This window comes from Cohnella sp. GCM10027633, from assembly GCF_042675445.1.
Lineage (GTDB): Bacteria > Bacillota > Bacilli > Paenibacillales > Paenibacillaceae > Cohnella.
In genome coordinates this window covers 252,504-1,074,501 of the sequence record NZ_JBHTGV010000002.1, presented here as the reverse complement: position 1 = coordinate 1,074,501, position 821,998 = coordinate 252,504, and the positions used below count along the sequence as shown (strand labels likewise).

661 protein-coding genes, 6 tRNA genes, 1 pseudogene and 2 riboswitches (1 of these 670 running past the window's edge) are annotated in these 821,998 nt (G+C 58.5%); of the genes and pseudogenes, 138 read left to right on the top strand and 530 right to left on the bottom strand.

Annotated elements, in window-relative coordinates; translation table 11 throughout:
- Nucleotides 1-27: 27 nt before the first annotated feature.
- From ACFQZG_RS09080 to ACFQZG_RS09030, 11 genes are all read right to left on the bottom strand, one after another.
- Nucleotides 28-699: a cysteine peptidase family C39 domain-containing protein gene (locus ACFQZG_RS09080; RefSeq protein ID WP_378151564.1), complete on the bottom strand. Its 672-nt coding sequence runs from the start codon at nt 697-699 to the stop codon at nt 28-30.
- A gap of 267 nt (nt 700-966) precedes the next feature.
- Entirely contained in the window at nt 967-1,176 is a 210-nt protein-coding gene (locus ACFQZG_RS09075; protein ID WP_378151562.1) for a YezD family protein, read from the bottom strand.
- A 33-nt stretch (nt 1,177-1,209) separates the two neighbouring features.
- Entirely contained in the window at nt 1,210-2,085 is an 876-nt protein-coding gene (gene cysW / locus ACFQZG_RS09070) for a sulfate ABC transporter permease subunit CysW (RefSeq protein WP_378151560.1), read from the bottom strand.
- A 5-nt stretch (nt 2,086-2,090) separates the two neighbouring features.
- Nucleotides 2,091-2,939 (bottom strand): sulfate ABC transporter permease subunit CysT, encoded by an 849-nt coding sequence (gene cysT, locus ACFQZG_RS09065; RefSeq protein WP_378151558.1) that lies wholly within the window; start codon nt 2,937-2,939, stop codon nt 2,091-2,093.
- 36 nt (nt 2,940-2,975) lie between these two features.
- Nucleotides 2,976-4,085: a sulfate ABC transporter substrate-binding protein gene (locus tag ACFQZG_RS09060; protein ID WP_378151556.1), complete on the bottom strand. Its 1,110-nt coding sequence runs from the start codon at nt 4,083-4,085 to the stop codon at nt 2,976-2,978.
- A gap of 211 nt (nt 4,086-4,296) precedes the next feature.
- The gene (locus ACFQZG_RS09055; protein ID WP_378151554.1) at nt 4,297-4,494 is read right to left on the bottom strand and encodes a hypothetical protein; all 198 of its coding nucleotides are present in this window, start codon (nt 4,492-4,494) and stop codon (nt 4,297-4,299) included.
- Nucleotides 4,495-4,500: 6 nt separating this feature from the next.
- Complete coding sequence (locus ACFQZG_RS09050; protein ID WP_378151552.1) at nt 4,501-5,115, bottom strand: stalk domain-containing protein; 615 nt, start codon at nt 5,113-5,115, stop codon at nt 4,501-4,503.
- A complete protein-coding gene (locus tag ACFQZG_RS09045) occupies nt 5,112-5,924 on the bottom strand; it encodes a hypothetical protein (protein ID WP_378151550.1) in 813 nt (270 codons plus the stop codon). The genes ACFQZG_RS09050 and ACFQZG_RS09045 overlap by 4 nt, the downstream gene beginning before the upstream one ends.
- Nucleotides 5,924-6,775 carry a hypothetical protein gene (locus ACFQZG_RS09040; protein WP_378151548.1) on the bottom strand — a complete coding sequence of 284 codons (852 nt, stop codon included), beginning with the start codon at nt 6,773-6,775 and terminating at the stop codon, nt 5,924-5,926. The genes ACFQZG_RS09045 and ACFQZG_RS09040 overlap by 1 nt, the downstream gene beginning before the upstream one ends.
- Complete coding sequence (gene pilM, locus ACFQZG_RS09035; RefSeq protein ID WP_378151546.1) at nt 6,776-7,885, bottom strand: type IV pilus biogenesis protein PilM; 1,110 nt, start codon at nt 7,883-7,885, stop codon at nt 6,776-6,778.
- Nucleotides 7,886-7,939: 54 nt separating this feature from the next.
- The gene (locus tag ACFQZG_RS09030; RefSeq protein ID WP_378151544.1) at nt 7,940-9,739 is read right to left on the bottom strand and encodes a hypothetical protein; all 1,800 of its coding nucleotides are present in this window, start codon (nt 9,737-9,739) and stop codon (nt 7,940-7,942) included.
- Between the two features lie 69 nt (nt 9,740-9,808).
- Here ACFQZG_RS09030 and ACFQZG_RS09025 point away from each other — a divergent pair, with 69 nt between their 5' ends.
- Both ACFQZG_RS09025 and ACFQZG_RS09020 read left to right on the top strand, forming a co-directional pair.
- The gene (locus tag ACFQZG_RS09025) at nt 9,809-10,285 is read left to right on the top strand and encodes a hypothetical protein (protein ID WP_378151542.1); all 477 of its coding nucleotides are present in this window, start codon (nt 9,809-9,811) and stop codon (nt 10,283-10,285) included.
- A 23-nt stretch (nt 10,286-10,308) separates the two neighbouring features.
- Complete coding sequence (locus ACFQZG_RS09020) at nt 10,309-10,833, top strand: prepilin-type N-terminal cleavage/methylation domain-containing protein (RefSeq protein WP_378151540.1); 525 nt, start codon at nt 10,309-10,311, stop codon at nt 10,831-10,833.
- Here ACFQZG_RS09020 and ACFQZG_RS09015 read toward each other — a convergent pair.
- From ACFQZG_RS09015 to ACFQZG_RS08975, 9 genes are all read right to left on the bottom strand, one after another.
- Nucleotides 10,823-11,602, bottom strand: a complete 780-nt coding sequence (locus tag ACFQZG_RS09015) for a prepilin peptidase (RefSeq protein ID WP_378151538.1) — start codon at nt 11,600-11,602, stop codon at nt 10,823-10,825. The genes ACFQZG_RS09020 and ACFQZG_RS09015 overlap by 11 nt on opposite strands.
- A 41-nt stretch (nt 11,603-11,643) precedes the next feature.
- On the bottom strand, nt 11,644-12,060 hold the full coding sequence (locus ACFQZG_RS09010; protein ID WP_378151536.1) for a type II secretion system protein: 417 nt from the start codon (nt 12,058-12,060) through the stop codon (nt 11,644-11,646).
- 68 nt (nt 12,061-12,128) lie between these two features.
- On the bottom strand, nt 12,129-13,349 hold the full coding sequence (locus ACFQZG_RS09005) for a type II secretion system F family protein (protein WP_378151534.1): 1,221 nt from the start codon (nt 13,347-13,349) through the stop codon (nt 12,129-12,131).
- 47 nt (nt 13,350-13,396) lie between these two features.
- Nucleotides 13,397-14,434 (bottom strand): type IV pilus twitching motility protein PilT, encoded by a 1,038-nt coding sequence (locus ACFQZG_RS09000; protein WP_378151532.1) that lies wholly within the window; start codon nt 14,432-14,434, stop codon nt 13,397-13,399.
- A complete protein-coding gene (locus tag ACFQZG_RS08995) occupies nt 14,400-16,133 on the bottom strand; it encodes a GspE/PulE family protein (RefSeq protein WP_378151530.1) in 1,734 nt (577 codons plus the stop codon). Before ACFQZG_RS08995 ends, ACFQZG_RS09000 begins: the two co-directional genes overlap by 35 nt.
- Nucleotides 16,134-16,208: 75 nt before the next feature.
- Nucleotides 16,209-16,290: riboswitch (cyclic di-GMP riboswitch) on the bottom strand.
- 230 nt (nt 16,291-16,520) lie between these two features.
- Nucleotides 16,521-17,468 carry an ATP-binding protein gene (locus tag ACFQZG_RS08990; protein WP_378151528.1) on the bottom strand — a complete coding sequence of 316 codons (948 nt, stop codon included), beginning with the start codon at nt 17,466-17,468 and terminating at the stop codon, nt 16,521-16,523.
- Nucleotides 17,469-17,495: 27 nt separating this feature from the next.
- On the bottom strand, nt 17,496-18,989 hold the full coding sequence (locus ACFQZG_RS08985; RefSeq protein WP_378151526.1) for a DnaD domain protein: 1,494 nt from the start codon (nt 18,987-18,989) through the stop codon (nt 17,496-17,498).
- 134 nt (nt 18,990-19,123) lie between these two features.
- Nucleotides 19,124-19,534 (bottom strand): GtrA family protein, encoded by a 411-nt coding sequence (locus ACFQZG_RS08980; RefSeq protein WP_378151524.1) that lies wholly within the window; start codon nt 19,532-19,534, stop codon nt 19,124-19,126.
- 34 nt (nt 19,535-19,568) lie between these two features.
- On the bottom strand, nt 19,569-19,868 hold the full coding sequence (locus ACFQZG_RS08975) for a YuiB family protein (RefSeq protein WP_378151522.1): 300 nt from the start codon (nt 19,866-19,868) through the stop codon (nt 19,569-19,571).
- Between the two features lie 178 nt (nt 19,869-20,046).
- Here ACFQZG_RS08975 and hemQ point away from each other — a divergent pair, with 178 nt between their 5' ends.
- Nucleotides 20,047-20,790 (top strand): hydrogen peroxide-dependent heme synthase, encoded by a 744-nt coding sequence (hemQ, locus tag ACFQZG_RS08970; protein WP_378151520.1) that lies wholly within the window; start codon nt 20,047-20,049, stop codon nt 20,788-20,790.
- A 61-nt stretch (nt 20,791-20,851) separates the two neighbouring features.
- On the opposite strand, the gene ACFQZG_RS08965 is transcribed toward hemQ, so the two are convergent.
- The 3 genes from ACFQZG_RS08965 to ACFQZG_RS08955 all read right to left on the bottom strand — a co-directional run bounded on the left by ACFQZG_RS08965 (nt 20,852) and on the right by ACFQZG_RS08955 (nt 23,898).
- Nucleotides 20,852-22,270, bottom strand: a complete 1,419-nt coding sequence (locus ACFQZG_RS08965; protein ID WP_378151518.1) for an aspartate ammonia-lyase — start codon at nt 22,268-22,270, stop codon at nt 20,852-20,854.
- 153 nt (nt 22,271-22,423) lie between these two features.
- Nucleotides 22,424-22,705, bottom strand: coding sequence for a hypothetical protein (locus ACFQZG_RS08960; RefSeq protein ID WP_378151516.1), 282 nt, complete (start codon nt 22,703-22,705; stop codon nt 22,424-22,426).
- On the bottom strand, nt 22,705-23,898 hold the full coding sequence (locus ACFQZG_RS08955) for an NAD(P)/FAD-dependent oxidoreductase (protein ID WP_378151514.1): 1,194 nt from the start codon (nt 23,896-23,898) through the stop codon (nt 22,705-22,707). The genes ACFQZG_RS08960 and ACFQZG_RS08955 overlap by 1 nt, the downstream gene beginning before the upstream one ends.
- Nucleotides 23,899-24,145: 247 nt before the next feature.
- On the opposite strand from ACFQZG_RS08955, the gene ACFQZG_RS08950 reads away from it, so the two are divergent.
- Nucleotides 24,146-25,141, top strand: a complete 996-nt coding sequence (locus ACFQZG_RS08950) for an NAD(P)/FAD-dependent oxidoreductase (protein WP_378151512.1) — start codon at nt 24,146-24,148, stop codon at nt 25,139-25,141.
- Nucleotides 25,142-25,459: 318 nt separating this feature from the next.
- On the opposite strand, the gene sda is transcribed toward ACFQZG_RS08950, so the two are convergent.
- The gene (gene sda, locus ACFQZG_RS08945; protein ID WP_378151510.1) at nt 25,460-25,603 is read right to left on the bottom strand and encodes a sporulation histidine kinase inhibitor Sda; all 144 of its coding nucleotides are present in this window, start codon (nt 25,601-25,603) and stop codon (nt 25,460-25,462) included.
- 272 nt (nt 25,604-25,875) lie between these two features.
- Complete coding sequence (locus ACFQZG_RS08940) at nt 25,876-26,535, bottom strand: YheC/YheD family protein (protein WP_378151508.1); 660 nt, start codon at nt 26,533-26,535, stop codon at nt 25,876-25,878.
- Between the two features lie 421 nt (nt 26,536-26,956).
- Here ACFQZG_RS08940 and ACFQZG_RS08935 point away from each other — a divergent pair, with 421 nt between their 5' ends.
- Nucleotides 26,957-27,517 (top strand): hypothetical protein, encoded by a 561-nt coding sequence (locus ACFQZG_RS08935; RefSeq protein WP_378151506.1) that lies wholly within the window; start codon nt 26,957-26,959, stop codon nt 27,515-27,517.
- 55 nt (nt 27,518-27,572) lie between these two features.
- Here ACFQZG_RS08935 and erpA read toward each other — a convergent pair whose 3' ends face one another.
- Nucleotides 27,573-27,932, bottom strand: coding sequence for an iron-sulfur cluster insertion protein ErpA (erpA, locus tag ACFQZG_RS08930; protein ID WP_378151504.1), 360 nt, complete (start codon nt 27,930-27,932; stop codon nt 27,573-27,575).
- A gap of 49 nt (nt 27,933-27,981) precedes the next feature.
- The gene (locus ACFQZG_RS08925; RefSeq protein WP_378151502.1) at nt 27,982-28,392 is read right to left on the bottom strand and encodes a hypothetical protein; all 411 of its coding nucleotides are present in this window, start codon (nt 28,390-28,392) and stop codon (nt 27,982-27,984) included.
- A 326-nt stretch (nt 28,393-28,718) separates the two neighbouring features.
- On the opposite strand from ACFQZG_RS08925, the gene mqnE reads away from it, so the two are divergent.
- Together mqnE and ACFQZG_RS08915 are read left to right on the top strand one after the other, a co-directional pair.
- Nucleotides 28,719-29,789, top strand: coding sequence for an aminofutalosine synthase MqnE (gene mqnE / locus ACFQZG_RS08920; protein WP_378151622.1), 1,071 nt, complete (start codon nt 28,719-28,721; stop codon nt 29,787-29,789).
- A gap of 90 nt (nt 29,790-29,879) precedes the next feature.
- Entirely contained in the window at nt 29,880-30,938 is a 1,059-nt protein-coding gene (locus ACFQZG_RS08915; protein WP_378151500.1) for an NAD(P)/FAD-dependent oxidoreductase, read from the top strand.
- Between the two features lie 2 nt (nt 30,939-30,940).
- Here the strand turns inward: ACFQZG_RS08915 and ACFQZG_RS08910 are convergent, their stop codons facing one another.
- On the bottom strand, nt 30,941-31,207 hold the full coding sequence (locus ACFQZG_RS08910) for a YuzB family protein (protein ID WP_378151498.1): 267 nt from the start codon (nt 31,205-31,207) through the stop codon (nt 30,941-30,943).
- Between the two features lie 100 nt (nt 31,208-31,307).
- On the opposite strand from ACFQZG_RS08910, the gene ACFQZG_RS08905 reads away from it, so the two are divergent.
- Nucleotides 31,308-31,553 (top strand): NifU family protein, encoded by a 246-nt coding sequence (locus ACFQZG_RS08905; protein WP_378151496.1) that lies wholly within the window; start codon nt 31,308-31,310, stop codon nt 31,551-31,553.
- A 54-nt stretch (nt 31,554-31,607) separates the two neighbouring features.
- Here the strand turns inward: ACFQZG_RS08905 and ACFQZG_RS08900 are convergent, their stop codons facing one another.
- From ACFQZG_RS08900 to ACFQZG_RS08870, 7 genes are all read right to left on the bottom strand, one after another.
- Nucleotides 31,608-32,378, bottom strand: coding sequence for an SDR family oxidoreductase (locus ACFQZG_RS08900; protein WP_378151620.1), 771 nt, complete (start codon nt 32,376-32,378; stop codon nt 31,608-31,610).
- Between the two features lie 25 nt (nt 32,379-32,403).
- The gene (locus ACFQZG_RS08895) at nt 32,404-33,111 is read right to left on the bottom strand and encodes a Cthe_2314 family HEPN domain-containing protein (RefSeq protein WP_378151618.1); all 708 of its coding nucleotides are present in this window, start codon (nt 33,109-33,111) and stop codon (nt 32,404-32,406) included.
- Nucleotides 33,112-33,251: 140 nt separating this feature from the next.
- Nucleotides 33,252-35,033, bottom strand: coding sequence for a UbiD family decarboxylase (locus ACFQZG_RS08890; protein WP_378151494.1), 1,782 nt, complete (start codon nt 35,031-35,033; stop codon nt 33,252-33,254).
- Nucleotides 35,030-35,989 carry a COX15/CtaA family protein gene (locus ACFQZG_RS08885; protein WP_378151492.1) on the bottom strand — a complete coding sequence of 320 codons (960 nt, stop codon included), beginning with the start codon at nt 35,987-35,989 and terminating at the stop codon, nt 35,030-35,032. The genes ACFQZG_RS08890 and ACFQZG_RS08885 overlap by 4 nt, the downstream gene beginning before the upstream one ends.
- Nucleotides 35,990-36,111: 122 nt before the next feature.
- Complete coding sequence (locus ACFQZG_RS08880; RefSeq protein ID WP_378151491.1) at nt 36,112-37,545, bottom strand: glycosyltransferase family 4 protein; 1,434 nt, start codon at nt 37,543-37,545, stop codon at nt 36,112-36,114.
- A 2-nt stretch (nt 37,546-37,547) separates the two neighbouring features.
- Entirely contained in the window at nt 37,548-38,516 is a 969-nt protein-coding gene (locus ACFQZG_RS08875; protein ID WP_378151489.1) for a GDP-mannose 4,6-dehydratase, read from the bottom strand.
- 1 nt (nt 38,517) lies between these two features.
- Nucleotides 38,518-39,546, bottom strand: coding sequence for a mannose-1-phosphate guanylyltransferase (locus ACFQZG_RS08870; RefSeq protein ID WP_378151488.1), 1,029 nt, complete (start codon nt 39,544-39,546; stop codon nt 38,518-38,520).
- A 441-nt stretch (nt 39,547-39,987) separates the two neighbouring features.
- Here ACFQZG_RS08870 and ACFQZG_RS08865 point away from each other — a divergent pair, with 441 nt between their 5' ends.
- Nucleotides 39,988-44,595, top strand: coding sequence for a fibronectin type III domain-containing protein (locus ACFQZG_RS08865; RefSeq protein ID WP_378151616.1), 4,608 nt, complete (start codon nt 39,988-39,990; stop codon nt 44,593-44,595).
- 77 nt (nt 44,596-44,672) lie between these two features.
- Here the strand turns inward: ACFQZG_RS08865 and ACFQZG_RS08860 are convergent, their stop codons facing one another.
- Nucleotides 44,673-46,739: a hypothetical protein gene (locus ACFQZG_RS08860; RefSeq protein ID WP_378151486.1), complete on the bottom strand. Its 2,067-nt coding sequence runs from the start codon at nt 46,737-46,739 to the stop codon at nt 44,673-44,675.
- A gap of 126 nt (nt 46,740-46,865) precedes the next feature.
- The gene (locus ACFQZG_RS08855) at nt 46,866-47,216 is read right to left on the bottom strand and encodes a thioredoxin family protein (RefSeq protein ID WP_483862644.1); all 351 of its coding nucleotides are present in this window, start codon (nt 47,214-47,216) and stop codon (nt 46,866-46,868) included.
- Between the two features lie 96 nt (nt 47,217-47,312).
- Between ACFQZG_RS08855 and ACFQZG_RS08850 the strand changes: the two genes are divergently transcribed.
- Nucleotides 47,313-48,566: a DUF2515 family protein gene (locus ACFQZG_RS08850; RefSeq protein ID WP_378151484.1), complete on the top strand. Its 1,254-nt coding sequence runs from the start codon at nt 47,313-47,315 to the stop codon at nt 48,564-48,566.
- On the opposite strand, the gene ACFQZG_RS08845 is transcribed toward ACFQZG_RS08850, so the two are convergent.
- From ACFQZG_RS08845 to metA, 9 genes are all read right to left on the bottom strand, one after another.
- Entirely contained in the window at nt 48,485-50,122 is a 1,638-nt protein-coding gene (locus tag ACFQZG_RS08845; protein ID WP_378151482.1) for a putative polysaccharide biosynthesis protein, read from the bottom strand. The two genes, ACFQZG_RS08850 and ACFQZG_RS08845, sit on opposite strands and share 82 nt — an antisense overlap.
- 18 nt (nt 50,123-50,140) lie before the next feature.
- Nucleotides 50,141-50,863 (bottom strand): ThuA domain-containing protein, encoded by a 723-nt coding sequence (locus tag ACFQZG_RS08840; protein ID WP_378151480.1) that lies wholly within the window; start codon nt 50,861-50,863, stop codon nt 50,141-50,143.
- A 20-nt stretch (nt 50,864-50,883) separates the two neighbouring features.
- Nucleotides 50,884-51,369 carry a DUF456 domain-containing protein gene (locus ACFQZG_RS08835; RefSeq protein WP_378151612.1) on the bottom strand — a complete coding sequence of 162 codons (486 nt, stop codon included), beginning with the start codon at nt 51,367-51,369 and terminating at the stop codon, nt 50,884-50,886.
- A gap of 12 nt (nt 51,370-51,381) precedes the next feature.
- Entirely contained in the window at nt 51,382-52,146 is a 765-nt protein-coding gene (locus tag ACFQZG_RS08830) for a Cof-type HAD-IIB family hydrolase (protein ID WP_378151479.1), read from the bottom strand.
- A gap of 65 nt (nt 52,147-52,211) precedes the next feature.
- Nucleotides 52,212-53,351: a cyclic dehypoxanthinyl futalosine synthase gene (gene mqnC / locus ACFQZG_RS08825; RefSeq protein ID WP_378151477.1), complete on the bottom strand. Its 1,140-nt coding sequence runs from the start codon at nt 53,349-53,351 to the stop codon at nt 52,212-52,214.
- Between the two features lie 83 nt (nt 53,352-53,434).
- Entirely contained in the window at nt 53,435-54,814 is a 1,380-nt protein-coding gene (locus tag ACFQZG_RS08820; protein ID WP_378151475.1) for an EAL domain-containing protein, read from the bottom strand.
- A gap of 139 nt (nt 54,815-54,953) precedes the next feature.
- The gene (locus ACFQZG_RS08815; protein ID WP_378151473.1) at nt 54,954-56,126 is read right to left on the bottom strand and encodes a MalY/PatB family protein; all 1,173 of its coding nucleotides are present in this window, start codon (nt 56,124-56,126) and stop codon (nt 54,954-54,956) included.
- 31 nt (nt 56,127-56,157) lie between these two features.
- Nucleotides 56,158-57,315: a PLP-dependent transferase gene (locus ACFQZG_RS08810; protein WP_378151471.1), complete on the bottom strand. Its 1,158-nt coding sequence runs from the start codon at nt 57,313-57,315 to the stop codon at nt 56,158-56,160.
- A gap of 19 nt (nt 57,316-57,334) precedes the next feature.
- The gene (metA, locus tag ACFQZG_RS08805) at nt 57,335-58,276 is read right to left on the bottom strand and encodes a homoserine O-acetyltransferase MetA (RefSeq protein WP_378151469.1); all 942 of its coding nucleotides are present in this window, start codon (nt 58,274-58,276) and stop codon (nt 57,335-57,337) included.
- Between the two features lie 109 nt (nt 58,277-58,385).
- Nucleotides 58,386-58,499, bottom strand: a riboswitch (SAM riboswitch).
- 367 nt (nt 58,500-58,866) lie between these two features.
- Between metA and corA (ACFQZG_RS08800) the strand changes: the two genes are divergently transcribed.
- Nucleotides 58,867-59,802, top strand: coding sequence for a magnesium/cobalt transporter CorA (gene corA, locus ACFQZG_RS08800; RefSeq protein WP_378151467.1), 936 nt, complete (start codon nt 58,867-58,869; stop codon nt 59,800-59,802).
- Between the two features lie 81 nt (nt 59,803-59,883).
- Here corA (ACFQZG_RS08800) and ACFQZG_RS08795 read toward each other — a convergent pair whose 3' ends face one another.
- Nucleotides 59,884-61,266 (bottom strand): MATE family efflux transporter, encoded by a 1,383-nt coding sequence (locus ACFQZG_RS08795; RefSeq protein WP_378151465.1) that lies wholly within the window; start codon nt 61,264-61,266, stop codon nt 59,884-59,886.
- Nucleotides 61,267-61,387: 121 nt separating this feature from the next.
- The gene (locus ACFQZG_RS08790; protein ID WP_378151463.1) at nt 61,388-62,392 is read right to left on the bottom strand and encodes an HRDC domain-containing protein; all 1,005 of its coding nucleotides are present in this window, start codon (nt 62,390-62,392) and stop codon (nt 61,388-61,390) included.
- A 238-nt stretch (nt 62,393-62,630) separates the two neighbouring features.
- On the opposite strand from ACFQZG_RS08790, the gene ACFQZG_RS08785 reads away from it, so the two are divergent.
- Both ACFQZG_RS08785 and ACFQZG_RS08780 read left to right on the top strand, forming a co-directional pair.
- Nucleotides 62,631-62,921 carry a DUF3055 domain-containing protein gene (locus ACFQZG_RS08785; protein ID WP_378151461.1) on the top strand — a complete coding sequence of 97 codons (291 nt, stop codon included), beginning with the start codon at nt 62,631-62,633 and terminating at the stop codon, nt 62,919-62,921.
- Nucleotides 62,922-62,980: 59 nt separating this feature from the next.
- A complete protein-coding gene (locus ACFQZG_RS08780; protein WP_378151459.1) occupies nt 62,981-63,223 on the top strand; it encodes a hypothetical protein in 243 nt (80 codons plus the stop codon).
- Here the strand turns inward: ACFQZG_RS08780 and ACFQZG_RS08775 are convergent.
- The 16 genes from ACFQZG_RS08775 to ACFQZG_RS08700 form a co-directional block, all read right to left on the bottom strand.
- Complete coding sequence (locus ACFQZG_RS08775) at nt 63,220-64,722, bottom strand: phosphodiester glycosidase family protein (RefSeq protein ID WP_378151457.1); 1,503 nt, start codon at nt 64,720-64,722, stop codon at nt 63,220-63,222. The two genes, ACFQZG_RS08780 and ACFQZG_RS08775, sit on opposite strands and share 4 nt — an antisense overlap.
- A 149-nt stretch (nt 64,723-64,871) precedes the next feature.
- Complete coding sequence (locus ACFQZG_RS08770; protein ID WP_378151610.1) at nt 64,872-65,762, bottom strand: 5'-3' exonuclease; 891 nt, start codon at nt 65,760-65,762, stop codon at nt 64,872-64,874.
- 97 nt (nt 65,763-65,859) lie between these two features.
- Nucleotides 65,860-67,047, bottom strand: a complete 1,188-nt coding sequence (locus ACFQZG_RS08765; RefSeq protein ID WP_378151455.1) for an aminotransferase class I/II-fold pyridoxal phosphate-dependent enzyme — start codon at nt 67,045-67,047, stop codon at nt 65,860-65,862.
- Entirely contained in the window at nt 67,044-67,409 is a 366-nt protein-coding gene (locus ACFQZG_RS08760) for a Spx/MgsR family RNA polymerase-binding regulatory protein (RefSeq protein ID WP_378151453.1), read from the bottom strand. Before ACFQZG_RS08760 ends, ACFQZG_RS08765 begins: the two co-directional genes overlap by 4 nt.
- Nucleotides 67,406-68,392, bottom strand: coding sequence for an RluA family pseudouridine synthase (locus tag ACFQZG_RS08755; protein ID WP_378151451.1), 987 nt, complete (start codon nt 68,390-68,392; stop codon nt 67,406-67,408). Before ACFQZG_RS08755 ends, ACFQZG_RS08760 begins: the two co-directional genes overlap by 4 nt.
- Nucleotides 68,393-68,395: 3 nt before the next feature.
- On the bottom strand, nt 68,396-68,974 hold the full coding sequence (locus tag ACFQZG_RS08750) for a cob(I)yrinic acid a,c-diamide adenosyltransferase (protein WP_378151449.1): 579 nt from the start codon (nt 68,972-68,974) through the stop codon (nt 68,396-68,398).
- Nucleotides 68,946-69,566: a bifunctional adenosylcobinamide kinase/adenosylcobinamide-phosphate guanylyltransferase gene (locus tag ACFQZG_RS08745; protein WP_378151447.1), complete on the bottom strand. Its 621-nt coding sequence runs from the start codon at nt 69,564-69,566 to the stop codon at nt 68,946-68,948. The genes ACFQZG_RS08750 and ACFQZG_RS08745 overlap by 29 nt, the downstream gene beginning before the upstream one ends.
- Before the next feature lie 95 nt (nt 69,567-69,661).
- Nucleotides 69,662-69,904, bottom strand: coding sequence for a Spo0E family sporulation regulatory protein-aspartic acid phosphatase (locus ACFQZG_RS08740; protein WP_378151445.1), 243 nt, complete (start codon nt 69,902-69,904; stop codon nt 69,662-69,664).
- A 126-nt stretch (nt 69,905-70,030) separates the two neighbouring features.
- On the bottom strand, nt 70,031-71,260 hold the full coding sequence (locus tag ACFQZG_RS08735; RefSeq protein WP_378151443.1) for an aminotransferase class I/II-fold pyridoxal phosphate-dependent enzyme: 1,230 nt from the start codon (nt 71,258-71,260) through the stop codon (nt 70,031-70,033).
- Between the two features lie 33 nt (nt 71,261-71,293).
- Nucleotides 71,294-71,785, bottom strand: a complete 492-nt coding sequence (locus ACFQZG_RS08730; protein WP_378151441.1) for an Lrp/AsnC family transcriptional regulator — start codon at nt 71,783-71,785, stop codon at nt 71,294-71,296.
- A 195-nt stretch (nt 71,786-71,980) separates the two neighbouring features.
- On the bottom strand, nt 71,981-72,310 hold the full coding sequence (locus tag ACFQZG_RS08725; RefSeq protein ID WP_378151439.1) for a spore coat protein: 330 nt from the start codon (nt 72,308-72,310) through the stop codon (nt 71,981-71,983).
- Between the two features lie 21 nt (nt 72,311-72,331).
- A complete protein-coding gene (locus ACFQZG_RS08720; protein ID WP_378151437.1) occupies nt 72,332-72,553 on the bottom strand; it encodes a hypothetical protein in 222 nt (73 codons plus the stop codon).
- Between the two features lie 78 nt (nt 72,554-72,631).
- Complete coding sequence (cysK, locus tag ACFQZG_RS08715) at nt 72,632-73,549, bottom strand: cysteine synthase A (protein ID WP_378151435.1); 918 nt, start codon at nt 73,547-73,549, stop codon at nt 72,632-72,634.
- Nucleotides 73,550-73,553: 4 nt separating this feature from the next.
- Nucleotides 73,554-74,114, bottom strand: a complete 561-nt coding sequence (locus tag ACFQZG_RS08710; protein WP_378151433.1) for a hypothetical protein — start codon at nt 74,112-74,114, stop codon at nt 73,554-73,556.
- A 118-nt stretch (nt 74,115-74,232) separates the two neighbouring features.
- Entirely contained in the window at nt 74,233-74,652 is a 420-nt protein-coding gene (locus tag ACFQZG_RS08705) for a DUF350 domain-containing protein (RefSeq protein WP_378151431.1), read from the bottom strand.
- Nucleotides 74,653-74,669: 17 nt separating this feature from the next.
- The gene (locus ACFQZG_RS08700) at nt 74,670-77,039 is read right to left on the bottom strand and encodes an endonuclease MutS2 (RefSeq protein WP_378151429.1); all 2,370 of its coding nucleotides are present in this window, start codon (nt 77,037-77,039) and stop codon (nt 74,670-74,672) included.
- A gap of 124 nt (nt 77,040-77,163) precedes the next feature.
- Between ACFQZG_RS08700 and ACFQZG_RS08695 the strand changes: the two genes are divergently transcribed.
- Both ACFQZG_RS08695 and ACFQZG_RS08690 read left to right on the top strand, forming a co-directional pair.
- Nucleotides 77,164-77,520 (top strand): phage holin family protein, encoded by a 357-nt coding sequence (locus ACFQZG_RS08695; RefSeq protein WP_378151427.1) that lies wholly within the window; start codon nt 77,164-77,166, stop codon nt 77,518-77,520.
- A gap of 170 nt (nt 77,521-77,690) precedes the next feature.
- The gene (locus ACFQZG_RS08690) at nt 77,691-78,059 is read left to right on the top strand and encodes a cupredoxin domain-containing protein (RefSeq protein ID WP_378151425.1); all 369 of its coding nucleotides are present in this window, start codon (nt 77,691-77,693) and stop codon (nt 78,057-78,059) included.
- 129 nt (nt 78,060-78,188) lie between these two features.
- Here ACFQZG_RS08690 and zapA read toward each other — a convergent pair whose 3' ends face one another.
- The 3 genes from zapA to pheS all read right to left on the bottom strand — a co-directional run bounded on the left by zapA (nt 78,189) and on the right by pheS (nt 84,248).
- The gene (zapA, locus tag ACFQZG_RS08685; protein ID WP_378151423.1) at nt 78,189-80,501 is read right to left on the bottom strand and encodes a cell division protein ZapA; all 2,313 of its coding nucleotides are present in this window, start codon (nt 80,499-80,501) and stop codon (nt 78,189-78,191) included.
- Between the two features lie 203 nt (nt 80,502-80,704).
- Nucleotides 80,705-83,155, bottom strand: coding sequence for a phenylalanine--tRNA ligase subunit beta (pheT, locus tag ACFQZG_RS08680; protein ID WP_378151421.1), 2,451 nt, complete (start codon nt 83,153-83,155; stop codon nt 80,705-80,707).
- Between the two features lie 58 nt (nt 83,156-83,213).
- Complete coding sequence (gene pheS / locus ACFQZG_RS08675; protein ID WP_378151419.1) at nt 83,214-84,248, bottom strand: phenylalanine--tRNA ligase subunit alpha; 1,035 nt, start codon at nt 84,246-84,248, stop codon at nt 83,214-83,216.
- Nucleotides 84,249-84,811: 563 nt separating this feature from the next.
- Here pheS and ACFQZG_RS08670 point away from each other — a divergent pair.
- A complete protein-coding gene (locus ACFQZG_RS08670) occupies nt 84,812-86,281 on the top strand; it encodes an ABC transporter substrate-binding protein (RefSeq protein WP_378151608.1) in 1,470 nt (489 codons plus the stop codon).
- A gap of 64 nt (nt 86,282-86,345) precedes the next feature.
- Here ACFQZG_RS08670 and ACFQZG_RS08665 read toward each other — a convergent pair whose 3' ends face one another.
- From ACFQZG_RS08665 to pxpB, 8 genes are all read right to left on the bottom strand, one after another.
- Nucleotides 86,346-86,972 (bottom strand): YcnI family copper-binding membrane protein, encoded by a 627-nt coding sequence (locus ACFQZG_RS08665; protein WP_378151417.1) that lies wholly within the window; start codon nt 86,970-86,972, stop codon nt 86,346-86,348.
- Nucleotides 86,973-87,109: 137 nt separating this feature from the next.
- Nucleotides 87,110-87,790: a response regulator gene (locus tag ACFQZG_RS08660; RefSeq protein WP_378151415.1), complete on the bottom strand. Its 681-nt coding sequence runs from the start codon at nt 87,788-87,790 to the stop codon at nt 87,110-87,112.
- Nucleotides 87,790-88,629 (bottom strand): sensor histidine kinase, encoded by an 840-nt coding sequence (locus tag ACFQZG_RS08655; RefSeq protein WP_378151413.1) that lies wholly within the window; start codon nt 88,627-88,629, stop codon nt 87,790-87,792. The genes ACFQZG_RS08660 and ACFQZG_RS08655 overlap by 1 nt, the downstream gene beginning before the upstream one ends.
- 36 nt (nt 88,630-88,665) lie before the next feature.
- A complete protein-coding gene (locus ACFQZG_RS08650; RefSeq protein WP_378151411.1) occupies nt 88,666-90,342 on the bottom strand; it encodes a copper resistance CopC/CopD family protein in 1,677 nt (558 codons plus the stop codon).
- Between the two features lie 160 nt (nt 90,343-90,502).
- On the bottom strand, nt 90,503-90,934 hold the full coding sequence (locus tag ACFQZG_RS08645; RefSeq protein WP_378151409.1) for a gamma-glutamylcyclotransferase family protein: 432 nt from the start codon (nt 90,932-90,934) through the stop codon (nt 90,503-90,505).
- Nucleotides 90,931-93,057, bottom strand: coding sequence for a putative bifunctional diguanylate cyclase/phosphodiesterase (locus ACFQZG_RS08640; RefSeq protein ID WP_378151408.1), 2,127 nt, complete (start codon nt 93,055-93,057; stop codon nt 90,931-90,933). The genes ACFQZG_RS08645 and ACFQZG_RS08640 overlap by 4 nt, the downstream gene beginning before the upstream one ends.
- 127 nt (nt 93,058-93,184) lie before the next feature.
- Entirely contained in the window at nt 93,185-93,946 is a 762-nt protein-coding gene (locus ACFQZG_RS08635) for a LamB/YcsF family protein (RefSeq protein WP_378151406.1), read from the bottom strand.
- A complete protein-coding gene (gene pxpB / locus ACFQZG_RS08630; protein WP_378151404.1) occupies nt 93,943-95,727 on the bottom strand; it encodes a 5-oxoprolinase subunit PxpB in 1,785 nt (594 codons plus the stop codon). Before pxpB ends, ACFQZG_RS08635 begins: the two co-directional genes overlap by 4 nt.
- An 87-nt stretch (nt 95,728-95,814) precedes the next feature.
- Between pxpB and ACFQZG_RS08625 the strand changes: the two genes are divergently transcribed.
- Both ACFQZG_RS08625 and ACFQZG_RS08620 read left to right on the top strand, forming a co-directional pair.
- Nucleotides 95,815-96,135: a hypothetical protein gene (locus ACFQZG_RS08625; protein ID WP_378151402.1), complete on the top strand. Its 321-nt coding sequence runs from the start codon at nt 95,815-95,817 to the stop codon at nt 96,133-96,135.
- An 8-nt stretch (nt 96,136-96,143) separates the two neighbouring features.
- Entirely contained in the window at nt 96,144-98,609 is a 2,466-nt protein-coding gene (locus ACFQZG_RS08620; protein ID WP_378151400.1) for an MMPL family transporter, read from the top strand.
- A gap of 2 nt (nt 98,610-98,611) precedes the next feature.
- Here ACFQZG_RS08620 and ACFQZG_RS08615 read toward each other — a convergent pair whose 3' ends face one another.
- From ACFQZG_RS08615 to leuB, 11 genes are all read right to left on the bottom strand, one after another.
- Nucleotides 98,612-99,211, bottom strand: a complete 600-nt coding sequence (locus ACFQZG_RS08615) for a hypothetical protein (RefSeq protein ID WP_378151398.1) — start codon at nt 99,209-99,211, stop codon at nt 98,612-98,614.
- A gap of 161 nt (nt 99,212-99,372) precedes the next feature.
- A complete protein-coding gene (locus ACFQZG_RS08610) occupies nt 99,373-100,335 on the bottom strand; it encodes an aldolase catalytic domain-containing protein (RefSeq protein ID WP_378151396.1) in 963 nt (320 codons plus the stop codon).
- Between the two features lie 107 nt (nt 100,336-100,442).
- Nucleotides 100,443-100,718 (bottom strand): HesB/YadR/YfhF family protein, encoded by a 276-nt coding sequence (locus ACFQZG_RS08605; protein ID WP_378151394.1) that lies wholly within the window; start codon nt 100,716-100,718, stop codon nt 100,443-100,445.
- A 69-nt stretch (nt 100,719-100,787) separates the two neighbouring features.
- Nucleotides 100,788-102,068 (bottom strand): MFS transporter, encoded by a 1,281-nt coding sequence (locus ACFQZG_RS08600; protein ID WP_378151392.1) that lies wholly within the window; start codon nt 102,066-102,068, stop codon nt 100,788-100,790.
- Between the two features lie 55 nt (nt 102,069-102,123).
- Nucleotides 102,124-103,623: a leucyl aminopeptidase gene (locus ACFQZG_RS08595; RefSeq protein WP_378151390.1), complete on the bottom strand. Its 1,500-nt coding sequence runs from the start codon at nt 103,621-103,623 to the stop codon at nt 102,124-102,126.
- Nucleotides 103,624-103,668: 45 nt separating this feature from the next.
- Nucleotides 103,669-105,066 (bottom strand): ATP-binding protein, encoded by a 1,398-nt coding sequence (locus tag ACFQZG_RS08590; protein ID WP_378151388.1) that lies wholly within the window; start codon nt 105,064-105,066, stop codon nt 103,669-103,671.
- Nucleotides 105,067-105,191: 125 nt separating this feature from the next.
- Complete coding sequence (locus ACFQZG_RS08585) at nt 105,192-106,559, bottom strand: anti-sigma factor domain-containing protein (protein ID WP_378151386.1); 1,368 nt, start codon at nt 106,557-106,559, stop codon at nt 105,192-105,194.
- On the bottom strand, nt 106,556-107,353 hold the full coding sequence (sigI, locus tag ACFQZG_RS08580; RefSeq protein WP_378151384.1) for an RNA polymerase sigma-I factor: 798 nt from the start codon (nt 107,351-107,353) through the stop codon (nt 106,556-106,558). The genes ACFQZG_RS08585 and sigI overlap by 4 nt, the downstream gene beginning before the upstream one ends.
- A gap of 152 nt (nt 107,354-107,505) precedes the next feature.
- Nucleotides 107,506-107,931: a hypothetical protein gene (locus tag ACFQZG_RS08575; protein ID WP_378151382.1), complete on the bottom strand. Its 426-nt coding sequence runs from the start codon at nt 107,929-107,931 to the stop codon at nt 107,506-107,508.
- A 128-nt stretch (nt 107,932-108,059) separates the two neighbouring features.
- Complete coding sequence (locus ACFQZG_RS08570) at nt 108,060-108,608, bottom strand: peroxiredoxin (RefSeq protein WP_378151380.1); 549 nt, start codon at nt 108,606-108,608, stop codon at nt 108,060-108,062.
- A 143-nt stretch (nt 108,609-108,751) separates the two neighbouring features.
- Nucleotides 108,752-109,831, bottom strand: coding sequence for a 3-isopropylmalate dehydrogenase (leuB, locus tag ACFQZG_RS08565; protein ID WP_378151378.1), 1,080 nt, complete (start codon nt 109,829-109,831; stop codon nt 108,752-108,754).
- A gap of 306 nt (nt 109,832-110,137) precedes the next feature.
- On the opposite strand from leuB, the gene ACFQZG_RS08560 reads away from it, so the two are divergent.
- Both ACFQZG_RS08560 and ACFQZG_RS08555 read left to right on the top strand, forming a co-directional pair.
- Entirely contained in the window at nt 110,138-112,303 is a 2,166-nt protein-coding gene (locus ACFQZG_RS08560) for a right-handed parallel beta-helix repeat-containing protein (protein WP_378151376.1), read from the top strand.
- 169 nt (nt 112,304-112,472) lie between these two features.
- Nucleotides 112,473-113,330, top strand: coding sequence for an AraC family transcriptional regulator (locus ACFQZG_RS08555; RefSeq protein WP_378151374.1), 858 nt, complete (start codon nt 112,473-112,475; stop codon nt 113,328-113,330).
- Between the two features lie 60 nt (nt 113,331-113,390).
- Here ACFQZG_RS08555 and ACFQZG_RS08550 read toward each other — a convergent pair whose 3' ends face one another.
- The 5 genes from ACFQZG_RS08550 to ilvB all read right to left on the bottom strand — a co-directional run bounded on the left by ACFQZG_RS08550 (nt 113,391) and on the right by ilvB (nt 119,643).
- Entirely contained in the window at nt 113,391-114,587 is a 1,197-nt protein-coding gene (locus ACFQZG_RS08550) for an aminotransferase-like domain-containing protein (RefSeq protein ID WP_378151372.1), read from the bottom strand.
- Nucleotides 114,588-114,609: 22 nt separating this feature from the next.
- Nucleotides 114,610-116,160: a 2-isopropylmalate synthase gene (locus ACFQZG_RS08545; RefSeq protein ID WP_378151370.1), complete on the bottom strand. Its 1,551-nt coding sequence runs from the start codon at nt 116,158-116,160 to the stop codon at nt 114,610-114,612.
- A 113-nt stretch (nt 116,161-116,273) separates the two neighbouring features.
- Nucleotides 116,274-117,266: a ketol-acid reductoisomerase gene (gene ilvC / locus ACFQZG_RS08540; protein WP_378151368.1), complete on the bottom strand. Its 993-nt coding sequence runs from the start codon at nt 117,264-117,266 to the stop codon at nt 116,274-116,276.
- 149 nt (nt 117,267-117,415) lie between these two features.
- Nucleotides 117,416-117,901: an acetolactate synthase small subunit gene (ilvN, locus tag ACFQZG_RS08535; RefSeq protein WP_378151366.1), complete on the bottom strand. Its 486-nt coding sequence runs from the start codon at nt 117,899-117,901 to the stop codon at nt 117,416-117,418.
- On the bottom strand, nt 117,898-119,643 hold the full coding sequence (gene ilvB, locus ACFQZG_RS08530) for a biosynthetic-type acetolactate synthase large subunit (RefSeq protein ID WP_378151364.1): 1,746 nt from the start codon (nt 119,641-119,643) through the stop codon (nt 117,898-117,900). Before ilvB ends, ilvN begins: the two co-directional genes overlap by 4 nt.
- 523 nt (nt 119,644-120,166) lie before the next feature.
- Between ilvB and ACFQZG_RS08525 the strand changes: the two genes are divergently transcribed.
- A complete protein-coding gene (locus ACFQZG_RS08525) occupies nt 120,167-120,634 on the top strand; it encodes a GNAT family N-acetyltransferase (protein WP_378151362.1) in 468 nt (155 codons plus the stop codon).
- An 81-nt stretch (nt 120,635-120,715) separates the two neighbouring features.
- Here ACFQZG_RS08525 and ACFQZG_RS08520 read toward each other — a convergent pair whose 3' ends face one another.
- The 6 genes from ACFQZG_RS08520 to ACFQZG_RS08495 all read right to left on the bottom strand — a co-directional run bounded on the left by ACFQZG_RS08520 (nt 120,716) and on the right by ACFQZG_RS08495 (nt 125,380).
- Complete coding sequence (locus tag ACFQZG_RS08520; RefSeq protein ID WP_378151361.1) at nt 120,716-120,991, bottom strand: hypothetical protein; 276 nt, start codon at nt 120,989-120,991, stop codon at nt 120,716-120,718.
- 206 nt (nt 120,992-121,197) lie between these two features.
- Nucleotides 121,198-121,557, bottom strand: a complete 360-nt coding sequence (gene rplT / locus ACFQZG_RS08515; protein ID WP_378151359.1) for a 50S ribosomal protein L20 — start codon at nt 121,555-121,557, stop codon at nt 121,198-121,200.
- A 32-nt stretch (nt 121,558-121,589) separates the two neighbouring features.
- Entirely contained in the window at nt 121,590-121,790 is a 201-nt protein-coding gene (gene rpmI / locus ACFQZG_RS08510) for a 50S ribosomal protein L35 (protein ID WP_378151357.1), read from the bottom strand.
- Between the two features lie 16 nt (nt 121,791-121,806).
- Nucleotides 121,807-122,436, bottom strand: a complete 630-nt coding sequence (gene infC / locus ACFQZG_RS08505) for a translation initiation factor IF-3 (RefSeq protein WP_378151355.1) — start codon at nt 122,434-122,436, stop codon at nt 121,807-121,809.
- A gap of 238 nt (nt 122,437-122,674) precedes the next feature.
- Nucleotides 122,675-123,913, bottom strand: coding sequence for a glycosyltransferase family 2 protein (locus tag ACFQZG_RS08500; protein ID WP_378151353.1), 1,239 nt, complete (start codon nt 123,911-123,913; stop codon nt 122,675-122,677).
- Nucleotides 123,914-124,225: 312 nt separating this feature from the next.
- Nucleotides 124,226-125,380, bottom strand: a complete 1,155-nt coding sequence (locus ACFQZG_RS08495) for a glycosyltransferase family 4 protein (protein ID WP_378151351.1) — start codon at nt 125,378-125,380, stop codon at nt 124,226-124,228.
- A 159-nt stretch (nt 125,381-125,539) separates the two neighbouring features.
- On the opposite strand from ACFQZG_RS08495, the gene ACFQZG_RS08490 reads away from it, so the two are divergent.
- Complete coding sequence (locus tag ACFQZG_RS08490) at nt 125,540-126,064, top strand: phosphatase PAP2 family protein (RefSeq protein ID WP_378151349.1); 525 nt, start codon at nt 125,540-125,542, stop codon at nt 126,062-126,064.
- Between the two features lie 64 nt (nt 126,065-126,128).
- On the opposite strand, the gene trmB is transcribed toward ACFQZG_RS08490, so the two are convergent.
- The 6 genes from trmB to ACFQZG_RS08460 all read right to left on the bottom strand — a co-directional run bounded on the left by trmB (nt 126,129) and on the right by ACFQZG_RS08460 (nt 129,976).
- Entirely contained in the window at nt 126,129-126,914 is a 786-nt protein-coding gene (trmB, locus tag ACFQZG_RS08485; protein ID WP_378151606.1) for a tRNA (guanosine(46)-N7)-methyltransferase TrmB, read from the bottom strand.
- A gap of 29 nt (nt 126,915-126,943) precedes the next feature.
- Nucleotides 126,944-127,588, bottom strand: coding sequence for a phosphatase PAP2 family protein (locus ACFQZG_RS08480; protein ID WP_378151347.1), 645 nt, complete (start codon nt 127,586-127,588; stop codon nt 126,944-126,946).
- A 93-nt stretch (nt 127,589-127,681) separates the two neighbouring features.
- Nucleotides 127,682-128,371: a hypothetical protein gene (locus ACFQZG_RS08475; protein WP_378151345.1), complete on the bottom strand. Its 690-nt coding sequence runs from the start codon at nt 128,369-128,371 to the stop codon at nt 127,682-127,684.
- The gene (locus ACFQZG_RS08470) at nt 128,368-129,264 is read right to left on the bottom strand and encodes an ABC transporter ATP-binding protein (protein WP_378151343.1); all 897 of its coding nucleotides are present in this window, start codon (nt 129,262-129,264) and stop codon (nt 128,368-128,370) included. The genes ACFQZG_RS08475 and ACFQZG_RS08470 overlap by 4 nt, the downstream gene beginning before the upstream one ends.
- On the bottom strand, nt 129,261-129,632 hold the full coding sequence (locus ACFQZG_RS08465) for a GntR family transcriptional regulator (RefSeq protein WP_378151342.1): 372 nt from the start codon (nt 129,630-129,632) through the stop codon (nt 129,261-129,263). Before ACFQZG_RS08465 ends, ACFQZG_RS08470 begins: the two co-directional genes overlap by 4 nt.
- A gap of 155 nt (nt 129,633-129,787) precedes the next feature.
- The gene (locus tag ACFQZG_RS08460; protein ID WP_378151340.1) at nt 129,788-129,976 is read right to left on the bottom strand and encodes a hypothetical protein; all 189 of its coding nucleotides are present in this window, start codon (nt 129,974-129,976) and stop codon (nt 129,788-129,790) included.
- Nucleotides 129,977-130,351: 375 nt separating this feature from the next.
- Here ACFQZG_RS08460 and mnmL point away from each other — a divergent pair, with 375 nt between their 5' ends.
- The 6 genes from mnmL (at nt 130,352) to ACFQZG_RS08430 (ending at nt 134,447) form a co-directional block, all read left to right on the top strand.
- Entirely contained in the window at nt 130,352-131,344 is a 993-nt protein-coding gene (gene mnmL / locus ACFQZG_RS08455) for a tRNA modification radical SAM protein MnmL/YtqA (protein ID WP_378151338.1), read from the top strand.
- Nucleotides 131,341-131,928, top strand: coding sequence for a tRNA 5-(aminomethyl)-2-thiouridylate-methyltransferase MnmM (gene mnmM, locus ACFQZG_RS08450; protein WP_378151336.1), 588 nt, complete (start codon nt 131,341-131,343; stop codon nt 131,926-131,928). The genes mnmL and mnmM overlap by 4 nt, the downstream gene beginning before the upstream one ends.
- 27 nt (nt 131,929-131,955) lie before the next feature.
- Nucleotides 131,956-132,354, top strand: a complete 399-nt coding sequence (locus tag ACFQZG_RS08445) for a VOC family protein (RefSeq protein ID WP_378151334.1) — start codon at nt 131,956-131,958, stop codon at nt 132,352-132,354.
- Between the two features lie 4 nt (nt 132,355-132,358).
- On the top strand, nt 132,359-133,330 hold the full coding sequence (locus tag ACFQZG_RS08440; protein WP_378151332.1) for a type I phosphomannose isomerase catalytic subunit: 972 nt from the start codon (nt 132,359-132,361) through the stop codon (nt 133,328-133,330).
- 73 nt (nt 133,331-133,403) lie between these two features.
- On the top strand, nt 133,404-133,892 hold the full coding sequence (locus ACFQZG_RS08435; protein WP_378151330.1) for a hypothetical protein: 489 nt from the start codon (nt 133,404-133,406) through the stop codon (nt 133,890-133,892).
- A 9-nt stretch (nt 133,893-133,901) separates the two neighbouring features.
- Nucleotides 133,902-134,447, top strand: a complete 546-nt coding sequence (locus ACFQZG_RS08430; protein ID WP_378151328.1) for a MogA/MoaB family molybdenum cofactor biosynthesis protein — start codon at nt 133,902-133,904, stop codon at nt 134,445-134,447.
- Nucleotides 134,448-135,347: 900 nt separating this feature from the next.
- On the opposite strand, the gene ACFQZG_RS08425 is transcribed toward ACFQZG_RS08430, so the two are convergent.
- Nucleotides 135,348-136,313, bottom strand: coding sequence for an acetylxylan esterase (locus ACFQZG_RS08425; protein ID WP_378151326.1), 966 nt, complete (start codon nt 136,311-136,313; stop codon nt 135,348-135,350).
- Between the two features lie 202 nt (nt 136,314-136,515).
- Here ACFQZG_RS08425 and ACFQZG_RS08420 point away from each other — a divergent pair, with 202 nt between their 5' ends.
- Complete coding sequence (locus ACFQZG_RS08420) at nt 136,516-138,381, top strand: sensor histidine kinase (RefSeq protein ID WP_378151324.1); 1,866 nt, start codon at nt 136,516-136,518, stop codon at nt 138,379-138,381.
- On the top strand, nt 138,356-139,987 hold the full coding sequence (locus ACFQZG_RS08415) for a response regulator (RefSeq protein WP_378151322.1): 1,632 nt from the start codon (nt 138,356-138,358) through the stop codon (nt 139,985-139,987). The genes ACFQZG_RS08420 and ACFQZG_RS08415 overlap by 26 nt, the downstream gene beginning before the upstream one ends.
- A gap of 304 nt (nt 139,988-140,291) precedes the next feature.
- Here ACFQZG_RS08415 and mgrA read toward each other — a convergent pair whose 3' ends face one another.
- The 8 genes from mgrA to ACFQZG_RS08375 form a co-directional block, all read right to left on the bottom strand.
- The gene (mgrA, locus tag ACFQZG_RS08410; protein WP_378151320.1) at nt 140,292-141,299 is read right to left on the bottom strand and encodes an L-glyceraldehyde 3-phosphate reductase; all 1,008 of its coding nucleotides are present in this window, start codon (nt 141,297-141,299) and stop codon (nt 140,292-140,294) included.
- Nucleotides 141,300-141,323: 24 nt separating this feature from the next.
- The gene (locus ACFQZG_RS08405; protein ID WP_378151319.1) at nt 141,324-143,075 is read right to left on the bottom strand and encodes a B12-binding domain-containing radical SAM protein; all 1,752 of its coding nucleotides are present in this window, start codon (nt 143,073-143,075) and stop codon (nt 141,324-141,326) included.
- Between the two features lie 120 nt (nt 143,076-143,195).
- Complete coding sequence (locus ACFQZG_RS08400; protein WP_378151317.1) at nt 143,196-144,542, bottom strand: GH1 family beta-glucosidase; 1,347 nt, start codon at nt 144,540-144,542, stop codon at nt 143,196-143,198.
- A 191-nt stretch (nt 144,543-144,733) separates the two neighbouring features.
- Nucleotides 144,734-146,272, bottom strand: a complete 1,539-nt coding sequence (locus ACFQZG_RS08395) for an ABC transporter substrate-binding protein (protein WP_378151315.1) — start codon at nt 146,270-146,272, stop codon at nt 144,734-144,736.
- Nucleotides 146,273-146,408: 136 nt separating this feature from the next.
- Nucleotides 146,409-147,338 carry a carbohydrate ABC transporter permease gene (locus ACFQZG_RS08390; RefSeq protein WP_378151313.1) on the bottom strand — a complete coding sequence of 310 codons (930 nt, stop codon included), beginning with the start codon at nt 147,336-147,338 and terminating at the stop codon, nt 146,409-146,411.
- A gap of 28 nt (nt 147,339-147,366) precedes the next feature.
- Nucleotides 147,367-148,332 (bottom strand): ABC transporter permease subunit, encoded by a 966-nt coding sequence (locus ACFQZG_RS08385; RefSeq protein ID WP_378151311.1) that lies wholly within the window; start codon nt 148,330-148,332, stop codon nt 147,367-147,369.
- Between the two features lie 290 nt (nt 148,333-148,622).
- Nucleotides 148,623-150,974: a helix-turn-helix domain-containing protein gene (locus tag ACFQZG_RS08380; protein ID WP_378151309.1), complete on the bottom strand. Its 2,352-nt coding sequence runs from the start codon at nt 150,972-150,974 to the stop codon at nt 148,623-148,625.
- Between the two features lie 131 nt (nt 150,975-151,105).
- On the bottom strand, nt 151,106-153,220 hold the full coding sequence (locus tag ACFQZG_RS08375) for a right-handed parallel beta-helix repeat-containing protein (protein WP_378151307.1): 2,115 nt from the start codon (nt 153,218-153,220) through the stop codon (nt 151,106-151,108).
- A 212-nt stretch (nt 153,221-153,432) separates the two neighbouring features.
- On the opposite strand from ACFQZG_RS08375, the gene ACFQZG_RS08370 reads away from it, so the two are divergent.
- A complete protein-coding gene (locus tag ACFQZG_RS08370; protein ID WP_378151305.1) occupies nt 153,433-154,236 on the top strand; it encodes a Cof-type HAD-IIB family hydrolase in 804 nt (267 codons plus the stop codon).
- A 62-nt stretch (nt 154,237-154,298) separates the two neighbouring features.
- Here ACFQZG_RS08370 and ACFQZG_RS08365 read toward each other — a convergent pair whose 3' ends face one another.
- Nucleotides 154,299-156,311, bottom strand: coding sequence for a GTP-binding protein (locus tag ACFQZG_RS08365; RefSeq protein ID WP_378151303.1), 2,013 nt, complete (start codon nt 156,309-156,311; stop codon nt 154,299-154,301).
- The gene (locus ACFQZG_RS08360) at nt 156,295-156,708 is read right to left on the bottom strand and encodes a helix-turn-helix domain-containing protein (RefSeq protein ID WP_378151301.1); all 414 of its coding nucleotides are present in this window, start codon (nt 156,706-156,708) and stop codon (nt 156,295-156,297) included. Before ACFQZG_RS08360 ends, ACFQZG_RS08365 begins: the two co-directional genes overlap by 17 nt.
- 152 nt (nt 156,709-156,860) lie before the next feature.
- Here ACFQZG_RS08360 and ACFQZG_RS08355 point away from each other — a divergent pair, with 152 nt between their 5' ends.
- Together ACFQZG_RS08355 and ACFQZG_RS08350 are read left to right on the top strand one after the other, a co-directional pair.
- Nucleotides 156,861-157,040 carry a hypothetical protein gene (locus ACFQZG_RS08355; RefSeq protein WP_378151299.1) on the top strand — a complete coding sequence of 60 codons (180 nt, stop codon included), beginning with the start codon at nt 156,861-156,863 and terminating at the stop codon, nt 157,038-157,040.
- Nucleotides 157,037-157,234 carry a hypothetical protein gene (locus ACFQZG_RS08350; protein ID WP_378151297.1) on the top strand — a complete coding sequence of 66 codons (198 nt, stop codon included), beginning with the start codon at nt 157,037-157,039 and terminating at the stop codon, nt 157,232-157,234. The genes ACFQZG_RS08355 and ACFQZG_RS08350 overlap by 4 nt, the downstream gene beginning before the upstream one ends.
- Nucleotides 157,235-157,268: 34 nt before the next feature.
- On the opposite strand, the gene ACFQZG_RS08345 is transcribed toward ACFQZG_RS08350, so the two are convergent.
- From ACFQZG_RS08345 to ACFQZG_RS08320, 6 genes are all read right to left on the bottom strand, one after another.
- On the bottom strand, nt 157,269-158,246 hold the full coding sequence (locus ACFQZG_RS08345; RefSeq protein ID WP_378151295.1) for a GNAT family N-acetyltransferase: 978 nt from the start codon (nt 158,244-158,246) through the stop codon (nt 157,269-157,271).
- Between the two features lie 94 nt (nt 158,247-158,340).
- Nucleotides 158,341-159,414 carry a sulfate ABC transporter substrate-binding protein gene (locus ACFQZG_RS08340; RefSeq protein ID WP_378151293.1) on the bottom strand — a complete coding sequence of 358 codons (1,074 nt, stop codon included), beginning with the start codon at nt 159,412-159,414 and terminating at the stop codon, nt 158,341-158,343.
- 44 nt (nt 159,415-159,458) lie between these two features.
- Nucleotides 159,459-160,526 carry a sulfate/molybdate ABC transporter ATP-binding protein gene (locus ACFQZG_RS08335; RefSeq protein ID WP_378151291.1) on the bottom strand — a complete coding sequence of 356 codons (1,068 nt, stop codon included), beginning with the start codon at nt 160,524-160,526 and terminating at the stop codon, nt 159,459-159,461.
- Nucleotide 160,527: 1 nt separating this feature from the next.
- A complete protein-coding gene (locus ACFQZG_RS08330) occupies nt 160,528-161,325 on the bottom strand; it encodes a sulfate ABC transporter permease subunit (protein ID WP_378151289.1) in 798 nt (265 codons plus the stop codon).
- Entirely contained in the window at nt 161,322-162,137 is an 816-nt protein-coding gene (cysT, locus tag ACFQZG_RS08325; protein WP_378151288.1) for a sulfate ABC transporter permease subunit CysT, read from the bottom strand. The genes ACFQZG_RS08330 and cysT (ACFQZG_RS08325) overlap by 4 nt, the downstream gene beginning before the upstream one ends.
- Before the next feature lie 152 nt (nt 162,138-162,289).
- Nucleotides 162,290-162,928 carry a YigZ family protein gene (locus tag ACFQZG_RS08320; RefSeq protein WP_378151286.1) on the bottom strand — a complete coding sequence of 213 codons (639 nt, stop codon included), beginning with the start codon at nt 162,926-162,928 and terminating at the stop codon, nt 162,290-162,292.
- A 151-nt stretch (nt 162,929-163,079) separates the two neighbouring features.
- Between ACFQZG_RS08320 and ACFQZG_RS08315 the strand changes: the two genes are divergently transcribed.
- Nucleotides 163,080-163,448: a helix-turn-helix domain-containing protein gene (locus ACFQZG_RS08315; RefSeq protein WP_378151284.1), complete on the top strand. Its 369-nt coding sequence runs from the start codon at nt 163,080-163,082 to the stop codon at nt 163,446-163,448.
- Here ACFQZG_RS08315 and ACFQZG_RS08310 read toward each other — a convergent pair.
- From ACFQZG_RS08310 to ACFQZG_RS08215, 20 genes are all read right to left on the bottom strand, one after another.
- Nucleotides 163,434-164,321, bottom strand: a complete 888-nt coding sequence (locus tag ACFQZG_RS08310; RefSeq protein WP_378151282.1) for a hypothetical protein — start codon at nt 164,319-164,321, stop codon at nt 163,434-163,436. The genes ACFQZG_RS08315 and ACFQZG_RS08310 overlap by 15 nt on opposite strands.
- Before the next feature lie 73 nt (nt 164,322-164,394).
- Nucleotides 164,395-167,631, bottom strand: a complete 3,237-nt coding sequence (locus ACFQZG_RS08305) for a hypothetical protein (RefSeq protein WP_378151280.1) — start codon at nt 167,629-167,631, stop codon at nt 164,395-164,397.
- 270 nt (nt 167,632-167,901) lie between these two features.
- Entirely contained in the window at nt 167,902-169,239 is a 1,338-nt protein-coding gene (locus ACFQZG_RS08300) for a UDP-glucose dehydrogenase family protein (protein ID WP_378151278.1), read from the bottom strand.
- Nucleotides 169,240-169,261: 22 nt separating this feature from the next.
- Nucleotides 169,262-170,632 (bottom strand): sugar phosphate nucleotidyltransferase, encoded by a 1,371-nt coding sequence (locus ACFQZG_RS08295; protein ID WP_378151276.1) that lies wholly within the window; start codon nt 170,630-170,632, stop codon nt 169,262-169,264.
- On the bottom strand, nt 170,629-171,591 hold the full coding sequence (locus ACFQZG_RS08290; RefSeq protein ID WP_378151274.1) for a polysaccharide pyruvyl transferase family protein: 963 nt from the start codon (nt 171,589-171,591) through the stop codon (nt 170,629-170,631). Before ACFQZG_RS08290 ends, ACFQZG_RS08295 begins: the two co-directional genes overlap by 4 nt.
- Nucleotides 171,575-172,948 (bottom strand): lipopolysaccharide biosynthesis protein, encoded by a 1,374-nt coding sequence (locus ACFQZG_RS08285; protein WP_378151272.1) that lies wholly within the window; start codon nt 172,946-172,948, stop codon nt 171,575-171,577. The genes ACFQZG_RS08290 and ACFQZG_RS08285 overlap by 17 nt, the downstream gene beginning before the upstream one ends.
- A gap of 9 nt (nt 172,949-172,957) precedes the next feature.
- Nucleotides 172,958-173,857: a glycosyltransferase gene (locus ACFQZG_RS08280; RefSeq protein ID WP_378151270.1), complete on the bottom strand. Its 900-nt coding sequence runs from the start codon at nt 173,855-173,857 to the stop codon at nt 172,958-172,960.
- A 6-nt stretch (nt 173,858-173,863) separates the two neighbouring features.
- Nucleotides 173,864-174,892 carry a glycosyltransferase gene (locus ACFQZG_RS08275; protein WP_378151268.1) on the bottom strand — a complete coding sequence of 343 codons (1,029 nt, stop codon included), beginning with the start codon at nt 174,890-174,892 and terminating at the stop codon, nt 173,864-173,866.
- Nucleotides 174,893-174,924: 32 nt separating this feature from the next.
- Nucleotides 174,925-175,497 (bottom strand): DapH/DapD/GlmU-related protein, encoded by a 573-nt coding sequence (locus tag ACFQZG_RS08270; RefSeq protein ID WP_378151266.1) that lies wholly within the window; start codon nt 175,495-175,497, stop codon nt 174,925-174,927.
- Complete coding sequence (locus ACFQZG_RS08265) at nt 175,494-176,621, bottom strand: glycosyltransferase family 4 protein (RefSeq protein WP_378151264.1); 1,128 nt, start codon at nt 176,619-176,621, stop codon at nt 175,494-175,496. Before ACFQZG_RS08265 ends, ACFQZG_RS08270 begins: the two co-directional genes overlap by 4 nt.
- A complete protein-coding gene (locus ACFQZG_RS08260; RefSeq protein ID WP_378151262.1) occupies nt 176,622-177,791 on the bottom strand; it encodes a glycosyltransferase in 1,170 nt (389 codons plus the stop codon).
- Complete coding sequence (locus tag ACFQZG_RS08255; RefSeq protein WP_378151260.1) at nt 177,769-179,112, bottom strand: hypothetical protein; 1,344 nt, start codon at nt 179,110-179,112, stop codon at nt 177,769-177,771. The genes ACFQZG_RS08260 and ACFQZG_RS08255 overlap by 23 nt, the downstream gene beginning before the upstream one ends.
- Nucleotides 179,105-180,232 (bottom strand): glycosyltransferase family 4 protein, encoded by a 1,128-nt coding sequence (locus ACFQZG_RS08250; RefSeq protein ID WP_378151258.1) that lies wholly within the window; start codon nt 180,230-180,232, stop codon nt 179,105-179,107. Before ACFQZG_RS08250 ends, ACFQZG_RS08255 begins: the two co-directional genes overlap by 8 nt.
- Before the next feature lie 23 nt (nt 180,233-180,255).
- A complete protein-coding gene (locus ACFQZG_RS08245) occupies nt 180,256-180,954 on the bottom strand; it encodes a sugar transferase (protein ID WP_378151256.1) in 699 nt (232 codons plus the stop codon).
- Nucleotides 180,954-181,856 (bottom strand): UTP--glucose-1-phosphate uridylyltransferase GalU, encoded by a 903-nt coding sequence (gene galU, locus ACFQZG_RS08240; protein WP_378151254.1) that lies wholly within the window; start codon nt 181,854-181,856, stop codon nt 180,954-180,956. The genes ACFQZG_RS08245 and galU (ACFQZG_RS08240) overlap by 1 nt, the downstream gene beginning before the upstream one ends.
- A 227-nt stretch (nt 181,857-182,083) precedes the next feature.
- Nucleotides 182,084-182,776 (bottom strand): CpsD/CapB family tyrosine-protein kinase, encoded by a 693-nt coding sequence (locus tag ACFQZG_RS08235; protein ID WP_378151252.1) that lies wholly within the window; start codon nt 182,774-182,776, stop codon nt 182,084-182,086.
- The gene (locus tag ACFQZG_RS08230; RefSeq protein ID WP_378151250.1) at nt 182,757-183,509 is read right to left on the bottom strand and encodes a YveK family protein; all 753 of its coding nucleotides are present in this window, start codon (nt 183,507-183,509) and stop codon (nt 182,757-182,759) included. Before ACFQZG_RS08230 ends, ACFQZG_RS08235 begins: the two co-directional genes overlap by 20 nt.
- A 187-nt stretch (nt 183,510-183,696) precedes the next feature.
- A complete protein-coding gene (locus ACFQZG_RS08225) occupies nt 183,697-183,990 on the bottom strand; it encodes a hypothetical protein (protein WP_378151249.1) in 294 nt (97 codons plus the stop codon).
- Between the two features lie 720 nt (nt 183,991-184,710).
- Entirely contained in the window at nt 184,711-185,496 is a 786-nt protein-coding gene (locus ACFQZG_RS08220; protein ID WP_378151247.1) for a tyrosine-protein phosphatase, read from the bottom strand.
- A 95-nt stretch (nt 185,497-185,591) separates the two neighbouring features.
- Nucleotides 185,592-186,941, bottom strand: coding sequence for a glucose-6-phosphate isomerase (locus ACFQZG_RS08215; protein ID WP_378151245.1), 1,350 nt, complete (start codon nt 186,939-186,941; stop codon nt 185,592-185,594).
- A gap of 226 nt (nt 186,942-187,167) precedes the next feature.
- Here ACFQZG_RS08215 and ACFQZG_RS08210 point away from each other — a divergent pair, with 226 nt between their 5' ends.
- Nucleotides 187,168-188,457: an NAD(P)-binding domain-containing protein gene (locus tag ACFQZG_RS08210; RefSeq protein WP_378151243.1), complete on the top strand. Its 1,290-nt coding sequence runs from the start codon at nt 187,168-187,170 to the stop codon at nt 188,455-188,457.
- A 70-nt stretch (nt 188,458-188,527) separates the two neighbouring features.
- On the opposite strand, the gene ACFQZG_RS08205 is transcribed toward ACFQZG_RS08210, so the two are convergent.
- The 11 genes from ACFQZG_RS08205 to ACFQZG_RS08155 all read right to left on the bottom strand — a co-directional run bounded on the left by ACFQZG_RS08205 (nt 188,528) and on the right by ACFQZG_RS08155 (nt 204,445).
- Nucleotides 188,528-190,096 (bottom strand): ABC transporter substrate-binding protein, encoded by a 1,569-nt coding sequence (locus ACFQZG_RS08205; RefSeq protein WP_378151241.1) that lies wholly within the window; start codon nt 190,094-190,096, stop codon nt 188,528-188,530.
- A 58-nt stretch (nt 190,097-190,154) separates the two neighbouring features.
- The gene (locus ACFQZG_RS08200) at nt 190,155-191,117 is read right to left on the bottom strand and encodes a carbohydrate ABC transporter permease (RefSeq protein WP_378151240.1); all 963 of its coding nucleotides are present in this window, start codon (nt 191,115-191,117) and stop codon (nt 190,155-190,157) included.
- Between the two features lie 23 nt (nt 191,118-191,140).
- Entirely contained in the window at nt 191,141-192,088 is a 948-nt protein-coding gene (locus tag ACFQZG_RS08195) for an ABC transporter permease (RefSeq protein ID WP_378151238.1), read from the bottom strand.
- A gap of 155 nt (nt 192,089-192,243) precedes the next feature.
- Complete coding sequence (locus tag ACFQZG_RS08190) at nt 192,244-193,830, bottom strand: response regulator transcription factor (protein ID WP_378151236.1); 1,587 nt, start codon at nt 193,828-193,830, stop codon at nt 192,244-192,246.
- Nucleotides 193,808-195,583 (bottom strand): sensor histidine kinase, encoded by a 1,776-nt coding sequence (locus ACFQZG_RS08185; protein WP_378151234.1) that lies wholly within the window; start codon nt 195,581-195,583, stop codon nt 193,808-193,810. Before ACFQZG_RS08185 ends, ACFQZG_RS08190 begins: the two co-directional genes overlap by 23 nt.
- Nucleotides 195,584-195,667: 84 nt before the next feature.
- Nucleotides 195,668-196,768, bottom strand: coding sequence for a peptidyl-prolyl cis-trans isomerase (locus ACFQZG_RS08180; RefSeq protein ID WP_378151232.1), 1,101 nt, complete (start codon nt 196,766-196,768; stop codon nt 195,668-195,670).
- Nucleotides 196,769-196,843: 75 nt separating this feature from the next.
- On the bottom strand, nt 196,844-199,534 hold the full coding sequence (locus tag ACFQZG_RS08175; protein WP_378151231.1) for a sugar-binding protein: 2,691 nt from the start codon (nt 199,532-199,534) through the stop codon (nt 196,844-196,846).
- A gap of 316 nt (nt 199,535-199,850) precedes the next feature.
- Nucleotides 199,851-200,165, bottom strand: coding sequence for a pyrimidine/purine nucleoside phosphorylase (ppnP, locus tag ACFQZG_RS08170; protein ID WP_378151229.1), 315 nt, complete (start codon nt 200,163-200,165; stop codon nt 199,851-199,853).
- Between the two features lie 27 nt (nt 200,166-200,192).
- Nucleotides 200,193-202,205 (bottom strand): transketolase, encoded by a 2,013-nt coding sequence (gene tkt, locus ACFQZG_RS08165; RefSeq protein ID WP_378151227.1) that lies wholly within the window; start codon nt 202,203-202,205, stop codon nt 200,193-200,195.
- 146 nt (nt 202,206-202,351) lie between these two features.
- Nucleotides 202,352-203,257 (bottom strand): formyltetrahydrofolate deformylase, encoded by a 906-nt coding sequence (purU, locus tag ACFQZG_RS08160; RefSeq protein ID WP_378151225.1) that lies wholly within the window; start codon nt 203,255-203,257, stop codon nt 202,352-202,354.
- Nucleotides 203,258-203,308: 51 nt separating this feature from the next.
- Nucleotides 203,309-204,445 (bottom strand): deoxyribonuclease IV, encoded by a 1,137-nt coding sequence (locus ACFQZG_RS08155; RefSeq protein WP_378151223.1) that lies wholly within the window; start codon nt 204,443-204,445, stop codon nt 203,309-203,311.
- Nucleotides 204,446-204,585: 140 nt separating this feature from the next.
- Here ACFQZG_RS08155 and ACFQZG_RS08150 point away from each other — a divergent pair, with 140 nt between their 5' ends.
- The 3 genes from ACFQZG_RS08150 to ACFQZG_RS08140 all read left to right on the top strand — a co-directional run bounded on the left by ACFQZG_RS08150 (nt 204,586) and on the right by ACFQZG_RS08140 (nt 206,456).
- A complete protein-coding gene (locus ACFQZG_RS08150) occupies nt 204,586-205,020 on the top strand; it encodes a DUF2621 domain-containing protein (RefSeq protein ID WP_378151221.1) in 435 nt (144 codons plus the stop codon).
- A gap of 83 nt (nt 205,021-205,103) precedes the next feature.
- A complete protein-coding gene (locus ACFQZG_RS08145; RefSeq protein WP_378151219.1) occupies nt 205,104-205,532 on the top strand; it encodes a hypothetical protein in 429 nt (142 codons plus the stop codon).
- 18 nt (nt 205,533-205,550) lie between these two features.
- Entirely contained in the window at nt 205,551-206,456 is a 906-nt protein-coding gene (locus tag ACFQZG_RS08140) for a TIGR01777 family oxidoreductase (RefSeq protein WP_378151217.1), read from the top strand.
- 38 nt (nt 206,457-206,494) lie between these two features.
- Here the strand turns inward: ACFQZG_RS08140 and ACFQZG_RS08135 are convergent, their stop codons facing one another.
- The 12 genes from ACFQZG_RS08135 to ACFQZG_RS08080 all read right to left on the bottom strand — a co-directional run bounded on the left by ACFQZG_RS08135 (nt 206,495) and on the right by ACFQZG_RS08080 (nt 220,322).
- On the bottom strand, nt 206,495-208,102 hold the full coding sequence (locus tag ACFQZG_RS08135) for a DUF6382 and FHA domain-containing protein (protein ID WP_378151215.1): 1,608 nt from the start codon (nt 208,100-208,102) through the stop codon (nt 206,495-206,497).
- 54 nt (nt 208,103-208,156) lie between these two features.
- On the bottom strand, nt 208,157-208,642 hold the full coding sequence (locus ACFQZG_RS08130) for an A24 family peptidase (RefSeq protein ID WP_378151214.1): 486 nt from the start codon (nt 208,640-208,642) through the stop codon (nt 208,157-208,159).
- A gap of 11 nt (nt 208,643-208,653) precedes the next feature.
- On the bottom strand, nt 208,654-209,523 hold the full coding sequence (locus ACFQZG_RS08125; protein ID WP_378151212.1) for a hypothetical protein: 870 nt from the start codon (nt 209,521-209,523) through the stop codon (nt 208,654-208,656).
- A 40-nt stretch (nt 209,524-209,563) separates the two neighbouring features.
- Nucleotides 209,564-211,966: a hypothetical protein gene (locus ACFQZG_RS08120; protein ID WP_378151210.1), complete on the bottom strand. Its 2,403-nt coding sequence runs from the start codon at nt 211,964-211,966 to the stop codon at nt 209,564-209,566.
- Nucleotides 211,967-211,991: 25 nt separating this feature from the next.
- The gene (locus tag ACFQZG_RS08115) at nt 211,992-212,699 is read right to left on the bottom strand and encodes a TadE/TadG family type IV pilus assembly protein (protein WP_378151208.1); all 708 of its coding nucleotides are present in this window, start codon (nt 212,697-212,699) and stop codon (nt 211,992-211,994) included.
- Nucleotides 212,696-212,896: a Flp1 family type IVb pilin gene (locus ACFQZG_RS08110; RefSeq protein WP_378151206.1), complete on the bottom strand. Its 201-nt coding sequence runs from the start codon at nt 212,894-212,896 to the stop codon at nt 212,696-212,698. Before ACFQZG_RS08110 ends, ACFQZG_RS08115 begins: the two co-directional genes overlap by 4 nt.
- Before the next feature lie 24 nt (nt 212,897-212,920).
- Complete coding sequence (locus tag ACFQZG_RS08105) at nt 212,921-213,769, bottom strand: type II secretion system F family protein (protein ID WP_378151204.1); 849 nt, start codon at nt 213,767-213,769, stop codon at nt 212,921-212,923.
- A complete protein-coding gene (locus ACFQZG_RS08100) occupies nt 213,766-214,506 on the bottom strand; it encodes a type II secretion system F family protein (protein ID WP_378151202.1) in 741 nt (246 codons plus the stop codon). Before ACFQZG_RS08100 ends, ACFQZG_RS08105 begins: the two co-directional genes overlap by 4 nt.
- Nucleotides 214,507-215,748, bottom strand: a complete 1,242-nt coding sequence (locus tag ACFQZG_RS08095; RefSeq protein ID WP_378151200.1) for a TadA family conjugal transfer-associated ATPase — start codon at nt 215,746-215,748, stop codon at nt 214,507-214,509.
- On the bottom strand, nt 215,711-216,868 hold the full coding sequence (locus ACFQZG_RS08090) for a CpaE/TadZ family protein (protein WP_378151198.1): 1,158 nt from the start codon (nt 216,866-216,868) through the stop codon (nt 215,711-215,713). Before ACFQZG_RS08090 ends, ACFQZG_RS08095 begins: the two co-directional genes overlap by 38 nt.
- Nucleotides 216,869-217,056: 188 nt before the next feature.
- Nucleotides 217,057-219,603 carry a beta-mannosidase gene (locus ACFQZG_RS08085; protein ID WP_378151196.1) on the bottom strand — a complete coding sequence of 849 codons (2,547 nt, stop codon included), beginning with the start codon at nt 219,601-219,603 and terminating at the stop codon, nt 217,057-217,059.
- Nucleotides 219,604-219,734: 131 nt separating this feature from the next.
- Entirely contained in the window at nt 219,735-220,322 is a 588-nt protein-coding gene (locus ACFQZG_RS08080; RefSeq protein WP_378151194.1) for a guanylate kinase, read from the bottom strand.
- Nucleotides 220,323-220,591: 269 nt separating this feature from the next.
- Between ACFQZG_RS08080 and ACFQZG_RS08075 the strand changes: the two genes are divergently transcribed.
- Nucleotides 220,592-221,122: a C40 family peptidase gene (locus tag ACFQZG_RS08075; protein WP_378151192.1), complete on the top strand. Its 531-nt coding sequence runs from the start codon at nt 220,592-220,594 to the stop codon at nt 221,120-221,122.
- 54 nt (nt 221,123-221,176) lie between these two features.
- On the opposite strand, the gene ACFQZG_RS08070 is transcribed toward ACFQZG_RS08075, so the two are convergent.
- From ACFQZG_RS08070 to ACFQZG_RS08060, 3 genes are read right to left on the bottom strand one after another with little or no spacing between them, the layout of a single operon-like run.
- Nucleotides 221,177-222,106, bottom strand: coding sequence for an SPFH domain-containing protein (locus tag ACFQZG_RS08070; protein ID WP_378151190.1), 930 nt, complete (start codon nt 222,104-222,106; stop codon nt 221,177-221,179).
- A gap of 3 nt (nt 222,107-222,109) precedes the next feature.
- The gene (locus ACFQZG_RS08065) at nt 222,110-222,538 is read right to left on the bottom strand and encodes an NfeD family protein (protein ID WP_378151188.1); all 429 of its coding nucleotides are present in this window, start codon (nt 222,536-222,538) and stop codon (nt 222,110-222,112) included.
- A 35-nt stretch (nt 222,539-222,573) separates the two neighbouring features.
- Nucleotides 222,574-223,158, bottom strand: coding sequence for an RNA polymerase sigma factor (locus ACFQZG_RS08060; protein ID WP_378151186.1), 585 nt, complete (start codon nt 223,156-223,158; stop codon nt 222,574-222,576).
- 215 nt (nt 223,159-223,373) lie between these two features.
- Here ACFQZG_RS08060 and ACFQZG_RS08055 point away from each other — a divergent pair, with 215 nt between their 5' ends.
- On the top strand, nt 223,374-224,309 hold the full coding sequence (locus ACFQZG_RS08055) for a helix-turn-helix transcriptional regulator (RefSeq protein ID WP_378151184.1): 936 nt from the start codon (nt 223,374-223,376) through the stop codon (nt 224,307-224,309).
- 88 nt (nt 224,310-224,397) lie between these two features.
- A complete protein-coding gene (locus tag ACFQZG_RS08050) occupies nt 224,398-225,528 on the top strand; it encodes a glycosyltransferase WbsX family protein (RefSeq protein ID WP_378151182.1) in 1,131 nt (376 codons plus the stop codon).
- Nucleotides 225,529-225,770: 242 nt separating this feature from the next.
- Here the strand turns inward: ACFQZG_RS08050 and ACFQZG_RS08045 are convergent, their stop codons facing one another.
- Nucleotides 225,771-227,393 (bottom strand): response regulator, encoded by a 1,623-nt coding sequence (locus ACFQZG_RS08045; RefSeq protein ID WP_378151180.1) that lies wholly within the window; start codon nt 227,391-227,393, stop codon nt 225,771-225,773.
- A 4-nt stretch (nt 227,394-227,397) separates the two neighbouring features.
- Entirely contained in the window at nt 227,398-229,239 is a 1,842-nt protein-coding gene (locus tag ACFQZG_RS08040; RefSeq protein ID WP_378151178.1) for a cache domain-containing sensor histidine kinase, read from the bottom strand.
- A 204-nt stretch (nt 229,240-229,443) separates the two neighbouring features.
- Between ACFQZG_RS08040 and ACFQZG_RS08035 the strand changes: the two genes are divergently transcribed.
- From ACFQZG_RS08035 to ACFQZG_RS08025, 3 genes are all read left to right on the top strand, one after another.
- The gene (locus ACFQZG_RS08035; protein ID WP_378151176.1) at nt 229,444-230,802 is read left to right on the top strand and encodes an ABC transporter substrate-binding protein; all 1,359 of its coding nucleotides are present in this window, start codon (nt 229,444-229,446) and stop codon (nt 230,800-230,802) included.
- A gap of 81 nt (nt 230,803-230,883) precedes the next feature.
- Complete coding sequence (locus tag ACFQZG_RS08030) at nt 230,884-231,774, top strand: carbohydrate ABC transporter permease (protein WP_378151174.1); 891 nt, start codon at nt 230,884-230,886, stop codon at nt 231,772-231,774.
- Complete coding sequence (locus tag ACFQZG_RS08025) at nt 231,774-232,604, top strand: carbohydrate ABC transporter permease (RefSeq protein WP_378151172.1); 831 nt, start codon at nt 231,774-231,776, stop codon at nt 232,602-232,604. Before ACFQZG_RS08030 ends, ACFQZG_RS08025 begins: the two co-directional genes overlap by 1 nt.
- A 466-nt stretch (nt 232,605-233,070) precedes the next feature.
- On the opposite strand, the gene ACFQZG_RS08020 is transcribed toward ACFQZG_RS08025, so the two are convergent.
- The 6 genes from ACFQZG_RS08020 to ACFQZG_RS07995 form a co-directional block, all read right to left on the bottom strand.
- Nucleotides 233,071-233,754, bottom strand: a complete 684-nt coding sequence (locus ACFQZG_RS08020) for a TerC family protein (RefSeq protein WP_378151170.1) — start codon at nt 233,752-233,754, stop codon at nt 233,071-233,073.
- Between the two features lie 167 nt (nt 233,755-233,921).
- The gene (locus ACFQZG_RS08015; RefSeq protein WP_378151168.1) at nt 233,922-235,880 is read right to left on the bottom strand and encodes a glycoside hydrolase family 127 protein; all 1,959 of its coding nucleotides are present in this window, start codon (nt 235,878-235,880) and stop codon (nt 233,922-233,924) included.
- Nucleotides 235,881-235,933: 53 nt separating this feature from the next.
- Complete coding sequence (locus ACFQZG_RS08010) at nt 235,934-236,806, bottom strand: carbohydrate ABC transporter permease (RefSeq protein ID WP_378151166.1); 873 nt, start codon at nt 236,804-236,806, stop codon at nt 235,934-235,936.
- A complete protein-coding gene (locus ACFQZG_RS08005) occupies nt 236,803-237,726 on the bottom strand; it encodes a carbohydrate ABC transporter permease (protein ID WP_378151164.1) in 924 nt (307 codons plus the stop codon). The genes ACFQZG_RS08010 and ACFQZG_RS08005 overlap by 4 nt, the downstream gene beginning before the upstream one ends.
- A gap of 73 nt (nt 237,727-237,799) precedes the next feature.
- Nucleotides 237,800-239,221, bottom strand: a complete 1,422-nt coding sequence (locus ACFQZG_RS08000; RefSeq protein WP_378151162.1) for an ABC transporter substrate-binding protein — start codon at nt 239,219-239,221, stop codon at nt 237,800-237,802.
- Between the two features lie 509 nt (nt 239,222-239,730).
- Nucleotides 239,731-240,783 (bottom strand): LacI family DNA-binding transcriptional regulator, encoded by a 1,053-nt coding sequence (locus ACFQZG_RS07995; RefSeq protein WP_378151160.1) that lies wholly within the window; start codon nt 240,781-240,783, stop codon nt 239,731-239,733.
- A 214-nt stretch (nt 240,784-240,997) separates the two neighbouring features.
- Here ACFQZG_RS07995 and ACFQZG_RS07990 point away from each other — a divergent pair, with 214 nt between their 5' ends.
- The gene (locus tag ACFQZG_RS07990) at nt 240,998-241,888 is read left to right on the top strand and encodes a helix-turn-helix transcriptional regulator (RefSeq protein ID WP_378151158.1); all 891 of its coding nucleotides are present in this window, start codon (nt 240,998-241,000) and stop codon (nt 241,886-241,888) included.
- A gap of 487 nt (nt 241,889-242,375) precedes the next feature.
- On the opposite strand, the pseudogene ACFQZG_RS07985 reads toward ACFQZG_RS07990, so the two are convergent.
- From ACFQZG_RS07985 to ACFQZG_RS07970, 4 genes and pseudogenes are all read right to left on the bottom strand, one after another.
- Nucleotides 242,376-246,008, bottom strand: a pseudogene (locus ACFQZG_RS07985) (DUF5695 domain-containing protein); the annotation flags it as partial.
- A 504-nt stretch (nt 246,009-246,512) separates the two neighbouring features.
- Nucleotides 246,513-247,451, bottom strand: coding sequence for a proline racemase family protein (locus tag ACFQZG_RS07980; RefSeq protein WP_378151154.1), 939 nt, complete (start codon nt 247,449-247,451; stop codon nt 246,513-246,515).
- An 18-nt stretch (nt 247,452-247,469) separates the two neighbouring features.
- Nucleotides 247,470-248,498: a proline racemase family protein gene (locus ACFQZG_RS07975; protein WP_378151152.1), complete on the bottom strand. Its 1,029-nt coding sequence runs from the start codon at nt 248,496-248,498 to the stop codon at nt 247,470-247,472.
- Complete coding sequence (locus tag ACFQZG_RS07970; RefSeq protein ID WP_378151604.1) at nt 248,467-249,633, bottom strand: NAD(P)/FAD-dependent oxidoreductase; 1,167 nt, start codon at nt 249,631-249,633, stop codon at nt 248,467-248,469. The genes ACFQZG_RS07975 and ACFQZG_RS07970 overlap by 32 nt, the downstream gene beginning before the upstream one ends.
- Before the next feature lie 140 nt (nt 249,634-249,773).
- Between ACFQZG_RS07970 and ACFQZG_RS07965 the strand changes: the two genes are divergently transcribed.
- Entirely contained in the window at nt 249,774-250,781 is a 1,008-nt protein-coding gene (locus ACFQZG_RS07965) for a sigma-54 interaction domain-containing protein (RefSeq protein WP_378151150.1), read from the top strand.
- A 2-nt stretch (nt 250,782-250,783) separates the two neighbouring features.
- On the opposite strand, the gene ACFQZG_RS07960 is transcribed toward ACFQZG_RS07965, so the two are convergent.
- Nucleotides 250,784-251,884, bottom strand: coding sequence for a M24 family metallopeptidase (locus ACFQZG_RS07960; protein ID WP_378151148.1), 1,101 nt, complete (start codon nt 251,882-251,884; stop codon nt 250,784-250,786).
- 187 nt (nt 251,885-252,071) lie between these two features.
- On the opposite strand from ACFQZG_RS07960, the gene ACFQZG_RS07955 reads away from it, so the two are divergent.
- Genes ACFQZG_RS07955 through ACFQZG_RS07945 form a run of 3 tightly spaced genes read left to right on the top strand, consistent with a single transcriptional unit; the run spans nt 252,072 to nt 253,902 of the window.
- A complete protein-coding gene (locus ACFQZG_RS07955; RefSeq protein ID WP_378151146.1) occupies nt 252,072-252,326 on the top strand; it encodes a (2Fe-2S)-binding protein in 255 nt (84 codons plus the stop codon).
- The gene (locus ACFQZG_RS07950) at nt 252,323-252,682 is read left to right on the top strand and encodes a (2Fe-2S)-binding protein (protein WP_378151144.1); all 360 of its coding nucleotides are present in this window, start codon (nt 252,323-252,325) and stop codon (nt 252,680-252,682) included. The genes ACFQZG_RS07955 and ACFQZG_RS07950 overlap by 4 nt, the downstream gene beginning before the upstream one ends.
- Complete coding sequence (locus ACFQZG_RS07945; protein WP_378151142.1) at nt 252,679-253,902, top strand: NAD(P)/FAD-dependent oxidoreductase; 1,224 nt, start codon at nt 252,679-252,681, stop codon at nt 253,900-253,902. Before ACFQZG_RS07950 ends, ACFQZG_RS07945 begins: the two co-directional genes overlap by 4 nt.
- A 67-nt stretch (nt 253,903-253,969) precedes the next feature.
- Here the strand turns inward: ACFQZG_RS07945 and ACFQZG_RS07940 are convergent, their stop codons facing one another.
- The 18 genes from ACFQZG_RS07940 to ACFQZG_RS07855 all read right to left on the bottom strand — a co-directional run bounded on the left by ACFQZG_RS07940 (nt 253,970) and on the right by ACFQZG_RS07855 (nt 281,048).
- Nucleotides 253,970-256,540, bottom strand: a complete 2,571-nt coding sequence (locus ACFQZG_RS07940) for a LamG-like jellyroll fold domain-containing protein (protein ID WP_378151602.1) — start codon at nt 256,538-256,540, stop codon at nt 253,970-253,972.
- A gap of 213 nt (nt 256,541-256,753) precedes the next feature.
- Nucleotides 256,754-258,076 (bottom strand): RNA polymerase factor sigma-54, encoded by a 1,323-nt coding sequence (gene rpoN, locus ACFQZG_RS07935; RefSeq protein WP_378151140.1) that lies wholly within the window; start codon nt 258,074-258,076, stop codon nt 256,754-256,756.
- On the bottom strand, nt 258,073-259,503 hold the full coding sequence (locus tag ACFQZG_RS07930) for an NAD-dependent malic enzyme (RefSeq protein ID WP_378151138.1): 1,431 nt from the start codon (nt 259,501-259,503) through the stop codon (nt 258,073-258,075). Before ACFQZG_RS07930 ends, rpoN begins: the two co-directional genes overlap by 4 nt.
- Nucleotides 259,504-259,533: 30 nt before the next feature.
- Nucleotides 259,534-260,970, bottom strand: coding sequence for an aldehyde dehydrogenase family protein (locus ACFQZG_RS07925; protein ID WP_378151136.1), 1,437 nt, complete (start codon nt 260,968-260,970; stop codon nt 259,534-259,536).
- Nucleotides 260,971-261,062: 92 nt separating this feature from the next.
- A complete protein-coding gene (locus ACFQZG_RS07920) occupies nt 261,063-261,935 on the bottom strand; it encodes a dihydrodipicolinate synthase family protein (RefSeq protein ID WP_378151134.1) in 873 nt (290 codons plus the stop codon).
- 49 nt (nt 261,936-261,984) lie between these two features.
- Nucleotides 261,985-263,055: a M24 family metallopeptidase gene (locus tag ACFQZG_RS07915; protein ID WP_378151132.1), complete on the bottom strand. Its 1,071-nt coding sequence runs from the start codon at nt 263,053-263,055 to the stop codon at nt 261,985-261,987.
- A 16-nt stretch (nt 263,056-263,071) separates the two neighbouring features.
- Nucleotides 263,072-263,971, bottom strand: a complete 900-nt coding sequence (locus ACFQZG_RS07910) for a carbohydrate ABC transporter permease (RefSeq protein WP_378151131.1) — start codon at nt 263,969-263,971, stop codon at nt 263,072-263,074.
- Complete coding sequence (locus ACFQZG_RS07905; RefSeq protein WP_378151129.1) at nt 263,971-264,873, bottom strand: carbohydrate ABC transporter permease; 903 nt, start codon at nt 264,871-264,873, stop codon at nt 263,971-263,973. The genes ACFQZG_RS07910 and ACFQZG_RS07905 overlap by 1 nt, the downstream gene beginning before the upstream one ends.
- 98 nt (nt 264,874-264,971) lie before the next feature.
- Entirely contained in the window at nt 264,972-266,393 is a 1,422-nt protein-coding gene (locus tag ACFQZG_RS07900; protein ID WP_378151127.1) for an ABC transporter substrate-binding protein, read from the bottom strand.
- A 137-nt stretch (nt 266,394-266,530) separates the two neighbouring features.
- Nucleotides 266,531-268,111, bottom strand: coding sequence for a response regulator (locus ACFQZG_RS07895; RefSeq protein WP_378151125.1), 1,581 nt, complete (start codon nt 268,109-268,111; stop codon nt 266,531-266,533).
- Nucleotides 268,086-269,939, bottom strand: coding sequence for a cache domain-containing sensor histidine kinase (locus ACFQZG_RS07890; RefSeq protein ID WP_378151123.1), 1,854 nt, complete (start codon nt 269,937-269,939; stop codon nt 268,086-268,088). Before ACFQZG_RS07890 ends, ACFQZG_RS07895 begins: the two co-directional genes overlap by 26 nt.
- A 39-nt stretch (nt 269,940-269,978) precedes the next feature.
- Nucleotides 269,979-271,922 carry a glycoside hydrolase family 127 protein gene (locus ACFQZG_RS07885; protein WP_378151600.1) on the bottom strand — a complete coding sequence of 648 codons (1,944 nt, stop codon included), beginning with the start codon at nt 271,920-271,922 and terminating at the stop codon, nt 269,979-269,981.
- Between the two features lie 277 nt (nt 271,923-272,199).
- The gene (locus ACFQZG_RS07880) at nt 272,200-274,302 is read right to left on the bottom strand and encodes a hypothetical protein (RefSeq protein WP_378151121.1); all 2,103 of its coding nucleotides are present in this window, start codon (nt 274,300-274,302) and stop codon (nt 272,200-272,202) included.
- Nucleotides 274,303-274,307: 5 nt separating this feature from the next.
- Complete coding sequence (locus ACFQZG_RS07875) at nt 274,308-275,153, bottom strand: carbohydrate ABC transporter permease (protein ID WP_378151119.1); 846 nt, start codon at nt 275,151-275,153, stop codon at nt 274,308-274,310.
- Between the two features lie 35 nt (nt 275,154-275,188).
- The gene (locus ACFQZG_RS07870) at nt 275,189-276,082 is read right to left on the bottom strand and encodes a carbohydrate ABC transporter permease (RefSeq protein ID WP_378151117.1); all 894 of its coding nucleotides are present in this window, start codon (nt 276,080-276,082) and stop codon (nt 275,189-275,191) included.
- A gap of 104 nt (nt 276,083-276,186) precedes the next feature.
- A complete protein-coding gene (locus tag ACFQZG_RS07865) occupies nt 276,187-277,533 on the bottom strand; it encodes an ABC transporter substrate-binding protein (protein WP_378151115.1) in 1,347 nt (448 codons plus the stop codon).
- 101 nt (nt 277,534-277,634) lie between these two features.
- Nucleotides 277,635-279,260 carry a response regulator gene (locus ACFQZG_RS07860; protein WP_378151114.1) on the bottom strand — a complete coding sequence of 542 codons (1,626 nt, stop codon included), beginning with the start codon at nt 279,258-279,260 and terminating at the stop codon, nt 277,635-277,637.
- A 3-nt stretch (nt 279,261-279,263) separates the two neighbouring features.
- A complete protein-coding gene (locus ACFQZG_RS07855; protein ID WP_378151112.1) occupies nt 279,264-281,048 on the bottom strand; it encodes a sensor histidine kinase in 1,785 nt (594 codons plus the stop codon).
- Nucleotides 281,049-281,315: 267 nt separating this feature from the next.
- On the opposite strand from ACFQZG_RS07855, the gene ACFQZG_RS07850 reads away from it, so the two are divergent.
- On the top strand, nt 281,316-281,957 hold the full coding sequence (locus tag ACFQZG_RS07850) for a metal-dependent hydrolase (RefSeq protein ID WP_378151110.1): 642 nt from the start codon (nt 281,316-281,318) through the stop codon (nt 281,955-281,957).
- 165 nt (nt 281,958-282,122) lie between these two features.
- On the opposite strand, the gene ACFQZG_RS07845 is transcribed toward ACFQZG_RS07850, so the two are convergent.
- The 7 genes from ACFQZG_RS07845 to ACFQZG_RS07815 form a co-directional block, all read right to left on the bottom strand.
- Nucleotides 282,123-282,208, bottom strand: a tRNA-Leu gene (locus tag ACFQZG_RS07845).
- Nucleotides 282,209-282,311: 103 nt separating this feature from the next.
- Nucleotides 282,312-282,551, bottom strand: coding sequence for a hypothetical protein (locus ACFQZG_RS07840; RefSeq protein WP_378151108.1), 240 nt, complete (start codon nt 282,549-282,551; stop codon nt 282,312-282,314).
- Nucleotides 282,552-282,707: 156 nt separating this feature from the next.
- Nucleotides 282,708-282,793, bottom strand: a tRNA-Leu gene (locus ACFQZG_RS07835).
- Between the two features lie 51 nt (nt 282,794-282,844).
- Nucleotides 282,845-282,920: transfer RNA gene (locus tag ACFQZG_RS07830), tRNA-Lys, on the bottom strand.
- Between the two features lie 3 nt (nt 282,921-282,923).
- A tRNA-Glu gene (locus tag ACFQZG_RS07825) sits at nt 282,924-282,998 on the bottom strand.
- A gap of 286 nt (nt 282,999-283,284) precedes the next feature.
- Nucleotides 283,285-283,375, bottom strand: a tRNA-Ser gene (locus ACFQZG_RS07820).
- A gap of 1 nt (nt 283,376) precedes the next feature.
- A tRNA-Asn gene (locus ACFQZG_RS07815) sits at nt 283,377-283,452 on the bottom strand.
- A 234-nt stretch (nt 283,453-283,686) separates the two neighbouring features.
- Between ACFQZG_RS07815 and ACFQZG_RS07810 the strand changes: the two genes are divergently transcribed.
- A complete protein-coding gene (locus tag ACFQZG_RS07810) occupies nt 283,687-284,214 on the top strand; it encodes a TetR/AcrR family transcriptional regulator (RefSeq protein WP_378151106.1) in 528 nt (175 codons plus the stop codon).
- Nucleotides 284,215-284,359: 145 nt separating this feature from the next.
- A complete protein-coding gene (locus ACFQZG_RS07805; protein WP_378151104.1) occupies nt 284,360-285,790 on the top strand; it encodes an MFS transporter in 1,431 nt (476 codons plus the stop codon).
- On the opposite strand, the gene ACFQZG_RS07800 is transcribed toward ACFQZG_RS07805, so the two are convergent.
- On the bottom strand, nt 285,771-286,226 hold the full coding sequence (locus ACFQZG_RS07800; RefSeq protein ID WP_378151102.1) for a SprT family protein: 456 nt from the start codon (nt 286,224-286,226) through the stop codon (nt 285,771-285,773). The genes ACFQZG_RS07805 and ACFQZG_RS07800 overlap by 20 nt on opposite strands.
- A 105-nt stretch (nt 286,227-286,331) precedes the next feature.
- On the opposite strand from ACFQZG_RS07800, the gene ACFQZG_RS07795 reads away from it, so the two are divergent.
- The 6 genes from ACFQZG_RS07795 to ACFQZG_RS07770 all read left to right on the top strand — a co-directional run bounded on the left by ACFQZG_RS07795 (nt 286,332) and on the right by ACFQZG_RS07770 (nt 290,109).
- Nucleotides 286,332-286,688 carry a hydrolase/acyltransferase gene (locus tag ACFQZG_RS07795; RefSeq protein ID WP_378151100.1) on the top strand — a complete coding sequence of 119 codons (357 nt, stop codon included), beginning with the start codon at nt 286,332-286,334 and terminating at the stop codon, nt 286,686-286,688.
- Between the two features lie 98 nt (nt 286,689-286,786).
- Nucleotides 286,787-286,924, top strand: coding sequence for a cortex morphogenetic protein CmpA (gene cmpA, locus ACFQZG_RS07790; RefSeq protein WP_378151098.1), 138 nt, complete (start codon nt 286,787-286,789; stop codon nt 286,922-286,924).
- A 159-nt stretch (nt 286,925-287,083) separates the two neighbouring features.
- Nucleotides 287,084-287,437, top strand: a complete 354-nt coding sequence (locus ACFQZG_RS07785; RefSeq protein WP_378151096.1) for a hypothetical protein — start codon at nt 287,084-287,086, stop codon at nt 287,435-287,437.
- Between the two features lie 114 nt (nt 287,438-287,551).
- Nucleotides 287,552-288,046: a cation:proton antiporter regulatory subunit gene (locus ACFQZG_RS07780; protein ID WP_378151094.1), complete on the top strand. Its 495-nt coding sequence runs from the start codon at nt 287,552-287,554 to the stop codon at nt 288,044-288,046.
- Nucleotides 288,047-288,048: 2 nt separating this feature from the next.
- On the top strand, nt 288,049-289,263 hold the full coding sequence (locus tag ACFQZG_RS07775; protein ID WP_378151092.1) for a cation:proton antiporter: 1,215 nt from the start codon (nt 288,049-288,051) through the stop codon (nt 289,261-289,263).
- Nucleotides 289,264-289,305: 42 nt separating this feature from the next.
- Nucleotides 289,306-290,109 (top strand): YitT family protein, encoded by an 804-nt coding sequence (locus ACFQZG_RS07770; protein WP_378151090.1) that lies wholly within the window; start codon nt 289,306-289,308, stop codon nt 290,107-290,109.
- 95 nt (nt 290,110-290,204) lie between these two features.
- Here the strand turns inward: ACFQZG_RS07770 and ACFQZG_RS07765 are convergent, their stop codons facing one another.
- The 8 genes from ACFQZG_RS07765 to ACFQZG_RS07730 form a co-directional block, all read right to left on the bottom strand.
- The gene (locus ACFQZG_RS07765; protein WP_378151088.1) at nt 290,205-290,858 is read right to left on the bottom strand and encodes a nitroreductase family protein; all 654 of its coding nucleotides are present in this window, start codon (nt 290,856-290,858) and stop codon (nt 290,205-290,207) included.
- Nucleotides 290,859-291,056: 198 nt separating this feature from the next.
- Complete coding sequence (locus ACFQZG_RS07760) at nt 291,057-291,539, bottom strand: RrF2 family transcriptional regulator (RefSeq protein ID WP_378151086.1); 483 nt, start codon at nt 291,537-291,539, stop codon at nt 291,057-291,059.
- Nucleotides 291,540-291,678: 139 nt separating this feature from the next.
- Nucleotides 291,679-293,859 carry a Tex family protein gene (locus ACFQZG_RS07755; RefSeq protein WP_378151084.1) on the bottom strand — a complete coding sequence of 727 codons (2,181 nt, stop codon included), beginning with the start codon at nt 293,857-293,859 and terminating at the stop codon, nt 291,679-291,681.
- A gap of 52 nt (nt 293,860-293,911) precedes the next feature.
- A complete protein-coding gene (locus tag ACFQZG_RS07750; protein WP_378151082.1) occupies nt 293,912-295,150 on the bottom strand; it encodes an aminopeptidase in 1,239 nt (412 codons plus the stop codon).
- Nucleotides 295,151-295,222: 72 nt separating this feature from the next.
- Nucleotides 295,223-295,573: a type II toxin-antitoxin system PemK/MazF family toxin gene (locus ACFQZG_RS07745; protein ID WP_378151080.1), complete on the bottom strand. Its 351-nt coding sequence runs from the start codon at nt 295,571-295,573 to the stop codon at nt 295,223-295,225.
- 3 nt (nt 295,574-295,576) lie between these two features.
- Complete coding sequence (locus ACFQZG_RS07740; RefSeq protein WP_378113553.1) at nt 295,577-295,858, bottom strand: CopG family ribbon-helix-helix protein; 282 nt, start codon at nt 295,856-295,858, stop codon at nt 295,577-295,579.
- A gap of 137 nt (nt 295,859-295,995) precedes the next feature.
- Nucleotides 295,996-297,186 (bottom strand): alanine racemase, encoded by a 1,191-nt coding sequence (gene alr / locus ACFQZG_RS07735; RefSeq protein ID WP_378151078.1) that lies wholly within the window; start codon nt 297,184-297,186, stop codon nt 295,996-295,998.
- 183 nt (nt 297,187-297,369) lie between these two features.
- Nucleotides 297,370-298,506: a LolA family protein gene (locus ACFQZG_RS07730; RefSeq protein WP_378151076.1), complete on the bottom strand. Its 1,137-nt coding sequence runs from the start codon at nt 298,504-298,506 to the stop codon at nt 297,370-297,372.
- 146 nt (nt 298,507-298,652) lie between these two features.
- Here ACFQZG_RS07730 and map point away from each other — a divergent pair, with 146 nt between their 5' ends.
- Nucleotides 298,653-299,399, top strand: coding sequence for a type I methionyl aminopeptidase (gene map / locus ACFQZG_RS07725; RefSeq protein WP_378151075.1), 747 nt, complete (start codon nt 298,653-298,655; stop codon nt 299,397-299,399).
- Between the two features lie 78 nt (nt 299,400-299,477).
- Nucleotides 299,478-300,026, top strand: a complete 549-nt coding sequence (locus ACFQZG_RS07720; protein WP_378151073.1) for a guanylate kinase — start codon at nt 299,478-299,480, stop codon at nt 300,024-300,026.
- Between the two features lie 60 nt (nt 300,027-300,086).
- Here ACFQZG_RS07720 and ACFQZG_RS07715 read toward each other — a convergent pair whose 3' ends face one another.
- The 5 genes from ACFQZG_RS07715 to ACFQZG_RS07695 form a co-directional block, all read right to left on the bottom strand.
- On the bottom strand, nt 300,087-302,531 hold the full coding sequence (locus ACFQZG_RS07715) for an EAL domain-containing protein (protein WP_378151071.1): 2,445 nt from the start codon (nt 302,529-302,531) through the stop codon (nt 300,087-300,089).
- A gap of 128 nt (nt 302,532-302,659) precedes the next feature.
- Complete coding sequence (locus ACFQZG_RS07710; protein ID WP_378151069.1) at nt 302,660-303,763, bottom strand: threonine aldolase family protein; 1,104 nt, start codon at nt 303,761-303,763, stop codon at nt 302,660-302,662.
- Between the two features lie 189 nt (nt 303,764-303,952).
- Nucleotides 303,953-305,035, bottom strand: a complete 1,083-nt coding sequence (locus ACFQZG_RS07705; RefSeq protein WP_378151067.1) for a Gfo/Idh/MocA family protein — start codon at nt 305,033-305,035, stop codon at nt 303,953-303,955.
- A 55-nt stretch (nt 305,036-305,090) separates the two neighbouring features.
- Entirely contained in the window at nt 305,091-306,074 is a 984-nt protein-coding gene (locus ACFQZG_RS07700) for an AraC family transcriptional regulator (RefSeq protein ID WP_378151065.1), read from the bottom strand.
- A gap of 37 nt (nt 306,075-306,111) precedes the next feature.
- On the bottom strand, nt 306,112-307,098 hold the full coding sequence (locus ACFQZG_RS07695; protein ID WP_378151063.1) for a Gfo/Idh/MocA family protein: 987 nt from the start codon (nt 307,096-307,098) through the stop codon (nt 306,112-306,114).
- A gap of 168 nt (nt 307,099-307,266) precedes the next feature.
- Here ACFQZG_RS07695 and ACFQZG_RS07690 point away from each other — a divergent pair, with 168 nt between their 5' ends.
- Nucleotides 307,267-308,436, top strand: coding sequence for a M20 family metallopeptidase (locus ACFQZG_RS07690; RefSeq protein WP_378151061.1), 1,170 nt, complete (start codon nt 307,267-307,269; stop codon nt 308,434-308,436).
- 28 nt (nt 308,437-308,464) lie between these two features.
- Here the strand turns inward: ACFQZG_RS07690 and ACFQZG_RS07685 are convergent, their stop codons facing one another.
- The 10 genes from ACFQZG_RS07685 to ACFQZG_RS07640 all read right to left on the bottom strand — a co-directional run bounded on the left by ACFQZG_RS07685 (nt 308,465) and on the right by ACFQZG_RS07640 (nt 317,466).
- A complete protein-coding gene (locus tag ACFQZG_RS07685; protein WP_378151059.1) occupies nt 308,465-309,679 on the bottom strand; it encodes an MDR family MFS transporter in 1,215 nt (404 codons plus the stop codon).
- Between the two features lie 169 nt (nt 309,680-309,848).
- Nucleotides 309,849-311,483 carry a chaperonin GroEL gene (gene groL / locus ACFQZG_RS07680; protein ID WP_378151057.1) on the bottom strand — a complete coding sequence of 545 codons (1,635 nt, stop codon included), beginning with the start codon at nt 311,481-311,483 and terminating at the stop codon, nt 309,849-309,851.
- A 79-nt stretch (nt 311,484-311,562) separates the two neighbouring features.
- Entirely contained in the window at nt 311,563-311,847 is a 285-nt protein-coding gene (gene groES / locus ACFQZG_RS07675; RefSeq protein WP_378151055.1) for a co-chaperone GroES, read from the bottom strand.
- Between the two features lie 245 nt (nt 311,848-312,092).
- Nucleotides 312,093-313,367, bottom strand: coding sequence for a methyl-accepting chemotaxis protein (locus tag ACFQZG_RS07670; protein ID WP_378151053.1), 1,275 nt, complete (start codon nt 313,365-313,367; stop codon nt 312,093-312,095).
- 138 nt (nt 313,368-313,505) lie between these two features.
- Nucleotides 313,506-314,285, bottom strand: coding sequence for a twin-arginine translocase subunit TatC (tatC, locus tag ACFQZG_RS07665; protein WP_378151052.1), 780 nt, complete (start codon nt 314,283-314,285; stop codon nt 313,506-313,508).
- A gap of 92 nt (nt 314,286-314,377) precedes the next feature.
- The gene (gene tatA / locus ACFQZG_RS07660; protein WP_378151050.1) at nt 314,378-314,617 is read right to left on the bottom strand and encodes a twin-arginine translocase TatA/TatE family subunit; all 240 of its coding nucleotides are present in this window, start codon (nt 314,615-314,617) and stop codon (nt 314,378-314,380) included.
- 54 nt (nt 314,618-314,671) lie between these two features.
- Nucleotides 314,672-315,634, bottom strand: coding sequence for a molybdopterin-binding protein (locus ACFQZG_RS07655; RefSeq protein ID WP_378151598.1), 963 nt, complete (start codon nt 315,632-315,634; stop codon nt 314,672-314,674).
- A 104-nt stretch (nt 315,635-315,738) separates the two neighbouring features.
- Nucleotides 315,739-316,230 carry a MogA/MoaB family molybdenum cofactor biosynthesis protein gene (locus ACFQZG_RS07650; protein WP_378151049.1) on the bottom strand — a complete coding sequence of 164 codons (492 nt, stop codon included), beginning with the start codon at nt 316,228-316,230 and terminating at the stop codon, nt 315,739-315,741.
- A 35-nt stretch (nt 316,231-316,265) separates the two neighbouring features.
- Nucleotides 316,266-316,772, bottom strand: a complete 507-nt coding sequence (moaC, locus tag ACFQZG_RS07645; protein ID WP_378151047.1) for a cyclic pyranopterin monophosphate synthase MoaC — start codon at nt 316,770-316,772, stop codon at nt 316,266-316,268.
- A 49-nt stretch (nt 316,773-316,821) separates the two neighbouring features.
- Nucleotides 316,822-317,466, bottom strand: a complete 645-nt coding sequence (locus tag ACFQZG_RS07640) for a 5-formyltetrahydrofolate cyclo-ligase (protein WP_378151045.1) — start codon at nt 317,464-317,466, stop codon at nt 316,822-316,824.
- Between the two features lie 448 nt (nt 317,467-317,914).
- On the opposite strand from ACFQZG_RS07640, the gene ACFQZG_RS07635 reads away from it, so the two are divergent.
- A complete protein-coding gene (locus ACFQZG_RS07635; protein WP_378151043.1) occupies nt 317,915-319,885 on the top strand; it encodes an ABC-F family ATP-binding cassette domain-containing protein in 1,971 nt (656 codons plus the stop codon).
- A 308-nt stretch (nt 319,886-320,193) separates the two neighbouring features.
- On the opposite strand, the gene ACFQZG_RS07630 is transcribed toward ACFQZG_RS07635, so the two are convergent.
- From ACFQZG_RS07630 to thiL, 7 genes are all read right to left on the bottom strand, one after another.
- Nucleotides 320,194-320,967: a PP2C family serine/threonine-protein phosphatase gene (locus ACFQZG_RS07630; protein WP_378151041.1), complete on the bottom strand. Its 774-nt coding sequence runs from the start codon at nt 320,965-320,967 to the stop codon at nt 320,194-320,196.
- A gap of 12 nt (nt 320,968-320,979) precedes the next feature.
- Nucleotides 320,980-322,542 (bottom strand): 2-isopropylmalate synthase, encoded by a 1,563-nt coding sequence (locus ACFQZG_RS07625; protein WP_378151039.1) that lies wholly within the window; start codon nt 322,540-322,542, stop codon nt 320,980-320,982.
- Between the two features lie 770 nt (nt 322,543-323,312).
- Nucleotides 323,313-324,365, bottom strand: coding sequence for a tRNA (adenosine(37)-N6)-threonylcarbamoyltransferase complex transferase subunit TsaD (tsaD, locus tag ACFQZG_RS07620; RefSeq protein ID WP_378151037.1), 1,053 nt, complete (start codon nt 324,363-324,365; stop codon nt 323,313-323,315).
- A complete protein-coding gene (gene rimI, locus ACFQZG_RS07615) occupies nt 324,362-324,877 on the bottom strand; it encodes a ribosomal protein S18-alanine N-acetyltransferase (protein ID WP_378151035.1) in 516 nt (171 codons plus the stop codon). The genes tsaD and rimI overlap by 4 nt, the downstream gene beginning before the upstream one ends.
- A 4-nt stretch (nt 324,878-324,881) precedes the next feature.
- Nucleotides 324,882-325,673: a tRNA (adenosine(37)-N6)-threonylcarbamoyltransferase complex dimerization subunit type 1 TsaB gene (tsaB, locus tag ACFQZG_RS07610; RefSeq protein WP_378151033.1), complete on the bottom strand. Its 792-nt coding sequence runs from the start codon at nt 325,671-325,673 to the stop codon at nt 324,882-324,884.
- A complete protein-coding gene (gene tsaE / locus ACFQZG_RS07605; protein ID WP_378151031.1) occupies nt 325,670-326,182 on the bottom strand; it encodes a tRNA (adenosine(37)-N6)-threonylcarbamoyltransferase complex ATPase subunit type 1 TsaE in 513 nt (170 codons plus the stop codon). Before tsaE ends, tsaB begins: the two co-directional genes overlap by 4 nt.
- A 9-nt stretch (nt 326,183-326,191) precedes the next feature.
- Entirely contained in the window at nt 326,192-327,232 is a 1,041-nt protein-coding gene (gene thiL, locus ACFQZG_RS07600) for a thiamine-phosphate kinase (RefSeq protein ID WP_378151029.1), read from the bottom strand.
- 228 nt (nt 327,233-327,460) lie between these two features.
- Between thiL and ACFQZG_RS07595 the strand changes: the two genes are divergently transcribed.
- Nucleotides 327,461-328,153: a CAP domain-containing protein gene (locus ACFQZG_RS07595; protein ID WP_378151028.1), complete on the top strand. Its 693-nt coding sequence runs from the start codon at nt 327,461-327,463 to the stop codon at nt 328,151-328,153.
- A gap of 87 nt (nt 328,154-328,240) precedes the next feature.
- On the opposite strand, the gene ACFQZG_RS07590 is transcribed toward ACFQZG_RS07595, so the two are convergent.
- The 3 genes from ACFQZG_RS07590 to ACFQZG_RS07580 form a co-directional block, all read right to left on the bottom strand.
- Nucleotides 328,241-328,807, bottom strand: a complete 567-nt coding sequence (locus tag ACFQZG_RS07590) for an FAD-dependent oxidoreductase (protein ID WP_378151026.1) — start codon at nt 328,805-328,807, stop codon at nt 328,241-328,243.
- Between the two features lie 99 nt (nt 328,808-328,906).
- Nucleotides 328,907-329,092, bottom strand: coding sequence for an H-type small acid-soluble spore protein (locus tag ACFQZG_RS07585; RefSeq protein WP_378151024.1), 186 nt, complete (start codon nt 329,090-329,092; stop codon nt 328,907-328,909).
- Nucleotides 329,089-329,268, bottom strand: coding sequence for a hypothetical protein (locus ACFQZG_RS07580; protein ID WP_378151022.1), 180 nt, complete (start codon nt 329,266-329,268; stop codon nt 329,089-329,091). The genes ACFQZG_RS07585 and ACFQZG_RS07580 overlap by 4 nt, the downstream gene beginning before the upstream one ends.
- A gap of 129 nt (nt 329,269-329,397) precedes the next feature.
- On the opposite strand from ACFQZG_RS07580, the gene ku reads away from it, so the two are divergent.
- Nucleotides 329,398-330,369 carry a non-homologous end joining protein Ku gene (gene ku, locus ACFQZG_RS07575; RefSeq protein WP_378151020.1) on the top strand — a complete coding sequence of 324 codons (972 nt, stop codon included), beginning with the start codon at nt 329,398-329,400 and terminating at the stop codon, nt 330,367-330,369.
- 6 nt (nt 330,370-330,375) lie between these two features.
- On the opposite strand, the gene ACFQZG_RS07570 is transcribed toward ku, so the two are convergent.
- From ACFQZG_RS07570 to ACFQZG_RS07560, 3 genes are read right to left on the bottom strand one after another with little or no spacing between them, the layout of a single operon-like run.
- Complete coding sequence (locus ACFQZG_RS07570) at nt 330,376-331,509, bottom strand: Ger(x)C family spore germination protein (protein ID WP_378151018.1); 1,134 nt, start codon at nt 331,507-331,509, stop codon at nt 330,376-330,378.
- Nucleotides 331,506-332,600, bottom strand: a complete 1,095-nt coding sequence (locus ACFQZG_RS07565; protein WP_378151016.1) for a GerAB/ArcD/ProY family transporter — start codon at nt 332,598-332,600, stop codon at nt 331,506-331,508. Before ACFQZG_RS07565 ends, ACFQZG_RS07570 begins: the two co-directional genes overlap by 4 nt.
- Entirely contained in the window at nt 332,597-334,045 is a 1,449-nt protein-coding gene (locus tag ACFQZG_RS07560) for a spore germination protein (protein WP_378151014.1), read from the bottom strand. The genes ACFQZG_RS07565 and ACFQZG_RS07560 overlap by 4 nt, the downstream gene beginning before the upstream one ends.
- A gap of 158 nt (nt 334,046-334,203) precedes the next feature.
- Between ACFQZG_RS07560 and ACFQZG_RS07555 the strand changes: the two genes are divergently transcribed.
- Entirely contained in the window at nt 334,204-335,097 is an 894-nt protein-coding gene (locus ACFQZG_RS07555; RefSeq protein ID WP_378151012.1) for a DNA polymerase domain-containing protein, read from the top strand.
- Nucleotides 335,098-335,105: 8 nt separating this feature from the next.
- Here the strand turns inward: ACFQZG_RS07555 and cls are convergent, their stop codons facing one another.
- Nucleotides 335,106-336,539 carry a cardiolipin synthase gene (gene cls / locus ACFQZG_RS07550; protein ID WP_378151011.1) on the bottom strand — a complete coding sequence of 478 codons (1,434 nt, stop codon included), beginning with the start codon at nt 336,537-336,539 and terminating at the stop codon, nt 335,106-335,108.
- A 194-nt stretch (nt 336,540-336,733) separates the two neighbouring features.
- On the opposite strand from cls, the gene ACFQZG_RS07545 reads away from it, so the two are divergent.
- Nucleotides 336,734-337,822, top strand: a complete 1,089-nt coding sequence (locus ACFQZG_RS07545; RefSeq protein WP_378151009.1) for an acyltransferase — start codon at nt 336,734-336,736, stop codon at nt 337,820-337,822.
- A 50-nt stretch (nt 337,823-337,872) separates the two neighbouring features.
- Here the strand turns inward: ACFQZG_RS07545 and ACFQZG_RS07540 are convergent, their stop codons facing one another.
- From ACFQZG_RS07540 to ACFQZG_RS07320, 45 genes are all read right to left on the bottom strand, one after another.
- Nucleotides 337,873-339,390 carry a right-handed parallel beta-helix repeat-containing protein gene (locus ACFQZG_RS07540; protein WP_378151007.1) on the bottom strand — a complete coding sequence of 506 codons (1,518 nt, stop codon included), beginning with the start codon at nt 339,388-339,390 and terminating at the stop codon, nt 337,873-337,875.
- A gap of 111 nt (nt 339,391-339,501) precedes the next feature.
- Nucleotides 339,502-340,971 carry a right-handed parallel beta-helix repeat-containing protein gene (locus tag ACFQZG_RS07535; protein WP_378151005.1) on the bottom strand — a complete coding sequence of 490 codons (1,470 nt, stop codon included), beginning with the start codon at nt 340,969-340,971 and terminating at the stop codon, nt 339,502-339,504.
- A complete protein-coding gene (locus ACFQZG_RS07530) occupies nt 340,958-342,436 on the bottom strand; it encodes an MOP flippase family protein (protein ID WP_378151003.1) in 1,479 nt (492 codons plus the stop codon). The genes ACFQZG_RS07535 and ACFQZG_RS07530 overlap by 14 nt, the downstream gene beginning before the upstream one ends.
- A 33-nt stretch (nt 342,437-342,469) precedes the next feature.
- Nucleotides 342,470-343,741 (bottom strand): hypothetical protein, encoded by a 1,272-nt coding sequence (locus ACFQZG_RS07525; RefSeq protein ID WP_378151001.1) that lies wholly within the window; start codon nt 343,739-343,741, stop codon nt 342,470-342,472.
- Complete coding sequence (locus ACFQZG_RS07520; protein ID WP_378150999.1) at nt 343,710-344,930, bottom strand: hypothetical protein; 1,221 nt, start codon at nt 344,928-344,930, stop codon at nt 343,710-343,712. The genes ACFQZG_RS07525 and ACFQZG_RS07520 overlap by 32 nt, the downstream gene beginning before the upstream one ends.
- Before the next feature lie 68 nt (nt 344,931-344,998).
- Nucleotides 344,999-346,147 carry a glycosyltransferase family 4 protein gene (locus tag ACFQZG_RS07515; protein WP_378150998.1) on the bottom strand — a complete coding sequence of 383 codons (1,149 nt, stop codon included), beginning with the start codon at nt 346,145-346,147 and terminating at the stop codon, nt 344,999-345,001.
- Nucleotides 346,144-347,229 carry a glycosyltransferase family 4 protein gene (locus ACFQZG_RS07510; RefSeq protein ID WP_378150996.1) on the bottom strand — a complete coding sequence of 362 codons (1,086 nt, stop codon included), beginning with the start codon at nt 347,227-347,229 and terminating at the stop codon, nt 346,144-346,146. Before ACFQZG_RS07510 ends, ACFQZG_RS07515 begins: the two co-directional genes overlap by 4 nt.
- Nucleotides 347,226-348,056 carry a glycosyltransferase family 2 protein gene (locus ACFQZG_RS07505; RefSeq protein WP_378150994.1) on the bottom strand — a complete coding sequence of 277 codons (831 nt, stop codon included), beginning with the start codon at nt 348,054-348,056 and terminating at the stop codon, nt 347,226-347,228. Before ACFQZG_RS07505 ends, ACFQZG_RS07510 begins: the two co-directional genes overlap by 4 nt.
- The gene (locus ACFQZG_RS07500) at nt 348,025-348,972 is read right to left on the bottom strand and encodes a glycosyltransferase family 2 protein (RefSeq protein WP_378150992.1); all 948 of its coding nucleotides are present in this window, start codon (nt 348,970-348,972) and stop codon (nt 348,025-348,027) included. The genes ACFQZG_RS07505 and ACFQZG_RS07500 overlap by 32 nt, the downstream gene beginning before the upstream one ends.
- Nucleotides 348,920-349,906, bottom strand: coding sequence for a polysaccharide pyruvyl transferase family protein (locus tag ACFQZG_RS07495; protein ID WP_378150990.1), 987 nt, complete (start codon nt 349,904-349,906; stop codon nt 348,920-348,922). The genes ACFQZG_RS07500 and ACFQZG_RS07495 overlap by 53 nt, the downstream gene beginning before the upstream one ends.
- A gap of 28 nt (nt 349,907-349,934) precedes the next feature.
- Nucleotides 349,935-350,615: a CpsD/CapB family tyrosine-protein kinase gene (locus ACFQZG_RS07490; RefSeq protein WP_378150988.1), complete on the bottom strand. Its 681-nt coding sequence runs from the start codon at nt 350,613-350,615 to the stop codon at nt 349,935-349,937.
- The gene (locus ACFQZG_RS07485) at nt 350,596-351,348 is read right to left on the bottom strand and encodes a YveK family protein (protein ID WP_378151597.1); all 753 of its coding nucleotides are present in this window, start codon (nt 351,346-351,348) and stop codon (nt 350,596-350,598) included. The genes ACFQZG_RS07490 and ACFQZG_RS07485 overlap by 20 nt, the downstream gene beginning before the upstream one ends.
- Before the next feature lie 46 nt (nt 351,349-351,394).
- A complete protein-coding gene (locus ACFQZG_RS07480; RefSeq protein WP_378150986.1) occupies nt 351,395-352,075 on the bottom strand; it encodes an acyltransferase in 681 nt (226 codons plus the stop codon).
- A 32-nt stretch (nt 352,076-352,107) separates the two neighbouring features.
- Nucleotides 352,108-353,133, bottom strand: coding sequence for an NAD-dependent epimerase/dehydratase family protein (locus ACFQZG_RS07475; protein WP_378150984.1), 1,026 nt, complete (start codon nt 353,131-353,133; stop codon nt 352,108-352,110).
- A 29-nt stretch (nt 353,134-353,162) separates the two neighbouring features.
- Entirely contained in the window at nt 353,163-354,401 is a 1,239-nt protein-coding gene (lhgO, locus tag ACFQZG_RS07470) for an L-2-hydroxyglutarate oxidase (protein ID WP_378150982.1), read from the bottom strand.
- A complete protein-coding gene (gene rfbA, locus ACFQZG_RS07465; RefSeq protein WP_378150980.1) occupies nt 354,398-355,288 on the bottom strand; it encodes a glucose-1-phosphate thymidylyltransferase RfbA in 891 nt (296 codons plus the stop codon). The genes lhgO and rfbA overlap by 4 nt, the downstream gene beginning before the upstream one ends.
- 25 nt (nt 355,289-355,313) lie before the next feature.
- Nucleotides 355,314-356,486, bottom strand: coding sequence for a dTDP-4-amino-4,6-dideoxygalactose transaminase (gene rffA / locus ACFQZG_RS07460; RefSeq protein ID WP_378150978.1), 1,173 nt, complete (start codon nt 356,484-356,486; stop codon nt 355,314-355,316).
- A gap of 33 nt (nt 356,487-356,519) precedes the next feature.
- Nucleotides 356,520-357,704 (bottom strand): glycosyltransferase family 4 protein, encoded by a 1,185-nt coding sequence (locus ACFQZG_RS07455; protein WP_378150976.1) that lies wholly within the window; start codon nt 357,702-357,704, stop codon nt 356,520-356,522.
- A complete protein-coding gene (locus tag ACFQZG_RS07450) occupies nt 357,667-358,614 on the bottom strand; it encodes an NAD-dependent epimerase/dehydratase family protein (protein ID WP_378150974.1) in 948 nt (315 codons plus the stop codon). The genes ACFQZG_RS07455 and ACFQZG_RS07450 overlap by 38 nt, the downstream gene beginning before the upstream one ends.
- Before the next feature lie 32 nt (nt 358,615-358,646).
- On the bottom strand, nt 358,647-360,029 hold the full coding sequence (locus ACFQZG_RS07445; protein ID WP_378150972.1) for a sugar phosphate nucleotidyltransferase: 1,383 nt from the start codon (nt 360,027-360,029) through the stop codon (nt 358,647-358,649).
- 40 nt (nt 360,030-360,069) lie between these two features.
- Nucleotides 360,070-361,794, bottom strand: a complete 1,725-nt coding sequence (locus ACFQZG_RS07440) for a hypothetical protein (RefSeq protein WP_378150970.1) — start codon at nt 361,792-361,794, stop codon at nt 360,070-360,072.
- Complete coding sequence (locus tag ACFQZG_RS07435; RefSeq protein ID WP_378150968.1) at nt 361,754-362,374, bottom strand: putative colanic acid biosynthesis acetyltransferase; 621 nt, start codon at nt 362,372-362,374, stop codon at nt 361,754-361,756. Before ACFQZG_RS07435 ends, ACFQZG_RS07440 begins: the two co-directional genes overlap by 41 nt.
- A 4-nt stretch (nt 362,375-362,378) precedes the next feature.
- Nucleotides 362,379-363,245, bottom strand: coding sequence for a glycosyltransferase family 2 protein (locus ACFQZG_RS07430; RefSeq protein WP_378150966.1), 867 nt, complete (start codon nt 363,243-363,245; stop codon nt 362,379-362,381).
- The gene (locus ACFQZG_RS07425; RefSeq protein WP_378150964.1) at nt 363,223-364,521 is read right to left on the bottom strand and encodes a WcaI family glycosyltransferase; all 1,299 of its coding nucleotides are present in this window, start codon (nt 364,519-364,521) and stop codon (nt 363,223-363,225) included. Before ACFQZG_RS07425 ends, ACFQZG_RS07430 begins: the two co-directional genes overlap by 23 nt.
- Entirely contained in the window at nt 364,514-365,737 is a 1,224-nt protein-coding gene (locus tag ACFQZG_RS07420; RefSeq protein WP_378150962.1) for a glycosyltransferase, read from the bottom strand. The genes ACFQZG_RS07425 and ACFQZG_RS07420 overlap by 8 nt, the downstream gene beginning before the upstream one ends.
- Entirely contained in the window at nt 365,637-367,007 is a 1,371-nt protein-coding gene (locus ACFQZG_RS07415) for a hypothetical protein (protein ID WP_378150960.1), read from the bottom strand. Before ACFQZG_RS07415 ends, ACFQZG_RS07420 begins: the two co-directional genes overlap by 101 nt.
- 14 nt (nt 367,008-367,021) lie before the next feature.
- Nucleotides 367,022-368,194, bottom strand: a complete 1,173-nt coding sequence (locus ACFQZG_RS07410) for a glycosyltransferase (protein WP_378150958.1) — start codon at nt 368,192-368,194, stop codon at nt 367,022-367,024.
- Nucleotides 368,195-368,220: 26 nt separating this feature from the next.
- On the bottom strand, nt 368,221-369,585 hold the full coding sequence (locus ACFQZG_RS07405; protein WP_378150957.1) for a flippase: 1,365 nt from the start codon (nt 369,583-369,585) through the stop codon (nt 368,221-368,223).
- Between the two features lie 46 nt (nt 369,586-369,631).
- A complete protein-coding gene (gene gmd, locus ACFQZG_RS07400) occupies nt 369,632-370,621 on the bottom strand; it encodes a GDP-mannose 4,6-dehydratase (protein WP_378150955.1) in 990 nt (329 codons plus the stop codon).
- Between the two features lie 10 nt (nt 370,622-370,631).
- Nucleotides 370,632-371,585 (bottom strand): GDP-L-fucose synthase family protein, encoded by a 954-nt coding sequence (locus ACFQZG_RS07395; protein WP_378150953.1) that lies wholly within the window; start codon nt 371,583-371,585, stop codon nt 370,632-370,634.
- A 14-nt stretch (nt 371,586-371,599) separates the two neighbouring features.
- Nucleotides 371,600-372,277: a sugar transferase gene (locus ACFQZG_RS07390; RefSeq protein WP_378150951.1), complete on the bottom strand. Its 678-nt coding sequence runs from the start codon at nt 372,275-372,277 to the stop codon at nt 371,600-371,602.
- A gap of 17 nt (nt 372,278-372,294) precedes the next feature.
- Complete coding sequence (galU, locus tag ACFQZG_RS07385; RefSeq protein ID WP_378150949.1) at nt 372,295-373,188, bottom strand: UTP--glucose-1-phosphate uridylyltransferase GalU; 894 nt, start codon at nt 373,186-373,188, stop codon at nt 372,295-372,297.
- A gap of 173 nt (nt 373,189-373,361) precedes the next feature.
- Nucleotides 373,362-374,033 carry a CpsD/CapB family tyrosine-protein kinase gene (locus ACFQZG_RS07380; protein WP_378150947.1) on the bottom strand — a complete coding sequence of 224 codons (672 nt, stop codon included), beginning with the start codon at nt 374,031-374,033 and terminating at the stop codon, nt 373,362-373,364.
- Entirely contained in the window at nt 374,014-374,757 is a 744-nt protein-coding gene (locus ACFQZG_RS07375) for a YveK family protein (RefSeq protein WP_378150945.1), read from the bottom strand. The genes ACFQZG_RS07380 and ACFQZG_RS07375 overlap by 20 nt, the downstream gene beginning before the upstream one ends.
- Nucleotides 374,758-374,967: 210 nt before the next feature.
- Nucleotides 374,968-376,626, bottom strand: a complete 1,659-nt coding sequence (locus ACFQZG_RS07370; RefSeq protein WP_378150943.1) for a glycosyl hydrolase family 28-related protein — start codon at nt 376,624-376,626, stop codon at nt 374,968-374,970.
- An 84-nt stretch (nt 376,627-376,710) separates the two neighbouring features.
- Nucleotides 376,711-377,136 (bottom strand): divergent PAP2 family protein, encoded by a 426-nt coding sequence (locus ACFQZG_RS07365; RefSeq protein ID WP_378150941.1) that lies wholly within the window; start codon nt 377,134-377,136, stop codon nt 376,711-376,713.
- A gap of 21 nt (nt 377,137-377,157) precedes the next feature.
- On the bottom strand, nt 377,158-378,672 hold the full coding sequence (locus ACFQZG_RS07360) for a hypothetical protein (RefSeq protein WP_378150939.1): 1,515 nt from the start codon (nt 378,670-378,672) through the stop codon (nt 377,158-377,160).
- Nucleotides 378,673-378,815: 143 nt separating this feature from the next.
- On the bottom strand, nt 378,816-379,172 hold the full coding sequence (locus tag ACFQZG_RS07355; RefSeq protein WP_378150937.1) for a DMT family transporter: 357 nt from the start codon (nt 379,170-379,172) through the stop codon (nt 378,816-378,818).
- 26 nt (nt 379,173-379,198) lie between these two features.
- Complete coding sequence (locus ACFQZG_RS07350) at nt 379,199-380,098, bottom strand: decaprenyl-phosphate phosphoribosyltransferase (protein ID WP_378150935.1); 900 nt, start codon at nt 380,096-380,098, stop codon at nt 379,199-379,201.
- Nucleotides 380,099-380,239: 141 nt separating this feature from the next.
- Nucleotides 380,240-381,022 carry a tyrosine-protein phosphatase gene (locus tag ACFQZG_RS07345; RefSeq protein WP_378150933.1) on the bottom strand — a complete coding sequence of 261 codons (783 nt, stop codon included), beginning with the start codon at nt 381,020-381,022 and terminating at the stop codon, nt 380,240-380,242.
- Between the two features lie 141 nt (nt 381,023-381,163).
- On the bottom strand, nt 381,164-381,982 hold the full coding sequence (locus tag ACFQZG_RS07340; protein ID WP_378150931.1) for an ABC transporter permease: 819 nt from the start codon (nt 381,980-381,982) through the stop codon (nt 381,164-381,166).
- On the bottom strand, nt 381,966-382,892 hold the full coding sequence (locus tag ACFQZG_RS07335) for an ABC transporter ATP-binding protein (RefSeq protein ID WP_378150929.1): 927 nt from the start codon (nt 382,890-382,892) through the stop codon (nt 381,966-381,968). The genes ACFQZG_RS07340 and ACFQZG_RS07335 overlap by 17 nt, the downstream gene beginning before the upstream one ends.
- An 81-nt stretch (nt 382,893-382,973) precedes the next feature.
- Complete coding sequence (locus tag ACFQZG_RS07330; RefSeq protein WP_378150927.1) at nt 382,974-383,117, bottom strand: hypothetical protein; 144 nt, start codon at nt 383,115-383,117, stop codon at nt 382,974-382,976.
- Nucleotides 383,118-383,233: 116 nt separating this feature from the next.
- The gene (locus tag ACFQZG_RS07325; protein WP_378150925.1) at nt 383,234-384,385 is read right to left on the bottom strand and encodes an LCP family glycopolymer transferase; all 1,152 of its coding nucleotides are present in this window, start codon (nt 384,383-384,385) and stop codon (nt 383,234-383,236) included.
- Between the two features lie 19 nt (nt 384,386-384,404).
- On the bottom strand, nt 384,405-384,863 hold the full coding sequence (locus ACFQZG_RS07320) for a PilZ domain-containing protein (protein ID WP_378150923.1): 459 nt from the start codon (nt 384,861-384,863) through the stop codon (nt 384,405-384,407).
- A gap of 266 nt (nt 384,864-385,129) precedes the next feature.
- On the opposite strand from ACFQZG_RS07320, the gene ACFQZG_RS07315 reads away from it, so the two are divergent.
- The gene (locus ACFQZG_RS07315; RefSeq protein ID WP_378150921.1) at nt 385,130-385,501 is read left to right on the top strand and encodes a helix-turn-helix domain-containing protein; all 372 of its coding nucleotides are present in this window, start codon (nt 385,130-385,132) and stop codon (nt 385,499-385,501) included.
- A 480-nt stretch (nt 385,502-385,981) separates the two neighbouring features.
- Here ACFQZG_RS07315 and gltB (ACFQZG_RS07310) read toward each other — a convergent pair whose 3' ends face one another.
- Complete coding sequence (gene gltB / locus ACFQZG_RS07310; protein ID WP_378150919.1) at nt 385,982-390,589, bottom strand: glutamate synthase large subunit; 4,608 nt, start codon at nt 390,587-390,589, stop codon at nt 385,982-385,984.
- A gap of 289 nt (nt 390,590-390,878) precedes the next feature.
- Here gltB (ACFQZG_RS07310) and ACFQZG_RS07305 point away from each other — a divergent pair, with 289 nt between their 5' ends.
- Entirely contained in the window at nt 390,879-392,162 is a 1,284-nt protein-coding gene (locus tag ACFQZG_RS07305; RefSeq protein WP_378150917.1) for an SGNH/GDSL hydrolase family protein, read from the top strand.
- Between the two features lie 84 nt (nt 392,163-392,246).
- Here the strand turns inward: ACFQZG_RS07305 and ACFQZG_RS07300 are convergent, their stop codons facing one another.
- The 3 genes from ACFQZG_RS07300 to kapB all read right to left on the bottom strand — a co-directional run bounded on the left by ACFQZG_RS07300 (nt 392,247) and on the right by kapB (nt 395,230).
- Nucleotides 392,247-392,435: a YjfB family protein gene (locus tag ACFQZG_RS07300; RefSeq protein WP_378150915.1), complete on the bottom strand. Its 189-nt coding sequence runs from the start codon at nt 392,433-392,435 to the stop codon at nt 392,247-392,249.
- Nucleotides 392,436-392,451: 16 nt separating this feature from the next.
- On the bottom strand, nt 392,452-394,638 hold the full coding sequence (locus ACFQZG_RS07295; protein ID WP_378150913.1) for an Ig-like domain-containing protein: 2,187 nt from the start codon (nt 394,636-394,638) through the stop codon (nt 392,452-392,454).
- Nucleotides 394,639-394,849: 211 nt separating this feature from the next.
- Nucleotides 394,850-395,230 (bottom strand): sporulation phosphorelay system protein KapB, encoded by a 381-nt coding sequence (gene kapB, locus ACFQZG_RS07290; protein ID WP_378150911.1) that lies wholly within the window; start codon nt 395,228-395,230, stop codon nt 394,850-394,852.
- A 166-nt stretch (nt 395,231-395,396) separates the two neighbouring features.
- Here kapB and ACFQZG_RS07285 point away from each other — a divergent pair, with 166 nt between their 5' ends.
- Both ACFQZG_RS07285 and ACFQZG_RS07280 read left to right on the top strand, forming a co-directional pair.
- Nucleotides 395,397-396,512 (top strand): MGDG synthase family glycosyltransferase, encoded by a 1,116-nt coding sequence (locus ACFQZG_RS07285; protein WP_378150909.1) that lies wholly within the window; start codon nt 395,397-395,399, stop codon nt 396,510-396,512.
- Nucleotides 396,513-396,573: 61 nt separating this feature from the next.
- Entirely contained in the window at nt 396,574-397,221 is a 648-nt protein-coding gene (locus tag ACFQZG_RS07280; protein WP_378150907.1) for a GntR family transcriptional regulator, read from the top strand.
- Between the two features lie 78 nt (nt 397,222-397,299).
- Here the strand turns inward: ACFQZG_RS07280 and ACFQZG_RS07275 are convergent, their stop codons facing one another.
- From ACFQZG_RS07275 to ACFQZG_RS07220, 12 genes are all read right to left on the bottom strand, one after another.
- Entirely contained in the window at nt 397,300-398,145 is an 846-nt protein-coding gene (locus tag ACFQZG_RS07275; RefSeq protein ID WP_378151595.1) for a carbohydrate ABC transporter permease, read from the bottom strand.
- 59 nt (nt 398,146-398,204) lie between these two features.
- Entirely contained in the window at nt 398,205-399,086 is an 882-nt protein-coding gene (locus ACFQZG_RS07270; protein ID WP_378150905.1) for a carbohydrate ABC transporter permease, read from the bottom strand.
- A gap of 80 nt (nt 399,087-399,166) precedes the next feature.
- Nucleotides 399,167-400,468 carry an extracellular solute-binding protein gene (locus ACFQZG_RS07265; protein WP_378150903.1) on the bottom strand — a complete coding sequence of 434 codons (1,302 nt, stop codon included), beginning with the start codon at nt 400,466-400,468 and terminating at the stop codon, nt 399,167-399,169.
- 120 nt (nt 400,469-400,588) lie between these two features.
- Complete coding sequence (locus ACFQZG_RS07260; protein WP_378150901.1) at nt 400,589-401,389, bottom strand: response regulator transcription factor; 801 nt, start codon at nt 401,387-401,389, stop codon at nt 400,589-400,591.
- Entirely contained in the window at nt 401,355-403,157 is a 1,803-nt protein-coding gene (locus ACFQZG_RS07255) for a cache domain-containing sensor histidine kinase (RefSeq protein WP_378150899.1), read from the bottom strand. Before ACFQZG_RS07255 ends, ACFQZG_RS07260 begins: the two co-directional genes overlap by 35 nt.
- Nucleotides 403,158-403,262: 105 nt before the next feature.
- Entirely contained in the window at nt 403,263-405,284 is a 2,022-nt protein-coding gene (locus ACFQZG_RS07250; protein WP_378150897.1) for an alpha-glucuronidase family glycosyl hydrolase, read from the bottom strand.
- 15 nt (nt 405,285-405,299) lie between these two features.
- Nucleotides 405,300-406,289 (bottom strand): endo-1,4-beta-xylanase, encoded by a 990-nt coding sequence (locus ACFQZG_RS07245; protein WP_378150895.1) that lies wholly within the window; start codon nt 406,287-406,289, stop codon nt 405,300-405,302.
- A 63-nt stretch (nt 406,290-406,352) separates the two neighbouring features.
- Complete coding sequence (locus ACFQZG_RS07240; RefSeq protein ID WP_378150893.1) at nt 406,353-407,285, bottom strand: carbohydrate ABC transporter permease; 933 nt, start codon at nt 407,283-407,285, stop codon at nt 406,353-406,355.
- Nucleotides 407,286-407,299: 14 nt separating this feature from the next.
- Entirely contained in the window at nt 407,300-408,268 is a 969-nt protein-coding gene (locus tag ACFQZG_RS07235; protein WP_378150892.1) for an ABC transporter permease, read from the bottom strand.
- 107 nt (nt 408,269-408,375) lie between these two features.
- Nucleotides 408,376-410,082 carry a type 2 periplasmic-binding domain-containing protein gene (locus tag ACFQZG_RS07230; protein ID WP_378150891.1) on the bottom strand — a complete coding sequence of 569 codons (1,707 nt, stop codon included), beginning with the start codon at nt 410,080-410,082 and terminating at the stop codon, nt 408,376-408,378.
- A 131-nt stretch (nt 410,083-410,213) separates the two neighbouring features.
- Nucleotides 410,214-411,977 carry a sensor histidine kinase gene (locus tag ACFQZG_RS07225; RefSeq protein ID WP_378150890.1) on the bottom strand — a complete coding sequence of 588 codons (1,764 nt, stop codon included), beginning with the start codon at nt 411,975-411,977 and terminating at the stop codon, nt 410,214-410,216.
- Between the two features lie 14 nt (nt 411,978-411,991).
- Nucleotides 411,992-413,569, bottom strand: coding sequence for a response regulator (locus ACFQZG_RS07220; protein WP_378150889.1), 1,578 nt, complete (start codon nt 413,567-413,569; stop codon nt 411,992-411,994).
- 191 nt (nt 413,570-413,760) lie between these two features.
- Between ACFQZG_RS07220 and ACFQZG_RS07215 the strand changes: the two genes are divergently transcribed.
- Nucleotides 413,761-414,558, top strand: a complete 798-nt coding sequence (locus ACFQZG_RS07215; RefSeq protein WP_378150888.1) for a Nif3-like dinuclear metal center hexameric protein — start codon at nt 413,761-413,763, stop codon at nt 414,556-414,558.
- Nucleotides 414,559-414,644: 86 nt separating this feature from the next.
- Here ACFQZG_RS07215 and ACFQZG_RS07210 read toward each other — a convergent pair whose 3' ends face one another.
- Nucleotides 414,645-415,652, bottom strand: a complete 1,008-nt coding sequence (locus ACFQZG_RS07210; protein ID WP_378150887.1) for a C40 family peptidase — start codon at nt 415,650-415,652, stop codon at nt 414,645-414,647.
- A 355-nt stretch (nt 415,653-416,007) separates the two neighbouring features.
- Here ACFQZG_RS07210 and ACFQZG_RS07205 point away from each other — a divergent pair, with 355 nt between their 5' ends.
- Nucleotides 416,008-417,006 (top strand): ABC transporter substrate-binding protein, encoded by a 999-nt coding sequence (locus ACFQZG_RS07205; protein WP_378150886.1) that lies wholly within the window; start codon nt 416,008-416,010, stop codon nt 417,004-417,006.
- Between the two features lie 75 nt (nt 417,007-417,081).
- Here ACFQZG_RS07205 and ACFQZG_RS07200 read toward each other — a convergent pair whose 3' ends face one another.
- The 4 genes from ACFQZG_RS07200 to ACFQZG_RS07185 form a co-directional block, all read right to left on the bottom strand.
- Entirely contained in the window at nt 417,082-417,945 is an 864-nt protein-coding gene (locus tag ACFQZG_RS07200) for a cation diffusion facilitator family transporter (RefSeq protein WP_378150885.1), read from the bottom strand.
- Between the two features lie 235 nt (nt 417,946-418,180).
- The gene (locus tag ACFQZG_RS07195) at nt 418,181-419,803 is read right to left on the bottom strand and encodes an ABC-F family ATP-binding cassette domain-containing protein (protein WP_378150884.1); all 1,623 of its coding nucleotides are present in this window, start codon (nt 419,801-419,803) and stop codon (nt 418,181-418,183) included.
- Complete coding sequence (locus ACFQZG_RS07190; protein WP_378150883.1) at nt 419,800-420,768, bottom strand: MBL fold metallo-hydrolase; 969 nt, start codon at nt 420,766-420,768, stop codon at nt 419,800-419,802. The genes ACFQZG_RS07195 and ACFQZG_RS07190 overlap by 4 nt, the downstream gene beginning before the upstream one ends.
- Before the next feature lie 127 nt (nt 420,769-420,895).
- Nucleotides 420,896-422,101, bottom strand: coding sequence for a redoxin domain-containing protein (locus tag ACFQZG_RS07185; RefSeq protein ID WP_378150882.1), 1,206 nt, complete (start codon nt 422,099-422,101; stop codon nt 420,896-420,898).
- Nucleotides 422,102-422,270: 169 nt separating this feature from the next.
- Between ACFQZG_RS07185 and ACFQZG_RS07180 the strand changes: the two genes are divergently transcribed.
- Nucleotides 422,271-423,404 (top strand): conserved virulence factor C family protein, encoded by a 1,134-nt coding sequence (locus tag ACFQZG_RS07180; RefSeq protein ID WP_378150881.1) that lies wholly within the window; start codon nt 422,271-422,273, stop codon nt 423,402-423,404.
- Between the two features lie 194 nt (nt 423,405-423,598).
- On the opposite strand, the gene ACFQZG_RS07175 is transcribed toward ACFQZG_RS07180, so the two are convergent.
- On the bottom strand, nt 423,599-424,498 hold the full coding sequence (locus ACFQZG_RS07175; protein WP_378150880.1) for an alpha/beta hydrolase: 900 nt from the start codon (nt 424,496-424,498) through the stop codon (nt 423,599-423,601).
- Between the two features lie 101 nt (nt 424,499-424,599).
- On the bottom strand, nt 424,600-425,067 hold the full coding sequence (locus ACFQZG_RS07170; RefSeq protein ID WP_378150879.1) for a hypothetical protein: 468 nt from the start codon (nt 425,065-425,067) through the stop codon (nt 424,600-424,602).
- A gap of 848 nt (nt 425,068-425,915) precedes the next feature.
- Between ACFQZG_RS07170 and ACFQZG_RS07165 the strand changes: the two genes are divergently transcribed.
- Entirely contained in the window at nt 425,916-426,152 is a 237-nt protein-coding gene (locus ACFQZG_RS07165; protein WP_378150878.1) for a hypothetical protein, read from the top strand.
- Here the strand turns inward: ACFQZG_RS07165 and ACFQZG_RS07160 are convergent.
- On the bottom strand, nt 426,149-426,862 hold the full coding sequence (locus ACFQZG_RS07160) for a TVP38/TMEM64 family protein (protein ID WP_378150877.1): 714 nt from the start codon (nt 426,860-426,862) through the stop codon (nt 426,149-426,151). The two genes, ACFQZG_RS07165 and ACFQZG_RS07160, sit on opposite strands and share 4 nt — an antisense overlap.
- 161 nt (nt 426,863-427,023) lie before the next feature.
- Here ACFQZG_RS07160 and ACFQZG_RS07155 point away from each other — a divergent pair, with 161 nt between their 5' ends.
- Both ACFQZG_RS07155 and ACFQZG_RS07150 read left to right on the top strand, forming a co-directional pair.
- Nucleotides 427,024-427,602, top strand: a complete 579-nt coding sequence (locus tag ACFQZG_RS07155; protein WP_378150876.1) for an RNA polymerase sigma factor — start codon at nt 427,024-427,026, stop codon at nt 427,600-427,602.
- Nucleotides 427,595-428,389 carry a DUF4367 domain-containing protein gene (locus ACFQZG_RS07150; protein ID WP_378150875.1) on the top strand — a complete coding sequence of 265 codons (795 nt, stop codon included), beginning with the start codon at nt 427,595-427,597 and terminating at the stop codon, nt 428,387-428,389. Before ACFQZG_RS07155 ends, ACFQZG_RS07150 begins: the two co-directional genes overlap by 8 nt.
- 62 nt (nt 428,390-428,451) lie before the next feature.
- Here the strand turns inward: ACFQZG_RS07150 and ACFQZG_RS07145 are convergent, their stop codons facing one another.
- The 6 genes from ACFQZG_RS07145 to ACFQZG_RS07120 form a co-directional block, all read right to left on the bottom strand.
- Nucleotides 428,452-428,799, bottom strand: coding sequence for an Ig-like domain-containing protein (locus ACFQZG_RS07145; protein WP_378150874.1), 348 nt, complete (start codon nt 428,797-428,799; stop codon nt 428,452-428,454).
- On the bottom strand, nt 428,796-429,266 hold the full coding sequence (locus tag ACFQZG_RS07140; RefSeq protein ID WP_378150873.1) for a hypothetical protein: 471 nt from the start codon (nt 429,264-429,266) through the stop codon (nt 428,796-428,798). Before ACFQZG_RS07140 ends, ACFQZG_RS07145 begins: the two co-directional genes overlap by 4 nt.
- A 96-nt stretch (nt 429,267-429,362) precedes the next feature.
- Nucleotides 429,363-430,541 carry an oxalate decarboxylase family bicupin gene (locus ACFQZG_RS07135; protein ID WP_378150872.1) on the bottom strand — a complete coding sequence of 393 codons (1,179 nt, stop codon included), beginning with the start codon at nt 430,539-430,541 and terminating at the stop codon, nt 429,363-429,365.
- Between the two features lie 116 nt (nt 430,542-430,657).
- Complete coding sequence (locus tag ACFQZG_RS07130; RefSeq protein WP_378150871.1) at nt 430,658-432,256, bottom strand: xylulokinase; 1,599 nt, start codon at nt 432,254-432,256, stop codon at nt 430,658-430,660.
- Between the two features lie 24 nt (nt 432,257-432,280).
- Nucleotides 432,281-432,988 carry an L-ribulose-5-phosphate 4-epimerase gene (gene araD / locus ACFQZG_RS07125; RefSeq protein WP_378150870.1) on the bottom strand — a complete coding sequence of 236 codons (708 nt, stop codon included), beginning with the start codon at nt 432,986-432,988 and terminating at the stop codon, nt 432,281-432,283.
- 98 nt (nt 432,989-433,086) lie between these two features.
- The gene (locus ACFQZG_RS07120) at nt 433,087-434,190 is read right to left on the bottom strand and encodes a GntR family transcriptional regulator (protein ID WP_378150869.1); all 1,104 of its coding nucleotides are present in this window, start codon (nt 434,188-434,190) and stop codon (nt 433,087-433,089) included.
- 158 nt (nt 434,191-434,348) lie between these two features.
- On the opposite strand from ACFQZG_RS07120, the gene ACFQZG_RS07115 reads away from it, so the two are divergent.
- Nucleotides 434,349-434,546: a hypothetical protein gene (locus ACFQZG_RS07115; RefSeq protein WP_378150868.1), complete on the top strand. Its 198-nt coding sequence runs from the start codon at nt 434,349-434,351 to the stop codon at nt 434,544-434,546.
- On the opposite strand, the gene ACFQZG_RS07110 is transcribed toward ACFQZG_RS07115, so the two are convergent.
- From ACFQZG_RS07110 to corA (ACFQZG_RS07100), 3 genes are all read right to left on the bottom strand, one after another.
- Nucleotides 434,525-435,190 (bottom strand): HAD family hydrolase, encoded by a 666-nt coding sequence (locus tag ACFQZG_RS07110; RefSeq protein WP_378150867.1) that lies wholly within the window; start codon nt 435,188-435,190, stop codon nt 434,525-434,527. The genes ACFQZG_RS07115 and ACFQZG_RS07110 overlap by 22 nt on opposite strands.
- A gap of 552 nt (nt 435,191-435,742) precedes the next feature.
- Complete coding sequence (gene allB, locus ACFQZG_RS07105) at nt 435,743-437,155, bottom strand: allantoinase AllB (protein WP_378150866.1); 1,413 nt, start codon at nt 437,153-437,155, stop codon at nt 435,743-435,745.
- 152 nt (nt 437,156-437,307) lie between these two features.
- Complete coding sequence (gene corA / locus ACFQZG_RS07100; RefSeq protein ID WP_378150865.1) at nt 437,308-438,264, bottom strand: magnesium/cobalt transporter CorA; 957 nt, start codon at nt 438,262-438,264, stop codon at nt 437,308-437,310.
- Between the two features lie 183 nt (nt 438,265-438,447).
- Here corA (ACFQZG_RS07100) and ACFQZG_RS07095 point away from each other — a divergent pair, with 183 nt between their 5' ends.
- On the top strand, nt 438,448-439,218 hold the full coding sequence (locus ACFQZG_RS07095; protein ID WP_378150864.1) for a winged helix-turn-helix domain-containing protein: 771 nt from the start codon (nt 438,448-438,450) through the stop codon (nt 439,216-439,218).
- An 83-nt stretch (nt 439,219-439,301) separates the two neighbouring features.
- Nucleotides 439,302-439,469: a hypothetical protein gene (locus ACFQZG_RS07090; RefSeq protein WP_378150863.1), complete on the top strand. Its 168-nt coding sequence runs from the start codon at nt 439,302-439,304 to the stop codon at nt 439,467-439,469.
- Between the two features lie 75 nt (nt 439,470-439,544).
- Here ACFQZG_RS07090 and trxB read toward each other — a convergent pair whose 3' ends face one another.
- From trxB to ACFQZG_RS07015, 15 genes are all read right to left on the bottom strand, one after another.
- On the bottom strand, nt 439,545-440,468 hold the full coding sequence (gene trxB, locus ACFQZG_RS07085) for a thioredoxin-disulfide reductase (RefSeq protein WP_378150862.1): 924 nt from the start codon (nt 440,466-440,468) through the stop codon (nt 439,545-439,547).
- 263 nt (nt 440,469-440,731) lie between these two features.
- Nucleotides 440,732-441,955 (bottom strand): enolase C-terminal domain-like protein, encoded by a 1,224-nt coding sequence (locus tag ACFQZG_RS07080; protein WP_378150861.1) that lies wholly within the window; start codon nt 441,953-441,955, stop codon nt 440,732-440,734.
- Nucleotides 441,956-441,980: 25 nt separating this feature from the next.
- Nucleotides 441,981-445,190: a glycosyl hydrolase family 28-related protein gene (locus ACFQZG_RS07075; protein ID WP_378150860.1), complete on the bottom strand. Its 3,210-nt coding sequence runs from the start codon at nt 445,188-445,190 to the stop codon at nt 441,981-441,983.
- A gap of 68 nt (nt 445,191-445,258) precedes the next feature.
- On the bottom strand, nt 445,259-446,821 hold the full coding sequence (locus tag ACFQZG_RS07070; protein WP_378150859.1) for an extracellular solute-binding protein: 1,563 nt from the start codon (nt 446,819-446,821) through the stop codon (nt 445,259-445,261).
- Nucleotides 446,822-446,916: 95 nt separating this feature from the next.
- Nucleotides 446,917-449,286, bottom strand: coding sequence for a glycoside hydrolase family 95 protein (locus ACFQZG_RS07065; RefSeq protein WP_378150858.1), 2,370 nt, complete (start codon nt 449,284-449,286; stop codon nt 446,917-446,919).
- A 78-nt stretch (nt 449,287-449,364) separates the two neighbouring features.
- Nucleotides 449,365-450,741, bottom strand: coding sequence for an ABC transporter substrate-binding protein (locus ACFQZG_RS07060; RefSeq protein WP_378150857.1), 1,377 nt, complete (start codon nt 450,739-450,741; stop codon nt 449,365-449,367).
- A 143-nt stretch (nt 450,742-450,884) separates the two neighbouring features.
- The gene (locus ACFQZG_RS07055) at nt 450,885-451,874 is read right to left on the bottom strand and encodes a carbohydrate ABC transporter permease (protein WP_378150856.1); all 990 of its coding nucleotides are present in this window, start codon (nt 451,872-451,874) and stop codon (nt 450,885-450,887) included.
- Nucleotides 451,871-452,767 carry a carbohydrate ABC transporter permease gene (locus tag ACFQZG_RS07050; RefSeq protein ID WP_378150855.1) on the bottom strand — a complete coding sequence of 299 codons (897 nt, stop codon included), beginning with the start codon at nt 452,765-452,767 and terminating at the stop codon, nt 451,871-451,873. The genes ACFQZG_RS07055 and ACFQZG_RS07050 overlap by 4 nt, the downstream gene beginning before the upstream one ends.
- A complete protein-coding gene (locus ACFQZG_RS07045; protein ID WP_378150854.1) occupies nt 452,764-454,953 on the bottom strand; it encodes a DUF5696 domain-containing protein in 2,190 nt (729 codons plus the stop codon). The genes ACFQZG_RS07050 and ACFQZG_RS07045 overlap by 4 nt, the downstream gene beginning before the upstream one ends.
- Before the next feature lie 31 nt (nt 454,954-454,984).
- Nucleotides 454,985-457,000 carry a YIP1 family protein gene (locus ACFQZG_RS07040; protein ID WP_378150853.1) on the bottom strand — a complete coding sequence of 672 codons (2,016 nt, stop codon included), beginning with the start codon at nt 456,998-457,000 and terminating at the stop codon, nt 454,985-454,987.
- A gap of 28 nt (nt 457,001-457,028) precedes the next feature.
- Entirely contained in the window at nt 457,029-457,898 is an 870-nt protein-coding gene (locus ACFQZG_RS07035) for a carbohydrate ABC transporter permease (protein ID WP_378150852.1), read from the bottom strand.
- A gap of 4 nt (nt 457,899-457,902) precedes the next feature.
- Nucleotides 457,903-458,877, bottom strand: a complete 975-nt coding sequence (locus ACFQZG_RS07030) for a carbohydrate ABC transporter permease (protein ID WP_378150851.1) — start codon at nt 458,875-458,877, stop codon at nt 457,903-457,905.
- Complete coding sequence (locus ACFQZG_RS07025) at nt 458,874-461,822, bottom strand: extracellular solute-binding protein (protein ID WP_378150850.1); 2,949 nt, start codon at nt 461,820-461,822, stop codon at nt 458,874-458,876. The genes ACFQZG_RS07030 and ACFQZG_RS07025 overlap by 4 nt, the downstream gene beginning before the upstream one ends.
- Nucleotides 461,819-462,949: an ABC transporter ATP-binding protein gene (locus tag ACFQZG_RS07020; RefSeq protein ID WP_378150849.1), complete on the bottom strand. Its 1,131-nt coding sequence runs from the start codon at nt 462,947-462,949 to the stop codon at nt 461,819-461,821. Before ACFQZG_RS07020 ends, ACFQZG_RS07025 begins: the two co-directional genes overlap by 4 nt.
- A 193-nt stretch (nt 462,950-463,142) precedes the next feature.
- On the bottom strand, nt 463,143-464,681 hold the full coding sequence (locus ACFQZG_RS07015) for an extracellular solute-binding protein (protein ID WP_378150848.1): 1,539 nt from the start codon (nt 464,679-464,681) through the stop codon (nt 463,143-463,145).
- A gap of 119 nt (nt 464,682-464,800) precedes the next feature.
- Here ACFQZG_RS07015 and ACFQZG_RS07010 point away from each other — a divergent pair, with 119 nt between their 5' ends.
- Nucleotides 464,801-465,652 (top strand): helix-turn-helix domain-containing protein, encoded by an 852-nt coding sequence (locus ACFQZG_RS07010; protein ID WP_378150847.1) that lies wholly within the window; start codon nt 464,801-464,803, stop codon nt 465,650-465,652.
- A gap of 100 nt (nt 465,653-465,752) precedes the next feature.
- On the top strand, nt 465,753-468,398 hold the full coding sequence (locus ACFQZG_RS07005; RefSeq protein ID WP_378150846.1) for a glycoside hydrolase family 3 N-terminal domain-containing protein: 2,646 nt from the start codon (nt 465,753-465,755) through the stop codon (nt 468,396-468,398).
- A gap of 375 nt (nt 468,399-468,773) precedes the next feature.
- On the opposite strand, the gene ACFQZG_RS07000 is transcribed toward ACFQZG_RS07005, so the two are convergent.
- The 8 genes from ACFQZG_RS07000 to ACFQZG_RS06965 all read right to left on the bottom strand — a co-directional run bounded on the left by ACFQZG_RS07000 (nt 468,774) and on the right by ACFQZG_RS06965 (nt 483,125).
- Nucleotides 468,774-469,022, bottom strand: coding sequence for a hypothetical protein (locus ACFQZG_RS07000; RefSeq protein WP_378150845.1), 249 nt, complete (start codon nt 469,020-469,022; stop codon nt 468,774-468,776).
- Nucleotides 469,023-469,184: 162 nt separating this feature from the next.
- On the bottom strand, nt 469,185-471,245 hold the full coding sequence (locus tag ACFQZG_RS06995; RefSeq protein ID WP_378150844.1) for a methyl-accepting chemotaxis protein: 2,061 nt from the start codon (nt 471,243-471,245) through the stop codon (nt 469,185-469,187).
- Between the two features lie 119 nt (nt 471,246-471,364).
- Nucleotides 471,365-474,022, bottom strand: coding sequence for a glycosyl hydrolase family 95 catalytic domain-containing protein (locus ACFQZG_RS06990; protein ID WP_378150843.1), 2,658 nt, complete (start codon nt 474,020-474,022; stop codon nt 471,365-471,367).
- 216 nt (nt 474,023-474,238) lie between these two features.
- A complete protein-coding gene (locus ACFQZG_RS06985; protein ID WP_378150842.1) occupies nt 474,239-477,181 on the bottom strand; it encodes a beta/gamma crystallin-related protein in 2,943 nt (980 codons plus the stop codon).
- A gap of 267 nt (nt 477,182-477,448) precedes the next feature.
- A complete protein-coding gene (locus ACFQZG_RS06980; RefSeq protein WP_378150841.1) occupies nt 477,449-478,681 on the bottom strand; it encodes a glycoside hydrolase family 99 protein in 1,233 nt (410 codons plus the stop codon).
- A gap of 12 nt (nt 478,682-478,693) precedes the next feature.
- Nucleotides 478,694-479,944 carry a class B sortase gene (gene srtB / locus ACFQZG_RS06975; RefSeq protein ID WP_378150840.1) on the bottom strand — a complete coding sequence of 417 codons (1,251 nt, stop codon included), beginning with the start codon at nt 479,942-479,944 and terminating at the stop codon, nt 478,694-478,696.
- Between the two features lie 90 nt (nt 479,945-480,034).
- Nucleotides 480,035-480,655, bottom strand: coding sequence for a carbohydrate-binding protein (locus ACFQZG_RS06970; protein WP_378150839.1), 621 nt, complete (start codon nt 480,653-480,655; stop codon nt 480,035-480,037).
- 361 nt (nt 480,656-481,016) lie between these two features.
- Nucleotides 481,017-483,125, bottom strand: a complete 2,109-nt coding sequence (locus ACFQZG_RS06965; protein WP_378150838.1) for a carbohydrate-binding protein — start codon at nt 483,123-483,125, stop codon at nt 481,017-481,019.
- 419 nt (nt 483,126-483,544) lie between these two features.
- Between ACFQZG_RS06965 and ACFQZG_RS06960 the strand changes: the two genes are divergently transcribed.
- Nucleotides 483,545-486,262 (top strand): alpha-mannosidase, encoded by a 2,718-nt coding sequence (locus ACFQZG_RS06960; RefSeq protein WP_378150837.1) that lies wholly within the window; start codon nt 483,545-483,547, stop codon nt 486,260-486,262.
- Nucleotides 486,263-486,334: 72 nt separating this feature from the next.
- On the opposite strand, the gene ACFQZG_RS06955 is transcribed toward ACFQZG_RS06960, so the two are convergent.
- Nucleotides 486,335-487,369, bottom strand: coding sequence for a GNAT family N-acetyltransferase (locus ACFQZG_RS06955; RefSeq protein WP_378150836.1), 1,035 nt, complete (start codon nt 487,367-487,369; stop codon nt 486,335-486,337).
- 197 nt (nt 487,370-487,566) lie between these two features.
- Here ACFQZG_RS06955 and ACFQZG_RS06950 point away from each other — a divergent pair, with 197 nt between their 5' ends.
- The gene (locus ACFQZG_RS06950; protein WP_378150835.1) at nt 487,567-487,983 is read left to right on the top strand and encodes a VOC family protein; all 417 of its coding nucleotides are present in this window, start codon (nt 487,567-487,569) and stop codon (nt 487,981-487,983) included.
- A 76-nt stretch (nt 487,984-488,059) separates the two neighbouring features.
- Here the strand turns inward: ACFQZG_RS06950 and ACFQZG_RS06945 are convergent, their stop codons facing one another.
- The 7 genes from ACFQZG_RS06945 to ACFQZG_RS06915 form a co-directional block, all read right to left on the bottom strand.
- Nucleotides 488,060-488,500: a VOC family protein gene (locus tag ACFQZG_RS06945; RefSeq protein WP_378150834.1), complete on the bottom strand. Its 441-nt coding sequence runs from the start codon at nt 488,498-488,500 to the stop codon at nt 488,060-488,062.
- A 74-nt stretch (nt 488,501-488,574) separates the two neighbouring features.
- On the bottom strand, nt 488,575-490,386 hold the full coding sequence (locus tag ACFQZG_RS06940) for a cache domain-containing sensor histidine kinase (RefSeq protein ID WP_378150833.1): 1,812 nt from the start codon (nt 490,384-490,386) through the stop codon (nt 488,575-488,577).
- Entirely contained in the window at nt 490,379-492,016 is a 1,638-nt protein-coding gene (locus ACFQZG_RS06935; protein WP_378150832.1) for a response regulator, read from the bottom strand. The genes ACFQZG_RS06940 and ACFQZG_RS06935 overlap by 8 nt, the downstream gene beginning before the upstream one ends.
- Nucleotides 492,017-492,118: 102 nt before the next feature.
- A complete protein-coding gene (locus tag ACFQZG_RS06930) occupies nt 492,119-492,964 on the bottom strand; it encodes an NAD-dependent epimerase/dehydratase family protein (RefSeq protein WP_378150831.1) in 846 nt (281 codons plus the stop codon).
- A 123-nt stretch (nt 492,965-493,087) separates the two neighbouring features.
- Nucleotides 493,088-493,900: a polysaccharide deacetylase family protein gene (locus tag ACFQZG_RS06925; protein WP_378150830.1), complete on the bottom strand. Its 813-nt coding sequence runs from the start codon at nt 493,898-493,900 to the stop codon at nt 493,088-493,090.
- A 31-nt stretch (nt 493,901-493,931) separates the two neighbouring features.
- Complete coding sequence (locus tag ACFQZG_RS06920) at nt 493,932-495,404, bottom strand: sialate O-acetylesterase (RefSeq protein ID WP_378150829.1); 1,473 nt, start codon at nt 495,402-495,404, stop codon at nt 493,932-493,934.
- A 134-nt stretch (nt 495,405-495,538) separates the two neighbouring features.
- Nucleotides 495,539-498,193, bottom strand: coding sequence for a family 78 glycoside hydrolase catalytic domain (locus ACFQZG_RS06915; RefSeq protein ID WP_378150828.1), 2,655 nt, complete (start codon nt 498,191-498,193; stop codon nt 495,539-495,541).
- Between the two features lie 146 nt (nt 498,194-498,339).
- On the opposite strand from ACFQZG_RS06915, the gene ACFQZG_RS06910 reads away from it, so the two are divergent.
- Nucleotides 498,340-499,239: a helix-turn-helix domain-containing protein gene (locus tag ACFQZG_RS06910; RefSeq protein WP_378150827.1), complete on the top strand. Its 900-nt coding sequence runs from the start codon at nt 498,340-498,342 to the stop codon at nt 499,237-499,239.
- A gap of 39 nt (nt 499,240-499,278) precedes the next feature.
- Here ACFQZG_RS06910 and ACFQZG_RS06905 read toward each other — a convergent pair whose 3' ends face one another.
- The 10 genes from ACFQZG_RS06905 to ACFQZG_RS06860 all read right to left on the bottom strand — a co-directional run bounded on the left by ACFQZG_RS06905 (nt 499,279) and on the right by ACFQZG_RS06860 (nt 511,355).
- A complete protein-coding gene (locus ACFQZG_RS06905; RefSeq protein WP_378150826.1) occupies nt 499,279-499,641 on the bottom strand; it encodes a response regulator in 363 nt (120 codons plus the stop codon).
- Nucleotides 499,642-499,772: 131 nt separating this feature from the next.
- Entirely contained in the window at nt 499,773-500,897 is a 1,125-nt protein-coding gene (locus tag ACFQZG_RS06900; protein WP_378150825.1) for a response regulator, read from the bottom strand.
- Nucleotides 500,894-503,929, bottom strand: coding sequence for an ATP-binding protein (locus tag ACFQZG_RS06895; protein ID WP_378150824.1), 3,036 nt, complete (start codon nt 503,927-503,929; stop codon nt 500,894-500,896). The genes ACFQZG_RS06900 and ACFQZG_RS06895 overlap by 4 nt, the downstream gene beginning before the upstream one ends.
- A gap of 169 nt (nt 503,930-504,098) precedes the next feature.
- Nucleotides 504,099-504,896 (bottom strand): TPM domain-containing protein, encoded by a 798-nt coding sequence (locus ACFQZG_RS06890; RefSeq protein ID WP_378150823.1) that lies wholly within the window; start codon nt 504,894-504,896, stop codon nt 504,099-504,101.
- On the bottom strand, nt 504,896-505,459 hold the full coding sequence (locus ACFQZG_RS06885; protein ID WP_378150822.1) for a LemA family protein: 564 nt from the start codon (nt 505,457-505,459) through the stop codon (nt 504,896-504,898). Before ACFQZG_RS06885 ends, ACFQZG_RS06890 begins: the two co-directional genes overlap by 1 nt.
- 166 nt (nt 505,460-505,625) lie before the next feature.
- Nucleotides 505,626-507,170, bottom strand: a complete 1,545-nt coding sequence (locus tag ACFQZG_RS06880; protein WP_378150821.1) for an AbfB domain-containing protein — start codon at nt 507,168-507,170, stop codon at nt 505,626-505,628.
- A gap of 21 nt (nt 507,171-507,191) precedes the next feature.
- Nucleotides 507,192-508,175, bottom strand: a complete 984-nt coding sequence (locus tag ACFQZG_RS06875; RefSeq protein ID WP_378150820.1) for a glycoside hydrolase family 43 protein — start codon at nt 508,173-508,175, stop codon at nt 507,192-507,194.
- Nucleotides 508,176-508,212: 37 nt separating this feature from the next.
- Entirely contained in the window at nt 508,213-509,055 is an 843-nt protein-coding gene (locus ACFQZG_RS06870) for a carbohydrate ABC transporter permease (protein WP_378150819.1), read from the bottom strand.
- A gap of 2 nt (nt 509,056-509,057) precedes the next feature.
- The gene (locus tag ACFQZG_RS06865; RefSeq protein WP_378150818.1) at nt 509,058-509,942 is read right to left on the bottom strand and encodes a carbohydrate ABC transporter permease; all 885 of its coding nucleotides are present in this window, start codon (nt 509,940-509,942) and stop codon (nt 509,058-509,060) included.
- Nucleotides 509,943-510,032: 90 nt separating this feature from the next.
- The gene (locus tag ACFQZG_RS06860; protein ID WP_378150817.1) at nt 510,033-511,355 is read right to left on the bottom strand and encodes an ABC transporter substrate-binding protein; all 1,323 of its coding nucleotides are present in this window, start codon (nt 511,353-511,355) and stop codon (nt 510,033-510,035) included.
- 153 nt (nt 511,356-511,508) lie between these two features.
- On the opposite strand from ACFQZG_RS06860, the gene ACFQZG_RS06855 reads away from it, so the two are divergent.
- Nucleotides 511,509-512,579: a GntR family transcriptional regulator gene (locus ACFQZG_RS06855; protein WP_378150816.1), complete on the top strand. Its 1,071-nt coding sequence runs from the start codon at nt 511,509-511,511 to the stop codon at nt 512,577-512,579.
- Nucleotides 512,580-513,369: 790 nt separating this feature from the next.
- Here the strand turns inward: ACFQZG_RS06855 and ACFQZG_RS06850 are convergent.
- From ACFQZG_RS06850 to ACFQZG_RS06835, 4 genes are read right to left on the bottom strand one after another with little or no spacing between them, the layout of a single operon-like run.
- Nucleotides 513,370-514,443 (bottom strand): ABC transporter substrate-binding protein, encoded by a 1,074-nt coding sequence (locus ACFQZG_RS06850; RefSeq protein ID WP_378150815.1) that lies wholly within the window; start codon nt 514,441-514,443, stop codon nt 513,370-513,372.
- Nucleotides 514,440-515,249 (bottom strand): ABC transporter permease, encoded by an 810-nt coding sequence (locus ACFQZG_RS06845; protein ID WP_378150814.1) that lies wholly within the window; start codon nt 515,247-515,249, stop codon nt 514,440-514,442. Before ACFQZG_RS06845 ends, ACFQZG_RS06850 begins: the two co-directional genes overlap by 4 nt.
- Nucleotides 515,242-516,048 carry an ABC transporter permease gene (locus tag ACFQZG_RS06840; RefSeq protein WP_378150813.1) on the bottom strand — a complete coding sequence of 269 codons (807 nt, stop codon included), beginning with the start codon at nt 516,046-516,048 and terminating at the stop codon, nt 515,242-515,244. Before ACFQZG_RS06840 ends, ACFQZG_RS06845 begins: the two co-directional genes overlap by 8 nt.
- Entirely contained in the window at nt 516,045-517,193 is a 1,149-nt protein-coding gene (locus ACFQZG_RS06835; RefSeq protein ID WP_378150812.1) for an ABC transporter ATP-binding protein, read from the bottom strand. Before ACFQZG_RS06835 ends, ACFQZG_RS06840 begins: the two co-directional genes overlap by 4 nt.
- Nucleotides 517,194-517,352: 159 nt before the next feature.
- On the opposite strand from ACFQZG_RS06835, the gene ACFQZG_RS06830 reads away from it, so the two are divergent.
- Nucleotides 517,353-518,213 (top strand): VOC family protein, encoded by an 861-nt coding sequence (locus ACFQZG_RS06830; RefSeq protein ID WP_378150811.1) that lies wholly within the window; start codon nt 517,353-517,355, stop codon nt 518,211-518,213.
- 53 nt (nt 518,214-518,266) lie between these two features.
- Here the strand turns inward: ACFQZG_RS06830 and ACFQZG_RS06825 are convergent, their stop codons facing one another.
- The 3 genes from ACFQZG_RS06825 to ACFQZG_RS06815 all read right to left on the bottom strand — a co-directional run bounded on the left by ACFQZG_RS06825 (nt 518,267) and on the right by ACFQZG_RS06815 (nt 528,334).
- A complete protein-coding gene (locus ACFQZG_RS06825; RefSeq protein WP_378150810.1) occupies nt 518,267-523,354 on the bottom strand; it encodes a cadherin-like beta sandwich domain-containing protein in 5,088 nt (1,695 codons plus the stop codon).
- 229 nt (nt 523,355-523,583) lie between these two features.
- Nucleotides 523,584-527,423, bottom strand: a complete 3,840-nt coding sequence (locus ACFQZG_RS06820) for a cadherin-like beta sandwich domain-containing protein (RefSeq protein WP_378150809.1) — start codon at nt 527,421-527,423, stop codon at nt 523,584-523,586.
- A gap of 167 nt (nt 527,424-527,590) precedes the next feature.
- Nucleotides 527,591-528,334 (bottom strand): ThuA domain-containing protein, encoded by a 744-nt coding sequence (locus ACFQZG_RS06815; RefSeq protein WP_378150808.1) that lies wholly within the window; start codon nt 528,332-528,334, stop codon nt 527,591-527,593.
- Between the two features lie 180 nt (nt 528,335-528,514).
- Between ACFQZG_RS06815 and ACFQZG_RS06810 the strand changes: the two genes are divergently transcribed.
- Complete coding sequence (locus ACFQZG_RS06810) at nt 528,515-529,450, top strand: helix-turn-helix domain-containing protein (protein ID WP_378150807.1); 936 nt, start codon at nt 528,515-528,517, stop codon at nt 529,448-529,450.
- 242 nt (nt 529,451-529,692) lie between these two features.
- Here ACFQZG_RS06810 and ACFQZG_RS06805 read toward each other — a convergent pair whose 3' ends face one another.
- Both ACFQZG_RS06805 and ACFQZG_RS06800 read right to left on the bottom strand, forming a co-directional pair.
- Nucleotides 529,693-530,169, bottom strand: coding sequence for a C40 family peptidase (locus ACFQZG_RS06805; RefSeq protein ID WP_378150806.1), 477 nt, complete (start codon nt 530,167-530,169; stop codon nt 529,693-529,695).
- Nucleotides 530,170-530,369: 200 nt separating this feature from the next.
- On the bottom strand, nt 530,370-533,117 hold the full coding sequence (locus ACFQZG_RS06800) for a glycoside hydrolase family 2 protein (protein ID WP_378150805.1): 2,748 nt from the start codon (nt 533,115-533,117) through the stop codon (nt 530,370-530,372).
- 151 nt (nt 533,118-533,268) lie between these two features.
- Here ACFQZG_RS06800 and ACFQZG_RS06795 point away from each other — a divergent pair, with 151 nt between their 5' ends.
- Nucleotides 533,269-534,201, top strand: a complete 933-nt coding sequence (locus tag ACFQZG_RS06795; protein ID WP_378150804.1) for an ArsR/SmtB family transcription factor — start codon at nt 533,269-533,271, stop codon at nt 534,199-534,201.
- Between the two features lie 121 nt (nt 534,202-534,322).
- Nucleotides 534,323-535,177 (top strand): sugar phosphate isomerase/epimerase family protein, encoded by an 855-nt coding sequence (locus ACFQZG_RS06790; protein WP_378150803.1) that lies wholly within the window; start codon nt 534,323-534,325, stop codon nt 535,175-535,177.
- A 1-nt stretch (nt 535,178) separates the two neighbouring features.
- On the opposite strand, the gene ACFQZG_RS06785 is transcribed toward ACFQZG_RS06790, so the two are convergent.
- The 3 genes from ACFQZG_RS06785 to ACFQZG_RS06775 are packed head-to-tail and all read right to left on the bottom strand — an operon-like array spanning nt 535,179 to nt 537,765.
- Nucleotides 535,179-536,159 carry an ABC transporter ATP-binding protein gene (locus ACFQZG_RS06785; RefSeq protein WP_378150802.1) on the bottom strand — a complete coding sequence of 327 codons (981 nt, stop codon included), beginning with the start codon at nt 536,157-536,159 and terminating at the stop codon, nt 535,179-535,181.
- A 3-nt stretch (nt 536,160-536,162) separates the two neighbouring features.
- Nucleotides 536,163-536,957: an ABC transporter permease gene (locus tag ACFQZG_RS06780; protein WP_378150801.1), complete on the bottom strand. Its 795-nt coding sequence runs from the start codon at nt 536,955-536,957 to the stop codon at nt 536,163-536,165.
- 7 nt (nt 536,958-536,964) lie between these two features.
- Nucleotides 536,965-537,765, bottom strand: a complete 801-nt coding sequence (locus ACFQZG_RS06775) for an ABC transporter permease (protein ID WP_378150800.1) — start codon at nt 537,763-537,765, stop codon at nt 536,965-536,967.
- A 207-nt stretch (nt 537,766-537,972) separates the two neighbouring features.
- Here ACFQZG_RS06775 and ACFQZG_RS06770 point away from each other — a divergent pair, with 207 nt between their 5' ends.
- From ACFQZG_RS06770 to ACFQZG_RS06755, 4 genes are all read left to right on the top strand, one after another.
- Nucleotides 537,973-538,824, top strand: a complete 852-nt coding sequence (locus ACFQZG_RS06770; protein WP_378150799.1) for an ABC transporter ATP-binding protein — start codon at nt 537,973-537,975, stop codon at nt 538,822-538,824.
- Nucleotides 538,821-539,624, top strand: a complete 804-nt coding sequence (locus tag ACFQZG_RS06765) for an ABC transporter permease (RefSeq protein ID WP_378150798.1) — start codon at nt 538,821-538,823, stop codon at nt 539,622-539,624. The genes ACFQZG_RS06770 and ACFQZG_RS06765 overlap by 4 nt, the downstream gene beginning before the upstream one ends.
- 4 nt (nt 539,625-539,628) lie before the next feature.
- Nucleotides 539,629-540,408 carry an ABC transporter permease gene (locus ACFQZG_RS06760; protein WP_378150797.1) on the top strand — a complete coding sequence of 260 codons (780 nt, stop codon included), beginning with the start codon at nt 539,629-539,631 and terminating at the stop codon, nt 540,406-540,408.
- A gap of 230 nt (nt 540,409-540,638) precedes the next feature.
- The gene (locus ACFQZG_RS06755) at nt 540,639-542,786 is read left to right on the top strand and encodes a transglutaminase domain-containing protein (protein WP_378150796.1); all 2,148 of its coding nucleotides are present in this window, start codon (nt 540,639-540,641) and stop codon (nt 542,784-542,786) included.
- 74 nt (nt 542,787-542,860) lie between these two features.
- On the opposite strand, the gene ACFQZG_RS06750 is transcribed toward ACFQZG_RS06755, so the two are convergent.
- From ACFQZG_RS06750 to ACFQZG_RS06740, 3 genes are read right to left on the bottom strand one after another with little or no spacing between them, the layout of a single operon-like run.
- Nucleotides 542,861-544,477: an extracellular solute-binding protein gene (locus tag ACFQZG_RS06750; protein WP_378150795.1), complete on the bottom strand. Its 1,617-nt coding sequence runs from the start codon at nt 544,475-544,477 to the stop codon at nt 542,861-542,863.
- Nucleotides 544,474-545,952, bottom strand: coding sequence for a response regulator transcription factor (locus ACFQZG_RS06745; RefSeq protein ID WP_378150794.1), 1,479 nt, complete (start codon nt 545,950-545,952; stop codon nt 544,474-544,476). Before ACFQZG_RS06745 ends, ACFQZG_RS06750 begins: the two co-directional genes overlap by 4 nt.
- Entirely contained in the window at nt 545,945-547,768 is a 1,824-nt protein-coding gene (locus tag ACFQZG_RS06740) for a sensor histidine kinase (protein ID WP_378150793.1), read from the bottom strand. Before ACFQZG_RS06740 ends, ACFQZG_RS06745 begins: the two co-directional genes overlap by 8 nt.
- A 210-nt stretch (nt 547,769-547,978) precedes the next feature.
- On the opposite strand from ACFQZG_RS06740, the gene ACFQZG_RS06735 reads away from it, so the two are divergent.
- The 4 genes from ACFQZG_RS06735 (at nt 547,979) to ACFQZG_RS06720 (ending at nt 553,276) form a co-directional block, all read left to right on the top strand.
- Nucleotides 547,979-549,379, top strand: a complete 1,401-nt coding sequence (locus ACFQZG_RS06735) for an ABC transporter substrate-binding protein (protein WP_378150792.1) — start codon at nt 547,979-547,981, stop codon at nt 549,377-549,379.
- Between the two features lie 86 nt (nt 549,380-549,465).
- Entirely contained in the window at nt 549,466-550,374 is a 909-nt protein-coding gene (locus ACFQZG_RS06730; protein ID WP_378150791.1) for a carbohydrate ABC transporter permease, read from the top strand.
- A 14-nt stretch (nt 550,375-550,388) separates the two neighbouring features.
- Nucleotides 550,389-551,222, top strand: a complete 834-nt coding sequence (locus tag ACFQZG_RS06725) for a carbohydrate ABC transporter permease (protein ID WP_378150790.1) — start codon at nt 550,389-550,391, stop codon at nt 551,220-551,222.
- Nucleotides 551,223-551,245: 23 nt separating this feature from the next.
- Nucleotides 551,246-553,276, top strand: coding sequence for a DUF5107 domain-containing protein (locus ACFQZG_RS06720; RefSeq protein WP_378150789.1), 2,031 nt, complete (start codon nt 551,246-551,248; stop codon nt 553,274-553,276).
- 87 nt (nt 553,277-553,363) lie between these two features.
- On the opposite strand, the gene ACFQZG_RS06715 is transcribed toward ACFQZG_RS06720, so the two are convergent.
- The 12 genes from ACFQZG_RS06715 to ACFQZG_RS06660 all read right to left on the bottom strand — a co-directional run bounded on the left by ACFQZG_RS06715 (nt 553,364) and on the right by ACFQZG_RS06660 (nt 568,311).
- Nucleotides 553,364-554,128 (bottom strand): SDR family NAD(P)-dependent oxidoreductase, encoded by a 765-nt coding sequence (locus tag ACFQZG_RS06715; RefSeq protein ID WP_378150788.1) that lies wholly within the window; start codon nt 554,126-554,128, stop codon nt 553,364-553,366.
- A gap of 42 nt (nt 554,129-554,170) precedes the next feature.
- Entirely contained in the window at nt 554,171-554,941 is a 771-nt protein-coding gene (locus ACFQZG_RS06710) for an SDR family NAD(P)-dependent oxidoreductase (RefSeq protein WP_378150787.1), read from the bottom strand.
- Nucleotides 554,942-555,010: 69 nt separating this feature from the next.
- Nucleotides 555,011-556,096, bottom strand: coding sequence for an Atu2307/SP_0267 family LLM class monooxygenase (locus ACFQZG_RS06705; RefSeq protein WP_378150786.1), 1,086 nt, complete (start codon nt 556,094-556,096; stop codon nt 555,011-555,013).
- A gap of 29 nt (nt 556,097-556,125) precedes the next feature.
- Nucleotides 556,126-556,623 (bottom strand): MarR family winged helix-turn-helix transcriptional regulator, encoded by a 498-nt coding sequence (locus ACFQZG_RS06700; protein WP_378150785.1) that lies wholly within the window; start codon nt 556,621-556,623, stop codon nt 556,126-556,128.
- 368 nt (nt 556,624-556,991) lie between these two features.
- Nucleotides 556,992-557,408, bottom strand: a complete 417-nt coding sequence (gene lepB / locus ACFQZG_RS06695; protein WP_378150784.1) for a signal peptidase I — start codon at nt 557,406-557,408, stop codon at nt 556,992-556,994.
- A gap of 146 nt (nt 557,409-557,554) precedes the next feature.
- Nucleotides 557,555-558,427: an alpha/beta hydrolase fold domain-containing protein gene (locus ACFQZG_RS06690; protein ID WP_378150783.1), complete on the bottom strand. Its 873-nt coding sequence runs from the start codon at nt 558,425-558,427 to the stop codon at nt 557,555-557,557.
- Nucleotides 558,424-559,167, bottom strand: coding sequence for a hypothetical protein (locus ACFQZG_RS06685; RefSeq protein ID WP_378150782.1), 744 nt, complete (start codon nt 559,165-559,167; stop codon nt 558,424-558,426). Before ACFQZG_RS06685 ends, ACFQZG_RS06690 begins: the two co-directional genes overlap by 4 nt.
- Nucleotides 559,164-559,886, bottom strand: a complete 723-nt coding sequence (locus tag ACFQZG_RS06680) for a hypothetical protein (RefSeq protein WP_378150781.1) — start codon at nt 559,884-559,886, stop codon at nt 559,164-559,166. Before ACFQZG_RS06680 ends, ACFQZG_RS06685 begins: the two co-directional genes overlap by 4 nt.
- 711 nt (nt 559,887-560,597) lie before the next feature.
- Nucleotides 560,598-564,902 carry a fibronectin type III domain-containing protein gene (locus ACFQZG_RS06675; protein WP_378150780.1) on the bottom strand — a complete coding sequence of 1,435 codons (4,305 nt, stop codon included), beginning with the start codon at nt 564,900-564,902 and terminating at the stop codon, nt 560,598-560,600.
- 310 nt (nt 564,903-565,212) lie between these two features.
- The gene (locus ACFQZG_RS06670; RefSeq protein WP_378150779.1) at nt 565,213-566,088 is read right to left on the bottom strand and encodes an ROK family protein; all 876 of its coding nucleotides are present in this window, start codon (nt 566,086-566,088) and stop codon (nt 565,213-565,215) included.
- Nucleotides 566,089-566,178: 90 nt separating this feature from the next.
- Entirely contained in the window at nt 566,179-567,021 is an 843-nt protein-coding gene (locus tag ACFQZG_RS06665; RefSeq protein WP_378150778.1) for an alpha/beta hydrolase family protein, read from the bottom strand.
- Between the two features lie 18 nt (nt 567,022-567,039).
- A complete protein-coding gene (locus tag ACFQZG_RS06660; RefSeq protein WP_378150777.1) occupies nt 567,040-568,311 on the bottom strand; it encodes a M48 family metallopeptidase in 1,272 nt (423 codons plus the stop codon).
- Nucleotides 568,312-568,425: 114 nt separating this feature from the next.
- Between ACFQZG_RS06660 and ACFQZG_RS06655 the strand changes: the two genes are divergently transcribed.
- Both ACFQZG_RS06655 and ACFQZG_RS06650 read left to right on the top strand, forming a co-directional pair.
- Nucleotides 568,426-569,382, top strand: a complete 957-nt coding sequence (locus tag ACFQZG_RS06655; protein ID WP_378151593.1) for an ATP-binding protein — start codon at nt 568,426-568,428, stop codon at nt 569,380-569,382.
- 17 nt (nt 569,383-569,399) lie between these two features.
- A complete protein-coding gene (locus ACFQZG_RS06650) occupies nt 569,400-570,272 on the top strand; it encodes a tetratricopeptide repeat protein (RefSeq protein ID WP_378150776.1) in 873 nt (290 codons plus the stop codon).
- Between the two features lie 384 nt (nt 570,273-570,656).
- Here ACFQZG_RS06650 and ACFQZG_RS06645 read toward each other — a convergent pair whose 3' ends face one another.
- The gene (locus tag ACFQZG_RS06645) at nt 570,657-571,346 is read right to left on the bottom strand and encodes a hypothetical protein (protein ID WP_378150775.1); all 690 of its coding nucleotides are present in this window, start codon (nt 571,344-571,346) and stop codon (nt 570,657-570,659) included.
- Between the two features lie 169 nt (nt 571,347-571,515).
- On the opposite strand from ACFQZG_RS06645, the gene ACFQZG_RS06640 reads away from it, so the two are divergent.
- Together ACFQZG_RS06640 and ACFQZG_RS06635 are read left to right on the top strand one after the other, a co-directional pair.
- The gene (locus ACFQZG_RS06640) at nt 571,516-572,613 is read left to right on the top strand and encodes a ParB/RepB/Spo0J family partition protein (RefSeq protein WP_378150774.1); all 1,098 of its coding nucleotides are present in this window, start codon (nt 571,516-571,518) and stop codon (nt 572,611-572,613) included.
- A 154-nt stretch (nt 572,614-572,767) separates the two neighbouring features.
- Nucleotides 572,768-573,262: a pyridoxamine 5'-phosphate oxidase family protein gene (locus ACFQZG_RS06635; protein ID WP_378150773.1), complete on the top strand. Its 495-nt coding sequence runs from the start codon at nt 572,768-572,770 to the stop codon at nt 573,260-573,262.
- Nucleotides 573,263-573,314: 52 nt separating this feature from the next.
- Here the strand turns inward: ACFQZG_RS06635 and ACFQZG_RS06630 are convergent, their stop codons facing one another.
- The 5 genes from ACFQZG_RS06630 to ACFQZG_RS06610 form a co-directional block, all read right to left on the bottom strand.
- The gene (locus tag ACFQZG_RS06630) at nt 573,315-574,079 is read right to left on the bottom strand and encodes a class I SAM-dependent methyltransferase (protein WP_378150772.1); all 765 of its coding nucleotides are present in this window, start codon (nt 574,077-574,079) and stop codon (nt 573,315-573,317) included.
- Nucleotides 574,080-574,086: 7 nt separating this feature from the next.
- Entirely contained in the window at nt 574,087-575,370 is a 1,284-nt protein-coding gene (gene serS / locus ACFQZG_RS06625) for a serine--tRNA ligase (RefSeq protein ID WP_378150771.1), read from the bottom strand.
- Nucleotides 575,371-575,387: 17 nt separating this feature from the next.
- Nucleotides 575,388-576,482 (bottom strand): 3-phosphoserine/phosphohydroxythreonine transaminase, encoded by a 1,095-nt coding sequence (gene serC, locus ACFQZG_RS06620; protein ID WP_378150770.1) that lies wholly within the window; start codon nt 576,480-576,482, stop codon nt 575,388-575,390.
- A gap of 277 nt (nt 576,483-576,759) precedes the next feature.
- Nucleotides 576,760-577,725 carry an aldo/keto reductase gene (locus ACFQZG_RS06615; protein ID WP_378150769.1) on the bottom strand — a complete coding sequence of 322 codons (966 nt, stop codon included), beginning with the start codon at nt 577,723-577,725 and terminating at the stop codon, nt 576,760-576,762.
- Nucleotides 577,726-577,761: 36 nt separating this feature from the next.
- Complete coding sequence (locus tag ACFQZG_RS06610) at nt 577,762-578,754, bottom strand: Gfo/Idh/MocA family protein (RefSeq protein ID WP_378150768.1); 993 nt, start codon at nt 578,752-578,754, stop codon at nt 577,762-577,764.
- A 120-nt stretch (nt 578,755-578,874) separates the two neighbouring features.
- On the opposite strand from ACFQZG_RS06610, the gene ACFQZG_RS06605 reads away from it, so the two are divergent.
- Both ACFQZG_RS06605 and ACFQZG_RS06600 read left to right on the top strand, forming a co-directional pair.
- A complete protein-coding gene (locus ACFQZG_RS06605) occupies nt 578,875-579,714 on the top strand; it encodes a helix-turn-helix transcriptional regulator (RefSeq protein ID WP_378150767.1) in 840 nt (279 codons plus the stop codon).
- A gap of 185 nt (nt 579,715-579,899) precedes the next feature.
- Nucleotides 579,900-580,277: a VOC family protein gene (locus ACFQZG_RS06600; RefSeq protein ID WP_378150766.1), complete on the top strand. Its 378-nt coding sequence runs from the start codon at nt 579,900-579,902 to the stop codon at nt 580,275-580,277.
- A 35-nt stretch (nt 580,278-580,312) separates the two neighbouring features.
- Here ACFQZG_RS06600 and ACFQZG_RS06595 read toward each other — a convergent pair whose 3' ends face one another.
- From ACFQZG_RS06595 to ACFQZG_RS06515, 17 genes are all read right to left on the bottom strand, one after another.
- Nucleotides 580,313-580,615 carry a helix-turn-helix domain-containing protein gene (locus ACFQZG_RS06595; RefSeq protein WP_378150765.1) on the bottom strand — a complete coding sequence of 101 codons (303 nt, stop codon included), beginning with the start codon at nt 580,613-580,615 and terminating at the stop codon, nt 580,313-580,315.
- Nucleotides 580,605-580,859 carry a type II toxin-antitoxin system RelE/ParE family toxin gene (locus ACFQZG_RS06590; protein WP_378150764.1) on the bottom strand — a complete coding sequence of 85 codons (255 nt, stop codon included), beginning with the start codon at nt 580,857-580,859 and terminating at the stop codon, nt 580,605-580,607. The genes ACFQZG_RS06595 and ACFQZG_RS06590 overlap by 11 nt, the downstream gene beginning before the upstream one ends.
- 191 nt (nt 580,860-581,050) lie before the next feature.
- Nucleotides 581,051-581,341 (bottom strand): hypothetical protein, encoded by a 291-nt coding sequence (locus ACFQZG_RS06585; RefSeq protein ID WP_378150763.1) that lies wholly within the window; start codon nt 581,339-581,341, stop codon nt 581,051-581,053.
- 654 nt (nt 581,342-581,995) lie between these two features.
- Entirely contained in the window at nt 581,996-585,046 is a 3,051-nt protein-coding gene (locus ACFQZG_RS06580) for an alpha-mannosidase (RefSeq protein ID WP_378150762.1), read from the bottom strand.
- Between the two features lie 35 nt (nt 585,047-585,081).
- Entirely contained in the window at nt 585,082-585,906 is an 825-nt protein-coding gene (locus tag ACFQZG_RS06575; protein WP_378150761.1) for a carbohydrate ABC transporter permease, read from the bottom strand.
- A gap of 5 nt (nt 585,907-585,911) precedes the next feature.
- Nucleotides 585,912-586,796 carry a carbohydrate ABC transporter permease gene (locus ACFQZG_RS06570; RefSeq protein WP_378150760.1) on the bottom strand — a complete coding sequence of 295 codons (885 nt, stop codon included), beginning with the start codon at nt 586,794-586,796 and terminating at the stop codon, nt 585,912-585,914.
- An 83-nt stretch (nt 586,797-586,879) separates the two neighbouring features.
- Nucleotides 586,880-588,226: an extracellular solute-binding protein gene (locus ACFQZG_RS06565; RefSeq protein WP_378150759.1), complete on the bottom strand. Its 1,347-nt coding sequence runs from the start codon at nt 588,224-588,226 to the stop codon at nt 586,880-586,882.
- 872 nt (nt 588,227-589,098) lie between these two features.
- Nucleotides 589,099-590,706, bottom strand: coding sequence for an extracellular solute-binding protein (locus tag ACFQZG_RS06560; protein ID WP_378150758.1), 1,608 nt, complete (start codon nt 590,704-590,706; stop codon nt 589,099-589,101).
- An 81-nt stretch (nt 590,707-590,787) separates the two neighbouring features.
- Nucleotides 590,788-591,666 (bottom strand): carbohydrate ABC transporter permease, encoded by an 879-nt coding sequence (locus tag ACFQZG_RS06555; protein ID WP_378150757.1) that lies wholly within the window; start codon nt 591,664-591,666, stop codon nt 590,788-590,790.
- A 30-nt stretch (nt 591,667-591,696) separates the two neighbouring features.
- Nucleotides 591,697-592,635 carry an ABC transporter permease gene (locus ACFQZG_RS06550; RefSeq protein WP_378150756.1) on the bottom strand — a complete coding sequence of 313 codons (939 nt, stop codon included), beginning with the start codon at nt 592,633-592,635 and terminating at the stop codon, nt 591,697-591,699.
- A 260-nt stretch (nt 592,636-592,895) separates the two neighbouring features.
- Nucleotides 592,896-595,226, bottom strand: a complete 2,331-nt coding sequence (locus ACFQZG_RS06545; protein ID WP_378150755.1) for a helix-turn-helix domain-containing protein — start codon at nt 595,224-595,226, stop codon at nt 592,896-592,898.
- A gap of 43 nt (nt 595,227-595,269) precedes the next feature.
- Nucleotides 595,270-596,142, bottom strand: a complete 873-nt coding sequence (locus ACFQZG_RS06540) for a phytanoyl-CoA dioxygenase family protein (RefSeq protein ID WP_378150754.1) — start codon at nt 596,140-596,142, stop codon at nt 595,270-595,272.
- A gap of 55 nt (nt 596,143-596,197) precedes the next feature.
- On the bottom strand, nt 596,198-597,595 hold the full coding sequence (locus ACFQZG_RS06535; RefSeq protein ID WP_378150753.1) for an ABC transporter substrate-binding protein: 1,398 nt from the start codon (nt 597,593-597,595) through the stop codon (nt 596,198-596,200).
- A gap of 11 nt (nt 597,596-597,606) precedes the next feature.
- Nucleotides 597,607-599,574, bottom strand: a complete 1,968-nt coding sequence (locus ACFQZG_RS06530; RefSeq protein WP_378150752.1) for a DUF5010 domain-containing protein — start codon at nt 599,572-599,574, stop codon at nt 597,607-597,609.
- Between the two features lie 37 nt (nt 599,575-599,611).
- Complete coding sequence (locus ACFQZG_RS06525; protein ID WP_378150751.1) at nt 599,612-602,812, bottom strand: glycosyl hydrolase family 95 catalytic domain-containing protein; 3,201 nt, start codon at nt 602,810-602,812, stop codon at nt 599,612-599,614.
- Between the two features lie 215 nt (nt 602,813-603,027).
- Complete coding sequence (locus ACFQZG_RS06520) at nt 603,028-606,144, bottom strand: galactose-binding domain-containing protein (RefSeq protein ID WP_378150750.1); 3,117 nt, start codon at nt 606,142-606,144, stop codon at nt 603,028-603,030.
- Between the two features lie 874 nt (nt 606,145-607,018).
- Nucleotides 607,019-608,128, bottom strand: a complete 1,110-nt coding sequence (locus ACFQZG_RS06515; RefSeq protein WP_378150749.1) for a GntR family transcriptional regulator — start codon at nt 608,126-608,128, stop codon at nt 607,019-607,021.
- Between the two features lie 212 nt (nt 608,129-608,340).
- On the opposite strand from ACFQZG_RS06515, the gene desA reads away from it, so the two are divergent.
- The 3 genes from desA to ACFQZG_RS06500 all read left to right on the top strand — a co-directional run bounded on the left by desA (nt 608,341) and on the right by ACFQZG_RS06500 (nt 611,194).
- Entirely contained in the window at nt 608,341-609,381 is a 1,041-nt protein-coding gene (desA, locus tag ACFQZG_RS06510; protein ID WP_378150748.1) for a Delta(5) desaturase DesA, read from the top strand.
- Nucleotides 609,382-609,458: 77 nt separating this feature from the next.
- Nucleotides 609,459-610,598, top strand: a complete 1,140-nt coding sequence (locus ACFQZG_RS06505; RefSeq protein WP_378151591.1) for a sensor histidine kinase — start codon at nt 609,459-609,461, stop codon at nt 610,596-610,598.
- Nucleotides 610,595-611,194, top strand: coding sequence for a response regulator (locus ACFQZG_RS06500; RefSeq protein ID WP_378150747.1), 600 nt, complete (start codon nt 610,595-610,597; stop codon nt 611,192-611,194). The genes ACFQZG_RS06505 and ACFQZG_RS06500 overlap by 4 nt, the downstream gene beginning before the upstream one ends.
- Before the next feature lie 88 nt (nt 611,195-611,282).
- Here ACFQZG_RS06500 and ACFQZG_RS06495 read toward each other — a convergent pair whose 3' ends face one another.
- The 8 genes from ACFQZG_RS06495 to ACFQZG_RS06460 form a co-directional block, all read right to left on the bottom strand.
- On the bottom strand, nt 611,283-611,786 hold the full coding sequence (locus tag ACFQZG_RS06495; protein WP_378150746.1) for an SRPBCC family protein: 504 nt from the start codon (nt 611,784-611,786) through the stop codon (nt 611,283-611,285).
- A gap of 27 nt (nt 611,787-611,813) precedes the next feature.
- A complete protein-coding gene (locus tag ACFQZG_RS06490) occupies nt 611,814-612,209 on the bottom strand; it encodes an ester cyclase (RefSeq protein WP_378150745.1) in 396 nt (131 codons plus the stop codon).
- Nucleotides 612,210-612,223: 14 nt separating this feature from the next.
- Nucleotides 612,224-612,688 carry a DUF2269 family protein gene (locus ACFQZG_RS06485; protein WP_378150744.1) on the bottom strand — a complete coding sequence of 155 codons (465 nt, stop codon included), beginning with the start codon at nt 612,686-612,688 and terminating at the stop codon, nt 612,224-612,226.
- Between the two features lie 167 nt (nt 612,689-612,855).
- A complete protein-coding gene (locus ACFQZG_RS06480) occupies nt 612,856-614,889 on the bottom strand; it encodes a LuxR C-terminal-related transcriptional regulator (protein ID WP_378151589.1) in 2,034 nt (677 codons plus the stop codon).
- A 186-nt stretch (nt 614,890-615,075) separates the two neighbouring features.
- On the bottom strand, nt 615,076-615,813 hold the full coding sequence (locus ACFQZG_RS06475; protein WP_378150743.1) for an SDR family oxidoreductase: 738 nt from the start codon (nt 615,811-615,813) through the stop codon (nt 615,076-615,078).
- 184 nt (nt 615,814-615,997) lie between these two features.
- Nucleotides 615,998-617,482, bottom strand: a complete 1,485-nt coding sequence (locus ACFQZG_RS06470) for a glutamate synthase subunit beta (protein ID WP_378150742.1) — start codon at nt 617,480-617,482, stop codon at nt 615,998-616,000.
- 30 nt (nt 617,483-617,512) lie between these two features.
- Complete coding sequence (gltB, locus tag ACFQZG_RS06465; RefSeq protein ID WP_378150741.1) at nt 617,513-622,123, bottom strand: glutamate synthase large subunit; 4,611 nt, start codon at nt 622,121-622,123, stop codon at nt 617,513-617,515.
- Between the two features lie 205 nt (nt 622,124-622,328).
- Entirely contained in the window at nt 622,329-623,300 is a 972-nt protein-coding gene (locus ACFQZG_RS06460) for an NAD(P)-dependent alcohol dehydrogenase (RefSeq protein ID WP_378150740.1), read from the bottom strand.
- A gap of 140 nt (nt 623,301-623,440) precedes the next feature.
- On the opposite strand from ACFQZG_RS06460, the gene ACFQZG_RS06455 reads away from it, so the two are divergent.
- On the top strand, nt 623,441-624,457 hold the full coding sequence (locus ACFQZG_RS06455) for a S8 family peptidase (RefSeq protein WP_378150739.1): 1,017 nt from the start codon (nt 623,441-623,443) through the stop codon (nt 624,455-624,457).
- Nucleotides 624,458-624,522: 65 nt separating this feature from the next.
- Here ACFQZG_RS06455 and ACFQZG_RS06450 read toward each other — a convergent pair whose 3' ends face one another.
- The 5 genes from ACFQZG_RS06450 to ACFQZG_RS06430 form a co-directional block, all read right to left on the bottom strand.
- The gene (locus ACFQZG_RS06450) at nt 624,523-625,206 is read right to left on the bottom strand and encodes a CAP domain-containing protein (RefSeq protein ID WP_378150738.1); all 684 of its coding nucleotides are present in this window, start codon (nt 625,204-625,206) and stop codon (nt 624,523-624,525) included.
- A 107-nt stretch (nt 625,207-625,313) separates the two neighbouring features.
- Nucleotides 625,314-628,355: an efflux RND transporter permease subunit gene (locus ACFQZG_RS06445; RefSeq protein ID WP_378150737.1), complete on the bottom strand. Its 3,042-nt coding sequence runs from the start codon at nt 628,353-628,355 to the stop codon at nt 625,314-625,316.
- 74 nt (nt 628,356-628,429) lie between these two features.
- A complete protein-coding gene (locus ACFQZG_RS06440) occupies nt 628,430-629,788 on the bottom strand; it encodes a sensor histidine kinase (protein WP_378150736.1) in 1,359 nt (452 codons plus the stop codon).
- Nucleotides 629,781-630,467, bottom strand: coding sequence for a response regulator transcription factor (locus tag ACFQZG_RS06435; protein WP_378150735.1), 687 nt, complete (start codon nt 630,465-630,467; stop codon nt 629,781-629,783). Before ACFQZG_RS06435 ends, ACFQZG_RS06440 begins: the two co-directional genes overlap by 8 nt.
- A 150-nt stretch (nt 630,468-630,617) precedes the next feature.
- Nucleotides 630,618-631,973 (bottom strand): glycoside hydrolase family 30 protein, encoded by a 1,356-nt coding sequence (locus ACFQZG_RS06430; RefSeq protein ID WP_378150734.1) that lies wholly within the window; start codon nt 631,971-631,973, stop codon nt 630,618-630,620.
- A 123-nt stretch (nt 631,974-632,096) separates the two neighbouring features.
- On the opposite strand from ACFQZG_RS06430, the gene ACFQZG_RS06425 reads away from it, so the two are divergent.
- Nucleotides 632,097-632,918, top strand: a complete 822-nt coding sequence (locus ACFQZG_RS06425) for a helix-turn-helix domain-containing protein (RefSeq protein ID WP_378150733.1) — start codon at nt 632,097-632,099, stop codon at nt 632,916-632,918.
- A gap of 65 nt (nt 632,919-632,983) precedes the next feature.
- On the opposite strand, the gene ACFQZG_RS06420 is transcribed toward ACFQZG_RS06425, so the two are convergent.
- From ACFQZG_RS06420 to ACFQZG_RS06405, 4 genes are all read right to left on the bottom strand, one after another.
- Nucleotides 632,984-635,053 (bottom strand): glycosyl hydrolase 115 family protein, encoded by a 2,070-nt coding sequence (locus ACFQZG_RS06420; protein ID WP_378150732.1) that lies wholly within the window; start codon nt 635,051-635,053, stop codon nt 632,984-632,986.
- A gap of 118 nt (nt 635,054-635,171) precedes the next feature.
- The gene (locus ACFQZG_RS06415) at nt 635,172-636,710 is read right to left on the bottom strand and encodes a family 43 glycosylhydrolase (protein WP_378150731.1); all 1,539 of its coding nucleotides are present in this window, start codon (nt 636,708-636,710) and stop codon (nt 635,172-635,174) included.
- Nucleotides 636,711-637,049: 339 nt separating this feature from the next.
- Nucleotides 637,050-639,719 carry a family 78 glycoside hydrolase catalytic domain gene (locus tag ACFQZG_RS06410; protein WP_378150730.1) on the bottom strand — a complete coding sequence of 890 codons (2,670 nt, stop codon included), beginning with the start codon at nt 639,717-639,719 and terminating at the stop codon, nt 637,050-637,052.
- A gap of 185 nt (nt 639,720-639,904) precedes the next feature.
- The gene (locus tag ACFQZG_RS06405) at nt 639,905-642,061 is read right to left on the bottom strand and encodes an alpha-galactosidase (RefSeq protein ID WP_378150729.1); all 2,157 of its coding nucleotides are present in this window, start codon (nt 642,059-642,061) and stop codon (nt 639,905-639,907) included.
- Nucleotides 642,062-642,193: 132 nt separating this feature from the next.
- Here ACFQZG_RS06405 and ACFQZG_RS06400 point away from each other — a divergent pair, with 132 nt between their 5' ends.
- A complete protein-coding gene (locus ACFQZG_RS06400; RefSeq protein WP_378150728.1) occupies nt 642,194-643,015 on the top strand; it encodes an AraC family transcriptional regulator in 822 nt (273 codons plus the stop codon).
- Nucleotides 643,016-643,084: 69 nt separating this feature from the next.
- Here the strand turns inward: ACFQZG_RS06400 and ACFQZG_RS06395 are convergent, their stop codons facing one another.
- From ACFQZG_RS06395 to ACFQZG_RS06335, 13 genes are all read right to left on the bottom strand, one after another.
- Nucleotides 643,085-646,207: a glycosyl hydrolase gene (locus ACFQZG_RS06395; protein ID WP_378150727.1), complete on the bottom strand. Its 3,123-nt coding sequence runs from the start codon at nt 646,205-646,207 to the stop codon at nt 643,085-643,087.
- A gap of 29 nt (nt 646,208-646,236) precedes the next feature.
- Nucleotides 646,237-647,121 (bottom strand): carbohydrate ABC transporter permease, encoded by an 885-nt coding sequence (locus ACFQZG_RS06390; RefSeq protein WP_378150726.1) that lies wholly within the window; start codon nt 647,119-647,121, stop codon nt 646,237-646,239.
- Between the two features lie 19 nt (nt 647,122-647,140).
- On the bottom strand, nt 647,141-648,052 hold the full coding sequence (locus ACFQZG_RS06385) for an ABC transporter permease (protein WP_378150725.1): 912 nt from the start codon (nt 648,050-648,052) through the stop codon (nt 647,141-647,143).
- 67 nt (nt 648,053-648,119) lie between these two features.
- The gene (locus tag ACFQZG_RS06380; RefSeq protein WP_378150724.1) at nt 648,120-649,844 is read right to left on the bottom strand and encodes an extracellular solute-binding protein; all 1,725 of its coding nucleotides are present in this window, start codon (nt 649,842-649,844) and stop codon (nt 648,120-648,122) included.
- A gap of 104 nt (nt 649,845-649,948) precedes the next feature.
- Nucleotides 649,949-651,580, bottom strand: a complete 1,632-nt coding sequence (locus ACFQZG_RS06375) for a helix-turn-helix domain-containing protein (RefSeq protein ID WP_378150723.1) — start codon at nt 651,578-651,580, stop codon at nt 649,949-649,951.
- Entirely contained in the window at nt 651,558-653,315 is a 1,758-nt protein-coding gene (locus ACFQZG_RS06370; protein WP_378150722.1) for a sensor histidine kinase, read from the bottom strand. Before ACFQZG_RS06370 ends, ACFQZG_RS06375 begins: the two co-directional genes overlap by 23 nt.
- A 185-nt stretch (nt 653,316-653,500) precedes the next feature.
- Entirely contained in the window at nt 653,501-656,308 is a 2,808-nt protein-coding gene (locus tag ACFQZG_RS06365; RefSeq protein ID WP_378150721.1) for a glycoside hydrolase family 2 TIM barrel-domain containing protein, read from the bottom strand.
- Nucleotides 656,309-656,351: 43 nt separating this feature from the next.
- On the bottom strand, nt 656,352-657,944 hold the full coding sequence (locus ACFQZG_RS06360; RefSeq protein ID WP_378150720.1) for a response regulator transcription factor: 1,593 nt from the start codon (nt 657,942-657,944) through the stop codon (nt 656,352-656,354).
- Complete coding sequence (locus ACFQZG_RS06355) at nt 657,941-659,734, bottom strand: cache domain-containing sensor histidine kinase (protein WP_378150719.1); 1,794 nt, start codon at nt 659,732-659,734, stop codon at nt 657,941-657,943. Before ACFQZG_RS06355 ends, ACFQZG_RS06360 begins: the two co-directional genes overlap by 4 nt.
- A 79-nt stretch (nt 659,735-659,813) precedes the next feature.
- Entirely contained in the window at nt 659,814-661,523 is a 1,710-nt protein-coding gene (locus tag ACFQZG_RS06350) for a type 2 periplasmic-binding domain-containing protein (RefSeq protein WP_378150718.1), read from the bottom strand.
- A gap of 72 nt (nt 661,524-661,595) precedes the next feature.
- Complete coding sequence (locus ACFQZG_RS06345) at nt 661,596-662,492, bottom strand: carbohydrate ABC transporter permease (RefSeq protein ID WP_378150717.1); 897 nt, start codon at nt 662,490-662,492, stop codon at nt 661,596-661,598.
- Between the two features lie 3 nt (nt 662,493-662,495).
- On the bottom strand, nt 662,496-663,386 hold the full coding sequence (locus ACFQZG_RS06340; protein WP_378150716.1) for an ABC transporter permease: 891 nt from the start codon (nt 663,384-663,386) through the stop codon (nt 662,496-662,498).
- Between the two features lie 163 nt (nt 663,387-663,549).
- On the bottom strand, nt 663,550-665,535 hold the full coding sequence (locus ACFQZG_RS06335; RefSeq protein ID WP_378150715.1) for a beta-galactosidase: 1,986 nt from the start codon (nt 665,533-665,535) through the stop codon (nt 663,550-663,552).
- A gap of 116 nt (nt 665,536-665,651) precedes the next feature.
- Between ACFQZG_RS06335 and ACFQZG_RS06330 the strand changes: the two genes are divergently transcribed.
- From ACFQZG_RS06330 to ACFQZG_RS06320, 3 genes are all read left to right on the top strand, one after another.
- Nucleotides 665,652-666,494, top strand: coding sequence for an AraC family transcriptional regulator (locus ACFQZG_RS06330; protein WP_378150714.1), 843 nt, complete (start codon nt 665,652-665,654; stop codon nt 666,492-666,494).
- 32 nt (nt 666,495-666,526) lie between these two features.
- Nucleotides 666,527-666,772, top strand: coding sequence for a glycoside hydrolase family 2 protein (locus tag ACFQZG_RS06325; RefSeq protein WP_378151587.1), 246 nt, complete (start codon nt 666,527-666,529; stop codon nt 666,770-666,772).
- Between the two features lie 142 nt (nt 666,773-666,914).
- The gene (locus ACFQZG_RS06320) at nt 666,915-668,015 is read left to right on the top strand and encodes a GerAB/ArcD/ProY family transporter (protein ID WP_378150713.1); all 1,101 of its coding nucleotides are present in this window, start codon (nt 666,915-666,917) and stop codon (nt 668,013-668,015) included.
- A 13-nt stretch (nt 668,016-668,028) separates the two neighbouring features.
- Here ACFQZG_RS06320 and ACFQZG_RS06315 read toward each other — a convergent pair whose 3' ends face one another.
- The 11 genes from ACFQZG_RS06315 to ACFQZG_RS06265 all read right to left on the bottom strand — a co-directional run bounded on the left by ACFQZG_RS06315 (nt 668,029) and on the right by ACFQZG_RS06265 (nt 688,104).
- Nucleotides 668,029-669,210, bottom strand: coding sequence for a Ger(x)C family spore germination protein (locus tag ACFQZG_RS06315; protein WP_378150712.1), 1,182 nt, complete (start codon nt 669,208-669,210; stop codon nt 668,029-668,031).
- A gap of 83 nt (nt 669,211-669,293) precedes the next feature.
- Complete coding sequence (locus ACFQZG_RS06310) at nt 669,294-670,766, bottom strand: spore germination protein (protein ID WP_378150711.1); 1,473 nt, start codon at nt 670,764-670,766, stop codon at nt 669,294-669,296.
- 173 nt (nt 670,767-670,939) lie between these two features.
- On the bottom strand, nt 670,940-674,104 hold the full coding sequence (locus ACFQZG_RS06305; protein ID WP_378150710.1) for an alpha-mannosidase: 3,165 nt from the start codon (nt 674,102-674,104) through the stop codon (nt 670,940-670,942).
- A 108-nt stretch (nt 674,105-674,212) separates the two neighbouring features.
- Nucleotides 674,213-674,728: a DMP19 family protein gene (locus tag ACFQZG_RS06300; protein WP_378150709.1), complete on the bottom strand. Its 516-nt coding sequence runs from the start codon at nt 674,726-674,728 to the stop codon at nt 674,213-674,215.
- Between the two features lie 15 nt (nt 674,729-674,743).
- Nucleotides 674,744-675,496 (bottom strand): stalk domain-containing protein, encoded by a 753-nt coding sequence (locus tag ACFQZG_RS06295; protein WP_378150708.1) that lies wholly within the window; start codon nt 675,494-675,496, stop codon nt 674,744-674,746.
- Between the two features lie 148 nt (nt 675,497-675,644).
- Nucleotides 675,645-677,426, bottom strand: a complete 1,782-nt coding sequence (locus tag ACFQZG_RS06290) for an ABC transporter ATP-binding protein (RefSeq protein ID WP_378150707.1) — start codon at nt 677,424-677,426, stop codon at nt 675,645-675,647.
- Nucleotides 677,416-679,164, bottom strand: coding sequence for an ABC transporter ATP-binding protein (locus ACFQZG_RS06285; protein WP_378150706.1), 1,749 nt, complete (start codon nt 679,162-679,164; stop codon nt 677,416-677,418). The genes ACFQZG_RS06290 and ACFQZG_RS06285 overlap by 11 nt, the downstream gene beginning before the upstream one ends.
- Nucleotides 679,165-679,396: 232 nt before the next feature.
- Nucleotides 679,397-683,461, bottom strand: a complete 4,065-nt coding sequence (locus ACFQZG_RS06280; RefSeq protein WP_378150705.1) for a cadherin-like beta sandwich domain-containing protein — start codon at nt 683,459-683,461, stop codon at nt 679,397-679,399.
- Nucleotides 683,462-684,048: 587 nt separating this feature from the next.
- Nucleotides 684,049-686,307 (bottom strand): ATP-dependent helicase, encoded by a 2,259-nt coding sequence (locus ACFQZG_RS06275; RefSeq protein ID WP_378150704.1) that lies wholly within the window; start codon nt 686,305-686,307, stop codon nt 684,049-684,051.
- Between the two features lie 132 nt (nt 686,308-686,439).
- Nucleotides 686,440-686,988, bottom strand: a complete 549-nt coding sequence (locus tag ACFQZG_RS06270; protein ID WP_378150703.1) for a hypothetical protein — start codon at nt 686,986-686,988, stop codon at nt 686,440-686,442.
- Between the two features lie 252 nt (nt 686,989-687,240).
- Nucleotides 687,241-688,104, bottom strand: coding sequence for an AraC family transcriptional regulator (locus ACFQZG_RS06265; protein ID WP_378150702.1), 864 nt, complete (start codon nt 688,102-688,104; stop codon nt 687,241-687,243).
- Between the two features lie 135 nt (nt 688,105-688,239).
- On the opposite strand from ACFQZG_RS06265, the gene ACFQZG_RS06260 reads away from it, so the two are divergent.
- Together ACFQZG_RS06260 and ACFQZG_RS06255 are read left to right on the top strand one after the other, a co-directional pair.
- Nucleotides 688,240-689,022, top strand: a complete 783-nt coding sequence (locus tag ACFQZG_RS06260) for a phytanoyl-CoA dioxygenase family protein (protein WP_378150701.1) — start codon at nt 688,240-688,242, stop codon at nt 689,020-689,022.
- Nucleotides 689,023-689,177: 155 nt separating this feature from the next.
- Complete coding sequence (locus ACFQZG_RS06255; protein ID WP_378150700.1) at nt 689,178-689,435, top strand: hypothetical protein; 258 nt, start codon at nt 689,178-689,180, stop codon at nt 689,433-689,435.
- A gap of 66 nt (nt 689,436-689,501) precedes the next feature.
- On the opposite strand, the gene udk is transcribed toward ACFQZG_RS06255, so the two are convergent.
- Nucleotides 689,502-690,125: a uridine kinase gene (udk, locus tag ACFQZG_RS06250; RefSeq protein ID WP_378150699.1), complete on the bottom strand. Its 624-nt coding sequence runs from the start codon at nt 690,123-690,125 to the stop codon at nt 689,502-689,504.
- 83 nt (nt 690,126-690,208) lie between these two features.
- Nucleotides 690,209-691,141: a nucleoside hydrolase gene (locus ACFQZG_RS06245; protein ID WP_378150698.1), complete on the bottom strand. Its 933-nt coding sequence runs from the start codon at nt 691,139-691,141 to the stop codon at nt 690,209-690,211.
- A gap of 178 nt (nt 691,142-691,319) precedes the next feature.
- Here ACFQZG_RS06245 and ACFQZG_RS06240 point away from each other — a divergent pair, with 178 nt between their 5' ends.
- Entirely contained in the window at nt 691,320-692,069 is a 750-nt protein-coding gene (locus ACFQZG_RS06240) for an AraC family transcriptional regulator (protein ID WP_378150697.1), read from the top strand.
- 49 nt (nt 692,070-692,118) lie between these two features.
- Here ACFQZG_RS06240 and ACFQZG_RS06235 read toward each other — a convergent pair whose 3' ends face one another.
- Nucleotides 692,119-692,715 (bottom strand): Uma2 family endonuclease, encoded by a 597-nt coding sequence (locus tag ACFQZG_RS06235; protein ID WP_378150696.1) that lies wholly within the window; start codon nt 692,713-692,715, stop codon nt 692,119-692,121.
- 217 nt (nt 692,716-692,932) lie between these two features.
- Between ACFQZG_RS06235 and ACFQZG_RS06230 the strand changes: the two genes are divergently transcribed.
- From ACFQZG_RS06230 to ACFQZG_RS06220, 3 genes are read left to right on the top strand one after another with little or no spacing between them, the layout of a single operon-like run.
- Entirely contained in the window at nt 692,933-693,670 is a 738-nt protein-coding gene (locus ACFQZG_RS06230; RefSeq protein WP_378150695.1) for a hypothetical protein, read from the top strand.
- 16 nt (nt 693,671-693,686) lie between these two features.
- A complete protein-coding gene (locus tag ACFQZG_RS06225) occupies nt 693,687-695,372 on the top strand; it encodes a vWA domain-containing protein (RefSeq protein WP_378150694.1) in 1,686 nt (561 codons plus the stop codon).
- 30 nt (nt 695,373-695,402) lie between these two features.
- Nucleotides 695,403-696,542, top strand: a complete 1,140-nt coding sequence (locus ACFQZG_RS06220) for a toxic anion resistance protein (RefSeq protein ID WP_378150693.1) — start codon at nt 695,403-695,405, stop codon at nt 696,540-696,542.
- 350 nt (nt 696,543-696,892) lie between these two features.
- Here the strand turns inward: ACFQZG_RS06220 and ACFQZG_RS06215 are convergent, their stop codons facing one another.
- Together ACFQZG_RS06215 and ACFQZG_RS06210 are read right to left on the bottom strand one after the other, a co-directional pair.
- The gene (locus tag ACFQZG_RS06215; protein ID WP_378150692.1) at nt 696,893-697,117 is read right to left on the bottom strand and encodes a DUF3006 domain-containing protein; all 225 of its coding nucleotides are present in this window, start codon (nt 697,115-697,117) and stop codon (nt 696,893-696,895) included.
- Complete coding sequence (locus tag ACFQZG_RS06210) at nt 697,114-698,127, bottom strand: MBL fold metallo-hydrolase (protein WP_445297463.1); 1,014 nt, start codon at nt 698,125-698,127, stop codon at nt 697,114-697,116. The genes ACFQZG_RS06215 and ACFQZG_RS06210 overlap by 4 nt, the downstream gene beginning before the upstream one ends.
- Nucleotides 698,128-698,349: 222 nt before the next feature.
- On the opposite strand from ACFQZG_RS06210, the gene ACFQZG_RS06205 reads away from it, so the two are divergent.
- Both ACFQZG_RS06205 and ACFQZG_RS06200 read left to right on the top strand, forming a co-directional pair.
- Nucleotides 698,350-698,994, top strand: a complete 645-nt coding sequence (locus ACFQZG_RS06205; RefSeq protein ID WP_378150690.1) for an S-layer homology domain-containing protein — start codon at nt 698,350-698,352, stop codon at nt 698,992-698,994.
- Between the two features lie 120 nt (nt 698,995-699,114).
- A complete protein-coding gene (locus ACFQZG_RS06200) occupies nt 699,115-699,522 on the top strand; it encodes a hypothetical protein (RefSeq protein ID WP_378150689.1) in 408 nt (135 codons plus the stop codon).
- A 244-nt stretch (nt 699,523-699,766) separates the two neighbouring features.
- Here ACFQZG_RS06200 and ACFQZG_RS06195 read toward each other — a convergent pair whose 3' ends face one another.
- The gene (locus ACFQZG_RS06195; protein ID WP_378150688.1) at nt 699,767-701,722 is read right to left on the bottom strand and encodes a glycoside hydrolase family 127 protein; all 1,956 of its coding nucleotides are present in this window, start codon (nt 701,720-701,722) and stop codon (nt 699,767-699,769) included.
- A gap of 129 nt (nt 701,723-701,851) precedes the next feature.
- Between ACFQZG_RS06195 and ACFQZG_RS06190 the strand changes: the two genes are divergently transcribed.
- Complete coding sequence (locus tag ACFQZG_RS06190) at nt 701,852-702,721, top strand: helix-turn-helix transcriptional regulator (RefSeq protein ID WP_378150687.1); 870 nt, start codon at nt 701,852-701,854, stop codon at nt 702,719-702,721.
- Here ACFQZG_RS06190 and ACFQZG_RS06185 read toward each other — a convergent pair.
- Nucleotides 702,672-703,523, bottom strand: coding sequence for a helix-turn-helix domain-containing protein (locus ACFQZG_RS06185; protein WP_378150686.1), 852 nt, complete (start codon nt 703,521-703,523; stop codon nt 702,672-702,674). The genes ACFQZG_RS06190 and ACFQZG_RS06185 overlap by 50 nt on opposite strands.
- Nucleotides 703,524-703,712: 189 nt before the next feature.
- Between ACFQZG_RS06185 and ACFQZG_RS06180 the strand changes: the two genes are divergently transcribed.
- On the top strand, nt 703,713-704,597 hold the full coding sequence (locus ACFQZG_RS06180) for a sugar phosphate isomerase/epimerase family protein (protein ID WP_378150685.1): 885 nt from the start codon (nt 703,713-703,715) through the stop codon (nt 704,595-704,597).
- 32 nt (nt 704,598-704,629) lie between these two features.
- Nucleotides 704,630-705,649: a Gfo/Idh/MocA family protein gene (locus tag ACFQZG_RS06175; RefSeq protein WP_378150684.1), complete on the top strand. Its 1,020-nt coding sequence runs from the start codon at nt 704,630-704,632 to the stop codon at nt 705,647-705,649.
- Between the two features lie 638 nt (nt 705,650-706,287).
- On the opposite strand, the gene lacZ is transcribed toward ACFQZG_RS06175, so the two are convergent.
- The 3 genes from lacZ to ACFQZG_RS06160 all read right to left on the bottom strand — a co-directional run bounded on the left by lacZ (nt 706,288) and on the right by ACFQZG_RS06160 (nt 712,520).
- On the bottom strand, nt 706,288-709,350 hold the full coding sequence (lacZ, locus tag ACFQZG_RS06170) for a beta-galactosidase, LacZ type (protein ID WP_378150683.1): 3,063 nt from the start codon (nt 709,348-709,350) through the stop codon (nt 706,288-706,290).
- 147 nt (nt 709,351-709,497) lie between these two features.
- Nucleotides 709,498-711,369, bottom strand: a complete 1,872-nt coding sequence (locus ACFQZG_RS06165) for a DUF2264 domain-containing protein (RefSeq protein WP_378150682.1) — start codon at nt 711,367-711,369, stop codon at nt 709,498-709,500.
- A 20-nt stretch (nt 711,370-711,389) separates the two neighbouring features.
- Nucleotides 711,390-712,520 (bottom strand): glycoside hydrolase family 88 protein, encoded by a 1,131-nt coding sequence (locus ACFQZG_RS06160; RefSeq protein ID WP_378150681.1) that lies wholly within the window; start codon nt 712,518-712,520, stop codon nt 711,390-711,392.
- A gap of 340 nt (nt 712,521-712,860) precedes the next feature.
- On the opposite strand from ACFQZG_RS06160, the gene ACFQZG_RS06155 reads away from it, so the two are divergent.
- Complete coding sequence (locus ACFQZG_RS06155; RefSeq protein WP_378150680.1) at nt 712,861-715,083, top strand: AraC family transcriptional regulator; 2,223 nt, start codon at nt 712,861-712,863, stop codon at nt 715,081-715,083.
- Between the two features lie 60 nt (nt 715,084-715,143).
- Here ACFQZG_RS06155 and ACFQZG_RS06150 read toward each other — a convergent pair whose 3' ends face one another.
- From ACFQZG_RS06150 to ACFQZG_RS06130, 5 genes are read right to left on the bottom strand one after another with little or no spacing between them, the layout of a single operon-like run.
- On the bottom strand, nt 715,144-716,337 hold the full coding sequence (locus ACFQZG_RS06150) for a M20 metallopeptidase family protein (protein ID WP_378150679.1): 1,194 nt from the start codon (nt 716,335-716,337) through the stop codon (nt 715,144-715,146).
- Nucleotides 716,315-717,244: an L-serine ammonia-lyase, iron-sulfur-dependent, subunit alpha gene (gene sdaAA / locus ACFQZG_RS06145; protein WP_378150678.1), complete on the bottom strand. Its 930-nt coding sequence runs from the start codon at nt 717,242-717,244 to the stop codon at nt 716,315-716,317. Before sdaAA ends, ACFQZG_RS06150 begins: the two co-directional genes overlap by 23 nt.
- The gene (gene sdaAB / locus ACFQZG_RS06140; RefSeq protein WP_378150677.1) at nt 717,241-717,921 is read right to left on the bottom strand and encodes an L-serine ammonia-lyase, iron-sulfur-dependent subunit beta; all 681 of its coding nucleotides are present in this window, start codon (nt 717,919-717,921) and stop codon (nt 717,241-717,243) included. The genes sdaAA and sdaAB overlap by 4 nt, the downstream gene beginning before the upstream one ends.
- Nucleotides 717,911-718,987: a dihydrodipicolinate synthase family protein gene (locus tag ACFQZG_RS06135; RefSeq protein ID WP_378150676.1), complete on the bottom strand. Its 1,077-nt coding sequence runs from the start codon at nt 718,985-718,987 to the stop codon at nt 717,911-717,913. Before ACFQZG_RS06135 ends, sdaAB begins: the two co-directional genes overlap by 11 nt.
- Nucleotides 718,988-718,990: 3 nt before the next feature.
- Nucleotides 718,991-720,007 carry an NAD-dependent epimerase/dehydratase family protein gene (locus ACFQZG_RS06130; RefSeq protein ID WP_378150675.1) on the bottom strand — a complete coding sequence of 339 codons (1,017 nt, stop codon included), beginning with the start codon at nt 720,005-720,007 and terminating at the stop codon, nt 718,991-718,993.
- A 446-nt stretch (nt 720,008-720,453) separates the two neighbouring features.
- Between ACFQZG_RS06130 and ACFQZG_RS06125 the strand changes: the two genes are divergently transcribed.
- Both ACFQZG_RS06125 and ACFQZG_RS06120 read left to right on the top strand, forming a co-directional pair.
- Entirely contained in the window at nt 720,454-721,701 is a 1,248-nt protein-coding gene (locus ACFQZG_RS06125; protein ID WP_378150674.1) for a carbohydrate-binding protein, read from the top strand.
- Between the two features lie 115 nt (nt 721,702-721,816).
- Nucleotides 721,817-722,311 carry a hypothetical protein gene (locus ACFQZG_RS06120; RefSeq protein ID WP_378150673.1) on the top strand — a complete coding sequence of 165 codons (495 nt, stop codon included), beginning with the start codon at nt 721,817-721,819 and terminating at the stop codon, nt 722,309-722,311.
- A 450-nt stretch (nt 722,312-722,761) separates the two neighbouring features.
- Here ACFQZG_RS06120 and ACFQZG_RS06115 read toward each other — a convergent pair whose 3' ends face one another.
- From ACFQZG_RS06115 to ACFQZG_RS06090, 6 genes are all read right to left on the bottom strand, one after another.
- On the bottom strand, nt 722,762-728,068 hold the full coding sequence (locus tag ACFQZG_RS06115; RefSeq protein WP_378150672.1) for an S-layer homology domain-containing protein: 5,307 nt from the start codon (nt 728,066-728,068) through the stop codon (nt 722,762-722,764).
- Nucleotides 728,069-728,145: 77 nt separating this feature from the next.
- Nucleotides 728,146-729,720: an extracellular solute-binding protein gene (locus tag ACFQZG_RS06110; protein WP_378150671.1), complete on the bottom strand. Its 1,575-nt coding sequence runs from the start codon at nt 729,718-729,720 to the stop codon at nt 728,146-728,148.
- Between the two features lie 84 nt (nt 729,721-729,804).
- Nucleotides 729,805-730,671 carry a carbohydrate ABC transporter permease gene (locus tag ACFQZG_RS06105; protein WP_378151585.1) on the bottom strand — a complete coding sequence of 289 codons (867 nt, stop codon included), beginning with the start codon at nt 730,669-730,671 and terminating at the stop codon, nt 729,805-729,807.
- A 17-nt stretch (nt 730,672-730,688) separates the two neighbouring features.
- Nucleotides 730,689-731,582, bottom strand: coding sequence for an ABC transporter permease (locus ACFQZG_RS06100; RefSeq protein ID WP_378150670.1), 894 nt, complete (start codon nt 731,580-731,582; stop codon nt 730,689-730,691).
- Nucleotides 731,583-731,636: 54 nt separating this feature from the next.
- Nucleotides 731,637-732,554 (bottom strand): Gfo/Idh/MocA family oxidoreductase, encoded by a 918-nt coding sequence (locus ACFQZG_RS06095; RefSeq protein WP_378150669.1) that lies wholly within the window; start codon nt 732,552-732,554, stop codon nt 731,637-731,639.
- On the bottom strand, nt 732,544-733,554 hold the full coding sequence (locus tag ACFQZG_RS06090) for a Gfo/Idh/MocA family protein (protein ID WP_378150668.1): 1,011 nt from the start codon (nt 733,552-733,554) through the stop codon (nt 732,544-732,546). Before ACFQZG_RS06090 ends, ACFQZG_RS06095 begins: the two co-directional genes overlap by 11 nt.
- A 224-nt stretch (nt 733,555-733,778) precedes the next feature.
- Here ACFQZG_RS06090 and ACFQZG_RS06085 point away from each other — a divergent pair, with 224 nt between their 5' ends.
- Nucleotides 733,779-736,061, top strand: coding sequence for a helix-turn-helix domain-containing protein (locus ACFQZG_RS06085; RefSeq protein WP_378150667.1), 2,283 nt, complete (start codon nt 733,779-733,781; stop codon nt 736,059-736,061).
- A gap of 408 nt (nt 736,062-736,469) precedes the next feature.
- Here ACFQZG_RS06085 and ACFQZG_RS06080 read toward each other — a convergent pair whose 3' ends face one another.
- The 12 genes from ACFQZG_RS06080 to ACFQZG_RS06025 all read right to left on the bottom strand — a co-directional run bounded on the left by ACFQZG_RS06080 (nt 736,470) and on the right by ACFQZG_RS06025 (nt 751,462).
- A complete protein-coding gene (locus tag ACFQZG_RS06080; protein ID WP_378150666.1) occupies nt 736,470-737,432 on the bottom strand; it encodes a GNAT family N-acetyltransferase in 963 nt (320 codons plus the stop codon).
- Nucleotides 737,433-737,590: 158 nt separating this feature from the next.
- A complete protein-coding gene (locus tag ACFQZG_RS06075; protein WP_378150665.1) occupies nt 737,591-739,195 on the bottom strand; it encodes an extracellular solute-binding protein in 1,605 nt (534 codons plus the stop codon).
- 63 nt (nt 739,196-739,258) lie between these two features.
- On the bottom strand, nt 739,259-740,152 hold the full coding sequence (locus ACFQZG_RS06070; protein ID WP_378150664.1) for a carbohydrate ABC transporter permease: 894 nt from the start codon (nt 740,150-740,152) through the stop codon (nt 739,259-739,261).
- Between the two features lie 12 nt (nt 740,153-740,164).
- A complete protein-coding gene (locus ACFQZG_RS06065) occupies nt 740,165-741,088 on the bottom strand; it encodes an ABC transporter permease (protein WP_378150663.1) in 924 nt (307 codons plus the stop codon).
- 299 nt (nt 741,089-741,387) lie between these two features.
- Nucleotides 741,388-741,669, bottom strand: a complete 282-nt coding sequence (locus ACFQZG_RS06060; protein WP_378150662.1) for a hypothetical protein — start codon at nt 741,667-741,669, stop codon at nt 741,388-741,390.
- An 811-nt stretch (nt 741,670-742,480) separates the two neighbouring features.
- Nucleotides 742,481-744,112, bottom strand: coding sequence for a cellulase family glycosylhydrolase (locus ACFQZG_RS06055; protein WP_378150661.1), 1,632 nt, complete (start codon nt 744,110-744,112; stop codon nt 742,481-742,483).
- Entirely contained in the window at nt 744,109-744,930 is an 822-nt protein-coding gene (locus ACFQZG_RS06050; protein WP_378150660.1) for a carbohydrate ABC transporter permease, read from the bottom strand. Before ACFQZG_RS06050 ends, ACFQZG_RS06055 begins: the two co-directional genes overlap by 4 nt.
- Nucleotides 744,927-745,796: a carbohydrate ABC transporter permease gene (locus ACFQZG_RS06045; protein ID WP_378151583.1), complete on the bottom strand. Its 870-nt coding sequence runs from the start codon at nt 745,794-745,796 to the stop codon at nt 744,927-744,929. Before ACFQZG_RS06045 ends, ACFQZG_RS06050 begins: the two co-directional genes overlap by 4 nt.
- 45 nt (nt 745,797-745,841) lie before the next feature.
- Nucleotides 745,842-747,179, bottom strand: coding sequence for an ABC transporter substrate-binding protein (locus ACFQZG_RS06040; protein ID WP_378150659.1), 1,338 nt, complete (start codon nt 747,177-747,179; stop codon nt 745,842-745,844).
- A gap of 68 nt (nt 747,180-747,247) precedes the next feature.
- Complete coding sequence (locus ACFQZG_RS06035) at nt 747,248-748,318, bottom strand: response regulator transcription factor (protein WP_378150658.1); 1,071 nt, start codon at nt 748,316-748,318, stop codon at nt 747,248-747,250.
- The gene (locus ACFQZG_RS06030; RefSeq protein WP_378150657.1) at nt 748,296-750,089 is read right to left on the bottom strand and encodes a sensor histidine kinase; all 1,794 of its coding nucleotides are present in this window, start codon (nt 750,087-750,089) and stop codon (nt 748,296-748,298) included. Before ACFQZG_RS06030 ends, ACFQZG_RS06035 begins: the two co-directional genes overlap by 23 nt.
- A 77-nt stretch (nt 750,090-750,166) precedes the next feature.
- Nucleotides 750,167-751,462: a helix-turn-helix domain-containing protein gene (locus ACFQZG_RS06025; RefSeq protein WP_378150656.1), complete on the bottom strand. Its 1,296-nt coding sequence runs from the start codon at nt 751,460-751,462 to the stop codon at nt 750,167-750,169.
- A gap of 112 nt (nt 751,463-751,574) precedes the next feature.
- On the opposite strand from ACFQZG_RS06025, the gene ACFQZG_RS06020 reads away from it, so the two are divergent.
- Entirely contained in the window at nt 751,575-752,174 is a 600-nt protein-coding gene (locus ACFQZG_RS06020; RefSeq protein WP_378150655.1) for an SGNH/GDSL hydrolase family protein, read from the top strand.
- 47 nt (nt 752,175-752,221) lie between these two features.
- On the opposite strand, the gene ACFQZG_RS06015 is transcribed toward ACFQZG_RS06020, so the two are convergent.
- The 7 genes from ACFQZG_RS06015 to ACFQZG_RS05985 all read right to left on the bottom strand — a co-directional run bounded on the left by ACFQZG_RS06015 (nt 752,222) and on the right by ACFQZG_RS05985 (nt 758,121).
- Nucleotides 752,222-753,121, bottom strand: a complete 900-nt coding sequence (locus ACFQZG_RS06015; protein WP_378150654.1) for a fumarylacetoacetate hydrolase family protein — start codon at nt 753,119-753,121, stop codon at nt 752,222-752,224.
- A gap of 19 nt (nt 753,122-753,140) precedes the next feature.
- Nucleotides 753,141-753,914 carry an SDR family NAD(P)-dependent oxidoreductase gene (locus ACFQZG_RS06010; protein ID WP_378150653.1) on the bottom strand — a complete coding sequence of 258 codons (774 nt, stop codon included), beginning with the start codon at nt 753,912-753,914 and terminating at the stop codon, nt 753,141-753,143.
- A 33-nt stretch (nt 753,915-753,947) separates the two neighbouring features.
- Complete coding sequence (locus ACFQZG_RS06005; RefSeq protein ID WP_378150652.1) at nt 753,948-754,787, bottom strand: amidohydrolase family protein; 840 nt, start codon at nt 754,785-754,787, stop codon at nt 753,948-753,950.
- On the bottom strand, nt 754,787-755,884 hold the full coding sequence (locus ACFQZG_RS06000) for a mandelate racemase/muconate lactonizing enzyme family protein (RefSeq protein ID WP_378150651.1): 1,098 nt from the start codon (nt 755,882-755,884) through the stop codon (nt 754,787-754,789). Before ACFQZG_RS06000 ends, ACFQZG_RS06005 begins: the two co-directional genes overlap by 1 nt.
- A gap of 26 nt (nt 755,885-755,910) precedes the next feature.
- Nucleotides 755,911-756,672: an SDR family NAD(P)-dependent oxidoreductase gene (locus ACFQZG_RS05995; protein ID WP_378150650.1), complete on the bottom strand. Its 762-nt coding sequence runs from the start codon at nt 756,670-756,672 to the stop codon at nt 755,911-755,913.
- A 49-nt stretch (nt 756,673-756,721) separates the two neighbouring features.
- On the bottom strand, nt 756,722-757,387 hold the full coding sequence (locus ACFQZG_RS05990; protein WP_378150649.1) for a GntR family transcriptional regulator: 666 nt from the start codon (nt 757,385-757,387) through the stop codon (nt 756,722-756,724).
- A gap of 107 nt (nt 757,388-757,494) precedes the next feature.
- Entirely contained in the window at nt 757,495-758,121 is a 627-nt protein-coding gene (locus ACFQZG_RS05985; RefSeq protein ID WP_378150648.1) for a GyrI-like domain-containing protein, read from the bottom strand.
- A gap of 123 nt (nt 758,122-758,244) precedes the next feature.
- Here ACFQZG_RS05985 and ACFQZG_RS05980 point away from each other — a divergent pair, with 123 nt between their 5' ends.
- A complete protein-coding gene (locus ACFQZG_RS05980; RefSeq protein ID WP_378150647.1) occupies nt 758,245-759,288 on the top strand; it encodes a stalk domain-containing protein in 1,044 nt (347 codons plus the stop codon).
- 168 nt (nt 759,289-759,456) lie between these two features.
- Nucleotides 759,457-760,929: a family 43 glycosylhydrolase gene (locus ACFQZG_RS05975; protein WP_378150646.1), complete on the top strand. Its 1,473-nt coding sequence runs from the start codon at nt 759,457-759,459 to the stop codon at nt 760,927-760,929.
- A 58-nt stretch (nt 760,930-760,987) separates the two neighbouring features.
- Here ACFQZG_RS05975 and ACFQZG_RS05970 read toward each other — a convergent pair whose 3' ends face one another.
- The 9 genes from ACFQZG_RS05970 to ACFQZG_RS05930 all read right to left on the bottom strand — a co-directional run bounded on the left by ACFQZG_RS05970 (nt 760,988) and on the right by ACFQZG_RS05930 (nt 771,095).
- On the bottom strand, nt 760,988-761,770 hold the full coding sequence (locus ACFQZG_RS05970) for an alpha/beta fold hydrolase (protein WP_378150645.1): 783 nt from the start codon (nt 761,768-761,770) through the stop codon (nt 760,988-760,990).
- A 164-nt stretch (nt 761,771-761,934) separates the two neighbouring features.
- On the bottom strand, nt 761,935-762,993 hold the full coding sequence (locus ACFQZG_RS05965; RefSeq protein WP_378150644.1) for a glycoside hydrolase family 76 protein: 1,059 nt from the start codon (nt 762,991-762,993) through the stop codon (nt 761,935-761,937).
- Nucleotides 762,994-763,012: 19 nt separating this feature from the next.
- Nucleotides 763,013-764,197, bottom strand: a complete 1,185-nt coding sequence (locus tag ACFQZG_RS05960; protein ID WP_378150643.1) for a glycoside hydrolase family 76 protein — start codon at nt 764,195-764,197, stop codon at nt 763,013-763,015.
- A gap of 3 nt (nt 764,198-764,200) precedes the next feature.
- Nucleotides 764,201-765,094, bottom strand: coding sequence for a carbohydrate ABC transporter permease (locus tag ACFQZG_RS05955; protein ID WP_378150642.1), 894 nt, complete (start codon nt 765,092-765,094; stop codon nt 764,201-764,203).
- A 16-nt stretch (nt 765,095-765,110) separates the two neighbouring features.
- On the bottom strand, nt 765,111-765,998 hold the full coding sequence (locus ACFQZG_RS05950) for a carbohydrate ABC transporter permease (protein ID WP_378150641.1): 888 nt from the start codon (nt 765,996-765,998) through the stop codon (nt 765,111-765,113).
- 28 nt (nt 765,999-766,026) lie between these two features.
- Nucleotides 766,027-767,319: a glycoside hydrolase family 125 protein gene (locus ACFQZG_RS05945; RefSeq protein WP_378150640.1), complete on the bottom strand. Its 1,293-nt coding sequence runs from the start codon at nt 767,317-767,319 to the stop codon at nt 766,027-766,029.
- Between the two features lie 95 nt (nt 767,320-767,414).
- Nucleotides 767,415-768,719 (bottom strand): ABC transporter substrate-binding protein, encoded by a 1,305-nt coding sequence (locus tag ACFQZG_RS05940; protein ID WP_378150639.1) that lies wholly within the window; start codon nt 768,717-768,719, stop codon nt 767,415-767,417.
- A 162-nt stretch (nt 768,720-768,881) separates the two neighbouring features.
- Entirely contained in the window at nt 768,882-769,997 is a 1,116-nt protein-coding gene (locus ACFQZG_RS05935; RefSeq protein ID WP_378150638.1) for a GntR family transcriptional regulator, read from the bottom strand.
- 99 nt (nt 769,998-770,096) lie between these two features.
- The gene (locus ACFQZG_RS05930) at nt 770,097-771,095 is read right to left on the bottom strand and encodes a cation diffusion facilitator family transporter (RefSeq protein WP_378150637.1); all 999 of its coding nucleotides are present in this window, start codon (nt 771,093-771,095) and stop codon (nt 770,097-770,099) included.
- Between the two features lie 159 nt (nt 771,096-771,254).
- Between ACFQZG_RS05930 and ACFQZG_RS05925 the strand changes: the two genes are divergently transcribed.
- Complete coding sequence (locus ACFQZG_RS05925; protein WP_378150636.1) at nt 771,255-771,707, top strand: hypothetical protein; 453 nt, start codon at nt 771,255-771,257, stop codon at nt 771,705-771,707.
- Here the strand turns inward: ACFQZG_RS05925 and ACFQZG_RS05920 are convergent.
- The 3 genes from ACFQZG_RS05920 to ACFQZG_RS05910 form a co-directional block, all read right to left on the bottom strand.
- A complete protein-coding gene (locus ACFQZG_RS05920; protein WP_378150635.1) occupies nt 771,673-773,754 on the bottom strand; it encodes a glycoside hydrolase family 43 protein in 2,082 nt (693 codons plus the stop codon). The two genes, ACFQZG_RS05925 and ACFQZG_RS05920, sit on opposite strands and share 35 nt — an antisense overlap.
- Before the next feature lie 112 nt (nt 773,755-773,866).
- Entirely contained in the window at nt 773,867-775,102 is a 1,236-nt protein-coding gene (locus tag ACFQZG_RS05915; protein ID WP_378150634.1) for an MFS transporter, read from the bottom strand.
- 78 nt (nt 775,103-775,180) lie between these two features.
- On the bottom strand, nt 775,181-775,765 hold the full coding sequence (locus ACFQZG_RS05910) for a TetR/AcrR family transcriptional regulator (protein WP_378150633.1): 585 nt from the start codon (nt 775,763-775,765) through the stop codon (nt 775,181-775,183).
- A gap of 267 nt (nt 775,766-776,032) precedes the next feature.
- Here ACFQZG_RS05910 and ACFQZG_RS05905 point away from each other — a divergent pair, with 267 nt between their 5' ends.
- Together ACFQZG_RS05905 and ACFQZG_RS05900 are read left to right on the top strand one after the other, a co-directional pair.
- On the top strand, nt 776,033-777,460 hold the full coding sequence (locus tag ACFQZG_RS05905; RefSeq protein WP_378151581.1) for a DHA2 family efflux MFS transporter permease subunit: 1,428 nt from the start codon (nt 776,033-776,035) through the stop codon (nt 777,458-777,460).
- A 435-nt stretch (nt 777,461-777,895) separates the two neighbouring features.
- Nucleotides 777,896-779,272 (top strand): MATE family efflux transporter, encoded by a 1,377-nt coding sequence (locus ACFQZG_RS05900; protein WP_378150632.1) that lies wholly within the window; start codon nt 777,896-777,898, stop codon nt 779,270-779,272.
- Between the two features lie 78 nt (nt 779,273-779,350).
- Here the strand turns inward: ACFQZG_RS05900 and ACFQZG_RS05895 are convergent, their stop codons facing one another.
- Nucleotides 779,351-780,763, bottom strand: a complete 1,413-nt coding sequence (locus ACFQZG_RS05895; protein ID WP_378150631.1) for an MFS transporter — start codon at nt 780,761-780,763, stop codon at nt 779,351-779,353.
- A gap of 180 nt (nt 780,764-780,943) precedes the next feature.
- Between ACFQZG_RS05895 and ACFQZG_RS05890 the strand changes: the two genes are divergently transcribed.
- Nucleotides 780,944-781,846, top strand: coding sequence for an AraC family transcriptional regulator (locus tag ACFQZG_RS05890; RefSeq protein ID WP_378150630.1), 903 nt, complete (start codon nt 780,944-780,946; stop codon nt 781,844-781,846).
- Between the two features lie 61 nt (nt 781,847-781,907).
- On the opposite strand, the gene ACFQZG_RS05885 is transcribed toward ACFQZG_RS05890, so the two are convergent.
- From ACFQZG_RS05885 to ACFQZG_RS05850, 8 genes are all read right to left on the bottom strand, one after another.
- Nucleotides 781,908-782,513: a pentapeptide repeat-containing protein gene (locus ACFQZG_RS05885; RefSeq protein WP_378151579.1), complete on the bottom strand. Its 606-nt coding sequence runs from the start codon at nt 782,511-782,513 to the stop codon at nt 781,908-781,910.
- Nucleotides 782,514-782,530: 17 nt separating this feature from the next.
- The gene (locus tag ACFQZG_RS05880) at nt 782,531-783,169 is read right to left on the bottom strand and encodes a pentapeptide repeat-containing protein (protein ID WP_378150629.1); all 639 of its coding nucleotides are present in this window, start codon (nt 783,167-783,169) and stop codon (nt 782,531-782,533) included.
- A 123-nt stretch (nt 783,170-783,292) separates the two neighbouring features.
- Entirely contained in the window at nt 783,293-783,709 is a 417-nt protein-coding gene (locus ACFQZG_RS05875) for a transposase (RefSeq protein WP_378150628.1), read from the bottom strand.
- Between the two features lie 104 nt (nt 783,710-783,813).
- Complete coding sequence (locus tag ACFQZG_RS05870; protein ID WP_378150627.1) at nt 783,814-784,665, bottom strand: SDR family oxidoreductase; 852 nt, start codon at nt 784,663-784,665, stop codon at nt 783,814-783,816.
- Nucleotides 784,662-785,747 carry a mannonate dehydratase gene (gene uxuA / locus ACFQZG_RS05865; RefSeq protein ID WP_378150626.1) on the bottom strand — a complete coding sequence of 362 codons (1,086 nt, stop codon included), beginning with the start codon at nt 785,745-785,747 and terminating at the stop codon, nt 784,662-784,664. Before uxuA ends, ACFQZG_RS05870 begins: the two co-directional genes overlap by 4 nt.
- 472 nt (nt 785,748-786,219) lie before the next feature.
- On the bottom strand, nt 786,220-788,874 hold the full coding sequence (locus ACFQZG_RS05860; protein WP_378150625.1) for an NPCBM/NEW2 domain-containing protein: 2,655 nt from the start codon (nt 788,872-788,874) through the stop codon (nt 786,220-786,222).
- Between the two features lie 233 nt (nt 788,875-789,107).
- Nucleotides 789,108-791,864 carry a hypothetical protein gene (locus ACFQZG_RS05855; protein ID WP_378150624.1) on the bottom strand — a complete coding sequence of 919 codons (2,757 nt, stop codon included), beginning with the start codon at nt 791,862-791,864 and terminating at the stop codon, nt 789,108-789,110.
- Nucleotides 791,865-792,212: 348 nt separating this feature from the next.
- Complete coding sequence (locus ACFQZG_RS05850) at nt 792,213-793,133, bottom strand: hypothetical protein (RefSeq protein ID WP_378150623.1); 921 nt, start codon at nt 793,131-793,133, stop codon at nt 792,213-792,215.
- Nucleotides 793,134-793,315: 182 nt separating this feature from the next.
- On the opposite strand from ACFQZG_RS05850, the gene ACFQZG_RS05845 reads away from it, so the two are divergent.
- Nucleotides 793,316-793,927: a TetR/AcrR family transcriptional regulator gene (locus tag ACFQZG_RS05845; protein ID WP_378150622.1), complete on the top strand. Its 612-nt coding sequence runs from the start codon at nt 793,316-793,318 to the stop codon at nt 793,925-793,927.
- A 46-nt stretch (nt 793,928-793,973) separates the two neighbouring features.
- The gene (locus ACFQZG_RS05840) at nt 793,974-796,295 is read left to right on the top strand and encodes an MMPL family transporter (protein WP_378150621.1); all 2,322 of its coding nucleotides are present in this window, start codon (nt 793,974-793,976) and stop codon (nt 796,293-796,295) included.
- A 77-nt stretch (nt 796,296-796,372) separates the two neighbouring features.
- Here ACFQZG_RS05840 and ACFQZG_RS05835 read toward each other — a convergent pair whose 3' ends face one another.
- The 9 genes from ACFQZG_RS05835 to ACFQZG_RS05795 form a co-directional block, all read right to left on the bottom strand.
- On the bottom strand, nt 796,373-797,596 hold the full coding sequence (locus ACFQZG_RS05835) for an MFS transporter (RefSeq protein ID WP_378151578.1): 1,224 nt from the start codon (nt 797,594-797,596) through the stop codon (nt 796,373-796,375).
- A 634-nt stretch (nt 797,597-798,230) separates the two neighbouring features.
- Nucleotides 798,231-799,178, bottom strand: coding sequence for a hypothetical protein (locus ACFQZG_RS05830; RefSeq protein ID WP_378150620.1), 948 nt, complete (start codon nt 799,176-799,178; stop codon nt 798,231-798,233).
- Between the two features lie 111 nt (nt 799,179-799,289).
- On the bottom strand, nt 799,290-801,353 hold the full coding sequence (locus ACFQZG_RS05825; RefSeq protein WP_378150619.1) for a hypothetical protein: 2,064 nt from the start codon (nt 801,351-801,353) through the stop codon (nt 799,290-799,292).
- A 53-nt stretch (nt 801,354-801,406) separates the two neighbouring features.
- A complete protein-coding gene (locus ACFQZG_RS05820; protein WP_378150618.1) occupies nt 801,407-802,390 on the bottom strand; it encodes an SGNH/GDSL hydrolase family protein in 984 nt (327 codons plus the stop codon).
- Complete coding sequence (locus tag ACFQZG_RS05815; RefSeq protein WP_378150617.1) at nt 802,387-803,232, bottom strand: carbohydrate ABC transporter permease; 846 nt, start codon at nt 803,230-803,232, stop codon at nt 802,387-802,389. The genes ACFQZG_RS05820 and ACFQZG_RS05815 overlap by 4 nt, the downstream gene beginning before the upstream one ends.
- Nucleotides 803,233-803,245: 13 nt before the next feature.
- Nucleotides 803,246-804,139 (bottom strand): carbohydrate ABC transporter permease, encoded by an 894-nt coding sequence (locus ACFQZG_RS05810; RefSeq protein WP_378150616.1) that lies wholly within the window; start codon nt 804,137-804,139, stop codon nt 803,246-803,248.
- Nucleotides 804,140-804,214: 75 nt separating this feature from the next.
- Complete coding sequence (locus tag ACFQZG_RS05805; RefSeq protein WP_378150615.1) at nt 804,215-805,543, bottom strand: ABC transporter substrate-binding protein; 1,329 nt, start codon at nt 805,541-805,543, stop codon at nt 804,215-804,217.
- Nucleotides 805,544-805,651: 108 nt separating this feature from the next.
- Nucleotides 805,652-806,548 (bottom strand): NAD-dependent epimerase/dehydratase family protein, encoded by an 897-nt coding sequence (locus ACFQZG_RS05800; protein WP_378150614.1) that lies wholly within the window; start codon nt 806,546-806,548, stop codon nt 805,652-805,654.
- A complete protein-coding gene (locus ACFQZG_RS05795; RefSeq protein ID WP_378150613.1) occupies nt 806,545-807,492 on the bottom strand; it encodes a zinc-binding dehydrogenase in 948 nt (315 codons plus the stop codon). The genes ACFQZG_RS05800 and ACFQZG_RS05795 overlap by 4 nt, the downstream gene beginning before the upstream one ends.
- A gap of 239 nt (nt 807,493-807,731) precedes the next feature.
- On the opposite strand from ACFQZG_RS05795, the gene ACFQZG_RS05790 reads away from it, so the two are divergent.
- Nucleotides 807,732-808,580 carry an AraC family transcriptional regulator gene (locus tag ACFQZG_RS05790; protein WP_378150612.1) on the top strand — a complete coding sequence of 283 codons (849 nt, stop codon included), beginning with the start codon at nt 807,732-807,734 and terminating at the stop codon, nt 808,578-808,580.
- A gap of 53 nt (nt 808,581-808,633) precedes the next feature.
- Nucleotides 808,634-809,191: an SLOG family protein gene (locus ACFQZG_RS05785; protein WP_378150611.1), complete on the top strand. Its 558-nt coding sequence runs from the start codon at nt 808,634-808,636 to the stop codon at nt 809,189-809,191.
- Nucleotides 809,192-809,268: 77 nt separating this feature from the next.
- On the opposite strand, the gene ACFQZG_RS05780 is transcribed toward ACFQZG_RS05785, so the two are convergent.
- The 8 genes from ACFQZG_RS05780 to ACFQZG_RS05745 form a co-directional block, all read right to left on the bottom strand.
- On the bottom strand, nt 809,269-810,273 hold the full coding sequence (locus ACFQZG_RS05780) for a glycoside hydrolase family 43 protein (protein WP_378150610.1): 1,005 nt from the start codon (nt 810,271-810,273) through the stop codon (nt 809,269-809,271).
- Nucleotides 810,274-810,478: 205 nt separating this feature from the next.
- Nucleotides 810,479-812,098, bottom strand: coding sequence for a response regulator (locus ACFQZG_RS05775; RefSeq protein WP_378150609.1), 1,620 nt, complete (start codon nt 812,096-812,098; stop codon nt 810,479-810,481).
- 21 nt (nt 812,099-812,119) lie between these two features.
- Nucleotides 812,120-813,823 carry a sensor histidine kinase gene (locus ACFQZG_RS05770; protein WP_378150608.1) on the bottom strand — a complete coding sequence of 568 codons (1,704 nt, stop codon included), beginning with the start codon at nt 813,821-813,823 and terminating at the stop codon, nt 812,120-812,122.
- Nucleotides 813,824-813,860: 37 nt separating this feature from the next.
- On the bottom strand, nt 813,861-815,354 hold the full coding sequence (locus tag ACFQZG_RS05765; RefSeq protein WP_378150607.1) for an ABC transporter substrate-binding protein: 1,494 nt from the start codon (nt 815,352-815,354) through the stop codon (nt 813,861-813,863).
- Between the two features lie 234 nt (nt 815,355-815,588).
- Nucleotides 815,589-816,524, bottom strand: a complete 936-nt coding sequence (locus ACFQZG_RS05760; protein ID WP_378150606.1) for a glycoside hydrolase family 43 protein — start codon at nt 816,522-816,524, stop codon at nt 815,589-815,591.
- Nucleotides 816,525-816,542: 18 nt separating this feature from the next.
- Complete coding sequence (locus tag ACFQZG_RS05755) at nt 816,543-817,871, bottom strand: cellulase-like family protein (RefSeq protein ID WP_378150605.1); 1,329 nt, start codon at nt 817,869-817,871, stop codon at nt 816,543-816,545.
- Between the two features lie 14 nt (nt 817,872-817,885).
- On the bottom strand, nt 817,886-820,258 hold the full coding sequence (locus ACFQZG_RS05750; RefSeq protein WP_378150604.1) for a beta-galactosidase: 2,373 nt from the start codon (nt 820,256-820,258) through the stop codon (nt 817,886-817,888).
- A gap of 136 nt (nt 820,259-820,394) precedes the next feature.
- Nucleotides 820,395-821,998, bottom strand: partial view of an extracellular solute-binding protein gene (locus ACFQZG_RS05745; RefSeq protein ID WP_378150603.1) — the 3' portion only. Its footprint extends 13 nt past the window's final position; 1,604 of the gene's 1,617 nt are visible here — the last part of the coding sequence; its start codon lies off the right edge, out of view — the gene reads right to left on this strand; its stop codon occupies nt 820,395-820,397.

The window sequence follows — 821,998 nt, the reverse complement described above, 5'->3', positions numbered from 1 at the left end:
ACAAATTCTCCTCCAGTTATCCGTATTTTATCCAGAACGAATTGGCCAATATCTGCCGTAAGAGCTTCGTTCTCCCCCTCGGGGGAGGTTCCCATAAGAGAGTTTACACAAAATTATTGACAGACCCCCGTGATGCGCAAAAACCTTATCTATAATCACTTGTGTCGTTAACGGAGAGACTAGTCCGAGGATTTGAATAAAAAGAGAGGCGACCAATACTTCGGTCAGTATTCGTTTATATTTCCATATCACAGGGAAAAACCATTTTACGCCGAACTCTCTTTCTCGTGCATCCTTCGTCGTGGGAGTGAACAACATCACTTCTCCCGTCCATGACTCACTAAAAGCTTCTGTTGCGATTGTCGTTGGCTTGCCGATCTTTGGGTTGAAAACTAAAAATCCCGCCTCCACCTGTTTAGCAATTACGATAAATTCTCCAGTTGTCAACAGTACAATGGAGGGAAGTCTTAACTTCGGTAATTTGTGCATGTCCGTATGAATAGACTTACTTTTCAATCCGGTGCTTCGGGCTATCTTGACCAAATCAGCAACTTTAATGTTGTCTTCATCTACCGCGAACGCATGTTTAATCTGCTCTACATCAATTCTTATTCCATGATAGTTAGCTACGATTATTAAGCACTTCAGCCCGCCGCTATCCGTAATCGAAGCCGATTGAGGAAAATCCACTGCATTCATAAAGCACCCATCTTCGCTAATATTTAACACTTATAGAATAGTTCATTTGTACCAAGTTGGTAAATATACTTTTTTTGTAGAAGTAGGTCAAATTATGTCGAATAATGTAACTTGTGATTGAATTGAGACTATTTCAACTGCGGAATTGGTCTAAGGATGTCGAGTTAGCCTAATCACAACCCTTACGTACTGTTCGGCAGCAACAAAAAAACAGCCCGGTCGCCCGGACTGTTCGCGTATCGTCTCTGTATCTAACCTTAAGTATAACTACCCTTGCTTGCGGCCCTTCTTCTCTTCCGAATGCACGACGCGCTGTACCGAAGAGGATCCGTCGTCGTACCGGCGGCGCTCCTTGCGTTCGATTTGCACGATTCTGCCGTCATGCACGACGATGTTCACCTCGCCGTACTCCAGCCCGTTCACTTGCTCCGCGATCCGCGAGAGCCAACGATCATCCACTTCTACCGGTTTCGCCATACGAATCCCCTCCATGTTATTTAATAGTCCAAGCTATTCGCGCTCATGCTCCTTGCTCATGCGGGCTTCCACGATCGACTTGATGACCAGCGTCACGATCGCCAGCAACATCAAGAGCGAGGCGACGGCGAAAGAGGCACTGAACTGGTACTCGTTGTACAGAATCTCGATATGGAGCGGCAGCGTGTTCGTCTCTCCGCGAATGTGCCCGGATACGACCGACACGGCGCCGAATTCGCCCATAGCACGAGCGTTACATAGAATCAAACCGTACAACAGGCCCCATTTGATATTCGGCAGCGTAACTTTGAAGAACACCCGCCAGCCTTTGGCGCCAAGCGTAACCGCGGCCTCTTCGTCTTGCGTGCCTTGCGCTTCCATGATCGGGATCAGTTCCCTCGCCACGAACGGGAAGGTCACGAACATCGTAGCCAGAACGATGCCCGGCGTCGCGAAAATAATGTTGATGTCGTGCTTATCCAGAAACGGTCCGAGCAGCCCCTGCGCCCCGAACAGCAGGACGTAGATGAGACCGCTGACGACAGGCGATACCGCGAACGGCAAGTCGATCAACGTGACGAGCAGGTTTTTGCCCCGAAACTTGAACTTCGTGATCGCCCATGCCGCCGCGACTCCGAATATGGCGTTCAGCGGTACGGCGATAAGCGCCGTGACGAGCGTCAATCGGAGCGCCGCGATCGCATCGGGATCGTTCAGCGCGTCGAAGTAAGCATCCCATCCTTTGCGAAGCGACTCCGCGATGACGGTGATCATCGGCAGGACGACGATGAGACCGACGAACAACAGCGCGATCGTGATGAGCACCCACCGCACGACCGCCAATTCCGTCAGATGGGTTTTGGCGTTCGTTCGCTTGCTGCCGCGAGGATTCGTTACGATTCCGGCCATCTCCCTCACGCTCCCTTCGCTACGCTCTGCAGACGACGGTTAGACCATCGTTGCAGAATGTTGATGAACAGCAGCAGCACGAAGGAGATGAGGAGCAGCCCGACCGCAACGGCCGCAGCCTGGGCGTACTGGTATTGCTCCAGCTTCGTAATGATGAGCAGCGGCGCGATCTCCGTCTTCATCGGCATGTTGCCCGAGATGAAGACGACCGAGCCGTACTCTCCGACGCCGCGGGCGAACGCCAACGCGAAGCCGGTGAGCAGCGGCGGAATCAATTCGGGCAAGATGACCTTGCGGAACGTTCGCCACCGGTAAGCGCCTAGCAATACCGCCGCTTCTTCCATATCGGCTTCCATGTCTTGCAGCACCGGTTGAACGGTTCTGACCACGAACGGAAGGCCGATGAAGATGAGCGCGATCGTGATGCCGAGCGGCGTGTAGGCCACCTTGATGCCGAGCGGCTCGAGCAGCGACCCGATCCATCCCTTCGGCGCGTAGATCGTGGTGAGGGCGATGCCCGCCACCGCCGTCGGCAGCGCGAAGGGAAGATCGATCAGGCCGTCAACGATGCGCTTGCCCGGGAACTTATACCGGACGAGCACCCATGCCAGCAGCAAGCCGAAGAAGAGATTGGCTATGGCCGCGTACAAGGAAGTCAGCAAGCTCAGTTTATACGAGGCCAGCACCCGCGCGTCCGTCACCGTATCCCACCATTGCGAGAGGGAGAGATCGAGCGACTTAATGACGAGCGCCGCAAGCGGGATAAGGACCAGCAGGCTCAAGTATAAGACGGTAAATCCTAACGAGAGGTGGAACCCCGGGAGTACCCGATCTCCTTTGCGTTGTCGCATCATCTTAATCGTCTAATCCCTTCTACCGGCTCCGATCGATCAGGATCCCGGCGTGTAAATTTGGTCGAACGTGCCGCCATCGGCGAAGTGCTTCGCTTGCGCTTCTTTCCAACCGCCGAAGTCGCGATCGATCTCGAGCAGGTTCAATTGCTGGAATTGATCTTTGTACTTGTCGGCGACGGCTTGCAGGCGAGGACGATAGAAGTTCTGCGCCGCGATCTCCTGGCCTTGCTCGGAGTACAAGTACTGCAAGTAAGCTTCTGCCGCTGCGCGGGAGCCTTTCTTGTCTACGTTCTTGTCGACGATCGCGACCGGAGGCTCCGCGAGAATGCTGAGCGAAGGCGTTACGATCTCGTAGTCGTCGCCGTATTCCTTGAGCGCGAGGTAAGCTTCGTTCTCCCAAGCGAGCAATACGTCGCCGATGCCTTTCTCGACGAACGTCGTCGTCGATCCGCGGGCGCCCGTATCGAGCACCGGCACGTTCGCGAACAGCTGCTTCAGGAAGTCTTGCGTCTGCGCTTCGTCGTAGCCGAGCGTCTTCTGAGCGTAGCCCCATGCCGCGAGGTAGTTCCAACGCGCGCCGCCGGACGTCTTCGGATTCGGCGTAATGACTTCGATGCCGTCCTTGATCAGGTCGTTCCAATCTTTAATGCCTTTCGGGTTGCCCTTCCGTACGAGGAACACGATCGTCGACGTGTACGGCGTGCTGTTCTGCTCGAACTGTTGCTGCCAGTCGGCTTCGATCAGGCCGGCGTTGGCGACTTCGTCGATATCGTAACCGAGCGCCAGCGTCACGACGTCCGCTTCCAGACCGTCGATGACCGCGCGTCCTTGCTTGCCGGAACCTCCGTGCGATTGCTTGATCGTTACTTCGCCGCCGGTCGTTTGCTTCCAGTAGTCCGCGAAGCTCTTGTTGAACGCTTCGTACAGCTCGCGGGTCGGATCGTAAGAGACGTTCAGCAGTTCGACCGGATCGGGTACCTTGCTAGGTTCAGCCGACGCGCTCGGCGAAGCGCTCGTCGTCGCGCTTGGGCTTTCGCCCGATGGGGAAGCGCCGGAGTTGCTATTATTATTAGAGCCGCAAGCGGACAATAACGTGATCAATAGTGTCGCGATAATAACCAAGCGGAAGTTTTTCAATGTTTTCATTTGACATGCACCCCGTTATTTTTTTCTGATTGCCGTGCCGCTCCGGTTGGCCTGACCGGTCGCGCGCGGACTTGACTCGCCGACAATTCCAACAACCTTTATAATTCCTACCTGTTTACTAGGTATTGGGAAAATAATAACAGGGGCATTAGCCCCCTGTCAATAAGTGTTTATAAAAATAAATGATAATTTCTTTTGCGTACTCGTTCGCCTACCCGCCGTACGCCTTCGTCGCCAACTCCCCGACGCGCTTGACGACAAGGACCAGCGCCGAACCGACGATCGCGCCGACCAGAACGTAGAACTTATAGCTCGTCATCCATTGCATGTTCTCCTGAACCCACGGAACGAACGACAGCAGCACGCAGCATAGCGCCGCGCCGAGCGCGAGGCTGACGACGATGATCAAGGCGGGTCACTCCTTCTCGGCGCTGAGCTTGTCTCCCAAGTAATCCGTGAACGCCGACTCCGTCTCCAAGAAGACGTCGACGGCCGTGCCGTAATCCTCGCCCTTGCGCGACTGCAATCCGGTGCGGATCACTTCCGCGGAGAACGCCATCTGCGTCGCGTATTCCGCCAGCTTGGCGTCGCCGATGCCCGCGGCGAGCATATCGAGCGCCTGCAGTCGTTCGACCTGCTTCTTCATGCCGGCGTAATCCTTCTTCGGGATGAGCTTGACGAGCTGCTCCATGATCTGGTTCTTCTCGATAAGCATGTATTGGTACACCGAACGGTTGGCGACTTGTACGACGCGGCCGCTCTTCGACTTCGCGAAGTCGACCCGTACTTCCCGCGCTTCGGTATTCCACGATACGTCTCCGCCGATCGCCTCGCCGATCGCGCGTATCGGCATATAGATCGTCCCGTTATAGTTAAGCACGTCCGGCTGCGCGGACGATAGCTGTCCGTTGATCCGCAGCCCGACTTTGTCCGCGAACACTTTGATCGTCTTGTATTGGCCCGTAGCGGCAGCGTATCCTCCCGCGACGAACGTGGCCAGCAGCGTCAAGATGACGACTTTCCTCTTCATGGCGTTTCCCCCTTGGACGGTGCGATCGATTGGAAGGCTCGCGCTTCCGGGAATCTCTCCAGGAGCCGTCCCATGCTCTCTTCGGTCGCCGATTCGGCTTCTCTCGTCGTTCCGAACAACTTCTCGTACGATGGCGCGGAATAGACCGAGAAGCCGAACGTCAAGTCGTAGACGAGCCGACCGTCGAATTCCGCAACGTCCCCGATACCTTCGTCCTTATGCTCCGTCAGGCTCCAGTTCGTAATGTTCGTAACGGCTTCGTTCGAAGCGAGCAAGTCGAAAAAGTTAAAGACGAGCGGCAGCGGTCCGATAGCGGTAATCTCGTAACTGTCCGCGCGGATGAGTCCGTCGGTGCCGGCGCCCTCTGTAGGTGCCGGCGCCTGGCCCTCGGCGTCGGCGCCATCGGCTCCGCCGCCGAGCTGCTCGATCTGCTGCTCCAGCCCGCCCTCCGCGGCGGCCTTCTCCTCGGTATGCTTGAACAACGCCAGCCGCACGCCCGCGGAATCGGCGAACTCCCCGAGCCGGAGCATGACGTCGGCTTCGTAGTGCTTCGTCGGCACCTCGCGCAGCAAGGCGTCCGCTTGTTCCCGCGTCGGTTGCTTCGGCGCAGGCCGGCTCTCGAGCTGGACGAGCCGCTCCTGGGCAGCCGTCATGCTCGCCCGGGCGGCGCTGCGCTCCTCCAGACCGGGGAGAGTCCGCAAGCCGAGATAGGCCGCGTTCGCGACGACGAACAGCGTCGCGGACAGCGCGACGAGCGAAGCCGGCTTGCTCGCCCACGCGCGTATTCTGATCATGGCCGTCTGTTCCATTAAGGACTCACCGCCTTCCCGTTCGCGACGATCGGTATTTCGAGATTGAGCACGTAAGGCGTGCTCGGCCGCTCTTCGGCCTCGCGGCCTTCCTCCGGCTCGCTGGTCGGCGAGACCGACGGGACCGGCGTCTCGGGCGTAGTCGCGGGAGCGCTCGGCACAGGCGCTTCCGGCTTCAGCAATTGCTTCAGCCTGTCGCTCAGATCGTCCGGGTTCGACAAGAGCAGCTCCCTAACGGCGAGCTCTCCTTCCGTCAAGCTCTCTTCCGCCGGCGCTTCGATCGGAATCTCGTCGATATCCGGCAGCGCTTCTTCGCCGGCGCTCGCGATCGTCTCCGCTGAAGCCTCGGTTTCGGTCGCTCCGGCGTCCGTCTCTTCCTCTACCTTCTTGAATTCGATGACGCGCAGCCCTCGGAACCGCCGTTCCGATTGCATGTCGACCAAGTATTGAACGACGTCCGTCTCCGATGCGAACTTCATCTCCAGGTCGAGCCTGTCGTTGTTGCCGACGTTGATCCTGGTCATGACGGCACCGTCCGGCATGTAGCCGAGCACGTAAGTCATGTCCGACAGCCAATCGTTGCGCGACGCCTTCAGCGTCTCCGTCGCTGCCAATAATCGCTCGTACATGACGGTACGCTCGTCCGGCGCCAGGCGTGCCGTTAGCGCCGCGATCTCCTGTTCCGTCCGTTGCCGCTCTCGCTCCGCGCTCGCCGCATCGTCCCGGTAGTCCGTCGCGACCAAGTACTGGGCGATCAGGAGGAGCGATCCGACGGCTGCGATCGCGAGCAGCGCGACCGTACGGTATTGCTCGAAGAAAGGCTTGCGGGGAAATAAGTTGATGTCGCGCATTTACTTCCCCCTCCTCAAGCACAGTCCGAGCGGAACCGCGTACGTCGGCAAGTCCCATTCCGAACGGCTTCCGGCGACGTCGATCGACGGCGCCGCGGCCGTTGCGACGGTCAGCGACATCCGATTGCCCAAGTAGGCGATCAGCTCGTCCATCATCGTTATATCGCCGGTTACGACGAGGCGATCGAAGACGGCTTCGCGGTGATTAAGCGTATAACGATAGAAGTTGATCAGCCGTTCGATCTCTCCGGACAGATCGCCGAACGAGCCGTCGTAGCTGACCGTCTGCGGAATGAAGTCGGCGAATAGCCTATCCAATGCGTCTGCCGGCTGTTCCTTCTGCGCGGTGAAGGATAACGGCACGTTGCGCGTGATGCGGATTACGCCGTCCTGCACGATCGTCAAGTCGCAGTTCGCGGCGCCGACGTCCGCGAGCAGCAGCAGCTCCTGCTTCGGAGAAGACAGCTGCTGCAATCTGTTCAACGAGAACGCCTTGATCTCGATGCTGGACAGCTTCAGCCCGAGATCCTCGAACAACCGGGTATATTGCCGGAGCGATTCCATCGACGCCGCGACGAGCATGACGTCGCACGTGTTGACGGCGATATCCTCGGAATCGGCCGGCGGAGCGGCGAACGGATTCGATCCGGACGGCTCCTTCGCGGCCGCGGCTTCCCATTGGTGCTGGAACAGCTTGGCGTCGGATTTGATCGCCGGAGCCGGCGATTCCTTCGTCTCCAGCTTCACGAAATCGTAGAAAGGGTCGTCGAACGGCAGATGAATGTTGTGCTTGATTTCGAAATCGACGATTTTGCGGAGCGCCTTGGTTCCGACGTTAGGCATCTTCAGAAACCGTACCATGACGGTCTGGCTCGGAATGGCGAACCGAACGTCGCCCGTCGACCACGGGCGCAAGTTAAGCGCCTCCCTGCAAGCTTGCGCGAGCGCAAGCTCGTCCATGAGGCGGCCGTCGTTCATCGTCCCGTTCGGCAGCTCTACGGAGGCGTAATGCTTGACCTGCGTCTTGCCGCCCTTCTTGCGCGCTTCGCAGAGCTTGACGTGAGTGTCCGTTATCTCGATGCCGAGCGGATTTCCGCGCAGTAGCCTCATCACATCCAAGCTCCCCTTTCTTCTATGTACGGTGTTACGAGCGGTACGCATCCGTTACGACCTCCAGCTGCCGAATACGAGCTTCGGTCCGCTGGAGCCGCCCCCGCCCGCCGGAGGCGGGTTGTGGCCGACGATGATCGCGCAATCGCCGTTGTTCGAGCCGTTATATTTGTACCAGTTCGGGAACGTCGCGTTGCCTCCGGCGTAGAAGCCGCCGAATTCGTTGTAGCCCGGCGTAAGGTTGCCCGTGAACGTAATGTTCTGCGAAGCGCCCATCAAGCCGTCGATGTTGAAATTGTTATAGACCGCCCTGAAGCTGATCGAGCCGCCCGACAGGAACGAGCCTCCGATGCTCAAGTTGCCGCTGTCCACGTCGACGGTCAAGCTTCCCGCGGAGATGAGCGAGCCGGCGATGTCGATGTTCGTCAAGTCTTTCGAGTAGAACGTTCCCGTCGTGACGAAGTCTCCGCCGATCGTCATGAACTTCGTCGAGTTGCCGAAGTTCACGTTACCGCCCGCCAGCACCGAACCGCCGACTTTGAACTTCGGGTTCGAGCCGGTATTGCCGATCGTATTCTGGAACTGAATGCCGCCGTCCGCATAGAGAGATCCGCCGATCGTGATTGCATCGACCGAGTTCGAGAAGGAGAACAACCCGCCTGTCGCCACGCTGCCGCCGATCAGCCACTCGTTGACTCGGCCGAACGCCATGTTCGTCTTGCTTACGACGTCGCCGCCGGTTTTCAGATTCACCGTCACCGATGCCGAGCTTGCTTGCAACGCATTCGCGCTTATCGTCCCCGACACGCGGACGTACGCGGGTCCGGTTTCGAACGTTATCGCCTGGGTAGCCGCCAACGAGGCGCGGTCATTGCCGACGATCGTCCCGGTGCTCCAATCGTCGGTGCTCCATTGACCGACGCTGATCAGATCCGCTCCCGAGTTCTTGAAGTTGATCGCGTTCGCATGGAAGACGCCGGTGACGATCAGCTTGCTGTTGTTGCCGAAGACGACGTCGACGTTGCCTCCGGCGACGATATTGCCGTTCACGCGCACGGTCGTATTGTTCTTCACGTTGATCGTGATGTTGCCGGTTCGCGTTAGATTGCCGTTAACGGTCGGATAGCCGGCTACGCCGTCTTTGTATTCGTAGTCCCCGGAGGGCGCCCCCGTCGCGGGGATGACGGCAGTCGCAGCGGGTCGCTCCGTGGCGTGAAGCCGCGTCGTGAAGTTGGCGCCGGTGTAATATTGAATGAGCTTGTTGAATTCCGTCGTATATTTCGTTCCGTCGTACGTATGGCTGATTTCCGAATCCGCCAGCTTGACCGGCGGGCCGACCTCCTGCTTCGTGCAGAACGTCTTGTCGTAGACGACGTCGTTATGGGCGACGACCGAGTATAGTTGATAAAATTCCGTTCCGTCGCTTACCGATCCGGGGCCTGTTCCGCCGCCCGTATTCGATGACGGGTTATAGTTAAGCTGGAACTTGACCGGCGCCGTCTCGGCTACCGCCCCGCTTCCTTCCGTACAGCTTACCGTTACGTTCCGATTCGCTTCGTCGTAGACGACGCCGCTGCCTCCGCACAGGTTCATCGTCTGCAGCCGGGAAGCCCAGTCGCGAATTTGTTGCGCGTTCTTGAGATCGTTCTGGTCGGCCAGCAGCAGCGTCTGGAAGACGCGCGCCACGGACTCCGCCTTGGCGTGCGCTTTCTCGTACTGCGCGTTCATGACCGCTTGCCGGTGACCGGTACCCAGCATCGTCACCAGCGGCACGACGAGGATGGACAGGACGATCGCCAGCCCGAGCACGAGCACCAACGTATTGCCTCGATCGGAACGAACGGATTTTATCATTATCGTTTCCTCTTTCAACAATATCTATTATAGTATGCGTATACGAATTTTCGACAGAAGGTGATTCTATTGAACCAGGACAAAGGACTTACAATCATAGAGGTCGTCGCCTCGGTCGCCGTGCTGGCGATCATCGTTCTGGTCATCGTTGCCGTGCTGCAAAATACCGCCGCGACATCGGCTTCCTCGACCGGTACCGACCGCTCGTTGCAGCATGCCCGATCGGTCATGGAAGAGATCAAGAACCGGCTTGATACGAGCGAGACTGTATACGACTATGAGAACAAAGGCTTGATGATCGATCTTGCGTCGATCGGGAACGGCACTCTTGCCACTTATACGCAGACGATCTACTATCCTAGCAACTCGAATCGGCAATACAGCATTACGATTACGTCCAAGCGCCCGACCCAATCGGTCGATCCGATTACGGGGACGAGCCCTGCTTACAGCTTGAGCGCGATGTTCCGCGACATTACGGTCGCTTGCACGGACTTGCGCACGTCGCGCACGCCCGTAACGTTGCAAGCGATGGTTGCTTATTAGACAATGAGAAGAGGTGACGAGCAATGAACAGATGGTGGCGCAACGAGCGAGGTCTCACTTTGGCTGAGCTGCTCGGCGCTCTGGCGATTATGACGTTTCTCGTCGGCACGATCACCTACGTGACGATGTACGCGAGCAAAGGCGTGCAGAACGCGACGACCAAGGAAGACGTCATCATGGAATCGCGGACGATACTAAATCATATCGTGCAAGCGGTTCGCAGCGAGACGGCGACCGCATCGCAGGATACGGCGAATATACTGAAGCTGGATTACAAGACGAGAGACGACGTGACCGGCGCGCTCGTATCGAACGGGAACCGCACGTACTACACGTTTACATCCGGCGCCGACGGCAACGGCTCCTTCTCGTTCAACTCGCAGAAGGGGACGAATGCCTTATCGGCAGTATTGTCTAAGCATGTGAAGAGTGCAACGATCACGGTCGACAACCGGAAAATCGATATCAAGCTTGTCATGCAACTACCGAACGATCAAGACTATGAGGCGTCCACGGTCGTTTATTTTCCAAAGCTGATCATTTCGTAAGGAACAAGTCCAGGTACCAGTCGATCGCTTGATCGCCCCAATAGTAGACGATTAGCGCCCCGAGCGCGATGAACGGCCCGAACGGGATGACCGCGTACTTCTCCTTATTACCCGCGATCCGACTGCCCCAACTATAGACGAGCCCAAGTACGCTGGCGGCGAATACGCTTAGCAGCGTCAGCTTGATTCCGAGCATGAGACCAATGAACACGTACAGCTTGACGTCTCCCCCGCCCATCGCTTCCCGCTTCAGGATCGCCCCCGCTACGAAGCCGATCAGGAACAGAATGCCGCTCCCGACGAACAGCGCGACCGCGTAGTTCCACAGCGGAAGCGGATGCGTCCATAACCGCAGCGCTACGGCACCGATAAGGCCGACCGCAACGATGGCGTTCGGGATGCGCATGCTTTGAAGGTCTGTCTGCGTAATGACGATGAAGATGCTCGTGAGCCACAGGGCGACGAGCAATTCAGGCTGCCATCCGACGACCGCGTACGCGAGCGAGAACAGCGCGCCTGCCGCGAGCTCTCCCGCCGGATAGCGCGAAGAGATGCGCTCCTTGCAATAGCGGCATCTCCCACGCAGAAATACGTAACTTAGCACCGGTACAAGGTCGAGCGGCTTCAGCGCATGGTTGCACTTCGCGCAATGCGAAGGGGGAAACGCGATGGATTCCCCCTTGAGCACGCGGATCGCGACGACGTTCAGGAAGCTGCCGATGAGGAGACCGAGGAGGAGGAAAAATACAGTAGAAATGTATGCAATCATTGCGCTAATTCCTCCGAAAAACACGATCAACTTCGCAGATATTAAGATGCAATTGCCAGTGTACCGCTGCTTATACTAATTACCTTGTCGCTAGCTCCATAAACAATGACAGAAATTACGCTGCCGGATACGGTCACTTGTACTTCTTTGAATTGAATCGCAGTGTTCCCCTTGGCCTGTTCCGTAAATTTAGTCAAATAGCCCGGTGTTTTCAAAACCGTCTCAATTGTTCCCTTCGTGATTGCACCAGTTTCTCCATCCGCTTGTTTATCTAGCGAAGCCCGCGTAGCCGCATCGACGATCATTTCATAAGTTCCTACATCCGCTTTATCCTTCGACTTCTCGATCGTATTGCCAATCGCAGGCACCGCAATCGCCGCCACGATCCCCAAAATCACGATAACCGCCAACAACTCGACCAACGTCAAACCCTTCGAATTCTTCAACCACTTTTTCATAGTCAAGCTCCTCTCAAACCCTTTTAATTTATATGGTCATGCATTAGACCCGCTAGTTATGGACTACCTTATTGCACGCCTTCCATTAGCTTAAACGTCGGCATCAGAATCGCCAGCACGATGAAGCCGACGACGCCCGCGATCGCGAGAATCATGAGAGGCTCTAGCAGCGACTTCATCCGATCCGCCATCGCGTCGACGTCGGCTTCGTAGAAGTCGGCCACCTTCTCCAGCATCGTGTCCAGCGCGCCGGTCCGCTCGCCGATCGCCATCATCTGCACGACCATCGGCGGGAACAGCCACGACCGCGAGAACGGCTCGGCCATCGGGTTGCCGCCGCGAATGCCTTCCCTGGACTCGGAGATCAGCTTGGCGATCGCCGCGTTGCCGACGACGTTCGATACGATCGCCATCGCCTGCATCATCGGAATCGCCGCCGCGAACAGCGAGCTGAACGTCCTTGCGAACCGCGCGATCGCTTGCTTATGCCAGAGCTGGCCGAATACCGGCAGCTTGAGCTTCCACAGATCGAGGCGATATCGCCCGTTCTTCGTCTTGCCGATCGACTTGAGCAGCACCGCCGGAGCGATCAGCACGATCGGGATCAAATACCAATAGCCCTGAATGAGCTCGCTCGCCCGCATGACGATGCGCGTCGGAAGCGGCAGTTCCAGCCCCATCGCCTCGAAGTTCTCGACGTACTTCGGAATGACGAAGATCATCATGAACGAGACGACGGCGATCATGACGACGGACATGATGACCGGGTAGATCATCGCCGACTTGATCTTCTGGCTCGTGTAATACTCTTTCTCGTAGAAGATGGCCAGGCGGTTCAACATCTCGTCGAGGTTGCCGCTCGCTTCCCCCGCCTTGATCATGTTAACGAACACGTTGGAGAAGACGCTCGGGAACGCGCTCGCCGCGACGGAGAATTGCGTGCCCCGCTTCATCTCTTCCGAGACGGCGGCCAGCACCTTCCGGAACGGCTTGCTCTCGGTCTGCTCGCTTAGAATGCGAATCGCCTCGACCATGTTGACGCCGGCGACGTACATCGTGGACAGCTGCCGGCAGAACACCGTAAAATGCTGCGTCTTCACCTTCGGCCCGCCGAACAATAGCTCGTCGAGATCTCGTTGCAGGATGCTCTCCCCGCGTACGTTCAGCTCGGAGATCCACAGGCCTTGGCCGCGTAGCTCTTCGACGGCCTGCTGATAGGTGCCGGACTCCATCACGCCTCTCGACCATTGCCCGTTCCCGTTCACCGCGCGATAGCGATACTTCGGCATCCTAATCAGCTCCTGTCTTAAGCAAGTTGTCTAGTCTACTATCGCCCCTACAGCTCCGAATGGCCGAACATGGCGTTCTTCGCTTCCTCGACGGTAATCTGCCCGCGCTGCAGCAGCTCTCGAAGCGACATCTCCATCGTCTGCATCCCTTGCGACTTACCCGTCTGCATGACCGACCGGATCTGATGCACCTTCTCCGAGCGAATCAAGTTTGCGACGGCGGGCGTATTGACGAGCACCTCGATCGCGGCGACGCGACCGGCTCCGTCCGTCGTCGGCAGCAGCCGCTGCGCCATGACGCCGAGCAGCACCGCGGCCAACTGCACGCGGATCTGCTGCTGCGCGTCCGGCGGGAACACGTCGATAACGCGGTCGATCGTCTGCGGCGCGTCGGCCGTATGCAGCGTCCCGAACACGAGGTGCCCGGTCTCCGCAGCGGTAATCGCCGTGCTGATCGTCTCGAGGTCGCGCATCTCGCCGACGAGGATGACGTCCGGGTCTTGCCGGAGCGCCGCCCGCAGACCCGTCCCGAACGAAGCGGTATCGCTGCCGACCTCCCGCTGGTTCACGATGCACTGCTTATGGTCGTGCACGAACTCGATCGGGTCCTCGAGCGTAATGATGTGCTCGCTCCGCGTGCGGTTAATGTAGTCCACGATCGCCGCCAGCGTCGTCGACTTCCCGCTACCCGTCGGCCCGGTTACGAGCACAAGACCTTGCGGCTTGTTGGCGAATTCCTGCGAGATCGCCGGCAAGCCGAGCGCTTCCATCTCGGGAATGCGCTGCGGGATCAAGCGGATCGTCAGACTGACGTTGCCCTTCTGCTTATAGGCGTTGATCCGGTACCGCGACACGTCCGGTATGCCATAGGCGAAGTCCAGGTCGCCCTTCTCGATGAACGTCTCGTATTGCTCGGTCGTCATGAGCTCTTTCGCGAGCTCCATCGTTCGGTACGGGGACAGCACCTCGCCGTTGGCCGGCTTCATGCTGCCGTTGACCCGGAACATCGCAGGCGAATTGACGGTAATATGGATGTCCGACGCCTTGCCGTCATAGGCTTGTCTCAGCAGTTGCTCCGCGCTCATCGCGATCTCTCTCCTTGCTCTCCGATTGTTCGTATTCCTTCGCGGTCACGCGGTAAATTTCCGCGATCGTCGTCTCGCCCTCGGCCGCCTTCATCAAGCCGTCCCTCAGCATCGGAACGAGCCCGCGTCCGACCGCGTAATCCCTGTATTCGTTGTCCGGCCGCTTCTGCAGGATCATCGAGCGCAGCGCATCGTCGACGCGCAGCACCTCGTGAATGGCAAGCCGTCCCTTGTACCCGCTGCGTCCGCATTCCGCGCAGCCCCTGCCTTTGCGCAGCCGCTCCGTCGATAGCCCATGCTTCTCCAGCATTGACCGTTCCTCGTCGTTAGGATCGTGCTGCTCACCGCAATGCGGACAGACGCGCCGGACGAGCCGCTGCGCGACGACGCAAGTGAGCGCCGAAGAGATCAAGAACGGCTCGATGCCCATATCGATCAACCGGCTGATCGCGTTCACCGCGCTGTTCGTATGAAGCGTGCTGAGGACGAGGTGGCCTGTCATCGCCGCGCGGATCGCGATCTCCGCCGTCTCCGCGTCGCGGATCTCCCCGACCATGACGATGTTCGGGTCTTGGCGCAGAATCGAGCGCAATCCTCGCGCGAACGTCAGCCCGGTTACGGTGTTGACCTGGACTTGGTTTACGCCCTGCAGCTGGTACTCGACCGGATCCTCGACCGTGATGACGTTGACGTCCTCGCGGTTCAGCCGCGAGAGCGCCGAGTACAATGTCGTCGTCTTGCCGCTGCCCGTCGGTCCCGTTATGAGCACGACGCCGAAGGAGGATTCGATCCCTTGCAGGAACAGCTGGCGATTCGCCTGCGAGAAGCCGAGCTTGTCCACTTCGGTTAGCGCCGTGCCCAGGTCCAGTACCCGCATGACGACTTTCTCCCCGTGAATCGTCGGCAGCGTCGAGATCCGGATATCGACCTTGCGGAATTCGATATCCATCTCGACCCGTCCGTCTTGCGGGAGTCTTCGCTCGGCCACGTTCAGGCTCGCCATGATCTTGATCCGCGCCACGATGACCGCGTGCATGTTCGGCGGCAGCGTCCGCTCCGTGCGCATGACGCCGTCCACGCGGTACCGGATGCGCACGCTGTCTTCCTGCGGGTCGATATGGATATCGCTCGCGCCGAGCTGGACTGCTTGAATGATGAATTGGTTGACCGTCTTGACGACGGGCGACTCTTCTTCCTCCTGCGTCTGAACGGGCTCGTCCGCTTCCTTCGTCTGCAAGTTCTGGTTGATCTGCTCGATCGTCTCCTGCAGCCCGTAATACCTCTTGATGCCCCGCTCCAGCTCTTCCTTGGACGCGATGACCGCGTCGACGCGCATGCCCGTCGCCATCCGGATCTCGTCGATCGCGAAGTAGTCGAGCGGATCCGCCATCGCCAACACCAGCTTGTTGCCTTCGACGCGAACCGGAATGACCGTGTGCTGCTCCGCCAGCTTCTGCGGAATCAAGTTGATGACCTTCTGCTCGATCTTCTGCCGGTACAGCTGCACGTGCGGAATGCCCAGCTGGAACTCCAGCACTTCGATGAATTGCTGTTGCGTAATATATCCTTGCGTGATGAGCACGTCTCCGAGTCTCATCTTCAATTCCTTCTGTTGGCCGAGCGCCCTTTGCAGCTGCTCTTGGTCGATGACCCCGGCTTCAAGCAGCAAGTCCCCGATCCTCTTGCGCGGTCCCGCCATGAAGCTCCACCTCCCGCTTGATGCCGATAAACGAAAAACAAAAAACCGGCGCGTGTTCCTTATGGTTTCGCATAAAGAATCGGCCGGTTGCACTACTCGCTCCTGACAGTCCAAGTGCCCAAATAAGAACTGTCAATCATTGCGCTCCTGAGATTGTCGATATTACTAGAATTATGTCGAATGTGCAATGTATATGCAATAAAATCCATCGAACGTACTTAAATTAAAACAAAAATAAGGGACTTCGTCAATACGAAAGTCCCAACATTTTCTCTTTATTTAGTTCTGGCATCCTAATATATTCCAACCATATACCAGGACTATTTACCCAGTATTTTCTTCATGTTCGGTGAATGTTATTTCCGCTATTCTAAGTCGCAGGCACAATCATCCCCGGTGATTCCGTCCCCGCACGTGCACGACGTCGACGAACGGACGGACGCGATCCATGAGCCGCTGCCCTTTGTGCATCTCTTCGCCTTCCTTGTGCGTGAAGCTGAAATGCCTCTCCAGCGCTTCCAGATCGTGGTTGGACGTGTAGAACGTCGGCTTGCGGTTCATCCGGTAATTCAAGATGGCGCCGAGCACGTGATCGCGTACCCAAGGACTCAAGTTCTCCGCGCCGATATCATCGAAGACGAGCAGGTCCGCCTCCTTCATGAGCGAGACCGTCTCCTTCAACTGCTGCGGCTCCAGCATAAGCGCCTTGGCGTCTTCCACGAACTCCGGCATGTAGACGATGACGCCAGAGAACCCTTCCTTGGCCAGCCGCTGAAGCAGATAACCAGCCAAGTACGTCTTACCTGTTCCGAAGTCGCCCATCAGGTACAAGCCCTTTTTCTGCAATCCCTCGCTACGTGTCTTTTCAATGTAATTTAACATAGCATTTACAGCAGGTTTGCGGCTCAGATCATTCGTCGCCATTTCATATGGATCATATTCGGCTCCGATCATTGACTCGTCGACGAAGAAACTAGTAATGCGCTTTCGAATTTGCAGTTGATGTTCGTTCGCCGTCCATTTGGCGCACGCGATCTTCTCATCAAGCACTTGCCAACGTCCGTTCAACGGTGTGCACGTAATGCCCGTAGAATGCCCTTGCATATCATTCGGGCAATTCGCGAGTCCCGGACATTGCTGACAATTGCGAACCTCGACCGACATCTGGTAGAGCCGGTTCAAGTTCAACCGTAACGTCTTTTCGTCCACCTCAGGAAAACGAGAACGAAGCTTCAGCACGAGCGGATCGTTTAACACTTGCTCGGCCAATTGCTCGGAACGCTCCAGGCCGCCGAATGATGGCATCCGCTTAAGCGCATCTCCCAAAGATTCCATTGTCCCGTCCTCCTTCTCGATCTGTCGTTAACGTTCTTCCTTCAATCTGCGGGCAAGTTCCAACATTCGTTCATTCTCTTCCTCTGACATGCCCGGAACCGGACCTTCGTCCTTAACAACCGGCATTGCAGGCTTACGACTCACTCCCGCACGCCCTTGTCGCGATCCCCCGCCCGCGCCGCGCGCCGCCGGCGGTTCGCCGTTACGCTTGCGCTCGAGCGAAGCGTTCAGCTTCTCCTGCTCCCGCACGTACATGATCGCCTTGTCGAGCGTATCGATCCCCTTGGCGAGCATATTGGAAGCGATCGAGTCGATGAACGATTTCGTTAGCCGCTGGTTGCTGCTCATCCCGAGCACGTAATGAATCAGGACGTTGATGACCGGCTCGGGCAGCTTGTAATTCATATCGATCTTCTCGAACATTCGAATGAAGGCATCCGGAACCGCACCGGGAAAATAACGCTCCAGCATCCGCGTGTACGGCTCTCTCCGAAGCATCTCGTTGTAACGAACCGGCGTGACGTCGGCCAGGAAGCGCTCCGGCACCTCCAACTGAATCGTGGACGTCGCGGCCGCGGCGATCGATGCTTCTTCCGTCGTCCTGCCTTCTCCGCGAGACATGAACCGCTCGCGTTCTTCGTCGCGCTTGCGGCTCTGGCGATACATCAGGTTCGCGCGGCTCTGAAGCTCGTCCCACGCCAACGTTCCGTCGCCGTGGAACGTGCCGTCCTCGTCGAGCAACCGGCAAATTTCAGGCACTTCCAGGTCGAACTTGTACGCCAAGTAGTTCAGTTGCTCGAGCAACTCCGGCGACCGGCCCAACCGTTCTACGTGAGAGCGGTTCGCCGAGCCCTTGGGGAACCGCATCAGCATGTCGCTATGGCGGATCTTCTCCTGCCCGCGGAACGACGGCGTCCGCTCCGCGGCGGACGCGCTCTCCGTCCAGCCGGGCTCGAGCTCGGGGTCGACGGATCCAGCGGCGATCTGGAACAGCTCGTAGAACGGCACCGTCGCTTCCTCCCGGTTCATGAAGCGAGCCAGCTCCTGCGGGGGCTCGGGCGTGTACTGCCGACGAAGCTCCAGCAACGCGGGCTTGCCGAGCTTATCCCTGAGCAGCAGCGTCAAGTGCAAGTTCGAGAAAAATTCCCCCGGCTGCAAGGGACGCAGGAGGGCGTATTCGTATAAGGTTTCCTCGTTGAGCGGATTATGATGACGATACGCTTGCAGCAGACCGACGGCTTCCAGCTTCGATGAAGCTTCCACGACGGCTTTGCGGCCGGCCGCGTTCGGCTCGGCGCCGAGGCCGAGGAACAGCCCGCGCTGCGGCTCGATCGACGAGAAGCCCGTCCCGTCTTCCGCGATCCGATGGTAGAGCAGCTGATAGAGCCCGATCGCCATGGCGCCGACCATCGGCTGATAGAGCGAGAAGAGCACCTTGCGGTCGAGACCGCCGAGCGCGAAATCGCGGTTCGCGAAGTAGCGGTGATTCTCGGTAAATTCCATAAGATTCGATACGCGCATCGACGAATCGACATCCTTTTCGCTAGAGAGTATTTCTCTATTGTAGCACAAACGGCTATCGCCATTGATAGAAAAATAGAGCCAATCGCGGCTCTTCATGCGGCATTCTATTGGAAATCCGGAGGTCGTTCAGGTCAACCCGCCCGTTCGCCGCCCGGTTGCGCGCGGAATACCCACAAGCGGTAGCCCGCGTAATTCGCGACCATCGAGACGAAGACGGAGCAGCCTTTGGCAATCGCCGATTCCATTCCCGCGCTTTCCAAACCGAGCAACGCGGCCGTCGACAGCCCGAACGATACCGCGTTGACGGCGACGAACCGGACGACATCCCCGAGCTGACGCTCTCCGCGCGCCTGGAACGTCCACTTCCGGTTCAGGACGTAGCTGTTCGCGAGCGCGATACCGTACGAAGCGACCTGCGCCCAGACGGAGGCTACCCCCGCCCCGTACACGAGCGCGCAGAAGACGGCGAAGTCCACGCCCGTATTCATGACGCCTACGAGCGCGTATTTCGCCATCCGGACGAATTCTTGCTTCTTCCGCATCGATTGCGCCCCCTTACGGCACGACAGCCGCGGATCAGAACATTTTGTAGCCGCCCTTGCGGAGCGCGCGGATCGCCCAGCCGCTAATATAAGCGCCTGCCGCGCCCGCGACGACGAGAATGATATCGGACACGAGCATCGACTGGACGTTCTCCGACATCGTCAGGTCCGGTTGCCATAGCTTGTAGATTCCGAACGGCACGACGAAGATGAAGAACAGCCACATCGGCAGCCACGTCGTCTTGATAAGCATATTCAATATGAAGCCGATGCCGAAGAACAGCACCAGACAGAGCAGCGATCCGACGATCGCGAACATAATTCCCCCGAGCATGTGAGTCCCTCCAAGTTATGCGGTGCCTAACCGTTGTATCTTCCATCTTACAGTGTACAAGATCGATTTCCCGCGCGTCAACGTCGCGGACGCGTTGCCACAACGTTGTCACAACGTTGCTCGCCCCTGGCAGTTAGGCTACAATGAGGGAAGCTAGAAGGACAAGGAGAGATCATGGATGAGCGAAGCCGCCCAAACCCTGGACGGATGGTATGCGCTGCACGACTTGCGCAGCATCGATTGGGAAGCATGGAACGCCGCGAGCGCCGCGGAGAAGGACGCCGCGCTGAACGAATTGAACGGCCTGATCGCCGGTTGGCAAGCGGTCGAGGAGCGCAAGGAAGGCAGCTTGGCGATGTATTCGGTCATCGGGCAGAAAGCCGATCTGATCTTCATGCACCTGCGCGAGACGCTGCAGGAGCTTAACGATATCGAGAACGCGTTCAACCGTTCGGCGTTCGGCAAGTTCGCCAAGAAAGCCTACTCGTACGTCAGCGTCGTGGAGCTGAGCAACTATATGGCCGCGCCGGGCGTCGACCCGATGCAGGTACCGGAAATCGTCGCGCGGCTGAAGCCGATTCTGCCGAAGAGCAATCATATTTGCTTCTATCCGATGAACAAGAAGCGCGACCTTCAGGATAACTGGTACATGCTCCCGATGGAAGACCGCAAGACGATGATGCGCAGCCACGGCATGATCGGACGCGGTTACGCGGGCAAGGTGAAGCAAGTGATCTCCGGCTCCGTCGGCTTCGACGATTGGGAATGGGGCGTCACGCTGTTCGCGGACGACGCGCTGCAATTCAAGAAGCTCGTGTACGAGATGCGCTTCGACGAAGTGAGCGCGCGCTTCGGGGAATTCGGCGCTTTCTACGTCGGCAACCTGCTGACGACGGAATCGCTCGCGAAGCTGCTTAAGTAAGCCGAACGCAATAGGAAGACCGAGTGCCCCCGCAAGAGGCGCACCCGGTCTTTTTGGTCGTCTAACCTTGGTCTCTCAGCAGATGCTCTCCGGCGATGCCCGGCGTCGTCATCTGCACCGGATCGAGAATTTCGTCCATCTCCGCCGCGGTGAGCAACCCCTTCTCTAGAATGAGGGCTTTAATAGACGTCCCTGTCGCGAGCGCCTCCTTCACCAATTGCGCGGCGACGTCGTATCCGAGATGCGGGTTCAGCGCCGTGACGATGCCGAAGCTATGCTCGACGTATAGCTCGCACTTCTCGCGGTTCGCCGTCATCCCCTGCAGGGCGAAGCGGTCGAACACGTCCAGCGCGTGCGCGAGAATATCGAGCGATTGGAGCAGGTTGAAGGCGATGACCGGCCCCATGACGTTCAGCTCGAATTGCCCCGCTTCGCAAGCGAGACAGATCGTAAGGTCGTTGCCCATCACTTGGAAGGCGACCTGGTTCACGACCTCCGCCATGACCGGATTGACTTTGCCCGGCATGATCGAAGACCCGGGCTGTCTCGGGGGCAGCATCAGCTCGCCTAACCCGACGCGCGGACCGGACGCCATGAGGCGGATGTCGTTGCAAATCTTGGACAGATTGACCGCGAGCACTTTCAGCGCCGCCGACAGCTCCGTGTACGCGTCCGTGTTCTGCGTCGCGTCCACGAGGTCGTCCGCCGTTCGGATCGGCATCCCGGTCTCTTCCGCCAGCTTCGCCGCGACGATCCGGATATAGTCCGGCGTCGCGTTCAGCCCGGTACCTACCGCCGTCGCTCCCATATTGACCGCAAGCAAATCTTCCTTCGCCCGCTCGATCCGGGCGATATCCCTGCCAAGTACGCCCGCATAGGCGCCGAACTCTTGCCCCATCCGGATCGGCACCGCGTCCTGCAGATGCGTCCGTCCCATCTTCAGCACGCCGTCGAATTCGGCAGCTTTGCGAACGAACGATCGCTGCGTCTCGCGAAGCGCGGCGAGCAGCTTCTCCGCCGACCGGTACGCCGCGATGCGAAGCGCCGTCGGAATGGCGTCGTTCGTCGACTGGGACATGTTCACGTGATTGTTCGGACTGCAGTGGAAGTAATCGCCTTTGGCGTGCCCCATCAGCTCGAGCGCCCGGTTCGCGAGCACCTCGTTCATGTTCATGTTGATGGACGTGCCCGCGCCGCCTTGGATCGCGTCGACGATGAACTGGTCGGCCCATCGCCCTTGCGCGACTTCGGTTGCCGCATCGGCGATCGCGCCAGCGATGTTGGGCGGCAGCCGCCTCAGCTCGGCGTTCGCCTTGACCGCGGCCAGCTTCACCTGCGCCAACGCGACGATAAGCGTCCCATGGACCCGTACGCCCGTAATCGGGAAATTATCGACGGCGCGCATCGTCTGAATGCCGTAGTACGCGTCTTGCGGCACGTTTAAGCTGCCTAACGAGTCTTTCTCGATTCGCTCTGCCATTGTCCTCCACCTCCGAAAGTCATCGTCCGAAGTACGCCTAACCTTCATTATGCTTCTTATCTACCCGTCTAACTCCGGAATCAAGCTCGGTTCGAACGATAGCAAAAAACCGGCACGGCGTCGTTGGACGCCATGCCGGCTTGTTCGGTCCGATTAATCTTCGTCTGCTTCGGCCAGCGCGCGCATCTGGGCTTCCCATTCCGCGCGGCGCTTGTCTTCCAAGTACTCCTGCGTCTTCCGGTCCCGTTCGCGTCCCTTCTCCTTCAGCCTCTCGATAGCGGGTTGAATGAGCAGATCGACCTCGAACTGCACCGTTGCCGAGAGATCATAGCGGGATTGGCTCTCCAAGTAGGAGCCGACCTCCATCAGCGCGTTGTAACGGTCCAGTTCGTCGCGCGTTAACAGGCCCCGTACTTGCACGCTGCAATGTCTCATTACAGGAATTTACCTTTGCGAAGCACCAACGGAATACCGCCGATGATGAACAGGTAACGGATATCGACGAGCTTCTTCAGCCATGCGGCTACGCGGCCTTTGTACTTGCGGCCGAACGCGACGCCGATCGCTTCGCCTTTGCCGAGGGACGCAACGACGCCTTTGTTCGAGAACGCGAACTTCTTCAGCGGTTGGTTGCGGATCGATGCCACCAGATTGTGCGCGCAGTTAACGCCTTGTTGCATCGCCATTTGGGCAGTCGGCGGATAAGGACGGCCTTGTTCGTTGAAGAGCAAGGAGTTGTCGCCCAGGATGAAGATGTTGTCGTGGCCGGGAGCGCGAAGGAATTCGTCGACTTTGACGCGTCCGCGCATCGTCTCGAAGCCCGCTTCTTCGATCAAGCGGTTGCCGCGCACGCCGCCGGTCCAGATAACCGTCTGCGATTTGATCTCTTCGCCTTCGCCGACGATAACGCCGTCCGGGCTGCACTCTTTGATCGCCGTGCCGATGCGGAACGTGACGCCCTTCTTCTGAAGAACTTGCATCGCGTACTCGACGAGCTCCGGATCGAAGCCCGGCAATGCCGTAGGCGCCGCTTCGATGTTGATGATCTTGACGAGCTGCGGGTCGACGTCGAATTGCTTGCACAGCTCAGGCACGCGGTCGGCTAGCTCGCCGATGAACTCGATGCCCGTGAAGCCCGCGCCGCCGACGACGAACGTCAGGTAATCGGTACGGTGTGGCTCGCGCTTGAAGCGCGCGAATTGATATTCGATATGCTCGCGGATGAGGCGAACGGAGTTAATGGAACGAATGTTCATCGCGTGCTCGCCGAGGCCCGGGATGCCGAACGTCTCGGGCTCGCCGCCGAGACCCACGATCAGGTAGTCGTACGAGAGCGTGCCGTCTTCGAGAATGACTTTGCGGTCTTGCGGACGAATTTGCACGACGGTCGATTTGACGAAGTCGATTTTGAATTCGTCGATCAGCTTGGAGATGTTGACGCGCGCGTTCTCCGGATGATCCGTGCCTGCTGCCGGCATGTGAAGGTGAGTCGTGATGTAGTGATAGTCATGCTTATTGACCAGCGTTACATCCGCTTCATTATAGTTTAATTCCTTCTGCAGCCGAAGAGACGTCAGAACGCCGCCGTATCCCGCGCCAAGGATAACAATTTTCGGAATGCTGCTCATGTGGTGATCCCATCCAATCCTATGATGTATTTATTTTGTGAAAAATTACACAATGTCCGCCGTTAATTTGCGGGGGCGGAGCTATACATGCGTATCATATCGGCTTTTTCAACAATTTTCAAGGTTCTTTTTCACGAATAAATTTGTGCTTCTTTACAAAATCCTTTTCTTGTGCGAACCGCTTGCTTATAATTGTAAAATAGATACAGTTCCCTATCGACAGGCAAATGACGGAGGTGTTCCATACATGAGTCAAAGCATCGATTCTCCCGTGGACGTAGCCATTATCGGCGGCGGTCCCGCCGGCATGTTCGCCGCGTTCTACGGCGGCATGCGCCAGATGTCCGTGACGTTGATCGAAAGCATGCCCCAGCTCGGCGGCCAGCTTGCCGCGCTATATCCCGAGAAATATATTTATGATGTCGCGGGATTTCCGAAAGTAACCGCCCAAGAGCTCGTTAACAATTTAAGTTCCCAAATGAACCATTTTCAGGCCGATATCAGGCTCGAAGAGAAAGTCGTCAAGGTGAAGAAGCTCGAGGAGCGCTTGTTCGAAATCGAGACGGACGTGGGCGTCGTTTACTCCCGCGCGGTCATCGTGACGGCCGGGGTCGGCGCGTTCGAGCCCCGCAGGCTGGAGCTGCCGGAAGCGTCGCGCTTCGAGAAGGCCAATCTGCGCTACTTCGTCAGCGACCTGGAGCAGTACCGAGGCCAACGGGTGCTCATCAGCGGCGGCGGCGACTCGGCGGTCGATTGGGCGCTTATGCTCGAGCCGATCGCGGAGCAAGTCATGCTCGTCCATCGCCGCGATAAATTCAGGGCGCACGAGCATAGCGTCGAGCTGCTCGTGCAATCGAGAGTGAAGATTATAACGCCGACGGAGATCACGGCGCTGCACGGAGAGAAGTCGATCTCCCGCGTGACGCTGACCGACGTGAAGACCGGCCAGGCGACCGACCACGAGGTGGACGCGGTCATCGTGAACTTCGGCTTCGTCAGCTCCCTCGGCCCAATCGCCGAGTGGGGACTCGAGATCGAAGGCGGATCGATCGTCGTCGATTCCCGGATGGAGACGAGCATTCCCGGCGTCTTCGCCGCCGGCGACATTACGACCTATCCCGGCAAGCTGAAGCTGATCGCGGTCGGCTTCGGCGAAGCGCCTACGGCGATCAACAACGCGAAAGTCTATATCGATCCGAACGCCAAGCTGTCGCCCGGCCATAGCAGCAACATGAAGCTTTGACGGGTCTTTTAACGAACAGAGGGCACCCTATCCATGATAACCGGAACGTCTGATCCGGCAATCGAAGGAGGGTGCCTTTGTGATTTGTCCCGTATGCAACGCTTTGAGCCTCCTAGCCGTTTCTTGTCCGCAATGCGGGGCCGCAGCCGAAGACGAAGGTCGTTGGAGCGATTGGAGCGGACCTTACGCTCCCTACGAACCCCATTTGGTCGCCGAAACCCGAGAGTCCGGCGCCGATGCCGGCTTCGTCTGCCGTCATGCCGTCCGCTGCGCGCAATGCCAGCTTTCTTTTACCTCCGAGATTGCAGGCTGGAACGTCTAGCATATACGCTCTCCGGGCACGGATAGGTTGCGACGGCGGATTTCCGCGCGAAGCATGTATACGAACTCCCTCTCCAGCCGCAATCGCAACGCGCTGCGGTAAGCATCGATCAATAATTCGTCCGTTAATATGGGTAGCATCGCCCTACATCCTTTCCACTCTATAATGGAAGATTGTGAAGGCATCATAGCATGCTCCCAACAAGGGGTACAAGCATGGCGATATCCACATCCGACTGTGAATAACCTGTGAGAAAAATGTTGAAAAAGACCGTCAACCTTTGACTTATCGTGTGGAAATTGTGGATGAAGTTATTCACAGCCTGTGGATGGAATTACTTATAAATAAGTTTCATGGTTGCGTTTTCGGTTGATTAAAGGTTTTAATAGAAAATAATGTCAAACGCCGTAGATTACTGCGGTCGAGTATTGACCTCCAGAATCCAAACGTGTCCGTTCCGGTCGATTCCATAATCGTATCCGAGCTGCCCGATGCCCGGGAAATGGCGCTCCAACAGCTCTGTTGACGCTTTCGTCAAATGTCGCATCTCTTGCTTCTTGCGGCCGACAAGTCTCGCGGACAGCGAAAGCCGAATTCCTTGCGCCGCCGGCATCTGAACGCCCCCGCGGCACAGATTCGTGACGAACAATCCTCTGCGCGCGAGCCGCCCGAGCATCGACCGGTACCTCCAAACCCCGTTTTCCTTCACGTATTTCACGCGATAGTCGATCGGTCTGCCCGCGATCGTCGCCAGGCGGATTCCCCGTTGGATGAGATAGGACCTTCTTCCCTTGCGCCTGTTGATCTCGGATAGGATGCCGCCGAAGCTTGACCTCGTGACCGTCCGCGACATGTAAGTGCAGCTGTAACGGCCGCCTTGCCTGCTAATCTTCATGACGCCGATGCCGCCCCCGCCGCGTACCGGTTTAATGACGACCATGCCGTACCGGGAGAGCATCGTTCTCAGGTTGGACGAGTTGAACATACGAGAAGACGGTAAGTGCCTTGCGATATAAGGATTCTGGGACATGACGCTCGATTTGAGCCATTTGCTGGCTAGCTGCCGATTCATCCATCGTGACTCCTTTCCTGTGTATATGTATACAGTACTCGGGCGGGTGGACAGCTTCTTGGATGGATGACGCGGGTTTTTCGCCTGTTTAATCTGTCGATGGGCACGGATAAGGCGGACGCCGGGGTGCCGGGTATGTATCTCCTTCCGGTGCCGTTGCCGTCGTGAAATCTGAATGGTTAACCCCGTGACAAGGGGATTTCACGACGGCAAGAGGTCACCGCTTCGCTCCTTCAGGAGACACATACCCTCTACCCCTCTGTCCCTAGTGCGTGCATTATCGGAACCAACAGGCGAAAGACCGCGTCAGGGGTGGGGGTGGAAAAGCATGCCTCATTGCTCCGCATCATTTCGGTGATAGCCGCATATGCAATGCTATTGGCTGCATAGAAGGGAGCTGACGCATGGGAGAAGCTTACGGATGCTCGCGGGACTTGTCGTTGCGGCGACGGCGATATGGATCTCGGGGTGCGGGACGGATTCGGCCGAAACGGAGCCCGCTGCCGCCGTCGACGAAAGCGCGGAAGCGACGAAGGACGGAGACGAAATTACGGTGAAGACGGACGAGGGCAAAGCGAAGATCACGACCGACGGCGAGAACGGCGCCGTCCAATACGAGGCGACCGACGCCGACGGCGGGACGGTCAAGGTGGAGACGGGGGCGAAGTCCCTCCCGGCGGACTTTCCGAAGGAAATTCCGCTGCCGGACGACGCGACGATCGTCACGACGGTCAATATGACCTCGGATCAAGTTAAAGGCTATATGGTAGCGATCACGACGGGCCTCGACGCCCAGAAGGCGGCGGATTTCTACCGGAAAGCGCTGAACGACGAAGGTTATCAGCTAAGCGATACGTCGAATGCCGACGGCGTAACGTTGGTCGGAGAGAACGATACGTACAACATGCTGATCATCGTGATGCCCGATGCCGTGAACGCCGGCCTTACGTCCGTTACGATTACGTTCGGCTCGAAGGAATAGAATAGCGGACTAAAAAAACGCCTCCCGAGGGAGGCGTTCCATGTTGTTGTCGATATTAGCAAGGCTCCGCTGCCGGATTGCCCGCTTCCGTCGCCGTTCTGAAGCTCGAGCCGCAGCCGCACGTCGCGGTCGCGTTCGGATTGTGAATCGTGAAGCCGCCGCCCATGGCCGACTCTTTCCAGTCGATCTGAACGCCGTTCAAATACTTAAGGCTCTGCCCGTCAACGACCACCTTTAATCCCCGAATGTCCAGCTCCGTATCATCCGAGTGCTTCTCATCGTCGAAGCCCATGCCATATGAAAATCCGCTGCATCCGCCCTCATTTACGCCAATGCGCAGAAACAAATTCGGAATTTCTTCGGCGGCGAGCATCTCCTCAATCTTCGCCCCTGCGGATTCGCTAATGTTAACCATATCCGATTCCTCCCCTGCCTGATCTCTCTTTAGTATAACCTAGAGAACTTCAAGCCTCAAGAGAGGTATCTGCCTGCGCTTGCTGTCCCAAACCCTTGAGCTCGATGCGCGTGCGGAATTGCCCCTTCTCGTTCTGCAGGAAATCGGCCAACCGGCGGAACACTTGCGCCAGCTCGTAGCCCGAGGAGTCGGTATCGAGCGTATAACGGAATTGGTCGGCGGACAAGCCGCGCACTTTCGCCCGGTCCGGCTCGCGAATATCGGAATCCTGCAGCCTGCGCCATTCCTTGGACGGCTCGAACTTGTCCGCGCGCCTGACGATCTGCTCGTAGATCCGCTGCTTCTTCAGCCACATGTAGTATTGGATCGGATTCGACAACTGCCAAGCCGCGCTCAGATCCTTGATCGTGTAGGCGGCGCGATATTGTTGGAGCGTCTGGATCTTGTCCGCCTCTTCCATCTGTTCGAGTTCGCTGAGCGGTAAAATTTCTGGTTTCAGTTGAATACACCTCCTGATTTAAAACTATTTTAAATCCGATTTCAATTTAAACATAACCAATAAATGTTTATAATTCAAGTTGATTCCCGATTTTGAACGGGTTTATACATTTCATTTTTCCAGTTGCCGGTGCTTGGCCGTAGGTTTATAATTGTTACAGTTGTTTACCCGCGATTTTCATTGCTTTGTTAGAAAGTTATTTTTTTCACAATTCATTCTGCCAGGTGTCATTACGGCTATAGGAGGCGAATGCCTTGTCGCTCGTCACAACTCACCCAGACCGCCAGATGGCGGAAATCGCCGATAAAGTACGTAACGGCGAACGCTTGTCTTTGGAAGACGGCGTATTCCTCTACCGCTCCGACGATCTGCTTACGATCGGCCAGCTCGCGAACGAGGTCAATTTACGCAAGAACGGCAAGAAAGTGTATTTTATCGAAAACATGAGCCTGTACTTCACGAACGTATGCGAAGCGCACTGCGCCTTCTGCAACTTCCGCAAGGACGAGGGCGACGAGGGCGCCTACACGCTCTCGCCCGAGCAGATGATCGAATACGTCGAGCAGCACATCCACCCCGGCGTCCGGGAGTTCCACATCGTCGGCGGGCATAACGTGCACGTTCCGTTCGAATATTACGTCGAATCGATACGCGCGCTGAAGAACAAGTACCCGGACGTCACGATGAAAGCCTACACCGCCGCGGAGATCGACTTCTTCTCCCGCATCTCGGGCAAGAGCTACCGCGAAGTGCTCGAGACGCTCATCGAAGCCGGACTCGAGACGCTGACCGGCGGCGGAGCAGAGATTCTGTCCGACCATTACCGGAAGAAGATGCGCGTCGACAAGGCGAACATCTCCCAATACTTGGACGTGCACCGGACGGCGCATCAACTCGGCCTCCGAACGCATACAACGATGCTATATGGAGCCATCGAGACCGTCGAGGAACGCGTGCAGCATATGCTGCACATCCGCGACCTGCAGGACGAGACGAACGGCTTCCAAGTGTTCATCCCGCTCTCCATGCAGCCGATCAGCCCGAAAGCCGGCATTCGCCGCCGTAACTCGGCTTACGACGACCTGAAGGCGATCGCGATCAGCCGGTTGATGCTGGATAACGTCCAGCATATCAAGGCGTACTTCATCAACATCGGCACGCAGCTGACGCAAGTGGCGCTGACGATGGGAGCGTCGGACGCGCACGGCACGATCGTCCGCGAGAAGATCAGCCATGCGGCGGGCGCGTTGACGCCGGCGGGCATTACTCGCGAAGACTTGATTTGGCTCATCAAGGGCGCCGGACGCATTCCGGTCGAGCGCGATACGTTCTATAACGAGATCAAAATTTACGAATAGCAGCATCCGCCCCGTCGGAAGACGCGGGCTTTTCTGTGTCATACTAACCGAACGAACCAGACGCACCCGCACACAAAGGAGAACGTAAGCATGAGCAATGTCGTAATACTCGGCGGCGGCTACGGCGGCTTGACCGTCGCCCAGGAGCTGCTGGACAACATCCCGGCGGATTGCCGGATTTTCCTCGTGGATCGCATGCCTTATCAAGGCCTGAAGACGGAATACTATGCATTGGCGGCAGGCACCGTGTCCGATCTGGACCTCCGCGTCGCCTTCCCGATCCACCCGCAATGCCATCTCGTATACGGAGAGATCATCGACGTCGATATGGAGAACCAGCTCGTGCACATCGCTTCGCAGGAGTCTCTCCCCTACGATTCTCTCGTCGTCGCGCTCGGCTGCACGGACAACTTCCACGGCATCGACGGCGCATCCGAATTCGCGTGCAGCATCCAGACGCTGTCGGCTACGCGCCGCACGTACCAACAGTTGAACGATACGCGTCCTTACGGTCAGATCACGATCGTCGGCGGCGGCTTAAGCGGCGTCGAAGTGGCGGCCGAGCTGCGGGAAGCGCGTTCGGACATCAACATTCGGATACTGGACCGGGGCAACAGCGTCCTATCCGCGTTCCCGGGCAGACTTCAGAAGTATGTCGCATCGTGGTTCCGCGAACACGACGTGGAGATGCGGTCGCATATCGGCATTACGCGGCTGGAGCAAGGCGTCATCCATAACGGCGACGAGGAAATCGCGACGGACGTGACCGTATGGACGGCCGGCATTCAGCCGGTGGATCTGATCCAACGCATGGAGCTGTCGAAGGATCACGCGGGCCGCCTCGTCGTTAACGGCTATCACGAGCTGCCCGACCATCCGAACGTATACGTCATTGGAGATTGCTCCAGCCAGCCGTTCTCCCCGAGCGCTCAGCTTGCCGGGGCGCAGGGCAAGCAGGTCGCCGAAGTGATTCAAGCCCGTTGGGACGGCAAAGAACCGAGACTGGGCCGCATTCGGTTGAAGGGCGTTCTCGGTTCGTTAGGCAAGAAGGCCGGCTTCGGCCTGATGGGTTCGACGCCGCTGCTAGGACGCATTCCGCGCATGATCAAGAGCGGCGTGCTATGGAAGAGCAAGCGCCACTTCGGATAAGCTTACAGGTCGTCGAGCAGCTTATCGAGCGCGGACCGGCGGGACTCCTGATCCTCGATCGCGGCCAGAATGAGCTCGTATAGCTGATCGGCCGTTTCGGCGACGACGGATTCGCCGTTGACGAGCGCGTACGGCGACAGATAGCATTCGCCGCAGTTGCCCAAGCATCCGTATTCGATGACCTCGACGTGAGGAAGCTGCTCCAGCTTCTTCAGCACCTCGTCGGTGCCATGGTGCATATTGCTAACGCAGAACTCTACGATGTGCATGGCAGGCTTTTCCTTTCCGCCGGATCTCGAATGTCGGCAGTCGTCTGTTTGAAAAATACGTACGATGTACTATAATGGAATGAGAAAGGAGTGGATGAATATGAGTACAAATGCTCCAAGCTCGCAATACGACGAGGTATTGGACGTGCTCGATAAGCTGCGTCCGTTCCTGCAACGCGACGGCGGCGACGTCGAACTCGTGGAAGTCGAAGACGGCATCGTGAAGCTTCGCCTGATGGGCGCATGCGGCAGCTGCCCAAGCTCGACGATTACGCTGAAAGCCGGCATCGAGCGCGCGTTGTTGGAAGAAGTCGAAGGCATTCAAGAAGTCGTTCAAGTGTTCTGATTTTCCTTTATTCAGAGGAATGAAGAAGGTCCTGCCCTGCGGCGGGACCTTTCGTCATTTACCGACCGTCGTGCGGATCGGATCGAACCCTCCGGATACGTCTATCGTGTTGCCCGTAATGAAGTCGGATTCGGGAAGGCAGAGGAACGCGATCATGCGCGCGACGTCTTCGCCGGTGCCGGGACGCCCCCGCGGAGACTCCTCGTCGATCATTCCCTCGACGTCCGCGATGCTCTTCTCCTTGTTGCCGCCCCGAATGTCGCCGGGACAGATCATGTTGACGGTAATGCCGTTCGCGGCTTCTTCGACCGCCAGCGTCTTCGTGAACGAGACGAGCCCCACCTTCGCCGCCGCGTACGCGGCACGGTGCGGCCACGATCTCGCTTCTCCGGCGTGGCCGAAGCCGAAGTGAATAATTCTCCCCCACCCGCGGCTCCGCATCCCCGGCAGCGCGCGATGATCGAGCAGCATCGTACCAACGAGATTGCCGTTCATCATGTAATGGATTTCCTCGGGTTTATAGTCGGCGAACAACCGCCTATCCCGAATGAACGGTCCGGCGTTGTTGATCAGAATATCGATCGACCCGAGCTCGCTCTCGACTTCGCGAACGAGCCGTTCGGCCATCTCCGGCTGCGCGACGTCCGCTTGAATCGCGATCGCCTTGCGGCCGAGCGCGGCAATTTCTTCCGCCAGCCGCTCCGCTTCCGTCCTGCTCGTCACGTAGGTAACGGCGATGTCGCAACCGAGGCCGGCAAGCTCGAACGCCGTCCTGCGTCCCAATCCTTTGGCGCTGCCCGTGATGAGCGCCGTTCTGCCGATCAGCTTCACGCGGCTCTCCCCTTGATCCTTAATGTGTCCACTCCAACCGCTTGCAGGCGAAGCGGAAGCTAAGCCCCAGCGTCTGCTCGATCATGTCCCACGCACGGTCGAGATCCGCCATGTTCGCCCGGATGTCTTCCAGCTTGCCGCGTTCGCCGTTATGCGAGAGCGAGGTTCGAAGATCGTCCTGCAGCTCGGCGTTCATATGGTGAATTTCCGTATTCCTTCTGCTTCTTAGCCGGTTGAAGGGTTCGCGATGCCGCTCCTTCAGCCCGTTCAGCGGCTCCATCAGCTCGACGTGCATGCGGTTCAGGCGCATATTGCGAAGAACGGTGAAATACGAGAAACGGGCTTTCATCCGCTCCGTCTTGAGCGCGAGCAGCTCGTTGAGCAGCGTGCCTAGCTTATCGAGCAACGCGAACACTCGAATGTAGGCGTTCTTGTCGAAGTACACGTGCCTATCGTAATTCATGCTCTCTTCCGGCGTGAATTCGTCCACGCGGGGATGACGAATCAGCTCGGCGTATCGCTTGGCGGCATATCGGCTCTGCTCGAGTTCGTCCATCGCCCGGAGCAAGCCTTCCGCCCATATCCCGTATGTCCGGTACATGTCGCCGGCTTTGGCGTCCGCGCTTCGTTCCGATGCCTCATAGGCAAGCCCGATAAACTTCCCGATGGCCTGAACCGTGTCCAACGACGATCCCGTCCATTGTCGCGGCTGCTCTCCGAACATCATCCTTAGCAAGACGTTGCCTCCCCGTAATTCGCATCCCGATGAATCGTCTCGAGGCATGAGGCCCCGCTCGGCATTCTTCCCCATTGTAACGCAAAAGAGGCGGCGCGCTCAACCGAATGCGCGTAACCGCCTCTTCCCGATTACCCCCGCCAACCGGAGGTTTGCATATATTCCTTCCAACGCCGGTCCACGAGCTCCACGATATCCTCTCGCGGGAACAGCTCGTCCGGATAGCCCGGCTTCATGCGGGCGTCGATGACGATCGGCAGCCGATAACCGATATGATGCCGGCCCGCTTCGCTTGCCGCGTAGATGTCCGCAGCGGGGTTGAACCGGGTGAACGTCGCCCACAGGAACGCCGTCTGCCCGTCCGCGATGTCCGCGTCGTCGGCGATGACGACGAGCGGCCATGGGCAATCTTCCGCGGTTAACCGCTCGGCGAGCCTTGCGCCGAGCTGCGGGTCTTCCGCGTATGCCGCGCCCTCCACGACGAGACAGCCGCGGCAGTAAGGCTTGACCTTATGAATGCCCGGAATCGGGCCTCCCGTATATTCGCCCGGCAGTTGCCGGACCGGATCGCCGACGCCGAGCAGCACGGCCTTGCTGCCGTGATTGAGCCTGGAGCCGGTATAGTCGAGCGTATCGTGCGACGTCTGGTCGAAGACGAACAAGTCCTTGAACGGGTCGAACCGTTCCAACACCGTCTCCAGCAGCAGCGGGAAGTCGGCAAGATCGAGCTGACGGTCGGTTAAGATGAGGAATTTCGTCAGCGACAGCTGGCCTTCCCCGAGAATGCGGAACGCCGTGCCGAGCGCTTCCCGCGAATAGCTCTCGCGAACGACCGCCGCGGCGAGCGCGTGCACCCCCGTCTCCGCGTAAGCCCACAGGCTGCGCACGCCGGGCATGACCATCGGGAACGCGGGCGACAGCAGCCGCTGCAAGTATTCGCCGAGGAAGTAATCCTCCTGCTTCGGCTTGCCGACGATCGTCGCCGGGTAGATCGCATCCTTCCGGTGCCATACGTGGCCGACGTCGAATACCGGGAAATCGTGCTGCAACGAATAATAGCCGAAGTGATCGCCGAACGGACCTTCCGGACGCCGAACGTGAGGCCTCACGCTGCCCACGATGGCGAATTCCGCTTCTGCCGGAATGCGATGCCCGCCGTAAGGGTTGTCCGCCATCGGAAGCTTGCCGCCCATGACGAGCGAGGCGAGCATGAGCTCGGGCATATTTTCCGGCATCGGGGCGATGGCGGATACGATCAGCGCCGGCGGTCCTCCGAGGAACACGGAGACGGGCAGCGCTTCTCCGCGCTGCTCGGCCGCGTAGTAATGGAATCCGCCGCCCTTATGGATCTGCCAATGCATACCCGTCGTGTTGTCGTCGAAGATCTGCATCCGGTACATGCCGAGGTTATGGCGCTTGCGATGCTCCGGGTGCTCCGTGTAGACGAGCGGAAGCGTGACGAACGGGCCTCCGTCCTCCTGCCAGCTCGTGATGGCCGGAATGCCGGCCAACGGACGCTCCGTGCGGGAAGATTGCAGGACTGGCGCTTGCTCGCGGCCGACCTTCTTCGTTCCGACTTTGACCAGATCGAGGAACATGCCCCGCTGGCCCCATAGGGACGAGAACGACGGCGGCAATAGCGAGTCCACCGAACCGATCAACTGCTGCACCAATTGCTCCGGTCGCGGGCCGAACGCCATGTCTACCCTGCGCTCGGTGCCGAACAAGTTCGTCACGACGGGGAACGTGCTCCCCTTCACGTTCGTGAACAAGAGCGCGGGACCGCCGAGCTCGATGACTCTGCGATGAATTTCCGCCAGCTCGAGAACCGGATCGACCGGCGCGTCGATGACGATCAACTCGCCGTTCGCGCGGAGCGCTTCGAGGAATGGGCGCAGAGAAGTATAGATCATTGGTCGGCCTCCGTTCGGGTATTCGAATTCGTATCGGCGCGGCTAAGCTGTCTCGTTCGGATCGCCAGCAAACATAGCATGCTGAACAGCGCCGCGATAATAATCGTATGGATGAGCCCGGTGAAGATGTAGACGTTCTCGTCGTCCAACGTGAACGACAGCAAGCCGCCGCTCAGCACCTGCAGGACCACAAGGCCGACCGTTCCCGAGGCGATCGCGCCAAGCTCCGTCCCCTTCCCCGCCGATCGGCGGATGAAGCCGGCGAGCAGGAACACGAGCACGAGCATCCCGAGCGCCGCCAGACGGTGCGCGAAGGCGACGCCGACCGATCCCGTCAGTTCGGGCACGACGTCCCCGTTGCAGAGCGGCCAGCCCTCGCAGGCGCCGCCGGAGCTCGTATGGCGAATGTAAGCGCCAAGATAAATAACGAAGTAGCAATAGACGAGCGCAGCAACGACGGCGCGGAACAGCTTCGCCGGAACCGGAGGCGACGCCGGGCTTGTCCGATCGCCGGTCTTGCCGCCGCGCTTCACGTACGAATAGTGCAGCCAAGTACACGTGAAGGCAAGCAAGGAGATGCCGAAGTGAAGCGCGAGCACGAGCGAAGACTGCTCCCAGACGACGGCCATCGCGCCGAGCACCGCCTGCATAACGGTGAACAGCAGCGCGCCGTCCGCGTACAGCATCGGTTCGCGGGCGCGGGCGGGCTTCCAGAAGCGCGTCGCCAGGAACGTCGCGCCGACGAGCAGGCCGACGATGCCGCTGATCGCGCGGTGCGTATATTCAACCATGGATTCGACGGTATAAGCGGGAACGAATTTCCCGTTGCATAGCGGCCAGTCGGTACCGCAACCCCGTCCGGAGTCCGTATTCGTGACGAGCACGCCGGCGATCAGCACGAGGAACATGCCGATGCACGTCGCAAGCGATAATAGTTTGTATCTTCGTTCGGTCATGCCCATCCCCGATTTCTTGTGAAAGTAGGCGCAAGGAGGCCATTTCCCATTATACAGAACCCCATCCGGCAATGCCATGTCACATTTGTGAACGCTGGCGCCGCGGGATGGGGCTCTTGTCGTTAACGTTTCGGCCGGAAGTCGGCCCGTACCGCCGATAGCCGGTCCCGGATTCGCTTGCCGGCGACCCGCGGCGAGAAATGCGCGCGGATCGTCGCTTGCCCGTTGCGGGCGATCGTCTCCCGCCACTTGGCGTCGGTAACCATCATCCGCATCAGGTAGGCGGCATGGTCGACGTCCGGCTCCGCCCATGTCTGGTGCGCCCGGTAAGGACCGTAGTCTTGGCCGACCTGCACGAGCCGGTAATTGACGACGCCGGCGTTGTTCGCGTTCATGAAGTCGGTATTGCCCGACCAGTTCGTGCCGATGACGGGAATCCCCAGATACATCGCTTCCGCCAGCGGCAGGCCGAAGCCTTCGGAGCGGTGAAGGGAGACGACGCAATCGGCGCAACGGATGAGCGCCTTCGCCTCCGTTCTCCCGAACACGCGGTCGATGATCCGCACGTTAGGAATGCCGGCGAGCTGCTCGCGCAGCGCCGCCGTCTCCGCCTCGGTCGGATGATTGATCTTGACGACGAGCTCGGCCCGCAGCTGGCGGTGTTCGCTCATCAGCCTGCGGAACGCCTCGATGACGGCTTGCGGGTTTTTGCGTGCCTTGATGCTGTAAGAATCGTACATGCACAAGAACAGGAAACGGTCTTCCGGAAGCCCGAACCACTTCCGGTTCAAGTGCTCCGGCAGCTCCTCGACATAGACGCCGTGAGGAACGACGACGGTCGGCACGTTGGACTTCGCCGCGATGCTATCCCCCACGAACCGCGTCGGCACCCATACTTCGTCGAGCAGCTCGAGCCCGTGGAGGAATTCGTCGGGGAACTCCGGCAGCTCCCAGTGCCAGTAGCCGATGTTGAGACGGTTCCGGAACAGCGTCTCTCCGAACCGGCCTCCGACCAAGGGCATCTCGGTGGCATTGATGTGGAAAATGTTCGTGTTGTAATGAGGAACCGCGCTTTCCTTGTGCGCCCACGAGATATCGACGTTGACGAGATTGTCCAGGTCGACCGGCAATATCCCGAACGGCAGCCCCGCGCTCTCGATCGCCCGCGCGGCCAGCCGGCACGATTCTCCCATGCCGGTCTCGCTGCGCGCGTAACCGATCAAGTTGATGCCGAGATCTTCGGCTTGCGCGTCTGCGTTCAACGCGCGCAGCAATTCTTCGGACAGCTCCCGCACGGCCGTCTCCGCGGTAATCGCTTCGACCGGGACCGGCGGGTGCGCCAGTCTCTTCCATGCCGAGCGCGATCTGCCCCTGCGGTGAACGGCGTTCGCCGCCTTGCGCCTGACCGCGCGATGGCGCAAGGCGCGCCGGGGATGCCGATGCGCCGGCTTGCTTCGTAATCTCGCCTGCGATTTTGCGCTGCCGGACGCGACCCGCGTTTTGCTTCTGCCCCGCCTGTGCCGTCTCTGCTTCGCGTGTGCCGCAGCTCCCGCCATGGTCAGCCGCCGACTTCGCTATGCGTCTGCGTCCGCCAGTAGTTCAGCAAGTCTTCCATCGTCTTCTCGAACGGAATTTCCGGCCTCCAGCCCGTCGCCTCATGGAAGTTATCGTAGTTGCCGAGCAGCAGCTCCACGTCGGAAGGACGCATGCGCGCCGGATCCGGCTTCACTTCGATCTTCACGTTGCTGAACGATAGGAGCAGATCCAGCATCTCGGAAATTCGCCAGCACGTTCCGGAAGCGATATTGTACGCTTCTCCCGGCTCTCCCTTCTCGAGAGCGAGCCAATACGCGCGCACGACGTCGCGGGCATCGGTGAAGTCGCGTTTAGCGTCCAGGTTGCCGACGTGAATGACCGGCTCCTTCAAGCCTTTCTCGATATCCGCGATCTGCTTGGCGAAGTTGGAGGTCACGAACTGTTCGCCGCGGCGCGGGCCGGTGTGGTTGAACGTGCGGGTGCGGACGGCATGAATGCCGTAGCTCTTGTAGTATTGATACCCCATTAGATCCTGCGCCACCTTGCTGATGGCGTATGGGCTAAGCGGACGAAGGGGATTGGACTCCCGGATCGGCGCTTCGTGAGGATCGACGTGCCCGTATTCCTCGCTGGAGCAGGCGATCTGAATTTTCGCGGGCAGATCGAACCGGCGGACGGCCTCGAACAAGTTCAGTTGCCCCGCGATGTTGTTATTGATCGTATCCATGGGCGAGTTCCAAGACGTCGGGACGAAGCTCTGGGCGGCCAAGTGAAAGATCAGATCCGGCTTCTCCGCCTTCACGAGCGTCTCGACGGAGAACGGGTCCCGCAGCTCGCATTCGACCAGGTGCAACTCCTTCGCGATATGCTCGATGTGATTCATGCGGCTGCGATTGCGAATCGTGCCGACGACCTCTACGCCCTTTTGCAGCAAAAACTCGGCCATATGGCTGCCCACGAATCCGGAGATCCCCGTCACGAGTGCCTTCATGTTATTGCTTGCCTCCTTCGCTGTTCTCCAATAGCTGCACGTACTTCTTCAGAAGCGATTCGCTCGACTTATGGCAGACGAGCAGGCCTTCGTCGGTGGCGACGATGATCAGATTGTCCGCGCCGAGCACGATCGCCTGGCGCTTCTCGCTGAACACGATGTTGTTCGTCGCGTTCGCGAGCATGGCGTTGCCGATGACGACGTTGCCGTCGCCGTCGGACCGGCCGAACCGCTCGAGCGATCTCCACGTGCCGACGTCATCCCAATCGAACGTCACGGGAATGCAGTATAAGTGCTCCGATTGTTCCAGAATCGCGTAGTCGACCGAGATCTTCGGCAATCGGGCATAAGCCTCTTCCCAGTCGTCCCCCGCTTCGAGCAGCGGGTTCCATATATCGGGCCGGTGCCGCTTCATCGCGCTGGCGATCGTCGAAGGCTTCCATACGAAGATGCCGCTGTTCCAGTACACGCCTTGCATCGCCATCCAGACGCGCGCGCGCTCCTTGTTCGGCTTCTCGAGGAACGCCCTTACTTTGCGCACGCTCCCGCTCGCTTCTAGGTGCGTATGGATGTACCCGAAGTTCGTCTCGGGTCTTGTCGGCACGACGCCTAGCGTTACGATGGCATCCGGGGCTTCGGCTTGGGCCTCGGCTTCGGTCAGCCTGTCGACGAGCGACTTCGTATCGGGGATCAGGTGGTCCGCGGGCATCGTGACGATAACCTCGTCGTCGTCGTTCCGCAGGAACCGCAACGCGGTCAACGCGATGCCGGGGGCGGTGTCCCGCTGCACCGGCTCCACGATCAACCTGTCTTCTCCCAGCTCCGGCAGCTGCACCTTAACCAAATCTACATACTTGGCGGCCGTCGCCACGAACAACTGCCGCTCGGGCAATGCCTTCGCCAAGCTTCGGTAAGTCATTTGCAACATCGTCTCTTCGGAGGTCAAGGCAAGGAACTGCTTCGGTTTGCCGCTTGCGCTTTTGGGCCAAAGCCGATTGCCTTTGCCGCCGGCCATAATGACGATCTTCACAACTCGATCAGCTCCAATCGCGCCTTCCCGGCTTGATGCGGTGTCTAAAGTTGCCAATGCTTTGTTATTTTATGGACTGCCTAGCGGGAAGGAATGGACGATCATCTCTCTCTGAAAAAAATTGCGGAATTTGCGTTGTTCCAAGGGGCCGGCGGCCGGCACGAAAACAAGGAATCGAGCTCGCCGGCGGCCGCAGATTCCGAAATCCCCCCCTCTTTTTCCAGATTTTCGGCTTCTTCCGACCCCGAATCTCCGATTTATCCGGTCATTACGCGTGAAAAGTCAGGTTGTTTTCTTGTCCGTCCCGGTCCCAGAATGAATCATGAAAGGAGGGAATCATTAACGACTATTCGCGGGCATCGCCCGCCCTCGCAGCTGAGATGAATCTCATAAGGTAAACGCTTACAAAACCACATCCGCAAAGGAGCTGTAAACGTGTTAATGAGAATGTCCGGCAAGTGGCATACCTCCGCGATCGCGATTCTCCTCAGCCTGCTCGTGACGATCGGCAGCCTTCCGCTCGGCGCTTCGGAAGCGTCGGCGGCAACCGCCTTCTCCAATGTCGCCTTGAACACGACGACCCCGGCGCAGAACGCCAAACTCGAAATCTCGTTCAACTTAAGCGCGACGTACACGAATCCGTTCAATCCCGACGAAGTGAACGTATACGCGACGTTCACGACGCCGTCCGGCGCGACCGAGGTCGTTCCCGGCTTCTTCAAGTCCAACACGTCGCCGAAGTGGGCGGTGCGTTACTCCCCGCGCCAGGCCGGCAACCATAGCGTCGTGCTGACGGTCGTGGACGCGAGCGGCACGGGCACTTCGTCCAGCTACTCGTTCACCGCCGGCGGTCCGGGCAACAACCGCGGCTTCATGACGACGCAAGGCGACCGGTTCGCGGACAGCTTCGGCGACCAGCTTACGCTGATCGGCACGAACTTCGCTTGGAACAACCCGAACCCCAACGCGGTCACCAACGAGATTCCGAGCCTGAAGGCGGCGAAGATGAACCTGCTTCGCGTCTGGTACTCGTGCTGGTGGAGCAGCCTGGCGCCGGAATGGGGACCGATTACCGCCAACGAGGCGGGCCTGACCATTCCATACGAAGGCGTCGGCAGATATCAGCTCGACAACCAAGCCCGGATGGACCAAATGCTCGAGACGGCCGAAGCGAACGACGTCTACATCATGCTCACGATGCTGAGCTTCGGCGACTTCTACTACCAATGGAACGTCAACGCCTACAACACGGCGAACGGCGGGCCGACCTATTATTCGGACAACAACGCCGGCTTCTGGACGGACGCGACGGCCAAGGCTTATTACAAGAAGCTGCTTCGTTACGTATTCGCCCGCTACGGCTATAGCCGCGCGCTCGGCATGGTCGAATACTGGAACGAGTCCGACAATCACGTGGACACGACGCCCGCGATCCGCGGAGCGTGGCATACGGAGATGGACAACTACTGGAAGAGCCTCGACTTCTACAACCATCCGACGACGACGAGCTTCGCGTGGAAAGACCATGCCGGCTCCGGACAGCAGTCGTGGCAGAACCTGACGACGCTGGACGCGACGAACGTTCACCGCTACGACAGCAGCGCGACCGTCGTCGACGCGTGGGAAGAACAGATCGACAACTTGCACGCGATCCAGCCGGGCAAGCCCGCTTTCATCGGGGAAGTCGGACGTACCCACGAGGACCAGACGACCGATCCGACGATCGACGAGTACATGCATAACGCGCTATGGGGGCCGATCTTCCGGGCCGGCGCGGCGGGAGGCAGCCTATGGTGGATATTCGAAACCGGCTTCGCCTTGCCCGCGAACTTCAAGGCGATCCATACGTACTTGGCGAACTTCGTCCAACCGGTCGAAGATCACTTGATCGACATGCCGCACGTGGATTACGGCTCGCAATCGAACGGCACGAAGGCAGGCGGATTCAAGACCAATTCGCGCGCCTATCTATGGATCAACGATCCGCAAGGCAATCATACGGTGGCTTCGCCGAGAACCGTCAGCGGCATGACCTTGAACGTTCCGATGCCGAACGGCTATTACGACGTCACGTTCTACAACACGTACACGGGCGTATACGGCTCGACGGCGAGCGTGCAGGCGACCGGCGGCAACTTGGCGCTGAGCGTGCCTTCGTTCTCCAGAGACATCGCGGTCAAGATCGAGTGCGAAGGCTGCGACGTGCCGGACACGACGGCTCCGACCGCGCCTACGAGCTTGACGTCGCCGTCCAAGACGGACACGACCGTCAGCTTGAGCTGGTCGCCTTCGACGGACAACGTCCGCGTCGTCGACTATGACGTGTACCGCGGCGCGACGTTGATCGGATCGACGGGAGGCGCCACGACTTATACGGCCACGAGCTTGACGGCCAATACGGCGTACAGCTTCACCGTCAAGGCGAAGGACGGCTCGGGCAACGTCTCTGCTGCCAGCTCGGCCTTGAGCGTAACGACGAACCCGCCGGATACGACGGCACCTTCCGCTCCGGGCAGCCTGACTTCCCCGTCTAAGCTGGATATATCCGTGAACTTGTCTTGGGCCGCATCGACGGATAACGTCGGCGTAACCGCCTACGATATTTACCGGAACGGGACGTTGTCCGGCACCGTCAGCGGGACCGCCACTACGTTCACCGATACCGGTCTGACGCCGGAGACGACGTACAGCTATTACGTCAAAGCGCGCGACGCGCGCAACAACGCTTCCGCGTCCAGCAACACGGTGAGCGTCACGACGCTTCCGCTCATTCCGCTCAACAAGCTCGCCAATCCGGGCTTCGATACGAGCAACAGCGTAAGCAAGCCGGATCAATGGGTATGCGAGAACGATTATTTCTGCTACCGCGACACGTCGGTTAAGCGTAACGGCACCGCCTCGATGAGAATGTCCGGAGACACCGGACCATGGCTCGCGTTCTATCAAGACGCGACCGCGACGGCCGGAGAGACGTATACGTTCGACGGCTACTACAACGCGGCTTCCAACAGCGGCACGACGATCGAGTTCAAGCTCCGGTTCCTGGACGCTTCGAACAACGTCCTGCAAGACAATCTGTTGCACGCCCACACGGGAACGACGACGGGATTCGTGAACGTGAACGGCTCGCGCGTCGCGCCGGCGAACACGGCCAAAGCGCGCGTATACACGTACTTGAAGGACCTTCGCGGAGCGCTCTACTTCGATGATTATTCGCTCATCGGAACCGGCGGCGGAACGGCGGACACGCTTGCCCCAACCGTTCCGTCCGGGCTGACGTCGCCGTCGAAGACGACGACGACCGTCAACCTCTCTTGGAGCGCGTCGACCGACAACGTCGGCGTGACGGGCTACGACGTCTATAACGGCGCTACGCTCGCCGGATCCGTCGGCGGTTCGACGACGACGTACCAAGCGACCGGCCTATCGCCGAACACCGCTTACAGCTTCACCGTCAGAGCGAAGGACGCGGCGGGCAACGTCTCCGCCGCCAGCGGCGCCCTTAGCGTCACGACGAACGCCGCCGCGGATACGCAGGCGCCGACCGTGCCGTCGGGACTGACGTCGCCGTCGAAGACGACGACGACCGTCAACCTCTCTTGGAGCGCGTCGACCGACAACGTCGGCGTGACGGGCTACGACGTCTATAACGGCGCTACGCTCGCCGGATCCGTCGGCGGTTCGACGACGACGTACCAAGCGACCGGCTTGTCGCCGAACACCGCCTACAGCTTCACCGTCAGGGCGAAGGACGCAGCGGGCAACGTCTCCGCCGCCAGCAGCGCTCTTAGCGTCACGACGAACGCGGCGACCGGCGGCGGCACCGGAAGCATCTCCCGCGACTATTGGACCGGCATTAGCGGCACGACGATCTCTTCCATTCCGCTGACGACGGCTCCATCCGGCACGAGCACGCTGACGAGCTTGGAGACGCCGACGAACTGGGCGGACAATTACGGCACGAGAATTCGCGGTTACATTACGCCGTCGACGACCGGCTCCTATACGTTCTGGATCTCTGGCGACGATTACAGCGAGCTGTATCTGAGCACGGACGCGAATCCGGCCAACAAGACGCTGATCGCGAGCGTGAACGGTTGGACGGGATCGCGGGAGTGGAACAAGTACGGCTCCCAACAATCCGCGGCCAAGACGTTGACCGCAGGACAGTCCTACTACGTGGAGGTCTTGCATAAGGAAGGCGACGGCGGCGACAACCTGGCCGTCGGCTGGACGGGACCGGGCATCGCGACGACGACCGTCATCGACGGCAGCTATCTGTCGCCTTATTCCCCGCCTGCGGATACGCAAGCGCCGACCGCTCCGGCAGGATTGGCGTCCCCGTCCAAGACGGACACGACCGTTAACTTGTCGTGGACGGCGTCGACGGACAACGTCGGCGTAACGGGCTACGACGTCTATCGCGGCGCGACGCTCGCCGGTTCGACGACGGGCGCGACGACGTTCGCCGTCACCGGCCTTACGGCCAGCACGGCGTACAGCTTCACGGTTAAGGCGAAGGACGCGGCAGGCAACGTCTCCGCGGCAAGCAGCGCGCTTAACGTGACGACGAACGCGCCTTCTTCCGGCGGCGGTTCCAATCTGCTCGTTAATCCGGGCTTCGAGACCGACAACGGCGGCAGACCCGCATCCTGGACATACGAGCAAGACTATTACATCTCCCGCAACACATCCGTCTATCGTTCCGGCTCCGCTTCGTTGCGAGTGAACGGAGATTCCGGTCCGTGGATGGGCTGGTATCAAGACGTGAACGCGACGGCCGGCACGACGTACACGTTCGACGGCTACGTGAGCATTACCGCGAACACCGGCAGCACGCTGCGGTTCAGGATCCAGTTCCTCGATGCTTCGGGAACGATTCTCGCCGACAACACGGCCGCGACGTTCACCGGCACGACGAGCGGCTTCGTTAACGTGAACGCCGCGTATGCGGCGCCGGCTAATACGGCCAAAGTCCGCGTCTATCCGTATTTCAACGACATGCGCGGCACGTTCTTCTTCGACGACTTCTCGCTCACGAGCAACTAAGCGCATTAAGCATGGCAACGCCAAACAGTCCGGAGCGCGGGTACCCGCGTTCCGGACTGTTTCGTTATTCGGATGAATTACGGCAAGGCCCTGTAATAGATCCGCTCGACCTTCTTCTTGCTATCCAGCAAGAACATCGTCGCCGCGTTCGGCGACGCATAGACGAGCGCCTGCGACGACCCGACTTTCGTCGCCGTCTTGGCGCCGTACTTGGCGACGACGCGCGTACTTGCATCCTTAACCGGGGCAATCCCCCTTAGCGAGTGGGCCAGCTCCGTCTCGACCTTCAGGCTCGCGATCTTCCCGTCGAGGAAGGACACCGCGAGACCCCAATTCACGCTGTATTCCGCGTATCTGTTCGCCTCGGCGACCGTAACGGTCGTCCACTTCCCGTCCCGATATTCGTACTCGCGCTCGCTCGGCTTCGGCTCCAAGCTTCTCTTGTACTGCGCTTCTGTCAATCCTTCGGAGAACAAGTAAATCTGGCGCATGCGATCGCCCGCCACGACGCCCGCGAACAATCCGAGGTTGTCCGCCAAGTCCGCAAGCGGCGCGTAGACGCGACCGCGATGCGAGAGCGTCTTCTTCTTGTCGAGCCGATACGCATGCTCTCCGCGCTCGATGTTCCATCCCGTTCCGCCGGCCGTCAGCTTCGCCCCGAGCGCCCCGGTGAAGTCGTTCAGCGGCACGAACCATTCCTCGCTGCCGGTGCCGGTCGTCATGCGCTGGAACGGGCCTTGTCCCGTATACGTCATTCGCTTGTCGTCGATATTGATCTGATAAGGGCGGTCCGGCGACAATAGATCGTCCAACGATCCGCTATAGGCGTGCGTCGAGATCGAGAAGTAGCCGTCTGGATTGCTCGGCTCGTGCATGACGGTCGCGATGCCGGTTTCCAAATCGATATACCGGACGTTTGGCTTCGCGGAGAATGCGAATTCGACCTTGACGATCTTGTCGCTCACCCATTCGAACAGCGGCTCGACCTTATAGGACTCGAAGTCGGGCAGCGTATGCACGACTTTCGCCGTTCTCGTATCGACGACGAGAACCGAAGACGTCGTCTTGCCCGTAGCCGTATCCTTCGGCGTCGTGGTCATGACGAGCAAGTAACCGCCGTTCGGAGACACGCTCGTCTTCGTTTTGTATCCGGCAGGCGTGAGCGGTACATAGCTCTTTCCTTTGGCGTAACCGATTCTCCATAGTTTCGTCTTCGCGTCGTAATAGTTCGCGAACGTGAACGCGCCGGCTTTGACCGACCACCACACCTTGTCGATGTTCTTATTCTGGAACAACTCGGTTTTGCGGCCGTCGGAGGTCATTTCGAAGTTGCGCACGATGTAATCGACGCCCTTCGCGTCCTTCTCGTAGAACGTGCCGTACTCCGTCTTCGGCGGCAGTTTGACTTTCGACTTCTCCAAAGTCTGAACGATGAGCGAGCTAGAGAGCGGCATGCGATCGTAACGATAGTATTGATTCGGATCTGCGGAAATGAACGACGGTTCGCGATACGACGTACCGATCAGCTTGTTCGTCTCGAGGCTGTAGATTTGCCAGTTCGCTCTCTTGAAGTCCGAACGGGCCGCGTTCGGATCGTCCGGTTCGAGCACGTAGCCGTTAAAGTCCGGAGATAATTGGAATCGCGAGCGCGCTTGCCCGCTTTCGGCTTCGCGAAGCACCTTCGCTTTCTTCGTCGCGAGATCGAACGCCATGAGGCGGAATCTCGCCGGCTCTAGCTTCTTGCCGGTTGCCGCGTCGATGACGACGGTGCAATCTTCCCAGACGGCCGCCGCTCCGCCGGATAGCTTGAACATCATCGCTTGCGTCCAAGGACCGCATTCCGCGTCCAGCAATCGCGGCGTCCCGTCGTCATCGTCGAGCGACGTGCCTGCCGCGAGCGGAATGCCGAATTCGGGATATTCGTACGTTTGTTCCGTTTCGACTCCCGTTCGATAATCCGCGGTCGTTACTTTAATGTTCAGAATCGCTTTCGTTTTGTTGTCGTTCGGAACGTAATAGGGCGTCACCTTCGCGGACGTGCCCGGGCCGGCAGCGGGAGCCGCCGCGCGCGCGACGGCCGGCGCCGTCGGAGCCGCTCCGACGAGCAGCGCGGCGAGCAATGCGAATAAGATCATGTTCTTCATGCGGGTACCTCCGAATAGGCGAGAATCCGAGCTGTTTCTACAGCATATTACAAGATTTTCCTCCGAAACGCAAAAAAATTAGCCGTCCCCCTCTATTGGGAACGGCTTCTAAAGCCTGCATTGCGATTACTTCGCCGCCGGCATCGCGCCCGCCACGGCGACCGCGCGGTCGAGGAATTGCTCGATCTCCTCGCGCGTCTTGCGCAGCTTGCTGACGAACCGGACGACCTCTTGGCCGCCTTTGAACGCGATGAAGCTCGGGATGCCGAGAATGTTCAGCTCCGAACACAGATCGGCCATATCGTCGCGATCGACTTCCGCCATCGCTAGCCGATCGGCGTACGCCGCCTCGACGTCCGCGATGAACGGGTCGATGAAATGGCAATCCTTGCACCACGTCGTCTTGAAGACGACGACCGTCAACTTGTCTCCCGCGACGAAGTCGCGGAACGCGGATTCTTCCGTTAACTTAAGCATGGATGTCCCTCCTTCTCGTTGCCGTCTATTATAACCCTCCGTCCGGCCGCGTACAATAAGCCGGATGACCACGACGCACGCCGAGGAGCAACCGGAATGAACCGTCGCCGCAACAGCCGCCCGACTCTCGGACGGGGGCTCTATCTCCTGACCAAGAAGCTGGCGCTCGGCCTCGTCGCCAAGCTAAGCGGACTCCGAAGCTCGTATCGGTTAACGCGCCGGCGCAGCCTCTCTCCGTTGCGAGCCGCGCCGGGTCCCGATGTCCTGACCGCGCTCGAACGCGTATCCGAGCGCTCTGCCCGCGGGCAGCACCTCCGACTGACCGACGAAGAAGAGCGGCTCTGCGAAGCGATCCGCCGGGAGACGGACCAGCATAACCGCAACAACGTGACGAGGACGATGGCTTATTGGCGCCTGTACGAACGCCATCCCGAGCTGCACTGGGCGTTGCTCGCCCACCTCGTCTCGCGGAACGGCGGCTGGAACATGACCGACCTGCGGGGGCAATGGCTGCCGGGCTTGATCGAGCCGCGAATGATCGACGACGTCTTCCGCATGCTCGAAACGTGCAACGCCCTCATCTTCGGAGACGCCTACCCCCAGTTGCTCTTATACGCCGAAGGCAAGCGCCTCGGCGCCTCGCTCGTTCATCTGCTTCCCCGCTTCGGCGTCTCGGCGTTCATGACGCCTTTCTGGAACAAGTTCGCCGATGACGGGATACCGGCTCCGCTTACGTCCGCGCTCATCGTGAACGAGCAGCACGTCATCCAGCGCCCCGTCGTCGAGGACCGCTACTACGCCGACAACGTCCTAGGAAAGCTATCCTTCCGCGCCCAGCCTTGGCTGCAGAACAACCAGATCGTGTTCCCGTTGCGCGATGAATCCGGCCATGCGATCCGGTTGGCGGGAAGAGTGCTCGAACGCTTCGATAGCTTGCGGGAGCGCATCCGGTTCGGCCAGATGCTGTACGCCATGCTGTACGGCTATCCGGCGATCCTCGAGCGCGCCGTCGCCTTCGCCCGCGGCGTGCCTCATACCGGATCCCGGGCCGATTATTGGCCGCATCGTTATGCTTCCGTAAGACGCGAAGACGGCATGCCCGAAGGACATGCCGCCTCTTATAGTCCTACGCTCGCCGACGCTTGGCCGGATCAGCCATTGAAGCCTACGCTGCGCGAGGATTGGTTCGAATCCGAGGAGTCTTTCGTCTACTTGCGGAACCTGAAGCGACCGCTCGTCGTCGATATGACGCACGAACACCTCTTCGGTCAATCCAAGCTCGAAGCGGCCGCTCTCGCCCTGCGCAGCTTCAAGAACGGGGACAGCAGCTTCCGTACCGGCCGCGGATAACCCGCGATCTCTTCCGCCGTCACGACGCGAAGCAGCACGAGCAGCGCCGGATACAACACCGCCAGCGCGGCGCCCATGACCGCGCAAGAGATCAGGTACGCCAGCTTGTTCGGCGCGCCGTCCATGATCGCGAGAACGATCCACTCGAGCAGCGCCAGCACGCCCGCGACGATACCCGTCGTGAGCAGGAAGGCCGGCATGCGGTTGCCCATGATCTTGATCTGCGTCCGCTTCCGAAGGCTAAGAATGTTGAACGCCAGCGCCCAGACGAAGCACACCGTCGTCGCCGCGACGATCCCGTACACGCCGAACAGCGGCGCGAGCGCGAAGCTGAGAATTACCTTCAGGAGGATGCCGGTCATCGCGTGCATCGTCGCCTTCTTCGGCTGCCCGATGCCGAGCAGTATCGAGTTCGTCACCATCATGCCGATCTGGAAGATCGTGCCGAGCGTCAGAATCGCGACGATCGCGCTTCCTTCCGGCTTCTCGAACAAGAGACCGTTCACGCTATATGCCCCGACGCCGAGCAGCAGAATGATCGGCATGCCGCTGTACAGCGCGATCCGCACGGCGAGCGACGCTTGCTTGCCGACTCGCTCCCGGTCGTCCGTCGCGTGCGCCGAGGAGATAATCGGAATGATCGACTGGCAGAGCGCGATCGCCAAGACGACGGGAATGCCCGCGATCGATTGCGCGTTCATGCCGAGCACTGCCGACCAGTGCAGCACCTGATCGTATTCGAAATGTCCTTTGGTAAGCGGAATGACCATATACGTATCCATCGTGAACAAGAGCTGTACCGTTACCGAAGTCATGACGATCGGGATCGACAATCTGAATAGCTCGCGGTAGATCGCCTTCAGCCGCAGCTTCCGGGAAGGATCCATCGCTTGCCTCGGTTGAGCGCGGTCGGCGGCTTTCAGCTTGCGGGCGTAATACAGCATGACGGCGAACGCCGCGATGCTGCCGAACACGCTTCCGAGCACCGCGCCGGACGCGATGCCTTTGTCGTCTAGCGGATTCGCCGAATACAGCGCGTACGCGATCGCGACCGCGGCGATGACGCGGGCGAACTGCTCGACGATCTGCGAGATGCCGCCGGCCGTCATGAACTGCCGGCCTTGGAAGTAGCCGCGAATCATCGCGATCATCGGGAACAGCAGCAGCGACGGCGCGATCGCCCGCAGCGACGCGGCCGCGTCCGGCAAGCCGAGAATCGAGTTCGCGATGAACGGCGCAAGCGCGATCATGAGCAACGTAATGACGACCCCGGTTACGGCTCCGAACAACAGCGCTGCCCGGTATACCTGCTGGGCTTCGCCGATTTTGCCGAGCGCGTAACGCTCCGATACCATCTTGCTGATCGCGCTCGGAATGCCCGCCGTGGCGACCATGAGCAGCAGCAGGTATAAGTTGTTCGCGGAGTTGAAGTAGACGTTGCCTTCGTTATGGAGGAAGTAATCCAGCGGCACCCGCTGGAAAATACCTAGCGCGCGGGCGATCAGAGCCGCCGCGGCCAGGATGAGCGTGCTTTTGAGCAATGTATCTTTTTTCAACGTGATCGAATCCTCTGTTTAGCCGATCGGCTCTAATGGTTGATGATTGCCGCGGAACGGAACGGCCGCGCCGGAGGGCGCCGCCCACTTGACCCCGTTGGCGATGACGCGGCGAACAATCGGATGGTAATAAGTCGGGTACGTCTCGTGCCCCGGACGGAAATAGAAGATCTTCCCTTGGCCGCGACGGAACGTACAGCCGCTGCGGAACACTTCCCCGCCTTCGAACCAGCTGACGAAGATCAGCTCGTCCGGCGCCGGGATATCGAAGTGCTCGCCGTACATCTCCTCCGGCTTCAGTTCGAAATATTCCGGCACTCCTTGCGCGATCGGATGCGACGGATCGACGGTCCAGATCCGTTCCTTCTCGTTCGCTTCGCGCCACTTCAAGCCGCAGCCGGTGCCCATGAGCTTCTTGAATATTTTCGAATAATGGCCCGAATGCAGCACGACGAGACCCATGCCGTTCATGACGCGTTCGTGCACGCGGTTCACGACGTCGTCGCTCACCTCGTCGTGAGCCATATGGCCCCACCAGACGAGAACGTCGGTCTCGCGCAGCGTCTCTTCCGTCAAGCCGTGCTCCGGCTCGGGCTGCGTCGCGGTGCGAACGGCGAACCCTTGCCCGGCTTCGTTCAGTCCGGCCGCGATCGCTTGATGGATGCCGTCCGGATACACGCTCCGCACTTCCTCGTGGATTAACTCGTGCTTGTACTCGTTCCATACGGTAACGCGAAGCATAGGGAGTCCCCCTCGGTACGTTAGTTGGCGATGAGCCATACGACGAACAATACGATCATGGCTAGCTGCAGAACGACCTTGACGAAGACGCTCGTCAGCAAGCCGACTAAGGCGCCTACGCCCGCCTTAAGCGCGACGTTCATCCGCGAGCCGTGAATCAGTTCGCCGATGACGCCGCCGGCGAACGGGCCGATAATCAGGCCGAATGCCGGGATTACGAAAGGGCCGATCAAGATGCCGATCGTGCTGCCGATGACGGAAGCCCTCGATCCGCCGAACTTATCGACGCCCCAGGCGCTCACCGCGTAATCCGCGACGAACAGGACGACCACGATGAGCGTCTGAATCGTCCAGAACACCCAGCCGAACGGCTCGAACGCGAAAAACCAGCCGTAAACGAAGAAAGCCGCGTATATCGCCAACGCTCCCGGCAGGATCGGATAGATCGCCCCCATCATGCCTACCACGAATAATACCGTTATCAGACCCCAACCAAGCACGTCCATCCACATCATCGCTCACCCTTGCAGCAAGTATTGGCGAATCACTTGCGCGACGCCGTCGTCGTTATGGTGCGCGGTGACGACGTTCGCCGCTTGCTTCACAGCGTCTTGCGCGTTGCCCATGGCGACGCCGAGCCCCGCTTCGCGGATCGCCGCGATATCGTTAAGGCTATCTCCTACGTGCACCGCTTCGGATATATCGTAGCCGAGCAGGTCGCAGATATTGCGCAGCGCCTCGCCCTTCGAGATTCCCGCAGCGTTGATCTCGATGTTAAAGTCGGCGGAATTGCTGATCTCGAGACCGCCCATCCCCCGCAGTTCCTCCCGGATGCGACCCAGAAGGGCGTAATCCTCGGAATGGTACCCGAACTTCAGCCACTGGTGAGCCTGCGGCTCTTCTGGCCACGACTCGGTGTTGAACATCCGCTCCGTCGTATAGGCCCAATACCATACGTCGCGTCGCGTCGCGATATCCAACATCTTGACGATCTTGTCGGCGTCCATCGGCGCTCTCCTGTGAATCTCATGCGGCATGGCCGGCTTCTTCGTCCAGATCTCGCCGCCGTTGACGGTAATCATCGGCGTATCGAGCTTCAATTGTTCCGCGTAAGGCAAAGCGCTGACGAACCCTCGCCCCGTCGATACGCATACGGTGATGCCTGCCGCGACGGCGCGACCGATCCACTCGGCGTTCGTCTCGCTAATCTCGCTGCGATCGTTCAGCAGCGTTCCGTCCAGGTCAAGCGCGAGCAGCTTGTACTTCCCGACTTGTTCAGCCAACCGATTCGGACTCCCCTTCGAAATAAGCTCCGAGTTGGCCGCGGCCGCCTCGGAGCTCCGGTATGTTAGTTTTGCATGATGTAGTCTTTCGCGACCGTCTCGTTCACGTCGTCGTACACCTTGATCGTCTGGTAGCGCGTATTGCGTTGCGCCGGAATTTTGCCGGCTTCGCGAATGAGCTTAAGAATAAGTTCGATGTTGACCTTGTGCGTCGTGCCCGCGGCGGATACGACGTTCTCTTCGATCATCGTGCTGCCGAAGTCGTTGCAGCCGTAGGACAGCGACAGCTTGCCGATGTCCGGCCCCATCGTGACCCACGAGGACTGGAAGTTGTCGATATTATCGAGCGCGATGCGGCTGATCGCGAGCGTCTTGAGATATTCCTCCGGCGTCGCCTTCTCGCGCTTCATGTTCGTGTTCTCCGGCTGGAACGTCCACGGAATGAACGCGAGGAAGCCCGGAGACGGATAACCGTTGTTCAAGCACTCATCCTGCGCTTCGCGAACGCGAAGCAGATGCAGCGCGCGCTCTTCCATCGTCTCGCCGAAGCCGATAACCATCGTCGCCGTCGTGTTCATGCCCTGCTTGTGGGCCGTCGTCATGACGTCCATCCAATCGCGCCAAGTGCCCTTCAGGCGGCTGATCTTCTTGCGCGTCCTGTCGTCCAAGATTTCCGCGCCGCCGCCGGGAAGCGAATCGAGCCCCGCTTCGTGCAGCTGGCGAACGACGTCTTCGATCGGAATGTTGCCCGCGACGACTTGCATCTTGCGGATTTCCGCGGGGGAGAACGAGTGCATCGTAATGGTCGGGAACCGCCGCTTGATCTCGCGGAGCAGATCCAAATAATATCCGAACGGCAAATCCGGATTCGTCCCGCCTTGCATCAGAATCTCGGTGCCGCCCACGTCGATCGTCTCCTGGATTTTCTGGAAGATCGCTTCGTCCGGGAGAACGTAGCCCTCCTTGGAGCCCGGAGCGCGATAGAACGCGCAGAACCGGCAATACACATCGCAGACGTTCGTATAGTTCACGTTGCGTCCGACCACGAACGTCGTAATCGGCTCGGGGTGACGACGCAACATATGCTGATTCGCGGCGTGGCCCATCTTCTCGATCTCGTCGCTCTCGAACAAGGCGACGATATCTTCTAACTGCAGCCGTTCGCCTTGAAGCGAGCGGTGCAAAATCCGGTCGATCTGATTCATATCCGGATCCTCCTTCTTGCATATCTTTGTATCTCTTAACAACGCTTATCCCATCGTAACACAAAAACACCGCGGGAGTCACCTCAAGAGGCGACTTCACCGCGGCGATGTTGAATGCGCGCTTTCGTTTCCTGGAACATGTCGCGCTCGTGTTCGTGCAGCAGCACGTTCGGCTTCGCGAAGTAGAAGCCTTGTCCCATCTTGACGTCCAAGCGGAACAGCACGTCCATCTCTTCTTCCCGTTCGACTCCCTCGGCAACCAGCTCGCACTTGATCTCGCGGGCGGCCGCCACGAACGCCTTCAGCAGGCTTTCCTTGATCGCGATGCGGTCGACCTGCTGGATGACGGACCTGTCGATCTTGATCAGCTCCGGGACGAGCTCGCCGATCAATTGGAGGCTGGAGTAGCCCGAGCCCGCGTCGTCGACGGCGAAGCGGAAGCCATGCTTACGATAGGATTGCAGGATATCTACCATGGCGCGGAAGTTCGTCACTTCGTGGCGCTCCGTAATTTCGAAATAGATCTGCTGCGGGCTGAGCGGCGGATGCTTCTCGAGAAGCTGAAGCACGTGCGGCAGGAACAGCGGATGCGACAGCGTGACGGCCGTCACGTTCAAGAATACCGGCTCGCGGATTCGGCGGGAGGCGATCTCTTCGAGCGCCCGTTTCACGACGAGAAATTCGAGCTTCGTGAGCATTCTCGCCTGCGACGCGAATTGGAACAGCTCGTCCGGCAAATGGAGGATCGAATTCTCGGGACCGCGGGTCAGAATTTCCCAGCCGTACACGTCGCCGCTCGTTAAGTTCATGATCGGCTGCGCGAGGACGGTAATCGTCCCCTTCTCCAAGATTTGCTCCATCTGGCCGCGCAGCTGCTTCATCTGCGGCGTCATGACGCCCGTCGCCAAAGCTAACGCGGACTGGTAAGCTTCCGACAACGCCTCGTGAACTTTGCGATGGCCGTTCGGGCTTCCGACCGGTACGTAAGCTGAGGCGATGTGCAGGCAATTGCGCCATGCCGGCAACGTACCCGCCAGACCGATCTCGAGCGCGGAGCGGACGTCGTTCAACGCGGCGGTCAGCCGTGCGGGAACGAGCCCTTCCTCGGCGGAAGCCTCTTCCGGTTCCGCGCACGCGATCAGCGCGAAATCCGTCTTCGAATATTGATGCAGCGCGACGATGCTTCTCTCTCCGAGCAGGCTCAGAGCGGCGATCCGAAGATGTCTGCGGCAGCCGTCTTGCAGGCTCGCCCAGCCTTCATCGGTCACTTCGTCGTGCAACAAGGAGAAATCCAGGCGGAACAGCGCCATGTAGCAGGCCTTGCCCTGCTCCAATTGTTTGCCGAGCAACGAAAGAACGGGTTGTCTAAAAGTGAAATCGGGAGGAAAAAATTTCAACGAGCGATCCGGAAGCGTCATCTTGAGGGCAAGTGCGACGCGGTCTAGCAGCGCTTGGATATTCACGTTTAGATCCTCATCCTTGTCGTTTAAGTGACACTATTGTAGCACGATTAGCCAAGTTCTAATAGTCAATTATGGAAGAAAACCGCGAGAATCGGATGATCTCTCGCGGTTTTCTTCCATGGCTCGCTAACTCTCGATATTAACGGTTGCCGACGGCCCCGGCGAATTGCTCCAACGCTTGCAGCAACAGCGACCGCGGACAAGCGAAGTTCACCCGCAAATGTCCCGGCCCCTGCTTACCGAAGATCGAGCCTTCCGTGAAGGCGACGCCCGCTTGCTCGAACATGATTCGCTTCAGCTCCTGCGGACTGGTAGAGATGGCGCTGCAATCGAGCCACGCCATATAAGTACCTTCGGGCCTCATGACCTTGATCTGCGGCAATCTCGTCTCGACGAATTCGATCAGCGCGTTCAAGTTGCCTTCCAGGTAGACGAGCAACTGATCCAACCAATCGTCCCCGTGCTTGTAGCTGCTCTCCATCGCCGTCGAGCCGAAGAAGCTCTCCATATGAACGGACAGCGTCTTGACCGCGGCATTGTAACGGTTGCGAATGCCCGCGTTCGGAATGATCGTGCCCGCGACCTGCAACCCTGCCAAGTTGAACGTCTTGCTCGGCGCGAAGCAAGTAACCGTACGCTGCGCCGCGTCCTCCGAGAGCGTCGCGAACGGCACGTGCTTGCGCCCGGAGAAGACGAGATCGTGATGGATCTCGTCGGCCACGACGATGAGATCGTTCCGGCGGGCGATGTCGGCGACGCGCTCCAGCTCCTCGCGCGTCCATACCCGTCCCCCCGGATTGTGGGGCGTGCAGAGGAGCAGCAACTTCGCTTCCTTCGCTTGCCGCTCGATCAGCTCGTAGTCCATGACGTAACGACCGTCCTGCAGCAGGAGCGCGTTGTCTACGACCGTACGGCCGTTCATCTTAATAACGTCGTAGAACGGGTAATAGACGGGAGATTGCAGAATGACGCCGTCGCCGGGATCCGTGAACTCCTGAACCACGACGCTCAGCTGCGGCACGACGCCCGGAGTCGCGGACGCCAGCCACTCCTGCTCGACTTTCCAACCGTGCCGGCGCTCCATCCAGCCGATAATCGCGTCGTAATAGCCTTGCGTCCGGATCGTGTAACCGTAGATGCCTTCTTCCGCCCGCGCGACGAGGGCGTCCTTCACTTCCCGCGGCGGCTCGAAGTCCATGTCGGCGACCCATAGCGGCAAGATATCGGGTCTGCCGAACAGCTTCTCCGACTGATCCCATTTATAGGAAGCTTTGCCCGTACGGTCGATCCGTCTGTCGAAATCATAAGTCATCGCTAACGCTTCCTTTCGCTGCCCCGTATCGTTATCCGTTGATTTCCCGTTCCGCGGCTTCGATCGCCTGCTTCAGGTCGGCGATAATGTCGTCGACGTGCTCGATGCCGACGGAGAAACGAAGCAGCCGGTCGTCGACGCCGATCGCTTGGCGAATCTCGAGCGGAATGTCAGCGTGCGTCTGAACCGCCGGGTACGTCATGAGCGACTCTACGCCGCCCAAGCTTTCCGCGAAGGCGATGAGCCGAATATGGCGAAGGATCGGCTCGATCGTCCGCGCGTCCTTCATCTTGAAGGAGAAGATGCCGGTGTTGCCCGAAGATTGGGCTTGCTGAACCTCGAAGCCCGGATGCGTCGGCAAGCCCGGATAGTAGACTTGCAGCACGGACGGATGCGTCTGCAGCCACTCGGCGACGCGCGTCGCGTTGTGTTGATGCCGCTCCATCCGTAGCGCGAGCGTCTTCATCCCTCTCATGAGAATCCACGAGTCCTGTGCTCCGAGCACCGCGCCGATGGAATTGTGCAGGAACCCGATCTGCGCCGACAACTCCTGGCCCTTCGTCACGATCAAGCCCGCGAGCACGTCGTTATGGCCGCCCAAGTATTTCGTCGCGCTATGGACGACGATATCGGCGCCAAGCTCGAGCGGACGTTGCAAGTAAGGCGTCAGCAGCGTGTTGTCGACGATGGTGAGCAGACCGTGCTGCTTCGCCCATGCCGACACTTTCGCCAAGTCGGTGATCATCATCAGCGGATTCGTCGGCGTCTCGATCAATACCGCCTTCGTATTAGGCGTGCGATGGGACTCGAGCGCGTCGAGATCGTTCGTGTCCACGTAGGAAGCCGTTACGCCGAACCGGGACATCACCTTCTCGATGAGCCGGTACGTCCCCCCGTACAAGTCGAGCGACACGAGCAGATGGTCGCCTTGGCCGTACATCGAGAACACGGTTTGCAACGCGGCCATGCCCGTGCTGCACGCGAAGCCCGCGTCCCCGCTCTCCAGGTCGGCGATGGCGGATTCCAGAACGGCGCGCGTCGGATTTTTCGTGCGGGAATAGTCGAACCCCGTGCTCTGTCCGAGCTTCGGGTGGCGGAACGCCGTCGCGTTGTAGACGGGGAAGCTCACGGCTCCCGTGTCCGGATCGCTCTGCGACCCGATTTGGGCCAATCGGCTTTCGATGTTCATAAGTTACAATAACCTCCAGTTAGATTGAATAGTAACCGTTGTACGGATTCGCCTTGCCGAGCTCGTACGGCGTCTCTTGATAGACGAAGTAATTCAGCCAGTTCGAGTACAGCAGGTTCGCGTGCGCTCGCCAAGTCGACAACGGCAGCTTGGACGGATCGTCCTGCGGGAAGTAGTTGCGCGGAACGTCGATGCGAAGTCCCTTGGCTTTGTCCCGGTCGTACTCCCACTTGAGCGATGTCGAATCGTATTCCGAGTGTCCGGTGACGAAAATCTGCTTGCCGTCCGCCGAAGCCACGATATAAACGCCGGCTTCGTCGGATTCCGACAGAATGACGAGACCCGGGATCTTCTCGATGTCTTCCCGGCGCACTTCCGTATGCCTCGACTGCGGGACGAAGAACTGTTCGTCGAAGCCGCGGAGCAGCTTGTCGTTAGAACGCGTAACGCGGTGCGCGAACACGCCGAACATTTTGTCGTCGAGATCGTACTTCGGCACGTCGAAGTGATGGTATAGCCCCGCTTGCGCGCCCCAACAAATATGGAAGGTCGACGTGACGTTGTTCACGCTCCAGTCCATGATCTTCTTCAGTTCTTCCCAGTAGGTGACTTCCTCGAACGGCAGGTGCTCGACCGGCGCGCCGGTAATGATCATGCCGTCGTACTTCTGGCCCTCGATCTCGTCGAACGTCTTGTAGAACGATTCCAGATGCTCGGCCGACGTATTCTTCGAGACGTGCGTCTTCGGATGGAGCAGCACCGCTTCCACCTGCAGCGGCGTGTTGCCGATGAGCCGCAGCAATTGCGTCTCCGTCGTCTCCTTCGTCGGCATTAAATTCAAGATCGCAATGCGCAACGGCCGAATATCCTGATGATACGCGACGCTTTCGTCCATGACGAAGATGTTTTCTTCCGCCAGCACTTCCTTGGCCGGCAAGTTGTCCGGTACTTTGATCGGCATGTCGATTCCTCCTTGCAGACGTCGTACGTCAAGGTTCGACGTCCAATGGCATAATAAAAACACGACCCCAGCTGGAAGGGTCGTGTAACAGGTATCGTACGCGGCGCCCTTCTCATCCGTCAGAAACGCATAACGTTTCCGCAAGAATTAGCACCGTGCGTCATGGGTGACGCCGGTTGCCGGGCTTCATCGGGCTAGTCCCTCCGCCTGCTCTTGATAAGATGGCCAATCACTTTTCAGTTGTGGGTTAAACTACCCTTAATGTACCTGAAATCGAAGGACGCGTCAAGACGCGCCCGGCCCTGCGCGAATGTCGTATTTTCTCCTTGATAGGAGGAGGGGGTGGAGATTATACTTATCACGTCCACCGCGCCGTACGGGCGCGAATTCATCGAAGACAGGGGGGAGCCGCAATGGAAGGCGATACGCCCAGGCCTTATGGGAGCATCAGCTTGAACGACGCAGGAGGGTATTCCGTATACGTTCGGGGAGTCGCATCCGCGCCCGGCTTCTTCGCCGGGTAGGGCTCCCCCACTGTCGCCCGGATATCGCCTGCATGACGATTCAGATCATGCGAAGGAGCGATTCCTATGAAAATCAGGCTCGTGAACAATGGCGTGTTTACGCCGATCGAGGATATTAACGATACGTTGCTGCCGCCGTCCAGCGGATTCTACTGGATCGACGCGGACATCGACGACCTCGTCGTCCTGCAGCCGCTGTTCGGCCTGCACGACCTGGCCGTCGAGGACTGCTTGACCGAAGAGGAACAGCGGCCGAAGCTCGAGATTTACGAGAACCAATACTTCCTCGTGATCAACAGCATCCGGTTCGACGACGAAGAAATTTTCTTGCGCGCGCTGAACATTTTTCTAGGCCGCCATTACTTGATTACGGTTACCCGGCAGAAGATCAACGAGCTTCGCGCCGTTAAGCCGATCCTGTGGGAGCAAGAGGTTAACCATGCCGACCGCTTCCTGTACCACCTCGTCGACATCGTCGTCGACAACTACTTTTCCGTAGGCGACCGGATCGAGGCGCGCATCGAGAGCCTCGAAGAGGACATTCTGATGCACACGAAGAAGTCGCACCTGACCGAGATCATCGGTCTGCGAAGCGAGATCCTGTGGCTGAAGAAGGCGCTCGGACCGCAGCGCGAGCTTATCAGCACGCTTAACCGCAAAGAGCTGAGACTCATCGACGACCAACTGCAGAAGTACTTCGGGGACATTCACGAGAACGCCGTCAAAATTTACGAGACGTTCGAGACGTACCGCGACTTGATGGGAAACTTGCGAGAGGCGTACCAATCGAGCCTCGCGAACCGCGCGAACGAAATCATGCGCGTGTTCACGGCGCTAACGACGATCTTCATGCCGCTTACGTTCATTACCGGCGTCTACGGAATGAACTTCGACTTCATTCCCGGCATGCATTATCAATCCGGATCGATCATCCTGCTCGTCCTCATGGCCTTCATCGGAATCGGCATGTTCTATCTGTTCCGCAAGAAGGATTGGCTATGAACCGAACGGGCGACATACGAACATAAGGAGCGAGGACGTACCGCGGCGCGGACATCCATCGCTCCTTATTCGTTGCCGCGCTTACGTCGCGCTCGCCTGAATACCGCTTGCAAAGTCGTTCGCGCGATGGCCGGCGCCTTCTGAGAGCTTGCCGGTCTTCCGGTGCGCGCGCCACCTGAACCACATGACGACGCCCCGCAAATATTCGTCGAGTATCATGCCGACATACACGCCGTACAGCCCCCACTCGAGCGACAATCCCAGCGCATAGGACAATCCGAACGCGATCACCCACATGCTCGGCAGCGAGATCATCATCGCGAACCGTCCGTCGCCGATCGCGTTGACCGATTGCCCGAGCGCCATGTTCAGCATCTTGCCGGGCTGAAGGATCAAGTTGAGCCAGAGCAGGTTGATCGCCACGTCGACGATCCACGCGTCGTCCGTGAAGTAGTTCAGAATCGGCCCCCGGAACAGCAGCATGATGCCGGTGTTGACCGTTACGAGAACCATTCCGATCGCCATCGCCCGGTAGCAGCTGTTGTACGCTTCCTTCAGCCTGCCGGCGCCGTACAAGTATGCGATCTGAATCTGCGCCGCGACGGCGAGCGACCAGCCGACCGTGAACGCGAACGACTCCATCGTGTTCATGTACGTCCGGGCCGCCAGCTCCTGCGTTCCCATGATGCCGATAATGCTGAAGATCGCCAGTTGGGATACGGTCCACGACGCGCCGTTCAAGCTCATCGGCCAGCCGATGCGAACGACTTCCTTCAGCAGCTTCGGCTTGAAGACGAGGAACTGCGTCCAGGCGATTCTCGGACCGAACGCGTGGCGGAATAGCCGGAGAAGCACGAGTACCGCGAGGAACCGAACGATGACGGTCGAGAGCGCGACGCCGAACAGCCCCCACTTCGGAAACCCGAGCCACCCGAAGATGAACAGCGCGTTCAAGATCACGTGAAGCACGTTCATCCCGAAGGCGATATACATCGGAGAGCGAGTATCTCCCGTATTGCGGACGCACGTGCTGAGCGCGACGTTGAGCGCCGTCAATACCATGCCTGCGCCGACGACGGTCATGTATTCGTCCGCATCCGGCAATATCTCGTGCGGCACGTTAAGCCATTCGGCGAACGTGCCCGCCCAGAAGAAGAGGACGACGCTGATCACGATGCCGAGGACGGCCGTGATGGAGATCGCCATCGTCCCTAGCACCCGCGCGTCCCGCTCCTGTCCCGAGCCGAGCCGCTGGGCAATGAGGATGCCCGCCCCGCTCGCGACTAACATGAACACCATGATGACCGCGTTGAAGAACTGGTTGGCGAAGCCGACGACGGCGACCGCGTCGTTCGAGATGCGGCTTACCATCAGCGTATCGGCCGTTCCGATCGCGAACTGCAGGAACATCTCGATCATGATCGGCCATGCTAACGTCCCGAGGGACATTTTCTTGTCTTTCATTCGGTCTGACCAGCCTCCAGCGATTCCCGTATCGGCATTTCTTGCCTACTATACCACGCATGCCGAAGGCGGAGAAGATCGCCCGAATCGCGTGAGCGCCGGATGCAACCCGAATCCGCGCTTATATCGCCGTTCTGGTCGCGCGACGGAACCGAATGCGCGCCATTCTCAACCTCTCGTAATGTCTCTCGGTTTCTTGATCATTCGTCTTCGCGTCTCCGTAGACTTTGCGAAGCAGCGGCTTCAAGTAACGGTCGCCGAGCTCGCCGAGCGCCGATTCGATCTGTCCGATCTCCTCCGCGGATACCGTCGACAGTTCTTGGTCGACGATCGGAAGCACGTCGTAGCCTTCTTCGTCCAGCCGTTCGATTCGCTCGACGAGCGACCGCCTAGGACAGCTGAGCTCCCCCTCCAATTGCTCGAGCGTTCTTCCGTCGCGGATGCCGAGCAGCAGCGAACGCTTCTCCCTCACGGCCGTCAACGTCTTGCCGTACTTCCCCTCCTTGTTCGTGAACAGCCATACGGACAGCTGCTCCGCCGAGACCGCCTGGGGCACCCAGCCGTCGAGCGGGAACCGGTGCTCGCGCGGCGCATCCTTCAGCGCGGCGATGAGCCCGTCCCCGTACTTCTCCGTCTTCGCCTTGCCGAAGCCGGGAATCTCGAGCAGTTCGTCGATCGTACGCGGCACGAAGACGGCCAGCAACTGCAGCTCGCGGTTCGTCGCGATCAAGTAGGCGGACTTCTTCTCTTCCGAAGCCTTCGCCCTGCGCCATTGCCGCAGCTTCTCGACCGTCTCCTCCGCCTGCTGCATATCCGCGTAGCATTGCAACTGCTGCGGAAGCGCCGGACGCCGGTCCCAGAACGGCGTCTCCTCCAGCATGCCGTCCAGAAGCGGCCGGAACCCTTGCCGCATCTTGCCGGCAACCCCGTGCCGGAAGGAAGCGAGAAGCTCCTCCCAGCTCATGCCTTCGTACCATGGATCGTCCGCCGCGTCGCCCTCCGGTTCGTCCGTCCGCCAGCCGGCGCTCCATACGCCTTGCTGCTCGCCGATGAAGACGTGCGCGCGCTCCTCCCGTTGCCCTCCGGCAACCATTCGTTCGAATTGATTCAGAAATACGATGTTCATTCCCTGCTCCTCCTTGGCCGCATCGCGGCGAAATGTTCGTCCATGCCGCGGCGATCATCGGAGGAGGAGCGCTACTTGAACGCGAAGAAGCACCTCCCGCCGAATCGGCGACGAGGTGCTTCCTCTGGTCCGCTATACATGTACAGCTCAAGATTAACAAAATTTTTCAGGTTAGGCAATACCCCCGCCTTGCTTTATAATGGGGAAAGCCGAAAGCGCCCAAGGAGGACTTATCCGCATGCAAGATTACGATTTCCTATCCGATTCCACGGAGCAGACGTCAACCCGCTTCGTCACGTTCATTACGCCGGGCCTGAAGCGTTTCGACCTCGCCATTCTTACTACGAACCGGTTCTACGGGAAGAAGCTCGTTACCGATATGCAATTCGGCCGCAGCGCCGTTCTCGGCCCCGACGATCTCGAAGAGGAAGGCGTGCTCGAATCGGTGTTCCGCATTACCGAGGAAGAAGCCGCGGAGCTTGCCCAGTTCCTCGTGCTCGTGCTCGGCGCGGTCAACTTCACCGACTAAGCGCTCGGGGAACGGGGCATCCTGTTGGCAACTCATCCAACGAACCGGAGGTTGCCGACATGTTTCCGTTCCGATCCAAAAGAAATCGTCCCAACGCCGATCTCGAGACCGTCGAATCGAGACGCAACGACCTCGCGAGCGAAGAGTTCCCGGAAGGTCCGTACGGCTCGGCCATGACCGCTCCGACGCTTGGCAAGAGCGCGCCTTGGGGCGAGGAACAGCAATCCGCGAACCCTTACGACTTCGAGAACGAAGCGCTTCATGCCGGCTTGGAACGGGATTATCCCGGCGAAGACGACTAGCTTCGCAGAGCAGAGCCGAACAGCAACGAATTGCTGATCTGCCTTCCCGGCACGGTCAGCAAGCGGCCTTTCGCGAATAGGCCGGATGACGCTCCTCCATCCAAGTTCATCCCTTGGACGGCGCCGAGCGCCTTCAGAATCTCGCCCAACTCCTTGATCGTCGCCTTGCCCGCGGTCACGATGACGACGCTGCCGTCCTTGCGGATGCCGATGCCGCTGCGGGCCGCCGGCGTCGTCAATATTTTGTCCTGCTTGAACCCCTCTTTCGCCGCGTCGTTATAGACTTTGCCGTCTTTCAGCACGCGCGGCCCCGCGCCGACGGCGGTCACGACGTCTCCCCAATCGATCGCGTTCCCGTTCATGTCCTGATACGCAAGCCGATAATGGATTCGCTTGCCGACTTCGAACTTGTTCCCGAGAGTTCTCTCTTCCGCGCCGTTCAGCACGACGACGAAGCCGTCCGTCGGAATCGCCGCGTTCTCGTCGTGCGCGATCCGCTTCACGACGCCGCCTTGGACGACGATCGCCGTGCCGTAAGCGAAGCCGATCCGGCTTCCGCGGGCCGGCGTGAACAGAATCGACGAATTGCCGTCGGGATTCGGCGTCCGGTTCACGAACGTCGCGTACCAATTGTTCGGATACGCGTAGCTCCCGTTCCCTCCGCCCTGCACTTTCACGCGCAGCGTGTCCATCTTCGCCTTGCCGTCCGCCGTGAACCCGATCGTCGTGCCGTAATGGCCGAGATGGATCGCTTCCCCGTTCTTGATCAGGTTGCCGAGCGGCTCCTGCGGATTATCCACGTCGTAAGCTTCGAAGAACGTGCCGTTCACGGCGACGTCCGCTCGGGCGCGGGCCGCGATCGACTTGAGCTCTTCGACTCGCCCGACCGCATTGCCGGCGACGCCGATATCGACCGGCATGCCCTTGGGCAGGAATACGGCTTGCACGCGGAACGTCGTCTTCCCGACCTTCACGCTGCGCAGCTCCGGCTTGGGAGCGAGCGCCGGCTTCGACGCCACCGCGTCGACGACTTCAACGTTCGCTTCGCACGTATAACCGTACCAGACGCCGGCGTCGTTCCGAGTCCAGCCCGTGGCGACCAACTTCGCGCTCCCCTTCGCCTGCGGGACGATGAGCCCGTCCTTCGTCACGGTCGCGACCTTCGCGTTGCCGCTTGCATACGCGCTATCGACGGGCGCATAGACGAGCCCCGCGAAATCGAAACGCTTGTTCAGCGGCACGCGCACCGCTTCCTTCGGACAGAGGAACGGAGACCCCGGCGCGGCGTTCGCGGCCGGCCGAGAGCCGGATCCGGAAGGAGACGACGCCCCGCCTGGTTGCGTCACGACCGGCGCCGTCGGAGTCGTCGGCGCGCTCGGACCCGGCACCGACGGCGCGTTGACGGCTGCCGAAGCTCCGCCGGATGCGAGCAGCCCGACGAGCAGCGTCATCGCAAGCGCGCGTCCGGCGGTATGGATGAATGTCTTGCTTGATTTCATTAGCGAAAAACCCCATCTCTCTCGAATAGTTTACTATTCGGTAGATGGGGTTCGATAGTTTAGAGGCGAAATTTCGAACACGGGCCAATCTGCGATCGAGCTCCGAGATTATACACGCTTTTTCGCTAACTCGATTCTTCTTCTACCCGCTACGATACCGCGATCACTTTGCCGACTTCCTTCACGAGGCTATTGAACTCGAGCTGCTCGAACAGCGCCGCGATCTTCGTCTGCTCCGGCCGCCATACGCATTCGTCCGGCGTGCACGTTACCGGCGCGTCGAGCAGGATCGTCGCCAGCTCGCGGCACAGGTGCAGCATCTCGACGTCCGCTTCGATCTTCGCTTTGACGCCCTTCGGCAGCAACGCCAGATTGTCGAGAATGCCCTCGATCGACGCATAGTCGTTCAACAGCTTCGTCGCCGTCTTCTCGCCGATGCCGCGAACGCCCGGATAATTGTCCGAAGTGTCGCCGATGAGGCCCTTCAAGTCGATGAACTGCTTCGCCGTCAGCTGCTTCTCCGCGAGCAACGTCGTCGGGTCGTATACCGCGTAGTTGGAAGGCCCCTTCTTCATGATGACGACCTTCACGCGCTCGTCCACGAGCTGCAGCATGTCGTGGTCGCCGGTCAGCACGTAGACGTCCATATGCGTGCTGAGCTGACGGGAAAGCGTGCCGATGCAGTCGTCCGCCTCGTAACCGACGATGCCGACGTTCGGGATGTCGAACCCGCTGACGACTTCCTTCACGAGGTCGAACTGGGGAATCAGATCCAAAGGCGCCTCCGGACGGTTCGCCTTGTAGCCCGCGAACTTATCCGTACGCAGCGTCTTGCTGCCCATGTCCCAACAGCAGACGACGTGCGTCGGTTTGAATTCCCGGCATGCGTCGAGCAGGTACTTCACGAAGCCGTACACCGCGTTCGTCGGCAAGCCGGCTTTGGTCTTGCGGATATATCCGCCGTACGCGTTCGCGTAGTAGCCGCGGAACAGCAGCGCCATTCCGTCGACCAGCATGACTCTATTCTCGTTATTGATCAACAATCGCGTCCGCTCCAATGCGAGATAATATTAGCGCTAATCTACCTTCTATTCTATCATCCGGACGGCCCCGCCTCTAGCCGCGGGATAGGAGAAGTTATTGGGAGCGCGCGCCTTGAAGGAACTCGCCGATCCGCCGCGACGCTTCCAGCAGCCGCTCTTCCGGCTCGACGAGCGCGAGGCGCACGTAGCCTTCGCCGCGCTCGCCGAAGGCGTTGCCCGGTATCGTCGCGACGCCGGTCGACTCCAGCAGCTCCCGCGAGAATGGCCTGGACGTCCAACCGGCCGGAACCGGCGCCCACAGGAACATCGTCGCCGAAGGCAGCGGCACGTCCCACCCGTACGAGCGAAGCGCGGCGACGAATGCGTCTCTCCGGCGTTCGTACAGCGCCGCGACCGGTCGCGGTTCGCGCATGTCTTGCTCCAGCGCCGCGATGCCGGCCTCCTGCGTGCCGAGGAAGACGCCGAAGTCGATCTGGTTCTTCAGCGCGCGAAGCGATGCCAGCACGTCCCGGTTGCCGACGGCGAATCCGATTCTCGTACCTGCCAGATGGAACGACTTGGACAACGAGTGGAACTCGATGGCCACGTCCGATGCGCCCGGCACTTCGAGCACGCTCGGCGGCCGCATGCCGTCGAAAGCCATCTCGCTGTACGCGTTGTCATGGACGAGCAATACGCCGTGCTTCCGCGCGGCGCGAACGGCCCGCTCGAAGAACGCCAAATCCGCCGTCGCGGACAGCGGATTGCTCGGATAGTTCAAGATCATGAACTTCGCGCGCGACCAGTCTTCGTCCGGTATCGCCTCGAAGTCCGGCAAGTATCCGTTCGCCGCGTCGAGAGGCAGCGGTATCGCCTCCACGCCGGCGACGGCCAGCCCCGCGCCGTATACCGGATAACCCGGATCCGGCAGCAGCGCGGCGTCGCCGGGATCCGTGATCGCCAGCGCCAAGTGCGCCAGACCGTCCTGCGTGCCCATGAGCGACACGATCTCGCTCGCCGGATCCAGCTCGACGCCGAACCGGTGCAGGAACCATTCCGCCACCTTCGCGCGGAACGGCAGCGTTCCTTCCGTACCCGGGTAGCTGTAATTGTCGGGCCGCATCGCCGCGTCGGCCAACACGCGGCGGATGCTCTCCGCCGGCGGCTGGTCCGGGCTGCCGATATCGAGGCTGATGACGTCCAAGCCCCGCTCCTTCGCTTCGCGCTTCCAGCCCGCAACCTCGGCGAAGATCGCCGAGCCGAGCCTGTCCAGCCGAGCCGAACGCGGCGACAGACGGGTCATCGCCCACCCCACGCCGCGCCGAAATCCGGCTCGCGGTGGCCGACCGTCACGCGGCTGCCGTCGCTGACGACCGGACGCTTGATCAGCATGCCGTTGGAGGCGAGCAGCGCGATTTTGTCCGATTCGGACATCGTCTTCATCTTGTCCTTCAGCCCGAGCTCGCGGTAGGCGTCTCCCGACGTATTGAACCATTTGCCGATCGGCAGTCCGCTGAGCGAGACGAGCTTGCTTAGCTCCTCCGCCGTCGGCGGCATCGCCCGGAGATCCTGATCGTCCACTTCATAGCCGTTCTGCTTCAATTGCTTGATCGCCAGCTTGCAAGTGCTGCAAGTCGGCAGGTGATATACCTTCAATGTGCTCATGCCCGCGATGTCTCCTCTCGAATGTGGCGCAGCTCCGCTTCGAGCCGCCGTAAATCTTCCGGAAGCGCCGCCGTAAGCCTCATCTCCTCGCCCGTGACCGGATGCGCGAAGCCGAGGCTGATCGCGTGCAGCGCCTGGCGCCCGATTACCCCCGACAGTCTAGCCGCCAGCGCCGTCCCGTTCCAGCGCTCCTCTGAATAATAGCCGTCCCCGATGAGCGGACTGCCGATCGACGTCATATGAACCCGAATCTGATGCGTTCTGCCCGTTCCTAGCTTAATGTCGAGGGCGCAAGCATCGTCTCCGTACGTTTCCGCTACCTCGTAATAAGTAAGCGCATGCTGCCCGTCCTCCCGCACGACCCGGCGATGAGGATCCTCCGTCTGCCGTCCGATGGGCTTGTCGACTTCGCCCTTCCTCTCGGGAGGATGACCGTAGGCGTATGCGCGATATTGCTTGTCCACTTTGTCCGCTATCATCTGCGCGGCCAGCTGTTGGTGCGCGAACTTATGCTTGGCGACGATGACGAGACCCGACGTATGCTCGTCTAGGCGGTTCACGGGCCGGAAGCGGACCCGCTCTCCGCGCGACTGCCAATAATGCACGATGCCGTTCGCCAGCGTATTCAGGTATCGTCCCGTCGTCGGATGCACGATGATGCCCGCCGGCTTGTTCGCGACGAGAAGGTGATCGTCCTCGAAGGCGATGTCGAGCGCCATCTCCTGCGGCATGATATCGTCGGAAGCCTCCGTCTCCATGCGCAGCTCGATCACGTCGCCCGCGGACACCCGATCGTACGGCAGCGCCTTCCGCCCGTTGACGGTCAAACCTTCCTCCGACGTCTTCAGTCGAACCATGAGCCGCCGGGATATGCCGATCCGCTTGCGCAGCACGTCGCGCAAGCCGCAGCCTTCGTCCGACGCATCGGCCACGAAGACGAGCGGCTTGTAGTAATCCCCGTTGTTTGTTCTCGATTCCGCCACTCTCTACGACCTCCGTCTGAACACGTTGGCGCCGCGTTCGTACTCGACGTCCTGCCGGCCCGACATCGCGTTCGCCGCGCGCGCTGCCGCGAACAGATAGTCGGACAGCCGGTTTAAGTATTTGACGACCGGCCGCGGGCACGGCTGCGCCGCCGCCATCTCGACCACGCGCCGCTCCGCGCGCCGGCACACGGTGCGGCAGACGTGAAGCGCCGCCGACTGCTCGCTGCCGCCGGGCAATATGAACCGGGCGATCGGCGGCGTCCCGTCTTCGTACGCGTCGATCCAGCGTTCGAGCTGCGTCGCCATCTCGTCCGTTACCTTCATCTTCTCCGGTTCGGGATTCGCGTAACTAAGATCGGAGCCGCAATCGAACAGTTCGTGCTGAATCGTCGTCAGCTGCGTCAGCAGCTCGTCCCACATACCGTCGTTCTCTCTCCCGATCAACGCCGCGGCTTGCCCGACGAACGCGTTCAACTCGTCGATCGTGCCGTACGCCTCCACGCGCGCATCGTCCTTGGACACCCGCGCGCCGATGACGGACGTCTTGCCTTCATCGCCCGTTCTTGTATAGATTCTCATCTTCGTAATCCTCCCGGTTCACCCGATAGCCTTTGACCTCGGTCGCGATGCCCGCGGTCAACCTGTACACGGCCCGGCTCCTCTCGGACAGCGCGCGAATCGCGCCGGCGAGCCGGAACGCGTACCATTGCGTCCATGCATCCATATGTAAGCCCGCCGCCGGCTCTTCAGCCACGACGATCAGTCTGCCCTGATACGACAGGAGTTCGTCCATGACTTCGCCGAACGCTTCCGCAACCTGCGATTCCAAGGCCGCGGCGTCCGCCGTCCGCGCTTCCCCGATCGCCCCGCGCAGCCAGCCGGACAGGCTGTCGACGACGAGCACGCGCCGGTCTGCCAGGAACGGATTCGACTCCCGGTTCACCGAACGCAGCTTCGCCGCGAGGGACGCGTCGGCTTCCGCATGCAACCATTGGAACGCGGAGCCCGAACGATCGGATGCCCGCGAGTCTAGCGTCCCGGCATCATCGCCGACGGGAGCCGGAAACGCCGCGCACCCCATGCGGATGCCTTCCTTGCCGACGCTCGCGGCCAACCGCCGCGCGAATTGCGTTTTCCCGCTTGCGATTCCTCCGGTAATGAGCCAGAGCATCACCCGTCCCCCTCCGCTTCCCCATTATTGTAACTATAGCACATTCGGCGAACCGAAAAAGAGATCCGGCGATTTCCGCCGGATCCCTAAGCGCCCTACGCGCGGGCGACATGCTTCATATATTCGTTGATCTTGTCGTCGAGCTCGCGGCTGATCTCCATGACGGGATCTGCGGTGAGGGACAGCTCTCTCATGAACGTATCCGCCATTCGCTGTCGCAACCGATCGATCTCCTCGGACAGTCTTCCGTCGTACTTTCTGGATCGTGACGCCGTTCCCAGAACGCTGCCGCCGGGATAGACGATCAGATGGGCTTCGGTGTTCGCTTGCGATAACATCGTTGGGTCTCTTTCCGCCGCATCCATGTTTTTACTCCCCTCGTTCGCGCAGGCTTGGAAAACAAACATGGTAAGTATAGCAGATAGACTATCGATTGAACACCCGATTTTGGAATGAAAGCGCGATTATTCCAATTTTCTTAAGAATGAGTAAATTCGTTCCATCGCCTCGTTCAATTGAGCCACCGAAGTCGCGTAGCAGCAACGAAGGAAGCCTTCGCCGCCTTTGCCGAACACGTGGCCGGGTACCGCCGCCACCTTCGCTTCGAGCACGAGGCGTTCGGCGAACTGCTCCGACGTCAAGCCCGTGGACTTGATCGACGGGAACGCGTAGAACGCGCCCTGCGGCTCGTGGCATTCGAGACCCATGTCCCGGAACCCTTGCACGACGAGCCTGCGACGTTGGTTGTACGATTCCATCATGCGATCCTTCTCTTCCAAGCCGCCCTTCGTGAGCGACTCCAGCGCCGCGACCTGGCCCATGATCGGCGCGCACATGACGGTATATTGGTGGATTCTGAGCATCGCCCCGATCAGATCGGGATGACCGCACGCGTAACCCATCCGCCAGCCCGTCATCGCGAACGCCTTGGAGAAGCCGCTGACGAGAATCGTCCTGTCTTTCATCCCCGGCAGCGATGCGAAGCTGACGTGCTTCTCCCCGGTGAACGTAAGCTCGGCGTAGATCTCGTCGGAGATGACGATCAGATCGTGCTCTTCGACGAGCTTCGCGATCGGCAGCAGCTCTTCGTACGACATGATCGCGCCAGTCGGGTTGCTCGGGTAGCAGAGCACGAGCACTTTGGACTTCGGCGTGATGGCGGCGCGCAAGCTCTCGGCCGTCAGCTTGAACGAATTCTCGGCGAACGTCTCGATGCCGACGTGGACGCCTCCGCCAAGCGTCGTAATCGGCGAATAAGATACGTAACAAGGCTCCGGAATCAGAATTTCATCGCCCGGCTCGATAAGCGCCCGAAGCGCGAGATCGATGCCTTCGCTGCCGCCGACCGTCACGAGAATCTCTTTCGCCGGATCGTATTTGACGTTAAACCCGGTTTGCAAATAGCCGGCGATCGCTTCGCGCAGCTCCGGCATGCCCGCGTTGGAAGTGTATTGCGTTTTCCCCTTTTCGAGCGCGTATACCGCGGCGTCCCTGACGCGCCAAGGCGTAACGAAATCCGGCTCGCCGACGCCGAGCGTGATAATGTCCTTATCTTTGCTCGCGCTGACTAAATCAAAGAATCGCCGGATGCCCGACGGAGGAATGGCGCGCGCGCTGGCGGCCAGGTGATGCTGCATGCCGCTCGCCGTCGGCCGTTCAACCTGGGTTTGCGGCTTTTCTTCGTTTTTTATCATGGGGATGACTTCCTTTTCGTTTAGACTGCCCGGTTAGGGCGATACCATCATGCGGTGATCGTCTTCGAGCTCTTCGAATACGATGCCGTCCTGCTTATATTTCTTGAGAATGAAGAACGTCTTGGTCGAAATGACCGATTCGATTGTCGACAGCTTGTTGGATACGAACGAGGCGACTTCCTTCAAATTCCGGCCCTCGATCTCGACGAGCAGGTCGAACGCGCCGGACATCAGGTACACCGACTTCACTTCCGGATACAAGTAGATGCGCTCCGCGATATTCTCGAAGCCGCGGCCCCGTTCCGGCGTGCACTCGACTTCGATAAGCGCGGTAACCGTATCGTCGCTTACCTTGCTCCAGTTCACGACCGTTGCGTATTTAACGATCACGTGGTCTTGTTCCATCTCCGCGATCGCGGCGGTGACTTCCGCTTCCGTCGCGCCCAGCATCGTTGCGATGGTGGTTGCGGACAATCGGGCGTCTTCCTTAAGCAGATCCAGGATGCTGAGTTTCAATTGATTCATCGCGATTCCCTCCACAGTGCGATCAAGAAGCAGCTCCCCCGGAGTCTGCGGTTGGTCGTCTTGAGTTACTCTCCATATTACATCACAAACAGGCCGGGTGAAAAGCGAAATCAAGCCCGATCCTCGAAAATTAACCGAAAAATCCCCGCAGCCGCGTCAAGCGCCGGTACGGGGATCGTGGATTCGAGCGAACGCCTAAACGCCGCGCTGCTGCTGGACGAATTGGTTCGTCTTCTGTTGCGTCTGCTGGTATTGCTTGTATTGCTTGTCGATCTCTTGGCGCAAGGCGGGAGAAGAGACGTTGTACATCTGTGCTTGGTTCATCGCGTTGAACAGGTCTCCCTGCTGCTTCAGCGTCGCGTCCAGCAGCTGCGTGAACAATTGCCGGATGACCGGACACACGGACTCGGTCGCCGCCGTCGCGTACTCGCGGGTAACCCGCTTCAGATCCGACAATATCGTGTAGGCCATATCCTGGTCGGGCAACAGCGCTTGCGGCTTCGTTAACGTTGCGGTTGCGTTCATGTAGCGATCATCCTCCCGTTATCAAGCTTGCGGCGCCGTCGGCGCGAGCGGCTGGTGCTGCTGCAACGCGCTCATCAGCTGCGCGTAATGCTGCGTATGAACGGAGATCATGTTGGCGATCGTTTGCTGCAATGCCGGAGTCGTTATGGTCGCTGCCGCGACGGCGCACTGCTTGATCAACAGATCCTCGTTGGACATCGAATCGGCGATATACTCCAGTTCCTTGGCGGTCAATGCTTGCATCGCTGCCCGAACCCCCTTCGTCTTCGTCGAACATCGACTATTGTCCCACCCGGAGATAACGTTTATAGCCGGTAACGATTAGAAAATATCCATGCTCAGGTACCGCTCTCCCGTATCCGGGGCGATACAGAGCACGCGCTTGCCAGGACCGAGCTTGCGGGCGATTCGAATCGCCGCCCATACGGAAGCGCCGGAGGACGGTCCTACGAGCAAGCCTTCCAGCCTCGCGAGGGCTCGCATCGTCTCAAGCGCGTCCTGATCGGTTACTTGAACGATCTCGTCGTAGACGGACGTATTCAGAATCGCCGGCACGAAGCCCGGGCTCGTCCCGACGAGCTTATGCGGACCGGGCTCGCCGCCGGAGAGCACCGGGGATCCCGCGGGCTCCACGACCGCTAAGTACAGTCCGGGCAGCTTCTCCTTCAGGGCTTCGCCCGTGCCCGTGATCGTGCCTCCCGTGCCCGCCGTCGCCACGAACGCGTCGAGCCGGCCCCCGGTCTGCTCGATAATCTCGGGCGCCGTCGTTACGCGGTGAATATCCGGGTTCGCCGGATTGTCGAATTGATTCGGCATATAGCTGTTCGGAATGTCCGCCAGCAGCTCCCGAGCCTTCGCGATCGCGCCCGGCATCCGTTCGGCCGCCGGCGTCAGCACGACTTCGGCGCCGTACGCGCGCAGCAGCGAGATCCGTTCCGCCGTCATGTTGTCCGGCATGACCAGGACGAGGCGGTAGCCTCTCGCCGCCGCGTTCATCGCCAGCCCGATGCCCGTATTGCCGCTCGTCGGCTCGATGATGACGCTGCCCGGGGCGATCAATCCTCTCGCTTCCGCGTCGTTGACGAGACCGAGGGCGGCGCGATCCTTCACGCTGCCGCTCGGATTCATTTTCTCCAGCTTCACGAGCACTTCCGCTTCGTCCGGTCCGGTCAAACGCTTGAGCGCGACGGCCGGCGTATCACCGATGAGCTCCGTAATCGATCGTACCATTCTCGCCATGCCGTTACCCTTGCCCGCCGGACTCCGCGTCCGGCTCTCCGAAGCCCCGCATCATCTGCTCGCGGCCGTTCTCGGATAGCTGCGTCTGCGTCGCGAAGCATGCCGGGCATACGTACAGCGTCAAGGCGAACGGAGCTTCGAGTATCGGCTTGCCCAGCGATTGCGGAACGCGCGAGCGGAATTGATCCGCGGGGACGGTCTGTTCTCCCGCCTCGAGCATGTATTCCCGGCAATTCGGACATTCGGGCACGAACTCCTGCTCGTCGAGGAGGCGCTCGGTCTTCTCGTCCAGCAGCAAGCCTTCCGGTCCGCTCTCCCGGAACGATAAGGCTTCTCCCCATTCGTCGTCTTCCTCTTCGTCGTCTTCGTCATCATCGTCGCCCGGGTCCGCATGCCGTTGGGCGACTTGGCGTTCCTCTTCTTCCTCTTCGTCTTCGCCTATATCGACTCTCAGCGTACGATACCCGTCAAGCTCGTTATCGCAGACGGGACAATATTTTTCCGGTTCTTGGCCTTCCTCTACCGGTATTTCGCTCTGGCACCATGGACATAGCGTGACCGCCATAAGTCCTTCGCTCCCCTCAATCGATATTGACCCAATAGATGACTCCGATCGCGATGAACAACAGCGCGAACGCGAGCAGCGTTCCCCATAAGTACTTCATGACTTTGACTTCCCCCGATTACGTCACGGCAGCGCCGATAATATAAGATAACGATACCGACAGCACCATCGCCAGCAAGCCGACCGCCCGGTTGTCCTTCGCGATTTCCTCGTCGATCCGGAATACCGGCGTGAGGAATTCGAATAAGAAGTACGCGGCTAGCAGCAGCACGAATCCGACCGCCGCCCACACCATGCTCTCGTAGATCGAATCGTTCGCTTCGATGGAGAAGCGGAAGATGTTGCATATACCGAATATTTTACCTCCCGTCGCCATTGCCGCGGCAACGTTTCCTTTGCGAATCTCGTCCCAGCCGTCGTACTTGGTCACCCATTCGAAAATGGACAAGAACACGATCAGCGCCAATATTCCGACCGAGAAGTACGCGAGCACCGCCGAAAAAGGGTGCGACATCATCTCGTCGACGACTCCCTGCATGCAACGTCACTCTCCCGTCAATGGAGTTCTGCCACGGTGACTCCCGCTCCGCCCTCGCCGAAGTTGCCGAGCCGGTAGCTCTTGACATGCTTGTGCCGGCGCAAAAACTCTTGAATGCCGGTACGAAGCGCGCCGGTTCCTTTGCCATGAATCACGTATACTTGGCCGAGATTGGACAGGAACGCTTCGTCGAGGAACCGATCGACTTCCATGATCGCTTCGTCGAGCGTCGTTCCGCGCAAGTCGAGCTCGGTCCGGATGTTCTCGTCTCTCGTGCGCTTCACGACCGTCGCCTGCGCGACCTTGTTGGCCTTCGATGCATTCTGCTGGCGTACCGGTTCGAGATCCGCCAGCGCCACCTTCATCTTCATGATGCCGAGCTGGACGAACGCGTCCGCGTTGCCGGACAATTCGACGACATGGCCGCGCTGGCCGCCCAAGCTGAGCACCTTCACTTCGTCGCCAGCTCCGATCTTCGCCGGTTTGCCGCCCGCGGCAGCTCGCGCTTCCCTTGCCGCCGGCGCGGGAACGGCGTCCTCCAGCCGCTTGCGCGCCTCGATGAGCTTATGCTCCTTGACCGACGCTCCTTCGTCCAGCGCCAGCTTGCGCAGATCGGAAATAATGTCCTCGGCTTCCCGCTTCGCCTTGGCGACCGAGAGCCGCGCCTGCTCGCGGGCTTCTTCCAACAGCTTCGCCTTCTGCTCCTGGAATTTCTGCCGCTCCTCTTCGATTTGCGACTGCAGCTTCTCCACGTCCCGGCGCAACCTCTCCGCCAGTTGACGCTCCGATTCCGCCGTGCGGCGATCCCTCTCGAGGGAGGCGATCATCGTATCGACCTTCAGCTCGTCCTCGCTTACTTCGCCCCGCGCATGCTCGATGATCGTCATCGGCAAGCCGAGCCGCTCGGCGATCGCGAACGCGTTGCTTCGTCCCGGAACGCCGACGAGCAGCCTGTACGTCGGCCGCAGCGTCGCCACGTCGAATTCCATGCTCGCGTTGATGATGCCTTCCCGGTTATAGGCGTAAGCCTTCAGCTCGCTATAGTGCGTCGTCGCGATCATGCGGCATCCGATACGATGCAGATGCTCCAGAATGGCGATCGCTAGAGCCGAGCCTTCCGCGGGATCGGTGCCGGCGCCGAGCTCGTCGAGCAGCACCAGGCTGCGGGACGTCACTTGGTCGAGCATCGAGATCAGATTCGTCATATGGCTGGAGAAGGTGCTTAAGTTCTGTTCGATGCTCTGCTCGTCGCCGATATCGGCGTAGATGCCGTCGAATACGCATAGACGGCTGCCGTCGTCCGCCGGGACGAACAAACCCGACATCGCCATCAGGCTAAGCAGACCGACCGTCTTCAGCGACACCGTCTTGCCCCCGGTGTTCGGTCCGGTCACGATGATCGCGGAGAAGTCGTCGCCGAGCTCGAGCTCGATCGGCACCACTTGCTTCCCGTCGATGAGCGGATGGCGGGCTTTGCGGAGATACAGGCGGCCTTCGTCGTTCACCGACGGGCGCGTCGCGAGCATCGTATGGGCGAGCGAAGCTTTGGCGAATATAAAGTCGATCTGCCCGACCAGCTCCACGTCGCCCGTCAGCAGGTCGGCGCGTTCGCCCGTCGCTTCCGTCAACCGCCGCAGGATGCGCTCGACTTCCTGCTGCTCCTTGAGCGTCAGCTCCCGCAGCTTGTTATTCATCTGCACGACGGCTTCCGGTTCGATGAACAGCGTCGCTCCGCTTCCGGATTGGTCGTGCACGATGCCGCCGAAGTGGGCGCGGTATTCTTGCTTGACCGGAATGACGTAGCGGTCGTTGCGCTGCGTGATGAGCGCGTCCTGCAGCATCTTCTGTACCGAGCTCGAACGAATGAGGCTTTCCAGCTTCTCTCTCGCCCGCCCCGCGTTGATCCGAATATCCCGGCGAACCGAAGCAAGCTCCGGACTCGCCGAATCCATCACGTCGCCTTGCTCGTCGATGCAGCGGCGGATATCGTCCTCGAGCGGCTTGAAGTCGGTCAGCGGCTCGCGCAAGTCGGTCAGCAGCGGAAGGTTCAATTCCTCGTCCGCCGCCGCTATGAACTTGTTCAGTCTTCTCGAGCCCATGATGAACTGAGCGACTTCCATCAGCTCGGAAGGCTGCAGCATGCCGCTCAGCTTGGCGCGGCGAAGCGAAGCCCGAACGTCGGTTATGCCGCCGAACGGCGGAGAGCCCTTCAAGCTCATCGCCTTCGATGCTTCGTCCGTCGAGGCCAGCCGCCGCTCGACCACCCTTAGTTCCTGCGACGGATACAGCTTCTCCGCCTCGTCCCTGCCCAAGCTCGTCGCGGTAACCGCCATCAGCCGCTGAACGATTTTGTCGTATTCCAATGTATGTAATGCCTTGGCGTTCACGGCATCGTCATCTCCTTCTTATCCTCTACGTTCCCTATTATAGCCGAACGGACAACGCTTGCGAAACCCGCGCTCATACGCGAGGCCTCCGCCGGACACACTATGTCGCAAGGAGGTCGATAAGATGCATGTTCTCGGTACCATCGTAAGGTTCATCGTATCCGCCATCGTACTGATGGTCGTCGGCTATTTGGTTCCCCAATTCGCGGTAGGCGGCTTCTGGAGCGCGCTCATGCTCGCGCTCGTCATCGCCGTGCTCGGTTGGATCATCGAAGGGATATTCGGCAAGCGGGTTACGCCGTTCGGACGCGGAATCGTGGGATTCCTGTCCAGCGCGCTCGTCATCTGGCTGGCGCAGTTCGTCGTGGGCGACGTGGACGTCACCGTTCTCGGCGCCTTGTTGGCCGCGCTCGTCATCGGGATCATCGACCTGTTCATACCGGTCGCGAGTCCATACCAGACGACGCACGATCGTCGCTAGCGAATCGCGTCGCGCAGGGCCGATCCCGGGTTGCATCCAACCCGGGATCGGCTTCTTCGCGCGTCCGAAAGTTCACCGGGCGTTCAAGGTTCGAACGGAAACGCCCGGCGCCCTTATGGTACAATCTTCATATCACGAATAGCCTGATCATCTATAGGAGGTCAAGACATATGCAGAAGAAACTCGGTTACGCGCTCATGGCGCTCGCGTTCGTCCTCGTCCTTGTCGCTTGCGGCGGCAACGATTCCGATAACGCGGAGCCTTCCGAATCGCTCGTCGCTTCGCAAGAAATCGTCATCAAAGCATCGAGCTGGGACTTCGACCGGCCCGAATACATCATTCCGAAAGACACCCCGGTCAAGATCACCGTCGAGAACTTGAGCGGCGCGCACGGTATCGAAATTCCGGACGCGGATCTGAAAATTCGCGGCGGCAAGTCGAAAGTCGTCACGCTGGCGGCGGGCACGTACGAGTTCCACTGCAACATTCAATGCGGCACCGGCCACGGCCAAATGGTCGCGAAGCTGGTCGTGCAGTAACAGATAGGTTGGATTGAGCGAGGCCGGGAAGTCGTTCCCTGGCCTCGTTTTTTGTATCGCTCGACGTTACATGAACGAAAAAGCGGGCAGCGATATCGTATATCGCCGCCCGCCTTTCTATTGCCGGTATTATTCGTGCTCCAGCATGTCGATCCACTCGTTGTACTCTTCCTTCAGCTTCGCGTACTCGGACTGAAGGTCCTCGTGCGCCTTGCTCAGCGCGGCATGCGCCTCGCGCTGCGCGTCCAGTTGCGCTTGCGCGCCGCCGAGCTCCTCCGCGAGCGCGCGCAGCTCGTCGTGCGAGGCGGTCAACTCCGCCTCGCGGGAAGGAGCGGCGGCGGCTTCCGCCTGCGCCGCCTCCAGCTCGCGCGACGCCTGCGCGGCGGCTTCGCGCCATTCGGCCTCCGCCACGCCCAGCTCGGCGAGGCGAGCTTCGAGCGCCGCCGCCCGTTCGGTGGCGGCGCGCTCGCTTTGGCGCGCGGCAGCGAGGCTATCCTGCAGCCGCAGCGCCTCGTCGTGGGACGAGGCTTCCCGCTCGTCCCGTTCGCTCAACGCGGCCAGCGCGGCATCGAGCTCGCGCTCGGTTTGCTCTCTCGCCGCGATCTCCATGCGCAGCATGTCGAACGACTGGCCTTCGACGACGTGCAGCATTTCCTGCTGCTCGACGACGGTTCGGCGCTGATCTTCCGCTTCGTTCGCCCAACGCGCGACGTCCGCTTCGAGCTTGTCGCGAAGCGATTGCCATTCCGCCTCGCTCGCCGCCCAACGCTGCCGCTGCTCTTGCCATTCTTTCCGCTCGGCTTCCCGCGCGGATTGCGCCTGCGCGGCCGCTTCCGCAGCCGAATCGCGTTGCGCTTGCGCCGCTTTGAGGTCGCCGGTCAGCTTGCTCTCCAGCGAAGCCATCTCTTCGAACTGCTCCTCTTCGAGCGCGTTCCGTTCCCGTTCGCGTTGCCTTTGGAGCTCTTCGATCGCGGACGCGTTCGTTCTCTCGGCTTCCGCGAGCTTCTCCGCGTAAGCAGCCTCAAGCTCGGATTCCTTCGCCGCGAACAGCGCCTCCCGATCGGCAAGCGTCGCCTCGAGCTCCCCGATGCGCAGCACGAACCGTTCCTTCACTCCGGCCAGCTCGCTCTCCGCTTCCGCTCTCGCGGCCTGCAACGCGACTTCCGCTTCGGCTCCGATCGCTTCCGCCAGCGAGATTTCCTCCGCCGCGCGAGCGGCTTGCGCCATCGCCTGCTCGAGCAGCTTCGAAGCTTCCGCGCGTTCCCGCTCCAACTGGAGCGCGAACTCCGCCTTCGCCCGTTCCAAGCGCGCTTCGGCTTCGGCCTTCGCTTCGTCCCATGCTTCCTCGGCGCGCGCCCGCTCGGTCGCCAGCTCTTCCGCCGCTTGCGCCCGGGCATCGGCGACTCGGTTCTCCGCTTGCGCCTGGATCATTCGCAATTGTTCCGCGGCTTGCGCCTTCGCGATTCGCAGCTCTTCGTCCGCTTGCGCCTTGGCGGTCCGCAGCTCGTCCGCCGCTTGCGCTTCCAGGCTCGACATCAATTCCGCGGCCAAAGCCCTTTCGGTCGCCAGCTCTTCCGCCGCGCGCGCCTGAGCTTCGGCCATCTGCTTCTCCGCTTGCCGTTGGACGATCGTCAGCTCCTCGGACGACTGCGCCTTCACTCTCGCCAGTTCTTCCTTGGCATGCGCCTTCGCCATCGCCAGCTCTTCCGAGGCGAGCGCTTCCGCATCCGCCAGCAGCTCCTCCGCTTGCGCCTGCACCTTTGCCAGCTCTTCTTCCGCTTGCGCCCTCGCGAGCGCCAACCGTTCCTCGGCTTCCGCCTTCGCGGCCGCGATAGCCTCGGAAGCCCGCGCTTCCGCTCGCGCCGCTTCGTGCGCGGCTTGCGACTCTACGCTCGCGAGCAGCCCGGCCGCCTCTTCCCGTTCGCGCTCCAGCTCAAGCTGAAGCTCCGCGATTCGCTCTTCGGCTTCCGCTTGGACCCGCTCCAAAGCCTCCGCCGCCTGCGCTTCCGCTCTCGCTTGCTCCTCGGCAGCCGTCGCCTTCGCGTCGTCGAGCAACCGGGCGAGCCTCGCAAGCTCCTCCGACGCGCCGGCTTCCGCCCGCGCCAACGCCTCCGCGGAACGCGCGCGTTCAGCCTCCAAATCTTCGGCCGCTTGCAGCTTCACGTATTCGAGCTCTTCGGACAATCTCTTGCGTTCGATCTCTTCCTGCTGCAGACGTTCGCTTTCGCGCCGCAGCCGCATAAGCTCGTCGCCCATGTTGACCGCCGCCAGCACGGCCAAGCGCGGCAAATCGAGCCTCGGAGAACCGCTGTTGATTTTGCTCATCTGTTCGTTGACGAGCGCGGCGACCCTTCTCATATACTCCGTACTAGAGTGACCCGTCAGCGTATACTGCGTTCCATATATGTCAACGGTCACACGCGACTTATCGTTTCCGCTCACGGCGTGATCCTCCCATTGCGTCCCATATTTCTTCGATAATTGCTGCAAATCGTTCCGAATCGCCGTCCGCCGACAAGGTTCCCGTTCTCGCAAACGTCATCATTCGCGCCCGAGATCCCGCGCCACGTATAGGAAAATGCAGCGAAACACCAGCCGCCTATCAGCGTCTTGATGTATTCGCTGCATCCATTGCCGTTTCCTGCCTATTTACGAAGTTCCGCACCGAAAGATTGTTCCAGAAGTGTCAATACGTTACCATGCGCGGCCGTTACCTCTTCGTCGGTCAGCGTACGCTCGCCGTGCCGGTACACGAGCGCCAGCGCGACGCTCTTCTTGTCCGCGGCGACGCGGTCTCCCGTGTATACGTCGAACACGCGCACCGACTCGAGCAGCTCGCCCGCCGAAGCCGCGATCGCCGCGGTCAGCGCCCCGCCTTCGACGCCGCGGTCGACGACGACCGCGATGTCGCGCTCCATCGCCGGATAGCGAGGAAGCGCCTTGTATTCGATATGCTTATCCGCGTATTCGTAGATCGGCGCGAGCGACATTTCGGCCGCGTAAGCATCCGGCAGATCGAATTCGCGTTGCAGCTCCGGATGCAGCTGGCCGACGTAACCGATCGTCTCGTCGCCGCGCTCCGTATGCAGCTTGATCGCCGCCGTGCGTCCAGGATGGAAGCCGTCCGGCTGCGCCGCCGCGTAAGATACTCGTCCCGCTACGCCAAGACGCGCGAAGGCCGCCTCCAGTACCCCTTTGGCATCGTAGAAGTCGACCGCTTCCGCCGGACGGTTCCAGCTTGCCGCGCGGCGGTTGCCGGCGAGCAGCAGCGCCAATCTCGGCTTCTCCTGCGGCAGGCGCGTCAGCGTCGCTTCGTCCGTATGGTAGACGCTCGCGATCTCGAACAGCGCGATATCGTTGTTCTTCCGCGTCAGATTGTAAGCCGCCGCCTCCATCAGGCTCGGCAGCACCGTCGTGCGCAGCACGCTGCGTTCCTCGCTCATCGGCATCGCCAGCGCGATCGGCTTGACGTCGCCGCCGACCAGATCTTGGAACAACGCCGTACGCGATGCCGCGGTTACCGAATAGCTGATCGCTTCCTGCAAGCCCGCGTTCGTCAGCAACGTGCGCAGCTCGCGGCGAATCGCCTGCGGCTTCGTTAACGCTCCCGCGGTGGAAGCGCCGTCGATCAGCGTCGTCGGAATGTTGTCGTAGCCGTGAAGACGCGCCACTTCCTCGATCAGGTCGACGTCCCGCGTCATGTCGCCGCGGCGGGACGGAACGGTGACGTCCCAGACGTCGCGCTCGGCGGATGCCGCCGGGAATTGCAGGCGCGACAGAATCGTATCGACTTCAAGGGAGGAGAGCTCCGTTCCGAGCATGCCGTTAACGCGATCGAGCGTCAGTCGGACGACGGCCGGCTCGAACGTAGCCGTGCTCGCTTCCGCCACGCCTTCGGTCACGAGACCTTCCGCGTACCGGGCCATCAGCACGGCCGCGCGGTCGAGCGCTTCGCGAACGCGGGAAGGATCGACTTCCTTCTCGAACCGGGCCGACGCTTCCGAGCGGAGGCCGAGCTGGCGAGACGTGCGGCGAATCGTGCCGCCGTCGAACTTCGCGGACTCGAGCACGATATCCGTCGTGTCCGGCGTCACTTCGGAGTTCGCGCCGCCCATGACGCCCGCGAGTCCGAGCGCTTTCTCGGCGTCGGCGATGACGAGCATGTGCGGCTCGAGCTTGCGCTCTTGGTCGTCGAGCGTCACGAGCGTCTCGCCCGGTTGCGCGAGGCGCACGTTAATGCGGCCGCCGGCGATCTTCGCCGCGTCGAACGCGTGCAGCGGCTGGCCGTATTCGAGCATGACGTAGTTCGTGATGTCGACGATGTTGTTGATCGGGCGCACTCCAGCGGCCATCAAGCGGTTCTGCATCCATTGCGGCGCCGGACCGACCTTGACGCCTTTAATATACCGAGCCGTATAGAGCGAGCATAGCTCCTCGCCCGTAATCTTAACGCTGATATGATCGGACGTCTTGTCCGCGGACGCGTACAAGTCTTTGCCAGGCTCCGGCAGACGGAGCGGACGGCCGGTGAGCGCCGCGACCTCGTAAGCGACGCCTAGCATGCTGAGGCAGTCGGAACGGTTCGGCGTCAGATCGAGCTCGAGAATGTGGTCGTCCAGCGCGAGCACGTCGAGAATATCGCGGCCGATCTCGGCGTCGGCCGGCAGCACGAGAATGCCCTCCTGCTGCTCCTTCGGCAGCAGCTTGTCGTTCATGCCGAGCTCGCGGGCGGAGCAGATCATGCCCTGCGATTCGACGCCGCGCAGCTTCGCGCGCTTGATCTGGAAGTCGCCGGGAAGCTTCGCTCCGACGACTGCGACCGGCACCTTCTGTCCGGCGTCGATATTGGCCGCGCCGCAGACGATCTGCAGCGGCTCGCCGCTGCCGACGTCGACGTTCACGACGCTCAGCTTGTCCGCGTCGGGATGCTTCTCGCGCGTCTTCACATAACCGACGACGACGCCGGACACGCCCGCGTTGCGGGACGGCACGGAATCGATCTCGATGCCGCCGCGCGTCATCATTTCCGCCAGCTTCTGCGGCTCGAGGCCGCTCAGATCGATATATTCGGATAACCACCGATAAGATACGTTCATGGGATACTCCCCTCATTTTCTCAAGGTAATCTATCGTTTCCGGTCGTGCGCCCGTCCGCTACAGCTTGGCGAATTGGCTCAGGAACCGCGTGTCGTTCGCATAGAAATGGCGGATGTCGTCGATGTCGTACTTCAGCAGCGCGATCCGTTCGACGCCCATGCCGAACGCGAAGCCCGTCACCTCGTTCGGATCGTAGCCGCCGTGCTCGAGCACCTTCGGATGCACCATGCCGCAGCCGAGAATTTCGATCCAGCCCGTATGCTTGCACATCCGGCAGCCGCTGCCGCCGCATTGCGCGCACGTGACGTCGACTTCGGCGCTCGGCTCGGTGAACGGGAAGAAGCTCGGACGAAGGCGGATTTCCATCTGCGGTCCGTACATTTCGCGAACGAACTGCAGGAGCGTGCCCTTCAGATCGCTCATCCGGATGTTCGGTCCGATGACGAGCCCTTCGATCTGGTGGAACATGAACGAGTGGGTCGCGTCGTCGTCGTCGCGGCGGTACACCTTGCCCGGGCAGATGACTTTGACCGGCGTCTTGCCGTTCATCGCCTTCATCGTGCGGATTTGCACCGGGGACGTATGCGTGCGGAGCAGAATTTCGTCCGTGATATAGAACGAGTCCTGCATGTCGCGCGCCGGATGGTTCTTCGGAAGGTTAAGCGCCTCGAAGTTGAAGAAGTCCGTCTCGACTTCCGGTCCCTCCGCGATCGTATAGCCCATCCCGATGAAAATATCCTCGATCTCCTGCGCCACCTTGTTGAGCGGATGCACCGCCCCTACGCCGGGCGCCTTGCCGGGCAGCGTCACGTCGATCGTCTCGGCCGACAGGCGCTGCGCCGTCGCCGCGCGGTCGAACGCTTCCTGCTTCTCGGCGATGACCGCCTCGATGGCCGCCCGCACTTCGTTGCCCACTTGCCCGATAACCGGGCGCTCCTCGGCGCTGAGCTGTCCCATGCCGCGAAGAATTTCGGTCAGTTGACCTTTCTTGCCTAAATAATGAACGCGCAAGTCGTTCAATTGCGCCGCGTCCGATACGCTCCCGAGCAGCTCCAGCGCTTCGAGCCTGAGCGCTTCCAATCGTTCCTTCATACCGTATCTCTCCTTAATTATCAGTTGAACTGTGGGGGCCCCCCGAAAGTAATCGGTATACGCTTCGAAGCTTAACGTCACTTTTGGGGGAATAAAAAAAAAAGCCCTCTCTCCCGTAAGGGACGAAAAGACCGTGGTACCACCCTTTATCGGAATATCTGCCACCAGCGACGCCGGACGCGGATATACCCTCTAACGCGACGTATCGGGTCGCGGTCCGATGCTCCCTACTGGCGCGAGTCGCGCGTTCAAGGCATTGCTCCGGAGCGAAATTCGGCAGCCCGTTACTTAGGAACGCTTCCAGTCCACGGCGTTCCCTCCCTGCAAGAAGGCACTGCTTACTTATCTCCATCATCGCGTTACGCTTATGTTGATTATCCCACATTATAGGGGATAATCCGCGCGGAAGCAAGCCGCGGGCGCCTTATAGGCTCCGGCTTCCCGCGCTTGCCCGGTCGAACGGCGTCTGTTTTTAGTATAATTTTAACTAAATCTTCCTCCCCCTGTGTTATGCTGGAATAAATCTAGCAAAGATTAGAAGGGGAAGTGAAAGAGTGGAAAGAATGGTCAACTTCCGCGCGGCCGCTCTAGCGGGCGGCGTTACGCTCGCGACATTGCTGGCGGGTTGCAGTTTCGGCGGCGCCGAGGAGCAAGACGACGATACCCCGAAGACGCTGAAGGTCATGTACTACGACGAGCAACAGTTTTTCCAACAATACGGCATGCTGTACTATGCTCTTCACCCGAACGTCGAGATTGAGGTCGTCTCCAACCGATCCGTCTACACGGACAACGCCAATCCGCAAGAGAGCTTATCCGACAAACTGAACAAGTTCATCGAACAGGAGAAGCCGGACATTATCATGACGGACAACGAACTGTTTCGCAAACTCGCGGAACAAGGCAAGCTGCTCGACCTCGAGACGAAGGTCAAAGAGAAGTCTTATAACGCGGACACCGTCGTCCCCGGCTTGCTCGACTACTTGCGCGGACTCGGCGGCGGCAAGCTATACGGCTTGACTCCGAACTTATACAGTCAAGTCATCTACTATAACAAGGACTTGTTCAATAAACACGGCGTCGACCTGCCGACGGACAGCATGTCGTGGGAGCAGATGCTTACTCTCGCCAAGCGCTTCCCGACGGAAGGAGAACAGGACGACAGAGTTTACGGCCTCGCCCTCGGCTACCAGGCGGATCCGTTCCAGCTCGGCAGCATGATCGCCACCTCGCAGCGCCTGTCGATGGTCAACTCCGCCGATATGAAGGTCACGATCGATACCCCTTCCTGGAAGAAGGCGTTCCAAACCGCGTTCGACGCACTCAAGTCGAATACGCTCTATAAGCAGGACAACAACTTCTCGGGTGGTTCGTACGAAGAGTACCTGCTGTCTGATGCGTTCATCGCCGGCAAAGTCGCGATGAAGGTTGAAAGCAATTACTTGCTGTCGCAAATCAAGCAAGCGCAAGAGAACGTGCAAGTCAAAGACAAGATCATCAAGAACTGGGACATCGTCACGATGCCGGTCGACCCGCAGTACCCGGACCAGAGTCCTTATGGGGGCCTTTCGAACCTGTTCGCCGTAAGCGCTTCGTCGCCGAACGCGGACACGGCCGCGGATTTCTTGATGTACATCACGAGCGAACAATTCGCGCGCGCGACTTCCAAATCGCAGCAAGGCAACCAGTCGGTTCGCACGACAGCGTACGAGGACAAGGAAGGCCGCAACATGAAGGCGTTCTACGCGCTGAAGCCGGTCGACAACCCGATGAACGAGATGTACGCGAAGCTGCCTACGAACTTCTGGTCGCAGATGAACGGTACCCTGCAACCCGCCGTTCAGAGCGCGTACGACGGCAACAAGTCGCTAGACGAGGCTCTCGCCGAAGCTCAGACCCAGCTGCAAGCGGCGCTGCTGCAGGCGCAGCAGGAGCAGAAGAACGCGCCGGCCGCATCCGCGGAATCGTCGGCGGGAGCCGCATCCCCGGCCGCGGAACAGAGCTCGTCCGTATCGGAAGCCGTCGCGCAATAGCTTTTCCATGAACGAAACCCCCGGCCGCAATGGTCGGGGGCTTGCCTTGTTCGGGCGATAATCCTTACTTCCGCTTCCGCAGAGACAGCCCGAGCGCGATCACGCTGACGATCATCGCCGCTACAGCGAACGAGAACGTCAGAAGATCTCTGCCTTCGCCATCCTCTTGCGCAGCCGAGTCGGTATCCGTTCCGGCTTGGGCGCCGTGACCGTCGCCGTGGCCGTCGCCGGTCGCTGCCGTTACCGCCGTAACGGAAGCCGGCTTCTCGGCATCCGGCGCGCCCGTCCATTCGACCGTTTCGCCGTCCGTATACGTTTGGTACGCTTTCCAGCTCAGCTCGGTCGCGTCTTCGGCGACTTTGCCCTGCATCCGGAATTCGCCGAATTCCGTCGCGCCGATGCCGGCCCCCGACGCCGTCCACGTAATCGATATCACCTTGCCGTCGGCGTTCTTCTCGAACTCGTAGCTCCATTCCTGCTTCGGTTCGACGCGGCTGATGTTCACGCCGTCCGGGATCGCGACCTTCAATTGGTTCGTGGCCGCTTCCTTCTCCGACGGCACGCGTACGGTGAACACTTGGTAAGAGTTCGCCGGCACCTCCGCCGGCTGCACGGTCACGTGTGCGCTGGCGATACCGGCGAAGCCGATCGATAGTACGAGCATTAGCATAAGCGTAATCAGTTTCTTCATGGAGGGGTTGTCCTGCCTTTCATCTCGTTCGAATGGGAATCTGTACCCCAGTATAGACCGTTCTATCGGCATGCGCATGACTCGAAAGAGTCATATTCGGGTGACCGTTTGTGACGATCCGAAGGCGGCCGGCCGGGCTATTCGTCCGACGAATCTACCAATCCGCGCTCGTAGGCGTATCGGGTCAGTTGAACCCGGTTGTCGAGATGCAGCTTCTGCAGGATGTTCTTCAGGTGGTTCTTGACCGTATGCTCCGACAACCCGAGCGCGTTCGCGACTTCCCGGTTCGTCAGCCCTCGCGCCACTTCACGCAGCAACTCCGTCTCCCGCGGCGTCAGCCCCTCCGCCCGTGCGTCGCCGTCTCTCGTCCCCTGCGCCGGCAGCGTCTTCCGGTTCGCGAATTCCCGCAGAATCGACAGAGCGAGATCGGGATTCAGCGGCGCCTCGTCGTACGCGATCGCGCGCAAGTAATCCCGCCAAGCCGCCGGGTTCAAGTTTTTGAGCAAATAGCCTTGGGCGCCTTTCTTGATCGCCTCGAACAGGTGCGACGCGTCGTCGGACACGGTCACGATGACGATCTTCACGTGCGGCTGCCCGCCCTTGATCGCCTTGACGGCTTCGAGCCCGCCCATGCCCGGCATATGGATGTCCATGAGCACGAGGTCCGGCAGCAGCGCGTCCGCAAGCGCGATCGCTTCTTCCCCGCTCGCGGCTTCCCCGACGACGACGAAGTCGGGCTCCGCGGACACGATCATCCGCATGCCCTCCCGCGCGTGGGGATGGTCGTCCGCGAGCAATACCCGTATCGGCTGCGCCATTACGCCCGTCCTCCTTCTTTGATCCATTCGATGACCGTCCGGTCTCCCCTTCTCTCGGCCGCGAACGTCCAGCCCATTCGGTTCGCGCGGTCTTTCACCATCCGCAGGCCGAATCTCCCCGTCGCCCGCAGCGGATCGCCCGCGAAGCCGATGCCGTCGTCTTCGACCGCGCATCGGAAGCCTCCGGCGCCGTCGGACTCCCCGATCACGTAGACGTTCGAAGCTTGCGCGTGCTTGCGTACGTTAATGAGCGCTTCCCGGAAACAGGCGTGCAGCTCGACCTTCTCCTTGTCCGTCAAGCTCTTGTCGGCGATATGCCACGCGAACTCCGCCTTCGCTTCGGTAATGCCCGCGGTTTCGCCGAGCAGCTCCCGCAGCGGCATGACCCATGAGGCCGTATCGGGCGTAGGCGGCTGCCTCAAGCTCGCAATCGCCTGCCTTACGTCCTCGTGCATGATGCGCACCGTCTCGCGAAGTCCCTCCGCGAGCGGCTTGACGGGCCCTTCCCTCGCAGCCGCGTCCAGTTGATCGAGTTTAACGGCCAACAGGAAGAGCGACTGCGAGATGCCGTCGTGCAGCTCCCTCGCGAGACGCTCGCGTTCCTCGAGCGCGGCGCTCGTCGACTTCTCTCGCTGCAGCTCGGCTTGCGACTGCTCCAAGCGGGAGAACAAGCTTCTAACGAGCGTCAACGTGACGGCGAGCACGATGAACGGCGCCAGGAAGTTGCCGAGATCCATCGATACGTACGGCAGCAGGAACGCATGCCGGGCGTATTCCCATAGCCCGATCGTCAGCGTCGGAATGAGCAGAATGAGCCATTTGAGCCGTCCGTTGCGCATCGCCTTCACCCTTCCGCCGCAGCCGACCGCCCGCGGTTAATAGATTTTGAACGTCGTCTCCTTGACCCGCTCCGTATCCTCCGCGTCCGTCACCCGGATTTGCGCCGTCCATTCGCCGGCGAACGGCAAGTACGGCCCCTTCGCTTCGTACGTCGTCTTGACGAAGTCGGGGAACGCGTCCAGCTCTTCGTCCGTATACGGCTCGAGCGGAACGTCGATGTATCCGACTTCCGTCTTATCCTTCGGCGTCAGCCGTAGCTGCGCCTTTTTCGGCTTGCCTTCGCCTACCGACTCCGGCAGCCATATTTTCAACGTGAATCGATTGTCCCCGGGCGCGTTCGGCGTCACCCGAAGCGTGAAGTGCATATCCTTCCCCATCTGGTGGAAGCTGAGCGGCTCGTTCGCCGGCAGCGGCGTCTGATAAGTGAGCACGCCGACGGTGACGATGATCGCGCACAGCAGGCCGATGTCGACCTTCAGCAGGCCGCCTCGCGGCAGATCTCCCTTCTTAAGGCGCAGCCGGATGAAGAACGCCGCGATCGCGACGAGCACGGACAAACCGGCCTTCGCGAGCAGCCAGGTCCCCCAATCCGTATAGAGCAAATACGTCAGCGACGGGAGATAGTGCAGCGTCGACAACACGCCCGTCACCCATAACGCGGCAAAAGAAAGCAGCGCCCACTTGGAGAACAGCAGCGCGAACCGCCCCGCTTCCGGACGCTCCTTCGCCCAGATCGCGATGAGCAGCGCAAGTCCGCCGCTCCATAACGCCGCCGCGAGAAGGTGGGCGAAATCGAGGCCGACCGAATAGGCGATCGGCTCGTAGACGACGGCGTGACCCGACCATGCCTCGACGAACAAGGCGACGGCGACCCAGAACAGCCGCGCCGGCGGCGCGAAGCTCGTCAGAAGCGGCGCGGCCAGCGCGAGCAGCAGCTCCGCCATGTAGAGGCGGCCGATCGTCGTCTCCGTCAGGATGCGGCCCCATTCCGATACAGGCTCGTCCAAGGCGAGATCCTTCAAGCTGAAGAAGACGTAGGCGAGCGTCGCGATCAGCGCGAACTTGCCGGCGAGTCCGGTCGCTTGCTCCCGCACTTGCCGGGCGAGAGGCGATGCCGAGCGGTTCAAGCTCCAGAGGGCGAGTCCCGCCGTGCACAGCAAGCCCGCATAGTACATGATTCGCGAGGCGTACAGCAGGAACGAATCCGTCGTCAGTCCTTCGTTGGCGCCGCCATGCCCGGCATGTCCGACTTGGCTGTGCGGATCGAGCTCGCTCGCGTCCGTTAGCGGCGCCGGATTGCCGACCGTAAAGACGTAAGCGCCGGATACCGGATGCCCGTCGGCCGAGATGACCGAATAGGATACCGTATAGTGCCCTTCGCCGAGCTTCGGCAACGCGATCCGTATCCCTTTGCCCTCTTCGACGTATTCCGGCTTGCCTTCCGCGACGTCGCGCGAAGCCTCGTTCAGCACGAGCAGCTTCGCGCCGCCTTCATCCAGCCGTTCGTTGAAGACGAGCCGCGCTTCGCTCGGCCCTTCCTCGGACCGGCTGCCCGCGGCCGGCGACGCGGTCAGCAGCTCGGCATGGGCATCCGCGCGCCCGGCGAAGCCCGTCATCAGCGCGAACAGCATGCCGATGACGACGATCCACCGTAACCTTCTATCTTGTAACCGCAAGCGACCTTCCATCGCCCTTACGCTCCCCATGCTCATTGCGCTACCTCCTGCCGATCGATGGCCGTCTCCGATATGATCTTCTATTCTCCCATCGTACCGGAACGAGGCGGCGCGTTCAACAGAGGCCGATAGCGATCCTGTGACGAACAAGGGAAGAATGCCCCTCGCTGCGTCGCCCAACAAAAAAATCGAGCCACTAGGGCTCGATGCCTTTGCCGCGCGCCGCTTCCGGCCACCAATCCGAATCGACGGGCGGACAACCGCGCGATTCGGTCCAGACGTACAGCCAACCGCATTGCTCGGGCCGGTCGGCGTCGGTCGTCCATATCCGCTCGTAATCGTTCGTTTCCTCGATGCCCGAGAACCCCTCCAACTCGTCCAATGCCGGCAGCGCGTCTATCGATACGTCCAGCCATATTCCCCGCACCGTACGCGACGAATCCGGCAATAATGCCGGGTATCGTCCGGCATCGACGAGACGTCCGCGAACGCGTCCTTCCCGAGCGGCTACGACGTGCGATGATACGACGCCGTAATTATGCAAGCCCGGCAGCAACGACCCGTAGACGAACACGCTCTCGATGCCGGTCGCGGGCGCTCGTCCGCCGATTCGCCGCCTGGCATTCACGCTGTCGTCTCCCGGCGCCTGATCGCCCCTTCGCGCTCCGATTCGAACAGGGACACGAATTGTTCCGGCGGCACGGGACGCGAGAAGAAGTACCCTTGCGCTTCCTGGCACCGCTGCTCCCGAAGGAACTCGACCTGCCCTTCGCTCTCGACGCCTTCCGCCGTCACCGTCAGGTTCAGGTTGCGGGCCATCGCGGAGATGCCGGACACGATCGCCGCGTCGTTGCGGTCGGTCAGAATGTCGTTCACGAACGAACGGTCGATCTTCAGCTTGTCGATAGGGAAACGTTTCAAATAATAGAGAGAGCTATAGCCGGTACCGAAGTCGTCGATGCTGATCCGCACGCCGATCTTCTTAAGCCGCTCCAGCATCTCCGTCGCGTATGCCACGTCGGCCATGATGCTCTCCGTAATCTCGAGCTCTAGCCATTGCGGCGCCAGGCCGGTCTCCTCGAGCACTCTCTCGATGCGTTCGCACAGATCGTGCTGGCGGAACTGGCGAATCGAGAGATTGACGGACATGACGAGCGGGGGATAGCCGCTGTCCTGCCATTGCTTCGTCTGCGTGCAAGCGGCTCTGAGCACCCACTCCCCGAGCGGGAGAATGAACCCGCTCTCCTCGCACAGAGGAATGAATTCCGACGGCGGAATGGCCCCCTTCTTCGGATGGCTCCACCGGAGCAGCGCCTCCGCGCCGACCAGGTGGCCGCCCTCCAGATCGACGAGCGGCTGGTAGGCGAGATGGAATTGCCGGAGCTCCAGCGCGATGCGCAGATCGTTCTCCAGCAGCAGCTTCTCCTTCGCCCTCAGGTTCATCTCCGAAGCGTACCGCTTCCAGCCGTTTCTCGTATCCTTGGCGCTGTACATCGCCGTATCCGCGTTCTGCAGAAGCAGATCGAGCGAGTTGCCGTCCTGCGGATAGATCGCCATGCCGACGCTTACCGTCAGGTGGAAGTCCAGTTGCCCGACGCGGATCGGCGTTTCGAACGTCTCGACGAGCCGCTGCGCCGTCGCCTCCGCCGCGTTCAAGTCGCGAAGATCCGAGAGCAGGAACGTGAATTCGTCGCCGCCGAGGCGGAAAATTCTTTCGGGCTTGTTCGCGAACTTCGTCAGTCTCTCGGCGACCGCGACGAGCAGCTGATCCCCGAACGAATGGCCCATGGAATCGTTGATCGTCTTGAACCGGTCGAGATCGAGCCAGAATAGCGCGAATTGACCGCCGGAATGCGCGGCGCGGGCCATCTCCGCCTTGACGCGCTCGGCGAACATTCGGCGATTCGGCAGTCCCGTGAGCTCGTCGTGATACGCCAAGTAATTGATACGGGCTTCCGTCTTCTTCTGGCGCTTGATCGGCTCCTCGATCAAGACGTAATAAATGCCCTTGAGCAAATAATAGTATCCGATCAGCTTCAGGCATTCCGCGAACATATAGTGCACGTCCCCGATGCCGGGTCCGAGCGATTGCTCCAGCTTGGCCAGGAACAACCAGATGAGCGCCTGCACGACCGTGAGCATCGATTGCGGCCGTTCCAGCCGGTGGCGGTACAGGATCACCCAAGCCGCGGCCGCGTACAGAATCAAGACGGAAGCCGTCTGGTAAGGCTGTATCGCTTCGATCGCTTCCGCGTTCCAACCGTCCGCGCTGAATACGGCCCAAGCGATCGCGCTGACGGTAATCATGACCGGAACGATCATGTACAGCCTGGCTCTGGCTTTGACGGGAGCGTTGTTCATCGAGAAGACGACGAGCATTCCAGCCGCGCCGATCCATTGCGCGATCCAGCCCAGCACTTCGCTCGGCGCCTCGCCGAACCGATCGCTCGCGAGCGGCATGTAAGGTTCGCTAAGCGCGTGCAGCAGCTCGAGAATGCCGACGCCGGCGAACAGCGCGGCGGTCATGAGCCTTTGCCTGCATAACGTCGGAACGAATACCATCCAGCCCAACGTCAGTATCGTGAAACAAATCGAGAATCCGAGCGATTCGAGCAAAATATGAGTGGAAGCGCCGATATACGGCGCGAGCGCCTCTTCAAGCCAACGGTCCGCGAGCTGCAGAATGCCAAAAATTGAAAGGGCGGCGAGCACCGTCCACATCGTCTTCATTTCCGCGCGATTAATCGACATGCTGAACCCCCGGCAAAATTTACATCTGTACATCATTCCACGCGAATCGGTAATTTCCTGCAAGTTGGGAATCCGTCGACAAGATTTCGACCGTTTTTTCTTCGTTATTCGACAAATTCCGTAAACGCTACCGGTTCGGAGGCCGGATCGTTACGGAGGATGCGATCAGCGCTCGGCGAATCCGCGCCGCTCGTTCTGCCGCGTCCGGCGTATCCCCGTGAACGCAGATCGTCCGGACGCGCAGCCGGACAAGCGTTCCGTCGATCGTCGCCGCTTCCTTGTTCACGGCCAACGAAACCGCCTGCGCCTCCGCCTGCCCTTCGGCATGGAGCACCGCGCCCGGCAGCTTGCGGTCGGCCAATCTTCCGTCCGGCTTATACGCCCTGTCCGCGAATCCTTCCGGGACGAATGCGATTCCTTCTTCGCGCGCGGCGGACTCCATGAAGCTGCCCGGCAGCCCGAAGAGCAGCAACGAACGGTCTAGGCGGCATACGCCGCGTACGATCGACCGGGCCAACTCCTCGTCCGTCGACGCCATGTGGTACAGCGCTCCGTGTAGCTTCACGTGGCGCAAGCTGCCGCCGGCGACGCGAACGAACGCTTGAAGCGCCCCCGTCTGATACAGCACGTAGTCGCTCGCCTCCTCCGGGGTCACCTTCATCTCCCGGCGTCCGAAGCCGAGCCTGTCCGGCAACCCCGGATGGGCGCCGATCGCGATGCCCCGGTCGACGCAGCGCTCGACGGTCGATCGCATCTGGTAAGGATCGCCCGCATGGTAGCCGCAAGCAATATTAGCGGACGATATCGATTCCAATATCGCCTCGTCCGAACCGAACGTATAGGGGCCGAAGCCCTCGCCCAGATCGGCGTTCAGATCGATCTCGATCACGTCGTCCCTCCTGTCGTCAACGCGCATACTCTGGCGAACACGCCCGCCTTCAGCAGCGAGATGTCCCGTTCTCTCTCCCGTCGCGCCAGGAGCGCGTCCTTCTCTTCGACCATCTCGAACCGCACGCGGCGTCCCGGTGCGAGCTGGGCGAGCAGCGGCCAATCCGCCGCGATGACGTGCGCGGCCTTCGGGTAACCGCCGGTCGGCTGGCAGCCGGCGGCGAGCACGATCGGCTGCCCGTCCGGCGGAATTTGGACCGTTCCCGGAGATACCCCGTGCGAGGCCAGTTCGGACGCCGATCGTCTCTCTACCGGGGCGCCGCCAAGCCGAATGCCCATGCGGTCGGAGGACGCGTCTACCCGGTACGCCGAGCCGAACAGCCGATTGTTCGCTTCGACGTCGAATTGGTCCCACTCCGCCCCCGGCAGCACGCGCAACCGAACCGTAGCCGACCGATCGGCGCGCTGCTCCGAACCGTTGCCGCTTGTATGCCAGGTCACCGTCGCCCAACGTCGCCCTTCGAGCCGAAGCCTTCGGTGCAGACTGTCGCCGATCACGAGCGACAGCGCGCTCGGATGGCCGCAGGCAAGACGTTCGCCCGCGACGAGGGGCGAGCCGTCGCCGCTTCCTCCGCCGATTCGCGCCCGCGTATCCGCGCTCCTGCTTCCGAGCACGGTCGGCACGTCGATACCGCCGGCCACCGCCATGTAAGCCCTGCAACCCGAGGCCGCGCGGCCCAACGCGATCGTCGTTCCTCCGCGCACGGCGACGGGCTTGTTCATGGGTATCGCCTCGCCGTCCGCAGATGCTTCGAAGTCGGCGCCGCATAGCGCGACGAGCAAGTCTTGCTCGGCTATGAACGAACCGCCGATCAACGTGAATTCCAATCCTGCCGCATCTTCATCGTTGCCTACAAGAATGTTCGCCGTCCGAAGGGCATAACGATCCATCGCACCGCCAACCGATACGCCGTAAGCTTGCCAACCGGGCCTGCCCGCGTCTTGTACCGTCGTATGCATACCCGGCTTCAGGACGATCAGCGCGGCGGGCATCGTTCTGCCGCTACGTCGATTCGGCTTGCCGGCCGCCGCGTTAACGGCCTCTTCCGCCATTCGCGTCTCCCCGCCCGACGCCGGCACGAATTTCACCCGATCGCCGGGAGCGAGCAAGAAGGGCTGTTCCGCCTCCGGGCGGAACAGCCGCGCAGGTGTTCGTCCGATAATCTGCCACCCGCCGGGCGAGTCCACCGGATAGACGCCGGTCTGACCGCCCGCGATGCCGACGGCGCCCGCCGGCACGTTCAATCTCGGCGTCCGATGCCGCGGCTGCGCCAGCTCCTCCGGCAATCCGCTCAAATACGGGAAGCCCGGCGCGAAGCCGATCATCGCGACTTCGTAGACGGGTTCGCTATGCATCGCGGCGAATCGTTCCGCACTCATGCCGCATCGAGCCGCCGCCTCCTCCAGATCGGGGCCGTCGTCGCCTCCGTAGCTCACCGGAAGCTCGACGAGCTTCCGGTCGTTCCGGTCCGCGGACGGCGCGAAATCCCGCAACGCCCGAAGCAATTCTTCCGACGCCTGCTCGACCGTGACGTCGGACGACCGGATATAGACCGCGATCGTTCGATACGCGGGCACGAGCTCCTGCAGCCAGGGAAGCGACAACCGCGCGATATGCCGCGCGAATGCGGCGATCGTTCCCGTCGTGACGTCGCTTGCTTGCCATTCCAGCAAGAACGCTCTGTCTCCAAGCGGTCGTGGGCGTAAGTCCGCGTTCGTCATCTCGATCGCTCCTCGTCTTTGCGGATTGCAACCTTTTCCGTACTCACGTTACAATTAAGTTATCGGCAGAGGAGGATCAGATCAGAAGTGGAAACTTACGAATTAGCGAACTTGACCGTCTCTCAGCAAGCGTTCGCAACCGCGATCGCTTATACGCGCGCGAAACTGTACATTATTACCGAGCACGGCTCTAAGCATTGGTATATCGAGCTCGACGGCATTACCGACGATGCGCTGCTCCGTCGCTTCGCCGAATCGGAAGATATCGCCGTCACGCTGGAGGCGACGACGGCCGGCGGACGCAAGACGTCCGGCCGAGGCTACTTCCACCCGAATCCGGCGCATCGGGCGGCCGCGATTCGCGGCGAAGGCCCGCTCGAAGGATTCGGACGGCCTAACGGGGCGTGAACGATCCGATGACACCCCCCAAGCTTGATCGGGCATCGCGGCTATCGTGGGCGGTGCTCGCGGTTTGGATCGCGATCGCGGCCGTCGCCGCTTACGCGCTGCCCGGCTTGCCCGCGGTCGTGAGCCGAACCGAGCAAAGCTTCATCCCGAAGAACGCCGAATCGGCTCAAGCGTTGAAGCTGCTCCAGCAACTGGACGCGGCCGCGGAATCCCGCACGAGCGCCGTCATCGTGCTCTCTCGCGAAGTCGGGCTGACCTCGGCCGACCGGGCATGGATGAGCCTCATGCTCGCCGAGCTGGATTCGCGCAAGCGCGAGTTAGGCATCGCGGGCTTCCTGGACGCGCGCACCCAACCGGAATTGGCTTCGCGTTTCGTTAGCGAAGACGGCACGACGATGCTCGCGATCGTCTATTTGCCGCGGTCGGACTTCGACGACGCCACGAAGCATACGCTGGGCCTGCTGAAGCAGTCGTTGCGCGGCGCCCCGGAAGGCGCCGTCGCCGAGCTGACGGGGAGCGCCCCGATCTCGCAAGACTTCCAGCAGTCGTCCCGCGACGGCTTGCGCCGGACCGAGGTCGTCACGATCGGACTCGTGCTGATCATTCTGCTGCTCGTGTTCCGTTCACCGGTGGCTCCGATCGTCCCGCTGGCGACGATCGGAATCAGCCTCCTCGTATCTCGGGGCATTATCGCTTGGGCGGCGGGCTTGGGTCTGCCCGTGACGAATTTCACCGAATCGTTCCTCGTTGCCGTCCTGTTCGGGGCGGGAACGGATTATTGCATCCTTATGATTCAACGTTACCGCGAAGAACTGGCCGTCGAGGCTTCCCCCGACGCCGCGATGCGAAGAATGCTCCGCGGCGTCGGCCCGACCGTTCTATACGCGACGAGCACCGTATTCGCGGCGTTCTTCCTGATCGGCTTCGCGGATTTCGGCTTGTACCAATCCGGCGTCGGCGTGGCGATCGGCCTGGCGGTCATGCTGCTGGCGGGCATGACGCTGTCTCCCGCGCTCATGCTGCTGCTCGGCAAGTCGCTATTCTGGCCAAGATGGCCCCGGAAGGGCGAGGGCATCCTGCAAGGACAATCCCGGCTTTGGACCGCGGCCGCCGCGCTCGCGTCGAGACGCTCCGTCGCCGTGTTGCTTGCCGCAGTCCTGTTGCTCGCTCCGATGACTTTGCTGTTCCAAGGAAAACGTTCGTTCGACGACATCTCCGAGATCGATCCTTCGCTCGGCTCGGTCGCCGGCTTCCGGCAGACCGAACGGACTTTCGGCGCGGGAGAGCTGTTCCCGATCACGATGGTCGTTACTTCGTCTGCATCGTTGCGCACTCCTTCCGCGTTCGCGGCGCTCGAGCAGGCCAGCTCCGAGCTCTCCCGCGTTCCGGGCGTGCGGGAAGTGCGCAGCGCGACGCGGCCGCTCGGCGAGAAGCTTACGATCGGACGAACGACGCCGGAGGACGGCGATGCAACCGGTATCGAAGAGGCTGAACGAGACGCGCGGCAGTCGCTTCTGCGGGCGATCGGGACGGTGGCCGTTCGGGCGTCGTCGTTCAGCCAAGGGTTGATCGGCATCCTCCCTTCCATCCGGCCGATATACGAAGCGCTGGCTCCCGTCGTCTCCGAGCATCTGAGCGATCCCGCGGGGATCGAAGAGCTGAAGCGCCTTCTGTCTCAAGAAGGCGTCGGCAAGAACGGCGGCAAAAAAACCGCGGATCCGATCCAAGTCGGCATGCAGCAAATACTGCGCCATTATATGTCGCCGGACGGCTTCACGACGAAGATCGATATCGTCATGAAGACGAATCCGTTCGCGGGCGAGACGATGGACGCCGTAGATACGCTGTCGGCGACGCTGCGCGATAGCCTCGAGCTGTCCGTCATCGCCGATCCGGCGGTGTATGCTTCCGGCGCCTCGGCCAAGTATAACGAGCTGCGCGACATCTCGTACCGCGATTTCGTGCGAACGGGGACGCTCGTGCTCGTCGGCATCGCCTTCGTGCTCATGCTGCTGCTCCGTTCGATCGTCGGACCGCTGTATTTGCTCGCGGCGCTCGTCTTCAATTACGCGATCGCGATGGGCTTGCTCGAATTTCTGTACGTGCGGCTGCTCGGGTTCGAAGGGCTATCCTGGACGGCGTCGTTCTTCATCTTCATGGTCGTCGTCGCGCTCGGCGTCGACTATAGCATCTTCCTCATGGCGCGTTATCGCGAGGAATCGCGTAACGTCGACAGCCGCGAGGCGATGAAGAGAGCGATGGCGACGACCGGCGGAGTCATCGTCTCGGCGGCGGCGATCATGGCCGGCACGTTCGGCGCGCTCGGCTTCTCCGGCGTCGACACGCTCGTGCAGATCGGCGTCGGCACGATGATCGGCTTGACGCTCTACGCGACCGTGTTCATGTCGCTCGTCGTGCCGGCGATGACGTTCCTCGTCGGAGATCGCGTCGGGTGGCCGTTCCGCAAGCGATAGGCTTATTGGCCGCTAGCGACTCTGCCTCCGATGAACCGGAGCATCGCTTCCAGTTCCAGCTGCTGCAACCGTTCGAGCAGCTCGCGCAAGCCCGCGTCGTCGCCGTTCATCGTCGTCTCGTGGATTTCGATCGCGTTCGCGAACAACGACGGATTCCAACTCCCTTGCCCTTGCATGGACGCCAGCGCCGGGCTCAGCTTGCCTGCCGGCTGCTTGGCCTGCTCCAACAACGCGGTCGCCCTCGCTTGCAAGCCGTGGTATGCGGGATGATCGCCGGAGCGCACGAACCAGTAACGGGCGTTATCGTAGTCGCCTTCCCGCCGGTGCACGATTCCGTGAAGCACCGATCCCGTCGGCGATCGAAGCTCCTGCACGAGCTCGTGGGCCGCTTCCAGATCGTCGTTCCAGAGATGCAGCGCCGCCTTCCAAGCGGGCGCGGACAGCTTGCCGTCCGGGAAGCTCCCGGCCAGCGACTCCTCGGACAACGCGGCGATATCGCGCGCGAGCCCCGGGTGCCACGCGTGCTGCGGCGTTAACGGCGGCAAGCTCTGCCGGTTCCGAAGCTGCTTCGCGATCGCGGCGATTACCGTCGTTTCGTTCATGGCGAGCCCTCCTTGGACTTTCTCCAACTTTTGACATTACAATAGCCCATAGCGCGCGTTTTGTCGAGCGGCACGATGCGCCTTGCGCTCTCGCCCGCATGAGCGGGGAACGCAAAAAAAGCCAGACGGCGTTTGCCGTCTGGCTTTCGTCAACTCTTAAATTACTTGTTGTACACTTCAGGCGTCGTCATCTTGTCGTAGAAGTCGACGAAGTTGTCGCGCTTATCGGACGCGCGCCAGCCCATGGCGGAGCGCGGGTGCTCGTCCAGCATGCCGGTAATCATGTCCGGAATGAGGTAGCCCCACTCTTCCTTCTCGCGAAGCTTCAGCATATGCTTCTCGATCATGCCGAGCACGGGACGGAGGTCGTACTCCGGACGCGTAATCTTGGCAAGCAGCAGCTCGGTCGGCGTATTGCCCGCCGCGCGGCCCATGCCGTACACCGACGCGTCGAGAAGCTCGACGCCAAGCTTGGCCGCCGCCATCGTGTTCGCGAACGCCAGCTGCATGTTGTTGTGCGTATGAACGCCGAGACGCTTGTTCTTCAAGGCGCGGCGGAACTTCTCCACCAAGTAGCCGAAGTCGTCCGGGTCCAGACTGCCGAACGAATCCACGATGTAGACGACGTCGATCGGGCTGTCGTTGATCATCGCGAGCGACTCGTTCAATTCGTTGTCCATGACGTTCGAGAGCGCCATGATGTTGATCGTCGTCTCGTAGCCGCGTTCGTGGAACAGCGTGCCGAGCTCGATCGCCTTCGCCGTATCGCGCGCGTACGTCGCGACGCGGATGAGGTCGAGCATCGATTCGCTGCGAGGAAGCACGTCCGCTTCGTCCACGCGGCCGACGTCGACGAGCGCCGACAGCTTCGTGTCCTTCTTCTTGATGATATCGCGCAGGAACGAATCGTCCAAGAATCTCCAAGGACCTTCCTTGCCTTCGCTCTTCAGCAGCTTGGGCGAGTTCTTGTAACCGATCTCCATGTACTCGACGCCCGCGGCGTTCAAGGATTCGTACAGATCCTGAACGAACTCCACGCTGAAATCCCAGTTATTGACGAGTCCTCCGTCCCGGACGGTGCAATCCACGATTTTGCAATGGTTCGTCTTGCTTTGTACGCTCATTTCCGTTAAATCTCCTTTGTCTCCGATGGCCTGTGCGGTTTCTGGAATAATGATTACTAGTGTACAACAAACCGGTAACGTTTACTACCTCAATATGCCAACCGCGATTACTTCAGGATATAGATGATATTCTCCCCTAAGCGGTCGATCTTCAGGCTCTTGCCCTCCAAGAACCAGATGTCCTTGCTCTCCATGTAGAACGTCAGCGGCTCCGCCACCGTCGTCACCGCTGCGTCGATCGGCGTATCCCTCGTCATGCCGAACGCGAAAGGCGTCTCCGCGCCGCTTACGTACCGGACGAACACGCGAATTGTCTCGCCGTCCCCGAAACCCCATTCGTTCTTGATGCAGGACAGCGCGGAAGGCGTTATGACCAATTCCACTTCCATCACCCCATCGCCAATATGAATTCCCTTCCATTGTACAGCCTTTCAGGCAATAAAGATATTGCCTCACGTCGCTTCCCTGCTTCTGAACACGACCGGCGCGACGGCGATCGCGAGCGCGAGCATGCTCATCCCCGCGAACGTCGTTATGCCGTACCGCTGCAGCCAGCCGGGACCTTCCTGGGCGAGATCGTACAGCCAACCGCCGAGAATCGGTCCGATGAACCCGGCCATGCCGGTAAGCGCCGAGAACACGGCGACGTAGATCGGGCGCTCGGACGTCGGCGAATCTCCGATCAAGAAGTTGAACACGAGCAGATTGTAACCCGCGAGCCCGAAGCCGAGCACAGCGTGAACGAACACGAGCACGAGCAGCGTCGGGAGGATCGCCATGCCCGCCCATATCGCGCATGAAGCGGCGATGAGCGGGAACGTCCAGATGAGGAGCGTATTCGTGGCGAATCTGCTGTTGAGCACGCCCCAATAATAATAGCTGACCATCATGACGATGTTCTGCAGCATCGTAATGATCGTGACTTTGCTCGTGCTTAGCTCCACGATCTCCAGCATCACGTAGGAGAACAGCGGCACGACGATATTCTGCAGCAGAATGAACGCGGAGATGAACAACGTTGCCGATCGGAACCTACGGTCAGCGAACGGACGAGACAGCATGCGCAGCGACCTTCCGTTCTTCGACGGCTGGAACGGCGGATTCGGATAGCGCGATAATGCCCAGCCGTTCCAGACGACGCACGCGGCGCTGACGGCGAACAGAACCGTGAAGCCTCGCGGGCCGGGCAGCCATTCCATCAATTGCCCGCCGATCAAGAGCGTCGCGCAGACGACGAACCAGTGGATCGTATTGCGGATGCCGAAATACTTGCCCCGAACCGATGCCGGGACGACGTCCGCCATGAGCGACGTCCAGATGACCCCGCCGGCTTGACCCGAGATCATCGAAGTCAACCACAGGACGATATAGACCGGAATCCAGGCGTCGTTCGAGAAGGTTAGCGGTATCAATCCCGTCGCGATCCACAGCGTGCGATGCACGACGCCGAACAACGTAATATAGAATCTCCTGTTCGTCCACTTCTGCATGGCGAACGCGATGAATACTTGCACGAGCAACGCGAAATACGGAATCGCCATGACGATGCCGATATGGAACGCCGTGAACCCGAGATACGTCAAATAGACGGTCTGCAAGGGACCGCCTAACAAATTGGCGATTACGCTGGCCGGAATGCCCTCGATCAGGGACGTCCGAAGGCCGCGTCGGCTTTCCGATTCGCTGCGGCGTATTTCCATCGTGCGCCGCAGTCCGCCGAACCATTGTTTCATTGATAGCTCCCCCATGATGAACCGTGTGACCGATGCCGATCTCCCGCGAATAGCCTTAATCCGTCGTCGTTCGAATATATTCCGCCAGCGTCCGAACCATGACGCCGGTGCCGCCCTTGCTCTCGAAGCCGCGGTCCGACCACATCCACGCGGTGCCGCCGATGTCCAGGTGAACCCATGGCTTGCCCTCCGCGAAGTGACGCACGAACAGAGCACCGGCGATCGCGCCGGCCCAAGATCCGCCATGATTCTTCACGTCCGCGACGTCGCTCTTCAAGAGCGCATCGTACTCGGGATGAAGCGGCAGCTGCCAGACGTATTCCCCCGCCCGCTCGGAAGCTCCGATCAATTCGGCCAACAACGGCGCATCGTTCGTGAACGCGCCCGACGTCACGTCGCCCAGCGCGTGCATGACCGCGCCGGTCAGCGTCGCGACGTCGATCAGGCTCGTCGCGCCATGCCGGATGGCCGTCGTCAGCCCGTCGGCCAGCACGATCCGTCCTTCCGCGTCGGTATTCAGCACCTCGACCGTCTGACCGCCGTACATCGTCAGTACGTCACCGGGCTTGAAGGCGCTCCCCGACGGCATATTCTCCGCCGCGGGCACGACCATGACGACGTTGCGCTTCGGCTTAAGCTCACCGATCGCGCGCATGGCGCCGAGCACCGCCGCCGCGCCGCCCATGTCGGAGATCATCTCCTCCATGCCCGCGGGCTTCTTCAGGGAGATGCCGCCCGTATCGAACGTTACGCCTTTGCCGATCAACCCGAGCGTCCGCTCGCTTCCGGTATCGCCGTCATATCGAAGGACGATCATCCGCGGCGGATTCTCGCTGCCCTTACCGACGGCGAGCAAGCCGCCCATGCCTTCCCGCGCGGCTTCCTTCTCGTCGTATATGGTACACCCGAACCCGTACCGCTCCGCCAGCTCGCGCGCTTCGTGCGCCAGCAGCTCCGGCGTCAGCCGGTTGCCCGGCACGTTCGTCAGCTCCCGGGCATAGCAGACGGCATTCGCCGCATGATACCCTTGCCGCAAGCCCTCTTCCCAAGCTTGCGCGTCCGCGCCGTCCTCGAGCACGAAGGTCGCGCGGGCCAGCGCCGCTTGCTGTCGCCCTACGCTCGCCAAGCTGTCTCGCCGGTACATGCCCAGCAGCAGGCCTTCCATGAGCGCGGCCGCCGAAGAATCGGGCTGACCCGCGGGCACGGCGATGTCGGCGCTGCCCAGCCGAAGCTCCAACAGCTTGTTGCCGATCGCGCCGGCCGCGACGCGCAGTTCCTTGTCCGATATCGGGGCGCCGCCGCAGAAGGCGAATAGAACGTAAGGCTGCGGCAACTGACCTAACGTCGGCAGCTGGACCGTCTCCCCGGTCTTGCAAGCGATACTTCCGCGCCCGATTAAATCGCGAAAAGCACCGTCCAACGCCGCGGGGATCCGTTCATTCCCCAGCGGGTCGAGCGATGCGTCTACGAATACGATAAGCGCGTCGGCAACGCCTTCTTGCCGATTCGCGCTATTCGTCGTCAGCCATTTCAAATTCCAGTTCGTCCATAACATCCGTATGTTGACCACCTTGCGAGGAATCGACCGTATAACCCGATTCTACTCTTTCCCCTCGATGCAAGGCAAATAGATATAAAATTCCGTACCTTCGTTAACTTGGCTGTCGACGTGAATCATGCCGCCATGGTTCGTGACGATCCGGTAACTGACGGACAGTCCCAATCCGGTACCGGCTTCCTTCGTCGTGAAGAACGGATCGAACAGCCTTGCGAGCGTCGTTCTCTCCATGCCTTTGCCGTTGTCCCGAAACGAGATGACGGCGAATTTCCCTTCGCGCCGCGCGGAGACGTCGATGCGCCCTTTGCGTCCGTCGCCGACTTCCCCGATCGCATCCATCGCGTTCTTGATCAGATTCAGGAACACTTGCTTCACCTGCTTCACGTCGATGGCGATCATCAAGTACGGATCGAACACCTCGCATTGCAGCTCGCAGCCCTTCATATGCGCCTCGCTCTCCGAGAGGAGTATCGTCTCCTTCAGGAGAAGTCCGACGAGTACCGTCTGCTTCATCGGAGCCGAAGGCTTGGAGGAATTAAGAAATTCGTAGATGATGTCGTTCGCCCGGTCGATCTCGGAGATGATGATCCGACCGTATTCTTGCTTCCCGATATCCTTCAAGAACGGATGAAGCAGTTGGATGAATCCGCGAATCGAGGTCAGCGGGTTGCGGATCTCGTGGGCGATCGCCGCGGCGATCTTGCCCAGCATCGCGAGCTTGTCGTTCTGGAACGCCGCTTGCTCGATCTGCTTGTATTCGGATACGTCCTTCACGCTGACGAGGTAGTCGCCGTCGAGCTCGTCGATCTGCGAGATCGTTACGAGCAGGAACCGTCCGCTCGCGTCTTGGAACTCCCCTTGGAACCTCCGGTATAGAATCATCTCGCGATACATGCGGACGAAGTTTTTGCGGATCGGCTTCTGGATATGCGAATGGAAAAAAAGCTGGTACAACGTGCACCCGATCAACGTTCGGCGCGGAGCCTGCAGCATGCGCGACATCGGGACGTTCAAGAAGCGCAGGTTGCCCGCGTTGTCGAACAAGGCGACGCCGCTGTCCATGTGCTGCAATACCGTCTCGAACTTGTTCGGACGCTCATCTTCGATTGGAACCGCATTCAACGCCTTCGCCAGCAATAGCCTTTCCGCGTTGCCGTCAGGCAGCGGATCCTCGCTCGCGGCGGCGCTCTCGGGTAGACGAAGCGCGATAAGGAGCTCGGTGATAAACAAAAGAGACCGATGAACGAACGTCATTCGGTCTTCTGGATCGGCATAAGATAGCAGAAATTTAACGCTCTCTTCGTGGTGGTCCATAATGACATCCGAAGGGATATCCTTCAATGCCAGTCTAAGATTATCCAGGTCGGCGCGAACGACGTCCCCGCCATTGCGGACGAATTCGGCAAGAATCGGCAAATAGAGTGTTCTCCACCTATCCATGCGTACGATCCTCCCTCGGGGCAGCAGCTATGTCCATTGACAAAAATCACATTAATCATAGACATTGTTTAGCAAAACTGTCAACGGGAGATGTTGTCGAGTCGTGGTGGGTTCTGTCGACGCCGTTAATCGTCCCGGCCGCCTCTCGAGCCGCCGTTGCGGCCGTTACCGTCATCGCGCCCATTGCCGCCGCGATCTTCGCTGCGCTTGCCTCCGCGATCTTCGTTCCGGCGTTCGTCGTCCGGCCGGTCATCCCGGCCGCCCTTGCCGCCGTTATCGCGAATGACGACATTCGCGGACTTGTCGTCGTCGCCGCGTTTGTCGTCGTTATCGCGTTTATCGTCGTCGCCGCGCTTGTCGTCGTCGCGCTTGTCGTCATTGCCGCGCTTGTCGTCGTCGCCGCGTTTGTCGTCATTGCCTCGCTTGTCGCCGTCATCGCGTTTGTCGTCATTGCCGCGTTTGCCGTCGTTGCCGCGCTTGTCGTCGTCATCGCGTTTGCCGTCGTTGCCGCGCTTGTCGTCGTCATCGCGTTTGCCGTCATTGTTATTCTTGCCGCCGCCATTATCATTCTTGCCCGGCGTCTTAATGCCTGCGGTCGCCGACGGCGAAGGCGCGCTTGCAGGCTCCTTCGAAGGCTTCGAAGCCGCTTGCTGCAGCTTCTTCTTCGCCTTCGCTTCGTCGAGCAGCGCCTTCCATTGCGCCTTGGCGGCGTCGCGATCCTCGGCGGACTTGTCGTTGCCGAGCACCTTCTTCACGTCGCCTTCCCATTCCGAAGCGATCTTCTTGAGCGATTGCTTCTTCAGCGTATCGAGCGGCACCTCGTGGCCTTGGCTCTCGGCCGCCAGCCAGAATGCCATCTTGCCGGAGGAGACGCCCTGTTCGTTCGCGGCGTTCCGCACTTCCTTCGGCACCGATACCGTCGTCACGTCCAGAGATGCATCCGCTTGAGCGCCGTCGGTCTTCGCCGCCGCGTTGAGGATCGCCTTGATCTTCTCGGACACCGTTATTTCCCAATCCGTCTCGACGGCCTTCAGCGGCACGCTGGCGATGACGATCTCGCTCTCGGCCGGCACGAGCAGATGCGTCCGTATCAGGTTGTCGGCGAGCGCCTGCATGACCGGTTCCAGCTCGCGTCCCTTATACTTCACGCCGGCGATGATCGCGTCGGCGTCCGCGTTGACCGCGCGCAGCTCCCGTACCTTCATGTTCGCATCGAGGCCGATCTCGACGCTCGGATTCACGTCCATCGTCACGTAAGCGACGACTTCCGGAGGCCGGAGGAGCCAGAAGCCCGCAAGGATGAGGAGCAGCGCCGCAGCGCCCGCGCTCGCTTGCATCCATCGCCTCATCGCGAAGGCGGTTCGCTTCAGATGATAAGTAATTTCCGCGCCCAACTCGAATTCGGGCTTCCTCGGCACGCGAACGAATTCGCCGCCCGGCGTAAGCACGATCGCGGATTTATTTTCCAGCGCCATTATCGTTCCCTGGCTCATGGCGTCCCCTCTTTCCCCCGGCGATCCAAGCCGATGTAATGCTGCAAATACGGATAGGCGCCGCTCGCGATGAGCGATACCGCGATCACGTATTTGCGATGGCGTTCCGCCGTCTTGCGAGACACGGATTCCGCCAAACACAGTTCCTTCACGGGCAATTGCCGCTTCTCCTTCAAGAACCGAACGAGCTTCTCGTCCCTCGACAACGCCGTACCGAGCCGAAGCAACGTTTCCCTCGAATCCTGATGGCTCGGAGACAGGCGCACGAGATCCGCGAACGTGATGCCGAACGACGACAGCTCGTCCGTCAACGCTTCGATTTCCAGCTTGCGCTCGTCCGCGGATCGGGATCGCTCGTAAGCTTCCATCGCCTGGCTCACTTCGATCCGGTTCGTCGGCGTTTCGCCCGACTCGTCTTCGAAAGCGCTATAAGGAAGCACGCCGCTATGGCGGCTTTCTTGTCTGGCGTAGTCGATCAGGCGCCGTTTAATGACCGTTTCCGCGAAGCCCAAAAAGAGCCTGCCGTTTCTGGAGTCGAATCCGGTGATCGCCTCGTCGAAAGCGGATAGCGCGATGCTGAACGCGTCGTCCCGCTGCGGATCGATGTACCTGCGGTAAAAACGGCTCGTGATTTTAATGATGTATGGATGGTAGCGAACGATCAGTTCGTTGCGTAACGCCTCGTCTCCTTCGCGGATCCGTTGCACGATTTCCTCGGGCGTCGGTTCGTCCGATGGAACGCGGGCGGCGTTGCCCGATACGTTCAGCCATTTTTTCCAAAGTACGAGCAGCACTAGCTCACCCCACGTTAATAACAATTCGTACGCCGTCTTTCTTTTCGGGGGGTACCCCGTATCAATTAAACAAAAAAGAGCCGCCATGAAACAGATGAACTCTGCTCCATGCGCAGCCCTAATCCGATGTTGCGTCGTAATGCCGGCATGCCCTACAGCGCGCCGCCGGGCGTCCGCTTCAGCCGCAGCTTGTGCCGCCGCTGGCTCAGCACGATAAGCCGCTTCTTCAACTGCTGCGTCCATTCGCCGTCGCCGAGTTCCTTCGAGAACGACAGCAGGTCGAGCGACATGTCGATCTGATTCTGCACGACGACCATCGGATCCTCGTCCTCGTTGTTGACGCAGTTCTCGTTAAGCGCTTTGTCGGATTCGTCGACGTAATCGTGAAAGTCGACTTCGGAGGCGCCGTCCCCGTGCGCGTACTCTGCCAATATTTCGTATTCGTTCTCTACCAGATAGTGGACCTCGGTCCGAAAGCAGACCGGGCATAACAGGATCGGAACGTTATGGATTCTCGTCCGATAGTGGGTCATCGTCCCCTTCGTCCCGATCATACTCGCTCCGCAGCAGAAGCTCATCGCCCTCACCCCCGAATACCGAACCTGATTTCTTCACTATATTCTATACCGTATCGCGCGATTCCTGCCGCCAATAAAACAAACTCCCCGGAAGAAATTCTTCCAGGGAGCATGCGCGTCGTTTCGACTTATTTCGCGACGAGGTGCTTGTCGCCGGCTTTCCAGTTCATCGGGCACAAGCCTCCGGATTGCAGGGCTTGCAGCACGCGGAGCGTCTCTTCGACGCTGCGGCCGATGTCGTTGTGGTTAACGACTTGATATTTCAATTCGCCTTCCGGGCTGATGATGAACAGGCCGCGAAGCGCGATGCCTTCTTCTTCGATCAATACGCCGTAGTCGCGAGCGACTTGCTTCGTAAGGTCTGCCGCGAGCGGGAAGTTCAACTGGCCGAGACCGTTGTCGTTGCGAGCCGTGTTGATCCACGCGCGGTGGCTATGCTTGCTGTCTACGCTGACGCCGAGCACTTCCGTGTTCAGACCCGCGAATACGTCGGACGCGTCGGACAGGGCCGTGATTTCCGTCGGACATACGAACGTGAAGTCCAATGGATAGAAGAACAATACCAACCATTTACCGCGGTAATCGGACAAAGAAGCCGTTCCGAATTCTTGACCGTTGCCAAGTGCCGTCTCCATGCTGAAATCCGGCGCAGGGCGACCTACCAAACGTTCTGCCATGTGAATTTCCTCCTATCGGTCCGGCTTGTCCGCCGGTACTCTCTGTATCGTGTTGAACACGAATAGAATCGTACCATTAGCGGACAAGCCTAGTCAAGATGATAAACGTTCCTTTTTTATAATTACTCTAATTAAGTGACGAATTAGCGAACCATTGCGTTCACGATCAGATCGCCCATCGCGGTCGTGCCGATCGCGGCGCTCTTATCGACGGCGATATCGCCCGTGCGATGGCCTGCGTCCAGTACTTCCTTCACCGCGCGCTCGATCACGTCGGCCGCTTCCTCGAAGCCGAGCGTCAGACGGAACATGAGGGCTACGGACAGAATGGTGGCGATCGGGTTCGCGATGCCTTGGCCGGCGATGTCCGGTGCGGAGCCGTGAACCGGCTCGTACAGGCCGTAGCTGCCTTCGCCCATCGAAGCGGACGACAGCATGCCGATCGATCCCGTCAGCATCGCCGCTTCGTCGCTCAGGATGTCGCCGAACATGTTCTCGGTTACGATAACGTCGAAGCTGGACGGACGGCGCAGCAATTGCATCGCGCAGTTGTCGACGAGCACGTGCTCGACTTGAACGTCCGGATATTCCGGAGCGATGCGGTTGACCGTCTCGCGCCACAGGCGGGACGTCTCGAGCACGTTCGCTTTGTCTACGGAAGCCAGCTGCTTGCGGCGCTTCTGCGCGACTTCGAACGCTTGGCGGACGATGCGCTCGATCTCGCCGACGTTATAGACGCAAGTGTCGACCGCTTCTTCGCCGTTCGCGCCGTCGCGGCGGAACTTCTCGCCGAAGTAGATGCCGCCGGTCAGCTCGCGCACGACGATGAGGTCGGTGCCTTCCAGCACTTCCGGCTTCAACGTCGAAGCGTCCTTCAAGCAGTCGAATACGACGGCGGGACGCAGGTTCGAGAACAGGCCGAGCGCTTTGCGAATGCCGAGCAAGCCGGTTTCCGGACGCAGTTCTTTCGGATTGTTATCCCACTTCGGTCCGCCTACGGCTCCGAGCAACACGGCGTCGGCTCTGCGGCACATCTCGAGCGTGTCTTGCGGAAGCGGCGTGCCGCGTTCGTCGATCGCGATACCGCCGAACAGGCCGTGTTCGAATTCGAACTGGTAGCCGAACAGCTCTTCCGTGCGTTTCATGACTTTGATCGCTTCCCCGACGACTTCCGGACCGATGCCGTCACCGGCGATAACGGCGATTTTCTTCACTTGCGACATAGTTATCTTCACTCCAATATAGGGTATGGTCGTTCATTGAGACTATTTATCAATTGTAGTACATTCCGGGCAAGAGGCAAAATAGATAATAACTATGGTTTCTATAGGCTATGGCTATCGACGATCCAACGAATATCGCAAGATTTCAATAAGATACGACATAACTTCAATATACCGCTCATGCTAATCTAGCGTTGCACCTAATCCAAGAGGGTGAGTTAATTCGAGCCCGACGAAGAATTTATTTATCGAGGGTGAGTTAATTCGAGCCCGACGAAGAATTTATTTATCGAGGAGGAATGAATCGTGAGAACAAGGATCATCCGCTTGATCATCATGGCCCTGCTCATCAGCTTAGCCGTACCGGTCGCCTCTGTCAACGCGACAAACGTTAACTCTTGCGTTCTGCCGGTGCCCGCCGTATCTCCCCCGCTCCAAGCATGCGTACTATCGTTCCCATCCGGGTCGACCGACATCTACGTGGATATGAACAACTTGACGCTCCCGTCCGGCATCACCCAGAGCACTCTCGATCGGCTGTATATTCCCGAGGGGGTCTACACGAAGATTTCGCTCGTTAATCTGCCGCAGCGCACGAGCGCCAGACCGCTCGTCATCACGAACTACGGCGGCCAAGTCAAAGTCTCTTCTACGGCCGGAGATCAAGGCATCATCGCGTCCGGCGGCAAACACTGGGTGCTGACCGGCAAGTACGACACCGGCGCGAAGACGGGCCACTCCGGATATGTCGGTCACTCGAACGGAGCATACGCCGACTCCTCCGGCACTTATGGCATCGAAGTCAACAAAGTCGGCGACTCCGGCATCAAGGTCAGCAACGCCACTAACTTCGAATTGTCCCACATTGAGGTTGCGAACGTCGGATTCGCCGGCCTGCTCATCAAGACGGACGGCCAGCCGAACGCGACGATGGACGGCGTGAAGATTCACGATATGTACATCCACGACTCGGAATCGGAAGGCGTTTATATCGGCAATACGAGCAAAACCCCGAATAGCCAGCACAAGTTCACGAACCTTGAATTTTACAATAACCGAATCGTTCGTTCGGGCACGGAAGGGCTCCAGCTCTCCCATATGGGCAACGGCACGAAGGTGCATAACAACGTCGTCTTCCTGAGCGCGATCAGTTGGAAGAACCCTTTCCAGAACTGGCAGGACGGCAGCTTCCAGTTGTACGTCCGCGACGGGAACGTCGAAGTATACGACAATCTCTTCATCGGCGGCGGCCAGAAGCTGTTCGACGTCCAATTCATGGCCAGCACGGCGGAGCAACCGGCGGCGGGAGAGCTCTACATGCACGACAACTACTTCTCCCATAGCCGCGGCTTCTTCTCCTACGTATTCAACGACTCGACTAATTACGGCTCCGGCATCCGCTTCGAGAACAATACGATTCGCGAAATCAACTTCCATTATACCGAGGTCAATTCCGGGTACGCGAACCCGAACGCCCTCGTCCGGACTTCGCCGAACACGACGAATCCGGCTCAATACAATAACAACTCGTGGAGCGGTCCGCAAGGCTTCATCGACGTGCTGAACACGACGAACAAGGCGAACGGCACGTCCAGCAACGTTACAGCTAGCGGCAATCAGAAGCAGACTTCGATCGCTCCGGTCGCGTTCATGGACACGACGTTCCCCGTGAGCTTCGACTGGTCGCTCATCGAATACTGGCACCCGGCTTCGAAGTATCCGGGAATCACGATCACCTATAACGTCGGAGATTATGTGGTCTACAACGGCAAGATATTCCGCTGCGTCACCACGCATACCGGTTCGACGGGCAGCACGCCAGGCGCTTCCAGCAAGTGGGTCGAGGAGGATTGGCCGACCGACGATCTGCGCCTAACCGCGACGTCGCCATTCCAAGGACTCGGACTGAACGATGCCGGCGGTACGCCCGAGGAGCCGGAAGAGCCTGAAGAACCGAACAACCCCGGTACGCTGCAGCTGATTGTGCCGACGGCGGCCGGCCCCGCAGGCTCGAACTGGTTCCCGTTGCAGAACGCTTTCGAAGGCACCGTCGCCTATAACCCGACGACAGGCGCGCTGTCCGGCGGATCCGGCGGCGAATTCGCCCCTTACTATCAAGACCGATACGGCTATATCGACTTCGGTCCGAATTGGGCGGACGTGCGCATCTCTCAGACATGGACCAAATACCGCGCCAGCAGTACGGGCAACATGACGCCATACGATACCTTGTGGTGGGACGACGACAAGAACGACACGACGAGCGCGAGCGAGCTGCTCGAGACCCGGATCAATTTCAATACCAAACAAGGTCTGTCGTCGAACATGACGACCGAGCCTTGGTACGCCGATACGGCGGACATGACGGCCGTTCCGGTAACGCCGAAAGCCCGCTACCTGATCCTGCACTCTCCGTCCAACATGAACTCGCGAGCGCTCGAATATGCGATCGTCGGTTGGATCGACGACTAAGCGGCTCCTTTAACGATAAGCCCGAGCGGTCCTCTGCGGACCGCTCGGGCTTATTCTCTCGTTATCGACAACAATGGGCAATCCGCATCAGGACGGTCGCATCTTTCAACAGGTTCTGATTCGTCTTATGATTGTATACAATAGAAACTGTTGAGAGGAGCGGTCATTCATGAACAAGCTCATTCGCATCCAGTTTCACGAAAACCTCTACTTCTACGATTACCGGCACGACCTGAAAAGATATTCGACGTTCCACGCGCACGAGGGCATCGAAATTCTATACGTGCACAGCGGCGTCGGAGAGCTTATTCTCAATCATCGGACGTATCCGCTTGCGCCTGGCTGCCTGGTGCTGCTTCAGCCTTATCAACTGCACAATATCAGCATCGCCATCGACGCCGATCAACCTTATATCCGTACCGTATGCATGTTCAACCCGTTGCCGGTCGACGATCACCTGAAGTCGTTCCCCATGGCCCGCGCCTTCTTCCAACGGCTATGGAAAGGCTCGTTGTCGGAACCCGTTATCCGAATCCCCTCCTCCGATCCGCTCATCGCCAAATTCGCCGAATTCCACGATACTTTGCAGCTAAGCGAACGCGCACATCGCAAAGAGCATTTCATTCTGTTCATCATGGCCGTCATGCAGTCCTTGCGACTGTTCGTCGAATACAACGATAAAACTCATCAGAACGATCCGCGGAAGTTTACCCATACCGAACGAATCATGGAATGGATCGAGCGGCATTTCAAGCGCCAAGTCAGCCTCGACTTAATGGCCGAGCAACTCCATCTATCCCCCTTCTATCTCTCGCACCTATTCAAAGAGACGACCGGCAAGTCGATTACCGACTATATCATCGCCAGACGGATCGATGAAGCATTCAAGCTGCTTAGCTCGACTTCCTTATCGATGAAGGAGATCGCCGACCGGATCGGTGTTCGAAACGCGACTTACTTCTGCCAGTTCTTCAAGAAGCATACCGGATTGACGCCCGGCCAATACCGCAACTCTTATCCGGAATAACGAAGAGACCTGCCGGTATGCGGCAGGTCTCTTCGCTTATTCGCGCATGCTTATATACGATTATTTCACCAGCACGCTATTCATCGCTTGCGACAGCCGCTCCATCCCTCTCACGGTGCCTTCTGCATCGTTATGGGTGAAGTTGAGGCGCATGAAGTTGAACTTCGATTCCTCGGCCAAGAACGACACGCCCGGCACGAACGCTACTCCGAGGTCGACGGCCGTCTTCAGCAGCTCGGTCGTGTTGACCGATTCCGGCGTTGACAGCCAGAAGAACATGCCGCCCTTCGGCTCGTTCCACGTAACGCCCGGCCATGCTTGCTCCTGCAGCAAGTCTGCCATCTGGCGCATCCGCTTCTCGTACTCCTTGCGAACGAACTCGATATGGCCGGCGAGATCGTAATGCTCCATGAGCTGGTGCAGCGTCTGCTGGTCGAGCGAGCTCGAGTGCAGATCGGCCGCTTGCTTGGCACGAGCCATATGGCGGATAATCTCAGGATCGCCCATGACCCAGCCGGTACGCAGCGCCGGAGCGACCGTCTTCGAGAACGTGCTCGTGTAGACGACGCAAGAACCGTTCGGATGGTTATCGAGCGAGAACAGCGACGGATACGTCACGGACGCGTCGCCGAACTTCAGCTCGCCGTACGGATCGTCTTCGAGAATGAGCGTATCGCTCTCGCGACACAGCTTCAGCACGCCGAGACGGCGCTCGAGGCTCCACGCGTTGCCCGTCGGGTTGGAGAACGTCGGAATGACGTAGACCATCTTCGGCCGATGCTGCTTCAGCTTCGCCTCCAGATCGTCCGGCAGCATGCCGTCCTTGTCCGTGTCGACCGATACGAGCTTGGCGCCGTAGGACCGGAACACTTGCAGCGCGGATAAGTACGTCGGACGCTCGACGAGAATGACGTCGCCCGGATCGATGTAGATGCGCGTCAGCAGGTCGATCGCCTGCTGCGAGCCGGTCGTGATGAGCATGTCGTCCGGCGTCACCTTGACGCCCTTCTTCTCCACCCACTTGCAGATCGACTCGCGCAGCGGCAAGTAGCCTTCGGTCAAGCCGTATTGCAGCGCCTTATTGCCCGCCGCGAGCACCCGCTGGAACGCATCGCCGATGGCCGCTACGGGGAAATGCTCTTCCGCCGGCAATCCGCCCGCGAACGAGATAATCGATTTCTTCTGCGTCAGCTTCAGGATCTCGCGAACGGCCGATGAGGAGAACGTGCTCAATCTAGCGGAAAATTGATACTTCATCGATGCTTCCCCATTTCGAGTGTTAGATCAGCGTGACGTTGTCGCGACGGCTCCGGGTCGGCGCGTTGCGCTTATCGAGCAGGCGGTTCAAGGCGTCGACGTACGCGCGCGCGCTCGCTTCGAGAATGTCCGTGCTCACGCCGCGGCCGTGCGCGGAGGATTCGCCTTGCTTCAGCACGACGTGCACTTCGCCCAGGGCGTCGGTACCGTCGGTTACGGATTTGATCGTATAATCGTCGAGCTCGACGGCTTCGCCCGTGAGCGCGTCGATCGCTTGATAGATCGCGTCGACGGATCCGTTCCCTTCGGAACGCTTCTCGACGACCCCGCCGGCCGTCTTCAGCTTGACCGTCGCGGAAGGCGTCGCATGGCTGTCGAACGAGACGACGAGCTGCTGCAACGAGAACACTTCCGGCGTCTCGATGATCTTCTCCTCGAGCAGGGCGCGGATATCTTCGTCGCTCACGTTCTTCTTCCGGTCGGCGAGATCCTTGAACTTGCCGAACGCGGCGTTCAACTGCTCTTCCGACAAGTTGTCGTAGCCGAGGTCGACGAGCTTCTCGCGGAACGCGTGGCGTCCGGAGTGCTTGCCGAGCACGAGCTTGCTATCCTTGAGACCGATCGTGTCCGGAGAGATGATCTCGTACGTCGTCTTCTCTTTAAGCATGCCGTCTTGGTGAATGCCCGATTCATGCGCGAACGCGTTCGCGCCGACGATCGCCTTGTTGCCCGGAACGACCATGCCGGTCAGCTTGCTGACGAGGCGGCTCGTTCTGGCGATCTCCTTCAATTGAAGCGTCGTCTTCGCTTGGAAGAACTCCGCTCTCGTCTCGAGCGTCAGGGCGACTTCTTCGATCGCCGTGTTGCCAGCGCGTTCGCCGATGCCGTTGATCGTGCCTTCGATCTGGTCCGCGCCGTTCAGAATCGCGGCCAGTGCGTTCGCCGTCGCCATGCCGAGATCGTCGTGGCAGTGCGCGGACAGCTGGATCTTCTCGATGCCCGGCACTTGTTCCTTAAGCGTCTTGAAGATATTGCCGTATTCATACGGGGTCAAGTAACCGACCGTGTCCGGAATGTTCACGACGGTAGCGCCCGCCCGGATCGCCATCTCCGTCACTTCGACCAAGAAGTCCAGCTCCGTGCGTCCGGCGTCTTCGGGCGAAAACTCGATCTTGTCGAAATATTGCTTGGCGTAACGGATCATCTTGTCCGCCGTCTCTAGCACCTGCTCCTTCTCCATCCGCAGCTTGTGCTTGCGGTGGATCGGGGACGTCGCGAGGAATAGATGAATGCCGGGATCCTTAGCCGCCTTCACCGCTTCGCGCACGGCATCGATATCTTGCGTCCGCGAACGGGCAAGGCCGATGACGGTGGCGTTCTTCACCGCGCGCGCGACCGCGTCAACCGCGGCCAAGTCGCCGGGAGATGCGGCCGGGAAGCCGGCTTCGATCCGATCGACGCCGAGACGTTCGAGTTGAAGGGCGATTTCGACTTTCTCTTGCGTGTTCAGGTTAACGCCCGGGGATTGCTCTCCGTCGCGCAACGTCGTGTCAAAAATGTATATTTTCCGCATGGCAGGTGATCCTGCACCTCCTGAAGCGAATCTGACTTCGTTAATCCGATTATAACATTAAAGCCGCCGCCCTCAAGGACGGCGACGGCCATAATTTCAAGCATGAATTTGAATTACTTCTTGATCCAATGCATCATGCCGCGGAGCTGAGCGCCTACGACTTCGATCGGATGCTCGGCTTCGTTGCGGCGGGTAGCCGTCAGGAACGCGCGTCCGGATTGGTTCTCGAGGATGAAGTCGCGAGCGAATTTGCCTTGTTGGATGTCGGACAGGACCGCTTTCATCGCTTTCTTCGTCTCGTCGGTTACGACGCGAGGACCGGTAACGTAGTCGCCGTACTCCGCCGTGTTGGAGATCGAAGAACGCATGGAAGCCAGGCCGCCTTCGTACATCATGTCGACGATCAACTTCAGCTCGTGCAAGCACTCGAAGTAAGCCATTTCCGGAGCGTAGCCGGCTTCCACGAGCGTCTCGAAGCCTGCTTTAACGAGAGCGGTAGCGCCGCCGCAAAGCACGGCTTGTTCGCCGAACAAGTCGGTTTCTGTTTCTTCGCGGAACGAAGTCTCGATAACTCCCGCGCGGGTACAGCCGATGCCTTTCGCGTAAGCCATGCCGATCTCGAACGCGTTGCCCGTGCCGTTCTGGTGGATCGCGATCAGTCCCGGAACGCCGAAGCCTTCCGTGTACGTACGGCGAACCATGTGGCCAGGGGACTTCGGAGCGACGAGGAGCACGTCCGCGTCTGCCGGAGCGACGATTTGGCCGAAGTGGATGTTGAAGCCGTGGGAGAACATGAGCGCGGCGCCTTTTTTGAGGTTAGGCTCGATTTCGTTCTTATAGACGCTAGCTTGCGTCTCGTCGGGCATCAGAATTTGAACGACGTCCGCTTTGCGCGTCGCGTCGGCTACGGACAATACTTCGAAGCCGTCGTTGCGTGCCGCGTCGGCGGATTTGCCTTGGCGAAGGCCGATGATGACGTTGAGGCCGCTGTCGCGCAGGTTTTGCGCTTGCGCATGGCCCTGGGAGCCGTAACCGATAATCGCTACCGTCTTGCCTTTAAGAACGCCGAGGTCTGCATCTTTCTCATGAAACAACTTAACTGCCATTGGATTGTGTTCCTCCTTCGGATATGTGCGCGTGTATTTCTATACGACCCTCGAAGCGGGCGTTCCAAGGGAGAGAGTCGAGGCTATCCCCTCGAACCCCCGCTTCGGGCGGGCCTTTAACGAACGGTAAGATAAGGCGCTACGGCGGATTAACGTCCGCCGCGGGACATCGCGGTCACGCCGGTACGGGACAGCTCGCGAATGCCGTACGGCTTAAGCAGCTCGATCATCGCGTCGATCTTCTCCGTATCGCCGACGACTTGCACGATCAGGCTGTTCGGACCGATATCGACGACCGCCGCGCGGAACGTCTCGACGATGCCGAGAATTTCCGGACGGGCGGTCGGCTCCGCTCCGACCTTGATCAAGCCGAGCTCGCGGCCGACCATCGGATTCGAGCTGACGTCGATGACCTTGATGACGTCGATAAGCTTGTACAATTGTTTCTGGATTTGCTCCAGCGTATGATCGTCGCCGGTAGTGACGACGACCATACGGGACAATCCGGCTTCCTCGGAAGCGCCGACGGTGATGCTCTCAATGTTGAAGCCGCGGCGGCCGAACAGGCCGGAGACCCGTTGCAGCACGCCTGGCTGGTCGTTTACGAGAATGGCGATCGTGTGTTTGCGGTTCATTCGGAATCCCCCATCAGCATCTCTCCGATCGTCGAGCCTTGCGTAACCATCGGGAAGACGTTCTCATGCTTGCGGACGACGAACTCGACGACCGCAGGACCTGGATGTTTCAATGCTTCTACCCATGCGGCGCGCGCTTCTTCCTTGTTCGACGCGCGGAACGCCTTGACGCCGTATGCTTCCGAGAGCTTCACGAAATCCGGGCTGCCGGCCAGGTCGATATGGCTATAGCGGTTGTCGTAGATGATCTCCTGCCATTGGCGGACCATTCCCAACACTTGGTTGTTGATAATCGCGACTTTGACCGGTATATTGTTGATCGCGCAAATCGCCAGCTCTTGGGCGCACATCTGCATGCCGCCGTCGCCGTTGATCGAGACGACCGTCCGGTCCGGGTTGCCCATCTGGGCGCCGATCGCGGAAGGGAAGCCGAAGCCCATCGTGCCGAGTCCGCCGGACGTTACCCAAGAGCGCGGTTTATTGAACGGATAATATTGAGCCGCCCACATCTGATGCTGGCCGACGTCCGTCGTCACGATGGCGTCGCCCTTCGTCGTCTCGTGAATCATCGAGACGACCCATTGCGGCTTCAACTCGACTTCGGAATCTTTGTACTTGTTCGGCTTGGAAATCTTCCAGGCGCCGACTTGCGCGCGCCATGCGTCCGCTTTGTCGGCGCGTTTCGCGCCGGCGTTCGCCAGTTGGAGCGCCGCCTTCACGTCCGCGACGATCGGAATTTCCGTCGGCACGTTCTTGCCGATCTCGGCCGGGTCGATGTCGATGTGGACGACTTTCGCCTTCGGCGCGAAGCCTTGCAGCTTCATCGTCACGCGGTCGTCGAACCGGGCGCCGATGTTGATCAGCAGGTCCGCGTTCTGGATCGCGTTGTTCGCCGTATACGTGCCGTGCATGCCCGGCATGCCCATATGAAGTTCGTGTCCGCTCGGGAATCCTCCGAGTCCGAGCAACGTGGTCGTCGTCGGAATGCCCGTCTTCGTAACGAATTCGTACAACTCCTCGTGCGCCCCGGAGTAGATGACGCCGCCGCCCGCCAAGATGACCGGACGCTCCGCTTGCTCGATCGCCTTGAGCATCTTGTCGACCTGCTGCTTGTTCGGTTGAACCGTCGGATTGTAGCCGCGCAGGTTCGTTTGGCTCACCGTCTGGAACACCGTCTTCTGCGCCGATACGTCCTTAGGGATATCGATCAATACCGGACCTTTGCGGCCGGTGTTCGCGATATGGAACGCCTCGTGGATGATGCGGGGAAGGTCCGCCGCGTCTTGGACGAGATAACTGTGCTTGGTGATCGGCATCGTGATGCCGACGATATCCGCCTCTTGGAAAGCGTCCGAGCCGATGAAGCTCTTCGCGACGTTGCCCGTGATGACGACGAGAGGGACGGAGTCCATGTACGCCGTGGCGATGCCCGTGACGAGATTCGTCGCCCCCGGTCCGGAAGTCGCGATGCAGACGCCGACCTTGCCGGTCGAACGAGCGTATCCGTCCGCCGCGTGGATCGCGCCCTGCTCATGCCGGGTGAGCAAATGCTGGAAATCCGTGAAGCCGTGCATGGCGTCGTAGATGTACAGAACCGCTCCGCCCGGATAACCGAAGACGCATTCCGCGCCCTCCAACAACAAGCTGCGAAGCAGGATTTCGGAACCCGTAATGACTTCTTCCTTGCTCCATTTCGCGATCAATTCTTCCTTGGATTTCAGCGTAGCACTTTGTGCGCTCATCCATTATTCCTCCCTTCGAAGTGTGAACGGCTTAGGATGCCTAATCACGATAAAAAAGCCCTCCATCCCGACGCCAACAATGGCTGTCTTGGGACGAAAGACTTGTAGCTTCCGCGGTACCACCCGAGTTTGCCGCACGCCTCGCGGCGACGACCTTCGAAAGTACGATACATCCTCGCACGCGGCTCGGCTTATCATACTTGGCGCAATAACGAGCGCTACTCCGATTCACCCTACTGCGCCAAAGGCGGTTCAGGAGAACAGCTCCGAGGAGACTTCGCATTCAGGGATTAAGGTATCGGTCTCAGCAATTCCGATACTCTCTGAGCATAAGAGCCCTAACGCTTTTTCCTCTTCACGGCTGTTACATGTTCAATTTATTAAATCCAATTATATGCCGCCGAGAGGCATTCGTCAATAAGCAAGTTCGCATAGTCGCCGTTGCCATCCGCCGGACTTCCTCATACGCTATATAACCGGCATGATATGACGCGTTGCGCTAAGCGCGTAAGGAGGCGCTTCAATGATCCGATGGAGGCAACAAGGGGACGACCGCGGCATCGTGGAGCTCGTGCGGACGCAGCTCGTGCCGATCTCGCCATGGCAGCATCCCCGCGACGGACGGCTGCGCGGCGAGGTCCAGAGACGGCTGCGCAGAGGGCCGACGCTCGTGGCCGCCCGTACGCGGAGAAGCGCGCCGTTCGCCTTCGTCCATATGGAAATCCGCGGCGAGGTCTTGTTCGTCGACCTGCTCGCCGTCGATACCAGGCATCAGAATCGGCAGTGGGGTACCGAGCTGATGCGGCGAGCCGAACTGTACGGGCGCCGCAGAGGTTGTAGAATCTCCCATCTGTTCGTGGACGAGGGCAACGCGCGCGGAGTCAAGTTCTATGAGCGGATCGGCTACCGGATCGCATCGCATATCGAAGCGCTTAAGGCGTTCCACATGCGCAAGCCGCTCGTGCGCGAGCCGCTGGATTCGTTGCTCTGAATCGACGAAAAAACGTACTTGCGGGGCATCTCGGCCCATTCGCAAGTACGTTTTTGACATCAAAGCACGCCGAAAGCTATGTTACCACCAACCGCCGAATCCGCCACCGAATCCGCCTCCGAAGCCTCCGCCGAACCCGCCTCCGAACGGAACCGTGCCGATGGCCAGCAAGTCGAACAAGACGAGCGGAAGAATAAACGCCTTCGTACGTACCGACTTGCCCTTCGGCATTTCGAGCATCAACTTGTTGCCCGAGATCCGGACCAGCTTGCCCGACACGACCGAGCCGTCTTTGCGAACCGCGTAAACGTTGCGACCGACTAACTTTTGCGCTTGCGCGCGCGTCACACGCGACATCTCCGAACTCCTCCTCCCTTGTCGCATCCGGGGAAGCGACCGGAGCAGCAAGATCGGCCGCCCCCCCGTTATCCTATAGCGTATGGGAAGGGAACAAGCTTGGCTTGTACCTCTGTCCCCTTAGGACAAAATGAGGGCTGCCCGCGAATCAGGCGCGCGCAAAAAAACAAGCCCCGGTCGCCCGGAGCTTGTCTGACGCGCGAAAACTACGCGTTGATTTTGGATTTAGCGGCCCCTGCGAGCGAGTTGAACGCGCCGATGTCGTTGACCGCGAGGTCAGCGAGCATTTTGCGGTTCACTTCGATGCCGGCCAGCTTCAGACCGTGCATCAATTTGCTGTAGGACAAGCCGTTCTGACGAGCAGCCGCGTTAATACGCACGATCCACAGTTTGCGGAAGTTGCGTTTCGTCTGACGACGGTCGCGGTATGCGTACATCAGGGACTTCATTACCTGTTCTTTAGCTTTCTTGAACAGGCGGTGCTTGGCGCCCCAGTAACCTTTAGCCAGTTTCAACATTCTATTGCGACGGCGGCGCGTGACGAATCCGCCTTTGACTCTTGCCATGATTCATTACCTCCCGGAAGTCTTATTGACGATTATTTCAGGTTTGCGAGTTGTTGTTGCATACGGCGAACGTCGCCTTGAGCCATGATCGGCTGGTTCGAAAGAACGCGTTTCGCGCGTCCCGATTTGTGGGACAGCAAGTGGTTTTTGTACGCTTTATGACGCTTTACTTTACCGGTACCGGTAATTTTGAAGCGGTCTTTCAAGCTGCTGTGCGTTTTCATCTTAGGCATGGATTGTATCCTCCTGTCAGTGGCTTTTCGGAGCCAAAATCATAATCATGCTGCGGCCTTCCAGCTTCGGCAAGCGTTCTACGACGCAAATATCGGTAACTTCGTTCGCTACGCGTTCCAAAATCTTCTGACCGAGCTTGGCATGCGTGATTTCACGACCGCGGAACCGCACGGAACATTTCACCTTGTCGCCTTCGTTCAAAAATTTCACTACGTTGCGAAATTTCGTCTGATAGTCGTGCTCTTCGATGTTCGCACGAAACCAAACTTCTTTGAGGTCGACGATTTTCTGATTCTTCCGGGCTTCTTTTTCCTTCTTCTGCTGCTCGTAACGGAATTTGCCGTAGTCCATGATGCGGCATACAGGCGGTTTCGCCTGCGGCGCTACGTTTACCAGGTCAAGATTCGCGTCAATTGCCATCTGCATCGCTTCGCGGAATGGTTTAATTCCGATTTGCTCGCCTTCTGCGCCGACCAGCCGAACTTCTTTCGCCCGGATTTCCTCGTTGATTTGATGATCCTTGCTAATCGTGTTCCACCTCCATAGTGAAAGTGCATCCCTCAAGGTTAGACTTACTTCCCATAAGGTTGGCCTTGCTTCGCCTCGCTCGAATGCAAAAAAAATACGAGTCGCATTGACCCGCATCCTAGTCCTACGTATACGGGCCGCGGAAACGTGAAGCTTCCTGCGATCTCCGTCTTCGTGGCTACGCATACCCGTCAGCGATGCCGATCAGGTGAGAAGCGGGCGCTTCTGCTTGTGCGTGCTGAATATAACCTTGCCAATCAGACACTCGAATACTATATCACGCGGCTGAGCCGATGTCAACGCCCAACGATCGAAGCATCCCCCGGAGCAAATCCGGGGGAGCGATCGCCTCCGCTTACATTTGCTTGCCTTGCACTTCTTCCAGACGAATGACGCGCGTATGCTTCGTGTGGCTCCACGTCTTGTTGTTCTGCGTGAAGAACGCGTACAGCGCGATCGGCCACCAGGACAGGAAGAAGATCGGGAACGTCAGCAGCCGGACGTACATGCGCCAATTAACCTTCTCCATGAGCATGGCGATCGGACATTGCAGGTAGCCGTACAGCACAATCGTAAGCGACAGGCCGAGCGGCATCTCCGCGTAGATCGAGGTCAGGTGCGGATCGCCAGGCAGCATGACGTCGAACCAGAGCGTCATCGTCATCAGGAATCCGATCAAGTAGATGAACGCGTTGAAAATATAAAGCGCGGCGTCGATCTTCACGATGCTGCGTTCCTTGATGCCTTGCCAGAGCAGCGGCATCATGTAGCGGCGGGAGACGTCGAAGTGACCTTGCATCCAACGCAGCCGTTGGCGGGCGGACGCCCGGAACGTAATCGGCTTCTCGTCGTAGACGCGCGCGTCGTAGTTGAATTTCGGATAGATGTTCCGCTGGATGCAGCGGACGGTGAACTCGAGGTCTTCGACCAAGCTCGTCGCGCCCCAGCCCATTTCCTTCAGAAGCTTCGTGTCGAAGCACATGCCCGTGCCGCCGAGGAAGTTCGACAGCTTCAGGTTGTACCGCGGAAGCTGCCACAGCCGGTTGCAGAACCAGTACGTGATGCCGTTGGCCGCGCTGATCCAGGAATCGTGCGGGTTCTTCGTATCCAGATAGCCTTGCACGACCTTATAGCCGTTGTTGAGATCTTCGTTCATGTAGTGCAGGAAGTCGGTGGCGACGAGATTGTCCGCATCGAACATGACGATGCCGTCGTATTGCTTCGGATGCTTCCACAGCTCCTTGAGCATCCACTCGATGGCGAAGCCTTTGCCCCGCTGATTCGGATTCGTCCGCTCGCAAGCGTATACGCCCGGATAGCCGCGGACGACGTTCGCGGTTCCGTCCGTACAGTTGTCGCAGATCACGAAGACGTCGAACAGCTCGCGCGGATAATCCATCTTGAGCAGGTTCTCGATCAACGCCCCTACGACGGCCTCTTCGTTATGCGCCGCGACGAGCAACGCGAACGACTTCGTCGGCTTGTGCGTCATCCGTTCCTTCTTCCGGTACCATCCGAAGAACGACAGAATGATTTGATACACGCCGATAGCGGCGGCCAGTGCTTGCACGGCCATCAGAAAGCTGTTGAACATATTCAGTTGTACCCCCTAGACCCCTATTTTTCTTTGTCCCTTTTCTTGTCTGTTCTCTCTCTAACGCTTCTCTAAGTTGCGCGCCTTCGTCAGGGCGGCGAAGACATAGCCTTGATTTTCATCGTTTTTCAAGCTTTTGTCAAAAGGGGTTTCCTACCGTATTCGCCTCCATCGGACCGTCTGACGGACTCTCGTCGGCATGAACGCCCCGTCGGTTCCGATTGCTGGCCGCCAGGGCGGATTGCACCCGATTCCGACCGTTTTGTAGCCGAGGACCTACGGATTCGAGCGCGGTGTCGAATGAAGACTTTCTCACTTCGCGATCGGTCTCGGTTCCGATACGCCGGCGATGCTCCGGTACAAATGGCCGAACACGCCGTCCCACGACCGGGTCCGCGCGTCGTTCAGTCCGGCCCCGGCCAGCCTTGCCCGGAAAGCCGGCTCCGCGCGCAGTTGCGCCAGCTTCGCGGCGAACGCGCCGGCGTCTCCCGGCGGGCACAGCAAGCCGTTATAGCCGTCGCGAATCGTGTCCGGAACGGCTCCCCCGTTCGCGCCGATGACCGGCAAACCGCATGCCATCGCTTCGAGAGCGACGTTGCCGAACGTCTCCGTCGCCGAAGGGAACAGCATCGCGTCCGACGCGGCCATCCATAAATGCAGCTTGCTCTGCGGCAACGGACCGAGGAACCGGTACCGCAGATTCCGCTTCGCGGCCAACGCCTTCAAGTCGTTCATACCGGGACCGTCGCCCGCGATAACGAGCTCCGCGTCCGCGCCGGTATCCGCCGCGAACTTCGTAACCGCTTCCACCGCGACTTCCGGCTGCTTCTCCGGCGCGATGCGGCCGGCATAGAGAACGACGTACCGACCGTTCGGGATGCCTTCGGCTGCGAGGAAGGCTTCGCGGTCGACGTTCGGATGGAACAGCTGCGTGTCGATACCGCGGCTCCAGATCTCGAGCGGCCCCCATCCCGCCGCGCGGCAGTCCTCCAGCACCGACTTCGAAGGCACGTAGATTCTCCGGCAAGGCTTGTGAAACCAATGCAAATATCTCCATAGAAGCTTGCCCAACCATTGCAAATTGTAAAACGGCAAATACTGAACGAAGTGCGTGTGATGGGAAGCGACGAGCGGAATGCCGTGCTTCAGCGCGAGCGCTCTGCCCGCCAGCCCCGTGCCGAACGGCGTCGCCACGTGAACGACGGTCGGCTTGAACTCGAGCAGCTTGCGCTCCGCCTCGGGAGAACGCGGCAGCGCCATCCTGCATTCCGGATACAGGAAGAAGGGCAGGCTCATGAGCCGTTCGGCGACTTGCCCCGCCGTCTTGTCCTTCGGCCGCGAAGGCGCGAACACCATGCATTCGATTCCGTTCTTTCTTAGATAGGCGATCCACCGCTCCAGCGTCTTCGCCACGCCGTTGATCTCCGGCATGTAGGTATCCGTAAACAATGCGATTCGCATGCTCATGACGGACAACTCCTCTATCCGTTTTCTTCTTAGCGTACCGTACGGACGTTAACGGAATATCAATGGGCTCGTTAATACTCGGGTGACATACCGCGATTACAATGAAATCGAGCGAGTCGATCGCTTAATACGCGCACTGCTTGCCAAAGGAGAGGAACAATGAGCCGAATCTACCATTTGCTTCAGCAAGTCGAGCGACCTCTGTTCCTGCACGTCAACATGCGTTGGAATCGCGCGGCCTTGAATTGGTTGTTCCATGCGCTCACGATCATCGGCGGCGCGACATTCAGCCTGTCCATCTCCATCCTGCTCGGATGGTTAGCTCCGGAACCATGGCAAACCGTCGCGTGGCAAGCTTTCGCCGCGATCGTCGTCAGCCACGTCCCCGTCGCGATCGCCAAGCGCAGCATGCCCCGTCTTCGTCCGTACCAAGTGTTCCCGGGCATTAACACGAACAGCAAGCCGCTGAAGGACCCTTCGTTCCCGTCCGGCCATACGACGGCCGCGTTCTCCTTATTGACGCCATGGATGTTAGCCGAACCGCTGCTCATCCCGATCTTGCTTCCGATCGCCATCGGCGTCGCGTTGTCCCGCATCTACTTCGGCCTGCATTACCCGAGCGATACGGCCGCCGGCGCGTTGATCGGGGTCTGGACCGCCCTGCTGATGACGATGTGGATTTAACGAACGACAATGACCCCCTTATCCTCTTCGAGGAGTCGGGAGTCATTGTCATGTCGCGTTATCGTTATCGGTGATCCGATTCGTATTCTTCTTGGCTGATGGCGTCGAGCGTAACCGCGCCGTCCCGCTTCCGTTCACGCGCAAGCTCGCCCGCGACGTTCCGCCGGTGCTCGGCGACGATCTTCTCGCCGATGACCGCCTCCAGCCGATAGATCGGCATGCCTTGGCCGACGAACTTCGTCTCGTATTCCGTCAGGACGAGGTCTTCGCGAAGACCGTGGCGGTGCAGATCGAGCGAGACGTTGCGCATCTGCAACTCCGTATTCGAGAAGCTGTTAAGCGAATACTCGAACAGGCTGAGCGAGTCCGTCTTGAAGTGGATTTGGCCGATATCGCTGAGCGCCTTCTTGTATTTCTCCAGAAACCGCGGATGCGTCAATCGCCGGCGGGCATGCTTCGACTTCGGCCAAGGATCGCTGAAGTTCAAGTAAATCCGCTCGAGCTCGCCGGGTTCGAACATCGTCTCCAAGTTCTCCGCGTTGCCTCTGACAAGCCCCAGGTTCGGCACTTCGTCCATTTGCTTCTCGCTCTTCCACAGCGCTCTCGCCTTCTCGCAGCCGCGTCTAAGCAATTCGTCGTAAATATCCATGCCCAGGTAGTTCACGTTCGGGTTATTCAAGCTCATTCGGCTGATGAACTGGCCTTTGCCCATGCCGATCTCGATGTGGATCGGATTGTCGTTCTCGAAAAACTCGCTCCACTTGCCCTTAAGCTCCTGCGGCTCGAGTACGACCAAGTCGGGCTGTTGCTCCAGACTTTCCCGTATATTCTTCCTGCCGCGCAATCGCATTGCCATTGCCTTCCATCCTCCCGCGAATCTTATGCGCTCCGGCGACGCCGGACCGTCCGTTCGAACACCTCGGCGGACACGCCCAGCAGCGCCCCGCTGACCAAGTACCCTCCGATGACGTCGCTCGGATAATGAACGCCCAAGTAAATCCGGCTGATGCCGATGCCCAGCGTCATGATCAAACCGATCGCGATCATGAGGCCCCTGCCCCAACCGCTCGGAATATGCCGCCACAGCAGGTAAGCCAAGACGCCGTACAGCGCGAACGCCGCCGTGCTATGACCGCTGGGAAAGCTGTACCCCGCTTGTTCGACGAGCCGGTGGATGTCCGGACGATCGCGCTGGAAAGTGACTTTAAGCAGCTTGTTCAGGGCAGCCGAGCCCGCGACGACAATAACGAACAGAATCAGTTCCTTCCGATGGCCGAATACCGCGGCCAGCAAGACGATCGCGACCAGTGAGATCGCGACGACCGCGAGCGTCGAGCCCAGCCACGAGAACGTTTCCATCATGCTCGTCAGACCCGGCGATTCCCAGCCCTGCACGTATCGGATCGTGTCGTCGTCCATGAATCCGGCTTTGCCGGCCAGTACGATCGCGCTCACGTAGATGAATATGGCGGCCGCGATGACTGCCCACGTCGAACCGCGCCTCCAATGAGAACGATTGATCATTCCCGCCTTCGCTCCCCGTCTCTCTTTGTAATCAAACCAAAGTTTAGCATGAATGTCGGGGAAAGTGTAGCGAGCGGGCGAAGGCGGCTACGATTATACGGTCGCTTTGCGAAGAAGCATATAGGAAATCAGCGCATACGCGACGGTCAACGGCAGCAGATACGCGGACAGCTCGACGGCGGTGGACGGATGGTTCTCGATCCAGCGCCCGATATCGTCCCAGCGTTCATAGTAGTTGATCAGGAACCCCGCGATCGTCAGCACGACCGACAGCGCGGTGAAGACCGCGAAGATTCCGTTCCTGCCCAGCTTGCGATGAATGCTCCCGAACAAGAATCCGGTCATGAACAAGTGCATAATGAAGCCGAAATGGGACCACCATTGCCCAAGCGCGCCTCCGTCCGTCAAATAAGCGAGATTGAAGAACGTGAGGTCGACGCCCCAGCCCGCGATCCAATCCGCTTCGATCTTCGCCAGCAGCACGAGCAGCAGGGAGAAAGCCGCGCTTAAGGCGCCGATCGCTGACAGGGTGCCGAGCATATAGTCCCGGCGCCGGACGGAGAAGCCGATGGCGAACGGGAACGTCTGCGATACGCTTACGATGCCCACGACGAGCAAATAAATATAGATGGAGGCCAAACCGCCCGTCGTAATCGGAACGTTGGCGATCCCGGCAATGGCCAGGTTCACCGCGAAGCTGATTCCGAGAATGAACCATGGCGTGTAGAACCAGCCTAACCGGTCTCTAAGATACATTCTAACGACGCCCGCTATTCGATTCATCGCGCGTTCGCCTCCTTTGCGCCCTCGTTATGTTTCGTCATATGGACGATAAGCTGCTGCAGCGACACCGGCGCAAGCTCGAGACCGAGCTGCTCGGCCTGCCGCCGGTCGTCCGCGTCCAGCCGCCCGACGAACGTGACCGATGCCAGTCCGCCCATCGACTCGCGATGGATGACTTGACGGCCCATCGCGAACGCCTCGGCTTTGGAAGCCGCGCCGACGACCGTCGAAGCTTGGCCGCGAAGGTCGTCCGCGTCCTCGTTCAGAATGATCTCGCCTTGGTCGATGACGATGACGTGCTCGAGCAGGTTGCTCACTTCGTCGATGAGATGCGTCGACAGCACGACCGTGCGAGGATTCTCGGCGTAATCCTCCAGCAGCCGGTCGTAGAAGATGCTGCGAGCGACCGCGTCGAGGCCGATGTACGGCTCGTCGAAGATCGTCAGCGGCGCGCGGCTCGCCAAGCCGACGATGATGCCGACCGAGGACAGCATGCCGCGGGACAGCTTCTTCATTTTCCGCTTCAGCGGGAGCCTGAATTGCTCGGCCAACTCGAGCGCGAATGCCCGGTCCCAATTCGGGAAGAAGGAGGACGATATCTCGAGGACGTCGGCGATGCGGAACGTGTCCGGATACCGCTGGCTCTCCTTAATGAAGCAAGTCTTCGAGAGCACCCGGTCGTTCTCGTAAGGCGCCTCGCCGAACACGCGGATGTCCCCGCTCGTCGGAAACGCTTGCGCCGTGATCATATGCATGATCGTCGTCTTGCCCGCGCCGTTGCGCCCGAGCAGGCCGTAGATCTTGTTCTCCTGCAGCTCGAAGCTGACGCCCTTGACCGCTGCTTGGTCCTTGTAATGCTTCGTAAGCGACTTGACTTCGACGACATTGCTCATCGTGCATGCCCTCCCCTGCGGATCATATCCGTTAATTGCTCTACCGTAATGCCGAGCTTCTCCGCTTCCCGGATCATCGTCAAGACGTATTGCTCGAAGAACTGTTCCTTCCGCTGCTCCATCAACCGCGCTCTCGCGCCCGTTGCCACGAACATGCCGATCCCTCTCTTCTTGTACAGAATGCCTTGATCCACGAGCAGATTGACGCCTTTCGCCGCCGTTGCCGGGTTGATCTGGTAGAATGCCGCGAATTGATTCGTCGAGGGCACCTGCGATTCTTCAGGCAAGCCTTCGTCGATAATGTCGTTCTCGATGCGTTCCGCGATTTGCACGAAGATCGGGCGGTCGTCGTCCATTTGTAAGGTCATGCGTCCACCACCACCACGTTAGTTGGTTAGTTACTCATGTAATTAACCATACAAGCAACGAGGCGAGATGTCAATACCCGAATCGGAAAATAGGCGCAAAAAAGCCGGTTGCCCCGCGAGGGACACCCGGCTGACGGTATGGGATCGGCGAACGGTTAGTTCAACGGGCGATGATCTTCGATGTCGTAATGATCTTCCAGCGCGACTTGCAGCTTCTTCTTCGCCGATACTTCGACGTTATGGTTGTTATGGAACTTGATGCCCGACAGGGCCATTATTTCCTTCAACGTCAACTCGACCTTAACCGTATCGTCCCCTTGCGGAATGCGTACGACCATACTCATTCTAATCACTCTCCAATTCATGTTTGTTTCGCTCGACCAGCGTAAACCCGGATATGGAATTGGCAATGGAAATTGCGGCGACTAATCGGAATATGTCAGGTTTGTTTATTGATTTGGCGCACTTTTAATATAACACATCATGTTAGGTATTGCAAGAAGGAAAGCGCTGACAAACGCCCGAATTTCCATGTCTATTGGCGATGAATAACTGCTCTACCTATCGGATAACGGGAACGAATCGGACCTGGCGCATCATCGGTAAGCGGCCGCGGCTACGGTTCTCTCGCAATTTCCCCGTATTTTCGCTACAATGAATACCGACATAACGGCTGCCGCCGGCAAGCGGGACGCCGATGAATAAGGACGGATGCAACGATGGCACTAACGAATTCGCGATCGCCGCTGCTCTGGGCAGACAAGCGGTTTCATACATGGAACTACGAAATGAGAGAGGCATTCGGAGAGAAGACTTTCAAAGTCATGCTCGACGCGGGATTCACGTGCCCGAACCGGGACGGAACGATCGCCGCGGGCGGCTGCACGTTCTGTTCTACGCGCGGCTCCGGCGACTTCGCGGGTAGCAGGCGCGACGACCTGGTGACGCAATTCAATACGATCCGCGACCGCCAGCACCTGAAGTGGCCCGGCGCGAAGTACATCGGCTATTTCCAGGCGTACACGAACACGTACGCGCCGGTCGAGACGCTGCGCGAATACTACGAGGTCATTCTGGAGCAGCCCGGTGTCGTCGGCCTGTCGATCGCGACCCGTCCGGACTGCTTGCCGGACGACGTCGTCGATTATTTGGCGGAGTTGAACGAGCGGACGTACCTGTGGGTCGAGATGGGCTTGCAGACGATTCACGAATCGACGTCCGAGCTGATCAACCGCGCCCACGACACGGAATGCTTCCGGGACGCGGTGCGGCGGTTGCGCGAGCGCGGCATCCGGGTATGCGCGCACGTCATCCACGGCTTGCCGGGCGAGACGCGCGAGATGATGCTCGAGACGGTGCAAGCCGTCGCGGAGATGGACGTTCAGGGGATCAAGATCCACCTGCTCCACCTCATGCGCAAGACGCCGATGGTTCGCCAATGGAATGCGGGCCTGCTGCGGTTCCTGGAACAGGACGAGTACGTGAGCCTCGTCGTCGATTCGCTCGAGCTGCTCCCTCCGGATATGATCGTCCACCGGCTGACGGGAGACGCGCCGCGGGACTTGCTCATCGGCCCGATGTGGAGCCTGCGCAAGTGGGAAGTGCTGAACGCGATCGACGCGGAGCTCGTCCGTCGCGACAGTTGGCAAGGCAAGGCATGGAAAGGCCGGACGGGGAAAGAACAAGCCGCGACGGCGGAGGTGATGGAATGAGTTCGGGATTCTTGTCCGTGCTCAGCCAGGCGCAGCGCTTCGTGACGGAGCGCGCGCGCGCCGGCGAGCCGGTAATCGACGCGACGGCGGGCGGCGGCGTCGACACGCTCTTCCTGGCGAGGCACGTCGGGGAAGCGGGCCGCGTGTTCGCCTTCGACGTGCAGGAAGCGGCGCTTGCGCGCACGCAAGCGCGCCTCCATACGGCCGGCGCGGCCGGCGATAGGCTGGCGACGGCGGAGCTGCTGCTCGCCGGACACGAGCAGATGACCTCGCTCGTGCCGTCCGAATATCACGGTCGGATCGCCGCGGTCATGTTCAACCTCGGCTACTTGCCAGGCGCCGGAAGGGAACTCACGACGCAGACTGACACGACGCTGATCGCCTTGGTGGCGGCGCTGCTGCTCCTTCGAAGCGGCGGCGTGCTGACGATCGTCGTCTACCCCGGCCACGAAGGCGGAGACGCGGAAGCGGCCGCGGTAGAGGAATGGGCTTCCTCCGTTCCCTCTTCGATCGGCCAGTGCGTCATGTACCGGTTTCCGCAGAAGACGGCTTCGCCTTATCTGATCGCGGTCGTCAAGAAATAATCGATAGATTACGGGAGGAATGACGGGATGGCAGTCCGCAAAATCGAGCACGTCGGCATTATGGTCAGCTCATTGGAACGCTCGATCGCCTTTTACGAGAACGTCGTAGGATTAAAGTATTTGGAGACGCTGCTGCATACGAACGGCGTCATTCGGCTCGCCTTCCTCGCGTTCCCGGACTCGCTGGATACCGAAGTGGAGCTGATCGAAGGGTATACGGGTTCGCTTGCCCGCGAAGGCCGCGTCCACCATATCGCTTTCACCGTCGATAATCTCGACGAGGAATTCGCGCGCGTCGGCGCGTTGAACGTCGAAGGCTTGGACGAGAGCATCACGACGTTGCCGAACGGCAGCCGCTACTTCTTCTTCAGCGGACCGGACGGCGAATCGCTCGAATTTTTCCAATCTACCCGAGGGGGCAATTAATCCGATGTCGAACATTCAACCTTATCCGCTTCATTTTAAACCGGAATTCAAAGAGAGAGTATGGGGAGGCCGCGCGTTGGAGCGCTTCGGCTTCGAAGTTCCGCAAGGCGCGATCGGCGAAGGCTGGATGATCGCCGATCATCCGAACGGCATCTCGCACGTTACGAACGGCTCCTTGGCCGGCAAAGGACTGGACGAAATCCGCGAGCTCGTCGGTGCGGCATGGTTCGGCGCCAAAGGCTCGATCGAAGGTGCCCGCTTCCCGCTGCTCATCAAGCTGCTCGATTGCAACGACGACTTGTCCGTTCAAGTGCATCCGAACGATCACTACGACCGGCTGCCGAAGGGCGAGCTCGGCAAGACGGAGATGTGGTACGTGCTGAGCGCTGCCCCGGGCGCCAAAATCATTTACGGACTGAAGCCGGGAACGGATCGCGACGCGTTGGCGAAGGCGATCGAGGAAGGCCGCATCATGGACAGTTTGCAGGAAGTATCCGTGAAAGCGGGCGATACGTTCTACATTCCCGCCGGCACCGTACATGCGCTCTGCGCGGGCGTCGTCGTCGCGGAAATCCAGCAAAACTCGGATACGACGTACCGGCTGTACGACTATAACCGCCCGGGCCTCGACGGCAACATGCGCGAGCTTCACGTCGAAGACTCGCTGAACGTCATCGCGTACGAGGAGACGGGCGCCTCGCGCATGTCGACCGACGGCGCGAAGCCGAACGAATGGCTGACGCTCGCCTCCTCTCCTTACTTCGTTACGGATAAAGGCATCGTGACCGGCGAATGGCCGCAATCGACGAACGGCGACAGCTTCGTCATCGTCATCGTCGCGGAAGGCTCGGGCAGCATCGGATGGGACAGCGGCGTCGTGGACGCTCGCGCTGGCGACTGCTTCCTGCTTCCGGCGAATCTCGGACGCTATGCCCTGAACGGCGCAATGACCGTCCTTCGGAGCGTGCTTCCGTAAAGGAGTTCGACGGAAATTGTCGAATGAGTAAGCAGGAAGTCACTTCACATCGGCGTCGAAAGGACGGATTGGCATGCGTCAACGATTGATCATGGCCGGGTTGGGCGCGGGAGTATGGGCGGTATCGACGCTGTTCTTCTTGCTGCTGGGCGATTGGATTCTACCGAGCGAGGGCGAGCAGCTCGGCTCGGCCCTGTTCCTGCTGTTATTGCTTACGTTCTTGCTGCTCATCGGCGCGGCGGTCGTCGTCCGACTGCGCGTATTCCGCGAGAAAGGCTCCGCGACGCGATTCGGATTCGTGGCTACCGTCATCGGACTTGCGCTCAACTCGTTCGTGATCGCGAACCGGGATTCGGTGTTCACGAAGTTCGACTCGTTCCAGCACCAGTCGTTCACCGTATGGATGACGGCCGCTTACGCACTTACGCTCGTCATCCCCGCGATCGTCGACCGGTTGATCAAGGAGCCGGAGCGCGAGGAACGTTCGCCTCACGGACAGGAGCCGGGCTCGTCGGACTCGGAGCACTCGGCTAGCAATGCCCATGCCGGGTCGGCGGAATAGGCGGGAACGATGACGGATAAGCCGATCTCCCCTTCCTCTTCTCCCTCGACGGAGCAGCATCGCAGGGAAGCGCCGGGCTCCGTAGCCTGCGCGATCATTACGGTGTCCGACACGCGCACGCCGGAGACGGACGCGAGCGGGCAGCTCATTCGTCGCTTGTTGGAAGAGCGCGGCTACGAAGTAGCCGGTTATTCGATCGTGAAGGACGATTACGAGGGAATACGGACGTTGCTGCTGGAAGCTGCGGCGGATCCGTCCACGGAAGCGGTGCTGCTGAACGGCGGCACCGGCATCGCCGGGCGGGACACGACGTACGAGGCGGTACGTTCGGTGCTCGAGAAGGAGATGCCCGGTTTCGGGGAAATTTTCCGGATGCTCAGCTTCACGGAGGATATCGGCTCGGCGGCGATCCTGTCGCGGGCGATCGCCGGCACGATCGGCCGGACCGCCGTCTTCTCGATGCCAGGCTCGACGGGGGCGGTGCGGCTCGCGATGACGCGGCTCATCGTGCCTGAGCTCGGGCACGTGATGCGTGAGTTGTACAAGGACAAGTGATGCTGGCGTTAAATAGGGACAAGTGACGCGAGAAGGCGCAAGGGCCGCGAGGCTCTTGCGCCTTTATTGTTGTTATTGCAATGAACTACGTGCTTGTAACGGTGCGTGGCACCGTTGCAAGTACGAATACGCGGCTGGCGTCGCTCTAACGGTGCGCGGTACCGTTGCAGGCAAGTTCCCGCGGCCGGCGTCGCTCTAACGGTGCGTGGCACCGTTGCAGACAAGATCCCGCGGCCGGCGTCGCTCTAACGGTGCGTGGCACCGTTGCAGACAAGATCCCGCGGCCGGCGTCGCTCTAACGGTGCGTGGCACCGTTGCAGGCACGATTCCGCGGCCGGAGACGCTCTAACGGTGCGTGGCACCGTTGCAGACAAGATCCCGCGGCCGGCGTCGCTCTAACGGCACCGTGCGCGATCTAATGACAAATTAATGTTGTCGAGTCGCGTTGCTAGAGCAAATAGACCGACGGAAGCGGTATATGGCGACGGAACGTCGGAAGACGGCGATTTAGCGCTGTGTGGTAGCGTTACTTCGGCGGTTCCGCCGGCTTCGGCGATTTAGCGCTGTGTAGCAGCGTTATTTCGGCGGTTACGCCGGCTTCGGCGATTTAGCGCTGTGTGGCAGCGTTATTTTGGCGGTTCCGCCGGCATAGGCGATTTAGCGCTGTGTGGCAGCGTTATTTCGGCGGTTCTGCCGGCATAGGCGATTTAGCGCTGTGTGGCAGCGTTATTTTGGCGGTTCCACCGGCTTCGGCGATTTAACGCTGTGTGGCAGCGTTATTTCGGCGGTTCCGCCGGCTTCGGCGATTTAGCGCTGTGTGGCAGCGTTATTTCGGCGGTTCCACCGGCTTCGGCGATTTAGCGCTGTGTGGCAGCGTTATTGCGCTGATAACGTCGCAAATTACCCCAGCAGCCTCTCGGCGATGAACGCCATCGCCCTCCGGTTCTGGTCGCCGGTTACCGTATGGCCGGAGAACGGCGACGGCACGATCCGCTTGTCGCACTCGATCCGGTTGTACGCCGCGTAGATCGTCTCGGGCATCGTGACCGGATCCTTCAGCCCGACGCTGACGAACAACGGAATGCGGACGCGGTGCGCGAGGTTCAGATTGTCGTAATAGCTCAGCGTCTCCAACACCGCATCCAAGTGCTCGGGGAACCGCTCGCAGAACGAGGCGGCCTCGGTCAGCGCGCTGCTCGAGTTCAAGATGCCGAAGTCCATCTGGCACATGTTCGGAACGTGCGCGACCGCGATCGCCGGCTTGTCCGACAACGCCGCCGCGATGAGCGCGAGGCCGCCGCCCTGGCTGCCGCCCTGCGCGCAGATGCGCGACGGATCGACCTCCGGCTGCTCGCTCGCCCAATCGAGCGCCTTGATCGCGTCAAGCGTGATCGCCTTATAGTAACAGGTGTCGCGATGCAGGATGCCTTGCGTGATCCACCCTTTGGCCATGCCGTGGCGCTGCGGGTTCAAGTTGCCCGTCTCTCCGTTCTGCCCGCGCACGTCGATCGCGAATACCGCGACGCCCATCAGGATGAACGACGCGTAATCCTCGGGATAGCCTCTGCTCCCCGTATACCCGTGATAGAGCACGACGCAAGGCACCTTTTCCCCCGTCTCCGCCGCCTGCCTAGGCAAGATATACCAACCGTGAATCGGCGTATCGTCGAAGCCCTCGTAAGACACTTTGTATACCGTCATCGCGGAGTACGGCGTATCGATTCGGACGCGCGTCGAGCGAAGCGGCTTGTTCGCGAACGCGGACAGCGTCGCGTCCCAGTAACTGTCCAAATCCGGCCGTGCGGTCAGAGGAGGCGATAACCTCTCCAGGTCTTCGATTCTTCTGGCGATCGCATTGCTGTACATACGGCTTTGAGCCCCTTTCGTGCCCCTCTTCGGGCATCGGATACGAATACTTCCATCATATCCCTGGCTCGCGCGCTCGACAATATCCGTTTTTGCCCATGCGCATATACTTTTTGTCATTCGTTCCCTGCCCCGACGTCTCCGCGAACGTCATTGTCTGGTATACTAAGTTCTACTATTACTTAAGTCGTGGGTGAAGCGCATGAGAGCGTTGTTCTCTCCGTTCCGTAACTTCTCGCTGCAGCGCAAAATGTTGACGCTCATCATTCCGCTTCTCATCGTGACCGTCGGCATTACGGGGCTATACGCCTATAACATCGCCTCCAAGGAAGTCATCGCCAAAAACCGGCAAACCCAGCTAAGCATCGCCGTCAAGACGAAGGACCAACTCGACTATTTCGCCAATAGCACGCTGAGTTTCTCTAACTATATTTTCCTCAACCCGACCGTTCAGGAAATGGTCGCCGCAGGCGGCAATTCCAGCGCCCAGCGTGAGCTCGTCGTCAAGTCGCTCGTCCCGCTCATGGTATCCGGCGAGACGATCCAATCGATGCTGCTATACCCGACCGTGACGGACCGCGATTACGCCGCGCCGTTCGCCATCACGTATACGGGTATCGCCGAAGCGATCGGCTACGAGCAATTCAAGGACACTTCCTACTTCCAGAAGTACATCACCTCCCCGAGCAACCTCGTGTGGGACATGCTCCGGCCGGAGGACAACGTGCTGACCGGCGATTCGCACTACAAGATCGTCCTGCTGAAGCCGTACAGGGACTTGGTCACCTACAACCGCAACGGACTGCTCGTCATCGGCATGGATGCCGACCGCCTGAGCCGCAGCCTCTACAACGACTCGGTCGAGGCGGTGCAATGTATCCTCGACGTATACGGTACCGTCCTCGCTGCTACGGATATGAGCTGGATCGGCCAGCCGATCACGGAACTCCCCTTCTTCAAGGAGGCAAGCGGCGGCGCGACGGACGTCCCTCCGTTCGCGGCGCTCGACCTGCTGAAGCGCAGGGACAATCTGATCGTCTCCGATTCGGTATCCGGCGTGACGGGCTGGCACTCGGTCGTCATCCAAGACCGCAGTACCCTGTTGAGCGAGCTCGACCATATCGGCTCGGCGACGATGTCGATCATCGTGATCGTCAGCTGCGTCACGATTCTGCTGTTCTGGATTATCGCGCGGATCATCACGAACCCGCTCAAGAAGCTGACGCTGTCGATGAAGGCGCTGCAGAGCGGCGACTTCTCTCAGCGCGTGCATTTTACCGGCAACGACGAGGTCGGACGGCTCGGGCACTTGTACAACACGATGGTCGGGCGGATCAAGCTGCTCATCGACGACGTGTACGCTTCGTCTCTGAAGCAGCGCGAGGCCGAGCTCAAGGCGCTGCAATCGCAGATTAACCCGCATTTCCTGTACAACACGCTGAATATGATTCACTGGACCGCCCTGCAGAAGAACGATCAAGAAATCTCCGAGATGGTCGTCTCGTTATCGCACGTGTTCCGGCTAAGCCTCAATAGCGGGAACGACTACGTCGATCTGTCGCACGAGATCGAGCTCGTCCGTCACTACTTGTTCCTTCAGAAGAAGCGTTACCCGCAGCGGCTGCATTTCGAGATCGAGACGGATCCGGAGCTGAAGCACTTCCAGATGCCGAAGCTGCTGCTGCAGCCGCTCGTCGAGAACGCGATCATCCATGCGATCGAGCCGTCCGAAGGCACTTGCAATATCCACGTTACGGCCGCGCGCGAAGAAGACGATCAAGGCGGAAGCTGGGTCGTGCTCGAGGTGTCCGACAACGGGCCGGGCATTCCGGAGGCGAAGCTCGGCGAGCTCCTTAGGGAAGGCAAGCCTTCCTCGGCGAAGGACGTGCAGCTCGGCACCTCCCCTTCCAGGTCGGGCATGGCGCTGGCGAACATCAGGGAGCGGCTGACGCTGTTCTACGAGCACGCCGAACTCGACATTCAGAGCAAGGAAGGCATCGGCACGAGAGTGCGCATACGAATTCGGCAAGGAGAGGGAACGGATGGCGTTAAAAATGGTCGTGGCTGAAGACGAGCAATCGTTCCGAGAAGGACTGATCTCGATCGTCGATTGGCACATGTACGATATCGAAATATGCGGCGTCGCGGAGAACGGGCGCCAAGCGCTCGAGATGATCGAAAGGGAGCGGCCCGACCTGCTCCTCACCGATATCCGGATGCCGTATTTGAACGGATTGGAGCTCATCCAGCAAGCGAAGGCGGCCGGCGCCAAGTTCCATGCCGTGCTGATTACCGGTTACAACGAATTCGAATATGCCAGGGAAGCGATCAAGCTCGGCGTCACAGACTACTTGCTGAAGCCCTGCATGCCCGGCGACATCGTCAAGGTCATCATGGAAGTGAAGCGGAAAATCGATCAGTCCGAAGCGGACAAGCCTTACGCCGAAGAGATGAACCGGACGTGGAACCGGAATATCCATCTGCTCAAGAACCAGATCCTTACGCAATGGATTCTTCAGCCTCGCATGCCGCTCGAGAACCGGGCTATCGTCATGCGGGAAGTCGATATGGCGCTTCGGCCGGAACCGTTCGAGCTAGGCCTCGTCCGCATGGACATCGACGAGAACAAGCCCCCGTACGAGTCGAGGCGCGACCTGGAGCTGATCCGTTACGCGGTCCAGAACATCGCCGGCGAGTCGCTCGAACCGATCTACGGCGGCAAGCTGGAAGTGTTCCGCCACGGCGAAGACTTGCTCTGGATCGGCAATCTTCCGGAGAACGAGACGGACGGCGCCGAACGTTCGGAAGCTGCGCTCAGGCTGCTGAAGATCAACGTGGAATCGCACGTGAAGCTGTCGATCAGCGTCTCCGTCAGCTCGGCGCACGCGTCGGTGAACGACGCGCACGTCGCCTATCAGGAAGCGCTCGAGGCCATGGAGTCCCGCTTCTATCAAGGTCGCGGCGGGATCTACAGGCACGCGGACATCGATCGCGGCCAATCCGCCGCGACGTCGATACTCGACGATGCGTACTTGCAGCAGTGGGAGAAGGAATTGCTCGTTCAATTGCAGAATGAGCAGTACGGGGAAGCGGTGGACGGCATCGAAGCCGGCATGCGCTACTTAAGGGAGCAAGCCGTCTATTCGCGGGCGGAGATCATCGTGCGGGTCACGAGCCTCATTCTCGAGATTCAGAAGATCGCCAAGGAGCGCGCCGGCGCGATCGAATGGCAGGACGGCATCGTCGATTGGATGCAGCGGATGCCGGAGATGAAGTCGCTCGACGAATGCGCGTCGATCCTGACGAAGCTCGTGCAGAGCTTCGCCGCGGCGGCGCTCAGCCGCAGGACGCTTCACCGCACGGTGCAGGCGACGCTCGAGCTGATCAAGGCGAAGTACGGCACGAACTTGACGCTCGAGTACGCGGCCAAGGAGACGTTCGTCAGCAACACTTACTTAAGCTCGCTGTTCAAGCAGGAGATGGGCGTCGGTTTCCTCGACTACCTTCACCAATACCGGGTCGAACGAGCCAAGGAGCTGCTGCGCGAGAACTATAAGGTGTACGCGGTCGCCAAGCTCGTCGGTTACCAGGAGGAGCGCCACTTCAGCTCGACGTTCAAGAAGTGGACGGGATTGACGCCGAGCCAGTACCAGAAGGGTTATGTGGGGGAATAAGGTTCTGCGGCGGCGGTAGTTTAGCGGCCTTGGAGGCCCTTATTCCGGCGCACGGACCGGTTTGCTCCGATTTAGCGGCCTTGGAGGCCCTTATTCCGACGCACGGACGGGATTTCTCCGATTTAGCGGCCTTGGAGACCCTTATTCCGGCGCACGGTCGGGGTTGCTCCGATTTAGCGGCCTTGGAGGCCCTTATTCCGACGCGGCGACCGCTACCGTACGTCAACGGTAACAACGGTAAACGAAAAGCGCCCCCGCAAGGCTCGACGAGCCTTACAGGGGCGCTTCCGCGTTCACAAGAAGCTTAGGACTTCAGAATATCCTCGATCCGGGCCAACTCCGCGTCCGAGAACGCCAAGTTATTCAGCATGCCGACGTTGTCGTCCAGCTGGCTGACGCGGCTAGCGCCGATGAGCACGCTCGTCACGCGGTCGCCGCGAAGCGTCCAAGCAAGCGACATTTGCGCCAACGTCTGTCCGCGCTCCGTAGCGAGCTCGTTCAGGGCGCGAATCTTGGCGAGCCTATCCTCGGTAAGATTGCTGTCCCTGAGGAAGGTGTTCTTGTTCGCGACTCGGGACTGTCCCGCGCGGGAATCGTCCGGAATCCCGTTCAGATAGCGATCGGTCAGCATGCCCTGCGCGAGCGGGGAGAACACGATCGAGCCGACGCCGCCTTCCTCCAGCACGTCTTGCAGGCCGTCTTCGATCCAACGGTCGAACATGTTGTAGTTCGGCTGGTGGATGAGCATCGGCGTGCCGAGCCGATTGAGGATGGCGATCGCTTCCTTCGCCTGAGCCGGACGATAATTGGACACCCCTACGTACAGCGCCTTGCCTGAACGAACGATATGGTCGAGCGCGGCCATCGTCTCTTCGAGCGGCGTATCCGGATCCGGCCGGTGATGGTAGTAGATGTCGACGTAGTCGAGTCCCATCCGCTTCAAGCTTTGGTCGAGGCTGGACACCAGGCTTTTGCGGGAGCCCCATTCGCCGTAAGGACCCGGCCACATGTAATAGCCGGCTTTGGTCGAGATGATCAGCTCGTCGCGGTAAGGCTTCAAGTCCGTCGCCAGCATCCGCCCGAAGCTCTCTTCGGCCGAGCCCGCCGGCGGGCCGTAGTTGTTCGCGAGGTCGAAGTGCGTAATGCCGAGATCGAAGGCGCGGCGAACCATCGCGCGGCCGTTCTCGTACGCGTCGACGCCTCCGAAGTTATGCCACAGGCCGAGCGATACGGCCGGCAGCTTCAGGCCGGAGCGCCCGACGCGATTGTATTTCATCGTTGCGTAACGATCAGAGCTGGCTTCGTACACCATGAATGAACAATTCCCCTCTCGATATTAAGATTGCAAGGCTGCCGTCAGACCGTCCGTCTCCGGCAGCGCGATCATCCGCGGCGGCCCTTCTTCTCCCGCGTACAGCACCGCGAGCGAAGTCGGCTTCGCGCGATCGATCGTTCCTCGTTCCGTCCATGCTTCGTAATCGAACGGCAAGCTGTCGAACACCGCCTTCTTCTGCAGGTCGCGCTCGTCCGTCCCGAGATGCTCCGCGAACCGCCTCATGTTCGCCTGCCAGTCCTTCTTCTCCATCCGCTCTTCCCACCACGGCTTGCGCGGCTTGTACTTATGCTGGGCGTAATAGTCGACCTTCAGCAAGCCCATCGCCACGTCCGGTTCGAGTCCCGGCGCCGCGTCGTGCTCCAGGAACGCCCACAGCCGCGTGAACAGATCCTCCAGCTGGTGGCCGATCCGGCTCCACCCCTGCGCCTCCCAATAGTCGCCGAACGCTTGGAAAAAGTCGAAAGGCGAAGGGTACGCCCGTTCCACGAGGTATTCCATCGTCCGGTTCATCCGGTGCGCGTTCCAGTACTTCTCGAGGACGTCCTCGACGCGCTTGATCCGCACGATATCGCCGAACGGCATCAAGTCGTTGCCGAGCATCTCGTACGGGGCCCGGTCCATATAGATGTACCCGTGCTTGTCCGCGTCGTTGCGAAGTCCCGTCCCCCGGAGCATCTTCAGGAACCCAAGCTGCAGCTCCTCCGGACGAAGCGCGAACACGTCGTTGAACGTCTTCCGGAACGTGTCGTAATCTTCGTGAGGCAGGCCGGCGATCAAGTCGAGATGCTGGTCGATCTTGCCGCTCTCCTTGACCTTCACGACCGTGCGCGTGAGCTTCGCGAAGTTCTGGCGCCGCTGCACCGCGACGTTCGTCACGTCGTTCGTCGACTGGACGCCGATCTCGAACCGGAACACGCCCGGCGGCGCATGCTCGGCGAGGAAGTCGAGCACCTCGGGACGCATGATATCCGCCGTGATCTCGAACTGGAACACGCAGCCGCGGTGGTTATCGATCAGGAACCGGAAAATCTCCATCGCGTAATCCCGCTTGATATTGAACGTGCGGTCGACGAACTTGATTAGCTTCGCCCCGCTGTCTATCAAGTACGTAATCTCCGCCTTCACCCAATCCATGTCGAAATAGCGGACGCCGACTTCGATGCTGGACAAGCAGAACTGGCAGCTGAACGGGCACCCGCGGCTCGTCTCGAAGTAGACGACGCGGTTGCGGAGCGACGGTACGTCCTCTTTGAACCGGTACGGCGACGGAATATCGCTAAGCTCAAGCTTCGGTCTTCCCGGCGTAATCGCGACTTGCCCGGTCCGGTCGCGGTAAGCCAGGCCGAAGACGAAGTGGTACTTCCCCGCGCCCGCTATTTCCCTCAGCAGGTCGCGGAACGTCTCCTCGCCTTCGCCCATGACGATGAAGTCGACGTCGGGCAGCCGGTTCATCCAGTATTCGGTATCGTATGACACTTCGGGACCGCCGAGCATGATCTTGACGTCGGGCAATATTTTGCGGAGCATGTCGATGACGACGATCGTCTCCTCGATGTTCCAGATATAACACGAGAAGCCGATCACGTCCGGCTTGCGCGCGAACAGGTCCATGGCGATGCTCATCGCGGGATCCTTGATCGTGAATTCGGCGATCTGCACGTCGAATTCGTCCTGCGCGTACGCCTTCAAGTAACGCAGCGCGAGGGAAGTATGAATGTATTTGGCGTTCAGCGTCGCGACGACGACGTTCATGGCGTAATCCTCTTTCTAGGTTCAGACATCTCCTCTATTGTAACGGATAACGGGCGCGCATGACAAAGAAGACCGAGGATCGGAAATTCCGATCCTCGGTCGCCTCGTTATATTCCTATTTTACACGTCCAAGCCGCCGCTCTTGATCACTTCTTGGATGAAGTAGTAGCTGTCCTTCGGATGGCGCTCGAGCGTCTCGTAGTTCGTATACACGATGCCGAACCGCTTGCGGTAGCCTTCCGCCCACTCGAAGTTGTCGAGCAGCGACCAAGCGTAGTAGCCCTTCAGCGGCACGCCGGACTCGATGAGACGGTGGCACTGGATGAAGTGTTTGCGGAAGTACGTCGTGCGCTCCACGTCGTGGACGCGGTTGTCCGCGGTCAGTTCATCGTCGTAGCAAGCGCCGTTCTCCGTGACGTAGATCGGCGTATCGCCGTATTCCTTGTGCGCCCAGGAGAGCACGTTGTACAGCGCTTCCGGATAGACGTTCCAGTCCATGTACGTGCGCTCGAAGCCGACTTGCACTTCCTCGCAATCGAACAGGCCTTCGTCTTTCTTGTAACGGCCGTAGCCGCCGCTGTAGAAGTTGACGCCGATGAAGTCGATCTTCTGCGAGATCGTCTCCATGTCGCCCGGCAGGATCGGCACGACGCCGCCTTTGGCTTCGAACCATTCGACGAGCGCTTGCGGATACGTGCCCTTGAACGTCGGCTCCATGAACCATTCGTTGTTCCAAGCGCGAAGGCGCCATGCCGCGTCCTGGTCTTCCTGCTTCGTCGTATAGCCTTCGAACCAGTACAGGTTGTGCGTCGTGCCGATCTCGCCGGATACGCCGAGCTTGCGGAACAGCTTCACCGTCTCGCCGTGCGCGACCATGCAGTGATGGGCGACCGTAATGCCGAGCTGCAGGTCCTTGTTGCCCGGAGCGTGAATGCCGAGCGTGTTCGACAGGAACGAGATGCACCACGTCTCGTTGAACGTGATATATTGCTTGATTTTGCCTTCGAACGTCTTGAAGATCACTTCCGCGTACTTCACGAACGCGTCGATCGTGTCGCGGTTCTCCCAGCCGCCCTTGTCTTGCAGCGCCTGAGGAAGGTCCCAGTGGTACAGCGTCGCGCAAGGCTCGATGCCCGCTTCGATGAGCGCGTCCACGACGCGTCTGTAGTAATCGAGGCCCTTCTCGTTCACTTCGCCTGTCCCGTTCGGGAAGATGCGCGGCCAAGCGATCGAGAAGCGGTACGCCTTCACGCCGAGCTTCTTCAGCAGCGTGATGTCCTCTTCGTAGCGATGGTAGCTGTCGCAAGCGACGTCCCCGTTATCTGCGTTGAATACGGCTCCCGGCTTGCGGGAGAACGTATCCCAGATCGACAGGCCGCGTCCGTCTTCCTGGTACGCGCCTTCGATCTGATAAGAGGCGGTTGCGGTGCCCCATACGAAATCTTTCGGAAAATCCAATCTAGCCACGCTTATCCCTCCGTTATGGGTTGATTCCTTATTCATAGAAAACGATTTCTAAACTACTTATTCGATCTGACGCTCGTCTGTTCCTCTGTTCGATTTTGCTCTATTTCTATTAGATTTTGGCCGTTCGGACCGCAAAACATACAAGCCCCGGCGGTCGCCCGCCGGGGCTTGCTGCTGTTAACGCGATGCGATTACTTCTTGCCGTTCGCCTTCAGCCACTCGTCGAGCTGCTTCTGCATCTCGGCCGTTTGGACGTCGACGCCCGCTTTCTTAACCGCGTCGTGATATTTCGGGAACACTTTGGCCGGATCGACGGCACCGCTGTTCAATGCCTTGCCGTACTGCTCGTTGACCGCGAACACGTTCGCGCCTTCGTTCTTGTACGGCTCGTTGTTGAAGTTGAAACCGTTCACTTCCGGCGTCTTGGCCGTCGCGTTCAGGTTGATCGTCTTCTCCCAAGTATCGGCCGGTTGACCTTCCTTCAGGTAGCCGATCAGAACGTTGCCGAATACCCAGCCGAGATCTTCCTTGTAGCCGCCGTCTTGGTTGATCTTGACCGTGTTGTCGCCGACTTTCGTGTAGTGCTTGCCTTCGATGCCGAACGAGATAAGGTTGAACAGATACGGATCGGTCGACAGCAGCTCCAGGAACTTCAGCGCTTGCTCCGGATGCTTCGACGTGCGGCTGATCGACGTCATCGTCGGACGGATGCCCGTGAACTCAGGCTCGGTCAAACGTTTGTACACGACTTCGTTGCCGCCGAAGCGCTTCTGGTCGTCTACTTCGCCGCCCGGCTTCATCGTCGTGTTCCACTCGATCGCGACGTTGCCCTTCTGCAGCAAGGCGACGAGTTGATCGTCTTTCAAAGTCGCCGCGTCTTTGTAGATGTAGCCCGCGAGGTACCACTTGCGCATCAGGTCGAGGAACGCTCTATATTCCGGCTTGTCGATCGTATCGACGATCTTGTACTCCGGATCGCCGATCTTATAGCCTTGCGACGCATAGCCGTATTCGCGGCCGAAGTCGAAGATGTTGGCCGTCTTCGCGATCGGAATGATATCCGGCTCGTTGTCTTTGATCGTCTTCAGGATCGGCTCGATGTCCTCGATCGTCTTGACCGCGTCCAGATCGATGTTGTACTTCTCGACGAAACGCTTCTGAATGGCGAAGCCGTCCGCTTTGGCCGCGATCTGCATGTTCGGCACGGCATAGATCTTATCTTCGACCTTCGTGTCGTTCCAGGCGACTTCAGGGATAGCAGCTTGCAGGTTAGGCGTCGCTGCAAGCAGATCGTTGAGCGGCAGAAGCGCGCCCTTCGATACTTTGTTGTCGTAGTCGCCGCCGCCCCAGTTCGACGTCCAGAGCAGGTCGAACTCTTCGTTCGCCGCGAGCATCGTGTTGATCTTGTCCTTATAGCCCGATTCGATCGTCGGCACCAGCTTGATCGTGGCGTTGATCTTCGGTTTGATATATTCGTTGATCGCGTCTTCCACCGCTTGCTGGTCCGCCGGTACGTTCCATACGATGTAGTAGTATTTCAGTTCTGCTGGCGGTTCCGCCTCTTTGGACGGCTCCGGCGTCGCGGATTCGCTTGCCGCGGGCGCCGAAGCGGAAGGCGAAGCGGATGAGGCGGCGGGTTCGTTATTGTTTTTACTGCACCCGGCTAGAACGAATAAGACCATGACGCACACTGCCAACACGCTCATGCTTAACCGATTGAAAGCTTTCATCTTTGGTTGACCTCCTTGGTCAGTCGTTGATTTATTATCTCTAACTATTACCGGGTATGAACACATTCGAGGCGACCCCCCAATGTTCCTACTGTCGGGAATAGAAGAAATCGAAAGTTGTCGAACCGGCGCGGGATCAGCCCTTGAGCGACCCTACCGTCAAGCCTTTGACGAAGTACTTCTGGAAGAACGGGAAGATGAACACCATCGGACCGCCAGCCAGAATCGCCATCGCCATGCGCGCCGATTGCGTCGGCAAGTTGCTCAGATCCACGCCGAATTGGTGGACGAAGTCGCTGTTGCTCGTCAAGAACTCAAGGTTCTTCAGCATCCGTACGAGCAGCAGTTGGATCGGGATCAGCTTCTCGTTCTCGATGTAGAGCAGCGACGGGAACCAGGAGTTCCAGAAGCCGAACGAGAGGAACAGGCCGAGCGTCGCTAACGCGGGCGTCGACAAGGGCAAGATGATGTTCCAGAAAATGCGGATTTCCCTCGCTCCGTCCATTTTCGCGGATTCGATGATCTCGAACGGCATCTTCGACAGGAAGCCCTTCATGACCATGATGTAGAACGGCGACACGAGAGACGGAATGATAAGCGCCCAGAGCGAGTCGTTCAGATGGAGGTACTGCGTAATCAAGATGTAAGAAGGAACGAGTCCCCCGTTGAACAGCATCGTGAAGAAGACGAAGAACGTCGTGGACCTCCGGTAGCGGAAGTCTCTGCGGGACAGCACGTAGCCGAGCATCGCGGTAATGAGCAAGCTAAGCAGCGTGCCGACGACGGTAACGAAGATCGTCACCCCGTAAGCTCTCGCGAGCAGCATCGGCGCCTTGAAGATGTATTCGTACGCCTTCAGCGTCACGTCGGCCGGGAAGAACTGGTAACCGTTCTCCATGATGGACGAATCTTCGGTGAACGAGATGGCGATGACGAGCAAGAACGGCAAGACCATGGATAACGTGACGAGCAGGAACAGAATGTGGATGGATAGCTTGAATATCGAGAATCGACCCCTGCCGACGCTGGCGCCCGGCGGTCCCGATAACGTTTCGGTTTCGTTCATGTCGTTCCCTCCTTATGTCGGATGCAGGTTAGAATAGAGAGTTCTCTTCGCTGACTTTGCGGACGATGTAATTGGTGACGACGACGAGCACGAGCCCGACGACCGATTGATATAAGCCTATCGCGGTCGACATTCCGATGTCGCCGTGAACGCGGAGCGCCCGGTACACGTACGTGTCGATAATGTCCGTCGTCGGATAGGTCATGCCGCTGTCGTTCGGAATGAAGTAATGGAGCCCGAAGTCCCCGACGAAAATATGCCCGATCGATAGTATGGTCAGCACGACGATGAGCGTGGACAGCATCGGCAGCGTAATGCGCATCGCCATCTGCCATCTCGTCGCGCCGTCGATCTTAGCAGCCTCGTAGTACTCTTGGTTGATGGCCATGATGCCGGCGAAGTAGACGAGCGTCGAGAATCCGATGTTTTTCCATAGGTAAGCGGAAATCAGTATCGTCGGCCAAGGCCCCGTCTCCAAGTACCACATGTGCGTCTCGAGGCCTAGCATTTCGAGAATCCGGTTCAAGTAACCGTTCGAGCTGTCCAGCAGCGCCAACCCCAAGTAGCTGACGACGACCCAGGACAAGCAATACGGGATGAACATCGCCGTCTGGTGAATGCGCAGCCATCGTTTGCCGAGCTCGTTCATTAAGATCGCGAACGCAAGGCCGATGACCGTCGTTAGAATCATGTAGGTCAGCCCGTAGCCGACCGTGTTACGGGTGACCAGCCATGCGGTATCCGACTGGAAGAAGAACTTGAAGTTGTCGAAGCCGATCCACTCGCTTCCGAAGATGCCTCTGTCGTATCGGAAGTCTTTGAAGGCGAGTATCGTTCCGAACATCGGAAGATAGGAGAATACGAGAATGAGCAGCGCTCCCGGCGCGAGCAAGAGCAGCAGCTCCGCGTTTTTCTTCAGATAGTACCATTCGGACCGGCCGGCGGGTTTAGCTGGCGCGGCCGCGGCCGATTCAGCGATAGGGGTGTTTGGCATCCTTGTACCTCCGTTGTTGTGCATCGTGTTTCCGTGATCCCATCATGGCGCAGATTGCCGCCGGCGGGCTACTGTGCGATCGTTCAAACTGTCGATTTCGGACTGTGGAAAATGCGATTCGATGCGTTTTTACGCGATTAAGGCGGCCAAGCCGTTCCGCATCATCCGTCGCGAGGCCTACTGTACGTAAGAAAGTGCGGTTCTGAGGATCTATCCGGCGCGACAAAACCCCCGATTCCGCCTGCTGGCGGGACCGGGGGTACGCATGACGCTCGTATGTTGCTCGGTAACTATCCGATGTTCCGCTTCAAGCGGTATTCCTTCGGGGTGACGCCGTATTTCTTCTTGAATAGCTTGAAGAACGTGCTCTCGTTCAAGTAGCCGACCAGCTCCATGATCTCTTTGATGCTGAAGCTCTTCGTCTCCAAGTAATCCCTCGCGTGACGCAGCCTGACTTCGTTGATATATTCCGCGACCGATACGAGCTCGCTCGTCTTGAATATCCGCCCGACGTATGCCGGCGTCATTCTCAGCGTCGACGCGATGCCTTGCAGGCTGATGTTCATGTCGCTGAAGTTCGCGTCCACGATCTCCTTGATCGCGTCGATGAGCACCGCGTTCTTGTCTTGTTCGGTATTGCGCTGTTTCTCGTGCAGCTCCTCGCACACTCGCAGCAGCAGCTCCTTCACTTCATGAAGCGTTTCTTTCTCGAGCACTTGGCGGCTTAGCGCGCTTAAGTCGATCGGAATCGACACGACCCGGTTCTGGTTAATTTCGCGAAGCGTCGTCTTGATGACGTCCACGAGATGCAGGATGCCGTGCAGGATATGGTCGTAATGGCAGGACGCCAATCGGTCGGCCAACGCCTCGACGGAGGCGCGCATCGTATCCGGGTCGTTCGTCCGGATCGCTTCGACGAGCTTCTTCTCTTGGTCCGGCGGGAAAGTAATATCCCCGCTAGCGATATTGGGCCGGACTCGCTCCGGCGTAATGATCGATTTGCGGCCGAAGACAAGCTTATACATGGCGCTTTGCTGGGCGTATCCGTATTGTTCCGTGATGCGGCCGTGATGATCCATCCATTCGCTCGTCGTCGCCGTCAAGCTCAGCTTATAATATTGCTCCACGACGTCCTGGACTTTGCCGACCGATAACAGCAGCTCTTCGCCGCCGTCCTCCGGCATCGTGTCCCGGCTTACGATCATGACCAAATGGTCGCTCCGCATATCGGCCGTCTCGCAGCGGTAACCGCTCGGCGCGAGCATCTCTTCGGCGATATTGGAGATCGCGAAGCCGTGCAGCTTGCGTTCCCCGTCGCTCGTCCGCTCCAAATACGCGGTATAATCGTCGATCTTGAGATGTACGAGCAAGAACGGCCCTTCCGGCGCGACGTTCAGCTTGTTCTGCTCGACGCAGCCGCGGAAGTCTTCCGTTCCGTACGAGCCGCTGGCCATCAGGATCGAGCGAAGATGGTAGTTCCGAACGATATTGCGCTGCTTATCTTGCTCGATCGTGACGACGTCGAGCTTCTTCGCCAGGTCCGAGTATACGTTCGTTACGTACGCCAGTTCGTCTTTGCCCTTGACTTCGCCTTCCTCCTGCGCCGTGCCGGCTTGCTCGCGGATTCTTCTCAGCATCGCCTCGATCGGCTTATACAGCTTGTGGGAGATCAAGAACGACAGCGCGATCGCCAGCAGGGCGAAGAACAGAATAACGAACACCGACGTCATGCGCATCTTGTTGATGCTGCCGAGCACTGTGTCGTAAGGCTGCACGCTGATGACCTTCCAATTGCCGACGCCCATCTTCATATAGGAAACCATCGACTTCTCCGCGCTCCCGATCGAGCTCGTGAACACGCCGAACGTCGAGCCCGAGCCCGCCTCGTCCGCGGCGATCGCCTCGGCCAAGCCATCCAGATTCGGTGTCGCCACGCCGCCGCCCGAATCGATGACCGTGCCCGCGTCGTCCATGATGAAGATTTCCGACGCGCCCGGCATGGCGAGCTCGTTCACGACCTTCAAGTTGTCGAAGATCCATTCCGGCTTGACGTTAAGCACGATCGCGCTCTCGCTTCGGTTACGCTCGAAGAACGTCTCGTAGATGACGAGGGAGAACACGTCGACCGCGTTCGCGCGTCCGCTGAAGTTCATCGGGAGCAGTTGCAGCTGCGGCATCTTCTCTTCCCGCTTCAGCAGCTCGACGAGCTTCGGTACCATGAAGTTGTCCTGCATCTGGTCCGCCATGCTGCCTACCGAGTACGGTTTGTCCGCGCGGCCGTTGTACACGAGGATGGAATGAAGGAACGACGAAGAGTCCAGCTCCTCGTTAAGCAAGCGGACCGAATTGATAATATCCATATCTTCCTGTGCCTGCACGGACGTCATCGGCGCATAGACGAGAGGATCGTTGTACAGCGACAGCGCCACGTTCTTGATGATTTCCTGCATGAACGCGACGTTATGGTTGATTTGGCTCATGACTTTCCGGTTGGAGTCCTGCTGCGTCTTCAGCACGCGCTGTTCGGCGCTGTAATGAAGCACCGCGGAAGACAGGAACAAGATCGCGACCATAATGAGCGATACCGACAGCAGAATACGCAGCAAATACTTCCTCGACTTATAGCCTTGCAGCACTCTCATCGCAGAAACACCCTCTTTAGGCTTATCTATAGGTGAGTATAGAATCGCATAACGAGGGTGTTCATGCCACTATGAAATGTGCGATTTCCTTCTGAATTGAACAAGAGTGCCCGATATGACCGTCCTTGTGGTCAATCCTCCCTAACCTCGTCATCCTCCGGACCGATAACCCGATCGTCGATGTCGTTCCATCCGAGCGCGTAAGCGGGCGATTCCGGGCGAAGCCGGTAGTCGCCGTTCGCCGCGTCTCGGAACAGCGGATCGGCGTTAAGCGATGCGGCGTCGAACCGTCCTCCTAGCAAGGACCGCCAAGTCGCCCAGTCGTACTCGCCCAATTGAAGCACGTATTCGCCCAGCTCGAGTTGGTCTTCGCGAACGGGAACGATCGGCGGTATTTCTCCCGCGATCAGCGTCGGCTCGCCGCTGCGCCAGATCAGGTTGCGATCCGACGACGCCATCCGTTCCGGCTCCCAGTTGGCGAAGTAATAGAGGTATGCGCCGGAGTTGCATACGATATTCCCTTCCGCGACGACGAGCTTGTTGGCATCGCCGACCATCTCTTGCGTTCCGATCGCGGATATCGCCATCGGATTGTCGACAAGCAGGTTGCCAGCGATCCGGTTGCCGATCCCTTTGGAGAAAATCGCCATCCACAGCTTGCCTTTTCCCGTGCTGTACAGATGATCGAGCTGGTTGCCCGTCACCGTAAAGCCGTCCGACGCGTCGTCGAGGTAGATGCCGAAGCCGAACGAGAAATGGATGCCGCTATGGTGCAGCCGGTTCCCGTGGATGACGTTGCCCTTGCCAGGCCCCCACGCTTCGATCATGCCGCCGTCCTGGCTGTCCTCCATCACGTTCGAGATGTCGTTCCCGACGATCCGGTTATCGCGAGTATGCAGGAAATCGTAATGGTTATCCCACGTGACCGGCACGCCGTAAAGCGCCTTCGGCATCGTCCCGTATCTCAGCCCCTTCAGCGAGATGCCGTAACGAGGCATGCGGGATATCTCGTTGCGCTCGATGACGTTATCGCCGCTCTGATACAGCAGAATGCCGCAACCGTGTCCGATCAGCTGGCCGCCGTTCGTAATGCGGTTATGGGCGATCCGATGACCGCGGTTCGTATAGGAAGCTTCCGCCGATAGGAACAAGCCCTCGCCCGGCGCGTACCCGGCCGCGTATATCCCGACGTAGCCGACGTTCGCGATCCGGTTGCGTTCGATCGTAATGTCCCTCGCCCGACGGTCAAGGAAGATGCCGCTCGTGCCCGATTGCCGCACCGCGCAGCCCGAGATGCGGATATGTTCGGCGGCGTCGACGTAGATCAAAGCTTCGCGGTGTACTTCCTGCTCCGCGTTCGCCTCCTGCATCCGGTACTCGCGGAAGCCGTCCGTGCAAGCAAGCGTCAGCCCGGACAGCTCGAAATCGGTCAGCGGATTGACGTCGTCCCTCCCCTTCAGCTCGACGAGCCGGGTCAGCCTCGGCGCGCAGACGGCCTGCCCGTTCGGATCCGCTCCGTCCTCTGGCCAATAATAGACGACGCCTGCCGACCGGTCGAGATGGAACTGCCCCGGCGCGCGCAGGAAGTCGATCGAGCCTTGCAAGTAGTATCTCGAACCGCGATCGATTCCCCACGAAGCGGGGGACTCGAACAACAGCATGCGGCTGTCCCTGTCGAGCTCGCGCACCGGCTTCGTCTCCGAGAACCAATTCCATTCCCCGCGGCCGGGCCAGACGAACGCTTGGGCTCCGTCCAGCCGTGCGTCCGGCGGAATGTCTCCCTCGAGGAAACGAACGCCTTCCCGCTCCTTCCCTTCGTCCGCTTCGCCGGTCTCGTAATATCCCATCGCCGGGAGTCTCGCTTTATGAATGCGGCGGTCGTCCGCGTACAACGTATCGAACGTCGCTCCCGCGGGAACCTTCGTCGTCCACACCGCGTCGCCCTGCTTCTCCCAGCCGGTCAGGACGACGCCGCCGACGATGATCGGCCGTTCGCCCGGCGCGTTGCGGTACGCGACCCGGAAGCCGTTCTTTCCCGAGTCTCTGTCGTCGAACGCCAGCGTGTTGCTCAGTTCGTACGTACCGCCGCGAAGATAGACGGTCACGTCGGACGTCATCCCGCGAGCGATCCGCTCGCGGACTGCATCCCTCGCGCGGGCGATCGTTCCGAATGGCGCTTCAAGGCTGCCCGGCGCATCGTCGTTGCCGCCCGGCGCCACGTAATATTGGATGATTGCATCCGGCATCGTCTAACATCCTCCCGCGTCCATGTCGAATCGTGTTAACGGAACGGCCCGAACGGCGTCCGTTAAGCTCGACTCGATTGTATGCCGCGAATGCGCCCGACGCCTACTGCGCAATTTGCGAAATCCTATGAGGAAAGCTTCACGCGCCCGACCGAATGGGGTAAAATGTAACGAAATCAACGTTGCGACATAGAGAGAGGGAGAACCGACCGATGCCTTACCGTCTCATTGCCATGGATCTCGACGACACGCTGCTGACCGACGAGCTGACCGTCTCCGAGCCGACCCGCCAAGCGCTGGCCGAAGCGATCGCGCAAGGCGCGCACGTCACGATCGCCACCGGGCGCATGTTCGACTCCGCCCAGCGAATCGCCCGCCAAGTCGGATTGAACGTCCCGATCATCACGTATCAAGGCTCGCTCATTAAGAACCTGCTGGACGAAGAAGTGCTGTACGAGCGTTCGGTGCCCGTAGACGTAGCGGTACGCTTGTACGACTACTGCAAGAGCAACGGCCTTCATCTGCAGAGCTACATCGACGACAAACTGTACGCGCCGGAAGAGAACGAGAAGCTGCTCGCGTACTGCGCGCAGTCCAAGATTCCTTATACGATCGAGTCCGACTTCAAGCGCATCGTCGAGAGCGAAGGGCAGACGAAGCTATTGATCATCGACGAGCCGGCGAAGCTGGATGCTCTTCTTCCCGAGCTGCGGGAACTGTTCGCCGGGGAAGTGCACCTGACGAAGTCGAAGCCGAACTACTTGGAGTTCATGCATCCGGAAGGAACCAAAGGCCACGCCCTGCGATTTCTCGCCGCGCATTACGGCATTCCGATCGAGGAGACGATCGCGATGGGCGACGCGATGAACGATCACGAGATGGTCGAATCCGCCGGACTAGGCGTCGCGATGGCGAACGCCGTGCCGGCTCTCAAGGCGATCGCCGATTACGTCACGCTCAGCAACAACGAGGACGGCGTGAAGCACGTGCTGGACAAGTTCGTATTGAATAAGTAATGCAACACAAGGGGCTGCATCCTCGGCGCGATACGCGCTTATGGATGCAGCCCCTGTCCGCTCTATTCCCCCGACAACGCGTTTCGCGTCGCCAGAATCCACTTCGACGTATCGAGCGGGTTGACCCCGCGCCGCGTCCTCGTCGCTTCGACGTCCGGCGGGCAATCTTGATAACCGGCGAACAACGTCGTGAGCGTGCCTCTGCCCTTGGTCAGCGAACCGAGCCGCGCGGGGAAGTCGAGCGACGTCGCGACGGGCAGCGTCCCTTCGATCTCCATGCGTCCGCCGCGCGCGACCGGCGTGTCGAACGTGCCGCGCATGAGCACGAGCTCGCTCATGAGCTTGCCCCCGAACTCCTCCGGCGTCGACAACCGGTAAGAGAGCATCGGTTCGAGCAGCTTCGTTCCCGTGTTCACGAGCCCGTCCATGATGCCCATCGGCGTCGCGACGACGAAGTCGAGCGGGTGCGTATGCCACACGTGATGCTCCCCTTCGACTAGCGTTACCTTCAGATCGGTCACCGGCCAGCCTCGAAGTCCCTGCTCCAACGCTTCCGGCACTCTTCGCGCCACTTCGTTCTGATAGCGTTCGAGCAGCCTCTCCGTCCTCACGTTGGCGCTGTAGACGAGTCCGCTCCCCCGCGGCAGCGGCTCGATCCGGAACCGTAGAATCGCCCAGCAAGGCTTCGGCATCGTATACGCGACGAAGCCTTCTCCCTGAACGACCGGCGTCTCCTTGTAGATGACCGAAGGCTCGTCGAAGTACACGTCCAGCCCGAAGCGGCTCGCCATCATCTGCGTGAGCACCTCGACCTGGATCGGGCCCATTACCTTCAGATGCAGCTCGCGATCCTCCGGCACCCACTGGACGTCCAAGTGCGGATCCTCGTCGGCCAGTTCTTGGAACGCCGCGACGACCGTCGCGTATTGCGCTTCGTTGCGCCAATGCGCCTGCACCGTCAAGAGCGGCTCCGCCAACCGCCGCTCTCCCGGCACGCCCGCAACCGAGCCGATGACGTCGCCGATCCGCGCGCGGCTCCAGCCGTATACCGCCGCGATATCCCCGGCGCTCAGCATCCCGACGTCCTCGCTTCGCTGGCCGTCGACCTTGCGGATCTGCGTGATTTTCTCCTCGATGTCCTGCGTTACGTTCCGAACGGAATCTCTGTTGCGCAACGTTCCGCCGTACAATCGAACGTACGCGACGCGTCCCATCGCCGGATCCTTGTCCAGCTTGAACACGACGCCGGAGAGCGGCGCCTCGGCGTCGGCGGCAGGAGATGGCAGCAGCGCGACGACCGCGTCCATGAGCGAGTCGACCCCGATGCCGCGGCTCGAAGCGCCGAACAACACCGGGAACAGTCGCGCGGACCGCGTCGCCTCGATCAACGCTGGCGCCAGCTGCGCATCCGATAACGTGCCGTGCTCGAGCACCCGTTCCAGCAGCGCGTCGTCATGTACCGCTACCGCGTCGACCAACCGCTCTCTCGCCGCTCCGACGGCTTCCGATGCGTCATCCGCAGCGGCGCCCTCGTTCCGCCAATCGATCAGGCCGATCGCGCCCTCGAATGCCGCTTCCACGCCCGTAACCGCTTGAATCGGAACCGCGTTGCCCGTAAGCAGCCGCCCGATCTCTTCCGTCACGCGAAGCGGATCAGCCCCGACGCGGTCCAGCTTATTGACGTACAGCAGCGTCGGTATGCCCAGATCCCGCAACGCTTGCCAGATGACTTCCGTCTGCGCCTGCACTCCTTCGACGGCCGATAGGATGAGCACCGCGCCGTCCATGACGCGAAGCGAACGCTCGACCTCCGACAGGAAGTCGACGTGACCCGGCGTATCGACCAGATTCACTTCCGTGCCGCGCCAGACGAATCGGGTAACCGCGGAACGTACAGATATGCCTCGCTCTCGCTCGACCTCCAGCCAATCCGTCTGCGCCGTCCCGTCGTCGACGCTGCCGAGCGACCGGATGCTGCCGCTGCGATAGAGCATCTGTTCCGTCGTCGTCGTCTTCCCCGCGTCGACGTGGGCGAAGATTCCGACGTTGCGCAGTGCTTCATTCTTGCTTCCCATGATGTCTCCCCGGTTCCGATTCGTCGTCCGTCGGGCGGCTTGCTTTGCCTGCGCGATTGCCCGCGGCGCCGTTCGCCCGCTTCGCCCGAAGCAGCCTGTACATTTCGAGGCTGTCGATCAAGTGCAGCGCCTCGTCCCGCGTTAGCGATTCAAGCACGCCGTCGATATAGATGGCGTCCGCCGGCTTGCCCGACGGCGCTTGCCCGGAGATGAGCCAGTCCAAGGTCACCTCGTAGATTCCCGCCATCTCGCGCAAAATTTCGTTATCCGGTTCGGATTTATTGTTCTCGTATTTCGAGATCGTCGTATAGTCGATGCCCAGCTTGTCCGCAACCTCGATCTGTGTAAGCTTCTTGTTCGCCCTTGCCTGCTTCAAGCGCGTACCGAACGTCGTCATCGCGTCATCCCCTCTTAGCTTCAAGTATAAGGGATTCGAAGCATCTTCAAGTTTATTATGGAGATTATTCATATTTCCAATTGTTTCTTGACGTATATTCAAGTTACAATGATATCGAACGACTATCATCCAAATATAGGGGGATCCGGACAATGCGCGTGCAGATCGGAGTCTGGCTATTCTTGTTCGTCGCGTTAATCGTTGCCGCAGCGGTGGAATTCCGCATGCAGCGCAAGTTCGAGGCCGAATCGTCCAAGTCTTCCCCCCCGCCGTTCAAGCCGCGAGAGCAGGCGGATTCGCCCGTCCCGGGCGAAGAGGAGCCGAAGCCATGAACGTGAGCTGGATTACGCCGGACGGAGCGACGACCGAAAACGCCGTCCCCGACGTCGAGCAGCTGTTGCTGCTGCTCAGACTCGTGAACGGCGTTACGTTGGAAGGAACGGCCTATCGCGTCGCCGATTCGCGTCTCGTCGTTAGCGGAGAGCGCATGGGCGTGGTCGTATCGTTACTCCCTCTAGCGGAGTAAGCGACGGATGCAATCCGCGAACGCGCCCGTCGCCTTATTGCGGACGCAAGCTCTTCTCGAGCGTAAGCGCCTTCACCGAACCGGTCTCGCGCACGACAAGCTCTTGGTCGATAATCTCGTAGCCGAGATCCTGGTACATTCTCACGTTGTTCTGAACGGTCTGGCGCACTTTGCAGCGGCTGGCGTTCATGCCCTTCGTCGTGCCTTGCAGCTCGACCCACTTCACGAGCTTCTTCGCGTAGCCTCTGCGGCGCTTGGACGGGATGACCGACAGGCGGAAGAAGATGATCGCATCGCCTTCGAACTTATAGCGGACCATCGCGACGGCCGCATCGTCCTCGTACAGAATAGCCGCCGATTCGTTGCCTTCGCGAAGCGCTTCCAAGATCCCCTCGCTCGTCTCGTCGAGCGCGCTGGACGGCGGAACCGTCTGGCGGTACTCCTCGAACGACAGCATCATGAGCGTATGGATCGTATCCGCGTCCTCCGGCACGGCAGGACGAATCGTCACTTCCAGATCGGTCTTCGCCTTCGTCTTCGGCTTCTCGATCGCGGCTGGCTTGGTCGGCGCCTCGGCGCCGCCGCCGGTTTGGGCGTCGCCCGCGCTCGCGTCGGCCGCTTCGGCGACCGTCGTGGACACTTCGATCGGCTCGTCCTTGTCATCCGCGAGCAGCGGCTTGTTCTGGAAATATTCGCGCGTCGATCTCAGGAAGAAGAGCAGAATGATGAGCAGCGTCGCCATCATCTGCAGATCCGACGACTTCGTGATCAGCATCCCGAACGCCGGCAGCATGACCAGGAAATATTTGCTGCGCTTGCGGACCATCATAACCATCAAGAGAGCGAACAGAAACTCAAGCGATACGAACGTAATGAATACGCGGAGCATGTCCGTCGTGAAGTCATCCGGCACGTTGTCCGTGACGAGCGCCGGGACGACGAATACTAACGTAATGACCATCTTGAGGTATAGAATGATAAGCATCATGCGAATACTGGTTGGTCTTTGCAAAGGTAATCCTCCTAGTCGTAGTCGTCCACAATATTCTAACAAAAAAAGCCGGCGTTCGCACGTTCGCGAACACCGGCCGTTGAAATATTTCGGCTTATTTGCCGGCGAGAACTTGGTACCACACCCCGCGCTTCGAATACAGCGTCTCGCGAACGTGATCCCATCCGCCCAAATACGAGATATCGAACAGGCCGCTCGGTACCGGGAACCGGTCCGCGTATCGTTCCGCCGCCGCTTCGTTCACCGGCCGGAAGCCGTGCTTCGCGAACAGCTCCTGCGCCTCTTCGCCCTGCAGGAAGCCGATGAAAGCCTCCGCGACTTCCCTGACGCCGTGCCGATCGGCATTGCGGGCGACGACCGCCGCCGGATTCTCGATCAGAATCGTGCTGCTCGGGATGACGATATCGTATTCGACGCCTTGCGCCTTGCGCGCGAGCAGTTCGTTCTCGTACGTGACGATGACGTCGCCGACGCCGTATTCGAACGCCGCCATCGAAGCGCGGCCGCTCTTGTCCATCGACTCGATGTTGCGATGGACGTCGGAGAGGAATTGCTTCGCGTACGCGGGGTCTTGAGCGCCCTTCTCGGCCTCGGAACGTTTCAGTCCCGCGCCGTAGATGGCGTTAATGTCCCATTGCGCTCCGCCCGACGTCTTCGGGTTCGGATAGAGCACCTTCACGTCGTCGCGCTTCAAGTCGTCGAAGTCCCGTATGCCGAGCGGGTTGCCTTCGCGCGTGCCGAGCACGACGATCGAACGCGTCACCATGCCTCCGGTCGCGTTATCGTTCCAGTCCGGCTCCACGAGCTTCGCTTTGACGAGCTTGTCGACGTCGCCTTCCATCGCGAGCAGCGTAACGTCCGCTTCGAAGCCCCCGACGATCGCACGCGCCTGCGTTCCCGAAGCCTCGTAGGACTCTTGGAACGATACGGACTGGCCGGTCCGCGCTTGCCAGTAGGCTTCGAACGCCGGCAAGATGTCCCCGATCGCGTCCTTCGCTACCGAGTACGCGCCGACGACGAGCGTCACGTCCCCGGCCGGCTTCGGTTCCGCTCCGGACGCGCCTTCGTCGCTCCCATTGCCGCAGGCCGTCAACGCCGTCATAAGCACGAGCGCCAGCAGCAGCGGCTTGAGGTATCTATCGTATTTCGTAACTATGCCAGACCTCATGTCATTCCTCCCGCGGTGCCTTCGTAGGCTCCCGCCTGTCCCGGTTAAATATGAACCGGAAGCGGATCTTCCTTCAGCTTGTTCTCCATCACCCAGCTGTCGTTGTCGTTGAACAGGTAGGCGCGGTGGATGAGCACGTTCACTTCGTCGCCGGGATGAAGCACTTCCTTCTCGAGCGAACGATACGTCACGAGCTTCGTCGTTCCGACTTCGAGTTCGACCAGCCATTCGCTGCCGCGGAAATGGATATGCTTCACGCGTCCGCGTTCCGTCGCGGACAAGATCGTCGCGAATTCGTTCGGCTGGCCGATCTCCACGTACTCCGGACGGATGAGCGCCTTCGTGCCCGGCCAGGAATTCGCCGTCTCGAAGCCGCGCAGCGCCGCGACGTTGTCGATGATCGTCGACTCCCCGATGAAGCCCGCGACGAACGGCGATTGCGGGTCTTTATAAATTTCCCAAGGCGAGCCCTTCTGCTCCAGGCGTCCCTTGTTGATAATCATAATCTCGTCGGCGACTTCGATCGCCTCGTCTTGGTCGTGCGTGACGAAGATCGACGTAATGCCCAGACGGTCGATCATGTCGCGCAGCCACGAACGCAGCTCGTGCCGGATCTTCGCGTCGATCGCCGCGAACGGTTCGTCGAGCAACAGCAACTGCGGCTCCGGAGCCAAGGCGCGGGCGAACGCGACGCGCTGGCGTTGTCCGCCGGACAGCTGGTGCGGCAGTCGCTTCTCGAAGCCGGACAGACCCGTAAGCTCGACCAACTCCGCGACGCGATCTTGGATCTTCGCCTTCGTCCACTTCTTCACTTCGAGACCGAACGCGATGTTGTCCGCGACGGTCATGTGCTTGAACAGCGCGTAGTTCTGGAAGACGAAGCCGATGCCCCGCTCCTGCGGCGGCAAATCGTTCACCCGCTTGCCATGGAACAGAATATCGCCGGAATCGACGGTCTCGAGACCCGCCAGCATGCGTAGGATCGAAGTTTTGCCGCCGCCGCTCGGTCCGAGCAAGCCGATCAGCTGACCTTTGTCGATGGAGAAGTTCACGTCGTGAACCGCCTGGAAGCTGCCGAATTTCTTATTCAAACCGCGGACTTCTACATGCATCCTAATGCACTTCCTTTCGGGATTTGGCCCATTCCATGAATAAGAGCAACGCGACCGATCCGGCCGCCAGTACGAGCGCGACCGCATTCGCCGCGGTCAGGTTGAAGTTCTCGACGTCTTGGTAGACGAGCGTCGTCGCCGTCTGCGTCTTGTTGATGATGTTGCCGGATACGACGAGCACGGCTCCGAATTCGCCCATTGCCCGCGCGACCGTCAGCACGACTCCGTACACGACGCTCCAACGGATCGAAGGCCATGTCACGCGCCAGAACGTCGTCCAAGCGCTTGCGCCGAGCGTCGCCGCCGCTTCCTCCTGCTGGCTGCCGATTTCCTGAAGCACCGGCATGACCTCTCGGACGATGAGCGGGAACGTGACGAACAACGTCGCGATGACCATTCCCGGCAGAGCGTACACGATGTCGACGCCCGCCCGGCCCAATATCGCCCCGATCGCCGTATCCGGTCCGAGCAGCAGGACGATCATAAGTCCGCCGATGACCGGCGATACCGCGAACGGTAAATCGACGATGCTGTTGAGCAACTGCTTCAGCTTGCGGCCGAGCCATGTCGCCCGCACGAGATATAAAGATAACATTACGCCGAATATCGTATTGATAATCGTCACGATGGCGACGATCAAGCCCGTCATGAGCAGCGCGTGCCCGGTTTCCGGACGCGTGATGCCGCCCGAGAAGCCGCTCCAGCCTTCGTTCCAAGCGCCCATCGCGATGCGAATGACCGGAACGATAAGCAACAGTCCGAATACGACGAAGGTACAACCGATCCACAGCCGCCTCATACGCCTTTCCTCCGCATTTGCACGTAGTTGACCGACCAGAGGATGACGAAGGAGAACGTCAGGAGCAACACGCTGACCGTCGTAGCGCCGATTACGTTATCGCTCTCGATCTCGCCGAAGATGTACACCGACGCGATGAGCGTCTTGCCCGGAATGTTGCCCGCGACGAGCACGACGGCTCCGAATTCGGCGAGCGCGCGGGAGAAGGCGAGCATCGCTCCGCTTAGAATTCCCGGCAGCATGTTCGGAAGAATGACCTTCCAGAACGTCTTCGCCTTCGTCGCTCCCAGCGTGTACGCGGCTTCCTCTTCGGCGGTGTCCATCTCTTCCAGCAGCGGTTGCACCGCGCGGATGACGAACGGGAACGTAACGAACACCATCGCGATTACGATCGCGGGTTCGTGGAACAAGATCGTGAACCCGAGACGTTCCGCCCACTCCCCGATGAAGCTGCGAGGGCCGAGCAGGAGCAAGATCATGAGTCCCGCCACGGCCGTCGGCAAGGCGAAGGGCAAATCCACAAGGCTGTTCAGGATTCTACGTCCTGGGAACCGGTAACGAATCAGCACCCAAGCGGACATCGTGCCGACGAGCATGTTGATGACCGTCGCGATAACCGCGAGCTTCACGGTCAAGAGCACGGCATTCCAAGCGAGCGGCTCGGATAAGTTATCGACGAACGCCGACCAACCGGCCGATAACGATTGACCGTAGATGCCGATGATGGGCAGCACGATCAATATTATGAAATAGAGCATGACGGCGCTGCGAAATCCCCAGCTCCACCAGCGGTTCTGCAGCACGGAACTCACGTTGTCGTGTACCTCCTGAAGCTGTAACAGCAGTATATAGAATAATTCCTATTAATTTAGTTGGTATTGATACTTTACCAGATGGCGGCTTATCCCGTCAATCGTACGAACGACATTTCATTAAAAAAACTAATATACTCTATTCCGTTTCCTTATGGGCGGTTACCCAGAACGATATAGCGAGTCTCGCCCTCGGCGAGTACGGCTTGTCCTTGCGTAACGTCCGTGATCCAAGCCCGGAATCGGTCCGCTTCCCCGGCTTCCGGCAAACATAGCACGTTAACGCGGTCGGTGAAAGACACGTCGCCGACCAAGTAACCTTTGCCGCGCAGCTCGTTCTCGATTTTGCCGTACCACGTATAATCGACGTCGACGTATACCTCGCGGTGCAGCACGTTCACGATCTGCCCCGCCGCGTCGATGCCGGCGACCGCGCCGTCCGTGTACGCGCGCACCAATCCGCCCGCTCCGAGCATGATGCCGCCGAAATAACGGGTGACGACGACGGCCACGTTCTTCAATCCACGGTGTTTAATGACTTCGAGAATCGGCTTGCCCGCCGTCCCGCTCGGTTCGCCGTCGTCGAGCGCCTTCTGGAATTGGTCTCGCTCCCCGATCACGTAGGCGGAGCAATTGTGCGTCGCGTCCCAATGCTTCTTCTTCAATTCCTCTATGAACGCAATCGCCTCTTCCTCGGTGGCGACCGGTTTGGCGTGGCCGATGAACCTGGACTTCTTGATGACGATTTCTTGGGATCCGTAAGCGCGTACGGTCGTATACTTGGGCAGCAACTCGGATTTTCCTTTCCGGTCAAATCGATCCGCAAATTCGAACGTCTATATGATAACATAGAGTTCCGAAGCGGACACGCCGGCGGGTGCAAGTAATTGGCAATCATGCTATAATTATGCGTGGGTTTATTCGGGGTACGGAGGGTTGGACATGTTCGCCAAGCGGTTAAAGCAAATGAGGAAAAAGCGAAAATTAACGATGCAGGAAGTCGCGGATTCCGTCGGCGTAGCGAAAAGCACGTACGCGGGATACGAATCCGGTTACCGGCAGCCGACGATCGAGTCGATCCAGACGATATCCAGAAAGCTGCGAACGTCGGCGGATTATTTGCTCGGGCTGACCGACCATCCGGAGATGCCGATCGAACCGAATCATAACGCGAAAGAATATTTGAACCACGAACGTCTTCACTGGGACGGCGTACCGCTGGAGCAGGACGACCTGGATTTGATCCGCAATCTGCTCGAACGCGTCTTGCAGGGACGAACGGCTCCTAAGAAAGACTCATCCTCTCAATAATCGTTGAAGCTTCGACCGATAATCCGCTTGAAGCTCCATCTTCCTCGCCTCGTACGCCATCGTCCAATCGTCGATTTTCCCTTGGGAGACCGATTCTCCCCTTGCCCGCTGCGTTAAAGCGGCGAACGATTCGTCGCACGTAGTCTCTGCCCCGGACAACTCCCGCGTCCACGTATCGCTCCAAGCCGTCGCCTCCAACGGATTCCCGCGATCAACGGACTTTAATGCCTCTTCCGCTTCCTCCGTCTTTCCGTTCATCAGGCTCGCGCACGACGCTTGCGCCTTCTCCATCTCCTGCCCGTACTTCTCTTCCGGACTTCTATCCGTCTCCGACGCAGGCTCGCCGGGCAATTCGTCGTCCGCTCCGCTTGGTGCCGGAGAAGCTTCCGCCGTCGCGTCGGCAGGCGGAATCGATTCGCCGTTGGCCGATCCACTACCGCCTATTGCCGATTGCGGTTGATGGCTGCCGAGGGGATCGCCCGCCGGCGCATCGGCTTCTTTCGTTGTCTCGCCGGGCGGTAAATACTCTTCGTCCGGTGCCCGGTTGCCGGCAGCGAAGTCGTCCCGCGACTCGTAGGCTTTCTCGTAATCCGCTTCGGCGCCCGCGACGGGAATCAATGAAGCGACAAGCGTAGATGCGCTTGCAACCTTGTCTTCTTGCCTCTCAGGGTTTGCGCCGGCGTTCGCCTCCGCGTAATCGACGGGACTCGGTCCCGAAGATTCCTTCCAGTATAAGCTCCCCCACGCGACCGACAGAACGACGATTAACGCCCCCAGCCCTACGACGACCGGATCGATCCTCTTTAAACGACGGGTGACGCGAACCCCCGCCCATCTGCTTCTTCTCCCGCTTGTTCTCCGTTTGCGTTCCATGTTCTAAGATCCCCTCTCGATCGCAAATAAAGCCGGTCTTCTCTCCCCGCGGGAAAAGAAGACCGGCTCATGCTTAGAATCCCAATACGTAACGAACGATGGCGTTAATCGTATCCTTGACCTGCTCTTGCGACTTCTTGATTCCCTTCTGCTTGTCGGCTTTGTCCGCGTCGGAGTCGCTAATCCGCTTCATCGCGTCGTTGCCCGCCGAGATGACTTCCACGATCAACGCCAGCTTCGCCAGCGTTCCCGGCGTTCTCTTCAGCTTCGCCTCGATCGCGTCAAGCTTCTCTTCCAACTCGTCGAGAATCCGATCGATGTCTTCTCCCTCGACCGCGATCGTGATTTCCTGGCGGAAGACGACCGGCTTATCGCCTCGGTAACCGTCGATCGCCGCCTGAATGACCGCTGTGCCGGTCAATGCCTTGCCCGTCAGCGTGACCGTGCCTCCCGCGTCTACTTTCACGTCCTTGCTTCCCGATACTTTGCTCCACTTCAAGGACGAAGCAGGCAATGGGACGCCGAATACCGACAGGCTGTAATCTTGGCGCCGTCCTTGCTTGCTCTCCTTGACTTCCGGCACCGCTTCCGAACGGAACAGCGCGACGGTCATGGCGTTATCGGCCCTCTCTTCGTTCGAGAGCTTGGCTTGCAGATTGGAGACGGTCGACCGTAGATCCGACGCGCTCACGCCGATCCGGCCGAGAGCATCGCTAAGTCCGTAGCTCTCGCGGTCGGCCAGCACGCTTGCCATCGCCTCGTTCAGAATCGCCGTTCGATCGCGCGCGTCCTTCGCCAGTCCGGCGAGATCCTTCGGGTTCAACTCGGCCATCAGCGCCCGAATTGCTCCTTCCACGCCGCCGCGCGCTTCGCCGTCGCCGAAGAAGAACACGAGCGCGTCGTCCGTCGTCAGGCGCTTCGCCTCAGCTCCGCCCGCGGTCGCGATCGACGCGAGCAGCTTGCCGTAATCCTCGTTCTCCAGCAACGCTTCCAAGCCGGCAACGGTCGCATCCGGGTCGTACGCCAGCTCGCTTACGTCCCGCATGAGCTTGAACAAGCTCGTACGCAGCGACGCCGAATCCGAATTGTTCGGAAGCTTGGCCGCGATCTTGTTCCAGATCGGATCGATCAACCGGAGACCGGTCGCGACGTTCAACCCCGCGATCTCGTCGCGAAGCTTGAGCACAGCCCTCTCGTCCGAGGACTCTCCGGCGCGCAGCGCCGCCCATAGCTTCTGTTTCCCAGCCAAATACGCGTCTATCGGGAACGCTTCGCCCCCTTCGGATATCAGCGTCACTTCCTGCGAGTACAAGACGGTACCCTTCCCGGAATCCGGATTGACGAGCTCGGCTTGGATGACCGCCGTCGCCGTTTCGACCCTGCGCGGAATGGTAACGACGCCGCTCGGTTCCACCTTGACGTCGGCGCTGCCCGATACTTTCGTCCACCGCAGGACGGAAGCCGGAAGCTGGGCTCCGAACGCTTTCAGCCCGAAGCGCTGGGTAAGTCCGTCCGCGCTCGTTTCCGTCGTCGATTCCGTCTCCGAACGGACGAGCGCGACGGTTAAAGCGCGTCCGGCCGCTTCGTCGTTCGCCAGTCGCGCTTGGAAGGCAAGCGCCGTTTCCAGCAGCGTCTGCGGAGCGATGCCCAGTCCTTGCAGCGCGGAGCTCCATTCGTATCGTTCCGTGTCGGCGAGCAACCCTTTCGCCGCCTGCAGCGCGAGCTCCTCGGCGCCTCGCCCGCTTCCGAGCCATCTCGCCAGCTCTTCCGGCGCCATCTCCGCTATCGTGCCGCGGACCGCGCCTTCTACGCCACCGATCGATTCGCCGTCGCCGAATAGGAAGACGAGCAAATCGTCCGGCGCGAGATTCGGCACGCCGCCGGCGGCGCCGACCGCTTTCACGAGCGCCCGAGTGTCCGGGTCCGCCAACAGCGCATCCAGCTCAGATGCTTGAGGATCATAGGACAATATAACGATCGCGCGAACGAAGCCGAGTAACGTTCGCGCCGCCTTGGCCCGGTCGACGTTCGCCGGAAGCTTCGGCTCGATCGCTTGCCATAGCGGGCCGATGAGCGCCGCGCCCGTCTGCGCATCGATAGCCGCGATCTCTTCGCGAACGGCCCGAACCGCCGCCCCGCCTTGGGGACTCCCGGCCAGCAGCGCCGCATGAATCCGAGCGGCGCGTTCGAGGAACGGAGCGACCTTGAATACCGTTTGCTCGCCGTCTTCCGCCTTCAGCGAGATCGATTGCTCGAAGAGAACTTTGGCGGCGCCGCCGTACGGATTGAAGAGGCTCGCCCGGACGACGGCCGTCCCCTCGTCCTTGTCCGGAGGAATCGTCACGGTGCCGTCCGGGGCGACCGCGACTTCCGGGTCTCCGGATACCTTCGTCCATTGGAGCGCGATCGGCGGAATTTCGATGCCGAAGACGGAGAGCCGATACGTCCGCTTGCGTCCGTCGTCCCCGACTTCGACGCTTGCCGTCGCCGACGCGCGTAGATAGGCGACCGTCATGGCATTGATCGCCGGCTCGTCCTTCTGCAGTCTGCCGAGGAACCCGAACACCGTCGTCTGCACGTCCTGCGGCGTGACGCCGAGATTCGCGAGCACCGCGTTGAGCTTATAGGAGCCGGTGTCCCCCATCAGTTGCCCCATCGCTTGGACCAACACGGTCGTGATTCCTTGCTTGTCGCCGAGCAGCTTGATCAGCTCGAAGGCCGACTTGCTCGCGAGCAAGTCCGCGACCGTTCCTTCGACGCCTCGCAATCCCGCGCCGTCCCCGAACAAATAGACGAGAAGATCCTGCATGGCGAGGCCGCGCACGCCGGCCGCTTCCGCGATCGCCTTCAGCAGGCTCCGGTATTCGGGATCGGTGCGAATCGCTTCCAACGCCGCGCCTTGCGTATCGTAAGGGGCGGAACCGACCGCCTTGAACAGGCGGAACAAGCTCGCCCGCATCGCCGGCTTATCGGCGGTTTCCGGAAGCTTGGCCGCGATCTTATTCCAGATCGGATCGATCAAGCGCGCGTCCGCGTCGCCGAGGGAGGCGATCTCGAGCTGCAGGTTCGCCACGTCCCGGACATCCGCCGGGTCTCCCGCAGTCAGCGCGGCGTAGATGGCGTTCCACCGGTCCAGTAAACCGGCGGACGGCAGACCCGCTTCGGCGGCCAGACCGGTTGCCGGTTCGGATATCGGCTCCGTAAGAGGTTCGGCCGCATAAGCGATGCCGGACCATCCGAGCTTCTCCGCCAATCCTTGGCGGCTTAGCGGAATACCGGCTAGCGATGTCGCGAGCATGGATAAAGCCAAAGTGGACAAAACTGCTTTCGTTCTTACAGTCAACTGGATTCACCTCGATCGAATGGATAGGATCTTCTGGTTTACATTACATTTCAAAAAGCATTGTTCAAAAAGTTCGGTTATCAGCGCCGAGAAGGTTGAAAGAAGCTAGGGAATGAGGAGCGGAGCGTAGGCAAAACCTACGTGAGCACCGGAAGTCCCGGCTGAATTCAAGATTCGATGCCGAATAATCTTCCTGCTGCGCTTCGCGATCATAATCGGACTTTTTGAACTTCCTCTCTACAGTAATACCGGAACCGGCTGCTTCACGCCTTGGCTTAAGCTCGGACGACCGACCGAGTAATACACGAAGTCGGTGCCGAGAAGATGCTCCTCCTTGAACACGTTGCGCCCGTCGATCAGAATGGGGCAGCTCAGCGCCGCTTGCAGGTCGCTTAGATCGACGCGGGAGAACTCCTCCCATTCCGTCAGCAAGCATAAGGCGTCCGCCCCCCGCGCGGCGTCCAAGGCGCCGTTCGACCAGACGACGTCCGACTTGCCGAACAGTGCCCGAAAGTTCGCCGTCGCTATCGGATCGTAAGCCCGGACGTTCACGCCGTTGTCTACCAGGTGCTGAACGATATCGAGCGCCGGGGAGTCCCGCACGTCGTCGGTGTTCGGCTTGAACGCCAGGCCCCAGACGGCGATCGTCTTCCCGCGCAGTTCGCCGCCGAAGATCGTCTCCAGCTTGCGGATGACGTTGAAGCGTTGATCCCGGTTCACCTCGACGACCGAGCGCAGCAGCTTGAATTCGTAATCCACGTTGCCCGCGATCTGGATGAGCGCCCTCGTATCCTTGGGGAAGCAAGAGCCGCCGTAACCGATGCCGGCTTTGAGGAACGACGAGCCGATTCTGTTGTCGTAGCCCATCCCTTCCGCCACCTGGGTCACGTCCGCGCCGACCTTCTCGCAGATGTTGGCGATCTCGTTGATGAAGGAGATCTTCGTCGCGAGGAACGCGTTCGACGCGTACTTGATCATCTCCGCGCTGCGAATGTCGGTGACGACGATATGCTCCGTCAGCGGCCGGTGCAGAAGCGCCATCGTCGCCGCGGCGCTCGGGGAATCGGCGCCGATCACGATGCGGTCCGGGTGCAGCGTGTCTTGGATCGCCGAACCTTCCCGAAGGAATTCCGGCAACGAGATGCTGTCGAAGCGCTTGCTCGTCCGCGCCCGGATCAGCTTCCCGAGCCGTTCGTTCGTGCCGACCGGCACGGTGCTCTTCACGGCGACGATCTTGTAGCCGTTCATCGCGTCGGCGGTCTCGATCGCCGCTTGGTCGATGTAGTCGAGATTCGCCTCCCCGCTCGGCAGCGGCGGCGTCCCGACCGCGAGAATGATCAATTCCGAGCTTCGCACGGCTTCCGCCAAGTCCGTCGTGAACGAGAGTCTGCCCGCCGCGCGGTTCGCCGATGCCAACTCCTTCAAGCCCGGCTCGTAGATCGGAATGCCCCCGGCGTTCAAGGTGTCGATCTTGCTCCGATCCTTGTCCACGCAGACGACCCGGTTGCCCAGTTCCGCGTAGCAGACGCCCGACACGAGTCCGACGTACCCCGTTCCGATAACCGTAATGTTCATTCCCGCCACTCCCTTGTCCCGATTATGCGTTGCAAATGTCCATGATCTCGTTCCAATCGTAAGCAAGCCGGACGATGTCCTCCTCGATCAACGCCGAGCCCGTCTGCACCTCGATGATGTCCATCTCCGTCTCCGCGAGCAGGCTATGCCTGCTTTCCTTGGCGATGACGAGGACGTCTCCCGATTCGACCGGGAAGCGGCGACCGTTCAGCGCCATCGTCCCCCGGCCGGACACGACCGTCCACACCTCGTCCCGAAGCTGGTGATACTGGTAGCTCAAGTTGCTTCCGGACGCGACGCAGATGCGTTTGGTCAACACTTCTTTGCCGTCCGGATACTTGTAGTAGTCGAGAACGCGGTACCGTCCCCATCGCCGTTCCTCGTACATCGGACGCTGATCGGAATGCTTCATCACGTCCTTGATCATCGGACTGGCCGACTTGTCCGACACGAGAATGCCGTCGGGGCTCGCCGCGACGACGACGTTCGGCAAGTTCAGCAGCGTGATCGGAATGTCCAGCTCGTTAATGACGTGGGTGTTCGCCGTATCGCCCGCGAGCAGCGCCTTGCCGATGACGGGCGATCCGATCTCCTCCGTCAGCGTGTTCCAGGTGCCGAGATCCTTCCATTCGCCGTCGTACGGAATCGCCGCCACCCGGTTCGACCGCTCGACGATCTCGTAATCGAAGCTGATGGCCGGCAATTTGCGGTAACGCTTCGCCATCTCTTCGTAATGGATCGGCAGATCGTAAGCGATCAGAATGTTGATGAGGAAATCGAGTTTGAACGCGAAAACCCCGCAGTTCCAAAGCGCGCCTCCGTCGATCAAGGCAGCCGCTTCTTCCTCGCGGGGTTTCTCCTTAAAGCTGCTGACGTTCAAGTAGGACCGGCCGGCGGCAGGATCGTCGCCCGGCACGATGTAGCCGTATTTCTCGGAAGGATAGGTCGGCTTTACGCCCATGAGCGCCAAGTTCGCGCCCGATTCCGCCAACGCTCGCTCGAGCTCCCTGGTCCGATGGAAGAACGATTCCTCCACGTAAGGATCGACCGGCATGACGACGACCGTCTCGTTCAGGCTTACGCCTTGTATCGAATACAGGTAGGTCGCGGCGAGCGCGATGGCGGGGAACGTGTCCTTGCGCTCCGGTTCGACGATGACGTCGACCTCGAACCCGAGCTGACTGCGGATCATCTCGACCTGGGATTTGCCCGTCGCGATATAGGCGTCTTCGGCCAATCCGGCGGAAGCCAGCTGACGCCATACGCGCTGCACCATCGACTCGGGCTCTCCGCGATCGTTCGCGAGCACTTTCAGGAACTGCTTGGAACGCGACTCGTTGGACAGCGGCCATAGGCGTTTGCCCGAGCCGCCGGACAATAGCACGATTTTCATTGCGATTCCCCCATTCGAGCGGATGCGATTGCTTGCGTCCACGTCTTGTAATAGTTCGAGTTCTTGCCGTAGGAGTTATCGAGCAGCACGTTGGGCTTGTCCATCAGGCAGGACAGAATATGCCCGTGCAGCCTTGACGTCCGTACGTGCCGGTAGCCGCCGAACGTGCGAATCGCTTTGCCGACGAGATAGTCGCTGTACTTGCCCCAGACCGCTTGCATCAGCGGCGCTCCTCCGCGTTGCTTCAGCATGCGGCCGATCACGCTGATCGACTTCCTCTCGACTTTGTTGTACAGCGATCCCCAATCCATATAATCGCCCGTCTCCCGCTCGAGCCGGTCTTGGTAACCCGTCTTCTCGATGTCCGTACGGAAGAAGCAGAGCAGTTCCTTCCCCGGGCGGCCCGGCGGCTCGATCGGCCATAGCTGATGCGCCATGTCGGGGGAGAGAGCGACCCGGCAACGATGGAATTTACGGCTCGCCGTCTCGAAAGACTGGGGATCCCTGACGTACAGATGGACGTCCGGATGACGGTTGAACACTTCCGCCGCAAGGTCGAAAGCCGACTCGTCCTTATAATGAATCGTCTGCGGCAAGATGACGATCCGGTTATTCGGATAAGCGGCGACGATCTTCTCGCGGAATCGCTGATGCGTCGGGTACAAGTCCCCGAAATTGCCGCCCCCCTGAAGGACGATGATCCGATCGGCCGGAACGCGCAGCCCGTCGGGGTAATCCAGGACGCTATACCTGCCGCGAACGCGGATCCCATTGGCCCGGAAGAACGCTTCCGCGCCTTTCATGATCAGCAGGTCCCCGCCGTTGTTGTACACCGGGTAATCGAGATACAGAATGTTAGATCCCGGCGGAATGGACTCGAGAATGCGCAGAAGCCGTTCCTTCAACAGATCCATCGGATGAACGGAACGGTCTCCGGCGCCGTTAGCCTTCGTCGGCATGGTCGCTTGCTCCTTTGCTTCTTTTATACTCCTTCAAACGCCCGGCCAAATAACGATAGTCGTTCCGGTCGAACAACATGCCCCTAAGCGGCACGCGGAAGACGATCTTCATCGACGCCAGCGTCAACGCCAGCCGAATGACGGCCCCGATCAGCAGAGCGACCGCGATCCCGTTCAGTCCGTAAGCCGGGGTAAGCCAGACCGCAAGGGCAACCGTGATCGATAGGGCGATCGTCTGCCGGAGCAGCACGAGTCCCGGACGCCCCATCGCGTTGAACGACGTGGCCAATATCCATGAACCGCCGCCGATGATGCATTCGAAGCACAGCAAGTAAAAGGCGGTGCTCGCTTCGAGGAACGGCGCGCCGAACAGCACGCCCATCAGGAACCGTCCGACGAACATCGTCGGCACGACGACGGCCGTCATGAGCAAGAGCGACAATCGGAACGCCCTCCCCGCCGTCGCGAGGATCCGCTCTTGCGCCATGCCCGCCACCTTCGGAAACACGACGTTCGCGATCGCCGTCTGCACGACGTTATACACGCGGGAAAGGGCGAATACGACGGTATACAGTCCCAAGTCTCTCGCGGTCAGCATCGATACGATGACGAGCTTATCGAATTGCGAGTACAGCGCGCCGAGCAGCTCGACGCCGAATACCTTGCTCCCGTAAGCGAACAGCGGCCGTGCGGCCTTCCAATCTTGCATGCCCTTGAAGCGGCCGAAGCGGATATCTTCGGCCAGCGAGAACGTCGCCCACGCGACGACGAGCACGCTCGTCGCCAGGAACGCGAGCGCGGAATAACCGAGGCTCAGGTTCCCTACGGCCCAGAGGCCGAATAATCCCGCCAGGTTGCACAGCGGCACGAACAAGCGGACGCCGTTGTACACCGCGAACTTGCCCTTGCTCTGGGCGAGCGCGGAGACAAGATTAATCGCGAGCAACACCGGCACCATCGACGCGGCGTACCATTGCGCGATCGACACGACGTGCGCCGGATAGCCGTCCAGCCAATGGGGCAGGCCGAACCAAGCGACCGTGCCCGCGATCGCGCTGACGGGCGCCTGGAACAGGAAGCTCGCGCGGACGAACGCGCCTTCGTCTCCGTCCGATCGCTTCAAGTTGTAGATCAACGAGGTCGGCAAGCCGAAACCGACCAATCCGGCCAGCAACGTCGGCCAGAAGACGATGGCCGACAGCTCTCCTTTGCCCTCGACGCCGTACATGCGGGCCGTCACGATCGACGTGAGCGTGACGACGGCCATGACGAGGAAGTTGGTCGCGCTCGTCCGGAAGATCGTGCCTCCGAGGCCGTTGCCTCTCCAAGCCCGTCGTATCGCCGCCAATTGCGTCATTTTTCGTTATCAACTCCTGCCGCTATATCGAAGAGTACCTACAAGCGAGCCGTTCCGGTAAACCGCTTTGAACACTTGCCGGAAGAAACTCTTCGAGCGAAAGATCACGAACGGCGACATCGCGGCCGCTTGCAGCATGCGGATCGTATGCTTGGCCACGGGAATCGCCCCCTTGTCCTGCATCCGGACCGCGTCGCTGACGCCTTGCCAGAAGATTCGTTTCCTGAACCAGGCCTTGGTCGTCCGCTCCTTCGGAATCTTGTGCCAGACGAGCGCGTACGAGGAATAGTACACCTTATGCGCGCTGCGGATTCTGCCGATCAGCTCGCTCTCTTCGCTGGACAACAGATTGCTTCCGATTCTGCCGAGATCTTCGCGGAAAGGCGCGAACTCGTCGAACACGCTTCGGCGGAACGCCACGTTCGCCCCGTAAGGAATCGCCGGCGCGGGCATTTCCTTCACGCCCTCCGTATAATCGAGAATCGTGAACACGGCGCGATATTCGTCCGGAATCCAGTCCGGCTCTCCCGCTTCCCAGATCGGATCGATCTTCCCTCCGACGCAGCCGATCGCCGCGTCCCTCTCGAACACGTCGACGATATGCCTGACCCACCTGCTGGAAGCGATCGCGTCGTCGTCCAAGAACAGAACGTATTCGCCTCTCGCTTCGCGGATCGCCCGGTTGCGGGCGACGGACAAGCCCAGCTTCTCCTCGTACGCGTACCGGACGCGATCGCCGTGCACCCGGCGCAACCCTTCCACGACGCTCGCGGTATCGTCCGAGGATCGGTTATCGACGACGACGATCTCCATGTCTTTCTTGTCGAAATCCTGCCGAAGCACGCTTAAGACCGCTTCTCCCGTATCCTTGGCGCGGTTATGGGTACAGATCGCAACCGTTACCTTCATCGTCCGTCACCCTCCTTGATAGACGTTCTTCATCCGCTCGGCGATCGCGCTCCAATCCAGCTCGCCGAGCGCCTCGTCGTATTTCGGCTTCGTCCGTCCGCCTTTGGCGTTAAAGGCCGTCTTCAGCGCGTTCGTCAATCCGTCCCGTTCGTTCGGATCGTAACGCGCGACCATGCCGTCCTTGAAATATTCGTCGATGAACTCGTTGTCCGGCATGACGACGAGCTTGCGGAACGAAAGTCCGAGAATGGCGGAACCCGACGTCGTGATCTCCTTGTAGGGAAGCGCCATGACGTCCGCCGCCCTAACCAAGTCCGCCACTTCCTCGTTAGGAACGAAGCGAAGGTCCAGGACGATATTTTCCATGTCGGGCAAGCTCCGCAGATAAGCCGTCATCCGCTCGTCCGCTTGGCCCGCCACGATCAAATGCGTATCCCTCGTCTTGACTTCATGGAAGGAGGCGACGAGATCCTCGACGCCCTTGTACGCCTTGATCGCCCCGAGGAACAAGACGACGTCCGCTTGTTCGCCGATGCCGTAAGCCTTACGGACATCCTTGCCTCTGGACTTGTACACGCCGACGTAATGCCCGTGCTTGACGACAAACAGCTTGCGGTCCGGGATCCCGAATTCGCCGGCCGCCTTGCGCTTGATCGACTCGGACGCGACGACGAGCTTGGCGCAAGAGCGGCAGATCATCGTCCGGACCAGACGCTCCAGTCGCGGATGCTTGACTTGGTGCGGATACAGATTATGAATCGTCCATACCGTCTGAATGCCGAAGAGCCGCAAGTATAACAGCGTCAGCAGGAATATCGCGGCTCTTGCCAGCATGACGGCGGCCATCCGGTGCTGGTACGCATGGTGCACCCAATGAACGTGGACGACGTCGCCGCGTCGGGCACGCCCGATCTTCAGCATGAGCTTGCCGTGCTTCAGGTCCTCTATCCGGACACCCGCCTCGCCGAGCGAATCGGATAACAAATCGCTATAGAAATTCAGTTCGCTCGACTTCGGCCACATCCATACTTTCATCGCGGCCTCCTCCCCGGCCCTCGGCCTTATGCTCATTTCGTTCTGCGGATCCAACCGTCGGGCACGTTCAATTCCCGGATGACTTTCGCGGGAGCGCCGCCGGCAAGCGTGCCCGGCGGAATGTCCTTCGTCACGACGCTGCCCGCCGCGACGACGGCATTGTCGCCGATCGTGACGCCCGGAAGGATGATCGCCGCCCTTCCGATCCAGACGTTGCTCCCGATGACGACTCCCATGCCGGCCGAGCGATCGCCCGAATCGACGGGATGAAAATTCGTATCGATAATGTTCACCAGCGGCCCGATGATCGTGTCTTCGCCGATACGGATCGACTTCGTGCATCCGATGTCGAGGCCGTAATTGAAGAACGCGTTGTCGCCGATCCGCAGACTCGCACCCTTGGCCACCGAGATGGACGAAGGAATCTGTCTCGCGTAGAAGCTCACGTTGCGCCCGACGACGAGCTCGCCCTTGTTCTTGACCTTGAGCGTGCCCGAGATCCGGCCGAGCCTTCCGGCGGAATCGGCTTTGATCGCCAGAATCGCGGCGCCCTTGAGCACGGCGATCAGCTTGCCGAAGGTGAACCGGCCATAGGCGACGCTCATCGCGCTCCCGCCATTCCCGCCGCGGCGCCTGGAGAAGTCAGCAGTCCGTAAGTCGTCTCGACCTTCCGCGCGATCGCCCGCATGTTGAAGTCCTTCATGACGCCGCCGTATCCGTGCATCGCCAATTCCTCGACGTTCTCCGCCCTCTCGTAAATGCGGCGGATCGCCTCGTAGAGTTCGCCGACGTCCCCGTCCTTCACGATAAGACCTCCTCTCGTCTCCCGTACGATTTCCGGCGCGCCGCCGGAATCCGATACGATGACCGGCGTCTGGGCAAGCAGCGATTCGATGATGACCCTGCCGAACGGTTCGTTCAGCGAGAAGTTGATCGTGACGTCGCACGACTGCATAACGTCGATCGGCTTGCCGCTGTATCCGTAGAAGACGACGTTCTCCTCCAGTCCGTATTCCGAGACTTTCCGGATCAGGTCGTCGTAGTACCGGTCCGACCCGTCGACGGAAGCGTCTCCCACGATCAACAGCTGCCAATTGTACTTCTTGGCGTCCGCCATCTTCTTGACGGCTTCGATGACGAGATCGTATCTTTTCCATTCGACGATTCTTCCGAACGTACCGATGACGAGGGTGTCGTCCTCCATGAACATTCTCTTCTTCGGCGCCGTCGCCGAATCGGGATCTACGCCGTTGTAGATGATCGTCTTGTTCTCTCCCTTGATCGAATCGGCCACGAAGCCCGAGATGCAGATGACCCGGTCGAAGAAGCGGGGCAGCACGTCATTGAACATCCGAAGATGCGTATGGTCCCTATGGTGCCACACCCGCTTCGCCTTCGACAGGTACTTCAGCGGCGCCACGTACCACGGGGCGCGCCAGCCGTTGGCATGGACGATGTCGATGCGCTTGCTCTTCACGAACGCCCGGATCCGGAGCACCGTATCCCAATAACCTAAGCCGAACCGTTCCTTGATGCTGTTCAGCCGCAGCGGGAAATGCTCGTAAACCGTCCGAATCTCCGGCAAGTAGGCCGCGTCCTCCGGGCACAGCAAGTAAATCCGGTATCTCGTCGTATCCAAGTAATTGATCAGATGGATGAGGCTCTGTTCGGCCCCTCCCTTCTTATCCGCATGGGTCACGAACAAGACGTTCGTTCTTCCTTCTGCCATTCACATCACCTGCTTCATCGGATAATCGGGATCGATCGACGCGATAAACCCGCGTAACGCTTCCTTGTGGTTGTAATGCTCGCGCAAATAACGCTGGGATTGCTCCAGCAGCGCTCTCGCCGCCTTCGGATCGCGGAGCAGCCGCTTGATCTCGCGCCGGAATTCCTCCGGCGTATCGGCCAAGGCGATATGCTCGTCCCGGGCAAGCCCCGTTCCCTCGCAACCGATGGACGTCGACAAGACGGGCAAGCCGTTCTGGATCGCCTCGATCGTCTTCAGCTTGACTCCGGCGCCGTTCTGCATCGGATTGACGAACAAATAGCCGCTCTCGTAGATGTCGTCCAAGCTCTCGGGCGAATCGATTACGACGACGTTCGTCAGATCGTACGGCTCGAGCCAGCTTAAGCTCGTCCGCTTGCTGTTGCCGGCCACGACGAACTCGTAGCCCGGCTCGCCGAGCATCTCCGGATGCACGCGGGCGAGATACCATTCGATCGCTTCCCGGTTGTTCGGCATGAATAGAGAGCCGATGAACACCACTCTCTTGCTCTCGAAAGCGTTCGTGCCGAACTTGCCCATCGTGACCGGAGGAGGCAGGAACAAGCTGTGCGCCGAAGCGTCCTTGCTGCGGAAGCTCTCGAACTCTTTGCTGGAGATGAACAGATACTTGTCGATCTTCCTGCGCATCATTCGCCGCAGCCTCTCGAACTTCCGGCTCTCCATCCGGTAATACAGCTTATGAAGCACGTTCCGGGTGCTTCTGGCGAGCGCTTTGAAATAGGCCGCCTCGTCGTTGTGCACCCGCAGAATCGCGCGGCCTTGCCTGATCTTCGGATGATCCAGGATCGGGTACACGTAATCTCCCTCGAGGAGCACGTAATCGTAATCCCCCTCGATATCCGCATGCCTCAACCCGAGCCTTGAGCTCGCTTGCATCGGTATGGCGTGCAATAGATCGGAGAGACTGCTGCTTCTCGGGCATAGCTTGATTTCGTCGACATATCGCCCGACATGCCGCAGATCGGCTTCGGAAGGCTTCTCCTTGCCGCAGACGACGAGTCCGATCGTCCACCCGAGCTCCGACAACGCCATAATCCTTCCCCACGTATCGACTCTCGCGCCATGGTTGGCGGGATACGGGAAATCGCTACACGCGATGAGTATTTTCATGGAACGCCGCCTTCCTCGCCTGGGATTCTTTCGTATCGTCGCGCCCGACGTAGAAGCTGATGAAGGCGAACAGCAGCCACACCTCGTATTTGATCTCGAGCGCCACGAAGAGCAGGGAGAACAAGATAAAGACGAGCGCCAGGAACAGGATCGAGCTGATCTTCGCCTTGATGATCAAGTCGCGGGCCACCAGGTAGAAGAAGCCGACCGAGAACACGCCTCCGAACATGACCCACTGGAAGAAGCCCGACTTGACGCCGAGATTCTCGTCCGAATTCGAATACGTCAGCAGCTCCCCGGCGTTGATCTGGCTGATGCCGAATACGTTGTAATAGAAATGGGACATGACGCCGATCGCGTCGTTCACGTATCGGTCGAAGTAGAGCAAATACGCTCCTGTCCCCACGCCGAACGGATTGTGAAGCACCGTCGCGAGCGCGATCAGAATCGTTCCCATCCTCGTGTAGGACGACGTGTAATTCTCGATGTCGTTGCTGAACGAGCTGACCAGCCCCGCCGAGAAATACGCGACGAACAAGTACATCGCCCCCGCGACCGCCACGACGAGCACGAAGTTCCGCTTCTTCCGGAAATCGAGGAACTTGACCATCGTGACGACGAGCGTCAGCAGCAGGACGATCAGGAACCCTTTCGAGCCGGTCACGAAGACGTAGAACAGGAAAAATCCCGCCGCGTACGCGATGGACAGCGTCTTGGCGAACCCGCTTAGATAACGGGACAAATAAACGAGAATCGACGCGTAGACGACGATGATCGATCCCGTCGTGCTGCTCTCGGACGTGAGCAAGCGCACCCGCCAATACGGATGGTTACCCGCGTGCAGCGATGAGAGCGCGTTGGGAATGCTCGCGAGCTCCAGCGCCATGATGGCGGCGAGCAACGTCACGACCGCGAAGAAGCAGCCGTAGAGCGCCTTCGGGCTCCTAATCTTGGAGAAGACGAGCTGCATATGCCGAATGTAGAGCAGAATCAGTATGAAATAGATCAGGACTTTGAAAGACTTGCCGAGCAGGTTCTCCGATCCGAAGCCGTAGCTCCCTTGCACGAATTGATAGAGCACGTAGGCCACGCTGACGAAACTCAAGTACAGGATGATGGCGAGCATGTATCGCTGCAGCTTCGTGCCCAGCACGACTCTCTTGTGCTTGGCCAGCATCGCGACTTCGCAGAGTACGAACAACGGGAAGAGCAGGATGACGGGGGATCTGCCGATCTCGCCGATGACGTTCACGAGGGGGAAGTCCTGATAGACGGTCAGAACGAGCAGCAGGACGAGATACAAGGGCAATGCTCTAGCCATCGTTCGTCGCTTTCGCGGGGACGACGCCGGCGAAGCGCCCCGCGACCGATTCGTACAACCGCTCGATCTGCTTGTTCATTCTGTCCGATCGGAACTTCGCGTCGAAGATCCGGCCTCCCGCTTCCCCCATCCGCGCCAGCGTGGCTTTGTCTAGCCTCCTCACGATGTCGGCCAACTCTTCTTTGTTGTCGAAGTCGAAGACGTAGCCGTTCTCCCCGTGCCGGACGATCTCCGGCAACGCGCCGCGGTTGCTCGCGATGACCGGCTTCTTGTTGCGCAGCGCCTCGATCGCGACGATGCCGAAGCCTTCCCAGCGGGAAGGCACGACGACGGCGTCGCACGCGCTCATGTAACGGTCGATGTCCGCGTTGCTCACCCATCCGAGCTTCACCGCGTTGTCCGGGTAGGCGTAATCCCGCTGCCGGAGCACGGATTCTCCGGCTAAGAAAAGGCGCACGTTATCGAACCGGTGTTCATTGAACACGTCGAGCAGCAGGTCGAAGCCCTTCTGCCGATCGAACCGTCCGACGAACAACAGGTTGATGCCGTCTTGCGGCCCGTCGAACGGCGTTGCGCCGTCCGGCCACTCCGACGGCTTCGCGTCCGAGACGCCGTTATAAACGACCGTCGATTTCCCTTCCGGCAATCCGTACCGCATCGCCATCTCGTATTCATGGTGCGAAATATGGATGATGGCGTCCGTCCGAAGCGACATGGTCTTCTCCGCCCATGCGTACAGCTTTCTTTTCCATGGAACGGCGTCCATGAGGAACGACCATCCGTGCGCGCAGTACACGACGAGCGGGCGCCGCCGCTTGAACAGGAACAACGTCCGCAGGAACAATCCCGCGAACGTGCCGTGAACGTGAACGATGTCCGGGTCGACGGCGTCCACCGTCTTCCGGATCGACCGCATCGCCCGGAGGAAGTAGGCCGGGTTCCTCTTATACGGATACGTGAGAACCCTGTCCGGGCTAATACGCAGCGAACTCGGGTCTGAATTGAACGCCGATACGAGCAAGTAAACGTCGTGGCGATCCGATTGATACCCGAGCACTTCTCTCAGGTGGGTTCCGACGCCGCCTTTCGTATATTCGGATAAGTGCAAAATTCTAGCCATGGCCTCGCCCTCCCTTCGCTCGATTAGGATGCGCCTCTGGAGGTCAAGACGGTAACGACAGTACGCAGCATAATGCCGATATCGAACCAGATCGACTTCTTCCGGATATAGGAGAGGTCTAATTCCACCATCTCTTCGAAGCCGATATTATTCCTGCCGCTCACTTGCCAGAGCCCCGTGCATCCCGGCGTGACGGATAACCGCTGCTTGTCGTAGCTCGTGTACTGCGACACTTCCATCGGAGACGAAGGCCTCGGGCCGACCAGGGACATGTCGCCCTTCAATACGTTCAGGAATTGCGGCAGCTCGTCGATGCTGGTCTTGCGAATGAACTTCCCGATCCTCGTGATGCGGGGATCGTCCTTGATCTTGAACATGGCGCCGCTGATGAAGTTCCGATCCATGACGTCCTTGAGCTTGGCTTCGGCGTCTACGCACATCGAACGGAATTTATAGATGCGGAACGGCTTTTCGTCTTTGCCGATTCTCGTCTGGCTGAAAAAAACGGAGCCCTTCGGCTCCTCCCACTTAATCGCGATAGCAACGACGACGAACAGCGGACTGAGCGCAAGCAGGCCGAACAGCGAACCTACGATGTCTACCGAGCGCTTAAGCACCCCGTGCAGCGTTAGCCGCTTGCTTCCCGTTCTCTCCGATTCCGCGCGGACGTAATAGTCCGGGGCGTTCAACACGGCTTCATCCCGATATCGTGGAGTCATCATTAGTCACTCCTTCCGGATATAAGTTGTTTGGCTAACTCGCGCTCCATGATCTCCCCCAGTTCGGACATCAGCTGATGTCTCAGTTCGTTGTTTCGCAACGCGAAATCGATCGTCGTCATGATGAAACCGAGTTTCTCTCCGACGTCGTAACGGACGCCCTTGAAATCGTAAGCGTACACGCCGACCGCTTCGTTCAGCTTCTGGATCGCGTCGGTCAGTTGAATTTCCCCGCCCGCTCCCCGTTCATGACGACCTAAATATTCGAAAATATCCGGCGTCAGCACGTATCTGCCCATGATGGCCAGATTGGAAGGCGCGAACCCTTTCGGTGGCTTCTCGACGAACCGGTTCACCTCGTACAGGTTGCCGATCTGATCGCCGGGATCGACGATGCCGTAACGGTCCGTCTGATCGACGCACACCGTCTGAACGCCGATGACGGAGCGTCCCGTCCGCTCGTATTGATCGATCAGTTGCTTCGTGCAAGGAACGTCCGCCTCGACGATATCGTCCCCGAGGAGCACCGCGAACGGCTCGTCCCCGATGAAATTGCGCGCGCACCAGACGGCGTGGCCCAGGCCCTTCGCTTCTTTTTGCCGGATGTAATGAAGATTGACGTTCGACGATTTCCTGACCTTCTCCAGGATGTCGAGCTTCCCCTTGGCCTCCAAAATGTGTTCGAGCTCGAACGCGATATCGAAATGATCTTCGATCGCCCGTTTGCCTTTGCCGGTGACGACGATAATGTCTTCGACGCCGGATTCGATCGCTTCTTCCACGATGTACTGAATCGTCGGCTTGTCGAGAATGGGGAGCATTTCCTTGGGCATCGCTTTCGTCGCGGGCAAGAACCGGGTACCGAGTCCCGCCGCGGGGATGATCGCTTTTCTCACTTTTGGCATTTTGGTTTCACCCTATCTTTGCGTATTTTTTGTTTCTGAGTGTTTCGGTTTTACTTCCAATCAATATTACCTTAGGGCATCTAACCCTTCCTCTCGTCACGCCTTTGACGATTAACGTCTAAGGTCGATCGACCCACAGCATGACCGAGTGCCTCCGGTGATAGAGGTGCAGGAGACATTACCTAACCGTTCGATATGAGCTTGCCTAGCGTCTGCCTTGAGCGAGATTACGCTTCGCTCTTCTCGCCGTAATAGTAGTAATAGGAATCGGAGCGTTCGCGGTCGACGTTGTTGAGCACGACGCCGATGACCTTCGCTTTTACGTGGTCCAAGGAAGCCTTTGCTTTAGCCGCGATTTCTTTCTTCACCCTGCCCGAGTCGACGACGAGCACGACGCCGTCGCTTTGGGCGGCGACGATCTGAGCGTCGGTGACGAACAGGATCGGAGGCGTGTCGACGATAATGACGTCGTACGTCCTTTTGGCTGCTTCCAGCAACGCGGCCATCCGGTTCGACGACAGCAGTTCCGAAGGATTGGGCGGCGTCGGGCCGGCGGACATGAACCACAAGTTGTCGGTGTTCGTCATCTGAACGACGTCGCCAAGCTCCTTCTGTTGGAACAACGCGGTCGTGAGTCCGATCCGGTTGGATTTGCCGAACATGCGATGCTGCATCGGCTTGCGCATGTCCGCGTCGATCAGCAGCACCTTTTTGTTCGATTGGGCGAACGCGACGGCGATGTTGGCGCTCGTCGTGCTTTTTCCTTCGCTAGGCTTCGAGGAAGTCACCATAATGATCTGCATCGATTGGTCGATCGCCGAGAATTCGATATTCGTGCGGAGCATCCGATAGCTTTCGGAGATCGGGGACTTCGGGTTCGTCTCCGTAATGAGGCTCCAATTAGACGCCTGGCGAGACATGATTTTCCCTCCTTGCTTTGTTTCCGAGCTGCGGGTTGCCCTTGTCGATGGCATCGCGTTCCTTGAACCGCGGAATCGTCGTCAATACCGGCACCCCGAGCAGCGTCTGGATATCTTCCTCCGTCTTGATCGTGTCGTCCAAGTAATCGAGCAAGAACGCGATGCCGATGCCGAGCATGAGCGCCAGCATGAACGCGACGGCGATGTTCAGCTTCGGATTGGGAGCGACGGGACCGTGCGATTCTTGCGGATCGGCGAAATTCAGGATCGATACGTTGTCCACCTTCATCAGCGTCGGGATCATTTTCTGAAAGACGACCGCCACGGCGTTCGCGGCCTTGGCCGCTTTCCCGTAAGAATCGTCCCTGACGGACACGGACATGACCTGCGTCTCGTTCACCGAGCTCACGCTCACTTTCGAGATCAACTCTCCGTAGGACATGCCGAGCTCGGGGTATTCTTCCGCGACTTTCTTCATGATGCGAGGCGTTCTGATAATTTCTTTGTAGGTCTTGATGAGGCCGATCGTGGAGTTGATGGAGCCGACGTCGATGCTCGTCAGCAGCGAGCTGCTGTCTTTGTACTGGTTCACGATCAGCTTGGCCGATGCCGCGTATTGTGGCGTGACGAAGGAATACGAGTACATGCCCATCGCCAAACAGCTTGCGATAATGAGCAATACGATCATGAGCAGCCTTCTTCGGATGATGATCCAATAGTTTTTAAGCTCCAAAACATCATCTCCATTCTTCGTTATGACGTATTATTGTTACTTATTATTCGAAACGCGAACTTTTGAGCACAACTTAACTATTGAAAATAGACAAAGGGCATGAGGGGCAAATCTTAGTCGTTACGAATTAATTGAGGTAATACATATTCATTTCGCGACCTTTTCGATGAAAAAATAACAGACGGAGTTATTCCGTCCACGCCACGTTCATGAACGCATCGATGGTGCCGCCGTTCATGACGAACTCCATCATCTTTTCGGAATCAGCGCCGTGCCCGCTCCTTTTCAGCAGCGACGATACGAGCAACGAAAGATCCACCGGCTCGTTGCGGGGAAAATAACCGGAGTAGGCGAAGTACTCGGCAAGCGATCTCGCTTCCCCTTCGTCCTCCCGGCTTAACAACGACGGATCTTCCGACAGCTTTCTCAGGAATTTCTTGAAGCGAAGAATCTTCTTCTCGCAGCACGAATCGCGATTCATCTTTGCACGCCTCCTTTATCGAGCAACGCTTCGACAAAAATAAGCTTGTAACATCCGGAGTCGAATTACAACCTTCCTGAGGAAGTTTTAATACATGGAAGGATACGGTTTTGCATTCAGTATGACACAGTTAATTGGAAATCATGAGGGAATAAAGGCATGGACGACATTAGACATTCCTGCTCATTTTCATCGCTCGTTTCAATCGCCTTCGCGGCGTTTTCCGTCTCCTTCCCGTCCGCCATTCGCGTTGAAAGCGTTTCAATATCCGGGTTGGCCGATCGGACTTTAGACTTCCCCGCCCGCGAAGGCTCGACAGCCGGGGAAGCGAATAACGGCACAGGATTCTACTATTTTTTGCTAGTTGTAAACCGTAAAAAAGCCTCCCGTCCATCGGACGACGGGAAGCTTAAAACAAGGACTATAGGCCAGTGCTTCCGGGATGCATGACCATTCTCCCTTTCCGGGAGAGTCAAGGACGCCAACGCGCGATCGCTTCCTTCGAATTGTAAACGCTTCATTGAAGACGAAAGGAAGATTCATGACCTCTCGTTTTCCCCTAATCCGTTATACAAATTCATAATATTCCCATTTTAAATGCAGATCGTCCGTTTCTCCCTTTCCCATACTCCGCGAAGACGACGCGAAATCGAGTCGCCACTGCCGCGGGGACTAGTCCGCATCGGCCATTGGAATCAGGAGTCCCGCTCCCGAACCCCCTTATCGGCGGTTAAAATAAGACAAGAACCGGGACAGGGACGCCTTCGTGCGGGACGGGATCGGCGGTTGCTCCGCAAGAGCGCGATCATTCGCGATGTTAGACGCATTCCCCGCGTAATAATCCGACCAAGTCTCGCCCATTCGAAGGCGAATCGCCTCGTAAGCCTCTCTCAGCCGGAACCCTCTATGCTCAGGATGATGGGCATCCGACGATATCGCATGAACGAGACCCGCCTCGCACAACGACCAAGACGTTCTCTCGATGGACTTGCCGAAGCCTCCCAACAAGGAATGGGTCGTGACTTGGACGCTAGCGCCGGCATTCACGAGCCTCGACAGGCTATCCGGAGTCTTCGCCACTTCCGCGTTGCGTTCCGGGTGCGCGATGACGGCGGTTATGCCCAGTAAACCGAGTTCATAGATCCATTCTTCCATCCGAATCGGAATCCGCGAAGACGGCATCTCCAGCAAGACGTACCGGGAACCCGCCAGCGAGAGCAATTCCCCTCGTTGCCACGCGTCCAGCAAACCGTCGTGCACGCGAATTTCCTGGCCCGGCAATAGAAGTACGGGAATGCCTTCTTCCGCCAATCGTTCGTTCGCGATGCGCGTTAGCTCCTCGACCGCGGCGGCTTCGTTCGCATAACGCCCGTCGGCATGATGCGGCGTGGCGATCAACGTCGTAATGCCTTCCGCCGCGGCCGCGCGGACCAGCTTCAACGTCGTATCCCAACTATCCGAGCCGTCGTCGATACCGGGAAGAACGTGCGTATGGATGTCGATCATCGGTGCCCTCCTTCATGCCAAGCAAAAGGGTCAAGCCCCCTTATTCAGGCAGCTTGACCCTATTCTATCACACGGACGTCAACGTCCGACTGGGCTTACAGACGCGCTTCCAGCGCTTTCTTCTGCTCTTCGAAGCCCGGTTTGCCGAGCAGCGCGAACATGTTCTTCTTGTAAGCTTCGACGCCTTCTTGGTCGAACGGGTTAACGCCGAGCAGGTACCCGCTCACGCCGCACGCGATCTCGAAGAAGTACACCATGTAGCCGAACGTATACGGGGACATGTCCGGCAAGTTCACGATCAGGTTCGGCACTTGGCCGTCCGTATGCGCGAGCAGCGTGCCCTCGAACGCTTTCTTGTTGACGAAGTCGAGCGTCTTGCCGGCCAGGAAGTTCAGGCCGTCCAGATCGTCGTCGTTGCGCTCGATCGTAATGTGATCCGCGACTTGTCCGACTTGCAGCACCGTCTCGAAGATGATCCGATTGCCGTCTTGGATGAACTGGCCCATCGAGTGAAGGTCCGTGGAGAAGTCGACCGACGCCGGATAGATGCCCTTGTAGTCTTTGCCTTCGCTCTCGCCGTACAGCTGCTTCCACCATTCGGAGACGAAGTGGAGGTTCGGCTCGTAGTTGACGAGGATTTCGACCGCTTTGCCTTTCCGGTACAGCGAGTTGCGCACGGCCGCGTATTGGTAAGCGCCGTTCTCGCTCAGGTTCGGGTTGTTAAGCTCGGTCGCCGCGTCTTGCGCGCCCTTCATCATCGCTTCGATGTCGATGCCGGCGGACGCGATCGGCAGCAAGCCTACCGCGGTCAGCACGGAGTAGCGGCCGCCGACGTCGTCCGGAATGACGAACGACTCGTAGCCTTCCTCGGTCGCGAGCACTTTAAGCGCGCCGCGAGCCTTGTCGGTCGTCGCGTAGATGCGTTTGCGGGCTTCTTCTTTGCCGTATTGTTTCTCGAGCGCTTCGCGGAAAATCCGGAACGCGATCGCCGGCTCGGTCGTCGTGCCGGACTTGGAGATGACGTTGATGGACCAGTTCTTGCCTTCGAGCGCCTGCAGCAGGTGCGTCACGTACGTCGAGCTGATATTGTTGCCGGCGAAGAAAATTTGCGGCGTCTTCCGCTGATCCTTGGACAGCGTATTGTAGAAAGAGTGCTGGAGCATCTCGATCGCCGCGCGAGCTCCCAAGTAGGAGCCGCCGATGCCGATAACGACGAGCGCATCGGAATCGGATTGAATCTTGGCCGCGGACTTCTTGATGCGGGCGAATTCTTCTTTATCGTAGTCGAACGGCAGGTTGATCCAGCCGAGATAGTCCGAGCCCGCGCCCGTACCGTTATGTAATTGCTCGTGCGCCAACTTCACTGCCGGCGCCAGATTGTCGATCTCGTGCTGCGCTACGAACTGAAGTGCTTTCGAATAGTCGAACTTCACGCTTTTGCTCACGATATGCCTCTCCCTTTCGCGACCTCGATCGGTCTTAGAACATTAGATATAGAATACTTAAAAAAGGTTGAAGGCACAAGTCAATCCACAATAATTACGTCATAAATAATTATATTGTATGTCATAAACGTTTCTTATAACGGACAAGCCTCCGATAGGCATCGGCCGTCAAAGTCGGCTATAATGAATCCATACGCGAGATTCGACCTAACAAGGAGACGATCGGATGAAGACAATCGGATTTATCGGTCTTGGCGTCATGGGAGAGCCCATGGCCGCCAACTTATTGCGCAAGGGCTACTCGGTTACCGTCTATAATCGTTCCGCCGGCAAGGACGAGCAGCTCGTGAAGCTCGGCGCCGATGTCGCCGCGTCTCCGGCGGAAGCGGTCCGTTCCGCGGACGTCGTCATCACGATGGTCAGCAACGATGCCGCGATCCAAGAAATCTATTACGGCGCGGACGGCGTCGTCGAGGCGCTGAAGCCGGGCACGGTCGTCATCGACAGCAGCACGATCTCCCCGGACTTGTCCCGGAAGCTGGCCGCGAGCGTAAGCGCCAAGTTCAGCGACTTCATCGATTCGCCGGTCACGGGCAGCAAGCCCGCGGCGATCGACGGGACGCTGCTGTTCATGGCGGGCGGCGACCCGCAAGTCGTCGAAGCGAACCGCGAGCTGCTGCTGACGATGGGACGGGCCGTCGTCTACGTCGGCCCGAGCGGCAGCGGCTCGAACGCGAAGCTCGCGCACAACACGATCGTCGGCATTAACGCCGCCGGCCTCATCGAGGGTATGGCGATCGCGGCCAAAGCCGGCATCGACGCTTCCGCGTTCCTGAGCATCGTCCAGTCCGGCGGCGCGGCAAGCAAGCAAGCGGACTTGAAGGGCCGCAAAATCATCGACCGCGACTTCAGCGTCCAATTCTCGCTCGCCCTCATGCTGAAAGACTTGCGCCTCTCTTCCGTGCTGACGGACGGCATGGGCGTATCGACGCCGATGCTCGAAGCGGCGAAGAGCCTGTTCCAAGTCGGCAACGCGGCCGGCCTCGGCGACTACGATCTCGCCGCGCTGTCGCAAGTCTACGAGGGCTGGATCGGCAAGTTCATCGCCGACAATCCGGTCGAAGCGCCCGCGAACGCGGCCGACGCGAATACGGATTCGGACGGCGCAAGCGCCTCGGATCGCCGCAAGAAGACGCGCTTGCCGCTGAGCATCCCGGTCATGATGTCGATCTACCAGTGGCAGGATGCCGGCGGCTTCAGCGGCCAGTCGGTGGAAGGCACGCTGCTCGACGTCTCCGAGGACGGCGTGTCGATCGGCTCGACGTTCCCGCTCGAACAGGACATGTTCGTCGTCATCCACCTGCAAGGAGCGGCCGAACTGCCTCCGATGACGGGGAAGGTCATCCGGATCGAGCGCAAGAACGGCCAGTTCCAGTACGGATGCCTGCTCGCGGGCTTGCCGCTGTATCAGCGCATTCAGCTTCGCGAATACATCGCCGACAAGATCGGCGAATGACGATCAGCCCCGGAGACCGAATACGGTCTCGCGGGGCTGATTTTTTTATGTGCCTGCCTACGAACTCCTCTTATTTGGCCGCGCGCCACGCGTCCAGCTGCTTCTGCTTCTCGGCGATGACTTTCTCGCTTCCGGAAGCCCGCAGCTTATCGATGTACTTGGGCATGATCTCTTCCGGATCGAGCGTGCCGGTAACGAGTCCCGGGTCGTATTCCTTCGCCACGTTGGCGAGCGCCGCCGATTCGTTCTTGACCGCCTCGGGGTCGAAGTTGAAGCCGAGCACGAGCGAGCTCTCCGCGGAGTCGTTGAACGTCTTGAAGTTATCCCACTTCTTCGGATCCTCGTTCGCCCAGAGATAGTCGAGGAATTGGTTGCCGAACATATACGCCGAATTCAAGTTGTAACCCGAAGACTGAGCGGTTACGCCTTCCGGGAAGTCGATGACGTTGTCCTTGCCGGCTACCTTCGCGTAGTGCTTGCCTTCGATGCCGAACGCGAGCAGATTGACGAGCTCCTTGTCCGTATAGAGCAGGTTCAGGAACTGCATGACGCGTTCCGGATCCTTGGACGTACGCGAGATCGACATCATCGAGCCCGTCGTGTCGCCGGTCGCGATGATCGGCTTCGTCAGCGGCACCTGGACCCAATCGAAGCCCGTCGCCGTGCTGACCTCGGCATCCTTGCCCGGCTTCAGGTAATCGAACACCGAGAACGCTTTGCCTGCCTTCAGCGCGCCGCCCATATCCTGCGTCGTCGCCGCGTCTTTGTTGACGTAGCCTGCTAAGTACCATTTGCGCGCCAGATCGATCCATTTGCGGTATTGCGGGGATTGGACCATGCTCACGACCTTGTAATCGGACGTGCCGCGAACGATGCCGTCCTTGCCGCCGCCGACCGTGTCGAAGTCTCCTACGCTGGCCATGTTCGGCAAGTTGGAGCCTTTGTCGATGTAGAGCGGCGTAACGCCGGGCTCGGCCGCCTTGATCTTCTCGTAGATCGGCTCCAAATCCTCGAACGTCTTGATCGCGGCGATGTCGATGCCATGCTTCTCGACGAGGTCTTTGCGAAGCAGGATGCCCCTCTGGCTCGCCATCTCCTTGTTGACCGGCAGCGAATAGTTTCTTCCGTTGTACTTGGCGCCCTCGAGCAGCGCCGGATTAATGATCTGCTTCGCGTCCGGGGCGAACTGGTCGATCAGATCGGTCATATCGATAATCGCCTTCTGCTTGATCTTCGTCGTGAAGCCGTCCCATGCGACCGTCCAGATGAGGTCGAACGCTTCGGAAGACGCGAACTTCAGGTTCATCTTCTCCTGCCAGCTCGCCCACTCGATGACCGTCAGCTCGAACGACAAGTTGAGCTTATCCTTCAGATGCGCGCTGATCGCTTCGTTGACCAGCTTAATGTCCTGGGGAGCGCCCGCTCCCGGCACGAACATCGTAATCTTGTAAGGCGGAAGCTCCGGGGCCTTGGACGGCTCCGGCGAAGGCGAGCTCTCCCCGCTTGCCTCTCCGCTCGGAGACGTCGACGGCGATGCCCCGTCGTTGTTGTTGCCGTTGCTCGAACATCCGCTCAGCGCGACGATTGCCGCCAGCATGAGCATGCAAGCGAGAGATAATAATTTGCGCGACCCTGTCATTGGAATAATCCTCCCTTAATCGAATGAGAACGTCTATGCTATCCGGCTATAGCCGGTATTAGCCCTTGATTGCCCCGATCGTCAGCCCTTTGACGAAGTATTGCTGGAAGAACGGGTAGGCGAGCACGATCGGGCCCATGCCGACGATGCACATCGCCATCCGTACCGTCTCGTTCGGCTGGCTCGCGAGATCCGTCACCCCGGAGCTCGAACCGTTCTGCGCGTTCGCGAAGAGCACCTGGATGTTGACCATCGCCTTGTACATCAAGTATTGCAGGTTGATCAGCTTCTCGTCGTTGATGAACACCATGCTATTGAACCAGTTGTTCCAGTAACCCAGCGTATAGAACAGCCCGATCGTCGCCATGACGGGCATCGACAGCGGAAGCACGATCCGGAAGAAGATGCGCATTTCCCCCGCGCCGTCGATGCTGGCCGACTCGATCAAGGACGGGTGGATCGTCGTCTGGAAGAACGTTCTGACCATGATGACCGAGAAGCCGTTGAGCAGCAGTCCGGGCACGATCAAGGCGAGCAGCGTGTCCTTCACGTCGATGTAATTCGTATAGACCAAGTACCAAGGCACGAGACCTCCGTTGAAGATCATCGTGAAGAAAATATAGAAGGAGAAAAACGTCCGGAAGCTGAAGTCCCCGCGGGCTAGCGGATAAGCGAACAGCGCGGTCATCAAGAGTCCGACGGCGCTGCCGGCTATCGTGGCGACGATCGAGATGCCGTAGCTTCGCACGATTTGCCCCCGGTCCGACCAGAGATACGCGTACGCGTCCCAGCTCAGCTTCTCGGGAAACAGGCTGTAGCCGTGCAGCGCGACCGACCGTTCGTCGGAGAAGGATACAGCCAGCACGAGCAGGATCGGCAGCAGGCAGAGCAGGCCGTAGCCGATGAACACGGCGTTGATCGCGAAGTGCGCGGCCGGCTTCACGTCGTTCGGATGACGGTATTTGCGCTTGCCGGGCGGATGGACGACCGAGGGAGGCGCATCTGTCGATAAGGAAGTCATAGCTCGTTCACCTCTCTCGCGTCTTAGAAGAGCGCGTGCTCTTTGTTGATTTGACGAACGATCCAATTCGAAGCCAGCACCACGAGGAAGCCGACGAACGCCTGGTATAACCCGGCCGCGGAAGACATCCCGATGTTGCCCATGTGCAGCAGCGCCCGGTACACGTACGTGTCGATGACGTTCGTCGTCGAGTACAGCGCCCCCGCGTCGAGCGGCACTTGATAGAAGAGGCCGAAGTCCGCGTTCAGGATGTGGCCGACGGACAGCAGCGTCAGGATGATCATCATCGGCTTAAGCTGCGGAAGCGTGATATGGACGATCTGCTTCCATTTCGATGCGCCGTCGATCAGGGCCGCCTCGTAATATTCTCCGTCGATGGCGATGATCGCCGCGAGATAGATGATGCTGACGTAGCCGAGCGTCTTCCACAGGTGAACGATCGGCAGAATGTACGGCCACCATTCGGGTTCGCTGTACCACGCGATCTGCCTGAACCCCAGCGGCTCGAGCACCGTCTTGTTGATGAAGCCGTATTCTTGGCTCAGCATCGAGAAACCCAAGTAGCCGACGACGACGGCCGACAGGAAGTACGGCAGGAACATGACGCTCTGGTAGAACCGCGCCAGCAGCCGGACGCGAATCTCGTTCAGCAAGATGGCCGCCGATACGCCGAACAAGAGATTGGAGACGATGAATACCAGGTTGTACGCGATCGTGTTGCGGGTGATGATCCAGGCGTCTTCCGTCCGGAACAGGAACTCGAAGTTGGCGAATCCGGCCCAGGGACTGCCCAGAATGCCGTCCGCGTAGTTCATGTCCTTGAAGGCGACGATCGTGCCGAACATCGGCAAGTAGTTGTTGATCAGCAAGTACAGCGCTCCCGGAAGGAGCATGAGCAGCAGAAACTTTTCCTTCTTCACCCTGCTCGCGAAGGAGCGTTTCTTCTTTCGCTTCGGTTCGACTTTCCCCACCTCGTCTCTTTGCCTTGCCCTATGTCATTCATTGTAAGTTCGGCGAGGGTCCGCAACAATGAAGGGGATTGACAGTTTTAACGGTTTTGTCACCAGTCGGTAGCAAGCAGCAAGGCACCGAGCAACCTCGGTGCCTTGGCGGTCGATTCCATCGCTCACGATTTGTCAGACATGAGGGTTTGGTATCGTTTGCGATATTCGAGCGGGCTAAGCCCGGCGATCTTCTTGAACGTCTTGCTGAAGTGGGAGAAGTTCTCGTAGCCGAGCGAATCCCCGATCTCCAGCACGCTGGACCTCGATTCCGTCAGCATCACTTTCGCCCGGCGAATCTTCGCGTCGATAATATAATGAACGAGCGATTGGCCCGTTTCTTTCTTGAACAGGCGGGACAAGTACGTGGCGTTCAAATACACGTTCGCCGCGATCTCCTCCCTCGTCACGTCCTTCAGGCGGGACTGGATATATGTCTTGATCTGGTCGATCAGATGGCCGTTCGTCCCGTCGTCCAGCTCCAGATGACGCAAGCCCGGCAGCAGCGCGCGTTCCGCCCAAGCCTTCAACTGGGCGATCGTGCGCGGCGGCTCCTCGCCCGTTCGGCGGCCGCCCGTCCACGAACGGACCGACACCCCGTTCTTATGCGCGACATGATAGACGACGTGGAGCAGCGAATGATAGACCGCCTCGATCGCTTCGGCGTCCCCTTCCCGGCTGCGGAGCTCTTCCAGCAGCCCGTCCAGCCGCTGCCGAAGCGATTCGGTCTTGCCGGCTTCGAGCAGCGTCATCCAGCTGTCCCAATCGAGCGGCACGACGAACTGGCGGGCCGATTGCCGGACCGGTTCGCCTTCCTTCTCGGAGCGGACGATCCCCTCGCCCGAGACGTGCCTACGCTCCGCCTCGAGCAGCCCCCGGTACGCGTCCGCGATATCCGCGATCGGAACCGGCCTTCCGACGAAGCAGGACACGGTGCAATACAACCATTCGGCGCAAGCGGCCGCGAACGCCGCGCATCGCTTCTCCGTCTCCGCCTGGAAGTCCGCCGCCTCTTCGTCCGCCACGAACGACAGGACGACGCTCGCGCCGCTGGCGTCCTGCAACGCCCGGCCCGGGCGACCTTGCAGCAGCAGCTCCTCCGCCGCGTTGCGAACGGCGTATTCCATCAGTTCCTCTTCCTTGAACGTGAACTCCTTATGCCAATACTCGACGCTGACCAGCACGGCCGCCATCGACGAAGACGGCCCGGGCGCTTCTTCGCCGAGCGCCCGTCTCAGGTTCGCCTCGGAAGGCACCGTGCGCATCGCCAGCACGTCCTGCCAGAACCGTTCGGCGATTATCGCTTTCTGGCTGTCCCACAGAATCAGCTCCCGTTCCTGGCGCAGCTTGGCCCGCGCCCGCCGCACGACCTCGAGCAGCTGTTCGTGCTTGACCGGCTTCAGCAAGTAATCGAACCCGCCGAGCCTAAGCGCCTGCTGCGCGAACGAGAAGTTCGCGTGTCCGGTGAAGAACACCGTCACGGCGTTCGGCTTGTTCGCGTTAATCCACTCCTGCAGCTCCAAGCCGTTCATGCCCGGCATCTCGATGTCGCTCAGGACGATATCGACGGGGTGCTCCCTCAGGACGTCCATCGCTTCTTCCGCGTCGTAAGCCGCATGGACGCGTTCGATGCCGGCGCCCGCCCAGTCGATGCCTTTCAATATCGCTTTGACCGCGAACGGTTCGTCGTCAACCACAAGCAGCTGCGTCATCCGCGTCCCCTCCTTCCGATCGTTCGTTCGCGCGGTAAGCGAGGACGACTTCCGCTCCCGCGCCTTCCCTGTTGGCGAACGAGAGGCGGAACTGATCCCCGTATATCATCCGCATGCGACGATTGACGTTCCAGATGCCTAAGTTCTGCAACCCGTCGCCCTGCGCGTATTCTCCGTTCTGCAGCCTTGCCAATTGCTCCGTCGGGAAGCCTCTTCCGTTGTCCGACACGCGGATCTCCGTCCATTCCGGCTCGTCCGCCGAACGCCGGGCTTCGACGCGCACCTCGAAGCGCGCCCGCCCCCGCTTCATCCCGTGGATGACCGCATTCTCCACGAACGGTTGAACGGCCAGCGGCAAAATCGGAACGCCTTCCAGGTAGGCGGGAACGTTCAGCTCGTACGCGAGCCTGCCGTCGAACCTCAGCATTTGGATTTCCAGATAGTTGCGAATATGCGCCATCTCCTCCGCTAGCCGGATCGTGTCCTGATGCGCCCGCATGATGAATCGGAAATAATCGGCCAGATGCTCCGTCATTTTGCATACGAGCTCGTTCTCGTTCAGCTTCGACAAGCTATAGATGACATTCAATGAATTGAGGTAAAAATGAGGCTGGATTTGCGCTTGCAAATGCTTGAATTCGGCTTGCTGGTTTTTGAGCGATTCTTCGTACACGTCGATCTTCAGATGGCGGATTTCCGCGATCATGCGGTTGAACGTATTCGTCAGAAATTCGAACTCCCGGCTCGCGCCCTTCGCGGATACCTCGAAGTCGACTTCGCCGCGTATGATCCGCCGCATGCCGACGACGAGACCGTTCATCGGCCGGTGCAGCACGCGCTTCAGGAACAGGAAGTAGGCCGCGACGACGAGAAGGCCCGCCGCCGGTATTAAATAGCCCGCCATCTGGATATAGGGCAGCTTCTGGAGCAGCTCCCGTTCCGGGAATATCGCCGCGAGCCGGAAGGCGGGGTCCGAGAACGGATATTCGATCAGGAGATGGCGGGTATCGCCGATATGGAACGTAACCGGCTCGCTGCCTTCCCGGGCGTTCCCTAGCGCCGTCCGAAGCACGTCCGAGCGCGCCGTCGTCACCGGATCCCGGCTCAGGATCTTCTCGTTTCCGAACGTGAGGAAGGCGCTTCCGTTCTCCCCGAACCGGACGTCGGCCAGCGGCGCGAGCAGATCCTGAGCGTTGACGTACGCGCCGACGACAACGTCCGCGTTGAAGGAGAACGCCATCAGCAAATACGATTCGCCGGCCCGATCGACCGAATGCCACCTGCCCCCGTCCTCCGGACGGAAGTCTTGGAACTTCTCGCGCCAGATCCCGGTCGCCGCTTCCGTCGCCCGGTAGTTGCGGGACGTCACGTTCATCTGGTCCTCGCGCTTCGAATACGTGAAGAACGTCTCGACGTTGCGGTAGATCGTCATGTTGTCGCGGAACGACTTGTCGAGCCGCTGCATCGCGAAGAAGTAGTCGCTCGAGGAGGACGGCGCGTTCGCCAGCGTGAACAGGTCCGGACTCGTCAGGTCCGACGAGATCAAGCGAAGCAAGTAGTCCCTGGACTCCTGCAGCGCCTTCTCCATCTGCTTGCCTTGCGACAGCAGCAAGTAGTAGTTGGATTCCGACACCTCTTCGCGAACGACCTTGATGCCGTAGAAGTTGTTGTACAGCAACAGGCCGATCGGAACCGTCGTGACCGCGATGAATCCGACGAGCACTTTGAACGTGAGGCTGAAACGGCGATTCATGACTCGGCTCACCCGCTTTGCTTCGACTGGAAATGGTTCCTAGATTATATCATTCCAAGCAAGCGCCCGTAACCGCTTTCCGAACTAGGTCCCGTCGACCCGATCGAACGCCTCGCGCTCGATCTCGACGTTCGCTTCGCCGGCCAGCCGGTCGAGGTATTCCTCGTATTGAAGCCTGCCCCACTCGCCGCGGATTCCGTCCTTCACGTCCTCGAGCGGATACGAGCCCCGCGGCTCGACGCCGATGCAGACGAGAATGCGGTAAGCGCCGTTCTCCTCGAACGGTTCGCCGACGTCGCCCTTCTCCATCTTCAAGCCGAGCGCTGCCAGTTGCCGCCAACGCATGCCTTCGTCCCGGAGGAACGCCTCGTCCAGCTTCGTCGTTTCGACGGCGAACGCTTCTCCGGACGGAGACGTCAGCCGTTCGCGCGCCGCATCCCGACTTTCGCCTGCTTCCAACGCCTCGTGGACGCCGGCGGCCCAGGCCTCCGCCTGCTCGCGCGTTGCCCCGTTCTCCCCGTATGGAAAGACGAGCTGCCGTAATTCGACGATCGGCGTACGACGGAACAGCGTTGTCTTATGCTCCTCGTAATAAGCGGCGATCCGTTCCTCGGTCGCGTCCGCGGCCGGATACAGCTTCTGTTGCAGCTCGTCGGCCAGCTCGCCCTGCTTCGCGTCGTAGTAGGCCGCTTCGTCGTACCGCTCGGGTCCGAAGATGACCTCGCCTCTCCGTACGGCCTCCCTCCGACGCTCGTTCTCCGTCTCCCATTCCGTCAGGAACGCCTCGTAGGACGAGTCGGCCAACAGGCCTTCCCGTACCGCGAGCTGCCGTTGCGCCTTCGCGCGCACGAGCTCCGCCAAGGCGACGCGGTGCAGCCGTTCGAGCGGCGTCTCCTCTCCGATCTTCGTTCGCCAGAATTCGTCCTGTCCCGTTCCGGGGGACTGCGCCTGAAGCTCCGCGTACACCGTCGCCCGATGCCTGAGCACCGCTTGGCGCCATTCCCGCGCCGAGACGGGTTCGCCGTTGACGCGCAGGGCGACGGCGTCCGCGTCCGTCGGGTCGCGCCCTTCCGCGTAAGCGGACAGCGCCGCGAGCGCGGCCGCGACGAGCAGGACGGCGACGATCGCGACGACGTGCGCCCGATATCGTCGGCTAATCTTCGATTTCGTTCTCGCTATTGCCATCTCGCGATTCCTCCTCCTAAGCGACAAAGAGAAGCAGACAGGCGGAGCTAGACTCCGCCTGCCGGCTTCGATCCGTCAGGGTTTCAATACGGCTTCCCCGTAGTTGGCCGTGCTTGCGTAGTTCGTATCGGTGCCGGTCCATACCGACTGCCTGTCGCGTTGTCCGCCGTTATCGTCGTCGTTGTTCGCGACGTCGATGCCGATGACGAGGTTCGCCGCGGCCGAGATGCCCAGATTCGCCGACCACGGAATGGCGATCTCGCCCTGGAATCCGCCGGCAATCGGCGTCACTTGGTGCAGGACGCCCGTCGTCCGGTTGTTGCGCTCGTACAGCGACGTATCGTTGTACCCGATCGTGAACTGGCGGTCGAACATATCGTAAGAGGAGCCTTTGTTGTAGTCGGCGTCGATGTAGACGTCGACCGAGTCGTCCTCCCAGATATTCGCGGAGTCGTTGAAGAGCGAAGCGTCCAATACTTTGAAGCCGACGTACAAGTACGTGCTATCCCACTTGACGTCGAACGTCGTCGTGTTGTTCGGCGTGCCGCTCAGCGCTTCGGCGACCGGAACCGTGACGTCCCACGCCGCTTCGCTCAGGTTGCCGTCTACCGTAATGCCGGTCGCGGCTTCGGCATCCAGCGCGAGGCCGTTCAACGTCAGCTCGCCGAACGCGGACGTATTCGTCCAGTTGTTGGCCGTGCCCGCCCACATCGACTGGCTCTCGCGGTACAGGCCGTCGTCGTCGTCGTTGCTGTTGACGTCGAAGCCGATCTTCATGCCCGGCGTAGGCGTCACGCCGAGATTGCTCCACGGCACGACGAGCTCCGCCGTCAGCGTCGTTCCCGACGCGCTCACGCCGTGCGTGACGCCGGTCTTGCGGTTGTTGCGCTCGTACAGCGTCGTATCGTTGTAACGGATCGTGTATTGGCGGTCGTACGTATCGTAGCTCGCGCCCTTATTGTTGTTCGCGTCGATGTAGATATCGAACGAATCGTCGTCGGATGGGGCTACCGAGTCGTTGAACATCGCGCGGTCCTTCTGCTCCAGGGCGACGTACAGGTTCGTGTCGTCCCACGCGACGCGATAGCCGAACTCGTTATCCGGCACGCCCAGCGTCGCCTTGGTTGCGAGCTTCTTCGCCGAGGAAGTCCAGACGCCCTCGCTCAGGACGCCGTCCGCCGTAACCGTTCCCGACGTCTTCGCGGCCGAGAAACGCGGTACCGATGCCGTCGTCGCCGTATATTCGTGCGCGCCGATGTCGGGAGCGCCGTTGTACAGCGTCGTGCCCCAGAAGTCTTTGCCTCCGTTGCCCGCGATGGTCGTGCCCGCGTTGATAGCCGGAGAAGTCGACTTCAGCTTATAACCGTTCACCGTCGACCTGCCGTCTTGGCCCGCTCCGCCTTGCACGAACTGCGGATCCGCCGACACCGCGGCCGTATCCGCCGCCGCTGCCGTATGGCCGTAGTAGAGGTTGTTGCTGAACGTCGGGTTCGCCAAGTAATTGACGGGAACGTTCACGTGGAAAATATTGTTCTTATAAACGGAACTCGCGTAGTTCCGAATCCGGTGGCCTTGCCCGTTGTTGCTATAGATCGTGTTGTTGTAAATTTCCGCCGGGCTGAACCACGTGAACGTCGTGTCGTTCCAATGGTAGTGGTCGTCGTTCTGGCTGATATTGTACCGGTAGATCGTGTTCGCGTGCGAATTGTACATCGTCATGATGATGCCGCCCGCGTTGCTGTGAGTGTAGTTATATTGGAAAATATGCGTGCCCCACGTATGGATATCGACGTCGAAGGCGGCGGAATCGCTCGAGCCCTGGCTCTGGAACCGCGTGCGGCCGACTTCGTTGTACTGGAACGTGGCGTTGTTCGTCGCCCAACTCCACATGCTCGCGATCCACTTGTAATTGTTGCCGTTGACGCCGGCGTCGAGGCCCGTGTTGTATTCGATGAGCGGCGCGTCGCAATAGCCTGCGATAATCGAGTCCGCGCCCGTTCTAGCTACGTAGTTGTTGCGGATGACGACGTTCTTGTTCCAGTTGGAGAACGTGGCGTAGTCCATCCACTGCGTATTCGTGCCGTTCATATAGATGCCGATCGTCGACGTGTCGTGAATGAGGTTGTTCTCGAGGCGGAGATCGTTGAAGTTCGCTACGGGCGTTCCCGCCGCTCCGTCCGACGTAATGACGAGAATGCCGGCGTTGGAATACATGTTCGTATCCCGGTCCGAGCTGCCCTTGATATGGTGAATGTTGTTGTTGAGAATGTAGATGCCGTCGAGGGTGTTGACGCCTTGACCCTCGATATAGACGCCGCTGCGCACCGCTTCGGTCGGGCCGTCGTTAATGATCTCGAAGTCTCTCAGCGTGATGTATTCGACGTTGTACAGATGGACCGCGCGCATGCCGCCGTTGCCGTTGATGATCGGACTCGGCCCGTCGCCGTAACGGCCGAACGTGATCCGGTCGGTCGCGGTGCCAGAGCCCTTCGGCTTCAGCGCGCCCGTCCATATGCCCCCGGTCTTGAACAGAATCGAGTCTCCCGGAGCGAACGTAACCGCGTTCACCTTGGCGAGCGTCTGCCATGGCGCGCCCGTGCTCGTGCCGCTGTTGGCGTCGTTGCCTGCCGCGGAGTCGACGTAATACGTCGTGCCCGCCGCGGCCGCGGGAGCCGGCGCCGCGACGGCGGCGAATAAGCCGACGATCAGGGCGGCGACGACCGCAAGGGCCGTGCCTCGGATGGATGCCATCGAGCGAAGTATCATAATTTGCCTCCTTTGGGATGTGAAGATCGCTTGCTTCGTGCGTATGCGCGTTCTTCTGGCTGCAACGGCGGCCGCTTCGCCGGACCGCCCATGCCGCTCCCCCTCCTTCCCTCCTTCGCGGGACCGCGGGCGGACTTGCTTGCATCCGCCGTTCGTCCTCGTTCGCCCTAACTGTATAACAGCCCTTCCGGAAGCCGCTACGTGGCGAATTGATACTTTTAACGGTTTTGTTGCCGATTGCGCGCGGGACGTCGCCGGAGGCAACAAAAAGAAGACCACCCCCGAAGGATGGTCTTCTCGATCGCCGATGCGGCGATTAGTCGATATACGAGCAAATATAGTCGGTTACCGTGCGAACGTTCAGCTTGAAGCTGGCGTTAGCCGGCACTTCGAATGCTTGCGGCTCGGTAATCTCGAGCCACTCGTCGTTGCCCGGAAGCAGAACGGACAGATCGCCGGACTGGATGTCCATGATTTCCTTCTGCGCCGTGCCGAATTCGTATTCGCCCGGCAGCATGACGCCGAGCGTGACTTTCGTGCCGTCCGCGAACAGGACGGTGCGGCTCGTGACTTTGCCTTCGAAGTATACGTTCGCTTTCTTCACTACGGATACGTTGTCGTACTGCGACATGGTCTCTCCAGCTCCCCTATGTGCGATCTACAGCAATTTATTGAATTGCGCCACGACGTTGTCCACCGTGAAGCCGTATTCCTTGATCACGCGATCGCCCGGCGCGGATGCCCCGAACGTATCGATGCCGATAACCGCGCCGGCGTCGCCGACGTAGCGATCCCAGCCGAACGGATGAGCCATCTCGATCGCGAGGCGAGCTTTGATGCTCTTCGGCAGGACGCTCTCTTTGTATGCCGCGTCTTGCGCGTCGAACAGATCCCAGCTCGGCAAGCTGACGACGCGAACGTGCACGCCTTGCTCGGCAAGCGCCTTCTGCGAAGCGACCGCGAGTTGAACCTCGGATCCGGTAGCGATCAGAATGCCTTGCGCTTTGCCGTTAGCGGCTTCGGATACGACGTATCCGCCCTTGGAGATATCGGCGCGAGCGTTCGCCGTGCCTTCGAGAATCGGCAGGTTCTGGCGCGTCAGGACGAGCGCGACCGGCTTGCCTTGGTTCTGAAGCGCGTACGCCCAAGCCGCGGAAGTCTCGTTGCCGTCGGCCGGACGGATCACCGTCAAGTTCGGGATGATGCGGATCGAAGCGAGCTGCTCGATCGGCTCGTGCGTCGGGCCGTCTTCGCCGACCGCGATGCTGTCGTGCGTCAGAACGTACGTAACCGGCAGGTTCTGGATCGCCGCCAAGCGAATCGCGGGACGCAGGTAGTCGGTGAACACGAAGAACGTGCCGCCGTATACTTTCAAGCCGCCATGCAGCATGATTCCGTTCATTGCGGCAGCCATGCCGAATTCGCGTACGCCGAAGTAGATATTGCGGCCGTCGTAGTTGCCCGGCTTGAATACGGGCAAGCCCTTCAGGTGCGTCATCGTCGAGCTTTCGAGGTCGGCGGAGCCGCCCACGAGCTGCGGAACGTTCTTCGCGAGGCCGTTCAGCGCGTTACCGGATGCGACGCGGGTCGAGAGCGGTTTGTCTTCCGTCGTGTACTTCGGAAGATCCGCGTCCCAGCCGCTTGGCAATTCGCCGGCGATCGCCGCTTCGAATTGCGCCGCCAATGCCGGATGCGCCGCTTTGTATTTCGCGAACTGCGCGTCCCATGCGGCGTTCGCTTGTTCGCCGGCTTGCTTGATCGCCGCGAAGTGAGCGCGCACTTCTTCCGGAACGTGGAATTCTTCATGCGGCCATTCGTAGAACGCCTTGGTCAACTTCGACTCGTCGGAGCCGAGCGGGGAGCCGTGAGGGCCCGCGTGGCCGCCTTTGCCGCCTTTGTTCGGGGAACCGTAGCCGATGACCGTCTTCACTTCGATCAGCGTCGGTTTGCTCGTATCGGCTTGCGCGGAAGCGATCGCTTGCGCGAGCGCGTCGAGATCGTTGCCGTCCTCTACGCGAAGCACCTGCCAGCCGTACGCTTCGAAGCGTTTGCCCGCAAGCTCGGACATCGAGAGGCTAAGCTCTCCGTCGAGGGAAATATCGTTGGAATCGTACAGCACGATCAGCTTGCCGAGCTTCATGTGGCCGGCCATGGAAGCGACCTCGTGGGAGATGCCCTCCATCAAGTCGCCGTCGCCGCAGATCGAGTACGTATAATGGTTGATCAGATCGAAGCCTTCGCGGTTATAAGTAGCGCCCAATTGCGCTTCCGCGATCGCCATGCCGACAGCCATCGCGATGCCTTGGCCGAGCGGACCCGTCGTCGCGTCTACGCCGGCGGTATGGCCGAATTCCGGATGTCCCGGCGTCAAGGAGCCCCATTGACGGAAGTTTTTCAGTTCGTCCATCGGAAGATCGTACCCGCTCAGGTGAAGAAGGGAGTACAGCAGCATCGAGCCGTGACCCGCGGACAACACGAAGCGGTCGCGGTCGATCCAAGACGGCTTGGATGGATTGTGCTTCATCGTCTTGGCGAACAATTGGTAGCCCATCGGCGCCGCGCCCATCGGCATGCCCGGGTGGCCGGATTTGGCTTTTTCGATCGCATCGATGGCTAACGTGCGGATCGTCGTTACGGATTGTTGGTCGATCGTCTTCGTGCTAACTGTCATTACTGTAAAACCCTCCTCGTGTCTAATCACGTACGTTCAAGGCGCAATGGCCCGTAATCGTACAGTTATAACTATTTTGCCTATTGTATCATGGGTCCTATCGGAATGCTAGAAATATGCTGCAATATTACGACGAATACGACGTATTATACGAACGCGACCGTCTTGTTCTGGAACACGAGAAGCCGGTCTTCGATATGCCATTTCACGGCGCGCGCGAGCACGATCCGCTCGATGTGGCGTCCCATTCGCTTCAGCTCGTTCACGTTGTCCCGATGGCTGACGCGTTGGATATCCTGTTCGATGATCGGACCGCCGTCCAGCTCCTCCGTCACGTAGTGGGCGGTCGCGCCGATCAGCTTGACGCCGCGATCGTACGCCTGCTGGTACGGCTTGCCGCCGACGAACGCGGGCAAGAACGAATGGTGAATGTTAATGATGCGGTTATGGAACTGCTCGATGAACTTCGGCGGGATGATCTGCATGTAGCGCGCCAGCACGATCAGATCGACCTTGCCGACCGTCAGCTCGCGCTGCCGGCGTTCCGCCTCCGGCTTCGTGTCCGGCGTTACCGGAATATAATGGTACGGAATGCCGAACGATTCGACGAGCGCCCTCATGTCCTCGTGGTTGCTGATGACCATGCTGATCTCCGCGTCGAGGTCGCCAGCCTGCCATTGCCATAGCAGCTCGAGCAGCGCGTGATCCTCCTTGGAGACGAAGATCGCCACCCGCTTGCGGCGAGCCGCGCGGAAAATGCTCCAACGCATCGAGAACCGGTCCGCCACGCGGCCGAAGTCCTCCTGAAGCGTGGAGAGACGCTGCTCCAAATCTTGCAGATCGAATTCGATCCGCATGAAGAACATGCCGCCCTCCGGATCCATCGTGTATTGGTCGGATTGGACGATGTTCGCGCCCTGTTCATATAGAAACTGCGAGACGGCCGCGACGATGCCCGCGCGGTCCGGGCAGGAGATCAGCATGCGCGCGCGATTGCTCTTGTCTTCCCGCCGTTTCGCGTCCTGAGGCTGGTATACGGGTTGTTGACTCATGTACGGATTCTCTTCCTCTCTACTATCGGCCGGATTCGCCGGTCCCTCTCTTTACAGGGCCTTCAGCCAATCTTTGCCCGCCAGCCATCCGAGCAGACGATGGTTGACCGCTTCCTCGCTCAATTCGCCGGACAGCGCGCCGCCCTCGATCAGCATGTCGTACAGCCGCTCCATCGGTTCGCGCGGATCGGCCTTCCTCGCCTTGGCGTCGGACTTAAGCATCTCCCACGTGTTCAGCACGTATAACCGGTGATGAAGGTCTTGCTTGTCGAAGAAGAAGTGGAGCCTCTCGACGTCCTCCAAGAACTCCCCGCCGAACCGCTTCTGCGCGTCTCCGCGCAACATGGCGATCTCGGCCTCGTACATCGGACGCTCGGTCGCTTCGTTCTTCCCGATCCACGGCGTCTCCAGGATGAACGGCTTGTCCTTCAGCAGCTCGTGTCCGACGACGCCGGCGATGCCTTGGTAACCGATCCAGCCCGAACCGATCGGCGCGTGGCGGTCTTTGCCCGCTCCTTGCGGGTTTTTGCTGTCGTTGACGTGGACGACCGCGATCCGGTTCAAGCCGACGAGCTCGTCGAACTTGCGCAATACGCCGTCGATGTCGCCGACGACGTCGTAGCCCGCGTCGTGGATGTGGCAGGTGTCCAAGCACACGGTCAGCCGATCGTTATCGCGCACCTTCTCGATAATCTGGGCCAGCTCTTCGAAGCTGCGGCCGATTTCCGTGCCCTTGCCGGCCATCGTCTCGAGCGCGATGTTGACGTTGGTCTCCTTCGTGCCCTCGAGTACCTCGTTCAAGCCCTCGGCGATGCGGGCGATGCCGTATTCCGGATCCTTATCCGTGTATGCGCCCGGGTGAAGGACGATGTTCCTCACGCCGATCTTGTTCGTTCTCCGCACTTCCTCCTGCAGGAAGTCGACGGCCAGCCGAAACGTATCTTCCTTATATGAACCGAGATTGACGATATAAGGCGCGTGCACGACGATATCGTCGACGACGATGCCGCTTGCCGCCATCGCCTGTATCCCTTCGGGTATGTACAAGTCCTCGATCGGTTTCCTCCGCGTGTTCTGCGGGGCTCCCGTATAGATCATGAACGTGCCGGAGCCGTAGGACTCCGCTTCGTTCGCCGCGTTCAGCAAGCCTTTGTCCGAAAATGAAACGTGCGATCCGATCTTCACCATTGACGAATAAGCTCCTCTCGTTTACCGCTCCGCGTCCCGCAGTGGCATGCGGGACCTGCTACCTTAACCAACCCTTATTGTATCGCGAACGTCGAAATAAATCTAGAAATGCGCTATAATTTCGGAATGAGGTGATATTCATGTCAGGAGCTCCAACTTGGTTCGTTTATTTCATCTGGTTCTGGACGTTCGTCATGATCGCGTTCATGGGCATAGGCGGCTTCTTCATGTTCCGCAAATTCCTGAAGGTGCTCCCGCAGCGCGACGGCAAGTCCAAGCTGGATTGGCAGAATTATTGGGTCGAACGGAGCCGCCCGCTCTGGAACGACGAGTCCAAGGCGATGCTGGACAAGCTCGTATCGCCGGTCCCCGGGCCGTTCCGGGACATCGCGAAGCATTCGATCGCCGCGAAGATCGGCCAGCTCGCGGTGGAGAGCGGCGCTTCCAGCGTAACCGAAGAGCATTGCATCCAGGGCTACATCCTCGCGACGCCGAAGCGCGACCATCGCAACCTGAAGGACTTCCTGGAGAAGAACAAGATCGACTATTCCGCCTATCGTCATCTGCTTAGTTAGTCCTACTACCAGGACCTTCCGACGAAAAAACGAAACCTTTGCTCGGGCATTTCGTCTAACCTCGTAGGAGGTGCAACACCCAGATGAAGAAAAAGAACAGTTCCACGCTGGCGCTGAGCGCCGCTCTGCTCGCGCTCATGCTGATGACCGCCGCGTGCAGCGACAACGACAACGGCTCGAACGGAACGCCGTCCGCGACGCCGTCCGTGTCGGCGAGCGCGTCCCCGGACGCCGAAGCCAGCCCGAGCGCGCCGGCAAGCTCCGATGCGTCGGCCAACCCATCCGAAGCTCAAGAAGCGGTAGGCGAATACGTAGGCTTGATCGATAGCCATTCGATCGAGATTAAGCTCGAAGACAGCACGGTCGCTTTCCAAGTGAGTCCCGAGATCGCGGATAAGCTCGATCCATGGGAATCGGATACGCCGGTGAAGTTCACTTATACCGAGAATACGGTCGACGTGAACGGCGAGAAGGTTACCCAATATACGATCGAATCGATCGACAAGCAATAACGAATAAGGAGGAGCGCGATGCGTCTCATCGTGTGCGGAGGCACGGGCTACATCGGAACCGCTTTGACGCAAGCGCTCCTTTCCCGCGGGGACGAAGTATGGATCGTAACGAGACGGCAACCGGCGGCTTCGCCGTACGACAAGACGATGCCGCATCCTCGTTACGTCACCTGGGAAGAGTGGAGCGCGAACCCGGATCTGCTCGGCGGCGCCGACGGCGTCGTCAGCTTGACCGGCGAGTCGATCAATCAACGTTGGACCGCCAAGGCGAAACGGCGCATCGTCTCGTCCCGCACGGATGCCGCCTACAGGCTAACGGACATCCTGAGCCGGATGAGCGCGCCTCCGCCGGTCGTCGTGAACGCGTCGGGCATCTCGTTGTACGGGCATTCCGGCGATCAGGTATTCGACGAACGCAGTCCCGCGCAGCCCGCGGACTTTCTCGGCGCGACGGTCGTCACCTGGGAGGCGGCAATTAACCGCATCCCCGCCGAGCGGCTCGTGAAGCTGCGGATCGGCCTCGTGCTATCCGGCGCCGGCGGCGCGTTCGGACTCATCCGGCTTCCCTACCGCCTGTTCGTCGGCGGGAAAGTCGGCAGCGGACGGCAAGGCCTGCCTTGGATCCACTTGCAGGACATGGTTGCGCTCATCTTATTCTGCCTCGACAACGATTCGATATCGGGGCCCGTCAACGCGGTCGCGCCCGAGCCGGTATCGAACGACGAATTCGGACGCACTCTCGGCAAGGCGACCCGCCGCCCCCACTGGTTCCCGGTGCCGGGTTGGGCGCTTAAGCTTGCGCTCGGCGAGATGAGCACGCTCGTGCTCGTCGGCCAACGGGCGATGCCGCGCGCCGCGCTCGAGCATGGATTCAAGTTCGCCTTTCCGAAGCTCGAAGAAGCCCTGCGGGATATTACCCGCTAGGGCTTCTTTTTTGTCGCGTTCTCGTTCGATGCGAAGGTTCATGCGTTCTCCTTCACGAACCGATAGTTGGAGCCCGCGAGCGTGAGACGATCCCCCGACCGAAGCGGATACAGCTCGTACGGCGTCATCGGCCGATCGTTCAGCCGGCTGCCGTTGCGGGAGCCAAGATCCTTGACTTTCCACTCCTCGGACACGCGCACGACTTCCGCGTGCGCGCGGGAGATGCCGCTCGTCTCGTCGACGTGCGTCGCCGCGTCCGCCGCGCGACCGATGACGAGAGACGGTTGCCGCAACGCGATTCTGTTGCCGTCTCCCCGGGTTTCCCATATCAAATAACAAGACGGATCGCTATCTGCGTGCGCATGTCCAAGCGCTTCCGTTCGATCTTCCTGTCCGGAAGACAGCCACGTCGTCTCCGGAACCGCGACGGAAGAGGCGCCGTCGGGCGCCCGATCGCCGGCATAGTGATGCGATTGTACTCGTTGATCCGATGCGCGAATGCGGAATCGGCCGAAGTCGGATTGTTCGGACGCTTCGTCAGCCCATCGATCCAATGGTTCAGTGAAGCCGCGATCGCGATCGGACGGGCCGTTAGGCGCCTCCTGCCGATGCAATGCGCTTGCCGCCGCGCGCGAACCGAACCGCTTCGGAGCGCCGTTCCACAGGAATAAGACGCCCGCGATCGCCATCGCCGTAATGCCAAGGCACGCAAGCATGCTCGCTTGTCCCGGGTTGTCCAAGTACAAGACGCGCCATGCCGCCGCAGCGATAATCGCGGCCGCCGCGCCGGTCATCGTTCGGCGCCTATGGGGGTCCATCGGGGGTCGAGCCGCATCCGCTACGGCTTCCGACGCCCCATGACTTCCGGGCTTGCGATCGACTTCCGGCGCGTAAGCCTCGTTCCAAGACGGCCTCTCGTCTTCCAGCAGTCCCGACAGCGTATGCGGGTCGCCCGAAGGAGGCTGTAACAGGCGCCAGGACAGTCCGCGCGCTTTGCCCGAAGCTTCCCCTTCGTCGCGATGGGGCGGCGCCGGCGCGACACGATCGTCCTGCATCTCGCTCAACGAAGGCGAGAACGAAGACATCGCCTGCGGCTTCTCGCTCGAGCGTTGACCGCTTCCCGGCGGGCGGGAAGCGAAGTATTGCCTAACATGGCTTCTTAACTCCTGCGCCGAGAATTCGGGCGCGGCGACGATCCGAAGCACTTGCTGCATCGCCTCGCCGTCCGGATTCCCGACCCTCGTCATCCAACGAACGACGAGCTTCTCCAAGGCGTTACCGCCGCCGTCATGCTTCTCGATCAACGGCAAATAAGCGAACCGAATGTCTTGCCAATCGACACCGACATAGATGAATTCGTCGGATAACAATACCCGCTCCGCATCCAACAAATACAACCGGCAGTCCTCCAATACTTCGGCTAACCGGCTTAACGCGCCCATGAGATCTTCCATCGTCCATTTGGATACGCGCAGCGCCTCTCCGAGCATCCGGCAACCGTTCAAATCGTACTTGAACGCGACCTTCCCGTCGAACTGTTCGATCTCGATCGGCAGCACCCCCGGAATATCGCAACGCTTCAGCATCTGCAACTGCGTCCAATTGACGGCTTCCCGGGTGAAGCCGCGTTCTTCTTCTATCCGCATGCTTAAGCCTCTGTGTTGCTCGAATCTTACGAGTAAGTCGGCCAACGCATTCACCTATCCTTTTCCTAACAGCATCATGAAACCCGGCGCGACGGCCAGCATGAACGGAAAGCTAGCGCCTCTTCCTTCCGATACCGGATGCCGACCCCAAGGCCAGCGAATGCGCGCCCCTATCTTCCGCAACGGCGGGAGCCTCAGGAGTACGAGCGCGCCTGCGATCCCTCCCGCGAACACGATCGCGTACAGCATGAGCCATAGCGTCGGAACCGCGCCCATCCACGTCCCGAACGCGCCGAACCACTTGACGTCTCCTCCGCCCATGCCTCGCATCAGGAATAGAACGTACAGCGGCAGGATGCCGGCGGCTGCCCCGATCAACGCAACGCGCAAGCCGTCGGCGCCATTGCTAATCGCTTGATAGCCTAATCCTCCCGCGGCGAACAACACGTTCAACGCGTTCGGAATCCGCAACGTTCGAATATCCGTCCAACAAGCTGCCGCCAGCAGCAGCGTTACCGCAGCGACCGCAACGATGTCCATCGATCGTCCTCCTATCCTGACGAGGCTTTCTTCACCTCGAAGGCGTGCTCCCACGCGCCTTCTTGTCCCGAGCCGGTTACTTTTAACGTCCATTGCCCCGGCGTCGTCCTGCCGGACACGTGCCATGTCCAGCTCACGATACCGTCTCCGTCCGCGGTCGCCGTCCCGAGGTGCTTCGCTTGGCTTGCTCCGCTCTTGTACAGTACGGACAAGTCGACGGACGCCCCCGGTTTCGTACGGACGACCAACGTCGCCCGGCGGCCCGGCCTTACCGGATTCGGCTCCAGCGATACGAATTCGACCTGCAGCCTTGCCGCGTCTTCCTCGGCGAGACGCGCCCGGGTAACGGTCCCGCCGATCCATACGCGTTCCCTTGCCGATTGACGAATGACGACCTTCTTGCCGATGAACGGAACGCGCATCGGGAGCGTATATTCGGCCTTCAGCGTCAAATACGCTTGGCTGCGATCGTCGGCGTCCGGCAGCTCCGCTTCCGTTAGTCGCAAGCGGGAGCGATCGAGCGCGTCTTCGTCGACGAACGGCTCCATCAATCGTTGGAATGCCAGCTTGGCCGCTTGCCTGTCCGGCGACCATTCGCCGTTCGCCGCCTGCTCCGCCCAATCGTCGATCGGCGACGGCAGCCAATGGCCGATCTTGCCTAACGCTTCCCCGGCTTGCGCAAGCTTGCCGCTCCATCGTTCGGCTTGCTCGTACGCGCTCGTCCCCTTCGCTTGGTCGATCGCCGCGGAGACGGGATACCACGCCTCCGCCGCTTGCCTGACCGTCTGGGACAACGCCCCGTGAAGCGCCATCGACGCGATCGCCGCCTGTATCATGAAGATGAGGAAGAAGACGAAGAGCAGGAACGCCGGCATCAGCATCGCAGCCTCCAGCGTGACGCTGCCCCGATCTCCGCGCTTCTTATTGATAAGCCATGTCCGCGCCGTACGTCGCTTCGTATCGATTGCCGTTCACCTTCCCGCCTAAGCCGCCTTGGCCTCCGAGCATGCGCACCAACCCGGGGAAAAACCATAGCCTCACGGAGGACGTCGCTTCGCCGCTCGCATACGTGTAAGCTTCCGTGAACGACACCCCCGTCTCCAGCTCCATGACGGCGATCATTCTCGCCAACTGATTGCCGGAACCGCCGTGCAGCAATAAGAACAATCGTAAGTAATCGGCGTATGTCGTTGGGACCTTCGCGTATTTCGATAACGGAATCGATCCCGTATCGACGAGCGTATTCAGATCCACGATCGCTTGCCGTATACCGTATACGAGAGCGGCGACCAGCACCAGCAGCGGATTGCCCGCCTTGGCGCATTCCACGAATCCTTCCATCGTTCGGATCGCGAGCCTGAACGCGAAGATCTCTCCATAAGCCGCCGCGATATTGCCCGATGGACCATCGAAGCCGTATAGGATGTACTCCGTCTGCTGAGCGCCGACGGACAACGGCGCTTCCTCTCCCCGCAGCATGCCTCTGACGTAAGCCGGCTCGTAGCGCGACATTCGGGAGATCGCGTATTCCGAGAAGAACAGCTGATCGCGCGCGCCGAGCAGGATGTCCTCTATGATGGCGAGCAAGTCTCCGGACAAAGAAATCGCCTCGTCGCGTCCTTGGTCGGGATTGTCGGCTTGCTCTTCCTGCCTCTGCTCCTTCGCCTCTTCGTTCCATGTCAGATTGCGCTCGAACAGCTTGTTCAACTGATCGAACTCCGCCCGCTCTTCCGGCGTCCCGGCTCGCCCGGACAGCAAGCCTAGCAATTGCTTCGCGCTAGCCCATTCGGCATTCGCCTTCTTCTCTTCCGCCTTGCGCTCCCGATCCTGCGCGCGATGCGCTTGTAACATCGCCTGCCGCGCGGACAATACCGTACCGGCAGCGCCGTAGGCCAAGACGAAATCGGCATAGCCGCGCTGCAGCGTATCGGCTCCTCTTAGCAGCGCCTCGCCTCTTCCCGTCGATCCGACCGCGGATGCCGCGGATGAAGAATACGAGCCGGCTTGACCGATGATCGCCAGCCCGCCGTCGCGTTGCCGCCCGATCTCCGTCTCGTATTCGGAGAAGAACGATGCGGGAAGCACCATGTCCGCGGCCTTCCGGCGCAATTCGGCCATTGCCTCCGCTTGCTCCGCGGAAACGGAGGAATCGGACGCCCCCTCCGAGGATGTCGAGGTCGCAGCCCCTATCGACGTAGGAGCCGCGGCCGCTTCTTCCGCGATCCGGGCCATCTCGTCGTTCGCTTCCCTCGCATCGAGCCACGCTTCCCGGGCGTCGGCAAGCGCCGCTTCGGCATCTTCTCTCGCCTCGGCCGCATCCGCGGCGAGCGAGGCGGCCAAATCGGATACGCCCGACTCGTATGCCGCCACGATCGCTTCGTACCGAGGCTTCTCTTCATCGCCGATGACGAGCGGATCTTCTACCGGCGTCTTCCCGGCATCGCGGCCCCCGGCCTTTCCATCCGAGCGCTCGTCAGCGGACGCTTCTCCGAGCCGCTTGCGCTCCTCCTGTCTCTGTCTCCACGCTTCTTCCTTCGCGCGAATCGCCTGCCGCCTCGCTTCGTCTTCCAGCCGCTTGACGACGTAATCGTCGTATTGCATCGCGACGTCCGCGATATGCACGATCGTTCCGGTCGCGGAAACAGGGGACAGCGCGACCGGCGGATGCGGAATCTCTTCCGGCAGCGCCCGCCGAATCGCTTCGCCGTGGTCGCGTTGCCGCTCGAGCACCCGGTCCAGCGCCGCTTCCCTCAGATCGTACGCCTTCTGCATCCGCTCCAGCGCGTCGACCGTCCGGGCGGTATCGGCCATCATTCCCGACATGCCGCGCAGCTTCCGCGCCAGCTCGATCGTCAAGTCGATCGGTGCTTTGTATTTCATCTCCTCTAGCACTTGCCTGCGGAACACGCCGTGATCCGCGATCGGCCGGCTCTCCGTGACGCCCGTCTGCTCCCACCGCGTGTCGATGTAAGGAAACCCGCCCGAGTCTTCGCCGGCTCCGACCGTATTTCCCTCGACCGTATCCGAGAAGATAACGTCCGCCGGTTCTCCGCCTCTTACGAACAAGCCGTATCGCGCATAGATCGCGGGATCGAAGGAAGACAGCACCGAGCGCACGCCGGACTTCACCGCGAGCTCCGATTGCTTGCGGAACGCCGCCACGCGGGCGAAGTCGATCAATAGAGCGGTAATCAGGACGAGCGCCGCCGTCGCCGCGATGAAGTAGATCGACACCGACCCGCGCGTACCGTCCGGCCATATGCCGGATCCCCGCTCTACGACCGGAACCCGGTCGCTCTCGCCGCTCTTCCCGCTGCTTCTCATTTCCCCGCCTCCATCTTCGGCCCGATTATCTCGCCGCGGCTCCCCGTTCGCGAAGCGCTTCGGCGGCTTGTCCGCGATAAGCGCTCTCGTCTTGCGGCGCCGTCTTCATCTTCTCCGCGTAATACCGAACGAGATCGAACGAGCGGATGAGCTCCGTCGGCTCCACGACCAACGCCGATACGTCGGCGGTCGCATGCTCCCGTCCTCCGAAAGAGATCAGCGCATCGGGCAACCGCGACGAACGCGCTTGGACGGATACGGTTCGCTTGAACCCGATATTCCGGTACGTCATCTCCCCGGAGACGGATTCGGGCATCGACGCTCCGACGCGAGCCAGCTTGTCCGCGGCCGATGCTCCGCGTCCGACTAACGTTCCCGGGACGATCTGCACTTCGACTGTCCCGCTGCCTCCCGCGGCCACCCCGAACAAGCCCTGCAATAGCGCATCGTCCTTCAATCGCCAATACAGGCCGTCGTATTGCCCTGATGGATAGGCGCCCGTCTTCGCCTCCTTGGCCGAATTCGACCACCCGAACGCCGATCGTTCGGCCGCGACCGAAGCGCGATAATAGAGCACCGATGCCTGGGATACGTACAAGGCGAACAAGATGACGACGATAGTCAACATCATGACGCAAGGCAGTACCATCGACGCTTCCAACGTCATCGCCCCCGACCGGTCGCGCCATAGCGCGAGTGCCGCGCGGCTCCTTTCTCCCCGGACCGCCGTCATTCGAACAATTCGTCGGATTTGCCCGTCGCTTTCTCCATCAGAGACTCCAAGAACGATATGATCTGCTCTCTGAATACGAGCACGATCGCGATAAGCACCGCCAGGATCAACACGATCTCCAGCGTCCCCATTCCTCTCTCGTCGCGCAATAGCGAGACTCCGGACTTGTTCGGGCTGACATTATTCGTTCTAACCATCTATCATCTTCCTCTCTATCGATATCAGAACATGAACACCGTCGGCGAGCCGACCAGAACCATAATGCATAGGAAGATAACCGCCAGCGGGAAGACGAGCTTCGAGGATGCCTGCTCGCCGAGCGTGCGGACGGCGGCTCTGCGCTTGTCCCACATGACTCTCGTGAGCTCCTTCAGCGCGGGAACGAACGCGTCGCCTCCCCGCCTCGCGTTGATCAGCAAGGTAGAAGCGAACAGCTTCACTTCCGGAACCGCGCACCTGCGCCCCATCTCCTCCAGGGCGACGGCCATGCTCTCTCCGCGCTTCATCGCGGCGAGAGCCGCCTTCAGCTCGTCGTACAACGGATTGAATCCCGAAGGTTGCTGCTCCGCGCACCGGGTTAAAGCGCGCATGACGTTATCGCCGGCTCCCACGATCAGCAGCAGCTTGCCGAGCAGCTCGGGCAGCTCCATGACGATGCGTTGACGCCGTATGGCGACGCGATTGCCAAGCTCCTTCGCGCGGAGGAACGGCACCAGGCCCGCGACGATCGCGCCGAGCCATGCAAGGGCTCCGTTGCCCGCCATCGCCGCGAGAAGCCCGGACGCGAGCAAGACGATATACGCGATGCCGAGGCTCTCGCCCGCGAACCGAAGCAATCTCTCGCGGGTGCACGTTCCGCCGTGCAGTTGCGCGAGCGCGAGTCTCGGCCGCGCGAGCAGCGGCTCGAGACGTTCCGCGACGGAGCGGCCCTGCAGGAGCACGATCATCGGATCGAACAGCGGATGCATCCCGGATACCTTCCATCGGCGCCGGGCCGCGGCTTTCAAGACGAGCGCCGCGTAAGCCGCGGTCCACCCCGCCACCCAAGTCAGCAGCAACGCGGCCGTCATAGCTTGATGTCCATGATGCGGTACATCCACCAACAGCAACCGAGCACCGCTGCGAATACGAGCGTAATGACCAGCCACCCGACGCCTTGATGAAGCGGCGCCATGTATTCGCCGGCAACGAAACCGAGCATGCCGACGAAGACGAAGGGCATCGCCATCATGATTCGCGATTCGAACCGCTTCTGGGCGACGAGCACCGACACCTCGAGCTCGACGTCCAGCTTCTCGCCGATGAATTGTGATGTATGGCGGACGACCTCGACCATGTCTCCCCCCGCTTTCTTGCCGATCGTAACGACGTCCGCGAAGCTTCTGACCTCGGCCAAGGACGAGCGCCTGGCGAAGTCCTGAAGCGGCAGCTCGAGAGGCTCGCCGTTGCGCAGCCGGTTGGCGATAATCGCGAGTTCCTTCATGAGATCGGATTTCGCGTGCCCGAGCAACAGGGCCAGCTCATGCTCGAGAGAAGCGAACGCGTTCTCCAGCGACCGGCCGGCCGACAGCAGCGAAGACAGCGCGTGCAGCGCCTCCTTGAATTGGAGGCGGAGCTTGTTCTTCCTCCTCTCGCATAACGCTCGCGCGTACAGCTTCGGATACAACAACCCGATCGGCGCAGCCAAGACGGCAACGATCCAAGTCCCGTACATCAGACCGACCGCCGTCCCGCTCATCGACGCTCCGATCGCGACCGCCCATAGCCTCTCTAACCGGCTCAATTCGTAGGTGCCGTATTCCGTCATTCAACCCGCAGCTCCCTTCCCTATCCCGGCGTGCTTCAGCTTCCCGGAATCGCCGAGTTCCGCGACGCGGCGCAACCGCCCCGCGACGCGTCCCTCCGATCCACCCTCCTCTTCGAACCGGAACAGCGTGCGAAGCTCCACTTCCCCGTTCCGGACGCCGACCACTTCGCAGATTTCCGCCACCCGGCGGGAAGCGTCGCGGTATCTGCTGAGCTGAACGACGATGTCCAATGCCGAAGCGATCTGTTGGCGAATGACCGGCACGGGCAGATCCGCGCCGCCCAGTACCATCGTCTCCAGCCGCGACATCATGTCCCGCGCGCTGTTCGCATGGCCGGTGGACAGCGACCCTTCATGTCCCGTGTTCATCGCTTGCAGCATGTCGAGCGCTTCAGCGCCGCGCACCTCTCCGACGATGATCCGGTTCGGGCGCATCCGGAGCGAAGCCCGGATCAGCTCGCGAATGCCGATCGCCCCCTTGCCTTCGCTATTGGCGTTGCGAGTCTCCAACGAGACGAGATTCTGCGCGCCTCGAATTTGCAGCTCCGCCGAATCCTCGATCGTGATAATCCGCTCGTCCGCGCCGATCCACTGGGACAAGGCGTTCAGGAACGTCGTCTTCCCCGAGCCCGTCCCCCCGCTGACGAACAAGTTGTACTTCGCCTTCACCAGGTCGCGCAGGAAATCCGCGGCCTCTTCGGATAACGCCCCGATGGCGACCAGCTCTCGAATACCGAGCGGATTGCGGGGGAACCGGCGAATCGTCACGGTAGGTCCCTTGAGCGCGATCGGCGGCAGCACGACGTGCACGCGCGAGCCGTCCGGCAGCCTGGCATCGACGATCGGCGACGATTCGTTCACGATCCGGTTCACTTGACCGACGATGCCATGAATCAAGTCGACCAGCCGCTCCCCGCTCTCGAAGCCGACGGAAGCTCTCTCGAGCTCGCCCTTGCGTTCGATGTAGATCTCGTCGTGGGCGTTGATCATGATCTCCGAGATGTTCTCGTCGTCGAGAAGCGGCTGCAAAGCGTCCAATCCGCGGAAGGCGTGGAACATGCGGCTGACCGCGGCTTTCCGTTCGGCGGCCGTCATCCGGCGCGAACGCTCCCGGCGGAACAGCTCGTCCTCGATCAATCGACGCAACTCCTCGTCGGACACCTCGCGCTCCCACGCCAGCTTCGACCTCACCGCTTCCTTAAGCTCAACCAGCTCCTCTGGCGTGAGTCCGGTTCGGTCCATGGCCGTGCGCATCCCCTTCCCTGCGACGTTTCGCCGACTTCTTCGCTCGGAGGCTCAGCAAGTCCAACAGCTCGTCTACCGCGCCGCAGAACGCGGGAGACCCGAGCAGTCTTCCCGGCTGATCGACCGTCTTCCATTGCGGCACGTAGGGCAAGCCGATCGCCGGCGCGTCCCCCGGCAAGCTCCACCGGTTGAACGCTCGCTGCCCGTGCGCTTTGCTCATCGCGAACGTCAGCTTCTTCGACAGCTCGTCCGGCTCGCGTCTCCAATAGCGAAGCAGCTTGTCGGCTTTCGTTAAGCATTGCAGGTCGTCTGTCGTCAACCAGACGACCTGATCGCTGGCCATGAGCAGCTCGCGATGCCAATCTCCCGCTCCTTGATCCGGATCGACCAAGACGAGATCGTACCTGCCCGAAGTACGAATTCTTCTCAGCAGTTCCGCGAGCAGCTCGGCGGTCAACGCCAAGCGCTCTCCCGGATGTTCCGGCGCGTCCACGTAGTCGGTCCGCAAGTAAGGCTGATGCCGGCAAGTCTTGGCGAACAGTTCGTCCCACCGTTCCGGATAAGCCTGCAGGCCGTATAATAACCGGGACAAGCTGTCGGGCTCCCCGTGGCCGAACAGCAGCGAAGTCGCATTCAACGCCTCGAGATTCAAGTAGAACGTACGCAGTCCCCGCTCGCCCGCTTGCCGCAGCATATTCAGAGCGAGCGTCGTCTTCCCGGTTCCACCGGAAGCCGAGAACACCGTCACGACGCGGCAACCGGCGACCTGCGCCGCGGCATCCCCCGATACCGCGGCCCGAATCGCGGCCATGAGCAAGGGAAGCGGTTGATATTGTAGAATCGATTGCCATCCCTCTCCATGCGCATCTCCTTCGCTCTCCGCCAGCGCGAGCACTTTACCCGCCCTATCGCAACCGGCAGCCCCCGCTTCTCGCAGCATTTCCGGTTGTCCGACGAGCAGATCGACGCGCCGCCCTCCGTCCTGCAAATCCATGCGGAGAGCGCTCGCGTACGTATACGCCGCGATATCCCACTCCGGCTCTTGCTCCCGCGCGTATTCGGCGAGCTTCGCCGCGTACTCCCGATCCGCCGCGGCCAACACCACTCTCGTTCCCATAGTCCCTCCTCCGCGAAAGACGCAAAAAAACCGCAAACCCCGGCGACGATACGCCGAAATTTGCGGTGCTTCCGCTTGCTTTTGAATGTATGGATACATTAACATACGAAACAAATTTTGACAATACGCTTTTTCCTGCATGCTCGATTTTCGATTTACGCTTGAATCAATGACCGCGCACTTCGCGCTTACTTCGCGTAGTCGAACGTCGACGTCACGCCGAGCTTGCCCGGCGACGCCGGAATGAACGCCGACGCGGACCCCGCGCCCGCCCGCTTCAGGAACGACACCGTGCGAGGCTGTCCCGGCACGAGATCGAAGAAGTTGTCGGTGAAGATGCCTTCCTCGTCCGCTTGCAGCCATACTTGCTTCGCCAAGCTAGACGAAGACAACTCGAAAGCCGCTCCGCCGCTGCCTTCGACCTCCCGCACGACGATGTCCGGCGCGGACAGCTCCAGGAACTTGGAATACGCGAAGTAATGCTCCTTCGTATCCAATACTTTGCCTCCGGCCGACAGCGTCGCGACGAGCACCGTCCGATTCGGGTCGCGGCCGTCCAGCAGCTCGCGAGCCGACAGCTCGAGCACGACCGCCGCCGCATTCGAAGCAACGCGAACTGGCGCCGATCCGGCTTGTATCTCGTTGCCGGCGAAGTCGTACAGCTTCCACGACAACGTCCCGTCGATCGGCTCCCGCGAATCCGACACGACGTGTACCGATACCGCGTCGTCGTTCTGGTCGACCGACACGATGACCTCTTGGAAGCTGCGTTTCGCGTAATATTGAGTTGCCTTCCAACGGCCGTAATAGTCCATGCTCGACCACGAAGCGACCGGCCAGCAGTCGTTGATCTGCCAATACAACGTGCCCATGCAGTAGCGCATCGCGCGACGGTGCGCTTCGATCGCCATCTTCATGCCTTCTGCTTGAAGCACCGAGCTCATGTACAGGAACGAAGCGAAATCCTTCGCGTCCTTCATGTAGCGGTCCGAATAATCCTTGATCAGGAAGTTGCCGCGGCCGTTCTTCTGGTGATGGAGCATGACCTCGGAATCGAGCGCCATGTCGGCTTCCTCCGCGAACGAACGGACGGTCTTGTATTCCGGGAACGATTGGAACCCGTACTCGCTCATGAAGCGGCCGACGTTGTTCTTGTAATTCTCGAACGGCTCTTGCGCATGCCAGACGGCCCAGAAGTGAATGTCGCCGTGCGGCGTGGCGTTGCCCGCGTGCATGGAGGCGTCGTTCGCCTGCATCTGCATCGGGGAAGACGGCCAATACGCGATATCCGGCGCCAACGCCTCGACGACTTCTGGCAACACCCGGTGGAATACCGACTCGTAGTCCGCCCAGATCTTCTCGCGTTGCTCGGTCGAATACGCCTTCTTCCAGCCCCATCCGCCGTCTTCGTTATAATGCTGCCAAGCGGCGTCGATCTCGTTGTTCCCGCACCAGAGCGCGATGCTCGGGTGGTTGCGCAGCCTGCGAACGTTGTCCTCCGCCTCCGCGCGCACGTTGTCCAAGAACGCTTGGTCGCCCGGGTACATGCTGCAGGCGAACATGAAGTCCTGCCAGACGAGCAGGCCGTATTCGTCGCACAATTCGTAGAAAATATCCATCTCGTAGATGCCGCCGCCCCAGACGCGCAGCATGTTATAGTTCGACTCCGCCGCGCTCGCGATCTCGTGGCGGTAACGCTCGGACGTCGTCTCGTTCACGAAGCTGTCGTTCGGAATATGGTTGGCGCCCTTCGCGAACACAGGCACGCCGTTCAGCTCGAAGTAGAAGGACGAGCCCTTCTCGTCAGGCTCGCGGATCAGCTTCACCGAACGAAGTCCCGTGCGGACGCTCTTCTCCGCAAGCGCGCTTCCGTCAGCCGCCGACACCGTCGCCTCGAACGTATACCGATGAGGCTCGCCTAAGCCGCGCGACCACCAGAGCTTCGGCGATGCGATCTCGACCGGCAATTCGATCGTCTGAACGCCCGCCTTCAATCCGACGGCGCTCTTCCATTCCGATCCTTCCGCGCCGACGCAAAGCGTAACCTCGCGATCGGTCTCCGACTCGATCTCCACGACCGCCGTCGCCTTCGCGCGAACCGACGTTACGGCGTCCTGGCGAATGAACAAGTCGCGCACTCGCACGCCGCTCCAGCCGCGCAAGTAAGCGTCCCGCCAGATGCCGCTCGTGACGAATCGAGGACCCCAGTCCCAGCCGTAATGGTACGGCGCCTTCCGCGTGAAGACGCTCAGCTTCTTGTCGCCGAGCTCTCCCGTCGCCGAATCGTCGTTGCTCGCCGGAAGGCCGTAGCCGTGCGCTTCCAGCTTGCCCAGACCGACTTGAATCGGCGAACGGAACGCGACGCGCAGTTCGTTGGCGCCCTCTCGCAAATCCGGCTTCGCGTCGATTACCCACGTACGGAACATATTGTCCGCGGACAACGCGAGTCGTCCGTTGACGTAGACGTCAGCGTACGTATCCAAGCCCTCGAAGACGAGCTCGACGCGGTTAGATGCGAGCAACTCCGCCGATGCGTCGAATGACGCGCGGTATTCCCAATCCTTCTTGTCGATCCATTGCAACGCCTTCTCGTTCGTTCCGACGAACGGCGCTTCGATCTTGCCGCCGCGCAGCAGATCGGTATGCACGCAGCCCGGCACTTGCGCGGGCAACCACTCTTGCTCGTCGATCGCTTTGAACTGCCAATTCGTCAGAAGCGCTTTCACTTCGTTCACGCGTCTTACCTCCGCTGCTCTATAAGTTAGCTTTCGTTATCCTAAAATTATATCACTCCGGCTAATAAACAAAAAACCGCCGAATCCGGACATCTTTATGTCCGATTTGGCGGTTTTCCGTATTCAGCGCATTAGTCCTTATCGACAAGGTTCCTTTGCAAATACGACTCCAGCGTATTCGTAATCTCGTACGTCGTCTGTCCGAGATCGTAATTCTCGAAGGCGTGCTCGCACGCGGACCGGTAATTCATCTCGTCATCGTAATGGCCGAGACGGGCCTCGATCGTACCCGAATCCAACCCGAGAAGGCGCTGGCGTTCCTCTACCGTCCTCCGATCGGCGTACACGAACAGCCGGACGACCTTGTCTCCGTACACCTTCTTCAAGATATCGGCACCTTCGCGATTCAAGATCAAGTATACGCAGCCCTTCGCGTCCAAGTGCTCCTCGACGTCGAGCCCCCGAATGCCGTAGCATTGACCGTCGATCGTCACGCTCTCCAGAAATTCTCCCTGCAGCTCCATCTCCTCGTACGTCTCGCGCGCGACGAAATGGTAGTCTTGCCCGTTCACTTCCCCGGGCCTGGGAGAACGGGTCGCGTAAGAGACGATCTTCGCCATGCCGAACGTCTGTCCGACGGCTTCGGCGACCGACTTCCGTCCCGAACCGTCCGGCCCCGTGTACACGATGATTTTCTCTCGGTCATGATATTCGTACATTCGCGTCATCTCCCCTTGGTATGGAACAAGAAGCGGCATTCAAATGCAGAATTATCTGTTAATTATCAATTATAGCGGGAATACGCCGCTATCGTCAACCCGGAGGGGCGATACGTACGGATTGCGCGCGCATGCTCTCCCGTTCCACGATTTCCTTCATTCGTCCAAATGTTGGATGATGAGAAGTTCCTCAATTTCCCTAACGTGGGACAAGCTCCATGTTATACTTCCATCGGACACCAAGAGAACTTGCACCATAGGAGGGCAATATGACCAATTCGATTAAGAAACGACCGATCTGGAGAAGAGCGCTTATCGCGGCGACCTGCTGCGCCGTGCTGCTGACGGGCGCCGCCGTCGCTTCGCAGCCCGTCGCGCATGCGGCGACGACGAAGGCGACCGCCAGCGCGACGTCCGCGCAGAAGAAGGCGGCCATCGTCTCCAAAGCGCAATCGCTCGTCGGCAAAGTCAAATATAAATACGGCGTCAACAATCCGAGCAAGCTGTGGTTCGACTGCTCTTCCTTCACCAAGTACGTCTTCGCGTCCCAAGGCATCGGCCTGAAGTGGGGAACGGCGTCTCAGAGCAAGCAAGGCGTCTACGTCTCGAAGTCGAACCTGCGGAAGGGCGACCTCGTGTTCTTCAGCGTCGGCACGCCGGGCAAGATCGGACATGTCGGCATTTACATGGGCAACGGCAAATTCATCCACAACACGATCGGAAGCAACTTCAACGGCGTCACGATCAGCAATCTGAGCGCCTACGGTAAACGCTACATTACGGCCAGAAGAGTCGGCTAAACCGACGATAGCCCTGCCTTCGAGTCCGAACGGCGGGGCTATCTCTCGACGGGATTACTTCTTGTTAGACTTGAACAATTCGGCGATCGCGCCGACGCTGCCGAGCGTATCGACGGCGCTGACGGGAAGGAATACCTTGTTGGCCGGCCCCTTCGCCACCTCTTCGAGCGCCTCGAACGACCGGTAGGCGAGCACGCTCTCGTCCAACCCGGCTTCCCGGAGCAGCTCGATCCGCGCTTTCTCGGCTTCCGCGACCGCCTGGATCGCCTTCGCCTGGCCGATAGCCTCGAGCTCCTGCGCTTGACGCAATCCTTCGGCTTGGCGAATGCGCGCTTCCTTGTCGCCCTCCGCCTTCAGAATCTTGCTCTGCTTGTCGCCTTCGGCGCGCAGAATGACGTCCTGCTTCGCCGCCTCGGCTTCGAGCACGATCGCGCGCTTGCTGCGTTCCGCCTTCATCTGCTTATCCATCGCCTCTTGAATATCGCCGGGCGGCTTGATGTCCAGCACTTCGACGCGCTCGATGCGCACGCCCCACTTCTCGGTCGCCTCGTCGAGCGCGATCCGGATGTTGGCGGATATCCGTTCCCGGCCCGACAACGTCTCGTCGAGCTCCATCTTGCCGATGATCTGGCGCAGCGTCGCGGTCGTAATATTGCGCACGCCGTACACGTAATCGGATATTCCGTACGTCGCTTGCTCCGGCGAGACGATCTGGTAGAAAATAATCGTGTCGATCTGCACCTGCACGTTGTCCTTCGTGATGACGGTCTGCGGCGGCACGTTCGATTGTTGGATGCGCAGGTCGTGATAGACGCGCACTTGATCGATGATCGGAATCAGGATGTTGATGCCCGGCGTCAGAAGACGATTGAATTTACCGAGCCGTTCGACGACGCCTATCCGTTGCTGCGGCACGATCTTGACGGTTAACGAGATGAAGATGACGATGACGGCAAGCACGACCAACGTAATAATGAGACCCATGCGCTAATCCTCCCATTTCTCGACTTCGAGCACCGTCGTCCCTCTGCGAACGACGCGCACCTTCTCGTCCCTGTGCAAGGCGGCTTTCGATACGGCGCTCCACGTCTCTCCGCCGATCTTCACGATTCCCGGCGCTCCGTCCGCGATAGGCTCCTGCACGATGCCGGCTTTGCCGACCAGCTCGTCGATCGCGTCCTTGAAGCCTTGCGACTGCCGGAATCGGCGCGTGATCGGCTTCGTGTATAGCGTCAGCAGAAGCGCAGCGAAACCGCCGGACAACGCCTGCGCCGCGATCGCGTCCGGAGCCGGAATCGCGACGACCGCCGCGACGACCGCCCCGATGCCGAGCCAGAGCAAGTAGAACGTGAGCGTGAACATCTCGAGGATGAGCAGCGCTCCCGCGACGATGAGCCAGATCGCCCACCAATCCATGGTCAGTCCTCCTCTAAGCGTCAGTTAGGGACGGCTTACACCAATAGCACGCCCGGCGCGGTCAACAGAGCGATGACCCACTTCTTCTTCAATTGCAGCCTTGCCCTGGACAGCCGCGACTTGATCGTCCCTTCGGGGAGCTTCGTCCGCTGGCTGATCTCCGTCAGGCTAAGGTCGTTCATATATCTGTCGAACAGAATTTCCCTGTCCTTCTCGCGAAGCCCGGCGAGCAGTCCGCGGAATTCTTCCGCTTGCTCGCGCTCGAGGCATTCCTCTTCCGGACTCCGGCCAGCGGCGCGCAGCTCCGTATAATCCGGACCGTCCGCGACGAGCTGCTGCGGCCTCGCCTTCTTCCTTCGAATGAGGTCGAGACAGAGATTTTTCGTAATCTGATGGATCCACGTCGTGAACTTCTTGCTCTCGTCGTACTTGTCGATGTGCAGCAGCACGCGGATGAACGTCTCTTGGATCATGTCTTCGCATTCCTGCCGGTTCTTCAGGAGCCTGTGCGCAAGCGAGAACAGACTGTTGTAATACTGATTCATCAGCTCCGTGAACGCGGTGGAATCGGGATCCCCCGCCTTGATCTGCCGAACTAACGCCGCCGTATTCATGCTCATCGCCCGCTTCCCGTATTGGCCTTCGGTATGCTTTACCCAATTTTACCAGATGGCCAAGTCTACGAATATACGATTCTATGAAAATTGTACGCCTATTGCCCTCTTCGCGCAAATCGTCGGCGTTCCCTATAAGATATGAGCTTGCGGCGCTTTGCAGACGTTATTCCGTGCGCTATCATAAACGTATATGGGCACGAAAGGTTGCCGCGGCCGACATGGAACATTCTGCATCCCCTTCCGCTCGCAAGATCGACTTCCTGAGCTTGTCGCCTTACGTCCGATTCGTGCATGAGAACGCGGGCGGCGACGATTATCGCATACCGACGAGAATCATCTACGATCACGAGATCGTCCTCGTTACTTCGGGCGCTTGCGCGTTCGAATGGGGCAACGAGACGTACGAGGCCGAAGCAGGCGATTTGCTGTTCATCCGGCCTCGCCAGAGACATTCGTACTGGGTGCCGAAAGGCAAACATTTCCGCTACTTCGCCGTCCACTTCGATCTCGCTTACATGGGAGAGCATCTGGACTTCTCTCCGTTCGACGTGTACGTGAATCACGACTACTTCAATCTGGACGCGATTCCGGTAGAGGAAGAACTGGCGGACCGCCCGACGCTGGAGATCGACGAAGTCTGGTTCCCGCATCGAATGCAGGTTTCGGATCTGTCGACGTACATTTCCTTGTTCGACCAGATGGCGCGCACGTTCGCGTCCAAGCCCCCCGGCTACCCGCTTCTGCTTCGCGCGCAACTGCTTCAGATTCTTGCCGCCATGGTCGGCGATCTCGCCACGGGAGACGGCATTAGCCGCCGATCGGCGCACCGGGCGGAGATCGCGGAAGTGATCCGCCATATGCAAGCGAGGTATGCGGAACCGATCGATCTGCAGGCGCTCCCGCGAATCGGGCATTTCTCGCCGAATTACTTCCGCAAGCTGTTCAAGGAGGCGACGGGCCGAACGCCGCTCGAATACTTGACCCATCTGCGGATGGAGAAGGCGAAGGAACTGCTGCAGGCGGGCACCCACTCCGTGGGAAAAATCTCGGCGCTCGTCGGCTACGAGGATATCCACTACTTCAGCAAGCTGTTCAAGAAGCTCGAAGGCATGTCGCCCAAGAGCTATGCAGCTTCCTTGCATAAGCCGCGTTGAATCGTACAACAACTCGCGTTGGAATGTCCAAAGCCATCGCGTTCTCTCCCGTCTACAATGAAGGAAGAGAACGAAGGAGGAGATTCCGATGACGAACAGAACCGAAGTCGCGGTCTATTATTTTCCGAACTATCATATCGACGAGACGAACGAGCGCAGGCACGGCAAGGGCTGGAACGAATGGGCGCTCATGAAAGCCGCGACTCCGCGGTTCCCGGGCCACGATCAGCCGAAGGTGCCGCTCTGGGGATTCGAGGACGAAGCCGACCCGAAGGCCATGGCGCGCAAAATCGACGCGGCCGCGGACCACGGCGTCGACTGCTTCATCTTCGACTGGTATTGGTACGATAACGGGCCGTTCCTGCACGGAGCGCTGGAGCGCGGATTCCTGCGGGCTTCCAACAACGACAGGCTGAAGTTCTCGCTCATGTGGGCGAACCACGATTGGATCGAGATCATGCCCGCGACTCGGCACAAGCCGCTTCCGCTCGTCGCGGAAGGGACGGTCGTCGAGCGGCAATTCGTCGAGGCGACGGACTATATGATCGAGAAGTACTTCGGGCATCCGTCGTATTGGAGGGTGAACGGCGGTCTCTACTTCTCGGTGTACGAGCTGATGAATCTCGTCAAAGGCTTGGGCGGCGACTTGTCCGAGGTGCGGCGCATTCTGGACGAGTTCCGCGCGCGCGTCCGCAAGGCCGGCTTAGGGGAGCTGCATCTCAACGCGGTCGTCTGGGGCATCGCCAACTTGCCGGGCGAGGAGAAGATCGAGGACGTCAACGGGTTCCTGGACGCGCTGGGCTTCGACAGCATCACGTCGTACGTCTGGATCCATCACGACGCCATTCCGAACTTCCCGGCGAGCGACTACGCGGAATACCGGGATCTGGCGCTACGCAACTTCGCGACGTTCACGTCGGAATACAAGCTGCCGTACTTCCCGAACGTCTCGATGGGATGGGACGCAAGCCCGCGCACGGTCCAATCGGACGTACTCGACGATATCGGCTATCCGCATACGCCGATTCTGGTCGACAACACGCCGGCGGCGTTCCGAGAGGCTCTCGTCTACGCGAAGACGTTCATCGAGGCGAATACGAGTCCGCGCATTCTGACGATCAATTCGTGGAACGAATGGACGGAAGGCAGCTACTTGGAGCCGGATACGAAGAACGGGTACGGGTATTTGGAAGCGATTCGGGACGTGTTCAAGGGTTGATCGGTTAAAATCAAACATGGGGTTCTCCCAAAGTCGTCTGAGACGATCAAGGGATAACCCCTACTTTATTATCGATGGAAGTTTTGCAGGACATGTATCTCCCTACGCTGCTGTTACGGCCGTGAAATCTGAATGGTAACCCCGTAACAAGGGGATTTCACGACCGTAAGAAGCAGACGCTTCGCTCTTCGGGAGATACATGTCCTTCTTTTATCATCGGTTAATACTAAGTGACACAGATCTCACAACTGCCGGTACTCGCTCGGCGTGTATCCCGTCATCTTCTTGAACACCTTGTAGAAGTACTTCTCGTCCTGGAAACCGACCATGCCCGCGACCTGGTTCGCCTTGTAGACGCCTTCCTTCAGCAGCGCGCGGGCGACGTTCATCCGATGGTCGAGCAGGAAGGCGTGGAAGTTCTCCCCGGTCTCTTCCTTGAACAGCGTGCTGAAGTAGGACGGGCTCAAGTTGACGTGCTGAGCGACGGAATCGAGCGTGACGTCGCTGGCGAAATGCGCGCGGATATACTGCTTGGCCTTCTCCATGAGCGCGCCGTTCGCGCTTCCGCCCTTCGGTTTGCCCGCCGCCTCCGCCATCGCGTCGAAGCACGCGTCGAGCTTGCCCGAGAACCATTCGGACACCTGCGCCAAGCTGTCGCAGGCGTTGACTTCCCTCGTGAGCAGGAACTCCTCGCCCAGCACTTCCTCGGGCTGCAGTCCGAGCTGCCTCAGATGCTTGAACAGAATCAGAATCAACTGAAAGTTGAGGCGCGTGAACGAAGACGCGTCTTCTCCCGCCGCCGGCCCCCGATACGGCTCGAGCAGCGCGTCGACCGCTTCCCGCGCCAGCTGCCGGTCCTTCCGCTCGAAGGCGCTCAGCAGCGCCTGCTCCGTCCGCAGCGGAACGGCGCCGGCGGCCGTTCCGTTCTCCGGACCGCGCGCCTCCGCGGCGTACACTTGATTGCCGCCGCGGATCAGGCGCTGGAGAATCGCCCTCTGCGAAGCTTCGTACGAGCGCTTGAGCTGGTGCAGCTCCCGGATGCCGACGCCGATGCCGACCGTCACCGTCCGCTTCGCGTATCGCTCTACCAAGACGCGCAGCGCTTCGCCGATCCGTCTCAGCCCGGCCGTTCCGTCCTTCCCGTCTTCGTCGTAGTTGAGCACGAAGCCGATTCCGTCGTCGGTGTCGAACGGACAATTCGCGACGCCTTGCGAAGCGAGCGACTCCGCCGCGATGTTCTCGACGGAGAACTTGATCAACTCGCGCTCCCGTAGACTGAGCTCGTGCGCCAGCTTCGTGTAGTTGTCGATGCTCAGGCACAAGACGTTGCTGACGGCATGCGGCAGACCGATGTCGAGCTCTTGGAACTTGCGGCGCACGTAGGCTTCGCCGAACGAGTCGTCCCGCGTCAGCGAACGGATCAGTTGCTTGCGCATCGATTGAATGCCTTGATGGGCGATCGCCTCCATCTTGGACAGCGATTCCTGGCGCTGCTCCCGGTCGCGAAGCGACTGGCGGACGGCGTTCACGGCGGCGAGCAATTCCGCTTCCTTGATCGGCTTCAGCAAGTAATCGATCGCGCCCAACTGCACGGCCTGCTTCGCGTAGGAGAACAGATCGTAGCCGCTGATGAACGCGAACGAAGCCTCGATGCCGAGCTTTCTCGCCTCGGCCATCAACGTCAAACCGTCCATGCCCGGCATGCGGATATCGGCGACGACGAGCTGGTAGTCGCCCTCTTTGAGCGCTTCCAGTCCTTCGATGCCGTCCCGCGCCTCCGCGACCGAGCCGACGTCCATCCTGCGAAGCTGCATGGCGACGGACTCCCGTACCAGCGTCTCGTCGTCGATGACCAATACGTTCATAAGATCAATCCTTCAGCCGATAAGGCAATGTGAGTTTGACGATCGTATGCGAGCCGAGCTTGCTGGACAGCTCGACGCCGTAAGCCGGGCCGAAGAAGTAACGGATGCGCGCGTGCACGTTCGACATGCCGATGCGTTCCCCGCCTCCTTGCGTCTCTTGGTCGAACCGGGTGTCCGCCAAGCTCCGATTGATCCTCTCCAGCTTCTCCGGTTCGATGCCGAGGCCGTTATCGTAGACGTAGATCAGGCAACAATCCTCGAACGCCTGCGCCGTGACGCGGATTTCCCCTTTGTCCCGCTTCAGCTCCAGTCCGTGGTAGATCGCGTTCTCGATGAACGGCTGCAGCGTCAAGCGGAGAATCGGCGCCTCCAGCAACCTTTCGTCGATATCGTAATGGACGGAGAACCGGTCGGAGAACCGGATCTGCTGCAGGTACAAGTAGCTCTGGACATACTCCAGCTCCTTGTAGAACGGGACGATGAAATCTCCTTTGCCCAGATTGTAACGGAACATATCGGACAAGTGCTGGACCATGATCGAAGCGTTGACGGAGTCGCCGTTGTCGCTGACGGCCTTGATCGAGGATAGCGTGTTGTACAGAAAATGCGGATTGATCTGGTTCTGCAGCGCCTTCAGCTCCGACTCGTTGCGCAGGATCGTCAGCTCGTACTTGCTGTTGATCAGGTCCTTCAAGTCGGCGACCATCTTGTTGAACGTATCTCCGATCATGCCGAGCTCGTCTTCCCGGTTGATCTGAATCCGCGTGGAGAAGTCCCCTCGCTGGAACGATCGGAACGAGCCCATCAGCTTCTTCAGCGGTTTCGTGATCATCTGGGAGAAGAAGAGCGACATGACCAGCGCGATGACCATGAGCACGATCGAGAGCAGCAGCGTCGTCTGCTTCAAGTACGCGCTCTTCTCCTTCAGCGCGGCGACGGGCAGCACGGAGACGACCTTCCACCCGTAGTCCGGCGAGATCCGGTACGTGACGATCGACTGCTTGCCTTCCAGCTTATCGTTGAACGAACCGGACGCGGCGGTCATGCCGCCCAGACGAGAGGTTAGCCGCCCGATCAACCCGTCGGATTCCGGCCGGTTGGCGTAGATAAGCGTACCGTCCTTCCCGAGCACGAGTACGGTCTCGTCCTCGTCTGTCTCGGCGTTCGCGAACAGTTGCTTAATGCGGCCCATGTTCTGATCGATAACGAGCACGCCTTTCGGCTCGTTCCCTTGCGACGTAATGTCGAGCACGGAACGCGACACGGAGATGACGGGCTCGCTCTCTTCGCCGGTCACGTTCAGATAAGCGTTAATATGAGGCTCGCGGAAGAGCGGCACGCCCCGATTGGCGAGCGTCTCCTCGAACCAAGCTTCGTTCTCCACGGTGTATAGGTTCAGGGAACCGATGCCTCTCTTATTGGAGAAGAACTTCACTTCGCCCTTCAGCGAGAACAAGGCGATCGAATCGAACCGGTCGTTGCTCTGCAATAACGTCTCCAGAAAGTCGGACAAGCGGTTATAATGTTCCATGTAAGTCAGGTTGATCTCGTCCGTCTCGGTCGTAAGAACCTGCAACACGTCCTGCAGATTCGGATAGACATAGGTAGACTGGCGGATCAGATAGCTGATATTCTCGTCCAGGTTGCGCGAGATCTGGTCGATGATCCGGGATTTGTAGCGCACGAAGTCGTTCTCGACGATGCCCGAGGATATCCGGTAGGACACGAGTCCGAAGAACAGCACCGGCAACAGCGTCGAGACGACGAAGAACAGCAGCAGCTTATAGCGTATTTCTTGGCGGAACGGCTTCCGCACGGCGGACAGCAGTTGCTTCGGCTTGCCCAATCGGTCGTCCCCTTCCCGTCTGCCATTCGCTTTGTCCTCATTCTATATGCATTTCGGGAGCGGGACAACGATAGAAACGACGATCCGCGAAAGTTCGTAACCGTTTCCACCTTTTCGCAACGTTATCCTCCTATCCGCATTCCGGAGACGATTGTATATTGAGACAAGAACCTGCATCGACACTTCTCACGGGGGGAATATCGAATGAAATTCAAGAGGGGCACAACCATGTCCGCGCTGCTCGCGGGGGCGCTGACGGTCGGCTTGACGGCTTGCGGAGGCAACGATAACGATTCGGGAGCGAGCGCTTCGCCCGCGGCATCGCCGAGCGCGAGCCAAGCGGCGACGGAGAGCGCAAGCAGCGACGAGCAAGTGACGCTGAAGTACGTGTCCTGGATGTCCAAGGGAGAAGACAAACCGATTCTAGAAGCGTTCATGAAGAAGTATCCGAACATCAAGGTCGAAGATACCGTCCTCGACGGACAGAAGTACGACCAGCTGCTCAAGACGAAGTTCCTGTCCAACGACGGACCGGACGTCTACCTGTTCATGAAATCCGCGCAATACGCTTCCTACGTCAAGGAAGGCTGGCTGATGGACGTCTCGGGAGAGGCGGGCACGGCGGCGCTGAAGCAATCGAAGGAATTGACGGACTACTACACGATCGACGGCAAAATCTACGGCTCCATGGTGAACGGCGGCGGCGAGCTGTGGCCGATCTACTACAACAAGAAGTACTTCGAGAAGCTCGGCCTGACGCCGCCGACGACGCCGGAAGAGTTCTACGCCCTCTCGGCGAAGATCAAGGCGGACGGCAAAGAGCCCGTCGTCTTCGGAGGCAAGGACGGCTGGCCGTTCCGCATCATGTTCGACCCTTACCGCAACGCGGAGAACTTCGGCAACACGCCGTTGTATAACGAAGCGCTGTACAACGGCGAAGTAAAGCCGTCCGACCTATATAAGAACACGTTCGCGGAATTCGGCAAGTGGGTACAGGAAGGCATCGTCGCCAAGCCGAGCTTGACGCTCACCTACGACCAGAGCGTGCAATACTTCGTTGACGGCAACGCGGCCATGATTCCGCAAGGCCCGTGGCTGACCGGTCTGGATCCGATCAAGAACGCCAACAAAGACGAATTCGAGCTTGGCGCTTTCGTGTATCCTTACGCGCCGGTTAACGGCAAGCTGCACTTGCTCGGCGCCGCCGACCGTTCGATCGGCGTCAACGCGCAAACGAAGCACGCCGACGCGGCGAAGAAGCTGTACAACTTCTTCCTCGAGCAAGAGAACCTGACGCCTTATCTCGAGAGCCAAGGTTTGACAACGCTGCTGCCTGGCGTCGCCGTGAAGGTGGATCCCGTACTGGAGCCGCTCATGGCGCTCGCGGCCGACGCGTCCAAAGTCCAATACCACTTCTCCGCGGGTGCCGTTACGTTCCCGCCGGCATGGGACAGCATCACATGGGCGAGCTATCAGAACATGCTGGCCGGCCAATCCGTCGATTCCGAGCTCGCCCGCGTCGACGCGGAGTTCGCGAAGCTGAAGGATCAAGCGATCAAGTAATGCAGGAACAAGAGAAGGACAGACGGCGACCGCGTGTCTGTCCTTCTTCCACCTCATCGAACGGCAGGGAGTGCTGCACGAATGAACATGCCTCTATTGAAACGCAAAGAATGGATGTACGCGACGATCTCCGTCATCCCCGCCCTGCTGCTGTTTCTCGTATTCGTCTACTATCCGCTCGTCAAGACGTTCGTCTACGCGCTGACGGATTGGAACGGCTATAGCAAATCGTACAATTGGGTCGGCTTCGACAACTTCAAGAAGGTGTTCTCGGAGGCGGAGAACCGCAAAGTATTTTTCAATACGATTTACTTCGCCGTCTTCAGCATTATGCTCGGTACCGTGATCCAACTGACGCTTGCCGTCATCTGCCATCAGAAATTCAAGGGCAACAAGCTCGTCGTGACGCTCATCTATATTCCAGCCGTCATCAGCCCGATTATCGTGGGTCTCACTTGGAGCTCGCTGCTGCAATATACCGGCCTCGTGAACCATTATCTCGAAGCTTGGGGGCTCGAAGCCTTGAGCCGGGATTGGCTCGGAGACCCGAGCGTCGTCAAGAACTCTCTCGTCTTCGTTAACCTCTGGCAATATACGGGCATGGGGATGATCATCTTCCTGTCCGGCATGAATAGCATTCCGAAGGAAATCCACGAAGCCGCGGAGATGGACGGCGCGGTCCGCTTCCGCAAGTTCCGCTCCGTCACGTTCCCGCTCCTGATGCCGTTCGTCACGATGAATCTGATGATCGGCATCACGGGCGGACTCAAGGTATTCGAGTTGCCGTTCATCATGACGAACGGCGGTCCGGCGAACGCATCCAAGTCGGTCGTCATGTCCATCTACGACAACGCGTTCCAATATCAACGGTTCGGCGTCGCCAGCGCGATCGGCATCGTGTTCTTCCTGTTCATCGCCGTCGTTACGCTCGTTCAGCTTCGATTGACGAACAAGAGGGAGGTCGAGTACTAATGGCCCTTCGAACCGATCGGGCGATGAAGACGCTCGGCCTCGCGTTGGTGTTCGTCGTCGTCCTGTTCATCGGCGCTCCCGTGCTCTACGTGTTCGTATCCAGCCTGAAGACGACCGCCGAGATCAATCGCGTCGTGCTCGTGCCCGAGCAACTGTATTGGACGAATTACGTCAACGTGTTCAAGAGCAAGGAAGTCGTTCACGGCTTATGGAATTCCGCCTTCATCACCGTCGTCTCGATGGCCATCGCCGTGGCGGTCACGTCGCTGGCGAGCTACTCCATCGGGCGCCGCTCGGAGAAGCTGTTCGGCGGATTATACTTGCTGTTCCTGAGCGCGATGATGATTCCCGTCGGCTCCAGCCTCGTGTCGCTGTACGCGATCATCAAGAGCCTCGGACTCACGAACTCCGCCTACGGCCTCATCCTGATCTACGCGGCCCAAGCGATTCCGATGGGCGTCCTGCTCTACAGCGGCTTCGTGAAGACGATTCCGCGCGAGCTGGACGAAGCGGCGACGATCGACGGCTGCGGGTATTACCGCAGGTTCATGGCGATGATCTTCCCGCTTATGAAGCCGGTCTCGATCACGTTCGCCGTCATCTCGTCGATCGGCATCTGGAACGACTTCCTCATGCCGCTCCTGTTCATCACGTCCGAGAGCAAGCGCACGCTGCCGCTCGCGATCTACTCGTTCACAAGCTCGCACGCGTCCGACCTCGGCGGCATCTTCGCGATGCTGAACGTGGCGCTCATCCCACCGATCCTGTTCTTCGCCACGATGCGCAAGTACTTCTTCGAAGGACTGACGGCCGGCGCGGTTAAGGGATAGCTATCTTTTATCGATGTAAGTCTTTGAGGATATGTATCTCCTTACGCTGCCGTTACGATTGTGAAATCTGAATAGTAACCCCGTTATAAGGGGATTTCACAACCGTAAGAAGCAGGCGCTTCGCTCTTCAGGAGATACATATCCTCTTTATTCATCGAATAAATCAAAAAGGAACTGTCCCAAAAGGAGATTCGCTCGCATTGAGAACAGCTGTGCAGCTGTCTACCGGCGATCACTTGAATCATTTATCGATAAGAAAAGAGGGCATGTATCTCCTGTAGGAGCGGAGCGTTGGCCTTTGCAGTCGTGAATTTACCTCGTTACGAGGTTACCCATTCAAAAATTCACGATGGCAACAGACACCGGAAGGAGATACATGCCCGCCAAAATCTAAATCGATAACAAATAGTATTAAGGGGCAGCCCTCAGTCATCTAAATGACTTTTGGTACAGCCCCTTTTACCGTTTAATGTCCTTCGAGCAGGTTTCTTTTGCGGTTCTTCTTCATTCTCGCGATGCCGAGCAGCAAGATCCCCGCGGTGAACACGATCGGGACGATGTAATGAAGCGCCGACATCCACGGATGGAACCAGCGATCGATCATCTCGTCCTTGATCATCATCTCGGCTGCCGTATAAGCCAGCAATCCGGCGCCCAGCAAGACGATGATCGGGAATCGCTTCATTAGATTCGTCAGCAGTTGGCTGCACCAGATGATGAGCGGTATGCTGACGGCAAGACCGATGCCGATCAGCGACCAATCTCCGTCCGCTACGCCCGCGACCGCGACGACGTTATCCAAGCTCATGACGAGGTCGGCGATGACGATCGTCCGGATCGCTTGTCCGACGGACAGCCCGTCCTTCTCGGCGCCCTCTTCCTCTTCGCCCATGAGCAGATTGATCGCGATGTATAGCAGCAATAGACCGCCGATCGCTTCCACCATCGGGATTTCGAGCAGATAGACCGCTACGAACGTTAATATCAACCGCAGGAACACGGCTCCGAACGTCCCCCAGAATATCGCCCGCTTCTGTTGCTCCGGCTTCAACCTGCGGCAAGCCATCGCGATGACGACCGCATTGTCTCCGCTCAGAACGATGTTGACCAAGATGATCTCGACAAGTCCAAGCAACCATTCCGTTCCCACGTTATCTTCTCCGCTTCGTTCTCCGTATGCGTTCTCCTTCATCATACACCATTTCGGAGCGGATTACCCGGCCGGCACCCGGTCGAACGCGCGAAGAGAGGCCGCCTCGGGGCTCTTCGCCCTCGAGTGCAGCCTCCCTCTTGCTTCCTATCTCTTGCCCGTAACCGCTATAGACTGCGCACCCAGACGGCCATCTCGCCTTGGCCGCGGTTCGCCCAAGCGTAATACGGAATGAACCGAAGACTCGCGGGCTCGACTTCGTACGATACGTCCGGCTCGTACAGTCTGCCTTCCTTGACGGTGCGCTTCATCCGCACGCCTTCCGCCGTCACGGTTCCGATGCCGCCGAGCAGCCCGGCTTCGAAGCCGTCGTCGAGCTTCCCGTCCTTAAGCAGCACGACCTCGTGCAGATCCGCGCCGTTGTCCGCTTCCTCCAGGCAATACACGAGCGGCCCGCGCTGAATGGCCGTCTTGCCGGCGACCTGGCGAATGAGCGGGTGGCCGTACATGCGCTTCGTCGCCATATTCAGGACGAGCTCGACCGCGTCGCCGTCGCTCCAGCGTCTTGCGATCGTCGCGTAGCCGTCGACGAGTTCGATCTCTTCGTCGCCGGCGATCGCTCCGTTTACGCGGATCACGTAGTCGTCGCACCAATCCGGAACGCGCAGCGCCAAGGAGAACTCGGACGGCCGAGCCGCCGACACGCGGAACCGGATGTCGCCCGTCCACGGATATCGCGTCTCCTGTTCGACGGTGACGGGACCGTCCGTCGTCTCCCATTCAATCCGGCTTCCGATGTAGAGATGCGTATACAGCGTATTCCCTTGCGCGGAATAGATGTACTTGCCCAGCGAGCCGAGCAGCCTCGCCAGATTCGGCGGACAGCAGGCGCAGCCGAACCAGCCTTGCCGCTCCGGCTTCACGTGGTCGTAGATCGCGTTCTTGCCGTGAGCCTTCGGATAGACCTCGAGCGGATTCACGTAGAAGAAGTGCCGGCCGTCCTTGGACATGCCGCTTAAGACGGTGTTATACAGCGCGCGCTCCATCACGTCCGCATATTCGCTCTTCGCCTCCAGCTGCAGCATCCGGTGGGCGAAGAAAATCAAGCCGATCGACGCGCAAGTCTCCGCGTAGACGGTATCGTTCGGAAGATCGTAATCGAAGGTGAACGCTTCTCCGTGCTCCATCGATCCGATACCGCCCGTAATGTACATCCGTCTGTCGACGATGTTCCGCCACAATCTGCGGCTTGCCTCGAGCATGCCGTCGTCGCCGGTCTCCTTCGCGATATCCGCCATTCCCGCGCACATGTAGACGACTCTCACCGCATGGCCTTCGGCCGTATCCTGCTCGCGAACCGGCAAGTGCGATTGGCTGTACGCCAGCTTATGCGCGATATCGAGATGTTTGAAGTGAATTTGACCTCCGCGCTCCTCGAGCTGCTGCTCGTAGAAGTTCGGCTTCGCGCCGCGCTGGTCCAAGAAGAAGCGGCTAAGCTTCAAATACTTGTCGTTGCCCGTCGCCTTGTACAGCTTGACGAGCGCCAGCTCTACCTCTTGGTGCCCGTCGTAGCCCTGCATCTTCTCCGGCTCCGGACCGAACACGGAGTCGATGTAATCCGCGTACCGGCACATGACGTCGAGCAGCTTCCGCTTGCCCGTGCCTTCGTAATAGGCCACGGCGGCTTCCATGAGATGGCCCGCGCAATAGAGCTCGTGGCACTCGGCCAAGTTCGTCCATCGCCCGTTCGGCTCTTTCAAGGTGAAGTACGTATTCAGGTATCCGTCGATCCGCTGCGCTTTGGCCAACGTATCGATCATTTCGTCCGCGACCCGCTCCAGCTCCGGATCCGGCTTGGAAGCGAGCAAGTAGCCGACCGCTTCCAGCCATTTGCCGACGTCGCTGTCCTGGAACACCATGCCGTAATATTCTCCCTGCTCTTCTCCCGCCGCGATCTTGAAGTTGCGGACGGCGCTGCTCGGTTCCGCTTCCGGAATCCGGTCGTTCAGCGCTTCCCATTGATAGGGAACGACGACGTCCCGCACGAGATCGACGTATTCCAACCAGAAACGGTCGCTAATCAGCACCCGACTTAAAGACGGTATCTGCGTAGATGGTATACTCACAGTCGGTCCTCCCCGCTTGACTACACTAAGTTATTTTTCTATTTCGTTCAGGCCTAGCTCTTGATGCCGGTCATCGTGATTCCTTCGACGAAGTACTTCTGGCCGATCAGGTAGAAGATGACGCCGGGGGCGAAGGACAGGCACGTGGCCGCCATCGTCAACGACCAGTCCGACTTCAATTGACCTCTGAAGTTGGTAAGCCCCAACGCGATCGTGTATTTGTCGCTCGAATTGATGTAAATCATCTGCTGGAGCAAATCGTTCCATAGGCCGATGAAGATGAACAATGCGACGACGATCATCGCGGGCTTAATAGCAGGCATAATGATGCTGAACAGGATTCGGAAGTATCCCGCCCCGTCGATCGTAGCCGCTTGGTCGAGCTCTCTCGGAATGGAGAGGATGAACTGACGGATCAGGAAGATGTTGAACGCCCCGCCGCCGCAGAAGTAAGGCAGGATCAACGGCAAGTAGCTGTCTTGGAGCCCCAAGCCGCGCGTCCAGCCGATGTACAGAGGAATGAGCGTTACCATGACGGGCAATAACATGGAACCGACGCATAGCGCCCAGATGAAGCTTTTGCCGCGGAACTTCAGCCTAGCGAAGGCATAACCGCATAAGGTGGCCGTGAACGTTCCCGCCAAGCAGGAAGGAACGATGATCACCATCGTGTTCCACAGGTATTGCCAGAACTTGAATACTTTCAGCGTTTTCTCGTAGTTGGAGAACAGCCAATTTTCCGGCAGCAGAGCCGGCGGGAATCTGTAGATCTCGGCGTTCGTCATGAGGGACGTACGGAAGATCCACCAGATCGGGAATAGCACGAGAACGGCGAAGAACAGGACGACCAGAATCGAGATCAGGTTCGCCATTTGCTCGCTGCGCCGCTTGCTCTTAAGTCTGCGGCCGTATGCGATTTCGCTCATCTTTCGTCGCCTCCTTCGGAGAAGATCCATTTGTTCGACGTCTTGAACAGCACGGTCGTGAAGACGGCGAGGATGGCGAAGATGATGAAGGTCGTCGCGCAGGCATAGCCCAGCCTGTAATTGACGAACGCCTGATCGTACATCAGATAGGTCATGAACCTCGAAGAGTTGCCCGGGCCGCCGTTGGTCAGAGCGAGCGCCGGCGTAATGACTTGGAGATTCGCGATCAGACTCATCAGCAGATTGTAGAAGATGATCGGCGTCATGCACGGCAGCGTAATATGCTTGAACCGTTGCCATCCGTTCGCGCCGTCCATCTCCGCCGCTTCATGGTAGGAGACCGGAACGTTCTGAAGACCGGCCAAGAAGATGACGATCAAGTTCCCGGACAGCCAGACCGCGATCAGCGACAGCGACGGTACGACGTAGCTGGAATCCGCGATGAACAGGATTTTGTTCAATCCGATCTCGGAGAGCACATAGTTGAAGAATCCGAAATTCGCCTCGTACAGCCAAGACCACCCTACGTATATGGCAACTGCCGGCAGAACGAACGGCACGTAAAATACGGCTCTGAAAAATCCTCTCGCAGGGATTTTGCGGTTAAGCAACAACGCGATGAACAGCGAATAGATCATGCTTCCGGCTACGGATAAGAACGCAAAATAGAGCGTTGCGATAATCGAATCTTTCAAATAGGGGTCTTCGGTAAATAGATTGATATAGTTGTCTAAGCCGATGAATTCGGGGTTGGCCAACCCCGTCCAGTTCGTCAGGCTGATGCCGAGCACCCCGACGAGAGGGGCGTATGTCAGGAAGAACAGCCCGAGAAAGGCCGGTATCAAGCAGATGTAAGCTACGCGTTGCTCGCTCGCATGAATGCGGGAACGGCGTTTCAGCGGTTTATTGAAGGTTTCCATATCTCGCTCCCCCACCTCATGTTTGAAGGATGACCGCCGCATGCGACGCCCGGGCGGTCATCCTTCCTATCCTTTATTTCGCGCCTTTATTGGCCGCTTTCAATGCATCGAGATTTTTCGTGATCGCTTCTTTGGCGGTCGTCTTGCCGGTCCACACGTCGCCTAGCACCGAGCCGAGCAGCGTATTGAATTCCGTCGTGTTGTTCGTGAAGAACCAGGAAGCCGGTCTTGCCGCGGAAGATCCCGCGTAATCGACGACAGCGGACTTGTATTCTTCGTACGGAGGGAAGTTCGGATTCTCGACCCACTTGCGGGTGAACGTTTCGTCCGTATACCACTTCTCCAGTACCGGCATCCAAATGCCCGAGCTGATGAGTCCCCAGTTGTTCTCTTCGGAGGTGTACCACTTCAGCCATTCCATCGCTTCTTCCGGATGCTTGGTCTGGGAGAAGACGACGTTGGCGCCGCCGGTATTGAGCGTTACTTTCTCTTTCATGTAAGGCAGGACGGCTACGCCGTACTTCAAGCCGGCTTCCTTCGCCGTATTCAAGCTCGTGCCGATGTTCCACTGGCCGTTGGTGGCCATGGCGACCGTGCCGGCGATGATCGTGCGTTGGATGCCGTCGTCCGTCTGTCCGACGGACAATGGAGCAACGTGATCCTTCAAGTAGAGGTCCGCGATCTTCTGAATGCCTTCGATACTCGCGTCTTCGCCGATTCTTACCTCTGTTCCGTCTTCGTTATAGAAGCCGCCGCCGTTGCCGACAGCCCATGTTTCCAGCTGCCACGGCAAGTTCTCGACCGATGCGCCGAATTGAACGATGCTCTGCGAATCGAAGCCGTCTTCGCCCGGATGCTTGCCGTTCTTGTCGTTCGTGAGCTTCTTGGCCGTCGCGACGAATTCGTCCCATGTCCACGCTTGGTCGAGCACCGACGGCGGGTAAGCCACGCCCGCTTTGTCGAACATGTCTTTGTTGTAGTAGAGAAGAAGGATTTCATTGGCGGCCGCGTAAGCGACCGGTTTGCCTTGATATTTGTAAGCCAGGCTATCCAGCGGCTTGCTGTCGCTTCCTTCGTACATGGCGCTTACGTCGTTCAGCATGCCTTGGGAGGACCATTGAATGACGCCGTCTTCCCGCATCATTCCCGTATCCGGCAGCTGCTTCGCCGTTGCAAGCGTATTCAACTTGGTCATGTAGTTCTCCCATGGGATTGCCATGACCTCGACTTCGATTCTGTCTTGAGATGCGTTGAATTTGTCCGCTACCGCTTGGGTCGCGTTCCCTTCTTCGGCGCTTCCCCACATCGAATACGTGATCTTTACTTTCTCGGTATTGGCCGGCTTCGTCTCTGCCGCCTTCGTTTCCGCCGGCTTCGACGATTCCGCCGATGGAGACGCATTCGTCTCGTTGTTGCCGTTGTTTCCGCAACCGATAACGCCGATCGTCATTGCGGTCGCGAGAAGACCTACCCCAAGTCTTTTTCCTGCTTTCATTGCCCCGCTCTCCCTTCGTGATTTGAATCCTTTTTATATGTCTAACCGTTCGACCGACGAGATTGCCCATGCCTGGTTGCCGAGCCGAACGTTCAACACCGTTGCCTAGGTCCGATACTTCGCGTCGTCGCCGTTGCGGCATGATCGGCGCGAATATTCGAGTGGATCGGAATTTGTCTAAACGTTTATCTTCAGGAGATAAAAGGAACGGATTCTTGGGGAGTCTTGCCTAGGGGTCGGTGTTCCTTTGATCAAGGGGAAGCGGTTACATCGATTCGATAAGCTGGTTTAGAGCGGAAATTCATTTTTGTATTCGTGCGTTTTTTCAAAATCTAAACGTTTAATTTTGCTACAACTTTGTTATAACACAGCTTTCCGTTTCTATGCAAGCGCTTATTTTTCTTTTTTTTGGTCGGAAAGCAAAGGAAAACCCATCCTTCGGCCGCAACGGCGACATCCGGATGGGTTTACTGGCGCTTTGCCGCCGTCGCACGGCGATTGCCGTCGATTCAGCTTGTCGCGGCGCCGCTCGGCGGAGCGACCGACTCCCTCTCCAGCAGCACGCATAACGGTCCTTGCACCGAATCGGCTTCTTCCCCGTTAACGATTCGCATAAGCGATTTCATGGACGAATAGCCCATCTCGTGAAGCGGCAAATCCATCGTCGTCAAACTTGGCTGCAAGTAGTCGCTGAATTCCCGATTGTCGAAGCCGACGATCGACAGCCGTTCGGGGACGTTGACGCCCTTCTCCCGAGCCGCGCGAAGCGTTCCGACCGCCATGACGTCGTTCATGACGAGCACGGCCGTCGGAGGTTCGGGCAATTCCAGCAGCTCCTTGCTAACGCGAAGTCCCGACTCCAACCCCCAGTCGCCGACCTTGATGTATTGAGGCTCGAAAGGCAATTCGAGCTCCATGATCGCCTTGTAATAACCGTTGAACCGCAATCGCGAAGGCGTCGAATCCATGAGCCCCGTGATAACCGCGATACGGCGATGGCCCATGCGATGCAGATAATGAACGGAATCGTATGCGGCTTGCTCGTCGTTATACTGGATGGACAGGTCGTTCTGCGTATAGCAATACGTATAGACGATCGGTTTGCCTTGGGTATTGATGAGACCGGTCACGTCGCGCGGGTGGATGCCGACGTAGATGATTCCCTCGACTTGCTTGGCCATCAGGTCGGATACGGCGTTCGCCGCGTACTTGCGATACGCGTCCACGTTCGAGTAGTTATGGCCGACCCGCTTATGCAGACGCAGGTTCGTCAATACGATGTGCAGGTCGTGTCGGTCCGCGTAATCGTTGATGCCGTCGATGATCTCGGGCACGTTGAATACGGTCACGTCCTCCGCGATGACGCCGATCGTGTTCGTCCGTTTGCTCTTGAGGCTTTTGGCGATGTCGTTCGGCTTATAATTCAGCTCTTCGATGACCTGAAGCACTCTCTCCTTCGTCTTCAGGCGCACGTTGCGAGTGCCGTTCAATACGTAAGAGACGGTGGCGATTGACACGTTCGCTTTAGCCGCGATCTCTTTAATGCCTACCTTTTCCGCCACAGCCAACGTCACCTCCGTTGATACGTTTAGATAGAATATTGATTTTGTTATATCATTCGCATGCGATTATAGCAAGAGAATGCCGCAATGTTCGTCGAATACGGCATTTAATCGATCTAATCGTTTAGCTTGCCAAAGATCGAGGGCGTATAGTTTAATCTTCTTAAGACGGATTGCCGTCGATAATCTCGATTGCCGAGAGGAGCGAATCCGCTTGCGATATTGGAACGCCGACGTGAAGCAGCCGGTGGAATTTCTGTCCGCCGGGCAGTTCGTCTCCGCCGCTCCCTGGACGCATTCCCGGCGCGAGCTCGACAGCTACGAGATTATCATCGGCGTCAGAGGGACGCTTCATATGCGGCAAGGGGAAGAGCGCTACGCCGTGGGTCCGGGCTGCGTTCTGCTTCTGTTGCCGGGAGAGACGCACGCCGGCTGCGACCCTAGCGAAGGCGAGCTCTCGTTCTATTGGCTGCATTATCTATGCCATGGCCCGAACCGGATTTCAGGAGAAGAACGTTCCGCGATCGTCCGGCGGCAAAGGCAATCCAACGAATACATCGCCTCCAAGCACGAAGATATCTACTTGCCCGTCTTCTTCCGCAGCGGCCGTCTCGATCGCATCGAGATCTTGTTCGGCCAACTGCAGCATCTCGCCAATTCGAAGCTTCACCATCCCTATGCCCTGCACTACGTCGCGACCTCGTTGATCCTTGAACTCGCCGAGCAAGCCGAAGCCGGCATGACGGCGGAAGCCGCATCCGCCATGGACCCTCTCGTCTCGGACATCGTCGAATGGATCCGCGTCCATGCGTCGGAACCGCTCGCCGCCTCGGGAATCGCCGATCGATTCGGCTACAACCGGGACTACCTGTCGCGATTGTTCAAGCGGGCGATGGGGATGAGCCTGCAGGAATACATCGTCGCGCAGAAGCTGTCCCGGGCGAAATCCCTGCTCTCCGGATCCAACCGGACCGTCAAGCAGATCGCGCACGCGGTCGGCATTCCTGACGAGAAATACTTCATCCGCTTGTTCCGCAAATACGAGCGCCTCACTCCTACCGGTTACCGTAACGCCTACTACCGCAAGCATTTGAACATTCAATAAACCGCCTCCGCGAGGAGGCGGCTTATCGCGTTGCCGCTAGGCGGCCTTCTTAGCTGCCGTATACCTTCCAAGACTCGATTCCGGTAGACGTCGTGGACTTCGCCGTCACGTTCAGACGCAGCTGCGTCGTAGAGACCGGCGTGAACGTCGTCGTATTGTACTGGTTCGCCAGCAAGCCGAGACCGGACGGGCTTGCTACGTTCGTCCATGCGCTGCCGTTCCAGTACTGGATCGTATAAGAGGCAGGGAGATCGATGCCTCCGTTATCGTCGAACCAATACACGTCTACGGAAGAGATCGTGCGCGCCGAGCTCCACGTGTATTGCACCCATTGCGTCGTGTTCGGGTTGTTCCAGTTGCCGTACACCGGATGGCCGCGGTCGTTCGAGCTCGTCGGCGTGTAACCGTCGTTCAAGCCCGTCAAGCTCTCCCAAGACGAGACGTACGATGTCGTCGCGGTCGCTTGCGGCGCGATGTCGGAAGACGGCGTTACGCCGCCCGCCAACGCGCTGATCTCCGAAGCGCTGAGCGCTCTGCTGTAAATGCGGAAGTCGTCGATCTGGCCGTTGAAGTACGGATCGCCGCTGAATGCCGACCGGCCGATCCAGTTCTGCGTCGTGTTGCCGAGACTCGAAGGCGTCAGCGTCATGCTCGTATTCGTGCCGACCTGCACGCCGTCCACGTACAATCTGCCCGTCGAGCCGGAAATCGTGACCGCGACGTGCTTCCATACGCCAGTCGGGAACGCGGTCGTCGAGTTGATCTGCTGCTCCGATCCGTTGCCGCTGCTGGTGATCGCGAAGCGAAGACCCGCGCCGCCCGGTTGCGGCGACAGGAACATATAGTTCGAAGTGCCCGTGCCGATATCGAAGATGCGCGTCCAGTTGCTAAGGCTCGTCGCCTTCACCCACGTGGCGATCGTCACGCTCGTCGCTCCGTTGGCGATGCCGCTCGGCATGCTGACGTAGCCGTTCGTGCCGTTCAACGTGACGGCATTGCCGGATTGACCCGCGGCGAACGAAGCCCCGCCGTTCAAGGTGCCCGTCTTGCCGTTGCCGGACGTATCCGCGGCCGAGGTGCCGCTCGATTCGCTGAATTGGTAACGAACGAGTTGGTCGGCGAGAGGCGCGTTCACCGTAATCGTTACCGTATCCGTTGCCGACAGCGCGGAATCGCTGGCGGACAGCAGGAACACGTACGTACCCGGTACCGTCACGGTCGCCGTGGTGTTCAGCGAGCTTGCGCTCGCGATCGAAGCCGTTCCCGGACCGCTTTGCAGGCTCCAAGCCGTCGTTACGGAACTGCCGCTAGGCAAGCCGTCGTCGCTAGCCGTGCCGGAGAGCGTAATCGAGGCAGGCAGCGCGATGGTCGCGTTGGAGCCCGCGTCGACGACCGGCGGGCTATTCACCGCCGCGCCTTGCTGCAGCTTGATATCGTAGGAAGCCGCCGTGCCGATGCTGAGGTTGACCGTCGTCGTGCCGGTCGCCGTCGCGGTGACCGAACCGACGACCGCGTTGTTGACGAGCACTTGGTACGTGCCCGCGGCAAGTCCCTTGAACGTCACCCTCGTCGTATGCGCCTTGCCTACGGTCGTGTTCTGAAGCGTGAAGTTGACGTAGTTCTTCGTCTTGGAGACCGTTGCCGCCGTATACTTGTCGCGCTCCATCGTCATGTTCAGCTTCTGCGTGATCAAGTTCAGCTTCTGATTGACGCCGTCTTTCGGCACGATGCTATAGTTGCCGCCGCTGTCGGTTACGTCGCAGCCGTAGCAGTACAGGCCGAAGATCGGGTCGATCGCGACGTCGGAGCTCAAGATCCGGATCGCGCCGAACAGGCCGAGGTCCGCTTCGCCGGACATGCCGCGCCAGCCGTTCTGCAGCGCGCCTCCGCCGACGCCGAGCGCCGGATAGTTGCCCTTCTCCGCTTGATACGTCCAAGCGACGGCGCCGATGTCCGCCGGATCCGAGCTGATCTGTCCGGAATTGATCGCGCTCACGTTGGCGATCTTCGCGGCGTAGGTCATCCGCTGCTCGACTTCCGGATTCGTCGAATAGTTGCGAACCCAATCGTCCATCGCGTAGCCGATAAGCGATACGGAGTATTGGAAGTTCCACCAGTTCTCGCCCGTGATCGTGACCGGGTCCGCATAGTAGTACCATACGGGCATGTGGCCGCGGGTCGCGCGCGTCTTGGCGTTGATCTTGCTCATCATCGTCGTGTTGTTGTTCATCTTGGCGAGCATATAGACCGCTTCCTCGCCGGTGTTGTCGTAGTTGTACTCCGAACCGTACGGGTACGTCGTGTTCGAGAAGTTGTTGTACTTCGTCGCCATCTTCGCGATGACGTCGTTCGCTTGGGACGTCATTCCTTCGTCCTGCAGCGCCTTGATCAGCTCCGGCGTCGTCTGCTCGCCCATCAAGCCGGTGTTCCAGTTGTAAGCGACCGGTCCGTCGTACAGCGCCTTGAAGATGTTGTACGCGCGGGACAGGTACGTCTGCCTCGTGTTCTGGTACGTGATAAGATCCGGGTACAGCTTCGCGATCTTATACATGCTGAAGTACGTGTTGTAAATGTGCGGATACGCGTACCCGCGGTACGTCGGCGTCGTGTTCGGCGGCGGCATCAGGAAGTCGTAGATCAGATAGTCGGTATGGTTCGTCGCCATCAGGTTCGTCCAGATCGCCGTGTGCAAGTACTGGTCGACGGCCGTGACTTCGGACGCGACCGGCGTCTGCACGTTCTTCTCCGCCAGGAACTGGCCGTGCGTGTAACCCCAGTCGTCGCCCCATCCCCAATAGCCGTTGAAGACGTTGCGCTTGCTGTTGCTCTGCATCATCCAGTCGTCGAATACTTTGTCGCGGATGTCGCCCGGCACGTTCCACTGCGTGCTGTTGACCATGAACGTGGAATGCCGCTGCAGGGCGTCGGCGATCGGCTCGATCGCGTAGAACTGAAGCACCGTCTTCTCCCCGCTGCCGTAGTTGACCGTGATGAGGTTCGGTCCGAGATGGCTCATCGTCAGCGAATACAGCTTGTGGTCGGTGCCCGTGGTGCCGAGGGACGTGATCGTCGTCTCGGAAGGATATTGCGCCGTGATCGAGGTGATCATCTTCGACGTATGCAGGTCGAACTTCGCCGTCTGGTTCGTCGGCACGATCATGCCGGGAATCGCCGTCACGTCGACCATGCCTTCGCTGTACAGACGGTCCTTCACCGCGTTCTCGTTCGCTACCTTGAAGAACTTGAACGCGTACGTCTTGCTCGCGCCCGGCGCGAGCGTCAGGCTCGTGTTCGGCAAATAGCCGCGGTTCGTGCTCTTGATGACGTTGGAGTGGATGTAGAACACGTTAAGCCCTTCCGACCAACCGCCTTGTTCGCCGGCCCACTTGCTGCCCGGATGCTCCTCGATTCTCCAGCGGTCCTGGTACTCGAAGCCCGCTCCGGTCGAAGCGTCCGGCACCATGAGCAGGTAAGAACCGATACCGCTCGGTCTGCCGGCCGTAATATAGGAGCCGTTGTTGCCGACGAAGGAGTGCGTCACGACTCTCGTCTCGTAGATTTGCTCGTTGCCGCCGCCGGACCAGTATTCGTTGAACGGCAACGGCAGCCCGACGTCTCCGAATTCGATCGTCTGCGTGCTCGTGTTCGTCAATTGGATTTGCCACAGGAAATAATCGTTCACGAGGGAGTAGGTATTGACGAGCTTGAAGTTCTTGACTCCGTTCGCGTTCGTCGAGTTCTGGTACGTGATCGTCGCGGTCGTCCCGCTCTGGCTCTGCGTCCGTCCGTCCGCGGAGCTCTGCGTCAGCGCGGTTTGCCAAGTGCCCGTGCCCAGACGGTACTTGAACATCAGCTCGCCGAGCCATTGATGGTCGGACGTGTTCTGCTGCGGCGCGTTCGTGGCGTTCATGACGTAGTTGGTCGAGTAGCTATCCCCGACGAGCTTCAGCGAAGTAATCTCCCCGTGCGTCCCGGTCTGCACGTCGAACGTGCCGTTCGTGAGCGTGTACGCGGATGCCGATCTCGGGAACAGCGCGATGCATAGCAACGCCGCTCCCAGGAAGGCGCATAACCATAACGCGCGCTTCGGGATTTGTATTGCCGTCAGTCTTGGAATCATTAATAATGCCTCCTTATTCGTTCGTATTCGTCCCTTTCTTCTCTAACCGATACGTCTCCGGCTTCTCGTCAGCTTCCATCCATCACCTCCTTTATCGCTTACTCCGCAGGTCTGTTAAGAATCCGGAGTCAACAAATAAACCGCTTACATTTCCATAAATTCGAAATGAAGGACGGAACGATCGCTCGAATCATGTAATCTAAACGTTTATCTCATTAAACGTCGAAAATGGCGATGTGTGTTGACGCAATCGCTCTCGGCGATAGCAAAGGCATCTGTTGTCATGGGAAAAGTCGCACTGGGTAAGCATTAAGGCATGTTTGCAGGTTCTCGGAGGCGTTACGCTACTTGAAGAGGGGGACTGAATGAGGGATTGCGGTTTCCGCTCGATATTTAAACGTTTAGAAACTGCTAACCTCTTTATAACATCGACCCGTTCGATTTGCAAGCGTATTTTTGCAAGCCGGTCGCGACCGGTTCGCGGGGTCCCGGTCGCGCGGCGCGTTAACGCAGCAGGAAGCCATCCGCGAACGGATCCGCGGGATCGAGCACGAATTCGCACGACGCGATCAAGCGCGCGCGGGCACGAAGCTCCCATCGAAGCGTCGGAAAGCCCGTCTCTCCCGCCTCCGCCGACAAAACCGTTCCCTCTAACCATCCTCCCGACAGGGCGCGAATGCGGACCGACGACGCGACGAGCGCGGAATCTCGGCCGTGCAGCATCGCGAGCGCGGCTCCCGCCGCCCCTCCCTCGGGCGCCCGCAACGGCTTCCCGTCTCGACCCGCCATGGCGAGCGCGATCGTCGTCCCCTTCGTTCCGTCCCCGGTCTCTTCGAGGAAGTAGGCTTTCTTGCCGTTCGTGCTTCCGGCGAGCAACAAGCGCTCGAGCCGGGCCGCGTGCTCCGATCGGAACGGGATGCCCCATGCGGCTGCATTATCGATCTCATAGCGAATAGCCCCGTGGTAATCCCCTTGCGGCGTCTTCCCTGGGGACAGCCACGAGATTGTCCCGATGCCGCCATGCAGCGTTACCGTGCCTTCCGCGCTTCGCCAGCCCCGCGCGTCTTCGGCACCTAATCCGATCCGTCGTTCAGACGTCTCCAGCACGACCGGTTCGTCGCCCGCGACCGTACCGGTTTCCCGGAGCGCCGCCGCGGCGCATAACGCATCCATCTCGTCGGCGGGACAAGGCCCGTCGGAATCGAATACGAGCAATCCGGCGTCCGCAGTCCCGGAAGCGACGATGACGCCGACCCGCAGCGCGGCATGCCCCCTCGGCTCCCGCTGAATCCAACGTACGGGCGATCCTGCTCCCTTCCATAGGCGCTCCGCTTTCTCGCCCAACGTCTCCCCGGCCGCATCGCGCGAACCGTCGAAGACGACGCGCAGCGGCCAACCCGCCGCGTGCACGTCCAGCGCGCGTATCATACGCGTCGATCGCAATGCGCATCTCCCCTTCCGTTAGTGTTCGTCCCGTTCGTCCCGGGGCACGAACAGGAATCCTTCGTTCAGACCGTCCTCTTCGTCGGAATAGAACGTGTGCATGCCCATAATCCAAGCGTCGCCCGCGATCTCCGTCACGACCGCCGGCCGGTCCCCTACCGTCGTCCGCTCGAGCACCCGCCCGCGGAACAGCGAGCCGACGATGCTCTCGTGCACGAACGGTTCGTTAAGCGCGAGCGCTCCTTGCGCGTGCAAGGCCGCCATCTTCGCCGATGTGCCCGTGCCGCAAGGCGACCGGTCGATGCCTCCGGGAGGGACGACGACCGCGTTGCGCAAGTCGGCCTCCGGATGACGCGGATCGGCGTAGAACTCGACGTGCGTCACGCCGCGAATGAAAGGCGATTCCGGATGTTCGACGACGGCCTGGCGATTAATCTCGCTTCGAATCCGGACCGCCGTATCCACGATGGCCGTCGCGTTCGACGGTTCGAGCGACAACTCGTGCTTGCGCGCGTCGATAATCGCGTAGAAGTTGCCCCCGTAGGCGATATCGCATTGCACCGTTCCGATGCCCGGGACGTCCACGCTCATCGTTCCGTGCAAATAAGCCGGGATGTTGCGGAACGACACCTGCTTCGCCGATCCGTCCGTCACCGTTACTTCGGCGATGACCAGTCCGGCCGGCGTATCCAGCTTGATGACGGTCGTCGGTTCCGTAACGGGAACGAGACCGCACTCCACGAGCGCCGTGCATAGACCGATCGTATCGTGGCCGCACATGGGCAAGTAGCCGCCCGTCTCGATGTAGATGACGCCGACGTCCGCATCGGGATGGCACGGCGGCACGATGCACGCGCCCGACATCACTTCGTGGCCGCGCGGTTCGTTCATGAGCAGACGCCGAACGGCGTCGTGACGATTCCTCATGTCCAGCATTCGGTCCGCCATCGTGGCGCCTTCCAGCCGCGGCATGCCGCTGATGACGGTCCGCGTCGGATTGCCTCCGGTATGAGTGTCAATGGTGCGGTACACTCGAGTAGCTTGCATGCGTACCCTCTCCTTCCCTGTTGTCGAAACGCTCGAATCGTAAAGGCTTCGCGGGGATGCAAGTCGCGGGTGCTCCGCTCAGCAGCTCGCCCATGAGCTTCCCCGTCACAGCGGCCAAGCTGATTCCGTCGCCTTCGTGACCAGCAGCGATATAGAAGCCGGGCAGCGAGGCGACTTCGGACACGATCGGGAGATGGTCGGGCGTCCACGGACGCAGCCCCGCGTACGTGCGGATGAGCTGGAAATCCGCCAAGCCGGGATAGAACCGCAGCATGCGTCTTGCCATGCAGCCGATGACCTCCGGCCGGATGTTCGTATCGAAGCCCGCGAATTGCCGGCTGGAGCCGATGAGGAAGTTCTGGCTCTCGGTCGGCTCGAATACGAGCGCGACGCCGTACTTCTCGGTAAGAGGATCGACTTGCCGCGAGCCGCCGAACTTGGACATCAAGTAGCCGAATTCCATCACCTTGCGCATCCCGACGGGATGACCGCGCGAGGCGACGATCAGGTGGCCTTTGCGCGGATAGATCGGAATATCCAAGCCGACCATCCGGCCGATCTCCGGCGCCCAGCAGCCCGCGGCGTTGACGACCTGCTCCGCGAGCCAGCTTCCCCGGTCCGTCTCGACCGCGTAGCCGCCGCCGTCGAGCCGCCCGATGCTTTGCACCGTCGTATGCAATCGCAGCTTGGCGCCGTCGCGCTTGGCCTGTTCGGCGAGCGCGTACGTCAGCATGTACGGATTGACCGTCGAATCCGAGGCGCATTCCAATCCGCCGGGCAAGTCGTCGGCGAAGTAACGGGATTCTTGCCGGATGTCGGAACGGTCCAGCATCCGGAACGGAAGTCCGAGCGCGGCTTGCCGCTCGACCCAGCTTCGCGCCGCCTCCATCTCTTCGTCCGTCTCGCAGACGAAGATGCTGCCCGGAGCCCGATACTCGAACGGCTCGGGGAGCGCCTTCGCCAATTCCGCGATAATGCGCTGGCTCTCGACGGACATGAGGCTATCGAATCCGGGATCCTTATCGATGACGAGGATGTTGCCGTCGCAACGGGAAGACGTGCCTTGCGCGACTTCCCCTCGCTCGAGTACGGTAACGGAGAGTCCCTCCCGCGCCGCGAAATAAGCGATCGACATGCCGATGATGCCGCCGCCGATCACGAGGACGTCCGTATGCTGCCTATAAGTCAACCGGTCCACCTCGTTCTAAATATATTTACACTTTCGTTAGACGGTGTAATAATCTATTTACACATTACTCGTGAAGGAGCTGCCTCATGACCTCATCTCCGACCCGTTCGACGCGGGACAATGATCCGTTCTCCGCCGTCATCGGCGATAGCCTTCCGTTGCGTTCGGCCGTCGACATGGCGAGGCGTCTCGCCAAGTCCTCCTCGGCGCTGCTGCTGACCGGCGAAACCGGAGTCGGCAAAGAAGTATTCGCCAGGGCGATCCACGCCTCGGGAGAGACCGCCGGTTCGCCTTTCATCGCCGTCAACTGCGGCGCGATTATGGCCAGCTTGGTCGAGAGCGAGTTGTTCGGCTACGAGAGAGGCGCATTCTCAGGCGCGGATCCCCGCGGCAAACCCGGCAAGATCGAGCTGGCCGGGGGCGGTACGCTATTCCTCGACGAGATCGGCGAGATGGCGCCCGACCTTCAAGCGAAGCTGCTTCGGATTCTCGAAGACCGCGAATACTATCAAGTCGGCGGCACGCGGCCGCTGCATTCGAATTGCCGCTTCATCGCCGCCACGAATCGGGATCTGGCCGCGCTAGTCGAGCAAGGCCGGTTCCGTGAAGATCTGTATTATCGGCTGAACGTGCTCGCGTTGGATATTCCGCCGCTCCGCCGGCGCGTCGAGGACATTCCTCTGCTAGCGAACGCGTTCCTGCGCCGGAGCGGCTACGACCTGCCTCTTTCCGACGCCATGGCTTCCATCCTGATCGGCTACCCTTGGCCGGGCAACGTCAGGGAGCTGCGCAACGCGATGGAACGGCTTCGCGTTCTCTCGCCGGACGGTCCCCCGAGCGCGGAGGACCTGCCGCCCGCGATCGTTGCGGGGACGGCATCGGCGGCCGGAATAGCGCTTGACCGACCGCTTGCCGGCGCCGGACTGCCGGAAAGAGGAACGTTGCCGGAATGGCTCGCCGACTGCGAGCGCGGTTACATCGAAGCCGCGCTCGCAGAGACGAACGATAATAAGCAGGCGGCCGCTCAGCGTCTCGGCATTTCTCGCATGACCTTGTACAACAAGCTCGCCTTGCTTTTCGATCGCGATGCTTGACGTTACAGCCTTATCAGCCGCTTCGGAAATCCGGTCAATAGCTCCGCCAGGCCGCTCTCGTTCACGTAGACGTCGTCTTCGATTCTGACGCCGCCGATTCCCGGCACGTAGATGCCCGGCTCGATCGTGAACAGCATGCCGGGCACGATCAGCTCCTCGTTCCAACCGTGAATGGACGGCGGCTCGTGTACTTCCATGCCCAGCCCGTGCCCGACGCGATGGGGAAAATAGCCCCCGTAACCGCTTTGACGGATCCAAGACCGGGCCGCCTCGTCGATGCCGGCTAACGGTTCGCCCGCGCGCACCGCATCGATTGCCCGGCGACTCGCCTCTCTCACCGTTTCATAGATTCTCGCTTGCTCTTCCGTCCCTTCGCCTACGAGGAACGTTCGCGTCATGTCGGACAAGTAGCCTTGGCTCGCGACTCCCATGTCGACCAGCAGAAAGTCGCCCTCCCCGATCGGATGAAGCCCGGTCTCTCCGTGGGGATAAGCCGTGCGCTTGCCGCCGAGCACGGTCGTAAGGAACGCGTTGCCTTCCCCTCCGGCCAGGCGTACCTGCCGATCGATCTCCTCGGCCAGCTCCCGCTCCCTCATCCCCCGCTTGAACGCGCGGATCGCCGCCTCCAGCGCTTGGTCGGCGATCCGCGCGGCCGCTCTCGCGCAATCGGCTTCTTCGCGCGTCTTGCGCCCTCTCATCTCCCGCACGGATTCCCCGATATCGACGAACTCCGTTTCCGGCCATAAGGCGATCAACCTCTCCGCCAGTTGCCAGCTCACCGCGTCCTTCTCGATGCCGCAGCATTCGGGCGCGATCTTGCTTGCGCCCTTCAGCAGCTCTAGCGGCGGCTTGCCGTCGGGAATCGCCGCTAGCCGGTCGATGCCTTGCGCTCCTTCGGCCTTCAAGGCGTCCAGCTCGGGAACGAATAGCGTCGCCTTGCCGTCGGCCCCGATCCACAAAGCCAGGAACCGCTCCATCGGATCGGACTTGAATCCGGTGTAATACGCGATCGAAGAGGGCGTCGTCACCAGCGCCGCTTCGATCGCGTTCTCTTCGAGCTTCCGCAGCAGCCGCTTCATTCTCGTCTCGTAAGGCAACGGCATCCCGATCCATCCTTCTCGTCATAGTCGCTGCGATCGGCTTCGAACCGTACTCGCATCGACACGTTACCTGCAAAATCCATGCCACCGCGAATACGGATAATAAGGGAACGCGCGATCCAGCATCATGGCACGGAATTTGCTGCATTCGCATAGACGAGGAACGAGAACGTCAAGGAGGTTGCCAAGCGTGTCGAATCTTCCGATTATTGTATGCCGCTGCGAGGAAGTTACGTTGGAGCAGCTCGCCTCCGTCATCGACCGGTACGGTTGCTCGGCGCGGGAAGCCAAGCTGCGCACCCGGGCGGGCATGGGCATCTGCGGGGGCCGTACGTGCCGTCCGCTGATCGACCGACTGATCCCTCCGGCGGACGAAGCGCCCGCGCTTAAGGTACAGCCGCCCGTGCGGCCGATCTCCTTCTCCGAATGGGGGATACCGGAATGAGCAACGGACGAATCGAGAACCATCCCGTGCTCGGCCCGCTGCCCGAGGCGCGGACCGTTCGCTTCCGCTTCGACGGGCGCTTGATCGACGCGCGCGAAGGCGAGAGCATCGCCGCGGCGTTGCTGGCTTGCGGCATTCGAACGTTGAGAGTGCATGAACAACGGGGAACGCCCCGCGGAATCTATTGCAATATCGGACATTGCATGGAATGCAGAGTGACCGTCGACGGCGTCGCGGGCGTCCGCGCTTGCTTGACGCCGGCGGAGGACGGAAGGGACGTCGGCTCCGGCCGCTTGTTGCCTACGCCTTTCCATCCGGATACGAACCCATCGAACGATAGGAGCGCCGCGGAATGAACCAAAGCTATGAATTGATCGTCATCGGCGCGGGTCCCGCCGGGATATCGGCGGCGATAGCGGCCGCGCGCCGCGGCGTAAGCACGCTCGTGCTGGACGAATACATGAAGCCGGGCGGACGGCTGCTCGGTCAGCTGCATCAAGAGCCGGACGGAACGTGGTGGAACGGCATCCGCGAAGCGCATGCGCTCGTCCGTGATGCTACCGACGCCGGCACTACGATAAGGACGGGCATTTCCGTAAGCGCGCTGGAGCGCGGCGAGGACGGAAGCTGGACGCTATGGACCGGCGGAGGAACGTTGCGCGCGAGCAACGTCCTGCTGGCGACCGGAGCGGCGGAATCGGCCGCGCCGTTGCCCGGCTGGACGCTGCCCGGCGTCATGTCCATCGGGGCGGCCCAAGTGATGACGAACGTGCAGCGCGTCAGGGTCGGCGAACGCGGCGTCGTCATCGGCATGAACGTGCTGGCGATGGCGATCGTCTCCGAGCTTCGGCTCGCCGGCATCGAACTGGCCGCGATCGTGCTCCCGCCCTTGAATCCGCTGACCGGACACGCGTCGGAGCCGCGCCAAGTGCTGCGCTCTCTGCTTCGCTTCGCGCATCTGGCGCCGAGCCCGCTGCTCCGCTACGGCGCGCCGCTGATCCGGACGCCGGCGCTGCAGCGCCTCGCCTTGAGCCTCTATCCTAGAAGCGGCATGCGCATATGGAACACGCCGTTGCAGCTGCGACGGTCCGCCGTCGAGATCGTCGGCCGGGACGCCGTGGAAGGCGTCCGCATCGTCGACGTGCGTCCAGACGGCACTCCCGTCCCGGGGAGCGAGAGCTTCGTCGAAGCCGACTTCGCGTGCATCGCCGGCGGTCTGTATCCGCTCGCGGAGCTTGCTGCCGTCGCCGGCTGCCCGTTCCGCTACTTACCGGAGCTCGGCGGACATATCCCCGTTCACGACGAACGGATGCGTACGCCGCTCAAGGGGCTGTTCGTCGCCGGCAACATTACCGGCGTCGAGAGCGCCAAGGTCGCGATCGCCCAAGGCGCGCTAGCCGGGTTATCCATCGCCTTGGAGGCTGCCGCCGCCAGTCAAGCGCCGGACGAGTCCGAACTGCTGGCCGCCACGCAACGCGTGAAGCAAGCGAGGCGGGACGCGCTCATCCAGTTCGATCCGGGGATCGAAGCCGGACGCGAGAGACTGTACGACGAGGCTGCGGCTCTCCATCGATAGAATGAAAAAGGATGAGGCAGAAACAATCCGCCTCATCCTTTTTATCATGCCGCCAACTTGCCCTTCGTTACGTTCCGCTAACCTTCCACGACTCGATGCCCGTCGACGTCGTCGCCTTCGCCGTCACGTTCAGCCGCAGCTGCGTCGTGGAGACAGGAGTGAACGTCGTCGTGTTGTACTGGTTCGCCAGCAAGCCGAGCCCCGACGGGCTCGCCACGTTCGTCCACGCGCTGCCGTTCCAGTACTGGATCGTATACGATGCCGGGAGATCGATTCCCCCGTTATCGTCGAACCAATACACGTCGACCGAGGAGATCGTGCGCGCCGAGCTCCACGTATACTGCACCCATTGCGTCGTGTTCGGGTTGTTCCAGTTGCCGTACACCGGATGTCCGCGATCGCTAGAGCTCGTCGGCGTATAGCCGTCGTTCAGCCCCGCGAGGCTCTCCCACGACGAGACGAACGAAGTCGTCGCCGTCGCTTGAGGCGCGATGTCCGTCACGGTCGTCGTCGACCCGGCCAGCGTCGCGACCTCCGTCGCGCTAAGCGCCCGGTTATAGATGCGGAAGTCGTCGATCTGTCCGTTGAAGTACGGATCTCCCGAGAATTGCGACCGTCCGATCCAGTTCTGCGTCGTGTTGCCGAGGCTCGAAGGTGTCAGCGTCATGCTCGTATTCGTCCCCACCTGCACGCCGTCGACGTACAGCCTTCCGGTCGAACCGCTCAGCGTGACGGCGACGTGCTTCCAGACGCCCGTCGGGAACGCGGTCGTCGAGCTGATCCGCTGCTCTCCCCCGCTGCCTCCGGTCGAGATGGCGAACCGTAAGCCCGCGGCGCCCGGTTGCGGCGACAGGAACATATACGAAGACGTTCCCGTGCCGATGTCGAAGATCCGCGTCCAGTTGCTTATGCTGCTCGCCTTCACCCAGCTCGCGATCGTAACGTCCGTCTGGCCGCTGAGAATGCCGCTAGGCATGCTGACGTAGCCGTTCGTGCCGTTCAACGTGACGGCATTGCCGTTCTTGCCGGCCGCCCACGTCCCGCCGCTCACCGTCGCGTTGCTGCCGTTGCCCGAAGCATCGGCCGCGGTCGTGCCGCTCGTCTCGTTGAACGCGTAACTCGCGATCAACTCTCCCGTCGGGGTGCCGCCGAGATTGATCGTGAACGACTTCGTGACCGGCGCGCTCATCGCGTCGTAATCGCGCAGTTGCACCGTGAACGTGTAGTTGTTCTGAGGCGCGCTCGCGGAGATCGTGCCGGAGATCGTCCCCTTGAAGCGGTCCAAGGTCAAGCCCGGCGGAAGCGTTCCGCTCGTTACGTTCCAATCGTAGAACGGCACGCCGCCCTTGGCCGCCAGCGTCTGGTTGTAAGCTTGCCCCTTCGTTCCGCCCGGCAGCGACGCGGTAACGATCGAAGGCGCCAGGAACGGGGTCAGGTTCTTGTTCAGCTTCCAACCCGAGTTCTCCGCGACGAGCAGCGCCAGCTTCGTCAGCATCCACCGTCTGGAGCCGAACATGTGGTCGCGCCCGCCGTTCTGACCGCTGAGCCGGTCCCAATAAGGCTGGTCTCCCGGAAGATGCCCGCCGCTAATGATCGGTACGGCGGTGCCTTGATAAGCGATGACTTCCGCATCGTTCGCGCCCGACGCGTTCTTGTATGCCGTATGTCCAGCCCAGCTGTCGTTGTACGCGACGGCATGGCCGAACTCGTGCGTGATGAGGCCGAGCACGTCCGTCTGGCAATTGGACGTACAGGAGGCCCCGGGCATCTGCGAGAGGTAGTACTCCTCGTCGTTCAAGGACGAGAACGGCGTGAAGCCCGCGTAGAAGTCCAGGATCGTCGCCAGCGACCGGTGAATCTGGCCCGGCACCTGGACGCCGTTCCGCTTGTGATACTGGTTGTTCGTCGACGGGAAGCCCGTCGAGTAAGGGTCGTTCAGTCCCCGGAGGAAAATCCACATCCCGTTGTACGCCGCGTTGTTCGTGACCGCGATGCCGTTCTGCCAGTTGTCTCCCGGCAACGTCAGCCCCTCGGTCCCCGCCGCGACCGTATCGAACGGCGCCTCGTCGAAGAAGTAGAACCAGTCCTTGATCGCCTGCTCCGTCGCGGCTTTAATCGAGGCGTTGTTGAAAATGTTCGTGATCGTATCGAACCGGTAATCGAACACGAGCGGCAACGTCGGCTGCGCGTTGTCGTCCTGATCGAGGACGCGGATCGCGACCGTCTGCGTGTTCTGCGTCCCGTTATTCTGGACGACCTGCAACGTCAGCGTATAGTTCTCGATTTGGTTCGGACCGCCGATGCGATCGGGGTGTATGGCCAGGTTGAAGTTTTTCGTCTCCGACGCGTTCGCGAACGTCAACGTCTTGGCCGCCCCGGTCGCCGACATCGTGCTCGGCATATCCATCATGAGCCGCGACGTCCCTTGCGTCGTCAGATTGATCGTGACGGGGAATACCGCGCTCGTCGGCGGCTTGACCGTCAGCTTCACGTAAGGATTCGCGATATACCCTTGCCAGTCTACCAGCTCTATGCCGTTGTCGTTGACCGTACGCCCGAAAATATCGACGACCTCCGCGTAGTTAGCCGCAGCGAGCGCTTGCTTCTGCGGTCCCATGACGAGCATTGACGCGAGCATTGCGCAGCATAGCGCGAGCGCGACCGCCCGCTTGAACGACGTATCGAGCATGCCTCGAACCGCCGTCGCGTTGAACCTCTCCATAACGCGAGCCTCCATTCGTAATGAGTTCGGATTTGATCTGTTGCGAGCCCCGTGCGACATTCCGCATGTGCATTCGAGCGCCTACATCATCTCCACCCCCCTTATCGATCGAAGGCTAGGTAAGTCAGGTCAATCGATCGGCCGTTGCGCGCGCATGGACGAAGGCAACAACCGCTCTTCCTCCCGGTATTTGGCGACGGTGCGCCGGGAGATCGCCATCCCCTCCTCGCGAAGCCGATCGGCCAGCTGCTTGTCGGTTAGCGGGCTGCGCTTGTCTTCGCCGGCGATGAGCGCCCGTACTCGAAGCTTGACCGTACGGGCGGATAACGGGCCGCCGCGGTCGCTCGCGACGCTCGCCGAGAACAGCCGCGACAGCGGCATGACGCCGTAAGGCGTATCCACGAACTTGCCCTGTACCGCGCGGCTTACGGTCGACACGTGGAAGCCCGTCTTCGCGGCGATCTGCTCCAGCTTCAGCGGGCGAATCGCGGACGGTCCGTCCGTCAGAAAATAACGCTGCTCGTGCGCGACCGCGAGAATGACCGACGTCAGCGCATGCGAGCGGAACCGTACCATCTCCTTCAGTCCTGCCGCCTCCTTGCTCTTCGCGGCCAGCCATGCTTGCCATTCGCGCGAGCCTCTGTCCTTCGCGCCGGCGCCGGCGTACGAATGGACGACGATCCGCGGCGTCCACTGCTCCAATCTCGCGCGCGCCGAAACTTCCGGAACGGCCGACAGCTTCGCTTCGGGAATGACGTAGGGAACGTCCGCTCCGGCGTACGCCGCCCCGGGCCGGGGATCGAGGCTGCGCACATACCGGACCGCTCGCCGGAGCTCCTCGTCCGGAACGCCGGTCGCCCGCGCGATCGCCTTCCATCGTCCGCCCGCGATGTCGTTCAGATGCGTCTCGGCCAACCGCGCCGCGACCGGCGGAGCAAGCTCGTCGCGATGCATTTGCAAGAGCAGGCATTCGGCGAGCGTGCGCGCCCCTACGCCGGCGGGCTCTAACGACTGCAGCAGGCGCAGTCCGGCTTCGATTGCGCCAAGCGACGCGCCCATGCATGCGGAGGCTTCTTCCAAGCCGATGTCCAAGTAGCCGTTCTCGTTCAGATTGCCGGCCAGGAACGCGGCGAATTTCTTCGCTTCGGCGGAAGCGTCCGTCAGCCTCAGCTGCGCGATCAACGATTGCTCCAGCGTATCGCGGGTACCTCCCGTCGACCGCGACGCCATGAAGTCTCCGCGTCCGCCCGCGTACGGATCCGATCGTCTCGATATCCGACGCCCGCTCTCCGTCCACGTCAACTCGACGAGCGGATTGTCTTGCTCCAAGCCCCGCACGTAATCGATCAGGTCGGTCGCCGGCATCTGCAGCACCTTCAGCGACTGCCTCAGCTCGGGAGCGAGCGAACAGCGCAATTGCGGCAGCAGCGACATCGTCATGGCCGCGTTCATCGGCGACCCTCCCCCGAATCCGAATCCCGCCGATCCCGCTTGCGGGCTACGCCGTCTTCGTACGCCGCGCGAACGACCGCGCGCCGTACTCCCTCGACGACGCCGGGATTGAACACGCTCGGCACGATATAATCGGCGGTTCGCTCGTGCTCGGAGACGACATCGGCGATCGCCTTCGCGGCTGCTAGCTTCATCCCCTCGGTTATGCGGGACGCCCTGCAATCGAGGGCGCCGCGGAACATGCCGGGGAAGCACAGCACGTTGTTGATCTGGTTCGGGTAATCGGACCGTCCCGTCCCGACGACCGCGGCGATGCCGGAGAGCGACTCCGGATCGATCTCCGGCGTCGGGTTGGCGAGCGCGAACACGATCGGGTCGTTCGCCATCGCGCGAACGTGCGCTTCCTGAAGCGCGCCCGGGCCGGATACGCCAATGAAGGCATCCGCGCCCGCTAGCGCCTCCGCCATGCCTCCGACGCGTCCGGCCGGATTGCTATGCTCCGCGCACCATTGCCACGCTTCGTTGTCGTAACGGTCGTCGCGCGTCAGCAGGCCGTTCCGGTCGACCGCGTACAGCTCCCGGATGCCCGCGGCATGCAGCATCTTGACGATCGCGACGCCGGCCGCGCCGATGCCGCATACGACGACGCGCAAGCCGGCGAGCGGCTTGCCGACGACCTTCGCGGCGTTCATGAGCGCCGCGAGCACGACGACCGCCGTCCCGTGCTGGTCGTCGTGGAATACCGGGATGTCGAGCTTCTCTTGCAGCCGGCGTTCGATCTCGAAGCAGCGGGGCGAGGAGATATCCTCGAGATTGATGCCGCCGAATCCGGGAGCCAGCCGAACGACCGTGTCGACGATCGCGTCCGTCTCCTGCGTATCCAGGCAGAGCGGGAACGCGTCCACGCCAGCCATCTCCTTGAACAGCATCGCCTTGCCTTCCATGACGGGCATCGCGGCGGCGGGTCCGATGTTGCCTAGCCCGAGCACGGCCGAGCCGTCGCTCACGACGGCGACCGTATTCCGCTTGATGGTCAGAGAGTAGGCGGCTTGGGGATCCTCGTGAATCGCCAAGCACACTTTGGCGACGCCCGGCGTGTATACGCGGGACAGATCGTCCCGCGTCCTGATCCGGATGCGCGGAGCGACTTCGAGCTTGCCGCCCAGATGCAGCAGCAGCGTCTGATCCGAGACGTTCACGACGTTCGCTCCGGGTATCCGCTTGATCGACGCCACGATGCCTTCCGGGGAAGCTTCCGCCGTCCGGATCGTCAGATCGCGCACGCCGAGCTTGCCCGCCCGGATGACGTCTATCGCGACCAAATCTCCTCCTGCCGCTCCGATCGCCTCGACGAGCCGGCCGAAGGACGCCGGATCGAACGCCATCTCCAGCCGTACGATGAGATTGCCTCCGTAATCGGATGCCATCGCTCATGCCTCCTGTTCCGTTCCTCGCTGTCAGCGGTATTGAATCGCGCACGTTTTGATATGGGAATAGAAGTCGAGCGCCGCCTGCCCTTGTTCCCTCGCATGGGAGCTCGAGCCTTTCATGCCGCCGAACGGCGCTTGATATTCGACGCCCCCGGTCTCTTGATTGACGCGCACCATGCCCGCTTCGGCTTCCTCGAGGAACCGGAAAGCGTTGGACAAGTCGCGCGTGAACACCGAGGCGCTCAGTCCGAATACCGTCTCGTTCGTCAGCCGGATCGCGTCTTCCGCATCGTCGGCGCGCAGCAGTACAGCGAGCGGACCGAACACTTCCTCCTGCACGAGCGCGTGATCCGCGGCGACGCCTTCCACGACGAGAGGGCGAATATAGTAGCCGTCATGATCGCCTTCGCGATCCGACGCCAGCGCTACGGTTCTCGCCTCCGCCTTGGCCAACTCCACGTATTGCATGACCGTATTGAACTGTTCCTTGGATGCGACCGGCCCTAGATAGGCTTGCTCATCCATCGCGTTCGCCACCCGCAGCAGGGCCGTCGCCGCGGCGATCCGCTCCGCGAACTCGTCGTAGACGGCCGCTTCGACGATGATCCGGCTCGTCGCCGTGCACTTCTGCCCCGCGGAGCGGAACGCCCCGCTGACGACCGCCGCCACGGCCAAGTCGAGATCGGCGTCGCGCAATACGACCGCGGCGTTCTTGCCGCCCATCTCCGTCTGGTACTTCAGGTTGCGCCCCGCGCTGGCCGCCCCGATGCGCAAGCCGGTCGACGTCGAGCCGGTGAAGCTGACCGCGTCGATCGGCGCCTCTTCCAAGAGAGCCGAGCCGATCGCGCTTCCCCGACCGATGACCAGATTCATCGTGCCCGGAGGCAAGCCGGCTCCCGCGAAGATCTCGGCCATTCTGGCCGCGGTCAAGCAGCCGTTCTCCGCCGGCTTCCAGACGACGGCATTGCCGCAGACGAGCGCCGGAGCGATCTTCCAGATCGGAATGGCGACCGGGAAGTTCCACGGCGTGACGATCGCGACGACGCCGAGCGGCACGCGCATCGAATATTGCTTCACGTTCGGCATGGCGGAAGGGATCAACTGACCGTTCGAGCGTACGCCCTCCCCCGCGTAATAGCGCAGCAGATTGACGCCGCGCGTCACTTCTCCCCGCATCTCCGCGATCGGCTTGCCCATCTCGCGGCTCGCGAGCGCGGCAAGCTCGGCGGAATGAAGCTCCAACAAACCGGCCATCCGGTACAGGCATTCCCCCCTGGCGGCGCCCGTCATCGCCGCCCATCGGGGTTGCGCCAGCTTCGCCGCTTCGACCGCTTGAAGCGCGTCGGCTCTCCCCGAGAGATGCACGACGCCGATCGTCTCGGACAAGTCGGACGGATTCCGCGCCTCTTGCGAGCCCGCGGACGGTCTCGCCCATTCTCCGCCGATCCAATTTCTCGTTTCCATGTCGGTTACACTCCCTTTTCCGGCATCGGCAATAACGGACGACGATAAGGTATACCCCCTCCGCCGTCCGATGCGTCTGTATGCCTCTCGCCCTATTCTTGCGTCGCGTAATCGTAAGCTTGCCGAATGTCCGCCTTCTCTTCCTCCGTCAGCGGCAACCGAGGCGCCCTTGCATCGCCCATCGGCCTGCCTGCCAGCTCCAAGCCGTATTTGATCGCCTGCACGAGGCGAGGGTTAGCGTCCCAGTGAAAGAGCGGGATCAGCTTGCGATAGATCGCCAGCGATTCGTCCAGCTTGCCTTGCTGCGCGAGCTTGAACATCCTCACGCTCGCGGCCGGCAGCACGTTCGTCAGCCCGGCGATCCACCCAGACGCTCCTAGCAAGCCGCCCTCCATCGCCAAGTCGTCGACGCCGACCATGATCTCGAGATCAGTCAGTCTCCGAATATCGTGAATTCTGCGAATGTCTCCCGAGAATTCCTTGACCGCCACCACGTTCTCGATCCGCGACAGCTTCTTCAGCAATTCCGGCTTCAGGTCGGTCGGATAGTCGTGCGGATTGTTATAAGCGATAATCGGGATACCGACTGCCGACAGCGCTTCGTAATGCGCGATCACTTCCGCTTCGGTCGGCTTGTAGTTGATCGGGGGCAGCGCCATAATTCCCGCCGCGCCAGCCTGCTTGGCATGCCGCGCCCAATGGACCGCCATCTTCGTCGACGGAGCCGCCGTGCCGACGACGACGGGCACGCGGCCCGCGGCGACGGCGATGACCGCTTCGACGACGGTTGCCCTGTCCTCCGGGCTCAGCGAGGCATACTCGCCGACAGAACCGGTCGGAACGATTCCGTCGACTCCTTCTTGAATCAACCAATCCACATGCTCTTGCAGTCGCGGAATATCGAGCTCCTGATCGGAGCCGAACGGCGTGACGATCGCCACGTAGACGCCCGCAAATCGATTCATGCTTCATTCCCCTTCCGTCTAGTAGACATTTCCCGAGACATCCATCCTCTTATAGCTCGATGAGATGCTTGGGGCTTGAAGTCAATACTTCCGCGCCGTCCTCCGTAATGAGAACGTCGTCTTCGATCCGTACGCCGCCGAAGCCAGGCACGTATACGCCCGGCTCGACGGTCAGCACGTTGCCCGGCTCGAGCACGGAATCGCTCGTTCGCGACAGACGGACCTGCTCGTGAATCTCGAGCCCGATCCCGTGACCGAGTCCGTGACCGAAATACTCGCCGAACCCGCGGGCTTCGATCACGTCCCGTCCCAGCGCGTCTCCTTGCTTGCCGCTCATGCCCGGCCGCAAACCGCGAATCGCCGCTTCGTTCGCTTCGAGAACCGCCGCGTAGAGGTCCCGATGCCGTTCGCCGGCCCGTCCTACGAATACCGTGCGGGTCACGTCCGACATGTAGCCGTTCACGATCGCTCCGAAATCGAGCGTCACGAATTCGCCGTCGCCGACGAGCTTGTCGCTCGCGACGCCGTGAGGGAGCGCCGAGCGATAGCCGGAGGCGACGATCATGCCCGGCCACCCGCAATCCGCGCCCAGCTCCCGCATGCGGAATTCCATCTCCGCGGCGATGCGCTTCTCGCCGACTCCCGGACGAATGAGGCCGAGCACGCCGGAGAACGCCTCGTCGGCGATCCGCGCCGCCTCGCGCAGCATTAGCACTTCTTCCGCGTCCTTCACGTTGCGCAACCGTTCCACGACTTCTTCCGTCGGAACGCATTCGGTCGATACGAGCGCCTTCCGAAGCGCATCGGCTTGAACGACGCTCACGTGCCGGCCTTCTATTCCCAGCGATCCGATTCCGAGCCTGCGAACGTGTTCCGCGATCGACTCGAGCGGATCTACCCCATGAAGCTTAACCGTGCAGGCCGCCGCCTGCTCCGTCGCCTGCGCCTCGTAGCGAAAGTCCGTCAATAGAATCGCGTCCTCGCCGGTCACGATCGCGTAACCCGACGATCCCGTGAACCCGGATACGTACCTTCGGTTCGGTCCGTGCGTCACGAGCATCGCGTCCAGGCCGGCCGCCGCGACGGCCTTCCGCAGCCGCGAGATTCTTGCCTGCGTCATCGGAGCCGCCTCCTTGTTAGCCTTTAATGCCCGTCAATGTTATGCCTTCTATGAAATACCGTTGCGCAAGGAAGAAGAGCAGAATGATCGGCGCGATCATCGTCGCCGAAGCCGCCATCAGATATCCCCATTGCGCATTGTACAGCCCTTTGAACGAAGCGAGGCCGAGCGACATCGTATATTTGTCCTCCGAGCTGAGGTAAAGCGTCGGCTCGAGGAACTGATTCCACACGTCGTTGAAGGAGAAGATCGTAATGACGAGTATCGCGGGCTTCGACAACGGCAGCACGATATGCCACAGCACGGTGAGCGGGTTCGCCCCGTCCATGTACGCCGCCTCGTCCAGCTCCCGCGGGATGGTCATGAAGAATTGCCGCATCAGGAAGATCGCGAACACGCCTTGACCGGTATACACCCCTGCTCCGAACCAAGAAGGCAAGAAGAGCGGGATGAACGAATCGAGCGCCCCCATCTCCCGCCAGAAGACGAACATCGGGATGAGCGTCGACGCGCTCGGGAGCATCGCGGTGGCGAGCAGCACGCCGAACACGATATTTTTGCCGGGCCACCTGAGCCTTGCAAACGTATACGCGGTAATCGTCGTCGTGACGAGCACGCCGCTGACCGTCAGCAACTCGAGCGTCATCGTGTTCAGGAAGAACTTCGAGAACGGGACCGCCGTCAGCGCTTCCGGATAGTTGCTCCAGCGGAACGGCTCCGGAATCCATTCGGGCGGGAAAATAAAAATTTGCGCGTTGTCCATGAGCGAGCTTCGCAACAACCAGACGAGCGGGAGAATCATTAAGAAGCTAAGCGCGAACAGCGTCGCGTAAGTACCGATCTTGCGTTCCTTCAACCCGCGCCCCCGCGCGATCCGGGGCGGTTTCGATAACGTCGTGCCGACCGGCTGCGTCATTAGCGCCCCCCTCCTTCGTAATACACCCATCTGCGGGAGGTTCGGAACGTGATCAACGTCAGCGCGACGATAATGACGAACAAGATCCAAGACAGCGCCGAGGCGTACCCGATCTTCGTCTCCGTGAAGGCGACGCGGTACAAGTAGACGACGTAGAGCAACGTCGCGTTGTTCGGGCCTCCTTGCGTCATGACGTACACGTTATCGAAGCTTTGGAACGCGCCGATCTGCATCATGACCATGTTGAAGAAGATCGTCGGCGTCATGGACGGCAGCGTAACGTGGTAGAACTTCCGCCACGATCCGCCTCCGTCGACCTCGACCGCTTCGTACAAGTGGGCCGGAACGGATTGCAAGCCCGCCAGGAAAATAATCATGTAGTTGCCGACTCCCCACACGCTCATGAGCGCGATCGAAGGAATCGCCGTTTCTTCCGCGTAGATCCATTGGCTGCCTTCCAAGCCGACCGATTCGAGCATCGAATTGAGAAGCCCGAAGTCGGGGTTGAACAGCCAGAGCCATAACATCGTGCTCGCGATGCGCGGAACGATGGACGGCAGGAAGAAGATCGTGCGGAACACCGATAAGCCCTTGACGTTCCGGTTGAGCAGCATCGCCAGCAGGAACGCCGCGCAGATCGCAACGGGCACGGTCGCCAGCACGTAATACACCGTCACGTACAACGACTTCGTGAATACCGGATCCTCCGTCAGAATCGTCTTGTAATTGTCGAACCCGACGTACGAGGATTGTCCCCCGATCTTCCAATCGGTCAAGCTGAACGCGAACGACGCGATGATCGGGCCGATCGCGAAGAACAACAATCCGAGCGTTACCGGAAGCGCCAGCAGCATGCCCCAGCGGCGTTCCATCTTGAGCAATCCGGACGCGTTGCGTCTCATGCTTCGCCTCCTCCTTCCGGAAAAGCCTTACGGCCGTGTTACGGGCGGAACGGAATCGCCGCGATGGCGCTCCGCTCCGTCCGCGAATCCGCTTATGTCTATTCGTCCGGATATTCGCCCTTGATGAGCGGTTGAATCTGACCGGCGAGCTCGTCGAGCGCTTCCTGCGCGGTCTTCTTGTTCGTCCAGATCAGATCGAGTCCCGGCGCGAGCTTGCCGTTGATCTCCGGCCAGTTCTTGACTTTCGTCGAAGGCGACTTCACCGCGTAATTCTTCGTATACTCGATGCCGGCTTGGCGGAACTCCGGCGGATGCGCCTCGTTGTCCGTCCACGACTTGATCGCCGCTTCGTCGTTGTAATACTTATCCTCCGTCGGCATCCACAGTCCCGTCCGGTACAGGTCTACTTGTTCCGGATTGTTATGGTACAGGTAGAATTCAAGCGCCTCGGTCGGATGCTTCGTCGTATTGAACACGACCGTCGTGCCGGCGAGAATGACCGTCTTCGGCTCCTTCAGCTTCGGCAGGACGCCGACGCCGTAGTTGAGCTGTTTGTTGTTCGTTAGGTCGAGCAGCGCCCATGTTCCGTCGAGCACCATCGCGACTTTGCGCGTCTGCAGGCGCACGTGGTTGTCGGGCATGTTCTGCTGCTGGATCAAGTTCGGCGATACGTGATGCACGTAGATCAGATCCTGCAGCTTCTGGAACACTTCGACGGCTTCCGGCTTATTGAGCGCGTAGTTCATGCCGGATTCGTCCAGAATGCCCGCCCCGTTGCTCTCGAGGAGCGGCCCGTACGTGCCGCGGTCGGTACCGAAGGAGAAGCCGTACGTGTCGATGTTCTTCTCGTCGAAGCCGGCGTCGCCCGGATGCTTGCCGTTCTTGTCGGTCGTGAGCTTCTTCGCCGTCTCGACGAATTCGTCCCACGTCCACGCCTTGGTCGGATCGGATGGCGGCAGCGGAACGCCCGCCTCTTCGAACAGATCCTTGTTATAGTAGAGAACCATGACTTCGAGCGCGGTGTAGTTGGCAACCGCCTTGCCTGGCTCCGTGTACAAGTACGAAGCTTTCAGCTTGTTCTGCAGCGCGGGAATCTGGTCGTAATATTGACTCAGATCGAGAAGCTTGCCTTCGCTGCCCCATTGGTTCGTCAATCCGTCGCCGAGATAAGCGACGTCGGGCAGCTCGTTCGCCGCCATCAGCGTGTTCATCTTCGTATTGTAGTCGCCCGGAACGTGCTCGCCCGTCACTTGGATGTAAGGGTGAGAATCGTTGAACGCCTCGATCATGTTGTCCATCGCTTTCTTCTCGTCCGTGCTGCCCCAGTACATGAACTTCAGCTTGACGACTTCCTTCGGCGCTTCGCTGGAAGCCGACTCGCTCGGACTGGCGGAATCGGATGACGGCGCGTTGCTGCTGGCCGACGGTTCTATATCGTTGTTGTTGCTGCAGGCGGCCAAGGTGACGAGCACCGCCGCGAGCATCAGCGACAACCACCTCGGTTTGCGTTTACTCGGCATAGAATGATCCCCTCTCGATACGGATTAATGGTTCTGACTCTATTATTCATGCGATCGATGGCCCGAACTATAAGGTTACTCCCTGTCTTCTTTGTTTTGGTTCGATCGTTTGCGGCGATAACGAACAAACGATATCTTTACAGATATCGTTTGCGAAATTCGGACGGCGTCAGTCCCATATTCTTTTTGAAGGCGATGCTGAAGTAATTCGCGTCCCCGTAGCCGACCGCTTCGGCGATGTCCGATACTTTCTGTTCGGGATCCAGCAGCAGCTCCCGGGCGCGTTCGAACCGGATGCGCGCCAGGAAGTCCGCGAAGCTCTCTCCCGTCACCTGCTTGAAGCGCGAGCTTACGTACTTCGGGCTTAAATGCAAATAATCCGCGAGCCCGTTCAGGCTGGCGTCTTCGTGCAAATGCTCGCGAATCCATAGTCTCGCGTCCTCGAACATTTTCGGCACGGCCGACTCCCGCGATTCGCGGATCCACTTGCCTACCTGCACGAAGTACTCGACGAGAAACCGGACGATCTCGTTGCCGGTTGCCAGCTGCGACATTTCCAATAACGGATCGTGGCACGGATGGCCTTGGCCATGCCGTCCGACCGACGGGTTATTCTGCACGACGCGCATGACGTACAGGACGAGCTGCGTCGCCATCAGCCTGACTTGGCGGGCGGGCATGCCGTTATATTGCTCCGACCATTCTTGCAGGATCGCCCGTACCGCCCCGTCGTTGCCCGCCCTGATCTCCGCCAGCAACGCGAGTTCCTTGTCCAGCAGCGCCCGATTCGTCGTCTCGACGGCTTGCACGCTTTCATAAGGGATAATATGCCCCTCGCCCACCCAGCCCCGATGCTCGGCCGCATGCAACGCTTCGCGGTAAGCCGCGGGCAGCTCTCTCAACTCGGAGACGGAGCGGCTCGCGCCGATCGTCGTCGAGACGTCCATGTAGCGGTTCACCGCGGCCCGTACGTTCTTGGCGACTTCCAGCACCGTCCCTCTGCCTACCGAAGACAGGACGATCAGCACGCGATCGGGCGCAGTTGCCGCGCCGTATGCCGGAGCGGCCATTTGCGCCGCCTCCATGACAAGCTTGGCGTAAGCGACGCCGAACAGCTGCCGATCCTCGACGCGGCTCAGCCTCGCCGGCATCGCGTCCATCTCGCAGCAGATCAACGCATACGGCGGCTGCGCGTCGGCCAGCGGCGCGCGGGCGGCGCGCAACGCCTCGCATGCGTCCCCCCAAGGTCTGCGTTGCAGCAGCAGATCGAGCAGCGCGTATTCCTGCGTCAGATGAAGCTCTTGGTTCCGCCTGACGTCGTTGCTATGCGCGAACCGTTCGCGCCTTCTCATCCGATCCTCGGCGCGAAGCAAGCCGGCGACGAGTTCCTCCCTCGTAATGGGCTTCAACATATAATCGACGGCTTCCAGCGATATCGCCTCGCGGATGAACGCCATGGAATCGTAGCCGGTCAGGAATAACAGTTGCGTCTCTTCGTCCTTCTCCCGAATGCGGCGGGCGACTTCCAACCCGCTTATGTCGGGCAAGTTGATGTCCAGCAGGACGATATCCGGGCGATGCTCATCGTAGGCGAGAAGCGCGGTTTCCCCGTCTTCCGCCGTTCCCGCGACGGCGATGTCCAATTCCGTCTGCAGGACGAGCTGCTTCAGCCCTTCGCGAATATGGTACTCGTCATCCACGATCAACAATCGGCGCACGGAACTTCCCCCCATCGGATTGCTCGTTATGGATCGGCACCAGCAGCGTGACGGTCGTATACTTGCCGTATTCGCTCGCGATCTGGACGCCGAACTCCGGACCGTAATGCCGGAGCCGCTCGTGCACGTTGCGGAGACCGAACCCGATCGCCTTGCCGCTGGCGGCCTCGTCTCCGCTCAGAACGCCCCGTATTTCCGCAAGTCTCTCCTCGGTTATTCCGTTGCCGTCGTCGCTGATCATCATCCGAAGCCTTCCGTCTTCACGCGTGCCGGAGAGCATGAGATAAGCGACTTCCTTGCGCCCCTTGAGCCCATGGTAGATCGCATTCTCCACGATCGGCTGCAGGATCAGCTTCGGGACGTAACAGGCGAGAACGTCCTCGTCGATCTCCGCGATCCAATCGAACCGATCCTTGAACCGGAACTGCTGCACGCGAACGTACGCGCCGACGTGCTCCGCCTCGTCCGATACTTTGATCTCTTCGCTGCCCTGGCTTAACGCGATTCGGAAGAACTTCCCGAGCGCGCCGATTACTTCCGACATCTCGTCCTGCTTGTTCATCAGGGCCAGCCCGTTCAGCGATTCCAACGTATTGTACAGAAAATGGGGATTGATCTGCGCCTGCAACGCGCGGAATTCGGCTTCCTTCCGGGATAGCAGCGCTTCGTATATGCGTTCGTTCAGCTCGTGGTTCTCCCGGAGCATCCGCACGAACCGATCGCCGATCTGTCCGACCTCGTCCGCGGCGTTGAACGTCTCTTGCGGGACGGACAGATTGGCGTTCGCCCCCATTAGACTTCTTAGCTTGCGAAGCGGTCTTCTGATCGTATCGCTCATGCGATACGCGATGATCCACCCGATCACGAGCACCGCGAGGAAAATCTCGATCGTCCATCTTCCGATTTGATTGGCGTCCTCGAACAAAGTAGCCGTGTCCACCCTGTGCAGCAACGTCCATTTGTTTGTATCGAGCGGCGCGTAGGAGATCATGGTCTGCCGTCCGTTCCATTGCAGCCACTGCTTCTCCTGCATGGGACGGCCTGCCGCCGCGTCGGCCACCTGGCGCAGCGCCCGCGAATCGGGCTCGGCTTCCTCCGGCATGCGGTAGATCGGATTGCCCGCGCTGTCGACGATCCAGAATTGGGATTTGTCGTTCGGCTTCAGAATCGATATCCCTTCGAAGAAGCTGGACTTCTCGATCTCCAGCATGAGGAACCCGAGATCCTCGTAATTGCCTTCCGTTCGCCGGAGCAGCTTGCCGACGTACAGATGGTCGTCGTCCGCGTATACGCCGTTCATCGCGTGGAACGGCGCGCCGTCATGCCACATGATGCGATTGTCCCGACGCAACTGGTCGTAATAGCTGTAGGCCTCCTGTAGCGTGGGGAGGCCGCCGAAGCGGATCGAATCGTTCCCTTGATAGAAAGACTGATTATCTCCGCCCTTCGGCGCGAATACGAGCGTCGATATAATGTAAGGCTTCGTCTGCGTCTGCGCGCGGATGATCTTGTTGAGCCGCTCGGCGTTGCGCAGAAACTCGTAATCGTCCGCCGCGCGCAGCTGCAGTATCGCCTGAACGTCCGGATTGCCTAGAATCGCGTTCGTCAGATCGCTTAGATCGGATATCGTGCTATTCAGGAAATTCTCGCTCATCTGTCTCGATTGCATCGCATGCTCTTCCGCCTTGTTGACGAGAGAATGGACGGCGATCCGGTAGAAGGTGAACGTCAGCGCGCACATCGGCACGACCGTTAGCAGCACGGTGAGCAACAGGAATTTACCCCGTATGGTGCGAATTTTCCAAGTCGGCCTCCACTTTGCCCCCATCGGTCGTCCGATCCCCTCTCCCGTCAAGCCGAACGCGAATTAGACGTCTCTCTCCCGAATCCACACCGACATCTCGCCCTCTTCGCGGTTCGCCCACGAATAGTATGGGATTAGCCGCACGGACGCCGGACGCTTCGCATAGCGCGCCGTCGTATATAGAGCGGTACCGACGCCCGACGGATCGGTTCTCCACGCGTCGTCCGATCGGAGCACGTAGACGCCGCCGAGCAACTCGGGCACGAACTCGCCCGCGAACGTCGCGTCGGAAGACAGCTGAACGTCTCGGAGATTCGCGCCGTTGTCCGCTTCTTCCATGCAATAGACGATCGGGCCGCGCTGTACGGCGACTTTGCCGTTCGCTTCCCGCACTTCCGGGTGGGAGCGGACGAGCGTCGCGGACATGTCCATCTCGATGTCCACGCGATCTCCTTCCTTCCATATTCGTCTTATTCTGGCATATCCCTTCCCGTCAACCCCGGCCGTCGGGATTCGCTCTCCGTTCACGCGAACGACCGTATCGCGCGACCATGCCGGCAGGCGCAATGCGAGCGTGAACTCGGCGGCAGGCGCTTGCTCGACCGTCAGCTCGACCGCGCCCGTCCACGGATAGTCCGTCCGTTGACGGAGAACGACGGCTTCGCCTTGGATCGCATGATCCAATCGGCTTCCTATATAGAGATGAACGTATATTTCCTCTTCGTTAGTAGAGTAGATGTAATTTCCCAGAGAGGCGATCAACCGGGCGATGTTCGGCGGGCAGCACGCGCAGCCGAACCAAGGCTGGCGACGCGTCTTCGCGCCCGGAATGTCGTCCCGCTTGCCGCTGATAACCGGCCATACCTCGAGCGGATTGACGTAGAAGTAGCTTCGGCCGTCCAAGGAGATGCCGCTGAGCAATCCGTTGTACAGAATCCGCTCCATGACGTCGGCGTACCGCGAATCTCCTTCGATCTGCAGCAGGCGGTGCCCCCAATTGAGAAGCGCGATCGCGGCGCACGTCTCGGCGTAGGCGCGTTCGTTCGGCAAGTCGTAGTCGAACGAGAACGCTTCGTAGTAGTCGGAAGAGCCGATGCCGCCCGTGACGTACATTCTGCGCTCGACGACGTTATCCCATAATTTCCGGATCGCTTCATACAAAGAAGCGTCCTCGTATTCGTCCGCGATATCCGTGGCGCCGGCGAACAAGTACGCCGCCCGGACCGAGTGTCCTTCGGCGGAAGCTTGCTCCCGGATCGGCGCCTGCGATTGGAAGTACGCCATCGCCCGCCGTTCGACGCGCTCTTGCTTCCCCGCATCCTGACGCGCCTTCAGCTCCACGTCGAAATACTTCGGATCTTGGCCGCGTTCCTCGACGAAGAACTGGGCCGTCTCCAAGTAGGAGGCGTTGCCGGTTGCCCGGTACAGCTTAACGAGGGCGAGCTCGATCTCGGGGTGGCCGCAATAGCCGGGCAGCTGCCCTTCGCGCGGACCGAACGTCTCCGCGATATGGTCCGCGAATTTGCACAGGATTTCGAGCACGCGCGGCTTGCCCGTCGCTTCGTAGTAGGCGACCGCCGCTTCCATCAGATGACCGGCGTTGTACATCTCGTGGTCGTCGCGGACGTTCGACCATTGCTCGCCCGGCTTCTGAAGCTGGTAGTACGTTCCGATATAGCCGTCTTCCGACTGGGCGCGGCCGATCAATTCGATCGCATCGTCGGCCAGCTTCTCGAGCGCGTCGTCGCGCTTCTGCTGCAAGACGAACCCGACCGTCTCCAGCCATTTGGCCAGATCGCTATCCTGGAATACGAAGCCGTGATGACCGCCTTGCTTGCCTTCCGCTGCCGCGCGGAAGTTGGCGATCGTGCCGCTCGGCTCCGCCCCCTCGACGAGATCGTTGAGCGCCTCCCATTGATACGGCACGACCACGTCGCGTACGAGCCGCTGCCGCGGCTCCCAGAATCGATCCTCGATCGTCGTTCTCGCGATGCTAACCGGATTCATGATTCTCACTTGTCCGTTCCGCTCCCCTCGCTCTATTTATCGCGTATGCGATAAGCGATTTCCTGACTCTTCCAAGTTACCACGCCCCGGAAAGCGGTGTCAGTCCGTTAAAAGGACACAATAGGTAGATAAAACCGACTTTTCGGACAACAAAAAAAGCCCGACGAGATCGGCGGGGAATCATCCCGTTCACTCTCCTCGGAAAATACGAAAAAACCCCGGCATGCCCTCGCATCCGGGGTTGTTCTCGCTGGCCAATCTGGTCATATCTTTATCGTTACTTGGCTTCTCCGGCAACGGTCGCGCCGATAACCGAGACTCTCTGCTTGAATTCGGCAAGCGATGCGGCAGCCGCCCCGCAGCCCCAATCGAAAATCGTGAACTCCCCGAGCCCGTCGACGGGCGTTCCGTCATGATGGTTGAAGTTCTCCATGTGGAAGCCGTAGTCGCGCTCGTCGAAGTGCGGATGCACGCGTTCGTACATTTCCTTGACCGCCGGATTCTCCGGACAATACATCATATAGAAGGAGGACTTCATCGCCCAAATCGCCCGAGCGCGATAGCTTTCGTTCCCCGTCAGCCGGTAATAATCCCAGTAGGTTAACGCGAACAAGCTTTGCCTCGCGTCGTTCCATTCGTCGTCGCTCGTCATGACGCCGAAGCCGCCGATCGTGGGCACCGGAATATAAGAGGGCTGCCAAATCTGCTGATAGAGCGAAGCTTCGGCCAGCACTTGTTCCCCGTAATCCAGCCATTCCCGCTCTCCCGTCAGCGAATACAAATCTTTCAGCGCTTCCGCCGTCCAATACATGCCGAAGTTGCACTGGTTATATAGCCCGCTGCGGGCGTCCGGCTCGGCGTACTGCTTACCGTCCCATTGCCTGGAGCAAGACCAGTACGTTTCGAAATCTTCCCAGCGGCCTTCCGGCACAATCCGTTCCGTAACGAAACGGGCCGCTTCGCGGGCGGCGGCAACGAGCCTCGCTTCCGGTTCGCCTCTCTCCTCGAGCACGCGGGATAACGAACAGAGCAGCATGACGTGGGCCGACGTTTCCGGGCTCTCTAACAGGTAAGGCGAGACGCTTCCCCCTTGCATCCTCACCCAGGCGGGGAACGAGCCGTCCTCCCGTTGCAGAGTCAGCAGCCGGTTTGCGTATTTCGACACGTAAGGAACGATTCTTTCGTCCGCCCGAATATCCCGATGCCACTTCAGCAGCCACAGGCACGTCCAGGAAGAATCCAGCAAGTGAACGTACTCCTCGTGCCCGGCCGGCCGCCGGGGACCGGACATGACCCAGCCCCCTTCTTCCCATCGGCCGCTCTTTCCGGCTTGATAATAGCCCGGGAACAACCCGTCGATTTGAGGTGCGGACAACGCGAAGTTAAGCGCCAGCTCCGCCTTCCGGACCCAATCGGCGCGACCCGTCTCGAGCCCCCGCCGGCCGTAGCCGTAAGCGGTCCGCATCCCGCAGAACCACGCCTGGTTCCAGAGGCTTTTCGGCTCGCGCCATTCGACCTCCCGGCCGAAGCCCGGCTTCTGCGCCGCGCGAACGAGGAACACGACGCCCCCGACCTCGTCTCCTTCGAACGTAACGAACTGCTGCCAAGTCACGTCCTTCCAGCGGTCCAACGCCCATTCATAGGCGTAATCGGCGTACGGCTCGAGCCCGGCCAGGAACCCGCTGACGCCGATTTCGCCGCCGTCGCCCGCTCCCGCCTCCTCCGCCCGCATGGCGCGCTCTCCGAATCGGTTCCACAGGAAGCGTTCGACTTTCCGGAAATCCTTCGGCCTCCGGCCCTCTTCTTTCTCCCACTCGACCAGGTAGAACCGGAATCCGATCGGCTCCGGCAGCACGCGGGAAGTCGGCGTCAACCGATGGTACACGTGACCGGTTTCCTCATAGTCGCACAGGCCGTACATGAGGGTGCGGTCCGGCAGCGAGTAGTCCATGACGTGAGGCACGACGCGCCCTTGCACCGAATCCAAATCCGGAACGAGCGCGGCCATCGTTCGATCGTTCTCGAAGACGATGGCCGGCGACCGGAACAGCTTGTCTCCGATCGCCATCTCCTTGAGCGGCGCCAGGTGCGGCTTCCATGCGCAGCGGAGGGACGAGTCGTTCTGCATGTGCAATAGAATTCCGGAGAACGAACAGTCGGGCCTCTTGGGAATCACCGTCAACTCCAAAGCCGCGACTTTTTCGCCGCTCGCCGCCCGACGCTCCCAGTCGAGCTTCACCTCCGCTTCGAAGTCCCCCGCGTCGGCCGTCCATCTGGCCCCGTTCTCGTCGTACCAGGCTCGGTCGATGCTCAAGTCGCGCCACGCCCCGTCTTGAAACCGGCGAAGGCTGAACCACTCGTTTAACCAGTCTGGAAGCATAAGCCTCACCCTTTCACTCCGGACATCGTGATGCCCTGTACGTAATAGCGTTGCAAGAACAGGAACACGACCAGTACCGGCACCGAGCTGATCGTCGTCGCCGCCATGATTTTGCCCCACGAAATGTTGCGAAGGGACTGGAACGAGGAGATCGCCACTTGGATGACTTGCTTCTTCTCCTCGTTAATGACGACCAGCGGCCACAGGAAAGAATCCCATTGGTTTAGGAACGTCATGATTCCGAGCGTGATGATCGCCGGCACCGCGGTCGGCAGCACGATTATGCCGAATATGCGCAGCCACCCCGCTCCGTCCATTCTCGCCGCGTCCAGAATGTCCCGGGGAATGTCGGAGAAAAACTGCACGAGCATGAAGATGCCGAATACCCAGACGATCTGCGGAACGATAAGCGCCAGGAAGGAGTTGATCCAATCCAAATCCCGCATGAGCAAATATTGCGGAATCATGATGACCTCGTAAGGAATGACCAGAGAAGACATGAACAGCATAAGCAGCGCTTTTTTGAACGGAAATCTCAGCTTCGCGAAAGCGAAAGCAGCCAGAGCGTTGCAGATCAGCCCGAACGAGGTAACCAAAACGGCCACGAACAGCGTGTTGAGCATATATCTTCCGAACGGCTTACTAGGATCGAGAAAAATTTCCTTGTAGTTTTGCAGCGTCCAATTGACGGGCAGGAACAATTCCTTGCTCAAAGTCGTGTATTTGAAAATTTCTTCGTGCGTTCGAAACGAGCTCATCGTCATCCAGTAAATCGGAAACAAAGCGACGATGGCGACGGCGATCAAGACCGCCCAACGAACGATGGCGATCAGCGGCATTGTCCGGTTCATCGGAAACACCCTCCTTGCTTCTTAAAGTTATGCGGTTAGTACTCGACGTCCGTACGGAAAATCCTCAATTGCACGACGGAGATCATCAGGACGAGGAAGAAGAACAAGAATGCGGCGGCAGCCGCATACCCCATGTTCATCTGCTTGAAAGCCGTCTCGTAGATAAAATGGACGACGGTGCTCGTCGAGCCCGCCGGACCTCCGCTCGTCGTAATGTAAATCGGAATGAAAATCTTGAGCGCGTCCATCGTCGTGATAATGACCACGAAAGCCATCGTGCGCTTCAAGAGAGGCAGCGTGATTAGGAAAAAGCGTTGCGCGGGACTCGCCCCGTCCACCTGGGCTGCCTCGTAGAGGGCGTCGGGAATGTTGTTCAGGCCGGCCAGGAAAATGACCATGACAAAGCCCATCGCGCGCCAGATGCACAGAACGATAATGCCCAGCATCGAAATATCGGGATTCGAAAGGAAGTCGACCCCGGAGAATCCAAGCCCTTTCAGGATGACGTTCAGCATGCCGTAATCCTTGTTGTACATAAGGCGAAAGATCGTCGACGCGATCGCGAAGGACACGACGACGGGTACGAAATAGACGGTCCGAAAAAAACCGACTCCCCTGAACTTTCTTTGGACGAGCAAAGCCAAGCCTAGCGAAATCGCGGTCTGAACAGGCAGGACGACGAGCGTGAAGTAGAACGAATGCCACAGGCTGCCGCCGAACTCCCCGTCCGTAAACAGCTTGGCGTAATTGTCGAAGCCCGCGAAGGAAGACCGGCTCGAGATGAGATTGTAATTCTCGAAGCTGATCAATAGCGCGCGAAACATCGGATAGAAGATAAAAACGGCCAGCAGGATAAACGCGGGCAGAATGAACAGATAGGCAGCCCGCGATTCCTGTTTGTCGTACGAAGCGAAGCTTGGTTTTCTCACGGAAAATCCCTCCTTGCACCATTTCCTTAGCGTCCGGCGAAACGGGAAAGGGAGTAAGGTTTGCAGCCTTCCCTACTCCCTGCCCTGGTCGGTATGATGATCTCCTATTTCTTCTGAAGCGCGAGTCCGTCTTCGATTTTTTTGACCGCTTTGGCGAGCGACTCGTCGATATTCGCGTCGCCCAAGCCGACGTCCTCGAACAGAAGCCGAATCGCTTCGCTGATCGCCGGGTAAGCCGGCGTAACCGGACGCGGATGCCCGTATTTGGAGAGCTGTTCGGCGTAAATGTTCATCGGGTACTCATTCAATTCGGCGAACGCGTCGAACGTGGATTGGCGCGCCGGAAGGTTTTTCGTTTCCTCGTACCACACTTTGGAGCCTTCGACTCCGGTCACCCAGTTCACGAATGCCCAAGCTTCGTCCGGATGCTCGGATTTCGACGTGATCGCCATGCCCCAGCTTCCGGTCGTTCCGATCATTCTTTGGTCTTTCCAGAGCGGCGCTACGTCGTAGGACTCGCCGAGCTTAAAGTCCGGGAAATTCTGCTCCTGGTAGGAGAAGGCGAACGGACCGTCCACGTGAATGGCGACTTTGCCGTTCCAGAACGCGTCCTGCGGCAGCTCTTTCGGAGACACCTTCTCGGTATTGAAAAGGGACCGCCAGAAAGCCATCGCTTTTTTCGATTCCGGGGAATCCAGGTACCCTTTCGACGTCGTGCCGTCCGGGCTGAGAATTTCGGCGCCGGCCTGCCACAGGAACGCCATTTCGGAATAAGGAGCGCCTTCGTGTCCGGCGAAGCCCCACGGCGTCGGGTTCCAGCCGTAGACGCCTTGGGCGGGATCGTTCAGCTTGCGGGCGGCGTCCAGCACCTGCTCCCACGTCCAAGCTTCGTCGACGTTTTTGGAAGGAAGCGGAATGCCCTTCTCCTCGAACATCTTCTTGTTGTAGAACATGACGATCGTGCCTTCGTTGTTCGGCGCGGCGTACATTTTGCCGTTGAAGGTCAAGCCCTCGATAACCGGCTTCAGCAGGTCGTCCTTGTTGCCGTCCTTCGCGAAGTAATCGTCCAGCGGAATGATCGCTTCCTGGTTCGCGTACGAAGCCAGCGTCGGCGCGTCCAGCGCCATGATGTCCGGCGGATTCCCGCCCGCCAGCGCCGTGCGGATTTTCGTCTCGTACTGGTCGTTCGGGATCATCTGGAAGTCGATCTTGATGTTCGGATGCTTCTCCTCGAAGGAAGCGATCAGCTTCTTGAACGCTTCGGCTTCGGGAGCGTAATCGTGCCGCCAGAACGAAAGCGTCACGGATTCTCCTTCCGCGGCGGCGGATTCCCCGCCGGAAGCTTCGGCGACGCCCGAAGCCGAGCTCTCGTTCGAACCCGAATTCGAAGAACAAGCAGCCATGCCCAATGCTAGAATGACGGAGAGCGCAAGCAACAAACCCTTTTTCATAGAACCCCTCACCTTTTCGGCTGATTGACGTGCTCCTTCAGGCTAGCACCCGATCGGCCGCTCTTGAATGCAATCGCTTTGGATGTTGGCATATAAAATATTCAGGACCGGAAAGACGAGGCTTGCGCGCGGAATTCGTTGGGGCTGATCCCGTAATGTTTCTTGAACACGCTGCTCAAGTAGCTGGCGTTCGCGAAGCCGACCAGCTCGGCGATATCGGACAGCCGCAGCTGCGGGTCGCGCAGAAGCTCCGCCGCTTTGCCGATGCGCACCTGCGCGACGTAGTCGACGAACGTCGTTCCCGTCTGCTTCTTGAACAGCTCCGACAGGTAGGTCGCGTTGATATGGAAACGTTCCGCGAGCATCGTTAAGCTCAGTTCGTTCATATAACTGCCGTCGATATGCTTCCGAATCGCTTCGACGGCTTCGATGCCGCCGGAGACGCGCGAGCTCTTGATGCCTTCGGCGACCTGCGCCGCGATCCCCGACAAGTAAGGAATCGCCGACGCTTCCGTCCGGCGCCTCCAGATTTCGTCCGGAAACATCCATTGCCGGGTGTCGGGAACGGCGAGATGGTGCTTGCCGGCGAGATGGTCGAGCAGCAGGACGACCCGAAGGATGAATGCGGCCACCGCTTGCACCTGGTTTCGTCCCGACTGGACGACGGCTTCCGCCATGCTCTCGAAGCCGGCCAAGTCCCCGTTCTCCACCGCGAGCGTCATCCGTTTCTCGATTTCCGGGAACAGTTTCATGAGCGCGTCCGCGGCATCGTCCGGCCTCACGATCTGGGAGGAGACGCCGGACTGGCTCCGGCTCCAGGCGAGCAGGGACGAGAGGAAGCTTTTTCGGATGTCGCGAACTCCGCCTACGCAAACTCCGATGCCGAACACCCCTTCCGCCTTCAGGAAGTGCCGGATATTGCTTTGCAGCCTGAGGCACAACGCGTCCGCGAGCGTATCCTTCTCCGGATCGGCGGAAGAGGAAGCGATCAGGAAAAACATCATCTGCGGATAGCCTCGGTGACGGAAAGGAAACACCTGCGGCGACCATGCCGCTTCCGCCGCGGTTTCCCGGCACACAAGCTCGAAGGCGAGCCGGAACAAGCCGTTCCCGTCCGCCCGCTCTCCCAGCCTTCCTTCCGGAATCCGATACTCCGAGCAGACGAAGCGCAAGCGACGGCCTTCGGCGAATACCCCGTCCATGCCTAGCCGACGCGCTTCCTCGAGGAGAGAATCCTCGCGGCCTTCTTCCTCGTTGGACACCCACTCGAGCATCAGTTGGTCCTGCAGCGCGGAACGGCTGAGCAGCAACTGGTGCTGCAACCGAAGCCGGCTCGATTCCGTCGTCCTCTTCCGGTCCAGCTCATCGCGCAGCTTGCCCAGCAAGTGGATCAATTCGCTTCTCACCACGGGCTTCAGGAGGTAATCCCGGGCGCCGTGCTGCATCGCGGCTTTCACGTAGTGGAAGTCGTCGTGGCCCGAAAGCACGACGAACCGGACGTCCGGGCGGTTCTCCGCGCATTGCTTCAATAATTCCAATCCGCTCATGATCGGCATGCGGATATCCGTCACGATCAGATCGAACGGCTCCCGTTCCAGGAGAGCGAGCGCCTCCCTGCCGTCTCCCGCTTCTCCCGCGACGGAGAATCCGAGCGATTCCCAATCGATTTTGATTTTCAAGCCGCTTCGCACTTCATATTCGTCGTCTACCAACAACACCCTGTACATCGTTTATTCCTCCTTCAGCGGCAAACGGATCTTAATGCAGGTTCCTTCGTCCGGAGCGGATTCCAGTAGGATGGAGAAGCTTTCGCCGTAATGAAGGAAACATCTGGCGAGCACGTTGCGAAGGCCGATCCGGCGGCCTTGCGCGCCCAGCACGTCGGTCATCTCGCTGCGGGACATTTCCCGTTTCAGTTCCTCGATCGTCGCCAGCGGCATGCCGGGTCCGTTGTCGGCGATTTCGATTTCCAAGCGGTCGCCGGCTTTTCGCGTTTCGAGCGTCACGATCGCTCCGGCCGGATTTTCAAGCCCGAACTTGATGGCGTTCTCGACCAGCGGCTGCAGGATGAACTTGATGACCTCTGCGTTCCCGAGCTCCGGTCCTTCCCGGATTTCTACCCGTAAACGTTCCCCGAAGCGAACCTTCATGATCGAGACGTAATCCCGAATGTACTGGATTTCTTCCCGAAGCTTCGTCAAGTCGCTGTCGGCGCGCAAGGAATACCGCAGCATCTGCCCGAGCCGTTCGGTAACGTCGACGACTTCGTCGCTCCGTTTTTGAGCCGACAGGCTGCCTATCGCTTCCAGCGTGTTGTAGAGAAAATGCGGATTGATCTGCATGAGCAAAGCTTTGTATTCCGCGTCCTTGCGCCGCATGTTCGCCCGGAATTCGGTCTCGATCAAGAAGCGCAGGCGCTCTACCATGTTGCGGAACACTTTGACCACGTAGCCGACCTCGTTGCGGGGAAGCGGCATTCGCGTCAAGGCGTCGTCGGTTTCCCGGCCGAATTCGCCTCGTTCGACGAGCCGCATCGAGCTCGCGAGCCGGGTGAGCGGCCTCGCGATTCCGGACGACAGCCAGAACGCCGCGCCCATCGTGACGAGGAGCAACAGCGCCGCCACGACCGTCATCGTCTGCTGAACGCGTTTCATTTTCTCGAACAGCTCGGCTTCGGGCACTTCCCCGATGAGAATCCAGTCGGCTCGTTTGATTTTGCGGTAGAGCACGCGGTGATTCTCGCCGTTCTGTTCGACGGTCAGCTTGCCTCCGGTATGCTTGTCTTCGCGGATAACTTGCATCCGGTCCAGGAAGCCCGACATCCCTTCATCGATTCGCTGTTCCAGCACCGGCTTCCCTTGCCCGTCCAGCAAATACAGGCGTCCGGTTTCCCCGAATTTGATCCGGTCCAGCGATGCTTGGATTTGGGAAGTCCGGAAGTTCAGCTTCAGCACGCCGATTTTGCGGAAGGAACTTAACTGCACGAGATCGTACAACAGGCTGTTCATCGGAAACTCCTGCAAGTACCCCGGCTGATACGGATCGAGATGCGACGGAACCCAGCGGATATCGGACCGCATGAAGTTCTCGTACCAGGAGCTTTCCAGAAACGCGGGATCGTGGAAGTTGTAAATTCCGACCGCGGTTCCGTTCTTGTTGAATAGAGTAATGGAAGAGATCGTGGAATGGTTGATCGCGATGGAAGTCAGGAATTTGCGCAGCTCCGTGTCCCTGGCGATTTTCTCGGCTTGGGGGAGGTTTTTGTCCAACTGGGCGGCGATCCACTGCTGGGTCACCTCGTTGCTGAGCACCTGGTTGGCCACGTCCTCGACCTGAGTCGCCAGCGTATTCACGAACGAAGCGAACTGGTCCATCGTCTGCGTCGTCGATTCCTCGATGGAGGTGCCGATCACGGAGTTGGACACTTGCGTCAGGATGACGACCATCGTCATGAACGGAACGATCAGAAGAGCGATGAACGTGGCGGATAATCGGGTTCTGAGCGAGTAGAACATGGAAGCGCCCTCCGAATCGGGAAAACTCCCTCCGGTCTGGGCCTGAAGGGAGTTGTCGAGATTTAGCGAAAAAGTAAGCAAGCTACCTTCACTTTATCAGAGTTTGAACATTCCGGGAATTCGGTTTTTTCGGAAGGAAGCATCCGTTTTTTTCGGAACCCGCGTCCTTCTTAATAGGTACCAATAGAACATGCGGAACGGGCCGGAGAATGATAAAGTGGGATTTATCTGTTTCTATCATCCTGTCAGTCAAACGGAGGTTGCATTATGAAAGGTTCTACGCACGCGATCATCGGAGGCGTTATCGGCGCCGCCGCCTGCGCGTATTATCCGGTCGATCTCGAATCCGCCGCCTATTACGCGACCGTCGCGGTCTTCTCGGCGCTCAGCGCGGATTTGGACGGCTCGAGCATGCTGACCGCCAAACTCGGCAAGCTGTCGAGGCGCATCCGGGAATCGGGCATCTGGACGGGCGTGGCCGCTCTGGCCGTGCTAGGTTACGTGTACTTGGACTCGGGCCGGCTGTATCCGGTCGCCGCGGCGATCGCGGCCACGCTCGCGCTGCTCGGGTTCATCTCCAAGGTAGGCGTCATCCGCAACGCGTTGGTCAGCGCGATCGGAGCCGCCGCGCTCTATTTCGGCTGGAAAGCCGGGCACGCGTGGTTGATCGGACTCGGAGCCTACATCGCCTGGGTTCCGTGGCTGGCCCACCGGGGAATGACGCACACGATCTGGGCGATCGCGGCCTGGGGCTGGATCGGTTACGCGCTAGAATCCGAATCGGGCATCGATGGCGTCATGCTCGTCTCCGTCGCGGGCTACGCCTCGCATCTGATCGCCGACACGCTGACGCCTCAAGGCGTCAAATGGTTATATCCGCTGTTCAATAAATCGATTAAGCTGCCTTAGATCGGCTACAGCGGCGACAGCACGGACGTCTTCGACCCGCTCGAGACGTCCGTCAACATCGCCGATCGGGAAGCTCATGAAGAAAGCGGCAGCAGCGATTCGAACGCGTCGGATAGAAATAAAAAAAGAACCTTTGCTCAGCAAAGGTTCCGTTATGATCGAATATGGTGCGGTCGAGAGGACTCGAACCTCCACGGTATTGCTACCGCCAGCCCCTCAAGCTGGTGCGTCTGCCATTCCGCCACGACCGCATAGTGTTAACGACTTCGAACACTATTCAGAAGTATAGTCGTTAGACGGCGAAATGTAAAGCTTCAAGCGAATAGTCGTAATATTCGAATGACTTGCGGGAGTTTAGATCAGGAATATCGCCAGCAGCGTGAACAACGAAAGCGCCAGCACGTCGAAGCCGTAGCCGCCGTAGCCGTAACCTCCGCCTGGGAACCATGCCGACAGCCGGAGGCCTCCCGACGTCCGCAAATACACATTGTTGCTGTCCACGTCCACGATGGTGCCCTCGTATACGCCGCAACGCGTCTGCAGGCGCACACGGCGATTCACGTGCTTCTTGCACAAGTGGTACATTTCGTCCATTCCAATGGCATCCTCTCGATCATATAGTCGTGAAGCTTCTATAAGATATGCCGGACATGCGTACGGAAACTGGATGCTCGGCGAAATGTGCGGTTGTCCGAACTCCGAACGCAACAAAAAAATCCTTGCTTCCGCAAGGATTCGTCATTATCGATATGGTGCGGTCGAGAGGACTCGAACCTCCACGAGATTGCTCCCGCCAGCCCCTCAAGCTGGTGCGTCTGCCATTCCGCCACGACCGCATATTCGATTGTCGTCCGATTCGGCTTCTTGCGCCAACTTCGAACTATAAATGGTGAGCCATGTAGGACTCGAACCTACGACACCCTGATTAAAAGTCAGGTGCTCTACCAACTGAGCTAATGGCTCGCATGGTGACCCCTAGGGGATTCGAACCCCTGTTACCTCCGTGAAAGGGAGGTGTCTTAACCGCTTGACCAAGGGGCCATTCGCGAGCTGTTTTACCGTTTTTTTCGGTTGCCCGTTTCAGACGACAAATATGAGTATATCCGAATGGCTGGCTAAAGGCAAGTCCTTTTTATGATTAATTTCCGAGGTAAAATCATACAGTGGATTTGCGTTCTTCAGGGCGTCGGTAGCCGGGAAACATAACTCGATCTCGCCGCGCTAATGCGAGCAACCGAGACGCTTTTCTCCCCGCCGCCGGAAAATCAAAAAGAGCCCGAAGGCCGAAGCCTTGCGGACTCTTTCAAGTCGTCTGATTGAAAATTCGTGGCGGAGAAGGAGGGATTCGAACCCTCGCACCACTTGCGCAGTCTAACCCCTTAGCAGAGGGTCCCCTTGAGCCACTTGGGTACTTCTCCATGGCTCCCCGAACAGGACTCGAACCTGTGACAACTCGATTAACAGTCGAGTGCTCTACCAACTGAGCTATCAGGGAATATTACTTTTTCAAAAGCGACAATTAGTAATTTACCATGCTTCAATATCGAAGTCAAGCAATGCGAAACAATTTGTCCGCATGTAAAAAATTCCATCCCGTTCGGCCCGATTTTAAGCCATCCTACGCAAAAGGAGTTGACGGCCGCTTATCCGCTGTGTTATTTATTGATTAATAAATCAAAATTTCCGACCAACCGCATCTCCACCTCGCATCATAGAAGGAGCAACGCCCATGAGCCCCAAAGACGAAGTCGTCGCCAACCGCAAGGAGCAAATCATGCAATGCGCCGCCGCCCTATTCGCGGAGCAAGGCTACTATAAGACGACGACGGCGCATATCGCCTCGGCGGCCGGCGTCACGCAGCCGTACGTATTCCACTTCTTCAAGTCGAAGGAGCAGCTCTATATCGACGTCCTGAGCCGCGCGTACGAGCGCCTGCGACTCGCCTTCGCCTCGGTCGAAGCGCCGGCGAACGAGTTGAGCTTCCGAATGGGCAGCGCGTTCAACGAGCTGCTCGCCACGCACCGCAACGAGATGCTGTTGCTCATGCAATGCTTCGCGACGCCGGAAGCCGAAGTCCGGAAGTTCTCGACCGAGTGCTTCTCCGCGATCTACGATACCGTCAAGTCGCGCTACGAACAAGCGGGCGTCGATAATCCTGGTCACGAAGCGAGCATGTTCATTTCGTGCGGGTTCGTCATTACGCTATCCGAGGTGCTCGGGCTGCAGAAGCTCATCCCTTGGGGCGGTCTCCGTTAAGGCGGAGATTTTTTACGGCCTTTATTTATTGATTGATAAATCAGAGAATGGCCCAAACCCGCATTATCCCTACGATCCCCGCTTCCGCGGTTTCCATATAGAGATTACTTATTTATTAATAAATAAAAATAGGAGTGATATCCCTATGTTCACCCCCGCTCGCGTTCGCCTGCTGTTCGTCACCTGCATCGCCCTGTTCATGGCCATGCTCGATAATCTGGTGCTCGGCGTGGCGCTTCCTTCCATACAGGAAGATCTCGGCGCATCGCTATCCGACCTGGAATGGTTCATGAACGCCTACACGCTCGCCTTCGCCGTCTTGCTCATCCCGTTCAGCGTGCTGGGCGACTCGATCGGCAGGAAGCGCGTCTTCCTCGCCGGCGTCGTCGTCTTCACGCTCGGCTCGTTATTGTCGGGCCTGTCCGAGTCTTCGCTCGCGCTCATTCTGTCCCGCGCTCTGCAAGGCGTCGGCGGAGCCGCCATCGTGCCGCTCAGTCTCACGCTCGTCAACGCCGCTTTCCCTCCGGAGAAGCGCGCGGCGGCGCTCGGCCTCTGGTCCGGCATCGCCGGCCTCGGTCTCAGCATCGGTCCGCTCGTCGGCGGTCTCATCATGGAAGGCGCGCCTTGGCAAATGATCTTCTACGTCAACGTCCCGATCGGCATCGTCGCCTTCGCGCTCGGCTTGAAATGGCTTCAGCCTTCCCTCGGCGCCCGCAAGCCGTTCGATCCGCTCGGCATCTTGCTCCTGACGTCCGGCCTCCTCGGCATCGTCTTCGGCCTCGAACGGGGCAACGCCGAAGGCTGGGGCTCCGCGGTCGTCGTCGCTTCGCTGGCCGGAGGCTTCCTCCTGCTCGTCCTGTTCTACTTATGGGAACGCAAACGAACGAATCCGTTCGTCCGCTTCGACTTGTTCCGCCGTCCCGCGTATGCCTCTTACGTCTTCGCGGGCTTCTGGATGAACGCGGGCGTATTCGGCGCCATCTTCCTGCTCACGCTGTTCCTGCAGCAGGCGCAAGGCAACTCGCCCCTTGGCGCGGGCGTTCGCGAGATGGCATGGACGACGATGACGATGATCGCCGCCCCGCTCGCCGGTCTCGCCATCAACCGATTCGGCAACAAGCGCGTGCTGCTCGTCGGTCTCGCCATGCAAGCGATCGCGCTCGCCTGGTTCGCCTGGCTGCTCGCCGAACGTGGGGCCGACTTCCCGTTCCTCGCGATGCTCGGTCCGATGATGCTCGCCGGCACCGGCATGGGACTCAGCTTCACGCCGCTGTCCCACGGCTCGCTGACGGCCGTTCCCGAAGACGCCGCCGGAGAAGCGAGCGGCATGGGCAACGCGACGAGAGAGCTCGGCGGCGTGTTCGGCATCGCCATCGCAGGCCTCATCTTCCAGTCCGGCGGAGAGATCCGTTCTCCGCAGCAGTTCGCGGACCATCTCGTGCCGAGCTTGGCCTCCGGAGCGCTCATGATGGCCGTCGCGCTCGTCGGCATCGCCTTGTTCGTCCGCGGCCGCAAGCAACGCCATGACTCTCCCAACGTCGCGAATGCAGCCGCTCCTACGCCTGAAGGAGCTTAAGCTTGCCTCTGCATTTGCCGCACACGTACTTGCGCGGATCTACCCGTCGCTTGCGAGGATATGCCATCCCGCAAGCTTGGCAACTGAGCACGTACTTCACCGGCAACGTTCTCGCCGCGCCCGGCAACGCCTTGCAATGCCGGGTCGCGCCGACCTGTTGGAGAAGCGCCTTGAAGTCCGCGTCGCGATGCTGGTATCCCCGGCGCTGAAGATGAAGATGATAATGGCATAGCTCGTGCTTGATGATCGCTTCGGTGTCCGCTTCCCCGTGCGCCTCGAGCTGATGCGGGCTGATCTCGATGTTATGGCTCTTCATGAAATAGCGTCCGCCCGTCGTGCGCAGACGCGAGTTGAACGTCGCCTTGTGCAGGAACGGTCGGCCGAACGAGGCGATCGACACTCGCTCGACCCATGCTTGCAATTGTTCGTCGGTCATTCCGGGCATTCCGTCCCGCCCTTTCGTTAAGCTTGCCTACTTGAATTGTAGTCCGCGATTGGGCTACACTGTCAAGTAGAATTGGACGAGGGGGAACGGCATCTCATGCCCGAAATGTCTTATGTAATCCTGCGGCGGGAACAAGGCGAACTGGAATTCGTGGAAATGCCCGCGTCGCACGCTTATCAGCTTAGCGCGCTTAATCTTCGCTTGCACAAGGAGCTGTCGAAGCTGACGGCCGACAACGTGCCGAAGCTGCCCCGGGCGGTCGCCGAGTGCAAGGCGCTCGAGCTGCTGAACGAGAACGAAGCGCCGATCGGCGGGTTGGACTATATTAACGGTCTCGAGAAGGAATTCGCCGCCATTCGCGAAGGCGCCTACCCGCTCGTGTCCCTGCTGACGGAAATCCGCGCCTTGCAAGCCCAACTGGAGCAATGGTACGAGGAAGAGGATATGCTGTAACCCTGTTTTTCGACAGTTCCTTCGATCGGACCTGCACGGACATTCGCCTACTCCCATATGCTTAACAGACAGCATGCGATGGGAGGAGGACGATTCCGATGCCGCAATGGCTCTGCAATCAGCTCATGTCCGCGTTTCAGAAGAAGGATCGCCGGCAGATTCGTCTGTTGAACGATTGCTGGTTTTATTACCGGGCGAAGCCCGAGAAGACGAAGGAACAACCGAACGTCCACTGAATACCGGCCTATTCGCGCGATCGCGCGCAAGCCTTCCGGCGCCTTCCGCGCGTCTGGAGGGCTTTTTGCATATGGCAAAATACTGGGAATTCAGCCGATGAGGTTGAGCCGGACAGCCGCCGTATGGTATCATTTTGGGAAACGAAGGGAGGCGACCGCATGAGATTCGAAGCACATCCGCGCAAGCTCGGGTTCATCCTTCTCTTGCTGGTCGCCTTCGTTCTGTTCTGCATGCCGACTCCGCAAGACAGCAGCGCGTACACCGGCGAGACGATACACTCCTCTTCCGCGCACGACATCGCCAATAGCGTCAAGGCGACCAAACGCGTCGCGACTCCGGCCAAGCTGCTGCTGATCGCGGCGCTGACGACCGCTTTCGTCGCCTGCCGGCTCGAGCCTGCGAGCATGCCTTATCGCACCCCTCTCGTCAAATCGTTCTTCCTCCCCGTAATCAGCCTGCGCATCAGATCCATTCTGCTAAGGCCTCTCAAGTTTACTTCCCTGTTCGTGTAGCGTATCGCGACCGTCGGACCCTGGCGTATAACCAAGGGTTTATTCGTCATGGGCTCCGACTGCCGTCCGCGAACGAACGAAGGAAGCAAACTAACCGCTGGGAGGCATTATCCAATGAACATCAGAGAAACCGACTTGCCGGGCATCGGCAAGAAATTCCAAGTATCCGCGCGCAGCGGCGACAAGCTCGTCATCATCGTCCATGACGACGGCCGCCGCGAATGCTATCACTTCGAGCACGGAGATCCCGAGGAGAGCATCTCCATGGTGACGCTCGACGACGACGAAGCGCGCGTCGTGGCGGCCATGATCGGAGGCATGACCTATAAGCCGAAGACGCTCGAGACGATCGAAGTCGCGCTGAACGACCTCGTGATCGAATGGGTTAAGATTGAGGCAGACTACGCGTGCGTTGGCCGTTCGATCGGCGAGATGGACATTCGCCGCAACTGCGGCGCGACGGTCATCGCGCTCGTCGAACCGAACGGGTCCAAGACGATCAATCCCGGACCGGAATTCCTGTTGCAGGGCGACGCCATTCTGGTCGCCGCAGGTGAACGCGCCCAGCACAAATTGCTGAAGCAGCTTCTCCGCGACGGAGGTGATTGAGCATGGATCACCTCGTACTGGAAATCGGCCTCGCGATCGCGCTGATCGCGGCCGCCGGCCTGCTATCCGATAAGCTTCGCTTCTCCGTCATTCCGTTCTACATTCTCATCGGAATGGCCGTCGGCCCGCATGCCGGCGAATTCTGGCATCTCGACTTCACGTTCATCGAGAGCGCTCCGCTCATCGAGTTCATGGGCAGGCTCGGCGTGCTGTTCCTGCTGTTCTATCTCGGACTGGAATTTTCCGTCGGCCGGCTCGTGAAGTCGGGCCGTTCCATCGCCGTCGGCGGAACGATCTATATCGCCATCAACTTCACGCTCGGCATCGCGTTCGGCTGGATCAGCGGATTCCCGTGGCAAGAAATTCTCGTCATCGCGGGCATTACGACGATCTCCTCGAGCGCGATCGTGGCCAAGGTGCTCGTCGACCTGAAGCGTACCGCGAACCCCGAGACCGAGATGATCCTCGGCATCATCATGTTCGAGGACGTGTTCCTCGCCGTCTACATCTCGGTCTTGTCCGGCATCGTGCTCAGCGGCTCGACGTCCGCGGCAGGCATACTCTTGTCCGTCCTCGTCTCGCTCGGCTTCATGCTTACGCTGCTTATCGTCGGCCGTAAAGCGGTTCCGCTGCTTAACCGCTGGCTCAATATTCGGTCCAACGAGGCGTTCGGGCTCGTCATCTTCGCCTCGCTGTTCCTCGTCGCCGGCTTCTCGGAGACGATTCACGTCGCGGAAGCGATCGGCGCCCTGCTGCTCGGCCTCGTTCTCGCGGAAACCGAGCATACGAAGCGGATCGAGAAGCTGATCTTGCCGTTCCGCGACTTCTTCGGCGGCATCTTCTTCTTCAGCTTCGGCTTGACGATCGATCCGACGGCGCTCGGCGGCGCGGTATGGCTGTCGCTCGGAGCCGTCGCCCTGACGCTCGCGGGCAACTTCGCCGCCGGCATGCTGGCCGGACGAAGCGCCGGGCTGTCGCCTAAGGCGTCGGTCAACATCGGATTCACGATCGTCTCCCGCGGCGAGTTCTCGATTATTATGGCCAACATCGCGCTTGCCGGTAATCTCCTCCCGATCTTGCAGCCGTTCGCCGCCTTATACGTGCTCATCCTCGCCGTGCTCGGACCGCTGCTCACCAAGGAGACGAAGCTGATCTACGGCTTCCTGAACAAGACGTTCAAGCTCGGCAAGCCGAAGGACCAAGCAAGCGCGGGCTAAGGCATGACGCGTACGACGCTCGAACGAAGAGGAGGATGTGCCATGGACGTTACGTTGCAACGGCTGCGCGCGCCGGCCAGCTTCGCGATGACGGCGGCGGGCGCGGCGATGTCCGCGATCGGATTGGAGCTGTTCCTCGCTCCGCATTCGCTTATCGCCGGCGGCACGACCGGAGCTTCGCTGCTCGTCTCGCACGCGACCGGCATACATCTCGGACTGCTGCTGCTCGCGTGCAATCTCGGATTATTCTGCGCGGGATACCGGCGCTGGTCGCTGCGCGCAAGATGGAACGGATTCATCGGATTAGCCGTGCTGTCGCTCGGCGTCCACGCCCTGCGGCCCTTTCCCGCTCTGATCGACGCTCCGCTGCCGGCCGCCTTCGCCGGCGGCATGCTGCTCGGGCTCGGGTTCGGCATCGCCGTACGCAGCGGCGGCTTCGGCGATGCCGCCGACGAAGCCCCGAAGCTGCTGCCCGGCATTAAGCGCGCGTACGCCTGGCAAGCCGTCTGGATCGGCAATGCGCTCCTGCTCGTCGCGATCGGCTACTTGTCCGATTGGCAGGCGGCCCTGCATTCCGCGCTCGCCTTGGCCGCGATGCACGCGGCGGCCGATTGGACGATCGAGCGGTTCGCCGTCTCGTACGTCGCCGCCATCCGAAGCGAACGGACCGAAGAGATCGCGGCGGCGATCGAAGCGGCTTTCGGCAGAGCGGCCTCGCGCGTCGAAGCGACGGATCCGTCTTCGGACGCGCTGCTGATCGCCTGCCATCGCTCCGAATGGCAGGCGCTAAGAACGATCGTCGCCCGGCTCGACCCTGACGCCGAACTCTCCAGATGCCGCGGCTAATAAATCCCCTCTCATTCTCGACATAGAGGCTCCGTAAGCGCGAAGAAGGATCCGTCCCGCCCTGACCGGCGAGATGGATCCTTCTTCGTTATTCCTTATAGAGAGAACTCGTTCCAGCTCGTTACTTCGTCCACGTTCAAGCGTACGCTCGGATGTCCCGGCTTCTCCGCCTTGCCGATCGCGATCAGCATGACCGTCACGTAGCGCTCGCCGATGCCGAACGCTTCCGCGAACTTCGCCGCGTCGTAGCCGCCCATCGGGACCGTATCGTAGCCTCGCGCTTTGGCTGCCAGCATGAGCTGCATCGAGACAAGGCCGCCGTCCGTGCTGACGATTTTCGTCGCGATGTCTTTCGGCAGGCTTCCGTACCCGGACACCGTGCGCTCGACGAACGCGTTCTTCGTCGCTTCCGGCATGTAGCCGGCTTCGTAAGCGCGATTATAGATTTTCTCCGCGAGCTTGTAGCTCTCCAAGTCGCCGAGTACGGCGATGACGGCCGACGCATCCGCCACTTGCTGTTGGTTGTACGCGATCGGCAGCAGCTTCTCCTTGAGCGCCTGGTCGTCGATGACGAGGAATCGCCAAGGCTGCAGATTCGAGGACGAAGGCGCGAGAATCGCTTCTCCGAGCAGCTCGGTCATCTCTTCGCGAGAAATTTTGTAGTTCGGATCGTAGCTTCTGACCGAGCGGCGTTCCCGGATGACGTCGGAGAATGCTTTCTCCGTATGAGGGGCTGTAATCGTGGACATGGGCGTTGCCTCCTTGTGGGCGTTCAAGCATGAATTGTTATTCTGAGCAAATTATCACACAGTTGTTCCGATAAAAAGACGACTGACGATTATCGTTCCTCGATCAATCCGTGCGTACTCTAGCACAGTATAAGGGAAATAAAAAACCGCGTTAACTGTTGTATTTAATGCACAGTATACGACGCAAAAAGAAAGCTGTCAACTCCCCGATGCAGGTGCATTAGCTTCCGGTTTGTTCGCGCAATACAGCGCGCGATTCGCCAGCTGTCCGATCGTATGCCGGCTGAGCACTTCGCGCATCGAACGGTCCATCTCGCTCGTCAGCTCGCAGAAGATCGACTTCATCTCCCGACCGAACGGATGCGTGCCGGTCGTCTCCTTGATGCCGAAGCAGAGCGGATCGCTTACCTGCAGCACCGTGTACACTTCCTCGAGCGTAATCGTCGACGGATCGCGCCGCAGACGGTAACCGCCGTCGCGTCCTTCGCGCGTCTCCAATAAGCCGCCTTTGACGAGCGCGGCCATGATCCGGCGAAGCAGCGTCGCCTCCGATTGCAGATACGCGGCGAGCTCGGCGCTCGGACACGTCTGAACGTTATCGCGCGACAAAATAACCAGCGCTTGTAATGCTAATCCGAACCATCTGGGATGATGGGATCCGACGCATTTATCCGGGTTCATTCGATTCGCCTCCTAACGGTTCCGACTTGTTCGGTAGCTTGAATTGTATCGGAATTCGTTCGATTGCACAAGATGCAAACGGTTCCCACATGCAATAAAACCGCCAGAATCTCCCTCCAGCGGTTCATTGTTCCCATCGTTACGGCTTGCGCATCGTCAAGCTGACGCGCCCCTTCTTCTGGTCGACGCCGATGACCCATACGGTGACGGTGTCGCCGACGGCGACGACCTCGGTCGGATGCTTAACGAACTTGTTGCTGATCTGCGAAATGTGAACGAGACCGTCGTTCTTGATGCCGATGTCCACGAAGGCGCCGAAGTCGACGACGTTGCGCACCGTCCCCTTAAGCTCCATGCCCGGCTTCAAGTCCTCAATGTCGAGCACGTCCGTATGGAAAATCGGCGGCGGCAGCTCGTCGCGCGGATCGCGTCCCGGGCGCTGCAGGCTGTCCATGATGTCGCGAAGCGTCGGCACGCCTACGCCGAGCGTCCCCGACAGCTCGTCGAGCGATACCGCGCGCAGCTTCTCCTTCAGCGGCTCGGAGCCCAGGTCGGCGACGTTCAAACCGAGCGCCTTGAACAGCTTGCCGACGACGTCGTACGATTCCGGATGGATCGGCGTGCGGTCGAGCGGATTCGCCCCGTCCGTAATGCGAAGGAAGCCCGCGCATTGCTCGTACGACTTCGCGCCCAGCCTCGGCACCTTCTGCAGTTGCGCGCGAGTCGTGAACTTCCCGTTGTCCTCGCGCTGCTTCACGATGTTCTTCGCGAGCGTCGCGTTAATGCCCGAGATGTACGACAGCAGCGACGCGGACGCCGTGTTCACGTCGACGCCGACGTGGTTGACCGCCGACTCGACGACGCCGGACAAGCTCTCGTCGAGCCGCTTCTGCGCCACGTCGTGCTGGTATTGGCCGACGCCGATCGCCTTCGGCTCGATCTTCACGAGCTCCGCCAGCGGATCCTGCAGACGGCGCGCGATCGATACCGCGCTGCGCTCCGCGACGTCGAGATCGGGGAACTCCTCCTGCGCCAGCTTCGACGCGGAGTAGACGCTCGCGCCCGCTTCGTTCACGATCAGATACTGCAGCTTGCGCTCCGGCAACGCGTGAATGACGGAGACGACGAACTGCTCGGTCTCCCGGGACGCCGTGCCGTTGCCGACGACGATCAACTGCACGCCGTACTGCGTAATCAAGCGCCGGAACAGCGCCTCGGCCTCCGCCTTCTTGTTGTGCGGCGGCGTCGGATAGCTTACCGCGACCTCCATCAGCTTGCCCGTCTCGTCGACGACGGCGAGCTTGCAGCCGGTCCGGTACGCCGGATCGACGCCGAGCACGACGCGCCCCTTCACCGGCGGCTGGAGCAGCAGGTTGCGCAGGTTCTCGGAGAAGATGCCGATCGCGTGCTCCTCGGCTTTCTCCGTCAGCTCGCCTCGCAGCTCGCGTTCGATCGACGGCGCGATAAGCCGCTTGTACGCGTCTTCCATCGTCGCTTCGAGCGTCGATTGGACGGGGGTGCCTCCGCGCACGTAGCGACGGTTAAGCTCCCCGTGAATGCGATCGACCTGCACGTCGATGGAGACGCCGAGCACGTCTTCGCGTTCGCCGCGGTTGATCGCCAGCACGCGGTGGGGCGGCAGGCGCTTGACCGGCTCCGAATACTGATAGTACATCTCGTACACCGACTCCGCGTCGGCGTTCTTCGCCTTGCTATAGAGCACGCCTTGCTCCCACGTGAACCGGCGCACCCACTTGCGGACGTCCGCCTCGTCGGCGACGTTCTCCGCGATGATGTCGCACGCGCCCTGCACCGCTTCTTCGGCCGTGCCGACGCCGAGCTCGGCGTTCACGTACTTCGCCGCTTCGCCGAGCAAGTTCCCTTGGCGCGGCTGCGACAGAATCCAATGCGACAGCGGCTCGAGCCCGCGCTCCTTCGCAACGCTCGCGCGCGTCTTGCGCTTCTGGCGGTACGGTCGATACAAGTCTTCGACTTCCTGCAGCTTCGTCGCCTTCTCGATCGCCGCTTGCAGCTCGGGCGTCAGCTTGCCCTGCTCTTCGATAAGCCGGATCACTTCGCCCTTGCGATCCTCGAGCCCCTTCAAGTACGTCCGTCGCTCGTCGATCGCGCGCAGCTGGTTCTCGTCCAGCTCCCCCGTCATTTCCTTGCGGTACCGCGCGATGAACGGAATCGTGTTGCCGTCGTCGAGCAACGTCGCGACCGTGCGTACCTGACCGACGCCGATGCCGAGCTCTCCCGAGATTTGCCGAATCATTCTTTCTTGAACCGTTGCCGTTGCCGTCTCCTGTACTGCGCCCATGAGAATATCCCCCTGCTCCCGCTCTAGTCTCTACCGAATCGATCGCTTGCGATCAGAACGCCCAATTCCCTTGACGGAACACGGGCACGACGGTGCCGTCCGCCCGCACGCCGTCGATGTCCATCGCGCCGGAGCCGACCATGAAGTCCACGTGCGTAATGCTGGCGTTGACGCCGGCCGCTTCGAGCTCCTCGGGGGACATCTCCTTGCCGCCCTTCACGTTGAACGCGTACCCGCTTCCGATCGCGAAATGGTTCGACGCGTTCTCGTCGAACAGCGTATTGAGGAACAATACGTTCGACTGGGAAATCGGCGATTGATGCGGCACGAGAGCTACTTCGCCCAAGTAGTGAGAGCCTTCGTCGGAGTCGACGAGCTTCTGCAGAATCTCTTGGCCTTGCTCCGCCTCGACCTTCACGATGCGTCCTTCCTCGAACGTCAGCTTGAAGCCGTCGATAATGTTGCCGCCGTAGCTGAGGGGCTTCGTGCTGGACACGTAGCCGTTCACGCCCGTCTTGTTCGGAACCGTGAACACTTCCTCGGTCGGCATGTTCGCCATGAACGGCGTCCCGTGTACGTTCGTGCTGCTCGCCGCCACCCACAGATGCTTCTCCGGCAGCTCGACCGACAGCTCGGTTCCCGGCGCGCGGTACGACAGCTTGGCGAACCGCTGCCCGTTCAGCCAGTCGCTCTTGGCATGCAACGTATCGTTATGTAATCTCCATGCTTCGACCGGATCGGGCGCGTTCAATCGCACGGACGCGAAGATCGCCTCCCATAGCTTCGCCACCGCCGTCTCCTCGTCGACGTCGGGGAACACCTTCGTCGCCCAGCCCTTCGTCGACGCGGCGACGACCGACCAGCTGACCTTGTCCGCCTGGGTCGCGCGTCTGAATTCCCGCAGCCCATGGCCCGACGCCTTCTGGAAGTTCGAGATGCGCTCCGTCGGAATACCCTTGAGCAGATCCGGATTCGGCGAGATAATGGAGATGAATACGCCGTTGTTCTTCACGAACTCGTCGCGCTTCGCCGTCTCCCATTCCGGATACCGGGTGAACACTTCATCCGCCGCCTTCTCGTACTTCAACCGCGACAGCGCTTCGTCGGTCCACTCGACGTGCACGTTGCTCGCACCCGCCGCGTACGCCTGCTCCGCGACGAGCCGCACGAGCTGCGCCATCTCGACGGAGCCCGTCAAGAATACCGGCTGTCCGGGCTGCACGTTCACGCCTACCTTCACGATCAACTCGGCGTACTTGCTCAGTTGCGCGTTCAATTCCATTGTCGTCATATGCGATCGCTCTCCTCTTGGGTCACAAATAAAGACAGGCCGCCGCCAACGTCGGCAGCGCCTGTCTTTCAATTAAAAATCAATTAAGCCGACGCTTATTTGCAATGCCTCATCGACTTTGCGCATCGTTTCGTCTTCCAGATGCGTGATTTTATCGGTTAGCCGCTGCTTATCGATCGTTCGGATCTGTTCGAGCAAAATGACCGAATCCCGCTCCATCCCGTGCGATTTCGCTTCGATCTCGACGTGGGTGGGCAGCTTCGCTTTCTGGATTTGGGCCGTGATGGCCGCTACGATCACCGTGGGACTGAATCGGTTGCCAATATCGTTCTGGATCACCAGCACGGGGCGTACGCCGCCTTGTTCCGAGCCGACGACCGGAGACAAATCCGCATAGTATACATCCCCGCGTTTAACGATCAATGGCTACACCCCGCTCACGAGGCGCCCGAGAGATCTTTCGGCGTCTTCTTCGGCTTGGAACGCCTCGGAAGCCATATGGAGGTTGATCTTGGCCATTTCCAAGTAGCCGCGCTGCATGGCGTCGCGAATCAACCGCTTCTTGCGATCCACCAGGTATACTTTCATCGCCTGGCGAATGATCTCGCTGCGATTCGTGTTTTCCTTCGCCACGACAAAATCCACTTCGCGCAGCAGATGATCCGGAAGACTGATCATAATCCGTTTCGTATTGTGAAGATTGGCCACCGAACAGACACCCCCAAAGGTTTTCCAGCACGCAACCTAATTCCCAGTATGCATGAGACGGATACGAAATATACGATTCCTCTCGTAACCATTCTAGATATATAACTTACTTTCCTGCCCGATGACGATAATTTTAATCAACCATATGATTCCAGTAACGGATTCGAGACGGCTACCGTTACGCCCCCGCGCTTATAGACGCGCGGCACTCTGGCCGCCAGCATGCACGTCACCTCGTAATTGAGCGTGCCGAGCTTGGCCGCGACTTCCTCGACGGAGATGACCGCGTCGCCTTGGCGTCCGATCAGCACCGCTTCTTCTCCCGGGGCCGCCGCCGGCTCCCCCGGCGAGACGGCGTCGTCGAGCCGGACCATGCACTGGTCCATGCAGATCGTCCCGAGCACGGGCACCCGCCGACCGCGCACGAGCGCTTCCGCGCGGCCCGACAGCATTCGGCTGAAGCCGTCCGCGTAGCCGATCGGCAGCGTCCCGATCGTCTCGTCGCCTTGCGTGAAGTAGCGCGTACCGTAACTGATGCCTTCGCCCGCGCGAAGCCGCTTCACGTGCACGACCGACGTCTTGAGCGTCAGCACCGGTTCCAGCGAGATCGCTTGCCCGTTCACTTCGTCGCTCGGATAATACCCGTACATGCTGATGCCGAGCCGCAGCATGCCGCCGACGCGCTCCGGCAGATCGATTCCCGTCGCGCTGTTGCCCGAGTGCACGATCGGAACGGCATATCCGCTGCGCTCCGCGAAATCCACGACGCCGGCGAAGCGCTCCGCCTGCATGAGCGTATATTGCTTATTCGTCTCGTCCGCGCGCGCATAGTGCGTGAACAAGCCTTCGATCTCGAGCCCCGGAATCGCGAACGCCCGCGTCAGGAAGCGCTCCGCCGGCTCTCCCGGCAGCACGCCGAGCCGTCCCATCCCGGAATCGATCTTCACGTGCGCCTTCAGCTTCCGTTCCGATCGCGGCAACGCTTCCGCGGCATCGAGAATGTCGTCCCGGTACAACGTTACCGTGATTCCCCGGTCCCGGGCGATCGGCAAGCCTTCCGCCGGCGTGAAGCCGAGCACGAGGATCGGCGCTTCGATGCCCGCGGCGCGCAGTTGCAGCGCCTCGTCGAGGAACGCCACGCCCAAGTAATCGGCGCCTGCTTGCACGGCGCCGCGCGCGATCTCGACGGCCCCGTGTCCGTAAGCGTTCGCTTTGACGGACGCGAGCAACTTGGTCCCTTGCGCCGCGCGCTTGCGGAACGCTCCGATGTTGCTCGCCAAGGCATCGAGGGAAATCTCGGCCACGGTCGGCCGGTAATAACTGTCCACGGACCGGTCACCTTCCCTGCTGCTGAACCTACAATAAAGTAATGTTAACGGGAGGCGGCGCCACTGTCAACGCTTCCGGGGCTGAGAACCATTTCCTGCAAGCCGCGGCGTCCGGGCGTTACTTTCCGATTCATGAACGCGAAGAGGCCGATCCGCTAGCGATCGGCCCCCTCCGCGATTGCTTTATTTGCCCGTGGACTCTTCCATCGATTGCGCGATTCTGACCATATCCTCCTGCGGAAGATCGGCGCTGATGAGCCTGTATTCGGTGCCTTCGTACGTCCAGATGAGCGTGTTCGTCTCGCCTTGCACGAGAAGTCCCATCGTGAAGCCGAGGTCGACGGACAAGCCCTTCATCATCGACACCGCAGAGTCTTTGGACACCATCTCGAGAATCGTGAAGTCGTACGTGCCGGAGTAACGGAGCATGACGCCCATGTTCTCGCCGAGCTGTACTTCGGACGGTTCTTCGAGAAGCTGCACGCCTACCGGCAGCGCGTCCGGATCCGGCTCGACGAGGTTGACGCTCTCTTGCGGAGCGGCCGCAGTCTCTTCGTTCTCTTCGCCGGTCGGTTGGTCGTCGGGAGAAGCCGATGCGTCCGGCGCCGCGGAACCTTCCGGAGAAGCGGACGGCGATGCGTCGGGGCTTGCGCCAGGGCCGGCGGAATCGGACGGCTTCGCCTTCTGCCCCATGTTCTGGCTCATGTCGAACGCGGAGCTCTCGAACTTCTTGCCGAACTCGAAGCTATCGAACGTAACCTCGACCATCGTGGTGGCGTTCGTGTCGGTCACTTCCACGTGCTTCGGCGCGTAGCTATCCTGGTCGATCCATATTTTCTGCCTCGCGAACGAGCCGTTCTGGTAATTGCCCGCCATGACGTCGAATACGTAGGCGTCCTTGTCTTCCGTGAACTGTCTGGAGTTATCCGTCACGATGCTCTGCACGAGCGTCTGGTACAGGTACACTTGGCCTTGGTTCTTCGGCCAATCGCTCTGGAACCGGTAGCTCTTGTTCAGCTGCGGCGTGAGCACGAACACGCCTTCGTTGTTGCGGAGCACGATCTGGGTAATATCGCGCTTCTCGTTCGTGAGCGAAATCCGATAGTAGTCCGGCTTCTGGTACCACACTTCCACTTTGTACGTCTGCGGCTGTTGCCCCGTATGCAAGGTCATCGTGCCGCTGCCTTGGTAGCTTTCCATTTTACTTGCGACTTTGTCCAGTTCTTTCACGATCGAATCCGCATTCTTGCCCCCGCAACCCGCTAAGACGAAGGTCATGAGCAGGGCAAGAGCGGCGATCCACGTAATCCGGCGACGCATGAGATCCACCCCTCTGCACATTGGTTAAACCATGGTTCATGCATATGAGGGGACTTGGACGATTATGCAGACGAGTTCCGGCTTGGCCGACGGAAAAGCATCGTGTGGTACAATAGAGGGAACTTATCCTAAGCGGAGGTGCTCCCATGACCGTAGGCTCCGAGGAAGACGTCGCGGGATTGAAGGCGATCGGCAAGATCGTCGCCCTGACCATTCGGACGATGAAAGAACAAGCGCGCGCCGGCATGACGACGAGGGAACTCGACGAGATCGGCGCCAAGGTACTGCTGAATCACGGGGCGGAGGCCGCGCCGAAGCTGTTGTACGGCTTCCCGGGGTACGCTTGCATCAGCGTCGGCCGCGACATCGCGCACGGCATACCGGGCGACCGCAAGCTGCGGCCGGGGGATCTGATCAATATCGACGTATCCGCGGTCAAAGACGGCTACTATGCGGATTCCGGACATTCGTTCCAACTGCCTCCTTACGATACGCAGCTGTCCGAGCTATGCCGGTATACGCACGACACGATGATGAAGGTCATCGCTTCGCTTCGGCACGGCGTCAAGCTGAACGAGGTCGGCCGGATCATCCAGGAGGAAGCGAAGCGAGGCGGCTACAAGGTCATCCATAACCTGTGCAGCCACGGCATCGGCCGGGCGCTCCACGAGGCGCCTACCGAGGTGCTGCCGGTCTATAACAAGCACGACAAGCGCGTGCTGAAGGAAGGCATGGTGCTTACGATCGAGCCCTTCCTGTCGACCGGCGCCGAGATTGCCGTCGAGCAGAACGACGGCTGGACGTTGAGCTTGCCCGATCATAGCCATGCGGCGCAGCACGAGCATACGATCATCGTCACGAGAGACCGCCCGATCATCTTGACGGTTGCCTAGAGATTGGCGAAGGCGGCTAATCGAATGCGGGTCCTTCTGCCGATATAGAAGTTATATCGCAGCGAAGGAGGGCTTCGCATGACGGCACCGTCCATCTACGTATTCACCGGAACGAGCGGCGCGGGACGCAAGACGATCGCCCGCGTCGTCGGAAGCGCGCTCGGCTGGACGTTCGTCCGCTCCTGCACGACCAGGCCGCCCAGACGACCGGCGGAGCAGGACGAGGATTACCACTATGTCAGCCGCGAGCAGTTCGACGCATGGGACGGCGACGGATCGTTCGCGCAGACCGTGACGATCGAAGGCCATCGTTACGGCATTCTCGGCAGGGAGCTGGAGACGGCCGCCCTGAACGGGCGAGGGGCCTACGTCGTGCTCAACCGGGCCGGCGCCGACGACGTCATGAAGCGGTACGGCGAGCGAGCGGTACGAATATTCGTGTACGTCGACAAGATCACGCTGCGCGAACGGCTCGAGAGCAAGGGGGCGTCCTACTCCCTCGTCGAGAGCTACCTGGAACGGTACGCCGACGAAGTCACGTACCGCTCGCAATGCGAATACGTCTTCGAGAACGTGAACGCGAACAAGACGGCGGAACGCATCGTCGAGACGTTGTCTCGCGGATGAACGAAGGGGCTGCGCCGAGTCGTCGGAATACCGACGGCTTGGCGCAGCCCCTCTTCGCGTCTACGCTTCGGGACTTCGAACGGCGGACATGAACCTCTCCAGCTCGTCCGCCGGCAACGGCCGGCTGTAATAGAACCCTTGAATCTCGTCGCAGCCGTTATCCCGCAGCAGCCTTAGTTGCTCCTTCGTCTCCACGCCTTCCGCGATGACGTTCATCTTCAGATGGTGCGCCATCGAGATGATCGTCTCGACGATCGCGCGATCGTCCTCGCTCTCGGTAATTTCCTGAATGAACGTCCGATCGATCTTCAGCCGTTCGATCGGGAACATGCGCAGGTAGCTGAGCGAGCTGTATCCCGTTCCGAAGTCGTCCAGGCTGAACCGTATTCCCATCTCCGTAAGCTTCCTGAGAATCTCGCTCGACCGGGCGGCGTCCATCATAACGCTCTCCGTGATCTCGAGCTCGAGATATTCCGGATCCAGTTGCGTCTCGGCCAGCACGTCCGCGATCAGGCCGACAAGACGGTCGTCCATGATTTGCTGCGACGACAGGTTCACGGACACCGGCAATCGCCAGCCATGCCGCTCCTGCCATCGCTTGTTCTGGCGGCAAGCCTCGCGCAGCGTCCACGCGCCGATGTCGCCGATCATGCCGGCTTCCTCCGCGACGGGAATGAATTCGGATGGCGGAACGAGCCCCTTCTCCGGGTGCATCCAGCGAATCAACGCCTCGAAACCGATGACCCGTTCTTGCCTCGCGTTCAGTTGCGGCTGGTAGTGAATGACGAACTCGTCTCTCTCGATCGCCTTGCGAAGCGCGTTCTCGATCTCGACCCTGGACAGCAGATGCTCGTCCATCTGCCCGGAATAGAACCGGAAACCGTTCTTGCCCTTATGCTTAATATCGTACATGGCGAAATCCGCGTTCTTGAGCAAATCCGGCCCGCTCTCCCCATGCTCGGGATAGAGCGCGATGCCGATGCTCGCCGACGCGTAGAAGTCGCTGTCCTTCAACCGGAAAGGCACTTGGATCGCCTCGACGATCCGTTGGGCGAGCAGGATGGAAGCGACCTCGATCGGATCTCCGTTACAGATGACCGCGAACTCGTCCCCGCCCATTCTGCCGATCGTCGCGTCGAAGCCGGCCGCGGAATGCTGCAGCCGTTCCGTTACCTGCTGCAGGAACTGATCCCCGTAAGCATGTCCGAGCAAGTCGTTGATGAGTTTGAACCTATCGATATCGATAACCATGACGGCGAACCGCGATCCGGACGTCTCGCTCCGGCGGGTCGTCTTGTCCAACGCGAGGTTGACCATCCGCCTGTTCGGGAGCCGGGTAAGCTCGTCGTGATACGCCAAATGCCGGATCTGCTCCTTGGAGCGCTTCTCTTCGGTAATGTCCCGGAAGATGAGATACGTCCCTTTGATCTCGTCGTCGATCGTAACCGGGACGCTCATCGCGGTCGCATGCGCGACTTCTCCGGTCAGATGGACGATATCCGTCTCCAAGCGCTTCACGTTGCCGTCCCGCATCGCGTTCACGAGCCACATGCGCGCTTGATCCCGCTTCTCCTCGGCGAACACATCCGTCAGTTCCATGAGCGATCTTCCGAGGAAGTTCCCGACGTCTCTGCCCGTCAACGTCTGAAAAGCCGGATTCGCGTCGATGATCAAGCCGTCGATATTCGTCGTCAGCATGCCGTCCGTATGGTTCTCGTACAGCGACTTATACCATTTGCCATGCTCGAATATTTCGTCGTCCTTGCTGATCAAGCGTCTGTCGTAGAACACGCCGAGCAGAGCGATCGTCAACGCGACCAAAGTGCTCGCAGCGATCACGTACGCCAGGTCCTCCTGATCCACCTTCATGCCTGACGATAACGCGAAAGCCGCGGCGCGTTGTTCGAACTGCGCCGCCGCCATTCCGGTATAATGCATGCCCGCGATCGCCGCGCCCATAATCAATCCGCTGCCGATCTTGTAGAGTACCGACACCCAAGTTCGCCTCCCGCGGAAGAAGAAAGCGAGCCACAGCGCGGCGATCGAAGCGATGACGGCGATCGTGACGGACAGAGCCACCCAGCCGAAATCGTACCGGATGCCGACGCTCATCGCCGCCATCCCCGAGTAATGCATCGCGACGATGCCCGAGGCCATGAGCAATCCGCCGACGATCAACCGTTCGTATTCGAACCGGGTCGATCCGACGACGTGAAGGGCGACGTAAGAAGCGAAGATCGCCACCGCGACGGAGAAAAGCACCCAAGGGATGTCATAGGTAACCGCCACCGGCAGCGAGAGCGCGAGCATGCTGACGAAGTGCATCGACCAGATGCCGATGCCCATGGAGACGGCTCCGCCGACCAGCCAGAACAAGCGGTTCTTGCCGCTCTTGGAAGCGCTGACGATTCCGGCAAGATCAAGCGCGGCGTACGAGGCGACCACGGCGATCAAGTAGGATAGTAGAACGAGAGAGCTATTATAGCTGCCGTGCAGGTGCTGCATCCGAATCCCTCTATTTCGCCTGTCGTGAGAGCGCGTTAAATCGAACTATTTCAAATATAGCACTTTCTCGACAGGATAACGCCAAACCGCGCAATAAAAAAGAGTCGAAAGTTCTATCGTCGTCGACGTTATTCGCGCGATTGCATCCGCTTCAGCTTGCCGTCCAACGCGATCAGCGCTTGCTCGAGCTTCCCTCGCGGCACTTCGCGGTAAAGGTCCCCGACGCTGATCTCGAAATAACACGCAGATTCGGATCCGGCGGCTACCCATCCGGTCAACCCGATCCCCGTCTCCGCGTACGTCTCGCGAAGGGCGTCCTCGAACCGCTCTTTCGGCAGCGTCGCATGAACGTGAAACATATTGGATACCGGCACCTCGGGAACGGTGACGAGCGTGTCGCGCGCGTTGAACAGCTCGGCGAGCCCGACCGCGTCGCGGTAATATTGCGCCATCCTCGGCAGACGCAAGTCGAACGCGCAATCCGCGCTCACGATGTACGGGTACAAGCTGATCACGTCTCCGCCATGCCTTCTTTTCCATACCTTCGACCGGGCCGCGAAGCTCTCGTCTCCCGCGAGCATCGCCCCGGCGATGCCGCCCAGCCCTTTGTAGAACGAGACGTAGACGCTGTCGAACAACGCGCAGATTTCGGAGGCGGTCTTCCCGTAATAAGGCAGAATCTCGAATAACCTTGCCCCGTCCAGGTGGAGCTTGATCCCCTTCTCGCGGCAATGCGCGCAGATCGCTTCGAGTTCTTCGTACGCAGGCAACTGACCGCCGATCTCGCGCTGGGGCAATTCGATCAACAGGCATGCGACGTCATCGCCCAAGCGCCGAACGTCGTCGAGCCGAAACGTACGATTCTTGTCGCCGAGCCATACGGTTTGAATGCGGTGGAGCTCCTTCAGTCCGCCTTCCTCGTGTAATTCCAGATGGCTGAGCGGATGATAAGCGACTTTACCTCGTCCGAGCTCGTCGCACCAAATTCGCAAGGCGATCTGCTGCGCCATCGTTCCGCTCGGGAAGAAGACGGCGGACGGCTTGCCCAAGTATCGCGCCAGCTTCGCTTGAAAATCTTCGATGACCTTGCCTTTGCCGTACATGTCGCTTACGGCGTTGCCGTCCGCCCGCTCGAACGCGTCTTTCAGCACCTGCATGTTCCTGCCGCCATGGCCGGATATTCTAAACTCCGTGTTCTTGAATGCGTCTAGTAGCGTAACCGGATTATTCATGTCGAAAGCTCGTTCCTTCCCTGTTGCCGTGTTCTTCCGCCGTAGCGGAGTCGGTGTCGTCGGTTTCAGTGTACCGCATTATCGCGGTCGATCAAAAGGAACGTGCGACGGAAACAAAGAAGCCCGCCGCGTAAGCGGCGAGCCCTGTTTCATTATATCGACCGCGCAGATGACGTGACGGCGTCCGGATTACGGAAGCTCGACAGACACTTCGCGGCGGGCTTCCGCCGAACGGAGCACGCCGTCGATGATCGCTTGCTGGATGAGAATCTGCTCGCCCGGAATCGGTGCCGGACGCCCGCCCTGAACCGCTTCGGCGAAGTCTCTCACCTTCTCGTTGAACAAGTTCAGTTGATGGCCGATCAGCGGAATCGGCGTATGCGTCTGGCGGCCGAATTCATCGTGGTATAGCGAGATCGATCCGACCGAGCCGTCCCACACGCCCGACCATGGAGAGTCGCTCGTCGCCGGGTTGACCTTGAGACCCGCGTCCGTGCCGAGGAACAACGTGGAGCCCATCGTGTCCATGTGCATCGCCCAAGAGATCTTGAAGTTGAGCACCATGTCGTTCTCGAAGCGGATCATCGCGACGCCGAAGTCTTCGACCTCGAACTTGCTCGCTTCCGGATGGTACAGCGGGTTCGTGCCGAAGTGGTTGGAGGCGAACGCCGACACCGTCAACGGACGCGGATAACCGATCGTGTTGAGCGCCATGTCGAGCGAATAGCAGCCGATGTCGGCTAACGCGCCCGCGCCGGCGAGCTTCTTGCTGATGAACGTGCCGCCCGGCATGCCGCGGCGTCTGCCGCCGCCCGTCTCCGCGTAGTACACCTTGCCGAGCCGGCCGGATTGCACGATGTCCTGCAGCAGCTTCATGTTCGGATCGTAGCGCGGTTGGAACCCGATCGTCAGCATGTTGCCCGTCTCGCGGGCGACCTGCGTCATGTCCAGCGCTTCCTGCAACGTAACCGACATGGGCTTCTCGAGCAGCACTTGCTTGCCCGCCTTCAGCGCGTCGACCGTCGTGACGTGGTGGGACACGTTCGGCGTGCAGATGCTGACGCCGTCCAGCTCCTGAGCCAATAGCAGCTGGTGACCGTCGTACGCGGCCGCGCCCGTCAGTCCCTCCGCTTCCACGAATTGCCGCGCCTTGCCCGGAATGACGTCCGCGACGGCGACGATCTCTACGTAAGGAAGCTTGCGGTACGCCGCAACGTGCGCTCTGGCAATGCCTCCGCTTCCGATAATGCCGATTTTCAACGTTCTGCTCATGTTCGTCCTCTTCTCCCTCTTCTAGTGGCTTGCCTTTGCGTCTTCTCGCCCGCGTCTACCGCGATGCCGCATGCATTCGGCGGTAGACGGACGGCGTCACCTCGTACTTGTTCTTGAACACCGGATATAAGTAATTCGGATTCGCGTACCCGTGCTCGACCGCGATCTCCTCGATCGGCTTGTCGGTCTGGATCAGCTCGCCCGCGATGAGCGTCAGCCGCACGTGCTCCAGGTAGTCCCGGAACGTCGTCTTCCCCTCGCTTCGGAAAATCCGCTGCAGCTGCCGCGGGCTCACGTTGATCCGGTCCGCCACCTGTTCGAGGCTGAGCGGCATATTCTCGTTGTCCCGAATGTATTGCGTCGCCATCTGGTAGCGGTGATAGTTCATATCCCGCTCCGGAATGCCGCCTTGGACGGTCCGGTTATCGAATACCCTCGCCGAACGCAGCAAGATTTGAACGATCGCGTGTTTGATCTGCGTATAGTAACCGATCGGTTGCTCTTCCCAAGAGCGGTACGCTTCCAGGAAACCGTTCATCGCGTCGTAACGATCGGCCGTAGGCAAGGCGGGCATCTCGCGCAACGCGTCGATGCATTCTCGCGCCTCCTCATACTCGAGCGCGTCCCCCCAACCGCTTCCCGCATCGCCCTGCAGCGGGAAGAAGTCGCAATGCAGGCACAGCTCCGACATGGGATCGTCCGGATCCGATTCCTGATAATGAACGACGTCCGGACCCGTCAAGTAGAAGAGCCCCTCGTGCAGATCGTACGTCTGATCGCGGATAATAACCTTGCCCTTCCCCTTCGGGATGAAGTGGAATTCGAATTCCGAATGCTTATGGAAGTTAATGATGTGACCCGGCGCGAAATGAACCAAATGGCAGTGGAGCACCCGAATGCCGTATCCGCCCCAACGGAATTGCAGGTCGAGACGATCCAGCGCGTCCATCTTCCTGGCCATTCGGGCATAAGGGAACGGGCTGGCGCTCGTCGCCGGCTTCTTGTCCTTCTTCTTGACGTTGTCCGGCTCGTTGTCCATTCGTCCCGCCTCCTCTTCATTGTCCGCCGGTATCCCGTTACTTCAGTTCTCCGATCGCGACCGAACGTCCCGACTTCGCCGACAGATTGGAAGCTTCCATCAGCTTCGTCAGATCGACGGCGATCTCGACGTTATCCGTCGCTTCCGTGCCGTTCCGGATGTGCTCGACCCATTGGTCGAACGCCTCTGGCTCCCGGGCGGGAAGCTCGATCCGTTGCCAGCCGTCGCCGAGCTTGTTGCTTCGCACGTGCAACGCGTTGTCCGCGAAGCCGTACAGAAGCGTACCTTCCGTGCCGTGAAGCTCGACCGAGAACGGAGAATGGCTGTTCACGAAGCCGGCCTCGACGATACCGACGGCGCCGTTCTTGTATTGAAGCACCGATACCGCGTTGTCTTCGACTTCGCGTCCCGTCACGTAGCCGAACGTCGCGCTGACCGAATCCGGCAATCCGAGAAACCGGCGAACGAGATACATCGGGTGGCATCCCAAGTCGATAAGCGCGCCTCCCGCGCATTGCTCCAGCGAATAAAAGTGTTCCGGCAGCCAGTTCGCGATACCGCCGTTATGCGACAATCTGGCGCGCGCCAACGTCAGCTGTCCGAGCGTGCCTTCCTTCACGACCGCTTCGATCGCTTTGGTCGAATCTTTGTACAGCCACGGCAACGATACGGTAAGCTTCACGCCTGCTTCCTTGACCGCGGCGAGAATGTCCCGCGCCTCGGCGTACGTAGGTGCCACGACTTTCTCGGTGAAAATATGCTTGCCCGCCTTGGCGGCTTTGACCATGACCTCGCGATGAATGTTCGTCGGAGCGTCGACGACGACCGCGTCGATATCCGCCCGCGCGAGCAACTCGTCCAACGACGCGATATACGGCACGCCGTACTTGGCCGCCTTGTCCGCTCCGCGCTCCGGAATCTCGTCCCAGATCGCCGCGATTTCCGTATTCGGGTTAGCCAACACTTGGCGGGTGTAATCCTCCGCGTGAACGTGCCAGTAGCTTAACATGCCTATCCGTATCAATTCGCTCACCTCATCTTCAAATATACGACACATGCACAAGATACCATAGCGCAAATATGATTTTTAATGCGATTAGGTGCCAATTCGACTATAAAAATGCGACAACTTGCTTGCGGACCGGCATCGCGTTACGATGGTAACATACTACGTTCACAAGGAGACGGCATCATGAACGATCCGAAGAACACGATCCGAGAGACGATCGGCGCATACGCTCCGCGGCTGCAAGAGATCGCCGCGTTCATCGGCGAACACCCCGAGCTCGGGCACGAAGAATTCCAAGCTTCCGCGATGCTCGCCTCCGAGCTCGAATCGCTCGGCTACGATGTCTCTCGCGGTACGCTCGGCTTGCCGACCGCGTTCATCGCCGAGTACCGTTCCGCGAAGCCCGGCCCGATCGTCGGCTTGCTCGCCGAATACGATGCGCTGCCCGAGCTCGGGCACGCTTGCGGCCATCACCTTATCTGCACGATGTCGCTCGGCGCGGCGGCCGGCTTGCGCGCCGTCGCGGACGAGACGGGCGGAACGATCCGCGTGTACGGCACGCCGGCGGAGGAGACGAAGGGCGCTAAGGTCGACATGGCCGAAGCCGGTCTGTTCGACGATTGCGACGCCGCGTTGATGGCGCATCCGTACCATCGCCACGAGCGGTCGGGAAGCTCGCTCGCCATGGACGCGCTGCAGTTCGAATTCCGCGGCAAAGCCGCCCATGCGGCCGCGAACCCGGAGCTCGGCGTCAACGCGCTGGACGCGGTCATTCAGCTGTTCAATAGCGTTAACGCGCTTCGCCAACAGACGAGGGATGACGCGCGCATCCACGGTATCATCAACGCGGGCGGCCAGGCTCCGAACATCATCCCGGACTACACATCGGCGCAATTCTACGTCAGATCCGCCATGCGCGCGTATACGAACGAGCTGTCCCGCAAGGTGACGGCGTGCGCGGAAGCCGCGGCGATGGCGACCGGCTGCGCGGTAACCGTCAGCAACTACGAATATTCGTACGACGAACTGCGCACGAACGAAGCGCTGTCCGCCGTCTACACGTCGAACCTGCTCGAAGCCGGCGTCGCGCCGGAAGCGATCCATGACGCCGAAGACCATGGCTCGCTCGATCTGGGCAACGTATCGCTCAGATGCCCGGCCATCCATCCGTTCATCCCGGTCGTCGACCGGCCGTATAACCTGCACACGATCGAGTTCAGGGACGCCGCCCGGCTGCAGCCCGCCTACGACGCGATGGCGTTCGGCGGCACGATGCTGGCGCTGACGGCGCTCGAGGTACTGACGAACGAGACGCTGCGGGCGAGCATCCGCGAGGAGTTCGAGCGCAGGTAAACTCTGTTATACGACGACAACCCCGCGATCACGAATCGCGGGGTTGTATTTGCGAGCGCATCATTCGATTTCCGGCTCCATAGAAGTACGAGGCGCATAAAGCGATCGCGCTCATCGCGAGGAATAGCGTCGTCCCCCCGTATGCATCCAGCAGGAAGCCGCCGAGAAGCGGTCCGATGAAATGCCCGAAGTTGCCGAACGATTGCGCTCCGTAGTACGTCCCCCGCAGCCCTTCCGGCGCGAGCTTGTCCATCAGGAGGGTGCCCGCAGGATAATTCAGGATTTCCCCCATCGTGAAGACGACCATCGAGACCGCGAGACCGGCCCAACCGCCGGATATCGCGAAGCCGAACAACCCTGCGGCGAACAACGCGTTGCCGACGTGGATCGCCCGGATCGGCGGATGCTTCTCCGCCCAGTTCGCGAGCGGCATCTGCAGCAGCACGACCGTCACCGCGTTCACGCTCAACAATACGGCGAATAGACGAACCCCGTTCTCGAAGGCAAGCTCCGCGTACTGGGAGAGCGATACGGTCATCTGGCAGTATCCGATGCCGACGACGATCGCGCCGAGCAAGAACAGCCGCAGCGCCCGATCGCCGCGCACGACCCGCCACGCCGAAGCGATCGTCGTCCCTTCCTTGCGCTCGCTTTCGATGTTCTTGATTCCGAACTTCAGGAACAGCGCATACAGGACGATGCCGTAGAACAAGTATACGAATCCGGTAACGACGAACGGCAGCGCCCCTTGTCCGATCCCTAGCCAGGCGCCGAGCAGCGGTCCGACGGCGACGCCGATATTCGCGGCGAGATACCGCAACGAGAAGACGCGGAACCGCTTCTCCGGCTCCGTCAGATCGGCCATCAGCGCCTGCGTGACGGGCTCGAACCACGATCGGCACAAGCCGTTCGCGAGGCTCAGGAGCAGGAACGCGGCCGGCAACGTCGCCACCGAGAAGCCGATGAACACGGCAACCCAGAGGAACAGCGCGAAGAACATAATGGTCCGTCTGCCGAACCGGTCCGATAAGGCGCCGCCGAAGAAGCCGCCTACCGTGCCGGCGAGCGGTCCGGCCCCCGCCACGACGCCGATCGTCATCGGGCTCATATCCGTCGTGTTCGCGAGATAGAGCGCGAGGAACGGCAAGCTCATCGACGAGGCGATTCTCGATAAGCCGTGGCCGACGATCAGCGCCAGAACGATCGGGTGAAACTCTTGCATGAAGTTGCGTATTCGGTTCATTATTCGTTCTCCAAGGTGTCCGTCATGATGTCGATTCGGACATTATACACCCATCGCGGGCGGTTGAACATGACGGCAATCAATGGCAAAACGACAAAGAAGACCTTGCCGGGGGATCCGCCCGTCAAGGTCTTCCGTAATCGCGACCCGTTGCGGCTCGCGAGCTTCCTTACATCATGTCCATGCCGCCCATGCCGCCCATGCCGCCCGGCATGCCGCCTGCGCCTTTGTCCTTCTCAGGCTTGTCGGCGATGACCGCTTCGGTCGTCAGGAAGACGGCCGCTACGGATGCAGCGTTCTGAAGCGCGGTGCGCGTAACTTTAACCGGATCGATGATGCCGGCTTCGAACATGTTGACCCACTCGCCGGTAGCGGCGTTATAGCCGTTGCCTACAGGCTCGTTCTTCAGACGCTCGACGATGACGGAGCCTTCTTGGCCCGCGTTAGCGGCGATCGTGCGGATCGGCTCTTCTAGAGCGCGCAGGATGATGTTAACGCCCGTCTTCTCGTCGCCGTTCGCTTGTACCGCGGCAACCGCGTTGTATACGTTCACGAGCGCCGTGCCGCCGCCGGATACGATACCTTCTTCTACGGCCGCGCGAGTCGCGTTCAGCGCGTCCTCGATGCGAAGCTTGCGCTCTTTGAGCTCGGTTTCCGTCGCTGCGCCGACTTTGATTACCGCTACGCCGCCGGCCAACTTCGCCAAACGCTCTTGCAGTTTCTCGCGGTCGAAGTCCGAAGTCGTCTCTTCGATTTGCGCTTTGATTTGGCTAACGCGCGCCGCGATATCCGCGGAATCGCCCGCGCCGTCCACGATGATCGTGTTCTCTTTGGATACGCGAACTTGGCGAGCGGTACCGAGTTGTTGCACGCTCGTCGATTTAAGCTCGAGACCGAGCTCTTCCGTGATCACTTGGCCGCCAGTCAGAGCCGCGATATCTTGCAGCATCGCTTTGCGGCGATCGCCGAAGCCCGGAGCTTTAACGGCTACGCAAGTGAACGTGCCGCGAAGACGGTTCACGATCAGCGTCGCTTGCGCTTCGCCTTCCACGTCCTCAGCGATGATCAGAAGCTGCTTGCCGGATTGAACGACTTTCTCGAGAACCGGCAAGATCTCTTGGATGTTCGTGATCTTCTTATCCGTAATCAAGATGTACGGGTTGTCGAGAACCGCGATCATCTTGTCGGTATCGGTGATCATATAAGGGGAGATATAACCGCGATCGAATTGCATGCCTTCGACCACTTCGAGCTCGGTTTGGAAGCCTTTCGACTCTTCGACGGTAATAACGCCGTCTTTGCCGACTTTCTCCATCGCGTCTGCGATCAATTGGCCGACTTCGTCGTCAGCCGCGGAGATCGCCGCGACTTGCGCGATATCGCTACTGCCTTCGACTTGCTTGGAGATCGCTTGAAGCTTCTCGACCGCGGCGCGAACCGCTTTGTCGATCCCTTTGCGGATAACCATCGGGTTAGCGCCCGCGGTAACGTTCTTGAGGCCTTCGCGAATCATCGCTTGAGCAAGAACGGTAGCCGTCGTCGTACCGTCGCCGGCCACGTCGTTCGTCTTGGTCGCGACTTCTTTGACGAGCTGAGCGCCCATGTTCTCGAACGAATCTTCGAGTTCGATTTCCTTCGCGATCGTCACGCCGTCGTTCGTGATGAGAGGGGAGCCGAACTTCTTCTCCAATACCACGTTGCGGCCTTTCGGTCCGAGCGTAACTTTAACAACGTTCGCAAGCGCGTCTACGCCGCGAAGCATCGCGCGGCGAGCGTCTTCGCTGAATCTGATTTCCTTAGCCATCGTTATAAGTACCTCCTTGAATTGTTCGTTTATGTTGCCGGTCGCCCGGCTGTATGGAACGATCAGGTCCGCGGACGGATTAGCCTACGATCGCGTGGATGTCGCTTTCCTTCATAATCAAGTACTCTTTGCCCTCGTACTTGATTTCCGTGCCTGCATATTTGGAGAACAGAACGCGGTCGCCGACTTTCACTTCCAGCTCGATCCGCCCGCCGTCCTTGTTAAGCGCCCCAACGCCTACAGCGATAATCGTTCCTTCTTGCGGTTTTTCTTTCGCCGTATCCGGCAATACGATTCCGCTGAGCGTCTTCTCTTCCTTCGCGCTTGCTTCTACAAGTACGCGGTCACCCAAAGGTTTGATCATGAAAATTGCCTCCTTCTTGAATAGGTGTTGTAATGGTATTGCTTCCTGTTAGCACTCGATTGTGTTAAGTGCTAATAACCATTTTCTATGATACTTATTTTGGGAGTCGTTTTCAAGTCCCTTTACGTAAAATCCGGCATAAAAAAATGCGGGTCCGCATCTGCTGCGGACCCGCACCGCGCGGGTACGATTTCCATTGTAACCCATTCGGGAGCGACTCATTCACGAACCGGCTCTCGCCGCGATTAAGTCTTGAAGTTGCCGACCAGGCCCTTCAGCCTGGAAGCCATCGAACTAAGCCGTTCCGCCGTGCGCGCCATCTCTTCCGTGGAGGACAGCTGCTGCTCCGTCATCGCGGATACTTGCTCCGTGAACGAAGCCGTCTCTTCCGTGATGCGGGCGATGTCCTGGATCGATTGCACGACGCTCGCGCTGCCGGCCGTCATCTGCTCGACGGACGCCGCGACGTCCACGATGTTGCCGCTCAGCTGGCCGACTTTGCCGACGATGTTCCGGAACGTCTCTTCGGCGTTGCGCATGCCGGATACGGCGGAGAATACTTGTCCGGCGCTTTGCTCGAACATGTCGGTGACTTTGCCGATGTCGCCCGACATCGTGCCGATCGTATCGCCGATCTGGACGGCGGATTGTTGCGTCTGGTCCGCGAGCTTGCGGATCTCGCCCGCTACGACCGCGAAGCCGCGTCCGTGCTCGCCGGCGCGCGCCGCTTCGATCGCCGCGTTAAGCGCCAGCAAGTTCGTCTGGTTCGATACTTCGGATATGTAACCGATAACTTCGCGTACTTGTTCGGACTTATGGTTGAGGCCTCTTACGATTTCCTGCAGCGAACGGAACGCCGTCTCGACTTCCGAGATTTCCGCCGACGTCGTCTTCAGCAGCTCCGAGCCCGCCGCCGCGCTGCTCACCGTCGTCTGCGCCGCGTCGGATACGCCCGTCGTCGTCGAAGCGACTTGATTGAGGCCGTCGAGCGTCTCTTGCATGACCGCCGTAATCTCCTGCGATTGCGCGACCTGCGTCTCCGAACCGGCGGCTACCTTCTCTACCGCCTTGGACACTTCGCTGCTCACGCGAGCGTTCTCGTTCGCGCCTTGCTGCAGTTGCAGCGCGGACGCGGCAAGCTCCGCCGTGCTGTCGCGGAATTCCTTCATCATCTTCTGGAGCCCGTCGAGCATCTGGTTGGCCGCGTTCGCCAAGTCGCCGACTTCGTCCGTCGCGTTCACGTGGATCCTGCGCGTCAAATCTCCGCCGGAGGACGCGATGTTGCGAAGCGTGGACGTCACGTTGCCGATCGATCCGGACAGGTTGCGCGACAAGCCGAGCAACAGGAATCCGCTTAAAGCCGCGATCGCGACGAAGATAATGATCAGCTGCGTGAACAATCCGCTGTTCTCGCTCAGATCAAGCTGCGACACGATCAGAATAAACCCGATGACCAACAACGCTACGAGCCCGGCAAATCCGATCGCCATTTTGCGACCTAAAGTCAAATTCCGCATCATCCGCCATTCCCCCCGATTAGCTCCTGAAAGCCCTTACTTAACATAGAGTGTACCATAATTTCGGATATTGGCATATCGAAATTTGGCGCATTCTGGACTTTCTTGAACGAAATTCCGGACGTTCGACGGCATGCGCGATCAGCCGTCGGTCGCTCTCGCTTCCTTCTCCGCGCGGGCGGACAACCGTTTGCGGTAAGCCGCTCTGGACAGGAGGACGCTAAGCTCGTACAGAAGGACGAGCGGGATCGCGACGAGCAAGTCCGAGATGACGTCGGGAGGGGTGATCGTGACGCCGATCAGGATCATGACGAACCACGCGACGCGGCGCATCTTGACCAATAGGTTCGGATTCAGGATGCCGATGCGCGTCAAGAACAAGATGACGAGCGGCAGCTCGAACAGCAAGGCGATGGGGAATACGATGTTGAACAGAAAGTCGAAATACTGCGTGACGCCGTACGTCTCGTTCAGCCCCATGGTGGCCGTCACTTTCTCGGTGAACAAGTAGGCCATCGGGAACACGACGTAATAAGCGAACGAGATGCCGAGCAGGAACATCATCAGCGCGCCGGGCACGTATCGCAGCGTCGCTCTCCGTTCGCCGATTCCGAGCGCCGGCTTCACGAACGACCATAGCTGGAACAGCGTGAACGGGATCGCCGCTATGAGGGAGATCAGGATCGCGAACTTCATATAGATACCGATCGCGTCCCATGGCGAGAAGACGTTCAGGTCGAGATCGTCTACCGGCGCCGCGCCGACGAGATAGTCGAACAGCGGCTTCGCGCCGAACAAGCCGCCGACGAGGCCGGCGACGAATACGATAAGGCAATAGATGAGCCGCTTGCGCAGCTCGCCCAGGTGATCCATGACGTGCATTCCTTCGTCGTTGCGCCGGGCTTCCGCACTTTGATCCATGACAGGCTTCCTCCATGACAAGAGGGCTGCCCCGTCCGCAGTAGATGCACCGCGTTAGAGACAGCCCCTGCTCGTATGCTCGTAATTAAGGGTTACTCGGGAAGACGGCGCTCCGCCGCCTTCGGCAGGTCGTCGTCCTGAGGGGTGACGTCCACGCGATTCGCGCCAGCCGCGCGCTCCTTCGGCTCTTCCATCAGGTCGTTCGCGCCGCGCTTGAACTCGCGAAGCGTCTTGCCGAATGCCCGGCCCAGCTCCGGAAGCTTATTCGGTCCGAACAACAGAAGCGCCACCAATACGAGCAGAATAATGCCCGTAGCTCCAATACCGCCCATTTGCCTTACCTCCGTTCAGGTTTCTCGTCGTTGCATATGATGTCCGCGCTTGTGTCAGCGGTAAAGTCCGCCGTATCCGATACCGACGATATCTTCTCTCGTAATCGTATCTCCGGCCAGTATGCGCGGCAGCAAAACATCGAATGACGTATAGGGATCATGCATGACGCAGCCGGGCAACCCGAATATCGGTACCCCGCGCAAATAACCAAACAATAACATCGATCCGGGCAACATCGGCGTTCCATAGCTGACGATATCCGTTCCCGCCGCGGCGATCGCGCCGGGCGTACGGTCGTCCGGATCCACGGACATTCCGCCGGTCACAAGTATCATATCATACCCTTGTTGCAGGAAGTAGTGAATATCCTTGACAATTGTTTGTCGATCGTCGGGCACGAACCGTTGCTCCGCGACCTCCGAGCCGAGCGCTTCGAGCTTCGCGCGCACGGCGGGACCGAACTTGTCGGCGATGCGGCCGGTGAACACTTCCGTCCCCGTCGTCAGCAACCCCGCCTTCATCCCGCGAAGCGGGCGGATGCCGATCGGGGCCTCTCCGCCGTTACGTTCGCGGTAGCGCTCCGCGATCCGCCGCGCTTCCGCGACCTTCGCTTCGGGCACGATGAGCGGGATGGCGCGCGTCGCCGCTACCGACTCGCCGGCCTGAACGACGAGGTGATTAACGACCGTCGCGAGCGCGATATCGCCGAGACGGTTGATCTCGTCGACGACTTCCCGGTCGACGCGGGCAAGTCCCCGAATGGCGGACTTAAGCGCGACTTTGCCCTCGTGCGGCTCCCCGAACGTCAGATGCTCGCCGCCGAGAGCGACCGCCATCCGCTCCGCCGCGTCGTCCTCGTGCAGATCGGTAGACGCCAGCTCGATGACGTAGAGATGCTCCTTGCCGATATCCTTCAGCTTCGGAATGTCGTCCTTCGCTACGACGTGGCCTTTGCGGAACAGTCTGCCCTTGAACTGTCCGGGCACGATCTGGGTCAGATCGTGCGCCAACACCATGCCGACCGCCTCGTCCGTCCGGACTTCGCGAACGACAGAGTCGCTGATGCGGTACGCATCCGCTTCCGCGTCCGTCTTCGGCGATTGATCGAACGGCCCGTTCATCAGGCTTTGTCCTTCCGCATGCCCTTCACTTGCAGCATCGCTTCCGGAAGCATATCCATGACGGCCATTAGATGCTCGCTGACGCCCTTCGGATCTCCCGGCAAATTCAAGATCAACGTGTTGCCGCGAATCGCGCAGACGCCGCGGAACAGCATGCCGAGCCGCGAACGCTGCATCTCCGCCGCGCGCATCGTCTCCGCCATGCCGGGCACGGTCCGCTCGGCGATCATGAGCGTCGCTTCGGGCGTCACGTCCCGCAGACCTAGTCCCGTGCCGCCCGTCGTCAAGACGAGATCGGCTTGGAAGTAGTCCGCCATCTCGATGAGGGCCGCGCGGATCTCGTCCTGGTCATCGGGAACGATGCGATAGTCGACGATGTCGCCGCCCAGTTCTTCTTCCACCAGCTCCCTTACGACTTGGGCGCTCGTGTCTTCCCGTTCCCCGCGGGAACCTTTATCGCTTGCTGTCAGTAGGGCAACTTTCCAACGCATAATCTATACCCCCGCTCCCCTGAAAATACGGCTTCCTATTCGTTGTCTCCGCTCGCCGCTTCCGCGACGTAGTCTCCGTTCTTGCCTCCGGACTTCGCCTGCAGCGAGATCGGCCCGACGATCATGTCCTTCTGCAGCGCCTTGCACATATCGTAGACCGTAAGCGCGGCGGCGGATACGGCGGTCAACGCCTCCATCTCCACGCCCGTCTTCCCGGTCGTCTTCACTTCCGCCCGTATGTATAGCGTATCGCGGCCGTTGTCGGAGAACGTGATGTTCACGCCCGTCAACGGAAGCGGATGACACATCGGAATCCAGTCCGACGTCCGCTTGGCCGCCTGTATGCCCGCGATCTGCGCGACCGCCAGCACGTCGCCTTTGGAGACGGTGCCCTCGCGGATTCTCGCGAGCGTATCCTCGGCCATCGCTACCTGGCCTTGCGCGACCGCGACCCTCGCGGTGACCGGCTTGTCGGTCACGTCGACCATTCTCGCCCGGCCTTGCTCGTTGAAATGCGTCAATCGATCGCTTCGCTCTGCCATGCGCATCGTCTCCTTCTCGTTCGCGTCGTTCCGTCCCGGTCGTCCCTTCTTATAGAAGTCCGGCCGGCAAATCGTACCACGCGATTCCTTCGTCCGTCGCCAGCCCGTTCAGCGGCAGATCGTGCGGTTCCTTCGGGAGCTCCGCTTCGACGAGCTGCGTCGAGAAGGCGAATCCGATCCACAGGCCGGGGGAGGCCGATCCTGCGGTCAGTCGCTCGTATAGACGGTCGTAATAACCGCCGCCGTAACCGAGTCTTCCTCCGCCCGAGTTGAACGCGAGTCCCGGAACGAGCACGATATCCGGCAGGACGTTCATGTCCCATGGCGCGGTTCGCTCGGGATCCGGTTCGGGAACGCCCCATCTGCCGAATCTCCAGCTAGACACTCCTTCGACTTTCCGTAACGCCATTCCTTCTCCGTTCGGCAAAATTATTGGAGCCGCGAGCGAATCTCCCGACGCGATGCAGCTTGCCGCCAGCGTTGCCGGGTCCGCTTCGGACCGGAACGCGGCATATATGCAAAGGTTAAGCGGACGGCCGAGATTGGACCGCATCGGACGAACGACTTCCGCGAGCAGCCGCTCGCACAGCAACCGGGACCGTTCCTCGCGCTCCGCCTCCGGCATCGCGTCCCTGACGGCACGCATCCGCTTGCGCCACTCGGATTTGTTCCATTGCCCGGCATTGCCGTCCATCGGCCGTCCGCCACCTTCGTGAATGTATACGATCTAAGCTGTTTTTATCTTAGCATTAATCCCCTTTTTTCGCCAAACGGCGGAGGGGGTACCGTAACGTTATGTGACGGCGCTGCACGGGCACATTTTCTCGCAAGCGGCGTTTAACGTTATGAGACAACGCTATACGCACTCATTTTCGCTCTCGCACGATTTAACGTTATGAGACAACGCTACACAAACACTTTTTCTCCCGCGCACCATTTAACGTTATGGGACGGTGCTATACTGACACTTTTTCTCGAAAGCGGCGTTTAACGTTATGGGACGGCGCAACTACCGGGACATTTTCTAGCGGCGTCGCTTTTGGACGATCTTCCTTAATTAAGGTACACTTGGAAGGAGCCCCGGTCTGGGCGAGCTATTCATTCATTAGAACGATCGATCTCACATTTCGGAGGGACTCCTCTTGTTGCTACAAGCGAACGGCATTACGAAAAATTACGGCATTACGCCCGTGCTGGACGGGATCACGCTGCTCGTCAACGAGCGCGACCGCATCGGCCTCGTCGGCGTGAACGGCGCCGGCAAGTCGACGCTGCTCAAGGTGCTCGCAGGCGAGCTGCGCGCGGACTTCGGCTCGGTGTCGAAGGCGAAGGACCTTCGCATCGGCTACTTGGCCCAGAACGGCGGGTTGCAGGGACATAAGACGATTATGGAAGAGATGACGTCGGCGTTCGGGCCGCTCCTCGATCAAGAGCGGAGCTTGCGCGAGATGGAAGGGCGGATCGCCGATCCGGCCGAGCTCGAGAACGAAGCCCGCTACGAGACGCTCCTGTCCCAGTACGCGGAGGCAAGCGAGAAGTTCAAGGAAGCCGGCGGCTACGAGATGGGCAACCGGACGCGCAGCGTGCTGCACGGCATGGGGTTCGGCGGCTTCTCCCCCGATACCGAAGTCGCTTCGCTCAGCGGCGGCCAACGTACGCGGCTCGCCCTTGCGCGGCTGCTGCTCGTGCAGCCGGACCTGCTGCTGCTCGACGAACCGACGAACCATCTCGACATCGACACGCTCACTTGGCTGGAGCAATATCTGCGCGGCTATAACGGCGCGATGGTCATCGTCTCCCATGACCGCTACTTCCTCGACGCGATCGTGACGTCCGTCATCGAGATCGAGCGGAACGCGGCGACCCGGTACACGGGCAATTACACTCGTTACATGGAGTTGAAGGCGGCTTCCTTCGAACAGCAGATGAAGCTGTACGAAGCGCAGCGCAAGGAGATCGCTCGGATGGAAGATTTCGTGCAGCGCAACCTCGTCCGGGCGTCCACGACGCGGCGGGCGCAGAGCCGGCGCAACGCGCTGGAGCGGATCGAACGGTTGGAGCGTCCGGGCAGCTTGCGGCAGGCTAACTTCTCTTTCACGACGGAGCGGCGAAGCGGCAAGGAAGTGCTGCGGGTCACGAGCGCTGCCGCCGCGCCTAAACCGGACATGGCGCCGCTCTTCTCCGGTGTGACCTTCGATGCTAAGCGCGGCGAGCGTCTGGCGTTACTCGGCCCTAACGGCGTCGGGAAGACGACGCTGCTGCGCGCCCTGATCGACAAGCTGCCGCTGCGCGCAGGCGCCGTCGAATGGGGAGCCGGCGTGTCGATCGGATACTATGATCAGGAGCAGCGCGAGCTGAATCCGAACAACACGGTGCTCGAGGAACTATGGAGCGCGTTCCCCATGCAGCCGGAAGCCGAAATTCGCACCGTGCTCGGCAACTTCCTGTTCAGCGGCGAGGACGTTCGCAAGAAGGTCAGCTCGCTGAGCGGCGGCGAGAAAGCGCGAGTCGCGCTATCGAAGCTCATGCTGCGCAAAGCGAACGTCATGGTCATGGACGAACCGACGAACCATCTGGACCTGATGAGCCGAGAAGTGCTCGAAGCCGCGCTGGACGAATACGACGGCACGCTGCTGTTCGTCTCCCATGACCGCTACTTCCTGAACCGGATCGCGGACCGGATCGTCGAGCTGAAAGTTGACGGCGTTCGACATTTCCTGGGAAATTATGACGAAATGGTAACCAAGAAGCAGGAGATGCTCGCTTGGGAAGCCGCCAATCCTCCGGGAGACAAGGGGACGCCTTCTTCGGGAGCCCCTTCTCCTGCCGGAGGCGGGAGCGCGGGCTCGTCGTCTTCTCAGCCTCCGGCGAACGATTACGAGGCGGAGAAGCAGCTGAAGCGGGAGGAACGCGCGAAGCAGCGAAAGCGGGAGCAAGCGGAAGCCGATATCGCCAAGCTGGAACAGCTGCTCGAGTCGCTGGAGCTGGAGATGGCGTCCCCCGAGATCGTGATCGACTATATGAAGCTGCGCGACAAGCAAGCAGAGGTCGATCGGACGAAGGCGGCACTAGACGAAACTTATGCGACCTGGGAAGCTTTAATGGAAGATTGATCGCGTGAAAATTGGCAAAAGGTTATGCACAGCGTTACCCACAGCTTGCGGGCAACAACGAACGGAGACGGTGTCGAACGAACGCCGCGAAGTTGTTGCCGCGCAAGCTTTTTTGTCGACGTTCGGATGGGGAGGGATTGTTTTCCACCTTATTATCCACATTGTCCACACCGTCCACAGCTGCGTTGTGAAAAACTCATCCTCTTTTCATGCATACAGAACCCCTTCTCCCGCAACGGATTCGCGCTGTTGTCCCCATTATGCACAATGGGTGTGGACAATGTTGTCCACACCCGCCGAGCTGGTAATTAATCGACCGTCGCCGCCCAAGCCAGTATTGTCGTGCTGTCTCTCGTCCCGGCCGCATGCAGAGTCCGAAGGAAATCGCCGATTCGGGTCTGTAGCGAATGCGCGGGATACCAATCCTGAATAGCCTGAACATAATCGATATCCGGTTCGACGAATCCGTCCGTAGCCATGACGAGCAAGTTCATGCCGGGCCGCAGCCGCCGGATTCCCGAGGAGTAGCACGGCACCTCGTCGTCGAACGTGTTCTCGCGGCCGACCCACTCGAAGAAGTTGCGCGTGTTCAACATCGTCTGCCCGAATGCCGTCAAATCCGGATGGATCGCGAACAGCATGCAATCGCCTATCGAATACCACCAGAGAAACCGGTCTTTGCGGCATACGATCAAGCAGGAGCATTCGCCGCTGATGTGCCTGCATCGTTCGAGGAAAGAAGCGTCGCGGAACATCGCGTCGATCGCGGCTTGCAGCCTCGAGAACGTCTCGGCCAGATCGCCGTTCAGAATGTTCTCGATCTCCGGCAAACGGTTCCCGATCTCCTCGAGCACGAGCTCCGCGCTCTCGCTAGAAGAGTGCGCGTCGACGATGACGGCGAATTCCCATCGTCTCTCCGGCGAGCCTAAGACGAGATACCCGTCCTCGTTCTTATCCGCACCCGCTCGGGTACTACCCCCGTATCTTCCGATGGCGAAAGGACCGACCGCGATCGTCTCCGGCAGATCCAAGTACGGTTGCGCGCCGCCGGACCATCTAGCGTATGGGTCGCTCCTCTTCATCGCCTATCGCCCCTATTCCCCCGCCGCCTCTTGCCGGACGGCCGCTTGGCGCCGCGCCATGACGACGCCGTTGCAGGCTGCGACGTACGCCCGAGCCGAAGCGAGAATGATGTCCCGGTGAATCGCGGTGCCGCGGAACCGCTCTCCGTTGCTGACGACGGTGACGACCGCCTCGCCCGAAGCGTCTTCGCCCGTGGACAGCGAGTGCAGCTCGAGATCCTCGAACGTCGCGTCGACCGGCACCGCCTCGCGGATACATTGGATGACCGCCTCCAGCGGCCCCTCGCCTGCTCCCGCGTACGTATGCTCCGCGCCGTCTTCCTCGCTGCGGATCGTCACGGACGCGATGCGCGAACGCTGGGTTCCCGCCAGCACTTGCAGATCGACGAGAGCATACGGTTGAACGACGGAGTCCGTCGACTCCCCGACAAGCTGCATGAGAACGTCGTCGGTAATGATTTTCTGCTCGTCGGCTTTCGCCTTGAAGCGATTGTACAGATCCTCCATCTCCGCGTCGTTCATCCGGATGCCGAACTCCGATACGCGGTGCTTGATCGCATGGCGGCCGGAATGCTTGCCCAGAATGATCATGCTGCGCGGAATGCCCATCGCCTCGGGATCCATGATCTCGTACGTGTTGCGGTTCTTCAACAGGCCGTCCTGATGGATGCCCGATTCGTGCTGGAACGCGTTGCGGCCGACGATCGGCTTGTTGTAAGCGATCGGAAAATGCATCGCCCGGCTCACGACGCGGGAAGTCTCGTAAATCTGGTCGACGTTGATGCCGGTCGTTACGCCCATCGCGTCGCCCCGCGTCTCGATCGCCATGACCAGCTCCTCCAGGGAGCAGTTGCCCGCGCGCTCGCCGACGCCGTTGACGCTTACCTCGACTTGGGTAACGCCATGGCGGATCGCCGCCAGGCTGTTCGCGACCGCGAGCCCCAGATCGTTATGGCAGTGCGTGCTGTAGACGACCCGATCTCCGCCGCGCACGCCATTGCGAATCTTCGTAAATAGCGGTCCGAACTCCTCCGGCAACGCGTATCCCATCGTATCGGGCACGTTAATGATCGTCGCGCCTTCCTCGATCGCCGACTCGATGACGCGGAACAGGAACTCCTCGCTGGCCCGGGAAGCGTCCATCGGCGAGAACTCGATTTCGTCGACGAACCGTTTGCCGTAGGCGATCATGCTGCGCACCATCTCGACGACTTGGTCCTGCGTCTTGCGCAACTGGAAGTCCAGATGGATCTGCGACGAGGAGATGAACAGATGCAGACGGCGCCGAGCTGCGTCTTGCGTCGCTTGGACGGCCGCGTCGATGTCGACGGCCATGCAGCGGGCGAAGCCGCAAATCTCCGTGCCTTGCAGCTCGCGGGAGATTTGTTGGATCGCTTGGAATTCGCCGGGACTGGAGATGGCGAAGCCCGGTTCGATCGTATCGACGCCGAGGCGCGCCAGCTGGCGGGCGATAACGATCTTCTGTTCTGGGCGCATCGAGGCGCCGGGCGCCTGCTCGCCGTCTCTGAGCGTCGTGTCGAAAATACGGATTCTTCTGTTGGTTGTCGTTGTCATGGTAAAGCCCTCCTAGGATTCGATTGGGTGTGTAAAGCCCCAAGAGGACGACAAAAAGCCCGTCGCCTCTTGAATCTCAGAGACGACGGGCCGTTAAAGACCGCCGCGGTACCACTCCGCTTGGAGGGGTCTGCCTTCCGACTGGCAGACGAACCCTCCCCCTTGTGTCGCCGGGGCGTCCACCGTTCGGCCGGTGAATGCCGCTGCGAGCGCCCGATATCGGGGGCCGGCCGTTCGGCGTACCTGAACGCGGGCGGGGAATCCCCCTGCCCCGACGTTCGCTCCGCCGCTTCGCTCCCGGGCGAGATTCGGATTCCTCTTCGGCTGCGTCGCACCGACCCGCAGCTCTCTGCTCCCGAGGATAATCCTACTGCTCCCGTTCATTGCGATAAAATATAAAAGCCCGCCAGTCTCTTGGAATAAGAGACGGCGGGCATGTTAGCCTTCCGCGGTACCACTCTCGTTGACGCGACCGATCCCGGAGGATGGAGGCGTCCGCTTGATGCCCTGTATCGGGGGCGGCCGTATCGGTGTACTGCGCGGTTGCTGCGTTGAAGCCGCTCCGCCGTTCCATCGATCCGCTCGCAGGCGAGTTTCGGGGTCCCTTCCGCTGCGTTGCACCGTCCCGCAGCTCTCTGAATGCCGGGCTTACCCTACTGATCCTGTTCATCGCGTTCGTGTCGTTATGACCCCGCATCGGGGATTGGTATTTATTATATTCACCGCAGAATCGTCTGTCAATTCGGAATTCGTGTAATTGCGTAATTAAATTAATCCCCCACCGACCATTCCTCGAGCGAGAATACCGGCTCCGCCTTCAAGTCGAGCGAAGAGAATTCGCCTCTGCGCCACTTCAGGTCCGCGGCCGCCGCGATCATCGCCGCGTTGTCCGTGCATAGCGAATGCGGCGGAACGAGAAGCGGCAAGCCCGCTTCCTCGCAGAGCGCGGCAAGCCGCTCGCGCAAGCCGCGGTTCGCCGCGACGCCGCCGCACAGCAGCACCTGCCGCGCGCCGAACGCGCTCGCGGCCCGCATCGCCTTCGTCGTGACGACGTCGATGACCGACTGTTGGAACCCCCGCGCGAGCGCGGAGAAGTCCGGGGATTCGCCCTTCATGCGAGAGCGGTTGATCTCCGCGAGCACCGCGGACTTCAAGCCGCTGAAGCTGAAGTCGTACGAATCCGGCTCCAGCCACGAACGCGGCAAAACGATCTCGTCTTCCGCCGACTGCGCCAGCTTGTCGACGTAAGGTCCTCCCGGATACGGGAATTGCAGCGCGCGCGCGACTTTGTCGTAGGCTTCGCCGACCGCGTCGTCCCGCGTGCGCCCGAGGATGCGGAACTTCCCTTCCGACTCCAGCAGGACGATCTCCGTATGACCGCCCGACACGACGAGCGCGATCGAAGGATACAGAATATCCCCGACGAGGCGGTTCGCGTAGATGTGACCCGCGATATGATGCGTTCCGATGAGCGGGACGTCTATCGCCATCGCGAGGCTCTTCGCCGCGACGACGCCGACCAAGAGCGCGCCTACGAGTCCGGGACCTTGCGTAACCGCGATCGCGTCGATCTCGGACAGCTCCGCCCCAGCTTGAGCAAGCGCTTCTTCCACGATAATCGTCATGCTCTCTACGTGCTTGCGCGAAGCGATCTCGGGCACGACGCCGCCGAATTGACGGTGCGTGTCGATCTGGCTGGATACGACGTTGGACAGCACCTCGCGCCCGCCCCGCACGACCGCGACCGAAGTCTCGTCGCAGCTCGTCTCCACCGCCAATATATAATACGGCTTGTCCGAAGCCGTTCCATCCGCTGCGCTCATCGTTGCTCTCCTTCCGCCGCCCCGGCGGTCTCCTCGCTCGCGCCTTCCGGAGCGAGCTCCGCCCACATGATGAGCGCGTCTTCCATGTTGTCCGAATAGTACGCCGGACGAATGCCGGACGGATAGAAGCCCATCCGCTTATAGAGCGACTTCGCCGGCTCGTTGGACACTCTCACCTCGAGCGTCATCCGCAGCGCGCCCAGCCAGTGCGCCGTTCTCATGAGCTCCTGCAGCAGCTTCTTGCCGAGACCTTGGCCGCGGTAGACTTCCCGGACCGCAATGTTCGTCACGTGAGCTTCGTCCACGATCAGCCACATGCCTCCGTAACCGATAATGACGCCGTCCGCTTCCATGATCATATAGTTCGCGAACATATTGTTCTGCAATTCGTTGCGGAACGCTTCCTCCGACCACGGCGAAGCGAACGACTCCCGCTCGATCTCCACGATCGTGCCGATGTCGTCCATCGTCATGCTGCGATATTCCAATCGATTCTCGTCGACGAGACGCATCTTCTCACACTCCCCGCGATGCCGACAGCAGCTTCGCTTCCGCTTCCGTCAGCTGCGTATAATTCGGAACGAACGCATGCACGTCGTCCCTTGCGCCCGAACGGAATTTACGCTCCGCCAGCAACCCAAGCGCCCCTGCGTCCAGCTCGCACGCGAGCGTCCGCAGTCGATCGAACGATGCCCGCGCTTCCTCGATGACCGCCCCGTGCGTCGTCACGTCTCCGACGAGCCATACCGCCGATAGCGCCTCATGAGACAGGTCGCCGTCCGAGACGGCTTCGCGCAATCGATTCGTCCAATCGGCGATCAGCCGAATTCCGTCTTGGTTCAGTCGCTGCCATCCACCGTTCGCGCTTGCCTCGTAACGCGACGTATAGACTTGCCCGCGGCGAGCGTCCATCAACGGGACGAGCCACGACGATCCCGAAGCGCCGCCGTCCGTAACGATCTTGCGCCAAGCGCTGTACGCCAGCGCTTCCAGGCTCGACACGCCGATCAGCGGCTTGCGCCAAGCCCAAGCGAGCGTCTTGGCCGCCGTCACCCCGATGCGCACGCCCGTGTAGGAGCCGGGTCCTTGCCCGATGGCGATCGCGTCCAACTGCTCGCCGCGGATGCCGTTGCGGGATAGCATGAGCTTGATCTCGGATACGATGCGTACCGAATGGTTCCGCTCCGTGAACGTCGCGAGCGAATCCACGACTTCGCCGTCCCGTACGATGGCCACGGACATAGACGCGGTCGACGAGTCGAGCGCCAGCAACGTGACGGAAGCTTCGTTATTCGATTGCGAAGTCATTCGGTTCCCTCCTCTCGTTCCAGCGCGGATATTGCTCCGCACAACGACTCGTACCGCTCTCCGACCGGAGCGAAGCGTATCGCCCGGGACGTCGGTCCCGTCGTCTCCACGTATAAGCGAAGCCGTTCCGCGGGCAGAATCGGCTCGATGATCGACGCCCATTCCACGAGCGTAACGCCTCTGCCGTGAAAGTATTCGTCCAAGCCGAGCTCGTCCGCTTCCTCGAGCGACAACCGGTAGACGTCCATATGATAGAAGGGCAGCCTGCCGCCCTCGTATTCCTTAATAATCGTAAAAGTAGGGCTGTTCACGATGCCGGGTACGCCGAGCGCCGCCGCGAACGCTTGCGCGAAACGCGTCTTGCCCGCGCCGAGATCGCCGTCCAGCGCCAATACGTCGCCCGGTCTCGCGAGCGCCGCCATCGCGTCCGCCAAGGCGACCGTATCGGCTTCCGAATCCGCCCGGAAGACGTAGCGTCTCGCTCCGTCCGTCCATTCATTCCGCTGCATATGCCCGAATTAACTCCTCGCAAAATGATTGTATCCCCGCTTCGCCAGCGGTTTGCGCTTGCCGCCCGCCGTCTCCAGCTCCAAGCCCGGTGCGCCAGCCTCGACGACGCCTATAACGAACAAGGGGAGTCCCGCCTCGCGGAACGACTCCCTCAGCGCGACTTCCTTATCGGGATCGGCCGTGCCGAGCAAGACGTAATCTTCCCCGCCGTACAGCACCCACTCGAGCGGCGAAACGCCGCATAACGCGGCATAACCCGCGAGCTCTCCGGATAACGGGAGATTGGTCTCCCGAAGCGACAGCCTAACAGCCGACGCTTCGGCGATCTCCCAGGCTTCGCTGGCGAGTCCGTCGCTTACGTCGTTGAGCGACGTCGCGAGCGCCGATCCGAGCAGCAGCCTTCCGGCTTGAACCGACGGCTGCGGCCGCCTGTGCGCGTCGACCAGCCGTTGCGGCGGCGACGGCGGAACCCGCCGGCTGCCGTCCCGAAGCGCCTGCGCCCGCGACAGCATACCGTGCAGTCCGCCCGCCGACAATCCCGTCGGACCGGTCAAGAACACGATCTGCCCCGGCTTGGCGCCGCCGCGGCGAATCGCCCGTCCGGCTTCCACGCAGCCGACGACGGTGACGGCGACGACCAGATGCGCCGGCGACGACGTCGTGTCTCCCCCGACGATCGCGATGCCATACTTGGCCGCGCACGCGTACAGCCCTTCGTACAGCCGCTCCATTCGCCCGGCGTCCCAGCTCGGCGGCACGCTCACGGAGACGAGCGCATGCATGGGCACGCCGCCCATCGCCGCGATGTCGCTGACGTTCGCCGCGAGCGCCTTGTATCCGATATCCGCATCTTCCATCGTTTCCGGCTTGAAGTGGACTTCCTCCACCATCGTGTCGACGGCGAGCACCCATTCGACTCCCGGGTTCGCGGACACGACGGCCGCATCGTCGCCGATGCCTACCGTTACCCCCGCGGAAGCGAGGAACGCGGAAGATTGGCGGCCTTCCGTCCAGACGCGAATGAGCCCGAACTCGTCGAGTGGCGGCACGGAGGGATCCCCTTTACGTCGTGATTTGGTTCCTTCATTATATCGGTGCGCGCGGGAACATGCAAAAGATTAACGATCTTTAATCGACCTCGCCGAACGCTTACTCTCCCTTGCGATCTAAGCCGCGCGGGACGGAAACTGTCAATTATTATGGCATGAACTCCCGATTCATAGCTGATAGACTTTGAGACATTCCGAGCCTAACGGCGACCATAGGGGGAAACATTCATGAATAAGCAACCGAACAAGAGATTCGCGAGAACGCTGGCGCTGGGAGCGATGGCATTAACGCTTTCCTTGCCGATCGGCGCGGCCGGGGCATTCGCCGCGACGAACAAAGCTACGGCCGCTGCGCCCGCCGCTCAAACGACCGTGCGCTACAACTTCGATCTGAACGCGTTCCTTCAACAATATATGCAATCTTATTATAATGCCAAGCCCGTAACGAAACCCGCGCAACCGAGCAAGCCGGTAACGACGCCTACGCAACCGAGCAAGCCGGTCACGACGGCGCCGACTCAGCCGAGCCAGGGCACGGGCACGGTCTCGACGTCCGAATTCGCGACCCAGGTCGTGACGCTCGTGAACCAAGAGCGCGCCAAAGCGGGCTTGAAGCCGCTGGCGACGACGAACTCCACGCTGAAGCTCGTCGCGCTCGACAAGGCGAAGGACATGTACAACAACAATTACTTCGACCACAATTCGCCGACGTACGGTTCCCCGTTCGATATGATGAAGCGATACGGCGTCTCTTACCGCGCCGCCGGCGAGAATATCGCCAAAGGCCAGCGTTCGCCGGCAGAGGTTATGAACGCCTGGATGAACAGCCCGGGCCACCGTGCGAACATCTTGAACGCAAGCTTCACGACGATCGGCGTCGCGTATTACAACGGCGTCTGGGTACAGGAATTTATCGGCTAATCGGCTGATCTCTCATAGGTTCGGCCAACAACGAAAAAGCGGCACATCGCGTGCCGCTTTTGTCGTGCGTACGATCGTCTATTCGGTTCAGCTCTTCAATACGTCGTGATCCACGTAACGCTCGCCGTTCAGCTCGCTGATAATGTTGATCGCCACTTTGGCGCCGTCTCCGGCGGTGATGATCGTGTGCATGCTCACTCCCGCGGCGGTTCCGGCGACCCATACGTTCGCCAGGTTCGTCTTGCCGTCGGGCGCGCAATCGACGATCGTCTTGATTCTCGGCTCGGTTCCCGGCTTCGTGAGAATGCCGCTCGCTTCGGCGATATCGAGGAACAGTCCGGTCGCCACGATAACGTGCGTCGCCTCGTACGATTCGCCGCCCTCGGTCTCGACCGTGACGGAGCCTTCCCCAGCGACGATCTTCGTCGCCTTCGCGGTGACGAACTGCGCGCCGTGAGCGATCGCTTGCCTCTTCCCGATGTCCACGAGATCCGGTCCGCTAAGGTCTGGAGCTCCGTAATGATTGGCGATCCAAGCCCGCTTCGTAACGCTCATCTCGTTATCGACGACGAGCGTCGATTTCCCTGCCTTCGCGGTATAGATCGCGGCGCTCGCGCCGGCCGGTCCTCCGCCGATAATGACGATATCTGGCATGCTGTTCACTCCTCATGAAAGGGATGACGTGCTTTCCTTATTTTAGCACAAGCCGTCATCGCTCACCAAAAGTAAGCACCAGCATAAACCAATCGTTCCCTACTGCTTCTCGTGCAACCGCTCGACCGAAACCGTCTGCGTGTTCGTCGGGCTCGCGCCGACCTGCACGGTGGCCATGCCGTTCGCGACGTCGACGTTCTCGATCCATACCGACTGCTCACCGTCCAATTGAACGGCGAACGTATCCTTCGATTCGTAAATTTGCTGCGCTCTCTGCGCATTCATGGCGTATCCCTCTCCATCCAGTCGGTCGTAGACTCGGTAATCAGGCCGTTATGGAGCGTCACGTTCCCTCCGCCGAGCCCCTCGTTGATCATCCGGTCGATGTCCATGTCATACGCGTCTTTGCCCTCGTGAATCGTATCCTGCAAGGAATCCTGCGCAGAATCTTCCGTCGACATTGGTCGAATCCCCCTTCTGAACGCGTTATCGAATCGATACCAATATTCCCTCGGCGACTGATTCCCATTCGATTCGGGCACCCTGAAGGCATCGCGCAACGACACGTCTTACGGAGGAGGAGTACCGCCATGCATACCGTCTGGAAGGGAGCGATCAGCTTCGGGCTGGTCCACGTTCCCGTGAAAATGTTCACCGCCACCGAGGATAAAGACATCCATCTTCGCATGCTCCACAAGGCGTGCGGCACTCCGATCTCGAACGTTCGCACTTGCCAGCATTGCGAGCAGGAGATCGGATGGGACGATATTACCAAAGGCTACGAATACGAGAAGGGCAGTTTCGTGCTGTTCGAGGCCGACGAGCTGGAGGCGATCAAGCCGGAGACGACGCGGACGATCCAGATTCTCGACTTCGTCGATCTGACGGATATCGATCCGATCTACTTCCAGAAGCCTTATTACTTGTCGCCCGACCAAGCCGGCGCCGGCGCCTACAGCCTGCTGCTCGAAGCGATGCGCGAATCGGGCAAGATCGGCATCGCCAAGGTGGCCATTCGGTCGAAGAGCAGCCTTGCCGCCATTCGCGCCGTCGACAACTGCATCTGCATGGAGACGATGCATTATCCGGACGAGATCCGCGCGCTCGCGCACGTGCCGAACTTGCCGGAGACGCCGAAGGTCAACGAACGGGAACTGACGATGGCGAAAATGCTGATCGAACAGCTATCCGCTCCGTTCGATCCGCACAAGTATACCGACGACTACCGCGTCGCGCTCATGGATACGATCCAACGCAAGATCGCCGGCGAGGGCACGGATCTCGTGACCGCTCCGGCCGCCGAACGGACGAACGTCATCGATCTGATGGCGGCGCTGCAGGCAAGCTTGGAAGCGTCGAAATCGCCGGCGAACGCGGCCGCGTCGAATGCTCCCGCCGCGCCGGCCGCGAACGCCGACGATGCTCACGCCGCCAAAGCTTCAGGCAGCAACCGCAGCCGCGGCGGCACGCGCGTCGCGAAGGCAGCCGGCGCCGAGACCGGAGCGCCGGCGCCGAAGGCGCGGGCGCCCCGTTCCCGCAAGAAAGACCCGGCAACGCCGTAAGGCGGCCTACTTCAGCACGCCCGTACCGATGACGTGCACGACGACCTCGGGCTGCATGTCGACTTGTCCGTAGGCTTCGTTCCAATCGAGCTCCTTCCAGAACCGGCGATGGCTCGCGGATACAAGGTTGCCGACGCCGAGAGCGTCGCAACGCGCTTGCAACAATAAGCGCATAACGGATCGCGCGCGATCGTTCAGATCGGCGGAGATGGCTTCGCTTATGCGGTCCTGATGCCGTTCGTCCGGCGGAAAGGGGGAGCTCGTCAATTCGCCGTAGACTTCAAGCTTGACGACGCATACGATTTCCTTGCTTGCTTCGTCGACGGACACACGCATCCGCCTTTTGATTTTCCGGATATTATAGGAGACGACTCCCGACACGAGATCGCCGGATATCGCGCCGGACTCGACCTTGACGTTCATGATCGCCTGCGTCCCAAGCTTGTCCATGAGAAGCAGCAGCATCGTGCTGTCTTCCCGTTGAACGTTGAATCCCGTATACTTGTCGCCGCGGAATAACCCCATTCCGCTCGTCACCAGATCCTCGGTTCCCTTCTTCTTGATGAGGGGCACGACCGTATCCCGACCGACATCGAACAATTTGTTCCATGCCGTATAGAGCGTCTGCTCCTGAATGATGGTCGTTCGCGCGGCTCCTTGCAGCATTTGGAGAATATCGAACGATATCGGGCTTCTCTCCAGCTTGTCGAAGGACAGAATATCGGAGGCTTTCCCCTCGCTGATCAAGAGTTTGGCGCCCAAGTATAGTCTCGGACTGCGATAGAACGGCTCCAGATAAGGATAGATCCCTTGCTTCGCTAGCTGCTCGCCGATGACCAGGATATGGGTTTTGCTTCCGACGATATTGCCGGCCAGCATGCTGTCTAGCTTCGTGCCGACTTCGATGACGGAGCGCCCGTCGGCTTGCACGAGCTCGTCCTTGACCTCGAATTGCCCGCTCCCCTTGCTCTTCAGCCGGAGCGCCCTGACCACTCCCCGAATGTTGCCCCCCTCCAAGGCGTCCAAGCTGATTCCGTTAATGATTTTCTGACCGACCAGGTTATTGTTGTCCCAGCATCCGGTTACCGCCAAGGCGATGAAGACGGCTGCGCAAGCCGATATGGCTATTCTCCCGATCATGGCAACGCTCCTTGGTCCGTGGTTCGGCGCGCGAACGACAGCAGCAACATCGCCGAGGGAAGAACGGCGAGCGCGATTAAGTAGACATTCTGAATCCAATGGCCGACGAGATCCATATCGTTCATTCCGGCGAACCAATAGCCCGTCGCGAAGATCAGTCCGCTGCTGACGAGCATCGCCTTCCGATAAGGTTCCGTTCGGATCGCGATACTCTTGCCGGCCATGTATAAGTACGTGATGATCGATGTCGTCATCGGGATGATCCAGAGCGCCAAGAAGATCAAGTCCAGCCTTTCGATCACCTGGTAGGACAACCCTTTGAACATGAACAGCAACGGGTCGTTCACGCGGCTTAACGCGTTCGGACTGAAGCTGACCAAACAGATGGCGACGAAATACGCATAGAAGATCGTTACGAATAGATTCGCCAAGCTGGCGGTGGCAAAGAGCTTGCGCGGCTGTCCGGCGACGTGGGCGAAGCCGAACAGGAAGATCTCGAAGCCGAGCATCGCGAAGAACGTGCTATGGCTGCCGACCAAGATATGGTCCAAACCCGACTTGCCTACCGGCAGAAGGTAGGATAGGTGCATCTCGTTCTTGAAGTTCAGGACGCTCATCAAGAACAGAATGACGAACATGAACGAAGATATGACGTAGAACCTGGCGATCATCCTTAAGTTCTCCAACGCCATATAGACGCAAGTGGCGAGAACAAGGAGCAGCAGTATCCACTTCGGCGTCAAGATGAGCAGCCAATTGCCGATCGTCCGGATATAGAGCGCGGAAGCGAGGCTCGCGACGGCGATGAAACACGCGAAGAAAATGCCGTTGACCGCCTTGCCGCCCCGCTTGCCGAACAAGAGGACGGAAATTTCGGGTAACGTGCGCTGGGGAAACCTTCGGCATAACGCCCAGAATACGAGCAACAGTACTTGCGTAACCGCTCCGGCCACCAATACGGATAGCCATCCGTCTCCTCCCGCCGACTTCTGAATGTCCGAGGGAAGCGACAGCAAGCCGATGCCGATCTGGCTCTGGACGAGTAAGAAGAACAATTGAAAGCGCGAGATTCTGCTGCGTTGTGCATTCAATCCGTTTTCCACCTCTTGCCGCCGGAAAGCCTTCCTTTATGCCCCGGGATCCGGATTTTGCGCCAGAACGGCACTCTCGTCCCGACGTCTTCGAGCCTTCTCGATCGGAAATGGGTGAACGGCGACAAGTAAGGCACGCCGAACGATTCCAGCTTGCACAAATGGATGACGAGCATCATCAACATGAGCGTGATGCCGACGAATCCGAACAGGGCAGCCGCGACCATAATCGGGAATCCCAAGATGCGAAGACTCGTGCCGAATTCGTTCAAGGGGGACACGAAAGAAGCGATCGCCGTCAATCCGATGACCACGATCATCGTATTGGATACGAATTGAGCTTCGACGACGGCCGTTCCGATGACGAGGCCGCCGACGATGCCGATCGTCTGCGCGATCGGAGACGGAAGCCGGATCGCGGCTTCCTTCAGCACCTCCAGGATGACTTGCATCACGATCGCTTCCATGATCGGCGGGAACGGAACGTAAGTCAACGACACTTTAATGGAATAGAAAATACCGATCGGCAGCACTTCCGAGTGAAACGACACGATCGCGATGTAGATGGCGGGCAAGCAGATCGCCAGCATGAAGCTGGCTAACCGAATCAGACGGTAGAACGTTCCGGCGAGCCATCTGCTGTTATAGTCGTCGGGCGACTGATAGAAGGAGAAGAAGCTGATCGGCAAGATTAGCGCGTTCGTGCTGCCGTTCGCCATGAGGACTACTTTGCCCTCGGTCAAGTACGATGCGGTCCGATCGGGGCGTTCGGTCTTCAGCGACAGCGAGAACGGGGAATAGGGATGCTCGTCGATCCATTCTTCGAGATTCGTAATCGAACCCAGATGGTCCGTCCGCAGCGCTGCGATTCTTCTCGCGCATTCCTCCGCGACGCCGGGTATGGCCCGCCCTTCCATGAACAGCATGGCGACCTTCGTGCGGGATTCCGTCCCGACCGTAAAGTAATTCACCTTCAGCTTCGCGCTCTTGAGACGGTTGCGCATCAGATTGACGTTGGTATTCAACCTCTCGACGAAACCCTCGTGCGGGCCGATGACCGTCTGCTCGTCCTTCGGTTCTTGGATCGCCCGCTCATGGGTTTGCGCGGCCGACGGAAGATAAGCGACGTCGCCGCGTTCCTCCAGAATGAGGTAATGTCCGTCGAGCAACGCTTCGACGATACGCGACAATACGCTCGTGCGCTCGGCCAGCGCGACGACCTGCTCGAACCGGTTCGTGCCCGCGGCTAGCGGCTGGGCGAGCTGCGACCGTATCCGCTCTTCGTCGGCTACGGAATCGAGATACAGCAGGCGGCAATCGCGATCGCCTAGCGCGAGGGAGCGGACAATCAAATCCTCGGTATGCGATAACGAATCGCGGATTAGTTCGACGTTGGTCTGGGCTTGCTGGGTCAGCATAAGTACCGAGCGGGTCAATAGCGTCACCCCGGTTGCCTTTTTAATTCCCACTATGCCCTTATTCGACATCGATAAACCTCGCGCCGGAGGTCGCGGCTCGACTTGCCTGTTCATGAAACCTGCCGGCAAGGCCATACTAAATGGAAACGGAATGGGAATCGTCGATAGCAAGGGGGGATCGTTCGGTGGCGAAAGCGTCCGCGAACAAATGGATCATCAAGCTGGGGGATTTCGAGCTGCCGCTGTCGCATCCGGACAAGCTGATCTGGCCGGAGGCGGGGCTGACGAAGCTCGGATACGTGGAACGGCTCGCGCAATTGGGGCCGTTCCTATTGCCTTACGCGAAGGGGCGTTACTTGACGACGATCCGCTACCCCGAGGGCATTCACGGCACGTCGTTCTATCAGAAAAACTGCCCGGAGCCGAAGCCGGACTTCGTTCGCACGGCGCGGGACGGCGACATTCGCTACGTCGTGCTCGACTCGATCCCCGCCCTGCTATGGATGGGAAGCCTCTATAGCCTCGAATTCCATGTTTCCTCGGATGAGATCGACATCGCGCTTCCGAACGCGTGGATGCTGGACATCGATCCGTCGCTGGACGTCGAGCCCCGCCTCATGGAAGCGACCGCGCGCGTAGGCGAGCTGCTCGGGTCGTTGGGGCTGTCCGCCATTCCGAAGACGTCGGGGGCGACCGGCGTGCAAATCGTCATGCCGATCGAGCGCGGACCGACCTTCGACGACCTCCGCCGCTTCGGCAAGTTCGTCTCGGAATACTTGGTCGCCAAGCACCCGAAGCTGTTCACCGTGGAGCGGATGAAGAAGGATCGCGGCGAATTGATCTACTTGGACTACATTCAGCATTTCGCCGGCCGAACGTTGCCTGCCGCCTACTCCCCTCGCGCCCGCCCGGGCGCGACGGTGTCGACGCCCATCTCCTGGGAGGAAGTCGGGCGGGACGTCAAGCCGGCGGACTTCAACCTGCTCAATATCATGGACCGCCTGCTCTCGCAAGGCGACATACTGGCCGCCGCGCCGCGGCAATCGCTAGGTCCCGTCATCGCCGGCTTGCCCCGCTGATGAGCTTGTTACAAAAGCGGGGACAAGAGGCGCGCCAGCGCTTCCTTCACCTTCTGCGAGCGAGGCCTCCGCATGAACTCGCTTAGAATGAGCTCCTCGCTGCCTTCCAGATCCGTCAGATAATCCGCCTCCAACCTCTTGATCGTCCCCGGATCGAACAGGTGAGCGTTAATCTCGAAGTTGCTGAAGTAGCTGCGGAGATCCATGTTCGCGGAACCGACGATGCCGACCATGTCGTCGACGATCGTCGTCTTCGCGTGAATGAAGCCTTTGCGATAGCGCCAGACGCGGACGCCGGATTGCAGCATCGTCTCCACGTAGGACAGCGTCGCCAAGTGCACGAGCCACGTGTCCGGAACGTACGGGACGACGATGCGCACGTCGACGCCGTTAACCGCCGCGTCCCGCAGCGCCATCGCGACGGCCGTGCTCGGAATGAAGTACGGCGTCGTGATCCATATCCGATGCCGCGCCGCCGTCAGGACGGCGTACACCGAATCGTGGATCGCCTCGCCGAGCACGCTCGGACCGGAGTGCACGATCTGCACCGGCTCCGCGCTCTCGCACGCATGCGGCGGCAGAAACTTCGGATCGTCTGGCTTGTCCCGCGTCGCCAGCTCCCAGTCTTTCAGGAACACTTCTTGAAGCCGATAAACCGCATCCCCTTCGATACGCAGGTGCGTATCCCGCCAGAAACCGAGGCGCGGATGCCTGCCGATATATTCGTCTCCTACGTTGATGCCGCCGATGAAGCCGACGAGCCCGTCCACGACGACGATCTTCCGATGGTTGCGGTAGTTCATCCGCTTCTTCAGGAACGACGGACGAAGCGGGAAGAAGCATGCGCACCGCACGCCGCCCTCGCGCAGCGTCTTGACGTACCCGTCGCTCAGCTTGATGCTGCCGATGCCGTCGTAGAGCAGCCGCACCGTCACGCCCTCTCGGGCCTTCCGCAACAATTCCTGCTGGAACGTCATTCCGGTCTCGTCGTTGCGCAGGATGTAAGTAGACAGGTGGATATGGTGCGTTGCGCCGCGGATCGCCGCCAGCATCGCTTCGTACGTCTCTTCGCCGTTATCGTACACCTCGGTCCGGTTGCGTCCGAAGATCGGCATCTGGCCGTTCTTGACGAGCGCCTTGAACAGCCGCTCGCGGGACGCGAAGACGGGGTCGGGCAAGTCGGAAGGGTTCTTCAGCGCGGTGCCGAGAGCCATGATCTGCCCCCGTCTGCGAATATCGAGCTTGCCTCTCTTCCTCGTCGTTCTTCTGCGGCGATACTCGGTTGCCAGGAAGTAGTAGAGCGTGAAGCCGACGAGCGGGAACAAGAACAGGATGAACAACCAGGCCGCGGCGTTGCCGGGTCTGCGGAATTCGAGCAGCAGGATCGTCGCCGCTTGGAAGATGAAGATGAGGAGGAGAATGCATAGCCAAAACCAGATCATACGGTTGTCCTCGCCGTTTCTTGTCTCATTACGACTCTCCGGCACAGCGGATTATCGCGTATTAGGCCATTGTAACATTTTTACCCATTGAGAATGAATGGAATCAACGCGTTCCTTAATGCCTGGAGATTATACCTTTTCTCGATCGCTCGTATTATTATTGATACATATTGTAACATTAAGGAGTGATCGATTTGAAAGCACCCTCGCCGCCTGCCCTTGCCCCTAACTTGAACGCGATCGACGCCATGCGATTCGTCGCCGTCATTCTAGTCTTATGCATCCATACCGATGCTTTGAAATCCATCGACGAGACCTTGAACTTCGGACTGGTCAACGTGCTGGCGAGAATCGCCGTGCCATTCTTCTTCATGGCCGCAGGGTATTTTCTCTACGACAAAATAAGCAAGCATCCGAAAAGCGTCGATCGTGCGTCAAGCGGGCATCTGATGAGATACGTGAAAAGGATAGCCGGCATCTATCTGTTTTGGAGTCTCGTATACTTTCCGTACGACTTCCGCGGAAAATACGAAGTGAACGATCATCGGCTTTGGCCGAGCATATCCGACTATATCGGCAACTTCTTCCTTCAAGGCGGACATTTTCATTTATGGTATTTGCCCGCTCTGATTTATGCGACGTTACTGTTATACGGCGCGAGCCGATTATTCTCGTTGCGTACGGTCGTTAGTATTTCGTTCGGCATTTACGTCGTCGGGCTATTCGGCAATTCGTATTACGGCTTCGTCGCGGGCGACGCGTCTATCGCGAACGCTTACGCGCGTTACGCCGAACTCTTCGGTGATACTCGGAACGGTCTGTTCTTCGGGTTTCTCTATGTCTCCGTCGGCGCCTTCATTCGCGCAAGCCGTTCCACGATATCGCTCTCTATGGCTTCTCTGGCATTCGCCCTCTCGATGCTCGGACTCGCAGCCGAGGCTTTCCTGCTGCAACGGTTTTCCGCGCCTTTGGATTACGACATGACGCTGTTTCTCCTGCCCGCGTCTTACTTCTTGTTCCGTTGTTTGCTTGTTCTCCGCATCTCTACGCCGAACGTCGACTTCAAGCTTCTGCGCGATGCCAGTCTATTGATGTATTGTTGCCACGGCATCTTTCTCGAAGTCTATCGGCGGTTGTTCTCGCTGTTGGACCTGGACGGTCGGTTGCTTTCCGATCTTGCGTTGTTCGTCCTCGTATTCGCTTGCTCTTTCGCCTGCTCGTTCGTCCTGATCAAGCTTAGACGTAATGAGAAATACGGCAAGGTTGCGACTCTGGCCTATTAACGGAAAAACCGCTGCCGAGCGAGCCCGGCAGCGCTTTGAACGATACGCGATTACGAAGATAACGTGCATTTTCTCCATTTGGATCCATCATAGACGAACAGCTCTTTCGAATCCTTCTTGAAATAGAGCTGACCGGCTCTGAATATTCGGGACGTCGGCGTTTCCGTTCCCGTATAGATGTCGATCCGTTCGCAATCCGTGTTGCCGTCCAGAAGCGCTTCTCTGGTTTGAACGCGATTCGGATCGGCGTTATAGACGTAACATTGGTTGCCGCTCAACTTCATGCGGGTACTGCCCCCGACTTCGATCGCCCTCTCCACTCTGGCGGTCGCGCGGTCGGTACGGTCGTCGACGGACACGTTGTTCGAAATCGTACAATCCTTGCAAGAGCCGAAATTCGCGTTATCGATCGCCTGAACGTCGGCGCTGGGCGTTCCCGTACCCGGAGAAGCCATATCATAGAAATTGTTGTTGATCCAATGATTGCCGACGAAGGTTCCGTAGGCGACTCCGGTCGCATACAAGCCATACTTCTTGTTCTTCTCGACTACGTTGTCCGCGACTACGATTTTGTCCGTTCCGAGTATTTGAATGCCGGTCTCCTGTCCGCCGTTCACGGTATTCCCCCGCACGGCGACGCCCGGACTATCCGTCGTAATGCTGATTCCCGTCGACCATGATTCCTTCACGAAGTTCCCGTCGATCTCCACTCCGATCGATCCGGTCGCGATCTCGATACCGATCTTATTGCCCGACATTTGACGCGGAGGCGTATAGTTGCCCGCCTTGGTAATTTGATTATGATGAATGACCGTATCATAGCTCTTATAGGTCTGGTAATTCGTATCCTCGACGACCAGAATGCCGCTGGAAGCGGAGTTCGTTACGATGTTGTCCGCGATCGTGACGTTCTTGCCTCCGACGTGCGCGATTCCTCTGGCCCAGCTATTGTACACGCCGTTGCCGATTATCATGATTCTCTCGCAATAGTCTTTATCCTTCTGATAGCTGACGACGGCAATGCCGTCATCTCCCGTGTCCGCCAAGGTGTTGCCGATGACGACGCAATCCTTGGAACTGCCCGTCACGTGAATGCCGTCGGCGAGCGTATTTTTCACGTGATTATAAGCAACTTTCGTATTTTTGCACGTGAAGATAAACAGTCCGGCGGCGCAAGTATTTTCCACCGTCAGGTGCTGGAGCAAACAGCGCTCTCCTTTATAGAGAAAGAAGCCGTACTGGGCGGAGTTCCTTTGCGAATAGCTCGTTCCGTTGGACCTAATCTTGAAATTCGAGAAGGATACCCCGGTCGCGCTATTCACCTTCAACACCGATTTGCTTCGGTCCTCCGAATAGAGAACGGACGTATCTCCGTCTCCGACGATGCCGAACGACCCGGTAGCTTCGATCGGAGCCGTCCGATACGTTCCGCTGGGTAAATAGATCGTGGCTCCCTGCCTGCGGATCGCTTCTTGTATCGCTTTCAACAATGGAGCCGTGTCGTTGGCAACCCCGTCTCCTACTGCTCCATAATCGGTTTTTACGTTAATTACGCTTTTATCTGGCATCGTCTCACCTCATCCTCGTAATCATGGCTATAATTATATGTATTGATAACGAGAGAAGATCGTGCACGAATAGGGCGAGGGCTATAGAGGAATTTCAAGCGGAAATACCGGCTATTGCGCGCAGGGAAGGTACGTTCCGAGCTTGGATCCCTTGCTCTCGTTCCTCTCGAAAACGAGACCGTTGCAAGAATCGACCAATTCGTAAGTTCTCTCGACCTGCATCGCTTGCCGAGTCTCGTAAGACTCGTTATCGGTTACGAGGGATCCACGACTGTCCTTCAGCAGAAAATTGTCAACGTTCGGAAGGCCGGAGGCATTGTTATTGACGAATGAATTGCCTACGGCCTTCAACCTATCGCTGCTATCGGAATAGAAGCCGTACCCGCCGTTGTTCTCTACGACATTGTCCACGATCTCGCAATCGTCGCCGTCCAGATGGAGACCCGTAGATCGGTTGTCGGCAATGACGTTGCCGCGAACGATTGTCCCGCCCGAGGCGATGCTAATGCCCCTGTCCGCCCCGCCCGCGACCCGATTGCCGACAATCGAGGTTTCGCCGGCTCCCGGGGCGACCTCGATGCCGAATACATTCCCTCGCTTCGTTCCGAACAACCCCGCGCGCTCAACGACGTTCATCTCGATCCGCGTGCCTCGCGGAGCAAAAGTATCGTAATGGAGATCTTCGTCCACTAGAATGCCGCTTGAGGACGTCCCTTCGATCGTGTTGCCGATTATTTGTACCTGCTCCCCTCCCACGTTGGCTATTCCTCGAGAGTACGAGTCACGGATGGCGTTCCCGCGTATTTCCACGTTGCCGGCGACGGTAGGCTGGCTTAAATAACTGACGACCGCGATCGCGTCGTCTCCGGTCCCGGAGAGACGATTGTCCAGCACTTTGATATTTCGGGAGCCCCCGGTAATATGTATCCCGTCGGCTAACGTGTCTTTCACGGTGTTGTTGCGGATTTGGCCTCCGTTCACGTTGCCTCGCACCATGATTCCTTTCTTATTGCCGAATACGTTCTCGATGATGAAATCGGAAGCCTTCGAAGTCACGTAAATGCCTTCATCCGCATCGTCGCGGGCAGCGCCGCTCACCCCTAACGAGATTTGCATATCCCTAACGGCGTTATGGCTTGAACCGGATATGACGATTACTCTATGGGGATGAACCGTAATTCGAACGTCCGACTCCCAGCCCGCACCTTGAAGAATAACGTTATCATTACGAACGACGACGCTGTCATCGACGAGATAGATCCCCTTCGGAAAATATACCTTGCCCCCGCCCGCGGCACCCGCCTTATCGACGGCGGTTTGAATAGCCGCGCGATCAATCGTTCTCCCGTCTCCCTTGGCTCCGTAATCGCGGACATTATAGGTTCCGACGGCGTTATCGCTATCGGGTTTGTCCCGGGAGTCCGGGCGGGGATTCACGGGCGAGCTTCCGGGCGAGAGAACGCTCTCCAGGCCAAGATACGATATCGTCGGCGGCCAAGCCAGCAGAATGAACCCGATGAACAACATACCGAGGACGGCCGAGGCCGCCCGCTTCCTAAAGCCGTCGTTAGCTAACGCCATCGGCCTTCTCACCTGCTTTCCTAAGGAAAACCCACCTTGCTCCGTTCATGACGTTCTCTCGATTGAATAGATACAACAAAAGTCCGTAGAGCAATGCCCCGCTGATGATCTGCGCGGCAAGCACGACGATAGGCGAAGCTTCGTCGCGCAGCAAGAGACCGACGATCGATACTCCGATCGCCATCAATAGACTGCAAGCAATACCCGGCATAATACTGCGCAGGTAGATGAGGAAGCAGTCGCCGATTATGCTCTTGATGGATATGACGTAATGAACGCCGAACAACACGACTTGTATGAGAAGATAAGCCAAGGCCACGCCCGACGCGTCTCCCTCATAAGCGCCGAGCGCCAATGAAGGCGCGATGAACGCCATGCTGACGATCGTGTACTTGAATGCGATATCCGCCCTGCCCTTCGCGAGCAACAGACTGGACGTATACATAATCACCGAACGAATCAGAATCATCCCGGCAAGAATTTGAACCAACGCGACGCTTGGCTGCCACTGCTGTCCGAAAGCTAACGGCACGAAGTTAGGCGCGATTGCGACCAGACCCAAATAAATCGGCGCGTTCACGTAACTCACGGCGCCGGCAGCCCTCAAGAAGCCGCCGCGAAGACGATCGGCTTGGTCTTGTATTCGTGCAAGAATAGGAATCGATACTTGCGAGAACAGCGGATTCAGCTTCTGTACCGGCATTGAACAGATTTGGAACGCGAACGTATAATAACCGAGTTTCTCGGCCCCGAATAATCTCCCCAATATCAAATAATCCAGATTGGAAATTATCGATTGCGTCATGTTATTGCCCATCTGGTACATTCCGAAGCTGAGGTAACCTTTCAGATCGCCGCGGGAAAAATGCCAGCTCGGTTTCCATAAGCGCCAGCCGGCCACGGCGAGACATATCGATTTCAATAGCGCGTTGGCCAGATGCGACCAGACTAACGCATAAATTCCATAGCCGGAATAGGCTCCGATCACGACGACCAGAAATCCGAACGAATACGCGGACACGTCGACTTTGGCCAAATAATCGAATTTCAATTCCTTCTGGAACAAGACTTGAAACTGTTGGCCGATCGCCGGGATAAAGCATAGAAACGCCATCCACCGCATCGGCGCAATCAGATCGGGCTCATGGTAGAAATAGCCGGCTACGGGAGCGACCAGCCACACGGCCAAACAGGCGACTGCTCCCGCCGCAAGATTCAAATAATACAAGCTCGAAAGCTCGTTGCGAGTGACCTTCTGCCGGTGAATGATCGCATTGGATATGCCGAAATCGTTCATGGATAGCGCCAGTACGATGAACGCCATCATCATGCCCATCAACCCGTAATGCTCCGGCTCGAGAAATCGGGAGACGATTACGATTTGAGCAAGCTGAATGACGGTGGACGACACGGTCGACACGGTCGACCATTTCATGGCCGCCAATCCTTTCGTTCTCAATGACACGGCTGTCCCTCATTCCTCGATCGCGAGTCGGTCTTAGGCAATCCATTTCTTAATCCGAAGGAACAAGGGATGGGGGATAAGTCCTATAATGATCTGCTTCGCGCTTCGTTTCTTGGCGTACGAGCCGATATCGAGCGCTTGAAACCATGCGAAGAAATCGCCCGCCTCTATCGGCAGTAAATCCTTGTTGCGAATGCTGCGTACCCTAATCTCATCCCAATACTCCCCTTTTAGAACGTCATGGGGAAGCCATGAGAGCAAATATTGACGAACGAGACGATAGGCTTCTCGATATCCGATGAAACCGACTTGAGCCGGATCGATGCCTTCGGCGATCAAACCGACGATCGTGCGCAAGCACTTCTCGCAACGGCAGCAATTGCCGTACTCCGCGTTCGACCAACAGACGCGAACGACCGCGGGTTGCTCCGAACTCCGTATAAACTCGGCAATAAGCCCTACTTTCCCTTGACGGGTCAGTTCCTCGCCATCTAACTGCACCTGCGTTCCCGTCCATCTCAAATGATTGTTAATCATCGTATTGGAACCGTCCGGCACGGCGCGGGAAAGCTTCGGCGGCAGCGCCGAGGGCACGTACAGCTTCGCGATCCCCAACCGGTAAGCCAACGGAGCGACCAAGCCGACCAATCCGATGCCATGCTGCACGCCCGCCCACCATCCGTGGGTAAACCGATCCGTCATGAAGGCAATGTGCTTATCGTTAATGAATTCGCGCAAGTTCGATTTGACGAATAAGCTCTCCAAGCCATGCGTTCTGCCGAACCGATCGTTGTATCGTTTCACTTCTTCCCACATTTCGGCTTGGTCGCAGCGAATGTCCGCGCCCCAGAACGTAATGAAATACGGTTCTTCCTCTCTCCTGCGAATAAACGTCCCCATCGAATCGACCCCGCCGCTGAAAAACATGGCCGACCGTGAAGGCGCTTCTTCGGGCATATCCTCGTTCAAGCGATTCGCGTACACGTTCCCGGTGAAATTCAGGCGGGGATACATGGCGCGAAACGAAGCTTGCGCCTGGAGCAAGCTTTCATAATACGACTTGTCGACTTGGTCCGCATAGACGTCGACCCCGGCGATCCACGCGACAGGACATAGATTGGCAAGCAAAGGGATAACCAGAATGCTTTCCGGAACTCCCCGGATGCTCCTATCGTACTCCGCATAAAACGGGATATCCGTGAAGTATTCGCTCGCTTTGGATCCGTAACGGACGATGTATCGGATGATCCTCTCCCCGTCCAATTCGACCTTCTCAATGGTGATGCGCTTGTTTTCTCGCCCCATCGCCTTGTCCCCTCTTCCACTCGAATACGGATTTGATCGCATAGCTGGACGCCATGTACAGCAGCGGATAGAATGTCCTCGTCTCGAACAAGTAGGCGATCCTGTAGCTTTCGAGCACGGAGATGAAGAGCACCGGATAGATGGCGAGCCATCCGATTTCGTACCGCTTCAGACCTTTGTACGCTGCCCCTAGAATAACCCCGTAAATAACGGCGTACAGCAGATACAAGTAGCCGGAGTCGGCGAATAGTTGCCCGAAGTAACCCATATTCGTATAGTCTTGCGCCGAGTATGGGCTTAGTTTGATATTCGCGTACGCTTGGGCTGCTTGTCCCGTATGCAGAAACCGGCTTAGCGCATCGCCAGGCACGACCATGGAGATCAGGTTGATCCAGCCGTTGAAGAGAAGCGCGGGGAAAGCGTAAAGTTGGCCGGAGAGATCTACCATCGCGATGGAATGATTAACGCTCGAAGTTATGTAATCCAGAAATCTACCGATGCCGTAGCTATATACGCCGGCTTGCTCGAATCCGTTCTCCGAGTAATATCGGTAGCTTCGAAGCCCTTCCGCGATCGAGAAGAACCCGACGAAAGCCATCGCGGATAGAATCAGCTTCGGCAGCGTCAGCTTCACGCGATTAAATACGAGCGCCATAACGAGAATCGGAATGACGACCTCCATGAGCGCCAGCCTTTCCGAGAAGAATAAGCCTCTTAAGACGCCGGGAAGCAAAATCATCAGCCAAATTCGGACGTCGCCTTTCTTCCCCATGCCGAACACATAGATCGAATACATCGCGGCCGCGATCATACCGAACTGCGTGAAGGACGTCACTCCCGGTATCATCGCTTTGTTCACGACCTCGAGCTTGAAGGTTTGAAAATCTTGTTGGACGACCGCTAAGCGATACAGCCTCATAACGCCTTCATTCATGATCATTCGGGCGATCCACAGCCATTGCGCGCCGAAGGCGATAACGGCGAGCGCGACGCTCTCCTTGAACAAAGCCTTGGCTTCCTTATCCGAAGCTTGCGGCAATGGACTGTCCTTGCTTAACGTGCGCCTTGGAGCAAAGCTGGTTTTCTCTGCCGCCCATGCACAAGCGAGAATGACCGCGTAGAAGAGCAGGTAATTCGCGAACCCGGGCAAAGAGAAATACTTCTCGTAAGCAAAATACGGATTTCTCAAACTCCAAATCATCGTGCTGGCGAAAGCGATAGAAAATAACAGAAATCTCGGATTCAGAATAAGACCGTTCAACGGTGCTCAACTCCGTCCCGAACGGAAGCCGCTCGACCGATTTGCTCCTGAACATGCTGCAGAATCCGTTGCCGGAAAATGTCGGCCGAGAAACGGAGCGCGTTAGCCCGGCATTCCTCGTACGCGATCCGATATTCGTTGTCCTCGAATTCGCCGATTGCCTCCATGATCGAAGCGACGGACTGATGCTTGAAGAACACGCCCGTCGGTCTATCTTGCTCCAGTCCGCGCACGGTTTCGAGCGCTCCGCCTTTGCCGTAAGCGATGACAGGCGTTCCGCACGACTGGGCTTCGACCGGAATAATGCCGAAGTCTTCCTCCGCGGCGAAGAGAAAGGCTCTTGCTTGCTGCATATGCCGCACGAGTTGTTCCGACGGTTGGTATCCGAGAAGGGTGACGTTAGGAGCCGCCATCGACTTGATCTTCGCATACTCCGGTCCGTCTCCGATGACGACCAGTCTCTTGTCGGGCATCTTAGAGAAAGCCTCGACGATTAAGTCGATTCTCTTGTACGGAACCAACCGCGATGCCGTGAGATAATAGTCTTGCTTGTTCGTCTCGAGCTTGAAGCTATCGATGTCCACGGGCGGATGGATCACCGTCGAATGGCGACGATATACTTTCCAAATTCGATTGGCGACGTACCGGGAGTTCGCGATAACCGAATCGACGCCATTCGCCGTCCGAGCGTCCCATTGGCGAATTCGGTGCAACATCCATGTCGCTACCGCGCCGCGAAATCCTCTGGTCAAACCATGCTCTTTCAGATACCGATGATGCATATCCCATGCGTAGCGAATAGGGGTATGCACGTAAGAGATATGGATTTGTCCGGGTCCGGTAATGACTCCTTTGGCAACGGCATACGAACTCGAGAGGACGAGATCGTACTCCGACAGATCGAACCGTTCGACGGCGTAAGGCATTAGAACAAGGTATAAGCGAAACTTGCTTCTGGACAACGGCAGTCTCTGAATGAACGACGTGCGAACCGGTTTATGGCGAATAAATTCCCGTTCCGCCGGAGGAAGGAAATCGACGATGCTGAACAAATCCGCGTCGGGATATAAGATCAGCAATTGTTCGAGCACCTTCTCCGCTCCCGCATACACGACCAACCAGTCGTGTACGATAGCTACTTTCAAGTCAGGGCCACCTCCTTAACGACCTCCCAAGTTTCTCTGGCGCAACGATCCCAGCGGTAACGGGAAGCTCTTTCCAATCCTCTCGCGGTCAACCGTTCGCGAAGCTCCGCGTCCACCATTACCCGCTCGATGCAGGCCGCGATATCCGTCGGATTATCGGGATCGCAATATTCCGTCGCTTCGCCGCATACTTCCGGGAGCGAGGACGAACGGGCGACGATTACCGGGGCGCCGCAAGCCATCGCTTCCAGCGGGGGAAGGCCGAAGCCTTCGTAGACGGACGGGAAGACGAAGCAGGCGGCTCCTTCATACAACGCTTTCAGTTGCTCGTCGGTCACATAACCGATCCACTTCAACCTGGCCGAGGATGGCATAGGGCTCGTTCCGAATACCTTCGCGTTCGTTCCTCCCGCGACGACGACGTCGTAGTCTGCTTCGCTTAGCAGCTCGATCGCCTTCGCTACGTTCAGAAAGTTCTTCCTCGGATCCATGCTGCCTACCGCCAGTATGTAACTCTTGTTGGCGAAGCCGTGCGTCTCGAGAATGGTACGATCCGGAGATAACCGCTCCATGTGCTCTAAACCTAGCGAAATCACGTCGATCTTGCTTTCGCTCACTCTGCAATGCTTCATCAGCTGAGACTTGGAGAATTGCGAGATGGTAACAATCCGGCGACTCGTACGCCCGACCGTTCTCTGGATGATTCGATAAGCGAATCTGAATAGCCAGGAGAACGATTCCGGATGCTCGAACACCGCCATGTCGTGTATCGTTACGATTTGTTTGCGCTTGAGCAACGGTCCCGTATTGCACAGATTGATCAGGTGGCCTCCCCTGGCATGTAAGGGAAGCACCAGTTGTTCCCAAGCATGGCCTCCGAAACCGCCGATCTCTCGCAGCTTGATTCGCTTGAGCTCCGGTTCGTATATCCGGTTAGGCGGAGCCAATATCGTAACCTCGGCCCCGCCAACCTGCTCGCTTCGGTCTAGCAGCTCGTCCCAATGTTTGACTAGTTCGAGAGCATACCTCTGCACGCCGGTCATTCGTTGAGTCAGAAATCTACCGTTGACGAAGATCTTCATCTCATGCCCCTCAATCTGCCTCTGAAGGAATGCCAATAATAGCTCGATTTCGCAAAGCGCAGAAAAGTACCGTACATGGCCGCTCCTATTAACGGCTTAATCAAATGATGCAGCTTGAAGGTAATCGAATAACCGTGCTTCGTCACGACCTTGCCGAATCCGCAGCCGTACTTGTAAGCTCTGTCGATTACCTGGGGGGTATACGCGCGAACGGGATTCGGGTGATTCACCGTAAGGCTCGGATAATAATACACGATGCATCTCGGGAGCGCCCTCAGGACGTAGTCCGTTTCCTCTCCGGACAAATAGATCGAGTTCGCGCCAACCCCGATCTCTTCGTCGAATCCCCCCAGTCTATCCGCGACGCTTCTCCGGTGGAAAATCGTATAGGAAATCGCCCTTCTCCAAACGTTGGTCTTATCTACGTATCCTTCCGTCCGATCGAACTTGGCGGCGGAGTCGTTCCCCGCCAAATCGACGGAACGCCCCGTCACGACATCGAGCTCGGGACGCGCCTTGAACAGCTCGACGACGGCAGCCAGCACATCCGGATCGTACCAGCAGTCGTCGTCGGGAAAAGCGACGATATCGCCGGTAATCGCGCCGAGTCCTTTGTTTCGGGATCTGGATACCCCTCTTTCCGACCTTAAGCGAACGATCGGCAATTGCGTCTCGTACGGCTTCAGGATCGGGCCGAGCCGATCGTCTTCATTCTGGTCGACGACGATCAACTCGTAATCTTGGTAGGTCTGAACGGCGAGATGCCGAAGAAACCGATCCACCTCGGACGTGCTTCTAATCGTTGCCATAACCAACGATATTTTCATTAGCCACCCCCACGCGATTCCGGGTCGTTAGGAATCGGATGCCTCTCCAGTAGCCCGTTGCTTTCGTTCGGTGTTTGCTTCTAAGAAGCGAACGGCAGAGCAGCCCGATAGACGTCCACATCAAGCAACCGTATCTCCATCTCTTAGCGCCTCTCTCCCGAAGCAAATAATAATGGTTCGCGATTTCCGTATAGGCGACCGATTGCTCCTTATCCCTCGATAAAGGCGACTGATGATGCATGACCTGCAGCAGCGGATCGATCCATAACGTTCCCGTGCGTCCTGCGACTTGGGACAGATATAAATCTTCGCCTAGACTATAGCCCATTAGCCAAGGGACGGGCATCAACTTCGCGAGCGCGCTTCTGCGAAAGGACATATTGAACCCGGCGAGAAACTGAGTCGGAAACGGTCGGCCGATACTGCCCCAGCTTGTCATCGCCCCGCCGTAACCGCTTAAAGATAATCGGCCCGGGGAACGAGCGGAGAATAGGATGACGCGCGAGTACAAGTTCCATAACCGGCTAGGGACGAGGCTCGCGTCCCTGCCGCCGATGCCTGCGGCTTCGGGCATGCTTGCGTACAAGCCGCTCAGCCGGTTCAGGTAACCCGGCGTTAATTCGGTATCGTCATCCAAGAATACGATAATGTCGTGTTCGGCCCGTTCAAGCGAATCCAATCGCGATAACAATAGTCCCGGTCTCCGCTTCTTCCAGTAGCGAAGCTCCGATAGCGGATGCGTTAGCAGGGAGGAACACCTGGCTATCGTCTCCTCAGGCATGGAACCGTCGTCTACGATAAGCACTTCGAGCGGGTAATCGATCTCTTGTCGGGCGATCGAGCCGATGCAGCGCAACACGTCCTCATGACGATCGCGAGTACAGATCGCCAGCGTCATTCCGGATTTCCGTCCCATGCCCCGTTGCCTCCGATCCGCTCGTCCATTGCCGGTAATAACCCGTATTCTTACCGTAGCTATTATCGACGAGGACGTTGTTCTTGCCCATTAAACAGGCTAACAGGTGACCGTGAAGCCTCGAAGTGACGATCGTCTCGTAACGTTCGAACAGCCGAATCGCTCTCGCCGTGTAGAGGTTCGCTAGGAAATACCATATTCGGCGCAAGGGAAACGGATTGCCTAGCCTTCTGTCCAGGGAATGGCATCTCACGATGAACGGAATCAAGATTCGATCCCAGCTATTGAATAAATCCGGCCAATCCACGGTCTTCTCGTTATCCTGCGACATGGCGGCGGCTTCCGACTCGACATTGCCTTCACCGTCTGCTCGGATTAACGACAATAGAGGCTCTCTAGGCGAGTTCCCCGCCGCGATCGGATAGAGCTGGTGCGCCATGTCCGGACATAGAACGACGTTGGACAGCCATCTCGCGGCCGTCTGCCGGGAACGTTCATCCCTAACGAACAAGTGAAAATCCGGATGCTTCGAGAATAGGCGGAACGAGCGCTCTTCTTCCTCTGCATCCTTAAAGTGAATCGTCTGAGGCAGGACGACGATCCGATTGTCCGGATAAGCGGCAGCGATTCTCTCCCTGAAAGAATGGTGCTGCGGATAGAGGTCCCCGAAATTCCCGCCTCCTTGGCAGACGATAATCCAATCGCGAGGGATCTTCCTCGGCCTGAAATTCACGTATGCGTACCTGCGGCGAACGCGTATGCCGTATGCCTTGAAGAAAGCTTCCGCACCCTTCATGATGAGCAGATCGCCGATATTCTCATAGACCGGATAATCCAAATAAACGATTTGCGAACCTTTCGGTACGGCCTCGCCTATTACCGATAACCTCATCCGAAGATGTTCCATCGTATCCGCTCGCGCGATTGTTTCCATATCATTCTCCCGGCTTCGAGGCACTCGATTATCGTGCCGACGTGTAATGACGATAGCCTTTGGCGGGCATAGGCTTGGCGCTATTATGCACGCAGCCCAGTATCGAAGCGCCCAGCTGTTCAAGCTGCTTTTTACAAGCCAATGCATTCGTTCGATTCGTCAGGGTCGAATGAATGACGAGCAGCACGCCGTCGCTGCTCGCGGCGAATACGCCCGTATCCGGCACGGACAATAAGGCGGGGGTATCGATGAGGACGATATCGTATGCGCCCTTCGCTTGGTCTAGCACCGACTCCAGCCGATCCGCCGCCAACCCTTGGAAAGGCATCTGGACCGCCCCGTACGCGAGTAGCGACAAGCCGGGAATTTCCGTTTCCTTAGCCGCATCCCCGAGGGGACGGTTGCTGCGGACCATGTCGGCCAGCCCGATGTCGTCGTGAATTCCGAATAGGCGATTCAAGACGGGACGATAGCCGTTGCCGTCTATTAATAGCGTATTGCAACCCGACTGGGCGTACGCGATCGCCAAATTCGTCGCCGTCGTCGTTTTCCCTTCCAACGGCTCTGCGGACGTAATCGCGATCGTTCTGCGTTCGCGGCCGCCCGGGAAATTCTCGATTCTCGTTCGCAGCCCCCGGTATAGACTGGCTTCCGGCGACATCGGATCGCTATGCGAGATCAAGAATCTTCTATCCGATTGTACGGACATGAATGTCGTCACCTGCCCGTTGATAGGTTGCGATCGTTTGGCCGGCCTTAGCGGACGTTCTCTTCATGGCGGTAATGCTCCCCAGCACCGGCAATTCCAGCCACTTCTCGATGTCTTCCGGTTTATTGAACCGATTGTTCGCGTACTCCAGCAGGTAAGCGGCGAGTACGGCGATCGTGGAAGATACGATAAGCGCGATCAGCAAGACGTAGATAATCCCCGACTCCTCGATCGGCGACGATTCCTTCGCGGGGTCGGATTCGTTAAGGACGACTACGTTCTCGACGCGCAAGATCTTCGGAACTTCATTACGGAACACGCTCGTTAAGGCGTTAACCGCTCTGGAAGCCGCGGCATAGGATTCATCCTGCACGGCAATCGTCATGATCGGGCTGCCCGCCGCGGACGACACTTTGATTTTCTTCGCAAGCTCGGCGCTCGTCAGTTGCAATTCCGGATGCAAGCGAACGACTTCTTCAAGAATCGGCGGCGTTGCGATGAGCTCCTTATAAGTGTTCAGCAGCATCACGTTAACGGTCAGATTGCCTTGGTCGATGACCGGCTGCCCGCCCACCGCGTTCGTGCCGCTTACGATCAATCGGTTAATCGCTTGATATTGGGGGCGCTCGAAACTTTCATGCATAAAAATCGCCGCCGCGCATAGCACGACGACGATCGTAACGATTAGCCAAAGACGTCTTCTCAATAAACGAAGATGATCTATCAGATCCATTGCCCACTCTCGCTTTCCCGCCGCCGTCATCGGCGAAATCCCCTTATCAGATACGCTCTCGGCGCCAATCGATATCGCTTCGGATCACTCGCGCGGGAGCTCCCGCCGCGATGCTATTCCCGCCGATTACGCCGGACACGACGGACCTCGCCCCGATCACGCTGTTATCGTGTATCGTCGTCCCCTTCAAGATTTGCACGTTAGCCCCAAGCCACACATGATTGCCGATCCGTACGTCTTTGGCGCGATTGATTCGATTACCCGAGTTAAGATCGATGATAGAATGCGAATCTCCGGAACGAATATCGATGCCGAAGGAGAACATGCAGTCTTCGCCGACCGTAATCGAAGAGCCCGGTTCCGTCACCGCGATATGGGCGTTCTCGATCGTCGTCTGCGCCCCGATCTCCACTAGGCAATCCATGTCCTCGAACCAGAGAACGCCGTTCTTGATCGTACAGCCTTCGCGTATATGCAGCTTATGGTTCGAACCTCTAACGAACACCTTCAAATGCGACAGCTTCGTCCGGCTCCCAACGACGATCTCGTTGCCGCTTCCCTCGATATCGAACGATACTTTCCTGAGGAACGCCCCGGATGAGCGCACGATATTGCCGTTTCCCTTGATCTTCTTCTTGTTGCCGCTCATTGCGTAATATACGGCCCCTGCAAGCGGAGTCATCCACGCATGCTTGTCCAATATCCGGCGAATCGTTCGACGAAGCACCGATCCTCCCCCTCCCGTTCGAGCCGCATTCGCTACAGATTGATGACCGCCCCGTACAACTCTACGTCTTTAATAATCTTATGCCACTTCATAAGCTCCTTGTACCATCCGAGCGTAATCGACTGTTCCATATTCGAGATCCGTCCCTGCTCCAGCGCTTCGTATACTTCTCTCGCGCCATCAGCAGCCGTCCAGCGAGCTTCCCAATTCAACAAGGTATTGATCTTGTCGAAGCACACCCGATAAGAACGATGGTCCGCATCTCCGTACCAATCGATCGAGACTTCCTTCGGAAGAGCGGATACGATCTCTTCGGCGAGGGGTTTCAATTGATAATTGTTCCGATTAGAGCCGACATTGAAAATCTGTTTGTTAACGATCGTCTCGTCGGCCTCTAGCAACAGGCACATCACATCCGTCGTATCTTGGACGTGTACCATCGGGCGCCACTGATCCCCGTCCCTCATCAGAGGAATCGATCCCGACTTGTACGCCCCCAGCGTCATGCCGTTGATCGCCAAGTCAAAGCGCATTCGGGGCGACAGTCCGTATACGGTAGCCTGACGCATGACGACAACAGTGAAGTCGGAGTCCGCTAGCGGAAGCACGCCTTGCTCCGCCCTTTCGTTCGCTTGGGCATACACCGTCAGAGGATTCGTAGGGGAGTTCTCGTCTACGATCGTATCCGCTCCCACGAAACCATAAATGCTGCAGGAGGAAGGAAGGATGTATCTCTGTACTCCTTTCCGCTTAGCCATTGTCGCCGTGTTTACCCTGGACACGTGATTGATCTGATGGGTCGCCTCGGCGAACAACTCGCCGCTCGGGTCGTTCGAGATCGCCACGAGATCGATCACCGCATAGACTCCGTCGAATGCTTCGTCCGAAATTTTCCGCGCATCTTCCCTGATGATTGTCAGATGCTCATGAGGCTCTAACTTGTCTTCGCCGAAATAATACCGATCAAGCGCGATGACCCGATACCCTTTATCCAATAGCTTCGGAACAAGGACGCTGCCGATGTATCCTCCTGCTCCCGTTACCAATACGGTTCTCATACTAACGATCTTCCTTTCGCTTTCGAATGTTAATTTACTTTCATCCATTTCCTCTCGAGGCTCGATTGCTGCTTCGCGACGATTTGATCGACAATGAAGCTTGCGAAAGGCAACGAGCAGGTAAAAGCCGGCGATACCGCATTCAGAACGTGCATCGACCGTTGATCGCCTTCGATGACGAAATCCTGAACGAGCTCAAGCGTCTTCTTGTCCAGCAATTGCGCGCGTATTCCCGGTCTCATGTATTCGCCGAAACCTTCCTCGTCCAGCTTGCCGACGAGCTTCATGGACAGACGAATGAAGTTCGATTTCCTGTATTTTTTCATTTCCTCGATGGCAAGCGATCTGAAGTTAAAGGAATTTTTCGCGAATAGCTTCGCTTCGTAATAAAAAATTTGCAAAAACTCGAGCAGCTTGAATCTCTGGAGCCCTGCGTAGTTTTCCCTCCATAGCGCCGGGATCGCCGTAGGTCCGATCTTAATGCCGTCGTCCACCGTTTTCGTGAAATGTACGCCGAGGAACGGGTTTTTCAAGTTCGGAACCGGATAAACGTTCGTGGAGACGTCCGATTTGTTCTTCTTGTACTTCAAGTAAATGCCTTTGAACGGAATAATGGTGAATCTCTTGCCGAAACCGAACGCGTGAGCGATTTGATCCGCGTATAACCCCGAACAATTAACGACGTAATTGCATTCGATGATTCCTTTGTTCGTATGTACTGCGCCATCCGCGCGTTTCGTGTAATGCGTGTCGAACATAAATCGTATCCCTCTGCGCTCGTTCTCTTCTTTCAGCTTCCTGCATACCTCTCCGGGATCGACGGACGAAGTATTCGGAGAATATAAGGCCTTCTTGAAAGTTCTTACGTTCGGATCGATCTCCCGCAGCTGATCGGCGTCCAACCAACGAAGCTCGACTCCGTTCGCGTCCCCTCTGCGTTTCAATTCCTCCAACCCCGCCAATTCCCGCTCGTCCGTCGCGACGATAATCTTGCCGCATTTGTTGATTCGCAGCCCGTTCTCTTCGCAATAGCGGGTCATGGCTAGATTGCCGTCGCGAGTGAACTTCGCTTTCAGACTGTCCGCGCTATAATAGAAGCCGGCATGAAGCACTCCGCTGTTTCTGCCGCTGGCGTGCATGGCCTCTTGCCGTTCCTTCTCGATGATGACGATCTTCGCCCTCGCGTATCTGTTCCTGAGCTCCCTGGCGATCGTTAACCCGATAATGCCCGCTCCGATAATGAGATAATCCGCTTTGGGGAGTATCATGCAAGAACCGTTTTCTTCACGTTCATGTCGGCGATGCGGAACAGATAATTGCCATAATCGTTATTCGCCATGCCTTCCGCAAGATTGATTAATTGCCTCCTGGTAATGTACCCCCGGTCATACGCGATCTCCTCCAGGCAGGCAACCTTAAGACTTTGTCTCTTCTCTATCGTCTCTATGAATTGCGATGCTTCCAGCAACGAGCTATGCGTTCCGGAATCGAGCCAAGTAAACCCTCTTCCGAGCTTCTCCACATGCAGCTTGCCGCGAGCCAGATACTCTTTGTTCACGTCCGTGATTTCCAACTCGCCTCTTACGGAAGGACGGATTCCTTTGGCGATTTCCACAACGCTATTATCGTAGAAGTAGAGCCCCGTAATGGCGTAATTGGATTTAGGCAGCTTCGGTTTCTCTTGGATGGATACCGCGTTATCGCGTTCGTCGAACTCGACGACTCCGAATCGTTCAGGATCCTTCACGTAATAGCCGAATACGGTTGCCCCCTGCTCTCTTCTGGCGGCCGTCTGCAAAATCTTGATCAGTCCGTGACCGAAGAAGAGGTTGTCGCCCAGAATAAATGCAACCCGATCGTTGCCGATAAACGGCTCCGCGATCTTGAATGCTTGCGCGATCCCTTCCGGCGACGGTTGAACGGCGTAACTGAGGGATAGCCCGATGTCGGCCCCGTCGCCGAGCAGTTGTCTGAACCGCGGACTGTCCTCGGGGGTTGAAATAATCATGATTTCCCGAACTCCCGCTAACATCAATACGGAAAGCGGGTAATAAATCATCGGTTTATCGTATATCGGAAGCAGCTGCTTCGACATCACCTTCGTCAACGGATAGAGGCGAGTGCCGCTTCCCCCTGCCATAATGATCCCCTTCATGCCTGTTCCTCCTCATTTTTTTATCCTATACGGCGCTGCTCGCCCTGCTTTCAAAGGCTTCGGGGCTGTATTTCTCATAGAAAGAGCAAACGGCATCGACGACTTGATCGATTTCTTCGTCAGTCAATTCATAATAGAGAGGCAAGCGTAGCAGCCTTTCGCTATTGGCCGTCGTGTGAAGATCCGTGCCCGAGAACCTTCCGTACTTCTTCCCCGCATCGGTTTCATGAAGAGGAACGAAATGAAACGAGGCGGCGACGCCCTTGCGGCTTAGCTCCTCGATCAGAGCCGTTCGTTCGTCCAAACTGCCCGTTCTCAGGAAAAACAAATGCGAATTATGCTCGCATTCCGCCGGTACGATAGGCAGCTGAATATACCCTTGGTTCTCCATGGGTTTCAATCGCTCGTAATATCGGTTCCAACTAGCCAGCCTATTCTCGTTAATGGCGTCCGCGTTCTCTAGCTGCGCGTACAGAAAGGCTGCGTTCAGCTCGCTCGGAAGATACGATGAGCCGACGTCCACCCACGTATATTTGTCGACTTGACCGCGGAAGTACCTAGAACGGTTCGTTCCTTTTTCCCTCAGGATTTCCGCGCGGGCGAAGTAACGTTCGTCGTTAAGGAGGATCGCTCCCCCTTCTCCGCAGCTATAATTTTTCGTCTCGTGGAAGCTGTAACAGCCGATATGGCCGATCGTTCCCAACGCTTTCCCTTTGTAAGTGCTCATAACGCCTTGCGCCGCGTCTTCGATGACCAGCAATCCGTATTTCGCCGCAAGCTCCATAATAACGTCCATCTCGCATGCGACGCCCGCGTAATGAACGGGTACGATCGCCTTCGTCCGAGGAGTGATGGCTCTCTCGATCAGCCGTTCGTCGATGTTCATCGTATCCGGCCGAACGTCGACGAAGACGATCGTCGCGCCCCGAAGGACGAAAGCGTTAGCCGTCGATACGAAAGTATACGAGGGCATGATGACTTCGTCCCCCGGCTTTACATCCGCAAGCAGCGCGGCTATCTCGAGCGCGTGAGTGCACGAGGTTGTTAACAGCGCCTTCCTCGCGCGGAATCGCTGTTCGAACCATAAGGCGCAACGCTTGGAGAACGGCCCGTCTCCGGACAACTTCCGGTTGGACATCGCCTGCTGGACGTAAGTCCATTCGCCGCCCGTTATCGCTGCTCTATTAAACGGTATCATCGTAAATATTCCCCCAAAGGCTCTCTCGAGCCGTTACGAATGTAAGGCCTCTTCCACGATTGTTCTATATTGATGGCCGAAGGTTCGCTTTCTCTCCGCCAAATCGGTACGCAGACGTTCCGGATCTTCAGCGAACGGTGTGCCTGCATGCTCTTCCTCAAGCCACAACGACCATAAAATTTCGGCAAGCTCCGCGGGATTCATCGGGTCGAAGAAATGAGAGTGGCGAGGATTCTGCTCTCGATGAACGAGAATATCCGACAGAACCGCGCGTTTGCCGATGGCTTTGGCTTCCTCTACGGTCGTGCTCCAGCCCTCGAACAGGGAAGGATTGATGACCGCGACGGAATTTCTCATTACGGCCGTCATTTCTTCGTACGAGATAACGCCCAGAATCTTGAATCGATCTTCAAGCCCGTAACGTCGGAGCAAGGACGTGATTTGGCCGAAATGTCCGGGATGCCGATAGTCGGAAGTGCTGCCGGTCGATACGACGCTGATTTCCCTGCCGGATGCGCGCAATATCCTTAAAGCCTGAATGACCGTTTCATGATTCTTGTGCTTCCAGTATTGATTCGGAAGGTGATAGTAACGTTCGGGCAAATCGTATTTCACCCTGGGAGGGGCCGTGTCCGCGTTCGCCGTCGAGCTCTTGATCGGCTCTGCGACGAAATGCAGCACCTTCGATTTGTATCCTTCGTCCGGAGCGAATACCTCCAAGTCTTTGGCGGCGGCGTGGCTGCTAACGATGATGGAAGAGCAGTAACGGCACATGTCCCGATAAATTCGATTGCGGCTGTCGATTTCCGCCCGATCGAAAAACTGCGGCAAATAGACGTGCTGAAAATCCGGTATCCATCCTACGGAGGGAACCCTCAACCGTAAACCGATGCTAATATGGGAGATCAAGTCGATTCTCTTTCTCTTGAGCAAGCCGTCCAGAAGCAAATCCCTCTTCCACAGCTTCCGCATCGTTCGGCTGACGAACCAGGTCGGAGACCGGCCGTCCAACAATTTCGTGCGAATGACCTCTATCCCCTTGAATTCATTCGTCAGATCGGTTACATCGTGACTGTATCCCGTTATGATCACCGGCGTGATCGCGTCTTTCACGTTGACCGTATCGCGGACGGCCTGGAGCAAATTTCGGATATAATTATAGCCGCCGATCCATTCGTTCTTATTGCGATGCGTGATGATAAATCCGACCCGTGCCATTTACATCCCTCTCAATCCACTCGATGTAATCCTCTATGCAGTCTACGACATCCATTTTCGGAGCCCATCCCCATCCCGTCGCGCGCGAGATATCCGCGACGTAATGATTCGGGTCCCCTTTGCGCGCGCCGTTAGAGAATTGCGGCCGAGCGACGCAACCCATTTGGGCGAACAAGAAGAGAAGCACGTCCCTCACCTTGACGCCCTTGCCCGAGCCGGCGTTCACGACGGGACAAGCTTCGGATGCCTTGCCGGCTGCAACGTACAACAATGCGGCCGCATCCGTCGCATGGATCCAATCCCGCACTTCGTCCCCTGTTCCGTAGAATAAGTAATCGCGGTTCTTCACTTTGACGCATGCATCCCATAGCAATTGTTTCTTCAGCCCCCGGCCGATCACGGAGAACATTCTGACGATCGCGATCCGAAGTCCGAAATAATTGGCATAAGACTTGCACAATTGCTCGGCCAATAATTTGTGCACGCCATAGGGGGACACCGGTTGCAGCGGCGTCTCCTCCGGCATGCACGTTCCCGACGCGTTGCCGTACACGGCCGCGCTGGAAGGAAACACGATTCGGGTTCCGGGAGAATGCAGTCTGCAGTATTCCAGAACATGCGTTGTCGTACGGACCGATTTCTCGAAATCGAGCAACGGCTCCCGAAGAGAATCGTTCACGGAGCCGCTGCCCGCGCAATGCACGATGACATCCGGTTGACCCGCGTAGGCGATCAGATTGTCCAGCGTGACGTCGCAAGGGATCACGGTCAACCGAGCGCTTGCAGGCTTAGGATAGGATTGGCCGACGTGTCCGAGCAGCACGACCTTCCATCCTCGTTCCGCGTATTCCGCCGCTACGTAAGACCCGATAAACCCCATTCCGCCCGTAACGAGCACGACTTTATCCATTCCGATCTCTCCAGTCCCGATCCATTATCGCTCTATTTAGTCAAGCTGCCCGCGTACTCGTTCCATTCCGTGAACAACCGAATGATATCCTCTTCCGTCAGCTCCTGCCCGTACTGGACTTCCAGCAGTTCCAGATCCGTGGTCGCCCTGATGCCGTGCCGCGCGAACGCCGGGATCGTAATCACGTCGCCCGCTCTCAATCGGATCGGTTTATCATCGAGCAACAGCTCGCCCTCGCCCGACAGCACCGTCCATACCTCGCTTCTCTTGCGGTGGAAGTGATAGCTGGAGTTTTTGCCACTATGCAGGAAGATTCTCTTGATCAGCATCTGACGGTCGCTCTCGAACTTGCCGTAATCCAATACTTTGTACCAGCCCCATCTGCGTTCCTCGTACATCGGACGTTGATCGAACTGACCTAACATCTCCTTCAGGCGAGGACTGGAAGCCTTGTCCGATACGAGAATCCCGTCGGGGCTTGCCGCGATTACGAGATCCCGCAGGCCGACTCCGACGATCGGGATGTCCAGCTCGTTGATGATATGGCTATTCTCCGTGTCCTCGCTCAGCAGTCCCTTGCCGATCACGCTCGCTCCGACCTCCTCGGAGAGAGTATTCCATGTGCCCAGATCCTTCCATCCGCCATCATACGAAGTAACGACTACATTCGCCGCCTTCTCGACGACCTCATAATCGAAGCTGATTTTTCGGATGCGCGTATATTGCTTGACCGCTTCCTCGTAATGGATCGGCAGTCCCATCTGAATAAGGAGTTGGATCAAATAATCCAGCTTGAACGCGAAAACCCCGCAATTCCACAATGCGCCTCGATCGATCAATCGCTGCGCCTCGTCTTCGCGGGGCTTCTCTGCGAATCTTCCGACTTTCCGGTAAGACTCCGTATTTGCTTGAGCGGACTCTTCCCTTTCTACGGGAACGATATATCCGTACTTCTCCGACGGGTACGTCGGCTTGACGCCGATTAGCGCCAAGTCCGCCCCCGATTGCCGCACGTGATCCTCAAGAGACTTAATCGTCCGGAAGAACCGGTCGTCAACGAAAGGGTCTACCGGCATTACTGCCACGACTTCCTCCAATCCGACGCCTACGACGGAGTACAGATAAGTTGCCGTCAGCGCGATCGCCGCGAACGTATCCCTTCTGCAGGGCTCGACGATAACGGGAACGTCCATCCCCAGCTGGGAATAAATGATATCGAGCTGGCTTTCCCCAGTCGCGACGTATGCCGACTCTTCCAATCCTACCGCCCGGATTTGCCTCCATATTCGCTGCACCATCGATTCGAGATTGCCTTCGGAGTTTTCCAACAGCTTCAGGAATTGCTTGGAACGAGAGTCGTTCGACAGCGGCCATAACCGCTTGCCGGAGCCTCCGGATAACAGTACGATTTTCATTCGCGATCCTTCTTTCTCATTGGAGTTCCCGCAGTTGCCCTCATCTGAATCGATCCAAATGATGCGTATAATCTATGATTTGCGTCGCGTTATATAGAAGCAGAGCCGTGACCGCGACGGTCAGGACGATACTTCCCGCGATCGGAAATTTCTTGAATAGTCTTGCGAACAGCAATGCGATAAGAATGAGATAGCACCAAGAGAAATAGGACGTATACAATAGCAGCCCTTCCTCCGCGGTTCCCCAGCCGACGATGCCGAACAAGATAATCGAGACAATCATCCAATAGGCCGATACGGCGACCAGCCTCGTTCTTCTTACGACAACGATTGCCGTTACGGCAAGTATTGCGATGACCAAGCTGATCATCCGATAAGTCGGCTCATATTCGCCCACTTGAACGCCGCCATTGACGAAGGACACATTCGGGGCAACGAATAAGGAGGACAAATTATCGAAATATTGAGCGAGCTTATCGGCCGTCGACAACCCTTCTCCCATCGCATACCCTTGCAAATATTCTGGCAGCAGCTTAAACGCTTTGGGAAACTCGTAAAGCTGTCCGAACAAAGCGATTGCGAAGCACGCTCCGAGCACGAGCTTGACTGCCGCGATCCAGTAAGCTTTGAAGCTTCTTTTATTGCGATAGAGCGCGAGAGGCAACATTGCGAACGAAGAAGTCAGCGTTGTCCCCGCCACGACGAACGCATAGTCGGGGTTAGCTCGATTAACGTACGCGTATACGAACAAGAGCAACGTCGCGAGGGAGAACGCGTATTGCTCGATCGTCATCGTGAATAGCAGCGTCGGATACGAAGCCAAGTACAGCACGCCGAACATTGCCGCGTGAATCTTGTTCATCTCTCTAGCCAACAATCGATAGATGAGCAGCGCGCCCAGTCCGAAGAGAGCAGCCTGGCCGATCGTCATGAAATAACCGAATATCAGCGGTCTGTCTAACGGTAAATGTAAGCCCGTTAGAATGTTGTCCGCGATGAAGGTGACCGGAGCGACGATCATGGAGAACGGAGTCGCGTACACTCCGAACAGCAAGGAACGAAAGTCGTTCTGATACGCATTGGAGGATGTAAATACGTTCTCTCCGTGGATCAGCATAAGGGAAGTATCCGAATTGAAGATGACGTCCCACACCGGCTCGCCGTCGTTAACGGAGTAGATGAAGGCGCTTGTCTTCATTAACGTCAGGAAACTCGCGATTGCCATGACCGTCGGGTACCCGTATAGTAGAAACTTTTCATACAGCGATAAACTTCGCAGGAAGATCAGAACCTGTTCTAGGCAACGTCGTAATAGAAAATACCAAAGAATGAAGAAGCAGAGCGCCATGACCAACGTAACGATCGTTGACAATGCCGCTTTGAGTACGGGACTCTCTTCCCCGGAGATCAGCAAGTTCATGCTTGGCGTGTAGGAATACCAGAAAGCGCACAGCGACAAAAGCGTTGCCCCGTATACCGTTCTCTTGTATCGGTATTCCGTAAACCCGTTCAACTCGTCGATCAACCGGTAGCGAGCGGTCATATGAAAGACGAATGCGAAGACGAGCAATGCTCCGATGATGCAGAAAGCATTTCGCACGGCCGAATCGGAATGGTAGGAAGAGATCGCGGAGAAGGCTGCGAATAATCCGGAGAATACCGCTCTTGATCTCAGAACGTAGCCCGTCGATATGGCCGCGGTCGTCTTCGATGCCGCTTGGGCTCTACTCCCCGCTAATGCGTTCAAACCGGATTTTGTCGACAAACTGAACTTCCCCTCTCGCCCTTTCTTGCGCTTCCATCCTTTGCCCGATAAGCTTCGCCGGCGTTCCCGCATGGACTTCGTTAGCGGCAACGTTTTTCAACACGGTGCTTCTCGCGGCAACGACGGCCATTTCACCGATCGTTACCCCCGGGTGAACGAACACGTCGCTCGCCACCCATGCTCCGTCTTCGATACGAATCGGCGACGTAATCAACCCGAACCGGGGATCCCGGATATTATGGCTGCCGGTACATAGATATGTTTTCTGGGATACGACGCAATGCGCTCCGACGATAATGGTGTCCAAGCTGTAGAATTCCACGTTATCCCCGATCCAAGAATAGTCTCCGATCTTCACCTTCCAGGGATACGTGAATTTAGCCGAAGGCCTGATCAGTACCTTGCGTCCGATATTCGCGCCGAACAACCGGAGCACGAAACGGCGCCAACCGTACATCGGGTGTAAAGAGAATCGGAAGAGAGTGCCTTGGACGAACCACCATAACAACACGAACAAACCGTTCCGGCCTCTTGAGAAGCCGTTCTGGTCGTATTCGTCTAATCGGATGCGGTTGGCCATATCGTCAGACGTCCGTCGTCGGCGCGGCGGATAACTGACCGCGAAGCTCGATCATCTTCACTTCGACTTGCCAGTAATACATGGACCTGGCTATCGCGAAATGAAATCCCGCTTTGCCGTCCATAAACCCTAGCTTCAAGAAGTAAGAATGAATAAAGGCGAATAACCATTTCAGCGGCAGGGCGTTAAACGCTTTCTTCTGCCATCTTCGGAACAGCGGTTGAGACTCCCGGGGCTGAGCGCCTTTCATTCGGATAATCGCTTCCCAGTCCGAATATCTGTTATGACGATAGAAGTAATCGTAGATCGAATCGTGATCGTAATGGATCATCTTGTTCTTCAGGATGCTCGTGCTTCCTTGAATTTGCGGCTGGTAATGACCTTCGACCTCTCCCATGTTCTGCGCCGACAGATCGTCGTACTCGATGAACTCTCCTGCCCGGCGGTTAAACAACACAAGCTTGAACACTTGATGGCCATGCTTAAGCGTCTTATTCATGAACACGTAATCATAACCGACGAAGTACCCTGCGATGTCTTCGTTACCGCTAATCTTCTCTCTGATCTCTTGAGCGAGTTTCGGCGTGACGACCTCATCGGAGTCTACGTACAGTACCCAATCGTTCGAGAACGGCACGTTCTCAAGGCACCATTGCTTTTTCTTCGGGTACTTGCCGTTCCATGTGAAATTAACGACTTTAGCGCCTAGGCTTTCCGCAATCGGTATCGTCCGGTCGGTACTATTGGAGTCGACGACGAATATCTCGTCGAATTCAAGCACCGAGCTTACGCACTTGCGGATATTTTTCTCTTCGTTCCTGCTCATGATAATGACCGATACCGGTATTTTATCTCTCATGCATCCGGACACTGCCCTTCCACTCCTTCTTATCTTCAGTCGTTAGGATCTCTAAATCGTGAAACCATCTTTCCATGATGGATTGCTTGCTCAGATGGCTGACCGCATAAGATCGCGCGTTGTTCCCGTAGGAAGAGCAAGCGGCAGGATCCCTCGAAAGCGCCAGCAACGCCTTGGCCAATAACTCCGCGTTCTCGGGGGACACGACGACGCCGGTGCCGGACGCGTTGACGACCCTGCTGATCATCGTGTCTTCTTCGCATGTGGCGACGACCGGCCTGCCGCTCGCGAACATTCCCGTCAGCTTCGAAGGCATGACGAGATCGGATGCCCCCTTCTTCTGAATCAGCGCATGCGCGTCGGCGGTATTCATGAGCTCATTGAACCTTTCGGTCGGCTGAAGGGGCAGAAAGAATACGTTTTTCCCGTATACGCCTCTCTTTTGCGATTGATCTACTAGGTTTTTACGGTCGGTTCCATCACCGCAGACGATGAATTTAAGCTTTGCATCGTCCGTTAACATCGCGGCTGCCTCTACTAAGACGGCCAATCCTTGCTTCTCTCCCATATTCCCCGAGTACAGCACGACGAAGTCGTCCTTCTCGATGCCGAGCTCTTCTCTGTATCCGCCGACGTACGATCCTATTGGAAAGACGGCCGAAGTATCCACCCAATTGGGCAGCATCTTGATCTTGTTCTTAGGTATTCCTTTGCCGTGAATGCGATCCAGCATCGTCCCAGATATCGTAGAGACGACGTCGTATCCCTTCATCAAGCCTTTCTCGAATGCAAGGACGATACGCCTTAGCAGCTTATTGCGAGGAAGAATGCCTAATTCGAACGCCGCATCCACCTCTAGATCTTGTACGTGAAGCCAGCTTCGAACGGAAAATAGCTTGCTTGCCATTAAAGCGGCCGGGGATACGGCGAGCGGAGGCTCGATCACGATCATCAACCCGGGCTTTCGAAACATTTGAGCGAACAAGATCGGGAGACTCGTCGCGGCGAAGGATGCCAGATGGAACAGTCTTTTTAACCCCGTCACCTGTTTAGGCACCCATATCGGGCACCTCCACACCTTGACGCCGTTAAGCTTCTCCTTCGAGTACCACTTCCCCCCGTATCCGTGTCCTAGCTTCCACTCCGGGTAATACGGATACCCCGTCACGACTTTCACTTCGAAGCCTTGCTCCGCCAGCCATTCCGCCATCTCGGCGTTGTACTTGCCGATGCCCGAAAGCTCTGGAGCATAGTTGATGCTGTACAATAGAACGCGATTGTTAGACACGGGCATCCCCTCTGAGATCGATCGAATGGGTTACGCTGTTATTGCCTTTCCGAACGAGCTTCATGTACTCCCTTTCCATCGAAGCTGCCACTTGCTCCCAGCGGTATCGGTTCCGAACCAACGCCTTGCCGTTATTCGCGAGTTCGTTGCGAAGGCGCGGGTTACCCAACGTCTCGTTAATGCACTCCGCTACGGAATCGACGTCGCATGTCGTAATCATGCCCGCCGCATGACGTTCTACCTCGCGCCACAAGTTCACCTTGTCGGAGATGATGACGGGAAGTCCGCAAGCCATCGCTTCGACGACCGCGATTCCGAAGTTCTCGGAATACGAAGGAAGAACGAACACGTCCGAATCGGCAAGGACGGCCAACTTATCGTCGCCTTGAAGCATTCCGGTGAATATCACCTTATCGCTCAATCCCGCTTCCGCGACCCATTCGATGACTTTGTCCCCATAGCCTTCGTTGTCCGGCCCCGCAATGACAAGAACGGCCCCCGGATGCTTGAGCACGACTTGCTTGAACGCCTGAACCAGCAGGTCCAAGCCCTTCTTGTAGTTCACCCTGCCGAAGAACAACACGATGGGGGCGTCCGCCAATCCCGGATATCGTTCTCGGAACCGTCCCTTCGGAGGCAAATTCTCGTATGTTTCCAAGTGCAGCCCGATCGGTACGACGAAGCCCTTCTCCGACGAGGTCTCTTCTATCCGGCAAGCGCACTCGCGTTCCTCGTCCGTTACGTAGTGCACGCCCGCCGCGCGGGAGAAATTCCTCTTCTCGAATAATCGCTCAATAATGCTTTTGCGAGCTCGGTGACGATTGAAGATGAACGGATCAAGCGAACCATGAGGAGAGATCACGTAAGGGATATCGAATTTCCTGCAATAATAGCCGGTAATCCAATTCTGGAACATATACAACGCATGAACGTGCACGAGATCGTATTTGCTCGCTTCTTTGCGCAAGGCGCGCCGGAGCTCAGACGAATACCCCCAGAATCTTGGTCGGCGAATGGAGAAATAGAAGATCGTCATGTTACCGGATTTAACCGGGACGCCCAAGGGAACGTCGAGCTCGCCGTCTCCGTCTTGGTTGGTCGTAAAGATCGCGACTTCATGCCCGCGTTTGCCGAGCGCCTCGGCCATTTCCGTAACCGCCTTCGCCGGCCCGCCGTATCTCGGCGCCATGTTTGCGATAATATGAAGAATTTTCACGCGTATCCTCCTCTTTGCGGACGAATGGCATTCCGATCAAATAACACGAAACGCTGAATAGGACCAGGAATGAATATTGCTCGAATATGTTCGTGGCCATGCACATCAATAAACCTATCGAGGCGATAACGAGGGCATCGCCCTTCTCCGCTTTCGAGGTTCTCAACGTGTTCGAAGCCCACAGGGCGGTCCATAGAACCGCGAAGGTCATCATTACGACCCCGTACTGCATGATGATGGAGTTCAACGTCCCATCCACGATTTCCGTACCTAAGTCCATTCCGTACTGAGACTCCAGCATGACGCTCATGTTCGTACCGTAGCCGATTCCTTTGCCGAACAGAATCTGGAACAGAGAGCTGTTCGCGAAATGGTTCGCGATAATGCTTACTCTGCCCGCATCCCATTGCGACTCGATGACGCTTCCGCGGTTCGCTGCCAGGCTGACGAGTTGCAATAAGTAATACATGCCCGCGGCGGAGAGGAACAACATTCCCGTCAGAAGCATTCGGTTTCTTCTTCGATCGCCTCGGCTAAGCAAGCTTCTTGCCCAAGACGCCAATAACACAAGCAAACATCCGAAGATTGCCGTACGGGTTCCCGAAAGAGACGCGATCATGAAGCAAGCGACCATCCAGCCGCTTACGAATCGCGTCTGGGCTCGAGCCAAGAAGGCTCGGTTCTGAAGCATATATAAGATGCAGGCGCAACCGACAGCGAAGTATCCCGCTATGGAGAAGCTGCCGAATGTTCCGATTAGTCGTAAGGAGAAAGGATTCGTCGCTCCGTACAAATGAATGAAAATGAAATATTGCGCGGAGATGACCGCCCATTCAAGCGCGATGATCGCTTTCAGCGTCCTTAACAGGGCGCTTATAAAATGGCGATCGGATAAAAATTCCTTCAGCTTGAAACAGAGCATAAGCAGGAATAGAGGTCTTGCCCCCGCCAATACCATAGATATTCGGAAGGTGTTATCGTCGGAAGTCAACACGTACGTGCCGTACACGGCGATCAATAACATCGTATATCCGAGCGCGATCGTCGTTCTCAACGATCTGCGCAAGAAATCCCTTAGAATAATGACCAATAACAGCAGTCCTAACAGGAAGTCTTTCGCGTATTGCAAATCGATCGGAAGCAGCGATTCATTCGTGAATTTCGCATAGGAAGCCGACCCGAGAGCGATATCCGTAAGCGCCTCCGGCAGAAACGGAATCGCCGAGAAGACGATGAACAGCAGGATCAATCTTCGAATGAGCTTGTCCATCCTCAATCTCCTTCTCAAGTAGCGTTAGTACTATCCTTCATCAGGGCAGCGATGAGCCCTTTCCCGACTAGCGCCGGCGTCAGCTTGTCTCTAAGCGATCGCGTCAACGCCAATTTGTGTTCGCTGCGCCCATCGGCGACCTCGCCAATAGCCTTGTCTATCGCTGCGGCCAATTGTTTGGGATCGTCCTTCTCGTAGATGTAGAAGGCCCCCTCGCTGAACGCTCTCATATTGCCTACGTTCGAGGATACGATAAGCCGATCGGTCGCCAAGTAATCGAAAATTTTGGACGGAAACGACGCGAATGCGAAGTCGATCGTCTCGCGTTGCGTATTGATCAGAATATCCGCCTCGCGCATATGCCTCTTCGCGCTTTCGTAATCCAGATAACCCAAATAGCGAATGCGGGGATCTGCATCCGCGTTTAGTATCTTCGCCAGCGGGCCTCGTCCGGTAATGACCAGCGAGAAGGACTCGCGGGTATACTTCAACGCCTCCACGAGAACGTCGATTCCCCGTTCATGGTCTAACCCTCCGGAATACATGAGGACGATATCGTCCCCTTTCGCCTTATCCCGCTTCGCTGCTAGACTATGATCTAGCATGGCCGGATTCGCGAGGCCTCGGAATACGTAGAACGGCTTAGGTTCGACTCTCGGAACGAGATCGGGAGAAACAAGTATGGCTCCATCGATTTTGTTCTTCACGAAAGATTCGATCTTATTGATCACCTTCCGCTTCCCTTTCATCCCCGGCATCGCGAAATAACCGTCCTCGTAATCTAGGATGATCTTGATTCCGAGCAGCAGCTTGCACAAATAAGCGACGACCGCGACTTCCGGCTTATAGTTCCAGAAGATCAGGTAATCGATTTTGCTTGCCCGATGCAGCTTGAATACGCGATAACACATGCTCGCGATCGACGTTATGATATTCAGCAACGGTAAATCGAAGATCCCGGCATAGTGCAAATCCTGATTCAACTCGCTGCGGAATCCTCGATGCCACCTGAACGACCGGTTGTTCGTTAAGCCGCTGGAAAGCATTCTCACGCGATGGCCGTTCGTCTCGATGGCGGCTTTGACCTGATCGATTTTGTTATTCGCCGCCTGGGAGAAGGTGCTTTCGTTGCCTCTCCTTTCGATCGCGTCGGCTAGCATATAGTTATTCAAGTAGAGCACGTTCATGGCCGGAGTCCTTCCTTCCGAGATTCCTATTCGGTTACCGGAATTTTCCGGCCTTTGTTTCTTCGTAGCCAATCGAACACGATCGATAAAGCAAACGCTCTAAGAATCATTCCCGTCGAGATCCTTGTTTGTTTGAAGAAGCTAAGAAATACGATATGACAGAAGAACTGGGTGACAAGAGAAGCCGTTGCCGCGCCGTATATGCCCATGACCGGAATCAGCGCCATATTCAATAGCACGTTAACCAGCGCTCCCGCCACAGCATAAAGCACGGTATACTTCTGCAGGTTCTCCGAGACCAGCCAGATCATCCTTGCGGCGCCGAGCGTCGTGAAAGTTCCCGCCCATACGCTGATCGATAGAACGCCAGCCGCATCCGAGTACGTCGGACCGTACAAAAAATGAATGATGAAGGACGAACACAACGTAATGAACGTACAAGCGATTATGCCGATCCAAGTAACGAGAGCATATAACGCCTCCAGCGTCCGCCTATAGTTTGCCTCGTCGTTCGCGCTCTTGTATCGCATAATGATCGGTTGAAGCGACGTTATGATCGCCATCGGAACGAAGAACCACAATTCGGCCATTCGAACGGCTACGGAATAAATGCCGAGTTGAGCCTTGTCGGACAGCATCGAACCGATCATGACTTGGTCTATTCGTAAGTACAAGCTTCCAAGAAACCCAGTCAAGGCAATATACCAGCATTGGGATATCAACCTTTTGGCATAGCTATAACTGAACCGCAACGGGCTTCTGGTCGACGACTTGAAGAACGCGACCGACAGTAACGCTCCGATCATTAGCGCATCAAGAATGAACAACATGGCATACACGTACACGGAAGCATGGAACGCAACGAAGACGGTCACCTTCAGAACGGAAGTTACGCAGTAGACGACGATTCGAATTTTCGCCGATATTCTCGACTTCTGATGCGAGGTCGTCCAGCATTCGATAATCTCGAATGCCCTGAACACGATGCCGATCGATAGAATGAGCACCAGCAGCCGGATGGCCATATCCGCCGGCGAGACCACGAAAATAAGCCCGTTACCCAACAGGGTAAGAGCTATGCCTCCAACGATCCTCATCACGAATCCGGTCCACAGTACGGTTCCTTCTTCTTTCGGTTTGTCGATGAGATCCTTCACGACGATCGTGTCCATACCGAGCGTCGCGAAGAAGGAGAACAACGACAAAATCGAGAAGGCAAAGCTGAATTCTCCGAAGCTCTTCGGACCTAAGTACCTTGCCGTAATCGCGCTGACGAATAATCCGAGCAGCAACGTAATTACGTTCTGTCCGACGATCCAGCCGCTGTTCTCAAGAAATTTTTTGACCGCGCTTCTTTCTCTGACAAATTGGAGTATGTTGCTTATTCGCATATCATTCCCGCCGTTTCCCTTGCGCTAGGTCCAACCGAAGTTCCCGTTAATGCGATGCGACCATCTTAAACCGCTCTTCGAGCTGAACTCGTTCCAGATCGGAGTCGACCATCATATGAATCAATTCCCGGAAATCGACCTTCAGCTCCCAGCCTAACTTGGCTTTTGCTTTGGAGCAGTCGCCGATGAGGAGATCCACTTCCGCGGGTCTCACGAGCATCGGATCGATAACGACGTACTCTTCGTAATTTAAGCCCACGTGGGAGAAAGCCACTTCGAGAAGCTCGCGGACGGAGTAGGTTTGCCCCGTCGAGATGACGTAATCGTCCGGTTCGTCCTGTTGAAGCATCAGCCACATCGCTTTGACGTAGTCTCCCGCGAATCCCCAATCCCGCCTTGAATCCAAGTTCCCCATTCGAAGCTCGTTCTGCAGCCCGAGCTTGATTCTGGCGACGCCGTCGGTTACCTTCCTGGTTACGAACTCCAATCCTCTGCGAGGGGATTCGTGATTGAACAAGATTCCCGAGCACGCGAACATATCGAAGCTCTCCCGGTAGTTCACCGTCATCCAATGACCGTATACCTTGGAAACTCCGTAAGGGCTTCTCGGATAGTGCGGCGTTTTCTCCGTCTGAGGGATCTCTAGCACTTTACCGTACATTTCGCTGCTGGAAGCTTGATAGAACCGAGCTTGCGGTTTCACGATACGCACGGCTTCGAGCATATTCGTTACGCCGATCGCGGTAAGCTCGCCGGTCGTGATCGGCTGCGGCCAAGACGTTCCGACGTAGGATTGGGCAGCCAGGTTATATACCTCGTCCGGCTGCGAGATCTGCACCGCCCGGATCAACGAGCTAAGGTCGGACAAGTCGCCTTCGAGAATCTCGATCTTGTTCAATATCTTCTCGATATTGCCGTAGTTATAAGTGCTGGCTCTCCTGCGCAAGCCGAACACGCGATAGCCCTTCTCCAGCAGGAACTCCGCCAGATAGGACCCGTCTTGTCCCGTAATTCCCGTAATGAGCGCTCTCTTCATACGAAACCTCCTAATAGAGTTGTGCGTGATTCAATTGGGGCTGTTGGCTGACGTACCATTGATAGGTGTTCTCGATGCCTTCGCGAAGCGGAATGCTGGAGCGCCACCCGAGCCCGTTCAGCTTCCCGACGTCCAGCAGCTTGCGCGGAGTGCCGTCAGGATAGTCGGCGTTGAATTGCAGTTCCCCTTCGTAACCGACTACGGAACGGATCAGTTCGGCCAGTTCTCGAATGGATAGATCTTGCCCGATGCCGATATTAACGATTGACTGACCGTCGTAATGGTTCATTAGATAGAGGCAAGCGTCCGCCAGATCGTCCACGTGCATGAACTCCCGATAGGGCTCGCCGGTCCCCCAAATCTCGACGGAAGGCCATCCGTTTACTTTCGCTTCATGCATTTTTCGAATCAACGCCGGAAGCACGTGGGACGTCACGAGATCGAAATTATCGCGGGGGCCGTACAAATTCGTCGGCATGACGGAAATGAAGTTCGTGGCGTATTGACGGTTATACGCCTGCGCCATTTTGATGCCGGCGATTTTAGCTATCGCATAAGGCTCGTTCGTCGGCTCCAGTTCGCCCGTCAGAAGGCTTTCCTCCCGAATCGGCTGACTTGCGTTCTTCGGATAAATGCAGCTGCTGCCCAAGAATAGCAGTTTCTTCACTCTGGTCCGGTGAGCCGCATCCAGAATATTCGACTGGATAAGCAAGTTATCCCGGATAAAGGGAACCGGATCGTCCCGGTTAGCGATAATTCCTCCTACCTTCGCGGCGGCCAGAAAGACATACTCGATCTCCTCGTTCATGAATAAGTCCAAGACGGAACGATAATCCCTGAGATCGAGCTCCGCTCGGGATCGGAGAAGCAAGTTGTCGAACCCCTCCCTCCTAAGCCTGTTCACGATCGCCGAACCGACCATGCCTCCGTGTCCGGCGACGAATATTTTGCCGCTCTTATTCAAACCACTCCAGCTCCTTAGTAAGCGTCTTTAGCGCGAAAAACCAGCAAGCCGGTTTTCATAATGATCTTCAAATCCATCCACATCGTTCTTTCGGCAATATATCGCATATCCATCGCCACCATCTCGTCGAAGCAGACGCTGCTTCTTCCGCTCACTTGCCAGACTCCCGTACAACCGGGTATGACGGACAGTCTCAACTTCTCGTACGCGGTATATTGCTCGACCTCCCGAGGCAGCGGCGGTCTTGGACCTACCAGACTCATGTCGCCCCTCAGCACGTTTACGAATTGAGGCAGCTCGTCCAGACTGCTTTTGCGCAGCCATTTGCCGCTCCAGGTCACGCGGGGATCGTTCTTCATCTTGAACATCGCTCCGCCTACCTCGTTAAGTCCCATTAGAGATTGCTGAAGCTTGTCCGCATCCGGAATCATGGAACGAAACTTATACATATAAAACGGTTTCCCACGATGTCCTACGCGAATTTGCTTGTAGAATACCGTCCCCTTGGGGTTTTCCCACTTAATTACGACGGCGATCAGAAGGAATACCGGCAACGACAGGACGAGCAGCGCTGAAGTCAGAACGAGGTCCTGAACTCGTTTTCCGAAATTATAGAAAGCTCTTTCCGTTACGACGTTCGCCATGTAATACAGCTTGGAGTCTTTGTCCAGTTCAGCTTCGCGCAAACTCATTCGCGATCAATCCTTGCTCATATAATTTTCATGGAACTTTTGAATTGACCTATGACCTGCTCCAATTCGTCCAGAAGCTTGTAACGCAGCTCTTCGTTCTGAAGCGCGAAATCGATCGTCGTTAATATGTAACCGAGCTTGTCGCCGACGTCGTATCTCTTTCCTTCGAAATGATAGGCGAATACTTCTTCTAGTTCATTTAACCTTTGAATCGCATCGGTCAGTTGGATTTCTCCTCCTGCTCCGATTTGTTGCTTCTCTAGCAAGGGAAAAATTTGCGGGGTCAAGATATATCTCCCCATTACGGCCAAATTGGACGTAACCGTTCCTTTGGCCGGTTTCTCGACCAACTCTCGAACCGTCATTAACCTTCCCGATAAGCTGTCGGGAACGACGATGCCGTATCTTGTCGTTTCCTCCATCGGTACCGGTTGGACGCCGACGATCGATTTTTGGGTCGATTGAAAATGTTGAATCATCTGTTTCAAGCATGGAGTGGGGGCTTGCACGATATCGTCGCCCAGCAATACCGCGAACGGTTCGTCGCCGATGAACTTTCTAGCGCACCAAACCGCGTGTCCAAGACCCAGCGGCTCTCTCTGGCGAATATAGTGAATATCTACCAGATTCGAAGAGTGCTGAACCTCTTCCAGCAGCTTAAACTTGTTTTTCCCGATCAGGTTTTGTTCCAATTCGTAGTGGCTGTCGAAATGATCTTCGATCGCGCGCTTGCCTTTGCCGGTAACGATAATGATCTCCTCGATGCCCGATTGGACCGCTTCTTCGACGATATATTGAATCGTCGGCTTATTGACGATCGGAAGCATTTCTTTGGGCATCGCTTTCGTAGCGGGTAGAAATCTCGTCCCTAATCCAGCGGCCGGTATAATCGCTTTCTTCACTCTTTGCATAGTTCAAGTTCCTCTCTTAGTCATCATGACGTAAGAAATAAGCGGGGCATTTAACCCCCCCTCACGATATACCCTTGACGATTCACGTCTAAGGCAGACAATCTGCCCACGGCATAACCGAGTGCCTACTTTGATAACGGTAGAGTAGACATTACCGAAAGCTTCATATGACATTATTCGTAATAGGCGTAGTCGTCTTTCGATCTCTTCTTGTTGTTGATGACGACGCCGAGAATATTGGCCTTGACCTGTTCCAGCTTGGCAACCGCTTTCTGCGAAGCCTCGCGCTTGACTTTACCGTGACTGGCTACGTATATAACGGCATCGCATTGGGCCGCCAAGCTCTGCGCATCGGAAACCGCCAGCAAAGGCGGCGTATCGATCAGAATGACATCGTAGAGAGATTTCAATTCTTCCAGAAGCAGCTCCGTTCGCGAAGACGCGATCAACTCACCAGGATTCGGCACGCTTGCCCCGGCGGTTATAATCGACAAATTCGGCACGATCGATTCCGTTATCGCTTGCGTTGTTTTGCACTGCCCGTATAGCAGGTTTGAAAGTCCGGTGCGGTTGGATAAGGAGAACAAATGGTGGATGGTCGGTTTTCTTAAATCCGCGTCGATTAATAGCACTTTCTGTTCGATTTGAGCAAATGCGATCGCGAGGTTGCCGATCGTCGTCGATTTGCCTTCGCCGGGAATCGCAGACGTGACGACGATCGTCCGAAGATTGCAATGCTGAGAAGCGAACAAGATGTTCGTTCGTAGCGTTCGATAGCTCTCGGAAATGAAGTGTTTCGAATGGAAGTGGGTGATCAGCTTTTGTCTATTGGTTAATGCCGACATTGATCGAATCGCCTACCTTCACTTTGTGGGTTTTGCTTGCGCTGCCGGGCAAGTCCTTGCGTTCGATCTTGGCGATAACCGCGATCGTCGGCAGATTGAGCACGTCCCGAACATCCTTGTCGTCCTTAAGCGTATCGTCCAGATATTCCAGGAAGAATGCCAATCCCAACGAGAGAAGCAAGCTTAACGCGAACACGAGCGATAGCTTCAGGATCAGTCCGCTGGATACGAGCGAGGATTGATTATTCATCTCCGCGTAACTCAGGATCGTTACGTTATCCACGTTCATGATCAAGGGAATTTCCCTCTTGAATACGTCCGATATGGCGTTTACCAACCGCACCGCTTGTTCGCGGGAGGAGTCCCGTATCGCGATGCTCATGACTTGGGAACCGGTGGAAGACTTGACCTTCACTTCTTCGATCATTTTCTGGACATCCATATGGAATTGCGGATTATCGGCTTTAACCTTCTCCATGATCGCCCGTGTAGCGATAATTTCTTTATAAGTCTGAATAAGCATGATGTTGGAGTTGATGGCATTGGAATCGGGCGCTATCCCTCCGGAGTTGTTGACGACCAGCTTCGTGCTCGCCTCGTAGAGCGGGTCCGAATAGAGATAATCGTACAGCGCGGCGATTCCGCACGATAAACAAACGATCGTTAGGATAAGGGCTAATCTTTTCTTGAATACCTTGATGTAATCCCTGACTTCCAATCCCATAATTCAACCTCCAAACTCGTTTTCGCTACATTACGTATCATTTATATACCTTAATTTAAGATACAATTAGTATCATGTCAAGCAAAATGTTACGATAAAGCGCATTCATCAGTCAAAAAGATACAAAAAGTATTGTTATTGCTCGGCGTATGCGATACCTTTTGTATCTAAACAAAAATAAAAACACCGAGGCGCAACGCCCCGGTGCTTTTAACTTTTGGAAAGCTTCGTCACGCTGAATCTGATGGCTACCGAGGCGGTCGTCGTTCCCGTTACCGTCGCTACTACATCCCCGGTACTTGACGGTCCCGATATAGCGATGTCCCTCGGCGTTAGCGATCCGCCCGCCTTGACCGCATTCCCGAGCGCAAAGGCTCCCGTAGCCGCATAAGTCGACCCTTTAAGGAAGGTAACCAGCGCTGCGCGCGAAATCGTATGATCGTAGCTTCCGTTGCCGCTTGCCATCGCATTGACGATATAGATCCCGCTCGAAGGGAGCTTCAACGTAAGCGTTGCGGTGCCGTTGGAAGTCGTTTTCCAGCTGAATGGAACTTCGTCCCCCACGAAATGGTAACCGGCCGCTACATCGTTAGATAAGCTGCCCCCGGCTATAATCGGAGATACGATCGTGGCGTCCGTCAAAGTCAAATCGTCCATGCGGGTATTCGGTAGCTTCGTCGATACGTCGGCGGACGCTCCCGTACTCAGATGGATAATATCCATGTCCCCGCTAATGCCTGCCTGACTTACGCAGTCGTAGAGCTGAACGTTCTGCGCGATGCTGCTGTTGCTTCCGATGCCGACGATCATGCCGGGCAGCTTAACGCCTTTGCCCAAATAAACGTCGGTATAGTCGATGCCGATTTTACCTACCCGGTTTACGTTGTCCTGATAACCGCAGCTTTCGAAGTTGAAGCTGTCGAACAACGTGTTCTGCACGTTTCCTCCATAGAAGGCATAACGGGGGTTGTAGGATACGAAGAAGCTGAATAGCTGGTTATTATTATTCGGGCGATAATAGCGCGATAGGAAGGAGACCGCGATCGCGCAGATGCCTCGGTAAGGGATAATCGTGGCGACTGAGGAAGGTTGAAGCGGCGCGCTTAATCTCGTCGTGTTATTGACGGTCTTGAAGAAATACGTATCGAAAAACTTATCGATGGCTTGCTCGGCTTGGCCGAACACTCGCTGATAAATGAACGTGATTTTATTGAAGTAGTTTTTATCCGCCCAGCCTCCGCCTTCCGCATAGTTATCGTCTCGCTGCGTCCATTGGCCCCCGACCAGCACTAACGTGCCGCATCCATGGGCGAACAATTCCTCGAAGTGGCAACGTTCCAAACTTTGGGCGTATATGCAGATGCCTGTCCCGTTGAAACTCACGTTGATAAAGCGGCATAACGCGAACGTCGTGTCGAGCCCGGCATATCCGATAAAGGCGTCTTGGATATTGAGATCGGATAACCCGTGATAAAAAGACGCGTCGGTACCGAGCACCGCCAGCATAATCGTTTGATTCAGATCGGCGGCGCCGTACTTGTATTTCCCTTTCAGAATCGTGCTTGATTCTCCGCACCCTTTCAGAATCACGTTAGCTCTCATTTGAATACTATACGGCAGAGAGTATACAGGCTCGGGGCTCATCTGTTTACCGTAACCTGCCGTGACGGTGCCGTCATCGTGCGCGGGAATTTCTGCTTTTCCTTTTACTTTGCCTACTACATAGGTACCCGCAGGGAAGAATACGATGCCCCCGCCGATCTGATAGGCAGCGTCGATCGCCTTCTGGATGGCGTCCGTATCGTCGGTTGCTCCATCGCCTTTGGCTCCGTATTGACTGACGTTAAATACGCCTTTGTCGCTAATCATTTTCATCATTCCTCCTTTGAGATAACATATGTCGTCTCTGCGGGAAATGAACGTCGATTCGCCTTGCGAACGCTAACAACTATACTATTTCGGAAATAATTCGTTGAGAATCGCAGCAACGCCGATAGCGGTAAGTATCCCTCCCGCTACCTCAAGCTTGGTATGCCCCATGCTTTCTCTTAATTTTGCCATGGAGGCACGAAGATCTTGGCTCTTATCGCGAATACGGTTTAAGGCAACCGCATGATAGCCTACCGCCCTACGTATTCCCGTAGCGTCCAGAATAATAATGAACGCGACGGCAATGCCTAGCGCGAACAGCGGACTGTCCGTTCCTTCCCGCAGACCGATCATGAAAGTCGTCGTCATGATAATCGAAGTATGGGTACTCGGAAACCCTCCGTTGCCTATGCGAGACCTTGCTTCCTTGCCGTACCTCAAACGATTGATCGCGTATTTCAAGCTGCCGGACGCGAACCACGCCGCGAAAGGAGCAAATACGTATTCCATTATCAACGCTTCCTCTCCGGATTAGAATCTGAATGCATGCAAATGAGGAACGTAGTCGAGTATGCTTGTCAAATTGTATAGCCCCGTGACGGTCGTCGCCGCGAGCAGCAACCAAGCACCCGCACGTCTATGGTTGCCGAACATCCGAGCATATCCGATTGCTAGAAGAAGTAAATACGACCAAGTAAAATAAGAAGAGTAGAGGATCATAGAATGCTCGACGGCTCCCCACCCGAATAAACCGAGCAGCAAGAAAGAGAAAATCGCCCAATAAGCCGATACCCGCACGGCCTCCTTGTTCCTATTCTTGATCGCGACGACAAGGATGGACAGAAGAATCGACCCGCTCGCCAGCATCATGAACGGATTCGCGGAACCCAGCCTTACCCCCCCTTCCGCGAACGATACGGGAGGCGCGAAGAACATCGTCGGGATGAACGCATAGAATTGTTCGAGCTTATCCAACTGCGTTATCCGATCGCCGTAGGCATAAGCTTGGAGAGAGTTCCATTGCGATCTTATGATGAACAAATCGTAAAGCTGGCCGAAGAACGCAATCGCAACGCAGGTCAGCAACGCAAAGATAAGCGTTCTGCGGAGCTTCGTCGCCCAACCGTCTCGTCCGCGCAACAGAACGAACGGAAACATCGCGAACGATGTGATCAACGAAGTACCCGCCAGAAATAACGGAATCTGCGCCCTTGCGCCGGTAACGATGCAATAGACGAGAACGACAAGCGCAAGCTGTACGACGGCGTATTGCTCCAGCGTCATCGTGAAGATCAGCGAAGAGAACGTGCACAAGTAAAGGACGGCGAATAAATTCGCGTAGCGGGTACTCATCTCTCTTCGTAAAATTCTACCTATTAAGATAGCCGCGACAACGAACATGGCCCCTTGCGCTACGGTGATCAAGAAGGCGAGGAAAGTCGCGAGAGGAAGCTCTCCGCCGATAGATTGCGATATATAGTAGCATAGGGAGGCCAGCGGCGTAGCGACCATCGAAATCGGCTGCGTGACGATGCCGAAGAGCAGATGGCGAAAGTCGTTCTGCGCGTTATTCGGGGAAGAGAACGCATCTCTTGCTTCCATTAGCAGAGAGCTGTCCGTCGTGAACACGACATCATAGATGCTTGAGCCGTCGTCCAGCGGATTAATGAACGCGCTCGTTTTCGTCAGTACGAACGCATTGATGACTAACGAGAATAGGATGAAGGCGACGATCAGCCCCCATTCGAACCGATCTAAGCCTCTGATCGCCGATAAGAGGCGGCCCGCGAATCTCTTGACGATAACCGACCAAACCAGGAAGAAGACGAGTCCTACCGTCACGACGGCTCCGGTCATAAAAACGGGGAAAGCGATTCCCTCGCCGATCGATTCTCTCAGAGGATCGACTACGAATCGGAATTGATAGACGAACGTGTGAACCGAGAGCGCGGTTAACGCCCCGACTGCCGCAACGTGGGGAATGGCTCTATATTCCCGCAGCCGATTGATAATCGTATATTTACCGTAAACGTAATAGGCCGCCACGAACACGATTAGCTCCCCGACGAAGAGCGCCGGAAGCGCATTGTTGTAATTGGGATAAGAATATAAAAACGTAAACGCGGCGCACAAACATGCAAACGCGCTTCTACCAAGTTTAATACTCACGCTGCAGCCCTCGTTCCTTCTTATTGACGGGATACCATGATTACGCCGGCAATGATCGTAAGCAATCCGATAATCTTCCACGTCCCGACGGTTTCGTTAAAGAACAGGAACGCGCACCCGACGACGATTACATAACCAAGGGCAACCATCGGATAGGCATACGATAGTTCCACTCTGGCGACCGCGAATATCCAGACGATCGATGAACAGCCGTAACATAATAATCCGAACAGGATAGGCAGACTGGTCATATAATTCATCAGCATCGCCCCGGCAGACGTTGCCTTCCCGTCATGAGCAATCGTTCCCCATTTGATCGACAGCTGTCCGGCCGCGCCAAGAAATACGGATATAGCGATTAATAGCAGTGGTTTCATGTCGTATCCTCGCATCGTCGCAGGCCTCAGCCGTAGTAGAATAGAATGATCGTTACGATTACCGCGTACAGGCTGACGCTTGCCAGAATGTGCTTGTCCTCCAGCAGTATTTTCTCGGGCTTGCCGCCGGCTTGATGCATATGTATCAAGTACAAGTAACGGAATATTCCGTAGAGAACGATCGGTATCGTCAAGGTTAAATATTCGGAATGACCGGAACTGAAAGTGAACAGCGAATAACATACGATCGTCGCCGCGGTTACGATGCTGTTCATTTGATTCAACAGATCCGCAGAGTAATGCTCCAGCACCTTACGATGAGAGCCTTTGTCTCCTTGCAACATGACAAGCTCGTATCTCCGCTTGCTGATCGCGAGGAAAAGCGATAACAGCAGAATGCATAATAGAAACCATGGAGTCAGCTTAACGTCGATGAGTAGCCCCCCGCCGATCGCCCTTAACACGAATCCGACGGCAATGCACATGATATCGAAAATAACGACGTGCTTCAGCTTGAACGAATAAGCGATATTGAGCAGAAAATACAAGCTCAGTACGATGGCGAACTCCTTGTCCAAATAAAATGAACTAATAAAACTGGACAGCGCGATGACAGTCCCGGCCGCAAGCGCGGCATTCGCGTTAACGGCCCCGGAGGCTAGCGGCCTGAAGCGTTTCTCCGGGTGATTCCGGTCGGCTTCCCTGTCCATGTAATCATTAAGAATGTACACGCAGCCAGACACGAGGCAGAACAGGATAAATGCGCCAAGCGTCTGCAAGAACATTAACGAATCGACGGATCGAATCGAGAAGATTACGGCCGCGAACAGCAACAGATTTTTAGTCCACTGCTTGGGTCTCATAAGCACGAACAATTCGACCAGAAAATGAAGGGGTAATGCGCCGGAGTAGCTTTTACTCTTCACGTCGCTCCTAACGAGCTGAGGAGATTCCACGGGTTCATCGACCTGCCTTATATGTATCGTTATTGGTGGTATGATACAATTCGTATCATGACTTCCTTTAGAATACGATACAATACGTAACATGTCAATTGAAATTCGTCGTTATTTGAAAGCTCTTGGGGAGAATGACCACCAAGGCTTAGACTTTCTCGGCGGCGGAAGCCCCTCATACTCCACGAATTGCCCGTGAACGACTTTATAGGCATTTTCCTGCAGCTTCTTCGTCTCGCCAACGCTTGTTTCAGCCTCAAGTACCCGGAACGCTTCCTCGAGTCTGAATCCTCTGGCGTACGTATCGTGAGCATCGGATCCTAATAGGTGTACCCGACGTTGGCGGGCCATCGCGAGAGCCGCCTCCTTCACTTCCACCCCGAAATGTCCGACGACCGATGGTGCGGTAAGTTGAAAAAGAACGCCTTTATTTATCCATTCATCAAGGCGCTCGGGCATCTTGATGAAAGGTAAATGGCGTTCCGGATGCGCGATAATCGGCGTTAAGCCGCATGCCTGTAATTTCCGAACGGTCTCGAACAGCCTCTTCGGCGTATCCCGTGAAGGCAATTCGATAAGAATATATCTCCCCCAACCAAGCGTCCGGTAAGCATCGGCGTCGCTCGCCTTCATCGCCTTGTCGCTGACGTGCAGCTCTTGCCCGGCATAGACGGTCAGAGCGATTTCTTCTTCAACCAATCGATCGTTTAACTGATCGACCAATTGGACGATCTTATCGGCTTGATTCAAGTAACTTCCCTTCAGGTGATGCGGCGTAGCTACGATTTCCGTAATCCCTTGTCTGACGGCCTCTTTGGCCATCTCCAATGATTGTTTCCAATGATCGGGACCATCGTCGCACATCGGTAGAATATGGCAGTGCGTGTCGATCATTCCCTCAACTCCAATACAAAATGTATCTTTTATTTTAATTTAGATACATTTTGTATTGTTGTCAAGCCTATTGTATGGTTTACGCGTCAAAAAAAGTTGAGCAGCATCGAATGCTGCCCAACCCGTATCAACCTATGATGATTAAGCCGTAATATCCCGCTTCCTGAACACCGTCCACGAAATCAGGTTGAACACGATAAAGTAGGCCGCGAGCACGCCCAGCCCGAATCCGAGCGTCAGCGGCTCGTCGTTGATCGGACCGGTATGCCCGTTCGCGTATTGCGTTAGATCGAGGTGCAGGAACAGCACGTACTTAATCCACGGCTTATCGATCATAAGGAACAAGTTCGTCCACAATTCGGACGTGAACACGATGGAGATCGACAGGCCGATCGCGAGGCCGTTGCTCCGGAGAGCCGATGACAGCATGAACGCGAAGGCGACGATCACGAGCGTACCGATGTACTGCATCCACACGAACTGCCCAAGCTCCGAGAACATGACGCCGGCTCCGGCGTTCTGCTCCAGGATGATCTCGTCGATCTCGTTCGTCGCGCCGAAGAACGCGAGATTGACCGCGTAAGAGAGCAAGAACGCGAGCAACGTCAGCAATACCGAGAATAGCACGACCGCGATGAACTTCGACAATAAGACGCTCGAACGGCTCCATGGCCGGATGAGCAGCAGTTTGATCGTTCCCCAAGAGAACTCGCCTGCCACCGATTCCGCGGCAATGACCACGGAGAAGATCGTAATTAAGAAGAACAAGAGCAACGCGTCGAGCTGCATCGCCTCGAAGCCCGATATCGTCTGACCTTCATCGGCGCTGACGTAGAGTAGCGTCGAGAGCAGAATCGGCAGGAGTACGATGATGCCTAGCATGACCCACGTGCGCACTCTGCGGTAAATCTTCATATTCTCGTTCTGAACGAGCTTCATAAAGTTAGCCAATGGTCTCACTCCCCGTCACTTCGAGGAATTGGTCTTCGAGCGATTTCGTCTTCGAACGAATGCCGTAGACGTTAATTCCCGCTTCTACGAGTCTGCGGTTCGTCGCGGCGATCGCGCCGCGATCCGCGGTAATGGCCAACGCTCCATCCGTCACGCGCGCTTCGAACGAGCCTTCCAGGATGCCGAGCGCGGCATCGGGATGGTCGACTTCGAACAGCACTTCGGTTTCCTTCTGAGCGCCTTCGGAGGCGCCGGGTCCGCGAATGGACCGTACGTCGATGATTTGACCCTTCTGCAGAATCGCCACGCGATCGCACATGAGCTCCATCTCGGATAACAAGTGAGAGGATACGACGATCGCGATTCCTTCGTCCTGGGCAAGCTTGCGTAAGTAATCCCGCAGCTCGCGAATGCCTGCCGGATCTAGACCGTTCGTCGGCTCGTCCAGGACGAGCAGCTTCGGACGATGCATGACCGCCTGCGCGACGCCCAATCGTTGGCGCATTCCCAGGGAATACTTCTTCACCTTGTCGTGAATGCGACCTTGCAAACCGACGAGCTCGATGACCTCTTGAATCCGTTCCGTTGTTACCGCCGGATTCATGCGGGCGTAATGAAGCAGGTTCTGATAGCCGGTCAGGAATTTGTACATCTCCGGATTCTCGACGATCGCCCCGACATGTACGATCGCCTGGGGGAAGGCCGTCTTCACGCTATGGCCTTCGATATGTATGTCTCCGGCTGACATTCCCATCAATCCGACGATCATTCGGATCGTCGTCGTCTTCCCCGAACCGTTCGGACCGAGGAATCCGAACACTTCGCCCGGGAATACCTCGAAGGATACGCGATCGATGATCGTTCGTTTGCCGATGACTTTGCTCACCTTGTCCAAACGAACGACGGGTGCTAGTGACATGAGCTTCCCTCCGCTATTGAATTGAACAGCAACCCCATTATAGCAATGTTGGGTTATCCGAATACAAATTTTAGGTAAACTTTATTTCGACTGTCTCTCGCAGCTGACGCAACACCCTAACGGATGCTGTACTTTATAGAAGCCCGTGCGGAACAGCAAGTTCGCTTGCTCCATCGTTTTCAGTTTATTGCATGCCAAGCAGTAGAACAGTACGGATTGTTCCATTTCGGTCACCCTCCAATTGAATACATTACGTTTCTCATGTATACAGTTTGTAGCATATAAATTAAGATAGGGCAGTTCCCCGCCCCTGTCAAGAAAGATATTTATCGCCTAATGCTTCAAGATGCCTGGAGATGCGCAATAATGCGATTATGAATCGCCTTGCGGTCTTCCGGCCGTACCGTGTAATAATAGATCCCGTTAATCGTCTTGCCTTTGCCGTTCAAATACAGCGTCTCGATGTTCTCGATCGAAGAACGGTAGTCCGACGCCAAATCCAGCATGTCTCCCGAGGTGAGATTCGTGCGCACGTCCTTCGACAACTGCGAGAGAATATGCGGCAGCTTGCCGATCGTCCTGAAGCTGGCTACTTTGTCCACGAGAGAAGACAACACATTGCGTTGACGTTGTGTTCGACCGAAGTCGCCGTGGGGATCATCGTAGCGCATCCGAACGAAACTAAGCGCTTCGTATCCGTTCAAATGCAGCTCGCCTTCCGAGAAGACGTGACCCTCGTATTTGAACGTGAACGGATTATTGACGTCAACGCCGCCGACCGTTTCGACGATGTCGATCATCCCTTCCATGTTCGTCTTCATATAATAGGCGATCGGCACGCCGAACAGACGCTCCACCGCCGCGACCGCGAGCGAAGTTCCCCCGAACGCGTACGAATGGTTGATTTTATCGTAGTACTCGCGCTCCGGAATGAGCACCCTCGTGTCCCGAGGGATCGATAGGGCGAGCACCGATTTCTTCGCGGGTTGCACGGACAGCAGAATCATCGTGTCGCTTCGTCCGCGATCGCCGGCCCGTTCGTCGACGCCGAGCAGCAGGATGCAGAACGGCTCTTGATTGCTTAAGTCCGGATGAAGCAACCGTTCGACGAGCCCGGCATCCAGCTTGACGCTCGAACCGCTTACCGCGTCGCGATAATCGGCGTCCGCCTCACGGTTATCCTTCGGCTCGGAATCGGCGGATTGACCCAGTACGGTCACTTCCGCTGCAGGCACACCCCCGCCTACCGCCGTAGCGGCCGGTTCGGGCGCGTCGCTGACGCCGGCAGCGTCCGCAACCTCGGCACCTTCGTCCGTCTCGATCCGTTCCTGCTCGAATACGGGCTGCGTCCATGCCTTTTCCGGCAAAGGCTCGTACATCGCGTCGATCGTATGCTTGACCGAATACCACAGATAACCTCCGCCGATCATCGCAAGCACGAGAATCGATAGGATGGAGTAGAGTGCGATTTTGAGCAGCTTCTTCCTTGTCATTGCCGGTTCCTGCCTTCCGTTAAGTCGTATAGTCCATTCGCTTGAACGACGGGTCGGCGCTGCGCTCCGCGAGCTTGCGGTACAACGTCTGGATATGCGGGCCGAACGCGTACGTCGCTAGCATATATTCGTTCAACCGATAGCGGAACAGATGGCTTTCATACGCGGATAAGTTCCAGCGGACGCCGTAGAGGAAGTATTCTTCTTCCGCCCTGGCGCGCAGCACGGTCCCTTTCAAGTGAATCGAATAGGTTCCCAGTTGCAGCTTGAACACCCACTCTACGTCGGATCGCGGCGGAATTTGCAGATGCGTTCGGAATAAACAGCCTCCGTAGCTAATATCGTCCAGCAGCACTTTTTGCGTACGGCTTCTGATCTCCTGCTCGCCTACGCGATGCAGGGACAGCTCCCCGTACAGGGGGACGCTCAAGCTGAATCGAACGTGCTCGCGCCTGTTCTGCCGTTCCTCCTGCTCCATCCGTTCACACCCCATTGAGATACGCATTGTATCCAACTAACCCTCCTTACATTACGATACAAATTGTATCATGTCAAGCGTGATAGAAGTCGACTCTATTAGCGCCGAATCGCGAGTATTTCTTTTATTTCCGCACCGTGTATAGAAAAATCGACGAGTGGAAATAGCTATATGATGAGATTTGTTGCGACGTTTTGTCGCAATCAATGAAATTATTCGCCAATAATATTATGATTAAGCTAGTGATCCATCCTGGGAGGGATATAATGAACATCGGCAACCGTATCGCGTTTCTGCGGGAGCAACGCGGTTTGACGCAAGAAGAGCTGGCTACTTCCCTCGGCATCTCTCGGGCGGCGCTATCGCACTACGAGAAGAATCGTAGAGAACCCGATACCGAAACCCTGTCCAAGGTGGCGGATCTATTCCAAGTATCGCTGGACTATTTGGCGGGCAGAACGACCCAGCCGACCACGACGCTGGACTCCGACGTCAGATCTTTCGCGGACGAGCTCGAGCTATCGAATAACGAGCTGCTGGAGAAGTTCGCCTTGACGATCGACGGCCGGAAGCTCACCCCGACCGAAGCGCGCAGATTCATCGCGTTCGTGCGCGCGGAACGGAACATGGGCGAATAAGCGACTACCGCCTTAGATCCATACGACAAAGACAAAAAAAACCTCGAGATCGGATGCTTGCGCGTCCCGTATCTCGAGGTTTTTCGGTCGTCGATGGCTTATGTGAAGGTAAGTGAGTTAGATTTGCCGTCCCGGTTTTTTGAACTCTTCCGGCCACTTGTCCGAGTTGATTCCCAGTTGCGTAAGAATTTTGTGGATATCAATTTCCAATGGTTTCTTAGCCTCCTGCAAATCTTTCTCCATCTTCGCTCCCATACCCTCTCGTATCGAACTCTTTGTCCACCCTCGTCACTACAGTCATTATAGGAGATTCGTAATGCAGAGGGTGTCGAGTAATGTTGTCATGTCACATTTGTTTTATCGGAGCTTTTGTCGAATCCTTCGTTTTTCCCTGATATTGTCTGAAAATGAGTACAAAGTCATAACAAAAACCGACCGCGGAACTAGCGTTCCGCGATCGGTCGGGTTTACATACGAGATTTAGTTGCCGCCTACCCGGGACAAGTCGCGCATGTTCGCTTCGAACGCCGCCAGCAACGCTTGCTCGCCGCTCAGCCCCTGCGCCTCTACCTTGGCGATTTGTTCCATCATCCGCTTGTAGTCTTTCGGGATAACCTTCACGAACTTCGCTGCGTACGACGGCCAATCGGCCAACACGCGGCGACCGAGTTCGCTGTCCGTGTATAGAACGTGGTTGCCGATCATCTCGCGCACTTGCGCGATCTCGGCTTCGTCTTCGAGGTTCTCCAAAGCGACCATCTCGAAGTTGCAACGATTAACGAACTGTCCGTCCCAATCGATGACGTACGCGATGCCGCCGGACATCCCCGCCGCGAAGTTGCGGCCGGTCGCGCCGAGAACGACGACGCGACCTCCCGTCATGTACTCGCAGCCGTGATCGCCCACGCCTTCGACGACGACGTTCACGCCGCTATTACGGACCGCGAACCTCTCGCCCGCGGCGCCGCGGATATAAGCTTCGCCGCTAGTAGCGCCATAGAACGCGGTGTTGCCGATGATGATGTTGTCCTCGGCTTTGAAAGTCGCGTCCTTCGAAGGGAACACGGCGATTTTGCCTCCGGACAACCCTTTGCCGACGTAGTCGTTCGAATCGCCTTCGAGCGTCAGCGTCATACCCTTCGGCATGAAGGCGCCGAAGCTCTGGCCTGCCGTGCCCGTGAAGTGGAAGCGGATCGTATCCGCCGGCAAGCCGTTCTTGCCGTAGCGGTTCGTCAGTTCCGCGCCCACGATCGTTCCTACGACGCGGTTCGTGTTCTTGATCGGGAACGACGCCTCGACCGATTGACCGCGCTCGAGCGCGGGTGCCGCCGCCGCGAGCAGCGACTGCATGTCGAGCGATTCCTCGAGGCCGTGGTTCTGGCTCTTCGCGTTGTAACGGAACGAGCCTTCCGGCAATTCCGGCATATGCAGCAGAGGCGCCAGATCCACGCCCTGCGACTTGTAATGGCTGATCGCCTTCTTCGTGTTCAGGCGGTCTACGCGTCCGACCATCTCTTCGATCGTGCGGAAGCCCAATTGCGCCATGATCTCGCGAAGCTCTTGGGCGATGAACGTCATGAAGTTGACCGCGTGCTGCGGATCGCCCGTGAACTTCTTGCGAAGCTCCGGATTCTGCGTCGCGACGCCGACCGGACAAGTGTCGAGCTGGCACACGCGCATCATGATGCAGCCGAGCACGACGAGCGGAGCGGTCGAGAAGCCGAACTCCTCGGCGCCGAGCAACGCGGCGATCGCCACGTCGCGTCCCGTCATCATCTTGCCGTCGGTCTCGACGACGACACGGTCGCGCAAGTTGTTCAGGATGAGCGTCTGATGCGTCTCGGCTAGGCCGAGCTCCCACGGCAAGCCCGCATGGCGGATCGAGCCGATCGGGGACGCGCCCGTGCCGCCGTCGTAGCCGCTGACGAGAATGACGTCGGCGCGGCCTTTGGCTACGCCCGCCGCGATCGTGCCTACGCCGACCTCGGATACGAGCTTGACGTTAATGCGCGCGCGCGGGTTCGCGTTCTTCAGATCGTGAATGAGCTCCGCCAAGTCCTCGATCGAATAGATATCGTGATGCGGAGGCGGCGAGATGAGACCTACGCCGGGAGTCGTGCCGCGAACTTCCGCGACCCAAGGATACACCTTGCGCCCCATCAGCTGTCCGCCTTCGCCCGGCTTCGCGCCTTGCGCCATCTTGATCTGAATCTCGTCCGCATTGGACAAGTAGTAGCTCGTGACGCCGAAGCGGCCGGATGCGACTTGCTTGATCGCGCTGCGGCGGGAATCGCCGTTCGCGTCCGGAATATACCGCGCCGGGTCTTCGCCGCCTTCGCCGGAGTTGGACTTGCCGCCGATGCGGTTCATCGCGATCGCGAGCGATTCGTGCGCTTCCTTGCTGATCGAGCCGAACGACATCGCGCCCGACTTGAAGCGCTTGAAGATTTGCTCTATCGGCTCGACCTCTTCGATCGGAACCGGCGGCTGGTCGAGGTTGAAGTCGAGCAGCGAGCGAAGCATCTTCACGTCTTCGTACTCGCCTTGGATGAGCGACGAGAACTTCTTGAACGTCTCGTAGTTGCCCGTGCGCGTCGCCATCTGAAGCATATGGACCGTCCGCGGGTTGAACAGATGCTCTTCCCCGTCTTTGCGCCATTGGTAGTCGCCGCCGGAATCAAGTTCGGATTCGGCGCCTTCTTGCGTCGCGTAAGCGCGGTAATGAGCCGTCAATGCATCCTTCGTGATGACGTCGAGGCCGACGCCCTCGATGCGGGACGGCGTCCACGTGAAGTATTGGTCGATGACGTCGGTCGCAAGGCCGATCGCTTCGAAAATTTGCGCGCCGCGGTACGACTGGATCGTGGAGATGCCCATCTTGGACAGTACTTTCACGACGCCTTTGGTGGCGGCTTTAATGAAGTTCTTGACCGCTTTCTCGTGCGAGATGCCGCGAAGCATGCCTTGGCGGATCAAGTCGTCCAGCGTCTCGAACGCGAGGTACGGATTCACCGCGCTCACGCCGTAGCCGAGCAGCAGCGCGAAGTGATGCACTTCCCGCGGCTCGCCGGATTCGAGCAGGATGCTGACCTTCGTCCGCGTCCCTTGGCGAATGAGATGGTGATGCAGCGCCGAGACGGCCAGCAGCGATGGAATCGCCGCGTTGTCCGCGTCCGTTCCTCTGTCGGAGAGGATGAGGATGTTATGTCCGCGCGCCATGACGCGGTCTGCGGATTCGCACAGCAGCTTCAGCGCGTCGCGCAATCCTTGCTCGCCTTCCGCGGGATTGAAGAAGATCGGCAGCGTGATCGACTTGAATCCGGGACGATGCACGTGGCGCAGCTTCGCGAATTCCTCGTTGGACAGAATCGGCGTGTACAGACGAATATGACGGCAGCTTTCCGGCTCCGGATTGAGCAAGTTGCGCTCCGGACCGACGGACGTATAAGTGGAAGTAACGATTTCCTCGCGGATCGCGTCGATCGGCGGGTTCGTCACTTGCGCGAATAATTGCTTGAAGTAATTGAACAGACGCTGCGGCTTCCCGGACAGCACCGCGAGCGGCGCGTCGTAACCCATCGAAGCGAGCGGCTCTACGCCTGCGGCACCCATCGGCTCGATCAGCTTGCGCACGTCCTCGAACGTATAGCCGAACGCTTGCTGGCGTTGCTGCACGGTCGCGTGATCCAACTCGGGCACTTCCGGAGCTTCCGGCAGATCGTCCAGATCTACCAGGTGATCGTTAAGCCATTCCCGGTACGGATGCTCCGTCACGATCGCGCGCTTCACCTCTTCGTCGGAGATGATGCGGCCTTCCTGCGTGTCGACGAGCAGCATGCGTCCCGGACGCAGCCGGTCCTTCAGCACGATGTCCTCCGGCGGAAGCTCGATGACGCCGGCTTCCGAAGCCAGAATCATCAGATCGTCCTTCGTCACGTAGTAACGAGCCGGGCGAAGACCGTTGCGGTCGAGCACCGCGCCGATCTGCACGCCGTCGGTGAAGCCGACGGCCGCGGGGCCGTCCCACGGCTCCATGAGCGTCGCGTGGTATTCGTAGAACGCCTTCTTCTCTTGGTCCATATGCTCGTCGTTCTGCCACGGTTCCGGTACCATCATCATCGCCGCGTGCGCCATCGAGCGTCCGGACAAATACATGAATTCGAACGTGTTGTCGAACATGGCCGTATCGGATCCGTCCGGCGCGATGATCGGCTTGATCTTCTCGAGGTCGTCGCCGAACAGCTCCGTCGCGAACAACGTCTGGCGGGCGTGCATCCAGTTGATATTGCCGCGCAGCGTGTTGATCTCGCCGTTATGAATGAGGTAATTGAACGGATGCGCGCGCTCCCAGCTCGGGAACGTGTTCGTGCTGAACCGGGAGTGCACGAGCGCGAGGCCCGTGACGAGCTCCGGATCGTGAAGCTCCGTATAGAAGTGGCCGACCTGCTCCGTCGTGAGCATGCCCTTGTATACGATCTTCTTGCTCGACAAGCTCGGGAAGTAGAAGCTCTCCGCGCCTTCGATCTTGTCGTTGTAGCGGATCGCGAGCTCTGTCCGCTTGCGGATCACGTACAGCTTGCGCTCGTACGCCATGTCGTCGGTTAGCGCCGCGATGCGGGAGATGAACGCTTGGCGAACGAACGGCTTCACTTTCTTCGAGGAAGTTCCGAGCGTGTCGTCGTTCGTCGGTACCGTCCGCCATCCGAGCAGCGTCAAGCCTTCTTCCGCGATAATGCCCTCGAAGATGCGCTCTTGCTTCGCGCGCGCCGCTTCGTCTTGCGGGAAGAACGTCATCGCCACCGCGTATTGGCCGGCTTCGGGCAACGCGAATCCGAGCTTCGCCGCTTCGCGCCCGAAGAACGCGTGCGGAATTTGCAGAAGAATGCCCGCGCCGTCCCCCGTGTTAGGTTCGCTGCCTTGGCCGCCGCGGTGCTCCATGTTAATGAGCAGCTGCAGCGCCTGTTCGACGATGTCGTGAGACTTTTTTCCTTTAAGATGTGCGACAAAACCCATACCGCAGGCGTCCCGTTCGAATTGCGGATCGTACAGTCCCTGCTTCGTTGGCAATCCGTGATGCATCGCTTTCATACAAAGCAACCTTTCTATATGCAGAGTTTTTTTGATGAAGGTGGATACTTACGGCTTCAATTCCCTAGCGAAATCACCTAGAATAGGATGAGTAGGCATCGTCGATGGACATGGGCCGGAATCGGGTGGGTTTCGCGGAGAAATACGTCGTTTGCTCATAAATATTCAGAAATGATTATGTTATTTTACCACCACCGCGAAAGGTATGGCAATTTAATATTTTTTATTATGCCGATAAAATTCCTAGTGATGTCGGGATTGTTAACGGCCCAGGGGAGGAAAAACGAGTATGAGACGAAATGTCCATGCACTCATTGTTTGTTTTCTTGCATTAATCTTCACATTGCCAACATTTGCGTCCGCAGAAGGGGTTCAGACTGGCGCCGAAGTCGCAAAACCTGACGCGTACAACATCGTTGCCTTAGGCGACTCGATCAGCGTCGGCTACCAGAAGGGCATGACGGAGACATCCGTGCCGTACGGCTACGTCGACCGCGTCTACGAGCAGGCGCTATTCCACGGACGCGCTACGCTGAACAACTTCGCCATTCTCGGCCTGACGACTCCCGGCCTGAACGCGTTGCTGCTAGGCGCCGAGGCCGGCAAGAAGTTGACGGCGGACGACCTGCAAGACTTCTCCGGCTATTCGGATAAACGAATCAAGACGCAAGCCGAGACGGTCGCCGCGATCGCTCCGTCCGTCGCCCCCGCGCTCGCGAATGCGGATCTCGTCGTGTTGACGGTCGGAGGCAATGATTTCAAGGGCATCGTCGGAAACGTATTGCTCGATTCCCCCGGCGTCTCGGCAGATTCGTTGCATAAGCAATTCGATGAGACCATGAATATTTATACAGCGAATTTGGATACGGCCGTCCACCAAATCCATAAGATGGCTCCCGGCGCCCGTATCGTCGTCGCGGATCAATATTTGCCGCTGTGGGAAGAGCATCCGCTGTACGGCGAGCTATCGAAATCCGTGGAGAAGCTGACGGCGGCATTGGAGCAGTACGCGACGAAGGTTGTCGCGGAAGGAATCCCGCTCGCGATCGCCCGCGTCGGGGAGAAGTTCCATAACAACGTCGCGAAGTTCACGTACGTCGACAAGATCATCATCGTCTACGACAATCACCCGAGAACCGCGGGCTACGAAGCGATGGCGCAAGCGTTCGCGGATGTGATCTGGCAGCAATATCTCGTACCTGCGCCGAAGCCAGCCGGCGTTACGTTATCGGTCGTCGTGAACGGCAAAGAGCTGGCTTACAAGCCGATCAACGTTAAGAACACGAACTTCCTGCCGATTCGGGAACTCGCCGGGGCGGTCGACGCGGAATTCAAATGGGATCAACCAACGAAGACCGCTATATTCAAGAAGAACGGCCACCAAGTCACCGTAACGATCGGCGCGAAGACGATGATCGTGGATGGCGTAAGAACGCCGCTCGACACGCCGGCCTTCTTCCACAAAGTCGGCAAGGAAACGAAAACCTATGTACCCATTGCGGCGATAACCAAAGCGCTCGAATTCGAAGTGATTTACCGCCAGACGCTGCAAACCGCATTCATTAACTCCTAACATTCGCCGCTTTGCGCCTTGTCATACGCGTAAGCACAATCGCCTCCGTAGCCACATTATCGTGGCCGCGGAGGCGATTTTAATTTAAACCTTCATATAAGCTTTGATATCCAGATGGTTGCCCAAGTGAGGCTGAACGCTTTGTTGCATGAGCTGTACGAGTTGTTGTCCCTGTTGCTCGATCGAATCCATCGCTTTGGCCAGCACGGCAATGCCGATCTGGTCTTGAACGAGTCCGGCGGGCATCCGCGCGATCGAACTTACGCTGCTCATCCGTAGCGCCTCCTTCTTATTTCGCCGATACGGATACGGTCGCCGTCTTGCCGCCGAAGGCCGCTTTAATGGTGGCCGAGCCTTTGCCGACGAACGTGATCTTGCCTTCCTTGACGGTCGCGACCTTCGCGTTGGACGTCGTCCACGTCGCGCCGTCCGTCGCGTTGACGGACTTGCCGTTCTCGTAGTCGGCGGTCAGCGTCACGCTGCTTGCCGAGCCGATCGGCTGGAGCTTGATCGACTTCTCCGACACGGTCAGCTTCGTAAGCTTCGCCGTCACCGTGTACGGTACTTCCAGCGTCTTGCCTTGAATGGTAGCCGTCAACTTGCCGGTTCCTTCCTTCAAGCCTTTGATCGACGCGCCCTTGATCGTCACGAGATCCGGAACCGAAGCGGCCCACTCGAGACGGGTGCCGATCGATACTTTCTTGCCGCTCTTCGTCGTGGCCGTTACCTTGATCGTCTGCGACTTGTTCAACGTAAGCTGAACGCCGGTCGGCGTAATCAAGAACGAGGTGAACTCCTCTTCGATCGTCACCTTCACCGTTACCGTCTTACTCAAGTACGTGCCGGTCAACGTGACCGACGATGCCTTCAAGCCTTTGATCTTCGGCGCCTTGACGAGCAGGTTGGCGCTCGATGCCTTCCAGACGATCTTATCGGTAATCGTCTCTTCGTCTCCGTTCTCGTAGATCGCGGTCACGGCCGGCAGATCCGCTTCCTTGCCGGTGACCACGCTGATCGCGGAGACGCTCGAGTCGAGCCCCAGCAGCTTGTTGTGTACTTCGATCACGATCGTATCCGATCGGACGCCGGTTATTTCGCCTGCTTCGTTGTATACTTTCGCGGTCAGCGTCGCCGTGCCCGTCTTCAATGCCTTCCACTTGCCGTCGTCCCCGATAGAGACGATCGTAGGGTCCGAGGACGTCCATTCCGCGAGCTTGCCGATGTCCTGCGTAGCGCCCGCCGCCGTCTCGCCCGTTACCGCAGGCATCGCCTCGGAATCGTCGACGAAGACGTCCAACTCATCCTTCGTAATATCGACCTTCGTAATGCTCGGGAAGACGGTAACCGTCTGTTCCTTCGTTAACCCTTTGTACGTAACCGATACTTTGGTGGTACCAACGCTCTTCGGAACGACTTTGATGACCGTGTCGATGCCCGTCCCCGTCTTCACGATCGCGGCGACGAACGAGTCCGCCGTCTTCCACTCGGCCTTATCCGTAATGTCGTCCGCTTCGTCGGTTCCTTTGCTCACCGAGGCGGACAGCTCGACGCCCGCGCCGTACAGCGTGAAGGCGATCGGCTTATTCGGCGTCAGCTTCATCGCTTCGTACAGCGTCCGTACGTGGAACGTCATCGTGTCGGATACGCCGAACCGCTTCACCGTGACGACGGCGCTGCCCGCGCCGACCGCGGTAACGACGCCTTTGTCCACCTTGACGACGTTGCCGTTGCTCGATGTCCATGTCGCGTCGTTCGTTATCGTGATCGGAGTCGCGGATCCGGACTTAGGAACGGCCGTTGCCGTCAACTTCAAGTCGGCGTCTCCTACATTCAGCTCGTGCGGATCGTTTAACGTCTGCGCCGAACCGATGATAACCTCGGAGTAAGGCGACTCGACCGTCAACGCGAGCGTATCGGAACGGCCCTTGTGCTTGGCCGTAATCGTCGCCGTGCCCACGCCGACAAGCGTAATCTCGCCGTCGTCCACCGTCGCGACGGAGCCGTTCGACGTCGACCATAAGGCGTCCTCCGTCACTTCCTTCTCGCTGCCGTTTTCCTCGACGCCCGTAGCGATCAGCTTCAACTCTTCGTCGAGCTGTACGGTCTTGGCGCTACCCGCGTCCGCGCCGCTGCCGGCGAGTTCGAGCTTCACTTCCTTGTATTGATAAACCGCCTTCACTTGCAACGTGTCGGTGAAACCTTGATACTTCGCCGTGATCGTCGCCGAGGAGACCGCGCCGGTAGCCGTTATCACGCCTTTGCTTACCTTCACGGAAGAAGACGAGGACGTCCAGGTCGCCAACGAGGATACATCCTTCTTCGCCGACGTTCCCGACACCGTCGCCCAAGCGACGATCGTGACCGGGTCGCCTTCCACGGTAAGCTCCAGCGGCTGGGATACCGATTCCAGATCAAGGCCGGTCACCGTCTCGTCCGCCGCGCTGACACTGGAGAACGGGACGATCGTTAATGCCAATACAAGAGCTGCTACGCACATGCGCCACATCATGAATGCGGATAACCGCTTGCCGGACCGACTTTTCGCACTTGCTGATGTTAGGTTCATTATCAAGCTGATCCTCCATAGGCAGAAAATTCGTGAAGCCTCTACCTAATAATAACGGCTCGTGCGCCCCGTTCCTGAATACATTCGGCGAAAAAACCGCGCCGATTCCGCATTTCGCGACTTAATACCCATAATCCTTGCGCAACGTTCCGAGCTGCTCGAGGCAGCGAGCCGACCACCGGTTCAGCTTGTCGATCCGCTCCGCCTCTTCTTCGAGCGCGCGCCGGAGCGACTCGCCGTACGCCGGCGGCTCTCCCTTGTAAGGCTCTGCGGTCTGGGCCGGAACCCATACTTTCTCCGTATACGACAGCGCCCTGCGCTCGTGGAAGATCGGCACGTCCGGATCGTACGGATGGTGCAGGTCCCCCTGCGTCGGATGCTTGAGCACGGACAAGATCTTCACCAATACCCGCCTCTCGTCCCGTTCGACGATTTCCCCCACGTATTCCCCCGTTTTATTGCCGACCTTCACGTACTCGCGCATCGCTTCCGTATTTTCCATCGCGTCATCCGCTCCTTTTCTCTCATGTGTACCATTTTACTGGACCCGAGGGCAAAAGAAAAATGGCGAGAATCCGCCGCTTTTCCCCGATATCGACCCTTCCGGACTTGTTCCGAGCCCCGCTAAAGCGTAATATGGTAGTAGGTAAAGTGGGGGATTGTCTCTAATGCGCAAAAAAAGAGTTCTGCTGCTTTCCGAAGGTTTCGGTACCGGCCATACGCAAGCAGCCTACGCGCTCGCCGTCGGTCTGCGTCAACTATCGCCCAAGATTCAGACACGCGTCATCGAACTCGGCACGTTCCTGAATCCGATCATCGGCCCGTTGATCTTATCCGCCTACCGTAAAACCGTAAGTAATCAGCCTAAGCTGGTCGGTAAGCTCTATCGCAGCCAATACCATAAATCGTTGAACCGGGTCAAGCAATTCGCGCTGCACCGGCTGTTCTACAATCACGTGTCGGACGTCGTCCGCCAATTGAAGCCCGATTCCATCGTCTGTACCCATCCGTTTCCGAACGCTGTCGTCAGCCGCTTGAAACGTCTCGGACTAGACGTGCCTTTGTATACGCTCATAACGGATTACGACGCGCATGCGACTTGGACGAACCCCGAGGTGAACGCGTATCTCGTCAGCACGCCTACCGTTCGCAACAAGCTGATCGCCCGCGGCATCCCCGCTTCGAGTATCGAAGTGACCGGCATCCCGGTTCATCCGAACTTCTGGCACCCGCACGACCGCGCCGAGATTCTGAAGCAGTTCCGGTTGAAGGACATGCCGACGGTGCTCATTATGGGCGGCGGTTGGGGCTTGCTGTACGGCGACCACCACGTCGAATATATGGCCAGCCAGGCCGACAAGGTACAGATTATCATCTGCATGGGCAATAACGAGAAGTCCCGGGAGAAGCTGCTCTCCGATCCGCGCTTCCGGCACGAGAACATTCACGTGCTCGGATACACGAAGGAAGTCAGCAAGCTGATGGACGTGTCCGATCTGCTCGTCACGAAGCCGGGCGGGATGACCTGCACGGAGGGAATGGCCAAAGGCATCCCGATGCTGTTCTACGAACCGATTCCGGGACAGGAAGAAGAGAACGCGGACTACTTCGTCAAGCACGGCTTCGGGGAATTAATGACGTCGACCGAGACGGTCGACCGCTGGATGCGGCTCATTCAGGAGCCTTATGCGGCGGATCAGCATCGCGTCGCCTTGCTCGCGCTGCGCAACGCGGAATACCATCCGGCCAAGTGCTCCGAAGCGGTCCTCGCTCTCATGCAGTAAGATAGCGCTTGCAACGGTCCTGGTTTCCCACAACTTCGGCGACCTAGAGAGGACAAGATCGATGGCCTCGTCCGTATTGATTCAAACCGCGTACGCCTATATAAGGAAACAGATTACGACCGGGGAATTCATGCCGGGGACGCTGCTGTCGGAGAACGAGCTGTCCGAGACGCTGGGCATGAGCCGGACGCCTATCCGCGCGGCCATCGCCCAGCTGGAGCACGAAGGCCTTGTCGCGACGCTCAAAAACCGGGGATTGCTCGTCAAAGAATTATCGATTAAAGAAGCGATGGACATTCTGGAGCTGCTGCACGTGTTCCAGACGTATGCCCTGGAGCAGATGGAGAGCTCGGGCGAGCTGCCCGACATGAAGAAGCTGAAGGGATATCTGGACAATCAATACGAGGCGACCGGACAACTCGATTATAGCCGGTACGTCGAGAACGCCTTCGGATTCATGCAGAGCTTCGTCTCGATCACGAACAACCATGCGATGCAGCTGATTCTGAAAGGCTACGTGGACAAGCTTCGGCATTACTCGTACATCAATTATAAAATCACGCCGCATGAGCCTCATTTTTCCGCCAACATAATCAATCAAGCGGTATATGACGCCATGAGCTTGCGCGACTTCGCGAGCGTCCGGGCAGCGTTGAACGCCTTCCGCGAGAAGAGCCGGGAACGGCTGTTGAGGGTCGGAAGCCTGTGAGCACGCATCGCGCATATAACGAAAAACGGCAACCGCCCCTGAGGCGATTGCCGTTTGCTTTTTCATACGCCTTCCCCTCTATCCTTTCACCGAACCCGCCGCGATGCCTTCGACGATCCGGTTGCTCAGCGCCGCGAACGCGAGCAAAACCGGCAGGATGCTGATCATGAGCGTCGCGCCGATCGCGCCCCAATCCGTCGTGTACTGGCCGACGAAGTTCTGCACGCCGACCGTTAGCGTCTTGAGCGAGTCGGTGCCGATGAACGTGTTGACGAAGATGAACTCGTTCCAATTGTAGATCATGTTGATAATCGCCGCGGTCGCGATGACCGACGACGTCATCGGCAGCACGATGCGGAAGAACATCCGGTTCACGCCGCAGCCGTCCACGATCGCGGCCTCTTCGACTTCTTTGGGCAGCGCGTAGTAGAAGCCGAGCAAGATCATGATCGTAACCGGCAGGTTGAATGCCGTATACGTAATGACGAGGCTCGCCTGAGAATCGATCAGTCCCAGCTCCCCGAACAGACTGAAAAGCGGAATAAGGGCGGAATGCACCGGGATCATGAGCCCGACCATGAACAGTCCGAGCACGGGCGCGCGCAGTTTCCACCGCATTCGCGTAATCGCGTAAGTGACGAAGCTGGCGAGCAGAATCGTCAGCGCGACCGAGACGAGCGTAATCCAGACGCTGTTCACGAAGTACCTGTCGATGTTGCCTTGCGACCACACGGCCTCGTAGTTTTCCCAGCGCAATCGCTTCGGCGGCGCGAACGGCGGCAAGTTAAACGCCTCCTGGCTGTTCTTGAGCGAGAACAGCAGCAGCCAGGCGAGCGGCAGCAGCTGCACGACGGCGGCCGCGGAGAGCACGGCGTACAACGCGACGGTGCCGAGCCGACGGCCGAGCGAGCGGGTTTTCCGCATACGCGCTTCTCGGGGGTAATGCAACGGCGTTGCGCTATTCACTCGGATCTCCTCCCTGCTTAGGAATATTGAATCTTATCTTCGGACGCCGTCAGCTTGCGGATAATCCAAGTGGCGGCCAGGCAGACGGCCAGCAGGAAGAACCCGATCGCGCTGCCGTAACCGAAGTCGTACTCCCCGAACGCCTTCTTGTACATATAGGAAGCCATCACTTCGCTCGCCCCGTTCGGACCTCCGTTCGTCATGACGAAGATGAGGTCGAAGTATTTCAACGAACCGACGACGGCCAGCACGATCGTTACTTTGACGACTTCCGCGACGAGCGGCAGCTTCACGCGCAGAGCCGTCTGCAGGGGAGTCGCGCCGTCGATCCGCGCAGCCTCGACCAGCGACTCGGGGATGTTCTTCAACGCCGCGTAATAGACGAGAATATAGAAGCCGGCGTATTGCCACAGAATCGGCAAGAACAGAGAGCCCAACACGAGGGACGGATCCGCGAGCCATTCCGGCGCGTCCTTGACGCCCAGCGAGGCAAGGAAGTCGTTCAGAACTCCCGTCGTCGGGTGATACACTTTCAGCCACAGCTGCGCGATGGCGACCGAGGATAGCAGCATCGGGACGAGATAGATTTTGCGCAGCAGATTGGCGCCGCGAACGTTGCCGGAGAGCACGAGCGCGACGAGCATATAGCCGGCCAGGCTGAGCGCCGACATCGCGGCGAACAGCGCCGAGTGCTTCACGCTGGCCCACAGCTTCCCGTCGCGCAGCAGCTCCGCGTAATTGTCGAATCCGATGAAGGTCTTGGCGCTGACGCCATCCCAAGCCGTCAATCCGTAATAGCCGGTCAGCGCGATCGGTACGTAGACGACGGCCAAGAGAAGCAGCAAGGACGGAAGCACGTAGAGCGCGACGATCCGTTTGTCGGCTAACACTTTATTCATGCGGGTTCTGCCTCCTTAAGCTACCAAGCTTGCGATACGGCGAAGGACGCAGCCGGAACGCGCCACGTCCTTCGTCCTTGCTATTTGCCTGCTTGCAGCGCTTCCTCCTGCTTCTTCGCGAACTCCTCCGGCGTTATCTCCTTGCCGAGCAGCGCCTGCACCAAGTTGTAATGCTCCTGGGCGGCGCCCGGCTTCATCTGAACGTCCAGGTACAGCGTTACTTTCTTCGCGCCGTTCAGCTCGTTGAGCAGATCGATGAACATCTGCGGCAGCTTGATCGCGGCCGTATCGACCTTCGTAGCCGGAATAACGCCCGCGTCGACGACGGAGTGCTCTCCCCACTTCCGGACGAAGAAGCCGACGAACTTCTTCGCTTCTTCCTTATGGGCGGAATTCTCCGAGACGAACAGGCCTACGCCCGGTCCGCCGACGAAGTCGTTCAACTCGCCCTTGCCGCCCGCGACGGTCGGGAACTTGAAGAATCCGATCTTGTCCTTGAACGCTTGCGGCCGATCCGGGTTCGTCGTGTAGTTCGGTACTTCCCACGTCCCCATCGCGTACATGGCGGCCTTCTCGTTCTCGAACTCGGCCTTGGCTTCGTCGTTGGACAAGCCGTTGAAGCCCTTAATGAACGCCTTCATGTCGACGAGCTCCTGCATCGCCTTAGCGGCGTCGATCAGCGCCGGATCGGTGAACGCGTTGCCGGCGACCGATTGGTCCAGCAGATCCGCGCCGCCGAACCGATCGGCCAAGTACATGTACCAGAAGGAAGCCGTCCAAGCGTCCTTGCCGCCCATCGTGATCGGCGTGACGCCGTTCTCGTTCAGCTTGCCGATGACGTTCTTCAGATCGTCCAACGTCTGCGGAGGCTGAAGACCGTACTTGGCGAAAATCTCTTTGTTATAGTAGACGGGCACGATGTTGAGCTCGAGCGGGAGCGCGTAGCTCTTGCCGCCGGACGCGTACGCTTCCGTCGTCCCCGCGACGAATTTGTCCTTCAGTTCGCCTTGGAGCAGGTCGTCAACCGTCGCGAACTTATTGCCTTTCACGTAAGGCTCCATGTAGCCGGCCGCCCACGTAAGCCCGATATCCGGCAGCTTGTTGGACGCGGACAGCACCTGCATCTTGTCCTTGTACTGCTCGTTCTCCAGCACCTCGGTCGCGATCGTGACGTTCGGCTCCATCGCCTTGTATTCCTCGATGATCTGCTTCACGAGTTTGTTCTGCTGCGCGGCGGTGCCTTCCGGCCATAAGTGCATCAAGTTAAGCGTGATCTTCTCCCCGGACTTGCCGCCAGCGTCGTCGTTGTCGTTGCCGCATGCCGTCAGCGCGGCAACGATCGCGAGCGACAACGCGCCCGCCGTTAACGCCTTCGTCTTCATGGACCGAATTCCCCCTAGACCGAATATGAAGGATACATGAATGCGCTTTCCTTCTGGAATTAAGTGTAGCATCGCCCCGGGAACGGGATAAGGGCACGGCGATTGGCTATAGTTCCATCTTTATTGGATGCTCTCCGGCTCGCCGGTCATGGCCGCGCGGTACTGCCCCGGACTTCTTCCCTCGTATTCCTTGAACACCTTGTTGAAGTATTTGGCCGTCCGGTAGCCGATCCGTTCGGAGATCTCCGCGATCGGCAGCCTTGTCGTCAACAGCATCTCCTTCGCCTTCTGCAGCCGTCTGCGGGCGACGTATTCGCTGAACGTCATCCCCAGCTGTTCCTTGAACAGCACGCTGAAGTAGCTGGCGTTCAGGTGAGCGTGCTCGGCCGCTTCGCGAAGGCCGATCGCCTCTCCGATACGCTCGTCGATGTACGCCAGCGCGTCTCGGACCGGCTCGCTCGGCTTAACTTCGTTCGCGCTCGTCTCGAGCAGCCGCGGATCGACGAACTTGCGCATGACGCCGACCCGGCTTCGCTCTTCGCCCGCTTCCAGCGCCTGTTCGACGGCCGCGATCAGCTTATCCTTGCCGACCGGCTTCAGCAAGTAATTCGCGACGCCGAGCTGAATGGCTTGCTGCGCGTACTCGAACTCCGCGTAACCGGATACGAGGATGACGGACGGGCGATGCACCGCCCGGCTCTCGAGGACCCGGTTCGCCAGCTGCAGGCCACCGATCTCGGGCATGCGTATGTCTGTGATCATCAGATCGACGGGCGTCTCTTCGAGCGCCCGCAGCGCGTCCCGTCCGTTGTCCGCCGTCGCGATAAGGTGACGCCCCGCGCTCCACCGCTCCAGCATTTTCTTCAGCCCTAACCGCGTTCCCGGCTCATCGTCCACGATCAAGATCGACTTGGGTCTCATCGGTACCTCCCGCCATTGGAATCGGAATCGTTATGCGGATGCTCGTTCCCCGGCCCTTGACGCTGCGAACGGTCAAGCGCTCCGGCCCCGGCGCGTCCCCGTAGCACAAGCGTATTCTTCGCGCGGCGTTCAACGCGCCCAAGCCGGAACCGGTCGAAGCCGGCAGCCGGTCCCGCTCGTCCCGTAGCGCCTCCTCGAGCATGCGCAGCGATTCCTCGTCCATGCCCGCGCCGTCGTCCTCGACGGTCACGTACAGACGCTCTCCGTCGTCTGAGCTCTCGACGGAGAGCGACACGGTGCCCGGTCCGAGCTTGCTCTCGACGCCGTGCAGGACGGCGTTCTCGACGAACGGCTGGAGCAGCAGCCTCGGCAGCTTCGCCGAGCCGAACGCCGGCGGGCAATCGATGGCCCAGGATAGCCGATCGCCGAACCGAAGCTTCATGATTCGCAAGTACTTCTCGATATGGTCCAGCTCGTCTTGCAGCGTCACCCATTCCGATCGCGTCGGACCCGAGATCGTATAACGGAACAAGTCCGACATCGCCACGACGAATTCCGCCAGCTCTTCTTCGTCCTTCTCCTGCAGCGACCAATACAGCGCTTCGAGCGTGTTGTACAGGAAGTGGGGATTGATCTGCGCCTGAAGCGCCTTCAGTTCGGTGCGGCTCTGGAGAAGCTCCTTCTCGTATACGAGACGGATGAGCTCGTTGATGTTATCGATCATGTTGTTGTACGTATGGTTCAGCTCGTTGATCTCGATCGTAGAGGAGACGAGCTCCGTCGGCTTCGGCAAGCCCATCCTGGCCCCGCGCATCGTCTTGATCAGCTTGAGGATCGGACGGGTAATGATCGTAGATAGCAGCAGCGACAACAGCGCGAAGAGCGCCGTCCCGATGCCGGCGGAAGCCACGATCGTCGCGCGAAGCACCGAGACGCCGTCCGTGATCGCATGGACCGGCGTCAGGATGACGAGCGTCCATCCGGTCATTGCCGAACGTTGCTTGACCATGACGTAGTGACGGTCGCGAAGAGTCGCCGATTGCCGGTCCGAAGCCGTAAGAAGCGACGCGTCTTCGTCCGTTACCGCTTCCGCGTTCGACGCCAGCAGCTTGCCGTCAGCGCCGACGAGCAGCATCGTCTCCCGCTCTCTCTCTCCGGCCGACGGATCGTCGAACGCGAATACGTTGCGGTCCATGCGCACGAGCAAGTAGCCGCCCGTCGCGAAGTTCCGCTCGATCAAGCTGACTTGCCGAATGGCGATGAGCGTATTCCGGTCCGCCGGGTCGATGCCGAACCAGACGATGCCGCCCTGGCCCTCGATCGTCTTGCGAATCCAATCCTCGCTTACCTTCTCGTCCAACCTCGCTTCGTCCAGCGGGAATAACCGTCTGCGATCGTTCGTATAGAGCTCGACGGATTTGACGCCGCTCGCGTACAACTGAATCGTATTGATCAGCGGAGGAAGCGCTTGCCGTTCCGAAAAGGTCGCCGTGCGGCCCTCGCCTTCCAGCAGCAGCAGCCGCTGCACGTAATCGTTAGTCGCCACGAGCGTCGTCAACGAATCGACTTGCTCCAGTATGCCTTCCAACCTGCCGTTCGCCTCGACCGCGGTTTGTTGAATATGCTTCGCCGTATTGTTCTTCAGCATCGTGGAGACGGAATCGTACGTGATCGCGCCTACGAACGTCAGAATAACGAGCATGACGAGCAGGAATCCGAACAGCATCTGGTTGCGCAACGAATTGAACTTGGCGATCTTCGGCCACATCGGCAGTCAGCCTCTCCTCGCGCCAGGCGCGCCGTCCGCCCTCGTCGGGCGACAAAAAGGGATGAAGACGATGCTTCATCCCTTGGCTGCGCGCAAGCCGCTCCGTTAATAAATTCGTCTGCCTCGCTCGTCTGGAACCCCGGATTTGCGGTAGAAATACGTATTGACGATATCGCGCCATTGCTTGGCGTGCTCCGCCTGTCCTTCCAGACGATCGCGCACGTTGGCGAACCTCTCCGGATCGACCGCGCCCTCGAGCTTCGACCATTGCGCACGCAGCTCCGCCGCCTGCTCGACTCCTTCGAAGTGCGTGTCGTAAATATGCTGGATAACCGTCTTCCCCGACTTCAGCCGATGCGAATACGGCACGTGGTGGAAGAACAGCAGCAGCTCGTCGGGACAAGCGCCCGGATCGTCGTAGATCGCGGCGTTCGGCGAATGATATTGAGCGCTATAGCCCGTTCCTGTTGCGACCGTCCGGTCGACGCCGATACCGTCGCGGTCCGCGAAATGATACGTGCCCCATCGCGAATACTCGTATCCGTCCACGTCAGGACCGTAATGGTGGTTCGGCGCGACCATCCAACCGACGCCGAGCGGCGCCGTATAGTTCTCGTACGTTCGCCAAGACCCCATAAGCATGCCTCGCACGACCTCGACGACCCGCTCGTCCGCCCCGAACGTCAGCCGGATCCACTCGTCGGCGATCGTCTCCGCGGACAGCTCCGGATTCCAGATCAACCGGCCGTACCCGTATAGGTTCGCTTGCGCCAGAACATGTCCGGTCCAGTTGTCGTCGTCGCCGATATTGGATACGGCCGCGAAGCCCGCATGCTTGGAACCGTACAGGCTGCCGTCCGCGATCCGCTTCGCGTAGGAGCCTGCGCCCTTCGCGTGCGTGTCGAAGTCGAGCGCTTCCTTCCATTGCGGCACGAGATAGCACAGATGACGCTGTTGGCCGGTATACTCCTGCGTAATCTGGAATTCCATCGCCTGGTTCGTCTTCGTCATCGCTCCGAACAGAGGGGAGACGGGCTCGCGGACTTGGAAGTCCATAGGTCCGTTCTTGATCTGGAGAACGACGTTATCCTTGAACTTGCCGTCCAGCGGCGTGAAGTGATCGTACGCCGCGCGCGCGCGGTCGGTCGAGCGATCTCGCCAATCCTGCATGCAGTTATAGACGAAGCACCGCCAGACGACGATGCCGCCGTGCGGAGCTAGCGCCTCGGCAAGCATATTGGCGCCGTCCGCATGATCGCGTCCGTACGTGAACGGACCCGGGCGGTGCTCGGAATCCGCCTTGACGAGGAAGCCTCCGAAGTCGGGGATTCGCCCGTAGATCGCCGCGGCCGTCTCCTTCCACCACGCGCGCACCGAATCGTCTAGCGGGTCCGCCGTCGTTAAGCCGCCCGCTTGAATCGGCGCCGCGAAGTTGACGCTCAAGAAGAGCTTGATGCCCAGCGGGCGGAACGCGTCGGCGACCTTCGCCACCTCGGGCAGCGCGCCCGGCGTAACGAACGCCGTCTCGGCCTCGTGCACGTTCACGTTGTTGATCGAGATGCCGTTAATGCCGACGGAAGCCGCCAGCCTCGCGTAATCCCGCACGCGATCCAGGTTCGCCGCGATCTTGCCGTTCCTATAGAAGATCGACTTCCCCGCGTATCCGCGCTCGATGCTGCCGTCCGCGTTATCCCATTGGTTCAGCATGCGGAGCCCGGCCGACGGCTTCTCGCGGATGTCCAGCGCCTCCAATGGCTCGCGCGCACCGACTAACCGCAGCAGATGGAATACGCCATAGAGCAGTCCCGAGTTCCCTCCGCCGACGAGGGACAGACGAGTTCCCGCGTCCGTGCGGATCCGGTAACCCTCGGCGCCCAACCGCTCGCGCTCCTCCCCCTCCGCGTATGCGATCCGGCAATACGACGGATCGCTCGGACTCTCGGAGAAGAGCGGCTCGATGCCGAGCATCCTCCGGAGCCCCGTCTTCAGCAATTGCAGCGCGGGCTCGAACTCCGTTACGCTAGCGGGCAGCACGATGTTGCCGAGCTGCCTGATATAGTCGTTGCGTACGGAGACGTTATCGATCGGGTCGTATTGAAGCCATGCTTTGTATGATTTGCTAGACACCCTCGTACCTCCGATCTACAGATGCAATCCGGCGACTTTGTCGAAAGACGCCTTTGGACGATGTTGCTCGTCGAATAGGAACGGCCAATTCTTCCTTCCGCGTACGGGGAAATCGTCCAGCCAAGTGTAATCGTCCGCCGCTCCCCAGAACGTAACGGAAGCGATGAACTCGCGATATTCCCGGAATAGGCGGAAAACTTCGTCGTACCTTTCCTCTTGGCGAGCGAGCATCTCTGCCGTCGGCGACTTCAAATCCGTACGGCGGTCGTCCCACTCGAACACGGATATGTCCATCTCCGTAACGTGCAGCTTCAAGCCGAGCTGGGCATAGCGTTCGATCGAGGCCCGTATCGCGTCCGGCGTCGGAGAAGCCAAGCTCCAATGCGCCTGCAAGCCGATGCCGTGAATCGGAGCGCCGCGCTCCTTCAGCGAACGAACGAGCGCATAAATGCGCTCCCGCTTGCCCGGATCGCATTCGTTGTAATCGTTATAGAACAATAACGCTTTCGGATCGGCTTCGTGCGCATACTCGAACGCCTTGGCGATGAAATCCTCGCCCGCGATGTCGAGCCATGGGGAGGTCCTTAGCAGAGCGGAGCCGTCGTCCGTGACCGCTTCGTTCACGACGTCCCAGCAATAGACGTCGTTCTTGTAACGACCGACGACCGTGTCGATATGAGACTTCATTCTGGCCAGCAACGTCGTCTTGTCGACGGGTCCGCCATGCGTATCCCGAAACACCCATTCCGTCGTTTGGTTGTGCCAGACGAGCGTATGCCCGCGCATTCGTTGACCGTGCGACTTCGCGAAAGCGACGATTTCGTCCGCCCGATCGAACGTATATACATCCTCCGATGGATGCACGCTCGCGAATTTCATCTCGTTCTCCGCGGTAAGGCTATTGAATTGTTCGGCAATCAAACCGCCCGCTTGCGCGATAGTACGGGGATTTACGGCTGCGCCGATGTCGAAATCGCCCGCGAATGCTTCGTGAAGCTTCTTCATGTCGTTTTCCCCCTTTAAACAAAGGCTGCCGGCGAATGCTCGCCGACAGCTGTTGAATCGAATTTAACCTTTTACGCCGCCGACCATCATGCCTTTGACGAAATACTTTTGCAAGAACGGATACAGCACGATCATCGGAACCGAGGCCACGATCGTCATGGTAGCGCGAATCGAGAGCGGCGTAACCATGCTGGCCTGAGCGTCCGGATTCGAGAACGCGCTCTCCGGAGACGAGGAGGCGCTGGAATTCTGTAGAATCTTCTGCAATTCGTACTGCAGCGTGCTGAGTTTGATATTCGACGAGTTATACAAGAACACGTCCAACCAGGAGTTCCATTGATAGACGGCCGTGAACAGCGCGACCGTGGCAAGCACGGGCATGCATAGCGGCAGCACGATGTTGAAGAACGTCCTGAATTCTCCCGCTCCGTCGATTCGCGCCGACTCCAAGATACTATCAGGCAACGCGTCTATGAAGGATCTGATCAGAATGAGATTGAATACGCCGATCAAGCCCGGCCAGATATATACCCAGAAGCTGTTGATCAGCCCAAGATCGCGGATGTTCAAGAAGTCAGGAATAAGTCCCGGATGAACGTACGCGGTCAAGACGAATGCGATCGTGATGAACTTGCGCAGCACGAAGTCTTGCCGGCTGATGGTGTAAGCGACCATGGCCGAACAGAATACGGTCGCTATCGTGCCGATGACCAAGCGAAGGACCGAGATCAGCGTCGCATGGAAAATCGTCGATTCCCTGAACACGTATTTGTAGTTCTCGAACGACAGTTCCCTCGGCCAGATATAGATGTCGCCCTTGATCGAATCCATCGCGCTGTTCAGCGAAAGCGCGAGCGTGTTCAAGAAAGGATACAAGGTCACGACCATCAGCAAGCATAGGAAAGTGATATTGAAAGTGTCGAAAATACGGTCTCCCAGCGAAGCGTTCCTTCGGGTAAGCTTCTTGGGCGTCGTTCCCGCGGCTAAGTTTGCCATTCCGTGATCCCCCCTTAGAACAGTCTGCTCTCGCCGGCTCTCTTCGCGATGTTGTTCGCGATGAACAGCAGCACGATGCTGACGACGCTTTTGAACATGCCGGCCGCGACTGCAAGCGAGAAGTTGCTCTGGTTAATGCCGTACAACAGAACGAATATATCAATGTTCTCGGAATAGTCGATGTTCATGCCGTTCTTCAGCAAGTATTGCGCCTCGAATCCCGATTGCATCAGATTCCCGATATTAAGGATAAGCAAGACGATGACGACCGACTTGATTCCCGGCAACGTCACGTGCCACATTCTCTTGAACCGCCCGGCGCCGTCCATTTCCGCCGCTTCGTACTGCGCGGGATCGATCGTGGCCATTGCGGCTAGGTAGACGATCGTATTCCACCCGAGTTCTTTCCATACCGTCCCGAGTCCGAGTATCGTCCAGAATTGCTCCGGAATGCCCAGGAACAAGATTTCTTGACCCTTCTCGATCATGCCTAGCTTAAGCATCAAGACGTTAAGAATGCCGTCCGGCGCAAGCGTCGCTTGAATGATGCCCGCGGCGACGACCCAGGAGAGAAAGTGCGGCATATACGTGACCGTCTGTACGACTCGTTTGAATATCATCCCGCGCAATTCGTTGAGCAACAGCGCGAGCGTAATAGCGGTAACGAATCCAAGGACGAGATTGATCCCGCTCTGCGCGAACGTATTTCTTAATACGCGCAAGAACCTTTCGTCTTGAAAGAGAAATTTAAAATGAGCCCAACCGACCCACTCTTGCTCCGAGAAGCTTTTAGCCGGCCTGTATTTTTGAAATGCCGTCGTCCAGCCCCACAGCGGCAAGTATTTGAACAGAAATAGCCAAACGAGAAAAGGAACGGACATCAAGACGAGCATCCGCTGTTGCACGAGTTTCTTAAAGAAAAGCTTCAGTCCCTTCGGCTTAGACGCCGTGGAAGTCGCTGCAGATACGATGTTACTCTCCATATTGATTCTCCTTCCGGACCGTCCTTGCGAATGGGAATAAGCGAAAGCCGACTTATGCGAGCCAACAGCGCGTATAAGCCGGCCTTTCGCTTATCTCTTATGAGGGATTACTTAGCGGCTTCGATAGCCAGCTTGATTTGTTCCGTGTACCATTTCTCGTATCCGGCCGTGTCGAGCTTGCCGAACTCGGCTACGAATTCGCCCCATACTTTCTCGAAGTCGGCCGGTTTCGCGAGCACGAGTTTCGGATAGAACTTCTTCGTGACTTCGTCCTTCGCCGTTTCCCACAGTTGTTCCGGCGAGCCTTGCGCCTTGTTGATCCCCCAAGCAGGGTACCATGGGCGCGGATCCGGCTTGGCGAAGAGCTCGGAGTACGTTTGAACGCCGTATTTGCCCAAGATTTCTTTGTCGCCGTCCGTCAAGCTCATTTGGAACACTTCCGGCTGGTAGCCAGGCGCGAACGCGTTGCCGTCGGACAGCGTGGAATTCGCGCCGTATTGCGGCCAATCCCAGTTGAAGTATCGGAAGCCGAAGCTCAGGTTGAACGGCTCGTCGATTTTCTTGATCTGCTCCGCCGTACGGAAGAAGCGGCCTTTCTCGTCCACTTCGTACGTCTCGCCTTTGAGACCCCAGCTCTTCATGATTTGATTCTCTTCTTTGAGCAGGTTATCCCAGAATGCCATGATCCGTTCAGGATCTTCGGCGCTTACGCTAATACCGATACCGCGGTTCTTGACGAATCCGTCCGGATCCAGAAGCTGGTCTTTGCCGCCATCCCACGTCAACGGCATCGGTTGGTATACGAAACCGTCTTGCGTCGGATCTTGTCTCGCCGCGTCGACCAGCAGGTTGCGCGCGTTGCCCGTCTGCCAGCCGTAATCGAAGAAGCCGAGTACTTTCTTGGAAGACAGCTTCGCGAGATATTGGTCGTAGTTATCTACGAAGGAAGCTTTGTCGAACAGGCCTTTGGAGTTGAAGTCGTTCAACTTTTGCAGCCAACGCTTCGTAGAATCGGTCGTATAATACGTCTTGGCTTCGAACGTCGTCATGTCGACTTCGACGTTGCCGTCGTTCGGGTAACCGTCCAAGTGCATCGGCACGTTGGAAGTCGCGAAGAATCTCCAGTCGTGCGTCAGCGTGATAAGGCCTGTCAGACCTTCGTCCTTATGCTTCGCTGCATAATCCTCGATCAGCTTCGTGTATTCGTCCAGCGTCTTGATCTTCGGATAGCCCGCTTCTTTCAATACGCGGCGTTGAATCCAGAAGGCGCCTTGGTTAATGTTCGGATCCGGCGTATAGGCGCCGACTTGGGCCGAGATCGGAAGGTAGTAAATTTTGCCGTCCGGCGCTTTCATTTGGTTGAGGAACGGACCGTATACGCGTTTGATTTCCGGGCTCTTCTCGATCAGATCCGTCAGATCGATGAACGCGCCCGCGTCGAGCAACTGATCGATGCCCGCATCCGGGTTGATAACGTCCGGATAATCGTTGGAAGCGATCATCGTGCCGATTTTCGCTTTCAGGTCGCCTACCAAGTGCTCGATTTTGAAGTTGACGCCGGTCTGATCTTCGAGAATCTTGCCGATCGTCGTCTCGTTCGTGTTCACGTCCGGCGCGTTGGCTACGCCGAGGAAGTAAGAGTAAGTGACTTTATCGAGCGGTTTCTCCGATGCTGGCGCGCTTTCCGTGGATGCGGGTGCACTTCCGGTTGCGCTTGGCGAAGCATTGTTGTCGTTGTTGCCGCTGGAGCAAGCAGCTGCGGTGAACAGCGTTACGGCTGCCAAAGAGCCTAGCAACAGTTTCTTCTTTGCCAATCCATTCGACCCCTTTCGATGATACGGATGTTTTGTAAGCACTTTCAGTATAAAAGCATTCCGGGGCTTTGATTACCCAACAAACTATAGCGGACACTTAGAAAAGCATAGGAACTGCTTCGAATTCGACTTTATTCGACCGGAATCTGCAGCCGGATGTAGGTCCCCTTGCCCGGCGCGCTGTCGATCAAAAGCCGGCACCGATCCCCGTAGATGAGCTTTAACCGATAGATGACGTTCTGAACGCCGATGCGTTCCCCGATCGCTTCCTCGCTCTCGAGATAGCCGTAGAATCGCTTTACTTTCTCCTCATCCATTCCGACGCCGTTGTCGAGAATCGCGAACAGGAGATTCTCGTCGTCCCGTTCGATGCGAATATCGATCTTGCCGCCGTGCTTCAGCGGTTCGACGCCGTGGATGCACGCGTTCTCCACGAACGGCAGGAACATCATCTTCGGCACGAAGCACGATTTCGCGGCCGGATCGATGCTGATCTCGTAGTTGAGCCGATCCTCGAATCGGTATTTCTGGATTTCAAGGAAGCACAGGATGAAGCCCATCTCCTCGTTGATCGTGACTCGGTCCTTGTTCCATGTGAGCGACGAACGGAAGATTTTGGCCATGTTGGCGATGATCTTGGCCGTCTCCGCTTCGCCCTTGATCAAGCTGCGCATTCGGATCGTCTCGAGCGCGTTGAACAGGAAGTGGGGGTTGATCTGGCTCTGCAGCGCGTTCAGCTGCGTCTTCCGGCGTTCGAGTTCAAGCGACTTCGTCTGAATGTCCGCCACGTACACGTCGTCGATCAGGCTCTTCACCTGCAGCGTCATCCGGTTGAATTCCGCCGTCAGCTGGCCTACCTCGTCGTGCTCGCTTTCGCCGCCCTTGATCGTGTCGAAGTTTTGGTTTTTCACTTTCTTCATATGCCGCAAAATGCGCACGAGCCGAACGTTCAGCGATCTCGTGAACCAGATGATGATGAGCGTCGACACGACGAGATTCGGAATGGCCATATAGAGCACGAATTCCTTCGATTTACTGACCTCGCGAAGCACGATCCCTTCCTGGAACTCTCCGACGATGCGCCAATCTTTCAAATAGGTTTGATTCCCCAACGGATTGTCCAAGACCATCGTGTTATTCGACGCGGGAATATCCGAATAACGGTTCGTTTGGTTTAGATCAAGGTCCGCATTCGTCGTGAACATGATTCGGTCGCCGTCGAGCAAGTACATGTTTCCTTCGAGCGTCACGTTGTCGAATAGTTGCTGAATCAGTCCGAAGTGAACGTCGATCTTGAGAATTTTGCTCAGCTCGCCCCCCGCGGTCACGTCTCCCATCCTGCGGATGAAGCTGAATATGGCATCCGGGCTGCCCGGATAATCCGGGGCGACCTTCTCGACGAGCACGCCGAAGGTCGATTGCTCGGCCATGTGCTTGTACCAGCCCGTCTCCCGCGTCTGCTCCGTGATCGGAAGCACGCGCCCGCCGTAAATAATCGTATCGTTGTCCGTATAGATCGTAATCCCTTGGATCGCTTGATAGACCGGGCTGTATTTCTCCAGCGTACGGACAATGTAAGAGTTGTAGTTGTCGACGTAATCCGCCTGCGAGTCGTAGCGCTTATCCAAGTACTGATTGAGCAGCGGTTCGCTATTCAGTACGGCCGTGATCCCGTCCATGTTAGCGAACTGCGCGGACAAGTCGTTGCGGACTTGCTCCATCGCGAGCGAGATATCCCGCATCTTCTGCTTCTTCACGTTGGTCGACGTAATGTCGTAGAAGATGACGTTCGTCAAGACGACCGGAATGAACACCGACAGGAAGTAGACGACCAGCATTTTATTGCGCAGCCTGACGTTGTTCAGGCTTAGCTTGGAGAGCCATTTCGAGAGCATCGTATCACCGCAGCCTAGTTTTTAGTAAAAATCCCGTTCTTGTATTCGGTCGGCGTCTTATGCTCGACCTTCTCGAATTGCGTGACGAAGTAGTCGGGATTGCAGAATCCGACGCGTTCCGCGACTTCGTAAACCTTCAGATCGGTCTGCCGCAGCAGCTTCTTCGCTTCCTGGATGCGAATCTCGAGCAAATAGTCGTTGAAGTAGACGCCGTACGTCTTCTTGAAGAGCTGACCCAGATACACCGGATTCATGTAAAAGATTTTCGATATGCTCTTCAAGCTCATGTTCTCGTGATAATGGGTCTCGATATATTGCTTCACCTTCTGGATGCCGCCCTTGCCCCGCTGCTTCCTTCTATCCGCCAAGTACGCCATGCACTCCATGGCGAACGCGACGATCATCTCGCGGAGACCCGACAGCGTCCTCGGTTCGTTCGACCATTGCATCATCGCCTTGAGCGTCTGCAGCTCGTTCTCGTCGCCTTCGAGCTCGCGCACGATGCGCGTAATGCCAAGCACGCATTGGGCGATGGACGCCTGAACCGACTCGGGAGCGAATCTCTCCTGGCCGAACGAATCGAACAGCTTGCCGATCGACGCCAGCACGGCCGCCTCGTCGCCCTCTTCGACCGCCTCCGCCAGCTCGGCGTTCAGCTTCGCGTCGGATTGCTTGAATCTCAGCGTAATATGGGAGGCTTGGTGGTGCATGATGACGGACTGTCCGTCCAGCGCGTACTTATAATGAACGGTTTCCTTGGCCGTCCGGTACGATTCGGATATCCCGCCTACGCCGAGGCCGGGTTTGCCGACGTACGCCCGCAGGTTCGCCTGCGTCTCTTGCGGCATCGCCGCCAGCAGCCTGGCCGCGAACGATTCCCAGTCGCTATCCGAATCCCCGGACGCCGCAGCGGTCGTCACGATTCCGAACGACGACTTCCCGACGTCGAACAGGAACGTCTGCCGATCCGCGGGGATCGCTTCCCGCGCCAGTCTCTTCATGTCGCCCATCTGCTCCAGCTCCGCTCGCTCCCGATCCTGTCCGAACCCGATGTTGTTCCGCTCGATCAACGCGCAGCCGTATTCGGATTGCGGACGGATATCGAGCAGCTCGGCGGTAGCCGTCGCCATCTCGTCGCTTACCGCTCCCGAAGACCAGCTCTCCAGCATCGCGAGGTCGAGCTCGACGCGCGGGAACTCTTGATCTTGCTCGTCTTTGTCGAGCAGCAGCTTGATTCTGCCCAGCGCCTGCGACATCTCCTCTTCGTCGATCGGTTTCAGGATGAAGTCCTGCACGCCGTAGCGCACCGCCTGCTGCGCATACTTGAAGTCGCTATATCCGCTGATGATGATGAACTTCGGGGTGCGGCCTCCCGCCTCCCTGACCGCGCCGATCAGCTTCAGACCGTCCATGACGGGCATGCGGATATCCGTGACGACGACGTCCGGCCGAAGCGCCTCGATCTGCTTCATCGCTTCTTCGCCGTCGTCCGCTTCGCCGGCGACTTCGTAGCCGAGTTCCGACCAAGGTATGAGCGCGAGCAAGCCTTTGCGCGCGAATATTTCGTCGTCGACCAACAGCACTTTTCTCATAGGCGCCCTCCGATATATGTAATCGCTTTCATTTTTATAAGAAGAAAGAGTGTAATCCATTTTACCGCATCGCCATGCGCTTGGGTACTTCGTAATTGTTAGCATTTCCTTAGGAAAACATAGATTATTCGAGTCTAGGCTCCCGTTCGCGCGCAATCGTGATACGATCGTCCGGAGAGGAGCGTGCGAAGATGACTTTAACCGTACGCGACGTCGTCGCGACGCTCCGAAGCGCGGAGATCGAAGACGACCAAGGCTCCGACCGGCTAATCGCCGGCAGCCTGGACGCGGCCGTCGGCGCGATCGCGGTATCGTTCATGCCGTCCCACCGCGTCGTAGAGGAAGCCGTTCGAGCCGGCGCCGACCTGCTTGTCGTCCACGAAGGCGCGTACTATAGCCATCACGATCTGCCGGATCGTTTCCATGACGACCCGGTCGTCCAAGCGAAGCGAGCTCTGATCGACGGCTCCGGCCTCGCCATCTACCGCTGCCATGACTACTGGCACCGCATCCGGCCCGACGGCCTCATGATCGGCTTCCTTAGCGCGATCGATTGGGAGCGGTTCGTCCATCGTCACGACCCGACTTCGTCCGTCGTCCTGCTGCCGCGCCCGCATACCGTCGGCGAAGTCGCCTTGACGCTTAAGCGACGGCTCGGACTTTCGGCGGTCCGCGTCGTCGGCGACCTGTCGATGCCGTGCGAGCGGATCGGCGTGACGGTCGGCTGCCGGGGAGGCGGCGATCACGCGATTCCGCTGTTCCGGCGAAACCGGATCGATCTGCTCGTCGTCGGCGAAGGCGCGGAATGGGAGACGCCGGAGTACGTGAAGGACGCGTTCGCGCAAGGCCGGAACGCGGCGCTCGTCGTCGTCGGCCACGCGGAGAGCGAGGTGCCCGGCATGCGCTTGCTGGCAGAACGGCTTCGCGGGGCGTTCGCCGGCGTGCCCGTCGCTTATATCGAGGAGCCTCCGCCATTCCAAGTGCTGTAGAAAACGACGAAAGCTCGCGTGCCGCCCAGTTGCGACGGATACGCGAGCTTTCGTTTTGATACATCAATATAGAATGCCTTAGACGATTACAGAGCGCTGCCGCCGAACAGGAAGCGGTACTCCCAATGCTTGCCTTCGATTCCGTCTACGCGAACGCCTCCGGACTCCTTCGAGTACGTATGGAGCACTTGGCCGTTGCCGAGGTAGATGCCGACGTGGTTGATCGACTCGCCGAACGGAGATTTGCCAGCATAGCTGGAAGCTTTGGTGCCCTTATACGACATGAAGAACATCAGGTCGCCGCGCTTGAGCGAATGCCAGTCTGTCGTAACGGAGCCGAGCTTCCGAACGTACGCCCCTTGTTGGCTCGAATCCGCCGGCAGCGTCGCGCCGAGCGCGTCCTTGAACGCTTGGCGCACGAAGTCGGAGCAGTCGAACGTCTTCGTCGTATTGCGGTCGGAGCCGTATTCGTACGGCGTTCCGAGGTATTTAAGCCCCGCCGCGACGACCGCTTCGATCTGCTGCGGACCGGACGGCGTGCCCGGCTGCGACGGCCCTGTCGGCTGGGTGGGCGAGGTCGGTACCGAACCCGTCAGCTTGACGTATTGATCCGACGTGCTAACGTAGCCGGCTACGCCCTTCGAATCGGTTACCGCGAACCAGTAAGCGTTCACCTTGCTCGTGACGGTCACTTGCTCGTTCTTCTGCAAGTACCTGATCCGCGCTCCGTCCGTGGAAGGCGCATTGCGGAACGATACGGAGTTCAAGATTATCGCGTTGCCCGCGCCGCCCGTATTGCCCCCCGGAGCTGCCTCTTCCGTCACCTTGGCATATTTCTCGTTCGAGGAGATGTACCCCGTATTGCCGCTGCCGTCCTTCACTTTATACCAATATGCGTTAACGGTCTCGACGATCGTAACCGTCTCCCCCGCCTTCAAGTATCGAATCACCGTCGACGACGTGTTCGGCGCCGTCCTGAAGCTGACGGACGCGACGATCGCCGCTTTGCTTCCCGAAGTCGCGGCCCCCGCGAATGCCGGCACCGCCGTTAGCATCGTCAGTACCGTAAGCACGATCAATAGAACCTTTCTCAATCCGATCGCTCCTCTGCATGGCTGATTATGGGTGACCGCTCGTCTCCCACAGCCATTATAGAACGATGGGGTTCGCCTTCCATCGGACGCCAATACCAGACCGAATTTCCTCCATGGGTAAACAGTTCCATGCGGGTTCTAGGCACATGGAACGGGAGAGTCCGCGCCGCAACGGGTTCGGGCGCGTCCGAGATGGTAGGAAAGGTTGAATTTGGCAACGTTTCGTTGCAACATTTTCGCGGATGGCCTCGGCGGAAACTCGCTCTTGCCAACTTGGGCGGAACCGTTTATTATATTTTAAGTGATAATGATTATCATTATTATTTAAAATGAACAGATGAAACGGGGACTCGCGATGTTAACCAGGAAAACGCTATTGTTCGTATGCACGATGATCTTCGCCTTGCTATTGTCCGCTTGCGGTTCGAATAACGAGAACGCCGCTCCGTCGGAATCCGCTCCCGCCGCTTCCGAAACGGCTAGCGCGACGCCGTCCGCTTCCGCCTCGGCCCCGGCCGAATCCGCCACGAAAGTATGGAAAGACGTTAAAGGAAGAGACGTCGAAGTCCCGACCGATCCGCAGCGGATCGTCTACGTCGGCAGCAACCCCGGCGACTTGCTCGCCATCGGCGTCAAGCCGGTCGGCGCGACGCTTAGCGTCATCGCCAGCCAAATCGCGTATCCCGAGCTGATCGAAGGCATCGAAGACGTCGGGTACCCTTACTCCGCCGAGAAGGTTCTCGCGCTGAAGCCGGACCTGATTATCTTCGACGACTGGGACGAAGCCGGCCTGGACGCCCTGACGAAGATCGCTCCGACCGTCGTATCCGGCTTGGACGATGCGACGCCGACCAAAGAACGCGTGACGAGCATGGCCGACATGCTCGGCCGCAAAGACGCGGCGGTCGCTTGGTTCTCCGCATACGAGGCCAAGGTCGCCGATACGAAGGGCAAGCTGGGCTTGACCGGCGACGAGACCGCCGTAGCCCTGCTCATTCTCGGCAAAGACTTGTACATCATGGGCGATAACGGGCTGAACATGACGTTGTACAGTCAATTGGGCATAAAGCCGTCCGAAGGCGTGCAGAAAGAGCTTCTCGACAAGAACGAGCGGTTCATCGGCGTATCCAACGAGCTGCTGCCGAACTTCGTGGGAACCGACATCTTCTTGCTTACGGACGAAACCGAAGAGACGGCGGCCACGCAAGCGACGCTGCTCGGAACGTCGCTGTGGAAGACGCTTCCGGCGGTCAAGAACGACCGGGTGCATATCATTAACAGCAAGTTCAACTACGACGATCCGATTACGCTCGAGCGGTTGCTGGACGAGATCGTCGGGCTAATGTCCAAGTAAAAACCATTAGAACACGAACAACCCCCGAAGCCTCTCTGTGCGAGAGCGCTTCGGGGGTTGCCGCGTTCAATGGGCCTAATCCGGTTCCACGTGCACGTGCACGTTCATGATATCGTGCTTGCGCTTCATTCGCTGCTCGATCCGGTCGCAGATCCGATGGCTCTCCACGAGCGACATCGTCGGATCGACCGTGATAATGACATCCACGAGCACGCGGCTGCCGTGAATGCGCGCGCGGATATCTTGAATCGATTTCACGCCTTCGGTCCGCTCTACCGTGCCCCGCAAGCTCATGAGCTGCTTCGCGTCGAAGCCGTCCGTCAGCGCCTCGGTCGCTCCGATGAAGATGCTCCATGCGGTTCGCAGAATGATGCCGCCTACGGCTAGCGCCGCGACCGCGTCGAGCCATGGCAGCCCGAGACGGGCGCCGAATACGCCGATCGCCGCGCCGACGCTGACGAGCGCGTCCGAGCGGTTATCCTGCGCGGCGGCCATCAATGCCTGGTTATGTATGCGCCGCGCCAACCGGACGTTATAGGCGTACACGCCGAACATCGCGATCGCGGAGCCGATGGCGACCCAGCCGGCGTTCAAGTCGGGCGACGCGAGATGTCCTTGCCATAGGTTGCGCAAGGTGGCGATCAATACCTGGAGGCCGACGGTCGCCATGATGAACGAGGCGATGAGCGCCGCGACCGTCTCCGCGCGCAGATGGCCGTACGGATGGTTGTGATCCGGAGGTTTGCGGGAGATGCGCAGGCCGATCAGCACCGCCAGCGACGCGATAATGTCGGTTACGTTGTTGAAGCCGTCCGCGACGAGCGCCTCGGAGGCGAACAGCCATCCCGCCGTCAGCTTGACGGCGGACAGCGCCAAGTAGGCGATGATGCTGACGAGCGCGCCCTTCTCGCCCTGCTTGATGTCGTCGTACAGATCCATGAGTTTCCCCCCGGTCCGAGCCAATAGAAGGAGACTGCCGCGGCGCAGATCCTGATCGGACTACGGCGGCAGTCTCCCTATTGTTGTACCCCATGGCGAGATCGATTAACCCGCTTGTTATTAAGTTATTTCGCTAGCGCGGCGATATTGACATCTTTTCGGAATCAGAGAACGTATGCCGCAACTGCGTTCCCGCGCAAGAAAAAACCGATCCCAGGCTGGGATCGGCTCTCTCTTATACGACCGGAATGTACCGGGCGCGAAGCTCTTTCACTTCGGGATGCTCCAAGTATTCGTCGAACGTCATCATCCGGTCGATGACGCCGTTCGGCGTAATCTCGACGATGCGGTTCGCGATCGTCTGCATGAACTGATGGTCGTGCGACGTGAAGATGATCGGACCGTCGAAGTCGATGAGACCGTTGTTGAGCGCCGTGATCGACTCGAGGTCCAAGTGGTTGGTCGGCTCGTCGAGCAACAGCACGTTGCCGTTCGTCAACATCATGCGGGACAGCATGCAACGGACCTTCTCGCCCCCGGAGATGACGGAAGCCTTCTTCAACGCTTCGTCGCCGGAGAACAGCATCCGGCCGAGGAAGCCACGGATGAACGATTCGTCCGGATCCTTCGAATATTGGCGAAGCCATTCCGCGATGCTCGTATCGACGCCGTCGAAGTATGAGCTGTTATCTTTAGGGAAGTACGAAGCCGTCGCCGTCACGCCCCACGTCACGCTGCCGGAATCCGGCTCGCGTTCGCCGACGAGCGCTTGGAACAACGCCGTCTTGGAGTGGCCGAACGGCCCGACGAGCGCGATCTTGTCGCCCTTGTTGACGACGATGTTGAAGTTGTCGAGCACCTTCTCGCCTTCCAGCGTAACGGTAAGGTTCTCGACCGTGACGACCTGTTTGCCGACTTCGCGCTCGGGCTTGAAGTTGATGAACGGATATTTCCGGTTCGACGGACGGATGTCGTCGAGCGAGATTTTGTCGAGGAGCTTCTTCCGGCTCGTCGCCTGCTTCGCCTTGGACTTGTTCGCGGAGAAGCGTTGAACGAATTCCTGCAGCTCCTTGATCTTGTCTTCCTTCTTCTTGTTCTGGTCGCGGAGGAGCTTGATCGCGAGCTGGCTAGACTCGTACCAGAAGTCGTAGTTGCCGACGTACATTTGGATTTTGCCGAAGTCGATGTCGGCGATATGCGTACATACTTGGTTCAAGAAGTGGCGGTCATGGGATACGACGATAACGGTGCCTTCGTAACGGGACAAGAAATCTTCCAGCCAGTTGATGGACTCGAGGTCCAAATGGTTGGTAGGTTCGTCGAGGAGAAGGATGTTCGGTTCGCCGAACAGCGCTTGCGCGAGCAAGACGCGGACTTTCTCGTTGCCGCTCAGCTCCGACATCTTCTTATCGTGAAGCTCAGTCGTAATGCCGAGACCGTTCAGCATGCCCGCGGCTTCGCTCTCCGCTTCCCAGCCGTTCATCTCCGCGAAATCGGCTTCGAGCTCGCCGGCGCGCATGCCGTCCTCGTCGGAGAAGTCTTCCTTCGCGTAGATGGCGTCTTTCTCTTTCATGACCTTGTACAGGCGTTCGTAGCCCATGATGACGGTCTCGAGCACGTTGAATTCGTCGTACTCGTAATGGTTCTGCTTCAATACGGCCAGGCGCTCGCCCGGGGTAATATGAACTTCGCCCGTCGATTGCTCCACTTCGCCGGACAGGATCTTCAAGAACGTCGACTTGCCCGCTCCGTTGGCGCCGATGAGGCCGTAGCAGTTGCCTGGCGTGAATTTAATGTTAACGTCTTCGAACAAGGCGCGCTTGCCGAATCGCAAGCTGATGCCGGATACGCTGATCATGAGTCTAATCCATCCTTCGCTTCGTAATCTGGTATGTTGCTTCTGAATCTCATCGTCTCGCCGTGCCGAAGCAGGCAAATTCTATCCTCCGCGATGCCGAGCGACCGGCGGGCCGTCTCGAGCCGCTCCAGCGCTTCGATCGGCGTATCGTCGGAGAGCTTGAACGCGCCGTAATGCATGGGCACGAAGTACTTCGCCTTCAGATCGAGGAACGCTTGAAGCGCCTCCTCCGGACTGACGTGCTGCGACGCCATGAACCATTCGGGATCGTACGCCCCGATCGGCAACAGCGCGACGTCGATCTTGAACCGTCTGCCGATTTCCGCGAACCCGCGGAAATAGCCGCTATCGCCCGCGAAGTATATCGTCGGGCCGTGATCGGACTGCATGATCCATCCGCCCCAATGCGACGTGTTCATATCCCACGGATTGCGGCGCGTCCAGTGCTGCGCGGGCACGAAGGTGAACTTCACGCCGTGATGCGCGGTATCTTCCCACCAATGCAGCTCCTGCGCCTGCAGGAAGCCGCGGAGCATCAGCTTGCGCTTCAAGCCCGCCGGAACGATCATCTTCTTCTGCCCCTTCAGCCTGCGCAACGAAGGAATGTGCAGATGATCGTAGTGGGAGTGCGAGACGAGCACGACGTCGACGGACGGCATGTCCGATAGTTCGATGCCGGGCGGCGTCATTCGTTTGCGGAACGCCATCCGTCTCGCCCATACCGGGTCGGCCACGATATTGATTCCGCACATCTGGATCAGGAAAGTCGAGTGTCCGATCCAGGTTACGGACGGCTCGTTGCGATTATGCTGCAAGTAACGAAGATCGGGAGCGACATTGGGCACGACGCTGCCGTAGCCATTGTTCCGCAGCTTGCGGAGTCGGTCCTCACGCCACCGGTCGAATTGATCCATCGATGCTTTGCCAGCAAAGGTGGAGTCCAAGTTGCCGAAGCGTCTTCGCATGACATCCCTCCGATGAAGATCTCTTCTCATACTATAGCAGGAAACCCTGAAATGTACCAATGAACGAAGCGAAAATACGCCTATAATGCCTTCTCCCGAAGCGCGAACCGATAGATGAATTGCGGCGTTACTTCAGGAGCGTCTCCATGAAGTCGAACGTCATCGGTCCGACGATGACGTCGTCGGTGACTCCGCGCTCGTCCAGCACGTAAGTCGTCGGATAGGCGCTAATCTCGTAGAGGTCCTCTACGTCTCCTTGCGCGTCCAGCGCGATCGGGAACGTCAAGCCTCGCTTATCCGCGAAGCGCTTCGCGACGTCCGCGGAAGACTCCAATGCGGTCAGGTTCACGCTAAGCAGAACGGCTTCGTTGCCGTGCTTCTCGTAGAACCGCTGCATGTGCGGCATCTCCGCGCGGCAAGGCGGACACCATGAAGCCCAGAAGTTCAAGATGACCCTGCGCCCGCGATAATCGGACAAGCGCACGGTATTGCCCTGCAAGTCTTGAAGCTCGAAGCCGGGAGCGATCTCGTCGCGGCGGAGCCCCGTCTGCATCCCCTTCGTCTGCTCCCCCGATCGATCCGCCGTAAAGCCGATGTTCGAATAGAGCAGGGAGAATGCGATCGTCGCCAGCGCGAGCAACGGGACGACCGCGCGACGAAGCTTTGCGGGGCCGTCCGCGTCTTCGCCTCTGCTTACGTTCGCGATCCACGCCGCGAGAGCCAAGCAGAACCATTGGAGGCTGCTCATCGAGAGGATGATCGTAAGCCGATGCTCCGACCCGAACGCCAATAAGGCAAGGCCGATTAAGTAAACGGCGCCGGGCATCGCTCCAGCCGCCGAGCCCGGTCGACGGCGCAAGCTCGCGAACGTCGCGAACGCAATCGTCCATCCTAGCGTCAACGCCGGGAATAGCGGCGGATCGATGCCGATGACGAGCAATGCCGCTTGATAAGCGGCCGTGCCGCCCGCGATGTAGCGAATCGTCCCTTCCGCCAATAGCGGAAGCGGCCACCCTCGGCGGTTCGCCTGGTATACCGCGAACACGACGACGGCGATGCCGGCGAGCAGTTGCCCCATCGCCCCTCCGTCCAGGAAGAGCAACGAGCCGAAGTTGCTCACGGTCGATTCGTAATCGATCAGCAGCGGGCTCAGCTTCCAGACCGCGAGCCATAATAAGAACGCGGAACCGGCCGCTTCTTGCAACTGCCGCGTCTGATCGTTGTTTACCCGCGCGGGCCAATAACGAAGCGACAAGTAGCCGCATATGCCGAATGCGATATAGAGAAGCAATTGTCCGTTCAGAACCGTAGATCCGAGCTGGAACGCGTACATCCGCGGTCCCCCTTTCGTCAGGCGCAATGCCCCGATTATATCACGACGGAGGCTTACGGTGACGAGCGTTCGCCGATGCAAGCCCTAACTTGCGTTCCTTTTGGCAATCGAATCGGGAATGCGGTATTGTTATGCTATATACGAGTTCCGAAAGCGAGGTCGTCTCCTCATGAAATTGCTATCCATCGAACCTACCCCCAGCCCGAACACGATGAAGCTGAACGTCGACGTTCGGCTCGAGCAAGGGGTATGGCATAACTATGTCAAGGATAAGGCCGCGAGCGCGCCGCCGCTCATCGCCAAGCTGCTCGAAGTAGCGGGCGTGAAAGCCGTGTTCCACGCCTCCGACTTCCTGGCGGTCGACCGCAGGGGCAACGCCGACTGGGCGGCCATCTTGGAAGGAATTCGCGACGCGTTCGGCGAGGCGGGCGAAGGCGTCGTCAGCATGGCGTCGAACGAAGCCGACGGCTTCGGCGAAGCGCACGTGCGCGTTCAGCTGTTCCGCGGAATCCCGATGCAAATTCGGGTGAAGAGCGGCGGGCAGGAATTCCGCGCGGCGATGCCGGAGCGGTTCTCGCAAGCCGTCACCGAAGCGGCCGGCGCGACGATGATCCGCGAGCGCAAGCTGGAGGAGCTCGGCGTCCGGTACGGCGAGCCTCAAGAGGTGCTCGACGAGATCGCGCGCGAGCTCGACGCGGCATATTCGGCCGAACGGCTGAAGGATCTGGTCGCGCAAGCGATCGCGGCGGGTCCCGAAGCGCCGCCGCCCGCGCCTCCCGCGCCGCTCTCCGGCGACGAGGTGTCGGCGGCGCTCGACGCGGCGGACTGGCGCGAACGGTATGCGGCGCTCGAGCGGTTGAAGCCGACGCCGGACGATCTTCCCGTCATCACGAAGGCGCTGCGCGACAGCCAAGTGTCGGTGCGGCGGCTCGCGGTCGTCTATCTCGGCGACTTGCGGACGCCGGAGACGCTGCCTCACTTGTTCGAGGCGCTGCGCGACAGCTCCGGAGCCGTTCGCCGCACCGCCGGGGACACGCTGTCCGACATGGGCGACCCGGCCGCGATCGGCCCGATGGTCGAGGCGCTGCAGGACAGCAATAAGCTCGTCCGCTGGCGCGCGGCCCGCTTCTTATACGAAGCCGGCGACGACACGGCGCTTGAGGCGCTGCGCGCGACGGCCGGCAGCGAAGCCGAATTCGAGGTGAAGCTGCAAGCCGAGATGGCCGTCGCCCGGATCGAACGCGGCGAAGAAGCCGCCGGCTCGGTCTGGCAGCAGATGACCCGGATGCGGGAGCAGCAGTAATGCGGACATAACAAGGCTTCTCGGGCACCCGATCGTAGGTCGGCCCGAGAAGCCTTTGATTTTTGTAATGTAACCGTAATATTAGCTTCATGTTCTCTTCATCTTCCGGGGGTATGATTACATACATGACCCCCCTTTTCAATAATATATACTTTGAGGCTTGCGGCTGAAGATGCTGCAAGCCTACTTTTTTATTAGCCGTTGATGTGTTCATGGAAGAAGCGCTTGACCGCCGGCCAGAACGCCGGGTCCCGGTCCGACGCGCTATGCCCGTCGGATTCGACGAACAGATGCGGTAAGCCCGGCGTGCCGGCCAAGACGATGCTTAGCTCCGATGCCGGAATGAACGCGTCGTTGCGGGAATGGACGAGCAGCACCGGCGTGCCGTTCCTGTCCGCGTTATCCCGGAGTATGACGACCGGGTTCGCCTTTCGCATCGTCTTGCCCGGAATGCCGCTTCGCCAGACCATGAACCGCGGAATGAGCATCGCAAGCGGGAACTGCGGCAGTCTTCTTCGCCGGAGCTCGGCGCCGATCATCGCTTGGAAGCGTACCGGCATCGCGTCGGTGACGAGCGCGGCGATGTTCGCGCCAGCATCGAGCGCGAGTACCGCTCCGAACGCGCCGAGCGAATGGCCGATGACGCCGATCCGATTAGGATCGACGCTCGGTTGCGAACGCAGCCAATCGAGCGAAGCGATCAGGTCGTCCCGGAATTGCAAGCCGGAAGGCGTACGGTAATCGTCGCTCTCCCCATGGCTTCGCGCGTCGTACATCAGGATGGCGTACCCTTCCCGATGAAGCGGCAGCGCGTAGCGGAGCACGCGCGAGCGGTTCGAGCTCCAGCCGTGCGCGACGACGATGACCGGCGCCGAAGGATCGCGCTCGCCGGCGGAGCCGTATTGCGGCAACAGCCACCCTTTCACGGTCTTCCCTTGGCTCAGCCAGGAGACGTTCTCGTACGGCACGGAAGGAAGCGTCTCGTTCGGGCATAGCCGGGGCTTCTGAGCTTTGACCGTAATTCCGTATACCGCCGCGGTCATGCTGCCCGTAACCGCGCCCAAGCTTCCCACCATCCACGCCAGCACCGACATCCGCGCTATCCCTCCCTTGCTTATTCCTATTGTTAATATGAACAGACGCCAAAAACTCCAATCCGGCGAAGCGGATCGGAGTCGAATCTGCATGCATGTAATTACTGGATATCCGTCGCGAAACGTCTGACGATGAGCGTCGCTTCGTTCGAAGTCATGTAGTGCTTCGGCTTGATCTCGCGGTCCGGGCAGCGCATCCACTGTTGCCGGACGGCCGTCGCCAGCGCCGGCATCGCCCATGCGGAGACGAGCTTCGCGTCTTTGAACCGCGAAATCGTGCGCGCCGCTTCCGTGCTGCTCAGCATCGGCGCCCGTTCGCCGATCAGCTCGGACGCGAACGCCAGCATCGCGGCGGCTTCCTCGCGGCTGATTTCCCTCGCGCATCTGAATGCATCTTCGACGTAATAGACGATGGGCTCGTCGGCCGCTTGCCACCGCGCATCCGATTGCAGCACCGTCTCCGCGTGCCGAGCCAGCTCGGCTTGATCATCCCTCGAGAGATAGAGCTCGCGGGCGACGAGCGCCGCGAATTCGTCTACGGTAATCGTTTGAAGCTCGTTCTCGTTCATGATCCATCACGCTCCGGCACGTCATCGGCTTATCGTGATTCCATTATATCCCTGGATTCTGAACATTCTCTGATCATTGACGATTCGCCTCCGCAATCGGCACCTAGAGCCTCGTAGGCGCATATCCTGCGTGTATCGACATTCGCCTACAGGCCGAAGAAGGAGGAACGACGATGCCGAAACGCCGATCGTCCGGAGAGAAGCCTCTGCTGCGCAAATCGCCCGGCGATCCGAAAGCGAAGCTTTCGTCCCGTCAAGCCAAATCCGCTTCATCGACGAACAACAAAAAAAAGCCGGCAAAAGCCGCCGTTGTCCATCTGCATCATAACGAACCGGTGCCCTCTTATTTAACTCGCCCGATCCCTTGGTGGGTCGCGCCGCAGGAGCGCGGATTGTTCCCCGGCGGCCTCTTCCCGGGCGGCGGATCCGGACTGTTCCCTCCGGGACCGGGACCGGGGCCAGGACCGGGACCGGGGCCAGGACCGGGCCCCTTCCCGCCTCCGCCGTTCCCGGGGCCGGGGCCTGGACCGGGGCCGTTTCCGCCTCCGCCTTTCCCGGGGCCGGGGCCGGGACCGGGGCCGTTTCCGCCTCCGCCTTTCCCGGGGCCAGGGCCAGGACCAGGGCCGTTCCCGCCTCCGCCGTTCCCGGGGCCGGGGCCAGGACCGGGACCGTTCCCGCCTCCGCCGTTCCCGGGGCCGGGGCCAGGACCGGGGCCGTTCCCGCCTCCGCCGTTTCCGGGGCCGGGGCCGTTCCCGATACCGATTCCGATTCCGCTGCCTATTCCCGGACCCGGACCGATTCCTAGATTCGTTACCGTCACGATACGCGGAGGAGCGTCGTTCCCGCGCGTGAACTTTACGAACTACATCCCGCATTATCCGGGTATCACGATCCGTCAGTCGCTCGAATCGACCGGACTTGTCGGCTTCGGCCCGCTCGGATTCATCAACAGGGTAGCCGGCATTCCGACGTCCGGCGGCGTGAACGTCCGTCTTCGCTACAACGGACGCGTCATTCCTCAGACGCTGCTGTCGCTTCCGGCGGAGCGAGGCAGCACGGTCGGACTCGAATTATTCTACGGTTAACGAACGCGGCCTTCGCTGCGTCCCGACTCTGACTTCTCGAACTTCTTGATCGCATCCGGCGCTTGCGTCTCTTCGACTTCCTGCTCGACCTTGCGCCTGAACAGCAACGGAACGAGCAACGCGACCGCGAAGACGACGCCGGCGATCAAGAACTCCCGCCAGCTTCCCTTCGTCAGGCTCGCGCCGAGGAAGCAATAAGCGAACGTGCCGGGAAGCGTCCCGATCAGCGTCGCGAACACGTAAGGACGAATCGGCACTCTTGCGACGCCGGCGGAGTAACTGACCAGATCGAACGGAATGAACGGAGCGATCCGCAGCATAAGCACCATCGAGAATCCCCGTCTCGCCATCGCTCGCTCGAGCTTGACGAAGCGGGGATCTTCCCGTCCGCGGAAGAAGCTCATCCCTACCTTGCGGGCGAACAAGAACGACAGCACCGCGCCTATGACTTCCCCGATCACCGTATACAGCATCCCGAACCACGTCCCGAACGCGAGCCCGCCGGCCATGGCCAGCACGGACGCCGGGAACAGAATGAACGGACGTACGATATACATGCCGATATATAGAACGGGAGCGATCCACCCGAACGACAAGATCCACGATCGGATCGACTCCGGCGTTACCTTCAGATATTTGAAATCGAACCACAGCAGCAACGCGACGACCGCGGCGATCGCGGCCACCTTCACGATTGTCGAACGGCGCAAGCCCAAACCCCTTCCTTGAATTCCCATGCTTCTTGTAATCATACAGGAGAAGACGTCGATCGCCAAATCCGTTTATATGCTGTTCGTTTGGCGATTTTTCCCTTAGAATAAGAGGGACAAGCCGTTTTCCATTTACCATACGAAATTAGGTGAACCTCCCCATGCAGACGAACCTGCTTCTCTTGCTCGGTTCGAACTTCCATCGTCTGAACAGCACGTCGCAGGAGCAGATATACAGGGAATTTTACCAATTTTTATACGCGCCCGTCATGTACATGGTCAACGATCACGCGACGACGGAAGATATTATCCACGATACGTTCTTGATGACGCTGCGCAAGTCGCCGACCGTCGAGAGCGAAGAGCACCTTCGGGCATGGATCAGGGTCGTCAGCCGCAATTTCACGTTCACTTACATGCGCAAGCACCGGAAAATCGCGAGAGACGTCGTCCTGGACGAAGAGCTGACGCACGCTTACGGTTACAACGCCGCGGCCGCGACGTCGGTCGAGAAGGAAGTCGAGATCCGCTCGCTCGAGGAGACGATCGGAGCGCACTTGAACGGCTTGAAGGACGACCAGCGGACGGTCATCGAGCTGAAGTGGAAGAAGGGACTCTCCTACAAGGAGATCGCCACGGAAATCGACGACACCGAGAACGCCGTACGGCGCAAGCTGCATCGCGCCAGGGTATACCTGAAGAAGAAACTGCGATTGGAGTGGGGGGAGCGACATGAATAAAGCGGAATTCGAACGCCGATTCGATGCCGCGTTCGAGGCGGCCGCGCAGAACGCCGTATCGGCTCCGGTCGCCGATTATCGGCCCTCATGGGAACGAATGCAAGGGAAGCTCCGCTCGCGGCGGAAGTCGGGCCGCGCGCGCGCCGCGCTCGGCAGGCTCGCGATACTCGCGGCCGCCATCCTGATCGGCGCCTTCATCTTCAACGGCTCGTCGACGGTTCGCGCCATCGAACCGATGTACGCCAAGCTGATCCAGTCCGACGGCATGCTGTCGTTCTTCTTCGGCCGCGACGAAGACCGGGATACGTCCGGCGCGAAGACGGCGCCGCCGCCCGATTACGTCTCCGGCGATACCCAAGCTCACCCCTCGGCGTACAACCGCACCGAAGTTACCGACATCGAAGGAGCGCGCGACGCATTGTCCTTTCGGGCGCCGGAATTCGGCTACATACCGGATTATTTCTCGCTCTATAGCGCCGAGCTCACCTATTCCCGGAATCAGGACCGGGCGGATTCGGTCATCTATACGTACCTGAACGGAAGCAACGGGTACTACGTTACTTTGTATTTCAATAAGCTGAAGGGAGTCACGGGTACCGGAACGAACATCTCCGGCGAAGGCATTACCGTTCGGGAAGTTCATTTGAGGGATGCCGACGGCGTCCTGACGACCGTCACCGACGGCACGTCGCAACTGGAATTAATCGCAGGAGACATCCAAATCTCGTTCGGAGGCCGCGTCCCCGCCGACGAGCTGTTGCGTATCTACGACGAGATGAAGCTATAACAAGAGCGAACGGAGCAGCCCCGGTATCCGACAAGGGCTGCTCCGTTCGCGTTCGGTCGCGTTCAACGGGTCGTGAATCGCAAATGAAACGGAACTTCCATCTGTTCGTTGCGATAGTTCGTAATCCGTCCGGTCAGGATGATCTCGATCCGGTTGCCGGAGCCGAGCCGGTCCGCCTCTTCCTTCAAGTAGACGAACAGCGTATGCTTCTCCTGCTCGTAATGGTAGAGGAACTTCTCCGAGATCAGCTTGCCTCCCTGGTTACCGTCGAGAATCAAGATGTTCCTCGCGTTCAGCGTATGCCGGTTAACGTCCTGCGTGAAGGCGATCGCGATAATCGTGTCGTCCGGAACGTCGACCGCGTCCGGATAAGGATGCGTGTCCTTGATCCAATAACCGATGTCGATCATGGAACGAGCACCGAGGACGTGAACTTCTCGCCTTCCTCGTATACGCCGTTTTCGATCACCCAGTGTATCGTGCGGGCGCGGTAATAATAGCCCGAAGCGACGGACTTGGGCACGTTTCCCGAAAAGTTGATTGCGTTGGACCCCCCGACCGTGTTTCCAGAGCCGTACGTTTCCCAACTGCTGCCGTTCCACTTCTGGATATATACCGTATAGCCGATCGAATCGACGATCATGGTCGCGGTCGTCGATACGCCGACGACGATGTTTCCGGTCGATACGCTGATCGAGTTCGAGCCGTTACTCAAATAGAGGTGACTCGGGTCGAATACGCTGAACGCCGCCCTCTCGTCCGGCACCGGTATTCCTTCCGCCCTTGCCCCATGCGGAGACGTTATGACTCCCCCTCCGAGCAACAAAGCAAACGCGAGCGCTGCGACTGCGATTCTCTTCATCCGATTGCGGATCATGGTGATCAACCTTCCTCTTCTCGAAGTTTTCACCTATATACACACGCGGAGAAGAGAAAAGTTTCAACAGATTTCGACATTTTCCAAAATTATTTTTTAACGCGGGTATTTCACGACCGGCCACTTCTCCTTGCGAAGCGCCCCCATCAGCGTCGGCGTCGCGTGCAGCGTCTCCTGCACGAGCTCGTGCGGCGTCAGCGCCATCCATTGGTTGAGGGACACGTCGGCGAACCGGTCGCTCTTGAACATCTCGAGAAACCACAAACTGCAGTCCCCGGTATTCTGCACGTAATGGCCGAGGGCGAAGGGCACGTAACCGACGTCTCCCGCGCGAACGTCGAACGTCCTCGCGTCGCCTTGCCCGGCGAATACGGTCATTCTCCCTTGGCCGGTCAAGTAATATTGCCACTCGTCGTTGTACGGGTGCCAATGGAGCTCGCGCATCGCGCCGGGCTTCACTTCGACGAGCGCGGCCGCGATCGCGACGGATACAGGGAAGTTGCGGGAATCAACAATGCGGACGGATCCGCCGGGCGTTAGGATCGGGGGCTGGGCGTGCAGGCGATAGGTGAGGCTTAGCGGCACCGCGCCTTGCGGATCCGATACTTGGTCGGCGGCGATCGGTCCGGGAACGTCCGACTGGAAGATGTACCTCTGCCCCTTCGGAAGACCGGCGAACGCGGATTCCGGCACCCCGAAGTTCGCCGAGAGCACTTCCTTCGGCGTATGCGCGAACCAGTCCGTAATCGATAACGTATCGATGTCCGAGAACGCGCCGTCGTCGAACACGAGCAGAAACTCGCAGCCCTCGGACAACCCTTGGATGGAGTGCGGAATGCCGGGAGGAAAATACCACAGATCGCCCGGCCCGACGTCGGCGATGAAGTTGCGGCCGTCCTGGTCGACCGCCGTAATGCGGGCCGCGCCCCAGATCATGTACGACCATTCCGCCTGCTGGTGCCAATGCAACTCGCGCACGCCTCCGGGCGTCAATCGCATGTTCACTCCCGCGAGCGTCTTCGCGATCGGCAGTTCCCGCACCGTCACCTCTCTAGACCATCCGCCGTGATTCAACTGCATGTGCGTATCCGAGAAGGAGAACCGCATGTTCGCCACCGTTCCCGCGTCCGTCGCCGGCGGGACGAGCATATCGGGGTTCTGCAAGTCCCTCAGCACGTCGCGCGGTCCGGGATCGGTCGCCCCCGCCCCGTCGGGCCTGATCGGCTGCGGGACGGGAATGTTGGGACGCGGGTCGTTCGCTTCGTTCTGGTCCATCGGAATCGCCGTCCTCTCTGCCTGGAGTCATCGTATAACGATATGTCGCCGCATGCGCAAAAAGACGGGACGAAGGTTGCCCCTCGTCCCGTCCGTGCCGGATGAACCTATGAATGCTAGGATAGCGATTGTACCGCCGCTCTCTCGATGGCGAGTCCTTTGACGTAGCGCTCCATGAACCGTTCGAAACCTTCCACGTCCTTGGCGTCCGGCGCGATCTTCGAGCCGGCTTTGCCCGCGAATACGTTGGCGTTCAAGTACTCGTCCAAGGTCGCGCCATCTTGCTTGTTGATCATATAAGAAGCGAGCAAGGCGATTCCCCATGCGCCGCCTTCGCCAGCCGTATCCATGACGGATACCGGAACGTTAAGAGCTGCGGCCATAATCCGCTGTCCGACGCCCTCGGTCTTGAACAAGCCGCCGTGACCCAAGATCTCGTCCAAGCGAACGTTCTCTTGCTTGAGCAGAATATCCATGCCGATCTTCAGCGCGCCGAGCGCCGTGAACAGATGCACGCGCATGAAGTTCGGCAGATTGAAGTTGCTATCCGGAGACCGCACGAACAACGGGCGGCCTTCTTCGAAGTGGGTCATGTGCTCGCCGGAGAGGTATCCGTAAGCCAACAAGCCGCCGCCGTCCGGATCCCCTTGAAGCGCAAGATTGTACAACGTCCCGTACAGCTTGTTCGCGTCGACCGTCAGCCCCATCGCTCTCGCGAATTCATCGAACAAGCCGACCCATGCGTTCAGGTCCGAGGAGCAGTTATTGGAATGAGCCATCGCGACGAGGTCGCCGGCCGGCGTCGTCACGAGGTCGATCTCGTCGTAGGCCCGGGACAGCTCGCGTTCAAGGACGACCATGGCGAAGACGGACGTTCCGGCCGATACGTTGCCGGTACGCTTCGCGATGCTGTTCGTCGCCACCATGCCGGTACCCGCGTCGCCTTCCGGCGGACAGAACGGAATGCCGGCGCGCAATTGTCCCGTAACGTCGAGCAGCTTGGCGCCTTCTTCCGTGAGCTCGCCCGCGCGTTCGCCCGCGACCAGCACTTCGGGAAGCAGATCCTCCAGCGTCCAAGGCAAGCCCTTGCCGGCGATCAGTTCGTTGAATCGCGTTACCATCTTCGCGTTATACGTGCGCGTATGAATATCGATCGGGAATACGCCGGACGCTTCGCCCACGCCAAGCACCTTGCGGCCCGTCAGCTTCCAATGGATGTATCCGGCGAGCGTCGTCTGGAAGCGAATATCGGAGACGTGCGCCTCTTCGTTCAAGATCGCCTGATAGAGGTGGGCGATGCTCCAGCGTTGCGGAATATGGAAGTCGAACGATTCGCTTAGCGCCGCCGACGCCTGTTCCGTAATGTTGTTCCGCCACGTCCGGAACGGAACGAGAAGCTCGCCGTCTTGGCCGAACGCCATGTAACCGTGCATCATGCCGCTGAATCCGATGGAGCCGATCGATTGCAGCGGCACGCCGTACTGCCTCTTCACGTCCTCGGCCATTTTGCAATAGCTGTCTTGGACGCCCTTCCAGACGTCGTCTAATCCGTAAGTCCATATATTGTCGACATACCGATTCTCCCAATCGTGACTGCCGGATGCGATCGGCGTATTGTCTTCTCCGATGAGCACCGCCTTGATCCGGGTCGAACCGAGCTCGATTCCCAATACCGTTCTTCCGCTCTGAATGGCGTTCTTCGCCTCTGCGCTCATGAACGTTCCTCCTTATGTACGAGTTTAGGAGTGCCTTTGATCTCCCGGCTGGCCGTAATAGGCGTTGGCGCCGTGCTTGCGCAAGTAGTGTCGATCGAGCAGCGTCTGCGACATGGACGGAATGCCGGCATTCAATTGGCGGGTATGGTAAGCCATCTTCGCCACTTCCTCCAGCACGACCGCGTTGTGAAGCGCGTCCATCGCGTCCTTCCCCCAAGCGAACGGAGCGTGGCTGTAGACGAGCACGCCCGGCACTTGCGCGGGATTGATGTTGCGGAACGCTTCCACGATGACGTTGCCCGTCTCCGCTTCGTACGCGCCGTTAATCTCTTCGTCGGTCATCGGCCGCGTGCACGGAATGCCGCCGTAGAAGTAATCCGCCTGGGTCGTGCCGAGCGCCGGAATGCCTTGGCCAGCCTGCGACCAGATCGTTCCCCAAGGGGAATGCGTGTGAACGATGCCGCCGATCGACGGGAACTCGCGGTACAGCACGAGGTGAGTCGGCGTATCCGACGAAGGACGCATCGTCCCTTCGACGACTTTGCCGTCCGGAGCGACGACGACCATCTGTTCCGGTAGCAGTTCCTCGTAAGGCACGCCGCTCGGCTTGATGACCATAAGGCCCGAATCGCGGTCGAAGCCGCTGACGTTCCCCCACGTGAACGTGACCAACCCGTACTTCGGCAGCTCCCGATTCGCCTGGCAGACCTTTTCTTTAAGTTGTTCCAACAAGTACAAGCACTCCTCTCGCAAGCTCTGCGCGGGTTTCGTATGTTCTTCTTATGGCACCCATTATACACTTGTACGTACATGTATGTCGAGAGAAAAGCCTACTTCGGCTTCGCCGTCGATTGCCGGACGATCAGCTTCGGCGCGTACAGCTTGTCTCCCTCGAAGCGGTCGCTTCCCGTCTCCAGCCGATGGATCAGCATCGTCGCGGCAAGCTCCCCGAGCGCCGACTTCGGATGCTCGATCGTCGTCAGCTTGATTTCCGACGCGGTCGCGAGGAACGAATCGTCGTAGCCGACGATCGACAAGTCCTCGGGCACGCGCAGCTCCAGCTCGCGGATCAAGTCGAGCAGGCCGACGGCCAGCTGGTCGTTGTAGCAGACGATCGACGTCGGCGGCTCGGAACCGCGCAGCAGCTCGCGCAGCGCTTCGCGAGGGCGGGAGTCCTTATCCTCGGTCGCGTATCTGACGAGAAGACCGTTATCTATGGGCAAGCCGTGCTCCCGGTGAGCGCGGATGAATCCCTTCATGCGGCGTACGCCTTGCAGGTCGTCCGTCTTGAAGAAGCCCGCGATTCTTCCGTGCCCGAGCGACAGCAGATGTTCGGCCGCCGCGAATCCGCCCGCCTCGTCGTCGAGCAGGACGCTCGGACAAGCCAAGTCCGGATACCGTTCGTTGATCATGACGAGCGGAATGCCGTGATCCTCCAGCGCCAAGTAATTGTCGAAGTTCGGGTTGCCCTCGGCGCTCTTGGTCGGCTCGACGATCAGGCCGCACACCCCGTGGCTCAGCATGCTCTCGAGACTTTCCCGCTCCCGGTCCTTGCGATTGTCGGTGCTGGACAACAGCAACCGATAGCCGCGCTCCTTCAGCGTCGCTTCGACTCCCCTTACGATCGAAGGGAAAATATAGTCCGATATGTAGGTCGTCACGATTCCGATCGTGCGATTGTCCGCGTTGCCCCTGCGCTCCGCGGGGAGCTTGCTGACGAACGTTCCTTTGCCTTGCTCGCGCGCGAGCCAGCCTTCCTGCACGAGCGACCCGATCGATTGGCGAACGGTCTGGCGGCTCAGGCCGAATTGCTCGGCCAGCTCGTTCTCGGACGGCAGCTTATCGCCCGGGCGAAACCGTCCCCCGGTAATCCAGGATAAAATTTGCGTCTTCAGCTGCAAATATTTCGGCGATTGGCCTTGTTTGTCGGACATGTCGTGCACCTCTGCGACGATGGTATGGCAATCATTATATCACAACCGCCACTTGTACGTACCAGTTGTCTCAAAGAAACCCCTCGGAACGAAGCGATTGCCGTATTTTTCCTCTATATGGTATCGTATTAGAAAATAAGCCCGGGAGGCTTCGTCTTATGACTACTCATTATATGTACTCCACCGACAACGTTCTTATCGTAGCGAACCGGGAGAAGAAGCACGTGCAGCTCGAATTATCGAGCAGCGGCTACCGCCCGAAATTCGTCACCCACTATATCGAAAGCCGCGACGAGCTGGATGAGCTCATCGCGGCTCTCGAACGGGCTAGAGCTCACTTGGACGCGGCGGAATAGGTCGCCGCGAGGTCCGCGAATACGACTTCCGCCAAGCTGTCCGCGATCGCGTCCGCTCCCGTGAAGTCCATGTGGGCGGTCACCGGGTTCGGCACGACGACCGCGAACATGCCGGCCGCCTTCGCCGCTCGCAGCCCGTTCATCGAATCCTCGATGGCGATCGCTTCCTCCGGCTTCACGCCGAGCGCTTCGGCCGCCTGCGCGTAGAGCGCGGGATCCGGCTTCACGCGCTCTACGTCGTCGGCCGAACGGATCGTCTCGAAGTACTCCCTGATGCCGAGCAGCTTCGTGTTTCTCTCCAACCAAGCCCGATCCGAGCTGGACGCGAGTCCGATCTTCCAACCGAGCCGGCGCGCTTCCTCCAACCGTTCCATCACGCCCGGGCGAAGCGCGAGCTTCTCGACCGTCGCCACGTGCAACGCGCGGAATTGCGATTCGAGCGCTTCGCGGTCGAGCTTCCTGCCCGTCTTCTCCTCCAAGTGCGCGTAAGGATCGAATCCTCCGTGCGTACCGATCGCCAGAGACCACGTAGCGAGCGGAAGCTCGTGCCCGTGCTCCGCGTAAATGCCGCACATCGCCTCGTAAGCGCAGGTTTCCGTATCAGCCAACGTTCCGTCGAAATCGAAGATTACAGCTTTGATCATTCGGCTCTCTCCCTTGTTTCTCTGTCTCTGTTCGTTATCGCGTTATGCTCGATTATACCATGTCGCATCGCCGGGAGGGGGCGAATTCGCGGGCGCCGGTTGAGGCGGCACCTCGGCCGGCGACGATTTAGCGCTGTCTCATAACGTTATTTCGGCGGAACCTCGGCAGGCGACGATTTAGCGCTGTCTCATAACGCTATTTCGGCGGAACCCAGGCGAGCGACGATTTAGCGCTGTCTCATAACGCTATTTCGGTGGAACCTCGGCGAGCGACGATTTAGCGCCGTCTCATAACGTTATTTCGGCGGAACCTCGGCCGGCGGCGATTTACCGCTGTCTCATTACGCTATTTCGGCGGAACCCAGGCGAGCGACGATTTAGCGCTGTCTCATAACGTTATTTCGGCGGAACCTCGGCCGGCGACGATTTAGCGCTGTCTCATAACGCTATTTCGGCGGAACCTCGGCCGGCGACGATTTAGCGCTGTCTCATAACGCTATTTCGTCGCAGCAAAAGGCGGAAGCCGCCTCGGCTCCCGCCTTCGAATCCACCTCAGAACGCCAACCGCCTCCGTTGCGTTTCCGGCGGCACTCGCAACCACTCCCCTTCGGCGCGACCGACGATGCCGCCCTCCCGCGTATACACGATGCGGCCGCGGCTCATCGTCATCACGATGTCCGAGCGGAACGCGCGCCCCTCATAGACGCTTATCTTATGGCGATACAGAAGCTTCTCCGCCGTCAGCACGTTCGGCGAATCCGGATGGACGAGCGCAAGGTCCGCGTCCGCGCCGATCGCGATCCGGCCTTTGCGCGGGAACAATCCGAACCGCTTGGCCGGCGTTTCCGAGAGCGCCTTGGACAGCACATGCAGCGGAATGCCCCGCTTCGTATGCCCTTCGTCGATTATGAGCTGCAGCGTGCTTTGCGCCCCCGCGATGCCGCCCCGGATCGCGAAGTAATCGCTCATCGCTCCGAGTTTCATCTCCGGCGGGCAAGGCGAATGGTCGGAAGCGATCATATCGATTTTGCCTTCCGCCAATCGCTCCCACAGCCCTTCCCGCTCTCTCGCCCCGCGGAACGGAGGCGCGCATTTGCCGAGCGGACCAAGACGCTCTATCTCGTCGTCCGTGAACACGAGATAGTGCGGACAGGTTTCCGTCGTTACGTCTACGCCGCCCATTCTCGCTTCCCATATCAAATCTGCCGCTTGCGGACTGCTTACGCGTACGATATGAAGCGGACATTCGGTCCGTTCGGCGAACAGCAGCACCCTTCGCAACGCGTCCAGCTCCGCGGCGATCGGCCTCGTATCGAGATAGTCGCGAGCAGTCTTCCCGCCGCGCCCGCGGACCCGTCGGGACAACGCCGCGATGATCTCCTCGCTCTCCGCATGTACGGCGAGCACTTTGTTCCGTCTGGCGATCCGCGTCATGCCCTCGAACAACTCGACATCGTCCACTTCCTTGAAGCTGCCTTCTCCCGTGTCTCCCGGATCGGACATGAACGCCTTGAACCCGATGACCCCTGCGTCGGCCAGCCCGTCCAGCTCGTCAAGGTTGCCGGGCACGAGGCCGCCCCAAAGTCCGTAATCGACGCGCGATCCGGACGCGTTCGCCGCGTCCAACTTCCGTTGCAGAGCCGAAGGCGTAACGGTCGGCGGCAAGCCGTTAAGCGGCATATCGAAGTAGGTCGTGCACCCCCCGGCGGCAAGCGCGGCCGATCCGGTCGCGAAGCCTTCCCAGTAACCCATGCCCGGTTCGTTCAGATGCACGTGCGCATCGACGACTCCGGCCATTACGAAAGAATCGGAAGCATCGATCGTCTCCCGCGCCGCCAGCGTCAAGCCGGGACCCAGCGCGACGATAATGCCCCCTTGGATGCCGATGTCCGCCGTATGCACGCCGTCGGGCAATACGACGTTTCCGCCGCGAATGAGAGTATCCAGCAATTCCCCGTCCCGCATATCGACTCCTCCTGCGCACAACCTAAAAACACCTATTTTGTGTAATATAATATAACACAGAATAGGTGTTTTCCTTTGTTTTTTGCAAGAAGATGATTAAATTATGTTAATAAACATAACGTGAATGTGCGGAGAGTCTTTTCACCCATGCATTAATCGAACCAACCTTTGCGTTTGAACCAAATGAACATGCCCGCGCCCAGCGCCATCATCACGCCGATGACGCCGAAATAACCCCATTGCCAATCCAGTTCCGGCATATGAACGAAGTTCATTCCGTACACGCCCGCGATGAACGTCAGCGGCATGAAGATCGTCGTAATGACGGTGAGCGTCTTCATGATCGCGTTCATCCGGTTCGACCGCAAGGAGTCGTAGCTGTCGCGCAGATCCGCCGTGACCTCGCGGTTCGACTCGATCATTTCCGCCAGCTTCAACAGATGGTCGTAGATGTCGGTGAAGTACGCTTTGCGCTCGTTCACGGCGGGAATCTTGTCGGTGTTCGTAATCCGGTAGAGCAAATCCCGCATCGGAATAACCGTTCGCCGAAGTCTCAGCAATTCCGCGCGAATCCGGTACACTTGTTCGGTCAGCACCTGGACGTTGCGCTCGGATTCTCCTCGGTCCTCGAGCTCGTTCAGTTGATCCTCGATCTGGAACACGCTCGGGAAGTAGTTGTCCACGAGAGAGTCGATCAACCAATACGCGATGCTCGTATGGTCGTGTTCGCCCGGCTCCAAGGCGGGATTCAGCAGGCGCTGCCTCACTTCGTCGATCTCCAGGCATATCATATGATGGAACGTGACGATGCCGCGCGGGCCGAGGAAGAAGTCGATCTCTTCCGCCTCCCTCGTCTCCGGATGCAGCGAATGCATGACGAAGAAGTGCGTATCGTCGTACTGGTCGACTTTCGGCCGTTGCAGGAAGTGCATGCAATCCTCTATCGCCAGCGGGTGGAAGCGAAAATAGCTCCCCAGCAGTCCGATCTCTTCCGCGGTCGGAGCGGAAAAGTCGACCCAATACCACGCGATATGTTCATCGGACAGCCTCTCCAGAGGAACGTCCTCCAGCAGGCGGGCATCGTTCGTTGCCGCGATCGTTCGTATCACCGAATCACCTCTACCGCCATTATGCGCCGAATCGCCCGCGATTGGCAACAGATGCCAAGCGTCCAGCGACTCGTGCCGCGCTGTTGACAGACCTATGGATTATGATTACATTAATACTCATTCAAGCTATGTTCGGACTCGCAAGCGATCGCCGCGATGAACGACGAGAGAGGAGGGGCGCCCATGCCGGAAAATCACCCATTCGAATCGGAAACCGCCGTGTCGGACGGGTTCGATGCGGAGCACGGCGACGCGTTCGATCCGGAGACGGTCGAGCTATGCGAAATCACGAACCGCGTGCTCGTCATTAGCCCCCGTCCCGCCTCCCTTCGTTCGCTCGTCGCGGATCTGGCGGTCAGATGCTACGACGTGCTGCTGCTGCATCACGCGGACGATCCGCTTCTCGATCTCATGAAGGGCAACGTCGTCATCTACGACCGCACGGCGGACAACGCCGCCGCGGCAGGACCGGGCGACCCGAGCCTTGCCCCGGCGATCTCGCTCGTCCGCGCCGCCCCTGCGCATCCCGATGCCTACGGCGGCCACTGGGTATTATGGCCGAGCCCGATCGGTCACGTCATCCAGCGCATCAAGGCGCTCGCCGCCTTGTTGCCGGCACCGCCCGCCGTAACGGACCGATCGGCCGGGCAGTTGGCGTTCAAGGACATCGCGCTCGATCCGGAACGGATGACCGTTACGCGCGCCGGCTCCAAGGTCGACTTGACGCGCACGGAGTTCGACCTGCTGCGGGCGTTACTCGCCGCGGAAGGCCGCGTCAAGTCCCGCGACGAGCTGATCGTGGACGCGCGGGGCGATTCTTCGTCTTCGGAGTGGGGCAGCAACACGATCGACGTCCACATCCGCAGCTTGCGCAGCAAGCTCGAGGACGACCCGCGGGCTCCTCGCTACATCGCGACCGTCAGAGGCAGCGGCTATCGCTTGGCGGACGGCTGATCGGCGTCTATCGCAAGCATTGACTTTCGCTCTCTTGCGCATCCTAATCGGGCAACCATTCTCTCGCAGAGGAGCGATGCGCAATGTCGGGTCGGAACAATAAGCCGGACAACGACGGACCGGCGAGCAATCCGGGAAGTCTGGATCAGTTCGGAGACAAGCTGGGTTCTGCCAACGAAGCGGAATTCCAAGCGGCCGCCGAAGCGGCATGCGATTCCAACGCCTGCGCGGCAGATGAGCCGGATCACTAGACCGGCCGCCGGTTGCGACGCAACGGACGAAGGGCACGGAAGCTTCGGCTTCCGTGCCCTTGTCTTATCGTCCGATCAGTGCGAATCTTCCAAGAAACGTTCGCAATCGAGCGCCGCCATGCAACCCGTTCCCGCCGCGCTGATCGCTTGGCGATAGCGCTGGTCCTGCACGTCGCCGCAAGCGAATACGCCCGGTACGTTCGTCTCGGTCGTGCCCGGAGTAACGAGCAGGTAGCCCGATTCGTCCGTCGTCAGTTGGCCGCCGAGGAACTTCGTGTTCGGCGTATGGCCGATCGCCACGAACACGCCGCTCGCTTCGATGACTTCCTCTTCGCCGGTTTCGTTGTTTCGCACCTTAAGCCCCGTTACGCCCAGCGGTCCGCTTGCGACTTCAAGCGGCGTGCGGTTCAAGCTCCAGCTGATCTTCTCGTTGCCGCGCGCGCGGTCCTGCATGATCTTCGACGCGCGAAGCTCGTTGCGGCGGTTGACCAGCACGACTTCGGACGCGAAGCGAGTCAGGAAGTGCGCTTCCTCCATCGCCGAGTCGCCGCCGCCGATGACGATGATCTTCTTGCCGCGGAAGAAGAAGCCGTCGCAAGTCGCGCACGTGCTCACGCCGCGTCCTACGTTGTCCTTCTCCCCCGGAATGCCGAGGTACTTCGCCGATGCGCCCGTGGAGATGATCAGCGTCTCCGCGACGAGCTCGCCGAGCCCTTCCACTTGCAGCTTGAACGGACGTTGGGACATATCGACCGAGTTCACCCAGCCGGAGCGGAATTCCGCGCCGAACCGTTCCGCTTGCTTGCGCATGTTCGCCATGAGCTCGGGGCCCATGATGCCGTCCGGGAAGCCCGGGAAGTTCTCGACTTCGGTCGTCGTCGTGAGCTGGCCGCCCGGCTCCGGTCCTTCGATGACGAGCGGGTTCAGGTTCGCCCGTGCCAAATATATCGCCGCGGTCAAGCCCGCCGGGCCCGTACCGATAATAATCGTCTTGTACATGCTCAAGCACTTCCTTTGTCTGCTAGGTTACTCCCATCTTACCATTCGGCGCCGCGCCCGTCATGAAGGCTTGATGAACGTTACATGAAGATTTGATGAAGACGTCCATTATGCGCAACTAATTCCGTCGCTCCCCCCTATTCCGAGCTACCAGCAATCCCCCAAGAACGAGAAAAACCGCCACCCCTTGCCGGCGACGGTCTTACCCCGATATCTAACCCCTACAAGTCTCTGTCTATCTCTATATCTATCTACCTATCTCTCTATGGCCTGACGACCGTGCCGTCCAACTTGCGATCGAGCGGATACGGACGGTGGTACTTCGCCTTGCTCCAGCCTTCTTCGAGCAAGCCGGCGGCCAGCGCTTCGTCGATGTCGATGCCGAGGCCCGGCTTGTCGTTGACGTACAGGTAGCCGCCGCGGCGCTCGATGATGCCCGGGAACGCCTCCCGCTCCTGCGGGCGAAAATGATTGATCTCCTGGATCCCGAAGTTCCACACGGCCATGTCCAGATGCACCGCCGCCGCTTGGTTGACGGGATCGTTCTCCCCGCCCTCCTGCCACGCCGTACGCACGCCGTACATTTCGGCGAACGCGGCGATTTTGCGGCAGGCGGTAATGCCTCCCGCCTTCGACACCCGCATCCGGACGAAGTCGATGAGCCGCTCCTGTACGAGCATCTGCCACTCCTGCGGATTGACGAACAGCTCGCCGACCGCCTGCGCCGTCGCGCTCTGCTGGCGCAGCTGGCGATACCAGCCGATATGCTCGGGCGGCAGCACGTCCTCGAGATAGAACAGGCCGTACGGCTCGAGCCGCTTCGCCAACTGAATCGCGATGATCGGCGACAGATGCTCGTGCACGTCGTGCGTGAACTGCACTTCTGGGCCGAACGTCAGCCGCAATTGCTCGAACATCTTCGGAATGGCCGCAAGGTACGTATGCTCGTCGAACACCGAATCCGTCTTCCAAGCGTTGTCCGGTATGCTCGCCTCGCTGCCCTTGCGGAAACCGCCGCCTCCGTATCCTCCCAACTGAGCCCGGACGACCGTATAGCCTTCGTCGACGAACCGGTGCACGTCCTCGGTCAACTCCGCGATATCGCGTCCGCCCGCGTGCCCATAGCACGCGACCGCTGACCGCGAAGCGCCGCCGAGCAACTGATACACCGGCATGTTCGCTTCCTTGCCCTTGATGTCCCACAGCGCCATGTCGATGCCGCCGATCGCCGTCTGCAGGAGCGCGCCGTTGCGCCAATAGCCGCTCAGGTTCATCGTGTTCCATAGATCCTCGATGCGCGAAGCGTCGCGTCCGATAATGACCGGCGCGAGCAACTGCTCGATTATCTGGACGACCGCCTCCGGATTGTACATGTCGGACGCGGAGCCGATGCCGTACAGGCCGTCCTGGTCCGTCATGACCTTCACGATCGTCCAGCAGCCGTCCCTTCTCGTTCGAATACATTTAACGCCCGTTATGATCGCCATGATGGCTGGTCAGTCCCTTCGTCCGTTATTTCTTCGCGACGTCCGCCCCGACGAGCGCGCCCGGCTTCGAATCGTCGTCGAAGTAAAGGCCGCCCTTGGAGAAGTTGTTCGTCACGGTCAGCTTGCCGATGCCTTCTCCCGCATAGACGTGGGTACCCGGCTGGAGGAAATACGAATTGTACAAGCTCGCCTCGCCGCCGACCGCGTTAATGCCGCGAATGCCGATCGCGACGAAGTTGCCTTGCTGCATCGTGAACTTGCCGGCCTTAATGTCGATGCCGCGCGAAGGATCGCCCCACATCGACGTATTGAACATCGTCACTTCCGAATCGAACGTCTCGCCGATCGTGACGTACACCTTGTCCGTCGAGCTCATCGAGACGAGCTCCGTGTTGATGAACGTCAGCCCTGCAGGTCCGGCCGCGTCGACGGCCAACCCTTTCTTGCTGCCGTCCGTGCCGTGCCCGATGACGATCGCCTCGGGCTTCCCGCCGCTCGCCGAAGGCGCGAAGTGGATGCCGTACAGCGAGCCGTAGACGAACGTGTTGAAGAACGTCTGTCCCTTGACGTCGTCGATGCGGAACGCGTCCAGATTCTCCTTCTGGTACGACCAGATCCGGTCGAAGTCGCCGTCTCCCGGTTTGTTCGGATAGTTGTTGCGCGCCGCGTAGTGCGGGTTGAACTGGACGTTGCGCACGAAGCCGCCGGTCGCCCCGCCGCCCACGTAGATGCCTTCCTTCAGCGGAGAGCCCGCGACGTAATCGACGTAGTGTCCGCTCGTGTCGTTCGTCCCGAAGTCGATGCCTTGGTACGAGTTGACGAGCGTCGTGTCGATGGCGTACACGCCGTGCCCCGTTCCCCGGATCGTCCAGGCGTACGGCTTAATCGCCTTCCAGTCCTGCTTGTCGTAATAGATATTGATGCCTCGGATGCCCGCGTTCGCTTCGAGCGTAATGAACGGCGTTCCCGACGCGTCGTTCTCCCCGACGTTCGTGAAGAGGACGCTCCCCCCGCCGATCGTATGGTGCGGAACGTCCCACGAACCCCGGATCTCTACGCCCGCCGGCACCGTTAACGCCTGCTCGATCCTGTACTGCCCCGCCGGGAAGTACACCGTCCCCCCGCCCGCGACGCCTGCGTCCGTCAACGCTTTCTTCACGGCCGCGGATACGTCCGTCGCGCCGGTCTTGTCCGCGTTGTACGGCGCTTCCGCGACGTTGAACAGCAGCGAGTTCGCAGGCTTCGGCCGTTTCGCGATGTCCGTCGCGGCGACGTCCGGCAGCTTCTTGAGCGCGTAAGCCGCGTCCTGAACGACGTCGACCTTCGCCGCGGCGCTCTTGTTCTCGACGTCCAGCTTGCCGCCGTTGCCGGAATTAAGCGCCTTGAGGTTCTTCAGCGCGATGCCCAGCTTCACGTGTCCGGCCGGCTTCGCGAACGTCGTTCCGCCCAGCATCAGCGCGCCGTTGTTGACGAGAATGCCCTTGCCGCCGGCGGCGTCGTTCCAATTCTCGATCGTGCTGTTCTCGAACGAGAACACGCCCGAGCCTTCGTTCACGACCGCGTTCGTCGGATTGCCGCCGACCGTGACCGAATTGAATTGTACGATCGAACGGAAGCTGAGCGCCCCGTAGATCGCCGTCGGGTTGTCGCCGACGTCCGCCTTGAAGCTGCTGTCCGTAACGAGCAAACCGAAGTCGTTCACGCCTTCGATCTTGAGCGCGATATTGGAACGGTCGATATGGATCCGGTAGAACTGCGCGTTCGCCGTCTCCCTCGATTCCCCCGTCCGCATCGTCACGCGCATGCCCGTCTTGAAGCCGGACAGCCGCACGTCCGACATGTATTCCCAGTCGGAGCGTCCCATGACGACGCCTTCCGCGTTCGCCGTCGTATACGCGAATACCGCGTCCTTCGCCGGCGCCCCCGGCAGTCCGGAGTCCGCCCAATAATCCGGAGACAGGCTGATCCCTTCGAGCCTTCCGATGTCGGTCGTGAAATCGAGGAAGATGCCCGTCTTGAGCACCGTGCCATGCAGGTTCTTCACGTAATGAAGCTCGTTCCAGTCCGGTCCGATCTTGATGCCTTCGTACGCGTTGACGAGCGTCACGTTCGCGACGGTCATGCTGTCGCCCGACATCTGCTCGATGCTCCACGGGTACGCGACCGGCTGCGCGAGGCTCTGCTCGGGATACCAGATCGACAGATTCGTGATGCCGCTCGCCTGCTGCAGCATGAACAAGCTGTCGGCGTCGGGCTCGCCCTTGTTCGCGTACGCGGCGATGACGGTGCCTTCGACCTTACCGCCGTCCCATGCGTAGTCGCGGTCTCCCCGCAGCGTCACGCCGGTCGGGATGAACATGCTAGCCGTGATTTTATACGTTCCCGAAGGCAGGAACACGACGCCTCCGCCGTTGCCGCGGGCCGCGTTCAACGCCTTCTGCACCGCTTCGGTATCGTCCGCCACGCCGTCGCCGACCGCGCCGAATTCCTTCGCGTTAATGTCCGCGATAACGACGTCCTCGGACGGATAGTCCGTCTTGTACACCTTCATCTGCGCGTCGACGTTCAGCTTCGGCAGCTTCCGCACCGTTACCGAAGCGATCTTGACGTCCGGATTGTCGGCGTTCGCCCCGCCGCCCTCGACGCCAAGCCGGAAGTCGTCTCCGTTCGCCCGATTGGCGAACTTCGCGTCGGGAAGGAGGAACGTCGTCGTCTTCCACTGCCCGCTGTTCTTGTAGCCGAACAACGGCGCGTCCTTGAACGCCGCCGCTTCTTCCTGCGAATCGTATTGCAGCGTAATCGTGCCGCCGCCTTGATCGAAGTATTCGACCTCGACCTCGACGTCCAGCTCCTTGTTATCGAACAGGAACGAATCGCCGACGTTGAAGTATAGATACAGCGTCCGGTCTCCGTCCGCCGCCTTGTTCGTCTGCCAATAGCCTTTGCCTTCCAGTTCGCCGGTGACGAGTCCGTCGGGATTGTCGCCGGCTCTCGCCGCTAGGTCGCGACCTTCCGCCTTCTCGCCCAGCGCGATGCTTGCTTCGTTCGCCGGCGGCGCCGGGATCGGCGACGCCGAAGCTTCCGCGCCGACCGGCGAAGCGGCCGCGGGATCCGCGCCGTCCGAGCCTCCTCCGCCCGCCGACGCGTATACGATAGCGCCCGCGACGAGTACGGCGGCAATGGCGAAATAAACCGCCAGCTTCCGCTTGCCGAGCTTTTCCATCCATCTATTCATCGCTTTCGTCCTTTTCGGTTGGCTGTAATGTCGAGGAGCCAGCCTCCAAGCGCAAGTCGGCGTCCCCGTTACTTCTTCTTGCCGAGGTATTCGTCGATCTGCCGTTGCACATCCGCGACCACTTTGTCTATTCCGTTCGCCTTCTGCCTGCCGATATAATCCGTCACCGCGCTATCGACAAGGTCGACGCTGCCGAATTCGATCCGCTTGCCATATCCTTCGTAGGTGTCGTCCCGCTTGGCGACCTCGGACCGGATGTTGTCCTCCGTGATGAACAGCCCCGCGAGCGGCGAATCCACGTTCATCGGAAGGCTCGCGAACTTCTCCTCTTCAAGCCAGAAGTTCTTCGAATACCGCTGCGTCGGACGCATGTAATCAGGTTTCCAGAACGCCCAGTTGCCGCCCCACTCCATATAGTTGCTCGTCTGCAGCGTCATGTCTCCGGGATATTCCGCGGTCTCCCCGTTGAGCACGTACGTCTTGCCTTCGATGCCGTAGAGCACGAGGTCGTACAGCACCCGGTCGGTCTCCATCATATCGAGAAAACGAAGCACCCGGTCCGCATGCTCGGAATTGCGATTAATCGCCAGCACGTTGGCCAGCGGCGAACGATTGACGAATCTGGCGTCGGGATAGAGCAAAGACATCTGTTGCCGGAACGTCGGGTCCGAGAAGCCCGGATCGGCGTACGCCCATTCGTGCGACGTGATCGTGAAGAGCGTCTTGCCGTTCTGCCATTGATCGGCTCCGCTCTCCTTGTCGATCAGCACGTCGCGGTTGATGATGCGGTCGTCGTACCATTGCTTCGCCCGCTTGCCCGCTTCCAAGAAGAAAGGCTGCTGCTCGATCGCCCCGACCGTGAAGTTGGGGTCGTCCATGTAATAGCCCAAGCCGTGAAAAGCAAGATCGACCCACTCGTCGCGTACCCAATACAGGGGCAGCGGGGACGTACGGGAAATTCTCGCGTTCGGGTACGCGGCTTTGAGCTCGTAGAGCAGCTTGTCGACGTCTTCCACCGTCTTCACCGCGTCCGGTTCCCGCGTAATGCCCGCTTTCTCGGCGAGGTCGACGCGCCAGCCGGCGTAGAAGCGCTGGTTCATCTTGATCGTCCACGGCAGGCCGACGATATTCCCGTTCACGGTCGCCACGTCGAGCTTGCCGAACTCTTTATATTTGTCGTACAGATTCGGCGCGTACTTCGGCAGCAGCTCGTTAAGCCGCATGTACGAGTCCTTGGCCGCCATCTGGTTGAACGACGTATCGGAATCGAAGTTCATGTCCCACTTGTCTCCGGACGCGGCCATGATGAGCAGCTTGCCGGACAGATCGTTCCAAGGGATGAAGCTGATATTGAACTTGACGTTAAGCCCCTTCGCCTTCACGTAATCGCTGACCCGGGCCCACACTTCGTCCGTGGCCGCCGGCTTCTCGCCGCCGAAGAAGAACTTGAGCGTCACCTCTTGCTCCGCTGCCGCGTTCTTCGCGTCGTTCGCGCTTCCGCTCGGGCCGGCCTTCGTTCGGCCGGAGTTATCGCCGTTACCGTCTCCGCTGCAGGATACCATAAGAAGCAACGCCATTACCGCGAGCATGCACGCGGCGGCGATCGATTGTCCGAACGGTGTTCTTCTCATTGCAACCACTCCCCTTGTCCCGATATCTCCACAATACCGCCGGGACCGACAAAGTCAAGAGAAAGCGCATTCTTCGGACGCGTACCGCGTCCGCGTCAACGTTCGACCGATATTGCGTATTCGCGCCCCGCCTCCGCATGCCAGCGGACCGATCCGTCCCGCTCCCGCGCGATCGGAACGACTCTTCCGCCTTCCGTTACGACGATCTCGCGGCCCGCGTTCACGACGCAGCTGCCGCCGGACCGGGATCTTACGGTCGCTTGCGAGAGCTGGCCCCCTGACCATGAGAGGTCGACCTCGAAGCCGCTCCTCGCCCGGATGCCCGAGATCGATCCTTCCGGCCATGCAGCCGGCAGCGCCGGCAACAGACGGATCGCTCCCGCGTGGCTCTGCACGAGCATCTCCGCGATGCCGGCGGCTCCGCCGAAGTTGCCGTCGATCTGGAACGGCGGGTGGTTGTCGAGCAAGTTCGGCAGCGTCGAATGCGCGAGCAAGGCGACCACGTTATCGTAAGCCTTCTCTCCGTCTTCCAGCCGCGCCCACATGTTGATGATCCATGCGCGGCTCCAGCCGGTATGGCCGCCGCCGTGCGCGAGCCGCCGTTCGAGCGTCGTCCGCGAAGCGGCCGTCCATTCCGGCGTCTCTTGTACGGTGAATCTCGTGCCCGGATGCAGCGCGAACAGATGCGAGATGTGCCTGTGTCCGGGCTCGGCTTCCTCGTAATCTTCCATCCATTCGAGCAATTGCCCGTGCTTGCCGACCGCCGGCTGCGGAAGCTTGCTCCTCAACCGGGCAAGCGTCCCGGCGAATTCGCCGTCCTCGCCGAGCGCGTCCGCCGCGATAATGCACGCCGAGAACAGCTCGTGCAGAATCTGGCTGTCCATCGCCGGGCCCTGGCACAGCACGCCAGACTCGCCGCCCGGCAGCACGTACGTGTTCTCCGGAGATACGGAAGGTGACGTGACGACATGGCCGTCCGGCGTCTCGACGAGGAAGTCGACGAAGAACGCCGCCGCCTCCTTCAGCGTCGGGTACGCCCGTTCCAGGAACGCGCGATCGAGCGAATAGGCGTAATGCTCCCACAGATGCAAGCTCAGCCACGCAGCTCCCATCGGCCAGTACGTCGAGGGCATGTAGATGTCCTGCGGCGCGGTGTCGGCCCAGATATCCGTATTGTGGTGGGCGACGAAGCCTCCGCAGCCGTACATCGCCTTCGCCGTAACCCTTCCCGGCTCGCGCATCCGCTCGAGCAGGTCGAACAGCGGCTCGTGGCATTCCGCCAGGTTGCCGGACTCCACGGGCCAATAGTTCATCTGCGTATTGATGTTGATCGTATACTTGCTGTCCCACGGCGGCAGCATCTTATCGTTCCAGATGCCTTGCAGGTTCGCGGGCAGCGAGCCGGGCCGGCTGCTGGAGACGAGCAGATAGCGTCCGAATTGATAGTAGAGCGGGATGAGCGCGAGATCGGAAGCGCCGTCATGGACGCGCTTCAGCCGCTCGTCGATCGGAAGCGATTCGCAATCGTCCAATGGCGCCGAGTCCGCCCGATCCGCCACTCCCGACGACAGACGGAACGAGACGCGATCCATAAGCGATCGGAAGTCCGCGACGTGGCGCGCCTTGAGCGTCTCGTAATCTAGCTTCGAAGCCGCATCGACGGCGCGAAGCGCTTCCGCTTCCGGATCCGCGTGGCGGAACGACGTCGCCGCCGCGATAAACAGCGTCACGCTGTCGGCGCCTTCGACCAGCAGCGTCTCGCCGATGATCGAGACGCTGCCGCCCGCCGCGACAGCGCGGACGACCGCGCGGAAGTCCGAGCCGCCCGCGCCGCCGCAATTGCCGCGCATGACGAGCGTCGAAGCGTCCGTTCTTCCGATCCCGTCGTAATACCGGTTCGAACCGCGCGTCAGCCGCGCCTTCAGCGAGATGCCGCCCGCCTCCGGCCCCGCCGGGCACGTCAGCCGAACCGCGATGACGCCGTCGGGGAAGCTCGCGAACGTTTCCCGTTCATACCGGACGTCCCCCGCGAGATAAGAGACGCGGGCGATCCCGTCGGACAAGTCCAACGCGCGGCTATAATCCGATATATCTCCCGGCGCCAGACGCAGGCCGATCGACAGATCGCCGAGCGGCATATAATGCCGCTGCGATTCCGGCACGCCGGACAGCGCCATCGCCGCGAGCTCCTGCGCCTCGCGCAGCCGCCCTTCCGCGATCAAATCCCGGATTCGGCCGACGTATGCCAACGCGTCCGGGTTGTTCCGGTCCGACGGTCCCCCGTACCAGACGCTGTCCTCGTTGAGCGCGAGCCGCTCTCTTCGCGGATCCCCGAATACCATCGCGCCGAGTTTGCCGTTGCCGATCGGATGCGCTTCTTCCCATGCTCCCGCCGGCCGGCCGAAGCGAACGACGCCCGCGCCGCCGCATTGTTGCCTCTGTTGTCCTATCGCTTCAGCGAACATCGTCTTTCTCCACCTTCCGTGTCGTCTAAGCAGGCCAAAAGGGGCGGATCAACGCTATCCGCCCCCTCCGTCTTTCTCTTACTTAAGCGCCGCGCGCAGCTCGAGCGTACGCTTGTTCCACGTTTCCGTCGCCGGCGCGATCAAGCTGAAGTCCGGCTCGTCGCCCGTGATCATTTGGTTGCCCAAGTTGTTCCATTGGTACTCGCCCCATCCGGGAATCGTAACGCCCGGTTGGATTTTCGCTTCTTTTTTCGCGATTTGTACGGCTTCGAAGTTTTTGCCTTTCCACATTTCCGTTTCCGCGTAGTAAGCGTCGATAGCCGGATCGATGATCGACGCGTTCGCGCCTTGGTCGATTTTCCACTTTTGCGCTTCTTGCGTGAATTGGAAGCTCAGCCACAGGAACGCTTCTTCTTTGTGTTTGGAACCTGCGAGCAAGGCGAGCGGACCGTAGATCGTGTAACCGGCCTGGCTGACTTTGCCTTTCGGGAACGGCAGAACGTCCCACTCGAACGGCGCGCTTTCTTTCAGCTTAGGCAGTACCCAGTCTCCGCCGATCGCGAAGCCCGTCTTGCCGTTGATGAACTCGTTCACGAGGTTGCCTTGCTCGGCGGCCTTCGTGTTGTTCAGCATGGAGCCGTCTTTCGTTACGAACTCGGACAGCCATTTGATGTCGTTGATGACGTCAGGCTCGCCCATTCTGGATTGCGTCAGGTCGGCGTTCATGTAGTTCAGGTTGTCCGCGTGGCCGTCCGCGACGGCTTTCGTGGAGAGCAACCGCATTTGCCATTCAGGCTGCGTCGTCAAGCCGTACTCGCCCGCATCCGGGTTCGTCAGCTTCTTCGCGACTTCGCGGAAGTCGTCGTACGTCCAGTCGTTCGGCGGCAGATCAAGACCGTTCTTGGCGAGCAGGTCTTTGTTGACGAGAATCCACATCGGTACGTCTACCATCGGCACCGCGTACTTCTTGCCGTTGATCGACATCGTATCGAAGAAGCCCTCAGGAAGCGTTACGGATTGCATGATCGGATCTTTGTCGATGTAAGGCGTCAGTTCTTCGACGAGACCGTTCTGTTGGAACGCGATCAGGTCTTGGTCGATTTCCGTAACGTCGGCAGGCGTGCCGGCGGCTTCGAGCGTCGCGATGATTTCCATGATCGGTTGGCTGTTGACCGGAATTTGCTCGATCGTGATCCAAGGGTATTTCTGATGGAACAGTTCGTAGAGCGGGTTGTACGTGTCTTTCCAGGAGATGAACTTGAGCGTGACCGGCTCTTTGTCCGCCGGCGCGCTTGCCGATTCGGACGGCGTTGCGCTCGTCGTCTCGGACGGCGACGCGCTGCCGCTCGGGCTGGCGTTGCCGCCGTTGTTGTTGTTGCCGCCGCAAGCGGACAGCACGAAAGTCATCATAAGGACGATACTGAGAATCCATGCGAATGAACGTTTGTTTTTCACTGTATTGCCTCCCCTAATAATGTGGTTTCCTCGTCTTGCCGAATAATCGATTGCCAATGGATCGTCAAGCAGAAAACGATGCGCCTCGCGGCGTCTTTTCTGCCATCACCTCCCTTACAGAATGTACGGCTCCGCACGATGGACTACTCGACGAGTCCCGTTCTCTCGATGCCGGTGACGAACCACCGCTGCAAGAACATGAAGACGATGATCGGCGGCAAGATGATCAGGAACGCCGCGCCCATCTTGGCGCTCTCCGTCGCCGGATTAATATCGTTCAGGTTCTTCTGCCCGAGCAAGGACGGGTTGAGCACTTCTTCCAGCCGGTCGAGTCTGATCGATAGCGGCGTGAAGTCGTTCGCGAGGAACATCGACGGCTCGTAATACAAGTTCCAATACCAGATGAACGAGAACAGGAAGACGACCAAGCAAGCGGACCGGGCGAGCGGCAGCATGATGCGGAAGAACAACCGGAACGTCGACGCGCCGTCGAGCTTCGCCGCTTCCTCCAGGCTGATCGGCTGCGCCTTGAAGAATTGCCGGAAGATCAGGATGAACAACGCGCTCTTCACCCCTTGCCCGAATATCGCCGGCACGAGGAATACCCAGATCGTGTTCAGAAGGTGAAGCTTGCTGTAGATGATGTACAGCGGAATGACGATAATTTGCGGCGGCAACAGGAACGTGAGCAAGACGAACGCGGTAATGACCCCTTTGAACGGTACCGACAGCTTCGCGAGCGCGTATCCGGTTATCGCGCAGATGAACACTTGGACGACCGAGCAAGTGATGGCCAGCAGCGCGGTATTCTTAAGCGCTTCCTGATACTGCAAGCCTTTGATCGCATCCTGCATGTTCACCCAAGTCACGTCCCGCGGAATCAGTCCGACGGTCGGGTCGAGCAAGTCGCTGAGCGGCTTGAGCATCGTGCTGACCATATAGAGCAGCGGCTGCAAGTAGAGATAGGCGACGATCGACAGCAGCACGTAGAGAATCAGCTTGGCGATCAAGCCGTCCGAGACGTTGCGGCCGAGCAGGAATACTTTGATTCGCTGCGCGGTCCGGCTCCAGAGCAGGCTCTTGACTTGCCTGCTCACCTTCATGGCCCTCTCGGTCCACACTTCGGTACTCATGAACGAGCCCTCCTTCTATTCATGCTTCGGCTGAAGAACCACATGACGATCGCGATCAGGACGAAGATGAAGGCGAAGTAGATCCAGGCAAGGGCATTCGCGTATCCGTAACCGGTTTCCAGCTTGATCATGTTCGACTTGATGTGCGCGAGCACCGGGTTTAACGGGAAAGTGAACAGGTCGATGATCGTGTACAGGACGTTCAAGCTAATGAACGGAACGCTCGCGGGCAGCGTGATTTTCCAGAAGCTGTCCCACGGCGAAGCGCCGTCGATGCGGACCGCTTCGTAGATCGAAGGCGCGATCGTCTGGAAGCCCGCGATGAAGATCAGTATCTGCACCCCGGAATACCAGAGAATGAGAACGGCTTTGCCGAGAACCGCCATGACGGTGTCCGCGGCTTCCCGGCCCACGTAATCCTGAATAAGCGGCCCGAGATTGTATTGCTCGATGAACGGAATATCGCCGGCGCCTTGGTTGAACAGCTCGTTGAGCACCTGTCCCGTCGCGAAGATGACCGGCAGGAAGAACAGCGCCCGATAGATGAAGCGGCCGGGCAGCCTCTGATTCAGCATGAGCGAGATCAATAGCGCGAAGATGACGATAATCGGAATCATGAGCAGCATTTGTTGGAAGTACGTAATGAGCTCGATCGGGAAAATGTTGTCCACGACGAAAGCGTCCTTGAAGTTCTGGAGCCCGATCCAGTCGTACTCGAAGCCGCCGGGTCTGATCGAGACCTTGTTGAACGACATGTACAGGGAATACACGACCGGATAAGCGACGAACGCGCAAAATCCGATGAACCAAGGAAGCATGAACAGCATGCCGACCCCGTATTGCTTGCCGAAGAACAGGAGTCTCTGTCTTCTTGCGTTCAGCGGCTTGTTCATGCGCCTCCCCCTCCTTCGACTTCGAACGTCAGCTTGTTATAGTCGACGACGACTCTCGTGCCGTCCTCGTAGGTCGTTGCGAACACCTTCTCGGACAGCTTCTCGTGACCGACGATCTTCTGCGAATACAGCTTCGAGAGCTTGTCGAATTGTTGGTATTCGACGCCGATGCGGTCGGCCCACTTGGCGAAGTGGCTGCTCCACAAGCCCCATTCCGTGTTCTTGAGCTTGCGCGCTTCGTCGTGGGTCAGGAAGTACGACGGCAACGCTCCGTATTCGATCGCCTTCAGGAACTCCTCTTCCACGTCGTTGCGGAAGTTGCCCTCGTCGAACGTGTACGGCACGAAGCCGTGCACGACGATCGGATAGAACGGCACGGCTTCGTCGATCATGAAGTCGTAGCTCTTGTCGTACGGCAGATTGTCGATGAACGTCACGTCGGACAACGAATAGGCGTTGCCTCTCCATACGCTGGCTTTGCCGAGCGTCTCCCGCGTGTAATTCAACAACCCTTGATAGATGTCGATCGTCTCGCCGCGCGATGAGATCGCGCCCGGATCGTAATCGTTGAACACCATCTCTCCGATCCAGTTGTAATGAACGCCCGACGCTCCGATTTCCTTAAGCTTCCGGATGGCCTTGTACGCCATGTCGACCGTCCTCGCCGGCTTGCTCAAGAACCAGTTGTCCATGTCCACGAAGGTCGTGCCCTCGATGCCCCGAATGCCGCTCGTGCTCGGCGAGAGCGACGTCGTATCCGTATTCAGCCACACGAAGTCGTCGTAGAACGATACCGGGATGTTGCTCTCCTTCATCTCGGAGATGAACCGTTTCGCCGCGGACGCGCCGCCGAGCTTCGACTCGATCGGGAACCGGTTGTCGGTCTCGTAACCGCCCAGGTTCTGCCATCCGAAGTAGACGACCTCCATGTTCGCGACGCCCTTCGCTTGCAGGTCCTTGACCATCTCGGTCGCTTGCGCGAACGTCGTGGCCGGGATGTACTTGATCTGGTTGTACTGCTCCGCGGCGCTGCCGCCCAGAATCTTCAGATAGAGAGGGATGTGCGCGACGGGCTCGAGTTGCTTGCCTATGCCTCCGGTTTCCGTCAAGTAATCGCGGTAGGCGTCCGCCATGCCCACGTAGCCGGCATCCTTGCCGCTTATGAATCTGAATTCCAGCTCGCGGTCGGTCTGCAACCGGTCCTTTTGCACGGCTTTGACCGGTACCGATTTTTTGCTGCGGAAGTACAGGTAGTCCTCGCGATAGATCTGATTGGAGAACGCGTTGTAGAACATCGACGTAATGCCCGGCGGATTCGCCGCGATTCTCGCGGAGTCCGCGCCCTTCGTCAGAATCGCGACGAAGGCGTTGTCCCCGTTCTTCACGCCGTACACCGGATAGGTGATATTCTCGCGGCGTTCGCCGGAACGGGAGAAGTTGTTCATGTTCGTCGGCTCGAGGCCGTACACTTGGTGCAAGTAGCCTCTGGAGATGTCCGAACGCTTCGCGTCGAACTTCACGAGTCCGCCCGGACCGTCCGGCAAGAAGATATAGCCGTCCTCGCCTGCCGCCGCGGCTCCGAAGTATGGCAACAGATCGAGTGTGAAGACGATGAAGTTGCCCTCTTCCTTGATGCCGTCCGTCGGCACGCGAACCTTGAGTCCGCTTGGCGTCAGCTCGTATTGGATCGCGAGCCCGAGCTTAAGATCCGGGTAGTCATACGCGATTTGCAAGCCCGCATCCGTCTTGACCATCGATACAATTACTTTCTTCTCGAACGAATTGACGGTTTTGCGGATCGTCTGGTCTTTGCCTCCGGTCGTTACGTACGTCAGCACGAACGTGGATTGCAAATTCGCGAGCGGAAGGCCTTTGACCGTCTCGTTCGCCAGTTGCTCCTGCGTCGGGTTACTCGTCCAGCGATAGCCCGAGGCCTTGTCGACGAGCGCGATCTGCGTATTGTCCGGACGTACGTAGAACGTATAACGGTCGTTCTCGAGCGCTTTGGCGAAGCCGTCCGCTTCCGCGGCCGGCTTCCAAGCTTCTCCCGTATACAGCGGGGCATGCTCGTTAACCGGCTCGGCGATGCCGGCTTTCGCCAGCGCTTCCGCGAGCGGCGTTTCGCCTCCGCGAGTGAAGAACAGCAAGAGGATGACGGCGACGACGATAACGGCGGTTGCGATCAACTTTACGCGAAGGGATAGTCGCTTGATGAAGTTAACGATAGGTACTCACCTCTTTGTAAAGCTGGTAGAAGAAGTCGTACAAGTTGTACGAGAGTCCGAAGATAATGAATCCGAACAGCCATATCGTGGCGATCGTGAACACGGTAATCGCCGAATTCTTGATCGTCTCCACGAACTCGAAGTTGTGGATGACTTGCGTCATGACGAAGAACATAACGGCCATCCAGATATACATCACCGATGTAAGCGACGTAATGAGCACGCTCTCGTCCAGCGACAGCACGTTCGACAGAATCAGGATCGGCACCGAGAAGACGATGTACGGCGCGAGAGCGTACGTACTGCCTTGTATGACTTCCCGGAACTTGCCTTCGCCGTCCTTGATGCTGCACACGAGGTAGTTCGCGATAATCCACGTAATCCATGGCAAGACGAAGAACAGGAGATTGTTGTATACGTTGATCAGCTTCAGGTTAACCGGATTGAACAGGAAGCCGGTCCAGTAGATGGTCATGATCTTCATGACGACGACCGCGGCCAGGAGCAGAATGATGATCCATGGAGCGACCCGCGCTTCCTTCATGCGATAGAACCCTTCGTACGGATGGAACATGACGTAGAAGAAGTTTTTCAAATCCGCGATCGGCCGATTCAATGATTCCGGCAACGGCTTGCGCTGCAGTACTTGGCGAATAACGCGCGGGATGTATCTCAAGAGCAGATAGAAGACGACGATGCCGACGAGCAAGCCGATGAAGTTGTCTTGCAGCCAGACGAGCCGAAGCTCCCAGAACGCTTTCGAATACCCTTTCGTATCGAACGCTTCCTTCATGAAGTCGAGCGCCTTCTCGTTGTCCTGCTCCTCCAAGTACACTTTGCCGAGCCCTTCGTAGGTGCCGGTGAACATCTCGTTGCGGTCGTATACGCGTTCCCAGTACGGCTTGCTCTCCTCGTATTTGCCGTCGTTGTACAGCACGAGCGCCTTCATGACGTCGTTGCCGAACTCGGTGCGGTAGAACTTGTGAATCGTCTTCGTGCCGCTGTCCGCGACCCAGATGTTGTCCTTCGAATCGATTCCGAGGCTGGTCGGGAATCCGAAGACGCCGTATTGCTGCGTGTTGACGTCCGTGGATCCGAAGGAGAACAGCGCGTCGCCTTTCTTGTCGAAGATGGTGACGCGGCCGAAATCTTGGTCGACGTTATACAGGAAGCCGTTCTCGTCGATCGAGACGTCCTTGACGCCGTGGCTGTTCTGGAAGTCGCGGCCTTTGAAGCCGTCGACGCCGCCGGCGTTCAGCTTCCGCATCGCCGCTTTGCCGAAGTCGCCGCCCGTCGACGTGTAGATGAAGCCGTCGCCGTCGATCGAGACGTTCGCGATCGGCTTAGGTAAATTCGGCTCTTCCTTGGCGAGTTGTTCCTTGTTCAGAATGAGCTTCTTCAGCCAGTTCAGAAGCGAATCCTGAGCCTTGTTCGCCCCGAAGTAACCCATGAATTGTCCCTCTGGACCGAGACGAACCAAGCCCTGATAGGACGAGTTCATATTGATGTACATGACGCCGCGTCGGTCGACGACGAGCTTGATCGGCACGAAATGCTCCGTGGCCATTAAGTCCGTCTCCGGCTTCTTGTATTCCCGGACGAACGTGCCGTCCGCCGAGAATACCGCGATCCGTTGATTGCCGGAGTCCGCGACGTAGATCGTGCCTTCCGGCGTGACGAACACTCCCTCCGGCGAGCTGAGCGATCCCGGGCCCTCTTCGGCGCTGATCGTCTGAATCAGCTTGCCGTCGTTGTCGAGCACGTAGATCGCGTCGTGGCCCTTATCGGCGACGTATACTTTGTCGTCTTGGCCGATATGCAGATCGACGGGCTCTCCGAACTCGCCTCCGTAGGCGGCTTCCGGCTTGTAGATCGCCTGAATGCCCATCCATAGGGATTGGTTCACGTCGAAGTAGGAGGTTCGATAAGGGAGCTGCGCGTAAGTCGTGCTTGGCGCGGCCAACCCTATCATCACTGCCAGAAGCAGGAGAACGAGCAATCTCTTCATTGTTCCGACTTCCTTTGCTGGAGGTGAATTACTTGATTCCGGAATGGACCATCGTCTCGAGCACGCGCCGTTGGAACAACAGGAAGATGATCAAGTTCGGGATGAACATCAGAAGTCCGGCCGCCGCCGCGATATTCTGACCCGCTACGTTGTTCTGAAGTCCGGTCACCAAGGTGTTAACGTAGAACGCGAGCGTACGCATCGTTTCTTCCTGCATGAACAAGGTCGACGTCTCCACGTCCCCCCACACGCCTTGGAACGTGAAGATAGAGATCGTCGCGATCGCGGGTACCGATAACGGCAGCACCATTCGCCTGAATATTCCGAACTGGCTGGCGCCGTCGATCTTCGCCGCCTCCAGCAGCTCGTTCGGAATTTGGGAGATGAAGCCGATGAGCATGAACACCGCCAGAGGCGACGCAAGCGCCGGCAGGATGTGCCCGAAGTACGTATCGTTGATGTGCAAACCGCTGATGATCAAGTATCTCGGAATGCTGACCGTTTCCGGCGCGAACATCAGGGATAGCGTAATCAGCGACAAGATGAGTCCCTTGAAGTGAAAGCTGAATTTCGCCAGCACGTACGCGGCCATCGTACTGATGACGATCACGCTGACGAGCGTCAATCCGGCGATCAGAATGCTGTTGAACAAATACCGCGTGAACGGCACCGTCGAGTTGTTCGCGTGAAGGAACAACAGCTCGAAGTTGCGCCCCGACGGGTTCTGCACCCAGAACCGCGGCGGGAACAGGAAGAGCTCGTTCTGCGGCTTGAACGCGTGGTTCAGAATGAAGATAATCGGCAACGCCATGAAGGCCGCAAGACCGGTGAAGAGCGTAACCAATATGACTTGAAACGCCGTTATTTTGCGAAGCTTGCGCTTAATGTTCGAAATCATCGTTTTACAGCTCCTCCTTCGATCCGAACAGCCGATAGGCGAACCTCATCGCGAAGTAGCTGACGAGCAGCAGCATGACGGATATCGCCGACGCATAACCGAGCTCGAAGCGGATAAAGGCGTAATCGTCGATATGGTTGATGACCAGGTGACCCGCATACTGCGGCGTTACCGGCAAGCCGGTGAGCTGGGTAGAGATGCTGCCCGCCTTCAGCGTCGTAACGATCGTCATGACGGCGCTGAACAACATCTGCGGCTTCATGGACGGAAGCGTAATATAGAACACTTCTTGCAGGCGGTTGGACACGCCGTCGATGCGGCCGGCTTCGTACAGCTCGCGGTTAACGGTCTGCAAGCCGGCGAGCATCGCGAGGAAGCCGACGCTGAAGCTGATCCAGAGCGAGACGAGAATCATGACCTTCATCAAATATTCCGGCTGCTGCAGCCAAATGATCGGATTGTCGATGAGGCCGAACTTCAGCAGGAACGCGTTGACGTAGCCGACGCGGTCGCCGCTGAATGCCGCGATCCACACGACGGACAAGGCGACCGCGCCCGCCATGGAAGGCGCGTAGAACGCTAGCGTATAATAATCGCGAATCTTGATCGGCAGCTGATGGATGAGCCAGGCGAACAAGAATGCCAGTATATATCCGCCCGGGCCGACGATGAGCGCGAACTTGAACGTATTCGGCAGCGCCTTCGTCAGGAAGACGATGTCCTGCGTGAAGAGCATCAGATAGTTATCGAATCCGATGAACCGGAGCGAGCTGAAGCCGTCGAACGAAGTAAAGCCGAGCGTCGCGGCCATGAAGACCGGGATGACGATGAAGATCATGAAGCAGATCAAGAAAGGCGCGAGGAACAAATAACAGAACGTATCGCGCTTGATTTCTCGGAAAAATCGCGCCAACTTCAACCCAATGCCGGACTGACGTCCGACTTTGGGCAATCCGGGAGAAAGCTCCGTATTCGTCATTGAGGTTCCTCCCATTCGTAAGGTTTCGTAATTTGCGGAATGCCCAGATCGTCGCCGTTACCGATTCCGAAGTCTTCCTGCCTGCGGTTCATTTCCCTCTGGATGGACGTTTGCGCCTTCTCCAGCGACTCCTCCGCGGGCATGCGGTCGAATACGGTACGGTTCCAAGCGAACTCCATTTCGCGGGTAACGTAGTAGTAACCAGGAACGTAAGGCATGTTCTTCGCCCATCTTGCCTGCTCGCGAAGCGCCGTTACGTCTTCGTTCGTCCAAGGCAGCGTCTTCATCGCGTTGACGTTCGCCGTATTCCATCGGAATTCCGGACCGAAGAACGACTCGATGTCTCTGGCATACTGCGCCTGCACTTCATCGGACGTCCACCACTGCAGGAACTTCCACGCGTCGTCTTTGCGATCGCTCTTCTTCATGATCATGCCGGCCGATATGCTCTGCGGCGACCATCTGGCGATTTGACCGTCCGGTTGCTCGATGCCGGGAATGGGCAACATTCTCCAATGTCCCGTTATTTCCGGAGCCGCTACGAGCAGTTGCACGTAGGTATTGAAATCCGCGATCCCGATCGGAATATCGCCGTCGCGGAAGTGCTGGAAGAACGCCGGAATGTCGATTGGAAGATTGAACTTGGCGTACAGGTCGGTCCATCGCTTGAAGGCCGCCATTCCTTCATCCGTCGTCAGCGTGCTCGTCAAACCGTCCTCCGAATAGATCTCGGCGCCGTTCTGGAAGAACATCGTCGCGAAGTCCGCCTTCGGATAATTCATCGTCATGCCGTTCTCTTGCAGCGTGGGCAGGATGTCGAACAAGTCTTCCCACGTTTCCGGAGGTTCCAGATTCAAGCTCTCGAAGATGTCCGTCCGATAGAACAGCATCTGGAAGTTCTCGATTTCCGGCAGTCCGTATACGCCGCCGTCGTAGGCCAATGACCTGGATACGCCCGGAATGAACCGGTTATTCACCTCGTCAAAGCCCGGATACGTCGACAAATCCTCGACCGCGCCGCGCATCGCGTAGTCGACGGGCGTCGCTTCGCCGATGCCGAGCGCGACGTCCGGCACTTCGCCCGCCGCGTTGCCGAGCACGAGCTGGTTCGGGTTCGGCATGAGGCTGATCGTGACGTCGATGCCCGTCTTAGGCGTGAAATCCTGTTCGACCATTTCGCGCAGCAGCTCGGCGTAATCGCGTCCGCGCTGTACCCAGATCGTCAGCGTATCTCCCTTGCGCGCCTTGACGTCGTAGTCCAAGTAGAAGGACCGCGCGAAGTCGGTGATCGCGTAAGGCACGCGGGACAATACCGTCGGCTCCTTGAATCCCGGATCGGTTCCCGGCGTGCGTACGGTAATGAAGTCTAGCAGCAGCGACTGCTGCGTCAGCGTCGTCATCCATGTGCCGATATTGCCCTGAATCGTCGCGAAATTATCGAGCTTATTCGGTATCTCGTCGACGTCGTTGCGAAGCTTTTGGACGATATCGATGGAATTCATGATGCCTTCCGCCAAGTCCGAGTCGATTCCGTTGACGCCGTTAAGATAGTCCCGTATGTCGGACAGGCGCTTGATGAAGCCGTCCAGCTTCGCTTCGACTTGCGGATCGTACTTCTTCATGTCCCACGTTCTCGTCGTGTCCGTGTTCGCGTCGTAGGATTTGACGCTATAGTTGCCCGTCAGAAGCCGTACCTGCCGGTCGTAATCCGCCAGTTGCTGCAGGATGTCCCGGAGCGCGAGCGTAATCGGCTGCAGCTCGGAGGAGTCCGCGGTCATCTTGAGCGAGTGATCGCCCTTCGTCAAATAGAAACGGAACGGTTGATCCTCGCGATCCCGAATGTTTTCGATCGTAAATTCCCTGTTGAAATCCAAGGCGTAGTGCAGCATTTCCCGGAACGGCACCGCGCCGTCGATCTCGATCGTCCGGTAAGCCTTGAACCCGTTGCGGTAGTTCTGGAAAGCCTTCAAGTCGATCTCGTACCAGCCGTCCTCCGGCACGGTCAGCTTCCATTCGACCCACTCGCCCGGGTTGCGCCATCTGCCGCCGCCGAGCGTATTGTACGTAATGCGGCCGTTCGGGGCAGGCGACACGTACGGTTCGGACCAATGCTCCGTCTGAATCATCAAGCTTGATTTGACTTGGAAGTTCTCCGCTTCGACCGATGCGTGCCATTCCGGCTTCTGCGCGAACGCCGGATGCGCCGCCGTGTACTCGGCGTAAGTCATCGGCGCCTGCTTCGGCTTGAACGTCAAAGCTCGAATCGCCACCGAATCTTTGTTGCCGATCAGCCTTACCGTGTGCTTCCCTTGCTCAAGACGGTACAGCAACGGCTCCGACGATACGTTGAAGTCGGTAACCGGCTTATTCGTCCATCGGACGATCTCGACTTGCTCCGAGTGCAGCTGCTGCCCGATCTCGTTGCGGTCGTAAGGATATTTCGCGTCCTTCCACAGACGTTCGAAGTCGACGTTCTGCGACTCGAGGAACGGATACTTGCCATCGATCTGAATGCCCCGGTTGATCGCGCTATTGCCGCCGGGCAAGGGCTTGTAGTCGAGGTACAGCTCGTACCAGCCCGCATTCGGCGCGTCGAACGTCCATTCGACCCAGCCGAAGTCGTTCCGCCATTCCAGCGAAGCGCCGTCCGCGTCGCTAACCGGGGTCAGCTTCGCGTCAGGCGAAGCGCCGGTGTATTCGACCGCGTTCAGCGCGATCGGCGAACCGCCCGCCGCCTCGCCGGCATCCGCCCCGCTCTCCGACATCAGCTTCGCGTAAGGGAGTATCGGGTTCGCATCCTCGTACGCGAACATGTCCGCCGCGGTGAGCGATTGGGCATAGGTGACCGGTTCTCCGCCGTATGCCCAGCGGTAGCCTCCGACCGCCACGATCGCGATCAGCGCGAGCCGGACGGCGATGCGAATCCCTCTCTTCTTGCCGCTCATCCTTCATCTCCCCCGACCGCCAACGATATGCCCGTGTTCTCGTCGAAGAAGTGGATACGGCCCATATGGAAAGCGATTGCGGGTTTATCCTCGTTACGGTACGTGATGCCCGGATCGGTACGCGCGATGATCTTGTGATCGCCGACCGTCATATAGACGTAGCTGTCCGCGCCGGTCACTTCGGAGAATTGCACGACCGCCTGGACGTAATCGTCGCCCTCGTCATGCGGAATGTCCGATTTCATGACGACATGCTCCGGCCGGACGCCGAGCACGACGTTGCGCACCGCCCTGTTCATTCGTTCGATGTTCCGGTCGTGCTCGCGCGGCACGAGCAACTTCATCCGCTTGTTGGAGAAGTAATAGCGTCCGTCTTCCAACGTCAGGCTTCCCGGAATGAAGTTCATCGGCGGGGAGCCGATGAACCCGGCCACGAACTGGTTCGCCGGATGGTCGTACAACTGCTTCGGCGCCGCGACCTGCTGGATGACGCCGTCCTTCATGACGACGATCCGCGAGCCCATCGTCATCGCTTCGACCTGGTCATGGGTGACGTATACCGTCGTCGTCTTCAGATCGGCCTGGATCTTGATCAGCTCGGCGCGCGTCTGCGCCCGCAGCTTCGCGTCCAAGTTGGACAGCGGTTCGTCCATGAGGAACACGGCAGGCTCGCGGGCGATCGCGCGGCCGAGCGCGACCCGCTGCTTCTGGCCGCCGGACAGTTGATTCGGCTTCCGGTCGAGCAGATGGGAGATCTCCAGAATCTTGGCGACCCGGTTGACGCGAAGCTCGATGTCGTATTTCGGCGTCTTGCGAAGCTTCAGTCCGAGCGCGATATTCTCGTACACCGTCAGGTTCGGATAGAGCGCGTAGTTCTGGAACACCATCGCGATATCTCGGTCTTTAGGCGATGTATAGTTAATGAATTTGCCGTCGAGGTACAAATCGCCGCTCGAGATTTCTTCCAATCCCGCCAGCATGCGCAGCGTCGTCGACTTGCCGCATCCGGACGGTCCTACCAGCACGAGGAATTCCCCTTCCTCGATCGTCAGGTGGAAGTCGTTAACGGCCGGGCGCGATTCCCCTTTGTATTGTTTGAACACGTGGTTGAATGTAATGCTTCCCACCCATACTCACCTCTCGTAAAATCTGTTCTGCCAGCTTGAAACCCATGTTACCGTAATGGCTTCCGGGCAAGTAGGAGTGAAAGTTGGCTTTTACAGTCTAAAATTAGCCTCTTCGACAAGCGCCGAAAGAATAGAAAAAACCGCCCGAAATGGACGGTTTTTCCGTGTTTGCATACGATCTTCTAATGTTCTTCTATTCCTTCCGGTAATGCTCCAAATACGCGTCGACTTGACTCTGCGCTTCCGCCAAAATCCGCTTCAATCCGTCGTTATCCTGCATCCGTACGTAGTCCTCGACCGCTTGTTCCGTGCCCGCCGCCGTGCCGAGCTCAAGCGGTCCGCCGTACTGGTTAATCAGCTCGTCGCGCTTCAGCAGCTCGGCCCGGATATTGTCTTCGGAGATGAACAAGCCCGAGATCGGCGAGTCGACGTTGCGGGACTGGATCGCGAATTCCCGTTCCCTGTCCCAGAACCCTTCGCCGTACGTCGGCGTCGGCCGCATGAACTGCAGGCGCCACAGTCCCCACTGCCCGCCCCACTCCATGTAATTGCTCGTCGGCGTGCCCATGCCCTTCGGATAATCGACGGAACCGTCGCCCCGCAGGACGTAAGTCTCTCCCTCGATGCCGTACTGAACGAGATCGTACAGGACGCGGTCCGTCTCCAGCATGTCGAGGAACCGCAGCACGCGGTCCGGATGCTCCGAATTGCGATTGATCGCGACGACGTTCGCCACCGGGCTGCGGTTGACGTACCTCTTATCCGGATAGAGCAGCGAGCTCTCCTGTTCGAACGACGGATCGATGAAGCCCTGGTTCGCGCTGACCCATTCGTGGGATTGCAGCGTGAACACCATGTTGCCCTGCTTCCATAACGTCGCTCCGTCCGCGGTATCGATGCCGGTGTCTTTGTTCAGGATGCCGTCCGCGAACCATTTTCTCGCCATGCGGGCGGACTCCAGGAAGAAGGGCTGCTGCTCGACGGGCAGGATGGTGACGTTCGGGTCGTTCAAGTAGAAGCCCATGCCGTGGAAGCCGATGTCGACCCACTCGTCGCGCAGCATGTAGACGTCCCGGGGCAGCGATCTTGTCAGCTTCGCGTTCGGAAACGCTTTCTTGAGCACGTGGAGGAAGACGTCGAGGTCCTCGATCGTCCGGATGGAATCCGGAGTCGGGTCGATGCCGGCCTTCTTCGTCAGATCCGACCGCCATTGCGCGTAAGGGCGCTGGTTCATCTGGATCGTCCAAGGGAGCGCGGTGATATTGCCGTTCACTTCCGTCGCCTGCAGCACCTTCAACGCTTTGTACTTCTCGTATAAATTCGGCGCGTAGGTCGGCAGCAGCTCGTTCAGCGACATGTACGCCCCGTTCGCCGCCATCTCCCGATACGATTGCCAATCCGCGTCGAAGTTCATGTCCCACTTGCTGCCGCTGGCCGCGAGCACGAGCATTTCCTTCTTGAAGTCGTTCACCGGAATGAACTTCACCGAGAACCGGACGTTCAGTCCCTTGCCCTTCACGTAGTCGCTCACTTTCGCCCATACTTTGTCGGTGGCGGACTTCTTGTCCCCGAGCATGTAGAACGTCAGCGTCACTTCGTCTTCGGGCAGCGAGTAGCTCGGCGCGTCGCTAGGCGCCGCTTCTTTTGTCCCTCGTTCGCAGGAGGCCAGCAGCATGCATCCGATCAGGAGCAGCACCGCCAGCGGGTATCGGCCGAGCTTTAACGTTGCCATTGCGACCTCGTCCTTCCGAAGCGTGATTTTACACCCTATTATCTACAAGGCGGCCATTGTTGTCCACCGCCGATTGCGCTACACTTACGCTAACGTCGTCAATCCGGGAGAACGAGCCTATGAATCCCTGGCACGAGAAAATCTTGTTAAAGACGAATCAGCCGCTCAAAATCATCGTCAGCGCGGAGGAGAACGGGTTCCCGACGCATTGGCACCAAGAGATCGAAATCGTCCGCGTGCTGGATGGCGACATGCAGATCGGCGTAGGCAAGGATACGTACGCGCTGCATGCCGGCGATCTGCTCCTGATCAGCTCGTGCGAGCTGCACCACTACTACCCGAACCCGCTCGGCTGCCGCAAAATCATCCTCCAGCTCGGCAAGCCGGTGTTCGACGTCTACGCGGACCACGTGTTCAGCCATAAATTCGCCCATCCGTTCCTTCGTTCCGCCGATACGGACGCCGGCATGCTATCGCTGTATCGCGAGCTGGAGGGTCCGATTGCCGGCATTCTGCGCGAATGGGAGTCCGGCGACAACGGCCACGAGCTCGCGATCAAGGCGAGAATGAACGATCTGGCCGCCGCGATCGTCCGGCATATGCCGCTTGAGGCGGTGCCCCTGCAGGAGCGCACGAAGCGTCTCGAGCAACTGGAGAGGCTCGACAAGGTGCTCAAGTACATCGAGAACGAATATAGCAGCGATATTACGCTGTTGAGCGCCGCGGCCATCGCGGGCTTCAGCCCGACGTACTTCTCCCGCTTCTTCAAGGAGGCGACCGGCAGCAGCTTCGTCGATTACGTGAACACGTACAGGGCGAACGTCGCCATGAGCCTGCTGGCGGACGGCGAGCTCTCGGTTACCGATATCGCCTACCGGGCCGGCTTCAATAGCATCGAGACGTTCAACCGGGTGTTCAAGCGCGTGAACGGCGAGCCGCCGACGAAGGCGAGAAGGAAGAACAGCAAATAATGACAACTCATTCGTAACCCCTGACAAGAATTGTCCGGGGTTTTTCTTTATATTCAAAGTATTGCAAGCGCGATCATCGATCGCAGCGGGAGGTGCCCTGATGATAGGAACGCAAAAAGAGACAATATATCGCAATCCTCGCGCTTCGGTCGACGAACGCGTCGCGGACCTATTGGAACGAATGACGACGAAGGAAAAGGCGCGCCAGCTCGACCAATACTTCGGAACGGCGTTCATGAGCGCCGCTCATCCGCATATGGACACCGTCATGGCGGGCGACGCGAAGGTGCAATGGGATAAAGTGATGGAGATCATCGGCGAAGACGGCATCGGCTGCATTCACGACCTATACGGCACGACCAAGGTGAACAACCAGCTGCAGCGGTACGCGGTCGAGCAGACGCGGCTCGGCATCCCGATCCTGTTCAGCGAGGAAGCGCTGCACGGCTTGCTCCGCCCCGGCTGCACGATCTATCCGCACATGATCGCGATGGCTTCTACGTTCAACCCCGACATCGTCCGGGAAATCGGGCGCGGCATCGCGGCGGAGACGAGAAGCCTCGGCATCCACGAATCGTTCGGGCCCGTTCTCGATCTCGCCCGCGAACCCCGTTGGGGGCGCGTCGAGGAGACTTTCGGCGAGGATACGCATCTCGCTTCGCGAATGGGCGTGGCGATGGTTCGCGGGCTCCAGGGCGACAGCCTGGCCGCGCCGGACAGCATTATCGCCGAGCCGAAGCATTTCGCGGTGCACGGCGTGCCCGAGAGCGGCTTGAACCACTCCGCGTGCTCGCTGGGCATGAACGAGATCGAGACGTATTACATGCCGGTGTTCGAAGCGGCGTTCGTCGAAGGCGGCGCGGTTAACGCGATGTGCTCGTACAATTCGATCGACGGCGTGCCTTGCGCGTCGGACGCGAGCCTGTTGACGGACATCCTGCGCGGCCATTGGGATATGCCGGGGTTCGTGCGGTCCGATCTGGGCGCGATCGCTCGGCTGAAGCGCGCGCACCGTACCGCGGCGACCGACAAGGACGCGATTCGTCAGGCGCTAGAGGCCGGCGTAGATATGCAATACTACGATTTCCCTCACGAGACGTACCAGAATGCCATCGTCGAGATGGTCCAACGCGGCGAGATCAGCGAGGCGACGCTCGACATCGCGGCCGGGCGCGTGCTTAAGGTGAAGTTCATGCTCGGGCTGTTCGAGCGGCCTTATACCGATCCGGAATTGCACAAGGCCGTCGTGCGCAGCGAGAAGCACGGCGCGACGGCGCTGCAAGCGGCGCGGGAAGCGATTGTATTGCTTCGGAACGAAGGCAACCTGCTTCCGTTGTCGAAGCGCGTCTCGCGCATCGCCGTCATCGGACCGAGCGCGGACGTCGCGAGGCTCGGCGACTACTCCCCGCACGTGGAGGGGTTCGCGCCGGTCACGGTGCTTCAGGGGATCTGCGAGCTCGTGTCGCCTCAGACGACGGTGCTGTTCGCCAAAGGCACGGGCATTCTCGAAGACGAGCTGGAGCCGATTCCGGCGGATTGCTTGACGGACGGTCGAGGCAGCGCCGGTCTAGTCGGCGAGTATTACGCGAACCCGTCGTTCGAGGACGCGCCTGCGCTCGTTCGCGTCGACCCGGCCATCGACTTCAACTGGGTCATCACGAAGCCGCATCCGTCGTTCGAGCCGATGGGTTTCTCCGTCCGATGGACGGGAAAGCTCGCCCCGAAGCACGACGTGTCCGGCTTCCTCGGCACGGTGAGCCATGACAGCATGCGGTTGTGGCTGGACGGCGAGCTGATTCTCGACTGCTGGGGCAAGGAACGGTCGGCGACGAGGAGCGTCCCGGTGGCGTTGAAGGCCGGGCGCGAGTACGATGTTCGCCTCGAGTATTGCAAGGACGCGAACGGCGTATCCGCGATGCTGGGCTGGAGCCGCGATGCCGAAGGCATTCAGGAAGCGGTCGCGATCGCCCGCCAGTCCGACGTCGCCATCGTGGCGCTCGGGGACTCACGCCGCACGAGCGGCGAAGGGATCGACCGCTCGTGTCTCGACTTGCCTGGCGCGCAGTTGAAACTGCTGAAGGCGGTGTACGAGACGGGCACGCCGATCGTGCTCGTGCTCCAGAACGGCCGGCCGATTACGATGGGCTGGGAGGCCGATCATATTCCGGCCATACTGGAGGCGTGGTATCCCGGCGAGAACGGCGGGCACGCGATCGCCGAGGTGCTGTTCGGCGAGTACAACCCGGCCGGCCGGCTGCCGATCTCGTTCCCTCGCACGGTCGGGCAACTACCGGTGTATTACAACCGCAGGCGCGGCGGTTCGACCCACTATGTCGAAGGCGATAACCGTCCGCTGTTCGCGTTCGGCCACGGGCTCAGCTACACGACGTTCGGCTATGGCGAGCCGCGGTTGAGCGCGGAGAGGATGATTCCGTCGGGTCAGGTAACCGTCTCCGTCGACGTGACGAACACCGGCGACCGCGCCGGCGACGAAGTCGTGCAGCTGTACGTGAGCGACGTCGTCAGCTCGGTCGCCAAGCCGGACATGGAGCTGCGACGGTTCAAGCGGGTGCACTTGCGTCCGCGGGAGACGAAGACGCTCGACTTCACGCTGGACGCGAAGGATCTGCGCCTGCTCAACCGCGAGCTGACGTGGGTCGTCGAGCCGGGCGAGTTCCGCGTGCTGATCGGCCCGAGCTCCGACCGCATCGCCTGCGAGGCTTCGTTCGAGGTCGTGCGGGGGTAGAACGGACCGCATACGCGGTTGCGTGCGGGCTCGTTGCAAGCGTGCTATGAGCGTGATGATAGAAGTGCGACAAAGGGACGAAGCTGCGGCTTCGTCCCTTTCGGTTTGCGGTGATTTGCGAGTAACTCTCGATACCAGTGCGCTATTGCGTGCGTCTGCGCTACTCTCGGCGCAGTAACCCGATGCCGTCGCGCTATTGCTCGTCGTCGAGCCCATGTTTGTTCAGTAACCAGAGTTTTCCCGCCTATTGCGTGTCACCGAGCCACATTCCGTTCAGTAACCCGGGTTTTCCGGGCTATTGCGCGCCGTGGAGCCCATGTTTGTTCAGTAACCCGAGTTTTCCAGGCTACTGCGCGTCGCCGAGCCACTTTCCGTTCAGTAACCCGGGTTTTCCGGGCTATTGCGCGTCGTCGAGACCATGTTTGTCCAGTAACCCGAGTTTTCCGGGCTATCGCGCGTCGCCGAGCCCATGTTTGTCCAGTAACCCGAGTTTTCCGGGCTATTGCGCGTCGTCGAGCCACTATCGGCGCAGTAACCCGAGTTTTCCGGGCTATTGCGCGCCGTCGAGCCCATGTTTGTCCAGTAACCCGGGTTTTCCAGGCTATTGCGCGTCGCCGAGCCCATGTTTGTCCAGTAACCCGGGTTTTCCGGGCTATTGCGCACCGTCGAGCCACTATCGGCGCAGTAACCCGAGTTTTCCGGGCTATTGCGCGTCGTGAAGCCACTATCGGCGCAGCAACCCGATTTCCCCGGGCTATTGCGCGTTTTCGAGTCCCCGCCGCTCCCTCACTCGATGTTGAACCGCGAGATCGCCTCCGACAGCTCCGCCGCCGTCAGGCTGAGCGCCTTGGCGAGCGAGGACAGCTCCTCGGCGTTCGCCGATTGCTCCTCCGTGCCGGCATACATCTCTTCCATCGTCGAAGCGGTATCTTCCGCCACGCCGGAGATCGTCCGGATGATCGCGACCGTCTTCTCTTTCTCGGCGACGATATCCCGCGCCGACGCATCCACCAACGTCATGCTGGCGGAGATCGCGTCCATGTTCAGCGAGATGTCCCTGAACGTAGAGTCGGTATCCTCGACCGCACGCTGCTGCTCCCGCAGCGCGATCGCCGCGTCGTCCGCCATCTTCGCCATCCGATCCGCTTTGCTTCCGACTTCGCGGACGATGCCGCCGACTTGGCGCGACGCGTCCTTAACCTGCTCCGCCAGTTGCCGGACTTCGCCGGCCACGACCGCGAACCCTCGGCCGGCGGCGCCCGCCCGCGCCGCTTCGATCGCCGCGTTGATCGAGAGCACGTGCGTCCGCTGCGCGATATCCATAATGACGCCGACGATGGACGACACCTGCTTCATGCTGCCGTTCAAGTCCGCCGCGTCCGCGATAACGCCCTGCATCGCGCCGTTCGCCAGCCGAGCCCGCTCGTTCAGAGCGCTCACCGCGCGTCCCGCTTGCTCGCTCATTCCGCGCGTATCGGCTACCGTCGCGGATGCGAGCCCGATCTCATCGCTCGCCGCGTTGATTCGTCCGGAGAGCAGCTCCATGTACCGCGCCCCTTCGCCGGCGTCCATCGCCTGCGCCGCTGCGCCGACCGCGATCTGCCGGCATACCGCGACGTATTGCGACGCGGTATGCCGCGATTGCTCCGCCGACGCTTCCACCAACGTCGAGCGGGCCGCCAGATTGCGCGAGGCCGATTCGACTTGCCGCAGCAGCCCTCGCACGTTGCGCAGCATCTCGTCGAAATGCCGCGCGATCGCGCCGATTTCGTCCTTCGCGCCGTCCGCCGCGCCCACCGCTAAGTTGCCCGCCTTCGCCTCAGCCATGAGCGCGACGATGCGCTTCGAAGGTACCGAGATGCTAAGCGAGATGACGTACGCGGCAGCCGCGCACAGCAAGACGCACGCCAGTCCGATTCCGAACGTCAGCCGGTTCAGGGAAGCGATCTCCTTGCCGAGGAACGCGTTCGGAATGAGCGAAGCGATCGTCCAATTCGTGCCCGCGATCGGGGAATACGCGATCAGGAAGCCCGTCCTCCCGTACGCATGAGAGAACGCCCCCGCATCGCCGTTAGCCAAGCGCCCGACGAGCGCGTCGTCGTCGATGGCGGATCTCACGCCGAACCGCTCGCGGTCTGCGCTGGATACGACCCTTCCCAGCCGATCGATCACCACGATATCCGCCTCGTTGCCGAGATCGACGTCCCGGTAGATGTCGGCCAGGTGGCTTTCTTTGATCGTGAAGACGAGAACGCCCCACACTTCGCCCGATTCCGCGGACTTGATCGTTCGGTCGATGGCGACGGAGGTTTCCCCGCTCTGGCTGTCGATCAACGAATAATGGGTTCCCGGAGAACCGAGAGAAGCTTGCGCGATGCCGTCGTACTGTTCCTTGTTCAGATAGTTCGCCGAATTGCCGAAGCTCGTCCCGTCCTTCGCCGCGATGCTCGCGCTCGTCAAGTACGGCATGAGCGACTGCTTGCGCGAGAACAGCTTCTTGATCTCGGCCTCGATCGCCGCCCTATCCGCCGAGGAAGCCGAGCCGTATGCAGGCAATCCGGCCTGGATCTGCTCGGATGCGATCACGTCGTCCATAATGCCGCGGATCGATTCGAGTCCGAGGCCGATGTTCCGGCTCGTCTGGTTCATGACCTGCCGGGAATACAGCTCCGCTTTGTCGCGTATCGCCCCCGAGGCTTTCAGGTTCGAAGCGACGCCGATCGCGGCGACGGCGCCGACGAGCAGCGCGAGGAAGACGATCGTCAATCTGGTCTGGATGCTCCCGATCCGAACGAACCGATGATTGCACCAACCGCGCGCGAACGCTAGACGCTTACTCAACTTCATCCGCATGCCTCTTCCCTATGGATTCGCTCAGTCTAATTCCAATAGTAGAGTCGGGAGATGGCAAGCGACATAGAATTTCCTCTTGAGTTTCGTCGAAAAATTTACGGAGTTTCTTCCCGCTACTCGCCTACGATGATGAGGGAGACGATCGCGTCGTCGTTACCGCTCTCGGCAAGGTCCTCCGCGTCGTCCGTCAGCGTCCATGCCGTCCCGGCGTAGCTGTCCGCCGGATAAGCGACGACCTTAATCCCTTGCGGCACCTTGATCGAAGAGATGCTTCCGCCCGGAATGCCCGCCGCCAGCAGCTTGTCGCGAGTATAACCTCCCGGAGCGAGCAAAGCGCCGTCGCCGCCGAAGTTCGCCTCGGTATATACGGTGACCGACGCCGTCCCCGCCTTCCCGAGCGCGCGGGTCACGGTGCCCCCGGCGGTCGGGAACGTCTTCATCCGCTCGTTCGGAACGCCGGTCAGCGTCGCGAACGAATAGCTGCCGAGCGGCTTCGCCTTCCGCTCGATGACGTACGTCTCTCCCGCTTCCGTATTGAAGCCGAATCGATCCGCCGAGGCCGCCTCGACGGATAACAAGATCCGAGCCTCCGTCGCCTTCCTCACTTGCACGTCTTCGCCCGGCCACGGGTTGACGATCGTTGCCCGCCCGCCGTACTGGCTTTTAATCCCGACGTACTTCGTCTGTCCCGCTTCCCGTTCGGAGCTGACGAGGAATCCTCCGCTGGCGAGCAGCGTGAACTTCGCCGCGAACGTCTCCTCGGACGGCAAGGCGGGGAATACGCGAATGACGCCGTCATAGCTCTGAAGGAGCGATTCGTTGATCGCGGTCATGAGCAGCCCGTTCGATTCGAACACCCCGTTGCCGTCGTCGGACAGCCCGTTCGCGTGAAGTTGGTTGCGGACTTGCATTTTCCGCATATAATCGTACGCCGCGTCCCCGAGCCCGAGTCTGGCCGCGTTAACCGCCTCCTGCGACCAGATCGTCAGCCCGTTCTGCTTCGCCCTGAACGTATTGATGGCCGTCTGCTGATCGGGATACCCGATGCCCGTCAAGCCGTAATAGACGTTCTCCAGCTCCGGATTCTCCAGGTTATGGCTCGTCGCGCCCTCGCATTCGCAAGCCGCGTACCGCTCGTCCGCGCCTTCTCCCGTCGTCGGAAGCGGAGCGAGTCCTTGCAGAATTCGCCGCCACTCGGCGCGCAAGTTCGCATCCGCGCCCAGCTTCTCGCTCGCCTCGATCGCCATCGGGAACAACGCCCGGATCGCCGCCAGATCGGGAAGCGCGTTCTTTACGTTCCAATAATTCTCGCGGGAATTGGAAGACGGAATCACATATTGACCCCGGTCGAGCGTTAGCTGGCCTTGATAGAACTTCGCGACTTCCTTCATGAACGGATACGCCGTATTCGCCAGAAACTCGCCGTCGTTCGTATAGCGATAGCGCGCGTACATCTTGACAGCAACGTCAGCCCCCGCGGAAAAAATCCGTTCCGTATACTCCCCGCCCGCGTTATTGCCGGTCCCGTCCCACTTCATCGTCTCCGGCACCTTGGCGCCGTCCGTGCCGTAGAAGCGGTCCGTATCCGCCTTCAGGCGCCCGAGCGCGCCGAAGTACATATTGAAATACGGGTCGAGCAGCTCGACATGGTTGGAGGCGAGCACCGAATCGTATACTGCGCGCGTATTGAAGTTCCAGTAGCCCCAGCCCCATTTGGCGCGATCGCCGTCCCACCGGTACGCTCCCGACATGAACTGGTAAGGGAACTTGCCTTGCGAAGCTCCCGCCAATAAGTATTGGGAGACGTAATAGACGTTCTCCAGATAATCCGCGTCCCCCGATGCGTTCGAGAATTGGACGAACGATCGCGACCAATAATCGTGCCACCACGATTTGCTCTTCTCGATGACGGACGCGTAGCCGCGCTGCTTCGCCTCGGCGATCAGACGCGACGCTTCGGCCACGGAATCGTTACCCGAGGCGTTCTGCCTCGCGGGATTCGCTATCCACACCGTATAGCTCCGCGACGGCGCGATATGAAGCCTCAGCTTGGAGGCGCTCACCTTCTCGGCTTCGTAAGCCGCTCCTTCCACGGAAGCCGCGAGCGTGTAGCCGAACCGATCGGGATCCGACTGCCCGCGGCTTAGCGCGATCATCTCGGGACTGACGACGGTGCCGACCTTCTTCCAGCTGTCGACGTTGGGCAAGTCCTTGTTCCATCCGTCGTTCGCCAGTTCTCCGGTGTCCCAGATGCCGATGTCCAGCGCGATGGCGTCGACGTTCGCGCGGCGATCCTCGACGTGGATGCCGAGCAGCTCGCTCGTCGCGTCCCCGAACACCGTAACGATCCGATCGTCGCCGTATTGCGTCGTCACGGTGCCGTCGTATACGTTCAGCCGTTGCCGGAACGACTCGTATTCCGTATCCATCGCGGGCTCCGTCGCGAGCTGCACGAACCCGGACGACAGCTGCGTATGCGGCGAGCCGTCGACGTTCGTCACTTGCATTTTCAAGCCGCGCTCGTGCCATACCATCGCTCCGACCTTGCCCGTTCCGACGGGCAACCCATCGCCCGGCTCCGCGTTCGGACTGTTATAGACGATATCGTGCTTCGCCAAGTAGCTCGCGTAATCGACCGACATCGCGCCTGCGCGGGCGTCGAACGAATGCGCCTCGGCTCCGACGACCGGAGGCTCTACCGTATCTTGGTCGCAACCGATCATGACGGCGACGGTTGCGACAATGACCATTCCGGCGACGAATCTTCTCATCGTAACGAGCTTCTCCTTTCGATACCCGCGCTGCTGCCGTACGCAAGTCTGCAATCTGCCCATATCGTATCCTACCCGCCCCGAATCCAAAATGAGGCGTTATTGAACTTTAGCCGTGCATTCCTATCTTCCTCCCGTCCCGCGCGGCAAAAAGGACGTCCCGCGAAGGACGTCCTTGGCTCTATGCGATTCGAATCGGATTACGATTAGCGGATGCTACGAGATCGTAAAGGACGAAATCTGGTTGTCGTTGCCCGTATTCGCGAGATTCGGCTGATCTGACGTATAAGTCCATACCGTGCCGTCGAACGCGCCGTCCCGGTAAGCGGTCAGCGTGCGTCCCGCGGGCACGCGGATCGACGAGATCGCGTCGTTCGGGATGCCGGCCGCCTGCATCTGCGCGATCGTGTAGCTGCCGATGCCTAGCGTTACCCCCGTCCCCCCGTAGTTGGCGTCCGGATAGAACGTAACGCCGGTAACCGCCGTGCTCGTCACCTTGATCGAAGAGATCGTATTATCGTTGCCGGTATTCGCGAGATTCGCGTTGTCCGAGGTGAACGTCCACGAAGGGCCGTCGAACGCGCCGTCCCCGTACGCGACAACGGTTATGCCCGAAGGCACGCGGATCGACGAGATCGCGTCGTTCGGAATGCCTGCCGCCTGCATCTGCGAGATGCTGTAGTTGCCCGGCGCGAGCGACACCCCGGTGCCGCCGTAGTTGGCGTTCGGATAGAACGTCGGCTTCGGCCCCGTGTAAGGCTGCGCGCTGCCGAGCGCCCGCTCGACGCCGCTGATCGTAATCGTCTTCTTCGATTGGTTCGCCGTGCCGGTCAGCGTCTCGGCCGAATAGCCGCTCAGCGTCTTGGCGGTCCGCTCGACGACATACGTCGTATTCGCGGCCGTCGCGAAGTTGAACTCCGCGCTCGAAGTCGTCAGGACGATCGCGTTGTCCGACGTTCTTCTGACGCGCACCTGCTGGGTGCCCCACGGATTGACGACGGTCGCCTGCTTGCCGTAGAGACTCTTGATGCCGACGTACTTTGTCTCGGCAGCTTCTCGCTCGGAGCTGACGAGGAAACCTCCGCTGGCGAGCAGCGTGAACTTGGCGTTCATCGTGCCGTCGCTAGGCAGCGCCGGGAAGACGCGGATCTTGTCGTTGTAGCTTTGCAACAGCGATTCGTTCATCGCGATCAAGTGAACGCCGATATATTCGAACTCGCCGTTCGTGTTCGTCGTCCGGCCGTTCGGATAGTCCTGGTACCGCTGCAGCATCATGCGCATGCCGAGGTACGCTTCGTCCCCGAGTCCGAGGCGCGCCGCCTGGATCGGAGCCGGATCCCAGACGTTGTTGCCACCGTACGTATAGGGCCGCGTATTGTAGTTGTTAATGAGCATCTGCTGGTCGGGATAGCCGATTCCGCTGACGTTGTACGGCCACGCGAGCTCCAGCACGACGTTCTCGTTGTTGCGATTTTGCGAGAGCGGCGGGGTGTGGGGGTAATACTTCTGCGAGTTCGCCGGGTCCACCGGATATGCCACGAGGTTGTTCAGGATATTCTGCCACTGGGTTCGCAGCGTCGCATCCACGCCGAGTTGCGAGCTCGTAGAGATGGCGACAGGGAACAGCGCGCGGACCGCGGCGAGGTCGGTTATCGCGTTCTGCACGTCCCAATGCTGCTCGTGAACGTTGGAAGACGCCATATAATACTTGCCCGTCCCGCTATTGAAGCTCAGCTTGCCCGCGTAGAACTTGGCCGCCTCCCGCATGAACGGATACGCGGTGTTGCTCAAGTACGCCGAATCGTTCGTGTACTTGTACTGCGCGTACATGTTGAGCGCCGCTTCCGCCGCGGTCGACAGCGTGTCTTGCGTATAATCGCTGTTGATCGTGCCGCGGGCGTTGCCGTCCCATCCCATCGTCTCGGGCACCCAGATGCCGTCGATGCCGTACCGCGTCATCGTGTACGACTTCAAGGCGCTATAGTTCCGGGCATACAAGTTGTTGAAAATGTTAACCATGTCCGCATGATTGGAAGCGAGGAACGAATGGTAGACGTCACGCTGGTTCCAATACCAGTACGCGTTGCTCCACTTGCCGCTGTCGTTGTCCTGCACCGCGCTGAACGCGCCGTTGATGAAGTGGTTCGGATAGTTGGCGAAGCCGCCGGCCGCGATCATGTACGTGCTTAGGTAATAGAAGCTCTCGAGATAGTCGGCGTCGCCGGAGCCGTTGCTATATTGCACGAACGACTTGCCCCAGAAGTCGTGCCACCAGTTCTTGTAGTTGTTGAACGTCGCGTTGTAACCCGCGTTCTTGACGCTCGTCAGCAGCGACTTGGCTTGGTTGACGGAGTTGTTGCTCGGCGCGTTCAGCCTGCTCGCCGTCGAGATCCAGATCGTATAGCTGGATGACGGGGTAATGTTAAGCCGAACTTTGCGGCTGTCGACCGCCTGCGTCGTGAAGCTCGCGCCTTCGACCGTCGCGGCCATCGTGTATCCGAATTTGTTGGCGTCCGTCTGTCCGCGGCTGAAGCCGGCGACGGTCGGATCGACGAACGTCGAGACCGTGCGCCACGTGTTGATGTCGGGCACGTCTCCGCCGTTGAAGGCGCTTACATCCCAGAGGCTAAGATCGAGCGTTACATTGGACAAGCCCGACCTGCTGTCTTCGACGTGAATGCCGATGACTTCGGAGTTCGGCTGGCCCATGATCGTGATCGTCCGATTGTTATCGTACTTCGTCGTGACCGTGCCGTCGTACAAGTTCAACCGCTGCTGGTACGTCGAATACCCCGAGTCAAAGCCGGGATTCGTGTACAGATTGACGAGCCCTTGCGAGGCGAAGCCCTCTTGCGAGGCATCGACGCCCTGGACCTGCATCGTCAAGCCGCCGGACGTGTTCCATACCATCGCGCCGACGCGGCCGTTGCCGACGGTCAGCCCGCTCTTCGGCTCCGAGACCGGTCCGTTATACACGACGTCGTGCTTGGACAAGTAGTTCGCGTAATCGACGTTCAGGACGCCCGAAGACGAATTGAACGCATGCGTGGTCGGACTTGCCGACGCCGCTTGGGGTCCTGCCGCCACGCCGATCGCCGCGAGCAGCGAAGCCGCCACGAGCACCGACAAACCTTTCTTCCCTCTCTTGATCGCTTCCATCCTTTAATGCCCTCCTCTTAAGTTATGATCCATGCGCGCATAGAGCTAGCTTCATCATATAACTCGAATCGGGACGCTGAAATTCAATAATTTATGTTAAATCGTTTATTATTTTACTGAAAATGCGGCGCATTAGCGGAGTGTGGTGCCGCTATTGCGCCGCGGAATAGGGGTTTCGCCGAAGTAGCGGAGTGTGGTGCCGCTAATACGCCGTGTTATCGATAAAGCGCCACATTAGCCGAGTGTCACTCCGCTAATTACAGCCCGTCATCCCCCTGCGAGTATATGCGGAGTCGGGTGCTCCTCCGTCGGCGCGATTTCCCCGCGGAACAGCTTGCCGATGTCGCCGGACAGCCGCAGGTAGAAGTCCGAGGACACGGCGACGCCGTCGGCGTCGAGCGCGAGGAAATAATGGTCGGTCGGAACCATCGAAGCGTCTTCCGCCCCTTTGGCGATTGCCGTCGCTTCGTCGTACTCGTCGAACATCGCGATGTAGGCCGTGTCGATGCCGACGCTCTTCAGGTTGTACGCCTGCCGCCACATGAAGTCGCCGTGCAGCCGCGGAATTTGGTTGCGCGGGCCGCCGTGCAGGTTCCACCATGCGAAGCCCGGCCAGATGACCGGCATATAGTCGATCCCGAGCGCCTCAGTCGCTGCGAAGTCTTGCTTCCATTGGTTGTCGAGATATTCGTCCGCGCCTTCCAGTCCCTTGAACCGGCCGACGAACCAGGGCGAGATCATATCGAAGGCTTCGTAGACGCCGAGGAAATCCGGCTTCGAGTCGATGGCGCATTCGCGCCAATGCGTCGGAATGCCGCCGATGACGTAGTAGCCTTGCTCCTTGAACCACGCGATCAATTCGGATGCTTCCTCCGCCGTTCCGGGGCGGTCCGTGAAGCCCATGCCCCAGATGCAGACGACGAGCTTGCCGTCCTGCTTGGCGTACGCCGGCGAATCGGTCAGTCCCATCTTCCCGACGATATTGACCGTCCAATCGTGCTTGATCGCCTTCGTCCAGTTGTCGTCCCGCATGCCGGACGTGTCGTACATGACGTAGAACTTCCGCCCGTGCGTTTCCGCCGCTTGCTTGACCAACGCCGCAACCGCGTCGCGGCCGCTACGCCACGCGTTCGGCTCCTCGCTGTCGCTCGCGCCGAACCGTTGCAAGCCTACGCCGTGTATGCCGTACTCCCGCATCCACTCGAAGTGCTTGTCGACCGTCCCCCGGTCATGCGAGGAGAACAGCCGCGCCGGCTCTCCATTGCCCAGCTTCCCTAGCCGCGTCTCGTAAGTCGTCCCGTATTCCCGCATGTCCGGATACAGCTCGAACGTCAACGCGTCGCTGCCCGCGGTCGGCACCATTCTGCGCCGGCTCCAGTGCGTCCATCCCATGTCCGATCCGTCGCCTTCGGCGAAAAACCACCCTTGGTATCCCGCGAGCACTTGGCCGACGATATCGCCTTCTCTAACGAACGACGCTTGCTTGTTGGTATTCTCCATGTTCTCCTCCGATTATCGGCTCTCGCTCGTTATGGACTCCGTCGGTTCCGCCGCCTTCGTCTCGGTCAACGTCTCGTGAACGACTTCGTCCGGTATGTTCTGCGGCTCTTCGATCGTTTGCGTCGACGCCGTCGCTTCCGATTCCGGCGATTCAGCCGGTTGTTCCGCAGGTACCTCTTCCGTCTTCTCCGCCTTTTCCCCCGCGGGCTTCGCGGCAGGCTTTGCGGCAGGCTTATCCACCGGCTTCTTAACCGGTTTCTTCGCCGCCTTCTTCTTCTCTTCCGCCGCCTTGCGTTCGGCTTCCTTGCGTTCCGCGGCCTCCAGCTCCGCCGCTTCCAACGCCGCGGCCTGTTCCTCCGGCGACACGTAAGTCAGCGTCTCCTCCGTCCCGACGCTTTGACCCAACATCGCCGGACGCCACAGCCCGGTTGCCGGATCGAACGCGAGCGCGTGCTCGTTCTTCCGAACGAGCTTCGCATGGACGACGAACCGCCCGTCCTTGATGCCGTGATAACAAGTGGACAGCGTCAGGATCCGGTCCTGTGCCGTCACCTCGACGTCGGATTCGTGCAACGACATCGCCTTCACGCCGTCCAGGTAAGCCTGGTAATCTTCGTCCGAATCGAACTCCGTACGAATATAGTCAAAGCTCGTATCCGTCTTGTACGCGGAGAAGATGACCCACTCCTCGTCGTCGTACAGCGTGTCGAACTCGATGATCGGCTTGTTCTCGAAATTCCATCGGCTCTCGTACCGGAGCACCGCCCCGAACATCGTGCCGTTCTTCATCGAATGGCTATACAAGATCGTATTGCGGTTGTAGCCCTTGATGTTGTTGCGGTAATCCATGAATATACTGCCCGTTATGTTCTCTTCCTTCTTCACGTCGCGCGTTAGATAGTACTCGTTATCGTCCGTCTGCACGACGGGGTAATCGACCTGCGTATCTGCGATCCGAAGCCATCCGACCACTTCGTCGTTCATCTCGAGCAACGGCTCGAACTTGGCACTGACCGCTAAGCCCCAAACGTCGGACGACGATTCCGAGGCCGATCCGGATCCGGTCCCCGCCGCGCCGCTCTCCGGCCCTTCTATCGGGGTCCCGCCCTGGTCGTAATAGAGATCCCTGACGTCATCATAGGTTTGCTTGCTCTCGTAATTGTCCGATACGTAGGCGTATACCTTGTAGGAGGAAAACAGGAATACGCCGGCCGCGATGCCGAGCAATCCCCACCTCGTCCACTGCGCCTTCGAGATCTTCATGGCGGACCCTCCCTTCCAAACAAGGATGTCCCAAGGCCGGTTTCGGCCTCGGGACGTCCTCTACTCAAGTTATGGATAGCAAGGCGTTACTTACTTAACCAGTTTCTTGCGGCTCAAGAATACGAAGCCTGCCGCCGCTACCGCTGCAAGCGCAACGTACAGCATGATGCCGTTGTCGCCCGTAGCAGGGTTAGCCGCAGGAGCGGCAGCGCCGGAACCGGCGTCGCCTTCGAAGGAAACGGATTTAACGTTGATATCGCCGTTTACGAATACGAAGACGACGTCATGCGTACCCGTTACGCCGGAGATATCGGCGGATACTTCTACGTATTTCTGCCAGTCGCCGGTAACGTCGTATGGGATCGAAGCGATTTTCGTGCCCGTAGCGGAATCAAGGAATACGTCGATCGTTCCGCCGGCGGCAGCGCCGGAAGCCGCTTCGACTTTGACTTTCGTAGCGCCCGGATCGCCGAAGTTCAGACCGCTGAACTTCACCCAGTTGCCGGCAACGATGTAACCGATGTTCTTCGCGTCGTTCGCTTCGATACGAGGACCGGAGCCGTCGGAGAACTTGCCGGAGTCGCTGTTAAGCTCCGAAGCCTCGGCGCCCGGGATCGTTCTGTAAGGGTTGGCATCGGCCGCGAACGCGGAAGTTGCGCCAAGAACAAGCAGTACCATCGTCAGTGCGAGAACCAAGAAAGATTTTTTCATTGTCTAAACACTCCTTTTTCTGATTAACTTCTCGTTTTTTTTGTAATCGATAATCAGTGCCTGACCTTGCTGAACTCCCCAACGCATGAAATCCGGAACCCGCTACCTTAGGCTTACCGATGTCCTAAGGCCCTTGCCGACCACCCCCCTTAATGCGCCGAATGGAAGTGCTTACATTATTCTCTTTGCCTCGCGGTCCGCAAGGTCAAAGTCATTTTCTACGTAATCTTATCACCCAAGGTTGCAGCTCCGACATGAGACGATTTTAAATTTTCCAGTATATAGATAGCCTGTTTGACAACAAATGGGCGGAACGAAAAAACGACCCCGGGTCGTCTTGACCCGGGGTCGTTCGCCTGCGTTATTGATGGCTAGTCGGGTGGTTCTGCGTCGTCGGAATCTGCCCCTTGAACATCCGGGTAATGTCCCCGGCCAGCCTCAGATAGAAGTCGGAAGATACCGCAACCCCGTCGGCGTCGAGCGTCAGGAAGTATTGGTTCGTCGGAATCTTCGAGCTGTTCGGCGCGATCTTCGCGATGGCCGTGCCTTCGTCGTACTCGTCGAACATGGCGAAATAGCCGGTGTTAATGCCGCGCTGCTTCATCGTGTACGCCTGATACCACATGAAGTCGCCGTGCAGGCGCGGATTCTCGTTCCGCGGCGCGCCCGGATTCAGGTTGGACCATGCCGAGCCCGGCCAGATGACCGGCTGGTAGGCGATGCCGAGTTGCTGCGTTCTCGTGAAGTCGGGTCCCCACTGGTTGTTGTTGAAGTGGTCGACGTCCGCGAGACCGTTCGCTCCGAAGCGGCCGACGAACCACGGCGACAGCATGTCGAGAGACGCGTACACGCTCGCGAAATCCGTCTTGGAGTCGTTGTTGTTCGTTCTCCAGTACGTCGGCACGCCGCCGATGACGTAGACGTTCTGGTTCTTGAACCAGTCGATGAGCGCTTGGTGCTCGGACGCCGTGCCCGGACGGTCGGTGAAGCCGATGCCCCAGATGCAGACGACGATCTTGCCGTTCTGCTTCGCGTAGGCGCTCGATCCCGTAAGACCCAGCGAGCCGTTAACGAGCGTCGTGAAGTCGTTCTTCACGGCGTCGTCCCACGTGTTCGCGTCCATGCCCGTAATGTCGTACATGACGTAGAACTTCTTGTTGTATTGCTGCGCCGCGTTCTTAACCTTGACCGCGACGCTGTCGCGGTTCGTCTTCCAGTTGTTCGGCGCATTGTTCAAGTCCGCGCCGAAGCGCTGGAGCGCCGCGCCGTCGATGCCGTACGTCTGCATCCATTCGAAGTGCTTGTTCACCGTCGACTGATCGTACGAGGAGAACAGCTTCGCCGGCGTGCCGTCGCCGAAGTTGGCGAGGTTCGTCGCATAGAGCGTGGACGCCGAATATTCGCTGATATCCGGATACAGCTCGAAATTAACGTTGGAGTTAGCGGTAGGCGCGCTGCTGTTCTTCGACCAGTGTACCCATCCGCCGTTCGGGGAGCCGTCGCCCGAAGCGTTGAACCAGCCTTGGTAGCCCGCGAAGATCTTGCCGACGACGTCGCCGCCGGTGACCGGAGGCGTCGTGCCGAACTTGAACCAGTTGATGTTCATCAGGTTGCCGGCGCCGCCCGTGAACTTGAGGAAGACGGTTTGCGTGCCGGTAATGGCGCTGACCGCGCAATTGACCGTCGTCCAATTCTGCCAGCCGCCCGTGCCCGGTACCGCGCACGTACCGGCGAGCGTGCCTGTCGCGCTGCCCAGACGCACCTCGACGTTGCCGCCGCTGGCGTTGCTCGCCACGCGCAATTGCACGGAAGTCGCGCCGGGGCTGCCGAAGTTGATGTTATTGAAGGATAGATAGTCTCCGTTATCGATGAAGCCGACGTTCTGGCCGCCGCCCGTATCAGACGTCCCTTCGGTCTGGATCCCGAGCATCGTATTGTAGCTTTCCGCTTCGATCTGGTTGAACGTGACCGCGCCTGCCGCGAACTTGAACCACAGAATGTTGAACAGGTTGCCCGCGCCGCCCGTGAACTTCAGGTACAGCGTCTGGTTGCCCGCGATATTGGACGTCGTGCACGTGACCGTCGTCCAATTCTGCCAGCCGCCCGTGCCCGGAACGGCGCAAGTACCCGCCAGCGTGCCGGTCGCGCTGCCCGTGCGGATCTCGATGTTGCCGCCCGACGCATTGCTCGCGACCCGCGCGTTGAACGACGTCGCGCCGGTGCCGAAGTCGGTATTCGCGAAGGCGATGTAATCGTTGTTGTCGACGAACGCGACGTTCTGGCCGCCTTCGCTGGAAGCTTCCAATTGAATGCCCGACTGGCTGGTGTAGCTCGAAGCCGCGGTCTGGTTGAACGCGGACGCCGCGTTCGCCACCTTAGGCGACACCGACATCAGCGTGACGAGCAACGCAACGGCCAGCAATAGCGCGAGCCATGTTTTCGAGGACAATCCTTTCGCATGAATGCTCATAAATAACCTCCTAATCGATATGGTTACTGCAAGCTTGCCTCAAGCCTCGCGGTGGTCTCGTCCGATCCCCCGAACGTACCGTCGCCTCACTCCCTTTTCCGCCGATTGATCGTGCCGTTCGCCATGCGCCTTGCTTCTGCCGGTCTGGATGCTCCTTCCTCAACCACCCCCCTTCGCGATCTCCGCTCGTTGTAAGGGCTTACAAAAAAGTGCATCTTGCATGAAAAGATACTATCGGATCGCGCGAAATTTGGATAGGAGACGTTCTTAAATTAAACATGGGATTCCTGTCCGGTTGCCGTCCGCGCACGCGCCAAGAACGCACCGTAAAGTTTGTAATTTCCTCATTGCCCGCGCGCGGAGCGTCCTATACAATAACCGCGTACCGCTTATTTCAACTATGGAAAAGAGGCCGCTTCATGAACACGCAACGACGGGTCATTCACGTCATCTCGCATACGCACTGGGACAGGGAATGGTACATGCCTTACGAGGCGCATCACGTCAAGCTGATCCAGACGATGGACGCCCTGCTCGATACGTTCGCGAACGATCCCGAATTCAAGAGCTTCTATCTCGACGGCCAATCGATCGTGCTGGAAGATTACTTGCAGGTGTATCCGGAGAAGAGAGAGCTGCTGCAACGATACGTCGCGGAAGGCAAGCTGTCCGCGGGGCCGTGGTACGTGCTGCAGGACGAGTTCCTGACGAGCAGCGAAGCGAACGTGCGCAACATGCAGATCGGCCACCGCGACGCCAAAGACTTCGGGCCGGTATCCAAAGTCGGCTACTTCCCGGATTCGTTCGGCAACATGGGCCAAGCCGCGCAGTTGCTCCGCCAAGCGGGCATCGACAACGCCGTGTTCGGCCGCGGCGTCAAGGCGACCGGCTTCAACAACTCGGTCGCGGACGGCGCGAGCCTGGAATCTCCGTTCTCCGAGCTCGTCTGGGAATCTCCCGACGGCTCGCAAGTGCTCGGCGTGCTGTTCGCCAACTGGTATAACAACGGCATGGAAATTCCTGTCGATCCGATCGAGGCCAAATCGTATTGGGATCATAGAATCGCTAGCGCTGCGCGGTATGCGTCGACGCCGCATCTGCTCCTGATGAACGGCTGCGACCACCAGCCGGTGCAGACGAACTTGTCCGAAGCGCTCCGCGTCGCCCGCGAGCTGTATCCGGAGCATGAATTCATCCATTCCAACTTCGACGATTACATGAAGGCGGTGCAAGCTTCGCTGCCGCCGAAGCTGAGCCTGACGGTCGGCGAACTTCGCGGACAGAAGACGGACGGCTTGTTCACGCTCGCCAATACCGCATCGGCGCGCGTGCCGATCAAGCAGCTGAACCAGCAGAACCAGACGCTCCTCGAGAAAGTCGCCGAGCCGCTGGCGACGCTCGCGCAGACGCAAGGCCAAACCTATCCGCACGCCTTGTTCGTGTACGCCTGGAAGACGCTCATGCAGAACCACCCGCACGACAGCATCTGCGGCTGCAGCGTCGACGAAGTGTACCGCGAGATGACGACCCGGTTCGCCAAGAGCATGGAAGTCGCGAAGGCGATCGCGGTCGAGAGCGCGTCCGCCGTCGCCGGCTGCGTCGACACGTCCGCGTTCGAAGCGTTCGGCGCGGGGGCTGCTCCGTTCGTCGTGTTCAACACGAGCGGTTACGACGGTTCCTCCGTCGTGACGGTCGACGTCGAGCTCTCTCGCCGATACTTCAAGCAGAGCGAGAATCCGGTGGCCGTGTCGCAAGAGGTGCGGGATCGCACGCATGGCAAGGGTCGCTTGGTGAACGAGCGCGGCGAGACGGTCGTCTGCGGCGCGGAAGATCTCGGCGTCCGCTTCGGCTACGACTTGCCGAACGACAAGTTCCGTCAGCCTTACTACTGCAGAACCATCCGGCTGACGTTCGAGACCGCTTCGCTGCCGGGCATCGGCTACGCGACGTACGCTTGGGTACCGGACGCGAACGCCGGCGCGAATTCGGAAGCGGTATCGTTGGTGACGGGAGACGCGACGCTGGAGAACGAGCGCTTGCGCTTGTCCGTCGGCGCGGACGGCGGCATCACGCTGCTCGACAAGCGCAGCGGCCAGACGTTCGAGGGCCTCGGCCATTACGACAACACGGGCGATATCGGCAACGAGTATATTTTCGTGCAGCCGAAGGGCGACGCGCCGATTACGACGAAGGGCAAGCCGGCCGACGTTCGGGTCGTCGAGGATACGCCTTACCGGGCGACGATCGAGATCGCGCGGACGCTCGATATTCCGGTATCCGCGGACGACAAGCTCGCCGAAGAGATGAACGCGATGACGTACATTTACGAGCGCGAGGCCGGCCGTTCCTCGGAGACGGCGCCGCTTCGGATCGTCACTCGCGTATCGCTCGAGCGCGGAGGCAAGGGCGTGCATGTCGGTGCGACCTACGACAACAAGTCGAAGGATCATCGCCTGCGGGTGCTGTACCCGACCGACGTCTCCGCGACGACGCACCACGCGGATTCGATCTTCGAGGTCGCCGAGCGCCAGACGACGCCTTCCGCGGAATGGCGCAATCCGAGCAACGCCCAGCACATGTCGAACTTCATCGACGTGCACGAGGCGAAGCGCGGACTTACGATCGCCGGCAAAGGCTTGAACGAGTACGAGGTGCTGCAGGACGGCCGCAACACGATCGCCGTCACGATCCTTCGCTCGGTCGGCGAGCTCGGCGACTGGGGCGTGTTCCCGACGCCGGAGGCGCAGTGCCTCGGCGTGAACACGGTCGAATGGATGATCGTTCCGCACGCCGGAAGCGATCGCGTAGAAGCTTACCGCGAAGCGCACCGTTACCCGGTACCGGTCACCGTCAGCCAGACGGGCGTTCACCCGGGTACGCTGCCGCCGAGCCACGCTTTCCTGCAATGGCAAGGCGAAGGCGTGCTGTTCTCGAGCCTGAAGACGAACGAAGAGCGCGGCGATTGGATGGCGCGTTGGTATAACGTCACGGACGACGCCGGCGAGGTTCGGTTCTCGTCCGCGAAGGGCGGCGGCGCGTACGTCAGCAACATCATGGAAGACGAGGGAGATGCCTCCGAGGGCGGACGCTTACCGGTCGGTAAGTACGGCATCGTCACGGTAGGCTTGCGGGGGTAATAGGAATAAAGCCAACGGGATTCGTTCCGTTGGCTTTTTATTTAACTGCTAGACTTCCGAAGATCATCGCTTCTATTCTCGATTATCGCTTATCGCTTCCTTCACCGTTTGCAGTTCGGCGACTATCCGATACGAACCGCGAAGCGGCACGTAGCCTAGACTACGGTTGATTCGCAGAATAGGTAAGTTATGCGAATCGTTGTCCGTTTTCAAGTACGAGGCGCCCAACTGCTTCGCGAGTTGAACCGCGCGAATTTTCAAAGCCCTCGCTATCTTACGGCCTCTATAGTCGAGACGCACGCCGGTGTACTCATGGTACATGCCGTTCGTCGCCGTTTTATACGGGATATTCGATACCGCAACGCATTGATCTTCCTCGTTCAGGGCCAATAATACGCACTTGGGCGTATAACCCTCAACCTGAAAGTACCATTTGCGCCAATCGTCGATGTTGGGCACTTCCCCCGTAAAACCGGGAATATCCCGCGCCGTCTCCGAAAAGACTTCATATAGTTTCCGCTCGTTCTCTTCCGTTGCCCCTACTTCCGCCAACGTTGCGAAACGGATGCCTTCCCTCGCCAGTTCCTCGAACAACTGGGTCTCTCCCAACAAGTCGGGACGCGCGTCCGCAAGCTCAAGCACGGACTGGAACGAATGCCTCTCGATCTTGAAGCCTCTGCGCTCTACGAAAGTCCGTGCTTCAGGATTGTCGTCCCAGATTTCCGAAACCATCATCGATGCGCCCAATTGCTCTCCCCATTGCAGCGCATGCTTCAATAGTCTCTCTCCTATGCCACGGCCTCGGTACGTCTCTTCCACGATAATCGTATTGTTCAGATATCCAGGTTCGGTCCAAGGCGCGCGCCACGACCACACGTAGCCAACGATTCGATTCTCCGCGGTAACCGCAACGTATCGCGTCCGGTCATAGCCCGCCAGCAGTCCATTGCCGTCCATATAGGTGTCGCCGACTTCGAACAGATGCGCGTCGTCCTCCTCAAGCCGTTGCGCCGTGACCGGCTCGGACCAGAACGCGTTCAGAAGCGCAGCTAATCCTTCGTAATCTTCAGGTACCGTCAGCGGGCGCAATGCGATTTCATTGGACATCGTCGCTTCCTCGTTTCTAGTATTTCTTATGGAAATAATACCAATATTGATGTACGGTAGATAGGTAGAAAACAATTTAAACACATGCGTTGCACATAAAAAGCCGCAGTAGACCGATTAATTTCCGGATCGGCTTTCGTCTATATTAACGTAGGCATCAATAGCAACTAACCAATTCTACGATGAGGTGTTTAACAATGGCATTAATGTCCACGTTCACGAGCCTTAATCTGCCTGTAAACAACGTAAAACAATCGAAGGCGTTCTTCACCGGACTCGGATTCGAGCTCAACCCGCAATTCCCCGATAGCGAGAATTCGGTAGCCATCGTGATCGGCGACAACCTGCAGGTCATGCTGATCAATCAAGCATTCTTTAATACGCTCACGGAGAAGGAATCCGTCGATACGAGCAAGTATGCGCAGTTGACGATTGCATTGGCCTTCGAGAGCCGGGAAAAGGTGGATGAAATCGTGAATGCCGCGGTGTCCATGGGCGGGAAATTGCACGCTGAACCTGAAGATCATGGGTTCATGTACCATTGGGGATTCGTAGACTTGGACGGCCATCTGTGGGCAATCAACTGCATGAACGCGGATGCAGCCCAAGAGTAAGGATTACGGAGAGCGCGCTCATGCTTGGATGAACGAGGAAGACGCCGGGCACCTTCCCCGGCGTCTTCTTCGCGATTCAAGGCTGCCAAGCTTCCCAAAGGTTTCCGTCAGGATCGGCGAAAGTAATGTTGGGTCCGCTCGTCATCCGTTCGCCGATCATATTCACTCCGTTTGCCTGGAAACGTTCGCGCAATTCCTCGATTCGCGGGGTGATGAAGCAGGCGATCGCATGGGGTTTGCCGCCGTCCAATGACCACGAGAAGCGCAGTCGGCCGCCTTCTTCGTCCGATTGGTGAAGGAACAGCGCCGGTACGACTTGTCTTAAACCTGGCGAAGGCAAGTTGCCGTCGCGATCCGGTACGTTCATAACGGCCATCGTCATCCCGGGCTCGATACGGTCGCCGGCTGAAGGTTGGTACCCTAGATTCTTCTGATACCACTGAATAGACGCGTATACATCGCTTACCGGTACGTAAATACAAGTAACCCCCGTAATGCCTTCCAGTCGCTCTTCCACTTGAATGCCTCCCCGTTTTAACCCATCTCATTAAATCCGCTAATAATCTTCGTTGCGGTACGTGCGGTTACCTCTCACATCGTATCCAATTCCCGCCCGTCCGGGCGCTCCTCGGCGTTCGGGCCTTGAATCGGGTGGCGGATCGTAATCTTCGTCCCCATGCCGTCGCCCGTCTCGACCTTCAGCTTGTAGTTCGCGCCGAAGTACAGCTTCAGCCGCTCGTTGACGTTGCGCAAGCCGACGCCTTGGCGGCGCGTGCTCTTGCCTTCCGCCGGCTCCTCGTCGAGCTGCTTCAGCACGTGCTGCGGAATGCCTTTGCCGTTGTCCGTAATCTCGATGACGATATCCTGATCCTCGACGTACCCCGACAGAATGACTTTGCCCTTCTCGAAGTTGTCGCGGATGCTGTGCTGGATCGCGTTCTCGACGAGCGGCTGCAGCAGCAACCGCATGAACGGCATCTCGAGCGTCTCCTCGTCGAAGAAGTACAGCACCCTGAGCGGCCTGCCGATGCGCGCCTGCTCGATCTGGACGTACGCCTTCACTTGCTCGACCTCGCGGCCGACCGTCGTAATATCCTTCCCTTGGTTGAGGCTAAGCCGCAGCAGGTTGCCGAGCGCCGATACCATCTCTCCGATATCGCTTCGGCCGTGATTTTCCGCTTTCCAGCGGATCGATTCGAGCGTGTTGTACAGGAAGTGCGGGTTGATCTGGTGGCTGAGCACCTGGAACTCCAGCTCCTTCTTCTTCCGCTCGGAGCGCGACGTCTGCTCGATGAGCGCCTCGATCTTCTGGATCATGTTGCCGAAGCCGCGGTACAGCCAGCCGATCTCGTCGTTGCGGCTCGACATCGGTACCTTGTAATCGAAGCCGCCCTCCTCCATTTTCCGCATAAGACGCACGAGCCGGACGACCGGATCGGTAAAATGAAGGGTAATATACACGACGACGCCGACCGAGCATATCAAATAGATGACGAGGAACACGATCAGCAGCCGGTTAAGCTCGTTGATCGGATGCGTCAGCGTGTGCAGCGGCGTCATGCTGACGATCGTCCAGGGCTCGCTGTCCATGCGCAAGTACGTGATCAGCTTGTCCTCGCCGTCGAAGCTGAGCGTCTCCGTTCCTTCGGCCGCGACCTCGCGCAGCTTCAGGAACTTCTTCGAAGGAACCTCTTGCCCCGTCCACTCGTTGTCGAACGAATCGTACAGCACTTGCCCGTCCTTGCCGACGATCAGGAACTTCTGCCCGACCATCGTATCGGACGGACTGAAGAAGCGGCGCAGATGGTCTTCGCCGAAGTCCGTTACGATCAACCCGCGCGGCGTGCGGTCGTACAGTCCGGTGAACCGCTTGACATACGAAAGCAAAGGCCGCCCGTACAGCCCTTGCCCCGGCATCGATAAGTGCCACGTCGGTACCGCGCTCATCGCGGCATCGACGAACCACCGTTCCTCGGCGATCTCGATCGGCTTCGCCAGCGTGTTCATGTAAGACGGATACAGATCCGGCCGCATCGGGTACACGTTCACGTCGGCCGAATCGATCGTTCGCTTGCGCGCGTACATGAAGGAGACGAGATTCGTCGCCAGCTCGTCCTCCTCCAACTCCGATTGGGGCGGACGCTCCAGCAGTCCTTGCAGCTCCTTGTTCCCGATCAGGTCGTTGATCTGGTCGTTCACCTGGCTGAGATACGTTTCGAAGTTCGCTTTTGCCTGCTGCAAATAGCTCATCGAGAACGTCGATGAGCTATTCTGTATGCCTTCGATCGATTTGTTGTACGCGTAATACGCGAACAGGATGAACGGGACGATCGTGATGGCGAAGAAGATGAGAATCATTTTGTTGCGGAAAGAAGATACGAGCCTTAAGGAGGCTTTATTCATCGGCGATGCCCCTCTGCCTCCGGTATTCCTTCGGCGTGAAGCCGGACTGCTTCTTGAACAGCTTCGTGAAGTGGACCGGATCCTTGTAACCGACTTGGTACGAGATTTGGTAAATCTTATACTTCACGTCGCCGAGCATTTCCTTCGCCTTCATGATGCGGACGTCGGTCAGATACTCGAGGAACGTCTTCTTCTTCTCCTTCTTGAACAGCTTGCTGAGCCATACCGGCGTCACGTGCACCTCGTCCGCGACGATCTGCAGCGACAGGTTGTCGGCGTACCGCTTGCGGATGATCTTCTCCGCTTCGAGCACGATCTGGCTCGGCGAAGCCGTCAGCTTGCGGAAGTCGGCCGCGATCGCGAGCAGATAGCTCTCCGCTTGCTCGCGCAGCGATTGCAGGTTGTCGTACTGCTCGAGCTGCTCCCAGATCGCGATCGGATTGCGCTCCCAGCTCCGGTCCGGCCACCCGGCCGCCGCGGCGCCGCGGAAGATGCCCATCAGCCACTTGAACATCTGCTGCTGAATATCCTTCAGATGAGGCAAGCCCCACGACTGCACCATGCCGACGAATTCTTCCATCGCCGCGACGATCTCCTCGTCGGTGCCGTACTTGACGAGATCGAGCAGCTCGCTCGGCTCCTCGATGGACAGCTCCGACGTTTCTCCGTCCAGGTCGAGCCCTTGCTCGGTGAACAGCCGGTTGCCGCCGTACACCGCCTTCTGCTCCAGCAGCTCTCCCGACTCGACGTACAGCTCGTGCAGGTGCTTCAGATCGCGCGGCGTGCAGCCGATGCCGACGCTCGCCTTCACCTTCACGAACTCGTTGATCCGGCGCAAGCACACTTGCGCGACCGAGACGGCTGACGGCACTTGATCCTGGGTTCGGCAGCCCAGCACTGCTACCCAGCGCTGGGCCGTGTCGGTGAACAGCACGAACGGGCGGTCGAACTCCTCCGTCAGCGTCTGGTTGACGACGTTGCCGATGCCGAACAGGACGAGGTCCTTCTCGTTCGACAGCCCGCGCTGGTTCGTGATCGCCTTCAGGTCGTCGACCTCCACGAGCATGAGGAGTGTCGGCTGCTGCGACATCCAGTCAAGCTTCAGCGCCTGCAGCCTGTGGGAAATGCGCGTCTCGCGGTACGGATCGTATTCGTGCTCCGCGATTTCCCGCATGAGCTCTTCCCGCAGCTTCGGCACAGCGAACTGCACTTGGTTCTTGAGCTGCGCCTGGTTGTGCAGATCCATTCTCTCTTTATGAATCTGCTCGGTCGCCTTGCGGACGATGTCGCACAGTTCGTCCGTGTTGATCGGCTTCAGGATGTAGTCGAGCGCGCCGAGCTGCATCGCCTGCTTGACCAGCTCGAAATCGTCGTAGCCGCTGATCAGCACCGCTCTCCACGTATAGTCGGCCGCTTCGCCCAGCGCGGCGAGGAAGTCCAAGCCGGACACCCGGCTCATCTTGATATCGGTAACGATCAACTCCGGCATCTTGTCGAGAGCGATCTCGAGCGCCGTATCCCCGTCGTCCGCGACGAACACCTCTTCGATTCCGTAATCCGCCCACGGAATCCGCTTGCGCAAGCCTTCGCGAATTTCGAACTCGTCGTCTACGATCAATGCTCTCAGCATGCCGTCACCTTCCCGTTATGAATGTACGAAGACTGCCGAACGTTGTTGTACATCCATCATAACGGAACGGAGTTTAAGATTGCACGGGGGCATTCGCAAACTTTATAGGGCATTCTTAAATTGTTCCCACCGGTATTGCGGCTCCCACCCGAGCACTTCCTTCGCCCGCGCGTTGCTGACGACGGCTTGCCGGCCCTCGAGCGCGCTCCGGCGTTCCGCCGTCTCCGGATAGAATTGCTCCGCCAGCTTCTCGGACGGCCAATCGCTAAGCGTATCGTCCGACGTGATATTAAGCGCGTGGTATCCGCCGGCATCCGAACGAAGCGCGGCCAGCGTTGCCGTCGCGGCGTCCCGGATGTCGATGTAGCTCCACATCGTATGCTTGTATCTGCCCGGTTCTTGCAGGTTCAATCCCGCGTAGTCGTTCGGCGCGTAGATCGTCGAATAGCGCAGCGCCATCACCTGCATGCCCGTGCGCCGGTGGTACATCGCGCCCGTCTGCTCGCCGACCACCTTGGACAGTCCGTAGCATTCGTGGGGCAACGTCCGGTGCTCCTCGTCGATCGGGAAGTAGTCCGGCGCGAACGGCTTCGGCGTCCAAGCGAAGCCGTAAGCCGATTCGCTGGAACCGATGACCGCCTTGCGGATGCCGAGCATGGACGCCGCTTCGAGCACGTTGTACGTCGCCATGACGTTGTTATCGAAGATATAGTCGTGCGTGTAAATAATCGGCGCCGGAATCGCCGCCAGATGAACGACGCCTTCCGCACCCTGCATGGCGCTGGCGACGTGGCCGAGATTGGACATGTCCACCTTCACTTGCCTGCACGACAAGCGGTCGGACCGCTTCTCGTCCAGCGATACGACCTTATAGCCTTGGCGCTGCAGCTCCTCGACGACCCATACGCCGAGCTTGCCGCTGCCGCCCGTAACCGCGATTGTACTCATCTGTCCTTCTCCTCCTCAAGCCTATTCGTATAGGCGCCTCTATCTTAAGTTCGGAAGAGGGGAGGAACAAGGAGGCGATCTTAAACAATGGCGAGCATTCTTAGCCGATCGCGGAAGGAGGCGTCAACGCCCCCGGTCCGTCAACCGAACCGTCGCGCCGCCCGGGATCACGACCGGTTCGCCGTCCGCGGATACCCATGCCGGAATCGCCGACGGATTGTGGACGAGATGGCCGGTCGCGGAGAACCGCAGCCGCTTGAGCGCGTCCGCGTATTGAACGATCTCGATGTTCGTCGCGTACCAGACGTCGTCCCGGCCGCCGACCAGCTCCCCGAACCGCTCGAACGAACCCCAGTCGTTCTCCCGCTCGAACTCCGCGCTGTGGCCCCAGACGTACAGCAGCGACAGATGCGGATACTTCGGCTGCTCGGACGTCCACCGCTCCGCGTGTGGGAGCATGTCGTGATGGTGACAGGTAGGCGACCAGAGCAGCGGATGGTCCGGCATCGCGAACTTGCCGTGGCTATCGACCGTCCGGCCGTATTCGAAGCCAAGCGTCTCCAGCATCGACACGACCGATGCATCCTTCGAGCCGAACGGGTAAGACATGCCGCGCACCGGGTAACCGGCCAGCTCCTCCAGCGCGATCCGGTCCTCCAGCATCTCGCGCGCCGCTTGCTCCTTCGGCAGCTGCGGCAGGAACGGATGGGTGACGGAATGCGCCGATATTTCGTGGCCGGCGAATAAGTCCGCGACTTCTTCCGCCGCGAGGTAATTCGGTGTGCCGAGCTTGCCCGAGTTCAGGTGGAACGCGCCCTTAAGCCCGTATCGGTTCATCAAGTCCACCAGTTGCCGATCGTAGACGAGGCCGTCGTCGTAGCTTAACGTCAACGCCTTGCGATGGCCCCCCGGGAATCGATCCAATGTCACTCTCATTCGCGCGGTCTCTCCTCTATCGTAAGTTCGATTAGCGATCCGAGCGGAACGGCGCCGCAGGTAAGCCGTTCCCGCCGAATAGCGTGACTTCCGGCCAGCTTGCCCAAGCGTACCGGACGGCGGACGGCGCAGGAACGGCGGTGCTGCTCGCCTCGACCGCGCCGCCGACGATCTTCGCCTCGGCGGGTACGAATCGACCGTCCGAACCGGCGATCTCGAAGCCGAGAAGTTCGCCGCCCGGCGCGACGAGTCCGGACTCCGCATGCGCGAAACGCACGATCGCCTTGCCTCCATCGATATCCAGCTCCCGGAACATCGGTCCGTAGCAAGAGACGTCGCGGCCGTATACTTCGCCCAGCGCGATGCCCGCGAGACGTTCCCCGACCGGCCGCTTGTTCTTCGGATGGATGTCGAGCTCCTCGCCGCAATCCAAGATGACGGCCATGAACGCGTCCCGAACTTGCTCCGTCACGCGTTGCTGCGCTTCCCTCAGGTTCGGCCAGTTGAACGTGTCGTGCTCGCGATCGGTGCCGTCCCCGTAGCCCGGCAGTTGCACGAACAAGAACGGCAGCGATTCGTCTCCCCAATCGGCGCGCCACTTGGCGATCATGATGCCCAGCAGCTTGTCGTACGTCCCCGCCCGGTTCGCGTCGCTCTCGCCTTGATAATAGATGAAGCCCTTGATGCCGTAAGGAACGGTCGGCTCCAGCATCGTGCCGTACAATCCGTTCGGGCGCAGGAAGCTGCGCTCGCTCATCGGCGGCGGCCACGGGAAGTAGCCAAGCTCCTCGCCCTTATAACCGGCTTGCTCCTTCCTCACGAACTCGTCGACCTGCGCTTGATATTCCGCTTCGAGGCGCTCGACGTCCCCCGGACCCTGCGCGGCGATCGTCCCCCGGTACTCGTCGAGATAGACGCGCAGATCGGGATCGCCCGCGATCGATTCCTCCGGCACCCAGCAAGATGCGGACGTACCGCCCCAGTTGCAGCCGATGATGCCGATCGGCACGTCAAGAGCCCCGATAAGCGTCCTGGCGAAGTGGTACCCGACCGCCGATATCTCGCTCGCCGTCTCCGGCGTGCAGACGGTCCATGCGCCCGCGTGCGCTTGTCCGTCATCGTAAGCGACGCGCGGCACATCGTAGAAGCGCAGCGTCGGCCAATCGGCCTCGGCAACCTCCCGTTCCGGATTCGCCGAAACCGCGATTCGCCACTCCATGTTCGATTGGCCGCCCGCGAGCCAGACGTCGCCGACAAGGACGTCGCGAAGGACGATCCGGTCTTCGCCGCCTTCCGCGACCAACTCGAAAGGCCCGCCGGCATGCAACGCCGGCAGGCTGACTTTCCATTCTCCGTTCCGTACGACCGTTCGCGCGGAGACGTCTTGGCAACGCACCGTTACCTCGACGCCGTCCGCGCCCGTTCCCCAGACCGGAACGCTCCGGTCTCTTTGCAATACCATATGATCCGTGAATAAGCGATTCAATGCCAGTTTATCGGACACGCCCATGACCACCTTCGTCTCGTATTCTGATCTGATGGTGTCATACTTTGCGCGCCGTGTCCATCCTCGAATGAAGCCGTTTTCTTATGCGGAATTGACAGCTATCGCCTAACCTGCGCTCTCGCGTGCCGCCGTTACCACTGGAACGAGTAATTGCCGGATCCGACCTTCAGCACGACGCCGTGCTCGTCTTCCGCCGCAGACGCGATCCCCGCCGCGAGAGAGAGCGGCTCGCCGCTCTCCGTCACGCGGTCGAGCTTCGCCCCCGGCAAGACGACGGTTGCCGTCGCGTTCGGCGGAATGGTCGCCTGCTGCTCCATCTGTTCGCCCGTGCCTTTGTTCCAATACGAACGGACTTCCCCGTACATCGTCGTCAGGCGCGCTTCCGCCCAAGTCAGCCCTTCCTCCGGCCGCGGTCGGACAATCATATGCTTGTAGCCCGGAGACGCTTCGTCCGTGTCGATGCCCGCCACGCTCCGGTACAGCCAATCGCCGATCGCGCCGTACGCGTAGTGGTTGAAGGAGTTCATGTCCTTGCTCCAGAAGCTGCCGTCCGGCTTGATGCCGTCCCAATGCTCCCAGATCGTCGTCGCGCCCTTCGTCACCGGATACAGCCACGATGGATAATCTTGCTGCAGCAGCAGCTTGTAAGCCGCGCCGTTATGTCCGTTGTCGCTCAGCACGTGGTTCAGATACGGGGTACCGACGAAACCCGTCGTCAGATGGTGCTTGCTATCCTCGAGCAGCTCGATCAGCTTGGCGATCGCCCGTTCCTTCGCGACGCCTTCCAGCAAGCCGAACATGAGCCCCAGCACGAAGCCCGTTTGCGTCGGCGCCGCCAGTCTGCCGGTCGACGTGACGAATTCGGCCGTGAACGCCTTCAAGATGTTCGCGTACAGCTCCGCGTACTTCCTCGCGTCGTCGTCCTTGCCGAGCACGGCGGCCGTCTTCTGCACGAGCGAGACGGAGTACGCGTAGAACGCCGTCGCGATGTATGCCCGGTCCGTCGCGCCGATATACGAATCGGGCTGCGAATCGAGCCCGAGCCAGTCGCCGAAGTGGAAGCCCGTGTTCCACAAGTATTCATTGTCGCCTTGAGCGCGAATATAGGAGACCCATGCCGTCATGCTGTCGTACTGTTCTTCCAAGATCCGCGTATCCCCGTACGTCAGATAGATCGTCCACGGAACGATGACGGCCGCGTCGCCCCAAGCCGCCGACGAATAGGAACCGCCGTCGAGAACGTGCGGCACGACGAACGGCACGCCGCCGTCCTCGCGTTGATCCGCCGCCAAGTCCCGCGACCACTTCGCGAAGAACGGCGCCACGCCGCGCAAGTACGCCGCCGTCCGGATGAACATCTGCGCGTCGCCGGTCCAGCCGAGCCTCTCGTCGCGCTGCGGGCAATCGGTCGGCACGTCGAGGAAGTTGCCTCTGAGCCCCCACTCGATATTGCGCTGCAACTGATTCACGAGCGGATCCGAGCATTCGAACGATCCCGTCGCTTCCATATCGGAGTGAAGCACGACGCCAGCGAATCGGGACAGATCGATCTCGGGACCGAAACCGGTCAACCGGATATAACGGAACCCTTGGAACGTGAACCGCGGCTCGTACGTCTCCGGCGCTCCCGTTCCCTTAAGCGTGTAACGGATCGTCTGCTTCGCGGCGCGAAGATTATCGGTGTAGAAGTTGCCGTCCCGGTCGAGCACTTCCGCATGGTGGAGCTCGACCACTCGGCCCGCTTCCCCTTCAACGGAGAAACGGACCCAGCCGACCATGTTCTGGCCGAAGTCGATGACGGTCTCGCCGCTCGGCGTGCGGATGAGCGCGACCGGCGCGATCTCTTGCGTCTTGCGCACCGGCTCGTTCTCTTGGGCGACGAGCGTCTCGAGCGGATACGAGATCGTCTCGACCGGCAGCCACGCTTGGTCGTCGAAGCCCGGCTCGCTCCAGCCCGGCTGCTCCAAGCGGGCGTCGTACGTCTCGCCGTGATAGATTTCCGACAGGAGCATCGGACTGCCCGTTACGCGCCAGCGATCGTCGGTCGCGATTACCTCGACGGTTCCGTCCGCATACCGGACATGCAGCTCGGCGAACAGCGCCTGCCGATTCCCATACAAGTTCTTGTGATCGTTCCAAGCCAGATTGCCCGAGAACCAGCCTTTGCCGAGGTATGCGCCGATCGCGTTATCGCCGGTCCGCAACAGATCCGTCGCGTCATACGCCTGCACCTGCAGCCGATGCTTATAGCTCGTCCATCCCGGCGCGAAATATCCGTCTCCCACGCGGCGGCCGTTCAGCTCCAGCTCGTACAAGCCGAGCGCCGTCGCGTAGATGCGCGCTTCCCGTACGTCGCCCTTCACGGCGAACGATCGGCGCAGCATCGGGACCCGCTCGGCATCCGCATCCTCGCCTGCCGGCGCCACGATCCACTGCGCCTGCCATTGCGCCGGCTCGAGCACGCCCATCTCCCAGAACGCGGTCTCGGAAGACCAATCGGTGCTCCGGCCGTTCGCATCCCATACCTTCACGCGGTAGTAGTAGCGACGGAACGATTCCGTCCGCAGGCCGGACAGCTCGACGTGCACGGACCGCGAGGAGCTCACTTCGCCGGAATCCCACAAGGCGGACGCGAAGCTCGGATCGCCCGCCACCTCGATCCGGTAAGCCGATTGCAGCACGCCCCGTTCCTCCGACTTCAGCTTCCAGCTTATTCTCGGATTCCGGACGCCGATCCCGATCGGGTTGCGCATATACTCGCACCGTAACGCTTCGATAGTCAACATGAATGATCGCCTCTCTTATCGCTTGATACGTCCTATGATATAATGAATCCGCTTGCACGATTAGCGGCATAACGGACACTTTACTATGGTAAAATGGACATCGCGCCTATACGAAAATGAAACGCCGAAAGAAGGAGGTATCGATCATGACGGACGCCGCGCCGCAACAACGCGTGAAGTCGCGCACGGAGACGTACCGCGGGGAAACGTATTTTCGCGACGACCTGCTCCTGTACGTCAACCGGGTGCCGGAAGGCTTCACCTCCACGCCGCACGATCACGACTTCCTCGAATTCACCTACGTCGTCGAAGGCACCGGCTATCATCACATCGGCGGAGAAGTGCATCCCGTTCGCAAAGGACAGCTGTTCTTCATTCCGATCGGCGTGCCCCACGTATTCCGGCCGTCTTCCGCGGACACGAAGAGGCAGCCGCTCTTCGTCTGCAATTGCCTCGTCCACCCGAGCTTGTTCGAACGGCTGCCTCTGTTCCTATCGGACCCGGACGTTCGCCGCTTCTTGGCGTCGCTCGCGGACGGCGGCGCCGGCTACTTCTCCTTGCCGGAAGTCGGCGAAGCGATCGGGCAGCTGTTCGACGGCTTGCACCGGGAATTCGCGATCGCCCGCGAAGGCTCCGCGGACTATATGTACGCGCTTCTCGTCCAACTGCTCATCTCCGTATACCGCGCGAAACGGCATCCGCAGAAGCCGGAGAGCAAGAAGCTCGACGCGTTCTCCGCCGTGCTCGATTACGTCGAACGGCATCTGGACGGCGAGCTGACGCTGGCGCGGATCGCGCTGATCAGCCGTTGGAGCGAGCGGCATCTGCAGCGGCTGTTCCTACGGCATACGGAGCAGTCGTTCCACCGGTACGTTCAGTTCCGGCGCATGCAAAAAAGCTGCGCCCTGTTAAGCGGGACGCAGCTATCCATATCGGCAATCTCCGAGCGGGTCGGCTACCGGGACGTCGGCTCCTTCCTGACCGTCTTCAAGCGGACGATCGGAAGAACCCCCGGCGAATATCGCAGAACGCACGTGTCGGAGTAGAGAGAGTAACGCGAGTAAGCAACGTCTATTGGGCGCGCGTCACGAGCTTAACGCCTTCGACACGGCTTCCAGCACGCGCGTGGAGTGGAACGGCTTGATAATGAAATCCTTGGCCCCGTTCTGAATGGCCTCGATGATGAGATGCTTCTGGCCGACCGCCGAGCACATGACGATGTTCGCCTTCGGATCGATCCGGCGAATTTCCTTGACCGCTTCCACGCCTTCCATGATCGGCATCGTAATGTCCATCGTCACGACGTCCGGCTTGAACGCCATGTAACGCTCGATCGCTTCTTTGCCGTTGCCGGCCTCGGTCACGACCTCGTGACCCGCTTGCACCAATATATCCTTCAACATCGCGCGCAGGAACGCGGCATCGTCTACGATCATGATTTTTGCCATTGCCGTAACCTCCCGAACGGACAGCTTCGCTTGCGCGAAAGTCGGATCGACCCTTGTCCATAGTTCGATCATATCCGACAACGCTGAGCAAATTCTGAACATTCTGGAAGCCGTCGTCCGGAACGGCTCGGTTACCCCTGCTTGCGTTCGTTCCAATGCGCGTACCAGCGCGCGACATCGTCGCTCGGCTCCGCGTCGAAGTCCTCCTCGAGCATCGCGACCAGCTTGGCGTATTGTTGGTGTACCTCCGTGCCGTTGCCGAGCTTGCCGTACAGTCTCATGAGGCCGAAGTAGCACTCCTCGTTCTCCGGATAGCGCTGTTGGATCTGCTGATAGAGCGTGATCGCATCGCCGGACGCATCGGACGCCTCCAAGCGCGCGGCCGTCTTGAGCGCGTTATCCAGCCATAGCGCCCGCAGCCGTTCCCGTTCCGCATCGGCCCACATGTAATCTTCCGTTCCCAGATAATCTCCCCGATAGCCGTGCGTCAACAGATGATTCGAGGCCGCGACGTCATCCGCCTCCGCGGCTTCGCGCAGCGACTTCTCCCATAGCGGCGCGTCCACCTGCGTCCCTCCAAGCTCGATATGGTAGCGGCCTTCCTTATAATGGAGGCTGAGCGGAATTCGCATCTGCTTCATCGATTGGCGTACTTGATAGATCGTCGTATGCAGATGCGTAACCGACTTATCCGGATCGACGTCCGGCCATATCCGGTCGAGCAGCTCTTCCTTGCTCGGCGTCTTGTCGCCGGAGTGGATCAAGTAGGCGAGCAGCTCGCGCGCCTTCGTCGTGCGCCACGTAATCGCGAGCGGATGACCCTCGGCGTCCTGGAAGCTCAGGTGGTGGAAGAAGCATATCGTCGGCAACGCGGACGGGGCCGGCTCCGGCGCGGGCTCGGCGCGCCTCGCGCGCAGCCGTTGGATCGTCGTCTCGAGCCGCTTCAGCTGAATCGGCTTCAGCAAGTAGTCGATCGCCGCCAGCTCGAACGCCTCGATCGCGTATTGCTCGTAAGCGGTCACGAAGACGATCTGCATGCCGGGCTGCTCCGCCTGCAGCCGGGCCGCCAATTCCAGCCCGTTCAGCTCGGGCATCTCGATATCGACGAAGGCGACGTCCGCGTCCGCGGACCGTTGTCGCTTCAACGCCTCCCGAGGATCCTGGAACGCGCCGGCGACGGTCACTTCGAACCGCTGCAGCAAGCGCGTCATGCTCTCCAATGCCAAGTATTCGTCGTCCACGACGATAGCTCTCATCGTTGCTCCTCCTTCTTGAGCGGTATCCGCAGGCGCACTTCCGTGCCCTCGCCCGCGACGCTCGTAATCGCGAGACCGGCTCCGTACGCGTTCATCAGCCGCTGATGCACGTTCACGAGACCGATCCCGCCGCGATAAGTGCCGGACAGCACCGGCTCGATCTTCTCCGGCGGAAACCCGACGCCGTTATCCCGCACGGCGATCGTATAGCCGTCCGCTTCTTCCGACACCTCGATCTGAAGATGTCCTCCCTCGAACCTCGTCAGAATGCCGTGCCGAAGCGCGTTCTCCACGATCGGTTGAATGGTAAGCGGCGGCAGATGGAAGCTCGGATTGTCCGGAAGCTTCATGGACAAGCTCATCCGCGTGCCGAAGCGCGCTTGTTCGATCTGCAAGTACGAATGGACGAGCGCCCATTCTTTGGAGAAGGGAACGAACCGGTCCAGGTTGCGCAGGTCGAAGCTGCTCCGCAAGTAACTGCCGAAGTCGTTCAGCAGCTCCCGCGTCCGCTCGGGATCGATCTCGCTTAAGCTGGCGATCGTATTGAGAGTGTTGTATAGAAAATGCGGCTTGATCTGCGCCTGAATGAGCGCCATCTCCATATGGAGCCGATCGCGTATCGATTGCTTCATCCGAAGCAGCGTCCGGGCGCGCGCCCTGAATTCGGAGTCGTTAAGCGGCTGAATGACGTAATCGTTCGCGCCCGCATTGTAGCCGACGAGCAGGTCGGCCGGCTGATGCCGCGACGTGAGGAACAGGACCGGCAAGTCGTAGAACGAATGGCGCTCGCGAATAGCGCGGCACAGATCGTATCCCGATAGCCGCGGCAGCATGACGTTCAGGACGACCAAGTCCCATTCCGCCTCGCGTTCCCATGCCTTCAGCCCTTCCAGACCGTCCGCCGCCACGACGACATCCAGTCCTTCTTGGGACAGAATGTCCTGCATGATCTGAAGCGTGACGGGGTCGTCTTCGACGACGAGCACGCGCGGAGCCCCGGTCTTCGCGGCCGCGCCGCGCTTCTCCGTCCGGGGAGGCGGAGCGGGCTGCCGCTGCAGCCCGGCCGCGACCTCCTCGCCGAACGTCGTCGACGCCGTTCTGTCCGCCGCTTCGGCGAGCGGCAACGTGAAGACAAACGCGAGCTCGTTCGACGTCGGCCGCAGGACGGCGAATCGACCGCCGTGCATCTCCGCCAGCTTGCGGCTGATATCGAGCCCGACGTCGGAGACGGCCGAGTCCTCGGATCCTACCTCCTCGTCGAAGCCCGAACCGCTCTTGACGGCGCCGACGGTCACGGTCGCGGCATTATGCTCCGGCGCGCGCTCCGCGGTGACGGTTACGGTCCCTTCCGCGCCGCTCTTGACCGCGTGATGCAGCAGATTGAACAGAATCTGCAGCACCCGCTGATCGTCCGCCATCGCGTAGGGAAGTCCGGCCTTCGTCTGATTCTCGAAGCGGATTTCCCGACCGCCCGCCATATAGCGCATGACTTCCAACGCGCCGTTAATCGCCATGCTGAGGTCTACGGGATGAAGCCGAAGCTCGATATCCCCGTCGTTCAGCTTGGTCAGATCCAGCATATCGTTAAGCTGCTGGGCCAGTCGCCTGCCTGTCGTCACCATCAATTGCAGCCTCTCGGCTTGGCGCTGATCCTTCAACGAATCTTCTTCGATCATCAACTGCGCGAGATTGATCATCCCTTGCAGCGGCGTCCGAATTTCCTGCGACGTATTCGCGAGGAAATCGTCCTTCAGCCTGTCCTTGACGATCAGTTGCTTCGACAGCACCTCGACCTGCTCCATGTTGGAGAAGAACCGTCTGGCCAGCAGCGTCGCCATGCTAAGCACGAAGACGAGACGCTCGAGCGGGAACGGCTCGGCGACGTGCATGATGCCTAGATAAACGATGGCTTGCATGAGAGCCTCGGAGAAGACGCACATCGCCGCGACGAAGATGTTCGCGTGCCCCGGCTCGCTGCTTCTGCCCGCCGCGCGAACGAGAATGTACAGCGCGTAGAAGAAGACGACCGTATCGAAGGCGATGCCTAGCGATTCGAGCCTCGAGAAGAAGCGCACGTCCGTCGAGACCACGACCAGCGCCCCGCCCGCCACGACCCAACAGGCCAGCTTGACGGCTCGCGGCCGAGCGATGTTAGGGAACATCTCCTTCACGAACAGCAGCATCGACAGGAACGTGCCCAGCGAAGACAGCATCTGCAGCTTCGTTTGCCAATTGTAAGTCACCCAAGGGAGCAGGATGAACAACAAGCGTTCGCCTTGCACCGACCAGAACAACAGCATCATCCAGAACAGGATGCCGAAGTAGAGCAGTTCCTTGTTCCTCTTGCGGAACAAGAACAGCGCCAGGAAATAGATCCCGTTCACGAGGTAGAAGCCCATGAGCAGGTTATTGCCCGCGATTACGAGCTGCGTCTGGCGCTCGATCGCGGCCGGATCGCCGAGCCGGATATCTTCGAAAATACCGCCTAACCTGGCATAGTGGAAATTCGACGCTTGAATGAGCAGCTCGACGGAATCGCCGCCGGTCGTCAGCCGGGCCGTGAGCGGAACGACGATCGGAGTCGTGCTCTTCGCATCGACGCCCGGCTCGCCGCGCTGCGCGATCAGCTTGCCGTCGGCGAACAGCTTATAAGCGGTGCGGATGCGCTGCACCCGCAAGCTATAATCGCGGGGCTCGCCGTCGGGCAGCTTGATCTCAAGCCGATACGTGCCGAAGCCGAAAGCGGTCGGGCGATCTTCCCCGACCGCGTTATCGAACTTGCCGGGCACGCTCACGTACCGGGCGCCGTCGTCGCCTGGCAACGGCTGCCCGGGTTCGAGCAGCACGCCGGGGTAGAACGCCCACTTGCCCCGCAGCGGAACGATCTCGTGCTCGTCGCGATTCCAACCCGACAAGTCGAGCACGCCCGCTTCCGCCTGCGGCACCCCTTTAACCGACTCGTTGGTCCATATTAATCGAAGAACGAACGCGGCCACGAAGACGACCGCGATAATCCATAAGTTTTTTCTCATCGATACACCTATTCGGTTCGACTTTCTCTATCCTCTTAGGTATTCGACAAAAAACGCTAGATTCCCTTTCTATGCCCGTGATTCCCTCGTCTCGCCCCATTCCGTGCCACGAAAAAAAGCACGGGCTCGCCCTAATCGGCGAAACCCGCGCCTGACTTGTACCTATCCGCTATCTGCTCGCCCCGCCGCCTCCCGACGAACCGCCCCCGCCTCGCGCGCCGCCGCGCCCTCCGCCTCCGCCGCCCCGTCGGCCGAACATGCTGAGAATCGCCCACGTAACCGCTCCTCCGGTGAACTTGAAGTCGATCGCGATGAGGAACACGACGCCGATACCCAGAACGGCCTTCATCCAGAACGGCATGTCCGAATACCAGCTCCCGCCGCCGTCCGCGCCCGGCCGAAGCGGCTCGACGCTCTCGACGTTGCCCGTCGCGTCGATGCCGTATTCGGCGGCGATCTCCACGATGAGCGCGCTCTGCGTCTGCGAGAACGCGTCGTCGAATCTGGCGGCGTCCCGATTCGGGACGAAATATTGATCGAGAATCGCGCCGGCCTTGCCGTCCGGAATGCGTCCTTCGAGCCCGTAGCCGACTTCGATCCTTACGTGGCCGTCCACGGCCGAATAGAGCAGCAGCACGCCGTCGTTGCGCTTGCTACTGCCGAGGCCCAGCTTGCGGAACGTGTCCACCGCGAGTTGCTCCAGCGTCGTACCTTCCAACGACGGAACGGTAACGACGCCGATCTGCGCCGATCCGGTCTTCTCCTGCAGCCATGCCGCCCGGCGGTAAAGCCGCTCCTTCGTCTCCGCGGAGATGACGTTCGCCTCGTCGACGACGTAGACGCCGTAGCGGGGATCCGCGGTTTGCGCCGATGACTCGCCCGCGAACGCCGCCGACGCAAGCAGCCACAGAGCCGCGAGCAGCAACCAGCCGGCGCGGCGCCCTCCATATCGCGCGGCCCGCCGCATCAGAAGTTCACTTCGGGTACGGTTTCCGCGCCGGGCGCCGCCTTGAACAACGCCTTCTTCTCGAAGCCGAACATGCCCGCGTAGATTGCCGCCGGAAACTTCTTGATCCGCGTATTATAGTTGGTGACGGCGTCGTTGTAGTCTTTGCGCGCGATCGCGATCCGGTTCTCCGTACCGGCCAATTCGTCCGTCAGCTTCGAGAATTGGGTATCCGCCTTCAGCGTCGGATAGTTCTCGACGATGACGAGCAAGCGGGAGAGCGCTCCCTCCAACTGCGAATTCGCTTCGGACACCTGTTCCGGCGTGCTCGCGCCGGCCAGCTTGCTGCGGGCGTCAGCTATCGCTTGGAATACTTCCTTCTCGTGCGCGGCGTAGCCTTTGACCGTATTCACCAGATTCGGAATGAGGTCTTCCCGGCGCTGCAGGTTCGTATCGATGTTCGCGAACGCGTTGTCCGCCGCCGTATCCGCGCTGACGAGCTTGTTGTACGACGTAACCGCCGACAGAACGACGACCACCGCGATCGCGCCGACGATCAGCCATATTTTCGCGGAACCTTTCATATGTACCCCTCCTTCTCGTGCTAGACAACCCTACTGTATGCAATTCGATTCGCATCATGCCATACAACACTAGTATTAACCCAAATCTCTCAAGGACAACCTTCGCGCGAACGCGAAAAAAAAACGCCCCGGGCCAGAGGCGGCCCGGAGCGCGCGTACCGAAAGCTTAGTGCAGAATGAACGTGGCGTCTTGCTTATCCGCCGTTGCCGTTCCGATCGGATCGATCCGCAGCAAGTAGCTTGATTGCCTGATGTAGTAGGTCGGGAAGTTGTACGAGCGGAACGAGACTTGCGCCGAATTGGCGAGGCCGGCCGTCTGGTAGAACGTCGCGTCCTGCTTGAACACGGTCGAACCGTCGTTGCGAGCCAATTGCAGAACGTAGTTGTAGTGTCTCAGATAATAGCCCGGGAAGTTGACCGATTCGAACGAGACGCCTCCCGCGTCCGCGAGCCCCGGCACCATCCGGAACCTCGAGTCGTTGACCGGCGACGGGTTCGCGTCGATGCGTCCCGCGAAGTTATAGTGCCGGACGTAGTACCCCGGATACCGGTTCGACTCCCACTGGCGGATGAGCGCCGCGTCTCCGAGATCGATGCTGCCGTAGCGGACCGCGTTATGCCCGCTGCCGAGCGGACCGCCGGTCAGGATGAGCAGGCTATGGTTGTCGGCCAGCGGCACGAGCGCGCGGCTGTAGCCTTGCGGAACGACGGTGCCGACCCGCGTCCAGGTGCTCGCGTTGCCGTTCTCCGAGTTGAGGTACAGGTCCGTGCTCGAGTTGGTCGTCACGGCAATCGTCCCGTTCGGTCCCGTGCCCGGCACCCAGACGACGTAAGGCGAGCTCGTCGGAACGACGTTGTCCCTCGTCTTGAGCAGCGTGCCCGGGTCGGTCGCGGCGCCGAAGTTCTCCGGATTGGAAGAGATCTTATAGTAGATCGCGAAGTTGCCGTTCGGAGAACCGCCGTACTCGTACGTCAGAATATAGTTGCCGTTGCCGAGCTTGGCGACCGTCGACATGCCCGGGCGCTTGGTCGAATCCGCGAGCGCGATATCTTCTACCGCGGCGCTCCATGTCGTGCCGTTGGTCGACGTCACGTGCACGAGCTTCTGGTTGTGGGCGGGATCCCGTTCATCGGAATAGTACATGATGAGCTTGTTGTTCGCCACGAGCAGGAACGGCTCCCACACCGGGTCGTACGAGCCGTTCGGATCAGCCCTTCCGCCGGTCGCGATCGAGCTGACGAACGTCCACGTGACGCCGCGGTCCGTGCTCTTGTACAAGTCGAGCTTCGTGGAGCCAAGTCCCGAAGGGATCGAGTTACCCGCGCACAAGAGCGTCCCCGCCGGCATGCTGCCGATCGCCTGAGGCAGTTCGTACAGGAACGGCTGATAGCGAAGGCCCCATCCGTTCACCGTATCGGTCACTTCGGACAGGTGCGTCCACGAGACGCCGCCGTCCGTGCTGCGATAGATCGGGAACGAAGGCGTGCCGTTCACGTAATGCTCGAACGTCGCGAGCATCGTGCCGTTCGCGGTGCCGTTGTACTGCAGCCGGAGCGCCCGGGGATACAGCGTCCCCGGCCCCGGGTCTGACGAAGGCGACTGGTACATCAGACTCGGCCCGAAGGCGCTGGCTTCCCCGAATACGATGAACAACGCGGCTAACGCCAATCCGACGATTTTACCCCATTTAGCCCGCAAGCTTGAACCCATTACCGCATTCCCCTCTTCCGATTAAGATCGGAGGCGCGGAAGTGATGCGACTGTGCTGCGTAGATCCGGCCGTCCGTCGTTACTCCATCGGAGCTCCGCTACGAAAGTGTGCCGATTCGGGTCGTATAGCGGATCTCCTACGATCTCCTTGTACGTCCTCGCGTGGAAGACGAACACGGCGTTCGCGCCGTCTTCCGTTACGGTGAAGCTGTTATGTCCGGGACCGTACAGCCCCAGCTCCTCGTCGGTCGTCAGGACGGGGGCCGGGGATTTGCGCCACGATGCGGCGTCCATCAAGTCGGTGTCCTCGTCCGCTTCCAGCAAGCCGACGCAATAGTTGAAGTCCGTCGCGCTGGCCGAATAAGAGAGGAACACCAACCCGTCCTTGCGCAGGAACGCGGCGCCTTCGTTCACCTTGAAGCCGATGATCTCCCAATCGAATTCCGGAATCGAGAGCAACGTCTGCTCGCCGGTCAGCGTCCATGGATTGCTCATCTTGGAGATGTACAGGTTGGAATTGCCGTCGATGTTCGGGTCCTTCTGCGCCCACACGTAATAGCGCGTGCCGCGGTGTTCGAACGTCGTCGCGTCGAGCGAGAAGCTCTCCCACGCCGCGCGGACTTGCCCCTTCTCCTCCCACTCCCCTTCCAATGGATTGGCGTTCCCGTTCTCCAGCACGAACATCCGGTGGTCGAACAAGCCTTCGTTCGTCTCGGCCGTGCGGGCGGCGGCGAAATAGACGTACCATTTGCCGTCGATATGGTGAATTTCGGGCGCCCAGATGTTCGCGCTCAGCAAGCCCGATTCGTGTTTGCGCCAGATGACGGCCGGGCTCGCATGAGGAAGCTCTTCCAGCGTCTTGGCTCTGCGAATCTCGATGCGGTCGTATTCCGGAACGGAAGCCGCGAAATAGTAGTACCCGTCGGAATGCCGGAAGATATGCGGATCCGCGCGTTGTTCGATCAAGGGTTTCACGCCGTCTAGCTTCGATTGTTGGACTCCCATCCCGTCACCTGCTTTTATCGTTATGTGTAGTATGTCGTTAGCCCTTCACTCCGCCGATCGTCAGACCCGAGACGAAGTACCGTTGGAAGAAGACGAACACGATCATGATCGGAACGATCGCGAGGACGGAGCCGGCGATCAGGATATCGTAGTTGTTGCCGTAAGGCGTCACCAGACTGGACAAGCCGATCGGCAGCGTCAGCTTCTCGGCCGAATTCAGCACGAGCAGCGGCCAGACGAAGCTGTTCCAGCTGGCCAGCGCCTGCACGATGATCATCGCGCCGAATGCCGGCGTCATGAGCGGCACGAAGATACGGAAGAAAATGCCGTACTCCGAGCAGCCGTCGATCCTTCCCGCGTCGAGGAAGTCCTTCGGCAAGCTGGACGCGTACTGCCGGAAGAAGAAGATCGGCAGCGGCGAGACGACGAACGGCAGGATGACCCCGCTGAACGAGTCGATCAGCTCGAGCGCGATCATCTGCTTGTAGAGCGGCAGCATGATGATCTCGACCGGCACCATCATGACGAGCAGCACGCACAGGAACACGAGATTGCGGCCGAAGAACCGGTACATCGCGAGTCCGTAGCCGACCATCGAAGACAGCAGCATGCAGCCTACCGTGTAGAGTACCGTGATGACAAGGCTGTTCTTATACCACGTGACGTACTTGGCCGCGTCCTTCGAGAAGATGAACTCATAGTTGTTGAAGGAGAGCAGGTCCGCCTGCAGCTTGATGTTCAGGCCGAACCGCAGCAACTCCTTGGAAGGCTTGAGCGAGGCGAGCGCCAGACAGTAGAACGGGAACAAGGCTAGCGCAGCCAAGACGAGGAACAAGGCGACGAGAAGGATCGATTGCGGATTGAACCGTCTGATGCCCATGCTCAATCCTCCTTCTTGAACAAGCCGAATAGGCGTAATTGGATGACGTTCAGAATCATCGTGAACGTTAGGAGGACGATGCCGATCGCGGAACCGAGACCGAGGCTGTTCTTCTCGATGCCGTGACGGTAGAGCAGGCCGATCATCGTCAGGCCGATGTCGTTCGGCGAACGGTTGCCGCTCCACAGAATGAAGCTCTCGGTGAACATCGCATAGCCGCCGTAGATGCTGATCGTAATGACGTAGATCGAGATCGGCTTCAAGAGCGGCAGCGTGATGCGCCGGAACTTCTGCCACGTGTTCGCGCCGTCGATGTCCGCGGATTCGTACAGCTCGTGCGGAATGGATTGCAGCGCCGACAGGAAGTAGACGATGTTGATGCCCAGGAAGCGCCAGGTCGCCAGAATGATCAGCACGAGCATGCCGGTCAAGCCGTCGCCGAGCCAATTGATCTTCTCGAAGCCGAAGAGGTCGCGGATCTGGTTCATGACGGAGCCTTCGAGCGAGCCGAACGCGAGACGGAAGACGATGCCCGCCACGACGACCGACGTGAGCGCCGGCACGAACAAGGCGGAACGGAAGAACGAGCTCCACTTCATCCGCTTGGCGTTCAGGAACACGGCCAGCACGAGCGGCAGCGGGATGAGCACGACGAGCGTCCAGAACGTGTACTTGGAGCTGTTCCAGAGCGCCGTATAGAAGGAATCGTCACCCCATAGATCCTTATAGTTCGTCCAGCCGATGAAATGCGTCTGCCCCGGCAGCACTTCCTGGAAGCTCATGACGAACGTCGAGAACACCGGATAGACGAAGAAGATCGCCAACGAGAGCACGAACGGAAGCACGAATACGTAGGGCGCGAGCCGTTGGTTATACATCCATTTCATACCGCTCAATCGCTCCTTTGGCCGCAGGATGAGCGATGCCGAAGAACCCGGATTCGGTCCTTCGGCTCAGCCCTGCCAACCGATAATGAATTACTTGATGCTGCCGGCCGCGTCGTCCAATACGGCCTTCGGATCCTTCAGATCGTTAAGCGCTTGGAACATCGCCTTCGTCTTGATGACGTCGGACACCGCCGGCGTTCTCTCTTTGATATTCGTAGGAGCGATCTCGCTCTTCAGGCTGTCGAGGAACGTGAAGACGCCCGTGCCGAAGTAGTCGGTATACTTGTTCGCTTCGCTCATCGCCGGATCGGTCCAAGCTTCCGTGTTGATCGGATCGAAGCCGAGTTGCTTCCAAATCTCGATGTTGCCTTCCTTCGATACTTTCGCGAATGCCAGGAACTTCTTCGCCAGCTCGGCGTTCTTCGTCTGATTCGTGATGACCGTGCCCGTACCGCCCATGCCGGAGGAGCGCATCTCGCCTTGCTTGAACACCGGCATCGGCTTGATGACGATCTTGCCCTTCAGGTCCGGCATGTAGTCCGTGAACCGGCCCATGTACCACATCGGCATCCAGATCGAAGCGGCCCCGCCGCCGTTCATGAAGCCGTAATATTCTTCCGCGTGGTGGAAGCCGCCAGGAGCCGCTACCGCGACGTTCTCCTTCACGAGCTTCTGCAGATACGTCAGCACGTCGACGTTCGCTTGGTCGTTCAGCGTCACGTTGCCGTCCTTATCGAGGAAGTCGGAGCCGTGCTGCACGACCATCGGCCAGTACGACCATTGGTCCGTCGTCTCGACCGTCGTCATCGGCTTGCCGGTTTTCTCGAGCACGAGCTTGCCTGCCGCCTCGAAGTCGTCCCATGTGATGATCGTGTCGGCGTTGACGCCGGCTTGATCGAGAATTTCTTTATTGTAATAGATCACTTGCGCGCCGACGTGATAATCGATGCCGTAGTACTTGCCGTCCTTGGCGTAGTTGTCGAGACGGGACATGACGAGTTTGTCTTTGGCCGGCTCTACGATATCGTTCAACTCGACGAACTGCGGATCGCCCTTCAGGTAGTTGCCGATCTTGCTGATCTCGATATCCGCGAGGTCCGGCGCGCCCTTGCCGGATTGAAGCGCCAGCAGCAGCTTGTTATGGGAGTCGTCGTATGGGAAAGTCGTCGCTGTCAGTTTGATCGTCATATCCGGATGAGCGGCGTTCCACTTCTCCGTCATGCTCTCGAAGAACTTCTGATGCAATTCGTTGAAGGTCCAGAACTCGAGCGTTGTCGCTCCTGCAGGCGCTTTGGAAGATTCGGACGCGGAACCGGAAGATGCCTCGTTATCGTTGTTGTTCGAGCTGCACCCTGCCAACGCCATCGAGCTTGCTAGCGCCAATGCAAGAGAATAATGTAGCGCTTTCTTCATTCGGATAATCCCCCTCAAAGATTGGTTATAGCGCCTTGTTTTCCTAAAAGTAAGGGTTGAAAGCGCTTTACAATTTGGATTATAATAGGTATTAAATATTATTTATATAACCAATTGAGTATAAAATCATAATTTTTATTAGGAGTGGATGGCATGCAGAAAAAGACCGCGCTCTACAAGCAAATTGGGCAGCATATCCGGGACCGCATCGTCTCCGGACAGCTGCGCCCCGCCGATCGCATCCCCTCCGAGCAAGAGTTGATGGACGAGTTCAAGGTCAGCAAGATTACCGTGAAGAATGCGTTGACGGAGCTGGCGGACGACGGTCTCGTCGTTCGCATTCAAGGCAAAGGAACGTTCGTCGCCGCGGACGTGGAGCTTGCCAGCGCCTCGTCCTCGTCGGTTGCAGGGCGCGTCTCGAATGCGGCTCCGCTCGTCGGCTTCATTATCCCGACGATGAAGACCGGGGTCATCCGGAAGCTGGTCGACTATACGGAGCTTCACTTGAAGGAAGCAGGGTTCCAAATGCTGCTCAGCATTACCCGAGAATCGGCAGCCGAGGAATCGCGGGCGATCCGCGATCTCGTGGACGCGGGCGTGCAAGGGTTGATCGTGTTCCCGACCGAGGACGAGAAGTACAACGAATCGCTGCTTCGCCTGTCGCTCGACAAGTTCCCGTTCGTCTTCATCGACCGTTATCTTCGTAACATCGAGACGTACACGATTACGTCAGACAACCATGGCGGCGCGTACGACACCGTGTCTTATCTGCTGTCGAAGGGCCATCGGCAGATCGCCCTGATCTCCCCGGAGAACGCGAATACGGCCGTCCAAGATCGGACGACCGGGTTCGAGAAGGCGTATATAGACGAAGAGATATCCATCGATAAAAGCCTGTGGTGCCACGTGCCGCTCGACATTCTGCGCAGCGACGACGCGCTCGATTACGTGACCGAGTTCGTGCGGGCGCATCCGAACATTACCGCCGCCTTCACGTTGACGGAAGAGATTGCTAGGCTCACGTCGCAGGCGCTTCATCGCATCGGGAGCGAGTCGGACGTCGAGCTCGTCTCGTTCGACGATCCGGACATTCCGAACGTCTCGTACGTTCGGCAGGACGAGCGCGAGATCGCCCGGGCCGCCGTATCGCTGCTGCGCGACCAGATCGTGCACGAGTACGCGCCGAGGAACGTCGTCGTGCCGGTGAAGCTGGTGTTTAAGTGAGGGAAGTGCGTGCCGGGAGGTAATTGGGGTGCACGTAGTTTGACTAATCCGAACTGCAGCGCGCCGAGAGTTACTTATGACGCACGCAGTTTGACTAATCCTAACTGCAGTGCGCAGAGAGTTACTTATGACGCACGCAGTTTGACTAATCCGAACTGCGGCGCGCCGAGAGTTACTTTATGCGCATGTAGTTTGAGTAACCCAAACTGCAGCGCGACGGGAGTTACTTTGGACGCACGCAGTTTGACTAATCCTAACTGCAGCGCTTCGGGAGTAACTTATGAGGCACGCAGTTTGACTAATCCGAACTGCGGCACGACGAGCGTTACTTATGACGCACGCAGTTTGACTAATCCGAACTACAGAGCGCCGGAAGTAACTTATGAGGCACGCAGTTTGACTAATCCGAACTGCGGCTCGCCGAGAGTTACTTATGACACACGCAGTTTGACTAATCCGAACTGCGGCGCGCCGAGAGTTACTTATGACACACGCAGTTTGACTAATCCGAACTGCGGCGCGCCGAGAGTTACTTATATCGCACGCAGGTTGACTAATCCGAACTGCGGCGTGCCGAGAGTTACTTATTGCGCACGTAGTTTGACTAATCCGAACTGCAACGCGCCGGGAGTTATTTATGACGCTCGCAGTTTGACTAATCCGAACTACAGCGCGCAGGCAATTACTTTGGACGCACGCAGTTTGACTAATCCGAACTGCGGCACATACACGAACCCAAAAAAACATCTCCCCCCGCTCCGACTCCGGACGCGAGGGAGATGCTTTCGCTTTACTTCCGATGCATCTTAAACTCTAGGAACAGCTCGTTATAGTGCGCGAGCATCCGCTTCCCGAGATTGTCGTACACCTCGAGCTTGTCGGTCAGCTCCGGCGACGGATAGAACCTCTCGTCCCCCGAGATATCCTCCGGCAGCAGCGCGAGCGCCGCCGCGTTCGGCGTCGAATAGCCGACGTATTCTGCGTTGCGCGCCGCGATCTCCGGATCGAGCATGAAGTTCATGAACGCGTACGCGCCTTCGAGGTTCCTCGCCGTCGTCGGGATGACCATGTTGTCGAACCAGACGTTCGACCCCTCCTCCGGCACGACGAAATCGAGCTCTTCGTTCTCCCCCAGAATCTCCGAGGCGTCGCCGGACCAGACGAGGCCGACCGCTGCTTCCTCTCCGGCCAGCAGCATCTTGATCTCGTCGCCGACGATCGCCTTCACGTTCGGCGTCAGCACGTTCAGCTTGCGCTTTGCCTCCTGCAGGTGATCCTCGTTCGTGTCGTTCAGCGAATAGCCGAGACTGTTGAGCCCCATGCCGATGACTTCGCGCGCGCCGTCCACGAGCAGAATGTCGTTCTTCAAAGCCGGATCCCACAGCTCGTTCCAACTCGTGAACTTGTGATCGCCGACGAGCGACGGATTGAACACGATGCCGACGGTACCCCAGAAATACGGAATCGAATATTGATTGCCCGGGTCGAACGCCAAGTCCATGAAGCGCGGATCGATATGCGCCAGGTTCGGCAGCTTCGCATGGTCGAGCGGAACGAGCAGCCCTTCCTCCTTCATTTTGCTGATCGCGTAGTCCGAAGGAATGCTGATGTCGAACGTCGTGCCGCCCTGCTCGATCTTCGTCATCATCGCTTCGTTCGAATCGAACGTCTGATAGATGACCGTAATGCCGGTCTGCTCCTCGAACTCCTCTAGCAGATCCGGGTCGATGTAATCGCCCCAGTTGTAGATCGTCAGCGTGTTGCCCCCCGAATACCCTTCGGAAGCATTGAGCCGATACGTGACGTACATGAGCGCGAAGGATACGACTAGAACCGCGGCGAGTAGCCTGACGAGCTGCTTCATGGCTGCGGCACCCCCACTCTGGCGCGACGTCCGACGTTGCGGCGGTTCACGAAGTAGAAGCCGACGACGAGCGCGATCGTCACGAGGAAGATGAGCGTCGACAGCGCGTTGATCGACAACGACACGCCTTGGCGCGCCCGCGAGTAGATCTCGACGGACAGCGTCGTGTAGCCGTTGCCCGTAACGAAGAACGTCACCGCGAAGTCGTCGAGCGAATACGTGAGCGCCATGAAGAATCCGGAGAATATCCCCGGCTTGATGAACGGAAGCACGACCCTGGACAGCACCTGCCGGCCGTTCGCCCCGAGGTCCCGTGCCGCGTCGATGAGCGATGGGCTCATCTCCTGCAGCCGCGGCAGCACCATGAGCACGACGATCGGCACGCTGAACGCGATGTGCGACAGCAGCACCGACGTGAAGCCGAGCTGAATGCCTGCGATCGTGAACAGGATAAGGAACGAGGCGCCGATGATGACGTCCGGGCTGACGATGAGCACGTTGTTCATCGAGAGCAGCGCGTTGCGGCGCCGGTTGCGCCGAATCCGGTGAATGGCGAGCGCGCCCGCGATGCCTAGAATCGTCGAGATCGCCGCAGACAGCAGCGCGATGACGACCGTGTTCAGCACGATGATGAGCAACCGCGTGTCGTTGAACACTTCGCGGTACCAATCGAACGTGAACCCGTCGAATCCGTGCATCGTTCCTCCCGCGTTGAACGAGTAGAAGATGAGATACGCGATCGGCGCGTACAGGACGACGAAGACGGCGACGAGATAGGCGTTGGCCCACGCGTTGTTTTTACCCATTCGCGACACCGCCCTTCCGCTTCCCGGTCAGGATCATGATGACGGCCATCGCGATAATGAGGACGACGGCGATCGCCGAGCCCATGCCCCAGTCTTGCGTCACGAGGAATTGCTGCTCGATCGCCGTGCCGAGCGTAATGACCCGGTTGCCAGCGATAAGCCGCGTAATCATGAACAGCGACAGCGCCGGGATGAATACCGCTTGGCAGCCCGCCTTGACGCCTTCGAGCGTGAGCGGGAACACGACTTTGCGGAACGTCGTCCAGGGCGATGCTCCGAGATCCCTCGAGGCATAGATGAGCGAAGGATTCAATTCGGCTAATGCGTTGTAGATCGGCAAGATCATGAAAGGGATGAAAATATAGACCGATACGAACACGAAGCTGAAGTCGGTGAACAAAATTTGCCGCGTGCCGATGCCGACCGACTCGAGCACCTTGTTGGCGAAACCATAAGTGCCGAAGATGCCGATGAACGCGTACGCCTTCAGTAGAAGATTGATCCAGCTCGGCACGATGATGAGCAGCAGCCATAGCGACTTATGCTTCGTGCGGGTGAGCCAATACGCGGTCGGATACGCGACGAGCAGCGAGAATACGGTGATGAGCAGCGCGTACCAGAACGAGTTGAGCGTCATTCGGAGGTACACCGGCGATAGGAACTTCGTATAGTTATCGAACGTGAATCGACCGTCGACGTCGAACAGCGAATAGTAAGCGATGAGCACGATCGGCGCGACGACGAACAAGACCATCCATGCCAAGTACGGGATGAGGAACAGATTTCTCGACCTCGTCATGGCGCATCAGCCCCGTTCTCTTCTGCGTCGCTATACGCTTCCAAGCGCCGGTCGAAGTCCGCCTCCGATTCGCCGAAGCGCATGACGTGGATCGCTTCCGGATCGAAGCCCAAGCCGATGTTATCGCCGACGTTCGCCTTGCGCGTCGAGTGGACGAGCCACTCGTTGCCCGCGGCATCGTTGCAGCTGATCTCGTAGTGAACGCCGCGGAACAACTGGCTGTCGACCTTCACCTGCAGTTTGCCGAGCTCCGGCGTCGTAATCTCGAGGTCTTCCGGACGAATGACGATCTCGACCGGTTCGTTCGGCATGAAGCCGCCGTCGACGCAATCGAACGTCTTGCCCGCGAACCGGACGACGCCGTCCTCGATCATCGTGCCCGGCACGATATTCGATTCCCCGATGAAATCGGCCACGAATCGGTTGATCGGCTCGTCGTAGATGTCGACCGGCGTACCGCTCTGTTGGATGACCCCTTGGTTCAGGACGAAGATCTCGTCCGACAGCGCGAGCGCCTCTTCCTGATCGTGCGTGACGAAGATGAACGTGATACCGAGCCTGCGCTGCAGCTCGCGAAGCTCGTACTGCATCTCGGTGCGCAGCTTCAAGTCGAGCGCGGACAGCGGTTCGTCGAGCAGCAGTACCTCCGGCTCGTTCACGATGGCGCGGGCGATCGCGACGCGCTGGCGTTGGCCGCCGGACATTTCGGAGATTTCCCGGTTCTCGTACCCGCTCAGGTTGACGAAGCGCAGCGCTTCCGTCACCTTCGCGTCGATATCGGTCTTCTTCCACTTCTTCACGCGCAGGCCGAACGCCACGTTCTCGTATACATTGAGATGCGGGAACAAAGCATAATCCTGGAATACGGTGTTCACCTTGCGTTCGTGCGCGGGGACGCCGTTGATGACTTTCCCTTGGAAAATCACGTCGCCCTGGGAGGGCTGGGTAAAGCCCGCGATCAGACGCAGAATCGTCGTCTTCCCGCAGCCCGACGGACCTAGCAGCGTGTAAAATTTACCTCGTTCGATCTCGAAGCTGACATCGTTAAGCACCGTCGTGCCGTCGTCGTATCGCTTGCTGATGCGGTCGAATCGGATAATCGGTTGTTGCTCTCGTTGTAATTGCCGTTGCTGCTGTTGCGACATGTTTCGCGCCTCCGTCCTATGCGACATCCTAACTTTTCCCTATTGTAACATGATACCCTCTCGGGTAGACATTCACTCGAAGCGGTTGCACGCACGATATTAATTTGGTATAGTTACTTACATAAAGTTATTAAATATCCGATCGGAGGGTTCGATAATATGGCCTATTCCTTACCTGCCGCGACCATGCTGGGCGAAGTGAAACTGAAGGTGCGCAACCTTGCGAACCTCGTTAATTTCTATACGGACGTCATTGGACTTCAAGTGTTGAACCGGGATAGCACTCGGGCGGAGCTGACCGTGGACGGTGAACGGGCGTTGCTCGTGCTCGAAGAGCTGCCGAACGCGATCACGTTGCCGGAGCGCTCTACGACGGGGCTGTACCATTTTGCGATTCTCGTGCCTAGCCGTAAGCAACTTGGCTTGTCGTTACGAAGGTTGGCCGAGCATGGCGTTCGGATCGGTCAAGCGGACCATCTCGTGAGCGAAGCGCTGTACTTGTCCGATCCCGAGGGCAACGGCATCGAGATCTATCGCGACAGGCCGCGGGAGACGTGGGATTGGGACGGCGACAATGTGAAAATGGCGTCCGACCCGCTGGACATTCCGGGCATCCTTCGCGAAGCAGAAAACGAACCGTGGCAAGGGCTGCCTCCCGAGACGATCATGGGACATATCCACCTTCATATCGGCGATCTGGAGAAGGCTCGGGAGTTCTACTGCGGTCTGCTCGGCTGGGGCATGGCGGCCGACATGTCGCGCATGATGCGCGCCCTGTTCATCTCCGCCGGCGGTTACCACCACCACATCGGCCTCAACGTCTGGGCCGGCGTCGGCGCGCCTCGGCCTCCGGCCAACGCGACCGGGCTGGATTACTTCAAGGTCGTGCTTCCTTCGGCGGCGGATCTTGAGGAAGTGGTTGGACGAGTGAAAGGTGCAGGCGTGGAGGTCGAGGAGCGGGACGGCGCTTGGAGCTTGCGCGATCCGTTCGGGATTGAGATTAGGTTGGGGTTGGAGTAATGCAAAAAAACGAGACCTTGCAGGTTATGCCTGCTTGGTCTCGTTTTTTTGTGCTAGTTTGTATCTGGGACAATGTTTAGGAAGGCAGCCGATGTGTTGACGCCGCTCGAAATCAGCATGACGAACTGACGCTTACCTCCCACAAGCGGGACATCTTCCCATGTATAACTCGTGCCGGATACGTTCGTCGGAGTCAAGGTATCGCCATTGATGTCGTAGAGAGATAGCGAACCACCAAATGGGGCATTAAATGACATGTATAGCATCCCCGCTGGATTGCTATGAACGAAATTCCATCCTGGTCGCGGATCAGTGCTGACTGACTCTAATCCTTGGCCATCCATAGAAACAGATCCACCTACATTCATGTTCAGATCATTGAGAAGACCGAAGAGGACGTGAACAGACACTGCGATTGGCCTGCCGAACATATCCGTTGCTATTACATCTTCAACCTTCTGATCACTGCCTGCCGGTTTGCTTATACTTCGCGTAACGGAATTATCTCCCTCAAGGTAGGTAAATGTTGCCGTTTCAATCGTATCATCGTTGGTAGAGAAGTAAATATCATCGCCAAGACGAATACCGGCAATTCGAGTGCTACCAACCATTATGGATGAAGCTTCATTCTCATTTACGATCGCATTGAACGTATAAGTAGTATCCCACTCGTTCCCTCGTTTGATCGTCACTTCAAGGGTATTCAATCCGTTACTAAGTCCTGTCCATAGTCCAGTACCTGGATCAATTACGCCCCCGGCGTAACTGATCTCGTAACCGGACTCGGGAACCAAGTCGAGTATAATTCCATTGGTCAACTCGGTTTCGTTAAGCTCCAATTCCGTATAGAATCGATAAGCAGAGCTGTATTGCCAACTTATGGGATCCATGCTGACTGCTTTCCAAGAATTCATTCCTGTAACATGGATCGGCGTGGTTCCTATCTCTTCGAACTCGAGCGGTATGACGAAAATCTGTCCATCGTTCTCGAGCCACATTTGCGCTTCGGTAATCCCGTCCTCATCCAACACAATTTCAAACATATTATCCTCGTACTGAGCCTCGGTCCCATTAGTTAAGACGATTTTTTGAATGCTAGTGTTCGGATCCATATAACCGTCCCCTTCGTTCAGGAACACCATCTCCGCATCGGGCACGACCTCGGCTCTCCATATATTCGAACCGGACACAGGACTGAAGTCAACTAAAGCATCGAATCCGTCTATGGCATAAAAACCATCAATATCAAACGCTTCTGGAGGATTTTCTCCGATCCAGAGGTTGTACGTGTAGTGCGTTGAGTTACTATTATGCGAGTCATATACGTAAATGTCTATCGCATGCCAGCCCGTAGCTAATTCAGTAAGCTGATAATACCCTCCGCTTAACGTCAGTGTCTCGGACGAATGGTCCAGATACACTTCGATATTGGGAGTATTCGAAGATGGAAAAGCAGTTAATATTAAATTTACCGGTCCATTGCCACGATAGCTTGAAAAGTATGCAGTTTCACCTACTTTTAAAGCTGCAGGCGCTGCGAAATCAAGCAATGATGGATTAGAGCCGATACCTCCCATGATGTAAACAGATGACAAACTACCAGGAATCGCTGGCGTGCGTGTCAGATTCACAATGTACGTAGCGCTGCGAATCCCAGAAGGCGACCTAATGACGATATCTATCGATTTTCCGTCATTCCCGACTTCGATGCGTTCCGCCGAGCCTCTGGGTTCATTATTAAAATAGTACATCGGAATTCCATCGACTGATACGGACAATTTCGAATCATCGTAAGAGAGCATAGGTTTCAAAATAACATAATCAATGCCGTGTGGCAGTTCGTAGTTAGCGATATTCATATTGTCGAATTGATTCGAATATAAGGTCGTCACATGCGACATTCCGAAAGTAGTTCTATCGTAAAGTGTAGCCGAATCGATCGTTAACGGAATTGCAGACACTACCTCGATCGTGTATACGAACTCGCGACCATTCGTTGCGAATACGAAGCGGATCGTTCCTTCTCTCGACTCAGGATTTAGCGAGTAATAACCGTCCCCATCAGGTGCCAAACTTTCGCTCAAGCCATCATAACCGGTATATACGCCCTCTAGTGCAATGTTGCTCGGCAGCTCCGCCCCGGATAGCTTAAGACTTACTGCTGGGCTTGCCCCTTCTAGTTCCAAATACCAGCGCGATGCATTACTGGAAGATTCGCCAATTAACGTATTGTCCTTAGCTTCGAACGTAAGCCCATTGAACGGCTCGGGAATGCCCTCGCCGTAGTAGACATGAAGCTCGTAAGTTCTATATTGCTGCAACGAGTAGTCCCAAACATCGATATCGAAGTCATTCCATCCATCTACAATGTCCATCGGCTCGAAGCCCATATAACCATAACCAAGCTTCGTCCTTACTCCGTCTAACCATTGATAAACATCCGCATGTTCGGTCATAGGAGCGATAACAAAGCTGTCATATGCAAGCGCGTCCTTATCCATCATAATGAAGTAACTATTTTCGCCATAGGCAACGCCATCAGCGAAGTTATATTCTCCGTAACTTGCGGAGACACCGGTTAGGTTGAACGCATACTCCCCCGGATCTCCTCTTAATACTGTGAATTCAATGCTCGAATACGACTCTTCGCCTCGCATCTGATAATTAATAAAGAACCTCGTATATGCGCCATCGGCTTCCAACGGTATCGCAAAGTTAGATACTACGATATTTTCTTCTTCGCTTGCCGTATAAGAGAACAACTCGGTTGCGCCTTGATCATAAATTTTAACCCACTCGGGTTCTAACTCTCCAACTTCAAACAGCATGTTTAAATGCACCGAATCCGTTTCTTCCTCAACTGCAACCGAATATTCGTATTTCGGACGACCAACCTCATCTTCGCCTTCATATATCCGCTTCGGAGCCGCTCCATTTAACGACTCCTGGACAGACCAACTCGTGACGCTATTCGGAATTGAAATAACCCGCGTTATTGTCAGCGTATAAGTTCGTGTTGTTACTCCGTCAGGAGCAGTAACGATAATCTTGAATACGTTCTCGCCAAATTCAAGCGATAGTTCGTTTGCAGATACGATGGTTGCGCCCTTCTTAACGACGACCGTCGCGCCTTCGTATTGCTTCGACGCGAGGATATACGCACTAATGATATCCGAATCGACTGTCACCTCATAGTTGCCATTGACCGGTGTCAAGTAACCTTCATTAATTGCGACAACGGACAAGCTCGCATCGTTCGATAATCCATGCGTTACGCTAATCGTATAGATCTGAACGATATTAAGACTCGTACTTGTTACGGTTATCATGATTAAATTGCTGGCCTGGGCGAGAGGAACATAATTTTTGCCTGAGCTATATGGCACAGTCTGTCCATTAACATGAAGCGATACGCTAACGCCGGCCGGCAATTGACCTAAGCTCATCTCGAGCGTCTCGCTGTTAATTCCGGACAAGTTATACACGCCCTGATCCGGTCGGAAGTTCCCTACGCCGAGTCCTTGAATAAAGACCGTTCCCGTCAACAAGCTTGCCGCGCGGTTCACGACGATCGTATACGTTTTCGTCGTGCCGTTCTGCGCGGTAACGAGTACCGGAATGGTTGTGACGGTTCCTGCGGACGTCCCGGAGGCATTAAGCGTGACCAACTTATCGATGCCGCTCGAAGCCGATTGTCCGTTGACCTTGACCGTCGCACCGGAATGCGCAACCGTCGATTTGATCGCTACTTCGGCCGTCGTATTACTAACGTTAACTGTATACGTGTCCGCCGAGCTGAACGTAATCAAGTTCAAGCTCGAACCCGGCTCCGTCAAGCTCAAGCCGCTCAAGTTCGCGTTGTTCGACTGCACCGGCGGCGTAGTCGATGTCGAGGTGGCCGTTGCCGTAGCGGTCGAAGTAGCCGCGCTCTGTTCTTGCTGGCGCTGCTTCTTATCATCGTCGAATCGCTTCTTCCCTGCCTCATCCAATTGCTTCTCGTAAGCTTCCTGCGCCTTGCGCTTCTTCTCGTCTTCCGCGGCCTTCTTCGCCTTCTCAGCCGCCAAACGAGCTTCCTCTATTTTACGTTGCAGCTCAGCTTGCTTGTCGCGTTCCTGTTGCTCCTTGACCTTCTTCTCTTCCGCGGCCTTCTTCTGCTGTTCTTCGACTTCCCGCTGCTTCGCCTTCTTCTGTTCTTCCTCTTGGGTCGTCTGGAGCGTCTTCTTGGTCAGGTCCACGTCGAAACCGGATTGGCTCTTCACTTCTTCGACGAGCTTATTGAGCCGCTCTTGGTCGATTAATCCGCTCTTGACCGCCTGATCGGCGATTGCCCCGAGCAAGTTCTCCGTATTCGATTTGAACCTTGCCAGATCCGCTTCCGTTCCGCCGATTTCGCTAGGTACTTGTTCTTCGAATTTCTTACTGTAATCTTCATTCTCTTCAACGATCTCTTTGGCTGCTAACAGGATCGCTTCAATGATGTTCGCTTCGCTCTGCTTCATGAGCAACTCGAGGTCCGCCGGCGCGACCGTGATGTCAGACGAATCGTTCTCGTCTTCCCCGCCCGTGATCAAGGCATTTTGCGTCGGATAGACGTTCTGCGCCTTGTCGCTCTTGCCAGGCGTCGACGTATTAACGATACCGGCCGCGACCATGAGACGAGTTGCGCCCGTCAGGGGATCGACGTTAACGAGCAAGTGCGTTCCCCGCACGCCCATGACCGCGGTCGGCGTCTCCAGCGTGAACTCGTCGTCCGCGTTCGCGATCGACTTGACGTCCACCCATGCCGAGCCCTTCCACATGCTGACCTTCGTGGTCGTTCCTTTCTTGTTCGACAGCTTGGAGAACGTTAGCTTCGTGTTCGAAGCGACGGTCATCTTGTCGTCGTCGGATGTGCCATTGGAGAACTGTAGCACGGCGGATCCGCCGTCGCCGACGGACAGCACGTCCCCTTCGTTCAAGCTCATCTTGGCGAACGCCGTGAATTCCTTGGAACCGCCAGATTTCTGCACCTTAACGGTGCCTTTAAGCTCCTTAATAACGGCTACCCGCGACGAAGCCGCAGCCGCTTCCTTCGAGAATGCCCCCAACAGCGGCACCGCGAGAACCAACATCGCTAATAAGTAAATAAGTCCCTTGCGCATTATCCATTCCTCCTATTGATAACGAGGCGTTCGCCTCAAACCGATTCCCTGGGCAACCCGACCAATATATGAAAATCAGCCCACTATTCTACCATTTTACAGGATAGGAGCACTAAATTTCGATAACTATTTTATCAATACGACAATTGGCGGCAAAATTCTATCTGCGATTGTGCCAATAACGAAAAAAACCTTGCGGCGAATCGCCGCAAGGTAATCTACGATAGAATCAGGCTTCTCCATCTTCACGCCATATCTTAATGAGCGTTTCTTCTGAGTAACCCGTCAAATCGGTGATCTTGATCGTAAAATCGTTCCAACCCGCGTTCAGTTGCCCGATGAAAATCTCTCGCGCGTTCTCGTCGACGCCGGCATGTACGGTACTGGACTCGACGTTTACCTTCGATCTCGGCGAAGGAATGGTATACCGGATCGTTGCGGAATCCGAGTCTGTAATCGCGGTGTAGGTATAGTTATCCACTCGCTCAAAAGTAATCGTCGATTCTGCATCTTCTAACTCAAGCGTATCGAATGCTGTGGAACTTCCCGTCATGACGACGAACGTATACGTGAACGGCGTCAAATGCTCTCCAACGGGGAAGACCGTCAATCGGAACGCATTCTCTCCTGGCTCAAGCCCGTTCAACACCAACCAGCCGGAACTATCGTCCAAAGCTACATTCTCCTCATCCTTCAACGTATAAGAGGCTACGAGATCAGAGAAAGAGAATTGCGTCGATATCTCCATCTCGTTCAATTGCCCTTCCTCCAAGAACGTGTAGAATGTATTCGGCACGCCTATCGCAGGAATCCAACTGACCGGCGATTCGTCTTCCCTCGCGAGATCCCAGTAAGTCAAGCCGTATAAAGGCGGTGTAGAACGGTATATAAATACGCGATACACGTTAGATTGATCGCCCATGCGCAGCACGATCGTTACTTTCGTCGAACCCACGGCAGTCGGGATTTGGAATGCATCTCCCTCACCTGATGCAGTATGGAACGTACCCGAAGCGTCTTCATAGTAGACGCTCGCCTCGGCTTCTTCCGAATGCGATAGCACCAACATAACACCGTCGGCACCGAAGCCGATCTCTGCGTTAAAGTCGTTGCTCTCGGCACCGTTCGTAATGCTTGCGTCGATCCCCGATGCCAACTCATACATATACGGCGGCACTTCATTCAACGTTAATTCGGAAGGTACTTCTTCCCCGCGGAAGATCGTCAACGTATACGTCTTCACAAATTGCCCGCTCGGATCTTTGACGACGACCTCGTATTGATTGTAGTCTGTCTCAAGATTAACGATGTATTGTCGCGATCCATCGTATACGGGCTTAACCGGCATGCCGTCGAGGTATAGTTTCCCAGGAAGGTCCATGTTTACTCTCGACACGTTGGATGCTACTTGGGTGAAGTAGCTCAGTTCACCCGAGCGGATTGGCGAGTCCAATAGCGCGAATCGATCCTCGTCCACTAACGTAACGTTTCCGAACGCTGTCCAGATCGGATCCTCATCACCGCTTACCACATTTAACGTAAAGTAATCAGCGTCGTAACTACCGCTGTAGAACCTTAACGCATATTGGTTCAGGCCGGGATTTATGCCGGTGATCGTTTGAGAAATTCCGCTTTCGTTCCATGTCGCAATCGGTACGGATTCCTCACCGTTTTCGCCTTTGCGGAACAACTTGGCCGAAGTAATTCCTCTGCTCTCCTTGAATTGCAGCGTAGTCGTGAATGAGCTTACGTCACCCGACACCTTGGTGGAAAATATATTCTCTCCTACATCGACATATTCCCACTCAATCGGTGTTGAAGAGTCGACGTTCGTTGTCGTCGTCCAGCTCGTAACAGTTCTTGGAATCGATTGAGCCTCATCTAGATACAATTTCAATGTATACGTCAAATTCGTTTCACCATCGGCGGCAAGGGTTGTGATGATGAAATTGTTGGGACCTTCTACGAGCGTGGCCTCAATCGGGCCTCCATAATAAGGTTCATTATTAACATGCACTTCCGTCCCATCGTCAATGAGTAGCGGAGTAAACCGTACTTTAGATCTCTCGTGCGCTAGAGGCCAGTCCATAGAGAGTGGACTGTAACTATCAAAAGGCCTACTGCTCATTGAAACCCAGAATCCGTCGGAACTTAAGCGCTCCAACGCAATTCCGCTAAGCATCGCTCTAACGATATTAAGCGTGTAAATATTTTGCGTTCCGTCCGTCGAAGTTACCGTAACATCGAAAGAATTGTTCCCCGCGGCTAGCGTCTTTATCCCAGTCCCCGTTACCGTCGTGTTCATGTAATCGGAAGCGGATGCGTTGATCGTTATGCTTTGCGCGTCATTGGCTACCACGACAGTATAACTGCTTGTACCCGAACCCGACGTGAACCCGCTTACCCATTGCTGATTTACCGAGAGCGAGAATAATGTTGCCGGCATCGGGACCGTTCTATATACGGACAGGGTATACGTCTTCGTCGATCCGTCCGCGGCACGCACTTCGACGGAGATGTACGTATTCGTACCTGCCGTCAGGTTAATCGCTCCGCTGGCGGTACCGCTTGCTACTGCCGTCCCGTTTACTTTCACAGTCGCAGAGCTATCCGCGACGGTCGGCGTTACGGACAAGCTGGATACATGACTGCCGACTTCCATCATGAATTGAGTCTTCCCGCTTATGAACGTTAATTGCCCGTTAGAAACCGCGAGATTGCTCAAGTTCGCGTTGCTCGAGAGATTGCCGCTCGGATCCGTAACTGGAGACGGATTAGGCGACGTGCTTGGCGACGAACTCGGACTTGCGCTCGCCGAAGCCGACGGAGAAGCCGCGGCGTTCTGCGCGGCAGTCTCCTGCTCCCGCTCCTTCTTCTCCGATTCGAAGCGAGCCTTCGCTGCGGCGTCCAACTGCTTCTCATACGCATCCAACGCCTTGCGCTTCTTCTCTTCCTCCGCAGCCTGCTTAGCCTTCTCGGCAGCCAGTCGTGCTTCCTCGATCTTGCGAAGCAGCTCCGCCTGCTTGTCGCGCTGCTCCTGCTCCTTGGCCTTAGCTTGCTCTGCCGCTAGCCGCTGATTCTCTTCGACTTCCCGTTGCTTCGCCTTCTTCAGCTCTTCCTCTTGCGTCGTCTGCAGCGTCTTCTTGGTCAAATCCACCGTAAACCCGGATTGGCTCTTCACCGCTTCGACGATCTTATTCAGACGCTCCTGATCGACCAACCCGCTCTTAAGCGCCTGATCCGCGATCGCGCCAAGCAAATTCTCCGTATTCGACTTGAACCGAGCCAGATCCGTAGCCGTACCGCCGATCTCGCCCGGCGTTTCGCCGTTCTCGTAACGCTCGACGTATTGCTCGTTCTCCGCCGTAATATCGGCAGCGGCCAACAGGATCGCCTCGATAAGGCTCGCGTCGCTCTGCTTCATGAGCAGCTCGAGATCCGCCGGAGCGATAGCGATCTCCGCGTCCTCCTGCCCCGCATTGTCGCCGCCCGTAATGAGCGCGTTCTGAGTCGGATAGACGTTCTGCGAATCGCCGCCGCCACCCGGAGCGGACGTCGTCACGATGCCCGCCGCAACCGTAAGGCGCGTGGCGCCGGTCGCGGGATCCACGTTCACGAGCAAGTGCGTGCCCCGCACGCCCATGACCGCCGTCGGCGTCTCCAGCGTGAACTGGTCGTCCGCGTTCGCGATCGACTTGACGTCGACCCACGCCGATCCCTTCCACATGCTGACCTTCGTCGTCGTCCCTTTGGCGTTCGACAGCTTGGAGAACGTCAGCTTCGTGTCCGAAGCGACGGTCATCTTATCATCCTCGGTCGTACCGTTGGCGAATTGCAGTACCGCGGTACCGCCGGAACCGACCGCCAATACGTCCCCTTCGTTCAGGCTCATTTTGGCGAACGCCGTGAACTCCTTGGAACCGCCGTTCTTCTTGACCTTCACCGTGCCCTTCAATTCCTTGATGACGGCTACTCTCGAAGTCGCCGCTGACGCTTCGGCCGTGAATGTCCCCAGCCACGATAGCGACACGAGTAAGATCGTTAGTACGTATATAATACCTTTGCGCATGTGTTCTGCTCCTTCTTGTAGGTCGAATGTACCTTTGTAGGCAAATTAGCCCAGTTAACTACCATGTTACAGGAACAACGCACTTCTTTTCGACAACTTTTTTATTAAAAACAAAAAAAGCGCCCGGCCGTTTCCAGCCGGAGCGCTTATTTGTAACGATCAGGAATTTATTGCTTGCCTTTGATCGGCTCGAGCGACGGTACCGCGTGCCCGTACTTCGGATACGTCGATTCCGCGACCGGCGCAGCCCATTGCGCCGCATTGCGAATGACGCGGCGAACGCCTTCGTTATAATACGTCGGGAACGTCTCGTGACCCGGACGGAAGTAGAAGATCCGCCCGTTGCCGCGCGTATAGCAGCAGCCGCTGCGGAACACTTCTCCGCCTTCGAACCAGCTCACCATGACGAGCTCGTCCGGTTCCGGAATGTCGAAGTGCTCGCCGTACATTTCCTCTTCCGGCAGTTCGATGTACTCGCCGATGCCCGCGGCGATCGGATGGCCCGGCTTCACGACCCAGATCCGTTCCTTCTCGTCGGCCTCGCGCCATTTGAGGTCGCAGGACGTGCCCATGAGCTTCTTGAAAATTTTCGAGAAGTGGCCGGAGTGAAGCACGATGAGCCCCATCCCCTTGTGCACGCGATCGTACACGCGATCGACGATCTCGTCGCTCACGTCGCCGTGCGCGAGGTGGCCCCACCACGTCAGCACGTCGGTATCGTTCAGCACTTCTTCGGTCAAGCCGTGCTCCGGATCGTCCAGCAGCGCGAACTTGATTTCGAAATCGTCCGTTCCCAGGCCTTCGGCGATCGCGGCATGCATGCCTTGCGGGTAGATGCTCGCGACTTTATCGTTTTGTTTCTCGTGACGGTATTCGTTCCAGATCGTGACTTTGATCTTGCGGTTGCTCAATGTCGGCAGCTCCCTTATGGTCCAAGTGTTGTGCAATCCTCATCATTATAGACAACCGCGCGAGCGGCCAACAATGTCTCGTCGAGCTATTTTATTACGCTATTCTGTTATACATCCATTATTATTCGTATTGAAATGGCGATTCCCATACGCTATTCTGTTATACAGAAGCAACAACCAATGATCGGGGAACTGTGGAACATGTATCCGGAACTCATTAACGAACAGGTCATATACCAGAATCCGTTCTTGGCCATGCGCATCTGGCAGATCGACTCCGTCCACCGCGTGCCCGAGGAGACGAAGCGCCAGCTGGAGCAGGATTGGCTGCAGCGACGGTTCGTGAAGTGGCACTATCATAAGGAAGTCGAATTCCTGCTCGTCATGAGGGGCGAGCTGACCGCCTTCAGTTCGGACGAGCGGCTCATTCTAAGAGCCGGGGACATCGGCTTGTTCGGGTCCGGGGAGCCTCACACGTCCCTTGCTACCGACGCGGACCTCAGCTACCTCGTCTTCCAGATCGATCTGCACCAGTACTGGGACCAGAGCACGCTCGGCAGCATGCGCCACTTCTCCGAAGTCATTCGGCCGCTCAGCGCGCTGAATTACGTCTACCGAGACAACGCGGAAGTCCGCGACGCGACGGCCGCGCTTATCCGGGACATTCATCAGGAGATGAACGAGAAGCGGATCGGGTACGAGCTCGCCGTATCGTCGCGGATCAAGAACATGCTGCTGCTCCTGCTGCGCAACGACAAGCAATTCAAGCTGCATTACAGCGACAACGGACTCATCGACCGGATGCAGCCCGCTCTCGACTACGTCGACAAGCATCTAGGCGAGAAGCTGACCGTTGAAGCGCTGAGCAAGACGATGAACATGAGCTACACGTACTTCATCAAGCAATTCAAGACCGCGGTCGGCATGCCCTTCACCGATTACGTCACCTATAAAAGAATCAAAAAAGCGGAGCAGCAAATTCTGACCGGCAACGCGAGCATCGCGGAAATCGCCGAATCCGTCGGCATGACGAACGTCGGCCACTTCTACGACATGTTCCGCCGCATCAACCAATGCACGCCTCGGCAGTTCAAAGACCGACTCGCGCCGGACTGACGCGCGCATGCCATACTTTGGCAACGCGGCCCTTGTAACTTTCCGATCCTCGCGCCCGTTATTATTACCAGAAGGCGGCGGAAACCGCGACCTCCGCCAGACTATTTCCCGAGAAATTGTCGGCGTAGCCCCGGTCTTGTCTGCAACGCTCGAATGCGAATGTTATCCGTACGTAAAAAATCGACGATCTTCCGCCGGAACTGCGTCCGCGGCCGATCGCCGATAATTAGATAACGAAGATTTTACAGCACTCTGCGCGCCGTTACGTAAGCATTCTTCCAATACGAAGTCGTCATGTCGGAGAGCGTTACGCCTTTGCTGCTGCTCGCGTGCAGCATCTTCCCGCCTCCGGCGTAGATGCCGACGTGGCTGATTCCGGCGCCGCCCGTGCGGAAGAACAAGAGATCGCCGACGCTCAGATACGCTTTGTCGATTTTGTCGCCTACCCAAGCTTGGGAGGAAGAGGTGCGCGGCAACCAGATGCCCAGCTCGCCGAACACGTGCTGCGTGTACGAGGAGCAATCGAACGAATCGGTAGATCCGGGCGTAGAGCCGTATAAGTATGGGGTGCCTATGTAGTTTTTGCCGAGAGAGACGAGCGACAGCGACTCGGCCGTTGCCGCGCTAGCTTGCTGCGAAACGCCGAAGGCAAGCGACGTGAAGCCCGCGATCGCGATCAATCCGGTTAACAGTACTCTGGCTGCGAATTTCTTCATCATGTAAGGGTATCCTCCCGATAATTCCTGTTAGGTTATCGTGTTTATCGTCGGAGTTAACTATACCATAGGCGAAACACCCTAAATTCTCCCAAAAAGAAACCCGTTCTTCGCGGCGTAACGCGTTGAACGGGTTTCTTAGAATTCCGTTAGAAAATTCTCATGCAACCTTCGACTTTACATTTCGATGACCCGGCGATCATTCAGCGATAACGAACCTGCAAGTCGATCGGGTATCTGCCCGCGTTCCGGCCGTAAAGGGCAAGCCCTCCCTCGGAGGCGCGAAGCTCCAACCGGAAGCCGCGCTTGACGTCGATTCGGCCGAGCAGACGGCTCGGAACGACAGCCCGGCACAGATAGCCGTAAGATCCCGCGTCGTCCAGCTTGTCGTGGGTCGGCTGATAGTGCCAGGACAGCACGCCGCGGCTATCCGCGGGATCGTCCGACAACGCGAAAGTGCCGATCCGCTCGCCGTCGACGTAAGCTTCGATTCGCGATTCATGCTTGTCGTCGTCGGTCATCGGGTACGTGTTCGGATTCAGCTCCGTCTGATCCAGCCCGCCGTGCATGAAGTCCGTGTCCGTCCGGTAGCTGTCCGCATCGCCCCTATTGCGAGCGAGCAGTCGCTTCGCGCTCGCCTCGAATACGATCTCCACGTCCGTCAAGATGTGATGTTCCGACTGCTCGGGCAACGTCACGTCGTACGCGATCGTCCCTTGCTTCGCCCCGTTAATCTTATGCCCCGTTAAAGACGTCCACGCGTATTCGAACGTCATCTCGGCGTATTCGGTTACAGGCAAGGATACCGTTCCCGCGACCGCCTGGCCTCCGCGCACGTCGAACGCGGCGAAGTTGCGCGCCACCGCGACGCCTTCCTCGTCCAATAACCGGACGGCAAGCACCGCAACCGCGTCTTGCGTCGGCATGACGACGGCGATCGGAGCGATCGTCGCGACGCCGTAGCCGTCCCATGCTTCGCTTCTGGCCCCGCGGTCCGCGATCTTGCGCTCGCCGAGCTCATCATGCCACAGTTCCCACTCCAGCCGGAGCGTCCGGCCATGATGACGATCGTCGAAGCTCGAGCGCAGCAGCGCCGTCTCGACCCGCTCGCCGCCTTGAACCGTGCGGCATGGCGGCGCATCGACGACGATGAAGTCCGGCGTATGCAGGTCCGCGATCGACATGCCCGGCACGAACGCCTCGTAGCCGAATTGCTTATCCGCGCCGTTCAGCCGGTAATAGCCGTTGAATTCGTTCGTCACGTCGCGGAATTCGGTGAAGATGAAGCCGCATATTTTGTCATGACGGCGGTATTCGTTCAACATGTATTTGTAGTGCCAAGAGATGTCGCTGTCTCCCGCTCCGCCGACGAAGCCCCATACGTTGCCGCATTCGCTGTTCATGAGCGGCGCGTCCGATTGCTTATTGCCGTTCGTATAGTTAAAGTTCGAACCAGGATACGTATTGTCCGTGACGTCGATCAGATGATTGCGAACCTGCTCGTACCCGTTAATATAGAAGTGCCACGTGTTCAGGTCGGATTCTACATGGTCCATGTTGCAAGGCGAGTTGTCCTCGACGATGCGCGTCGGATCGAGCTGCTTGGCCCAGCGGTAACAGCTCCGCACCCATTCTTGCGTCTGAGGCAAATACAGCTTCGCGCTCACCTTGTCTCCCGGAATGCCGGACGGCGCCTCTTCCGTCTTGAGTCCCCACGTTTCATTAAACATGACCCACGAGATGATCGACGGATGATTGTAATCCCGGAGAATGATTTCCCGCGCCTCGCTCTCGTAAGCGGCACGCGCCGTCTCGTCGGGATTGCCCCAGAAGCACGGCATATCCTCCATGACGAGCATGCCCAGCTTGTCGGCCCAGTACAGCTTGCGCGGCTCCTCCGGCTTAATATGGATGCGGACGAAGTTCAATCCAAGCCGCTTCAGCAGATAGATCTCCTCGCGCATCGCTTCGTCCGACGGATACGTGAAATGCCCTTCGGCGTGGTACGACTGGTCGAGAGCCCCGTTCAAGTAGACCGGCTTGCCGTTCAGCGTCAGCCAGCGATAGCTCCGGTCGCCGAACTTCTCCGTGCCGATCTCGCGAATGCCGAAGTACGTGCTCACCCTATCCTCGCCGAAATCGCCGGACAACCTCAGCTCGCCCTCGTACAACGTCGGCGAATCCGGGCTCCACAGCCGAGGCTCCGCGACGGCGAACGCCGTATCGACGACGTTCTCTCCCTCTTGCAGCGTCACGTCCAGCTCGTGTTCGACATCGCGAGCGCCGTCCGTGCCGAACAGCAAGCTCAGCTTCGCGGCGCCTCCTTGTCCCGCGACGATCGTCGCGCACACCTCGACCTTGCCGTCGGTCTTCGTCTTGAACTTGGCATCCTTAACGTACGAACGCGGGCGCGCTTCCAGCCAGACGGGCTGCCAGATGCCCCGAATCTCGCCGTATCCTTGCTTGCCCCGCGCCTGATGGTTCAGGTCGTTGTCTTCCGCCCGCACGACGATGGCGTTCGGCGCATCCTTACGCCATACATCCGTCACCTCGATGTCGAATGCGCCGTAGCCCCCGGTGTGCTCGCCGACGTGCGTCTCGTTCACCCAGACGTCGCAGCGATAATCGACCGCGCCGAAGCGAAGGAAGACGCGCGCGCCGTCTGCGTCCGGGGTCCAAGCAACCTCGCGGCGATACCAGCCGACGCCCTTCTCGTCCGATCCGATGCCGGATAGCGGGTTCGCCCAGGAGAAAGGAACCGTAATCCGTCTATCGAATGCCTGCGCCTTCCGATCTTGCTGCCACTGCTGCCGAAGCCCTTCGTTGAGCGCGTCGAACGTGAACGCCCATTCGCCGTTCAGATTGAGCCAATTCGCCCGTTGCCAATCAGGACGCGGATATTCGGGACGAGGAACGTCCGCTCGCGGGAGCGCGGAAGCTTGCATGACCATTCGGGAACACGACCTTTCTGCTGGAAGAAGTGGATTTTTCCTTATCCTAGCATAGGTATATGTTATTCGCAATGTGTATTGTTATTTTACAATATAATTGATTCATTATATACTGATTCTAACGATACCCTACCGGAAAAGAGTGAACCGAATGAGCGACATGAAGCAAGACTTGATCCGTTATCCCGCCTCGCGCATCGTCGACGTGGCGAAGGCGCTGTCCGGCGACCTTCGGGTACGCATTCTCGAGGCGCTCGGCGATCGGCCGATGAGCGTCAGCCAGCTCGCGGAAGCGCTCGGCGTGGCGCAGCCGACGATCTCGATCAACGTGCAGACGCTGGAGCAAGCGGACCTCGTCGTCTCCAGCCAAGGAGCGAACCGGGAGAAAATCTGCGCCGTGACGTGCCGCTCGATCCAGCTCGAGCTGCCCGCCAAGCCCGGCGACGGCTTGCACCGCACGGAGGAAATCCGGATGCCGATCGGCATGTATTCGCGTGTTTCCGTGAAACCGACATGCGGCCTCGCGAATCGCGAAGGCCAAGTCATCGGCTCTTCCGACGACCCTCGCGTCTTCTATATGCCGGAACGCGTAGACGCCGCGCTTCTCTGGTTCTCCGAAGCCGGCTTCGTGGAATACGTCTTCGCCAATCCGCTGCCTCCCGGCGTCGAGCTGGAAGAGCTGCGCCTGACCGCCGAGCTGTGCTCGGAAGCGCCCGGCTTCAACACGGAGTGGCTCTCCGATATTACGGTGACGATCGACGGCCTCGACATCGGCACATGGACGAGCCCCGGCGACTTCGGAGACCGTCAAGGCAAACTGACGCCCGAGCGATGGAAGGGCGGCACCGAATACGGGAGGCTTACCGAGTGGGCCGTCACGTCCGCGGGCAGCAGCGTGAACGGAGAAGCGTCCGCGAACACGACGCTCGCCGAGCTCTCGTTGGCTTACAATAAGCCGATCACCGTACGCTTCGAGGTGCGCGAAGACGCCGTTAACCGTCGCGGCATGAACCTGTTCGGCGCGAGCTTCGGCGACCATCCGACGGACGTCGTGCTGTCGTTCGTCCGCCGCGCGCAGCCGTAACTCAGGGATTCATTCGGCAATATCGCGCAACTTTATGCCAACTGCGCGCATCCCGCGCATTGGATAACTATGGTAGTGTCGAGTTATCACCCAATCCGCTTCGGAAGGAAGGCAACCGAACATGTCCGAATCCTCTTATCTGTCCGTCAGCACGTGGAGTCTTCACCGCCTGCTAGGCCCGCTTCGCTGGACGGTCTGGAACGCCGAGACCGGCGCGCACGACACGCATATCGACGAGCAGCCGCAGCTGCATACGTTGCTCGAACTCCCCGCGGTAGCCGCCGCGCGCGGTTATCGGGCGATCGAGGTTTGCCACTTCCACTTCCCGCGCACGGACGCCGAGTACTTAACCGAGCTGCGGGCCGCGTTCGACGCCGCCGGCGTTCGCTTCGATACGCTGCTGCTCGATTACGGCGATCTGACGACGACCGACGATCGCCGGCGCGAAGCCGATCTCGAACTCATTCGCCGCTGGATCGATATCGCGTCGCTGGCCGGAGCCCGTCAGATTCGCGTCGTCGCGGGAGAAGCCGAGCCAACCGACGAAGCCGCGATCGCGCGATCGGCCGCCTCGCTGGCGCAGCTCGCGCATTACGCGGCGTCCAAGGGCGTCCGCGTCATCACCGAGAATTTCAAACCGCTGACGTCGACCGCGGACAGCTGCCTTCGCTTGTTGAAGCAGGCTGGCAAGGCGGTCGGCATGATTACCGACTTCGGCAACTTCAAGGGCGACGCCAAGTACGCCGATCTGGCCGCCATCGCTCCGCGCAGCGTTTCCGTGCACGCCAAAGCGGCCTATGACGACGAAGGCCTGCCGGACGTATCCGAATTCGTCCGTTGCCTGGAAGCCGTCAAGGCCGCTCGGTTCGATGGCGCTTATGTGCTCATCTACGACGGGCCCGGCGACATGTGGGAAGGACTCGAGCGCATCAAGCGCATCGTTCTCCCTTACGTCGATCAAGCCGCGGCCGTCTAGACTAAGCCGTATAAATATCCTTAATGACATCCTCGATCGGAATGTTGCGGATGTTGATGTCCTGAACGGGCAGGCGGCCGAGCAGCTCGTAGACGAACTGCCGGAGATCCCGCTCGTTCAGGTCGATCTCGATCGTCGCCGACATATCGTCCATGCGGAGGATCGCGTAATCCCGCAGCAGCTCCTTGCTCCCGGGATCCTGGAACTGGACGTCGATGATTTTCTTCTGCGAGAAGTACCGGTTCAGGTTGCCCATCGTATCGTTATACACGACGATGCCTTTGTTGATGATCGTCACGTTCTCGCATAAGTTCTCGAGGTCGGACAAGTCGTGCGTCGTCAAAATGAACGTCGTCCCGAGATCCCGGTTCGCCCCCTTGATGAACGTGCGAATGTTCTCCTTCGAGATGATGTCGAGGCCGATCGTCGGCTCGTCGAGGAACACGAGCGGCGGCTCGTGCAGCATCGCGCAGACGAATTCGCACTTCATCCGTTCCCCGAGCGACAGTTGCCTCACCGGCTTATGAATAACGTCTTGAATGCCGAGCATTTCCTTGAAATAATCGATCAGCTCGTTATACCGTTGCCGAGGCACCTTGTACATGTCCCGGTTCAGCGCGAACGTGTCGATCGCCGGCAAGTCCCACCACAGCTGCGACTTCTGTCCGAACACGACGCCCAGATGCTTCACGAACTTTTGCCGCTCGAGCCAAGGCGTGTAGCCCATCACCTTCACTTCGCCCTCATCCGGATGCAGAATGCCGGACAGCATCTTGATCGTCGTCGACTTGCCCGCTCCGTTCGGCCCGATCAGCCCCCGAATTTCTCCCGCCGCGATCTTCAGGTCGATGCCGTTCACGCCGTTCACGATGTCGTGCTTGCGGTTGAACAGCGACTTGAACGCCGCCCCGAAGCCTTCGTCCCGCTTCGTCACCTTGAAGCTCTTCGTTAGCCCGCTTACGTCGATAATGTATTCGCTCATCGCTCAACCCCCCGCGCTCGTATATTTGTTCAGGCTGCGATTCCATAACCATAGACTGAAGACGAACATAAGCACGCAGCCGATGATCGACCAATACGCCCCCGCGTCCGCCCGATCGAGCAGAATTTGCGCCGGCACGTACGCCCAGATCGCGAACGGGAAGACGGTCAGGAACAAGGTGCCGAGCATTTTCGGATAAATATTGACCGGATAGTCGCCGAACCCGAGCACGCGATCGACCAACTCGGGCACGCGGCCGACTTGAACGAGCATGATGACGATCGTGCATAGCAGCGTCTGGACCGCCATATAGAACGCGATGCTGCCTGCGATCATGAGCAGGAACAGCGCGATCTGTCCGATGCTCGGCACGATCTTCAACTGAACGAGCGCGTAACCGGTCAGGGCGCAGCCCGATAGCGTCGCTCCGATCCCCTTCAGGTTGAACCCGCTGCACAGGAGCACGCCGAGCGGCGGATATGGCTTCACGAGCAGCCGGTCGAAGTCGCCTTTGCGCACCAAGCTCTCCGCCACGTTTTTCACGTCTCCGAACAAGAGCTCCCGCAGCCCGAGCCAGAACAGCAACAGCCCCTGGAACAACATGATCTGCTTCAGGTCCCAGCCCTCGTACCCTCTCGTCTGCGTGAAGAAAATATATTGCAGGAACGGCGCCGTCCCGGAGAATAAGATCGAAGTGATCAGCCCCGTGAAGAAGTCGAACCGGTACGCCATCGCTCGCGACACGCCGAGCTTCACGTTCCATGCGTACAACTTGAACAATCCGCTTACGTTGTCCATCCGTCGCTCACCCTCCCGCCGCGCAGAACTTCCGAATCGCCAGCTTCCATAGGAAGTGGCATGCCAGGTAACCCGCCGCGATCCAGCCGAGCTGGCCGAGCACGATCATGCCCCAATCCTGCAGCTCGCCGACGCTCTCCTTGTTCAGGAACAGCTGAATCGGATAGTAGAAAATGTACTTGAAAGGCAACACGTCGCACACGCGCTGCAACCACGCCGGATAGAAGTCCAGCGGGATCATCCCGCCCCCGAGCAGGTTCATCGAGATGTACACGAGCTCGTTAAGTCCCGAATTGCTCTTGACGATGAACGCGGTCATCCCGATCAAGTAGTTGATCAAGAAGAACAGGCAGAATGATAAGATGCTCACCGAGACGAACTTCAAGAGCGACATCGCGGTCATGAAATCCGGCGGATAGATGATGCTGTAGATGATGAGGTCCGGCACGAATTCCAGCACGATCCCCGTCATCCGCAACGCGACCGCCGCGGACAGTTCGTACCAGAAGATATTGATCGGCTTCAGCAAATGGATGCTCAGATCGCCGGTCAGGATGTAGTCCGACAGCCTCCGTTCCGCGAAGTTCCAGATGAAGATCCAGACGAAAGTCGTCCCCGCCGTGTACCAGATCATCTCCGTGAGCGTATATCCCTTGATCGTGTCGGCCCCGTTGTGCGCGAAAATGCTTCGGTACAGGAAGATGTTGACCATCAGAATGAACGGGTGGATGACGATCGAGATCAGGAAGCTCTTGCGGTATTGCAGGAACAGCTTCACGTTCGTCTGGATGGCCTTGAGGAAATACATCGGCATCCTCCTAGCTTGCGTAGTGGATCAATGATAGAACGAACGTTCGTGAAAATCGATGTGCATTTCTACTCTCATTAGGTGCATTTATCCAATCGGGAGGAAAATAATGCGAGGGGATTGACAGCCATTCGCCGGAAATGATACTATCTTCTTCCTTTCTCTTCCTAGCGCTAGGGAGCACTAAAGCATTATAGGAGGTTCTGAATGATCACCGTAAGCGGCATTAACAAGTCGTTCAAGGTGGCGAAACGGACCGCGGGAGTTGGAAGCGCATTCAAGGCGCTGTTCCGGCGGGAATACACCGAAGTCGCCGCTCTGAACGACATCACCTTCTCGATCCCGCAAGGGGAAATCGTCGGCTACATCGGCCCGAACGGCGCCGGCAAGTCGACGACGATCAAAGTCATGTCCGGCATTCTCGTGCCCGACAGCGGTACGTGCAGCATTATGGGTTATACGCCCTGGGAAGATCGCGTGAAGTACGTGAAGCACATCGGCGTCGTGTTCGGCCAACGGTCGCAGCTCTGGTGGGACGTCCCGGTCGCGGATTCGTTCGAGCTGCTGCGCGACATCTACGATGTCCCCGAGGCGGAATACCGGAGCAACTTGAAACTGTTGACGGAGACGCTGGACTTGGGATCGTTGCTCGGCACGCCGGTCAGACAGCTCAGTCTCGGCCAGCGCATGCGCTGCGAGCTGGCGGCGTCGCTGCTGCATAGCCCGAGCTTGCTGTTCCTCGACGAACCGACGATCGGGCTGGACGCCGTATCTAAGCTCGCGGTTCGCGACTTCATCAAGACGATCAACAAGGAGAAGGGCGTCACCGTCATTCTTACGACGCACGATATGAACGACATCGAGGCGTTAGCCCAACGCATTCTTCTTATCGGTAAAGGGCGTCTGCTATATGACGGCGGCGTCGACGAGCTGCGGGGACGGTTCGGTACGAGCAACGCCGACGGACGGAACGGCGAACCGGCAGTCGACGCGCAATCCGCGTCCGCCTCGATCGAAGAGGTCATCGTGCAGATGTACAAGGAGTACCAGATTACATGAAGGCCTATTACGCCATCTTCAAGCTCCGGCTCGCGAACGGCATGCAATACCGCGTCGCCGCGCTGGCCGGCATCGCCACGCAACTCTTTTTCGGCCTCGTATTCATCATGGTGCTCGTCGCCTTCTACCGACACAGCGGAATCGAGATGCCGATCACACTCTCCGAGCTCACCGCCTACATCTGGCTTCAGCAAGCGTTCCTCTCGTTCATCATGCTCTGGTTCCGGGACAACGAGCTGTTCCAGCTCATCACGACGGGCAATATCGCGTACGAGCTGTGCCGTCCGACCGACATCTACGGCTTCTGGTTCGCCAAGCTGCTCGCTCAGCGGATCGCCAGCGCCCTGCTTCGCTGCATGCCGGTCATCGTCATCGCCATGCTGCTGCCCGCTCCTTACCGGTTGACGCTACCGCCAGAACCGATCAACCTGTTGCTGTTCGTCGTGACGCTGTTGCTCGGCTTGCTCATTCTCGTCGCCATCTCGATGTTCATCTATATCATGACGTTCGTGACGATGTCGCCGACCGGTTCGCTGCTGATGTTCAGCGTGCTCGGCGAATTTCTAGCGGGGCTGACGGTGCCGATTCCGCTGCTGCCCGTCTGGCTGCAGAACATCGTCTACGCGCTGCCGTTCCGCTGGTCCGGCGACTTCCCGTTCCGCGTCTACTCGGGGCACATTCCGGTCGACGAGGCGCTCGTCGGCATTCCGTTGCAACTGCTGTGGCTGACCGTGCTCGTGGTCGGCGGCGCTTACGCGATGCGAGGCGCGCTCCGGCGCGTCGTCGTGCAGGGAGGTTGACGTCATGAGACTGTTCGGCAAGTACTTGCTCATCCTGTTCAAGTCGCAGATGCAATACCGCGCTTCGTTCCTTCTCATGTCGGTCGGCCAGTTCTTCATCCCGTTCACCGTGTTCGCGGGGCTCTACTTCCTCTTCGAGAGGTTCGGCAATATCGAGGGGTGGACGTTCTACGAGGTGGCGCTCGTGTTCGGGGTCATTCATATGGCGTTCGCGCTCGCCGAATGTCTGTCCCGGGGCTTCGATACGTTCTCCTCGCTCGTCGTGAGCGGGGAGTTCGACCGGTTGCTCGTCCGGCCTCGGGGCACGGTGCTGCAGGTGCTCGGCTCCAAGTTCGAGTTCACTCGCATCGGCCGAGTTATTCAGAGCCTGATCGTGCTGGGTTGGGCGATCGGAGGACTAACGGTGGAATGGACGGGGTGGAAAATCGTCGTGCTGCTCCTCATGATCGTCGGCGGCGCGGCCGTCTTCGCCGGCATCTTCATGATCATGGCGGCGCTCTGCTTCTGGACGATCCAGGGGCTCGAGGTCGCCAACGTGTTCACCGACGGGGGGCGCGAGATGGCGCAGTACCCGCTCTCCATCTATCAGAAGTGGATCACGCGCTTCTTCACGTTCGTCATCCCGTTCGGCTGCGTGAATTACTTGCCGCTTCTCTATATATTGGGGAAGACGGACACGCCGTTCTATTACTCTCTCTTGCCGCTGGCGGGGTTCGCGTTCCTCGCGCCATGCTGGCTCGTGTGGCGCATAGGCGTTCGGCACTACCGTTCGACGGGATCGTAATGATTGCAATAGAATCGTAATCTAACTTTCATCTTCTCTTCATGTCCTCTTCATGTTAAGCGTCTATAGTAGAGACATGACCCCCCTTTGATAAATATACCTTGTGGCTGGCGGCCGACGTGGCGCCAGCCAACTTTTTTGCGCTTCCCCGTTTTTTTCTGTTCATAAATCCAGATTATGTATATAATCAATCCGTGCGGTTACCCATGGATTGGAGATACACGAACCCTATGCGAAGAATATTCGGATTTATACTCCCTCTCTGTCTCGTCTTATTAACGATGCAAGAAGCGCCTGCTTCGGCTGCCGCCCCGGTCGCCAAGCCCTTATTCGGATCCGTTTACCGAGACGTCTCTCCCGTATTCAACGTGAGCGCTTCGAGCGCGTTCTCGCTTACTCTTAATCTAGGAAAAGGCACATACGATGCGGGCTATATTACGAAATTATTCCGCGTATATGCGGATAGGGCATGCACGATCGACATCAATGCCGAAGTAACTTACGATGCGAGAACCAAGTCGGTGAAGATCGCGCCGCCTACCATCGAGAATAGCGTCTATTATAGACCCGCGTTCGATAAATCCGGCTCTCGATCGTGGGGCGGTCAGCAAAAGTATTACTTGGTCGTCGCGTTGGATGCGGCAGCTACGAAGCCCGCTAAGCTGAAAACGCCGCTTCGCATGATGTTCTCGGTCGGTTCGACTGTTCCGATGCCCGAATTAACAGCCGAAATAAGCGAATCCGGCAACACGGCGCTGGCATGGGATTCCGTTCCCGGCGCTACGAGATACAATGTCTACTTCGGAGACCGCACCGGATTGAAGTTGCTTACGGACGTTACCAGGACCAGCTTCAACTTGACTTACGACTCAGGATCCCAGACTAGAATGAACACGCTCCTTAGCGAAAACTACGACTATGCGGTAACCGCGGTAGTAAGAGGCATAGAATCCAGACTCAGCAATGTGATTCGCGGCGGGGACCTTGTCGCCAATGCGCCCTCGATGCTTGCCCCGGAACAAGAAAAGCAGTATTTCCTGGCGGACGGTTCGGAGCTAGCATGGCTTCCTTTAAGCGCAAAGGTACAAACCCGCCAAGAGCTTGAAGCAGGATCGGGAAATTATGTTACGCTGAACCTTCCGGTCATATGGGATTTATCTATCTCGACCGATTCCAACGGGAATCGATTCGCCGGATCTATTCTCGGAACGAACTTTCAGCTATACGCCAGCTTCGATACCCCTCCGACCGAAGAGCAAACCGCGGACTTCTATCCGTTCAACGCCCTCTCCAGCTTCGGCGCAAGCGACGGCGAGGCAATAATGAATTTCGAATCCGTCCCGAAGACGAAGGTCGCGTCTTCCTCCGTTCCGTTCAACCTCACGAAGACGATCCGACTAGCCTTATCGAGCAAACCGCCTGCCAGAAGCTTGGAACAGGCCATTCTGGACGGCTTATCGGCTCGCAAGACGATGATTAACCTTATCGATTATCCCGTCGCGGGAGACAGCGACCTGCTGAAGGAAACGTTAACGAAGATCATTGCGCAGTCGCCGCTCGTTCTGGACGAGCGCCGATTCAGCTTCGATTACAAGTCCAACGCTCTGAACGTCGAATACGCCGCCTCCCAAGCGACGATCAATAAGCAGCAAGATGAAATCCGCGCGAAAGTCGCGGCCGTTATTGCCTCCATCCTGACGCCGGACATGTCGGATATAGACAAAGAATTCGCGATACATGATTGGATTGCGTCTAATAGCGAGTATCGGAACGAAGTGTTCTTGGAGTACACGAACGGCAAGGACTCGAACGAGATCGAGCGAATGTATCCTTCCGCCTTCAACCCTTACGGAGTTCTGATAGAAGGATCCGGAGCGAGCCAAAGCTACGCGGAATCCTTCAAGCTCCTCGCCGATGAAGCCGGATTGCCCGCAATCGTCATGACGGGCTGGATAGGCGGCCTTCCGCACGTTTGGAACATGGTAAAGATTTCCGGCCTCTGGTATCATGTCGACGTAACCAACAACGATTCAGGCCTGCCTTATCACGTATTCAACGTTACTGGAGAGCAACTGATCGATTCATATTCGCCGAACCCTGTATTGTTACCGAACAAGGGCATCGCCACGATAATGAATTCCGACGGCAGTTACGATTATTACGCGCTAGTCGGACAATACGCGCGGACGGAAGAACAGCTCCGCGACTTATTGGACGAAGGCTTCGAGACGGGAGAAACCTTCTGCGTCAAAATCCCGCCGGGAATGCCCATGGAGCACGCGATCACGATTATGCAGCAACAATTCGAGGGAAACGAAGCCGCAAGCGTCTATACCAGCTATCAGACTCAGTTGAACGTGCTTGCCCTTATTAAATAGATCGAATCTCCTCTTCTTCCGATTCGGTCTTATCCGGATAAAAGGCGCCCGGTCCGCAGACCGGGCGCCTCTCCTTACAATCCCATTTCCTTCGCCTTCGCGTTCACTTCCTCAATCATCTTGTCGAGGCCTTTGGCCTTATACCCGTTAACGATGTCCTGCCAGATAACCTCCACCGGAAGCTTGCTGATCATGACCCGGATCATATCGTCGCTGTCGAAGATCGAGAACCCATCCTTCGTGGGGGTGGACAACATCGTCAACCGGGACTCGTAAGGCTGCGGAGTCGTCATCTTCATCGAGTAGTCGAGCAACTCCATTTGCAACCGATGCGCCCCTGGTGAGATACCGGCGTATGCGGGATCGATCTTCGACATGCCGTCCCACTCCAACAGGTTCGACAGTCCGGAGAAATACTTGTATTTGGTCAGCGGTCCCGCTTCCGGATCCTTCATCGTAATCTTCGAGCCTTCCTTGACGTAATCGACGCCCTCCAGCCCGTAATGCCGCATCTCCTTGAATTCGGGAGCGTTCATATAGTCGAACAGCCGCAGGATGCGGTCCATCTTATCGTCACCGACCTTGGCCGAGACGTAGCTCTCGGACCAGAACGACTTGAACACCGGATGATAGCGATTGCCGTCCATGGCGACCAGCGGCTTGAGCACCTTCACCTTGTCGTAGAACGAATCGTCCCCCGGATACAGCTTCAACCATCTTTCCTTATAGATGTTAACGTCGACGCTCTCGAACATGCCGGCCGTGATCAAGGCCGCGACTTGGCCCTGGGCGAACTTGTCCCGTCCCATCTCCCCGCGGGTCACGGTCAGCTCCGGATCGATCAATCCGTCGTTATAGAATTGCCGGATCAGCTTCAGCGATTCGATCGCGTGCTTGGAGAACACGGCGGGGATGTACCGCCCGTCTTCCTTGATCCACTTGAAGTCGCTGCCGCTGCCGTCGCTCGTCGCCGCCGGCGCGCCATACAGCCAGAACAAGCCTCCGACGAGCAGATTGCTGACGGCGGACAGGCCTTCGATCTGCTTGTCCTCGGGATCCGCCGCGACGATCGCGGCGAGCATGTCGCGGAATTCCTCCCACGTCTCCGGCTCCTTCGTAATTCCCGCTTGTTGCGCCAAGTCCCACCGGTACAGCACGATTCTGTCCAGGACGTTATAGTCGGTGCTGTCGTACGTCTTGCGGGGAACGAAGTATAGCTTGCCGTCCTCCTTGAAGTTCTGGATCTCCGGCGTGGAGACGTATTCGGCGAGATGCGGGTAGGCCGACAGATCTTCCGGGAGCGGCTTGATGAACCCTTCCTCGACCCAGCTCTGATAGTAAGAAGAATGAATCGCGTCGCTCGAGAAAATATCCGGAAGCTGCCCCGTCGACGCCCACATCTGGAATTGCTGCACGTAATTCGCCGTCGTGATCGGAATCGGCTTGATTCGGATGTTCAGCTTCTTCTCTAGCGCCTTCACGAGAGGGTCGTCCGTCGTCGCGGTTTCCGCGAGCCCCCATAGCGCGACCGTGATTTCCATCGGCTCGGAAGCCGTCGTTCTCTCCTCCGACCTTTGTCCGTCGTCGCCCGAGGAGCCGCCCCGGCAGCCGCTCAACGCCGCGAGCAAGAAGACCCCTAGCGCGAGCGCCGCGCATAGCCTAGTCCGCCGCCTGACCGTAACAACGCTCATGCCTTCTCCTCCTTCAACCGGAACTGCCGCGGCGTCTGCTCGGCGTGCTTCTTGAACACGCGGATGAAATAGAAGTAGTCCCGGATGCCGACGTTCTCCGCCACTTCCCCGATCGACAGCTCCGTCGTCCGGAGCAGCCGCTTCGCCTCCTGCAGACGGACGTTCGTCACGTACTCCGTGAACGTCGTCTTCAGCTCCTTCTTGAACAGCTGGCTCACGTAATTCGGGTTCATGAAGTAACGCTTGCCGATGCTCTGAATCGACAGATCGCCGCGGAAGTTCTCGTGAATGTGCTTCACGATCTCGTTAAGGTTCGCGTGCGCCGTCTTCTCCGGCAACGCGGATGGGAACGGAGCCGCCGGCGCGCTCGCCGGCGCGCCGCTCTCGACGACCCGAACCAAGGCGTCCAGCATCGACTCGAAGCTCGGATAAAGCGGATACAATTGTTCCTTGGCCGAAGGATACTCGTCCTCCAGCGCGTCCGACCGGCCGCTCGTCGCGTAGAAGCATACGAGCCGATAGATTCTGAGCGCGTGGCGTATGCGCAAGCCGGCTCTTCGCTCCGGCGGCCTTAACGCATCCAGCGCGGCGCGAATGCCGGCCGCATCCCGGGAAACCGCCGCTGCCTCGAGCTTGCTTACCCAACCGTTAGCTTGCGCCGCCGCCGAGGTCTCCTCATGCGCTCCGGACGCTTTCCGCACGAAGACGCCGTCCCGGTTGCCATGCACGAAGAAGTCCCACGCGCAGTCGGTCGCTTGCTCGATGGCGTCCGCCAGCCGCGCCAATCCGCGCTCCGACGCGGCCGCCCCGATGCCGACGATCTCTTCGCCGACCGCGATGGGGTCTGCGAGCAAGTCCGAACCGTTCGCTCCTTCCGCCGACTGGACGAAATAGACGGTCCGAGCGCTGCCCAGCGACACCGCGACCGCGGGCCGATCGTCGCCGAACGACAGCCGCCCCCGCCCGATCGAGACGTATACGCCCAGCTTATCGTCCGTTAATCCTTCGCCGCGCAACAGACAATCGAAGGCTTCGGCCGCATGCGCCGATCCGCGATCCTCCACCAGCTCCAGCAGCCGCCCTTCGCGCCTGCGTCTGCTCTCGTCGATCGCTAGGTTCGCCTTCGTCAGCAGCGTCTCGATCTCGTGATCGTCGAACGGCTTCAGACAATAGCCCAACACGCCGAACTGAAGCGACTTCTGGACGTACGCGAACTCCGCGTATCCGCTGATCACGATGATCTGCATGTCCGCGTCGAGCTCCTTGATCCGCTTGATCAGCTCCAGCCCCGACATGCCCGGCATCCGGATGTCGGTGAAGACGACGTGCGGCCGTATTTCGCGGACGAGCGCCAACGCCGTCGCGCCGTCGTTCGCCTTGCCCGCCACGCGATAGCCGCTCTTGCGCCAGTCGATGCCGGCTTCCAAGCTCTTCAGCACGAGATTCTCATCATCCACGAGCAGCGCTTTATACAACGAGATCCCCTCCTTGCATGCGATCTTGGGCGCCGGCCGGCATGGTCAGCGTAATGCGCGTCCCCTTATCCGCCTCACTATCGAAGGCCAGCCCGTACGCCGGTCCGTAAGCCAGCTTCAGTCGGTTATGAACGTTGGCGATGCCAATGCTTCCGTCGTACGAGACGCCCGCGCCGTCCGCGTCCAATCCGGACGGCTTGGCGAGCAATCCGCCGCGAATGCGCTCGAGCGTCTCCGCGTCGACGCCGATGCCGTCGTCTTCGATTCGGACGGTCAGCGTGTTCGCTTCGTCGACCGAGCCGCTAATGCGCAGCAATCCCTTCGACGTCTTCGGCTCCAGCCCGTGGAAGATCGCGTTCTCGACGATCGGCTGCAGAATCATCCGCATGACCGTCGTCCGGAGCGCTTCCTCCGTGAAGTCGTATTCGACCTCGAACCTGCCCTCGAAGCGGATGAGCTGCAAGAAGACGTAAGACTGCACCGCGTTCAACTCCTGCTCGAGCGGAACGATGCCGGGACCCTTGACGCTGTACTGGAACAGCTTCCCCAGCGCCTTCGTCATGTCGACGACTTGCCGCGAGCCGGCTTCCAACGCGACGCCTTTGATCGATTCGAGCGTGTTGTACAGGAAGTGCGGATTGATCTGGCTTCGCAAATACGCGGTCGCCGCCTTCTCCTTCTCGATCTCGGACTTGAGCAGATGCGTCTCGGTCTCGACGAGCCGGTCGGTCAAGTTGTTGATCTCGCCCAGCATGCCGTTGAACCGTTCGCCGACGACGTTCATCTCGACGTTGCCCTCTAACCGTAGGTCCTGTTTCAAATCTTGTATGTTCCCCGACTTGATCCCGTTAATGAACCGCGCAAGAATCTGGATCGGATGAATGATGTTGTTAAGGATGATGCCGAACGGAATCGCGGTCAAGAGCAGCGCGAGAATGGCGATCAATACGCTTCTCGTGCGCGCGTTGTTCAGCTCGGACAGCAGCGCTTCCTCGGGCACGAAGCTGAGGACGGCCCCCTCCATCTGGTCCAGCTTCTCGATCCGGACCGTTCCTTGGACTCCGCCGATCGTATCCATCATCCGCAGGGGAATTTCCGTCCCGTCCGCTTGGCGGCTTAACGTCTCGAGGATCCGGGAAGCATCCGGGGAACGAAGCTCCGGATAAGCGTCTCCGTTGCGGTCGATCAGATAGAAGCTCACGCCCGGCTCCGATTCCGTCTTGTCGCCCAGGAACATGTCGTCCACGTTGGCGATGACCGCGATGTATCCGATCCTTTTGCCGACCGCTCCGCCCGCCAAGTCGTCCGCGTAGATGTTCTGCGCGAACACCATGCCGGTCTGCTGAGTGATTCCGTTAACGAACGGAACGAAGCCGCTCGCGTAGATGCCGCCCGTCGCCGCGATATCCTTCTCCAGCCGGCGGGCGTATTCGAGTCCTCCGTTAAGGCTGTACCTCGTCCCGCCGTATCCGATCAGCACGATGTCCTCGAACCCTGTCCGGCCGGCCTTCAAGGAGATGATTTTACGGTCGAGCTCCTTGCCCATTTCGTATTCCAAGCTCCGATCGTTCTGCGTCAAGAACTTCTGCACGAACGGATCGAACGCGAGATTCAGCATGATCTGGCCGACCTCGTCGACGTTCCGGGACAGACCGAGCTTGAACTTGCGAATCGCGTCTTCCGTATACCGGTCGTTATTCTTCACGATGAGGCGCGACGATTGCGCGGACAACGAATAGAGGATGACGAGCATGGCTGCCAGGATGCAAGCGACAGCGATGAAGATTTGCGTGCGTATGCGCAGCTTTTTGAGCAATCCCATGTCCTCCCGCGTCGCGATGTAATAGAGGAAAAATGTCGTTTTGTCTATGCACGTTAATTATATCATCTTCGTTATGGGTTGGATTCGCGAATCGGAGAGAACTGAATATCGTCCATACTTCCCTAACGAGAAGGCATACTTTGCGGCCCGAAACGACCCTATAATCGCAATTGTAACCAACTTCGCTTTAGGGGGAATCGATCCGTGATCCAATCAAGAAAGAGTATCGCAACCGTTCTGCTCTCCTCTATGCTAGCGCTTACAGCACTGTCTGCTTGCGGCAACGGCAACAACGAGCCGTCTGCCTCCGCTCCGGCTTCGTCCGCGGCGGCTTCCGAAACGCCGGCCGCTTCCGAATCCGCTCCTGCGGCTTCGAGCCTGGAAGGCAAAGTCGTCTTCTGGTCGATGTGGAGCAATACCGAACCGCAAGCCAAAGTCATCGAAGAAGCGGTCGCCGACTTCGAGACGGCCAACCCGAAAGTCGACGTCGAAGTGAAGTTCAACGGCCGCGACATCAACAAGCTGCTGAAGCCGGCGCTCGAGAGCGGCCAACAGATCGACATCTTCGAGCAAGATCCGGGCGCCGCGTTGACCAACCTGAAGGATTACGTGCTGAAGCTGGACGACCTGCTGAATCAGAAGTCGGTCGGCTCCGACGGCAAGACGGTGAAAGAGACGCTGCTGCCGTCCTTGATGGACTGGTCGAAGACGCTGTCCGTCCCGGCTGGACTGGAAGAAGGATATTACGCGATTCCTCAACAACCCTACGCGGTGCTCTTCTTCTATAACAAGGCGCTGTTCGCCAAAGCGGGCATCACGAGCGTGCCGACGTCGTGGGAAGAGTTCCTCGCCGCTTGCGAGAAGCTCAAAGGAATCGGCGTGGATCCGATCACGTTCGACGACGCTTACCGGGATCTGTTCATCGGCGGCTACTTCGGCAGCGCGATGGGCAGCGACTGGACGGACAGCCTCGTGAAGGACGCGACGGGCGAAATGTGGAGAGACCCGATCGTCGCCCAATTCGCGAACGACATGAAGGTGCTGCACGACAAGGGCTACTTCTCGGATAAAATCGCGGGCAATAAGTATCCTGCGGGACAGCAAGACCTCGCGCTCGGCTCGGCGGCGATGTACTTGAACGGCACGTGGCTGCCGAACGAAGTCGCTGCGACTGCAGGTCCCGACTTCCAATGGGGTTCGTTCCAATTCCCGGTCGTCGCGAACGGCAACGGCAAGGGCGGGCTGGCGGGATTGAGCTTCGGCGCGCAAGGGCTGCTCATGAACAAGAAGGGCGCCAATACGGAAGCCGCGTTCGAGCTCGTGAAATACTTGGTCGGCAAGAAGGCGCAGGAAGCGATGGCGACTTCGGCTCTCGCGATTCCGGCAACCGTAGATACGACTTGGCCGCCGCAGCTCGCGGAAGCCTCGGTCGCATTCGATAACGCGAAATTCAACATGCCTTGGGGCTTCGGCATCGACAACGGTGCCGACTTCTCGACGGGAACCGTTCTGCCTCAGTTCATGGAACTGGCCACGGGCAAGCTCGACCCGGCCGCTTACGTCGAGAAGATGGTATCCGAAGCGAAGAAATTTTACGGCAACTGATAACGACTAACGGAACATCGTAAGTTCCGGGCGCGGCGCTCCGTTCGGACGCCGCGTTCGGACTTCATGCGGAGGTGAAAGGCCCCATGCGAATGAACAAATCGGTCGTTGCGCTTTTCCTGATGCCGGCCATCCTAATCTATCTCGCCGTGTTCCTCTACCCGACTTTGCGGACGCTGGCGATGAGCTTCTACGATATTCCGACGCTCTCTAGCAAAATGCACGAATGGAAGTACGTCGGCCTTACGAATTACAAGGATTTGATGGACAGTCCTTACTTCACCGGCTCGGTATCGAACATGCTCGGCATATGGGCGATCGGGGGCGCGATCATCTTCGCCTTCGCCTTCCTGTACGCGGTCATCCTGACATCCGGGGTGCGGGGCGTCAACTTCTGGCGATCGTTGATTTTCCTTCCGAACACCGTGTCCGCCGTCGTGCTGTCGGTCGTTTGGCTTCAATATATTTTCAACTCGCGCTTCGGCTTGCTGACGACGTTCTTCAACAAGATCGGCCTCTCGTCGCTCGCGGAGATCCAGTGGACGGACAACGACCACATCTACTTCTCGATGATCCTCGCCTTCAGCTTCGGCTCGATCGGCTACTTCATGCTCATCCTGAACGCGGGCATCAACCGGATTCCCGCCGACTACTTCGAAGTGGCGACGCTCGAGGGCGCCGGACCGATCACCAAGTTCTTCTCGATCACGCTGCCGCTCATACGGGACGTGTTCCGCACGACGCTCGTCCTCTGGACGATTACGGCGTTCAACTTCTTCGTCTGGTCGGCCACCTTCGGACTGGACGATCCGCACACGGTCACGCCCGCTTACTACATGTATCAGAAAGTGTTCGGCAAAGGCGGCAGCGTCTACGTCGAGGAGTCGTTCAACGTCGGTTCCGGCGCGAGCGTCGGCATCCTCATCACGGCGGCCATCCTGATCGCATCGCTTATCATCGGCCGGTTATTCCCGAGAGAACGGCTTGAATACTGAACGGAGGGAATCCCATGCAAGCGAATAAATCCAAAGGGCTCTGGCTGGCCTACGTTCCGCTCTATGCCTGGCTCGCCTTCTCGCTCGTGCTGTTCGGCTGGGTCATCCTCGCGTCGCTCAGCACGACGAGGGACATCTTCACCAACGACCTGCTCGGCAGCGGCATTCAATGGTCCAACTACACCGGCTTGTTCGAGGAACAAGGCATGGGTCGCTACTTCCTGAACAGCGTCATGTATACCGTCCTCTCTTGCGTCGGCATCGTCGCGATCGCGGCGCCGGCCGCGTACGGTCTGGCCCGCTTCCGCTTCAAGGGCCGCGGCCTCGTCAACTTGATGTTCGTGTCGGCGATCGCGATCCCCGGCATTCTGATCACGATTCCGCTGTTCTCGCTATTCGTGCAATTCAAGTTGACCGGCTCGATCTTAACGCTCATACTCGTCTACGTATGCACGAACGTGCCGTTCGGCGTGTTCTTCCTGACCGGGTTCTTCTCCTCCATTCCGAGGGAATTCGAGGAATCCGCGGCGATGGACGGCTGCGGTCCGGTCCGCGCGTTCGTCAAGATCATCTTGCCGATCGCCCAGCCGGGGATGATCACGCTGTCGATCTTCAACTTCCTGGCCATCTGGAACGAGTATTTCTTCTCGCTCATCTTCGCCAACGAACCGGGGACGCGGACGCTCGCGCTGGCGCTGCAATCGATCGTGTACGGCTTCGCGAACACGGGCAATTACGGCGGAATTTTCGCGGCGTGCATGGTCGTCTTCCTGCCTAGCTTCATCGTGTACATGTTCGTATCGAAAAAAATCATCGCAGGCATAACCGTAGGCGCGGTTAAAGGCTGACGGATCGGAGCTGACGCAATCAGATGAAAGTAACCGTATCGACGCTCGAGATCGAAGGCGCATTGCTCGAAGGAGACAATCCGCTCCCGATGTTCCGCAGCCCCGACCCTCACCGGAAGGTGCTGGCCGACGCGAGCATTCCGCCGGAGCTCGTTCGCCATATGGGCGAGCACACGGGGGAGCGCTACTTGCCCTACCGGATGCAGGATCGCTATTCGCGGAAGCGGCGGACTTTGCGATTGAAGACGATCGAGTTAGAGAACGACGTGCTTCGGGCGGTATTCCTGCCGGAGTACGGCGGACGGCTCTATTCGTTGAAGGATAAGAAGCGCGACCGTGAAATTCTGTACCGTAACCCGGTATTCCAGCCGGCGAATCTCGCGATTCTGAACGCGTGGTTCTCGGGCGGCATCGAGTGGAACATCGGGCATATCGGCCATACGTTCACGACGAGCTCGCCAATGCACGCAGCTAAGCTGATCGACGGCGATGGCAACGAATTCGTCCGGATGTACGAGTACGAGCGGATGAAGAACGTATTCTGGCACATCGATTTCCATCTGCCGCAAGGTTCGGAGCAGCTCCTCGTCTACGTGCGGATCGTGAACGACAACGACAAGCCGGTTCCGATGTATTGGTGGACGAATATCGCGGTACAAGAGACGGAGGGAGCGCGCGTCTTCTCGGCGACGGACGAAGCGATCTATATCGAGGCGGGGTTGCAAGGCCACGCGTTCGGCAAGCTGCCGGGCCTCCCTTCCGTGCCGGACGCGGACGTCTCCTACCCGATGAGCTTCCCGTATTCGAGCGAGTACTTCTTCCAGACGCCGGCCGAATGCCGTTCGCCATGGGAAGCTGTCGCTTACGAGGACGGCAGATTGTTCTACGAACGTTCGACTTCGCTGCTCCGCTATCGCAAAATGTTCTGTTGGGGACATCATCCCGGCGGCATGCGTTGGAGAGACTTCTTGGCGAATCCCGGCGAAGGCGGCTATATCGAGGTTCAAGGCGGCTTCGCGCCTACGCAATTGCACGGGCTCGAGATGCCGGCTCATACGGAATGGGACTTCACGCAAGCGATCGGCATGACGGACATCGACGCCGGTTCGGCGATCGGCGGAGACTGGGGTCGGGCGCGCGAGGCGGTCGAGCATCGCGTCGGGGAAGCGTTGAGCGAGGAAGGGATGTACGCGGCGCATGAAATGCTGCGTTCGCTGGCGGAGCTTACGCCGACGGTGTCGCTCCAGGACGGTTCGGGTTGGGGAGCGTTAGAGCAGCTTCGGCGCTCGGCGGTCGAAGGGCGCGCGATGCCGGCGGGCTTCGCTTTCGCGGACCGGACGTTGGACGATGCGCAGCGGCCATGGCTCGACTTGCTCTACCACGGGCGACTTAGCGGCGCGTCCCCTCGCGAAGTGCCGCCTTCCTGGGTGGTACAGGACGAATGGGCGGCGATGCTGGCCGACAGCCTCGACCGGCCGGAGGGCGGAAGCTGGGAAGCCTACCTACATTACGGGGTCGTCTTGTTCGAGAACGGCCGCGACGCCGAAGCCGTAGAGGCGTGGGAACGGTCGCTGGCGATCGAGCCTTCCGCTTGGGCGTACCGGAACTTGGCTCAGGCGATGGTTCGGCGCGGCGAGCACGACGAGGCGCTCGCCATGTACGAGCGGGCATTCGCGATTAACGGCGAATATCCGGACCGCGCGCTCGCGGAAGAACATCTGTCGTTGCTCGTCCGTCTCGGCCGGCACGAGCGGGCTTGGGAATTGTACGAATCGCTGCCGCCGTCGTTCATGGACGGCGACCGGATTCGTATCATCGTAGGCGCGGCGGCGCTGGCGCTCGGCAAGGACGACTACATGCGCGGCCTGTTCGAGACCGAGTTCGCCGTCATCCGCGAAGGCGAAGTGCAGATCATCGAGCTGTGGTACAAGTATCACGCCGGCAAGCTGGCCGCCTCGCGCGGCGTCGCGGTGACGCCGGAGCTCGCGGACGAAGCCGCCCGGCTTTATCCGCCGCCGTCGGCGATCGACTTCCGCATGATCGCGGGGCAGTAGACATAGGAAAGCCAATCACTCGAACCACACGAGGGATTGGCTTTCTTTGTATGGAACTATGGTTTCCCTTAGATGAATCAATGACAATTACCAAGCAGTTGCACCGCCGTCGACGGCGTAGTTAACTCCCGTAATGTACGCAGCTCGATCAGAAGCGAGGAATGCCGCGAGTTCTACAAGCTCATCGGGTTGTCCGAACCGCTTAAGAAGCGTCTTCTTCGTGACGGCATCCCGCGCCTCCTGATTGTCTCCTAAATCGCGATCGCTAGCCGGAGTGATAAACGGTCCGGGACTGATAGCTACCGCGCGGATTCCATGTCGTGCACCTTCCAAGGCTAACTGCCGGGTCATGGAGATAACGCCTCCTTTCGCCGCCGCATGCCCCACCATCGGAGGGAAATCGCCGGCGATAATACCGGATATGGAAGCGACGTTTAGTATGACGCCACCGCCTCTTTTCACCAAGTGCGGCCAGGCGTACTTCGATACGAAAAAGGGAATGTCGAGTTCTCCGGCAATCGTTCTCCGCCAATCCTCGATCGAGAAGTCCGGCATCGGTCCGAATTTCTGTATGGCCGCATTATTGTAGATCACATCGAGTCCGCCGTAAGCTTGAGCGGCTTCCTCTACCAGCTTCTTTACTTGTTCGTGATCGGTGAGGTCGATCGGTGCGATGCCTGTCATTTCGCCTCCGGCGCTTCGCACGAGTTCGACTGTCTCGTTATTTGCCTCTACGTTAATATCGCTGCCGACTACTTTCGCGCCTTCGCGGGCGAAGGTCAATGCCGCGACGCGACCCAGTCCTCCGGCGGTTCCCGTTATAAGCACGACTTTATTTTCAAGAATACTCATGATTTTCCTCCTGGAATTCGAATTGTCTCCGTTGTGCCATCCTCATTGACGGTACACAGGTGCTCCGAGAGGCGCCGAGCGCGCTCCACCGTCAACCGTAATTTCCGCTCCTTGCACGAAAGAAGACTCATCGGAAGCGAGGAACAAGGCGACATTAGCGATTTCCTCCGGATCGCCCATGCGGTTTAGCGGGATCGTCCGCGCTTGCGAAGATTCCAGCTTCGCGGTTTCTTCGGGCGTTGACTTTTTCCAGATAGGTGTTCGCGTCGCTCCCGGCACTACCGTATTCACGCGAATGCCCCGCGGTGATAACTCAGTTACGAGCACTCTTGCCATGCTGCTGATGGCGCCTTTACTAGCCGAGTATGCAGATCTTGACGGCGCACCGTCAGTAGCGCGCGTTGAGCCGGTCAATATGATCGAAGCGCCTTCTTTCAGATGAGGCAAAGCGGCTTGTATGGTGAAGAAGACGCCTGTAACGTTAACTTTAAGAACTTCCTCGAAAACTGACAGCTCCGTGTCTCCCAGTGGCGTTGGCGATGAAATGCCGGCATTCGCATAGACGATATCCAGACTGCCGAAGGTTGCGACAGCCTGCGTTACGGCGTTTGCCATGTCGGCGGGATCTGCTGCTTCCGCTTTAATCGCAAGGACATTCGGACCAAGCTCGTCCTTCGCTGCGTTTAACGTGGTTAAATTTCGCCCCGTAATCGCAACCTTCGCACCTTCGGCAATGAATAATTTAGCCGCCGATAGACCGATTCCGCTATTGCCTCCCGTAATTAATGCCACTTTACCTTCAAGTTTGCCCATCATTCTTCTCCTCTGAGAATCAGATCGCATCCGTTTCTCTACATTTAGAATGACTTTTATCATCCCGGATTAAACATTCTCAGTAGAAGTGAGGGCTTTTTTTCCATGACTGATCTCAGCAGATTTGGCGATCTCTTCGCGAACTCGCGGAGCTACTTCCTTGCCTAACAGTTCTATCGCCTTCAATACATCCTCGTGCGGCATCGTGCCGACGGGCAGATGCAGGAAGAATCGCGTAAAACCTAAATGCTTGCTCATGAATATTATTTTATTGGCTACCGTTTCGGAGTCTCCGACATACAATGCGCCTTCCAAGGTACGACTGTCATCGAATTGAGAACGGGTATATTGGCCCCAACCACGCTCTCTCGCAAAATAATTAAACGAGGCTTGAGTAGACGGAAAATATTTCTCGGCCGCAAGCGAGTTGCTTTCGCCGACATAGCCAAGTGAATGCACGGCTATTTTTAATTTTGATACATCATGTCCCGCAAGTGCCGCAGCATTTTTATAAAGCGGTACGAGCGGTGCGAATCGCAACGGGCTCCCTCCAATAATCGCCAGCACAAGCGGCAATCCCAGCTCGCCTGCTCGGATTACCGATTCCGGACTTCCTCCGCTGCCAATCCATACGGGCAAACGGCTTTGCACAGGGCGAGGGTATATGCCCAGGTCCGTAAAGGCTGGTCGGAACCCTCCTTTCCAAGTGACTTTCTCCGATTCCCTCAATTGTAACAAGAGCTCTAATTTCTCTTCATATAGCTGGTCATAATCTTTTAAGTCATAACCAAACAGCGGGAACGCATCAACCATAGAGCCTCGACCCGCGATAATCTCAGCTCGTCCGTTCGATAAACCGTCGAGCGTGGCAAATTGCTGGAATAAACGAACAGGATCTGCCGCAGAAAGTACGGTTACCGAGCTCGTCAAACGAATCCTTTTAGTCATTGGCGCCGCTGCCGCTAAAATGACGGCGGTAGCAGAATCCCCGAATTCCTTGCGATGATGCTCTCCGACCCCGAATATATCTAGCCCTACCCGATCCGCAAGGACAATTTCCTCTACAACCTGACGTAATCGCTCAGCATGACTGATCACTTCTCCCGTATGAGCATCCGGAGTTGTTTCGACAAAAGTATCAACACCTATTTCCATGATTAAGTCCTCCTCATTAGTTACATAAATTATTTTCTATTTAAATCGGATTCCTCAGTACTTGCAGAACTTTCACGATTTTTAATTCCATAACCAATTAACTTCATCACGCGTATAAGCTCAAGCTTCTCTTCTTCCGAAGCAAAGGATAAATTGTCGGAGATCAATTGAACATGCTTTGGGAAGATGTTATCAAAATAGCTCCTCCCTTCACTCGTTAACGAAACATTTGTTTTTCGACGGTCACCTGGGATAGGAAGTCGTTCCACGAGCCCCTTCTTCTCAAGCTTATCGATTACATAAGTGATGCTTCCGCTTGGTATCGAGAAGGTGTCGCTTATTTTTTGAATAGGCTGCGAACCTTTATTATAAAGAAGCTCCAAAATTTGAAAGGTCTCTTTACTTAGGCCATAGTTGTCAATGTCCTTCTCTAAGCTCGTAAATAATTCTTTCACCATGTTTCTTAGTACGCGTATTAGCTTTAAATCAAGCTCCGTTCCTTCTACTTCGTCATCTCGATTCCTCAATCTTTAACCTCCTCTGTGCCCTACTACGGCCTTAAGATCATGAGTTTAGTGCAACAAGAGTCACCAAACCGTATCACGCTGATTTAGAATCCAACGTTCATTTTGTAAGTCAATATCCTAATGATAGTTATTATATTAATAGTTATTCTAATGATAGTCAATTTATCTGTCAACCTATCGCAAGCAGTTGAAATACGAAAAGACGTGACCGGGCTGATCGTTCACAGCGATCAGGAATGGCACAAAGCAGAATGAATCGTTATATAAACTTTTATAACGAGGAACGACCACAAAAAAAGCTAAAAAACTGACGCCTGTTGAGTACAGACGCCAGTTTTCATCGGCTTTCTTTGTATGGAGCACTTTGTTTATTCACTTCTTTCATACCCGACTACTTTTCCTAAAATGTCATCTTTCGCAAACGGACCGCCTGTCTGACTATCATTGAATCCTCGCCATCGCACATCCGCCAATATATAATATTCATTTTCTTTCAAATCGACTGCTTTCCATGAGTCATTATTGTTAATTGTTGAATCGCCGCCATAAAAAACATCCAACTTTTTGTCATCGATATAGACTTGGCCTTTCTCAATGCGTATCGTTTCACCGGGAAGTCCCACGACTCTTGCAATGTCGGTTTCTTGGTCTTTATTGTTTTTAGTTTGAAAGACGACAATATCACCTCTAGACACATAGTTGCTTGCGTACTCATTCATATCTACTAGAACTTCACTGCCCAAACGAAATGGATGGGGATGATCATATCCGAGCTCCGCTAACATTCCATCTGTCTCCACTTTAAACTTGGTCAACGACGAGTCGGCGTTTTCAATGATCTTTATTTTCTTCTCGGTTGCGGTGTCCCTGATAGTACCCGCGCAGCCGCTTAATATCGTCATGCCAATAGACATTATGATGATATAGCATCTCAAACTGTGTTGCGAACATGTCGATCGAAGAAGATGACGGTAGTCCGAAGAACGTCCTCCCAACCGAAGTTGCCCCCTTGGAGACCGTGATTCGCCCCTTTGATTGCAAGAATACTGGAATTAAGGAGCGCTCCGTGCAATATTTCAGCCTGATTGAAAGGAATAATTTCGTCTTCGGTACCGTGAATGATCAAGAATGGCGGCGCGGTATCCGTTACGTATGTAAGTGGACTGGCTCTCTTTGCCTTTTCAGGATGCTCACGAACGTATCCGCCGATCAGCTGCGACTCCAACGAATCCGGCGAGTCATGGAAGCCGACCAGCATCTGAAGAAAATCGATTGGAGCGGACCACGTAGCAACAGCCTGAACGGAACTGGAAACACCGAGGTTTCCGTTGTTGCCTTCCAATTCTCCGACCTGCCCCGTCGTACCTAGCAAAGCCGCCAGATGCCCGCCGGCCGAATGCCCCATTACGCCTATACGATCCGGATCGGCCCCGTACGTTTCTGCATTCGCCCGAAGCCAACGCACCGCTGCCTTCGCATCATGCAACTGCGCGGGATAAATCGCTTCGTTGCTCAGTCGATAATTGATGCTGACCGAGAAATAGCCGTGGGCTGCGAACCGACGAATGAACATTCCGCTCTCCGAAGGTTCCGCTTTATCTCCCCATAACCATGCCCCCCCATGAATGCACAATGCAATCGGAAGCTTACCAACCGGCTGTGAAGGCATGGCAATGTCAAGCAGCAGCGGCTTTCCGTCCGCTTCCCCATAGATGACATCCGAAATCACTTGATATTCTTGTTCAATCAATTTTTCTTCTCCTCTCAATAACAGGCCCGTTTGGAAGCGAAACTGATGAATCAATCACTATGTGGCCTCTCCAAATCCTTCTCGTTCAAGATCATCATAAACTCCGTATCCTCATCGCCGCTTTTGGAGAAACTGCCGAGCTGAGGTGCGTTATTGGCATAGACGGGAAAATATCCGACATACGCGGATGACTGGGAATGAGACTGAAAAAATATATGATTCATGAAATTGGCGTCAGGCGCCTTGCTTAGCTTCTCCTCCTCGCGAATAATGCCTGCCCATTCATCAGGAAACGGCATTGCTCCATACGGATGCTCCGTTACATCGACGAGCATTTCCATTTGAACGCGCGGTATATAGTAATATACTCCATTCGACATTCCGGCATTTCGATCTCGAATAAGGTAGAAGCGGAATTCCTTCACTTTCTCAAGAGGATTAGTATTCCATACCACATAACGCCCGGATGGATCGGAGTGATCGGCGACTCTTACTTCGGGCCTGCCGCTCTTATCTACTCTAGCCACGCTCCAATTCCGCTTCTCCCATTTCAGAAATCCCATCCCGTGAATACCTTGACTAGATACAAACGGGATAAAAACTTGACGTTCGGTCAGCTTAACATTGTCGAGCACGACTGCCGCGTCTGCTTCAGAGTCGTACTCGTTTAACTTCGCTATAGTTTCGTCCACACTCGGAAGCGGCCCCGGCTTTCCGTCATAAGTACGAAAGAAGACGATCACTGCAGCCGCAATGATAAGAATTACGATGATTACCAGTCTTCTTCCTCTCATTCTCTTACCTCCATTCTCAACAACGGCTCCTCCGAACGATAGTAGTAATACCGATCCTTTGTAGCGAGTAATAATCCCTTTCCATCAGCTTCTAAGTAAGCTGAGGCATGCAGAGCGCTCCCCCAACGAGCTTCTGCTCCGAGCAGCGCATAAGGGAAACGTTCTTGCTGATACTGAGTGCCGCCCTCTAATTTTGATTCACGGTACCAGTCCAGCGTACGCGACAAATCAGACGCATTTACCTCTGCCAACGAGCTCGAGAACAGCTCTTTCTCGAAGGTTGCCTCCCTTGCTGACGGATGAATGGCAACAAGCTTCGCGTTCTCCAAATGGGCCAAGTAAGTGGAAGGGTCATTGCGGTCGTATAAGGAACCATGAATGAATCCAGCAAGCAGAGCTGTCACCAGGAACAAGTAGTTTGCCGTGAAGCCGATCCAAGCATATTTACGATAGTCCGTCCAGGACCGATTTCGTAAAAAGAAATACGCAGCCCAGAGACCAAGCGGCAATAAGGCGATTTTTACGATTTGCCCGAATAAAGGGAAATTGAATGATAACGAAAAAAAGCCAGCGAGTGTCACGAGAAGTATCTTCCAGATTGGGCGCCTAGTCTCTTGCTTTTGGCGTTGGCGGACTACCAGACCAAGCACAACGAGCCAACCTAGCAATCCTGCAGTTGCATCTACTACATTCCAGGAATAATGCCAGTCTATTTGCATGCCATCACCTCGATTTGTCCAAAAGTCCTCGGTTAGTTTCAAATTCCCGAATATGTAATATTTTAGACGCTATCCGCGATAAAAGGTTACGCAAAACTGCCCATTAGTAACAAACGAAAAAGGAGCTGCCGCGTGACAAACTCCTCAACTATCGTTCCCGTTAGTTCAATTATGACGGTTCAGGATAATCTTCAGGTGGTGTGAATGAAAGGTGTTCTAATGCCTCTGTTATACCTTTTTCGATTTCCTCTGACGAATAACCCAAATGCAAACATCGTTCTCGAACCCATTTGAATATCTCGCCCGATCTAATCAGCGACTTCATTGTGCTATCGTTACCCGTTATGAAATGACAAACCTGCCCGTTAATTGAACAGCGGCGGGAATCCGCCGCCAATACAAACAAACTAAAAGAAGATCCTCGATGTTGATCTTCTCCACCTCCCCAACTCGGCAGCCGGTTCTATATAGAAAACTCAAGCAGCGCTCTTTCCCTGAGTGACTGACATGAGATCTTTATGTGTATGATGTCTTAAGCGGACGTAAGCGAGATTGCTGCTCCTCTGCACGATCGCGAACGTAAGGATGGTCGTTACCCGAAATAAGCAACGGATGGAAGAAGCCGTTCGCTTCCGTTTCGCACAAAAGCGTAGAAGAGCCGCCTATATTAGCCTGAACAAGGCAGAATATAGGCGGCTTTGTCGACATTCGTCAGTTCGAAGTAATGGAGAAATCGTCCTGGTACAAGGCTGCGTTCAGGTTATAGACGTACGTCACGATCCTAACGTTAATCGTTCCGGCAGGCGCCGTATACGTTCCGTGAACGTTGGTCCATCCGCTCGTGAGCGTACCATTGTAATCGGCGACTGTCTGGTCGCTGATCAGACCGCTCGAGCCGTTCAGGAATTCGGCTTTGACGACGATGTGCGTCCCCGTATTCCTCGTAATGTTCAAATAACCGTCGAACGTATAGCTCGCTCCCGCCGTCCCCGCCACGCTCTGGGAAACGTTCAGCCAAGCCCCCGTCGTATTATCTATCTTCAGCGAGGAGTCAGCCGTGCGCTTCACCGCCGTGTCGCGGATGCAGTAATTTTGCGAACAGGTCCAAGACGCGGGAACTCCGGAGCCGTTATCGGTCTCGAAACCCGGATTAAGCAGCAGATTCGCTGATGAGGTCGTTACGGCGAGCGCGCTGCTGGCCGCGGAGACATTACCGGCCGCATCTTTCGCTTTGACCGTATAGGAATACGCGGTATTCGCCGTTAATCCCGTATCCGTAAAGCTCGTCGTCGTCCCGTTCGTGGAACCCGCTAGCGTCGATCCGCGGTAGACGTCGTAACCCGTCACGGCTACGTTATCCGTCGAAGCGCTCCAGGTCAGGGAGACGGTCGTAGCCGTCTTCGACGGCGAAGCCAAGCTCGAAGGAGCGGTCGGAGCTTGCGAATCTCCTCCTCCGGAACCCGAAGAAATCGAGAAGTCGTCCATCTGCAATGCCGCGTTCAGATTAACGACACTTACCCTGATGGTCACGTTGACCGTGCCCGCGGGAGCCGTGTACGTTCCTTGCGCGCGCGCCCAACCGCTCGTCGTCGTACCGTTATAGCCGGCGATAGCCTGATCCGAGATGACGGTGCCGGAGCTGTTCAGGAATTGGGCTTTGACCGTGATATTCGTTCCGGTATTCCTCGTGATGTTCAAATAACCGTCGAACGAATAGCTCTGCCCCGCCGTTCCCGCCACGGTCTGATGAATGTCGAACCAAGCACCCGTCGTATTGTCCACCTTCAATGAGGAAGTTCCCGAGCGCTTTAAGACCGTATCGCGGCTGCAGTAGTTTTGGCCGCACGTCCACGAAGCCGGCACGCCGGATCCGTTATCCGTCTCGAAGCCCGGATTCGATAGCAGATTGGCGCCGCCCGCCGCATTCGTCGTGACGCTCAGCGAGTTGCTGGCCGAAGACGTGTTATTGGCCGCGTCTTTGGCTTTGACCGTGAACGAATAAGCCGTGCTGGCCGTAAGTCCCGTGTTCGTGAAAGTCGTTGTCGAGGAGTTCGTCGTCCCCGCCAACGTCGTTCCTCGGTACACTTCATATCCGGCCACTCCGACGTTATCCGTGGATGCCGTCCAAGATAATGTCACGGATGTATCCGTCTTCGAGGTCAACGACAAACCCGTCGGCGCCGTCGGAGCTTGCGTATCGGAGCCGGATGACTTGACGAGGGAGAAGTCGTCTGCGTTCACCGTCACGTCCAACGTCGCGTAATGAATATACGCCCTTGCGTACGCCGTTCCGGCAGGCGCGGTCGCCGTCCCGTGCGCGTTGACCCAACCGGACGTCGTCCCGGTCAAGGACAGCAGTTGCTGTTCGCCGATTTGGATGTTATCGCTATTCAGGAATTTCAAATAAACGGATACCGTCGTCCCCGCGTTCCGGCTAATGTTAACATAGCCGTCGAGCGTATAAGCCTGCCCCGCGACCGCCGGTACGTTCTGATACGTCCCGAACCAAGCCAAGGAGCTGCCGTCCACCTTCAAGGAGGAGCTGCCGCTTCTCTTCACGGCAGTATCCGTGTAGCAGTACCAAACTTGCTCGCACGTCCAATTCGCCGGTCTTCCGTTGCCGTCGGAAGTATCGAAGCCCGGATTAAGCAGGAAATTGCTCGTCGCCGAGAACGTCGTAACGTTGAGGGAGCCGCTCGACGACGACACGTTATTCTTCGAGTCCCTGGCCTTGACGGAATACGAATAGGCGGTATTAGCCGTTAATCCGCTATCGGTATATACCGTAGTCGCGCCGTTCACGGTACCGATCAACGTCGAGCTTCTATAGATGTCGTAACCCGTGACGGCCACGTTGTCGGTCGAAGCGGTCCAGGATAGAGTAACGCCCGTATCGCTCTTGCCCGTCGATACTAGATTAGTCGGAGCCGTAGGCGCGACCGTATCGAGCGGGTTGGTCGATACGTTAAACGCTGCGCTGGCGGTAGACGAATTTCCTGCTGCGTCCTTGGCTTTAACGGTATACGAATAAGCGGTATTCGCGCTCAATCCGCTATCGGTAAAGCCCGTTCTGCCTTCGGTAGAGCCGATGAGCGTCCCTCCGCGATAAACTTCGTAGCGGGTAACGCCGATATTGTCGTTCGCGGGTTTCCACCGCAGCTTGATCGAAGTATCGCTCTTCTCGGGAGCGGATACTCGCGACGGTGCCGTCGGAGCTTGCGAGTCGGAAGCCGCGCTGCCTTGACGGACGACCTTGACCGCGATATCCCGGGTGAAGGAAGGAATGCCGCTTAAGACCACGTTGCCGCCCGATGCAGTAGCCGTTGCGGTCCCGGCCTCGGCTCCCGTAACGGTGTTGTAATACTTGACGGAATAAGTGCCGCTGTTCATGGAAGGAATCGTGAATGACATCCCGCTGATCGTCGATGGCGAGGAGATATTGTAAGTGGCGGTTGAATCGTTAATCCACAATAGTGCCCTGTCCCCGTTCTTGAACGCGCCTACTTTCGTCGAATTGCTCTGCAAGCCGTAATCGACGAAAGGCATAGAAGGCAAATAGTACTCCTCCGGTTTGATGAACCCGGCAAACGTGTTGTAGATTTCTTTATACAAGTCGCGAACGTTGAATTCGTTGCCCAGGGGGTCGCCGTCGGCTACCCACAACAGATTCCCGCCCGTTGCTCCCGCTCGGAACAGCGGTGACCATAAGGCATCATGGATGGCGCGCTGCGTGGCCGGTGCAAAGGGAACCGAGTTGGCCGGAGGGCCGTACTCCCCGAAGAACGAAGGCCGATTGCCGAAGTCCGCGAGAGCGTGTTTCAGATTGGCCTCCCAATTGTCGACCACCTCGATCGAGTCGTCGTACCGGTGAAGGTTCACGACGTCCAGCGTCGTCAGCGCCTCCCAACTCGTCTGGTTCGAACCGAGCGCGTCCATCCAGGCGAAGCTGGACGTCGTCGGATGATGGTAGAAGTCCCAACTCTTCCAATACGTATCGACGTTTTGATGCCAAGCCGGCTTGTTCACGTAGTCGTTGACACGGTTATCCATTTCGTTCCAGTATTCCAACATGCCCAGAGACGTGCTGTAGCCCCAGCGGGCGAATACGTACCGAAGCAACTTTTTCTGATACGCGATCGCCGTCGGATTCGTCCAGAAGTCGGTATTATTCTCCGACCAATAGGAAGGTCCGCCGTTAGCCGTGTTATAGGCGTGATATTCCCAATCGTAATAGAAATCGCCGAAGCTGTTCAACGTCAGCATGATGAAGATATTGTTGGCTTCCGCGGTTTGCATCAGAGTATCCATGCGCGCCATGTTCTCCAATTGGTATCTTCCGATGCCGTCGTAGCTCATCGTGATTCCAGCTTGCGTCGTCGTTACCGGACCGTACTCCGGTGCATAGTTGGCCCACCAGCAGCTTAACCAGACCCGCATGATGTTCATCTGCGATTCCTCGTAGACCGGCATGGCATCCAAGATCTCTTGCGTCGCTCCCCAAGCGAAGTTGCTGCCGAGCAGCGTGATTTGTTTGTTGAAGCTGTCCACCATCCGATTCCCGCTCACGCCCATGTAGCCGCGACTATCCGCAGCCGCATTGCCCGCCGTGAACGTATAGGTCGACGATTGGCCGGTACCATTGGAATCCGTCACCTTGATGTACACGCTATGGGAACCGATGGACCTCGGAGAGTATCGAACGGCCCACTTCGGCGAAGAGTTGGACCTGTAGAACGCGGGAACGACTTCCGTCTGTCCGCCGGGCGTTGTGAAATAAGCCTTCACATCCGCTTCATCCGGATTAAACGGGTTATTGTAAGTCGTGCTTAAGTCGAAGTTCAATTCGTATTTCGAGTACTTGGCCGGAGTAGTCGTATTCGCCGAAACGTTGGAGAATGAGGTGACCGCGGCGGAAACGGCCTTGGATTCGAACGCCAGCATGGACAATATTCCCGCGATGGCCAGAATACAACCCATTCCGATCGTCAGCAGGCTTCTTCTGTAAATACTCGTCATTATTAATTCCTCCCATGTTCGTTCATTGGCAATACGCGCTTCTCTCGCTGGTTAGCGGAAAATCGTTACTGCTTAAGGTGCGGCGAGGTTTCACCTCCTTGAACGGGGTCGGACTCGGTTTCAGTATGAGGGGAGATCCTTGGGGGAAACAACCTGACAAACCTCTTTTTTAGCCATACAAAATAGACTGCCGGACGAAATTCCTCGTCCGGCAGTCTATGAAACATCTATTTAAGGATTATTTTCGAGTACGATTACGCAGGTAGGTTACATCTAATTCTTAGCATATTTGAATATTGAGCGATTCGCATTACCCCCGCAAAGCCCGCAAGCCGAGCGCGAGCGAGCCGCACAAGCCGGCGTTGTCGCCGAGACCCGGCGGGACGATGTACTCTTCGATGCCTTCCGCCACGGCAGAAGCGCTGACGTAGCCGTTCAAGTTCTTGCGCACCTGCTCGCGAATGAGCGGGAACAGCTGCATCTGATGCATGACGCCGCCGCCGAGAATAACCTTCTTCGGCGAGACGAGCAGAATCGCCGAGGCGACCGCTTGTCCGATGTAATAAGCCTCGATCTTCCACGCTTCATGGTCGACCGGGAGCTCGTGCGCCTTAACGCCCCAGCGCGCTTGGATGGCCGGACCGGCCGCGACGCCTTCGAGGCAGTTGCCGTGGTACGGGCATACGCCCTCGAACGTATCCCCCGGATACAGACGCGTCAATACGTGACCGCCTTCCGGGTGAACGAGGCCATGCGCCAGCTTGCCCTCGAGGTATACGCCGACGCCGACGCCGGTGCCGATCGTGTAATACAAGCAGCTGTCCAGTCCTTTGGCCGCGCCCCACGTCGCTTCTCCGAGCGCAGCCGCGTTCACGTCCGTGTCCCAGCCGAACGGCACGTCGAACGCCTTCCTAAGCTCCGGCAGAACCGGATAGTTGCCCCAGCCCGGCTTCGGCGTCGTCGTGACGTAGCCGTACTCCGGACTTGCGACGTCTATGTTAATCGGGCCGAAAGAGCCGATCCCGATCGCCGATACGTTCTTGTCCTTGAAATATGCGACGACTTGGCCGAGCGTCTTCTCCGGCTGCTCGGTCGGGAAGCTTACCCGATCCAGCACTTCTCCCGATTCGTTGCCGATGCCGCAGACGAATTTCGTTCCGCCCGCTTCTACTGCTCCGATGAACACGATGATTCCCTCCAATGATTGCGGATGCATCCCCCTACACAGTGTACCGTCCGGAGCCGGGTAACGCTAGCTTTTTTGCCAAATAAACCGTTAAAGCCGTTCCCGAACCCACCTCAGCACGACGTCGGCCGTCAACGTCAAATTCGACAGTCCGAGCGCGTTCACGAACGGCGGCTGATCCCGAAAATAATCCGCGTGTCCCCCGATTATGCGAAGACCGCTCGCGTGAGTCGGCGCGTGCTTGTCCATGCGCCAGCGCGGCAGCCGCCATCTCCCGGCTTGCCAGCCGCCGAACGAGCCGAGCCGCGTAATCGGGTCGGACAGCCGTACCGACATCCATTTCGTATCCGATACCGGCGCCTTCGCGGCGTATACGTACAGCACCGAATCTCGCAACGGTTCCGGGATGCGGCAGCGCGGGGATCCGATCATGACGACGAGCGGCGGCTTGCCTCCATCTCGCGCCTGAATGAGCCTCGCCGCGTGAACGGCCGCGATGCCGCCGGCGCTATGGCCGACGATGACCATGCGGGCGCCGGCAACTCGGCCGAACGCGCGCCGTTTGTCGTCGATGGCGGCAACCAGCCGGTTCCCGCCGAGCGAGCCGTCGAGCCAGCCGCCGCGCAAGCGCAAATCCCGGCCGACCTCGCGGAGCTGGCCGAAGAGCGAGCGCTCCCGGTCGCCGTACGGGTACAGCAGCGACGAGCGCACCGACGCGCCGCCGTCCGACAAGGCGCGATGCATCGCCTGGCGCAGCCGCTCCATGAACAGCGGGGACGTCTTCACTCCCGCGGGCAAGTAGAGCTCGACCGCGAGGCGTCCGGTATCGCCGAACTCTCCGTCGTCCCAACCGCCTCGCCGCTCCTTATCGTCACTATCCCTTTGGGTCAGGAGGCCGTTACTCGCTCCCGATTCCGTATCGATATGATGCATCGCTCACCCTACCTCCGCTTACTTATGTAACCGCTCGAACGCGAGCGCTTCGACGATTCGCTCCATATCGCTCGGATGGGTGCTGCGGAACCATTTCACCAATAGCGGCGGATTCAAGTCGCTCAGCGAGACGACCGCCATCGTCTGGTTCATCGTAACCGAGCCTTCCGCGCTTCCGATCAGCTCGAGCGCGTACGCATCCGCCGACGACTCCGCGTTCCGCGATACGGCGTTCGATACCGGCAGCGTCGCGAACGAGATGACCGACATCAGCAGCAGCGCGAGCGGCAACGCCGCCATATCGGACGGCCCGCGAATCCCCCATGCCGTCCCGCGTCTTCGCGCGATCCGGGCATACAGCCAACCGCCCCCGCCCAGCATGACGAACGAGGCGCCTACCGCGCCGATCGCGCTCCATTCTAGATGATGTTTCACGTAATGACCCATCTCGTGCGCCATGATGAGCAGAATTTCCCGTTCGTTCAGTTTATTCAGCGTCGTATCCCACAATACGATGCGAAGCGACGATCCGAGACCGCTGACATAGGCGTTAAGCGAGTTCGTCTTGGACGACATGTCGACCTCGTACACGCGGTCCGCCGGAATGTCCGCCCGATCCGCGAGCTCGAGAATCCGCTGTTCGAGCGCAGGGTCCTTCAGACGGTAATAATCGTTGTAGAGCGGGTCGATGATGACCGGCTGGATGTACATCATGAACGCGGTAAAAGGAATCGATAGCAGCCACAGCTTCAGCCACCATCGTCTCCCTCGGGATATGATCCAGAACGCGACCGCGGATACGACTAGAAGCGTCGCGTACCCGATGCCGAAATCGACCAGCTTGTCGCGTATCCATCCGGACACAGGCTGCGTCGAGATGCCATAGCTTTTGGACAGCGAATAGCCGATGATCCGAATCGGCAAGTAAAGCACGAAAGCCGCGGCGTCCACCAGCAGGACGAACAGCGGGAACCTTACGATCATCGGGAGTCTCCGCCGCTCCAGCCCGTCGCGCCAGTAGCGCGCCAGACCGCCGGCAAGCAGCGCGAAGTAGATGAACCACTCCCAAGGCCCGCTCGCGAAGAATAACCAGTACCGCCAAGCGTTCAACGTCCGGCTGTCCCGCAATTGCTCCGCCGTGAAGAAGGTCGCCGGATCCGCCGCCGTGCCTTCGTAAGCCGCGGGCACGTTGTTCGGCGAAGTGTACCAGGCGTAAACCGCCATCGCGGCGGCGTAGAAGATGAATAGGAGTAACGATTTTCCAAGCACCGAACGGGTCCGCCATGCCATGTCCGTCTTCCCCATCCTTTTCCATAATATCCGTTCTTTACGATACCAAGCCCTACCCCTTATTATGAAGATATTTGGCAAACTTTTCACGCGAACGGATTCGAGAGAGGAGCGATCGCCTTGTCAGACGATCAGAAGAACAAATTCCGCCCGAAATTGAAAGTCATCTCTTTCGATAAAGAGAAGCAATCGCTCATCGAGACGGAGCAGCCGGGTATTACGTTCGCCGACGTCGGCGGAATGGAAGAGGTCAAGCAGGACATCCGGATGAACTTCATCCTTCCGCTGCAGCAGCCCGACATGTTCGAAGCGTTCGGCATTCGCGCGGGAGGCAGCCTGCTCCTCTACGGACCGCCCGGCTGCGGCAAGACGTTCCTCGCCCGCGCGGTCGCCGGCGAGATCAACGCCAACTTCCTTCATCTCGAGCTGCAAGCGATTCTGTCGATGTATATCGGAGAAAGCGAGCATAACCTGCACGACCTGTTCGAGAAGGCGCGGACCGAGAAGCCTTGCGTCTTGTTCATCGACGAACTCGACGCGCTCGGCGGCAGCCGCCACCAAATGCGCCAGCACCATGAGCGGATGCTCGTCAATCAGTTGCTCATCGAACTGGACGGGCTGCATTCCTTCAACCATGAGGTGTTCGTGATCGGAGCTACCAATACGCCTTGGTACTTGGATGCGGCGTTGCGCCGCCCCGGACGCTTCAACCGGCTCGTCTTCGTCTCGCCGCCCGAAGCTTCCGAACGCGAGGCGATTCTAGGGTTGAAGCTGGCGGGCAAGCCGCAGGAGAGAATCGATACGCGCAAGCTCGCGGATCAGACGGCGCACTTCTCCGGCGCGGACTTGAACCAGCTCGTCGAGGAAGCCGCTCAATCGGCGCTTCGCCGCTCGCTGCTGGCGGGCAGCATTCAGCCGATTACGGGCGACGACTTATCGTCCTGCTTGAAGAAGCGCAAGGCATCTACGTTGGAGTGGTTCCAAACCGCTAAAAACTATGCGACGTTCAGCGACTCCAACCAAACGTACCAAGTCGTGCTCGACTATATGAAAGAACACCGGCTGCGCTGACGGGAGGCCACGCACGTATGGAACGGTTACAACTTCGAAGCTCGTATTTGAGCAGAATTCATAAGCTTATTCAATGGAGCCGATACAAAGAAGCTTTGGCCGAAGCGGAGGAGTGGGTGCGCGAAGCGCCGGAGGACGACGAAGCGATCGCTTGGCTCGCTTACGTCCACCGGTTCACGGATGCCGACAAGGCGCTGCATTGGAGCGGCGAGGCGATTCGGCGCAATCCGGAATGCGAGACCGCTTGGCAGGTAAGATTGTTCGTCGCCTACGAACGCGAAGATTGGAAGTCGTTCGACCAGGTGTCGGAAGAGATGCTGCGGATGTTTCCCGAAGAAGCTTACATTTACCGCCTGAAGGCGCAACGCGAGCTTGGACGCAAGAAGGTCGCCGAAGCGCGGGGGCTGCTGGAGCAAGCGATCTCGCTCGAGCACTCGTCCAACAACTTCGCGGTATACGCGTATGCGCTCGCGCTGAGCGGCAACGACGACGCCTCTCGCGACGCGGCCGCGACCGCCTTGCGGATCGACCCGGAGGACGTGCAAACGTTGCTGTATACGGGTTGGGCCGCCGATCACAGGAGCGATTACGAGCATGCGCTCGAGCGGCTCGGCGCCGCGGTGCGGCAGAATCCCGACAACGCGCAAGCCCGCGAGGAGTATTTGAACATTCTTCAGAAGTCGTATTGGTTCTACCGAGTCCTGCTGGCGCCGAGATTCCTGACGAGAATGAAGCCGTGGCAAATATTTTTCATCTGGGTCGTCTGCTGGATTCTGCTCAAGCCGCTGATCGTCTTGTTCATCGTGCTGTACATCGCGTCGTACTGGATCAGCAAATGGCTCGTCCATCTGAAAATATTCGGCTTCCGCCGGGCCCCGCGCCGCAAGTGAGTGCGGCTTGGCACAAGCAGTCGAGCTACGTGGAACAAGTGAACAGATGAGGTGGCGCATACAAGCTCCGTGCCACCCCGCGGCTCATTGTGTACGGTTTTTCAGACATATTTTTGAACTTCGTCCATACGGCGCTTAATGTGTTCGGTTATTCAGTTACATTTTCGAATTTCGTCCAAACGGTGCTTATTGTGTTCGGTTATTCAGTTACATTTTCGAATTTCGTCCTTGCGGCGCTTATTGTGTTCGGTTTTTCAGTTACATTCTTGAATTTCGTCCTTGCGAACGCACCGCCGGGCCCCGCGCCGCAAGTGAGCGGTCGGCATCGCGCAAACAGGCTCCTTCGCCGCGGCGAAGGAGCCTGTTCCGTTGTTGCCGGCGTTATTACTGCGCCTGCCCTTGATCCCGTGCCGGCGGATTGCCGTCCATGCCGCGTCCGCCGCCTCCGCCGAAGCCGGCTCCGCCGCCGAAACCGCCCATGCCGATCGTAATCGTCGCGGCTTCCTGCGTGCCGTCCGTCAGGGCGATGTTCACGATATCGTCCGCCTTGAGGTCGGCGATCGTGAGCTCGGTCTCCTTCATCTCGTTATCGACGAATTCGCGCTTCACGATCTTCGTGGCGTCGGTGAGCGTGATATCGACGGTCTCGTCGGTGAACATGTTCTCGAAGCTCATCCCGCGGCCGCCGCCCGGTTGTCCGTCCTGCGGCGCTTGACCGCCGTCTTGCTGCTGCCCGTCCCCGGACGGCCGATCGCCGCGCATGCCGCCTCCGCCGCCTTGGCCACCTTGGCCGCGGCCCCCCATTGCGCCGGGCTGGAACGAAGATTTGTAGACGGTTAACGTGTTGCCGTCCAAGCTCTTCACCTTGCCGATCAGGTCGGCGACCATGCGGTTCATCATGCCCTGTTCGCCGCCTTGCGCCGCCCCATTGCCTAACTGCTCCTGCTGCTGCGCGACCCCCGCGTTCGCCTCCGCTCCCGTCGCATTGTCCGCGTCCTTCGAGCCGCAGCCAGCCAAGAGCGCAATCGACAGCGCGAGCGCGGTGCCGACGGCCAATCCCCTCGTACCTCTCATCCCAAGTCTCTCCTTCGATCGCAATCGCGTCTATACCCGAACTACGAACGCGCGGGAAGGAAAGTCGCGGGGGGGCAGCCATATTTTACATCCAAATCCGGTTCGGTCTGTTATATAATACCTATATTGTGTACATGCGCTTAACGACAAGCCGATTAGGAGAATCGACATGGATATTATCGAAATCGCGACCGCGCTCATCGACGAGGACAAGGACCAGCCGCGCTACCAGTTCGACGACGAGGCGCTTCAGGAGCTGATGAACAGTATCGGCGAGATCGGCCTGCTGTCCCCGATCAAGGTGCGCGCCGTCCCCGGCGGACGCTACAAAATCATCTACGGCAACCGCCGCTTCAAAGCATGCACCATGCTGAACCGACCGACCATTCCGTGCATCGTCTCGACGACGACGGACGAGCTCGAGATCTACTTCGAGCAGATCGCCGAGAACTTGACGCGTCAAGGGTTCTCCCCGATCGAGGAAGCCGAGGCCTTCCATAAGCTGCTTAACGATCCGCGGTTCAGCAGCTCGACCAAATATATATCCAGCAAGCTCGGCAAGCCTGAAGCTTACATCAAGAGCAAGCTCGAGCTGCTCAAGTTCAGCAACGCGGTCAAGAAGCTGATCGTATCCGGAACCGAGATCCGCAAGGACAAGCTGACCGAAGACCAGCTGATGCCGCTGAAGGATCTTCCGATGGAGCACCGCGATTCCCTCGCGCTCATCATGGCCCGCGACGAGATGCCCGTCACCGACGTGAAGAAGATCGCGAAGCTGTTCAAGGACAAGGACATTTCCGACAATACGAAGAGCAAGCTCCTGTTCAAATCCGGCTACGAGCTATTGGAGACTTGGGCGACGTTCGAGCATAACCGCAAGGAGCGAGAGAAGGCCGCGAAGCAGCGAGCCGAAGAGGAAGCCGCGGAAGCGGAGGAAGCTGCGGAGAAGGCCGTCAAGCAACCGGCCGCTCCGGCCGAGCAGCTAACGCTCGTTCCGGAACCGGAACCGGTGCCCGTCGCAGCCGCGACGCAGATCGCGCAGCCGCAACGGACGGCCTCCTTGCTCGGTTACCTCGAGCCGCTTCTCGCGTCGATTCCCGATGCGACGCCGTTGCCGCAGGAGCTCGTGCAGTCGATCGAGCGGCTGACGTCCGGCGAGACCGATCAACTGCTGGACGGCATTGATGCGCTCATCGTCTCGCTCGAGAAGCATATCGCGCAGTGGCGCGCCGTCGGCGATGCCGCCCGGAGCTACCAAGCCCAGTAATCGATAAGCACGCCTTACAACGGTCTCGCGTCCCTCGACGTCGAGACCGTTGTCGATTATCCGGGACATTCCCGCTGAATGAGATCTACGATTCCGGGTATATGTAAGTAGGACAACGAAGCATATACGCAATAGAATCGGAGGGGAATAACCAATGAATTCGAATAACGAACATCGGGAAGCGATCGCGAAGGTACGAGAGTTGGTCAAGGACATCGACACGGCGATGCTCACTACGGTGGCGGAAGAAGGCCTGCTCGCACGTCCGATGCAGACGCAAGAGATCGAGTCGGACGGCACCCTATGGTTTCTCACGAAAAAAGATACCGACAAATTCCACGAGCTGCTTCGGAACAAGCAGGTCAACGTGTCCTATGCCGGCAAGTCGTTCGTCTCCATCCGCGGCGAAGCCGAGCTCGTGGAGAGCGCGGACAAAGTGAAGGAATTCTGGAGTCCCGTCTATGAGAAGATGCTCGAAACTTCTTACGACGACCCGAATCTCGTTCTGATCAAAGTCCATGCGGAGGCTGCCGAATATTGGGACGTCGGCAATCCGTTCAAGACGGCCAAGTTCTTGTTCCGTCGTCTCCTGGGCCGGAATACGGAAGGAACGGAGCTGAACAAGACCGTGGAATTGGCCGCGGAGTAGCCGTTCAATGTAGAAAAGCCGCCGTAAGGCGGCTTTTCTGGTTATGATGGGCTTATAGCTCGCCCCAGAACACTTCGGTCTCGTAGTCGAAAGACACGAGGCCGTCGTCGTTTTTGGTACGGTCGAATATGGCCCGCAGCTCCGCCATCATCGGCTCGTGATTCGGATGCCCCTGCATTGGAACGTACGAGGAGGAGAGCAGCCTTCCGCTCAGCGCTTCGAAGTCGAGCAACTGCCCGCTCGGGAACCGCGCGACTCGCATGTCGTTCGGCGCGAAAAACTTCGCCAGCGCCTCTTCGGAAATGTTCTTATGCCCGACCTTCGCGTAATCGATGCCGAATGTATGCAGCAACTTATCGTACGCTTCGAGGAACGGCGTGCCGCTCGTGAGCCGCGTATTCCAGATGAGCGCGACGGTGCCTCCCGGCTTCAGAATGCGCTTGAACTCTTCTTTCGTCTTGTCGCGGTCGAACCAATGGAACGCTTGCGCGCATACGACGTGGGCGACGGCCCCGTCCGGCAGCAGCGTCGCCTCCGCCGTGCCAGGCACCGCGCGGAAGCCCGGCGAGCCGTCAAGTTCCGCCTTCGCCGCTTCCCGCATTGCTTCGTTCGGCTCGACGGCGTGCACGACGCTCCCCCGCCCGAGCAGCAGGCGCGTGAACTTGCCCGTGCCAGCGCCGACGTCGGCCACTTCCCCTCCCTTGCTTAATCCCACCCTATCGTACAAGTAGTCGATCGCTTCCTTCGGGTAGCTCGGCCGGTATTTGACGTACGTCTCCACCCGATCGGTAAATCTCTTCGTATTGTCTGTCGTCATCGTTGCTTCACCCTTCCGGTAGAAGTTCTTTTTTCCCCTGCATGTATGGCCTGAGCGCCTCGGGAATATACACGCTGCCGTCCTCGCGCTGATGGTTCTCCAGTAGCGGAATCAGGATGCGGGGCGAGGCGATCGCCGTGTTGTTCAGCATGTGGCAGTATTGCAGCTTGCCTTCCGCGTCCCGATAGCGGATGTTCGCCCGGCGCGCCTGGAAGTCCAACACGTTCGACGACGAATGCGTCTCCCCGTACGCCTCCCGGCTCGGCATCCAAGTCTCGATGTCGTACTGCTTGTAATTCTTCTGCGACATGTCGCCGACGCATACCGCCACGACCCGGTACGGGAGCTCGAGCAATTGCACGATAAGCTCGGCGTTGCGCGTGATTTCCTGCAGCAGCCGCTCCGACACGTCCGGATCGTTCTCGCACAGGACGACCTGCTCGACCTTCGAGAATTGGTGCACCCGGTACAGCCCGCGCACGTCGCGTCCCTGCGAGCCGACCTCCCTGCGGAAGCACGCCGAGATCGCCGCCATCCGGATCGGCTCTCGCACGTCGATAATCTCGTCTCCGTAATAGGCCGCCAAGCTCACCTCCGACGTCCCGACCAAGAACTTGTTCTCGTCCGAGAGCGCGTACGTCTGGTCCCGCCCCAGCGGAAAATACCCCGACCCTACCAGCGCGTCCTCCCTTACGAGCATCGGAACGTCCATCGGCGTGAAGCCGCCTTGCTCCAGCACGTCCATGGCCAGCTGTTGGACCGCTCGATGAAGATGGAAGCCAGCGCCCTTCAGCACGTAGTTCCTCGCTCCCGCGATCTTGACGCCGCGCGGAATATCGAACAAGCCGAGCCGCTCGCCTAGAGCGACATGGTCGCGCGGTTCGAACCCGAACTCAGGCCGTTCGCCGATTCGCCGGACTTCCACGTTATCGGCGTCCGAGCTTCCGTCCGGCGTATCCGGCGACACGCCGTTCGGCACGAGCGACATGAGCTCCGCATAGACGGCTTCCGTCTCCGCCTGCTGTTCCTCGAGCCTTCTCAACGTCTCGTTGTTCCACTTCACTTCGGCCTTCAGCCGCGCCGCCTCTTCGGCTTGCCCACCGGCGATCAGCTTGCCGATCCGCTCCGACGCGCGGTTCCGGCCGCCGCGAAGCTGTTCGATCTCCCCCATGAGGCCGCGACGGCGTTCGTCCAGCTCCAGCAGTCGGGGAATCGAAAGCTCGATGCCCTTGGCTTCCGCAGTCGTCTGCAATCGCTCCGCGTTGTCTCTAATATAACGAATATCCAGCATCTTGCGTTCACCTCCCGTTAACCGTTGCGCCGCTGGAACTCGCGCATGAATGCGGCGAGCGCCTCGCAAGCCGCGACCGGTACCGCGTTGTACGCCGACGCCCGCAGACCTCCGACGCTGCGATGCCCCGCCAAGCCCTCGAAGCCGCCGCGCCTCGCTTCCTCGAGGAACCGGTTCTCCAACGACTCGTCCGTCAACCGCCACGTGACGTTCATAAGCGACCGCGCGTCCGGCTCCGCGAAGCCCGCATAGAAGCCGCCGCTCCGGTCGATCGCCTCGTAGAGCATGCCCGTCCGCAATGCCGCGCGCCGCGCCATTTCCGCGACGCCGCCCTGGCGCTTCGTCCATTCCAGTACGAGCCTCGTCATATAGATCGCGTGCACCGGCGGCGTATTGTACAGCGAGTCGTTGCTCGCGAACGTCGCGTACTTGAAGATCGCCGGGATGCGGCGTTCCGCGCTTCGCTTCAGCAGATCGTCGCGGACGATGGCGACGGTGACGCCGGCCGGGCCGAGATTCTTCTGCGCGCCGGCGTAAACCATGCCAAGCTTCGTCCAATCGAGCTTGCGGCTCAGCAGCTCGCTTGTCATGTCCGCGATCAGCGGCGTCTCTCCTACGTAGGGTAACTCGCGGAACTGCGTGCCCTCGATCGTGTTGTTCGTCGTCAGGTGAACGTAAGCCGCATCGTCGTCGACTCCGGCTTGTAGGTCTCGGAGAGCCGGGAGCGTGCGCCATCCGTTTATTTTGCCGCTTGCGGGCACGTTCGTCCGACCGATTGTCCGCGCTTCCTCGTACGCCTTCTCCGAGAAGCTGCCCGACAGCACGTACTGTCCCGTCACGCCTTCCGCCAGGAAGTTCATCGGGACGAGAGCGAACTGCGCGCTGGCGCCTCCTCCCATGAACAGGATGCGATAGCCGCTAGGCAACTCGAGCAGCTCGGCCAGCAGCTCCTCCGTCTCCGCGATCATTCGCTCGACCGGCTTGCTCCGGTGCGACATCTCCATGAGCGACATGCCCGCGCCGCCGTACTCCGTCATCTCTTCCTTCGCCTGCTCCAATACTTCCAGCGGCAATGCCGCCGGTCCCGCGTTGAAATTGTACCTTCTCTCCATCGTTACCGCTTCCTCTCGCAACCTTGTAAGAACGCAAAAAACGCCCTTGTCCTGATTGGGACGAGGAGCGTTTGCTCGCGGTGCCACCCAACTTGACCGATCCGCGCGCGCGGACGGGTCCTCTTGGTTCCGCGGTAACGGGCGGATGCCGGTAAACTTAGGCCGCAGCCCTCTCGGGTCTGCGCTTGACGGGAACGCCTCGGAGTTGGATGCTCGTCATCGGCATAATGAGCGTATCGAATTGTTGAGGTTGATTATACGCCGATCGCGACCGAAGTCAAGAGGCAATCTCCGCCCCCGGCTTCAAGTCGAGCCAGTCCGCCTCGGCTTCCGTCACGCTGACTTCGAGCCCCGGCAAGCTGGACCGCAGCTCCGACGGATTCGCCGGCCCGATGATCGCGCACGTCGGATACCGTTGGCGCAGCACGTACGCGAGCGCGATATGGTTCGCGTCGCAGCCTTTGCGCTCGGCCAGCAGTCTCGCGCGGCGAAGCCGCTCCCAGTTGGCGTCGCTGTAATAGACGCGGACCGCTTCCTTGTCTTCGAGCCGGTCCGGCGCGAACCGCCCGGTGAAGAAGCCGCCGGCTTGCGACGACCACGACAGCAGCGGCAGCTGCGATTGCTCGTGCCAGGCGATATCCGCCGCGCCGGCCGACACGCAGCCTTCCCATCGCGGTTCGTTCGGCTTCGCCAGGCTGAGGTTCGGGCTATTGCAAGCGAAGCCGATCAACCCGTGCGCCGCCGCGTATTCGTTCGCTTCGGCGATGCGGGCAATGGTCCAGTTCGACGCGCCGAGCGCCCGGCATTGCTTCGCTTCGATGAGCGCGTTCAGCGATTCGAGGATATAGCCGACGGACTTGTTCGGGTCGTCGCGATGCAGCTTGTAGACGTCGAGGTGATCGGTTTGAAGCCGATCGAGCGACTCGTGCAAGTCTTGCTTCATCGCTTCGTAAGTCATGCGCGGGCCGAATTCGTTCGGGTGCGCGCCTTTGCCGATGAGGACGAGATCGGCGCGATTGCCGCGTTCTTGCATCCAACGTCCGAGCGCCTTCGCTCCGGACGCGCCGTACACGTGCGCCGTATCGATCGCGTTGCCGCCGACCGCCACGTAAGCGTCGAGCAAGTCGGCGGACTCGGTCATCCGATCCTCGCTCAGCATCATGGAGCCTTGAATGAGCTTGGATACCGGACGATCGATGCCCGCAATGCGAATCGAGGCCATTAATGGTTGCTGTTGCGTCATGAGATGAAGCCCCCTTAGCGTATGGTGGGTTAGATGTTAGAGCGTGATTCTTGATCTTGTTCGAGCAGATGCGAGGCAAGCGTCGAGCAGGCGCATGTTGCGCACGGCGTCTTCCGAGGAGAAGCGCGACGGCTCGCCTTTTACCGCGCGCGCGAAGTCGTCGACTTGCAGCGTGTACGTATTCTGAGCTGCCGGACGTTCCGTGCGGGTACCTTCGCGATTCGTCACCGTGAACGCCGCGTCTTCGCCGTTCGCGATGAAAGCGCTCGGTATTTCGATCCGGCCTTCCGTGCCGACGATCTCGAAGTTCTGGCGGAAGTTCGCCCACATGCCGCAATCGAACGCCAGCGCGATGCCGCCTTCGAACTCGACGAGTCCCGACGCCATCATGTCGACGTTGTCGTGCTCCGGCGAGAAGAGCGCATGAACGGTGACCGCTTCAGGCTCCTTGCCCATGAAGTAACGCGCCGCGCTCAGCGGATAACAGCCGACGTCGTACAGACCGCCGCCGCCCCAATCCGCTCGGTAGCGAATATTGTTCTTGTCCCCCGCGTTATTGAACGTGAACGCCCCGCGCAACGCCCGCAGCTCGCCGATCTCGCCGCCGGCGATCAATTGCTTGATCTGCTCCATGCGCGGATGGTACCGGTACATGAACGCCTCCGCGAGCACGACGCCGGCCTTGGCGCAGGCATCCGCCATCTCTTGCGCTTCCGCCGCGTTCAGCGCCAGCGGCTTCTCGCACAGCACGTGCTTGCCCGCTTCCGCGAAGCGGATCGTCCACTCCCGGTGCAAATGGTTCGGCAGCGGGATATAGACCGCGTCGACGTTCGGATCCGCGAGCAGCTCCTCGTAGCTTCCGTAAGCTTGTTCGACGCCGAACTTGTCGGCCGCCGCTCTGGCTTTATCGATACCACGGCTTGCCACCGCTTGTATAACCCCCGTATTCGAAGCCTTGATCGCGGGCATGACCGCGTTGAGCGCGATGCCGGCAGCGCCTACGATTCCCCATCTTAATTGTTCGGACATGCGCATCCACTTCCTTGTCTATATGAATATTGCTATTATAAAATCACGAGAATCTCCTGTATATGAAATCATTTTGAAGTCGATATCACGATATTGTCCTGATAGGAGCGCGACCCGCCGATGAGAATCCACTGCACTTTACCTACGATGGAGCCGAGTCCCTATCTCATTCTGCCGGAGTCCGTCGGACGTTACGCGGATATGCCGGACCATCACGCGCTTCGCGCGATCGACGCGCTGCCATTCTTCAATCTTCACGTCGTCGCGAGCGGCGAGGGTTACATCGAGGATAATGGCGAGCGCCGGTTGCTTCAGGCCGGAGACGCGTTCTTCTACTTCCCGAATCGGCCGCAGCTCTACTATTCCAGCCAAGACGATCCATGGGACGTGTACTGGTTGCATTGCTACGGCGCGCTTGTCCCCGAATGGCTGACGCAGCAAGGCTTCCTCGGATCTACCGTATGGTCGATTCATCGTCCGGAACGGCTGCTCGACAGCTTCGAGGCGCTGATCGCGGAGGCGGAGGGCAGCAAGTTGCTTCGCCCCTCCGTCCTCTCGACGTTGACATACGGCGTGCTCGCCGAGTTCATGGCCGAGGCGGTTCCTTATCGCACGAGAAGGTCCACCGCCGGTTCCGGCGACGCGATCGCCGCTCTGCTCCCCGCAATGCAAGACGCCGCTTGCGAACCGTTCTCGCTCGAGCGCTGGGCCTCGGAGGCGGGCGTCGGCGTCCACTACTTCTGCAAGCTGTTCCGCCGGACGATGCAGATGTCGCCGATGGACTTCGTGACGCTGTGCCGCATTCGCCGCGCCAAGCAACTGCTGCTCGAGCATCGGGAGCGGACCGTGCAGGAAGTCGCCGACGCCTGCGGCTATCCGAGCGCGAGCTACTTCATCAAGCGGTTCAAGGAGAAGGAAGGCGTGACCCCGGCGGCTTATCGGATGCTGCATGGGCGATGAACGGTAGGTGGAGGATGGGAAAGCAAACGAGGCAGTTGACGGTGATAAGAGATTTCGTTCCGAAATGTTAACGAAATATACGATCGTACGTAGATTTCCATCATTCTTAGAGGTAATATATAGTTATTCAATAGGTGAAACTTAGTTTCATACAATGAAACTATTATATGCTCGGAGGGATTCTCATGACATTCGCATACGATGGCATCGATCACGTTCAGCTCGCGGCCCCGCCGGGCTGCGAACCGGAAGCCCGCCGTTTCTTCGGCGGCATGCTCGGTTGGACCGAAATCCCGAAGCCCGAGCCGCTTCGCGGGCGCGGCGGCGTCTGGTTCGAATGCGGCGGCGCGCATCAAGTCCACATCGGCGTGCAGCGCGATTTCGTCCCCGCCGCGAAGGCGCATCCCGCCTTCCTCGTGCGCGACTTGGCCAGCCTGCGGGAGCACCTCCTTCGCGGCGGCGTCTCGATTCTGGACGATGACGCTCGCGCGGAAGAAGGCGTAACTCGCTTCTATGTTAGCGATCCGTTCGGCAATCGGTTGGAATTCATGGAGCTGCTTTAATTCAAGAAAAGAGAGCCCTACGGACTCTCTGAATGTCAATTGACTTGCGCGATGAATTGACTAGTGGCTGCCTCTTCATTGATTTCGTTCAATTGCATGTTCATCCCGAGCGCAATTGCGACTTTCATTAACGTATCCACCCTCGGTACTTGCGAACTCGTTTCAAGCCTTGCAACTTGGGCTTGCGTAAGTCCCGCTTTCTTGGCGACTTCATCTTGGGTCAGACCCAGGCTCTTCCTGCGTTTAACGATATCCGAAACCATTCGTGCAATTTGACGAATGGTTTCGGTCTCTAACGTATTCTCGTTTAGTTCTTCCATGAACTCATCATACTTCATTCGTATCCCTCCCTATTACAGGTTTCAATTGTTCATTATCGTGTCCGATTGTTCCAGTCATTCGTAATTGGATGGCTTTCCTGATTTGTTTAGGAGGCGTCTTCTGCGTTTCTTTTCGGAAGTAACTCAGCAGGATGAACTTCCCTTCCTTCGCTTGGAAAAACATCACTCTATGTTTATCCGGACGCAGCTCCCATATATCTTCGACAATATGCTTGGCAATTTCATCGGGAGCATACGTCAACCCCCTTATCTTTACGATGCTTTAACTCTCGAAGCCATTCCTTAAGTTCAGAATATCCATCTTCGTCTTCGTAGATTTCTATTTCATACACTTGTAAAAATGGCTCCTCCCGTTTCGTTTTATGCCGTTTTCGATATAAACTATATCATATTCAGCATAAAATGATCAAGAATAGTCTAGAACGAGGAGCCCTAGCTCCAGAGGCCGGCTATGATCGATAGCGTTAAGAGGGCGGCGATGAATACCGTCATCAGCGTCGATGGGATATGCTTGTACGATCCGAATAGAGGCCTGCCGAGCAACAAGTAAGCAGTGATTCCGCCGATCCCGCCAGCGGCCGATAACATCGCGCGCATTGGGTCACGTTCGCTCAGGAATCCGTCGTCCAGACTGAACATGAACACCACGAATGCATAGAAGCACCCTAACCCTACGGGTATACCAACTAAATAATAAATGACTTTCAGCAATAGACGTCCCATGCTCCATTGAGCTCCTTATCGGTTGTTGGCTCTATCATACGGTCGTCCCGCCGAACGCAATAGTTCCAACTATTCGTAGTACCTCCCGCTAGATATTGGCAACTTAGTTGTGGACACGGACGACGCTATTTCAGGCGAAAAGCACCATTTGGGGCTCTTTGCAGACACAGTGGCACTTATTTAGTTGAAGACCTCGCGACTCCCCGTCTTTGGAGTAATATAGCGACACTGATGTCCGCCAAATTCGCGATTTGACGATTAACCGCCGAATAAGGTCTCTACCGGCCAACCTCACGACTCGCAATAACCCGGCTTTCCCCGGCTACTGCGCTCGAAGTAACCTCGTAGCTCGCAATAACCCGACTTTCCCCGGCTACTGCGCTCAAAGTAACCTCGCGACTCGCAATAACCCGACTTTTCCGGGTTACTGCGCTCAAAGTAACCTCGCGCTCGCAATAACCCGGCTTTCCCGGGCTACTGCGCTCAAAGTAACCTCGCGACTCGCAATAGCCCGGCTTTCCCGGGCTACTGCGCTGAAAGTTACCTCACGACTCGCCAATAACCCTACTATCCCTGGCTATTGGAGCTACGAGGTTCAAATAAGCGCGTCAAGCCCGCCCCCGCGACGTTGCAGGGACGGGCTTGCTCAACAAATTATGACTTTCTCACAATCAACCTCACCGTCTTCACTTCGAACGGCGTGAACGACAACGCGACCGTGTTCGGCGCGCGGAGCGAAAGGTCGGCGATCGGCGCCGATTCCATCATGTCCGTCTCGCAGGCGAGCAAGATATCGACGCCTACCGCAATCTCGCATCGTGCGGATGCCCCTTTGGCTTCGTACGCTCTCAGGACAAGATCGCCGGAACCGTCTTCGGCGAGCTTCACGGCATCGACGATGACATTGCCGCGAGCGCTCTCGCACCGGATCAATTCGAACTCGCTCTCTAGCGGATTCGCGCCGGCCGCGACCACGACCGGGCAATTCAACTCGTAAGCCTCGCGAATGACCGGGTTGCTCGTGAAGCCTTCGTTCCAGACGTGCACCGCGTAGACGAACTCGTGCACGCCTTCGTCGGCGCGATCGTCCGGATACGTCGGCGAGCGCAGCAGCGTTAAGTTCATCGCCCCGTCGAGTACGTTCAACCCATACTTGCAATCGTTGAGCAGCGAGAAGCAGCGGTCTCCTTCGACGAGCGACGACCACTTATGCTGGTTCACCTCGAACCGGTCGGCGTCGTGCGGCCGGGAACGGTGCGTCGGACGCTTGGCGTAGCCGAATTGGATCTCGTGCAGCGCCTCGCGCGACCGAAGGCCGGTATCGAAGCCGACCTTCAGCAGCTTGTGCTTCTCCTTCCAATCGATGCGCGTCCTGAACTCGACTCTGCGGCTGCCCGCTTCGAGGCGAATATGCTGGACGAGATGCGACTCTCCGAGCTTCCGCTCGACGCGGATCGTCGCGAACAGCGCGTCTTGTTCGACGACGGTCATGCTCGCCGGCTCCGGCAACGCGATCCGCGAAGCCTCGTAACGCCGGTCGATCTCCCAAGCGTCGTAATTGGATGTCTGGTCCCGATACATCTGGAACCGATTGCCCGCGCCGTCCAGCCACTCGGTCCCCGTCTCCTTGTCGAACAGGCTGACGATCTCGCCGTATTCGTTAAACCGAACGGTCAGCAGCTCGTTCTCCAGCAACGTCGGCGTCGCATGCACCGCACCGCTCGGCGCCGTCCGCTCGCCCGATACCGCGAGCTCTGCGGCCGCGGCAACCTCAGCATTAGCCGCCGCGCCGACGCTTCCCGCGACCGAGTACCCCATCGGCGGCAACGTCACGCGCACCTGCTTCTCGCCCCCGCCAGCATCCGGAAGCGCCACGATCGCCGTCCGCTCCCACGGCAAGGAATTGAACAAGGTATATCTGTTGTCCGCTCCACCGCTACCGCCCCCAACCAACGCCCGCCGCGCCGCGTCCGCCAAGCCCGCGACCTCCGCCATCAGCAGCTCGTATTCCCGCTCCGCCTCGACGTGAACCCGCGTAATCGAAGTTCCCGGCAGGATGTCGTGGAACTGCAGCAGCAGCAACCGCCGCCACGCGTCATCCAACGCTTCCCTCGGATACGCCGCCAGCCCGCGAACCACCGCCGTCGCGCTCCATAGCTCCGCCTCGCGCAGCAGCAGCTCCGTCTTCCGGTTGCCCGTCTTCATCTTCGCTTGCGACGTCAGCGTTCCGCGGTGCGCCGGGTAATACAGCTCGCCGACATACCGGGCGTCCGGCATGCCGCGCGCGACTTGATCCTCGAAGTAATCGATCGGCGAGCTAATCTCCGTCCGAGGCACGCCTTCGAGATCCCGCATCCGGCGCAGCATCTCCAGGTCGTCGCGGTTCGCGCCGCCGCCGCCGTCGCCATAGCCGAACTGCACGAGGCGGGTCGAGATGCCTTCCTTCTGAACCCGCTCGTTCCATTGGAACATCGCGTACGACACGTCCGTCGGATTCGGGAACGGGCCGTAGTCGAGCAAGTGAACCGCCACCGACGAACCGTCGATGCCCTCCCACGAGAACGTATTGTAAGGGAACGGGTCGACGACGTTGTCGTAGGTTTGGAACATTTTCACCGAGGCGAAGTACTTGATCCCGCTCTTACGCATGATCTGCGGCAAGTTGCCCGAGTACCCGAACACGTCCGGCAGCCACAGCATCTCGTTGTCGACGCCGAACTCCTCGCGGAAGAAGCGTTTGCCATACAAGAATTGCCGGATCAAGCTCTCCCCGCTCGGAACGTTCGTGTCCGGTTCGACCCACATGCCGCCCTCGGGGATGATGCGTCCTTCCGCCACGTACTTCTTCATCCGCGCGTACAGCTCCGGATACAGCCGCTTCGCCATATCGAACAGATAGGGCTGGCTCTGCGTATACCGATACTCCGGATACTCCTCCAATAACGCGAGCTGATTGGACATCGTGCGCGCGATCTTGCGCTTCGTCTCCTCGATCGGCCACAGCCAGGCGATATCCAGATGCGATTGGCCCATCATGTACAGCTTCGGCGAAGTCGAGCCGTTCACGCACTCGAGCAACGGCGCGAGAATCTCCCTGCCCCGATGCGCAGCCCCCCTCGCATCAGACCAATCCAGCTCGTCGATCAACTTGCCGAAGCCGCGATCGATCTCGGACACCCGGAGCTCGCCCGGCGCCAAGCCGCAACGTAGTTGATACAGCGCCTTCAAGTCCACGAAGAACTGATACAGCTCCTCGTTCACGACGTGTACGGTCGCCCCGCGATACTCCGGCTGTCCGCCGCGATCATGTCCCGCATATGCCTCGGCGACAATTTCATACACGTCCCCCGCGACCGCCGAACGGCTCAACGTGATCCGATCATGCTGCAGATCGATTGCCCCCGCCAGCACCCCGTTCACGTACACCGTGCTCTCGGCCCCGAAGTCCGGCGCGATCGCGATCCGCTCGCCCGCCGCTTCCGGCGGAACGGCGAACGTCCCGCGGAACCAGCCGTACTGCCACTTCTCGCCCCACCGCGTCCCCGGCGGGATCGGCTCGCAAGCCCCCGCGATCGCTTCTTCGTAACTCATCCACTCGTTCGCCGCAACATATTGGAAGGCCGCCTGCCCGATCGGTGCATACAGAAGGCGATCTTTTTCTCGTAACCATTTGTCGATATGATACAGTCTCTCTCTGGCATGCATGTCGGTATCCTCCGCGTCTCCCGGCCTTGTTCGTGCTAGCCCTTGGTTGCTCCGGCCGTAAGCCCCTTGACGAGCGCCTTCTGGAAAATAATAAAGATGACGAGTACCGGCAACGTCGTGACGATGCCCGACGCGTTAAGCGGTCCCCATTGGATACCCGATCTCGTGATGAAATTGTTAATGCCCGCGGGCAGCGTCCGCATCGCGTCGTCGCTGACGAACGTCATCGAGATGAGCATCTCTTGCCACACGGTAATGCACACGGTCAACCCGACCGCTACGAGCCCGGACCTCGCGAGCGGCAACACCATTCGCATGAGGATGCCGAACGAGGAGCAGCCGTCGATCGTCGCCGCTTCGTCGATGTCTTTCGGAATGTTTTTGAAATACCCGGTCAACAACCAGATCGCCATCGGCGTCAGTATCGCGCAATACGTCAGAATGATGCTCGCGAACGAATTCAGCATGTCGAACTTGCCCCACATGATGTAGAGCGGAACGATGAGCGTCGTCAGCGGCATGACCTGGGCGAACAGAATCGTAACGAAATAAGCGATCTTGCCTCGGAACTGATAACGCGTCACGCTGTACGCCGCGAGGCTCGCCACCGCCAGCACGACGATCACGGTCGATGCGGCGATCACGATCGAGTTATAGAAGTAAGTCGGAATTTCCGAATTGCGGAACACGTTCTCGTAATGAGCCCAGCTGAACGTCTCCGGGAACAGCGTCGGCGGCGACGCGAAGATCTCGTCGCTCGGCTTCAGCGAAGTCGCGAGCAGCCAATATAACGGGAACAAGATGACGACGAAGATAACGAGCAGGACGAGCGCCTGGCTCCCGAATCTGATGCCTCTCATGGCTGTCACTCCTTAATGGACTTCAGCATCGAGCGCATGTAAGGCGAGCAGATGATGCCGATCAGCACGAGGCTGACGATCGCCATGGCGGAAGATTGGCCGAAGTCGAAAAATTCGAAAGCGAGACGGTACGTATAGATCGGCAGCGTCGACGTCGCGTCGAGCGGTCCGCCCTTGGTCGTGACCCAGATGAGGTCGAAGTAGTTGAGCGTCCAGATCGTCGTAATGACGCCCGTCGCGCCGATCATCGGCCGCAGGTGCGGCAGCTTGACGTAACGGAGAATGCCCCACCACCTTGCTCCGTCGATCTTGGCCGCCTCCACCTGATCGTTGGGGAGGTCTTGCAGTCCCGCCAGCAGCATGAGGAACCAGAACGGAAACGCCTTCCACGTGTTGACGAGAATGAGCGTCCATAGCGCGCGGTCTTCGGAGCCCAGCCAGGAGATGCCGTCGTTCGTCAGATGAAGGAACTTCAGCACTTCGTTGATGATGCCCGTGTCGGTCTGCAGCATCCAGCTCCACATGAGAGCGGTCACGACGCCCGGCAGCACCCACGGCAGCAGCAGAATCGAACGGAGAATGCCTTTGCTGCGGCGGCGTTCGTCCACGTACAAGGCGCACAGCAAGCCGATGACCATCTGGAGCGCGACGCCGGCCGCGGTCCAGATAATCGTCGTCGTCATGACCTTCGTGAACACGTCGTCCGTCAGCACGGACTTGAAGTTATCGAAGCCGTTCCACGGCTTATCCGGCCTGCTCAGCTGCCAGCGATGCACGCTGACGTACAGGTTGTAGAAGAGAGGATAAGCGAGCAGTCCGACGATAATGGCGATGGAAGGTAGCAGGTATAAGTAAGGCACGGATTTTCGGAAAAGCCGTTGTCGGATCATGGTCATGTCTCCCGGTTGTTCGATTGGCAAGGGCAGAGGAAGCTTAACCCCTCCTCTGCCCTCTTGGCCGATGACGCGCTTGCTTATTTGGCTGCGACGATTTCCTTGATCTTGCCTTCCAGCTCCGCGACGCCTTCGTCCACGGACTTGCCGCCGACGACGACTTTGGTGACCGCGTCGTATACGGCCGCGTCGATTTCCTTGTAGAACAGCGTTTTCGGTTGCGATTGTCTAGCGAACTTGATCTGATCCATGAAGATCTTGTAGGCAGGGTCGGTAGCGAACTTGGACACCGCGAGCGATGCGTTGTTCGCCGGAACGTCGCTCATCGTGCGAGCGTTGAAGTCGACGGAGGTAAGCAATTGCGCCAGCTTGATCGCTTGCTCCGGATGCTTGCTGCCCGCCGCGACGCCGATGCCGAAGCCGCCGCCGAAGGAGCCGTCCGGCGCGCCTTCGTTCATCTTCGGAACGAGGGACTGGCCGATCCATGCCGCGCCCTTGATGTCCGCGTTCTGGTCCGTCACCCAAGTGCCGCCGATGACCATCGCGACCTTCTGTTGCGCGAACAGCGTGCCGACCTTCAAATGGTCGAGCGTCGCGTAATCCGATTCGTACGCCGGCTTCATGTCCGCCAGCAATTGCAGGTAACCTTTGAACGCGTCCGTGTTCACCGTCGGCGTAATCGCGCCGGCGCCGTCCACGCTGATGATGTTGCTATCGGATGCGGTGAACAAGCTTTGCGCCGGGAATTCCTTGAGTCCGAGGTCCATGCCGTAGCCGGCGGCGTCGGTCTTCTCTTCGATCTGCAGCGCGTAGGCTTTGAGCTCGTCCCACGTCTTCGGCGGCTTGGTCGGATCGAGTCCGGCTTGCGTGAACAGGTCCTTGTTGTACCAGAGAACGCGAGCGTCCGTCGTGTAAGGGAGCGCCATGTTCTTGCCGTTCCACTTGTACATCGAGAGAATGCCCGGGAAGTAATCGCCGAACGCGGCAGCGTCCATCTTCGAGCCGAGGTCGAGCAGGTAGCCGGAGTTCGCGAACGTCGGGAAGTCCGGGTTGTTGACGATGAACACGTCCGGCGCGTTGCCGGAAGCGAACATGACTTTGTATTTCGTCTCCCAAGTGCCCCATGGGTCGCTCTGGAACTCGACCGTGTAGCCGGGGTTGTCGCTCTCGAACTTCGCTTTCAGTTCCTCGAACACCGGAGCGTAGGCCGGATCGGCCGTCCATTCCGAGAAGCCGTAGTAGACGAGCGTCTCCGTCTTGCCGGAAGCCTTGGAAGCCTCTGGCGTCGCGCTTGCGGAGGAGGATGCGTCATTGCTTGGCGATGCGTTGCCGCCGGTATTGTCGTTACCGTTGTTGCCGCCGCATGCCGCCAGGACGAGCGAGGTAGTCAATAGAACGAGTGCGAGCTTGCCGATGCTGTTCTTCATGGTCTGCTATCCCCTTTGTAGATTGTTTATATTGTAGCACGCCGTCCGACGTCGAGAACGACAGCGCTTACAATCGGGTAAAAAGAGATCGTCTCTTCGGCGCGCTTCCTCTGGCTGTCCGTTATTGTCACCGTTGCACGCCTTATCGCAATTCTGTATCACTAATTTAATACAGTTTAGCTAAACTGTGTTACTTTTACAATGCAATCTTATGATATTCGATTATCTGTGTCAACAATAATTTAAATGTATTAATAATAATAATACAGATAATACAGATTTGACAATCGAACGCAACTATTATCGCCCTAAAATCCGACGGTACGCCGCAATCAAGACATATTTAGCGGAATCACGTTCCGCTATTTGCGCCTCGCGCGTGCGACCGGCCACGTTTAGCGGAATCACGTTCCGCTATTTGCGCCTCGCGCGTGCGACCGGCCACGTTTAGCGGAACCACGTTCCACTACTGCGCCTCGCGCGTGCGACCGGCCACGTTTAGCGGAACCACGTTCCGATATTGCGCCTCGCGCATGCGACCAGCCACGTTTAGCGGAACCACGTTCCGCTATTGCGCCTCGCGCATGCGACCGGCCACGTTTAGCGGAACCAAGTTCCGCTATTGCGCCTCGCGCGTGCGACCGGCCACGTTTAGCGGAACCACGTTCCGCTATTGCGCCTCGCGCGTGCGACCGGCCACGTATAGCGGAACCACGTTCCGCTATTGCGCCTCGCGCGTGCGACCGGCCACGTATAGCGGAACCACGTTCCGCTATACGTGGCGCACCCATGCGACCCGCAACCGAGCCTAAACCGCCGACAACACGCCAAAGAGGCGCAAGGACCGAGTCCTTGCGCCTCCGCGAATGCCGTTAATTTTTCAAAAACGCGTCCACCTGACGTTGCTTCTCCTCGATGATCTTATCCACGCCCGCCTTCTTGAGCTTGGAGAGGAACTCGTCGTAACGGTCCAACAATTGCGCTTCCGAACCTGAGCCGCTCTCCAGCACTTTGCGGTACTCGGTGACGACGGCGTTCACCTTGGAAATCTCGGACTTCACCGAATCCGGATTGAATTCGAAGCCCGCGATGACGGACTTAACGAAGTTGTTCGGATCGGTCAGGAAGGCGATCGATTGTTTGTCCGTCGGCGTCGCCGTCGCCGGAATGCGCGCGTTCTTCCACGGCGTGACCATCCACCATTCGTTCTGGAACACTTTCGTGCGGTCGAGGCCGTCCGGGTACTTGAACTGGTCGTCTCCGACGGCGATGAAGTCCTGACCCTCGATGCCGTACAAATACGTATCCCGAATGTCCTTATCGGCATAGATCAGGTTGAGCAGCATGAGCACTCGCTCCGGATTTTTCGTCGACGGCGACAACACGGTGAAGTTGCCCGCCTTGAACGAGCTGACCATCTTCGTCCCTTGCTCCATGAACACTTGCTCGAAGCGCGCGCCCGGCTCGATTTGGGAGATGACCGCCGTGCGGTCCCCGAGATTGCCCTCGGTAGGGTTGCCGATGCCGCCGATCGTCTTCGCGTCCGAGTTCGCTTCCGTGGTGACCGTCGATTTGCTGTTCAACGAGTCCTTGTCGATCAACCCTCCGTTAAAACCTTTATTCGCGTAGAGCAGCACGTTCTTGTATTCCTCGGTCTCGAACTGGTTAACGACCTTCGGTTCGTTGTTCAGCAGCATGCCCGGGGAGTTGAAGTCGTTGCTCGGAATATATTCCCGCTGCTTGCCGAGGAACGCCAACGCCTGATAGTTGCCTTGGAATTCCCCGTTCAACCGTCCGATGCGGGTCGGTTCTTCCGCGACGACCTTGAACGCGAAGTTCTGCACATCTTCCTTCGTCTTGAACATGTCGGACGTATAACCGTATTTGTCCGCGATATCGGCCCGATAGATGTAAGCCATCGGATATTCGAGCGGACCTGGAACGGGAATGCCGTAGATTTTGCCGTTGTAACGGTTCGTATCGACGTACTGCGCGCTTAGGCCGTTATACAGATCCGGCGCGTATTTCTCGAACAGATCGGTAATGTCCATCGCGCCGCCCTTGGAGAGCACCTGCGCGTAATTTTGCCACCAGCCGTCGTAGAAGAAGTCGAAGTTCTCGCCCGCGGCCAGCTTCACGAGGATCTGGTCCTTGTAGCTGTCCCACGGGATGTATTGGATGTCGAGCGTCGCTTGGATTCGATCCGTGAGCTTGTCGTTGAGCGCCTTCATGACTTCGTCGTAATGCTGCGGCTTGTCGCCGGGCAGGAGCACCTTCAGGCTGACTTGCTCCAGCTTCTCCGCCGCCGGGGACGGAGACGGTTCGTCTTTCGGGGTGTCGCCGGATTTCGTCGGGGCCGGCGTCGGCGTCGCGGTCGGCGAGGCGTTCTCTTGGTCGTTGCCGTTATTGCCCGAGCAGGCGGCCAATACGAGAATGATTGCGAGCGATAGCCATGCTGCCTTGAAGAAACGTGTCTTCATCGGTTCATAACCTCCCATGGTTTATATGCTATACCGAGTGACGGTCTATAGCCAAGCATTATCGCGAGCGGCGATACGGCGTCAGCCCTTGACGCTGCCGATCGTCAGTCCCTTGACAAAGTACTTCTGGATGTACGGATACACGAGGAAGATCGGGCCGATCGAGATGATCGTCGTCGCCATTTGCACGCCGTTCGACGGCACCTGGACGAATTTCGAGGTGTCTACTTGGCTGGAGATGAACGTGAGGTTCGAGATCATTTTCTTGAGCAGCAGTTGCACGGGCATCAGCTTGTCGGATTCGATGAAGTTGAGCGACAGCCACCAATCGTTCCAATACGAGAGCGCATAGAACAACCCGATCGTCGCGAGTCCCGGCGTCGACAGCGGGACGACGATATTCCAGAACGTCTTGTACTGGCTCGCTCCGTCGATGCGCGCGGATTCGGTGATCTCCCGCGGGATCGTATCGAAGAAGCTTTTGAGCACGAACATGTTGAACGGATTCACGAGATAAGGGACGATCAGCACCCATAGCGTGTCTTTCAAGTGCAAATACTTCGTGATCAGGATGTACCACGGAACGAGTCCGCCGCTGAACAGCATCGTGACGAGCACGTAACCCAGAATGACGCCGCGGAATTTCATCTCGCGTTGCGCCAGCGGATAAGCAAGGAAGCTCGTTACGAGTAGCGCCGCCAGCGTCCCGAGCACCGTCACGGTCGCGCTGACGGCGAACGATCTCATGACCGAGTTGAGGGCGAATACGGTCTCGTACGAATACAGCGTGAATTCCTTCGGGATGAGCGCGTAACCGACGTCCCGGAGGCGGGTTTCCGATTCGAACGAGCTGCCAAGCACGATCAGGAACGGCACGAGGCAGACGATGCCGAGAAGAACGAAGAGAACGTAATTGCAAGCGTTGAACGCCCGGTAACCGAGCGATTTATGTTCGACCATGCCGCCGCTCCTTTCTGAGCTGGTAAGCGATTAATAGAGAACGCCCTTGTCGTCGTCGCTTAGCTTCTTGGAGATCCAGTTCGCCGCGATGACCATGACGAACCCCATGAACGATTGGTACAAGCCGACCGCCGCGGTCATGCCGAAGTCTCCGAACGTCCGCATCGAACGGAACACGTACGTATCGATGACGTCGGTCGTCGGATAGAGCTGGCCGTTATCGCCGACGAGCGCGTAGATCATTCCGAAGTCCCCGTAGAAAATCCGCCCGACCGCCAAGATCATCAGGATCAGGATCGTCGGCCGAAGCTGCGGCAGCAAGATGCGGACGATCTGTTGGAACCGGCTAGCCCCGTCGATGCGGGCGGCTTCGTAATACTCCGGGTTGATGCCCGTAATGGCCGCCAAGTAGATAACGAGCCCGTACCCGGTCGACTTCCACAAGTACACGACGACGAGAATCGCCGGCCACATGCCCGGCGAATTCATGAAGTCGACCGAGGAGAGGCCCATCTCCGTCAGCACGCTATTGATGATCCCCCGCTCGGACGACAGGAACGTTCCGAGGAATAGCGAGACGACGATCCACGAGATGAAGTACGGGAAGAAGATGAACGTCTGGAAGACGCGGGCGCTCGTCTTGCTGCGAATCTCGTTCAGCAGAATAGCGGCGACGACGGCCGCGAGCGTGCCGAACGCGATGAACAGCGCGTTCAGGAACAGCGTGTTGTACGTAATCCGGTACAGATCGGGCGACGTGAAGAAGAACTCGAAGTTATCGAAGCCCGCCCAAGGGCTTCCCAGGATGCCGTCCCTGAAGTTGTAATTCTTGAACGCGATGACGACTCCGAACATGGGCAAGTAGCTGAAGACGAAGAAGAATAGAATGCCGGGCAGCGCCATGAGATATAATGCGCCGTTGCCCGATCTTGCCCGCTTGCCCCGGAGTCGCCGAATGGCTGCGTACATCGGGTGACCTCCTCTGCCTGATGGCTCGTTGCACCCTCATATTGGGCCATGCGATGCGGCTAAGACTAGTTCAAAATCCGCTTTTCTCTCAGAAATCGCGACATTGAGCCGTTATTACAGTCCGAATCAAGCTTCTGAGTCCTGCAACGGCCCGACAGACCGTCACAGCGGCGGATTGGCGGTGACATAACAAAAAGAGCCCGGCATAATCGCCGAGCCCTCCGAACGTCGAGCATGAATCTCACTCTCGCACCTTGCCTCTATTCCGCCCCGCCCTGCTGCTTCCGGTACGCGTTCGGCGTCATGCCGAACTCCTTCTTGAACACGAAGTAGAAATAATTGCTGGAGCTGAAGCCCGCCATCGCGGCGATATCGTTGATCAAGGCGTCCGACTTCTCGATCAGCTCCTTCGAGCGTTGCAGCCGCTTGCGGTTAATGTACTCGTGAACGGAGTACCCGGTATTCTCGTTGAACAGCTTGTTCAGATAGCTGACCGAATACTTGAGATGTTCCGCCACGTCGTTCACCGAGAACTCGACCCGCGAGAAGTTGGCGTCGATGAACTGAACGCCTCTCTCGATCGTACCCGCCGCCTTGGCGTTCTTGCTCTCTTCCTTATCCTCGACGAAACTGAGCAACAGGCTTACGAGCTGATCGCCCGCCTCCTCGGCGGTCTCTGAGTAAGTCAGCATGCCCAGAATCTCGTCTTCGTTCCAAGCCTGCGGCGAAGCGTTCCTCGCGGACGTCGCCTGCATCGCCTTCGCCGCGTTCCAAGCCGTTCGCGCAAGGACGACGTAAGGCTCCCGCGAAGGGCATCGCTTCAGCGCGAGCAGCAAGGCGTCCACCGCCTCTTTGACTTTGTGCGATCGGCCCAGCCGCAGCTCGTCGAGTATCGCCTTGCCCTTGTCGTAGGACGCTTCCTCCGGTTGGCTGAACAGCCGGTCATGGACGTGAACGGAGCCGGGACCAGCGAACAACCGGTAATGCGAAGCCGACAGCGCGCCCGCGTAAGAGAAGTCGGCCTCGTACAGCGATTCCACGGGATCGCCGATGCCGATCGTGACGCTCAGCTTCAAGTAGGTGCCGATGTTGCGCTGCCACGCATGAACGAGCGCGATCAGCTCCTCTTCCGCCGATACGGAAGCATCGATGAGGACCGCCACCTGGTCCGTCCCGATCTCCACGGCGATCGGGCGGCACTCCCCGGCGAACGTCTCTTCGGCGATATTGCGCATCGCGTAACGGAACAGATAACGGCTCTCCCGGTCGTACGCGTTCTCGAAAGCCCGCAGCCCGTCGATCCGGCACAGCACGACGCGTACGCGTTCGGCCGCGCCCAGCGCGACGCGATGCTCCTTCACCCACTGGTTCAGCGCGGCGCGGCTGTCTTCGTGCCCGAGCAGCAGACTGCGTACGAATTGGTCCCGCAGCAGCTGCTGCGTCCGCGAGGAGACGATGCCCAGCGACTCGTTGTCCTTGATCACCTTGGCGAACACGCGCGAGATCGTCGCCAGATCGCCGTCCTTCGCGGCATCCGGCGCGCCCCTCAGCTGTTTGTTCGCGAATTGGGCGAGCGAGCGAATCGGGACGTATAGCCGCCTGGAGAGCAGCACCGATACGAGCAAGCTTAGCGCGATGAGAATGCCGCTGACGATCAAGGTCAGCTCGCGAATCCGGATGAGGCTGCCGAACAGCTTCGTGTACGGATAGACGCTCACGTAAGTGAAGCCCGTGCTTGCCACGTTCGTTCGTTGGTACGACAGCACGTACTTCTCCCCGTCGATGTTCTCGATGAACGTCCCCCGCGGCGAGTCCGACCCGGCGATGGCTTCTCGGTATTTGAACTTTCCCCGCTCATTCGCCAGCGACGGCATGTTGCCGGACGTCACGAACGATCCGTCGTCTTGCAGAATGAACAGCTTGTTGATCGGGTCGCTCGACAGCTCGGCCAGCATATTCTGCAGTTGATCGTCGTCGATGTTGATGATCATGGCCCCTTCGATATAGTCCGCCCGCGAAGACGGCTCCGTCAGCACGAGCGACAACGTCGGCGAGCCCGCCGGCTTGGTCGGCATCGCATGGCGCAACAGGAACGGAATCGTCGGGGAATTGTAATGGAAGTCGCGAACGATATCGGTCATTTCCTTATCCGGAAATTGATCGATGCGCTTGTTCGAATACGACGTGGAGACGACGACGTCCAATTGCGTGTTATACAAGTAGATCGAATGCACGATCGGATTGGATTGAATGAAGCGGTTAAGCCGGTTCGAGAGCCTGAACTGGTTGAACACGTCCATCTCGTCCCCGGAGAACATCGCGGCATAGATCGTATCGTCGTAATACAGATCGAGCCCGCCCTTGATCGTGGACGTGTACAAGTAATTGGACACGTTCTGCGTCTGGGCGAGCAGCTTGTGAGACAGCCGGTCGAGCTCTTCCTTCATGATTCTGTCGGACTGCCAATAATACAGGCCGAAGACGATGACGACGTTCAGGACGTTGAGCACGATGAACGATAGCAGCAGCTTCAAGTACGTGCTTCTCTTGAACGACAATGATGCGTCTCTCAGCAACTTCAACGGTTTCATCGATGCCCTCCTCTCCGTCGTCACCGCTCCGGTTAAGCCGATCTTACCAACGGTCTAATCCTAACAATTTGCGTCCGAGCGCCGTCAGCTGCGCATGCTTCCCCTGGCTGCTATTCCGTTCCCAGCCTCTGGGGTCGTTAGGCAAGAAGGTCGACTCGTAACGTTCGAACGCCCGAACGCGGGCTTCCGTCTCTTGCGGGTCGTCTTGATTCGCCGGAGACATGAGAATATACTGCGCGAACCGGATGTCGCCCGACAGGTTCTCCCCGTTGCCGTGGGGCAGCAAGGCGTCCCAGATGAGCAGGTCGCCCGCTTCTCCCGGAATCGGCGTAATCTCGTAACCGTCCAAGTTCGGAATCGTAGGATCGCGATCCGCGGGTTGGCGGGCGATATATCCCTCTAAGTCTCCGTAAATTTCGGGCACGCACTGGAATCCCCCTTGATTGGCGGCGGTATCCGCAAGATACAGCACGCCTTGAAGGCCGCTCTCGCCGACCCGCAGCGGGAACTTCAGATTCGACGTATCCCTGTCCCAGTGGATGAAGCTTTGGTTCAGCCGAGGATGGCTGTCCCGCTTCGGCAGCTTCATGTTCACCCGGTCGAGCGACACCCACAGCTTCTCTTCGCCGAGCAGCTCCTTGAACGCCTCGTACACTTTGGGCGACATCCGATTGTCCCACAGCGTCTGGTCGTGGAAGAAGGGGAGCATGCCCCGCTCCTGGTCCTCGAAGTAATCGTCCGCGCCCGCGGGCGGCGTATACCACCCTTCGCGGTCGTCCGGGCTCTTGCCGACGAATTCGAAGATGCGCTTGACCGTCCTCTCGCACTGTTCCCTCGGGACGGCGTTCTTCACGAGCACGTAACCGTTGCGGTTGAAAAATTCCAAATAAGAGCCTGGTTTGACTTCTGCCTGCATTTCCATATCCTCCCTTTGAACGATAACATACTCGCATTTCTCTGGAAAGCGCTTCCTACGGATTCAAAGCCGCGCGTACTTCGAGCGTTCGCTTATTCCACTGTTCCGTCGCGGAGATCATTTCGCTAACGTCGCCGTCCTCGAAAATGATTTTGTTGCCGAGCCCGTTCCACTGGTATTCGCCGTAAGCCGGAATCATGTAGCCCATCTCGGGAATGCCGTTGTCGCGGGAAATCTTGACCGCTCCCGTGTTCTTGCCCTTCCACAACGGAATTTGGTCGGTGTAGGCATCGAGCTCGGAATCGATGATCGCCGCGTTGTTGCCCTGCTCCATCTTCCACTTCTGGATTTCCTTCGAGAACTGGAAGCTAATGTACAGGAACGCCTCTTCCTTGTGCTTCGAGCCCGCGAGCAGCGTCATCGGGCCGTAGATGCTGTAGCCCGGCTGGCCGCTCTTGCCGCGCGGGAACGGGAGGATATCCCAGTCGAACTGCGCGTTCTTCCATAACTCCGGAATGTTCCAGCTGCCGCCGATCGCGAACCCCGTCTTGCCTTTCAGGAAACTCGCGACGACGTCCCCCTGCGCCTTCGAATCCTCGTAGGACAGCATCGAGCCGTCCGCCGTGACGAAGGACTTCAGCCAGCGGAATTCGTCCATGACGCCCGGGGTGCCCATTAGGCTCTGGGTCAAATCTTCGTTCATGTACTGCAAATACGAAGCGTGCCCGTCCGCGATCGCCTTCGTGCTTAGCAATCGCATTTGCCATTCCGGCATCGTCGTCATGCCGTATTCGCCCGCGTCCGGATCCGTTAACGTCTTGGCGAGGTCGCGAAGGTCGTCGTACGTCCAATCGTTGGCCGGCATATCGACGCCGTGCTTGTTCAGCAAATCCTTGTTGACGAGAATCCACATCGGCACGTCCACGAACGGAATCGCCACCCGTTTGCCGTTCACCTTATACAGATCGAGCAGTCCCGGCTTGATCGTCACGCCTTGCATCGTCGGGTCCTTGTCGATGTAGGGCGTCAGATCCTCCACGATCCCGTTCTGTTCGAAGGCGAACAGGTCCTGATCGACCCACGTCAGATCGGCAGGCGTTCCGGCCGCCTCCAGCGCCGCCACGACTTCGAGAATCGGCTTGCCGTCCACGGGGATGTTCTCGATCGTGATCCACGGATATTTCTCGTGGAATTTCTGGTAGAGCGGCACGTAATCGTCTCCCGCCCAGCTGACGATCTTCAGATTGACGGGCTCATGCTCCTCCGTTGCCGATGCCGTCGAGACATCGGACGCGGTCGCGGACGGGCTTGCTTCGGCCGAGGGAGTAACGCTCCCGCTAGAGGAATCGGTCGAGTTATTCGAGTTATCCTTCGAACAGGCGGACAACGATAGCGTTGCCGCGATGATTGCGCATAAGAGCCATACTCGCGTCTTCCTAGGGCTTCGGTTCACTTCTTATCCTCCTAATTGGTCCAATAGTTCAGATTGATGCCGCCGTCGAGAATTTCCAGCCGCACCGTATGGTACGTGCCGCTCGCGAACGTGAACGTGCCCGCGTTGATCGTCTGGTAGACTTGCCAATCGCCGGTGTTCGGCACGGTCGCCGTCGCGCCGGCGACGCCGTCGACGACGAAGCGGATCCGCTTGCCGCTTAGCGGTGAAGCGACGCGCGCCTTCATCGTCACCGTGCCTTGGAGAGGCACTTCCTTCCACTCCAGCCACTCGCCGGCCGCCGTATGGCCGACGTCCCACCCGCCGCCCGCGTCCGGCGTCGTCTCGACGTCCATCCCGCCGTCGCGGTATAAGCCGGTCTGGCTGCCGCTCGTCGTATCGGAGTAAGCGTCCGCGCTCTCGGCTTCGATACGAAGCTGCGTCGGGAACGGGTTGTTCGAGAAGCGGCGCAGAATGTTGATCATCTGGTTCGGGTAATCGTACTTCGTCGTCGCGTAAGCGCCCTCTCTGCCGCGCCACGTCGCCGCGTTCTCTTCCCAGTCGGAGAAGCCTTCGACCAAGGTAACGAGGCTGGTAGGCACGGTCGCGGCCAGGTTATCGATCAGCGTCTGGCCGTGGTTCGGGTCGATGTTCATGTTCGTCGATCCGACGACGAAGCGGAACGACGGCACGGCGACGCCGAAGTTTTTACCATTGAACGTGTTGACGGTACGGCCGCCCGGAACGGGGAACCAGCCGTGAACGCCGTCGACCGCGGTAGCGACGGTCGGATCTTCGCTGATCCAGCTCTGATCGACGATGAAGTACGGATTGACGCCGAACTCCGCCTGGGCGCGCCCGCGGACATACTCGATCATTTTCTTCAAGTTGCCGTTGCCTTGGTTCGTGAACGCGAAGTCTCCCATCGCCCACTCGTAGATGACCGGCCGGCCGTCGATCTTGAAGCGCAGGTTGTCGGGAACGGCCTGGAAGAAGGCGCGCAGGTTGTTGTCCCAGATGTACTTGTAGCCGCCTTCGCCCGTCCCGTTGACGTCCCCGACGTCGAACGGCGGGTTGTAGCCGCCCGTGCCGTGCTTGAACGCGTTCTTCTTGTCGGTCATCGAAGCCGGCGTGTCGTCCAGCGCGCTGATCTTCAGCCGGTCTCCGACGCCTCTGCGGTTGATCGCTGCGACGAGGCCGCTCAGCTTGCGCGTATCGCCTCCGCTGTTGGCGCTGAGCGGCGGATCGAGATAGCCCCGGATCGTGGGCGCGACGAAGTCGACGCCGGACGTAACGAGCTCCTCGACGTAGTTGTCCCAGAACTTCGCTTCGTCCGTCGTGCTCTTATACATCGGCAGGTTGAAAATCTGGTTGCCCTGGTTGACGTAAGGGCCGCCGGTCAACGTCTCGTGCGATAAGCCGAACGTGACGCCGAGATAGTGCGGGCCTTGCGGCTGCGGCGTGGAGACGACGACTTTCTCGAACAGCTCCCACGGGCCGGCGCTCGCCCGGTCGGCGGTCAGCGGCAGCGTCGGAGTTACGTCCGCGGCGACGTACAGGTTGTTCGCGCTCGACCGAAGACGGACGTTGTTCCCCCCGGCGTCGATGATCTGGAACTTCTCGTTCGCGCCGATCGTCGTCGCGCTCGCGATCAGCACGTTGTCCGTGCGTTTGGTCACGTATTTATTGTTGGCGTTCGATTGAAGCGCGTACAAGCCGCCTCCGGCGTCTCTCACGATGAACTGCTCCCATACGCCCGCCGTCGCCCGGTTCGCGAGCAGCGGATCCGCCCCGGCGTTCTCCGCGCACACGAAGTTGTTGTTGGACAGCGCCTTGAGCGCGATCGTCTCCCCGACGACAGGGAGCGCGGCGGTCGCGTTGCCCGGTCCGTTCAACAGCAGAGCGGGTAAGGCAAGCAGCAGCGCGAGCGCCAGCAATATCGCCTTGCGGCCGAGCAAGCTTCCCTTACGCGCGGTCACCGTTCCATGCATCGTTCCCATCGGTATCTTCCTCCTTCGATTGGGTCATGCGGTTGCGTCATACGAGTTGGAACTTCTCCCACTGGCCGATCGAAGCGCGGTTCGCGACGAGCGGGCTCGCTCCCGCGTTGTCGGCGCAGACGTACTGGTCGTTCAGCGCCGATTGCAGCGATATCGTGCCGTCCGTATTCGCGATCCAGCGGAACTTCTCCGCGCTTCCGATCGAGGAGGCGCTCGCGATCAGGTTGCCCGCGCCGCCTCCCGGCGCGCTTACGTAGTTATTGTTGGCGACCGCGCGCAGCGCGATCGTGCCCCCGCCCGCGTCGACGACGACGAACTGCTCCCACGGCCCGACCGCCGTCCGGTTGGCGATGAGCGGGTTCGCTCCCGCGTTGTCCGCGCAGACGATCTGGTTGTTCGCCATCGCCCGCAGCGCGATCGTCTGGCCGACTGGCGCGCCCGTGCCGCCTCCCGTCGTTGCGTATATCTTGAACGCGTCGATCGCGGCCACCTGCGCGTTCTTGCTGACGATCTTGATCGTATGACTGCCGTTAGCGAGTCCCGTCTTACTGAAGAGAACCTGCTGTACTTGACGGCCGCCTCCGACGTTCAAGTTGACGTTCGCCTGGAAGACGTTGTCGATGTACAAGTCGACGTTGCCCATGTCGCTATGCCGCTCGCCGATATAATCGATACCCGTGCCCGTGAACGCGAATTCGGCCGTCGCTCCGCTCGTCGTCGCATAGTGAATGTCGTCGTTGTAGTCGCCGAGCCCGCGATTGTCGCTGTTGAACCATCCCGAGCCATAGTTGAAGCCCGAGGACGCGTCGTCGTTCACCGTCGTCGTCCCGGAAGGCGGCTGCCCGCCGCTCGCCGAGCCGAGCTTGGCGTTCGTGCCGCTTAGCGCCTTAACGCCTTGGTTCGCCGTGCCCGTCAGCTGGGAATACGTATAGCTGCCGAGCGGCTTCGCCGTCCGTTCGACGACGTACGTCGCGTTCGCCGCGGTCGCGAAGCCGAACTCCGCGTTCGACGTCGTCAGCACGATCGCGTTGTCCGAGGTCCTGCGGACCTGCACCTGCTGCGTTCCCCACGGATTGACGACGGTCGCCGCGTTGCCGTACAAGCTGCGGATACCGGCGTACTTGATCTCGCCCGCTTCCTTCTCCGAGCTGACGAGGAACCCGCCGCGCGCCAGCAGCGTGAACTTGGCGTTGAACGCGGTATCGTTCGGAAGCGCGGGGAAAATCCGAATCTTGTCGTTGTAGCTCTGCAGCAGCGATTCGTTGATCGCCGACAGATGGACGCCGAGATATTCGAATTCGCCGTTCGTATCGTTCGTCCGTCCGTTCGGAAGCGTCTGATACCGCTGCAGCATCGTCTTCATCCCGTCGTAAGCGGCGTTGCCGAGGCCGAGCCGCGCCGCCTGGATCGCGCCGGGATCCCAGATCGCGCCGTACGTGAAGATCCGGCTATTGAAGTTGTTGACGAGCTTCTGGTAATCCGGCGCCCCGATGCCGCTGACGTCGTAAGGCCAGAGCAGCTCGAGCACGACGTTCTCGCCGTTGCGGATTTGCGAAGCCGGCGGCGTATGCGGGAAGTACTTGTTCGGATCGGCCGGATCGAGCGGATACGGCGCGAGATTGTTCAGCACGTTCTGCCATTGGGTACGCAGCGTCGCGTCTACCCCGAGCGACTGGCTGACCTGGATCGCTTTCGGGAACAGGCTGCGCACCGCGGCGAGATCGGTGATCGCGTTCTGCACGTCCCAGTACGTCTCGTGCGCGTTGGACGAAGCCATGTAATATTGGCCCGTGCCGGCGTTGTAGCTTAGCTTGCCGACGTAGAACTTCGCCGCCTCCCGCATGAACGGGTACGCGACGTTGCTCAGGTAAGCCGCATCGTTCGTGTACTTGTACTGCGCGTACATGTTCAGCGCCGCTTCCGCGCCCGTCGACATCGTGTCGTTGACGAAGTCGCTGTTGATCGTGCCCCGCGCGTTGCCGTCCCAGCCCATCGTCTCCGGCACCCAGATACCGTCGATTCCGTAGCGCGTCATCGTGTACGACTTCAGCGCGTTGTAATTGCGGGCGTATAGGTTATTGAAATTATTCATCATGTCCGCATGGTTGGAAGCCAGGAACGAATTGTAAATGTCCCGCTGGTTCCAATACCAATACGCGTTGCTCCACTTGCTGCTGTCGTTGTCGTTCACGCCGCTGAAGACGCCGTTGATGAAGTGGAACGGGTAGTTGCCGTAGCCGCCGGCGGCGATCATGTACGTCGAGAGGTAATAAATATTCTCCATGTAATCCGCGTCGCCGGACGCGTTCGAATACTGCACGAACGACTTGCCCCAGAACGCGTGCCACCAATTCTTGTAATTGGCGAGCGTCGTCGCGTAGCCCGCGTTCTTGACGTTCGTAAGCAATGTCTTTGCTTGGTTGACCGAGTTGTTGCTTGGCGCGTTCAGCCGGCTCGTGTTGGCGATCCAGATCGTATAGCTGGACGACGGCGCGATGTTAAGCCGCACCTTGCGGGCATCGACCGTCTGCGTTGAGAAGCTCGCTCCCTCGACGGTGGCGGCCAGCGTATAGCCGAACTTGTTCGCGTCCGTCTGGCCGCGGCTGAGGCCGGCGACGGTCGGATCGGCGAACGTCGATACCGTCCGCCACGTATGGATGTCGGGGACGTCGCCTCCGCCGAAGCCGCTCACGTCCCACAGGCTTAAGTCGAGCGAGACGCCCGTCACGCCGGCGCGGCTATCCTCGACGTGAATACCGATCACTTCCGAATTCGGCTGACCCATAATCGTGATCGTCCGGTTGCCGTCGTACTTCGTCGTGACGGTGCCGTCGTACAGGTTCAACCGCTGCTGGTACGTCGTATAGCCGGCATCGAAACCGGGGTTCGCGTACAAGTTGACGAGCCCCTGCGACGCGAAACCCTGCTGCGAGGCGTCCACGCCCGACACCTGCATCGTCAAGCCGCCTGCCGTGTTCCATACTTGGGCGCCGACCTTGCCGTTGCCGACCGTCGCCCCGCTCTTCGGGTCCGTGACCGGCGCGTTGAATACGAGGTCGTGCTTCGACAGGTAGCCGGCGTAATCCACGTTCAGCGCGCCCGTCGACGCGTTGAACGAATGGCTCGTCGGACTTGCCGAAGCCGAGCCCCCGGCCGCCCCGATCGCGCCGATCGCCATGCCGGCCGCGAGCAGCAGCCGCAGCGCGGCGCCTTGCGGCCGCTTCCCATTGGTTTGCATTACGGATTCCTCCTTCGCGTTCGAATCGTTGCGAATCCTTTCTCCCCGGGGTTTCAGCGTAAGAGAGATACAAGCGTTTCTCAATTCAGAAAACGGGCGATAACTCAGAAAAACGCGATATTCTTGAAAAACGTACTTTTACCGGGATATCGGAGACGAAAAAACCGCCTTCGGACCTCATGATCCGAAGGCGGCGATATTCGTTCGTCCGCTCGTTATATCCGCTGGAACTTCTCCCAAGGACCGATCGAAGGACGATTCGCGATTAGCGGGCTCGCGCCCGATGCTTCCGCGCAGACGTACTGGCTATTTACCGCAGCTTGCAGCGAGAACGTGCCGTCGCTATTGTCGACCCAGAAGAACTTCTGACCGGCGCCGATCGTCGTCGCGCTCGCGATCAGATTCGCCGTCGACGATGCCGTCACGTACTTGCCGTTGGCGACCGCCTTCAGCGCGATCGACCCTCCGCCCGCGTCTTCCACGGCGAATTGCTCCCAAGGTCCCGCGGTCGCGCGATTCGCGATGAGCGGATCGGCGCCGGCGTTATCCGCGCAGACGATCTGGCCGTTAACCGTCGCGGCGAACGAGATCGTCTGGCCGATCGGTGCGCCCGGGCTTCCGCCGCCGGACCCTTGCGTGCCGTACACTTCGAAGTCGTAGATGCGGGCGTTGCTCCGGTCGCCCGGCACTTGGTAGTAAGTCGCGTTGTCTTGCACCGGCACCGTAATATATAGCCGGACATACCTCGCGCCGACGGAAGAGATGTTCCGGTCCGTGACGGCAACCGCGTTGTTGGTCACCGTATCGACGTCCGTCCACGTATTGCCGTCGTTGCTGCGCTGCAGCTTGAAGTTCTTCGTGTTGTACGTCGCCGACTCTCCGTTCGAGCTCGCGTGCTTGACGACCCAACGATTGATATTGTAATTCGCGCCGAGATCGACGCGCAGCCACTTGTCTCCCGGAACCGAGCTCGGCGGCTGCGACGTCCACTTCGTCGTCGCGATGCCGTCGACCGCCTGGTTCGCCGATTCGTTCGAGGCGATGACGTCGCTGGCCGTCGCCGGCTTGCTCAGCGCCAGGTTGCCGTTGGCCGGAGGCGTGCCGCCTCCGAGCGGCTCGTTCATCATCGTCAGGATGGACGCGTGAGTCGTCCCGTTCGGCGCGAGCAGCAGCGTCTCGTTCGCCGACGTCGTCAGCGTGATTTCCGCGCCGGACACCGTACCCGCGTCCGATCCGTTGCGGTATAGGCGCAAGGTCTGACCCGGCCACGGATTGACGAGCGTCGCGGTTTTGCCTTTTTCGCTGATGATTCTTACGTACCGGACCGCGTTATCCTTGCGCTCGCTCGAGACGAGGAACGCGCCGTTCGCCCGATGGTCGCCGTACTTCGCGTTCGTGTTCGCCGGCCAGTTCGGGAAGATGCGCAGCTTGTTCTGGAACGACTGCAGCATCATCTCCGACAGCGTCGCGGGCACGGTATTGAACGTCTCGATGCCGCCGCCCGACAGTCTCATGTGAAGGTTGTTGTAGCTGCGCGACGAGACATGGCTCGCGAGCTGCGATAGAATCGTCGCCGGGTCGTAGCCGACGCGGGCCGCGGCCGGATAGAACGTGTTCGAACCGTTGCCGTCGTCCCAGCGCGCCATCTGGCCGATCATGTTGCGCGCGGTCTGCAGCGTCGTCGCATCGTTGGATAGGCCGACCTGCCCGCCCGGATAAATATGCTGGATGCCGATAGAGTTGTCGCCGCTCCAATCACGCCCGACCTCGGTATAGCGATAGACGGTCTGGCCGTTGCGCGTGAACGTCGGGAACGGACTCATGTTGTTCAGGATGTTCTGCCACGTCGTCCGCTGCGTCGCGTCCTGGTTCAAGGCGACGCTGACGTCGATCGTCCCTTGCAGCAAGTAGCGGACGAGACCGAGCGACATGACTCCGTTCGTCTGCGGATACGCGTCGCCCTCGTGTTGTGCGTCGTTCACGATGTCGTAGCGAGAGCCGTCCCAGACGAGGTAATTCTGCCAGAAGAGAGTCGTCTGCTTCAGATAGTTGTACACGGCGTTCGCGTACGTCGTATCCTGCGTCAGGTAGTACCTCATGATCATGTTCGTCGCCGCGAACGCGGCATTCGTCTTCTGGTTGTGCAGCGCCTCGTCGCCGGAGCCGTTCGGGAGCGGCCCGATGCCGACCGGATAGTAGACGCCGCTGTAGCCGTTCGCCGATGCGAGCGCCTGCCCCTTCGGAATCCATTCGAGCACCGGCTTATCGTAGTTGTCGGCCAGTTCGGTATGATTGTTGGTCAACGTCCAGTAGAACGGCACTTCGTAGTTATAGTTCAAGTGGTAGTCGCCGCGCCAGTCGCCGTTGCGCGCCAGCCAGTTGCCCCAGAGGCCCGGCGCCAGCTCGCCTGCTCGAGAGGTGCTGCCCATCAAGTAGAGCGATGCGTAGTAAGAGCGCTCGATCGTCTTGTTCGGAATCTCTACGAACGACTTGCCGTAGTAATTCGTCCACCACGTCTGATGCGCGGCCTTCAGGTTGTCGACGTCTGTCTGCGTCTTGCCGCTGACGTTACCGATCGCCGCAGTCTGGTAGCTGCCATTGTCCTTGTTGCTGACGATGCTCGTTACGAGCGTATACGTACCGCCCGGCGTCATCGTGAAGTTCAACGCGCCGCCGCTGATCGTGCCCGTCGTCCCGATGACGCGGGTAGCGAGGCGGGCACGCACGGTGGCGACGCCGCCGATCGTATCTTCGTTGTCGGCGCGAACGTCCGTATACAGCACGTCGCCGGACGAGCCGGTGCTGCTAGGGAACGTATTCTGGTTGCCCCGCGCCATCGAGACGGACACGGCGCGGTTGCCGCTGCCCGTGTAGGTGAACTTCGTCATGAGCAGGTTCGTCTGCGTATCCGTCGCCTGCATCCAGCTCGTCGTTTTGACCATGTTGCCGGACAAAGTGAACGTGCCGTCCACTTGCGCGCTCGCGAGCTTCTGCTTGGCGAGGTAGCCGGCGCCGGCCATCGAAGGGACGGAGATGTTCAGCCGAGCCATCGACTTCACTTGCCGTTCCCCTTGCGACCAGAACTCGTTCTTGCCGAGTACCATGACCATCGCGTTGAGGTTGCCGACGATGGCGACCCCGACGTCTCCGTTGCCGAGCAACGGCGCGTCCGGCGTGTTGCCGTAGTCGCTGTTCGTTGGCGGCGTCGAGTACGTGCCCTGATATTGCGCGACGATTCGCTGGCCGTGCGCCGCCGTGACCGCATCCGCGCTCGCCTTGTTCGAACCGAATGGATTCGCGAAAATTCCGCTAAGCAATAATACGAATGACATGATCATCTCTCCCGTTACTCTAGCTGTTCGACTGTTTCCCTTGTTGTTCTTCCCTGGCATCTCGATTCCTCCTTTAAGATGTGTTGAAGCCTTTACCCCAAGTTGCCGCGTTTTCGCGTTGCTACGCCGCACGTTGCCCCCTGACTCCGGTCGCGCATCGCCCCCTTTGGAAATTAACATATAAAGCGCTTACAAGTTTATTGAAGAATGATCACCTCCTCGCCCATGTTACATGGCATCACTCAACATTCATCTGTATTATTTATTTTAATACAGTTTGCCAAAATCTGTATTGATTCAACAGATGAATCATACGATTTCAATCATTATGTGTCAATAATGTTAATTAAAATTGGTACAGTTAATACAAACAATATCATTTCTATATCCACCACAACCGTGGCGTACGCTCAGGTCAACGGTGATTTAGTGGTGTCCCATACCGCTAATTCGGCGAACCACCGGGACTGCGGCTAATTAGTGGTGTCCCATACCCCTACTGCGGCGAAGTACCGGTACTGCGGCTAATTAGTGGTGTCTCATACCGCTACTGCGGCGAACCACCTGGGCTGCGGTTGATTAGTGGTGTCTCATACCGCTACTGCGTTGAACCACCGGTACTGCGACTAATTAGTGGCGTCCCATACCGCTAATGCGGCGAAGCACCGGTACTGCGACTAATTAGTGGTGTCCCATACCGCTAATGCGGCGCACGCTCAGGTCAACGGCTAATTAGCGGTGTCTCATACCGCTACTCAGACGCATCACCGGGACTGCGGATAATTAGCGGTGCCTCATACCGCTACCGCAGCGCACCGGCTAGACAACGCAAAAAAGGCCGGCGCAATCGCCGGCCTTCCCAAACAAACTTCCCCTACCGCCCCTTCGGCGCGCCGATCGTGTTGCCCGGATTCAGCTCCGCCCGGCATATTTGCCCGAGCACCGACAGATGGTCTTTGCCTTCGATCAGGTTCATGAGCTGAATCGCGGCCGTCCGCCCCATGTCGTAGAACGGCTGGTTCACCCCGGTGACGTCCAGCTTCAGCTTGCGGTTCAAGTTCCACGCGTCGTACGTGACGAACGAGACGTCCTCCGGGAACCGGATGCCGAGCCCGTTCAGCGCGGCGATGGCGGCTTCCGCGATCTGGTCGTTCGCCGTGAAGACGGCCGTGCAACTGCGCGCTCCGATCGCCTCCGCGACGCGGGAGCTGTAGTCCGCGAACTCCTCCTCGAAGTCCTCGAACGCCGTCGGGATGAGGACGTCCAAGTCGTCGTCGAACGGAACGCCATAATCGAGGAACGCCTGCTTCACGCCGAGCAGACGCTCGTGGAACGTGCTCAGATTCGAGTTGCGGATGAACAGGATGCGCCGATGCCCCTTGTCGAGCAGCAGCTTGGTCAAGTTGTACGCGCCCGAGACGTTGTCGCTGGTCACGTATGGAATGTCGCTATGGTACATATGCCGGTCGAGGAAAATCACTTTGATGCCGTTGCTCTTCAGCAGTTCGTACAATCGCTCGTTGCGCTCCATGTGGCCCTTGTCGAAAATCGGGCTCAGAATAACCCCGTCTACCCGCTTGGCGACGGCTCCCTTGATGAGCGATTCGAGCTTGTCCAAGTTCCGGTCGTCGCTGTAGCTCAGCAGATGGAAGCCGTGCAAATGCAACACGTCCTCGATGCCTCGCAGCGCGGTCGCCCATAACGGGTTCTCGATGCCGACGACCGACGCCGCCACGAGTCCCGTGCGATTGTGCCCGAGCGGGGAAACGACCCCGTTCTCGATGAACGTGCCCCTGCGGTTATCTCGCTTCAGAAGCCCTTCCGCGCACAGCTCCTTGATCGCCTTCTCCACCGTGTTGACGCTCGATTTATATGACTCCGCGAAGTCGCGGCTCGAGGGCAGCTTCGTCTCCCTCAACCATTCGCCTTCCAGGATTCTGCGCTTGATGTCTTCCTTGATTCTCGTATACGGGTAGCTCGACATGTTATCCCTTACTTTCCCCTATGAATACCATGACTATATCGCATTGTATCAACTGTGTCAATTTAATCGATTGAATTAATACAGATTCACTAACCCATGACATTCGTCATATAGCCCTTACTGACGTTTATGACTACCTGGTACTAACTCCCTCCTCTACAATGAAAGTGTACACTTGCAACCCGCGACCGAATCCGAGGAGGAACCTGTCCATGATGACAGCCCCAGAAGTACAACTGAAGAAGAAAATGGCGCCGTTCGAGAAGAACGATAAGAGAGCCAGCATTAGGCAGCTCGTCAATACGCTAGGCCCGCTCGTTCTGCTATGGATCGCGGCTTATTATAGTCTATCGATATCGTACTGGCTCACGCTGCCGATCGCGGTCGTGACCGCGGGCTTCGTCGTGCGGACTTTCATTATTTTCCACGATTGCTGCCATCAGTCGTTCTTCCGCGGCAAGCTGGCCAACGAGATCGTCGGCACGATTACGGGCGTCTTGACAGTCGTTCCGTATCACCAGTGGAAAACGACCCATTCGATCCACCACGCTTCGAGCAGCAACTTGGACAAGCGAGGCATCGGCGACATGTGGATCATGACGGTCGAGGAGTACGCTTCGGCTACGTTCTGGCAACGGTTCGCTTACCGCTTCTATCGCAATCCGTTCGTCATGTTCGTTATCGGGCCGATTTATATTTTCCTGATCGACTACCGCTTCAACCGCAAGGGGGCAAGACGCCGGGAACGATTCAACACGTACATTACGAACGTATCGATCGTGCTCCTGTACGCGCTGCTCAGCTGGGCGGTCGGCTGGGAAGCGTTCCTGCTCGTCCAAGCGCCGATCTTCTTCTTCTCCGGGGTCGCGGGCATCTGGCTGTTCTACGTCCAGCACCAGTACGAGGATTCTTACTTCGAGCACGAAGACGAATGGAGCTACGTGAAAGCCGCCGTCGAGGGAAGCTCCTATTACAAGCTGCCGAAGGTGCTGCAATGGATGACGGGCAACATCGGCTTCCATCACGTGCACCACCTGAGTCCGAAGGTGCCGAATTACTATCTCGAAGCCGCGCACAACGCGACGCCGCCGCTGCACATGGCCACGACGATCGACCTGCGTACGAGCTTGAAGTCCATTCGGTTCCGGTTGTGGGACGAAGCGAACAAGAAGTTCATCGGTTTCCGGGAATTCAAGCAGTACGCGCGCTCGCGCAAGCTTGCGTCCGAATCGACCGATAAGCCGGCCGCGTGAAGCCCGAACTAGCGATTCGGCGGGAAGGTTATGCTATGATGAAGGATAAGAAGCGTTCGCCAAGGGAGGCGCCCATTATCCAAAAATGGCATCAGACGTTCCACCGCAATACCGGCCTTAGCCCTTACGTGTGGGTCGTCTTCTGTATTCTTCCGTTCTACTTCATCTTCCGATCCTCGTCGATGCTGGAGATCGGTATCGGCGTCACGATGATTATCTCGTTCTTCGCCTGCTACGCCCTGTCGTTCCTGGCGAAGGGCTGGCAGGTCTATTTCTGGACGGGCGCCCAGATCGCGATATCCGTGGCCATGACCGTCCTATACGGTTACGTCTACTTCTCGCTGTTCCTCGCCTTCTTCATCGGCAACATTCGCAATAAGGCGGGGTTCTTCACCCTCTATTCGGTTCATCTGGTCGGCACGATCGTCACGATCAACTACGGCTTCGTCACGAAGGACCCGCTCCTCGTCTCCCAATTCCCGTTCGTGCTCATCAGCTTGATCGCCGTCATCCTGCTGCCGATCAGCACGTACAACCGGAACAAGCGGGAGCAGCTCGAGGATCAGCTGCAGCTCGCGAACCAACGGATTTCCGATCTCGTCAAGCTGGAAGAACGGCAACGGATCGCCCGCGACCTGCACGACACGCTCGGCCAGCGGCTGTCGCTCATCGGTCTGAAGAGCGACTTGGCGAGCAAGCTGCTGCGCAAGGATCCCGACAGGGCCCAGTCCGAGCTATCCGACGTCCGGCAGACGGCCAGAAGCGCGCTCAAGGAAGTTCGCGAGATGGTGACGAACATGCGCGGCATGCGGCTCGAAGACGAGATCGTGCATATGAAGCAAATGCTGAGCGCGGCCCAGATCGAGTTAACGCTGGAAGGCGATCCGTCCAAGCTGTCTACGACGCTGCTCAACGAGAACGTCCTCAGCATGTGCTTGAAGGAAGCCGTCACCAATATCGTCAAGCATAGCCGGGCGACCCAATGCGAGGTGACGATCGAACCGACGCATTCGGAGCTCGTCGTCAAGGTAGCCGACAATGGGATCGGAATCGCGTCGCGCGACGGCGACGGCTCTAGGAAGAACGGGCTGCGCGGCATGAAGGAACGGCTCGAATTCGTCAACGGCAGCCTGGAGATCGCGTCCGAGAACGGCACGACGCTGTTCATCCGCGTACCGAATCTCGTCCAACAACCGATTGGGGAGGCTAGAACATGATCCGGATCGTCATCGCGGAAGATCAGCGAATGCTGCTCGGCGCGCTTGCGTCCTTGCTGAATCTCGAGCCGGGCATGGAAGTCGTCGGTCAAGCGGGCAACGGCGAGGAAGCGATCGCGCTCGCAAGGCGCCATCGGCCGGACGTCGTCCTCATGGACATCGAGATGCCGGTCAAGAGCGGTCTCGAAGCGGCCGAGGAGCTGATGGACCAAGACTGCAAGATCATCATTCTGACGACGTTCGCGAGATCCGGTTACTTCGAGAAGGCGATGAAAGCCGGCGTGCGCGGCTACCTGCTTAAGGACAGCCCAATCGAGGAGCTCGCGGATTCGATCCGCAGCATCATGGCCGGCCGACGCATCTACTCGCCCGAGCTCGTCGACGAAGCCTACGGCGAGGAGAACCCGCTAACCGAACGCGAACGCGAGGTGCTCGGCCTCATCGCCGACGGGAAGAACACGAAGGAGATCGCCGGCCAGCTGTACATTACGACCGGCACGGTGCGCAACTACATCTCCGTCATCCTGGACAAGCTCAAGGTCACGAACCGGATCGAGGCGATTACGCGGTTCAAGGAGAAGGGTTGGTTCAAGTGAGGGGTTGGGCCTAGCCAAACTCCCGCACGAAGAAGCCTGCGCGAAATCGCGCAGGCTTCTTTTCCGTATTTCGGCGATTTATTACCCCTCATCCGAGCTTTCGTTCCGGCCGATCCGAAGCGAGCGCTTGCTTCGCTTCCGCCTCGGCGATTTTCTTCAGCAAGGCAAGGCTCTGCCGCGTCGTTCTGGCCAAGTAACGCTGATAGAGCCACCGGTCGGCGAACCGGCCGAACCGCGTGTCCTCGGGAGTGAAATTTTGCGTAGCGCGGAATCGGCAGCGCGTCTCCCCGAGCTCCTCGTACTTCCACGTGCCGCCGCCCTTCGCGAACGGCAGCCCTTCCGAACCGACCAAGACGACCGCGCACCTGCGGCAGTTCTCGAACGCGACGGTTTCCAAGTCCATATGGAACGCCTTGCCCCACGAGCGGCCGATCGTGCGCATGACCGCCCCCTTCTGCTGGGTTTCCGCGTTCAACAGCGATACCCGTTCAACCCGGCTGTCCCACTCCGGCCTGCGCTCCGCGCTCTGCGTGAGCACCCAGACGAGCTCGACGGGTGCTTCTATCTCGATGGCGATATCGAATTTAGCCATGATGATCCCCTTTCCGCCGATGTCTCTTCAATCCCCGATCTGCCGCAGCAAGGCCAGCGTATCGAACAAAGCCCAATGCTCGGAGATCCGACCGTCGACGATGCGAAATTCGCGGTATAGCTGCACGTCGATCGGCCGATTCGTCGCTTCCTTCCCTCGGAACGGCCCCAGATGCGTACCCCGCATTCTTAAGCGCACGATCACGCGGTCCTCGAACGCAACGATGCTCTCTTCCGTCGAGCTCTGATCGGGGAATGCCGCGTTCAGCACGCCCGCCATCTGCAGAAGGCCGTCTTTGTTGCCGGGCTGATAAGCATGATCCGTATAATCCGCCGCGAGCAATCGTTCGGCGCATTCGGACTCGCCTTCGTTCCAGAAGCCTTGAATGAATTGTCTCGCCAAAGTCTTATTCGCTTCACTCATGGTTCTCTCTCCCCTCACGCCGGCTTGACGATCATCAGAATGAACAGCAGGACGCCCAACGTGGAAGCGGCATACAGCCATGCGCTCGCTTGCTCGATATTCCGGCGTTGCTCCGGAGGAAGCACGGTCGCGCTATCGTTCGAGGGATCGCTCAACCAACCGCCCGCTTTCTTCATCGCCGGAAACACGGCTACCGCGGTCAGTACCTGTATGGCGACGAAGAGGATGAGCGATCCGATCAGCCACGTTTGGGTGAACGCGCCGTAATCGCCCGCGACGATCAAGCCTATCCCGGACAACACGGCGATCGGGCCTCCGGTTTTCGGGAACGCCTCCAGCTTCTTGGCCAGCGCGAGCGATGCGCGGTATTCTTGCACGCTCTGATTCCTTCTCAACAATACATGGCTTACGAACGTAGGGCCGATCCCGATCAACGCGGACAGGACGTGGATGACGACCAGCGCTTGCATTCCATTCATGTGCCTCAACCTTTCGGACGATAGATTCGAGACTAACTTTATCATCCGGATTCCGGGCGCAATAGGACACGATAGTCGCATTCGCATGATACTTTCGTATCCGTTTCGGAATTTAAAAAAAAAATCGCCGGCGCGGAAAACGCGCGGGCGATTCGATTCGTCTCCCGTCAGCCTAGGCGCGCCGCAAGCTGGCTTCGGCGGCGAATGCCGAGCTTGTCGTACGCGGCGGACAGATGCTTCTTCACGGTTACCTCGCTAATGTACAGCTGCATGGCGATCTCCGCGTTGGACAGTCCGGCGGCCGCAAGCCTCGCCGCTTCTCTCTCCCTCGCCGATAAGTTCGTCGCCCACTCTTCGGACGCTGAAGCTTCTTCCGCTTGCCGCCAGGCGATGCCTTGCCTTCGCAGCAGTTGCGAGAGCAGATGGGCCAGTTGCGTCCCTCGCGTGTCCAATATCAGCATCGGGGCAGGAAAGTTCTCGTAACACCCGTGCTCCGAGCCGGCAACCGCCTCGAAGCCCATGCGTTCGTGCGCATCCATGAATGAGTCGATCGGCGGCGGAGAAGCGAGCAGAAGCCGACCCGAACAAACATAGCTGAACAAGAGCGAGAAGATTTGGTTCTGGTTCCGCTCGTCGGTCCAATCGCGGTAATCGATGGCGCGAATGAACCAGCCGACCGGATCATCCGGCAGAGTCGCCATCGAACGCCGTACCGCGACCGATAGCGTAGCCATATAAGGAGCGCTGAACGGGTCCTGTTCCATGAAGGCCAGCGTACCGGCATGAATGGGGATAATGGCGGCCAGCCCCGCCACCTCGCGGTTATCCCCGCGAAGCAGGAACAAGCAGCGGTTATCCATGTCGTACCAAGCGCGCGGATCGACCCCCTGCAGGCTGGCTTTCGGCAATGCTTCGGAGAACGACGCGCGCACCTCTTGTCTGCTCTCCGGATCGATCGCGGCAAGAGAGACGGTTCGACTCGGCGAAGCCGCCTGCATTCGCACGTAATGTTCCGCTTCGTTTACCGTTTCGCTGTTCACCTGCTCCCACAGCGAAAGCGCGCTCGCGCCACGGTAATAGGCGGCGATCGCTTCTCCCCCGACGAATTGATACAGCTCCCCGACTTCGCAGACCGCGTTCCGCGTCCCGGCGGACGCCAAGATCCGATCGGCGAAGCAGCACGCCAACCGTGCCGAGAGCGTCCTGCAACGATCCGGCGCGCGTTCGCGAAGGTAGGAAGACACCGCGTCGCGCATAATATCGTGCATAACCCAGCCCTGCTCCGCTTTGCGGATGAACGAGAGCCGAATCAATCTGTCGAACGCGTTCGAACATACTTCCGGAACCCCAAGCGCTGCCGCGAGCAAGCTTCCGTCGAACCGGTTCGGCAACGACGCGGCTTCGACGAGAACGCGAAGCTCGGCATCCGCGGCCTCCTTCAGCCAGACGTCCGCCATCTCGTGAAGCCAAGATCGGCCGTCCGGCGATTGGTAACCTGCCGCTACTCCCGTACGGTGAGCCGTTGCCAACGACATGGCCAGCGGATGTCCCAGCGAGGCCCGCCACACCCGCTCGGCCTCCTCTCCGCCCGACAATCCGCAGCGCAAGGCATACGCCGCCGCTTCCTCGCGCGTAAACGCGTCCAGGGAGATTCGCAACGTACGCTCTCTCCATGCCGGCGAAGCGGCCCAAGCTCCCCCGAGCTGAAGTCGTCCGGCCGCGATCAAGAGGACGCGATCGGACAATCTCGCGAACAACCGCTCGCGAAGCCACGTCTCGATACCCGTCAACTCCTCGAACGTATCGAAGGCCAGGACGACCCGGCGGATCTTCGCCTGCTCCCGCAAAGCGCCGATGCAGGCATCCAACCACGCGGCTGCCCCGCTTCCTTGGCCGGGCAGCTCATCCGGCGCGACGCCGAGCAACGCGAGTATCGCGCGGCAGATTTCGTCTTCCCGGTGCGGGAAGTCCCGGCTGTCGACGAGCAGGAACGAAGCGCCGGCCCGGTCGGCCATGCGCCGGAACGCGGCGAGCAGCGTTGTTTTGCCCATGCCGCCGGTTCCGCTAACGTGCCATAGCGTGCGATTCTCCGGCTGACCCGCCAGGAAGCGTCCGAACCGGTCCAATTCGCGGCCGCGTCCCACGAAATAGTAATCTTCCCGCTCCTCGAAGCTGCCTCCTTGCTCTTGGTCCGAATGCATATCGTCCAACACCGCCGATCCTGATTGTTCTCCGAACGAACGCTACTCTATCGATTAAACGACGAAAGCCCCCTGCATCGCAAGGGACTCTCGTCATTTCATTGTCATATGATTCGTCATAAAAATTGTCATTTAACTGTCATTTCATTGTCATTTCAATCTTTTCTCTAGCTTCGCGAGAATCCGTTACCACGGAACGCTGCCGGCGTCGTTGAAGAAGCCGCCGCTCGGGCCGTCCGCGGGAAGAACGGCCAGCCGGACGGCGACCTTAGCGCCGTCCCGGGCGCTCTTCGTGCCCGAGAATCCGTTCATTTCCGTCGCGCAGTAACCGGGATCCGCCGCGTTTATTTTCACGGAAGTGCCTCTTAACTCGTTCGCGAAGAATACCGTCATCGCGTTAACCGCCGTCTTGGAAGAGTTATAGCCGAGCGAGAGAAAAGGAGCGAATTCGAACTCGGGATCGCCGTTCAACGCGAGCGAGCCGAGAGAGCTCGACACGTTGACGATTCGGCCTTGCGCGGATTCGCGAATGAGCGGCAACATCGTCTTGGTCGCGCGCATGACGCCGAATACGTTCGTCTCGTAAATAGCCATGAAGGTAGCCTCGTCGTTGCCGCTAGGCGGTTTCTCCTCCAAGTAGATGCCCGCGTTATTCACCAGAATATCCAGCTTGCCGAAGCGCTCGGAGACGTACCCGGCCGCTCGGTCGAGCGAAGGCTGGCTCGTGACGTCCAGTTCGACGACATGCGCCGCGATCCCTTCCGCCCGCAGTCGCTCCCGGGCGTCCATTCCGCGTTGCGGATCCCTGGCGCCGATCAGCACCGTGATGCCCCGTTCGCCGAGTTGCCTTGCGATTTCCAAGCCGATCCCTTTGTTGGCGCCGGTAACTAAAGCTACCAATCCCTTATCGGACGCTTTCGACATGTCATTACCCCCTGAACCGCGTTGAAGACGGATGAATTCACACCCAATATATCATCCGTCCACGCGCGATCCTATGACACGAAAGTATACTTTTCGGCTAGCTTCGGCTGCCGCGGCGCATATAAAAGATCCCGAACCGCATCGAAACGCGTTCGGGATCTCCCGCTATCGTGAATCCAACAAGCTAAGGCAACAACGTCTCCCCCATCAAGTACCGGTCGCATTCGCGAGCCGCCTCGCGGCCTTCGTTGATCGCCCAGACGACGAGGCTCTGCCCGCGACGCATGTCGCCGGCGGAGAAGACGCCCGCTACGTTCGTCGCGTACTTGCCGTATTCGGCCTTCGCGTTCGAGCGTTCGTCCTTCTCGACGCCGAGCTGGTCGAGCACCGTCGGCTCCGGCCCGAGGAAGCCCATCGCCAGCAGCACGAGCTGCGCCGGCCATTCGCGCTCCGAGCCCGGCACTTCGACGGGGCCGAAGCGGCCGCTCGCGTCGGCCTTCCACTCGATCTCGACCGTATGGAGCGCCTTCAGGTTGCCTTCCTCGTCCCCGACGAACCGCTTCGTCGAGATGAGATATTGCCGGGGATCGCTGCCGTACAGCGCCTTCGCTTCCTCTTGCCCGTAATCCAGCTTGTAGACCCGCGGGAATTGCGGCCATGGATTGTTCCCCGCGCGCGTCTCGGGCGGCTTCGCCATAATCTCGAACTGCGTGACGCTGTTGCAGCCGTGCCGCAGCGACGTGCCGACGCAGTCGGTGCCCGTGTCGCCGCCGCCGATGACGATGACGTCCTTGCCCGCGGCGGAGATGTACGCGCCGTCCTCATGCTCGGAGTCGAGCAGGCTCTTCGTGTTCTTGTGCAGGAACTCCATCGCCAGATGAATGCCCTTGAGCTCGCGGCCTTCGATCGGCAAGTCCCGCCCCTTCGTCGCGCCTCCGCACAGCACGATCGCGTCGAATTCCTCCCGGAGTTGCGACGCCGGAATGTCCCGGCCGATCTCCGTTCCCGTCACGAACGTGATGCCTTCCTCCCGCAGCAGCTCGACGCGCCGCTCCACCGTTCGCTTATCCAGCTTCATGTTCGGAATGCCGTACATGAGCAAGCCGCCGACGCGGTCCGCCCGCTCGTACACCGTCACGAGATGGCCCGCCTTGTTGAGCTGCGCCGCGCAGGCGAGACCCGACGGTCCGGAGCCGACGACGGCGACCTTCTTGCCGGTCCGCGCGGCCGGCGGCTCGGGGACGATCCATCCTTCGGCGAAGCCCCGATCGACGATCGACTTCTCGATGTTCTTGATCGTGACGGGGGGATCGTACAGCCCGACCGTGCAAGAGCCCTCGCAAGGCGCGGGACATACCCGGCCCGTGAACTCCGGAAAATTGTTCGTCTGATGAAGCCGGTCGAGCGCCTGCCGCCACAATCCGCGGTAGACGAGATCGTTCCACTCCGGAATGACGTTGTTGATCGGGCAGCCCGCCGCCATGCCGTTCATGATCTGCCCGGTGTGGCAGAACGGAATGCCGCAATCCATGCATCTGGCGCCTTGCTCGCGAAGCTGCTCCTCCGACGCCTTCAGCTGGAACTCCCGCCAATTCCGTATCCGCTCCAAGGGGTCCATCTCTGGAGGCAGTTCCCGCTTATACTCCATGAAACCGGTCGATTTCCCCATCGCTATTCCTCCGTCGCCTAGGCTCGGCGCTTAGTTGCCGCTGACGCGGGACAAGTCCTTCATATTCGCTTCGAAAGCGGCCATCGCGGCTTCGTTCTCGCCCAAACCTTCCGTCGTCAGCCGCTCCATCGCCTCCAGCATCCGCTTGTAGTCTTTCGGAATGACCTTCACGAACTGCGGCAAGCGTTCCTCCCACGAGGCCACGATCTCCGCCGCCCGCTCGCTGTCCGTGTACCGCGCGTGGCGTTCGATCGTCCGGCGCAGCATCTCGGATTCCACCTTATGCGTCATCCGCTCCAGCAGCACCATCTCCAGATTGCAACGGTTCACGAAGCCGCCGTCCGCGTCCCACACGTACGCGATGCCGCCTGACATGCCCGCCGCGAAGTTGCGACCCGTGCGGCCGAGAATGACGACGCGTCCTCCTGTCATATACTCGCAGCCGTGGTCGCCGACGCCTTCGACGACAGCGTGAGCGCCGCTGTTGCGCACGCAGAAGCGCTCGCCCGCGATGCCGCGGATATACGCTTCTCCCCCCGTCGCCCCGTACAAGCCCACGTTGCCGACGACGATGTTGTCTTCCGCCTTGAACGTCGCTTCCTTCGGCGGGGCGACGATGATCTTGCCGCCGGACAACCCTTTGCCGACGTAGTCGTTCGTATCGCCGAGCAAGCGGAGCGTGATGCCGCGCGGCACGAACGCGCCGAAGCTCTGGCCCGCCGAGCCGTTGAACGAGAAGCGTATCGTGTCGTCCGGCAGCCCCTTGGCGCCGAACCGGCGCGTCACTTCGCTGCCTAGAATCGTGCCGACGACCCGGTTCGTGTTGCGAATCGGGAGCGTCGCCTCCACCGATTCGCCCGACTCGAGCGCCGGAGCGGCGATCGCGATCAGCTCCGTCCGGTCGAGCGACCGGTCGAGGCCATGATCTTGGTCGACGGTACAATATCTGCCGACGTCGGAGCCGACCTCGGGCTGGTGCAGCAGCGGCGACAAGTCGACGCCTTGCGCCTTCCAGTGCGCGACCGCCTTGCGAGCGTTCAGCTTGTCGGTCCTTCCGATCATCTCGTTCACCGTCCGGAAGCCGAGCCGCGCCATAATCTCGCGCAGCTCCTGCGCCACGAAGCGCATGAAGTTGACGACGTGCGCCGGATCGCCCGCGAACTTGGCGCGCAGGTCCGGGTTCTGCGTCGCGACGCCGACCGGGCAAGTGTCGAGGTGGCAGACGCGCATCATGACGCAGCCAAGCACGATGAGCGGCGACGTAGCGAAGCCGTATTCCTCCGCGCCGAGCAAGGCGGCGATCGCGAGGTCGCGGCCCGTCATCAGCTTGCCGTCGGTCTCGACGACGATGCGGTCGCGCAAGTTGTTGAGCACGAGCGTCTGGTGCGTCTCCGCGAGTCCAAGCTCCCACGGCAAGCCCGCGTGGCGGATGCTCGTCTGCGGCGACGCGCCGGTGCCGCCGTCGTAGCCGCTGATGAGGACGACGTCCGCGCGTCCCTTCGCGACGCCCGCCGCGATCGTGCCGACGCCGACCTCGGACACGAGCTTCACGTTGATCCGCGCGCGCGGATTCGCGTTCTTCAGATCATGGATCAGCTCGGCGAGATCCTCGATCGAATAGATATCGTGATGCGGCGGCGGGGAGATGAGGCCGACGCCAGGCGTCGAGCCGCGCACTTCCGCGATCCACGGGTACACCTTGCGGCCCGGCAGCTGCCCGCCTTCGCCCGGCTTCGCTCCCTGGGCCATCTTGATCTGAATCTCGTCCGCGTTAACCAAGTAGTGGCTCGTGACGCCGAACCGTCCCGACGCCACCTGCTTGATCGCGCTGCGGCGGGAATCGCCGTTGGCGTCGGGAACGAAGCGCGCCGGATCTTCGCCGCCTTCGCCGGTATTGCTCTTCGCGCCGATCCGGTTCATCGCGATCGCCATGCTCTCGTGCGCTTCTTTGCTTATCGAGCCATAAGACATCGCGCCGGACTTGAAGCGACGCACGATCTCGTCGACGGACTCGACCTCGTCTACCGGCACGCCTTCTCCGACCGCCTCGTTGAATACCAACAGCCCGCGCAGCGTGAACAGCTGACCTTGCCTGCCGTTCACCGCCTCGGAGAACTTCTTGAACAGCGCGTAATCGTTGTTCCGGCACGCTTGCTGCAGCGCATGGATCGTCTGCGACTGGTAGATGTGCTCTTCCCCGTCGCGGCGCCACTGGTACTCCCCGCCGGACGGCAGCACGAGCTCGCCGCGCTCTTGCTGGGCGAACGCCTTCTCGTGCGGAATGAGCGCTTCGCGCGCGATGACGTCCAGATCTACACCCTCGATGCGAGAAGCCGTCCACGTGAAGTACTTGTCGACGAACGCTTGCGAGAGTCCGACCGCTTCGAAGATTTGCGCCCCGCGGTAGCTCTGGATCGTCGAGATGCCCATCTTGGACAGCACTTTGACGACGCCCTTGATCGAGGCTTTCATATAGTTGTAGATCGCTTTGTCGTGCGAGATGTTCGTGAGCAAGCCTTGGCGGATCATATCCTCCAGCGACTCCAGCGCCAGGTAAGGGTTGATCGCGCTCGCGCCGTAGCCGAGCAGCAGCGCGAAGTGATGCACCTCCCGCGGGTCACCGGACTCGACGAGCAGGCTCACCTTCGTGCGCGTGCCTTGCCGGATCAGATGATGGTGCACGCACGCGACGGCGAGCAGCGCGGGAATCGCCGCGTTCTCCCGGTCCATCTCCCGGTCGGACAGGATGAGCAGGTTATGACCGTGGGCGATGACGCGGTCCGCCGCTTCGCACAAGCCGCCCAGCGCAGCTTCCAGTCCGCGCGCCCCGTCGTCGGCGACGAATAGAATCGGCAGCGTTATCGACTTGAAGCCTGGCCTGCGGATATGCCGCAGCTTCGCGAACTCCTCGTTCGTCAGAATCGGCGACTTCACCTTGATGTGCCGGCAGCTCTCGGGCTCCGGCGCGAGCAGGTTCCGCTCCGGGCCGATCGTCGTGCCCGTCGCCGTGACGATCTCCTCGCGGATCGCGTCGATCGGCGGGTTCGTCACCTGCGCGAACAGCTGCTTGAAGTAGCTGTAGATGCGCTGAGGACGCTGCGACAGCACCGCGAGCGGCGCGTCGTAGCCCATCGAGCCGATCGGCTCGACGCCGCTCTGCGCCATCGGCTCGAACACCTTGCGCAGCTCCTCGAACGTGTAACCGAACGCTCGCTGACGGCGGAACACGGTCGCATGATTCGGCAGGGGCAGTTCCGGCGCGTCCGGCAGCTCCTCCAGCTCGATCAGATGCTCGCGAAGCCACTCCCCGTACGGTTGCTTCGACGCGATGCCCCGCTTCAGCTCCTCGTCGGAGATGATGCGGCCTTCCCGCGTGTCGACGAGCAGCATCCGTCCCGGATGCAGCCGTTCCTTGCGCACGACCTTGTCCGCCGGTATGTCCAGTACGCCGACCTCGGAGGACAGCACGATCAGATCGTCGCTCGTCACGTAATAGCGCGCCGGGCGAAGCCCGTTCCGGTCGAGGAACGCGCCGATCCGCGTGCCGTCCGTGAACGCCATCGCGGCCGGTCCGTCCCACGGCTCCATTAACGTTCCATGGTACTCGTAGAACGCTTTCATGTCCGCGCTCATGCTCTCGTGATTCGCCCACGGTTCCGGAACCATCATCATGGCGGCGTGCGGCAGCGATCGGCCAGACATATACAGGAATTCGAGCGCGTTATCGAACATCGCGGTATCGCTGCCGTCCTGATCGATGACCGGCTTCACCTTGGCCATGTCCGCGGCCGCGCCGAACAGCCCGGACTCCGCGAGCGCTTGGCGCGCGTGCATCCAGTTCACGTTGCCGCGGAGCGTGTTGATCTCCCCGTTATGGATAATGTACCGGTACGGATGCGCGCGCTCCCAGCTCGGAAACGTGTTCGTGCTGAACCGGGAGTGCACGAGCGCGAGCGCCGTCGTCACTTCCGGATCCCGAAGCTCTTCGTAGTAGGAATCGACCTGCTCCGGAATGAGCATCCCCTTGTACACGATCGTCTTGCACGACAAGCTGGAGACGTAGAAGCTCTCTCCGCCCGCTTGCCCGCTATATCGGATCGCTTGCTCGGCCCGCTTGCGAATGACGTACAGCTTGCGCTCGAACGCAAGCTCGTCTTCGCCCGTCTCGCCCTGTCGTCCGATGAACGCTTGCCGCATATACGGTTGAACGGCCTTCGCGGTATCGCCGAGCAGCTCGTCGTTCGTCGGTACCGTTCGCCAGCCGATCCATGCCTGCCCTTCCTCGCGGACGATGCGCTCGAGCTGCTGCTCGAACGATCGCCGGAGCTCCTCGTCACGGGGCAAGAACAGCATGCCGACGCCGTAATCGCCTTCGGCCGGAAGCGAGATTCCCGCCCGTCCCAGCTCGCGCCGGAAGTAAGCGTCCGGAATTTGCAGCAGAATGCCCGCGCCGTCCCCCGTGTTCGTCTCGCAGCCTTGCCCGCCGCGGTGATCCAAGTTCCGCAGCACCGTTAACGCCTGATGCACGAGCTCGTTCGACTTCCGCCCCTTGATATTCGCGACGAAGCCCATGCCGCAGGCGTCGTGCTCGTAGCGGGGATCGTACATGCCTTGCTTCGCCGGTATTCCTGTCCGCATCATCGTGTGCAACCTCTCTCATCGTAGAATAAGGTTCTTCCGCACGCGCGACTGACTGGTTGTCTAACTCCTATAAGATGATAATTCACGATGCGAGTAGATATTCCTTTTTTTGCAAGCAAAAAATGCTCCGAAACGGAGCATTTAATGTCGTTAATGGAGCATTTAATGAGATTAATTCTCGGGTTACCCCGAAATGAACGAGTATTTAGCTTCTGATGCGCACGACGACCTTCCCTTGCGCGCGACCCTCTCCAAGATAACGGATGGCCTCGGCCGCGTCGCTTAACGGATACTGCCGATCGATGACGGGCACGATCCGTCCGGATTCAACGAGCTCCTTCCAGACGAGCTGATCCCCATGGTTCGGCTTATGGAGGAGTAGAGTCAGCTTCTTCTTCTCCAACCAAGAGGTGAGCGGCGACGCGATCAGCGCCTGAAGAATGCGAGACATCGTGCCGCCGACCATGACATAGGTGCCGCCGGATTTCAACGCGCGCTTGACCGCGAACGCGGACCGGGTTCCGACGACGTCGAGAATCAAGTCGTATTGCCGTCCGATCGCGGTGAAATCGTCTTTCCGATAATCCAATACGTGATCGGCGCCGATGGATCGAAGCATATCCAGCTTCTCCAAGCTATCTACGCCGGTCACTTCCGCCCCGAGCAGCTTGGCGTATTGGATCGCGAACGTGCCGACGCCGCCCCCGGCCCCATTAATGAGAACCTGATGACCCGTTCGCAGATTTCCTTTGTCTCTCATGCCCTGCAACGCCAGAACCGCCGCCTGCGGTATGGCGGCCGCCTGTTCGAAGCTCAAGCCCGAAGGCATCGGCGTCAACGTACTCTCCCTAACGCTCACGTATTCGGCGAAGCCGCCCCAACCGCTGCCGGAAATATCCCCGAACACCTCGTCGCCCGGACGGAATCGCCGGACGGCTGCGCCGACGGCGACGACTCTCCCCGCGACGTCCGCGCCGAGAATCGTATAACGCGGCTTGCGGAGCGCGCCAAGCCGGGTGAGGTATGGTCTGCCGCGCAGAAGATCCCAATCCCAAGAATTCACCGATGCCGCATGGATTTCGATTAACGCTTCATCCTCCTTAGGCGAAGGCACATCCACTTCTTTGATCTGGAGAACTTCCGGCGATCCGTATGCATGATAGACCATAGCCTTCATCGTGCGGCCTCCTCGCTCTTCCGGGATTTCAACTCCGCTCATTTTACCATAATTTTCACATCAAACGTTCGAACTCGGCATTCGTTCGCGATATAATGAGTTCAATAGGCATTGACGTTACCGGAAGGAGCATTCGACGCATGAGAAAACTCGGCCTCGCCCTCTTGATTCTGATCGTAGCGCTCAGCTCCGTGAATGCTTCGGCCGGCTCCTACGACGACTACCGCTACTTCCTTCCGTCGACCAAAGTGCCGGACGCGGGCAAGCTTCTGTCCGGGCAGCGGCTGTCCAAGACGCTGATCGTCAATCTCGACTCCGGCATCAGCGAAAGATACTTCGACGTCAACCGCGACAGAACGATATACCAAGCCTGGCGGCTTTCCCGGTATCCGGCGCCGTGGGACGACTTCGGCCATGGCACCAAAGTGCAGTACGTCATCGATGCGGTGCTCGCAAGCTCGGGCATCTCGGACGAGAAAGGCGTTAGCCCCGTGCAGACGATCACCTATAAGATGAACGACCATCGGGGCAAATCCACCGCGAACGGACTCATCGAAGCGTTGAACGACATCATCGACAATTTCGTCGTGAAGAACGGGTGGCCCGTCGCGGCGGTCAACTTCAGCTCCTCCCTCTCGTTCAACTTAAAGGTGCCCGGCGCGAAGGAAGAACGACGGAGGCTGCAGGACGCGTTAAACCGATTGCGCGAGCACGGCGTCACCTTCGTAACCGCATCGGGTAACGAGAACGGCCCGATAAGCGCCGATCTGCAGCTCATGAGCAACGTCATCGTCGTAGGCGCGACCGACCGTTCGAACGACCGGGGGACTTGGAAGGACGACGCCGGCAATCGGCTAGGTTCGAACTACGGCCCGAACCTCGATCTCGTCGCGCCCGGCGTCGACGTCATGATCGGGGAACGGAGACAATCCTACAGATGGGGGAACGGCACTTCCTACGCGGCTCCGCAGGTTACCGCTGCGATAGCGCTCATGCGCGCGCTGAATCCGAAGCTGACGCCGGATCGGATCGAGAGCCTGTTGAAGACGTCGGCGAAGGATCTCGGGGCGAAGAAGAGAGACGATATGTACGGCTACGGCTTGCTAGACGCGAAGAAGACGCTCGGAAGCGTCATCTCGGGTTTGAACGACCAATGATCGCACGCGAAAAAAGCACCTTCGCCATTCTCGACTTGGCGAAGGTGCTTCTCTATTGCCGGGCTTCACTTCCCGATGAACTGCTGCGTCCAGTACGGCTTGCCGTCCTTGACGATGTAGCCGACGCCGAGGTGCGTGAACTCGCCTTTCAAGATGTTGGCGCGATGGCCCGGCGAGTTCATCCAAGCTTCGACGACCGCTTGCGGCGTCGGCTGGCCCATGGCGATGTTCTCGCCGGCGGAGCTGAACTGCACGCCGAAGTTGCGCATCATCGCGAACGGGTCGCCGTACGTCGGCGAATCATGGGCGAAGTAGTTGGTCGCCGCCATGTCCTCCGACTTCGCCTTCGCCGACCGGTTCAGGTTGGCGTCGGTACCGGCGCAAGGCTGCAGCCCCGCCTTCGCCCGCTCATCGTTCGTCAGCGCGAGCACCTGCGATTCGAAGCCGTCCAGACTCTGGTTCGACGGAATCGTGAGCGTCTGGTTCGGATAGATCGTGCCGTCGCTGGACAGCGACGGATTGGCCGACAGCAACTGCTCCACGCTGACGTGGTATTGCTGCGAGATTTTCCAGAGCGAATCGTTCTGCCGCACGACGTGCTTGTTCGCGGGCAGCGTCGTGTCCACCGAGCTGACTTGCATCCGCTGGACGTTATCCTTCACTTGCCGGCCGCATCCGGCGCCGAGAACCGTCAAGGCGCACAGCGCCGCGACGAGCCCGATGATAGCCCATTTGCCTCGTAGGATCATAAGCCGCCTCCTGTTATCGGTGTAACGGGTGATGCGGCTTATTGTCCCCAAGTTGAATCGGCGCATTCACGCGGGTAGGACGGGTTGAGCGGGTTGCCGTCTTCGGATCAGAACGCTTCCTCGATCTTCGTCTTGCGCTTCTTCCATGCCAGCTCGTAGATAACCGGGATGAAGACGAGCGTCAACAGCGTCGAGGTGAACAAGCCGCCGATAACGGTAACCGCCAGACCGCCGGAGATCAGGCTCGTCGTGGAGCCGGACAACGCGAGCGGCAACAGCGCCAGCATCGTAGCGAACGCCGTCATCAGAATCGGACGCAAGCGGGTCTTCGACGCTTCGACGATCGATTCGCGCAGCTCCATGCCGGATTTGCGGTTCTTCTCGACGCGATCCAGCAGTACGACCGCGTTCGTAACGACGATGCCGACGAGCATCAGCATCCCGATCATGCTGCTCATCGTCAGCGCTTGTCCCGTGATGAGCAACCCGCCGAGCGAGCCGACCGGAATGAAGATGAGCGACGTCATGATGATGAGCGGCGTCAGCAATCCGCCGAACGTCATGCTCATGACGAGGAACACGAGGCCTATCGCGACAACCATCGCGATGCCGAGGCTGACGAAGCCTTCGGTAATCATCTCGAGCCCGCCGCCCGTCTTTCTCTCGACGCCTTCAGGCAGCGTCAGTCCGTCGATTCCTTGCTCGATCTCCTTCGTGACCGCGGCCACGTCGTCCGAGTTCTTGACGGTGCCGCTTACTTGCGCGTACGTCTTACCGTCTTCGTGGTTCACCTTGATGAATGCGTTCTGTTCTACGATCGTCGCGACGTCGCCGAGCATCATCGGCCCCGACGCCGTCGGGATCATTACGTTCTCGAGCTCTTCGCGGGAGCCGATCTGCTTGCCGTAAGAGAGCGAGACCGCTTGCGCTTCGTTATCGATCACGTACGTGCCGGCTTGCACCGGACGCAGTTGCTCTCCGGCGAGCTGCATGATCGCGAACGGGCTTACGCCCGCTTCGATGCCTCGCTCGTTCACCGTCAGCACCCATTTCGGCGTCACTTCGTTCATGTTGTTGGAGACGCCCTTGATGTCCGCGTTCGCCTTCATGAGATCTTCGACCTGCTTGGCGGCTTGCGCCAGCTTCGCCGGATCTTGGGCGTACAAGCTGACGTCGATCGTGTCGCCGGTCGGAGGACCTTCGGCCGCGGCCGCCTTCACTTCGACGGTCGTGCCCGGCACTTCCGCGGAGGCGAGCGATTGCAGCTCGGCGCCGAGCTTATCGAGAAGCGGCTGCATGTCCGTGCCCTTCTCGAATTCGGCGTTCACCGTCGCCTTATTGGCGCTGCCGACGGATACGATCGGATTGTCGCTGGCGCCGATCGTAGCGTCGTATCTGACGATGCCGTCGAGGTTCTTCATATAGTCTTCGACTTTGGCCGCCAGCTTGTCCGTCGTCTCCAAGTCGCTCTTCTGCGGCAGAGATAGCGATACGGACGCCGTCGGCGTGGAGCCGGCCGGCAGGAACGCGACGCCGATCGCCGGAATGAGCATCAGGGAGCCGACGAGCAACGCGAGCGATCCGATAATGACGAGCGCCTTGCGCTTCAGCGCCCCGCGGACGACTTTCTCGAAGCCGTTCGCCAGCCTGCTGCCTTCCTTATGCGGCTTCACCTTCTTGAAGAACGCGCTGCCGAGTACCGGAATGAGCATCATCGCGACGAGCAGCGACGTCAGGATCGAGATGACGACCGCCAGCGAGAACGGACGGAAGAATTCTCCGATAATGCCCGACACGAACGCCAACGGCGCGAATACGACGACCATCGCGACCGTGGACGAGCCGACGGCGGCGATGACTTCCTTCGTCGCCCGGTAAGCCAGCTCCTTGCCCTTGAGCTCGTTGCCCTTCTCCTGCTTCCATCTGTATATGTTCTCGATGACGACGATACTGTCGTCTACGATACGGCCGATCGAGACGGCGATGCCGCCGAGCGTCATGATGTTGAGCGTGTAGCCCATCTGGTTCATGAGCGCGATCGTCGCGAAAATCGAGATCGGCAGCGACACGATCGAGATGATCGTCGCCCGCACGTTGCGAAGGAACAGGAAAATGATGATCACGCAGAACAGCGTGCCGTACAATCCTTCCTTCACGAGGCCGCTGACGGACTTCTTGATTTCTTCTCCTTGGTCTTGAATGACGTGGACGCCGATGCCTTGCGGCTCGAACTCGGCCAACGTCTCTTTGACCGCGTCCGACACGTCCGCCGTGTTGGCGTCCTGCGTCTTGATGACGCCGAGAATCAAGCTCGGCGTGCCGTTGAAGCGCGCGATCTGATCCTGCGTCGAATCCGTCTTGATCATCGCGATGTCGGACAGCTGCGTCGCCGGAGCGCCAGCGCCGCCTTGCGCCGGGCTAATCCGAAGGTTCTCCAGCTGCTTGAGCACGGACAGCTGGCCGGTCAGACGAATCGGAATCGTCGTCTCGTCCTGCGTCACCGATCCGAGCGGAAGGGCGTAGTTCTGCGCCTCCAGCGACGACTTGATCGCCGCGAGCGTAATGCCGCGTTCGGCCGCCTTGTCCTTGTCCACGACGATGCTCAGCTGCTCGGAGTGCGTTCCCGTCAGCTCGACCGAGCTGACGCCCGCGATCCCTTGTAGCTTCGGCAGCACTTCCGTCTCCAGCTTCTCCTGCAGCGCCGCCGAATCCTCGCCCTCCGAGAATACGGCCGCCTGGTAGATCGGCGCGGCGTTGATGGACAGCCGCTGCACGTTCAGATTCGCCTGTTCGGGCAGCGGTACTTTATTGATCGCCGCCTCTACTTCCCCGAAACGCTTCTCCATATCTGAGCCGAACGGGAACTGAATGATGACGTTCGCGGCGTTCTCCATCGACGTGCTCGTCAGCGAGTCGTAGCCTTGAATGCCCTTGAGGCTCGACTCGATCGGGGTCGTCACGTCGGTTTCCATCTCCTCCGTCGACGAACCCGGCTGAATGACTTGCACGAATACTGCCGGGAATTCCAGATCCGGGAACGTTTGCTGCTTGATCTGCGTGGCCGAGTAAAACCCGTACCCGAGCACCAGCAAGCATAGAATGACGACGGCTGTGCCGTTTTTAAGACTGATTTTCGTTAATCCGCTCACTTGTAATTCTCCTCTCCTGTCTCTGGTTGCCATGATACCATCCGAATTTGTACGGACTGTGTACGGAGAAGAATTTATTCCGACCGATGCTTGGGCAGCTTGACGGTTATCGTCGTGCCTGCTCCGATCGCGCTCGTTACCTGGATCTCTCCGTTGTGAAGTTCGACGATCCGCTTCACGATCGACAGGCCGATCCCGTTGCCTTGGAGCGTGCGTTCCCTCGACTTGTCGACCTTATAGAAGGGTTTGAAAATATGGTCGATCTCATCCGCGGGAATACCCCGGCCGGTATCGGCGAACGACGCCCGCACGTATTCTCCAAGATCGGTCACCGCGATATCGATGCGCCCTCCGGCTTCGGTGAACTTGACGGCATTGCCGAGCAGATTGACCCACAGTTGGTACAGCCGATCGCGGTCCGCCGACAGCAGCACCTCGTCCGCTTCGAACGAAATATCGATCGCCTTGGCCGCCCACTGCGGCTCGGAAGCGATAATGACGCCGCGTATTTGCTCGTCCAGCCGGTAATGGGTCGCGTTCGGCTTCAGATGCCCGTGCTCGAGCGACGACAGCTGCAGCAGATCCTCGCTGAGCCGCGACAGCCGATTGCTCTCTTCCTCGATGATGCCGAGCAAGCGCATGCGGGCGGGCTCGTCCATTTTCTTATGCATGAGCGCTTGGGTGAAGCCCTTGATCGACGTGAGCGGCGACTGAATCTCGTGCGAGACGTCGGAGACGAACTGCCGCCTCGTGCTCTCGAGCGCGCCTAGCTCCTGCGCCATCCGGTTGAAGCTTGCCGTCAGCTGGCCGATCTCGTCCTTGCGTTTCGAATGGAGGCGCACGTTGAAGTCGCCGGTGGCCATCTTCCGGGTCGCGCGGGTCAGCTTCTGCAGCGGACGAACGACGTACCGCGCCGCGATCGCGATGAACAGGCTGCCGATCAGCAGAATAATGAGCAATTCATTGCGCAGAATCTTCGCCAGAATAACGAACACTTCATCGTCATTGCTCATCATGACGAATAGCGCGAAACGATCGTCCCCGATGCTGAAAGGAAGCCCCACCACCATGTCGCTGCCGTTGGGCCTATGATCGTTGTTCAGAACGGCGCCGCTCACGACCAGACTGATTTCCGACTCGCTTAACGCGAAATTCTGTCCTGTCCCATGGAGCAGCTTGCCTTCCCCATCATATAGACGAATCCGGTAGTTCGGAAACGCGGACAGTCCTTGAAGCATCGGTCCCGTATTGTCGGGGTATGCGCTGACGTAAGCTTGTATGATCGTTTTCCCCGTAGCGGTCGAGCTCTCTAGCACGTATGTACGGATCTGCTCCGTGAAGATACGTCCGTTAAGCAGCAGGCCGATCACCATGCTGACCATGACGGCGCCGATGAACGTAATGGCGACGCGAATGTATAGCGACTTAATCACGGTACACCTCCAGGCGGTAACCGAGTCCACGAAGCGTCACGATCCGGAAGTCCTGTTCGTAGGCCTGGAACCTCTCGCGAAGCCGCTTGATGTGCGTGTCCACCGTCCTCTCGTCGCCTTCGTACTCGTAGCCCCAGATTTGCTCGATAAGCATATCCCGGGTATAGAGCTTGCCGGGGTGACTGCCCAGCATGTACAGCAGCTCGAATTCCTTCGGCGGAATCGATTCCTGAAGACAGGAGCCGCGGTGCCTGACCGCGTAGCCTGTCTTGTCCAGCGTCACGCCGCCGAGCTTCACCGTCTGCGAGATCGAGATCCGGTATCGCTTCAGCAGCGCCTTCACCCGCATGACGAGCTCCATCGGCTCGAACGGCTTGACCAAGTAATCGTCCGTCCCGAGCTCGAATCCCTTGATCCGGTCGAGCGGCTCCCCCTTGGCGGTAATCATGAGCACAGGCTTGTCTCCCGCTTCACGCAGGCGGCGGCACAGCTCCCAGCCGTCCATCTTCGGCATCATGACGTCGAGCACGATCAGGTCCACCGGGTGCTGGCTATTGTAATAGTTCCAGGCTTCCTCGCCGTTGGCTTTCTCCACGACGTCCATGCCTTCGTCCTCTAAGTACAACCGAATCAGCTCGCGTATGTGCTTCTCGTCGTCCACTACCATTATCGTCGTCACAGGGCTCGCATCCTTTGGCTCTATTGTGCATCGTTATGTGTATTATATCGCCGGAATTTGTACGGAGTTTGAACACGGGCTGCTTCTGCGCACCGTTTTAACGCCGAAAAAGCCCCGAACGAGTCGGGGCCAGGTCATCATCCTATGCGTTTACTCCGCCGCCGGGAACAGCAGCGTCTGGATCGAATGCGCCGGAATCGTCGTCTCGGCGACTTGGTCGCGGTTGCGGAGAATATAAGGAACATCCGCGTCCGTGCGGTTCAAGACGACGACCGCGATCGTGCCGTCCGCGTTCTTGAACGCCGTCGTCGACAGCTGCTCCGTATATTTGGAAGAGCCGACTCGCACCGCGCCCGGACGGATGTACTTGCTGAAGTGGCCGATGTAGTAGTACGAGCTCTGGAACGTGAGCGAATCGCTCTTCGTGTCCGCGATGATCGGCGCGTCGCAGAAGTTGCCGACGTGGTTCGGTCCGCCGATCTCGTCGAGCACGATGTTCCAGTCGGTCCACGCTTGCATCCAATTGTTCAGATTGCCGATGATGTCGTGCGCGTAACGCTCTCCGCTTTTCCAAGATCCGAGCTGCACGCCCCCTTCGTGGCACCCTTCCGTGAACACGAGACCTTTGTTCGGATACCGGTCGTGCGTCACCGACAGCGCGTCGAAGTGGTCGCCGGAGTACCAGTGGAAGCCGATGCCCCAGATGTACTTGCTCGCTTCCGCGTCTTCGTAAGCGACCTTGGCGCGGTCGTAGACGCGCTCCTTGTTATGATCCCAGACCATGAGGCGGATGTCCTTGCGTCCCGCTTCCCACAGCTTCGGTCCGAGGTAATCGCGAACGAAGTCTTTCTCTTCCTCGGCCGTATACACGCAGGAGTCCCAAGGCTGAACGGCTTTGGCTTCGTTCTGGACCGTGAGGCCCCATACCGGAATCCCCTCCGCTTCGTACGCTTCGACGAACTTGATGTAGTAGCGAGCCCATGCGTCGCGGAATTCCGGCTTCAGCTCGCCGCCATTGTTCTTCTTGCCGTTCGTCTTCATGAACGGAGGCGGGCTCCAAGGCGAAGCATAGAACGTGAAGTCGTCGCCTACGAGCTTCTTGGCGCCTTGAATGTACGGAATGATCTTCTCCTTATCGCGGCCGATATCGAACGTCTCGAGCTTCTCGTCGCCGTCCTGCACGTAGTCGTAGTTGCCGAGCGAGAAGTCGCAGGAGCTGATGTGCGTGCGCACGACGTTGTAGCCGATGCCCTTCTCCGCGTCGAAGTACGCCTCGAGAATTTTGTTGCGGTTCTCTTCGCCGAGCTTGTACGCCGTTACCGCCGAAGCTTCCGTGATCGCTCCGCCGAAGCCGATGATCTCTTGGTAAGTCACGTCGTCGTAGACGTTGATCAATTGGTTCTCGATGCCCTTCGCGTCGTTCGTAAGCACGAGCGCCTCGCGTTCGGTCAAGCGGTCGGACGAACCGTGCGAGGTTTGGATGACTCTGACTTTACGGTCTGCCATATGAATGTTGATCCCCTTTCGCGTTCCTAGGTCGTATGCCTCCATTATAGAAGGAATCGGCGTTGCTTTTGTAGAAACAATATGGCTGTATACCTCAACGATCTGGTCGGAGGCGAATAGGCAATGAATCCGATTCATGTACAGTTATGCGGCTATCACCAACATCCGGAATCGTTCAGGCAGCACTTCCCCGGCGGTCTGGAAACCTATATTATCCGGTTGCAATTCGAAGGCGTCTCGCAGGCGCTCGTCTCCGGCGGCTATGCGTCCGTCGAGCCGGGAGACCTGATGCTGTTCAAGCCGGGCGACCTGTACGACCTGCGCATCGAACCGGCGAAGGAACCGACGAAGGCAAGCGGCGATTACTTTATTATGAGCACCGGACCGGGAATGGATGAGTGGTGGGCAAGCCGGCAGAGACCGACGAAGGTGAGGATCGCCGAGGACGGCAAGCTGATCGCGCAATGGCACCAGCTGATGGCGGAGAAGAGAAGGCTCGACGGCGGCGACCCGCCCCTCGTGACGCTGCTCGCGCAGACGTTGCTGCTCATGCTGGACCGGGCGATCGGAGAGGCGCCGAGCGCCCGGTCCTCGTCCGCGTTCCACGCGATCCGCATGCGCAATTACATCGAAGCGAACGCCTCCCGTCCGCTTCGGCTCGAAGACGTCGCGCGCGACTGCGGACTTAGCGTTTCCCGCGCGGTGCATCTGTTCAAGGAGCACTACGGAACATCCGTCATCGGCTACGCGCAGCAGATCCGGATGGCGCACGCGCTGGAGCTGCTGCATCACAGTCCGCTGTCGCTAGAGCAAATAGCCGCCGAGACGGGTCTCGGCAGCTACGCATACTTTCATCGTATTTTCCGTGCGCAGCACGGCCTCTCTCCGGGGGCCTACCGGAAGAAGCACGCGGCGAAGGGATTGCGGGGGGAGCCGGGGAATTAGTCCGTCCATAGTCATGCCGCTGATGCTGAAGACGATCCGCTGGGCTAGTCGCGTCGCATTGTTTTTCAACCATAAAGTTCAAATTTCTTCTGCAGTCTTTGAGCCAGATCATCGTCTGACAAGGGATTGCGATGCGTATTTTCTAAATAAATATATTTCTCCGTCTCCGGCATCAGATAATTTTTATACCAGGCAAAGAAATCGGGACTGTCTCCGTGCATACGCAGCCATCTTCTTACAGTATCCATGTTGTTCACGGTGCTCTGTATATTCGTGAGCCAGTCCGCACGGTAGAAATTATGCCAATGTCCGTGTTCAGCTTCTTGCATAGCTGCTATTCCCTGTTGATAGCACCACATTGCTCGCGATGCATGTACGAATGCAGCGGGAAATTCCTTGTTCGAGTATGCGATATAAGAATCGCCTAATGCTGCAAAACCCTCGCAGCCGGATTGATGCAGCTTGACGTGTAGCAGCAGATGATCTTTCATTCTTTGCTGCTCCTCATTCGGAAGCTTGGTAATAAGTTGCTCGATGCGTTCTTCGAGTAACTGCCAGCCAGGTACTGCATCCGCACATCTGCGGCTAAACCAATCAACTTGTTCCGCAAAACCGACCGGGCCCGTTGCCCAGTTCAGTCTCTCAAGCGGTTGCCCGTCTCTCCCTTGAAGCCAATGACCAACGATTTCTCGGGCCGGATGATGATAAAATTCCTCACCGGCACGATCGTCTTCATTCGGGCCATATGAAATGGTCAGTTTAGCATAATCTTGAAGCAAGGCTACAATCTCGTCTTCGCAAACGGAATACATACGGCGCACGAATTGAAGGAGGTGCTCGTTCGAATCCGCATGACCCTTGCTCCACAGCTCTCGGATGAAGTCCAAGGTGTATACGTGAGGTCTAACATTTCCGCTGTTCACCAACAAATACGAGAATGCTCCCGAATGGAAAGCATCCCCCAGTTCCTGCTGGATAAATGAAGTTGGCAATGGAAAAAGGGTCATATGATTGGATGCCTGAAGATCGTGGAACGTTACATGATAATAAACGCCGTGCTTCCCTCCCCCTTCATTAGAAGGAAGCGAAGGAACTCTCAGATTATGGTTGTTATGACGACGGGAAACCATCTTCCCATAGCCATTATCAGCCCATATTCGCATAATATCTTCTGGAATGTCGATATGACCTGCCTTGTATAATTCTGCGATCTCACCGTATAAAGCTACACAGCAATTCGGATTTTCAACCTTCTCGCGAACCATGTCATACTGCCTGCGAACGACCCTGCTGATCATCTCTCCGCGCTTCTCCGGTGTATCGAAAGAAGGGTCTTGTATCCAAAAAGGCTGGTCTCCTTGCCCTCGGAAGGAAAGAACCCATACAATGTTCCGGTCCTTCTGCGCTTCAATTGCTTCCTCCCATAATGCTTCGAACAGCTCCGGATTATCTTGATAGCTGGCTTGCTTGCCGGGATAAGCACGCAGGAACATCTCGGCGCCAAGCGGCTCTGCATGATGATGAGTCACCCATAACCCCATCTCTGACGCAAGATCGGCATGTATGCCATGTTTAGGCAGATCGGTACCTGGGATCACCATATTGCCGCCGCATCTCAGTAAAGCTTCGAATACGGGATACCACACTTCTTTGGCTGGGGGATACTCCTCCTTCCATCCAATCAAGCACACTTCATCGTTGACGAACCAGCCTCGGAAGCGAACAAACGACTCTGGCGAATCGTAATTTTCTTCGGAAATGTGTATTTCGTGCCTAGGCATCGGGTACTTATCCATCCAGAACCAGAACGGATCCACTCCCAGATATCTACGACTATACTCCAACAAACCGAATACTAGCCCGAGATCATCGTGGGCCGTAATGTGGAGCGTCATGGCCCCTTCCGCCTCGATAAACCGAAAGGAAAACGACTCTGGATGCCCTGGGCAGAGATCCTCCGGGAGGGCATATCGAATTTCTACTTCAACTGGAGCGCCGTCATCCTCTTTAAGCTTTGGCACCTCTCCAAACACATTTTTAAGATCCCTTTCCACCATCCCCCAAGCGTGACGGACCGGAGAAGTTAACTTCTTAGGCAAGCGATAAGTCGTGTGTCGATCAATAATCAGTGTCAATTAAATTCCCCTTTCAAGTACCAAACAGATGTACGGCGAATATCATTCCTCGATATTCACGAATAATAACAGATCAAGCCCATTGACTCGATCTGTTATTATTAAACTTCATGCTTTATTAATTTTTAACCAAGGAGAAGTTATCCACTCTGACCCAGTTTCCAGCACCGGCGACTGAGAAGACACCTACCTGTATAGACCCGTTCGTTACTTGAATGTTTGAAATCGTCTTCTGCGTCCAGCTACCCATATTGCTATTGATGGCTACGGTTTTTTCGGTTCCGCCAAAGTTTTTAGCAAAGAGATGAGCCGTTGTCTGGCCTCCGCTGCTCCTCACCCATGCTTTGAGCGTATATGTTCCATTCGGAACGGATATGTTCTGGTACATGCTAGCGTTATAAGCCGATGCATAATATTGTGTCATTGCCCATCTTCCGGTCTGTCCTCCGGATACGTTCGCGTTTGCTTCTGCCGAAGGAAGGTTATCCCAATTCGTCCAACCCGCTAGAGAAGTCTGCGCTACCCTATCGGCTTCAAAACTTGGATTTAATACATAGTTATTTCCCGCCCCCACGCTCCAGGTACCGCTTGCCACGTCGATATTCCATTGACTTAACGAATTAAAGTAAGGCGTGCTCCCGCTGAAAGAAATCGGAACCCACTGGTTGTATCCAATTCCATTCCCCGCGAAATCACTCCACCTATCACCGCCGAACACGACAAATGATCCAGAACTACCCGTGACCGTAACGGCTAGTCCGGTTTGCGTTACGTGAGAGAAGTCGGAGTTCGTACCTGACATAACGGATTCTGAAGAATATGGCCCCATAATGTTAGTGGATTTAATGAAGTACGTGTGGGATGCATTCCAACCATGAAGATCCGACGAAACCATATAGTAATAACCATTGTGCTTAAACATGACATTACCTTCTCGGCCGCCGTTCGTACTCGTATACACCTCGGTAGCCGGCTCAATGTGCAGAGAATCCGATGCCCTGATAGGGGCAACATATAGATGGGTTCTGCCATTCGAATTGCTGAAAATCAGATAGGCTTTCCCATTATCGTCAACAAAGACGGACTGATCTCCTGTAGTCGCTGTTACTACATTGGGAATATTGCTCTCTAGGTGAGAGTAAGTAAATGGACCGGTTGGAGAAGTGCTCGTTAAAAATATGACTCCGGCTCCCGCAGGTCCGCCATATTGGCCGATGATGACGTACTTTCCCGTATTGGCATTATATACGGCACCAAGACGTCCTACCCATGATGCAGGCTCGAACGTAGTACCCGCAGCGCCTGCTACGACTGCATTGCCTCTGAAGGTCCATGTCGATAAATCTGTAGACGAGTAAATCGTAATGGCATTAAAACTAGTGTCCGAGTTTTTCGATGTTGGATTATTCGCATAGGTGACTGCGCCATTATATTTTACTCCATACCAATAATAGGTGTTTCCGACCTTTAGAATGCCGCCCCCTTGAGAGTAAATATTATTATTCGAAGTGTCCTTCCAGAAAACGTCGTTCTGAATGAGACTACTGGCGGCATATGCGGGTTTAGGAGATAGATAAGCACCTTGAATCGATGCCAAAAGCATTGCAGAAATCATGAGAAATAGCTTAATCTTGCGCAAATTAATCTTTTGAGTCATCAAAATCATCCTTTTATTTTAGATTTTTGATTCGAGTTTCCCGTAATACAAAAATCTGATTGTTACCTTTCGACTGCACTAGCCGCCTCCTTCCAATTTCAAACATTTCATCAATCGATTCATGTCTAAATCTCATGTTGTTCCTGCATCGTCAGAGCCCTTGCATTAAATTTGTGTAAATAATGTCCTGGCTCAATATAAATTCTAAGCACCGCTGATAACGCTTACAATGTGAATTAACCGACTATCCTTTCAATCTTTCGACCAATTGAAAGGCAATCTCAACGATAAACAAAAAACAGAGCACCACCGGATGGGTTGCTCCGTTTTCCGTTGCACTTAGACACCTTTACACTTAAATACTCTTACTAAAAAGTCATAGCTACCCGACACAACCTCAACAATGGCGTAAGGTTGCTCCTGTTCCCATACTAACTCGTAGCCGATCGGTATCCCGTTCTCATGTAATTGGTCTTCCCCTGAGAATAACGGGATTCGAGCCTTCGCAATTGTGTTCGGCGGCAAACTCGCTTTAAGCCGGATCTCATCATCGTCATGATAAAAATCAACTTCAACTAGCCCTCTTGCCGTAAGGTGCTTGCCGCGAATACTATTAACCCTATCCGAATACAACGGAGCTATTCGAATTATTTTGTAAGCCTCTTCGACGGATGAAATACCGAGAAGGTGCGCATACATCCATTCCAAGATGTGACCCATCATATCATGATTACGAGAACGCGCATCATCTGTCCAAAACTCGGGCAACGCCGTCTCGCCCTTCTCCACGAATCGGATATAGCTCGGATGCTCGGGCTGCATCATCATGTCGAATACGATATCGTTTCTCTCCATATTCGATAAAGCGCCGAACAAAAAACGCAATCCGATTTCTCCGGACCTTAATTGACGCCCCTTAACCGCGCGAAGGAGCGCGCACTCGATATCTTGCTTCAGTTCCTTCGGCACGAGACCGAAATAAAGCGGAACCGCCTGGATGACCTGATTATCCGGATCGTATTCGCCACCTAACTTACTGTAGGCATGAGTAGCTTGGATTTCAGCTGCAATCGGCTTAAGTAAAAGTTCGTTATACATTCTCCTAACCCGTTCCGCTTCTTCCGCATAATGAACGGCATCCTGCTTAAATCCCAACATATCAGCGAAATTAGATAGCGCTAAATAATCTCGATAATAAAATGCCGTTTCGACATTTTCGATATAATCGCCGCCGGTTTGCGGATGAATGCCCCAATCGCCAAGGCCGTGCCCGATCAGACCGCCCGCTACTTCTTTCGTCTTCAAATAGGACATATAAGACTTCATTGCTGGATACGCTTCTTCGATGCCTTGGCGATTGCCGTAGATCCGCCATAATAGCTCCGGAACGAGCACGATGGAGCTCCCCCAAGCGATCGAATCGCGAAATCCATCTTCGAATTTCGAATATTCAGGCGCGATATCTGGAATAAGCCCCTCATCCGTCTGGGCCTCGATCATATCCCTTGTTATCTTTAACCATAATTCTTCTACATGCTTGACGTACATGATGGAAGGCCCCATCAAATTCGCGGTCTCCAACCACCCTAGTTTCTCGATCGTCGGGCAATCCGAATGGACGCTTTGCAGGTTGCTTTCGATCGCTTTGACAATAATATTCTCTAGGCGCGTAATTCGAGAATCATTCGTTGCTAACTCCCCTGTATCTAGTGAAGCCGAGGTCACGAAATGGCCCTTCACATCGTGGATAACCGGCTTGTTCGCATCGGACCCGTCACGGGTGCAGCCTTCAATCTGAACCCATCGTGCACCGTAACAAGAAAAATCAGGCTTCCAGCTCTCTATTGCTCCAGTCCCCGCAAGCGTATATTCCGAATAAGTTACGATATCCCAAGGCGTTGCTACCGTACCGTCAACGTTCCTGAGCTCGCCCGGCTTAATCGTAACTTTACTACCTGCAGGACCGCTCGCGAAGATTTCGAACATGCCGGACATATTCTGACCGAGGTCAAAGACGAAAGTTGATTCTTTTACTTCTTCGATTTGGATCGTATCATATATTGTCCGAACAACTACTGGAGGTTGACTTTGGGAAACAAGTTTTCCTTTCGGAGGGACTAGCCCTTTGGCAGATTCCCAATCAGCATCGATAAAGCCTATTTCGTTCCAGCCTTTAGGATACAAGCGAGCATCGTAGTTCTCCGAACCATACACGTTAGCCAGCGTCGTTGCGCTATCCCGAATTTTCCATTCGTCGGCCTTCGTACAAATAGTAATCGAAGACCCGTCTTCAAATTCGATGTGCAACTCTCCGATCGCAAGCAGCTCATCGCCATACGGAATGTAACCTTTATCCATCGTGTAAAAGTGTCTGCCGCCGGAATCACCCGAATAAAATCCGTTGCCGACGGATATTCCTATCACGTTCTCGCCTTCTGTGATCTGATTCGTCACATCAAAGCAAACATATTGAACGGACCGATCGTAATTCGTCCATCCCGGATCCATCTCATTTAAGCCGACTTTATTTCCATTCATGAATAGTTTGAAATGGCCTAATCCGGAAATGAGGAAGAACGCCTGTTTGATCGACTTGGTCGCTTCAAAGGTACGACGAGCGTAGAACGGTTTGTTGCGACCGCTCCCGATCCATTTTCCTATCCATTCCGACTCTTGGGCGTACCCCGTATAAAGTAGCTTTGGTTCGCTCCATTCCATATTGTCGTCCCGACTCCAAACGGCAACCTTCCAATAATAAGCAGTTGTTTCTTGTAACGGTGTTCCGTTATATCCGATAGCAAGTTGATCGGAAGATTGAACTTTTCCGCTATCCCAAGTCAATTCCTCTAACTTCAACAAAGTTTCTTCGCTAGTGGCAACGACAACTCGGTAGTGAACTTGCTCTTGTCCTTGATGCTCGCTTTCTAATTGCCAGGAGAAAGACGGCGTCAATGTATCGATCCCCATAGGGGAGTAGTAATTGCTTAATCGTAATCGAACCGGCTTCATGGTGAGAGTTCTCATCCCTTCTTCATCTAGACCTTATGTTTTATCGTATCGAAGGAGCCGACCATCCTGCTAGACTAATCTTCCGTAATCGCTTGTACTTTAACGACGCAAATGAGAAAGAAGGACGTAGTCACCCGCGTCCTCCTTCTTCTTCTGATTTAACTAAAGATAAACATGACTCGGGATTATTCACTCGCCGTTGCCAGTAGACGGAACATTCGGCTTGCATAATCCCCATGAAGTGCCGGAAATGCAAGACCTACATGCATGAGACGGTCGCCGCCGAATGTGCCGATGCCTTCGACCGCGTAGTTCCGTTCGGGATGAAGCCCCTTGAGACGCAGCACCTTAGGCGGCGCAAACGGTTCGGCCAGTACTTTGAAGAAGAAAACCAACGCTTGCTCCTTATCCTCCGACACGAACATCCAAGCCGTTTCCGAGCCATCGAAGGGACTGAGTAAGCGATACAACTCACCTTGCTGCACCAGCGAACGAATATCCTTGTAATCAGCCACCTGTTTCTTTACGGCTTCCTTTTCTTCATCAGTAAACTTTGTCAAATCCAGCTCGTAACCGAAGTTTCCGGACATCGCGACGTCGCCGCGCATCGTAAGCGGCGTATAGCGACCAACTTGATGATTCGGCACGGCGGAGACGTGCGCCCCGATTGAACTTACGGGATACACGAGACTGGTACCGTACTGAATCTTGAGACGTTCTACGGCATCCGTGTTGTCGCTCGTCCATGTTTGAGGCATATAGTACAGCATCCCGGGATCGAAGCGACCGCCGCCGCTCGAACAACTCTCGAACAAAATGTGAGGGAAGGTTGACGTAAGCCGCTCCATCAACTCGTAGACACCCAACAAATATCGGTGCGCGATTTCACCTTGACGTTCCGCCGGAGCAGCAGCGGATCCGACTTCCGTTAAACTCCGGTTCATGTCCCATTTCACGTAAGAGACAGACACCCTGGAGAAAATATTTGACAACATAAGGAACAAGTAATCGCGAACATCTTCACGTGAAAGATCAAGAACCAGCTGGGTTCTTGCCAACGTTCGACGTCTCCCTTCGACGTGCAGGCACCAATCCGGGTGTGCGCGATACAAATCGCTGTCCGGTGACACCATCTCCGGTTCTACCCACAGGCCAAACGTCAATCCTTGCTCATTAATCCGCTCAGCTAAATTCTCTAATCCGTTGGGCAGCTTGCGGCTATCTTCCACCCAGTCTCCGAGCGACGTCGTATCATCGTCCCGTTTGCCGAACCACCCGTCGTCTAGAACGAATAACTCAATGCCAAGCTCCGCTCCGACCTTCGCAATGGACTCAATTTCTTCAGCGGTGAAGTTGAAGTACGTCGCTTCCCAATTATTTACAAGAATCGGGCGATCGCGGTCCCGGTAATGACCGCGGCAAAGACGCGTGCGGTACAATTTGTGATACGTGCGTGACATACCGCCGAATCCTTCCAGAGAATGGACGAGCACCGCCTCCGGGGTTTGGAACGTTGCTCCGGGTTCTAGCTGCCACGCGAAATCGAATGGGTTCAACCCGATCTGAACCCGAACTTTACGCATGGGGTCAACCTCCGCTCCGCCGAAGAAGTTACCGCTGTACACGAAGCTGAAGCCGTATACCTCTCCCTGATCCTCGTCCGCAAGAGGAGCCGCGAGGGCAAAGAAGGGGTTTAACTGATGTCCGCTCATTCCGCGGCGGCTTTCGATGTTCGTGCCTCCCGGACCGATCGGCCGGCGCTGAATGTTGGCTTCCCTCGCCCAAGCGCCGGACAAGTAGACGACATCGTACTGCGGCACATCCATGTCGAGACTTGCGCTTAGTGCCCGAAGCAACCGTAGCGTCCCCGCTCCTTCATTGATCAACTTCGTCGAACGTACAATGGCGTTAAAATCCGAAAACACGGTATAGCTTAGTACGACCGTCAATCCCGTATACGCGTCCCTCAGAGAGATCTCTAGCGTTTGCGCCTCATCTTCGGATTCCACATAGATAGCGGGCAGGCCGTCTAACTTAGACTTGCCTGAGAACAATCGGTAGCCCGAATAGACGAGTTCCGTAATGCGGCTGCCATCCCCCAACTGGATCTGATAGGCCGGCTGTCGAAAATCGCCGCTTCCGTACTGTGGATATTCTTGCGGAATTTGATCCAGATTGTTATGGGTCGGTACGCTAGGCAAACCCGTTAAATTGCCGTCGTTCCGAAGCTTTGCCCCCCAATAGAGATGGACGAGATGTCCGTTAACGACTTGCATGACATAGCTTGAATTTTTGCTTTGCAAGTGGAACAGTTTCGCCAGTTCATCAACAAATATGTTCATATAAGCAAAATCTCCTTTTGGCAGTCTATTGTTTATGAAATCATAAACGAATGTTAGCCGTTTCGTACATGGCATGGCACTTCATAGTCATGTTATTATGCTAGATAGTTAATATTAATAAGGAGAAATACCATGATTGAATATTTGCCGCGCAGCAAACAACACTCCGATTTGTATCTAACGCAATATGGAGTGGAAGAATGCAGTTCCGGACATTATTTTGGTCCGGCCCTCAGAGATCATTTTTTGCTGCATTATATTATGGACGGGGAAGGCATCTTCGAGGTTAACGACAATAAGTACAGACTGAATAAGGGACAGGGGTTTCTCATATGTCCGAACGTCATCACTTATTATCAAGCCGATAAAATAAACCCTTGGTCGTATTGCTGGTTCGGGTTTAACGGGACACAGGCATCATTGTTCCTCAAACAAGCGGGTCTTACCATGGAATCGCCGATCTTCTGCTATGACAAAAATGATTGGATTACGCAATACTTGCAATCCATGATTCAGTCCACGGCATGGCATAAAGCTAGGGAAATGAAGCTAACCGGATTACTTTACTTAATGCTATCGCTTCTTGTTGAGCACGGTCCTGAGCAGCTTTCGACTCGGAAACAATACGGATCGGAAGTCTACGTGGACAAAGTGATTGATTTTGTCGAAATGAATTATGCCATGAAGATTACCGTTGAGGATATTGCGAATTTTATCGGGCTCAATCGAAGCTACCTGTGCTCGCTATTTAAACAACGAATGAATGAAAGCATTCAGGAGTATCTGATTCGATACCGGATTAATAAAGCATGCGAAATGATGGGAAATGTACAGCTTACTATCGGTGATATCTCTCGGTCCGTGGGCTATAACGACCCCTTACTATTCTCTAAAATTTTCAAAAAACAGAAAGGCGTCTCTCCGAATAATTACCGCGCTCATGCTCAAATATAACAAACGGTCTCAGTCCCATGGAATTCAGGACCAAGACCGCTTAACGACCTTTAATTGTACGGGACGATCTCATCGTCCGTCTTCCCTCAGCTTGAGATGTACTTGACCCATTAAGCCGTAAGGGACAACGACGTAATCAGGCGTATATTCGATGCCCTCGCGGCGATAGTCCCACCACTCTTTCCAATTGTATGAAGTTGCCGCTTGGTGAAGAGGGCCTAGCAAATTGCGCGGACTGCCAACGACTTCGATGTCGATGCTGTTCTCGCCAATAACGAGCCATTCGCCGATATCCAGTTGCTTCGTGGCTGCCCAAGGCACATAACCGGCGTGCCGGCCGTTCACCTTTACTTCTATCGTCACCGCACGATAATCTCCTAACTCAAGGATCATCGTTGATCCGGCACCTGGCAACTCTAGGCACTCGTAAGCCAAATGATAGACAATGCTCCCGCAATAATGCATATAACCTTGCAAGCACCAGTCACCGAAACGCAAAGTTTCCGGCTCTTTCACGAGAACCCTATCGGGTGAAACCCCGAAGTCCCCGATTAAGTAACAATCCTCTAGTTCCATGGCATGATCATAAGCGCAGGAGACTTCAAGTCGATTACGTCCTGCTTTAAGCTGCGGCAGGGACACAGTACCGAAGCTTCTGTCCAAGTACCATCCCTTTACACCACCGACGACATCTTCACCGTTAAAGATCATTGTGAAAGATTCCGCTTGCTCGATCGCCACGGATACTTCGGAGCATGGTACTTCGGAAACTTCGAATTCGAAGGCTAAAGATATTGGAGTTCCATCATTTTGATGCGAATCGTGAATCCATAGATGACGTTGAAGCCCTCCATTGGCGAATACATGACGCATTCCAAGAGCGGATCTAATTTCCCGTTGCGCCTGCCAGACATCCATTTCTGCTGACCATTTGCCTTCTCCAATGCGATACTGACATTTGTCTAACGTTATTGCATTGGGTTCCGTACGGGTGAAGCGGCTTACCGGCCCCAATGCCGTAACAATCCGATCATTACTCTTCTTCGGCTTTAGTGTCCGCTTGGTCGTTCGCGCCGATTTACGCTCGTCATTGTCAGGCCGAACCAGTACATAAAGCTTGGAATCCGCGGGACCGAATGCTTGACGAATGATCATTTTCCCGTCCTTTTCGACGGACTCCGCTTCCGTTACTTCTCCGGTTAACGGATCCCAGACTTCGACGCGTCCTATGCCGTTTAGCGCGATCTCGATGTTCGCTCCCTGCTGCCGATCCTTGTTCACCACGAATAAGATTCTACTTTGACCTACTTCGCGCAGCATGTACAGAAAATCTTCGGCTTCGAGACGGTTGTCATTCTTCAAACTAACTTCTCTAGTTAGAATTTTCTCTAGGACAGATGGAACTTCTCCGGCATCTTCGACATGAATGAATCCTCGATGCCTCGATAATCCTTCCATTGCACCCGACATATCACCGTCTACCCTGTCGGGTAGTGTACCCGAAGCGATGACTTTGCCTCCGTCATCCAAGAACTTGCGAATAAGCTCCACGGTACTACCGAACACATTCATCATCGGAGGCATGATAACGACTTTGTAGGCAGCTAGATTAACGTTCAGTCTCTCATTCTCGACTCGGCCGCTTTCTTGTAAAATCAGTTCATCGCCCAAGTCGAAATCATAATGGGCCGCAAGCATCAGATCGATAAATCGATTAAATTGGCTTTCGAATTCCCGCAACTCGTCAATCCGGCCTGCATGCCCCTCATACTCACCCATACCGTTGGCGCCAAGCATTGACCAAACGGATGATACCGGATGCAGCACGAGAACGTCCCTAACGACTTCTCCTTGCGTGAGGACGCTGCTCAAGCGCGCGAAGTAATCTTCCATCACGTGATTATGCGACCACCAATTGGTGTTGTAGTTAAAAGAAGGAGGATAATCGCGTTTGCGACAACCTTTAAGCGAGTATAAAGCGAGATGGTGGGTTAACAGGTTGACGCCGAGAACGAATTGCCAATCACCGAGCCATTTGCGTCCTTCGAAAGTGAAATCCCATCCGGTCACGCCGTAAGTTTCGGTAATGACGCGTTTCATTCCATATTGCCGCGCCACGCTCGCCACCTGCTTGATCGTCAAGCTTTCATCCGTTTGCTCGCAGAGCGTGTCTATTCCCGGAACATCCATATAACGATAATGGGGCATAACCGCGCCGGTCGTCTGGACAGTGCCTAATAGACTACCTTCGGAATGATAATGTCCGCTGAACAATAATCCGTTGCTTCGGCACCAATCGCCGATTTGCTTCGTATAAGCTTCGCTGAACCGTTCAGTAATCGTTTTCCAATAATCAAATCTGGTCTTAGATGCCTTTTCCCCTTGGAAGAACAAGTAGGGAAGGACATCCCAAATTTCATATCCTACGCTGTCCTTGAAATACGCGGGCAAACTATCCGTCCAAGATATCCATGCTCGGTTTACTTGTAGACTTTCAGAACCCCCGCGAATGGTTGGTTCATCCGTGAAAATGCCGGGAACCGTCTCGCCGAATTCATCCCCCACGGCATCTTTGTACTTCTCGTACGTCGATTGAATGAAAAGCTCGGTCGATCGCGGATTCAGTAAATCCGTATACGTATCGCCGTGGCACCATTCGTTCGCGACCCCGAATTCGCGTCGGAAAACAAGATATAGATTTTGATTGGGATTCGGTGCAATCTCCTCTTGATTGGCCGTAAAATCAATTCTATGAAACCACGCGATCTCGTCGCCCCTAATAGAGGCTTCATATAGGGCGACCACTTTAGGGTCATTTCCCTGCGGGATTTCTTTGACGACTTCAAGGGTGAGAACTTTAGCGCGAACGTCATCGCCGCCCATTCGAGCCACTTCTCCGCCGCCCATGCCGGAGGAATACCGATCTTCATCATAGAGCCAAGCGTATACGCCTTCCTTCTTGGCCGTATCCACTGTCGACTTGATTCGTTCCATGAAATCTTCTCCGAGATAGGGAGTCTCAAGTCCTTCCCGAACGTGCATCATAAATCCGCCCATGCCTTGATCCTTGAATCCCTTTACTTGCCGGTCGAGCTCATCTTGTTTCAAGTCGTCGTTCCATGACCAGAACGGTACGCCGCGATAATCCGCCGGCGGATTATCGAATATTTCCTTCAGTCGCTGCAATTTCACTTCTTCAACGCCTCTTTCATCGATTGTCTTTACCCTTTGACGCTTCCGAGTACGAGCCCTTGCACGAAGTACTTCTGCAGGAACGGATATATGCACAATACGGGCAACATGGAAACGAATAACTGAGCAGCGAGTACGGTGCGACTCGAAATGTTCTGGATCATGCTAAAATCGCTTGCGTTTGCGTTCGTCAAATCGTGAGATACAATAACCGTCCTCAGATAAGTTTGTAAAGGATAATGCGTCGGAGAATTCATATAAATCAGTCCGTCGAACCAAGCATTCCAATGAAAAATAATCGTAAATAACGCAATGGTGGCGAGTGAGGGCTTAGAGATGGGCAAATAAATGCTCCATAGCGTTCGCCAAGCACCCGCTCCGTCGATCTGAGCCGACTCTTCGAGTTCGATAGGTTGCGTCCTGAAGAAGTTCAGCATAAGCACGATATTAAATACGTTAACGGCGGATGGAATGACGAGCGCCCAAATCGAATCCATCAAACCCGTTTCTTTCACGACCATGAAGGTAGGGATCAATCCGCCGTTAAAAATCATTGTAATGACGAAAAACCACGAATAAACCGTTCTCGATTTGAATTTAAGATTGGATTTGGAGAGCGGGTAAGCCGCCAATATCGTTAAAGCCAGTCCTATGCTTACGCCGAGGGCAAGCCGTTCGAAGGAAATGACCACGCTGTTCAAGAACATATTGTTGCTTACGATATATTTGTAGGAATCCAAATTAAAACCTATCGGCCAAACGGATACCCAACCGGCGGTAACGGCAGAATTGCTACTTAATGACATCGCGGCCATATGCAGAATAGGAAAAAGGCAAGTTAGCGCGAACAGGGTCAAAATTACGTAATTACCGTACAGAAATAACATTCTGGATGGCGTACGTCTTTCTATCATGCTCCATACCTCCGATCGATTAGAATATGCGGTAATTAGCGAAGCGATAAGCCATATAATACGAACCCGATATGAATATTAACGACACGACCGATTTAAACAGCCCGATTGCCGTGGCTACGCCGTACTGCATCTGCTCGATCCCGACTCGATAGACGTAGGTATCTAGAATATCCGCACTATCGTATACTTGCGGACTATATAGGTTAAATACTTGATCAAATCCGGCGTTCAGAATATTGCCAAGCCCCAATACGCTCAAGAGGACGATAATCGGCCGCATTCCCGGCAACGTAATATGCCAAGCTTGCTTCATGTGACCTGCTCCATCGATCGAAGCAGCTTCATACAGGGACTTGTCGATGCTCAATATGGCAGCCAAATACACGATCGTATCGAATCCGAGCTCTTTCCAAATATGGGAAGCGACCAGCACGATCCGGAACCAAACCCCATCTCCTAGAAAATAAATGGAATCTATGCCGAACACATGCAACGCATTATTAACGATGCCGTTAGTTGGGGACAGGATATCAACCAGGATTCCCGATAAAATAACCCAAGATAAAAAATAAGGCATATAAACGATCGTTTGCAGGCTACGCTTAAACAATGCGTTTTTCACTTCGCTGAGCAAAATAGCAAGCGTAAGCGGAAAAACAATTCCTACGATCATTTTCATCAAAGAAATCAGCAACGTGTTCTTCAGTACTTGCATCGTATCGGGCATATTGAATACGTATTCGAAATTGCCAAGACCGATCCAATCGGATTCAAACCAGCCCTTCGAAGGAACGAAGTCCTGAAATGCGATGACAATACCGGCGATTGGACCGTAGCTATATATAAGCACAAGAATGACGGCAGGCAACAACATGAGGTGATAGGCGCCCGCGATTCGCCTGCTCTTGCTTATTCCTTTCGTTTCCATCGGCATGCTCACTCCATCTCTCTATAAGTAAGGGAAGGGGTCGGATACCCCCTTCCCTTACAAACCGTTATTTTTTAGCTGCGTCCCACTCGTTCACTTCTTTGGTAACATCAGAAAGTCCGAGTTTGTTCAATTGATCGACGAATTTATCGAAGTTATCGATTGAATCCGAGCCCATAATGACCTTCGTGTAATATTCCAACACCGCTTGCTGGATCGTCTTCAACCGATTTTTCATGGCTTCAGTGGATGCACCGTAGAATTCATCCATTTTGAAGAGATTGCCCGTGACATAATCGTTCATTGCCACGAAGGATCCCGTCTCCCCGAATACCTTCTCGAATTGCGCGTTTGCGTTATCTCCGTTTTTGAACTTGACGATATTGTCGTAATAACCTTTTTCTTCAGCATTAAGCGCGGAGGTATCGCCGGACTTAAAGGCTTCAACGATTTTCAAATGAGCTTGCAGGTTCTTTTGCGGTTTCCAAGCTTTAGCCACGGTCCAATGATGGCCAGGCGCCGGAGCTGGCCCCAAGTACTTATCGTATTCTTCTTGCGTCGCGTTACCGTAATTCAACTCCGTCCAGAAGTTGATCAGTTTGACCAAGACTTCCGGATGCTCGTATTTCTTGCTCACGACGTAGTAGTTCTCGACGTTCAGCTTGATTTGCGGGTTAGCGGGTTGACCGTCTTTGGAGACGATCGCATATGCGCGCCAATCGGAATCCGCAAAATTATCCTTCGTTTGCTGGAATGGATGCATACCGTTCCACATGGCTCCGAAGTTGATGCCTACTTTACCGGAAGCGGCTAGTTCGGCGGCCTTGGCCCCGTCTTTAGCGCCGAAATCTTTTTCGATCAAACCTTCATTGTAAAGCTTGTTCATGAATGCCAGTGCATCTTTCACTTCGGGAAGAGCGCTTCCGTAAACCAACTTGCCGTCGGCGCCCCGGATCCATGCTGTCGGATAGGCGTCGAATGCGTTAAAGATGCCAAGCGACTCCGCCATTCCCGGCGCCAAGAAGTCTTTGTTTAACATGAGGCCGACCGTATTTTTCTTGCCGTCGCCATCCGGATCTTTGTCCGCGAAAGCCTTCATCACGTTATATAGCTCGTCTGTCGTCTTCGGTACTGCCAACCCGAGTTTAGTCAACCAATCTTGTCTTACCCATAAGAAGGAAGCGCCATCGATTGCGGAATTCGTACCAGGGATCGCCAGCAATTTGCCGCCGAAAGTCGCGGAATCCAATGCCGTATTTCCTTCCTCGGTAATGATCTGCTTTGTAAGAGGCGTCGCATACTTGTCAAAGATTTCTTTCATATCCCAGATCAAATCTGTCTTGGACAATGTAGCCAACTGTTCTTGGGTAACTCCGAGAATATCCGGAATATCCCCTGAAGCGATCGATACGCTGATCTTTTGTTTAGTGGCGTCTACGCCCTTTGCGTACCAAGCCGGTTTGATGTTGATGCCGAACTTATCCCGATATGCCTGGATCCATACGCTATTCTCCCACTTCTCCTCGGTAAAGTCTTTCGCCATGGGGTCGCTAATGGATACTCCGACGCTCGCTTCGACAGCCGGTTCGAATTTCGTATTCGGATCGATAGGCGCGGTCGATGCTTCGCTAGTTGCTTCTGAAGAAGCTGGCGCGCTTGCCGTCGGACTATTCGAGGCATTTCCCGAGTTGCTCGCAGCATTGTTGTTGTTTCCTCCGCAAGCGGATAACACGGTCAGCAACAGAATGGCCGATGTGCTTACCCCTAACGTTTTCTTTAAATTGATTTTCAAGTTTTTCCCCCCAGAAAGTGTTTTGGCTACGACTTCATTTTATCGAAACCGCTTACACGCATACTATTTCAAACTTCCGATATCGCTTGCACTTTCACGACTCCTTATTGCGACCGATATTCTTGCGGAGTCATACCGGTTTCCTTTTTGAAAAATCGGCTGAAATATCCTGCTGTCGAGAACCCCAGCTCTTTTGCGATATCCTGAACTAGAACATGCTGATCCGAGAGACGCTCTTTCGCTTTTTGAATTCGTAGCATGCCGATATACTCGGTTAACGTACACTTCTCCGACTGCTTGAACAAACGTGCCATATAATCCGGGTTTAAGTGTACGAGCTCCGCCAACCGAGGAAGCGACAAATCTTCGGATAGGTTTCCGTCAATGTACGACTTAACCGTCTCAATAGCATCGCCCCTCATCTTCAAGGCGTTGGCAGTATAATAATCGCCTAACGTTACGGCTAACCGCTCCAACGCCTTGATCGCATCTTCAATGGAACCATTAATCGCAGGCTGCAGCAGTCGATCGATTTGTTCTTGAATGGAAGAAAATCTTCGCAAACCATAATTGTTCACCACTGTCATGAAACGAAGGACCGTGGCGTAATGCATTTCAAGAAATCGATCTCTATTAGCCGGCTGAAGGGCGAGCGCGCGTAGCTCAGAAAGTACCTGTTGTACTTCATTCCTTCGCCCCGTCTCTAAATACGTATCAAGCAATGATGCTTTTTTGAGATACAATTCAACTTGGCCTCTCGAATCTGCCTGTAAGATTCCTTCCATGAGAAATGACATATTGCGCTCTTTAACGATAATTTGCTTCTCTCCGTAGAAATGGGACAACAGTCCATGAAGCTTAGCGAACTGTATGGGAACTTCATTCAATCGCATGGCCTTCGCCCCGATTGCAAAAGAAAAGGTGTATCCCGTCGACTTGTCCGCCGTCTGTGAAATCGTCTCGAACGAGCCTTCTACGAACGAACGAATCCGATCATCGGACATATTGGCTTCCTCCGCGGGTTGAAAAAAAATAACGAACAACTCCCGCGAATAGACAACATGATCGAACCGGATAAACGGCGACAAAAATCTTCCGCAAACGGAGGCGAGGGCAGCGAACAAGATGTCTTTGTCTTTGATTCTGATGGCGTTTCCATCCGTATCGAGCCGACCGATAACTAGCCATATTCGTTTGGAAGCATCTATTGTCAAACCTAACGTCCCGAAGGCTGACTCGGTCATTTCGTTCTCGGGCAATTGATCTTCCAGCAGATCCGTAAAATACATGGATCGATGGTGCGCGATCTGCTGCCGTCGAATGTCGTTAGCTTTTATCAATAATGAATTCATTTCCGTTCTGGCTTCGAGGTCATCTATGGCTTGACGTACCGAAGATAATATTTGATCGTCGCCTTCCGACTTCAATACAAAGTTCTGCGCACCGTTTTTAACCGCATGATGGATATAATGAAAATCGTCAAAACCCGTCAAATAAATGATGCGGCATTCCGGCCAGCTCTGCCTAACGATATCGCCGAGTTCAAGCCCCGTCATTTTGGGCATTTTAATATCGGACATGAGAATGTCGATTTTACGATCGCCCAGTACGGCAAGCGCTTCGCGGGCACTGGAAGCCTTATATAAACTAAGACGGTCGCCTTCTTGTTCAAGAAGCATTTCGAATAAACCATCTACGATTAGCTTTTCGTCGTCAACGATCAACATCCGGTACATCCGACTCTCCCCCGTTCCATTTGATAATCATGCTGACTTTTACGCCCCCAAGCTCGCTTCGTTCAACCTGAAGACCGCTTCCGGCACCGAACATAAATAAAAGTCTACGGTGTATATTCAGGATAGCGGTGACTTCTTGGGAGTAATCCACCTCCTGAAGGACTTCGTTCATTCGTGCAAGTTGGAGTTCCGCATCATCTCCGTTATCTTCAACGGAGATGATTGCGCCATCCGAACGTGCGCTGAATGAAACGCGAAGTAATCCTCCTTCGTCCACGTTTTCGAGACCATGGACGAAGGCATTCTCGACCAACGGTTGCATGATGAGTCGGGGAACGCCAATCGGCTTTAGACGATCGGGTACTTCCTCGAAAGACACCGATACGCGATCCGAGAATCTGGCCAACTGCAACATCACGTAATTACGTGCATGTTCCACTTCCTGCTCCAACGGAACGGTGTCTCTAGTGCTTCGAGTAATAAATCTGAAATATCTAGCCAGTTGATCCGTAAAACGAATGGCCTCGTCAAACTTGTCCATTTTGATTAATCGGGTAATGCTAAAGAGGCAATTGTATAGGAAATGAGGATTTATTTGAGATTGCAATTGCTTGAGCTCCGCATTCTGACGTTGAAGTTGTTGATTGTATACTTCGTCGATCAAAGCTTTCAATCTCACGAGCATTTCATTGTAACGTACGTACATGTAGCCGAATTCGTCGTCCGTATCGTGTCGGATCGTAAAGTCGAAGTTCCCCTCCTCCACATACCGGAAAGCGCGGACGATTTTCACGAGCGGTTTGTTAATCGCACGGTTTATATAAAATAAGAAGAACGCTACCGCAATGAAAGCCACAACGAAAAACAACCAGAACCATTGAATATGCTTCGTTACCTTATGGAACATGGTCTTCTTATACAAGTATTGATCCGCGAAAATTCCTGTTTCCGTTATGGCGGAACTAACGCGAATATAATCGTTTCCGACGGTAGCGATATCCATAGTCCCGCGTCCATTCGCAGTTCCAACCGAAGACTCTTGGCTGTCTAACCGCTTACTGAGCTCGGGCTTCTGGACAATGATAATATGTCGCTCGTCGGATAAGCCAAGATAGATAGCTCCTGTGTAGTCGCGACCTATGGCAGATTGTAAGGTCTGACGAATCTCCCTTTCGCTGAGCTCGACTTCCACGATGAGATCAGGCAATCCATCCTTAGAGCTTTCCAGAGGATACGCGACCATTAATAAGGTATTGCGCTCGAATATGACCTTATAAGGAGAACGTAATAGATTAACTGACAATTTACGCTCATCCAGTTCGCTGTACCCATCTACAGCGGAGATTTGTATTCCGAGACGGGTAACGTAAATATGAACGTCTGCGATCATTTCGCTACTATTCTTTATCGAGAACAATTTCGACCTGATGGAATTAATCAATTCGATTCTTCGGTATGGTTCCAATACGTCGTAAGCACCCATTAGTCGGATTAGCATGTCATCGTTCATCGTTTCGTATTGCAACGCGTTGAAACGTTTGAACGTATTTTCCAACTCGTTCACGTAATTGGTTGATTGCGTTTCCGCCGACTCCACGATATCGTTTCTGAGCATCGACGTTCCCCACTGATATAGGAATCCCGCAAGCAAATAGATCGGAAGCATCGCGACTACGAAGGCGACGATAAGTCTGAAGTAGATGGATTTATGCCATTTTCGATTGGACTGTCCCACATTGCCGCGCTCCTCGCATATGAATCGTCGCACTATTATAGTCGTCCTAATGATTGGCTACAATGCAACAATCCCGACTCTGCTTTCACTTTTCAGACTTTCTTCTAAGCGCAAAAAAAAACAGCGGTAGCCTCAGACGCGCGAGGCGTTCGAGGCTCTGCTGTTAATCTGAGCGGTCTTCATGCTTAACCTAGCAACCGGCCTAGTTCGGATACCTCCAGCCGAACGGATGGCTGGCACTGTTCAGACCGGACATATCGGGCAAGGCTGTGCAAGAACTGCCGCCCTTCCGGCGTCTCTGCCGCGCCGGCAGCATCGAGCGCGCAGATGACTATGCTGCCGTTCAGGACGCGGCATTCGAACAGCAAGCCCAGCTTGTGGTTGCGCTCGAAATTATCGATCGTCTGGACGATCGGCTGCAGCTCCCTCGGCATGTCGTCCAGGATGAACGAGCGAGAACGCATCGCGATGCTCCACCATGGATAGGTCGAGTGCACTTTACTCGGGAATTGCTCCAATGCCGGATGCGCATTGTCGATCAACAAGCCTAGCGTGCCTACGGGCACCGGCTTGTTCATGCTCTCGGAGATCGAGCGGAACATCGGGAAGCACCAGAAATCCGTGCAATAGGTACCCTCTATCGTATGGGCGAGTTCGTCGGGCTTCGCCATGAACAGTACGTTCTCTCCTAGCTCCAGCAGGGAGAGCGCCTCATCGGACAGCGATTGGAACAGATGCACGCCTACCAGGTCTGCAACTGACTCCACGCCCTTGGGATAGATCCACAGATCGTACGATTTCGCAATGTCCGTACCCGCAATGTCTAGTGTCAGGACGACGTTCGTCATCGCTGTCACGTCCGGCATGTCGCATGCGATCTCGCCCAAGGCGATGTAATGCATGCCGTCCTTCGCCGCTTCCGCAAGCTTACCGCCGGCGATGACGCGCTGCCCCTCCGCAAGCGTCCACGACAGTTGCACACTGCCTAGCGGGGAGGACCGGAAGTAGGCGAGTTCCACTGTAGCGCTAAATCGCTCGCCGGCGACGTAATTGTACTTCTCGAATCGGCCGAGCAGCACGGCATCCGAACAGAAGCGCCGCCATTCCTCCGGCGAGATCAGCCCCTTGGAATCCATGAACGCGTCCAAGACCCCCACGAGCGCCGTCCCCTGACCGCTGAAGTCCTGCAGGTCGAGCAACTGGAAGCCTGCTAGGCGTTTCGAACGGAAGGCTGCTTCCAGTTCTTCCTTATAGCAGGCTACGGCGAGCTGCCCCGAGCTCTCGAAGAAGCGGTCCGCCAGATGGCCCATGCCCTTCGTCTCGAGCCGGTCGCGGAACGTCTCGAAGTTGCGCGCTTTGAGCGGCCCCGTATATTTCTCGATTTCCCCGAACCGAGGATACATGGCATATTGTCCGATCTCATGCGAGACGACCGGCAGATGCGGGATCAACTGCTCCCCTGCCGCTTCCGTCTTCACCGTACGAGTCTCGGTTCCGTATTGGATCTGAATCGTGCCGCCTTCGGTCGTTACCTCGTCCGTACCCGACGTCTTGCGGACGGGGACGATCTGCTCGTCATAGTCCTGCATCGTGCCCGGCCTGTCCGTCTGCACGTGGCCGAGCGGCGCGTCGCACATCGCATACGAACCGCGGAATAGACGGTCCCGCGAGAAGCGCACGCCGGTGAAGAAATCCTCTTCCTCGAGGATAGCCGGAACGAACTGGAAGTTGTTGGATCCCTGCGTATAGAGATGGCGGTCATCATACTCCTTATAAGCCTTCAGGATCCTGTTCAGCGTGGACTTGCTTCCCCAGAGCTCGTTGCCGAGCGACATCATGACGAACGAAGGGTGGTTGCCGAACGCACGCAGAATGCGGAAACCCTCTTCGATCAGGTAGTCCTGCTCGGCCTGGTTGTGCTTCTCGTCGCCTTCCTCGGTAATCGTCCCCCAGAAGGGCAGCTCCGGCTCCATATAGATCCCGAGCATGTCCGCGGCTGTAAAGGCTGCTTCCGGTGGGCAGCAGGTGTGGAAGCGATAGTGGTTAATGCCGTAGGACTTGGCGGTGCCGAGCACGTCTAGCCATTCCTCTACCGTCGTCGGCGCGAAGCCGGTCCGCGGGAAGATCAGCCCGTCATGCTTGCCCCGGAGGAATGTCTTCTTGCCGTTGATCGCGAACTTGTCCCCGTCAGCCTTGAATTCACGAAGGCCGAACAACGTCTCGTACGTATCTTCCTGCTGATCGTCGCCCGCGAGACGAAGCGCAAGCCGGTACAGATGAGGCTCCGAGTCGCTCCAAAGCTTCGCGTCTTCTCCCAGCTCGTAGCGAACGACGAGCTCGCCTGCCTTCACAGCGTAAGACATCGGTTCCGCGCTGTGCCCGCTTCCCCCATGAACGGCTGCTGCCGATACGGTCAGCGATCCTTCCGGCTTTCCGATCACTTGCGCGCGTATGGTAACCGACTTGTCTCGAGGCTCAGGGTACACTTGCACGTCATGTAAATATGCAGATCCGTGAAATTGCAGTTCGATTCGGCCGGTGATTCCGTTCCAATTGGTCTGCGTATCGCGTGAAGTCATGTGGCCGCCCTTCGTCGGGTAGTCGGTATTATCTACCCGGATCGTGACTCGGTGCTTCCCGCTCGTCAGACCGCCGATCGCATGGAGATGCGGCGTGCACAGACTGTTCTGCATCCCGATCTCGCGGCCGTCGACCCACGCGTTCGTCACGCGCGTCCGTTCGAGATACAATGTGCAGACGACGCCGTCCAGTTCTTCCGGGATGTCGAACTCTCGAGAGAACCAAGCATAGCCTTCGAATAGATATTCATCCGTAAGCGAGCCTGTCTCGAATACCTCGTTCCGTTCGCCCTTCCGTGCGTATGAAGTCGTCCCCGGCAACGTCATCGTGTCGCCGAAAGGTTGACGAAGCCCTTCCTTATTCGGGTCCAAATGCAACTCCCAAATGCCTTCCAAACCGATTCTTGCCAACATGCTGTCATTCCCCGATCTTAGCGCATATTCAACGCATCAGTAGTCATTGCCAGTGGTAATCCCTGTATTCCTGCGGCGTTCGACCCGTAAACTTCTTGAACAGGTAAGCGAAATACGCTGCCGTCTGGAAACCTACCCGTTCTGCTACTTCATAGATTCGTATCGTCGGATCCTGCAGCAATTCGATCGCCTTGTTCATACGGGTCTCCTGGATGAACTCCGACACCGTCTTGCCCGTCTCCTTTTTGAATAGGACGCTCAAGTAGCTGGCATTGATGTGATACAACTCTGCCAGATGCTTGACGGTCACGTTCTCATGCAGATTCTCCTCGATATAGGCCGCTATCCGGCGAATCAGATGATGCTGCCGATTCACCTGTTCCGTCCGTTCGACTGCCGCATAATGGCCGAGATACTCCAGCACCAGCTCGCGCACCGAGGATGCCCGATTGCTATCGATCAATCGCTGCATGACCGATACGTTCCATTCGGACGCAGACGCCCCCGTCTGTTTCTGCATCCGCATCAATTCGCTGATCAACCCGATCCCGAACGCTTGAATATAGGAGAACGGATGCCGCGTCTCCAACATGTCGAACACGTTTCGGGTATATTCAAGTACCTTGTTCGCATCGTCCGACTCCGCCAACATCCGAACGATCTCCGGGATATATTCCTCCCTGACCCGATAATCTTGGAAATCCATCTCGTCCAACCGGTCCTCATACAGCAGTTGCCCGCCTTCGATTAACCGAGCTCTTGCCATCATGAACTTCACTCTCTTATAGACAAGCGGCATCTCGCCCCACTCCGCGAACTTGTGGCTGACGCCGACCGTGATGGTTGAACCGTACTGTTCCTCCATGATGCGCTGAATGAAGGCGATATGCTTCTCCGTCATGGCCTTGGCTTCCGGCGTCGGATTCAGATGCATGGCCAGCACTTCGTCCGCGCCGATTCTGGCTATAATAACGGAAGCGATATCCGATAGACCTACGCTTACCGCTCGTTGAAAACCCGCGCCGCGAACGACCCGGCCTTTGGCCTCCAGCCCGACGTCCATGAATCGATCGTATCCGAACACGGCAATTCGTATTCCGCCTATTAAGCTTGGCAATTCCAGTAATCGGCTCCAGGATTCCATCATGTCGCTATCTATTGCCCCCTGAATCAAATCGTGGGCGAATCGCTCCTTCACGGCATCCAGGCTATCCGTTACTTTCTCCTGCAGCTCGTTCGTTTCCTTCTCGATGCGGCGCCTCTTCTCGATCGCTATGCGAAATGCGGTCAGTTTAGCTTCTACTTCATCCACCTTGATCGGCTTCAGCACGTAACCCTGCGCCCCGACGTGTATCGCTTCCTGTACGAATTCGAACTCGTTGTAGCCGCTGACCATCAGAACCTGAACTGCCGGATCCGTTTCCTTGCATCGGGCGACCAACTCGATACCGGTCATGACGGGCATCGATACATCCGTAATCAATACGTCAACCCGATGCTCGCTCATAAGCCGGAGCGCCGCATCCCCGGAAGAAGCCGACAGCGGCCGGGCATATCCGAGCAATTCCCAGCTTACATGGCGGATCAGCCCCTGAACGTGCATCGGCTCGTCATCCACGACCAGTGCTTGTATCATGCGTCCTCCTCCTTCCGAATTTCCGGCCGTTCGGCGCATGCCGGTATCTCGATCGTCACACGCGTCCCGAAACCCAGCTGGCTGTCGATCGCGAATCGGCTCTCGTTGCCGAAGTACAACCGCAAACGCTCTCGAATGTTGGCAGTGCCGAAGCCGTTACCCGAACCTGTCCGATCGCCACGCTCAAGCAATGCCAACGTCTCCAGCGGAATGCCTGCGCCGTTGTCCTCTATTTGGAATCGAATACGATCTCCCGCGCATCTAGCCGAGATGCGAATAACAGCTTCTTCCTTGCTGGTGATCGCACCATGTACATAACAGTTCTCAACGATCGGCTGCAGGAGCAACTTGATTGTATAGAAGCTCGCCGCAGCGGGATCGATATCCCATTCAATGCGCACTAGCTCCGGGTATCGCAGCTGTTGAATCTCCAGATATGCCTGCACGTGCTGCAGTTCGTTCTCGATTCTCGTCACGTTGATCGTGTTGTCGAGGGCCAGCCGGTAGAAGGTAGTCAGGGCGTCGATCGTGCGAATCTGCGTTTGGTCGTTCAGGTCCATCGCGCGCCACCTCACCAAGCTGAGGGAGTTATAGATGAAGTGGGGATTAATCTGAGCCTGCAGTGCTCGGAATGATTGCTCCCGTTCCTTCAGCTTGACCTTCGCCACATCCACAACCAGCTTACCTAGCTTCCCCGACATGGAATTGAATAGAATCTCCAGCTCGCCGAGCTCGTCCTTATCCCGGTTCATGACCGACACGTCGAACTCGCCCTCCGCAATATCGCTCATTCGGTTACCTAGTTTGCGGATGCGCCAGACGACATTCTTCATCACCGTCATGACCATGAAAGTGGATAACAGCAGGAAGAATACGATGCTCCCGATAATCCCGTACAAGATCCATTTCGACTGGCGTTCCAACTGATCAAGATGGATGACGGCAGCGACGCTCCAGCCTGAGCCGATCGACTGGACGAAATACTGGCTGCCATCCATCGCGGTGCCGCCTCCGCCGGATATCCCCTCCGCAAGATCGCGGATCGGCGATGGCCCGATCGACGTGCCGATCTGCTCTCGGTCCGTAGCCGCGATGACCCGGTGCTCCGCATCCAAGATATACAGTTCTCCCGCGCCGTTGAACGGCTGCTCGGTCAGGCTTCCGAACACGGTATCGTAATCGAGCTGCAGGAAGACAATGCCTAATCCGGCTCCGCTAGCGGCAATTATTTTATGCGTGATGACAATGTCCTCCGACCTGCCTTGCACGTTCACCCAGCTGTATAATCCCTTCGAATCCAGAGTCTGTTCGTACCATAACGTCTCGGACTTGCCCGCAAGCAAACGATCCTCCGGCTTCCATAGAAGCCTGCCGTCTTGGACGAGCGTCGGATTAGCATGATAGATACGGAAGTTCTCGATGCCCGGCATATATTTGCTGGTAGACAGGAAGGCACGGTCGACGTATTCGACCGTATTCAGCTGATCGTACATGTCTTCGTGTTCGCGGGCCAAGCGCGCAACCAACTCTCCGTCCATGGCCGTTCGAACGGCCAACAGGTCATACCCCTGCTTCCGGAATTCGATATTTTGGGCCGTCTGCCGAACCGCTTCTTGGATCGTGACCATATAATTGCTTCGTACGCTCTGGATAGCGTAATAGCCCGCGGCGATGCCGAGTATGATCGTCGGGACGATTACGATGAGACCGAATAGAAGCAAGATTTTTCCTCGAAGATGCAGCGTGCTCGTGATCCTGATGGTGATTCTCTCGATGAACCTCAGCAGCAACGCTGCCACCTCCGATCCAGTAACCGTAGTTAAGAAAAGGCAAAGGGAGCAACCCCTTACCGGGATTGCTCCGATCACTCTAGAATTCGCCGTTAGTTTGTACGAGTTCGTCGTATGATGCTTGCCATTCTTGCTTCAACTCAGACCAATGCGCACGCTTCTCCAATTCATCGGTGAAGGACTTCCACGCGCTCTCGAATTGCTCGTCGTTCTTGGCCATTATCAACTTGGCGCGATACGACTTGCGCAAGTTCTCAAGCTCTGGTCCGTACTTCTCCCACGCACCGCCGGCCTTCGCCTTTACCGTGTCATAGAGATGCGCCGTGCGGACAGCTCCCATTCCGCCGATCGTCTTGGTGAACTCATGGTTCTTAGCGGCGCCGGCGACGCTCACTTCATTGTTCCACCAAGGGTACCACTCGTTGCTATACGAAGAGAGCTGGTACAGCTCCGGCGTAACCGTCGACTTCTGCGCCGGATCGCCGGAATTACGCGGCCCGCTGTACTTCTCGTCGATGTACTTCCACTTGCCGAGCGGTTGATCGATCCAATCCCAATACACGCCGGCTGGACCTTCATTGATCACTTGCTGCATCTCAGCTTTGGGCTGCAGCGAATAGTCGAGGAACTTCAAGATCGCTTCGAGATTCTTCGTTTCCTTGTTGATATATACGTCGTAGCCAGGGAATGGACTGACAATCGTATTAAACCCGAGCGCTTCGACGCCGTCCACTTTCGGGAACGGCACAGGTTGATAGTACCAGCCTACTTCCGTCGGTCCATCCAGCACTTCCCATGCCGATGCATCGATATTCCAGAAGCTGCCGACATTAAGCGCCGTGCGGCCGGATTTGTTCTTCTCCGTGTAGCGTTCCTTCTTATCCGTAACGACTTCCGGATCGATCAGCTTCTCCCGGTACATCTTGTTCATCCATTGATAAGCTGCCTTGTAGCCCGGATCGTCATAGAGGAGAACGAACTCCCCATTCTTCTTCTCTACCGGAATGACGCCGCCCGCTCCTCCCGTCGTTACGCCGAACGCTGTAAGCACCGCATTCTCGTCGTTCCAGCCGGCCGAATCGTTCTGATCCATCAGGAAGCCCATTGCATTCAGCGTCTTGCCGGACGCGTCCTTCAATGTCGCCGCCTTGGACAGGAACGTCTCAATGCCTGCGAGCGTAGACAGATCTTCAACCTTCATGCCCGCCTGTTCGACGACGTCGGTACGAACCATCCAGCTGACCGACGCCCAGCCCGGCCACGGATCGCTAGGGTTCTGGTCGAACCAGGTCGGAATCGACCAGATATGTCCATCTGCGTCACGCATCTGATCCAGATATTGCTTCGGAATCGCCGCCAGGCTAGGATACTTGTCCGGCATCTCGAAATATTGCTCGAGCGACTGAATCTGGTTGGAGCGAATCATTGCGTTCTTCACCGTATCGCTGCGCGAGAATACGGCGGCGTCCTTGAATCCGCCTGAATTTAGCCGCAGGTTCAGCGCCGTCATGGCGTCCCCTTGCGTCGCTTCCACCTTGATGTCGATCTTAGGCTCCTGCTCGCGCCAATATTTCTGAACCAGATTATCATTGTTAACGGTTGCCGTCCAGCCCAGCCACATCTCGAATGCTTGGGTTCCTTGGACAGCCGCTGTCGTTTCTTGCCCCGCCTGCGTCGTGCTGCTCGCCGCGTTATTGTCCTTGTTATCCGAATTCGAGCACGCCGTCGCGAGAACCAGCATTGCCAGCGTGCCGGCAACCAAGCTTGTCTTTGTTATTCTCCTCTTCATGTGCAACCTCCCCATCGTTTCTCATTAAAGTAGTTGGTATGTGATGATGCCTTATACCCGGAATTGTCGGCGCTAGCCTTTGACCGAACCGATCAGTACGCCTTTGACAAAATATTTCTGAAGGAACGGATACACGCATAAGATCGGCAGAGCGCTCACCATAACGACCGCCATCTTGATCGACATAAGCGTGACATTCTGCATCTGCGAACTCCTCGCCAGCGCTTCTTGGTTTGAATTGGAGCCGAATACGGCTGACAAGTCGGACGCGCTGAGCAACTGTTGCAGGAACGTCTGGACCGGAATGAGCGACTGATCCGTGACGAAGAAGGCACCTGCGAACCAATCGTTCCAGTGGCCAACGGCCGTGAACAACCCCAACGCGGCCAGCATTGGCTTGGACAGCGGCACGATGATCCGGAATAGGATGCGTACCGGGCCTGCGCCGTCCAGCTCAGCCGATTCGATCAACGCTTCCGGAATACCCTGGATGAACTTCAGCATGACGAACATATTCCATGCCGAGAACATACTCGGGATGATATATACCCAGAAGTTATTAACCAGTCCGAGATTGTACAGTTGGATGTAGAAAGGAATTAATCCGCCGTTGAACAACATCGTGATCAACACGTAGCTTAGAATTGCCTTGCGCATCGGCAACAGCTTATACGAGAGTCCGAAAGCCACGAGCAACGTGATGAGAAGTCCGGCTACCGTACCGATGACCGTCCGGCCGATCGTAATCCAGTAGGCATTCCGTATGATCTGATTGCCGAGTACGATCTCGTAGTTAATCCAGGTGAACGATCTCGGCCAGATGTAGACGCCGCCTTTCGCGGCATCCGCTCCTTCATTCAGCGACACCGCCAGCATATATAGGAACGGGTAGATAACGGACAAGCACAGCAGCGACAGCAGGACGACGATGACCAGTTGTGCGACCTTATCCTTATATGAAATGATCATCGGTTACCAAAGCCCTTCGCCGTTGATTTTGCGAGACAATTGATTCGTCGTAAGGACGAGAACCAGCGCGAGTACGGAGGAAAGCAATCCGACCGCGGTCGCCATGCCGAAGTAGCCTTGCTGCAGTCCGCTTCGCAGTACATAAGTGTCCAATACGTCCGCGACTGCCATATTCGCCGGGTTCATCATCGGATAGATCTGATCCATCCCGACCGTAATCAAACTCGGAATGCTCAGGATGAGCACGATCGTAATCGTCGGCATAATGCCGGGAATCGTAATGTGACGAATCTGCGCCAGCTTGCCAGCCCCTTCGACCTTGGCCGCTTCGTAGAGCTGCGGATCGATCGTCGTGATCGCGGCCAGATAGAGAATCGTATTCCAGCCGACCTCCTTCCACAATCCGCTTCCGACGATCATCGGCCGGAACCATTCTTCCGACCCCAGGAAGAAGATCGGCTCGCCGCCCGCCTTGGTGATCAGATCGTTGGCCAGTCCGCCGTCCAACGTGAGGAACGACTGAAGGATGTACGCAACGACGATCCAGGAGAAGAAGTGAGGCAAATAGCTGACGGATTGCACGAACCGCTTGAACCCCATATGCCTAACTTCGTTAATTAAGAGCGCGAGCAGGATTGGCGCGGGGAATCCGAAGATGAACTTCAGAACCGATATATAGAGCGTGTTCTTGACGACGACCCGGAACTGGTCATCCTGCAGGAACGAGAAATTGTCTAACCCTACCCACGGACTATTCCAGATCGACGAACCGATTCGGAAGTCCTGGAAGGCGACTTGGATGCCCACCATCGGAATATAGTTGAACGTGAATAACAATGCGACTGCCGGCAAGATCATGAGATACTGCCATCGGTACTTGTATAGTCTGGCCATCGTGTCCCTCCCTTTGACTCTATTGTAAGCCGCGCTGAAAGCGCTCACCATACAACGACGATTGGTTTTCCATCGCGATCATTGGTTTCGTGCCCCAAGGATGAGAGAAGCCCGGGACGCAATGTCCCAGGCAGAATGTAAGTCATTATATAAAACATTGAACTTATAAAGTTAGAATATCTACTCCCAGAGCCGGCAGCATTATCTTCTGCTCCGATCTCTCGCTCGTCAATAAGCTGCGATAGGGTACGTCGAGCGTGATCTCACGTTCCTCATTCGTTAAATTGATCAGGAACAGGAAGCTTTCCTCGCCTTTCGTTCGAATCGACAGCTCGACACCTTCCGGCAGTTGGAGCTTGGGCGTCAATTCCTTTTCCCTCAATATGCCTTCGAACAGTTGATAGAAATACGATGGTTCCGGCCAAGTGCCGATATAATACACTTCACCTTCACCAAACTTATTGACGGTAACCGCAGGCACGCCTTCGTAAAAGTCGTTGTCATACCAAGCAATCGGCTCTGCTCCCCTCGGCTCCAGCAGATCGCACCATTGCTTCGCAGCGAATGTCTGGCCCTCCGCGTTCCGAATTCTATGCTCGCTGTCGCCGATTGCATCATATTCACTAACGACAACGCCTGCCGCTTCAGCCAGCAGCCCGGGCAGAGGCAGCATCTCGCATATATTCCTCATGTTCTTCACGCCTGTCCGATTAGTGAGGACGACCGTGCCGCCGTCGGCTGCGAATCGCTCGAGCCGATGCGCTACTTCTTCGCTTAGCAGGAAGAGGGAAGGAACAATGACCAGCTTGTAGCCGTCGAGCTCCTCGGTCCAGTTGATAATGTCCGTACCGACACCCATTTTAAGAAATGCATTGTGCATAGCCGACAAGTTATCAATATAGTGCATTCCCCCCTCCGCTTGTGCCTGAAGGGAAAGCGCCGTATGTTGATCGTGCGAATGCAGAATCGCAACTTGAGTAACGATTGTCGAGCCGGCTAATCGTTCTCCTACCCGGTTCACCTCGCGAGTAAGCTCCGCGAACTCCCTGAACCTGCGTCCAGGAACATTGCAATGGTCGATAAGCCCATGCCAGAATTGCTCGGCTCCGACGGTAGCGCTCCGCCAGCGGAAATGGACGACCATATCGGCGCCGCGGGCGATTGACTGCCAGGAACGAGCTCGGATCAGACCGGGATACGGGGTGCGCTGAATCGGCATCCAAGCGCCCTGCGCTCCGCTAAGCTGCTCCATTACCCAGAAATTTCGGCGCTTGATGCCGCGAACCAAGTCCAGCGACAGCGCTCCGTTCCGCGGAAAACGATCGCCATAATCGCGATGCAGCTCATTCGGATAATAATCGATAGAGGCGAAGTCCAGTACTTTATAGAGGTCATAATAGTCCAGGCTATTCGGATATTGCCACATGTTATTCGTTACGAATTGACCCGGACAGTTTCTGCGCAGAATTTCAAGCTGCCATCCCTGCAGATAGCCTACGCTGTCCGAACAGAACCGCTTGTACTCCAGAAGATAGGAAGGATTCTTCATCTTGCTGGTACCGAGCGGCGTCGTTACCTCTGCCCAACTGCTGTACTCCCCGCCCCAGACGACCGTACCCCACTCCCGGTTCAACTCTTCCAGACTGGAGTAACGTTTCCGTAGCCAAGAGGCGAATGCGCGATTGCAAGTATCGCAATGGCATTCCTGGTAGTGCATCTCGTTATCGATTTGCCATCCAATGACGGCGGGATTATTCGCGTAGCGCTGCGACATGGCTTCAATAAATTTGGAACCCAGCATTCTCAAGGAATAGCTGTTATTGCAACGATGTCCACGAACACCCGGCCGAATGATGTGACGTTGCTCATCCATTGGCAGCACATCCGGATAACGGGAAGTCATCCAGTTCGGCGGAGTATTGGTGGGCGTGCATAACACGATCTCCATGCCGCGGGCGGCGAATACTTCTATAGCCGCATCCAACCATTCAAACCGATAATCACCTTCGGTCGGTTCCATTCGGCTCCAGGCGAACTCCGCCATTCGCACGACAGCAACACCCGTCTCTTGCATAAGCGCTGCATCTTTCTCCCATAGCTCGGGAGTCCATTGCTCCGGATAATAATCAATTCCGATTTTAACCGTCATCTTGTGCCCTCCTTTATCCATCAATATATTGCGATTATATGCTATAGTAATTGTTGTGAATATCTTAAATAATTAATACTATATAACAATATTAAGGTGACGGGAGAGTTGGACGAATGCCTCATCCCAATCGCGCATTCCCGGTATTATACGGCCGAGACAAGCAGCTCCCTTTTTATTTGCTTGGCATTGGTCTGCATCATGATCAGGAGCACATACGCCGAGACTTGGGCATTCAGGATTATCAATGGATTCAATGCCGCAATGGCGAGGGCAGGTTTAAGCTAGATGAAACGGAACATATCGTCAAGCAAGGCATGGGCATGTTGCTGTTCCCCGGCCAGAAACACGAATACTATGCTTTATCGGGGAGATGGGAAGTCGACTGGGTCATCTTCGATGGCAGCGGAATAGCCAGCTTGTTTGAAACAGTCGGCATTGTAGAAACATGCGTATTCACGCTCTCATCGCCTGAATACCTTCAATCCCGATTGCGAGAACTGCTGCAAGCTGCCCTTACGCCGCAAGAGCATACGTTAAGCAATTACGCCTGTTCCGCCATCCTCTATACGTTATTGACAGAGATTATTCAACGTGTCTCTATCGAGGGGAGCGATACCGTCGGGCAGCAGTATGATCGATTAAAGCCGGTCTTGGATTATATTGATAAGCATTATGCAGACGAGATTTCTTTGCAGACGCTCGCCGAACTGATGTGCGTTACGCCGGAATACTTCTGCCATTTGTTCAAGAAGACCACCGGCATTCGTCCCATCAGCTATGTCAATCAGGTAAGGATCAACAAGAGCAAGGAACTGCTGCTCGACAATGCGCAACGGGGGATGCAAGAAATCGCTCGTCAAGTCGGCTTCGAAACTGCCAGCTATTATGGAGCAATATTTAAGAGTCTGGAACGGCTCACACCGGGCGCCTTCCGCCGCAGTTATCAGAAGTCGTAGCATAATAATGTACAATTGCGGTCGGGGAGTAAATCGCAGCCGTCGTCGCCGACGAGGAAGACCACTACGCCGTTAGCCTAAGCGCCGAAGCATTCGCCAAGTTCGTATCGCTTGATCTGCGCGATGCGGACGCGTCATGGAGCGATAACGTCTTCGATCTCTCTGCGTCCAGCGCCAAGCGGGTTATCGTGCCGAAGAGCAGCCTGTCGGTACCGCTAACGCTGTCGCAATTCCGTGAACAGCTTGTCGTCCGCAGTCTATTCGACACGTACGCCTAAGCGCATGAGAATTCGCAAGCCCCCGATCATCCTTCTATAGGCAGGATCGCCGGGGGCTTTCGATGTTTTCTCTACACGTTTAAGCGGGTTTCGATAAGCCGACACTTGGAATTAACTTATTGAAGCCAGGGGTAAAGCGCAGATGCAAACGACGGAAAAAATCACGGGTGTCGAGTTAGGCTTGCTGCAATTTACTTTTGTCGTCTCCACGATCATCCTCACTATTCCTGGCGTGATAGCGGACTTTGCCGATCAGGCCGCTTGGCTGTCCGTATTTCCCGCCATTTTGTCGGGACTCTTCAGCATATTAGTGATGACCGCGCTGGCAAACCGTTACCCGGGTTTAACCATAATCCAATACAGTTCAAAAATCATAGGGACGATCCCCGGCAAATTGCTGGGGCTGTATTACATCTATTTTTGGTTTATGTCCATATCGATCATGACCACTCAACATAACATGTTTATTAATACGTTTTTATTGCCGATGACCCCCTGGATCATTGGGAGCCTAACTATCTTGACTGTATGTGCGCTAATCGTATATAAGGGAATCGAGGTCCTCGCAAGATGCAACGGGTTTCTTACGCCTCTGATTCTGCTCTTCTTGATTCCTCTCTTGTTACTAGCGGCGAGGGATGCAGATCCCGGGCATCTAAAGCCGATTATAGGACATGGATTCTTGCCGATCCTGCAAGGGGCAGTCGGTCCGACTGGAGCCTTCACGAACCAAATATTCATATTGGGATGGTTGCTTCCCTATTTGAATCAACCGAAAAAGGCGTTCAAGGTTAGCTTGTTCGCGCTTTTCGGCATATCAGCGCTAATATTGACCACCATCTTGGTAACGATTATGGTGCTTGGCCCTCTGTCGGGTAAGCTAACCTATTCTTTTCTGACCGTCATCCAATACGTCGGATTCGAAGGTTCGCTCGAACGGTTGGAGGCGCTAGCTGTTTCGATGTGGGTGACGGGTACTTTCGTTAAATTGTCAGTATCGCTGTTCATCCTAAGCATAAGCGTCAGCCAGTTATTCGGAATCGATAATTATCGCGACATCCTGATCCCGTTAACGCTGTTATGTATCGTCGGTTCGATATGGGTTTTCGGCAATAGTGCGGAGTTGATGAACTATCTGACTTACATTTATCCGATTGGAGGTTTTCTTACGCAAAGCCTCGTTCCTCTTGCCCTGCTAATCATCGATATCGTCAAAAGAAAGACGCGCAGCTCACGGCTTTAGAATCTTTGCGCGATCATTTCCGAATCTCCTTTTCGGTTAATTGCAGCGATGGGCCCGCCATCCCGGTTCCTCTTATCTTCAGCTTTACGTCAATCGAAACGTCCACATCCGAGAAGGTTTTATCCCATTGCCCTTCCATCGTTCTCCACTTATTAGGATGGCTTCTGAAAATTTCCCTGCCGAAGCCTAGGCAATCTATCCCGTACTGTTTCTGGACTTTCGTTAACATACTTCGCACTTGGTTCTCAACCGAGATTTCCAGTTCTCGCTTTATGAATTCAAGATTTGCCTGATCTCTGAGATCCAAAGAGGTATTATTTTCGACGATGCTTCCATCCCCCCGCAATACGAGGTGGATTTTTACTTGGTCATCCTCATTAAGTTGAATGTTCATTTTTCGTTTGACTTGGTTTAAGAACATCCCCGCATTTCCCTTGTCTTCTGGCAATGTTGCCGTAACTCTGCTGAACTTCAGCGTGTTCGTAACCCATGAAAATGCGCTTGTCTCTTTTTCGTTTAAATATCCGACCAATTTAAAATGGTTGAACAGAGCCGATCCCCCTGATCTAAAAATCCGGTCATCCTTCTTCCCCATGGAAGAAGCGTCTTCGGACTCGATCACGCCCGATACCGGATGGATCCCCTCGCTTGACGACGCAATGAAAAAATCACGCAGCGTCACCGCCAATTCGCCCTTTAATTCTTCCATTTCTTTAACGGCTTGAATAGGTGCTTGCTCGAAGGGGTATTTCGTATGCAATATACTTTGCGCCTTCCCCCCTTTCACCACCATGATATAGGTTTTCAATCGATTGCGAGGGTCATGCGTAAAGGTATCCAGCAGGTCTTCGAACCCGCGCCTGGCTAACGATTCACCGATGAAAATGACGCTGCGATGGGCAGTAAACAATCGTCGAGAACTTTTACTTTGAAGCTTTTGCAGCACTTCATTGGCATTATCGCCAACGGCGGAAATGACAAAAAACGGCTCTTGCCGGCCGCTCCCTCCGGTTCCCGGCCCTCCCTCTCCTGCCGATGTAAGCGCGATCTGCAATGCCGCCTCGTATTGCCCGTCATCCGTTAAATCCAATGCCGTACCGGTGATGAACGCAAGATCGTTAATTTCAATGCGGTCCCAACATCCGCTTAACAACAAAACCGCTGACAGAGAGCCTATTATGAGGAACCGTTTCAAACTGAAGTTCTTACCTCCTTTCGTATTAGGATGAAACCTTTGCCAAGATCGGCCGGCGATTTACTTCGCCTGGGACTCGGCCGCTAACCCTTGGGTTCACGGTTCCGATTGTCGGGTGCCGTCTGTTGCAAATGGTGCTTGGAAGCCCATTTAGGCGCTCTGAACAATACATTTTTCAAATCGACGAGCGTAAAGGGAGTCGGTGCAAAATAGGTAACGCCGAACGAACGAAGGGACGTGATATGCACCAGGATTACCAGAAACCCCAATATCACTCCATATAACCCGAGCGTACCCGCTATGAAAATCATCGGAAATCGAAGTAAACGGATTCCGCTGGCTAAGCTGTACCGTGGAATAGTAAACGTTGCGATTCCTGTAATGGATACGATAATAACGACCGGGGCGGATATAATCCCCGCCTGCACGGCAGCCTGACCTATGACCAACCCCCCCACGATACTGATCGCTTGTCCGATCTGCTTGGGCAAGCGAATCCCTGCTTCCCGCAATGCCTCAAAAATGATTTCCATCAAGAAGGCTTCGACCAAAGCCGGAAAAGGAACGGGCTCTCTGGAGGAGGCAATGCTAAGAACGAGATTCGTCGGGATCATTTCCTGATGGAAGGTCGTTATCGCCACGTACAGGGAAGGCGCAAAGATGGCAAAGAAGATGAACATGAACCGGATCCACCGCGTAAAGGTCGCGATGGGCCAGCGAACGTAATAATCCTCGCTTGCCTGAAGCCCGGTCCAGAACGTCATGGGGACAATCAAAACAAATGGAGAGGTATCGACCAGAATGCCGATTCTTCCTTCTAAAAGCTCCGAAGCCACAACATCCGGCCGTTCCGTGCTATGGACTTGAGGGAAGAGAGAATAGGGATCGTCCTCGATAAATTCTTCTATGTAGCCGGAATCGATTACGCCGTCGATTTGAATCCGGGTCACCCTTTTCCGAATTTCATCAAGCATGGATTCGGAGGCAATGCCGTCGATATAAGTGATGACTGTTTCGGTTTGGGTTAACCGCCCAATCTTGAAGGATTCGGTCTTTAGTCGCGATGACTTGATTCGTTTGCGTATCAAGGCGATGTTCGTGGAAATACTTTCGATGAAACCGTCTCTCGGACCTCTGATAACGGGTTCGGAAGTCGGCTCTTCAGGACTCCGCTGCGCAGCGGAGCCCGAAGACTTGACGATAAGCGCATCGCTTTCCCCGTTCGTAAATAAGGCTGCATGGCCCTCTAGTACATAACGGACGATGTCGGAAATCGTGGATGCGACCGTCGTGGATCCCGCGGAGACCTTCTCAACGCTCTCGTCTTCCGGTTTGACGTTGATTAGCGGCTTCAGAACATGATCTTCAATCGTCTTTTCTTCGACCAGGCTCGAGAGGTAGACGATCAGCCACCGATTCTGACCGGCCAGCTGAACGTCACGGAATACGATATCGGAACAGCAATTAAAGATTTTTTTGAACGCCGCTTTGTTCAACTCCACATCCGTGTTTATAGCCTCATTGGCTACGGCTTCGGAATGATATTCCTCGAGCATCACCGGATTCCTGGAATTGCGCGACCTATTCCATAACCTGAACACTGAACTGCCCGCCCTCCGAAAAACAAACGATTAGGAGTAGTATCCCTAAATTCCTATTCACCATTCTTTAGGATATAAAAAGAAAAAGCCACCCTTAGTAGAGTGACTTCAAATGAATCATGTTACTATCAGAACCAAACCTTAACCGTAACGATCTCGAAAGCCCCGATATCGAGCGCCGCTTCCCCGCCGACGACCGGCAGCTCGCGAAGCTCTTCCTCGAGCATGTTCGTCAGCGCTACCCGGCTTGGCGCGACGCCGAAGCGCAGCTTCGCGCCCTTGACCGCGGAGCGCTCCGCCTCATAGAGACGAATGACGTACGCTTGGTCGTCTTCCGCCGGCTTGATCGCCTCGATGATCACGTTCGGCGCGTTCACCTGCGCGAACGAGCGGAACGATGGCGCGGCGCGGCCGGCAACCGCGACGACCGGCGAATTGAGCTCGTATGCCGGTCGGATGACCGTCTCCGCCCCGAATCCGCCGCCATGCGGAAGCAGCGAGTACGTCATCTCGTGGATGCCCGCGTCTCCGCGCGGATCCGGATGCGTGCCGCCCTTATGCAGCGTGAGCTGAATGTCGGAGCCTTGCACGGAAACCCCGTATTTGCAATCGTTCAAGAGCGCGACGCCGAACCGATTCTCGGACAGATCCGTCCATTTGTGCGCGCACACCTCGAACATCGCTTGGTCGTACGGCGTATTCGTATGCGTCGGGCGCTCCACATGCCCGAACTGCACTTCGTGCCGCGCGTTCATGACCGACACCGCGAGATCGAAGCTGACCTTCAGCAGTTGGTGCTTCTCCTTCCAATCGACGACCGTCTCGAAGTCGACCTGCGCGCGGTCGGCATGGAACACGATGTCCTGCTTCAGCGTCGAGCGATGCCCGATGCGGTACTCGCTGCGGACACGCAGTTGAAGCGGACCGTTCGTTGCCACTTCGCGGCCGACGAGATCGGTCTGTACGTCGAGCTTGCCGAACACGTCGCGGTCGATGTCCCAGTTGTCCCATGATCCCGGCAAATCTTCGCCCATCAACAGCGCGTTCAGCGGGCGGTCGCCCCGAACGAGCTCGCGACCGGACGCCTTGTCGACGAACGAACGGATATAACCGGATTCGTCGAACTTCACGACGGCGTAAGGCGTCTCGACCCGGTCGCCTTGCGCTAGGAACGGCGACTTCGCGAACGCCGCCATGCCTGGCGCAGCCTGCAACGCAATCGTCGTCGCGCCGAGCCCCGGTACGACGGCGCCGCCGACGAGAAGCTTCTCGCGGCCCATGACGTCGACGATACGCTGACCGACGAGCAGCGGGTCCGCCGGCGCGATCCCCGCGCCTACGCCTTCGAGCGCGATCGTATCCGAACGGTCCCAACCGAGCGTATTCCATACCGTCACCGCATCTCCGCCCGAAACAGCAGCCAGCTCGGACAGCCGCGAATCGGTAAGCTCCACCGTCTCGCGAATGACCTCTTCCATCTCGGCGATCGCGCGGTCGTGCACTTCCGGTATCGAAGTGCCCGGCAGAATATCGTGGAACTGATTGATCAATAGAATCTCGTAGATCTCGTCGCGCCGCGACGAAGGCTTGCCGTGTCCTCCCGACCAAGAGAGCACTTCGGCGAATTCGAGATTGCGCATCGCGAACTCCGCCTTCCGGTTGTTGCGCTTGATCTGGTGCATCTGCGTCAGCGTCCCGCGGTGCGCCTCGAAATACAGCTCGCCGACGTACGACGGGATGTTGACCGAGGTGGCCTCCAGCTCCCGCATGAACGCGCTGACCGTCTTGTGCTCCGTCCGAGGAACGCCTTCCAGATCCTTCGCGCGCCGCGCGGATTCGATCATCTCGAATTGCGGACCGCCGCCTCCGTCGCCGAATCCGTACGAGACGAAGCGCATGTCGTTGACTTGCTTATGCATGATGTTGTTCTGCTTGTTGCCCCGCGGACCGTACACCCGGTCGATCAGCGTGCCCGCGTCCGGCCAGCAATGGATCGTGTTGAAGTGGGTCAGCACCGTCGTGCCGTCCAGCCCGCTCCACCGGAACGTATCGTAAGGGAATATATTCGAGTCGTTCCAAGACAGCTTCGTCGTCAGGAAGTATCGAACGTGCGTCCCCGCCATGATCTGCGGAATCGCCGCGCTGTAGCCGAACGTATCGGGAAGCCAGAACGTATCCGCGGTATAACCGAAATGCTCGCGCGTATAGCGCTGACCCTTCAGAAATTGCCGGATGAGCGATTCCCCGGAGACGAGATTGCAATCCGACTCGATCCAGACGCCTCCGTTCGGCTCCCAGCGCCCTTCGGCGACGCGGCGTTTAATGCCCTCGAAGATATCCGGATAGTGGCGGCGCATCAGCTCGGCATGGAACGCGGAGCTCTGGATGAACATATACTCCGGATACTGGTCCATCAAGCTGAGCACGTTCGCGTACGTTCGCGCGCATTTGCGAATCGTCTCGTCTCGCGTCCACAGCCATGCCGTGTCCATGTGCGAGTGGCCGATGATAGCGGCCTTCGGCGCGGAATCCCCGTTCTTCTTGGCGAGCAGCGGCGCCATGACGTCGCGTGCCTTCGCCAGCTTAGGCCGCCATACGGCCTCCGGCACTTCGTCTTCGGGGGACTGCTCCAACAACGAGAAAACCTCCAGGAGAGCGTTCGTGATACGGCCCCTGCGGAAGTCGTCCACCCGGTCCGAGCCGACGATCTGGTTCAACGCTCGCAGATCGAACACGAAGTCTTTCACGTCTTCCCGCCGCAGCATGACGTCGATCGATTGGTAGGAGCGCTGCGTGCGCGTCGGATACGCGTCCCCGGTCTGGAACGTCTGGTACGGCTGCGTCCCGACGACCGGATGGCCCGCGTACGTTTCGAACGCGAGCTCGTAGGAATCGCCGCCCTTCGCGGATTTCGCGAGCAGCAGCGTATGGTGGTTGCCGCGGCTTTCCGCGTCCTTGGCATGCGTATAGATGCCGCTCGGCACGCCGTTCACCCAGAACAACGCCTCGACCGCGTCCGTCCGCGCCCGAATATATACATTCTCGCCGTCAAGCGACGGCGGTATCTCATAAGTCCCCTTGAACCAAGCCGATCCCCAAGGCTTGCCCCACGTCTGTCCCGCCTCAGCCGGTTGCCAGCCTGCGCCTTCTCCGGGAACTTCGTACAGCTGTTCTTCCGTCTCCAGGAAGCTCATCCGGGCTTCCCCGACTTTAACGAACATGTGCGGCGTGTAGATCTCTTCCAGCTTCCTCAGCTTGCCTAGCGTCTTGCCGATATGTCTCTCGTGAATCATCCGTATATCCCTCCATAAGGACGTAGAAAGCGCCATGATACCTTACTCTAGCACGCTCTACGAAGGGGTTATACGAGACGATCCCAGCTATTCCGGGGCAAAATTGGCTTATTTGATATCCGCCGATAAGATCTCGGCGAACTCGTCCCGATGATTCGCGATCCAATCGTTCATCCGCTTAATCGTCAACGGCGTTAACGACCGGTAGTTCGCGTACATCGTCTCGATCTCGCCGCGCAATCGCGCGTCCGTCTCGAGGTCCGCCACCGTCGCCGAGCGCCATTCGTCATCGTGCCGCAGCTTGCACTGCACGACACGCTCTAGCCGCGTCAGCAGCTCGGCGAGCTCCGTATCGCCGAAGTAACGCAGCCCCCGCACGATATCGTCCCAAGATCGGACTTCGGAGATGTAATACGAGGCGAACCAGTAAAATTCCTCGAGCGTGCCGGCATGATTATGATAGGCGTAGAACAGATACAGCGCCTGTTGTCCTTCCGTCAGCCGGAGGAACATGTCCCGTTTCTCGTTCAGACTCTTCCCTCTTACCGCCAGCAGCATCGGCTCGATGCACAGCCAGCTTAGTTGATCCGACGTAAGATCCTCGCGATTAATCGTTGCTCTCATTACATACCCCCTTGCCTATTCGACGGTAATTTCGATGGATGCTTGCAGGTCTCTTGTGCTCTCCGCGACGAACTTCTTATCTAAACTGTAATAGGCATCCGCGGTAATCGAGTATATACCTTTGGGGAGTACAGTCGGACGAATCCCATTGTTCATATACTCCTCCCAGTCTCCGCCCATCTTGTACGCCTTGTAGGAGAAAATCGCCAGAGGGTGAAGGCTAATATTGTATTCATCATTCTTATTGAAAGTACTCGTCTCCAAGGACAGTCCGGCTAACGTTACATCCGAGAAGCCATCTTCGTCTTTCAAATGAATTAACGCGAGCGCCGTTCCATGGTAGACCGTAATCGGCTCGTCCTTCTCCCTGGTCAACCGAGCCCATACGCTGATCGGCTCTCCCTCTGCATAAACGGATTTTTGCGAAAAGAGTCTAATCGTGAATTCCTCGTTCGAGGCTGCCGCTTTGACTTCGGGTATACCTGACGGCGGGTGCGGTACGTTATCGACATAGACAGACCGGTCGGCCGGATCATAGCTCGCGACGCCCCCTAAGTACTCGCTGATTTTGCGCAACGGCACGTACGTCCTCCCTTCCACGTTCAGCACGGGCGGATCGCCCTCTCTCGCTTGAACCGGCACGTTATTCACGATCAACCGCGCATCCTTGAAAATCTCGGCCCGAATCGCATCTTCCGATGCCTCGGCCGTCGTGGCGGTACATAGCACGAATAAGAGCGCCGCCAACGCCGTCTTTTTTCCGATCATGTGCTTCCTCCTCTATCAACTTCATCATCCATATGTTAGCAGACAATCACATAAATGTGGGGGATTTTTACTTTTCTTTAAAATACAAACAAACCGACTCGATAAGGAGTCGGCTTGCTTGCTTCTCTGATTTTTACTGATTCCGGTCTCACCCGACTTCCAGCCTGCCCTGCGAATGCCGGACAAGCTCCTCGTAATACCCGTGCAGCCCGAGCAGGTGCTCGTGCGCGCCCTCCTCGACGATCTCGCCGTCCCTCATGACGATGATCCGGTCGGCGTGCATAATCGTGGACAGCCGGTGCGCGATGACGAGCGTCGTCCGTTGCAGGGACACGACGCGCAGCGCCTGCTGGATCAACTGCTCGGTGTAAGAGTCCAGGTTGGCGGTCGCTTCGTCCAGAATCAGGATCGATGGCTGGAAAACGATGATCCGCGCGAATGAGATCAATTGCCTCTCCCCCGCCGATAGTCCGCTGCCGCGCTCCGATAACTTCGTCTCGTAGCCGTCCTTCATTCGACCGATCAACTGATCGGCCCCGACGAGCTTGCAAGCCCGGACGACATCCTCGCGGGAGATCGTCTCGTCGAACATGCGCACGTTATCGACGATGCTGCCCGAGTACAAGTACGGCTCCTGCTGCACCAATCCGATCATCCGGTGCAACTGCTCCTGCGGGATATCGCGAACGTCGACGCCGTCGATCAAGATGCTGCCCTCGTTCACGTCGTAGAATCGACAGAGCAGGCCGATCAGCGAGCTCTTGCCCGCGCCCGTCGCCCCGACGATGCCGATCATCTCCCCCGGCTTGACGTGCAGATCGAGCCCATGAATGACCGGACGGCCGTCCTCGTACGCGAACCGAATGCCGTTGAAGTCGATTTGCCCTTGAACCTTCTCCCGGTCTATCTCGATGAGCGCATGCGCGTCGCCTACGTCCGGCTTCGTGTCGAACAGGTTCCAGATCCTACCCGCGGCGACCGAAGCGGATTGCATCGTGTTCCATTGCTGCGTAATATTGCTGATCGGCTGGAAAAACTGACGAATATACGTGATGAACGCATACAGCACGCCGAACTCGATCGACTTGCCGAGCACCGCCATGCCGCCCAACCACGTAACGAACGCGACCGACAGATTGCCTAGCATATCGAACGAACGGTTGAAGAGCACGTTGGTCCGCACTTCCCGCAGATTGGCGCCGAGGAACGTCCGGTTGCGTTCCGTGAACCGGTTCACCTGCTCCTTCTCCTGGTGGAACGCCTGAATCAGGTTCATGCCGGCCAAGTTCTCCGCCGCGAAGGCGATCAGCCTGGACAGCGCCGTCCGGGAATTCTGGTACGTCTTGCGCATGTAGCTGCGGAACGAGACCGCGATCAGCGTAATGATCGGCAACAGGATGAGACAATAGAGCGTCAGCTCTACGTCGAGGTGGAACATGATCGCGAGGATGAATACGAGCGTCATGCCGTCCCGGATCAAGCTGATGAACACTTGCGTGAAAAACTGATTCAGCGCTTCCGTGTCGCTCGATACGTGCGTAATGAGACTGCCGCTCGGCATGCGGTCGAAAAACTTCATCGACAGCCGCGTGATATGTTCGAACAAGTCTTTGCGTATGCGCGCGACGATACTCTGCGCGGCCAGCTGGAGCAGATTGTTCAGCAGGTAGTTGAACAGGAAGCTAAGTACGGATAAGGCCAGATAGACGCCGCAGATGACGAGCAGCATGCCGTAATCGTTCTTGCCGGCCATGATGTTGTCGTCGATCGCGATCTTGACCAGGTAAGGCTGCATAAGGTCCGCCGCGATCGCGAGCAGGGTGAAGAAGCCGACCAGGAAGAACGTTCCGCGGTGAGGCTTCGCGTAACCGAGCAGGAAGCGGAAGATCGGCGGCTTCGCTTCCGGAGGAGTCTCCGTATTAGTTCGCATCGCGCGTCCCCTCCTCCTGTATCGCGTGCAACTCGGCGTATAGGCCCCGCTGCGCGAGCAGCTCCCGGTGCGTGCCGCGCTGCGCGATCCGCCCTTCGTCCAGCACGATGATCTCGTCCGCGTGCTTGAGCGCGCTGATCCGATGGGCGATGACGATCGTCGTCTTGTTCTTCCGCCGCGCGCGCAACGTCTCGACGATCCGCGTCTCTGTAACCGAATCGACCGCGCTGACGCTGTCGTCCAGAATCATGATCGGCGCTCGCTTGATCAGTCCGCGGGCGAGGCTCGTTCGTTGACGCTGGCCGCCGGACAGCGTCACGCCGCGTTCCCCGAGCTTCGTCTCGAACTTGTCGGGGAACTCCACGATGTTGCCGTAGATTTGCGCTTGCTTGGCGGCGTCCTCGACTTGGCTCAGCGCCGCGTCCCGCCGATAGAAGGCGATATTGTCGCGGATCGTCGTGCTGAACAGGAAGCCGTCCTGCGGCACGTACGCGATCTGATCGCGCAAGCTCTCGAGCGTCAAGTCGCGCACGTCGGCTTCGCCGATCCGAATCGTGCCGGCCGGCGGCTCGTAGACGCGCAGCAGCAGCTTCGCTAGCGTCGTCTTGCCGCTGCCCGTCTTGCCGAGAATGCCGAGCGTCTTGCCGGGCATGACGTCCAGATCGATGTTCCGCAGCGCCTCCCGTTCGGCATCGGGATAAGCGAACGTCAGTCCCCGAATGCGGATCGCCGCGTTGGTCAGGTCGCGCGACTGGGCTTGCTCCGCCTCGATAATGTCACCTCTCGTGGCAAGCAGGTCGTTGATGCGCTCGAGCGAGGCGCGCGATCGCTGCATCGTGTTGATGACGTTGCCGATCTGCTGCAGCGGGTTCACCATCATGCGCACGTACAGCGTCAGCGCCACGAAGTTGCCGAGCGTTATCCGATGATGAATGGTCAGATAGCCTCCGAAGACGATCGCGACGATGAGCGACAGCGTCCCCAGGAACGGAATCAGCGCTTGGAACAGCGACGACACGCGCACGAGCTTCAGCTGCTTATCGCGGATGCGGTCGACCGTCTCGCCGAACCGTCCGATCATGATGCGCTCGACGGCGAACTTCTTGGTCACCCGTATGCCCCCGAATTGCTCCTCCGCCGATTCCGTCATGCGCGCGAGCGATTCCTGTACTTCCTTCGAGCGGCCGCGGATGACCGGGCCGAACGTCACGACGATCCACGGAATGAGGACGAGCGGCAAGACGCTGACGGCGATCAGATACAGCGGGATGTCCCCGATCAGCATCATCGCGACCGCCGACACGATCAGAATGGCGGCGTTCGTCGTCTGGTTGATGCCCATCGAGATCGATTCCCGTACCGCGGTGACGTCGTTCATGACGTAGCTGAGCATTTTACCGACGCCGTTAGTAGAGTAGAACCGTTCGCTGAGCGTCGTGAAGTGATCGAACAGCTTGCGGCGGGTCACGAACTCGAACATTCGGCCGAGCCGCATGATGATATACTGTCCGAGTCCGCCCAATACGGCGAACGAGACGCCGATGCCGAGCAGCAACAAGCTGTACTCGATCACCCGGTCGCGCGTCATGTCGCCTTGCTGCAATAGATCGGTGAAGCTTCCGAGCAGCCTCGGATAATACGCCTGGATCACGTTCGCCGCCACGATCGAGAGCACGGCCAGCGCGTACATCGGCCACTTCTCCTTCAGGTAACTCACGAGCACACGCTGCGAATTCAAGCCTGCATCACTTCCTACCCGAATTTCCCCCGAAACCCTTTAACGCCACCATTTTAGAACTTTCTAACCGGGCGAACAAGGGAAGGATGCAGGCGAATAGCGCCGTTAAACAGAGGAAAATACGCCCCGCGCGTCGCTCACAGACGCATATGCTGTTTCTCGCGAAGTTACCGGGTTAGGCGCAAAAAGAACGGCCAAGGACTTCGGTCCTTGGCCGTTCAATCATTTCGGGTTAAACCAGGAGACGCGTAATGAATACTTCGTAAGTCTGGGTGGCACCGCTCTCGGCCACGACTTCGATCGTAATCGTCAAAGTCGACAATATCGAAAGGTCGAACGTGCGACTCGTCGACTTCACCCCGTTAATCCAAACTTGCGTCCTCGAATCGATGGCCGGAGCCGAGACCGTTGTCGAATTAACCCCGACGGCGACGCCAAGCGAATAACTTAACGTGGCATTCGAGAATGTCAGCGGAATGCCCGACAGCGTTAAATGGCTCAGGGCGGTCGTATTCGAAAGCGGCCGCGTGGCGTTGATCGTATACTTCGCTTTCCTGCCCGATTGCGCGGTCACCTCGACGTTGACGGCTTGCTCCGTCGTCGAGAAGGAAGTCCAAGTCGATGTTCCGCCGCTGCCAACGGTTTCGCCGTTCACGCGGATCGTCTGGTTATAATCGTTCGCGATCGGTTTGACCGATAGCATATAGGGCGAGTGCCCTCCGGATTCGAGACCATATGCCATGACGTACGTCGCCGTTCCGGCGATCAGGGACAAAGGCTTCTCCACGCTGTAGCCTGCCCAGATCCGTCCGATCAGCTTGACGTCGGAGAGGCCGACGTCGATCGACTCCGTTCCGACGATCAGCTTATAAACGAACGAATTCCCATCTTCGTCGACCGCGTGGATGAAGGCGTAAGTAGCCATTCCGGCAAAAGGAATCCTGTAGCCATTCGGCAACGTTCCGACTTTCTCGGCTTCTTGGCCCTCTTTGAGAACGACTCTGCGGACCTCCGTATCTTCGTCTGCGAACTGCGCGGATATATCAACGTATGAGGCCCCCGGTTGTACCTGCGCGTACCAGACGAGCGGGTTAATCCCATCGACGCCCGTAGACACGAGGGATGCCCCGTTGTCCTTCGCTTGAATGCCGGTCAGCGCCATGGAATCCGGCGGTGCGTCGCCGACCCAAATATGAAAGGCGTATTCACCCTCGACCCCGCCCGGTCCTTCGACTTGCGAGACGACTTCGTTCCACCCGGATACGATATCGAAGTAGTAACGTCCCCCTACCGGAGCGAGCGGCGATGCGCTTCCGTTGACATAGACGGAAGTAGCCCGGCTTACGTCTGCCCTGAACGCGACTTGATATCCGAGCGCCGCGGACGACAGGCTGCCGATAAATTCGTGTCCGTTAACCCTAACGATTCCCGTCGAGGAGAACGCCGTAGATGTAATCTTGTCGTTGCCCGCATAGCTCAGAATATCCGAGTATACGAACGAATTGGACGTCGAGATCGTCAAGCTCTTCTCGTATGAACCCTCGTAAGATGAAGCCTTAACTCGTATATGGTAATTGCCCTTGAAGCCGTCGTCGTAAGACGCGGAAGTCCGTAGACGACTCTCGCTGATCGCGAACATTCCGTTATCGTCGTCTCCTGATCCGGTTACGAGCGTATACGCGATAAGTCCCGTCCCGCCGGTCGCGCTCAGCGTTCCGATTTCCGTACCGCCGGTCGTGTAGTCGTAGAAGCTTGCGTCGTCAAGGGCGATATTAGTCGGAGATTCGTTGGCGTCCGCGACCACGAGCGCGAATGCCCTCTCAAAAGTTAATCCGTCGGAATCGGTGACGCGCACCCGGATGCTATAGTTGCTCTTCGTCTCGTAGTTGAACGCAGAAGTCGAGGACAACTCGTTGCCTACGACCGCGAACGCCCCGTTGTCTTGCCCTCCCGTACCTGCGACTAGCTCGTACGTGAACGTATCGCCGTCGTCCGGATCGACTGCGCTGAATTGGCCGATAATCGAACCGATAGCGATATTCTCCGCGAAACTCTCGTTAGAGAGCACGAGATTCGTAGGCGCATCGTCGATAGGCAAGACCGTAATCGACACGGTCGCGTAATCGGAATACGCTTGACCGTCGGACACCTTGTACAGGAAGCTGTCCGCTCCGACATAGTTGGCATTAGGCATGTATTCGAAGCTGCCGTCGGACTCGATTGTCACCGTTCCGAACGAAGGCGGTTGCCAGACGTAAGCAAGCGTCGCGTTCGCGTCCGGGTCGCCGACATAAGGAGCCAAGGATCCCGACAACGGCTCGTCCTCGCTGACGGTCAGTCCCGCAACCTCGATCGCGGTCGGCGGTTCGTTCACGTTCCAGGCTTCAATCTGCAACGCCTTCTCGAACGATGCTCCCTGGCTGTCCGTCGCCCTCAGGCGAATGCTGTATATCGGTTGAGTCTCGTAGTCGATTCTAGCGTTAACGGCCAGCCGATAGACGCCGTAATCGTTGTCGAACGCGATAGAAAACGAGCCGTTATCGTCATCCCCTACGCCGGATACGAGCTCATAGACGAACGGAGGACCGCTGTCCGGATCGGCCGCGGAGATGCCCGAGAAGAACGTACCTACCGGAGACTCTTCCGTTACGATCGGACTAGTCAACACGATGTCCGTCGGCGGCATGTTCACCGGAGGCGGAACGGCCGCGCGGCGAGCCGCGATCGTATACGTCTTCTTGTTCGCGCCGTTCTCCGCGGTCACGACGACCGCAATGAACGTGTCAAGGCCAGGCGCCTTTAGGCTTACGTTGCGAGCAGCTCCGCTGGAGACCGAATGACCGGCGACCGTGACGGTCGCGCCGGCGGCCGCGAACGGAGAGATTGACAGCGAATACGTTTCCGCCGATACAGGCAAGAGATAATCCGTCTCGCCGGCCGAGAAGCCTGCTATCGTCGTCCCATTGACCCGAAGATCGCTAAGCGTCGCGTCATCCGAAGGCACCGGCGGTGTTGACGGCGGCGGTGTTGACGGCGTAGACGGCGTAGACGGCGGCGGCGCGCTCGCCCCCGAAAGCTCCGCTTCCCGACGCTTCTTCTCCTGCTCGAACGCGAGCTTCTCCGCTTCCGTCAACCGGCTCTCGTAAGCTTCCAGCGCCTTCTTCTTCCGATCTTCCCCTGCTTTTCTATTCGCTTCCGCCTGCCGTTTCTTTTCCTCTTCGAGCTGCTTCGCCAGTGCTTCGCCGGCTAGGCGACGCTCCTGCTCCTGCCTGCGAAGCTCCTCCGCCCGCTGCTTGCGCTCTTCTTCAAGTCGGAGCTGATCCTCTTGCGTCCGCTTCTCCTCGGAGGTAACCTCAAGCGTTTTCTTCGTCAAATCCAGCGTCAGTCCGGACTGTTGCTTCACTTCCTCGACGATTTGTTCCAGCCGCGCTTGAGTCAACAATCCGTCCTTCACCGCTTGGTCGGCAATAGCGCCCAACAAATGCTCCGTGTTCGCCTTGAAGCGCGCCAAATCCGCAGCCGAGTCGCCGAGCTGCTCAGGCAACCCTTCTTCCTCGTATCGCTCCGCGTAATCCGCGTTCTCGTCGACGATATCCGCGGCGCTGCCGAGTATCGCCGACACGATGTTCGCGTCGCTCTGGCTCATGAGCAGCGACAGATCGACCGGGGCGATGTAGATGTCTCCTTGCCGCTCCTCTTCATCCCCCGTAATAATCGCTCGCTGGGTCGGATAAACGTCCTCTTCCCGACCGCCGCCGGAGACCTTCGTCTCCGTGCGGACGACGCCGGCCGCTACGGTCAACCGCGTATCCCCCGTCGCCGGATCGACGCTGACGAGCAGATGCGTGCCGCGGACGCCCATGACCGCCGTCGGGGTCTCTAACGTGAACTCGTCGTTCGACGTGGAGATCGACCGAACGTCGACCCATACGGAGCCTTGGTACATGCTCACCTTCGTCGTCGTGCCGCGTTTATCCGACAACTTCGAGAATGTTAGCTTCGTATTCGACGACACCGTCATCTTGTCGTCTTCCTTCGTGCCGTTGGCGAACTGAAGCACGACGGTCGCTCCCTCCCCCGTCGCCAACACGTCCCCTTCGTTCAGGCTCATTTTCGCGAATGCGGTGAATTCCTTGGAGCCTCCCGCCTTCTTCACCTTGACGGCGCCCTTCAATTCCTTAATGACGGCCACCCGCGACGTTGCCGCGGAGGCTTCCTCCGCGCCGATGCAGGCGATTACGGTAACCCATAAGAGAACGAACGCCAGCAGCGTCCGATTCGCGCGTCGAATAGACAACAATTCCGATCACTCCCGTACTTTGCAAATGACAGAGGAATCCCGCCTTCGCGATTGCGAATGAAGGGCATCTGTCCTACCTAGTATTATCGGAGATTCTGTCGAATGTTGCCACATTTTTCTCTAACTTTTGGTAATTTCGAACCCAAGAGCGTCATGATCCCGTCATATACCGGCAGCATGGCGAGGCTATATCGTGCTACTGGCCAATTTCAGCGCGGCGGAGCTCAGTAGCACGGTTTTACCGTGTTACAGCGCGAGTTTCCGCTTGGCGGAGCTCAATAGCACGGTTTTACCGTGTTACAGCGCGAGTTTCAGCCCGCCGGTGCTCAGTAGCGCGGTTTTATCGTGTTACAGCGCGAGTTTCGGCCCGGCGGAGCTCAGTAGCGCGGTTTTACCGTGTTACAGCCCAAGTTTCGGCCCGGCGGAGCTCAGTAGCGCGGTTTTTACCGTGTTACAGCCCAAGTTTCGGCCCGGCGGCGCTCAGTAGCGCGGTTTTATCGTGTTACTGCGCGAAAATCGGCTCGGCGACATCGATATCACGATTCCATCGCACTGCTGCATCTACGCCCGCCGCATTACCAGCCCTACTCCTCCAGCCCCTCGACCGGAACCAACAGCCCCCGCTCGAGACACGTCGAGATCGACAGCGAGCGTTCGCCGTCCGGGAACCGGATGCGCAACTGCTCGCGGTCCAGCTTCGCGATCTTGCCCATGCCGAATACGCGATGGGAGACGGCGAGGCCGACGGACAAGCCGGCGCGGCGGACGATCGCGTTCGGCGGTATGTCGTCGGCGACGAACGCGGCGGACGTCCCGCCGGCGCTCGGCTTGCCCCCCTTGGGTACGGCGCGTACTTCGCCGTACACGCGATCCTTCGCCGGATTCATAATATCCCTGACCGCCGACACGAACCGCGATTCCGTTACCTTCGCGCCGTCCCGCTCCTGGTACGTGATCAGCTCCAGCCGCTCCTTCGCGCGGGTCATGCCGACGTAGAACAGCCGGGTCGCCTCTTCGATGTTGCCGCCCATGCCCTTCGAGCCGCCGGCCGCTCCGGTCTTGATCTCCTCGGATGCCGGGATGACGCCCTCGACCAGGTCGACCATGAACACTTGCTTGAACTCGAGCCCCTTCGAGCTGTGCAGCGTGGACAGCGTAACCGCGTTCTGCCCCCGCCTCGCCTTCGCCTGCTTCAGCGCCTTCTCCAGCTCCTTCAGCCTGGCGGCGAACGCCTCCATCGTCTCCAAAGGCTCCGCGATCTCCTCCAACGTATTAAGGATTCCGATTAAATACTCCTTACGGAAGCCGAGCTTATCGCACATCTTCTCGATCGCCTTCTCGTAGCCGAGTCGCTCCCGGATGACGCCGATCGCCGCTTGCGGCGGCATTCCCCGCATCTCCGAGAACGTCTCCTTCGCTTGCTTGATCAGCTCGACCTGATAGCCTTGCAATGGCACGTGCTCGAGCAGGTTATCGAATACCGATTCCCCGTTCTGTATCGTCATTAGCTGCGCCACCTGTTGCTTCGTCACGTAGCCGCTCAGCTTCGTGTGAATCTTCTCTAGCAGCTCGGGCCTCCGGTCGGTGAACGTCATGCGCATGAAATTGAGCACGTCCAAGACGACCCAATGCGAGAAGAAGCGGTTGTCCGCGTCCTTCATGTAGAACGGAACGCCCGCGCGGTCGAGCGCGTTCATGAGCGCGATCGACGACGAATTGTTGCGGTAGAGCACCGCCGTCTCGGCCAGATCCGCCGATTTGCGCACTTCCTGGACGATATACTTCGTCTGCTTCGGATACGCCGAGAAGCTCTTGATCGCGATCGGGACGAGCAGCGGATTGTCGGTCGTCATGTGCTTCTCGTACCGGTATTTATTGCGCTTAATGAATTGGTTAGCGACGTTAACGATGTCCGCGGACGAACGATAGTTGCGCGCCATGAACAACGTAACCGCATTCGGGTACGCATCCTTGAAGTTCAATAGATATTCGGGCTCCGCCCCGCGCCAGCCGTAGATCGACTGGTCGTCGTCGGCCACGACGCACAGATTGCCGTGCGGCCGCACGAGCTTCTCGACGATCCGGTGCTGCACGAGCGACGTATCCTGGCTCTCGTCCGTCAGCACGTAGTCATAACGCTCCTGGTACCGCCGAAGCAGCGCCGGGCGCCCCTCGAACGCCTGCTCGCACATCGTCAGCAAGTCGTCGTAATCGAGCAGCAAGCGTTCCGGGTCTTCCCGCTTCAGCGCCTCGTAGGCGCGCACGATCCGCTCCGCTTCCGGCACGTCGGTCTTATAGAGCGGCCATTCGGACTCCGGAATCATTTTATTCTTAAGATAGCTAATATAGGTCGTCAGCTCGTCCAACTGGTCGTCGGTCATGTTGTCGCCGTTGATCGATCGGAACAGCTCGCGAAGCATCATGCGCTTATGCGGCTTAGGCACGCCGGGGGACGCATCCTCCCGGTCCCCGTCTCCTTCGATCATCTCGAACGTCTTCCCCGCTCCGCGAAAATAATGCCGGACGACCTCGAACGCCAAGCTATGTATGGTAGAAAAATCGACGGTCGGCACGCCCGGGAAAAACCGCGCGAACCGATCCTTCATCTCCGCCGCCGACGCCCGGCTGAACGTGACCGCCTTAATGCGCGAAGGGTTGACGCCCTTCTCCTCGATCAAGTAACCGATGCGCATCATGAGCGTCGTCGTCTTCCCCGAGCCCGGCGTCGCCAGCAGCAGCAACGGGCCCTCCGTATGTAGCACCGCCCGGCGCTGCTCGTCGTTCAGGACGATGCCAAGCTCTATCGTTTTGCGTTCGAAGAACGCCTCCGTATGGGATTGCATGTTGCGTCTTGCTCCTTCTATTCCGTCGCCGATTCTAGCACCCGTTCGATAGGTTCATGCTAGTATACCATGCGGCGGACATGCAAAACCCGCCCCAGGATATGGATCGGGGCGGGCCGTTACATGATGTTTCTATGATTCGTTCCTATTGTCCCAAGTACGATGCACTCCGGATAACACCGCCGCTACGCTCGACGAGCCTTCCCGAACCGTCAACGCGTTCGCGTAACCGGAGGAAGCGATGCCCTCGTATAGCCGATCGGCGAAGTCGACGTCCGATCCTGCGCCGGCCGGCGGGAACTCGGCTTGCAGAACGGCTCGCGCCGTCCCTTCTTCGCGAACGATACCGAAGCTTGCCGTTCTGACCCGCTGCGCACGCTCGCCGTCTACCGACAGCGCGAGCTGGTCGAGCAACAGCGCTTCGAACAGCTCGCGAATGGCGTCGAACTCGTAATCGTCCATCGTGCCGTTCAGATCGAGATCGCCGCCGCTCAGCTCGATCGCGGACTTCTCGTCGATCGAGAAGGTCAGCATCGTGCGAGAATCGGATAGCTCCAGCACCGTGGAGCTCGCGTTCGAGGCATGCGCGTAACCGGTGCGCAGCAGAGGGAAGACGGCGATCGTCGCCATCATCGCTATTAATATCGCGGCGCGAACCGCGTTCGTATACGTCTTGGACATCTGGCGTACCTCCTAAGTAGAGTGCGATTACCTCCACTATAGCGAAGCCCCGCCGTACCTGTAAATCGCTCTCCCGCCGCTAGGGGAGCGGGATTCGGGCGACCGAAGCAGCGATTTTACATCCGTCTAACGCGCGGTTTACGATACTGATTTTCGCCGAACATTCCGTTAACGCCGCGTTCATCTTCCGCCGTTCCGAGCTTCGTTCCGAGGCTTGATCGAGAGTTTTGTTAAATTTTATTCAGGACGCCTTCACTCCCGATAACGGCTTCGATATTGGCCCGGGGGCATCTGCTTCTCCCTCGCGAACGAGCGCGTGAAATAATGCACCGAACCGAATCCGACCTTCTCGGCGATTTCCTTAATCGGAAGCTCGCTCGTCGCGAGCCATTTTGCGGCCTGCCGCACCCGCTCCGCTCGGACGTACTGCGTGAAGCTCTCCTTGATCCCGTCGTTGAACAAGCGGGACAAGTGGCGCTCGGACACGTTCAAATAGCCGGCGACTGCGGACAGCGTAAGCGGGCTGGCGATATTGTCGCCGATGAACAGCTTCGCTTGCCGGAGCAGACTCGACGCCCGGCGTCCGGCGGCGCGATTGCTCGAGGCCGGGCCGAACAGCGCGGGGAACGAGTGGAGCAAGGCGCAGATCGCAAGCTGCAGCGACGGTTCCTGCAGCGCTCCGCCCGGCGAATCATGCAGCAGCAGCGACTGCCACAGCAAGGCGGTCGGACCCGGTACCGGTTCGCGAACCCAGGGGACGCCGTGAACGGACATTTCGTCGAACTGGCTTATCGCCTCCGGCACCGTTCGCGAAAGATCAAGTTCGAAGGCGACGTACAGCAGGAACAAGCCTTCGTCCGTTCGGATTTGATGGGTGACGCCCGGCCGGGAACAGAAGTGATCTCCCGGAGCCAGAGGGTACAGGTTGCCGTCGTCCATGTATTCCCCCTCGCCCCCCATCACGTAGCAAATCTCGAAGAAGGAATGCCGGTGCACCGGGTTCGTCGGAAGCTTGGCGACCGCGCCCCAGTAATGGATTTTGAACGCAGCGCGATCGGAATCGATCGCAACGGCGTATTCGTTCAGCCGGGAATGGCTTTCCTGAATGGCATGCACGGCGTTCGCCTCCTGAACCGATGTCCGTTTTGTACAACAACGCGTCTTCCCGAGCCAAAGACGACATCTACTCCTTCTTGCTATCATCCTAGCTAGAGAAGGAACGACACAATATGACGATGGAGGCCGGTAACGATGATTGCGATTTCGGAGAAAGACGTGGATTTCTACAAAGAGCAAGGCTACCTGTTGGTTAAAGGGGTGTTCGGCCCCGAAGAAGTGGAACGGATGCGCGAAGCGGTCGACAAAATCATTAAGCGCGCCGCGGCCGCGAAGGCCGATCGCAATGACGCTTGGCAAGGAGACTTCATGCCTCCCGAAGAAATGAAGAAGCTCGTGTTGAAAGGCTTCCATGACGTGCATTATCATGACGCGTCATTCACGCGCGCTGCGACGCATCCGAACATGGTTGCCGTGTTGTCGCGGATTATCGGTCCCAACGTGCAGTTGCATCACTCGAAAATGCTCGTGAAACCGCCGGAAGTCGGAGCCGCGTTCCCGATGCACCAGGATAAGCCTTATTTTCCACACTTGAACGATACGATGTTGGCCGCGAGCGTCCATCTCGACTACGCGGACGAGCGGAACGGCTGTCTTCGGGTAATCCCCGGCTCCCACCTCGGCGGCGACCTCCCGCACGTCGGATCCCATTACTTGAATCACAAGCAATATCCGATTACGGACGGTACGCCCTGTCCGGCCGACGCGGGAGACGTGCTCTTCTTCAACTACATGACGATTCACGGCTCGGAGAGCAACCGGAGCGAGAGAACGCGGCGCAACGTGCTCTTCCAATACCGCGACGCGAGCGATGTTCCGACGAAGAACGTTCATATCGATTGGGGCATGGGACTGATGGTATGCGGGGAAAATCCCGATTTCGCAAGAGCGGCTCCCAAATACCAAATTCTAGAATAGCATGCCGATAGAAAAAAAGCCCGAAACGAACGAAGCGTTCGTTCCGGACTTCGCGAAGTCTAGCAACATATCAATATCCGCGATTCTTCTGCGATAATGGCACATACCGAATCTCTCGCACTCGAATAGCTTGTACATGTAGGAGGTGATGAAGCATGGCAAGATTCGAGAACGAGTATACGGTATCCGATCTGAGCCGCGAGGTGAACGAATTCGACGAGTTCTGGACGCGTACGGTGAACGCCACTCAAGTCGTCTATACCGCTACGGCGGACGATGCCAAGATCACGATCTATTCGATTTCGGACGACGGCGATTACGACAGGCAAGTCAGGTTGTACTTCGCCTTGGGCAGCGTAGTCGTCATCATCGGCTCGGCGGTCCACTACCCGCCTCACACGGGCAGAGCTTAACGAAAGAATAACCGCGATCGGCTTCGGCCGGATCGAGCACACGGGAAGCGCCGCGACCCCGCCAGGCTAGTCTCGCTTCGCTTGCAAATACTTCTCCGTCAATATAGAGAGCACTTGGATGCCGACTTCGTTCTGCCCGCCTTCGGGTATGATGAGGTCGGCATATTTCTTGGACGGCTCGATGAACGCTTCGTGCATCGGCTTCACCGTCTTCAAGTACTGGTCGTGAATCGATTGAATCGAACGACCGCGCTCTTCGATGTCCCGCAGTACCCTACGCAGGATGCGCACGTCGGGATCGGTGTCGACGAACACTTTGATGTCGAGCATCGCGCGCAGATTCTCGTCGGACAGCACGTGCAACCCTTCAATGATGACGATGTTGCAGGCGCGCAGCTCGACCGTCTTGTCCTTGAAGCGCGAATGGGTCGGAAAATCGTACACGGGCGCTTGCGCGGCACGCCCTTCCTTCAGCATCTTCAAATGCTCGATCATGAGGTCGTTGTCGAAGACGAGCGGGTGATCGTAGTTGATCTTCTCGCGCTCCTCCATCGAGAGGTGCGGATGGTCTTTATAGTAATTGTCCTGCGAAATGAACGTCACCTTGTCCGCTCCGAGGCGTTCGATGACGGAACGGGCTACCGTTGTTTTGCCGGATCCGGTGCCCCCCGCGATTCCGATAATAAGCATGTCCTGACCGTGCGCCTCCCTCGTCTGCTACAGACTCAATTCCCGTATTGTAGCATAGCGGAAGGTCAATTCAAACGAGCGGCTTACCGCTCGCCCTTCGCGTGTTCGTCCAGCTTGCGGAACAGATCGCGGAAGATGGCATCCCGGTCCAACATATAGGCGTTGCGGATGAAATGACGACCCGGGTGGAAGCTCCACGTCTTCTGCTCCGACAACAGCGGACTATGCATAAGATCGGTGTGAACGAAAGATGGATTCACGAGGTAGGCGATGGCGGACAAGTCCCAGATGACGCGCGAATAACCGAAATGGTCGCCGCTGCATTCTTCGTAACGTTCGGCCAGGAAGTCCCCGATCTCCCCTTTGCCCCGCACGTAGTGCTCGATCTCCGGTAGCGTCGTAATCAGATGCGAAGCGACGCCCATGCACGGGATGAGGACGAACGGCACGCCGCTGTCCAGCACGACCCGCGTCGCGTGCAGGTCCTGCTGCAGGTTGAACTCGTTCGTATCCCGCCAGCTCAGCTGATGTCCGCCCAACCAGACGACGACGATCTTCCGGACGATGGAAGGCTCCAGCAGGATCGCGGACGCGACGTTCGTGATCGCCCCGATCGCCGCGACGTAGAGGGGCTCGTCGTCCGGCATCGCCAGCGCCTTGGCGACGAGGTCGCGCGCGGCCGGGCTGTCGACCGGCGTCTTCGCGTCCGGCAAGTAGCTTTCGGAGCCCGCGAAGACGACGCCTTCCGAACGAAGACCGAATCGTTCGTAGATGCGGAGGATCTCTTGGTGGCTCTTCTCCATGCCGTCCTTGGGGCCGGTCGATAGATCGTTGAAGAAAGGAGCGGCGTATACGGCATCCAGCGTCACGCGCTCCGGCGACAGGATCGCGTAAGCCAACGCGAATTGATCGTCGATCTCGTTGAATGTGTCCGTGTCCAGCACCATGCGCAAGGGACCGCTCGGCGGCGTCAGCCGTTCGATGCGCCATTGTTCGGTAAGCTTCGGATATTCCATGGTTGGTTGAACCTCCGTCGGTTATACGATTTGAATTTTCTCGACATGCACGATTAGCGGCAGTACATAGGAATATCTTAAGCGAACGGCGAATATATCGGTTTAACGATCTGGCTATGTTATTTCATGATCTGGCTACATGATGCAACCTACTCGAACGCTTCGGAGGTACCTCGCGATGATCGCCCGCACGGACTTCATCTTCCAAGCCCTGCATGCCGCGAATAGCTACGTTTCCATGCACCGGCATCGCTGTTACGAAATCGTCTATTACCGTCAAGGCCATGGCACGACCCGGATCGGCAGAGCCGAGTATCGATACGCCCCGCATGCGTACGCGATCATTCGTCCGGAAACCGTTCACGACGAAACCCGGATCGAAGCCACCGAAGTGCTGTGCGCCGGATTTCGGATTCAGGACTCGCGGCTGCCGCAGCCGGACGAGGGCATATTCTACGACGACGAGGAGCGAACGATGGAACGGCTGCTGCTCTCGATGCGAGTGGAGATGACCGATAAGCCCGATTATTATGGGATGAAGCTCGATCTGAGCATGGGCGAGATCCTGATCGGGCATTGCCGCAGGAACAGCCGCCCGGTGCCGGAGCAGCCGGAAGAACATATCCGGTTCGCGCGCAATTATATCGACGAGCACTATAACGAGAATATCGGGCTGGAGCGGCTCGCCGCGATGTCCGGCTATAGCTACCATCGGTTCAGGCATCTATTCAAGCTGCGGTACGGCCAGTCTCCGATGAAGTACATGCTAAGCAAGCGACTGGACCAAGCTCGCATGCTGCTCGCGCAGACCGACTTGCCGGCATCGGCGGTCGCGCGGCGATGCGGCTTCGCGACCGCCGCGCAATTCAGCACTCTGTTCAAGCGAGAGCTCGGGGAGACGCCGGCGGGCTATCGGAGCCGGCAATGAAGAAGACCGCCAGGGCATCTATGCCTGGCGGTCTCGTTATGAAGCAGGATCAGTTCCCCAGCAATCTACGTATGCTCTCGTCCGCGAACAGCTCGCTGACCTTGAACGACACGCAGGATAGCTTCTCCGATGCGACGACGTCGTCTTCCTCGAACAGGTTGCTCGCCTCATACTTGCCGCCTGCCAGCGTTAACTGCTCCAACGTCCGTGCGGATGGGTCGACGATCCAATACTCCGGCACGCCATGCTTCGCGTAGATCGGCAGCTTGCGGACGCGGTCCCGCTTGCGGGAGCCCGGCGACAGCACCTCGACGACGAGATCCGGCGCCCCCTCGATCCCGCGCATCGTCAGGATCTCCATACGGCTGCGATGAACCATGACGATGTCCGGCTGCAGCACGTTCATGCGGCTCAAGATGACGTCCAGCGGCGCGGTCAAGATGACGTAGTCGGATTTACAGCTTCGGCTCAGCAATAACGATAACTCCATGCCAATCCCTTGATGCACGGTCGACGGCCCCGGCGACATCATCTCCAGCACCCCGTCGAAGATTTCATACCGGTGCCCGTCCTCCGGCATCGCCGCGTATACGTCGTACGTCACGAGCTGCTCCTTGACGCGATCGTCCTCTTTTTTCCCGCTCACGTTTCTTCCTCCCCATGATGCGAAAAACACCCCGACAAAGCAACACGTCCCGTGTCCGGCTTTGGCGAGGTGCTCCCCCGATCGATTACCATATGACTCTATTATGTACAAGCTGCTAGAAATTGTCAATCTCGCGCGACGATTGATACAAGTTAGAGCCGTTAACGACATATTCATGGATAACGGGCTTTCATGCCAAGCAAGAGGGGGAGATCGGATGAATCGGTTGTTGAAGCTGTTCGGGCTGATCTCCGGCATCGCCCTCCTCGATATCGTCGTGCTGTCTCCGGGATTGTTCGGCGTGAGCATCGGCGGCGATAACGCGCTCGAGTCCGCCTTCGGCGTTACCTTCGTCTTCATGAGCGTGCTCGCGCTGCTATACGGAACGTACGCGTTGCTGCTTCGTCCGCCCGACAAGACGTCCGTTCGCGAACTGCAGACGAGCGACGATTACATAGAAGCGCTTCGCCGCCATAAGCACGTGAAGGCGCTGAAGGCCGATATCGGGATGGCGTTGGAGCAGATCGATCGCATGAACAAGAAGCACGACGCGCTGCTCTCCGTCCTCGGCCAGCGGTTCGACCCGAGCGAGCTGAGCTACAAGCGGTTCGGCTCCGTCATTCGCGACGTCCATTCCCTCTTCTACCTGAACATCCGCGGCATCGTGAACAAGCTGACGGTGTTCGACGCCGCCGAGTACGACAAGTTCGCGGGCGAACCAAGACCCGCGCACCTGTCCGACAAGCTCGTTCGGGAACGGAGCGAGCTGTACCGGCAATATACGGCCTACGTATCCGGCGCCGTGGGGGCGAACGAAGAAATTCTGCTCAAGCTGGATAAGCTTCTGCTCGAAGTGTCCCGGCTGGACAGCACGGATTACGAGACGATCGAAGCGATGCCGGGCATGATCGAGATCGACGAGTTGATCCGCCAGACGAAATTCTATAGATCATAGAGGGGGATGGTTGGTCATGGCGAAGGGCAGAACGCTCGCGATCTTCGTCGCCATCGCGGCGATCGCGTTCGCGCTCGTGTATTACGGCATCCGGCTGACGTCGGACTGGGGCAAGAGCGATTCCGAGACGACGGCGGAGGATTCGGCGAAGCGGCTCGACAAGTTGTACGGGCGCATATCCGTAACGACCGCCGCGCCGATCAAGGGACAGATCGACCTGGATCCCGTCTCCGTAGGCGATTCGCTTCCGGACATCGACAAGTATCCGGTATCGGTAGACAACGCGACGCCCGATTACATCGAGATTTTCTCCTCCACGGAGAAGTCCGGAACCGGCAACGACGGCTGGCTGAACGAAGTCGCGACCGCGTTCAACGGAGCCGGCATCGAGGTAGACGGCAAGCCCGTGTCGGTCAAGATACGCAATATCGCGTCGGGCACGGCCGCGGATTACATCCGTTCAGGGAAGCACGTCCCGGATGCGTATACGCCCTCCAACGAGCTGTGGGGCGAGATGGTCAAGGCGCAAGGCACCAAGATCGAACTCGTCGCGAAGCGACTCGTCGGCAACGTAGCCGGCATCGTGACATCGCAGGCCAAGTACGACGAGCTCGTCGACAAGTACGGCTCCGTGAACGTGAAGACGATTACCGACGCGATCGCCGCCGGCGAACTGGCGATGGGTTATACCGATCCGTTCGCCAGCTCGACGGGGCTGAACTTCCTCGTCACCGCGCTGACGACGTTCGGAGGCGCCGACCTGCTCGGGGAACAGGCGGTGCAAGGCTTCGAGCGATTCCAAGCGAACGTGCCGTTCCTTGCGTCGACGACGCTGCAGATGCGCGAGGCGGCGAAGTCCGGCATGCTGGACGCCTTCGTCTTCGAGTATCAGCAATACGCGAACGCCGACGACCTGAAGGACGGCTACGTGTTCACGCCGTTCGGCGTCCGGCATGACAGTCCGCTATACGCGCTCGGGGATCTTCCGCCGGAGAAGCTCGACATCGTGAAGAAGTTCGCGGATTTCGCGGGGCAAGCTCAGTACCAGGAACTGGCGAACAACCGGGGATTCAACGGGCTTGAGGATTACGCTTCGGAGTTGGCGCCGGTCGACGGCAGCCTCCTCGCTTCCGCCCAGAAGCTGTGGAAGGAGAAGAAGAACGGCAACAAGCCGATATCCGCCGTCTTCGTCGCCGACGTATCCGGCAGCATGGAGGGCGATCCGCTGAAGCGACTGAAGGAGTCGTTGTTGAACGGGCAGAAGTACTTGGGCCGCGACAACCGGATCGGCTTCGTCTCCTACTCCGATACGGTCACGATCGACGTGCCGATCGGCAAGTACGACGCGAACCATCAGTCGCTGCTCGTCGGCGCGATCGACAATCTGCAAGCCGGCGGGGGCACCGCGACGTTCGACGGCATCGTGGTCGCGATCAAGCTGCTGCAAGACGAGTTGGCCGCGAACCCCGGCGCGAAGCCGCTCATCTTCGTGCTTAGCGACGGAGAGACGAACCAGGGCCATTCGCTCGAAGATATCCGCGGGCTCATCGAGAGCTATAAGATTCCGATCTACACGATCGGCTACAACGCGAACATTCAGGCGCTTCAGAGCATCTCCGGCATTAACGAGGCCGCGAGCATCAATGCGGATACCGACGACGTCGTGTACAAAATCGGCAATCTGCTCAACGTGCAAATGTAAGTCCGTACCTGCTAATAAGGAGGAGTCCGCATGTCGTTCACGATGGAAGTCGTTAATCCCGAGACGCTGAAAACCGCGATCGAGGAGCAAGTGAAGCCGGTGCCGGAGGAGGTCGCCCAGCTGCAGGAGCTGGCCAAGAACAACGTCTCTTCGATCCTGGCGCTCGACCTTGAATCGGCGGAGAAGCGTCAAAGCATCCTTCAGTCGATCGACAGCTTCGGCATGAACTCGATGAAGTCGTCCTCCGAGAAGAACGCCCTCTTGCGGGTGTCCGTCGGCACGTTATCCAAGACGGGCGACGAAGGCGGCCAAGTGGCCAGAGGGCTGACCGCGCTGCAGCACCAGCTGAAGGACCTTGACCCGAGCGCCGTCGACTTCGCGAAGACCGGCATCCTCGGCAAGTTTTTCAACCCGCTCCGCGCTTATTTCGCCAAGTATCAGAAGGCCGACTCGGTCATCTCCGACATCATCGTCTCGCTCGACAAGGGCAAGATCGTGCTCAAGAACGACAATACGACGCTCCTGTTCGAGCAGCAGACGCTGCGGGAACTGACGAAGAAGCTGCAGAAGGAGATCCAGCTCGGCACGCTCATGGATACGGAGATCGAGATGCAGATCGATGCGGCGAAGGCGCGCGGCGAGTCGGAGGATAAGATCCGGTTCATCACCGAGGAGGTGCTGTTCCCGCTGCGCCAGCGCGTGATGGATCTGCAGCAGATGCTCGTCGTCAACCAGCAAGGCATTATGGCGATCGAGGTCGTCATGCGCAACAACAAGGAGCTGATCCGCGGCGTCGACCGCGCCCGCAACGTGACGGTGTCCGCCTTGAAAATCTCGGTAACCGTAGCCAGCGCGCTGTATAACCAGCGGATCGTCCTGAAGAAAATCGAGCTGCTGAACCAGACGACCGACGCGCTCATCAGCGGCACGTCGAGAATGCTGAAGGAGCAAGGCGCTGCGATTCACAAGCAATCGCTGGAATCGAGCATTTCCGTGGAGACGCTCAAGCAGGCGTTCACCGACGTGCTGTCCGCGCTCGATTCGATCAGCACCTACAAGCAGGAAGCGTTGCCGCGCATGCGCGAGACAATCGGCCAGTTCCGGGAGCTGGCGAACGCCGGGGAGCTGCAGATCCAGCGGCTGGAGCGCGGGCAGAAGCTGGGGTTGTGAGGGGACGTGGTGGCATCGGCGGATGTGGTGGGCGGATGCCGGTGCGGGTGCTGATAGGATGCGTATGCGGTAGAGGAGCGATTTCGAAATTGTGTTTGAAAAATCGAATATATAGCGCACTGAATGGCCGGTTTCGGGGAAAATAGTTGAAAAATCACGTTTATTACGCGTCCGGTGGCCGAAACTCCGAAATAGGACTGAAATACCGAATACATTGCGAAACGGATGACCCCCATCCGAAAATAGGACTGAATTACCGCGTACATTGGCAGCGCGAATCATGGTACTACTAGGACAATCGACAAAGACTACGAAACGGCTTGCGGCCGAATCGTAGTCTACTTCGCGTGCTATTCGAACAGCTCATCCATCAGGTCTTGAATGTCCCGCTTCCGGGCAGCCGTCGTCTCCGGATCAAGGGACAGCTTGCCGTCATCGCTCAAGATGACCGCGTCACCCGCGACTGCATCAGCCGGCAACGCCTCTCGCCGATACTCCCGGATCCGCGTGCCTCCGCTGAACTCGATGACCGCGATGTCTCCCTCGAACCGATCGATGATGCCTCGTTCTATCATTTTACCGTTCCGAATGTCAGTTTCGTCCCGTCCGATACGGCCGTCACCGTGCCTTTCATATCCGTCCGGTACACCGTCGCCTTCGCGCCGGTCAACCGGTCGATAATCGTCTTCTTCGGATGTCCGTAGCTATTGTCTGCCCCGGCGCTGATGACCGCATACTTCGGCGCGACGGCTTTCAGGAACGCGGCGGTCGTCGACGTATCCGAGCCGTGATGGCCGACCTTCAGCACGTCCGCCTTCAGCGTCTCCTTCGCGGCGATCATGTCCGTCTCGGCTTGCGCTTCCGCGTCTCCCGTGAACAGGAACGACGTTGTCCCGTAGACCAAGCGCAGAACGGCGCTCCAATCGTTCAGATCGTCCCCGTACGCCTTCCCGGGACCCGCGAACTTGGCGGTTACGCCTTGGAGAGGGATGGAGACGCCCGCCTTCGCTTCCTTGATTGTTAACCCTTCGCTCTTCACGGCGAGGAGGAAGTCCTTGTACGTCTGCGTCGTATGAGCGACCTTCGGCGCATATACGCTCTTCACGGCGAACTGCTTCAGCACCGTGTCCAGTCCCCCGACGTGATCCTCGTCCGGATGCGTCGAGACCATGACCTCGATGTCCTTCACGCCGAGCTGCTTCAAGTAATCGACGACGACGGTTCCGGCTTCGTTCTTGCCTCCGTCGATCAGAATGTCGTCTCCGTTCGCCGTATGAATATACGTCGCGTCGCCTTGCCCGACGTTCAAGAAGTAGACGGACAGCTTGCCCTTGGAGGGCGCCTTGAGCTTATCGGCCTTCAACGCGGTGCTTGGCTCCTGCGTTGCGGCGCCCGTCTTCGGCGGCGTCTTGGACGGCGTTCCGTCTGCATGGTGATAGTGATACTCTCCGTCCTTCAATCCCCACTTCGCGCAATTGGTACGGCAAGTATGACCGCCTTTCGCGTCCGTCCTGCCCGGATGGGCGTCCGCTTGTTGGACGCGGAATGCGCCGAATGCGCTTGATGCCAATACGATCGTTACGATGAATGCGGTGAAGTGCTTCTTCACGTATTCGCCCCCTATGATGTCTGACCATCATCAGTATAGCACGGGAGTTCGAGAGAGTACTTCCTAACGGACGGGTTCGTCAAAATGATTCGGCGCGAACCGCTTTTTCGCCGGCCGCTCGTTCGACAACACCCGCGCTAAGCATTCGGTACAATGGGTAGCGAGTGATTCATTATGTATCGCGAGGAGTTGATGCCAATGGGAAGACTGGCACGGCGAGTAGGTTTGTTGCTCGTCTGCGGCATCGCGGCTCTCGCGTTGACCGGCTTCGCCGCGCCGCAGCGCGCATACGAGGAAGCGAGCCGCTCTTGGGCCGCCGCCACGTTGAAGGAATGGCTGGACCGCGGGTGGCTGCAAGGTTACGCCGACGGGACCATTCAGGCGGACGAGCCTGTCACGCGAGCGGAATTGGCGACGCTGATCAACCGTGCGTTCGGGTTAACCGAGAAGGCGGAAGCACTGTCGTACCCGGATGTAAGAACGGAGAAATGGGAGTACGACGAAGTCGCGAAGGGGGTACGCGCAGGATATGCCGCGGGATACGCGGACGGTGAATTCAAACCCGGACAAGCAGCGTCTAGGCAGGAAGCGGCGCAATGGCTCGCGAACGTCCTCGGCCTGGATCCGTCGCGGGACGACTTGTTCGGCTTCGCCGACGCAGCCGACGTAGATGATGCGAGCCGAGGCGCCGTCGCCGTACTCGCCGCGTACGGCATCGTAAGAGGCTTCCCCGACGGCACGTTCCGTCCGGCTTCGCCGCTGTCGCGAGCGAGCGCCATCGTCATGGTTGACGCCGCGCGAAGGGCGGACGCCGATTATCTGCTGCGGGAACTGGCCCACTGACGGTAAGTCGACCGTGCTCTCCGCTCCTAGACAAAGCTCTTTGTCCGGGCAACCGTACAAGCCGACGGCGTGCTTCCGAGCATACACTATAGCACCTCACTCAATTCAAAGGAGCACGCCATGAACGAGCAGATGAATCGGAAGATCGAACAGGCCAGGCGCTTGGCCGGCCAACCCGTTTGCGTCGTGCTGAACGACGGCAGCTACTATATCGGAACGATCAAGGGCATGCGGAACGGCCAGTTGTTGCTCGCCGGCAAGAAAGGCGAAGGCCGGTACCGGCCGCCGGTCCGCTCCCGCTCCAAAGGCAAAGCCCAAGTATCCGGCTTGTTCTCCATGCTCGGCGGAGGGGCCGCAGGCGCCGGAGCCGGCGCGGCTGCAGGTGCGGCAGGCGGCGGCTTCCTCAGCGGCCTCGGCGGACTCGGCGGCATCATGGGCTTCATGAAGCAAGCATGGCCCATCTTGCAAATGGGCATGGGCGTGGTCAAGCAGATCATGCCGCTGATGAACATGTTCAAGCCGAAATAACGGAGAAACCTCCCGCGAGGCCGGCGTTCCGTCGCCTGCTTCGCGGGAGGTTTTGTTATTGCGCTGTCTTATAACGTTACTGCGGCGGAATCTCAACAGATGACGATTTAGCGCTGTCTCATAACGTTACTGCGGCGAAATCCCAACAGATGACGATTTAACGCTGTCTCATAACGTTACTGCGGCGGAATCCCAACAGATGACGATTTAACGCTGTCTCATAACGTTACTGATATCCCCGCCCCTACGACTCCATCCTCACCCACACGCTCATCTCGCCGCCGCCCCGATTGCCCCACAGGAAGTACGGGACCGCGCGCAACCGAACGCTCTCGAACGTCTCGCCGGCTCCGATCGGCGCATAAGCCGTCCCTCCGCTCCAGCCGTCCGACGTCCGGCGCAGCCCTTCCGTCTCGATCGCGACGACGCCGCCGAGCAAGTCCGGATCGAACGCCGCGCGCAACGGCGCATCCCGGCGAGCCGAGAACGAAGCGAGCGGCTTGCCGTTGTCCGCTTCCTCCAGGCAATAGACGAGCGGGCCGTATTGGATGGCCGCCTTACCTGCGTTAGCCCGCATCTCCGGATGCGCGACGATCCAATCCGCGCGCATCGGCAGCTGCCATTCGACCTTATCGCCGTCCGCCCATTCGCGGTCGATGTAGGCGTAGCCGTCGACGACATCGGACGCATATTCCATGATCGCGCCGTTGATCGTGAGGCAAGGCTGTTCCGCGCACCAGGACGGCACGCGCAGCGCCAGCTTGAACCGCGCCGGTCCTTCCAGCGATACCTCGAACTTCACGTCTCCTTGCCACGGAAGCGCGGTGCGCTGGCTCAGCGCGATCCGCCGCCCGCCCAAAGTCGCCTTGTAATCGCTGCCGATGAACAGGTGCGCATAGATCGTGTCCGTCTCTTCGTTAGCCGTGTATACGTAGTCGCCGAGCGACGAGATCAACCGGGCGACGTTAGGCGGACAGCACGCGCAACCGTACCATTTCGGACGGAGCGGCTTCACGTGGCGCTTGCCCGGATTGCCCGCGCTCGCTTCGGGCCATACTTCGAGCGGATTAACGTAGAAGTAATGGCGGCCGTCCTGCGCCATGCCCGCAAGCACGAGATTGAACAGCGCCCGTTCCATCACGTCCGCGTAATGGCTCTTCGCCTCCAGCTCCAACATCCGATTCGCGAAGAAGATCAGACCTATGGACGCGCACGTCTCCGCGTACACCGTATCGTTCGGCAAGTCGTAATCGAACGTGAACGCTTCCCCGTGATGCGTCGACCCGATGCCTCCCGTAATGTACATCTGCTTGTTCGTCGTGTTGTCCCACAGCGTACGGCATGCGGCGAGCAGCGATCGATCGCCGTTCAACCGGGCGAGGTCCGCCATCGCCGCGTACATATACATCGCCCGCACGGAATGGCCGAGAGCCACCGTCTGCTCCCGTACCGGCAGATGAGCCTGATGATACGCGTTATCCGGCTTGTCGGACTTCCCTTCCGGCGTCCACGGCGAGAACAGATCGCCTCTCTCGTACTCCCGGTCGAAGAAGTACGGCTGCTGCCCCCGTTCGTCGATGAAAAACTCGCTCAGCTTCAAATAACGCTCCTCGCCCGTCGCCCGATGCAGCTTCACGAGCGCCAGCTCGATCTCCTGGTGGCCGTCGTAACCGCGCAGCTTGCCTTCCTCGGGACCGAACGTCGAATCGATATGATCGGCGAACCGGCACATCGCGTCCAGCAGCTTCCGCTTGCCGGTCGCGTCATAGTAAGCGACAGCGGCCTCTATCATATGGCCGGCACAATACAGCTCGTGACAATGGGTCAAGCTGCGCCAGCGCAGATCGGGCCGCTTGATCGTGAAGAACGTGTTCAAGTAGCCGTCCGGCTGCTGGGCGGCGATGACGAGGTCGATCGCTTCGTCCGCGACCCGCTCGAGCTCCGGATTCGGGTGCGACGCCAAGGAATGGCCGACGGCCTCGAGCCACTTGGCCAAGTCGCTGTCTTGGAAGACGAAGCCGGCGAACTCGCCCTCTTCCAGCCCCGCGGCGATACGGAAGTTGCGGATCGCATGGCTAGGCTCCGCGTCGGGGACGCGGTCATTCAACGTCTCCCATTGATAAGGGATTACGGTGTCTCGCACGAGGCTCTCGTAAGACGACCAGAATGGATCTGCGATGGTTGCTCGATTCGTCGGCATGTTGGTCCTCCAGTTGAAATGTCATTATTTTACCCTCATGCGATCTATTGTAGATCATATGATTATTGTAAAATAGAACTTATAACAACCTCATAATTATAAAATCTCACACTAAAGGGGCGAACGAAAATGACCGAAGAACCGCTCATCGTATCCTTGGATTCGCCGCCCTTCCCTTATTTTCTGGAGAGCGGGACGATGGTGTACGAGCCGGGGGAGATGCATCTGAACCGCTCTAATATCGGCGTGTTCGACCTTCTGTTCATCGCCGAGGGAGCGCTTCATATCGGGGAGGACGGGCGGGAATGGACGCTGCACGCGGGGCATGCGCTGCTGTTGCTGCCGAACGGCCATCATTATCCGACGAAGCCGTGCGGCGAGCGGACGGTGATGCATTGGCTGCATTTTCGAAGCGGGTCGGAATGGAGGCAGACGGCGGACTTGCCGGAGCCGGAAGCGATCGCGCTGCCCAAACGCTGGATCGCGCCGGACGTCGGCTATACGGCGCGGTTAATGCTGCGGATCGAAGAGCTGGCCTTCGTCGCCCGCTCGGTCGCGAGATGGGAGCAGCAGAGCGCGTTCTGGGAGCTGCTCCGCCAGATGGAAGAAGGGAGAAAGGCCGCCGGCCCTTCTCCCTCCGAGTCGATCGCGGACCGGACGTCCGCCTATATACGCCAGCATTACGGCTCCGAGCTGACGAACGAGTCGATCGCCGAAGCGCTGCACTTCCACCCCAATTACGTCGCACGCTGCATGAAGGAGGTCCACCGGTGCACGCCGATGGAGTACGCCTTCCGGTACCGGATGGAGCAAGCTCGACTGCTGCTGCTCAAGACCGACTGGCCCGTCGCGCGCATCGCCGAGCAGGTAGGCTACCGCTACGCGCCGTATTTCTCGAATTGCTTCAAAGAGCACTTCGGCGAATCGCCGCTGCGGTTCCGCAAGCGGTTCACATCCCCCGCCGGATCGCCGAAGGCGCCTGGTTCCGCACCTTCTTGAACACGCGACCGAAGTAGGTCATGTCGGAGAAGCCGACGCGGTCCGCGATGTCCGAGATCGGGTAATCGGTGTCGCGCAACAGCCGCTCCGCCTCCTGTACCCTTAGCGTGTGGATGTAATCGACGAACGTCTTGCCGGTAACCTGTTTGAAAATTTTGCAGAAGTGGTTCGGACTCAAGCTGACCATCCGAGCGGCTTCTCCTACGCTGACCGTCTCGTTGTACCGTTCCCGCAGCGTCTGCAGCAGGCTCGAGAAGTCGTACGGCTTCTGCGCCGCTCGCGTCAGCGGCTGGGACGAGCTGCTCTCCGCGTAGCGGAAGTACAGGCCGAAGATGCGCAGCAGCTCGGCTTTGACGAGCAGCTCGTAGCCGGGTTGTTTGCGGTCGAATTCGACCAGCAACCGCGTGAACGCCGCGTTCATCTCCCCGATGTCCGGCGCGTCCGCGCGCATCCAGTTCGGCCATAGCTGCTGCCGCTGCAAGTACGGCACGAAGTAATGATGCTCCGTGATGTCCAGCCCGCTGCCCCGCACGAGCGCCTCGTTGAACACGATGCAGACGAGCTCCGTCCCCGGCGCCGACACGACCGCGCTATGCAGTTGCTTCGAATTGACGAAGGCGAGCTCTCCCCTGGCGAGCGTCTCGAACGAGCCGTCGATCTGGATTCTCGCCTGCCCTTCCTTCACGTATACCCATTCGATATGGTCGTGCCAATGCTGGTAAATGTCGCCGACCCGGAACACGTTGATCGGGAACGTCCGATCCGGCAGCACCGTATTTTCCTTCAGCGGATTAACCGTCATGCGAGCACCTCCTCGTCAAAAGTACGATTTTACGACATTCCGATCTCATTGCGCGTATCTATTGGCCGATTCTGTGAAATAAACGTAAGATCGTGCGAATTGTTCGCGATATCGTTGCTAGTCTCCCCGGTTATCATAACGTACGATGGTGGAAGTGTATACGAGCAAACGACAGCGAGGAGCGCGAGCATGAATTCGATACGGATCGGCACGTTAGTAGGCGGCGGCAACGCCGCGAAAGTCATTCCCCAAATCATCCCCCACGGCTTCGAGTCGTTCGGTCTTACGTTCTGGCAATCGACGAACGGCGCGGATCTGCACGAGATCGCCAAGCGGGTGCGCGAGCAAGTCGAACCGCACGGCGTCGTCATCTCTTCCATCGGCGTCTTCGGCAATCCGCTTACCGGAACGGGCGACAACGCGGACACGCTCGCGAGCTGGGAGAGACTCATCGACGCGGCGGAAGCGTTCGGCACGAACCTGGTCACCGGCTTCACCGGGCGGCTGCCCGGGCGGATCGACGAGTCGATGGCGCGCTTCGGCGAAGTGTTCGGAGAGCTGGCCAGACGCGCGGAATCGCGCGGCGTCAAGCTGGCGTTCGAGAACTGCGACATGGGCGGCACGTGGGATAACGGCGACTGGAACATCGCGCACAATCCGACCGCGTGGGAGATGATGTTCAACGCCATGCCGATGGACAACGTCGGCCTTCAATGGGAACCGTGCCACCAGATGGTCAGCTTGATCGATCCGATCCCGCAGCTTCGCAAGTGGGTCGGCAAGATCTTCAACGTCCACGGCAAGGACGCGACGATCGCCTGGGACGTCGTGAAGGAATACGGCATCCACGGCCCGCGCGAATTCGTCTGGCACCGGACGCCGGGCTTCGGCGATTCGAACTGGACCGATATCATTACGATTCTGCGCCAAGCCGGCTATACGGGCAGCATCGATATCGAAGGCTGGCACGATCCGGTGTACCGGGGGGAGCTGGAGATGACGGGTCAAGTCCACGGTCTGAATTATTTGAAAAGATGCCGCGGCGGCGACTTCGTCCCGAATCCGATCGAATAAACGAGGTTAACGATTAAGGAGATGAACCAATCATGACGCAACAACATCGAATCGTCGTCGCAGGCTGCGGCGGCATGTCCAACACGTGGCTCGATTACGCGGCGCAGCGCCCGAACGCGACCGTCGTCGGCCTCGTCGATATTTTCGAGGACAGCGCCAAGGCAATGGCGAAGAAGCGCAACTTGGATGTGCCCACGTTCACGGATCTCGGCGCGGCGCTGGCGGCGACGGACGCGAACCTCGTGTTCGACGTCACGATTCCGGCCAGCCACAAGCAGATCGTCACGACGGCGATGCGCGCGGGCTGCAACGTTTTCGGCGAGAAGCCGATGGCCGAGTCTTACGAGGATGCGCTGGAGATCGTCAAGGTTAGCGGGGAGACGGGCAAGCGGTATGCCGTCATGCAGAACCGCCGATATTTGAAGCAGATTCGCGCCCTTCGCGACCTCGTGCGCGGCGGCTCGATCGGCACGGTCGGTTCGCTGAACGCCGATTTCTACATCGGCGCGCATTTCGGCGGCTTCCGCGACGCGATGGACAGCCCGCTCATCGTCGACATGGCGATCCATACGTTCGATCAGGCGCGGTTCATTAGCGGCGCGGACCCGGTGTCCGTCTACTGCCACGAGTTCAACCCTCCGGGATCGTGGTACCAGGGCAACGCGTCGGCGGTGTGCATCTACGAGATGAGCGACGGCTCCGTGTTCACCTACCGCGGCTCTTGGTGCTCGGAAGGACTGAACACTTCGTGGGAATCGGATTGGCGAGTCATCGGCAGCGCGGGCAGCGTCCGCTGGGACGGCCATTCGATGCCGTACGGCGAGCGGGCGAACCCGGACAAGCCGGAAGGTTTCATCCGCGAGCAACTCCGCATCGAGAGCAAGGACATCTATTTCGGGCAAGAAGGCCACTGGGGCTGCTTGGACGAGATGTTCTCCTCGCTCGAGGACGGCCGGCTCGCCGAGACGGACAGCACGGACAACATCAAGAGCATGGCAATGGTGTTCGGCGCCATCGAGAGCGCGCGGACGGGACAGAAGGTTAAGTTGTAAAGATGGTACGATGAATAGAGGCTATCCATGGGCGGCGTTGATTGCCGACTCAGGGATAGCCTCTATTCGTTGGCGCGCGGCGGGGCGCTGCGCAATCGAGTGACGCTTCGGCGAATCGGCGGATGCTTGCGATGGATGTGTACCGCGTGGTATTGCTTGTAGGTGTTCGGTTGCGTGTCGGGGTTCGGTTGCGTGTCGGGGTTCGGTTGCGTGTCGGGGTTCGGTTGCGTGTCGGGGTTCGGTTGCGTGTCGGGGTTCGGTTTCATGTCGGGGTTTCGATTATATTCGGTTTTTCGAATATATTATTGTTGGTTATCCGGCTTGAAAGTAATGTGTTTGGTTTTTCGAGTACAATTTTCATTTTTTGGTAGCGCACTCCGAATAAACTCGAAAAATCATATCTAATAACCCGGATGTTCCATTCCGCGCCAATTATATATGAAAATTCGAACACATTTCCCATCTATGTCAATCTCCCGCACACCAACATACACCCGATATAGACGAACACACACGAGAAATCACGAACAGGCACCGTATTTACGCGAACAACGCTCCCGAGACACACCACGCTACCGAAACACGCGAACAACAGCAACCCCCTGTTCCGCCGGAACAGGGGGTTGTTCGTCTACTCCTTAGCCGATCGAAGACAGCGTGAACGCGAACGTCATGTCGCGGTCCGCGCGGATCCGGTACTCCTCGTGCACCGGCGCGCCCCAGCTATCGTCGCCGCCGACGCCCATCTGCTTGCCTGCGACCGTGACGACGGTATAGTGCACGGCCGGCAGCTCCCAGCTGTGCGCCGCGTTCTCGAGCTCGAACGCCGTATACGGCGACAGGTTGCATTCGACCGGCGCGCCCGGATCCGCTTGGATCCGGATGCCGACGCCGGTCTTGTTCGTCAGGCCGACTCTGCGCACGCCGGTGCGGTTGCCCGATTCCTGCGGCACCAAATACTTCGATGGAAGCTCGGCGACGGACTTGCGGAACGTCGTCAGGCGCGCGCCGCGGGAGCGGTCCGAATAGTTCTCTTCCGGCCCCCGCGCGTACCATTCCGACTGATCGTAGTCAGCGGACGTCTTGAACGTCAGCGCGACGATCGGAACGTCCGGCAGCCCGGCCGCGCCCCGGTAGTCGGTACGAACGCGGATGCTGCCGTCCGCCGTCACGGTATAGGCGACCGTTACGCCGACGCCCGGCACCGCGCCGAACGCGTACTCGAACGATACGGACACGCTGCCCTGCTCCTCGCGCATCTCGGTCTTCAAGCAACGGCGGCCCACGCTGGCCGCTAACCATACGCCTGCCGTATTCACGTGGTTATAGCCTTTGTCGTTGTCCGTCTGCGCCCGCCAGAAGTTCGGCATCGGCGGAACCGCGATCATCTCGCGGCTTCCGTAACGGAGCGACGTCAACGAACCGACCTGCTTGGAGAATTGAACCGCGAAGCCGTCTCCCGTCACGCCGATGTTCACGTCGCCGACGACGACCGTCAATCGGCCTCCCGGCGCATCGGCGACGGCATCGCAGACGCTTCCCGCCCGCGCTTCCTCCAAGTACACCGCTTCGCCGAATGCGACCTCGTGGCCTTCCTCCGCCCACAGCGTCGCTTCCTTCAACGTCAACGACGCCTGAACGCAATATTCGCCCGCGACGCCGTCCGTATCCGGCAGCCGGATCTGAACCGCCGTCTCGCCGCCCGGAGCGACGTCGACGTCCGTGACGCCTGCGTATACTTCGGTGCCATCTTTCAACAACCGATACGCCAGCCGCAGCCCGTCCGTCCCCTCGAACAGATTCCCGTTCCGCACGGCGATCGCCTCGCGGGAAGGCGTCAGCTCGAAGTTCTGGTATAGGAACTTCACTTCCTGCATCTTCGGCGTCTCGCGCCGGTCCGCGAAGACGATGCCGTTGCCGCAGAAGCTGTAGTCCGTCGGCCGGTCCTCGTAGTCCCCGCCGTAGGCGAGATACTCCTTGCCGTAACGGTCTTCCTTGATCAGAGACTGATCGATGTAGTCCCAGATGAAGCCGCCCTGGTACTGGTCGTATTTATTTTCCAACTCGGTATACTTGTGCAAGCCGCCGACGGAGTTGCCCATCGCGTGCATATATTCGCAGCTGATGTACGGCTTGTCCGGATTCGCCCGCAAATACGCTTCGATATCGGCCGGCTTGGCGTACATCCGGCTCTCCATGTCGCTCGCCCTGTCGAACTCGCGGTTGTGGAACACGCCCTCGTAGTGGACGAGCCTGCTCGGGTCCGTCTCGCGGAAGTAATTCGAGACGTTCAGAATAACCTCTCCCGCGTACGATTCGTTGCCGCACGACCAGATAAGAATCGACGCATGGTTCTTGTCCCGCTCCAGCATCGAACGCGCGCGATCCATGACGATGTCCTGCCACTCCGGCTTGTCTCCGGGAACGTTCCAGGACGGCTCGACCGCCCCCATTTTCTGCCACGAACCGTGCGATTCCAAGTTCATCTCGTCGATGACGTAGACGCCGTATTCGTCGCACAGCTCGTACCACAACGTCTGATTCGGATAGTGGGAGGTCCGCACGGCGTTGATGTTGTTCCGCTTCAGCGTCTTGATATCCCACAGCATGTCCTCGCGGGTGATGTTGCGTCCGCTCCGGCAATTGAACTCGTGGCGGTTGACGCCCTTGAAGACGATGCGCTCGCCGTTGAGCCGCATGAGCTTGTCCTTCAGCTCGAACCGGCGGAAGCCGGTCTTCTGGACGATCGCCTCTACGACGCGCCTTTCAGCGCTCAAGATCGAGATACGGACCGAATACAGGTACGGACTTTCCGCGCTCCACAAAATCACCTTACCGGCTTCGGAGACAACGCTAAGCACGCCGCCGACGAACGAACCGGTCTCGGACAGGACGATCCGCCCTTGGGCGTCGGCCAGTTCGATTCGTGCGGTCGCGCCTTCGGCCGCGGACGATTCCGACAGCTTCAGATCGACCTTGAGCGTCCCCTGCGCATACGAATCGTCGAGCTCCGCGCGCACGCGTAAGTCCTGCACGTGGCATTCCGGTACGGTATACAGGTACACGTCGCGGAAAATACCCGAGAACCGCCAGAAGTCCTGATCTTCGAGCCAGCTGCCCGTGCTGCGTTGATACACTTCAACGGACAGCTTGTTCTCGCCATCGCCGATATAAGGCGTCAGATCGAATTCGGACGGCGTGAAGCTATCTTCGCTATAGCCGACGAACTCGCCGTTCAGCCAGACGAAGAACGCGGATTCCACGCCTTGGAACGAGAGGAACACCGGCTTGTCCTTCATGTTCGCGGGAACCCGGAACGACTTCACGTAGCTGCCTACCGCATTGTCACGCTGGGGAATGTTAGGCGGTCGCACGCCGTCCAGCCCGTCCCACGGATACATCGTATTGACGTATTGCGGCTTGCCCCAGCCTTGCAATTGGATATGGCCGGGAACGCGAATGTCCGCCCACCCGCTGCAATCGAATTCCTTCTTATAGAACGTCTCGCAACGGCTGGCGACGTTCGCCGCGTAACTGAACTTCCAATCGCCGTTCAGCGAATGCCGAAGCGGCATGTCCCCGCCCGCCAAGGCTTCCTCCATCGTCTCGTAATACTTATGATCGGAATGCGCGTCCAACCGGTTCACCCGGAATACGCTCACGTCGCTTAACCATTCGATGCTCGGCTGTCTATTCGTCATGATTCATCGATCTCCCGTCTATGCTGTCTCTCGGCTCCAAGCATCGATCGACGTCGCGACCGGCTTGCCGTTCCTGAATTCCACTTTACCGATACGCGTGTCCCGAAGCAACCCGTTATCCGACGAACGTATGCAGTAGATTCTCGCTCATTCGCGATCTTTCGCGAACGGAATGTCGAGCAACGTTCTACCGTCCATCGCTACGCGCAACCGATCGCCCGCGATCGTTACCGACGGAGCGTTCGTCCGCTCGTCCATGCCTCCCGCCGGCTGCCCGTATACGCCGGTCGCGAGCCAATGGACGCCGGGAGCGAAGCTCGCCGTCGCCGTCGGAATGATCGTCCGGGCGTGCAGCACGTTCGTATTCGCGTTCGGACGAACGAGCCCCGCCCGCCCCGGACCGTACAGCACCTTGATTCCGCTCTCTCCCCATGAAGAGGCTGCCAGCGCTTCATTCGCCTCATCGGATCGCTGCTCCCGCAAGCTTCGCTTGCCGTCCCCGTCCTCGATGCCTAGCGCGAAGCCGCCGTCGGCGACGTCGAGCGCCCTCTTCGTGTCGATGCGATGCACCCTCGCGTGCCAAGGCGAACCTGCGACGATCCACGTTCGCACCTCGACGTCCGCCCATGGCTTCCATCGCATGAAGAGGACGTTATCCTCGATCCGCGATTGCTCGGACGTCCGCTTCACCCGGTACAGGTTATCCCCCTCGCTCAGGGCGAGCATGGAATCGTAAGCGCCCTGGTCGAGCCCCCACTCCGCGCGCGGAACGCTGAAGCCGAACTTGTTCGAATAGACGAACTTCTCGTACTTCGCCGACGCGTGCGTATGCCCGTTCGTTCCGGGATACCCGGCGTTGAAGGCTAGCACATGGTCGTTGTCCGCCTGTCTCAACAGCACGAGATGAGGCTCGCGTTGAACGGAACGGTCGGCTAAGTCCGGCAGAGGCAATTCCTCCGCCTGCCAGAACGGGTGGCTGTCCGGCAGCGCCAACGGAAGGAACGTCTTGAACGCCCAATACGGCGATCCGGGGGCATTGTAATTTTCCGCCATGACCAGATTCGGATACGCGTACCCGATCGACAGTGTGCCGTCCGTTCCGAAGATCGGCTGTCGGAACCACCACCGCAAATGTCTCAGCACGATGCCCTTCATGATCCCGTACGGCACCGCCTCCGCGCCGGCGTACGCCAACGCGCTCCAGAACGCCGCCTGCGAGAATCGGTACGCCATGCTTCTGCCGTAGGGCAGCGCCGAGCCGTCGCCGGCGAACCAATAGATGAAGTCGTTCGCGAATGCCTTGGCCCGCTCGATATACCGCGCTGCGCGCTCCGGATCGTCGTCCCGCATCCATGTCGCGTACACGAGCCCGTAATAATGGTAGCCGAACGGCACATAGTAGTCGCTATGACCGCCGATGCCGTCCGAATACCAACCGCCGGACAAGTAGTGCCCGTCGAGCTTGTCCAAGTGCCCGTTCATTCGCTCCGCGTCGTAAGGCAGGCCCAGCTTCTTGAACCCGAGATTGACCATCACTTGAAAAAAGAGCCAGTTGCAGTCGTATAGCTCCCGTTCGTTGATCTGGTTCAGCCACGCGTACAACCGTTGACGCTCCGCTTCCGCCAGCGGCGTCCACACCTTGTCGTGCGCGAGCCCAAGCGCCAGCCCGAACGCGGCCATCTCCACGAGCTTTTGGTCGTAATCGCCCGCGGAGCCCCAATATTCCTCGTGCTCTGGATTCGTGCCGTTGCGAATGCCTTCGCGAACGGTCTCCCATAGCTCCTCGCCGATATCGCCTCCGCCCGCGGCAAGCGGCGCGAGTCCCCATAGCACGCGGGAGAAGCCTTCCATCCGGGCCGTCTCTTCCGTACAGCCCGAGCCGGTCTCCCCGAGCTTCAAATGAGCCCCGCCCGGACTATACCGGCTCGTCGGCGGCTCGCACAGTTGCCATACCGCCTCCTGAACGTCCTGTCTCGTCTTCAGCCGATTGCTTCGAATCGGGATCGCCGCGTTCGTCATCTTCTTCTCTCCTCCCCGATTTACCAGAATAGCTCCTCGCGGCCGGCCAGTTGGGCGATTCCTTCCGCGAAGAAGTAGTCGCCGTAGATGAGCGGCACGTCGACGTTGCGTCCTTCCGGATAATGGCTCGTTCCGTGCAGGATGAGCCCCTCCTCGTCGTCCCGGTCCCAAGCGCCGTAGTTCGCGTAGAGCGAATGAAGCATGCTTGCGGCCGTATCGCGATAGAGCGGCTTCTCGCCGTCCGGGACGAGACGCGACAGCAAGAGAAGTCCCGAGGCGGCGCAAGCGCCGGCGGAGCTATCTCGATGCCGGGGCACGTCCGGAGGAATGCGGAAATCCCAATGCGGCACGCGGTCTTCCGGCAAGTTGGCGATGAAGAAGTGCGCGACGTTCTTCGCGGCCTGCAAGTAACGCTCCTGCCCCGTATTCCGGTAAGCCAACGCCAAGCCGTACAGCGCCCAGGCGGTGCCGCGGGACCATGCCGAATCCGGCGCGTAACCTTGTCCGCCGAGCGCTTCCGTCCGATCGCCGGTGTCCGGATCGAAGACGACGATATGGTTGACGGAGCCATCCGGGCGTACGAAGTGATTCAGTACCGTGTCCGCATGGGCGACCGCCGCATGCTTGTAGCGCGGATCGCCGGATATTCGCGTCGCCCAATGCAGCAGCGGCAAATTCATCATGCAATCGATAATGGCCCATCCGGCGTTGTCGTCGCCTGGCTTCCACGGGTTCCATGCCCGGATGAAGCCTCCGCGCGAATTGAAGCGCCCCATTAACAAGTTCGCGGCCAGCATGCCTCGGCGCTTGGCCGATTCGCTGCCGAGCAGCTTATATCTGGCGACGCTGGTAAGCGTCCACATGAAGCCGATATCGTGGTCGAGACGGTCGTAATCCAAGATGACCCGATCGAGCTGAATCTCGCACGATTCGGCGAGCAGCTTCAGCCTCTCCTCTCCGGTTTCCCGGTAGACGAGCCACAGCAGACCGGGCCAGAAGCCCGCCGTCCACCAGGAAGCCGGCTCCAAGCGATATTGTCCGTCTATGCTCGCATGCGGAAACCGATCCCCGATTCTGTCGCTCGTTCGCGACACCTTCCGGATAATGCGCTCCCGCGCTTCCTCAACCCACAGTCGTCCGTCATCGATCATGCCGAAGCCTCCCGTTCGTCTCTGCTTATTCATCATCGGACATGAACTAAGTGTAAAATTCCGGATCAAGGATGACTATAGTACTCTCGTGCACTCACTGAACGAAACGAACATGAGGGGATGAATTATGGTGCGGTTCGTTGCGTAAAGCCGCTCCCGGCGCGCCCCGGCGGCAAACCGCAAAATCGTTCACCCCTGTTCGATTTGTTCATAGTCCTTCATCTCGTTAGTTCATAAAGTGGGAATCCAAACACTGTGACGGTCCGATATGTGCAGGTATAATGAAGCAGAAGTCCATTCCTATGAACAATACGCATCGCTATTCTTGGGGGGAACAATCTTGCGGTTAAACAAAATCAGACGCAACGGCAAGCTGTACGTCCGGTTATTGCTCGGCATTACCCTCAGCATCGTGTTGCTCCTGGTCGTTAGTTCCTCCGTCTATTACTTCATCTTCTCCCGGGTGCTTCAAGAAGAAGCGTTCGACAGCGATCTCGGGAATTTACGGCAGACCGGCAGCACCGTCGCCAACACGACGCAGAGCGCCCAGACGGTCGCCTTCCAAATCTATCGCAATCCGACCATTAATCGCATGCTCTACTATAGCCAGCCCGACGCCTTCGATATCCAAGGCTCGATACTCAGCCTTCGAAGCTATCTGTCCACGATGCCGTTCATCGACTCGATCTACATCTATAACGAGAGTTCGGGCCAATATATCATCGCCGGACAGACGGGGCAGGAAGGCGTCTTCGCCGAGAGCGAGATCAAGGACGAGGAAATCGTCGGCATTCTGGACAACTATCAAGTCTACAAACCGTTCGCGCCCGTTCCGAGATTCATTACGTCGACGTCGGCCGATGCGACGGACCGAGGCGTCTACACGTTCCTGTGCTACGACGCGATCGGCTTCGAGCGGAAGATCAACTCCGCCGTCATCGTGAACATCTCGGCTTCCTGGATTAACCGGGAGCTCGGCAGCGTCATCTCGGCCGGCAGCGACCGCACGTTCCTCGTCGACGACCGCAACGCCATTCTGACCGTGAACAACTTGACGAACGTCGATCTGGAGGAGAAGGACGCCGAGCTGATCAAGCTTCTCGGCCGCAGCGAAGAAGCCGGCTTCAAGATCGCGGACTTCGACGGCGTCAAATCGCTGATTACGTATACGGCTCCTACTCCCTACGACTGGCATTACGTTCGCGTGACTCCTTATTCGGAAGTAACGGCGAAGTCGCTGGAAATTCGGACGACGACGCTTCAGATCGCATCCGTGATTCTCGCCGTCGGCTTGCTGCTGGCCTGGATCATGTCCCGTTACCTATACGTTCCGATCCACCGCATCGAGAACCGGATGATCGACCTCGAATCCGAACGGCGGAACAGCACCTATACGCTTCGGCAGAACACGCTGCGCAAGCTCATTCAGATCCAGGAGTTCGACTCGAAGATTCAGCTGGAGAAGCTGAGGAATACCGGCATTACGTTCGACTTCACGATGCCGTACCGGTTGGCTTACTTGAGAATAGACCGGTTCGACCGGATCCGGGACGAGAGCCACAAGGACATGCTGACGTTCAAGTTCGCCATCATGAATATCGCGACGGAGATCTGCTCCAAGCAGTACAACGTCGAATCGGTAGACTTGGAAGACGACGGCATACTGATGCTGTTCAACACGTTCGAGGACGATCATGCGGCGCCGGAATCGCTGCAACCGATGCTTCGGGATATTCAGACCGCCTGCATGGAATATATCCGGATCGGAATGACCGTCACGCTGACTCCGATGTCGAAGAGCCCGCACGAGCTGCACGCTATGTTCAAGCTGGCCAAAGAAACGTCGAACCAGCGCTTTTTCCAAGGCAGGGGCGCACTGATCGAGGCTTCCGCCGCGCTGCGCGACGACAAGCATTCGTTCTCCGTCGTCAAGGAGCGGAAGATGCTGGACGCGCTCGTCTCGGGCAAGACGGACGAAGCGACCGCGTTGTTCCGGGAGATCATGGAGGAGACGGCCGAGCATCCGTTCCGCGTCACCCACTCCGCCGCGAATCACGTCACCGTCTCGCTTAGCAACATGCTCGCCGAGATCGAACGCAACGGCTTGCGGCTCCATATCGGCACCGAGCTGATCATCCCCGGCATCGAGCACCACGAGACGCTGGACGAATTGACGACGGCCATGCAGGCGTTCTTCGAGACGCTGAAGACGAAGGCGTTCGAGAAGCGGAGCAACAAGCAGGAAGACTTGATCCGCAAGATCAACGAAATTATCACGACCCGCTTCCACGATCCGAATCTGAGCCTGAACTACGTGTCCGACGAGCTCAAGATGTCTTCCTACCATATCAGCCGCGTGTACCGCCAGCACACGCTCACGAACATCGTCGACATGATCAATACGATTCGGATCGAGAAGGCGAAGGAGTTCCTCGTTCGGACGGACGAACCGGTATCCGAGATCGCCGAAAGGACCGGTTACACGAACAGCTCTTACTTCCACCGGATGTTCAAGAAGACGACAGGCGTCACGCCGGCGGAGTTCCGCAAGGCGAATCACTGAGGCGCGTAACAGAAAAAAGCGTTCGTCCCGATCGATAGACATCGGAACGAACGCTTTTACTTATTCGTAATCGCCGCCGCGGTAGAGCGGAATCGCGGCCAACATCGCCGCGCCGATCGCCAAGCAGCCTTCGTCGAGCGTATACTTCGGATGATGGAGACCGTAAGCCTGCTCCGCATTATCCTGCGGTCCAGCGCCAAGCCAGAAGAAGCAGCCCGGCACCTGTTCGAGATAGACGGAGAAGTCTTCCCCGGCCAGGACGGGCATCGCTTCGCCGACTTGATCGTCGCCGAGCAGCAACGACGCAACGCGGTTCACGGTCCGGGCGTTGTCCTCGCGGTTGACGAGCACCGGCACCATCCGCTTGTAGCGAACGTCCGCCGTGCAGCGATGCGCTTCGGCGACGCGCTCGACGATTCTCGCGATCGCGTCAGGCAACTGCTCTCCGACGCGGGCGGAGAACGCGCGCGCTGTCCCGCCGAGCTCGACCCGGTCCGGAATGACGTTGTACGCGTTGCCTCCGTGGATGCTTCCGACGGTAACGACGGCCGGATCGAACGGGGACAGCTCGCGGCTGACCGCCGTCTGGAGCGACAGGACGATCGCCGACGCGGCGACGACCGGGTCGACGCACTGCTCAGGCATCGCCCCGTGACCGCCCTTGCCTTGGATCTCCACGGAGAAATGATCGACGGAGCCCATCATGCTCCCGGCCCGCGTCGCGATCTTCCCTGCCGGCATCGTCGGAGCGTTATGCAGGCCGTAGATCTCGTCGACGCCGTCCAGCCCGCCCGCCGCCACGATCGCCTTCGCTCCCTCGTTCACTTCTTCCGCCGCTTGGAAAATAAACCGCACCGTTCCCGCCAGCTCGCCCTTCCTTGCCGCCAGCAGCTTCGCCGCGCCGTACAGCATCGCCGTGTGCGCGTCATGGCCGCAGGCGTGCATCTTGCCGGGAATCTTCGAGGCGAACGGCAATCCGCTCTCTTCCTGAATCGGCAGCGCGTCCATGTCCGCGCGCAGCGCGACGACCGGCCCCGGCTTGGCGCCGCGCAGCTCGGCAATGACGCCGTATCCGCCTACGCCCCTGCGCACCGAAAGTCCGAGCTCCTCGAGCAACGCGCCGATTACGGCGGACGTCTCGGCTTCCTCCAAGCTCAGCTCCGGATATTGATGGAGCCGCCTGCGCAAGCCGACGATCTCGCCTTCCAGCTCGCGCGCCGCCGGCAACAACTCACGTATGCTCTCCGCGTTCATCGCCATCGCCTCCCTTCCCTGACGGCTCGCCCCGTTCCCGGGCCAGCTGCCGCGTAATTTCCTTGCCGGTCGGCGTCATCGCGAGACCGCCGCGCGCCGTCTCGCGATGGATGTCCGGCATGGCGTTGCCGACGTCCTTCATGACTTGAATGACTTCGTCCGACGGAATCGCGCTGCGAACGCCCGCGAGCGCCATATCGGCGGCGGCCAGAGCGTTCACCGCCCCGAAGCCGTTGCGGACGACGCAAGGCACTTCGACCAGTCCGGCTACCGGGTCGCAGATCAAGCCGAGCGTGTTCTTCAGCGCCAATCCGACCGCATGCACCGCTTGATGCGGATCGCCGCCCATCATCTCGACCAATGCGCCCGCCGCCATGCCGATCGCCGATCCGATCTCCGCCTGGCAGCCGCCCTCGGCGCCGGAGATGAACGATCGATTGGCGATGACGTACCCGATAGCGCCCGCGCTGAACAAACCTTCTATTAAGATTCGGTCATCCCACCCGAATCTCTCCTGGCTGCTGACGAATACGCCGGGAATGACGCCGCAAGAGCCGGCCGTCGGCGTCGCGACGATTCGCCCCATGGATGCGTTCACTTCCGATACGGCCAGCGCGTAAGCCATCGCCGTGCCCGCATGCGTCCCGAGCGACGCGTCTTCGCGACCCGAGCGCGCATGGACGCGCTTGGCATCGCCGCCTACCAATCCGCCTCGGGACGTTCGGTCGGATACGACGCCTTTGCGCACCGCTTCCTTCATAATGGCGTAATACGAGGCCATGTGCTTCCACTCTTCTTCGACGCTTCGGCCGGATTCGTTCGCCTGCTCCTCGAGCATGAGCCGGGCGATCGTCTTGCCCTCGGCCGCGCATAGATCGGCCAGCTCGCGCAACGTGCGGAACCTCATGCTCCCTCACCGCCGTTCAAGTCCATGTAGCCCGTTCCTCTGACGTCCGGCAGCGCGCGGATGCGGCGCCGCAAGCCCGTCGCGATCGCCGCGTCCGATTCGATGACCGTCGCCGCTTCGCCTCGCCGCCCTTTGCGGTCGAGGTCCATGTGCCCGATGTTGATTCCCGCCTCGCCGAGTAAGCCCGTCAGCTCCGCCAGCATGCCCGGCCGATCGCCGTGATAGACGACGAGCGTCGGATAATTGCCGGTGAACTTCAGATCGAAGCCGTTCACTTCCACGATCTCGATATTGCCGCCGCCGATCGAACAGCCGGTCATGCTGAGCCGCTTACGACCCGCGCTGAGAGCCAGCGACAGCGTGTTCGGGTGCGTCGCCGCGCCGCTCCCCGTACGGATGACGTAGTCCAGCTTCGCTTCCTCGGCTAGCCGCATCGCGTCCGCGATCCGCTCGTCGTCCGTGTCCATGTCGAGCAGCCCAGCCGCGACGGCGACGTCGGTGCCGTGTCCCCGGTACGTGTCCGCGAACGAACCGAAGAACGTCGCTTCCGCCTTCCGCGGCTGGCTGCCGAACAGCTGGCGCGCCGCCCGGCCCAGTCGAACGGCTCCCGCGGTATGAGAGCTCGACGGCCCGATCATGCTCGGCCCGATAATGGAGAAGACGTCCTTAAACCGCATCGGAGAGCCATTCTTCCAACCGACTCGCCACGAATTCGTCGTCGTTCAGATGCGGGTAATCGCGATAAATCCGCTCGATCTCCTCTTGCTGCACCGGCGATAGCTGCTCGTGGGGGTTCAGACACCACGTGCCCTCCAGCAAGCCTTGTCTCCGCAGCACCTCGTGAATGCCCGGTATGCAGCCCGCGAACTTGTTCGCCGAGTCGAAGAAGGCGGCGTTCGCGTCGGTCGTCTCGATGTTCCGCGTCAGCCATTCCTTATCGATCGCGCCGCCTTCGCGGACGCGCTTCACTTCGTCCAACAGCTCTACCGCCTTGCGCGTCCATACCGCCCAATGGCCGAGCAGGCCGCCGACGATCGCTTTCTCCACCGGACGTCCGTCGACTTGGAACCGGTACGTCGTCAGCAGATCGGCGATGATATTGTCGTCGTTGCCCGTGTACAAGGCGATCTCGTCCCGGCGATCGGAGGCGCATACCGCGCGAACGACGTCGATCGTCTGGTACCGGTTGAACGGCGCCATCTTGATCGCGACGACGCCCGGAATGTCCGCGAACGCCCGCCAGAACGCGTAGCTGAACGTTCTGCCGCCGACCGACGGCTGCAAGTAGAAGCCGATGACGGGAATAACCGCCGCGACCTGCTCCGTTCTCTTCAGAATGTCCGATTCCGACCAGCCGTCCAGCCCGCCCATGCTGAGCAGTCCGGCGTCGTAGCCGAGTCCCGCGGCGAGCTCCGCTTCCGCCAACGCTTGCGCCGTCGGTCCGCAGATGCCCGCGACTTGAATGAACGGACGGTCCAAACGCGCCCGGCGAACTTCTTCCGCCGCGAGCCGCAGCACGATCTCGTACAGTCCATGCTCCGGATCGCGAATCTCGAATTGCGTCGAGTGCACGCCGACGGCCACGCCGCCCGCCCCGGAAGCGATATAATAGCGCGTCAATGCCCTTTGGCGCTTCTCGTCCAGTCGCCGGTCCGCATCCAGCGCGAGCGGGTGCGCCGGAATGACCAAGCCCTCATGCAGCGCCCGGCGTTGCTCCGCGGACAATGCCCGATAGATTTCCATCGCTTAGAACTTCCCCTTTCTCTCTTGGAAGTGCGTCGGCTTGTTCAACGTCGCGCCGCCCGCTTCGACCCATTCCGCCGTCCAGTCGATCAACTGCAGCAACGATACGCGCGGGTAACCGAAGCGCTGATGGCTCTTCGACGCGTTGTTCAGCAGCGCCGTCTCGGATTCCGTCCCCTCGAATACCGGCGCGATGCCGAATCTGCGGCCGAACTGCTCGGCGGCCCAACGGATCGACATCGTCTCGGGACCGGTGACGTTCAAGTATTCGACCGGCGTGCCGCAAGCGAGCAGCGACCGGATCGCGATCTCGTTCGCGTCCCCTTGCCAGATGACGTTCGCGTGTCCCATCGTAATATCGATCGGCTTGCCGGCTTTGACCGATTTGGCGATTTCGAGCAACACGCCGTAGCGCATGTCGATCGCATAGTTCAGTCGGTAGACGAGCATCGGAATGCTATGTTTTTTCGCGAAATGCTCGAAGATCCGCTCGCGTCCCAGACACGATTGCGCGTATTCGCCGATCGGAGAAGGCGCGACCGACTCGTCCGCCCCGCCGCCGCCGATGCCGGTGAACGGGTACACGTTGCCGGAAGAGAACACGACGATGTTCGAATCGCGGTACTTCTCCGCCACCCGGCCCGGCAAGTAAGCGTTCATCGCCCACGTGAACGATTCGTTGCCGGTCGTTCCGAACTTGTTGCCCGCCATATAGATGACGTTGCGGGCGTCCGGCAGCGCCTGAAGCTTCTCGTCGTCGAGCAGGTCGCACGCGATCGTGACGATGCCTTCCGCCTCCAGCCTCTCCCGCAGACCGCCCTCGGAAAATCTCGATACCCCATACACCTTCTTGCTCACGCCCGCTTGCTTAATGGCGTTCATGAGCAGCGACGCCAGGCTCGGTCCCATTTTGCCCCCGACGCCCAGCAGCACGATGTCGCCTTCGATGTTCTTCATGTCTTGGATCAACGCGTCCGACGGTTCCGCCAGCTTGCGCTCCAGCTCTTCGATCGTTCTCACAGTACCGCTCTCCCCTCGGTCTTCAATGCCTTGCCGGCTTGAGATCCTACCCCCATCTTAAGGGACGCTTCGAATAAAAGACAAATCCATTTCTCGTCTTTAAATGACTCCAAACGTCGTCTATAGACGCCATCGCCCCCAATCCGCTGATCGGTCAACAATCTTAATAAATAATAGGCGCGACGAGCCTTCGAACAGATAGATCTGCCGACAATCCGAAGATCGGACGATATAACGCGCCTGCTCGGATTGATACAATTTGTATGGCACAAGCGCTTGACCGCGGGAAGCTTCCAAGGACAGCGCGCTTGCGCGGCGGAGAGCGGCCCCAGACGAGGGAAGGAGGCGGTGAACGGCAACGCGGCACGCCGTCGAGAGACGGCTTCAACCAGAATCCGGCAGCTATGCGGCATTACCTTGTCCGACTACGATATGGGAGGTAATTTATGAAAACGAAAGTTTTCCTGCTTGCCCTGCTTCTCGTCGTGCTTACCGGTTCCATCTCCGCCTACGCCGCTCCCAAGGTCAACACGTTCGAACGACCGGCCAGAGGCAGCGCCTACACGCTCTCGCAATGGGCGACAGACGGCTGGAGCGCTCCATGGGAGCTCGGCATGAGCAACCGCTCTTGGATCGACGGCTACAACTTCAATCATTCCGGCGGCCAGTCGCTACGCATTTTCTATCCGAAAGGACAGATCGATCCGCAGAACTCCGGCGCCCAAGCTCCGTTCACGTTAACGCCGAGCAGAGAGTATTATCTCTCCTACTGGGTTCGCTTCAGCAGCGACTTCAGCTGGGGAACGACGCAATTCGCCGGCAAGCTCGGACTCGGTCTCGCGGGCGGCGCCGCCTGCTCCGGCGGTCAGACGTGCACGGGATACAACGGCTTCAGCTCGCGCATGATCTGGCGAAGCGGCGGTCAAGCCGCCATCTATTACTACCACATGGGCAACGCGGGCGTGTACGGCGATTACGCGGTGCTGAAGAACAACGGCGCCGACATCTATTATCCGAAGGGCACGTGGATCAACATCGTGCAGCGGCTGAAGGTGAACACGGTGACGAACGGCAACGCGAATCCGGACGGCGAGATCGAAATCTACTACAACGGCGCGTCCGCGGCCAAGATTACCGGCCTTCGTCTCGTCCGGAACGGGGACCTCGTCGACAAAGCGTACTTCTCCTCGTTCTTCGGCGGCGCGGAAGCCGCCTTCGCGCCGGCCAACGATTCGTATATCTGGTACGACGACCTGAAGGTATCGACCAACAGGGCGGAAATCTGCGAGCTGAGCGCCGGCGGTTGCTATAACCGGTTGTTCCAGGCCGAGAGCTATACCGCGATGAGCGGCGTCATCTCGGCTACGACTCCGGACACGGGCGGAGGCCAACACGTCGGCAGCATCGACACGCAGGATTGGGTCGCCTTCGGCAACGTCAACATCCCGACCGCCGGCACCTATATCGTCGAGTACCGGATCGCGACGAACACCGCCAATTCGAAGATCTCGCTCGACATCAACGAAGGCGACACCTTGCTCGGACAGCTGACGCTGCCGAACACCGGCGGCTTGACCACCTACCGCACCGTGTCCCATCAGGTCCAGATACCGGCCGGCACGCATCAATTCGGCATCTACGCGGCAACCGGCGGGTTTAACTTGAACTGGTGGAAAATGACGAAGCTGTACTAGGTAGATTGAACGTTTATTGCTCGGAAAAGACCCCCGCGATTCGTTCGCGGGGGTTTGTCGTCTGACATAAGACAGCGCCGTTCGCGAATATACTCCATCAAGGAGTGGATTCGACATGAGATTCACCTTGCAGTACGTGCCCTTGAGTAAAATCAAGCCCGACGATACCCAGAGCCGTTCGAAGCGCTGGCGCCAGCTCAAGACATGGATGAGCGACTGCGTGCACCTGCTCGTGGTCAGACGGAACAAGAAGGACGGCACCTACTCGCTGCTCGGCGGACGCGACCGGTACGATTTCCTCGTGCGACATACGAAGAAGCAGCTCGTTCCTTGCATCGTGGACCGTGGCGGCCCGGCATCGGACTTCCGAGGGTGGCTCGCACGATTTCGCAACCGGAAGCTGCTGGAGCAGTTCCCCCAATTCAAGACCGAGAAGCTCGAGCCTTCCGGTTCGCGGATCATCCGCGCCTTCCTGCGGCAGGAGCCCCGCTTCGCGCGGTTGTCGCCAGCCCAGAAGGTTCGCGTGTTGATGCGAGGCGTTCGCTACAAGCGGACGGTCATCGACGCGATGAAGGCGCAAGTGGACGAGTTGCTGTCGGAGCGGCGGTGAGTTGTTTAACGACGCAGGGATCGCTCCCTCGCGCCACTTTATTGGCACCCGCACCCGCACCCGCACCCGCACCCGCACCCGCACCCGCACCCGCACCCGCACCCGCACCCGCACCCGCACCCGCACCCGCACCCGCACTAAGTGTATTTCGTACAACTAATTTCGTCGATTACTTCGTTTTGTGGAACGTTAGTTGTATTTCGTACATCTAATTTAGCGCTCTTCCAGCTTTTGGGCTAATTATCCAATTAATAATTGTACAAAATGCAACTAAGCCTCCGTCCAACCCCGGAATATCGGTTATTAAATGTACAAAGTGCAACTATGTTGACTTGATGGAAGTACGGTGTGGGAGGAGATGCTGCGAGGAGATATGCGCCACGCTAATCCTCCCGCGATAACAAAAAGCGGCGCGGGGATCGCTCCCTCGCGCCGCTTCGTCTATGCGTACTACGCTCTATGTTCTACTAATCGCACGATAACCGTAATTGCCTCTGCCCGCGTGACCGTGTCCAGCGGCGCGAAGGTGCCATCGACGCGGCCCATCATGAGACCACCGATCGCCTGCAGCTTCGCCGCGGCGGCCAGCGCCCAATCCGGAATCGCCAATGCGTCCTTGAAGCTTGCGGCTCCGCTTACGGCAGGCGCGTCGCCGGCCAGTCCGGCGATCAGCGTCGCGAGTTCCGCCCGCGTCAGACGGTTGCCCGGACGGAAGCTGCCGTCCTCATAACCTCGCACGATGCCTTCCGAGACGGCCCACGCGACGGACGCCTTCGCCCAATCGCCGATCTTATCGCCGTCAGCGAACGCCGTCGTCGCAGGCTTGCCTTCCGCCTTCAGCGCGTTCGCCAGCATGACGACGAATTCTTGCCGCGTCACCGGCGCATCAGGCTTGAACGTGCCGTCCGGATAGCCGCTCGCGAAGCCAGCCTTCCGTGCCGCTTTGATCTCCTTCGCCGCCCAATGGCGGGCGGTGTCCGCGAATCCGGCTTGCGCTTCCGGTTGCGCCTCGACCGCGAGCACGGCGAACTTGGTCAGGTGGTTAGACGTTACTTCAATCGTGTCGCCGTTAACCGTGCCGCCCATCTTCACCCATACGCGCTTCAGCTCGTCGAAGTAATGGACAACCGGTACTTGTCCCGGCTTCAGCTTCGACGCGTCGAACTTGAACCGCAGCGTGATCGGCACCTGGAACAGTCCCGGCACGTCCTTGAGCACCTCGTACACTTCGCTCAAGGCGGCGTCTGCCCCTCTGCCCTCTCCGAACAGACCGCTCGCGTTCGCGAGTCTCTCGATCTCGTATTTCACCGACCCGCTCGTTGCTCCGGCAGGGACGACTAGCGCGAACGCGTCGCCAAGCTCAAGCTGTGCCGATGCGTTCGGCTGTACTTGCTGCTCCTTGCGGCTTGGCTCGATGACCGGCGCGTTGCCGTTGCCATTACCATTACCATTACCATTACCATTACCATTACCGTTACCATTACCGTTACCATTCCCGTTACCATTCCCGTTACCCGGGTCCGGATCCGGCGTCTTGCTTACGCTCGCCATCACGAAGCCGTTGTCCGACGTAAACGGAACCTCTTCGCCGTTCCAAGTAACCTTGGTCGCACCCGGCGCATACAGCACCGCCGTCGCGGTCGCCCAACCTCTCGGCTCGTTGAACGCGATGCTCGCCTCGCCGCCTTCCAGCGCGACCGTGAACGCCGCTTCCTCCGCGTCGAAGTCTTCGCCGCTGACGAAGCCGTATTGCAGCTGCCCCGCCGTCTCCGTCCCGCCATTGAACTGGAATGCCTCCGTGCGGCCGTCCTTCAGCTTCACTTCGACGCGGTCGTCGCCTACCCGGCGAACGGCCGACACCTTGCTCTCGCCCTTGAACGGCTCGAGCACGCTTACGAACCGGGCGCTATTGCCCACGACGCGGTTGACAACGGTCGGCGTATACGCCGTCGTGTCGTTGCCAGGTCCCGGAGATTCGCCGACGATCATCGTGGACGGATTCTCTGCCGACGACGTCAAGCTGAACAGCTTCAACCCGTTGCCGTTCGGCGTTCGCCAAGCGCCTTCCCAAGCGCCGGTCAACGCGGCCTGCTCCCCGTTCCGGAAGAACGAATACGCGTCCTTGTCGCCGAGCGGTCCGGCGAACGGAGACAGCTCGGTGCCGGACGTGAACTCGCCGATGCCGTGCATGATCCAATCGTATTGGCGCGATGCCGACGAAGCGACCGAGAACAAGTCGATCGCGTAATCCGGCGTCACCGCCACCGTTCTCTCGTAACGGTCCATGTTCGCGTACGCCTTAACCGACGCATTCGTCATGATGCCGATTGAATCCGACTGCAAGAACAGCTTCGTCGGCTCGTAGCTCTCCGCGCCGCTCGTCGTCGGTATCGCCTGCGTATCCCCGTCGACGGCGACCGTGTTATGCGAGAACGTCTTCTTATAGTAGGACGTATACATCGAATTGCTGTAAGGCGGAATGCCGAGATCCGGAGCCAACCGTTCCCCTTTCCCGAAAATCTCCAGATGCATCTTGTCCGGATGTCCGTGGTACCCGCCGTGCAAGCCGTAATCGACGAGCGCGTATAGCTGATTCGCGCCTTCGCCCGCACGGATTACGGAATGCCCGAGTCCCGTGAAGTTATGGCTCTCCGACGGCAGCGCCCCCGACGTCGGCACGTTCGACGCGCCGTAGAACACCGCCTGCTCGCCCGCGATGCCCGACGACGCGTTGCCCGGCACGACGAACCCGCCGCGAACCCGCTCCTTCACGTTGTACAGCTGATTCAACAGCGCGCCGTAGACCGGATCCGCGTACTGCGCGTACACCGCCTCGTAATCCATCGGCACGACGCGGCCCGGCGCGCCGAGGTTCGTCGGATACTTGCCGGAGTCGTTGCTGTTGATGATGCCAAGATCCGGGAACGCGTATTGCAGCGTCGCGTCGAACGTCTTCTTGAAGTTCGGGTTGGCGAACAGGTCGTACCCCATGTTCTTGAGCGACTGAGCATGGAAGAACAGCGCCGATTGCGCGTAGAAGTGGTAGCCGATCGCGCCTTCGTACCAGAAGCCGTCGGACAGTACGCTGTTGTTCATCTGGTACGTAAAGCCGCTGCGGCCCGACACCGAGAATTCCATCAGCGTCCGGTCTTCCAACGCGGCGCCGATCGCGCCGATCGCCGCGTTATGCCACGTCTGCCAGTTCGACTTGCCGACGTCGTAGCCTTGCAGCGTCTTCGCCGACGCGGCGAACAGGTTCTGCTCGACGCTATGCTTCTCCGCCGCGCTCAGCAGTCCACTCGGCTCGATCAGATCGTAAGCCTGCACGAGCTGAATCATCTGAACCGCCTCGTCGAGCGTCTGATAGAACAGCTTGCCGTACTGCGCCTGAATCGGATAGCTTGGGTACAATTCCGCGTATCGAACGAGAATTTCCTTCGCCTTCCGCGCGTACTTCTCTTCGCCGGTCAGCGCGTACACGATCGCGAGATTGCGGGCCGCTTCCGTATTGAGCGTATGCGTCGTGAATCGCCAGCCGGCGTCCACCTGGTCGCCCGTGACGTACGAGCCGTCGGTCGGGCACAAATGCCGGTTCGGACTGTCGTAATCGTAGACGAGCGGCACGTCTCCGCAGACGAACCACGTCGTCTGTCCCGCCGGCTTCGTCGGATAATAAATCGTCTTGTCCGCCCATTGGTCGGCCTTGAGCTTGATCGCGTCGAGATAGTCCGCCGCCCAATCGTACGACTCGATCTTGGCTTTCGCTTCGTCCAGCCCGGACGAAGTCGTCATGATATACGGATGGGACTTCGTCGCCGGCCTAGGCGTCCCGATCTCCAGGTTAAACGTCATGATGAGTTCTTTGCCTCCTTGAAGCGGTCTGACGATATACGTCGCTTGTTTCTTCTCCCCTGCTTGCGCCGAGGCGGGAACCTGTACTTGGATGTCGACGTCGGTCGATGCGCCGTACGCCACGACGGGCGTCGTAGCCGCGTACGTGACGTCATATCCCGCTCCTAACGTCGTCTTCGGCACGATCTCGTATGCCGTGTCGACGCCGCCGATATTCTTCAGCGAGAACGCGTAGTGCTCCGTGCTGCCGGGCAGCGCGCTCTTCGAAATCTCCTTGATCGACGGCTCGATCGCGTTCTTCGCAAGCGCCATTCCGTCGAAGATTAGCTTATCGGTCGGGCTCGACGCCGGGTCGGAGTCGTACCACTTCGGATGAATGATCAGCTGGTGGAAGTTCGCGAAGTTCGCCAATCCCGTGCTGTTCAGGAACTTGTTGAACGGCAGCTCGATCTTCTTCCAGCCCGTCCAATCGACGAAGAACGAGGTCATGAAGTAGTCGAAGCCCGGATCCGGGATGTTGCACTCGAGGATAAAATACACCTTCTTGTTCGACGCCCGGTCCGAGTACAGCCAGAATTCGATCTGGTCGTAGTTCGTCCACGGCGCGGAGAACCCCGTCGCGTTAATCGGAGCCGACGGATCCGTCCACTGCCCGGACTTCTGCCCAAGGACGACCGGAGCCGAGACGGCCGTCGTGTTCGTCCAGCCCGCGAAGTTCTCCATGTCGCCGATCGGTAAGCTGCCGCTGCCCGACAGGTCGATCTCGTAGGCATACGACTTCACTTCGCTCGTCTTGCCCTCGAACTCGGCCTTCGTCGTGATCGTCTGCGAATGTCCGACCGGAATCGCCCCGGTATACGGCTTGAAGTCCGCGTCGACGCCCTCGACTTTATAAGAGATCGAAGCGCCCTCGGTCGCCGAAGTCAGCGTCACCGTTCGCGGCTCCGCGTAAATGCCCGCCGGCGGACTCGCGACCGCGTCCTCGACGAAGTCGGCGTACACGATCGTGTACGCATAGCTGCTCTCCTCGCTATCGACGCCGTTCACCGAAGCTTTCGTCTTTAATAGCGTGTCTTCCGTCAGCGTGAGCGGAGCGGCATACAACTGATAACCGGCGTCCACGCCCTCTCTCTGATAGTAGACGCTCGTCAGCGCGGATGGCTTGGACAGCGTCGACAACGAGACGACGACTTTGTTCGTATATTGACCCGACGGCTTGTTCGCGACGGCCGGATGCGCCTCCGCCGTCGACGTTAATCGCCAGTCGTCCAGATACACGATCTCGCCTTGGTCGAACCCCGGGCTGCCCGTCGGAGCCGGGTCGAACCAGATCTGGTTCAGCGCCTTGAATTCCGGCGGCGCGCCGACCTTCTGCGTCTTGACGACGTCCAGAGGAACGACGATCTCCTTCCAACCTGTCCAATCGAGCGGAAGACGGTAGTAATAATAGTTGGACGTATCGGCGCCCACGTAGAACCGAATGCCGATCGGCTCGGCGGTCGCTCTTGCTTTCATGCTGTAGGCCCAGATTTTCATCGTCGTATATTGGCTCATGTCGATGCCCGGGGACAGCTTCGGGAACAACAGCGCGCGTCCCCGGACGTCCGCGCCGTTGTTGAACGCGAGCAACCACTTCTTGGAGCCGGTACCTTCCTTGATGTACAGCATGTCCGGGTCCTGCGCGGTCGTGTTCGCGACGACGGCGAGCCCCGCCGTGCCGGTAACGTCCCCCGTCGTATTCGTCGCCGAATCCATGTTGTTCAGCTGCGTCGAGATGTCGAACGTAGGAACGGAGGCGTTGGCGACGCTTACATAATCGGCGGGAACGAACCATTGGAAGCCGCTTGCGAGCAAGAGAAAGGCCATAAGGACGGAAATCCGCTTGCGAATCGATATACCGAGCACGATCATACTCCCTTTCTTCCGATGGGATAGAACAAGCCCCGTGCATGCGGGATGACGGGGCTTGTCGTTAATAACGATTACTTGGTTGCCGCGATCGCGCGGTCATGCGCCGCCTTGAAGATCGCAACGATTTCTTCATAGCCGAGTTTCTTCTGCTCTTCGATGAAGCTGTTCCATTCGTCGAAGCTGCGCGTGCCCATAATGAACTTGGACAGGTTTTCATCCCGATTGGCGTTCAGGGCGTCGCCCTTCGTGCTAAGCGTTTGTTGTTCTTCCGGCGTGAACGCCAGGATGATTTTCTTGTCGCTGTCGTAGTTCGGCGCTTGCTCGTAAGCGGCTTTCAGCTCCGGCGAAGATACGGAGATGTGAGCGTCGAAGTCGAACCACGTGTACGTACCGTCCGTCGACAGACCCGTTTGCTTGCGAAGGTCCGCGATGTCCGCGTATTTCGTCGTGAACGCGCCGTTGCTGTACGTCTCGCCTTCTTTCCCCCAGCTGACCGTGTTTTTGCCGTCTTCCGAGTAGAAGAAGTCCATGAATTTCATGATTTCATTGATTTTGGACGAAGTAGAAGCGACCATGAAGCCTTCTTCCGTGATTTGCGTGTATGCGTTCTTGCGCGGACCGCCTGCCCATCCGGCTGGAGGAGCCATGAAGTTCATCGTGAACTCCGGGTTGTCTTTACGCATTGCCGTGTTATAGAAGTCGATGCGTCCGATGTAATCGAGCGTAATGAACGCGCGGTTCGTCGAGATGATGTCCTGCCACATTTTCGTATCGATCGTCAGGAAGTCTTTCGGCATCAAGCCTTCTTTATAGAATTTGTTGAAGTACCCGAGCATGGTTTTGTACTCTTCTTGAATCGGCGCGTATTTCCATGTGCTAGAAGCGCTATCGTACATCACGCTTGCTTTACTCGCTTCGACATCCGCCGACACGTTGAACCCTGCGCCGAAGTCCAAGAAGTAACGAAGACCGTTACGGACCGTCAGCGGATAGCTATCCGGATATTCCGCTTTCAATTGTTTCAACGTTTCATAGAGCTCGTCCCACGTTTCCGGCGTCTTCAGATTATGCTTCTTGAATACGTCTTCGCGGTACATCCACGTGCGACGGTTCGATTCTCCCAATCCGGCGTTCGGGAACGTATACATTTTGCCGTCGGAGGACAGCACGTTGTTCGTCTCCGTCGGATACTTCTCCATCCAAGCTTTGAGGTTAGGCATTTGATCCACGTAGTCGAGAATGTTGACGAGCGCGCCTTGTTGACCGAACTTGTCCGCTGTCGCTTTCACTTGATTCCACATGATATCCGGCAAGTCGCCCGACGCGATCGTCAAGCTTAGCGCGTCTTCCAACAGGTTGCCCGCCGGCAATTGAATGTCCAGCGTAACGCCTGTTTTTTCCTTGATATATTGCCATACTTTCCAGTTGACGTCGTAAGGCCAGCTCGCGTTGCTATAATTCAAGAACGTAAACGTTTGCTCTTGTAAAGGTTCCGCCGAAGGAGACGCGCTTGCTTCCGCGCTCGGAGATCCGCTTGCCGAAGGCGAGGAGCTCGCCCCGTTATCGTTATTGCCGCTCGAACACGCGCCAAGCACCAAGCTCATACCCATGACTGCCGTTAGTAGTACCGTAGATTTTTTCTTCATCGTTACCCCACTCTCCAGATCTCGTCGAATTTGGCTTGCCATTTGCTCGTCTTCCCGTTGCCCGTGATTCCTCATTCATCTATGTTAACCTTTGACCGACCCGATAAGTGCGCCTTTCGCGAAATACTTCTGCACAAATGGGTAGACCAAGAGGATCGGCACCGTCGTGATGATGATCGTCGCGTATTTCAATGCTTCGTCGACGATCAAGCTATCGCCGCCGACGCTGCCTGCGCCGTTGGCGCTGCTCTGCCCTTGCAGCACCATGTTCCGGACGATGATCTGAAGCGGATACAGATCGGAATCTCTCAGATACAATAGCGCCGAGAAGAAGTTGTTCCAGATGGCGACGCCGTAGAACAAACCGATCGTCGCGAGAATCGCTTTGGATAACGGCAGCACGAGCCGGAAGAAAATACCGAAATCGGTAAGCCCGTCGATCTTGCCGGACTCTTCGACTTCTTGCGGCATGCCCATGAAGAACGTCCTCATGACGATCAGGTTCCAGGAGCTTACCGCCGTCGGAATGATCATTGCCCAGATCGTATCCATCAGATCGTAGCTCTTGACGACGAGGAACGTCGGGATCAAGCCGCCGCTGAAAAACAGCGTGATGATGATCATGATCATGAATCCTCGCTGGAACAGCATGTATTTCTTGGATAGCGCGTAAGCACCGGCTGCGGTTACGAGGAGCGAGATCGACGTGCCAAGTACCGTATAGAGGAGCGTGTTGAGGTATGCGCGTCCGATCGACGGATTATCGAATACCGCTCCGTAAGTATTCCAGTTGAATTCCTTGGGCCACAGGAATACTTCGCCTTTCAATACGGGAACCGTTCCGCTCAAGGAAACCGCGGACATATAGATGAACGGATATAGCGCGGATATGACGACGCCTAGCAGGATCAGATACAGGAACGCGTCAAAGATGCCGAATTTGGGTCTAATCGTAATCCTCCCCTTTCCTACAATAGGCTCGTATCGCTCGCTCTGCGGCTAATCCAGTTGGCGGCGAGCAAGAACATGAGGTTAATGGCGCTGGTGAACAGATCGATCGCCGTACCGTAGCTATAGTTGCCCGCTTGGAATCCGGTACGGAACACGTACGTCCCCAACACGTCGGCCGTGGAATAGATAGAAGGATTCAACATCAAGAGCACTTTCTCGAAGCCGATGTCCAGCACGTGTCCGATGTTCAGAATGAACAGGATGATGATCGCCGAACTGATGCCCGGTATCGTTATGCGGCGTAACTGCTGCCATCGGTTGGCGCCGTCCACCCTCGCCGCTTCGTAGAGCTGCGGGTCGATCGCGCTAAGCGCGGCCAGATAGATGATCGTCTCCCAGCCGATATGCTGCCAGATTTCCGATAAGATGTAGATCGTGCGGAAATAACTGTCGGTCTGCATGAAGTTGATCGCGTCGTAGCCGAGCCATTCGATGATGTTGTTGATCGGTCCGCCCGACGGGGACAGGAACAGGAACAACATGCTGACGACGACGACGTTCGAGATGAAGTGCGGCAAGTAGCTGACCGTCTGAACGAACCTCTTGACGATCGCCCGGCGCACTTCGTTAAGCAAGAGTGCAAGCACGATCGGAGCCGGGAACGCGAAGACGATTTTATAGACGCCGAGCAATATCGTGTTTTTGATAAGCTTCAAGGAATCCGGACTGTCGAAAAACATCCTGTAATATTTCAGTCCGACCCATTCGCTTGCCCATACGCCTTTGAAGGAGTTGTAATCTTTGAATGAAATCAGGATGCCGAACATCGGAACGTACTTGAACATGATGTAGTAGGCAAACGCCGGGATGAAGAGAACGAGTAAGTATTTGCTTCGGTTCCATTTGCTCATGAAATGCGCCATCCGTTATCCTCCAGTCGCTGGTGTAGTCGTATTCGGGCGTGCTTAAAGCGCGGCGTGGGACAGGCGAACTGTTCTCCCCTCGCGCAAGCTCTCGTTCGCCGCTTCGAGGAAGCGGACGATCGCGAGCGTCTCCCGCGGATCGATGCCGCCTTCGCCTCGGAAGAACGCGAGAGCCGCCTCCGTCAAGCTGGCCAAGAACGGCTTGTCCGTCTCGGCGACCTGCATCCCGGTCGTCCCCTTCGTCCGGTGCAGCGCGCCGCCGAACGTCTCGTTGCCCGTTCGGTTGCCCCGGATCGTGCCGATCCGTCCGTCGTTCCAGACGCCGACGACGACGTCGTGATCGTCGGTGCGGAGCGCCCGCACGCTGTCGCAATCCGGGCCGAGCGCGCGGAACAGCATCTCCGCCGCATGGATGCCGTACCAGAAGTACTCCTCCTGCGTCGGCTCCAGCAACAACGGTCCATAGAAGTCGGCGCCCGAGATCTCGTCTCCCTCGCTTAAGGCGCGCGTTAAGGCGTCGGCGTACCGGAGCGCGGAGCAGCTCATGAAGCTCGTCCCGAGCGCCTTCGCTTGGCGGATCATCGACGCAGCCGCGACCGTGCTCAAGGCGAACGGCTTGTCGATGAAGATCGGCTTCCGGTACGGCAGCATGCGCGCGAACAAAGTCTCCCGGACGCGGCCGTCCACCGCTTCGAGCATCCAGGCGTCGCATTGCCCGGCGACCGCGTCGATCGATTCCTCGATCGCGACGCCGTACCGGTCGCGTAGCGTCGCCGTATACCCGCCGATGCGCCCGACGCTCATCGGGAAATCCGGCGACGGCTCGCCCGGCCAAGCGGCGACTAGCCTCGCGCCCGGAACGTGCCACGGATCGCTCTCGTCGTTCATATACTTGGCGAAATGCACGATTCTCGAATTGTCCGTGCCGATCATGCCGATTCGCAGCGGCTTAACGGTCATTTCCCTCCGCCTCGCTCTCGACCTGAATCTCCCGTCCGAGCTCGTGCGAGCGATACAATCCCTGCACCGCGGCGACGACGCTCCGGGAGTAAGCCATGGAGCAGGCCGGCTCGGCGTCGTCTTCGATCGCGCGGAGCAGGTCCTCGAATTGCAAGAGGAAGGGATCCCTCAGCGGCGGTACCGCCTGCTCCATGTATTCGCCTCCCTCGCTTACCCACAAGCCGACGCCGGTCTGCAGCCGAATGCTTCCTCTCGTGAACAGAAGCTCCGTCTCGTCGACGACGGCGCCGGGATATCCCGACAGGCACATCGTCGCCGGAATGCCGGCGTCCGTATCGAAGAACGCGATGCCCGAGCCTTCGACGTCTCCCCTGCCGAGCGCGTAATCGACGGACGCCTTCACCTTCGTCACCGTCCCGTCGATCAACCATTGAATCTTATCGATCGTGTGCGAGCCGAGGTTCGTCAGTATGCCTCCGCCCGCCTTCGCCTTCTCGAAGAACCAATCCGGCCGGCTCGGCTTGTCGTACGGCAGGTGACGGCGGTCGTTGATCATGACCAGGCGACCGAGCCTCCCGCTGGCGATCCATTCCTTCGCCAGCGCGTTCGTATCCGAATAATGCTGCGTATGCCCGACCATCAGCTTGACCCGATTGGCGCGGACCGCGGCGACGATGGCGTCGCATTCGTCCGCGTCGATGGCCATCGGCTTCTCGAGCATGACGTGGCAGCCAAGCTGCGCCGCGTACACGGCCGCTTCCTTATGAAGGTAATGAGGAAGCGTGACGACCGCGATGTCCGGCCGCTCCCGCGCCAGCATGTCTTGATAATCGGAATAGCTGGCGATGCCGAACCGTTCGCCGAGCCGCTTCGCGCGGTCCGTCGCGATGTCGGCGACCGCGACCGCCGTCAAGCGCTCCGATCGATCGATCGCCTCCAGGTGCGCTTCGGCGATCCCTCCGCCTCCGACGACCGCAACCCGGTAGTGTACGTTGCTCATGCTGCGACAGCTCCCTCGTATTCGTCTGGTGCCCATACTATCAGGGCCATCGGCGGGAGCCTATCAGGATATCTTTCGATTGTTCGCATTTCTCGCTTTCTCGCTTGATTTTCGCAAGGATCGTAAGAAGTGATAAGTTTAGTAACGTCGGACAATTGAGTCCGGCCGGTTGCCGCGTGGTATACTCGATAATATTCGAAGAGCGGCGGAAGGGCGGTGGAACGATGGGATGGCTAGCGAGGCTTACGTACCGGATCAAAAATCAGATGACGTTGTTCTACACGCTGCTCTGCAGCTTCATGATCATCATCGTGCTACTCGTGTCGATCAACGCGATCTCGATTTCTTTTTTTCGTAAAAATATCAAAAACGAAATTATCGAGAACAGCGGCCTGAACCTCAACACGACGGTCGCGAATTACGAGAAGCACATCAAGCTCATCCGCAATTTCATGCTCGGCTACCTGTTCGACAACGACACCCAGATGCTGAATAGCGGCGATCCGCTTGCACGCTACGACATCGTCATCCAGACGCAGAAGGAGCTACAGCACGAGCTCAACAATTCCTACCTCTATATAGACAACATGATCTACTTCTTCAAGGACACCGGACTGATCATCGACAAGGACGGTACGCGCGACGCGAAGACGATGTTCTCGAAGTTCTATGCGACTCCCGATTATACGGTCGACTTCTGGAACGCACAGCTGGAGAGCACCGAGAGCATCAAGGTATACCCTTCACGCTTGTTCTCGTTGAACACCGCCTTCGAACGAAAGCCGCTGGGCGAGTTGATGCCGATTCTGATCAAGAGCTCGTACGATCATCGATTCGGAATCGTCGTGCTGTTGAGAAGCTCCTCCATCTACGATGCGTTCCATCAACCGGAGCCCGGAAGCGACCTGGTCATTCTCGACAAGGACGGCAGCGTCCTGTTCTCCTCGGCCGGACAAACCGCGGCTCCGCCCGCGTTCCGAGCTGGCTCCTCGAGCGGCTACGAGAAGGTCGGCAACACGTACTACTTCTACCGCGTCGGCGCGGAGACCGGCTTCACGTACGTCGACATCGTCTCCGACAAAGGGCTCAAGGAACAGATCAACCGGTTGAACGTCATCATGGTAGCGCTGCTGGCCGTATCGCTGCTCATCAGCCTCGCGGTATCGTACGTAATCGCGCGGCGCTTCCACAGCCCGCTCGCCAATATGCTGAAGTCCGTCCAGTCCGCGCACTCCGGTCGCGAGCGCAAAGGCGCGGGCAGCCGTATCAAGGAATTCAACGTGCTGTCCCATGCACTTAGCGATCTGTCCCGATCGAACCAGGAGTTCCATCGGGATCTGCAAGCGAAGAACTCGCTGCTCCAGCAATTCGCTTACATGACGCGCCTGAAGAAGCTCGACAATACGGGATTGAACTTGCCGCCGGCGGCCGACGAGGACAAGCCGTTCCAGCTGGTCTTGTTCGACTTCGCGTTCAAGAGCCGCTTCTATACGGAAATCTCGAACGACCACCGGCGCGCGTTCAACATGTACAAGGCGCTCATCGAGTCGTTCTTCGCGGACGGCGGAGACGAAGCGTTGACGCTTCAGCTGGAAAAGGACCAGTTGCTGTCGATCGTGTTCCCGGAAGGGAAGCACCGCGCGTTCGACTCGGATCGCCTGGCGCGATTGGTGCGGATACTGGAGAACGACTCGTCCTACTGCAATATCACGATCGCGGCAAGTCCCGTGCGCCGGCACTCCACGGATTTCGCGGAAGCGTACCAGGACGCGCTCGATCTGATCGGGCAGCGCGGGCTGGGCGAGGACGTCCAGGTCGTCGCGGAATGGAAGCCCCATCCGACGTTCATGATTCCGACGCCGTCCGAGGACAACGAGCTGATGGCCAACCTGAGCTCGGGCTCGGACACGGTCGCGATCGCGATCGCGGACAAGCTGCTCGACCGGCTGCATAAGTCGGGCGCGACGGCGCGTCAATTCCAGGACTTGACCCGGGACATCGTGAACCGCACGGTCAAGGTCATGTACGCCCACAACATTCCGTTCAGCGCCGCCGAGGTCGGCGGTTCTCCGTACGACCAGCCGGCCGCCTGCCACACGCTCGAGCAGCACAAGGCATTCCTTCGCGAGCTCTTGACCCGCTCCGCGGCTGCGATCCGGGATAAGAAGTCCGAGACCGACGTCATGACGCGGTTCGTCATGGAGTACGTCGAGGCGAACTACGGCCAAGACTTGTCGCTCGACGCGATCGCGCATAAGCTCGGCATCACGGGGCCGTACCTGTCCACTTACTTCAAGGAGAAGACGGGGCAGAACATCAGCGACTACATCTATCACACGCGGATGAACAAAGCGACGGAGATGCTGCGCGAGACCGACCTGAAGATCCAGGAGATCGCTTCTCTCGTCGGCTATTACACGGTCGCCTCCTTCAACCGCGTGTTCAAGAAGCATACCGGCATTACGCCGAGCGAATTCCGGCGGCTCAACAACAAGTGGGAGGAATAGCGAGGGGAAGATGCTAGCTTGCGATACTGCCGGCGGCGGACTCGACGTTGAAATGCCGGTCCCGGCGGATCGGCGGCGGTGCGCATAACAAAACCGTCAGGGACGTCGATCCCTGACGGTTTTGTTATGCGTCTTTTTGGATATCCTGCCCCGCAGTGAATGATATAACTGAAAAACCAAATATATCTTGAATCAGGTGATCCATATTCGAGAATGTATATGAATAACCAAACACATTTCTCGCCGAATGACCAATCTCCGATAATGTAACTGAAAAACCGAATACATCGCGCACCAACTGACTCATTTCCGAAATTGTAAATGAAAATCCACATACATTCCGCTCGCTCGGCGAGTTGCGGTCACCGGTTGCTGCCAACGATCAGCCGCTAACTTGCATCTTCGCCCTTACTGCAGCTTCTCGTACTTCGCGTAACGCCGCCACGTCTCGTACCCGAGCTTGCCGTAGAAGTCGACGAACGGCGTCGTGTCGATGACCATGCGGCGGACGCCTCGGCCGTGCAGCGTCGCGATCGCCGCCTGCACGATCGAGATGCCGTAGCGGTGACCGCGCTGCTCCTCGTCGATGCCGAGCGGGCCGATGCCGCCCAGCCGTTCCTCGAACAGCGGCGCCCAGTACACGTTCTGCGCAAGCAGCGGGGATTCGTCATCGTTGATTCTGCAGAAGCCGACGATGTCCCCTTGCTTCTCCAGCACGACGTACTCCCTGCCCGTACCGCCCCGCTCCCAGTAGTCCGCATGCTGATACGCCCACGTACCGGGGAAGCAACGCTCCATGAACGCCGTCAACGCCTCCCGGTCTTGCGGCGTCGCAAGCCGGAACGAAGCGTCCGTTACGATCGGCACGGCAACAGCTTCGTCGTCGGCGTACCGGCGAATCAAGTCGTACGCATGCTCCCGGAACACATAGCCTTTGTGCTCGAACCAGCCGGCCGTCTCCGCGAGCTCGCCTGGAACGCCCGGGAACAGCCGCCGGTGCAGGTCGTTACCGAGCATAACCCGCGTTGCCCCGGCTTCGCGGAGCGCCGCCTCCGCCCGACCGAGCAGCTCGCCGCCGATTCCTTCGTCTCGCGCGTCCGAATCGACGAGCAACGCATGGATCCAGCCTGCGCCAGCAGGCAATCCGAACGCCTCGACTTCCTCCCGTCCGATCTTCGCGACGACGAAGCCGATGACGGTTCCGGTCGTCGACTCCGTCGCCACCCAAGAACCTTCCCGTAGCCAATTGCGGTCCTCCATGATGTTCTGCCGCAGCAGCCTGTCCCGCATCGGATACGCGTCCGACAGCTCCTTATTCCATAACGCCAGTATGCCGCCCAAGTGCCGCTCCTCCAACCTCGCGATGTCCATAGGCTCCTCCTCGTCTCGTCCGCCTCTACCGTTACTGTAAGGGATGCCGGCGATTCGGCATATAAGCAAATCTTACGATTGTTCGTATCTCATAAGAACCATGCAAAAAGACCACCCGAAGGTGGTCTTTCACCGAACCGAACTGAAGTGAACGAACCTTATTGAATGCCTTGCTCGGTCAGATACGTTTGCCATTGTTGCGTGTAAGCCGCTTGAATCTTCTCGAGGCCCGCTTTCTTCGCGTTGTCCATGAACGTCGCGAGCGCTGCTTCGACGTCTTTCACTTGACCGGCCATGATCGGGAACAGGTATTGCTTCTCGACCTGCTCGAGAGCCGATCTTTCCGCTTGATAGTCCGTATAGTCCTCCGCGAAGCCCGTGAATTTGTCCGGTTTCGCGACTTTGTCGAGTTGGTCGAAGATCGCTTTGACGCCGTCGTAGCTTGGCTCGAACAGCATGAACTCGGGGTTCCGCCATGCCCAGCCTTGCATGCCTTCGCGAAGGAAGCCGTTCGTGTTCGCGTCTCCTACCATTTTGTAGTAGCCGTTGTCCACCGTGTAGTTCGTGCCTTCGATGCCGTACTGCGTCAGTTGGTTATAGCGTTTGTCCGTAATCATCTTCTCGAAGAACGCCAATGCGCGTTCCGCGTTCTTGCTGTTGACCGGAATCGCGAAGCCGTTGTGGATCGGGTGAACCGGCGTCGCGTAGCCCGTCGACGTCGCGTACGGCGTATAGCCGAGCTCCCAATCCGGGTGCAGCGACTTCATGTTGCCCATCGTCTGGTTGTAGCGGGTCGGGTTGTCGCCCAGCATCGCCGCGGCGACGCCGTTGACGATCTTCGTCTGGCTCGTTTCCTTCTCGTTCAGCTCGTTCTTGGAGATATAGCCGTTGTCCGCCCAGCTCTTGAAGCGCTTCAGGTCTTCGAGGTGCTCCGCGGAGCCCCAATACGAGGTCACTTGACCCGGCGTGTCATAACCCGCGAACGTGCCGTAGGCCAGCGGACCGACTTTCTTGCGGTAGACGTCCAGGAACGCGTCGTTAAGCGCGCCCTTGAAGTCGGAGCCGATCGCGAGCGGTTGCATGCTCGGTTCGTTCTTCTTGATGCCGTCGAGGTATTGCTCGAACGTCGGAATGTCCACAGGCGTCGGCAGGTTGTACTTCTTGCGCAAGTCTTCGCGCCATACGAAGCCGTTCGTGACGTACTCCTTGTACGTCGCCGGAACCGTGAAGATCTTGCCGTCGATCCGAACGGCGTCCCACATGTCTTGCGGCACGAATTCGTTCAGCTTAGGCGCCGCCTTAGGCAGCAGTTCGTCGAGCGGTTGGAACGCGCCCTTCTTCGCGTATTGCTGGTATTGCGTCCAGTCCGCCGTGAAGATGAGGTCGACGTCTTGGCCCGTCGAGAGCAACAGCTTGTACTTCTGATCCCAGTCGGTCCACGTCGTGAAGTTGAACGTCACGGTCGCGTTCAGATCTTCGAGCGCCATCTTGTTGATCTCGTCTTGGATCTTCGGCAGATCCTTCGGCGCGTTGCCGAGCATATAGAATTGCAGGTTCACTTTCTTGGACGTATCGATTCCGGCAGGCGCTTCGGAAGAAGCCGGTGCCGACGCGGATTCGGAAGCCGAAGGCTTAGCCGACGGAGATGCCGCGTTCGAGCTGCTTGCGTTGTCGTTGTTGTTGCTGCTGCAAGCCGCGAAGAGCGAAGCGGTCAATGCGAGCGATAGCGCTACCCCTGCTGTTTTTCTCTTTGATCTGAGCATGTGAATCCTCCCTAGATAGATAATTATAATCTATGTTAGCCGGACATGTGCACTTGCCCGGTACTAACCTTTGACGGCTCCGATCGTCAGCCCTTTGACGAAATAGCGCTGAACGAACGGATAGAGGAACAGGATCGGTCCGGTGACGACGATCGCCATGGACATCTTCATCGTCTCGGAAGGCACGCCTTCCGACAATACGACGCCGGCGCCGGCTCCGATGCTCGTCAGGAACGACGAGGTGTTGATGATGTTGTACAAGTAGAATTGCAGCTGGTATTTCGCGCTATCGTTAATGTACATCGCGGACGAGAACCAGTCGTTCCAATAGTGAAGCGCCAGGAACAGGCCGATCGTCGCGAGTCCGGGAATCGCCAGAGGCAACACGATCCGGTAATAGATGAGGAAATCGTTCGCGCCGTCGATTTTCGAAGACTCGATGATCTCGTCCGGTACCGAAGAGTTGATAAAGCTGCGCATCAGGATGATCAGGAACGGCGTCATGAGCGAAGGCCAGATGAGCGCCTTGTAGCTGTTCGCGAAGTCGAGGTAGTTCGTGATGAGCATATAGTAAGGAACGAGTCCGCCGCCGAACAGCGTCGTGAAGTAGATGAAGAACGAGAACACGTTCCGGTACTTGAAGTCTTTGCGTTGCAGGACGTAGCCGGCCATCGTCATGAGGAACAGGCCGAGAACGGTGCCGACGATCGTGACGAGCGTCGTTACCCCGTACGCCCGCAGCACTTCGTCGGGCACGCGGAAGATCAGATCGTAGCCTTCGAGCGAGAACTCCTTCGGAATGATGTTATAGCCCTCTTGAACGATCGAAGCATTACTGGAGAACGACGCCGACAAGATGAGCAGGAACGGCAGCAGGCAGAGGACGCTGCCGACGATTACGATGACGTAGGCGATGGCTTGGAACCATTTGGACGAGCGGTCTTCTTTGATCTTCATCGGTGTACCCCCTTAGAACAGCGCGTAGTCTTTGTTTACTCTGCGGATGATGGTGTTAACGACCATGATGAGCGTGAAGCCGAAGATCGATTGATAGACGCCGGCTGCGGTCGCCATGCCCATGTCGAACGTCACCTTCAGCGAGCGGTAGACGTACGTATCGATAATGTCGGTCGTGCTGTACAGCAGGCCGTTGTTGCCGACCATCTGATAGAACAGGTCGAATTGGCCCTTCATGATGCTGCCGAGCGAGAACAGGAGCAGAATGACGAACGTGTTCTTCAGCATCGGCACCGTAATGTGCCACGCCCGCTGGAAACTGTTCGCGCCGTCTATCTTGGCCGCCTCGTAATATTCCTCGCTGATGCCTGTAATCGAGGCCAGATAGATGACCATGCTATAACCGAAGTTCTTCCATAGATAGAAGATGACGATGAGGACGATCCAGAGCTTCGGTTGGCTGTACACGTCCACCGGCTCGGCGCCGAGCTGCTTCAGCACCGTGTTGAGCACGCCTTGCTCGTAGTTGAACATATTGAACACGATAACGCTCAGAATAACGAAGGATACGAAGTACGGAAGGAACAACACCGACTGTGACACTTTCTTGAACCATTTGCTCTTGATCTCGCTGACGAGAATCGCCACCGTGATCGCCATGACGTTGCCGAGCCCGATGAAGGCCAGGTTGTAACCGATCGTATTGTACGTCAGCTCCGTCAGCTTGCCGGACTTCCATAGGAACTCGAAGTTTTTGAGTCCCACGAAGTCCATCTGGAAGAGCGAGCTGGTGAAGTCGAACTGCACGAAGGCGTAATAGACGCCGATCATCGGTAAGTAGTTATTAATGAAGAAGTATGCGAGCACCGGCAGCAGCATCAGGAACAAAATGCGGTTTTTGACGAGCTCGTGAATGATGCCTTTTCTCTGGGTCATAGCGTGGATAGCCCCTCCTTATTCTCTTCGTCTTCGATGTTCAATCCCGTATATTGGCTCGTTAGCGGGCTGATTCCAACTATAGGGGATAGGCCCCGAGTGAAGTAGTGTAAATACAGTTCACTCGTGAAGATTCCAGCGTTTTCGAAAGTGAATCTTCGATCGCGGGTGAACTTTTCAGCTTTGTTCACAGTGAACTAAGGTGACTTTTATGGACTTGGAGCCGATTTCGGGCATGAAGAGTACTTGAATAAAATAAAAAAACCGGCTCCTATGATAGGAACCGGAATGTTCTGAGTTTATGCAAATACCATTGCAGCGGCGGATTCTTCACTAAAATGTCCTTGCCTCTGATGAACATATTGAGCAAGTACCATCTCGGCAAGTTCATATGGGGACAATGAGCCACCTTGAGGCATATCCAGAATAGATTTCAAATGACTTGTACTAGCCCCGATGATTTCATTCGCCAACGCCTGCGACCGATCCACGCTTTGTCCCAAATTCGCCAACAATTGCACGAGTTCTATTCTCACCAATTCCGCCGTTTTCTGAACTTCCAGCCGATTGTGCTTTCTCATTACATTCACCTCTTTACCAACATTATACACATATGATATCCATAATTAAACAAAACTCAGATACTTTATAGCTTTATCTCCGAATACAACTTGCTTATAATCCGGAAACCATTTCGCCTTCGTAATCTCATCATAGAACGCCTCTATGCTCATTTCCCCACGATAAACATCCTCTGCATATGCCGAGATTGCGTGACCGTCCGCCACAGGGCCGATCATTATGTCCGGATGACCGTTGCAAACCTCGTTCGTACAATTCACTTTATCTTTCAATACGCGATGATGAACAATGAATCTCGCCCATTCCAAACCGTACGTGCTTATATCGCCTTTGAAAAAACGCATTGTAGCGTAGAATCGTGGTTGATATCCGGATTTACTCGTATACGTATGACACGGGGCGATGCCGTTGGCAGCCCTGCTGCCCTAGTCGCGGCTAGAGACGTTACTTGCTGTAGTCCGGTTTTCGTTAGATATGAGGTATAAAAACCCTCGCCGAAATCCAATGAAGTCGGGGGTCTCTGTTTTCCGAACAAATTGAATCCCCTTGTCTGAATACCATGTTCCGCAATTTGCATCAACCCGATATTAGTGGTTCCATGAAGAAGGATTTCTGGGACATGCAATTTATGATCCGTAGTCGGATATGAGAATAACACGGCGACTAACCATCCTCACAGAGATTTAGGAAATAATTTACATCCCTTTCCTAATCTAATTCGTCACCATTCGAGAATATCCTCCAATCTCATTTATCTCAGTTGCAATCCAATAAAATACCCTGATCGCAATGATCAGGGCTCGCCTTCTATTATCGACGATTCACCGTCAACCACATCAGATCTACCGTGCCTGCCCCCGCGCACACTTGAATGCGATGTCCGCCGGCGGGCAACGCGACAGGGTCGCAGGCGCCTACCGTCGTCCATTCCGAAGACTCGCCGACCGCGAGCTCGCAGGAATGGCCGTCGATCCGGACGACGAGGCTTGCGCTGCCATCCGGCGCGCGTAGCCGCAGCTCCGCCAAGACGAGATTCGTGCTCGCGTTCTCGAAGTCGTACGCCAACCACTCGCCTTGCTCCAGACGGACATACATCCAGTCTTCGTCCTTCCAAGGCTCTCCGCCTCCGTGCTGGAAGTTCGGCTTGGCGTCTTCCCGTTCCAGCGCGAACCGAATGTCCGTGCCGTCCCCGTCGCGGAAGCCGATCGCCTTCGTCTCCCGCCGGTCGCCGACTGCGCCGTTACGGCCATAGCCGTCCCCTTCTCCGCGGTACCCGTAGAAAATCGCGGGAATGCGCGCGTTCGGGCGACGGAACAATGCGTCTACAACGTCTGCATGATAATCGCATGCCTCGATCGGAAGCCCATCCAAGTAGTCCCGCAGCACGCGCTCCGCCGTCTCGGGCGAAGGCTTCTCGCCGCCTTCGAGGTAACGGACGAGCAGCTCCCAGCCTTCCGGCTTGCGAATCGAGCAAGGCGAATTGTCCGTGTCCATCTTCTTCCACGTCCAGAAGTTCCACGCGATATCGTGATCCTCGTACAGCCGGAACGCGCCGGCGTACCAATCCTTGTTGTTCTCGCCGCCTTCGCCCATGTAGATCGGGACGTCCCACTCGTCCCGCTTGTCCAGAAACTTGCGGATGCTCTCGGTATCCGGTTCGTTCCAATACTTGTGGAATTGCAGCATCAGGTTGCCGTCCGGCTTGTCGCCGGAGAAGATCGTCCAGTCCGTCGCCCAGTGCGCGCCCTCCAAGATGATCATATGACGCGAATCCTCCGAGCGGATCGCCGCGATGATGTCCCGGTACAGCGGCATGACGAGCGGATTATACCGGGCGAACCAATCCGGCAGCGGTTCGTTCAGCAGGTCGTAGCCGGCGACGATCCACTCGTCCTTGTACCGCTTCGCCAGCTCGCGCCAGAGCGCGATCGTCAGCCTGCGATTCCGCTCTTCCGCGAACAGCTCGGGAAGATCCCGCTCCGAGTCGTCGATGTTCGTGCCGGTCTGCCCGCCCGGCGCGCCGTGCAGGTCGATCACGACGTACAAGCGGTGCTCGCGGCACCATGCGACGACTTGTTCGAGCAGCTTCCAGCCGGCTTCCTTCCAAGTCGCCGGCTCCGTCTCCTCCATCAGCACCCGCCAATGAAGCGGCAGCCGAACCGAGTTGAAGCCTTCTTGCGCGATGCGCGCGATGTCGGCTTCCGCGATGTAGCGTTCGTAATACAGCTCCCAGAACGCCGCGGCCTTCTCCGCGCCGATCAGCTCGCGGATCATCGCCTCGATGCGGCGCGGCCGATCGCCCCCGTTCGGGAGTCTCCACATGTAGCCTTCCGGCAGCATCCAGCTGCCGAAGCCGACGCCGCGAAGCAGCACCTCTTGCCCCGCTTCGTTCAGGACCTTGCGTCCTTCGGCCTTCAAGAACCCCCGTACTTCCGCGCTCATCCTTTAACCGCTCCTTCCGCGATGCCGTTCAGAATATATTTTTGCAAGAGCAAGTAGAAGAGAATGACCGGCAGCATGGCCAGCACGAGCGATGCCAGAATCGCCGACCAGTCGTTGTTGCCGTACTGCCCGAACAGCATGTTCGTCGAGAGCAGCAGCGTGTAATCGTCGATCCGCGTAATCATCAACAGCGGCAGCAAGAAATCGTTCCACATCCACAGCAGGTTCAAGATCGCCACCGTAGCCGTAATCGGCAACAGCAACGGGAAGATGACGGACGCATATAGCCGCACCTCTCCGCAGCCGTCGATGACCGCCGCTTCGTCCAGCTCCCTAGGAATGTTCTTGACGAAGCCGTGGTACAGGAAAATCGCCATCGGCACGCCGAGTCCGACGTAGATGAGCCCGAGCCCGACCGTAGAGCCCTGGACGTGCAGGCGGTCCGCGATAATCGTCAGCGAGATCATAATCGAGTGGAATGGGATGAGCATCGAGAGGACGAACGCCCCGAACAGCAGCGCGCTGAGCTTCCCCGGCGTCCGGGACAGCTTGTAACCGGCGAGCGACGCGCATACGATGATGCCGAACAAGCCGACCCCCGCCACCGTCAGCGTGTTGCCGAGACTGCGCATGAACGCGATTTTATCGTACGCGTCCGCATAGTTGGCGAATTCCAGCTTCGACGGGATCGATAGAATATCGTTCATCATGTCGCCTTCGGTCTTCAGCGAGTTCAGCACGCCCATCCCGATCGGGAACAGCGTGAACGCGGCGCCGAGCGCGAGCAATACGAGAACGAGAATGGATCGGAGCCTCATGCCTCCATCTCCCTTCTCTTCATGACCGTCAACTGCACCACGGTGATCAGGAACACGATCGCGAACAGAATCATCGCCTTGGCGCTCGCGTACCCGAACCGGTTGCTGAAGGAGAACGCTTCCTCGTAGATGTTCATGGAGATGACTTGGGTCGCTCTGCCCGGTCCTCCGCCGGTCAAGGCGAAGACGGCTTCGAACACTTTGAACGAGCTGTTCAGCGTCAGGAACAGTCCGATCGTCAGCGCGGGATATATCATCGGAAGCGTCACGTTGCGGAACACTTGGGAAGCGTTCGCTCCGTCGATCGCCGCCGCTTCTTTCAACGATTGCGGCACGTTCTGCAAGGCGGCGATGTAGATGACCATCAGGTAGCCGACCCCGCCCCACAACGAGAGCACGAGAATCGAGACGAAGCTGAACTTCGGATCCCCGATCCAAGATTGGTCCAAGAAGAGCAGCCCGGTCTTGACCGCGATCGCCGGCAGCACCTTGGTGAAGATGAACATCCACATGAAGCCGCCGATGATCAGGCTGATCATGTTCGGCATGAAGAAGATCGTACGGAACAGCGCCTTGCTTCTGCCTCGTGACTCGACGAACGCAGCCAGCGCGAGAGACAGAACGTTCTGCAGCACGACCATGAACACGACGTACTTCAGCGTAAACCAGATAGAATCAATGAAAAAAGGGTCTTCCGTAAAAGCCTCCGCGTAATTGGAGAATCCCACCATCCGATAGGCGGGATTCAGTCCGTTCCAGTCTGTTAAGCTGTACCACGCGCCCCCGACGGCGGGGGCGAGCGTGAATACGGCGTAGAACAACAGCGCAGGGAATACGAAGGCGATTAGCGTGACCGACCGCTTCATGCGTCTAGACGTCGTCACAGTCCTCACTCCCCGTAATCCGCTATTTTATTGCCCCGCGACTTTGACCGCCTTGGCCCATGTCGCGTCCATCGTCTTGATGAAGTCTTCCTTCGATACGTCCTTGGAGTAATAGCTCTGCAGCAGCTTCGCTTGCTCGTCGGTAACGCCCGGCGGCATTTGAAGATCCAAGTACGCTTTGCCTTGCGAGACGTAGGAAGTCGCTTCCTGAATCCAAGGGAACGTCTCGTAGCTATGAACGGTGGCGATCGGGTTGAACTTCAATTGCTCGAACAGCGCCGAAGACTCTTGGTCGTCGAGAATGAAGTTGACCAGATCCTTCGCGACTTCCGGGTTGCTGCTCGAAGACGATACCGCCAGCGACGTGGACGTCGCGAGATTGATCATCGTGCCGGCCGGATCGTTGCTGACCGGGAGCGGAGCGACGCCGAATTCGAAGTCCGGGTTCGCCTTCAGAATCGATTCGGCCATCCAAGGGCCTTGAATCCACATCGCGGCTTTGCCGTTCGCGAAGTCCGTGGAGCCTTGGCCGCTGCCGACCTCGAACGGCTTGGCGCTGCCGTTGGCGTTGATGATGTCGATGATATCGAAGATACCGGCGATGTCCGCGTACGAAGCCTCGCCCTTGTTCATCTTCGCGATCCAATCGGGATGCGCGGAAGAGACTGTTCCGCCTATGGACAATGCGGTCATGAGCTGCGGCACCCACGATTCCTGGTACGCGAGCAGGAACGGCGCCACCTTCGCGGCGTTCAGTTTCTCGACGGCCGCCTTCATTTCGTCCAACGTCTGCGGCGGCGCGATGCCGTTGTCCGCGAATATTTTCTTGTTATACAGGTAGCCCCAAGACAAGCTTTCCATCGGTACCGCGAGCACTTTGCCGTCGTGCGTGACCGTTTCCTTCACGCCGTCGAACAGTTTGCCTACGAACGGCTGATCGGACAAGTCGGTCAAGTATCCGGCCTTGTAGTAGGTCGGAATGTCTTGCGTCGCGTGCAGGTCGAATACGTCCGGCGCGTCTCCGGAAGCGAGGCGCGCTTTGAGCACGTCCTTCGCTTGCTCCGGCGCGGGCATCTCGAGATTGATCGTGACGTCGACGTTCTTCTCCGCCAGTTCCTTCGCCTTGAACTTCTCGAAGTACTTGTCGAACTGGTCCTTGAAGCGCGGCGCGCCGATGAACACGTTCAGCTCGACTTCCGTCGGCTCGGCGGCTTGGGAAGCCGGCGCGCTAGCGGACGGGCTTGCGGCTGCGGAGCTCGCCGGCGCGCCGCTCGAAGCTTCGTTGTTCTCGTTGCCGCTGCTGCAGGCGGCCAATACCGCCGTCGTCATGAGAAGTGCGACACTCAGGTTAAGCGCTTTCTTCATGTTTCGTTCCCCCTGGTTATGATGATTGCGTCATCGCTTCTTCATTGTAGGAGAAGGAACCGCTCTCATCATTCGAGGATATTGTCTTCCGCGATTGTACGATTTTGATCCGCCGCTCTCTTCTTGACGAGCTCTCCCGGCGTCGCGCCGACGTGCTTCTTGAACACCCGGTAGAAGTACGCGACGTCCGCGTACCCGATCGCTTCCGCGGCTTGCTTGATCGGCAATCCCTCTTCGATGAGCCGCCGCGCCTCGTCCATCCTCAGCCGCGCGATGTAATCCGTCATGTTGCTGCCCGTATGCGCCTTGAACGCCCTGCTCAAGTGTTCCTTCGTCACGTGAAAATAACCGGCGGCCGTCTCGAGCGTTACGTTGTCCCGGTAGTGTAGCCCGAGGAAAGCGACGACGTCCGCCAAGTCGAGCCGGTTGCGGTTGCGGCGCAGCGCGATCGCGTCGCTCAGCACTTCTCCGTATATATAAGCGAGGGAATCGGCCGTTCCGTCGAACGAACGTCCGCCGCGTTCCCATACGTCCTTCAATCCGATGCCGTTCTCCGCCGCGAACTGTTCTACGATCAGGATCAGCTCTTGGCCGGTCTTCGCGAGCATCTCGTCGTCGAGCTTGCGCAAGCTGTCGTTCACGCCGTCGACGTCCAGCGCCAATAAGCTTTCCCGCAGTCGCTCGCGAACGCGAAGATACGTCGCTCGCCGCGCCGGTTCGTCGAAGACGGCGTATTCGACGCGCTCGCGAAGCAGACTGTACCGCTTATCCAGCTCTTCGCCGCACTTCGCCAGCGCCGCGTTCAACTCTTCCGGATCGATCGGCTTGAGCAAATAATCGGTCGCCCTCGACGTCACCGCCTGCTTCAAGTAGACGAAGTCGTCGTACCCGCTGACGACGATGATCTTCACCTCGGGAAACCGCTCGTTCATCGCCTTCAACAATAAGGCGCCGTCCAGGCCGGGCATCCTCATGTCGGTAATGACGACGTCCGGACGCAGCGCCTCGATCCGGGCCAAGCCGGAATTGCCGTCCTCCGCCTCTCCCGCGATCTCGAAGCCCAACGCTTCCCACCGGCCCAACGCCTTGACCACTTCGCGCGACCAGGGCTCGTCGTCAATGATCAGCACTCGGTACATGTTCGTTCTCCCCTCCCCATTCGAGCGGCAGCGCGATCGCGATCAGCGTCCCGACGCCTTCCCGGCTGAATATACGCACGCGATAGCGGTCGCCGTACCTTAGACGCAGGCGCGAATCGACGTTCTTGAGCCCGATGCCTTGGCGCCGCTTCGGTCCGTCGTTCTCGGCCGGAGGCGGCGGACCGTCGGATCGGCCGAGCACGTCGAGCCGAATTTGCGCCAGCCGTTCCGGCGTCATCCCGACTCCCTCGTCACGGATCAAGAACAGAACGCGGGAGCCCGCTCTCGTAATTCGGATCGCGAGATCCCAGTTGCCTTCCTTGCGCTGCAAGCCGTGTTCGAACGCGTTCTCGACGAGCGGCTGCAGCGTAAACCTGGGCAATCGGATCGCCCGTCCTTCGTAACGATTCTCCAAGCTCACCCGGCTTCTGCCCGCGAACCGTTGCTGCTGGATATATAAGTAATTGTTCATATGCTTAAGTTCGTCGTCCAAGGAGACGAGCTCGTCGCCTTCGGAGATCGAGTAACGGAGCAAGTCCCCGATGACTTTGGTCACCTGATAGATTTCGGGGGCCTGCTTGGCCAGCGCCATGCCGCCGATCATATGCAGCGTGTTGTTCAGGAAGTGCGGATTGATCTGCGCCTGAAGGGCGGCGAGCTGCGCGTTCTTGACGTCGATCTCCCGCTGGTATTCGTGCTCGATCAGAACTTTGACCCGCTGGACGAGCGAGTTGTACCCGCGTTCGAGAAGACCGATCTCGTCTCCCGTATTGACCGCCGTATAGGCGAGCTGATTCGGGTCCGCCATCCGCATTTTCTTGGCGAGATGTACGATCGGGCGGCTGATGCGCAGCGAGACGAGCACGGACAGCAGGAGGGACGCGACCGCGAACAGCAACCCGGTGACGATGCCCGCGCGAATCGTAGAGTCGGCGCTCTGCTGCACGGCGGCGATCGGGATCGCCTTCACGATCGCGAGCTCGCCGTCGTCGACTTTCTTGACGAAGTAGAAGAAGTCGTCCGTACGGACGAACCGCGGTTGCGACTCGAACGCGCGCAGCCGGTTCGCCATCTCGCCCGCTTCGGCAGGCAAGCCGCCCGATGCCCCCGACAACGTCAACAGCTCCGATCGGTCGTTGACCAGGTACACCGAACTCTCGTTCTCGGACATGAGAATGCCCGTCGCTTCCTTCCACACTTCGCCGTCGATGCGCACCGATAACCCGCCGACCATGCGCCGGTCCTCGAAGCGATTGAGACTATGATACGCGTATATGCCGTCGTCGGACGGCTCGAAGTAGAGATGGATCGGGCCTTCGTTCATTCGGCTCCAGTTCCCCTCCGCGATAGACATCGGGTAGAGAACGCCGCTGCCGGAGAAGTCGACCGAATAAGCCGACTGCTTCGCGTGCGAATAGAGCGTGAGCTGCTCGAACCTGCGCGAATTCGAATAGAGCACCGAAGTCAGCGCCGTACGGATCGCGTTCTGGCTGCGGGACTGCAGGTTCGGATCGTCGCTGCCCGCCTCCTCCATGCTCTGCAGGAGACTCTCGTCGATCTGCAATCCGGTGAACACGGATTCGGCCTGGGCGATCATCTCTCCCAAGTATTGCTCGGCCCATAGCAGGCGGGACATGTTCGCGTTCACGATCTCCGTCTCCACCGAGTGCCGGGTATTGAGCGTCGCGATCCAAGTGACCGTCAGCACGGGCAGCGTCGTTAAGCAGATCATGAGGATCATTAACCGATGGCGTATGCTTAGGCGCTTCATGCCGACCTCTCCTCGATCGAATAATCACAAGCCTGTCCAAGGGAATTCGAGACGATACGCCCGATTCCTCCGCTCGATCATTGCAACTTATTGATGTCCTCCATTGGACGATATTGATCATCCTCCGTCGGCCCTCGTCCCTTCGCGTCCTCGCGGTATTGCTTCGGCGTCATCCCCGTCGCTTTCTTGAACGCCTTCGTGAAATGGCTCTGGTCATGGAAGCATAATCGCGTCGCGATCTCCGTGAACGACAGCGGCGCGTATCGGATCAGCCTGCGCGCTTCCTCGATTCTACGGGCGAGCAAGTAACCGCGGAAGGACATGCCCGTCTCCTTCTTGAACCGCTGGGAGACGTAATTGCCGTTCAAGCCGGTGAGGCGCGCGAGATCCTCCAACGCGATCTCTTCGAACAGATGGTTATAAATATAGTTCTGGCAAGCGGCGACCGCCTTGGATACCCGCCGTTCGCGAATAAGCCGAACGCGTTCCGCGAAGTCCGCCACCACTTGCTGACGGGCGATCTCGACCTGGCGAATCTCGCGCAAGTCCTCGATCTGCTGAATGTGAAGATCGCTTAACGTATAGGCGAGCTCCCAGAACATGCCGGCGTCCATCGCGGCCCGCGTCGTGAGCGTGACGGTGACGATGGCGAGGTTCTTGAGGTTGCGCAGATGGCTGCTTCGGGATAAGATCCCGATCGATTCCTCGGGGAACGCGGCCAGCATCCGCAGCGCTCCCGCCTGATCGCCGTTGCGAACGCAATCGTACAAGCGCTCTTCCATATAAGGATCGTGATGAAGGGTCGCGTCCTCGCGGCGCGCCAGCAGCTGGCTCTCGAGCTGCTCCGATCGGACGAGCGGGCGTTCCAGCTCCAATGCCCGGCTCAGCACGTCATGCGGTTCCAGCTGTACGCCATGCACCAACCGATACAGCAGGATGCCGATATGGACGAGCTGCGCGCGGGTTACGACGGGCAGCTCGCGATAATAATCGGCCCAGCGGTCGCGCTCCTCGCGCGGAATGCCGTTATCGTCCATCAGCGCCTGAATCCGCTCGGGAGCGGGCGCTTCGTAGAGGACGGGTCCGATCGCGTACAGGCAAGGCTCGCCGTCCGCGCCCGTCGCCGCAAGCGCTATCGTATATTCGAGGAAGTTCGTTCCTTGAACGACGGGGAGCGTCGCTATCGCGTCGCCTCGCGTCATTCGGAGCAACAAGTCGGCCGCGGAGCTTAGGTTCGGGTACGTGCGGGAATCAGTGCCCCACGCATGCGCGATCGCATGCCGACCGCAATCGATTAGGACGACGGGCAGGCGCAACGTTTCGTGCATGAGCTTGCCGATGGCGGCAAGGCGATTCCGATCTTCTCGGTTCATCTATCGGTTCTTCCTTCGTTATTCGATAAATACAATTTCGCTATGAATATTACCATAATATCGCGTAATGATGCAGTATGATGAAGCAAAACTCGCTCGGGAGGAGATTCGCGTGCTGTTGCGCCAAGGACAATCGATCGTTCTGTTATCGCTTACGAGGAACTCTGCGGACGCTTCCTCGGAGGACGACTGGGCGAACATCGTAAAGCACTTGCTTCTTACGGCATATCCGGAGCTTGGTCTGCGAATCGAAATACGCGAATGCGGCGCCTTCCACGGCGAATGGACGGAAGGCGGATGGTTGGAAGCCGTATGGATGATTCGGCCGGACTGGCTTGTCGTGCCTTCGTTCGCGGGCGGCGAACGTTCGGAAATCGCGATGACGCCGGAGCGATTCCGTACGCGTCTCCATCGTCTGCTTGCCGACACGAGCGCTCACGCGAAACGCTCGGTGCTGTTCTCCCCGATCGAAGCGGACGAAGCGGACGCGGACGCGGACGTCCATGCGCAATATGCGGAGATCGTCCATGACGCGGCCATGAAGCCCGGCTGCTTGTACGTCGACGCGAAACCCGCGATCGGCCGCGCGAGAGACCGGCACGCGCACCTCGGCAGCGGACCGGAGACCGCGGAAGCACGGCGGGCGGACATCGAGACATCGCTCGCTTACGCGTTCCTGGAGTGCATCGGCTTCCGATGGGTACGGTATTAAAAAGGCGAAAACGCCCAACCATGGAAGGTTGGGCGCCTCGCGACCTTTTATGCTTCGGAAACCATCGTATTCGTAATCGCACCCAGCTTCTCGATCTCGATCGTTACGACGTCTCCCGGCTGCAAGTACGTTTGTTGCTCGACCGGTTTCCCTAGGACGACGCCTTCCGGCGTTCCCGTCAGTATCATGTCTCCCGGCACGAGCGTCATGTTCTGCGACACGTAGCTGACGATTTGGGCGCACGTGAAGATCATATCGGACGTATTCGACAGCTGGCGGACTTCTCCGTTCACGGTGCACTTCACGGACAGTTTGTTCGGGTCGCCGACTTCGTCCGCCGTGACGAGATAAGGGCCGAGCGGAGAAAATTTGTCGCAGGACTTGCCCGTCAACCATTGGTTCGTCCGCAACTGCAAATCGCGCGCGGACAAGTCGTTCGCGTTGCAATAGCCGAGAACGTAGGATAACGCGTCCTCTTCGCTTACGTACTTGGCCTTCTTCCCGATGACGACGACGAGTTCGGCTTCGTAGTCGACTTTCGAGGTCACTCGCGGCAACGGTACTTCTTCCAAGTGCCCCGCCAGCGTGTTATTGAACTTATTGAACAGAATCGGATACTCCGGCAGCGCCGCGTTCGTCTCCTCCGCGTGCTTCCGGTAATTCAAGCCGATGCAAATGATTTTGTTCGGATGCGTGACGCAGGGCCCGAGCGTAAGCTCGGATTGTTCGAGCAGGTAAGACGCGAATCGAAGGGATCGCTTCGCGCGTTCGACGAATGCCCTCAATGCTTCCATAGCCGGTTCTCCGCCATCGATCGCTTCCTGGATCGTAACGGGTACGTTATCGGCTCCCTCCTCGCGCGCTGCCGTTCCGATGTCCAGCACGCCTTCTTCCAAGAGAACCCCGAGACGGTAACGACCTTCTTCGATGAACGTGAGCAATTTCATGGCTTTCAAGTCTCCTCAATTAAGCATTTTTACCGAACACGACGCCGCCGTCGATATAGAGCGGCGATCCCATCATGAATTTCGATTCGTCCGACGCGAGGAACAGCGCGGCTTGCGCGACGTCTTCCGGCCTGCCCATCTCTCCGCTCAATTGCCGTTGTTTGAGCGACTCGACCGCCGCTTCCGGATCCGCGTACGAGGTTCTTAAGTAGTTCTCGACGAACGGCGTCATAATCGTTCCGGGAAGCAAGGCGTTCACCCGGATTCCGTACGAAGCGTAATCCACCTGCATCGCCTTCGTCAAGGCAAGCACCGCGCCTTTGGTCGCCGCGTAGGAGGCGCGTCGGGCCAGTCCGATCTCCGCCACGCACGACGACATGTTAATGATGACGCCCGAGCGGCGCGACATCATCGAAGGGAGGACGAATTTGCTCGCCAAGAAGACGCCGCGGACGTTCACGTTCATGATTCGGTCCCAGGCATCGGGCTCGATTTCGTGCAAGGCCCCCACGCCGCTGATCCCGGCATTATTGAATAACACGTCGATCTTCCCGTACTTCTCCAGCGCCGATTCCGTCATCGCTCTCGCCGATTCCGCATCGGTGACGTCCGCATGAAGGAAGCATGCCCGGCCTCCCGATTCCACGATCTCGGTTGCCGTTGCTTGTCCGTTAACCGCATCGATGTCGTTCACGATGACCGTCGCGCCTTCCCGCGCGAACAATTGCGCCGAGCATTTGCCTATCCCGGAACCCGAGCCCGTGATCAGCACGACTTTACCTTCGATTCTCATGACGTATTCTCCTTTCGCGTGATCGGCGGCAGTCTACGTTCCTTGCCGTAACTTGTAGAACCTCAATGCATTCGTCCCCATGATCAACGCTTGATCGTCCTGGTTGTATTTCCGCAACCGGTCTTCTACGATGTCCGCGACCTGGGAGTAGTCGGCCGCCAGTAGGCACACGGGCCAATCGCTTCCGAACATGACCCGCCTCGTACCGAATACCGCCAGCACATGATCGATATAGCCGGCGAAATCCTCGGCTTGCCAATTCGCGTGATCGGCTTCGGTTACCATGCCGGACAGCTTGCAATAGATATTCGGGTTCGCCGCGATCCTCTCCATCCCGGAAGCCCACTCGCTCCAAGAACGAGCGGCGATATTCGGCTTGCCGATATGATCGACGACGCAGCGCAGATGCGGAATCCTCTCGACCAGCTCGGCGATGGCGGGAAGCTGACGCTCCTTCACGAGCAAGTCTACGGGAAAGTCGCGATCCGCGAGCAGCCTGAGCCGCTCCAAGATCGGCGCACGCAGCGCGTAACGGGAATCCGCCAGGTCCTGCAGCATGATTCGAACGCCGACGAGCTTCGGGTGCCGGGCGATCGCCTCGAATTGCTCCGCGAACGAATCGCTCTCGAAGTCCGCCCAGCCGACGACGCCGGCGATCGAGTCCGACCGATCGGCCAATTCGAGCAGGAACTTCGTTTCTTCGAGAGTCGGCGCCGCTTGGACGACGATCGTCTTGCGGATTCCCGCCTCCCGCAGAAGAGGCTCCAGATCCGCGGGCAAGAAGTCCCTGAATATCGTCCCGAGCTCCGGCGTCAGCCACCCGTAATCGCCGCGGTCTAATCGCCAATAATGTTGATGCGCGTCGATTCTCATTATCTCACGCGATATTCCTTGAACATCTCGGGAATAATCTCCGTCGAAGCCCCCGGCATCTCCGGCAGAACGTACAGACCGTTCTTGACGGTTGCGGGCTCGACGAAGATATGCCTGATCCAAGGAATATATTCCAGCATGATCGCGCCTTGAGTAGCCGCGACGAGGTGCTGATGAATCTGGCCCATGTCTCCGACGTGCGGACAGATCGGCACGTCGTAGGACTCCGCGAGTCCGGCGACCTGAAGCCATTCCGTAATGCCACCGACGCGGGTGACGTCGACCTGGCAGTATTCGACCGCGCCGTTGTGGATATAATCTCTGAATGCATACTTATTGTAGACGTGCTCGCCGAGCGCGATCGGAACGTTCAGCTCGTCTGCCAGCTTCTTGTGTCCCATGATGTCGTCCGGATTCAGCGGCTCTTCGAGCCAGAAAAGATCGAACTCCTCGAGCTTCTTGCCCCATGTCATCGCCGTGTTGATGTTCCATTGCTGATTCACGTCGATCATGAAGATGACGTCGTCGCCGATCGCTTGGCGAACCGCCTTGCAGCGATCGTAATCCTCGCGCGGGTCTTGCTTGCCGACCTTGATTTTGACGCCGGTGAAGCCCTGTTCGACGATTTCGGCGACGTCCTTAAGCAAGCGCTCCTTGCTCCAGTTGAGCCAGCCGCCATTCGTATTGTAAGCCTTGATCCCCTTCGACTTCGCCCCGCCGAGATATTGCCAGAGCGGTTTGTTCGAAGCCTTCGACATGATGTCCCATAGCGCGATATCGACGGCGGCCAGCGCCATATGCGTAACGCCGGATCTGCCGATCCAGTGCATCTTGCCGAAGCGCATGTCGTTCCATAGCTCTCTGACCATGAACGGATCTTTGCCGATTAATAACGGCGCGTAATACTTCTCGATCGTATCGACGATCATGTCGTCGCCTTCCGCGCAAGTGCCCGTATAGCCGTAGCCGACGAAGCCTTCGTCCGTATAGATCCGGACGCCCGCCAAGCCCCAGTGGGTGGCGACGTTGATGGCATCGGTAATCGGAGGCGTGATCGGGACGTGCAGGACGAACGTTTCGACTTTCGTAATCTTCATCTGTTCCAGCTCCCTATGTCGTATGATTAATACCCTAGCATGGCGCCGCCGTCGACGGGCAGCGCGACGCCGGTAACGAAACCGGATCGAGAACTTGCCAAGAACAGCGTCGCTTCCGCGATTTCTTCGGAAGTCGCCGGCCTGCCGAGCGCGTGCATGTCGTTCAATGCATGCACCGTCGCGGCCGGATCCTCTTGCTGCTCGATCCACTTCTGAAGCAACGGAGTCGTTACGCCGGCCGGGCAGATGCAGTTCACGCGAACGCCGTACGGCGCGTAATCCAGCGCCAGCGATTTGGTCAGCGCGTTCATGCCGCCTTTGGTCGCCGCGTAGACGGGATTCATCTTCTGCCCGGTCAGACCGTTCAAGGACGACATGTTCACGATAGAGCCCTTCGTCTTCTTCAGCTCCGAGATCGAGTGCTTGATCATGAAGAACACGCTCTTCAGGTTCACGTTGAAGATCCGATCCCATTCTTCCTCTTCGAAGTCCTCGAGATACTTGGGCATGATCGCCGCCGCATTGTTGACGACGATATCGATGCCCCCGAACCGCCTAACCGTTTCTTCGACGAGCCTCTTTACATCCGTCTCCTTAGATACGTCCGTTTGGATAGCCGCGACGTTCGCGCCGGACGCCGATAATTCCCGTTCCAACCGCTCCGCGTCGTCCTTGCTTCGGTTCGCGATGACCACGTTGGCCCCTTCCGACGCGAACAACCGAACGATAGCCTCGCCGATTCCCGATGCGCCGCCCGTGACGATGGCCGTTTTGCCGACAATACTCATCCGCAACCCCTCCTCATCGTATATCGTGTATGATTTATAGCAAAAAAAATTAGATAAAGTAGGTTCTGGTTCTCGCATGCGAGCGTTCCAAGTGGCTCTTCAACGCTTGTTCTGCGGCAATCGTATCGCCGGCGATAAGTTCGCGTATGACCCGCATATGTTCTTCCCATTCTTCATGAACGAGCGCCTGCTCCACGTGCTGTCGGGACAAGGACAAGTATCTTTGGATTTTCTCGATGTACGAACGAATCAAGCTCTGAAGCAAGCTGTTCCCGCACCACTCCAAAAGAAGTCCGTGCAGCCCTTCGTTCATTTCGGCGATGCGTCGAATGGAATCGTCGCCTTCCGCGAATTCGGCTTTTTGCCAATCCAGCATATCCGACTCCAGCTTGGTTAGCTTCGTTTGCGGGATTTTGCCGGCGGAACTTCGAATAGCCAACGCTTCCAGCTCCATGCGGATTTCGAATATCTCATCCAGCTCCCGCAGAGACATCTTGGCCACGTACATTCCTTTGAACGGGACCGTCTCGACCAGCCCTTCCGCGGACAATCGGGACAACGATTCGCGAATCGGGATGTTGCTGACCTCCAGATCGCGACCGAGCTGATCGATGTTGATCTTCTCGCCGGGAGCGATTTCGTGAGTTAGTATCATGTTCTTAAGCACGGCGTAGATTTCATCCGCCAACACGTAGCGACTTAACCCTTTTTTCATGCAGCTACCGCCTTCAATCGATATTAATATATCGTACACGATTTATTGTAAAAGCAAAGTCTTGTTTTGACAAGACTCATTCTAACGGAACCCCGAGACGCGTCTAACTACATACCCGTCGAAGCCTTAAACCGCAGCACGGTCAGCAGCTTGTCCTCCGTAACCCTGCGCGCGTCGGACAGATAAATCTCCCGATGCGTCTTCTCGGCCCGCTTCCAACCGTTCGCCTCGGCGTACGACTCCATGCGCGAGAACGTCTCCGGCTCGCTATCGTAGCTGCCCTTGTGCAAGCATTGCACGCAGAAGCCTTCTTCTTCCCGGACGTAGAGAAGCCTGCCCGCGCTCTCGGTCCCCAGCTTGGCCGCGACCGCGTCCTTGACCCGTTCGAAGATCTCCTCCGTGACGAAATCCGGCTGCCTGATCATCAGCGTATAGACGAGCCGATCCTTGTCCAACCGCTCCAGCTTCCTGCCCTCTTCGTCCAAGTCCCACACGCCTTCGAGCGGGTAAACCGTATATTCGTAATAGCCTTCGGGAGTGTATCCCTTCTTGGGCATCATTCTCGCCGAATAGGCGGCCGCGTACAGGATTTCGACGACTTCCATGAACGCCTCTCCGTTCGGGTTCCCCGCCCCCTCGACCGCGAAGAAAGTAAACGCGGGAATCTCAATCGCGCTCGGATTAGCGCCCGGCGAATAATAAGACTTCTCCAGCTTTCTCCACTCGTGTTTCATGACATCGCCCCCGGCGTACTTTTTCAGTTGCATCATACCACTTCTATTAGAAGAAATGAAACAAACCATAGCCTCGCCGCGTCTAACCATTACCAACACAGCCCATGGAAAGAGGTGCCTATCATGAAGAGAACTTCCTGCCTGCTTATCGCCCCCGCCTTGATGCTGCTGTCGCTGATGCTGTACGACGCGAATCCTGTCCACGCCGAACCGCTTCCGGATCCCGCGCCGACCGTCTATCTGGACGGACTCCCGTTGAAGTTCCAAGTTCCGCCCGTCATCGAGGACGGATATAGCCTCGTACCGCTTCGCCCGATATTCGAAGCGCAAGGCGCCAAGGTGAACTGGGATCCCGATTCGCGAACGGTTACGGCCGTGAAGGAAGGAACGACCCTTACATACCGGATCGGGGCGACGGACGCCTATAAGAATAACGATCGGCTGGATCTGCCCGTACCCGGGCAGATCGTCGACGGCTTCACGATGGTGCCGTTGCGATTCGTCAGCGAAGCGCTCGGCAATCTCGTGAAATGGCACGACTATTCCCGCTCCATCACGATCTCTTCCGCCCGCGGCTACGAGACCGGCGTCGAATACGGCGTCAACCTGCGCGTTGCCCCCGGCAAGACCGACGAAGCGACCGTCGTCCGCATGCTTCCGAAGGGCGAGCGGATTCACGTCATCCGAGAGATGGACGCCGATTGGCTGGAAGTGCAAACCCAAGATCTCTCCATCGGCTTCATCTCGGCCAAGCCGCTCTATACCGATTACGCGAGCCCTACGTTGGCTCGGTTGCAAGCGGACGCCTTGATTGCCTACGGCGCCCGATATCTGGGAACGCCTTACGATTTCGGCGCTTCTCCCGAGCAGACCGATACGTTCGATTGCTCTTCCTTCGTCAAGCGCGTGTTCAAGGACACGCTGAACATCGAGCTGCCGCGCGTCTCCTACGACCAAGCCAAGGAAGGGACGGAGGTCGCGGTCGATGAGCTGCGCGAAGGGGACTTGATGTTCTTCGAAGCGCGCGGACTCGATATCGGACACGTAGGCATCTATGCCGGCGACAATCGCATTCTGCATACGTACTCGGAGAAGCTCGGCGTTCATTTCGCACAATTCGAGGGCCAGTGGAAGGAGCGCTTCGTGACGGCGAGACGATTGTTCTGATCGGACGCCTCCGTCGCCGCCGCAGTGAACAATTCCACGGTTTATGAACGATTCGAAGAACGGCGATCGACCGCCGCATAGTTCACGAATGCCCGTTATTTGATCTATCGGAGGCCAGTCATCCGCGCTACCTTAGAGAGGAAGTTCAAACTAAGGAGGAGATGGATAATGTCTGGCAACTCCCGCGCCTTGGAAAGACGCTTCGCGAAGCAAGCTTTACTGATCTGCCTGTCTCTCGTATTCGTATTGTCGCTTCTTAACGCCCAGCTTCGCACCGCGCACGCCGCGAACGTAACGATCACGAACGGCCCCGTCTGGTACGACACGACCGGCGGCACCATTCAAGCGCACGGCGGCTCGATCATCAAGGTCGGTTCCACGTACTACTGGATCGGCGAAGACAAGCTTCATAATTCCGCTTCGTTCCGCAACGTCGTCTGCTATTCGTCCTCGGACCTGAAGAACTGGCAATGGGTCAGCTATCCGCTGAAGCCGAGCTCGCACGCCGAGCTGCAGAACAGCAAAGTCGAACGGCCCAAAGTCATCTACAATTCGACGACCGGCAAGTACGTCATGTGGATGCATTACGAGAACGCGACCGACTATTCGCTAGGCCGGGTCGCCGTCGCTTCGAGCAGCAACGTGTGCGGCGCGTACACGTATCACGGCAGCTTCCGTCCGCTCAACTACGAGTCGAGAGACATGACCGTGTTCAAAGACGACGACGGCAGCGCCTACCTGCTCAGCGCCTCCAACTCCGGCGGCGGGGCGAACGACTCGCTCGCTTCGTTCAAGCTGACGAGCGATTACTTGAACGTCAGCACGTTCCAAGGCTGGGTCGCGCAGAACGGGCACCGCGAAGCGCCGGCGGTCGCCAAGCAGAACGGCCGATACTTCCTTATTACTTCGGGCGCGTCCGGCTGGTATCCGAACCAGGCCAAGTACATGACGGCTACTTCGATGGCCGGACCGTGGACCGCGCCCGTGAACCTGGGGAACAATTCGGCTTTCTACTCGCAATCTGCGTTTATTTTCCCGGTTCAGGGGACGAGCGCGACAACGTACATGTACATGGGGGATCGATGGAACTCCAGCGCTCTCGGGGACTCGCGCTACATCTGGCTCCCGCTCACGTTGAACGGAAGCGCGGGCACCGCCTCGCTCGAATGGCAGAGCAATTGGACGATCGATGCCGCGACGGGAGTCTCGAGCGTGCCGACCGGCTTCTCGAACTTGTCCCAAGGGAAGACGGCGACCGCAAGCTCTTCGGCATCGGGCTTCGCGGCAAGCCGGGCGAACGACGGCAACTACGCGAATGAATGGAAGGCGTCGGCCGTCACTTGGCCTTCCTGGTGGCGGGTCGACCTCGGCTCGACGAGGAACGTGCGGGAGATCGACATCTCGTGGTACTTGCATAACGGCTCGGAAGGATACCATCAGTACAAGATCGAATACAGCACGAACGGCACGAGCTGGACGACGATCGATCGCACGAGCAACAAGACGTACGGCTTCACGACGGACACCGTCAACTTCAACGCCCGATACGTCCGGATCGCCCTCGTCAACGCGGTGCTCTGGAACAACCCGAACAACTGGTACACCCCGACATTGTACGAGGTGAAGGTGCTGGGCACGTAAATTACAAGCGTATGACACGACAAAGCCTGCTCTCCTAAAACGGAGGGCAGGCTTTGCTTCAGTCGATGAACCGCCGGATTTCCTCCAGCGCCTTAAGCCGCTCTTGCGATAGCACGCCGTGTCCCGCCCTGGGGTACGTGACTAATCGCGAGTTGAATATACGCTTATGCAGCATCTCGGCATGCTTCGGACGGAACACCCAATCGTCCTCTCCATGAATGATGAGCGTCGGCGCCTCGATCCGCCCTAGCCGATCGAAGCTGTCGAAGCTTGCGCTCGCTTGTTTGTGCATCGCCATCGTCGCCGCGCCGGGAGGAGAGCCGCTCATCCGTTCGACCAAGTCGGCGATTTCTTCCGGATTGTCCCGAATATAAGCGTCGGAGAACAACATGGCCAGCGCGGCGCGCGAATCGAATTCGGCGGGCTTGCGCGCCAGCCATCTGATCATCCGGAACGTCGGCAACGCTCTCCGGACGCCGCATGTCGTGCTGCACAAGATGAGCTTCTCCACCCGCTCGGGGTGCTCGATCGCGATTTCCTGCGCGATCATGCCGCCCATCGACTGGCCAAGCAGATGCGCCTTGTCGATGCCAAGCACGTTAAACAGACCGACGACGTCCTTGGCCATATCCGCGATTCCATAGGGCTCCGCGGGACGGTCGCTGCCGCCCGTCCCTCGATTGTCCAGCATAATGAGGCGATTGCCCGCGCTTAACGCGGACTTGATCGCGGGATGCCACCAGTCCATGCTGCCGTCCTTGCCCGTAATCGCGACAATCGGAAATCCTTCGCCCTCCGATTCATATCGAAGGTGAATGCCGTTAACGAACGCTCTTCCCAACGTTGCTCCACTCCCCGCCTCTTCTCGTCCCTTGCTCGAACGAACGCTATACGTCGTTACTGTATTCATCGACTCGCTCATCGGACACGCTGTTAGCCTCTTTCACGACAGAAAAAAACCTGCCGGAAAGTCCGGCAGGCAGGCAACTAACTGCAACTTTCGTTCTAAACCCGGCTCATCCGCTCCTCGACCTTCGCGGCCATTTCCAATAAGATGATGCCGCAAATTTGCGTTCCTAGCTCCACGATACCGCCCGGCGCCCGATTCCAGACCGGCCCGAACAACGCAGCTTCTTCCGCGCGGCCTTCGTCCCATGCGATCGAAGCGTTGCGAAGCAGCAGTCCGCCCAATGCCGCGAACCGGGCAGGCTCTTCCACAACCAAGTTCGCCGCGTATCGGACGAAGATTCCCTTGAATAAGCCCCCGTCTCCGTTGCCTTCTCCCGGCAGCATCGCCGTCGACGGATCGGTCAGCCGTGCGATCGCGGCATTCGCCGTTCTCTCCGCGTCCAGCAGATAACCTTCGTCCTTCGTCGCACGGTACAATTCGTGCGCCGCGCCGATGAAGACGCCCTGGCAATAAGTGAACGCCCAATCCTTGTCGATGCTCCCGTCGCCCGTTCGGTTGACGCCGTCCCAGACGAACCCACTGTCCGGATCGACGAGCGTCCTCTTCTGCCAGTCGTAGATCTTCATCGCCCACGCCAAGTCGTCCGCCCGTCCGAAAACCCGATGAAGCCGGGTCGCCAGAATGACCGCCGGCGCGTTCGCGGGCGTGTTCTTGTAATCGAGCTGGCTCTTCTGCCAGGCGATTCCCCCGCCCATATGGTCGTTCCAGCCCGTCTTGATGTCTTCCCACAGCACGAGCGCCGCTTGCTTGTACCGGTCTTCCTTCGTCGCTTCGAACGCCCTTAGCCAGGCGATCGCCATCCATTCCATGTCGTCGTACAGCGCGTTCGGCCAAGCTCCTCCGTTCCGTCGAAGCAGGCCGTCGAACAGCTGCGACAACGCTTCGCGATAGACGTCGTCCCCCGTCCGTTCGAGTCCGTCGACCAGCGCCTCGGCGGCGTGCGCCATCCACCAATAATGGAAGATCGTGTTGCATGCCCCTCCCGGACACGGCGTCTCGATATTGTACATCCCCAGCTCCGGATTCCAGTAATAGTCCCGCAGCGCGGCTTGCGCCTGATCGGCCCGAGCGTGTCCCGTCGTCGTCATGTTCATGTTCCGTCGCTCGCTTTCGTTAGGATTTCGTCTCGGCTTGAATGCCCGTTCGTTCCAGCGCGGCAACCTGTTCGTACAGCATCGTTCCGCTGATCTGGGCGCTTAACGGCACGACCGCTTCCGGCGGTTGCGCCCAAGACGGCCCTATTAAGCCGCCGTCTTCGCTCTGTACGTAATCTCTTACGCTAGCCGCGTTCGAGTAGAGGAACGCCGCGTATCGGCCCCCTTCCGCCGAATCGATCGCGGCCAGGCCGGCGAGATATCTGGCGAAGACGCCTTTGAACAAAGCCCCGTCGCCATCGCCCTCGTTCGGGAGCAGCCCCGTTGCCGGGCTGGCGATCGCCGCGATCGCGTTGTCCGCCGTCCTTCGCGCTTCCGCTAAGTACCGGTCGTCCCCGGAGATCTTGTAGAGCTCGACCCCCGCTCCGATGAATACGCCTTGCCCGTAAGTGAACTTCCAATCGTAGTCGATCTTGCCGTCGCCCGTCCGGTTAATGCCGTCCCATACGAGCCCCGTCTCGGGATCGACCAAGACGCTTCGTTGCCATTCGTAGATTCGCTTCGCCCAGGCGAGATCCGCTTCGTTGCCGAATCGCTCGTATAGGCGCGCCGCCAGGATGACCGCGGGAGCGTTCGCCGGCGTATTTTTGTAATCCGGCTGCCCCTTGCGCCACGCGATACCTCCGCCGTACTCCTCGTTCCACCCGGTCTGAATGTCCGCCCAGAGAGCGAGAGCCGCCGTCTTGTACTTCTCTTCTCCGAGCAGATCGTAAGCCCGCAGCCACGCGAGCCCCATCCACTCCATGTCGTCGTAATAATCGTTCGGCCAGAACCCGGCGTTGCGGTTCAGAATGCCGTCGAACAGCTCCCCGACCCGGCGGGAGACATCCTCGGACTTCGTGCGCTCGTACGCGTCGAGCAGCGCATCCGCCGCGTGCGCTTGCCACCAATAGTTGAACGGGTCGGTGCATAGCTGCAGCATGCAGGGCGAAGCGTTGTTGAACATGCCCCTCTTGTCGTCCCAGAACGATTGCGTCAGCGCGATCGAAGCGGCTTCCGCTTCCTCGGCCCATTCCCCCGACGCTTCTCCGCCGCTCGGCCCGAAGCGGGAGCCGAAGCCCCAGACGGACGCGGCCGCGCCGACGACGATCGCAACGCCGATGCTTAACGCCCATATCGATCGCGAACCACGTATGCGAATCATAAGCTAGCCCTTCACGCCGCTGAACGCGATCCCTTGAATGAAGTACTTCTGCAGCAGGACGAACAGGATCAGAATCGGCAGGATCGCGACGAGAGCGCCGGCCATCATCGGTCCGTAATCGGTCTGATAATTGAAGGAGAACGCCTGAAGCCCCATCTGGATCGTATGCTTCTGCGGATCGTTCAGCACGATCATCGGCCATAGGAACGAGTTCCAGCCGGCCTGGAACGTGAAGATGCCGAGCGTGGCCAGAGCGGGCTTCGTCAATGGCAAGTAGATGCGCCAGAAGATATGGAATTCTCCCGCCCCTTCGATCCGCGCCATCTCCATCATGTCGCTCGGCAGCGTCAGGAAAAACTGGCGCATGAAGAAGACGGCGAACGTGCCGGACGCACCCGGAAGAATGATCGCGGAGAACGAGTTGATCAGCCCGTGTCCGCCGCCTCCCGTCCAATCGTTCCCGCCGAAGAACGGAAAGTGCATCAAGACGTAGAAGCTCGGAATCATCGTGACGACGCCCGGAATCATCATCGCCGCGAGCAGCACGCGGAAGATCGGCTTATTGAACCGGAAAGGCAGCTTCGCGAACGCGTAGCCGGCCAGGGAGCCGAAGAACAGGTTCGTCAGCACGCCCATGACGGCCAGGAAGAAGGAGTTGGCGAAATACCTGCCGAACGGAACGGTTCTGAACGCGTCCGCATAGTGCTCGAACGTAACGCGGGATGGCAGCCACTGCAGCGGATACGCGAAGATTTCGTCATCCGGCTTCAGCGACGTAAGCACGCTCCAGAGGAACGGAAGGAACATGACCATCGATACGAGGACGGCTACGGCATAGAACACGGCGCCGCGGAGCGTTCGGACATGGCCTGCATGCAAAGTAACGTTGGATCTCACAGCCGATCACCGCTTTCTATACGATAGACTCTTCCGCTTTGGACACCTTCATATTGACGAGTGAGAAGACGAGAATCGCGACCGCCAAGACGAACGCCTGCGCGGAGGCGTAACCCATATTCAGCTGGTTGAAGCCTTGCTGGTAGATGAGATAGACCGGGGTTTTGGTCGCGTTGGCCGGTCCGCCTTGCGTGAGCACGAACGCTTGATCGAACAACTGCAGCGCCCCGATGATCGACATCGTGCTGACGAGGAACGTCGTCGGCCGCAGCTGCGGCCACGTGATGAAGCGGAACCGCTGGGTCGCGTTCGCCCCGTCCAGCTTGGCGGACTCGTACAGATAGTCGGGAACGCCTTGCAAGCCGGCAAGGTAAATGACCATGTTCGAACCGATCGACTGCCATAGCGTAAGCATGATGACGGAAGCCATCGCCGTGTCCGTCTTCGAAGTCCAAGCGGGTCCGGTGATGCCGAAGTAGCCGAGAATGCCGTTCAGCAAGCCGTAGTCGGGATGCAGAATCCATAGCCACACGGTCGCCGCGGCAACGGCGGACGTAAGCGTGGGCAAGTAGTTCAGCGTACGGAACAGCTTGACGCCTATCCTCGCTTTGTTCAGAAGCAACGCCACGAGAAGCGAGATCAAGATATTGAGAGGAACGAAGACGATCGTGTAGAGAAGCACGTTGCGGAACGTCTGCCAGAGCAGACTATCCGATAGGAGCTTGCGGTAATTATCCAAGCCGATCCAATCCATGCGGCTCAGCACGTCGTAATTCGTGAAGCTGAGATAGAACGCCATGAATACCGGTATGACCGTGAACACGGCGAACAGAAGCAACGTCGGCGTGATGAACAGATACGCCATTCTCGCCTGGTGACCTTGAAGCTTACGGGATCGAAGCATGCCTCTTGCCCCTCCTTTCGTTAACCGCTCATCTCGCGACCCGAATGCCGCAAGCATCGAGCGCCAGCTCGCAGTACATCATGTTCGCCCACGAGAACCATTCCCTCGTATAGCGGCTCGAGTCGTCCGCGTGGAAGCCTTCGTGCATCATTCCCTTGCCCGCTTCCGTCCGCTCGAGCAAGTCTAGCAAGCGGAGCTTCTCCTCCGGATCGTCCGAGGTTAACCCTTGCATGGCCAGCGAGATATGCCAGATATATCGCTCCGGCGTATGAGGGCTGCCGATGCCGGACGCTTCCGTTCCTTCGTAATAATAAGGATTACCCCTGCTTAGCACGAGTGCTCTCGTATTGCGGTAGATCGGATCGTCGCTCGGCGCGTAGCCCAAATACGGGATGGACAACAGGCTCGGCACGTTGGCGTCGTCCATCAGGAGACGGTTGCCTAACCCGTCCGCCTCGTAGGCGTAGACCGTGCCGTGTTCGGGATGCTCCAAGGTGCCGAACTCGCGGATGCCTTGATCGATGTCGCGCGCTAATGCCTCGGCCTTGCGCTTCAATTCGAGATCGTTCAGCACGACGTCGGCAATCTCGCTCACGTACCCGAGCACGACGACGGCGAACATGTTCGAAGGGATCAGATACCCATAGTCGCATGCGTCGTCGCTTGGCCGGAAGCCCGACCACGTCATGCCCGTTCTGCCCGTCGGCGCCCCTCTTCCATTCCGTCCAAGCGTATCGGTAATCGGACAGTTTCCGCGTTCGAAACGGTATTCCGAGTCGGTTTCATGATTCTGTTCTTTCGTCCATACGTCGAGGATGACCCCGACCGCATCCGTGAAAGTATCGGTAAAATGCGTCGTCGACCCCGTGTTCTTCCATAACAGATAAGCGAGCTGCAGCGGGTAACACAGAGAATCGATCTCGTACTTCCTCTCCCAGATCCAAGGCGTCATCGGGGTATCGTCCTCTTGATGCCCGTTGCCGTTCGGAGCTTCGTTGAACGCGTTGGCGTACGGGTCGTGCAGGACGAATCTCAGTTGTCTCTCCACGATGCCTTGCAGCAAGCGATGAATTTCCTCATCCTCCGCCGCCAGCAATAGATACGGCCTCGCTTGGGCCGCGGAGTCCCGGAGCCACATCGCCGGGATATCTCCCGTAATGACGAAAGCGGTGCCGTCGGGAAGGTGGCGAAAAGTCGTATCGATCGTATTGCGGATACAACGGGCGAACATCTCGTGCGTCTTGGGACGGTCCGGGAGCCGTTCGCGCACCTTGGCGATCATACCGTTCAGCGATTCAAGCGACTTCGCTAGCTGTGCCATCGTTCTCTCCCCTTCTTCCCTTCTCGGATTCGGACGGAATGAGAAAAGGGAGGGTCGGCCTCCCTTTTCGTCTCCCGTCGCGATGCGCGATCCGCTTATTTCACGTCCGCGTTGTCTTTCAACAGCCGGTCGCCCTGCTCTTGGGCTTTCTTAAGCGTCGAAGCCGCGTCCTGCTTGCCTTCCAGGAACAGCTGCAGGTTCGGAACGAGTCCGTCGCCTTCCATGACCGAGTAGCCCGGATGCTGCGGTCTGATCTTGGCGAACTCGAGCGTGTCGAGGAACGGCTTCCAAGCCGGATCGTCCTTGAAGAACGGATCGTCGAGCGCCGGTTTGTATCCCGGAATGTTCAAGCTCATTTTGGACCACATCAAGTAGTTGTCTTTGTTGGCGAGCCACCATTTCTCGAATTCCCAAGCTTCTTCCTTGTGCTTGGAACCTTCGGCGATGACGAGGCCGAAACCGCCCATGACGCTTCCCTTGTCGCCGTTCGGACCCGCCGGGGGAGGAACGACCCCGAAGTCGAGATCTTGGCCGTACTTCTTATACGTGCTGAGCATCCAAGGTCCCGTATAATTCATCGCGAGCTTGCCGGTTACGAACGCGTCCGTGCCTTCGCCTAGCCCTTGCTCGAACCCGATTTTGTACACTTTGTCTTGATTGAGCAAGCGGTCCCACAGGTTAAGTACGGATAGGCCCTTCTGGTTGTTGAAGTCGGTCGCGTCGTTGGCCGCGTTCAGCATCGAGCCGCCCGCTTGCTGCAGATACATGTTATACAGTCCGGCGTCGCCCAGCGAGAAGCCCGCGACTTCGAGCTTGTCGCCGTTCCACTTCGTGAGCTTCTTCGCCGCGGCCGCCAGCTCTTCCCACGTGGTAGGCGGCTGCAGATTCGCCTCGGCGAACAGCTTCTTGTTGTAGAACAGGGCGCGGGCGTCGACCGTGAGCGGCAGTCCGTACAGCTTGCCGTCGTGGCTAAGCTCCTTCAGCGCTTCGTCGTAATAGTCGGATTTACTGATGCCGTCCCGCTCCAAGTATTCGTCGATCGGGTGCAGCACGTTTTTGGGCGCGTACAGGTTCGTCCGCCAGCGGTCCCAGAACATGATATCCGGCGAACCGCCCGAAGTCGCGGCCGTCAAGAACTTCGTGATCATGTCTTGCTGAAGCACGTATTTGACGCGAATCTTATCCTGCGACTTGTTGAACGCGTCGACCATCGTCTCGAATTGTTTCTGGCCTTCTCCGCCCCAGTCGCCCCAGAACGTGATTTCGACCGGGTTGCCGCCTTCGGATTTGGAAGAAGAATTGCCGGGCGAAGCCGATTTATTGTCATTATCGTTGCTGCATGCTGCCAATAGCGATGTTGCCATGATGCAAGCCGATGCTACGCCTAACCATTTTTTCATTTGCGAAGCCCCCTAAACGAATTATTAAGCGCTTACAAATAGTATAATAGGAGATCATAGTTAATATGTCAACATAAATATTTTCTAAACTTGATATATCATTTTGTAACCATTTGTAGATTGGAAAAATAAAAGCCCGAATCTTATTCGGGCTAATGGGGACTAATCGGTGGAGTCGCCTTTGACGATCGCGTACGGAATCGTGTTGTTGAACGGAATGTCCTTGGCGTCCCATTGCGACTGAAGCAGGTCGACGGCGCGTTGGCCCATGGCGAATTCGTCTTGGCTCACATGGGTGAACAAGTACTTGTTGAACGGGCTGCGAGGAGAATCGAAGCATACGATGCTGCAGTCGCCGGGAATGCTCTTGCCCATGGAGAGCAGCACTTCCCTCAGAATCAACGCGATATTGTACTCTACCGCCACGAACGCCGTCAGATCCGGGTTAAGCTCGACGAACCGTCTGACGTTCTCGAAGTCGATCTGCACGTTGCGTTCCTCGAAGGAACGCGGCACGGAGCTGAACATATTCGTCATGAGGTGTTCCGGATTCAGCCTCTGGCCGTGCCTGATCAGCGCGTCCGTATAGCCCTGTATCCGATCCTCGATCGTCGAAGTGTTCTCGACCGGTAGAGAGATGAATCCGACCTGCGTATGACCACGGTCGAGCAAGTATTTCGTGATGTCGTAGGCCGCGGCGCGGTTGTCCGTGTACACCGAGCATGCGGCAAGCCCCTTCAGATACCGGTCGACGAACACGAGAGGATGCTTGTCCAGCACGAGACGCAGCAGCTCGGAGTTGTAGTGCTCCCCGTGTACCGGGAAAATAATGAAGCCGTCGACGCCCAGCTGCAAGTACGATCGGATCGCGGCTTCCTCTTCGTCCCGCTTGTCGTACGTAATCTTCATCAGCATGCGGCCGCCGATCTCCGAGCATCTCTCTTCGACGCCATGGATGAGCCTTAGCCCGTACGATTCCGCGAAGTCGGGCAGAATCAAGCCGATCAGCTTCCAATTCTGAGGGTTGTCGGCTTGCTCGTGAAGCGTCTCGATCAGCTCGGGCAGCTTCTCCGCGACGAAGGAGCCCTTCCCTTGCACCCGTTCGATCAGACGGTTGGCCGACAGCATCTCCAACGCCTTCTTGGAAGTGATGCGGCTCACGTTGAAGAGGTCGGCGAGCTCCTTCTCCGACGGAACCCTGCTTCCGCTCGCCAGCTCGCCGCTCTTGATTCTCTCGAACAAGTAATTATAGATTTGCTCGTATAATGGGCCGTCCATCTTATCATCCCTTGATGTATCATGATATATCAACTATACTCAAAAACATTCATCCTATCAAGACCAAAAGAAGCCTGCCGATTGCCGGCAGGCTTCTTATTATGCGAACTCGTCCAGCAGTTCCGGCGTCCAGTTCTTCACGCCGTTGTCCTCGATGATGCCGAGAACGACGTCCGTAATATCCGGGTCGGCGATCAACCGGTCCTGCACCCTGAACTTGATATCGTCGGCATCCGCCAGCGACAAGCCCGGACGCAGCTCGATCAGCGCGTCGACGTGATAATAACGCCCTTCCTGCGTAATGCGAATCTTGTTAATGTCCGTGACGTCCTTGTCGGACAGGATGATCATCGCCACCTTCTCCGCGACGTCGCGCGGAGCGGCTACGCCGATCAAGCCGACCATGTTGTCGTAGCCTACGCGGAACGCTACCGCGACCATCAACAGGCCGATCAGAATCGTCGCGACGCCGTCAAGCGCCCCGTAAGCGGTCAAGGAGGTAATCAATACCGTGACCATCGCGAGCAACGCGCCCGTCACCGCTACGATATCCTCGTAGAACACCAATCGGGTAGGCGGAGCGGAACGGCCGACGTGCTTGAAGGATAACGGGATGAACCGAAGCCCCTTCGCCTCGACTCTCGCTTCTTTCAGGATTTCCTTCATGACCTTAAGCAAAATGGCGCCATCGACGACGAGGTTTAAGACTAACACCGAGATGTTAAGCCACAGTCCGGAGCTCGTCTCCGCCGGATGTTGAACCAAGTGCCAGCCTTCGCGCACCGTCTCGTAAGCCATGATGGATACGACGATGACCGCGATCATGCAGAAGATGTTGATGACTCGTCCGAAGCCCGTCGGGAATTGACGGGTCGGCTTCTTCTCGGCGAGAATGCTGCCGACGAACACGAAGCCCTGGTTGATGCTGTCCGCCAAGGAGTGCATCGCGGACGCGAACATCGCGCCGCTGCCGCTTACCGCGGCGCCTACGCCTTTGGCGATGGCGATTACCGCGTTGCCTAACATCGCGATCGCGGACGACTTGTTGCCTTTCTTCACTAGCTCGATTAACTTCTCTCGTTCGGGTTCGGGGTCCATTGTTCCTCCTGAATGATATAAGATTCTATACTAATACGGACAATTGTATCAACGGTTTCAGATAGAATCAATATAACCAACAGGGCTTACGCATAATCAAACGATTCGCCGAATGAATAGTTTATAGCCTTAAATCCATCGGCATAGGGCGTGTTCGAGATGAAATACACCGATCCGAAATACGGGTTCAGCCTGCGGCTTCCCGATTGGTGGACGAAGTACATCGTCGTCGAACGGTTGAACCGGTTCGGCGAAGCCTTGTACGGCGTTCAATTTCTATTCAAGTACGAGGGCAAGGTTTATACGGACGTATTGACGCTTAGCGTGTACCGGATGACCCGCAAGCAGTGGCGCGACCGAGGCTACGACGATACGCCGCTCAACTTCCTCGCCGAGCGCAACGGACGAATCTTCGTTTACTCGGTTCCGGGAGAGCCGCCGGAGGAATTTTACGACGAGAATTCCGAGGACGGCTACGATCCCAAGTACGCAATCCCGCTCGACCTGTTACGGCGGATGATCAACGACGACGTTCCCCGGCTCGTCAAGACGTTCAAGCTAGCCGTCCGCCAGCCGGTCAAACGGCGCCCTCCGTCAGCCGGAAGCCGGTAAGCCGCAGCTCGGCGCCTGCCGCGAAGACGGCCATCCGGCCTGTCAGCCATGGGGACGAATCCGCTCCGGCTTCGTGCAGCTTCATTCCGTTCACCCGGATCTCGCTGCCGCCGGGCGCCCTGCGCACGAGAATCGATAGCGCGCGCGGCAGGTTCGCTGGCGGCAGAGCGGCCTTCGCCAGCTCGCTGCCCGAATTCGCGTCGCGAAGCGCGAGCCTTGCTTCCCCGCCAGCATCCCACTCCAGCAGCAGTTCGCCCGTCGCGCCTCCGTCCGCATGCTCCCATCGTAAGCCCGCCTTCCCGCCCGCTGCTTGCAGCAGCAGCTCGAAGTCCCATTGCGCCGTATAGGTCTCCGGGCAAGCCGTCCGATAACCCAGCGACGTCTCGCCGTCCTTCCGCGCGCGAATGTCCGCCCCTTCCGGTCCGACGACGATCGCCCCCGTCGCTTCGAAGCGGCCGTTCAGCTCCGCCAGACCGCGGAATCGCGTCTCGTAATGCGCAGAAACCGCGATGCCGCCGAACGCGGCTCTCGATCGCAGCGTCGCGAGCCCGAGCGTGCACGCATCGAACGCGATGATCGCATGCTCGAACAGCTTGGAGCCGTCCAGCGAGACGGTCAGCGCCGATCCGAATTTGTCGACGCCAATTCGATGCCAAGCGTACGGATCGAATCCGGACGGCAGACCGATCCGCGCCAGCTCGGCTTCGAGATGGCCCTGTATCCCGATAACGACAAGCTCCTTGCGTCCCGCGTCCACGACGATGCGCACGGAAGAGGGAGCATCCCCGAACGAATCCCGCAGCCCCTCCAGCCATACGCCGCATACGCACCCGGTCATTTCCGGCAGGCAGCGCTGCCATGCTTCGAAGCGGAAGTCCGTCCATTCCCGCCGCATCCGGATAAGGCCCGCGCCTTGCGCGCTAACGCTCGTCAACTCGCCGTCTTGGACACGCCAGTCGCCGGCTTCGACATCCCAGAGTACCGGATCCGGAGCGCCTTCCGGACCGTCGCCCAGCTCTCGGAATGCCGGCATGCCGGGCGCGTCCTGCCGAAGCCACGTCGGGCCCGGTATCCACATGCGATCGCCCGCCCAATGCAGCGGATCCATGCGCAGCTCGCGCCGTTCTTCGCTCGAAGCTTCGTCCCGAACGTCGCGGCCATGATACATGACCCAATGATCGACGAGATTCGGCGCGATCGCGACGGAATGATGGCCCGTGCCTTCGACCTTGCCGTTCTTCCGCAGCAGCGGCGCGTACGTCCGAGCGTTCGGAACCTTCGCGAACGCGCACTCGCCTATCGTCTTCGCCGCCGCGTCCGTCGCCGTTCCGACGAAGTAATCGTCCCGCTCGAAGCTGTTGCCGCTGTACATCAAGTAGTGCCGTCCATCGCGCTTCAGATAGAAGCCGCCCTCCAGCGTGTGCCAATCTCGTCCGTCGCCGAACCGGTCGGGACCGGAGATCTCCTCGTCGAGAGTGGCGCTAACGACGAGACGAGGCTTGCCTTCGGGCGTGAGCGGATCGAGCAGCCGATCCATCAGGATGACGGTGCCCGGACGATTCGGGTCCGTTCCCGCATAATTGTCCACGGAATAGAACAGATAGAGCGCGCCGTCGTCGTCCTTCACGACGTGGGCGTCGATGGAGAAGAAGTCGAACAGCGTCCGGCGATATTCGAAAGGACCGAGCGGAGAGTCCGACACAGCGACCTTCAACCATTGAAAGTGCTCCGCGGTGTCCCCGGAGGAGTAATACATATAGAACAGGCCGTTATGGTAGAACACGCATGGCGCCCAGTAGCTCTTCTCGGAGCTTAACAGCGCGTGCCCGCGACTCGTCCAGCGGGCCAGATCCCGCGAATGAAGCACCGTTACGCCGCGATGCGCGGTCGAATAGCAGTAATATTCGCCTTTGAACGACAGGACGTAAGGATCGGGATGCGTTCTCGGTACGTCGTTCCCGGCTTCGTCGTCGGCCTCGTAATCGACCGGTAGCGGATTGGCGTACGTGCGATCGGACAACGTCCGAAGGTAAGTCATCTCAGACATGCGGCTGCCTCCCTATGTATGGCCGGACTCCGCGGAGTCCGTATCCCTATTGTGCGGGAAGCAGCAGCCGCGCGTTACTGTCGAATTGCGCGATCGCTATGAATATTGCGGATTACCCGGCATGCCGAAGACTGAGCCTGTTCTTCATGAGCACCCAGCTCAGGATCGGAGAGCTTCCGACCGCGAGGAGCAGGCAGTTGATGACCAGAGGCGCTTCGCTGATGCTGATCGTCAGCATGAAGACGATCATCCCCGCGATCCTTCCGGCGTTCAGACCGAGCTCGCGCATGACGACGTACTCGACGCGCCGGCTCACGCTGTCGTCGTCCTGGCCGATCAAGTCGAATACCGCGGACGTCATCGGAATCATATAGAGCGGGAAGAACAGCCCGACGACGATACCGAATACGAGCAACGTAACGTAATTGACCCCGAAGAAGAACGCGACGACGACGGCGGTAATGGCGACCGTGCCGATTAACATCCCCTGCTTGCGCCACCTTGGCTTCAGCCATTTGCCCGTCGCGTAGAAACTCACGAACGCGACCGCCGAGGTGAGAAGCACGAAGTTGCCGAGCTTCAGCTCGCTGCCCGTATGGATGAACACGAGCAAGCCGATCATGATGCCGAATACGCTCTCCCGCAGCCCTTGCGCGGCCAGCGCGCCGAATACCGGCCGCCAGGGCGTTCCCGACCGCTTCAGCACGCGCAGCGGCATCGTCCACTCGTACACGCCGTCCGTCTTGCGGTGGCGGAGCAAGAAGCTGAACAGCACGCCCGCCACGAAGATGCCGAGGGAGATCATGAAGATCGTCCGATAGCCCGCATCTCCCTTCATATGAGACAGCAGATAGCCGGAGCACCAGGGCACCGCGATGCCGACGAGCGAGCCCATCACGCCGGCCAACCCGTTGAAACGGTCGCGGGTGGCGGCGTCGGTGGCTTCGAAGTAGACGACGTTATAGGCAAGCCAAAATAAGCCGATCGAGATCCCGTTAACGAGACCGAGCAGCCAAATGTACGAGAACGCGCTCTTGCCGAGCAGCAGCACGGTACCGTAGAAAGCGGCGGAGGCGGCGATCCCGAGCCGAAGGCACGCCATCTTGTTGCCTTCCTTCACCCAGTTGCCGGCCACCCAGAACGTCGCCGCCATGACGATATGGGATAGAAGCGTGAACCAGCCGAGCGGCATGAAGTCGTGGCTGGCCTTCCATATGTATACGCCTAGAAAGGTCCCGGACAGCGCGTTCGCGGTAATGAACAGGCCGTTGACGACGAGCAGCAGCCGCGTTTGACGGTCGAACCGGCCGCTCTTCGCCACGTCTCCGGTCGTTTCGCGTTGATTCATGGGCATCTCCTCTCGATGTCGCGATGGACGGACACCGACTTACGTTGCCCCAGATGCTCACGAAACGATACGCTTCCGCTACCGCTTCCTCGTCCGAATTAACGCGAACTGCTCCGCGAGATACTTCGGCGTATACGGCATGTCCTTGCGCAACCACGAGACGATCGTTCCGATGAGCGCGGAAGAGCTATACCAGATCGCGATCTCCTGTTGGATGCCCAGCCTGGAGAGCTCGGCGCTCGCCTTGCTCTCGATTCCTTCCGTAACCATCCTCGTCAGCAGCGTCAGCATTCGGTCCGTGAAGATCGGCGTCTTGCGCGAGGCGAGAACGACTTTGTACCATTTGGCGTTATCCGCGATATGCTCGAGCAAGCGGACCATATACAGCTTCGCGTCTTCCGGAGATACCGATCCGTCCTTCGGCTTACCCAACGCCTTCTCGATGCCATCGATCATCTCGTCCGCCAGCTTGTCCATCATATCCGGGATGTCCCGGTAATGGAGGTAGAAGGTCACCCGGTTGATCGTCGCCCGTTCGGCGATGCGGTTGACCGATATTTTCTCCACGTCCATCTCTTGAAGCAAATCGACGAACGCATCCCGGATCAATTGACGCGTCCGTACGATGCGCGGATCTGTATGCGTTTTCTTCGATTCGTTCATCGGCGTCGCGCTCCCCTCGTCCACTTCGGCTACAGTAATCCATAATGTGTCGTATATGTCGAACTTGATTTACACTTGCCTGCGAGATGCTTACTAATCGACGAATCGTTCGATACCGTCGCTTGTAAACCCGCCGCATCGGTATATAATCGAATTCATGCAATGTTTATTATGCGACACATTGTAAATTTAGTCTAGCACGAATCGAAAGGGTGAAGCAGGGTGAATATTACGAATAATATTAAAAAAGGCCCTATATTGTTCATCATGATCCTTGGCGCGTTCCTCGCGATCTTGAACCAAACGATTATGACCGTCGCGGGCCCGGAGCTCATGGTAGATCTCGACATCTCCGCGGCTACCGTCCAATGGCTGACGACGGGCTACATGCTCGTGAACGGCGTCTTGATCCCGATCACGGCTTATCTCATGCAGCGGTTCTCGACGCGCCAGCTGTTCCAGGCATCCATGATCATCTTCTTGGCGGGCACGATCGTATCCGCGGTAGCGTCGGACTTCCCCGTCCTGCTGGTCGGTCGCCTCATTCAGGCGGCCGGCGCCGGCATTATTATGCCGCTCCTGATGACCGTCATTCTGACGATCTTCCCGCCGGAGAAGCGCGGCGGCGCCATGGGCATGGTCGGCCTCGCGATCATCTTCGCGCCGGCGGTCGGCCCTACGCTGGCCGGCCTCATTATGGAGAACTATCCTTGGGAGACGATGTTCTACGGCATGATTCCGCTCGTCCTCGTCGTCATCGCTCTCGGCTTCGTCTATCTCCGGAACGTATCGGAACCGGCTCCTACGAAGCTCGATATGATCAGCGTCGTCTACTCGACGGCCGGCTTCGGCGCATTGCTGTACGGCTTCAGCCGCGCCAGCAAAGCCGGGTGGGGAAGCGCGGAAGTATTGGCGACGATTACGGTAGGCATCATCGCTCTCGCCTTGTTCGTATGGCGGCAGCTTTCGTCCAAGAACCCGCTGCTCGATCTGAGAGCGTTCAAGTACGGCATGTTCTCGCTTACGACGGTCATCGGCGTCTTGATTACGGTGGTCATGTTCGCGGATATGATGCTGCTCCCGCTCTACCTGCAGACCGCGCGCGGCTATACCGCGGTAGAATCCGGCCTGCTCATGCTGCCCGGAGCGCTCATCATGGGTCTCCTCATGCCCATAGCCGGCAAGCTGTTCGACAAGTTCGGCGCGAAGTGGCTCGCGATCATCGGTATCCTGATCACGACGGTGACGACGGTCGGCTTCATCGACTTGTCCGACTCGACCAGCTACACGTACTTGCTCTTGATGTCGACCGGTCGCCGGATCGGGATGGCGCTCTTGCTCATGCCGATTCAAACCGCCGGCTTGAACCAGTTGCCAGCGAGGCTGAACGCGCACGGAACGGCAATCTCCAATACCGTGCGTCAAGTGGCCGGCGCCGTCGGCACGTCGCTGCTCGTGACGATCATGACGAGCCGCAGCGAGACGCACGCGATGGACATGGTCGCGTCCGGCGCGGCGCAAGGGCTAACGCAAGCGCAATTGGGAATCAAGGCGATGATCGAAGGCATCAACGACGCTTACGTCGTCATCATCGGCTTCGGCGTCCTCGCCCTCGCGTTCGCCTTCTTCATTAAGCGCACGTCGCCGGCCGTGGAAGCGGAAGATACGGCGAAGGTCGAGAAAGTCGCCGTATAAGGCATAGCGGATTCAATCGGATAACGACACAGGAGACGGTCGGCCTTCCCCGAGAAGGCCGACCGTCTTGTTATTCCGGCTAGTTTGCCCCATCGTGCCCCGTCATGCGCGCCTCGTGTCGCATTTCGTCCAATCTCGTCTTCTCGCTACTCGCTCCTTCGTCTCCTCGTGCGGATTCCATTCCGATCCTCCCCAACGCGCCCCATCTTCGGCAAGTTTTGCTCATTGTTCGTGAACGCGCGTTTATGGTAACATGGACGAGGTCTGTTTACTTGTAGAACGTTTCTGGACTACAGAACTTTTCCGGCCATTTAATGCTGTCTGATAACGTTAAAAGAAGCCGGGGCGCTGGCGCGGAGATTTAACGCTGTTTGATAACGTTACGGTTTAGCGCCGATTACCTTTTAACGCACACAGATCGAAGAGGTGTATGCATTGTTAGACAATCGCAATCGCGAGCTGAAGCTGGTCGGCCTCACCTGGCCGATCATGCTGGAGAGCTTGCTGTTCATGTTAATGAGCTCCGCCGACACGCTCATGCTCAGCGGCGTGTCCGATGCCGCCGTATCGGCCGTCGGCGTCGCTTCCCAGTTCGTCTTCATCGCCATCCTGATCATCGGCGTCATCAACAACGGCGCGGACGTCGTCATCTCGCAATATCTCGGCGCCGGCAGCCGGATGGAAGCGTCCAAGATCGCCGCGCTGACCGTCACGCTCAACCTGCTGACCGGACTTGCGCTCAGCGTCGTCTTCTTCGCGTTCGCCGAGCCGCTCATGACGATGATGAACTTGAAGGGCGAGACGCTCGACATGGCGGTCTCCTATCTTCGGATCGTCGGCGGCTGGATCTTCTTCCAAGCGATCATTAACGCGTTCTCCGGCATCATCCGCACGTACGGCTACGCGAAGGAAGCGATGTACGTCGCGCTAGGGATGAACGTCGTCCACGTCGTTCTGAACTACCTGCTCATCTTCGGCAACGCCGGCATGCCCGAGCTCGGAACGGACGGGGCCGCGATCTCGACGGTCATCAGCCGCGGACTGGCCGTCGTCGTCTTCTTCTGGATGATGAGACGGGTCGTCGATTATCGCATCGCGTTCAAGGATTACGTGACGTTCAGCAAGACGTATCTGGACAAGATCCTCAAGATCGGCGTCCCGACGGCGCTCGAGTCCGTCCTCTACCACGTATGCCAGTCCGTCTTCCTGTATTACGCGACGGTGCTCGGCGAGGCGGCGCTCGCTTCCCGCCAGTACGCGATGAACTTGTCCATGTACGTGTTCCTGTTCAGCTCCGCCATCGGCATGGGGACGGCGATCATCGTCGGCCGATTCGTCGGCGGCAACCGCCCGGAGGACGCCTACAAGCGCGTGTGGGCGAGCGCGCGATGGAGCATCCTCATTACGGTCGCGATCGATCTGATCGCCATCGCGTTCCGCCATCCGATCATCGGCCTGTTCACCGACGATCCGGACATCGTGAAGATCGCGACGCAGATGGTGCTGCTCAGCCTCGTGCTCGAGACCGGACGCTCGCTCAACCTCGTGCTCGTGCCTGCGCTGCGCGCTGCGGGCGACGCGAAGTACACCGTCTATTGGGGTATCGTCTCCATGGTGTTCATGAGCTTGCCGCTCGGTTACTTCCTCGTGTTCGTGCTGGATATGGGTCTTGCGGGCGTATGGCTTGCGATCGCGGCCGACGAATGGGCTCGCGGCATCATCATGCTGTTCCGCTGGCGCAGCCAAGCGTGGAGAGGCAAGGGCCTCGTTACGACTGCGCGCGCTCCAGCCGGCAAAGCCGTAGAAGCTTAATAACCGCGCGATGCGCGAAAAAACAATGCAAGCCCGCGAGCTCATCATAAGCCGCGGGCTTGTTTGCTTGCTTGCTTGTTACGATCGCGCTTCGTTCATCCGAAGCTTCCGACTCGCTTCCCTTCCGGGAGCCATGCAGATTAACGTCACGACCAAGGCTGCGGCAACGAATAGGACGGAGCCGAGCATCGTATCGGAAATCGCGTGGGCGAATGCCGAATGCGACGGCGGAGCGGCAGATCCGGAGCCGTTGAAGACGGTGACGAGCACGGCCAGGCCTAACGAGGCGCCGCTCTGGTGCGCGACGTTGACTAGACCCGATGCCGCCCCGCTGTCTTGCGGCGCCACGCCGGCAAGACCCATCGCGGTCAGCGGTTGGAAGGCCATCCCGGCGCCTATTCCCATGAACGCCATCAGGACGAACATATCCGGGAAGAAAGGCGCTTGGACCGCCACAATACGGCTAAGCCAGAACGTGCCCGCGATGGCGAGCAGCAGGCCGGCGCCGAGCACGCGGGCATTGCCGTAGCGACGCAGCAGCCCGGGAATCGCGTACATCATCCCGAATTGAGCGACCGTGAACGGCAAGAAGGCCAATCCCGCTTCGAAGGAGCTGAAGCCGAGCGCCTGCTGCAAATATTGCGGGATGAAGAAGAAGAGCGAGAAGTTACCGCCGACGAGCAGGAACCTCCCCGCATAAGCGCCGGCCCTTCGGCGGTCCGCGAACAACCGGAGAGGAATCATCGGCTCCGCGACGCGCGCTTCGATCAGGACGAACGCGGCCATCGACGCCGCGCCGAGCGCGAGCGGAATCCAAGCTGCCAGGTTGCCCCAGCCGTCATCCGCGGCTTGGACAAACCCGTACGCCAACGCGGTCATGCCGATGACGGACGTAATCGCTCCCCACGGATCGAATCGTCCGGGGCGCGTTTCCGAATTCGGGACGTGCTTATGAATGAGAAGAAGCAAAATCGCGCCGATGGGCACATTAATGAACATACCGAGCCGCCAAGAGACGAAATCGGTGAACCAGCCGCCGAGAAGGAGACCGATGCTGCCGCCGCCCGCCGACACGGCGCTGTAGAGCGCAATGGCTTTGGTGCGTTCTCGGGCTTCCACGTAAGTCGCGGACAACAAAGCCAACGCGGCGGGCGTCGCCAGTGCGGCGGACAAGCCTTGAAGCGCGCGGGCCGCCAATAGCAGCTCCGCGTTCGGCGCGATGCCGGCGAGCAAGGACGTCAGAGAGAACAACCCGATGCCCGCGGCCAATATACGCCTGCGTCCGAGCAGGTCGCCCGCCCGGGCGCCAAGCAGCAAAAATCCGCCTAACGCCAATACGTAACTGTTTTGCACCCAAGTCAAGCTCGTCGTCGACATCCGAAGGGAACGGCCGATTTCGGGAATCGCGGTGACCATGATCGAAGAGTCCAGGACGACGACGAGTTGGCAGGCGATCACGATCGCGAGAATGATCCATTTGGATCGATGCATCTATTCCAAATCCTTTCCGTGGTTGAAGTTTCGTTGCTTAACCTCATTATCCACGTCTAGCTTGATCGGAAGTAGAGCGATCCCGTCAGATTATTGCCTAAAACTGCAGAGCGGCTATTCCATTCTTTGCAGACGTCCGAGAGGGTGTTACAATGGGGGCACGACGAGGAGGCGATCGAATTGATAGACCAGCTCATTGATGGAACGCAACGAATTACGGTAACCGAGGGACGGACGCCAACGATCGCCCCTTTTCTGTCCATCGTCAGGCGAAACGGAGATACGGCGCGCAACCCGGGAGTTCTGACGCCTTCTTTTTGTCTGATCCTGCAAGGAGATAAACGACTCTATCTTGGCGAGCGAATATTCCAATACGGAACGGGCGATTACTTGGCGTCCCTGCTCGATATTCCCGCGTCAGCCCAAGTCGTCGGAGCGTCCCCCGACAAGCCGTACATCGGCCTGCGCGTCGATTTTACGACGCAGGAGATCGCTTCCGTCGTCATGGAAGCGGACATTCGCAAGCCATCCCCCGCCAGTCCGACCGCCGCCGCGTTCGTCGGCAAGGCGGACGCCGATTTGCTCGATATTTTCCACCGTTTGCTGCAACGGGTCGTTCAGGGCCGCGATGACGCCTTCCGATTGGAGTTGCTCAAGAAAGAGATGCTCTACAACCTGCTGTCCGGCGACTACGGCCATCTGTTCCTGCAGAGGGGGCTGTTCGATCAGCGGGCGGACGGCGTCGCCAAGGCGATTCAATGGATAACCCGCAACTACGCCCGTTCCTTCACCGTCGAGGAGCTGGCCAAGTCCTGCAACATGAGCGTCTCCGGGCTGCACCACAAGTTCAAAGCGATCACGACGATGGGACCGCTGCAGTATCAGAAGCAGTTGCGATTGCAGGAAGCCCGGCGGCTCTTGCTGAGCGGGCCGATCGGGGCGACTTCGGCGGCGATGGCCGTCGGGTATGATAGTCCGACCCAATTCAACCGGGAATACCGGAGGCTATTCGGCCAACCGCCTCTGCAGGACGCCAAAGCGATGCGACTTGCATCCGGCGTGGCGAGCTTCGCGGATAGTTGACAACGACCAAAAGACGCTGAGCGATCAGCGTCTTTAACGATTCTTTCTGAACGCTCGCCGTTCAGTCCACCTTTGCGCCATAAGAGCGCAGGAAGTCGACGGCTTGAGCGACATCCATTCGTGCTCCCTTGACTTCGAACGACTTAAAGTCGACGCCGTTCAAATTCGCCCCGCGCAAATCCGCTCCCTGCAGCTTCGATTTCGCTAGATTCGCTCGCGTGAAGTCGCAATCCCTGAGATCGGATTTTTCCAAGTTAGCTTCGTACAGATCCGCCTCGAAAAAACGGACATTCCTTAAATCCTGTTTCATCAGCCTCGTTTGCCGGAGATTCGTATACGACCAATCGCCTTTCGCGATCGTAATGCCGTCCAACTTCGCCTGCGAAAAATCGGAACCCATCATCTTGCAATCGTTGAACCGGGCTACGAACAGATTCGCCTCGACGAACGTGCAGTTTTCGAATGCCGAACCCGTATGGGTAGAAGCGTTCATCATCGCTCCGCGAAAGTCGCACTGCGTAAACCTGCAATTGTCGGTTTGAATTTCCTCCATCGAGCTATGCGCAAAGTTGCAACGGGCGAACGTACAGCGCGAGAATTCGCCTTCCCTTAAATCCCGCCCGCGAAAATCAACGCCTTCAAAATATTCGTCGACATATCGCACGATCATCTTCCTCCTCCAACCTATTTCGTAATTAAGCCCAGCAGGCCGACGAACGAAGAAGCATGATGACGCGAAATGATACATCCGTTCAAATCTTCGATTTCAACGATCAATCCGCCGTATTCGCAATCGCTAAGATCGATTCCCTCCAGCTTGCAGCCGGTAAAAACCGCTTGGTCGATTCGGCATTCGGAGAACGCGATCTTTTGAAACGCGGACTGATAAAAATCGGCGTTCTCCAAGAAACTTTTTTCAAACGCGGCCTGCTTGAAATGCGCCAACCGAAACGCGGAAAAATGGCCCACGCAATTAACAAAACGAACGTTCTGGAATCTGCTCCTCGTAAAGTCCGTCCCGACCAGCTTGCAAGATCTGAACTCCGTCCGATGGAAGAACGAATCGGTTAGGCAAACGTTCGAAAGATCGCATCTGTCAAAGACGACATCCGACATTTCGATACCGATAAGGGAGGATTCCGTAACGGTTACGTTCCTGAATACGAATTTATCGAACGAGACCTTCTTCGCATCCTGACCCTCGATAGCGATATCGCTTGCTATACCGAGACGAAATTCGTCTTTGTCGCGAAGCGAATGCAATTCGTTCGTTATCGGTGCTAGATCGTCCGGAATGATTGGTACCTCAAGCTTTTTTCTCATATCTACGGCCTCCGATCGCGTTCCCCTTCCTTGTCTATCCTTCATTATAATGGACGAGTTTGAAGAGTCTAGCGGATTAGCTCAGGAACAATCGTTCCATTCCGCGTTATGCCGCATCTCTCTTCAATCAAGGCCCAGCCTCGGAGCGCTCTCGATGCATCTTGGGTTTGCCAGCGACATACGAATTTTCCGCGCCATGGCCCATGCGGTTTGGTAGCTGATTTCGAGCTGGTTCGCGATTTCGGCCGTGGATATCCGATGATCTTGATCGACCATATATATCGCAGCGAACCAGACGGTAATATCCGTATGCGTCTTCTCGAAAATCGTCCCGACCGTAAGGCTCGATTGGTTGCCGCACTTCCTGCATTCGTATAGCGGGTGGTTGCGGGTCACGATGACATAGTAAGCAGGATTTCCACACTTGGAACAACGATAGCCGGCAGGCCACTTCATGTCGAATAAATATTGATTGCACGACTTCTCCGTTAGAAAATGCTCCCGATATTGCCGATAGGTAATCATAGGCCGACCGTTCAAGCTCGCCACCTCCGCGAACATACATTCGCCTTGAGTATACCAGACACGCGAACACCAACGCAAAGAAGCCGTCCCGCGGGACGGCCTAGGAGATCCTATTCGGTTTATACCCCGGAGTAAGCCATGAAGCCGCCGTCCACCGGTACCGTCACGCCGGTAACGAAGCCCGACGCCGCATCGTCGACGAGCCACATCAGCGTGCCGAGCAAGTCTTCGGGCTTGCCGAAGCGCCGCATCGGCGTGTGCGCGATGATCTTATGCGAGCGCTCCGTCAGGGAGCCGTCCTCGTTCGTCAGCAGCCGGCGGTTCTGCTCGGTCAGGAAGAAGCCCGGCGCGATCGCGTTGACGCGAATGCCCGCATCCGCCATATGCACGGCCAGCCACTGCGTGAAGTTGTCGATCGCCGCCTTCGCCGCGCTGTACGCCGGAACCTTCGTCATCGGGCTCGGCGCGCTCATCGAGGAGACGTTGATGACGACCGCTCCCGGCCGCTGCGCCATGTGCCGCGCGAAGATCTGCGTCGGGATGAGCGTGCCGAGGAAGTTCAGATCAAAGACGTGGGAGAAGCCGGCGACGGTCAGATCGAAGAACGTCTTCACCTCGGGGTTGGCGACATCCTCCGGCTGGAATGTTTCCTTCGTCGTTATGCCGTCCGGATGGTTGCCTCCCGCCCCGTTGATGAGAATATCACAAGATCCGAGCTCGCGGGTCACTTGCGCTTCCGCCCGGCGTACGCTGTCGGCGTCGAGCACGTCGCAGGCGACGGCAAGCGCGATGCCGCCGGCTTGGCGGATCTCCTCCGCGACCGCCTCGCCCTTCTCCGCGGTGCGGTTCAGGATCGCGACCTTCACCCCGTGACGCCCGAGCTCGCGCGCCATCGCCGAGCACAGCACGCCGCTGCCGCCGGTAATGACGGCGACGCGGCCCTTCAAATGTTCTTTGCCGCTCAAGCTCATGCGTTAACGCCTCCTCTTACCCGCTTCGCCCGTTCCGCCGCGTCCCATACGCCCCATAAGTACATGATGCCGAGGGCCCGGTCGTACAGCCCGTAGCCCGGACGGCATTGCTCGTCCCAGATATGCCGGCCGTGGTCCGGCCGCGCGTAGCCGTCGAAGCCGGTGTCGCTGTATGCCTGCACGACGCCGGCGATGTCGACCGTGCCGTCCTGCGTCCGGTGCGACGTCTCGATGAAGTCGCCGTTGTCGTATACCCGCACGTTGCGGATGTGCGCGAACGGAATGCGGCCCGCGAACTCGAGCACCATCGCGACGATGTCGTTGTCCGGATTCGCGCCGAGCGAGCCGCTGCACAGCGTGACGCCGTTGCTCGGGCTGTCGACGAAGTCGAGAATGCGCCGAATGTCGTCCCGATTCTTCACGATGCGCGGCAAGCCGAAGATCGGATACGGCGGATCGTCCGGATGGATCGCCATCCGGATGCCGTGCTCCTCGGCGACGGGAACGACTTGCTCGAGGAAGTAGCGGAGGTTGTCCCGCAGCTTGTCCTCGGTCACGTCCTTGTACGCTTCGAATAACTCGGTCAATCGCCCCAGCCGCTCGGGCTCCCAGCCCGGCATCGTCAACTCGGGATTGCCCGCGATCCGCCGCACGAGCTCCATCGGGTCCATGTTCTCGATCTTCGCCTTCTCCATGAACAGCGCGGACGAGCCGTCCTCGAGCTCCTTGTACAAGTCTGTCCGAGCCCAATCGAACACCGGCATGAAGTTATAGCAGATCGTCTTGACGCCGACCGTCGCCAGCTTCGCGATCGTCTTCTTGTAATTGTCGATATAGAGATCCCGGCTAGGCAAGCCGATCTTGATGTCGTCGTGCACGTTGACGCTCTCGACGACCTCCAAATGCAAGCCCGATTCGTCGGACAGCTTCTTGTAAGCGAGAATCTTATCCAGCGGCCATTCCTCGCCCGCGGGCACGTCGTGCAGCGCCCAGACGAGGCCTTCCACGCCGGGAATTTGCTTGATCTGCTTCAGCGTAACCGTATCGTTGCCCTCGCCGTACCAACGGAACACCATCTTCATGCTTGAATCCTCCCTTAGGCTGTAGCACTCCATCCTCTATTATAGTCAAACCGCATGCGCGCACCTATTGAATAAATCTTCGGATAAACTTTGCAAATTAAAGCTTCTGCGCGCTGACGAAGAAAGCCGGATCGACCGGCGCCCCTGCGTTGTTCTAGCGGCGGAATAACCATGATATTTCGAGCATAATTTCCTCAAAATAAACGAAACCGGCAATTGTACGCGATTATTCAGTTATATTCCAAGCAGTGGCCGTCTGGAGTCAGTAGTGTATATGAAATATCAAGTCTATTAGACGGCAAAGGTCGTAAACGCGAAAATAGATTCGAAAAATCGAGCTTAATCAGACGAGAAGGTAGATATCGCTGGTATTCCATCATAGGAAAGTGAAAAGAGCCATCCTCACGGATGGCTCTTTACGCTTGCGTTGCTTATGGCGCGGAGAAGCGCTTGGATCGATGGCTACCTTACGTTACTCCGTCGGATAAATGATCTTCGCGTCGCCCCAGTCGGCGTGATCCCAGTCGCCGCTCGGGCCGCCTAACGCGACGAGCTTCAGCTCGTTGACGCCAGAGATGTCCAGATCGATGAACGGAGTGACCGATGTCGCCGTCAAGAGGCCGCTGTCATAGGCTTTGACGCCGTCCAGCCATACTTCGAAGATGACGTCCCCGTTGCCGTACGTCTCGTCGTCCACGCCGACGTACGATTGGAACTTGGCATACTCGCCGCCGAGCGTGTATACGATCGTCGACGCCGCATGCGTGCCGAGTCCTTTCGGATAGACGACGTCGTTCAGCGTGATCGGCCGGCCGTCGGACGACTTATCGCGTTGAATGTTCCCCCAGCCTGCCGTGCCCGAATCCCAGTTGTAGTCGCTCAGGTAGACGGTCGGCGAAGCCGGCGGAGACAAGACGGCGATCGCTTCGTTGCTCGCCGCGGAGCGGTTGCCCGCCGCGTCCTTCGCCTTGACCGTGAACGTGCTGGCCGTTCCGGGGATCAATCCGCTAGCCGTGTAAGAAGTCGATCCGGCTCCGGAAGTCGTGCCGATGAGCACGCCGCCCCGGAACACTTCGTAGCCCGTTACCGCCTTGTTGTCGGTCGACGCCGACCACGTCAAGCTGGCGCTCGTGCCCGTGACGGAACCGATCGTAAGGGACCCCGGCACCGTCGGCGCCGTCGCATCCGGAAGCTCCGTCGTAACGGATAGTGCCGCGCTTGCGTCGGAGACGTTGCCGTCCGCGTCTCTCGCCTTCAACGTAATGCTGTAAGTCGTTGCCGCGCTTAGCCCGCTCACGACGTAGGCGAGTTCGCCCGGCGCCGTCGTGCCGACGAGCGCGCCGTTCACGAAGACGTCGTAGCCGACGACGCCGATGTTATCGGAAGCCGCGCTCCACGTCAGATCGATCGTCTCGTCGGTCTGCGACGGCGAAGCCAGGTTCGTCGGCACCGTCGGCTTCTTGTTATCGCGCAGCGTCGGCGCGACGATGATGACCTTCTCCTTCAGGTCGGCCCTGCCTTCATTATCCCACACGACGAGCGTCACGCGGTAGACGCCCGCCTTGCCGTACACGTACGTCGGCTGCGCGGACGCGCTCGGCAAGCCTGCGCCGAAGTCCCACAAGTACGCCCCGATCGAGCCGTTGTCCGTCGACGTGCTGACGAACGTCACGGGCTCTCCCTCGCGAATGACGAGCGGATTCGAGAAGTTCGCCTTCGGCTTCGGATTCGAGAAGCCCCGCGACGTCGGCTGCGCGTTGTTGCCGTTCTTGTAGACGAGGTTGCCCGACCATTCCAAGTCTTGGGCGGCAGCCGGGTAAGGATCGCTCGCCACGTCTTTGTTGCCATAGATCAAGTTGTTCGTGAAGCTAAGCTTGTCGACGCCGGGCGCGCCCGTGATCTCGATGCCCTTGCGGCCGTTGTTCGCGATCAGGTTGCTATCGAACGTCAAGTATTGGGAATCGCCGTGAATGCGGACGCCGTTCCCTTCGTAGCCCGGATACGCCGCCTTCGGGTTGCCGAGCTGCGTATTGACGAAGCTGTTTCTATAGAAGTATTGATACCGCTCGATCTCGCCCGATCCGGCGCCTTGCAGTTGCATGCCCCACATGACGAGGTTCTTGATGTTGTTGTAGCTCCACAGTTGACGGCCCGTTCCCGGGGATTGCTGGATGCCTACTTGCTGGCCGCCGTCGACGACATTGTCCGACGTTACCGCGTTGTCGGCCATGATCTCGAGCCCGATCGCCCCGACCGTTCCGTCGGTCGCCTTCACGACGTTGCGGCGAACCGCGATCGTCTTGGAACGGACCGCGCTGATCCAGTGGTCGACTTCGTTGTCCTCGATGATCGCGTTGTCCGTGTTCGTATGAAGCTCGATCGCGAGACCGTGTTCTTTTTTGCCCGAACCCGTGACCTTGTTGAAGCGGACGACCGCCCCCGGGCTGTTGTCGTTGAGGAAAATCCCGCCGCGCCCCGTATCCGCGATGACGTTCCGCTCGATGACGGCGTTCTTGGAGCCCCAGCCGACCCGAACCGCCGCGCCCCAAATCGAGTTGACCCCGATGTTCGTCACGATGTTGTCCGTCACCTTGAGGCCGCTCGTGGCGTTGCCGAACAACGCGTGCGGACCGAAGCCTTCGGAAGCCGCGAAGTCCTTGACGCGCAAGCCGCTCATCTCGTTGTTGCTGCCATACTCGGACGCGGCCGCGGACATGGCGACCGTGCTGTTGTTGCCGTCGAGCGTCATGTTCTTGATGGATGCGTTCGAGACGTTCAGGAAGTAGAACATGAACGTGTCCGAACTGTCCACGTACTTCACGATCGTGCCGCTCTGGGATTGTCCCTTGATCGCGACACCCGACTTCCCCCTTACCGTGCCTGCCAGATAATACGTGCCGTTCGGAATCAGCACGGTGTCGCCGGCGTTCGCCGCGTCGACCGCCGCTTGGATGGCGGCCTTGTCGTCGAGGGCGTCCGTTCCGTTCGCCCCGAAGTCCAGGACCGACAGCGTCGCGCCCGGCGTACCCGGGCCTGCGGCGAACCCGGTAACCGGGCCCGCCGTTACGGCCATGACCAACGATAATGCGAAGCTGATTGCCGCCTTGCGGTGTGACTTGATCTTCATTCGTCACTTTCACTCCTCATGCAAGAAGGGCTCGGCTCCGTTGGAGCCTGCCCTTCTATTGTCCATGAGGAAGCCTGCGCGCGTTACTGTCCGAATTGAGATTTCATCGTCTTCGGGGCTATCGAATTCGACGATCGCTATGATAATTGCGACATCCTCGCCCGAATAGGGATAAGTCCCTGCGGGCGGATTAATGCGCAGGGGGTAATGCCTATTGCATGCGGAATTTATCTCTATCGCAGCCGCGACATCAACGCTTTTACGCCTTCCCGATACGCCAATGTTTCCTTTAAATCCGGCGATCGAAGCAGCATTCGCCCGTAGTATTCGAGCGCCTTGCCCAGCGCCTCCGCTGCCTGTCGCGGCTGTTGCAGCTCGATGAGCCACCTCCCCCATCTCTCCCATGTTTTGCCCATCGTGTTATAGACATAGACATATTCCGGAGAGATCTCGAGCATCTCGTCGCTAACGGACAACGATCGGCGAATGCTCGCATCCGCTTCTTCGAAGCGCCCTGTCTTCCATTGCAGAGTAGCCAATTCCCGGTAAGCCGACGCGATACGATTGCGAGAGCTTGCTTGCCTCGGCGATAACTCCAGCGCCTTGCCGAATGCATCGATCGCCTGCTTGAACAGCTCCTCGGCCTCCGTATACAGGCCAAGATCCGTCTGCACGATCATAAAACATACCGCCGCATGTCCCTTCTTTTCCAGCGCGTCGATGAAGTTCGGCGCTTGCGTCAGCACATCTTCGTAGACGGACAACGACTGGCGGAAGTTTATCGATTTATCCGCCGACTCTGTCTTCGTAGAATAAGATTCTGCTAGACGCTTGTAAGCAAGACCGAGATTCGTCAACGTACGCACGTAACCGATATCTTGCTTGCGCGAGAGCGCCTGCTCGTAGGTCCGGATAGACATGAGGCAACATTCCCGCTGCGCCTCGGGGTTCGAGCCGTCGTAAAATTCTCCTAACTTCTCGTAGGCGAGCGCCTTGCGTTCCCATATGACGGGAGGTACGTCCGCCATCGCTTCGGCCGCTTCGCAAGCCGCGATCGCGGCTTTGTAATTGCTCTCCGTGTCGGAATACCGGGAGAACCGGATATTCAGCTTGCCGAGCCGAACGAGCAGCAGCGCGTATTCCCCGTAATATTCACCGTTCCGAACGCCGCCATAGCTTTCGTATAGCGACGCCGCCTCGGCCAAATAAGCATACGCGCCGTCGTAATCCGCAGTCTGTATCATGATTTCGGCAAGATCGATGCCGCATGCCCCGATTGCCCGTTTCGGGTCGTTTCCGCTTCCCGCCGTGCCGTACTCCCGGAATGCGTTCATGGCTTGCTTATAGTATTCGGCCGACTTTGCGTAATCTCCGGTTAATAAATAGATGCCTGCATAATAACGATATACGCTAGCGACGCCCTCCGGATTTTCCGACTGCGCCAAGTAGCTCATGCATTCGTCGTGGAAAGAATGTACGAATTGAAACTGTCCGCCCGCCTGCAGCAATCTTCCGCGCTTAAGGAACCATTCGACCATGTCGCCCGGCGTTCGGCAGAGCGTGCCATGATAGAAACTCTCGCGGAATGCGTCCTGCTCCTCGGCGCCCATTCGGTCAGGCATGGCTTGCTCCAATTGCCTATCGTAATGTCTGAATAACGCCGCATGCGCTTCGGCGAATAGGGCGCGATCTTCCGATCGAGTCTGCTCTTGCAGACTTTGGCGCATCACCGCATGCATCGTCCATTCGCCCACTTCCGTGCGGCTGACGAATGAGAACCTGCCCAACTGCTCGTGCGCCGTGCCGGGATACCCCGTATTGAAATCGTTAACCAGCTTGCGGAACAACGGCGCGTCCCACCTGCGCGGGAAGGACAGCATCTTCAACGTCTCTCGTTCGTTAATCCTCATATAGCTTAGAAAACGTTCGAGCACTTCCTCGGGCGTCTTCGAGAAGTCGGCCGGGCTCGGGATATCTCCCCTGCGCAGGAGCAACTGGTAAGTATCGACCATAAGGTCGAGGTAATAAGGCAAACCCGCGCTGCCGTCGGTAATCTTACTCCGAATATCTTCATCCTCGATGCCGCAGGATTGCAAGAACATCTCGCAATCCTTCTCGGACAAGCCGCCCATAATATGCTGCTCGACATAGTCGTCCCAGTCATCCGGCCAACGTAGCTTCTCTCTCCCGCCGATTACCCACAACGCTTCGGGCAAACATTCGGCGAGCTTCCACACCCACTTTCCGTTATTGGACGACGGATTGGCCGGATCGGACGATTCCCCTAGCGCTTCGAACGTATCCAGGAAAACGACGATAGGCTGATGACCGTGATATTGCAGATGACGAGTCACGTCGGCCGCCCAATACCCGGATAGCAAATCCTCGATTTCCATCGGTTGCATATCCTTTAGTTTCTCGAGCAACCTCTTGCCTTCGCCATGCCAAGAATACGAGCTGTCCTTGTAACTCATCAGCCCGCCCAATAGCTTGATCGTCTTCGGAATCCATTCGAACAGGGGCACGTTGCCGAGCATGCCGACGAGTTCCCCTACGTAGTTGCCCTCCTCCATGAACGGCAAATCGATTGCTTCCCGCTTCATGGACTGTTCCGGATTGACTTTGGACCAATGAACGGCATTAGCCAAATCGAAGGACATGAACTTGACGCCGTACTTCTTCCTGAACGTCTCTCTAAGCCGGATTAACGTATGGACCGAATGACGGAGCTTTACTTCGCGGAAATCGACGAATGCCTGCATGCTGTCCGGGTGTTCATTCTCCAGCTTCCTTTGCAACTCCGCGAGCAAACGCGATTTACCGATGCCGCCGACCCCGTAGTAGACAAGAATCTGATATTCGTCCGGCGTCTTGCGATTGAGCGCTTGCCGGAACGACTTCGTCGGTTCCTCCCGATCGGTAAATTGTCTCGAAGCCGGAACTACCTCGTCCGACATCATGGGGAGCGCGTGCTTGGGACGCACGGGCATGGGAATCATCTCCAATAATAGATAAACTATGAATGGTAACATTCTCTCACGGTTGCACGCTGCCGTCTACCTGTTGCAAGACGAACACCGAGCGGACACCATGGCCTTTATTCAGAATCTCATACACGCTATTCGTTTTGGAGCGGACTCAGGAGACCTTATTGAACGTCAATAGGGACTAAAAAGGCGTATGAGGTACTGATAAGGTGTCTGGTGTCCACTACTTCGGCGATTCAGTTATCTCTGCCCTCAATAGCGGCCGCTGTGTTCGTTACGACGAGCCTGGGTACGATAACTAAAAAAAACGCGCGCCCTTGAACGCGACGCGCGCTTCTATCGACTTGCCTGTTACTCTTCCATCTTCGTCTCCACGGGCAGCACATCGATTCCGAACTTCTTGCGCGCCTCGTTCTCTTCCTCCACCGTCGGGAACTTGCCCGTAATCATCGCCCGCCGCGACAAGTACATCTCGGCCTTCTGCTTCGCGTCGACGCCGACCGTCGTCTCGTCTTCGCCGCTCGCGTACGTGACGGAGTCCATGTTCGAAACCATCGTATCGAACGAGTCGTTCGCCGCGAGTCCTTCGTCGGTCGTCGTCAGCTTCGACTTGTTGTCGTCGAACGCATAACCGAGCTGGTTCAGTTGCACCGCGCTGCTGACGTCGCCGTCCTCGACGAGGCTTCGCTGGGCGGAGCGGTAACCTTCGGAGTTGAACCCCGAAGCGTCCGCGTCGTTCTGCGTGCCGGTGCCGATATGGTCGCGGTGCAGTTGCTTCACCTCTTGGTAGGCGGGCGCGATGTTCTCGAGCCGCCGGGCGGTCGCGTTCTCGCCGCGTTTGTTGCCCGACGTCTGGTTGAGCGGCTCGAAGCCGATCGTGTGCTCCGACTCGTGCGAATCGCCCGTCACCTCGATGCCGTAAGCCTCCGACAGCCGCGCCTGTTCCTTCTTCTTATAGCCGTGCATGCCCGGCGTGAACTTGCCCCGCTTCTCCGCGAGCGTCGCTTCCCGGTTTTTGGCGCTTATCTTCTTCGCGGATTCCATCCGTTTGGCGGTTCCGGCCTTCGGATCGGGCTTGGACATCGCCTTCGCGCCTTTGTGCTGCGGGTTTCCCTTATCTTCGCTCTCCGCGTCCAGCATCGCCAGCATCCCCTGGTTGCCGAGCGCCTGGTGCATCGCGAGCGGATTGCCCGACGTCGTCGTGCTGGCGCCCTTCTTCCCTGTCGGCGTCGTCTTCCCGGACTGCTTGTTCGTTTTCGGCGTTAAGGGCACGGATTACCTCTCCTCGTCATGCTCATGAGCTAAGCATAACCGAGAGATACTATCCAGTAAATGGTCGTATCCTCCGTCATAACCGTTGTCACAAAATTGCCCATTATGCAAACTTGCACTTTGTGCAACCAAAGTGCTACCGTATACGTAACGAATAGTCGGAAGCGGAGGCGAATCGAACGATGATCAAACCGAGCTTGCGTGACTTGAAAAAGGAAGCGACCGCCCACGCCTTGGCGGAAGCGGCGTTCGAGCTGGCGCTGGAGCGCGGCATGAACGGCTTCGTCGTCGAGGACGTCGTGCAGCGCGCGGGTTACTCCCGCCGAACGTTCGCGAACTATTTTTCCTGCAAGGAAGAAGCGGTCGCGATGGTGGCCGAGCCGTTCCACGGCGTCGACGAGGCGATCGATTGCCTGGAACGGATGACCGGAACGACGAACCCGCTGGACGCGTTGCACGGGTTCATGATGCTGCAGCTGACGGGAGAATACTTCCGCAAGATGCGCACGCTCGTCGGCCTCGCCAAGTCGCACCAGACGCTTCTGCCCTATATCCTAAGCGTGCATTACAAAATGCAGGAAGCGGCGCGGCAAGTGCTGGACCATCTGTTCCCGGACCGGTCGCCGACGTATACTCGGTTGCTCACCTGCGCGCTCACCGGCGCCATCCTGCCGATGTTCGACGGAAGCATGAACGTGCTGTTGCCTGGACAACCTTCGGAGGAAGGAATTGGCGCGGTTTCGTTCGACGCCTACATGGATACGGTTTTCGGGCATCTGCGCAACGGGTTCTAGAGAGAGTTAGACAAGGATTGGAGCAAGAGAGAGGAGCCATTTATTTATGTCCAAGTTATTGTACCGCATCGGCCGCACCGCCTACGACAACCCTTGGCGCTTCATCGTAAGCTGGGTCGTCATCCTGGGCATCTTCCTGACCATTCTCGCCGTCAACGGCATACACACGAGCTCCGAGATGAGAATAGCGGGCACGGAATCCCAGAAAGTGCTCGACAAGCTGGCCAAGGAATTGCCGGCCGCTTCCGGCGGACAAGGCAGCGTCGTATTCTCGGCGCCCGCTGGCGAGCGATTGGATACGCCGGAACGGATAGCCGCGATCAGCGGCGCCGTGAACGAAGTATACGGGCTCGACCTGGTCGTTAATCCGGCCGACTATGCGGCGGAAGCCGGCACGGCCTCAGGCGCAGACGCCGCCCAAGCCGGCGGAGATGCTGCGGCGCAGCAAGACGCCGCGTCCCAGGCCGCCGTTCCGCCATACGGCCCGCTCATGATCGACGGCGTTCCGTTGACCGGCGTGCTCATCGCCTCCGACGGCAGCGCGGCGCTGTTCCAATTCCAATTCGAGGTGCAGCAGACGGCCGTGCCGGACGACTTGAAGACTTCCGTCGTCGATGCCGTCAAAGGCGCCGAGGAAGGCACCGGCATCGTCGCTCTGCCGGGCGATACGCTGACTCCGATGCCGGCGACCGGCGCGACGGAAGCGATCGGCATCGCCGTCGCCGCGATCGTGCTGTTCATCACGCTCGGCTCCGTCGTCGCCGCCGGCCTGCCGTTGCTCGTTGCGATCGTCGGCGTTGGCGTTGGCGTCGTTGCGGCTTACGGCATCTCCAAGTTCATTACGATGACGAGCATTACCCCGGTTCTAGCGCTTATGATCGGGCTCGCGGTCGGCATCGACTACTCTTTGTTCATCATTAACCGGCAACGCCGGATCATGCTCGACCAAGGCCTCAGCGCGCGCGAAGCCGCAAGCCGGGCGGTCGGTACCGCCGGCAGCGCCGTATTCTTCGCAGGCCTGACGGTCATTATCGCCCTGGCCGGCATGCTCGTCATCGGCATCGAATTCTTGTCCACGATGGCGCTCGTCGCGGCCGGAACCGTCTTCGTCAGCGTGCTCGTCGCGCTGACCCTCCTGCCGGCGATGCTCGGCCTGGTCGGCGAACGTATCTGTTCGGCGAAGCTGCGCGAGAAGAGCAAAGCTCAAGCCACTGCCAAGCAGCAACAGCATAAAGTGTCCGCCGCTTGGGTCAAGGGCGTCGTCAAAGGCCGCTGGGCGATCATTATCGGCGTCGTCGCGGTGCTCGGGGTCGCGGCAATTCCCGTCGCGCAGATGGAGCTCGGCATCCCTTCGGGCGCCACGGCGAACTTGGACACGACGACGCGCCAGAGCTACGACGCGATCGCCGGCGGATTCGGCGAAGGCTTCAACGGCCCGCTGCTGCTCGTCGCCGAGCCGAAGGACGCTTCCGGAGCGGTCACTCTCGAGACGTTGGGCGGACTCGAGCAAGCGCTCCAGCAATTGGACGACGTCGCGCTCGTGACGCCGATGGGCGTCAACGAGACCGGCAAGATGGCCATTCTGAACTTGATTCCGCAATCGGGACCGACCGACAAGGAGACGCAGGATCTCGTAAGAGCGATTCGCGATCCCGATTCGGCCTTCGCCCAGCAATACGGAGTTACGCTAGGGGTAACCGGGTTCACCGCGATCAACATCGATATGTCGGCGAAGTTAGCGGAGGCGTTCCCGACCTATATCGTCGTCATCGTCGTCCTGTCGATCATCATCCTGCTGCTCGTATTCCGTTCCGTCATCGTTCCGATCAAAGCGACCGTCGGCTTCCTGCTCAGCGTTCTGGCCACGTTCGGCCTTACGACCGCCGTGTTCCAATGGGGCAATCTCCACGGCATGTTCGGATTCGATACCGGCGGACCGTTGCTCAGCTTCATGCCGATTCTCGTGACCGGCATTCTGTACGGCCTGGCGATGGACTACCAAGTGTTCCTCGTCAGCTCGATGCGCGAATCGTACGTCCACGGGCACCGCGGCACGGACAGCGTTATCGACGGCTACAAGCAATCGAGCCTCGTCGTCGTCGCCGCAGCGATCATCATGGTATCCGTCTTCGCCGGCTTCATCTTCGGCCACGACATCATGATCAAGCAGATCGGCTTCGCGCTTGCGATCGGCATTCTGATCGACTCGTTCCTCGTCCGGATGACGCTCGTCCCGGCCGTCATGGCGATCTTCGGCGACAAAGCCTGGTGGCTGCCGAAGTGGCTGGACCGCCTGCTGCCGAATCTCGACGTCGAAGGCGACAAGCTGCTCGCCGAGCTGAAGTCCCGCGAGAATAGCGCGGCATAATTTCATGGCATGAACAAAAGCGCCGTTACACGCTCCTCGGAGCATGTAACGGCGCTTTTCGTAATACTAGTTAGGCTTCAGACAATCTCGCGCCTCCGCCGAAGGACGACGTACAGCAAGGCGCAGCAGATCGCGCACGCGATCGCCAACGCGCCGATGAACGCGTAACCGGCTTGCATTCCGAGCAATTCGCTTTCGGCCGATCCCCTGCCGGAGAACAAGCTCTGCACGCCTTCGATCAAGTAGCCGATCGTCAGGTTGCAGATGACGCTCGCGACGCCCATGAGCGTGACGACGAACGTGATCGCCGTGTCCGTCCCTCTCGGATAGCGCTTCGCGATCATCGCCATGACGGTCGGGTAAATCGGCGCGATGCCGATGCCCGCGAGGGCGAGCAGAATCGCCCCGGGCTCTCCGAGGAGGACGCCGATCAGGCTGCACAAGCCGGACAGCGCCGCGAAGACGAGCACGGACACCGTATAGCCGATCCGGTCCGTGATCGGACCGAGGACGAGCCGCGCCAGCATGAAGAAGAGGAAGAACAGCGACAGCATGCCGGAGGCGTCATTAACCTCCCAGTCGTACGCCTTCTGAAGGAAGTTGACGAGCCAGCTTCCGATGGCGAGCTCCGACGCGACGCCGAAGGACAGGATGAGGACGATAAGCCAAGCGACCGGATCGCGCATGAGCGAGCGGTAAGAGGCGCTTTCCCCCTCTTCCGCATGCGTCTCCTCCGGAAACTTGCCGAGCAGCGCCGGAATGATCGGCAGCAGGGACAGCGCCAGGACGACCGCATACATGCCACGCCAGTCGAGGTCGCCTCCGCCGAACGGAGACGGCCAGCCCATCATCGAAGCGGCGAGTATCGGCGCGACCGTCGAGCTGAGTCCGTAGAAGAAGTGGGCGATGTTCATCATCGTTCCTGTGTTCTTCGTGAAGATGCGGGCCGCCATGATCGCGAGACCGATCTCCAATATTCCGTTGCCGATATAGAGCAGGAAGTAGGATGCCGTCAAGGAAACGTACCCGGACGACAGGTAGATGAGGAAGCCCGCGATCGTCATCGAAGCGAAAGCCGTGATGCCGGTCCAGCGGATGCCGATGCGCCGGGCGAGCGCGGACGTGAACGTGCAGGCGACCAGATAGCCGAGCGAGTTCAGCGCGAGCAATTGACCGAGCTGACCCTCGTCGAGCCCGAGTTCGAGCTGCATGCGGGGAATCGCGGGTCCCTTGATATTTTCCGATAGGCCGAAGACGAGAAAACCGCCGAAGACGACGAAGAGAAGCAAATACAGATTCATGCGGGAACGAACGATACGAGACAACCGGGGTACCTCCTAGAGTCGCTACTGGGATGATATCGTCATTATAGCCCACTTGTGCGGCCGCGTCTTGCTCTCGCTCCGCGTTGCGGCGGCATCCACATGTGGATAACCTTCGCTGTGGATATGTGGATGCCAACGATGGAATAGATGCTTAATCGCGTTAATCGTGTCGTTAATATGTGCATAAGCATGTGAATAAGTGGATGGACGCACGAACGCGCACCCGATGATCGGATGCGCGCGGCGTGGATAACCTTGGTAGCTCATGATGCGATTGGTGCGGGTGGTGCGGGTGGTGCGGTTGGTACGGTTCGTGCGATTGGTGGTTCGTGCGGACACACGGAACGCTATTCGACGGTTGGAGCGGCCATCCCCCCTTCGAGCGGACCAAGGAGACGTTATTGCGCCGATAGTCGGCAGGTAAGCGGGTTTTCGAACGAATAACGTCTCCGGTGTCCGCTAGGGTCAGCCAACAGGCGGTTTGAGTCGCAATAAGGTCTTCTCTGTCCGCAGCGCTCGTCGCCCGTCACTCGAACCGCAAGGTGACCACTTCGAACGGCTTCAAGCTCAGCCTGACCGCGCAGCAGATGATCGGCGCGCGCGGGTTGCTTCAGGTCATATCCATCTTGTCGTCGTTGTTATTGTTCTTGTCGTTGTTATTGTTCTTGTCGTCCTTCTTCTTCTCCTCGTACGGGTCGAGGCCGTACATCTTGCGGATCGCGTTCTCCTCGTCGACCGTCGGGAACTTCCCCGTCTCGACGACTTGACGGGACAAGTGCATCTCCGCCCGCTGCTTGGCGTCGACGGGCACATGCTTCTTCTCGCTGCCGCTCGCGTACTCGACGTCCTTCATGCCGGACACCATCTTGTTGAACGAGTCCGTGGACGCCTTGCCCTCGGTTGTCGTGGTCAGCTTCGACTTGTTTGGATCGAACGCGTAACCGAGCTGGTTCAACTGCACGGCGCTGCTGATGTCTCCGGCTTCGACGAGGCTTCTCTGGCTGTCCCGATAGCTCTGGGCATTGAAGCCCGAATCGTCCTTGTAGCCCCGGTTCCCCGTGCCGATATGCTGGCTATGCAATTCCTTCAGCTCTTGGTAGGCATGGGCCCGGTTCTCGAACTGGCGCACCCCGGTATCCGAACCGCGCTTGTCTCCCGACGTCTGGTTGAGCGGCTCGAAGCCGATGACGTGCTCGGATTCGTGCGATTCGCCCGTTACGCTGATATCGTACTTGTTCGACAGCCGCGTCTGTTCCCGCTTCTTGGCGCCGTGCATGCCCAGCTCGTACTTCGCTCTCGTCGCCGCGACTTTGTTCTGCCGACGCGGCGTCTTCTTCTTCTCGATTCTGCCGGTGTCTTGCTTCTTGCGGCGCTTTTTCTTCTTGGTGTCGGACCCGTCGTCGTTGTCGAGCGCCTTGATCGTCCCTTGGTTGCCGAGCGACTTCTGCAGCTTCGTAACGACGTTGTCGTTCGTCTGCATCCTCGACCTCGTGCGGCTGCTTATGGTGCTGCCGACCGTCTGCTTCAGCTTCTGATCCCGCGTCACCTGTTTCGGCAAGCGAATGCCTCCCCTGCGTACCCCAGCATACTCTACGAAACTAGCATAACCTAGCAGAATTGTCTCGTAAATGGGCCGTTCAGCGGAAGCGGCAAGCTTACGCGGACGAGATTAGCCCGCGGCATCCCCGACGGCGATGACGCCCGGCGACATCGGGCCGAGCGTGACGCGGAATTCGGCGGCCTCGGCATCGCTCCAATCGGCGAGGGCGCCGACGACTGGCAGCGCGACTTCGTCCGCGCCAAGCAGGGCGCGCGGCACGCGGAAGACCAATTCCCGCTCCTCGTCCTCCAGATTGAACGCGTTAATGACGCCTCCGGCCGCGCCTTCGAGCGTATGCAGGTGAATGCGCTCGGAAATGCCATGGAACGTGCCCCGGACGAAGTACGGCTTCAGACTGCGATAGAGAGACATCTGATTCCGGTAGGCGTCGTATCTTCGCTCCTTGTCGTACGTCGGCAGCTCTCCGGCGATCTCTACGCTCGGGTGGCTGGTCTTGCCGCCGATGCCCAGATGCCGGACCGTGGACGCCGCCCACCAGAAGAAGACGCACGCGTCGTTGTCCGCCGCCATCGTCAGGTGCAAGTATAGCGGAACGCCGCAGCCGAGGTTGTAATAATAGAGCGCCAGCGCCTTGCCGCTTCTGAGATCCTCGATACAGTTCCACATGTACTCGAAGCCCCAGTTCTCGTCGTAGCAGCCGACGCCTTCCGGGCCTTGCCGGAAGTAGGTCGGCGCGTATCGCGAGATCGTCCACGGCGATACCGGATCGTGCACCTCGAGCAGCGCGCCCGGGCACGAGCGCCGGACATCGCCCGCGAGACGGCATACGGCAAGGACGTGATCGAGCGGCGTCGAGGGCACGGCATGACCGTGGTTCGGATCATGGCACGGTCCGCGCCAGTCCATCTCGTCGAGCATGACGAAGCGCATGCCTTGCCGCGCGATCGCGAGAATACGCCGCAGCTTCTCGGCGTAATAGACCGGATCGCATAGGCATGGCTCCCAGAAGCGGTAGCCCCATGTCGCCTCGAGCCGTTCCGGGCGGGTCGGCTCGCCGCTCGCCGTCTTCACCTGGCACGCTTCGTCCCAATGCGGCTTATAGGCGCGCAGGATCGTGCGGAAGCCGAGATCGAGACCGTAACCGTCCTTCAGCTCGCGAACGAGATCGGACACCGTGCCCATGCGAGACTCGTCCCATAACGTCAGTCCTTCGGCCGCTTCCCAGCCCGGATCGAGATAGAGCAGCTCGCAACCGCACGCCTTCGCCTTGGCGGCCTCCTCGAGCATCGCCGCCTTATGGTAGCTCTCGCGCAGCTTCTCCTCGTCGGAATGATGCCACCCGACGTCGTACAGGACGTTCCAATGGACCGGCGGATCGTAATCGGCCGGATACCCGTGCCCTCGCTCCTCCAGGAACGAGCGATAGATCGCGAACGCCGACTCGCTGCCGCCCGCGTAAGGCACATAGTACGTGCTGCCGAACGCGAACGATTCGCCAGGCGCCAGCCGCTGCGCGCCGCTCGGCTCCCCGTACCAGGCGAAGCCCGCGCCGCCGAAGACGAGCTCGGGTTCCCCGTTCGCCGTCGAGGCCTCGGCCATCGCATACTCGATCCGTTCGTTGTTGTATTTGATGACGGCGATGCCCTGCGCCCCATCTCCCCACGCCCACGCCTCCGAACGCAAGCCCCGTTCCCGCAGCGGCGGATTGTCTCGGGAGCGGTCCGTATAGATCGGGTTCGCGCCTTCTCCCGCGATAAGCCGCTCGGCCGTATAGTCGTGAACGCTCCCGTCCAGCTGCACGCGGAACGGAACGGCGCACAGACGCCAGCCTGCGCGTTCCCGCAAACCCGCGGCGAAGCCGAAGTCGATCCGATCGAGCGTCACGGGCACGGCTCCGGGGTTGCTCAGCTCGATCGTCTCGCGCCAGCCTTCGCCTTCGCGCCGGAACGTCTGCCGGAACGTCACGCCGGAAGCGGCGAACGCGCCCGTCGCGACGATCGAGCCGGCTTGCTCCGACGCGCCCGCGACGCAGGCGGTCTCCTCGAACGCGGTCCCTCCGGCTTCGCCGGCGATCGCGTACCGGTAAGGCCGATCGGCGCAGACGAGCTCCCCCGCCGGCGAGACGACCGTTAACGTGCCTAATCCTTGCGTCAGCGATAGCTTCAGTCTCATGCCTCCGTCACGCTCCATTCGCGGGTTCCGACTCGCAATTGCAGTACGTTCATTTATGGCCGAAACACCGCCCGAATCGCTTCGAAGTAGAGCCGATGACCGTAATCGTTCGGGTGATTGATGTTGTTAAGCAGCAAACTCTCCGGCGTCTTGCCCGCGGCAAGCTCCCGCCTCCATGCCGCGTTGGCGTCGGCGACGGGAATGCCGAGCTCCCCGCCGATGCGCCGAAGCGCGTCCGCGTAATCGCCGATCTCGCCGCTCGTATGTTGCCATAGCGGATTCGGCTCGCAAGGGGTGACGAGCACGATCGCGGCGTCTCCGGATTGCCGGATGTCGGCGATCATCTGCCGAATGTAGCGCTCGTAGTCGCCGAGCGCGACGCCGTTGCCGTCCTCGAACAGATTCTGGTCGTTCATGCCGTAGCCGATCGTGACGAGATCGGGTCCGAGCGAAGCGACGTCGTCGCGGACGCGGCCGGCTCCGCCTTCGCTCGTCTCGCCTCCGATCGAACGGTTGACGATGCGCACACGCGCGGCGGGATACCGTTCTTCCAGCCATGCGGCCAGTCGCCCATAGAAGGCTAGGCTATCGTCGCTCGCGTCTCCGCCGGCGCTGATGCTGTCTCCGAGCACCGCGTAGACGATCTCTCCGCCGGCGGCCAGCTTCCCGACTAACCCGGTTAACGCCGCGGTGCTTGCCTGATCTCCCTCGTCTACGGCAACATTTTCCGCGGAAATCTCGTACTCGTAACTCGCATATACCGTATAGTCGCGATTGCTATAATCAGGATATTCCTCGTGATCGAACGGTCGAACGCCGTACAGCGGGTGCGCCGTCCAATCCGGAATTCGGCTATTCGCCGTCCGCAGTAGATAACCGCCCTCGTAATCGACCTCGAAGTCCACGCCTTCCAAGAACGTCTCGCCGCCCGCGTGCGCCCGCATCGCGACGCCGCCCGAAGCCGATGGCGCATATCGCGTCTTCTGCCTCTCAAGTCTGACGAAGACGAACGATTCGCCCTCTTGTACCCGCTTCATTTAACCGCCCCCGCCACTAGCCCCTCGTTGATTCGGCTCTGGAATATCGCGTACAGAATAACGATCGGAATCGTCGAGATGAATAAGCCCGCGAACAGAGGCCCCCATTCCGTCCGGTATTGCATCTCCCCCTGCATGACGGCCAGTCCGACCGGCAGCGTATATTGACCGGGATCGTTCATCAGAATGAGCGCGAGCGGATATTCGTTCCAGAAGGTGAGCGCGTTCACGATGCTGACCGTAATGAGTCCCGGCATCGCCAGCGGCAGCATGATCCGGAAGAATACGCCGTAATGCGAAGCGCCGTCCATCGTCGCCGATTCGTCAAGCTCCCGCGGCAACGACTTGAAGAAGCCGATGATGACGAAGATGCCGAACGGCAGCGCGCCGATCCCGTAGAGCAGAATCAAGCCGAGGAACGAGTTCGTCAAATGCAGCGTGTTGAACAGGAAGAACAGCGGTATGAGGCTCAGAATCGCCGGAATCATGAGCGATGAGATATAGAAGTAATAGAGCAGCCCGCTCCCCTTGAACGCGAACCGGGCCAGCACGTAGCCGGTCGTCGCCGAGAGCGCGAGCGCAAGCGCCATGCTTCCGCCCGTGACGATGATGGAGTTCGCGAAATAGCGGCCGAAATGATACGTTTCCCACGTGTAGGAGAAGTTCGACCATAGCCAGGGCAGCTTCGGAAGCTCCCACGCCTTGCCGGTGAAAAACTGCTGATTATCCTTGAGCGCGCCGAAAATCGACCATACCATCGGGTAGACGGCGACAAACGCCCAGATCAGAAGGATCGTCCCCGTGGCCCATCTTACGGGACGCTTCCTCGTCGTCGTTCGCATGCTCGACTCCCCCTTAGGATAGCTCGACGGATTCCCGCTTCATGATGCGTTGCAACGCGACCGTCGTGACGAGAGACAACGCCAGGATGACGATGCCGATCGCCGACGCGTATCCCATGTGATATTGCCTGAAGCCCATCTGATACAAGTAATAGCCGAGCACTTGCGTCGCGTTGTCCGGCCCGCCCTCGGTCATGATGCTGACGATGGCGAACGACCCGTTCAACGACGTCAGCATGATCAGCACGACCGACACCTTGATCTGCTCCCAGACGAGCGGCAGCGTAATGCGGCTGAACTGCGTCCATTGCTTCGCGCCGTCCATCGCGGCCGATTCGTAGAGCGATTCCGGAATGCCCTTAATGCCCGCGATCAGCAGGATCATGAAGAACCCGACGCCGGCCCAGACGGCCGGAGGCAACAGCGCCCACATCGCGTACGTCGAATCGCCGAGCCACGGCGTCTCTACCGTCTTGCCTTGCGCGGACGACAGCAGTCCGTTCAGCAGGCCGAGCTTCGGATTGTAGATGAACCGCCAGAGCACGCCGATGACGACGACCGAGATGACGTTCGGCAGGAAGAACGCGAAGCGATAGAACTTCGAGCCTCGCACCTTGAACCTGGACAAGGATACGGCGAAGAAGATCGCGAGGGCCATAATGCCGACGATCTTCCAGAACACGAGGAAGTAATCGTTGGCGATCGCTTGGCCGACGATCGGATCGTCGACCAGGTCCCGGAAGTTGCGCGCGCCGATGTAATCCATCGTCCCCGCGGTACCGGACCAATCGAAGGCGGAGTAATACATCCCCCGCAGGACCGGATACACGGTGAACACGAGGAACAGGATCAACGTCGGCCAGATGAACGAAGCGATGAACAGCCGTCGCTTCCATGCTGCCGTCATACCCCCACCTCCTAGAGAAACTCGGGACGGGATAAGGGCGTATGCCCTTATCCCGCTCCCTGTGTCGTATATTCGCTATTTGTTCGCGCGAACCTTCTCCGCGATCGCTTCCATGCGGTCCGCCCACTCAGCCGCCTGCAGCTTGTTGTCGGTAAGGGCGAGCGTCGCGTTCTCCAGCTCCTTGGTGACGTCGGCATGAATCGGTACCGGCGGCGCGACGACGAGGTTGTCGCTGCTGTAGAACTTGATCGCGCCCTTGGATACCTCGCTCGCCTTCGTGCCGTCGAGGTCGACCTTCAGGTTCATGAGCGCGCCCGTCATCTCGGCCCATTCGACCGCGGCCGACTTCGTATAGATCAACTGGAGGAACGCCTTGGCCGCTTCGGGGTTCTTCGCCTTCGTCGCGATCGCCATCGGGCTCGTGTACGGGTTGGCGACGTACTTGCCGCCCGGCGCTTGGGTAACCGACGGAATATAGCCGAATTCGAAGCCCGCCGGCGTATCCTTGGCCATCTCGTTCGGCAGCCAGAGGCCGTTCGGGATGAAGGCGTCCTTATGCTGCAGGAACTGCATCTGCGAATCGGTATGGTTCAACGCGACCGCGGCCTTGTCGATGAGGCCCTTGTCGCGCATCGTGACGAGCTGCCCGACCGCCTTCGTAACGGCGTCGCTCTTGAACACGCCCGGCTTCAGGTCCGATATGTCCTGCAGGATGGACGGGTCGTCGCCGTTCGCCGATACGATTGCCGGGAACAAGAAGCCTCCGGTCAGATAGCCCGTGTAGATGCCGGGATGAATATATGGCGCGATGCCCGCTGCCTTGATCTTCTCGCCGACGGCCAGGAAGCTGTCGAAGTCGGTCGGCGCTTCCCACCCGTTCTTCGCGAACAGCGCTTTGTCGTAGAACGTGCCCCACGAACCGAAGACGAGCGGAATCGCGTACGTCTTGCCTTCGATCGGCGTCGGCTGCGTAATGACGATGTCGGTCAGCTTCTCGCCGTCTATGTTCTCCGCGTTCTTGAACCATTCGGTCAGATCCATCAGTTGACCGTCCTTAACCGCCTGGCCGACGTCGAGCCCGCCCGCGCCGTCGATATAGACCAGGTCCGGCGGATCGTTCTGGATCCAGCGCGGCTTCATCTGATCGTTGATCTTCGGTCCGGCCGATTCGATCACGTTCACGTCCGGATACTTCTCCTTGAACTTGGCGATCATCGACTTCCACCACGCGTCGCCGTAACCGCCGACGAAGTATTGAATCTCGAAATCTCCCTTGACCTCTCCCGCCGGCCCCGCCGACTCCGATGCCTTCCCGTCGTTATCGTTGCCGCCGCAGCCCGCCAGCGCCGCCGATATCAGCAACGCGCCCGCCAACCCTGCCCATCTCGTTCTCCTAAAGGCCATTCGAACGACTCCCCCTCGTATTGAACTGGACTCCCGTTCTGCCTTCACTCGATGCACTGCCGAAGACGATACCCCCGATCCACCTCCCCGTAAGACTCCCGCTACTCCTTACCCGTCCAGCCTGTATGCCGGGTCGAATCCGAACGCTTCTTTCGCCCTGGCCGAAGAGATCAAGGCGCCTCTTCCTTCGATCGGTGCGGCCAACGCATTCAAGTAATCCGGACGGAACCGCTCCAGCAGCTCCATCGTCGGTTCGGGCCGCGACGTGTCCGCCGCGTTCATCGTGTAAGCCCCGTAACCCGGCAGCTCCGGCGCTTCAAGCGCTTGTCGGATCCCTCTCGCGATATCCCGGACGTGAACCCACGTATAGAGATCGTCGGTCCACGCCTCCGTCGGCGTAAGTCCGTTCTCCAACGCCTTGTCGTACACCTCGTCGCTCCATACGCCTCCGAACCGGAGCGCCGCCGTCTTCATGCCGTAAGCGCGATGGTAAGCTTCGCAAGTCAGCTCGTTGACCAGCTTGCTCAAGCTGTACGGATCTTGGGGCTCGGGCCGGTAATCTTCGGTAAGCGGCAAGCGCGTATACCGGATTGCCGCCTCTCGTATGCGCCAGTAGAACGTACCGAACGCGTTGATGCTCGACGCGGCGACAAACCGGGGCACTTCGGCCAATCGGGAAGCATCGAGCAGCGAGTATGTACCGCAAGCGTTATAGTAGAACGCTTCTCGTCCGTCCTCGGGCAAGCCCGACGGCACGGCGGCCAAGTGCATGACCGCGTCTGCTCCCGCGACGATGCGTTCCATCGCTTCCGCATCCATGATATCGGCCTGGTAGAAAGGCCAATCCGTCTTGAACGGCATGCTGACCCGCGCGCCGGGCACGAAGATCGTCGCTTCCTCCGGCCGTTGCCGGTCGACGAGATGAAGCTCGTGTCCCCGGGTCTCGAGCTCCTCGATGACTTTCCTCCCTATGAATCCGCATGCTCCCGTTAGTACGATTCTCATTGACCGGCGCTCCAATCGATTAGAATTCCGAGATAAGGTTCCGTGTTGTCCAGCAGCATTCGATACATATCCGGCGCCTCTTCCGCCGTCCCCCGATGGGTGACGAGCGGCGCCAAGCTTATGGCCCCTTGTTCCATTAGCGCGATCGTCGCTTCGAGACGCTCGCGCGTCCAGTTCGAGACGTAGTGGCAGGTCAGCCCCTCGACCTGCAGCAGCGACATATCCGCCCAAGCCGTGCTGAGCGTATGGCCGCAGTAGACGATCTGCCCCTCGTCCCGCCGCAGCATCGGGACGTATTCCAACTGTACCGACTCTTGCTGCAGCGTATCGAGCACCGCGGTTACGCGATCGCCCCCGGTAATCTTCATCACTTGTCTTAGCGGATCGCCGGCGCGAACGTCGACCGCATAGTCCGCGCTATGCGCCGCGCCGATCGCCAACCTCTCGGGCCGCCTGCCGACGAGGATCGTTCGCGCCCCTCTGGCGCGAGCCGCTTGCGAGGCGCATTGCCCGATCAACCCGTCTCCGTAGACGACGACCCAATCGCCCTCGTCCATGGTCACTCTGGAGGCGGCGTTGTAGCCGACTTGCGCGACGACGACGCCGGCGGCATCCGCGTTGCCGACGTTGCCGGACACGCGGTAAATTTCGCCGCGCGCGGTGTTCGCCGTCGCCAGATGAGCGCCCCAATACGGTACCGGATCCTCGCTCCAGCTCCCGCTCGTCGCGATGACCCTCTCGCCGATGCGGACGTCCTCGATGTCCGCTCCGACCTTCGTCACGACGCCGACGCGCTGGTAACCCGGAACGCAAGGATACGGCGTGCCCGAAGGGGAGAAGCGGTCCGTCAGAATCCATCGTTCCGTGCCCGTGCTTATGAAGGAGGCGATCGTGCGGACTTGGACTTCGTCCGGCTTCGGGTCGCCGATATCGACTTCTCCCAACCTTACGTCATTCGGTCCGCTGAACAGAAGCGCGGATGTTTTCTTAGCCGTTCCGCTCGACCTCCCTGTAAGAATCTGTTATCTGAATTGATTTAAGTGTACAATAGAAAGCGCATACAGTCTTTGCACCGGCTGTTGCACTTGCGATTCGGGAAGATGCGATTTACGAGCGATGCATAGCAGAACGGCTCGTTATTCATTGCACTTTATCTACTTTTTCGCGAAAGCGGGGGCATGCGGTGAACATTCGGGTATGCAAGGCATTGACCGTGAGCCGAACGGCGCAGAAGCCGTCCGGGGGCATCCATGCCGACCGGTTCGAAATCTTGTTCATTGCCAAGGGGCGAGTACGGTTCTCGTGGGCCGGTCACGCATGCGAATCGGAAGCGCCGCTGATCTTCCTCGTCGCGCCTTCCACTCCGCATGCCCTCGAAAGCCTCGACCCGGAGATCGGCTGCTACTTCCTCGAGTTGAGCGAAGTCGACGATCCGATGCTGACCGCGGCGAACATCGATCGTTGGAACTTGAATCAACCCCGTTGGATCGACGATCCTTACGCCCCGTTCTGGTCCGAGATCGAGCACGCCCTCCTGTTCGTTCATCGTCTCCAGCTCCTGCGCGAAACCGGGCATCACGAAGCGCTCGAGCAAGCGTGCCTGCTCGAGATCGGCAAAGTGTTCAAGCTCGTCGCCCATATCCTGTCGTCCACCGGCGACGACAACCGGCTTCTCTCCGGCAAGAAGCACAGATGGAGCGCCCGGGAAGCCGTCGACATCGTCATCAACTTCATGGAATGGCGTTACGGCGAGGAGATTACGCTGAAGATGCTGTCCGACTTGGTGCATCTGAATCCTTCCTACCTCGTCCGCGTCTTCAAAGCCCATACGAATTACACGCCGTTCGAATACTTGCAGACGCTGCGGCTGAAGGCGGCCGTCAGCTACTTAACCCGAAGCTCGCTGCCGCTGCGGGTCATCGTCGAGAAGACCGGCTTCAACAGCATCCACTACTTCTGCCGGCTGTTCCGCAAGACGTACGGAGACAGCCCGATTCGATGGCGGGACCGGCAGGCGCCCGAGCCGCGTTGACAACGAACCGGCCGGATACTAAGCTGATAGCGACCCGTAATCAGGAGGCACGCATGAACAACTTGCTCGTCGTCGGCTACCGCGCGAACGAACTGAATATTTTCAACCAGAAGCACAAGGGAATTCCGTACATTAAGATGGCGATCGAATCGCGGCTTGCGCCGCTTGCCGAGGAAGGCTTGGAATGGGTGCTCACGGCCGGGCAATACGGCTTCGACCTGTGGGCTTGCGAGGTGGCGAACGCGATGAAGTCGCGCTATCCGCAGCTCAAGACGTCGATATTGGCGGCCTACAGCAATCCGGAGGACAAATGGAGCGAGGAGAAGCAGACGTACTTCCGGGACGTCGCGAAAGCGGTCGATTATTACGGCACGGTAAGCAAGCAGCCGTACGACGGACCTTGGCAGCTTCGCGCCCGAGACGACCTGCTGCTGCGCAAGTCGGATGGCATGTTGCTGTTCTATGACGAGGACGCGGGAGACGCTAGTCCGAAGCATATGAAGCGGCGAGCTCTCGAACGGCAGCAAGAGGACGGGTACCCGATCTATACGATAACCGCGGAAGACGTGCAACTGATGGCGGACGAACAAAGCCGGGACATGATGGAATAGCACATGAAGCGCACCTGAACAATGAAAAGCTCGCACCCCCGAAGTCGCGGGCGCGAGCCATGATTAGCGAAACCTCTTCACGCGAGGTTCCCGTCAGAAGGAACATAGGGGCCGACGACGCGGAACGAATGCTCGGTCTCCTCCATCCGGTACACGCGGCAGCGCGACTCCGGCATCTTGAAAGGCCGATGGAGAATCAGCAGCCAGTCTCCCTCGAACGTCCGGAACAGCATCCCGTGCCCGCTGTCTCCGCCGACGAGCGGCTCCAGCTGTTCCCACGGTCCTTCCAGCCTTCCCGACGCCGAACGTGCGATCGTCTGCACGTACTTCCCCTTGTCGTAGCTCGACCACAGCATAACGAGCCGATCGCCCTTCGTCCGGTACAATTGACAGCCGTCGGTCACATGGATCTTCCCCTCGTACCCGTCCGTTCGCTCGCCGGTATCCCAAGTCGCTTCCGACGCCTTGAACAGATGAATCGGTTCGCCGGCGGCTCCCGACAGATCGTCCTTCAGCGGAATCGCCTCGATCGTGCCGTCCACGGTCTGAATCCACTCGTGGCAATACACCATCCACGGCTTGCCTGCCTCGTCCACGTAGAGCGTGCCGTCCAGCGTCATGAGAGCCGACGGCGTGACGGGCATGTCCGGGCCGATCAGCTCGAAAGGCCCTAACGGCGAATCGCTCGCCGCGATCGCGGTACCCCGCCAATGCTTCGGCAACGGAATCGCATTCGTATCGGGAAGCGAGCGCCCCTCGTTGTGCAGCGTCACGAATAGATAGTATCGACCGTTATACAGGTGCACCTCCGGCGCCCAGGCTCCGTGCATCGGATGCGCCCAGCCGTCGTCCGGCACCGCGAATACGACGTACGGCCCCTCCCACAGCTCCAGATCCGTGCTCGTATACGTCAAGACGCCCCATCCGTCCGTCCCCGTCAGCCGCGGTACCGCGCTGGTGTACAGATAATAGACGCCTTCGCGGGCATCCGGCAGCACGAACGGATCGTGCGCGGGAATATCGGCCAATCGGTGGCCCTTGCTCGGATTCGCAACGTCCGACGCTGCATTGAATACGGACATCTTCTCTCTCCTCTCGTTATTCCCCTATCGTAGGAGCGGACTTCCTCCCGCACCTCGATTGTAGTCGCTCCCGCCCGTACCGGCTAGCATACGATCGCGGCATCTGTGCACTATTCGAAACTAGAATGGCAAAAATCCCTTATCTCCGGCGGAGAAAGGGATTGTCGCGAGTTAACGTCATCTATCGGTCGCAGCCTCTGTCCTCTTATGACCGCGCCTTCCAAGCATCGGGCGTCATGCCGTAGTGGTTCTTGAACAGCTTGATGAAATATTGCGGCTTCTGATAGCCGACTTCCAATGCGATCTGACTCACTTTGGAATCTTTATTCTTAAGCAGCTCGACCGCCTTATCCATGCGCAATCGCAGCACGTAGGCGGAGAAGTTCTCCCCGCTCTCCTGCTTGAACAGGTTGGAGACGTACACCGGGTGCAGATGGACGTGATCGGCGACCGATTGCAGCGTCACTTCGCTTAACCGTTCCGCCACGCAACGATAGATCCGGTCCATCAAGTCCGATCGCAGGTTGTCCGACCGGTTGTCGCTATAAGCCTTCAGCATCTTGAACCGCACGAGCGCCCATTCCCGGAGCGGCGCCGGACTCCAGCTGGCGTCCGCCCGCAGGATCATGTCGATGTCCCTGCCGAATACCTCGAAGAACCGTTTGCCCTTCTTGTGCACGTAGTAGGTGAACGCTTGAAGCAGAGCGGTGTAAATCTCGAATCCGTATTCGTTCTTATTGCTCGCCTGGTGGTCCAGCTCGTCGAAGATCGTCGTCAGCTTGTTCTCGAAGGAGCCCCACTGCTCGACGTCGATGAGCTGCATCAGCGTCGGCGTCGCATAGAGGGAAGACAGCGGGCGCAGCTCGGCCGCGGCCTGGTCTTGGGCGACGCTAAGGAAGCTCTCCGTCTGGTAGCCGATGAAGTCCGTATAGGTCGATAACGCCGACTGGTACATTCGGTCCAAGTCCCGGGGCAACGTCCCGCTATGGCCGACGACGACCGACACCTTCATCTTCAAGTACAGCTTCGTCTGGTGCTGCATATGCCTCGCGAGATCCTCGAGCTTGGCTTCCGCCCCGCCCTTGTCCCCGCCGGCCGCGGCTTCGCGCGGTTGAACGAGCATGATCAAGTAATCGTACGGATCCTTGCACAGCCATACCCGATAATGCTCGGAGAACACTTCCTCGGCGATGTTGCGCAGCGCGTACTCGAGCAGCGAGACGTTATACAGATCGAGGTTCGCGAAATCCTCTTCGACTCGGATGCACAGAAGCGTCGCGGCTTCGTCCAGCGCGAAGTTCAAGGCGTACAGCCGGATTTTCTCCTCTACGGAAGCCTTCGGAATCCGCCGTCCGTTCAGCAAGTCGAGCAGCAGCGATTCCCGCAGCCTCGGCAAGCTGTCGCGGAACAGATCCGCGATCTTCCGTTGGTCGACGAGCTGCTTCCCTTCTTCCTCGATCTCGGCGATCAGCCTGCGCAGCGTCAGCTCCAGCTCGTCGTTGGGCACCGGCTTCAGCAAGTAGTCGGATACGCGTTGCTGGAGCGCCTCCTTGGCGTACTGGAACTCGTCGTGTCCCGTCAGAATGACGGTTTTCACGTTGCGGTGCTTTTCGTTGATGCAGGAGATGAGCTCCAACCCGCTCATCCCGTTCATCTGGATATCGGTCACGATAATATCGATCGAATGGTACGCCAGCAGCTCCAGCGCTTCCTCGCCCGAATAGGCTTTGTGCACCGCGGAGATGCCCAACTCGTCCCACGGGAGCGCGATCGCCAGACTATCGACGAGATGCGTATGGTCGTCCACGAGCAGAATTTCGTACATCGCCGTTCCCTCCTTCCGCGGTTACTCTTGCTCCGCGTATTTCCATGCCAGCTCCGCCAGGACGCCGCCGAGCGGAGATCTGCGGATCGTCAATCCCGAGCCTTCCCCGAACAACAGCTTCATCCTCTGGTGCACGTTCTGCAAGCCCGACTCGATCTCCTCGTTCTTGGCCGCGCGGATGCGAACGTTCATCGTCTCCATCGCCGACGGCTCGATCCCGGTCCCGCTGTCTTCGACCGCCAGACGCGCGAACGCGCCCTCCGTCGTTCCGACGATGCGGATCGTTCCGTATTCGCTATGGTTCTTGAAGCCGTGAAGAATGACGTTCTCCACGAGCGGTTGAACGACGAGACGCGGAATCTCCATATCCAACATGGTCGGCTCGACTTCGATCTCGTATTCGTAGCCGTCCATGAGCGAGCTGTTGATCTCCAAGTAATGGGACACCATCTCCAGCTCTTCCCGGAGCGTCGCCAGCTTCTTCCCGGTCTTCGTCGTGTAGCGGTAGTACTTGCTCAGGTTCATCGTCATCGCGATCGCCGCTTCCTTCTCGCCCAGCTCGATCATGCTCTTGATATAAGCGAGCGTGTTGTACAGGAAGTGCGGATTGATCTGGGATTGCAGCTGCTTCAGCGTCGCTTCCTTAGACCGCAGCTGCTCCTTGAACACGTCCTCGATCAGCTCCTCGATTCGCGATGCCATCGCGTTGAAGCGGTCGTACAAGTAGCGGAACTCGCCCTTCGGCTTGTCTTTCATCCGGCTCGAGTAGAAGCCCTTCTCGATGAGATTCATGCTCTGCGTCAGCTTGCGGAACGGAATCTGCACGTTCCTGTACAGGATGAACGCCATGAACACCGCCATGAACAGCATCATCGAGCTGATCGCGTAGAACATCGTCTGGTTGCGTTCGATCGGCGCCATGATCTGCGAGATCGGCACGTAATCGACGATGTACCAGCCGAGCGAGTCGACTTTCTCGTAATGGATCTGATAGCTCGAGCTTCCGGCCTCGCTCAGGAAGTAGCCTTCGTCCGTGGATAGCTCCAGGCCTGAGAGCAGCTCGCCGATCAGCTCCCGGTCGGACGTGTAATTGTAGATCGGCGCGCCGCCCGGCTTATACAGGAACGGATCTCCCGACCCCTTCGCCTTGAAATCGGTCAGGGCGCCGTTGATCTCCGCCACGTCCATCTTCACGACGACGCGCATGTCGGCGACCTCCCGCGCGCCGGAGCTGCGCGGATAAGACAACACTTCCATGAAATACGCCCCGGCGGGATCGTCGAAGTACTGCCATAGCGTGTCCTCGTCTGGCAATCTCGAAGGCAAGGCGTTCAAGCTCGCGTTGCTCTTGATCACGTCGCCGTTCTTCGGATAGGAGACGGCGATGACCGCCTTCCAATCCCCGTATCCCGCAAGACGGTTGATCTCCTCGGATACGGTTCGCACCGTCTTGTACTTCTGCAGAATATCGCCGAGAAGGTCCGGATAGGCCAGGTTGCGGACGTCCGTGCTCTCGTACAGCATCTTCTGGTACGTATCGAGCTGCAGCAACGTCTGATCCAGCTGGCTCGCGAACGTCTCGATCTGGTTCTGCTTCACCTTCATGATCTCGTCCGACAGCAGCCCGACGCTCGTGCGGTTCGAGTAGGCGTACAAGATCAGAATCGGCGTGAGTAAAATAAACAGCGTCGACATGACTTTCGCGAATATCCCGAATTTAAACATGCGCTTCCCTCATTCGTCCCTCGTCGTAGGCGTTCGTCTACCGCGCGGTGCTCTGATACGCTTGGAACTGGCTGCGGGCTTCCTCGAACACCTTGTCGAGGCCCGCCTTCTTCAAGGATTGAATCGCGTCCGCATACCCCGCGTCATAACCGACGAGCCCGAAGTTGATCGGCTCGAACTTCTCCTTGTACACCGTCAGCACCTTCGCCAGCTCGTTCTTGACGGGCTCCTCGTTGAAGTGGAAGCCGAACAGCTTGGACACTCTCGCGTTGTCGTCGTTGCTCAGCATGTCTTCGATCACTTCGTCTTCGACGTTCGTCGGGGCGATGAAGTACTTCGTATTCCGCCACATCCATTCGTACATAAGCTGGTCGTTCGTCAGCAGCCTGATCTTGCCGTCGTCGAGCTCGTAGTCTTTGCCTTCCACGCCGTAGATGATGAACATGTAGTTCTCTTTGCTCTTCAGAATCCAATTCATGAACATCATCGCGCGCTCGGGGTTGGCCGCGGCGGCGGGGATCATGTACGCTTCGTTGCTCGGCGCCGTAATGTACTTCGGCTTCCCGGGGGCGAGGTAGTACTCGCGAAGCCTTGCCTGCGGGTCGGCTTTCCGCGCTGTTTGCAAGTTCTCCATCGCGCGGGAGACGGCGCCGACGCGGAACAGCAGCTTCCCGGCGTTCTCCTGGTCGATCTTCGCCGCCGGGTTGCCGACGAGATCCTTGTCGATCATGCCCGAGGCGACCCAAGATTCGCGAAGCTTCACGGTTTTCTCGTATAGCTCGGACTCGACGTAATTGATCAGCTCTCCGGTATCCTCGTCCACGGCGAACAACTGGCGTTCGTCGAGCATCGTGTAGTTGCCGTCGGATATTTCGCGCCAGAGGACGTCGTGGCCGCGATCCGTCTCCAAGTAGCCGTAATAGCTCTTATCCTTCGCATGCATTTTACCGTAAAAGGCATCGAGATCCGCTATCGACGAGATGGCGGTCATGCCGACGGATTCCAGCAAATCCTGACGGACCATGACCGAAGTGAACTTGCCCGCCGAATTGAACGCCTGGGAAGGAATCGCCCATTGCTTGTCGTTAATCTGGTGCAGCTTGAAATTGTCCGCCGGAATGTTCGCGACGAGATCAGAGCCGAAACGGGCGAGCAGGTCGTCCAACGGCTGAATATAGCCCATCGTCATATAGCCGGATACGAAGGGCGTGCCATACCAGAACAGATCGTATTTCTCTCCCGTGGACAAGGCCAACTCTAGCTTCTGCTGATAGTTCGCCCACGGAATATAAGTCAAATCGAGCTCCATATTCAAATCTTGCTTCAGCCGCGCGTTCAGCTCGTTGTCCACGAACTCCCTCATGCGCGGGGATTCGTCCCCCGGCATGATCATCTTCAGAGTGACGAACGGTTCGATTCCGCTTCCGGAAGACGACGTCGAGCTCCCTTCGTCGCCTTGGCCGAAGCAGGCGCTGAAGAGAACGCTGAATAAGGCGAGGGCAATGACGGCTAGCGGCTTGCGTCCGGGCATGGAACCGAACCTCCGATCGATGTCGTTAACAGCCTAATAGTACTAGGTTACATGAACCGCGATCGATCGCATAGACCCGCAATTCAAGAATCGATGCCCCGATTTTAAGAATGAGCAAGACGTCCCGTTTCATGCGCTTTGCACGAACGGAATCGCAGGTTAATGAAAAACTCCCTCGCGCAAAGTGCGCGCCAGGGAGTTTCTCCATGCGTTTCCGTATTTACATCATCCGTTTTATGAATGTTTTCCATACGCCTCAAGAAGTCGAGTACACTCCGCGGCGGTAATCGGAAGAACGCCGCCGTGGCGTTTCTTGGTTACCCCCAGATCGTATTCCCCTTCCGGCACCACTCTGAATTCCCCGCTTGCCAAGTCGGAAGTCAGCAGAGGGAGGTATCCCTTTCTTTCCGCGAAGCGGTCCACGATTAAGCACCATTCGTCGCGGTCGTTGAGTTTGAAGATTTGAGGACCTTCCAAGCCGTCAATCGCTTCCAAGTTAGGGGCGCTCAAGTCGGCGAACGCGTTCTTGTCCAGCGAAGAACCCTTCTCTACCCTGATGTTCTTCGTCGTTTCATCCTTGGAATACCGGTAATAGGCTCCGTCGTGAGCAATGATCGTCGTGTCGATCACGTGGTTTGCCCGTTCGATGTATATTTCCGGCGCCGAGAAGCCGCGGAAATCCTTCGTACGAGAGCAATAGATTCTGTGCTTCCTCTCTCGTTCCGACGGCCCCTTCGTCGCGGACGCCCAGAACACCAGAAATTCATCCGTCGCTTCGTCATAGATCGCTTCGGGCGCCCACGCGCATCCTGCTTCCGGTACGCCGATCGTAACCGCCCAGGGGGAAGACCAATGCGCCAGGTCATCGGATTCCCACACGATCATGTCCCTGCTGCCTTCGTTAACGGCAACCTCCCACCCCTTGCCGCTTGCGATCCGAAGGTCGGTGGCCATTAAATAGAACTTGTTCTCCTTGTTCGAGCGAACGATGAACGGATCGCGTACGCCTTGCTCTCCGATCTCCGAACGCAGCACCGGCAAGCCCCCGTTCAAGTCGTTCCAATGCAGTCCGTCTTCGCTGCAGGAGAAATACACTTGTTCCTCGTCCGGCTCTTCTCCGATAAAATGCACCAATAAGTACCCTGCGTATCTTTCATGATGAACGGTCATCGTTAATACGCTCCCTTCCTATTGTTCCGAATCCAGAATGAAGCGGTTCCACTTGCGCTGCCAAGCCGCGTCCTGCCAGAACGGGTGATGCGGCGCGCAGTTAGAGCACAGCACCATCCCCCAGAAGCCGAGCGACATCCCTTTGCGGATCGCGTATTCGGCGATATGCTTGCCGACCGGCCCTTCCTCGAAGCCGGCCTCGAGCGGCGTATAGCCGACATAGCCTTCGCCGATCGCCACCGGAAGCCGCTGGCGCGCCGCCCATTCCGCGAGCTCGTCGAATCGGAAGTCCAGCTTCTGCAGCATCGCGAGCTTATGCTCGCCGTAAAGTTCGTACAAATAGTAGTCCCAGCGAACCGGATCGACCCAGTCGTGCAAGTAGAGCAGCTTCATCCCGACGGGATTGCCCTCCATTCGCCATTCCTGACCCGGCGGCAGCTTGCAGCTCTCGAACGGAGGCGCGTCCTCGCGGAGCATCGACCGTACGAGCGCGTTCGGGAACTCGCCGGAGGCATTCTCGATGCCTGTCCGATCCATGAGTTCCTGCAACGCTCCCTTGATGTACATATGGAAGTGCGCCACCTGCATCCCGTCGGCCACGTATGCCTTCGGATACGCTTCGTTCAGCGTATAGCTCGCGGTCATCAACACGTCCGGATGACGTGCCTTCAGGTAGTCTACTGCTTCTTCAATGTAAGGCTTCATGATACGGACGACAACCGGCGTATCCGAATCGGCGTAGCCTTGATCGGTCGCTACCTTCGTCAGTTGACCGAACTCGACTTCATTGTGCAGCTCGACATAGGCGATCCGGTCACCGTAGCCCGCCTCGCTTACGTAGTCGATCTGCCGATCGAGCGAGCGCGCCAGCGCCATGAAGCGCTCGGCGGCGGGGATGCCCGCGAGTTCGTCGCGAAGCTCCGGCGTCGCCAGGAAGCTCGGGCTCTGCTGGTATTCCCATGAAGACAGGATGATATAGCAGCCGTGCGCCTTGGCTTGGCGGAACAGCTCGAGCAGTTGCGCGTGGCCGTCCAGCTCTGCGCCGCCGGCGCAATTGTACCATCTCGTCCGCCGGCCGACCGTACCGAGGTTGCCGAGGCGAAGCGGACCCGGCCGTACGCCATCCGCCGTGAACAGCAGATACGGCATCGCGCAGATGCGGATCGTATTGTAGCCGCGCTCGACCGCTTCCGCGAAGCGGTTCGCCAGTTCTCCGTACTCATAGGGCTCTCCCGGCTGCGTCATCGTATACCAGGAGAAGTCCCACATCGTAATCGTCAGCTTCCGGGGCAGCCTGTCCATGAGTCGGCCGACGTCCGGACGAATGCCTGCTATTCCTTCGCTCATCTCTCTTTCCACCTCTATTCCTTATGTGGAGCCGTCACGACGATCTCGTATACCGGAACCGCGCTGATCGACGCGATGTCCGCGATGAGCTCCTTCGCAGATTCGTTCCAACCCGCCATCGTCGTATTGCTGTTCACGAACGTGCCTTTGCGAATCGGGGAGATATAGATGTACATTCCCTTATCCAGAAGTCGCTCCTCGAAGCGCTTCAAGCCGATCTCCCACGTCGTTCCGTTGCTGAAGTTGTCGTTGATCATGTCGCCGTCGATGAAGGCGTAGCCGATGTCGCCCGTATAGTCGATGCGCAGCAGCGCTTCCTTCACGCCGTCCAGCGCATTCGGCGCGAACGATAGCACCGCGCGTTCCTGCTTCACGCACTCATATTCGAACGAAACTTCCCGATTCGGCGCTTGCAACGAGTAAACGCGGAACAAGCCTTTTTGCTCGTTGGCCAAGAGCTCCCCGCCCGAGACGTTCCCGAGAGAATCCTCGAAGTCCGGGAATACGCTTAGCGTCACATTCGTCTGATCGGTAGATTCCAGCTTGATCGTATCCCCGTCTACGAGCAGATTCGCGTTCGTGAAGATCGCCCGCTCGCGTCCTCTGACGTTCGCCTTCCAGAAGTTCAGGCTTTCGCTGTCCGTCATGGCGTAGATGGCCAGCTTCCTTCCGTCCGCGGACGCCAAGCGGATCAAGCCGGACTGTCCGTCTTGCACGCGAACGATCGTCAAGCCTTCATCCGTGCCGCCGACCGTCGCGCCTTCTGCCTCCACGTTCGCCAAGTCGGCCGAGCGCAAGGCGAATTCGCCCTTCATCCCGTCCGGAATCGCGAAGAAATAATAGGTCATTCCGTCGACTTCCAGGTCTGTAACGAGCTGAGCCGTGGCGTACTTCAGCAGAATGCCGCCCAGATCGAAGTTGAACGGCAGCATCGCGAAGCTTTCCTTGCCCAGCGTCAGCTCCCCTTCGCTCGGAACCGTGATCGTCTCGTTCGGGAGATCGATGCTCACGTTGAAGTCGCTGAGCGGATGCGTCTCGACATGATCCTGGAAGTTATTCAGGAACAAGTAGCCCGATCCATGATGCGAACGTACCGCATAGCGAAGCGTTTCGACCTCGTAGGGGTCCATCGCAGACGTATCGCCCGGCAGAATCGTCTTCGTCAGCGCGAACGACTTCTGATACGAGGAGAAGAAGTAGTGCTGCAGCTTCGTCCGCTTGTACGATTCCCGCACCTGGCCGAATTCCCCGATCAAGGCGTTGAAGTCGTACGACAGCTTCGGCGTAGCGAGGTCGTTCGTGTACGCGTTGACCTTGCCCTTCGGATTCGTTCCGCCGTGATACATATAATAGCCGAGAAGGTTGCAGCCTTCCGCGACCTTCATGACGGTCATCGCCGGCACGCTCTTGTACGGGAATTCGAAGCGGTACTTATAGAACGGCGTCATGCCGCCGCCCATCTCGCAGCACGCGTACGGGTAGTCCTCCGGCTCATAGAACGGCTCGAAGTTGTAGCTCTTCGGAATCGCGTTGTTGTGTTTATCCCGGAAAATATACTCCGGCGTCGCGGGATGCTCCTTCACCTCCGCGAAGCGGTGCTCCTCATAGTAGATCCACGGCCAGAACGCATAGCCGCCCCATAGCGGGAGCATGTCCGGCACCGGCGTCGTCGCGCCGCCCCAGCCCGTGCACGTGTAGAGCGGCGTATCGATGCCTGCTTCGAGCGCCATCTCCTTCAGCTTCATCATATGCTCGTTGCCGCCCGTGCCGCCGTTCAGCCACATGTTGTTGATGCCGACCGTCAAGCCCCATTGCGCGGACGAATGGTTGTGCTCGTTCTCGATCTGGGTGCCGATGACGGGTCCGCCGTCCTTGTACAGCAGTCCCTGCACTTGCTTGCCGATCTCGCCGTACAAGCGGCGAGCATAGGCCAGGTAGCCTTCGTCGTTGGAGCGCACCTCGAACGGGCGGCCGAACAGCCAATCCGGAATGCCTCCGTTGCGGATCTCGCCGTGGTCGAACGGTCCGATCCGCACGATGACGTATAGGCCATGCTTGCCGCACAGCTCGATGAAGCGGCGCAGATCCTTGTTCCCGCCCCACTCGAACGCGCCCTCTACTTCCTCGTGCAGGTTCCAGAAGATATACGTCGCCATAATATTGACGCCGCCCATCTTCATCTTGATGATCTCGTCTTCCCAGCAGCGTTCGTCGTAACGGGTATAGTGGAATTCGCCGCAGATGCCGATGAACGGCTCTCCGTCCAGCTCCATGTAGTAGTTCGTGAAGCTGATCCGCTGACCGGCCGGATTCGCGCCCCCCATCTTGATGTGATCGGAGTAGATCCGTTTGGAGTCGTTGCGGACTTCGATGCGATAGTTGTTCATTCGGTTGTTGTTCCTCCTCTATTGAATCGGGGCGGCAGATGCAGGGCGAAGCCAAGATGACGGACGTCAGGTTGAAGCGCGCCTACGATGAGAATAACGGCGCAGGGTTGCCCCTGCGCCGCCGCTATCCCTTTGCTTATTGACCTTTGTTCGCCAAGAACGCGGATGCTTGGGCTTCGACTTCCGTCTTCACCTTCTCGACGCCGGCGGACTTCATCTTGTCGAAGAGCGTGTTGAACGCGCCTTCGACGTCTTTAACCGCGCCGACCGTGATCGGCAGGAAGTACTGCGCCGCCACGCTCTTCAGGTTCGCGGTTTCGGCCTTCACGTTCTCGGAATTGAACGAGAAGCCGATGTAGGTGTCAGGCACCAAGTAGTCTTTGACCTTGTTGTTCAGTTCGATATACTCGTTCGTCCAAGTGACGCTTGGCTTAGTGAAATCCTTGTCGACGAACCAGAAGCCCGAGGAATCCGCCGGGAACGTATTCGTCTCTTGCGTAACGCCTTCCGGCAGCCCCAGCTTGCCGTCGGCGGTAAGCGTATAGTTCTTGCCTTCGATTCCGTAATAGACGAGCATCGCGTATTCTTCGTTCTCCATCAGCCGGTCGAGAACTTGCAGCGCGCGCTCCGGATTCTTGGAATTCGCCGCGATGGCGACGCCGTTATTCAGCCAGCTGTTCGCCGAGGAATGTCCGGACGGCGTCAACGTCGGTATGATGTACGTCTCGACGCCTTTGTTCGCGCACGTCGCGAGCGTAGGCTGAATGTCCAGCGAGTTGCCGAATGCCACGCCCGTCTGTCCTTCGCAGAAGTTGTCCTTGGAGCGGACTTTGTTAGAGAACGGATTCTTGTTCACGTAACCGGCATCGTACCAGCCCTTCATCGTATTGGCCGCGGACTTCATCGCGCTAGCCGCCGGCTCATCCCAGAAATGAAGGATCTTGCCCGTCGGGTCCTCGATGTCGGTAGTGACGCCTACGGAAGAGGGATCTCCGGAGTCGAACGGAGCGGCGCCGTAAGCATATTGCTCGCGAACCAAGTTAATGAACGGCGTCGGCAAGTCGTATTGGGAGTCCAGATTCAGCGGAATCATGTCCGGATAGTCTTTCTTGATCGTTGCAAAATACGGCTCCAGCTCGGAAATCTTCGTCGGGTTCGTCAGTCCGGCTTTCTCCATCACATCTTTGCGAAGAACCATTACGTTGACCTTGCGGTCAGGCGTCGTCGTCGGGATCATGTACTGCGTGCCGTTGACTTCGGCAGCCTTGTACGCCGCAGGGTCCTGCTTCGCGTAATAGTTCGGCATGTAAGTCTTGAACATCTCTTCGTTCAGCGGCATGAATGCGCCCTTGTTCGCTTCGGAGATGTAGTAATTCCAATCCGCCGTGAAGATGAAGTCGACGTCTTCGCCGGAAGCGAGCACGAGCGGATACTTCGAGGCGATATCTCCCCATCCGATATAGTTAAGCTCCAGCGTCGCGTTAACGTCCTGCTTCAGCTTCGCGTTCACGGCTTCGAGAACTTCCGGCATTCCCTTCGGAGCTTCGCCGAGCAAGTAGCCGACAAGCTTCACTTCCTTGGAATTGTCGATCTGGGCTGCGGCGGACGCAGTCGAGCTGGCAGAGCCGCCGGCTGTAGCCGGGGCGCTGGAAGCCGCGTTATTCGCGTTGTTGTTGCCGCACGCGGCAGCTAACAAGGACGATAGGACGAGCGTGGATAGTACGGCTGTCTTTTTTCTGT

Coding starts and splice junctions, on each gene's coding strand:
- cls (WP_378151011.1), bottom strand. CDS start 336,539: ATGATCTGGTTTTGGCTATGCATTCTCCTCCTCATCTTCATCTTCCAA.
- ACFQZG_RS06580 (WP_378150762.1), bottom strand. CDS start 585,046: ATGCATGCCAGAGAGAGACTGTATCATATCGACAAATGGTTACGAGAA.
- ACFQZG_RS08935 (WP_378151506.1), top strand. CDS start 26,957: ATGCTCGCGGGACTTGTCGTTGCGGCGACGGCGATATGGATCTCGGGG.
- ACFQZG_RS06935 (WP_378150832.1), bottom strand. CDS start 492,016: ATGCTGAGAGCATTGATCGTAGACGACGAGTTCGAAATTCGCGAAGGC.
- ppnP (WP_378151229.1), bottom strand. CDS start 200,165: ATGTCGCAGTACGACAACGTATCCGTAGTGAAGAAAGCGAACGTATAC.
- ACFQZG_RS05985 (WP_378150648.1), bottom strand. CDS start 758,121: ATGAAACACGAGTGGAGAAAGCTGGAGAAGTCTTATTATTCGCCGGGC.
- ACFQZG_RS06950 (WP_378150835.1), top strand. CDS start 487,567: ATGGCATTAATGTCCACGTTCACGAGCCTTAATCTGCCTGTAAACAAC.
- ACFQZG_RS08750 (WP_378151449.1), bottom strand. CDS start 68,974: ATGAGAATCTATACAAGAACGGGCGATGAAGGCAAGACGTCCGTCATC.
- ACFQZG_RS08350 (WP_378151297.1), top strand. CDS start 157,037: ATGAACGTGAGCTGGATTACGCCGGACGGAGCGACGACCGAAAACGCC.
- ACFQZG_RS06015 (WP_378150654.1), bottom strand. CDS start 753,121: ATGAAATTGCTCACGTTCATCGAAGAAGGTCGTTACCGTCTCGGGGTT.
- ACFQZG_RS09030 (WP_378151544.1), bottom strand. CDS start 9,739: ATGATAAAATCCGTTCGTTCCGATCGAGGCAATACGTTGGTGCTCGTG.
- ACFQZG_RS07705 (WP_378151067.1), bottom strand. CDS start 305,035: ATGAGCAGAACGTTGAAAATCGGCATTATCGGAAGCGGAGGCATTGCC.
- ACFQZG_RS08255 (WP_378151260.1), bottom strand. CDS start 179,112: ATGGCTAGAGCATTGCCCTTGTATCTCGTCCTGCTGCTCGTTCTGACC.
- ACFQZG_RS07510 (WP_378150996.1), bottom strand. CDS start 347,229: ATGAAGATCTTCGTCAACGGTAGATTTCTGACTCAACGAATGACCGGC.
- ACFQZG_RS08105 (WP_378151204.1), bottom strand. CDS start 213,769: ATGACGGCCGCGTTGCTGCTGACTTGGGTGGCGGGGTGGACCGCGGCT.
- ACFQZG_RS07485 (WP_378151597.1), bottom strand. CDS start 351,348: ATGGATCTGATAGATCATCTTCGTTTATTGAGAAGACGTCTTTGGCTA.
- ACFQZG_RS08335 (WP_378151291.1), bottom strand. CDS start 160,526: ATGCATGTAGAAGTCCGCGGTTTGAATAAGAAATTCGGCAGCTTCCAG.
- ACFQZG_RS07285 (WP_378150909.1), top strand. CDS start 395,397: ATGCGCAAAAAAAGAGTTCTGCTGCTTTCCGAAGGTTTCGGTACCGGC.
- ACFQZG_RS08090 (WP_378151198.1), bottom strand. CDS start 216,868: ATGGGAACGAGAGTGGTGTTGGCCGCGGCGGATCGGGAGTACGCGGCG.
- tsaE (WP_378151031.1), bottom strand. CDS start 326,182: ATGCAGCGGAATGAATGGACGGACGGAGCGAGACGCTACGTCTTCCGG.
- ACFQZG_RS05785 (WP_378150611.1), top strand. CDS start 808,634: ATGAACAACTTGCTCGTCGTCGGCTACCGCGCGAACGAACTGAATATT.
- ACFQZG_RS07965 (WP_378151150.1), top strand. CDS start 249,774: ATGACCTCATCTCCGACCCGTTCGACGCGGGACAATGATCCGTTCTCC.
- ACFQZG_RS06880 (WP_378150821.1), bottom strand. CDS start 507,170: ATGGGTTCAAGCTTGCGGGCTAAATGGGGTAAAATCGTCGGATTGGCG.
- ACFQZG_RS09060 (WP_378151556.1), bottom strand. CDS start 4,085: ATGAAAACATTGAAAAACTTCCGCTTGGTTATTATCGCGACACTATTG.
- ilvC (WP_378151368.1), bottom strand. CDS start 117,266: ATGGCAGTTAAGTTGTTTCATGAGAAAGATGCAGACCTCGGCGTTCTT.
- ACFQZG_RS06070 (WP_378150664.1), bottom strand. CDS start 740,152: ATGAAGATCAAAGAAGACCGCTCGTCCAAATGGTTCCAAGCCATCGCC.
- ACFQZG_RS08005 (WP_378151164.1), bottom strand. CDS start 237,726: ATGGAAACCTTCAATAAACCGCTGAAACGCCGTTCCCGCATTCATGCG.
- ACFQZG_RS05940 (WP_378150639.1), bottom strand. CDS start 768,719: ATGAAAAAATGGTTAGGCGTAGCATCGGCTTGCATCATGGCAACATCG.
- ACFQZG_RS07265 (WP_378150903.1), bottom strand. CDS start 400,468: ATGAAGACGAAGGCGTTAACGGCGGGCGCGTTGTCGCTCGCGATCGTT.
- ACFQZG_RS07950 (WP_378151144.1), top strand. CDS start 252,323: ATGAGCAACGGACGAATCGAGAACCATCCCGTGCTCGGCCCGCTGCCC.
- ACFQZG_RS08285 (WP_378151272.1), bottom strand. CDS start 172,948: ATGACGCAATTGGCGGCGATACGACGGGCTTGGAGAGGCAACGGCCTC.
- ACFQZG_RS05960 (WP_378150643.1), bottom strand. CDS start 764,197: ATGATTCGCATACGTGGTTCGCGATCGATATGGGCGTTAAGCATCGGC.
- ACFQZG_RS08035 (WP_378151176.1), top strand. CDS start 229,444: ATGAAATTCAAGAGGGGCACAACCATGTCCGCGCTGCTCGCGGGGGCG.
- ACFQZG_RS07135 (WP_378150872.1), bottom strand. CDS start 430,541: ATGGACCAGAACGAAGCGAACGACCCGCGTCCCAACATTCCCGTCCCG.
- ACFQZG_RS05860 (WP_378150625.1), bottom strand. CDS start 788,874: ATGAAGATCAAGTCACACCGCAAGGCGGCAATCAGCTTCGCATTATCG.
- ACFQZG_RS06685 (WP_378150782.1), bottom strand. CDS start 559,167: ATGAGAGGAAGAAGACTGGTAATCATCGTAATTCTTATCATTGCGGCT.
- ACFQZG_RS07170 (WP_378150879.1), bottom strand. CDS start 425,067: ATGAACGAGAACGAGCTTCAAACGATTACCGTAGACGAATTCGCGGCG.
- ACFQZG_RS08690 (WP_378151425.1), top strand. CDS start 77,691: ATGCAGAAGAAACTCGGTTACGCGCTCATGGCGCTCGCGTTCGTCCTC.
- ACFQZG_RS08650 (WP_378151411.1), bottom strand. CDS start 90,342: ATGAGCATGGGGAGCGTAAGGGCGATGGAAGGTCGCTTGCGGTTACAA.
- ACFQZG_RS07345 (WP_378150933.1), bottom strand. CDS start 381,022: ATGATCGACACGCACTGCCATATTCTACCGATGTGCGACGATGGTCCC.
- ACFQZG_RS06415 (WP_378150731.1), bottom strand. CDS start 636,710: ATGACTCAAAAGATTAATTTGCGCAAGATTAAGCTATTTCTCATGATT.
- ACFQZG_RS07655 (WP_378151598.1), bottom strand. CDS start 315,634: ATGGTGTTGGCGCACGATCTGACCCAGATCGTGCCCGGACAGTTCAAG.
- ACFQZG_RS06750 (WP_378150795.1), bottom strand. CDS start 544,477: ATGAGCGTTGTTACGGTCAGGCGGCGGACTAGGCTATGCGCGGCGCTC.
- ACFQZG_RS08895 (WP_378151618.1), bottom strand. CDS start 33,111: ATGATGTTCGGAGAGCAGCCGCGACAATGGACGGGATCGTCGTTGGAC.
- ACFQZG_RS06275 (WP_378150704.1), bottom strand. CDS start 686,307: ATGCAATCCCATACGGAGGCGTTCTTCGAACGCAAAACGATAGAGCTT.
- ACFQZG_RS05925 (WP_378150636.1), top strand. CDS start 771,255: ATGAAATACACCGATCCGAAATACGGGTTCAGCCTGCGGCTTCCCGAT.
- serC (WP_378150770.1), bottom strand. CDS start 576,482: ATGGAGAGAAGGTACAATTTCAACGCGGGACCGGCGGCATTGCCGCTG.
- ACFQZG_RS06430 (WP_378150734.1), bottom strand. CDS start 631,973: ATGGCAGACCGTAAAGTCAGAGTCATCCAAACCTCGCACGGTTCGTCC.
- ACFQZG_RS07800 (WP_378151102.1), bottom strand. CDS start 286,226: ATGACCGACGAACAATTGCAAGCATGGGTCGAGCGAGTGTCGATCGCC.
- ACFQZG_RS07130 (WP_378150871.1), bottom strand. CDS start 432,256: ATGAGCGCAGAGGCGAAGAACGCCATTCAGAGCGGAAGAACGGTATTG.
- ACFQZG_RS06825 (WP_378150810.1), bottom strand. CDS start 523,354: ATGCGCAAGGGACTTATTTACTTATTAGCGATGTTGGTTCTCGCGGTG.
- ACFQZG_RS07670 (WP_378151053.1), bottom strand. CDS start 313,367: ATGATGCGGAATTTGACTTTAGGTCGCAAAATGGCGATCGGATTTGCC.
- ACFQZG_RS07750 (WP_378151082.1), bottom strand. CDS start 295,150: ATGACGACAATGGAATTGAACGCGCAACTGAGCAAGTACGCCGAGTTG.
- ACFQZG_RS08915 (WP_378151500.1), top strand. CDS start 29,880: ATGAGCAATGTCGTAATACTCGGCGGCGGCTACGGCGGCTTGACCGTC.
- ACFQZG_RS08030 (WP_378151174.1), top strand. CDS start 230,884: ATGAACATGCCTCTATTGAAACGCAAAGAATGGATGTACGCGACGATC.
- ACFQZG_RS06375 (WP_378150723.1), bottom strand. CDS start 651,580: ATGTACCGGATGTTGATCGTTGACGACGAAAAGCTAATCGTAGATGGT.
- ACFQZG_RS07860 (WP_378151114.1), bottom strand. CDS start 279,260: ATGTACAGGGTGTTGTTGGTAGACGACGAATATGAAGTGCGAAGCGGC.
- ACFQZG_RS08395 (WP_378151315.1), bottom strand. CDS start 146,272: ATGAAAGCTTTCAATCGGTTAAGCATGAGCGTGTTGGCAGTGTGCGTC.
- ACFQZG_RS07770 (WP_378151090.1), top strand. CDS start 289,306: ATGGACGTTACGTTGCAACGGCTGCGCGCGCCGGCCAGCTTCGCGATG.
- ACFQZG_RS06995 (WP_378150844.1), bottom strand. CDS start 471,245: ATGAAGTTGAGTAAGCGTCTAGCGTTCGCGCGCGGTTGGTGCAATCAT.
- ACFQZG_RS06680 (WP_378150781.1), bottom strand. CDS start 559,886: ATGCAAATAGACTGGCATTATTCCTGGAATGTAGTAGATGCAACTGCA.
- ACFQZG_RS05775 (WP_378150609.1), bottom strand. CDS start 812,098: ATGTACGAAATTCTGCTCGTGGACGACCATACGCATCTCGTCGATAGT.
- ACFQZG_RS06905 (WP_378150826.1), bottom strand. CDS start 499,641: ATGGCAAAAATCATGATCGTAGACGATGCCGCGTTCCTGCGCGCGATG.
- ACFQZG_RS07280 (WP_378150907.1), top strand. CDS start 396,574: ATGGCCTCGTCCGTATTGATTCAAACCGCGTACGCCTATATAAGGAAA.
- ACFQZG_RS08260 (WP_378151262.1), bottom strand. CDS start 177,791: ATGAAAATACTCATCGCGTGTAGCGATTTCCCGTATCCCGCCAACCAT.
- ACFQZG_RS08495 (WP_378151351.1), bottom strand. CDS start 125,380: ATGAGCATGCGAATCGCATTGTTTACGGATACCTACATGCCGGAGATC.
- ACFQZG_RS08595 (WP_378151390.1), bottom strand. CDS start 103,623: ATGTTATGGACGAACTGGAATTTGAAATGGCTGACGACGAATAGCGCG.
- ACFQZG_RS07890 (WP_378151123.1), bottom strand. CDS start 269,939: ATGGGGGCAAAGTGGAGGCCGACTTGGAAAATTCGCACCATACGGGGT.
- ACFQZG_RS06630 (WP_378150772.1), bottom strand. CDS start 574,079: ATGACGACAGACAATACGAAGAGATTTACCGATCGGGTGGAGACGTAC.
- ACFQZG_RS08840 (WP_378151480.1), bottom strand. CDS start 50,863: ATGCTTCGCGTTACCGTATGGAACGAGTACAAGCACGAGTTAATCCAC.
- ACFQZG_RS08295 (WP_378151276.1), bottom strand. CDS start 170,632: ATGAAAATCGTGCTATTGTCCGGCGGCTCGGGCAAACGCCTATGGCCG.
- ACFQZG_RS05905 (WP_378151581.1), top strand. CDS start 776,033: ATGATCCTTGGCGCGTTCCTCGCGATCTTGAACCAAACGATTATGACC.
- ACFQZG_RS06125 (WP_378150674.1), top strand. CDS start 720,454: ATGAAAACGAAAGTTTTCCTGCTTGCCCTGCTTCTCGTCGTGCTTACC.
- ACFQZG_RS05965 (WP_378150644.1), bottom strand. CDS start 762,993: ATGAACATGACGACGACGGGACACGCTCGGGCCGATCAGGCGCAAGCC.
- ACFQZG_RS06990 (WP_378150843.1), bottom strand. CDS start 474,022: ATGAGAAGATTCGTCGCCGGAATGGTCATTGTCGCAACCGTCGCCGTC.
- ACFQZG_RS06260 (WP_378150701.1), top strand. CDS start 688,240: ATGATTGCGATTTCGGAGAAAGACGTGGATTTCTACAAAGAGCAAGGC.
- ACFQZG_RS06340 (WP_378150716.1), bottom strand. CDS start 663,386: ATGGCCAGACTATACAAGTACCGATGGCAGTATCTCATGATCTTGCCG.
- rpoN (WP_378151140.1), bottom strand. CDS start 258,076: ATGAACGCGGCCATGACGATGTCGCTGCTGCCGCAATTGCGCTGTTCG.
- ACFQZG_RS08310 (WP_378151282.1), bottom strand. CDS start 164,321: ATGGAACGCAAACGGAGAACAAGCGGGAGAAGAAGCAGATGGGCGGGG.
- ku (WP_378151020.1), top strand. CDS start 329,398: ATGCATACCGTCTGGAAGGGAGCGATCAGCTTCGGGCTGGTCCACGTT.
- ACFQZG_RS06725 (WP_378150790.1), top strand. CDS start 550,389: ATGCAAGCGAATAAATCCAAAGGGCTCTGGCTGGCCTACGTTCCGCTC.
- ACFQZG_RS06100 (WP_378150670.1), bottom strand. CDS start 731,582: ATGAGCAAATGGAACCGAAGCAAATACTTACTCGTTCTCTTCATCCCG.
- ACFQZG_RS08890 (WP_378151494.1), bottom strand. CDS start 35,033: ATGATCTATACTTCTCTGCGCCCATTCCTCGAAGCGCTCCGCGCGAAC.
- ACFQZG_RS07640 (WP_378151045.1), bottom strand. CDS start 317,466: ATGGACGGCAATGCCGGGCAATGGAACAAATCCGAGTGGCGCAAGCGG.
- ACFQZG_RS08745 (WP_378151447.1), bottom strand. CDS start 69,566: ATGCTCTGGCTCATTACCGGAGGAATCGCAAGCGGGAAAACGCAATTC.
- ACFQZG_RS06035 (WP_378150658.1), bottom strand. CDS start 748,318: ATGTACCGAGTGCTGATCATTGACGACGAGCCCTGGTCGCGCGAAGTG.
- ACFQZG_RS08205 (WP_378151241.1), bottom strand. CDS start 190,096: ATGACAGGGTCGCGCAAATTATTATCTCTCGCTTGCATGCTCATGCTG.
- ACFQZG_RS06575 (WP_378150761.1), bottom strand. CDS start 585,906: ATGAGAGGCATCAGATTCGGGAGCCAGGCGCTCGTCCTGCTCGTTATC.
- ACFQZG_RS06480 (WP_378151589.1), bottom strand. CDS start 614,889: ATGCATTCGGACCAAGAGCAAGGAGGCAGCTTCGAGGAGCGGGAAGAT.
- ACFQZG_RS08940 (WP_378151508.1), bottom strand. CDS start 26,535: ATGAATCGGCAGCTAGCCAGCAAATGGCTCAAATCGAGCGTCATGTCC.
- ACFQZG_RS07810 (WP_378151106.1), top strand. CDS start 283,687: ATGAGCCCCAAAGACGAAGTCGTCGCCAACCGCAAGGAGCAAATCATG.
- allB (WP_378150866.1), bottom strand. CDS start 437,155: ATGCGGGACGGGGAATTGCTGGATACTCTCATTCGCGGCGGAAACGTC.
- ACFQZG_RS05990 (WP_378150649.1), bottom strand. CDS start 757,387: ATGAAAAAAGGGTTAAGTCGCTACGTGTTGGCGGATGAAATCTACGCC.
- ACFQZG_RS08220 (WP_378151247.1), bottom strand. CDS start 185,496: ATGATCGACATCCATACGCACGTTCTTCCCGGTATCGACGACGGCTCG.
- ACFQZG_RS06460 (WP_378150740.1), bottom strand. CDS start 623,300: ATGAAGGCTATGGTCTATCATGCATACGGATCGCCGGAAGTTCTCCAG.
- sda (WP_378151510.1), bottom strand. CDS start 25,603: ATGCTACCCATATTAACGGACGAATTATTGATCGATGCTTACCGCAGC.
- ACFQZG_RS06835 (WP_378150812.1), bottom strand. CDS start 517,193: ATGTCGCAACAGCAGCAACGGCAATTACAACGAGAGCAACAACCGATT.
- ACFQZG_RS07920 (WP_378151134.1), bottom strand. CDS start 261,935: ATGAATCGATTTGCGGGCGTCTACGTGGCGATCGTCACGCCGTTCGGC.
- ACFQZG_RS06845 (WP_378150814.1), bottom strand. CDS start 515,249: ATGGGTAAAAACAACGCGTGGGCCAACGCCTATCTCGTCGCCGTCTTC.
- ACFQZG_RS08575 (WP_378151382.1), bottom strand. CDS start 107,931: ATGAGCTTCTGCTGCGGAGCGAGTATGATCGGGACGAAGGGGACGATG.
- ACFQZG_RS06720 (WP_378150789.1), top strand. CDS start 551,246: ATGAAAGTAACCGTATCGACGCTCGAGATCGAAGGCGCATTGCTCGAA.
- mqnE (WP_378151622.1), top strand. CDS start 28,719: ATGGCGGAAATCGCCGATAAAGTACGTAACGGCGAACGCTTGTCTTTG.
- ACFQZG_RS07120 (WP_378150869.1), bottom strand. CDS start 434,190: ATGTCCGACAAACAAGGCCAATCGCCGAAATATTTGCAGCTGAAGACG.
- ACFQZG_RS06980 (WP_378150841.1), bottom strand. CDS start 478,681: ATGGAGAATACCAACAAGCAAGCGTCGTTCGTTAGAGAAGGCGATATC.
- ACFQZG_RS08765 (WP_378151455.1), bottom strand. CDS start 67,047: ATGACCCGTCTGTCGCCGCGTTCGGCTCGGCTGGACAGGCTCGGCTCG.
- ACFQZG_RS06640 (WP_378150774.1), top strand. CDS start 571,516: ATGGATATTATCGAAATCGCGACCGCGCTCATCGACGAGGACAAGGAC.
- ACFQZG_RS05810 (WP_378150616.1), bottom strand. CDS start 804,139: ATGACGGCAGCATGGAAGCGACGGCTGTTCATCGCTTCGTTCATCTGG.
- ACFQZG_RS06365 (WP_378150721.1), bottom strand. CDS start 656,308: ATGTTGGCAAGAATCGGTTTGGAAGGCATTTGGGAGTTGCATTTGGAC.
- ACFQZG_RS06095 (WP_378150669.1), bottom strand. CDS start 732,554: ATGACCGTTAAGCCGCTGCGAATCGGCATGATCGGCACGGACAATTCG.
- ACFQZG_RS08780 (WP_378151459.1), top strand. CDS start 62,981: ATGTTTCCGTTCCGATCCAAAAGAAATCGTCCCAACGCCGATCTCGAG.
- ACFQZG_RS08140 (WP_378151217.1), top strand. CDS start 205,551: ATGCGTCTCATCGTGTGCGGAGGCACGGGCTACATCGGAACCGCTTTG.
- ilvB (WP_378151364.1), bottom strand. CDS start 119,643: ATGAGCGCACAAAGTGCTACGCTGAAATCCAAGGAAGAATTGATCGCG.
- ACFQZG_RS06570 (WP_378150760.1), bottom strand. CDS start 586,796: ATGATCCGACAACGGCTTTTCCGAAAATCCGTGCCTTACTTATACCTG.
- ACFQZG_RS07730 (WP_378151076.1), bottom strand. CDS start 298,506: ATGCGTCGCCGGATTACGTGGATCGCCGCTCTTGCCCTGCTCATGACC.
- ACFQZG_RS07535 (WP_378151005.1), bottom strand. CDS start 340,971: ATGGCGTTAGCTAACGACGGCTTTAGGAAGCGGGCGGCCTCGGCCGTC.
- ACFQZG_RS08665 (WP_378151417.1), bottom strand. CDS start 86,972: ATGAAGAAACTGATTACGCTTATGCTAATGCTCGTACTATCGATCGGC.
- ACFQZG_RS07885 (WP_378151600.1), bottom strand. CDS start 271,922: ATGAATCCGGTTAGCATCGCGAGAACGACGATCGAGGATCGATTCTGG.
- ACFQZG_RS06150 (WP_378150679.1), bottom strand. CDS start 716,337: ATGAACGCGGAGAGCATACGTGAGTTGTTGCCGGCGGCGCGCGAGCTG.
- ACFQZG_RS06335 (WP_378150715.1), bottom strand. CDS start 665,535: ATGACGGTTAAAATCGGAATTGATTATTATCCGGAGCAATGGACTCCC.
- ACFQZG_RS07505 (WP_378150994.1), bottom strand. CDS start 348,056: ATGAAAATATCGTTGGTTATGGCAACGATTAGAAGCACGTCCGAGGTG.
- ACFQZG_RS06305 (WP_378150710.1), bottom strand. CDS start 674,104: ATGATTCACGAGAGACATATCGGCAAGACGCTAGGCAAGCTGAGGAAG.
- ACFQZG_RS08200 (WP_378151240.1), bottom strand. CDS start 191,117: ATGACTTCCTTATCGACAGATGCGCCTCCCTCGGTCGTCCATCCGCCC.
- galU (WP_378150949.1), bottom strand. CDS start 373,188: ATGCAAAGAGTGAAGAAAGCGATTATACCGGCCGCTGGATTAGGGACG.
- ACFQZG_RS07030 (WP_378150851.1), bottom strand. CDS start 458,877: ATGACGAATACGGAGCTTTCTCCCGGATTGCCCAAAGTCGGACGTCAG.
- ACFQZG_RS06865 (WP_378150818.1), bottom strand. CDS start 509,942: ATGAAATGGATGTATAACCAACGGCTCGCGCCCTACGTATTCGTGCTT.
- ACFQZG_RS07630 (WP_378151041.1), bottom strand. CDS start 320,967: ATGAAGAGGAGCGACCCATACGCTAGATGGTCCGGCGGCGCGCAACCG.
- ACFQZG_RS06910 (WP_378150827.1), top strand. CDS start 498,340: ATGACGGACGCCGCGCCGCAACAACGCGTGAAGTCGCGCACGGAGACG.
- ACFQZG_RS06855 (WP_378150816.1), top strand. CDS start 511,509: ATGCAGAAAAAGACCGCGCTCTACAAGCAAATTGGGCAGCATATCCGG.
- ACFQZG_RS06290 (WP_378150707.1), bottom strand. CDS start 677,426: ATGCGAACTAATACGGAGACTCCTCCGGAAGCGAAGCCGCCGATCTTC.
- ACFQZG_RS06565 (WP_378150759.1), bottom strand. CDS start 588,226: ATGAAGAACAGCATCGGCAAGCTCGCACTCGTTCTATTGACTACCTCG.
- ACFQZG_RS05910 (WP_378150633.1), bottom strand. CDS start 775,765: ATGAACGAATCGAAGAAAACGCATACAGATCCGCGCATCGTACGGACG.
- ACFQZG_RS05945 (WP_378150640.1), bottom strand. CDS start 767,319: ATGGCACAGCTAGCGAAGTCGCTTGAATCGCTGAACGGTATGATCGCC.
- ACFQZG_RS05855 (WP_378150624.1), bottom strand. CDS start 791,864: ATGCCCGTGCGTCCCAAGCACGCGCTCCCCATGATGTCGGACGAGGTA.
- ACFQZG_RS05995 (WP_378150650.1), bottom strand. CDS start 756,672: ATGAGTATTGTCGGCAAAACGGCCATCGTCACGGGCGGCGCATCGGGA.
- ACFQZG_RS08815 (WP_378151473.1), bottom strand. CDS start 56,126: ATGACTTATGATTTCGACAGACGGATCGACCGTACGGGCAAAGCTTCC.
- ACFQZG_RS08490 (WP_378151349.1), top strand. CDS start 125,540: ATGAGCCGAATCTACCATTTGCTTCAGCAAGTCGAGCGACCTCTGTTC.
- ACFQZG_RS06270 (WP_378150703.1), bottom strand. CDS start 686,988: ATGTCCAAGACGTATACGAACGCGGTTCGCGCCGCGATATTAATAGCG.
- ACFQZG_RS06225 (WP_378150694.1), top strand. CDS start 693,687: ATGGCGAAGGGCAGAACGCTCGCGATCTTCGTCGCCATCGCGGCGATC.
- ACFQZG_RS07700 (WP_378151065.1), bottom strand. CDS start 306,074: ATGGACAACGAGCCGGACAACGTCAAGAAGAAGGACAAGAAGCCGGCG.
- ACFQZG_RS06515 (WP_378150749.1), bottom strand. CDS start 608,128: ATGTCGAGCTACCCGTATACGAGAATCAAGGAAGACATCAAGCGCAGA.
- ACFQZG_RS08880 (WP_378151491.1), bottom strand. CDS start 37,545: ATGGCGGGAGCTGCGGCACACGCGAAGCAGAGACGGCACAGGCGGGGC.
- ACFQZG_RS07370 (WP_378150943.1), bottom strand. CDS start 376,626: ATGATTAGCGACAAAGGCGTATTTAACGTCAGTCAATACGGAGCCAAA.
- ACFQZG_RS07780 (WP_378151094.1), top strand. CDS start 287,552: ATGAACATCAGAGAAACCGACTTGCCGGGCATCGGCAAGAAATTCCAA.
- ACFQZG_RS05920 (WP_378150635.1), bottom strand. CDS start 773,754: ATGTCTGAGATGACTTACCTTCGGACGTTGTCCGATCGCACGTACGCC.
- ACFQZG_RS07365 (WP_378150941.1), bottom strand. CDS start 377,136: ATGGAATACGTATTTGCTCCTTTCGCGGCGTGGTTCGCGTCCGGCAGC.
- tsaB (WP_378151033.1), bottom strand. CDS start 325,673: ATGACTTCGCAATCGAATAACGAAGCTTCCGTCACGTTGCTGGCGCTC.
- ACFQZG_RS08375 (WP_378151307.1), bottom strand. CDS start 153,220: ATGCCGGATGCAATCATCCAATATTACGTGGCGCCGGGCGGCAACGAC.
- ACFQZG_RS07595 (WP_378151028.1), top strand. CDS start 327,461: ATGAATAAGCAACCGAACAAGAGATTCGCGAGAACGCTGGCGCTGGGA.
- ACFQZG_RS07715 (WP_378151071.1), bottom strand. CDS start 302,531: ATGCAGCACCTGCACGGCAGCTATAATAGCTCTCTCGTTCTACTATCC.
- cysW (WP_378151560.1), bottom strand. CDS start 2,085: ATGGCCGGAATCGTAACGAATCCTCGCGGCAGCAAGCGAACGAACGCC.
- ACFQZG_RS07775 (WP_378151092.1), top strand. CDS start 288,049: ATGGATCACCTCGTACTGGAAATCGGCCTCGCGATCGCGCTGATCGCG.
- ACFQZG_RS06785 (WP_378150802.1), bottom strand. CDS start 536,159: ATGAGCGAATACATTATCGACGTAAGCGGGCTAACGAAGAGCTTCAAG.
- ACFQZG_RS07795 (WP_378151100.1), top strand. CDS start 286,332: ATGCCCGAAATGTCTTATGTAATCCTGCGGCGGGAACAAGGCGAACTG.
- ACFQZG_RS08100 (WP_378151202.1), bottom strand. CDS start 214,506: ATGACGGAATACGGCACCTACGAATTGAGCCGGTTAGAGAGGCTATGG.
- ACFQZG_RS06805 (WP_378150806.1), bottom strand. CDS start 530,169: ATGATGAAGAAATTCGCAGCCAGAGTACTGTTAACCGGATTGATCGCG.
- ACFQZG_RS07865 (WP_378151115.1), bottom strand. CDS start 277,533: ATGAAAAAGGGTTTGTTGCTTGCGCTCTCCGTCATTCTAGCATTGGGC.
- ACFQZG_RS06545 (WP_378150755.1), bottom strand. CDS start 595,226: ATGAAACCGTTGAAGTTGCTGAGAGACGCATCATTGTCGTTCAAGAGA.
- ACFQZG_RS07450 (WP_378150974.1), bottom strand. CDS start 358,614: ATGGATAAAGTCGTGCTCGTTACGGGCGGAATGGGGTTTATCGGGTCT.
- ACFQZG_RS08370 (WP_378151305.1), top strand. CDS start 153,433: ATGCCTTACCGTCTCATTGCCATGGATCTCGACGACACGCTGCTGACC.
- mgrA (WP_378151320.1), bottom strand. CDS start 141,299: ATGGTGTACGAAGCCAGCTCTGATCGTTACGCAACGATGAAATACAAT.
- lepB (WP_378150784.1), bottom strand. CDS start 557,408: ATGTTAGCGGAGCTCGGATATGATCATCCCCATCCATTTCGTTTGGGC.
- ACFQZG_RS06165 (WP_378150682.1), bottom strand. CDS start 711,369: ATGACGAACGCGGCGATCCCGATTCGAAGCAATCGGCTGAAGACGAGA.
- ACFQZG_RS05980 (WP_378150647.1), top strand. CDS start 758,245: ATGAAGAGAACTTCCTGCCTGCTTATCGCCCCCGCCTTGATGCTGCTG.
- ACFQZG_RS07255 (WP_378150899.1), bottom strand. CDS start 403,157: ATGTGGCCGAAGATCGCCAAGTTCAATTCGTTGCGCAACCAGATGCTG.
- ACFQZG_RS06490 (WP_378150745.1), bottom strand. CDS start 612,209: ATGAGTGAAGCGAATAAGACTTTGGCGAGACAATTCATTCAAGGCTTC.
- ACFQZG_RS08290 (WP_378151274.1), bottom strand. CDS start 171,591: ATGCCGACGAAGGCTAACGGCGCCGGAGACCGTTCCGTTCATCCGATG.
- tatA (WP_378151050.1), bottom strand. CDS start 314,617: ATGGGCGGTATTGGAGCTACGGGCATTATTCTGCTCGTATTGGTGGCG.
- ACFQZG_RS06760 (WP_378150797.1), top strand. CDS start 539,629: ATGAGACTGTTCGGCAAGTACTTGCTCATCCTGTTCAAGTCGCAGATG.
- ACFQZG_RS06025 (WP_378150656.1), bottom strand. CDS start 751,462: ATGAACCGAGAAGATCGGAATCGCCTTGCCGCCATCGGCAAGCTCATG.
- ACFQZG_RS08120 (WP_378151210.1), bottom strand. CDS start 211,966: ATGAGAAGCAGCGGGAAGAGCGGCGAGAGCGACCGGGTTCCGGTCGTA.
- ACFQZG_RS08585 (WP_378151386.1), bottom strand. CDS start 106,559: ATGAGCCAGGGAACGATAATGGCGCTGGAAAATAAATCCGCGATCGTG.
- ACFQZG_RS06600 (WP_378150766.1), top strand. CDS start 579,900: ATGACATTCGCATACGATGGCATCGATCACGTTCAGCTCGCGGCCCCG.
- ACFQZG_RS06410 (WP_378150730.1), bottom strand. CDS start 639,719: ATGAAGCCGGTTCGATTACGATTAAGCAATTACTACTCCCCTATGGGG.
- ACFQZG_RS08130 (WP_378151214.1), bottom strand. CDS start 208,642: ATGGACATCGTTGCGGTCGCTGCGGTAACGCTGCTGCTGGCGGCAGCT.
- tsaD (WP_378151037.1), bottom strand. CDS start 324,365: ATGAGCGCAGCGGATGGAACGGCTTCGGACAAGCCGTATTATATATTG.
- ACFQZG_RS07025 (WP_378150850.1), bottom strand. CDS start 461,822: ATGAGCGGCAAGAAGAGAGGGATTCGCATCGCCGTCCGGCTCGCGCTG.
- ACFQZG_RS06560 (WP_378150758.1), bottom strand. CDS start 590,706: ATGAAGACACGTTTCTTCAAGGCAGCATGGCTATCGCTCGCAATCATT.
- ACFQZG_RS06770 (WP_378150799.1), top strand. CDS start 537,973: ATGATCACCGTAAGCGGCATTAACAAGTCGTTCAAGGTGGCGAAACGG.
- ACFQZG_RS07080 (WP_378150861.1), bottom strand. CDS start 441,955: ATGGCGATCATAACGGGCGTTAAATGTATTCGAACGAGAAGGGACGGC.
- ACFQZG_RS07910 (WP_378151131.1), bottom strand. CDS start 263,971: ATGACGCAGCCGGTCGGCACGACGTTATCGAAACCGCCCCGGATCGCG.
- ACFQZG_RS08695 (WP_378151427.1), top strand. CDS start 77,164: ATGCATGTTCTCGGTACCATCGTAAGGTTCATCGTATCCGCCATCGTA.
- ACFQZG_RS07445 (WP_378150972.1), bottom strand. CDS start 360,029: ATGAAAATCGTACTGTTATCCGGAGGCTCCGGCAAGCGGTTATGGCCG.
- ACFQZG_RS06930 (WP_378150831.1), bottom strand. CDS start 492,964: ATGAGTACAATCGCGGTTACGGGCGGCAGCGGCAAGCTCGGCGTATGG.
- ACFQZG_RS06160 (WP_378150681.1), bottom strand. CDS start 712,520: ATGATCGATGACGGACGACTGTGGGTTGAGGAAGCGCGGGAGCGCATT.
- ACFQZG_RS06255 (WP_378150700.1), top strand. CDS start 689,178: ATGGCAAGATTCGAGAACGAGTATACGGTATCCGATCTGAGCCGCGAG.
- ACFQZG_RS08810 (WP_378151471.1), bottom strand. CDS start 57,315: ATGAACATCGAAAGCCGATTGGCCCAAATCGGGTCGCAGAGCGATCCG.
- ACFQZG_RS08210 (WP_378151243.1), top strand. CDS start 187,168: ATGAAGACAATCGGATTTATCGGTCTTGGCGTCATGGGAGAGCCCATG.
- ACFQZG_RS08875 (WP_378151489.1), bottom strand. CDS start 38,516: ATGAAGGCACTCGTGACGGGGATCTCCGGATTCGTGGGCAGCCATATG.
- ACFQZG_RS06295 (WP_378150708.1), bottom strand. CDS start 675,496: ATGATCGGAAAAAAGACGGCGTTGGCGGCGCTCTTATTCGTGCTATGT.
- udk (WP_378150699.1), bottom strand. CDS start 690,125: ATGCTTATTATCGGAATCGCGGGGGGCACCGGATCCGGCAAAACAACG.
- ACFQZG_RS06220 (WP_378150693.1), top strand. CDS start 695,403: ATGTCGTTCACGATGGAAGTCGTTAATCCCGAGACGCTGAAAACCGCG.
- ACFQZG_RS08425 (WP_378151326.1), bottom strand. CDS start 136,313: ATGTACAGCAATGCGATCGCCAGAAGAATCGAAGACCTGGAGAGGTTA.
- ACFQZG_RS07335 (WP_378150929.1), bottom strand. CDS start 382,892: ATGTCACTAGCACCCGTCGTTCGTTTGGACAAGGTGAGCAAAGTCATC.
- ACFQZG_RS07315 (WP_378150921.1), top strand. CDS start 385,130: ATGAACATCGGCAACCGTATCGCGTTTCTGCGGGAGCAACGCGGTTTG.
- ACFQZG_RS08060 (WP_378151186.1), bottom strand. CDS start 223,158: ATGAGCATGAATACGGCGGCGTTAGTTCGGCAGATCAAGGCGGGGGAT.
- ACFQZG_RS06360 (WP_378150720.1), bottom strand. CDS start 657,944: ATGATACAAGCACTGGTCGTGGATGACGAGCCGATGCACGTTCAGGGG.
- ACFQZG_RS07095 (WP_378150864.1), top strand. CDS start 438,448: ATGCCGGAAAATCACCCATTCGAATCGGAAACCGCCGTGTCGGACGGG.
- trmB (WP_378151606.1), bottom strand. CDS start 126,914: ATGCGATTGCGCGGCAGGAAGAATATACGGGAAAGTCTGGAGCAACAG.
- ACFQZG_RS09080 (WP_378151564.1), bottom strand. CDS start 699: ATGAATGCAGTGGATTTTCCTCAATCGGCTTCGATTACGGATAGCGGC.
- ACFQZG_RS08355 (WP_378151299.1), top strand. CDS start 156,861: ATGCGCGTGCAGATCGGAGTCTGGCTATTCTTGTTCGTCGCGTTAATC.
- ACFQZG_RS07150 (WP_378150875.1), top strand. CDS start 427,595: ATGAATAAAGCGGAATTCGAACGCCGATTCGATGCCGCGTTCGAGGCG.
- ACFQZG_RS06085 (WP_378150667.1), top strand. CDS start 733,779: ATGGGATGGCTAGCGAGGCTTACGTACCGGATCAAAAATCAGATGACG.
- ACFQZG_RS06040 (WP_378150659.1), bottom strand. CDS start 747,179: ATGAAGAAAGCGCTTAACCTGAGTGTCGCACTTCTCATGACGACGGCG.
- ACFQZG_RS06215 (WP_378150692.1), bottom strand. CDS start 697,117: ATGATAGAACGAGGCATCATCGATCGGTTCGAGGGAGACATCGCGGTC.
- ACFQZG_RS05880 (WP_378150629.1), bottom strand. CDS start 783,169: ATGAGAAAAAAGCTTGAGGTACCAATCATTCCGGACGATCTAGCACCG.
- ACFQZG_RS08790 (WP_378151463.1), bottom strand. CDS start 62,392: ATGAACATCGTATTTCTGAATCAATTCGAACGAATGGTTGCCGGAGGG.
- ACFQZG_RS06190 (WP_378150687.1), top strand. CDS start 701,852: ATGACCGAAGAACCGCTCATCGTATCCTTGGATTCGCCGCCCTTCCCT.
- ACFQZG_RS08990 (WP_378151528.1), bottom strand. CDS start 17,468: ATGGAATCTTTGGGAGATGCGCTTAAGCGGATGCCATCATTCGGCGGC.
- ACFQZG_RS07785 (WP_378151096.1), top strand. CDS start 287,084: ATGAGATTCGAAGCACATCCGCGCAAGCTCGGGTTCATCCTTCTCTTG.
- ACFQZG_RS07245 (WP_378150895.1), bottom strand. CDS start 406,289: ATGAAGAAGCTTCACGAAGCATTCGCGGGCGATTTCGACATCGGCGCA.
- desA (WP_378150748.1), top strand. CDS start 608,341: ATGATGACAGCCCCAGAAGTACAACTGAAGAAGAAAATGGCGCCGTTC.
- ACFQZG_RS06485 (WP_378150744.1), bottom strand. CDS start 612,688: ATGAATGGAATGCAAGCGCTGGTCGTCATCCACGTCCTGTCCGCGTTG.
- ACFQZG_RS06245 (WP_378150698.1), bottom strand. CDS start 691,141: ATGGAATATCCGAAGCTTACCGAACAATGGCGCATCGAACGGCTGACG.
- ACFQZG_RS08925 (WP_378151502.1), bottom strand. CDS start 28,392: ATGGAAGAGGCGGACAAGATCCAGACGCTCCAACAATATCGCGCCGCC.
- ACFQZG_RS08190 (WP_378151236.1), bottom strand. CDS start 193,830: ATGACGCAGCTGCTTGTGGTTGACGACGAACCGTTCGCGGTCAAAGCG.
- ACFQZG_RS08380 (WP_378151309.1), bottom strand. CDS start 150,974: ATGAGAGTGCTGCAAGGCTATAAGTCGAGGAAGTATTTGCTGCGTATT.
- infC (WP_378151355.1), bottom strand. CDS start 122,436: ATGCGGGTCAATGCGACTCGTATTTTTTTTGCATTCGAGCGAGGCGAA.
- ACFQZG_RS08620 (WP_378151400.1), top strand. CDS start 96,144: ATGACACCCCCCAAGCTTGATCGGGCATCGCGGCTATCGTGGGCGGTG.
- ACFQZG_RS08795 (WP_378151465.1), bottom strand. CDS start 61,266: ATGAAAGACAAGAAAATGTCCCTCGGGACGTTAGCATGGCCGATCATG.
- ACFQZG_RS06090 (WP_378150668.1), bottom strand. CDS start 733,554: ATGAGCAACGTACACTACCGGGTTGCGGTCGTCGGAGGCGGAGGGATC.
- ACFQZG_RS07410 (WP_378150958.1), bottom strand. CDS start 368,194: ATGAACGTGCTCTACTTGAATAACTATATGCTAGCCGACGCGATCGAA.
- ACFQZG_RS08570 (WP_378151380.1), bottom strand. CDS start 108,608: ATGGCAGAACGTTTGGTAGGTCGCCCTGCGCCGGATTTCAGCATGGAG.
- ACFQZG_RS07900 (WP_378151127.1), bottom strand. CDS start 266,393: ATGCCGAGTAAACGCAAACCGAGGTGGTTGTCGCTGATGCTCGCGGCG.
- ACFQZG_RS06550 (WP_378150756.1), bottom strand. CDS start 592,635: ATGTACGCAGCCATTCGGCGACTCCGGGGCAAGCGGGCAAGATCGGGC.
- ACFQZG_RS07200 (WP_378150885.1), bottom strand. CDS start 417,945: ATGGATCTGTACGACGACATCAAGCAGGGCGAGAAGGGCGCGCTCGTC.
- groL (WP_378151057.1), bottom strand. CDS start 311,483: ATGGCTAAGGAAATCAGATTCAGCGAAGACGCTCGCCGCGCGATGCTT.
- ACFQZG_RS08415 (WP_378151322.1), top strand. CDS start 138,356: ATGGCGTTAAAAATGGTCGTGGCTGAAGACGAGCAATCGTTCCGAGAA.
- ilvN (WP_378151366.1), bottom strand. CDS start 117,901: ATGAACCGCAAACACACGATCGCCATTCTCGTAAACGACCAGCCAGGC.
- ACFQZG_RS06060 (WP_378150662.1), bottom strand. CDS start 741,669: ATGAGAAAGCACAATCGGCTGGAAGTTCAGAAAACGGCGGAATTGGTG.
- ACFQZG_RS08405 (WP_378151319.1), bottom strand. CDS start 143,075: ATGAACGTCGTCGTCGCGACGCTGAACGCCAAATACATTCATACTTCC.
- tkt (WP_378151227.1), bottom strand. CDS start 202,205: ATGACAGTTAGCACGAAGACGATCGACCAACAATCCGTAACGACGATC.
- ACFQZG_RS07075 (WP_378150860.1), bottom strand. CDS start 445,190: ATGAATAGATGGATGGAAAAGCTCGGCAAGCGGAAGCTGGCGGTTTAT.
- ACFQZG_RS06185 (WP_378150686.1), bottom strand. CDS start 703,523: ATGACGGTTAATCCGCTGAAGGAAAATACGGTGCTGCCGGATCGGACG.
- mqnC (WP_378151477.1), bottom strand. CDS start 53,351: ATGAATCAGATCGACCGGATTTTGCACCGCTCGCTTCAAGGCGAACGG.
- ACFQZG_RS08070 (WP_378151190.1), bottom strand. CDS start 222,106: ATGGGTCTCATTATTACGTTGGTCGTGCTTGCCGTCATCGTCATCTTC.
- ACFQZG_RS06710 (WP_378150787.1), bottom strand. CDS start 554,941: ATGGGCAAACTTGAAGGTAAAGTGGCATTAATTACGGGAGGCAATAGC.
- ACFQZG_RS08670 (WP_378151608.1), top strand. CDS start 84,812: ATGGTCAACTTCCGCGCGGCCGCTCTAGCGGGCGGCGTTACGCTCGCG.
- ACFQZG_RS08125 (WP_378151212.1), bottom strand. CDS start 209,523: ATGCTGATGCCGGCGTTCCTGCTCTTCGTCTTCTTCCTCATCTTCATG.
- ACFQZG_RS09000 (WP_378151532.1), bottom strand. CDS start 14,434: ATGAGCGCGGAGCAACTGCTGAGACAAGCCTATGACGGCAAGGCGTCG.
- ACFQZG_RS08850 (WP_378151484.1), top strand. CDS start 47,313: ATGAACCGTCGCCGCAACAGCCGCCCGACTCTCGGACGGGGGCTCTAT.
- ACFQZG_RS06800 (WP_378150805.1), bottom strand. CDS start 533,117: ATGGTCATGCAAGCTTCCGCGCTCCCGCGAGCGGACGTTCCTCGTCCC.
- ACFQZG_RS09020 (WP_378151540.1), top strand. CDS start 10,309: ATGAACAGATGGTGGCGCAACGAGCGAGGTCTCACTTTGGCTGAGCTG.
- purU (WP_378151225.1), bottom strand. CDS start 203,257: ATGAGTCAACAACCCGTATACCAGCCTCAGGACGCGAAACGGCGGGAA.
- ACFQZG_RS06605 (WP_378150767.1), top strand. CDS start 578,875: ATGAGAATCCACTGCACTTTACCTACGATGGAGCCGAGTCCCTATCTC.
- ACFQZG_RS05870 (WP_378150627.1), bottom strand. CDS start 784,665: ATGAGCTTGAGCGGCAAAGAACATTTGAAGGGCCGCGTCGCCGTCATT.
- ACFQZG_RS08080 (WP_378151194.1), bottom strand. CDS start 220,322: ATGTACGAATATCATGACCGAGAGAAAATCATCGTGTACACGGGGCCG.
- ACFQZG_RS07590 (WP_378151026.1), bottom strand. CDS start 328,807: ATGCCAGATATCGTCATTATCGGCGGAGGACCGGCCGGCGCGAGCGCC.
- ACFQZG_RS08660 (WP_378151415.1), bottom strand. CDS start 87,790: ATGGCGCAGCCGATACGGGTATTGCTCGCGGACGACCATCCCCACGCG.
- ACFQZG_RS08055 (WP_378151184.1), top strand. CDS start 223,374: ATGGAACATTCTGCATCCCCTTCCGCTCGCAAGATCGACTTCCTGAGC.
- ACFQZG_RS06385 (WP_378150725.1), bottom strand. CDS start 648,052: ATGGAAACGAAAGGAATAAGCAAGAGCAGGCGAATCGCGGGCGCCTAT.
- ACFQZG_RS06495 (WP_378150746.1), bottom strand. CDS start 611,786: ATGGCTAAATTCGATATCGCCATCGAGATAGAAGCACCCGTCGAGCTC.
- ACFQZG_RS07405 (WP_378150957.1), bottom strand. CDS start 369,585: ATGCGAATAAGCAACATACTCCAATTTGTCAGAGAAAGAAGCGCGGTC.
- rplT (WP_378151359.1), bottom strand. CDS start 121,557: ATGGCAAGAGTCAAAGGCGGATTCGTCACGCGCCGCCGTCGCAATAGA.
- ACFQZG_RS07850 (WP_378151110.1), top strand. CDS start 281,316: ATGAAAGGTTCTACGCACGCGATCATCGGAGGCGTTATCGGCGCCGCC.
- ACFQZG_RS05950 (WP_378150641.1), bottom strand. CDS start 765,998: ATGCTTCGATCCCGTAAGCTTCAAGGTCACCAGGCGAGAATGGCGTAT.
- ACFQZG_RS07585 (WP_378151024.1), bottom strand. CDS start 329,092: ATGAATGCGCAGAGAGCGCAGCAAATTTACGAATCGAAGGATACGTTC.
- ACFQZG_RS08760 (WP_378151453.1), bottom strand. CDS start 67,409: ATGAGCACATTGAAGGTATATCACCTGCCGACTTGCAGCACTTGCAAG.
- ACFQZG_RS06645 (WP_378150775.1), bottom strand. CDS start 571,346: ATGAGAGGTACGAGGGGATTGGCCGTCGGCACCGCGCTCGCGCTGTCG.
- ACFQZG_RS07375 (WP_378150945.1), bottom strand. CDS start 374,757: ATGGGATTGGAAGTCAGGGATTACATCAAGGTATTCAAGAAAAGATTA.
- ACFQZG_RS07855 (WP_378151112.1), bottom strand. CDS start 281,048: ATGTTCTACTCGCTCAGAACCCGATTATCCGCCACGTTCATCGCTCTT.
- ACFQZG_RS08470 (WP_378151343.1), bottom strand. CDS start 129,264: ATGAGCAATGTCGTCGAAGTCAAGTCGCTTACGAAGCATTACAAGGAC.
- ACFQZG_RS07940 (WP_378151602.1), bottom strand. CDS start 256,540: ATGCTCGCGTCAATGCTCGTCATGGGACCGCAGAAGCAAGCGCTCGCT.
- ACFQZG_RS08385 (WP_378151311.1), bottom strand. CDS start 148,332: ATGCCAAACACCCCTATCGCTGAATCGGCCGCGGCCGCGCCAGCTAAA.
- ACFQZG_RS08300 (WP_378151278.1), bottom strand. CDS start 169,239: ATGAACATTACGGTTATCGGAACGGGGTACGTCGGACTCGTGTCGGGC.
- galU (WP_378151254.1), bottom strand. CDS start 181,856: ATGCCAAAAGTGAGAAAAGCGATCATCCCCGCGGCGGGACTCGGTACC.
- ACFQZG_RS06525 (WP_378150751.1), bottom strand. CDS start 602,812: ATGCAAACCAATGGGAAGCGGCCGCAAGGCGCCGCGCTGCGGCTGCTG.
- ACFQZG_RS08860 (WP_378151486.1), bottom strand. CDS start 46,739: ATGAAGAACATGATCTTATTCGCATTGCTCGCCGCGCTGCTCGTCGGA.
- ACFQZG_RS06195 (WP_378150688.1), bottom strand. CDS start 701,722: ATGCCGACGAATCGAGCAACCATCGCAGATCCATTCTGGTCGTCTTAC.
- ACFQZG_RS07805 (WP_378151104.1), top strand. CDS start 284,360: ATGTTCACCCCCGCTCGCGTTCGCCTGCTGTTCGTCACCTGCATCGCC.
- ACFQZG_RS06790 (WP_378150803.1), top strand. CDS start 534,323: ATGTCCGAATCCTCTTATCTGTCCGTCAGCACGTGGAGTCTTCACCGC.
- ACFQZG_RS07685 (WP_378151059.1), bottom strand. CDS start 309,679: ATGAACCGAATACGCAACTTCATGCAAGAGTTTCACCCGATCGTTCTG.
- ACFQZG_RS07880 (WP_378151121.1), bottom strand. CDS start 274,302: ATGCTTCCAGACTGGTTAAACGAGTGGTTCAGCCTTCGCCGGTTTCAA.
- ACFQZG_RS06530 (WP_378150752.1), bottom strand. CDS start 599,574: ATGGGAACGATGCATGGAACGGTGACCGCGCGTAAGGGAAGCTTGCTC.
- ACFQZG_RS07235 (WP_378150892.1), bottom strand. CDS start 408,268: ATGGAGAGTAACATCGTATCTGCAGCGACTTCCACGGCGTCTAAGCCG.
- ACFQZG_RS08985 (WP_378151526.1), bottom strand. CDS start 18,989: ATGCGCGTATCGAATCTTATGGAATTTACCGAGAATCACCGCTACTTC.
- ACFQZG_RS08710 (WP_378151433.1), bottom strand. CDS start 74,114: ATGGCGGTCACGCTATGTCCATGGTGCCAGAGCGAAATACCGGTAGAG.
- ACFQZG_RS09045 (WP_378151550.1), bottom strand. CDS start 5,924: ATGGAACAGACGGCCATGATCAGAATACGCGCGTGGGCGAGCAAGCCG.
- ACFQZG_RS05835 (WP_378151578.1), bottom strand. CDS start 797,596: ATGAATCTGTATTTGCTTCTCTTCGTCGTCTTCGGCGGTTTTCTCGTC.
- ACFQZG_RS05845 (WP_378150622.1), top strand. CDS start 793,316: ATGATCAAACCGAGCTTGCGTGACTTGAAAAAGGAAGCGACCGCCCAC.
- ACFQZG_RS06860 (WP_378150817.1), bottom strand. CDS start 511,355: ATGAAGAAAGCGCTACATTATTCTCTTGCATTGGCGCTAGCAAGCTCG.
- ACFQZG_RS06885 (WP_378150822.1), bottom strand. CDS start 505,459: ATGAAAGGTTCCGCGAAAATATGGCTGATCGTCGGCGCGATCGCGGTG.
- ACFQZG_RS08965 (WP_378151518.1), bottom strand. CDS start 22,270: ATGGCAGAGCGAATCGAGAAAGACTCGTTAGGCAGCTTAAACGTGCCG.
- ACFQZG_RS07145 (WP_378150874.1), bottom strand. CDS start 428,799: ATGATCGACATCGGTTATTGGATCAAGGACACGCATCCTTATCCGGAC.
- lhgO (WP_378150982.1), bottom strand. CDS start 354,401: ATGATACTCCCCAAAGCGGATTATCTCATTATCGGAGCGGGCATTATC.
- moaC (WP_378151047.1), bottom strand. CDS start 316,772: ATGGCAGAGCGAAGCGATCGATTGACGCATTTCAACGAGCAAGGCCGG.
- ACFQZG_RS08360 (WP_378151301.1), bottom strand. CDS start 156,708: ATGACGACGTTCGGTACGCGCTTGAAGCAGGCAAGGGCGAACAAGAAG.
- ACFQZG_RS06595 (WP_378150765.1), bottom strand. CDS start 580,615: ATGAAGTATGATGAGTTCATGGAAGAACTAAACGAGAATACGTTAGAG.
- ACFQZG_RS08065 (WP_378151188.1), bottom strand. CDS start 222,538: ATGGATTGGTGGGCGATCTGGCTCATCGTCGCGGGAGCGCTGCTCATC.
- ACFQZG_RS07475 (WP_378150984.1), bottom strand. CDS start 353,133: ATGAGAACCGTATTGGTAACGGGAGCAGGAGGATACATCGGCAGCGTC.
- ACFQZG_RS06455 (WP_378150739.1), top strand. CDS start 623,441: ATGAGAAAACTCGGCCTCGCCCTCTTGATTCTGATCGTAGCGCTCAGC.
- ACFQZG_RS08550 (WP_378151372.1), bottom strand. CDS start 114,587: ATGAAGTATCAATTTTCCGCTAGATTGAGCACGTTCTCCTCATCGGCC.
- ACFQZG_RS08615 (WP_378151398.1), bottom strand. CDS start 99,211: ATGAACGAAACGACGGTAATCGCCGCGATCGCGAAGCAGCTTCGGAAC.
- ACFQZG_RS06830 (WP_378150811.1), top strand. CDS start 517,353: ATGGCCTATTCCTTACCTGCCGCGACCATGCTGGGCGAAGTGAAACTG.
- tatC (WP_378151052.1), bottom strand. CDS start 314,285: ATGGATCAAAGTGCGGAAGCCCGGCGCAACGACGAAGGAATGCACGTC.
- ACFQZG_RS06350 (WP_378150718.1), bottom strand. CDS start 661,523: ATGAAGAGGAGAATAACAAAGACAAGCTTGGTTGCCGGCACGCTGGCA.
- ACFQZG_RS06675 (WP_378150780.1), bottom strand. CDS start 564,902: ATGACGAGTATTTACAGAAGAAGCCTGCTGACGATCGGAATGGGTTGT.
- ACFQZG_RS08180 (WP_378151232.1), bottom strand. CDS start 196,768: ATGGCAATAGCGAGAACGAAATCGAAGATTAGCCGACGATATCGGGCG.
- ACFQZG_RS06005 (WP_378150652.1), bottom strand. CDS start 754,787: ATGAGAATCGACGCGCATCAACATTATTGGCGATTAGACCGCGGCGAT.
- ACFQZG_RS06425 (WP_378150733.1), top strand. CDS start 632,097: ATGAATCCGATTCATGTACAGTTATGCGGCTATCACCAACATCCGGAA.
- ACFQZG_RS07435 (WP_378150968.1), bottom strand. CDS start 362,374: ATGGCCAACCGCATCCGATTAGACGAATACGACCAGAACGGCTTCTCA.
- ACFQZG_RS06240 (WP_378150697.1), top strand. CDS start 691,320: ATGATCGCCCGCACGGACTTCATCTTCCAAGCCCTGCATGCCGCGAAT.
- ACFQZG_RS07220 (WP_378150889.1), bottom strand. CDS start 413,569: ATGAGAAAAGTGCTGTTGGTCGACGACGAAATATTCGCGCGCAAAGGC.
- ACFQZG_RS07300 (WP_378150915.1), bottom strand. CDS start 392,435: ATGAGCAGCGTAAGTTCGATCGCGCGGATGCCCGCCGGACTCGTTCAA.
- erpA (WP_378151504.1), bottom strand. CDS start 27,932: ATGGTTAACATTAGCGAATCCGCAGGGGCGAAGATTGAGGAGATGCTC.
- ACFQZG_RS06925 (WP_378150830.1), bottom strand. CDS start 493,900: ATGAGAGTGACATTGGATCGATTCCCGGGGGGCCATCGCAAGGCGTTG.
- ACFQZG_RS07110 (WP_378150867.1), bottom strand. CDS start 435,190: ATGATCAAAGCTGTAATCTTCGATTTCGACGGAACGTTGGCTGATACG.
- ACFQZG_RS06795 (WP_378150804.1), top strand. CDS start 533,269: ATGAGCGACATGAAGCAAGACTTGATCCGTTATCCCGCCTCGCGCATC.
- ACFQZG_RS07720 (WP_378151073.1), top strand. CDS start 299,478: ATGACGGCACCGTCCATCTACGTATTCACCGGAACGAGCGGCGCGGGA.
- ACFQZG_RS07320 (WP_378150923.1), bottom strand. CDS start 384,863: ATGGAGCAGGAGGAACGGCAGAACAGGCGCGAGCACGTTCGATTCAGC.
- ACFQZG_RS06450 (WP_378150738.1), bottom strand. CDS start 625,206: ATGATCCTACGAGGCAAATGGGCTATCATCGGGCTCGTCGCGGCGCTG.
- ACFQZG_RS08640 (WP_378151408.1), bottom strand. CDS start 93,057: ATGTCGATTAATCGCGCGGAAATGAAGACGATGTGGACGGTGCTCGCC.
- pilM (WP_378151546.1), bottom strand. CDS start 7,885: ATGAGGCTACTGCGCGGAAATCCGCTCGGCATCGAGATAACGGACACT.
- ACFQZG_RS07205 (WP_378150886.1), top strand. CDS start 416,008: ATGTTAACCAGGAAAACGCTATTGTTCGTATGCACGATGATCTTCGCC.
- ACFQZG_RS06960 (WP_378150837.1), top strand. CDS start 483,545: ATGAACACGCAACGACGGGTCATTCACGTCATCTCGCATACGCACTGG.
- ACFQZG_RS07925 (WP_378151136.1), bottom strand. CDS start 260,970: ATGGAAACGAGAAATTGGATCGGCGGAGAATGGGCGAGACCGTCCGCG.
- ACFQZG_RS06045 (WP_378151583.1), bottom strand. CDS start 745,796: ATGAAGCGGTCGGTCACGCTAATCGCCTTCGTATTCCCTGCGCTGTTG.
- ACFQZG_RS06310 (WP_378150711.1), bottom strand. CDS start 670,766: ATGCTCGAGGAATATCATTCCGAAGCCGTAGCCAATGAGGCTATAAAC.
- ACFQZG_RS06175 (WP_378150684.1), top strand. CDS start 704,630: ATGACGCAACAACATCGAATCGTCGTCGCAGGCTGCGGCGGCATGTCC.
- ACFQZG_RS06080 (WP_378150666.1), bottom strand. CDS start 737,432: ATGGACATCGCGAGGTTGGAGGAGCGGCACTTGGGCGGCATACTGGCG.
- ACFQZG_RS06875 (WP_378150820.1), bottom strand. CDS start 508,175: ATGGGAGTCCAACAATCGAAGCTAGACGGCGTGAAACCCTTGATCGAA.
- ACFQZG_RS06320 (WP_378150713.1), top strand. CDS start 666,915: ATGCAAACGACGGAAAAAATCACGGGTGTCGAGTTAGGCTTGCTGCAA.
- ACFQZG_RS07000 (WP_378150845.1), bottom strand. CDS start 469,022: ATGGGCTCGGCGACGCGCAATAGCCTGGAAAACCCGGGTTACTGGACA.
- ACFQZG_RS06555 (WP_378150757.1), bottom strand. CDS start 591,666: ATGGTCGAACATAAATCGCTCGGTTACCGGGCGTTCAACGCTTGCAAT.
- ACFQZG_RS08735 (WP_378151443.1), bottom strand. CDS start 71,260: ATGATAAAAAACGAAGAAAAGCCGCAAACCCAGGTTGAACGGCCGACG.
- ACFQZG_RS07495 (WP_378150990.1), bottom strand. CDS start 349,906: ATGGAAACAATCGCGCGAGCGGATACGATGGAACATCTTCGGATGAGG.
- ACFQZG_RS07760 (WP_378151086.1), bottom strand. CDS start 291,539: ATGAACCCGGATAAATGCGTCGGATCCCATCATCCCAGATGGTTCGGA.
- ACFQZG_RS05750 (WP_378150604.1), bottom strand. CDS start 820,258: ATGAACAACTATCGCATCGAAGTCCGCAACGACTCCAAACGGATCTAC.
- ACFQZG_RS05935 (WP_378150638.1), bottom strand. CDS start 769,997: ATGGACGGCCCATTATACGAGCAAATCTATAATTACTTGTTCGAGAGA.
- ACFQZG_RS06470 (WP_378150742.1), bottom strand. CDS start 617,482: ATGGGGAAATCGACCGGTTTCATGGAGTATAAGCGGGAACTGCCTCCA.
- ACFQZG_RS08175 (WP_378151231.1), bottom strand. CDS start 199,534: ATGATACTTCGCTCGATGGCATCCATCCGAGGCACGGCCCTTGCGGTC.
- ACFQZG_RS08025 (WP_378151172.1), top strand. CDS start 231,774: ATGGCCCTTCGAACCGATCGGGCGATGAAGACGCTCGGCCTCGCGTTG.
- ACFQZG_RS08705 (WP_378151431.1), bottom strand. CDS start 74,652: ATGCAGGGAGTCGTCGACGAGATGATGTCGCACCCTTTTTCGGCGGTG.
- ACFQZG_RS08340 (WP_378151293.1), bottom strand. CDS start 159,414: ATGAGGTCTGGCATAGTTACGAAATACGATAGATACCTCAAGCCGCTG.
- ACFQZG_RS07490 (WP_378150988.1), bottom strand. CDS start 350,615: ATGTCCGTACAATCGGATAGAAGATTCTTGATCTCGCATAGCGATCCG.
- ACFQZG_RS06715 (WP_378150788.1), bottom strand. CDS start 554,128: ATGAGTATTCTTGAAAATAAAGTCGTGCTTATAACGGGAACCGCCGGA.
- ACFQZG_RS06985 (WP_378150842.1), bottom strand. CDS start 477,181: ATGGAAGCGATCAAGAGAGGGAAGAAAGGTTTGTCGGTGCTCGTGGCG.
- ACFQZG_RS08435 (WP_378151330.1), top strand. CDS start 133,404: ATGCGTCAACGATTGATCATGGCCGGGTTGGGCGCGGGAGTATGGGCG.
- ACFQZG_RS05800 (WP_378150614.1), bottom strand. CDS start 806,548: ATGAGAATCGTACTAACGGGAGCATGCGGATTCATAGGGAGGAAAGTC.
- ACFQZG_RS08855 (WP_483862644.1), bottom strand. CDS start 47,216: ATGCTTAAGTTAACGGAAGAATCCGCGTTCCGCGACTTCGTCGCGGGA.
- ACFQZG_RS06205 (WP_378150690.1), top strand. CDS start 698,350: ATGGGAAGACTGGCACGGCGAGTAGGTTTGTTGCTCGTCTGCGGCATC.
- groES (WP_378151055.1), bottom strand. CDS start 311,847: ATGATCAAACCTTTGGGTGACCGCGTACTTGTAGAAGCAAGCGCGAAG.
- ACFQZG_RS05780 (WP_378150610.1), bottom strand. CDS start 810,273: ATGTCCGTATTCAATGCAGCGTCGGACGTTGCGAATCCGAGCAAGGGC.
- ACFQZG_RS07260 (WP_378150901.1), bottom strand. CDS start 401,389: ATGAGACCCAAGTCGATCTTGATCGTGGACGATGAGCCGGGAACGCGG.
- ACFQZG_RS07580 (WP_378151022.1), bottom strand. CDS start 329,268: ATGTCGACGGAAGATTCTGCGCAGGATTCCTTGCAGGATACGATTCAC.
- ACFQZG_RS08730 (WP_378151441.1), bottom strand. CDS start 71,785: ATGAATCAATTGAAACTCAGCATCCTGGATCTGCTTAAGGAAGACGCC.
- ACFQZG_RS08155 (WP_378151223.1), bottom strand. CDS start 204,445: ATGGTGAAGATCGGATCGCACGTTTCATTTTCGGACAAAGGCTTGCTG.
- hemQ (WP_378151520.1), top strand. CDS start 20,047: ATGAGCGAAGCCGCCCAAACCCTGGACGGATGGTATGCGCTGCACGAC.
- trxB (WP_378150862.1), bottom strand. CDS start 440,468: ATGTACAAGACGATTATTATCGGTACGGGCCCGGCGGGCTTGACCGCG.
- ACFQZG_RS08050 (WP_378151182.1), top strand. CDS start 224,398: ATGACGAACAGAACCGAAGTCGCGGTCTATTATTTTCCGAACTATCAT.
- serS (WP_378150771.1), bottom strand. CDS start 575,370: ATGCTGGATATTCGTTATATTAGAGACAACGCGGAGCGATTGCAGACG.
- ACFQZG_RS08000 (WP_378151162.1), bottom strand. CDS start 239,221: ATGAAAGCAGGAAAAAGACTTGGGGTAGGTCTTCTCGCGACCGCAATG.
- ACFQZG_RS06000 (WP_378150651.1), bottom strand. CDS start 755,884: ATGAAGATTACGAAAGTCGAAACGTTCGTCCTGCACGTCCCGATCACG.
- ACFQZG_RS05770 (WP_378150608.1), bottom strand. CDS start 813,823: ATGTTTAAATTCGGGATATTCGCGAAAGTCATGTCGACGCTGTTTATT.
- ACFQZG_RS08445 (WP_378151334.1), top strand. CDS start 131,956: ATGGCAGTCCGCAAAATCGAGCACGTCGGCATTATGGTCAGCTCATTG.
- ACFQZG_RS08110 (WP_378151206.1), bottom strand. CDS start 212,896: ATGGTTAGAACGAATAATGTCAGCCCGAACAAGTCCGGAGTCTCGCTA.
- ACFQZG_RS06965 (WP_378150838.1), bottom strand. CDS start 483,125: ATGAGCATTCATGCGAAAGGATTGTCCTCGAAAACATGGCTCGCGCTA.
- ACFQZG_RS07155 (WP_378150876.1), top strand. CDS start 427,024: ATGCAGACGAACCTGCTTCTCTTGCTCGGTTCGAACTTCCATCGTCTG.
- ACFQZG_RS08270 (WP_378151266.1), bottom strand. CDS start 175,497: ATGAGCGTCGCCTATGGCCGGTTCACCTTCGGCAAGCTGATCGCCGTG.
- ACFQZG_RS07005 (WP_378150846.1), top strand. CDS start 465,753: ATGATAGGAACGCAAAAAGAGACAATATATCGCAATCCTCGCGCTTCG.
- ACFQZG_RS06585 (WP_378150763.1), bottom strand. CDS start 581,341: ATGGGACGTCTATTGCTGAAAGTCATTTATTATTTAGTTGGTATACCC.
- ACFQZG_RS07305 (WP_378150917.1), top strand. CDS start 390,879: ATGAGACGAAATGTCCATGCACTCATTGTTTGTTTTCTTGCATTAATC.
- ACFQZG_RS07875 (WP_378151119.1), bottom strand. CDS start 275,153: ATGAACCGGACAATGCCGCTGATCGCCATCGTTCGTTGGGCGGTCTTG.
- ACFQZG_RS07055 (WP_378150856.1), bottom strand. CDS start 451,874: ATGAGTACCGAAGTGTGGACCGAGAGGGCCATGAAGGTGAGCAGGCAA.
- ACFQZG_RS07180 (WP_378150881.1), top strand. CDS start 422,271: ATGAAATTGCTATCCATCGAACCTACCCCCAGCCCGAACACGATGAAG.
- ACFQZG_RS08865 (WP_378151616.1), top strand. CDS start 39,988: ATGAGAATGTCCGGCAAGTGGCATACCTCCGCGATCGCGATTCTCCTC.
- ACFQZG_RS06030 (WP_378150657.1), bottom strand. CDS start 750,089: ATGAAGCGCCTAAGCATACGCCATCGGTTAATGATCCTCATGATCTGC.
- ACFQZG_RS08475 (WP_378151345.1), bottom strand. CDS start 128,371: ATGAATCGAATAGCGGGCGTCGTTAGAATGTATCTTAGAGACCGGTTA.
- ACFQZG_RS06475 (WP_378150743.1), bottom strand. CDS start 615,813: ATGTCGAAAGCGTCCGATAAGGGATTGGTAGCTTTAGTTACCGGCGCC.
- ACFQZG_RS07930 (WP_378151138.1), bottom strand. CDS start 259,503: ATGGCATCCGATTACGGAGGCAATCTCATCGTACGGCTGGAGATGGCG.
- ACFQZG_RS08150 (WP_378151221.1), top strand. CDS start 204,586: ATGTCAGGAGCTCCAACTTGGTTCGTTTATTTCATCTGGTTCTGGACG.
- ACFQZG_RS08265 (WP_378151264.1), bottom strand. CDS start 176,621: ATGGCAGAAGGAAGAACGAACGTCTTGTTCGTGACCCATGCGGATAAG.
- ACFQZG_RS08960 (WP_378151516.1), bottom strand. CDS start 22,705: ATGAGACATTGCAGCGTGCAAGTACGGGGCCTGTTAACGCGCGACGAA.
- ACFQZG_RS07330 (WP_378150927.1), bottom strand. CDS start 383,117: ATGGAACAATCCGTACTGTTCTACTGCTTGGCATGCAATAAACTGAAA.
- ACFQZG_RS08315 (WP_378151284.1), top strand. CDS start 163,080: ATGTTCGCCAAGCGGTTAAAGCAAATGAGGAAAAAGCGAAAATTAACG.
- ACFQZG_RS07970 (WP_378151604.1), bottom strand. CDS start 249,633: ATGTCGATCGCTTATTTCGCGGCGCGGGAGGGACTCTCCGTTACCGTA.
- ACFQZG_RS07050 (WP_378150855.1), bottom strand. CDS start 452,767: ATGAACAAGCCGCTGAACGCAAGAAGACAGAGACTCCTGTTCTTCGGC.
- ACFQZG_RS08740 (WP_378151445.1), bottom strand. CDS start 69,904: ATGTTATCGCAAGCGAACACCGAAGCCCATCTGATCGTCTATCCCGGC.
- ACFQZG_RS08465 (WP_378151342.1), bottom strand. CDS start 129,632: ATGACCTTACAAATGGACGACGACCGCCCGATCTTCGTGCAAATCGCG.
- ACFQZG_RS08980 (WP_378151524.1), bottom strand. CDS start 19,534: ATGCGGAAGAAGCAAGAATTCGTCCGGATGGCGAAATACGCGCTCGTA.
- ACFQZG_RS07040 (WP_378150853.1), bottom strand. CDS start 457,000: ATGAAGAGATTGCTCGTTCTCCTGCTTCTGGCAGTGATGATAGGGTTG.
- cysT (WP_378151558.1), bottom strand. CDS start 2,939: ATGATGCGACAACGCAAAGGAGATCGGGTACTCCCGGGGTTCCACCTC.
- ACFQZG_RS07190 (WP_378150883.1), bottom strand. CDS start 420,768: ATGCGAAGACGCTTCGGCAACTTGGACTCCACCTTTGCTGGCAAAGCA.
- ACFQZG_RS07415 (WP_378150960.1), bottom strand. CDS start 367,007: ATGGACAAGCTCATTCGAAGATTGATCCTGCTGTTCATCGTCTTCTCG.
- ACFQZG_RS05895 (WP_378150631.1), bottom strand. CDS start 780,763: ATGCATCGATCCAAATGGATCATTCTCGCGATCGTGATCGCCTGCCAA.
- leuB (WP_378151378.1), bottom strand. CDS start 109,831: ATGTCGCAAGTGAAGAAAATCGCCGTTATCGCCGGTGACGGCATCGGT.
- ACFQZG_RS08460 (WP_378151340.1), bottom strand. CDS start 129,976: ATGAGTATGGTCGTACGCATTCCGCAAGGGGACGATACGGTTAAGGTC.
- ACFQZG_RS08420 (WP_378151324.1), top strand. CDS start 136,516: ATGAGAGCGTTGTTCTCTCCGTTCCGTAACTTCTCGCTGCAGCGCAAA.
- gmd (WP_378150955.1), bottom strand. CDS start 370,621: ATGAAGAGAGCGCTCATTACGGGAATTACGGGACAAGACGGGTCCTAT.
- rfbA (WP_378150980.1), bottom strand. CDS start 355,288: ATGAAGGGGATCATTATGGCAGGGGGAAGCGGCACTCGCCTCTATCCG.
- ACFQZG_RS07975 (WP_378151152.1), bottom strand. CDS start 248,498: ATGCAAGCTACTCGAGTGTACCGCACCATTGACACTCATACCGGAGGC.
- ACFQZG_RS08720 (WP_378151437.1), bottom strand. CDS start 72,553: ATGCAAGCATTGACCGCCAAGGAACTGGAGTATATCGCCGATTCGATG.
- ACFQZG_RS09075 (WP_378151562.1), bottom strand. CDS start 1,176: ATGGCGAAACCGGTAGAAGTGGATGATCGTTGGCTCTCGCGGATCGCG.
- ACFQZG_RS08185 (WP_378151234.1), bottom strand. CDS start 195,583: ATGAATCGCCGTTTCAGCCTCACGTTCAAAGTGCTCGTCGGATTCATC.
- ACFQZG_RS06200 (WP_378150689.1), top strand. CDS start 699,115: ATGAACGAGCAGATGAATCGGAAGATCGAACAGGCCAGGCGCTTGGCC.
- ACFQZG_RS06840 (WP_378150813.1), bottom strand. CDS start 516,048: ATGACGAGGTCGAGAAATCTGTTCCTCATCCCGTACTTGGCATGGATG.
- ACFQZG_RS06970 (WP_378150839.1), bottom strand. CDS start 480,655: ATGAAAAAATCTTTCTTGGTTCTCGCACTGACGATGGTACTGCTTGTT.
- ACFQZG_RS08835 (WP_378151612.1), bottom strand. CDS start 51,369: ATGGACGTGCTTGGTTGGGGTCTGATAACGGTATTATTCGTGGTAGGC.
- ACFQZG_RS08950 (WP_378151512.1), top strand. CDS start 24,146: ATGAGTCAAAGCATCGATTCTCCCGTGGACGTAGCCATTATCGGCGGC.
- ACFQZG_RS07240 (WP_378150893.1), bottom strand. CDS start 407,285: ATGGCAAACTTAGCCGCGGGAACGACGCCCAAGAAGCTTACCCGAAGG.
- ACFQZG_RS08115 (WP_378151208.1), bottom strand. CDS start 212,699: ATGACGGCGGTCCGGGGAGAAAGGAGCCGCGCGGCACTCGCGCTATGG.
- ACFQZG_RS08075 (WP_378151192.1), top strand. CDS start 220,592: ATGACCAATTCGATTAAGAAACGACCGATCTGGAGAAGAGCGCTTATC.
- ACFQZG_RS08330 (WP_378151289.1), bottom strand. CDS start 161,325: ATGAGGCGGCTGTGGATCGGTTGTACCTTCGTCGTATTCGGACTGTTG.
- ACFQZG_RS08885 (WP_378151492.1), bottom strand. CDS start 35,989: ATGACCGAACGAAGATACAAACTATTATCGCTTGCGACGTGCATCGGC.
- ACFQZG_RS06635 (WP_378150773.1), top strand. CDS start 572,768: ATGAATTCGAATAACGAACATCGGGAAGCGATCGCGAAGGTACGAGAG.
- ACFQZG_RS06520 (WP_378150750.1), bottom strand. CDS start 606,144: ATGTCATTCGTATTATTGCTTAGCGGAATTTTCGCGAATCCATTCGGT.
- ACFQZG_RS07570 (WP_378151018.1), bottom strand. CDS start 331,509: ATGATCGGGAGAATAGCCATATCGGCTTGCGCAGCCGTCTTCATCGCC.
- ACFQZG_RS08910 (WP_378151498.1), bottom strand. CDS start 31,207: ATGCACATCGTAGAGTTCTGCGTTAGCAATATGCACCATGGCACCGAC.
- ACFQZG_RS07960 (WP_378151148.1), bottom strand. CDS start 251,884: ATGCCGTTGCCTTACGAGACGAGAATGAAGCGGCTGCTGCGGAAGCTC.
- ACFQZG_RS08555 (WP_378151374.1), top strand. CDS start 112,473: ATGAACAAGCTCATTCGCATCCAGTTTCACGAAAACCTCTACTTCTAC.
- ACFQZG_RS07175 (WP_378150880.1), bottom strand. CDS start 424,498: ATGTCGGTGCTGGCGTGGATGGTGGGAAGCTTGGGCGCGGTTACGGGC.
- ACFQZG_RS08095 (WP_378151200.1), bottom strand. CDS start 215,748: ATGGACCGAACCGGACTCACGCCAGAGGAGCTGGTTGAGCTTAAGGAA.
- ACFQZG_RS06390 (WP_378150726.1), bottom strand. CDS start 647,121: ATGATAGAAAGACGTACGCCATCCAGAATGTTATTTCTGTACGGTAAT.
- ACFQZG_RS06055 (WP_378150661.1), bottom strand. CDS start 744,112: ATGAGCGCGGAAGTACGGGGGTTCTTGAAGGCCGAAGGACGCAAGGTC.
- sdaAB (WP_378150677.1), bottom strand. CDS start 717,921: ATGCGGTTTAAGGACGTCTTCTCCATTATCGGGCCGAGCATGATCGGG.
- corA (WP_378151467.1), top strand. CDS start 58,867: ATGAAAATCAGGCTCGTGAACAATGGCGTGTTTACGCCGATCGAGGAT.
- ACFQZG_RS06765 (WP_378150798.1), top strand. CDS start 538,821: ATGAAGGCCTATTACGCCATCTTCAAGCTCCGGCTCGCGAACGGCATG.
- ACFQZG_RS05815 (WP_378150617.1), bottom strand. CDS start 803,232: ATGCGAACGACGACGAGGAAGCGTCCCGTAAGATGGGCCACGGGGACG.
- ACFQZG_RS07185 (WP_378150882.1), bottom strand. CDS start 422,101: ATGTACGCGTTCCAGCTCGGATCTACGGTTCTGAACGGACAATTGCTT.
- ACFQZG_RS05805 (WP_378150615.1), bottom strand. CDS start 805,543: ATGGCCTTTAGGAGAACGAGATGGGCAGGGTTGGCGGGCGCGTTGCTG.
- ACFQZG_RS08225 (WP_378151249.1), bottom strand. CDS start 183,990: ATGAATCGCGATTCGTGCTGCGAGAAGAAGATTCTTCGCTTCAAGAAA.
- ACFQZG_RS07270 (WP_378150905.1), bottom strand. CDS start 399,086: ATGAATAAAGTGTTAGCCGACAAACGGATCGTCGCGCTCTACGTGCTT.
- ACFQZG_RS08905 (WP_378151496.1), top strand. CDS start 31,308: ATGAGTACAAATGCTCCAAGCTCGCAATACGACGAGGTATTGGACGTG.
- ACFQZG_RS08775 (WP_378151457.1), bottom strand. CDS start 64,722: ATGAAATCAAGCAAGACATTCATCCATACCGCCGGACGCGCGCTTGCG.
- ACFQZG_RS08245 (WP_378151256.1), bottom strand. CDS start 180,954: ATGATGACTCCACGATATCGGGATGAAGCCGTGTTGAACGCCCCGGAC.
- ACFQZG_RS08725 (WP_378151439.1), bottom strand. CDS start 72,310: ATGAACGCAACCGCAACGTTAACGAAGCCGCAAGCGCTGTTGCCCGAC.
- ACFQZG_RS07540 (WP_378151007.1), bottom strand. CDS start 339,390: ATGCCAGATAAAAGCGTAATTAACGTAAAAACCGATTATGGAGCAGTA.
- ACFQZG_RS07090 (WP_378150863.1), top strand. CDS start 439,302: ATGTCGGGTCGGAACAATAAGCCGGACAACGACGGACCGGCGAGCAAT.
- ACFQZG_RS06940 (WP_378150833.1), bottom strand. CDS start 490,386: ATGAATAAAGCCTCCTTAAGGCTCGTATCTTCTTTCCGCAACAAAATG.
- ACFQZG_RS07525 (WP_378151001.1), bottom strand. CDS start 343,741: ATGGGGCGAGAAAACAAGCGCATCACCATTGAGAAGGTCGAATTGGAC.
- ACFQZG_RS06065 (WP_378150663.1), bottom strand. CDS start 741,088: ATGACCCAGAGAAAAGGCATCATTCACGAGCTCGTCAAAAACCGCATT.
- ACFQZG_RS07915 (WP_378151132.1), bottom strand. CDS start 263,055: ATGACGCAGGCAAGAATCTCGCGGCTGCGGAAGGCCGTCGCGGCGGCC.
- ACFQZG_RS08520 (WP_378151361.1), bottom strand. CDS start 120,991: ATGTCGCGTGTGACGCGCGCGCAAGCGCAAAAGTTAGTCGGTCGCAAC.
- ACFQZG_RS05840 (WP_378150621.1), top strand. CDS start 793,974: ATGTCCAAGTTATTGTACCGCATCGGCCGCACCGCCTACGACAACCCT.
- ACFQZG_RS06010 (WP_378150653.1), bottom strand. CDS start 753,914: ATGAGAATCGAAGGTAAAGTCGTGCTGATCACGGGCTCGGGTTCCGGG.
- ACFQZG_RS08235 (WP_378151252.1), bottom strand. CDS start 182,776: ATGTCTCGCCAGGCGTCTAATTGGAGCCTCATTACGGAGACGAACCCG.
- ACFQZG_RS05915 (WP_378150634.1), bottom strand. CDS start 775,102: ATGAATCAACGCGAAACGACCGGAGACGTGGCGAAGAGCGGCCGGTTC.
- ACFQZG_RS08600 (WP_378151392.1), bottom strand. CDS start 102,068: ATGAAACAATGGTTCGGCGGACTGCGGCGCACGATGGAAATACGCCGC.
- ACFQZG_RS06120 (WP_378150673.1), top strand. CDS start 721,817: ATGAGATTCACCTTGCAGTACGTGCCCTTGAGTAAAATCAAGCCCGAC.
- ACFQZG_RS06850 (WP_378150815.1), bottom strand. CDS start 514,443: ATGAAGCAGCTCGTCAGGCTACTCGCCGCGGTTCTAGTCGTATCCTTC.
- ACFQZG_RS06615 (WP_378150769.1), bottom strand. CDS start 577,725: ATGACGCAACAGCAACCATTAATGGCCTCGATTCGCATTGCGGGCATC.
- ACFQZG_RS07140 (WP_378150873.1), bottom strand. CDS start 429,266: ATGATCCGCAATCGGATGAAGAGAATCGCAGTCGCAGCGCTCGCGTTT.
- ACFQZG_RS07065 (WP_378150858.1), bottom strand. CDS start 449,286: ATGTTCGCTGAAGCGATAGGACAACAGAGGCAACAATGCGGCGGCGCG.
- mnmL (WP_378151338.1), top strand. CDS start 130,352: ATGGCACTAACGAATTCGCGATCGCCGCTGCTCTGGGCAGACAAGCGG.
- rpmI (WP_378151357.1), bottom strand. CDS start 121,790: ATGCCTAAGATGAAAACGCACAGCAGCTTGAAAGACCGCTTCAAAATT.
- ACFQZG_RS09005 (WP_378151534.1), bottom strand. CDS start 13,349: ATGCCGAAGTATCGCTATCGCGCGGTGAACGGGAACGGGCAATGGTCG.
- ACFQZG_RS07115 (WP_378150868.1), top strand. CDS start 434,349: ATGACTACTCATTATATGTACTCCACCGACAACGTTCTTATCGTAGCG.
- ACFQZG_RS07215 (WP_378150888.1), top strand. CDS start 413,761: ATGACTTTAACCGTACGCGACGTCGTCGCGACGCTCCGAAGCGCGGAG.
- uxuA (WP_378150626.1), bottom strand. CDS start 785,747: ATGAAGATGGTGTTCCGTTGGTACGGCGAGGGCAACGATACGGTTACG.
- ACFQZG_RS07690 (WP_378151061.1), top strand. CDS start 307,267: ATGAACGATCCGAAGAACACGATCCGAGAGACGATCGGCGCATACGCT.
- ACFQZG_RS07015 (WP_378150848.1), bottom strand. CDS start 464,681: ATGGCAACGTTAAAGCTCGGCCGATACCCGCTGGCGGTGCTGCTCCTG.
- ACFQZG_RS08440 (WP_378151332.1), top strand. CDS start 132,359: ATGTCGAACATTCAACCTTATCCGCTTCATTTTAAACCGGAATTCAAA.
- ACFQZG_RS07195 (WP_378150884.1), bottom strand. CDS start 419,803: ATGATCAGCGTATCCGGCATCAGCTTGCGATTCGGCAAGCGCGCCTTG.
- ACFQZG_RS07070 (WP_378150859.1), bottom strand. CDS start 446,821: ATGAGAAGAACACCGTTCGGACAATCGATCGCCGCCGCGTGCATGCTC.
- ACFQZG_RS05765 (WP_378150607.1), bottom strand. CDS start 815,354: ATGCCCGGACGCAAGCCGCTAGCCGTCATTGCCCTCGCCTTATTCAGC.
- ACFQZG_RS06660 (WP_378150777.1), bottom strand. CDS start 568,311: ATGGCATGGCGGACCCGTTCGGTGCTTGGAAAATCGTTACTCCTATTC.
- ACFQZG_RS07455 (WP_378150976.1), bottom strand. CDS start 357,704: ATGGCACGGGTCGGATTTATCATCACGCATCGCAATAAGAACGAATGG.
- pheS (WP_378151419.1), bottom strand. CDS start 84,248: ATGAAGGAACGATTGGAAGCGCTCAGGCTCGAAGCGCTGGAGCTGCTC.
- ACFQZG_RS06895 (WP_378150824.1), bottom strand. CDS start 503,929: ATGAGAAAAAACTTATGGATTATCGCGGTCGTCTTCGTGGCCGCGTTC.
- ACFQZG_RS08010 (WP_378151166.1), bottom strand. CDS start 236,806: ATGAGCGAAATCGCATACGGCCGCAGACTTAAGAGCAAGCGGCGCAGC.
- ACFQZG_RS06730 (WP_378150791.1), top strand. CDS start 549,466: ATGCGAATGAACAAATCGGTCGTTGCGCTTTTCCTGATGCCGGCCATC.
- rimI (WP_378151035.1), bottom strand. CDS start 324,877: ATGCGTCTCGTCGACGAGAATCGATTGGAATATCGCAGCATGACGATG.
- ACFQZG_RS07325 (WP_378150925.1), bottom strand. CDS start 384,385: ATGACAAGGAAGAAGCTGCTCAAAATCGCACTCTACTCCATCCTATCG.
- ACFQZG_RS08655 (WP_378151413.1), bottom strand. CDS start 88,629: ATGCGCAACGGACGGCTCAAATGGCTCATTCTGCTCATTCCGACGCTG.
- ACFQZG_RS06955 (WP_378150836.1), bottom strand. CDS start 487,369: ATGTCCAATGAAATCGCATTGCGCCCGCTGACGGTACCTGAAGATTAC.
- ACFQZG_RS08545 (WP_378151370.1), bottom strand. CDS start 116,160: ATGCGGAAAATATACATTTTTGACACGACGTTGCGCGACGGAGAGCAA.
- ACFQZG_RS08250 (WP_378151258.1), bottom strand. CDS start 180,232: ATGGCTAGAATTTTGCACTTATCCGAATATACGAAAGGCGGCGTCGGA.
- ACFQZG_RS08390 (WP_378151313.1), bottom strand. CDS start 147,338: ATGAACGAAACCGAAACGTTATCGGGACCGCCGGGCGCCAGCGTCGGC.
- ACFQZG_RS08955 (WP_378151514.1), bottom strand. CDS start 23,898: ATGAGCAGCATTCCGAAAATTGTTATCCTTGGCGCGGGATACGGCGGC.
- srtB (WP_378150840.1), bottom strand. CDS start 479,944: ATGAAGATCTCGAAGGCGCAGTGGACGAGGTGGGGATTGCTCGGCATC.
- ACFQZG_RS08610 (WP_378151396.1), bottom strand. CDS start 100,335: ATGAGCGTACAAAGCAAGACGAACCATTGCAAAATCGTGGATTGCACC.
- ACFQZG_RS08500 (WP_378151353.1), bottom strand. CDS start 123,913: ATGTTCAACAGCTTTCTGATGGCCGTGCAAGCACTGGCCGCCGCTATC.
- pxpB (WP_378151404.1), bottom strand. CDS start 95,727: ATGACGAACGCGGACTTACGCCCACGACCGCTTGGAGACAGAGCGTTC.
- ACFQZG_RS05825 (WP_378150619.1), bottom strand. CDS start 801,353: ATGAGACTGAAGCTATCGCTGACGCAAGGATTAGGCACGTTAACGGTC.
- ACFQZG_RS08135 (WP_378151215.1), bottom strand. CDS start 208,102: ATGCGGATAGAAGAAGAACGCGGCTTCACCCGGGAAGCCGTCAATTGG.
- ACFQZG_RS09050 (WP_378151552.1), bottom strand. CDS start 5,115: ATGAAGAGGAAAGTCGTCATCTTGACGCTGCTGGCCACGTTCGTCGCG.
- ACFQZG_RS06775 (WP_378150800.1), bottom strand. CDS start 537,765: ATGTATTTCCTCAAGGCCATCCAGACGAACGTGAAGCTGTTCCTGCAA.
- gltB (WP_378150919.1), bottom strand. CDS start 390,589: ATGAAAGCGATGCATCACGGATTGCCAACGAAGCAGGGACTGTACGAT.
- ACFQZG_RS06890 (WP_378150823.1), bottom strand. CDS start 504,896: ATGCGGCGGGCCGCGCGATATGGAGGGCGCCGCGCCGGCTGGTTGCTG.
- ACFQZG_RS08430 (WP_378151328.1), top strand. CDS start 133,902: ATGACGGATAAGCCGATCTCCCCTTCCTCTTCTCCCTCGACGGAGCAG.
- ACFQZG_RS05755 (WP_378150605.1), bottom strand. CDS start 817,871: ATGAGCGAAGGAATAGCAGGCATTCGTCCGGACGTCGGCCGACTCATG.
- ACFQZG_RS08145 (WP_378151219.1), top strand. CDS start 205,104: ATGAAGAAAAAGAACAGTTCCACGCTGGCGCTGAGCGCCGCTCTGCTC.
- sdaAA (WP_378150678.1), bottom strand. CDS start 717,244: ATGAGGTTCCGCACGTTGCGCGAGCTGGCCGATCTATGCGCGGCCGAG.
- gltB (WP_378150741.1), bottom strand. CDS start 622,123: ATGATGCGGACAGGAATACCGGCGAAGCAAGGCATGTACGATCCCCGC.
- pheT (WP_378151421.1), bottom strand. CDS start 83,155: ATGAACGTATCTTATCGGTGGTTATCCGAATATATCGATCTGAGCGGC.
- ACFQZG_RS07500 (WP_378150992.1), bottom strand. CDS start 348,972: ATGGGACGGAAATCCGGAATGACGCTGGCGATCTGTACTCGCGATCGT.
- ACFQZG_RS06820 (WP_378150809.1), bottom strand. CDS start 527,423: ATGCGCAAAGGTATTATATACGTACTAACGATCTTACTCGTGTCGCTA.
- ACFQZG_RS06705 (WP_378150786.1), bottom strand. CDS start 556,096: ATGGAAATAGGTGTTGATACTTTTGTCGAAACAACTCCGGATGCTCAT.
- ACFQZG_RS08590 (WP_378151388.1), bottom strand. CDS start 105,066: ATGGATAGGTGGAGAACACTCTATTTGCCGATTCTTGCCGAATTCGTC.
- ACFQZG_RS05820 (WP_378150618.1), bottom strand. CDS start 802,390: ATGAAGCGGGTACAAGAGGGCGAATCGTTCGTCTTCGTCAGACTTGAG.
- ACFQZG_RS07755 (WP_378151084.1), bottom strand. CDS start 293,859: ATGGGCGCAGTACAGGAGACGGCAACGGCAACGGTTCAAGAAAGAATG.
- ACFQZG_RS05760 (WP_378150606.1), bottom strand. CDS start 816,524: ATGACCGTTCATCATGAAAGATACGCAGGGTACTTATTGGTGCATTTT.
- ACFQZG_RS09010 (WP_378151536.1), bottom strand. CDS start 12,060: ATGAAAAAGTGGTTGAAGAATTCGAAGGGTTTGACGTTGGTCGAGTTG.
- ACFQZG_RS08275 (WP_378151268.1), bottom strand. CDS start 174,892: ATGAAAGTATGGATGTGGCCGAAGTCGAGCGAACTGAATTTCTATAGC.
- ACFQZG_RS06300 (WP_378150709.1), bottom strand. CDS start 674,728: ATGAGAGCAACGATTAATCGCGAGGATCTTACGTCGGATCAACTAAGC.
- ACFQZG_RS08280 (WP_378151270.1), bottom strand. CDS start 173,857: ATGAAGGTAACGGTTGCGATCTGTACCCATAACCGCGCCAAGGATACG.
- ACFQZG_RS07390 (WP_378150951.1), bottom strand. CDS start 372,277: ATGAGTTTGCGCGAAGCTGAACTGGACAAAGACTCCAAGCTGTATTAC.
- ACFQZG_RS07625 (WP_378151039.1), bottom strand. CDS start 322,542: ATGACAACGACAACCAACAGAAGAATCCGTATTTTCGACACGACGCTC.
- ACFQZG_RS06345 (WP_378150717.1), bottom strand. CDS start 662,492: ATGATCATTTCATATAAGGATAAGGTCGCACAACTGGTCATCGTCGTC.
- ACFQZG_RS07905 (WP_378151129.1), bottom strand. CDS start 264,873: ATGAGACGCAACGCGTCCGGATTGCTCAAGATGGAACGCCGCTGGGGC.
- ACFQZG_RS06870 (WP_378150819.1), bottom strand. CDS start 509,055: ATGGGCATCAGACGGTTCAATCCGCAATCGATCCTTCTCGTCGCCTTG.
- ACFQZG_RS07275 (WP_378151595.1), bottom strand. CDS start 398,145: ATGCGGAAAACCCGCTCGCTCGGCCGTCGGCTCGGCACCGTCGCGTTG.
- ACFQZG_RS07710 (WP_378151069.1), bottom strand. CDS start 303,763: ATGAATAATCCGGTTACGCTACTAGACGCATTCAAGAACACGGAGTTT.
- ACFQZG_RS07650 (WP_378151049.1), bottom strand. CDS start 316,230: ATGCGTTGGAAAGTTGCCCTACTGACAGCAAGCGATAAAGGTTCCCGC.
- ACFQZG_RS06330 (WP_378150714.1), top strand. CDS start 665,652: ATGCCTCATCCCAATCGCGCATTCCCGGTATTATACGGCCGAGACAAG.
- ACFQZG_RS06780 (WP_378150801.1), bottom strand. CDS start 536,957: ATGGACAACGTAAGCGGATTGTTCAAGTTGTACGCATGGAACGTGAAG.
- ACFQZG_RS07355 (WP_378150937.1), bottom strand. CDS start 379,172: ATGAAACCACTGCTATTAATCGCTATATCCGTATTTCTTGGCGCGGCC.
- ACFQZG_RS07035 (WP_378150852.1), bottom strand. CDS start 457,898: ATGATTTCGAACATTAAGCGCAAGCTTCGCAAAATAACGGCGTTTCAA.
- ACFQZG_RS08785 (WP_378151461.1), top strand. CDS start 62,631: ATGCAAGATTACGATTTCCTATCCGATTCCACGGAGCAGACGTCAACC.
- map (WP_378151075.1), top strand. CDS start 298,653: ATGACCGTAGGCTCCGAGGAAGACGTCGCGGGATTGAAGGCGATCGGC.
- ACFQZG_RS05930 (WP_378150637.1), bottom strand. CDS start 771,095: ATGGACCCCGAACCCGAACGAGAGAAGTTAATCGAGCTAGTGAAGAAA.
- kapB (WP_378150911.1), bottom strand. CDS start 395,230: ATGGAAAATACGGAAGCGATGCGCGAGTACGTGAAGGTCGGCAATAAA.
- ACFQZG_RS08975 (WP_378151522.1), bottom strand. CDS start 19,868: ATGCTCGGGGGAATTATGTTCGCGATCGTCGGATCGCTGCTCTGTCTG.
- ACFQZG_RS06400 (WP_378150728.1), top strand. CDS start 642,194: ATGATTGAATATTTGCCGCGCAGCAAACAACACTCCGATTTGTATCTA.
- ACFQZG_RS08525 (WP_378151362.1), top strand. CDS start 120,167: ATGATCCGATGGAGGCAACAAGGGGACGACCGCGGCATCGTGGAGCTC.
- ACFQZG_RS06500 (WP_378150747.1), top strand. CDS start 610,595: ATGATCCGGATCGTCATCGCGGAAGATCAGCGAATGCTGCTCGGCGCG.
- ACFQZG_RS06665 (WP_378150778.1), bottom strand. CDS start 567,021: ATGCATCATATCGATACGGAATCGGGAGCGAGTAACGGCCTCCTGACC.
- ACFQZG_RS07225 (WP_378150890.1), bottom strand. CDS start 411,977: ATGCTCTCGAAATGGCTCTCCAAGCTAAGCCTGAACAACGTCAGGCTG.
- ACFQZG_RS07380 (WP_378150947.1), bottom strand. CDS start 374,033: ATGTCGGCATTAACCAATAGACAAAAGCTGATCACCCACTTCCATTCG.
- ACFQZG_RS06900 (WP_378150825.1), bottom strand. CDS start 500,897: ATGAGAGCTATCGTCGTGGACGACGAATACTTGGCATTGGAGAGCATG.
- ACFQZG_RS08995 (WP_378151530.1), bottom strand. CDS start 16,133: ATGGCGGGACCGCGCAAGAGGATCGGGGACTTGCTGCTTGAAGCCGGG.
- ACFQZG_RS08045 (WP_378151180.1), bottom strand. CDS start 227,393: ATGAACGTATTGGTCATCGACGACGAGACGCTGGTACGGGAGTCCGTC.
- ACFQZG_RS06110 (WP_378150671.1), bottom strand. CDS start 729,720: ATGAAGAAAAAATCTACGGTACTACTAACGGCAGTCATGGGTATGAGC.
- ACFQZG_RS06755 (WP_378150796.1), top strand. CDS start 540,639: ATGCGAAGAATATTCGGATTTATACTCCCTCTCTGTCTCGTCTTATTA.
- ACFQZG_RS06540 (WP_378150754.1), bottom strand. CDS start 596,142: ATGCAGGCAGAAGTCAAACCAGGCTCTTATTTGGAATTTTTCAACCGC.
- ACFQZG_RS07010 (WP_378150847.1), top strand. CDS start 464,801: ATGAATCCCTGGCACGAGAAAATCTTGTTAAAGACGAATCAGCCGCTC.
- ACFQZG_RS07945 (WP_378151142.1), top strand. CDS start 252,679: ATGAACCAAAGCTATGAATTGATCGTCATCGGCGCGGGTCCCGCCGGG.
- ACFQZG_RS06180 (WP_378150685.1), top strand. CDS start 703,713: ATGAATTCGATACGGATCGGCACGTTAGTAGGCGGCGGCAACGCCGCG.
- ACFQZG_RS09040 (WP_378151548.1), bottom strand. CDS start 6,775: ATGCGCGACATCAACTTATTTCCCCGCAAGCCTTTCTTCGAGCAATAC.
- ACFQZG_RS06050 (WP_378150660.1), bottom strand. CDS start 744,930: ATGAGGCTCCGATCCATTCTCGTTCTCGTATTGCTCGCGCTCGGCGCC.
- rffA (WP_378150978.1), bottom strand. CDS start 356,486: ATGATACCGTTTAATAGAGCAGCGATAACGGGCGGCGAATGGACTTAC.
- lacZ (WP_378150683.1), bottom strand. CDS start 709,350: ATGACGAATAGACAGCCGAGCATCGAATGGTTAAGCGACGTGAGCGTA.
- ACFQZG_RS06075 (WP_378150665.1), bottom strand. CDS start 739,195: ATGCTCAGATCAAAGAGAAAAACAGCAGGGGTAGCGCTATCGCTCGCA.
- ACFQZG_RS07765 (WP_378151088.1), bottom strand. CDS start 290,858: ATGTCCACGATTACAGCCCCTCATACGGAGAAAGCATTCTCCGACGTC.
- ACFQZG_RS06135 (WP_378150676.1), bottom strand. CDS start 718,987: ATGGAAATCTATCGGGCATTGTCCGCGGAGCAACGCCGGGCGCTGCAT.
- metA (WP_378151469.1), bottom strand. CDS start 58,276: ATGCCGATCAAAGTACCGGACAACTTGCCGGCCAAGGAAGTGCTGGCG.
- mnmM (WP_378151336.1), top strand. CDS start 131,341: ATGAGTTCGGGATTCTTGTCCGTGCTCAGCCAGGCGCAGCGCTTCGTG.
- ACFQZG_RS09015 (WP_378151538.1), bottom strand. CDS start 11,602: ATGATTGCATACATTTCTACTGTATTTTTCCTCCTCCTCGGTCTCCTC.
- ACFQZG_RS05975 (WP_378150646.1), top strand. CDS start 759,457: ATGTCTGGCAACTCCCGCGCCTTGGAAAGACGCTTCGCGAAGCAAGCT.
- ACFQZG_RS08365 (WP_378151303.1), bottom strand. CDS start 156,311: ATGGGAAGCAAGAATGAAGCACTGCGCAACGTCGGAATCTTCGCCCAC.
- ACFQZG_RS06915 (WP_378150828.1), bottom strand. CDS start 498,193: ATGTTGACTATCGAAGCGTTACGGTGCGAGTATATGCGCAACCCGATC.
- ACFQZG_RS06230 (WP_378150695.1), top strand. CDS start 692,933: ATGAATCGGTTGTTGAAGCTGTTCGGGCTGATCTCCGGCATCGCCCTC.
- ACFQZG_RS06810 (WP_378150807.1), top strand. CDS start 528,515: ATGATCGGGGAACTGTGGAACATGTATCCGGAACTCATTAACGAACAG.
- cysK (WP_378151435.1), bottom strand. CDS start 73,549: ATGGCGAGAATGGTACGATCGATTACGGAGCTCATCGGTGATACGCCG.
- ACFQZG_RS08480 (WP_378151347.1), bottom strand. CDS start 127,588: ATGATCAATCGTTCTCATTGGAGGCGCGGTTCGACGTGGGCAGTCATC.
- ACFQZG_RS06650 (WP_378150776.1), top strand. CDS start 569,400: ATGGAACGGTTACAACTTCGAAGCTCGTATTTGAGCAGAATTCATAAG.
- cmpA (WP_378151098.1), top strand. CDS start 286,787: ATGCCGCAATGGCTCTGCAATCAGCTCATGTCCGCGTTTCAGAAGAAG.
- ACFQZG_RS06610 (WP_378150768.1), bottom strand. CDS start 578,754: ATGTCCGAACAATTAAGATGGGGAATCGTAGGCGCTGCCGGCATCGCG.
- ACFQZG_RS07840 (WP_378151108.1), bottom strand. CDS start 282,551: ATGGACGAAATGTACCACTTGTGCAAGAAGCACGTGAATCGCCGTGTG.
- ACFQZG_RS06405 (WP_378150729.1), bottom strand. CDS start 642,061: ATGAACATATTTGTTGATGAACTGGCGAAACTGTTCCACTTGCAAAGC.